This window comes from Fibrobacter sp. UWB16 (assembly GCF_900215325.1).
Classification (GTDB): Bacteria; Fibrobacterota; Fibrobacteria; order Fibrobacterales; family Fibrobacteraceae; genus Fibrobacter.
Genome location: NZ_OCMS01000001.1, coordinates 173,015 through 1,095,760 on the forward strand (window position 1 = coordinate 173,015; position 922,746 = coordinate 1,095,760).

Sequence of the window (922,746 nt, forward strand, 5' to 3'; positions counted from 1 at the left end):
CGTATTTTTTGGAAAGTGATTTTCCCAGAAATCGTACCAGCCGCATTGACGGGATTCGGGCTTGCGTTCGGGCGTTGCCTCGGTGAATATGGCAGCGTCGTTTTCATCGCAGGCAACAAGCCATTCGAAACAGAAATTGCACCGCTAATTATCATGTCAGAACTGCAGGAATACGATTACGCGAGTGCGACGACAATTGCGCTTGTCATGCTCGTAGCCTCGTTTGTAACGCTTTTCCTAGTGAACTTAATACAAACAAGAAATACCAAAATTCTGAAAGGAGGCGCTTAATGTACAAAGTAACGACTTCTTCAAAGATTGTCAAATGGTCCTTGATTGGCATAAGCATCGCCTTTGTGGTGCTCATGCTTTTACTCCCCTTGATTACAGTTATCGCCGAAGCATTCAAGCAAGGATTTGACATTTATGCAAAGGCTGTTAGCGACAACTACACCACCAAAGCCATTTGGCTCACCCTCGAAGCGACTTTACTTGCGGTCATCATCAACACCGTTTTCGGCTTGAGCGCAGCATGGTCACTCACCAAGTTCCATTTCAAAGGCAAAAAAATCCTTACGACATTGATAGACTTGCCGGTAACGGTTTCACCGATTATCGCAGGCCTTATCTTCTTGCTCACGTTCGGACGCCAAAGCCCCATTTACCCGCTATTGCAAAGTTGGGACATCAAGATAGTCTTTGCCGTACCTGGCATTGTTCTTGCAACGATTTTCGTCACATTTCCATTCATTTCGCGTGAATTGATTCCCGTTCTGGAAGCTCGCGGAAACGACGAAGAAGAGGCAGCAGCACTGATGGGCGCTAAAGGCTGGACCATTTTCCGTAAGATTACATTTCCGCACATCAAGTGGGCATTTCTGTACGGCGTGGTGCTCTGCGCCGCCCGTGCCATGGGTGAATTCGGCGCTGTCTCGGTCATCTCCGGGCATTTGCGCGGAAAGACAAATACGCTTCCCTTGCATGTAGAAATTCTCTTCAACGAATTCCAGTATGTGCCCGCCTTTGCAGTTTCATCAATCCTTGTGATGCTAGCCATCGCCATTTTGATTGCACGAAGCGCGATTGAATACAGAGGTCGAAAGAAAATATAAAAGGAGATTGTATGTACGTAGAATTAAAAAACATCAACAAACACTTTGGCAATTTCAAGGCATCAGACAACGTTTCTTTCGGCATCGAAAAAGGCAAACTCATCGGCCTCCTGGGTCCGAGCGGTTCCGGAAAGACGACCATACTCCGCATGATCGCAGGACTTGAAAATCCCGATAGCGGCGAAATCATCATCGACGGGAAAGTCATCAACAACGTCCCAGCAAGCAAGCGCGGCATCGGCTTTGTATTCCAAAGTTATGCGCTATTCCGCTACATGACCGTTTTCGAAAACATTGCATTTGGCCTTCGCGTGCTCAAGAAATCCGAAAACGAAATCAAGGAACGCGTCGCCGAACTGGTAAAGCTCATCGGCCTTGAAGGTCTCGAAAATCGCTACCCGAGCCAACTTTCGGGCGGCCAGCGCCAACGTGTCGCATTTGCACGCGCACTCGCGCCAAATCCACAGTTACTTTTGCTCGACGAGCCATTCGCCGCCATTGACGCGAAAGTCCGCCAAGAACTGCGCCACTGGCTCAAGGAGATGATTGCAAAGCTCGGTGTCACAAGTATTTTCGTGACTCACGACCAGGACGAAGCCATCGAAGTCGCCGACGAAATCATCATCACAAACAAAGGACGCATCGATCAAATTGGCAAGCCACTAGAAGTTTACAGCAAGCCCAAAACCGCTTTTGTAGCCTCGTTCTTTGGACAACCAAGCATTTTTAAAGATTACAACAAGTTCCACAGCTTTGACACAATCCCGAATGTAGACCAAGCGATAGTCCGCCCTGAATTTGTCAAGGTCACCAAGAAAAACGAAGTTCAAAAATTCAAGAATTCTGCCGAAGAAGGTGTCGTGACTGACGTCGCATTCCGCGGGAGTGGCATCGAAATCACAGTACTCGTCAACGGAGAAACTCTTACCGCGCGCCGCTCTTTCGACGAGCCTAGTATTTCCGTTGGCGAAAAAGTCGATGTATTCATTTACCGTCTCTTTGTGACCGTAGGCAACTACGCGTTCTTACTCGAAAACAAATCTATTCGCGAACCAATCGTCGTCATTTAGCAATCCAAAACAACCAAAAACACAAGACGCTCCGATTTTTTTCGGAGCGTTTTCTGTCATTTTTAATCATACTTTTTTCTGCTTTTTTTAAAATTCCCTTGATTATGTAGAAAAAAGAAATATCTTTTGGCATCAGGAATATCAGCTATGAAGAATTTTTTGGTGTCAACAAAAGACAGAATTGTAAAAAAATTACAAAGTTTCTCGTTCAGAACAGGTATAATCGTTTTACTGCTCTGCATTCCCTTTTACATATTGTCATTTGCGCAAATGACACTCCCCATTTCAGCAGAAGCCAAGGGCGTGTTATGGGTTGTACTTTTTGGACTTGCCAAGACTTTTCAGTACAGCGGGCTTTCCATTTTGGGCGTTGAAGGCGTAAAAAGGCTCAAGAATTTTTTCAAGAAAAAGTCCGCCGCCTAAATCACGGCGTAAAAATCACGGCCTGAAAGTCTTCAGCGCAGCAATCGTGCGGGAGATGAGGTCATTTAATTCCCAGCCAAGGATATTTGCGCCGCGTTCAATGACTTCGCGAGAGCAGCCTGCCGCAAATTTCGGGGACTTGTACTTTTTCAAGACGGATTTCAGTTCCAAATCCTGCACGCTTTTGGACGGGCGCATCAAAACGACCGCACCAATCAAGCCCGTGAGTTCGTCAACGGCATAAAGCACTTTTTCCATTTCATGTTCTGGCTTGACATCAACTGTTATACTCCAGCCGTGGCTCGTCGTCGCATGAATCAGCTCTTCGGAGAGACCCGCCTCTTGCATCAATTCACGTTCCTTGATGCAATGCTGTTCCGGCCACAATTCAAAATCAAGGTCGTGCAAGAGACCGACAATTCCCCAGAATTCTTCGTCTTCGCCGTAACCTAGTTCACGAGCAAAGTAACGCATCGTATTTTCTACGATTTCGCCATGTTCAAGGTGGAACGGATCCTTATTGTATTTCTTAAGGAGTTCAAGCGCTCCTTCGCGTGTAATATTTGCTGATAATGCCATGGCTCGAAATATAAGAATTTTATGGGGATGATTGACAGCATTCGTCCACGGATTTTTGCGCGTCATAATGCAAAATGCAGCGAGTTATAAGTTTTTCTAATTGCTGACAATTGCTTATTTCGATAGACGAGAGATAACTGGATTCCTCACTACGTTCGGAATGACGCGCAAGGTTAGACAGCACGAACGCTTGCGTTCGTATTGGATAACCGCAGCAGTCATGCCCCGCAGGGGAATGACGTAGGAGCCGAGTGATGCAGAAACATGCTTGCATGTTTCTATATCCGAGGCGAACAAGTCAAGCCCCGCTAGGGGACTGACGTAGAAGACGATTTTCGTCATCCTGAACAACGTGAAGGATCCAGTAAAATCCAGCATTAAACAATACTAATAAATTAATCTTATAACCTACAATATTTATTTAGTATTGGACAAGGTAATAGTTGCGTTCTATATTTTGGCGCGAAAGAGGAGTTTTTAATATGACAAAGAATACATCAAAAAAGAAAATTGAATCTGCAAAGAATACCGCTAACGTTACTGATCCGAGCAAATGGAATTTTGCAACAAAGTGTTTACAGGCAGGATGGAAGCCCAAGATTGGCGAACCACGCGTACTCCCGATTTTCCAGTCCACGACTTACAAGTACGAAGACGTCGATGAAGTGGAACGCCTCTTTGCACTCAAGCAATCAGGCAACAAATACACCCGCACAGGGAACCCGACCGTAGCGGCATTTGAAAGCAAGATTACGGAACTCGAAGGCGGCGTGGGTGCAGTTGCAACCGCATCGGGGCAAGCCGCAGTCCTCCTTGCGATTTCGAACCTCGTGAAAGCAGGCGACCACATTGTTGCAAGCAAAACCATTTACGGCGGCAGCTACACATTGCTCAGCGTAAGGCTTTCCAAGCTCGGCATTGAAACGACGTTCATCGACCCGGAAGATTCCATCGCAGAACTCCGCAAAGCATTCCGCCCCAACACCAAGCTCATTTTCGGCGAAACGATTGGCAATCCCGCCTTGGGCATTTTAGATTTTGAAAAGTTTTCCAAGCTCGCCAAGGAATTTGACGTTCCCTTCCTCGTAGATAACACGCTCGCAACGCCATTTCTCGTGAAGCCTTTAAAACTCGGCGCAAACGTTGTCATTCATTCGGCCACAAAGTACATCGATGGTCACGCCGTTGCGCTCGGCGGTGTCGTCATTGATGGTGGCAATTACAACTGGGAAAACGGTAAGTTCCCAGACCTCGTGGAACCGGATGCGCAATACGCAAACACCTCCTATACTCAAAAATTTGGACGTGCCGCATTTATCGCAAAGGCTCGTGCTCAATTCTTGCGCGATTATGGCGCCGCATTAAGCCCGTTCAATGCATTCCTTTTGAATTTGGGCCTTGAAACGCTCCATTTGCGAATGCCGCAACACAGCAACAACGCACTCGCATTGGCTGAATTTTTGTCCAAGCATCCCGCCGTGAATTGGGTCAGCTATCCGGGACTCAAATCTAGCCCATATTTCAAGCGCATCCGCAAATACTTTGATTATCGAGGCGGCAGCGGCGTACTCACATTCGGCCTCAAGGGTGGCAGAGCAGCCATCCGCTCGTTTGTCAAAGCTTTGAAAGTCGCCGCCCTCGTCGTTCACGTTGGCGACGCCCGCACAAGCGTTTTGCACCCGGCAACAAGCACACATTCGCAGCTTTCGCCGAAGGACAGACTCGCCGCAGGCATCCCCGAAGATATGATTCGCGTATCCGTTGGCATAGAAGACCCGCGCGACATCATCGCTGACTTTGAACAAGCTATTGCAGCAAGCACCAAAGGCGGTAAGTAATGAGTATCGTTGTAGATGTCAATAAATACCTTGCATTAAATGGTGCGACAAAGCGCATCAAAGATTACCTCTCTATTGAAGTTGCCGATCACGCCTACCTGCCGAAAACTGAAGACATTAAAAGCGACTGGGTCGCCTACATTGCAGCCCCCGCATTCAAGCTGATTCGCGAAAAATTGGGTCACGACATTGATTCATTCGTTTCCATCGGCACAGGTTCCGGCATAGACGTGTTGACCGGCATTGAGCTTTTGGGAGCAAAGCGCGTAGGCTTCACGGATTTGCAAAGAAGCGTTGTCGCCGCCGCGGCACAGAACGTTAGGAACAATTTAAAAAGCAACGACATTGAATTTGAATTTGGCGATGGCGATCTTTTGCAACCGCTCCAAAACGGCAAGCGAAATTACGACGTGATTTACGAGAACCTCCCCAACGTGCCGCTAGCAAGCAACACAAAGATTGAAGACAAGCGCAATAGCGGCCATTATCTGGAAAAACGCGAAGAGGCTATTCCCGAATTTGTGCATGAGCAAATGCTTGACTTGCATTACTTGGCGCTCAAGCAAGCACGCGATTATTTGGCACAAAACGGAGCCGTCTATTCAACGCTTGGTGGGCGCGTTCCGCTCAGCGCATTCATCAAGCTCGGAGAATTGGCTGGACTCCATTCCGAGATTTTTACGTATTCCTGGAAAGTCCAAGCCGAGCCGGAAGATGTGATTTCGGGATACGCCGCACAAGAAAAAGCTGGCCTCGGCCCGTTCAGATTCTACCGCGCTGAAGACTTGCAAAAAGCATTTGCAAACGTTTCCGTCAAAGATTCAGGCAGTCGCGCTTTTGAAATTGAAAAAACTCTCGATTCCGTAAAGCTTACCGCAACCGCCGCATACGAAGCATTCAAAAAAGGCGAAGTCATCGGCCATACCGTCGCCGTGTTAAAATCTAGCGTGGAATAGGGATGCTATGAAAAATGTTATTCAAAATTTAATTGAAGAATCCCAAAAGTTTCTTTTCAAGAGAGCCAAAATCGACGATAAAATCGGGCTTGAAGCCGCCAATTTTGCAGTCCGAGACATTCCAAAGCCAATTGGAAAATTTGAAAAAAGCGACTCGCCGCTAATCCGCTACATTGGAGAAGCTATCAAGCACGGGAACCCTGAAACTGCAGATTTGCTAAAAGCTTTGGAGCCCGCCCTCCCCTATTTGCCGTGGAAATACAATTACGAGCCGCGCCCCGACATGCCTGATTTAGCCGATCAAATGGGATGGGGAGAAATTCTCGGCCCAGAAGCGCCCTATCACGACGAGCATTTCTGTTTCGGCTTTACGCTCCTCGGCAAAAACACTTTTTACCCCTCCCACTTGCACCCCGCCACAGAACTGTACGTCATTTTGTCCGGACACGCCATATGGACACTAGACGGAATCTCAAAAGTACGCGGTCCTGGAGAGTTTGTACTGCACCCATCCAACCACATACACTCCATGCAAACCGAACACGAACCCATGCTCGCACTCTACACGTGGAGCGGTAAAGACGTCAAAACGCTTTCAAAATATGTGTAAAAAAATTACACTTTTTCTTAGCACTAGATATCAAAATTTTCAATAACACTTTTGATAATTTCTTTTTGTACATTGCTTTACGAGATGGAGAATAAGTCAAACCCATAACAAAAAGGATACAACATGTACTCTACTCACTATATGGATCTGCTGATGCAGAATTCTCCCTGGAACCTGATTCTCTTCATGGCAATCCCCGTCATTCTCGCAGAGACCATCGCCATCACGGAATTGTTCCTGCTCAAATCGCCAAATGCGCACCCGACACTCTCCAAAGTGAATCGCACCGCGGGGATTCTTGCGGGGGTCGCATTCTTTGGAATCATAATCTATTTCATTCCAAACGTCATTATACCGCTCGCATCTGCTGGTGAATTCAGAACATGGATTGACGTCGTAGCCATATTCTCTTACATCCTTGCGGGCATTCCGATGATATTGCTTGCACTTTTGAACTTGAAACTTTTATTCCGCAAAGTTGTTGAGCAGAAAAGAACGACATACGCTATTCTTCTACTCGCCGCATTTCTCGTGCTTTCTCACATTGCCATGATCTTCGGGATGGTTGACCCGGGAATTGCAGGCTACAAGCCCAAGGCGAAGGCAGTTTCCGAGGTTCAACCCCCTGCACACCACATGGATTCAATGCACGAAGGTCACCACCATCACCATTGAGCATTCAATTTCTTGAATAACGTCCCTACAAGCCATAGCTTTTTTGTATTAGCCAAGCATTAACTTGGCTTTTATATTTGTCACCAAAATTCAACAAGCTCAATGACGGTAGTTTAGGAATGACAATTACAGATTATTTGACAAAAGACTGGGACGAAAGCAAAACCCTTACTCGCGAAGAATGTTTGCAAATTTTAAATTTTCCAGACAACCAGCTAGATTTGTTAATCGAAGCCGCATTCAAGTTGCGCACTAAATACAAAGGCAACCGTGTCAACATTCAGCTTTTGACGAATGTCCGTAGCGGCAACTGCACTCAAAATTGCGCCTATTGCGCCCAATCTCGCGATTCCCAAGCGCCCATTGAAAAATACAAAAGCGTTTCGGACGACAAGCTGTACGGCGATAATAATCTTGTTGATGAATTTCACCTGTCTCGGCATTGCATCGGGCTTTCGGGCATGGGTTTCACAGACAAAGAAATTGAAGAACTCGCCGAACGCATTGCGCACATGAAGAAATCGGGCACGCACATTTGCTGTTCCATCGGATTCTTGACAGAACATCAAGCCCGCATTTTAAAGGCGGCAGGCCTTGATCGTATCAACCACAACTTGAATACGAGCCGCCGTTTTTACCCCGAGATTTGCAGCACCCACACATACGAGCGACGCATCCAAAACATTCGCATGTTGCAGAACATCGGCTTTGAAATTTGCTGTGGCGGCATCATCGGCATGGGAGAAACCAAAGAAGACGTGGTCGATATGCTTTTTGACTTGGTCGCCATCAATCCAGAATCCGTCCCCATAAACTTTTTGTTGCCGGTCAAAGGCACACGCCTCGCCAACCTCGACATTTCCGGGCTCACATTCGAATACGGCTTCAAAATCCTTTGCCTAACCCGTCTATTGCTCCCGAAATCGGACATCCGCTGCGCCGCCGGTCGCGAAGTCTATTTCAAAGGACACGAAAAGGAACTCTTCAAAGTCGCCGATTCCATTTTCGCTTCGGGTTACCTCACCGAAGGCGGTCAAAGCTTGGAAGCCACATTCCGCCAAATCGAAAACGCAGGCTTCACATGGGCTGTAGAAAGCAAAGACGAATAATCATCGAACAGGTCGCTTAGTGTCATTAGAAGTTGCACTTTCTTTTTTACTATACGCATTCGTCTCGGGAATTACCCCGGGACCCGCGAACCTCTGTTCTCTCTCGGTAGCGATGGGGAGCGGGAAAAGCGCCGCCATAAAGCAATGGTACGGACTTTTCACCGGATACACAATCGTCTCGCTAGTATCTGTTTTTATAGTTTATTTTATCAGTAGTGCATTTGAAAATTTCATCCGGGTATTTGCTTTCGTCGGAGCAATTTACATTGCATATTTGGCAATCAGCCTTTTAATTCAAGCGTTCAAGCCACTCGAAGAAATCCGCAACAGCCGCACAACCGGTAGTTTCCGCACAGGTCTTTTCGTGCAACTCACAAACGTTAAAATCATGGTGTTCTGCCTCACGGCAATCACAACCTACATTCTCCCCTACCACCAAGATTTTCCGCACCTGCTGCTGTTCGGCATACTATTGCCGTTTACAGGCCCCATCTGCAATTTGGCGTGGCTTTTCGCAGGCGTTTTACTGCAAGGGCTTTTCAAAAAGCACCACAGAATATTCTATACACTTATGGGACTCTCGCTACTGTATTGCGCCATTGGGATTGTGAAATAGTAGTCTGATATAGCATTTTCTTTTTGAAGTAACAAATTATTGGGAATAAAATATTACTATCATTCTCAATAAGAAGGAATTTCACTATGAATCTGCATTTTTTCAAGACAGTTTTTGCGGTGGCGCTGGTGGCGGGCGCGGGTTGTTTTTTCGGTTGCTCTTCGGAAAAGGCTCCCGAGGTTGAGAACAACACGCTTGTCAACGTGTCTTACGACCCGACTCGTGAATTCTATTCCAATTACAATCATATTTTTATGAAGCATTGGAAAGAGGCGACCGGCAAGGATGTGAAAATTACGCAGTTTCATGGCGGTTCGGGCAAGCAGGCGCTTGAGGTGGTGAACGGGCTTGAAGCGGATGTGGTCACGCTCGCGCTGGAATACGACGTGAACATCGTCCGTGACGCAGGGCTTATTGAAAACGGCTGGGTCAAGGAATTTCCGCACAACAGCGCTCCTTACACTTCGACGATTGTGTTTCTCGTGCGCAAGGGGAATCCCAAGAAAATCAAGGACTGGAACGATCTCGTCAAGGACGGCATCGGCATCATCACGCCAGATCCCAAAACTTCGGGCGGTGCGCGCTGGAATTATCTCGCGGCCTGGGCTTATGCAGAAAAGCAGTTCAACGGCGACGAAGCGCAAATCAAGGGATTCATGAAGAAGCTATACCAGAATGTTCTTGACCTCGCTTCGGGGGCGCGCGGTTCTACAAATACGTTCATTGAAGAGCGCAAGGGCGATGTGCTGCTTTCTTGGGAAAACGAGGCATTCCTTTCGCTCAAGGACTACCCCAAGGATTACGAAATCGTGATGCCGAGTGTGAGCATTTTGGCAGAGCCTTCTGTCGCGATTGTAGATAAGATTGTAGACAAACGCAACACGCGCAAACTTGCGACGGAATACCTAAATTATCTATACTCTGACGAAGCGCAGCATGTTGCGGCAAAGCATCATTACCGTCCGACAAACAAGGCGATTCTTGACGAGTACAAAGAATTCGATCAGAATGTCAATCTGATTACGATTGAGCATTTTGGCGGTTGGGAAAATGCACAGAAGACGCACTTTTCCGAGTATGGGATTTTCGACCAGATTTACGAGAAAAATTAAGCATTTCAAAGCGCAAATAAAGTAACAAAATCCTAGTTATAGAAGCACCTCGTTCAATAACTGAACGAGGCTTTTTTATAACAGCAAAACGCCCCTTTCCTATAGAAAATACCTATTAAAAGCCATATAAAATTAGTATTGGACAATTGCACATTTGCGTTCTATATTTACCCACAAAATTTATAGGATTATGTACGGAGAATGTTGAATGGATTTTAATACGACTTTATTGCATCATAATTTTGAAAGTGAACGAAGTACCGGCTCTACGCTTACCCCTATTTATCAAGTCAGTGCATTTTCGCAAGAATCCGCAGAGAAACTCGAAGCTGTTTTTAACAATAGGGCTCCGGGTTTTGCATATACGCGCATTGGAAACCCCACGACAGATTCTTTCGAAAGGCGCATTGCATCTCTTGAAAAGGGCATTGGCGCCATAGCCTGCTCGTCGGGCATGGCTGCCGTGACGATGTCGCTCTTGAACATTTTGCAGTCCGGCGACGAAGTTATTGCAAGTACAGCGCTGTTTGGCGGCACGATCGACTTGTTCCACGATTTGGAAGCATTCGGCATTAAAACCCGTTACGTCACAGAAGTTACCGCTGAGAGCGTTCGTTCGCAACTGAGCGATAAGACCAAGGCAGTTTTTACAGAACTTATCGGCAACCCGAAACTCAATGTCGTTGATATTCAAAGCGTTGCAGATGTCGCACACGAAGCAGGCGTCCCGCTGATTGTCGACAGCACGACGGCAACTCCTTACCTTGTCCATCCTTTTGACTTTGGCGCAGATATCGTTGTCCACTCCTCTTCCAAGTACATCAACGGAAACGGCAGTGCCATCAGCGGCATCATCGTCGATAGCGGAAAATTCAAGTGGGATTACACCAAATACAAGGGCTTGGAAGAATACAAGCGCTTTAGCAAGTTCGCTTATCTCGCAAAGCTCCGCAACGGCGTCTGGCGCAATATTGGTTGTTGTCTCGCCCCCGCTACCGCATTCCTGAACTCGCTCGGGCTTGAAACTCTCGGACTCCGCATGGAACGCCTTTGCGATAACGCCTTGCAACTCGCTGAATTTTTGCAGGGTTTCGAAGGCATCAAGGTCAACTACCCCGCATTGAAGGGCAATCCCTATTACGATCTCGTTCAAAAGCAGTTTAACGGCAAGGGCGGCGCCATCATCTCGATTGACGCAGGCTCCAAGGAAAAGGCTTTCAAGCTCATCAACAACTTGAAATACGCTACAATAGCCACGAACATTGGCGACTTGCGCACACTCGTCATCCACCCGGATAGCACGATTTTCACGCACAGTACCAAACTGCAAAAAGAAAACGCAGGCGTGTTCGAAGGCTCGATCCGCATCAGCGTAGGCATTGAAGATATTGCCGACCTCAAGGAAGATTTCGAACAAGCTATAAAGCAGATTTCGTAGAAGGACAGCCCCAAAAGGTGTCATTCTGAGCGAAGCGCAGCGTAGTCGAAGAATCCGCGAGTAACCTATAAAAAATTTCAATAACTCAGCATAAAAATTAAGTATTGGACAAGTTAAAAAACGCGTTCTATATTTAGCATCAAAATTAAAGTACGGAGATAAAAAATGTCAGAAGAAATTAAAGTAGACGATACCGTCGACGTCACCGACGTCAAATGCCCCACTACATTTGTCAAGGCTAAAGTCGCTATCGAAGAACTTGACGAAGGTCAGATTCTCGCAATCCGTCTGAACGACGGCGAACCGGTGCAAAATGTGCCGCGTAGCCTCAAGGAAGAAGGTCACGAAATCCTCAAGCTCAACGACAATCAGGACGGAACCTTTACGCTCTTTGTGAAAAAAGTCGGGGATTAGCCCCAAAAGGCGATCCCGGAATAAATCCGGGATGACAGCGAAAACAATTTAAACAAAAAAGGAATTTCAAACATGTTTATTACTGTTGCAGGAAACAAGAAAGAATTTAATGACGGCCTCACCGTTGCTCAACTCATTGAACAAGAAAAGGTCGAAACGCCGCAGTACGTGACCGTTTCCCTGAACGATGAATTTGTTGAAAACAACAATTTCGCAACCACCGCTCTCAAAGACGGCGACAACGTCGAATTCCTCTACTTCATGGGAGGTGGTCAGTAATGGCTTTTACTAACGAACAACTCGAACGCTATTCCCGCCACATCATCCTCAAGGAAGTGGGTGCAAAGGGCCAGAAGAAGCTTTTGAACGCCAAGGTGCTCGTCATTGGCGCAGGTGGCCTCGGTGCTCCTGTCGCTATGTACCTCGCCGCTGCTGGCGTTGGCACCATCGGCATTGCCGATGCAGACGTCGTTGACCTTTCCAATTTGCAGCGCCAGATTATCCACGCCACAAAGGATGTGGGCAAGCCCAAGGTGCAGTCCGCCAAGGAAACGATGGAAGCGATGAATCCGGATGTCAAGGTGATTACGTACCACACGTTCGTCACTAGCGACAACATCATGGACCTCATCAAGGATTACGATTTTATCATTGATGGAACCGACAACTTCCCGGCAAAGTTCCTCATCAACGACGCTTGCGTCATGGCCAAGAAGCCGTTCTCTCACGCGGGCATTATCCGCTTCCAGGGGCAGCTCATGACGTACGTTCCGGGTCAAGGTCCGTGCTACCGCTGCGTCTTCAAGGAACCCCCTCCGAAAGATGCCGTGCCGACTTGCAAGCAGGCAGGCGTGATCGGCGCTATGGGCGGTGTTATCGGTAGTTTGCAGGCGATGGAAGCCGTCAAGTACATTCTCGGTGTTGGCAATTTGCTCACGGGCTACTTGCTCACCTACAATGCGCTCACGATGGAATTCCGCAAGATCAAGCTCCCGACAAACACGAAGGATTGCGCAGTCTGCGGTGACCACCCGACGATTGACCATCTGATCGACTACGAACAAGCCGTCTGTGAGATGAAGCACTAAGCGAGTCGGAAGTAGGAAGTTGACAGTAGGAAGTGCCATGCCCGATTTAATCGGGCATCACCCTTTCAACACAAGAAGGAGATTCCCGGTCGGAGCCGGGAATGACAAACAAGGCGAATGTTGCGACAAAACGCTTGAGTTTTGGCATAGCTGAGCCGCAAAATCAAGCCACGAAGTGGAATGACAAGCAACAAAAAAAGGAATTTCAATGATTACAATTTCAAAAGATGATTATCAAAAAATCCTGGAGCATGCCCAGAAGAACCTCCCCGAAGAGGCTTGCGGGCTGATTGCCGGGAAAATTGAGGGGAACGACAAGCATATTGAAAAGGTTTACCTGCTCACGAATATTGACCATTCCAATGAGCACTTTTCGCTTGACCCTAAGGAACACTTAGCCGCCATCAAGGATATGCGCCAAAACGGCCTATCCCCGCTTGGTAACTGGCATTCCCACCCCGAGTCCCCGTCGCGCCCGTCGCAAGAAGACAAGCGCCTCGCTTTCGACAGCAAGGCTAGCTACTTGATTCTTTCGCTGATGGATCGTGAAAATCCGGTGCTCAATTCGTTCCATATCGAAGGCGACAATGCCACGAACGAAGGCTTGGTGATCGGGTAAAGGTCTCCGTACAAACGGCGCCCCTGGGATCCTTCTGAAATTCCGATTCCGGGGGCGCTTTTTTATAGGGGAAATTTTAATGATGGCCAAATATAGTAAAAACATTTATGAACAAATGGTTTTAGCAGCCAAAAAAGCATATCCGAACGAATGCTGTGGTATTTTGGTGGGTAAAAAGTCCGAACAGAGCGAAATCGAAGTGACCGAAATTCGCGAAGCCGAGAACCAGTTTCAAGGGCAAAAAGCAGTCCACTTCAAAATAGACCCGCTATACCTTTACCACTTGGAACAAGAACTTGAAACGCGCGGTCTTGAAATTGTCGGCATTTACCATTCACACCCCGACTGCCCCGCCATTCTCTCCAAAGAAGACGAAAAATACATGGTCCCCGGCCTCGAATACGTCATCATGTCCGTACAAAACGGCGAAGTCGTGGATGTGAAAAGCTACAAGAAGGCGATGCCGCCACTCAATAGCAATAACTAATGAATATTGACCAATGACTAATAACCATAAACTATTGACCACAGACCAACAGCTATCTGTTATAGAAAAAATCAATAAGTCCGCATAAAAATTAAGTATTGGACAAACGCGTTTTTACGTTCTATATTTCAGCACGAAAAAATCCTACAACTATTGTGGGAAAATTTGTACGGAACAACCACTTTTTAATGTACGGAGAAAAAAGTGAGAATTTATATATCAGCAACCCTTAGGAATTTCTTCGGGAAAAACGCGCAAGTCAGCGTCCCCGAAAACACGGTTAGAAAGGCTCTCGCCAATTTAATAAGTACTTATCCAGAAGGAGAAAAAGTCCTTTTTGATGAAAACAACAAGCTCAGAAGTTTCATCAAGATCTACCTCAACGGCAAGAATTTGAACGTCGATACACTCTGGGACGCCACACTTGAAGACGATTCCGAAATTTTGCTTTTGCCCGCCATCGCAGGCGGCGCACCGATTGAAGAATCGCAAAGCAAACACGTCGAAAGCTTGATTTCTGACGAAAGACGCAAGGAAGTCGCTTTTGACGATAGCGAAATTGAACGCTTCGGCAAGCACCTGATGCTCAAAGACATCGGCGTCAAGGGCCAAAAGCGCATCAAGGCCGCAAAAGTCGTCGTCATTGGCGTTGGCGCACTCGGCTCTCCGGTGATCCAGTATCTCGCCGCCGCAGGCGTTGGCACCATCAAGGCCATCGACTTCGACGAAGTCTCGCTCGAAAACTTGCAAAGCCAGGTATTGCACGGCACACGCGACGTCAAGCGTCCGAAGGTCGCCTCTGCAAAGGACAAAGTCAAAAACATCAACAAGAATATCGTCTTTGAAGCCGTCAAGGAACAGCTCGACGCATCGAACATCGAAGCCGAAATTGAAGGCTACGATCTCGTTATTGACTGCACGGACAACTACAAGACTCGCTACCTGATCAACGACGCTTGCGCTCTGCACGGCATTCCGCTTGTGTTCGGCGCGATTTACCAGTTCGAAGGCCAAGTCGGCATTTTCAACTTGGATGGCGGTCCATGCTTGCGTTGCCAATACCCATCCCCTCCGCCAGCAGGGCTCATCCCCTCCTGCGCAGAAGGCGGCGCCATCAGCCCGCTCCCGGGAATCATCGGCAGCATCCAGGCAAACGAAGCGCTCAAGCTCATCTTGGGAATCGGAGAACACCTGAACGGCAAAATTCTCCACGTGGATAGTTTGTACTTATCTTCGAGAATTTTCAAGGTCGAACACGATTGCCATTGCCCGATTTGCGGTAACAATCCGACAATCACAAACGTCGAAGATATCGACTACGAAGACCTTTGCGGATTGAAGACCACAAACGAAACGCCTGTGGAGGGATTCACGCCCGAAGAACTCGCCAAGCGCATCGACAACGGCGACGACATCACAATTGTTGACGTCCGCGAGCCGCACGAACGCGCGATTTTGCGATTCCCGAACGCCATCGTGATTCCTATCGGACAGCTCGTTCGCAGACAAAAGGAACTCGATCCAAATAAGGATACGATTTTCATTTGTAAACAAGGCAAGCGTAGCGAACTTGCCATCAACACCTTGCGCGAAGCGGGTTACACCGGTCCTTTGTACAACCTAAAAGGCGGTATCGACGCAATGAAGGACATCATGTTCTCGCACGAAGGCGCTTGGTTATAACGTAGGGCATTGAATAGGGAAAAGCTATGTCAAAAAAATTTTTCGACAAGGGCAGATTCTCGTAACAACAAAATAAGCTTATTATTTTCTAACATTCACATCTAAATACTAGGAAAATAGTTTTAAACACAACTAACAATAAGAGGTAAACCATTATGGCAAATGAAGCAGAAAAGAACACGGGCATTAATGCCCTCGGCGCCAAGGCCGCTTACAACCTGGCGAACGTCACCAAGACCAAGCCGCAATTTGGCGCGCTCACGCCCAAGTGGCTCACCAAGTTCCTTGAATTCAAGGGTCTCGAAACCGGTCTTTTCCGCGTGAACAAGGTCGTCGAAGGCCAGACACCGCTCGACGTTCTTTGCAGCGCTACCAAGAAGTCTGACATTATCCCGGAAGGCTACGTCGAATACGAAACCGAACCGCGCGAATACAAGCTCAACTCCATCTCCACGATCATCAACGTCAACACCGCTATCGAAGACGTTTACAGCTCCCCGTATGATCAGGTTCAGGAACAGCTCGGTCTCGCTATCGAATCTCTCCGCGAACGTCAGGAAAGCCAGCTCATCAACAACGATGACTACGGTCTCTTGAAAAACATCGCTGACTCTCAACGCATCCAGCCGCTCCGTGCCGACGGCCGCCCGACTCCGGACGATCTCGACGAACTCATCTCCAAGGTTTGGAAGGAACCGTCCTTCTTCCTCGCCCACCCGCGTGCTATTGCCGCATTCGCCCGTGAATGCACCCGCCGTGGCGTGCCGCCTGTCGTTGTAGACCTCGCCGGTAGCAGATTCCTCACCTGGCGCGGCATTCCTCTCGTTCCGACCGACAAGCTCCTTGTCGATGGCGTGAAGAACCCGAAGTCTCAGGGTGGCAAGACCAACATTCTCCTCGTCCGTACTGGCGAAGCCAAGCGCGGCGTTATCGGTCTCTTCCAGGCCGGTCTCAAGAACGAACACTCCCGTGGCCTCTCTGTGCGTTTCCGCGGTATCGACAACAAGGGCGTTGCATCTTACCTCTTGTCTCTGTACTGCTCTGCCGCAATTCTCGCAGACGACGCTATCGCCGTGTTAGAAGATGTCGAGGTTGGCGAATACTATGACTACGAATAATCCAGAAACCAGATCGCTGGAAGAACTCGCTGGAGTTCCCAATGCGGCTGAACTGGAGCAATTGGCAAATGCGTATTTTCCGGATTTGACGGATAGCGCATATGCAGCAACCCCCGCCGCTCCCGAAGCGCAGAATGCATCTGCCGCTCAGGGCGTCAGTGCAGCTCAGGGTGCCGCAGCCATCAGCCAGACTCCAGCCTTCGACTGGGAACACCCCTTTGCGACCTATGGCGACCAGCCGACATCCTCGGCTCCGTTTGCCTATGGCGGAAGTTCTACAGACACCTGGCTCAACACGGTCGAAGCCCCTGCGGTTCCCGAATCGCAGTTTGCATCGCAGCTGAGCGATATTCCGACAGCCCCCGCACCGGCTCAGGGTTACTCCCCGAAGGTCGTGTCCAAGACGCAGGCTGCCCAGAACGCGCGCCCAATCGACGCTCCGACGTCCCTCGGTGGCGATTCCGTGAAGACGAGTTCTGCAAACAGCGGCGCAAATTCTCGCAACGATTCCATCCGCATCGGTTCCAAGACGCTTGCCCAGATCCGTTCTGACTTCCCGATTCTTTCGAAGCAGATCAACGGCCATCCGCTCGTTTGGCTCGATAACGGTGCAACGACGCAGCGCCCGCAGGTCGTCATTGACCGCCTCAAGTACTACTACGAAAACGAAAACTCCAACGTGCACCGTGGCGCTCACACGCTCGCGGCTGCATCGACAGACGCCTACGAAAATGCACGCAACATTGTTCGTGACTTTATCGGAGCTCCGTCTTCTCAGGAAGTTGTTTTCGTACGCGGTACAACAGAAGCCATTAACTTGGTTGCAAATGCCTACGTGAAGCCGACGCTCCAGCCGGGTGACGAAATCATCGTCTCCATCTTGGAACATCACGCCAACATCGTTCCTTGGCAGCTCATTGCCGAAGAAACAGGTGCGATTATCAAGGTGATTCCGTGCGATTCTACCGGTCAGCTCAAGCTCCACGATTACGAAGCTTTGTTCACGAAGCGTACCAAGTTCGTTTCCGTGACGCATGTTTCAAACGTGCTCGGCACTGTGACCCCGATTGAAGAACTCATTGCCATTGCTCATAGACACGGCGTGAGAATCCTCATTGACGGTGCCCAGTCCATCGCTCACATCCCGGTGAATGTTGCAGCCCTCGACGCAGACTTCTTCGTGTTCTCTGGACACAAGGTGTTCGCTCCGACCGGCATCGGCGTTGTCTATGGCAAGAAGGAATTGCTCGAAGCGGCCCGCCCGTACCATGGCGGCGGCAACATGATTGCGGACGTAACGTTTGAACGCACAATTTACAACGGAATTCCGAACAAGTTCGAAGCTGGTACCGGAAGCATCGCCGACGCTGTTGGCCTCGGTGCAGCCCTCCAGTACCTCTCCGAAATCGGGATGCCCTGCGTATTCCGCTGGGAACATGAACTGTTGCAGTACGGCCTCAAGGAATTGAAGACTGTCAAGGGTCTCCACCTTGTGGGAACCGCACTCAACAAGGCTTCTGCGCTTGCCTTCAAGCTCGACGGTTATTCCGACGAAGAAGTGGGCAAGAGACTCGACGCATACGGCGTTGCCGTGCGCACCGGGCATCACTGCGCTCAGCCGGTTCTCCGCCATTTCGGCTACGAAAGTACCGTGCGACCCACTCTCGCATTGTACAACTCACCGGATGACATCGACGCCCTCGTAAGAGCGTTGAAGACATTCGCGTAGATTAGACAAAGACGGCCCTTCGGCAGGCTCAGGGACCTAAACAAGTTCACTGAGCTTGTCGAAGTGAACGCCGTAATACTCTTTCAACAAATTTGACTTATGCACGAATTAATCCAAGAATCTGAAGTTGAAAAAGCCGTACAAATTATTTTCGACGATTACAATCGCGGCAAGCATATCGACAATATCGATATTTACAATCGACCCGACCAGGCCGAGATCCAGACGATTTTGCAAAATCTGATTCGAGTCGTTTATCCCGGACACTTCAGAGATCGTTCGCATAAGATTTACAACCCTAAAAATAGCTTTGCAGTTCTTATCGAAGATACGTTCTACCACCTCCACAAACAGGTGGCAATTGCGCTAGATTACTGCAAATTGCGCGGTTCCATGACCTCGGACGAGCGCAAAATTGAAAGCTATAGAATTTGTAAGGAATTCTTCGCCAAGATTCCGCAAATTCGCGAATTCTTGGAAACCGATTTACACGCCGCTTTTGACGGCGACCCTGCTGCCGGTTGCCTTGACGAGATTATCCTCGCCTACCCCGGTCTCATGGCGACAACCATTTACCGCATCGCCCACGAACTTTATCTTTTACACGTTCCGGTTCTCCCGCGACTCATGACCGAATATGCCCATTCCAAAACGGGCATCGACATCCATCCGGGTGCAACAATCGGCAAATACTTCTTTATTGATCACGGCACAGGCATTGTGATTGGCGAAACCGCAGTCATCGGCAAGAACGTCAAAATTTACCAAGGCGTCACACTTGGCGCACTTTCTACTCGCGGCGGACAAAAGCTCTCCGGCAAAAAGCGTCACCCCACCATTCAAGACAACGTCACTATTTACGCGGGAGCATCCATTCTCGGCGGAGATACCATTGTTGGCGAAAACGCAATTATCGGCGGCAACGCCTTCATCACGCGATCCATCGAGGCCAACACTCGTGTCAGCCTCAAGAATCTTGAAATGGATTACGTTTCAACCACCAATAGCAAGCACAAGACAGAAGAGCTCCAGCAAAGCGACGAGTGGTACTATATTATTTAGTAGGAAGTGGTTAGTAAACAGTGGTTAGTAGGAAGTAAAAAGGACAAAACCCGCACTCGGACGAGCACGGGTTTTCAATTTATTTTAAGATAAGATTATCGAACAGTTATGCGTCGCGTTTCATGACCGACTCGCAAGAGGTACATGCCCGCACGAGGAACGGTTATCGAGCTTTCGCTCCCCAAGGACTGAACTTTTGTAATCAGCCTGCCCTGGGCATCCAGGAGATACGCAGCCTGCGTAGCACCTTGTACGGTAAGAACTCGACCGTTGACAGAAACATTGAAATGCGGAGCAACCGTAGCGACATTCAACGAAGTCGTGCCCTGCTCCGAGCTAGAGCTTGATTCGACTTTACTAGAGCTAGACTCTGCAACCTCTCCATTTGCACCAATAACCGTAATAGTTCCGTTCTTAGTTGCATTTGTCGTAGCCCCAGTTGTTGTCACGGTAAAGTTGTACGCTCCCACTTCAGCATTTTGAGCGACCGTACCTGAGATGTAGAAATCACTACCCTTCATTGTTCCCACAATACCTTCGGGGAGTCCCGTAACAGTCGCACCCGTGGCGCCAGCGACAGTAAAGTAAAATTCTTCGATAGATTCACCTTGCTTGACTTGTTGCTTGGCGCTACCCGAGCCGTGCTTAGTAAGTGTCGCCATTCCAGAAACAACCTCCCCCTGCGAGGAACTAGATACAGCCTGCGAGGAGCTGGACTGTGCGACACTGCTACTGGATTTCGCAACACTTGAACTAGACACAGCCACGCTGGAACTAGACTGTACTTCGCTCGAAGAAGATGCGGGCGTCACCGTTTGAGATTTTCCCGGATCAGGGAGCGTCGCTCCTGCGTACAACTTAATGGAATCGCGCAAAGCGTAAGCTTTTGCCTGTGTACTCACATCGGTCAGGCTCATGGAATAGCTCGGCTTGAACGCCGTACCCGTACCGTCCTGCTTCTTCTTCACGTTCTCTTCGTAATTTTCAATCATTTGCGCCGCCGTAATGGCTCCATCGCTCGTGTACAAGTCAAGCGCCTTCTGCACGCCAATGAACACGTTCCTTTCGATGCGGATGTCCGCCTCGATAGCGGCTCGCACGCAATAGCTCGCATTCTTGCTATCGAAGAGGTTGTTCGCCACATGTACCTTGCCAAAACGCACACGCGGCATGCGTTCGACCACGCCGTCAGCCCACCACGTATGGTGAATCGTCACATTCAGGTGTCCGCGGTCGCTCGTCTTTGTCTTGCTGTTACCAATCAGGTTGCTGAACTGATGACCACTCGATGCCGAAGTGTAGCTGAACTTGGTCCACGAAATCGTCACAAAGTCCGAGGCGTTGGTAATATCCAAGTTGCCGTCGTGACCGTCGTAGACATCCACGTGGTCAATCCACACATTCTTCGATTCGTGATTCACCTGGAGGCAATCTTCGTCATCGTCATCGTGTGCGCCCACACCCTTGAATTTCAGGTTGCGGATGATGACGTTCTTCGAGCCGCTCAGCTTCATGGCACTGCCCGAAGTAGGCTGCGCGATAATGGCGCCCTGGTAACCGTAAATCGTCACGTTGCTACCGACTTCCACCGGACCCATGTACGTACCCGGCTTCACGTAGATAATCTTGTTGCCCGCCTTGGCGTAGCTCTTGAGGTCGTTCACGTTGTCGACCGTGACCTCGGAGTAGCCCTTGCCGCCCGTAGTGCCGCCATTCTGCGTGGCAAAACCCGCCATCGGAAAATCCGGCGAAGTCACCGCAAACGCAGGAATCGCAGCCGTTGTCACAGCCATAGCCGCAAATGTAGCTACAGCACCAATCGATTTAGAGAACAAATAATTCATAAAACATCCCTTTTTTCTTTAAATTTAAGCCGCCGAACCAGAAAACGCATCAAAAAAGAGCCCCACACAACTCAAAGTGTCCTCTATAGACAACTCCGTTTTAACCGAAAAATCAATTACGATCACCCAGCAGGAAAGGCTTGCCCCCTAAGGAGCAAGCCTTTAGTGTTTAGGAGGAAATTCAAGGGAAAGGCTATTTTTCGTAGTAGGTCATGCCATTCGGGAGGGTAACTTCGGTCATGCCGCTCACATCTACCTGGGACACAGAGCTGACTTCGCCACCATAAATAATCATGCTACCAGAAGAGCTAGGCTTGAAAGCGGCTTTGCTAGAACCATACGCCGTACCAGCCGTGTAGCTTGTAGCAGTGCAATAAGGATACTCTTCGGTTTGGCTTCCGAAACCAAGCAACACACCACCATTGATGCTAAATCCATTGTCCGTATCAATAAGCCCACCAGCCGTATTCGTGGAGCAAGAGCCTGAGCCACCCCTGTTTCCGCCCTGATTTCCCGGAGCAAACATTGCGCTAGACCTTCCGCTAGAACCGATTTCAAGGAGCAAAACGCCTCCGCTCATTGTTGCCGTTCCATTGGCATCAAGCACATCAATATCGTTACCCGCCGCATAGAGGTAATGGTAACCGCCACTGATAATGATATAACCCTTGGAGCCGCTCATCATGCCAGTCGGGCCGCCGCGGCCACCCCACTGAGAACCACTCGTTGAGTTGGCATCAGCCGAGCCTCCCGCCGCATTCCAAGCATCATCGCTTGCAACCGTCGCCGTCTTTCCGCCTTCTGCCCTGATGTAGAACGCTTCAATACCTTCGACAGCCTTGGTGATGTTGATGGATCCGTCAGAAATGCGCAATGTTGAATCGGCATGGATGCCGTCATCGCCCGCAGAAATCGTCGTGCGTCCACCGTTAAAATAAATGTTCATGTTGGAATGGAGCCCATCATCGCCAGCATTGATGTTAAACTCACCGCCAGTGATGACCACAATTCCCTTTTCTTCCGTGACTACACCTTCGTCGTCGCCCTCGTCGCTCTTGATTCCGTCGCCATTTGTTGCCGTCAGTTCAAAATAACCGCCCTCAATATTTACAGAGCCCTTGCCCTTGATGGCGTGATTTTTGGCTTTGACTGTAATTTCGGGCAAATCACGAATGCGCAAATCGTTGCTGCAATGAATTCCGTTGTTGTAGTTTCCGGTTACGGTTAACGCGCCGCTACCCTTGATTGTCAAGTCATCCTTGGCATAGATAGTCGCATTTGTCGTGTCGCTGGAACCGTTAGACTTTGTATAAGATTTCGTGCGGGTAGAAGCATCTTCAAGAGTATTCTTTGTCCCATCCACCAACAATAAAAATACCTTGTTCGCATTTTGAACATAAATTGGAGCGTCAGAGGCGCTTGCAAGTTGCAAACCATTCAAGTACAGATAAACATTGTCTGTACTCCCAGCGTTAACGATTATTTGGTTGTCGTTCGAACTGCCGGTAAGCTGGTAATTTCCTTGGCAGCTGATGGTAATGGTCTTTTCATTTTGAGCAATGCAACCATTGTCATTCGAGACCGAAACGGATGCGTTGGTAAAAGTAATAACCGGATCACCAGAAATTTCGGAAACCATTACAGGATCCGAAGCCACTTGTTCAATAACGACTTCTTCGGTCGTAGAGCTTTGACTAGCCGAAGATGATTCCGGATTAGAGACCACCGTAGTTTCACCGGCAGAATCTGATTCAGCAGCATTCGGGGCAACAATACCCGTAGAATCTACGCTACTATCACCACAGGCGCAAAGCGTTAGAGCTGCGCACCAAACGATGTTTGATAATTTCAATGTTTTCATATATCACCCCATTTTTTCTATAAAAGTAGCTCCGGCACAATCGTAAAAAAAGTGATACAAACATATTTTTGAAATACGCACATTTTTCTTTTGGGACGAAAAGTTCCATACGGAACAAAACACCCCAACAACAATTACTCCAACTAAGACCAACTTTCTTTTGAACATGCCTTAAATTTTTCTACAATTGGCGTAGAGGAATTATGAGCGAAGATATTTTGCAAAAAATCGTGCGGATGCGCCGCGAAGACATCGATAGACTTGGGCTGAATTTCAACATTGATATTCCCGAGGCGCGTCGCGTTGGTCATACTGAATTTTTGGGTAATGCAGGAGCCATCCTTGAGGTCAAGAGGGCTTCGCCATCCAAGGGAGACATCGCACCGGACTTGAATCCAGTGGAACTTGCCACGACTTACGCCGAAGCACACGCTCAAGCGGTCTCCGTGCTGACCGAAATGAACTTTTTCAAGGGCTCGCTCCGTGACTTGATTGCCGTAGCGGACTTGATGGAACGCCGCCGTCAGCAGGGCTTGCACACTTGCGCTGTTCTCCGCAAAGATTTCCTTTTATTCGAAGACGAAATTGACATCGCTTACCGCTGTGGCGCCGATGCCGTATTACTCATCGCCCGCATCCTCGACGACGAACAGCTCGTTAAGATGGCACAGCGCGCGCAGAAGTTCGGCATTCAGGCATTCGTTGAAGTTCGCGAAGCTGACGATTTCCGCAAGCTTGCCGTTGTGACAGCCGCTCTCGGAGATGCAGCCGCCAAGACGATCGTCGCAGGCGTCAATTCCCGCGACCTCGCCACATTCCACACAGACCCGCTGATTCCCGCAAGCGTCCGCAGCAAACTCCCCGCCAAAGCCGTTTTTGAATCGGGCATTCTGAGCGCCGCCGATGCGACATACGCCCGCAATCTCGGATTCACAGGGATTCTCGTCGGCGAAGCCGTCGCCAAGAATCCGCCGCTCGCCAAAGACGTGGTCAGCGCATTCGAAAGCGGATGCGAAAACGCCCGCGGACAGTTCTGGAAGAAATTCGCCGAACGCAAATTTGCCAATAACGAGACTCGCGCCGCCTCATCACAAGATGCGCGCCCACAAGATGCGCGCCGCCCGCTCGTGAAAATCTGCGGCATCACCCGCGAAGAAGACGGTCTCCTCGCCGCCGAACTCGGCGCCGACATGCTCGGTTTCGTGTTCAGCACCACCAAGAGACTCACCACCGAAGAATTCGTGCGAAACTTCGCCGCAAAAATCAGCATGTGTCATCCTGAGCCCTTCGACAAGCTCAGGGACCTAAATAAGGTTGGTGAGCCTGTCGAACCACTACTCGTTGGCGTGATAACCGACCCGAATTCCGTCGAAGGCAAAACCGCCATCAAGCTCGCCCAAGAAGGCGTGCTCGATGCCGTACAATTCCACGGCGTTGATCCGCACAATTCCGACGCACTCGCGGAATCTTGCAGCGCAGCCCTCCCCTACTACTGCGCAGCCCGCGTAGGCGCCCCCGAAGATTTCGATTACGTCGCAAGTCTCCGCAAGAACGGCGAGCCCCGCATTTTGCTGGACGCCAAGGTCGAAGGCATCCCCGGCGGCTCCGGCAAGACCATCCCCGAATCGCTCCTCCGTGAAAAAGCAAACGGAGCCCCGCTCTGGCTCGCCGGCGGCATCAATCCTGAAAATGTCGCCACCCTCTGCGAAAAGTTCCACCCCGAACTCATCGACGTATCTAGCGGCATCGAAGACGCCCCCGGCATCAAGAATCACGACAAGATGAAAGCGCTGTTTGCGGAATTCGCCGCAAAATAACTTTCAAGAAATCGCAATTACAAGTAAAGCCTATCCTACAGGATAGGCTTTTTACTTGTTTCTATTTCTATTTCAAAATCTTTCATCCATGAATTTGACATAGTTCTAGGACTAAAATGAGCCTACCTGGAATTATTCGAAAGGCCTAAAGAGGCTCGGATTTTAGCCATTGAAGCCCCCTTCTTTTGCATTCGTTCAACAAGGTTTAATGCCTTTTCAACAGCTTTATCCTCGATTTGCTTGACGAAATCAGGGTTATCCTCTACAAATGCCAACTGTTGTGCATATCTGTCCCATTTCAAGTGCATAATATACCTGTACCTTTTGAGTTCTTTTTTATTAAATCTAGCTAGTTCGGCAAACGGAAGCAAGCCCTCGAACTTTTCCGTTTTCAGAGCAGGAGGAAGCTCCTTCAAGCGGTCCAAATAGCGAAAAATGAACAGCCACTTGGCGACCTCCGAATCACTTTTGCGAATCATCCTCGTAACCTTCGGAAGCTCGATAATCGTGAAATTGGCACTGTCAATTAGCCGTTCGGCGGTTACATAATCGAGAATTCCGGCACGGTGAAGTGGCCGATTATCATCGAACACCCGAAATCGGGCAAAAGAAATCACATAGACAGGCTTGACATCGTAATCCCAATCGGGACCGGGTTCACCCTGTTGCACAATCATCTGACTTGAATAAAACACCAAACGCTTCAAAAAATTCGTTTCCCGCTGAATCTGCACCTCTATTTCAATAAGATTATCCCGCTCATCGCGACAATGCAAATCAAGGATTGAAGATTTGGAAACCTTGCTACCAGAATCATTGAGTTCCGGCTGGAGCGACGCCACATCCATGATTTTTTGCGGGATCTGCCCTTCGAGCATATCATTCAGCAAGTTCAGCAAATTGCGTTTTCCGCGATGCGTATCCGGAGAAAACGTTTTCTTAAAAGTCTTGTCGTACAAGAGACTTGCGTAAGGTCCAAATTCACCTTCCTTGACAAAATACCGCGAGAGGTCGCATTCTTCGGCATTATACGGGGCTACATTTTCATGAAGTTTATTCAACTTCGGAGAATCAGCAATCCAAACTAGCGGTTTATCTCCATGGTAAAAACGCCCGAGTCCAAGCTTTTCAAGAATCGGGTCTGCACATTTTTTATTTTGAACGTCCATTTGATCCCCTATTTACGTGTTGGAGCAATTTGCACACGCCCCTATCTTATTAACACGCGTTTTTCAAAAAATCATCCACCATTTTTTTCGTAAAATTTTTCATGCACAAGATAGGCATTTTCTATACCCGCCCATTTTCTTATTAAATTTTTACAAAAAAGTTATCGTAACCTATTGACAATCAACGACTTACATTATATATTGATATACGTAAAGGTGAAATCGGTAATCCACTCAGACCGCTTGCGGGAGGGGTTCCCGTAAAACGGAACGGATTCACTGGTTTCATCAAGTGTTTGATAAAATGGCTTCCGGAATGTGCCGGAAGCCTATTTTTTGCATCTTCATTTTGCAGCGCCTCTGCAACCGCAAAAAAAAATAAAAATTTACAAAATCCCGCAAAAAGCGAAAAAAGCTATTTTCTGCGGCATGAACAAACAAACTCTTTTCAACAACATCATATCCATCTGTCTCTCGGGCGCTCTTTTCTGCGCTTGCGGCGACAGCACTTCTTCCGACTCAAACAACGAAGGAGAAGAATTCAAAAACACCGTCAACGCCTTGGACTGGGGTTCCGACACCACATTCGTCATCGGGCACAAGACTCCTGATGTCGATGCCGTCACTTCGGCTATGAGTTACGCTGCACTCATGCGAGCTTTGGGGCACAACACCGTCGCCAAAATCGTAAGTCCAATCAATCGCGAAACGGCTTACATCGCCGAGAAATTCGGATTCAAAATTCCTGAACAGATGTCGTCTGTAAAAGCCGGTACGCGTCTCATCCTCACCGACCACGCCGAATCCGCGCAGTCCGTCGAAGGAGTCAAAGAGGCTAAGATTCTCCAGATTATCGACCACCACATTCCTGGCGACCTTGACGAAAAAGTCACCTCCGACACTTACGTGAACCGTCAAATTATCGGTTCCGCCTGCACCATCATTTGGGATCTCTACAAAAAGGCCGACGTCAAAATCGATAACGACATGGCCAAGATTCTTTTGGCGGGCATCCTTTCTGACACGCGCAACTTGACCAAAGTCGCATCCTCGGCTTTAGATTCGTCTGCATGGAAAAGCCTCATCGAACAGCTCAAGCTTTCCCCCGATAGCGTCGCCAAGCTCTCCCGCGAAATGGACGATGCGTCGCACGATTACTACGGCATGACGGACAAAGAAATTTTCCTCTCCGACTACAAGGATTACGAAATTGAAGGCGTCAAAATTGGAATCGCAAGCAACGACTGGTATGTCGATTCGACCAAGAAGGATTTCTTTAAACGTCTCGCCGCCGTGATGCCCGAAATTGCCAAAGAAAAGAAGCGCGACATTCTCTTTGCCAAGGTTGACGGACACGACCCGAATCCGGATTCGGAGACCGCGGCCGAAACACCGTTCATCGAATCGGGCTCCTACACCATCATCTACGCTACAGGCGATTACGAAGCCACCGCTAAAAAAATCGCCGAAAGTGCATTCGGAGAACTTTTCAGCGAAGGCGTTTACTTCTCCGCCGAAAAAATCAGCCGCAAGTCGCTGATGGTCCCAAAAATCACGGAATACCTCGAAGGCAAGGAAAAATAAAACCACCCCTTGCCTCAAAAATTCAACACTATAGCATAAGGGCTTCCGGGATTTGCCGGAAGCCTAATTTTTTACCGTTTGTATTTCAATTATCTGATAATAGGCTTTTCCCATTTAAACACTGGATAACCATCATTAATGTCGTCATCATCGGCAACATAAATATTGTCAAAAGCAAGGCCATTCATGGTACTAATAAATTCATCACTTTGCATAAAATATTGTTCTTTTTCCAAAGCTCCATTAGCAATCAGCTTACGGTCGTCTTGGATTAGATAAAATGAATTCACAGAAGTATTATACGTATTGGAATTCGTAGTATTCGAAATTCCTGCAGCCCGTTGGTTATTCGGAGCGATCAGGAAACCCACATTATAACAAACCTTAATTGTTGAAGCCGAGTTATTGTTAAAGCCTGCGATTCCAGCTGTGCGATTAGATTGAGTTACAATCATTCCAGAATTATAGGCGTAATACAACCATCCATAGTTTTTGTAACCAACAATACCACCAGCAAAATCAGAGCCTTTGACATAAGACTTTCGATTGAATACCTGTTGAATCTCAGCATAGTTCATTCGGCCAACAATACCGCCAACATATTTGTCTCCAACAATGTAGGAATTTTCAATGCCAAGGAACATTACATGTCCACTATCGCTTTTAGTCGTAGCGCCAAGAGTTCCAATAAAACCAGCTCGTTCATAAGCAGGCTTATTTACATAAATGCCAGAAACAATATAACCATTTCCGTCAAAAGTTCCTTTATACATAATTTTATCCGTTCCGCCACCAATCGGCGTCCATTCATTCAAAGAACTTTGAGGCAAAATCAAATTTCCTTTTTCATCCACCATATTATCAGGGTTAAGGCGGATATGCTGCATCAACTTGGCATTAAGTCTTTCTTCGCCCTTATTCGTCACCTGGTCAGCAAAATACGCCAATTCCTCAGCGGTATAGATAAGCATGAATGACTTTCCATCAATAAATTCTGTTGATGGCTTAGTCATCTTGCCTGTCCAAACATCAGAAACATTTGTATAAGCTTTAGTGCTGCTTGACGATTTTACCGAACTACTCGATAATTTTGCAGAACTACTGGATTTTGCCATACTGCTGGACGATTTCACGCTGCTTGAGCTTTTTGCTTTTTTCTCTGGAGCCCAGGTATATTTACCATCAACATAAGAACATGTGTAATAGTCCACTTCTTCAGAAACAAAAATACGCTCGCTAATGTTTGAATTTTTACAAGCTCCAAGTTCAAACATTGATTCAACGCTCGTTCTTTTTTCGCTAGAACTACTTTTAATTTTGCTGGAGCTACTTTCCTTTCCGCTCACCTGCGGAGCAAGCGGCGAAGCGCTGTCATCACCACACGCAGAAAGAAGGGACATTCCTACGAGGGCAAATACGCCAACAAGGCTAGTCCATTTAACTTGTTTACTTTTCATTTTTTCTCCATTGGTAAAAAATCCAACAATGGAGCCCACCTCATCCCGTAAAAACGTTTTCGATCCGCACAAAAAAAGCGTGGAATCGTCCGCGCCATCGTAGTTGAGGTAACGACCAAGTAAACCTTAAGCAAAATAAACGCAAACGACCCACACCATAGGGTGTGAGTGTCTGCCCTTTTTCTCTTGCTTAGAAAGTTTTGGTCGTTTTTCAACTACAAGAATAAGAGCGAACTCTAAATTATGTCAATGTAAATATAAGTAAATAGTGAAATTTTCCAAAGCCCCTTTTTTATATCGAGAAAAAATCGAAAAAATTTTTCCATTCCCTTGCCAAATTAAATTTCCATTCCTACATTTATAGTATGAAGATGAACGCAGTAATCCGTTTCAACCGTTGGTGGTGGGGCTCTACGAAATAGAGTCCGGTTTGCTGATTTCATCAAGTGTTTGTAAAAGGCTTTCGGGACTCTCCGGAAGCCGATTTTTTTTGGTTTCTGGACTCGCAGCGCCTCAGCAGGCATAGAGACTTTAACCCTTAACTAGATCCTTCGACTTCGGGCTCCGCCCATCGCTCAGGATGACAGAACAACAATGACCTCAACAACTTCTAACAACGGTTTCTTTGACAAGTTCGGCGGCAAGTACGTTGCCGAAATCATCCGCCGCCCGCTCGACGACCTCGAAGCGGCATTCAACAAGTACATCCACGATCCGGAATTTCTCGAAGAACTCCGCATCATCCAGCGTGACTACATCGGTCGTGAAACGCCGCTGTACTTCGCTCCGACCGCAACGGAACTGTTGGGCGGCGCTCAGATTTACATCAAGCTGGAAGGCCTCGCCAACACAGGCGCCCACAAAATCAACAACGCCATCGGTCAGTGCTTGCTCGCTAAGAAGATGGGCAAAACCCGCATCATCGCCGAAACAGGCGCCGGTCAGCACGGGCTCGCCACTGCCGCCGCTTGCGCAAAGCTCGGCCTCGAATGCGTCGTGTACATGGGCGAAGTCGACGTCCGCCGTCAGCAGCCGAACGTGGCCACCATGGAAATGTACGGTGCAAAGGTTGTGCCGGTCACGAGCGGTAGCCGCACGCTCAAGGATGCCGTGAACGAGGCGATGCGCGACTGGGCCACGAATTTCAAGAACACTCATTACGTGCTTGGTTCCGCTCTCGGCCCAGCCCCGTTCCCGGATATCGTTCGCACGTTCCAGTCGATTATCGGTGAAGAAGTCAAGCGCCAGGCCGCAGAACGCAACATCGACATTGCCGCGGTTGTCGCCTGCGTGGGTGGCGGTAGCAACTCCATTGGCGTGTTCACGCCGTTCATCAACGACGCAAACGTGCGTTTGATTGGTGCAGAAGCCGGTGGCATAGGCCCGAACGTTGGCGAAAACGCAGCCCGCATGACGGGTAACGCAAGCCGCGAAGGCATCGTGCAGGGTTACAAGAGCCGCTTCCTCATTGACGAAGACGGTCAATCCATGCCGACGCGCTCCATTTCGGCAGGTCTCGACTATATGGGCATTGGCCCGCAGCTCGCCGCTCTCGGTGAATCTGGCCGCGTGGAATTCACGGCAATTCTCGACAAGGAAGCTCTCGAAGCGGTGAAGTTCTTTGCCCGTAACGAAGGCATTCTCTTTGCGCTTGAAAGTGCGCACGCCGGTGCCGCCGCTATGAAGATTGCGAAGGAACTCCCGAAAGACAAGGCTCTCGTCATCAATATGAGTGGCCGCGGTGACAAGGACATCTTTATCACAAGCCCGGTGTTCCGCCCCGAAAAGTGGAAGGTATTCCTAAAGGCAGAACTCAAGCGCCTCGACAATAACGAAGACATCCACGACGCGGAAATAATGAACAAATAAAAGGAGATGCCCGTCTTCGCGGGCATGACAAAACGGGATTATAACTATGAACTTAATGTCTCATCTCATTGCCGGGTTTCCGGACGCAGAAACTTCTATCGCCATCGCCGATGCCCTTGTGAAGGGTGGCGCCAACATCCTTGAAATTCAGCTTGCCTTCAGCGACCCGAGCGCCGACGGTCCAGCCATCCAGACAGCCTCCACCATCGCTCTTGAAAAAGGCTATTCCACTAAGCAGGGCCTCGCCATCGTGAAGCAGATTCACGAACGCCACCCCGAGACGCCGATTTACATCATGACTTACGGCTCGCTCGCCTTTACTCCGGGCGTCGAAAACTTTGTCAAGATGTGCAAGAACGCAGGTGTTTCTGCTTGCATCATTCCGGACCTTCCGTTTGACCATGACGAAGGCCTCACCGAAGCTTGCAAGAAGCACGGTCTCGAAAACATCCCGGTCGCCGCTCCGAGCATGACCAAGGAACGTCTCGAAACGATGGCTTCCGCGGGCTTCAAGTACATCTACGCCGCACTCCGCGCAGGTACTACCGGAAGCGAAACGACGATTGACCAAGCAACGCTTGACTTTATCGACACGGTCGGTAAGCACGGCGCGAAGGTTCTCGGCGGTTTCGGTATCCGCAATGGCGAACAGTCCAAGGTGCTTTCGAAGCATGTGTACGCCGTAGTCGCGGGTTCCGTATTCGTGAACATTGTGCTCGCAAACGCAGACACCGCCGAAGGCCGCGCAAAAGCCATCGATGAAATCGAAGCAAAAGCCAAGGAAATCGCCGGGAAGTAAAGCCCGGATTTAATACGAGAAAGGCGACCCCGGAATTAATCCGGGGTGACAACGCAAAAAGAGGTCGGACAATCCGGCCTCTTTTGCATAATTCATTTTTATAGCAACCATTTTAAAAACTTATTCATAATCATTACATTTCTTGTTCGCATATTACATTTGCTAGCCCGCCTTTACAACTTTCGAGAAATTGCGTAGAAGTCGCGTTAACATATCCCCAAATACGCTTAAATTTTCCCTTTTCCCTGTTTTTAAAATTTCTATCTTTTCGCTCGAAAAATTCATGAGGTAACTATGCTTTTTAATTTCGACATGATCCAGGCCACATACGCTCGCATTCCTGCACGCGTCGCTGTTGCCCGCAAGCAGCTTGGCCGCCCGCTCACTCTCGCCGAGAAGATTCTCTACAGCCACCTGATCGATGGCGCAGAAAACAGAACCTACAAGCGCGGCGCTGATTTTGCCGAATTCCACCCGGACCGCGTTGCCATGCAAGACGCAACCGCCCAGATGGCCCTCCTCCAGTTCACGACTGCAGGCAAGTCCCGCGTGGCTGTGCCGAGTTCCGTGCACTGCGACCACTTGATTATCGCTCGCGAAGGTGTCGAAAAGGACCTCCCCCGCGCCAAGGAAGAAAGCAAGGAAGTGTACGACTTCTTGCAGTCCGTCTCTGCCAAGTACGGCATTGACTGCTGGCTCCCGGGTGCAGGCATCATCCACCAGGTGGTGCTTGAAAACTATGCCTTCCCGGGCGGAATGATGATTGGTACCGACTCCCACACCGTGAACGCTGGCGGTCTCGGCATGCTCGCGATTGGCGTGGGCGGTGCAGACGCTGTTGACGCTATGGTCGGTCTCCCGTGGGAACTCAAGTACCCGAAGATGATCGGCGTGAAGCTCACCGGCAAGCTCCAGGGCTTTGCTACCGCCAAGGACATCATCCTCAAGCTCGCTGGCATCCTCACCGTGAAGGGTGGCACCAACGCCATTATCGAATACTTCGGCGAAGGCGCACGCAGCCTCTCCGCTACCGGCAAGGCAACAATTGCCAACATGGGTGCCGAAGTGGGCGCTACCTGCTCCACCTTCAGCTACGACGATTCCATGAGCCGTTACCTCCGCGCAACAGGCCGTGCCGACGTCGCTGACGCCGCCGACAAGATTGCCGCTGACCTCAAGGCCGACCCGGAAGTCGAAGCAGAACCGGAAAAGTACTTCGACCGCGTTGTGGAAATCGACCTCAACACGCTCATCCCGCATTACAACGGCCCGTTCAGCCCGGACCGCGCATTCGCCGTGACCGACATGGCAGAATCCCTCAAGGCCACCGAAACGAAGCCGGAATCTACGCCGGTCGTGAGCGCCGCCCTCATCGGTTCTTGCACGAACTCCAGCTACGAAGACCTCTACATGGCCGCTAACATGATCAAGCAGGCTCTCGCGAAGGGTCTCACCCCGAAGTGCCCGCTTCTCATCAACCCGGGTTCCGAACAAGTTCGCTACACCGCCGAACGCGATGGTCTCATCGACTTGTTCAAGCAGTTCGGTGCAACAATCATGACAAACGCTTGCGGTCCTTGCATTGGCCGCTGGGACCGTGCAGGTGCTGACAAGAAAGAACTCAACACGATTGTCCACAGCTTTAACCGCAACTTCGCAAAGCGCGCTGACGGCAACCCGAACACGCACGCCTTCGTTGCCTCCCCGCTCATGGCCGTGATCGCCGCCCTCTCTGGCGACATCCGCTTCAACCCGATGACCGACACCCTCGTGAATAACGAAGGCAAGGCTGTGAAGCTCGATCCGCCGGAACAGTGCGAACTCCCGCCGAAGGGCTTCGACGTGAAGGACGCTGGCTACCAGGCTCCGGCAGCTGACGGTTCCAACATCACAGTTTCCATCAACCCGACCAGCAAGCGCCTCCAGGCTCTCGCCCCGTTCGGCGCTTGGGACGGCAAGGACATCGCAGGCGCCCCGATCCTCATCAAGGCCAAGGGCAAGTGCACCACCGACCACATTTCTATGGCTGGTCCGTGGCTCAACTACCGCGGTCACCTCGAAAACATTTCGAACAACATGCTCATCGGCGCTGTAAATGCCTTCAACGGCGAAACCAACAAGGTTCTCAGCAACGACGGCAGCTACAAGGAAGTTCCGGAACTCGCCAAGCAGTACAAGGCAGCTGGTGTCGGCTCCATCGTGATCGGTGACGAAAACTACGGTGAAGGCTCCAGCCGCGAACATGCCGCCATGGAACCGCGCTTCCTCGGCGTGAAGGCCGTGATCGTGAAGAGCTTCGCCCGCATTCACGAAACGAACCTCAAGAAGCAGGGCATGCTCGCCCTCACCTTCAAGAACGCAGCCGACTACGACAAGATCCAGGAACAGGACGTGTTCGACATCGTTGGCCTCACCAAGTTCGCTCCGGGTTCCGAGTTCACGCTCGTCGCCCACCACAAGGATGGCTCGGTCGATAACATCGCCCTCAGCCACACCTACAACGAACAGCAGTGGGCATGGTTCAAGGCAGGCTCCGCCCTCAACCTCATCCGCGCGAACAACAAGTAAGCGCTTATCGCCTTTAACGCAAAACGCAGACTCCCCGGAGCCTGCGTTTTTTTATCCCCCCACACGTAACATTTTTCAAAGTTGCCATTTTTCGAGGAATAACTAAATTTAGTACGATATTCACTGAGTTTCGGCTCAAATTTTAGGAAAAGAACATGGCAAATAATCGTGAAAACTGGGGTTCCAAACTCGGGGTCATCCTCGCAGTTGCAGGTTCCGCAGTCGGTCTTGGCAATTTTCTTCGATTCCCTGTGCAGGCGGCTACCAATGGCGGCGGCGCATTCATCATCCCCTACCTCATTGCGTTTGTGTTCCTTGGGATTCCGCTCGCCTGGATTGAATGGACACTCGGCCGTTACGCAGGCTACCACAATTACGGCACCTCCCCAAGTACCTACCACGTGATTTTCCAAAAGAAAAAGAAGTGGGCAAAGTACCTGGGTTCGCTCGGACTCCTCCCGCCGATTTTCATCATTTTCTACTACGGATTTATCCAGTCCTGGATTTTGGCATTCGCATTCTACTCTGCAACAGGCACGTTGATGGACGTTGTCGCGCAGGGTCCGGAAAAAATGACGGAATTCTTCGGCAATTACATTATGCTCAAGACTTGCGTCGGAGGCATCCCGGTCGCCATCATCTTCTTCCTCATTACATTTATCGCGAACATGGTTGTGCTTTCGTTCGGTGTGCGCAAGGGCATTGAACGCGCCAACAAAATTTGCATGCCGATCCTCTTGATTTTGGGCCTTGTGCTTGTGGTCCGCGTGCTCACGCTCCCGGGCATCGGCAAGGGACTTGCCTTCATGTGGAACCCGGATTTCTCAGAACTCGCAAGCCCGAAGGTCTGGATGGCGGCAGCAGGCCAGGTGTTCTTCACGATGAGCCTCGGTATGGCCATCATTTTCTGCTACGCAAGCTACCTCAAGCCAAAGGAAGACCTCGTGCTTTCTTCGCTCACGGCAAGCGCAACGAACGGCTTCGCCGAAGTGATTATTGGTGGTACGGTCGTGATCCCGATGGCAGTGCTCATCGCAGGTGCAAACATCGAAGAATGCGCGAAGCTCGGCACGTTCGGTCTTGGATTCCAGACGATGCCTTACGTTTTCGGAACGCTCCCGTTCGGTGGCGTGCTTCAGACTGTTTGGTTCACGATGCTCTTCTTTGCAGGCATCACAAGCGCCATTTCCATCATCCAGCCGCTCATCAGCTTCTGCGAAGACGACCTCAAGTTTACGCGTAAAAAGTCCGTCACGACGGTCAGCACGATTACCTTTATCGGTAGCCTCACCGCTATTTTCGGCCTCGCCGCAGGCACCGTCGATGAACTCGACTTCTGGGGCGGTACGTACCTTATCGTGTTTGTGGGCATGATCCAGGCGGTTCTCTTTAGCCTCGTGCTCGGACGCCGCAACGCCAAGAAAGCCCAGGAAAATGGCGACCTCCCAGCCGAAGTCGTTGTGGAACCGGGCGAAAATGAAGCTTTTGCCACCATGAACGATGGCTCGCTTCTCAAGCTCCCGCGTTTCCTCCGCCCGATTATCCTTTACGTCTGCCCGATTTACCTGATAGTGCTTTTGGTTTCGTTCACACTCACGGACGGTCTCCCGTTCATCACGCTTAGCAACGTAGACCCGAACGCAACGGTCACATTCCTCGGACACACGTTCCCGCAAATCGGATTCACGTGGGCATTCCGCGGATTCTTGCTCGTGCTTTTCTTGCTTTTGAACCTTGCCATAGCCTATGCCTGGCGCAAAGGAGGCCCCGCAGAAAAGGGCCGCAGCAAGAGTATCAAGAAGATGGAAATCGGTAACTCTGACGAAAACATGGAGGGCTAAAAAATGGACGCTGAATTCACTACAGGCGGACTCGTTTTCATGATTTGCGCTTGGGGCGCCATCATCGGGCTCTGCGCTTTCTGCTTCTACAAAGTGTTTAAGAAGTAAAACTTTACTGGATTGGGCTGAAGCCCCAACTCTTTGGCTCGGTTATAAAAATGAGTAAACTCATTTTTGCAACGCTCGCCTTCTGAGTTGTCTTCGGCTCTGTCATGCCCGCCACCGCGCGGGCATCTCTTTTTTATACCCCCACTAATCATTACTATATTTACCCCAACTTTATAATAACTTTTTATACTAAACAACCTATATGAAACGTACTACTTGCCCTGGCGAAGTTCCCTATTACATAGCTGTATTTTTAACATCTTTTATGCAACTGGGTTTATTCATCCATTTCCAAAGATGGATAACCTTCAACTCCGAAGGCGCTAGGTTTTTCTGGCTGAGCCTACTACTCCAGTTCGCCATGTTCTCGCCGAGCATCATCATGATGCATGTGGCAAGTTACTTCGCCGGCCGTTTTCCCAAGAGCAAGGTCATGGGTTGGACCTCCATCGGCATGGCTATCTCCGTTTTGCTCATCGCATTCTTCTTTGGCGATAGACTCGACTTTGGCGCGTTTGCATTCCTGTTCCTGTACGGCATTTTCCTCTCGATTTTCAATCCGGCCAAAATCGGCCTCATGAAAGAAATCACCGACGGGAACGACCTCGTGAAAATCAACGCCAAGCACTTGATTTTCATGGCGCTCGGCATCACGATTATATCCTTCCTCACATTTGACTACAGCCCGAACGACAGCTCAACCATTAGCTACTCGCTCCTCCCGTTCATCCTCTCGGCTGTTGGACTTTTCGCTGCGATTTCGTCGTTCTGCATCCGCGTATGCAAGCCGAACAAGTTCGTGAAGCTTCGCTCCCCCATGCGTAATTTCTCTTCGACCTGGTCGAACCCGATGCTCAAGCTCTCGATGCTCGGTATTGCCGCTTTCTGGAGCGTGACGCAGTTCCTCATCATGATTTCGCAGAACATGACGGGCACGCAAAGCACGACACTTTTCCAGTGGACGTTCATCTTCACCGGAATCGGCTACATCATTGGTGCCATCAGTGCCGCAAAGTCTTCCAAGAACTTCGTAGAAACAGGCCTTATCCCGCTTGCCGCCATTGCCTCTTCTATCACGATGATTGTTACGCCGTTCATCAATAACCAGTACGTCCTTGCGTTCCTCTACGCATTCATCGCCTTCTGGGCAGGCTCCGCATTCGTTGTCCTCCGCACGGTCATCCAGAACGTCACGCGCCCTGACACCTCGGGCCGCATCCACGCCGTCTCGTTCATGATCCAGATGAGCTTCCTGTTCATCTTGCTCGGCTTCCAAGTCATCCTCTTCCTCATGACCGAACTCAGCCTCCACAAGCAGATGTTCTTCCTCGCCGTAATCCTAGCCCTCACGTTCGTGTTCACGCTCAAGCGCACCCCGATGACGCTCCTCCGCGCAGGGCTCCGCTTTGCATTCTCATACGTGTTCCGCTATAAGGTCAAGGTCCACGGCATCCAGAACATGCCCGAATCCGGCCCGCTCCTTTTGGTGGGTCCGCACTTTAGCTTCATCGACTGGGCCGTGCTCCAGATGGCATCTCCGCGCACGCTCCTCATCGCAAGCAACAGGAACACGTTTGCAGATTGGTACTTGCGCTGGTTCTCTCACGGCAAGTCGGTCATCAACATCAACCGCCGCGACCCCAGCGAAGCCATGGAAAAAATCCACGAAGCGCTATTGAAGGGCGAAGCGGTGGTCATCTTCCCCGAAGGCGAAGTTTCCAAGACGCCATTTGTTTCCAAGTTCTCGCTCGACTACAGCAAGGCAATTGAAGGCACTAACGCTCAGCTCGTCCCGTTCTACATACAAGGTCTCTGGGGCAGCCGCTACAGCCACGCCTCCGAATGCGTGAACCGTCCGCAGTATTTCAACCGCGTCATCAGCGTAGGCTTTGGCAAGGCCATGCCCGCCACCACGCCCGAAAACGTCATCCGCAAGGATCTGCAAAACTTGGGCACGGATATTTGGAACATGGCTATGGACCATTCCGCAAGTATCATTCCGCTCTGGTACCGTGCAATGCGCAAGCGCCGTTCCCGCCCGATTTTGATTGATCCCGCCGGCCGCCACGTGAACGGCTACGAGATGATTCGCCTCTGCCACTACTTCGGCAAAAAAATCAAGTCGCTCACCAAGAATGACCAGAATGTAGGCTTCATGCTCCCCACAAGCCGCGACGCAGCCCTCGGCATTATGTCCATCCTCGGTTGCGGAAAGACGACGGTCAACTTGAACTACACCTCGCCCGTCGACACGCTTATCGGCTGCATTGACAAGGCTGAACTTTCGACAATTGTCACGTCCCGAGCCTTCTTTGACAAGCTCTGCGGCAAGAACGCCGACTTCAAGCAGCTTGCCGAAAAATGCCAGATGTTCTACATCGACGAAGAAGAACAGAAAATCAGCACATTCTGCCGTCTGCTCGAATCGTTCATCGTCTTAACGTTCCCCAAGAAACTTTTGAGAGATTTCTGGTTCACCACGTCTAAGTTAACCGATGATGCCGTTATCTTGTTCAGTTCCGGTTCTGAAGGTACGCCGAAGGGTGTAGAACTCACGCACAAGAACGTGATTTCCAACGCCCAGCAAGGAGACCACGTCATCAGGCTTTGCCGCACCGACGTGATGACATCGCTCCTCCCGCTGTTCCATTCGTTTGGCTTTACGATGACATTCATGATGCCGCTTTTGGACGGTGTGCCGATGGTGCTCTGCCCCGACCCGACCGACATCAAGACTCTTGCCCGCGTATGCGCCGAATACAAGGCAACCATCCTCATGGGCACCCCGACGTTCCTCCGCGCCATCGCCATCAACCGCTGGGTACACCCTATGTGCCTCGACTCTTTGCGCTACGTGATTGCCGGTGCCGAAAAGCTCCGCCCCGAAATGCGCGAAACGTTCAAGCTCAAGTTCGGCAAGGACATTTACGAAGGTTACGGTTGCACGGAACTCACGCCGCTTGCCACGCTCAACGCCCCGAACGTTTTGCTGGACGACTTCTTGACGATGGAAAAGTGCTGCGACCACACGAGCATCGGCATGGTCGTCCCGGGTTCAACAGGCGCCATTATTAACCCCGAGACAAACGAATTCTTGGCTCCAGGTGAAGAAGGCATGCTCGTCATCACAGGCCCGCAAGTCATGAAGGGTTACCTCCGCGATGAAGCTAAAACTGATGCCGTCATTTTTGAAGTCGATGGGCGTCGCTGGTACAAGACCGGAGACAAGTGTACCATCACCGAAGACGGCTTCGTCAAGATTCTCGGCCGCTACAGCCGCTTTGCAAAGCTCGGCGGCGAAATGATTTCGCTTACCGCTGTGGAACTCCGCATTGCAGAAACGGGCATCATGGGCGAACATGAATTCGCCATTACCGCAGTTCCGGATTCAGTCAAGGGCGAACGCATCGTGCTCCTCGTCAAGGGCGACGCAACGCTTGACACCGAAGAAATCTCGAGAAGCCTCCGCAAGTCGGGCATTCCGCCACTCATGCAGCCGGGTTCCGTGTTCTGCGTTGAAGCCATCCCGAAGCTCGGCAGTGGCAAGTGGGACTTCAACGGAATGAAGAAGCTCGCCACGGAATTAGTCGAAAAGAAGTAATCGCGACCGCCGCGCCGCAGTAGGCAAATCTTAAATGTCATCCTGAGGACCAAAGGGACGAAGGATCCAGTTACAATTCGAGATGCCTGCTGCGCATCTGTGTCATGCCCCGCACCGACGGGGCATCACCTTTTTTATAAGCACCACCAATAGCCTTAGAATATATCCGCACGCAAAAACGTGCGGGCATTTTAAATTGCGGGCCATAAACGCCCCAAATGCATCTCAATTATTGTATATTAAAGGCGCAAAAACAAGGAGATTACATGAGTCAAATTGTCTCTAAATTCCAAGAATTGGGGCTGACGCTCCCCGCCTGCCCCGCACCGGTTGCCGCTTATGTTCCGGCAACGCGCTTTGGCGATACGATTATTGTTTCTGGGCAGTTGCCGTCTGTGAAGGGAGACTTTTCCGCCTTTACCGGTATTGTTCCGAACCAGATTTCTGTGGAAAAAGCTAAGGAAGCGGCACAGATTTGCTTCTTGAACAACATTGCCGCAGCCCTCACGCAGTTGAAAGCCGGCGAAACACTCCGCCTCGTTCAGATCCAGGGTTTTGTGCAGTCCGCAAACGATTTTCACGACCAGCCGATTGTGCTGAATGGCGCTAGCGAACTTGCCGTACAGATTCTCGGAGAAAATGGAAAGCATGCACGTACGGCTGTTGGCGTTTCGACGCTCCCGAAGAACGTCGCCGTCGAAATCAGTTGCACGTTCCAGGCAATCGCAGAGTAAAGTATCTGTAATTAGAACTGTGTATGGTGATGCCGTCCCCATTCGCGGATCATGACTACTAAGCAGCAAAGCTGCAAGTAGTCAAAGAGAACGGAGTCCGGCATGACATCACAACACAAGTGAGCGGATCCACTCGCGCATGTGGAATACGGAATAGCCCGAAGTCAAAGACTTCTGGGCTATTTTTGCACCCCATTCCGTCGCCATTTTCTTGGGATCCAGCGGAAACCCGACGCGGCCCAAATCCAGACGGTCCGCATCAAAGCAAGTGTCAATCGTAATAATTCCCGTACGCGGCTGAATCGTGTGGAGGCGGCACGCATCATAGAGCCAGCCAAAGCGCTCATCGTCCAGCTCAAAGCGCTTTTCTTCACGACAGCGCTGTGCAAATTCTGCGCCACGAGCGCCATGTTCTCGGTCGTAAGCATCATCCAAACGCTGCGAATCATGGAAAATCGCAAACAAGCGCACCACATCAATGTCGGCGCCAGTCTTTTTCGCCAGGAGGAGACCATTGTACTCCACCTGATGCCAATGCTCAATGCCATGAACCTCGGACTCGTAGAGCCGATTCTCAAAAGCAAAGTTCATTAAAGCCGCGAAATCGATCATATTTTAGTTGTTAGTTCTTAGTCATTAGTCAGTAGTTTTATTATTGCAGTTTCACCGCATTTATCTAAAGACCATTGACTATTGACTAATTGCTATTTTCCGTAATTTTCCTTCAGGTCCATGAGGCGCTGCAGCGCCTGCATCGGAGTCATTTCTTCGGGCTTGAGCCTGCGAATTTCATCCTTGAGCAAAAGCGTGTTTTCGTCTGGCGGTGCAAACAAGTCCATCTGCGGCTGCGCCTTGATTTTCTTGTTTTGCGCCTCGTCACTCGGGTCAATCTTCTGCTTTTCCAAACGGAGCAAAATCTTGCGAGCTCGGCGCACCACGTTAGGTGGGAGCCCCGCCATCTCGGCCACGTGAATACCATAGCTCGAATCGCAAGCGCCTTCGAGAATCTTATGCAAGAACGTGAGCTTGTCGCCCTTTTCCTGCACGGCGACCTGGAAATTGCCAGCGTGTTCCAGCGATTCCACAAGCCCCGTCAATTCGTGATAGTGCGTTGCAAACAGCGTAAGCGCCATACGAGCGGGTTCGCTGTGGAGCGTTTCGACAATCGCCCACGCAATCGAAAGGCCGTCAAACGTACTCGTACCGCGACCAATTTCATCGAGCAGCACAAGGCTATGCGGAGTCGCATTGCGCAAGATGTTCGCCGTTTCGATCATCTCGACCATGAACGTACTGAGGCCACGGCTCAAGCGGTCGCTAGCGCCCACACGTGTAAAGATGCGGTCCACTACGCCAATGCGAGCACTTTCAGCCGGTACAAAGCAACCAATCTGCGCCATGAGCACAATAAGCCCCGTCTGGCGCAAGTACGTCGATTTACCGGCCATGTTCGGGCCAGTAATGAGCATCAGTCGCGTTCCGTCCGGCGAGAGCGTCACATCGTTCGGGACAAAGTTCAAATCGGGGTTCACCGCAACAATCACCGGATGGAAACCGCCGCGAATTTCAATACCCGTTCCTTCAAAAACTTCCGGGCAAACGTAATTGTACTTGCGGGCCGCGCGGGCAAAGCTGTACAAGCTATCGACTCGAGCAATTGCATCGGCAATGCCCTGGAGCTCGGCGCGCCAGCTGTTCACGCGTTCGCGAAGTTCGCAGAAAATCTTGTATTCCAACGCATGGATGTTGACTTCGGCATTGCTGATGACGGATTCGCATTCCTTCATCTCAGGCGTGATATAGCGTTCGCCGTTCACCGTTGTCTGCTTGCGGATATACTCGTCCGGAATCGGCTGCGTGGCCTTTGCCATCTGCGCCTTCGTGATTTCGATGTAATAACCGAACACGCGGTTGTAACCGACTTTCAATGACGGGATTCCGAGGCGTTCGCGTTCGCGACCTTCCAACGAAGCAATCCATTCGCGGCGTTCCTTGATGTCCTCGTTCATTGCATCAAGTTCTGCACTTGCCCCCGGGCGGATCATTCCGCCTTCGCGCACGGTCATCGGCAAGTCATCATTGAAGTACTTGAGCAAGTCTTCGCCACGGCCCTTTGCTGCATTCAACGTTTCGCGTAGACCTTCAAAAAGCGGCGCATGCAAGCCTTCCAAAACGTCAGCGACCTTTGATGCCTGCGAAAGAGAACGTCCCATTCCCGCGAGGTCACGCGCATTTGCACGACCGCTACCGACGCGGCCCATCAAGCGTTCCATATCGAGAATCGACGTGAGCGATTCCTTGAGTTCGTCAAGCGCCACAGGATTCTGGACAAGTTCGCCCACCGCTTCTTCGCGTTCGCGGATGCGGTCCACAGCAATCAACGGATGGCTCACCCAATCCTTGAGCGTACGCCCCCCCATTGCCGTCACCGTAAAATCGAGCACCGAGCAAAGCGTGCTGGAATAATCGTCAGCATTCAACGGACGCACGAGTTCCAAATTGCGGAGCGTGCTCGGGTCGAGCGTCATGTAATCGTCCAGATTCAAAATCTCGAGCGTCGTAAAGTGCGACAGTTCGGACTTTTTCTGGTTGATCAAATACTGGAGCAAAGCGCCCGTCACGGACGTTTCAAAAACACGACCATCCAAGCCAAGGCCATCAAGCGCTTCAACCTTGAAGTGCGTAAACAGCACATCCTTTGCCTGGTCTTCTGCAAACAAAATAGCAGGGAGTTCAGTGACCAAGACGTTTTCCGCCTTGATCAAGTCCATAATCGCCGCTGGGATCGTCGTCCCTTCGGGAATCACAATTTCCTTGGGCATACGGCGGCTGAATTCGCATTCAAAAGCCTGCACACTGCTACGGCACGTCGCCAAATAACCCGTCGTCACATCGGCAATCGCAAACGCGGCCACATCCCCGTTTCCGCCCTTGCCATCATCGCTTGTCGCAGGCACATAAGCGCAAAGGTAGTTTGCCTCTTTTGCGTTGAGGTTTTCTTCGTTCATCGCCGTGCCGGCGCTGATGATTTCAACAATGTCGCGCTTGACAATACCCTTCGCGAGTTTCGGGTCTTCGACCTGTTCGCAAATGGCGATGCGGTAGCCGGCGGCCACCATCTTGGGCACGTAGCGTTCGGCAGCGTGGTGCGGGAATCCGCACAAAGGCGTTGCACCGGAGGCGCCGTTATTGCGGCTCGTGAGCGTTAAACCTAAAATTTTCGAGGCGATTACAGCGTCATCTTCAAAAAGTTCAAAGAAGTCGCCCATGCGGAAAAACAAAATGCAGCCAGGATTTTCTTTCTTGATTTCGTAATATTGCTGCATCAACGGAGTAACGGCCATTAAGCATCTCCCATAGACAATTCAATCTGGTCAGTCGATTCTTCGAGCGGAGTCGGTTCTTCCGGAGCGTTATCAGGCTTAGAGTACTGCGGCACCAGAGCGCCCGCTTCCAAAAGTTCACTGAATTCGCGCAAACGCGGCAAGTCTTCAGGAATGCGATTGATACCAAAGTATTTCAAAAATTCCTGCGTAGTCACGTAAGTATAAGGGTTACCAACCGTTTCAGCGCGAGCGCCCAAAGTAATAAAGCCTTTGTCAAGCAAGTTACGGATCGGACCATCCGCAGACGAAACGCCACGAACCTGTTCAATCGCAGCCTTCGTAATCGGCTGCTGGTAAGCAATCACGGCAAGCGTTTCAAGAGCAGCCTGGCTGAGCCTGCGGGCATTTGCTTCCGGGAAGAGTTTGCGCACCCACGGATAATACTTTGCACGTGTTCTAAAGCGGTAACCGCCCGCCTGTTCCACAATTTCAAACGGAGACTGAATTTTGTTCAAAGAATCGTTCGCGGTAATGAGCGCATCCGCTACAGAACGAGCATCCAAAAAATCGCCGAGAATTTCGCGAAGCTTCTTGAGCGTCACGACATCCGGAGACGCAAAGACGAGCGCCTGTATAATGCGAGCCAGGTCTTCCCTACTTTCAACTTTCGGGAGTTCCGCCGATTCTTCGGCCAGTTCTTCGACATTCTGATCTTCAGCCATACGTTTGATCCTTTTGTCTAAAGCGGTCTAAAGTCACCTAGTTAGAATACAACCAAGTCGTTCTTGTGGATAAGTTCATCAGGAACATTCTTGCCAAGGACTTCGTGCACCTGGGCAGTTTTTTTGCGGAGCACAAGCTTGAGCGTTTCGCTATCGAAACCAGCAACACCGCGAGCCACAGGATTCTTCTTTTCATCCTGGACTTCAATCAAGTCGCCCTTGTCAAAATGCTTCTGTACCGCAATCACGCCCACCGGCAACAAGCTCGAATGATTTTCACGCAAAGCCTTCACGCCGCCTTCATCGACAATCACGCTTCCACGCGGCGTCGTAATGAAGCTCAGCCAACGCTGACGGCTATTGAGCTTTTTCTTGGAACCTGCGAACAATGTACCTGTTGCATTTTCAAAGAACACCTGATGCGGGAGTACCTTCATACCGCTAGCGAGGAATGCATTCGCGCCACTCTTCGTCACATTGCGAATGGCTTCGAGCTTGCTCCTCATGCCGCCGGTACTGACGGCGGACCCGGCCTCGCCAGGCTTTCCGGCCAATGCCAAAATCGCAGGCGTGATTTCAGGAACAAAGTTCAACAAGCGAGCGTTCGGATTCTTCTTCGGATTGTCATCGAACAAGCCGTCTTCATCCGTAAAGATGAGGAGCAAGTCTGCATCAAGGAAGAGCGCCACATCGCTCGAGAGCTTGTCGTTATCGCCCACCTTGATTTCGGCGACAGCCAAGGAGTCGTTCTCGTTAATGATCGGAACAATCTTACGGGCAAGCATTGCCTTGATGGTGTTCTGCAAATTCTTGTAACGCGCACGATCACGGAAGTCTTCTGCAGACAAGAGAATCTGGCCAACGGAAAGTTGCACCCAGCGGAACATTTCGCGATAAGCGTACATGAGGTCAATCTGACCCACGGCAGCACAAGCCTGCTTTTCGGCAAGCACGGTCGGCTTTTGAGCGTAACCCAATTCAGCCATGCCAGTACCCACAGCGCCACTCGTGACAATGACGACTTCCTTGCCCGCATCCATCAAGCGTGCCACGGAATCAGCGAGCTTCTGGATGTAACGCGTACGAACGCCACCACGCTCGGAATCCACGAGAATGCGAGAACCAATCTTCACCACCACGCGGCGAGCTTCATCTAAAATGTTCTTTCTTAATTCACTCATTTTTCAGTCGTTAGTTATTAGTCAATAGTTTACTTGCACACCACCAGGCGAATCGCATCGAGGCGGAGTTGCGGGTTAGCCACAATTTTCTTGCGTTCCTGTACATTCTTGCGGAGCTGCTTCAAAGCTTCGCTCGTACCCGCCTTGCCACGCATCGAGAGCAAATGATTCATGCGCTGGTATTCCTGTTCCGAACGAGCTTCCACGGCATTTGCCGCTTCTTCTGCATACTTCTTAGCCTGTTCAGAAACAATCAAGCGAGCCTTTGCCAAGCCATCCTTAGCAAAGTAACGGAGCGTCATATCGACAGCCGCATTTCCCTGCGGAACACCAACATCCTTGAGCGCCGCATTCGAAAGCGCATCGAAATGTCCGGACATGTTTTCGCCCTTCGCATTCACGAGCACCTTGAAATACTTCGGCCCTGCGATATCGGCACAGCCCCATTCTTCGGACACCGGGAGTTCCACAGCAAAGTTGTACTGCATCATGAGCCCGCGCAAACCGGAGTTCGGCCAAATGGCGCAAGAAACCGTTCCGCGCCCCATACCCGTTTCGTAATCGAACACGCCTTGAGCCAGCGGATGGTCCAAGCTGATAAATTCAATATCGTCGTGCGTCATCGCAACATCGCGATCAAACGTGACCGTCATGCAAGTGCCACCGCTCACGCGACCGTCGCCGTCACCTTCTCCACTACCTTCGCCACACAAATCCGTTTGGCTATTCACGCGTCCACCGCCACCAGCAGTAGCCGCAGCCATTGCCAAATCAGGCATGCCCGGCACAGAGCCCGCTTCAACTTGCGGTCCCATCGTGATAAGGAAGCAATCCTGCACAGAGCTCTTTTCAACATCGAGTCCGCGATTCATCAAAGAATCAAACACGAGATTCTTGAGTTCCGGTTCGGCATCAAGTTCACGAATTTCGTCTGTGATTTCCTTAGCCTTTTCTGGATTGCGGGAGTTGAATTCGAGCAAGCGGTCACGGCCGTTTTCAATATGCTTACGCATCTGTTCGCAATCTTTCTTGACCTGCGGGATGACGTTCTTCACAAAATTTTCAAGGCTAGCGCGCGGCGTTGCCAAAGCTTCAATCAGCGATTCCGTGTACTTGAGGAAGAGTTCACCACCGCTCATGAGCGGAGCGCCAAACGAATTCAAGCCTTCGTTGTACCAGCGGAACATCACTTCCTGACCCGAGCCCTTCACGTACGGCACGTGGATGATGATGTCCTTGTCCTGACCAATGCGGTCCAAGCGGCCAATACGCTGTTCCACGAGAGCGGCATCAAGCGGCAAGTCAAACAGCACCAAGTGATGCGAGAACTGGAAGTTACGGCCTTCAGAACCAATTTCAGAAGCGATGAGCAAGTTAGCGCCATCAGGCTTGCTGAAGTTTGCCGCAGCCTTGTCACGAGCCATGATGCTCATGTCTTCGTGGAACATCACAAACGCACCTTCACCCAAGAATTCGAGGAGCAAAGTTTCAAGCGCCTGCACGACCTGGATCGATTCGCAAATCAGCAAAACCTTTTCGTTCTTGTATTCCTTGAGGAACCCCTTGAGCCACACAAAACGTTCATCCATCGCCCATGCGTCGGAGAACCTCGTGCAGAGGAGGCCATTTTCTTGAATGTCGGTCGATGCTTCCAAGTCGCGATCGGCAGCAACGTCCACCATTTCACGGTAAGCCGGATTCGGTTCAAGCGGGATTTCATCGAGCACACGCTTCGGGAATCCGCCCACGCCCTTACGCGTATTGCGGAACACCACAGAACCCGTACCCATGCCATCGACAATGCGGCGCATCCATTCGCCTGCAGTCATGGACTTTGAATTTTCCTGTTCCAGCCAAGGACGGATCTGCGAGTTCTTCGGGACGCATTCGTACAAGTCGTCCCAGCTCATGTGGTGGTTCGGGTCGGTCGGGAGCTTATTTAAATCTCGCACAAGCTTGAGGTAAGTTTCCTGATCCTTGATAAAATCGTTGTAATCGGCAAAGCGCACCGGGTCCAGCATCTTGAGGCGGTTGAACTGCGATTCCGGATGAAGCTGCAAGGGCGTACCGGTCAAAAGCAACACGCCCTTAGAGCGACCAATCACCCTATTTGCGAGCATGTACTCGTGGCTCGTAAAACCATCCTCGCACACCAGATGGTGGGCTTCATCGATGATGGTCATATCCCAGTTCGTCTTCAAAAGGTCTTCGATCAATGCAGGCTGTGCCATCAAAAAGTCGATGGACACAATGATGTCGTTACTCTGCATGAACGGATTGGGCTTCGTTTCATCTTTCGCGACACCCACAAACAAACCACGGATGTAGCCTTCGTCCACCAGCGTAAAGAGTTGGTTGAAACGGCGCTTCATTTCAATCATCCACTGGTGCTTCAGCGTTTCCGGAACAATCACGAGCGTACGCTGGATGCGGCCTCTCGACTTGAGAGCATGCCAAATCATGCCCGCTTCAATCGTCTTACCCAAGCCCACTTCGTCCGAAAGCATAAGCCTCGGGAGCGTAGAGCTAGAGCATGCGCGGTAGCAAAGGTAATACTGGTGCGGGATCATGTTCACACGCGGGCCAATCATGCCGCGAACCGGCGAAGACGTCCACTTGTAATACATTTCCATCGCATCTTCATGACGCAAAAAATCACGCGACGAGCAAACTTCGTCATCGGCCAAGGCCTTAAACAGCACAGCCGGTCGAGCGGTCGAAATCTTCGAGCTCAGCTCGGATTCCTTCATCTCTTTGCCATTACGCCCGACATAAACCATGATACCCGCATCTTCGCGAACGGAGTCCACCACGAAGGAGACACCCTTTTCACTCTTGACGGTTTCACCTACTTGCAAAACAAAACGTTCAATCGGAGCTTCATCGGTCCTGTAAATACGAGCTTGACCGATAGACGGGAACAAAATTTTAACAGTACGGCCCTGAACTTCAGATACAATACCAAGCCCCAGGGTAGGTTCGGCTTGGCTCACGTAGCGCTGACCAATTTTAAACATCATCATAACCTGTAAATTTAGGATTTTTTCGAAAATTCGGCTTGCGAACTTTTTACTAAATTATTCCACAACATGAAATGGTTTTATATCGACACATCAATCACCGACGGGGATAGGCGTCAAGGTCCTTATTCTATCGATGAAATTAGAGATTTTGTCAACGAAGGCAAGATAAAAGACGAAACTTTAGTCTGGCACACCGGCGAAGCTAATTGGAAAGCATGGAAGGATTTTCCCGAAGCAAGCGAACCCCCAGAGCCAACCGAAGAAGAACTCCTCAAGCAGACGATTGAAACGCTTCTCCAGAGCAAACTAAACCGCAAACGCTACGCAGGATTTTTTGTACGCGCTAACGCCTTTATTATAGACAACTTAATTCTTTCTGTTGTCGGTGCGTTGTTCCTTTACGTCATGAGTTTGGCAGGAATGCTGGACCTGAACGCCGTTTCCGAAATCGTAAACCAGTACATCGACAACCCCGCCTCCACGGAACTCGTTTCCAAGGCGCTCGAACTCCCCGGAATGTCCACGTTCTTTACGATTTGGAGCGTTGTACAGGCAATTTACTTTATCGTTTTCCATGCGGTTTGGGGCGCCACGCCAGGCAAAAAGCTTTTGCGCATTCATGTTGAAATGGCAAATGGCGAAAAGCTCTCGTGGGCATTCTCGATTTTCCGCTTTGTGGCAAGCATCGTCACGCAAGCGACACTCATTTTTTATGGTCTGGGTTACCTGATTGTCCTTATCGATCCGCAAAAGAGAGCGCTACACGACTTTATCGCACAGACTCGTGTCGTTCATAATGCCATCGAACAAAAAGAAAATAAAGAGGTTTAATTTATATGGATCAGTTTATCGTTCCGCAAGTTAAAGCACCGGTCAATGGTGAAGTTGAAATTTCTGGTGCCAAAAACGCCGTGCTTGCCGTCATGGCAGCAGCACTCCTCGCCGATGGCGTTTCTGAAATCACAAACGTTCCGCACTTGAAAGACATGAAGACCATGTCCGATGTGCTCCGCGTGATCGGTTGCCACATCAACGGTGGAAGCCACGTTCTGAGAATCGACACCCGCGGTGTAGACCATCTCGAAGCACCGTACGAACTCGTGAAGACCATGCGCGCAAGCTTCTACGTGCTCGGCCCTCTCGTCGCCAGATTCGGTCGCTGCCGCGTCTCGCTCCCCGGCGGATGCGCCTGGGGCCCGCGCCCCGTGGATCTTCACCTCAAAGGTCTCGAAGCACTCGGTGCAAAGATTACCGTCACTCACGGTTACGTCGAAGCCACATGCGAAGGCCGCCTCCCCGGCGGTAACTTCAACTTCCCGATTTCTAGCGTCGGCGCAACAGTCAACGTCTTGATGGCAGCAACACTTGCGAAGGGCGTAAGCGTCTTGCAGAATGCCGCCCTCGAACCAGAAATTGATAACCTCATCGACTTCCTCACGAGCATGGGCGCAAAGATTCAGGGCCGCGGCACGCGCACCCTCACCGTCCAAGGTGTTGAATCGCTCCGCCCGGGTACAGGCGTCACCATCCCGGACCGCATTGAAGCAGGCACATTCCTCTGCGCCGCCGCCATCACGCGCGGCCGCGTCAAGGTCACGCGCATCATCCCGGAACACATCGCCTCTACGCTCGACGCCTTCCGCGAAATCGGCTGCAAGGTGAACGTCGGTGCCGACTGGGCCGAAGTCGATGCCCGCCAGCAGGAACTCAAGCCGATGAGCCTCGTCACGCTCCCATTCCCGGGATTCCCGACCGATATGCAGGCACCGTTCATGGCAACGCTCCTCTCCATTCCAGGGAACAGCCTCGTGCAAGACACGGTTTACAACGACCGCTTTAAGCATGTCGCAGAGCTCGAACGTTTGGGAGCCTCCATCCAGCTGAACGGCAACACGGCTACCATCAAGGGAGGCCTCCCGCTTGAAGGTGCTGACATCATGGGTTCTGACCTCCGCGCCAGTGCAGCTCTCGTTCTCGCAGGGCTCATCGCCGAAGGTGAAACAACCATCAGCCGCATTTACCACCTCGACCGCGGTTACGAAGATTTCGAAGCTAAGATGGCTAAGATCGGTGCAACAGTCAAGCGTTTCAACCCGGACGCCCGCGACGATTAAAAAATTGCGTCATCCCAAACGCACAAAAGCCGGCTTCCAGCCGGCTTTTTTTAACGTCACCCTGAAGACATTTTCCTCAGCGTCATCCTGAGGCGAAGCCGAAGGGTCCAGTCATATCTCGTCAATGCAAAATAAGACTTGACTGGGTCCTTCGGGGCATAGCCCCTCAGAACGACGAGATGTTTTTATCGCATCTGCTCTCTACAAATCTCCGTTGCCGAGCGCCCGTCCGGAGACCTAAAGTCGAGCATTTCCTGCAATGAAATTGCCGCCTGCTCCAGTTCCGGAGTCGAAGCACACGTATTGTTCGAAAGAATCATCTGCAAATACTGCTTTTTACGGTCCAGATTGCATTCATTGCCGTAAATTGAAGCAAGCTTATACATGCCCGCGCAAGCCTTCATCCCATTCGGATTGGAATCTACGAGATTCGTGAGGAGCGTCTTCGCTTTAGCCGCCTGATTCGCTTCAATCAAGCAAAGAGACATCCAGTAGAGAGCCCCTTCTGCCATTTCGCCCTTTTTCACAAGTTCATAGACCTGCTTAAAGCCGTTGTACGCAAGCTTGTATTCGCCACGGTGATAATCCGAATGAGCGGCATTGAACATCGTTTCCGCTTCAATCATCTTTTCGGCATTGGCGTCCGGTTCCATCACAGCGCTAGCCACGCCATTGTTCACCACGACCTTCTTTGCCAAAATCTTGTCAGACTTGCCGAGGAGCAAATCCAAGCGGTAAATGATTTCTTCCTGACGCGTATCGCGGCGGACCGTTTCTTCGCTCATGCGATTCGAAAGCACCGTCACTTCGGCCTGCAAGCGCTTTTGCGCCACCGCAGAAGCCTCAAGCTGCGCCTTCACGCTATCGAGTTCTGCACGGAGTGATGCATTTTCAGCAGAAAGAGCCTTGTACGACGAATCATTTTTGGCAATGACATCATCACCGACCGCCCGCATTTCTTTTGTACGCAACATCGTAATGCTACTGCATCCCGAAAGCACAAAAGATGCCAAAACAACACCGAGAGATAAAGACTTCAAATTCACGATAAAGTTCTCCCCAAACTACTGATCAATAGACACACGGAAATGCGCTCTGCGGTTCTTGGAATACGCCGTCTCGTCAGTTCCCTGCACCTTCGGGCGTTCCTTGCCATAGCTCACTGAAACGAGCCTGTTCGCATCCACGCCGTATGCAATCAAGAACTCACGCACCACGGTCGATCGGCGAGCGCCCAAAGAAATGTTGTAGTCTTCAGTGCCGCGAGCATCCGTATGGCCTTCGACCGTCACGATAAAGCGATTTTCGTTGACCAAAATTTCAGCCACTTGCGCGAGCAAGCGCTTTGCATTTTCCGTCAATTCGGAGCGGTCATAGTCAAAGTAAACATCTTCGAGCATGATGCGGTTGATCAATTCTTCCAAGCGTGCACGTTCTGCTTCAAGGCGTTCCGCTTCCAAGCGTGCCAAAGAATCCGCGCTCAGCGTATCTGCCACAAGCGCATCAAGGTTCAACGTCGAATCCGCAGGAGCTTCCGGCGCCGTTTGCGGTTGCGGATCCGTTTCTGGCTTTTCCTTGCTGCAGCCCCAAGCAAAGAGTGCAACAGCCGTACCCATCAAAGCGAGTTTAATTACCTTACCCATAATTCACTCCTCTATTTAAATTTCTTATCGTCAAAGAACCAGGACCAAGTCGGCGATGTATTTTCAACACCATTCGTAATACGAGTCACGCCACTTCCGTCTTTACGCATAATATAAATTTGATAATTGCCACCGCGGTCACTTGCAAATGCAATCAACTTGCCATCGGGCGACCAAGTCGGGTGTTCGTTATTCCCTGCGTTCGAGGTCAGCTGGATAATATCCGTACCATCAAGAGCGCAAGTATAAATGTTCATCTTGCCATCATCCATCGACGTGTAGACAATGCGATCCCCATCCGGAGACCAGCTTGCGCGTTCATTGTAATGCCCCATGTACGTAATGCGGCGCACATCCGTGCCATCCTTCCCTACCGCGTACACCTGCGGAGAGCCGCCACGGTCACTCGTAAAGAGCACTTCGCTTGCAAACGGGCTCCAAGAAGGGCTCACCTGATTCGATTTCAAGTGCAAGAACTTCTGCGCAGAACCCGTCTTCATGTCGCCGCGATAAAGTTCCGTCTTAGCACCTTCCGTCACGGAGAAAAGGAGTTCACCCGTTTTCGGATTCACAGCCGGGCTAAACGTCTGCTTGAACTGCGTAAAAAGTGGGGTTTCCTTGCCGCCAAACGTGATGGCGTAAAGGTTCGGGCGTTGCTTGCGGAAGTTCACATACACAAGGCCCTTGTTGCCTTTCTGCCAAACCGGCATCATGTTGATTGAAGAGTCACGCGTAATCTGGCGACGAGAGAAACCATCGTAATCCGAAATCACGACCTGCTTCATGCCATCGATTTTCGAGACGTAAGCAAGCTTCGTCGAAGCAACCCCGCGTTCCCCGAACAAGCGATAAACAACCTTGTCAAAGAACGAATGCACCGCCTGACGCACGTCGAAAGGCTTCACGGTATAGCTTTCGCCAAGCAACACATCCTTCGTCTCGGACGCATACAGATAGCAATCGAGCTTGATTTTTCCATTCGGGAGCTTGGTTGCAATGCCGGTCACGTACTGGCGAGCGCGTTTCTTGCTAAAAAGCACCAAGTCAAACTTGTCCGAGCTCACGGCTTCAAAACGCCCCGTGAGGTTTGCATCACGCGTCAAAATCAAATGCGGAGCTTCGTTTGCCCACTTGATGTTTCCATTCTCTTCAAAAGGCACAACGCCAATCGGCATCGTCTGGAATACCGAAATACCCACATCTACAGCAATCGTATCAATCGCCGCAAACGCAGGCACCGCAAGCGCCATCGCCACAAACACAAAAAGCAATTTTATTTTATTCATAGTTATTTTCTAGTTCGGCGTAAAGTTAAACTGCAACACAAGACTTGAACCCTTGTACGTCGGCGGGAGTTCCGGCAACTTCGAAATTTTCACCGCACGCATCGACAAGTGGTCCCACGCACTGTTCGACGAAGACCGTTTGAGGAACACGCTAGTAATCGCACCCGAGCGTTCCACCGAGAACTGCACCGTCGTCTTTGCATCACGATCAATCGTCAGTCCGTTCGGCGGGTTGAAATTGCTCATGATTTTTGCCTTTGCGCGTTCCAGGAACACCTGCATCAGCGGGTCCATATCAATCGGATTGACCGCCTTGAGGCTCGGCAATTCAAACGACTTTTGCAAGTTCAAATCATCAATATCAAAGTCGTCATCATCCTTCGGCTTTTTCGCAGGCTTCTTTTCGACGTTCTTCTTTTCTACCGTTTTCTTCGCGACCTTTTCGACCGGTTTTTCAACAGGCTTCTCGACCGGCTTCGGCTTTTCGACCTTTTCTTCCGGCTTCTTTTCTTCGGACTTGGGTTCCGGCACAGGCACAGGTTCCGGCGTATCGGGCTTAACTTCGGGAGCAGGCTCTTCGGGAACTTGCGGAGCTTCCGGCTCAAGCGTTTTTACAGGAGTCGGCTCTGGAGCGGGTTCCGGTTCAGGGGCTGTTTCTGGCACCGGTTCGGGCGGTTGCGGAGGCGGCGGTTCCACCTTCGGCGCTTGCTGCGGTTCTGGTTCCGGCTTCGGGGCGTGTGCCACCGGCTGCTTTACCGGTTCATCGACTTGCACCATCTCGAACACGGGAATTTCTTCGGCAGGCTTGCTCAAATCAATATTGTGCAAACCAATCAAAGTCCCGACAACCGCCAAATGAAACACGACAGCACACACGATGATCTTGAGCAAAGATCCATCGTTTTCCGTCTCGAAATATTGGATATGGTCCCTATTTCTTTTCATTTACCAGTTCGTCTTTTGGGGTCATTGTCAAGAAACCGAGCTTCGTTACACCGAGCTTTTGCACCTGCGTCACCACCTTCATCACAAAGCCGTAACTTACAGCTTCGTCCGAATTGATGACCACAGCCATTTCGCCATTCCACAGCGACTTGAAAATGCTCTCGAAACTTTCCATATCCACCTGCATATCGGCGATGAAAATTTCGAGGTTCTTGGTGATGGAAACTTTCAATAGTTTCTGCTGTTCCATCGTCGGAGCCTTGACCTGCGGGAGATTGACCTTCACGCCCTGGCTCATCAACGGTGCACACAAAATAAACACAATCAAGATTGCGAACACGATGTCAATCATGTTCGTGAGGTTAAGTTCCTGCTTTAAGTCCTTACGGCGGCTGCGTTTCACGCTTCCTCCTCGGCAACTCCTTCAACAGCGAGCATGTCCCCTCTCTTGAACAAACTCAATACTTGCGATCCAAAGTTGTAATAAGAAGTTTCGTTACTTCCATTTTTAGAGGTAAAGTAATTGTACCCGGCAGAGGCAGGGATAGCCACAACAAGGCCAGCCACCGTGGTGATAAGCGCCATAGCGATACCCGGAGCGACAACAGTCAAATCCGCAGAACCATGATGACCAATCTGGAAGAACGCAATCATGATGCCCCAAACCGTACCGAGCAAGCCAAAGAACGGAGCCAAGTTAGAGCTCGTGGCAAGGAAAGTCAAATAGCGGTCCTCACCCATGCGGATTCCTTCAATCGAACGCTGGATAGCATCTTCGAGTAAGGAGGAACGATGCTGAATAGATTCGTAAGTTACTTTACCCTTGAACTTGGATACTTCGTTCAAGACCTCGACGCTCAACAGGCGGAGTGCGCTATCGCTAGAGACGGTACAAAGTTTTTGGAGTTCAGAGAAATGCTTGAGCTTGCAGAAATCCTTAAAGAACTTGGCATTGGCACGCAAATTCGATTTATGCTTAAAGAACTTCACGATGATGATGCCCCAGGAACCCAGCGACATAAAAGCGAGAATCCCGAGAATAATCATGGTTACAATATCGGACTGCGTGATCATCTGCAGTATAGGTACAGTATTGTTCAAGACAACCTCCAAAAAAATTTTACAAAAATATACGTACTATATTATAATACAAAAAAACATAACCCAAAGTAAACAGAAAACGTTTAACAACACTTTTTTTGACAAATGCTGCAAAACTACTTCTTTGCATGATATTTTTTGTATATTAAAAGCACAAAACAATGTAATGGATTTTTAATTCCAAGGAGAAAACAATGAAAAAACTCATCGCATGTTTCGCTCTTGCAGCACTTTTCGCTGGCTGCTCAAGCAACCCGCCGCAGACCCCGCAAGAAAAGCAAGCTAGCCTCCTCATCGAAATGCAGATGCAGAAGAAGAGCTACCTCAAGCAGCACATTCCGGCTGGCATCGGCATCGGCGAATCCGCAGATGAACAGATTGCTTACGAAAAGGCCGACCAGAACGCTCGCGTAGACCTCGCCAAGTCTATCGATGCTCAAACCAAGGCTCTTGTCAAGAACTTCAAGGAAGATGTGAGCGACGAAATTGCCGAACACTTCCAGAGCACGTCCAAGACCTCTGTGAACCAGCGCCTCAATGGTGCAACGCTCAACGACGTCAAGGTTGAAACCACAGCCGATGGCAAGTTCAAGGTTTACGGCGTGATGACGCTCGACTCTGACCTCGTCTCCGAATACATCAAGATGCTCGAACAGCAAGAAAAGAAGGAAGAAGCTGAAAAGATTCGCGCCGCTGCTGAAAAGGCTTACGCCGAACTTGATGAAATGGAATAATCTTCCATCTTAAATTTCAAGCAAAAAGACATTGGCTAAGCCAATGTTTTTTTTTCAAGACTTCACTGGATTCCTCGCTACGCTCGGAATGACGATGCTCCGTCATCCTGAGGGGCTTCGCCCCGAAGGATCCAGTCAAATTTTATTTAGCGGTGTTCGTTCGTCGTGGGCTCCATGCCTCGGAAGAACGCGAGCCCATCAAAAACATCCTTAAGCGCCTGCACAGTCGCCCCAATCATATAAAGACTACCTGTAATGAGCACCGGCGAACCGTCCGTGACGCTCGCACAAACTTCATTGAGATACTCAAGGGAAAACTCGCCCGCACTCGCGACATGCAGTCCAAGCTTTTCAAGCTCGCCCTGCAAATCAATGAGTTCGCGGAATCGCGGATACGGCGTACGCGTGATATGCCAAGCGCTCACGTGCGGCGCCATGAGCTTGAGCATCTCGCCCACATCCTTGTCGCGGAGCGCTCCAAACACGCAATGGAACTTCTGATTCGGGTAATACTTATCAAGCGTCTCGACCAGACGGCGGACTGCATGGGAATTGTGCGCACCATCTAGAATAAACTTTGTCACGCCGTTTGCATCGATAAGCTTTTGCATACGGCCCGCCCAGGAGCGCGTCGCAAGAGTCTTAAGTGCAAGCGCATCATCGTACACACTCGGATTTGTCATTCCCGCGAAAGCGGGAATCTCCTTATCACTGTTCGATATACGTTGTAAAAATAATTCCGCAGCCTTAAGCGAAAGGCTTGCGTTTTCAATGTAATGTTGTCCTAAATTCGGGAGTTCAATATCGTTACGGATTTCGGGAACAACGCACAAGCATCCGTGCGAAGCCGCAAAAATTTTGGCTTCAGCAATCAAAGCATCATTCAAGCCACCCAAGACAAAAGTCTTGCTATGACCATTCGAAAGAATACTTTGTGCGGAACCCGCCACACCCATTTTTTCCTTGAGGATTGCAGATTCCGTGCTACCGAGAACTTCCGTGTGCTCCAGCCCGATGCTCGTAAGCACAATCAATTCGCCATCGGCAACGGCAGTGCTGTCCAAGCGACCGCCCATGCCCGCTTCCAAGACCGCAACATCGATGTTCTGTTCTGCGTAATAGAGGAATGCGACAATCGTCAGCACTTCAAAAAACGTCGGTTCCACTTGCGTTTCTTCGGCAGCGGCCTTGACCTGCATAATCAAACGGTCAAGAGATTCATCGTCAATCGGCAAATCGTTCACACGGATGCGTTCACGCATGCTCACCAAGTGCGGGCTCGTATAAAGCCCCGTCTTGAGGCCGTGCGCCTGCAAAACACCCGACAAGTAATAGCTCGTCGAGCCCTTGCCGTTCGTGCCAACAACATGAATCGTCTTAAACTTTTTTTGAGGATTTCCGAGAGCTTCGCAAAGTTTACGGGTAGAAGCAAGACCCGGCATCATCCCGAATATGAGGCGGGAATTCAAATATTCCAATCCGTTCTGAATCATGATCTATAATATAGAAAAGACGAGAGTTTAGTGGTTGGTGGTTAGTGGTTGGTGGTTAGGAACAGTGAGCTACGAGCAACGAGCGATGAGACTTGAGTGATGTAGACTCTGTCACTCTGGAGGCTTGTAAAGCCGATAGAGTCCATAAACGCAGTGGATCCTATCGCGTCGGCTACGCCTGGCTCCAGGATGACAATTTACTATCCCCTGATACCAGTAACCTGCTCCCTGACACCTACATAATTGATTACATTTTACGTGCTTTAATTTTAAATCAAGGGTTAATTATATGAAAGTTTCAGCAAGCGCTGTCGCTTTGATTCTTTGCGTTTTCGCAACTTTTTCGTTTGCGAAAGTCGATCCCGAGGCATCACCTCGTCACTACAACTACCGCGATGCAGGCAAGCAGATGAGGCGCATCTACTACGGCGAACTTCAGGAAACCATCTACTGCGGTTGCCGCTATCTCGACAAAAAACACGTGGACTTTAGCACCTGCAACTACAAGCCGCGTGAAAACCCCAACCGCAAAAGCCTTGATCGCACCAAGCGCATCGAGTGGGAACACATCGTGACCGCCCACAACATGGGGCAACACCTCCCCTGCTGGCGTGACGGCGGCCGCAAGAACTGCAGCGCAAACGACACCACATTCAAGATCATGGAAGGCGACCTCCACAACCTCTACCCCGCCATTGGCGAAGTGAACGGAGACCGCAGCAACTTCATGTTCAGCCAGTGGACGAACAACCCGGTCCCCATGTACGGCGAGTGCGAAACTATCGTCGATTTCAAGGACAAGAAGGTCCAACCCCGCAAAGAAGTCCGAGGCTTAATCGCCCGCGTGCATTTCTACATGGAAAAGACCTACAACATCAACCTCTCCAAGCAAGACCGCAAACTTTTCGAAGCCTGGGACAAAATGTACCCCGTCACCGAGCGCGAATGCGAGCGCGACCGCCGCATTTTCAAGGTCCAGGGTGACCACAACCCCTTCGTCTTCGAGAAATGCCTAGATTCTGTTGACAAGTAGTGAACATTTGACTAAATTTGAAGTCCAAATCTCGCATGTCGTGCCAAGCTCTGCCAACTTGCGAGCGTAACCAAAGAGCTTCCTCAAAGAGGTAAATATGTCCTCCTTCCGCGGACCTAAAGGTAAAGTAGCACGCTCTCTCGGCGTTGCCGTTTCTCAGAAGACTCAAAAGGCTCTCGACCGCCGCAACTTCGCACCTGGCCAGCATGGTCAGACCCGCAAGAAGTCTGCTTCCGTTTACAAGCAGCAGTTGGTCGAAAAGCAGCGTCTTCGTTTCACCTACAACATTTCCGAAGCTCAGCTTGCCAAGGCATACAAGGAAGCTAACCGTCGTGAAGGTTCTGCAGGTGATAACCTGATGATCTTGCTCGAAACTCGTCTTGACGCAGTTGTCTACCGCATGGGTTTTGCCCGTACGATCTTCGCTGCTCGTCAGTACGTTGCACACGGTCACTTCACTGTGAACGGTGTTCGTAGCTTCTCTCCGAGCCGCCTCATCAAGGCTGGCGACGTGATCGCTGTTCGTGAACAGTCCAAGGAACACGTGCAGATCAAGGAAGCAATCGCTTCTGCAGCTGCCGCTCCGGAATACTTGTCTGTCGATCTCGGCAAGATGCAGGGTACTCTCGTGAAGCTTCCGCTCCGCGACCAGATCCCGGTCAAGCTCGAAGAACAGCTCGTCGTGGAATACTACTCCAGGTAGTAAGCCGCTTAGAGCCAACAAGACTCAAGCTTTTAAAGACGCTCGCAGAAATGCGGGCGTTTTTTTATTTTATTATAAAAGCAAGTTTTTCTTCGTAAGACAAATCATTTATAGACTTGCCAACTTTTTGGGCATATGCGACAAGCGCACGATGATCATACCTACAAGATGGAGCATCTTTATAAGGATTCGGGAAACCCAAATATTCGCTTTGAATATCCGCTAAATTCATGGTCTTTTTTTCAATTCCACTCATAAGTGTAATTCTCCAAAAGCTTTTGGGCAGCACTAGGTTCTATCAAAAAATGATACGGATGAAGAATACCAACGAAAGAACATCCGAGAAACTCAATATAGTGATTCAAAAGCTCCCTATTAAGAGCAAAACCGTAAACAAATCCATCAAAGCCACATTTAAAAGACATATCTACAGCAATAGCAAAAAGATGACCTCCGACACCACTATACTTTTTCTTTCCAAATAAATATATGTTATTTCTAGGCGCCGTACAAGCCCAATGCAAATACACGGCTCGAATATCAGAATCCTTTTTTAGCGCAATAAGTCCCTGTACTTCATTATTTCTCTTTAAAGCAAGAGCAAACACATCAACATTTAAAGGGACTTTAACCCAATCAATTCCCCAACCATTGGACGAATTATATTTTCTAAGAACAGAACGACTTTCTATTTTAAAAACGAAAGTTTCTTCAATTGATCCGGTTTCCAAATCCTTGAGGCAAGGAACCATTTCATCTAGCCATATATCAACGCAGCCATTTAATACATCATTCATTTTTTTCTCCTTCCCCGTCTACACGCTTGAAAAAACGGGATTAATCATTTTTTATGAATATAGAATTGTAAAATGTCAAATCATGACATTTTCAATTTTATTCAAATTTTGTTTTCGCAAATGCCACAATTTTCCAAGCCGTCCAAGAAACACTCGCAACACTTTTAAATTATTTCATCTACAAAACAGGACGGGAGCCCAATACATTTCTATTTTAGATGCCATGAGAAACATTTTTGAAGAAATTGGTAAGACTCCCGCCGAAATCGAGGCAAAACTCAACAAGGCTTTCACGCAACTGTTCGAAGGCGACCGCGAAAACGAACGCATTTGCTTTGACAAAGGCAATGACATGGCGTACATCGTGGATATCGGCCACAACGACATCCGCTCCGAAGGCATGAGCTACGGCATGACGGTTGCCGCACTCCTCGGCAAGCAGGACCTTTTCGACAAGCTCTGGAAATTCGCCAAGACGCACATGAAAAACACCGAAGGCGACCTCGCCGGTTATTACTCCTGGCAAGTCTCGACCGCTGACTTTTCGATGATGGACCCAGGTGCCGCTCCGGATGGCGAAGAATACTTTGCCGCAGCGCTCTTATACGCCGCCAAGATTTTCAAAAACGAACAATACAAGCGCGACGCCGTCGAGCTCATCAACGACATGGCACACAAGCCGCAAGCTGGCGATGTGTACACGATGATGGACGTGAACGCAGGACTCGTGCGATTTTCACCCATGAAAGGGAACGATTACACCGACCCGAGCTACAACACGGTCGCCTTCTACAGAATGTACGGCGAAGCCAGCGGCGATGCAATTTGGAACAAGATTGCAGACAACAGCGTTGCTTACTTGAAAAAGGCTTGCCACCCGGTCACGGGACTTGCCGCCGACTACAGTGAATTTGACGGAACACCGAAGAAAACGCCTTGGCACCCGGAAAGCGATTGCTTCTGCGGAGACGCTTGGCGAGTCGTGTGGAACATCGGTCTTGACGCTGCGAAATTGCAAGACAAGGGCGAACGTACCGACGTGAGCGAATGGGAAGTTTCCGCAGTCCGCAAAATTCTCGGTTACCTCCACGGGCGTCGCCCGTATCTCGCCGACATGCGTGTCGACGGGAGCGCGTTCCCGCGCGAGGCAAGGCCTGCTACGGGCGGCCTGATTGCCATGAACGCAGCATCGACAGTTGCACTCCCCGCAGGCGATCCGCTTATCAAGCCGTTCGCCGAAGACCTCTGGAATATGGAAATCCCGACCGGACTCTGGCGCTACTACGACGGACTCCTGTATATGCTCGGGCTCCTCGCCTGCTCTGGCAAGTTTAACGCTTGATTCTTATTGCATTACGTCATCCTGACACCGAAGGTGGAAGACAACCTCGAAAGGCGAGTGTTGCAGCCATGCTTGCATGGATATAACCGAGCCGAAGAGGTTGGGGCTTGCCCCATCCAGTAAAGTCTTGTATTGCGTAACGAGACTTTACTGGACCCTTCGCTACGCTCAGGGTGACGAAGAAGCATTCGTTCGGAATGACGGTGATTCTGTAAAAACTAGTGTTTCTCGACAACTCTTCCTAGCGGCGTCTGCATTTGACGCCGCTGTTCTGCATATATGGTCGGCGCGACAATGTGGTAAATTGCCTCTTTCACCATTGTCCCGACATTGAATGCAAACGAATCAAACACGTAGCGGTAACTTTCAATCGTATCGTCAAAGCCCACCACATACGGCGCCGGCAACTTTTTCGCCTTGAAGTAATCAATCAACGAAGCCGCCACCCAGTCATTTGAACACACAAATTTATTCAAAGTCGCATTCTTCAAAAGCGATTCCAAAATGTTGTCCAAAAGCACCTGGCGCTCAACGCCATCGTGTGCAGCCGCATCCGCCAAGTCAAACGGAGACGCATAGCGTTCATCGACAAGTGGAATCACATCCGTCCCCGCATCCAGCAAGCCTTGTAAGCGAGCCTTCGACCAAAAACTAGCATGGTACGGCGAGAGGTAATGAACAGGTCCCATATCCTTGCTCTTGAGGTAACGCCCGACAATCACGCCCGCTTCCTTGCCAAAAGCCACGTTGTAGAAAGCCCACTTCTTTTTATTGCGGGCAATCACCGGAATCACATCCGGAGCGTATTCCCACCAGACCGAAATCGGATTCTTGAACGATGCAAAATGTGCGAACAACTTCGCCGCATCATCCACCAGCCACGTCGAGAGGAAAACGCCCAAGCAGTGAGTATCATTTTTTACAACAAACGTTTCGCCCGACGACAAATAGAACAGGTTCGAAGCTTCGTGATACCCGATAAACTTCACCGCAATTTTCTGTTCTGCGGCAATCTGCGCAAACGTACGGAACACATCGGATTCGCGTTCGGACTCAATTTTCAAGCGGCCGAATTCATCCGAACGATGCACAAACAAAATGTAATTCGACTTTTCGACAGGGCGCTCTTCGCTAAAGAAAAAGCGGTGCCCCACATGGCGCAAAATCCCTTGCGCACACTTTTGCATCAAAAACTTTTTGACAATGTAAAGCGAAACATTGTAACGGTTCGAGAGTTCCTTGCACGAAGGGAGTTCATCAAAGGCATTCAGATACCCGCTGTCCAAATCGTTCTGGAACTGACGCTCGACCACTGAATACACACTCTCTTCGGCTTTCACCTCGAACGACGGAGCCGTGCCCCAAAAACAGCCCTTGCCATGAACGAGCTGCACAAGCTTTTCTTGAGCCAAAATCTTGTAAGCGCGATGAACCGTATTGACAGAAAGGCCAAGACGCTCCGCCATTTTGCGCACAGAGGGCATCTTTTCGCCATCGCGAAAACCGGCATCGGCAATCGAATTTTTTACATCTTCAATAAGCAACTTTAAATCCTCTTCATTTCACAAGATAACAAAATATTCCATCATGAAAATTTCTAAATTTGTCGCCATGAGAATTGGTTTAGTATTTATGCTTTTGGCAGCCTGCATCGCCGCAGCCGCCCCCTCCAAAAAAGCCTCCGCGAAAAAGTTCAAGGACCCGCGCGACGGCCACACCTACAAGATTGTGAAAATAGGCAACCACAACTGGCTCGCCGAAAACCTCACCTACAAGACGACCAAGGGTAGCTACTGCTACAACGATGACAAGGAAAACTGCCACAAGTACGGTCGCCTCTACACGTGGAAAGCTGCCATGAAGGCATGCCCCACCGGCTGGAAACTCCCCGACCGCAAAGACTGGAATTTCTTGAGCAAGTACCTCGGCGCAAGCAAGAAGAACGGCTTTAGAGTCAAGCAGGCAGGCCAGAGAATCTGCTTCGGCAACAACGAAATGTGGAGCCCGTACTGCGAAGAAACCAAAGCATCATTCAACGCGTCTGGCAAAAGCGACACACACTTCGCCTACGAAGACATGGACAAGTCCGCATTTTTCTGGACAGCCACCGAAGAAACGACCTACATTGCGAACTTCGTGACCATCGGCGGTTACAACGAACGTTATGCGGAACGAGCCATCGAAGAGAACAACGCCTTCTCCGTCAGGTGCATCCAGAAGTAACAAGTTTATATAAAATATTAATTATAAAGCAGACAAATTTATTTGTCTGCTTTTTTATCGTTTCAGAATGCGCCTAATAAATTTCTTTATAAGTAAAAAATTCAACAGAATCATTTCACGAACAACTTATCGATTCGTTTCAGACGCTTTTTTACAACACCTTTTTTATCTTCATCAAGAACTTAAAGAGTAGCAAACTGCCTCTTGTACTCATCCACATAATACACCGCCTTTAATTTTTTTGAATTACAAATGTAGATACTAAAATTGACGGCATTGCAACCCATAGGTTGCAAAATTACGTAAAATAAAGCTTACAAGAATATCGAGATAAAGAATTAGCGTTTCAGTCAGTGTACCCTGCCAAAGATACATCTTTGATGAAATCTTTGTCAAGTAGTCTCTTTAGTTTCTCAGCAGGAATTTCCTTTTCTTCCAAAACAGCTCGGAAAATTCGAAGCATCTCAGCCCGGTTTGTTTTTTCGCGCTTTTCAGGCTCCGTCCAGTTGTAAGCTTCCCCATATTAGTAAATGACTTATAGTTCGTCAAAACGAACTATACATTATTGGAACCATTAAGCTAAAACTAAATCTTTTTCCTTACGGTTGATTGATATATTGTCAAGAACGATTTTTGGTTCATCTGCCGGATGAATCTTTTCCAATTTTGCAGAAGAACTTTCTATAAGCATCGATGCTAAATTCAGCATATTATGCGCAGCCTCAGTTTCGAAACTCGCAATTCCTTCTAAAATGCAATCATCGTCAACAGCATATTTTTGAAGTTCTTTTACCAAGTTGACAAGTTGACTATATGTTCCTTTTATTTTTTGAGCGATATTTTGAGGTTTAGAAATTGTAATTGTAGTCTCGTAACCTAGAGTTGCGAGATAAGAACACATATCGTCAACTTTTATCTGATCGTTGCTAGCGCTTTCAAGTTTAGAAATGAACGATTGCGATGTATTCATTTTTTTTGCCATTTCAGACTGCGATAAATCAGCCTTGGCTCGTAAAATGGTCAGATTTTGGCTTATACTATGATTTTTTATATGCTCGGTCGTTTCTTTTGCGATCTTTTTTTCAACCCCCATTTCATTCATTAAATCGGATATGGTTGTAAGATTTTTTTCCATGTTGATCTCCTGAGATTGGGTTGAATAAGTAAACTAAAGAGTTTGAATGAATTGATGTCCTGTTTTGATATCGCTTTGCTGCGATTGTTTGTCCCCAATCGACGTTATGAAAATAACATGATTAAGTACATTGGGATAGATATACAAGCGGAGCTGAAAACCACCTTTGGGTGGTCTTTGGTCTATTGCAAGCAATCCATTTTTCTCGTTATGCACAAAAGGAAGCACTCTTTTCGCCTGTTCTAAAGAGACACCTTCATCTAGAGTCTTTTTATAGGTGTCTAGATTTTTCAATGTGTTTTCAAACTCATGCGGGTATTTTCTACTAATACGATCCGCTGTGGATTTTGAAAAGCATGGGGCGAAACAGTATTCCCAAACATGTTCTGCTCGCAGCATAAAGATTCCTCTTAATTCATTTTCCCTCTTGTATTTTATTCCGTTTTGGAATAAAAAATACAAAAATTAAAAATAAAAGCCAATATAAAATTCCAAAACAGAATATTTTTTATATAAAAAACGCAACATTAAGTTTTCTTATTTTTTTACAACACCTTTTTTATCTTCATAAAGAACTTAAAAAGTAGCAAACTGCCTCTTGTACTCATCCACATAATACACCGCCTTTATTTTTTGAATTACAAAGGTAGATACTAAAATCGAGGACATTGCAACCCATAGGTTGCAAAATTTCGTAAAATAAGATTTATAATTCTTGCAACTTTGATTGAGACGTTTTCTTCAATGTCTGACAATATTTCAAATCGTCTTCAACAATTGCAAAAGTTCTTTTTGCGTCGATTTTGTCTTCCTTGTTCCAAACTCGACAAAATTGTTCTGCGTACAATAAAAATCTAGAAGTTTTTTCTTGTTTTCACACTCCAGAACGCAAAGAACTCCACCCACGCCATGCTGGAGGTGTAAAATTTGCTCCATGGCCAAGAACAACAAATCGTTTCCTGTAATTGAGTCGTTAAGCCCTTGCTGAAAATTTTTTCCAAGCTGGGCTATAAGGTACGCAGGAATATTATACTCACCATCGTCCAAAGAGCTTATTCTTGAAAGTTTCCGTTGAACAGTCCGTGACACATTCTGAGCCTTTACGGAAATAGTCTTTATTGCCAATGAGAAATATCCCAAAAACGCACCATTCTTTTGCGAAAAGACCAGATAGCTCACAGCCTGATGCTTTTTAGCGAATTCGACTGCCGATTTTTTCAAAAAGCCCTCAACATCCTTATTCAAAGGACACTCGTAGAGGGTACAGAGATCCGACAAGAGCTCTTCTATTGGAGCCCCGCAGAGATACTCCATGATATTTACAACAAAATAGGATTTAGAAGCCATGTTTCTTTCTAAGGAGAGTAAGTTTTTTCAAACTGTAAACTCCGCTTAGAACATCAGCCTTAACACGACTGACAGAAACAGGGGCCTTCAAAGAGCGATCCACAGCCTTAACGAAGGACTCCAATTGTTTGGTCCCAACCACGTTAAAGTTCTTTTTTATGCTCGATGTAGCCATGATTTACCTTCTAGCGAAATATACATTAATCAAAACAACAATACAAGCCCGCCAAAAATAGCTATGATGAAATCCTAGCCTTTTCGAGCTTTTGAATTACAAATGTAGATACTAAAATCAACGACCTTGCAACCCTTCGATTGCAAGGTTTGTAAAATAAAATTCAAAAAAAAGAAATGTCCCGCTTCCACGGGACATCCTTGCATTTACGCTTTTCAAAAACGATTCTACCCCTTCCTCCACACCATCTTGTTGACGATGCCGGTGTAGCTCTGGATAATCTTCACGACCTTGGTCGAGACGTTTTCTTCGATGTAGTCGGGCACGGGGATGACGTAGTCGCCGTTGGTGTTCATCGTGACGGCTGTGTCGACGGCCTGCAAGAGGGACTTTTCGTCGATGCCAGCGATGAAGAAGCAGGCCTTGTCAAGCGCTTCGGGGCGTTCTGTGCTGGTGCGGATGCAGATTGCCGGGAACGGGTGGCCGACGCTTGTGAAGAAGGAGCTTTCTTCGGGGAGCGTGCCGCTGTCGCTCACGACGGCGAATGCGTTCATCTGCAAGCAGTTGTAATCGTGGAATCCGAGCGGTTCGTGCTGAATCACGCGCTTATCGAGCTTGAAGCCCGAGGCGGCGAGGCGGTTACGGCTGCGCGGGTGGCAGCTGTTTGTGTCACGAGATCCACCCATACCACCAGTAATCAATTTTTTACCCTAAGCAAAGGTTATTAAACACAAATTTTATTCCTAAAAGACTCAAAGAATCCAAAGACTTTCTTGAATTTTTCGTCTGATTTCAATTTTTCAATAATGGTTGACATATCGGAATCAGTTTCTTCTCCAGGAAGTTCCATACATTTTTGAAAAAAAGCAATAACAAAATCGCTAGATGTAATAGTTTCCTTTGCAAGAGTTCCATTTTCAATTGACTCGTACTTCCGCTTGCACTCTTGCAAAAAGAAATTCTTCACAGGTTCAATCTTTTCATTGAAAATCGAATGTGGAGCGCCAACAGACAGCGTATAAAGATTAGGCCCATTTTTTGAAGAAGTATCCGTCATCAGCAATTCTTCATCAGCATCTTCATCCAAGTTAGGCAAAGGAACTGCAACACAATCATTCTCCCATTCCCAATCCTGTTCCAAGTTGAAAAATAGCCTAATCATTTCCAGAATTTCCGCACAAGCCAGTTCATAAGGATATTTCTCTTTTGAAGAACCTAAAGTTTGAATATGATAATTACGGAAAAGATTCAAAATCATCTTCTTTTCGCGTATGGTATAATTAGAATTGTTTAGAACAGCTCCAAGAAAAAGGCTGAAAAAATCATCGTCCATACGGTTGTAGAAATACTTACCGAAATCTTTCCAGCAGAGCTTTATCAATTCTCGCGAATCACCGACTGGAATCCTGTAGAAATCGGTAAAAAACCTTTGAAGGTATGATTTAGCAAATGTTTCGTCTTCTTCGTCATCCCTTGCATAGAGTCCATTTATGTTAGCTTTCAATTCCCTATCGTTTATAGCAACAACCTGAATTAAAGGAGTTTCATTGCATATATGATGAAGCCGATTCAAGACCTTGAGAGAATAATCAGGCAAACACCGATCCAATTCATCCACGACAAACAGAATCTTTTTACCTTCGTAAGCCATATAACCACAGAGCAAATTATTTATCGTCTCAATTATATCAGAAATCGATGCCAAGGATTTCCATGGCTTTAATTCAACAGCTTTCTTTTGTTTCACTTTATCCTTAATCAAAGCGAAAATATTTCCAATATTCACTATATCAGCCACAGCAAAATGTTGAGTTACACACTGAGACAATTGAACGATAAATTGCTTCATCAAGGCATAGTAGTGGTCTTGTTGTTTATCGGGATTTTGAGACTCAATTGTATTTAACTGTCCAACAATAACAGATAAAATTCCCACAAGGGGTTCTTCATAATAGTCGTTTTTCCAGCAATCGTAATGGAATATGATGCACTTGCTTGAAAATTTCTTTTCAATTTCGTTCAGAATAAAAGTCTTACCCACACCCCACATACCCATGACAGCCAACGACATAGGCTCTTTCGAATAAAGCCGATGACTTATCATCTCTGAAATGTCACCAATCATCTTGCTTCGATCAAGAATATCTGGATCTTGGGCATTTTTTCGTTTGCCTTCTATGAATTCGGCAATCATTTGATCAAATTCATCCATTAGTCAGCTCCCGATTGATTAACAACATTGTTAGAATATATATCATTTACTGAACTTAAGAAGACACAACAAGCCACATCTGTCGCCCCAAACAGTATTATCTTCTTGCCAAAGACGGAGATTTACAGCGAATATGATGCGGGCGTATTCGCAACAATCAGTCTTGCGTTCAGGGAACTGATTTTTTTCATGCCCTTTTGAATCAACGGCGATGATGCAGGAAAATGATTTTTGCCAACAACAAACGCCAGCTTCCGTTGAGAACACTCAGGATTCAATTTTGGATTTTTGAGAGACGCTTCCAGTTGTTCTATGGCATGTTCAATATCGCCACCTTTCAATTCAACAAAGCAAAACAAGGGGGCTGATTTTTCAACCAACAACTTGTCACACCGGGCAGAACGAGTATTTGAAAGAATCACGCCCCCATCGACATCAACCTTCAAACAAGACTTTTTTGACTTATTGACAAATGTAATCTTGCTTTTCTGTTCTTCAAACTTGATATTAGAATCCTTGGTTGAGCACCAAGATCCAGAAGGCAAAGAATTAGCCCATACATTCAAAGATTCATTCGCTTTATTCATACTTCAAGCAATTGGCTAAATTCGTTAGAAATATCTACAGAAACAGAATCCAAGAACGACTGCGCAATCAAGCGATTTTCACGATCGAGCAAACTTTTGACACGACCATTACTCACTCCGTAAACACGAACATCTTCGAAGTTTATAAAGTCGCTTTGGCCAACAATCTTTTCCACCTTTCGCCTAGCAGAATCATCCTTTACAGCAGAATCGCGCGCTTGAATCAGGTTATTTAAAGCCGAAAGTATATACGGGCTATGCGTACTAACAAACAAAGTATTGCACAAGTTGCCATTCAACTTGCGAGCGAACCATTTCACAAGCCCATACTGCGCCATAGGGAACAGATTTTGTTCCGGTTCTTCAAGGAAAACCTTTACACCGCAATTTTTTAGATAGTTATCGGCAATCCCCATTTTCTTCAACTTTAAGTCTTGCTCAATGAGATCCTTAAGCATCAGGTCTGTTTGCATCTTTCTGAGGCTCGCTGGCTCGGACTTAAGCGAAATATCGAACAGGTACGACAAAAGGGCATACTGCGGAATCAAGGACTGCAAGCCACTTGATGCGTTCGAAAATTTCAGCTGTTTACCATTCATGGAAACATGGTCCGACTTGTCCGCATCGTTATAGAAATACGAAACACCCATGTCCAAAATATCCAACTTGTGGTTACGGTCAAAATTTTTGCGGGCGACATCCCATTCTGCCATGTAATTGCGGATATTATTAAACTTATCGAAGTTTACATCGAGCCAATTCGGGATTGACGCGACAATATTCCTCTCAGCCGGAATATAGGTATTTTTTGTACGCTTAAAACTCCAACGCTTATTGGTCCATTCAAAATGAATACCAATAAGTAGTTTTTTGTCAAACTTGATCTCAATCTGTAAAGTATCCGACTTATAATAAATCTCGGCACCTGGCAGAGCATAGTCGTCAAGCTTGTGGAATGTAATTAATTGATCTCTGACCACATCAGGATTCATCCAATCGCCAGGAACCTGCGTCAACTGGATTTTCTTTTCAACCCAATTGCAGAAACTGGCAATTTTGAGGATAGTGCTCTTACCCGAACTCTGAGGACCAATAAGGACATTGACCCTTTTGAAATCCAAAGAGGCCGACTTGATTGGTCCAAAATTCTTTATTGTAAGCTTTTGCATGGTTGAATCCTGATGTTACCCAATAAAAAATAATAAATCATTTTGACACAAAGTGTCAAAATACGATTTTTCATACATATTAGCGATATTCCAGCCATCATATTGAACTATAAAGAATTTCTTTATAGTTGCCACACTTGTATAGGATTCTTTACCAACAATAGCTCCGTACGGAGTGGTTGTTTCCATTTTGGAAACAACCACTTTTTCATCAAGCCTGATTTTTGTCAGGCTTTTCTTTTATCCCCCTCTATACACAAAAAGATTGTCCCGCTTCCGCAGGACATTTTCATATCATTTTTCGCTTTTCAAAAACGATTCTAGAACTTCCTCCACACCATCTTGTTGACGATGCCGGTGTAGCTCTGGATGATCTTTACGACCTTCGTGGAGACGTTTTCTTCGATGTAGTCGGGCACGGGGATGCCGTAGTCGCCGTTGGTGTTCATCGTGACTGCGGTGTCAACAGCCTGCAAGAGGGACTTTTCGTCGATGCCGGCGATGAAGAAGCAGGCCTTGTCAAGTGCTTCGGGGCGTTCCGTGCTGGTGCGGATGCAGATTGCCGGGAACGGGTGGCCGACGCTTGTGAAGAAGGAGCTTTCTTCGGGGAGCGTGCCGCTGTCGCTTACGACGGCGAAGGCGTTCATCTGCAAGCAGTTGTAGTCGTGGAATCCGAGCGGTTCGTGCTGAATCACGCGCTTGTCGAGCTTGAAACCCGAGGCGGCAAGGCGGTTACGGCTGCGCGGGTGGCAACTGTACAGAATCGGCATGTCGTACTTTTCGGCCATTTTATTGATGGCGGTAAAGAGGCTCGTGAAGTTTTTCTCGGTGTCGATGTTCTCTTCGCGGTGGGCGCTGAGCAGAATGTACTTGCCCTTTTCGAGACCGAGGCGGGCGTGGATGTCGCTCGCTTCGATTTGTGCGAGGTTCTTGTGCAGAACTTCGGCCATGGGGCTACCAGTCACGTACGTGCGTTCCTTGGGCAAGCCGCAGTCAGCGAGGTAGCGGCGAGCGTGTTCGGAATAGGCCATGTTCACGTCGCTAATGATGTCCACGATGCGGCGGTTGGTCTCTTCGGGCAGGCATTCATCCTTGCAGCGGTTGCCCGCCTCCATGTGGAAAATCGGGATGTGCAAGCGCTTTGCGGCGATGGCCGAAAGGCAGCTGTTGGTGTCGCCGAGAATCAGCAATGCGTCCGGTTTGCAAGCGACCATAAGCTTGTAGCTGCAATTGATGATGTTACCCACGGTTGCTCCGAGGTCGTCACCGACGGCATCCATGTAAACTTCGGGATCCTTGAGGCTCAAGTCCTTGAAGAACACGCCGTTCAGGTTGTAATCGTAGTTTTGGCCGGTATGCGCGAGAACGCAATCAAAGTACTTGCGGCACTTGTCGATGACAGCCGCGAGGCGGATGATTTCGGGGCGCGGAAGTATTCGGGCGTTTCCCTGCTGCGCAGGGGCGGACTTTCGCGGCACGAAACCGTGGCGTAACCCCACAGTTTCCCCGCCTAGAGGGCCAAGCGCTTGATACGAGCGGCCCTCCCGGCCCTACGGGCTTCAATCCCTAACGCAAAATACAAGAAAAATCAATTTTCACAATGCTTATATTCATTTTTACGCAACTTTGCAACCAACCATTTCTTGTTAAAAAATTCATTTATCGTTGGTGAAGACAATGGTGCGCAAGAATTTTCTAATGTAAAACACAACTTCAAACCATCCGAGTCCATTTTCAAAGAGAAATCATTCTCACTAAAGTTCTTATATTGTTTTTCAGTACATTCTATTATGCGTTCTGACAATTTCCTTATTTCAAAATGAATCTTGTCCCTCAAGATTATAGAACGAATAGGTTTACCACCCGCAACGAAATTTCCTCCCAAAGCCAAAACCTTACCATTATGCGAATAGCAAACATTCAATCCTTGTTTGCGGAATTGAAGAATTTCTTCTTTTGACCAATCCTTATCGGGAGCAAAGTTCTTTAAATCATCAATCAAATTAGGCCAAGAATCACAAATGATCCCATACAATTCAGAATCAGCATAATCAGGACTTCCAAGAGGAGGATGTTTTTTCACATCCAAAAAACAAACAAAATCGTCACCAACAATAGCGAATAAAACATAATCTGATCTTTTTGAATAATCTGAATCCACAGAAACTTCTTCATTTAGATGAAAATGATGTATTTCCCAATCCGTCCACAACAAATCCGCCCTTTTATCCAACATAGCATTTTTCAACGATTTCGATAAGAACGGATTAACATCACACCCATATTTAAATTTATCAGCCAAACGATTGATACTAAGCCAATAATTTTTAGGCGCACGATTCCAAAAACCTTTACTATAATGAACCACACGCTCTTTAGGCTCAATTAAATGTATCGCAAATAAAAGCCAACACAGAATAGAGTCTTTTCGACTTGATAATTTTTTACACCCAAAGCAAGCCATATACGCCCTCGCAATTTCTTGGAAATCGTTAGTCAACTTTTCAATTATTTTCTGTAACTCAGGCATATTAAAAAACTACAAATATTGATTCCTAGTTTTATCCAATTCCTTCATTAGATGTAAATAAGGCTTAAAGAAAATATCTTCATTTAAACCTTTGAATGATGGAGGATTTTTCATTTTAAAAATCATTCTTACCATATTGTGGTGTACCGTAGACTTGCATATTCGCTCCGCTGCATCCATCAATTCTGGAGTAATATAAGGAGAATAATACTTTAGCAATTTATCAATATTAAGCTCAATATTGCCTACACATTCCGTCAACCACTCTCTAATGGTATAACAAGCCTCTTGATCAACATACCCTAAATTCAATCTAGATGGATTTATTAATTGGATGCGATCATCAACACGCATCGAATGTAAAATACTCATACAACATTCACTTGTCAATTTTTTTTCATCAAAGTCAATAACATACAGTTTACCAAGCCGTACAAAAACGTCATTCATCCACGAAACTATATCCTGTATTCTAGCACAAATGCACTGATTTATCCTCGCAATAGACTTTCTACGAGGAAGATACACTTGTGTAACATAAAATATAAAACTAACAACGAAACCAATCGACAATTGAAAAAGGACTTGAAACCATTCGTCAGCATGAGGAAACCATTCCACCACATTTTTCGTTTGAATATACAGTCCAATAACAATAATCGCAAGTAAGAAGCTCACGAAAATAATGGTATTACCTTTAATAAAACTGATCATATTAAACCTCAAACATTTCCAATTTTGGCGTATTGTCCAACCTATACTTCTCACTATAGCAAAATGTCTGCATTAAAAGTCATTTCTAACGTTCTATAACGTTTGAAATTCTGAAGAATGATTTTACGAATATACATATTAGCCTCATTTACAATTCAAATTAAGCAGGAGCAATTATGTCTAACGTTCTTCTAAAAGCTTTTACAAATCTAATATCATCTTCTGGAGGCGTCTTTCCGTTTGCAGGCTCAAGTTTATCATCCTTGCTTAAATAAAACCAAAGAACTTCTGCTTTGGGATTATCCATATCAAATACATATTTTTTTTCTTCTATTTTTTCCAATTTCATATCTTCAAGGATATCAGGAACATGAAGTCCCATTTTCGGAAACAATTTATCTTCATTCTCCACACAAATACGATATCCTGTTTTAAAAGTTTCAAAAATGTCTTTTTCAAAAGAATCAGAATTATTCACAAGCTGCGCTTTGCATTTTATTTTTAAAGAACACATTCCTATATCGCACACTTTATAGCTAGGATATCCAATTGCATATTGATTCCGTTCGTACTCCATCTTTATTTCCGGCAAAGAAGACATCGTAATTGCACGGCAAAAACAGTCCAGCAGCTCTACACACAAGACTGTCAAACTCGGCTTAATTCGGTCAATTCCGTCGGCAGCCCCGATTTCAAGGGTAATTTGATGAGCAACATTAGTAAACGCAACCAATTGCTCACGGATTCGAATAGAAACTTCACCAAAAGCCATTTCAAACAGATCATGCAATAATCGCATTTGAGATTCATTCAGTACTTCAAAATACTTTTCTAGGCCATTCAAAATGGGCAATGCAGTTTGGCTCGATTTCCCTGGCGGGACAGGAATAATCATCTGGATAAATTTTTGCAGATAGTAATTGCCAAAAGAAAACGAGCCCTTTTTATCAAAGTAGTTCTTCGACGAATATGTGTCCGGCCCCGATGTAACAATTGCGTTGGAAGTCATATACCCTCGCCCGTACATTTTCGAAATGCCATCACAAAGTTCTTCCCGGTTTATTGCTGCAATTTGAATAAATTGGAACAAATCGTTCTCAGTATCGTAGCAAATATGGTGCAAGCGTTCAAGGACCTTTATAGCATATTCAGGAATGCACCTATCTAATTCATCAACAACAAGGACAACTCCCCTGAATTCCAATTTGATTTCCAGCAACAACTGGTAAATAATCTCTATGGATTTTTTCAACAACTGATTAGAATCAAAATCCTTAGTCAGCAATTCAGCTTTGTCTTTAGATAAAGTTTCTCCCACATCCTTTTTGAGCTGTTCAAGATCAACTCCTATTTCTTTAAAGTCTACGCCAAGTTTATTCTTGGCAATCATGAACGAAATAGACTTGAAAAAGCCTAGAGCGATTTCAAGAGTTTTCTTCTTTTTACCATCCTGAATAGCTTCAGACGATTGCAAGCCATTTAGCGCATCAACTAAAACAGAAAGAATAGCCTCCAAAGGTTCTTCGTAGTAATCATTCTGCCAACAATTGTAATGAACTACAAAATACCCACGGCCTTTCAATCTTTCTTCTAGCATCTTTATGATGAACGACTTGCCACAACCCCATTTGCCATCAATAGCCAAGGAGCAACCAGCCAACTGATTGACCTTGTTAGAGACAATCATTTCAAGCATATCTACAAATTGTGTTCTTCCTAGTAAATCAACCTGAGCCATTTAGCTAAACCTATTCAACTCGCCTTCTATTGTCAAGTTTGCGCATCCAATTCAAATCAATACAGTGAACATTTGCACCATTGCACAAAATTACACTTACTCAATTTAATCAAATCAAGTAATAAAGTCAATACTTATTTCAGAAATAACTTCAAACGTTTTATAGCGAAAGCAAATTAATGCTGTTGTGTTACAAAATTTTTTTTCTGAATCCAGTCTAACTCATTCCATATAGCCATACATATTCCCTCTCCAAAACTTTACAAATTGCTTACATTTTATTACATTTGTGAAGAAAGTACGTTAGGGATGTGCTCCGAATAAGAAGGAATGAAAATGAAGATTATTCTGCCGGTTGCAGGCAAGGGCGAACGCATGCGCCCATACACCAACAATCTGCCTAAGTGTCTCCTGCCCGTTGGCGGTAGGACAATCATAGACTGGATTGTCGCAGATACGCTCCCACTCAAGGCTACGGAAAGCATCTTCATTACCGGCTACAAGGCCGAAGCTATCGACGATTATCTCAAAGGCAAACCTGAATGGGGCCGTACACGCACCGTTCTCCAAAACGACCCGCAAGGACTCGGCCATGCCATAAGCCTAGCCCTCCCCTATGTCGAAGACGACGAGCCGATTCTTATAATCCTCGGCGACACACTATTCAAAGCCGACATCCAAGCCCTTGCCAACGCCACAGAGAACATCCTTTACACCTACAAGGTCAAGGACCCACGCCGTTTCGGGGTCGCGGTAACCGACAACGATGGCCGTATCGAACGCCTCGTAGAAAAGCCGCAGAAGTTCGTGAGTGACGAAGCCCTTGTCGGCATCTACTACATCAAGGACGTCAAGGAGCTCAAGAAATCGCTCCAATACCTGATGGACAACGGCATCCGCACCCGCGGAGAATTCCAGCTGACCGACGCACTCCAGATGATGATAGAACAAAGTTGCAAGTTCAGCACGGCCCCCGTACAAGAATGGCTCGACTGCGGGCTCCCTGAAACACTTATTCAAACGAACACCTGGCTTTTGCAGAACCGCGTGAAACAAAGCCCGCACAACAACCAAAACGTAACAATCATACAGCCCTGCTTCATCGGCGACAACGTCATCATCGAGAACAGCACCATAGGCCCGAATGTGACCATAGGCAACAACTGCACTATCATGGACGCCACCTTGAAAGACTGCATCATGTGGGACAACGAGAGCATTACCTCTTCGCATGTCGAAAGGCAAATCATCGCGAACTGCTAAAAGCCAATCAGTTTTATATCAATTCTGCATTCAATTTATATACAAAGAAAGGTCCCTTTTTCGAGGGACCTTTCTGTTTTAAAACCAGCATCTCAGCTCTACCCTTTTCTCCACACCATCTTGTCGACGATGCCGGTGTAGCTCTGGATGATCTTCACGACCTTCGTGCTGACGTTTTCCGGACTCGTGGCTTAAAGTACGCCGGAATAATCACTCTAGCGCCCGAAGCCAGCAAGGAAATGGCGGGCGAAATAGCCGCGAAATTCCATGTCAGCATCACTCGGGCGTGCAAACTGATGGGAATCCACAAGTCGTATTTCTATTACGAATGGGTCAAGGACGACTCTGAAGTCGAGGCTGCCATCAGGCAGAAGGCGGAGGTGTCAGCAACCCATTATGGGGAAGCTTACACAGAAAGCTTTGATCCTAAAGTCTTTTTCAAATCAAATAAATAATTTATTTAACAAACCAGATTTTTCAATGCTAAGGTTAGATGGTTGCACCTTAGCGCAACTACCTATTCTTTTTACAAAATCATCTCCCCATCGCCTTCTTTAGAAAATTTATTCCCTTCTGCCCAAGCATATTCTTCGCAAGGTTCTTTACCTCATTTTTCATGACCATCTTGGAATCAACCATATAATTCATCACTGTTTCCAAAGCATCACTTTCATCTTGCGTGTCAGTGAATGCCTCCAGAATCATCGGCTTATCCGTAATCTCTGGCGTCAAAAAGCGATCAACAACTTTTAAGAATTCTTCTTTATTTGACGCTGACAAATACTCGTATCCAAGATCAGTAGCATAATGTTTTAACAAATCAAAAGATTTGTTTCCGAAGTGTCCTGCGGCTGCCATATACGGGTCGGCTTCTTCACCAAAAATATAGCAAGGATGGTCATAATTACGGAATTCAGTACCGCGACCATTATTAACAACCATCAAACGGACATTCTTACCGATATGCCTATTTGCGGCAACATTCATATCATAGAAGAAAGCCAACTCCCCAAAAACACCAACAAACAATTTGTTGGGATTGGCAAGCGACGCTCCCATCATCGAAGAAACGCCTCCATCAATACCAAAACCGCCCACATTGCATTTTGAATAGATTCCTTCGGGCAACGGGAAAAAATTCCATGAACGCAGACTATTAAAAATGCCCATGTGCAATTCGCAGCCTATAGGCAATTTGGGAGCCATCTGTTTTGCCATCCAAATGTTTCCAAATGGAATTTCGGGCATTTGATCAAGAATCTTTTGATACTCTTCTTGACACGCTTTCAAGTAACGCGTTTCAGAAGCTTCGTCTTTGCTATAATATTCAAAGAACTCTTTTTCAGACATTTGGAATACATTTGTCAATTTTCCAAATGTATCACGAAGTGCGCCATCTTCACTTACACGCCATACGGATTTTGTAGGGTTAATTCTATAACAACCGCTTACTTCACCAATATGGATAAGCAAATCAACATTGGCTAAAGGTGACCGATAATTCTTTTGGCAGCATACCAAAGGAAAATTGACTTCATACTTTCCGCGATATCCGCTAGTATGGTCGGTAAACACAACTGCGTCATGAGTTGCGCAGAACTTATCTATAGCAGCATTCTCTTCTGCCGTGAAATTATGATGAGAACCAACAAAAATAGCAATCCGTTCAAATCCAGAAATTTCAGGCAGCACATCTTTCTTCGTGAACCGTCTAATAACCCTTACCGGCGGCAATTCCTTTACAGAAAAATCTGGGTTATACGCTGTAAACAAGTTTATATGTGCAGGACCACCACCATTTTGCTTCAACGCCAATATGGCTTTACTCGCTTCAACAACACAGAACTTTTCATCGGTCGAGTCCTTGACCAAAGGCACCGTTACACTATCCATAGCAATGTCATTAGGAATTTGCCTACGATCAATCTGCTGATCAATTAAGTGACCTATCGCCTGTGTTCCACGATGAGATGTTATCGCCAAAACAGGCAATTTTCTGTAATAAGCCTCTGTCAATCCGGACATGTAGTTTCTTGATGCAGTCGCGCCGGTGCAACTAATTACAACGGGTTCTCTACTTTCTTCAGCCATTCCACACGCCAAATAAGCAGCCGATCGTTCATCTACCGACGAATATATTTCAAAAAAAGGGTCATTCTGGATACTCCCAACAAATGTCATATTTGTTGTTCCCGGAGAAGCAATCACCTTGCGGATACCATGAGCCTTAAGCAAGGAAATTACAATCTGAACATTTCTTTCAACGGTATAATACTTCTGTTCCATAAGACCTCTTTATTTCCAGCGTGCATTAACAGTTTTTGCATTATTGCAAGTTATAATTTGTCCTGAGACACACCCTGCAGCATCAGAAAGCAAAAAACAAGCCGTTTCAGCGACTTCCTCAGGAAGATAAACCCGTTCTATAGAACTTCCTGGCTCGTATAAGTTGCCATCGGCCTTAAATCCAGTCATATCCGAAGTGGTCACACCAGGGGCAACAGCATTCACCCGAATTCCGTCCTTAGAAAAAAGATAAGCAAGACCTTGAACCATACTATTTACAGCGGCCTTTGTAAATCCATATGGTCTAAAATCCATTGTGTCGCCAGTTTCAGACGATGTAAAAAGAACGGTTCCTGTTCGTTGTTCTTTTTTTAGAATTTCAACGAATTTTTGAGTCAGAAAAAAGCCACCCTTTAAATTTGTATTGACTTGCTTATCAAATGTTTCTGAAGTTACATCAAAAAAAGTGCTTTCGTGTAACGATATCCCCGCATTGTTTACGATACAATTTACACCACCAAGCATTTGATTTGCTTGATTCATAAAAAACTCAAACGTATTTGGATTAGAAACATCAAGGGGTAAATATTGGCAGCCGATTTCATCCGCTGATTTTTTTAAGGTATCTTCGTTGCGGCCAGCTATCAAAACAGAAGCCCCTTCCGCAACAAACTTTTTTGCCATAGCAAACCCAAGACCTCTGCCACCACCTGTAACGATGATTTTCTTTCCTATTAAGCGATTATTTGGCGATAAATAGGAAATGGAGGCTGTAAAATTCTTTTCAGGTACACCTCTAACAATCCAACGAATTCCACGCAGAATATATTGTTTCAACGACATTTTACACGCCTATTTTTTTCAAGATTTTTCTAATCAACCCTTTTACATGTGATGGAATTAATCTCACATGAGCTTCTATCAAAGATGGCATCCTAATTCCATGAAGTTTCGCAAAATCATAATTATCCCTGTTATAAATAGATTTATTTCTGTTCGCACTTAAAAAACATTTATACCAATATGCCTTTTTCTTATACAACTCAATGTCGAAAACTTTTCGAAATAGCTCTAATTTTCCCAAAGATTCCAAAGCAACAAGTGTGCGCAAACATTTTCCACAAACACCACAATTTTTTGCAGTTTCTTGATTATTCCAGTGGTCAACACAAACATTTAAGAAATCCCTTACAGGTGGATAGTCCGCAATTAATTCTGTTTTTTCTGTTCTTGTGTACTGAGCGCCATCTGTGATTATATCTAGAGACTCTGTGCTCAACATTGGATTCATAAAAGTTTCTGTTATTCCTGAAAGACTAGAAACATATGGATTAAATGCATTGTACATTATCTCTTTATATGAATAATCGCTAGATAAATAATATTTGCTTATTTTTCTTTGAAAAACCAATATAGCAGAGGCTCGACAAAATAGACCTGCATCGTATTCCCAATAGTCCAAATAAAAGTCAAACAGATTCGAGTCAAGCGGTATATAAGGTAGTCCAACTTGCTTTGGGAAATCCTTCAAAAGGTTATAACGCTCAATATATTTTTTTCTTGCCTTTTCACCGCCACCACCATGGCTACCAACGTTAAAGAAAAACAATGCCGAAATCTTAAAATCAGGATTTTTCTCTTTTACAAAATGATCTACAAATGTAGTGAACGAATCTACTCCTGCAGAAAAACCTGTCCCCACACCATCTTCTACTTTTTGGGGAGAGCCAAATCCATTTGCCGTTACAGATACATAATGCATTTTTTGGCGATATGATTTTACAACATTTTGTATGTAATATGTAACATTGAAGAAAAGACGAGGAGACACATTTCCGTCTATTTCAACAGGCTCATTATAATACATTGCAGGATATATTGCAGCCACAAGGAACGCATCATATACATCGTCCGTCAAGAACGATTCAAATTCCTGTGGTACAGAAAACCACAACTTATTTTTTTGAGTATATTCCGCTTTTACATCTACGGTTAAATATGCAAAGCCATCTTTATATTCTTTTTGAATATTTGAAATTCTCATATACTACACCTTTTTCAATTTCTTTTTAACTAACGAAATACAAAACACTCGTTCATTTTTATTTAGGCCAATAAAATAAGACAGAAGCAAAACTAACAGCACTTGGCACAATGTTTCAATTGTGAACACCATAAAAGACGTGATTGGAATCCAAAGCAGATGACTTGTAAAATAAGAAATCACCACTATTAACGAACAGGGAATATAAATTTGTCCTATAATTTTAAAGAAAGATTTCGGAAACACTCGTTGAACAAAAATGATTCTAATAGCAGCAATGCACAACTGCAATATAACCCCTATTAAAAAGGCAATTTTAGGTTCGCAACCATTGCAACACGCAATGTATGCAAAAGGGATGTTTAAAAGACCTACAACACCTATAAGGAATTGATACAAAGCAATTTTGCCAGTTGCTTGATTGACTACTGCAAATGGTAACGAAGATGTCTCAACAAGATTTTCAATCAGCAATAACTGACATATAACAACAGCGTATTGCGGAACATCTACAAGCCATAAATCCAAAAGATAATCCAAACTAAAGCAAGCCGGTAATGTGATTACATACATTAAAAAGAAATTTATTTTTGCGGTTTTAAACACTAAATCAAGAGTCCTGTCATAATCTTTTGCAGCATAAGACTTTATAATTTGAGGCTTTGTTGCCATACTGAAATTTTGAGAAAAGCTAGCGCTGATACTTCTTATTTGTGTTCCTATCTGTTGAGCCGCATTAACAATAGGTCCAAAGAATGTATTTAGCATAATAGATAGCCCTTGATTTTTCATCATCCAAGCAAAGCTTCCAAAACAATTCCATCCATTAAACGACAAAAGTTCCTTTATTAAATCTTTTCTCCATAAAAAAGACGACCTGCATTCATCATATTTTTTGAATGTATACATTTGATAAAATAGCATCATCCCTAGATTGATTAACATATACAAAAATCCGTATGTAATCAGTTTGTCAGCTGGAGAAATGTACAACAAAAAAACAATGAGTAATTTTAGGACAACTTCAATAATTCCAACTTGTGCAAAAACTTTCATATTTTCATGAGCTATAACAGAAGCCATATATGGAGCCGTCATTAAGCTCGCACAAGAACCCAAAATTGCCATTTGAAATATACATTGCGCAGCAAACATTCTATCAGGGGGAATAACCAGTTTGTTGTTCAACAACCAAAGACCGACAATTTCTTGTAAGACAAAAATTATCAATGTGAAAATCACATAAATAGAAAATGTTCCCTTAAACGAATCACTTAACTTATCTTTTTCTCCAGAACCAATATAGAATGAAAAAAAACGTTGCGAACCGCTCGCCAATGAGCCGGAAAGAAACGCAAACATGGATACTGTACCTGCAACTACATTATTTACACCATAGTCTACAATTCCTAAAATGCTTAATGTAATACGCACCGTCAACAAACCAACCGCCATAATAATTATTTGGCGGCAATACAAAAATAGAGCATTTTTTGTTATTTGCGATGCGGATGTCTTATATTCTGGCATAATTTATTTTTCCAAAGCGGATTTAAGCCAGTTCAACGAAAATTCACGCATTTCGTCTAGCTTGCCGGACTCGTATAATTTGAGCAGCGAATCAAATCGTGCGGAACCACGGTCCTTATTATATATGCACTTGAATTCTTTCCCAAAGATTATCGAGAAAACCGTTCCATGGAAGGAATCCGTGACTACATAAGATGCGTCACGGAACATGGCTAACCATTCGGGAACAGTCAGAGTCGATTTTGAATCTGCATGGAATTTTTTTACAACCAATCCGCGTGAAGCAGCCTCTTTTTCATAAGTTGCCGAAATCTCTTTATTTTCATCCAGCACATAAACCGCAAGATATTTATCGGCGCAAACAGGAATCTCTTCGCAAATCGGTAGATAATCGTCTTTCGATAGCAACAGTGTCGGGTCTAAAACCCATGCTGCATCCACGCCAAGTTTTTCTTTGCACAACATCACGCCAGATTCTTCGCGAACACTGATTGCATGAAATTTTTTAGCGAGACCTGCACAAATTTTGGTTTGTCTAGGTGTATATTCCCATTCATCAACCCCAAACGATGCCGCATAAGCGATGCGCTTAATTGACTTTTTTTCAGCAAACTTGAGAAACATGTCTTCAATTCGATAATTATACTTTGGACGCCAAACTTGGTCACTTCCAACAATAATTGCATAGGATTCATCCAACATACTTTCGTTGTACTTGAAGCATTTTGCTGTCAACTTTAGCCATTTGCAAGCAAAATCATTTGCCCAACAAGAACGAAAACCTTTACATGAAAATCTAAGAAATTTCCGACGTTTACTAGGAATAAATAGCAAAAATAAGGATTTCAGGCTATATTTAAAAAAAGAGAAAAAAGAAATGCGAGGCACCATAAGAAAATCAATCGTTTGACAAGTATATCCATTTTTTTTTATAAAATTATGCAACGCAAAATTCTGAAGCAAACCACCATAATTACTCTGTAATGGGAGTGTAACAATCACCACTTTTTTCATTTTACTGATTCCACATAGTTGTTATACACACCTTCGCTTTAAATAGTCTTCTGGCAAAAGGCAAAGAAAAGAACAAAGCAATAGTGATAAAAAATTCCCAATGACCCAAAGTATGCAAATTGAAATTGAATAATTTATTCACTTCAGGGTAAAGGCCCTTAAAATCACTATCGGTAAATTCGCAAATTAAAAAAGCGGTCCATTTGGAACTCTTTTTTAATTCAGCAACTCCATTTTCGACAAAAGGATCTTTTTTTTGTTCAAGCCAAGAGATAATGTTTTTTAAAGAATTTAATCTCTTCATAGAATGCTGTTGAATTAAACTATTGTGATTTACATTTTGATAATAATGATAAAAAGCTTTTGGTAAATAGGAAATTTTTACAGGTTTTTCAGCTAATTTTAAATTGACAAAAAGGTCTTCGCAATAATTCATATTCAAATCGAATTTTATACCATATTTTCGAAAGCATTCTGTGCGAACTAATTTATTCCAACAGGCCCCATGCAACTTTTCATTTACTAAATCATAAAAATAGGCATCATGATTTAATTTTGTTGGTTCTTGCTTGTAATATTTTCGCTGTTTCCCACTTTCTAAATAGTAGTCACAAATCACAACATCAGCATCATCAATCAAAGCTTTTTTCAAAAGTTCTTCAAGCATCGTTGAATCAACCCAGTCGTCAGGATCAACGTGAATAAAGAAATCACCCTTGGCATTATCAAATCCAACTTGTCTTGCTGTTGCTACGCCACCATTTCCTTTATGGATTGTTTTAAAACGACAATCATGTGCGGCATATTCATCACAAATAGCTCCAGACTGATCAAAAGAGCCATCATCGACCAAAAGAACTTCAAAATTTTTTAAAGTCTGTCGCTGTAAGCAATCTAAGCAACGCCGAATGAAATTTTCAGCTTGATACACAGCGACAATGACACTTATGTTAGGATGATTCATCATTAAACAAAAAAATAACAATATGGATTTAAAAATTCACTTTTGTTTGGTTCCAAATTTTCTTCTAACAAAATCCGCAAAGTTTCCGCCAAAATTTCGATATAGGAACTGATAAATTTTTCCTCGGAGTCTATTCTTTTTATTACACCAACTACCTGAATAGTGATGTATTGAAACTGTTTTGTCCGTTATATGTATTTTTCCTGTAGATAGATCCATTGGCTGAAAATATTCTTTTGGATAAATGTACACCCCTTCTATAAATTGTACTTCATCAATATTCTTCAAACCATGTTTTTGCAATAATTCAGTCGTATATTCAACTACAGTTTTAAGTTTTGCAGTATCCGTAGCGTTTATAAAGTGCAGAGTCTTATATAAATCTAAGATTTCTCGATATAAGCCCAGCCCTGGAGCAACTCCTAAGCCCAGCCCAGGATTAACTCCCCCATTAGCCTCGTTTACGGCACAACTATTTTGACAGCCCATAAAAGCTCCTTTTGAAACAATAGATTCTATAGGCTTGACTAATTCCACATCTGTATCAAAATAGAGACCGCCTTGTTCATATAAAATTTTGAACCTTACATAATCACTAACAAAAGCCCATTTTTTTTCATTATATGCTTCTATAGCATATTTACAATCAGAAAAATCAACATTAGATTCATTCCACTGTTTAATTTCATAATCTGGACAATATTTTTTCCAACTTTCGATACATTTTAAAGCTTCTTTAGGCAGAGGCTTTCCGCCAAACCAACAGTAATGAATAATTTTAGGAATCATTTAGATGTACCTTTTGTATTCAGATATTTCTTTTTCTGCAATTTTATTCCAAGTAAATTCTTCTGAAATCAATCGCATTGCAGCAGAAGACATTTCTTTTAATTGATCTTCAGAATCTACATTTATTGCAAATTTGATTGCCTCGGCAACTTTTTGAGGATTTGTTTCAACGCCCCAACCAGCTTTATATTTGTTAATAAAATCTACGGTATTGGTTCCTTCTGTTACTATACAAGGTAATCCTAAAGACAAGGCTTCGAGGATTCCTAATGGTAAACCTTCAAATCGTGAAGTTTGAATAAAAAAATCACTATTTAATAAAGCTTCTATTTTTTTTTCTCCATATATTGCATCATGTACAGTTACTAGTTGACTAATATTCCTTTTGAAAATCATATCCCTTATCTCTTTTTGAGCATCTTCTCCATTATGAAGAGACTGTTTTTGTTTTGGCCCATATATGTTCAATATAAAATGATGTTCCTTTAAATATTTTTTTTCTAACTCAATAGCATCTAGTAAAATATCAATTCCTTTATGAAAAACATCTAAACGACCTACATAAATAAATTTTTTTTCACTTTTTTCTCCAAATTTTTTTTTTGTTAATGAGGGAATTGCAACTCCATTTCCACAGACAAAACCTTTGTTCGAATAAATAGAGGTTTCTTTTTCTTTATCTGTTAGAAACTGTATTGCGGAAGCCCCCTTTAAAAAAGAAGAAAAAAAGATTCTAATTGCAAAAAACTTTTTAATTCGCTTTTGAGCTAGAGAAACTTTTGTTAATGAGCAATGGGGGATAACAACATATGGAATATTTATTTTTTTTAAGAATCGACTTATTTTTACATAAGATAAGAAATATACCCCATGAAATAAAACAATATCAGGATTAAATTTACCAGAATACAAATCTTCGATATGCAATTGTTTAACATCGCAATCTATTTTTTTAGAATGTAAATTTAAAACAGCAACATCACAAGTTGTTTTTTGCGCCATCACATGTTGGGGTACAACTATATTGATTCCACTAAAAGGATTTCCGTTAATGCTGCAGATATGAAGAATTTTCATTATATTTGCATTCCTTTATTTCTAAGTATAGTACACCTTAAAAACTATTAGTCTTTTGTGGAATATGTTTTTTTGTACAAATAAAACATATTCCTTCGACAAGAGTAAAATAAGCTAAAGTAAAAAAAAGCTAGCATCCAAAATTCAGGTCTCTTCCATAAAATAGATGAAAATAAAAGTCGTCCTATGGAAATGGAAAAAAAGATGGCAAGAATATTTTTTTCTTCATTTGCATCATTTTTAAAAAAATAAATGAGAATGCTAAATAAGAATATAATTAGTACTAAGAACGCAAAAAAACCTAAATCTTGAAAAACTTGCAAAAAAATATTATGAACATACGCCCCATCACCTAGCAAATCAATCCCTCGTCCAAAAAGAAAATTTTCCTTGATACAATCAATAGATCTCATGTAAACATCATCTCGTCCTGATGAAGCTTCTGCAAACCCCTGTGCTATTTGCAATCGTATTTTGTCAATTGCATAAGCTCGACCGCCGAATATATTAATAATTTTTTGAAACCATGTTAAAATATTCAAAATATTGCTATAAATGAGAAAAAATAATCCAACGCTTATTATGTTGAAAAAAATAAATTTTCGATGTATAATAAATCTATCAATTGCAAAGAGTAAAACAAATGAAACCAAAGCTCCTCTAGCTCCGTAAATGATCATTTCAATTAAAGATATTGCAAACAATATGTAACTTAAAAAAATCCATTTTTTTTTCAGGATTGTTTTTTTATAACTAGAAATGATCTCATAAAGAAAAACCACAGAAACTAGCATCCCGTAGCCAAAACGCATGTAGTTTGTACCTCCGAAAAAGGGGGTCCAGCAAATGACAAAAAAATTAATAATTGCTAAAACAAACCCAAACCTAAGGAATTCAAAAAAATCGAAATTAAATAAAAAAATAAAAAAAATTGGGAGAAAATAAAAATAGAAAGGCAATATAGAAAAGGGGTCAGTACCATTTATAATAGAATTAACAAAAGTAGCAAAAAAAATAAACATAAGCAAAAAAATAGAATTATTGTTAATTATAGATTTTATATTCCTGTACAATGAATAAGACACTAAAATTATACTGGAAATTCCAGAAACTATTGTTGGATTGACAAAAATCATCACAGGAATAGTCAAAGAATATTGAAAAAGAAAAAGTGCAATAATTCTCCCGTTTGTTTTTATTGCTTCGTCAACAAATATATTCTTATCGCTATTCAAATAAAAAAACATAAACATCACCCCCAAAAAAGGTATTTTGTTTTCATCTTGTGCTTTCGGCCTTTTCCCAAACAGGTTTTGATTTACCTGTAATAATGTTTATTACACCTTTCCATTGCGCCATAACAGTCATGCAATAATAAAACACAGTCCTAGTCAATCTATTGCCAGACTTTGTTACCCATCCTATTAAAGCAATCAAATAAAATAGTATCTGCAATCCTAATAAAACTAGCCAAGGAATCCCACCCCAAATCGCTAATGGAATGTTAATCGCAAGAACCAAGAGATGCATCAACCAAAGAAGATATCGGCAGGTTCTATGTCCAAAATAAAAGTATGTAAACCAATGGTAAGAAAATACATTAAACACACGCATTTTGGGGCATATGCCCGTAAGAATGTCTCGGTTCATACGGACTTTTCTCTTAAACTCATCCTCATTTACCTCACCTGCTTTTTCATAGGCGATTGCATTAGGATTGTATAGAGATTTCTTCTTTTCCAGAGCAAAAATAAAAGGAAAACTAGAGTCATGACACTCTATCGGAGAGACTTTTACATAATACTCGTTCCTTACGGCATATATAGCGCCATTTCCCGCAGTAATTGTCTGTAATTTGCTCTCTATATTTCGACACATCAAATCAAGTTTCCAGTAAAAACCTTCGGAATTTGCGGTATCACTCCCCTCGGTGTTCATATACCGAAGTTGGCCAGAAACATATGCAATGGATGAATCCGTAAAGTAAGAAACCAGTTCTTTGACCGCACAGGATTCAAATATCGCATTTGCATCAGTCATCACAAGGATTTCTGTATTACATAATTCTTGCGCTTCATTCTGAGCATTCGTTTTCCCATAATGATTTACCGTCTTATGAATACGAATCTTGCGTTCTGGATGCTTGGCAATGAAAGACTCGACAATATCATTGGTCTTATCGGTCGAAAAATCAGAAGCAACCAAAAACTCTATTTTTTCTTGCGGATAATCAACCTCAAGAAGGTTTTGAAGTTTTTGTTCTATAACTTTTTCCTCATTATGAGCCACAACCATAACGGTCACAGTTGGTTCATATGCGCAATCTTTCTTAGTTTCTCTTTTAAATATTTTATTTAATATTACTAACGATATCGGATAACCGACCATAGCCCAAAATATGACGAACAACGCAATCAACCACATAATGGTTAATGCCAACATAAGGGGGACTTGTTGTAATAAAGAATCAAATTTCATTTTGTGATCTTTTATCTCTTTATTGCAATTTCGTTGTACTTCATCATATAGACACCGTCTTCGTAGTTGCCTATATTCTCTTTATTCTCAATACCCTTGAGGTTGTTTTCAATCAGAGCCATATGATTACATCCACACTCAAATGCATGGGGATAGCCGCCACCAAAACGGGGGTTTACCTCAGAGATGTAGTATTTACCATCAATATCGAAAATGTCAATGTCAATTTGACCTGTGAAGCCGCTTTCTTCCGCAAATTTTTTTACCAAGGCGAATAATTCGGGATCTTTAAAAGAGACTGCCTTGTCTGTTTCTCCGGCGCGCATCACAATCTTTTTCTTTGTGAAAATCGATACAACTTTCTTGCTGATCATGTCAATGTACACATCTGCGCCAATTTCCTGACCATGCAAAAATTCCTGAATCATCATTCCTTCGGAATGAGTGCATAGCAAATCAACTGTTTCCTTATCGCACGCTTTAGAAATCGCTATACTTGCACTTCCGCAGGCGGGTTTTACGAAAACCGGATACTTAATTTCGCCCTTTGTCAAGTCAGCATAAAAAGCTTCACGATCCATATAGGATTTTGCGCAGTTATAGCCATGTTCCTTCAACCAATTATACATCTTGAATTTATCAAGGCTACGTTCGCAGAGTTCAAAATTAGAACCAATGATTTTAACTCCGGCATCGTCAAAAAGCTTATGATTTTTAGCAAGAAGGTTTAATTCAGGGTCAATCAGAGAAAGAACGCCCTCAATCTTTTCCTTCTTACAAATATCAAGAATAACATCAAGATATCCGTCAGCTGTAATGCGAGGAACAATATAATACTTATCAGCCTCATAAAGTGCAGGTGCAATTTCACTGCAATCGGTAGCGACAATCTTGCCATCCTTAAAGGTTTTCTTGAAATACTGGATAACCTTATTGCGGGTGCCAGCAGAAAGAATTAACATATTCATTATTTTTCGTCTCCAATGGTACGGCTTTTATATTCGATATCGGTCCATTTATCACGAACTTTTGAAATTTTGGGGCCGTCTTTTACATAAACGGAAGGGAACCATTTTATAAAAAGAGGAGAAAGACACATTGTATAGGCGCCGACTTTGTGGTAAATAATCTGATCATTAGGGAGAAGCTCTTGCTCATTCTTCACCTCAAACATACGATCATGTTCCATGCAAGTAAAGCCACAAATAATCTGTCGATTAAGTTCAGTTCTTTTTTCATTCCCATTGCGAACAATGTCTTTGAAGTATGAACTCTTGGTCATCAAGGGATCTATTTGCGTGCGGCTTCCATCGGTCACAACAAACATGTTTCTGATCGTTTTTTTTACATCCTTGACAGTTGTATAGTAATCAACGGCAGCTCCGATCAGAGCCATTCCTGGTTCAACAACCAAAACAGTTTTCTTTGGATTGAAGTTGCGCCTTAATATTGCAGAAACCGTGCTGAAATATTCTATGAACTGAGGCTTTGATGCTAAACCACCAAAAAAACCTCCGCCAATATCCACATAATCCAAATTCAATTCGTATTTATCGGTAATTTCAACAGCTGCATCCGCAATGGCTTTATAAATGTCGGGTAACCGAGTCTTGGAACTTTTGTGGAGATGCAATCCCGAGATTTTGATGCCTTTAGCCTGGATTTTGTCAATAGCACGTTTCAGTTCACCATTTTCGTAGCAAAAACCAAAACGTTCACCATCTTCGCCACATTGAGTTTGCCCCGGGCACTTGGATTCTAAATCAAAGTTGACACGAATTCCTACCGAATAACGACCTTTTTCCAATTCGTCAAGCCAATCAATTTCGTATTCAGAATCAATGTTTACAATGGAGTTGTTTTTAACAGCTTCAATAAAAGTTTCTTTTGACTTTGCTATACCGTTGTAAATGATTTTATTGGCCCCAATTGACTTAGCCAAATTATATTCATCATCAGAAACAACCTCTGCGTAACAACCATTTTTTTTGAAATAGTTGATTACCCAAGGAAATGCATTCGTTTTGTAGGAATAGCCGATGATGTAGTTTCCCCAAGACGATTGAAGCGCATTTTTCAGCTTCAGCAATTCGTCATCGAGAAAATCTTTGTTGATCAAGAAATAGGGCGTTTGCAAACAATTCATTTACTCGTCCCCCCACCTCTAACAACATCAAGATATTCTTCATCAGCAGACTCCGAATTCGGAGCAACATCTTCACGACAAAGAGCCTTTTTGATTGTTTTTAGAATGATTTTTAAATCACCCAAAAAAGAGATATTGTTGACATATTGAACATCTAAAGCAAATCTTTGGTCCCATTTAACAAAGTTTCTTCCGTTAATCTGCGCAAGTCCACTGAGTCCGGGACGCACATCATGGCGATGTTTTTCGGTTTCTGTGTAATACGGCAAATACTGAACTAACAGGGGTCTCGGCCCTATTACAGCCATATCACCTTTGAGGATGTTGAACAGTTCCGGTAATTCGTCGAGGCTGGTGCTGCGGAGGAACTTTCCGTAGGCGGTCAATCGCTTGTCATCCGGGAGCAAGTTGCCGTTGGCATCCTTCTCGTTCGTCATTGTGCGGAACTTGATGAGCTTGAAGATTTTCTCGTTAAGGCCCGGGCGCGGTTGCGTAAAGAACGGGTTACCCTTCATCTTGATTGCGCCGAGGACTGTAAGCACAGCGAGAACCGGACTCAGGCAGAGAATGGCTGCCAAAGCACAGAAAAAGTCGAGTGGGCGTTTGAAGAAACGAGCGTACATTACTCGAAGCATTCCTTGATGGTCTGGATGATGGCATCCTGCTGTTCGGGGGTCATCTTGTTGTCGCTCGGGAGGCAGAGTCCGCGGGCAAAGATATCGGCACCCACGTCGCGGGTTTCGCCTGCGATGTAGGCGTTCGTGCGGGCGCGTCCGTTTCCGTTAGCGGTGACAAAGGCGTGGCTCATGTACATGGGCTGCATGTGCATCGGTTTCCAGATGGGTCGGCCTTCGGCGTTCATGGCGGCGATGCGCTCGAGAATTTCCGTCGGGCAGCTTTTGCCTTTTTCATGAATGTACAAAGCTTCGGTTTCGCCGCGGACCTGCTTGCACATGGCACACTTGTCGATGATCAGGCAGCTGAGCCAAAAGTTCGGTTCGCTGTTCTCGGCATCGTAGGGGTTCATCTGCACCGGGAGTCCCTTCAGGCCTTCCTTGTAACGCATATAGATGGCCTTTTTCTGCGCGATGTGCTCTTCGAGGTAGGGCATCTGGCCGCGTACCACACCAGCGATGACGTTGCTCATGCGGTAGTTGTAGCCGATTTCCTCGTGCTGGTACCACGGGGCGGCCTCGCGGCTCTGGGTGCTCCACTTGCGTACCTTCTCGGCGTCGTCCTTGCTGTCGGTAAGGAACATGCCGCCGCTGGAGCCGGTGATAATCTTGTTTCCGTTGAAGCTGATGGCGCTGTAGTCGCCAAAGTTGCCTGTCTGCTTGCCCTTGTAGCTTGCGCCAAAGCTTTCGGCGGCGTCTTCGATGAGGAGGGCATTGTGCTTTTGGCAGATGGTGCGGATTTCGTCAACGCGGGCCGGGGTTCCGTAGAGGTGCACGAGTACCACCAGGCGCACATCCGGGTAAATTTCGAAAGCCTTTTCGAGGGCGACCGGGTCCATGTTCCAGGTCTTGTATTCGGTGTCGATGAACACGGCCTCGCCGTTCTCGTAAGCGATGGGGTTCACGGTAGCGTCAAACGTCATGTCGCTGCAGAACACCTTGTGGTTTTGGAGCGCCCCGGTGCCGGCCTTGGGCATGCCGTAGAGCGCTTCGCCAGCGAGCTTTGTGCAGAGGTGGAGTGCGGCCGTGCCTGCGGAGAGCGCAACGGCGTACTTGCAGCCGACCTTCTCGGCGGCGAGCCTTTCGACCTCGTTGATGTTCGCGCCAACGGTGCTCATCCAGTTGGTTTCGTAAGCCTCGGTGACGTACTTGATTTCGTCGCCGTGCATCGTTGGGCTAGAGAGCCAGACCTTCTTCTCGAAACGCGTCATGGATTACCGCAACCTCGGGGTTACTCCGGCCATCGTTTGCACATAGCGACCACCGCTATCCCTTGTCCGGCCGGACGTGGAACTAATTGTAGCAAATATAAGTAATATTATTGTAATTTTGTAGGGATTCTGCACATTTAATGACAGAATACTTACTTTTTTGAGTTGAGGGCCTTGACGACAAGCTGTTGGGAAGGCTTTTGCGGAACAAAATCAACAATTTTCGCTATTTTTGCTGAATACAATCCTCATTTTTATCAAAAACTGCGGATTCCAGACCGCGTTTTTAAGCAAAACAACATGCGAAAATTTTCGATGCGAAAAATTTCGCATAATAATTTTTCTCCCTGTTAGCCGATTTCGCCGACATAATGCCAATGCAAAACACCCGAATCCAGAGGATCCGGGCACATAGGGCTTTGGAGAAATTCTTTTGCTATTTCAGGGCAAGCATTTTCGCAATCACACTGTCCGGCACGTTCTGCGAACGCAGAAAATCAGCTCTCTTGGAATCACGGGCCGCATTGTCCGCATCATTTTTTTTGCGTTCACTTTCTTTACCTTTTGCTTGGCCCTTAAGGAAGGCTTCGGCTTCAAGTGCCTCGTATTCATGATGGTCAAACATGCTAGCCTCCAATGCTTTCAAAAGTTCTGGTTTCATGCGGCTTACGCGCAAACGTTCACGAGCATTCACAAAAATCGGGTCTTCCGTCTCGGGAACCTGAAGCGGCCCTCGCGAGATAAGCCGGAGCCAGAAATCCTCGCGAGTTTTCACGCCCTTACGCAACCGCAAAAAGTTGGGCAAGTCTACTACAATATACCTATTTTTCCGCGAAATGGGGTGTGCGTTCCCCGACTTGACTTCATATTCACTGTAAGTGGACCAAACATCCTTATAGATATCCTTCGATCTGAGGACCGAATCATTGCAGAGCCAAATAGACACCGTTTCCGGAAGCTCATAATAGCGATACTTGCGATCCTCTTCTGATAGGCCCTGGAAGTATGGCGAACGATTAAATTCATACTTACCGCGCAGCGTAAGGTACGAATTATAGAGTTGCATGCGGTCAAAAAAGAACGAGTGGACCTTGTTTTGCATTTCAATGTTAAGATATCGGTTGTCCTTAGTTCGCACCCATACATCGAGACGCGCAGGGTCGTTTTCCGGCATGAAGATGTCAATAGGCTTCTCAAATTCGTATTCTAGGTCAACAATCCCGTGGTCGGGATCCAGCTGAAGCAAGCTATTAAGAACGTCGCGAATGGTATCTTTGTCGTCCATCAAAATGCGGAAAATCGCCGCATATTTGGGCAGCAAGAATTCTTCGCCCTGTTCATTCCTGACAATGTACTTTTTTGTCGATTGGTTGGCGTTGTTATACATGAGTTTTCCTTTTTTAAGATATTGCACCCTTCCCTATTAGTTAACACGCTTTTTTCAGCCAATTCAACCTCTGCTTTTTGTAAAATCACTGTAAAAATCAATTTTTAAAAAAGCGCTTTAGTAAAGTTTCATTTTTAAACACTCGAGTTTCATTTCAATACACAACACCCCCAAATCATCCCAAATTCCCGTTTTTGCGCGAGGAATCCGGTTTTGGCACGGAAATTGCTTTAAAAGGGTCGAACAAGAAAATGGTCCAATTTGGAACAGCTCGAATGTTCGTGGACCAACCAATTTAACAAGGGCGTTGCCCAAAAGAGGATAAGTAAAATGATTAAGCCTTTAGCAGATCGAATCGTTGTCAAGCCGGCCGAAGCCGAACAGAAGACCTCCTCCGGTCTTTTCATTCCGGATAATGCAAAAGAAAAGCCGATGCAGGGCAAGGTCGTGGCCGTAGGTCCGGGTCGCAAGAACGATAAGGGCGAAGTCGTCGCTATGGAAGTCAAGGTTGGCGACGTGGTGCTCTACGGCAAGTACAGCGGTACCGAAGTCACCGTCGACGGCGAAAACTACCTCATCGTCAAGGAATCCGACGTTATCGCAACGCTCTAATACAAAAAGAATTTTAAAAAGGAAATACAAAAATGGCAAAGCAATTGAAGTTTGATGTAGCAGCTCGCGAATCCCTCATGAAGGGCGTTGACAAGCTCGCCAATGCAGTTAAGGTTACTCTCGGTCCTAAGGGCCGTAATGTGATGATCGCACGTTCCTTCGGTGCTCCGAACGTCACTAAGGACGGCGTTTCTGTCGCTAAGGAAGTCGAACTCGAAGACGCATACGAAAATCTCGGCGCTCAGATGGCCAAGGAAGTCGCCAACAAGACTTCTGACGCTGCTGGTGACGGCACCACGACTGCAACCGTTCTCGCTCAGGCAATCACTCGCGAAGGCCTCAAGAACGTCGCTGCTGGTGCAAACCCGATGGACATCAAGCGCGGTATGGACGCTGCTGTCGAAGCTGTGATCAAGGAAGTCGGCAAGATGGCCGTGAAGATCAACGGCAAGGAACACATCGCCCAGGTCGCAACGATTTCTGCCAACAACGACCCGGAAATTGGCGAACTCCTCGCCAACGCTATGGAAAAGGTCGGCAACGATGGCGTCATCACCATCGAAGAATCCAAGACTGCTGAAACTGTCCTCGACGTTGTCGAAGGTATGCAGTTCGACCGTGGCTACCTCTCTCCGTACTTCGTCACGAACACGGACAGCATGGAAGTCGCTCTCGAAAATCCGTACATTCTCTTGTACGACAAGAAGATTTCTACCATGAAGGATTTGCTCCCGATGCTCGAACACGTTGCAAAGCAGGGCAAGTCTCTCCTCATCATCGCCGAAGACGTCGATGGCGAAGCTCTCGCAACGCTCGTTGTGAACAAGATGCGCGGCACATTGAAGGTTGCTGCCGTTAAGGCTCCGGGCTTTGGCGACCGTCGTAAGGCCATGCTCGAAGATATCGCAATCCTCACTGGCGGTATGCTCGTCTCCGAAGACACGGGTGCTAAGCTCGAAGATGCTCCGGTTACCGTTCTCGGTAAGGCAAAGTCCATCACCATCACGAAGGACAACACCACGATCGTCGAAGGTGCTGGCGACGCCGCTTCTATCAAGGGCCGTATCGCTCAGATCAAGAAGCAGATCGAAGCTACCACGAGCGACTATGACCGTGAAAAGCTCCAGGAACGCTTGGCAAAGCTCGCCGGTGGCGTTGCTGTGATCAAGGTCGGTGCTGCTACCGAAGTTGAAATGAAGGAAAAGAAGGACCGCGTCGACGACGCTATGCACGCAACTCGTGCCGCTGTCGAAGAAGGTATCGTTCCGGGTGGTGGCGTTGCTCTCATCCGCGCAGAAAAGGCTATCGACGCTCTCCAGTTCGACAATGCCGACCAAAAGACTGGTGCTGCCATCATCCGCCGCGCTATCGAAGAACCGCTCCGCCAGATTGTCCAGAACGCTGGCCTCGAAGGTTCTGTGGTTGTGAACAAGGTCAAGGAAGGCAAGGACGGCTTTGGCTACAACGCTAAGACCGACACTTACGAAGACCTCATCAAGGCTGGTGTCATTGACCCGGCTAAGGTGACCCGCACGGCTCTCAAGAACGCCTCCTCCATCGCTTCGATGATTCTCACGACTGACTGCGTGATCACCGAAAAGAAGGAACCGAAGGCTCCGGCAGCTCCGGCTATGGATCCGTCCATGGGCATGGGTGGCATGATGTAATCAACCGCCAAGTGCGCAAATGTCTAATGACAAATGTGCGCGATCTAGGCCGCTAGAATTTCATATTCTAACTCCACTAAAAATCCCGACTCTCACGAGCTCGGGATTTTTTTTGATTCACCGTCATTCTGAGCGCAGCATTCTCGTCATCTTGAGGAACGTAGTGACGAAAGATCCAGTAAAGTCTTGATATCGCATTACAAGAATTCACTGGATACCTCACGTTGTTCGGAATGACGCAAAAAAAACATTTTTCATCGCCTTGAATTTGTGTATTTTCAGGATAAAAGGAGCGATTATGAAACTGAAATACTTTATACCTATTTTTGCGCTAGCCACTGCCACCGCGGCAAACGCGCTCCCGTTCAAGATAGCCCCGTACGGCGAATTCGGGTGGCTTTGGGCTGATGGCGATGGAATCTCAGATTCGCAGATTGGCTTTGAGGATTCCGACATTGGACTTAGAGGGCAACTAGGCGCCATCATCAGAAAAACGGTTGTAGCGGATTTATTTGTGCAGACGGGAATTGTTGCTGGAGGTGCTTTTGCGCAATACAAAAACAAGCCCTTAGTCGACAATCATTATTATTTAAAACGTGGACACTTCGGCATTCCTTTAAGCGTCGGCTACACATTCATCGATAAAATTAATGTTCAGGCCGGAACGCAATTTAACATGGAACACAGCGACACCCATTATGTGAATCATGAGTATCACGCTTATCATGCTGAGTTCGACTTTACCGCCGGTGCATCGTACAATATAACCGAGAACAATGAACTCGGAATAAAACTCACCATCCGCGAGAACGAAACTGCCCTCGGCGTAAGCTACAACTACTGGATTTTCTAATCCAAGCTGTCACCCCTCCCTACGTCATCCAGAAGCCCCCTTCAAACGTCATCCTGAGGAACGCAGTGACGAAGGATCCAGTTACTGTACTCATCAAGACGTCATCTTGAGGAACGTAGTGACGAAAGATCCAGTTACTGTACTCATCAAGACGTCATCTTGAGGAACGTAGTGACGAAAGATCCAGTTACTGTACTCATCAAGAATTGACTGGATTCCTCTGGGCTTCGCCCATCGGAATGACGATGCTTACTCGCGTCACCCTGAGCGCGATGCATCCCCGTCACCCTGAGCGTAGCGAAGGGTCCAGTCATTTCTCGTTTTCGCAATACAAGACTTAACTGGGTCCTTCACTTTGTTCAGGACGACGATGCAAAAAAGGAGCCGCGCAGGCTCCTTTAAATTTCATCTAATAACCAAAGACTAACGACCAACAGCCAATCGCTAGAACATCTTTCTCGTGTTGCGCTTGGGTGGCGGAGCAGCGTCCTTGCCCTTCCCTTTCTTCTTGGGCTGCGGGGCTTCGTAGCGGTTGTTCTCGACAACACCCTTGTTACTGAACAACGTAGCGTTATCCGCAGACTTTGTCTGCGACGAGAAATGGTTGCCGTCGCAACGTTCCGTCGGGCCGTAGCCCGCCGTGTAGAGGCAGTAAGTCTTTTCAGAGCAGAACTCACCAGCGATAAGGCCCGTGTGGTTGCAGATGCCACGGCTAATCACGCCAGGCGGAACCGGGAACGGGAGCTTCGGCAAATCCTTGTGCAACTTGGCCATCGTCGCCATCCAAATCGGGAGAGCGTCTTCGGTACCCGTATGACCGGCACCCATAGTCCCCGGCGTATCAGAACCGACCCACACGCCCATCGTATACTGCTTCGTGAAGCCGATGTACCACGTATCCGTGTAATCGTTCGTCGTACCCGTCTTACCGCCACTCGGGTGGCGGAAACCAGAAGCCCACACACGGCCGGCCGTACCGCGAACGTTCACGTCCTTGAGCATATCGACCATCAAGTAAGCCGATGCCGGGCGCAAGACCTCGTGTTCGACCTTGGAATTCTTCTCCACCACTTCACCATTGCGGTCCACGATAGATTCAATCATGTACGGCTCGATGCGGTTACCGCCGTTCGGGAACACCGTGTAAGCAGACGTCATTTCCATAAGCGTTGCACCCACGGAACCGAGAGCCAAGCTCGGAACCGCCTGCAACGGAGCGCGCTTGATGCCGAACTTGCGAGCGTAGTTCACCACGTTGCTGAGACCGTATTTCATACCGGTCAAAATAGCAGGAAGGTTCTTGGACTTGTACAGAGCGCGACGGAGCGTCATCATGCCTTCGAAGTCATGTTCGAAGTTACCCGGGCGCCAAACCTTGTTCGGGTTCTTGTCATCCGGATCCGGAATCGTCACCGGCTGGTCATTCACAGAGTCGCAGGGGCTAGCGCCGTTGTCCATTGCGGTCGAATAGACGATCGGCTTGAACGAAGAACCCGGCTGGCGCAAAGACTGCACGGCACGGTTCCACTTGGACTTGTTGAAGTCGCTACCGCCCACCATGGCGCGGATTGCACCAGTCTCATTCTCAATAATAATTGCGGCTACTTCTGCATGATGATAACGGATACTGTCCGGGAAACGGGCATACTGGCCACGCTTGTTGCGGACCGTATCAGCGGCAAGGTAATCCTTTTTGAAGAGCGTGTAGACGCTGTCGAAATGCGCGACAACGCTATCTTCGGGCATGTCGTACTTCTTGGTAAGCTGGAGCCTGCGGGTAGCGCGGTACTTGATGCGGCGACGGACGCGCTCGACCTGGGCATAGGCGACACTATCAAGGAAGGCCTGGATTTCCGGATCAATCGTACTATAGACGGACACGCCATCGGCATAGAGCGAATTTTCACCGTACTTCTTTTCCATGTACTTGCGTATTTCTTCGAAGAAATAAAGGCCCGTTCCGGTCACATCTTCTTTCTTGGCGAGCACAATCGGCTCTTCAATATACTTGCGGTATTCCTCGTTCGTGATATAGCCGGCATCGCGCATAGCATAGAGCACGGTGTTACGACGGCGCTTGGAAGCCTTCGGATGACGGTCAGGGCGGTACGTTTCGGGGCGCTGCAACATGCCTGCGAGCACAGCGTATTCCGGGATAGAAAGGCTATCGAGCGGCTTGCCGAAGTAGTACTTGCCTGCCGCCTGGAAACCGTAGTTACCGCCAGCGAGGTAAACTTCGTTCATGTAGAATTCGAGAATTTCTTCCTTCGTGTAGGTCTGTTCGATGCGGATAGCCGTCATCATTTCCTTGATCTTACGGGAAAGCGAGCGTTCCGGCGTGAGGAAGAGGAGCTTGGTGAGCTGCTGCGTCAAGGTCGATGCACCGCGGAGCTTGTTGCCCGAGACGGCACTTTCGATAAGCGCAGACGGAATCGCCCAAACGTTCATGCCCCAGTGCTTGTAGAACGCACGGTCTTCGGTCGCCATCACGGCATGGATCGCATTCAATGGAATCGAGTCGATGGACGTCCATTCGCGGCGTTCCACGAAGTATTCATGCGCAATTTGGCCATCCTTGTCGTAAATGTTCGTCACGAGTCGCGGATTAATCTGCTCGAGCTGCGTAAGCGACGGCAGTTCCGGCGAATAATGAATGTAGACGGCCAGCGCAGCGATAAACGCCACGAAAATCGGGCACATGAAAATAAAGAACCAGCGGAAAATCTTGTTGGCAAAGGCAATCTTCACCACGCTCCAAATTTTCAGCCAAACGAGGGAACCATACTTGACGATGGCCGCGCCTAAAATCTTCATGAATGATTTGAACTTATCCATTTTAAGTCACACTAAAAAAGTTTGGGGACAAAAATAGCTAAATGGTAAAAGTTGTTCAAACCAGAGCGAAGGAAATTAGGGGAAAATGAGGCCGGAAATGCGAAAAATGCAGCTGGGAATGCGCCGGGAAGTGATTAAAAATGCTGAAAATGCGATTGAAAATGCGCCCGGAACCGCGCAAGAGTCGCAAAAAGCGTACAAAAAGCTTATTTCGCAAAAATTTTCACTTTTTTCGCCCTTTACCCTTGACATAATTCTCGATTATTCTATATTTGGACCCGTCAACGAGAGAAGACAACAAAAACAAAACGCGGATGTAGCCCAACTGGATAGAGCGTTTGGCTACGAACCAAAAGGCTCCAGGTTCGAGTCCTGGCACCCGCAGAAGAGAAGACCAACCGAAAGGCTGGTCTTCTTTTTTTTCATCTTCGTCGTCCTGAAGCCAGTAGGGCTGAAGGACCCAAGTCACATTCTGCGTCTCCGTCATTCTGAACATTCCGCGTTCTCGTCACCCTGAGCGCAGCGAAGGGTCCAGTTATTTCTCGTTTCGCAATACAAGACTTCACTGGTTGTTTCGAGGCTATGCCTCTCAACATGACGCTAAACGCTTCGGCGTCAGAATGACAGCCAAAACATTCCGCGCTCTCGTCACCCTGAGCGCAGCGAAGGGTCCAGTTATATCTCGTATCACAACACAAGACTTTACTGGATGTTTCGAGGCTATGCCTCTCAACATGACGCTAAACGCTTCAGCGTCAGAATGACAGCCAAAACATTTCGCACTCTCGTCATTCTATTACCGCTTCTCCGTCATTTCGAACGAAGTGAGAAATCCAGTTATTTCTCGTTTCGCAATACAAGACTTTACTGGATGTTTCGAGGCTACGCCTCTCAACATGACGCTAAACGCTTCGGCGTCAGAATGACGCAACGGGCACAACCCTCTGAATGACGCCATAAAAAAGAGCCCTCTTGCCTCCCCTACTTGCTTTTGTGTATTTTCCTCCTTATGGAACAAAAAAGCTACACATACATTCTCTTCAGCGAAAGAAACGGCACCTTGTACGTAGGCGTAACGAATAATATTATTAGACGAGTTACAGAACACAAAGAAAAGCAAATCCCAGGATTTACCCAGCAATACGGAGTAGACAAACTAGGATACTTCGAAGAATACAACGATATACGTTTAGCAATCCAACGCGAAAAAGAACTAAAAGGATGGAACCGAAAAAAGAAAATTGCGCTAATAGAATCTATAAATCCACACTGGAACGATCTTTTCTACGAATTGCAGTAATCTAGCTTCTTCGTTATGCATCTCCATCATTCTAAGGAACGAAGTGACGAAGGACCCAGTTATATCTTGCATCGCATTCTCGTCATTCTGAGCGTAGCAAAGAATCCAGTCATTTCTTGCATCGCATTCTCGTCATTCTGAGCGTAGCGAAGAATCCAGTCATTTCTTGTATCACAACACAAAACTTTACTGGATGTTTCGAGGCTACGCCTCTCAACATGACGCTAAACGCTTCGGCGTCAGAATGACAGCCAAAACATTCCGCGCTCTCGTCACCCTGAGCGCAGCGAAGGATCCAGTCATTTCTCGTTTCGCAATACAAGACTTTACTGGATGTTTCGAGGCTACGCCTCTCAACATGACGCTAAACGCTTCAGCGTCAGAATGACGCAACGGGCACAGCCCTCTGAATGACGCCATAAAAAAGAGCCCTCTTGCCTCCCCTACTTGCTTTTGTGTATTTTCCTCCTTATGGAACAAAAAAGCTACACATACATTCTCTTCAGCGAAAGAAACGGCACCTTGTACGTAGGCGTAACGAATAATATTATTAGACGAGTTACAGAACACAAAGAAAAGCAAATCCCAGGATTTACCCAGCAATACGGAGTAGACAAACTAGGATACTTCGAAGAATACAACGATATACGTTTAGCAATCCAACGCGAAAAAGAACTAAAAGGATGGAACCGAAAAAAGAAAATTGCGCTAATAGAATCTATAAATCCACACTGGAACGACCTTTTCTACGAATTGCAGTAATCTAGCTTCTTCGTTATGCATCTCCATCATTCTAAGGAACGAAGTGACGAAGGACCCAGTTATATCTTGCATCGCATTCTCGTCATTCTGAGCGTAGCGAAGAATCCAGTTATTTCTTACATTGCATTCTCGTCATTCTATTACCGATTCTCCGTCATTTCGAACGAAGTGAGAAATCCAGTTATTTCTCGTTTCGCAATACAAGACTTTACTGGATGTTTCGAGGCTATGCCTCTCAACATGACGCTAAACGCTTCGGCGTCAGAATGACGGCCAAAACATTCCGCACTCTCGTCATTCTATTACCGCTTCTCCGTCATTTCGAACGAAGTGAGAAATCCAGTTATTTCTCGTTTCACAACACAAGACTTCACTGGATGTTTCGAGGCTACGCCTCTCAACATGACGCTAAACGCTTCGGCGTCAGAATGACAGCCAAAACATTCCGCGCTCTCGTCATTCTATTACCGCTTCTCCGTCATTTCAAACGAAGTGAGAAATCCAGTTATTTCTCGTATCACACACTCGTCACCCTGAGCGCAGCGAAGAATCCAGTTATTTCTCGTATCACAACACAAGACTTTACTGGATGTTTCGAGGCTACGCCTCTCAACATGACGCTAAACGCTTCGGCGTCAGAATGACGCAGCACAAGACTTTACTGGATCCTTCGGGCTTTCAGCCCTCAGGATGACGCAATAGAAAACGTTACAAGCTTTTGGGGTGGAAGCTTTTGCGGTGGGCTGGTGTGAAGCCTTGGCGGCGGATGGCGTCGAGATGAGCCTTGGTGCCGTAACCGGCGTGTTTGTCGAAGCCGTAACCCGGATAAAGTTCTTCTAATTTATCCATATAGCGGTCACGGAATACTTTCGCGAGAATCGAGGCTGCCGAGATGCTTGCGATGCGGCCATCGCCTTTGACGATGGGCATCTGGATGTCTTGCGGCATCTTATCGATTTTGAGATTGCCATCGACAGCAATGAGGATTTTAGGGAAACCGTTACTGGATCCTTCATTTCGCTGCGCTTCATTCAGGATGACATTTGCGGCATCTTTCAAAGAGCCTTTGACTTCGATGGGGATTTCGGGGGCAGTTTCGTTCAAGCCCGGGAACCCAAGCGCTTGCAAGGCACGGCGCATCGCCAAGAAGTCCGCTTCAAGAATGTTGATCTCGTCAATTTCTTCGACGCTAGCACTTGCAATCGCATAGCATGCACAGGCGTCCTTAACCGCATCAAACATCGCTTCGCGCTTTGGGCGAGAAAGCTTTTTGGAATCGTTCAGCGTCAAGAGTGCATCGGGCGACTTGAGCACCGCAGCACAAGCCACAACAGGACCCGCGAGCGGTCCACGCCCAACTTCGTCAATGCCCACGACAATTGCGGAATTTTCCGCAGCGTTTCCAGAAAGCGCACCATTCGCACCCGCAGAAAACAAGTCCAAGTCACCGCCAAACGCGAGAGGATTAGCCGCGAACTTGCGCAGCGCCACCTCCCCTTCTACCGGGGATTCAATGTTTTCAAGGAATGCGGGCAGTTTGAATTTCATAAGCCAAAAATTAGATAATGTAGGAGCAACACAAAACGCTTCATCGTCATTTTCTGCGATTAGCATTCGTCATTCTGAACATCTCGCACTCGTCACCCTGAGCATAGCGAAGGGTCCAGTTACATTCCGCTTCTCCGTCATTTCGAACGAAGTGAGAAATCCAGTCATTTCTCGTTTCGCAATACAAGACTTCACTGGATGTTTCGAGGCTTAGCCTCTCAACATGACGCGGTTCAAGAAGCTCTCAGGATGACATTAACGCAAACCCAGCGACTTGGCGTAGTCGCGAATAGTCTTCCAGTACAAAGCGTGTTCTTGCACGAGGACGCGGGCGGCAAGCGTATCGGCTGTATCGTCCGGCATCACAGGAACCTTGGTCTGCGCCAAGATGCGACCGCGGTCAATTTCTTCACTGACGAGATGCACCGTCGGGCCCGATTCCGTTTCGTGCGCGGCAAGCACAGCCTCATGAACGTGATGTCCAAAGAAACCTTTACCGCCAAACTTCGGCAAAAGCGACGGATGAATGTTCAAAATGCGATCCGGCATACGCTTGAGCATGCAAAGCGGGAGCGCCTTCATGTAGCCCGCCAAAATCAAAAGGTCTACATTGTACTTGTCGAGAACTTCAAGCATAGCCGCTTCGAACGCCGCCTGATCCGGATGAGTCTTACCCGAAATGTGATGCACCGGGATTCCGAATTCTTCGGCATGATGCACAGCACCACAACCCGCGTTGTTCGTAATCAAAAACTTGCACTGGGCTTCGAGGTCACCCTCGCCAATGTGATCAATAATCGCTTTGAAGTTGCTTCCACCGCCGGAAGCCATGACGCCAATTTTAAACATGGGCCAAATATAACTATTTGTGGTCAATTCCGGGCGGGGTGCGGAGATAATAGATGACGCACGGGACCGTTATGCAGACAACCCAGACTAAAAAATTGACGTAGACAAACCACGATTCAAAAGTCACGTGGGCTGGGATAACGTAAGCTTTCAACAGGGAAAACACGACGATGAGGAAAACGCCGGGAAGCATATGTGCAATCAACTTAGTCATATCCTAAAAATAATTCAAATCAAAAACATTTCATGTAAAAAGAGTGAAAATTCTACGTCGTCCTGAGGAACAACGTGACGAAGGACCCAGTTATTTCTTGTTTCACACTCGTCATTCCGAACGAAGTGAGGAATCCAGTTATTTCTCGTTTCTCAATACAAGACTTTACTAGATGGGGCAAGCCCCAACCTCTTCGGCTCGGTTATATCCATGCAAGCATGGCTGCAACACTCGCCTTTCGAGGTTGTCTTCCGCCTTCGGCGTCAGGATGACGCACTCGTCTTTCGTCTAATTACTATCTTTCCTCCCGTATAAACCTTTAAATATCGGATCTCATTATGAGCATTAAAGATTATCTCGCCGGTGCAAAACAAGCCGGAACCGTTCAAAAATTGATGACCCCGGGCCTCGCAGTGGAATTTATCCAGCCCTGGTACACTCCGCTTTCTACCACGCCTTCGACGACAGGTATTGCAGTGGGTGGTATTGGTTCTACGTTTACCGCAACGCCTGCAGGCACGACTCCCGTGATGAACGTGATGCCGGGTGTTCAGGTTCGCACCGAAAAGCCGTCTGACCTCCGCTTCAACAACTTCTTCTTCAAGGAAGCTGTGCTCAGCGCAAAGGCCGCGCTCGTGATTGGCAACTTCGCCGCATTCGGCATTTACAACAACAACTTCCCGCTCCTCGACGAGAGCGGCGCACGCGTTTTCAGCGACGCCGACATGAAGGACCAGAAGAAGGCCGAAGCCAAGCTCAACAAGGTTCTCGCCGACAAGACTTTCTTCGAAACGAACAAGGCCGCTTTTGAACGCTGGCACATCCAGTTCAGCGACCGCACCCAGGCTTTGATCGCAGCAGGCAAGGACACCGCCGCCATCAACCGCGCCGTACTCATCGACTTCTTCGACGGCATGGTTGGCGAAAAGGCAGCCCGCGAAGGCGCTCTCACCGCCGCTTGGACAAACGACAGCGAATTCCTCGGCCAGCCGGGCTATGACGCAGCAAAGATGAAGTACACCGCCCTCTATCCGGTTAGCGAAACTGTTTATGAAGGCAAGGGTGTCGCCATCACCAAGACGCAGTCTAGCTATGTGACTCCGGGCGACGAACGCCTCTCCAGCCTCCCGGTGAACGCTACCGTCTTTACGCTCGAAAACAACACCAAGGAAACCCGCGAAGTGACGATTGTCCAGATTCAGGACAGCATCACGGGCTACATGGCCAAGAAGGATCGCCAGGGCGTTCAGGACTCTAGCTTTGTTCTCGTTCCGGCAGCACGTTTCCCGAAGGGTGTACAGTTCGACAAGGAACTCGAAGATGGCCGCTCTGTTCGCGGTATCGAATTTTATAACGAAAAGGCTCTCGCCGAAAGCGACTTCAACGGTTGCATGGGCGTGAGCGTGGCTTGGAACAAGAAGGACAACCTCAATGTTTCCGTGAAGCCGATGTTCTATCAGGATGACGCCAAGTCCGTCTTGAAGGCAGCACTCCAGAGCGGTCGCGTTGCAAACTCCTGGGTCAAGAACGTCTACAGCGGTCGTGAAACGATTGCCGGCGCCATCGCCGTTACCGCAGTCCTCAAGCCGAAGCAGAAGGTCAGTTTCCAGTTCAACATGGTGCTCGACTTCCCGGAAATCAAGCTGAACAAGCTCACTTCCGCCAAGAAGTACACCGCATTCTACCCGGAAGCATACGGCCGCGTAGTCGCCCTCCTTACGGAAGCTCTCGCTGCCGACAAGACTTTCGATGATCGCCTCAAGGCATTTGAAAACCTTGTTCCGAAGAAGCCGGTTGCAAAGCTCTACAAGACTGCCGCCAAGCAGGCTGAATTCAAGAGCCTCGCCATCAACACGCTCAGCTTCCTCGCCGAAGCCACCGTGTGGGACAAGGAAGACCGCTTCCTCGTTCGTGAATGCGCCGACTATCCGTTCTTCAACTCTCTCGACGTTTACTTCTACGGCAGCTTTAGCTTGCTCGCCCTCATGCCGCGCCTCGATGGCGTTGTGATGAAGCTCTTTGGCGATGCCATCCTCGCCGTGAACGAAAACCGTCGTCGCCACCACGAATTTGTGAACCTCCCCTACGCCGACCTCCCGGACCCGAAGCTCGAAGGCCCGCGCGCTGTCCGTGGCGCTGTGATTCACGACCTCGGTAGCCCCTTCGACGCCGAACCGGATGCCTACGACTGGCACAACGTGAAGGAATGGAAGGACCTCGCTCCGAAATACGTGCTCATGGTCTACCGTCACTACCACAAGACGAAAGACATGCAGAGCCTCGCAGATTGCAAGGAAGCAGTTTACGCCGCAATGGAATACCTCGAAAAGATGGTGAACCCGGGCGAAAACTTCCCGCTCACGCACGGTACGGACGATACGTTCGACAACCTCTGCAGCTACGGCATCTCCGTTTACTGCGGTTCCCTCTGGATTGCAGGCCTCCGCGCTGCCGCTAAGATTGCAGAACTCCTCGGCGATAACGATCAGGCCGCCAAGTGGAACGCCAAGTCCGAAGCCGCCAACAAGGAATTCACGGAATCTCTCTGGGACGAAAACGAAGGCTACTTCCGCTTCTTCGTGACCCCGATGGAAATGAAGGACTTGAACGTCGAAAAGTACGCTGAACTCCGCGAAGCCGTGAAGGTCTCCCTGGAACTCCCGGAAGATCCGAACGCTGGCGTCAAGGCTATTAACGAATGGCTCTGCGCAGGCGAAATCCCGGACGGCGAAGACCTCTCCAAGAACGAACTCCGCGGCCTCAAGAAGGCTTGGATTACGGCTCAGTGCAAGGAAGCCTTCACCAAGAGCTGGGAAGCAAAGATTGCCAACGACTGCGACGATGTGTTCGCCGATACGATGCTTGCCGATACCTACCTCCGCTTGCTCGACCTCGAACCGATCACCGACAGCGCCAAGGCCAAGTCTAACTTGCTCAGAATTTTCAATACGAACTATAAGGCCAACAGCCCGCTCATCGGTGCCGCAAACCTTGTCCGTAAGGATGGTTCTCCGCTGGATGAATTCAACTTCCAGGCTCACGACGTTTGGATTGGCATCCAGTACAGCATCATGACCGCCATGATGTTCCACGGTTTGGAAAAGGAAGCCTCCGTGCTCGCCGATTCCATGATCGGAAACCTCTATGACGAAGCTCGCGTTCCGTTCGCTGCACCGGAAGGATTCAACGGTTCTTGCCGTCTCCACCCGGAAGCACTCGTTGCAAAGTTCGGCCTCAGCGCAACTGCCGCCGACAAGATGCACAAGGAACTCTTGAAGAAGGGCGCTCTCCTCGCCGACTCCCGCATCAGCCCGAAGCTCCCGCGCAATCTCGCTGCCTTCACAAAATCATTCGGCGCCATTGCCAAGAGCAACAAGGTCGATGTGAACGAACTCTTCACGCTCCTCCACAGCACGGCACTCAAGTACACCGCTGGTAAGTACTTCCGTCCGGGCATGGTATTCGCTCTCTTGTACAAGTAAACTCAAGTTGTCATTCCCGCCACCGAGCGGGAATCGCCCTTAACAATCAAGAAAAGCGTTCCGGATTGGAACGCTTTTTTCGCATTTAGATATCCATTTTGCTCCTAAAGATTTATTTTTTACCTCGAAGGAGAACGAAATGACTCATAAGAAAACGATTCATAGAAGTCTTATTCTTGGTAGCGCCGTCTTTATTGCATTCATGTGCTTTTTGCTTTCGATCCAGGCCTACCTCACCTACTCTCAGTCGCTTTACAAACGTTACGATGACAAGCTCAGCAACATCCTGAACTACGCCACCAACCGCATAGACCTCGACGACCTTTACCAAAACACCATCACCGGCCAAAAGACCGAAAAATACAACGATGTGCAACAGCTGCTCAACGGCATGGTCGACGACTTCGAACTGTTCTACCTCTACTCCCTTTTCGTGCGTAACGATTCCATGTACAATATCTGCTCGGCCACAAGCAAGGCTGAACGTGAACGTGGCGAAGAAGACATGAAGTTACTGGAACCAACTGACGCGTATGAACTTTCTGAAATTCGAAAATTCGCCAAGGCCATGACGAAGGATGAAATTTCATACTTCGAAGAAGATTCCGAATGGGGCCCCGCCTACACCGCCTGTAAACCATACGTCAATTCGTTAGGTGTGCATTTTGGCGTCATCTGCGCGGACGTTTCCATCGCCGAACTCCACAAGACAGTCAACAGCTACGTTGTCTATAACGTTGTACTCTCACTCGGTTTAGGCTTGCTATTCGCGCTGATTTTGATTATCTGGTTGCGTCGCAACGTGACCGGGCCAATTCTTGAACTCGAAAAGAGCGCCCGTCATTTTGCCGAGAAGAGCCGCGGCAAAAAGTCACCCGACGAGCTTATCTTCGATGCACCGGACATCCACACCGACAACGAAGTCGAATCGCTTTCGAACGCCATTTCACAGATGTCGCAGGACATGCGCACTTACGTACAAGGTCTTTTAGAAGGCGAAGAACAGGCGCGTTCCGCCCAGGAACAAGCCGAAGACATGACGCAGCTTGCCTTCAAGGACTCGTTAACCCACGTCAACAGCAAGGTCGCCTACGACAAGATGAAGGATACTTTGCAGGAACAAATCGAAAAGGGCAGCACAACATTTGGCTTTGTCATGATAGACCTCAACGACCTCAAGGACGTCAATGACCACTATGGCCACGACTGCGGAGACAAATACATTTTAGGCTGTTGCCATATATTCTGCAACATTTATAAGCAATCCCCCATTTACAGAGTCGGTGGCGACGAATTTGTCGTCTTGTTGCAAAACAGCGATTACAAGAACAAGGACAAGTTAATTAAAGTTATCGAATCGGAATTTAAAAAGACTCGAAACAACAAGTCACGCAAGCCTTGGGAACGCTATTCTGTCGCTTATGGCATGGCAGAATACAAGCCCGGCGATACCGTCGACAATGTATTCAAGCGCGCTGACGAAAGCATGTACCACAAGAAAATGGAAATCAAGAATTCTCCAAAAGCTTAAAAGCATGAAAGCCTCCCCGAAGGGAGGCTTTTTAGCACTGCTATCTTTGTTTAAAGATGCAATTCAACCTTTTTATGCGCATTCGGGTCGTTCTTGGCAACCGCGTACAACAACGCTGCCATATAGATAATCATGCAAATGATACTATGGACGACCTCATCACCATTCAACCCCATAAAACGATCCGAAGCCGCGACAGTGCTCAAAGAAAATATGCTATACAAATACACGAGCACCCTAGACGTCACACGAACAATAGCCTTTTTCGTCTTTGTTTTATAAAGCAATCCAATCAGGACAATCAAGAGAAAGGACACAAAAAGCGTATACGCATACAAAATCAAAATCCGCAAGAAATCCATTTTCACCTCTTTTGGATTCAATATAAAAAAGAATCAGTCCTAATATCACTTTTTTTCTTATTTCTAGCCACTCGGAACTAGCTACAAACAGCTACTTTTTCTACATTTGCTTGCACTATGAGCTTAAAATTTGATACTCCCATTACCGAAGTTCCGCTGTTCCACCAGGGTAAAGTACGTGACATGTACGACCTCGGCGACAGCTTCCTGATGGTCGCTAGCGACCGTCTTTCCGCTTTTGACGTGGTGCTCCCCACCCCGATTCCTGGTAAGGGCAAAATCCTCAACCAGCTTTCGCTGTTCTGGTTCCAGCACCTCGGCATGAAGAACCACCTCATCACCGCCGACGTGAACGAATACCCGGCCGTGCTCAAGAAGCACGCCGACTACCTCCGCGGCCGTTCCATGATCGTGAAGAAGGCTCACCGCCACTCCGTCGAATGCATCGTGCGCGGTTACATCGTCGGTTCTGGCTGGAAGGACTACCAGAAGACCGGTAAGATCTGCGGCCATGTTCTCCCGGAAGGCCTGCAGCTCTGCCAGAAGCTGGAAAAACCGCTCTACACGCCGAGCACCAAGCCGGACGTAGGCCACGACGAAAACATCAGCTTCGAACAGACTTTCGATATCGTAGGCGAAAAGGTTGCAACGACTCTCCGTGACATGTCCCTCGACATCTACACGAAGGCCCGCGACTACGCCGCAAGCAAGGGCATCATCCTTGCCGACACCAAGTTCGAATTCGGTGAAATCGACGGCGAAACCATCCTCATCGACGAAGTTCTCACTCCGGACTCCAGCCGCTACTGGCCCGCAGACAAGTACCAGGTAGGCAAGAACCAGGAAAGTTTCGACAAGCAGTACGTTCGCGACTGGCTCGAAACACTCGACTGGGGCAAGACCTACCCGGGTCCGGAAATTCCGGCAGACGTCGTGAAGAACACGCTCGCCAAGTACGAAGAAATCTTCGTGCGCCTCACCGGCAAGCAGCCGGAACTGTAAGAGACCGCTCGGCTCTATCGCATAAGCAAGAATGTGATTTCGCCTCGCTCTCGCAACCACTCCTCGTTAATACGAGGAGTTTGTTGCTCACGGAGACCGCTCGACTCTATCGCATAAACAAGAATGTGATAATAAAAACGCGCAGACCTTCGGGCCTGCGTTTTTCTTTTTGCGTCATGTTGAGCGACAAAGTCGCGAAACATCCAGTAAAGTCTTGTATAACGTCATTCTGAACGGCGAAGCCGTGAAGAATCCAGTAAAGTCTTGTATTGCGAAACGAGAAATGACTGGATTCCTCACTTCGTTCGGAATGACGAAGCGAGTAGATTGCTCAGGGTGACGAGAGTGCGGAATGTTCGGAATGACGAAGATGCAACAATTACTCCAAATAGTATTCCCGGAGTGCGTCAATGGTAGCGGAAGGCACATGCATCCGCTGCGTGATAAAATTCAATAGCGATCCGTATTCCGCATTGATGCGCTTGAGCGGAATTTCAAGATACTCGCGCTTGACACTCACCAAGAAATGCAGAATGTCGAGTTGCTCTTCCGTCATTCCCGATTCACGACCTTTGGCAGTCATTGCTTCAAGCGGCTTGCGGTACGAGTTTTCGGATTCCGCGTAATCGTCTAGAATAGCGTTATCGTCGGCACCGAGAGCGGCGAGCATCAACGCCGAGCAAAAGCCACAGCGGTCCTTGCCCGAAGTACAGTGCCACAAAACAGGCGACCCCTTTTGCGCACGAATCGTTTCAAAAACTTTCGCATACTGCGAGCTAGCATAATCGCTATCGACAAAATAATTATAGAGTTTATCCTTTAACGTATTTGCAATCGGATGGCGCGCAATGCCAAAAAGGAATTCCATAAAGTCCACGCCCGTCGCAGGCACCACCTGGTCCTTGTTGAAAGCATCGCCATGCATGGAATCATCCAAAACAGGAATCAAAGCGGAATCCATTCCATCAAGGAGCTTGTCCGGCTTTTGCATGTATTCAAAGTCAGAGCGCAAATCAATCACCAGATGAACGCCAAAATCATCACGCAGGCGGTGCAAATCATGGTCCGAGGCCTTGGACAAGTTGCTACTGCGAAAGAGCAAATTGTGCTTGACACGAGAACCACCCGCCGGAATTCCGCCGAGCTGTCGCGCATTATCAATCGATTCAAACTTTAAAACATTAGCCATAAGCTCCCCTTTTATTGACTTTGTCATGCCTGCGAAAGCGGGCATCTCCCATTCTTTTTGAAAAGGAGATTCCCGATTATCCCCGTCAAGCGAGGACAGGCATCGGGAATGACAAATCCTTCCTACTTTCTACGGTCTACCGTCTACTGAATTCACTTCTTCACGATTCTCAGAACGCCCTGCTTGTTGTACTCAGGGGCATCTTTGGAGAAGAGCGTCTTCGTTTCTTGACGGAGCACGTATTTTTCGCCCTCGCCCCAGTCAATGATGCTTCCAGACTTTGCCGGGATGCCATCGCCAAACAAGCTATCAGCAGCCATCAAGAGAGCTTCTTCCGGGTCTTCAATCGTATTCGAGATGCACAAGTCTGGCAACGTAAACACAGCCAAGCCAAGCGTGTAAAGCGAATCGCCAGAATCGAGAATGTTGATCCACGGATCCATCGGATAATCGCAATCGCCAAACTGTTCTTCAAAAGCCTTCGCGGTCCATGCCGTGCCAGACTGCTGCATATAAACGCCCGCGGCCTTCGCGTTGATAACCTTCAAAATGGCGGAGTTCACCATTTCAACATCGTCCATCGTCTTTACGTTCCCGAGCAAGAACAAGAGCGACTTGTGATCAACAATAGCCTTCTCTTCGTCTTCCGTCAAATCATTGCGTTCCTTGAAAATTTCCAAGAGGTCGGCAGATGCGCCCTGGCGAACCACATTGAACTGCACGCTGCAACCAGGAATCATCAACGTCTTGGTATCCGCATTCACCTGAACCGTTTCGGTAATGGCAAACGGTTCATCAACAGCAACGGGAATCGGGAAAGCTAAAACGAACTGGTTCATATCGACCTCTCTTTAAATTTTCGAACAACATCTTCAACCGCATCGTGAAGCAAATTTTGCTTTGCGACTTTCGGCATTTTCACGGACTTTTCGAAAGCGCTTGTAAGCGTTTCGGCAGAAAGTTCATCTGCCGGAATTTCAACGGCATAGCCCGCCTTCGACAAATCATGAGCGAGGACAATCTGCTCAAATTGTCCTGGCGTCGGTACAAAGATACATTTTGCGCCAAGTTCCGCCATGTCCATCACGGTGCTATAACCACCTCGGCTCACCACAAAATCGGCACGTTTCACGGCTTCGGCGAAATCGTTCGTTGCCAAGTGCGTGTGGAACTCGATATTCCCTTCGGTCCACGTTTTTTGCTCCACCGAAGGCTTCCCGAGAATCATCATGTGCTGACCAGGAATCTGTTGCAACGCTTCGCGCAGTTGCTGCTCGAATTGCGTACGCGCAGGTTCTACACCCGACACCACTGCCACGACCTTGTAGGCCGCGCGCAATCCAAGAGCACGCATTCCAAAAATTTGCTTTCCAGAAGCACGCTCTTCTGAAGCTGCGTTCCATTCCACGTTCGCCGAGTGCGCCATAAACTCCGACACACTCATCAAGTCCACGTCACGCTCCAGATCGACCGGCGCCGGCACATTTCCAAGCGCACTCCCAAGCGCATTCCCAGCATTCTCGCCTGCATCCCAGTCCGAGAATCTCGAAAGCGTCCCAACGTAACGCATCGGCTTATCGCCCGGAGTGGCCCCCGAATGCGAAAGAGAACCCGCATAGCCCGGATAAATTTCCAAATCCGGCACCCAGACTTCATCGAACTTGCGCATGATGTTCGCATGCCACATCACACCAATACGTTCAAACGCCGCAAACGCCCGCGGGAACGCAATCCTGCGCTGGTGCGTCATGTAAATACTATAAGCCCTCTTGGAATAGAACGCAAAACGATTGTCCGAGAACAACACATCATAGCCATGACGGTCGACCATCTCTTCGGCAAAGTGGTGTTCGTAACGCATCACGGCATTCAAGTGCACACTGTTTTTGAGCAGCCAAAGCGCCATATTGTAGCCGTGCTTCGGGTAGACAATGTTGTAGCTCGGAGCCAAGCGTTGGCGCAAATCCGGGAAAACTTCACGGAAAAAGTTTGCGTTCGCCTTGACTACAGCAAGTTCCACCTCGGCGCCCGCCCGCAAGAATTCGCGGACAACAGGCACGCAACGAGTTGCATGCCCAAGTCCCCAATCCAGCGGAGCTACAAGGACTTTCACTTTTCAGCCTCAAGCCAGGCATGAGCCCAGTCGCCGTGGTCGCAGTCCTTATCCTTGCCCATCAGTACACGCAAATTAATCGACTTTGCGCCCTTGACGTCGAGTTTCAAGCGTTCCTTATCGGTCGTATAAAGCTTCTTGGAATGGTAAATTTCACGTCCATCCGCTTCAACCACAAAGAAGGCGCCATCACCGCAAGCACTTTCATCGTCAAGGCCGATAACCACATTCAGCCAGTCGTAATTACGAGAAAGCGGGAATTCAATAGCCGAATTGGCGTGGCTACCAATACCGTAGCGGAACGGTTCACCATCGATTGTGAGCTTATGATGTTCAACCGTCGTGTTCATCTGCGGTTCGCCCCATTCCTGGAAGAACTTGCCCATCTTCATTTTGGACAAAAGCGCCACATTCTCGCCATCGACAAAGAAGTCGCGATACGTCACAAGCGTATCTCCGTCCGGCATCGAGCAGCTCAGTACAACGCGGTTCATGCCGGCGCGAATCTTCGAAGAATCCAAGACCAGCGTATCCGCTTTGTTCGACACGAGCATTTCGCCCTGATCCTTGTCATTCAACTTGTAGTCGCAAGCAATCGATTCCGGGAACAGCTTGTTCGCCACAATCATGCCGTTCGATTCTTCGGTCACCATGAAGTTCTGTGCGTAATGCGACACGCCCTTCTTCGAAATAATCTTGTAAATAGCAAGACCATAGCCGAACAAGCGAGCTTCCATCAGCACACGTTCATTTTTGTAATTGCTGAGAATATCGTCAATCTGATCCGTCGTCTTGAACCCGACCACGCGGCTATTGCGGTTCACCGAGCCATAGCCATCCTGACCACGCACGAGATAAATATTGCCGCCAGACTTCTGCAACCATTCAGCAAATGTTTCGGTACTCCAGTTCTTGAAAGTGTTTTCGCTAAACGAGGTATGTCCCGAAGCAAGCATCTGCCAAGGTCTTGCGTAAATGAACACAGAATTTTTCGGATACTTTGCAAGCTCCGTATTCAAGAAGTCTTCTTCGGTGAGGAGCTTGTTCTTGTAATAAAGCATGTTCGCCTTGTAGCTCGGGGCATGGTAAACCATCAACCCGACAGACAAGAGGCAAGCCACACCGGCCACAATTTTTGCAGCCGCATCACTTTTCATCTTCGTCGTAAACACGAGCGCATCATAAAGGCCAAGCGCCATCAAAAGCGCAAATAGCGGGAGCGCCACAAGCACATAACGCTGGTTGATGTCAATCGTAAACGTACCGGACACGTTCAAAAGAATCACGAAAATCTGCATGCAGAACGTGATGCCCAGAATGAACCCGCGCACGTAACGACGAGAATAAATCATTCGGAACAAAAGCCAAGCCGTCGCCAAAAGCAAAATCACGGTAAATGTCGTGTAGAACGGATTTTCCATGATACCGCCAAACGCAGCATCCGGCTTGAGGTTCATCATCACTTCGATATTCGTCTTGAGATTGAACCACAAGTTTTCAAACGAGTGCGCCGCATGCGTACCGCCCTGGAAATCGTAACCGCGATACGCAGCCATCGTGTTGATCGAAGGCCAGCTCACCGCAATGACAGCCGCAACAAACGCCGGCAAGCGATAGGACTTTTCAAGGAAATAGCGGTAATAGTAAAGTGCAAACGGGATAAACGCAAAAACGGTTTCCTGACGAGTCTGTGCAAAGAATCCAAGCAACGGAACCGTCAAAAGGAAATGCTTCCACGTGACCTTGTTCGTCGGCACAAACGCATACCATGCCATGAGTACCGCAAGCAAAAGGATGTAGAGGACTTCGGTCGATGCCGAGCGCGACTGCAACAGGTAAATCGGCATGCCACCCAAGAACGCCGTCGCCGCAAGCGCAAGCTTATCGCTCTTGAACCACTTGCTAAGCGCAAGGAAGAACGCAATCAAGCTCAAGATGTAGAACGGATAGTTCACCATCAGCGCCGAATCGCGATTCGGTTCCATGAAGTTAAATACAAGCGAATAGACAAATCCAAGAGCCTTGCCCTTGAAGTTGTTCACTTCGGTCTTGCAATCGAGAACGCCATCCGTCCAGACGCCTTCGTTACAGACACCGCCTGTATGCTGGAAATACATCTGGAGGCCCATCGATTCCCAGCTCGTCTCGTCACTCAAAACACGGTGCGAATTGCCGATGTTCCCGAAAATGAATACCGAGAACACGATGAGCAAAAGCGCAAGCCCGCAAAAGCTCTTGCCGCTCGGCAAGTAGCCGCGAATATGTTTTGCAACAAACGGAGCATTGACAACAATACCCGCCACAAGTAGCAGGAACGTTACAAGAATCGAGTAATAACCCCACTCGATATCCCAACGGCGTGCATAGGCCACGGATAAGTTGTTAAAGACGAGGAAGGCAGATACGAGCACGGTTGCCGTAACCACCAACATGATATTCTGAGGTTTATCCCAATGAAGGGAATTCTTCCATTCCATAAAGGACTGATACAAAGACTTAGGCTTTACACCGTCCCTTCCTAACGTTTCTTTTTTCATAGTGCCCTAAATATAACTTTTATACGCAAAATACGAACGCGGCAGGGCGAATTTTCGACCAAAACACCTTATAGCAAGCCTATATGCAACAGATGCAACAAAAAGTATTCGGCACACGAGTTTTATCGCCGTTTTGGAGCATTTTGAGACTTATTTTGTATATATTTATAGGAGTGTGAGCCCTTAGAGGGCATGAGGAGTTAAAAATGTTTTACAAACACTGGAAAAAGATTTCACTTGCAATCACCGGATTTTTCTGGGCCAGTTGCGACACGAGTTCCACCACGGTGGAACCGCCCCTTTACGGCGCCCCTCCACAATATTCCAGCAGTTCAGAAATACAAAACTCAAGCTCCAGCAGCGAAGATAAAATATCAAGCAGTTCCGAACCATTGCCTATGCCCGCCTACGGCGTGCCACAAATGGATTGCGAAGTCACCTCTGAAAACGATTCTACGGTCACTTGCGAAAACGGATACACCTGCACTGAAAAACAAACCATCGTCAAAGATCCCTATTACGATGGCGGTTGCGTTACCGACACTATACACGGCGAACTTACACAGGTTTGTCTCGATTACGGCATTCCGTATTACCCCGCAAAATTTTACGAATGCAACGACGGAATCGTCTACGACGATAGCAGCTTCAGAAAAATCTACAAGAAAATCAATGACGGCCTAGATTCGGAATCGCAAGGAAACTAAAAATGTTCTACAAGCACTGGAAAAAAATTTTTCTCGCCATCGCAGCATTTTTCTGGAATGGCTGCAGTGACAACGCTGCTTCAAGCGAAGTAAAAGCAACCTGCACCTTTTCAGGTGGAGCCTGTCCAGAATATGGAATTGATTTTTACGTTTGCGAGAACCCAGAAGATTACCAATCTCATGACTCGACCAAGTGTACCTTTTACAGGCGCGACCCGTGTACCTATTATTACAATTGCGATGATGGCGTATCTTGCTACAAGGACGAAGGCCAAACCGACGTGACTTGCTATGACAAACAAGAGCACGAAACGACATACACCGAAGATGATTTTAAAGAAAAATACAATGTAAAGGAACCAGAATGAACATTCGCAAGCATTGGAAAAATCTTTTACTCACGACTACCGCCTTCTTTTGGGCGGGGTGTAACGGCGACAGCGTCACGGAATCAGGTTGCCCATGCGACAACGATTCGGGCATCGAATCCAGCTCCAGCAGCAACGACGAGAGCTCTAGTTCTAACGCGCCAAGCTCCAGCAGCGCCGTCGAATCTAGTTCTAGCCTCGGCGAATCCAGTTCCAGCGAAACAGTCGCATCTTCAAGTTCAGAATCGTCTAGTTCAAGCGAAAGCGTTTCGTCAAGCTCCAGCGCAGGCGAAGTAACTTGCACGCCCGGAGATTCGCTCATAACGTATTACCAGCCCTCCTTTTCCGCCGACATCGCCAAGATGAATGCAGAAGAAAAGGCAAAACGTGCAGGCGTCAGCATAATCGACAGCATCCAAAATACATTGCAAACAGTCCCGCAGTGCCTTGCCAAATTGCGCCAGGAACTCGACAGGTTTGTTGCTCTATACGGCGCTCCGGTCAGGCTCCACACAGACGAAGTTTGCAGCGACGGCACGACCCGCCCCACTCAGGAATACCTCGATTACCTGAAAATGAAAGAGGAATGGGAAAGGAACAAGCCCGCGCTAGACGAGGAATGCCAAAAGATTTACGAAGACAAGTTGAAGAAAATCGAGCAGACCGTCAAAGAATGCCTTGCAACATCAAACCCAAACACGGATCTGACGGTTTGCGATTTTGACGCCATGTGCCCCGAATACGGTGTAGATTCAAAATGCACTTACAAATACACCTGCAATGACGGAGTTACTTGCCGCAGAACCGAAGGCGACACCAATATGGATTGCACCAACAAGCAAGGCGAAAAAACAACCTACACCAAAAAAGATTTCGACAAGAAATATTATACCAAAGAAAATTATTAGGATTTATGCAACTTTCGCTTAAAAAGAAACTCGCTCTTGAAGCTTATCGTCTTTACCGCCACAACGAAATCAAGGCGCACCCGCTCACGTACTTTTTCTGGGAATGCACGCTCCGCTGCAACTTGCACTGTTTGCACTGCGGTAGCGACTGCGTCAAAGACGCCATCCCCGACATGCCCCGCGAAGACTTTATGGCCGTGCTCGACAAGCTCGCCCCGCACATCGACCCGAAGCACTTTATCGTGGTGATTACCGGCGGCGAACCACTCATGCGCCCGGACCTCGAAGAATGCGGCCAAGAAATCAAAAAACGCGGCTACCCCTGGGGCATGGTCACGAACGGTCTTGCAATGACTCCCGAGCGCTACACGCGCCTTTTGAACGCGGGGCTGCGTTCGCTCACGATCAGCCTCGATGGTCTCGAAGCAAGCCACAACCATTTCCGCGGCGACCCGCATAGCTTTGAACGCGCCCTCCGCGCCATCGACATGGCTGCCCACACGCAAGGACTCACTTTCGACGTGATGACCTGCGTGAACCGCGAAAACCTCAAGGAACTCCCGAAGATTCTCGACCTGCTTTTGAAAATCGGCGTAAAGCGCTGGCGCATTGCGACCGTATTCCCGAAAGGCCGCGCCAAGGACAATCCGCTGTTCCAGCTCACGAACCAGGAATTCCGCCAAGTGTTCGACTTCATCCGCGAAGTAAAATCGATGAACGTGATCAACGTGAATTACGGCTGCGAAGGATTCCTCGGCAGCTACGAGAAAGACGCACGCAACTACCCGTTCTTCTGCCGCGCCGGCGTAAACGTCTCTTCCGTGCTTTGCGACGGAAGCATCTCGGCTTGCCCGAGCTTGCGCGGCGACTACATCCAAGGAAACATCTACAAGGACGACATTTGGGACGTGTGGCAGAACCGCTACCAGGTGATGCGCGACCGCAACTGGGCCAAAATTGGCGACTGCAAGACCTGCAAGTACTGGCGCTACTGCGAAGGCTCCAGCCTGCACCTCCGCGACGAGAAAACTAAGGAATTAGCCTACTGCCATGTGCAGCGATTAGAGGCTGCTGGGGCATAACCACTTCTCGTCATCCTGAACGGCTCCGCTTCTCGTCATCCTGAACGGCGTAAGCCGTGAAGGATCCAGTGAAATCTTGCATCCAGCCCCCATCCAGTTAAGTTTTGATAAAACGAAAAGCCGGCTTCGCCGGCTTTTCGTTAATTACTTTTGATCGATTTCCGATTTAATCGCCCCAATGTCAGCTTCAGAAAGTTCTGTATATTCAATAATTTTACCAATAGGTTCGTTTTTCAACAGCATTTTCGTTGCCATCTCGCGCGCCTTTTTATCGGCACCCAAATTAACTCCTTTCATCTTAATCCAGGCGAGATAATCCTGTTCTTCTTCCGTCAAAACCATACTCTTTACCTGTTCTCTTAAAAGCGCTTCCGAAGCATTGTCAACCAAGATTCGATGAATTGCCTTCGCAATAGTCTCATCGCCAAAATCCGGGAGTGATAGGGCGCTACCTGCGTGTTTCAGCAAAAATAGCCAGCGATCCTCATCGGTCTCAACTTGCTCCTCAGACCTGTCAAACCTAGTCAAGTCATATATAATATACTTAACCTTATCGGAAATCGTCAAGCCCTTATCGTTGCGAATGGCCCAAGTGCCGCGATAGTCATCCTGCTGTTGGATGGCAAAATCGCAAATCCAGATGGCAAAAGTCGGTGGGATTTCATAGCGACGAGATTCACGCTCTGCACGTTCCGCATCGGAGAGATTAGTAGACTGTCCCGCAAAAGTTTCTTGGTCCAATTCGTACTTGCTTTGGAGCAAAAACGCACTATGTTGAAGCAATACCCGCTCTACAAAATGAAGAGGCTTAGCCTTTTGCATCTCCACATTGATGCAAAACCCGTTCGCGGTTTTCGCACGAATATCCAGTCTGAACGTTTTGACCTGCGGAAAGATAATGTTGATTTCAGTATTTTTGACCGTGACAGACTTGATTTTGTTATCGCCCCCCAAGTGGAATACCCCGTTCAAAAAGCTGACGAGAGCCTGTTCGTCGCTCAAGAACGCCTTGAAAGCGGCATCGTAAAGCGGGTCAAGGTATTTTTGTTTCTTAATTTCCTCAAGTTTTTGCCGTTCGCAAAACTCGCGAGTATCCCCTAAAAATGTTTCATTTTTGATAGTTTCATTAGCCATTTGCATGTCCTTATAATGGTAAGGAACATCCCCTACCCATTATATTAACACGCATTTTTCGCGATTTCGGCCCACATTTTTATTGTAAAATTTTTATGATTTGCAAAAAAAACGCCCGGTTCCAAGAACCGAGCGTCTTTTAATTTCAAACGTATTCCGAATTACTTGGCTTCGAAGTAATAAGTCTGGAGAGTCTTTCCGTCCTGGGAAAGCTGAATAATCTGCTTGCCCTTCGGGAGGTTGCCAGAGATCTTGAAGAGGTTTTCAGCAACGTATTCGACCTTGAGATCGGTTGCCTTGTCCTTGACCGGGAACACGCCCTTCGTTTCGCCTGCGCCAAAGCCCTTGCAGTCCTTGTGAGAAGCGATCGGAGCGACAACTGCCGGATAGGTCTTAGCCGTGATTGCGGTAGACACGGAAGAAGAGTTGTGGTAGAACACTTCAAGCTTGCCATCGACAACACGCGGATCCGGGAGGTTCGTCACAGCAGCTGCGACCTGAGCGACCGGAGCGGCCTTCTTAGCCTTCTTGCCCTTCTTGCCTTTCTTCTTGACACCAATCTTTTCAGCAAGGCTTGCTTTTGCATCACCAGCCTGCTGCTGCGGCATGGTCAAACGGTAACCAGCGATAGATTCATCGCAGTTCGTGGAGTAGACCACCCACTTGTTATCGATCTTGAGCGGGCCTTCCGGAGTACCCTGGTACAGACCCGGATCAACCTGGGCGCTGTAAATGTAAAGAATGAGAGAAGCGTTCGGATTCTGTTCCGTCGTTTCAATCTTCATACGGGTCTTCACATACTTGGAACGACCAGCATAAACTCTATAAGCGCCAACCGGAACCTTGACGAACTTGAACTTGCCCTTGCGGAGTTCCTGGTTGAATTCGTACTTCTTGGAAAGAGTGGTGTAAATCGTGGAGTCCATACCGACAGTCGGCATTTCCAACGGCTTGTTGGTGAAAGCATCACGGACTTCACCTTCGATGGTACCAGTCTTACCGTTATCGCAAGCCGTCATAGCAAGAGCGATGATGGCAGCGGCACAAATGCTAAGTTTTTTCATTTTGCGTCCTCAGGGTTAAATAAGAGAAAAGCCTCCCTAGTTAGGGAGGCCCCAAAATTTAAGAAGATTAAGCTTCTTCTTCAGCCTTGACCGGAGCAGCCTTGCGAGTCTTACGCTTTGCAGAGGTGATGTTAGCACCGCCGCCATAGCGCTTGTTGAAGCTGTCGATACGGCCAGCCGTATCCACGCGATGCTGCTTGCCCGTCCAGAACGGATGGGTATCAGCAGTGATTTCCAAGGAAATCACGTTATATTCAACACCATCGATAGTCTTCTTTTCGGCGGAAGACTTCGTGGAGCGGGTGATGTATTCTTTACCCGTATTCGCATCGACGAACACGACCGGTTGATAATTAGGGTGGATACCTTCTTTCATTATAAAACTTCCTGTGAAGTAATTGTTGAGAGCCAAAATTTAGTTGTTTTTTAGGATTTTGGCAAGTTGCAACCTCATTTTTAGTATTTTTTATAGCATGAAATCTTTATTGTTGCTCATTCCATTACTTTTAATTGCTTGCGAAAACGACCACCCGACCATAAAAATCGTCGAGGTGAACAAGCGCATGGTGCTCGAAGAATGGCCCGACAGCAACTACATCGCCTCGCTGGACTCCATTTTGAAGCTCGAACCGGTCAAAAAAGGCAAAGACACCGCCGACGTGAGCCTCAAGATGAACGCCTTCAAGGCGCCGACATTCAAGCTCCCGCCGTCAGTCACCGGAAAGAGCACGAGCCGCAAATCCGGGCTCAGCAAGCCGCCCAAACAGGTCAAGCAAACCGCCGAAGCTTCCAAACCGAGCAACAACGCCGAAAATTTCGTTGCCAAGTTCTCGAACGCGCTCTCCGCCTTGCAGTCCGACCCCTCGAACAAGAGCCTTTACAAGGTCGTTTCCGCTAACGACGGCGAAGACCTGTTCAAGCTCCTCCGCAGAACGTATGGTGCAGGCACGCAAAACCTTCCCCGCTTCTACGTGCTCTCGGCACTCCAGTCCGTGAACCCGGGCGTCATGCTCGAGCACCTCAACGCCGGCGACAAAGTCCGCGTCCCGAGACTCTAGAAAAGCGTCTTCACGCCAAAGCCGAGGACGCCGTCTAGGTAATCGCACATATTGGATGCAATTATTATTGCTGTTAGTGAGATGTTCTATAAAAATGAACCGAATGATTAACAGAGTGAGAACAAAGCGTCGGCCAAGGATGGGGAGGGTGCAGGGAGGGGCCCGTGCGGCCTTCGCAACTCCGAGCTGGGGCCCCGCCCGCATGACGTACTTTTTTTGCTTTTTTCAAAAGTTTTTTCTAAAACAGCGTCTTCACGCCAAAGCCAAGCACACCGTCTAGGTAATCGCACCCATTGCGGAGCGCATAGTAAATGCTAAAGCTCCAGGCCTTGCGGTACTGCGTAAACCCGATGCCATAATCGTGCTCGCGCGCCCACCCGTGGAACGGTTTCATCCGCCTATAGATCCCCGGCTGGTAGAAAAGCTCAATCGACAAATCGTAGCCATCTTGCCATAAAAAAGCCGCCTGCGAAAATCCGTATGCGCGCGTCCGCATAAAGCCATACATCATCCCCTTGAACGAATTGATGCCGCCCAAGCTAAACAAGTCCTCGCGTGCAAACGAGCCCCCCGACGGGAGCAACGCACCGGCCGCCGCCGAATAACGCACAATAAAGTTCTTCCACAAAGGCACGTAATACACAAGCGATGATTGCAAACGCAAATAGCTATCAAGCGAATCCGGGCGGTCCATCATCCACGCCAGAGACAAATCAAACGACGTTCCGCTCCGAGGCAAAACGCTCCGGTCAAACGACACGTACGAAAGTTCAAACGTCGAACTTTTCTCGTCATTGCCAATGCCCACGAATACCGCCACATCAAAGTTAAAGCCCACATTTCGCGACACGCCAAGTTCCAAACGCGAATCGCGTGACAGCGAATCATCTTCAAAGAACCCGCGCACAAGCACATCCCAGGCCGTCCCAAAGATAAAGCGTTCGCGATACGAGCCTTCTAGCCGTCTAGAATCGCTCTGCGAATAGCCCTCCATCTGCAAATCGCGCCCCGTCCCCAAGATGTTGAACAATTCGAGATTGATCTTACCTTCCCAGACATTCTCATCGCTCGAATACGTGAGGAATCCTTCGGCTGCAGAAATCGGAGCCGCCCGCATGGAATACGCCGGAATAATGCGGTTGCGCACAGGATCGCGGAACAAGCGCACATCGGCAGTCTTTTCGTAATAGCCCAAACGCGAAAGCTTGCGCTCCGAGCGCTCCAAGTCCGAAAGCGAAACTTTTTCGCCAATTTCAAGCCCAGTCAATTGAGCAAAGACTTCAGCATCAGTCGCTCCCGAATCAAGGTTTTCCGAACTAGCCCACACCCACGCGCTGCCACGTACAAACTCGCAACGCATGACGCCAGCACTGTCCACTGCGACATCCAATTTAGCACCAACAAACCCACGGTCCTCATAATAGCGCAACAGTTTCTGCTTTGCCGCACGCCAGGAACCACAAGGTGCCCCGACAACATCATTCATCGAAAGCTCTTCAAACTCGCTATGCTCCCCCACCCATTCCACGCGTTCAATACGGCACTCGGACGCATGGCACAAAACTGCGCCCAACAAGAGCACCGTCACAACGTACAAAATATTTCGCCACCACAACTTCATACTAGAAATACGCCTTCGCCTCGGTGGCCAGTTTTTGGAACACATTTTCTTCAGCATCGCCAAAGCGCAAGACATAGCGGAGCGAAAGCGACAAGAAGTTATTCACCTCTACCGAAGCCATCGCCTCAAGTCGGTACGTAATACCATCACCAAAACCAGACATCATCTGATACGGAATCACACCATCATGCGTATCCATCTGGATTGACGCAAATGACACATGAGCATCGACAACGCCCTCTTTTTCAAAACCGACACGCAGTTCCTCTTCCCAAAGATGCGCCCCGAAATGTTCTTCCATATCGTCTTCGCCCGAACCTTCCCTGTAGCGCACACGAGGCATCAAGCTAAAGCCCGCCGGAAACTTCCAAGTGTAGCGTCCCGTGATTTCCCAAATGTTCCAGTCTAGTTTTTGCAAGGCACTCAAATGAACTTTTTCAAAAGTATTATCGACTCCTACATAGTGATTATCGTTTATATTAAATCCGGCAGACAACTTATGATCAAACATATCCTGAAAATACCCGATTGAAGACATCTTCTTTTCGAAACTTGCACTCGGGTTATACGATGCCGAAATTCCTGACGGATGCTCCCAGGCAAGGCTTGCATCCCACGAAACAGTTCCCGCCGTCACGCGACGCAAGGCCGCCGGATAAACCGGAGGGAAATAAATCTTTTTACCCGTTGTATCTTCGGCTTCGGAGTGATACGATGCACTCAAAGTGATATCGCGCAACAGCCCTTGCGAAATTCCAAGCGAAACTCCCGGGTTCCATTCCAAAGAGGCTTCAAACGTCGCATTTGACGAAAGTACGGCACCCACGGAATCGTTACGGCCCATGCCTTCATAGACAAAGTCACCGTTATCGACGCCTTCGATAAAAGAGCCCGTAAGGCTATCGTAACGCACATCGCCCGTGCCCTTTGCGACCGCCTTGTAAATGGCCGTGTAAGTCTGCTCCGAAGTCATACCGAAACGGTACGCGACAGAGCCTTGCACGCCCATATCGTCACCACCAAAGTTCGTCGTCAAGTCGCCCACCCAAGAATCCGAGGCGCCCAGAGAATCCGTCACAGCATGCGAATACTGCAACAAGTGCGAAAGGTTAAACTTCCGGAAGTTCGCCTCAGCCGACTGCGTCCATGTCACGAGATTCACGGAATCGCGCCAGTCCTCATCGCGGGAATATTCCGCATGCCCGTCCGCACGGCCCGAGATATCGTGTTTGCGCACGGTGAGCGTTCCAACAGCCTCCTTCACATTCCACAAGTCATCATTCAATGTAGCACCAACAGCAGTCTTTGCATAACCGCGTTCCGTCTTACAGCCAAGCGAATCGCGCACAGAATAGCGCACATCGCCACTGCCAAACGGCCTAAAGAATCCGCGCAAAAATTCCGAAGAGAATGTGCCCTGATAACGTTTCCGGTCCACTTCCTGTGTACTTGAAACATAGGCTGCCGTAAATTCACTTGTTGCGTCCAAACCGCGATGCACAAGCATAAACTCCGAACGCGAAGAATTCCAGCGTTCATCATCGCCACGGCGGTATCCCCACTTGGCCGTTCCAAACCAATCCTTGCCCAAGCGTATCCGGAGCGCAAGTTCGTCATAGCGCAAGTCGCCCTTCAAAAGCGCACTGTCCAAGTCCCATTCATTGCGGAGCGCATACGAATTCCAATCACGTTCACTCCCGCTAAATTCAGAAATGGCAAAGCCTTCCTGAACGTAATTTCCATGGACCGAGAGCGACACCGGGAACGCATTCATGTTCTGCGTCGAGTCTGTAGTCACAAGCCATCTGAACGCACGCCCACTCGGGCCACCGACGTGTTTTGAAACTGTATTCGAATCCATGCGATTGAGCCCGAGTTCGACATCGGCGTAAAACCGATGTTCCGCCTGTAGGCGGAGGCGTGCTCCCAAGCGTTCCGACATTTTCGGGCGGTGCAAATCCTGGTCCAAAGAATCTTTCAATTCTCCGCCCCAGTCGTTTTTCAAGCGTTCGTAATCGGCGCTATCGAGCGTGCTTTTTCGCATGCGGTCCACATCATTTTCCAAATGGAATCCCGACACATCAAAAAACACATTTTCAAACCGCAAACTTCCTCGGGCCGCATACATCGTATAAATATCGTTATCCAAGTACGCATCGTATTCCACACGGACATCATCATCCGAGCCCGGAATAATCCCGTTCTTAAAATCTAAAAGGCCACCCGCATAATTCACTTCGTAATCGCGGTTTCGCACAAGCTCTACACCATTCAACCAGACTCTTTCGGAATTCGGCACTACCGAAATGAAACCGCCCGATTCATCGAGATGATAACCTTCGCGCTGCCCCTGCACACCGCTGAACGAGCGCGAATAACGCGTCACCTCGTCCGTGCCCCACGCGCCACTCACCTCGGAGCCATGATAGCGAAGCGTCGCCATTGCACCAAGCGTCGAACGGCTAAACGACGTAAGTCCCATCGAATTGTCCGTCCACGTCAAATCGCCCAAATGCAACATCGCATACGGAGATTCCACCCGAAAATAAATCTGGTCCACTTCCTGGAGCGTTGCAGTCGTCTGGTCCCCAGCCTTGCGGTCCACATCCGACAAAAGAGCATCAATATAAACGCTATCCGTGAGGCGCCCCTGAATCGAGAGTCGCAATTCCTGATCGACCTGCGTTCCACCATCACCCACAGTCACCTGCATCGTCTTGTAACCGTGCGTCTCGATTTCTGCACGCGATGAATCTTCGGCCTCCGGCGCATTCATAGTCGCAACAGGACTCGTCGCATCCGGCGCATTTTCTAAAGCATTTCTTTCAAGAATTGAAGGATCCCAGACCGGGAGCGAATCCACATCCAACGCAAAGGCTAAGCTGGCAAACAGCAGGCCCAGACAAGGAATAGACCGCATACAAAATTACCGGGAAGGGGTCACCACGCGGAACTGCCTGCTCGCAAGCAACTTACGGCCTGCCACCAAATCGACACTCCATTCGCCAAGTTCGACCAAGTCCGAAGCAAGCATCGAGCTGCAAACGTCCCCCGTAAGGTTGCAGGATTCTACAAAGATTGTATCAATACCCAAGAACCAGATGTGGAACAGGGTATCTTCCTGATAACGTGCAGAATTTGTAATAGACGAAAAAACGTAAAGTCTCGTATTCTCTTCGAACACGCTATCGGCGCCAAACGGCTCCCCATTCACAATATGGCGGCAAACGACACTATTCGCAGGCGAAAGCTCAATATCGGAATTGTCGGTAAAACTAACTTCGTCATCGATAAAGAACATGACAAAGCGGTGGACAAAGAAACCAAGAAAAACGACTATCGCCAAGACAGTCGTCTTACGCAAGTTTCGCAGTGGCGGAAACCGACCTGCCACAAGCACCTCCTAACGAACAAGACTGCTCGTATTCTGCGTAAACGCAGGAACGGCGTCCTCCAGCTTTTCGACCAGCAAGCGGTTAAAGTCTTCAATACGGTTCGGGAGTCTTCCTCCGTTAAAGACCTGCACAAGCAAAAGCGACTGGTCCACTGGAGAAATATAAACGGAACGGTTCTCGCCCGTAAACGATACGGACTGGAACTTTTCGCCGCCAAGCATCACCCCAATCTGACGGGAAGAGTCAAACGCGGCGATACTCAAAACCGCAAGGGGCGTTGCATCAAGGTCAGATCCAAGGGAACCGACTTCGGCAATGATGTTTCCATCACGATGGCAAAGAACAACATATTCGCACTTGACACTGGCCTGGTAGGCCATCATCAAGCGACGCACTTTGTTAGCATCATCAGAATAAATTGTATAATCGCTCATATTACACCACAGATTTTAGATTTACTTGTCTTTCGGTTTGTACGGACGTAAAACAATTTCATCATCATCCGTCTGTGCAGGTTTATCGACCGACCTGCCAAACGTGGGCATTCTAGGTACGGCGGTCGACACGCGCGGACGTGCGAACGGCGAAGACATGGCCCCCTTCTGGAACAAGCCAGAACCGGCACCGCCGGAGTTCGCCATGTTTGCCTGCGGCTTGGCGGCAAACGACGGCATACGGAACGGGGACGTCGGCTGCTGCGGGGCAGCAGATGCGGCCTGCGGTTTAGCATCCGCATTCTCGGCCGGAGCATCACTTGCAGGGGCTGCGGCACCGGCATTCACGGCGGCTTTGCGCAAGAATCCCTGCTTCACATTAAACTTTTCGATGACTAACATGGCAATCGTCTTGAGCGTCGTCACGACACCCTTGCCATTATGGGCTGTCGCCGGGAAGAACTGGAGCTTCTTTTCTGGATTGAGCATTTCGTTCATTTCATCCAGTGTAAAGACGTTCTCCATATCGCGCTTGTTGTACTGCAACACGAACGGAATGTCGTCCAAGTTCATGCCGTAGTCCTGCAAGTTCTGACGCAGGTTCTGGAGACTTTCCAAGTTTTCGGCCTGACGGGAACGCTGGGAGTCTGCTACAAAGACAATCCCATCGACACCGCGAAGAACAAGCTTACGGGTGCTGTTGTAATAAACCTGACCAGGAACAGTATAAAGCTGGAAACGGGTCTTAAAACCCTTAATGTCACCCAAATTCAAAGGCAAAAAGTCAAAGAACAAGGTTCGATCACCTTCTGTTGCGAGCGAAACCATGTCCGTGCGCTTGTCTTGAGGCATTTTCTGATGGATAACCTGCAAATTCGTGGTTTTACCACTTAAACCAGGACCATAGTAAACGACCTTACAACTAATTTCTCTTGTAGCAAAATTAATAGACGACATTATAATTCCTTGAAACCCAATACTTAATCTAGTAAAAAAGAATCGTAACAAAAAAAATATTTTCTTTTTTTGGCTTTTTTTAACCAAAATCACAATTTTTCGTCTAATCGAGAGTATTCTATATCACTTTTTTTTTCGCAATTCAATCTAAAAAAGCTGTATATGACAAAACAACCCGATACACCATTGGCATATCGGTTCATTTTGCTTAAAACCTTGTAAAAGACTTTAATTAAGCGAGGCCGTTGATGACCTTAGCAACCTTGGCCTTGTAGTTGGCAGCACGGTTGGCGCAGAAACCAGCGCGGTGAGAAACGGCAGCCTTGTCGAGCATGCTGAAGAGCTTCGGCATTTCTTCGAGGGCAGCGGCTTTCGTAGCAGCAGTGCGGATAACCTTGAGGCTAGCACGGATAGCGCTACGGGTGGAACGGTTCATTGCGTTGGCCTTTTCGGCCTGGAGCAAACGCTTTTTGCAAGACTTGTGTTGAGGCACCTTAAAATCTCCGGGTGAAAACCTACTTAAAAAATGTTAGCACAAAGATAGTAAAAGTTTAAAAGTTGTCAAGGGGCGGGAAAATGCTAAATTGCACACCATGATTCCGTTTATCAATGTACGTGCACAGCGCGAAGCCTATTTATCCGAATTTAAGCAAGCCGAACAGGATGTCCTCGACAGCGGTTGCTTTATCGGAGGACCAGTCGTACAAGCGCTGGAATCTGAACTTGCGGAATTCACAGGCGCAAAGCACGCCATCACCTGCGGTAGCGGAACGGACGCATTAACAATCGCCCTCCTCGCCCTAGGGCTTCAACCGGAAGACGAAGTCATCGTTCCAGACTTTACCTTTATCGCCCCCGCCGAATGCGTGATGCGCCTCGGAGGCATCCCGAAATTTGCAGATATCGACCCGGAAACGCTCCAAGTCAGCGCCGAAAGTATCGCAAAGCTCATTACGCCAAAGACCAAGGGCATTATCGCGGTAAACCTCTTTGGCCAGTGCGCCCCGTATGCAGAAATCCAGGAATGCGCCCGCGCAAACAGCCTTTGGCTGATCGAAGACTCGGCACAGGCGTTCGGGGCCACGCAAAACGGAGTCCCAGCCTGCACGTTCGGGGACATTTCCATCACAAGCTTTTACCCGGCCAAGCCACTCGGCTGTTACGGGGACGGCGGAGCGCTCTTCACCGCAAACGATGAACTTGCACAAAAAATCCGCCTCATCGCAAACCACGGCAGCCAACAGCGATACATTCACGAAATCTGCGGCATGAACAGCAGACTAGATGCCCTCCAGGCAGCAGTCCTTCGTGTGAAGCTCCGTCATTTCAAGGACGAGCTCAAGAAACGCAGCGAGAATGCCCGCAAGTACAGCGAGTTTTTCAACGCAGTTCCGGGAATCGCGCCGCAAGAAATCGCAAACGGCAACATGAGCACGTATGCGCAATACACTGTATTAGCGGAAGACCGCAAATCCTTTATCGAAAAACTAGACGCCGCGGAAATTCCGTACTGCATCCACTACCCGCAGCCGCTGCACACGCAGCCATGCTTCAAAGGCCTCAGTGCATCACGAGATTGCGCCAGCAACGCCATGGAAGCCTGCCAAAAAGTCGTCAGCCTCCCCATGTGCGCGTTTACAGATGTCGAAGAAATTATTGCGAGACTCCGCAAAACGACAATCTAACGTCAGTCGCGTTTCAAGACTTTACTGGATGCTTCGCCGTTCCGGCTCAGCATGACAACATTAAACCCGGCTCAGCATGACGAAAACCAACGACCATTGACTAACGACTACAACACAAATTTCTCAATAACTTCAGTAATTCCGGAGTGGTTGTTGTCGTGCTCGGTCACGTAATTGGCGACAGCCTTTGCCGCCGGTGACGCATTCGCCATAGCCACCCCGACACCAGCCGCTTCGATCATCGGGCAATCGTTTTCTTCATCGCCCACGGCAATCGTATTTTCAATCGGCTCGTGATAGAAGTCTGCCATGTAGCGCACAGCAGCGCCTTTGTTCGAAAGCATGTGCGAGAACTCAAGCATTTCAGGTTTGCTGAACACGTCGAACAGCTTGCCCGCTGTAACCGTCCGCATCTCGGTGCGGAAATCCACGAGACTCGAATGTTCAAACGGCGTAATCACGTTTACCTTGATCGGCGGCTTGACTACCACATTGATGGGGCCATCATTGCCATTACCCCCACCATAATAATTGCGGATATCATCTACAACAACATAATCCATTTTCATCAAGCGGCAATACGTTTTGAGCTGTTCCGTCTCGTATTCCGAGACCACCAAATCGCCCGCATAAGTGTGTGCGTGCATTCCGCGTTTGTGGGCTTCGTCCATGACGAACTTCACCTGATCCACAGCGATGCGGCGTGTCAAAATCGGCTGTTCGGTTCCGCAGTCATAGATGAGCCCGCCATTAAAGCTGACCAGAAAATATCCCGGCTTCAAGAAGCCGTACTTTTCGGCAATGTGCTTTACGCTTGTGAGCGGGCGCCCCGTCGTCATCACGAACTTGTGTCCAGCCCCGATCATCGCCTGGATTGAAGCCATGTCTGCCTGGCTAATATTCTTCTCGTCGTCGAGGAGCGTGCCGTCTAAATCAGTAAATAAAAGTTTCATCACGGCAAATATAGAAAGTCCGTCTAGCCAATCCAAAATATTTATTTACATTTTTCAAAAAAGAAGGAAAGCCTTATGCAAATCGATGATTTACTGAAAGAAGCAAAAAGTGTTGCCATTTTTGGGCACGTACGCCCTGACGGAGACTGCGTGGGCTCTACACTTGGTCTTTACAACTACATCTGCGACAACTACCCGACTACGAAAGTCCGCATTTTCTTGGAACGCTTCCCGGAAAACTACAAGATTCTCTCCAATTCCAACGAAATTAACGAATTTTACAGCGATGAGTTTGGCTCGTTCGATTTGGCATTCCTTTTGGATTCATCCACATTCGACCGAATCGGCGCAAACGGCGAAAGCTGCCTCAAAGCAGCTAAAAAGACTTGCAACATCGACCACCACGTCAGCAATCCGCAGAATCTCTGCGACGTCAATTACGTGGATGCAAAGGCAAGTTCCGCATGCGAAGTCCTCTACTTTTTACTCGACCCGAGCAAAGTCAGCAAGGCAACCGCAGAATGTTTGTACCTCGGCATCGTGCATGACACAGGAGCCTTCAAGTTCAGCAGCACAGGCCACAAGACGATGACGGTCATTGGCGACTTGCTTGAAAAAGGCATCGACTTCACGCGCATCATCAACGAGACGTACTACACGAGAACGTATACCCAGACACTCGTAACAGGCTATGTGATGATGAGCAGCAAACTCGCCCTCGACGGAAAAGTCGTCTACAGCTACATCACGCCCGAAGACATGGACCGCTATTCAGTGACTCCGGTTGAACTCAGCAGTGTCATCGACACCTTGCGCGAAGTCACCGGCACTGAAGTCGCCATATTTCTCTATCCAGTCAACGGCGAATACAAGATCAGCCTGCGCAGCAATTACGTTGTCGATGTCAACAAAGTTGCAGGAGCATTTGGCGGAGGCGGTCACGTCCGTGCTGCTGGCGCAAGCTCCAAGGACTCTCCCGAAGAAACGATTGCAAAGCTATTGAAAGTCATCCAAGAACAGCTTTAAAAAGGGACGCGCGATAAAACGCGCGTTTTTTATACCATAAACAAGGCAACAGCCAAGAAAACGAACACCGCACCGCTGAACCAGTTCAGATTGCGGTTCGCCTTCGGCGATGTCAAAAGGAACTTCTTCACTGTTCCTGCTAAAAGCGCAATGCTCCCAAATACAATCATCGTTGCCAAGATAAATTCACCGCCGAAAATGGCCATCTGCAAGCTCGGGTGGATTGGACGGTCCAAGCGCACCGCCGGCGGAATCAGCGAAAGCACAAAAAGAATCACCTTCGGGTTCGTGAGATTCATGATAATGCCACGCATGTAAAGGCTACGCGCACTTGTCATTCCCAGCCCCGACCGGGAATCTCCATCCATCTTAACAACGCCGGCTTTCACCCCGAAACTCTTGTACGCGAGATGGAGCAGATATGCCGCGCCAAGGCACTGGATGACGAAAAACGCCGTCGGGCTAGCCGCAATCAACGCCGAAACGCCCGCCACAAGCAGGCAAGTATGTATGGCAATTCCTGTGCAAAGCCCAAGAATAATGCAAAAACCAAGACGCGCCCCGTAGGTAGCGCTCTGGGCAAGCACAAAAAGGTTATCTGGTCCAGGAGCAATCCCAATGACAAGCGCAGCGATAAAAAATTCAAGCATTACAGTTTACTCAAGAAAGCGTCCACGTCGAGGTCTGCAAGGTCTTTTTGCAATGCGTCAAGTTCATCATCCGTAATTGAAGTGTGATTTTGCTCACGTTCGTCGGCACGTGCATTCGAGACATCGACAAGCTTTTTGAGTGCATTGGCCACCTCGCCAACCGTGCCATCCTGGCGCATCACGACGTTCAAAACCTTCGAAAGTTTTTCACGCAATTTCGAGAACTCTTCGCGGTCTAACTCAGATACTTCCCCATGATAGCACATCAAGGGGGTCTGGCATCTAGCACACGGAAACACCATCATATTCGAGAAGTCTCCGTCTATTTGGACCTTAAATTTTGTTCCGCAATGCGGGCATTCGATATCCATTTCACTCATATTCTAAAATCTAGAATTTTTTACAATTCCTAGCCAACATAACTACAATATTTTATCTTTACGGAGTCCATCTCGTTTTGTGAACCCGTTATTTTTATCTCATATTTCCTAACCACTGTTTACTAACCACTAATCACTAGTCAAACATGCTTTGCCACTGGCTATATCAAACAACAAACATTGACCTTTTTGACGGTCGTCTGTTCCGTGCGGGTGTTGCCGCCATGCTTTCCATCATCCTGGTGCTCTTCTTCATGCCGAAGTACATACGCTTCTTGCAGAGATTGGACGCCACGAGCGATTTCGACAAGGACGGAAAGACAAAATCTCCTCCGATTATGGGTGGCCTCCTCCTCGTGATTGTCGTTGAAATTGTTTCACTGCTCGTTTGCCAGATGAACGGCTACACCATCTCGACTCTCGTGATTTTGGCACTGTTCAGCGCCGTGGGCGCCACCGACGATATGGCCAAGGTCCGCGCCAAGCGCCTCGTGAACCAAGGCAAGCTCAAAGCCGCCGAATACATGGACAAGGCGGACGGCATTTCCAGCTCTCTTAGACTTTTCCTCTACTTCTTGTTTAGCTTTGTCGTCGCCGTTTTCTGCTACAAGTTTATCCCCGAACTCAAGGGCGATTTGACCATTCCGTTCTGCCCGATTGACGTATTCCAGATTCATCTTCCCAACTGGATTTTCGTTGCCTTCATGACGTTTGTCATCGCCGCATCCGCTAACGGTACAAACTTCACGGACGGTCTCGACAGCCTCGTTTCTGTACCAATCCTCACCAGCATGGTGTTCGTTGGACTCGTCGCTTACGTGAGTGGCAACTTCATCTTTAGCCAGTACTTGAGCGTGCCGTACCTCCCCGGCTGCGACGAACTCTTCCCGCTCGCCACCGCCATCGCAGGCGCACTGCTCGCATACCTGTGGTTCAATAGCCCTCCGGCTGAAATCTACATGGGTGACGCAGGTTCCGTCGGCTTCGGCGCAGCCATCGGCATCATGTTCATCTTGGTGCAGGCAGGACTCTTCCTCCCCATCGTATGCATCATCATCATCGCCGAAGCTTGCTCTGTTTTGATGCAAATTACATGGTTCAAGATTACCAAGAGAACGACCGGCACCGGCAAGCGCATTTTCCTTTGCGCCCCGCTCCACCACCACTACCAAAAGAAGTGGGACGGACGCTTCCCGAGCAAGCCGCTCATGAACTCCAAGATTGTGTGGCGCATGCACCTCGTGAGCATCTTCGCCCTCATCTTTAGCATGGTCGTGTTCTTCGGTATTAGATAGTATGCGGCTTCGCCGCAGTTACTAGTTATCAGTTAATAGTTACTAGGAAAGCCCCAACCGCAAATACAGAACTTGTCATGCCCGCCGGAGCCTGTGCTGAGCGCAGTCGAAGTAAGCGGGCATCTCCTTTTTATTATATTACATCGCATGAATATTATCGAAACTTTGAACGCAGCAGGTCAGCAAGAACTGGCCCAACATTTGGAATCCTTGACGGGTGATGCCCACGCAAATTTGGAACGCGATATTTTGAGCCAGGACTGGCAAGAACTCAAGGCTTTGCATGCCGAAAAATCCGCCGCCAGCTTGAGCGACAACGTTTCTGCCGACCTCACTCCGATGCCGTGGAAACTTGCAACAGACGATCTCCGTTACGACTTCTGGAAAGAAACAGGTGAAATTCTCCTCGGTCAAGGCAAAGTTGCCGCATTCCTCGTAGCAGGCGGTCAAGGTTCTCGTCTCGGTTTCGATGGTCCGAAGGGCATGTTCGATATCGGTCTCCCAAGCCACAAAAGTTTGTTCCAGTTGCAGGCCGAACGTTTGCGCAATTTGGGCGCCCGCGTGGGTCACGCCATCCCGTGGTGCATCATGACAAGCCCCCTGAACCACGAAGCGACGGTCAACTTTTTCAACGAAAACAATTTCTTTGGATTAAACCGCGAAGATATCCGATTCTTCCAGCAGGGAACGATTTGCGCCCTCACCGCAGACGGCAAGGCTGTCCGCGATGGCGAAGACCATTTGGCGCTTGTGCCCGATGGAAACGGCGGTTGCTTCCGCGCCCTCGCCCAGAGCGGAACGCTCGCTTGGCTTGTGGAACGCGGCGTGCAATACGTGTTCCTCTACAGCGTCGATAACGCCCTCTGCCGCATTTGCGACCCGGCATTCATTGGCGCCCTCGCCGAAAAAGGCACGATTCTCAGCGCATCGAAGGTCGTCCACAAGGCTGGTCCGAACGAAAAAGTCGGCATTTTCGCCTTCCAGAACAAGAAGCCAGGCGTTGTCGAATACAGCGACCTTCCGGAAAACTTCCGCGACATGACGAATGCAGATGGCAGCCTCACGTTCGATGGCGGCAACATCGCGATTCACTTGTTTAAAATCAGCGGACTTCGCAAGTTGCAGACAAGCAAACTTCCGTGGCATACCGCCCGCAAAACCGTTTGCGGCATCGAAAAGTGCTTCAAGTTTGAACAGTTCCTCTTTGACGCATTCCCGCAGCTCGGTTCCATGCTCCCGTTCGGCGTCGTGCGCGAAGAAGAATTCAGCCCGGTCAAGAACGCCGAAGGCAACGATTCTCCGAAGACGGCTCGCATCATGATTGGCAAGCTTCACCGCGAATGGCTCCGCAAGGCGCACGTCAAAATTGATGAGAAGAAGTTATACGAAATTTCGCCGACGATTAGCTACGCTGGCGAAGGCCTCAAGCAGAGCATCTTCGACCGCGAACTCGGAAGAAACATCCTGGAATTTGAAGAGGATTAACCAGGCGTCAGCCTGTCATTCCCGCGAAAGCGGGAATCTCCATTTCAGCAAAAGGAGATGCCCGACTAAATCGGGCATGACATTGTGAGAAAAACTTTATATAGAATTTTTCTACATACCTTATTATGTTTGCCGAACATATTCTATTCGGCATTTTTTGCAGTCGTTTTCCCGATTTACAAGGTTTTGCACAAGAAGCGCGCCTACGGGCGCGTTGAAAAGCACTTGGCAGCCGCAAAGGAATACGTTATACGGAAAAGCGACGATACAAACAAAATGCCGCGCAATATGAAAAGTCCGAACCCAGATGCGCTTGCAACAATAAATGCGCGCGACACATTCAAAGGCATTTTCTGGAATGCGCTTGAATCCTACCGCGGACTCGCACATATCAAAAGCGTTGAAAAGCGAATCGTGTACGAAAACGAACACATCATCCAGGGCGCCATCGCTGAATGTGCTAAACAAAACGCCCCCATCGCTGGCATCAGCATACACCAGGGTGCATTCGAACTTTTGCACCGCGCTCTTTGCCGCTACAGCGAACACGTACACCTCATTACAGATTCCGTCGGCGACATCGCATTCCGCGAAGTCCTCAAAGACCTCCGCAGCGACCCGCACCTGACCGAATATCATCCCGACGAAACAGGTTGCCTTATCCGCGAACTATTCCGCACTAAAGGCATTTTAGCGATGGTCATCGACCAAGGCAAGCATACCAAAGGGAACACAGTCTCGCTATTCGGTCGCCCCAGCACACTCTACTTGCGCCTCCCGCAAAAAATAAACGAGATGGGAGCAGGAATCGTCACATTCCGCACGTGGAGCGAAAAGAAGCGCATCGTCATCCGCTTCGAAAAATATTACCCGCCAAAGTACGACGTAACACACAAGCCACCGCACATCAACCAGAACACCATAAGCGCCCCAACATGCGGAACGCACGCAGGCTCAAGCGACGAACGCGCAAACGCAACAATCGACAACAGCCCGCTCGTCACGGGAATCGCGCGCGAAGTCGAAACGTGGATTGCCGAGCACCCCGAACAGTGGAGCTGGAATTACCACGGGAACTTCATTGCAACACTCTAAAAACAATGCCAAACGCAATGTCACCCCGATCTGTCATCCCGGACTCCGTTCCGGGATCGCCTTACACAGTTTGCATGAAGCTTTTTTTATATTTAGCGTCAAAAAGAGATTTACAATGCCTTTAAATGCCGAAGAAGAATTTCAGTTAGAGTGGATCAAGAACCACCAAATGGAAGACAAGGACGAACTTGCCGAAATCCAGGCCGAGGCTGAAGCCGAAGCAAGACCGCAACGCGCCACACGCGGCAAGAAAATGCGCCGCAATCCCGCCGCCTGGGAAATGCCGAACCCCGAAGATGAAATAGACCTTCACGGCCTTACCTCCGAAGAAGCAGCCGAAGCCGTTGAGCGTCGCATTGACGACCTTCTCATCGCAGGTCTCAGCGTTTTACGCGTGATTCACGGCGGAGGCAACCCGGAATACGGCAACGTCAAGCGCATCATCGACCGCAAAGTCCGTTCCGAATGGAAAAATCGAGTCGTTTTCTACAAGGTTGAACCCGACAACGCCGGTTCCAGCATCATGAAAATCGGCAAGCCGCGCCCGCAAGTTGCAAAAAAGAAGAAATAATGAAAAAAATTTCACTTTTTTTGCCCTTACCCCTTTAAAAGTCAATCGAAATTAACTATAATTGTGCGCGTCAACGACGAAGCGTCAAGACAAAAACAAAACGGAATATAGCTCAGCCTGGTAGAGCGCTTGCTTCGGGAGCAAGAGGTCGTGAGTTCGAATCTCGCTATTCCGATAAAAAGAGAACCACCCACAAGGGTGGTTTTCTTTTTATATCTGAAATTCTGCGAGATAAAGAACTCACGAAGTGAGTTCGACTAAATCGCCCCGAGAGCGAAGCGAACAATGGGCAATTTAGAGATTACGCCGCAAGGCGTAACCCGAAGGGTAAAATCCGAAACGCAGGTGAGGATTTTATCTTATCTCGCACCTACTGATTATAGCAAGACTGTTTCAACATCTCGCTATTCCGATCTCTCGCCTACCCACCGTCTTTCCGGATTCGGGCAATGGTCCTCATGACCGTCTGGCCAAACCCAAACTTCATCTGCAAAAGGACATGATTCGCACTTACCGCCAACAGCGCACTGGTCAGCACAATTCTTAAAAAACAAACTTCCTTCATGCTTCACATTCGAAGCAGAAAACTCTCCCGACCGGAACTCATTGCGCAAAGACTCTAGCAGCGCATCATCTAGCGCATACATTTCACGGAGCTCTTGCGAAGCGACGCTCAACAGCACCACTTTATTCCACTTAATCCTATCAATTCCAATCGCAGAAGCCCACGACACCAACTCCGGCACATCCTGCAAATTTTTCTTGTGCAGTGTCACTTGCAGCGAGACCGTCGCGACTCTCGATTTTGCAATTCCCGCGCATTTCGCGTTCACAGTCCTCGCGCAATCAACTTTCGTGCAACAAGCATCAACATCCGCGCAGTCAGCATCAGCATTCTCACGCAGTCTATCGCGCACCCGAACTAACTTTTCAACGTTCGCTTTCCAGCCATCAAACTGTTCCGATGCCAAATAGCTTACTTTGATATCGCGGCACGAAAGCAACAGAAGTTCCATCGCCGCATCACTTCCCCACTTTCCTGGGAATGTTCCGTTCGTTGTCAAATTCAACGGAAGCCCCATCGCACGACAAAGCTTCAGCAGTTCATCAAAATGAGAATAAAGTAGAGGTTCACCCATCGTCGAAGGGATTACTTCTCGTAACAAGCGTTTGCCCGAAGCATCCCGCTCCGCAGCATACTTTTCGATCGCCGCCCGTGCAACTTCGAAAGGCATTTCGCCCATGCCAAACGCGCGGCGCTCCTTATTACAATAAAAAAAGCGTTCCCTACCATTATCCGGCGGGCAATCCCCGTTACCATTCTCAGCACTCCGCGCATTACAATTATGCAAAGCCCGCTGGTTCAAAAAACACAGCGGACAACGCAAATTGCAGACGTCAGGATTTGTGAGAAGCGTAATGCGACGCATTTTCAGCGCGCCTTACTCCCTATGTTCTCTCAGGTACTTAATTGCAGCGAGACCCGCAATAGCGCCTTCGCCAACGGCAACAGCCACCTGGAGCGTACCACCCGTGCAGTCGCCTGCAGCAAAGAGTCCTGGAACAGTAGTCTGGAAATCCTTATCGAGCACAAGCTTTCCAGCATCGAACGCAGCGCCAGCTTTCAAAGCCAAATCCGTTGCATTCGCACTACCCATAGCCACAAACAAGCCGTCAAAATTGGCTTCAAGGCCATCGTCAAACTTCACGCCTTCAAATTGCCCAGCGCCCTTGAGCCCCGTAATCTTGCGGGTTTCAATCTTCACGCTTTCAGGGAATTTCGCTGTGAGCTCAGCACCGTTCGTCAAGAGCGTCACGCTGTTGACTACAGACAAAAGTTCAGTCGCTTCGTGCAACGCATACTCGCCCGAACCAAGCACTGCCACATCCTTTTTACGATAAAAGAAAGCATCGCAAACAGCGCAATAGCTCACGCCGTGGCCCTCCATCTCGGCCATTCCTGGGAGCGGAGTCTTTTTGCGGGCAGAGCCTGTTGCCATCACGCAAACCTTTCCGCGATACGTACCATTCAAGCCCGTCGCGACAAACCCAAAACCGTCAAACATGAGGTCCGTTACCTCATCATCCACGATTTGCGCACCAAGAGCAAGCGCCTGTTTCTTACCGACTTCGGCAAGTTCAGCTCCCGTGAGTGGTTTTTCAAGACCAAAATAATTTTCAATTTTGTGAGCCTTTGCAAGCGCGCCTACATCCTTACCCACAAGCTGAACCTCAAGTCCAGCACGAAGACCATAAAGGGCAGCCGAGACACCGGCCGGTCCATGCCCCAAAATCAATATATCAGCCATAATAACCTCAACATTAATATACGATTTTATTTATTTTAAAACACGTAATAATTAATGATTTTGGATACCAGGACGATGTTGCAACGCTACCCGACGCGAGATTTATTTGTTGAAGCTGGATATGGTCCCAATTTTGCGGACCAGCTTATTCAGAATGCCTATAGCAAACTTTTTGAGGGCGATCCGATCGACGAGCGCATCTATTTTGAAGCGTCCGACGATATGGCATACATCATCGACATTGGGCACGACGACATCCGTTCTGAAGGCATGAGCTATGGCATGTTCATTGCCGCGCTGACCGACCACGAAGTCACGTTCGACAAGCTCTGGAACTTTTCCAAGCGCTTTGTCCGCAACAACGATGGTCCGCACAAAGGGTATTTTTCATGGCAAGTCAACACGACCGACTTTTCCATGATGGACCCAGGCGCAGCTCCTGATAGCGAAGAATACTTTGCAGCAGCCCTCCTTATCGCTGCAAAGAGATTCAACCGCGAAGACCTCCTCAACGATGCCAAAGAGCTCATCCATGATATTAAGTACAAACCGCAGAACGAACTTGTAGGCCCGATTATCGATCCGGAACGCAAGCTCATCAAGTTCTCCCCCGTTCTCGGCAACGACTTTACCGACCCGAGCTACCACACGATGGCGTTCTACCGCATGTTCGCCGAAGCTACGAACGACGAATCCTGGCTTGAAGTCGCACAGGCAAGCATTGAATTTTTGCAGAAGGCGGCACACCCGGTCACCGGTCTTTGCGCTGACTATGCCGAATACGACGGCACTCCAAAGGCCATGCCCTGGTTCCCCGAAAGCAACAACTTTAGCGGAGACGCATGGCGCGTTGCGCTCAACTTGAGCCTCGACTATGCCATCTTCCACGGACACGAAAGCGAAAAAGAAATTTGCGAACGCATCTTGCACTTTTTCCAGAACTGCACGCCGTACCTTTCTGACTACTCCGTCGACGGAGGTCCGTACCCGCACCAAGGCAGAAACGCGACGCCGGGGCTTATCGCCATGAATGCCGCCGCAACGCAAGTACTCCCGTTCGATGACCCACGCATTACGCCGTTTGTCAGACGTCTTGCAGCGCTCTCCGTGCCCTATCGTTTTTGGCGTTACTATGACGGGATGTTGTACTTAATCGGATTACTCGCCACCGCGGGAAAAATCACACTCTAAGGAGGATCGTATGAAACTACCTGCCATCTTATTCATTGCGGCAAGCTCCATTGCTTTTACCGCCTGCGACGATGTTCGTGTTGAAAAATACCCGAACGGAAACGTCCGCTTCGAAGCCACCTATGTCAACGACAAGAAGGAAGGCATCGAAAAGGAATACTACGATGACGGTACGCTCAAGCGAGAATCCAATTACGTGAATGACCGCCGCGAAGGTGTGACCAAGGAATACTACAAGGACGGCACGCTCCAGACGGAACTCCCGTACGTGAACGGCTACGTCGAAGGAACGGTTATCCGTTACCACAAGAACGGCAAGGTTGCAACAAAGGCAGAATACAAGCAAAATAAGCAAGTTGCGTTCGGCGAAACATATAACGAAGACGGAAGCCCTGCTACAAGCGGAAGCTACAAGGATCCGCGTGACGGCATCTCCTATGAATGGATTGTCATTGGCGACCAGCTCTGGACTGCAGAAAACATGAACTTCGCCACCGCCTCCGGTGCAATTTGTTCACAATGTAACCACTGGGGACGTCTCTACGATTTCCAAAACGCACAAAAGGCTTGCCTCGAAGGATTCCATATGCCGAGCAAGGCCGAATGGCAAAAGCTCTTGAAAGTGGCCGGTAAAAAGCCGGGTGTCGCGCTCAAGGCAGGCTACGGTTGGGATCCGATCAAGCCGGAATCTCCGATTTTCGGAAACGGCAAGGACGAACTCGGATTCGGCGCAAAGGCAGGCGGCGCACACTTCGCCAAGAGCGATGTCGCTATAAAGGACCGCAAGTTTGACGAAGCGGGTAAAAAGGCATACTTCTGGACAAGCGAAGGCGATGTTCTCGTGTTCTTCCACGATAAGGATATCGCCAAGTTTGAAAAGTTCAATCCCGAATTCGGCGCAAGCCTCCGCTGCTTGAAAGACTAAAGAGCATTTTTCGCGATTTTATGCTACTAAAATCAATTTTTAGGCTTTTTTGTAGCATATTTTTTACTTTATCTACAATCGTTTCGTGTAAGAGTCTCTTTTTTGTGCTACAAAATTAGCATTTTAACGGTTTTAGTAGCACGAAAAGAACAGACAAACTCATATTTTAAGCCATTTTTGTTTAATTTATCCAAAATTCATGCTACTAAATTGAGATTTTTCAACATTTAGTAGCATATTTTTGATTTTTGGGTTTTATCAATTTGAAAAAAAACTAAAGCGTCGCATGCGCAGCAATCGTATAAATCGCAGTCACGTCCTTTGCCTTGAGCGGCACGAATCCCCAGCCGTCGCCCGGGTTCAGTTTTTCGACAAGCGTCGGGATATCTTCTTCCTTCGCGCCGAGCTCCGCAAAGTTAATCGGCATGCCGATGGAATGCAAGAATCGACGGAACGATTTGATGCCTTCGAGGGCGGTCGCTTTCGGGTTTTCAAAATTCATCTGGCAGCCAAATACACGTGTTGCCATCTGTGCAAAACGCATCACGTTATGGTCAACCACGTATTCCATCCACGCCGGCATAATAACTGCTAGCCCCGCGCCATGGGCGCAGTCATAAAGTCCCGAAAGTTCATGTTCAATCGCGTGACTGTTCCAGTCCTGACTGCGCCCACAGCCCACAAGGCCATTGTGGGCTACCGTACCCGCCCACATAATGTTCGCACGAGCCTCGTAATTGGCGGGTTCGGCCATGGCGCGCGGGCCTTCCTTAAGCATCGTGATGAGCAGCGCTTCGCAAAGGCGGTCCGTCGTCTCGACCTCGAGCGTATTCGTGAAGTATCGTTCAAACACATGAGCCATGATGTCGGTGATGCCGCAAGCCGTCTGATAAGCAGGCAACGTGCAGAGCAAAGCCGGATTCTGCACCGCAAACCTCGGACGAATCACATCAGCACCGATATCGCGCTTGAGCATTCCCTCTTCCTTTGTCACAACAGAATCGCCGCTGCCTTCGGAACCGGCGGCAGCAATCGTCTGCACCACGCCAATCGGGAGTGCCTTCGTGACCGGCAACTTTTTCGCATAAAAGTCCCAGAAATCGCCATCGTAAAGAGCTCCTACGGCAATGCCCTTCGAGCTATCAATGACGGAGCCACCGCCCACAGCAAGGATGAAATCAACATCGTTTGCACGCACCATTTCGATGCCCTTGTAAATCAAGGTATCACGCGGATTCGGCTTCACGCCACCGAGTTCCACAAATGAAACGCCCGCAGCGTTAAGCGATGCCTTCACGCGGTCAATCAAGCCGGAGCGCACCGCAGAGCCCCCACCGTAATGAATCAGCACCTTCGTGCCGCCATACTTTTTGACGAGTTCACCGCATTCGTTTTCGCGGTCCTTACCAAATACAAATTCTGTGGGGCTGTAGAAATTAAAGTTATCCATATTCCATCCTTATATTTTCCAACTAAAATACAAGAAAATCCCACCCAGCGGCAGGATTTTACCAAATTTTCTGTTCTCTAGAGGAAACATCTACTAAAATTTAAGCGAAACGCCTACGTGCGGAACAATCTGAAACCCAGAAAAGACATGATTGAGTTTATAATCAATTGTTTCAAAATTATCGTTGCGATAATTAAATTCTTTCGTTCTATTTCCAAAACCGAACAAATTCACAGTCACATCTACACCCGCATTAATTCCAAACCGTTCCGTAATTCGATACCCCAAAACAATATCGGCACCACCAACAAAATTAAACAGCAGCGTTGAATATTCGTCGGTGATATCCTCCATCTGATAAGTTTTCCCCAAGTATTTCATGTCACCACCCAAAATAGCATGTACCGCTAATATGAAATCATTTACAAACGGAGCATAGCCCAATCCAACTTTTGCATTCAAATCAAAACGAGAATCAATCTGATTCATATGGTCATACGGATCAAAATAAGAATATTTTTTGGATTCATTCACAGGGAAATTAATAAAACCAATTCCTGCTCCGACCTCAAAAGACAAACCATTTTGATAAACCAAATCACGAGTCCACTTCAATTGAAGTCCCATGATCATATCCATTTTTAAATCACGATCACGAGTAAAACTGCCATCATCGTATTCTAAATTGCTATACTGGGTCCACGTTCCGCCCCAATCCATCGGAAGCGCAATACTAAATGTATGGAAAACAATACGCTCCTTCTGTTTTTCATCACTTTGTGCAAAAGACATTAATGCCAAGAACATCACGACAACAAGCACATTTTTCATCAAATTGGACATTCCATTCTCCATCAAAAATTTATACGAAAAGATAGATAAAATATAACCAAAAACATCTTTGGATTCTTTGAAATCAAAAAATTCTCTGAATGACGAAAAAAAACTTCCCGAAGCATACCCGAGAAGTTTTAAAAAAGGAGATTCCCGATCAAGTCGGGAATGACAACTCTATAATTCCATTCTGCATTTTAGCATTGGGAAAAGGAGGGTCGTACCGTGAGCACAAAACGCCTCGTATTAACGAGGCGTGTGTGCGAGATAATCGGCTTCTTAAAGTTCTTATTAACTCTAGCCGATTAGGTCGTATATTCTGCGTTGATCTTCACGTAGCCATAGCTCAAGTCGCAAGTGAATGCGCTTGCAGAAGCCTGACCAATGTTCAACACGAGCGTTACTTTGTATTCACGCTGACGAACCACGGCATGCAGTGCAGCCGTCTGCTTTTCATCCAGCTGTACCGGACGGCCACCTTCGAGAACCTTGACTTCACCAAAGTAGAGGTCCGTGTGTTCGGCAACCATGTTGCAGCCGCTAGAACCAGCACTGCTAAGGATACGACCCCAGTTCGGGTCTTCACCGAACATGGCGCACTTGGCGAGGTTCGACGTACCGATGAAGCGAGCCATGCGGAGAGCTTCTTCGTGGCTTTCAGCCTTTTCAATGCGGAGTTCGATGAGCTTCGTTGCACCTTCACCGTCGCGGACAATGTCCTTGGCGAGGCTCTGCATCACGAGCGTCAAAGCTGCGCGGAATTCGCCCTGTTCGCTGAGGGAGAGGTCTTCGTACTTGATGCCGCTCATGCCGTTAGCGAGCATGATGCAAGTGTCGTTCGTGCTGGTGTCACCATCAACCGTAATTGCGTTGAAGGAGTCTGCGATGTTGGCACGGAATTCAGCAAAGAAGTCAATCGGCAAAGCAAGGTCTGTCGTGATGAACGCAAGCATCGTAGCCATGTTCGGGTGGATCATGCCAGAACCCTTGCAGGCGCCACCGATAGTCACCACACCCTTTTCGGTCTTGATTTCCACAGCGTGGCTCTTGAGAGCAAGGTCCGTCGTGAGGATAGCGCGGCCGAATTCTTCGGAAGCATCTTCATGGAGCTTTTCCACGAGCTTCGGGATACCGGCTTCGATCTTGTCCATCGGCATCAAGTGGCCAATCACGCCCGTGCTGCAAACAAGCACGCTCTTCGGCGTGAGCTTCAAGGCTTCTTCCGTGAGGACAGCCATGCGTTCAGCATCGGCATAACCCTTTTCGCCCGTGCAAGCGTTAGCGTTACCACTGTTCACGATCACAGCAGATGCAAAGTGGGCATGTTCCAAAGCGGCCTTGTCATAAAGGACCGGAGCGGCCTTCACCTTATTGGTGGTAAAAACGGCGAAGCAGCGGGCTGCCTTTTCGCTCTTGAGAAGAGCCATATCGGCATTGCCGCTGGCCTTGATTCCGGCGCAAATTCCAGATGCGGTAAAGCCCTTGGGGGAGCAAACGCCGCCTTTTTCCAACACAGTGTACATAGTATCTCCTAAAAAGAAGCTTTCTTTGCGATTCTGGGCTCGCAAAGCCCGTTAAAATTTTTACCTTATGGAGCATGGAAAAGATCATGTTTACACAAGAGGCTTACGACAAGCTCGTTAAGGACCTTGAAAATTTAAAAAATGTTGAACGTCCCCGCGTACTTCAAGAATTAGTTGATGCCCGTGCACAAGGCGATTTGAGCGAAAACGCTGAATACCATGCTGCCAAGGAGCGCCTTGCCTCTATTGACAACATCGAAATGCCGAAGCTCCAGGACCAACTCGCCCGCGCCCAGGTGATAGCATTTGATGCGAACTCCGATACCATCAAGTTCGGCGCCACCATCACGGCCAAGAACCTGAAGACCAAGCGCGAAATCGTGTACCAGCTCGTCTCTCCCGAAGAAGCAGACGCCCTCAACGGCAAGATCAGCTTCAAGAGCCCGATTGGTGCCGCCCTCATGGGCAAGAAGCGCGGCGATACGGTCGAAGTCGTAACGCCCAAGGGCAAGAACCAGTTCGAAATCATCGATTTCAAGTAATCCATGTTCGTAACGCTCATCGGCAAAGACCAGTTCAGCAAGGACAAGCGGATTGAAAAATTCCTGTCCGAGACTCTTGGCGACCGGATTTCAGATCCGATGGCCAAGCAGGTGCTGTACGCCACCGATACAAACATCGCCTCCATCTCCGATGTCATCATCGAAGCGTGCGATTCCGTGTCGATGTTCTCGCCTGAACAGGTCATCGTCGTACGCAAGGCCGAAGCCCTCAAGACCGACGACATGAAGGCTCTTGCCAAGTGGCTCCCCCACGCAGCAAGCGGCAAGTTGCTCTTCGATTTTGAAACACTTCTCGCCTCCAGCGAGCTCTACAAGGCTCTCGCAAAGGTAGGCAAGGTCGAAAAGTTCGACGTTCCGAAGCAATACGAAATGGCCGACTGGATTTCAGCCGTTGTCCCGACGCACTTTAACAAGGCGATTGAGCCTGCAGCATCGCAGTACCTCGCCGAAGCGCTCGGCAACGATACCAAGCTCGTGAGCGAAGAAGTCGAGAAAATTATCCTCTACGCTCCGGACTGCAAAAAGATTACGCTCGACCTCGTGAAAACGATGGTCGTCTCCCAGCGCGATATCCCGACCTATGAGATTGAAGGATTCTTCGGCATGCAGAATGCCAAGGCTTACGTCCAAAAGTTAAACGAGCTCTTGAACAGCGGCGTCGACGCCATCCGCATTTCGAACACGCTGTACAACTACGCACTCTCGCTTTTGAACTACGGCTCGCTTACTGCAAAAGGCGTCTCGCCCGAAGAAGCCGCTAAAAAGATCGGCAAGAACTACTACATGTTCGTGAAAAAAGGCCAAGCCGCCGAATGCTGCCGCCGTTGGCGTAAGCCACTCCTCGTGCGCGTATTGCGCCGCCTCGCCGACCTCAATTACGAAATCAAGAGTGGCAAGTGCCCGACCCGCATGAGCCAGGAACTCGCCCTCGCCGCACTCGTCGTGCGGTAAGCTCGCTCGCCAAATTTTACTTCACATTCACTTGCTTGACGTCACTGCCGACACGCACAATGTATGCCCCGGCACGATTCATCGTCATATTAAAGTTGGCATCATCAACAACACCGGACTTGATGACAAGCCCCTGCATGTCGAATACAGCGTAGACACTCCCCTTGCGAGCATTCATCACCTGGATATCGCGGCCAACCATAGCCACACTGAACTGCGGCCGAGCGCCCTTCAATGCAATCGACGCCTTGCCATTCGAAGAACTTGATTTAGACTTTTTACTAGAAGAACTCGATTTTACAGAACTAGAGCTCGACTTTGCCTTGCCAGAACTTGAACTTTCAACATTTTTACTTGAACTCGAAGCGTTCTCCTTCACAGAACTGGAGCTTGAATTTGCCTTACTGCTTGAGCTAGACTTGGCATTACTTGAGCTCGAAGAACTCAAATTCTTCAATTCAAAGCTATAGAGAATTTCCCCTTTAAGCTTGCTGTCACCAGCAAAATAAGCCGGATTACCATTAACCGTAAGAAGCTCATCATTAATCTTACGAGGATTAGCAATTTTCCAAATATTCACCAGACTATCATCAGCACAGTCCCCTTCAATAGAGGCTTCAATATCGAAATACATTAAGTAATTACCTTCTTTCAAGGTATCTTTAACAAGCTTGCTATCTAATTCAATTTTTTTATAAAAAGGGAAGAAGCACTCATTCGGGCCTCCTATTTTAACATCCTTTATAGCCCCATCCAGCTCCAAGCCTTTAATTGTATAAGCAAATTCAGGATCCGCAGTAGCAGCATACACAGCTTCTACAGTTGTATTTTCTGTAAGATTATCCAAGTTTCTACTCCAGCCAACAAACTCCAAGCCCGCATGAGTAGGCGGTTTCGGAGCAGTCACTGGTTTACCCACCACAGCTTCAACTTCATCAATGACGGATTTATTAACGAAATCAACAAACGTAATTACCATCATCGGAATTTCTTCGTAGACAGCATTTACCTTAAATCTAGGCTTATCGATATAGGTAAATTTCTTGTCCCATCCCTTGAATTCATACCCTTCACGAACAGGATCTTTCGGAGCAGTCGCCGATTGACCATAACCGACACGCTCCGTTTTCAATACAGCTCCATCATAATCAAGGAAGTCGACTCGGTACCAACGATAAGGGAATGATACGCCATTTTTATAGTAGGTGATTTTCCAATTTAATTTCTTGACATCCAAATCATTTACAAGAACAACTGGCGTCTCGTTTTTTACATATAGGAATTTCCAAATATTGACTAAGCTGTCATTTTTGCACGCCTCTTTATCATCAATATCAATTGCAATGCTTAAATCATACAACCAGGCATCAGAATCACCTTCTTCATATTCATACTCATTATATTTGTCAAACTTTTGGTTAGAGACCACAAAACATTCATTAGGGGTTTCAATATTCACATCGGAAGCTTTCACAGCAGTCTTGAAATCCTTTACCGTAAAACTATATACCGGTTTGTCTGCGGCCTCAAAAATTGCATTCACAATCGTATTCGCCCCATATTTAATATCGTTAAGATCCTTATCCCAGCCCTTAAACACAAGACCTTTATGAGCAGGATCTTCCGGAGCCACAAAAGTTTCTCCTTCATAATACTTTTCAGAAGAGCCTAAATCGCTACCATCGTAATCAAAATAGAAGTATTTATACCATCGACGTTCCTCATAATCGGCCACAATGGTAATAGCGGCATTAATGGCGGAATAGTCCTGTTTCCATCCAGTAAACTTGAATTGTCTAGGCACAGGGAAATCTTCTGGTGGCGTTGCAGACAAGCCCTCCAATACCTTTTCTTTCTTCAAAGTCACCCATTTTTCTTCTAAAGAAAGTCCTGTAAACTCAATCTTATATCGCGTTACTGTGATTCCTATTTTTCCATTTACATTTCGTATGTAATATTCACCTACACCGTCAAAAACAACTTTTATTTTATTAACGTCTTTTACTTCATTCCAGATTTTAACCAAATTATTATCGGCACAGCCCTGCTGCGTATTATCAACTGAAACATATGTCTCAAACAAGTCGGCAGCACCATTAGGAATAAGTTCTTGCTTGGTTATAACGAAACACTTATTCGGAGTTTTAAATTCAATATCATCTATAGTTTCTGCAGTAGCAAAACCTTTCAAAGAGAAATTAAAGGTATCATCAGCAGCCCAAGACATAGCGCCGGCGCAAAGCAACAACACAAAAATACGGCTCATAGCTTTATTCATTTTTGCTCCATTTGGATGGTCATAATAACGTTTAAAAGTTTACATTTTTATCACACAAATATAACAAAAATACACCAAGCATCAAAGATGATATAAAAAAGCCCTGGGTAAAACCCAGGGTTTTCGCGTTTATAAAACAAAGGCCGGACAACAGTCCGGCAAATGTTAATTACTGATTCCAGTCGTCGTGAGAGTTTTCAGGAACAGGAGCATCTGGAGTTTCACCCGTCACTACCGGAGATGTCATAATCTTGTCATCGACCGGCTTTAGTTCCGGAGCGGCAACACTGGAAGTTTCTTCGGACTTTTCAGAGATATCGACATTGCCGATGTAGTTGCGGATAATGCGCGGCGTCACAAAGATCACGAGGTCCTTCTTCGTGATGGACTTGCGGCTATACTTGAAAAGGTTGCCCAAGAGCGGAATATCCTTGAGGAACGGGATACCGCTTTCGCTTTCGGTGTTTTCGTTACGGGTAAGGCCACCGATCACAACCGTTTCACCGTCAGCCACAACCACCTTGGTCTTTGCTTCCTGGGTCGAAATCACGACTTCGCCCTTTTCGTCATAGCCATAGGAGTTGTTTTCCGGATGGAGGTCGAGCAAGATGCGGTTGTCGCCAGAAACATGCGGCGTCACCGTGAGCTTGATACCCGTTTCCACCATCTTGGTCGAAGATTCACCGCTATCGTCAATCACGCGGATGGAAACCTTGTCACCCATGAACACCTGAGCTTCGGTGTTGTCGAGCGTAGAAACCTGCGGGCTGGCGAGCACTTCCGTAGAAGCATCACCCATCAAGTTCGAAATGGCGATCTGGAGATTGTTGTCGAGGAGGCTTGCCGTAATGGCGGTATTTGCCTTACCCACAGCCGGAGAAGTTCCGTTCGGGAAGGACTTGATAGCACCACTGATTCGGCTGGAGTTGGCAGCACCGGCAGTTCCAAGAGCGGCTGTACCAGGAGTAAGCGTAGTGGTTCCCACAGCTGCAGTCCAATCCACACCAAGTTCACGGGCAAGTTCACTGTTCACGACAACAAGCTTAGCCGTAATCATGATCTGGAGCGTTTCAACGTCAAGTTCGACAAGAGCATTGCCCATCTGTTCGATCTTACTTTCGGTATCGTAAACAATGATGGAGTTCGTACGTTCCACAACAGAAATCTTGCCGCGGTTCGACTTCATGCTTTCAAGCACCTTGACAAGTTCATCAGCCTTGGCGTGGTGCACCTGGAAGTTCTTACGGACAAGAGGCGCATTCTGTTCGGCCTGATTTTCTTCGTCGGCAAGCTTTTTCTGCTTTGCCTGATAAGTGCTCAAGCGCTGGATGGAAATGTACTTGTCCTGAATCACCCACGTGAGGTCATTCATATTACAAATAATGTCCAAGGTTTCCTGCCAGGTCTTCTTGGTCACGCGCAAGCTTATTTTGCCCTTGACATCCGGGGCAATCAAGATGTCCACGCCAGCAATCACCGACACAGAGCGGAAAATGGCTTCGTAGTCCATATTGACGAAGTTAAAGTCATATAGCTTCTTATTCGGGGCTACAGAGCCTTCGGCAGGAGCAGCCCACGCGGTCGCAAAGCTTGCCACCATGATAAGAATCGTCAGAATTTTAGTCAGCTTTTTCACTTTTGACCCCCAAATTTATCGGGAAGACCCATAGAGTAGCGACGGCTCACCCCGAATTCCTGAATCAAGAAGAGCACATCAGTTTGTGTAATTTTAAGAACTTTTCCATTCATGATCTTATCGCCTTCTTTAATCGTATAAGACACGCTCGGATTCTTGGATTCGACGAGGATAGCCACCGGCTCCTCGGCTTCCCAAATAATACCCACCAATTCAACCTGGTCGATATTGATACCTTCTTCGACCAAGCCCTTGATTTCAACAAACGGGTCACGACGACCAAACGAACTGTAAGTCACGCGGTCTTCATAAAGTTCATCAAGGGCGCTTCCACCAGGCTTCATCCCCTGCGTGAGCATTTCACCGCGTTCCTGGTCCACCTTCTTGAGGCGTTCCATCTGCACAGCAGAAAGTTCATCGGTAAAGCTTACCGCACGGCGATTCACATAACCAATCTTGTTGCCCACCTGCACCTTGCGATAAAGGCCATTCAAGTCCATGTTCACTACGCGGTCACCAAAGACTACACGCTGCAAGACCTGAGCCTTTTCACTGGGAGAAGCATACAGTTCAGTTTCATCGGCAACGACAATCAATTCACGCACAACAGGACGCAAGTGGAATGTCTGCGAACTAGCCACAACCTTCTTGCTTTCCTTTTCGTAGGTTTTCACGAAGTCCGAGAACTCGGGAGCGGCATCCGGAGACTTCATCCAGTCTCGCACATAAATACCATTCGGACGAGCACTCCAGAAAATAAAGCCATCGCGACGGATTGCGTTTTCAGCCGTCTGCAAAATCAAGGCGCCTTCCTGCACCAAGATAACTGGGCGAGCTCCCGGAGAAAGCTGGATGTTGAGACCATGAGCATCCCAGAACACAGACTTCACAAGGGAACCTGCACTCACCTTGAATACCGGGGACTTTTCAGGGCCCTTCATCGCAACCGTAATCAAAAGAGAGGGGTTCGGGTTCGAGACATCGCTAATGCTCAAGCGCGTATTTGCAACCAGTCGGAACTGCTCCATGCCAGAACCGATAAGCACGGTCATTTCCTTCAAGCCAGGAAGCAATGCAGAAGCATTTGCTTCTGGTGCGACAACCGACGCCATCTGGGCGGCAGCCTTTTCAGCAGCCTTTCTCTCCTGCATAGCCTTCTTTTCGGCGGCTTTGCGTTCTGCAGCGAGGCGCTTTTCTTCTTCCTGAGCTGCCTTGCGGTCCAACAAAGCTTGCTTTTCGGCAGCCTTGCGTTCTGCGGCAAGGCGCTTTTCTTCTTCGCGGGCCGCCTTTTCTGCAGCCTTCTTATTAGCAGCAAAAAGCTTAGAGAGAGTCCAGGAATTGCCCTTCTTGCCAGCAAACTTCAAAAGGAAGCGAGACTTGTCGAGGGCAATCGCATTTTTATCCGAATTGATCGATGCACCCACCGGCATGCGGATCATCAAGAAATTCATGCCGCGATACAGCTCCTTGGTAACGCTCATGGAGCGCACGTACGGAGAAGCGCCATCGATGTCATAATTGCCAAGACCAAGAGCAAAGTCGGATTCCGAAAAACCGACGAGCAACGTCTTGGAGGCGTTATCGTATTTTTGGAAGAATGTCGGCAAATTCTTGTCAGAAGCAAACTGGAATTCCATCTGGCAATTCTTTGCGCAATTAAAACGGACATCCTTAATCAGCGCCGCCTGCAAAGCAACGGCACTAGACAACAGCATAAGAAGGAACTTGCATTTCATTATTTGCCAACCTTCTTGGATGTATAAGTGGTCAAGTTGAAATTCACCGACATGGTAATCGGAGTCCAACCGTGAGTTTCAGCTTTCTGCACTTCGGCAGCGATGCCGGAATAGCGGGAAAGTTTCAAGTTCGTAATAGCCGTCGGGTAATTGAAGTTTGCAATTTCAGCAAACAGGTAACCGAGCATGTGATAACCGGAATTGACCGCAATGGAATAACGGTTTTCAATGTAGTGTTCCCTTTCAGAACGGCCTTCCGGATTGAACTTCTGGATTTGCACGCCGGAACTGCGGAGCACTGAATAGAGGTCCTGCAAGCGCAGCGGCACCTTTTCTTCTTCCGGGAACATTTCCTTCAGCTTCTGGAAATCCTTTTCGGCCTGCACCAGTTGCATTTCAAGTTCTGCCACGCGATGCTTCTTGGAATTAATCTTGTCCAATTCCTTCTGTGCAGAGATTCTCTGGCTTTCCAAACTTTCGTATTCAACCTGGAATGGATCCCACACATACGTGTAAACAGAATACAAGGCCAAACAGATAATAACAATCGTTACTATGCAGTATATGTTCTTCTTGTCTTTAAAGTCAATATTAAGGTTGCCCATATCACCCCTCCTCTCCAAGGTCTTTCTTGAGTTCGACCTTGAGTGTAAAGCTATAGGCTTCATCGCCATCAACCTTTGTCGTGGAGATAGAGACGAGCGAAACTTTCTGTACGCTGACCTGCTTTTCGAGCTTCACCATGTACTCAGCCACTTCGGAGAAGTCAAACGTCGTCCCCTTCATTTCGAGGTTGAATTCACTCACCTGCGAAACGCTCAGGAGCCACATATTCGGAGGCAAGACCGAGGAAATGTTTTCGAACAACACCACCCAGCGCTTTTTGCTAATCTGGATAGACTTGAGCGCATTGATCTTGGTATTGATAATGGACTGGTTCTTTTCAAGTTCGCTAATTTTCTTGAGCAACGGACGTTCACGTTCCACAGCGGCACGCACAGACTGAAGTTCGGCTTCCTTGCTAGAAAGCTCCTGCAGCGTGTATGCATAAGTGAACAAAGCCACAAAAATTGCAAGAATGAAAAAGACTGTAGGCCACACCACACGGCGGTCCGTAAGCCAAGTCAAGTCCTTTTGCTGCTTGCGATGTTCGCCAGGCAAAAGGTTGATCGTAATTGCAAGCGCCTTGTTAGCGCCTTTATTCTTCTTCGTAGCCATTAGAACTTCCTCATTGCAAGTCCCAAAGCCGGGGCGTAAATGTTAGACAAGGCAACAGACATGCCCTCCTTGTCGACCACGCTGGAATCGCATTCCACAGAGCGGAAGGGGTTCACGGTAGCCGTTTCTATTCCGGTCTTTTCGGCAATATATTCCAAAAGCCCCGGAACAGAAGCTCCACCGCCACCGATCAGGATTCTTTCGAGCGGACGGGAATCTTCCGCAGAAGAATGATAGCGGATACCAAAGGTTATCTGGGACATGAGTTCTTCGAAAGCGACCTTCATGGCGTCTTCGAGAACAGAAATAGCAACGCCTTCAACAACCTTCAGGTCGTTCTTTTCGAACATTTCATGACATTTTTCGGCAGAAATATCAAGGCTAGAAGAAAGCTTGTTGATAATAACGTTTAGCGAACCGCCATTCATGGATCGCACAGAGTGGAAGGCGCCATCCTGGATAAAACCGACGCTCATCTTGTTATCACCGATATTAAAGATGGCGGTCGTCTTCTTGCGTTCCTCTTCGGACGCCGTCATCACAAAGGAATTCAACAGACCAAAAATATCGACATCCAGCGCCGACAGTCTAATGCCCTTGCGCGTAAAGAACTGAGCCCAGGAATCAAGCATCGAGCTCTTGGCAGCGACCACGTTGACCTTGACCTCATCGCCTTCGCGAGACACAACCTCGTAGTCCAGAACGTTGTCCTGGTCATCGAACGGCGGACGGGACTGAGCAGTCTGAACAATAATGGCGGCTTCATTTCCGTTTTTCGGGACCTTGATCGAGAGGCGGTCCACGAGCACACCACCTTCACCGGCACCGCAGTTCACCGAGGCAACCACATCCACATTCTCATCAATCGGGTGGCGAAGCAGCAACTTGGAGAATGCCTCGCCCAACTTGTCGAAGCCATCCTTCTCTTTCTTCGCCCCTTTTTCTGCAGTCAAATCTTCGGAATCACGTCTCTGGATAAGACCATTGATGATGGAGCCCGCAGGTACGGGTTCCAAATCCACTTCGCGCACAATTCTTTTACCGTTAGCATCATGATAGACCTTAACGTACTTGATGCTGTAGTGGCCAACATCTATGCCAACAGTTTCGCGCTCTCCACGAATTCTAGCAATCAATCCTAAAGCCAAAATAAACTCCGATAGGAAACAATACTATGTAAATTTTACTTTCATAAACAGCGAATGTCAAGCGAAAAATCAACTCTAAATCACATAAATCTAAGTTGTTACGCGATTTACGCCATTTGACTCCGTTTTTTTCGGGTTCGCCTTACGGGTTGCCTCAAAAATGTACTGAAGAACACGCTCCTGAGTCCAGGCATACGAGCCCGTAAATACGGCAGCGATGGAATTGTACAAGGGGAAATTGGGGTTTCGGTGCCCCAGGTTGTTCAAAACCTTGACATCCACATTCTGTACGCCAAACGTCGGAAGTTCAAAAGAAATGGAGAACTGCTGGTCCGGTTTCACGTCTTCGGTAAGGCCAAGCAGAATACCACCAGCAGACAAGTCATAAAGCATGCCCGAGTGAACCTCGCCGTTCGGGAATGTCGCCGTCACCGGGAAATCAACAACTTGACGAACCCACTTACGCAGCTGTTCCTTATCGAGTTTATCACTGTGGGTAAAGACAACTTTGTCTGGAGTTGCAGCAAAAACAGACATCCGTATTGAATATACGGCGTCATTCATACGGGTCCAGCGGATGAGCGCATGAGAGCCTTGCAGCGCCTTGGCATTAACGGCAGAACCGTCAATCTTTACGCTCCAAACCTTTTCGGTACGTTCGAATATCGAAGCACGCTTAAACGACTGACCATTCTCGAATTCCAAGTCTACCTTATCCCCAATATTGAACTGCCTAGTCGAGCAGACCATGGACAAGGGATTCGAACCTGTAAAGTCCATCTTGCGCCGGAGGCCGGCAATCGCTTCAAGCGTCTCATCGCGGACAGAGAATACATTACGGATGCGATAAAATTCCGATACGGCAGCTTCAAAGAGTCCAGAAGAATTGAGCACGGCGTCCTTGTTTTCGAACTTGGACGAACGAACCAGCTTTTCTAGAGTACGCACTTCCTTGGGCGTAAACTCAAACGCCTTGATCTTCTCGTCGAACGCTTCTGTACCAAACATCACTTCATTTTCGCGACGGTTGTACATCAGCTGCATTTCAATCAGCACAAGCGCTACAAACGGAAGAACCGGAAGTATGTATTTCTGGAAAAAATCCCAAACTTCTTGAAGCTCGCTAGGCATCAGACCTCACTACAGCTCAGTCCATACACCATTGATATAGCTTGCGAGGATGGACGACGGGAGTTCCTTACCTGTAAGCGGAGAATTGCAGACGTGGCCTGCAAAGTCGCTTTCGAGAACCTTGTGCGTCTTTTCCGGAGCAAGCACCACCACGCTTTCGCCGGCGGATTCGGCACCAGCCAAACGAGCAGGAGCAGTCGAAAGGAGTTCGATAGCACGAACTTCGCCGACACTTGCCACAAGTTTGTTCCAAATAGCAGGGAGTGCGACTTCCAAGGAAAGAGCACCCGGCACGGAATCTTCGAAATTCACAACCGTATCCTGGCGGAGCACCGGCGTGTGGTTCACGCTGATGGCATTGACGGTTCCATCGACAACACCCTGCCACAAGGCTTCGCGGTCTGCAGCCGAGCGGATCGGCGGGAGGATATGGTATGCGGAGTCGAGCGTTTCGAGGCAGGAATCATCCAGGAGCAAGTGGTACAAGTTCACATCGCAAGTGACATCGATACCGTTCTTGCGGGCGTTACGGACAAGTTCAAGAGTTTCACCGCAGGTGACTTGTTTGAAGTGTACCGGCACTTGGAGGAATCGAGCCGTTTCGAGAACCGTGTAAGCAGCAATCGTTTCGGCAATGCGCGGAATGCCCTTCATGCCGAGCATGTCGGAATAGGCGCCTTCATGCACACAACCGCTGTGGCGGAGCGTCTTGTCCATCGGCTGGAAGAAGAAGCGCTTGCCCGTCATCTTGCCATATTCCATAGCGAGGCGGAGGAAGCGGGAGTGCGGAATCACGCCATTACCGTCGCCAAAACCAGCGACACCTGCTTCGGCAAGCTCGACCATTTCGGCCAAGCTATCCGTGCCAAAGCCCTTGCTGTAAGCACCGAGGAACTTGATATCGAAAGCATCTTCGCCGCGTTCTTCGGACTTGAATCGGTTCACCATTGCAGTGAACTTGTCGGCATCGTCAATCGGGTTTGCAGCACTTTCGTAAAGGCCACCGTAAAAACCGCCCTTGCGCATGGCATCAAAGCCATCGGCAAACGTATAGACGTCATCGCGGAGCGGTTCCATAAAGTCAAGGCCAAGGCCAAAGAGGGCCGGCATCACAAGCGCACCGTTGCAGTCAAATTCAACCGTTTCGGACGTTTCGCAAGCGTTCAGGCGAACTTCGCTCTGAAGTTCAAAAGACTTGCCGTTCCAGAACTTTGCATTTTTCAGAACGACATTCACAAGACGACCCTTACAAGGTTTACGCATTTTCATTGTTGCGACCTCCAGCCAAAAGGAAGAGAACGGCCATACGGACGGCGACACCGTTGGTCACCTGATCAAGAATTACAGAATGTTCGCCATCGGCGATATCGGAATCGAGTTCCACGCCGCGGTTGATTGGACCCGGGTGCATGATGATGACCTTGTCCTTAGCGCATTCGAGGAGTTCTTCCGTGATGCCGAACGTATTGCGGTATTCACGCATGCTCGGGAGGAGTGCGTCATCCATGCGTTCTTTTTGCAAGCGGAGAGCGATGATGGCGTCGGCATTGGCAACAGCCTTCTTCACGTCCGGTTCCCACGTCACATGGTTCATGAGGTCTGTATTGCGCGGCACAAGCGTCGAAGGTCCGCAGAGCGTCACGTGAGCGCCCATCGTGGACATGCCCCAGAGGTTACTGCGGGCGACACGGCTGTGGCGGATATCGCCAATGATCGTCACGTTCTTGCCTTCGAGCGTTCCAAGCTTTTCTTCGATCGTCAGCATGTCGAGGAGAGCCTGCGTCGGGTGTTCATGGGCACCGTCGCCAGCGTTCACGATAATGGCATTGCTGTTGTCCGCAAGGAACTTCGGCACGCCCGTTCCCTTGTGACGGACGACCACGATGTCAATCTTCATGGCTTCGATGTTGCGGAGCGTATCGACGAGCGTTTCGCCCTTCTTGACGCTGGAATTCGAGCTTGCAAAGTTCACCGTATCGGCGGAGAGGCGCTTTTCGGCAAGTTCAAAGCTGGTGCGCGTACGGGTGCTGTTCTCGAAGAACAAGTTCACGACCGTCATGCCCCGGAGGCTCGGCACCTTCTTGACCGGGCGTTCGAGAATTTCGCGGAACTGTTTTGCATGGTCCAGAATCAGACGGATATCATGCTTGGACACTCCACGAAGTCCAAACAGGTGTTTAATTTCCAAAGCGCTCACTTTACGCCTCCACTTCTACGAGATAAACGGAATTTTCTTTATCAATAGGTTCAATCGCCACGCGGACTTCCTGATTCCTAGCGGTTTCGACCGTAAGCCCCACACAATCCGGAGCGATCGGAAGTTCACGATGTCCGCGGTCCACGAGCACGCAAAGGCGGATTGCAGCAGGACGGCCAAGGTCCAAGATGGAACGCATGGCAGCCAAGGCCGAACGGCCCGTGTAAAGCACGTCATCTACAAGGATGACCGTCTTGCCTTCTACCGAGGCCGGCATTTCGGTAAAGCGCATTTCTGTCGCCACCTTCTTGCGGTAGTGGAAGTCGTCACGGTAGTACGTGGCATCGAGGCTACCCATTTCAATGGGCTTGCCAAATTTCTGAGAAAGACGCTCGGTGAGCTTTTTTGCCAGCGGAATACCGCGGCTAGCCATGCCGAGCACAATCATGTTGTCAGCGGACGGATGCATCTTCGCAATCTTCGCCGCCATCTCGTCTAGCGCAAATTCCATCGTCTGCGCTGTAAGAAGCTCGCTTACTTTTTTGCAGTTATCGTTCATAAAACAGTCTTAGTTATTAATCGTTAGTCTTCAGTCTATTAATTTCCTGACCATATTTTTAGGTGAATGTAGTTTTTTTAGGGGCTATTTGCCTCTGCGAGTTGTAAAACACCCCCTTAATTTTATATATATAGGCAAAAAAACACTAGTTACAGGAGCCCCAAATGGCATTTAATCAGTTAGACAAACCGCAGGCAGGCGAAACCATCGCCATCATGAAAACCAACCATGGCACCATGAAACTCCGCCTTTTCGAAGAAATCGTCGGCGAATGTGCAACAAACTTCATTGAACTTGCAAAACAGGGCAAGTACGACGGCGCTCCGTTCCACCGCATCATCAAGGACTTCATGATCCAGGGTGGCGACTTCACCCGTAGAAACGGCACCGGTGGCCACGCCGCCAAGGGTCCAGGCTCTACCATCGGCGACAAGTACGACAGCCGTCTCACCCACGTCCGCGGCGCTCTCAGCTGGGCAAAGACCTCCATGCCGCACTCTATCGGCAGCCAGTTCTTCATCGTTCACGGCAACAACGTCCACTTCCTCGACCACGAACAGTGCGGTCCGGGCCCGGCTGACGGTTACTCCGTATTCGGCCAGCTCTACGAAGGCTTCGATGTGCTCGACAAGATCGCCGGTGTCGATACCGACCGTATGGACCGCCCGTACGACGACGTAATCATCGAATCCGTCACAATCGAAAAGGCTTAATAGACAAAAAGCCGGTCTTTACGCGATGTCATCCCCGCCTCCGAGCGGGGATCTCTTTTTTTTAAAACAATTTTGAAAAAAAATTTCAGTTTTTTCAAAATGCACCCTTGACACGCACAACAACTCATTCTATATTTGTGCGCGTCCTCGGGGTTATAGCTCAGTTGGTAGAGCGCCTGCATGGCATGCAGGAGGTCAGGAGTTCGACTCTCCTTAGCTCCACTAAAAAGACTCGCTAAAAAGCGGGTCTTTTTGTTTTTACCCTGTCATTATAAAATAATATTTTTGTATTTTATTCAACACTATGGTCAGGCTTACAAAAATTTCGTCACTCTTACTCTCCGCCGGGTGTGCTTTTAGCTTTGCCGGCACAGGTTCAAACACCGTCTGCGACGCATCCAAGATGGACGCATTCGCCTATGAGGACTGCATTGCAGTTCAAAGAGGAGCAAAGCTTGACAACACGGATTTTTCAGAAAAAGCCGCCCCACCACCGGAACTGATTTCCGAATCGTACGTAGAACCTTTTTCGTACGATCCTTTCAAACGCGATGCTTATTTGACATCCTCGTTTGGTGAAAATCGCGGCACGCGTTACCATGCCGGCATCGACTACTCCACGCAAATGGAAGAAGGCTGGCCCATCTACGCTCCAGAAAATGGTTATGTCAGAGAAATCAAGACTTCGCCATTCGGTTATGGTAAAGTCATGTTCTTCGAAGGCGAAAGCGGCAAGACCTGGGTATTCGCCCACCAAAGCAGCTTCACGCCTGCCATAGAAGACCAGATCAAGCAAAAGCAGTACGCCACCAAGAGTAACGACATTTCCATCAAGCCGAACACCAGATTTCGCAAAGGCGACACACTCACATTCGCGGGAAGTACCGGCATCGGGAATCCCCATTTGCATCTTGAAGTCCGCCTGAACAAAGACGACATCACTTCGCCATGTCAGCTCGGCGTCAAATGCCTCGACACCATCGCACCGCAAATTTTCGGAGTTGCCGTATGGCAAGGCAATGAACTAGCCCTCACTACAGACAACTCACTCCGTAACGGCTGCGTTGAAACGCCCGTCAAAAACGAGTTTAACTTGTCCATGGCCATCAAGATTGCCGACTATAGCCGTGAGCCCAAGGAAAACCCAATGGCCATCCGCCGTTTGGAAATGTGGCGCTACGACGAAAAAATTTACAGCAAAGTTATGGATACCCTCAGCTATAAAAAGATGATCGATATCCGCAACGAGCTCCTTTGGGCCGAAGAAGCCGACACTGCAGGCGACTGGCATTACATTAACGCAAAGCTTGGTCCCATCTCCACATACAGGCTCGAAATCGAAGACTTTAGCGGACACATCATCAAGCGCGAATTCAACTTCCATCAGTCCTGCAAGGATAACGGGAAAATCATCCTCACGCAATACCAGAACACTCCGCTATACACTTTCTTGAGCAAGAGCATGCTTGACATTTATCGTTGCGAATCTGGATACAAATTCACAGCCCTGAATAAAGATGAGCAAGTGATCAACAACGACCTCTGCAAAATATTTGACCACAACAAGCCGCTCCCGATTGGAAAAATCGTCGAGACGTTCCCCGAAACAAGATTCATCCGATATAGCGCAGATGCCGCCGCCACAGGTACCGGACGCAGCTTAAATGAACTTATTTCAATTTACCCCTATGGCAAATACAAAACCAGCATCAACTGGTATACTAAAGTAGGCAACGTTAAAATTTCACAGAAAATTTCGGGTATTCCGGTTGTCGGCGACACATCACAACGAGTCCTCGCCGTTACGCGCAACCAGACCGACAGCATTGATTTTTACGAATTCCATCCGAAGGGATTGCAATTCTATGGCAAGTGGAACGTTTGTATTGAAAACGAAGACAATCCAGCACCGCTCTACTGGCTTGGCGAAACGACTCGCCGTTGGTTCTACTTCGAAAAGCAGACCGGAGGTAAGAACCGTTGCGCTACGACAAACGAACTTAGAGATCTCGCTAACATTTCGGATGAAGACGGTATTTCACTCGGATTCCCCTATTGGGCAGAAACTCTCGTCGGAGGCATGTACCAATCCGCTCTTAAGATTCCGCTTTATTCTAAATACGCCGGAATTCCAGACGGAAACGCCATCAACGTCAAGTACAAGAACAAGTGGATTGCCGCCGAATACGATTCTGAACCAAGAGAGATCATCATCCTTGGCGATGCACTCCCCGATGCAGGCGAAACAATTACGCTTGAAATCACGGACGATTCCAAGCGCAAAATCAAAAAAGAGATTGCCGTTCCGGGATTTTAAAGATCGCGATAAAGCGTGAGGCGGCGCTTGCAGCCGAGCGCAAGACGGATGAGGTCACGAATTTTGTCGTTCAGGCGCGGGAAATCCACCGGATGGACGGCAATACGCGGTACGCCGAACGGGATTTTCAAAATGCCTTCGGCATAGACAAACGCAGCCTTTTCCGTTGACTTCGGGATGCCTGCAAAGCTCGCCACTGGCGATGCATAGCGGACACCTTCGGCAGTCGTAAGCGAAAAACGGTCTTCGTACAACATTTTTTCTGCACGGACTTGACCCGGCAAGAATTTGTTACTAAACCACGTTGGCGGAACAAACGCAATTGGCGCATCCGCATTTCCGTTTTCATCTGCGAATAGTTTTTTCCAAGAATCTAGAGCCGCTTGCAAAAGGCGGCTCGATTCGTACTCGGAAAGCCCAGCGAATTCAGCCTCGCCACCCGTGAGGTTCATGCCCACAAGCCCCGCATAGCTGCGGCCCTGGCTGAATTCTGCCTTGTGCTTAAAGCCATGCTGTGCAAGTTCAAAACCTTCGGACTTAAGCTTCACGAGAGCCACGCGGAAATTTTCAACAGCTTCGTCCGTAGCGTTTTCCGTATCTGGAATCACGAGTAAGCTAAAAGGGCCTCCAACCAATTCCTTGAGTTTTTCAAGAATCGGGGTCACTTTCTGGTAGTTCCAGACGCTAAAATCATGAAAACAAAGGAGAAAACGCTTGCACATGGTTGTGAAGATAGTAATAGTTCAGCCAACTAATTTACTACATTTACCTTACTATGTTCGAATCTATCATTCTCGGCCTTTTGCAGGGCCTCGCCGAATTCCTCCCCATCTCCAGCTCTGGCCATTTAGTGCTCGGGCACGAACTTTTAGGCATGAACGAAGCAGGCATGTTCTTCGATATCATGCTCCACGCAGGCACGCTGCTTTCGATCTTCGTGGTGTTCCACAAGAAGATTACGGACATCATCGTCGGTTGCCTCCGCCGTGACCGCGACCAGCTCCGCGAAGCAGGCTATATCATTCTCGCGAGCATCCCGACAGCCATGATCGGCCTCGGTTTCAAGGACGCACTCGAAAGCCTGTTTGAAAACCCGCGCGCAGTCTGCGTTGCAGAACTTTTCACCGGTCTTTTGCTTTTCACATCGCAGTGGGGCCCGACCGGCGCCAAGCACCCGAATAACGAAGGCGTCAGGATGAACTGGTGGCGCGCACTCGTGACCGGCACCGTACAGGGCATCGCCTGCATCCCGGGCATCAGCCGTAGCGGTTCGACCATCAGCGCCATGATGTTCATGGGCGTGAACCGCAAGTACGCCGGCGAATTCAGTTTCCTCATGAGCATTCCGGCCGTTGGCGGCGCAGCCCTCCTCGATTGCATCAAGTGGATTAAGTGCCAGAGCATGACTCCCGAAAAAATGATTCTCGATCCAGAAAAGGCATTGAAATGCGTTGATGCCGGCGGATTCACCCCGGAACTTTTGGTCGGCATGATTGTCGCATTTGTCTTTGGAATCATAGCCCTCAAGTGGCTCATGAACTTTGTCCAAAAGGGCAAGTTCCAGCACTTCGCCTGGTACGTCTGGGCGGTCGGCATTCTCGGATTGATTTTGCTGTAATAGACTTTATATGCAAAGCGCCCGTTCACAGGATTGTGAGCGGGCGTTTTTGTTTTAGAAAAAATTTGGTATTCAAAAGAAACTTGTTAAGCAAGACTCTTTATTTGCCATTTCTAGGATGAATGTCTTCTTTACGAACTTTGAAGAGCTCCGCAGCTTTTTCAGGAGTCAGAATACCGGAATCGACCATAAGTTGAGCATCTTCACGACCTCGATCATCTTTCCCTTGCAGGTAAGCCCCTTGTTTCTCGTAAAGTAAATTCGTCATTCCGTCAACCTCATTCAAAAGAGTTTCATCTGTGTACCCAGTCAAAGATACATCTTTGACAAAATCCTTGTCAAGAAGTCTAGTCAGTTTTTCTGCAGGAATCTCCTTTTCTTCGAGAACAGCTCGGAAAATTCGAAGCATTTCCGCCCTATTTGTTGTTTCCCGCTGTTCGGGCTCCGTTCGATCATCAATTGCAAAAAATTTTTCCACTTCCACGAAATAAACATCCAATTTTTCATAAAAGAAATGGCGATTTCGTGCGAGTTGGGAATGGTGCAGGTAAGTATTTCTCTCCAATGGGAACTGGTTTTCGGTCAAAATCGAAAGCACGTAGATGTGCGGCAAGTTATAATCTTGCGATTTTTTGACGGTTCTCGAAATCACACGTGACGTGTAGTAGATAAGCCTATCGACAAAAAGGGTGTTGAAATTCTGCTGAACTTCAATAAGAACTGGATTGCCCGCTTCTGTAGTTCCGTATATGTCGAAAATCGCAGTCTTGTCATTAAGAACTCCGGGATTCTCGGGAACTCCAAAGGTAAAAGATTTAATGGCATTTTCTCCGTTCAAATCCAGCATGGCGTTCAGAAATTTTACCGTGCGCTCGGGCTTTACTTCGTTTGCCATGAGCATCTTAAAAATGCCATCGCTGAAAGGATAAACGTTCATGTAGTTTTTTCGATATTCCGCCAAATGTTCAGGATGTTCGTGAAGATCCTTGACCATGGCGAAAAATTCATCTCGTGTCATAATAATACCTCCATTAAGTTTGGAGGTTCTAATCTACAACGGAAAATTTTTCAAAAGTGAAACTTTGAAAATTTTGCAATCGGTTGTTTGCGAAATCGTTTATTTTGTCAACTATTGGATTACACGAGCTCACGGAACCTGTAAAAATAGGTATATTCAAAAGCAGGTTTTATAGGTGCTCTTTTTGAGAGATGTTAAAGCAATAAATCCATTTTACTAAAGGAATTTTGTGAGTTTTTTGATATTGACTGTTCTTATTGGAACTCTATTCTTGTTGAATGTTCCGTTAAATTTTATAGAAAAAAGTTTCTTTATAGGGATATATTTACTGTCTTTAGCTATGGAAATTGGGTCGATAATTATCGAGATAAAGAATCCTAGCAAAGAAGAACTCAAAAAAAATCTTTTTATACTTCTTTGGAATAAGATAAAAACTAAAAAACGAAAATAAATCTACGAGAAAAAAAAAGAAAAAAGTCTTATAGGGACTCTTTTTTGAGCTAGGTTAAAACTTAAGATTCAAAGAAACCAAGTACACAAAAAAAGCCTAATATAACGCCCAAAGCAACAAATACAACATACGCATAATAAGTTGCTGGGTCATTTTCTTTTGTTACATACGATCCACACATTCCTGCTCTTTTTGTTTTTATTATTTCAACTAAGCACCAAATCATGATTATAAGACCTAAATATTTCAATTATCATCCTCCATCGTCGCTATACTAAAAGACGTTCCTAGATTAAACTCTAATAAAATAGAAAAATGAATTTTGATTACACATCAAAAAAAAAGTTAGATTTCTAATCATGGAAAACACATCGTTTTTTTGACGTCATTAGTTCAATCCTAGTTCTCATCTGTTTCGTACGCTTGATGGTGGTAAATCACCATCTGCGTCGCGAGAATAGAGAACTCTGGGACCGTCTACCTAGGAGTCCCGAAAAGTCTGCGGACGATTTCTGGAAGCGATACCGAGATACATCTCCCAAATCGTAACCAACATTTTAGCCTTATCAGGCTTTTTTTTTGGCAATAGCAATTTAAACAGGTGCGCGGGAAAGCCGGGCGTTGCGGGTCGGCGTCTGAGACCCGCAGTAGGGGTAGCGTATGCCGCTGGCGGCAGAAGCGAGGGGGATTCCTCCCCCTCATTATCCTATTTATAGTCACATTTACAATAACCATAAAACAAGGCGATGCCGGAACGGTGTCCGGCATGACATAGTCGCATACCCGTTCATTCGTCTCTAGTCGCTCGTCTCAATTGGCACGGTTCTTGCATATACTAGCGCGGAAACAAAACAAAACCGCCCTTTAGTTTCAATTTGAAACGGCAAAATTGCGGGATTGCTTAAAAATTTAACAGGAGATTAAAATGGCAACAGAAAAGATGGAGTTCCAGACCGAAGTTCGCGACATGCTGAACTTGATGATCAATTCTCTTTACAGCAACAAGGAAATTTTCCTGCGCGAGCTTGTTTCTAACGCAGCGGATGCTCTCGACAAGCGTCGTTTCCTCTCGCTCTCGAACTCCAGCCTCCTCCCGGTGGGCACGCAGTTGCGCATCGATATTTCGGTGAACAAGGAAGGCAAGCGCCTCGTTGTCGAAGACAACGGTATCGGCATGAACAAGGAAGACTTGATCAACTGCTTGGGCACCATCGCCCGTAGCGGCACCAAGAACTTCATCAAGAACCTCAAGGATGGCGACAAAGGCAGTGTCGATTTGATTGGCCAGTTCGGTGTGGGTTTCTACTCCGTGTTCATGGTCGCAAAGAAGGTCGAAGTTTTGACGCTCAAGGCTGGCGAGACGCAGGGTTACCTGTGGGCTTCCGAAGGCACGGGCGATTTCGAAATTTCTGAAGCACCGCTCGACAAGGTGGGCACCAAGATTACGCTTTACCTCAAGGACGACGAAGACGCCGAAGATTTCGCGAGCGAATGGAAGATCAAGGACATCGTCCAGAAGTATAGCGGCTTTGTGAGCTACGGCATTTACTTCCACCCGGAAGCAACGAAAAACGACAAGGGCGAACTTGAAGAAAAGCCCGAAGAACGTTTGAACGACAAGACCGCTTTGTGGCGCCAGAGCGAAAAGGAAGTCACCGAAGAACAGTACAAGGACTTCTACAACGTCATCAGCCACGAAGCTGACGAACCGGCTGCCTGGAGTCACAGCCACGCTGAAGGTTCACAGGAATTCTGGAGCCTCGTGTACATTCCGTCGAAGGCTCCGTTCAACATTTGGCACAACGACGCATTGCACGGCCTCAAGCTCTACGTGAAGAAAGTCTTTATTATGGACGACTGCAAGGACTTGCTGCCGCCTTGGCTCCGCTTTGTGCGCGGTGTGGTCGATAGCGAAGACTTGCCGCTGAACGTGTCCCGTGAAATCTTGCAGAACAACAAGATTATCACCAACATCCGTAAGCATGTCATCAAGAAGGTGCTCGACGCCTTGCAGAACATGGCCGACAAGGATGCCGCGAAGTACAACGCCTGGTGGCGCGAACTCGGTATGGTCCTTAAGGAAGGCTTCTACATGAACTGGGAACATCTTGACGAACTCAAGAAGTTGCTCCGTTTCGAAAGCACCAAGACGGAAGGTGATGCTCTCGTGGGCCTCGACGAATACGTGAAGCGCATGCCGGAAGGCCAGAAGGAAATCTACTACCTCATTGGCGACAAGAATGCCGTGAAGAGCAACCCGATGCTCGAAGCCTTCAAGGCCAAGGGCTACGAAGTCTTGCTCATGAGCGACGGCATAGATGAATTCATGATGTCTAGCCTCCAGGAATTCGGCGACAAGAAGTTCCACGACATCGCCCGCGGCGACGTGGATTTCGAAAAGACCGAAGACGAAAAGAAGGCTGAAGAAGCTAACAAGGGTATCTTCAAGGGCCTCTGCGAAAACCTGCAGAAGCTCCTCGACGAAGACATCAAGGAAGTCCGTGTGTCAAGCCGCCTGAAGGATAGCCCCTGCTGCCTTGTGACCAGCGAAGACGCCATGAGCGCCCAGATGGAACGCATGATGAAGGCGATGGGCCAGAAGAACTTGCCGAAGAGCAAGCGCATCTTGGAAATCAACCCGACGCACCCGATTTGCGAAATGCTCAAGAAGAAGGCTGAAGCGGGTGATGATTTGGGCGATTGGCCGAAGGCCCTCTACGGCCAGGCTCTGCTTGCCGAAGGTTCTCCGCTGCCGAACCCGGCTGAATACGTGTCCGCGATTACAAAGTTACTGACTGCATCTGTCAAGTAATTACGCGCTATGCACCATCAAGAAGACCGCGATTAATCGCGGCCTTTTTTGCTTTTCTGCGACACTCGATTTGCTAGTCTTTGCACTACTTCGTAGTGCAAATCGCTTCGCCTCGGTCATGGGAAAGCAAGCTTTCCCGCGACACTCGGCTTGCTAATTTTTGACGCAGCGGACTGGAAATGCATTGTCCTTACCCGTGTTGCCCACAAATGAATCATCGTTTAAGCTTGTCAAAGACACATTGCACGCGACGACTCTTCTGCAAGTCTCATCGCACCACTCATCGCTTTCAGCCTCTGTAGACGTCCACAAAACCCCGAGATAGCCAATCTCGCTGTAAATGGGATATATTCCATTGATAAACCTGTATCCAGCAGGCGACGCCGAAAAGGAATAATCATCCGTACCGTTACCGCCTTCAGACCAACCAGAAGTTGATTTGAGTTTTTCACCTGCAGTCTCGGAGCCGCCAATTGCGGCAAACAAAGTATCATATTCAGCCTTCGTAGGCAAATGCCAGCCACTGGGACACGCCCCCTGCACTGGATAGGTGGGTGTACACGTTTTTTGATAACCGCAGCCTTTGCCGTTTTCACTCCATACGCCAGCACTGTCCATTGCTGCGGCCCAAGTGTAAAGGCGACCGTACTTGGAGCAGTACTTAGCGGAGTCATTGAAGCAATAGGAACTATCCGTCTCAAAATTAAGATTCTCAGCCATCCAAATCTGCGAACCTATCTTCACGGTTTTATAAGTTTGTTTATCACGGGAGTCCGTTAGCGAGCCATATTCGCATTCATCTTTAGTTTTTGTTTTGCAGGCTTTTGCCTCGGGCACTATAATAACCGGGGGTTCTATAATTTTAGGTTCGACATCCATCACGCAACGAACAGAATAGCCGTCGTCTTTGTTTCCAGAGCGGATATCCGCACCATCATACACACTCTGAAAATACACGCATCCACTACTGTTTTCATATTCATTAGAACTCCAAAAGAGCGCTTGATACCCCTCCTCGTAATAATCGTCTTGGTAGACCCAGTCCCTGAAACCTGCAGGAAGCACGGAAAAACCGAAAGCATCCGTTGCCTCGCCACTGGAGATCCAGTCACTCGTCTTGAGTGTTATGCCAGCGACTTTTTCGCCCCCCACTGAGTCAATCAAGGTTTTCCATTCCGCTGTGGAAGGCAGATGCCATCCCTTGGGACAAGCGTCCGCAGCTGCATCCCATACATATAAGCGCCCAAACTTATCGCAATTATCTTTTGAATTATTGTAACAATAGCAATAATCGTTTTTGTATTTTGCCTCTCTTCTGTAATTCAGATTCTGGGCCATCCACCACTGGTCACCGATTTTCACAGTCTTGTAAGTTTGTCCGTCGCGGTCATCCACCAGCTCGCCATACTCGCAATTATCTTCGGTTGAAGTTTTGCAGCCTTTTGGCACAGCCACAGAGCTTCCCGATTTCGCAGATGAAGAGGACTTCGCAGATGAAGAAGACTTTGCACTAGACGAAGACTTTGCCTTGCTACTGCTAGACTTTTCATTAGACGAAGTTCTGGAATCCAAAACGCAGCGGACGGACAATGCATTATCCATCGGCTCGCCCCCAATATCAGCCGATGCGTAACGATTATCCAAAGACATGCTGATCGCGTGATCAACCAGAATCCTATTGCCATCAAGCCTAGTCGATGATTCAATATCTTCCGTAGAACTCCAGAAATACGCCGCAGTCTTGTCACCAATAAAATCGTACGATTTAACATTCTGAGAGACATAACCACTAAAATCATATTCCATTCTGTAGCCTCCAGGGAGGGCAGAAAAACCATACTCATCCGTTCCGACCGTTTCTTTTTTCTCAAATTTCCAGCCGTCAACAGACTTGAGCTTTATCCCCGCATTATCGCTACCGCCGACTGTTTGGATCAAGGTTTCAAATTCGTCCTTAGAGGGCAAGTGCCAACCGCCAGGGCAAGCCTCCGTTGCAGCTTCCCACTTGTAAAGACGACCGTACTTATTGCATAAGCCAGAGTTACTATTTTGCATGTATGAAGGATCTTCACCATAGCAATAGCTAAAGCACGAATTATAATTCAAGTTTTCCGCCATCCAGACCTGATCGCCGATTTTCACGGTTTTGTAGGTCTTGTTGTCGCGAGGGTCCTTCATGGTATTATTCTTCTCGTCGTATATGGCCTTGGAGCCACTCGCACTTGATGACGATTTCGCGGACGAAGAAGACTTTGCAGAACTAGACGAAACTTTTTTGCTTGACGAGGAGTTCGCCTTGCTACTGCTCGATTTTTTGACGGCACTGCTGGACACCGGTTCTTCTGAATCAGCATTGCTGCCAGAATCACCACCGCAGGCGGTAAAGACAGACATAGCCGTCACAAGCAAGAACGGCAAAAACCTAGCAAACATTTTCATAAACATCTCCTCCCCATACATTTGAGGTAAATATAAGTAATTTGAGGATTTAAAAAGGCGATCCCGTCCCCATTCGCGGATCATGACCACATAAATGCTAGTTGCATTCAAGGCGAGTGTCGCGACAGGCTGCTTGCAGACTGTCATAATTGAGCCGAAGATGCTGACGCAAAGCGTCAAAGCATAAGTGGTCAAAGAGAATAAATCCGGGGTGACAAAGCAAGAAAATCTCATTCCACAATTTTTTCAAGCAGAGAAATAGCCTTTTTCATCTGTTTTTCGGGAACGGAGGAATAGTTGATGACAAATTCATGTTGCGAAGGTGTTGCCATCGTGTAATAATCCGAAAGTGCCCCGATGCGTACGCCTTTTTCGAGAGCCCGATTGCAAAATTCTTCATCGGAAAGCGTAGTTTTCACTTTTAGAATAAAGTGCAAACCTGCATCTTGTTCAGCGATTTCAACGCGGTCATGAAGCGGGCTGCGACGGATGATATCAAGCAGAGTATCGCGACGGTGGCGGTAAAAATTGCGCATTCGGTTGATGTGCTTTTCGTAATGTCCGCCACTGATGAACGTTGCAAGCACATACTGCACGAGATTTGAAATCGTGCAAGTGTAAAACGAGAACTCTTCGCAGAACTTTTTCGCAAGCGGTTTCGGAAGAATCATATAACCCACACGCACTGTAGAGGCAAGCGTTTTAGAAAATGAATTTATATAAATCGTCTTGTCTTGCACGTCAATGTTCTGCAACGCAGGTATCGGGCGGCCCACCATGCGAAATTCGCTATCGTATTCATCTTCGACAATGTAGCGGTTGCTAGATTTTGCAGCCCAGCTTAAAAGTTCATAGCGACGGCTCACAGGCATCACCTTCCCTGTCGGGAAGTGGTGCGATGGCGAAAGATGGACTACGTCCGTGCAAGTTTCTTCAAGCTGGTCTATGCGAACGCCATGCTCATCAAGCGGGATAAAATTGCAAACAACATTTAGCTTTTGGTAAATTTTAGAAATTTTACTGTAGCCGGGATCTTCTACGCCGTACTTTTTATCAAAGCCCAATAGTTGCACAAGCCAAGTGTAAAGGCAATCTGTTCCAGCACCGACGACAATCTGCTCCGGATCCACGCGCATCCCGCGGAACTCCAAGAGCATCTTGGCGATCGCTTTTCGGAGAGCAAGGACTCCTGAATTTGGCGAACGAGTCAGCAGTTCATTTTGCTGTTCGCAGAGGACTTTTCGCGTAATCTTCGCCCACGTCGAGAACGGGAACGTCGAAGCATCTACTTGATTATTGACGAAATCGGCAATGTAATGTAGAGCCTTAGGCGTTTCAACGCGTTGCGACTCACGGGATTGCTTGGTCGGAACAGGCTTGGGAAGAATCTGCGGATTTTTGGATTGAATCACCGCAACGAAAAAGCCCTTACGCGGAAGAGAGTAAATGAAGCCCTCCGCTAAAAGCTGCTCGTACGCATTTTCCACCGTCACGACGCTCACGCCCAACACATTGGCAAACGGACGCTTCGACGGAAGCTTCGCATCCGCCTCCAGACGGCCCGACAGAATATCGTCCTTTATGGAGCGATAAAGGAAATGGTAAAGAGTGTCATCACCCGCTTTTGAAATATCGTATGAGAGCATTAGGGAAATCCTTTTAATCTAACGAGAAAGGCGATGCCCGAATAAATCGGGCATGACATCATTATTATAACGAGCGAGGACCGTTTCGAGTGTTTTTACAATGCGAAGTTCTTGCATTATCAAACTTTCCTTTTGAAAAAACTGACCACAAACTGACATTAAACTGAACCTATTAAAATAATAGAAATTTGAATATTTGATAATATCAATAAAAAGCGTAAATTATGCCTCGAAAACAAGAAAAAAACAGCACTAGAGTCATTAACGCAGCCCTTCGGCAAGCTCAGGGATCTTTTAAGGTTGGTGAGCCTGTCGAACCACGCTCAGGATGACACTCAAAACAAGGAGAACCCAATGTCTACAGAAAATCGCTACGAACTCAACAAGAATCTCGCCCAAATGCTTAAAGGTGGAGTCATCATGGATGTGACCACCCCGGAACAGGCAAAAATTGCAGAAGCCGCCGGTGCAGCCGCCGTCATGGCACTCGAGCGCATCCCTGCCGACATCCGCGCCGCAGGCGGAGTCTCGCGCATGAGCGACCCCAAGATGATCAAGGGCATCCAAGACGCCGTTTCCATCCCCGTGATGGCCAAGTGCCGCATCGGTCACTTTGTCGAAGCGCAACTTTTGGAAGCCATCGAAATTGACTATATCGACGAAAGCGAAGTGCTCTCCCCCGCTGACGATATATTCCATATCAATAAGCACGAATTCAAAGTGCCGTTCGTCTGCGGAGCCCGTGACCTTGGCGAAGCACTCCGTCGCATTGAAGAAGGCGCTTCCATGATCCGCACCAAAGGCGAACCGGGAACAGGCGACATCGTGCAAGCCGTCCGCCACATCCGCCTGATGAACCAGGAAATCGCACGCATCTCGTCCATGCGCGAAGACGAACTTTTCAACCGAGCCAAGGAATTGCAAGTTTCGTACGAACTCGTGAAATATGTTCATGACCACAAGCGCCTCCCCGTCGTGAACTTCGCTGCAGGTGGCGTTGCCACGCCCGCCGATGCAGCCCTCATGATGCAGCTCGGTGCCGAAGGCGTGTTCGTCGGATCAGGTATTTTCAAGTCCGGCAATCCGGCCAAGCGTGCCGCCGCGATCGTGCAAGCCGTCACAAACTACAAGGACGCCAAACTCATTGCCAAGCTCTCCGAAGATTTAGGCGAAGCGATGGTCGGCATCAACGAAAACGAAATTGCACTTTTAATGGCTGAACGAGGAAAGTAAATGAGCGAAAACAAAACAAACAACCACATCAAAATCGGCGTACTCGCCGTACAAGGTGCATTTGCTGAGCACCGCCAGATCCTTGAGAAGCTCGGCGTTGAAACGTTTGAAATCCGCCAGTTGCGAGACCTCGAACAAGATTTCGATGGGCTCATTTTACCCGGCGGCGAAAGCACCGTGCAAGGAAAACTCTTGCAGGAACTCGGACTTTTTGAACCTTTACGCGAACGCATTGAAAGCGGACTCCCTACTTTGGGAACTTGCGCAGGATTGATTCTACTTGCCGAGAAATTGAGCAATGACGGTCACACGTATTTTGCAACAACGCCCGTCACCGTAGAACGCAACGCCTACGGCCGACAGCTCGGAAGCTTCTACACCGAAGAAAATTTCGAGGGTATTGGAAAAATTCCGATGACATTCATCCGTGCGCCACTCATACAGCGCGCAAGCCAGGATGTGCAAATTCTCGCGACCGTTCAAAATCAAATTGTCGCTGTGCGATACAAGAATCAACTCGCTATTTCGTTCCACCCAGAACTCAATAGCAATTTACGAGTGCATCAATATTTCGTGGAGGAAATTGTGAAAGCGAATCGAATGCAAGCAAAGAAAGCTGCTTAATGGAGATTCCGGCTCAAGGCCGGAATGACAATGCAATAATTAGTGCGTAACGAGTGCGATTATCGCCGTTATAAGACCGCCAACGGCAACACCCGCCAGCACAATAAAAGCCACCATCATCCACTTGACATACTTCGCCAGACGAACAACCATGGAATTCTGATCTTTGGCAAATTGCTGATAAGCATTGAGAGCGGCCATCACCGTAAAGCCAACATCATCAAGCCAGCCAAACAGCGGAATCGTATCGGGAACAGCATCAATCGGAGACAAATCGTAAACCACCGCAAGCATAGCAATAATTACAGAAAGCGCTTTCCAGACAACAGGAGCGCTATTCTGTTCATCCCCCTTTTTCACACTACGCCTATCACGATGCATATCGTTCATATCGTGAACTTCAACATCATCGTAAACTTTACCATTAGCCATTCAAACCCATCCTTCTAATCAAATTACTTTTTAAATATACAAACAAAAAGAAAAAGACTACCGATTTCTCGATAATCTTTAGTAAAGTTTTTGCTTTGCGAAACAAAGAACGTTTGATAATCAAGCAAGACAAGGCGCGAGTCCCCCGTAGCGTACTAAAACGTACGTGAGGGGGCGAGCAACGCAGTATTGCGCCGATTAGCGGACGTTCTTTACCCGTGGTAGAGTTTGCTCGTCTGATAATTCGGTTCAGACGTGAGGTTCACACCGAGGCGGCGGAACACACCAACGTCAACCTGCGAAAGAATCACGCTGGAGTGGACTTCGCAATGGCGGAGTTCCGGAAGTTTTTCGAGCGCAATCTTTGCATTGTAATCCGTCAGAGCGCAAACGGAGAGAGCCACGAGGACTTCGTCCATGTGCAAGCGCGGATTCTTGTGACCAAGCTGCATCGTCTTGAGGTTCTGAATCGGTTCAATCACCATCGGAGAAAGCAAGCGGACTTCGTCCGGGATGCCAGCCAAGTGCTTGAGAGAATCGAGCAACATAGCAGAAGATGCACCGAGAAGCGAAGAAGTCTTGCCCGTAATAATCGTACCGTCGTTCAGTTCAATAGCGACTGCCGGACCGTTCGTTTCTTCAGCCTTTGCCACAGCGGCGACAGCAACCTTGCGGTCCTTAGCGCTGATGTGAGCCTGTTCCATCACAAGTTCAAGCTTGTATACCTGATCCTTTTCGGCATTGCCCTTGCGGACCTGGCAAAGCGTATTGTAATAACGGCGGATGATTTCAGCATTAGCGGCTTCGCAAACAGCGGCATCATCAACGATGCAGTTGCCAGCCATGTTCACGCCCATGTCCGTCGGGCTCTTGTACGGAGATTCACCGAGGATGCGCGTAAAGAGAGCGTTCAACACCGGGAAAATTTCGACGTCGCGGTTGTAGTTAATCGTCGTCTTGCCGTAAGCTTCCAAATGGAACGGGTCAATCATGTTCACGTCGTTCAAGTCGGCCGTTGCAGCTTCGTATGCAAGGTTGACCGGGTGCTTGAGCGGGATGTTCCAAATCGGGAACGTTTCAAACTTGGCATAGCCAGCCTTGACACCGCGCTTGTTTTCATGATAAATTTGCGAGAGGCAGACAGCCATCTTTCCACTACCCGGACCCGGAGCGGTTACCACCACGAGTTCGCGAGAAGTTTCAACAAATTCATTCTTGCCATAACCATCATCGCTCACCACGAGCGGGATGTTGCTCGGATAACCGGCAATCGGATAATGGCGATAGACCTTGAGTCCGAGACCTTCGAGCTTTTTCTGGTAAGCGACAGCACTCGGCTGTTCTTGCCAGCGGGTCAGCACCACACTGCTCACGTAAAGGCCATAACCGCGGAAAGCGTCAATCAGGCGAAGGACGTCCTGATCGTAGGTAATGCCCAAGTCGCCGCGAACTTTGTTCTTTTCGATGTCGCCAGCATTGATGGCGATGATGACTTCGGCCTTATCCTTGAGCTTTTCAAGCATGCGGATTTTGGAGTCAGGAGCAAAGCCCGGCAAAACGCGACTTGCATGATGGTCATCAAAAAGTTTTCCACCAAATTCAAGATAAAGTTTTCCACCAAATTTAGAGATACGTTCTTGAATTTTTTCAGATTGAGTTTTTAGATAAGCATCGTTATCAAAACCAACTTTAAACATATATCACTACCATTTTTAGGGTTTTCACAATTATAAAAAAATGTAAACCACTATCTCAAGTCCAAAAAACTATTTTTTTGCCATATTTCTAAATTTGTGGCATACATGTTTACATATCGCTACAGAGAACTCGCTGTCGCCCTTGAAAAAAAAGGCGAAGTCCGTCTTGCGCTCGCCAAGACGCTCCGAGTGAATCCCGAAGAAATCTTCAATCTCGAAGTCGAACGCTTTTCGCTGGACTCCAGACGCAAAGGCGACTTGCACTGGTCCTATAATGTCGTTTTCGACCTGAAGCGCAAAGTCCGTGCGACGGGGAACAACGCCCGCGGGCTCATCGAATCCAAGCGCGAGATTCGCAGCCTCGATGCAGAACCGTTAAAAGACACTGTAGCGATGGCAAGCCACGTGGACGTGATTGGAGCAGGGCCTAGCGGTCTTTGGGCTGCGCTACATCTTTTGCGCAAAGGGTTCTCTGTCGACATCTACGAACAAGGTAAGCAAGTTGAAGAACGTTTTCGCGACATCCGCAAATTCTTTGTAGACCGCAAGTTCAACGCCTACAGTAACGTGCTATTTGGCGAAGGTGGAGCTGGTGCATTCAGCGATGGCAAGCTCAACACCCGCAGTCGCAACCTGTTCAGCGAAACCGTACTCAAGGACATGGTAGACTTTGGCGTTGACGAAAGCGTCGTCACATTTGCAAAGCCGCACATTGGTACAGACAAACTTGTACTCATGTTGCGTCAAGTCCGCGCCGAGATTGTCCGCCTCGGCGGGCATATCCATTTCAACACGAGCCTTGAAGATATTGAAATCAAGGATGGGCGAATTTGCGCAATCAAGCTAAGGGAGATTCCCGCATGCGCGGGAATGACAAGTGCGGGCGCAGGGATCGCGGAATCGCATTGGCAGCCGTGCGAAGCGCTGGTCCTTGCAGTCGGGCATTCCGCACGTAGCGTTTACGAGATGCTCCACGCTCGCGGCGTGACTCTCGAAAGCAAGGCGTTCGCCATGGGCGTCCGCGTTGAACACCCGCAGTCGCTCATCAACATGCGACAGCTCGGGCTGAACGTCGATACAAGACTCACCGGAGCCGCCGAATATTTCCTCGCCACGCCGACAATCAACAAGACTTCAAGCGCCTACAGCTTTTGCATGTGCCCCGGCGGAGTCCTTGTGCCATGTGCCTCAGAACCGGGAACGCTTGCGACAAATGGCATGAGCTATAGCCGACGCAACGGTGCATTCGCTAACGGGGCCATCGCCGTCCCAATTACTGCAGGCGCCGAAGGCTTTGACATTCCTTCAAGCGGTTCGCTTTTTGGCGGTCTCGACTTGCAACGAAAAATCGAAACAGACGCCTACAACGTCGGCGGAAAAGTTTACGCCGCTCCCGCGCAAACGATCAAGAACTTCCTCGCCCACCGCGAAGACAAAACGCTCCCCAAAACCACCTACCCTTGCGGACTCGTGCCAAGCAATCTGTGGGATTGGATGGACAAGACGATTTGTCAAAGTCTCGCCGAAGGCTTCCAAAATTTTGACCGCAAAATTCCGGGATTCATCAACGAAGGCCTGATTGTCGCCCCCGAAACGCGCACCAGTTCGCCGCTCCGCATCACGCGCAACAACGAAACACTCGAAAGCGTAAACACCCAAGGGCTCTTCGTCCTCGGCGAAGGAGCTGGCTACGCAGGCGGAATCGTCACCAGTGCCGCAGACGGCGTACGACTTGCACACTACGCCAAAAAATGCAAGTAAACCATTAACTAGTAACTAAAAATGATTACACGTACTATCGATCGCAATTTTGCAAACATGCGCCTTGACCGTTTCCTCCGCAAGGCATTCCCCGAAGAATCGCTCTCGGTGTTCTTCGCAGTCATCCGCAAAAAGAAAGTCCGTGTAAACGGCGTTGTCGGCAAGGCAAACCAGATGCTCGTCGAAGGCGACGTGGTCAACATTTACGAGAACTTCAAATCCGTAAGCGAATCAGACGAGAGACGAGAGACGAAAGACGAGAGGAATATAAATGGGGAAAGCCTTCCCCTCGCTTCCGCCGCCGAAGCGGCTCCCGCTACCCCTTCGAGCGGGGCCACCCCGCAACGCCCCGATGCAAAAAGTGCAACAGGTTTCGCCAAGAACAAGTCCACTTGGGGCCGCCACCTCACAGGTGCCGAAAAGCAGGCGCACTGGGGAGCTCACGAGCTCGACCTCGTCGTACAAACCGAAGATTACGTGATTGTGAACAAGCCCTCGGGACTCGCAAGCCAGCCGGGCAGCGGCACGCGCCCAGGCGAAAGCCTCGTGGAATACCTCTGGGAATGGGGACGTAACGAAGGTCTCGATTTCAAGCCGACCATCGCCCACCGCCTCGACCAAGAAACTTCCGGCCTCATCATTGCAGCTCTCCACGGCGACACGCTCCGCGACTTCACCCGCATGATTCGTGAACATGTCGTAGACAAGTTCTACTTTGCGCTCGTCAAAGGCAATCTCAAGAAAGACCGCGGCACCATCAGCGAATCGCTCCTGCGCACAGACAGCGCCAAGGGCAGCAAGATGCTCGTCGGCCAAGATGACGAAAACGCACAGAAAGCCATCACGCATTACCGCGTCAAGCAGCATTACGAAGGCTACGATCTTGTGAAAATCAAGCTCGAAACAGGCCGCATGCACCAGATTCGCGCCCACTTCGCAAGCATCGGGCATCCGCTTCTCGGCGATACGCGTTACGGCGACTTCGCGCTCAATCGCGAAGTCAAAAAGCTGTTCGGTCTGAACCGCTTATTCTTGCACAGCTGCCGCCTGGAATTCGATTGGCAAGGAGAACACAAAGTTTTCGATTGCCCACTCCCCAAGGAACTCCGCGATGTCATCAAGCAGCTCAAGCCGATGCGTTACGAGCGTCCTGAAAACAACTTCCAAAGAAGCAGACGATAAAAGAGCTAAGCACGCACTAGCGGGAAATCGAACTGAATCGAGCGCGGGGTCGCAAACTTGTCAAAAGTAATTTCGTAGCAGAAGTTCTTTTTATCGACACCGCTGACGGTCCCGATTCCAAAAATCTTGTGCACGACACGATCGCCTACCGCAAATTCTGCCGTAGGCGCTTTCTTTACCGCGCCAAGACTCTCGTCTTCATCAAAATCGTTCATCAAGTCGCGATTGCGGTCCGCTTCTGCAATAAAATCTCGTGCCGCCAAAAGCAAATCGTCCGAGAATCCACGCGCCACATCAAGCTCGCCCATGTCCATCTCGAGCAAGAATCTCGACGGATAGCGTGACCCGCTCTCGCCCGCCACGCCATCCTCGGCGTCGCTCAGGCAAAGTACGTTTTCGGCACGCGTGAAAGCCACATACGCAAGCCTGCGTTCTTCTTCGAGCTGAATCTTGTTCTGCACGCGCTTCACCGGGAAAAAGCCCTCGTTCAAGCCGCACACAAAAACATACGGGAATTCTAGGCCCTTCGCATTGTGAATCGTCATGAGCTGCACGCGGTCCTTTTCCTGCACATCTTCATCGGCATTCGTGAACAGCACGATGTTTTGCAAATACTCATCCAGCGAAGCATCTTCTTCGTAGTAATTCTCGAATTCAAGAATCCCCTGTTTGAGTTCTGCGAGATTGTCCAAGCGGTCTTCATCGCCATCCAGACGAAGCATTTCCTCGTACTTCGTCTCGCGAAGCATCTTCGAAAGCAATTCCGAAACGCGCATATCCTTATAACGCGAGCGATACTTTTCAATCAGCTTCACGTATTCAACGACATTGCTTCTCGACAAGAATTCCTTGCAGTCAAAATCGATTTTCCGATGGTCATTGCCAACCGACGAAAGTTCCGCCTGCGTCGTGACATCAGGCGCCACATCGTTCAAGCGCCCCGCCTCGTACACAATTTCAAGCAACGCCTCGTAAAGTCCGACCTTGCGCGTATCCGCAAACGCCTGCAAAATTGCCATTTTCTTCGGCCCGAACTGGCGCTTGGGCGTATTCACCGTCCGGATAAACGACAAGTCATCGGCATACACAAGCATTCGCAAATAGCAAATGATATCCTTGATTTCCTTGCGCTGATAAAAGCCTACACCGCTATAAACCTTATAAGGGATAGACTCCGACATCAGAGCCTCTTCGACAGAGCGCGACTGCGAATGCATACGGTACAAAACCGCAATATCCTTGTAATGCACACCACCCGCGCCATTTTTCACAGAATTCTGTACCGCATTCTGGATGCGCTCCACAATCCATTTTGCTTCTTCGCGCGTGTTCTTCGCATGGTAAAAAACAGGAGTCTTGCCGCCTGCACGGACCGGCCTCAAGACCTTCTCGATTCGGTACTTGTTGTTCTTGATGACCGCGTCCGGCACCTTCAAAATGCTCGGCGTCGAGCGGTAATTGTTCTGCAACAGAATCGTCTTTGTGCCTTTATGGAACTGGTCAAATTCCAAAATGCGATTGATATCGGCACCGCGCCAGCCATAAATCGTCTGGTCCGGGTCGCCCACCACAAACAGGTTCTTGTGGTAACTCGAAAGCAAATCCGCCAAACGATACTGTTGACCGTCAATGTCCTGGTACTCGTCGACCATCACGTACATCATGCGCTTGCGCCACTTGTCGAGCTTTTCCGGAAAATTCTCCAAAATATATAGCGTCACCAGAATCAAATCGTCAAAATCGAGCGCGTAATTTTTCTTTTGCTCGTACAGATAGCGGTAATAAACCGCCATCCACTTGTCCGGAGCCTCGTCCGCAAGCTCCACCAGATGCTCGCATTTCTCGTTTTCAACCGCCGGCGCATTCCCGGCAGCCGATACATTCTCCTCATCCGCCAAGTGTTCCGCAAACAGCGACACATACCCGATATCATTCGCCTTGCGGCCACCCACAAAATCAAGGACACTGCTGATTTTCAAGTCCTTGAGCGAGAGCCCCAAATCCGCATACGCCTTGCGCAAAAGCGACTTTTGGTCGTCCTCGTCCAAAATCATAAATTCCTTCGGGTAATTCAGAACATGGATTTCTTCGCGCAAGAACTGCACGCAAAAGCCGTGGAACGTCGAAATGTAGCCGCTGTCGTTGCCGCCCAGAATCGAGCGGATGCGCTTTTTCATTTCGGCAGCAGCCTTGTTCGTGAACGTCACGCAGAGAATGTTCGCAGGCGAAATGCCCATCTCCTTCACGAGATACAGATAGCGGTGCGTGAGCGTCCGGGTCTTGCCAGACCCAGCACCCGCCACCACGCGCACATAGCCCTCGGTCGTCTCGACCGCCTCAAGCTGTTCCTTGTCCAGGCGGGAACGCTCCCATTCGAGGGAGTTTTCAACATTTTCGCTTTTCGGGCTTTTTTCCATATGCGAACCGCCTTGTAGTGAACATCTGTTTTACTGCACAAAAAGTAATCTATTTACAGAAATCCGTCAAGTTTTATGCGTTTTTTACCCCACCGTTCTACATTGGAATATTACTATAAACTTTTCTTAAGTTTTTCGTAAGTAATGAGGTATATTTAGAAACGGAGCAATGATAAAACCACAATTTTAGCCAAGGAGGCAAATATGTTTACGAAGCTCTCCAAAACTGTGGCTATTTCTGTTATTATGTATTGCGCATCGTTGTTTGCGCAAACTCCCCAAGTTACCGAAAGATCGGCAATCCCCCCAAAAGGGGATTCTACAATAACAACAACACAAGAAGTTGCGACACCAGCACCTAGCCAAAAATTACGCAACCTCAAAACGATTCATAGCTATAATTTTAATCTTCCCATCGAATCCGAAACCTGGGAAGTCCGATCCGACAAACATGAATGGAATACCCTTGGATTCCAGCTCAGTTGGACTCGCTACAAGACCGAAGAAAGTGGATATTCCACATTATTTGGCTTAGGAGCAAGCTATTTTACCGGTGACCTAAAAGACGACTTTTTCGACGATAAAATCGAATTCAAAGGTTTTGATCTCAACGCGAAATTAGGGTTGGGCTTTGCCCCGGTTTCAAACGATCTAATCGTTGCCTTCCATTTCATTTGCGGCGTCGATGTAAAATTTGCTAACGGTAAAGCCTATATAGAGGATGAAACATTTATGCCAGCCGCCATATATGTTGATGCAACCATTGGCGGAGACTTCATTATCGGCTATCAGGTTCTAGGATCCATGGGTATTCTCGCTGGAATTGATATAACAACCAACGCCTTCGGAATCGGTGGCTACTCCAGAGACCACGACAAAGCTTCCAAGGTGACACAGTTGGATTACGTATTCTCTGGAATCAATTTCACGCCTCATTTGGGAATTTATTTCGGTTTCTAATTCATTCTATTCTTTCCTCAACAAACCCTCCTTACCCCTGCACCCTAAAAGTGCAGGGGTTTTTGCGATATACAATTTCATTCACAATTGAAAAGTGTATATTATAACAGACAAATGTCTTAAAATAGGCAAATGAAGAGGAAAAATGATTATTGTAAACACAGACTACATCAGTGGCAAAGAAATCGAAACGATCCAGCTTGTCAAAGGGAGTATCGTTTTTTCGAAGAACGTTGTCCGTGATATCTTTGCCGGGCTCAAGACTATTATCGGTGGCGAAATCGGTGGCTACAGCGAAATGATGAACGAAGCACGCCAAAAGGCAACTGAGCGCATGATCAGCGAAGCCACCATGATTGGAGCAGACGCCATCGTGAATGTTCGCTATTCCACAAGCGCCTTAATGGCTAATGCCGCAGAAATTATCGCCTACGGCACAGCAGTCCGCTTCAAGAAATAGGCGCTACAAATAGCGCTGGCATAAAAGGACGGCAAGCGCAGTCGCAAAAGCCATATAGGTAAACACAAAAGCCACCGCCTTTTTACGACTGCCTTCCAAACGAATCTCTGGCAAAGTGCTCACAAAGCATATTTGCCACAAATCAAACAAAATCCAAGCAAGGTTTACAGCCGCAAGGCTTAAACTGACATGATGAGGAGCAATAACGGCAACAAGGGTTAAATAAATTTTGATGCTTCCCGAAACACTGTTCGAAAGCAAAAAATTATGCGCCCCAATAAAGCCACCCAAGCAGGCAGCCACAGCCATGCGGGTTCGATTTCGGGGTTTTAATTCTCTAAAATCCATTTTATCTCCCATATACACACTCAAAGCCAAAGGTAAAAACTTTCTCTACATTCAAAAAACTTTTTAGTTCTTACATTTTAAACACGGTGACCTAAATCACAAATCTTTCTATTTTTTAAATATGTCTAATTCATTACTTTTTGGAAAATTCGCAGCAGTTCTCCCCGCAGGCGGCCTCGGCAAGCGCATGGGCGGGGCAATTCCCAAGCAATTGATGCAACTTGGCGGAAAACCGGTTTACCAATACAGCCTCGAAACCTTCCTCAATATGGAAGAAATCGCTGAAGTTGTGATTGCCGTCCCAGCCGATTGGAAAGACTACTTTGAAAAAGATATTTTTAGCCGTTTGAGTCCCGCATTTGGAACCGGATACGGGAATAATTTAAACAAACTAAGAATTGTCGTTGGCGGGAAAGAACGCTGGCAGTCCGTGCAAAACGGAGTGAACGCGCTCACTAGCGGCGCTGAATACGTGCTCGTCCACGATGTAGCACGCCCGTTCATTAGCGAAAAGATTATCCGCGATGTCTGCGAAACGCTCGTCAATCAAGGAAGTTGCCTCGTTGCCAAGCCCGCAATCGACACCATCAAGATTGCAAGCAATGGTCGTGTCGAAAGCACCATTGACCGCAACAAAGTTTGGCTTGCACAGACACCGCAAGCAGCCCGCATCGATTTGCTCAAGAGCCTCTACGCCCGCATCGAAAAGGAACCGCTGAACTTCACGCCAACCGATGAAGCAAGCATCCTCGAATTCTTTGGCGAGTCCGTCTATATCGTGAAAGGCGAATCCGCAAACGACAAGCTCACGACGCCCGAAGATTTCGAATTTTTCGCAAGCCGGGCCAACCAGTTTTAACAGCAACAAAGCCTTACGAGGAGTAAATGAAATACCTGAAGCTACTTGGAATTCTAAGCGCATGCGTTCTCATGACATCTTGCGCCCAGTCCCTTTCTGTTTCTAAGAAAGAAACATTCGAACAGAAATCCGGTATTATCGGAGTTTTCCGCCAGCCAGTCGGATTCTGCAGTGGCGGATACCAACAGCAAATCAAGCTCGGTGGAGAAAGAGTCATCGTCAAACCCACATGGACTAGCGAACAGGACAACCTCTTTTCGGCCTACATTGAACCTGGAAAAGCAGATTTAGAGTATTACAGATTTTCTTGCGGACTCACGGAAACTACGCTCACCCTAAAAGAAAAACACGGGGTCGTTGTCCCTCAAAAAGGCTTCTGCAAAATCGCCATTTCATTCCTGAAAAACGACGAACTATTCTCGAAAAACGAAGTCCTATTGTTCAATCACTTCAAGAAAGAAGAAGTTGCAGCTTCCTTTGAAGATATTCCCTACTGCGAAACATATTAATCCAAGTTTCATTTTTTCTATATTTACCGCCGAAAATTTAAGCAGGCACGAAATTCGCACACCCCCGCGACACCAGCCGCAAGGACAAAAACTGCAAGTTTCGAGCCACAAAGGGTAATAAAATGAAAGTTTCTTTGAATTGGCTTAGACGTCACGTTGACCTTCCGGAATCTGCGGAAGATGTCGCAAAGGCGCTCACCTCCATCGGTCTCGAAGTTGAAGGCATGGAAGAACCGGGCAAGGTCTATGACAAGTTGCTCGTTGCAAAGGTTCTCACTTGCGATCCGCACCCGGATAGCGATCACTTGCACATCACTACCGTGAACGACGGCACGAACACCATCCAGGTTGTTTGCGGAGCCCCGAACGTCGCTGCAGGCCAGACGGTTGTGCTCGCCCCGATTGGCGCAGAACTCCCGCTCCCTGACGGCACCAAGCTCAAGATGAAGAAATCCAAGATTCGCGGTGTCGAAAGCTTCGGCATGATCTGCGCCGAAGACGAAATCGGCCTTTCTGACGACCACGGTGGAATCATGGTTCTCGACGATTCCATCCCGGCAGGTACGCCGTTCGTAAGCCTCGGCATGTACGACGTCTGCTTCGAACTGAACGTTACACCGAACCGCCCGGACGCTCTTAGCCACCGCGGTGTTGCACGCGAACTCGCCGCCAAGTTTAACCGCCCGCTCAAGCCGCTCGCCTACAACTTCAAGGAAGATTCCGAAGACGCAAGCGCCGCCATCAGCCTCGAAGTCGTTCCGGGCTGCGGTTGCTCCCGCTACGTGGGCCGCGTCATCAAGGACGTAAAGGTTGAAAAGTCTCCGGCATGGCTTGCCAAGCTCTTGCACGCTGTCGGCATGAATAGCATCAACAACGTCGTTGACATCACGAACTTCATCTTGATGGACGTCGGTCAGCCGCTCCACAGCTTTGATATGGACCAGCTCCACGGCAACAAGATCAAGGTCCGCCGCGCCGTCAAGGGCGAAACGATTGAAACGATCGACCACACCGAACATGAACTCGTCGAAAACGACCTCGTGATTTGCGACGGTGACCGTCCGGCTTGCGTCGCCGGCGTGATGGGCGGTGTCGAATCCGAAATCGTCGATGCCACGAAGAACGTGTTCCTCGAAAGCGCCTGGTTCAACCCGACCGTTATCCGCAAGCAGGCCAAGCGCCTCTGCATTTCTACAGACTCCAGCTACCGTTTCGAACGTGAAATCGACTTTGCTACGCAGGACGAATACAGCAAGTACGCTTGCGCCATGATTCAGGAAGTCGCTGGTGGCCGCATCCTCAAGGGTTCCGTCGAATACACTGGCGAAGACCACAAGAAAGAAAATAACGTTGTCACGCTCCGCATTGCCCGCGCCGAAAAAGTCATCGGCATGAAACTCGAAGCTGCCCAGGTCGAAAAGTACCTCACGGGTATCGCTCTCGAAGTCGTGAAGAAGGACGCCGAATCCATCACGTTCAAGATTCCGAGTTTCCGCCCGGACCTCGAACGCGAAGTCGACCTCATCGAAGAAATTGCACGCCTCATCGGCTTTGACAACATTCCATACAGCTTGCCGAAGTTCACGATGCAGCCGAACGAACTCCCGCCGATTGAAGTCTTGAACCGCAAGATCCGCAAGACACTTTCTGCCATGGGCCTCCACGAATGCTTGAGCCTCCGCTTCACGAGCAAGGCCCGCACCGAAGCCCTCTTTGGCCCAGAAAGTGACGACCGTCGCAGCAAGCCGGCTCTCCTCTTGAACCCGCTTTCCGAAGAACTCGGTGCTGTGCCGACGAGCCTCCTCCCGAATCTTCTCAAGGCTGTTGCCGAAAACGAAAAGAACCGTCCGGGTTCTGTTCGTCTGTTCGAAGTGGCAAAGGGACAGTTCAAGCGCGCTCGCAAGGACGAACGCGATCCGGGCTTTGACGAATCCAACCTCGTCGCCCTCACCATCGCCGGTAACTTTGATACCGATCCGCTCAACGACAAGCCGAAGCAGATTGACTTTGCCGCCTTCAAGGGCTTTGTCCAGAGCTTCTTCAAGCGTCTCGGCCTCGTCGTGGAATTCCGCGCCGCCGCAAAGCCAGAACTCTTCCTCCACCCGGGCAAGCAGGCCGAAATTGTCTGCAACGGCACGGTTCTTGGAACGATGGGCGAACTCCACCCGAACTGCCTCAAGGCCAACGAAATCAGCTACGAGACTTACGTGATGGAAGCCGACATGGACAAGATGGAACACGAAAGCCACAAGAAGATTGTGTTCCAGCCGTTCAGCCGCCAGGTGCCTTCGACCCGCGACATCTCTATTGAAGTTGCAAAGTCGATGACTCACGAAGACGTGCTCGCCCGCATCAAGGCTCTCAACCCGAAGAACCTCGCGAAGATTACTCTCAAGAGCATCTACGAAGGTGAAAAGATTGAAGCCGGCAAGAAGAACATGGTCTATAGCCTCACCTATCAGGCCATGGACCGTACGCTCACGGACGACGAAGTCAACAAGGCTCACAACAAGCTCCGCGACAAGCTCGTCGCAAACGGCGACATCGTACTCCGCTAGTAGCGATTGCACCGCAAAGCAATCATCCTCGAACGATTGCTTTGCGTCATCCTGAACAAAGAGGTTTGGGCTTGCCCCATACAGTAATTTCTCGTAATTACACAAAAAAACGCTCCCATCGGGAGCGTTTTTCATTTTCGTAATTACAATAACTACTCTGCAAGCGGAGTGTTATTCAAGACAATGCGAACCGCTTTTTCCATGATGGTTTCCCAGTCGCTCAACGACACGACAAACGAATAGCCGGAGTTAGCCTCATAATCGCCATAGCCAACTCTTTTGCCACTCTTCACATCATAATAAGCATATATGCCCTTTGCCGTAAAGTAGTTTTGCGGGCAAGAATAAGTCGTCATTCCATTAGAGCATGTCGACATTTTCGTAGTTCTGCCAATCCAAATATCATCCAGCACAAGATAGATATCCGCAGAATTACTCATTTCTGTCACACTCGGGACTTTAATATTCTCGTTATTTAGAGGAGCCGGATTAATTCTGATATTATCGCTAGAAATTTTCTGTACCGAATAGCGAACACCAGAAGTCTGTTCTCCCAAATTATTTTCTAATTCAGTTTTGTACCATTCAGAGAACTTATTGTAATAATCCGGCAGGTCATCCTGCAAATCATCAAGATTGGCGATAATCGGTTCCGTGAACACAACCTTGACCTTAGTCGGTTTGCTAGTCTAGGAATCATCAATCACAGCTCGCGGAGCTGCGCACCCAACCAAAAAAGCGCAAGCAATCGCCATAGCTAGAACAAGCTTTAATTTTCTCATACAAACTCCTTTTTGTAAATTATTGAGAAATTATTTAAGATTTTTAGAATCTAGTAAAATAATATAAGCTTATCCTAACCCAGTGGTTCGGTAGACTAACTTTAACTAGCCCAGCCCCAGCTGTTCGCGTACATTCTTAATAAATTCATATTCTTCGGGCGATATATTAGTCCTGTTGTAGTCTTCGTGCGAAGCATTCGCAATACGGACCATGCAGTTTATCACGAGAACCTTCGAATCACGGGACTGCGACTGGAGCGCCTTGACACAAGCTTTGGTACGGTCGCTAGCCGATTTGAAGCCAGCATAGAGGCTATTGAATTCGTCCCAACTGGCGTTCGGAGTCACTTCGTCATGAATCTTGTCGAGTTCAGCACTTTCCGCTTCCGTAGCCGAAGTCGCACCCGGCAAAAGCAGTTCATTCTCGTGGTTATGCGAAAGGCAGGCCGTCTGCCAGCACAAAATCAAAAGCGCCATATCAAAATTCATAAGTACCTCTATTTGACTAATTACATTTATAAAGATACGAAAAATCTTAACCACGAATCACCAACCACGAACCACTTTACTATACTTTAGTCATGGCATACATCGCAATGGCGCGTAAGTGGCGCCCGCAATCATTCAGCGATATGGTCGGTCAGGAACATATCGCAAAGACTCTCGAGAACGCCATTCAGGGCGGTCGTCTCCATCATGCATTCCTTTTTACCGGCACCCGTGGTGTGGGCAAGACTACTAGCGCCCGCATCCTCGCCCGCACGCTCAACTGCAAGGGCAATGACCCGCTGCACCCGTGTGGGCAGTGCGACAGCTGCAAGGATATCGCCGGCGGAAACCCGATGGACGTCTATGAAATAGATGCGGCCTCTAACACCAGCGTCGACAACATCCGCGATGTGATTGAACGTGTGCAGTACCCGCCCGTCATCGGCAAGTACAAGATCTTCATCATCGACGAAGTCCACATGCTCTCGACAGGCGCCTTCAACGCTCTTCTCAAGACGCTCGAAGAACCGCCGTCCCACGTGATTTTCATTTTTGCAACGACCGAAGTCAACAAAGTCCCGCAGACGATTTTGAGCCGCGTGCAACGTTTTGACTTCAAGCGCCTGACCGTAGACCAGATCCGCAGCCGCCTCCGCTACATTTGCGAACAGGAAGGCATCAAGGCCACCGATGAAGCCCTCGACATCTTTGCCGAAAAGGCCGACGGTTCCATGCGTGACGGTCTCACCTACTTTGACCAGGCATACGCCTTTACCGGGAACGAGATGACAGCGGAATCCGTCCGCTCCGTCCTCGGCATCCCACCTGTAGAACTTTTCTTCTCGCTCATCCAGTCCATCGAAAACCACGACATCAAGGGTTGCTTCCGCATGGTGGATGACGCTGTGAAAATCGGTATCGAGTTCATCCCGCTGCTCGATGGCTTTGGCAAGTTCCTCCGCAATTTGCTCTACGCCCGCCTCGACGCATTCACGCCGGACGCACTCAACATCACCGAAGAGCTTTACACCAAGTACAAGAGCTGCGCACAAAGTCTTACGAACGGAGATATTCTCCGCATCAGCAAGATGCTTATCGACTTGCAAGGTACGCTCCGCTACAGCACGAACCCGCGCCTCCTCGTCGAGACGACGTTTGCCCGAATGGCTTGGCTCGACCGACTGGTCGATTTGCGAAAAGCTCTTGCAGCGATTAACGATCCTAAAAGCGCCGAAAACGACGCGGTAAAAAAAAAAGTAACTGAAGTCAGCGCCATGATAGACGCCCAGGAAGAAGTCCAGGCGTCTTATGATGACCCATTTGCAGGCTACGATCAAGGTGGCGTGCAGGCATTTTCACGTTACGAAATTGCCGCCGCATGGCCTTCCATCCTCTCCAACATCGCTAACGACGGCGACTACGTATTCTCCGCCGCCATTGCTGGCACCACGCTTGAAACCGGCGACCCCGAACAGAATCCGTTCCCGATTGCGCTTACCTACGCGGGCACGACCGAGAATGCCGAAAACTGGGGCTACCGCCAAATGACGGAGCATCCCGAATACGTCGAACGCGTGACTCGCATTTTGGAAGACCGCCTGCAGACAAAAATTGCGCTTTCCATCCGCACCCGCGCCTTCACCGAATCGGAACTTGCCGAACAGCGCGCCGCCAAGATGAGCCCATACGAGCTCGACCTGGAAAAGGAACCGGGACTTTCAAAGCTCCAGCAGATGTTTGCAACGGAACTCGTCTTCACCAAGAAACTCAAGAAAGCAGCCATCGTTTCACAATGTGACGAAGAAGATTGCGACGCATAGATTATCATGGACCCTATCGGTCGCAAGCTCCCTCCAGGGTGACAATTAAAACGTCATCCTGGAACGAAACGTAGTGTAGTGATAGGATCCAACCAAATAAAAATTCTATAATTACAAATGAAAAACAGTCATCCTGACACGTAAGTGGAAGGATCCAGTTACATTTAACAAGATATAACTGGATTGGGCTATAGCCCGAACATGACGAGATGCAGGATCATAAACTAAACATTTAATACACTCAAAAAGCGAGGATATATTCATGGACATGAGCAAGATGCTTAAGGACCTTCAGAAAATGCAGAGCAAGATGCTTAAGGCACAAAACGACCTCAAGGCACAGAGCTTTGATGCCGAAGCCGGCGGCGGAATGGTGAAGGTCGCCATGAACGGAAAGGGCGTACTCACGATGGTGAAGATCAATCCGGATGCAGTTGACAAGGACGATGTCGAAGCTCTCGAAGACCTCATCATGGCAGCCGTGAACTCAGCCGTCAAGAAGAAAGACGACGCCCAGCAGGCAAGCATTTCGGACATCACTGGCGGCATGAAAATCCCCGGTTTGATGTAATTTTCGCCAAATTTCGCAAAAATTCGCAAATTCGGATGCACTTCATCCCCAATATTTGCGCTTCATCAAAAACAGAAAAAAGCACCCTTATGAAAAGGGTGCTTTTTTTTTACATTTGGCTAGCTTAATATATTAGGAGAACGAATGTCAAGGAAATTTTTAGTCCTTTCTGCCCTTGCTTTAGGGCTGATTGTACCAGCCTCGGCAAAAACCTACACCCGAGATGAAGCGGTCCAGACCGCCATTGAGAACTCTCCGGATGTCAAAACCGCTGAAGAAGACCTCATTAAGGCTTCTTCTCAAGTTGATGCAGGCTATGGTAACGCATACCCCTCTATTGACCTTAGTGCCAATGTCACCCGTATTTTTGGACTGGACGACGTCAAAAAAACATCCGCAATTACGGACGCTGCCAAAAATATGGCAAACAGCGTGGACGACGACGGACACCCCAAAGCAAACGCTTTTGACCAAAACGTGATTGGCCCAGCTTTGGACGGAATGACTTATGGAATGAAGTCCCAAGCCTACCGCTGGCAGTCCAGTGTTGGCCTCACATTGACCCAAGTCCTCTATGCCGCAGGCAAGGTCGGTACCGCAATCGATATCGCCAAAGCCTACAAGCATATGGAAGAAGTCAATCTCGAAGACAAGAAGTCTAGTATACGCTACGACGTTGATAGCCTTTTCAACAATTTGATCCTCCTGGATTCGAGTATTGCAATCACTGAAGAAGGCATCAAGCAGACCGAAGAAAATCTGAATATCGCCACGCAGAAATTCCAAAGCGGATCTGGTAAAGAAATCGATGTGATTCGCGCCCAGCTTGACTTGGAAACCCAGCGTTCCGATCTCGAAAAGACAAAGAAATTGCGTATCCTCGCCAAGAACGCTCTTCTCAACAAGATGGGACTGGATTGGGATTCCGAAGTACAGTTCGTCGGTGAACTTCGCATGCCCGAAGCCAACCTCCCTTACCCGGATACAGCTATGGCAAACGTGAAAAAGCGCCGTAGGGAATTGGCAAAGCTCGAAGCCACTGAAAAAATGAGAGAAAAAAATATCGAAATCGAAGAAGCCGGTTACAAACCGACAATCGCCTTGCTCGGTGGCCTCAAATACGCAAACAACCAAAACAAGATTACCGAATGGGATGCCCCGAAGTGGGACAAACTCAACAAGTACGTTTCTTTAAATTTGTCGATGAATCTTTTCAACGGCATGCAGACCAAGGAAGCTGTAGTTCAAGCAAAATCAGAACTTCGCAGCACACAACTCATGAAAGAAACTGCAGAACGCGGATTCCGCCTGCAAATAGAGGCGTGCGTCAACAACTTGGAAGACGCGCATAATCAAATCGAAATTTCAAAACGTCAGGTAGACTTGGCAAATCGCGGATACGAAATCTCCGAAGCGGCCTACCAAATCGGTGCGGAAACGCAAATCAACCTTCTCGACGTAAGCCAAAAGCTTCGCTTGGCCAAGCTTGGCTACATGAAGGCTGTTCTTGACTGGAACAATGCATACAACGCATTGCTCAAGGCCACTGGTGAATACTAAGATTTAAGAGGAAGACAATCATGAAGACCATTACAAAATCAATCATTACTATTTCTGCCCTGTCGCTCCTCCTCGCTGGATGCGGCGACGCCAAGAAAGACGCCAAGTCCGAGAAAAAAGTTTCGACCATCGAAGAAATCCAAAAGGTCAATGGCAAGCCAGCCCGCGTCGTGAAGGCTGCCACCGTAAAACTCACCGACGTCCGTTCTTTCAGCGGCACCATCGAAGGTAGCCAGCAGACGACAGCAACCGCCAAGCTCGGTGACCCGATTGCCAAGGTCAATGTCCGCGTCGGTTCCAAGGTCAGAAAAGATCAGGTCCTTGCTGAATTCGTCTTTACGGGCGACAACACCGCTTACCAACAGGCTCAAGCAAACATTGCCATGCAAGAAAAGAGCCTCAACCGCTTGAAAGAAGTTCAGGCCAAAGGTGGTGTTTCTCTGCAGGATGTAGAACAGCTCGAAACCCAGATTAACGTAGCCAAGATGCAGATGGAAACCGCACGCCGTGCAACGCTCGTGCTAGCTCCGTCCTCCGGCACCATTACCGAAGTCAAGTTCAAGGTCGGTGAAGTTCCGGGTGTCGGTGGTGCCATGTTCACCATCGCAAACCTCGACAAGGTTATCCTCAAGCTCAACGTCACAAGTTCCGAAATCGGCTTCTTCAAGAAGGGCGCCAAGGCAACAATCGAACTCAACGGAGAAAAGCTTCAGGGCGAAGTAAGCCTCATTCCGCTCGCCGCAAACCCGATAACCCGCTTCTTCCCGGTTGAAGTCACATTCAAGAACAAGGGTCAAAAGCTCCTCCCGGGCATGTACCTCACCACAAAGATTGACGCCCGTGAAGTTACAGGCGTTTCAGTCCCTGTCGAAGCCATTGTCTATAGCAATGGCGTGAACTCGGTCTGGACAGTCGATAGCGAAGGCAAGGCCAAGCGCAAGATTGTGCAACTCGGTGTGCAGACCAAGACCGACATCCAAATCAAGGATGGCCTTAGCGAAGGCGATGTCGTGATGGTCGAAGGCCAAAACCGCATGAACGACGGCGACAAGGTGCTGATTGTCGAATAATCGACACTGGAGAATAGCCAATGATTAAAGCCAGTATTTACAAACCAATCACCATGCTCATGGTCATCTTGACCGTGGTGGTGTTCGGTCTTTATACCTATTCCATGATGGTGGTGGACTTGATGCCGAAATTCGAAGTCCCCGTGGTTACGGCCACCATCATTTACAAGGGCGCAAACCCTGAAGAAATCGAAACCACAATTATCAAGCCGATTGAAGAACAAGTGGAACTCGTGGACGGTATCGACTACGTGCAGTCCATCTGCTTGGAAAACTACGGCATTATCGTCGCCATGTTCAACATGGGCGTGAACGTGGACGTCGCCGCAAATGACGTGCGTTCCAAGGTGGACCTCGCCTCTGCGGACTTTCCGGATGCAGTTCAGGCGCCGATTATTTCGAAGGTCGATATTAACGGTGCTGCCATCATGGCAATCTCGTTCACCGGTCCTCTAAACTCTACAGAACTCCGCCAGAAAGTCGAAGACGAAATCGAACCGCTCTTCACTTCTGTTTCCGGTGTTGCTAGCGTTGATATTTTCGGTGGTACAACCCGCCAGATCGCCATCGAAGTCGACAAGGAAAAAATGATGGACCGCGGTGTCGATATCGGCACCATGATGGGCCTTTACGGCATGTCCAACGTTAACCTCCCGATTGGTGAAGTTATCGGCAAGCACAAGAATACGTCTGTGCGTACCGCAGGTAAGTTCAAGAACCTCGATGAAATGCGCAACATGGAAATTCCGACGGAAAAGGGAGTCGTCAAGCTCTCTGAAATTGCCGTCGTGAAAGATACCATCGAAACAATTACATCGACTTCCCGCTTTAACGGCATCAACTCTGTCGCACTGGATATCAAGAAGCGTTCCGACGCAAACGTCGTAGATGTTTCCAGAGGCGTGCTCAAGCGTTTGGAAGAAGTCAACAAGACTCTCCCGGAAGGCTTCAAGCTCACGCTCATTTACGACAAGTCCGAAGCTGTGAACGAATCTATCGATAACGTTATCCAGAACATCATTATCGCTATTGCGCTTACCGCAGGCCTCTTGCTCCTGTTCCTCGGCAAATTCTCGACGATGATTATCGCAGCTCTCACGATGCCGATTTCCGTGATTGGCGCATTCACGCTCATGTACTTTGCAGGCTTTGGCATCAACATGATGTCCCTCATGGCTCTTTCAAGTTCCGTGGGTCTGTTGGTGACGAACTCCATCGTCGTGCTTGAAAATATCAACAACAAGTTGAATCAAGGCCTTGATCCGAAGGAAGCCGCCTACAAGGGCACTTCTGAAATCATGATTGCCATCATGGCATCGACGCTCACCAACGTCTGCGTGTTCGTGCCTATCGCATTCATGAAGTCCATCGTCGGTATCTTCTTTAGAACATTCGGTATGACCATGGTGTTTGCAACGTTTGTGTCGCTCCTCGTGACATTCACGCTGACACCGCTTATGGCCGCTTACTTGTTCAAGGGTAAAAAGAAAGACGAAAATGGAAACATCATCGAAGAAAAGCCGGGCTTTATCGGAAGCCTGCTGGGACTTTTCCCCAAGGCTTTGAACGGTGTTCGCTTTGTCTACTTGAAGATGCTTGGATTCTGCCTTTCTGTTCCGGGCGTGATTGTCCAGGTTCTCGCTCTTGGCGCAGCCATCTTCCTTGTGGCAGGCCTCGCCAAGAACAACTTAACTGTTGAACTTACCCCGAGACAGGACCAGGGCATGATGAGCATCAAGCTCGAAATGCCTGTGGGTACAAACATCGAGACGACCGATAGCGTGGCTCGTATTATTGAATCCCGCGTCAAGGATATTCCTGAAATTGTTCACTACAGTATGAACGTGGGTGGTTCCAACGGCTTTACGACCGTAAACCAGGCCACCATGCGTGTTAGACTCTTGAAGGACTGGGAAAAGAAGAACAATCCCAACTGGAAGGGCAGACATCGCAGTACGGACGAAATCGTCGACTCCATCCGTCCGTACCTCGCCAACATTCCAGACGCCTACATTTCCGTGAAGTCCACCTCCGCCTCTGAAATGCAGAACAACTCCAGCGGCGACGTGGTGCTCGAAGTGAGCGGTCTCCATGCAGACTCCGTCATCAAGGCATCACAAATCGTCCTTGACCGCGTGCAGCAAAAGATTGACGGCATCGTGGATATCAAGACGAGCTATGAAGCCGGTAAGCCTGAAATCCGCTTGATCCCGAACCGCGCCGCCATGGCCGACTATGGCGTAACGCTTGAAACAGTCGCAAACTACAACTACATTGCAGTGAACGGTTTCGAAGCAGGCCAGTACACCGAAGACGGTGAAGAATACGACGTTTACGTACGCTTGATGGAAAAGGATAGGCAGAGCCATGCCGACATCGAAGACCTGCCTGTCAAGACACCGAAGGGCTACGTAAGTGCTAGCGAACTCTTCCACATCGAAGATGGTGCTGGTCCGACACGTATTGACCGTAAGCGCAAGATGAGACGTGTAGACGTTTCGATGAACTTGCTCCCTGGTCACACGACCGGTGAAATCATGGGCAAACTCACGGAACTTACAAACAGCATGAAGGACGAACTCCCAGAAGGTATCTCGTTCAGCTTCGGTGGTAACGCCGACATGCAGAACGACATGCAGAAGGAATTCATGACGGCAATCGTGATGGCAATCCTCCTCACCTACATTTTGCTCATCGCACTCCTCGAAAGCTTTGCCCAGCCGTTCATTATCATGACGACCATCCCGATGGGTGCTATCGGTGTGCTCCTCGCCCTTATCTTTACCGGCAAGGCGCTCTCCATGATCGCCCTCATGGCTATCGTTATGTTGATTGGTGTGGTGGTGAACAACGCAATTCTTTTGCTCGACGAAGCAAACCGCCTGTTGCGTAGTGGAAGCATGGGCCGCCGCTCGGCAGTGCTTACAGCCGCGAAAGCCAAATTCCAGCCGATTATGCTTGCAACGCTTGCCTCCGTGATTGCCCAGCTCCCGCTCGCATTCGCTCTCGGTGGTAACGTCGCCGCCATGACGCAGCCGATGGGTATTGCCTCTGTGGGTGGCTTGATTGTGTCCGCAGTGCTTACCATGTTCCTTGTGCCGACATTCTTCTGGCTCCCGAACGCCCTCTTTAGCAAGGCCAAGAAAGGCGCCAACAAAGTCAAGGCAAAGTTCAGCAAGGCATAATTAAGTTTCATTAGACAACTCCGCAAAGTCCCCTCTCCGGGGGACTTTTTTTATGCAGTGTCATCCTGAACAAAGCCCGTAAGGGCGACGTGAAGGATCCAGTTAAGCTTTGATTTTTCACAACAAGAAATTACTGGATCCTTCCACCTTCGGTGTCAGGATGACGTCTCGCCGTTTTGGTCAGGATGACTTTACGGCACTTTGCAAACGGTTGGTTGCAAAATTTGCATGAAGGTGATTTTTCAAGAATTTTGTTTGTATTTTACGGGGATGAATACAAAAAACTTGTCCAAAAAATGGTGTCAGAAAAACGGGATTGCAGTTGTTGAAAGCACCGGGGAATGCGCCGCGCTCCTGAAAGTTGCCGTACCGAACGCAAACGATGAATTCCTTCTCGAAAAGATCCGATTTGTCACACAACAACGCATTACCCCAAAGCAGCACTCCCCTGCCGAAATCAGGCTCATGCACAACCACGCCGATTCTATCGATGACGAGGATTTGCTCCAGCACCTCAACCATCTCGAGATTTCACGAAATTCTTCGTGGGAATCGGAACCGATTATAAATCTCGTTGATAGCATTATTGTCAAGGCACTCCAGAAAAAAGCGACCGACATTCACCTCGAACCGTTGGCAGATTCACTACGTGTAAGATTTCGCATTGACGGGCTTTTAACGGAATACAGAACATTCCCGCAATGGCTTGCCGAGCCTATATTGATTCGTCTCAAGGTCATGGCGAATGTCGATATCACGGAGCGCCGCTTGCCACATGACGGGAGTTTCGCCTTTGAAGATTTTCATGAGAAGGTAAACGTTCGCTTAAGTACCATTCCCGTAAACAACGGCGAGAAATGCGTACTGCGATTGCTCCCCGCCAACGATTCCGCACAAACGCTCGACAGCCTTGATTTTAGCGAAACAACGCTCCAAGCGATTCGGAAAATTTTCAACGCCCCGCAAGGGCTATTCCTCGTTACAGGGCCCACAGGGAGCGGCAAGACGACTACGCTTTACGCTGGCCTCCGAGAAATCATCCAGCGAAAAATCAACGTCACGACAATTGAGGACCCCATAGAATACGAACTCCGCGGAGCAAATCAGGTTCCCGTCAACGAAAAATGCGGATTCACGTTCGCCGTTGCATTGCGTTCTATTTTGCGCCAGGATCCAGACGTGATTCTCGTCGGAGAAATCCGCGATGCAGAGACTGCACAAATAGCATTACAAGCCGCACAGACAGGGCATCTCGTGTTGAGCACGTTGCACACAAACAGTGCAAAAGCAGCGGCAGCGAGACTTCTTGATTTAGGCGTTCCAAAAGGTATCTTGGATGAAGCTTTGCTTGGCGTTTTTGCCCAACGCCTCGTAAGGAAGCTTGACAAAACAACTTCTCATGAGTCCTCACCGCATTACAAAGGCAGAACCGTTGTCTGTGAATTGCTATTGCCTAACAACACCTACGCCGACTCCACCATGCAAGAAAACGCAAGAAAGCTCGTAGAATCCGGCATCACCACCGAAGAAGAAATTGAGAGAGTGCTAGGATCATAATAATTCTTATTCAGCAAATCAAAAAGCATTGAATCCGTTTAAAGCGAGAACAAATGATAAAATAAAAAGTCTGTCATCGTCGAGAGAATAAAGCGTCGGCCAAGGATGGGGAGGGTGCAGGGAGGGGCCCGTGCAGCCTTCGCAACTCCGAGCTGGGGCCCCGCCCGCAAGAAGTACATTTTACATTAAAATAAAAACAGAAGAAGTGAACTATTTCTTAGTTCACTTCTTCCCGCCGAACCAATCGTTGATGTCTTCGCCTTCTTTCATCGACAATTTGCCAAATTGATCTACGCCATCACCAAGCACAACCGTGCGGATATTCGCATTCGCAAAAACCGTCTGCAAATACTCCGTACCGCTGCGCCCCGCCTCGTCCTTGTCCAAACAAAGCACGACGCTTTTGTTCTTGAACAGCGGGAGCCATTCTGTCTTAAAAGAACGCACGCCCGGAATTCCAATCGCATCAATGCGTTGCCCCAAAAACGTAAGCGTATCGACGACGCCTTCGCAAAGGTAAACCCAGCCCGGCCTTTCATCAAGCGCGGAAACATTGTACGGGAACGGAACCGTCCCGCGCAAGTTCAGCTCCTTCGGCACAACCGTGCTATCAATCGCGCGCGCCTGGAAATAAAACGAACGGCGTTTGGTATCGAGATACGGGAAAAATAGCGGATGCTTGTAATACCTCAAGTTTCCTTTTTCACTGAAAAGCCCCACGTACTTGAGAACTTCCAAATCGTAAGTTTCCTTGAGCTTATTGTTGAGCGCGCCATAATCCGTAATCGTGCGCAAAAGCATCTTGTCCCAAATCGGCTTGTAAATGCGGCGACGTGCAAGGTATGCAGCCGCAGGCGTCTTATCGACAGGGCTCAACATTTTCAAGAACGAGAGGATAATCTTCTTGCGTTCATCATCGCTTACAAGCTCTTTTGCAGGCTCGGGAGAGCGATATTCAAGAGCGGCATCACGGACTGCCGTTTTCGCAACAAGCGCTGCACTTTGTTCAGGCGACACATTCGAAGCTGGAGTTCGATTCGGCATCACCGTTGCAGAAGCAGGATTCGTCATTGATACGCGATTTTGCACCTGAGGCTTCGCCCCATGCAACAGGAATCCATACGTTTCCTTGAGCCAGTTCAGAGCTTCTAGGAATGAACAATTCTTGACAAACTGCACAAGCGAAATCACATCACCACGAACGTCATCGCAGACCCAGCAACGGAATGTTCCGCGTTCTTCGGAAAACGATACGGACGGAGTTCTATCGCCATGCGCATGGCGTGTCGGGAAAAAGCAACGACAACGGCCACGCACCACCGGGAGACCTAAATCCATAGCCACCGTCGTAATCGAGAGTGCAGCCTTAAATTGTTTGAGTTCCTCTTCTGTCATTGCACCAAGAATATATATATTTTCGTCATGATTATTCAAGAAAATATACCGATGAGCGAGCACACGTCCTTTAAAGTTGGCGGTCCCGCACGATATTTCGTCAAAGCAGAATCCGTAAGCGATATCAAAGAAGCAATCGCATTTGCAAACGAGCAAGCGCTCCCGAACTACATTCTCGGCAAAGGCACGAACTTGCTCGTCTCTGATAGCGGATACAACGGCGTCATTATTCAGCTCGGTAAATTTTTCTCGGAAATCACAGATCTTGGCAACAGCAAGATTTGCGCTAAAGGCGCCACGCCGCTTGCCCGCCTCGCCCGCTACACAATTAACGAAGGACTCGCAGGCATCCACAAGCTCGCCGGCATTCCCGGGAGCCTCGGCGGTGCGATTTACATGAACGCAGGCGCTTACGGTCAAGATGTTTCGCAGACTTGCGTTGAAGTCGAAAGCATCGATGCCGCAGGCAATATGCACACGCGAGCCGCAGCAGATTGCAAATTCGGTTACCGCCATAGCGTATTTCAAAAGCTTGCAAAATGCGAGCCCAAGGTCCCTGAGCCTGCCGAAGGGGGGCAAAGCAATTTTCTTTCAGAAACAATTCTTTCTGCCACATTCCAGCTTACGCCCGCAACAGAACTTGGCAAGACAGCCAAAGATCTAGAAAGCGAAATGCAAGAATGCATGACAAAGCGTCGCAATTCGCAACCGCTTTCCATGCCCAATGCGGGTAGCACCTTCAAGCGTCTAGATGCAGGCGCCGCCGAAACGCCAACACAAATCGCACCAGGTTATTACATCGAACAGGCGGGTTTAAAAGGCTACCGCATAGGCGGCGCCGAAGTGAGCCGTGTGCACGCGAACTTTATCGTCAACGCAGGCAACGCCACCGCAGCAGACATCAAAACACTCAGCGAATACGTTCAAAAAGTCGTCGCCGAAAAGTTTGGCATTCAGCTTCACAGAGAAGTGATTCTGCTCGGAGAATTCTAAAAAGACAGTCTACTTTGACAGCGGATCGTACTTGTTCAAGATTTTAACGATGAGCCAATAGACAAGTCCACCGATCATACCGCCGAGTGCATCAGCAATCAAGTCGAAACCGCTACAGTCACGGCCTTCCACAAAGCTCTGGTGGTATTCGTCCGTACAGCCGTAAGCAAGCGCAATAGCCATCACGATTAGCACCTTGAGCCACGGTTTCAAAGACCACTGGCCACGTGCCCACCACATGCAAAAACATCCCGCCAAAGTGGCGTATTCGCACGTATGCGCAAGTTTATCCCATACATGCGGGAAGTCTTCGAGTTCATAGGATGTCATCGAAGAAATCTTGAAAATGATAGCCATGCAGAGGATGGCAGGGACTTTTCTAAAAAACGGATACTTGTCAAAGAGCGATTCAAACATGCGCCCAAATTTAGCTTTTGTAAAAGCTATTCGTTCTTGAGCAGGCGCTTGGAGACAACATTTTTGTATTCTTCTTCTGCCGTCATGTCGTTGATTCGGTTACTCTTCTTGCCATCTTCATAATTTTCGAAGAAGCAATACGTCTCATAGACTTTTCTTGCCTTGATCTTTTTGCCGTTTACAAATGTGGCGACAATTTCAAAATGGGCTATTCGATTCTGCTTGAGGCGAATCGGCAATTTAAATGAATTTGTCATCAATTCATCGTCTGCAAAAGTCTTTACCACAACACCCTTGCGTTTCACGATAATCTTCTTGATCTGACTCAAGTCCGAGCCCATCAGTCCAGCCACACTAAAACGGAGCGTCGCCGGGATATCACGCTCTTCGGGCAATACGTGAATGCGTTCACGACCAGAACCTTCTATGACAATCGAAGGCTTGAGTTTTTTTGGCTGGACCGTATCCTTAGCAGCCGTAGACTTGCGTTCATTAGCCTTCGTCAAGACTTCCGCCATCTTCGCCGAAACAAAGTTCGTATGCCAGGTATGGCAAATGTATTCCACTTCACCATTGCTGCAATTCACAACAAAATGCTTCGGACCAAACGCTGTAGAATCCGCCCATTCAAACGTACGCTTGTAAAGCCCGCTTTCAGGAATCGTATCGACAATTCCGAGCACAGAAACTAAGCTTCCCGGGATAAACAACGCTTCAAGCGTTACACTCGGCTTGCCAATGTATTCATTCAAGACCTTCGGCTTAAACTCAATCTGCGAGCTCTTTATGAATGCTTCCGATTTTTTCTTGTAGGCTTCATCAAATTCCAGCAACATAGGTTCGAGCTTGTCGAGATTCAACCTTGCAGCGCGCACACCAAGTTCAGTAGCGGCACCAGTCGCAATAGAATCAAGAGCACGAGCTAAAATAAGCGTACCCGAACTTGCAAGCGATAAAATCTTTACGCCATTCGTATTGGCAATCAAAGTCTGTCCGCTCTTGACCGACTGCGCTGTACCGGTTTTCACGGTCACGTCAAGACGACCTTCCTTAAGCGACGAGATTTCCAACCCATCGACATTTTCAATAAAGCCAGCCGTTCCACGAACTACAGACGAAACATTTTCTGTACGAATTTCAAACTCGTCCTTGACCGCCTGTTTCTGCACATCAAACAACAACTTTCCATGGCTGAGCGCAACGGTCATTCTTGCTTTCAGTTCATCCGCTTTAGTGACTTCAATAGCCATCTCAGACCGGCCATCGGTCTTGAGCGCAGAACCGTCATCAACAGAAATAACAACCGAAGAACCCGCCTCAGTCACAATCGATGATTTTTCATGAACGGATAAGCCGACTTTCAATGACTTGGCATGGCTATCAGCAGTCTTCACATGGGCATCGCCCACAACGCTCTGGACAACGCCATTAAACAAAGGCTTTTCGGGAACCGCATTTAACGATTCTTTTTTGGAGGATTCAGAATCGCCACAGGCAGAAAAAGATACAGCAAAAACGAGGGCCAAGCCCAAAAGTCCAACCCTAAAAATCTTTGCTTGATTCTTTCCTACCATGTTTTTTAATCTAGTAATTAAAATTTCAAAAAAGAAATTTACAATCACTTTTCCCCCTCGATTAAAAACAATAATTTGCGCTCCGTCACACGTTTTATGAACCACACAAATGCGTGACAAAATAAATATAACTAAAAATTCTAAATTTTTACCCATGAAAGCAATTACATTGAAAGCCGGGCGCGATAAATCCGCCCTCCGTTACCACCCGTGGATTTTTAGCGGCGCCATTGATGAAGTTGTTGGCGACCCCGCGCTTGGTGACGTTGTCGAAGTTTATAGCTACCACAGCGATTTTCTGGGCCTTGCAGCCTACTCCCCGAAATCCCAGATCCGAGGCCGTTTCTGGACATTCGGGACCGAAGGAAAGAACGTCAAGATTGACCGCGAATTCTTTAGCGACATTTTGGACCGCGCCATCGCCTCCCGCAAGAGCCGTGGGTTCGACATCCATGACAAGGAATGTGCATTCCGCCTTGTGAACGCTGAAAATGACGGCATTCCAGGTTGCATCATCGACAAGTATGCCGACATCTACTCCGTCGAAATCCTTGCTGCAGGCGCCGAAGTCAATCGCCAGATCATTTACGAATTGCTTGCCGAAAAGACGGGTTGCCGTGGCATTTATGAACGCTGCGATTCCGAAGTCCGCAAAAAGGAAGGACTCCCCCTCCGCACGGGCGTTGTATTTGGCGAAGTTCCAGACGAACCGGTCATCATCAACGAAAATGGAATTCTATTCCCGATTGACGTAAAGAACGGACACAAGACCGGCTACTACCTCGACCAGCGCGATGCCAGACGCCGTGTAGGCGAACTCGCTCGTGGCAAGAAGATGCTCAACTGCTTCTGCTACACCGGCGGCTTTGGTCTGTACGCCCTCCGTGGCGGTTGCGAAAAGGTTTATCAGGTCGACGTTTCCAAGGACGCGCTCAAGCTCGCCAAGGAAGGCATCATGCGCAACAAATTAAGCACGGCACATGCAACACACGTCGAAGCAGACGTGTTCCAGTACTTGCGCAAGTGCCGTGACAAGGCCGAAACGTTCGACTTCATCGTGCTTGACCCGCCAAAGTTCGTCGAAAGCAAGGACAACTTGCAGAAAGGCGCCCGCGGTTACAAGGATATTAATTTGCTTGCAATGAAGTTGCTTGCCGAAGGCGGCATGCTTGCCACATTCAGCTGTTCCGGCCTTATGGAAATGGACTTGTTCCAGAAGATTATCGCCGACGCCGCAGCCGATGCCCACCGTCGCGTGCAGATTATCGAACGTTTTGGACAGCCAGCCGACCATCCCGTGAACACAGCCTTCCCCGAAGGACAATACCTCAAGGGACTCCTGGTGCAGGTTGTTTAACACCTTTTATAAAAGCACAAGATGGAGAAGCCCGTTCAAAGACGGGCATGACAGCATCAAAAGCTTCCAAAAAACTTACTACACAGGTGACAAAGCCTGTGTAGTTTTTTTATAATTTTAGGAGAAGATAAAAAGGTATATGTGGACGGTTTTATAGAGGTCAAAAATGTATTTAGTCACTTACGACATCGGCAACTCCTTTATAAAAGCAACACTTACAAAAATCGCAAATTCGATTGAATTCGTGGGAGCGACTGTTGTCAGTACGCATAGTACCTCGACTTTAGGCGGCAAAGGGGTGGAACAGAGCACCGAACAATGGTGGGATTCCATCTGCCGTAGCACAAAAGACCTCCTCAAAAATTACGGTATTACTAGCGACCAGATCAAGGGTATCAGTTTCTGTTCCCAAATGAACGCAACCATACTCGTTGATGATGACGGCAATGCGGTCCGCCCACCCATGACGTTCCTGGACAGACGTGCCGACAAAGAATTCAAGGGCTACTTCAACCACGGTCTCAAGATTCACGGTCTAAACATCTGGAAACTCATCAAGGCGATGCATCATACAAGCATGGTCCCCGTTGGAGCTTACAGCCCGATTTGGAAATACAAGTGGGTACAAAACAACGAGCCCGAAAATTTTGCAAAAGTCGACAAGTTCCTAGATGTTGGCGATTATCTTTTGTACAAAGCCACAGGACGATTCGTCCGCACAGAAGACTCCGCATTCTGCACGGCACTCAACGATTGCCGCAAAGGCCATTCCGGCTGGAGCCACACCATGGCTAAAGCGTACGGCATCAACGAAAAGCACTTGCCAGAGATTGTGCAAAGCACAGACATTGTCGGCCGTATTACAGCCACTGCCGCCGAACAGATGGGCTTGGAAAAGGGCACACCAGTCATCGCTGGAGGCGGAGATATCGCCATGGTCGCAATCGGTTGTGGCAACACCCAAAACAATCTTACCAGCATTTACTGCGGAACTTCAGGATCCGTCTGCACCGTTGTCGATCACATTATCCAGTTTGCAGATATCATGATGATTGCCGTCAAGGGGCCGAATCCCAAGCAAAAATACCTGTACGGAGAACTTGAAACCGCAGGCAAGTGCTTTGCCTGGGCTCGCGAGCTCATCGGCAAGCTGGACAATTCGCAGTACAGCTACGAAGAATGCGCATCACTTATTTCAAAATCAAAGCCAGGTTCCCGTGGACTCCTGTTCACGCCATTCATGAACGGCTGCAAGACGCCTTTTGAAGACGGCGAAATCCGCAGTTCGCTTTCGGGTATTGAACTGGATACAACCCGTGGAGACTTGCTCCGCGCCGTTATCGAAGGTATCTGCTTCCACTTCCGCTGGCTCTTGGAATGCCAGGCCAAGAAATGCAAGATATCAGACACCATCCGCTTTGCAGGCGGTCTTGCTAGAATCAACATCATGAACCAGATTCTCGCCGACGTGACCGGGCATACGATTGAAACGGTAAAGCATCCGCAATATGTGGGCGCACTAGGTGCCGCTGCCGTTGCTGCAATCGGACTTGGGCAGATGCATTTCGAAGACATCCATAGCTATATCGAAATCACGAATACATACACGCCCAATCCCGAGAATCACGAGATTTACAACAAAATCTACAAGAAATTCTTGGATAAAGTCAAGAGCGATCGAAAGCTCGTGAAAGGGTAATTTTTCTTAAAAATTTTTCAAAAAAGGCGATGGCCTCCCTTCGACAAGCTCAGGGACCTGAGCGGGCATGACATCTTAGAAACAATGAAGCCGGGACAAGCCCGGCATAACATTGTTCAAAATCTTTCAGTTGCAACTAAAAACTATAGACCATTGACTAATGGCCAATTAGCGTTTGTTACGCGGAAGTTCGCTCGCGTGCTTTTCAAGCCACACTGCATCTTCGAGAGCGCGTTCAGCTTCGGTTGCCCAGTCAGAATCCGGGAATTCACGAACAACATCACGGTAGCGCGTTACAGCACTGTGGAAGTCGCGCATTTCGCGGTAGATGTTGCCCATCTGGAGCATCGCAAAGTAGCGTTCGTCCGGCGTGATTTCATTTTCGAGCAAAGCCTTGTACATCTGGAGAGCGGCTTCGTGATAGCCGTCCGCATAGAGCGCATTGGCGTTGGCAATGGAATTCGAAGCCGTCGGAGCAACGTCTTCCCTCTGCGGAGCGACATCAGCAGACTTCGACTTGTCGTTCCCGCTCTTCTTGGCATCCTTCAAAGCCTTGGCTTCGGCTTCTTGCATAGCCTTTTCTTCGGCAGCGGCACTGGCGACAGCGTTGATTTCGGCCAAACGGTCTTCAGCAGCCTTGCGGAACTTGGCATCCGGAGCAGCCTTCTTCAAGTATGCCGAGAGATACTTCTTTTCTTGTTCGGTACGCTTGCTCTTCTGGTTGATCTTTGCCAGATAGTAATTTGCGTCGTTACCGCGTTCCTTGTACGAAAGCCCCTTCTTCAAATTGAACTCGGCCTTGTCGTATTCTCCCATCTCATAACGGGTTAAGCCCGCATAGAAGTACGCACCGGCATCGCCAGGCTTCTTCGAAAGAACAACTCTCCAAAGCGGAGCAGCTTCAGCATAGCGGCCTTCGGCAAGCAAAGCCTTGCCCTTTTCAAACGGATCTTCGGAAGCGGCAGCCGTTGCAGGCGCCGGTTGTGCAGCCTTCGGCGTTTCGACCTTTGCAGGGGCAGCGGTCTTTGCCGGCTCAGCCTTTGCAGCAGGAGATGTTTGTGCGGGCTGTGCAGTCTTTGCAGGTTCAGCCTTTGCCGTTTCGGTCTTTGCAGCAGCCTTGCCACCCTTCATCTTAGCGCGTTCAGCATCGGCCTTAGCCTGCTGGCCCATAGCTTCGTAAGCCTTGGCAGCGCCTTCGTACGCTTCCGTCAAACTCGGATCATAACCATAAGCGAGGCGGAAGTTTGCCACAGCCCCCTTATAGTCCTTCATCTTCATGCGAACCTTGCCTGCCGCCATATAAGCTTCAGTATTCTTCTTATTTTCAGCCAACATGGCTCGGTATTCCCCAAGAGCCTTATCATACTGACCCTTGGCCTCAAAACGGGCACCCTGTTCAATACGGGGGTCCACAGCCCAAACTTGAGACATTCCAACCATCAATGCAAGCGCAATAAAAGACAATTTCTTGTTCATGGTAAAAAATTTAGTAAAAACCATTGACTTTATGACACAGATTGGCGATATTACTAGCAGAGACGCGGATAATTTTGATTACCCGCAAAGGAGAAAAAATGAAAATTACAGAAGCTGTCGATAAATATAAAGCTGACGAACAGGAGCTCATCATCGAAGCTTATGAACGCGAAGGGGGCGACACCGAAGATGTGGATCTCATCCTCCTGGACCGCATTTGCGCCCGACTTGGGCTAGGCCTCGACAACGAAGACATCGACAATGACGATATCGCCGAAGAAGTCAACTTTGACGAATACGGGAGCCATTTCGGAGACGTGTCCGAAAGCGAGGACGAACTGTAAAAACAAGCAGTGACATTTAATGACACAATCTTTATCTATTTTATAAACAGTTAAAGATAAACATTAAAGGTCACACATGTTCAACATTCATTATCCATTTAGCCCGAGTAAAATTTTTCTTCTTTCTCTGACGGTAATCGTCTTCGGGCTTTTCGTTTACCTCTCGGGGAGTTTTGTCTCTGCGACAGTATTTTCCGTACTGTACGCCTTTTTTGCAATAGCCGATTAATAAAATTTAACTGGATCCTTCACGGCTTTCGCCGTTCAGGATGACGAGTTGCAACGATTGCTCAGGATGACGTTTTGCAAGGACCGTTCAGGATGATATCTAAACATCAATCTGCGACACAGCGAACGTACAGGCCCTTGTAAACACTGGCGTCTGTGCGTTCTATATCCTTGTCGGCGCGATTGAATTCCCATGAGCGGGCGGTATTAGGCTGGACAGAAGACTTGGACCAATAATGCCCAGAATTAAAGCCATCGCAGAAGTTGTCCCAATCCTGGCAACCGCCCTGACCTAAATTGTCCCAATCCAGCGTGGCGCGGTCTTTCTGGAAATCACGCCATTCGCCGTCATCTGGCAAGTGCCAACCTGGAGGACATGCTTTAGTTGCATCATCATAGGTGTAATAGCGTCCAAATTTTTCGCAGTAGGATTTATCATCTACATAGCACTGTTTCTCGGACGTCACGCTGAATGCGAGATTTTTCATCATCCAAATTTTACCGCCACGGACGCCGACCTTGTACTTTTTATTATCGCGTTTATCCGTAAAAATCATATCCTTCGGGGAGATATTTTTTTCGGCAAACTGGTCACGAGCAAAAACGCAACGGATCTGGATGGCATCAGCTTCTTCAATATCCACATACTTTGTGGTTCCATGCTTGGTTTCAAACCTTATCGCGTGATTGGCCGGGCCACGGACAGCAAAATAGGCATAACCTTTTCTTGCATTCACCACTTCGTCAAATTCAAACTTGTAAAAACCAAGCGACGAATGTCCCACAAAATCATTCATGTTCTGGATTTTATCTGGGCCTGAGAATTTTTCTTCAATCAGTTCGTCCCAATCCGTTTCATCCGGGAGCTGCGTTCCCTCTGGGCATGAGGCTTTCCAGCTATCGCTACGATAAAAAGGAATTCCATTTTCGTCAGTAAAGTATGAGGTCTTGCTGTACTTGAGACTTTGTTTGAACCAGTTTAACGATCCCGACGGAATTCCACGATAAACGCGTCCATCTCTATAATCCTTAAACTCTGCTGCGTAATTATGGGTGACCACAGACACGGTCAAAATCGCTACGGCGCACAACGAACGCCACACCTCATCCAACATCAATAACCTCACAAATAATAGACTTACGAAGTAAGCCTACACAATATATATACGCTTTTTCGGAAAAAATGCTATAAAAAATTGTCAAAAGTAAAAAATTGCGCCAATATTGCCCGGAATTGCCCAAAAAGAAATATTCTTTTTACAAATTTCATGCAATTTAAGCACTCCAAAGCTTACGCCTGTTCCCACAAGCGCCCCAACTACTACATCAGTAGGATAATGTTTGCCAGCGACAACGCGCAAGACCCCGACAGCCCCGGCAAGCGTCAACGATGACGCCCATACGAGACTTTTGTACTTGGAGTTCGGATAAATTTCAGAGAACCACTCCCCTGTAAACACGGCTACCGTAAACGCAGCCGAGGCATGTCCCGAATAAAACGAACCATAAGCCTCGCCTCGCGCGGACTCCGCCTTTTTGCGACCTTCGCCCCGTTCCGCATAAATGTAAGGGCGCGGCCACAACTGCGTTGAACGCACCAGCTGGTTCAAGGCGTTCTGCAAGGCAAACGCTTCCACAAACATGAGCGAAAAGGCACCAAAGTCATGACCATCGGCATCGCCCTTGTACCAGGAGTACCCCGCCAACGCCAATGGAGCGACAGCCAAAGCCCCCGAATAATGGCTCACAGTCGTTGCCCATCCGCTGTAAAGCCCCGCAAACGGGCGGTCCCACGGTAACAGTTCTGATTTCGGCTTCAAGTCGCTCGATGAAATTTTCGACATCCCGTAGTACTGATAAACTCCAAGAACCGATGTCAAGACAATCCCTAGCGAAAGCGGGACATCCAAGCGGACTGAGACCTCGTAATGGCGAGGAACTTCCGCGCCGGGCATGTTCCGGGAAGCATCGGGCGCACCCAAGGCAAGCGTTGCCGAACACAACACCGCAAAAAGCACCCGAAATAAGCTTTTAAATCGCCCAGAAAACATCAAAAGTCCATCTAAAAATTTATATTCACAAACACAAACATACAAAAGTATTGGCGGAACACGTGACAAATTCGAATTTAAACCAGAACCGAGAACCAATCATCCCGAACATGGAACTTTTTGGAGCCATTTCCGACGAAATGCGCCTCAAGATACTGCTCCTACTGGACCAGTCCGAATTTACAGTCAACGAAATCAAGGACATTCTGGATATCCACCAGAGTAACGCAAGCCGCCACTTGGCAAAGCTTTCGCAATGCGGGCTCGTGAAAGACCGACGCGATGGAATCAAGGCCTATTACCGTCTGAGCGAAGAACTTTACATGAGCAGCCGTCTGTTGCAGATTATCCGCGAAGCCTACGATGAACTGCAGGACAAGGACATTCTCAAGTGCCGCGCCGCACAAGCGCTCGAAGAACGCACCGACAAGACCAAGGGACAAATCCATAAGCTCGACCAGGCCGGCGGAAGCCTCAAGGCACAAATCAGCCTGTTCAGCAAGCTCATGGTGCCGTTCGAAAACGCCGTGGACATTGGGTGCGGCGAAGGCGGCGACCTCTCGCTCATGCTCGCAAGCCGTTGCAAAAACGTGACCGCACTCGACTACGATCCAAAAATCATTAGCGGTTTCCAGCAGATTTTGCGCCAGAAAGGCATCGAAAACGTGACGCCGAAAGTCGCCGACATGACCCAGACGGGCCTTCCCTCTAACTACGCAGACCTCGTCTTGATGAGCCAAGTACTCCACCATGCAACAGACCCGCGCCTCGCCCTCAAGGAAGCAACCCGCATCTTGAAACCGGGTGGAATGCTTGCGCTTTTGGACCTCGCCCAGCACAAGGAAGAATCGTTCCGCACGACCCACGGCCACATTTGGCTTGGTTTTGAACGCAGCCAGCTCGAATTCTTTGTGAAGGAGCTCAACTGCAAGGTCGTCGAAAGCGAAATCATCCCAAGTGAAAACGAGGTCGATAAAAAGCTCCCCGTCATTTGCATGATTATCACGAAAGAGTAAAAATTCGCTTGACCATTTTGCGAAAATCAAATATCTTTACTAAAAAAGTCAAGGAGAAACCTTATGGGAAAACTGATTAAGTACGTCGTCATCGCAGCTGTGTGCATCATTTCTGCATTCGGCATCTACAGCCTCGTCAAGACGGCCAAGACCGACGAAAACACGCTCGAATAACATTCTTTCGAAAACTTATTCAAAGGCGAACAATTTAACAAACCGTAGCGGGCTTCCTCTGCGGTATTTTTATATTTCCAACTATGAATTTCCTCGACAAGAAACCAGCATTCTTTGTGGCCATGGCCGCAATTTTCTTTGCGATTTTGCTGTTCGTTTTCCGCGATTTCGCATTCGATTCCAGTCAACTCATGCTCAACAGCGACCAGCTGAACAGCATAGGCAACCGCATTTTGCGTACATTCGACGTCATCCTCACGGAATGGGACGATAGCCGCCTCGGCGGTGTCCCGACGATTGACGCACTATTCGGCGACGCCTACCACCCGCTCGTGTGGACGCAGTTCCTGATGGACCCGGCACGCGCCGTCGGGTTCAAGTTCATCCTCACGGTCTGGGTCGCATTCATGAGCGCCATGCTCCTCGCCTGGAACCTGACCAAGAACAAGTGGTGGGGAACGCTCCTCGGGTTCCTCTACGCATTTTCGCCGGAATACTTCACCTACATCTACGGAGGCCACGACGGCAAGATGATGGTTTTTGCCATTGCCCCGTTGGCACTCCTTGCCATCCGTAAGATTGTCCGTGACGGAAGCCTCCCCTATCTTTTTGTGTTTGCGCTAAGCGTCACGTGGATGATTCTCGGAAGCCACCTGCAGCTCACGTACCTCTTCTTGTGGGGAGCAGGCCTTTACACGCTATACGAAGCAGCCTTCCACTGCAACACGCTTGCCGTACGCGGTAAACGCATCGGGCTTGCAGCAGCAGCGCTTGCCTTTGGACTTGCACTCAGCAGTTTCCAGATTGTACCGCCTTACATTTACACGACAACGCAATCCGTCCGCGGTGAAGGCGAACACACCAATTACGGTCACGCCGTGAGCTGGTCCTTCCACCAGGAAGAAATGGCTCAAATGCTCATTCCGGGATTTATCGGTGTCGATGTCTATGAACAAGATGAAAAGTCCAACTCGTTCAAGGGCAGTTCCTTTGTCGATGTGACGATGGACGAATACCGCAAGATGGCCGAAGCCGGTAGCCAGGGTAGCCCGTTCTACTGGGGACACAACAGCTTCAAGCTCGACCACAACAACGCAGGCGCACTCCTCACGTTCCTCGGCTTCCTCTGCCTGTTCCTCCCGGGTAAGCGCCGCTGGGCAAGTTTCTGGGGACTCGGAGCCGTTGTCGCTTTGAGCTATGGCATGGGCGACCATTCTCCGCTCTTCAAGCTCTGGTACAATATTCTGCCGGGCGTCAAGAACTTCCGCGCTCCGGGCATGGCCCTTTTCTGGCTCCCGCTTTTGCTCGTGATGATGGCAGGCCCCGTACTTCGCACAGTTAGCGATCCGAACGAAAATACGACCAAGAACCGTCGCGCTCTCTTGCATGGAACCGCGATGTTCGTCATCCTACTTTTGCTCGTCGTGATTGCACGCTTCAACTGGACACTCTTTATCAGCCCGTTCGGACTTGTCGTTTGCCTTGCTTACGCAATTGCATGCCTTGGCGTGATGAGCCTCGATGATCAAGGCAAGGCGATTAACGTCCAAAACTTTGTCGATGCATTCAAGTCTAAGCTTCCGGGAACCTCTAGAGGCGTACAGGCCGCAGTTGTTATCGGATTTGCAATTATCGGTACATTCCTCATGAGCGGTCAAAAGCTCTTGAACGACCCCGTTACGGCCCCGTACTTCAAGCCGCTGAACGAAGTCGTGATGAACATGACCGCCTCTAAGATTATCCCGAGCTTCATCTTGATTCTCGTTGTGATTGGCGTGAGCATTGCCGTGTTCAAGTGGAAAGGGAGCACGCCAGCCAAGGTCGGCATTCTCGCAGCAGTTGCCGGCATTGAACTCATGACCATCAATGGAGCGTTTATCCAGAACGTGGCCGCTAACGAATACTTGCAGCCGAAAAACGGCATTGTAGCAGCCCTCAAGGCTCCTTACAAAGCAGATCCGATCAACCAGCCGCGTGTACTTTCGCTCTCCCGCAGTAAGGCTCTCAGCGGAAACATCTTCCCGCAATACCACATGCGCAATGCGGATGGTTTCCATGACAACGAACTTGCCAGCTACCGCGAATTCCGTGGCGGCCAGGGCAACGCCAACTATCTGATTAACGTCAACGATCCGACAGCACCGCACCCGTTCCTCGACTTGATGAACATCAACGCCATCATCTTCGATACGCAGCGCGGCACCTCCTACTTGCCAATCACGACTGCCATGGGCGAAGCCTACATCTACGGCGAATCGACCACGATGGAAGATTCCAAGGCCATTGACGCGCTTAAGAACGGATTTGCCTACCGCGAAAAGGTCATCCTCTCCGAAGAACCGCAAAACAAAGGTGAAGGAGGCATCGCACAGGGCAAGGCAAAGCTTATCGCAAGCCCGAAGATGGACACGCAAGTGTTCCAGGTCGAAAGCGACCGCGCAGGCTTCATGGTTGTCGCAGGCAACTACCACCCCTACTGGAAAGCAACCGTCAACGGCAAGGAAGCCAAGGTTTACAAGGCATTCGGCGACCTCCGCGCTGTTGAAATTCCGAAAGGCAAATCCGAAGTCCGCATGGAATACCGCAGTAAGCCATTCCATGCATGCCTCAAAGTTAGCTTGTTTGCAGCAATCTTGCTCATCGCTCTCGGAGCGTTCGTCTTCGTGAAAAGCAAGAAAACGAAGAACGCATAATACGTGAAACGCTCGACGCATCTATAATACGGGATGCGCATTCCACAAACGAAATGCGCGCAGTCCTACAACGGGATGCGCTAATTTCAATACAAGACGCTCGCCCAACGCGAGCGTTTTTTCGTACACAAAAAAATCCCGCCAGGGGTTACCTGACGAGATTTTAAAACGTTCAAAGCTATGAACTGCGGTATCTACTTCCCCGCTAAGTATAAGCGAGTGAGACAAGGCGTGGATGCGCGTAGCGTACTAAGGTACGTGAGCGCAGCCACAACGCAGTATCGCGAAGCTTAGACGACGCGGGTCATGCCGCTCATGCGTTCGCGGAGCCAAGCACCGACTTCTTCCACCGGATGCTGACGGATGTTCTTGTTCACCTTGATGAGTTCTTCGTTGTCGACAGCGTTGGTATTGCCTTCGTTGAAGATATCGCCAATGTCGCCCTTCTTGACTTCGTTCTTCATGAAGTCTGCGAGGAGAGGAACGCACTTGTTAGCAAACAGGTAGCAGCCGTATTCTGCAGTATCGCTGATGACGCGGTTCATTTCGAACAGCTTCTTACGAGCGATGAGGTTTGCAATGAGCGGAGTTTCGTGGAGGGATTCGTAGTAAGCGCTCATCGGCTTGATGCCCACAGAGCACATGGTTTCGAATGCGAGTTCCACACCGGCCTTGATCATAGCGGTCATGAGAACGCCACGGTCAAAGTATTCCTGTTCGGTGATCTGCTTGTCAGTTGCGGCAACCTTTTCGAATTCGAGTTCGCCAGTTTCGCCACGCCACTTGAGGAGGTCCTTGTCGCCAGCTTCCCAGTCGACCATCATCGTGCTGGAGAACTTGCCAGAGATGATGTTGTCCTGATGTTCCTGGTAGAGCGGCTTCATGATCTTCTTCATCTTTTCAGCAAGTTCCGTTGCGCGGATCTTAGCCGGGTTGGAGAGACGGTCCATCATGTTCGTGATGCCACCATGCTTGAGAGCTTCGGAAATCGTTTCCCAGCCGTACTGGAGGAGCTTCACAGCGTAAGCCTTGTCGATACCGAATTCCTTCACCATCTTGTCGTAGCAAAGGATCGTACCGGTCTGGAGCATACCGCAAAGGATGGTCTGTTCGCCCATGAGGTCAGACTTCACTTCGGCGACGAAAGAGCTTTCGAGAACGCCCGGACGGTCAGCGTGGAGACCAGCGGCGTAAGCCTTGGCATAGTCCCAGCCCTTGCCTTCAGGGTCGTTTTCCGGGTGGACAGCGATAAGGCACGGCATGCCGAAACCACGGAGGTATTCAGAACGAACTTCGGAACCCGGTCCCTTCGGAGCGACCATGATCACAGTGATGTCCTTGCGGATTTCCTGGCCTTCTTCGACGATGTTGAAGCCATGGCTGTAAGAGAGAGCTGCGCCCTTCTTCATGAGCTTCATGATAGCCGGGATCACGTTGTGGTGCTGCTTATCCGGTGTGAGGTTGCAAACGAGGTCTGCATCCGGAATCATTTCTTCATAAGTACCGACCTTGAAGCCGTTTTCAGTAGCGTTCTTCCAGGACTGGCGCTTCTGTTCGATGGCTTCCTTGCGGAGCGTGTAGGAAACATCCAAACCGCTATCGCGAAGGTCGAGACCCTGATGGAGACCCTGAGCACCGCAACCGACGAACACAATCTTCTTTCCCTTGAGGGCTTCAACACCACGGCTGAATTCAGAATGTTCCATGAAACGGCAGTGGCCAATTTCTTCGAGTTGGCGACGCATAGGGATTGAGTTGAAATAATTCATTTTTTTGAACCTCTGTTAAATAAAATGTTCCGCGGTAGAATATAGTAAATTCGGAATAAGGATTTCAGAAATAGGAAATAGAATCCAGAAAAAGAGCTTTTTCGACACAGAATTCATCCAATTACTTTGTTACAACTGTCGTCAGTACATTCTCTCCGCAAAAAAAATAGCCCCGTCGCTTGGACGAGGCTAAAAGGAGATCCCCGATCAAGTCGGGGATGACATGTTTAAGATTACCGTGAGCAACAAACGCCCGGTATTAACCGAGCGTGGTTGCGAGAGCGAGGCGAAGACGGAGTCCCCGCCTTGCATAAGAGCCGAGCGGTCTTATTTAGCGCGTTCAAGGTAAGAACCGTCGCGGGTATCCACGCGGATCTTGGTGTTGTTTTCGATGAAGAGCGGAATCATCACCTTAGCGCCAGTTTCGAGAGTAGCTTCACGCATCACGTTACCGCTGGTGTTGCCCTGAACTGCCGGAGGAGCGTCAACGATCATCAAGTCAACGAAGGTCGGCGGGATAACTTCGATCGGAAGTGTAGCCATCGTCTTCGGGTCCTTCCACCAAGTGACTTCGACAGTAGCGCCATCGAGGAGCCAAACTTCGCAGCCATTGAGAGCTTCCTTGGAGATTTCTTCAGTTTCCTGAGTTTCGCTGTTGAGGAAGTACCAAGTAGAACCGTCGTTGTAGAGGTAGGTCATTTCGGTGTAGGTCACATCAGCTTCTTCCACCGTATCACCGCTCTTCCAGGTGCGTTCGAGAGTACGGCCAGTCACCAAGTTCTTGATACGAACGCGGTTAAAAGCCTGACCCTTACCCGGCTTCACAAACTGGTTTTCGATGATTTCATACGGCTGACCATCAACCATGATTTTCAATTTTTTACGGAATTCGTTGGTGCTTACAGTACCCATATTATCCTCTTTTGGTTTTTGATTCTAAATTTAGCAATATAATGGACAATTCTGTTAAAACATTCACGCATATTTCTGAATTTTTAGACTATTTGGGCAATGATTTTACCGGTTTGACAAGCGAAATGCGCGCAAACCTCGACCAAGAGCCCACATTCGCATTCAACTGTTCCAAGCACTACGCCGACCTCATCAAGAATTCGGCCGAGCCCGTCAAACTGCTACGCGAGGTTCTACCGAGCAAGGACGAGCTCAAGGAAGCCCCCGGCTTTGTCGATGACCCCGTCGGGGACCTCCCCGCCGGCAAGTCCGAATGCATCTTGCAAAAGTACGAGAACCGCGCCCTCATCGTTTCGACTTCTGCCTGCGGTGTGCGCTGCAGGTTCTGCTTCAGACGCAACTACCCCTTCCAGGACACACAGAATATCGCGAGTGAAGTTTCGAACTGGCTGGATGTCCATACGAGCATTTGGGAAGTGATACTCTCGGGTGGAGACCCGCTCACGCTTGGCCCGGGACCGTTCCGCGACCTCGTGGAAGCAATCGCATTCCACCCGTCTGTGACGACGCTCCGCATCCACACGCGACTCCCGATCATGCGACCGGACCTCGTGATGCAGCATTTTGAACTTTTGCGAGAACTCCCCGCACGTTTCAACTGCGTGCTCGTGGTACACGTGAACCACCCTGATGAACTCGACGAAGAATCAGCCGCCGTTTTCGCACAACTTAAATTCAGCGGTTGGACACTCTTGAACCAAAGCGTTCTTTTGAAAGGCGTGAACGATGACGCCGAAACACTTGAACGCTTGAGCCGCAGGCTGTTCGAGCAAGGTGTACTCCCCTACTACCTGCACCAACTCGACCACGCGAAAGGCGTTGCCCATTTTGAAGTCAGCGACGAACGCGCCCGAGAACTCATCGCACAAATCCGCACCAAGCTCCCCGGCTATCAAGTGCCCAAGCTCGTGCGAGAAATCGCCGGAGAAAAGAGCAAAACGCCGGTGTAGATGCAGGAAAAAAGCGCCTAGCGTTTAGCAAAAATCCTCCGCAACAAAGCGAAGGATTTTGTTTTTAACAAGCCAGCACAGATTCGATGAATTTAATTTTTATCGTTTTTTTCGTTATTTATCATAACGATTAAGATATTTTCTTGTAAAAGCAAGCAAAAAAGCACCTCCAGATAAGACACCGAATATACCTTCTAGACATGCAAATAAGCGAGCCCAACCTACAGGGGTTATATCGCCGTAACCAACAGTAGTTATAGTAATCACTGAAAAATATAACGATTTTAAGAAATTATTTCCCACACAAATCGCTTTGCCACATTCATCAAAAAAATCCAACAAAGAAACATCCATTGTACCCAAATACAACAGTTCCAAAATTTTCTTTTTCGCACAAATCACATTTTCACAATCATCAACGCACAAATCGCCAAAAGGATTTTCTAGTCCAAAGCAATAAATTAACGCAAACCCCAATATAACAAACAAAAGCATGGAAAAAATAACCCGAGGTCTAATCATTCCTCCACATAATATGTAACATACTTTATGTAATCCAGACAAACCTTGCTTATTCTTATAATAAATCAAATCCGCATAATGATCTACGGTAACACATAATTTGTTTTTTTCAAAAAAATCAAAAACATTATCAACTTTTTCTTTTTTTTCACCAACTTCACCTTTAGGGTAATCTTTTAAATCAATCTTGCTAAATGGAATTTTCGAAAGAGATATGGGAAAATTTTTCCATTCACCCACCCATTTCCCAGAAAGCGAATTTTTCACTTCAAATTTAGTACAAAACTTAGACTCCAATATCACTTCGGATGAACCCATCAAAAATGAACGGATACAGCAACACATCAGATTACCCAAAGTTACATTAGCAGCTTCACTCGATAAAGTTCCCATAGAAACACAGTTTCCAAACACATGATATTTTCCAAAACGCAAAACAATTGAATCAATCATCGTTTCTTCAATAGACAAAAGACACAAATCAGCCCAAACATCCAACGCTCCAAAAACAAAGCAATTTTGAATTACTATTTCTTTTGCATCATAGAATTGAAGATTCCCTATAATTACACAATTTTGTAATACAATTTTCTTTTTGACACGAAAACTAGGCAAAGTTTTTTCTCGAACTATAGCATTAGCCAACACAACACCTTCACTTGAGCTTTTCTTAATGTTATATAAATCAAGAAAAGTCATTAACTTAAATTGACTATCTTCAGCTTTTTTATCAACAATATCATTAAAAATTTTCAAGCATTGCTTTCTAGTGTATTTTTTATATTTGTCTATTAAATTTTCCATTATTAATCCTTTATTTCACCGTGAAAAATTTAGAACAAAATTCTATTAGTAACTAATACATTTTTATTACTTTGCTAATTTTTTCGACGTAAGTCCCCAAAATTAAAGTTTAATTTTCGTAGGGATTCACAAAGCGAAGGATTTTATTTTTAACAAGCCAGCACAGATTCGATGAATTTGCGCTCTAGGAATTCGTCGAAATCTGTTGGACGCATAACACGCAGGTTATCGCCTTTGCTATAAACCAAGCAATTTCCTTCAAGCCCGCCATACCAATTCATGCCCTTGAAAACAAGAGTCATCCGGTCATCAAAAGCATAATCTATGGCGTCATATTCAGAGTCCAGTGCAGTTTCTACACCGTTCAGGTATGGATGGAAAAGCGCGGCGTTGTACTTGGGCTTGAATTTTTCGACAAACACGCTTTCGGCAGCCATCGAGAGCAATTCGATAGACGGCAACCGTTTGCCAGCCAACGGCGCTTGGAATTCATTTATCGAAACCGCATTACCGATCAAAAGACTATTATCCCGTTCTTCGACATCAAAGAACAAGAGCACAACGTCGTCGCGAATATCCTCGCAATCCTCAATTTCAGATTCAAGAAGTTCAAGGAATGTTTCGTGATGACGATGATGCTTCACGGCGCTTTCGTCCACCACAATTCCAATGTACATCGGTTCATAATTCCAAAGGAAACATTTGGTTTTATCCAAGTTTGGAATTCGAAGCAACCTATTAGAATATAAGTACAAGAGTTTCTCGGGCGTAAGCCAAGCAACAAAAGAGTCATCGTCCAGACACTTTTTCAGTTCCTTGTCGGTCGCCTTTTCATAGAACGCCGTATCAATCTCATAGAATTTTATTCCGTGAGTTTTTGCGACAACTTCATCTTTGGCGAGAATGTGCGGCTTTTCTGCACCAACATCAACAACAAGAGTTTTCTTTTCACTCGGCTTAAACAGCGGTTCAGTTGCAGGGATAGAAACACTTACTCGACCACATTCGCTCACGAGGTCAAGATCAACTTTATGGCCCGAAAATTTCACATTACAAAAATCAATGCGAAGCTTTTTTGCCACCATATAGACGCGAGCTTTTCCAAGCGATTTACGATAATCGACATCATTCTTAGCCCACGCAATATCGTGGAAAGCTAACGGGCAACACGCCAACTTCAATGTCGTAGAAATCACCTTCATCTCATCCTCGCTAAATCACCCAAACCAAGGCAAAACATAAAACTTTTAACACAAAATTTCGAGAAAAGAGCCGTAAATAATTGCTTTTAATTTCTTACGATATTGCCGAATTTTACAGGAAATGGCGAAACCGAAGTTCCGCCATGTAAAGGTTTACAAGATGTGGAAAAGGAATATTTTACCAATTAGAGACAACCTCACCATGTTCATCTTTGGCAACGCCACACAATATGAGAATAACTTCAATAAAAATCCATATAGCTAAAGGAATGTACAAAAGAAAACCTATTCCTAATGTCAGGATTCCTACAATTGGGATAACTACCTGAGCAGCAACTTGAGCCACCCCCCTTTCTGTATGACCTAAATAAAAATTATGAACGCCCAAATAGCCAAAAAATATAGCAAACAAGAATGCTACAGCCCGGCTTTTCGGAGAGACATGTTCAATATCCATGAAATTATTTTCACTAGGGAAATACGATTTCGAAGATGATTCTGAATCAGGTGTGTTACCAGCAAAAGTAAACAACAATTTAATACCACAACCCCTACAATACTTTCCTTCATCAGGATTCCAACATCCACATTTAGGACAATACATCAAACAGCTCCTTTTTCAACTAATCTTTTTTTCTAAAAAACCGAGTCCTGTTCATCTTCAATCTTATTCGCATTTTCAAAATAATAATAGAGAATCAACCATGGATCCTCTTGAGCTTCATCAGCTCTACACTCAAGTGTAATCAACGCAACATTCTCTTTTATTGAATCACTTGGTTTCCAAATAGCTCCTAAAGTTCTCGCCCCATTTTTTAAGGTATAAAGCCAATAATTTTCTTCTATAAAAGCAGATTGAGGATCAACCTCATCTCGAACTAAGGGAACTCCATACTTTTTTGAGATTCTGTCTTTAACTTCATTAAACAAGCTACGTAACTCCACTCCATACCTGTTCGTTTTAACACCAGATGAAATAGCCCTTATTTCATATAATCCTTTCAGTCCATCAACAAGAACCACATAAAGTTCAAACCTTGGATGTACCTTCTTAGGTTTTATTAAATATTGGTCATTCTTTATATGTACCGGTTTCTCGACACATTCTTTTTCAATTTCCTTCAGTGACATTCCCATTTTCAAACCAAATGGAGATGCCCAAGCAATGAGCGGAAGTAAAACAAAAATTAGAAGAACTATTTTTTTCATATCAATTACCAATAATTAAATATAACTTTTTAAGCCATAGATATATAAACGTTGTATAAAAGGAGATGCCCGCTTTCGCGGGCATGACAAGTTCGGCGATTCTCGCGCTTCTCGATCGCGACACGTCTCGTTTCACGCAAGAACAATTACTGGATCCTTCGCCTAGTAGGCTCAGGAAGACGAGATTACCTTACAGCACGCCTTTGCTGCTGGGGACGCCCTTCACGTTGCGGGAGGGTGCGACAGCCATGGCGACGGCGCGGGCGAAAGCCTTGAAGATGGATTCTAGGCAGTGATGGTTGTCATTGCCGTAGAAGAGTTCCACGTGCAAGTTCATGCGTGCGTTTTCGCAGAGGCTCTTGAAGAAGTGTTCGAACATGCTAGCTTCGATTCCGCCTGCGGTTGCAGCAGGGAGCTTCACATTCCAGACAAAGCCGATGCGATTGCTAAAGTCGATGCACACGCGGCTCAAGGCTTCGTCCATCGGGACAAAGTAAAAGCCATAACGTTCGATGCCCTTCTTGTCGCCGAGGCATTCAACGAGAGCCTGGCCAAGCACGATGGCGATGTCTTCCATGCTATGGTGCATATCGACTTCGGTATCGCCCTTGCAGGTCAAATCGAGATGGAATCCGCCATGCACTTGGAACAAATTCAGCATGTGATCCAAGAAGCCCGAGCCCGAGCTAATCTGACCTCTGGAGCAATCGTCCAGATTCAAGAAAAGTTGAATGTCGGTTTCACTCGTCTTACGAGAAATCTTAGAAGAACGCATCTTAGCACCTCTTATTTAAGGACACGACCGTCATAAACGCTAAAGCGAGCCACGCGGCCAAACTTCGGCACAGGCACCGGAGTTTCCACGCCGTTCAAGTACATCTTGCCAATGGCACGCGGTTCACCAATCACAATGTAGAGCGTACCGCTTGCGGTATAGACAAGCTTGTTGTCAACCGTTGCGATGTTCGCTTCTTTCACAAAATCATCATCGTCTTCATCACGCTTGATGCCGACCCAAGAACGCATTTCGCCAGAACCAACGAGTTCAATGCGAGTGCGGCCGTTATCCGAAACCGGGCCCGTCACCGTCGTATCTTTCTTGGAGGTCGATGAGATAAAGATCGTTGCAGATGCCGGGAGGTTTTCGGCCTTTTTCACAGCCTTGTCGACTTCGGCCTGAGTCACCTTTTCGTTCTTGACGGAATCAACAGGAACTGCTTCAGCTCCTTCAGGCATATCCTGATTGACTTCTGCGGATTCTTCAGCAGCAACCGCCGCAGGAGGATTGGCGCTAGCGTCAGAAGCAGCCTTTTCACGGTTCACAAAATGGAGTCCGACAATGAGAAGAGCCAAAATAACCACGATAGCTATAGGCACGGCCTTGCTGCGCGGCTTCTTTTCGTCTTCAGTCATCGGAGCGATATTCTTGATGGGTTCAGCTTCACGGATTTCGTAGCTAGAGCCCACTTCTTCGGTGTACATTTTAAGGACGGCCTTTGCATCCAAGCCGAGCTTCGAACTCACAGAATTCAAATAGCTACGGACATAAGCTTCTACCGGCAAAGACTTCCAATCGCTCGATTCAATAAAATGGAGCATCTTTACCGAGATTTTCGTGCGCTCGGAAAGATCATCAATAGTAAGTCCTTGAGATTCACGAACGCGGGCCAAAAAGTCACCAAGGCGTTCGTTTGGATTTTTCTCTTCCAACTGAATCATTTGCTATACCCTAACTTGTAAACCATCCAACATTTCCAATGTACGTGCAACTGGCAACCCAACCACGTTGTAGTAGCAACCATTGATAGACTTGATCAAGCGCGCGCCATTCGTCTGAATGCCGTAGGCGCCAGCCTTATCCATCGGGTCCTTAGAATTTACATAATCTTTGAGTTCTTGTAAGGTGCAGTTTCTAAAAAACACCTCTGTTTTCTCCTCAGACGCGCTGAGGATTTCTCCGTTACGGGCAATCGCAACTCCGGTGATGACAAAATGGCTACGATTGTTTAGTTTGCTTAACATTTCAAGTGCGTTTGCTTCGGATTTGGGCTTGCCCAGCGGAACGTTATCCAAAAACACGAGCGTATCAAAGCCGAGCACGTAAGCATCGCGTTCCTGACGAGAAACGGACAGCGCCTTGATGCAGGCGTTTTCACGCGGAAAATCAAGCGGGTTTGTGCTTGTGGGCTTTTCATCTTCGCCCGAGACAACAACACGGAACTTTACACCCAACTGTTTTAAAATTTCGGAACGGCGCGGAGAACCGCTAGCCAGAACAATTTCAGATTCAATCATAATATCTTTTTAGTTACCAGTTAACTCTTTCGTCTCTCGTCTACAGGCTCGAAGAGGCGTTCTCTCATCTAACTTATTCATAGCTCTTTGTATCGGTGCTGCCGGCGTTAAGCTTGATATCCGGCAAGTCGCGCACGTAAATCGAGAAGCTCCAGCCTGCAGCAGGGCCTGTCGGCGTCCATGTAAAATCGAGTTGCCAGCAATGCAACACACGCTTGAACGTGAATTCATGAGAGACAAACTTACCTTCGTTATAATCGTAACGGGTGCTATAAGAGACATCCCAGTTGACGGTCGGCTGGAACGTCGCCGAGATTCCCGTCGAATGCGAGATGTTGTCCTTAAACAAATTCTTAGCCACGCGGGTACTGCTGAACGAATAGCGATAATCCAAGCTCAAAGACCACTTGAGCATTTCATACTTTTCAAGCTGCGAAGGAAGGCCTCCATTAAACGTACCGCTCCAATGGAAATTCTTCGAAAGCTCATAGCCCCAGTATGTAAGTTCCGGAAACCTTACCTTGTTCGGATTCGTGTCATACTTATGGTAGAAACTATGACGCGTATTGATCGTAAACATGTAATCCGGCAAAATCTGGAAACCGAACGAAGATGATATATCCGAGAAATTCAGCGAGTCCGCCGCAAAGTTGTACGAAAAACTATGCCTTGTCGTCAGCAAGCGACGCGTGCCATACTGGTCTTCGACCGCTTTTGCCTTTTTCGTAGAATCGCCTGTCGTATCCACATGGCCTACCACCTTGAGGTACTTGATATCAAAGTCGTTGCTCAGGCTAAAGCCAATCGTCTGTTGCTTTTCTTGATACGGATACTGACCCAAATACGGGTGCGGAGCAAACTTCTTGACCGTATCAATTTCAGGAGCGTACGTGTAAGAAATACTCGGTGAAAGCACATGACGGACACCGGTAAAGCGACCGATTTCAGGAACCCAGATACCATAAAGTTTCGTATCGGCGGTCAAGCTGTAATTGTGGTTGTATGCAACATTACCGAACGTACCTTCATCCGGATTGAAACTCATATAACGTTTTCTCTTGTACAGAGAATCGTTCGGATTACGCCAAGATGTGCCCGTCCAATAGCCCGTAAACGAAGCACGAGGCGTAATGTTGATGACGTCAAAAAGGCGCCCAGAGTAATCCAAAGTGTACGTACCCGTATAGCCCAGGTAATGCGCGGTCGTATCCTTGTTCTGCGTCGTATCACGTTCACGGTGCGACTTGTAGTTGAAACGGTTCGTAAAGCTATAGTTGAACTTTTCAAGGAACGACTGGAATGAGCCGTCTTCGGCCGCAATCTCATCTTCGTCCAGTTCAAAGTTGAAAAGGTTGCCGCTCATGCGGTACTGGATATCAGGCAAATCCCTTTCGAGCATGCCCGTCGTGAGGTTATGGTTCTGCGAAATCTTAACCGTCAAGCTCTTATTGTTACCGAATTTACCAGAGTACGCCAACGAAGCATTCGCCTGCTGGTTCAAGATTGTGCTTGCCTCTAGCGAGTTGTTCTTACGAACGCCCCGATCACTCACAAAAGAGCCCTGGCCACTCAATGTATGCTTGGCATCGGGAGTCAAGTTCTGGTTATGCGAGAACTCGATATCATAGCCACTACGTCCAAAGTCAAATTCTTCGAGGTAACTCGTGTACTTGAGGCGGCCATCCAACAGATAGCGTTTTTTATAGCGGATTTCGCCCGAGAGCGTAGAACGTTCGAACCTAGCCTCGTCACCTTCAATAATGTCTGCGGCAAGAGTTGCATCCCAGTAATCATTTGCGGCATAATAGAAACCGATATTACGCAAGTAGTAACCTTGTTTCTGGTCACCACCGAACTTGGGAGTCAAAAGCCCCGACTTGCGTCCGCTCTTGAGAGGCGCCACAATCATCGGCAGAACCGCCACCGGCACATCGGCAATGTTCAAGACCACAGGCCTTGCCGTAATCGTTTCCTTGGGCTTCACCACCATGCGGCGGCCATAGAAGTAAAAGTGCTGGTGCGTCGTATCGTTACACGTACTGAAGTCACCGCGAGCAATCTGGATTCGCGTATCCGGCAAACGTCGGACTTCCATACCATTCAGTTGCTGGTTATCCTGGAACGTCGTCGCGAAATAGACCTCGCCTATTTTTGATTTGAGATTGTACTTGAGCCTCATCCCCGAAAGCGACGGGTTCTTGGCTTCACGGAGAATTGGATTGCCAGAAGCCGCAAGGATCTGATTTTTCTGGTCCATCCAAATTGTGTCAGATTCGAGCGTTGCCGTACGGTACTTGAGCTGCGCCGACTTGTTCAAGTTGAACGTCGAAGTTTCTACATCATACACAAGATCGACGGCGTGATATTCAATCGTATCTACACCAGTCGTATCGTTCATCCAATCGACCTCAGTCGTATCTTCTACAGGCTGTTCGCGCTTTTCAAGTTCAAAGCGAGTCATCTCCTCGCCATAAGAGCAAGGAGCGAAGACCGCAGCGATTACAATTGCGAAAACGGCCCACAGAAAACAATGGGTTTTGGATAAAATCACGGTGCAACAAGATAGAAAAAAAAGAACGCTCCGTGAAAGAAGCGTTCTTCAAGCTTACAAAAATCTACCCAGCAAGCTAGGCAATTGCGCATGGCGCAAGTTACTTCAGCACAGCGTTTGCACCGCTTACGCTACCATTGTGATCAATGGAAATAACATAGCGGCCATTCGGAACCTGAGAGCCGTCCCAGTTGAGCGAATTCACGCCAGCGACAGCATTATCAAGGCTGAGCTTTGTCACCAGTTCGCCATCGGCATTCAAGATCGTTACAGTGGCGCGACCCGGAGACTTGAGCGTAAATGCAATAGCCTTGCGGTTGAAGAGACGGAGGCTTGCATCACCCGTATGAACCGGAGTAGCCTTGGAAAACTTCGGAGCAGACTTTGCCTTTTCCACATAAATTCCGTTGACATCAGCAGAAGCAACAGAAACATCGTTCTTGATGAGGTTACCGCGGCTAAGCACAGCAACGAGCTGCTTGTCATTTTCAGTAGCGCTTGCAAACGTTTCGAGTTCCTGAACGTTCACGCGGTCCTTGTCGCCATACCAGCTCTTGACAGCCTTGTTGTCCAAGTCCTTCACCGTTATCTGAGCGCGACGAATCACGGTAGAATAGGTTTCGCCATTGCTCGTATAGGTGATTTCGAGCGGCTTATTGACCTGACCGCGAAGCTTAGACTTTGAAAATTCAATATCCTGTCCCTTGAGGCTTACACCATCAACAGACGTGATGACATCGCCAGCACGGAGATTGGTTTCTGCAGCCGGAGTTCCCGGAATGACTTCTGCCACATGGACACCTTCGCGCACTTGATAAATCGTAATGCCGACGCCACCAAAGGATTCGTCAGCCATAAGCGGAGCCGTCATCATAGCGGCAATCAAAGAAGCCTTAACGAAAGAATTCATAAAAATCTCCTTAATTTTTACTTTCTTAATATAATATAAATTACCGCCTTTTCAAAGAAAAGCCCCTAAAAATTGCGTCTAAACGGGCTGTAAAAAGGCAATGCCGGCTCTAAGGCCGGCATATCATTTCAACAAATATTGCAAAAACCCGATTATTCGGTCATTTCGCGGGATTCTTCGTAAGACGGGCGGTCGTCTTCGTAATCCTTGAGGCTCTTGTCGCCCGGCACAACGATAAGGCCAAGCGTTACCGGTTCACCCTTCAAATTGATGTAAGCTTCGAGATAAAGCGTGGTCGAGAGGCGGATCAGGCGCAAATCCATCATAGTTCCACCCTTGTGGATGCTCATCGGATTGCGGTTGAAGAAGAGGAACTTCTTGTTGATGTATTCAAAGCGGTCTTTTTCATAGTTGATGGACCATTCCGTATCGCCGTCGTTTTCCTGGCGGTAAGTGCAGCGGTCATTGTCGATATCGCATTCAAAGCTCGCGCTTTCCTGATAGCGCTTGTTCCATTCGCGGCTAAAGGCGCAAGACTGCACGCGGGAACCACCATTGCGCTGTTTGTTCAGCTGGTCATTGATGACCACGTAGTCCATCTTCATGTTCTTGACTTGATTGTAGACATTCATGAGGATGATGTAAGCTTCAATATCCTTCGGGCACTTGCCGGTGAGATTCACATCTTCGTGCGCCTTGAGGAGCGTCTGCTGCAGGTCAATATCGATAGCATCCGGAATTTCGCTCTTCTTGATTTTTTCAAGCGTTTCCTTGGGCGGCACATGGATAATCTTGTCACCCTTCTTGATGGCGTAACCGAGCTGGTCGCGCACATAGTCCAAGCACTGCTGCACGTGAATATGGACCGTATTGGAACCTGCAGAAACGAAGTCCGCACCGATGCGCACGTTCCATTCGTCAGCAGTATTCCTAGCATTCTTTTCGAGTTCGCAGAACGGTTCTTCGCGAGTACCATCCACAAAAATCATGTTGACATGGAGTTTCGTCACAAGAGATTCTTCTTTCTTGATGGCACTACCCATGCTCCAGAAATTCGGATTCAGGCGAAGCACTTCGGCAAAAGCCTTGTCGCCATCAAAAGCCGGCAACAAAGAATCGTTACGGGCATTTTTCTCCTGCATCAGTTCAGAATAAGACGTTTTGACGTCCATGTTGTTAAATGCATTTCGGGCAACCGCAGAAAAAGCCGACGTCGCCAAGAACGAACATGCCAAAACTACAGAAACGCGCAACATTGAAAACATTTTCCCTCTCCTATTTTTTCACAATCTTTTTAACGGCAAAGTTGAGCAAGTACAAGATGACGCCGCCTGCGATAATCGTAGGGCCGACGACAAAATTCAACTGGCAAGCGACTAAAAGTCCAAGCACCACAAGCACTAGCGAAACAAAAACCGAAATGACCATCATCTGGAGCAAATTCTTGGCATAGCACTCCGCAATGTAAGCGGGAATCGTGAGGAGCGCAATCACGAGAATCATGCCCACCGCCTGCACGGCAATCACGACCGTGAGCGCAATCAGCGCAATCAAAAGCATGTAGTAGTTCAGCACGGGTATGCCACGGACACGTGCAAATTCCGGATCGTACGAAATCGAAAGGAAATTGCGGAAACAAACCGAAACAGCAACCAAGATGAACACAAGCAAGCCGCCCATCCACCAAAGAAGTTCCGTCGGCACAGTCAAAAGGCTACCAAACAAGAAACTCATCATCTCGCCACTGTAACCGGGCGTCAAATCGGTCAAAATCACGCCAAGCGCCATGCCTGCCGCCCAAATAATCCCGATGAACGTATCAGCATGCTTGCGGTCACGCCACGTGAGCGCACCCATAAGCATCGCACAGGCAAGAGCAAAACCAAGCGAGCCAAGCATCGGCGAAAAGCCGATAAAGCAAGCCAGCCCGACCCCACCAAACGAGGCATGCGCCACGCCACCCGAAAGAGCCGTCAAGCGGTTCACCACGACGTACGTTCCCATAACGCCACAGGCAATGGCCACAAGCACCGCTGCGATGAGGGCGTTCTGCAAAAAATCCATGGAAAGTAAATCGAGCATGTTTTTAGCTTTTGGTTATCAGTGGTTAAGAACGAGTTTTTCTCTTAAATTTAGTAAATGCGGGATATGAAAATCCACCCAACTTGGCGCTTGGATGTTCGGATTCACGAGAACCGTCGTCCAGCCGCGTTCATGAGCGGGTTCCAAATTGCGGAGCGAATCTTCGAGCAGCACGATTTGCGACTTGTCGGGCGATTCCTGAGCCAGGACACCTCGCGCCACAAGCCATTTTTCAATTTTGTCGTACGCGCTCACGTGAGGCTTGCCTTCCCAATCCATGAGTTTGAGGTCAAAAACATCCTCAATTGCAGAATCGAGCTGCATGTGCGCCATGCCCGCGCGGCTCCAGTCCCCTCGCCCATTCGTAAACACAAAGCGATGCCCCACAAGCGACTTCAAGAGTTCAAGCTTTTCAGGCGCCACCTTCGGGTAAATCAGGTATTCGGGTTCATGGATAAAGTCAAAAAAGTCATCGGGATGCGTGCCGTTCATCGCCATGAGTCCCGAAAGCGTCGTCCCAAAGCGATGCAGATAATCCTTGCGGATTTCTGTGGCGCTTTCAAACGTCCCGCCCACGGTCTTTTGGACAAACTCAGCAATGCGATGGTCGAGCGAATTTAAGACAAAGCGTTCCTCTTCGCCGTAAAGCGTCAAGTCGTAATCGAACAGCCAAATTTTCGAAGCATCGTTCTTGATGCCGATATCTAGCGCACTCACGGAGCAAGACCTCTTAGTAGCCCATCGCAAGCCCGCCAATTTGACGAGCAAGGTAAGTGGCGTAATTGTCCGTCATGCCGCTCACAAAGTCGAGTACCTGATGGTACGCTTCGGCGGTCGTCACACTTTGACCAATCTTGGCCTGCCCAATCAAGCGGACAATGCGGTTTGCACGGTACGAATTGCGGTCGTTTTGGCGGTAATCGTAAACGCCATTGATAAACGCATCGAGCACAGTGCTGAGCGTCGTATAGCTACCGACTTCAAGCTCCGTCTTACGGCGGTCCGGATAAATGCGTTCCACACCCAAGCGCTTTGCAATGCGAATGCCTTCCATCGTATCGGAACGGGAAAGATCAATCAAGTGCTTGTCGAGCGAACCTTCCATGATGCGGTCGTAATGCTTCACAAAGAGCACGGCCACATCATCAATCAAGTTCTGGATAGCTCGCCCGCGAATGCTGCTAAGGAAGTCTCTGAAGTTCTGACCATTTTCTTCGAACTCGCGGTCGATATCGACTTCCGGACCGCACAAGAAACTGAACATGTTGCGCACATCGCCAAACGTCAAAATGCCTAGTTCAATCGCATCTTCAACGTCGAGGATGGAATAGCAAATATCGTCAGCCGCTTCCATCAAGTACACGAGCGGATGGCGAGCCCAAACGCCATTTTCAATTTCCGGGATTCCAAGAATTTCAGCCGTTTCGCGGTAGAGTTCCGCTTCGGTGCGGAATAAGCTTGTCGGGCAACCGTAATACGCAAGTCGCGGGTACTTGATCATCGAACCGATTGTCGCATACGTGAGTCGCATGCCGCCATCGAGGAAGTGGTATTCGAGCTTGCTCAAAATGCGGTGGCCTTGAGCATTACCATCAAAGTTTTCGAAGTCCGCAATTTCCTTGTCGTTAAGTTCAGACATCGGTGCGGAATGGCGATTCTTGCGGAACCATTCGCGGATAGCCGCTTCGCCCGCATGGCCAAATGGCGGGTTTCCAATATCGTGAGCGAGGCATGCCGACTGCACAATCGTACCGAACTGGTATTCGTTCACGTACTTCGGCAAATGCTTTTTAATCAGGTGATACACCGTAATCGCGAGGCTACGACCCACACTCGAAACTTCGAGGCTGTGCGTGAGGCGGCTGTGAACATGGTCATTCACCGAAAACGGGTGAACTTGAGTCTTGCGGCCTAAGCGACGAAAAGCGGTAGAAAAAACGATGCGGTCGTAATCGCGATGGAAGTCAGAACGGTTCGGGTCCGGATCGGCCGGGTGACCGTAACGCGTTGCAGAAAGAAGCGTATCCCATTGTAGCATACTACAAATATAGATTTTAGACGAGAGACGAAAGACGAGAGAGTGTACGAAAACAGGTTACTATAATGCTGTTCCAGCTTCGACCGAGACGAACTTTCGGTTATCGAGTTTCTGTTCACCCTCAAAACGGTAAGCAACAAGGCGCCCGTCACCGCGGTAGCCTGCAACGCTGTAATCCAGACAGCAAACGTTATCACGAATAAGTTCAGGCATCCCCGTCAACCAATAATGTCCAAAGAAAACAGGGCGTTCATTTTCGCCATAAAAATCGCGAGTCTGGATTTCAAGCGGAACTTCGAGCGGAGGCAATTCGACTCCCGGCTGGAAACTGAGTTCCTGCAAATTTTTGTTCTTCGGGCAAATCCACCAGCGAATACGAGTGCGCTTGCGAAGTACGCCTTCGGCATCGCGGAACATCACGCCCTCCGGCAAATCCAATTCCGGGCCCTTCAAGAACAAACTTATCGGCCAGTACAGCGAATCATCGTATTCATCATCCTTGTCATTCGCACGAGCAATCAACTCATCGAAATTGCCATCCATAAAAGAATGGATGTTTTCGGCTTTAAGCAACTCGGCGCATTTCAAGTCAAAGCAGGCGTGCTGCGCACGGAACAAATCCGTTTCCAAGTAAAACGGGAGCGTCTTGAGGAAATCCAGCATTTCCTGAAATTCCGCCTTGCGCCCGCGATAGCTCTCGACCGTCTTCACGTGAATCGCTACTTTGTTAAAAGTATGCTCACGCAAATAACCGCCGTGAATCGCTTTTAAAGGTCGCCCACCGGCTCCATTCTCGTGCCAAAAGCTAAGCGCATTGAACTCGTGATTGCCCATCAGCGCCACAGCAGAACCTGCATCGCGCATGGCGCGCACGAGATTCACCGTCTCGCGCACTTGACTCCCGCGGTCAATGTAATCGCCTAAAAATACAACCGTACGTTCATCGCCCGGATAGCGGAAAGCTCCGCCGCGTTCTTCGTAGCCTAGCTTTTTAAGGAGCACCACGAGTTCATCGTAGTGCCCATGAATATCGCCAATGAAGTCGATAGAAGCGTTCATTAAACCGCAATCGGAGCCTTGATAGTCGGCCACGGATCGTAATTTACAAGTTCAAAATCTTCGAACTTGAAATCGAACAAGTCCTTGACATCAGGATTCATCTTCATCGTTGGGAGCGCACGCGGCGTACGCGAGAGCTGTTCACGAGCCTGGTCAAAGTGGTTGCTGTACAAATGCAAGTCGCCAAAAGTATGGACAAACTCGCCCGCTTCGTAACCGCAGACCTGAGCAAGCATCATCGTCAAGAGCGAATAAGACGCAATGTTAAACGGCACGCCAAGGAACATGTCGGCACTGCGCTGATAGAGCTGGCAGCTAAGCTTGCGCTTGCCACTAGCGCCTACACCGCCCACATAAAACTGGAAAAGGCAATGGCACGGCGGCAAAGCCATCTTGTCAACTTCGGCGACGTTCCAGGCGCAAACCAAGTGACGGCGGGAATCCGGATTGTTCTTGAGGCTATTGATCAAGTTCGCAATCTGGTCGATATGTCCACCATCAGGTGTCGGCCAGGAGCGCCACTGGTGACCGTAAACCGGACCCAAGTCGCCATTTTCATCGGCCCATTCGTCCCAAATCGTAACCTTGTTATCGTGCAAGTACTTGATATTCGTATCGCCCTTCAAGAACCACAGCAGTTCGTGAATGATACTGCGCAAGTGGAGTTTCTTGGTCGTAAGGCACGGAAAGCCCTTGGAAAGGTCAAAGCGAGTCTGGCGGCCAAACACAGAGCGAGTGCCGGTGCCAGTGCGGTCGGAACGGTCTACACCATTATCGATTATATCTTTAAGAAGATCTAAGTATTGCTGCATATTGTAATTATATAAAAATTGACTGGATTCTTCGGACTTCGTCCTCAGAATGACGTCATTACGTTTTCTCAAACCGAAGCAACTTCGTCCTCAGAATGACGTCATTACGTTTTCTCAAGCCGAAGCAACTTCGTCCTCAGAATGACGTCATTACGTTTTCTCAAACCGAAGCGACTTCGTCGTTTCCGAACACGTCCACGCGTTTGTACTGCTTAGCGACCTTACCTTCCACTTCAGCAGCGGTTTGCAACAAAAGTTTGTTCAAAGCCTGCAAAATCAAGTCTTGCGTGTGCTTGGGCACGGGTTTCTTGCCGAGGCGCGCCTTCTGCACCATCTTGTGGTTCAAGTTCACGGGGAGCATTTCAACGAGATCGTGATTGCTAAAGTTGTTGGCTGTTAAAATTTCATCAAGTTTTGTCATATACGATAATTTAGCAATTAATAAAGGCGATCCCGGCATGCTTCGACTTTGCTCAGCACAGGCTCCGGCCGGGATGACAAAATGGCAACGTAGTTGCGATTATAAGAAAAGCCCCGGGCTTATGCCCGGGGCTTTGGTTGAGACTCTAAAAGTTATTAGTCACCAACGTAGTTGCTTTCGCACTTCATACCGTCATTTTCCGGTGTGACGAAGTGCATTTCAATACGACGGTTCATTTCGCGACCATCTGCCGTAGAGTTGTCGTCAACCGGGCAGGTAGAGCCGAGACCAATAGCCTTGATGCGGTTCTTAGCAACGCCGAACTTCGTGAGCTGCTTCATAACGGCCTTAGCGCGGCGGTCAGAGAGCTTGAGGTTCTTCTTAGCCTTACCGCGGTTGTCGGTATGACCCTGGATCACAATCTTGAGGTCCTTATAGGCTTCGTCTTCCTTGAGCTTCTGAGCGATACCCTTAAGGATTCTCTTAGCGTTAGCGTTGACGGTAGCAGAACCGCTCTTGAAGGAGATACCTTCGAGCTTTTCTACCTTCTTCTTCGGGCAGCCGAAGCCATCGTCGCCAGCTTCATTCGGGCAGCGATCCATACCAGCGCAGACACCTTCGAAGAGGTTGAACATATTTCTTTCGGTGACCCAAGCATCGCAGACGCCATCCTTGTCAAGGTCCGGATCCGGGAGCGGGCAACCATCGTTAGCGGCAACACCGTGTTCGAGCGGGCACTTGTCGAGACCCTTACAGGTCTTGGAGATGAACCATTCCTTAGCAACAGATTCGTCTTCAGCAGCCTTTTCGAAGTAGTAGCCGAGCTTCTTCTGAACAACCCATTCGTCGCAGATACCGTCGCCGTCGCTGTCCGGATCATCCCACGGGCAGCCCTTATTGCCGGCAGCACCAGCTTCACCCGGACACATGTCGTAGCCCTTGCAGACGCCGGCATACTGGTCAAGCTTGTTCTTGTCGGTGACCCACGGAGAGCAGAGACCGTCGCCATCCGGATCCGGATTGTCTTCCGGGCAACCGTTGTTGACGAGCGTACCAGCTTCAGCCGGGCACTGGTCGATGCCTTCACAAATTTCCTTGAACTGGTCAAGCTGACCCTTCTGGCTTACCCAAGAATCGCAGACGCCGTCCTTATCCGGGTCCGGGTCATCCGTCGGGCAACCATTGGTGCTATTACCCTTTTCGTTCGGGCACTGGTCGATACCTTCGCAAACATTGCGGAATTCGTCAAGCATACCCTTTTCAGAAACCCAAGCGTCGCAGACACCGTCTTCGTCGCTATCCGGGTTACCCATCGGGCAGCCAGAGTTCAAACGATGACCATAGTCATCCGGGCAACGGTCATCACCGTCAGCCACACCGTCACCATCGCGGTCCTGCGGCATGAGGAAGCCAGACCAAGTAAGACCACCGAACAAAGCAACAGACGGGTTCACGCGAGTCTTCGTAGCCGTCGTGAACTGGATCGAACCATCATCAGCTTCTTTTTCAAGAACGTTAACATAGTTGATGTAGTTGTCGTTACCCATGTAGAAAGAAGCACCGATCTGGAGATCGAGGCCCACCGGAAGGTGGAACACTGCAGCACCAGTAATCTGCTTCATGTCGAGCTTCTGCTTGCCCGATTCGTCCTGGTATTTGAGATAGTTCCAGACAAAGTCATCAGTCTGAAGATCCATGTAGAATTCACCGAAGAACGAGAGGAAGTCAAGAACGTAGAATTCAAGAGCAGCGCTCACGAACGGGAAGGACAAGAATGCCTTGTCCATGGACATGCGGTAACCACCGTTCACGTGAACGAGGAGAGGCATGACATCAACCTTGGAAAGGTCGAACGTCAAAGCGCCACCAACAGTCATAACAGACTTTTCGGAACCGAACGGGAAGGCATAGCCCAAGTCCTTCATAATGAATTCCGGTTCACGAATCCAGACACCCTGCTTGGTGTTCTTGGCGGTGTGGAAAGAATATCTAAAGAATGCGGCGAAGTCGATAGGAACGTCTGCCGGAATCGGAGCACGAGCCTTAATGCTAGCCGTCAAGTTACCAATGTAACCTGTATTTGCACCATAGAGGTCTGCGCCATCGCATGGCGTACCTTGAGCCGTTTCCAAAGCATGGGTATCGGGGTTTTCACGGCAAGTGGTCTTACCCTTGAACCTGTCATAGTAGACCGGCATGGTCACACCGATATCAAAGTAGTCCAAAAGACCGATAGCAAGACCAACGTAAGCGCTGACACCGAGGTAATCAGCAACTTCAGCCTGCTGGCGGGTGAAGCTGTTGTTCATGGCGTAAGGCTGTGTAGCATCGCCAGTCTTGAACATATCGTTACCGAATGCAAAATCACCCAAAGCTGTAAACACAAGCTTGGAATGACCAAGAGACTGAGCAGACTGTGTCTTATTGACACCAGCAAAGCCAGTCTTGTTTATCGTATTGGCATGACCAGCAAAGGCGGTTGATGCCGCCAAAGCTAGGGCCAATCCCATTGCTACTCGTTTCATAGAGTCTCCTTGTTTTGACCAACCCTTGAGTAGAGTTGTACTTATAGTAATGTTTATGTGAAATATAACTCTTTAAAAAAAAGTCCGCACTTTTTGACGTTAGTTTTGATTGATAAATAATACATACTTTTTATTATTTCCGCTTTTATTTATTTTTATTTACAAAACATTCACTTATAAAACGCACTTTCGAAGATTTCCGGATAAATTCGGCACAAACTTGTAAACCCTGATTTACCAATGATAATATGGTCCAAAACTGGTATTTGCAAAATTTTACCTGAAGCGCATAAAATTCGCGTTATAGACATGTCTTCTGGACTCGGTTCCAGCGATCCAGAGGGGTGATTGTGGACAAAAATCACAGAAACAGCGCGATCTTCGATGGCCAAAGCAAAAGCTTCGCGCGGGTGAACAGGTGTTTGATTGACAAGCCCCGTCGTCAATTCATGGACGCGAATGATGTAATTTGCAGAATTCAGCGAAATGACAACCAGATGTTCCTGCGATTCGTATTTCATATACGCCACGCGAGAAAGCACATCTTCGGGGACAGAAACAGGTATCGCCTTGTCGCTTAAAATAAAGCGTCCCGAGAGCTCCAAACAAGCTAAAATCTGTGCGGCTTTGACTTTTCCAAGTCCACGAATGCTCTTAAGACGAGCAAGCGACGGAACTGACGTTTCCAGCGCCAAAAACTCCGAAAGTCGCCTAGAAAGCTCAAAAACACTGCACTCGTGGCTACCGCTCCCCAAAATAATCGCAAGCAACTCTTCGTTACTCAAGGCACTGACACCTGAGCACTCCAGTTTTTCCCGTGGCATCATGTTAAATTCAGGCTTCGGAAAAACAGCAACAGGGTTATGGTTCATATAGTATCTCCTTAAGATAGGTTTCTACTATATAAACACGCTTTTTTTAGAATTTCGACTACTTTTTTTTTGAAAAAAAATTGGCGGGGATTAACCCGCCATCTAAACATTAGAAGAAAACGTTGAGGACTAGCTGAATAGCGAACAAACTTGATTCGTTTTCGACAACCCTTGCTATGCGCAATTTTTTATCTTCAAAGGCGTAGATTTCCTTGTCATTTTCTTCAATTCCCCTAAGGTCCCAAATAAAGCGGAGACCAAGATCACATTGCAAGCCGCTGGCAAGGAATGTTGTACCAAGGCCGGCAACAATGGACGGGATAAACGTCTTGACTTTCCATTCATCTTCGGCATCACGCTTAACGGTTTTAATTTCACCGTCTTTATAGTCGTAGTACTGAAAAGGAGTGCCATCCTCGTCCGTATATTCGTATTCATGGCTCGTATCCAAATTGAGATTAAGACGGACACCGCCTTCGACATACACATACGGAACTTGCAAGCGCAACATAAGCGGAATATTGAGGCTGTAGAGCGTTTTGGCGTCATTTACCTTGTATTCATGCCAATATTCGTCGTAGCCGTCAGCGCCCTTAATTTCTTCGGAAAGGTAGGTCATTCCAAAGTTCAATTCAGGAACAAACGAAAGAATCGGATTCAATGGGAACTTGACGATCAAACCGATATCGCCAGAAACACCGAGCCATTCATTTTCGCCATACTGTCTGACGAAATCCTTATCGGTCGGATAATTGGCCAAAGAGGCAAAACCAATGCCAAGGTGGAGACCAAAACGCGTACGCTGGTTATCATTTTTTTTAGAGCCCTTACTTGGGCTACCATAAGACGAAGAGCGGGCCTCTTCGAAGCTCTTGTATTCAGGTTCGTTCGACGGGAGCTTATTGCCGTAACCGTCATCGACGGTTCCTTCGGACCTTGCTGCCGGGATATCGTTACCATAGCCATCGTCTTCGGCAAAAGCGTTTGCGCTAAGGCACATCATAGCGATAGCGGATGCAATAAAGAGCTTTTTCATTTAATCTCCTTCAAATAACACAAATGTTATTTAAAAATTCAAAATTTGTTAGATGAAGGATAAAATACAAAAATAGTAGACAACATTTCTAGAACTTTTTACAAAAAAATACCAAAAATGTTTTAAAAATCTACAACACGCCGAAATTTGGGAATAAACGGCAAATTTGGATGTATTATGTTCTTGAAAATCTTTCGAGGAACGAACTCAAGCGCTTGTTCTGAGACTGGTTGAACACAAAGTCCGGTGTTCCCTGTTCCACGACTACGCCCTGGTCCATGAACATGACCTTGTTCGCCACATCACGAGCAAACGCCATTTCATGCGTCACGATGACCATCGTCATGCGGTCTTCAGCAAGCTTCTTGATAATCTTGAGGACTTCGCCCGTGAGTTCCGGGTCCAATGCGCTCGTAGGCTCATCAAAGAAGAGAATCCTTGGCTTTAATGCAAGCGCACGCGCAATGGACACACGCTGTTGCTGGCCGCCCGAGAGTTCGCACGGGTAAGATTTTTCCTTACCTTCGAGGCCCATCTGTTTGAGCAAGAATCGAGCCAGCGCACGAGCATCTTCACGGGAATCGCCGAGCACGCGGATAGGCGCAAGCGTCAAGTTCTGGAGTACGGTCAAGTGCGGGAACAAGTTAAAGTTCTGGAACACAAGCCCTGTAGAAAGGCGAATGTCGCGGAGCGTCTTTGCGGGAGCGTACTTGATTTTACCACCAATGCAAGAACCGGGAACAACCATGTCCTTGCCATCGACACGCACCTCGCCCGCCTCGAACGTTTCAAGTTGCGTGAGGCAACGGAGGAGTGTGCTCTTGCCGGAACCAGAAGGCCCGATAATCGAAAGCACCTCGCCCGCATTGAGGTCAAACGAGATGTCCTTGAGCACATGCAAGTCGCCAAAGGACTTCTTCAAATGTTTGACTTCGAGAATCGGAGAAGAATCTAGAGGTGCGTCATTGATAATAACAGACTGAACTTGAGAATCCATGACACGCCTCACTTGTAATAGTTCAACTTACGTTCAACGTAAGCGAACAACACACTCAAAAGAAGATTTGCAATGTAGTAGAATACGCCCGCTACAAACAACGGATAAATGCTCGCGTAAGCGGCCTGCTGTTTTTTGGCGAGTGCGAAAAGTTCCGTCACGGCAATCACCTGTGCCAAGGAAGTATCCTTCACAAGCGTGATGACTTCGTTTGCACTTGCAGGCACAACGCGCTTGACCACCTGCGGGAGAATAATGCGATAAAAAGTCTGACCGCGCGTAAGACCGAGCATTGCGGCTGCCTCGTACTGGCCCTTCGGAATGGACTGGATGCCACCACGGAAGATTTCGGCAAAGTAAGCGGCATAGTTTATCGAGAACGCAACAATTACCGCCGGGAAACGGTCAAACGAGAACTCCACTCCCGTGTATTCGCTCAAGTAGTACGAGCCAAAGTAGATCGCTACAATCTGGAGAAGTAGCGGAGTGCCACGCATCACCGAGATGTAGAACGATACCGGGTAACGCACAATGCGGTAGCGGCTCATCTTGAGAACCGCCACAAGCAAGCCAAGCGGAATCGAGAACAACAGCGTGAGCGCAAAAATTGCAAGCGTTGTGCAGAAACCGCCCCAGAGAATCGGGAGTAAGGAATTCAAATCAGACATGAGATTGCGCGCCGACCGTTACTTGCCGAACCACTTGGAGGAGATCGCGGCGAACTTGCCGTCAGCCTTCATCGCAGCAAGGACGTTGTTCACGGAGTCGCGGAGAGCCTGGTCCTTTTTGCGGAAGCCCACAGCGTAGACTTCGTCGGAGAGGCCTTCTTCCAAGACGATGTACGGCTTGGCGTTCGTGACAATCCAGTACTTGGCAACGATTTCATCGAGGAACACGGCATCGACACCACCCTTGTCCAAATCCATGAGCGCCGTCTGGTTGTCGTCAAACGGGACAATTTCCTTGGCAGCCTTGCCCGCTTCGGAGGCATCCAAAAGCTTTTGGGCGGTAGAACCGTTCTGCACGGCAATCTTCTTGCCGGCGAGGGCAGCGAGATTTGCAAGAGCCTTATCCTTCACCGTGAAAATCATGCGGTTCTTGAGATACGGGTCGCTCAGGTTCATTGCCTTTGCGCGGGCGCTGTCCACGCTCATGCCGTTCCAGATGCAGTCAATCTTGCCAGTGTTCAGTTCCTGTTCCTTGGCGTCCCAGGAAATTGGCTGCGTCTTGAGCTTCACGCCCAGGCGAGCACAAACTTCGGTAGCGAGGTCAATATCAAAACCCACGATGTTGTTGTCCTTGTCGCGGAAGCCCATCGGCGGGAAAGAATCGTCGAGACCGAGCACGAACACGCCTGCGGCCTTGACCTTGTTGAAGGATTCATCAGCCTGAGTCTTGGATTCTGCCTTCTGGTCGTTACAGGCAGAAAGAACAGCGGCACAGGCAACAGCCGCAAGCATCGCAAAAATCTTTTTCATCTTAGATTCCTTTTTTAATTTCTGAAGGAAATATAGGAAAGAGAGTGGTTATAGGGCGCCGCTAGTGTGACCGAGCTACAACTTCTTTTGGGGATTTTCCGAAAAATTGACCTTTTCCCGAGAATTTTGGACAATTGCGAGTTTTTCAATACTTTTCCCCTCGCTATTTTTTACATTAATACTATGAACAAGTTCTTATCATCAATTGTACTTTTAGCAGCAACGGCTTCATTTTCGTTTGACGACTGGTTTGGGTATGAAATCGTCCCATACGTCTATACCAATCTTGATGGAGGTACAGAAACCGCTGGTTACTGGCTATTTTCCGACGATCATCAGCAAAACGGCTTATCAAGGACCCTATTGCCAACCGAGCTCGGCACTGAATACTGGGATTTTGCGATTGAACCCCTTCTTGAATTTTGCAATGGTGTTTGCGGCACAGCCGTACTTGATCAGGGAACTTCTACAGCAGCCCCATTCATATCAGCATATATCAATGTCGCAGGAGAAACCTCTAAAACAGATGACACCCCAATCGCCGCAGACGCCTCTGACTGGGGAGGCATCTGCATTATATACAAATCCGAAGTTGCACCGATTCTTGAACTTGGCCTCAGCCAAAATGTTGAAGCAACCCTAAGCAATGCCATTCCTGCAAAAATTCTAGATGAAGCCCCAAATGTGGCAAAAACGCAATGCATTCCGTGGTCTGAATTCGAACAACCCTCCTGGTACACAGGCGAAGTAAAAATTAATGGAGAACAAGCGGCAAAGCAACTTGTTTACATCAATTTCAAAATCCAGGCAGATCCCGGCCGCTACCGTTTTAACCTCTGTGCCATAGGACCTTATAAACACGCTTCTGTATTCAACCAAGACATCGATAATTATTGTCAATTGCCAAATGACACCAGTGCAACAGCAGCAATTTATAAGCCCAAACAGACGCTACACATCGGCACATTCTCTCGCCTCAAGTTCCACTTCATCAAAGATCGCAACAGTTTATTGGTAAAAAGTCCAATAGCATCTGAACTTAAGGTTCTCATTTCCGATGTTCGCGGAATACTCAAAGGAATATATGAAGGAGACGCCGCAACCAATCATTACATTCCGCTTGATAATTTGAATCGGGGCGTCTATATATTGAATGTTGTTTCCGGCAATAATACGCAAAAATACAAGATTCAAATAAGATAATTTATAATTGCAATCATACAAAAAGGGCCGCATCGCTGCGGTCCTTTTTTGATGTTTTGCCCGAAAGATTTGGACGAAAAAGTATTTTATGCATTAGAACAAGCCTACTTCCTGCAAAAATCGGGAAAACGTCATTATACGACAGCCTTCAATTTCACCTATATCAAGTAAATCATCGTCGCCCGAAACTAAATAAATAGCCTTAGACTTGATAGCAAGCTCTAACAAATAATCATCTTTAGGATCGCGACATCTTTGAGGAATATCATCTAAATCGAAATTCAAAGTATGCAAAACAAGCCAATTATCCAATGCTTTAACAGCATCCTCCGAAAAATACTTTCGAAATTTTGGACGTAATGCAACATTATGAATTTCGTCTCTCATTATTTGCGTCGATACAAAATCATATTCAATATTTCTGAACAATTCAAGCAAAGCCCCTAATCGGCGACCAATAAGGAAACTTATCCATAAATTAGTATCAACGACAATTCTTTGTGGTTTCTTACTTTTTTGCAAGGCGCGCCTCGTACATTTCCTGACGAACAGATTCACATTCCTCGCGAATTTCATCATCAGTCAAATCACAAGGCGCAACTAAATCACTCAAGCGACCAAAGCTTTCAGCACGGTCTGCAAGAGTTAAATCACGACATAGTTGAGCACGCTCTGCATCAGATAGCTGCAAAGCCAACGACATTATCTGGCTATACGTAAACTTCTTTGTTGCGGGAGTAGACATAAATGCCCTCATACAGCAAAATCTCCTTGTAATATAAATTTTTTCCATTCTTTATGCAAATCCCCATAGGATTACACAATTACGTACGCAAAATTCATGCCATATGAAAAATTACCGTTTTTATGCGAAAAACGGCATTTCGACATCTTCGAAAAAGTGATTAATCGATTAAATCAGCGATTAATCACATTACATACAAAAAGGGCCGCATCGCTGCGGTCCTTTTTGCGTTTAGGGCGATGCCCGCTCGGAGGCGGGCATGACAATACCGAAAACTAGTCTTTGCCGTACACCTTTTCGGCGTAGGTCACGGTGGCGCCGAGGTATTCGCGGTTCATCTTGGCGATGTAATCGACGGTGATACCCTTCGGGCAGGCAGCCTGGCATTCGTAAAGGTTCGTGCAGTTGCCGAAGCCTTCCTTGTCCATCTGAGCGACCATGGCGAGCACGCGCTTCTTTGCTTCGACCTTGCCCTGCGGCAAGAAGCTGAGGTGAGAAACCTTGGCAGATACGAACAACATTGCGGAAGCGTTCTTACAGGCGGCCACGCAGGCACCGCAACCGATACAGGCGGCAGCGTCAAAGGCGCGGTCGGCATCAGCCTTGGGTACCGGAATCGTAGAAGCTTCAGGAGCGGCACCGGTGTTGACGGAAACAAAGCCGCCAGCCTGGATGATGCGGTCGAATGCGGTACGGTCAACAGCGCAGTCACGGATAACCGGGAATGCGGCGGCGCGCCACGGTTCGATCACGATGGTGTCGCCATCCTTGAACTTACGCATGTGAAGCTGGCAGGTAGTCGTTGCATGGTCAGGACCGTGCGGCATACCGTTGATGACGAGAGAGCACATACCACAGATACCTTCGCGGCAGTCGTGGTCGAAAGCGAAGCCTTCCTTGCCCTGCTTCATCTGTTCTTCGTTCACAATGTCGAGCATTTCCAAGAAGGACATGTCCGGAGAAACATCGTTGATCTTGACAGTTTCGAACTGTCCCTTGGTCTTGGCATCCTTCTGACGCCAAATCTTCAAAGTCAAATTCAGTCCGCTCATTATTTGTAGCTCCTAGTAGCAAGGTGGACGTTATCAAAGGTAAGAGGTTCCTTGGAGAGTTCCGGTGCGATACCGTCGCCCTTGTATTCCCAAGCACCGACGTAGCAGAAGTTTTCGTCATCGCGCTTTGCTTCGCCTTCCGGAGTCTGGCTTTCTTCACGGAAGTGGCCACCGCAAGATTCTTTACGATGGAGAGCGTCGAGAGTGAGGACTTCGGCGAATTCGAGGAAGTCAGCAACGCGGCCAGCACGTTCGAGGTTCTGGTTGAAGGAACCTTCGGAGCCGAGCACGTTGACGTTTTCCCAGAATTCCTGACGGAGTGCCGGAATCTTTTCGAGAGCCGTCTTGAGGCCGGCTTCGTTACGAGCCATGCCAACGTATTCCCACATGATGTTACCGAGTTCACGATGGATATCGTTAACAGTGCGGTGACCCTTGATGGAGAGGAGCTTGTGGATGCGTTCTTCGGTCTGCTTCTTGCAGTCAGTGAAAGCAGGATCAGATTCGGAAACCTTTTCGAGCTTGGTACCTGCGAAGTAACCACCGATGGTGAACGGAATCACGAAGTAACCGTCGGAGAGGCCCTGCATAAGAGCAGAAGCACCGAGGCGGTTTGCACCGTGGTCGGAGAAGTTTGCTTCACCGAGAACGAAGCAGCCCGGGATGGTGGACATCAAATCATAGTCAACCCAGAGGCCACCCATGGTGTAGTGGATAGCCGGGAAGATGCGCATCGGGACCTTGTACGGGTCTTCGTCTGTGATCTTTTCGTACATCTGGAAGAGGTTGCCGTACTTGGCAGAGACGCCTGCAACGCCCATACGCTGGATAGCGTCGGCGAAGTCGAGGTACACAGCCTGCTTGGTGTTACCCACGCCGAGACCTGCATCGCAGACCTGCTTGGCGTTACGGGAAGCCACGTCACGCGGAACGAGGTTACCGAAGCTCGGGTACTTTTCTTCGAGGTAGTAGTAACGATCTTCTTCCGGGATCTGGTCCGGAGAACGGGTGTCGCCAGCCTTGCGCGGAACCCAAATACGACCGTCGTTACGGAGGGATTCACTCATCAAGGTGAGCTTGGACTGAAGGTCGCCATGGCGCGGAATGCAGGTCGGGTGGATCTGCGTGTAGCAGGGGTTAGCGAACAAAGCGCCGCGCTTGTAAGCACGGAATGCAGCCGTGACGTTGGAGCCCTGAGCGTTCGTGGAGAGGTAGTAGACGTTACCATAACCACCAGTGCAAAGGCAGACTGCGTCTGCAACGTGGCTTTCGAGTTCGCCAGTGATGAGGTTACGGACGATGATACCGCGTGCCTTGCCGTCAATCACGACGAGGTCCATCATTTCGCGACGCGGGAACATCTTGACCTTACCGGCAGCAACCTGGCGCATGAGAGCCTGGTAAGCACCGAGCAAGAGCTGCTGACCCGTCTGGCCACGAGCATAGAACGTACGGGAAACCTGCGTACCACCGAAAGAGCGGTTGTCCAAAAGGCCACCGTATTCACGACCGAACGGAACGCCCTGAGCGACGCACTGGTCGATGATCAAGTTGGAGTTTTCTGCCAAGCGGTGAACGTTGGCTTCGCGAGCGCGGAAGTCACCACCCTTAACAGTATCGTAGAACAAACGATAAACGGAGTCGCCATCGTTTTTGTAGTTCTTAGCAGCGTTGATACCGCCCTGTGCAGCAATGGAGTGGGCACGGCGCGGGCTATCCTGGATGCAGAAAGACTTTACGTTGTAACCAAGTTCACCGAGGGAAGCGGCTGCAGATGCACCTGCAAGGCCAGTACCCACGACGATCACTGTGAACTTACGCTTGTTGGCCGGGTTCACGAGCTTGAGTTCGAACTTGTGCTTGGTCCACTTTTCTTCGATGGAACCACCGGGGATTTTAGAATCAAGAATCATTAGTGGGCTCCTTACTTTTCAATATTGAAAGAAACTTGTACTTCGCCAACAGACGGAATGACGAAAACAGCCTTGTTGGCATTTGCCTTCTGCTGTTCGTACTGCTGCTGGAGGCTACGGGACTTTTCGATAAGAGCCTGGGTTTCAGGCTGGTTAGCGAGGTAGTAAGAGGCAACAGCGGTGATGCCGAAGCCAAGAGCTACGACGACGCTATAAACGATACCGGCGATATCGATAATCGGAGTCCACTTCTGGTGAGCGATACCCATCGTCTGGAATGCAGAGGAGATGGCGTGGAAGAGGTGCATACCGATCACGAACATGCTAACAACATAGAATGCAGCCCAGCCCGGATTTGCAAACATCTGGATCGTGGTGAGCCACATGTCGCGGATGATTTCGCCCTTGTCGTTCATGTAGAGGTAGTGTTCACCGAACTTGAGCATCATGAGGTGCTGGATGAGGAAGCCGAGAATGAAGAGACCAGACCAGATCATGGTGAAAGTTGCGAAAGTCTTCTTGCCCTTGCGTGCATTGACTTCGTATTCAATTCCGCCACGAGCCTTCTTGTTTTCAATCTTCAGCTTGATAGCAAGGAAGATGTGAATGGCAAAGGCAGCCACGAGTACCAGTTCGACGAGGTAAATCATCTTCACCGGGAAGTGGAGCGGGTTGAATCCGGTCAGGAATTCGGTATAAGCGTTGTAGGACGCCTGTGCCGCAGCCTGGTCGAAGTTCAAGAGCTGGAAGTTACCACACATGTGGCCAAAGATGAACAGAGCCAGGAAGGCGCCAGTGCATCCCATGATCTGCTTCTTACCAATGGACGAGGTAAGATACTTGATGATCCATTGCATTTGAGTCTACTCCTTAGAAGGATGGTTTTATTGTTAAAAATTAGAGGACGCAGCAGGCCTTGAGAGAAGGCATTTCGTAAGCGTAGCGTTCTTCCTTCTTGAACCAGAAGTCGAGTTCGCGTTCTGCAGAAGCCGGACTATCGGAGCTGTGAACGACGTTTTCGGTCATGGAAGGAGCAAAATCGTAGCGGAGGGTACCCGGTTCCGCCTTGGCAGGATTGGTAGCACCGTTAATGGCGCGGACCTTTGCAATTGCGTTTTCGCCACCGAGAGCAAGCATCACGGACGGACCCTTGGTCATGTAGGCTTCGAGTTCCGGGAAGAACGGCTTTTCGACGTGTTCAGCGTAAAAACCGCGTGCATCTTCGGAGGTCATCTGGTGCATCTTGACGGCGCAGACAGAGAGACCGGCACTGATGTAGCGATCGATAATACGACCAACCAAGCCAGACTTGACTGCGTTCGGCTTGATCATTGCAAATGTCATTTCCATAGTAGTACCTTTTAGTTAAAGATGTGAGAAATATAGATTTTTTACTCTTCTGCTTCGATTTTTTTCATCAAATCATCGGCGAGTTTGCCGTTGCTCTTGATGTTCTGGACAAGCCAATCGACAGATTCGTTGAGTTCGCTCTTCGGATAGCGCTTCTTGAATTCTTCAAAGACCTGGAGAGCTTCATCATCCTTGTGCAGGTTTTCGTTCAGGATGAAGCCGCGGCTGAACATGGCCTTTTCGGCATCCGGGGAATCCGGCCACGTGCGGTAGAAAGCCCTGTATTCGCGCTGGGCCTTGTCGAATTCTTCCTTGTCGCTATAGACATGGGCAAGTTCGAACGTAGCCTTCTTTGCCACAGAGTCAATTTCCACATAGCGTTCACGGATGCCGTTCCATGCAAGGTAAGCCTTTTCAACGCTCTTAGCCTGCGTGTAAAGGGAATCAGCAGCTCTCATGGCAAGTTCTGGAGAAGATTCCTGTGGCAAAAGCGTAATGTTGTCTGCAAAGAGATCGACCTTAGCCGTACCCCAAGAAGAAACGACTTCCTTATCCCAACGGCCAGAACGGAATACCAGATAAGCAGATTCGAAGACACGCTTCTTAGCCTGTTCATAAGTTTCCGGCAAGAAATCGTCTTCGGCGTAGTAGTACGTTCTCTTCATGAGGTTTTCCGGAATGACAAACCAGTCGCTCAGCTCCGGACGGGATTCTTCGTACTCCATGTTCGGGTGTGCCGGATTGCCCATACGCGCATAAAGAGCCTTGAGGGAATCTTCAGGAACGGCAATATTAGTAAGCACTTTTTTCCTATAAAGGCTGATAACGTAATCGACATCGCTCTGACGGCGCAAAGCCCTGTACTCCCATGAGCGGTCCAGTCCAACTTCACGAGCTTCCGAGGCAAAAGCAAGCTGAAGCGCAAGAGCCTTCACAATCTGGTCATGGGCTCTACGAGAACGGAGCATCGACGGATTATCTTCATATGTTGCAAGGACATCCTTTTCGCGGATTGCAGGTTCGCCATTCTTTGTGACGAGGACATAGGACGAATCCAATTCGTAGTTTGCGGTCGTTGCAAGTTCATGTTCGATGGCTCTACGAACTCGATCAAGCGGTTTGGGTTCCATAGGAACAGCCGAAACGCGATAGAAAACATGGAAACGATTTGTCGATTCCGAACGGATAATCGAGGATACAGAGCCATCCGTCAAGCTATCGAGTTCAAAGAACATTCTCTGAACAAAGCCGATTCCATACGGAAGTGCATGGCCGTAAGCAACCTTGCCGACAAAGCCCTTTGCCTTCTTTGTTTCCTTGTTTTCACTGTATTTGGATGCAATTTTCATGAACTTCTTGAGGTCCACTTTTTTGCCATTAAAGCGTTTGGCCAAAGCGGCAGAGTCCGAAGATTCCACATGGTACACAACATAGGAATACGGAGTCATGTACAAATCCTTATGCTTTGCATAATAGTTTTCCACCGTCGGCATTTCGATAGCGACTTCCTGGATATTGTACTTTTTCATGAGAGCCGGACCCATTTCGCGCACAATCCGTTGGCGATAGTCCGAGACGAAACGTTCCTTGATTTCATCTGTAATCTTGACTTCACTCGAAGAATCGGCCAAGTTTCTATGCTGATAGGCATAAGCCTTCAAGGAGTCCATGTTCGATTCAATGTACTTTGCATCAGCGATTTTATCACGAAGATTCATGTAGGAAAGAGAATCCGGGAATTGGTCACGATGCTTGTCGTAGAAGAAAGCGAGTTCGTCGTCGCTATACATCAAGCGATCCATCGCATAGAGGCGCTGGTATATAAAAGTGAGCAGGTAGTTTTCCATAGCAGCACTATGGGCAGCAAGCTGATCCTTGAACTCAGGATTCTTCTGAAGAGCAACTGTATAGAGGGCCTTGCGGCTGAAAAGGGAACCCGAAGCCTTTCTCATTGCTTCGGTATTGGGAACGATGTTCCCCACACGCATCATAAAGGCGTAGTCTTCCTTGAAAATAGGTTCACCATTCACCCTGGCTACGAGAGTATCCTTGTCTCCGATGGAATTGCACCCTGTAAAAAAGAGGGTACAGAAAGAAAAAAACGCAAGCAAAGCCTTTTTCATATAGTCCTCATGAATATGTGTGCGTGAATATAACAAATTTTTTTGATGAAAGACGACAAATGCGTAAGGCGAGAGACTAAAGACGAGAGACAACAAACCCATAACTAACAGCCAGTAACAAGTTACTTTATCCCAAATAAACAATAATTTACATATCCATATTGCATATACTTTCATGCCATAAGTTCCACATAAGCAACCATTTATCAAAAGAGAACATTATCTATATTAGGGGCACTTGAAGAGTATTCTATCAATATTCGCTGTAAAAGCCGTTGTTATAACGACTGTCGTGGGCGCCGTCGCACTAGGCGTCTGGTATGTTCATTTTGCCATAGAAGAGCTTCTTTCAACTCCGCACACGTTTGGCAATGTCACAATCACGCCTTACGGCCATAGCCAAAACAACCTCTTGGACCATTTTTACGATTCCATCAAGGTCGAACAAGGGCAATCCACATACATGATTCGTGGTCCGCATCTTGATGTGACGATACTCGGAGAAAACAGGGGGATTGTCCTCGACGTAGGCGAGGTCTCTGCAAACTTCGTTCCGGACACAACAACCAAGTCTTCGGGCAAGGACACCACAAAAGCGCTAGAAGCCATCGAATTTCCCGATAAGATCAGAGTGCCGTTCCCTGTAAAGTTCACGCTGAAAAAACTGGACTTCACCATGGGCGACATGGGCTGGCAAGCACAGAACATCCTCCTAAAAAACAACAGCCAAAAGAATATCACGTTCGCCGCCGATAGCATCAAGGGCAGTTTCGTCAAGGAACCCACGTCCTTGCAACTCGATGTAGACTTCTCAGAGAAAAACCTCGTCGTCAACGGCGCCATCAAGACCAAAAACGACAATATTGCACTGAACGCCTCAGCCCCCAAAAACGACCTCACCCAGCTAAAAGCCTCGACAAACGTCAGCGTCAAAGATCCTCTCAGCTGGGTCCCCATGAAGCTTTCGAAATCCATTCCGGGAATCAGCAACCTGAACCTGAACGGCAGCGTTTCGACATCGCTCACCAAAAAGACGCTCCAGTACAATTTCACCCTTAAAACGCACATCGGAGAAGTTTGGCCATTCCTGCCTCTCGACGCAACGATCAAGGTCAACGGCTCTCCGAAGCAGACGAACATCGAGTCCGTGTTCCGCAACAACGAGGGCGGCCACATCAACCTCGACGGTGTTATCAACGACAAGCTGGACTTCGACTTCTCTGGTGAAATTGCCTACATGAGTGCCATGTATGGCCCGCAGATGATGCCCATGGACATGGACATCCAGTCGATTACCAAAACCGGGGATGTCATCGACGCCTCCATCGAAACCCGCGAAGGTTCCGTCATCAAGGCACACGTTAAAACCGAGGACAGCCTTAAAGTATTCTTCGCCGCAAATCTCTCGGCCATGGAACCTTGGGCTCTGGACTGGGTCAAGGGGAACGTCGAAATCGGAAAGAACCCCAAAATCATCGGCTCGTTCCAGAACAACAAGTTGCGCGCCTACGTAAAAATCGATTCCATCATCAACGCGTATCATTTCAAGGCAGACTCGCTCCGTTTGCAGCTAGTGCTTGACCTTGGCCGAGGATTCATCGATTTCCCAAAAATCACGCTTTTCACCCCCAACGAGGAATTTGCAATTACGGGTGATGTCGACTATCACGAACCGACTCTCCACACCTCCTGGAAGCTGAAGCAAAAGAATGGCGGTTCTGCCGAAACGGTTGTTCACGTTGGCGACTCGCTCCTCGTCTGGGCTCAAGCAGACCACGCCGAAATTTCCACGATCCCGTTCTCGGACATCGAGATCAACGACAAGCTCAAGGGAACCGTTACAGGCACAATCGATTACAATCTTGATTCTCGAGTTGGCTCCGCGGAGCTTGACATCGACGGTAATGTGGAGCCGTTCATTCTCCACGGGCACACCAAGATCAGAGAGGCTGGCGACACCGTATTTATCGATACGGCAGTCTTTATGCACAACAGCAACAAGGTCGCCATGGAAGCAACGTTCGTATTGCCGAACGATTCGAATCCAGACTTCAAGCCCACAGCCATGCTCCCCATCCAGGTTCTGCATTCCTGGGCATCGGCACAAGACTTCAACTTGCCGATTCTTTTGGAACCGCTTGGCGACACAACGCTTGCCTCGGGTAGCTTCAACGGTGAAATTTCTTTCGACGAAGAATCTGGCTTGCTCGGAAATATCGAATTCAAAGACCTGAGCTTTACAAATATTCCGCCAGAGCTCTTAAACCTCAAGCTATTGAATGTTTCAGCTAAGAAGAACAAAATTGAACTGCTCACCAACTTCGATATTTTGAACGGTGTCTGGACAGGCAACACCAACATTGTCGTAGATGATATTTTCGAAGACAACAGGAAAGTTGAGCTCACCTATATAAGCCCGAACAGCGGCTTCATCCAAGGCCACGGTACAATCAACAACGACCTCGACTTCCTGGGATCGATCGAACTTGGTGGAACCTGGCTTATCCCGGAAACGCGCGCCGAAATCGACAAGACCGACATGAGAATCGACGTCCAGGCGAAACTCCGCGAAGGATTGGCAGGAATTTCAGCAAAGCTGTGGTCCGATTCCACCATCGTCCGCTATGGAACACTCCCCATGGACTTCCCGCTCCGCGTGCGCGGCGACCTCAAAGACGGCTTGCTTGCCATCAACGAGATTTCGACGCAGAACGATCGTGGAGACCTGATTCTCGCCGCATTGCTTTACGACGTGAAGACGATGAGGCTTGAAGCTCTCGACATCAGCACCGACAGCTACACTCTTGAAACGGACAACCACACCGTCACTGTCAAAAACGTCACAAGCCACTTGGAAGATTCCGAAGACCAGATGTCTCTCGTTGCAAACATTCCTTTGGTCCAGTACAAATTTAACGATGAAACGTTCGGTACCGCAAATCTTAGAGGAAAGAGCGACATCACGCTCAATATTCCGCATACGCAGGACAGACAGATTAAGAACAAGAGCGTCAACGGCAACTTCATTATAGATAAGTTGGTCTATAGAAAGGATCTGGACATTGAAATCACTCCAAGTTCCCTCGACAAGCTGCTATCGCTCTTTAACAATGCCATTGCAAACCTCCGCAACAAAGAAAAGACCGAAGCGAAGATTTCTGTATCAAGCCCGATTGACTTGACGTTCCACATCAGCGATTCCCAAAGCGACTCCGTCGAAATCATCACGCCTTTTGCCTCATTCCCGCTCACGCTCGACATCTGGGTGCTCGGCACAACGACAAGACCCATCTTGCGCGGCGACGTGACCAACGCAGACAACGGATTCATCGGCGTCAAAGACATTTACGAATTCGAACTCAGCAGCTTCAACATTTCTTGGAACGACGTACCTTGGCAGCAAGGCATTATCGATGTTTCAAGTACGCAGGAACTCCCCTACTGTACAGAACAAGAGGACAAGGACAAAGAGACCTGCCCGATCAACTTTGATATTCAGGGAACCATTACAAACCCGCAACCGATGCCGAGTTCCAACTGCGGAACAGAATCAACCGCAGCTGATACGTATCGCAACATATTCCTTGGATGTATCGCTACAGAGGATGGCGTTTCTGCCGACTGGAACAAGCTCGCCGGCAAGGCCATCGGTAAAGTTATTTCTTCTACCGCAAACAAGACATTGGGCGGCGACTACATTGGCGATATCGACATGAAGGTGATGTTGTTCGACAACTCCGGTAACGACAAGGACTCTTCGTACGTCAAGGTTCCGATTTCCCTGGATCGCTGGGTCAAGAACTTGAGCTTGATTTTCGGTTACACACAAGACCAGAGTATCGACCCGGTTTACGAACAGGCATTGCAATTTGGCGCGACTTACACGCTCCCAGTATTCCAAGACAAAGAATACTCGCACAAGAACCACTTCTCGCCAACGTTATCATTGAACGGACTTCTGATTTCAAAGCAATACACTTCTAACTCGGGTACAGAAACGAACAACGAAAGCCGTGTCGAAAAAAACATCGGTATCAACTACACCTACAAGTTCTGGAACCCCTGTATCTTAGGTATCGGTCACTGCGAAACGGTCCGCCCGCCAAGAGCGATGCGCCAACCGAACGATCCGTCAATCGTCGACTCCACGACTTTTAATAAGTTTGGTCAAAAAAATTCTAGCGATACAACGTCCACGGAGAAAGCAAAATGATTTTATTGATTTGTGCATTATTGTTTTTTTCGTCGATTGCATTTGCGGATAACGATGATAAGAGTCCATGGTCCGTTTCCATCGAAGGCAACAAGATTTTCTCGAAGTTCCAACTAAACGAGCAGCTCGACATTCCCGATGAATTCGGGCAACTCGATACCATCAAGCAAGACTTCTTGATGCGTCTTTCTTCGGAAAACATCAAGGCTCTTTACTTTTCCCGCGGGTATTTCAGTCTCGACTTAAAATTGGAAATCCATCGTGAACCGCTTTCGAACGGGAACATTCAGCGCAACTATGCCATTAGTGTAAGCGAAGGTGATTGCTATAGATTCAACGACGCCAAAATCATTTCGGCTGGCGACGAGCCCATCCCTATAAATTTGGCATCGCTAAAGATTACAAAGCACAGGTATTACAAACAGGAAGATATTTCTGAAGACTTGCAAGAAATCCAGAAGGCCTACCGCAAACAAGGCAACTTGCACGTTTACATTTCTTCCGAAGAACATGTCGATACAACAGCAAAACAAATTAACGTCATCATCAATGTGAACCCAGGTCCCAAAGTCTTGATGGGTAACATCATCACAACGACCCAGCGCGTCATCAACAAGAACGAAAGAAAGCAAACTCCCGAGCAAGGGCTTACAGATACATCGTGGCTTTCTTCACTTTGGCGAATTCCTAAAAACGAAATCATTGACGGTAACCAGTATTTCAACTTCAAGAGCAAGCTCTATTCTACGCAATTGTTTACGCAGGTCAAGTTGAACGATTCACTTCGTGAAGACGGACTTTCGGACGTTCATCTCGATGTGATTGAACGCGTGCCTGGCGAAGCTCGTTACGGATTTTTCTTCGAAGAAATCTACGGATTTGGCGCTATGGCCTACGCCGATCACAAGAACTTCTTTGGAAAGTTCAACGAATTTTCGACAAGCGTCCAGATTGCACAGCATAAGCAAGAAATCACGCTCGGGTACGCGAACCCGCTTTTGTTCGGAACGGCGTTCACGTTCATTCCGACCGCTATCCGTTTTGTAGACCGTCTCTCATTTAACCACGAAAAAATCAACCCGCCTGCTTACCCGGACAGTGTCGAAGAGCGTTACGAAATCATCAACCGCGGCGACTTGACTTTCGGTATCACGAATAACATCCGATTCCGTGGTACTATAGATACGCGATACGTGAACAAAAATGAAGATAAACTTTTCAAGCTCAAAGGCGAAATCGGCTTGACGTTCGACTACACCAACGATTACTTCAACCCGACAAAAGGTATTCGCGTTTTCCCGACAGCGGGCCTTGGCACAAACTTTAGCGGAAAGAAAGACTACGAAGACGGACACATCTACACTTATGGTGAAGCAACGGTCAACCTGTACATGCCACTTTTCTGGACGCTATACGGGGCATTAAGCGGAAGCATCGGCAGATTTTTCAACACAGCTATCGAAGATGACGCCCGCGTATTTTACCAAGGTGGTTCCCGTTCTGTACGCGGCTACCGTTTCCGCAGCATTTACGCCAGTTACACTTCAGAATCGACAACCGAAGTCACCACGAAGAAAAAAGACGGAACGAAAGAAACTAAAGAAGTCACTCAAGAAATCATCAATACGGCACTCACGCCAATGTATTATCGCATAAACGAGGAATTGCGTTGGACATTGCCATGGAAATCTTTGAGAGCTTGGCAGATTGTTCAATTTTTCGATTGGGCAAAAGTTGTCGATTCGAAGGATGACACCTATAAAGACGCTCAGGAAGGAAGCCTTGGTCTTGGCATCCGTTACCATTGGCAATTCCTCACGTTCCGTCTGGACTACGCCATTCTTACTGGGCTTACAAGCCTGGATGAAAGCAAGAGGAACTCCACCAAATTTAAATGGGGACGTTTCGCCTTCGACTTATCGCAGGCATTCTAAAGTGGCAGCGCAGCAGCTGGTAGAAGACCGCCAATTAGGAATTTACTGAATAATTGAACGATAAAGCTTTGAAAGGCTTGTGTGTTCAAGATTTACGTCGGCGGAGATTCCGGCGGCGGCAAGAGCAGCGCGGATTTGTTCTAGAGTCGTGCCAGCTGCATTTATCTTAAACGAAGTGGTATCGGCTCCGACATCGGCAACTCGCCCACTTTTCAAGACGCGACCGCCGTCGATAATAGCGTAATCCGTTGCCCACAGGTCCATTTCAGCAAGCACATGAGAACAGACGATAGCCGTTCCGTTTTCTTCTTTGCGCCATTCGTCGAGCAGTTGCCAGACCGTATCTCTTGAAATCGGGTCGAGATTTGCAACAGGCTCGTCGAGAATCAAAAGCTTTGGGCTATGCAAAAGCGCACGGACAATCTGTACCTTTTGGCGGTTCCCAAGCGAGAGCGTTTCCAAGCGCTTATCGAGAGGCGGCAATTTCAGACGTTCAGCAAAAGACTTGCAACGCTCCAGCATGGCTCCATCTTCGCGCCAATCCTCTGCGCCAAAGCCATAAAAGCCTGTAAAATACTGGAGGTATTCCTTGATGGAAAGTTTCGGATAAACGCCCGGATTTTCGAGAAGCACACCGTACTTTTCGGCATTCAGAAATCCCGCAAAATTGCGCAAGGACTCGTCAATTTTAACAGAGCCTTTAAAAGCACCCAAGCGCCCGCAAAGCAAGCGCAACAAAGTAGTCTTGCCGGCACCATTCGGACCAATCAGCGCAAAGAAGCTCCCTTGCGGGATATTGAGAGAAATATTAGACAGAGCATCTGCCGTGGATTTCGGATAACGGAATGTTACCGAATCAAGTTCAATCACGCGCAAAATTCCTTGACAGCAGGAGTCGGATTCTTGATAAGCTTGAGGGCATCCTTAGAAGCCTTGACCGCTTCCATCTGCACCTTTTCGCTAGCACGCTGCAAGTACTGGATGCAACGCCAGTCCGTGCGGACAGCGGCGAGCTGCACCGGTTCAGTACGGCGGCGGATGCTCACGTATTCAAACGCATGGTAGTCCTGCTTGACCGCAGCCACAACGACAGCCGCCGTCGGGACTTCGATTTCCTGGATGTACTTCCAGTCGCGTTCCACAGCAGCGACGAGCACTTTTTCGCCAGCATTGTGTACAAATTTCAAAGCGTCCGCACTCTGACGAACGGCCTCGGCCCAAAGTTCATCGGAAGCGCCATCGATCTTACGGACGATGCGCCAGTCCTGCGACACAGCAACCTTGAGAAGAGCGGGATTCGTGATAAACTTGAGCAAGTTCGGTTCAGCCTTGAATGCGGCAAGGAACTTAGCCTCGTCCATGGCATTCAGCGCCTGCTTCAAAGCTTCGCACGGACCGCACTTCACGTAAAGAATGGCCTGCTCATTTTTTTCAAATGCAGCCTTTTGCACTGTTTCAGTCGGGTTCTGGATGAGACTGATGGCATACCAGTTCAGCTTAATCGCTTCAAGCTGTTGTTCTTCTGTGGGGTTTTCAATATTCTTGATTTCGGTCCAGGACTGCATAAAACCTCGTGTTTATAATACAAAGATAGTTTTTAGACTAGAGACTAGAGACGAGAGACGAGAGATTTGTAATAAAAAAGCCCACAAGCGAGTGTCGCAGCGGCAAACTTGTTTGCCGATATGACCGAGCGTAGCAGCGGACGCCATAGGCGTCAAAAGCCCTCGGGAGCGAGAGCTATTTATCAATGGTTATTAGTTATTAGTTATTGGTTATTAGTTAATAGTCTTTGGCTATTGCAAACGAACTTTCACGACATGCGAGCCTTGACCCGCTTCGCCATAACGCATGATGTAAGCGCCTTTTCGGAGTCCAGTCTTCACGAGATTCCAGGCTTCGCTTACGGAACCCGCCATCACATTCGCGGACTTAATCAGTTGACCGTTCAAATCGAACACCAGGCAACGCACCATCGCTACGCCATGTTCAAACGCAATTTTCTGCACAATCGCATTTGTTGCCGAAGAGTTGGACTGCGCGAGAGCTGACGAGCTAGAAACCGCCGGATTCGCAGAACTTGAGGGCTGCGGAACGGAACTTGAAGATTGCGCCGATTCATCCACAAACTTGATCCAGTCGACATTTATATAGTTTGTATTGATTGTAAGGCGGAGCGTTTGCTTGCCCGCAGCAAGCTCCAACTCACCCGCTTCGACTTCGGAATACGTGACCCAATCGCCTTTAGACGGAATTTCCGCTTCAATATTTTTATCGCCTACAGAAACAGTCACGGAAGACGCTGTAGAATTGCCAGTGGCGCCATTAATGACTACTTTGTACTTACCCGCCTTTTTCACATCGAGCGTATATTCGAAATAATCGTCAGCACTCGTGTAGCCAAGCGCATAACCAGAGCCACCCTTGACAATGCCAGCATCATCGCTACGATAGCCAGTTTCATCGCTCTTGCCATCAGCATCACTGTAAGCGTAAGTATCATAATTTTCGGCTTCAAGAGTTCCCGGAATTTCAATTGCGCCCTTGAACGGTTTGACTTCAATCGGTTCGCCCGAAACTTCAAGTTCAAGCGCCATGAATTCAATCGTGTAAGTACCATCGGAATTCGGCTTGACCTCTTTGCCCTTTTGGCTTACAGTCTTGCCCTGTGCTCCCTGAATCTTTACGCGAAGCGGCACGCTCTTTGGCATATGCGCATGCGGAGATGTCCACTTGACAGTAAACCCGCTTGCGGTGTTCGTTGCGGCCGCCTTGTCAATGGTGAAGTGAGCACGCAAATACGCCCCCACCGTCGAGAAGCTCGCCACCCACAACTTCTTGCTGACCGCGTACTCAATAAGCGTCTTGATGTCGGCGGCAGAAATCACGTCCCAGTCAGCACCTACGCCATGGTTCAGTTGCACGTGCCACTTGCTCTGGCTTGCCGCCTGGTCCGCACTGCTCTTGAATGCCGACACCGTACTTCCATTCTGTTGCCAATAGTGGGAATCAATCTGCATCCAGTCCGGTTCGTTATCCCAGCCCGTAAGGCCAGAACCGCCGCACCCGCGGCTAATGAAATGTTCCTTGTTAATCGCATTCTTGACTGTCTGATTCTGCGCGCAATACGGAGTCGCCAAAGATGTCGCTTCCAAGCCCATACCACGCAGTTTCGAGGCCGCGCCACTAATTTCCGAATTCAAGTCGGCGTTCTGCGTCAAGTTCTTATGAGTCGCCGTATGGTTCCCAATCTCATGCCCCTTCTTTGCATAATTCAAATGAGGTTGCGTATTGCTACCAAAGCCCATCGTGTTGGTACAAACAAAGAACGTCACCGTCACATCCGGCATATTGTCCAGGAAGGTCAGGTTGTTCGTCTGCGAGTGCAGACCGTCATCGAATGTGAAAGACGCCGCCCCCGGGCGCCCATTCCAGGGAACGGTGGTAATTGGGCCCGCAAAAGCCGAAACAGCGGCCAAAGAAAGCGCAGCAAAGGATAATTTTAAACATTCCATACATATCTCCCATACATTTTTCTATGCATGAAAATACCCTCTTTTAAGGTAAAGAGAACAAACTACGTTACAAAAAACATTGACAAAATGCTAAAAGCACCCTGAATTGCAAAACGCAGGCTCTTTCGAGTCTGCGCATTTGGAGTCTGTGGGTGTTGTATATGCTTCAATTTCAAAGACTATTTTTATGAGACAACGCGCCACCTTTACGGCGTACGCCCATCAATTTATCCCGAACCTGGTGTATATTTTTTTTCCCGTTCACGATAACCTTGATTTCAAGGCGTTCGATATAAACTCCGGTGCCCACTAAACGGCCATTATTAGAGCGCATATTCCAAGCTAGGAAAATTCTTCCCTTGGTTTTTAAGCAACCTTCTTCTCCATATAAATCACGATCCGAACATTTAATTGAACTGGAATAATCTCCAACAAATTCTCCCAAGTGACTGAAATACCGCGTATGGTAATAAAGTTCAACATCATCACCCGAAATTACAGTTTTTTCGCCACTGCGATATTCACCGATATTGAATTCATTTACATCGCCATTTTTTATGGCATCAATCAGTTCTTGGCTTACACCGGCTTGCAAAAGTTCTCTATCCATTTTTCCTTGTCGAATTGCATCGAACAAGTCTGCCTGCGTTACAGATAAAATTTCATCTATCGCAATGGTGGTATCGCGGCTCGCATCAACATTCGCTTCGACCATCGTCGCGATAAGCGCCTGGTCTTCCGGTCGAACTATTAATTTATAATTACCCTCGTTTATAGCTCCGTCTAAAATCCCGTTGACCGTTTCTTCGCTAAACCCGTAAGACGTATCCACAACTACGGTACGGATGTCGTTAAAAAGTTGCACAAGAGCTTCTTCTTCGCTGATGCTTGTAACGGTGGTGTCGTAGTGGACCGTATTATCAATTCGAGATTCAATAAACGCATCAAGATGATTCACTGCAGTCTGAGTCTGTTCAATCATAATTTTCGAGACATCGAAATCGACAAGACTTCCCTGAACGCCAAGAGAATCCCCTATTTCCTGAGCATTCTGCGCTGTGTTAGGAATAAGCAGAGCCTGTGTAACGGAATCCTTCTTGATGATATCATAAGGATCTTCGCCAATCAGTACCACATTGGGACTTTCAAGAGAAAGTTCCTGATCCCCGGCTATGACAACCCAAGGGTTCTCTTTATGGGCCTTATTTTGTGCAAGGTCTGTAACAATTCCATCAACGGTAAAACGAACGCGATCACCACTAGTCGGGAGCACCGCATCTTTTGCAGTCGCCCCGTAAATGAGCAACATGGTTTTATCAGCCCCTCCTTGCAGCATCGGATTTTCAGGAGTACGATTTTCTCCTGAACGTACACAGAGGAAATCGAACATTTGTACAAAATTCTTTTTGGATTCATCGGACACGGTTTCGCTGAAAGTAAGCAAGAGCATTACATTTCCACTATTATTTTTTGATTTTACAGCCGTAAGAATAACAGGCCCGACCCCATCAGCAATGGGTTCATTTTCCATATAGAAGCGACCAGTCTTTCCTTTGTCTTCATAGGTAAACCAATTGTTTAAACTTCCGACATAAACGTCCGAGGTGCCCCCTGTAAAAACCTTGCTTCCAAAGCCGCACACATCCCCAGAGCAATTTTGCGGAGTCAAGTTTTCAGCCGTAATTACAATATCATTTTCATTGACAATCGTAAACTTGGAGGTCGTATTAAACGATTCCCCAAAAGTAAACTGGATAGAATCGAGTTTGCTCTTTTGCTTGAGAGATTTATCAAAATGCACATACAAACTATCAGCACGACCATCACCGTTTCGGTCAATCGCAATGGCATTTGACACGCGGGGAACCGGCGGAGCCGCAAACACAAGGTCCGTCCACACGGACACACCTGCAGCAGCACCCTTCGCCGTAAGCGTCACGCCCGACACAGGCGCATTAGCACGGACAAAGAATGTTGCTTTTCCATTTGCATCCAAATTCACAGCATTGATTTTATTTCCGTCCACAGTATCCAAAACATCAATATTCACATCGGAGAATGATAGATTTATCTTTCGATTGTAATTGTTGACCTTCGCCCATTCTTCAAAGAAGGCAATATTCACTTGATAGGTCGCATACGCCCATTCGCCAATTTGCGCCGTATCGCCAGAAACATTTTTCCCGAGAATAGTCCAATCCGTCTTCATAAAAGCAACGCTTGGCACCGCATAAGAGGGAACCGTAATTTCAACTTTAGTCTTTTGGCTGGGATCTGCCTTCAACGTAATTTCCAAGAAGTAATGACCAGGAGCAAGGGCAACATTCGACACAATCGCCGCCGAGTCAATGTAGAATGTCGAATCGCTTGTAATTACGATGCCTTCGTAATGCGTTCCGACATCAAGAATTTCAGGTTCTGCAAGATTTCCGCCGGTGAGCGTAAACGTAGAGACGCCTCCAATCGTATCCAGTTCCGTTGAATTTGCATCGTAATTGCAAGACAGCTTATTTTTCTTATTGATTTGCCAAATTTCAAAACGCTTTCCTTCATCGCGATTATCAGACGTCAAGAAAATCGACGCATCCACATGCAAGTCAATGGAGGTGCGCATGCGGAAATTCGAGGAACCCGTATGGCGTTCAACGTAAAAGATGTGGAAATCATAAGTCTTTCCAGGAACAAGCTTGTTCCCAGTATTTTGACCAATCGTATCGAGATCCACGGCACCCGCCACTTGGGCGTGCTGGCCACCGATATCTACAGCCAATCGATTATCAATAAACACCCAAACGTCATCGTCTCCATAAAAATCAAAATACTGCCCTGGAACATATTCAAAGGTCGCCTGAATTTTTGCAGTATAGCCAAAATTATGCTTGCCGATTTTTGTTCCCTTAAGTTGGTCAAAATAAGGATTCGGAACGGTCTTTGCATCATCGAGATATTCAAAATCATCCAGTAGGAACATGCCATCTGAATTCTTTTCGTTGCCTTCCGATATGCGGTCTTTCGACACTTCTGCAAGCCAAAATCCATCATCGTCCAAAGAAACATAAAGGTCGCGGCAAGTCATATTGGTGTACTCGTTACCCGCAGTATCCATGCCGATAACCTGTGGCAAGAACCAGCTATCCAAATGATCCGTAATCTTGCAGTTTTCCGGGAACGGATTTGCACGAACAGGAACGCCGTTTGGACCGAGATTGTATTCGACCATGCCCGTCACAGCCTTCGATTTGCCAGAGCATCCACCCGACCCAAAATCAGCGCTCACACCGTTTGCCGGGTCGCCATTTTTACCGCTACCGTCTCCATCGCCCTTAGTTCCATGAAGCCAGTCGTAAACAGTCACAGGAATTTTCTTTAGCGGGCAATCGCCAAGAACGCCAGGATATTTCGAAAATAGCGCGGGCACATCCGTCTTGTAGCCTTGAACCCAAATCGTATCCGAAAGGGCCGCCACAGAATCAAGCGCAATTCCAGTCGCCATAGTCGGTTCCGTCGAGACCAAGCCTTCGGCGCCGACATAATTAAATCCGACGGTCTGTTTAAAGTAAACCTTGAAATCGCTTTCAGGGGCATCTACCGTAGCCTTGAACCACCCGCAGTAATTTTCAAGCGAAGTCATGGTGGCTACAGAATCGCCGCCCATATAAAGGACAGCATTCGTATTCGACCACGGAGTAAAGAAAGCAATTGTTTTTTGTTGGCCGCTTGCAAAAGCAGCCGTAATGCCTAGAAACAGCCCTAACACATATTTTTTCAACATCCCGACACCTTTTTTGGAGATAAATCTAAAACGGGAAGCGTACAAAATCACACAAAAAAAGGGCGAGCTTTGCAAAGTGTCCTCTACAGACAACACTTGTTTGGATTCTATCGCCACTGCGTGGCTCCAGAATGACAACAGCAGTGTCCTGCAGCAATTCCTAACCACTGTCTACTTGTACATTCACTTCGTTCAAGTACCAATAGTGTGCAAGGTTATGACGCAACTGAATACTTGTATTCAGATATGGCATAACCGCAGCCACGAACGCCAACGGCGTTAAATGCTGGTCTCGGTCATGTCCAAACAAGTTTGGCCGCGCCCGGATGACCATTCCAAGGAACCGTCATGATTGGGCCAGCGAACACATATGTCTTTACACTAGACAAATCATTGACAAAATGAGAGTTTAGTCTTTAATGCAACGGACAGAAATGGCAAAATCCTTTTCGTACCCCAACTTTGCATTGATACCTTCGTAACTTTGCAGCCCTACATAATAAGCTTTATACCAATCTCGTTCTGTAGAACACCAATAATACGTTTCGGATTTTTCACCATAGTAATCACCAAGAAAGTCCCTAAAACCCGCAGGTAGTGCCGAAAAACCGAATACATCCGTACCATTTCCGTTGCTACGATTCCAATCAGATGTAGACTTGAGTTTTGTTCCTATTGAATCTGCCATAGCAAACAGCGTATTCCACTCCTTAGCATCGGGAATATGCCATCCGTTAAAGCAAATTCCTCGCACTGGATATGTCAGTGAGCATTTCTTGCTAAAACCGCAGTTCTTGCCATTTTCACTGAATACGCCAACACTATCCATTGCAGCCGGCCAAGTATAAAGTCTTCCGTATTTAGAGCAATTATTCTCATTATCGTTATAGCAAAAACTATCTACCGTTTTGTAGTTGAGGTTTTCCACCATCCAAACCTGATTACCAATTTTCACCGTTTTGTACGTTTGCCCATCACGCAAATCTTTGACCGTATTCGATAAAGAATCAAAAACACAACCATCGTCAACCTTTTTAGCGGAAACACTAGACAAAGCTTTTACTGAACTGCTTGATTTTGCAGAGCTACTACTAGACTTTTCCTGTTTTGCAAAAGAAGACGAAAGAGAAGCGCTAGTTTCCTCATCCAAGTCCACGGACGAGGTGTTTTCACTGCATGCGGCAAAGAAAAACAACGTGAATGACAAAACAAGAGGATAAGCAAGCATTGCAACGGACCTATTTTTTTTGTCCGCAATATACAAAACAAGCTATTAAAAAAACACAATAGCCTGCCAGTGAGTGTCGCAGCAGCAAACTTGTTTGCCGATATGACCGAACGCAGTAGCGGACGCCGTAGGCGTCAAAAAAAGCCCTCGGTTTTAACCGAGGGCAGAATTCACTGGATCCTTCGACTCCGCCTTACGGCTTCGCTCAGGATGACGTAATGCGCAGAGCGTTCACCCCGCTACATTTTACTCCGTGAGCAACAAACGCCTCGTATTGCGATTTCATCGCATAAACCGGCGCCTCAACAATAGAAACAAGCAAGCTTGTTTCTGCTGTATTCGGCTTGGATTTATTTAACGAGGCGTGTTGGCGACCTTTGGCCACTTAGTGCTTTAGCACTTATGTGGACATGGCCACCTTTAGGTGGTAGCGAGGCGAAGACGGAGTCCCCGCCTTGCATAAGAGCCGAGCAGTCTTATTTGTAAAGCGGGTGCTTCTTGCAGAGAGCGACGATGTCTTCGCGAATCTTGGCGAGAGCGGCTTCGTCGTCCTTAGCCTGGATTGCACGGTCGATAATGCGAGCCACTTCGCGGGTGTCTTCTTCGTCGAAGCCACGGGTCGTGATAGCAGCAGTACCGAGACGAACACCGGACGGGTCCATCGGCTTGCGCGGATCGAACGGAATCGTGGAACGGCTGCAGGAGATGCCGACCTTTTCCATGGCAACTTCAGCTTCCTTACCGGAAACGCCCTTAGAAGTCATATCGACAACGATGAGGTGGTTGTCGGTGCCATCGCTGATGACCTTGTAACCGAGCTTCTGCATTTCGGCGCACATAGCCTGAGCGTTCTTGATGACGTTCTTCGCGTAGGTCTGGAATTCCGGCTGCAGAGCTTCGAGGAATGCAACGGCCTTACCGGCGTTGATGTGGTCATGCGGACCACCCTGCATGCCCGGGAACACGCCCTTGTCGATTTCCTTGGCCAAAGAAACTTCCTTGAGTTCGCCCTTCACCATCTTCTGGATCGTGCGGTCCTTGCACATGATGATAGCGGAACGCGGGCCACGGAGAGTCTTGTGAGTCGTGGTGGTCACGATGTCGAAGTACGGCACCGGAGATTCGATTGCCTTACCGGCGATGAGGCCAGCAATGTGAGAAATGTCAGCCATCGTGAGAGCGCCAACTTCGTCTGCGATTTCCTTGAAGCGCTTCCAGTCGAGGTTACGGCTGTAAGCAGAGAAACCAGCGAGGATCATCTTCGGCTTTTCGCGGAGAGCAATTTCGCGGACCTTGTCCATGTCGATGCGACCAGTTTCCTTATCGACTTCGTACTGCACGAAGTTGTAGAGCATACCGGAGAAGTTCACCGGATGACCGTGAGAAAGGTGTCCACCGTGGTCGAGTTTGAGGCCGAGGACCTTGTCGCCCGGTTTGAGGACGGCGAAGTACACGGCAGCGTTGGCCGGAGAACCGGACAGCGGCTGGATGTTCACGTGGTCACAACCAAAGAGCTTCTTGCAACGGTCGATGGCCAGAGCTTCCATCTTGTCGATCACTTCGTTACCACCATAGTAGCGCTTGCCAACGTAGCCTTCGCTGTACTTGTTGGTCAGCACGGAACCCATAGCTTCCATGACTGCCTTGGAGGTGTAGTTTTCAGAAGCGATGAGCTCGATGCCATATTCCTGGCGTTCGGCTTCTTCCTGAATGATGTTGTAGATTTCCGGATCGGTCTGTTGCAGTGTAGATTTAAGCATTATAGCTCCTTTAAAGTTCGCGTCCAAAATATAGCTTTTTTAGACGAGAGACGAGGGACGAGAGACGAGAGATTTTTCTTAAAACTAGCGCAAAGTGCAGTCTTTTTATGGAAGGGGGATGTATCCCCCTGGTTCGCACGTTGTTACTCACCACCCCCTCTACGGGCTTAGAGCCTGCCCCGGACTTGTTCCGGGGCCAGCCCGTAACGCCCGGCTTAGCAAGATTCTACCGGGGACCGGATTCATTCCTGACACGGACGGCAAGTTCAACGCCAGATTTTTCAACACGTGCCTGGTAATCGGGTTTTAGAACGCTTTTCTCTTGCGGACTGTTTTCCCCATCCCGGCCATACCAGTTATCCACCACGTAGGCAAAGCCTCTTGTTGATTCATCCGGCGAGCCATCTTCGTTTTTCAGGCGATAGTCCCGAACAGGCACATTGTTATTGTAAACATTACCTTCAATGTAACAAGACGCCGAATCCGAGCATTCCATTCCAGCATCCCCCACATCGTAGATGAAATTGTTATAGGCATGAATTTTACCATGACGAGCAAGCACACCGCGAAGTTCCAAATTTGAGAAATAATTGTGGTGCAAAGTCAATGTCTGCGCAGAATCGATGAAAATGTCCGGTTCAAGCCCAAATAAAATGCCGGACTGTGCATTTTCAAAACGGTTCCACGAGAGCGTGACCGCATTCGAGCCTCGCTTGACATCAACCAAGATTAGCGGATACTCTTCAAACGTGCAATGGTCCACCCAGACATGGTGCGTGCGGTTGTGGATCGAGAGCGCACGGCGGCTCGTCGTATCCCGTGCCGTAATTGCCGGTGCGGTAAAGGTCAAATTCTCGAAAATGAGATTTGAGGATTCCTGAGTCAAAATTCCCATACCGGTAATGCGAATATCGCGCCCACGACCATCCACAGTTTTATCAGACTTTATGCGCAATGGCGAACGCAAATTGTACGTTCCATCTTTTTCAAAGAGAATCCAGACTGGATTATCCTTCTCAGCGCATTCACGGAAAGAGCCCTGGGACAAGGCGACCTTAGTTCCGTAATTTCCCAACGAATCCACCTTTGAAGAGTCGACAACATCAATTAAATCTTCAGTTGTCGTGACAATGCAAACTTCGCCTTCCACTTTCTCAATTTTCCCCGTGCTATCGGTTTTTCCAGTAGCACCAAGCGTTCGAACTGCATAGCCTTGAATTTGTTTGAGCAAGGCTTCATGAGCACTCCAGTCGCTCTCGGGATATTCTGTTGCTGTTGCGATTTCAGGCTTTACGACCTTGATGTCCGAAGCCACATCGGAGCCGTCAACAAACAAAGTATCCCCTGCATTGGATTGGACCGTCGTCGAATGGACTTCCTCCGGGTCGCCAATTTGCACATCGAAACTCCCCTGCGGAAGCGAGTCAATTACAAAATGCCCTGTACTATCAGGAACAACGTAACGGTCAAGACCCGCCACGCGGACAACAGGCGATTCACCAAGGACTACATAGCCTTCAATAGACGTTAGTTCGCCCAACTTGATGGTATCAACCTTGGAATCGGCCTTGGCATCAAGCGCTATAGAATGCACAGCACCCGTGGCTTCCGTTTCGCTCACATTGCGAGCTTCAATGGTATAGCGACCATTGCGGACTTCGAATGAAACGTGCCCATCCTCATTGGTTTCATTCCAAGCTTCTTCCGCAGGGCCGCTAGAAAGGTAATTGTCCGGCAAAATACGAACACGCGCTGTAGATGCAGGCGTTCCATCAGCCATTTGAACATACAAAGCAATAGTTGATTCGGCTTCGGTGCCACCAGCAACGTTTCTTTCGGTGCACGCCGTCAAAGCCAACGCAAAAACTCCAAGCCAAGCAAGCAAGCGCATTTGAGCAACCGTCATCCTACTAGTTTTCATGATTGCCCCCTTGAACTTCGGCAGGTTCGCGAGATTCATCCGCAATTTCACGAGAAGCATTCTGTATTTCGGCACCGCGAATGCGGCGTTTGCGCCCACGCCTCTGCGGTGGCGGATACGGGTCCGAAAGCGGGAAAAGTTGCATGCCGAGCTGGAAAACGCGATTCGGCTTTTGACACGCACCTACTTTAGCAAGCACTTCGCGACGGAACCTGCGCACCATTTCGACAAGCTCTTTATAAGTCGTTTCGTCACAACCAAATGCGAGCGTCGAAAGATTGCGCTCACTACGATCAAAACGGTCCATCGCCGTCTGCGCCACGTCCAGATTCTGTTGGATGTAAGCGTTCACCGCCGTATTGTACGATTCAAAGCCACTCGAAACAAGACCTTGCGTTTGTTCATAAAATCCTGTTTGCTCGTTTTTCTTGATCATCGACAAGCGTTCCAAAAGCGCAATCGAAGACTTTACCTGGCTTGCAGAAATCGGCGGGCGCACCATAAGGCCCAAGGCGGCATCGTCACCCACATACGGGTAAAAAGTCACAAGTTCACGAACGACAGCATGGTACCAATGGTCAAAATATTCAAACTGGTCCTTCGCCAAGTTTTCCACCTTGCATTCCTTGGATGCGACAAGCTTTTCCAGGAATTGACGGCTTTCGGTATGCGTTTTAGCCTGGTTAAAAGCAACCATGTTTGCAAAGTACGCTTTTTCGCGTTCGTCACTGCAAAAGATAGACGCAAAAACTTCGACAATGCGGTCGGTCAGGTTTCGCTTGCCCTGCAAGATCTTATTGAACATCGATGAATCGAAGCCCGCTTTTTCGGCAATAAAACGATGGCTAAAACGCCAATCACTTGCATGGCGCTCTTCGTAGGCGTCTTTCAAAAAATCGCGGTAATTCAGATATTCAAAAATATTGATCATTAGGCTATAAACTATGAGGTCGGGGCTTCGCCCCTTTGAGGTCTGAACTTGTGATTGTCATGCCCGTCCCGGAACTCGTCCGGGATGACAGACGGACATCTCCTTTTATCAGAAAGAGTTACTAATAGTAATATACATTATTGTCCACAGTTTTGCAAATTTTATGTCCACATTATGTTATAAAAAAAATGTGTTATTTTTTTGAAAAATCTAAAAAAGTTCATTTTTTACGTGAAAAATATCGAATTATCAGATTTTCTCACGTAAAAATTCAGACAAACTTATTAAAAATTCAGCAAAAAGTATCTTTTGCCACCTTTTAGACAGTGTTTTAAGCTTTAAAAGCTCAAAATTTTTCATTTTAAAGCAAAAATCCGCATTCAAGCGGATTTTAACTACATACAACATCAAAATTTTACGTGAATATCAAGCTTATTTTGAAGATATTCACGTAATATCCAACTAAAAATGGAATTTTCGTTTTTAATAGCGGAAGTAGTTGCCTTTGGGGAGGTTTCGCAAATCCGACTGATTGCGAACATTTTGCACTTTTTGGCCAAGCGCATTGACCGTAAAGCCTTTTGTACGCGGTTGCGCAGCAAGCTTTTTGCCAACAAGCGCTGTAGTCTGCTTATTCTTCTCGCGAACAGCCTTGCAACCGGTACGATAAACATCCTTCATATCAAACGCAATCATGTCGATATTCGGGCCGCCATCTGCCGTCGCCGACTGTAAAATCACTTTGAAGTCCAAGGCATCCACCCAGACGTTGTCGATATAGACCGTATCCCACTTGTCCCAGCTTCCGGTGGACTTGAATGTCACATCGTAGGTGCCATTATCTACCGTAACCTTCATATCGCGATTAGCGCTTCCCGAAAACGAATAGCGGATCATCACACGTGCCTTTTCTGCAGACTGGTCCGAAGTCACCATGTACGTGGCCTTGCTGTAGGCAGAATTATCAAGATTGAAGAAACCGCCGCCAGTATAGCCTTCATGATTCTTTTCAGTCCAGCCATCTCCAAATTCAGGTTCCGCCATGTCAATCACTGACGGCCAAGCGTCCGTACCAGCCTTGAGCGAGCACAGAGCTTCGTCAAGTTCCTTGACTTCCACTTCACCGCTTGAACTGCTAGAACCGCCACCAGGACCTTCTTCGTAAGAATCTTCCGAAGCATGAGAAATCGGCGTGCAAGCGGCACCGCCCTTGAACATCGCCGTGTATGTGATGTCACGGGCCTTCGTCTTGAAGCCATAATAAATCATGTTCTTCGAAACTTCGTTGCAGTCATCATCGACCCACTTTTCAAACGTCTGGCCGTTTGGCGTCACGCGGAGCGTCATCGGGGAACCCGCCGGGAAATACTGCGTCTGCGTAATGAGGCCGTTGTAATTCGAGAGGTTCGTCTTGACCTTGATGGTATAACGCTTCTTAATTGCAGACACAAGCGTCGTAAGCGCAGCCTTTGCATCGGCAGAGAGGTTCGTGTTGGACTTGAGATTATCTGCAAGCTCTTCGCAAATCATCTGGGCGTGGCCCATCGAGCCCATTTCCTGGAAGTGCGTCGTACCATCGTTCACTCCATCAGGGAAATTCGGGTATTCACCCTTTTCCAGCTTTTTGTAGAGATAGCGGGTCACATAATCGCCCATACCTTTGTACGTATTGTTATACGTGTTGTACGACTTCATGTTCAAATCGACAAACGGAATCTTGTTGTTCTTGGCAACCGTCTGCATCATGCCGCGGGCATCGTAGTTGTTAGAGCCCGTCGAGAACACGTTGCGGCTACCGTTCAAGTTCATCGGAGAGACGAGGACGACATTGGCGCCCTTGCCCTTGCCAGCATCGACATACTGTTGGATGAATCCAGAGAACTTCGACGGCTCCACATAACGCGCGGCCTTTGAATAGTCGCGGTCATTATGGCCAAATTGCACAAAGAGGTAGTCGCCCTTTTGGAGCTTTCCCTTGACCTCGTCCAAGCGGCCTTCTTCGATAAACGTTCTAGAGCTACGGCCACCGATTGCATAGTTAAGGACTTTCACACGGGAGGCGTCAAAGAAATGCCCAAGCACCTGGCCCCAGCCCGTTTGCGGATAGACGTTATCCTTATACGTCTGCACGGTCGAATCGCCCACCACGTAAATCGAAAAACTGGTGGAATCGCTTACAGCGACACCTGTGAAAACAGCGGCAGCAAAAAAGAATTTTATAAACTTATTCATAGTAATTCCTTTATTGTCATGCCCGTCCCGGAACAAGTCCGGGATGACAGTCGAGCATCTCCATCTTGTATTTTGAAAGGTGATCCCCGCCTACGCGGGGATGACAAAAAACACTACCTTACCTTTGCCCAAGTCGCAACAAGCTTTTCACGACCCTGGCGAACGACAACGCGGTAAACTCCGTTTGTACGCACGAGAGAAAACATATCCACCTCGCCCGCCAAAACAGCCTTACGCACGACAAGACTTCCGCTCATATCGAACACGCTTATGTCAGCACGTTCCGGAAGCAAAAGCTTATCGCCAAGGAGCTTTGCTCTAGCCGCCATCTTGATACCTTGCAGCGATGTCGTAATTGAATCCTTAGCATCCTTGCAATCCACACCAACACGGCAGACACCATCTAGGTTAAAGCCAAACGCATCAAGGTTCGGAGCACCATCAGAAGTCACCGACATAAACTTGAGTTCGGCTTCGCCCTGCGGCGCATCCATCACAACGTAAGCGGTATCCCACTTGTCCCAGCCACCTGTCGGAGGGGCGCTCAAATAGTAGTCGTGGTCAAGGTAGGCATTGAACATACGGTCTGTAGAACCGCCATTGGCGTAACGCACAGCAAGCGTCACGTAGCCTGCACCGGGGAACTTCACCTTGTAACTTGCAAACGACACGTTCGTGTTATCCAAGTTGAAATAGCCATCGCCAATATAGCCAGTCCATTCCGTTTGGGTCCAGCCAATTCCTGCAGTATCCGGCTTACTTGCGTCAAAGAATTTCTTGATATCCTTATCCACCTTGGTTTCTGTTTCTTCACTGCCATCAATCGGCGTGAACGGTTCAAACGTCACATCGTCAAGGCTCTTCGGAGTCGTTGTCGGGAATGCGGTCAAAGCCTTGCCATCGCCCGTGTACTTCTGAGCGGTACCGCCTTCATACACTGCAGTGAACTGAGTCGATGCAGAACCCATGACAAACGTGTGGATGTACGGAGACTTTACATTGGAGCGGCTCGGGGCGCCGACCTTGTTGCCGTTACCATCATACCAGCCCAAGAACTTTTTGCCGGACTTCGGAATTGTCTTGAGCATAACCGTCATGCCCTTCGGGTAGTAAGCGCTAAGAGAAGTCGCTTCGGCAGCGCCTTCCGGGCTCACCTTGACATCTACCTGGTACATAGGCGCCATGTAATCGCCAAGTTTTTTCACAATCGGATCCTTGTGGGCGCGCATCTGTTCTGTAATGATACGTCCAAAGGCATTCGCACCGTTCATCTGTAAATGCACCTGGTCCGTCTGGTCACTGCCCAAGTTGCTATATTCAGATTTTGTAGCATAGTTGAAGATAAACTGAGCCGAATAACGTTCGCCCACAGAAATCATGTAGTTCGCGACCATTTCGCTCATATCGATAAACGGAACGTTCAATTCCGTTGCAAGGCTCTGGTTAAGAGCCGGGTAGCCACGATAGCTGTTATGGATCTGCGTTGGAGAATCATAGTACAAGCGACGAATCGGGCTCATGATAATCGGATAAGCGCCTTTCGCCCTGACATCGCTCACAAGCTTTTTCATGTTGGAGGCAAAGAAGTCTTCCGTGCTGTAGTTCACATCGTTAATACCGAACTGGACAACGACATAGTCGCCAGCCTGCAACTTGTCCGCAATGCAACCACCATTGGAGCAGCCCTTCTTAAAGAACATGTCGTAATAGCCGACCGCGGTGTTACCCTTTTTGTCCTTACCGCCGCCACCAAGCGACATGCCGCCCTGTCCACGGTTCACCACTGCCGCCTTGTTTACATCGAACCAGTAATGAAAATCCTGGCCCTGGCCCTGTTTGGGATAATAACCATCAGCCCAGTCCTGCATGGTGGAATCGCCAAGCATATAAATTGTAACCTTAGCCATTGCAAGTGGAGCCGCAATCATCGAAGTCGCAACAACGCCCTGCCAAAACTTAGAAAACATACCCATCTGAAAACCTCTTAAAAAATCCCAAAAGCTTCCGAGAGCAACTCCCGGAAGCACACAAGTTATTTTGCGGCCTTACGCAAGCTCTTCGAAATCACGCGACCGTTCAATTTCACAACCATCATGTAAGCACCACGCGGGAGCATTTCGCGGTCAAACATCACCTTAGACGTTCCGGCAGTCACATTGCGGGAGATTCCGCCAACGAGCTTACCTGTCACATCAAAGGCATAGATTTCAGCAAGGCCAGCCTCGCGAGTCTTGAGGATACCCGTCACCGGATTATACACATTCGGCATAAACGTCTGAGAAGCCGCAATCGTCGTTTTCTGCGTACCATCATAAAGTTCCACGTCATCAATACCGAACGTAAACAAGTCGATATTTGGGCCACCATCACTTGTCATCGAAGAGAGCTTAAGCGTATTCACACCTGCCTTCAGCGTCACATCAATATTCGCTTCTTTATACGTCGTCCAGCCTGTAGCCGGGAAACTTACAGTTCCCACGGACTTACCGTTCATAGTGAGGGCCATGTTACGGCCGCTCGTTCCGCCATTTGCAAAGCGGATCGTAAGCGTTGTCTTGGCTTCTTTCTGCGAGAAGATTTCCCAGATGGCATAGCTAGCAAGCGTATTTTCGAAGTTGTAATAGCCATTTTTGAGGTAACCTTCGTTATCCTTTTCGGTCCAGCCAGCACCTTCCTTCGGCTTCGAGGCATCCAAGATGGACTCGCCATCGTTCACGACAGGAGTCGTATCAACCGGGACTTCAACACTTTCGCCAACGACATAAATATCCGGCTGCTTGAGAGACTTGACCATGTCCGGCATGTAGTAGCCCACATGCGGCGGCTGGTTGTAGGCCGTATTTTCGGAGGCAACCGCAGTACGGTACGTGGCGTCGTGCATCAAGGTATAGACGCGATGCGGGCTTGTAACCGGAGTGGCAATGATATAAATCGTCGTCGGATCCTTTTCAGAGCGCACAACGAGTTCTTCACGCCAGTCACCAAACAAGTCTGCAATAAGGCTCGGAGTATTCTTGGTGCCATTGCAACCCGTTACACCAAGCGCGGCCGGACCGTCAAAATAAGTTTCGGACTTCTTGTCGATGGAGTTAAACTTTGTTACAAAAGCACCGTCCAAAAGCTCATCGTATTCATCACCGTCAAAATAAATACGGAAATTCTGAGACACTGCAGGCGTTCCAATGAGCTTACCCTTAGCGGTTTTCATTCCACCACCCTTGCTAGACCACATCTCGTAACCGCGATGGGTAGAATCTACGTCAGCAGCCATGCCGCGTCCGTTATCTACGCCAGGGTTCGGCTGAGCCGTTCCCCAGATAATCGTACCATCATGGGCACGTAATTCATCAGTGTACTTAGCATCCTTATGTTCGTGTACGTCCCAGGATTCAAGCCCCGGATGGTCCGGATCCAAATCACCGATATGGTGAGCGTCGCCATGGCCAAGACCAGTGCGGTAGCGCAAAGTACCATCATGGTTCAAGGCTGCAGCACCGAAGAATACCTCATCATAGCCGTCGCCATCAAGGTCAGCCGCCTGAAGACTGTGGTTTCCTTCGCCATAGAGACCCTTGCCCGGGTCTTCAGACTTGTGGTACCAGCGTTGCTTCAATGTTTTGCCATCAAAATCATACGCAACCACATAAGCAGACGTGTAATAACCACGTGCAAAAATTGCACTCGGATGGACGCCATCCAAGTAGCCTGTCGCAGCCAGGTAGCGTTCGCAACGGTTACCGTAGTTGTCGCCCCAGTAGCCCTTGCCATCCTTGCCCTTCACATGCTGGTTGATGTCTCGACTAGGCACAAAATCAATCGTCGAAACCGCAGCGCCATCAGCACCGCGGAAAACGGTCAAGTATTCCGGTCCCTTGAGCACAAGGCCGTTGCCGTCACGGTAATCCTTGGACTTGTCGCCAATCGCCTTGCCTGTTCCGTCGATTGTACCGTCGGCGGTCTTCACAATCATTTCCGCCTTGCCGTCGCCATCGTAGTCAAAGACCTGGAACTGCGTATAATGAGCACCCGCACGGATGTTCTTGCCAAGGTCAATGCGCCACAGGCGCTTGCCGTCGAGCTTGTAGGCATCGATAAACACCGTACCCGTATAACCCGTTTGCGAGTTATCGTGTGCGTTAGACGGATCCCACTTCAAAATCAATTCGTATTCGCCGTCGCCATCGAGGTCGGCAGTACTCATATCGTTCGGAACGTAAGTGCACTTTTCACCGTTCGGCATCGTCTGAGCAGCAGGAACTTCAAGTTTAATCGTCTTGTAGGGGAAGGAATTTCCGCTGTTCGAGACCGTCTTATCCAAAACGAGAGACAGACCAATCTGGGACTGTTCTTTACCATCGACAACGGCAGCCACCGTGTACTTGGAGGTCGTTGCGCCCGCAGCATCAAGGTAGCTCGTGCCGGCAGACTTACCAACCGAGGCAATCTTCTTTCCATCACGATAGAGGACAAATTCCGTCGCCGGGTCGTCGGTGCCCAACAAGCGCCAACTGACAAGCATTCCCTTGCCCACGTTTGACGCGACAAGGCCGCGCGTCAAGTTTTCCATCTGACGCGGCGCAGCAAAAGATGGAACAGCAAGCCCTGCAGCAAGCGCAGAACTTACAAGAATAGACTTGAAATTACGATTGGATCCCATAACAACGCTCCTAACGGTGTAAAACCAAACTCTTGTTTCTTTCAAATATAATCTCTTTTCAATAAAAAGTCCACATTTTTTATTATACTTTTAACTTTCAAACGATAATTTGCTAGAAAAAGTCCACAAAAGGAATTTATTATTTGTCTACATTAGTAAACCTGTTTTTAGGAAATTTCGACCACAAAAAGTTCAGTTTTCGTAAAAAAACGAAACGAAACGCGCCAAAAGTTCTCGTAAGTCGTTCCTTTAACTATATTTAACACGAGTATGCCGCATTGGTGGAAAAATTTTTCGTGGGAATGGCTGTTCGATCATATCGCAGCCCGTTCTCCGACATTTGTAAAAATCATGGTTGTCACCGGAAAGTCATTCCTGTACTATCACGGAATGACCCGTGCCGCATCTTTGACCTACACGACGCTCGTGGCAGTCGTTCCACTCCTCATCATGCTCACCTCCATCACTCTCGCTGTCGGGTTCGGTAACTTCATTTCGGACTACCTCCCCATCGTGATTGACATGCTCAATCTGGACTGGCCGACCGAGCAAATCATGGACATCGTCGAAAATGCCGAGCACATTCCCATCAAAAAACTCGGATTTATCGGTGCAGGCGGTCTTTTTGTCACATTTATCCTCGCGTTCGGAAGCCTCGAAACGAACTTCAACGTTGTCTGGGAAAACAAGACTTCCAGAACTTTGATTCGCCAGATTAAGATTTACACGCCGTTCCTCCTCATTGGGGCTGCCGTGGTCGGCATGTTCGCAGGATTCGTGAACCATGTGCAGAACGTGCTCAAAGTCATCATTGTTGACGGATTCCACTTTTCGCCAGAAGTCATCAAGGCGCTCATCACCGTATTCTGGTACTCGGCATTCCACATCGCGGCTCTCCTCGTGATTTTCATTATGCTTTATGCGCTCCCGGCGCGCCCGGCAGGCCACAAGCCCTACACCCGCCGTAAGCTGTTCTTGGCGTCGATGCTCTCGACTTTGCTTTCTTGGCTTGCCATCAACATCTACGTGAAGATTCTGATGCTCATCCAAACGGCAATGGTCACGCGCATGTCCATTTTCTACGGATCACTCGCTTTTATTCCACTATTCCTCTTCTTGCTCTTTGGCGTCTGGTCCATCATTTTGTGCGGCAACAGTCTCGTGTGGACAATCTGCCACTGGCCAGCAGTCAGCGCAAAGAACTGGAGATGGGAAGGAAACACGGACGGACTATGAAAACAAAACTTTTGACATCTCTCCTCATGGCGCTCTCGCTCGCCGTAAGTTCCCACGCAGAACTCCAGGGTTCCCAAGATTACGAACCGGGTAAATTGGATACATCGGGATGGAGCGCTCTTTTGGGCGTTAGCGGCGGCAACTCGTTGATTGCCCGCGATGGCACAATTTTCATGACTCTCCGCATCGGCCTCGTGCTGAATCCCTACATTAGCCTGGGTGCATACAGTTCATCGATCCTTAGCGACGTGCAAAACCCAAAGGTTCACCATTCTCAGATGATCGACTACCATGCATTCGGTGCATTTGTCGAACCGGTCGTTTTCCGCGATGGTTTCTTTTCGATTTCGCTTCCCATGAGCATTGGCGGTGGTGAAGTCGATTTTATGGACAAGGGTGATGAAGACGGATTCAAGGCCGAAGACGCATTCTTTGTTGCTGACTTCGCCGCTCAATTCAACTTCCGCGTCACGAAACTTCTCGAAGTTTCCATTGGCGGTGGCTACAGGCTGTTCGCCGGCATCGAAGAAAACAACCTCCAGAACAAGGATTTCCGCACTCCGTTTGGAGAACTGAGATTCACGTTTAAGGAATTTTAGTTCATCATCCCGAACACTAGCTCGTCATCCCGAGCAGCGCGAGGGAACCAGTAAAGATTCTAATGAAAAATGGCCCGGCAGAAGTGAACTGCGCGGGCTTTTTCAATCCTTTACGCAACGAACTGAATAGCCATTGCTTCTAGAGCTATAATCTACAATTGCACCATCATAATGATAACCTATGCCGATGTCGTACACATCGTATTCATGTGAATATTCAAACTCTGTAGAACTCCAGAATTCCAAAAATTCACCTACATGTTCAAAAGTTCCATTGTTTTTTCTGTAACCTGCCGGCAATGCCGAGAAACCGAAATCATCCGAGCCGTTACCACTCGTACCATCATTTCTATTTTTCCACCCACTCGTCGATTTAAGCGCTTTTGCCGCTATTTTTTTACCACCAACAGCAGTAAACAATGTTTCAAATTCTTCCAGCGTCGGCAGATGCCAACCTGAAGGGCAAGCAACCGTAGCTGCATCCCATTTATAATAACGACCGTACCTCACACAGCCATCATCACCACAGAAACTACTTTCCATTTCGTAGTTAAGGTTTTGAGCCATCCACGTCTGGGCGCCGATGGACACAGTCTTGTACGTTTGACCATCGCGGGAGTCTATTATGGAATCCACGACTACTGTAGAAGGATCAACTATCAGGGACACACTAGAAGAACTTGAACGTGCTGACGACGAAGCTACACTGGATGAGCTACGCTTGTCTGAAGACGACGAAACAACACTAGACGAGCTACGATTAGTAGAAGATGAGGATTGCTCGTTTTTTTTACTCGACGATGACGTTTTTTTGCCAGAACTCGATTTTGCAAAACTGCTGCTTGACGATTTTTTTGTTTTTGCCGAAGACGAAGATTGAACAACGCTAGAGGAAGACTCGTCCGAAGGCTCAGTAATTGAGCCGCTATCATCATCGCAAGCGAGAAGGAAAATCATCATGAAAATCAATATACGAAGAGCGAATTTATTCATAATACGAAATATAGTAATCGGAACCGCGACTATGTCGCGTTATGCAATGAGTTTTTTACAGAAAAATCCTTACATTTTCAGTGCAAGCCACTTTTTATAAAATTATCTTTTAATCGATGCTTGATTACATTTCGATTCGCGGTTGCAGACTCCATAATTTAAAAAATGTCAACGCCCAGTTTCCGCTGGGGAAAATTACGGTTGTGTGCGGACCTTCGGGTTGCGGAAAATCGACACTCGTGATGGACACGCTCCATGGCGAAAGCAAGCGGCGTTACCTTGAGACGCTCTCGCCTTTTGCTGCGGATTTACTCGGAGGCAAGCGAAGCATTCCGCTCGACAGTGCCGAAGGACTTCCGGCGAGTTTAGCGATTGCCGCCACGCGTGGAGAAGCGCCCGCGAAAGCATCTGCGCTTTCGATTGCCGAATGTGACAATGCACTGCGAACATTATTCGCTGCGTTTGCAAAGCCCGCCTGCCCCATTTGCGGAGCCCCGATGGTGAGCCAGAGCCGCGAAGAGATCATCCGCGAAATTGCGGGAATGCCAATAGGGACAAAACTACAGTTTTTGGCGAAAATCGAGTTAAATGGAAGTCGCACGACGCTCGACAAGCTATCGGCGGTGTTTTTGGCACAAGGTTTTACGCGAGCGTTGGCCGATGGCACGATGTATTCGCTTGCTGACCTGCTGCCCGGCGAAAAAGTCTTGACACCCAAGGAATTTTTCATCATCGTTGATAGAATCATCGTTCGTGAAAATACACGTACGCGAATCGCAGAAGCCGTTGACGGAACGCTAAAGCTCACGCACTCTGCAATTACGCTTGACATTGCTGGCGAACGCAAGTTCTATAGTACAAAGCCGTGCTGCCCGAATGCAAACGACAAACAGCACCAAACAAGCGACATACGAGAAGCTATTGCGAGCCTAGATGCGCGTGCTTTCTCGCCATACAGCCGCACCAGTGTCTGCGAATATTGCGACGGCACTGGACTTTTGGAAGTCCCGGAAAACGACGAGGACGAAAACGCAGAATGCCCGCACTGTCACGGGCTCCGCCTCAAGAAAACATACTTGAACGCGACTGTAGACGATGTCAGTTACAAGCAAATTCTCACGACGGAATTTGCAGATTTACCAGAACTTCTGCACAAAATTTTCGATAACAAAATCGGGCAAAATTTAAAAGCGACATTCAATTCGCTCCTCGACCGTATTGAAGCCATCAACGATTTGGGCATTGGCTACCTCACGCCAGGACGCGCGGGACAAACGCTTTCGGGCGGCGAATTGCAAAGACTCAAGCTCGCAAGCCTTAGCACCGGACATTTGAATGGTCTTTTGATAGCGCTTGACGAACCCGCCAGCGGTCTCCATGCTAGCGATGTCACGGCTCTTTGGAAAGTTCTCGAAAAAATCCGCAAGCGCGGCAACACGCTCGTACTCATTGAGCACAATCCGCAAATTATCAGGCGAGCCGACTACATTATCGAAATGGGGCCGGGCGCAGGTGAAAAGGGCGGCGAGATTTTGTTCCAAGGCTCTCGCGACGAAGTGCTGAACAATCCGGGATCGCCCACAGGAAAGTGGATTCGTGAATTAGGTGTAAAAGGAGATTCCCGCTCGGCGGCAATCCAAAACACCAAAGAAAGCACAGCGATTCTCGTTGAAAACTTCGCGAAGTTTGACATGGCGCCAGTCAACGCAGCCTTCCCCATCAATAAATTCAGCGTGATTACCGGCCAAAGCGGCAGCGGAAAATCGACACTCCTTTTTGAAAACATCGCCAAACGCGCCAAAGCCGAAGAATTCAAGAGCCTCGGCATCGACGCTCTTTCGATTCTCACAACCGGAGATTTTCACGGAAGCAAACGCAGCACCGTCTTGAGCGCCATCGGCCTCACCACACTATTACGCGACTTGTTCGCCAAGCTCCCCGAAAGCAAAGTACGTGGCTACACCGCCTCCAAATTCAGCATGCACGCCCCCGGCGGTCGCTGCGAAAATTGCAAAGGCGAAGGAGTCATCTACGATCCGCTCGGCTACGAAGAATCCGAATGCCCCGTTTGCCTCGGCAAGCGCTTTCGCGATGAAGTCTTGGAAATCCGATTCAAGTCGCTTTCCATAGCTGACATCTTGGACATGGAAATCGGCAGCGCATACAAGCTCTTCACGAACATGAAGCCGTTCGCTGAAAAACTGAAACCGCTTGTAGACACAGGCCTTGACTACTTGAAACTCGGTCAAACGACAGCACACCTCTCCGGTGGCGAACGCGCTCGACTCCGCCTTTCCATTACACTCGCGCGAGCCAAAGCGCCGAACACGCTATTTCTCTTTGACGAACCCGCCCGCGGTCTCCATCAAAAGGATATTCAGCAATTGCTCGACCTCATTCACGGACTTTGCAATGCCGGCCACACCGTCATTGCTATTGAACATGCACAAGACTTCGTCGACGCCGCGGATTATGTGGTGGAACTGAAGCGGAAATAAAAATATCTTTCTGTAATTCAAAAATTATATTTTAGATGTACCGCACGGGACGTTGCAAGGAGGATTTATGAACATTCGCAAATACTGGAAAAGGATTTTGTTTTCGGCCACAGCTCTATTTTGGGCTAGTTGCGGCGGAGACAGCGAAAATTTTTCATCCGTTCCATACAGCAATGAAAGTGAAACGTATTCAAGCAGTTCTACCGACATTCCATTGAGTAGTTCTGAAACAGTTTCAAGTAGTTCTACAGAAGTTTTTTCAAGCAGTTCAATTGAAATCATTCCAAGCAGTTCCAGCGTCGAAAAATTAGGCCCATATAAACTAGCAAGAGACACTTCAATCACGTGTAAATTAGAAAAATCATACTCCGGTTTTTGCGTTGGAGACATGAATGGGCATCATAAAATATATCAATTAATAAATAGTCTTGAACAAAATGACTCCCGTTCATTAGAAGAACTTAACGAAATCGAAAAGGAACTTGAGAAAATCGGCAGCAATCTCCTTATCGAAACACATTGCGTCAGTTACGAACATATAGATTTATTCAAATGTTCCAACGACAGTGCTTATGAAAAAAAATACTTCGACCCAGGGAAAAAAGATTATTACGTAATAGACAGCCTTCTCTATTCTTTCGAAGAATACAAGACTAAGTTTTCTTCTCCAGCACCATCCCCACTTTGTCAAAAAACAGATTTTGTATACGGAACAGATCCTGATGTTTTCGATGATACACAAGCATACATTGACAGCGTAAAAAAAGAAAAATTACTCTCTAGTGATGAACAAGCATGTATCAACACCGCGCAAGAGCATAACAGCGCCTTTATAGGAATTCTAGCAAAGACGCAAATATGCGATGGAATTTCTACGATAAACCCATACTATCAAGCGTTCATCCAAAATTCAATTGACGAATGTTTAAAAAAGGAGTAGCACGTGAAAAAGTTTGCACTCTCGATTTTACTTTACGCAGCATTTTGCTCAGCATGGGCCGCTCCGCTGTTTATCGGTTATTACCCCGATTGGGGCAAATGGCACAAGCCCGCCTACACTGTAGATAAAGTTCCGTACAACAAATTAACACACGTGCTGTGGAGTTTCATCACGCCAAACACGGATGGTTCATTGCGCGGAGATGCTGCAGAAGACCCAAGCGCACTCGACGAAATGGTAACGCTCGCCCATGCAGCCGGTACAAAAGTCATCGTCTCGCTCGGCGGTGGCGGACAAAGCGACAACTTCGTGCCCGTTGCATCAAACGATGCGCTCCGTCAAAAATTCGTCGCAAACCTCGTCAAATACGTCGCTGACCACAATCTCGACGGGCTTGATATGGACTGGGAATGGGAATACAATCCCGTCCCCGAGGCAGACACTATCGCCTACAGCAAATTGCTCACAGAACTACGCGAAGCCCTCCCCAAAGACAAAAGCCTTTCGGCAGCGCTCCCCTGCTCGCCCTATTACGGAAAATGGTTCACAGCCGAAGTTCTCGTGAAAAACTTGGACTGGTTCGGCTTTATGACTTACGATATTACCGGCGACTGGGATGACAAAGCCATGTTCGATTCGCCGCTATACCCACACGATGGATACACCACATGGTCGTGGGAAGAAACACGCGACTATTGGAAAAAGCGCGGCGTCCCGACAGAAAAAATGGTCTTTGGAATTCCGTCATTCGGCTTTGAATTTCAAGGAGCAACAGGACCGGGCACAGACTTTACCAAAGGAACCGCCAAGCAAATCGCATACAAAGATATCGTCACAAACACCGACTGGAAATACTTCTATGACAGCGTCGCTGTAGAGCCCTACGGCGTATCTTCAACCGGATACGTGACCTTCGAAGACCCGCATTCTTCCGCCGTCAAATCGCGATGGGTCAAGGAGAATGGTTACGCAGGCATCATGGTCTGGGAAGTTTCGCACGACTACATCGAAGGCGTCGGAAATCCGATTCTCGATAGCATCGCTGTCATACTGCGCGAAGAAACGACGGGAATCCGTGACATTCACAAGAAGCGTGCGACGAGCTCTCGGCTAGACGCCTCGAAAAAAACGAATGCGCAAACAAAGCGCGTAGATGCCCTCGGAAAAAGCGTACAAAACAAAGGCCACGAAAGTCGCCTAAAGAACAAGTTTATTTTTAGAGTGGAACCGTAAATATACCTTTCCCCTTGCCAAACATCTCTTACTTTAGTATAATTTGATAACGGTTATCAAATTTCGAGATAAGCATGGGCATTATTAAATACAAAACCAAACAGCAGGAACTGCTCCTATCTTGCTTCAAAGCGATGCAGGGCCGCCATTTCACAGCAGAAGACGTGGCGGCTTATTTCCAGAAGCAGAACATTTCTATCGGCATTGCAACTATCTATCGCCAGATTGAAAAGTTTGTGGCGATGGGCGTTGTTCAAAAGTATTTCCTTGGCGAACAGAACGCCGCCTGCTTCCAATACATGGGCGAAGAATGCCACAAAGAAGTTTCGCATTTTCACCTGAAGTGCGAAAAATGCGGCACGCTCATCCATCTCGAATGTCACGATCTTGAACAGCTGAGTTCGCACCTGATGGCAGAACATGGTTTTGCACTTGATCCATTCCGCACTGTTTTTTACGGACTTTGTGAGAACTGCCGCCTAGCGAGCTAACAACTTAATTACATATTTTTTTTACAAAGGATTCTTATGAAAAAGAATAAGAAACCGGTGGTACTCATCACCGGGTATTTGGGGTCGGGTAAAACCACGCTTTTGAACAATCTTCTCAAGCAAGAAAAGAGAAAAGTCGCCCTAATCGTAAACGATATGGGTAGCATCAACGTCGATGCTGAGATTTTGAAAAAGAACGGTTCGAACGTCACCGAATGCCCGATGTTCGAATTGCAAAACGGATGCATCTGCTGCACCTTGCGCGATGAATTCATCCAGCAGATTGAAAAAATTTCCAACCTCGATTCCATTGAAGTCGTATTTGTCGAAGCCTCCGGCATCAGCGATCCGGGTGCGGTGAGCGCAAGTTTCCTTGCTTACGAAGAAGACAACCCGAATACGAATGTTTACTTGACATCCATCGTCACAGTGGTCGATGGCGATAGAATTTACCGCGAATTCCTTAGCGAATTAAAGCAGAAAAGAGAAGAAAGAGATTCGCTCGCCGAAAAGTACGACTTGAGCGATGAAGAAATTTCCACACTGATTGTAGATCAGATCGAATTCTGCAATTTCATCATTTTGAACAAGTGCGACCTACTCAGCGCAGACCAGCTCAAGGAAGTGGAATCCGTTGTTCGCGATTTCCAGCCGCGAGCCCCGATTATCCATTCCGTCAACGGCGATATCGACATCGAAAAAATCATGACGACAAAGCCGTTCAACTATGATCAAATTGATTCCTCTTCGGCCATCCAGAAGGCTACCGCAACATTAACCCAGCCAGGTCGCAAGAACAATGGTTGCGTTGACGAATACGGAATCACATCGTTCGTTTTCGAAGCTAGACGCCCGTTCAACAGAACCCGCTTTATGGAATTTGTCAACAACAGATACCCGTCACAGCTCATCCGTTCCAAGGGCTACATCTGGTTTTCAGACGCCAGCAAGGACGTGCAGCTTTTCGAACAGGCAGGTCGTAATTCCTCGATTTTGCCCGTTTCGTACTGGATTGATGCTCTGCGCGAAGACGTAAAGCAATCGTACATTGACGAAAATCCTGAAATAAAAGAAAACTGGGACACTCAATTTGGCGACCGCGAAAACCAGGTTGTGTTCATCGGCAAAGGCTACAACAAGGACGACATCATTGTCGAGCTTGAAAAATGTCTTGACGAAAGAGCGTTTGCATAACCGCAAAAAAAACGAGCTGAAATAGCATAGGGACCGCAAGGTCCCTTTTACGTTTTTAGAAAAACTCTTCAAAAGCCTTAGCGTTTGCGTAAAGGTCGTTGCCACGCCAGTCAAAAAGTCCCGAGCCCCACGCACCGCCGATTGTCGGTTCCCAGAAGAACGAGCCGATCCAGCGGTTCATTTCGCGGACGGATTCACGAGTCTTTTGGCGGGATTTGTCGAAATTGTAGTGGTTATCGGAATCACCACCATTGTATTACGCAACGATAAATTCCAATTTTGAATACTTTGTCGTAATCGTATTGAACAAATTTTTCCACTTATCGGGTGTGCCGTCGCCGTATGCCGTGTAAGCGGAGAAGCCCATCACGTCAGCAGGGATTTTATAGTCATCAAAGATGACGCCCATCCACCACTTTACGGTTTCTTCTTTGCGGATGCTTTCGATGTGGAGCACCGTTTTCGTTGTCGGCGAAACATCCTTGACCGCCTTGATGCCCGCATTGAAATACTTGGCGGCATTTGCCTTGCCCGCCGATGTTCCCATATCGCCATTGACAGAAGTCGCAGCCTTATCGACACCATTTCCCCAACAGTCTGTTTTGCTGTTTGGCTTGTGGATCAAGATGCCTGGAGTCGTTTCATTGCCAACTTGCACCATGTCTGGCGTTGCACCAGCATTCTTAAGTGCAATCATCAAATCCTTGGTGTATGCGTACACGGAATCCGCCATCGCATTGGCATTATTCACGTTACGCCAGCGTTCGGGGATAATCTGCTTGCCAGGATCCGCCCAGACATCGCTGTAATGGATATCAACGAGAAGCCCCATGCCCGCCGCTTTGACTTTCTTGGCAAAAGCAACAACGTGGTCTTTGTCTCCATACGCTTCGGAATCATGACCGCAACCGCTCGCCGCATAGCCGTACTTTGCCTTGGGCGAAACAAACGTGCGCAAGCGAATGGAGTTAAATCCGTGATTTTCCAGGATTGTGAAGATGTCGCTTTCTTTGCCATCGACATCGTAGAACTTCGTATTATTTCGTTCGTATTCCTGGACTTCGGAAATATCGGCGCCATTGTAGAAATCAATTTTTATAGGTTGTGCAGAAGATGAATTGGGCGCTTGCGATGACGAGGATTCTATTGCAGAGGAGGGTTGCGACGCATTAGAAGACGACGAGGATTCTGTCACCGATGACTGAGCTTCGGACGAGGAGGAACTCTGCAACGTTTCAGACGACGTCGGTTCTACCGCAGACGATGTCGCCACGGCTGAAGACGATTCCGTCCCTGCCGACAAAGAAGTTTCCGAGGACGAGGGGCCACCCACATCTTGACTAGAGGACGATAAATTTTCAACAGACGACGAGGATTCTTGAGCCGAGGATTCCGGTACGCTAGAAGATGATTCCGGATCAAGTCCGGAATGACATGACGAAGATTCTTGCACAGACGAAGAACTCAAAGCATAAACAGGCGACGAAGCCGTATCGTCACCACAAGATTGCATTAGCAAAGCAACAGAAGCGCAAGACACGCACGCCGCAAGATTTTTCAAAAACTTCATACCAACCCAATCCTATTAAAGGAGATTTCCGCTCAGAGGCGGGAATGACATACATAAAAATACATCTTAATCGCTAATCCTCAAAATTTTAAATTGTAAAATTCCCGCATAAAAATTAAATTTCTAGCATGTTCAACGCGGATTTACTCACTTCGGCTAAAGTTCAGGATTTCATCAAGCTTGCAACCAAGAAAAAATTGGATGCATTGCAAGTTTCGACGCAGCTAGCCAAGGAATTCAGCAACGAAGAACGAGCCGTCATTATGGACTATATGGCTCTCGTGCCAAAATTTCGCGAAAAATTCGGAATCGAGAGTACCGCGTTCCTCCTTTGCGACAAACTAGCGCTGGAACAGAGCACAGCGCAAGATATCGGACGCTGGAAAGCTACGCTTTGGGAATGCGCTCGCCAAACGAACAAGAACAGTAGTGAAGGCACCCCCGTCGTACACGACCTTTGCTGCGGCATGGGCGGCGATTCCTTCTACCTGCCCAAGGACTTTTTGACCATCGGCGTGGACCTCGACGAAAACCGACTTGCAATGTTCCGCTACAACAGCAGCGTAATGCGAGGTGTCTCGCAAGAATCTAGCGACGCGCACACCATCCTCGCCGATGTCCGCGAAGTCACCAAAGAAAACGATTCCAAGAATGCGACGCTCGCCCGCCCCAAAGCCGACTATTTCACGATTGACCCTGCCCGCCGCGCGATTGAAGGCGAGAACCAGCGTGACCTGCGCAACCTCACGCCCACATTCGAAGAAGTCATCGAAATTTCGAAGCACTACAAAGGCGGCATGGCAAAAATTCCGCCCGGATACCCCATTTGCGAAATCCCGCAAGGCACAGAAATCCTGTACATCGGTTCTCGCACGGACTGCCGAGAATGTTTGGTACTGTTCGGCGAGCTCGCCAAGAATCCCGACCATGTCCGCGCCGTGATGGTCGACAAAACAGGGAACGAAATTGCCAACTGGACATTCGCCCGCGACGAAAAACGCGAAGCCCGCAACGAGAACGAGCAATCGCAATACGATCACAATTACGAACTCGAAGGGCGCGACCGCGTTTACCGCACATCGAGCAGCGAATCCGACTTGCCTCTTGGCGGAATTTCAAAGTTCATCGCGGAACCCGCACCAGTATTGCTCCGCAGCCACCTCTTTGGAGTGGTCGCCCTCGCGCACGACGAAACCACGCATCTGATTTCGCCGGGCATAGCTTACGTAACCAGCGAAAAACCACTCCCCTCGCCCGCCTTCGCCAACTACGAGATTTTGGAATCGTCCGAGATTTCGACAGGCGCCGTCCGCGCGATGCTCAAATCGCACGACATTGGAAAACTCACGCTCAAGTTGCGAGGCGTCAAAGTCGACCCCGATCAAGAAATCAAACGCCTCAAGCCCAAAGGCAAAAACAGCGCAACGTTATTCTACACACGTCTCGACGGCGAGAAAATCGCGATACTCGCGAATCCTGTAAAGGAGATGCCCGCCTCCGCGGGCATGACAAGCGGCGGAGCCGTTCCTAAAACCTATAACCAAACACCTACAACCTAACCATGTCCGTAAAACTTGAACAATCTTGGCTAAAACTGCTCGCCGACCAGTTCGAACAGCCGTATTTTAAGCAAATCAAGGCAAAACTTTTGCAGGAACACGCGGAACATCACGTGGTGTATCCCCCCGGACCGCAGATTTTTGCGGCCCTAGACTATTGCCCCGTCGATAAAGTCAAGGCCGTCATCATCGGACAAGACCCGTACCACAATCCAGGTCAGGCTCACGGGCTTTGCTTCTCGGTGCCGTTTGGAATCGAGCCGCCGCCATCCCTCGTGAACATTTTCCAGGAACTCCACGATGACCTCGGCATCACACCGCCACCACACGGGAACTTGGAAGGCTGGGCTCACCAGGGAATTTTGCTTTTAAACGCATCGCTCACGGTGCGCGCCCACATGGCGGCAAGCCACGCAGGCATTGGCTGGCAGCAGTTCACGGACACGATTATCCAGCGTCTTTCGCAAGTCCGCGAAAACCTCGTCTTTTTGCTCTGGGGTAGTTTCGCCATCAAAAAGCAAGTGCTCATCGCGCCCAATCGCGGTCACCTGATTCTCACCGCGCCGCACCCGAGCCCGCTTTCGGCATACCGCGGATTCTTCGGTTGCAAGCACTTCAGCAAAGCAAACGCTTACCTTGTCAGCAAAGGACTTGAACCCATCGACTGGAGCATTAAATAGACGAGAGAACGCCGCAAGCGGCTACAGACGAGAGAATTTAGTAGGAGAATCATATGGCAAAGAACTGCAATGAAGAAAAGCACAACGAAGAAAACCGCAATAAAGTCATCGTCAAGACTAGCGTTGTCGGGATTGTCACGAACGTCATTCTCGCGAGTGTCAAGGCGGTTATCGGCCTTATGGCGAACTCCATCGCTGTCGTTCTCGACGCCGTAAACAACCTCTCGGACGCGCTCTCGTCCATCATCACGATTGTCGGCAACAAACTCTCGCGAAAATTGCCCAACGAAAAGCACCCGCTCGGTTACGGCCGCATTGAATACCTGACCGCCATGGTCATCGCCTCCATCGTGATTTACGCGGGCATCACCTCTTGTGTGGAATCCATCAAAAAAATCATCCACCCCGAAGAAGCCGATTACTCCACCATTTCACTAGTCATCATCGCCATCGCCGTAGTCGTGAAAGTCGTCCTCGGGCGTTACGTGAAATCGCAAGGCGAACGCGTGGATTCCGGTTCGCTCATCGCCTCCGGCTCCGATGCACTCTTTGACGCCATCCTCTCCCTTTCCGTTCTCGCCTCGGCACTCATCTTCATTTTCACGGGTCTCTCGCTCGAAGCCTACGTTGGCGTCCTCATTTCCATATTCATTATCAAAGCCGGCTTTGAAATGTTGAAGGACACCGTGAGCGACTTGCTCGGCAAGCAAAACGACAGCGAACTCACCAAGCAAATCAAAAGCCTCATCCGCAGCGAAGAAGGCATCCACGGCGCATACGACCTCGTCATCAACGATTACGGTCCCGAAAAGAAACTCGCCTCCGTGCACGTAGAACTCCCCGACACAATGACTGTTGCCGACCTGGATTCCCTCACGCGCAAGCTCGAAAAGAAGGTCTATCGCGAAACAGGAGTCATCCTCACCGCTATCGGCGTTTACTCTTACAATACCCAAAACGACGAATCCGCCAAAATCCGCGACACGATTTTAGACAAAGTCAAGTCACACGATTGGGCGCTCCAGATGCACGGTTTTTATGTAGATATCGAAGCCAAGGAAATGCGCTTTGACGTGGTCATCAAATTCGGCGTGAACGCCCAGGAAGCCCTCGATACAATCAAGAGCGAAGCAGCTGAGCTTTACCCCGACTTCACGATACAGGTTTCACCCGATATCGATTTGGGATAATATTCAAGTTTTACTGGATCCTTCACCCATAAAGGGTTCAGGAAGACATTGCAAATTGTTATATTTGCGGCATGACTCACAAGAACTCATTGGCACGTGTCGTCCTCTTTATTTTTGTCGGCCTCATTTTAGGCGGCATCATGAGCGAAGCTCTCGGAGCTTTGTTTGGCGAACTCGGAGTCCTCTTGAACGCCGGTGGATACGATAACAGCGTTCACCACATTTTTACTGCGGCTGCCGATTACAGTATCGGTTTTTCTGGCGATACCCCGCAGCCCGTCGTCATTGATTTGTACCTCGTCAAATTTGCGCTTGGTTTTGGCTTCAAGGTGAATGCCCTAAGTGCAGTTGGCATGGGTTTAGCTCTTTACATCATGAAATGGTCCGGAGAAAGATAATGCAGACTATTCAGGAACTTCAGGCTCAACTGGCTAACGGCAGCACCACTGCCGAAAAGCTCGCTCAGGCTTCCCTCGAAAAAATTGAATCTACAAAGAATTTGAACGCCTATATTTCGGTGCTGAACGACCGCGCTCTCGAACGCGCTAAGGAAAGCGACAAGCGCCGCGCCGAAGGCAAATCTCTGGGCGCCCTCGATGGCATCCCGGTCGCCGTGAAGGACAACATGTGCTTGACCGGCACCCGCACCACGGCCGCCTCCAAGATTCTCGATAACTTTGTTGCCCCCTACACTGCAACAGCACTTGAAAAACTCGAAGCCGCAGGCGCCATCATCGTCGGCAAGACGAACATGGACGAATTTGCCATGGGTTCCAGCAACGAAACCTCTTACTACGGCCCAGTCAAGAATCCGCTCGACGAATCCCGCGTTCCGGGTGGTTCCTCGGGTGGTTCCGCAGTCGCCGTCGCCTCTGGCACGGTTCCTTGCGCTCTCGGTTCCGACACGGGTGGATCTATCCGCCAGCCGGCAGCCTGCACGGGCGTTGTCGGTTTGAAGCCGACCTACGGCCGCGTTTCCCGTTACGGCCTCCTCGCCTACGCAAGCTCTCTTGACCAGATTGGTCCGTTCGGTGCAACCGTCCGCGACTGCGCAACGCTCCTCGGTGCGATTTGCGGTATCGACCCGCACGACAACACCACGAGCACACGCCCGACCGAAGACTTTACTGCAAAGCTCGGCACTGGCGTTAAGGGCAAGGTCATCGGCGTTCCGAAGGAATACTTTGGCGAAGGCCTCGATGCAGAATGCAAGGCCGCCATCGAAAACATGCTTAAGAAGATGGAAGCCGAAGGCGCCACGATCAAGGAAGTGAGCCTCCCGCACATCAGCTACGCAGTGTCCAGCTACTACATCATTGCAACGGCAGAAGCTAGTTCCAACCTCAGCCGCTACGACGGCGTGCGTTACGGCTACCGCAGTCCCGAAGCTCGTAAGCTTTTCGACCTTTACGCCAAGTCCCGCAGCGAAGGTTTCGGCAAGGAAGTGCAGCGCCGCATCCTCCTCGGAAGCTACGTTCTCTCCGCCGGTTTCTATGACGCTTACTACGTGCAGGCCCAGAAGGTTCGCCGCCTCATTACGGACGACTTCACCGAAGCATTCAAGACTTGCGACGTGATTGCAAGCCCGACGATGCCGGGTCTCCCGCTCAAGTGCGGCATGAACGAATCCGATCCGATGGCCGTTTACCTCTCCGACATCTACACCGTTAGCTTGAACCTCGCCGGTCTCCCGGGCGTGAGCGTTCCGTGCGGTATGGCAGGCGGACTCCCGGTTGGCCTCCAGTGGATTGGCAAGCCGTTCCAGGAAGCAGACTTGCTCGCAGTCGCCGAAGCAACCGAGCGTTTGAACAAGTAAAATATCGCGGTTTCCAAAAGCCGCGATACTCGCAAAAAACGACGCCCTTCAAGGCGCCGTTTTTGTTTTTTGAGCAATTTTTAAAATTGAGCGTTTCTAATCCCAGACACTCTTCTTCGGAGCCTCTTTACGAGGCGTTGTAGCCCTTTTCTCTTTCCAATTAGCGTCGGCACGTACAGAGCAATAAGCACAATCAAGAACAGGCGTATCCTCGAACAATTTCTTAACGGCAATTTCCATAAGGTTTTCCCAGTTGGATCTTGAAACACCAAAAGCATACTGTTCAACAGCCCCCAAGGAGCCATAGCCTAAACGCTCATGAGTTTTGCCATCATAAAAACCATAGTTACCCAACATCGTCAAGACGCCTTCGTGCAGTAAAAGTCCAAGCAAGCCCAATCCCCCACCTGTAAGCACAGAATTGATTTGAATGGAATCGACAAACAAATAGACATCAGCATCTGGCAAAGCTAATCGCTCATCATCAATAGCAAAAACATCCCTATCGTTTATCATCACTCCGGATTCACCCATATAAAAATTATTTGCACCCGAAATGCCCAACGGATAGGCAACAACAGAAACATGCATCCGAGAATGATCATTAAAATCTTCGGCCTTAGCCTCAATGTTTCTCTTTAATTCTGCAGACATCCACACCGGAAAAGAATTAACATACTCCGGCAAGTCATCTTCAATATCGTCTGTATTAGCAACAACCGGATTTGTAAAAATCACAGCTATTGTCGCAGGGCGCCAATTCCAATTTTCAGAAATAACAACCCTCGGACTACACCCAGTCAAAAGCAACAGTACCAAAACCACAAAAATAAGTTTTGTTCGATTCATACCAACTCCTTTTTAAAACAAATTCCCAAACGAATTAATTTCGTTTGGGTGTTATATTTATAACAAATATACAAAAACTTATTTCTTCCGATGTTCGTACAGATAAAGATTCGCCTCCGGCACCGCCAAATCAGAACCTTTTAAAATCCATTCGTCATCGGTACCGCTACGATAAGTAACAACTACACTGTAACTTTTTTCTGATTGCAGAACTTCCTTCGGAACAGTCCAGAAGTTTTCCGTCCCGACGACAAATTCAAGCGGATAAGTCTTGTCGCCATCGACCTCGTTGAACACGATTTTGCGGACAGCATCTTTCGGGTTACGGACCTGTATAATGCTCCAAAATTCGCTCGCTCCTTCCTTGACCCAAATGGATGTGGAATCGCCCCACACACCCTCGACACCTTCGCAGCTCACGAATTCCCATTCACCGTAATAGCGGCCGACCTGGATTCCCATGATGTCGCTAGCGGGCGCACCGCCCAAATCCACACCGCAGTTTGCATCCGGGCAACGGTCCGTAATGCGCACAGTCACCTCTTTCCAGCCATCCGGCGTCTTCGCCTTCACGTGAACGCAGCCGCCACATGCCATGCCACCATCCCACGGGCCCTTATCATCCCCAGGAGAAACATTCACGTGGATGGCCGCATAATACTGGATATTCGTCTGTCCATAATTGCAGGCGCCGCCAAGGCTCGTTTCTTTCGCAGTGATGCTCCCGTAAGTTGTCACAGAGCCCTTACCGCCGTTTTCCACAAGCGTCGGGTCTGCCGCAGTAAAGCTATCACAGTTCGTGCAAACACCGCTATCCGACGAACCGGCAGGTTTCTCGGAAGAACTTGAGGACGCGCGATTGCTCGAAGACTCAGCGACCTTCTCAGAAGAAGAAGATTCCGCGAGCGTTCCCGAGCTCGAACTTTCAACTTTTTTCGCAGACGAGGAATCCGCGAACTTCACTGACGAAGAACTCACGGACTTCTCCGAACTGGAACTTGCGAGTTTTTCAGAAGACGAAAACACTTGCGAAGAAGATGTATCCTCGCCCACAGCCGCAGGCGAACTGTCAGAATCACCGCACGCCACAAGCGCAAACGGCACCGCAAGCAAACCTGCGAGCAATGAAGCCATAACAGCAACCGAAGTAAAACGATCATTCAACTTCATAACACTAATATATATCAAAAAAACGCAGCCTGGCGAAGCTGCGATCCTTATTTAAAACTGCGCAATTGGAGTTTTCTCGATCATGTGTAAAATCAATTCTCGTAAAACATTTACCCAGTCATGCTCGATTACCCGTTCCTTGGAACATTGATCTTCATCCAAGCGTCCAAAATCCATTCGTTTTCCAGCCTTTGCATCATAAAAAGCGTATGAAGCCGAAATCTTGACGCAGTTGTTTGTTCGATACCCCATAACCGGGATTGGAAAAGCAGGCGTGCTTAACCCCGAATTATAAAGATTCAAGTTCTGGTAAGACTTCATTTCGATACTGTCTAGCACAAAATAAACTTCGGCACCGTCAGACATCGAAACCGGCTTTGGCACACGAAGACTATCGCCATCCAAGACCTCTACAGAATACGTGACTCTGTCTTTCGAGATACCATCCAGTTTATAATGAACATTCGAGTTAAACTTAAGCGTATTGTCCACATTGCTCGAGAACCACTCCTTCATTTTTTCCATATTTTCAGACATCATGAGCGTGTCTCTCGAATCCACAGTTTTTTCGGAAAATGTTGACATTTCAGAAGCATCATTCACACTTGTATAAAACCACGGGAAAACGGTCCATTCCTTAGAGTCTTCAGAATCTTTTTCTTTGTTCAAAACTACAGGTTCCGTAAACAAAACGTTCATACTAGCCGGTTTTTGTGTCCAGGACGCATCCTTGTGTTGTTTTGTCCCTGAACAGCCCAAAATTGCAGTTGCAAGAACCATAGGAATCATCAACTTCACTAATCTCATTTTCAACTCCTTCTAAAATTTGTTCGAAAAAAAATATAACAAAAATCCGGCACGCTTTTTGCGCACCGGTTTTTCACCAAAGTAACTTCAGCGAGTTCAGGATGACACTCTAGCAAGCCAATCAAGCACAACGTGCAATGACAAACTAGAATAGATGGCGGATCAAGTCCGCCATGACGACATCACGACGTTAAAATTAGTCGCCCGTTCTGTAGTTCGGAGCTTCCTTCGTGATGGTCACATCGTGCGGATGAGATTCACGGAGGCCTGCGCCCGTAATACGGACAAACGTTGCCTTCTTGTAGAGTTCTTCAAGGTTTGCAGCACCGGCATAACCCATAGCAGAGTGGATACCGCCAATGAGCTGGTAAACGGTGTCGCGGAGCGGTCCCTTGTACGGAACACGGCCTTCGATGCCTTCCGGAACAAACTTGCGCGGTTCCTGAACGCCACCCTGGAAGTAACGGTCAGCAGAGCCAGCCTTCATGGCGCCGAGAGAGCCCATGCCGCGGTAGCTCTTGTAGCTACGGCCATCAGCGAGGATGACTTCGCCCGGAGCTTCTTCGGTACCGGCAAAGAGAGAGCCCACCATCACAGCGTGACCGCCAGCAGCCAAAGCCTTGACGATATCGCCAGAGAACTTGAGGCCACCGTCAGCGATAATCTTCACGCCGACCTTGCGAGCCATCTTGCCGCATTCCACGACAGCGGAGAACTGCGGGTAACCGACACCAGCAATGATACGGGTCGTGCAGATGGAACCCGGACCGATACCCACCTTGACGATGTTGGCACCGCACTTGGCGAGTTCTTCGACAGCTTCCGGCGTGCAAACGTTACCGGCGCAAATCGTGAGCTTCGGATATTTCTTGCGAACGGTCTTCACCATGTTGCGCACACCGATGTGGTGGCCGTGAGCCGTATCGATAATCAACAGGTCAACGCCTGCGTCCACGAGGGCAGCAACGCGTTCAAGAGTATTTGCAGAAGTGCTGACAGCAGCACCGACGAGCAACTGACCATTCTTGTCAAGGCTTGCGTTCGGGTTGTTTTCGCGCTTCAAGATGTCCGTCATCGTGATGAGGCCCTTCAAAGCACCAGAAGCGTCCACGAGCGGGAGCTTTTCAATGCGCTTTTCGGCGAGGATTTCCTTCGCCTTGGCGAGGCTCACCTTCGGGCTTGCCGTCACAGGATCCTTGGTCATGACCGTGCTGATTTTCACGTTCATGTCGCTAACGGTGCGGAGGTCGCGGCTCGTGAGCATACCGACGAGCTTACCCTTGGAGAGAATCGGGAAACCGCTCACCTTGTTGCGAGCACGCTGTTCAAAAGCAGCAGACACCGGTTCATCGGCATCAAGCGTCACCGGATTGGTCACAATACCGGACTGCCAGCGCTTGACCTTGCGAACTTCTTCGGCCTGGTCTTCAATGGACATATTCTTGTGGATAATGCCGAGGCCACCCTGCAAAGCAAGGGAAATAGCCAACGGAGCCGTCGTAACGGTATCCATTGCAGCACTGATGATAGGAATGTTCAGCTTGATATTCGGGGCGAGCTGGGTGCTCACATCCGTCTGAGCCGGAAGAACAGAAGATTCAGCGGGAACGAGTAAGACGTCATCAAACGTCAAAGCTTCTGGCAAAAGTTTCATAAAGTACCTCTTTTGCGCATAGAATATAGTAATTTTCGGTTTTAAATCCTAGTTCTTTTGCGCTAGAAATATGTAAAAAAGAGCGTTTTGGCGATGAGCGGTAAATTACGAGCGATGAATTAGCGCTCGACAGCAATCGTCTTGGCAAAGGCCCCACGCTTGACCAGATAAACGGACGAGCGGGCGAACTTGCTTTCTACAGCCTGCTTAAGCGACACACCATTCTTCAGCTCAACCCTGCCGAGGAAATTCCCCTGCATATCGAACACTTGATAAATCCCAGCCTTGTCAAAGCGCTGTACCGTAAACGGAATCGCATCGGTCCCCGAACTCGAAGAACCGCCAACACTGCTCGAAGATTCTGCGAGCACATCCGATGACGAACTCGGCACAGTTTCAGAGGAACTCGACGCCACAGAACTTGAACTTAAAGCAACAGAACTGGACGACGGAACTTCTTCACCTTTGACGTAAACCTTTATGTGCGGGAAATCAGCCGTACCGGAAACGCCGTTTCCCATGCTTCCGGCTTCGCCAAGGACCTTGGCTTCGTAGAGTTTTCCCATCTCCATGCCCAGCTTTTCCCACTGTCTCATGTGAGCGCTAATATTGATGATACCGCAATCACGGGCATTTTCACGAATGCTGAAATACTGCAAAAAAGTCGTATTGCCTTTGGTCTTGATGGCGGGGCCCGTATGTTCTCCCCAATAAACGGAGTATTTGGCACCATCGATTGTGTAATCGCCCATCTTATGGCTAGCGACCCAATCACCAGGCCTCCACCCTGTCAGCCAGTTATCGACAACATAATATTCAACCAGCTTACTCGGGGATTTCGAAACTTCTTCCATCCAACCGTAGACACCGACATAGGAGTAATCGGCACCATTGATATTCTGTTTCACGAGCTTGAATTCCGCAAGCATATCGCCGCCAAGTTCGTTATACTTCTTGTCGCTATCGAACGAAAGCCCCGCACGGCAAAGGTAGTCTCCAGCATTCTGGAAAGAACATGCCATGGATCCATCTTCATAAATTGTAAGCGAACCTGAAGTAGCCCTGTCGTACCAAAGCTCGTAACCGACACCGTTGTACGAGCTCACTTCGTTCCCGTTCACTTTTTTGCTTGCACCAGTATGTTTGGCCGAGCTGCAGAAATCCTGCGCAAAAGCAGCCACCGAAAGTCCCATACCGAAAGCGATAATGACCATTTTATTCATTATGCGTTTCTCCACCAAAAGTTTAATTTCAATATAATAACTTTTAGGGTTCTTTCACGCAGCGGACACTGTTCTTGCGGCTTTTAAGTTCACTACGTGAACCCAATGAAAAATACTGTGCTTGCAGATAGTCCATTGGAGAATATTCAGCCACAAACGCAATGGCAAACAAATCGTCTTCCGTAGATTCACTGGATGTCCACCACATTTTAAAGGAATGCGCCCCATCAATGAGATGCATTTGATGCCCGTCCGTTGATGGGATCCTCCAACCGCCCAATTTTTTCTGCAAATTATTCCATTCATCCACAGTCGGGAGCCTCCACCCCTCAGGGCACTGTGCCTCCGCCCATGTAAACGTGGTATCGCCCAAATCGTCAATCATCCAATAAAGGCCGGCCGCCTTGCTATAGGCATAGCGTTTGCCATCACGTTCATCCTCAAGCGTATCGGTAAACACCTCCCACTTATTCGACATGCAGACATAACCATATTTATCCGTATCTTCAAGCGAGCCTTCATTTTCATTTGTACACAAACCAACTTGTTTTTCGACATCCAAAGCATAACGCCACGAACCTAAATCGCAAACAATCAAAGAAGACTCTACACTTCCCGGCGTTATAAAATAATCCGCGCTATCGCATTTGATTCCATAAGAATTAGCTTCCAAACTATTCGCAACACGCCAATAGTACTCTGAATTGGTCACCGTACCCACCAAGAAATCCTGCGCACACGTATAATATTCGTCATAACGCGTTTTTCCAACAGTCCCTAGATGTTCCTTATCGCACTTTTCAAGACCAAACTCACTACGCCAAAAATTTTCAACAACCTCTTCAAATTCGGGAATCATACCATGGTACGCAACCGAGCTCATGTCAAAACTGGTGCCATAAATACTTTTCCAACGATTGAAACTAGAGCGGAAGCGATTCAAATCTGGTGATAAATAAATATCTCCCGAAATTCTAACAACCCCACTATTAAATGCCGTTTGGGCCATTTTATAGATTATGGTATCATTAACAATTTTACCATCCTTAGCAAAAAAATCTGAAAAAGCATATATTGTCGCTTTATATATATTAAAAATGACGGTCAACCCCATCAAAGCTTGGTCACCCAAACTATCTCCAAAAAGGCTCCAGTCTTCGGCAAAGTAAGCATCGTTGCTTTTTTTCATCGTAATATGGAAGATTTCAAAGAGTTCTTTTTCGGCTTGCTTTTTAGCCTCTGCAAACGAAAGTTTATCATCACGAACAAGTTTTCGGACGCGATCAAATTCCAAATGAGTCAACAGATTTATGTTTACCGAATCACGAGAATCCAAATCAGTAATAGCATATAAAGTATATTCTTTTTCTTCCGGCATACTGTTATAGTAGCTCAGAACATCCCCCGTTACCGAAATCTGAACATACCTAGACTTTAGCGAATCAACCTCAACAGAATAGCGACTAAATCCGCCATCCACTATTCCTGTAAAAGTTTCCCCAATCGGTTCCAAAGTAGATTCATCCAATGCCGTCAACTGAACAACGGAACCATCGACAAAAGGCGTTCTTTGAGCAAAACCATGAATTGTCCGAACAGCAGTCTTTTGGCTACTACTCGATGCGTCAAGAGAAAATTCACCAGGTTCTGCACTGCTCGACAAGCTGCTAGAACTGATTTCGTTTTGAGCATCCGGACCAATGGCATTACCATTATTATCGCCAGCACAAGCTGTCAACAAAACAGCCACCAGAAACAACGCGCCCAAATAGCAGTAAGCCTCATCCTTGCAACAAAACAATTTCATACTCTTTGTCCCCTTAACATTTGTCTTAAATATACAATTTAAGGGATAAAAAAGAACCTCGACAAGTTCATCACCAGTCGAGGTCATAATATTTTTGTTGCATCCGTTGCATATAACGGCTTTACTTTCCGTTATAGCGCTCCATGCACTTTTCAATACCGAGTTTAAAATAGCATTCTACGAGTGCGGGGACTTTTGCAATCGCTTCATCGAATTTCGGGCGGTCTTCGGGCGAGAACTTCGCCAAGACCCAGTTGCTGAGGTCAAATTTCGGAGGGCATTTGCCTACGCCAAAACGGATGCGCGGGAACTTGTCGCCCACATGTTCAATGATATTGCGGAGCCCGTTCTGACCGCCGTGGCTGCCGTCCTTGCGGCAACGGATACGGCCTACATCCAAATTAATATCATCGCTAAAAACGAGCAAATGATCAACCTTGACCTTGTACCACGTCATAAGCGCCTGAACCGCTTCGCCGGAGAGGTTCATGTAAGTCTGCGGCTTCACGAGGAGGCATTCCTCTCCTGCAATGTTCACCTTCATGGTGAGCGCCTTGTGTTCCGATTTCCAGTCCTTGCTCGGGTCAGCGAGCTTTTCAACTGCCATAAAACCGGCATTGTGGTGCGTGTTCGAATACTGCGTTCCAGGATTTCCAAGACCGACGATTAAATACATAATAAAACCTTAAAAAATATCGTTACTTTTCCGCATCGAGTTCGCTATACGCTTTCGCAGCGTTCGCACGGACTTCATCAGCATTGCTATCCTGTTGTTTGACAGGTTCAGAACTAGCACACCCAAGAAGGGCGATAAAAGAAAGGCAAGATAAAAGCTTGAGTAATTTCATAACTTAAAATATAGATTTTTCAACGAAAAAAGACCCGCCCCAATCGGAGCAGGTCTCTTAAAGCCTTTCAGCTTGTTGCCAGAATTAGTTGGCAGCCGGAGCAGCAGCGGCAGCGGCGTCAGCAGCCGGAGCAGCAGCAGCATCCTTCTTCTTGGACTTAGAAGAAATCGTGAAGATAACGGTGCGCGGGCCAGAAGCGAGCGTAACGTTTTCCGGGAGCTTGAAATCCTTAGCGTAGAAGGTCACGTTCGTTTCGAAGTTGGAGATGTCCAATTCGAGAACAGACGGGATGCTTGCCGGCTTAGCAGCGAGCATGAGATAACGAGCTTCCTGAGAGAAGAGACCGCCCTGAGTCTTCACGCCAACCGGGAGACCGGAAAGCTTGACCGGGATGCGAACCTTAACGAATTCGTCATCAGCGATCTTGATGAAGTCAACGTGCGTGATCTTCTGGGTGAGAGCGTCCTTCTGGACACTGTAGACGAGAGCCGGATTGCCAGCCTTGCCATCGATTTCGAGGTCAAGAAGCGTGTAACGCTTGCCCGGAGCAAGAACCTTGCGCAAGTCGATTTCGCTGACGCTGATGTTCTTAGCTTCGATACCCTTACCATAATAGACGGCCGGAATCTGACCAGCCTTACGCAAACGGGCGTTGTCGCGGTTTGCACCTAGCACTCTCGAGGCAGCTTTGAGCGTTGTGAGTTCCATTGTGTTATCTCCATTAGATAAAAAAATTCATTGGGGTAGCAGGATTCGAACCTACGAATAACGGAATCAAAATCCGTTGTCTTACCACTTGACGATACCCCAATGGTGCGACAAAGATAGTAAAAAAGTCCCTTTTGTCAAAGACAAACGTGCAAAAAAAGAGCTGAAAAAAGTCATTTTTCGCACATTTTGACAAAAAAGCGGCACTACCTATGCCAGAATTTGGTGACGGTCTGGTAGCGGGAAATCGGCTTTAGAACGGCGGCAGCCTTTTCTGCGAGTTCCTTGGTCTTGAAAATCCCGAAAACGGAAGCGCCCGAACCAGACATCAAGGCGACATCGGCCCCAAGTTCAATGAATTTCTGCTTCATCTCGGCGACAAGCGGGTGCGTCGGGAAAACCGAGATTTCAAATGCGTTGAAATAGGAATCCGGATTCAGGAACTGCGGAATTGCAGACTGCACGCTTTGGGATTGCGCGGCTTTGAACTGCGCGGCATCTTGAGCATTCCAAGCAGCCTTGTACTGTTCCCAGCGGTCCGGGCCAGACTTCGGGACTCCGGCATAGGCATCCTTCGTCGGAACAGAATCGAGCGGAGTCGCAATGAGGAGCGCAGCCCCTTCCGGGAGGTCCAGCGGTTCCACAAACGTCAAACGCTCGCCGATACCTTCGGCAAAAGCGGTCCCGCCACGAACGAGGAACGGCACATCGGCGCCAAGACGAGCACCAATGGATTCCAAAGTTTCAAACGAGAGGTTCAAGTTCCACAAGTTGTTGAGCAAGCGGAGCGTTGCCGCAGCATCTGCACTGCCACCGCCAAGGCCAGCTCCAAGCGGCATGACCTTCGTAAGATGGATGTCGGCACCAAGGTTGCACTTTGCAAATTCCTTGAGCGCTTTGGCTGCCTTGAACACAAGGTCCAATTCCAGCGGGTAATTCTGCGGTTCGTTATACGTCAGGTGGATTTCGCCATCTTCGCGAAGTGTCGCTTCGACCGTATCACCAGCGTCGACGGTTTGGAAAACAGTTCCCAAATCGTGGTAACCGTCTTCGCGCTTGCGGATAACATCTAAAAACAAATTGATTTTTGCAGGAGCGTATTCTTTCATAGTCAATAGTCGTTAGTCAGTAATCTTTTCCAATTTTTACCCGAATCTCCCGGAGCGTTCGAGTTGCATGAGTTCATCCATTCCAATGAGCATGGCTCGCGGTTTCGAATTGCCCTTGCTCGGGCCACACACACCAAGGCCATAAAGCTGATCTACAATCTTCCCGGCTCGGCTGTAACCCACGCTAAAGTGGCGTTGCACAGCCGAAGTCGAAAGGCCGTTCACGCTAATCGCCCATTGCGCGACTTCGAACAGGAGCTTATCGAGCTTTTCGTTCTTCATCGAACCGCCGCCTTCTTCATCGCCCTCTTCGCCGCCCGAAACATCGAACGATTCCACTTGCGGGTAGAATACGTTCTGGTCAGAGCAGGCGTCGGCCAAGCGTTCGGCTTCTTCATCGCTCAAGAATGCTCCATGAACACGCACCGGATCAGGATCGTTCACAGCCTTGTAAAGCATGTCGCCTCGACCGAGAAGCTTTTCTGCACCGGCATGGTCCATCACCGTGCGGGCGTCAATCTGCGATGCCACCTTGAAGCTGATTCGTGTCGGCAAGTTCGCCTTGATGATACCCGTAATGACCTTCACGGACGGGCGCTGCGTAGCAAGCACCAAGTGGATACCCACGGCACGAGCCTTAGCCGCCAAGCGAGCCACAGACTTTTCAATTTCCTTGCCGGCGACCATCATGAGGTCCGCCATTTCGTCGATAATCACGACGATAAACGCCATGCGGTGGCCGCGATCTTCTTCAGGAACTTCATCCGGCAATTCGCCAGCTTCGAACTTTGCATTGAAACCGCCAATGTTACGCACCTTTGCTGATGCCAAGACTTCCGTACGGCGGTCCATCTCGTAGCAGAGCCACTGAAGCGCCTGGATAGCAATTTCGGGCTTCGTGATGACAGGAGCCAAGAGGTGTGGGATGTTTTCGTACATCTTGAGTTCCACGGCCTTCGGGTCCACAAGAATCATGCGGAGTTCATCCGGAGTCTTGCTAAAGAGCATCGACGCCATGAGCGCGTTAATGCAAACAGACTTACCGGAACCCGTCTGACCTGCAATCAGCAAGTGCGGTGCCTTTGCCAAGTCCATCGTGAACGCTTCACCCGTGATGTCCTTGCCAAGCGCCACGAGAATCTTGTCATGCGCGGGCTTGAACTTTTCGCTCATGAACACATCGCGGCAGAACACGGTCTGGAACTTGCGATTCGGGATTTCCACACCGACAGCCGCCTTGCCAGGAATCGGAGCCAAGATGCGAATGGACGAGACCTTGAGCGGGAGCGCCAAGTCTTCTTGCAATGCCGAGAAGCGGCTCACCTTCACGCCCGGGCCCGGTTCCACTTCAAAACGGGTAATCATCGGGCCCGTTTCGCAACCGATTACGCGGCCCTTCACCTTGAAGTTTTCAAGCTTTTCTTCGAGCATTTTGCCGATGGCATTCAACTCTTCTTCGGTGTAATCCGCCGTCTGCACTTCGTGCGTGTCGAGAATCTTCGAAATTTCAGGAATCTTGTATTCGTCGTAAGAGGCTGTAGGTGCGGGCGGAATTTGTGCAGACTGGACAGCCTTCGCTGCTGGGCGCGCACTTTCACCAGCATTTGCGCGACCTTCACCACCGCGAGAACGTCCAGCAAACTCACCTTCACCAAATGTCGGATCTTCGCTCACTTCATCAGCCGTCACGACCACCGGAGCGTACGTTTCATCATCATCGACCGCAGGGCTTCCCGGGAAGTCCTCTACGTAGGCGCCATCGCCGCCCAAAAGCTCTTCAGCATGGATAGCGGCACGCGTTGCCACAGAATCCGAAAGCGTTGCATCTCGGACAATCGTATTGGCACTTGTCGAAGAATTCGCATCACCACCCGCAGGTTTTGCGACCTTCGGAGAAGCCACCTTCGGAGTTGTTACGGTCATCGGCTTTGTCTGCTTCGGCGGGACATTTCCACCAGCATTCCCAACAGCCGCATCCACAGTTTCAGAGCCCGCCGTACGGCGCACATCGCCCTTCACCTGCATACGGCCCTTATGGCCCTTTTCCCAGTCAATCAAATCGCGAGCACGGCGGAGTGCGCCAATGCGTTCCTTGATTTCCAGAATCTGGAGTGCATTCATGTGGCGTTCATTCAAACGCAATTCTTCTTCCAGGCGACGGATTTCAGGATCTTCATAGACTCCATCTTCGTCAGCACCGCCCAAAGTCGCACCCGCAGGCACATTCCCGGCATTCCCAAGCGGCGCATCCTGCAAATTGCCCGGTTGCGCATTCCCCGCCGCATTTTCAGGTAAAGCATTCCCAGCATACTGAGGCAACCCAAACGATTCCCCCACCTGCGTCTGCATTTCCGAACGATTGATATCCAAATCGTCCGTCAGCCAATTATGGCGGCCATTAAAAGGTTCCACCTTCCCGCGCCTGCGCATCTTCACGGAATCCGGGACAAAAATCATCGTCTCGTCTTCCATCACCACGCCACGGCGTAATTGCTTTTTCTCAGAGCGTTCGTCGCGGATATTCGGCACATATTCCGTCTTCGGCTCAACATCCTCTTTATGGCGGCGTCCAAATAGCCCCGTCAAATAACGCATCGTCTGCGCCACAAACTTAAAGTGCCTCGGACGAACCCCAAACGAAAGTACCAAAATCAAAGCCAAAGTGGTCAACAGTATAATCAGCGGAGCCACATACGAAACGCGCCCAAACACGGGAATCGCCAAGTTCTGCAAAAAGAACTCGCCCAACACGCCACCGCTCATCGAAAGCGCATCATTCGAGACGCTTTTATCGCCAAAATTTTTAAGCGACATCAAAAATGACACGTTCACCACAAGCAAGCTTGCACCAACCGCAAAGCGCAACAACTTTGCACGCAGCGAAGCAATCGCGATAAAAAGCCCCCAAAGGACAAGCGCTGCCGTAAACACGACAACCGCCACACGCCCAAAAAGGAACGTCATAAAGCTCGGGAACATCACGCCAAAGTAATTTCCCAGCCAGTTTTCGTGCTCGCCCACAATCGAAATCGTGATACAACCCAGCAAAAGGATGACACCAGCGAGCAACACCAGGTACCCCACCATCATCGTTACAAAATAAGAATCCGGCTCCTGTGCACCCGTTTTCGGTTCTACTTTAGTCTTCTTCGGTTTCTTTACAGTTTTTTTCTTCTGAACAGCCAAAAAATACGCTCCTCTAATTGCGGTAATAAATATAGTCTAATAACGATCCTAACTTTGATACAAAAAATGACACTATTTGCTCAATTATTATTTTTTCATCGTCATGGCACAGAAAAATTCAAAAAATCAGAGAAAACTTTTTTTTGGGGTTGCTTTTTCGGCAATCGCCGTATTGCTCATCCTAATCTTTGGCAATTCCAAGAAAAACTATATCGCAGAATCGGCTGAAAACATTTTTTACGACCAGTTCTTTAAATTGAATACGGAAGTCCTTGATTCCACCGGAATCAAAGACGGCATTGTCCTAGAAAGCAAGCCTTACAATGACCCCAATATCATCATTGCAGATATCGATGAGAAATCGCTGCTAAAACTAGGGCACTACTACAACTGGGATAGATCCATCCACGCCAAAGTCATCGAAAACCTGGGTGAAGGCGGTGCAGCAGCAATCGCATTCGATATTCTGTTCAAGGACGCCGACTTCGGAAAGAGAAAAGGAGCTCAATGCCAAGAAATCCTTACCCAACTTGACCCCGATACAAGCCATGCCCATTACTTCTCGCAAATCAGTTCTTTCTACAACTACGACTCCATGCTGGTCGAATCCACTCGCAATTCTGGCATCTGCATTATCAGCTTCTTGATGAACGACGCCTCCCATTACAAGAACAAAAGCAACTGGGAACCGCTCAGCACCTGGGAACGCGCCAAGGAGGTAGGTTTTTCCTCGACACTGCAGTTAAACCAGGTGAATAAGCCGCAAGACATCGAAGCCCGAGAGATTCTCGATAACGTATTCCCGGAACTAGCAAACGCAGGCTCACGTCTAGGAGCCGTCAATGCATACCCCGACAACGACGGTACAATCCGCCGTATCAGAATGTTGTACAAATTCCCATATGTCGATGAGGACAAGCTTGCCCCGCAGCGTATTTACTCGGCACTCTCCTTAATGACCATTTCGCACCTTTTCCACAAGGACCCCAAAGATATCACCGTCAAAATGGGCGAATATATCGACATTGGCAAGCCCTTTGGCATCTACCGTGACTCCAGCGGCGAATACAACACCACGTATCCGAACTTCACCTACCCCATGTTCACATCGCTCCGCGACAAGATGAAAAGCATCAAGGAAAGCGGTGTTAAAAAAGCAAATCTTGTCGAAACTTCATTCAAGGTAACAGCAAAAAGAAACAACGATGGGCAATTAACTTTTGACATTTTTGTAGACGAAGAACAGCAACTAAACGCAATGCTTTCCAACATTCTAAGAAAGCTTCCCCAAGACATCTTCGGCAAAATAAAAGAAGGTCAAACCATAGAACTCGATAGCGGCTTTACAATAGCCAAAAGCGAAGATGACGAAGGCGTTTACGTCATCACAAGTGACGATGATGAAGAAATCAGCATCACGCCAAGCGTCCTCAATACAATACACTTCTTTGAAAAGAGCTACCGCGATATCAAGATTGGGGAACACAAGCACCTGTCCCGCAACATGGACATCAGCTACAACAAGGCCAAAGATGAATGGTCTGCCTCCATCAGCTTTTTCACAAACAGGATTTTAAAAGAAATTCTCAAAGCAGACGAAAAACAGATTAGCGCATTAAAGCCCGGCGAAGAAATGCGATTCGGGCCGCACAAAAGAATTCCTATTGACACACTCGGGCAATTCCTCATCAAGTACAAGGGACGCTTCAACCATGTCGCTCCCGAGACAAGGACTTTCAAGCACGTATCTTACTACGATATTTTCAGAGACACAACAAATCTTGACCAGTACGCCGGAAAGACGATTATTCTCGGGTCTTCCGTTTCTGCACTTTTCGATATCGTCAACGGTCCGCACGAAGAAAACATCCCAGCCATTCTCGTCCATGCCAACATCATCAAGAACATCCTCGAAGATGATTACCTGACGGTATTAAAAGAACGTTATCAGCGCTATATTGTAATTATTTTGGCGTTGATTTGCACATTCATAGGGCTTTACTTCAGAAGTTTCGTATCGCTACTTTTAATGATCGGCATAGCGGTTCTCTACACGTTGCTCGCTTACATCTGTTTCAAGCACAACATCTATATCGGCGTTTCCAAGCAGCTTCTGGCCATCATTATCTCAAATACATTTGCAATGGTCGTGCAAGCCTATTTCGAAAACAAAGAAAAGAAGTTCATCGAAAGTTCGTTCAAGCAATACATCTCGCCAGAAATGATTGACGAATTAGTAGCCAGCGGTCAAACGCCCCAGCTCGGCGGTGAAGAATCTAAAATTACAGCCTACTTCACCGACATTCAAGGGTTCTCGACGTTCTCTGAAAAAATCGGAAGTGCAAATAAGCTCGTTGAACTTTTGAACGACTACTTAACCGCCATGACAGACGTCTTGATTGTAAAGAACAAAGGAACTCTTGACAAGTACGAAGGCGACGCCATCATCGCATTCTTTGGCGCCCCGGTGAAATACGATGACCACGCCAGAAGAGGCTGCAACACGGCTTTAGACATGCAAAGCGAGCTTTTAAGGCTCCGCAAAAAATGGGTAGGCGAAGGTCAAAAATGGCCAGAAGTCGTCCACAACATGCATATGCGAATAGGCATCAACACCGGCAATATCGTGACCGGAAACATGGGTTCCACCATGCGCAAGAACTACACCATGATGGGCGATGAAGTGAACCTTGCCGCACGCCTTGAAAGCGCCGCCAAACAGTATGGCGCCTACATTCATGTTTGCAAGAACACCATTGACCAGCTTGTCGAACAGAAAATCGATAGCCTGTACATCTATCGTTCACTCGACATCATCCGCGTCGTGGGTAAAGATGAACCTGTCGAGACGTTTGAACTACTCGCCTACGCCAACGATCAAAAAGCTGATTCACTCCACAAGCTTTGTGAACTCTGGGCACAAGCTCGCAGCGCTTACCTAAACATGCAATGGAACAAGGCCATCGAGCTATTCACAAAGTGCCTAGAATTCGAGCCGCACTTGCCTGAACGCGATCCGGGCAGCAAGACTTGCCCAAGCCAGGTCTACATCAAGCGTTGCCTAGCCTATAAACAAAATCCGCCTGCAAGCGCAGGCGAAAAATGGGACGGAATCTTTACCGCTACTGAGAAATAGCGGCTTCGCCGCAGTTACTAGTTAATAGTTATTAGTTACTAGAGATTGCAATATAAACATTTCTAGTAACTAGTAACTCGGAACTTGAAACTACGCGCATCAGCGCGCTTAATTCAATTCCATGTTGTCGATGAGGCGAGTCTTTCCGAAGAAGGCGGCGGCAAGAATCACGGCCTTGTCTTCGGCGGCAAGGGCTCCATTGCACTTCTGCAAGTTTTTCTGGTTTGCCACTTCCACATACTGCACAACGCCACGAGCAGCAACGATGGACTTCACGACGATATCGCGAATCTTCGAGACGCTGCGTTCGCCCGCTTCGTAAGCAGCCTTTGCAGCCTTGAGTCCGCTGTAAATGCCGAGAGCCTGTTCGCGTTCTTCCTGAGTCAAGTATTCGTTACGGCTAGAGCGAGCAAGGCCACTTTCTTCACGCACAATCTTCACGCGGTGAATCTTGATGTTGAAGTTCAAGTCCTTCACCATTCTTTCGATCAGGAACACCTGCTGGTAATCCTTCTCGCCAAAGTAAGCGTCGTTTGCGCCAGAAATGAGGAACAGCTTGGAAACGACTGTCAAAACGCCACGGAAGTGTCCCGGGCGATAAGCGCCGCAGTACATGCCTTCGAGAGCTTCATCACGGACAAGCGTCATCGGATCGCCATCGGGGTACATTTCAGCAACGGACGGAGCAAAAACGTAATCGGCACCGATAGATTCAGCAAGCTTTGCATCGGCTTCCAAGCGCTTCGGATACTTGTCCAGGTCCTCGTTCTTGCCAAACTGGATGGGGTTCAAGAACACACTTACAACAGTCACATCGCACTCGCTCACGGATGCCTTGATAAGAGCGCCATGACCTTCATGGAGAGCACCCATCGTTGGAACGAGACCGATTCTTTTCCCTTCTTTCGCAAGAGGAGCAAGCGTTTGACGTAGGGAATCGATAGACTTAATTATCTGCATGATTAGTTACCTTCTGGAACAAAATAAGTCGTTTGACTTGGGCAGGACGCAATGGCGTTCAGCACAATTTGCAAATGGCTTTCGTTATGGACAAAATCGATATTATCCGTATTGATGATAAGCACAGGAGCGTCGGTGTAATGCCAAAAATGATGGTCATAACGGTCCTGCAAGTCGCTCAGGTAGTTACCGTCAATGGTCTTTTCCATCGCACGACCACGACCCCTGATGCGCTTTAAAAGAGTCGAGACGCTTGCCTGCAAATAGACAACGTAATCCGGCTTGCGGATATCGTGGTTCAAGGCGTTCGACACCTGGTCATACATCGTCATTTCATTTTCAGTGAGGTTCTGCGAGGCAAAGATGCGGTCTTTGTCAAACGTGTAGTCGCTCACCAGCAAATCATGGAACAAGTCGCTCTGCAAGGCAGAATTCTGGAGTTGCTTAAAGCGGTCGAGCAAAAAGAAGAGCTGCGTCTGGAAAGCGTACGCCGAACGGTTCTCATAGAACTTCGGCAAGAACGGATTTTCAGCAAAGTTTTCTTCAATGAACATGGCGTTCCAGCGTTCACAAATGGCACGGGCAAGCGAGGTCTTACCAACGCCAATTACGCCTTCAATCGCCATAAAATGAATGTTCTTATCCAGAAGCATCAGGGTTCCTCCCCTTCAATAACGCGGAACGGAATCTTTTCTTCTTTTTCAAGCAATTCCACAAGCAAGTCCTTGACGGTCTTGTTCGTCTTCGGATCTACCCAGTCCGGTGCAATATCGCTTAGCGGCACAAGCACAAACTGGCGGTTATAGATTTGAGGATGCGGAATTGTCGGACGACCTTCACAAACTTCACGACCAAAGAACAGCAAATCCAGGTCCACTTCCCTAGAATTCCAATGTCCGCGGTCCTTGCGTCCAAGAATAAGCTCGGATCCTTTTAAGTAATAGAGTAACTTTACCGGGTCGCCATCATACCAGAAGCTCACGATCTGATTAAAATATGGTCCCTGGCCAGCCGGTCCAACAGGTGGTGTTTCATAAATAGGGCTTTCAACCCAGCCCCCTGCGCTTATACGGCGAAGCATGTCCCTCCCAGCTTTCAAGTGAGCCGAGCGGTCAGGAAGATTACTTCCGAGTGCGATATATACTCTGTTTAAGGAATCCACGCCCCAAATATAATAAATTTAGCCATTGTCATCCTGACGCTGAAAGCGGAAGGATCCAGTCAAATTTGGGAACATCAAAACAGGGAACTCCTAATATTTTTCATAAAAAAAAATTTTTTTATGACATTTCACAAAATTTAATGTATCTTTTAACCCGTTCCGCTATTTCGGGACGTAATATTAATCATCAATAAAATTTATGGGGCAACAAGCCCTTATTATCGTTTCAATTATATAGTCTATTTCATTTTTTGAAATATGTAATTATAGGACGCAATCGTGCCCAGAACACCTAAGAATCAGAATTCAGAACAAAATACTCAAGCTCCTTCTTTGACGGATCTCGTTTATCCAGAAAGCACAGGCATTCCTGTTCCAGAATATTTAGGAACCCCCGACAAATTGCCGGATAATGCCGAGGACGCACCGCAGCCCAAACGTCGTGGCAGAAAGCCAAATCCAAAGACAAAGGCTCGCAAAGAACCCGAATTCGAACAGAACGTTCAAGCCGATGCCGAACCAGAATTTCAAGAAAAAAGACAGCCGGTCGATGGTATTGCCGCTGCCGAAAAGCGCCTCGCCGAACAGTACGGTGTAGCAAACATTGATGCCATTGCAGAACCGATTTACACGGGCGAACAAAACTACAAGCCAGCCGAATCTACCGAAGAAAGCGCATTCACAGGTGAAAGCAACGGTGAAATTGTAATTCCGCAAAACACTGATGCAGCCCAAGCTCCATCAGAAAATCAAGGTGAAGTTTCTGCCGATCCGAATGCAGACCCAAACGCACAACAGCAAGGTGAAGCCCAGGCTCAAAACGGCGAAGGTCAGGACGACCGCCGCTTCAACAACCAGAACGGCAAATTCAACAAGTTCAATAAGAACAACAAGTTCAACAAGAACAATCGCAATAACCGCAATTTCCAGCAAGAAGAATTTGTCGATGACTCTGCTACGCTCCCAGCACCGGGTTCCGAAGCCATATTAAAGGCCAAGGAAAACTGGCTCAAGTTCCGCAAACTCTCCATGAGCGAACTCCAGGAACTCGCCGTGCAAAAGGAAGTGGACTTCCGCAGAATGCGCAAACAGTCCCTCAACTACATTTTGCAGAGCCTCGAAAACGAAGGCAATATCATTTATACGGAAGGCGTCCTCGAAGTCACACCGCAAGGTCACGGGTTCCTCCGCATGCCGGATCAGAACTACCAGACCAGCGCCGATGACGTTTACGTAAGCCAGAACCTTATCCGTAAATTCAACCTCAAGATTGGCGATACGATTGAAGGTCTTGTGCGCACGCCTCGCGAACAAGATAAGTACTTCTCCATGCGCCGCATCGACCGCGTGAACTTTGAAGAACCAGACAAGATGCGCCGCCGTGTGGCATTCGAATATTTAACGCCGATCCACCCGGAAGAAAAGATCCACCTCGAATGGAATGAAACGGAATACAGCACCCGTATCATGGACTTGTTCTCCCCGATCGGTAAGGGTCAGCGCAGTATCATCCTCGCACCTCCGCGTACCGGTAAGACCGTTCTCTTGCAGAACGTGACCCGCGCTATTGCGAAGAACCATCCTGAAATCATCCTCATCACGCTCCTCATCGACGAACGTCCGGAAGAAGTCACCGAAATGCGAGACATCATCACGGACATCAAGGAAAAGGCTGCTGAAAAGGGAATCGATATCAAGGCTGAAGTTGTCGCATCGACGTTCGATGAACCGCCTGAACACCACACCCGCGTCGCCAACATGGTTTTGGAAAAGGCAAAGCGCCTCGTCGAGAGCCAGAAGGACGTCGTGATTTTGCTCGACTCCATCACGCGTTTCGCTCGTGCAAACAACGTTGTGATTCCGCACTCCGGCAAGATTTTGTCTGGTGGTGTGGACGCTAACGCCATGCAGTTCCCGAAGAAATTCTTCGGTGCAGCCCGTAAGATTCAGGACAAGATTCGCACGGTCAAGAACGAAGACGGCACAATTAGCGAAGAAGTCCAGAAGAACGGCTCCCTCACCATCATCGGCACGGCATTGATTGAAACCGGCAGCCGCATGGACGAAGTGATCTTCGAAGAATTCAAGGGAACCGGTAACATGGAACTCGTGCTTGACCGCCGCATCGCTGAAAAGCGCATCTGGCCAGCCATTGACGTGTTCAAGTCCGGCACCCGCAAAGAAGAACGCTTGCTTACGCTCCTCGAACAGAATGCCGCCTGGAACTTCAGACGCGGTAGCCAGAACGAGACGGAAACAGGCATCATGGAGAACCTGCTCAAGCTCATGAGCAAGCTCAAGACAAACGCAGAACTCCTCGCCGTTCTCTCCAAACCAAAAGTCTAATACAATTTAGACGAAATCCCCGTCAAGCGCAATGTCACCCCGGCCACCGTGCCGGGGTCGTCTTTTTATAAAGAGTCCTTTTTATCCCCTGTCATGCCGGACTTTGTTCCGGCATCACCATTTGACGAACGAAAATATTTTTACGTTTACCATCGTAACGTCATTGCGAGTTGCAAAGCAACGAAGCAATCCATAAAGTTTTAAAAAGGACACAAAAAATGAACACAACGATTTTCTTTGCCGGTACTGGTAACATGGGCGGAGCCATCCTCCGCGGTCTTTTGAACGCAGGCACAGACGCCAAGAACATTTTCTTCTTTGACCCAAGCGACAAGGCTGCCGAAGCCGTGAGCGCCCTCGGTTGCGTCCGCGTCAAAAGCTTTGCCGAAGGCATCGAAAAGGCTAACGTCACATTCCTCTGCGTCAAGCCGCAGATTTTCAAGCTCGTTGCCGCCGAATGGAAGGCAGCCGCATCCGCTCTCAAGAGCGAAAAGACGTTCATCAGCATCATGGCCGGTGTCGCCCGCAAGAGCCTCATCGAAGTGCTCGGTGAAAAGAACCAGGTGCTCCGCGTGATGCCGAACTTGCCGCTCACTGTTGGCAAGGGCTCCGTTGGCCTTGCCACCGACGGCGTCTCCGACGAAACGCTCAAGCTCGCCGAAGAAATCTTTGGCAACATCGGCGTGACCTGCCGCGTTGCAGAATCCCTCATCGACGCCGTGACCGGACTTTCCGGCAGCGCTCCGGCATACGTCTTTGAATTCATCGAAGGTCTTACCCGCGGCGGCGTAAAGGCTGGTCTTACCCGCGATGTCGCTTTGAAGCTCGCTCTCGGCACCATCGAAGGCAGCGTCGAACTCGTCAAGCAGTCCGGCAAGAGCCCTAGCGACCTCTGCGCTATGGTTTGCTCTCCGGCAGGTACAACCATCGCTGGCATCGACGCCCTCGAAGAAGGCGCATTCCGCAGCACGCTAATCAAGGCTGTTGTCGCCGGCACGAACCGCAGCAAGGAACTGGGCAAGTAAAGCGTGCGCCCGTCCATCGACTTTTTCACAAAAGAAACTTCGACGTCCTCGTTCATCTTGGACGTCCTTTCTTCTGTGGATAACACCGTCGATGTTCACACACCCATAAGCGACGAGGCTCCAGAAATCGCAGAGGCTCTGCGCACTCCGCTCGCCGCAATTGTCATTTGGGACCTCGATTCCTTCACTGCAAAAAATGCAGAACTGCTTGCAAGCCTTCGCGACTTTAGCCCGGATTCCATGATTCTCGCCTATGCGGAATCTCCCGAAAGCTATACCGAAGTTTCAAGCAAGCTCTACGACACGATTCTCTCTGTTGAGGCACTTCGCCTCCACTTGATGAGCAAGATTGCGAGGCTCAAGGAAATCTACAATGCGAAGCGCATTTTCCGCGAAAGAATGTCGCACCTCGTCGGCAAAAGCGATGCCATGCAGCGCCTCCGCAAAAACGTGGAACGCGCCATTTTGCACACAGGCCCCGTCCTTATTCAAGGCGAATCGGGCGTTGGCAAGGACCTAGTCGCACGAGCTATCGCTTGCGTTTACGACAAATTCGTCACCGTCAACTGCAGTGCCATTCCGGAATCACTTTTCGAAAGTGAACTTTTTGGCCACACGCGCGGAGCATTCACAGGCGCCCAAAACGAACGCATCGGTCTTTTCGAAGACGCCAACGGCGGAGCCATCTTCCTAGACGAAATCGGCGACATGCCGCTCCACGCTCAAGTCAAGCTTTTGCGCGTCATCCAGAATCACGAAATCCGCCCCATCGGCGCAAACAAGACGCGACATATAGACGTGCGCATTATCGCCGCCACCAACCGCGACCTCCGCGAAGAAATCCGCGAAAAACGCTTCCGCGAAGACCTTTACTACCGCCTGAACGTAATTCCGATGCAACTTTCGCCGCTCCGCGACCGCAAAGAAGACATCGAAGACCTGGCGAATTACTTTATCCGTCAGTACTCACCTGCCGGCGAGCCTTACACGCTCTCGCCCGAAGCTTTGCAAAAGCTCCAGGACCACAACTGGCCTGGCAACATTCGCGAACTCGAAAACGTCATCCAGCGCGCCCTCTGCTTTACAGATCCGGGCATTTTACGCGCTGAAGACTTGCAAATTGACGAAAGTTCCGACAACGATTCAGCAAGTCTCACTAGCGTCGACCGCGCCGCGATAAAAGCTTTCACAGCAAGCAATTACGAAGAATTCCGCGACTTGCAGCTCGACGAAGAACGAGAATTTTTGAAATCGACCATTCGCAATTGCGATGGTTCCGTAAGCCTTGCCGCCGAACGGCTCCGCATGAACCGCACGGCCCTTTACAACCGACTCACACGACTCGGCTTAAGTGTTAAAAACGTTCAATCTTAAAACCGCGCTTGCGAAGCGCATCGATCACGTTGTCTTTTTCAAGCGCCAAGTGCGCTACACCGACCACGACAAAAACGTTTCTATCTTCGCGCAAGAAGGTCGCAATAGATTCAGCCATTTTAGCATTGCGATTCACATAAACACGTTGTTCGTAACCTTCCTTAAATTTCTGATCGCTAGACAAAGAATCTTCGCTTTCGTCTTCTTCGTCATCTTTATCCAGCAAGCTACGCAATAAATCTTCATCACCCGTTTTCCAGGCGTGAATCAAGTTTTTCACAAGCGTTTCAAGCTCCGCAATTTCACGCAAAGTCGTCTTTAAGTAATACACACCCGCTGAATCAGATTCCGTCGTATCTGCAAGCGCGCCAATCTGTTCTTCAGCAGTCTCCAAGCCAACAATCGCCTTGCCATCTGACGCCGCTCTATCCAAAAGCACATAGTCAATCCCATATTCAGGATTCAATCCAGCCTGTTCAAATGCATACGCACTCAGCGTTGTCGCTACAAGCCAGGGGCGCATTTTTTCAAATACCACCATAGGAATATCCCAGGCCGCACAAAGGCTATCTAAAGACTTCCACATTTCTGGCGGCAATATATCACGGAGCAACCTATCTTCAAGCATTCCCTGCGAAACCGATTCCTTGCCAATCTCCTTCACGACTTCTTCATCGTTCATGTTGAGTTCGACGGCAAGCTCGTCCGAACGTGCAAACGCAGTATCAATCACAGGAGCAAGCGGGTACAAGGTCGAATCCGCCAAATGGATACTCCCCAGCACCCACACCGAAGAATTCTCATCAGACACTTTCCAAAAGAAATGTTTCTGTTCCGAAGAACTCGCCACACTCCGGTTACCCGCACACGCTGACAAGCAAAGCGCAACACAAAACACACCAATAGCGTAAAATAAAATCAAAGAGCGTCGCATATTTCCGTCCAGTCTAAAAGTCCATTTTTACGAGCATCCGCTGCCGAAGCCACCTTTACCGTTCCGCCATTTACGACCATAATCTTATCGCAATAGCGTTCCGCGTATTCCACGGAATGCGTCGAAACAACAATGCCCATTTGGCGTTCCACGGCAATTTTTTTGAGCAAGCGGAATAGCGCATGGCTACGCGGGATATCCAAGAAAGCATTCGGTTCATCGAGCAACAAGATTTTCACCTGCTGCGCCACGGCCTCCGCCAAGAACACACGGCTGCGCTCGCCATCGCTCAATTCGGCAATCGGGCGATTTGCAAAATTTGCCACATCCAAAAGCGCCATCGAATTTTCGACAATACGATTATCTTCTTCTGTGCGGCTGTCAAAAATTCCAGAATACGGCGAGCGGCCCAAGCGCACAAATTCGCTCACGCTCATGCGAGGCGGCACTGCACTCGACATTCGAACAAGCGAGATTTCCTGAGCGCGTTCACGAGGCGCCCATTCCGTAAGAGATTTCCCTTCAAGCGAAACCTCGCCCGCCACCGGCGCAAGCAACCCAGCAAACGTTTTTAACAGCGAGCTTTTACCGCAACCATTCTCGCCCATCAAAGCTACAACATTTCCCGAAGCAAGCGAAAAATCAAACGGGAATTTCATAGACGGGAGCGCTTTACCATAGCCCACCAGCAAATTTTTGCACTCCAGCAACGCAGTCTGCAAATTTTCTTCACTCATATCCACCCCCTAAAAACGCGCACCGGAACCGCGCACAAGCACCCACATAATCACAGGAACGCCCACCAGCGAAAGCACAGCATTGAGCGGCACCGAAGCCGGGAAAAGACCTCCCAAAAGAGCAAGCACCACACCGCACAACGCCGCCCCGGGCAAAAGCACGCGATGGTTCGTCGTCTTGAAAAGCAGATAAGCTAAATGCGGCACAGCAATCCCGATGAACGCCACCGGCCCGCAAAACGCCGTCGTCGCTCCCGCCAAAAGGCTCGCCCCGAGCAACACGCAAATCTTGGAACGCTTCACGTTGAGCCCAAGCCCGTGTGCAAAATCATCACCCAAAAGCGCCGCATTCAAGTACCGCAGCGAAACGCCAATCATCACCAAACCCACAAGTACAGCGGCCACAAAAATCCAGACATCACCGAGCGTCACGCGCCCAAAGCTACCCATGCCCCACGCCACATAAACGCGCAACGATTCCGAAGAGTTCCCTGCAATCAAGACGCTCACAATCGAATCGATAAAGTAGCCCGTCAAAAGTCCAACAATCAAAAGCACGCCCGTCTGCGCAAAACGCGTCGCAGCAAACATCACGACAAGCGTCACAAGCAAAGCCCCAAGCGCCGCCGAGCCCAGCACGCCCACACTTCCAAAGCCAATCCCCGCCAAAAGCGCAAGCGCCACACCAAGACTCGCGCCACTGCTAATGCCAAGCACAAACGGTCCCGCAAGCGGATTCCGAAACACAGTCTGCAGCGACAAGCCCGACACCGCAAGCGATGCCCCCGCCAAAATCGCCGCAATCATTCGCGGGATTCTCAAGTTCCACAAGATGTTCGACGAAACATCCGCACCCGGGCTAAACAGCGCCTGCACCACATCCGCAAACGGAATATTCACCGCGCCAAAGCAAAGTGTGGCGACGCATAACAACGCAATCAAAATCACCAACGCTATAAAACCAATCAACAACCGCCGCAAAACAAGCCTCCAATTATTCAAACACAACCTTAGAAAATTTCAACAAATTTATAAAAAGCTCCGATTCAATACATCTGAATAATACAAAAAAGCATTTGAGCGACAAGACAATAATTTCTATCTTTCTTGCCATGCTCGACTATTCACAAGTTCCAAGTCCTTGTTTCGTACTTGACGAAACTCGTCTCCGCCGTAATATGGAAATCCTCGACGATATCCAGAAAAAGACCGGCGTCAAAATCATCTGCGCACTCAAGGGTTACAGCTTTTGGCGTTCGTTCCCGCTCATCGGCGAATACCTCGCCGGCGCCACCGCCTCTAGCCTCAATGAAGCCCGCCTCGCCCGCGAAGAGATGAACAAGGAAGTCCACGTCTTCGCTCCCGTCTACGAAGACGACGAAATCGACGCCATCCTCGAAGCAGCGGACCACATCACGTTCAACAGCTTTTCGCAGTGGCAGCGTTACAAGGACAAGACGCTTGCCCACGGCGTCAGTGCCGGCATCCGCGTGAACCCGGAATTTTCGACAGTCGAAACCGACATTTACAACCCTTGCGGTAAATTCTCCCGCCTCGGCGTGACCGAAAAGGAATTCAAGCCCGAACTCCTCGACGGTATTGACGGGCTCCACTTCCATGCACTTTGCGAACAAGATGCCGACGCTCTCGAAGGCGTTCTCGCCGCATTCGAGCGTCACTTCGGCAAGTACCTCCCGCAAATGAAGTGGGTGAACTTCGGCGGTGGCCACCACATCACACGCAAGGACTACCACCGCGACGAACTCGTGCGCATCCTCAAGGATTTCTCCGCACGCTACCCGCACTTGCAGGTCATCATGGAACCGGGCGAAGCCATCGGCTGGCAGACCGGTGAACTCGTCACAAGCGTTGGCGACATCGTCCACAACGAAATGGACATCGCAATACTCAACGTTTCCATCAGCGCCCACATGCCGGACTGTCTCGAAATGCCTTACCGTCCAAGCGTCATCGGCGCCGCATTCCCGGGCGAAAAGGCACACACCTACAAGCTCACGGGCAATTCCTGCCTCGCCGGCGACCAGCTCGGCGACTTCTCATTCGACGAACCGCTCAAGGTCGGCGACCGCATCATCTTCGAAGACATGATCCACTACACGATGGTCAAGACCACGTTCTTCAACGGAGTGCGTCACCCGAGCATCGGCAAGTTCGACGAAAACGGCAAGTTCCACCTGCTGCACAAATTCACGTACGAGCAGTTTAAGGAGAAGCTGTAAGCGGTTTCGCGGCAGTTACTATTATGCTATTCCATTCTGAACAAGACACATACAACTGGGCGCTTGGATTTGCGAAGGAACTCAAGGTCGGCGACAAAGTCGCCCTCTATGGGAACCTCGGCGCAGGCAAGACCGTCATTAGCCGCGGCATCTGCAAAGGGCTCGGCTTCGAAGGCACAGTCTGTTCTCCGACATACACCATCCTCCACGAATACCCGAACAACCCGCCCATTTTCCACTTCGACCTGTACCGTCTCGAAGGCGGCGCCGATCTTTACGAAGTTGGCATGGATCCGGACTATCTCGAAAGCGGCATCAGCCTCATCGAATGGCCCGAGCGATTAGAAGAAAACGACGCAGGCATCACCCACGTCGTTAAAATCCAAATCGTATCCGAGACCGAACGCGAAATTTCTGTTGAGAAAATCGCGAAGTAATACCTTTTTTCGTAGAAATTGTCATTCCCGATTTAATCGGGAATCTCCATCTCGCTCATAAAAAGGCGATGCCGGAACAAGTCCGGCATGACATCGCGACATTGTCACCCCGGTCTCTGTGCCGGGGTCAACTTTTTTAGACTTTCTTGCGCTTACCCTTGCGAGCAAGTTTCTTGTTCGCTTTTTCAATAGAATCGGCAACAGCCTTTGCGCGGAGTTCAGCAGCAACCTGAGCCAAGGAATCCGCAATTGCCTTTTCTCTAGCAATCGAATCAGCGCGAGCAGCGGCTGCAGCAACACTAGCCTTGACAGCTTCGTTTTCGGCAATGTTGTTCCAATCCTTGCGGTCACCCTGATTCAAAAGCATCGGGCCCTTGTATTCCTTCACAATGTTGTATGCAGCAACGGTATCGCGAGCAGCCATGGCGCCCATGGCGTCGGCATACAAGTCCTTCTGCTGGTTGCGCAAGTCTTCGATAGCACCCAAGCGGTTCTGGCGGAGGATTTCCATGGAATCGCTCACAAAGCCCAAGTCCCACGTTTCATTATAGCAGGCTTCGGCATCCACGTACTTTGTAGCATCCGTTTCAGCGGCAACGTACAAAGCATCGCACTTGGCAAAAGAATCAGCGCTCTTTTGCTTGGCGTACTGGTAATAGTAATAACCACCTACGATTAAACCGATAAGAACCAGCAAGAACACACCGTCCTGCCAGCCCATAATCGGCGCCTGCGGAAGCTTCGGTCTACCATTGATTGTTTCACCGGCTTCCAGTTTTTCTTCAGCCTCGTCAAACGGGCTTTTTCCATTCAAGAAACTAAACATAGAGTCGTCCTATTTTTTTGAAATTGCGTCAAAGACGCGTGCATATAAATAAATCTGTTTCAAAAGGCTTGCAAAACCGTTCGAGCGCGTCGGCGAAAGCCCGACATTAAGTCCAATCTGCTGGAAAAACGTCGGATCCACCGAAAGGATATCGGCAGGAGCCATGTCGTTGAATATCTGTAAGGCAAGCGCACCGAGGCCGCGGCTAATCAGCGGATTCGTCGTACCGCCTTCCACATCCATCTCAAAATGGATTTTTGCGCCATCAAACTTCGGCACAAGATACATAGTCGAGGCGCAGCCCTGAATAATGAACTTTTCCGCCTTGAGGGATGCATCCATTCCCTTGTGCTCACGAGCCAAATCCAAGAGGAATTTCCACTTGTCATCCGGATCTGTGAACGAAGCAAATTTTGCTCTAATCTTTTCTTGACGATCAACAATACTTTCTGACATAATCATACTAATGCAAAAAAGAACGCATTTTCCAAATTACCGACGGGCAAGACCAAAGCACCGCAAAGAAAATTCTAAGCAGAGTCTGCTTCTCGCGCGGGAGCTTCGAGAGGCGCTTGGCGGCCTTGTCAAACTGTTCGTCCTTGATTTTTGCAAGCCCAGGCTTTGCCCTTGCAATCTGCAAATGGGACTTTCCAAGCTTAGCCATCCAACGCTCAAGGACCGATGCTTCGATACGGGCACGAGAGTTTTCATCCGTCGCATTCAGCCATTCATGAACCGATTCTGCAACGATTTTTCCGCTCAGCAAAGCCTCGACAATCCCCGAACGGCTCAACGGATTCACGCAACTTGCAGCATCACCTGCCTTAAAGAGGCCACACTTGGCAAGCGGCTTATTAGACTGCCCACAGGCAATCATGCCACCGTAAATCGCCTTTATCTTTGCATTCGGGTAATGAGTCGCAATAAAGTGCTTGAGCTTTTCACGCAAAGGCATATTCGGCTTTGCATCCTTCGAAAGCACAAAACCGACATTCACTTCCTTGCCATCACGCGGGAAAATCCAACCGTAACCGCCCTCAAATTCGCTTCCATAAAGCAAATCGATATGGTCACGTTCATGTTCAATGCCTTCGGCCACAGCAAAAATGCCCGGTTCCAAATCAGTATCGCCCGATTCAATCCCTTCAAGGCACGGAATGCCACGCGTCAGGCGGCAGCCGGGGCCACTGGCATCAACAAAAGCATCCGCCAACAGCGAGTACTTCTCTTCACCCACCTGAACATTCAAATTCCAGCCATTTTCGACCTTTTCAATGCTTTTCACAAGCGCATCAAAACGGCATTCCACGCCCGCCTCGACACAAGCATCGGCAATCGCATGGTGGAACTTCGAACGGTCGAGCAAACGGCCGCAGTCCTTGCTGTAAAATTCAGCTTTATAGCCCTTGGGCGACGTAAAATAGATGCCAGAAAGGCTCCCACGCACCCAGGATTCATCAATAGGCCACAAATCGTTCAAACGATGGGTCGATACCGCTTCTGCACAAAAAATGGGCTCTTTCCAGGGTTCCTTTTTGTCCAAAAGCAGGATTTGTCCTGTACCGCCCGTCAATTTTCCAAGCTGGTAAGCGGCCATAAGACCGGCCGGACCTGCCCCGCAGATCACCACTTTGTAAGAATTTGAACGAAAACAAGTCATTTCAACGTAAAATTAGTATTTATTTGGTCACTTTTTATTTTTAGTTGTTAGTTTTGCAAATTTTTTAGTTATTTTAGGGCTATCCGTTATTTGATTTACTTTTTCATAAAGGGAATTTGACTATGAATATGAAGAACGTCTATAAATTTGGTCTCTGCCTCCTTGGTGCACTCGCGCTCAACGTGTCTGCACAGGATTTCAGAGGTAAAGACCTGAACACCTCCTTCCGTGACAAGCGTATCGACAACTACCAGTTCCAGAAGGCAAGGGCCATCAAGGGCGTTACGGACTTCCAGCGCTCTGCCGGTGAATCTCCGAACTTCGAAGAAGCAAACCTTCCCGAAGTCTCTTTCCGCAATGCTGTGATTAGCGGCGCCAACTTCGAAAAGGCAAACCTCAAGGGCGCAACGATTAGCGGTGCAGACATCCGTTCTGCAAACTTCGAAGGCGCAAACCTCGAAGGCGCAAACCTCTATCGTGCAACGCTTCTCGATAGCAAATTCCCGAAGGCCAACCTCAAGAACGCCCGTCTCGACGCAATGAAGGTCTCTGACGAATGCGACTTCAGCAAGGCAGACCTCACTCAGGCTTCCGTGATGGACATGGACCTTACCCGTGCTGACTTCAGCAAGGCAAACCTCACCAACACGAACTTCTCCCGTTCCTTGATGGCTAACAGCGACCTCCGCAAGACCACCATGGAAAAGACGGATTTCACGGCTTGCAACCTCATCGCTGCAAACTTCTCCAGCGTGAAGCTCAACAACGTGAACTTTGCCAAGGCAGGTCTTTCCCAGGCTGACTTCGACGGTGCAGTTTTCAACAACGTGAACCTCCAGGAAGCAGACCTTTCCTTGACCACCTTCAATGACGTGGACCTTTCCAGAACACAGCTCCAGAAGGCCAAGTTCGCTCAGTCCAAGGTCAAGAACATGAAGTTCAACAACCAGGACTTGAACGGTGTCATTTTCGACAAGGGCGACGTTTCCAAGAGCTCCTTCGACAAGACCAAACTCAACAAGGCTTCTTTCTTTGACGCCAACGTCAGCAAGAACGTGTTCAACTACGCCGAACTCATGAAGGCTGTTTTCGACGGTGCCTACGTATTCAAGGACATCTTCGATAACGCCGACCTCACCAAGGCAAACTTTGCAAACTCCACCATCGAACGCTCTGCATTCAACAATTCTCAGCTTTCCGGTGCAAACTTCTCTGGTGCTAAGCTCATCAAGGTCACCTTCACCAACGCAAAGATGGAAGGTGTCAAGATTGACGCAGACACCAAGATGGAAGACGTGGACTTCTCCGGTGCAGACCTTACCGGCGCAAAGATTGAAAAGTTCACTGCCAAGCGCGTGACCTACAACGAAAGAACCAAGTTCCCCAACGGTTTCGACCCGCGCGCATTCGGTTTCACCAGACCGGGCGAAAAGCGCAAGTAAGCCTATCTGAATAACGGAAATGAGGGACGCTCCATTGGAGCGTCCCTTTTCTTTTGCAGCACCAAAGGGGCCTTACTTCTTGTCCATAAGCCAGCTTATCGCTTCAGACAGAGAATGCACACGTACGACCTTCATCCGCCCGACATTCTCCGAAAGCTTGCAACTCGCCGGCACAACAGCCTCCGTCATCCCTAGGCGGCTTGCTTCCTTGAGCCTCTGGTCTAAAAGACTTACGCCACGCACCTCGCCCGACAGTCCAAGCTCCCCAATCGCAATCGTCTGTCGCGAAAGCGGGATTCCCAAGTGATTGCTTGCCACAGCAAGCGCCAAAGCCAAGTCCGACGACGCATCATTCACCTTCATGCCACCGGCAATGCTTGCAAACACGTCCGAGGCTCCAATCGTTATACCACCGAACTTTTCCAAAAGCGCAAGGATGATCGTAAGGCGCTTCGGGTCAATCCCTGCCGCCACACGCTGCGGCACCGCAAAATTCGTCTGGTTCACCAAAGCCTGCGTTTCGAACAGGAGCGCCCGCGAGCCCTCCATCGTACAGCAGACGGCACTCCCCGGTGTCGGCGGAACACCCTCCTGCAAAAAGACCTTGCTCGGGTTCAGCACCGGATTCAATCCATGGCTCGTCATTTCAAAAACGCCAATTTCATCGGTCGCCCCAAAGCGGTTCTTGATAGTGCGCAAGAGCCTGTACTGGTGATTCCGGTCGCCTTCAAAGTAAACGACTGTATCCACCATGTGTTCCAAAATTCTAGGTCCGGCAATCTGCCCATCCTTCGTCACGTGCCCGATCAGAATTGTAATGCAGCCGGAGTTTTTGGCAAAGACCATCAAGTCCAGTGTGCATTCACGCAACTGCGTCGCGCAGCCGGGAGTCCCAGCAAGTTCACTCTTGTAAACCGTCTGGATAGAGTCAATCACAAGGACCTGAGGTTTGACCTCTTTAGCCTGCTCCAAAATCTTTTCGAGATTCGTCTCGCAAAGGAGCATCATGTCACTCCCCGAAACGTTCAACCGTTCACTGCGGAGCTTCACCTGACAGGCGCTCTCTTCGCCACTCACGTATAAAGCCTTTACACCCGCAGCATTCATCGTCGCAAGCGTCGTGAGCACAAGCGTCGATTTGCCAATCCCCGGATCGCCACCAATAAGCACCAAGCTTCCCGGAGCAAAGCCGCCTCCGAGCACACGGTCAAATTCTGAATTTGCAGTACTCAAGCGCCGAGTATCTTCTGTCGCGACATCCTTGAGCAACACCACCTTATGGACAGGCCCGCCAAGACCACGCCCTGTACGCCCAGCCCCCTCAGCAATCCGTTCAACAACATGTTCCTTAAGCGAGCTCCACGCCCCACAAAACGGGCACTTGCCAGCCCACTTGGGAGTTGTATTGCCACATTCCGTACAGAGATACTCAATTTCTTTCTTAGACTTATTTAGTGCCACCATGTGCACTAATATAATAAAAGTAGAATGTCAAAAGGTGACAATATACGGAAAATTTCCCACCCATAGGACGGGAAATTGACTTTTTGCATGGAGGAAAAGCTTTATATCAATTCATTTTTGGCATGCGTAACATCCGAAACGGTAATGATGTACTTGTCAGAACCATTATACAGCGGTTTTGCGCGAACGAACTTCACATGTCCATCTTCAAGCGTCAGAGTTCTGCCATAAGTTTCACCAGAAGCACTATTTCGATTAGCCCGTTCCATAAACGCTTCCACAGAGCAAACAGGCATCTGGAACAACTTACAGAGATTCTCTATCGAATCCGATATAGACCTTTGGACATACATAGGCTTACCTTCAAGGCAAGATAGACTCAATAGTCTATTAGTATTGCCATCGAGATAAATGATTTGGTCATACAGATTCAAAACGACAGCATCCGTCAATTCCTTGTAGGCTTCGACATCCGTATCGTTTTCATTCTGGAGTTTCAAAATCACGTCACCCGTATCCGGGTCTGCCATCATGTCAAAAGTCGATTTGATGGAGAACCATCCATTCTTCAAATTATAATTCAAATTCAGCGAAGGAACGGCCCGCTTATTTGCATAAGCAAGAATCAATTTTTCACGAGTGTAGTTTGACGTTTTCTGGACATTTACACTATCCTTTGACATCAGACTCGACAGGTAGTTGTAATGAGCATCGTAAGTGTACTTGCCATTCATTTCTTCAGGAATGTAGCTAATGCCTTCCATTCTGATAACCGGAGAATTTTTCGTAAGGTTCCAGAACAAGTATCCCTTATAACCCGGTTCGTACGACTTGGTATGAGTAGCCTCGCCCGACGCCATAAATATCTTGAACGCATTCTTGCGACCAAAGTAATTTTTCAAAGCCATATCGTCTTCAGAGACAAACACCGACAAAATGCGTCCATACGGGGTATCCCTAAAATAACGACCCACATGGTAAATACGTTTGACAAATCCCTTCTTGGTCCTGACTCTGTATGTCGTTTGTGAAGGCAGAGCACCCCTACTCCGGAACAGAGTTTCAAGAGTTTCATCAACGGCAGCATAATCTTCTGGAAGAACAGCCCCCTCAAACTTATTACCCGCCAAGCTGCGGAAATCGTCAACGTTATCGCAATCGAAGATTTCTAGCGCACGGCCATTCACATACAGGATATCCCCACTGACAGCTTCCAAAAGGATAACTCCACCCGGGACGTATTCCATATAGTTCAGCGCAAGCTGGTGGAGCAGTTCCGTATTCTTGATGGCATCGTCAATTTTCGACTTGACCTGATCCTTATTCTTAATCGGCGTAAGGATTGACTGATAAGCCCCCAAGCGGACACTTTCCTTTGCCAATTCTTCGTTATCGGTCATCACGATAAACGGCATCTGGAATTCATGCTTGTCGCCATGGAATTTCTGAATAATCTTGAAGCCATCGATTTTCGGAAGAGCGGCATCCACCAGCGCTAACGAAATACGGTTACCATACTCCAGCAAGAAATTGAGCACCTGTTCGCCATCTTCGGCAATCAGCAAGTTGTAATTCGATCTCAAGACACTTTCAAGGAAAGCGCGGTTCTGCGGATTCGTATCGGCAAGCAAGATTGTCTTTGCATCTGTCGGGAGCGACGTAATCTTACTACTCGGTGAAGAGATATCAAAGGCGCTCACATGCGTATTGCGCAGAGACATGTCATAAATGTGGTTACCTTCAATATCGGCAATCAGGTATCCACTCAAGAAGACATACGAACCACGAGCGGCATACGTTATTTCACGCGGACCCGTATAAGCCGCCTTTTCAGCTTCGTGCAGCGTATAGTACGCCGGATCCTCGAGATCATTGATGGCCTTTTCAACATCTTCAATATGGGCAAAGCCAAGGCTCGATATCTGCTCTTCGAGCTGCTTGTTCACAAACAAGAACTTAAACAAGCCATCCTTATAAGAGAGAATTCCCTTAGGAGAATCCACAAGGTAGTCTAAGCTTCCCAATTTGGAATAAACCACACGTGCATTATGGTCTTCGACAGCCATACCAATGGATTCCATGTGTTTCATGGTATCCTTTAACGGCTGAGGTTTTCCGTAATAGTACCCCTGGACCTTTTCGCAACCGATGCCCTTCAAGAAATCCATCTGTTCCTTGGTCTCGACACCTTCGGCAAGAGTCTTTAGCCCAAGATTTTTCGCCATGCGAACCGTGGAACTGATAATCGTGCGAGAGGCATCGTTAAAGTTCGAAAGGAACGCCATGTCGATTTTTAGCTCATCGAACTTGTAATCCTTAAGCGTATTGAGCGAAGAGTATCCACTGCCAAAGTCGTCCATCCAGACTTCGTAACCGACCAAACGGAATCTCTGGATTTCGCTTTGGACATAGGAATCCGAAGCCATGATGCTTTCTGTAATTTCGACTCGGATGTATTCTCGGTCAATGCTGTATTTTTTAAGAGCTCGTTCCACGACATCAAAGATATCGCAGCCGATAAAGTCCAGACGCGAAAGGTTAAAGGACACAGGGACAATCGGTTTGCCAGCATCCAGTTCCGCTCGCATTTCCTTACAGACAATGTTAATGACGTGGCTATCAAGCTTATGGATCTGGCGAGATTCTTCGAGAGCGCCAATAAAGACCGCCGGATTCAAGAAACCATATTGCGGGTCCACCCAACGGGCCAGCGCTTCCATACCGCAGAAAGTTTCCGTAATCGTACGGACCACCGGCTGGTAGTAAACCTTGATGTAACCATTATTTATAGCCTCGTCAATGTGGTTTACCACGTAATTCTGCAGCACAAGCGTCTTGCGCAAATCTTCATCGTAATAGCGGAAAAAGTTATCACTAGACTGTTTCTGAACCTTGCATGCAATCTTAGCCTTTTCGCAGGCATCGACCATCGTTTCAAAATCATCAATCTTACAGACCCCGATGTTCACATCCATCGAAATCTTGGAAACGACACTCTTGACATATTTGCGGATTTCACAAAGTTTTTTCTCGATGTTTTTCATGTCAGCAACGACCGTAAAATGGTCATTGGCTAAACGACAAATCAAGTTATTCGGGAATACTTTCTTTAGCGCCGCTGCAAAATTGAGCAAAAACTCATTGCCCTTATCATAGCCATTGGCGTTATTGTAGAGTTTCATCCCGACAATGTCAAAGAATACGACAGAAGGAGTTCCTCCGGCAATCCGGATATCGGTCACATAGCTTTCGCCACGCATGCGGCAATATTCCATATTCGGAAGTCCCGTCAACGTATCAAAATAACGGTCCGTTCTTTCACTTATCCTATGGAAAATCGCATCCTTACCATGCCACTTGATCAGGGAAGCCTTTAAAATCAAATCTCCGCCCGTACGGGAATTCGGAACAAGGACTTCACCTTTTTCAAGGACCTCGTCAAGAGTAATGAGCTGGACTTCATTAGGGTCAAAGAAATATTCTTCAAATGTAATGCCGGAATCAAAAGCTTTTACAGGCGTCCAGACCTTATCTACAGACGCACTGAGCATGTAGATTTCGTGAGTCTTGGCATCGACAATGACAAAAGGCTCTACGCTGTCATTGTTCAAAAACTCAATCAAGCTGTTATCAAATTCATTACGGAAATCCTTGCACGTATCAAAAGCAGAGGTCACATCGTCGTAAACAACAATTGCACATTCAGAGCCATCATCCAAAATACGATGGTAACCTTGGGCATGCAATGTACGGTATTCGTCCTTGCCATACAGTTTTTGGCGGTAAACAACCTCGTAGTGCCCATTCTTGTTTTTTGCAAATTCTTTAGCCTTAGTCGCTACAAAAACAATGTCTTCACGATGGACATCTCTGTACATGTCCGTATCGAGGAACTTCAACAAATCTTCGCGAGTACAACCAGGGGTCTGCCAACGAACAAGTCCATCAGAAACAAGAATAGTCTGAATATGACCATCTACAAATCGGTAGACAGCAAGCGGAACTTCGGAATGCTCCAATTCATTCCGAATCCCCTCAGGAATCTTTTTTTCACCAGCATCAGACATAACCACACGCCTCCGCAGCGAAGGATTTACATCCCATAACAGTCCAAAACCACTCCCCTCCCTATGTCCCTCTAAAGGTTAAAAATAACCTTTATTTATTAAAATAGCATAAATTTTTGAAATTCGCAAGTTTTGTGAAGTATTTTCGTATTAAAATTAAAATATTAGTGTGACTGGCGACACACATTAAAAAGGCCGAAATTTCACAAAAAAGCAAAAATCCCGCAAGGACTGCGGGATTAAAAATTCGCCTGTTGGGCTAAATTTGCAATTAAGCAAAAACTTTACGACCGTTTTCAACAGCATCCACAATGCTCATGCCCACATAATCCTGGGCACTGAACCAGCGGCCACTCTTCTTGTCATCGAGGAGCACGCTTACAAGGGCACCCGGAACAACGCTTTCAGGAGCATTTGGGGCATTCGGACCACCGAGATCCGTGCGAAGCCACCCCGGATCCATGACGTTCATCATCACGTCAGTGCCATTGAGCTTGCAGGCGAAATCCTTCACGAACTTCGTGAGGGCTGCCTTAGCGCAGGCGTAAGCGGCAAGTTCAGGTTCATTGGCGATACCGCTCGTAGTGAGCTGCATGCGACCAAAACCGCGCTTAATCATGCCCGGCAAAAAGTGGTAGGCAATCTTCATCGGTGCAAAGAAGTTTACCGCCATCGCCTGACGAAAATCATCCATCGTGTTCGTTGTGTAATCGGCGAAATAGTGGCTCATAAGGCCTGCATTGTTGAACACGAGGTCCACCTGCACGCCAAAAGAATCGATTTCGGCAAGGGCAGCGTCAATTTCATCTTCGTTTTCGAGATTGCAGCCCACAGCCTTCACCTGCACGCCATACGGAGCAAGTTCGGCGAAAACCTTTTCGGCATGGCTTTTGTCGCGGCCCTGCAAAATGAGATTTGCACCGAGTTTAGCCATTTCGATAGCGATGAGGCGGCCGACACCACGGCACCCGCCCGTTACCAAGCACCATTTTCCTTTTACATCAATCATTCCGTATCCCTTTGCGCAAAGCGCGGTAAATTTTGCCCTACGAAAAATAATCAATCTTTTTCAAAACAGGCGCCAAGGCACTAGACGATTCTGTATACAAATGTAACGACTTATTACCCACCCCTTTAAAACACACCAATTTAATTTTAAACAACAAAAATTTTGAGCCAACAAATTAACCGACATTTTATGTCATAATTAATCAACAAAATCAAAAGATATCAAAGTTTTACGTCATTTTGCAAACTAAAGGATGCACGAACGTTTCCGCTAATTTCATAAAATTAGGCTACATGTATTACGAGACCATTCTACTCCATGAAGCCATAAGGCTACTTCTGATTTCGATTCGGCAACAAAGGCACCACACCCAACAGTCGCTATCGATCGAATCTGGGATATCCAGGCAATTCATATCACAAATGGAATGCGGCAAGAAGCAGCCCTCTATCGATACGCTTTTTCAACTTTCGTCAGCCCTAAAAACAAATATTTGTACACTCATGGCTGAACTCGATAACATTTATCAGCACCTTTTTTGGCAAAAACACCCAAAACTGATCGACAGTGCCACACCACCGCTAATACAAAACGCAGCCGAAAGCGAAGACCCCTGTTTGGAATACATACAGCGAGCAGGTGGATTACACAAGCCCTAGCCCTTAACAAGAATCTTAAAATTTTCTATCTTTTAGGGCTATGGAATGGCAGCGCAATATAAAAACTTTGACAACCGACGAGCTCAAAGCTTGGCTTCGGGACGTTGACGAAAAGCCCTACCGCGCCGACCAGATTCAAAAATGGCTATTCTGCCAGCAGGTGCGTTCTTACGACGAGATGGTGAACATCTCCCCTGCCCTCCGCGAAAAAATGGCAGAACAGTTCACGCTTTGCGGCCTCAAGGAAGACCAGCGTTCTGTTTCTGTCGATGGGACGGTAAAGTGGCTTTTCCAGACCGAAGACGGTCACCATATTGAAACCGTGATGATCCCGGCAAACGGTCGCTATTCCGTTTGCGTCTCGACCCAGGTCGGCTGCGCCATGAACTGCGCTTTCTGCCGCACCGCAAAAATGGGCTTCACGCGTAACCTCGAAGCAGGCGAAATTCTCGAAGAAATCATCAACGTCAACTGGTACTTGAAGGACAACGGCTTCATGAACGAAGAAGGCGGAGTCGCCCAGGTGACGAACATTATCTTCATGGGCATGGGCGAACCGCTCAACAACCTCGAGAACGTCCACCGCGTCTGCTGCACGCTACACAACCAGAAACTTTTCAACATGGGCGCAAAGCGCATGACCGTGAGCACTTCGGGAGTCGTCCCGAAGATCAAGGAACTCGTGGACCGCAACACGCCCTGCTGCCTCGCCGTGAGCCTCAACAGCACGAACAACGAATACCGTTCGTCCGTGATGCCGGTGAACAAGACTTGGCCTATCGAAAAACTTTTGGAAGCGGTTGACGAATACATCCGCCGCACCGATAACTATGTGACGTTCGAGTTCGTGCTCATCCAGAACATCACCTGCACGCCCAAGGCCGCAAAAGAGCTCATCCGCATCTGCGCCCCGCGCCGCGTGAAGGTGAACGCCATCGTGCTTAACGACGGCGACGACCCGACGCTCCACGCCCCCACCCCCGAAGAGGTGGAAGATTTCCTCGCCGCCGTGCGAGCTGCTGAAATTCAAATAACGATCCGCAATCCACGCGGTAGGGACATCCTTGCTGCGTGTGGACAATTAGCGTACAAAAAGGAAGGTAAAGAATGTTAACGCAAAACCTCCCGGAATTCTGGGACAATCTCTATGCCGAAGGCAAGGACTACTGGAATTTCAAGAAGGCGACTCCGGCCCTGCTTGAGTTTTTCAAGCACCCCTCCTGCCCCGCAACCGGCTCTGTGCTGATTCCAGGCGCCGGGTTCGGCTATGATGCCGAGGCATGGGCTTTGCGTGGACACGAAGTTTTGGCAGTCGACTTTGCTCCGACCGCCGTTGATGAACTGGACCACTTGAGCCGCAAGCACAAGAACTTGCGCTCCCTCGACCTCGACTTGTTCACCCTTTCTCCGAAGGATGCCAAGCGCGGTGGCCAGCAGTTCGATATCATTTATGACTACGGCACGTTCTCGGCAATCCATCCGGGCCGCCGCGACGAATTCTTCGAAGTCTGCTACAAGATGATGAAGGACGACGGCGTGTTCATCTGCCTCATGTACCCGCTCATGAACGGCAAGACCATGCAGGGCCCTCCGCACTGCATGAGCGAAGGCGAACTCATGGCTCGTCTGGACGGCGTGTTCGACATTGTTGAACGCATTAAGCCCACGAACAGCATTCCGGGCCGCGAAGGCAAGGAAGAATTCTGGCTCTTGAAGAAGTGCCTGTAATGCCTTTGGTCATTGGTCATTGGTCATTGGTCAATGGTCATTAGTCATTAGAATTTGAGTTCGTTGCAACTTTAGCTGTCATGCCCGCCTCCGAGCGGGCATCTCTTTTTTCTAGACTTTGCACTTGTAAAAAAAGCGCGATAGACTCCACAGGCGCACCATTTTTTTGTATTTTTAGCCCAGTTTTTTATAAGGATTTTACTATGGCTAACGATTTATGCCCGTGCGGTTCTGGCAAGGCCTACTGCGACTGCTGCGAACCGATTATTAAGAAGACCACTCTCGCCCCGTCCCCGGAAGCCCTTATGCGCTCCCGCTACACCGCTTATGCCAAGCACGAAATTGCATGGCTCAAGGACTCCCTCGAAGCCACTCAGCGTGACGACTTTGACGAACCGAGCGTAGAAGCCTGGAGCCGTCAGTCCGAATGGCTCGGCATCGAAATCAAGCAGACCAAGACCGAAGAAGAAAAGAACATCGGCTGGGTCGAATTCGTCGCTCGCTTCAAGCAGGGCAACATCACCCGCAACCACCACGAACTTGGTGAATTCCACAAGGTGGGCGGTGCCTGGTACTTCTATGACGGTCGTGCCGTGAAGCAGGAAACTGTCCGCCACGAAGGTCCGGTTGTCGGCCGTAACGACCCGTGCCCGTGCGGTTCTGGCAAGAAATACAAGAAGTGCTGCGGCGCGAATAAGTAGGAAGTTAAGAGTTCTGAGTTACTAGTTACTAGAATTTCATAACAAGAATTTCTAGTAGCTGTAATCTATAAACTAATAACTTAATAATCCTAGTAACTATCAACTATTAACTAGTAACTAAATCAAATGTTCAAGATATTCGTAGATGGCGAAGCAGGGACCACTGGCCTGCAAATTTTCGAGAGACTTGCCAAACGTAACGACCTGGAAATTCTCAAGATCAATCCAGAACTCCGCAAGGACGTGAACGAACGCCAGAAGATGATCAATGAATCTGACGTGACGTTCCTTTGCCTCCCGGACGCAGCGTCCATGGAAAGCGCCGCCCTCTGCACGAATCCGAACACGCGCATCATCGACGCCTCCACGGCTCATCGCGTGAACCCGGCTTGGACATACGGTATGCCGGAACTTTCGGCCGAACAACGCGAAGCGATTTCCAAGAGCAAGCGCATTGCAAACCCCGGTTGCCACGCCTCGGGATTTATCCTCGGCGTCCATCCGCTCGTTGCATCGGGAATCCTCCCGAAGAGCGCTAACCTCGCCGCTTACAGCATCACCGGTTACTCCGGCGGCGGCAAGAAGCTCATCGCCGAATACGAAGCCGAAGAGGCCCTCAGCCACAAGGCTGGTGAATCGAAGGCTATCATGGCTCCCGCCCCGTACGCGCTTGCGCTCGCCCACAAGCACCTCCCCGAAATGAAGAAGTACTGCGGACTCGAAAACGTCCCGTTCTTCAACCCGGTGCTTGGCCCCTACTACAAGGGTATGGCCGTGACGGTCGCCATCTTCCCGAACATGCTTTCGAAGAAGGTCGGTCCGCAGGACTTGACCGAAATCCTCGCCAAGCATTACGAAGGATCGAAGTTCGTGAAGGTCCTACCGTACGAAGCCGCTCCGGTGCTCTTCAACGGCCGCTTGGACCCGACGGTCTGCAACGACACGAACAACGCCCGCATCCAGGTTTTCGGCAACGAAAACATCATGCAGGTCACGACGATCATCGACAACCTCGGCAAGGGTGCTAGCGGCGCCGCTATTCAGAACATGAATATCGCGCTCGGCCTCGACGAAACGATCGGATTAGTTTAATCCACGAACCGTCATCCTGAGCAACGCGATATATGAAACTTGGCAACTTGTTGCCTTAGTTGAATTAGGTTCGTAGGAGCAGGATCCAGTCAAATTTCAGAAAACGCCAAAGCTCCGTGAGTTTTGGCGTTTTTGTTTTTGGAGGTGAAATTTGTACTCTATGAATTTCATCAAAAATTTCTAAATTTGGGCTATGTTCTTAGACGAAAAAAATATTGAAGTTCGCTCCGGCAGAGGCGGTGACGGCATCTGCAGTTTCCATCGTGAAAAGTTTGTACCCCTCGGCGGTCCCGATGGCGGTGATGGCGGTCGTGGCGGTCACGTGATTTTGCAGGTGAACGAGCAGTACACCACGCTCCTCGACATGGGCAACACGCACATTTACAAGGCAAAGAGCGGTCAGCCCGGTGGCGCCAAGCGCTGCTCCGGTGCATCTGCCGAAGATTTGATCATTAGCGTTCCGCGCGGCACAATCGTCAAGGACGAACAGGGCCATATCCTCACGGACTTGACTGAACCGGGCCAGAAGTGGATTGCGGCTCGCGGCGGCAAGGGCGGCATGGGCAACCAGCATTTCGCAACCCCGAAGGTGCAGGCACCGCGCAAGTGCACTCCAGGTGAAAAGGGCGAAGTCCGCCAGCTGTTCCTCGAACTCAAGCTCATGGCAGACGTGGGTCTCGTGGGTTTCCCGAACGCAGGCAAGTCTAGCCTCGTGAACAAGATTTCTAGCGGACGTCCGAAGGTTGGTGACTATCCGTTTACGACTCTTGAACCGGTGCTCGGCATCGTCCAGGTGAACGGTCACAGCTTTGTGGTTGCCGATATTCCGGGTCTCTTGGAAGGCGCAAGCGAAGGCAAGGGCCTTGGCCACCAGTTCCTCAAGCACATTGAACGTACGCACACGTTGCTCTTTGTGATTGACGGTTTTGCCGAAAACGCCTACGAGCAGTTCAAGGTTCTCAAAGAAGAGCTCAAGGCATTCCACCCGAAGCTTGCCGAAAAGAACTTTGTCGTAGCGCTTAACAAGAGCGACCTCGGCATCGAAAACGCCATCAAGGAATTCAAGAAGCACCGCCAGAAAGTGGTCATCACATCGGCAGTCACTGGCGAAGGTTGCGCTGAATTGCAGCAGGCTTTGGACGCTGCAGTGCCCCATATGCACAAAAAAAGCATCGGTTGGAGCAAAAAAGCGTAACGGTTGCTTAAAATTATTGTAAATTCTTTAATATGAAGGCGGCTCAGTCCAACATAACTAAGAAGGAAATCGTTGATGAAATCGCTTCCCAGACTGGATTTACGCAAGTAAAAACCAAAGTCATCGTGGAAGAACTCATCGACGCTATTTCCAATTGCGTTATCGAGGGCAACAATATCGAGTTGCGTGGATTCGGTCGCTTCAAGAATAAACAGCGCAAGGAACGCCGCACCCGGAACCCCAAGACTGGCGAACTCGTGAACATCCCCGCCAAGGTGCGTCCGGTGTTTGAGCCCAGCAAGGACTTGATCGAAAAAATCAACAACGTTCCTTTCGACTTAGAAGAGGCTTTTGTCCCAAAAGATGATCAAGAAAGAATCTAGTACGCCCGTTATCCAGAACCGCAAGGCGAACCATCTTTATTTTGTAGATGAAACTTTTGAAGTGGGAATCATGCTTATCGGTTCGGAAGTCAAGTCTATCCGTAACGGCAAGTGCACTTTGGGCGAAGCGTGGATTGATATCGACGAAAACAAGGATGAACTCTGGCTCGTCGGTGCGCATATCGACGAATACCTTTTCGCCAACCGTTTCAACCATTTCCCTGCACGCAGAAGAAAGCTCCTCGCCCACACGCACGAAATCCAGAAGATGCGCAAGGCGAAGGAATTGAAGGGTTGCACGATCATCCCGCTGAAAATGTACTTTAAGAACCGTATTGCAAAACTCGAAGTAGGAATATGCCGAGGCAAGGATCAACACGACAAGCGACAGGACATTCTAGTCCGCGATGCCAAGATGGAAATGGCTCGCGCCGCCAAGGCTCATCGCTAATTTTAGCTTTACTGCTAGTCGCATGTAGCCTAACCCTCGCTGCTACGGCAAGGGTCGATGTGGAGTCTGTCGCCCGCGAAATCAAGGGTTCGTTCCACTGGTATCCGGTACAAAAAACATTCTCGATTGTTTCAGCAAAGGACACACTCAAGTTCGCCGTCGGCATTCCGTACATGACGCGCAACGGTCGCACGGTCGATTTGTCGGCAGCACCGGAACTCAACAACGGGCACCTGTGGATTGCAGAAAACGACGCCAAGAAGATTTCCAGTAAGGTTGCGGCAGTCCCAGTAACAAAGACCGAAACGGCACAAACAAAATCAAACGGAACAGCGCAGGCCAAAGCAACTAGCACAGCGCCTGTGAAGCCAGCCGAACAGAAACCTGCACAGCCGGTTGTCGTAAAGCCAAAGGCTCCGAAGCAAGAAATCGCAGGCACGCGCGAAGTCCGCACCATCGTGATTGACCCCGGACACGGAGGCAAGGACCCCGGCGCTTCGGGCAAGAAGTCCCAAGAAAAAGATATCGTTCTCGCCGTCGCAAAGCTCTTGCGCAAGAACCTCGCGGACGAAGGCTTCAACGTGAAGCTCACCCGCAGCAAGGACGTTTTCATTGAACTGCGCCAACGCGCAAACTTGGCAAACCAGTGGGATGGCGACCTCTTCATCAGCCTGCACTGCAACGCCATTGACGCAAGTGAAGAACGCAAGAAGATTATCCAGGGTTACCAGTTCTACGTGCTGCGCGCCCCGGAAAGCGAAGAAGACAAAGCGATTGCCCGTCGTGAAAACGCGGTCGCTACGCTCTATGGCGAAAAGAACGCCAAGGACGAACTTTCACCGCTGGAATGGTTCAAGCTCGAAGCTCGCCTCGAACAGTACAAACAAACTAGCTACCTCTTCACGGAGAAATTGCTAGACAGTTTTGATGGCGGAAAAATCAAGAAGATGAACACTGGCGTCGGCGGTGCGGGATTCATGGTTCTCGTAGGCGCGATGATGCCGGCCGTGCTCATTGAACTTGGCTTTATCAGCAACGAAGAAGACGAAGCCTACATGATGACCAAGACTGGCCAGCAGGACCTCGCCGACCGCATTGCACAAGCCGTTAGCAAGTACAAGGACGCCGTCCACACCTACCGCGAAACGCTGGGAAGAAATTAGACGAAAAAAGGAATCCGCAAGATTTGACTGGATTCCTCGTTACACTCGGAATGACGAGATGTTTGCGGAATGACGTGAAGCTTTCGAAATGACGAAAGGCTTTCGACAAATAAACTACTCCGCAGCCTTTGATTTTTTCTCAATAATTTCAAGGCATTCCGCGAGAATCGCATCATACATGTCCTGATAACGTTTTGTAATTTCAGGCGTTCCGTCTGCGCAAGCCTTCGTCTTTGCAATAAAACCGTTGAACCAATGTTTCGTGTAATCCTTTAAATGGTAAACTTCAGCCTCATTATCGGCAGAAAAATAAGGTTCATAAAGACCCTTTAATGTTTTGTTTTCATGATCCAAAAGACCATTTAAATATTTTTGTTCCGATTCAGGTCTGGCAACATCTTCCATAAGCCTTCCAGAAACAACCTCATACAATTTTTTCTGCACATCGGCCAAAATATCCGGGAACAAAGCAAACCCATCTTGTTTGCAGGACTTGACCCAATCTTCAGGGTAAATTCCATGGGCTATGTCATATTCTTCATCGCTCGTATAGAAAAGATTCCCTTCGATTTTGTACCCATTCCTATAAGTACGTGTATCAGAACACACAATCATCGGAGCGTCATAATACGAAGTGGGATAACAACCAGGGCTGACGATACCATAAACTGGCGCCATTTCTTGAATAGATCCGCACGACTGAAGTTTATCTTCCCATTCCGTCAAAATTTTTTGAGACAGCGATGTATCTTTCCCTAAATACTTCTTATAATCATCGCAAGTAGGACGATGCGTAGTTTCAGGGCAATTGCTTCGTTTATACGACCCTTCTACACAAGTCACGGAGGTGTCACGTGCCATGACATACTTCACAGGTTCCGAAGAACTTGAAGATTCCGTCACGTCAGCACTTGAAGAGCTTTCTACGCTCGAAGAGCTCATCGCAGCATCAGACGAACTAGTCGCGCCAACATCAGAAGAACTCGTATTTTCTTCTGTCACGGAACTTGAAGATTCTTCAGGTAAAGCGGTTTCACTACTAGAACTATCCCCGAATGCATCCGCGGACGAATCCGGATTTGTAGATTGCACTACGGCAAATTGAGGATTCGAATCACTGCCACAGCTTGCCCAAAAAAGCGATGCGACAGTCAAACAGCTCAGGCGCCAAAACTTGCGAATATTCATAAAATTTCTCCTTTTACTCTCTAATATATAATTTATCATAAAAAGTGTTTTCAAAAAACATTCTGCTCAAATAAAAACGTTGACATTCCGTCAATAAACACAACAAATACGAGCATCATTGCATACAAAAAAAAACTGTCACTTTCGCAACAGTTCTCTCCAAAATTGACTGGATCCTTCGCCTTCGCTCAGGATGACGTAAGGCTACTTACGGATTTGCACGGAATGCTTGTTTACGGCTGGGCGACCAAGCAAGTCAAAGTATTGGTACTTTTTGATGTTCGCCACCGGTCTGATTCTTCGGATTCCAGTCGTTGATTCTTGAGGATACAGCGGGATAAAAAACAGATCCGTCAAACTATACTGAGAATCCGTAGTAAGATGAATCGTATCCCCCTTGGCCTCATAAGTAATCTTCATATAATATTCATCACCAGGGTTGCCTTTGTAACAGACATTAGGATTGTTAGCCTCCATGACAATACTACGTTTTTCTCCATATTCGTACACATAAAGAGAATCTTCTGTAATATTAACATATCCATCAAGTTTTTCTTCTCCTTCCGAATCATAGCGAAGAAACGAGTAAGGATGCATATCATCAACAACCTTCATATACTTGACGATTCCGTAAAGCTCGCCATCATTCTTTATCGTAACCGTGATTAAGCCATTCAGGGTATCCGCTTCTTGAGTAAAATGGAATACAGTTTTAACAGTGTCCTTCGAATCTGCCATAAAGAGGCTATCTGGAAGAGTGTTTCCTGGTGTATAATAATACTTCTTGAACCATGGTTCCGATTCCATACCCTCTGCAGGAACCTTGTAAAGGCTGTCAAGAACATAGTCTCCCGGGACATGATAATCTATCGGCTCGGTTTTGAAATAAGCCTCCAGGCAATTCATAGCGCTAGCGTAAATGGAAAGGACGGCAAGAGAAAAGAGAATTTTTTTGATCATGGTTAATTTTATCGTTAAAATGTTAAATAAAATATAATTATTTTCTTACAAATAAAAAGAGAACCGTTGCATAAGCAACAGTTCTCTTTTTGAAATGGAGATTCCCGCTCGGTGGCGGGAATGACAAATCCTTACGACGCTACTGACGCTTACTCTGCGTCCATGTCAGCTTCGTCGATTTCGGCGTTGTGGTAGACTTCCTGAACGTCGTCGTGGTCTTCGAACTTGTCGATGAGCTTGAGGAGCTTGACAGCGTCGTCGTGACCGAGCTTGACCGGGTCATTCGGGACGTAGCTGAGTTCTGCACTCATCATTTCGATACCAGCATTTTCGAGAGCCTTGGAAACAGCGTCGAAAGCTTCCGGAGAAGTGGAGATTTCATGAACGCCATCTTCGGTGCTCATGTCTTCTGCGCCAGCTTCGAGAACGAGGTCCATGATCTGGTCTTCCGGATACTTTTCAGCATCGACGACAATCACGCCCTTGTAGGTGAAAGCCCAAGAAACGGAACCGGATTCACCCATGGAACCGTTGTTCTTGTTGAAGATGTTACGGATTTCAGCAACCGTACGGACCTTGTTGTCGGTCATGCACTGCACCATGATAGCAATGCCTGCCGGGCCGCGTCCTTCGTACAGCGGTTCCGTCATTTCGGTACCGGAGTTAGCACCCGTACCCTTGGCAATAGCACTTTCGATGTTCTTGGTCGGCAAGCTCTGGCTCTTGGACTTGAGGATTGCAGCACGGAGACGCGGGTTTGCATCAGGGTTGCCGCCGCCGAGCTTAGCAGCGATGGAGATTTCCTTAATCAACTTGTTCCAAGCCTTAGCACGAGCGACGTCGGTTTTGGCTTTCTTGCGTTTGGTGGTGGCCCATTTAGAATGACCGGACATAGATTACCTCTATTTGTTAGTTTAAAAATTTAATGTAACTGCGCCCAAAGACGCCTATTTTCCATTCATCTTGCAGCGGCGTTTCTGCTTGGCTGTGAGCTTACGGCCAGAGCAATCAAGGTCACTGTTCTTTTTAGATTTGAACTTTGCCTTTTCTGCTTTTTCAGCCTTTTCACGAGCCCTGCGGTCTGCCTCTTCCTGAGCCTTGCGCTCAGCTTCGAGAGCCTTAGCCGCTTGGCGCTTCTGCTGCATATCGATAAGCTTTGTCTTATCTATAGGAACAGCGGACGCCTTAGTAATTTCTCGTTCGTACTTACCGCTCCAGATTTTACCGAGAAGCGAGCCAGACTGGAGAGCATCATCCAAAATGCTCTGTGCCCAACTGTCGTTTGCAGGTGGCAAAAGCTTGAACGACAAGTTACGAATTCTAGTCGGTTCTTCGTCGTAATAAAGCATCATGTCGAAGAAGCCCACGTTGTATTCTTCGCCATCAGAACCGGCAGCAATCTTGTCCGGAATGTAAGCAAGCACAGCGTAAAGCGCTCTATCGAAAAGAGCTGTAATCAAGACGTCGGAATCTCCACCGGGTGCCTGAACTTCACCTTCCGCAAGGAAAGACCACGGAGCCACATCGACTCGGAGTCTGAACTTGTGGAATCCCTTCTCAGCTTTTTTGAGCTTGATCAGGGCACCGGCAAAAGCCTGGAATTCCGGCTTAATGGAGCCTTCCTGCGCGAACACCATGGCACACGCAAGGAAGATGACCGTTAAAAGCTTTTTCATTTCCCTAATCCAATTTGTTTAATTTGTCCTTAATTCTTGAAGAACAAAGCCTTGGCAGCTTCGAACATCGGATCCTTTTCATCCGGGTTACGGCATTCCGTATAAATACGGACCTTCGGTTCCGTACCGGACGGACGCACGAGCATCCAGGAATCGTCGTCGAAGATAACCTTCACGCCATCGAGCGTGAGGAGCTGCTTCACGGTCTTTTCGTTGTTGCCAACCATGACCTTTGCACCCGGCTTAGCGATATCGGCGATAGCGTTGACCTTAGCCTTGAGCGGTTCGCCAACGAGGGACTTGTCGACTTCGAAACCAGAACGGGTCGGATAGAAGCGGCCGTATTCTTCGTACAAAGCGTCGAGGTATTCGCCGAGGTTCTTGCCAGTCGTAGCAAGAATTTCGAGAGCGATGAGGAGGCCGAACTGGGCGTCCTTTTCGAGCGTGTTGTTGAGGCCGGAGATACCATCAGATTCTTCGAATGCAACGAGAGCCTTCTGCTTGGCATTGCGAGAGAGCCACGGGCGGAAGTTCTTGAAGCCCACCGGTGTTTCCATGACAGGAACGCCGAGCTTTTCAGCAATGATGTTCACAAAGTTGGAAGTTGCAACGGACTTAGCCACGCAGCCCTGTTCCTTGCGCCAGGTTGCCATGTAGTGGAATGCGATTGCACCGAACTGGTTCATGTCGATTTCGCGAGTGCCGTCGTAGAAACGGATACGGTCGCCATCCGGGTCAAATATTGCACCGAGACGGAACCAGGACTTGCTTTCGTCGAGGACCTTGCGAACCTTTTCGAGGTTCTTGCTGGACGGTTCCGGAGCGATACCGCCGAACAAAGAATCGTCTTCGTTGCGGAGCGTGATGAGGCATTCCGGATTGTCGAGGAGAGCAGCCGGACGGCGGCGGGTAGAACCGTGAACGTGGTCGCACACGAGCGTGAGGCGGCCCTTCTTGATGAATTCCTTGATGCGGTCGAACTTGATCGTGCCCTGCTTGACGAGGAATTCCTTGTAAATCTTGAGGGAGTCGATAATTTCCCAGTCAACCTTGGAGACCGGTTCGAACTTCCAGGTAGCCATCATTTCGTTAGAAAGCTTGGTGATGACGTTCGTGATTTCCGGACCTGCAGGACCGCCGTCTGCCGGGTTGAACTTGATGCCGTTGTAGTGGCTCGGGTTGTGGCTCGGAGTCATGTTGATGGAGCAAGCAGCGCCGAGCATTTCGATGGCAGCGGAGAATTCCGGAGTCGGCATTTCGCCACCGTAGTAAACCTTCACGCCAGCCTTTGCAAACTGGTCTGCGACAGCTTCGCAGAATTCGTGACCAAGCAAGCGGTTGTCATGGCCAACGACCACGCCACGCTTCTGGAGTTCAGCAAAATCCTTGACACCCAGAGCAGCGAAGAGTTCCGGAGTTGCTTCCTTGTACAAACGCACAATAGCAGCACCGACAACCTGCAAGTTGCGGAGCGTGAATTCAGAACCGATTTCACCGCGCCAGCCGGAGGTACCAAAGCTGACCTTAGCCGGTTCCTGGGAGGTCAATGCGACCTGCTTCACGGTTTCAACCAGGTTCATATCGGTAGCCGGGTTGAATTCGGGGGACTGAATCTTTTTCCAAATCTGGGTAATGTTTTCCATAGCGGTTCCTTTGTAGTTTTAACGCGCAAAATTTAGAAAAACTAAAGCAGGAAGGAGGAAAAAGACAGCCGGAAGAAGCGCAAAATTAAGGGGTTACAAATCTTGTAAAAAAGACTCACTTTTATGTGAGCCTTGGCTAAATTCATTTTTATTTCTGTTCAAGGGTCGCCTTGATTTGAAGAATTTCTGATTCAAGAAGCCCCGTAAACTCGACGATTTCAGCTAAGGGCTTGTTTTTCAACAACATCCTCGTTGCCATCTCACGAGCCTTGTCTTGCGCACCCTCATACCTGAGGACAGCCTCATCATAATCTTTCATCCATGAATTTGACATAGTTCTAGGACTAAAATTACTCATTTTCACTTCGTTTTGCAACACCTTGAACATCGGGTCATTCTCATACCTGCTGAAATCGGCTTCGCGATTCAATGCATCAATCGCACGGAGCCACAGCGCGATGCGACAGTTGTCACTAGCGAACTTACCCGCCTGTCTCAAAAACTTGTCCACTTCAACGAGTGTGACCGTCTGACGATCAAAATAAACCATTTGCTCCTGGTTGCGCCACTGAACCGTATGACGATAATTCGGGGAATCCTTGAAAGTATCGAAAAACTGGAAACTAATCACATGCAAGTTTTCTAGTTGCGGAACAGCCCCTTTCGGCACCATGTTGTTCGTAAGGCGGGCTACGCAGAAAACCAGACGATCGCTGTACAAAGATTTGTGATTTTCATGCTGAATTTCAATCGAAATGCGGTCGCGCGGTATTTCACCACCACGTTCATTCGTCAGCAACAAATCAGGTTCAATGCTCCGACGCCCTAGTTCGCCCGGAACATAGGGATTCACGAGTTTCGGATTTTCAATACGATCCGAACCAACAAGGTTCAGCGCCGCATTAATCAAGTCCGTTGTCAGCGCGAGATTTTTCTCGCTCGCCAGGATTTTCTTGATGCAACCATCGTTAAAAAAGTAGACATTCCGTTTCTCATACTGCTTAACATAGGCATCAGCATCTCCACCCTTTTCCTGAACATTTTTGAGTCCTTTAAGAAAAAGCGCAAATTCATCTCTTGTCATTTTAAATCCTCATATAACGGCAAGGAAACATTCCCCACCTATTACATTAACACGCGTTTTTCAAGAAATTATTCCAATTTTTTTTTGATTTTTGCGTAAAATGATTTAAACACAGAAAAAAGGCGGTCTTCGCCAAATGATTTTAAACAAATTCTCAGCATCAAGCCGGGGCGTTACGGGGCCGGCGTATGAGGCCCCGTTCGAGGGGGTAGCGGAAGACCCGAGGGGCTAAAGCGAGGGGGATCCCTCCCCCACCAACCTTAACTAGATTGCCGCGTCGCAACGCTCCTCGCAATGACATTTTTTCAAGCTACAGCTCTTGATTTACAAGCCTTTAATTTCGCCATATTTTTCACTCGTCTTTCGTCTCTAGTCTCTCGTCTATACTATATTTAGGCTACTATGCAAATTACAAACGCTTCTCAACTTACTGGTGTTTTCCCCGCGTTGTTCACCCCGCTCAAGAACGACGATCCTAAGAACCTTCGCAACTCCATCGACTACAAGAAGATGGGGCAGATGATTGACGATGTTATTGCAGCTGGTGCTAGTGGTGTGCTCCCCGCCGTGACGACGGGCCAGAGTGCAACGGTCTCTCCGCAGCAGCACTTGGATATCATTAAGTTCACGCTCGACTACGTTGACGGTCGCGTTCCTGTGATTGCAGGCGCAGGCTCCAACTGCACGCGCGAATCTATCGAGATGATCGAAAACGTTTTGAAGATTGCTCCGGTGGCAGTCCTCTGCGTGACAGGCTACTACAACAATCCGCCGCAGGAAGGCCTCCTCAAGCACTACCAGACGCTCAGCAGCGAAACGGGTGCCAAGATTGTTATTTACAACGTTCCGGGCCGTACGTCTAGCTACGTCCATCCGGACACCTTGATCGCTCTTGCCGAAGACAAGAACATCATCGGTCTCAAGCAGGCGGTTGAATTCGGTTTTGGCGAAAAGTTCCACGAAGACACGATGCGAGTCATCAAGGAAACGAAGGGCAAGGACTTCGCTGTGATGAGCGGTGAAGACGGTCTCTTCGCAGACCTCCTTGAAATGGGTGGTACCGGTATCGTGAGCGCAACGGGCAACATCCCGGAAGCTTGCAAGACTTTCGTTGATTTGTACAAGGCATTCCAGGCTGGCGACAAGGACAAGGCTCACAACTTGCAGAAGGCTGCACGCGACTACATCGACGCCACGTTCTGCCGCAAGAACCCGATTCCTCTCGGAACGCTCTTCAACAGCCCGTTGTTCCAGCCGCTCGTAAGCGTGAAGGACACGGCTAACGGTGCTGACGCTGTTGCCCGCATCATGAAGCTCATCGACGAGAAGGCAACCAGCTTGAAGAAGTATCACGCCTAATAGGCAGTAGGAAGACTTTTTAACAGGAGAATCACAATGGCTAAGAATGAAAAATCCGTTACCGACTTGGTCTGCGAACACATCAAGAAGCAGAAGCTTCTTCCGATCCCGGTGCAGACTCTGAACGAAGAAGCCGAAGCTACTCGCTACTTCGGCGGCGACCTCAAGGAATTCTTGGCAGCAGCCAAGACTCTCGGCGCAAAGGGAATCTTCGTCGAAACACTTTATCTGGAAGACGACGAATTCTACTACGACAGCGGCATCGATGACGAAGAATATCTCGCCATGAACGGCGCTGACGGTAGCTGCACTTGCGGCTGCGGTGAAAACTGCGACTGCAAGAAGGGCGACAAGAAGAAGTCCAAAAAGGCTGACGACGACAAGGTCGACGGCGTGTTCCTTGAACCGGAAGACCTCGACGGTCTTGACCTCTCCCTCCTCCGTCCGGAAATTGCAAAGTTCCTCGACCGCGTTGGCGAATGCTGCGGCGTGCGCTTGACGGTTCCGGGTGTGGACCACCTCGAAGTCGAAATCTTCGCTGACTGGTACGACGAATTCGCAGAACTCGTGGACGAAGCTTCTGAAATCATCGAAGAAGATCCGAACGGCGCTCTCGAACAGGTCGAAGCCATGTTCAAGGAAGCAGAAAAGGCTGCTAAGGAAGAAGACAAGAGCGTGAAGAAGATTTCGGCACATCCCCCGAAAAAATCTAAGAAGTAATCTTCGACTTTAGACAAAGTATTGACGCGAGTTCCGTTTTGGGACTCGCGTTTTTTTTGTGCGTGAGACGCGCGGCATCCCCCCAAAAAAATCTCGCGGCATTTCCGAGGCGCGCTCTCAAGCATCACGCGGAATTGCACAACATGCAAAAACGCTCCCCGACGGGGAGCGTTTTTACAGTCTTTAGGAGGAGAGACTTATTACTTCACGGCGACGCGCTGCATAAAGTTGCCCTGCTTCACCATGTAGATGCCAGCATTCTTGAAGTTAGCCTTGAGCACTTCGTTCACGGTAGCGCCAGCATCGACCTTCACAGTACCGAGGAAACGGCCCTGCATGTCGAACACCTGGAAGTTGCCGCTCTTGAGTTCCATCTTCGGTGCAGCAATGAGACCAATCGTTTGGCTGCTAGAAGATTCAACCTTTGCTTCAGAAGAGCTAGACACAGGTTCATCCTTTGCCACGTAGACCTTTGCATGCGGGAAGTCTGCCGTACCAGAAACGCCACCGCCATTGCTGCCCGCTTCGCCGAGCACCTTGGCTTCGTAAAGCTTACCCATCGTCATGCCAAGTTCTTCCCACTTTTTCATGTGAGCGGAAATGTTGATGACGCCACAATCACGAGCTTGCTTACGGACGCTGAAATACTGGTAGAATTCGACGTTGCCACTAGACTTGATTGCAGGACCTGTACGAGTGTTGCGATAGACATCGTATTCGGCACCGTCAATCGTGAATGTACCATACTTCTTGTTGCCAACCCAGTCACCCGGGCGGTACTGGCTCAACCAGTTATCGACCACATAGTATTCCACCAACTTGCTCTGTGTTCCCGGCACGCCTTCCATCCAGCCATAGACTCCCACATAGGAGTAGTCAGCGCCATTAACATTCTGCTTCACGAGCTTGTATTCAGCAAGCATATCGCCATCAAGTTCCTTGTAGGTCTTGTCGCTATTGAAGGACAGGCCCGAACGGCAGAGATAGTCACCAGCGTTCTGGAAAGAGCAAGACATAGAGCCATCGGAATAGAACGTTGCCGAACCGGACGTTGCACGGTCATACCAAAGTTCATAACCAATTCCGTTGATGGAGCCCACCTTGTTGCCGTTTTCGGTCTTCTTATCGCCAGTGTGCTGAGCATCCTTGCAGAATTCAGTGCTGACAACAGGACCAACGCCACTACCCTTCGAAGAGCTGGACTTTGGCGTTACTGTAGAAGAGCTGGACTTCACAGAAGAGGAAGAAGCCGGATCAGAGCCGTTTTTCACATAGACCTTGGCATGCGGGAAATCCATACGACCATTGCGGACTTCACCATTGACGTTACCCGCTTCACCGAGCACCTTGGCTTCGTAGAGCTTACCCATGGTCATGCCCATCTTTTCCCACTGTCTCATGTGTTCGGAAATGTTGATGGTACCGCAATCGCGAGGCGAGGTACGCACGCTGAAATACTGATAGAACGTAACGTTGCCCGAGGATTTAATTGCAGGACCGGTACGAGTGTTGCGATAAACTGTATAGGTACCACCATCAACCGTAATGGTTCCCTTTCGTTCATTACCAATCCAGCTACCAGGCATATCATTGGCAAGAGTGTTATCAATCACATAGTATTCAACCAACTGGCTAGGCGTTCCAGAAACGCCTTCCATCCAGCCGTAAACGCCAATGTAAGAGTACCCAACGTTCTGGGCCGGGCTCTTCACAAGCTTGAACTCGGCAATCATGTCGCCGCCAAGTTCCTTATAGGTTTTGTTACTGCCAAGGGAAAGACCAGCACGGCAGAGATAGTCCTTAGCGCCCGTGATGCTGCAATCCATGGAACCGTCGCTATAGAACGTAGCGCTACCGCCATGACCATTTTCGTCCCAAAGTTCATAACCGATATCACCGATTTTACCGACTTGGTTCGAAGAAATTTTCACGGATTGACCGGAATGCGACGAGTTGCTGCAGAAATCCTGAGCAAAAGCAGTCGTCGCCATTCCCAAAGCCATTGCGAAAACAACGCTAGACTTGGTCACACTAAATGTTTTCATATGATACTCCTCACATTTTAGTTATGCTGAACATAATATATGAGTGACAGATGAAAAAAGACCGACATTAAACAAATGTTTGTTGTTGAAAAAAACAACGACAATAAGTTTACATTTGACGACCGCTCGGCTCTTTTGAAATACAAGACTCCGTACTCGCCTCGCTCTCGCCTTCACGACCCGTCAACACGGGTCGCTTCGGGCTCACGGATACGACCGCTCGGCTCTCCTGAAATGCAAGACTCCGTACTCGCCTCGCTCTCGCAACCACTCCAGTTCAAAAGAACTGGGGCTTTGTTGCTCACGGCACGACCGCTCGGCATAAAAAAAGCCTCTTTCCGGGATTTCCAGAAAGAGGCTTTTAATTTTATCTGGGAACTATCGTTCCACTGTTACAAGGTTCACGATTATTCTTCGGTTTCCGTCGGGCCGATTTCCTGCTTTTCAGCATCGTCCTTGACAACGGAATCGTCATCGACTTCAACGCCCTTGACCTTGTCGAAAGTTTCCTTGGCATCGGCGCTATCTTGTTCGATATCTTCGACGCTCGGGAGTGCAGTTGCATCCTTCACGACGTCGCCATCGCGCAGCGTGATTGCCTTGACGCCCTGGGCATTGCGGCCCGTGAGGCGGATATCGGCAGCCTTGATGCGGATGACCTGACCATCCTTACTCGTGATGATCAAATCGTAGTCGTCGGCAACGCTTTCCACGAACACGGCGGCACCAATCTTGTCTGTAACGTTCAAGTTGCGGACACCCTTGCTACCACGGCGGGTCACGCGGTAAGAGCCCGGTTCAGAACGTTTGCCATAACCCTTTTCGGTGATGGTCAAAATCTTGTTGCCAGCCTTGAGCCACAAGAGCGAAATGACTTCGTCGCCTTCGGCAAGCGTAATGCCCTTCACACCATGAGTGCCACGGCCCATAGCACGGAAGCAGCTAATCGGGAACGTGACCGCCTGACCGTTCTTGGTCGCAATCATCAAGAGGTCCTTCGGAATCGGACGGTTCGCAAAGTCTTCGGCATCGCCAGATTCGGATTCTTCGGCAACAGCGGCTTCGGCAGCCTGAGCTTCTGCGGCGTTTTCAACGGTTTCTGCAGAATCGTCATCAGAGGCATTCTTGCTGGCTTCGTATTCTTCGGCAGACATGCCCACGAGCTGGACCTTCACAAGTTCATCGTCTTCATCGAGGCTAATGGCATTGACGCCAGCCTTGCGCGGACGGCTAAAGAGCGTGAGGTCCATCTTGTTGATGATACCCTTCTTGGTTGCAAACACGAGGCAGAAGTATCCACCGAACTTGCGCACCGGCACAATCGCCTGCACCTTTTCGCCTTCCGTGAGAGCAACAAAGTTCACAATCGGGCGGCCCTTACCATTGCGGGCGCCTTCCGGCAAGCGGTAAACCTTCGTCCAGTAGACACGGCCCTTGTTCGTAAACACGAGCAAGTAGCTGTGCGTGCTAGCCGTGAAGATCTGTTCCACGTTGTCTTCGTCCTTGAGGCCTGCACCGATGATGCCTTTACCACCGCGGTTCTGGGCCTTGAACGTGTCAATCGGGAGGCGACGGATGTAGCCTTCCTTGCTGAGCGTGATAACCTGTTCTTCTTCGGCAATGAGGTCTTCGTCATCGCTATCGTCAATAGCTTCGCCAATCGTCGTGCGGCGTTCATCACCATACTTGTCAACGACTGCATCGAGCTTCTGGAGCATGATGGCAATGCGGCGTTCGCGCTTTTCCAAGATGTCCTTCAAGTCAGCAACAGTTGCAATGAGTTCGTTGTATTCGGCTTCCAACTTTTCGATATTCAAGCCGACCAACTGAGCAAGGCGCATGTCAACGATGGCCTGAGACTGGATTTCATCGAGCGAGAAGCGGTCCTGCAAGCTCTGCTTTGCAATTTCGGTCGTCTTGCTCTGGCGAATAATCTTCACCACTTCGTCGATGTTCTGCGTTGCAATACGCAAACCTTCAATGATGTGGAGGCGAGCTGCAGCCTTCTTCAAATCGAACTGCGTTGCACGCGTAATCACATCGAGGCGGTGGTCAATGTAGACCTGCAAAAGATCCTTGAGCGTAAGGAGCTTCGGGAGGTTATTGACGAGTGCCAAATTGTAAATGCTAAACGTTGTCTGGAGCTGCGTGTACTTGAACAAGTTATTCAAGACAACTTCACCAACTGCATCACGGCGGAGTTCAATCACAATGCGGATGTCGCGGCTCGATTCATCGCGGATGTCCGTAATGCCATCGATGCGCTTGTCGCGGACGAGGTCTGCAATCTTCTTGCAGAGTTCAGCCTTGTTCACCATGTACGGGATTTCGGTGACGATGATGCGCGGCTTGCCCTTTGCATCCGTTTCAATTTCGGTACGGGCGCGCACACGCACACGGCCATGACCCGTGAGGTAAGCTTCGCGAATGCCAGAACGGCCACAGGCAATAGCACCTGTCGGAAAGTCCGGGCCCTTCACGTATTCCATCAATTCTTCACCGGTGATGTCCGGATTCTCCGCCATAGCGTGGATTGCAGCACCGACTTCGCGCAAGTTGTGCGGAGCCATGTTCGTTGCCATACCCACAGCAATACCCGACGTTCCGTTCACAATCATGTTCGGGAGCGCAGACGGGAGCACCAGCGGTTCTTCGAGAGATTCATCGTAGTTCGGACCCATGTCGACAGTTTCTTTTTCAAGATCTTCGAGCATGAGGGCACCGAGGTTATTCATCTTCGCTTCGGTGTAACGCATGGCAGCCGGGCTGTCACCGTCGATAGAACCGAAGTTACCCTGACCAAACACCAGCGGATAACGCAGCGAGAAGTCCTGCGCCATTCGGGCAAGAGTTTCATAAACAGCAGAGTCACCATGCGGGTGGTACTTACCGATAACATCACCCACGATACGGGCGGACTTGACCGTTCCCTTGTTCGGAACCACGCCCAGCTTGTGCATACTGTACATCACGCGGCGGTGCACGGGCTTAAAGCCATCGCGCGCATCCGGCAATGCACGAGCGACAATAACGCTCATCGAGTAGCGAAGATAGCAGTCCTGCATGTCTTGTTCGACAAGACTCTTGAACTGCGATCCAGGTACCATTTCTTCTGACATTAGTTAACCTCAAATTAGTGGGAAGAAAAATCATCACTTCCCAGCATTTCACTTATCACATCTAAACTTTTTTCATCGGTCTGGTCTATGCGGTGCGGTGTGATTGTCGCATAGCCCTTATCTAGCAAGTTGTCGTCCGAACCCTCAGGAGCCTTCGACCACAGCTTTTCGCCATCCAAAAACCACAAGCCATCCTTGTGATCATAGTGATCGGTAAACATTCCACGGTCCATCGTACAGGCCTTAAATCCAAGGAATTCATCGTCCTTGACTTTCGGGAAATTCACATTCCAGAACACGCCCTTGGAAATTTTCTTGAACAGGTTCTCAGAAACAATCTTGCGTGCAAAATCAATCGCCACCTGCAACAGGTTGCCTTTCAATCCACGGAGTGAAAGCGCCACCGCAGGCACCCCCCAAAGGGCCGCTTCGCGAGCACCGGCAACCGTCCCCGAATATAGCGACGACACACCGGAATTTTCGCCCACATTGACTCCCGAAAAACATACATCAAAGCCTTCGGGAACAATCGAGTTATCATCAAGGCCGTAATTGGCAAAATGCCCCACGGCAAACTTCACACAGTCTGCCGGAGTACCCGAAACCGAGTAAACCTCGTACGGCAACTTCGCCTTCCCCGGAACAGCTTCGACATGCTGAATGCGCAACCCGCGACGAATCGTAAAGGCGTGACCGACACCACTCTGTTCGTCTTCAGGCGCAAAAACATAGACATCGGAAACCTCACTCAAAGCAAGAGCGAGAGCATGCAGATTGACACTACCAACGCCATCGTCGTTAGTGATCAATACCCTAGTTTTCCGTAATTGTTCCATTTATATGCAATTTAGAAAAAAGGGGGATAAAATTGTTTTAAAAACCTTAAAAACACACGTAAAAAAGCCATTTTTTAGCCGTTTAAAGGGTAATTTTCTATCATTGAAAACATGTACACAGAACCTAAATTTTTAGCCATGAAAGAGCCCTCAAAATTCAAGAGGCTAGCTGAACTTTTACGAGTGATCATCCTGCAATTAGGCGACGACGTTCCCCGCGCCCGCAGAGAATTCGAAACCTACACAGAATGGCTCCACCTGCCCGAATCCGAGAGATTGACAGGCAAAAACCAGGCGCAAATGATTGACTTGTACAAGACGTTCCGCACGCGCGCAGGACTTGGCTTTGAACGTGACGTGTACCTAGAACAGGAGCCGGGCGACCGAGAAGTCGCAAACGAAAAGCCCATCCAATTCGCCGTGCTCGTGCATAATTTGCGCAGCGCATTCAACGTGGGTTCCATCATCCGCAGCACCGATTGTTTTGGGCTCGAAGGAGTGCATCTCAGCGGCTACAGCTGTAACCCCGACCACGTGACCGTCAAAAGCGCTGCACGTGGTTGCCAGGAATGGATTCCCATCAAGCGTTGGGACAGCCCCTTCGACTGCATTAAATATCACAAAGAAAACGGTTACGAAATCATCGCCCTTGAAACCGGCGAAGACATCCCGAGTATAAACAACGTAAAATGGCCCGAGAAAGGCCTCATCGTTCTCGGCAACGAAGAACTCGGCATCGCCCCGGAAATCATGGCCGAAGCGACCATGAAAGTGACCATTCCGATGGCAGGCCGCAAGGCAAGCATGAATGTCGCAGGCGCATTCGCCATCATGGCATTCTGCCTCCGCAGTAACGCAAAGTAACGCCTCGCGCATTTTCAACGTTTTTTCAACGCATTTGCAAAACCGCGCACAAAGCAAAAGCCGCAGGCATCAAGCCGCGGCATTTTTTTATCATGCCCGTCCCGGAACACGTCCGGGATGACAGTCGAGAAATTTTCTCTCTTACTACTTCTGCGGAGCAAGCGCCTTCACGGCGTCGGTCAAGCGGTCAATAGCCTTGATGAGTTCATCCATCTTGGCATCGCTTACGCCACCGGCAATGGCAGCAGCAGTCGCATTTGCGGCCGTTTCAACAGCCTTAGCCGTTGCAGCCGGAGCAGCGCTCACCGGAACTTTGCCAAACCAGATATCCGGCCAGCGGTCGTTGCCACTATTGTACGTGATACGCGTTGCAGTTTCAACCGGTTCGCCAATCTTCCAAATATAGAGTTCGTAGTCGAACAAGTCGTGGTCGTGTCCCTTGTCCGTTGCACCCCACACTAGCCACTTGCCATCCGGCGAGAGGCGCGGGAAATATTCATGACTGCGACGCCCCGGAAGGTCCATCAGCTTCACGTTCTTCGGGATGCCAAAGAAGCCGACCTTTTCGACCTGCTTGCCGTCCTTAGCCGTGAACCACAAAATTTCACTCGGAGCAGCCGTACCACCATTACCCGTAGGGTTCACGCGGTAAAGCTTGGATCCATCGAAATTCCAGTCAATCTGGCAACCGTCGCCGGACTTGGTCCAAGCGTTCTTCGCCAAGTCCCACACGCCCGTTTCGCGCATCGAACCGCGGAGCGTAATCGCAAGATGCTTGCCATCCGGACTCATGTTCGGTTCCTGCAAAATCACGCCCGCCTTCTTGAAGACCTTTTCGCCATCAAGCACAAGCGTTTCCTTTTTACTCGCGAGGTCCATCGTAAAGACCTTGCCGGCACGGCTAAACACAATGGACTTGCCATCCGGACGCCAGGTGCCCCAAGTTGCATTTTCGACAATCTTCGTTTCGTTCGTACCGTCAATGCCGACAGTCCACAAATCCCACTTTTCCGGGTAGTTCGCATCATTTTCAGGAACCCAGCCGGCCTTACTACGGTTAAAAAGCACCTTCGAGCCATCCGGAGCGACACGCGGGAACCAGTCCACATTATTGCTCTTGGTAAGTGCACGGGGGTTCGTTCCGTCAGCATTCATAATCCAAATATCGTGGAGAGAATTTGCACGGCTCGTAGACCAGACAATAGCACCCTCGAGTTTACCCTTCAGGGCATCGAGAGCCTTCTGTTCTTCAGGAGTCGGATCCACAGAAGCACCCATCGGAGCACCCTGTGCAGCAAAAGCAGATGCGGCCAAAAAGCCAATCGCAGAAATCAACGCAAACTTTTTCATAATCATACATAAAAAGATAGCAACACAAAAAAAATTGTGGGACAAGCACAATTTCAAAGGATATTCTTTTCGCCCACATTCAAAGTAAGTTTTTTGTAAGAATCAAGGCGCTTAGGGGGAACGCATAGAGAACATTTAATAATATTAAAAGCTTTTTCTGCAACCGCTCAAAGAAATGTCAATATAGATTTACAATTCGAGGAAAGATTATGAAGTTACAAATTTTTAGATGCTTACTGTTTGCAGGCATTCTTGCGACTGCGTGGAACTGCTCCGAAAGCGCAGCAACTCAGGACACTGCATCAAAGAAATCCACTTCGAATCTACAAATTCCGCAGAACATCGTCGTGAGCGAACCTAGCTATTTTTACCAGCTCGGATCCAATTATTACATCATCGCCTCGACAACAATGACCGTAAGTGACGGTTCCGGAAAAGTCATCGGCACATTCAACACATCCACAGGCGCCATCATGTCGCTTTCTGGGGATATCATTGCCATCAATTTGGATTTGAGCAAAATGCCAGTCGTAGCCCCGACTGCCCCCACAAAGACATTGATTGCCGTTGACTTAGACTCCTAGCAATTTTTATATTGCAGGCCATGAGTGACGCTCTCGAAAAACGCATCAAGAAACACATCATCGGTAAACCGCACCGCTTTTTAGCCGTTTCTCCGCTTGGCTTTGAACAAACACTTTCGAGAGAACTTGATTGCATTCTTGGCGATAACGCAACAGAACAGCCGCACTCCACTGGGGACGGCAAAGTCGAATTTACCACAAAACTCACTGAAGCGTGGAAAGTTGTCGCCGTAAGCCGCATCGCAAACCGCGTGCTCATGGAAGTCGCCAGTTTCAGAGCCGAAAACTTCCGCGAACTCGAAAAGAAAGCAAGCGAAATCCCGTGGGAACTTTATTTAGACCGTAACGTCATCCTGAGCAAAGCGAAGGATCCAGTAAAATCAGGTAACGCATTAAACATCCACGTTACTTGCAAGCATTCCCGCCTGTACCACAGCGACGCCATCGCCGAACGTTTGTATAAAATAATAGAAGAAGGGGTAAGTGTCCCCCTCGCTCCTGCCGACACGGCATCCGCTACCCCCTCTGCGGGGACACCCCGCAACGCCCCGTCGCAAAACGAGAATCGCAGCATTCAACAAAATCTCTACGTCAACTTCCTAGACGACCGCTGCACCATCTGGCTAGACCTCGCCGGCGAAGAGCTCTACAAGCGCGGCTTTGAGCGATTCGTGAACGACGCTCCGCTCAAAGAAACCATCGCATCCGCGATGATTTTCGAAGCAATAGAGATCCTTCGACTTCGCGCTTCGCGCTCCGCTCAGGATGACACAAGCCATCCGCGAAGCATCACCCTTATCGACCTCATGTCAGGCAGTGGCACGTTCAGCCTCGAAGCCGCTTGCATTACAAATAAAATCATTCCCGGCACTTGTCGCGATTTTGCACTTAAACACCAGCCCGCTTTCAAGGAAGCCACGTGGAATTTTATTACGCGAAGCGCCTCCCAAAGCGACGCAAAAAGCAACACATCTACGTTCGTCACCCTGAACGAAGTGAAGGGCCCAGTAAAGCCTCGTAATGCGACAAAGCATCCCATCATCGCGAAAATCATCACGAGCGACATTTCCGAACGCGCGGTAAGCATCATCAAGCACAACATCGAATGTAGCCCGCTCGCACAAATCGCGCCAAACAAAACCACGCCCACAATTTCTCCGCAACTCCGCGACTTTTTCAGCTATACCGCCAAAGAAATTGCAGACGCCTGCGGCGACACCTCGCCCATTCTCGTGCTGAACCCGCCCTACGGCAAGCGCCTCGATTTTGACGCCCCCAAACTTTACACGCAAATAGGCAAAAAGCTAACAGAACTTGCTCGCAACCTGCACCATTTCGGCAAATCGCTCACAGTCGCCATCCTCGCCCCAAAAGACGACACCCGCGATGGCACCAAGTACACCTGCACCGCAAACCTTTTGCGCGAATGCCCCGCCCTTTCGAAAGAGCTTACCCCAACCGCCAAAGTCATCCAAACAAGCCACGGCGGCTTTAGCCTCAACGCCTTCTTTGCTACAATCTAGGCGCCTCGCCATTTTCATCACAAGAATTAATTTTCTAACTTATAACCGAAATTTAAGGTGGCATATATAATGCCACTAGAATTATTAAAGACAAAAAAGGATCATTATGCCGAAACTTCGTTCGCTCAAGACTATGGAAGGCCGTGAAATGGCCGGTGCACGTGCCCTTTGGCACGCAACAGGAACCAAGGTAGAAGACTTTGGTAAGCCCGTCATTTGCGTGGTGAACAGCTACACCCAGTTTGTACCGGGTCATGTCCACCTCAAGGATGTCGGCCAGGTTGTCGCACGCGCGATCGAAGCTGCCGGCGGTGTCGCCAAGGAAATGAACACCATCGCCGTGGACGACGGTATCGCCATGGGCCACGACGGCATGCTCTACAGCTTGCCCTCCCGCGACCTCATTGCAGACGCTACCGAATACATGGCTAACGCCCACCGCGCAGACGCCCTCGTTTGCATTTCTAACTGCGACAAGGTGACTCCGGGTATGCTCATGGCTGCAATGCGCCTCAACATTCCGGCAATCTTCGTTTCCGGTGGTCCAATGGAAGCTGGTCACGTCACGACGAAGGACGGCAAGGACCGCGCTCTCGACTTGATCGACGCCATGATCGATTCTGCAGACAACACCATCAGCGATGAAGAAGTTGCCGACATCGAAGCCAACGCTTGCCCGACTTGCGGTTCCTGCTCCGGCATGTTCACCGCAAACTCCATGAACTCCCTTACCGAAGCCCTCGGCCTTAGCCTCCCGGGCAACGGCACCATCGTTGCAACGCACGCCGAACGCAAGAAGCTCTTCGAAGCCGCCGGTAAGCGCATCGTGGAACTCTGCCACCAGTATTACGATTTGAACGACGAAAGCATCCTCCCGCGCAGCATCGCCACGAAGGACGCCTTCGAAAACGCCATGCGCCTCGATATCGCCATGGGTGGTTCTTCTAACACCGTTCTCCACTTGCTCGCCGTCGCTCAGGAAGCTGGCGTGGACTTCACCATGAAGGACATCGACCGTCTCTCCCGCAACACGCCGTGCATCTGCAAGGTCGCTCCGACCGTCCACAACATCCACGTCGAAAACGTGAACCGTGCAGGCGGCATCATGGGCATCATCGGTGAACTCGACCGCATGGGCCTCATCCACAAGAGCGCAAAGACCGTTCACGCCGCTACGATGGGCGACGCTCTCGAAGCAAACGACCTCAAGCGTAATCCGACTGCCGAAGCCAAGCAGCGCTATCTCGCAGGTCCGGGCCGCAAGTACAACATCGAAGCCTTCTCTCAGAACTTCATGTACCCGGATCACGACCTCGACCGCGCAAACGGCGCTATCCGCGATGGCGAACACGCTTACACCAAGGACGGCGGCCTCGCTGTTCTTTACGGTAACCTCGCTATCGACGGCTGCATCGTGAAGACCGCAGGCGTTGACGAATCCATCTGGAAGTTCACTGGCCCGGCAATCGTGTTCGAAAGCCAGGAAGAAGCTGTGAACGGCATTCTCGGCAACAAGGTGAAGGCAGGCGACGTCGTCGTCATCCGTTACGAAGGCCCGAAGGGTGGTCCTGGCATGCAGGAAATGCTCTACCCGACCTCTTACCTCAAGAGCCGTCACCTCGGCAAGTCTTGCGCCCTCCTCACCGACGGTCGCTTCTCCGGTGGTACAAGCGGTCTCTCCATTGGCCACGCCTCTCCGGAAGCAGCCAACAAGGGTAACATCGGCCTCGTGCACACGGGTGACGTCATCGAAATCGATATCCCGAACCGCACCATCAACGTGGAACTCACCGACGAAGAACTCGCCGCACGCCGTCAGGAAATGGAATCCCGTGGCGCCAAGGCATGGAAGCCGGAAAACCGCGACCGCGTCGTGTCCAAGGCACTCCAGGCATACGCTGCTATGGCCTCCTCTGCAGACAAGGGTGCCGTGCGCGACCTGTCTCTGATTGGCATTAAGTAAGCCATGCGTTAATGTTCATTCTGTGAGCTAGAGTCGCCGATATTAATCGGCGATGGAAGCGAGAGGCGGCGAGGTATCGCAATGTATATTGCAGTCGAGCCGCCGGTCGTCACAGGAAGCCGGAAAATCGCGACCGTGTTGTTTCCAAGGCTCTGCAGGCATACGCAGCAATGGCCTCCAGCGCAGACAAGGGTGCCGTGCGCGACCTGTCTCTGATTGGCATTAAGTAAGCCATGCGTTAATGTTCTTTCAGTGAGCTGGAGTCGCCGATATTAATCGGCGATGGAAGCGAGAGGCGGCGAGGTATCGCAATGTATATTGCAGTCGAGCCGCCGGTCGTCACAGGAAGCCGGAAAACCGCGACCGCGTTGTGTCCAAGGCTCTCCAGGCATACGCTGCTATGGCATCAAGTGCAGATAAAGGTGCTGTCAGAGACCTGTCTCTGATTGGCATTAAGTAAGCCATGCGTTAATGTTCATTCTGTGAGCTGGAGTCGCCGATATTAATCGGCGATGGAAGCGAGAGATTCGCGCACTCATCAATCTTTGAAATTCCCGCCCCGAGAAAACGAGGCGGGAATTTTTGTGTGAGGTGTTATGTGTGAATTCTTACGACAATGGAGTTTTCAAAGAAACTCGGGTCCGCACCCAAGCGCCACAACTTAGAGCCATACGCAAACAAACTCGGGCGCGCTTTGCGCAAAATTGCAGCTCCCGTTGCCCGCAAATATCCGGCCTTGCTTTTGGATTGCATTCCCTTGAGTTTTGCGCCTAAATCATCAATGCTTACGCTAATAGCATTGTGATCGTGCGGGTTGTACGGTTCAGCCTGCACCTTGGTCGAGAGCGCTTCAAAAAACTCCTGACTTTTGGTGCCAACAGCAACATCATCAAAGATGCGAAACGCTGTCGCCGTCTTTACAACCGATTCGAACTTTTCAATTCCCGCAATCCAGGGATGGTTCGCGGCCCCCACAAGCCCAATCGTAAAATCAAACGATTCTGCTTCACGGAAATAGCGGATGAACATTTCTTCCGGAGATTCCTTTTCGGGATTCGGCTTGAGAACATCTTTTGCAGCTTCTAAGAGAATCGCAGAAACATCCGTTTCTCCAGTTGCAATCGGAGCATTCGCCTTGTAAACTTGTTCAAACCCACTGTCGCCTCGGAAACCGCCATAGACATACGCAAACAGAGCCTCAGCTGCCACAGGCTTTATCAGGTGCAACACAAGCGGCAAGAAATTCGCAAACACGGTCGCACGGCGGCGCAAAAGTTCCGCGACCAGCAAGCCATCACGTTCATCGACGGCAAGCAACAACGCCCCCACATGCAGCAAGAACGAATACTGCCCGACATCCAAATTTTTAACATCGCAGGGCAAATAGACATTGATTGTCGCTTGCAAAACCTTCGGCAAGAACTTGTACCAAGAAGGCGTGAAATAAGCACTCCCGTCAACGCACTGCATCTGCGAAAGTTCCTCATCATTTGCTGATGCGCCATCAACAAAATCAAGAATTCCGGTCGAGCTTCGCGAGAACCCGTAAACCGTTATGTCCCGGGACGTTTCAATCTTCACGTAAAACATTTCGTTTGCCATTGCAGGTCTCCTTTCTGAAGGTTACAATGTAAACTTAGATTTTAACAGTGTCATATAATGACATTTTATAATTTTGCAAAAAAAATTTCCACTGGTTAACAGAACAAATCCATATTTCTTCGAATAGTCAACAATTTATCTTACCATATTTTTTCATTATCGCTTTTTATATATTTTTGACATTATTTGAACAGAATTACACTCATTTTCAATGAACATCTACTACCACCTCCCCGGCCTATTTGAATTTTATGACTTGTACAAGGCGTTTCTGCCGCTGTTCCGCGAGCACCGGGAATATTTTTACGACTGGTGCGAAATCGGATCCATTTACGGAGCGCCGAGCGACTGCATTTGGGGCGGAGGTCGCGTAGGCTTTGGGGATGCAGAGCCGCGGAAAGTCGCGGAGCTTATGCGCGAATACGGGATTTCGGCAAGGCTCACTTTCAGCAATTCATTGATTCGCGAAGAACACCTCGCCGACACTCGATGCAATAAGTTGTGCAAATTATTTGAAAGCAACGGTGCTAGCGAGATGCGCGCGGTTCAAAACGGCATCATCGTCCATTCCGATTTGTTGCTGAATTACATCAAATCAAAATATCCCAGCTTTTATTTCGTTTCCTCAACCACAAAAGTTATCACAAATTTCGAGCAATTCAAAGCGGAACTGGACCGCGAAGAATTCCGCTATGTCGTTCCCGATTTCAGGCTCAACAAGCAATTCGACAAACTGAATACGCTCACAAACGAGCAAAAGCAAAAGGTCGAATTTCTTTGCAATGAATGTTGTTGGTTCGGTTGCTACGACCGCAAAAAATGCTACGAGAATGTGAGCCAGAAAAGCCTCGGCGAAAGCAGCGAAGACCACATCTGCGTCTCGCCCACAGCCCAAAGAGGCTACCGCTTTTCCGATGCGATGAAAAATCCCGGTTTCATCGGAATCGAGGACATTCAAAACATCTACGCCCCTGCGGGATTTTGCCACTTTAAAATCGAAGGTCGCAGCCTCGGCAGCGCCCTCATTCTGGAATTTTTGCTTTACTACATGACCAAGCCCGAGCATCAGCTTAAAGTCCGCGAAGAAATTTACCTGGACAGCACGCTAGATTTGTTTTAAACAGACAACTAATGTAATGGAATTAATATATGGAACCGACAGACGCATTATTCATGACTATTGTAAAAATTGTACTGATTACCATTTTTGCAATAATTCCTTTACTATTAGGCATTTTCGCCAACATTTCGACCAAGCATCCCAGGGCAATGTTCATTGCAGGGAAAACCATATCAATTCTACTCACAATTTTCACTGTCATCTCACTTTCGATATCCGTAATATACGCAATCAACGAGCAGGATTCTACACAGCGACCCTATATTTTTGCATGGTGTATTTGCTGGCTACTCATAGCTATTTTTCCTTTATCAACATTTGACCTCACCACAAGCCAAAAAACAAAAAAGCAAAAGACCTGTTATCTCACCATTTCATTTATTACGTTTTTCCTAATTCTGTCAGGATCTGAATTTCTATACAATCGAGCGTTTGGATACGTTTTTCAAACGGAACGGTTTGAACTATCCATAAACGATTTTTACTCGAACCATCCTGAAGCCGATAAAAATAGCGACATCAATATATTCGCATCTATACAAAACGGAGAAGATGAGTTCACAGCGAATATATCCGTATATAAAGATTCTATAACTCTAAAAGCAACAGAACTCAGTTATATAAGCAGTGAAATTATAAGCAGCGAAAAATCGCAAAAAGATTCTTGTTATCGCAACGACTTGCCGCGTGACTTAGTTCAAGACATTATTGAAGAAATCACCTATTATCAACCGGAAATTGAATACACCTGGGTAGGAGACCTATGTTTCCATCCATTCGCATTTGTTGAACTTGCCAATAACAAAAACGCAACAACGATAATATTGAAACTTCCAGACATTGATGAATATCATCCCAACGCCCAGCGTTTAGCAAAAAAATTCGCGAGTCTTGTAAATGATTCTAAAATTGACCCTACAAAAGGTTGCTCCAATTAATTTCAAACATCAAAAAAAATGAAGAAAACTTTAATGACCATCCTGATTATCATCGGCGCCATCATTTTGCTATTGGCGATTTGGTTCAACATTCCCTATTCGCCCGTCAAGACGCAGTTTCGCAATGATGTAGAAGCGATGTTGAAAAGTTCCGCAGCAATCTCCGGAACGCTAGATTCCGCAAGTATCGCAAGCCTCCCACCCCTCATTCAAAAATATCTAGAAACGTGCGGCTACATCGGTAGCGAAAGACGCACGCACTTGACCATGGAATACAAAGATGTCGATTTCGGCATGGGCGTAAACAAGCCGCGAATCAAAATCGACTACACGCATGTTGACTTCGCCGATTCTCCGAACAGGCTCGCATTTATCGACAGCAAAATGTTCGGCATTCCATTCCAAGGCTACGATTATTACATGAACGGCAAAGGCGGCATGAAGGGCGTCCTTGCGAAGCTCGTTACGCTATTCGACCAGACCGGCCCCGCAATGGACAAGGCCTGCCTCATCACCTATCTCGCCGAAGCATTCTTTTTGCCAGAAGCACTCCTGAAAGATTTCATCACATTCAAGCAAATTGACGAGCACACCGTTGAAGCTACGATTACAAACAAAGGCGTAACAGCTACCGGTATTTTCCACTTCAATGACGCTTACGAAATGACCTCGTTTACAACAAATGACCGCGGTCAAATTTCACCCGACGGAACCATCGAATATACCCCGTGGGAAGCGCAATGCGAAAACTACAAAACCTATTCCGATGGCATCAAACGCCCCACCGTTTTCCGCGCCGTATGGAAAAATAAAGACAGCGACTTTGTCTATTTCGATGGAGAGATTAGCAAAGTGAATGGAGCAGAGGTAAAGTAGAAACTCGGCAGAACCGGGCAAAAAAACGCCTTACAATAAAAACCACCCAATACTTTGTTATATTAACAGCATCTGTAGACAACAGAGCAAAAGGTACTTTATGAGCGAAGAAAACAATACTTCCGGTTGCAATGCTGAAGACGTTAAAGCCATCACGAAGAGATGCGCAGAATCCTGGATGAAACGAATCCGAAATTTTGCAGGTTTCTTAGGGATGATTCTCCCGTGGATTGCTCTTGTCGGTGCCGCTATCGTAGCCAAAGCACAGCCCGCCAAAATCCCCAATGATTTTTGGGCAACGCTCTCCATCTCGGCCACATACTACTTGACACCTGCACTAGCCGGCATTTTAACGACGGCAGCAGTCGTTTTGATTTGCTACAAAGGCTACGACTGGCGCGATGAACTTGTTGCAACCGTCTCAGGCATATTCGGCTTGATGATTGTCATTTTTCCTTGCGATTGCTCCGTTGCGGATAGCAAGATTGTTGGATTTTTCCAGTTGCCTATAGCCGTTTCTAACGTCATCCACTTAACATCGGCTGTCATATTCTTTATACTTTTGGCCATCAACAGCCTATTCCTTTTCACACTTGGCGAAAGCGATACCAAGCAAAAAAGAATCCGCAACATCATTTACAAAGTCTGCGGCATTGGCATGTTCTGCACGTTGTTCCTGCTAGTTTTGCCATTTGAATTTCCAGCAAAGATTTTCGTCGTCGAAGCGATTGCGCTCACGTTCTTCGGCGTAAGCTGGCTCGTGAAAGGTCAAATTTTCGGTCTGTTCAAAGACAAATAAGAGCTAGAACGCAAAAGCCAAAGCTGCTCCGCCCTGAGGGGTCGGAGCAATTTTTATTTGCAGGCTAGTATCGTAACCAATACTCTTGTTATAAATTTCAACAGCCGAAGTTGTATAGCTTCCAGAAATTCCACCAAGTACGATTGCGACAAGAGCAACAACCCCACCACCAATCGTAAGCGGTTTTCCCATACTTTCATCAGCAATCCAAGAAGAAATTCCCCAACCTAAAGCAGCGCCACCAACAACAGAAAGAATCAAGGCTTTCGAATAAAGACTCTTCCCCGCTCGCAATTCCGCTGCAGCATCAGGATTTGTACATACAATCCATTCCAATTCGCTTTCACTCAATTGTCGGCTCCCAGCATACCAATGGCCTGATTCCCTTTCAATTTTTACTTTCGCGGGTACAGAGTATATGGGTTCTTCTACAGTACGGACTGGTTCTTCCTTTACAACAGGCGTAGAACTTTTAGACGGGTACTGTTCCCAGACACTTTGAGCAAAAGACATGTTGGTAAGCACAAGCAATACAGTAAAAAGAAACAATCGCATAATTTATTCCAATTCTACTTTAATTTCTACGCCTGCAACCCATGCCTTAGGCGCATTCAAAATCGGAGCAAGCACCTTGCGCACAGCCGCAAGGTTTTGCGTTTTAATGTAGAGTTTTACCCAGAATACATTTTGCACTTTCGGCACAAACGCATCGACAGGTCCAAGCACTGTCATCGAAGATTCCTTGCGCAAAATACCTTCAAGGCGGTTCACCGTGTCGCGAAGCAAATTTTCATCACGCGAGCCACAACTGATTTCAACGAGTTTGCAGAACGGCGGATAAAAAGCCATTTGGCGGTTCGAAGATTCCGTCTCGGCAAAGCCATCAAAATCATGGCGAATGGCATACTGCATCACAGGCTCTGTCGGATTGAGCGTCTGGATAAACACGCGGCCACCGCCACCTGCACGCCCCGCACGTCCCGCCGTCTGGCTCAACAGCTGATACAAGCGTTCCGTTGAACGGAAATCAGGAATACCTAGACCCGAATCAGCACCGACAATTCCCACAAGCTTCACGCCAGGGAAATCGTGACCTTTCGCGACCATCTGCGTTCCAAGCAAAATATTGTATTCCCGATTCCTGAACGATGTCAAGATTTTTTCGACAGCGCCCACGTTCTGCGTTGTATCGCGATCCATGCGGATTACTTTCGCATCGGCCACCCATTCGTGAATTTCTTCTTCGAGCTTTTCAATCGCGCCTCCGACAAATTCATACGTTTCAGCACCGCATGTCGGGCACGGCGTATCGACCGGATAAAGCGCAGCACAGTAATGGCACATCAGCGCATTGTACTGTTTATGATAAACTAGCGGAATATGACAATGCTTGCAGTAAAGCGTTTCACCACATTTAGTACAAACTCTAATCTTAGAGTAACCGCGACGATTCATGAGGATAATCGCTTGGTCACCACCTGCAATGCAATCTGAAAGCGCTTCGCGCAATGCAGGAGACATGAGCACGCCTTTTTGCTGGCGCACCTTGCCCATATCAATCACTTTCACTTCAGGGAGTGGAGCCGCAGTCGCTCGATTTTTGAGCGTCAACAGTTTGAGGTTCCCCGCCTTTGCATTGCGGAATGTTTCAAGGCAAGGCGTTGCAGAGCCAAGCACTACAAGTGCTCCGTACTTTTGCGCCAAGTGGAAAGCCAAGTCACGCGTATGGTAACGCGGAGCCGGATCCTGTTGTTTAAACGAAGAATCATGCTCTTCGTCCAAAATAACAACATCAAAATCAAACGGCGAAAGAATGGCGCTGCGCGTCCCAAGCACCACTTTTGCAGAGCCATCTAGCACAGCCAAATAACCCGCACGTTTTTGCGGAGCCGAGAGCGCCGAATGCAATACAACAACAGGCACCTTCAAATAATCTTCAAAACGCGATGCCGTCTGCGGAGTAAGCCCAATTTCTGGCACGAGAATGAGTACACGCTTATTGCGCTTAAGCGCTTCGCGCACCAATTCCTGATAAACTCTCGTTTTGCCACTGCCGGTCACACCATGCAGGAGCGTTCCACGAAAACCATTCTTATCCAAATCTTCAACAAGACTGGCAAGTGCAGTCTCTTGTTCGCCTGTCAAGGGGGGCAGGTCCGAACAAACCTCCATTTCGGGTCCATTTGATAGAGCCTCGCCCCGAGGTTCAGATTTTTCGGCCAGCAAGGCATCGAGAAACTTGTCAAAATCAGCAGGCCAAAAGACATTCAGAGTGCGCATGGGCGAACTTATATAATACTTAGACACCCACTCCAGCGATTCCATATAACGTTCAGAAAACACATACCCCGACTCATGCGGACACGCATACCGGACATCGAACGACGGTTTATCGCTATGGACACGGCTCACCAAGGCAAGCGTAGGCTTACGGCGGGCAAGCTGCACCCAAACGACACTCCCCCGCTGAATATCCGCTCCTTCCGGCACCCCGTAAGTAAAAACCGATGGGGACAATGGGATGTAAACCTCGCAAAAACGCGACAGAAGCGCCGAATTACAGCGTTCCTTGACCATCTCCGGAGCAGACGTTTTGGGAATTCTTTTTGCCACGCGGCAAAGATAGTATTGTTACAAGCTTAAATGGGCATAAATTCGCACTGTTTTTCCTGACTATAATATTTTTTTAGTTAGATTATGCTATACGGAGCTGAGGAAGCCCCGCCTACCTATTGGAGATATTATGAGCATTTTTGACGCATTTAAACCGAAATGGCAAAATTCCAACCCCGCAAAGCGCATTGAAGCAATTGCAGACTTGGATGAACTCACTAGTCAAGATATTGTCGAACGAGTGGCCCTTTCTGATGATAATGTCGAAGTGCGAATGGCTGCAGTTAAGAAACTTGCAATTATTAAGACACTTCAGGATATTTCGACAAAAGACAGCGATGCCGGCGTACGCCGTTTGGCAGAATCGAGAGCTTTCGAAGAAATCGTCAAAAAGCTGAAAAACTTTAATGAATCCGCTCTGAATAGCGAAGTCCTCGGTTACATTGATGCCATCAAGGACACGCGCTATACTGAAGATGTCCTCAAGGCAACAGACAACGTAAATTTGAAGAGAGAACTTGTCAAGCAGTGCAGCAAGCAGTCCTTGCTCGCCCAGATCGCTACCCGCGATTCTAGCGAAGAAATCGCACTGCAAGCCGCAGACCGTGTAACGTCTGAATCATTGCAGGCAGACCTCATCAAGAGCTCCAAGCACACCTCCGTCCGTAAGAAGATTTCGGACAAAGTTCGTGCAAAGAAGGAAGCCGAAGACAACGGCAGAAAGGCAGCCGAACTCTTGCAGAGCAAGCGCGAAGCCCTCATCAAGCAGGCTCATTTCCTCGCCGCCCAAAAGGACGCTTTTGCCACCAAGCCACAGTTTGACGACCTGATGAACGAAGCAAATGCTCTCGGCATGGGCGAATCTGCAGCAACGCTCAATGAAATTTACGAAAGCTTCAACAAGTTCTACGACGAAGCAAACGCCGCAAAGAAGGCTGCAGAAAATGCCGAAGCTGAAAAGCAGGCAAAGATTGCACGCCTCACGGAATCGCTCACGGAACTCGAAGGAATGCTCGAAGCAGGTACAACCGAAGAAAACGCTGACCGCGTGAATACAATCATCCAGGAATGGAACGAAGGCAAGTCCGTCATGGATGCAGCCTTGATCAAGCGCTTCAACAACGCCTACTTCAAGTCTCAAGAAGCAAAGAAGATTGAAATTCCGACCGCAGAATCCGAAAACGCAAGCGAAGAAGAAATAGCCATCCGCAAGAGCCTTCTCGAACGTCTCCAGGCACTTTCTGAAACGGAAATCGATGAAAACACGGGCAAGCACTTGCATGCCATCGTTCGCGAATGGGAAAAGCTCGCCCTCCTCGAAGGCGACGATCCGATTCTCCAGGCATACAATGCTCTCCGCACCAAGCTGAGCGAACTCATCAGCGCATTCAACGAAAAGACCCAGAAGGTCATCGAAGAAAATTCCAAGAAGCTCCGCGGCCTCATCGAACGCATCCAAAACATCGATGAAAACCAGGAATTCCGCGAAATCCACAAGATTCTCCGCGACACTTATCAGGAATGGAAGGAAATCGTTGGCGAACAGAAGTTCAAGTACCACGATCTCTGGCAGGAATACAAGATTGCCACCTCCCGTTTCCAGGAAATGCAGCAGTGGGAAAACTGGCACAACGAAAAGGACCGTGACACCATCATCGAAGAAATGGACGCGCTCTCCAAGGAAACTCCGAGCCAGGCTGTGCTTGCCAAGTTCCGCGAACTCTGCGGCAAATGGCGTGAAATCGGCCCGATTTCTGCAGCCAAGTTCCAAGACTACCGCGACCGCTTCCAGGCTCTCGTAGACAAGGTCAAGGAAAACTGCGCACCGTTCATCGAAGAACAGAACGCCGAACGCCAAAAGAACCTCGTCGACAAGGAAGCCCTCTGCCAGAAGGTCGAAGACCTCGTTGCTAACGCTGAAATTTTCTGGAAGGACAAGTTCAAGGCCGTGCAGGAAATCCAGGAAAACTGGAAGAACATAGGCATGGTCCCGAAGGAAGCTTTTGCAGCCCTCAACAAGCGTTTCAAGGATGCCGTAAACGCCTTCTATGCCCAGCACAAAGAAAATGTGAAGCGCGAAGATGACAGCCGCGAAGCCAACTACGAAAAGAAGGTCGCTCTCTGCATGGAAGCCGAAGCCATCAAGGATTCGACAGACTGGAACGCCACCTCCACCAAGCTCAAGCAGTTGCAGGACGCATGGAAGGCAACAGGCCCAGTGCCGAAGAGCAAGTCCGACGAAATTTGGACACGCTTCCGCACCGCTTGCGATTCCTTCTTTGAAAAGAAGCGCAGCCACTTTGAAGAAATGGACGCCGCCAAGCAGAAGAACCTCGAACAGAAGCAGGCCCTCTGCGAAAAGCTCGAAGCTTTCGACATCGCCAACATCACTCCGGAAGTCATCGAAGCTTACAAGGCCATCGATGCTGAATGGAAGACGATTGGCATGGTCCCGAAGGACGCTGTAGAATCCATCAACGAACGCTTCAACGCAATCGTCAATAAGATTGTCGCCAAGATGGCAGAATCTGACCCGGAACTCCAGGCCAAGATTGCAGACATCAAGAAGAAAAAGCAGGAAATGATCGAAAAGGTCCGCCAGTTTGCCGAAAGCGCAGGCTCCAACCAGCTCGCTGATGCCGTTCGCGACATCCAGAAGGAATGGGTCACGCTCGGTTCTTGCGGTAACGACGACGATGAACTCCGCAAGGCATTCCGCGATGTCTGCGATGACTTCTTCACCCGCCGCCGCGACCAGCTCGACATTCAGGAACAGGCTCGCCAGAACAACCTCCAGAAGAAGATTCTCCTCTGCGAACAGGCCGAAGACTTGCTCACCGACTTGAACGATCAGACGGTCGTTGCCTCGATGAACAAGGTCAAGCATTTCCGCCGCTTGTGGAAGGAAGTCGGTGCCGTTCCTCGTGAACACTCCGAAAAGATCTGGAAGCGCTTCAATTCTGCTTGCGACCAGGTGTTCGCCTTCGGCCGCAAGGACGAAAAGAAGGAAGAAGCTCCGGCAGCAACAACCGAAGCTTAAGCGATCAGAGAAGGTCTCCACGACCTTGCCAAGTTCACTTACAAGACCTTGTCATGCCCGCCTCCGAGCGGGCATATCCTTTTTATACGCTAGAGAATGGAGATTCCCTCCCCATACGCGGATCATGACTACTAAGCAGCATAGCTGCAAGTAGTCAAAGAGGTCAAGCCGGGAATGACAAATAGACTAAATCCTTCTGCATTTTCTATTTTTTATTTCATGAAATTCCCGCCATGGACAAGTGTAAGCGAAGCAGCCCGCCTCCTCAAGGAAGGCGAAGTCGTCGCCATCCCGACAGAAACGGTTTACGGGCTCGCCGGTAACGCTTTCGAGCCCAAAGCTCTCGCCAAGATTTTCGCAGCCAAAGAACGCCCAACGTTCGACCCGCTGATTGTCCATATCGCAGACATTGCACAGCTCACCGACATCGCTAAGGACATCCCTGATAGCGCCTACAAGCTCGCTGAAGCCTATTGGCCGGGCCCGATGACCATCATCCTCCCCAAGAAGGATTGCATCCCCGATCTTTGCACAAGCGCCCTCCCTTCCGTGGCCGTGCGCTTCCCGAGCCATCCGATTGCGCAGGCAATCATCAAGGAATCAGGGCTCCCGCTTGCCGCCCCGAGCGCAAATCTCTTTAAGCACGTGAGCCCCACGACCGCTGAACACGTTGCCGCCCAGCTCGCCGATCGCATCGCAGGCATTGTCGATGGCGGCCCCTGCTCCGTTGGCGTCGAAAGTTCGATTATTTCCCTTGTTGGCGAACCGACCGTCATGCGCCCTGGCGCCATCACACTCGAGATGTTCAAAGCCATCCTCGGTGAAGTAAAAATCAAGGAATCTACATCCAAGCCGGGCCAGCCGATGCTCGCTCCTGGCCAATGCGATACACATTACCGCCCGCAAGTCCCGCTTTACTACGGCGAAGTTCCGGCCGGCTACACGCTCCCGGAGCATACCGTACGCATTGCGTTTGGCACACAAGCAGGCCCCATCCCCGCTACGGTAAACTTGTCTGCTACAGGCGACATGGTCGAAGCAACCTCCAAGCTTTACGCCTTCATGCACGACCTTGACAAGCCCGAATACGACTTGATTCTCGTGGACACCATCCCGAACACGGGCGTTGGCATGGCACTCAACGACCGCCTGAAACGCGCAAGTATCAAGTCATTACCGTAAATACGAGATTATAGTTACTAGTTAGTAGTCATTGGTCATTAGAAAATCTTGACATAAAATTTTCTAGAAACTCGTAACTTAGAGCACTTAACTTACATCGGGAACAGCGGATAGTGTTCCTTGGTATAGGCGCGCGTAAACGCATTGAAGTGCCACCATTCGCTAGGGAGCATTACCCACCCCGCACGCTTCATAATATTGCGGAGCAAGTTGCGGTTATCGATTTGCTGTTGCGTGAGGCGCCCGGACTTTAAAGCATCAGCCTCGCCCACTACACCCGCACAACGTTCAAACGAATCAAAGTTGGCTCCCATATCAAGCAAATTGCCAGTGCTATCGGCAATTCCCAAATCAAGCGCAAGCCCGTAATTGTGGAGCCCGCCCGTCTTGCCCGACGAAACGAAATGGCTGTAAGGCGTTCCCGCCACAGATTGTTTCAGAACCGATTGCGCATACATCGGGCGAGCCGCATCAAAAATCACAAGTGAATATCCCGGCAGCTCTTTGGCAAGAAGCGAAAGCGCTCGTTTCAGCTTTGGCAAGCCGTCCTTATGGATAAATGCACGCTGGATACCGCAATACATGTCGTGACCGGTCACGTTGTTAAACGTAGCATAGCGCAAATCCATGCGCAGCCCGCGCATATACGTAATTTCGACCAAATTAGAATCGTGGCTTGCGTAATCCACCCATTGCTTTGCCGAAGAGCAATAACGCAAAGGTTTCGCGGGCTTCGGCGGCACAAACAAGCTATCCGTTACATGCGCAAACGAGGAAACCGCGAAAAACGCAATTGCTAAAACAATAGATTGCTTCCGTCTACTCATTAAATTCCAAGCTGCACTTCTACGCCAAACTGAACATAGAGCCCCATGCCCTTAGCAATAAACGGGACCAGGTTGTATCCATTGCCAGTTTTGTCGTCCTTGTCTTGAGCCACCCAAGAACGTTCACGGTCATTTTCAGCACCAAGGAACTTAAGGGCATCAACATCGAGCTTTGCAAAAATGTTATCCACTTCAAGATAGAATCTTGCATGCCTAAAGAAGAACTTAGACTTCGTCAAATCCAAATTCACACGCACATCGGTTCTGTACATATCCGTGAACTTATGATAATCTCTTAATTCACGGGTACCGCCCTTGCCACTTGCAGCAGGCTTAATAGCGTAATAATAAAGCGGTCTATGCCATGCAGCATGGTGCGTCAAGATAACAGATACGATGGAGTCCTTACGCGGATAATACCTAAAGTGCGAAACGACATCCAAACGAGAGTTCGCTTCCCACGGCAATGACTTTCCGCCATCCAATTCATATTCGCCATACACAGAGCTTGCATTCATCGCCATCGAGAAGTGATGAGAAGTTTTCCATTCGAGCGAGCCCGAAGCACCTGTAACCCAAGCGTTATTCACCGGAGTCACATCCTGGTAATTTGCAAAAGCCTTTGGCAACGGGAGCAGCGGATCAAAGTAGAAACGTCCAAAGCCCGATACTTGAGCCACCAAGTACTTGGAGCGATAGCCCAAGCCCAACTTCAGTGACGTTCCAGATTCCAGACGGCCTGTCAAATCACCATCATCAAAATAGTGTTTCCAGTCTGCACGGTAGGCGGCATTACCAAAAAGTCTCCAGTATGCCGAATCCGTCTTAGACAAATTGCGTTCCATATCAAAAGAAGCCGTCGGCAAAGCCTTATGGTCAGCAGCGTCAGCCACAGCACCCACAGAAAGCATGTGCTCCGAATAATTATTCTTCCAATCGAGCGTTACAGCACCCGACAGAACACCCGTCTGATAATCAGAGGATTCTTCGCCACCAGGAATCGGAAAACTGCGTTCGACCATGTGATGTTCATAAAGAACGGCTCCACGCAAATCAGCCCCAAAAATATCCGCATTAAAATTCCGATCAGCGCCGGCACTAAGCGTCGTATGGGTCTGGCTATAGCCGTCAATGAAAGTTTTCGCCGAAGCATCGGAGAAATTACCCGAACGGAATCCCGTCGTATCGCGAATCGTATCGCTCAGGCTTTCGCGGACAAGCCCTGCATGGAAACTCGTTCCGAACTTCGAAGCATATTCCGCACCGACAACCAAATAGCTTTGGCTACCTTCAATAATATCAATTGAATTGACCGCACCATAAGTGGACGATGTATCCTGGCTCACCTTGTATTCATCAGAGCTATACAACGTGCGCAACGCCCATGACGCATTACCAAGCGAATCAGAACCGTTCAACTGAGCGTAAACATCAAATGCAGTCAAGTCAAACGGATCCGAAGACTGCACCTTGGCGTCGGAATTTTTATCGTCGCGTTTGCGGAACTCCGTATAAAACTTTTCACCTAGATTTTTAAGCATGTCGTCGTCAAGGAAACGGAATGCAAAACGGAAGCTATCCCAAATGAAGAACGGCGCATCAAGGACGACTTCTCTGAGCGTTGTACCGGCAGAACCTTTCAAGCCCCACTCGCCACTCGTCTGTTCCGGAATGTACTGGATTGAAGTCGCAAGTCCCTGCCCAAGAGGTCCTTGTCCATAATGATCGTGAATTTCAATGCCACTCAACGTATGCGGATTCACAACGGACAAGTTACCAGGGAACCCAACATCCAAATGGCGCATGTTCGGAATACGGAGACGTCCCAAATGATAAGCGACATCGCTTGCACGGGAACCGTCGTAATAGAGAGCACTGCTAAAATCCTTTTGACCAGAAACACCAGGCATCTGGCTCAAGTGTTCTGTCAAGTCAAAGCGCATACCAGCCGCATCTTCCAGTTTTTCAAGCTGAACCGTACGTTCCACTTCCCACTTGACCGGTTCGCCATCTCCGATAATCGTGCTTGCCCCGAGATTCGTGACATTCGTGCTGAGCGTAATGACCATGTCCAACAGGTCGGCAAAGTCCTGCAGTTCAACAAAGACGCTATCGTAGCCCTCTTTCTTGAATACGAGCGAGGCATTCTTGGAATCCACGGTCAGCTCAAAACGGCCACGGGAATCAGTCTCACCGATGCGCTTGCCGGACTGATAGGTAATAGCCACATCCTTGACTGGCAAATCAGATTCTGCTTCAAGGACGACACCGATAACCGTTGTAGGCGAAGCCGCAAAGACCCCAACCACAATAAACAGGACAAAATTGAAAAATAAGCGGAAATTCATACTTCCAAAATAGATATTTTATGCAAGAAAAATTCAAGCAAGCCACCAACATCTTATATTATACGCATGCTTAAAGTTTATTTAGTCCAGTTCGATAGCGCCAAGGGCCACAAATCCGAGAATCTCGACCGTGCAAAGAAGATTATTCTCGAGGCAAAGCCCATAGCGGGGAGCCTAGTACTCCTCCCCGAAATGTTCGCCACAGGGTATGTCCCTACCGATCTGGGCGATGCAGCCGAAGACTTCAGCACGAATGTCTCCGGTGAAACCGCACGCACGCTCTCCGAGATTGCAAACGAAACGAACTGCACCATCATGGGCGCAGGCATCACCCGCGCAAACCACGGCTTTTACAACCACGTAAGCATCTACAAGCCCAACGAAGCCCAGGAATTCTGCGGATACAACAAAATGAACTTGTTCTTCCCCGAGAAGGAAAGCTTTAAAGCGGGCGAAAATATTAATTTATTTAAGTTTGACAACTGGTCCATAGCTTCGTTTATCTGCTACGACTTGCGGTTCCCCGAAATATTCCGCGAAGCGACCAAAAAAGGCGCAAATTTCATCACGATCCAGGCAGCGTGGCCCGCCAAAAGACGAGCCCACTGGGAGACGCTCCTCAGAGCACGCGCTATCGAAAATCAAGTCTACATCGCCGCAGTAAACGCCGTCAGTGAAAGCCCTGACCAAAAGCTCCCGCTTGCAGGTACATCCCTCATCATCTCGCCAAATGGTGACATTCTCGCTGAGGCCTCGCACCAAAACGAGGAGGTCATTTCGGCCGAACTGGACCTCCAAGCTGAACGCGATTATCGCAAATCCTTCCCCGTTCTCGAAGGCGTAGTCCCACCGGAATTTTTATAAGACCGAACAAAAAACATGGCCAAGCGACAAGATTCAAGTGAACTGAATCACACAAAAAAGGCCGTGATTAAAGTTTCCTTGGACAATCAGTCAATTCTAATTCATTGACTATCAATGTGTTACAGAGCACAAATTTTATATATTTGCCGAAAAAAATTTTCTTTCCAGTATTGACAATTTTACCACAGAAAGATTATTTTTATATTACGTCTTTTAAGAAAAGAGGCTTAATATGGCAACAACAAGTAAAATTGACGAAGCAAAAGAGCTCATCAAAGCAGGGCTCAAACGCGAGCTGATTCTAAAAATCACATCGATTTCGGAACACGAGTACAGCCTCCTCCAGCGTGAACTCCTCGCTACGGCATAGGCTTGCAGCTCATCCTGAACATTCCCGCACAAAAAGCAACCGACGGAGCTTCTCGCAAGGCCGCCGTTATCGCTTGTTATAAAGACGGGAGTCTCCTGCTCGATGCAAGGGACAACCTTAAGCCCGCAAGATTTACCATGCACCCGTCCGACAATTTTCCATGGACGGAATTCATCGAAAAACTGCTTGCTGCATGGCAGCTCTGCGATTACAGCGATGTTCCAGAAGCGTTCAAGCCCATCAAGCAGATTCCTGCCTTCGTAATCGAAGGTCTACCGCGCGAACCCGTGCCACAGCAACTCAAGGTACTAGCCTCGTTACGCTCACAAGGCTATTTCGCAACGCTTCAGAATCCAGGGAAATAATTTAGGGCAAATAAAAAAGAAAGTGCCCTCTCCTAATCCGTATCGACCAAACATCGACCATAATCGAAGACACTTTCTTTGTTTTTCCAAGGAGAATCCACCCTTCCATCTCCTACGTTTTATATTATACATTATTTTGGTCAAATAGATTATTATTAAAAAAATATTTTCTAATCAAAAATTATATATTCAAAAAAAAACGTGTAGGGAGATTCCCGCCTTAGCGGGAATGACAAGTTTATATTATGAACCTTATCAAGTATTTTAGCAAGCAACGTTGGTTCATGGGCAAAAACAGAACCATCTTACGCGCAGACACGCTCGACTCCACAGAAGCCGGCAACACGCGCATCAGGCTTATCAAGGTTTCGTTCGACGACGGCGAAAGCGACATTTATACGGTCATCGATGACGAAAATGCAGTTGGTAAAATTCTCGAAGACGCATTCCTCGATGGCTCTCAGCAGTCTGTTTTCGCAGGCGACTCCGGATTTTTCTCGTTTAGAATTACATCGCCATTTTCGAGAGCAGCCCTCACGAGCATCAAGCCCGTTTCAAAGGAACAGAGCAATTCCGCATTTTGCGCACCCGGCAAATTTTTCTTCAAGCTATACCGCAGGCTAGAACCGGGTTTACACCCCGAAGCCGAAATCCTTGAAGCAATGAACAAGGCCGACAGCAGCCGCGTCCCAAGGCTTTACGCCGTCTGCAATTATAAGGCCAAAGGCGGTGAAGTTTACACGTGGGGAATCCTCGAAGAACATTTCCCGAACGCACTTGACGCCTGGAGCGAATTCTGCAACAACATGGATAGCACAGACGCCTTCCAGCTCGGGATGTCCACCGCGCAGATGCACGAAAGCCTCAAGCGTTTAAGCGGGCCCAAGTACAGCGGCATCGAGCCGCCATTCGACCGATTGCAACAGTTGCTCCAAAACTCCACGGATACCGAGTACGCTCCGAAATTGCGCGAAAAGCTCCCGGAACTGCGCATCCGCTATAGCGACTTGCTCCGCGAAACATTCAGCGACAAGACCATCAAAAAACAGCGCATCCATGGGGATTACCATCTCGGGCAAGTGCTGATTACGCAAAGTGCAAATGGCACCAAGCATTTCGAGATTATTGACTTTGAAGGGGAACCCACGCGCAGCCTCGACTACAGACGCACTATCCGCTCCCCCGCTGTCGATATCGCCGGGATGTTGCGCAGCTTTGCCTATGCAGGCGCCGTCGCGAAGACCGATCCGACCGAAGCGCAAAAAGCTTTTGTCACAGGGTATTCCAAGGTCTCCGGGATTTCCACCGAAGAAATCGAAAAGGAATCCAAGCCCTACATTCTCGCAAAAGCCATCTACGAAGCATGCTACGAGCTAGAATTCCGCCCCGACTGGTTCTGGATTCCCGCCAAAGCATTGCTTGAATTGTAAGATTCAATAAAATATTCACTTTTTTCGCACATTAGAACATTTTTTTGTGTCTATGCGAGATATTCTCGCAATTAACAAAAAAAATAAATCGTCGTGAGAATAAAGCGTCGGCCAAGGATGGGGTGGGTGCAGGGAGGGGCCCGTGCGGCCTTCGCAACTCCGAGCTGGGGCCCCGCCCGCATAATTTTCAATTTGATTCAAAATCAATTCTAAGGCGGAGCCTCCAATTTTTTTATATTTGGCGTCATCATGACACCAGAAGAAATGGAACAGTTACTCCGCAAGGACGCAGCAGAGCTCGTCAAAACCGAGCCGTTTTCGAAGTTGATGCTCGAAGAGCAAATCCTTAACCGCAAGAATTTTGCGGATATGCTTGGAGTAACCCTCGCCTGTCAACTCGCCGGCGAAGTCATTGATCGCGCTGAACTCGAGAAGATGTTCCGAGTCATGTACGAAAAGTATCCCCAATTGCTTGTTTGCGCGACAAAGGACTTGCACGCAACAGTCCTCCGCGACCCCGCTTGCACGGGCCCTCTCGAACCGCTACTGTTCTTCAAGGGTTTCCAAGGACTGCAAGCCTACCGCGTAGCCCACGTTCTTTATGAAGAAGGCCGACACTTCCCCGCCAAGATGCTCCAGAGCATCATCAGCCGCAAGTTCGGCATGGACATCCATCCGGCTGCAAAGATTGGTCACGGACTTTTGGTGGACCACGCCACAAATATCGTCATCGGCGAAACCGCAACCGTCGGAAACAACGTGAGCTTTTTGCATGGCGTGACCTTGGGTGGTACCGGTAACGAAATCGGCGACCGTCACCCGAAAATCGGAAACGGCGTGATGCTCGGTGCCCACGCCCAGTTGCTCGGAAATATCCACATTGGCGATGGTGCAAAGATTGGCGCAGGCGCCGTGGTGCTTTGCGATGTTCCTGCTCACACAACTTATGCTGGCGTCCCGGCCGTTCAGGTGGGTCACCCGCACGACGACATGCCGAGCTTCAACATGCAGCAAGACTTTACGCGCGACAAAAACTAAACGGAAGAACGTTCAAGGCGAGAATCGCACAAATGCACTCGTCATCCTGAACGAAAGTGAAGGATCCAGTGAAACTTGAAGGAGCGCGAAATGAACAAGGCTGCAAAAATCAAATTCATTGGCGATAAGCTGGACGAGCTGTACCCGAATCCGCCCATTCCGCTAGACTTTACAAGCCCATTCACGCTCCTCGTGGCAGTCGTTTTAAGCGCCCAGTGCACAGACATCCGCGTGAATCAGGTGACCGCGGTTCTCTTTAAAAAAGCAGACACACCAGTCAAAATGATTAAGCTCGGCGTAGACCGCATTGCCGAAATCATCAAACCTTGCGGTTTCTTTAACACCAAAAGCGTGAACATATTCAAGCTCTCGCAAGCGCTCGTCGAAAAGTTCAAGGGCGAAGTCCCGCACACGTTCGAGGAACTTGAAAGCCTCCCTGGAGTCGGACATAAGACGGCAAGCGTCATCATGAGCCACATCTTTAAACTCCCTGCATTCCCGGTCGATACGCACATTCATCGCCTCGCCGAACGTTGGGGATTAAGCGACGGCTCAAGTGTCGAAAAGACCGAAGAAGATTTAAAAAAAGCTTTTCCCAAGGAAGAATGGGAAAAGCGTCATTTGCAAATCATTTATTTTGGGCGCAACTACTGCAAAGCGCGCGGGCACAAAGACGAAGAATGCCCGATATGCTCCGTAGTCCATAAGCGCGGTTAAACCACGCTACACGCCTTCGACAAGCTTGTCGAAAACCTGTCCACGAACCTTGTAGTTCTTGAACAGTCCAAAGCTTGCACATGCGGGACTCATAATGACCGTTCCGCCTTCACCAATATTCAAGCTATCAGCAAAAGCTTCTTCAAGCGTTGGGAAAATGGCAGTTTTGATTCCCGCTTCATCCACGCCAGCCTTTTTCAAATCAGCAAGCATGCGCTCGGCGGTCGCGCCGATGAGCGCTACACGCTTCAAGTTCGGGCGCTGCTTCACGAGAATTTCTGAAAGTTCCGTAAAGTCGGCGTTCTTTTCCGAACCGCCAAGAATCAAAGCAAACGGGCGCTTCATGCTGCCGGTTGCCGCAATCGTTGCATCCGGGCGGGTTGCATAACTGTCGTTATAGAATTCAATGCCGCGTTTTTCGCCCTTGAATTCCATACGGAACGGGAGCGTCTCATAGCTCTTGAGCGCTTCGAACGCATCGGCGACTTTCACGCCCAAAGCCTTGCAAGCGAGCGTTGCCGCAGCCATGTTTTCGAGCTGGTAAATGCCACGGACCTTGCAATCCGAGAGATAAAGCTTTTCGCCATCAATCGCAAGAGTCGCACCGTCAATCACGGCATCACCATCGCCGTTGCTTGCACCATCAGCAAGGCTTACAGCATACTTAGTCTTTGCCGGGCTTTCCGATGCAATTTTTGCAGTCGGTTCGGCATCTTTCAAATAAACGCACGTACCTTCGCGCTTTTGCCAACGCACAAGGTTTGCCTTGGCATCGCGATATTCTTCAACGCTCTTGTGCCAGTCCAAATGTTCTGTCGAAACGCGCAAAACAACGCCTACATCCGGAGACACAGACAAAGTCATAAGCTGGAAGCTTGAAAGTTCCAAGATGCTGATACGGTCCGGAGTCTCGTCTTCGAGCAAGTCCAATGCCGGCACGCCAAAGTTTCCACCAATTTCGTTTTTGCGGCCGGTCTTCGTCAGAATGTGCGAAATCATGCTTACGGTAGAACCCTTGCCGAGTGTACCTGTGACGCCCACAGTCGCTTTCGATTGAGTTTGTTCCAAAAAGAGCTGAATCTGGCTCGTCATGAGACCGCCGTTCATCTGGAACTTGAAAAGCTCCGGACTCATTGGATAAACGCCAGCCGAACGTATGACCGTCACGCAATCCTTGAGTCCGTCCAAATAGTTCTCGCCGCTGCTCACCTTGACGTTCACGCCTGCAGGCACATCCGGGAGAGTCACCGGATTCTTGTCCATCACGACAATATCCTTGACACCTTCGCGGAAAAGGTAACGCAACGAGCTCTGGCCTTCAACGCCAAAGCCCAAAATTCCAACCGGAGAAACAAGAGTGTTCTGCATAAAAATCCTTGATGTAATTCCAATTAAAATTTAGCAACCCTGATAAAAAAAGAAACCCACCCTTGCGTTACACAAGGGCGGACTTCTGAATGAGGTTTGACCGACTTGAAATCAAGTCAATCTAAACTTTTACTTGGCCTTCTTCTTGCCTTTCTTTGCTTTCGGAGCTTCTGCCGGAGCAGCAGCTTCAGGAGCCGGAGCGGCTTCAGCCTTCACTTCAGCAGCAGGTGCGGCCGGAGCTTCTGCCTTGACTTCTGCGGCAGGTGCAGCCGGAGCAACTTCAGCCGGAGCATTGAAAGTAGCCGGGAGAGCCGGAACTTCCGGAACAGCCTGTTCGGCAGCGCTTTCACGAGTAGCCTTCTGCATAGCAGATTCTTCAACAGTCTGATCCTGCTTAGCCGTGATGAGGCCAAGAGCGAAAACCACGATGAAGAAAATCACAGCAACGACACGGGTCAACTTCTGGATGAAGGTCGCTGCGCCGGCGGTAGAAAATGCAGATTGCGAAGTCATGCCACCGAGACCTGCCAGACCGCCCATCTTGTCGTTCTGAACGAGGACGAGGAGAGCAAGGAAAAAGCAGAGAAACACGTGGAGGACGATCAATACCCAAAAGAGAGTTGTCATTTGTGACGTTCCTTTCGTTAAAAGTTACTTGGCTTCAGCGGCGTCGATGATTTCCTTGAAGGTGTTAGCCTTGAGGCCTGCACCACCAATGAGACCGCCGTCGATATCCTTCTGAGCGAGGAGGCCAGCAGCGTTTGCACCCTTCATGGAGCCACCGTACTGGATGCGCATGCCTTCTGCAACAGCTTCGCCGTAGATTTCCTTAACAACGGAGCGGACATAAGCCTGAGTTTCTTCAGCCTGTTCGTCGGTAGCGGTAACGCCAGTACCGATTGCCCAAACCGGTTCGTATGCGAGAACGCACTTTGCTGCGTCTTCAGCAGAAACGTCCTTGAAAGCGCCCTTGACCTGGAGGCCGAGAACTTCCTTGAGGATGCCGCCGTTGCGCTGGTCGAGAGTTTCACCGATGCAGATGATCGGCTTGAGGCCAGCTTCGAGAGTCTTCTTGACCTTGAGGTTCACGGTTTCTTCCGTTTCGTGGAAGTACTGACGCTGTTCAGAGTGACCGATGATCACGTATTCAGCACCGATTTCCTTGACCATGTCAATGGAAACCTTACCCGTGTATGCGCCCTGGTCCTTCCAGTGGATGTCCTGGATAGCGAGCTTCACGTTCGTGCCCTTAATAACGTCTGCAACCTTAGCAGCAGCGAGGTAAGTCGGAGCAATAACGACTTCGGTCTTCTTCACGTCCTTGACGGCTTCCACGATATCCTTAGCGAGCTGAACGGATTCGCTAACGGTCTTGTTCATCTTCCAGTTACCAGCAATGATATACTGACGCATAATTAACTCCTTGAGAGGTTTAAAATTTAACGCGCGTAAATGTAGAAAATCCTCTTACTGCTGTCACCCCGGACTGTGTTCCGGAGCCACCTTTTTTATAAAAAAAGCCCCTCGGCGGTTAAACCAAGGGGAGCAGTTGTTTATAAGCAATGATTAGTGATCGTACGTGCTAGAGCGTGCAGAGCTCGGAGCCGGAGATCCACCATAGCGGTCGCCTTCGATCTTGTCGAGGACCTTTTCGCCTTCGTATCCCTTCAAACGAGCCTGTTCCGGGTACTTCCAGAACAAACGAGTGATGAGCTTGCCTTCGCGAGTGAAGTATTCCCAGACCATGCCGTCAGCGGTTTCGTGATCGGGAGGTCCCCACAGGAGGTTCACCATGTCGGTCGTCATGCCTTCTTCGATGTAACCCTGCTTGAAGGTGTTCTGCAAGTGCTTGTCGATGCCCATGCTTTCCTTGGAAATGAAGTACTCGCGTTCGTATTCGTTCTGGCCGACGCCGCGTTCAATCAGCACGGGCGACGAATACTTGCTATTCGTACATCCAAAGAGCATGAGTGCACCAAAGGAAAGTGCGCACAGATGGGAAAATTTCATTGGATCTCCTTGTATTTGATGACCACAAAATAAGAATTTATTGCGCAAGTAGCTAAATAATTTTTAGATTTTACACTGAAATGAATAAGATTAACGCTTTGTTTAAAATTATTTTACTTAATGTGGCGATTTGGGGTTCCCTTTGCTTTGCTGCTGTGGGTGTAGACCAGTCTAGCTTGGTCGGCCTGCGTTACGGACCGAACTTGTCTTGGGGTGGAATGGTGAATTCCCCGATTGTCTGGGGGCAGTGGGTACCGCAGGCCAACGTAGGCATGCGATATACTTGGCTTGAACCTTTATCCCCGCTGAATTACGGGAGTCCTCTTGGTTTCGCCTCGGCATACCTCAAGATGGACGCCTCCATTGAAGTCTCTCCGTTTTACGGAGGATTCCGCGCTGGGCTTGGGCTCAGACCGTTCAAAGTGAATCCGCAAATCGAATTTGGCTTTGTCTATGAAAGCTACTTCTACTTCAAGTCAAACTTGGAAATGGTCAACGCCGATGTCAAAGGCAAAGGGCATATTGCCGAAACCTGGAATTCAGACTACATCTTAGACCATGTCGGAAACTCAAATTCCGATTTTGACTACGCCCAGCTATTCGACATGAGTATCGACTTTAGCTACACCCTGCCACACGGTGGCGTTATCGGTCTTGGAGCCCATTACGTGCTAACTGATATCAGCACGGATTTCGAAGGCAAAAGCTACGATTATAAGCGCAATATCCCGGTATTCAGCCGCGACTACATCGTAGAACTCCAAAGCTTTGGACGTTTCCCTGTATCAAATTTTTGGGCAATCCTTTACGAAGGCATGTACCTTAAAACAGGGCTCTTACGCAGTGGTGGCAGTGTCAAAAAGGAATCGTTAAGCTATCGAATGGTCCTTCTCGGAACTCATTTTTCTTGGCAAGACGGACTTCGCAACTTCATCGTCAAGGCCGGCATGTGGCGGCGCGACAAGAGCCGTTTCTACAATGGTTCATTCGCCCAGCAGTTGCTGGTTCAACTTGAGTATAAGGGGTACTTTTCGTTCCCCTTCCACAGCAATTTTTCCAAATAACTTAGGAACCGGCAAAAGGATTTTCGGCTGAACCGGCTTTTGTTGCGGTTCGATTTCAAGAGAATGCATCGGATAAGCCGATTTGATCCAAAGGCTCCCGCTGTAATCTTCGCTAGAAACGCTAGCCAAGGTCGGGAGCAATTCATTGGCATAGGATTTCCAATTCGCAATCGAGAAATAGCGCGGTTTCTTAGCCCCACGCATCACAACTTTTTCGGGCTTTTCGAGAGAATCGACAACGACACTCCACCACATATTCGAAGCTGCCGTCGCAAGAACATTAACATTCGGTTCCATCGTCGTAGAATCAGGACACTTGAAGTAGCCGTTCGCCAGAAGTTCAAGATCGTCTAGCTTTAGTGGCGTTTTTCCAATGTTGTCCTTCAGATGATGAAGGCCAAGTTGCCTTTTGACCTTACCGCCTTCAAATTCCATATAGCGATACCGGCCAGCGGTAATGAAACTAAACGACGGACTATCGTTCAAATTAACAAAGAATGTATCAAGATCGTCGGTATGATGCCTCCATTCAATGGAGACCCTCGTTTTATTTTTCTCTTCGTTAACAAACTTTCCTTCGACATTGATAATCATCGAAGAATTTGTCAAGAGTCGAGGACATACCTTTTGCACGCTGCTTTTTGCCATTAGAGCCGAAGCCAAAATACAGACAGCAACAACTGTTAATTTTACGTCTTGAATCATATATTTTGAATATAGATAAATTTTTATACAAAAGAAAACCCCAGCCCCTCCCAATGGCTAAAGGAAAGGCCGAGGTTTATGTTTTTTCAGGAAGAAAAATCGTTACTAAGCGTCTTCTTGAATGCTTGCTTCATCACCGTCTTCACCAAGATCGACGGCATCGTTTTCACCGAGCTTGAAGAGCTCCACATCCTTCATGCTTTCACGAATTTTCTGTTCAATTTCGTTGCAGAGGTCCGTATTGTCCTTCAAGAAAAGGCGAGTATTTTCACGGCCCTGACCGATGCGTTCGTTGTTGTAGCTGAACCAAGAACCGCTCTTCTGAATGATGTCCAGTTCGCAGGCAAGGTCGAGAATGGAGGCTTCACGAGAAATACCCACACCGTAAAGAATGTCGAATTCGCACTGAGTAAACGGAGCAGCGACCTTGTTCTTCACGATCTTCACGCGAGTACGGTTACCGATAACTTCTTCACCGTTCTTGATAGCGGCGATACGGCGGATGTCAATACGCTGGGTCGCATAGAACTTCAAGGCATTACCGCCGGTGGTCGTTTCCGGGTTGCCAAACATCACGCCAATCTTCATACGGAGCTGGTTGATGAACAACATGCAGGTGTTCGACTTGGAGAGAATGCCGGTAAGCTTGCGGAGAGCCTGGGACATGAGTCGAGCCTGAAGACCCACGTGGTTATCCCCCATTTCACCGTTGATTTCGGCCTGCGGCACAAGGGCTGCCACCGAGTCCACAACAATGATGTCGATAGCGCCAGAACGTACGAGCGTTTCGGCAATGTCGAGAGCCTGCTCGCCGGTATCCGGCTGGGACACGAGGAGCGATTCGATATCGACACCGAGCTTACGAGCATAAACCGCATCAAAAGCGTGTTCTGCGTCGATGAAGGCTGCAACGCCGCCAAGCTTCTGAGCTTCTGCAATAGCATGCAGAGCAAGCGTTGTCTTACCGGAAGATTCCGGTCCATAAATTTCAATGATACGTCCGCGAGGGAAACCGCCTACGCCAAGTGCCATGTCGAGCTGAATGCAACCCGTCGGAATGACCGGGATATCTTCGACCGGCTGTTGACCGAGGGCCATGATGGAACCTTTACCGTAATTCTTTTCGATCTGGGCGATAGCCGCCTCGACTGCTTTTGCTTTTTCGCTGGAAAGGTTGCTAGTAGGGGTTGTAGTTTTCTTAGCCATATAGGACTCCGTTTTTTATCTTTTTTTGTTAATATACTAATTAGTGAACTTTTGTGCAAGTGCTTTTTTGGCTATTCAGCAAAAAAAGAAGCCTGCCCATAATCTTATACACGCTTTTTTTACGGATTTGTTCACGGTTTCCTGCAAAAATTTCGCAAAAGGCTTCATTTTGCAAACTACTGGCGACACACATCCATACCGTTCCGACAGGTTTTCCCGGTTCTGCACCAGTAGGCCCTGCAATTCCCGACGTAGCAACCGCCCATTCGCAATTGAATTTTTGGCGGGCACCTTCTGCCATGGCTTTTACGGTCTGTTCGCTAACAGCGCCGTATTTTTCAAGAATTTCCTCGTCAACGCCCAGCAAGTCATGTTTGACTTCGTTCTGGTAGGCGACAATTCCACCCTTCAAAATCGCAGAAGAACCAGCTTCGTTGACGATGCTCGATGCGATAAGCCCGCCCGTGCAGGATTCCGCCGTCGCCATCATCTCACCGCGCTTGATTAGCTCTTCCTTGATTTTCATGGCAAGTTCGTGAATTTCGTGTTCGATATTGATTATTTCGTTCATCATTACGCCTATAAGTTAAAAACATTAAATGTCAAAAACAGACATTTTCTTAAAAACTGGAAATTTTTCTTTTTTTTTCGCGAAAAAATTAAATAAATTCCACCCATTGCAACTTCACCTTCCAGTACCACATCCAAATTCTTTTTCTATATTCGCCGCAAATGACTCTAAAATCCACCATAACGGCAATTTTGGTGATATGCGCGTCCCTTTTTGCAGAGACGGCCACTCCAGTTGCAGTCCCGGACTCGGCAAAGGGGAACACCGCGGTATCCGCCGGTGCCAATAGCAGCGCACCCGAAACAGATGCCGAAGACGATTCCGACGACGATGACGTTTCGGAAGCACCTTCCGATGTGGATTTTGAAATGTCCTCCACTCCGCTTTTAAAGGGCAAGACCGGGATCCCCGCAATCGACACGCTCCCTGTAAACGAATGGGACATTCCGACAAAACGCAATTCGCTCAAATACGCCATGTTGTTCAGCCTTTTACCGGGTGGCGGCCAGTATTATACAGAACACTATGTCCGTGGCGGATTTTTAACAGGCATTGAAGGCTTGCTTATTTACGATGTATTCTTCAACAGATCGTACCAGCGAGAGAGACTTTTGGATCGCGCCCGTCCCTTCCAGGATTCTGTGCTCTACTTTACAACAAAGGTCCTAGAAGCCCGTCGAAACAACGCACCGCTTGATAGCATCACCGAATACCAAAGCAAGCGACAAGAATTTCTGGAACGCGTAAGAGCCCAGAGCGACAAAAAAATGGAACAGGAAGACGTCCGCAAAGCTGAAGTCGCATGGCTTATCGGTGTACATCTCTATGGAATGTTCGACACCTTCGGCATTTGGTACAACAACAACCACCGAAGCACAGAATATCGGGATATGAAAACAGCCGTTCTTTGGGCTTTACTACCTGGAGGCGGACAAATTTTCAACCGTGATTTCGGCAAGGCAGGCTTAGTTTATATGGGCATACTTGGTGCAGCGGCCAGCGTTTCCACATCACAGAACACGATCAACTATTACCTTGATCGTAAGCACCTGGTCGAAAAAGAAAATCCGAAATCAGAAGAATACGACCGCATAGTCGAACGCGTGACTTACTACAGAAAGAACCGCAATACCTACATTTGGGGCGGAGTCTTGATTTACCTGTACGCTATAGCCGATGCCGCCGTAGACGCGCTTTTAAGCGATTTCGACAGTCCTATGCACATGGCCCTAGTCCCCAATTTTAACGGTGGCGCTCAAGCCGTATTTTCACTTGATTTCTAACACAATCGCCAAGTATTCAATCCTAGAATTCTTGTTTAATCGTCCAGTTTTTTTTGTAGATTAAAAAAGAGTCCCTTAAAAGAAGGAGGAAATATGAAGCGTTTATTGTTACTTATCGCGATGACGCTTGCGCTTCCGCTAATGGCAAATGCCCAGACCCGTTACACGCCGGCAGAACTGGACACCCTAGTCTCAACCATCGCCCTTTACCCAGACCCCTTGCTCGTTCATGTTCTGAACGCCACAACGCATGGGGACGATCTTCCGAGTGCATACGCATTCGCCAAGGCACACCGCAACCAGAAAGGCGATGACTTAGCCAAATCGATCGAAAAAGCAGAACTCGATTACGACGAATCCGTGATAGCGCTGATTCCATTCCCCGACGTACTCTACAAGCTTGCAAAATACGCCACATGGGCACACCAGCTAGGCGAAGCCATCGACATGCAGAAAGCCGATGTCATGGACGCCGTACAGAGAATGCGCAAGGTCGCCCACCAAAACGGCTACTTGCAAAGCGATGACAAAATCGAAATTAAAGTTGATGACAACATAACAATCCAGCCAATACAAGAAGAATACGTATACGTCCCTGAATACGATCCTCGTGTAATTTATTACGTTGTTTCAGATAACAATGTTCGCATCCGTTATATAAATGGGACATGGACCGGGGCAGGTCTTGTCTATTGGGGATGGGACCCATTTGTCTATGATTGGGTTCACCGTAGGCCGCACTACCGCCATCCACATCGTTACGCACCGCCACCTCCGCGTCACCATCCAAAACGTACGCATTATATACGTTACAAAAACACGCCTCCCCCTCCACCACCTCGTTCTAATACAACGTGGGATCGCCGGCCGCCAGCCCCTCAACCGCAATCCAACAATTTGAGAAAACCAGCGCCGCCACCGCCGCAGCAGCCAAATTACAAGCGCCCAGCTCCGCCACCGCCACCCCAATATTCTGACGATGAGGACAAAAAAACACATAGGGCTGAACGTCACCATAATTCACACAATGCACCTCCTCCGCCATCTCGTCGAAGAAGGTAAAAGATATTTTCAAAAAAAATCACAAACACCCCTTTACAAGAATAAACATTTAAACTAAATTTGTGCCGTTCCGCTAAGGACCACGCGGTCGTGGTGGAATTGGTAGACACGCTAGCTTGAGGTGCTAGTGGGAGCAATCTCATGACAGTTCAAGTCTGTCCGACCGCAGAAAAAGACTCGATGAAAATCGAGTCTTTTTTATTTCTCGCATGGAATCGAGCATAAAATCCACTCTATAAAAAAGGAACCCCGATAATTTCCCGAGGTTCCTTGGTATGATTTACGAAATGCCGATTACTTAACGACAACAAAACCCTTCTCGAAAGCGCCTTCGCCTAAGCGAATTCTATTTTCGCCTTTAGACAAACGCACCGTCTTTGAAGTAAGAACCTTGCCAAGCGCGTCAGTCACGACAAACTTGCGCACGCAATTCCGATCGGAGACCACCGTGAAATTGCCGAAACCTTCATCCCGGATGACGAATCCACGGGAGAAATTAGCCCTGCGAGCAGGAATCAAGCCCGAAGGCGTTTCACTATAAGGCAAGAGTTCCAGCTTGGTCACCGCCCCATCTTTATTGGCAAGGCCGGAATTAAAGGAATAAAGGGTATCCGCAGTACCGTCTGCCTTGTTGAACGCAATATAGTCTATGGCGACAGAGCCCTTGAAATACTGCAGGTAAGACTGAATACCAATGAAGACAATCTTCTTGGGATTGTAACTGATAAGCGCCGTTGCCGAATCCGCGATGTTTTGGGATAGCGGAACTTTATATTCATGCCATTTGCCCCAAACTGGGTCCTTGCCCCCCAGGATAGAGAATTCTCGCCACTGCCATTCCGCCTTTTCATCGGAGGACATCGTAACGACATTGAATCCGGTGTAGCCGTACTTGCCATCGCTAGACGTTGTCCCCGAAATGTTCGCCTTAATGGAAATGGATGTGTATGGAGTAATATCGGACTTGACGACATCAAAACTGATTTGTCCGTACGTAGAAGAGTCCCCCTTGGCAGCCTCGGTCGCAAAGTAGTCGTAAGTAGCCACAAGCATTTTATTGGTCTCGGCGCCCTTGGTTAGCTCCGGAAGGCCATAAGCGGTGCGAATGGCGTTCATCACTGGGTAATCAAAGACCGTATAGTCCGCCGTAGAAATCGTCGTCATGGTACCCGGTCCCGTTCCACCGGTTTCCCAGGTGATGGGAATCATTCCGCGATCTTTGGCGGCCTTCGCTACATATCCGTAGAACTGGGCGCGCCCCTTGATGTGCAGTTCCAAATCGGCCCCGGAGAGAATATTAGAACGGCTCATCGCCCCAAATTCACCGATAACCACAGGGATACCCTTGGAGGTGAACTTTTCCTTCATCTTGTCGAAGTTTTCATCTACGAATTCCTTGCCGCACCACGTAGCATTGCGTTCCGGATCTGTCGTGGAAAGGTAGTCACCCCAATAGTAGCTCGCCTTGCCCCAATCAGCATCCCCATCCATCAAAGTAAAAGTGTAAGGATAGAAATGGACTTCAGCCATCAAGCGGTCCGAAATTTTATCGGTCGGCATCACCATCTTGCTGTACGCGAGATCAAAGGATGTACTCGCCGCCTGGATAATCAAGGAACGACTAGCGTTGTTTCCGCCCGTCTCGCGAACGGCATCCACAAATGTCTGATGGTAAAGAAGAAGAGTCTGATGGGCTTCGTCGCCCGCCTGATCGTTTACGTCAGGTTCGTTCGCGCTTGCAAAAAGGAGATGCTCGTCGTATTCCTTAAAGGCTGTCGCGATTTGCGTCCAAAAGGCTTTCTGACGGGCGTTCACGCGATCCTTGGTGGCGGCATCCACTTTATCGATATGCTTTTCGAGCCAGCCAAAATCCCAGTGAATATTGATGATGGTATAGAGTCCAGCATTGACGCAAAGATCCACAACCGTTTTCACGGAATCCATCCAACTTTGGTGAATAACGTTGTTCACAGTGTCGGCATGGGCATACCAAGAAACTGGAATGCGGACTGTGGAATAGCCAGCATTTTTGATGGCCGTGATAAATTCCTTGTTCGGGTACTTGCCACCCCACGCTTCAGGACCGGCCGATGTGATAACACCTGTATCCGTGTTGCCGGAGATGGCCTCCATGGTGTTTCCGATATTGATGCCAAAGCCCATTTTGGCGGCAAGGTCCTTGGCGGTGGGAAGTTCCGCAAAAGCGGATACGCCTAGAAAAAAAAGGGGAAGAAGAAAACTTCTTATATTCATCCGATACTCCATTTTGATACAATCAATACGCTTATTCACGTATATCGAAAACAAATATACTTTTTTTGAAAAATTTTAGCTATAATTATTTAATTTACCATATTGACAATTTATCCATCAAGATTTAAGACACTTTTAATTTTTGTCAAAGACAGGGCAAGACGAAAATAAAAGACCGAGGTGACACCCTCGGAAAAAAAATTCAATTATTTTTGAATTTGAGTTTCCAAAATCAAAAAATTATACTATCTTTGTGTTCGTTCCGCTAAGGACCACGCGGTCGTGGTGGAATTGGTAGACACGCTAGCTTGAGGTGCTAGTGGGAGCAATCTCATGACAGTTCAAGTCTGTCCGACCGCAGAAAAAGACTCGATGAAAATCGAGTCTTTTTTATTTGCTGTGGCTCCCTTCCACACTACCCCATAAAATTCTACATTTGCAATCATGAACCGTTTTGAACTGAAAAAGACGTCGAAGAAATCCAAGGCCCGTCTGGGAGTTTTGCATACCGACCACGGCGACATCCAAACGCCGATTTTTATGCCGGTGGGCACCGAAGCGACGGTAAAGGCTGTAACGCCCGCACAACTCAAAGAAGACATCAAGGCACAGATTATCCTCGCCAACACGTACCACCTGTACTTGCGCCCCACAACTCCGAAGATTGCGGCCGCGGGCGGCATCCATAAGTTCATGAGCTGGAACGGCCCGGTGCTCACGGACAGCGGTGGATTCCAGGTGTGGAGTTTGAAGGAACTTCGCAAAATCAAGCCCGAAGGCGTTGAATTCAGAAGCATTCTGGACGGTTCCAAGCACTTTTTTAGCCCGGCAAGCGTGATGAACGCCCAGCGCGAAATCGGCGCGGACATCATTATGGCGCTCGACGAATGCACGCCGTACCCGAGCACGGTCAAGGAAGCGGAGCACAGCTTAAACTACACGCTCCGCTGGACCGCCGAAGCGATGGAATGGCTCAAGGAACATCCGCCTATTCACGGCTACGATCAGCAGTTCTTTGGCATTATCCAGGGCGGAATGCACACGCATTTGCGCAAGCAGGCCATTGAACGCATCGCAGAACTCGGCCCCGATGGCTACGCCATGGGCGGACTTTCGGTCGGTGAACCGACCGAAACGATGTACGAAATCGCCGACTTCTGCACGGACTACCTGCCGACAGACCACCCGCGCTATGTGATGGGCGTCGGAACGCCGTGGAATCTGCTGGAATTGATCGGTCGCGGTGTCGACATGTTCGACTGCGTGATGCCCACGCGTAACGCCCGTAACGGCATGCTCTTTACAAGCGAAGGCGTGCTCCGCTACAAGGCTGCCCGCCACGCCGAAGAATACGACAAGCCGGTCGACCCGAATTGCGACTGTTACTGCTGCCGCAACTTTAGCCGAGCCTACTTGCGCCACCTGCACCACGCCGGCGAATCTCTCGGCTACACGCTCGCCAGCATTCACAATCTGCACTTCTACCTGCACCTCATGCAAGAGGCAAAGGACCACCTCGCCGACGATACATTCGAGGAATGGGCAAAAGCGAAGTGCGAAGTTCTTCAGAGAAACCTTGAATAAAAGGTGTTAAAAAGGCGACCCCGGAATAAATCCGGGGTGACAGCCTGTGCCCTTCCGCCTTCGGCGTCAGGATGACGAAACAAAAAAACGCCCCGGACTAAATGTCCGGGGCGTTTTTGATGGTTACTTAAGCGCTCCGCGAGGGAGCGCGTCAGTCTTTACTTGATGGAGATACGAGCAGTCTTTGCTGCACCGTTCATCATCACACGCACAACGTAGTTGCCGTTAGCAACGTTCTTGAGAGAGAACTGGTTTGCACCGGCAGAAACGCTAGCAATGCGGCTTTCAACAACGTGACCCATCATGTCGAATACCTGGATACGTGCTGTACCGGCCTTTGCGAAGTTCACATTGAGCATGTCACCCTTGAAGCCAACCTTGATGCCGCTAGCTACGCGAGCGACAGTCTTGATGCCGACCTTCGGATTTTCGACGCACTTGAGATCATCAACATAGAGGTAGTTGATCGTCGGCTGGTAAACAATGCCCTTGTAGCCAACCACTTCCCAGGCCATCTTCTTGATAGCAGCCCAGTTAAGGTCCTTCGGGTCATTGGTCCAGTTCGGCTGAGCAATGTCATCGAGACTGATGACCATGGTCTTCCAAACCTGGGAATCATCCAACACATATTCGTGGTAAGCATAGTCCGTCACAGAGCCATCCTGAACCTTGAAGGTATGAGCGGAGCCCTTGTAACGGTAGCTGATAGCACCGCACTTGCTCAAGTCAATACCCTTGGAGGTATCGGCATTCGTATTGAGGCCGAGTGCCACAAACGGAGCTTCGGTATAGGTTCCCTGATCCCAATTGACATCCTTCAAGCCAACAAAGCCCTTCGTGCCATTCGTCGGATCTTCAGTACCCGGGAAGGCAACCACATAGCCACCAAGCTTCTGGTCATAGACGTTAGAAATAGTGGACTTTCCACCCGGTTCCTTATCCGTGTAAGCATACCAGGTACCCTTTGTCTTGAGAACTTCATCAAGATCTTCAACGTCGTCGATATCGACAACAGTCTTGTAGGTAACCGTAGCAGAAGAACCCGGAACGATTGCACTAGAAGAAGAGACTGCCTTTGCGCTGCTAGAAGAACCAGCAACAACAGAAGAAGAGCTCTGACCCACTGCAGCACTAGAAGAGGACTTCGGAGTTTCGCTAGCACCACCGCTAACAGCAGTGAAGGAAAGACCGTCGCACTTCACGTCATCCACATAGAGGTACGGATACTTGGGCTGGTTCATATCGTCCGGAACCTTTTCGAGGCCCTTGATTTCCCAAGAAAGACGAGTTGCGTTTTCCATCTTGATCGGCTTAGAGCGAGAATCATCACCCCAAGTTTCCTGCTTCAACATGTCCGTCGTAATTTCGACTTCCTTCCAACCTTCAGAAGCGTCCTTGTTCACGCGATGATAGTTGTAGTCAGTAACGTCGGTCGTTTCGATAGCGAAGTTGTGGCTTGCACCCTTGTACTTGTACTTGATGGTCTTGCACTTGGAGAAGTCTGCATAAGCCTTCGGAGAATCCTTAGCCGGTTCCTTCAAAAGCGTGAGGAACATCTTGATGTACGGACCGTAAGTAAGGGAACCCTTACCGATCTTAACATCCTTAAGGGCAGCTACATACTTAGACGTATTCTTGGTGTCGCCGCTAACCGGGTAGACAACCTTATAGGTCGTGTTGCCAAAGTCATCTTCGATCTTTTCGTTAGAAATAGAGCTTGCGCCACCATTTTCCTGGTCTTCAACAGCAGCCCATGCACCACCGAGGTAACCGTAACGGTCGCCATCTTCCATGTCATCGAGAATGGAAGTAGAAGCGCCATTGGCAACGCCAGCAGAGAAGCCACTTTCTTCAGAAGCAGAACCATTCTGGAGGCCGCAATCCTTATAAGTTGCACCACCGAGCTTGCCCTTCACATACTTACCAGAGTTGGTGTAAGTGAAACCGTTTTCGAACACGGCGTTAGCAAATGCAGCAGAAGTTTCGTTCATGGCAGATGCGTTCCAGTTCGTCCAGGACACGCCCTTCTGAGCCATCCATTCTACCCACTGGTTACTGGAGCCTTCATCCGGCTGGCCATCACCGTTAGCATTGACGGTACCCCATTCGGTAGCGAACACGGGAACGCCCTTGCCCATTGCAGATTCGGCAGCCTTGTTATAGCCGCCATCGCCCATTCTGTGCGTTGCTGCGTAGAAGTGGAGCGTGCAACCATAGTTCTTGTCGTTGATACCTGCGTTAGCGCAGTTATCCGGCTGGCTAGACCATCCCGGGCTACCCACGAGGATGAGGTTATCAGAATACTTACGAATTACCGGAATAACCTGATCGGCATGCTGCTTCACGGCTTCCATGCTTCCGGTCGGTTCGTTCCAAATTTCGAAAATCACGTTGTTATACTGGCCATATTCCTGAGCTGCGTATTCAAAGAACTTGACAGCGTCAGACGTAAAACCGTCAGAGCTTTCGATGTGCCAGTCGATAATCACGTAAATGTCTTTGTCAATAGCTGCATTCACCACAGACTTGAGCAAAGCCTTCTGGAAGCCTTCGCCACCCGTCGTGTAAGAACGGCCCGAGCTGTTGAACTTTTCGTCAGCGGCACCGAGAGCAAAACGCACAACTTCGATACCCATGTCGTCAACCAAGCGGTTGATGCCCTTTTCAGAGTAGAAGTCGGTAGAATAGGTGTTGCCCGAGCTCCAGAAGAGGCTCATACCCTTGACCTGAACAGCCTTTTGAGAGTATTCCGGGCAAGAACCAGAAAGCTTGCCACCATTAGCCTTAAGTTCACCGTACGTGCTTACGGGGCCAACACGGCTAGCACTAACTGCCATAGCAGACGTTACGGCAGCGCACATCAGAAATGCGAAGACTTTTTTCATAAACATCCTTTTGGGTTCACCCAATCTCCGCAATCACAAATCCCAAGCGAAAGATATATAATATGGGGTTACTATAGTTGTAATTAATTTGGAAACATTCGAAAACGATCAAAAAACGGCATTTTGATTAAAAATGTTTACCAAAATGGAAGATGCCCGCACAGAGGCGGGCATGACAGGCCGGGGAGACCGTGTAAAACTTAGTTTTTCACGAATTTCATTGTCCGCAAGCCAAGAGGTGTCCTGAAGCGTACAATGTAGACGCCTGCACGGAGCGAGCTCATGTCAACAACTCGGGCGTCGCCTACACTCTTGAGGCCTGCAATTTGGACTCTGCGGCCATCGATACCGACAACATCCAGACGAGTAACGTCGGAAGTTCCAATGACAAGGCTTGCAGATCGAGCGTCATAGAATACTTCGCGAGACACCGTAGGCATCACATTTGCGAGACCGATAGTCCCTTCCGAAGAGCTCGAGGATTCAACCTTTTCGCTGCTAGAACTGTCACTGGATTCTTCGCTCGATGAGCTCAGAATGACGTTGGAAGAAGAAGAGCTCTGGTTGACACTGGAAGAAGAAGAGCTCTGGGCGATACTGGAAGAGGATGAGCTCTGGGCGATACTGCTAGAGGATGGATATTCCATCACTTCGCCGTTACTTCCCTTATAAGCCATAAGAGCGTCTTTGAGTTTCTGGTTCACATCAGAAGAAGCGTCATCGACAGAATTGTCAAAGGTCCACTTGAAATCGCCACCCTGCAAACGGCCTGCATAGGCAAGCACATTAGCCACAGCCTGTTCCGGAGAATCGGCCGTGTAGCTGTACATGATAGACTTGTCCGTATCAAAATTATTATAGGTATTTTCGCCCGAATAGGACTTTACGCTAGATGGCACCTGATCATTGCGCGAGGTCACCACGTAGGCATCGAAATCGACCTTAGAATCAATATCGCCAATTGCAGTTTCTTTACCCTTCAAAATGTATTTGCTTGCTCCATACGGAATGAACGTATAAGAGCCTTCCATGTGGTTGTTGTAAGCCTTGATTGTACCGCCCGCTTCCTTGCTGAACGTACCGTTGTTCGTCGGATCGCGCTTAGTGCCGCTCGCATAGACGTCGGTACCCTGCAACGAGGTCATCATCGGATATTTGCAATTGCGGAAATAGTTTGCTTCCATGAACACGGAAGAGCCCAGCGTAGAGCCTGCGCCGTACTTGGCATTGCCATCGTAATAGTTGTTGTATACGTGGGCGCTGTAGTAACGCACACGCGGATGACGGCTATCGGAATGATCGTACCAGTTATGGTGATACGTGATGTAATAGCCCCCATCGGCACCTTCCTTAAGGCCGAGCAAATTTGACTTGCCATTATCCCAGAAATGGTTGTAGCTAAAAGTCACATAAGTCGATAGCTTGCAATCCAAGGCGCCATCGCCCTTGACCTGGTCCTTGTCGCTACCCGCATGGCCGTAGAAAAAGTCATTGTTGTGGACCCAGATATACTGGTTATCCTGCTGGAGCGTGATGTTGTCGCCTTCGTCGGAATCAACATTCATGATGCCGATGTTTCGGATTTCCAAATTCTGGGTTCCTTTGACGCGGAAACCCCAGCCATTTGCAGTCGCATCATTACCGATGCCTTCAACAGTCATCGAAAGGCCCTCTTTTTTGCCCATATCGATGGTGATGTCGCCCTTGTCGGTCACTTCGGGGTCCGTCACATTTCCCAGGAGACGAATCACCAGCGGGCGCTTATCATAGCCCTTCTTGAACGAAGTTAAGATATTTTGGAGGCCCACACTTTCCGTAACGGCGCCCTTGTTGCTCGTGACGACATCCAGCTTGACCGTGTTCTTTGTCGATTCCGAGACGTAAAGAACAACCGCGCCATCCTTGAGCGTACCATCAGTCTTGTAGGCGCCCGGAACATGTCCGTTGCTAAACGCAAAACCGGCTCGGTCATGCGCTTTGACCGTCAAAGACTTGGATGTCGTCGATGCAGTTTCCTTGCCGCCTTTTACAGATGCGACCTTAAGCGTGTAGTTACCCGCCTTGAGGCCAACCACATCGACACGGTACTTGGAACCGTATTTGCGGATGAGCGGAGCATCCACCTTGACGTCACTAGCACCAGCGCCCGAATAATAGACGTTGTAGCTATCGGAACCATCAGATGCCCATTCGGCATAGGCCGATTCTAAAGCACCAGAGGCTGTCTGAAGAGAAACTTGTGCGTTGGCCATAACAAAAAGGCCTGCACACGCAAAAACAGAAACGACGTGTTTCATAAAACATCCCACCACAAAAACGGGCTAAAATTAGCCCCACACCAGTAACTAATATACAGTGATTGTCAATTTTTCGCAACATATTTTTTCATTGCACTGAAAAAATTACATAAAAGGCGCTTTTTGACGTATTTTCCAAAGGTGAATTTTATTTTGCGTGAAAAATTTCGATAAAATTTTATATTGTGGACGCTAGAGTGTGGATGGGAAACCTTAGAGGATGACAATGTTGAAAAAGACTTTTTTGGCAAGCCTTGCCATTTGCGGATTTGCATTCACCAATAGCTTCGCCGCTTTAAGCACAGACGATTTTATCGAAGCGGCTTGGATGACCACACGATTCTTTGGCGCCCAGCGTTCTGGCCAGGGCCCGAACTGGATCTTGGACGGCACGAATAATCCGACCAGCTTTACAAAGGATAGCTACAACGGCAAAGACGTGAGCGGTGGTTGGTTCGACTGCGGCGACCACGTGATGTACGGTCAGTCTCAGGGCTACGCCTCTTACGTTTTGGCTCTTGCATATGCCGAATTCACAAAGGGTTTTTACGACCTCTACACCGGGGATTATACCGACTACAAGGCAAGCAAGGATTACTCCCGCAAGGGCGGCAAGCCAAACGACGTGCGCGACCTCCTCGAAGAACTCCGCTACGAAGCCGATTTCTGGGTCAAAGCCGCCATTGACGAAAACAACTTCGTGACCGTGAAGGGCAACGGCAACCAGGACCACATGAAGTGGGTTACAGCTGGAGCCATGAGCAAGCTCGGCACAGGTGACGGTGGCGAACCGCGCTCCATTACAGGTAATGCAAACGACGCTTACACTCCGGGTATGGCCGCAGCAATGCTTGCTGTGATGGCCCGCGTCGAACCAGACGAAAGCGCTCGCGAAAAATACCTGAAGGCAGCTAAGACCGCGTTCGCCTACGCTAAAAAGCACAAGGGAGTCACACACTCTGAAGGTTTCTACGACAGTGGTTGGTGGGGAGGCGTTTGGCAAGATGGTCCGTTCCTCGCCGCAACGGAACTCTACCGCACGACTAAGGACGAATCCTACAAGAGCGACGCTAAAAAATATTACGACGACATTGACTTTGACAAAAACAGCTATTCTCGCTTTAGCTATTCTGATGCAAGTCCGCTCTCAAACATCATGGGTGAATACGTTTTCAATTTCCATCCGCAGGGCGACTTTTCTGGGTCTGTAGGCTACCTCGACAGAATGTACATGGATCAGGCCGACAAAAACGGAATTTACAACAAGGAAACATCATCCAAGGAACATTTCCATGTCCGTACTCCGTCGGGCGGCGCATTCCTTTACGCTCTTTATGCAAAATATTTCAAGGACAATTCATACGATGAAGCCATCGAAAAGAATATCGCATTCCTTCTCGGTGACAACAGCTACAAGAAGTCTTACGTGGTAGGCTTTGACCGCAATGGAGCAAAAGCTCCGACAAGACCGCACCATCGTGGTTACTACGGCAACGAAGACGCAGGTCGTGACGTCAACGGAGCAGGCAATCCTCCTGAAAAGAACAAGCTTCTGGGTGGCATGATTGCAGGCGACTTTAACAACAGCAACCACAACGGCTCAACCGCCGACTGGCAAGTGAACGAAGTGTGCGTTGACATGAACGCTCCGCTCGTTGGCGCTCTCGGCTACATCTTAAGCAAGAAGGCTCCAGTCGAATCCGTCGGAAGCGACGTTGAATCTGAAGAAGACAAGAAGAAGAGAGAAGAGGAAGAAGAAAAGAAGCGCAAGGAAGAAGAAGAGAAAAAGAAACAAGAAGGCATCATTGCTGGACGCGTTTTGAATACAAACACCTTCAGCATCGTCCAAGGCTCCTCTTCGATCACAGTTAATAGTGCAAATTCCGCTCCGTTCAAGGTTCAGGTATTCGGCCTCAACGGCAAACTTGAACAGGAATTCACAAGCAAGGGTGCAAGCCTGAATGTAAGCCTCAAGAATAAGGGCATGCAGATTATCAAGGTTAGCTCCAAGAGCGCCACCAAGACATTCAAGGTGAATAATTACTAGTAGAAAATGTCATTGCGAGAGTGCGCGGCACTCGAAACAATTTGATCGAATTTAGAAGCCCGTGCAGATGCGCGGGCTTTTACTTTATAATGCGTTCAATCGCTTCTTTGAAAATCGCGGGGTCTTGCAACAAGCTCATGACCACCCAGCCGTCTTCGTCAAAATCAAAGAAGAAGCCCGGCTGCACAAGCACATGCTTTTCGCGAAGCAAGCGAAGCGTGAGTTCTTCATCGTCTTCACCAAGACGCACAACGGCGTACCAGCCGCCGAGAACTTCGGGGCAATACTTGGACGGGAACGCTTCGCGAAGCGTCTGCCAATTCTGTTGCAAGCGGTCAAGAACTTTAGATTCGTAAGCTTCGGAATGTTTGAGCAGGGATGCGCCGAGAGCCTGCGCAGGTGCCGAGACGCTCAAGTATGCGTCTTCAACGAATTCAAGAGCCGCGCGAATTTCTTCGAAATTTTCGCGCGGAGCGTAGAACGCCATCCAGCCGAGCTTTAGCTGCGGCGAACCCACAGCTTTGCTGAGACCATTCAACCAGAAAATCGGGCACTTCGGACCGTCTTCGGGAAGGTTGATGAAGTCTCCCCCACCCGCGTCCCAGAGATCCTGCTCCTTCGAACCTAACTCAACTAAGTCAACAAGTTGACTAGTTTCGTATATCGACTCCACTTCGTTTCGCTCAGGATGACAAGGCGCGAAAACATATTGCCAAGTGCGCGAGACTTTATCCGTGAATGCGTAATCGCCAAAGACTTCATCGACGACAAGAATCATGTTGTTCTCTTCGCAGAAGCGAACTGCCTCGTTCCATTCTTCACGCGAGACACAATGACCCGTCGGGTTATGCGGCGAGACGAGCAACAAGATTTTCGCATGTTCCGGCGCGGCAAGCAAGCTGTCGGAATCCAGGACAAAGCGGAACGCGTTCACTTCGGCTGGCGCAGAGCGCCGCTCTGTGACCTTTTTAAGGTCGGTGAGCTTGTCGAACCGCTCACGTTTCAACTTCAAAAAGTACGGAGCGCATTCCAAATGTTCGAGCTGCGCAAGTGTATCGAGCAAAGGGTAGCCCGGCATCGGCGTTAAAATCACATCGCCCGGATCGCAGAAGGTCTTGAACAAAACGGAATAAGCTTCACTCGTGCTTGCGGTAAGGATTATCTGTCCTGCCGTAAAATTACCACCGCGTTCACGGTAATACTCCACCACCGCCTCGCGAGCTGATTTCCAACCCGAAGCATCGGGATTCCAATTGCCAAAAGCTTTACGACCTTCATCGACCGCATCATCCAAATCCACCGGCAAGCCAGCCTTCACAGGCGAGCTCACCGTCATGTCGATAAACGGAAGCGAGTTTGCTTCGGCGCACTCTGCAAGAACATCGGCCTTGGCGCGTTCCAGTTCAGCAAAGAACGGCGACGGAGAAAGATCTTTAGGAAGTCGAGATGAAAGCATGGTGAACGGCTAGTGGTTAGGAGTGAGGCTATTGGAGTTAGTAGAAATTTAGAAACAAAATCGATTCACCATGTAGTGTACAAGCACTAGTCCTTTATGCAACGGACTGAGAACGCTTCGTTGTCATCCCACCAATATGAAGTTACGAAAAAAGTATCATACGACATATCAATCGCGATGCGCAGCCCTTCGCTATGATCGTCGCGACACCAGAAATAGGTTTCACGGCCCGCATTCTTAAATCCTGGACCCGACATACGATAGCCCGCAGGCAATGCCGTAAAACAGGTCGCATTGGTCGAAGCCGGCAAATAGACATCTCCGTGAAAAGGCTTGGTATAAGGTTCCCAGCCTTCGGTGGCCTTTAACGCAAATGGAGCCATGTAGTAAGACCAATCTTCGCTTTTTTCGTTTATCCTTTCGGACAAGGGCCTCATGAGAATGGCAAATTCTTCCCTGGTAGGCAGATGGTATCCAGCAGGGCACGCTTCGTCAGCAGTATAGTAGGTATAGAGCCGTCCGTATTTTTCACAGCTATCCAAACTGTTCATGTAACAGAAACTGGAATCCATCTCATAGTTCAGATTTTCAGCCATCCATACCTGGTCACCGATTTTTATTGTCTTGTAGGTCTGTCCGTCACGCTCGTCAAGCAAAGTTCCAAATTCGCATTCGGTCGGATTCTGTGACAACACCGTCCGGGAGTTCGACGAAACTTTCGAGCTGCTACTGGATTTCGCGAAAGAACTGCTGCTAAATTTCACAATAGAACTGCTGCCAGTCACTTCAACGGGTTCGCTTAGTCCCTGTTCTATGCCAGCAGATGTCTCGCTGTCACCGCAAGCGCCGAAGAAGAACGTCAAAAAAAGGAAAGCAAACGAAATATGCTTATGCATAAGATCCACCTTCTCAATGAGCTTAACGAAGTTATTTTTTGCGTTTTTTGATAAAGTTTGCAAGCCCGACGGCAATCAAGATTCCCGCCGGGAGTACAACGGCAATTGTCAAGAGAATAAGTTTTTGAGCATCGCTCAAGCCTTTGAGCGATTGCTTGAAATTTTTCAGCTTGGCGAGCAACCCGGGCTTTTTTCCTCCCGAAGTGGAGCCGTCGGCTTCTTCGCCCAAATCCTCGGAACCAGCGAAAGATTTGAATCCGGGAATCAGAGCGAACAACTTTGACGCCGAATCCTTGACGGGTCCGACAAAACGGCTGACATAGGAGCGCACCTTGCCGTAAACTTTTTTGAAAGGGCGTTTCAGTTGTTCTAACATATTTTCTCCTTTATTCCCTCAACAAGAAGGCGATGGCGGATCAAGTCCGCCATGACATTTCAATTGCGCGTAACGTTATGCTTTCTTGTAAATCAGGTTCACACCGCCGAAGAGAGCGCGCATGTTTGCCTTGAGCGTATCGCTCGAGACACCGCGACCTTCAACTTCTTCGCCGTTAGCCTTCAAGACAATGCGGCTTAAGCCACGACCAGCCCACAACTTGTCCTTTTCAGGAACGACGAGCTGGCGGTACTTCACAAGCTCGACCGGCATGCCGATTTCACGCATGAGCATGAGGGCTGCTTCGATCGGACCTTCTGCCGTCACGGACTTCACAAGCGCTTCGCCATCCTTCTTGAAGTGGAAAATGAAGCGGTTTTCGTCCGGGATAACTTCGATGTTGTTGAACACCAGGCGACCGTTCACGTTGACGAACTGTTCGCGGAACACGTCGAGCACGCGTTCGGCACTGAGTTCGCCTTCGGCTTCGCTCAAGCGCTTCAGCACCGGCTGCAACTTGGAAGCTTCCTGCAAGGTCATCTTGTAGCCGAACTTCGTGATGATTTCGTACACGGCGGTGCGACCGCTCTGGCTCGTGAAGCTGAGCGTATCGTTCTGGTTACGGCCAATGATCGAGTAATCAATCGGACGATAAGCGCCCTTCTTCATGTCCTTTGTCTTGGAGGCACCATCCTGATGAATGCCGCTGCGGTGCACGATGGCTTCGGTTCCGATCAACGGAGCGCGGATGTATATAGGCACGCCGCTCCAGTGGCTCACGAGAATTGCAGTTTCGTAAATGCGTTCGAGGTGGAGTCCCGTATTGACGCCGGAGTTATGCAGACCAATCGCGACTTCATAGAAGTTCGTATTGCCGCAACGTTCGCCGAGACCGTTCAAAGCGACTTCGAGCTGAGTTGCACCAACGAAGAAGCTTTCGACGGTTGCTGCAGTCGCCATGCCGAGGTCGTTATGGCAGTGGACAGAAATCGTGATATTCTTGGGCAGAGCTTCATAGACCTGCTTGACCTGATCCACATAGAGCTTCGGGCGATAGCGTTCCACCGTGTTCGGCAAGTTGATCGTCGTAGCACCCGCTTCGACAACAGCCTTCAGAACATCAATCACAAAATCCATGTTTTCGAGGCAGTCGCCAAAATGTTCAGCGCTAAATTCCACATCACCCTTGTCGCCGACGAGCGACTTTGCAAACTTCACGCACTTCACAGCCTTTTCCTTGACCTGTTCAGGCGTCATGTGCAGCACGTTTTCCATGGACAAGGGGCTTGTGGCAAGGAACGTATGGATGCGCGGATGCGGAGCGTACTGGACAGCTTCCCAGCAGCGCTGGATATCGCTTTCGATGCAGCGAGCGAGGCCAGAAACCACGACGTTCTTTGCAGTTTCGTCGCCTTCTGCCGCCATCTGCGCGGTGAGCTTTGCAAGTTCCATGACCGACTCAAAATCCATTTCGCTAGACGCAGGGAAACCGACTTCGGCACCTTGCACACCGAGCTTCAAGAGCAACAGATAAACATCTTTTTTCTGGGCATTGTTCCAGGGCTTCGGAAGAGCCTGGTTACCATCACGCAGTGTTACGTCATAGAAGAATGGTTTTCTCGTTTCAGTCATTTTTATCTCCTTGCCGGCTTCAAGACCGCAAAGTTCCTTTAATTTTTCAATCCAAAAATAGAATTTCGCCATAAAAAAGAACCCGCTTCGTTCTCGAAGCGGGCGCTTTTAGGTTGAAATTCGTTTGAAAATCTTTGAAAAATCCCTAAAACCTCGCTTCGGTAGCGATGCTAAGTAGAAGTAGAAGGTTCAAAGTTTTTCTCATGTGCATGAATATACAAAGATTCGAGGGGAATGGCAAGGGGGGAGCAAGCCCAATTGTTGGTCATTTCACACAAAATAATGTATATTGAAAAAGTCGATTTTTACAGAAGAGTTTTTCAAGCGTAAATAAAATGATGTTGCGTACTAGTTTCGTCAAAGCGTCCGCTATCGGACTTGCCGTAGCCAGCACATCCTTGTTTGCAAAGGCCATCGACACGCCGAATCAGTATCAGCAGGATGAGTGGTCTCCCGAATATGGTAGTAGCACCTGGATGTACGAGAACTCGGCAGGATTATTTGAAACGGGTCCGCTCGACGACTACCGCGCCGCTAAGCGTCTTTACTTGAACCGTCAGTTTTTGGACGCTGCATACGCCTTCGGTGAAATCCAGACCAAGTACCCGACATTCCGCCTTGTCGATCAGGCTGCTTTCTACGAGGCAAAATCTTTCGAAAAACTCCGTATGCACAAGGCTGCTAGGGTAATTTACCGAGATGCCATCAAGCGCTATCCGCAAAGTGACCAACTTGCCAAGTATCACTTCCAGTTGATGAACATCGACTATAAGGAAGGAAAATATACAGAAGCAATGAATAAGTACCAGTACATTGCTCAGAAGTTCGGCAAAAGCGATGCGAAGGCTGACGCCGACTACGTTGCCGGCCAGATTAAGCTCGAACAGGGTCTCTATCAGGAATCCATTGACCTGCACGCTTCCATCCTTCCGGGTAATGCGAACTACCTCTACGCCCGCTATACCATGGGTATCGCTTACAGCCGTCTCTACAAATTCGACGAAGCCGAAAACTGCTTCCGCGCTATTACGGAACAGCCGGTTTCCAACAAGTCCGAACGTGACATACAGAATGCGGCTAAGGTGAAGCTCGGTCACATTTTCTCCTCTGCTGAAAAGCCGGATCTCGCAGCTGCCGCTCAGATGTACGGTCTGGTTCAAAAGGAATCTCCGGTGTTTGACGAAGCTATGCTTGGTATTGCATGGGCATTTCTTAAGGTTTACAAGATAGATGAAGCAATCAAATATGCCAAGTGGATTATCAACAACCTTCCGGAATCCTTCATCGTGTCCGAAGCTTACCTCATAATCGGTTACTGTTACTTCATGAAGAAAGATTACAAGAACGCTTTCGACGCCTTGATTCAGACTGAAAAGCTCACGGAACAGCCGTTTGTGTCCGTAGCTTCTCGTGATAGCGCACGTCTGGCTTATGATGCAATGCAGAGCCAGCTCGACTCCGTCCAAGTTTTTGCCTTAGATCTTGCAAACCAGTTACCGACGCCGCGTGTGGAAAACAAGCGTAAAGCATTTCGCTCGACTTTCGACAAGGTTTACAAGGTTATTGAAGATTACGCAACGTTTATGCAGAGGGTAATCGAGAGTGATCGCTTTGAATCTAACCGCAAGCGTATTTTGGATGATGCAGGCTTTACATTGAGTCCTCCTCGAGTACATCCTGGGCCTTATCGACCTTATGATAATCCGCCCCTCGAAGATTTAAGCGATTTAGAATAAAGCGGAAAGAAAGCCAAAAAGAAAACCCGACTTAGTCGGGCTAGATTTTTCACTTAATAAGAAAAGCAATCACCGATTTCTTGGTAAGATTTCCTTTTTAGGAACCTTGAAAAGTTCAGCCGCTTTCTCTGGGGTCAATATTCCGGCATCGACCATTAACTGAGCATCTTCTTTATGGGCATCGTCATGTCCTTGAGCATAGGCCCCTTGTCTCTCGTAAAGCAAGTCTGTCATACCGTCAACCTCGTTCAAAAGAATTTCGTCGGTGTACCCTGTCAAAGATACATCTTTGATGAAATCCTTGTCAAGTAGGCTTTTTAACGCTCATCATAAAAGTTCAACCATCTGCAAAAAACGAAATATACCCCAAAGTAACAGTTCTGTCAAGTTCAATCATTGTGATATTACGTAAAACCAACCCAGATTTTGTATATTCTATCTGTTATATGCAAATAACTAAGATAAAAGTATCACAAGCGGTTCAGTTTTTTAAAAAGAATGATTTGTGGGCGAAAATCGCCTTTACCATAATCTTTCTTTCGTATTTGTCTTTGTGTCACTCCTGTTTTAATCCAATTGAGGGTGGGACTTTTCCCATATATGAGAATAACTATCCTGGAGATGTTTATGGCTTTCGAGTGAAAAATAAAGGAGCCAAGCAATGCGAATTGAATGGCAAAAGGATTTTCCTAGAACGGGAGAATCAAAACGAATCATTTTGGTACGATTTCTTTGTTGATTCTAGGGCCTATTATGTTTGGCATCTCCTGTATCAGGACGATGATGGTGCAAGAAAAAATATTTTGACTTACAGGTTTGCGCCACATGGAGGTATTGGGGCTGTTGTTCAGGGGACGGGAATCGGAATTGATGAACGAAAGGATTCTATCGTAATTATTTATGATGCAGAGCCATTGGATGGCTTTACAATAGAGCCTAGTCCGTTCAGTGATAAAATTGTACTTCAGAAAGCCGTTCCTGGCAAGAGCGTTATTTCATATCATTGCGCTATGGAGTGGTTCAATTGATCAAGAAACTAATAGATAAACTCTTTACCTTGACTGCTTTTATTTCTGCAGTGTGCTTGGCAGTTCATTATACGCCGGCAGCCTTGATAAAAGGAACCTATAGCTTTTGGTCGGATTACATTGTACTGTTACTATTCCCTTTAGTAATGCTTGTTTCGGCTATTTTGCTGTTACTTGATTTGTTTTCGTTGAAAATAGAGGTTGTCCAAAGAAAGGTATGGATGTTTTTTGCAGCAATCGGAGTTGTTCCAATTCTGCCTATAGCCTCGTTTGGGTTAATCTTGTTCGTATTTGATATCATCTACTATATAAAACATTTTTTCGAATTTTTAGTCGGTTTGTTTTAGCGGGTATATTAAAAAAGATTGATAGTCCACAAGTAGACTAAAATCCCTTAAAAACTGAAAAATTTTATATCTTTTCGGCAATTATGATTTTACTCGTCGCCGAAAAACCTTCTGTCGCCAATCAACATTACAAGCCGATGCTGGAGCGTATTGAGGGTGAAAAGTTTACGCAAGGCGACGGGTGTCTAATCGGCAAGAACCATTGCATCACGTGGTGCGTTGGTCACTTGATTACGCTTGCTCCGCTGGACGCCTACCCCGGATTTGAGGGCGGTTGGCGACTTTCGAATTTGCCGCTTTTGCCCGAAAAATTCAAGTTGATGGAAATCGAGAGCACGCGAAAGCAGCTCGCGGTGGTGCGCGACATGATGTCGAAGGCGGACGTGCTTGTGAACGGCGCAGACGCGGGCCGTGAAGGTAATTTGATTTTCGACCTGATTCTCGACTACACGCCGGACTTCCGCAAAAAGCAGATCAAGCGTTTGTGGGTGAACAGCTATGTGGCGAAAGATTTGGACAAGGCTTGGAAGAATCTGGAAGACGCGACCGAGCGTTTGAACTTGAGCTATGCGGCAAGGCTCCGCCAGCGTGCCGACTGGATGGTCGGGCTGAATGCGACGCGAGCTTACACGCTTACCGCCGGGCGCGGAAAGATGATTTCGGTGGGGCGCGTGCAAACGCCGACGCTGAATCTGGTCGTGGAACGCGATGCAATTGTCGAGCAATTCAAGGAACTGTTTTATTACAGCGTTGTGGGAACGTGGAAAGGGTTCCAAGCGCAATTATTAGACGAAAGACGAGAGACGAAAGACGAAAGGGGACAACGTCATCCTGAACAACGTGAAGGATCCAGTGACAGTCAAGGAGATTCCCGGTCGGAGCCGGGAATGACAAGTGAGGCAGAAACAGCCGCGGAAGCGAAGGTCGCGGCGGACAAACAAAGCAATTTAAAAGTTGCGATTTTCGAGAAAGAAGAGCCGGCGCAAGCTGTTATAGACAAATGTTCGCCGCCGGAAGAAGCGACAATTGCAAAGATTGACATCCAGCAAAAAAAGCAGTTCCCACAAAAACCGTTCGACTTGACGGAGCTGCAAAAAGAGGGCAACAAGCGTTTTAAATACAGCGCCCAGCAAGTTCTCGACTGCGCCCAAAACTTGTACGAAAAGAAGTTGCTCACCTACCCACGTACGGACTCGCAATACCTGCCGGATACGATGCAGCAAGAAGCATACGCGCTTGCACAAAGACTTGCCACAGCGCAAGAAAAATCCGTCATGCGCGATGGCAATGAAAACTTTGTCTTCATCAACTCTAGCAAAGTCACAGACCACTTTGCCATTATCCCCACGGGAGAAGAACCACAAAATCTCCCAGAGATGGAAGAGAACATCTACAAGCTTGCCAAGGAACGCTTTGTGCAAGCATGGCTCAAGCCGTATGTCTGGAGCGAAATGGAAGTTCTGCTAGAGGCAGGCAACGAAAATGGAGATTCCCGCTCAGAGGCGGGAATGACAGCTGAGGCGAGAGTCGCGCCAGAACTGTTCCGCCTAAAGCTCAAGCGGAATGAGGATTTGGGATTCCGGGCGCTCGCCAAGGAAGAAAAGAAGAAACCGTCGAAAAAGAAAAAAGGCGATGCCGGAACAGAGTCCGGCATGACAAGTGATGCGAAGGGTGCAGATGCCGAAGGCAAAGGCGATGGCGATGATATCACGAATATCGTCGAGACGTTCCCGGAATGGAATGTCGGCGACCACGCGCCTTTCGACAGCCTGGAACAGCAAAAGAAAAAGAAGAGCAAGCCCAAGTACTTCACCGAAGCGACGCTCCTTGCCGCGATGAAAACAGCAGGCAAGCAAATCGAAAATGAAGAACTTGCCGAAGCCATGAAAGAACGCGGTCTCGGAACTCCAGCCACGCAAGCAGGCATCATCGAGACGCTCAAAAAGCGCGGATTCATCGAAGCGCAAAAGAATTATCTTGTTAGCACCCAGCGCGGACGCGAAGTCATCGCGCTCATGGACGAAAAAGTCAAATCGCCCGAAATGACCGGCGAATGGGAATTCAAGCTTTCGCAAGTCGAGAAAGGCAAGCTCACGCCGATTGAATTCCGCGACGGCATCGTGAATTACGTCAAGGAACTCTTCGAACATCTGCGTCAAAAATACGGCAGCCAGTTCGAACGCGAAACTGTCACCGACGCGATTCCATGCCCGAAATGTTCTAGCCCGCTCGAAATTGCGCCGTGGGGCTACGTTTGCAAAAATGAGGAATGCGGCTTTAAGGCTGGCCACACCATTGCAGGCCGCACACTGAGCCACGCCGAAATGGCGACACTCCTGAAAACCGGCAAGTCCGATTTGCTCAGCGGTTTCAAGAGCAAAAAAGGAACGACATTCAGCGCCACGCTCACATTAGGCGATGACGGCAACATCGGCTTTGAATTTTCTGATGACGCTCGCGCCAAAACGCCAACCAATTATAAATGCCCCAAGTGCGGCAAGACGCTTTTGGATTCCGGCAACCGCCTCATCTGCGAAGGGAACGACGTCACCACTTCGAACAACGAAAATGGCGACCCCACACTCACACCGGACACAGCCCCGACTTGCGACTTCGTTTTCTACAAGACAATTGCCGGGCATGTCATGAGCGACACGGAAATTGCGGAACTTTTCAACAACGGCACGACAGAAATCATCAGCGGATTCTTGACCAAGAAAGGCACAACTTTCAACGCCAAAGTCGTCTGGGACAAGGATTTCAAGGCGACATTCGCCTTCGAGAACGACGGTCATTTCCACGGCACCGAAACCAAGTTCAACTGCCCGCTCTGCAAAAAGAAACTCGAAGAAAACAAGAACGCCATTTTCTGTCCGGCTTGCAACTTTACCTTGTTCAAATCTGTTGCTGGCAAAAAGCTCCGCGTTGCTGACATCAAGGCGCTCCTCACCGGCGGCAAGACAGAACTGTTGACCGGATTCAAAAGCAAGAAAGGGACGGAATTCGACGCTTATCTAAAGCTCGGTGAAGACGGCCGCACAAGCTTTGAATTCGTCCATAGAGACCTTCCCTGCCCTTGCTGCGGCGACCAACTGCGATTCCGTAGCGGCACGACCACGCAAACGCCAAACGGAGAAGTGCAAACGCTCGCGGCATACGTGTGCATGAACCCCGCCTGCAATTACGGGATTCCCAAAACATTCTTCAAGCGTGAATTTTCCGACGAAGAAGTCGAAACGCTCCTCAAGAACAAATCCACGCCTATCCTTGAACCATTCAAAAAGAACGATACGACATTCAGGGCTGCGCTAGAACTGCGCGAAGGCGGCAAGATAGCGTTTAATAAGTTGACTGTGGAAGTGATTTCTAAAAAGTAGGGAGATGCCCGATCGGAGTCGGGCATGACAAGAAAATCCCTATTTTACATCGATTCTGTGCACTTGGCGCCCCACCTGAACTAGATAACTGCCGGCAAGGCTCATTTCAAGTGCAACGTTTCCGGCATCATTTACCAATCCACTGGCAATTACTCGGCCCTGCATGTCGAACACACTTACCTTTGCCCCCACTTGGGCCCCATAGACTTGCAGCATACGACCCGCGGCTTTGACACCAAACGAAGGCATCTTGGGAATCGCGCGAAGCGATATCTTCGCATTCGACCAGATGGTACCATTATTTGTGTTTACGCAACTATTCACAAAATTTGGGAAGGAGCCGGCATCATCCGGATGCCAGAAAAATTCTTCCCATACGGATTGGCTGTAATAATCGTTGATAAACAGTCCCGAAATACTATGGTTGTTGGCATAGTAAACAGGAGTCGTTTCGCCTCTGCTCAGCACACCAATGGGCTGCCACAGTACAATTCCGTCCACCCAATTGCCGTTGGCATCTACAAGGGCTTCATTGACGACAATGTCGTTTTTCTGCCAGGCGCAGGGGTGGTTTTCCATGACCTTGATGCCATCGAGTTTGTCGCTCGTGTACAAAGCAAACCAGTACAATTCATTGCGATCTGAGATGATGTAGCAACCATTTTCGTTTGTGGCAGGTTTCTTAGGTTCGGGGTACCAATGTGCATAAAGGTCGAAATCGCGGCTGAAGTAGTCCGTTTGCGGGAAATCTTTTATTTCATTAGCATAGGTGAGTTTATCAAACCAGCCTACAAAAACAAAGCCTTCACGAGTTGGTTCTTTTAAGGTGACAGTGGTGTCGAAATTAAATGTCGCCGGATTTCCGGGATTGTTCACACCGCCGTTCAAGTGGTAGGTAATTTTATAGTTGTTCGTTATCCACTTTGCATATAATGTAATGTCGTCATGACGATCCTTAGTAAGTTCTTTCACAGGCGTTTTAAACGTAGAATCGGCGTACCAGCCGTCAAAAGTGTAGCCTACTTTTTCTAATCCCTTAAGCGTATAGGCGGCGGAATCCGAGGACCAGCGCGAAGGATTGGTTTCGGAATCTGTGCCGCCATAGGCAACATAGGTCACAAAATATTCGCTTTCCCACTTGGCGTAAAGAGTGTAGTATTTTTTTGTCCCGACCTTGATGGTATCGATTCTTTCTTTATAAAGGCTATCGGTAAACCACCCTTCAAAGGTGTCGCCTGCCTTTGTGGGGCTTGCCAAAATAATGGTGGTATCGCTTGTGTAGTACTTGGGATTTTGATCGCTGTTTTTGCCACCGTTCAGTTTATAGTCAAGATAATACTTCACTTTGGAAGTTAAAACCGGGTGCGAATTCGTGCCTATGTTTTGTTCCCATGCGGCACCATAGGAACCCTCCTGTAATTTGCCTAGAACGGTCCCGTCCTTGAATTCGTTCGCTGTCGCTTTTGATCCACCGTATTTGGCAGTCGCATCGCCGGCATAGTAGGCGTTCTTGATTTCAACATGGTGGCGGGAACTGTCGTAGAAACACCAATCAAGATCATGGTAGCCAAAAATGGCATCGCCAGAAACAGTTCCGACGTTGAAAGCGTTCTCGAGGATAAAATCCTGCGCTTCCCCGACAATACCTCCGGTTCCGGCCCAATCGTTAGAAGCTCCTGTAATGCGGCCAGCATTGTACGCATTGATAATTTTTGCCACGTTATTCGGGGCCATTGTTGGCCATTCGGACAATGCCGGTGCACGCTTTGTCAGAGCAGGCGGAGCACTAAGGCATGACCAGTCTTTGTGGCTTACGATTGTACCGACAATGCCTCCGGCGCTGCTACCGGAAACAACCGTTGCTTTGCTAAAAACATCGACCAAAAGTGCCGACTGGTCTATATGTGCGGCAATACCTCCCGCATAAGAACTTCCCTCAAAATAGGAATCTTTAATGCCCAAGTTCCTTACAACAGGGGGCTTGCCGGCTACTATATAGAGCTTAGAAAAAAAGCCTGCTTCTCCAGCTGTTTTGGAATAAAGTCCCGAAATGGTGTGACCGTTGCCCTCAAATATCCCGCCAAATTCAAATGGCTGCCAGAACATGATGTCTTTGCGGGTGGAGTCCGGATTCCCGTCCGCATCCAGCAGATTTTCATTGACCACGATATCATTCTGGAGTTCTATACAAGCAAAGGCGGAAAGATCGGGAACGGCATAAAGTTCCTCCTTGGTGGTGATCTGGTAACAGCTGTCATCATTTAACTGAGGCTTCTTGATTTCGGGAGCCCAAAGCGCAACCAACGTGTATTTGCTTCCACTGCAACGGGATATAGTTTTTTTAGGTGTGGAGTAAAAACCATAAGAAGATTCCTCAAACCACCCCAGAAACCGAGAACCTTCGCGAGTCGGCTCGAGGAGTGTAATCTTGCATGTGTCAGATATTACGGATGAGTAAAAGTCGCTACTCGTGTCCTTTACGACAACGTAGCTATCCGGGTTCGCAGGGTTGTTTACACCTCCGTTTAGGTGGTAAGTGATAGTCCGCGTGTCACCTACTGCAGCAAAGCAGTAGCTCCCCAAAGACAACAGCAATAATATTGAATACAAACACTTCATATCTTTAATATAATCATTAAAAAGTTTTATCGAGCACTAATAATGTACAAATTAAAGAGAACAATAGAATCACTGTACGCTCATTTCAAAACAAGCGGATGACGATTTTGTTGCATGCGTTGCATATAAGCCCCAAAAGCAACAAAGCTCACAAGCAAACAATCGTATGCATATTTATTTTTTCTTCAAAGCTTCAAACGTTTGAGGATAGAGAGCCTTGGCCTTTTCCCAAACAGCTCGGTGTATCGAATCGGTCAAATCACATCTCAAATAAAAATCATCATTTTCGACAACATTAAATAACATTTTCCCATAAATTGTCACAATACCTTTTTCAGTTTTCCAAGGAACGCAGTATTCAAAGCCACCTCTATCCTTAGATTCTTCAGAAATTAAAGGACGACTTTTATAATAAGAACTTGACAAAGATGACTCATAATTATAGTCCAAGCCGCGAAATACGCATTCACCCTCATCCAAAGCCAGCGAATAAAGGTGAGAACCTTTTTTTAGAGACAATTTAGACATAAAAGAATTTGCACTATTCATTATATTAACCGTTGCAGAATCACGTCCCTCTAAAGAAATTTCAACAAAAGTGATTCCCTTATCAGCCGGCCAATCAGACGAATCAGACCAATCAGCAGACCTAAAAAAAGAGCAACTCGTCAAAAGCAATACACAAACAGAACTAAGCAATTTTATCATTTTCATCAGCAATACCACTTTAGACAAAATATAAAATTTTCCATCAAAAAAGACTGATGTCGGGCATGACAAGAAAGGCGATCCCGGCACAAGGCCGGGGTGACAAAGGCAATAAGTTCTGTCACTGGATCCTTCACGCTTCGCGTTCAGGATGACGCGCAAGGATGGCGACCCCGGAACAAGTCCGGGGTGACAAGCACTCAAAAAACAAAGCACTGGATTCTTCGTGGCTATTCGCCACTCAGAATGACGTGCAAGGAAAACCTACCACATCTATAGGTTAAACCAGAATTGGGGACATTTCCTTTGGAATCGCTCCCACATTTTACTATCTTTGCACTCGTTTAAAGCGGGTTAAAGATGAGCGAAAATTACAAATATGGATTTGTCACTGATATTGAAAACGAAGCCTTCGAAAAAGGCCTTAACGAGGATATCATCCGCAGGGCGTCAGCGCTTCGCGGCGAACCACAGTTCATGCTCGATTTTCGCTTGAGAGCCTACGAAAAGCTCAAGACGATGGAACAGCCCAACTGGGGCGAGCTCCACTTCAATCCTGTCGATTTGCAGGACATCGTTTACTATTCCGCACCGAAAACCAAGAAGAGCCACGAAAAAATCGAAGATGTAGATCCGGAACTCTTGGCGACTTTTGAAAAGCTCGGCATCCCGCTCGACGAACAGAAGCGACTCGCGAACGTCGCCGTCGATGCCGTGTTCGATTCCGTCAGCATTTACACAAGCCACAAGAAGAAGCTCATGGAAATGGGCATCATCTTCTGCTCTATCAGCGACGCCATCAAGGAATACCCCGAACTTATCGAGGAATATCTCGGGAGCGTGGTCCCCGCTGGCGACAACTACTTTGCGGCCCTCAACAGTGCAGTCTTTGGCGACGGAAGCTTCGTCTATATTCCGCCTGGAGTCAAGTGCCCAATGGACCTTTCCACCTACTTCCGCATCAACAACAAGGAAGCAGGCCAGTTCGAACGCACATTGATCATCGCCGATGACGACGCGAGCGTGAGCTACCTCGAAGGCTGCACCGCGCCGGAATTTTCAAGCAAGCAGTTGCACAGCGCTATCGTGGAACTCGTGGCCAAGGAAAACGCAAGCATCAAGTATTCTACCGTGCAGAACTGGTACGCAGGCGACCGCGAAACGGGCGCAGGCGGCGTGTACAACTTCGTCACGAAGCGTGGCAAGTGCGCAGGCAAGAACAGCCGCATCAGCTGGACGCAGGTCGAAACGGGTTCCGCCATCACGTGGAAGTACCCGAGCTGCATCTTGCAGGGCGACAATTCCGTTGGCGAATTCTACAGCGTGGCCCTCACGAACGGCCACATGCAAGCAGACACCGGCACGAAGATGATCCACATCGGCAAAAATACCAAGAGCACGATCATTTCGAAGGGCATCAGCGCCGACTACTCCAGCAACGCCTACCGTGGCGAAGTGAGCATCCGCAAGTCCGCTACAGGCGCCCGCAACTACACCCAGTGCGATAGCATGCTCGTCGGCACCAAGAGCGCCGCCCACACGTTCCCCTACATCACCGTAGCAAACGCAAGCGCCCAGACCGAGCACGAAGCTACGACCAGCCGTATCAGCGAAGACCAGCTATTCTACTTCGAAAGCCGCGGCATCAAGCGCGAAGACGCTATACAAGCGATGGTGGGCGGATTCTGCAAGGACGTTTTCAAGGAACTCCCGGGCGAATTTGCCACCGAAGCACGCCAGCTCCTCACCCTCAAGCTCGAGCACAGCGTCGGTTAACACCCCAAATACACAACTGTGGACTTTTAATTCAAAAAGGAAAGGGCCGGAAATTTTAGTTTCCGACCCTTATTGGTGTATATGGAGTACTTTATATATAGCATTTTTTACAATATAATGTGTCACCTAAATTCAATTTTTAATAAAAAAATATTTTATCGTACAAACATTGTACTTATTGACTAACAACTTAAGAATGAATAAACAAATTATAAACCGTCTATAAAAAAATTCCCCTACAAAATTGCAGGGAAATCACAATTACATTTTGCTTAAAAAGCCTTTATTTATGGGAAATCATGAGCAAATCAGCCATGATACGTCCATAATACAAATAAGCTAGCGCGCAACGATTTGTTTTTGGATTTGTTCAGAAAGTTCAGCGCTGTTCATTTCAGCAATGCACTTTAGAGCAAATTCCTCAGCCGTACCCGGGCCACGGCTTGTAATGATATTACCGTCAACAACAACGCGATCTTCGGAAAATTCACGGCATACAAGATCCGTTTCGCATCCAGGGTAGCAAGTTGCCTTACGATCTACGAGGATTCTAGCCTTGCTGAGGACTGTCGGAGCAGCACAAATGGCAAGCACCCACTTATTGTCATCATTGAGGCTGCAAATAGTATTTTCAACCGCAGCGCTGGCCTTGAGATTCTGCACGCCAACACCGCCACCCGGCAAGAAAACAGCATCGAAATCGGTCGGTTCCAGTTTGCTCAACGCCACATCGGACTGAATTTTAAGCCCACGAAGGCCTTCAACTATGTCGGTTCCCGAAACAGAAGCTACCGTTACCTTGAATCCGGCACGGCGCCACAAATCTACAGGAACCACGAATTCAATTTCTTCAAATCCATCTGCCAACAGGACGAGAATTTGCATAATACCTCCATTTATGTACTTAGTTATTATAGCTTTTTTCAATCTATCTAGGGTCAATAAATCCACTAAATTCTATATTTGAGGCATGAATTTCAAAGATAGAATCATCCGCGCGACGGGCAAAAAAACGCCCTTCCGCCTTATCGTGGTCGATTTGACAGAGACCATGAACGAAATCGGCCGTCACCACAACGCCAAGGGTTTTGCCCTCAAGTTGCTTGCTGAAAACTCCATTGCAAGCATATTCCTTAGTGCAGGCCTCAAGTTCGCAGGAACAGTTTCTTACACCACTACATACGGTGGCGAGATCACGAAGATTCAAACAGACTCGACCCCGATGGGTCTTGTCCGCGCCATGATTCCGCAGGCAGAACTCCAGGCCATCGGAGCCAACGAACCGGCCCTCGTGCCGCAGCACGTCAGCGTCGTCAAGCTGAACGAACAGGGCAAGCGAGTCCACGAAAGCATTATCGAGGCTCCTTCCGTTTCAATGGGCCAAAACCTCGCCATGTACCTCCTGCAGTCCGAACAGATTCGTTCTGCCGTGGGTATCGAAGCCAGGTTCAATGCACAGGACCCGAGCGTTCTCGATTATGCCGCAGGCTTCTACATCGAAGCATTCCCTGACCTCGAGGACAAGGACATTAACCTGATCGAAGTCATCGTGCAAAATCTCCCGAAGTTCTGCGACATGTACAAAGCAGACAAGGGATTTGACCTTGACGAACTTTTGGACCAGCTCCGCGGCCCGTACGACATCGAAGTGGTGCGCGAAATCGACCCGAAGCCGTTCTGCCCGTGCAGCAAGGACCGCATGCTAGCTACACTTGCAACGCTCCCGCTCAAGGATTTGCAAGAACTCAGCAGCGAAAACAAGGACTTGAACGTTGTCTGCGACTTCTGCCGCACGAACTACACGATTACACCTGCCGACATGCAAGAAATTATAGACGAGAGAAATAAGAAAATATAGTGCTAGGTCAATAGTCATTAGTCAATGGTCTTTAGTTTTTTAAAGTTTGGTGCCGTAAGCACAATTATCTACTAACAACTAATGACTAATAGCTAAAGACCCTTAAGCCACAACCACCTAAAACCTACAACCTAACACCTAAAATCATGTTTACTAAGCAATGTGTTGTCACTCTTGACCTGGAAGGCGTTCTTGCACCAGAAATCTGGATTGCCGTCGCCGAAAAGACGGGCATCAAGGACCTCCGCCTCACCACTCGCGACATTCCCGACTACGATGTGCTCATGAAGGGCCGCATCAAGATTCTCGAACGCGAAAACATCAAGCTCTCTGACATCCAGAACGTTATTGCAAATCTCGGTCTCCTCGACGGCGCCCGCGACTTTATGGACACGCTCCGCGACGAAGCCCAGGTAATCATCCTCTCGGATACATTCCAGGAATTCGCCTACCCCATCATGAAGAATCTCGGATTCCCGACAATTTTCTGCCACAATCTCGTGGTCGAAAACGACATGATCAAGGGTTATCACTTGCGCATGAGCGACCAGAAGACGAAGGTCGTAAAGCACTTGCAGGAACTCAACTTCAAGGTGTTTGCCTCGGGCGATTCCTTCAACGACACGGGCATGCTCAAGCAGGCCGACAAGGGCTGTTTCTTCTGCGCTCCGGATTCCATCGTGGCACAGTTCCCGCAGCTCGAAGCCACAAAGACCTACGCAGAACTTTTGGACAAATTCCATAAGTTCCAGAATTCGCTGTAAAAAAAGCACAAAGTATACAAAAACCGTCGACACAATGTCGGCGGTTATTTTTTATAATCAGTCAATGGTCAATAGTCATTAGAAAAAACAACCAATAACTAATAACCAATGACTAACAACTAACGACTAATAACTACTTCAAGCTAGGCGTTTCCCAATCAATCCATTCAGACTTTTTGAAGTTGATGGTTTGAGTATTCTTGGAATAGTCAATCTTACCCGTCTTGGCATCCTTGCCGAGCAAGAACTTGTTCATAAAGTCCTTGACTTCGTCAAACTGCCCGTTCGGAAGCTGGCAGTGACCATGACCGCCTTCCTGGCTGTAGGTGTAATTTTCCGTTGCACCGAGAGCGTCATAAACTTCCTTAGAAGCTTGTCCGCAATAGTTCGACGGAACTTCGCCCAACCATTCCTGACCAGCATTGTCGAGAATGAGGAGCGCACGCGGAGCCACCATAGCCACCAACATGTGCTGGTCAAACGGGAGCGTATTTTCCTTGCCATCGTAATTCTTGAAACTAGAAATCATCCACTTGCCTTCGGTACCGGCACTGCTCAAGCCCTGAACGAACTGCTTACCCTTCTGCTTGTTCACCTGAGCGCCCACACGCCAAAGCGATGCGCCACCGGAACCGGATTCCTGCGGAATCGTGAGGGCAATACGTTCATCGAATGCACCAACAGCAAGCGTTCCCTTGCCCCAGCGAGAGCAACCCGTCATAGCGAGGTGCTTCACATCGATACCCGCTTCAGGAGTCTTTTCGAGAGCGTCGATAATGCGGCTTACGCCCCAAGCCCATGCAATGATGGTGCCCTGTCCCTGGTTATAAAGCTGGAAGAACATACCGCCACCGCTTTCTGGAGCGACGTCATCCGGGTTAAACGTAATCTGAGCGATGTCAAGACCGTTCGTTGCGTTGCCGAGGCTTCCGCAACCGCCCATCATGCCACCGCCAAAACCGATCATCGCAGGCTTCGGCTTGTCCTTGGTACCGGCGTTGCTGATTTTCACGGAGAACGAACCGGATTTGCCCTTGTCCGTGACCTTAATGGTGAGCTTTCCGCCAGAATACGAGCCTTCGACTTTTTCAGGATTGCGCGGCTTTGTACCGAACATGAGCTTTTCGTACATGGCGCCGATTTCTTCACGACGGCATTTCCAATCCGCCTTCGAAGAAATGCGCGTGCCATCGAGCTTTTTGAACGGATCCGGAAGTTTTGCGTTGTTCACGCTAGTCGGAATATCTCCAATTTGGCATTCACTGCGATGGTCTTCAACAAATTCATTTACCGGAGTCGGAGGCGTTGATTCGCTAGAGCTAGAGACTTCCGGCTTTGTTGCAGACGAACTAGAATGATGATGTCCACGGCTAGAACTAGAGACAGCATCGCTGCTACTTCCAGGCAAAGCATCGCTACTCGACGAAAGCTGAGGTCCAAGGACACTACTACTAGATGCACCGCTAGAAATAGCGACATCAGAACTACTCGTCGGAGATTGTGCATCTGCAGAAGAATCAGGTCCCTGACTGCCAGAACCGTCATCAGAACTTGATTCTACGCTATTTTCGGCGTACGAACTGGAGCTAGATTCTCCACCAGAAATAATTCCAGCGGATTGCCCGACCTGTTCCAAGCATTCTTTTGTTGTACATTGCGCAGCAGAAGTCATAGCTTCATCGCCGCACGCCCATAAGCCAAAGGCAGCAACTGCCACTGGCATTACTTTCATCCACTTATTCATTGTATACCAACCCCAACAACAGCCGTGAATTCGGCGGAATTGTTGTCCTTTAAATTAATCTATTCTAAAAATTTTGGGCGAGGTGTAATAACTTTTTTGTTGTAACAGTTACAACGCACTCATTCAGATGCATCTACCCGCAAACTGGAAATTTTCCATTTTTCCTTTTTTCTAGTCAAGTCGATGCTTTTTTCGTCTTATTTTTGGCATATTTTCGAAAAAAAGCCGCATAAGTATCAAATTATTAGATAAATTGAGAATGATGGATCAGGCTAAATTTACAACGAACCAAGAGCACATTGTAAGTGTGCTCCTTAAGAAGAATCCCAAACTTGACGAAGGGATTCTCAGAAAAGCTATAGCCTTTATTGCCGATGCCCACGATGGTCAATACCGCAAGAGCGGCATGCCCTACACAGAACACCCTTACGAAGTGGCCAAGATTCTTGCAGACCTCAAGCAAGACCAGGCAACGGTACTCGCAGGCTTATTGCACGACGTGGTGGAAGACACCCCGCATACCCTCAGTGAAATTTCTGAACTTTTTGGCGAAGACACGGCGTTCATGGTCGATGCGGTGACAAAGATTACCGCAGTCCAGGAAGCAAGCAAGACGGCGCAAAAGGCAAGTACCTACCGTAAGCTCATTACGGCCATGGCCAAAGACCCGCGCGTCATCATGATCAAAATCGCAGACCGCATCCACAACATGCGCACCATGCGATACATGAAGCCCGAAAAGCGTAAGATTATCGCCCAGGAAACTCTTGACATTTACGTACCGCTCACCCATAGATTCGGTCTATACAAGCTGAAAACCGAACTCGAAGACTTGAGCTTCAAGTACGTGAACCCGGATGAATACCAAAAGCTCGTCGACGCCCTTATCGAAAATAAGGAAAAGCGCGAAAACTACGTGCAATCCGTGATTGGTCCGCTTCAGATCAAGATGGCGCTCGAAGACTTCGACTGCACCATCCAGGGGCGCACCAAGAACATATACAGCATCTATAACAAGATGATTGCCCGCGGTTGCGGATTCGAAGACATCTTCGACATTTTCGCCATCCGCATTATCGTCGAAACGATTCCGGAATGCTACCTCGCTCTGGGTTACGTGCACAACCTCTGGACACCGCTTCAAAGCCGCTTCAAGGACTACATCGCCACCCCGAAGCCTAACCTTTACCAGAGTATCCATACAACCGTCATCGGTCCCGAAAACAAGATGGTCGAAGTCCAGATCCGCACAAAGGACATGGACTTAACCGCCGAAAAGGGATTTGCCGCCCACTGGGCCTACAAGATGGAAACGCAGCACGAAGGTGAAGAACTCGCCTGGCTCGACCACATGGTCAAGCTGCAATCCGAAATCTCGGACTCCAAGGAATACCTCGACTTCTTGAAGGTGGACTTGAAGCCCGAAGGCATGACGGTGTTCACCCCGAAAGGAGCATCCGTTGAACTCCCCGAAGGCGCCATCGTTTTGGACTTTGCATTCGCAGTACACACGGAGCTTGGCCTGCACTGCATCGGCGCACGCATTAACGACAAGGTCGTGAGCCTCGATGAACCTGTGCCGCACGGTGCCACAATTCAGATTTTAAAGAGCCCAAATCAGGAACCGAGCCCGGAATGGCTTGAAATGGTCAAGACCATCAAGGCAAAGCAGGAACTCCGCAAGTGGATGAAGACAAGCATCATCATCCAGTCCCGCAGCCTCGGTAAAGAAATCTGGACTCGCGAACTGCGCCTCCTGAAAATTGAAAAGGACAAACGCCCGAAGGAAGAGGACATCCTCAAGAACTTCGGCATGACAAGCCTCAACGAATTTTTTGAAAAGATCGGTCAGGGCGAACTGCCGCTCCAGGACATCCACCGTTTCTTGAACGGCGGAAACGACATATCCAAGGAAACCGCAGCCATCCGCTTCTACCCGAAATTCGGCAAGGACATGGACAACACGCTCACCGACGAAATGCCGTTGATGATTGGTCACGAAACCAGTCTCCTCATCCATTTCGCAAGCTGCTGCGGCCCTGTCCCGGGCGATAAGATTGTCGGCGTGATGCGCCCGCAAATCGGTATAGAAGTCCACAAGAGCGACTGCCCTTGTCTCAAGGACTTGCCGAACGACCAGCGCCTCCCCGTCGATTGGAGCGCCGATGTTTCGAAGCCATTTACAACGCACCTCACGATTGAAACAGACAACCGCAGAAACTTGCCTTTAAGCATCCTGATGGTTCTGAAAGACGAGAACTTGTCGTTGGATAGAATGAGTATCGCCAGTGCCCAGTACACGGGACGCATCCGTATGGAATTCAAGGCGTTCCGCAAGGACCAGGTCGATGCCATTGTGACCAAGATAAGGCAAGTCGAGGGCGTCAGAGGGGTTGAAAAAGCATGATAACATCCCTACACCATTGCGACTACACACAAAAAAACCGTGCGTTCAACTGCCGCATGAGGAACCGCTATTACGAAGAAGTGTATTACGCGTTCCGTGCGCTGTTCCCGAACGAAATCGCCGAAGCCAAGGAATCTACACCCGAAGAGAACAACGCCTGGTACCAGCATTTGAGCAAGGACATCAAGCGTTACGAACGTCTCTTGATGACATGCCTCGAATATGCGCAGGCAGCCATCTTTTACGGCAAGGCCGAAAATTCTTCGCTTTACTCCAAGGACAAGCGCTGGGGTATTTTGCAAGAAGAAATTTTCCTCGTGCACTTTTTGCAGGAACTGCTCTCGACGACGCGATACGTTATCGCAAGAATTGATACGGATAAAGTGTTGCAACAATGGAGTGGGGAAATGCAGGGCATGAAATCGAGTCCTGTCGTTTACGGCTTCGTGAGTGATATTCAAGGCAAATTGAATACCATGAACGCAGGCACCATTGATGAATTTAAGGACTTGCTGAAACACGTTCTGGACCGCTTCCAGATTGGCAATACGCTATTCGGAACCGTCCAGGACTTGCAGAATTTCTACTAATGACCATTGACTAAAAACTAACGACTATGTCTGAATACATCATACTTTCAATATTCCTTTTTCTGGGCGCGTTTATCGCGGCGGCGGCAACCGTCACAGGCCTATTGCTAGGCTACCGCACCAAGAATACAAAGAACAAGATGGCACCGTACGAATGCGGTATGGAAACCATCGGCAACGCAAGAATTCAGTTCAAGGTGGGCTACTACTTGTTCGCCTTGCTCTTCCTCGTGTTTGATATCGAAGCGCTGTTCCTCTTCCCCGTCATGATGAACTTCAAGGAAATCATGGCTGGCCACACGGCGCTCCCGCCATCAGTCGTCGTTATCGACCTTATCATCTTCATTGCGATTCTCGTTTCAGGTCTCGCCTATGCCTGGAAGAAAGGAATTCTCAAATGGGAATAATTAATTTAGCTCCGAAGATTCTTGACCCGATTCCCGGTGGAAAGTACGTTGTCAATGCAATCGACTACGTAGTCAACTGGGCTCGTGCTAATTCTATTTGGCCGCTTACATACGGTACAAGTTGCTGCGCTATCGAAATGATGTCGAGTTCCATGGCTCGCTACGATATCGCCCGTTTTGGCTCTGAAGTGTTCCGCTCGTCCCCGCGACAGGCGGACTTGTTTATTTTGGCAGGTACAATTACCCGCCGCATGGCACCCGCCATCCAGATGCTTTGGGAACAAATTCCCGGTCCGAAATACGTCATCGCCATGGGCGCCTGCACGATTAGCGGTGGCCCGTTCATCTACGACAACTATTCTGTTGTTCGTGGCGCACAGAACTTGATTCCGGTCGATGTGTTCGTTCCCGGCTGCCCGCCGCGCCCCGAAGCACTCTTCCACGGACTTTTGACGCTCCGCGAAAAGATTCTCAAGGAAACATGCCGCAACCCGTGGCACGAAGGCGAACCGAAGGACGTTTCGACGATGGACCGCTATCGCGAAGCCGCAAAGACTTGGGCCGCTCTCGAAGAAATGAAAGACGAGCAGATGGCCGAAGCCCGCGCGAAGTTCAAGGAAGAAAATCCGGACTACAAGAGTGCATTCAAGCCAATTCGCGTCAAGAAGCCGGATTTCCCGGAAGTGGAACGTGTGCCGTTCAAGCGCTTTGGCATGACGCAACTTGAACTTTTCACAAAGCTCCGCGCCAAGTTCCCGAACGTGACAGTGCATACACGTGGTGAAGACACTCCTGAAGATGTCGTCGCCAAGATGCCTGCGGACTGCCCGCTCGAAGTCATGCTCGAAAAGGAAGACTACCTGAACGTCGTTGAATTTGTCAAGAATGATCCTGAATTCAAGATGGATTACCTAATTGACGTGACCGCCATTGACTACGACGACCACTTCGACATGGTCACAATGCTCAGAAGCCTTGAAATCGGCCACAAGATTTTCCTTTGCGTGCAGCTCAAGAAAGACTTCTCGATTGACGAAGAAAAACGCCCAACATCGCTCCTCGCTAGCGTCCCAACAATCTCGCACCTCTACCCCGGTGCAGAAATCAAGGAACGCGAAGTTTACGACATGTTCGGCATCAAGTTTGAAAACCACCCCGACCTTCGCCGCATCTTCTTGGACAAGGACTTCGTGGGTTACCCGCTCCGTAAAGACTTTACTCACCCGGAAATGATTAGGAGGCCTATATGAGTCATCAGTTACCTCCGGGATTTCGCCTCGAACGCAAATCGAATACTGAAGAATTTTTTATCAACATGGGTCCGCAGCACCCGAGTACTCATGGTGCTTTGCGACTCACGCTCCGCATGGACGGTGAGACCATTGTAGAAGTTGTCCCGCACTTTGGCTATATCCACCGCGGTATGGAAAAGCAAGCGGAATCAATGAGCTACTTGCAGTACATCGCCATGTCGGACCGTCAGGACTATTTGACCGCCATCCAGAACAACTTGGGCGTCGTGATTGCTCTTGAAAAGGGCATGAACGTGGGCGTTCCGCTCCGTGGCGAATACATCCGCGTGATGCTCCAAGAACTTGGCCGCATTGCCTCGCACTTGGTGTTCTACGGTTGCTTTGGCGGTGACCTTGGCGGACAGACTTGCCTCTTGTTCGGTTTCAAGGAACGTGAAATGATTCACGACATCCTCGAAGAAGTCACAGGCTCCCGCCTTACGACGAACTTCTTTAGACCGGGCGGAAGCCGCTATGACGTGCCGGATACGTTTATCCCGCGCGTAAAAGCATTCCTCGACCACATGGAAGATACGATGAAGGACTACGAAAGATTCCTTTCGAAAAACATCATCGTGTTGGAACGCAGCATCGGCATTGGAGTTCTTTCCAAGGAAGATGCGATCGCTTACGGTTGCTCTGGCCCTGTGCTCCGCGCTAGCGGCGTGAACTTTGACGTGCGCCGTGCAAACCCGTATAGCATTTACGACCAGCTCGACTTTGACGTGCCCGTATTCCATAACGGCGACTGCTACGACCGCTACAAAATCCGCATTGCAGAAATTCATCAATCGCTCAAGATTCTGCGCCAGTGCGTCGAAAAGTTTCCGACCGAAGGTCCGTGGCGCAGCAAGGAAAAGCCAGTGCGACTCCCCGTGGGCCGCTACTACAGCGAAATTGAAACAGCCAAGGGTCTTTACGCCACATACGTTGTCGCCGCAACGACCGGCGAAAAGCCGTACCGCATCCACACACGCGGCCCAAGCTTCCCGCATATTGCAGCGATTAACAAGATGGCTCAAGGTCACAAGATTTCGGACCTCGTGACCATCATGGCAACGTTAGACCCCGTGATTCCGGAAATTGACAGGTAGTTTATGTTTGTACCTTCAGTAACACATCCTATTGGCGACTTTGTCCGTGAATGGGTTCCGCGCTTGGCAGAATATCTGCCCGCAAACATCCAGTCCGAAGACCTCAACAGCGTCGTCGCCTTCCTCATCAACGCTGTGATTTGCATTATCGCCGTCTGTGTGGTGAACATCGGCTCTGCCCCGATTCTCATTTACATGGAACGCAAGGTTTGCGCTCACGTGCAATGCCGTTTGGGACCGATGCGCCTTGGCTGGCACGGAACGCTCCAGACCATCGCGGACGTGATCAAAATGCTCTTCAAGGAAGTGTACGCTCCGAGTGGCGCTGACAAGCTCATGTTCTACTTGGCTCCGCTAATCGTCTTGATTGCACCGTTTATCGTCTGCGCCTTGATTCCGTTCGACAAGAACCTTGTCGTGGCCGACGTCTCGATGGGCATCCCGCTCATCATCGCGGTGAACGGCTTTGGCGTGCTCGGCATTTTGCTTGGCGGCTGGAGCAGTAACAACAAGTATTCCTTGCTCGGTGCGCTCCGCAGTGGCGCCCAGATGATCAGCTACGAAATCTCGTTTGCGATGATTCTCCTGTTCGTCGTCATGATTTCTGGTTCTACGAACCTCATGAGCATTACGATGGGCCAGGAAGGAACGATTTTTGACTGGTGGATTTTCAAGATTCCAGTCCTCGGTTTCATCGCTTTCATCTTGTTCTTTATTTCGAGCACCGCCGAAATGAACCGCGCTCCGTTCGACATTGCTGAAGCGGAACAGGAACTTACCGGTGGTTACCACACGGAATACAATGGCACCCCGTTTGCCATGTTCTACCTTGCCGAATACATCGCCCTCATCACGAACTCCGCCCTTGCAACCACATGCTTCCTCGGTGGATTCTTCCCGCCGTGCGTGGGCATTGACGCTATCGACAACGTTTTGAAGATGGTGCCTGGCGTCGTGTGGTTCTTCGCCAAGATTTACTTTATGGTCTGGTGCTACATGATGGTCCGCTGGACGTTTGTGCGCCCGCGTGTCGACCAGCTCATGGACTTTGAATGGAAATTCCTTTTGCCGGTAAACCTAGTGTTGCTCGTCGCTGGCGCAGCCTTTATCGCAATTGGTGGTTAGTTTATGCAAGAAAAAATTTCAACATTACAATATATCAAGCGCTACTTGAAGCGTTGCATTACGGGTCCGTGGAGCCTTATTTGCGGATTGTCCGTGACACTCAAGTATTTTTTCAATCCTAAGCGCATCGTTACGGAACAGTACCCCGAAAACAGGAAGACGCTCAAGATGCACGACCGTTACCGCGGCCGCCTCGAGATGATCGAAGATGCAGACGGCAACAACCACTGCACCGCTTGCGGCATGTGCGAACGCGCCTGCCCGAACGCATCCATCAACGTGCTTGCCACAAAGAACATTGCAGGCAAGAAGGTTCTCGGACGTTACGTGTACCACTTCGCCAGCTGCACCCAGTGCGGCCTCTGCGTAGAAGCCTGCCCGTTTGGAGCCATCCGCATGAGTCCCGCATTCGAGGTTGCGACAACTGACCCGAACGATCTTGAAATGATTTTAAATAAGAAGGAGGGACAAGGTTAATGTTCCCGGATTTGCCTTTATCATTCCCGATGGGTGGCATGGACATTGCGTTCTATGTCGTCGCATTCGTGATTTTAATGACGGCGGTTTGTTGCGTTGCCGTGAAAAACATCCTGCAAAGCGCCGTGTTCCTCATCTTTAGCTTTGTCACGACCGCCATTCTCTACATGCTCATGCACGCAGAATTCATTGCGCTTGCCCAGGTGATGGTTTACGTGGGCGGCGTCGTGATTTTCGTGGTGTTTACAATTCTTCTCACAAGCCATTTGGGAGAAGACGCTTTCACGACAAAGATTCCGCGAGTGTTTACCGCATTTGCGCTTTCCATCGCGTTTGTGTTCGTGATGGTCAAATGCGTGCTGCCGACTCCGGACTTGGCAAGCGGCATCGTAAACTCCCCCGCCGACTATTCTTCACTCCAGAACTTCGCCTTGCGCTTGCTCGGTAACGATCCAAACGGATTCATCATCCCGTTTGAAATCGTGAGCGTGCTCCTCTTGATGACGCTCATTTGCGCTATCACGGTCGCCCGCCGCACCAAGGAAGATGCCGAAGAGGAGGCTAGCAAATGAACCTTTTGAATTGCTTGATTCTCGCATTTTTGCTGTTCGGGATTGGCGTCTGGGGCCTGATGCGCCGCCGCCATCTCATCGGCATGCTCATTTCCATTGAGCTCATGCTGAATGCCGCAAACATCAACTTTATCAGTTTTGCCTACTTCACCGCACACGATGCGACCGCAGGCGCACTGTTCAGTATCTTTGTCATTGCCGTGACGGCTTGCGAAATGGCCATCGCCCTTGCGATTATCGTGACCATGTACCGCCGCCATAAGAGTCTTGACGTTGACCAGTTGAGGGACCTCCATGATTGATGATATCACTCTCGGCTATTTGATTCTATTGTTCCCGCTCATCACGTTCGTCGTGAACGGGCTTTTCCTCGGAAACAAGTGCGCGAAAGCAGCTGCGATTTTCGCAGTCGTCTGCAACGGCCTTGCCTTTGCCGCCGCAGGCACACTCGCATTCCACTACTTCAGCTCGGACTTTGCACCGCAAAAGGCAATTCTGTTCGACCATACGTTTATCCCGTTCATCGGGGACCTGGTCGCAAGAATCGGTATGCTCGTAGACCCGCTCTCCGTAATGATGCTCGTGGTTGTCACGTTCATCAGCTTCATGGTGAATATCTACAGCATCGGCTACATGCGCGAAGACCGCGCCGCCGGGCGTTTCTTTGCACTGCTCTCGTTGTTCAGCTTTAGCATGCTCGGACTCGTCATTGCGACAAACCTTTTCCAGATGTTCATCTTCTGGGAACTCGTCGGCGTTTCGAGTTACCTGCTCATCGGTTTCTGGTACCACAAGCCAAGTGCCGTAAGCGCCTCCAAGCAGGCGTTCATCCTCACCCGCTTTGCCGATAGCTTCTTCTTGCTCGGCATTGTGCTCGTGAGCTACGTCGTCGGCAGTTTCGACTTTTCGACGCTCAATTCGCTCAGCCTCATTGACTTCCAGAAGCAGTTCATCAACCTCGGCCTTGTGACAATCCCGAAATCCGAAGCACTCGTTCTCGGTTCCATATTGATTTTCACCGGTGGCTGGGGCAAGTCCGCCATGTTCCCGATGCATATTTGGCTCCCGAACGCCATGGAAGGTCCGACGCCCGTCAGCTCTATCATTCACAGTGCAACGATGGTCGTCGCAGGCGTTTACCTTGTCGCTCGACTCTTCCCGTTCTTTGCCATTTGCGATAACGCCCTCACGCTCATCATGTGGGTCGGCGCATTCACGATGGTATTCGCCGCCGTCATCGCCTGCACGCAAAAGGACATCAAGCGCATCCTCGCCTATTCCACGCTTTCGCAGCTCGGTTACATGATGTTTGCGCTTGGCGCTTGCAAGATTGGCCAGGTCATCGCCGTTACCGGTTGGACCGCTTCGACGTTCCACATCTTCACGCACGCCTTCTTCAAGTGCAGCTTGTTCCTCATCGCCGGTAGCTTAATCCATCAGGTCGGCACGAACGACCTCGATGCCATGGGCGGTCTCGGAAAGAAGATGAAGCTCACTTACGCTTGCACGCTTATTTCGATTCTCGCGATTTCGGGCATTCCGCCGTTCTCCGGATTCTTCTCCAAGGACGAAATCATTCTCGCCGCATTCCAGGGGCATCATTACGTCGTCTTTGGTCTTGCACTCCTCACGAGCGGTCTCACAACATTCTACATGTTCCGTCTGTTCTTCCTGGCGTTCCATGGCGCACCGCGTCACGAAGGCGTCAAGGCAGGCCATGTGCATGAAGATTTCGCGATGACACTCCCGATTGCCATCCTTGCGATTCCGGCACTTTTGAGCGGTATCCTCGGCAAGGGCATTTTTGAAAAGTTCTTTGTTCCGGGCCAGTTGAATGTTCCGCAGCTCGTCAAGCTCGAACATGCTGAATGGCTCCCGTTTGTCGCCGTCGGCATTGCCGTTATCGCTCTCGTGATTGCCTGGGTGCTTTACGCAAGCCCGTGGGCAAAAGTCCAGCGCGCACTCGATGAATCCAACCGCAGTGGCATCTACAAAGTCATTTACCACAAGTTCTATTTCGATGAAATGTACTACGCCGTCGTCCGCCAGTTTATCTTTGGCGGTATCGCCCGCGTTGCCCGCGCATTCAACGATTACGTGATTGAAGGACTCCTCGCCTTTACGGTCTGGTTTGTCCACAAGCTCGGTGACTTGGTCCGTTTTGCCCAGGCCGGCTACCTGCCGTTCTACTTGGGTACTTTGATTGTTGGCGTTCTCCTTTGGCGATTCTTCGGCCAGCTTCCCCTGTAAGGCGCACCCATGAATACAATACTTTTTAACTCCATTTGGGTCCTCCCCCTCTTAACGGTTCTCGCCTGCGTACTGATCCCTGCCACATACGAAAAGACGCTCCGAACCATCCACGTCACGTCAGCAACGATTGTCCTTGCAATTGTCTGCTACTTGACTTACGCCATCTACGCTCTCTCGGGAACTCCGACAGATCCGGCAGCTGCACCGCTTGCGCTCCGATTCTTCACGGACATCCCGTGGCTCTCGATGTTCAACGCCCACTACATTGTTGGCGCCGACGGTCTCAACATGCTATTGCTTGCACTCACGGCGTTTATCGTCTGGGCAGGCGTACTTGTAAGCCTCAAGATCAAAGGGAATCAGAAGATTTTCTTTGCGCTTATCCAGCTTTTGGCAACAAGCGTTTACGGCGTGTACATGAGCTTTGACTTGGTGCTCTTCTTCGTGTTCTACGAAATGGAAGCACTCTGCATGTACTTGATGATTGCCTGCTACGGCAGTGGCAAGCGCGACTACGGTGGTAAAAAGCTCACGTTGACGCTTGCGTTTGGCTCTTCGATGATTCTAGCAACGCTCTTCGGACTTTACTTCGAAAGTGGCGCCACAAGCTGGAACCTCATTGAAATTGCAAAGACGACGCTCCCGATGGATTTCCAGATGTGGGCATTCCCGCTCATGTTCATGGGATTCGCCGTTTCGAGTTCACTCTTCCCGTTCCACTTCTGGAGTCCGGACGGTCACTCCGCCGCACCGACTGCCGTTTCAATGCTCGCCGCCGGCGTGATGATGAAAATGGGTGCCTACGGATGCCTCCGCGTTGCGATGTTCCTCATGCCCGAAGCCGCCAAGATTTGGCTCCCGTACGTTGTAGCGCTCCTCATCTTTAACGTGGTTCTCGGCCCGTTTATTGCCATCCGCCACAAAGACCTCAAGTACATCACCGCTTACAGTTCCATCAGCCACTTGGGCCTCATCTTCCTCGGACTTGCAGCCCTCACGCCGATTGGACTTCGCGGCGCTAGCCTCCAGATGATTTCTCACGGTTTCTTGACTGGGCTTTTCTTCGCGACTATCGGCATGATTTACGAACGCACCCACACCCGCGACATCACGGAAATGGGCGGTATCATGCGCAAGATGCCGTTCCTCGGCGTTGGCTTTGTGCTTGCCGGTTTTGCAGGTCTTGGCCTCCCGGGCTTTAGCGGATTCATTGCCGAAAGCACCATCTTCATTGGCGCGTTCCAGCAAGATTCTACGCTCACTCGCATCGTGACGATTCTCGCGATTCTCTCCATCACGACGACCGCCGTCTACATTTTGCAAACCGCGAACCGCATGCTTCACGGCCCGCTCCCGCAGAAGTACGAAGACCTCACCGATGGATGCTTCCGCGAAAAGTTGGTCATTGTCGTTCTCGTTGCCTGCTTGTTGTTCATCGGTGTTTGCCCCGGCTGGATTTCGGAACTCTTAGACCAGAGCATTGCACCTATCTTTGAAAAGATTTCATCGGCAGGTTTATAGTAGGTTTAATTATGACAAATTTTGCAATTCCAAACTTCATTCTACCTGACGTTTTGCTGCTGATTTTCCCGTTCGTCGTGATTGGGATACGCCTTTTCGTGACTACACAATCCAAAGTCCCTTGGCGCATGGCAAACATCGGCTTTATCGCCATTTTCTTCTTGCTGAACTTCATCCCGCTCGCGAGCGGCAACGGAAGATTATTTATCTGTAACTGGAAGGTCGATGACTTTGGCGTGCTCATGCGCGAAGTGCTCATGGTGAGCGCATTGCTTGGCATGTGGCTTTCCAAGGATTACTTTGAACACGGCGCCGACAAGAAGCCGCCTATGCACCAGATTGCCGAATTCATCGGCGCCATTGCATTTGCGACATTCGGCGGATTCACGGTCGTGAGTGCTTGCGACTTGCTCACATTCTTCCTCGGCCTCGAAATCGCAACCATCCCGATGTACGCCCTTGCCGCTTGGAACAAGCGCGACCAATACGGCTCTGAAGCCGCTACCAAGTACATCTTGATGGGATCTGTCGCCACAGCATTTGAACTGTTTGGCTTCAGCTACCTCTATGGTTTCTCAGGGAGCCTCCACTTCAACGAGATCCAGGCCGCTGTCGCAAGCGGTTCTAGCCCGCTCCTCTGGATTGCCGTGCTGTTCCTCTTCTGCGGAATCGGATTCAAGCTCACGCTGTTCCCGTTCTACACCTGGGCTCCGGACGTTTACGAAGGCGCTCCGACGCCGGTAACCGCCGTGCTTTCCGTCACCTCGAAAGCAACCGCCATTGCGTTCCTCGTCGTGCTCGTCTATGGCCCGCTCTCCCCAATTCAAGACAAGATAGCACCGCTCATTGCGCTCCTCGCAGGCGTCACGCTCTTTGTCGGAAACCTCGGCGCACTCAAGCAAAGCCGCCTCCGCCGCTTCATGGCTTACAGCTCCATCGCTCAGGCAGGCTACATCATGATTGCCTTGCTTGGTCCTGCAACAACCGCAAAGACAGCAATCATCTATTACCTCTTTGTCTATGCCGTTTCAAACTACCTCGCATTCTTCGTGTTCGGCATCATTGGTCATCACCGAGAAGAAACATTCCAGTCGCTCCGCGGACTTTCAAAGCAAAACCCGAGCCTCGCCATCGCCCTTGCGATTTCGATGTTCAGCTTGGCCGGCATTCCGCCTCTCGCCGGTTTCTTTGGCAAGTTCCACCTGTTCTTCAGCGGAGCCTCGACAGGCCATTACGCACTCGTTGCATTCGCAGTCTTGAACAACGTCATTGCGCTCTTCTACTACTTGCAGCTCATCAAGGCCGCCTGGGTCGATGAACCTGACGGACATTTGAACCCTCTCCGCCTCACCAAGCGCCAGCGCGAAGTCATCATTTTGCTGAGCATCGCGGTAATCCTCCTCGGCTTTGTTCCTTTCCTGAGCAACAACATCTTTGCCGGGTTTATGAATTAAACAAGGGGAAACGCCTTGATTCTCCTAACGGAGAATGACATTACAATTTCGCCTCCGACTAAGTCGGAGGCGTTTTTTATTTTTAGTTTATTGTTACTAGAATTTTAGGCTTAGTCCTGCAAGCAACGTATAGAGTAGGCATAGTCCTTTTGGAAGTAGCCACCATTGTTCACGCTGTTGCTGCTGGATTTCATAGTCCTGGTGTAGCCGTAACTCCTATTTTCATCCCACTGTTTGGCACCCCAGAAGCCTGCGTGATTGCCATCAGTGGTGAAGGCAAAATTGACATACTTAAAGCCTGCAGGGAGCGCCGAGAAACCGTACGCATCCTCGTTCTCGATGCCATCAACCGCTTTCCAAAGAGTCTGGGCCTTGAGTTTCTGACCCGCCGTGGAAATCCCGCCCACAGCGTCGATCAGGGTATCCCATTCCACATCGCTCGGCACATGCCAGCCGTCCGGGCAAATGCCCTGAACGTAGCCCGTGCCAAGGTCGCAGTCATGATTGCTACCGCACTCGTTCTCAGGCTTGCCCATGGCAGTGGCCCAGGTGTACAAGCGACCGTAGGTGTCGCAGTCGCCTCCATCAAAATCACCACTTTTGCGATTGCCACCGCACCAGCTGTCTTCAATTTCATAGTTCAGGTTTTCAGCCATCCAGATCTGTTTGCCGATTTTCACCATCTTGTAGACTCGTTCCACAACATCGCCTCGCTTTGCGCAGAACTGCGTTTCAAGGTCATATTCACTTTCTCCACAAGTATATTTCTGTAATTCGTTTTCTACGCATTCAAACTTCATAGGGTTGTAATCCTTGCCGTCGCATAGGTCATACACAACCTTAGCATAACAGAACTGAGCATCCATGTCATAGAGACGATCTTCGCAATCTTCAGAATTGCATTCCGAAGGGCACGACTTCAGTCGTTTTCCGTCCTTACAGATGACTTCGCTCGGATTATAGGCCTTTCCGCCACACAGTTCAAGGACAGCAAAGACTCCTTCTTTTTCATTGAAATTGCAGAAGTGGGTTTCCGGATCAAAAGGTTCATTGTTGCATGTGCCCTTGTAGAACTTTTCAATCTGGACATTCTCACCCTTGCCGCACTCAAGCGTAACGACACCAGCCTTGTCGCCAACAACCCTGCAAGCATCGTCACTGGCATCTTTTCCATTTGAGCCGTCCTTGATGACGACCGGTTCGGATTTGCCACAGGTTATTTCAACGCCGCCTTCGACCGACTTGGTCGAGCAGCTTTCGCCCGCAGGGCCGGTAACGCTTTCGCCGTCTTTTCCATTCGTAATCGTAACGGTTTTATCACCGCAAGTCAAGTCGTAGCCGTTCTTTTGTTCATTGACTTTGATGGAGCAACTTGAACCCTGTGCGCCCGCCAGCGAAGCAAGCCACTCGGCTTCAGTTCCCTTGAAACCGTTTTCCTTTGCAATTTCGTAAGCAGACTTGCCGTTTGAGCCATTCGAGCCATTGGTTCCGTTTTTACCATCGGCTCCTTTAGCACCGTCCTTACCATTCAAGAGAGTCCCGACCTTTTTGCCACCGCATAGCACGTCATACCCGGAACCGTCTTTCAGCGCCTCTACAGTACAGGATGTTCCATCCTTACCGTCTTTGCCATCAGCACCATTTTTGCCATCCTTGCCATTGGCTCCATCCTTACCGTCAGAACCTTTGACTTCAGAGAGATTCACCTCTTTCCAGACGCTGTCGGCACAGAAGTAAATAGCATCGGAACTATCGACATAAACCATGCGGCCTTTGTTCTTGGAATTGCAATCGCCCAGGTCTTTAAACGATGCAACCGTATTTAAATCGGCATTTGTAAGTTGGTCAAGTTCTTCACCGCAAGCGGTCAAAAGAGCCGTTGCAGATAATGTACCTGCAAGCGAGATGAACAACTTTTTAGTTTTCGTATTCATAATATCATTCCTTTATGAGAGATTGCGGTAAAAACCTACGGTTCATCCTTCAAGCAGCGAACCGAAATAGCATAACTCTTGATCAATTCATCAAGTGAACCCTTGTCAGATCCAGAGAACAAACTGAAAAAGTGCACATAGCTGCCAAAACCGGACTCTAAAGTACTCCAAAAGTATGCGCCGTCATCTTCGTTTACATAACGCCCCAAGTCGGTTCTTGCGCCAGCAGGCAAAGCCGAGAACAAATAAGTCACCCCGCCTTCGCTTGACTTAAGATTCTTACAGACTTCGTTATCTTCCCTCCAATCTGTAAAAGTCGGATCCACGCTAGAAGCAAGAGTCTTAAACTCATCCGCATCCGGCAGATGCCAGCCATCGGGGCATGCACCCTGCACGTAGCCCGAACCCAAGTCGCAAGATTCATCACCGCCACACTCTTCTTCAGTCTTGCCCATAGCGGCAGCCCAAGTATACACGCGGCCGTACTTCGCGCAATCGCCATCTGTCGTTCCCGATCCGCCACCACACCAGCTATTTTCTGTTTCATAGTTCAGGTTCTCGGCCATCCAGGTCTGCTCGCCGATTTTCACAATATTGTAGGCACGTTCTTCCACGCCGCCTCTCGTTGCACAGAACTGCTTCTCTAGGTCTAATTTGCTTCCTCCGCAAACAATTTTTTCCAACTTGTTATTCTTGCACCTGTACATCGTGGGGTCGTAATCCTTGCCGTCGCACAGGTCATACAAATCAATACCATAGCAGAACTGGACATCTACATCATAACGGTGATAAGTGCATCCTTCAGAATTACATTCCAAATGGCACAACTTCTGCAGCTTACCTTCTTCACAGAGGTCATCGCCTGGAATATAGGTCCTTCCACCGCACAGTTCCACGACAGAAAAGGTTCGTTCTTCTTCATTGAAATAGCAGAAATGGGTTTCCGGATCAAAAGGCTCGTTGTTGCATGTGGCCTTGTAGAGTTTTTTAGTCCGAACGTCCTCGCCCTCGCGGCACTCAAACGTAACAACTCCACCCTTGTCGCTAACGATCTTGCAGCCATCATCACTTGCGTCTAATCCGTTCGTGCCATTCTGAATTACGACCGGTTCCGAATCGCCACAGGTAATTACAACGCTACCTTCAATAGATCTAGCCGAGCAACTTTCACCCGCAGGTCCGGTAACGCTTTTGCCGTCTTTTCCATTCGTAAGCGTAACGGTTTTATCACCGCAAACCAAATCAAAGCCATTCTTTTCTTCATTGGCTTTGACGGAACAACTTGAACCCTGCGCACCCGTCAGCGAAGCAAGCCAATCAGCTTCTGTACCCTTGAAGCCGTTTTCCTTGGCTATTTCGTATGCAGACTTGCCATTTGAGCCGTTAGTGCCATTCTTGCCGTCAGCACCTTTTGCGCCGTCCTTACCGTTCGTGATTGTTCCGACCTTTTTGCCAGCACATAGTACGTCATACCCAGAGCCGTCTTTCAGAGCCTCTACAATACAGGATGTTCCATTTGTCCCATCCTTGCCGTTAGTTCCATTCTTGCCGTCGGCGCCGTTTTTGCCATCCTTGCCGTCAACACCCTTGGCTTCCGAGAAATTCACCTCTTTCCAGACACTGTCGGCACAGAAGTAAATAGCATCGGAACTATCAACATAAACCATACGACCTTTGTTTTTAGAATTACAATTGCCCAGGTCCTTAAGCGATGCGACCGTATTTAAGTCGGAATTTGTAAGTTGAGCGAGTTCTTCGCCGCAAGAGGTCAAAAGAGCCGTTGCAGACAGCGCACCTGCAAGCGCGACCAGCATCTTTTGGGTTCTGGTTTTCATGTCATTGTTCCCTTTGGTTAAACTTGTAACAAAACCGCATAAAAATAAGTGTTTTGTAAGAATAAAAACATCACGGACAAAATATAGCTATACCAATGAAATTGTCAAGGATTTTGACAACAAATTGCCACAGTCGCAAGTGGCAGAATCAATGAAAAAAAACATCCGAGGTCTTTGATTGACCTCGGATTAGTTTTACTGTCATTGGCTTTTTTAATGCCTAGAGCATTAATTACTTTTGATCGATTTCCGCTTTAATCGCTAAGACATCAGCTTCAGAAAGCTTTGAAACGCGTACGACCTTTTCTACAGAATCACCTTCAATAAGCAAATCTTTTGCCACTTCGCGAGCCTTTTGATTACGGCCTCGATCAAGGGCGGCCTTGTTGATTGCATATTCATCCCATTTGGCTTTCTGCGCTTCATCAATCATTTTCTGTTCCTCTTTCGATAATTTAGCCAAATATGCACTTGAAAACAAGAGCTCAAATGCCGTATTGGCATACTGCTTGGGCATTTGCGTCATGTTTTTCATGTTCTTGAGCGCGTAAAGCCCCCTGTCTAGCGTTGTTTCAAGTTGGTCCAGAGGCTTGTTGAACTTCGGAAGTTCCACAAAAGCGAAAGAAAGGACATCGCTAACGCTAGCCCCATTGATTTCACGGATCTTGGCACGGCGGATATAGCGGTCATCGACAAATACATTGAATTCCATAAAAACTACTGTAACAACAGGTTTCAGCTCATAATTGTACTTTTGTCCACGTTCGCCCTGCGCAATGACAGTCTGCGATGCGTAATAAATCGCACGGTTGACAATGTTTTCTTGCATAAGGAGCTGCACTTCGATAATAAAGCGTCGCTGTGCCGAATCGATGCAGTACAAGTCAAAGACTGTTGTCCGGTTTTCATTTGACCCATTATTGAATTCCTTATCGCGGGACTGAACGTCCACAATCGGCGATGATATTTCTCCTTCAAGCACAGCATTCAAGAGCGCTATCAGACAAACCTTGTTCTTAGTGTCGGGATTGAAGGCTTTCTTGAATGTCCTGTCCGTAAGAAGGTCTGCAAAGACTCCCGCTCCCCTATATTCCTCATAAGTTCTTGCCTCGCTAATTGTTTTTCCCCAATGGGCTTCTGTAATGTTATTGTTGTTTTCCATAGATATCCATTATTAAATTCCGAAAATGTCGGCTCATAGACAGAAAATTGCTCCCCATCCATTATATTAACACGCATTTTTCGCGATTTTAGACCACAAATTTATTGTAAAATTGCGATTTATAAAAAAACACCCGAGGTCTTTGGTAGACTTCGGGTGAGTTTTTTAGTTTAATTGTGTTTATAACTATTCGTTCCAGATGTCGTTGGGCAACTTGCCGATATCGCGAAAGTCCAGCTTGCCACTTGTGGCAGAATTCATGCTCACGAGGCGTGCCAAAGGCTTGCCAGCGCGTTCAATGACGATTTCTTCGTCCTTGATGGCGACCTGGTTCAAGAGCGTCCCAAAATTCTGACGCATATCCATTGCAGAAACTACTTTCGACACGGCGAGTCCTTTTCCCTCTACGTCATCCTCCGCTAGGAGGATCCATAATTTTTCATACAGAATTTAATTATTATTATAATTAACGTCAAAATGTTTGAAAGGAGATGCCCGCCTTCGCGGGCATGACAATGCAAAAGGTGACCCCGTCCCGGAACAAGTCCGGGATGACAGTCCGGGGTGACATCAAAAAATGGATCAAGAAGTTCGCACATTTTCGGTCACGCAGTACATGCGTTCGCTCAAGAACACCGTAGAATCAACACCTGCGGTGTGGGTGCATGGGGTCATTTCGCAAATTGCGGAAAAGCCGTCGGGCGTTTACCTGAGCATTGCGGACTTTGCCGATGGCGACGTGAAGCCCAAGGCCACCCTCGCCCTTTACTGCTACACCGCCAAGTACGATGCGATTCTCGCCAAGATTTCAAGCCTTTCGCAACCGTTTACGCTAAAGCACGATTTGAAAGTCAATTTTCTCGTGCGCGCAGAACTGTACATCCCGTACGGAAAGTTGCAAGCGCAAATTCTGGACATCGATCCGGTTTACACGATTGGCGAACTTGCACTCACCAAAAGCGCCATTTTGAAGCGCCTTGCGATGGAAGGCCTGCTCGAAAAGAACAAGCAACTCGAACTTGCCGACGTTCCGCTCCGCGTGGGGCTTATCACCGGCGAAAATACGGCCGCGTACAAGGACTTCACCACGCGACTTGAAGCGTCTCCGTTCGCATTCGAAGTCACGACGGTCTATGCGCGGATGCAAGGGAACGAAACAGAAGGGAGCATCATCGCCGCACTGGAACAGCTCCAAAGCGACCCCAATTTAGACGTTGTCTGCATTGTGCGCGGTGGCGGTGCAAAAACTGATTTGAACTTCTTTGATAGCGAAGCGCTTTGCCGAGCGGTAGCAAACTACCCCACCCCCGTCTTTACGGGAATCGGTCACGAAATCGACCGCTGCCTTTTGGACGAAGTCGCTTACCTCTCGTGCATCACGCCCACGGACTGCGCGAAGCGTCTCGTGGAACGCGTCACGGATAGCTGGAACCGAATGACTGAAGCGATGGCAAGCATTGCCGATGGCGCACGCGATTTGCTCACCGAAAGCAACAAGCAACTCGGCACGATGGGGAACCAGCTCCAGCAAAAAGTTTTCGGGCTCATCCAAAACGAGAAATCGAAACATGTGCTCATCGCCGCCTCCATAAAAAAAGACACCGCATTTTATATAAAGTCTGAGCACGAGCGTTTAGACCGCAACCATGAAGGTTTAAAGCAAGGTTCCCGAAAAATTCTCGACCTCGCAAAATCGAAGTTCGAACTCGTCAACGAAAAAGTCAAAAATGCAGACCCGCAAACAACGCTTGCCAAGGGCTATTCGCTCACGCTAGACGAAAACGGAAAATTCATCCGCAAGGCAAGCCAGCTCAAGAGCGGCGACACCATCAAAACACGACTCGCCGACGGGGACGTCCTATCCGTGGTGCAATAACTAGATCCTTCGACTTCGTGCTGCGCACTCCGCTCAGGATGACAAGCTCCGCACAGCACCTAGCCAAACACCGGCAAGCTTTCGATTTTCTTGAAACGGTGCGTCACGGAGTCCAGCTCAAAATAGCGCACGCAATCGCCAAGCGCAAGCATCACGTAATTCGGTGTCAGCACTTGCAAATACTTGTTCAATTGCTGTTGCAACACTGGCCACGTGTATTCACCCGGAGCCTTGCACTCCACCAGGAGCCATGGCTTGTTCAGAGGCGCCCCCGCCCTAAAATTATGCACCAAGATATCCACGCGGTCCGACGTCTTTACATCAATCGACGAAAGCGGAAATTCCACCGCGATCAAGTGCTCCGGAACCTTTACTACATCGACCAAATAGCGCACCGTCGCCTGGCGAACATGTTCTTCGGGCGTTGCAGGGACATCCTTTTTGCGAATCGGGTCAAATAGCGTATCGTGGGTCATTGGCGTGAATATAAAAAAACGTGAGGAAAATCACCCCATTTCAAAGCGAAATTACAAAAAAAGTTAAACAAGTCAACCCAACTTGCGTGTTTCATATTATCTTTATAATGACTTTTTATTTACAAAAAGCCTACGAAGGAGCAAATATGGATTTACAGGAATATGTCAATCAGTTCGATTCGATGACCTGCATCATGTCCGTCGAAAAAAAGCCGAACGGCTACGGCAAGATGCGTATCGAAGTCGGGAACAAGGCATATATCGATTCCTTCGAAAAAAATAGTGGCAATCTTATCGACATGCCGTTTGGCAAAAGGTTTGTCCCAGGTCAGGAATACACTGCGTATATTCCCAAGGACCTGAACTTCGAACATTTTATCTATAGCAGCGCCGTCCTCAAAAAGCCGATGCACGCCTACATTCACCCAGAAAGGTTCGATGTTTGGTTCAATATCTTCAGCCTGCCCCTCGATTTTGAAGACCCGTTCAAGTGCTACTGCACCTACACGCAAGAACTGTCGACCGATATGAACACGGATTCCTTGCAAGGCCTTTCGGCAAAGACAACTGCCGATGTGCTCAAGACCTGCATCAAGCTCCGCAGCACCAAGAACTTCCTCAAGACCATGGACGAGGTGATGGCCGACATCCGTAACATCTGCAAGGCAAATTACTGCTGCATCATGTTGACGGACTTCAAGGCACGCAAATGCTCCTTGCTCAGCGAAAATTCCGCCCCCGAAATCGGCAGGCACACGCTTGCAGACTTTTTGAACGATGAATTTATCGACTACGCCAAGTCCTGGCTAGACATCATCAACGGGAGCACTTGCTTGCTCATCAAGAACGAACAAGACAAGGAAGATATCAAGGCCCGTCACCCGGCTTGGTATAAGTCCTTGCGGTCAGCAAACATTGAAAGGCTTGCGCTGTTCCCGCTCAAGTACAACGATGACATCATCGGATTCATCTGGGCAACCAACTTTGCTCTCGAAGAAACGGACCACATCAAGGAAACGCTCGAACTTTCGACGTACTTTATCGCATCGGAAATAGCCAACTACCAGCTGCTGCAAAAACTCGAAAAGCTGAGTTCTACGGACCTCTTGACCGAAGTCAAGAACCGCAACGCAATGAACAACCGCATTCTCAAGATATTATCCGGCCGCGAAAGAGTTCCAAACAGCTATGGGATTGTCTTTGCCGACTTGAACAACCTCAAATACGTCAACGACAGCGAAGGCCACGGTGCAGGCGACCAGTTGCTAAAAGACGGTGCAGAAATTCTCAAGTCGACTTTCGAAAATTCAGAGATTTACCGCGCCGGTGGCGACGAGTTCCTGATTATCGACATGGAGAACACCAAAGAAACTCTAAGCCACAAAGTTGAGACGCTCCGAAAGAAATCGGACGACCCGAACAAAATCAGTTTTGCCGTCGGATTCTATTACGAAGAAAATGGTGGCGACATCCGAAAAGCCATGCGCGAAGCCGACGCTAACATGTACAACGATAAAAAAGCTTTTTATGAAAGGCACCCTGAGTGCAGGAATCGTTAAATGATGGATTTGCAGAAATTTGTAGATAACTTCCACACGATGACAAGCATCTTGTCGGTCGAAAAACGCGATGATGACAGAATCGGCACCATCCGTATCGAGGCCGCAAATGACCTGTATATCCGCGCCATGGAAAATGTCGACAAAGATGGCAATGTCGTCTTTAAGGAAAAGTTTGTCCCCGGCAGTAGCTACGAACGCTACATGAAGAAGGAACTCAACTTCGAGAACTTCTGCTACGAATGTGCCATCAAAAAGAAACCTGTACACGCCTACATCCGCCCCGAGCGCTACACCTTCAGCATCAACCTGTACATGATGCCACTCGCTATTGACGACCCGAAAAAGGCGTATTGTAGCTACTCCCAGGAAATTACGTTCGAAGAAAATGTCGACGCGATGTCGAACATTTCGGCTAAGACTTCATCCAACGTATTGCGGACTTGTATCAAGTTGTGCAGTACTAAAAACTTGCAAAAGACCATGGACGAAGTCATCGAGGACATCCGCAAAATCTGTGATGCAAGCTATTGCTGCGTGATGCTGACGGACTTCAATGACAACACGTGGTCCGTATTTAGCGATGCCTTAAAGCCGGATTCCGAGATCCGTTCCATTCGTGAACTCAAATCCGAGAACTTTGTCGATTACGCAAGGTCCTGGATAAAGACACTGAACGGAAGCAATTGCCTGATGATCAAGAACAAGGACGACCTCGAAGTCATCCATCTGGAAAACCCGGCATGGTACAATTCGCTTGTAGCCGCTAACGTCCGTAGCCTTGTCCTCTTGCCACTCGAATACAACGGCCTTACTCTAGGCTTTTTCTGGGCCACGAATTTCGACACGTCGAACACGCTCTACATACGTGAAACACTTGAGCTTTCGGCATTCTTTGTCGCCTCGGAAATTGCGAACTACCAGCTTTTGAACCAGCTAGAACTACTCAGCAGCATGGACCTCTTGACGGGCGTCATGAACCGTAATTCCATGAACAATCGCGTGACGCAGTTTTTGAATGGCGAAGTGCAGTACAAGTCGCTCGGTATCATCTTTGCAGACTTGAACGGCCTCAAGCCAGTCAACGACAACAAAGGTCACGACGCTGGCGACAAGCTTTTAAAAGACGCCTCACAGCTTTTAAAATTCACGTTCGACGGTTGCGAATTCTACCGCGCAGGTGGCGACGAATTCTTGATTATCGCACTCGACAAGTCGAAAGAAGAGCTCGAAGCCAAAGTCAAAGCTCTCCGCGAAAAATCGATGATTCCGGGCAAGGTCAGTTTTGCCGTCGGATTCTACTACGATGCAAACGGTGGAGACATCCGCACAGCCATGCACGAAGCCGATGTCCGCATGTACGAAGACAAGAAGCGTTACTATGACCGGTTCCCCGCCAACAGAAAGCGCTTTTTATAAAGTCACAAAACGCTCTTGACATTTGCACTAGGCGGAACTATATTTTTGCACATGAATATCTTTGGACAGAACAACATCGCAATAGCAGATGCAAGATTTGCAGCTAACGCAGCAAAGGCAGCAAGCCCGGCAGCAGCCCGAGCTATTATGGGGCTGTCCAAAGAAACCAAAATCTGTAAAGCTTAACGCAAAAAACTCAGATTAAAAGTTTCAAGGGCAGCCCCGAAAAAGGCAGCCCTATTTTTTATATCCAAACTTTTATACCCAAAACTTTAACCATAAAACAAGGAATCGAAAGTTCTTACCGAATAATACACTGGATCCTTCGCCCTTTACAGGGCTCAGGATGACATTGGAATAAGATTCAAGGCTCTGGATGACGCAGGCATAACATTACAGAATGAATATTATTCTATAATTACGCAGTAAAATGTGAATTTTCGATACCGCTATAGGAGTCAAAAATGCGTAGAAGATTGTTGAGCGAAGGTGCTAAGGAACTTTCTTACGAAATCCGCGAGATCGTGAAGAAGGCGAACCAGCTCAAGGCACTCGGCTTGCCAATCCATTGGGAAAACATCGGCGACCCGATTGAAAAGAAATGCCAGGTTCCCGACTGGATCAAGGACATTGTTGTGGACCTCGTCCGCACAAACCGCAGCTACGGCTACTGCCCCTCCAAGGGCATGCTCGAGACCCGCGAATTCCTGGTGAAGGAGAACAACAAGCTCGGCGGTGCACAGATCAACGTCGATGACATCCTGTTCTTCAACGGCCTCGGTGACGCCATCGCCACCATCTATGGCCTGCTCTCGATGAACACCCGTATCATCGGACCGGCCCCGGCCTACTCTACGCATAGCTCTGCCGAAGCCGCCCATGCTCACACGGCACCGATTACCTACCGTCTGCAGCCGGAAAACCACTGGTACCCGGACCTCGAAGAACTCGAGAACAAGGTGAAGTACAACCCGAGCATCGCGGGCATCTTGATTTTGAACCCGGACAATCCGACCGGCATGGTCTACCCGCTCGAAATCCTCCAGAAGATTGTTGACATTGCCAAGCGCTACGGCCTCTTCATCATCTGCGACGAAATCTATAACAAGATTACGTACAATGGCGCCCATGCTTATGCGCTCGCTGAATACATCGGCGATGTCCCGGGCATTGCGCTCAAGGGCATTTCCAAGGAATACCCGTGGCCGGGTGCTCGTTGCGGCTGGGCAGAATACTACAACCGTGACAAGGACGAACAGTTCGACGCCTTCTGCCGCGCTATCGACAACGCCAAGATGGTCGAAGTTTGCTCCACGACGCTCCCGCAGATGACGATTCCGCGCGTTCTCGGCGACAAGCGTTTTATGGAACACCGCAAGGCCTTGAACGAAAAGATCGGCCGCAGGAGCGCCATCATCAACGAAATCCTCTCCGACATTCCGGAGCTGTATTTCAACCCGACTTACGGCGCATTCTACAACACCATCATCTTCCGCGAAGGGACTCTCAACAATCACCAGACACTGAAGATCGACAATCCGATTATCAAGAAGAAAGTCGAAGAATGGTGCAGCAAGACGACGAATCTCGACTATCGTTTCGTGTACTATCTCTTGGGCGCAAAGGGCATCTGCGTTGTGCCGAGTACAAGCTTCTGCACGGACCTCAAGGGCTTCCGCGTGACGCTCTTGGAAGAAGACGAAGACGAGCTCAGAAGCGTGTTCACCACGATTCACGACGCCATCATCGAATACCTGCATAGTTAGTTGTTGGTCATTAATTATTTATCGACCAATAGTTATAAGTTCAAAGATCCTGACACACAAAGTGCCAGGATTTTTATTTTGTATATTGTACCAAAACAAATAAAAGAAGGAATGTATGATAAAAAAATTAATCACCGGTTTTGCCTTATTGGCAACTTTGTCTCACGCATCATGGGACAACCTTCCCATCCAAGAAAAAGGATCTATCCAAGTTGCAGGTCAAATTAGCTACATGACCATGGATCCAATTTCAGGTCCGATGCTTGCTGTGGGCGCTCGTTTTTCACCGTTTAGCTGGCTTGAACTTTCTACAATTGTTCCTTTTGGATTCTTCAGCATCGACGGCACCCACAAGGGGATTGACGAGTCCAATCTGAGCGGTATCATGAACCCTCAATTCGGTTTGAAATTTCAGCTTTCAACGGGATTCAGCCTCTACGTAGACGGTTACCTGCCAAGCAGTAACGATATGGGACAAGATAATTTCGCTGTTGATTTTGGTCTGCAGCACTCAAACATTTTCACAAGCGTTATATGGGCCAAGTACATTGGCTATATGCTGGGCGACGCCTGGAATAATCAATACCTCCACTTTGGTACGGAAGTCGACGTCTTGTTCAGCAACTTTACTATTTATGCAGCCCTCAACATCATCAAGGGCGAAGAAGCCAGCGTCAGTAACTGTTACGGCGGCACCTGTTCCTCTGACGACGTAGGCGGAAACAACGGTGTTATCTTTGATATAGGTGCAAAGTTCAAGCTTTCTGATAATGTGACTCTGGATGCATCCGTAGAGATTACTGGAGGCGACCGTTACAATATTGAAGGTATCGATGAACCGACCATATTCAACGTCACTGTTTTCTATAACTTCTAATTAGATTTTTTCTCTAAAAAAAAGAACTCCCGGCACATCAGTGTCGGGAGCTCTTTTTTAAGTACAAGTCTTAGATTACATGAACCAGAAGGTCACACCGAGATGGAAACGCATGTTCTTGAAGCCGAAACTTGTAGAAGAGTCTTCATCTTCTTCATCTTCTTCGTCTTCTTCATCGAAGCCATAGTAGCTAGAACCATAGCTGGAGGCGTTGCTAGCAAAGTTTACAGCAGAAGAACCGACCTTATCCATGTCAATCATATTCGTCAAGCCAAATACAGCACGGAAATTGATATCAATCTTATCCGTAATAGAATAGCCAAGACCCGCAATAAGACCAAAGTCCACAGTGCTCTTCATATCACCATCGATATCTTCAGTATCTTCCATACCAAGCGATTCGACTTCTCTCGTTGCGCTAGCACTTACGTTAATACCCAAATAAGCACCGGCATCAATAAAGAAATTCGGGACCGGATTAATACGGGCTACCACAGGAATATCGATGTACAGGAAAGAGAACGTAACTTTCATGCTATAAAACATATCCATCACCTTTTCTGCTTGAGCTCTATTAATTCCACTATATCCACTAAATTGGCTATAAAATTCAATTTGGCTATATAAATCATCTTCATCCATAAACGCACCAAACGTTTTCTTCATCATTTCGCCATAATCCCAAGAAATTCGGCGATAATCAATACCAAGACCAGCCACAACAGAGAACATCGGGTTCACAACATACTTAGCTTCAGCACCGACATTAAAACCAGCGCCCCAGCCAATTTCGAGCAAGTCGGTATTGTCGCCCCAAGCTGTACCAAAACTACCGGCAGCATGAGCACCAAACTTAAAGTTATTCTGTGCAAATACAGCACTCGTCACAACAAGAGCTGCCAAAATGAGCTTTTTAAGCATATATTTTCTCCTTTCTAGAGTTTAAAAACTTACCGTCAATGTAGTTTAAAAAGCGTTTAAAAACAAGTTATTTTTTTCATATGTTAGAATTTTTTTGTTGTAAAGGACCAAAACGTTATAGCAATTCTTATAGACAAAAACTTACAACCAAATTTTTCGTCTTGCGTCCAAAAAAAGAATCCCGCTCTTTTGTGCGGGATTCTCGAGAAACAAACTAGATGTCTTCCGATTTCTTGATGGGGATTGGGAGGAACGGCGGTTCCAGTTCCAAGCAAATCGGGCAATGGTCCGAACCTTTGACATCGCTCAAAATTTCGGAGCTCACCACATTAGGCATGAGCGCTGCATCGACAAAGCCGTAATCCAAACGCCAACCGACATTGCGTTCACGGGCGCCAAAGCGATTTGACCACCAGGAATAGGCATCGCGGGTATCCGGATGCAACGTGCGGAATGTATCGACAAAGCCGTTTTCGACGTACTTGTCCATCCAGGCGCGTTCAATCGGCAAGAAACCGCTCACGTTCTCGTTTTCCTTCGGACGTGCAATATCGATTTCCTTGTGGCAGGTATTGTAATCCCCTACGGTCACCACATGCTTGCCATCGGCCAACCATTGTTTACAGTTTTCAAGGAATGCGTCATAAAAGCGGAGCTTGTAATCCAGGCGATCGTCCCCTTGGCCACCATTCGGGAAGTAAATGCAATTAAGCACCCAATCCGGGAACACCAGCTGGAGCACACGGCCTTCAACATCGAATTCCTCGATATCAAAGCCGTAGTTGACCGCATCCGGTTCAATCTTTGAATACACGGCCACACCACTGTAACCCTTCTTGCGCTTGCAAGCGTTCCAGTAGGTATAATAGCCTTCACGGCTTGCAACTTCAGCGACCTGGCTTTTTTCAGCGCGGACTTCCTGAAGGCAAAGCACATCGGGATCGGTCGCAGTGAACCAATCTTCAAAGCCTTTTTTCAGTACGGAACGAATACCGTTGACGTTCCAGCTGTAGATCTTCATTTTGACCCCAATCTCAATTTTCACGCCAAAGATAGAATATTTTTTCAAACTCCAAAGGGTAGAAAGCTATCATCCCCTCCATAAAGTTAATAAAACTTTACAATTTTGTCTTTATGAGCAAAAAACTACATCGATTTCGTTCATTTTCAAAAAAATTTACGCAATATTGTTTAATAATCTTATATTTGATAGCATGAAGAATAAATTTTTGTTGTCCTCTTGCCTCCTTGCCGTTTCATTCCTGATTGGTTGCGCAGGTTCCTCTGCCCAGAACGGCGAAGAACTCGAAGTTCCGACCGACCTTCCGCCAATTTGCCGCGATATCGACTTTGTCGCGAACCCTGACATGCGCGAAGTCTGCGGAGTCCGCAAGGCAAGCCGTCACAACATCGCTTATAAGAACATTCCTCAACAACGCTACTTGATCAAGCCGTCCGAGACGTCCATCGTCAAGACAAACGACAAGCTCGAGCTCCGCTTCCAGAACTCCCTGCCGATCACGCTTGACGGTCCGATTACTGAGGAACTCGTCTTTAACCAGGAAAAGCGCCTCGAACGTATCAAGAACACTTACGATTATTTTGAAATCACGAATCCTGGTACCGAACGCCTCCGCATTTTCAAGATGGGCATCCCGACCGACCGCGGAAACAAGTACAACTTCTGCTTCCGCATCCCAGAAAGAAAGGGTAACGACAGGACTCGCAGCAGGGCCATGGGCGTAAACATCGAAACCATGTCGTGCACGGAATTCGACAGAATCATTTCGAACCGATAAGAACAAGTTTTTAGCAGCTCTCAAAGAGCTGCTTTTTTTATGATGGAGATTCCCGCTCCATGGCGGGAATGACAGAAAAGTGTCATTTTTTCGATTCTCTTTTTTGCTAAATTATCGGGCGGTAAAAAAGTGAACGAAAACAAGTACATACACAACGCTCTGCGGCAGATTCATGTGGATACGCCCTGTTCTCCCATTTCCGGATTCTCGATTTCCGGACTTGCAACATACATCCAAATTCCAGAGCTCGATTTTTGCATTGACATGGGCGAATGCCCGCTCTCGGCTATTCCCCTGAACCACGTGTTCCTGACGCACGCCCACGGCGACCATGCCCGTTGCCTGATGCGTCACCACAGTTTGCGCAAGATGATGGGCGTGGAACGCGACAGCGTTTATTACATGCCTGAATGCGTGAGCGAAAACGCAAAGGCTTGGATCAAGGCAGAAGCTTTATTCGAAGGTGTTGGCGAAGCGAAATTCCGCTACCCGGAAATTGAACCGGTTGTCGCAGGCGAATTGCAATTTTTGAGATACCGCAAGGACCTCGCGCTCGAAGCGTTCGAAGTCAAGCACTCCATCCCGGCAATGGGCGGCACGCTCTACTTTTACAAGAAGAAACTCAAGGACGAATTCCTCGGAAAGACTCCGACCGAAATTATTGAACTCCGCAAGAACGGGGTCGAAATCACGCGTGAAGTTTACGAGCCGCTCGTAAGCTTTATGGGCGATTGCCTTGGCGAAAGCCTGCTCGACAACAGTCGCGTTTTCCAGTCGAAGGTGCTGATTACAGAATGCACGTTCCTCGACGATGGCGAAGAAGCGATGAGCAAAAAGAAGGGCCACAGCCACTTGAAAGACATCGTGCATGCGCTCAACGAACTTGACGACGAAATCAAGTGCGAAAAAATCATATTGAGTCATTTCTCGATGAAGTATTCAGAAAGGCACATCCGCGAGATGCTTGACAAGGCCATCCCGGAGAAGTTTAAGGAGAGGATTGTAGCGTTTATTTAGACGAGAGAACGGCGCAAGCGCCTACAGACGACAAATGCATAAGGCGAGAGTCGCAGACATGCTTGAATGGATATGACCGAGCCTAGCATTTGGGACATAAGCGAAGCGAATGTACAAAGACAAGAGTGAGCGAAATGCGCAGACAGCGTCATCCTGAGGACCGCAGGGACGAAGGATCCAGTAAAGTTTAATAGGAAACAAACAACATGGCAGAAGAAATCAACAACGAAATTTTAGAAGAAGAAAAGGCTCCGAAGGAAGTCGTGATTCCGGAGTTTTACCGCGACTTGAGTCAGGACCCGCAAATGAAGGCGCTGTGGCATTATGTGTTCCGCACAAATGGCGACCGCAAGCCCATCAAGACTCCGGACGGAAAGCCGCACAAGCTCGACTTCACCTGGAAGGACATGTTCCCGAACGAAAACGGACACATCGAAGTCGAAATCGGAAGTGGCAAGGGCAACTTCATGACGGACTATGCCGAGAAGCATCCGGACTACTTTATCATGGGTAGCGAATGGGACTTCACGTGGGCAGCATTTGCACACGAACGCATGGAAAAGCGCGGTATCGTTGCACAGGGCAATGCCGCCATGTTGCGCGGTGACGTTTTCTACTTCTTGCGCGACGCCGTAAAGGATAACACCGTGGATGCATTCCACATGTACTTCCCGGACCCGTGGCCAAAGGAACGCCACCACAAGAACCGCTTGCTCCGCCCCGACTTTCTCGATGAAGTCGCACGTTGCTTAAAGCCGGGCAAGCGCATTTTCTACTGGGGTACTGACCACAAGGAATACAACGAAATCGCTCTTGAAACATTCGATGCCTATCCGACTTGCAAGGTGCTTGTCCGCAATACGGCAGAACCCACCGAAGGCATCACGACCGGTTTCGAACGCAAGTACAAGAAAGAAGGCAGACCTATTTACAGAAGTATTATTGAGTTTGAGAAGTAGGTATTAGGATTTCAGGTAGCTCAAATTAATCATGTTAAAGCAACTCACAATAAACAGCTTTACACTCATTGCCGAAGCAAGCGTCCCGTTCCATGAAGGTTTTACCGCAATCACGGGTGAAACTGGCGCCGGCAAGTCCGTCTTGATGAAAGCGCTCCGCATGGTCTGCGGAGACAAGTCGCAAGCGTCGATGGTCCGCACAGGCGAAGAAAAGGCGGTCATCGAAGGGACATTCGACATTTCGAACGAACCCGAAGTCAAACAAATTCTTGCAAAGTTAGAACTCGATGACGACGATGAACTCATCATCCGCCGCGAGATTCTTGAAAACGGAAAGGGACGCGCCCGCGTGAACGGTTCTGTCGTCAGTCTCTCGGATTTGCAGGAGCTTGGAGAATCGCTTATCCAGATGCACGGGCAGAGCGAACAGCTGTTATTGCGCGATATTCGCACACATGCAAAGATGCTCGATGAATACGCGGGCAACAACGAATTGCTGATAAACTATTCAAAAAGCTACAACGCCTGGAACAACGTTCTCGCCGAAATTCAAAAGACTGAAGCGCACGCCAAAGATCTGGCGCAGCAAAAGGACTTTTTGAAATTCCAATACGATGAACTTTCCAAGGCGGCACTCCGCGATGGCGAAGAAGAAGAGCTTGAAGAAAAAGTCAACGTTGCAAGCAAGAGCGAAGCGGAACACAATCTGCTGAATGAAATTCAGGGATTGATCGGTTGCGACAACGGCATCTTGGAACAGGTCCAGAACCTTCAGTACAAGTTGCGCAGCCTTGCGCAAAAGATTCCGCATTACGAAGAAGACTTGAATGCCCTCGTCGAAGTCGCGGACCCGTTCGAAGGAATTTGCAAGGACCTGCAGAGGCTCCGCCCGTCAAAGTCCATGAGCCCCGTCGAAATCGACCGAGCCAATTCTCGAATTGCAACGATTCAAAAACTCAAGCGCAAGTACCGCACCGATGTCGCAGGGCTTATCGCGCTCACCGAACAACGTAAGCAGGAACTCGACAGTCTCGAGAATCTCGACGCCGACCTCGATGAGCTCAAACGCAAAGCAGAAGCACACAAAGCAGAGACCTACCGCTTGGCATCAAGTCTCACCGAGAAGCGTAAAGAAGCTGCCCAGCGCTTTGACTCGGCCGTGCAAGAAATCTTGCACAGCCTCGGCATGCCCAAAGCCAAATTCTTTACGAGCATCACGGAGCAGGACCCGACACCAAACGGCGCAGACCGCATCGAATTCTTGCTCGCCCCGAACCCGGGCGAAGGCGAAAAGTCGTTGCAAAAGGCAGTCTCCGGCGGTGAACTCAGCCGTGTGCTGCTAGCCATCAAGAGCGTCATGGCAGAACTCGACAAGGTCCCGCTCCTGATTTTCGACGAAGTGGATTCCGGAATTTCGGGCGAAACGGGCAATAGCATTGGCGAAGCACTGCGCAATTTGGGCAAGCACCACCAGGTGCTCACCATCACCCACTTGCATCAAGTCGCAAGCCGAGCCCAAAATCAGCTCGCCGTGAGCAAGAAAGAGATTGACGGAAGGACATTTACGTCCATTATTGACCTCGACAACAACGGACGTATCGAAGAAATTGCTAGAATGTTAGGTGGAACTTCGGAAACAGTCCGCACCCATGCAAAGCAACTGTTGGAGAATAATTTATGACAGAACCAGAAAATACATCTGATGTTCGTTTACGTTCACGCATTTGGAGTGTGTTACGAGCACTCATATTTATCTGCGTCATAATCTTCATCTGGAAAGACTGGACCACGATGGCATGTTCCTTTGTGGGTATCGCTCTTATCATGGGTTGGGTCAACTTGTTCCAGCTCAAGAGCCAGGAAATTGAAAAACCGTATTACAGACTTTGGCTTAATACCATTGACGGTTTTTTACAGTTCATCGTGATGACTAGTATTTTCGTCCGAGACCTGTTCCAAAACGAAAGTGCCGAAAAAATTCTAGGTGTCGGTTGCGCCGTTTTGCTGGGGCGATTAATCGCGCACACGCTATTCTCGCTCGGAGTTCTCCGCGAAGGCAAGCAACTCCCCCGCAAGCGCCGTTGGAGCAAGCTCGCCAATTTATCCATTACAATTACGATGGGCGTGTACTTGCTGAACTTGGAAAATTTCCAACAAATTATGATGGTGATTTCCATTTTGCTCATCGCCGCCTCCACAGCCGCTTACGCTTACTGGTACTACCGCGACCCAGCACACAGAAAACCGCTTTCGATTGCAAGCCAGCTCACCATGAGCCGCATTGTGCTCACGCCGTTTTTCCTCTGGGTATTTTTCTACGATAACGATCTGGACTACAGCAACAACAATATCGTTTTCAAAGTCTTGGCTCTCGTGATGGTGCTTGGCTTTATGCTCACCGACTTTTTGGATGGCAAGCTTGCCCGCGCGATGGGCGAAGTCAGCACACTCGGCAAGTACCTCGATCCGTTCAGCGACAAGATTTCGAACATGACGATTTTCATGTGCTTCATCGCCACAGGTTATGCGCCTGTGTGGATGGTCGCCCTGATTTACTTCCGCGAATCTAGCGTGGAGACTCTCAGAACTCTCGCCGCAAGCGAAGGCCTTGTAATGCCCGCACGCCGCAGTGGCAAATGGAAAACTGCATTGCAGGGGATTGGCATTGTAGCAATTCTCCTCGGAGCAATTGACCCCATCCGCGAATTGATTCCAGGATTCAACAACATTTGGCAGCAGTTCCCGATTGTGGTGATGGGCGTCATAACCGCCATTACAATCATCAGTGGAATTGATTATTTCTACGCCAGCAAGCACATTTTGAAAAAATTCGTATAGTTGATTTTTTCGTAAAAATCGCAGGAAAAAGCATAAAAAAAACTTATTCTGCGATTTACTCTGTCCCCTAGTCTTGCCAAACCCATTATAATTTTCTATATATGGGACAACCTCGACGCGGGGTGGAGCAGTTGGTAGCTCGTCGGGCTCATAACCCGAAGGTCGCAGCGTTCAAGTCCTGCCCCCGCTACTAAAAAGACTTAGATTAAATCTAAGTCTTTTTTTATATTTGTAGCATGTCTCGCATTTCAGAACAAGAAGCTCTCGATTTATTTTTGAACGCACCGCTCAATGAACTTTGCGCACGCGCCAATGCTGAAAAAGAAACGCGCCACGGCAAGTCCGTTTACTGGGTGAACAACCGCCAAATCAACTACACGAACGTGTGCGTGCTGCACTGCAAATTCTGCGCATTCAGCCGCATCAAGAAAGATAGTCCGACCGCTTACGACTGGAATTACGAAACCATCCGCGACAAGGCCGCCGAAGCCATTAGCAAAGGCGCCCGCGAATTGCACATTGTTGGCGGGCTCCATCCCGACCATCCGTTCGATTACTATATCGAGATGTTGCGCAAGCTCCGCAAGGAATTTCCGTCTGCAAACTTGAAAGCTTTTACCGCCGTTGAAATTTGCCACTTCGCCAAGATTTCTGGCCAGACACCCGAACAGATTATGGCAACGCTCAAGGACGCAGGCCTTGACGCCCTCCCGGGCGGCGGCGCCGAAATTTTAGTACAAAGTGTACGCGACAAGATTTGCCCGGGCAAGGAAACAGGCGAAGAATGGCTCGATGTCCATCGCGCTGCGCACAAGCTCGGCATTCCGACGAATGCGACCATGCTCTTCGGCCATATCGAAAAGATTGAAGACCGCATCGCGCACATGAAGATGCTCCGCGACTTGCAAGACGAGGCTCCGGGATTTTTCGCATTCATCCCGCTCGTGTACCATCCGGAACACAATGCGCTCCACCAGATTGTTCCGAACATCACAAGCGAAGAAGACATATTGCGCACGGTCGCCGTTTCTCGTTTGTTCTTGGACAACTTTCCGCACATCAAGGCCTACTGGATCCAGATGGGCATCGAGACTGCCATGAAGGCACTCCACGCCGGCGCATCGGATTTGGACGGTACGATTATCGAAGAGAAAATTACGCATGCCGCAGGCGCCACGGTTCCCGTGGGCATGAGCCCGGAACGCATGCATGACCTCATCAAAAAAGAAGGCCTCGTTCCGGTGGAACGAGACGCTTTGTACGAAAAATTCTCGTAATTCAAGACTTAACTGGATCCTTCGGGCATTCGCCCTCAGGATGACGAAGTAGCAATGGCGGCGCACCTACGCAATCACGCCGATTTCCTTGAGGTAGCGGCCGAGAGCATCCTGCCATGTGGGGAGTGGCTTGAAACCAGCTTCCACGAGTTTGCTCTTGTCCAAGCGGCTATTGAACGGACGTGCGGCCTTCGAGAGTCCGTATTCCGCCGTCGTCACCGGCAACACCTTAGTCGGGAGCCCAGCCTGCTTGTAGATTTCCTTGGTGAATTCATACCAGCTGATGAATCCGCCTTCGTTCGTGGCGTGATAGTAGCCGTACTTGTCCGTTTCAATCATATCGACGAGGAGGCGGCTCAAGTCGAGCGTGTAAGTCGGTGTACCGATTTGGTCGTAAACAACGCGGACGGTGTCGTGAGTCTCGCCCACCTTGAGCATCGTCTTGATGAAGTTCTTGCCATTGAGGCCGAATACCCAGGCGATACGCACAATGAAATACTTTTCAAGCGTTCCGCTCACGGCAAGTTCGCCCTTGAGCTTGGATTCGCCATAGACGTTGAGCGGTTCGTAATCCTTGCAGTCCGGTTTCCACGGAGAAGTGCCGCGACCATTAAACACGTAGTCCGTGCTGATGTAGACCATCTTTGCATCAATTTCTTTCGCAACGCGGGCGATGTTTTCCGTGCCTTCGGCGTTAATTGCAAAGACCTTCGCCTTCTTGTCATCGTCTTCGGCAAGGTCCACTGCCGTCCAGGCAGCGCAATGCACAATCACATCCGGTTTCACGCTCTTGATCGTTTCTGCAACCGCAGCAGCATTCGTAATATCCATCGGAACATAAGGCATCGTGGTCACAGCGCTTCCATCGGCCACACCGGAATATGTAGGAGCGATATCGCTACCGACACCTTCGTAGCCACGCTTTGCAAGTTCGTTCATCACATCGTGACCCAGCTGGCCACCGACACCAGTTACCAAAACTTTCATAATAAAACCTCTGCAAGTGAATATAGCAATTAGCCACTATTTTCTATCTTTGGGCTCGATGTTTGAAGCGTTAAATTTTCATTTTTCGGCATACGACTGGCTGCTCGTTTTCATGGTCACCGCCCTCGGCACCTTGAGCGCCTACCTGAAGGACCCGCAACTCAAAGCGGTCACAGCGACGATCCCTATTCCCTGCGGTTTTGCCTACATCGCCGTCGGTCTCCCGATGGGCACCGAAAATGCTGTTTCGGGTTTCATGTGCATGTTATACGTACACATCGTTCGCATTCTCCATTACAAAGTAAAAGTTCCTATTGTACCGTCGATTATCGCAGGCCTAGCCTTCTTTGTCGCGCTCGGAACATTTTTGCACGCGCGCATCCCGGAAGGCGAAGCATACTTTATCGGCGCTTGCGTTTTCGACTTTGTTATCGGTGTAATTTTCTTCCAGAAGCAAAAGTACAAAGCCGGCGTGCGCTACAAGACCCCTCTCCCGGTTTACATCAAGGCGCCCGCCATCGCAGGTGTCGTTTCCGGACTCATGTTTATCAAGCGCCTGATGGGCGGTTTTTGTACCAGCTTCCCGATGATGAATTCCATCGTAAGCTACGAGAGCCGCTATTCGCTCGGCGACCAATGCAGACAGCTTCCGCTATTCCTCATTGCAGGGCCGTTCATGTTCATCACCATGCGCTATGTGGAAATCGGTTTCGGGCTCAACCACTGGATTGTGCTCCTCATCGGTTACATCGTTTTTGCACTGATTTACTGGCCGCTCAACAAAGAACTCAAGCGCCGCAACGAAATCAACTACAATTCCGACAAGCCAGCCGAAGCTAAAGCGTAAAAAGCGCATAATTCACGGGTTTTGGAAAAATTTACTTGAAGAAACCCCTCAACATAAATAGATTTAGAGGGATAAAAACAAGGAATTTCACGCAATGCATAAAATTTCTCGCATTTCTTTAGCTTTTACCGGCGCAATTCTTTCTGCCTCGCTCTTGGCAGCCTGCGGCGACGACAGCTCGCCCACCTCATTTGACAACCAGAGCAACGTGGCATCGAGTTCTTCAAACGCGCTGACAGCGCAAAATTCAAGTTCTTCCACGACTTTGCTTCCGGCAAGTTCCGCAGATATCGCAAGCTCTGCTGACGCCGCAAGCTCCAGTTCCGCAATCGTTCAAAATGGAGAGTCCAGCTCTTCTGCAGAAATTCCGCCGTCACAGTCCAGCTCCTCGGCAGAAGCAACACCGCTCGATCCGGGCTGCGTCGAAACACCAGTCGCCACAATTGCCCTTGACACCAACGGACTTGCTGACATCGCCGACGTATTCAAGAGCGTCCGCTGCAACGAAAAGGCAGTGTTCATCATCCGCCACGGAGAACGCGTAGACGGTCAAACCGGTCAAGAAGTCCCTCTCACCTATTATGAAGGTGAACCAGACTCCATCGGCGGAGAGCCCACAGACGGAGTCCGTCAAGCCCTCGCAGTCGGCAAAAAACTCATCAGCGCAGAAGAATTCGTATTTTCACACACCAACTTCGTTCGCACAGAACAGACATGCCAAAACATAGCCCTCGGCCGTGGACAAGCGACATTCCCGCACGACACAACCAGTCTGTATTCCATCAACTGGTTCAAGAAGGATAGCGAACGCTACAAGTTCTACGATGATTCTACAACGAATGTCCGTCTCGTCATTGCAGGCTGGGCATTCGACAACCTCTATGCCGACGCATTCTACGATCTCAAGGAAAAATCCGAAGAAATCGTGAAAAAAGACATCGCCCCGGGCTACGCCTCCATGAACAAGTACCGCGTCATCTGCACTCATGATGACTTTATACTCCCGTTCAGCGTATACGTTTCTAACGGAGCCGTAAACTACAAATACCACGTCACAAGCCACTGGCCGTACTTCCTCACCGGTGTCGCTGTCATTATCGACAACAAGGACCAGATCAGATACGTGCCATTCAGAGGACTTGGCGTCGGCGTGGAATAACAACCATCCGGCTATTTTATAGCTAAAAACGGCTTTTTAGCAAGAATCCCCGAAAATCGACTGATTTCGGGGATTTTTTTGTATTCGAAGCACAATTCTCTGCACGCTCCAAATGTTCTCAAAAAATTTCTCAAATTAAGGTTTATATAATAACCACTTTTTCAAATATTTATATATATTAACTGATAGTTGTAAGGGTTTTATGTTCTCAAATTTCCAACGGAGACGATATGTTTGGTAAAATTTCATTGATCGGCATCGCCACTTTGGCAGCTCTCGCCACGACCGCTAACGCCGAAAAGTACGAATGGGGCAACGTCCGCTTTGATGGCGGCGGATTCGTTTCTGCCGTGATGTTCCACCCCAAGGCCGAGAATTTGCTTTACGCCCGCACTGACGTGGGCGGTATCTATCGCTTCGATTTTCAAAATAAGACTTGGATTCCGCTGATGGACTTCATCTCGGAAAACGACAAGGGCCTTTACGGTACCGAAGCCTTTGCTCTCGACCCCAACGATCCCAAGCGCATTTACGTGCTCGCAGGTACCGGCTATTTCAGCAAGGGCCGCACGGCCGTGCTCCGCAGTGAAGACTTCGGCGCCACCTGGGACACTAGCTATGTGGAAATGCTCGCCCACGGTAACGGCATGGGCCGCCAGACCGGCGAAAAGCTCGCCGTGGACCCCAACAAGGGAAACATCATCTTCTGCGGTAGCCGCACCAAGGGACTTTACAAGAGTACCGACTACGGCAAGACCTGGACAAGCGCCTACAAGGTCGCACTTTCTACCGCCACAGAATCCAGCCTGAACGGCGTGAACGGCATCAGCTTTGTGATGTTCGACGAATCGCAGGGCAAGAACGCCGACGGTTCCACCAAGACCATCTACATCGGCATTTCCGAAACCAAAGACAACTTGCAGGTCAGCCACGACGGCGGCGCTACCTGGGAAGCCATCAAGGGCGTTCCCACTGGACTCATGCCCCACCGTGCAAAGATTGTCGACGGAGACATGTACGTAACATTTGCTGACGGCCCCGGTCCGTATAACATCGCAAGTGGTGGTTTTTACAAGTACAATATCGCTGGAGGCACGTGGACCGACCTCACCCCGAGCGATTCCGTGGAACACGAAGGCAGCACCACCAAGAGCTACGAAAAGGACAAGAGCTCTTACGGCGGCGTCGCCATTGACCCCAAGGACAAGAACCATATCGTGATTTCGACGCTGGGCAAGTACACCGGCCGCCACGTGACCAAAGACGAAAAGGAAAACTACGGCGACCGCATCTATGCCACCACAGACGGCGGCAAGACTTGGAATCACGGCCAGCACTACAACGACATTCCGAACATCGACGCCAACGGCACCGACTGGATTCCGGGTAACGCCATCCACTGGGCGGGTTCCCTCGAAATCAACCCGTTCAACAACAAGCAGGCCTGGGTCACTAGCGGTAACGGCATCTTCATGACCGAAGACGTCTCCGCAAAGGTTCCCCTTTGGAAGTTTATGTCCAAGGGTATCGAAGAAACGGTTCCGCTCGACATCGTGAGCATTCCGGGTGGCCCGCTCGTCACGGCCATTGGCGACTACGACGGCGCCGTTTATACAGACATCAAGCAGAGCGCACAGCGCCACAAGCCAACCATCGGCACCACCGAAAGCATGGGTTACGCCCCGCTCACCGGAAGCTTGGTGCGCACAGGCGTGATTACCGTTTACGGCAAGTACGATTCTCAGAATTTCAACGTGATGTACCGCAGCGATGACATGGGCAAGACATGGGACAGCGTAAAGACCACACTCAAGGGCCCGAAGGGCTTGGTGGTACTTTCTGCTGACGGCAAAATCATGTTGCACCGTCCAGACCAGGGCGCCACCGTTTACCGATCCGACGACAATGGCGCCTCTTGGACCGCTGTTGAAACGGGCACGCAGACAAACTATTCCCGCATTGTCGCAGACCCGGTGGACCCCAAAACGTTCTACGTCATGGGCGGCATGGGATCGCTTTACAGATCTACTGACGGCGGCAAGACTTTTGCAGAAGCTGAAGCCCGTTTGCAGAACGAACAGGCTGGCGAATACTACAACGGTGGCGGCCTCATCCGCACCGTTCCTAAGAGAGAAGGACATCTTTGGGTACCGATGGACCAAGCTCAAGTCTGGCAGCCCAAGGGATTCACCGAATACGGACTTGCCTACACAGAAGACGGTGGCAAAAGCTGGAACCGCTGTGAAGGAGCTTCTACCGCAATCGCCGTGGGCATCGGCAAGGCCAAAGAAGGCAGCGACTACGAAACCATCTTCATCTGGGGCGCGGCAAAGTCCGGCGATCCAATTGGCATCTACCGCAGTACAGACAAATGCAAGACCTTTGAACGCGTGAACGACGACTTGCACCAGTTCGGCGGTCCGGGTAACGGAAACTTCGTGCAGGGCGACATGAACACCTTCGGTGTCGTTTACATGAGCACCGTGGGCCGTGGCACCATCGTGGGCGCTCCGGAAGGCACAAAGTTTGTTGACGTCATCATCCCAGGCAATCCGGGAACAACCATCAACACCATTTCGATGCATCCGGGCAAGGTTTCGCTCATTCAGCAGAACAGGACTTTGCAAGTGAACGTCCCGAGCGAAGGCAAACTTGAAGTCATCGCTATGAACGGCAAGACACTCCTCTCTGTGGATGTGAACGGCAACAGAAGCGTTAGCCTCAAGAAGATTCCGAACGGCAAGTACATCGCAAAGGTTGTCGGTGCCAACGGCAAATTGCTCTTGAAAAAGGCTATTGCGATCAAGTAAGTTTCAATAATCATCAATCCCACACTTAAAAAGGCTAGAGTGCAAAGCGAATGCTTTTAAACTCTGGCCTTTCTTTTTTGCTATGTTGTTAGGCGATGCAAGAACTGACGTTTAAAATTATTGCGCGAATCAAGAGCGACTTTCGAGAAAAGTTTGGAATCCCGCGGCAAAGCGGGCTGGTACAGAACTTGCGTTCGACGATACGCTTTGAGCCAGAATTCCGCAATGCCGATGCGCTCCGCGGTCTCGAAGGCTTTAGCCATTTGTGGATCATGTGGATTTTTTCGGAGAACATCCGCAGTACATGGAGCCCGACTGTGCGACCGCCAAGACTCGGCGGGAACAAGCGTCTCGGCGTTTTCGCCACACGTTCAAGCTTCCGCCCAAATCCAGTGGCACTTTCTTGCGTGAAGATTGAAAGCATCAACCTCGACGGTCCTGAAGGCCCGGAAATTGTCGTAAGCGGCGCAGACCTCATGGACGGCACCCCGATTGTCGACATCAAGCCGTACCTCCCCTACACGGACGCACACCCCGAAGCGATTGGCGGTTTTGCAGATGCCGTGAAGCAGAACAAAGTTCACGTCAAGAATCCCGAAGCGCTCGCAAAGCTAAGCGAAGAAAAGCGCACCGCGCTTATTGAAGTTCTAGAACAGGACCCGCGCCCCGCTTACCAGAACGATCCCGAGCGCGTTTACGGATTCCCATTTGCTGAATACGAAGTCAAGTTCAAAGTCATCGGCAACGAGCTGGAAATTGTGAGTATCAAATAAGAATATTTCCGCAATATTTCGTTCTCAAAAGGATTTTTTCCCAAAAATATGCTACTAAAACACGAAATTCAGCGATTTAGTAGCACTATTTTCAACGTTATATGTAATTAAAAGGGCATAAACAAACCTGTTCATGCTACTAATATTTCTTTTTTTGATATTCAGCAGCATATTCAAATCAAATTTCAGCTATTACACTCGAATTTTCAATTACTTTGTATCAAAATCATGATACTAAAATCAAGTTTTCAATGATTTAGTAGCACATTTTAACACATTTCGCTCTTTTTTCCACAAAAAAAACACAAAAAAAGAGCCCCGTGAAAATCACGGAGCCCTTAGCATTGAGGAGAACTTATTATTGTAAATTCACGCGCTGCACAATGAGTGATGATTCCGTCATGACGCTCATCATATAAACACCTGCAGGGACCTTTCTCTTAGAAATCAAAATGTTATTCGAACCCGGGCCTAACAAACGGCCCACATTAGCCACTTCCGCACCCAGCACAGAATAAAGGCGGATATTCACAAGGCCTGAATGAGCCAACGACACCGGCACCTGTAAAAAGTCCCCTTCAAAATGGACCTTGCCAACACGCACCGCGTAGGTCGCATTCGGGATGACAATTCCGCCCAACGTCGAACTCGAAGAAACATCAACGCTCGATGAGCTTACCTTTTCTGACGAGCTCGATTCTACAGACGAACTGGATGGCGTTTCGCTACTGCTCGATTCGGCGACAGGCTTGATCTTATTGCCAAGAACTTCAATCATCTTTTCGGCATAGCGCTTGCCAAAGTCACGGTATTCCTGCGATGTAAAATGCACATTCTGCCCATCGCCAAGCGCCTGGTTAAAGCCTTCAGATGAAATCACATAAAAGTTTTTTGACTGTTGCGGGAGTTTAGCGATATTGTTGTTCGCGCCCTTGCTAGAGCCGCTACGCAACACTTCGCCCGCAAGGAACGGCACATCATTGCCAAGACCCAAATCCTTAATAATGTTATCGTAAACCTTTTTGACTTTAGAGGGCCACTGGCCATCGCCAGCATCCGTTTCGCCCTGATGGAAGATGATACCCTTGATAACGCCATCTTCTTGAGCTTTTTTAGCCATCTCAATCAAGCGTTCATAAGGCTTGCCGCCATAGGCTTCGACCCTCTGCTTAAACCAGCCGGCCTGCTGATTCATATAGCTCTGGCTAATCGGAGAATCAAATAACTGGATACTACAACCGGCCACGGCCACATCTACGATACCGACCCGAATCTGGGAGTCCGTTTTTTCAACCATCGTGCGGCCAAAATAGTCTGCCGGTCCAAGTTTACTGCTGCAACTCGCCAGCGGCGGAACGGCATCGGACCATTTGCCCAATTTTTTGCCGCAGTTAGTCTCGTTCGTGGTCCAAAGCACCTGGAAACGTTTATCGACCGTTTTATCCTGGCTTTCGATATTGGCCTGGCCTTCCATATTGGACTGGCCAAACGCAAGATAAATGTGGAAATTGGGGTCTGGAGCAGCATTTGCCGAAACAGCAAGGCCCAAACCGAAAAACAAGCTCACGAAACGCGAGACTTTCATCGAACACTCCTTGAGGCGCCAAAACGCCTCCCAACAACTATCCCTAATATATTTTCAATTCACAATCGAATGTTAAATCTTTGGAAAATCGCGTTGTAGGGTTCTGCAACATCATTATTTTTATTTATATTCCAACCATAAAACGAGGACTTCTATGACCATCAAAATCTTGGCATCCCTTGCTATCGCAGCATCGATTTTCACCGCCTGTAGCGAATCAACGACTACCCCGCCCACCAAAGCTGAACAATGCGCCGCCGGCCTCTCCAAAGACTGCCTCATGGGCACCTGGAGCATCAACGGCCCGTCAAGTGAAGATCCTACTGTTCCCGGATCCATCATCATCGACCCGAGCCACAATTTGAGCGCAGCCCCGGCAACCGTCAAATTCTACATTGACGACAAGAAGGTCAACCGCTTCGAATACACGCTTTCTACCGCCACCAAGGCAACTTGCGACTTGGGCAAAACGTACGGCACTTGGGAAATTCTTGGAACATCGTTGCACCTTACAGCAACGACAAACACCATATGCATGCCAAAGCCTGATGACGAAGCCATCATTGCACCTGTGATCAAGGCAGAAGCAGGCGTTGTCACAATGACGTTCGGCCAGCTCTTCTTTATGAAGCCGGAATACGGCAATAGCGCCTCTACAACGGAATTGATTGGCAAGAGCGAAGTTTATACATTCGTGAAATAGCTTTTACGCCAGCGGTTGTTTTCGTATTCACGTAACAGCCCTAGAGCAAAAGAAATCTCTTTTTCATAGCGCGAGTCCTTGGGGCTCGCCTTTTTTGTGGCCAGCGCATTCGCATGCATGGCATTCAAGGCTTGTTCAATCCGTTTGGCAAAAACAGAAACCGTCTCGCCGGGAGCTCGATTAAAGCCAACGCGGGCAAGGCGTTTTTCGGCATCCGCAAGGAGCGCAATCCATTGGGCCGCATTTTTAGAGATAGCCTGCTGTTTGCGCTGTCGCCGAGAACTGCGGAACTTGAAAAGCACAAAAACAAGGAGCAAGGCCACGAGGGCAATATAAAGCACGGGGCTTGAAATGAAGCGTTCCGAAGCAACTTGCCAACTATCGACAATACGACGCCATTCACCGTCCTTGAGCAAATGCATCACATAAGAGAAACGACCTTTCAGGCCTTCGAATTTTGTTGAAAGCCAAGATGGTTCCGCAAAAACCATTTCGCTGACAGGCGGAGTCGGGTCAAAAATGTACCACTGATGGTCTATGTAGACTTCAACCCAGGCATGGCTATGACGGCGGCGGAAAGTCGCATACGGACGCCCAGGAACACGTTCGGGGCGAGCAAAGCCCGTCACGTATCGCGCAGGAATTCCCTGATGACGCAAGAGGAGTGTCGCAAGCGTTGCGTAGTACTCGCAAAAGCCTTCCTTGGTTTTCCAGAAAAGAGCAATGGGGTCCACTTTTGAATTTGCACGATGACCAGGAACGATGTACGAGTACTTAAAATTACGAATAAAATAAGATTCTATTGTTTTTAAAGTTTGGACCGGATGCGCGGGCGAGAGTGACATCGCTGCGGCGATTGTATCTAGGAGAGCTTTTTCTCTATTCGGGATTTGCAAGAAATCGGAAAGGTTATCCGACGCCACCGATGGTGCTGCCGACGAGTCCACAGATAAATGCGTCGAAGAATCCGTGGGTAAATGCGCCGCCATCGCAGAATCAGGCACGTAATAATACCAATCACTACGCGTACCGTTTGCATCTGCAAAAACATTCGTTGAATAGTAATTCAAAGAGTCTGCATTTTTGCTCGCCACGCCCACAACATTCGCAGGTGCAAACATAAAGCCAAAATTGTTGAGAGTCGCTTGCACCCAAACAGCTTTGACATTTGGCGCGGCCGCAGCAGAATCTTCGGATTCAAAGACGGCGTAATCCACACGATAACGCGCCGGATAAAGTTTCTTTTCGGCCGTCGCTGGGAGCTTCCAAATGCCCGCCACATATTTTTCGTAGGCGGCAGCACGCAGGTACGTGGGAGCAAGAGTATCCCAAACGCGAAGGACAATTTCGCTATTGTACTTGGAATTGTAATTACTGGAGAAGGAACCCAATGCAGCCACGGGATCGAAACCCATCACGCGATTCTTGACGTAATATTCTTCGGCCCAGCGGCCACTGTAATAACGATTGCTCTTCCAATATTTAAAACCGAGATACGACGAGCCGCACAGACTCGCATAAAGTAAAACGAAAAGCAGCCGCTTGTAAAGAGCAACGTGCGGACGGCCAAACGCATATACCGCAAGCAATAGCGCCACAACGGCACTGATGACGCTTGCGCGAGGCGCTTGGAATAGCCCCATGAAAAGTGCGGCAACGCCATTGAACACAACAAAGACTTCGTAACCGCCATTCCCGAGACTCCGCTTTTGGAGCCACGCCAAGTAAAGCAAATACCATGCCGGGATAAAGACCAAGTACGGCGAGACGCCCATTTCAACGCTCGGCGTGAGCACCCACCACAACGCGCATGGGACAATCGCACCGTATGCGAAAATTTTTCTGTAACGCGGGATTTTTCTTTGGCCCATCGCGGACTTTGAAAGCAAATATTGTTTGACGTGAATAGCGATAAACAAGGCTGCAAAAACAAAGCCAAGAATTTCAAGTCCACATGAAACGCCCAAATTGATGGAAACGATGCAAAAGAAAATCGTCTTGCTAATTTCACGGAAGTTCATCATAGACTCATCTCCGCATCGCGAGAATTTCCAAGTGGACGCTCGGAAATCGTTCGTTCACGATGCAAACGTTCGTTAAAAACGCGTTCGAGATGCGCCGCGTTCACAGCCAAAACATCGTCAGAAATTGCGGTCTTCGACTCATTTGTCAACTTGGAATGCGCATCCAAAATCACTTGCTTATGCACAAGCGGATCTTCAGTCGCGAAAAGCCCCATGCGGAGCACAGGGCCAAGCGGGCGTGCCGCCGGCGACCAAAGCTTCTGCGCACCTGTCGCACTTCGAGAATTTACAGTATTTCGAGATGCACGCGGACCTTTCGAAGTGCGCGTTTCCAGCCAAGACGCAGCCGGGATTCGTGCAAGCGCTTCCAAGAAGCTCACCCCGCCATCGCCCTGCACAAGCGCAATCTCGTCATCGCCAATGAAGAATCGCCCAAGCGCCTTACGCTCCAAAAGCCACAAGCCTACGCCAGCCGCCAAGCGAATCAGCATTTCAACAACCGATTTTTCACGCAAACTACGGGCAGTCACATCCAGCACGAGAATCGCACCAGCACCGCGTTCCGTTTCAAATTCCTTCGTGAAAGGCTTGCCGTAACGTGCAAAAGCCTTATGATGCAAATCGCGTAAGGAATCGCCCTCGCGGTATTCTCGCACGCCCACAAAATCCATCCCGCGCGTAAGACTCGGCATCAATAGCGGTGCAAAAACAACACCGCTCGCGCCCGATGTCAAAAACGGGAAAGCCCCCACGCGCAACGGGCGCGGGAACACGAGCAATTCTGCTTTCCCGACATTTGCCGCATAACGCAAAGCGCCATTGATTTCCGGGATAATCACCGCCACTTTCGAGATTTCAAATGCGCCACGTTTTTTCGTCTGAATTTTGCAAGTGAGTTTCGCCGTCTCGCCCGCAACAATCGCCACAAGTGCGGACTCTTCGCACTTGAGCGATGGATCCATGCGGAAACATCCAAGCGACACCGCATTCAGCTTGTCTTCGGCAGTAACGTGCAAATCAACAGCCGATGTTTCGCCCTCGTAAACATTCCGAACAGAAATGTCGCCCGCCTTGAACTTGCTCTTGCGTGCGGTCATGAAGAAGCATGGTACAAGCGCCAAAAAATACATGAAATCCAAGCCGCAAAACACCCACGCCGCCCAGAATCCAGGCACTGCTCCCGCAAACATCGAGAATAGCATTAGCGCTGCCGCCGCATGCCCCACCTGCGTAAAGCCTTCTTGCCAAATGTAGTACAAACGCATCAAGAGTCCCTTGCGCTTGGGACTTCTGGGAATGGCGTTTATAAAGAAATGGAAGAGAGACATATTTTCAAGACTTCACTGGATCCTTCACTTCGTTCAGGATGACTTGTTCGTTCACTCAGGATGACTAGAGCATTCACTCAGGATGACAAGTGCATTCACTCAGGATGACAAGTGCATTCACTCAAGATGATGGCGCTCATTATTTAGGCACTCGCACTTGCTTCAAGATTCCTTCGAGAATTTGTCTAGAGGCGCCGGGCGTATTCGAATCTTTTGCGAACACGCGATGTTCCATCACCGGGAAGAACACATGCTGAATGTCATCGGGATTCACGAAATCGCGACCCGCCACATACGCGCACGCTTGCGCCATCTTGATGAGGTTGATTCCCGCACGCGGACTTGCCGCCAAACGCACCGCCGGATTCACACGCGTCGCCTGCACCAGCGAAACCACGTACGTTTCAAGCGATTCATCAATGTGAATCTTGCGGACATCGTTGCGCACGGCAATAATTTCATCGGGAGTCATCACAGCCTTGAGCGTGTCAAGCGGTCGCCCATCGCGATGCGCACGCAAAATGCCAAGTTCCGTTTCCGCAGTCGGATACCCGAGCGAAAGGCGCACCAAGAATCTGTCCATTTGCGCTTCGGGCAGCGGGAACACACCATGGAATTCCACAGGGTTTTCGGTCGCAAGCACCATGAAGAGTTTCGGGAGCGCATGGCGCTCGCCTTCTAGCGAAACCTGGCGTTCTTCCATCGCTTCCAAAAGCGCACTCTGCGTTCGCGGAGATGCACGGTTGATTTCATCCGCCAACAGCACCTGCGTAAAGACAGGCCCCCTGCGAATTTCAAACTCACCTGTATTTGCCTTGAACACAGCACCGCCCGTCACATCGGCGGGGAGCAAGTCCGGCGTAAACTGGATACGCGCAAAATCCGCACCAATTGCAGCGGCAAGCGCCTTGGCAATCGTCGTCTTGCCCGTTCCCGGCACATCCTCGATAAGCACATGGCCATCGGCAAGGAGCGCCATCACCAAAAGTTCTACCGCCTCGGATTTTCCGAGCAGCACCCCATTTAAAGCATGAATTAAATCTTTAACCATGCTTATAATATATGTTTTTTAGTTGATAAAACTCAATCCATCAATTCTTTACGCAACGAATAGACATGAAACTCGATTTTTCATGAGCTTCAATCTTGAAAGAGGTCGATGCATGGTGTAATGTATACACTGTAAAGGTGGTTGCCGAGTTTTCCGTAGACGAAACCATCGAAAGCGTTGCTGAGTAGCCACTAAACAAAGAACCATTTGCCACACCAGAGAAACCCGTGGTATTCGTTGGATATGAATCACCGGCAGGTATATCCCATAAGCCATTAACCGATTCAAGTGATGGAGAAACGCCCGTCTTGATGTTGTTAACCGTATTTTGGGCCGCCACATAATCTATAAGCGTTTCGAATTCAGACTTTTGCGGGATGTGATAACCATCAGGACATAATCCCTGTGCAGGATGATACAAGTACTTATCCGAGCCATCTGATTCTGTTGCTCGACTAGAATTGTACATATCATCCAAATTCAGTGCTGCAGCCCATGTATACAAGCGCCCAAAGCGACGGCAATACTCATCCCCATTGCCTTGAACAGAATTATTTCGGCAATAGCTTGTTACTCCACCATCAGCGTACGACAAATTTTGTGCCATCCACGTCTGGGTACCAATCTTTACCGTCCTGTAAACCTTATTATCGCGTTTATCTACAAGAATACCATACTTTCCATCTTTCAGCATTTCCTGATTCAAGAATTCCGTAGTTACAGTATCGTACTCAGGAACAAAAACAACTGTCGTCGTATCATACACTCGTACCGTATCGTAATGGTCCACGACAAGCGTATCGAACGAGTAAACGGTATCGATAGAATAGATGGAGTCCTTCGAAACTAGTGTATCTTTCACGACCAAGGTATCAAAAGAAAATACAGTGTCTTTGGAGAACAGCGTATCTTTTGTAAACAACGTATCCTTTACAACCAACGTATCATACGAAAACACAGTATCTTTGGAGATGAGTGTATCTTTATTGAACAACGTATCCTTAACAACTAAAGTATCGTACGAAAATACGGTGTCTTTGGATTGAACCGTATTCTTCACAATCACGGTATCTCTAACAACAACCGTGTCTTTAATCGGCTGGTAATCGGGACTCAAATCTACAGGAATCCACTTTCCCTTCGAACAGGTATAAAAGGATGAAGAATCCAAAAGGAATACAATCCATTTTTCATTTTTTATAGTACATGGTTCCAATTCATTTACAGCCTCAATTCCAGAATACGAAACATTCGTAATCACTGAACTTTCATCGCTGCAAGCTGTAAGCCAAGCCATACAGAGAGAAAAGTACACTAGAGCTCGAGAAAAGAATTGGCCTTTCATTCTTCATTCCTTTTTTACTGTATTTCTATAAAAAAGATGAAAAATAAAAAAAATTTTTTCTGCTATTTCCACATTCTTCGCCACACTTGGCGCAAAACACGCATGCCGTACGTAACCACATTGAGGTTCGATTTTTCTCCAGCGTAACGTGTCGGGATTGGGAGTTCCGCAATCGCAAAACGGCAAGCATCCGCAATAGAAATGAGTTCCAAATCGATATCAAACGATGCACTTAAGCGATTCAAATCGACCGTTTTCAGGAACCACGATGAATAGACGATAAAGCCGCTATGACGGTCCGTAAGTTTTACGCGGAATGATAAATTTTCAAGCGCCGTCAAGAACGCGCCACCAATGCGTTTGTACAAAGGCATGCCACCGCGTTTGGCATCCCCCGCTACCGCATGGCGCGACCCCTGCAACAAATCGAGATTGCAGTTTTCCATTTCTGCAAAGAACTCACCCAGTTTTTCTGCAGGGTACTGGCCGTCTCCGTGCAAGCAAGCGACAAACGCCGCCCCCGAAGCCAAGCCTTCTGCAAGTCCTTTTTTGACTACGGCACCATAGCCGCTATTTTGTTCAAACTTAAAATACTCAAAATGGGATTTGAGATTGCGCGCATTTTCTGATTGACTCGCATTTTCCGCGCCACTCGACATAAAGCGTTCGAAGGCCTCCGCCGTCCCATCACGCGAGCCATCATCAATCACGAGCACATGCGCACGCGCCAAAACAGACGCATCAATTTTAGAGAGGACTTCGACGAGCGTACGCTCAACGTTGTACGCAGGGACAAAGACAAAATAATCTATCGCAGAACAAGACATAACTGGATCCTTCGCGCAGCTCAGGATGGCGTAGAATCAGTATCAGGATGACTTGTATCGCTATAATGTCCGACAAACCACGTTAACGATTCGCGAAGCACCACATCAATTGGAGTCTTGGCCTTAAAGCCAAGCAAGCGTTCTGCCTTTTCTACAGACGGCAAACGGCGCATGGAATCTTCGTAACCTTCGCCGTAATATTCCACGCCAGATACAATCTCGGGTTCTGGAATGGTTTCAATGTTCACGCCCTTGATTTCTGCAAAGATATTGCGCATTTTACAGGCAAGTTCAGCAATCGTAAGCTCGTTATCCGGATTCCCGATATTAAACGCCTGCGACAAAGGCGATTTTTCTGCATCATTTTCAGTTACACTCGAAGCCATTCCAACAGCACTCGCCGAAAGTCCCGCTTCAAACAGCGCGAACATAAAATCGACCGCATCAAACACACTCGTGAAACTGCGCTTGGCAACACCGCCATTCACAAGTTTCAAAGGCTCGCCGCGTACAAGCGCCGACGAGAAATTTGCAAGCACACGCGGAATGCCCGAGCCATCGACGCCCGGCATAAAGTCCATGTAAGGCCCGACAAAGTTGAACGGACGAACCGCAGTCCACTTCAAATTTTTAAGGCCAGCAATATAGCGTTCCGTCAAGAGTTTTGCGGTTGCATAGCTCCAGCGGCTCGCCGTCACCGGTCCAAATGTCAGCTCGGATTCATCTTCGACGAGCAAGCCAGAATCGGCCGACGTGCGCCCATAAATCTCGGACGTCGAAAAATGAATCAGCCAGGAGCCCGATTTTGCACAAGCATCAGCCAATGCAGCCGGATGGTCGTAATTGCTGCGAATCACCTCCGGAGCTTCTGCCATATAGCGGCTCGGAGTGCAAATTGCTGCAAGGTTTACGACAATCGGATATTTTGCAATTCGTTCAACGACACTTTTATCAGCCAAGTCTGCCACCATAAACTCGCAACGTTCATCGTTTAGTCTATGCTGGATCCTGTAAAAGTCCAAATCAACGCCAAAAACGCGCCACTTCGTGCGCGTCAAAATGGCGTCGAGAAGGTGACAACCAATAAAACCACCGCAACCAACAATGGCTACGGTGATACATTGATCATTGAACTTTAGGTTCATTACTTCTTGACCGTGAACTCAGCGGAGTTCGCGCCCTTATTCGTATTATAGTAAGGAACGACGCGGATAATACCTGTCGTGGTTTCCGTCACCTTTTTAGCATCAAGGACAACTTCGACTTCATAGCAGGTCTTGCCATCGCCCTTGCCTGCGAAACCAACAGAACCGCGGGTCAAATCCTTACCTGCATCATCCTTGTCGGTTTTGAACTTGATCATATAGCCAGAGTCATCAACAGTAGAACCGTAAATAACGGTAATCTTCTGGCCAATCTTGAAAGTTTCACCTTTGGTCGGATAAACCACCTTGACGCCGTCACTTACCGTGCAATCGAACTTGTCAGATGCGTTAGACGAAGAATCATCGTCATCACCGCAAGCAAGGAACGCAAGGGAGCTAGCCAAGAGCAAAGCATGAGAAAACTTCATAAAAAACCTCTATAGATGTTTCGTTTAATTGTTTACAATATACAAATTTGACGGGATTACAAGAAAGATGATTTCCTTATTTCATGGATTGAATCAAGGAATCCAATTTTCGAGTCAGTTTTTGGCCACCGACATAACTCAAATGGTCATAATCATAAGCCATTTCATCACTATAGTCGTGATCACCCATCTTGTTTTCATCCAAAAACACAAAATTCGAATACTTTTCATCCCACTTGTGCAAGACCCCAATCAAGGAATCGGCGGTGCTACGGCGCATTCCGTGACGCCCATAAGAACCAGTCGTCTTGTAATAAGGAGATTGCGGGAATACAACGCCAATGAGAACAACATCTTTTTCCTTGGCAGCAGCAATCAACTTTTTAAGGCGTTCCATGTCCTTTGCATAAGCGCGGCTATCGCTCCACGTAGAATCATCGACAATCGGGTTTTCGTTAAAGCCGCCTACCGTCCAGCCTTGTGATTCCAGCCAAATCCATCCATGATTTCCATTCATGAATTCTCTCAAGAAATCGATACCGTTTGCATAAGCCGCATTCAGTTCCTTATACTGTGACGGGACGCCATCTTTCCAATAAGAGTGGCTCTTATCGTATTCAAAGCCAAGATTGCCAGCAGCATTCTTATTGAAATTTTCACCTTCCTTTTTAGACCACAAATCAAAATCAAGACTGACAATAAGGTATTTCAACTTTTTGCTGTGCGGCAAGACGTAATTTTCAGCGAGAGTGCCAATAACATCCATGTCGTTTGGAATAGTCGCCATATTGAACGCATAGCCAGACTCCATCTCTTGAGCCACAAACCCAGAACTTACACGAGATGAGCCAAGAGCAATAATGTCGGCTGTATCAGATACCGTCCAAAAAGCGTTCATCTTGAACGTAATAAGAGGAGCATCTTGTCCAACGTAGTACATACCGGCGCTATCCAAATCCAGTTCATCATAATGGGCCTCATCCATCGGGTTCACCCATAAACTCGGATGCCACAGTTCATCGCCCTTGACAAGTTCCAAGATATCAGAAGTTTCAAGATTGACAAGAACAATTTTGGCATGAGCACCATTTGCATTAACAAAAGTTACAATAGCGTAGTCTTTCAAGCCGCTCACCCATTCAGTATGATCAAAAGTAAATCCCTTGGGCGTAGTCAAAGACTTGATCAACTTGCCGTTTTTATCTGCTATGAAGAGGCGTTCATGCACGCTATAGCTTTCGCCCACAAATTTCGCACCAGTTTCTGAACCAAAGTCCAGGAACAATGTACGGCGGGAATCGTCCTTAGCCAAGGACACATTGCAAGCCTGTTCACCGTTATACCAGACCGTGTCACGAGCAGAACCTTTTGACGAAGCTATTCGAGCGCGTAAAAGCTTGGAGCCAGTAACCGCCAACGAACCATCGCTGCTGACGCCACCATGATAAGCACCATCAAACAACTTTTCCGGTTTCCCGAACTTTCCACCAGCAAACGAGACCTGCCAAGTCGAGTTTTTCTTGAACGTTGCGTCAACGCTGTTATCGCCAGCGTCGCTCACAAATACAATGACCGTATCGCCATCGGGCAAAACACGCCAGCGAGGGATTGCCGCATTTTCGAAATCAAGCTTTTTAAGTCCTGTTCCAGCATCTGCCAAATCACGCACATAGACGGTCGACTTTTCAGAAGAGCCTTCAAATTGCGTACAGAAAGCAACACGCTTGCCATCTGGAGAAATTTCTGGATGATAAACTTCCATCGTATCCTTGATTTCAACGACATTGGAATAGCCATTTGAATAATCGATAAACACAAGGTTTCCAGAAACATCATTGCGGAAAGCGAGCTTAACTTTATATGTTCCCACCTGGGACCGCACTGTACCAAAATTGGCAACAGCCGTCACAAGCCCAGCCTGATTATCACCATTATCAGCAGCCCAGGAAGCATTAGGGATTGCACCATAAGCAAGACGGAAACCCACATATTCCGCACGAGTTCCAGAAGTGACCGCATAAACATCCCCGCGACTGAAGAGGTTTATCGCACCGGCAGCATCGTGATAGCTACCCCCTTTAACAACACGCTGACCAACGGAACGCCCTTCCAAAGCACCGACATAGTTCAGATAAGTTGTATCGTGGAAATACCCCATCCAGTCATTTACAAATTCCAAGGCATTGCCCATGATGTCGCAAAGTTCATTTTTTTCAGTCACCTTTGCGCAAACCGGGTGCAGTTCAAAACCTGAATTATCGGAAGTCCAGCTATTCTTCTTTTTTCCAAACTTATTTGCCGCATAGACCCATTCGGCTTCGGTCGGCAAGCGGAAAGCTTCTTTATCGGGATCAAACTCAAGGCTTTCCAAACTGGTGCAATGTTTCTCGCTATCGAAGGAACTCTTGCTGTAAGTGTAAGCGGTATCCTTGCCGGCGGCCTTGCTTTTGGCATTAGCGAAGAGAACCGCATCGTAATAAGAAACGTCCGTTGCAGGCAAACTATCGTTTTTGCATTTCAGGACAAAGCCTGTTTCTGCGCGCATAAGGCTATCGAACTCGCCACAAGTCACTTCGTTTTTGCCCATGTAGAAATCGTAATCGAATTTGACCTTCATCTGCGGACGTTCAGTCGCTTTCGCATTTTCGTTGTCCGTGCCAAGCGTAACTTTGGCGTTAGATGCAGAAATAGGCAACATTCCTTCTAGAAAAGCCGGCAAATCATCATGATTGTCTGTAGAAGAGCTATTCGAGCCCGATTCCGAGCAAGCAAGGAAGAAAAGACAGGAGAGTCCAAGAATATAGAAACGCATAGTATAAATATACAAACTTATACTAAACCAGATGTAATTATAAATTGGCTATTATTTGCCCATTTGTATAGTTTACATATGTTTATTTAATTTTTACAATTCATCAAATTCAAAACACCCTTTACCAGGAACTTTTTATGGGAAAAGTATTACTGTCACTCGCATTAGCCGCCGCTTTTGCCATTCCGTCATTTGCACAGGACATCGTCATCTTAAAAAACGGAACTAGCATCGACGCGAAAGTCCTTGAAGTCGACGACAACTCCATCCGCTATAAGAAATTCGACAATCCCGAAGGCCCAACTTACACAGCAAAAAAAGATAACATCAGCGAGATTCGCTACAAGAATGGAACCAAAGAAACCTTTAACAACGCGCAAAAAAGGCTTTCCCCTGATAAAGATCCCAATTCCATCTGGTGGACTAAGGCCAGAGAAACAAAACTCGGCTTCTGGATGGATCCGCTAGGTTGTGCCCAATGGGGCCCGATGGTCGGTATGTCAATCCGCATGGGAACAAATTTCGATGTCAAAGCTTACGTGAGATATTATAACGGAGAATTTCCTCTTAATGATGAAACATTCGACGATTACGAGTATGAGTATTATGATGGATATTCTCATTATGAAAGAGGCTATTTCGACCAAGGCTTTGGCATTGGTTTAGAATTCAGCAAACTATTCGCCACAATCCACGGAAACTGGCATACTGGTTTTCTGTTTGAAATAGCAACAATAAAATTCAATGATTCTTTTGGTTTTGAATACAGAGACCGCTATGCGAAAAGCAACGATTCCTACATGGACCGCGATTATTATACCACCTATGGTGACGCAATACTCGACTTACCAATCACCCAATACATATTCGCTCTAACTGGCGGTTACACATTACGCTTCAACAACAGATTCTTCATAGACTTTTCTCTCCAATCAGGGATCCTTCTTCAAATCTTAGAGGACACGAAACCCTATTTTTATGGTGACGCCAGTCTAAAACTTGGAATTGAATTTTAATTATGGAATTCCCGCGAAAGCGGGATTTTTTTGCTCTATAAAAAGGAGATGCCCTGTCGGAGCAGGGCATGACAAAAAAAGCCGGGACGACAATGCAAAACGAGATGGAGATGCCCGATTAAATCGGGCATGACAACAGGGCGCTCTTAATCTTTCAGCAGTTCCGGGTGTTTTTCGGAGATGCGGCGGGCAAGGTACACAAACGGAGTGTCCATAAGAGTCGTGATGACAAAGATGCCGTAGCCAAACACGAGAATTTCGCCAATGGTATTCCACGGGAAAACGCCAGCGAACGCAAGCAAGTTGAACACAACGACGTTTATCAGCTGGCTTACAAGAGTCGACCCATTATTGCGGACCCACAAGTAGCCCTTCTTATCCTTAAACTTTTTCTCGGTCCATTTCCACCAGGCGTGATACGCCCAGACGTCGAACATTTCGCATATGGCGTAGGCAAACAAGCTCGCGAGCATCACACGAGGTGTATTCGAGAACACCGTACGGATCGGTTCAGCCATGGTGTCGCCCTCGGCGGGGATGTACAGAAACCAGCTTTGCGAAATGAGAATAAACGTCACATTCGCGAGAATGCCGATTTTCACGCAGCGGCTAGCCTCTTTTTTGCCAAAGATTTCGCTCATCATGTCCGTTGCGAGGAAGGAGGATGCGAAAATGACATTGCCGAGCGTCGTGTCGAGCCCAAAGGCGTGCACGAGAATCAAAACTTCGATATTTGCAGCAATTGTCGCAATGACGGTCCAGGCGAAAATGCCCTGCTTACCGAAAAAGCGGAAAAAGGCAACCAAGCCTCCAAAGAACGCAAAAATGGAGGCAATCATAAGGAGTTCGTTTTGCACGATTACTTCCTCCTGTCTATCGCAGCAAAGAGGCGTGTCTTGGCGATAGCTTCAAATTCGGTACCCGGCTTGCCGTAGTTTGCAAACGGATAAAGAGAAATGCCACCGCGCGGCATAAAGATGCCTTCGACTTCGATGTACTTCGGGTCGAGCAATTTCACCAAGTCCTTCATGATGATGTTCACGCAGTCTTCGTGGAAATCCCCGTGATTGCGGAACGAGAACATGTAAAGCTTGAGCGACTTGGATTCCACCAAATACTGGTCCGGAATGTAGTTGATCTTGATTTCGGCAAAGTCCGGCTGACCAGTTTTCGGGCAAAGGCTCGTGAATTCCGGGCAGTTGAACGTGACCATGTAGTCGTTACCCGGATGCTTGTTCGGGAACTTTTCGAGCACTTCGGGGCTGTAAGTGGTCTTGTACTGGGTCTTGTTGTTGCCCAAGAGCGTAACACCTTCGAGTTCAGCTTCTGAACGCATAAAGTCTCCTAGTTTTGTTTTAAGTCAGGATGGGTTTCGAACTGACCATTTTAGGTACAAATATAGATGTTTTGTCAATGAAATAGTTTTCTAAAATGGATACATTCCTACGTTTTCGAGGTAGTTTTATTATTACATGCTGTAGCCATCAAATTTCAGGGGTCGCAATGAGTATAAAATCAACGGTATTTAAGGCACTCGCTTTTACATTCGCCGCATCAACATTTTCTTTTGCGGCATTGGCCAACAGCGCGTCCAAGTTCCTCGGCAACATTCCCGTTTTTGGAGAAATTCCCGAAGACTTTGGCTCCTACTGGAACCAGATTACTGCCGAGAACGGGTGCGTTTGGGGCTATGTCGAAAAAACACGTGGTGAATACGATTGGACCGGTTGCGACCTCGCCTATAATTGGGCAAAAAAGAATCATGCGCATTTTACGTTTCACACCCTGTTGTGGGGTTCGCAAAACCCGCAGTGGTTAAGGGAACTCGATGTTGACGAAACTAAAAAAGCTTGGACAGATTGGATCGACGCTGTTAAGGAACGTTACCTCGATCTCGAAATGATTGAAGTGGTCAACGAAGCCGTCAAAAGCGGCAACAACTATCATTCCAGTTTTTCCAGCAACAAACTGATTGAGGCGCTTGGCGGCGATAGCGGCAACTACGAATTTGTAGTGACCGCTTTCAAGATGGCACGAGAACGATGGCCAGAAGCCATCCTGATTTATAACGATTACAATACCATCCAATGGCAAAAAGTAGAGGGTATCGACCTTCTCAAGAAAATAAAGGCCCAGGGGGCGCCAGTTGACGCTTACGGAATGCAGTTCCACGAGACAACCGCACAAGGGACAGGCAATTATTGCCTAAATACATCCTTACTTAAACGCTCCCTTTACGAAGCACACGAACAGACAGGACTCCCCATATATATTACTCAATACGATGTCGGTTCCATAGACGATGAATTTCAAAAAAAATGCTACCAAGAACATCTCCCAATCCTAATGGAAACGGATTATGTTGCAGGCATAACGCTTTGGGGATACATTTATGGCAAAACTTGGCTTTCTTGTAACGGTTTGGAACAAGGTTGTTCCGGCCTTATCAAAGACGGCATCGAACGCCCGGCATTGACCTGGCTCAAGGAATATTTCAAAAATCCGAACGCCCGTTACGGCCGTGGCCTTGCCGATGGAGCGACCAAGTTCTTCGGGAACATGATTGCCGACAAGCAAGAAATCCCCGAGGATTTTCAAACCTACTGGAACCAGGTTTCGCCCGAAAACGCATGCACTTGGACCGTTATTGAAAAAGTGCGTGGCGAGTACGATTGGTCAGGCTGCGACCGTATCTACTATTGGGCGCAAAAAAACAATGTAAAGTTCAATTTCCGTAGCTTGCTTTGGGGAACCCATACCCCCAGCTGGCTCAACAACCTTGATATAGACGAAACCAAGAAAGCCGTTGAAAACTGGTTCGACAAAGCTGCCATGCGTTACCCCGCACCTTACATGATCGAGGTGGTAAACGGAGGTTCCCGCGACAGCTATGGTCATTATCATTCTGGATTCGGGAGCGGCAATAAAATCATCGAAGCTCTCGGTGGCGACAATGATGACTACAAATTCATAGCCACGGCGTTCAAGATGGCCCGCAAACGCTGGCCTTACGCCACCTTGATTTACAATGACGTGAACGCAAACGTATGGCAAAATAATTTGGGAGCCGAAGTTATCCAAAAAATCAAGGCGCAACACGCCCCCGTTGATGCTTACGGATTGACGGCTTACAACCAAACATTTCAAGGAACAGGCAATCAATCGTGCATGACAGCCGCTAAAATCAAGAAAGGGATTGAGGAAATTTACGAACAAACGAAGCTACCTTTGTTTATTTCGGAATACAGTGTCAATACAGGCAACGACAGCCTGAAAAAAGCGTGCTATTCCGAACAAATTCCAGTTTTCATGGAATCAGAATACATCGCCGGCGTGACGATTGGAGGCTACATTTACGAAATTGGAGGATGGGACGAATCCGCAAACCCTGGCCTTATCAAGGATGGCAAGGACCTTCCGGCAATGACTTGGCTCAAGGATTACTTCAAGGAACATTTTTACGATGCCAAGAACATGTGGTACTCTAGAAGCATTCCTATAAATCCGCTGGATTCTCTAGATTCAATTGCTTTGGAAAATCCGATTGCCATTCATAGCAAGATTCGCTTAGAGCAGAACACGCTCCAGAATTACGACGTATTCGACGTGCAAGGAGTCCGCTTGGGCAAGCTCTCAGCCTACGACTTTAGTGACGCTGCAAAGTCGCTTCGCACATCAAGTGCCGCGAAATCGTCCGGAATCTACTTCTTACGCAACCGCAGTACAGGAAAAATGCAGAGTGTTGGGGTCGTGAAGTAAGTGGCGTTGGGCATTTCTGCCCAGTTCTATTTTTTGTAAAGGTCGGAATGCGTTCCGGTATCTACCAACTCTAAAATCAGGATGTTTTCCTCGATTTTGTAGATAAGCAACCAGTCTGGCTCTATATACAATTCCCTATGTCCAGCCCAATTCCCGATAAGGGGATGGTCTTTATAAGCATCCGCAAGAGAATCGCCTTTAGCGAGTTTTTCAACAACATCCTTTAATTTTTGAGAGTCTTTCCCGCGTTTCGCCATTCGCTTGGCAGCCTTTTTAAATCGATTGGTAGCCCGAACAATGTACTTATACGAATTATTCATATACCCAACTCGTCCCATAGCTCCTGCGGTGTTGCATACGTTTTAGCGTTAGGATCGTGTGCGAGTTCTTCGCCTTCCTTTATAGCTTCGAGGAGTTCTTTGGACGGAGGTCTTGTAACAGCAAAAGGCAAGCCGTGGTGCAAAATCGCCTGCTTCAGAAAAACCGTAAACGCCTGGGAAAGAGTCAGTCCCAAGTCGTTGAAGAGTTCTGTTGCCTGAGCCTTAAGCTCTTTGTCAATTCGAATATTTGTTACCACGGTGCTCATACTCCTAAATATACCACAAAAAGTTGCGTTTGTAAAGCGGTTGTGGTATTTACGTTGCAAAACCATCGATTTAGTCATATTTTCCACAATTCAACGATTTTTCAAAAATAACACAGGAATGGGCTCTAGCGTGCAGTCGATTGATTGCAAAATTTCGATTCGTCACTTTTGGGTAGCTATTAAAATTTTACACTTCAAAATTGGCCCAAACGCATTAAAAAAGCGTGTATATATAACGGTAGGGAGTGTTTCTCTATCGCTATACGGGGGCGTTCCCGATTTATGGTCAAAGCTCTAAACCGTATTGACAAAGTCAATACAATAGAGTATATTATGTATGAACATAAAAATAAGCGAACATGCAGCTAAAAAGATGGCGGAACGGAATATTCCCGAGGATGTCGTCCGAAGAGCTTTCGATGCCGAGGACTGGGAATCTTACGACGTATCCGAAGTTGACGAAACCGCCATAATAGTGACAAAGACAATCAACGAGAAAAAATGGCGTTTCGTTTTTAACTGGGAAACGGAAACACTTATCACCTGCTACCCGAGGAGGTAACCAATGTACAAAGGACTTACCGAAAAAGAAATTAAAATCGCCAAGCACTACGAGAATATGACGGAAGCAGAAGCTGATGCCGAACATGAATGGGCGAAGACTAATGGTCTATCTTTTTCCGGCCCGGGAGCGTTGTCCAAGGTCATAGCGGCAGCAAAGACCCGATCCGAGAACAAAGCCCGTATGGTGTCTATCCGCATGGACTGCGAGGACATCGAGGGCATCAAGGCCAAGGCTGCACGGATGGGGGTAAACTACCAGACGCTCATCAAAACGTTGGTCCACCGATACCTTAACGGCACTGTGACATTCTCTGAACTGTTTTAACGTCCGATGAATTCAGCCCGCCTTATGGCGGGCTTTGTTTTTCAACTGATTATAATGATAAAACAGGAAAGAGCCGTAGCGTGCAATCGGTTGGTTGCAAAATTTTACAATAAAAAGTTTTTAAATGATGTAAACCTTATGAGATTTATAAAGTTATTCCCAAAATCCTTTTAATCACCTCACTAATCGCATCTCACTCATTTGCGATTTCTCTTAACACACCATTAATTCAAACAAATGTATTCAGGGAATCCATGGAAACAAATGTTGATACTTCTAAACCAGCACCAGACAAAGCCTGGAAAGCACTTGTAGGACCTATATCTTCCGTTATGGTACTTGGTGGAATTATGGCCTTACCTATAAACATAGCTCGTTATGCAGACAATGGAGAAGAAGGTCCTAAAAATAAAGAAAAAGAAGGAATTGTCATAAGTTCCGTAATGCTAGCTCTAGGAATCACCAGTCTTGTTTTTGCAATAACATTCTAGAAGCATTTGCGTTAGGGATGGATCCGGGGAACGCCCTATTTTTGCCCTAATGAGCACTACAAAATTTTCTGACAGGAAATTTTTACTACATTTCGAGCCATGAATCAAGAAACACCCGATACTACTCTAGGTTTATCTAACGTCAATCACCTAGAACGACTTTATGACGGCTGGTTCCTCGATTACGCCAGCTATGTGATTTTGGACCGTGCGGTCCCGTACTTTGAAGATGGCCTGAAGCCTGTTCAGCGCCGTATTTTGCATTCCATGTTCGAAAACCACGACGGACGCTACCAGAAGGTGGCTACGATCGTCGGTCGAACGATGGCCTACCACCCGCATGGTGACGCCTCCATTGGCGATGCACTTGTGGGCCTCGGCCAGAAGAATTTGCTTATCGACACCCAGGGTAACTGGGGCAACCCCTACACGGGCGACCGCGCTGCTGCTCCCCGTTATATCGAAGGCCGCCTCACGCCGTTCGCGGTCGATGTCGTGTTCAACCCCGAAACGACGGAATGGATCCCGAGTTACGATGGCCGTAGCGAAGAACCGGTCACGCTCCCGGTCAAGTTCCCGCTGCTTTTGGCTCAGGGCGTCGACGGTATCGCCGTCGGTCTTTCGACTTCCATCCTCCCCCACAACTTCCGCGAGCTCTGCGAGGCTAGCATCGCCTGTTTGCGCGGCAAGAAATTTACGCTTTACCCGGACTTTTTCACGGGCGGCATTATCGACGTGTCGGACTACAACGACGGTCAACGCGGGGGCAAGGTCAAGGTCCGCGCGAAGATTGAAAAGGTCGATAACAAGACGCTCGCCATCCGCGAAATCCCGTACGGCACCACGACCGTGAGCTTGATTGAAAGCATTGTCAAGGCAAACGACAAGGGCAAAATCAAAATCAAGCACGTGGACGACAACACGAGCCAGGGCGTCGAAATTCTCGTGCACTTGCAGCCGGGGACGGACCCGCAGGTGGCCATCGATGCTCTCTACGCCTTTACGGACTGCGAAAAGTCGCTCTCTCCTTGCACGTGCGTCATTATCGACAAGCACCCGAAATTTGTCGGTGTTTCTGACATTTTGAAGCTCAACACGGAACACACCGTGAAGCTTTTGGAATGGGAACTCGCCAACGAGCTCAAGCACCTCGAAGACAAGTGGCACATGACCACGCTCGAAAAAATCTTTATCGAGAAGGAAGTCTACGAGGTCATCAAGAAAGCTAAGGACCGTGAACAAATTATCCGTCTCGTTCGCGAAGGCCTCACGCCGTACCTCAAGCGTCTGCACCGCCAGACCGTTACGGACGAAGAAATCGGCAAGCTCATTGAAATTCCGATCCGCCGCATAAGCCATTACGACCGCGAAAAGGCCGACCAGCTTTTGCAGGAACTCGAAGAAAACATTGCAAAGTGCAAGTACAACCAAGAACACATTATCGATTACGCCGTAAACCACTTCAAGAACATCTTGAAGAAGTACGGCGAAGGCAAGGAACGCCGCACGCAGATTGCCGAATTCGGTAAGGTGAACGCCGTACACGTGGCTCTTGCAAACCAGAAGCTTTATGTGAACCGCAAGGAAGGCTTCGTGGGCACTGGCATGAAGAAGGAAGAATACCTCTTCGACGTGTCGGAATACGATGACTTGATCGTGTTCAAGGCCGACGGTAGCTTCAAGGTCGTGAAGGTCAGCGACAAGGACTTTGTCGGTAAGGACATCATTCTCGTTGAAAAGTTCAACAAGGACGACGAACGCCATATCTATAACGTCATCCACCAGGATGGCAAGGACGGCTACGCTTACATCAAGCGCTTCAACGTCGGCGGCGTGACTCGCGACAAGGATTACTACATGGGCAAGAACAAGCCCGGTAGCAAGATTCTTTACATGTCGAGCAACATGAACGGCGAAGCCGAAGTGGTCGAAGTCATCTTGAAGCCGCGTCCGCGCATCAAGCTGAACTTTGAAGTGGACTTCAGCGAAGTCGAAGTCAAGGGCCGTGGTGCCATTGGCAATATCGTTTCGAAATACCCGGTCAAGACGGTCAAGAGACTCCGCAAGGGCGTTTCGACGCTTGGCGCAAGAGTGCTTTACTTCGACGCTCCGAGCGGTATCGTCTCGACGCAGAAGAAGGGCGATTGCCTCGGTGAATTTGGCGAAAACGACAAGTTGCTCATCATCAAGCAAGATGGTAGCGCTCGCGTCCACACCATGGCAGACCCGATTCTCGTCGGTTCGAACATCAAGTATCTGCACAAGTACGACCCCGCACAGGTCTTTACGGTGCTCTACTTCGAAGGCTCGAATTTCAACTACATGGTCAAGCGCTTCAACCTTGAAGGCTGCCCCATGACAACGGAATTCAGCATTGTTTCCGACCACAAGGACACGAAGTTCATCGAGCTATTTGCTACAGACGACGCTCGTGAACTGATGGAATACCAGGTGGGTCGCGAAGTGCAAAAAGAAGAACTCGACTTGACGGAAGTAGCAGAAGTCAAGGGCTACAAGGCTCTCGGCAGCAAGTTCACCGCCAAGAAAATCAAGCGCGTGAGCCGCATTTCGCCGGCGGACCCGTTTAGCGACGGCAGCGGTGAAAGTGAAGGTTCTAGCGAAGATCCGAGCTTGTTCTAAGAAAGAAAGCTCCGCTTTGATGTCATGCCCGCCGGAGCCTGTGCTGAGCGCAGTCGAAGTAAGCGGGCATCTCCTTTTTTAGGACGAGAAGGAGATTCCCTCCCCATACGCGGATCATGACTACTAAGCAGCATAGCTGCAAGTAGTCAAAGAGATTAAATCGGGAATGACAATTCGAGGGGGCTCGCAATGACGAGTTTAATGAATTATGCACCGCGGAAGCGGGGCATTTCTTATCCAAGACGAGAATGGTGATCCCGTCCCGGAACAAGTCCGGGATGACAGGCCGGGGTGACAACGCAATAAAAGAATGTGTTTATGATGTCATGCCGCACTTGTTGCGGCATCGCCTTTTTTAATCGACGTTTTAAAGAATATCTCTGTTAAGCAATTCGCCGTGACTGAGTTCAAGGCGGCGGAACGGGCTGTTCAAATAAAAGTCCGGGTTATGCGTTGCCATCAAGATGGTCGTACCGCGGGCATTGATTTCCTTGAAAATGCAGAAGACTTCTTCAGCGTTTTTCGGGTCCAAGTTACCGGTCGGTTCGTCCGCCAAAAGCAAGTACGGGTTATGCACCATCGCACGGGCAATCGCCACACGCTGCTGTTCACCGCCCGAGAGCGTGTAAGGCATCGCAAAGCGCTTTTGGCTAATGCCCACGAGCGCAAGCGCGTCAAAGACAGCCGCATTAATCTTGTTGCTCGGAGTCCCCACAATGCGGAGCGCAAGCGCCACATTCTCGAAAACATTGCGGTCCGGCAAAAGTTTAAAGTCCTGGAAAATTATCCCCATCTTGCGGCGGAGCGCCTGGATTCGATCGTCCGGAGTGTTCTTGCTATCGTACAAGACGTTGTCCGAGAATTTGACCATCACCTGGCCGCCGCGTTCTTCGTCCGGACGCTCATCCATGTAGATGAGTTTCAGCACCGTCGACTTTCCGGCGCCAGAATGCCCCGTCAAGAAAACAAACTCGCCCTTATTGATGCGGAAGGTGACGTTGTTCAACGCCTTCCAGTTGGCTTCGTAAGATTTCGTGACGTGGGTAAAATGGATCATATTATTCCGTCATTCTGATTTCGACGAGAACTTCCTTGCGCCACTTCTGGATGAGCTTCTGGAGCTTTTCATTTTCCAAGTGAGTGGCAGCCATCATTTCAATTTTGCCGTAATCCTCTTCGAGCGTGAGTTCGCGCACCTGGCGAGAATCATCGAGACGGAACAAGTGGTAAGCGCCATCAATAATGACCGGTTCAGAAATTTCACCGACGTTCAAGTTCGCCACCGGATCCACATAAGCGGGTTCCATTTCGTTACGCTGGAACCAGCCAAGCAAACCGCCCTGGAAGTTGCTGGACTTGTCTTCACTGTACTTCTTTGCAGCCTTGGCAAATTCATCCTTCGTCTTAATATTCTTGCGGAGGGAATCAGCGAGAGCCACCACAGCAGCAGAATCCTTTGCGGTCGGAATCGTGCGCAAGAGAATTTGTGCAGAGCGAACGCCATCTTCCTTACGGCCAAGCACGCGGGCAATGTGCCAGCCCAAGTCTGTCTGGACCGGAGTCGATGCGTAATGACCGTTCTTCAAATTTTCAATTGCTTTTTCAAAAGCCGGATCCAGCAAGCCACGCTTAAAGTAGCCGAGATCGCCACCCTTTGCAGCAGAGCTGTCCTGCGAATGGCGCTGAGCCAAAAGTTCAAATTTGATACCGAGGTTGAGGCTATCAATCAAAGATTCAGCAACATGCTTCACAGAATCCACAATCATGGAATCGGGCTTGACCGGAATCTGGATATGGCTAAGCAAAACGCAGTTGAACTGGCGCGGGAGAGAATCCTTGTAATCCTTGTAGAACAAGTCCACTTCTTTCTTTGTCGGGTGGATCGAGCCCACGTGGAGCTGACGCACACGGGAAATTTCCATGTGGCTACGGATTTGCTTACCGAGCTGTTCACGGTACTGGATCATCGAGAGACCGAGCTGAGCACGGATTGCCTTTTCGAGCGTTGCCATGTCAATCTTCTGACTTGCAGCAATCGACTGGAGGTGAGAGGTCACACGCTGATCTACTTCGGATTCCGTAATCACAATCGAATCGCGGTCAATGCGGCTGAGCAAAACCTTTTCTTCAATCATGCGGTCCAGCACAGCGTCTTTTTGCTGCTGTTCCGTCATATTAGCCGCTTCGGGCGTTTCCTGGAACCTGTAAAGGTTGTTCATGAACTCCGAGCGCATAATCGGCTTGCCATCGACAACAGCCGCAATGCCTTCCATCAACACAGGTTCGGCGAAACAGGCTGTACACAGGGCAAATACTAAAGAGGCAATTCGATTATTAATCATTATTTTTCCTTTTCACTAAGAACGTTCATCTTCGTAATTATAGGGATTCCGGTTTTCCATTCATCCTTGAGTCGCTTCACAACCGTATTCTGGTGTTCCACCCAGGCATGCATAGAAACATCGTCAATCACTTCGTCAAGCGGACGCGCATCAGCAGAATCAAGCTTACTTGTCACGACAGCAATCTTTGCAGCGCCATCGCAAACCTTCATCGGGGTAATACGGCCGACAACTGCACGGCGAATCGACGGAATCATGCACGGATCCGGAGTTTCATCGACACCATCAAATTCCCTCATGCGCTTCACCAAACGATGGTTAGGCGGGATGGATTCGAACTTGGTGTTCTTGAATTCCTTGTAATAAATAACAGCGGACTTCCAGTCGGCAAAGGACATAATCGCCCCCGATACCGTTGTCTTTCCGTTCAAGTAAAGATCCTGATTCTTGTGGTAGAAGTCAATTTTTTCGACATCGCTCACAATCATCGTATCGAGGTAAGACTGCATGAAATAATCGGCGACAATCTTGCGCTTCGTGCGTTCAATCATGCGGATAAGCGCAGAATCTTTCAGCGCACCGGCCTTCACAGCCTGCTGATACACAAGTTCTTCATCAATCCAGCGTTGCAAAAAGAGGATGCGTTCACGATCGCCCCAGGAATCCCAATCAGGAGCGTACGTGTAAACCTCTGATTGGTGCAACTTGGAATCGCCCACGGTGACAATCACCGGGTCTTTCGTTTTACAAGCTGCAAGCATTACCAAACTGAATGCAAGCAATATACGGATAACGGATTTCATTGCGACAAATTTAGAAAATTCAGGGCCGCGAGAGTAATTAAAGTCTCCCAAAACGACCTTTCAACCTTGCTAAAGCGTCTTCTTCCACGATATCTTCGGCGTCACCCCCCTTGCGCTTGTACTTGAGGATTTCAAAATCTTCAAGCATTGCCTTCGCCTGCAAGTAAAGTTCGGCAAATTCCGGGTCATCCGTTGGCGTGCGGTCGATTTTTCCGAGAAGTTCACGGGCATTTTTCAGTTCGTGGTCCTTGAGGTAACGCGCCTTGAGGTACGGGCGGAAATACTCGCGGAGGGTACTGGCAGAAAGTTCCGTGTTTTCACGGGATGAGGTTTCACGAGAAGCGGATTCACGAGATGCGCCAAACGGGAGTTCTATGTTGAAAACTTCAGTAAGAACACACAGACGTTCAAATAAAGTAAGTTCTTTTTGGTACGCCGTATGGATCGCAATTATGGTTTTATTTTTTACGGTTGACTTACCGCACCCATTGCGCATTTCCACGCTGAAATCTTTAAGCAAATTCCAGTTCTTTACAAAAGCTTCGGCACTGATAAGGCCCGATTCGTATGTAGCGCGCACGAGCGAGAGACGGATTTCTTCATCTTCGCTGCGGGTATTGGCAGCAAGGCTCTTGAAGTCGCGAATCTTTTTGCCACGCGAGAATTCAAGCCCCGTAAAGCGTACACAGCGAGTCGCATCAAGGTTATCAGCAGCAAGCGATTTTGCGACCCAAATCTTGAGAGCCGTTTCAAAGTTATCCGCAAAGACACCGCCCATTTCAAGCAAGTTCAAGCGGTCGGCAATGAGCTGTTTTTTCTCTTCGGAGAGTGAAGTCTTTTGCGATGCGGGATACACCGCAGTCTCGGGATGCGCTGCGGATTCAAGATGCAGTGCTTTTTCGAGATGCGCGCCTTCCACACGCTTGCGGAAAGCTTGCCAAAAACGGGATTCATCCGACACCATCAACGCCGATTGCCCAAGACGCCAGCCAAAGCGCATCCCTTCAAGCGGAAAGTCAATGCCAAACGTCACCAACGCCGGGCGCACCGCAAGGAACATGCGGTAAGAGCCCCATTCTGGAGAAATTTCGAGTTTATAAGGTTCCGGGAAGCCCGGCTTCGAGACGACCAAATGCAGACGCAAATGGTTTTCTTTGTCAGGGTTCACCGTCGGAACGTCAATACTAGCGCCGTTTGCACCCGAGCGGATTTCCTTTGTATTCGAAAGCACTTCGTAAAGAAGCAGAAGCGGAGCCTTATGCGGGAAGTTTTCCAGCGCCGCATAGAACTCGTCATCGATTGCAGTACGCTTGGCTTCGAGCGATTTCTTAACGCTCTTCGGCATTTCGCGAATCACAGATTCAATCATCCATTCGCGCCACTGCTGGATGCTCATGGCAAACTTCGCCGGCGAAATTTCCGTCAAAAGGTCGTATGGCAAATTGAGCGTAATGCCATCGCAATCGCGAGTGGCGTCAAAGACCATTTCACCTGTGACAACGCGCTCGCCAATGCGGAAATGCTCGATGGAACCGCCTAAAGTTGGAGCTGGAGCCGCATCCTTAGACTTGACTGGATTCTTCACCCTTTCAGGGTTCAGAATGACATCGCCAGCATTCGTCATCCTGAGCGCAGCGAAGGATCCAGTGCGGAACCCGTCAGCATCACTTGTCCAGGTTGTTCCACTCGTGCCGCCATCCAACTGATCCAGCCAATACTTTTCATCGAATTTCAAGAACTGGTCGGTGTGCTCGCGGATGTAATCTTTAAGCGTCTTGATAGAATTGACTTTACCCGCAATTCGCGTGTAGTATTCCACAAGTGCATCTTCGCTCGGAGCAAGCCCGAACTGTCGTTTGCGCGCTTCGAGAGCATGCAGATTTTCAACGACACGGTCGTTGTGCTGCATGAAATCGAAAGGCCTTGCCACCTCGCCCATCACTACCGCTTCGCGCCAGAAAATCTGGGCGCAGTCTTCGGGATTCACGCGAGCGTAATCCACACGATGGCCACGGCTAATCACAAGCCCTCTAAAGCTCACTTCTTCGACCGCTTCTACAAAGCCGCGTTCCTTGTTCCACGTCGGTTCAAACCAACGACGCGTGCAGAACGGTTCTGCCACTTGCAAAATCCATTCCGGCTTGATTTCGGCAGCTTTCGTGAGGAACGTGCGACTCGTTTCGCGCACTTCGGCACTGAAAAGCCATTCCACGCTCTTGGCGTACAAATCGCTACCCGGGAACACATGCGTTTCGCGACCGCTCACCAAGCGGTAGCAGCCGTTTTCAATATCACGGTGCGCAATTCCGCCCAAGAATCCAGAAAGGAGCGCAATGTGCAAATTGTCGCGATGGAACGAATCGAACGGACAAACTTTATTTTCAAACTTCACTTCGAGAATGCGGCTGAACTGTTCGTACAAATCCACCCATTCACGCAAGCGCAAAAAATGCAAACTGTTTTTATCACAGAACTTGCGGAGTTTGTTCCAAGTTTTGCCGTCCCAGTCCGTGCAGAAAGCATTCCACATCGAAACGTAAACGAGGAAATCGCTCTTATGACCGCAGAATTTGCGATGCAGCTGACGGATGCGGGTGCGTTCAGGTTCGTCATTCGGCACCACACGCGGATCCTGGATGCTAAGAGCCGAGCACACGATAAGTGCAGGCTGCAAAACGCCCAAATCGCGAGCTCGCAAAAGCACCGCCGAAAGCGACACGTCCATCGGGAGGCGCGTCATATCGCGGCCAAGCTTGGTCACATGACCGCTAGAATTGTCAGCCGTGAGTGCGCCAAGTTCAAACAACGTCTTGTAAGCGCCACGGAATGCCGAATGCGGAGGCGACTGCAAGAACGGAAAGTTTTCGAGCTCCAGCCCGAGACTGCGCAACTGCAAAACGACATTTGCCAAATTGCTACGGCGAATTTCAGGCTCCGTGAATTCATCGCGCTTTTCAAAATTCTCGGGAGAGTAAAGGCGAATGCACACGCCGGGCTTCACGCGCCCCGCGCGTCCAGTGCGCTGCCGCGCGCTGGCCTTCGAAATTTCTTCGACGGGAAGCCCTTGGATTCTCGCCTGCGCATTGTAGCGCGAGATTCGAGCCATACCCGTATCGACAACGTAAGCAATTCCCGGAATCGTAAGCGATGTTTCAGCAATGTTCGTCGCCAAGACCACTCGCGTCTTGCCCGTGTGCTTGAAAATGCGGCGTTGCTCGTCAGGGCTCATACGCCCGTAAAGCGGGAGCACATCAAAAGATGCGGCATCTAGTTCGTGCGCAAGTTCGCCCGCCAAATCCTGAATGTCGCGTTCCGTCGGCAAAAAGCAAAGCAAGTGGTCGCGATGGCGCGTTTCCAAATCGAGAATCGCATCACGAGCTTCTTCAATCAACCCCGAATCGCCCTTGCCACTGATATCGCGGAGATCCTTCGACTCATTTCCCTTCGACAAGCTCAGGGAACTGAAGGTCGGTGAGCCTGCCGAACCGCCGAAATAATACTCCACATCAACAGGGTACGTGCGGCCTTCAGCCTCCATCACGCAGCTGTTGTCATAAAATTCTTCAAAAAGTTTTGCGTCAAGCGTTGCCGATGCAACAATCAACTTGAAGTCCGGACGACGAGAAAGTACCGTCTTGAAAATGCCAAGCAAGATATCGATGTTCAACGAGCGTTCGTGCGCTTCGTCAATCATGATAGCATTATACTGCCGGAACAAGCGGTCCTTGCGGAACTCCTGCAACAAGATACCGTCCGTCATCACCTTGATGGGGGCTTCATTTGTACCTTGTTCCCAGAAACGAATTTTCGTCGAGACAAGTTCTTCGTCCTTGAGTTCTTCGCGCAAGCGGTCCGCAATGGAAATCGCCGCCAAACGCCGAGGTTCCGTCACACCGATTTTGAACTTGACTGGATCCTTCGACTTCGAACTACACCCAACAAACCACTCTAGCAAAAACTTCGGTAATTGCGTGGATTTGCCGGAACCGGTATCAGCCTTGACGATGATAACTTGATGTTTTTCTAAAAGCTCAAAAAACTCCTCCCGATGTTCAACAACGGGAAGCTCCGGGTACTCAATTTTCAAGTCGGTTAATTGCATTACGAGATAACAATTACTCTTTAATATGCCCGCACTTATCGCAGGTGAGTTTATAGCTGTTATCGGGGTCTACGACCATCACGCCGTCACATTCCGGCACTTCGCACGGGAGTTCGCCCGGCATCACTTCTCTGTAAGTCTTTTTTTCTTCCATAATGCACTGAATATAGAAATTCAAGGCCCTGCTTGCCCACGACAATATTTATTTTTCGGATATGGAAAACGCAAAGACAGTCAAGCAATCTCAAGTCGAAACCCGCGACATCGTTCACCCTTCCGACGTCAACGCCTACAATTTTGTATTCGGCGGACACCTGACATCGCTCCTCGACAAGGCAGCCTGCATTGCCGCCTGCACCCATTCCAGACGCAAAGTCACAACGGTCTCGATCGACAACGTGCGCTTTTTCAAACCCGCGACCGTCGGAACCATTCTCACCATCAAGGCCTCCGTAAACCGCGCCTTCAACACCTCCATGGAAATCGGAGTGAAGGTCTTGGGAATCGACCCGCAAGTATCCTGGCAGCCCGAAGTCATCTGCCACGCTTATATGACATTTGTCGCGATTGATGATAACGGAAGACCGACCCCGATTCCTTCCGTCATCCCCGAAACAGAGGACGAAATCCGCCGCTACGAAGAAGCCGGCATCCGCCGCGATGCTAAGAAAAAACTTTTGGCAGCTCTAGAAAACAAATAAATTCGCTCTCATCCCGGAACAAGTCCGGGATGACAAAAGAATTTTATTCTCTCGTCTAAAAAACACTGGATACACTTGAAAACATTTTCATCAAAAAGGCCCTTTGACGGGGCCTTTGTTGTTTCTAGATTTTTACACATGAAACAGATCGACGTCAAAGACCGTTCGCTCATCAGCCTTTCGTGGCCGCTAATCCTCACGTTTGCCGTGAGCATGATCCAGCCCATGATGGACAGCTGGTTTTTGTCGCGCACTTCCGAAACCGCAGCCGCGGGCGTTGGCGCCATGCTCCCGATTCTTGGGGCTCTTTTCACGGCCCTCCACGCCTTCTCGCAATCCGGCGCCAGCATCGTTTCGCAGTACATTGGCGCTAAGCAGAACAGCCACGCAAGCAGCACACAGACGATGGTCCTCTTCGGGAGCATCCTTCTCGGCATCGCGCTCACACTCATCATTTATCCGCTTTCCGGGAACATTCCGCAATGGATGGGACTCACCGAAGAACCAGCTGTATTCGCCACGCAATTTTTAAGCGTTGTTTCGTTTGGGTTCGCCTTCCGCGCTCTGCAAACCATTTTGACCGCCCTCATCGCGACACACGGCCTTACCATTTGGAACTTTGTCGGAAACACACTCACAATTGCCACAAACGCGGCCTTGAATGTCGTGTTCCTCGAAGGACTTTTTGGACTCCCGAAAATGGGCGTTCACGGAGTCGCCCTCGCGACCGCACTTTCCTGGCTCATTTCTTCGGGAATCCTGTGGCTTGTGCTCAAGTTCAAAGTTCACCACCACAGCAAAATTCGCGACTGGAAACGTACACGCGTTCTTTTGCCCGACTGGATCCGCATCGGACTCCCCGCCGCCGCAGAACCCATCAGTTTCCAGCTTTTTCAGGTGTTCATCACCGCGATGGTCGTCTATATCGGCACAACCGCAATGACCGCCCGCGTGTTCGCAGGGAACTTTGCCGCGCTTTCCGTCATTCTCGGAGTCGGCCTCGGCAGCGGAAACCAGATTCTCGTAGCACACCTCGTTGGCGCACATGACTACGTAAAAGCAAACCGCCGCGTGCACCAAACTCTCGCCGTGGGCATCACCAGCGGATTCTTGCTATCCGTCGCAGTTGCGCTCCTCGGCGAACACCTGCTCAGGCTCTACACCGACAACCCCGAAGTCCTCCGCCTCGGCAAAATCTGCCTCTGGTGCGACGTCGCCGTGCAACCCTTCAAAGCCGTGAACTTCATTGTCACCACATCGCTCCGTGCCGCAGGTGATTCCAAATTCCCGGCGCTCGTGGGTAGCGGCATGATGTGGACGCTAGGCCTTGCAACATCGCTTATCCTTGCATTTGTCGTTGGGCTTGGGCTCCCCGGCCTTTGGCTTGGCATGGCTGCCGACGAATTCTACCGCTCGTTCGCTAACATTTGGCGCTGGAAGAGCGGCCGCTGGAAAAGCAAAGCGGTGGTTTAGTAAGCAAAACGTCCGGCATGAAAGCCGGACTATTTAACTAATGAACTTTGTCAATTTACGATTGGCCGAGAGAAGCCTTGATGGCGAGAACATCAGCTTCAGAAAGCTCAGTAAAATCGATAATTTTATCAATAGGTTCATTTTTCAACAGCATTTTTTCTGCAATTTTGTGCGCTTTTAGAATGCCTCCCTGACGCAAGCCGCTATCAACAGCCGCTTTATGAATTGCGTATTCATCCCACTTGGCTTTCTGTGCTTCGTCAATCATCTTCTGTTCCTCTTTCGATAATTTAGCCAATTTTGCCGTCGAAAACAAGAGTTCGAACACCGTGTTCACATACTGCTTAGGCATCTGCGTCATGTTTTTCATGTTCTTGAGAGCGTAAAGTCCCTTGTCAAGCGTCGTTTCTAGTTCGTCCAGAGGCTTGTTGAACTTAGGAAGTTCTACAAACGCAAAATTGAGAGCATCGCTGATGCAAGATCCATTGATTTCGCGAAGCTTTGCCCGACGGATGTAGCGGTCATCGGCAAACACGTTAAATTCCATGAACACAACAGTAACGACAGGGTTCAATTCGTAATTGTACTTTTTGCCACGTTGCCCCTGAGCAATGATTGTCTGCGAGGCGTAATAAATCGAGCGATTGACTATGTTTTCCTGAAAAAGAATCTGAACCTCGATGATGAACCTACGCTGTGCCGAATCGATGCAATGCAAGTCGAAAACGGAAGTCCGATTTTCGTTCGAACCGTCACTGTATTCCTTGTTTCGGGACTGCACATCAACAATCGGAGATGCTATTTCGCCTTCAAGTACGGCGTTCAAAAGCGCAATCAGGCAAACCTTATTTTGCGAATCGGGATTGAAAGCCTTCTTGAAAGTTCTGTCGAGAAGAAGATCAGCGAAGACGCCAGCCCCTTTGAATTCTTCGAAAGTCTTAGCTTCGCCAATCATTTCACCATGGTTATTTTTTATTTCGACCACAATATTATTTTCCATATTTTTCCAGTGTTAAAACACCCGATAATGTCGGGTTCATAGACAGAAAACCGCTCTCCGTCCATTACATTAACACGCTTTTTTGGAACATTTATTTCACTATTTTTTGAATTAAAATGAAATTTTACAATTGACTATACTATATGCAAAAAGTCCGGCATAAAGCCGGACGACTTTCTATTGACTAGCGAGTAATAACAGATATCAGTCCTTGAGACAACGAACTGAGTGCCCTCCGTTCTTACGGCAGCCGTCCAGGCGCGCTTTGTCGTCGTGGTAGCTCAAGCTCATGTAGTACGCATCGTAGCCGTAACCATTGCCCTCCGTAGAACTCCAAAAATACGCGAAGTAGCCCTCGAATTCGCCATACCCATAGCAGTTCCTGCGGCCAGCAGGGAGTGCAGAGAACCCGAAGGGATCCTTGCCGTTACCAATTTTATACCAATTAAACCAACCGGATGTGGACTTAAGCATTGTACCGGCAACCGATGAGTCGCCAACTATAGCAAATAGTGTATTCCAGTCGTCATTGCTTGGCAGATGCCAACCATTGGGACATACGCCCTGAATATTTCCTGACGGCAGAGAGCATGTATAGCCATAGCCACATTCGCTTTCCGACTTACCTACCGCAGCGGCCCACCTGTAAAGCCGACCATACTTTTCACAATACTTGACAGAATCGTTGTAGCAAAAACTAGAGTCCGTTTCATAGTTGAGATTCTCAGCCATCCATACTTGGTCACCAATTCTCACGGTCTTGTATGTCTGACCGTCGCGGGTATCGGTGAGAGTCCCTTCGACAGGACTAGAGACAATTGAAGAACTACTAAGTTTCTTTTTACTGGATGACGATTTCGACTGGTTATAGGATTCAAACCAATGATCGCCATCACATTCGTAATTTTTGAGTTTGTCCTTCACATAAACAACAGCACCGCTTACGGAATCATCGCACTTGTATTCTTCAAGTTCATCCATATCGGCAACTTCATCAGGCAATTCATTGGGAGAAGATCCTTTATCGTCACCACAAGCGACGATGATTACAGCAAGTGACATCAAAAAAAATAATTTTCTCATTCCTACTCCTTTTGTGTAGATAAAATAGAAAATTATGTTGAATAAATTTTTGCAATAGAGAAAAACTATAGAAAGAAACACGAAATAGGAGATTCCCGCTCAGAGGCGGGAATGACATTGCAAAGACAAGATGTCACTGGATCCTTCACAATTGCTCAGGATGACGCGTTCGTGTCAGGATAACGCTCTAATTAGAGATTGCTTCGTTGTTTCACGCCTCGCAATGACGACTCTCTCGTCTTTCGTCTTTCGTCTCTCGTCTAATCCATCCCCCAAAAATTTCTACATTTGGCGCATGCCGTTCTACTCCGACGAAATCATCCAAGAACTCAAAAACCAGGCGGATATCGCGCTGGTCATTCAGCAGTTCTTGCCGCTCAAAAAAAGCGGGGTCAACAAATACGTCGGCGTGTGCCCTTTCCACGATGACCACTCCCCATCCATGTCGGTAAATTCCACGCTGGGCATTTACAAGTGCTTTGCATGCGGTGCGGGTGGAGATGTTTTCAAATTCATCCAGGAACACGAAAAATTGGACTTCAAGGGCGCTGTAGAATGGGTCGCCAACTTTGTAGGTTTTGCACTTCCGAACCTCGGCAACAACGTCAATACCGAAGTGCTCGAAGAACGCACGATGGTCCGCAAGTTGAACGAGCTTGCCTGCGAATGGTTCGAGCAACAGCTCACGTTAAGCCCCAAAGCGTTGGAGTATTTGAACAAGCGTCATGTCTCGCCTGAGACTCGCAAGCAATTCCACATCGGCTACGCCCCGACAGGGCGAGAAGGCTTAATCGGCTACGCCGCCCGCAACGGTTTTTCGCCTCGCGACTGCGTCAAGGCAGGACTTGCCGTCGAAAAAGAAAACGGCGGTATCGCAGACAAGTTCCGCGATCGCTTGATGATTGCCATCCAGAACCTCTCGGGTGTCGTTGTCGCATTTGGCGGTCGAGACTTGAGCGACCCCGCATCGCACAACGGAATAAAGCTTGCCAAGTACATGAACAGCCCGGAAACGGCGCTTTACAGCAAGCGCGATATTCTATTCGGTTTAAACCACAGCCGAAACGCCATCATGAAGGAGAATGCGGTCATTATCGTCGAAGGATATTTTGACCTCATCAGCCTTTACCAAAGCGGAGTGCAGAACGTCGTAGCCGCATCGGGTACGGCACTCACCGAGAATCACGCCAGCATTCTCGCCCGCTACGCAAAGACCGCTTATCTTGTATTTGACGGGGATGCCGCCGGGCAAAATGCTACGCGCCGCAGTCTCGAAATTGTGCTCCCCAAGGGCCTTTCGCCAAAAGTCTTTGCGCTTTCGCGACCAGACGGCACCAAGATCGACCCGGACAACTTCGTGAACGAACAAGGCCCGGACGCTTTCAGAAGAGCGCTCCGCACTGCCGAAGACTGGCTCAGCTATCTCGGGCGCACCATGCCGAACAACAGCCCCGAAGATCGAGCCGCGTTCATCACGCAAGCAAAGACGCTTATCAAGAGCATCGAGAATCCGGAACTGCGCAATCAATATTTGAAGCTCGTTTCCGAGCGTTACAGCACCACGCGTTCGCTCGCAGGCATCAAGGTCGCACACCCGAAACGCGAAAAAACGCAGGCAACAGCCGAACAACCCGCAGCACCGCAAGTAAGCGTTCCGTGGGAACTGCTCTCGCCGATTGAAGTGCGTTTTGCGAATTTGTTATTCCGCAATCCCACGCTTCTCGACCGCGCCGCAGAATATTTCGACATGGACTTTGCCGCCAGCGGAATCCAAATTTTTGATTCTCCGCTCATCGATGAATTTATCCAGTCCATTCTCGCGCAGTACGCTGAAACGGGCGCGTTCTCGCCAAGAGTCTTGTACGAATCGCTTTCGCCGCAGTTGCAGCTTTTCTTGGAGCAACTCCCCGACGAGACATGGAAAACGCCGAACGAGATTTTGGAATTTTACGACACGCTTGCCGTGCTCACACTCAATCTGTGCGACCGCTACAAAAAGCTCATTCCGCTTGATTCCGAAGCAGGCATGCGTCTCCGTATGCAGTTAAACAAGTTCACGCAGGGCATCCAGACGATTTCCAAGAAGCGCAAGATTTCGGCCATTACGCCGGACGTTTTCGCCGAGCAGATTATCCAGAGCAAAGCACCGCTCATCGAGCTTTATACATCAATTAACGAACTTGCGATGAACGGAGGGAACGCCGCGCAGTTCAACAATGCGCAGTTCTCGCCGCAGGCTTCCGCGCAATCCCCGGCACAACCAAGTTCGCCGCAGTTTAACAACGCACAGCCGGCGCAGTTCGCACAACCCGAAATGCCACCCGAGATGGAAGCACCGCCTCCATTCGATAATGGCGAACAATTTGCATCAAGCGAACCACCCGAAGAAGCTCCTTACGATCCGAACGAAGAACCTTACGTTCCCGATGACGAGCCCTACGTTCCCGACGATGACTTTGGAGCCATGGACGATTTCGGCTAGGCCCACAAGATTTTAAAATTAAAGAGGAAATATGTTATCCATCAAGAACCTTAAAGCAAGTATCGAAGACGGCACCCAAATCCTGAAAGGGATCAATCTCGAGGTCAAGCCGGGAGAAGTCCACGCCATCATGGGCCCGAATGGCTCCGGCAAAAGCACGCTCTCCAAAGTGATTGCAGGTCACCCCGCTTACCATGTCGATGGCGGTTCCGTAGAACTGGACGGCAAGAACTTGCTCGAAATGGAAATCAACGAACGCGCCAATTCCGGCCTCTTTATCAGCACGCAGTACCCGACCGAAATTCCGGGCGTGAACAACGTGGAATTCTTGAAGATGGCGCTCAACAGCAAGCGCGCCTTCCTCGGCCAGCCCGAAATGAGCGACGAAGACTTCAAAAAGCTCTGCGAAGAAAAGATGAACTTGCTCGAAATGGACGAACGTTATCGTGAACGCGGCGTGAACGACGGCATGAGCGGTGGCGAAAAGAAGCGTAACGAAATCCTCCAGATGGCAATTCTCGATCCGAAGGTAAGCTTCCTCGACGAAACGGACTCCGGTCTCGACATTGACGCCCTCCGCATCGTGGCAAACGGCATCAACCACATTATGTCGCCCGAAAAGGCCGTGATTCTCGTGACGCATTACCAGCGCTTGCTGGACTACATCAAGCCCACTTACGTTCACGTGCTCCGTCACGGCAAAATCATCTTGAGCGGAGGCCCGGAACTCGCCCTCAAGCTCGAAGATCAAGGCTACGACTGGATCGAAGAAGCCAAGTAACCGCGAGGACGCATAATGAACGCTGAATTTATACAGAACTTGCCCACCGCGGAACAGGCGATAGCACGCCTCCGCGAACTCGGCATGCCCAAGCGCAATAACGAACTTTGGTCGTTCTTCCCGGTTGCCAAAATTCCGACTCCGGAATTCATGGGCACGAATTTTGCGGCAGCCCCAATGACTTCCCCGGCAGCAACCCCGGCCAACCAAGAAACCGACTTTGCGGCCCTTCTCCCGATTGCAAACAACGCCCGCCCCATGGTTCGCGAAATCGTGAACGGCGCCGCCGAAATGGCCATGCTCAAGTGCAACAACGACTTCGGGCATACCGTCCTCGACATCGGCAAAGGCGCCAAAGTGAGCCTCGAAATTCTCGACAACAAGGTCGCTCACGATATCGCTGCAGAACGCTTTGACATCAACGTTGGCGAAAATGCAGACGTCGAAATCTTCTTTGCAAATCCGGCTTGCGATTTGCCGCTCCGCTTTAGGCACTTCAACATCAACCAGGCCGCAGGCGCCAACGTCCGCTTTTCGAGCATCTGCAAGGATACAGCGATTGGCCGCGTGAGCGTCGAATGCCACCTCAAAGGTGAAGGCGCCAACTTCGATTACCGCAGCCTCCACGTTCTCGATGGCGAAGCCTCGCAGCACAGCCGCCTCACGATTTACCACGAAGCCCCGCGCACCACAAGCACACAGCTTGCCCGCAACTTGCTTTCTGGTTCTGCACGCGTGAGCTACGACGGAAGCGTCATCGTCGGTTACGACTGCACAGGCGTCAACTCGAGCCAGCTCGTGAATACAATCCTCTTGAGCGAAGATGCTAGCGTCTCCGTGAAGCCCGTCCTCAAGATTTATCACGATGACGTGGAATGCACGCACGGCAACACCGTCGGCGAACTGGATGCAGAACAGATGTTCTACCTCGTGAGCCGCGGCATCCCGAAAAAGGCAGCCCAGGAAATGCTCATGCGTTCGTTCGCGCAAGAGACTTTCCTACCGCTCCCCGACAGCCCCGCGAAAAAGCGACTGATGAGCAGTCTTTAGACGAGAGGGAGATTCCCGCTCCCCGGAACAAGTCTGGGGCAAGCTCAAGCGGGAATGACAAAGGAGCCGAACGATGCAGAAACATGCTTGCATGTTTCTATATCCGAGGCGAACAAGTCAGGCCACGAAGTGGAATGACAAAACGATAAAAAAGGCGGCTTCGGTCGCCTTCTTTTGTATAGACTTTTCCAGCCAAAGAAATATAAAATTTCATGACGAAAATATTACAAGCTAACAAAAATAATTTATATTTACACGCAAATTTAAAATAGGAGTACACATGCACGCTTTTAAAATCGGTACAGTTCTTACCATTTTTTTAAGCTTTAGCCTTACATCTTGCTGGCTTACCAAAGGCAGTTCTAGTTCTGGCAAATGCAATTTTACAGAATCAGACAATGAATGGGTTTATCACACATCTAGTCATTACGACGACGGTTCCTACGAAGCCGATGTCAAAGTCACGGTAACGGATACTGGAGCCGTAGAACATTACATTTCGATAAAACGTGGCATGTCAGCTTATACAGGGTGCGATGGCATCATGCTAAATGTGATGGGTACTGAAGAAAATCCCAGAACTACAACTAACGATAAGTTCACAAGCACATCTTACTGCAAAAATAGTGAATACCATGCAGTATCTGATTATTACTACAGTTTCAAAGCCGAAGATAGCAAATACAAATCTCGCAAGCAATTGTTCGATAGCCACAAGGAATCTTGCAAAAACGCCGGTAGATCTCACAGTCTTTTTTAGTAGCATTCGCAAGCAAATTTCGTTATAACAAAAAATCCGCCGGACGTATCCGACGGATTTTTCCATTGCTGTGAGAACTCTCATTACCTTTCATTCCCGAAAGCGGCTTCAGCCGCGAATGAACTCAACAGCAATGGACCACACACCCCAAACATCCCAAACACCCTAATTTTTCCCTTCTTCCTTTTGTACCAGTGGGCTACCACCGGCACATTTATAAATGTATACGAGAAATCAAGGGCGCGCTAAAAATATTTTCAAAAGCAACATCCAAACAAGAAAGTTCCAAGTCGGAATATTTCTCAAGGGGGGCGCGGTGGCGGATACAAAAAAAATCCCGCGAAAAGCGGGAAATTTAAAGGTTTTACATGATGTTCACAAGGAACAATAGAGCGGAGCCGCTAAAGGCAACCACAAAATTTACGACGAATTCCTCAAAAGCAGTCCGCTTCGGGTCTTCATCAGTGTATTGATTTTCTTCCCAGTATCCCATTCTCATCTCGTAAACCGTAGGATTCTCCTACGAAGCTTAATTTAACTTTTTTTTTCAAAAATCAAAAGACTTTTTTAAAAAATTATTTACGATATTTCAGAAAATTTGAGCAAAGTCACCTAAAAAATCCGTACAAAGTTTACGCATTTCGTACGGAATTACTACTTACGTTCTTCAATCTTCTTGATGGGTTCGTCCATCATGCGTTCGGCAATGACTTCCGGAGTTTCTTCAGCCACAGCGGCGTTCGATTCTTCCGGCATCCACGGCTTGTCGAGGCTCTTTTCCCAAGACACGGTCGGAGCCTTCTGTTCTTCCTGGGAGGCATCCACAATCGGGAGGCCAAGGAGTTCACGGGCGCGGTTGAGGGCAGCATCAATGTTACCGAGAGCGTTTTCTTCGCCAAGCTGGGCAAGCACACCGGCACGGGTCAAAGCCACCACCGGCTGGGCATGCACACCACTCAAGAGGAGCTGCGTACCTTCGCTCTTGCAACGCTTGAGCAAGTCTTCAATCATGTTGATACCGGCAGCGTCAATGCTAGAGACGCTACGCATGCGCAAAATCAAAATCTTCGGCTTTTCGGAGATGCGATTCATCGTTTCCTTGAACTTGTCCACCGCACCAAAGAAGAGGGAACCGGCAAGTTCGTACACAAGCACACCCTTCGGTACCTGGCGGCCGAGAGTATTGCGGGCAGCTTCGTCATCGTCATCCTTCAAGGCAGAAGAAACAGCTTCGACTTCGGCCACATCGCTCATGCGCTTGATGAAAAGCACTGCAGCAAGGAGCACGCCCACTTCGATAGCGACCGTAAGGTCGATAATCACCGTGAGGAAGAAGGCGACAAGCATCACCGTCACGTCGCTCTTCGGAGCCTTGAACATCTTGATTACGCTGCGATAACCGCACATATTGAAAGCAACCTGGAAAAGCACTGCAGCAAGGGCTGCCATCGGGATCATTTCGGCATACTTGCCAAGCACGAGCATGATGAGCAAGAGAACGACTGCGTGGACTAGGCCAGAAATCGGGCTCACGGCACCGTTACGAATATTCGTCGCCGTACGGGCAATAGCACCCGTTGCCGGGATACCGCCAAAAATCGGACTCAAGATGTTAGCGACACCCTGACCGAAAAGTTCCGTGTTGGAGCGGTGCTTGGTACTCGTCATACCGTCAGCCACCACTGCAGAAAGGAGCGATTCAATAGCGCCGAGCATAGCAATCGTAAGTGCCGGCTGGAACACCTTTTGCATCATTTCGAGGCTGATATTCGGGAGGTGCGGCACCGGGAATCCGCTCGGAATGTGGTTCTTCATGCCAATCGTCACCACGCCGTGACCGTTCACCGGATCATCCCAGCCGAGGACCTTTACCATCACCGTCGCCACAATAATCGCAATGAGGGAGCCGGGAACCTTCGTGGTAATCTTCGGCCACAAGATGCAGACCGCGAGAGCGACAACGCCCACAATCACGGAATAGACGTTCATGGAACCGAAAGAAGAAACGTAAAGCTTGATTTTGCCCACGGCGTCAGCCGGGTCAGCGCCAGCAAAAGTAAGGCCGAAGAAGTTCGGCACCTGGCCAAGCGCAATAATAATAGCGATACCCGCCGTAAATCCGACCGTCACCGGATACGGGATGAACTTGATAATCGCACCGAACTTTGCAAGACCGAAAATGACGAGGAAGATACCGGCCAAAAGTGTCGCCGAGGCAAGGCCATCGTAACCATACTGGCTTACAATGCCGTAGACAATCACGATGAATGCGCCCGTGGGGCCGCCAATCTGGAAGCGGGAACCGCCCAACAGCGAGATGATGAAGCCCGCGATAATGGCGGTGTAAAGGCCCTGTTCCGGACCCACGCCAGAAGCGATAGCAAACGCAATCGCCAAGGGGAGAGCCAAAATGCCGACAATCAAGCCCGACATCAAGTCGCTAGTGAAATCCTTGCGAGTGTAGCCGCGCTTGATGCTACGAACGATTTCCGGGGTGATTGTCGAAACGACGCCTGTCAAATACTGCTTGACGGATTCCTTGGCGTGAATATCAGACATTGAAGGTCTCCATATTAAATTCGAGACCCAAATTTAGGAATTTACCCCAATTTCGTTAAGGGGGGTAAGATTTTTTTATAAAATATATTTTACAGCAATCCCTTCTTTGCAGAGCGCATCAGGTTCTTGACTTGCTTTTTGTCCATCGCAGGCACGTTTGCGTCCTCGAAGCGCTTGGAGCGCGGGGCACAATCTTCGCAGAGGTGCTTCACCACCGTCCCAAAACTTGCGGCGCCGTCGGACATGGACATTTCACGGGTGCGGTAAGAGCGCAGCAAGGCTTCCTTGTGGCACTTGTCGCAGATGCCCATCTTGGGGGCGGCAGGTTCGCGGGGAGAATTGCGCTTCAGCTTGTCCTTTTCGGAATCAATGGAGAACGCACGGCTCATGGCCGCATTTTTACTAGCAAAACGATTGTCAAAAAGACCCATAATTACATCTCCTTTAAATCTTCTACAAGTTTATCCTGCAAATATAGCGCTAAAAGCATGCAGCAAAGCGACGTGGCAGAGCCGTCTTCCATAAAGAGGGAGCGCCCGAATTTGCCACGTTCCATCTGTTTTTCCTTGAACGTCTCTGCAAATTCAGCAAAATCGAGGAGTGTTACGCGCGGGGCGTTCGCCACACAGACTTCGCGAATCATAGTATTTAAATATTCCACCTCGCTTACCGCAATCGGGAACATTTCCGGGGGAATCGTGAGCAAAAAAAGTCGCGACTGCGTCTTGTTCACGAGTTCGTTCACGAGCGTTTCGTAAAGCGAGGCTATTGAGGCGCCATCGGTACCACCGTGGTTCAGTTCACGCAGCCCAAGCCCCATGATAATGCGGCCGGCATTTTTGCCAATGACATCGGAAGAAAGACGCGCTTTGATTTGCGATAACGAGACCACAACAGGTACATTTACGGAAAACTGTATAGGTCGGCTAGGTTCCCGGCACAGCACGGCTTCCACAAAACGGTTCGCCGCTTCGCCCTTTGGCCCAAATAATTCATCGCCTATAACTAATACTCTGTTTTCCACATAAACAATCTATACTTTAGAATCCGATTTGACCACCGAGATTTCCCAATAATTGCCTTTTTTTTCGCGTGAAAGCACTTTATGGCCGTCAGCAATGAGCGATCCGGGCACATTTTCGATCGGGGAACCTTCATCGAGCCAGATTTTGAGCGTTCGACCCGCCGGATAACCGGACATGACGATTCGCGAACGAACAGAATTGAGGGGGCATTTTACGCCACGGAGGTCCAAAAGGGAGGGAATTTCGCCCTGGAGGGCGGCTGGTAATGGCAAAACTTTCACTTTTTCACAGAAATCGGCAATTTCGTCGGTGTATTTTTCGGGATTTTCAGCCCATTCCCCCACCGGAAACTCCGAAAGTCCGCAACATACTATTTTAGATAGAGCTTCTTCGGGGGTCAAAAGCGCAGAAGTTCCACGGCGGATCCATTCCACACATGCATACATTAATAATTTACGTAAAGATTCTGTAAAACCTGCGGTTTCGCGGTTCGCTTCAATCCAGCGAGCGATTGGAGATGTTAAATTTTTCTTGCGTTCATCTGCCATTTTTTGCATATTTCGCCATTGTAAAAAAGTCTAATCATACCTATGTAAAAATACACATTCCAAAGCAAAAAATGGGCCAAAATTCCTGAAAAATGTAGCAAAGGTCACATTGCGTTTCTATATTTGGCCCCAAGCATTCAATAAATGCAAAGGTTACAGTAGAATGAGTACTATACTACTATACGCAATGTTCGTCGTCTACGTTATCGCAGGCGTGGGATTGGTGATTTACGGGTTCAGTTGCTACTATAGCATCTACCTGTTCCTCAAGAACAGCCGCAAGACGCGACTTTCAGACCGCAAAGCGATCTTGAAGTACTACCGCGAACATTCGCTCGCAGACCTCCCGCAGGTCACGACCCAGCTCCCGGTTTTTAACGAAGCCAACTGCGTTGAACGTCTCCTCGAAGCCGTCTGCGCCATCGACTACCCCAAGGACAAGCACGAAATCCAGGTCTTGGACGACTCCACGGACGAGTGCTACGAAGTCACCAAGAAGAAAGTTGCTGAACTCGCCGCCCGCGGTTATGACATCAAGCTCATCCACCGCACGAACCGCAAGGACTTCAAGGCTGGCGCTCTCAAGGAAGGCATGGCTGTTGCAAAGGGTGAATTCCTCGCCATCTTCGATGCCGACTTCGTTCCTGAAAAAGACTTCCTCCTGAAGACCGTTCCGTACTTGGTCATGGATCCGCAGGTCGGCCTTGTCCAAGGTCGCTGGGGTCACTTGAACCGCACCGAATCCGGTCTTACGCTCGCCCAGTCTATCGGTATCGACGGCCACTTCGTGGTGGAACAGTCCGCACGTAGCTGGGGCAAGCTCTTTATGAACTTCAACGGTACCGCAGGCGTATGGCGCAAGGACGCTATTTACGGTGGTGGCGGCTGGGAAGGCGATACGCTGACCGAAGACATGGACCTTTCTTACCGTTCCCAGCTTGCTGGTTGGAAGATGAAGTTTGTGTTCGACGTGATTGTTCCGGCTGAACTCCCGAACGACATCAACGCTTTCAAGGCTCAGCAGTTCCGTTGGGCAAAGGGTTCCATCCAGACCGCTATCAAGATTTTGCCGAAGGTTTTGCGCTCCAAGGTTCCGCTCCGCGTGAAGATTGGCGCCATCCTCCACACGACGCACTACTCGATCCACCCCTGCATGTTGTTCACCGCACTCTGCGCTTGGCCGTTGCTCGCGTTCTTTGAACCGGTCGGGCACCTCCCCACTTGGGCATACACGGTTGGTTTCGCATTCATCTTCCTCGCCGCAATCGCTCCTTCTGTTCTTTACTTTGTCGCCCAGCGTTGCTCCGGCTACACCGGTTGGAAAATCCGCTTGCTCTCGCTCCCCATCTTGATGGCCCTCGGCGTTGGCATCGCAGTCAGCAACTCCCGCGCAGTGTTCGCCGCAGTTCTCGGTACAAAGGGCAGCTTCGTCCGTACCCCGAAGAGCGGTGGTGCAAAGAAGAAGGCCAAGAGCCATTATGCACAAAAGTTCCCGTGGATGGCACTTATCGAACTCCTCGTCGGCGTCTACTGCATTTTCGGTTTGCTCGAATACATCAACGCCAGCAAGTACATCATCGGACCGTTCCTTGCCCTTTATGCAATCGGCTTCCTCTCTGTGAGTGTGCTTAGCTTTATGCATTACATCAGCAACATCTTCGAAGTTCGCAAAGCCATCAAGTGCTCCGAATGCGTCGAAGAACAGGCTACAAACTAAGTTATAGCTCAGCAAGATGCGGCGAGATTCGCCAAACGCAATTCAAGAAGCTCCGCAAGCGCGGGGCTTTTTTTGTTGCTCGAGAATGCTGCGGGAGCAAGACAAGAGTCGCGCCATTCACAGTCATGCCGAGTTCGAAGAACGAGGCATCCAGTTATTTCTAGTAGCGCAATCGGATGAATTCGCGGAAAGTCGGAAATTCGCGAGATTCGCCCGAGGTAGTGTCGCAAGTCGGGAGGCCACGCACAAAGCGGGTGCGGCAACGGAGTTCTTTGACTTTTTCCGAGACGAACTGTTCGTAATGGAGGCTTGTTTCGAGAACGCCGTGATGGAACATCGAATAGACGTTCAATGAGACGGTTGTAAGGATCGCGGCAACCGTTATGGCGATAAGCATTTCCAAGAGAGTAAAGCCGTGACGAGAAGTTTTAGGCTCAGCTAGATTCATTTGCAAATAAGAATGCCTCCGAACCTCATCGACAACGCACCAAGCGTCTGAGAGAATAATGTTCACTCGCAACAACAGCCCACGCCAAATGCGGATTACCAGGAACACGAGTGAGGCGAATCGAGACTGACGACGAATCTGGAGAACGCTCGCCAGTCAGAGAGTCCGCACAATTCGGGCGACTCACAATCAACGATTCCATTGAAGATAGCACATCATAGAACTCATCCAAGCGCATCCGCTCGTCAGCCACTTCGCGATTGAAAAAGTTCCAACCGTCAAGGAGCGCCGTTGTTCCAACGAGAAAAATTGCGAGCGCCACACAAACCTCGGGCAACGTAAATCCAAGTCTAGAGTTTGCAGCAAGAGCAACACAAGATACCCTAGATACTTCACTTCGTTCAGTATGACGAGAGTGTATCACAAGCGCCTCCGGTAAAACACAACATTGCGAGTGTCCATACAAAATGGCAAAAGCACCTGAGTTGAATCGAGAAGTTTTGCCGAAGAATCTCGCTCAACAATTCCAGACGGCGCAATCGCCAAGCCTTCAAACACAGACTTTTCAAGGAGCGACAAGCGGTTCTCGCGATAGCCTACCGCAAGTGCCACGCTCGGAAATTTCATTTGTGCACGGTCAGAAATTTCAATATTCTGTTTCGAGAGGAGCGAACCCGCAAGCGAAACATTTCCCGAGACAGTCACGCTAGCAAGCCCAAAGATTTCAGCAAAGTCAGCGGCTACATTTCCTTGAACGCTCACAGAACCGGTTGCATAAATTCGAAGTGTATCAAAGTGGACGTTACCGCGAATCTTGACATCGCCCTCGACATTTGCCATAAAAGAACGAATTGACTTGCGCGAACTTTGCGAATTTTCAAAAGCACGGGATTCACCAAGGTCTAACGTCAAATCGCCAGCGCTCACATTTATCGTCATCGTACGTTCTGCAGATAGCCCATCCGAAGAATCCAGCTTAAAAAAGCGACGATTCCCCGACAAGTTTTTCAAGCCATCCGAATGCAAAATGCGTTCATGCAAATTCTGCTCCAGCACCACGGCGCAACGCGCCCATTCCGAAGTCGAGAATCGCCCGTATTCACTCCCCAGCATGAACTGGAATTTATCAAGAACACTCCATTCGGTCCATGGCCCAAGAATCCGAGATCCGACAATCGGAAGCTCCGCAAAATAGCCGTCAGGAAAGCCATTCAGTTTCGCGAGCACCGCAGATTCTGCAAGGTACATTTCTTGAGTTTCTTTTGCAACAAGCGATACATTTCGGCGAAGCGCCCCCGGCATGCGGAGCATTGATGTCACGAGAATCGAAAGCACAAGCAGCAGTCCCAACACAAGCGGAAGAACGTTACCGCATTTTGAGCGCATAACGAACCTCCTTACGACCACAACGCATCACAACATCGTTCATTCCAATTTGCTTCACGCGGTATCGAGAAAGCGAATCACCGACTGAGAGCGTTTTCGTTTCACCTGCGGATGTTTTCACAAGCGCCACTCGCCCGCCCACAATTCCAAGCAAACTGAATTCCGACGAATCACAGGTTCCTCGTGAAGCTCGCCAACTTCTAGATGCGACACCGTCCACAAAACCCGCACATCCGAGAGTCCATTTTGCAGGGAGCAAATCGCGATGCCCTTCCGCCCACGCAAGCATTTCCAAATCGCGTGCGGCAGGCTGACTTAATTCTACAGGCGCAGCATCAATAAACAAATTGAACTTTTCATCGTCAAAAAATTTTGCATATAACAAATTCAAAGAACCGCCATACATTGCCAAAACACACGCACAAAAAGCAAACAATGCCACAGCGCCCATCGTCCAGCGCCTACGTTCACAAGGTTTCATTGAATCACACGCGTCTAAATCCTTGCCACACCAAAACGGATCGCGTGCAGCCACTTGAAAGAGATCTTTCACATGCAGCGATTCCTCGACAGTCCCAACTTTCTCACAGCAAACAACAAACTCCCCCACGTCATTCATTTTCGCAAACAGTTCATCGGCTTTCAAGAATTCCTTAAAGCGCGCTACACGTTCCCGACAAGCGTCATCAAACGTTTCTCCGTAGCCGTATTCTTCTGACCAATGACATAAACGACCTTCCATAAAAACGAGGATGTACACGCAATGTTCGCAAAGCGCGACAAACAACAAATTTCCATTATCCGCAACCTCCGCACATTCGCAGCCACACTCCGCGCACGCTTCATCATACTTCAAGCAATTCTCACCATCCCATTCGCCTCGCAATATTTTGTCAGCAATTGCATACAACGCAATTTGTTTTGGCAAGCAACAGTCAAACGTTTTTCGGTAATTTTCCAAAGGTTCATCCGCTACCGCCACGAGATAGCGATGCTTGCGTCCATCCGACGCATTGAACGAAACTAGCGGCCAAAAGAAAACCGCGCACTCGCCATCTGCAAAACCGGCATTAAATACATCTCTAAAATCTTCGTCAAATCGCTTGCGCAATTCCGTTTCCGTGAGAGTCCCGTCAAAAGACGTCGTTACCTCCCACGTCATCATCCGCGCTGTAACAGGCGAGATTCGCTTTTTCCAATACAAAAATTTACCCTCCATTTTTTTATTTCGTTTACTAGACTTCACTGGATGGGGCTAAAGCCCCAACTCTTTGGCTCGGTTATAAAAATGAGTAAACTCATTTTTGCAACACTCGCCTTCTGAGTTGTCTTCCCCTTTCAGGGTCAGGATGACGAAGAAAAAAAACATTTATCGTTTAACTTCAACTGTTGGCGTAATGAAAATCGCGAGTTCACTTTCGTCCTCTTCTTCGGAGGTGTAACTGAATAACCGCCCAAGAATCGGAATACTCCCCAAGAACGGCACCGCCTGCCGCACCTCCGTCTTGTTCTTGCGAATAAGCCCACCCAAGCACAAAGTTTCGCCATCACGCAACACCACAGTTGTCTTCATGTTCCGAGAACTGATGTCTCGCGGCCCATCGCCAGTGCTCCTGCCCGCCGTCTTGATTTCTGGAGACACAGACAACGTTATCAAACCGTCTTGCGTCATCGTTGGAGTGAGTTCCAATGAAATACCATCGTTAAACGAGCGGTAATCCGTAATCGGGTACCCATCCGCAGAAACTTGACTGACAAGATAATAGACCGTATTCGTCACGTTGAGTTCCGACTTATTGCCGTTCAGCGTTGTCACGCGTGGGCGCGCAAGAACCTTCGCCTCATTGTTCTCTTCCATCGACGAAAGCTCCAGCTCAAAGCGATCCGGCAAGATTCCAATTTTTCCGAACGCCCCCGATTTGGAAATATCCTTGCCCAAGAAATCAAAGAATCCGCGCGCCTGAATATCGCGCTCTCCCACATTTCGCGTTGCCCCACTCCGCACACCAATCGCAAAACCACGTCCCTTGCGAAACTCCACAATCACACACGCAAGCGTCACCTGCATTTGGGGCACATCGACCATTTTCAAGAGCTCCGCAGCACGCGCAATCGCTCGCGGCGAACCTCCAAGCACCAGTGAATTCTGCTCGCGATATTCCGAAACATTCAGTTCCGATCCTTTCATAAACTTCGAAAGCTGCGCCATAGCCTTCTCAGGCGACACATGCTTTAGCGGGAATACCTGTACATCGGCAAGCGCTTTCGCCCCTTCTTCCGAGACCCAAAGCGACGACGAATCTAGCCGAAACGTGAACGCACTTCCGCGAAAAAGTGACGCTAAAAGTTCCGGCAACGAAACATCCTTGAACGACATCTGCACTATTTCATTCAAATCGCCATAAACCGCCAAATTGAGCCCCGCTTCTTCAGCAATTGCCTTAAGCACCGATTTGAGCGAAGCCGACTGCAAATCCACCGAATAAAGGTCTCCCGCACGTTCCACAGAAACTTCCGCGCCATCCGGCGAACCGTTCAGAGCTTTCCCGCCGTCCCCCGCTTTTGCACGAGAAACCCGCAAACACCCGCGCTTCCCGCGTACCTTAAACCCGTTAGATTCCATCAGCACGCGAAACGCCATTTCCGGAACCATTCCCCTCAGATTTCCACTCACCACACCATCCACGTCGTAATCCGCAAGCACATTCACGCCCGTGTTCAGCCCAAATTCCTTCACAAACTCGCGCACGTTCATGTTTTGGACATCAACGACTACGCCTGAATCCGTGAGTGCAATCGAACCATTTTGCACGCGCGAACGCCGAATATGGTACACACGCCCCTCCAGCACCACATCTAGCCCATGCGCCGCGCAAAGCGAAGTCAGCCCCTCGAAAAGACTCACCCCCTCCAAGTGAAACGTCACGCGCACATCGCCAACATCATCCGTCAAAATCGACGTTCCATACGCAAGCGAAAGCGTCCGCGCCACCTCCGAGAGCGCGACATCCGCAAAATCAAGCATAACCGCCCCCGGCGAAGTCCGAACAGACTTCGGCTTTTCAACCGAACGCGCTCCCGCCACCGACGAAGACAACAACAATGTCAAAAGGGAAATTCCCAAGATCCTTAGAAGCACACGATTCTCCTAAAATGCGCATGCCCGCTTTTTCAATGCGAACGCTCTTTGGCGCTACAATTGCGGCCCCTGCCCGGGATAATATTAAGGATCTAAGAAATGATATAATAAGTTGCGGAGTCAATGTACAAAATTGCGAACGCAAAAGCAAGGCGGAGGCCTTTAGTCATTGGTCATTAGTTATTGATTTATAATCTAAGAACCATTGACCAAAAACCAACAACCAAATAAATTTTCGGAACTTTTATCCCCACTGAGGCGAATTACCTCGTTTTTTCATGGGTTTTAAGACCAGCAAAAAGGACTTTTCGAACAAAAACATCGAAATTTACGCAATTTCGCCACATTTCCAAAATTGGCACGGTTCTTGCTAAATACAGGGTGGAAACAAAAAATCCACCCACAATCATAGGAAAAATCATGAAAACAAAATTCATTGCAATCCTCACAATCTCTACGCTTGCCTTTTTTGCCAATGCATCTGCCAAGAGCGATGCCTCTGACATGAAGAGCGTCAAGGCCGAAATTACCGCTGAAATTTCAGCAGAAGTCCAATCCGAAGTTGTCGACAAGGCAGACTTCAAGAAGATGCGCGAAGAAAGCAAGGAAGCTCGCAAGGGTCTCCTCGACAAGATCAAGCTCGAAAAGGACGAAGCTAAGGTAGAAGCTCCGAAGCCGCCGAAGCCGGAAATCGAACCGCCGACCCCGAAGACGGAAGAAGAACTCCAGGCCGAACGCGAAGCTCACAAGGCTGAACTCGAAGCCAAGAAGGCCGAACGTGAAGCTAAGAAGGCTGAAGAAGAAGCAAAGCGTGCTGAACGTGAAGAAGCTTTGAAAGCTGAACGCGAAGCAAAGAAGGCCGAAATGGAAGCAAAGCGCGCCGAAGAAGAAGCTAAGCGTGCTGAACGCGAAGAAGCCCGCAAGGCCGAACGCGAAGCCAAGAAGGCCGAAATGGAAGCAAAGCGTGCTGAACTCGAAGCACAGCGCGCAGAACGCGAAGAAGCTTTGAAGGCTGAACGCGAAGCTCGCAAGGCTGAAATGGAAGCAAAGCGTGCTGAACTTGAAGCACAGCGCGCAGAACGCGAAGAAGCTTTGAAGGCCGAACGCGAAGCTAAGAAGGCCGAAATGGAAGCCAAGCGTGCTGAACTCGAAGCTCAGCGTGCAGAACGCGAAGAAGCTTTGAAGGCTGAACGTGAAGCTCGCAAGGCTGAAATGGAAGCTAAAAAGGCTGAACGCGAAGCACAGAAAGCAGAACGCGAAGCTTTGAAGGCTGAAAAAGAAACTGTAAAAGAAGAAAAGACCGTAGCACAGGTTGAATAAGGACTTTCCTCCTAAAAATCTGGGCGACGGGAGCATCCGTCGCCCTCTTTTTTCCGAGTCTTTTCAAGGTTAACGCTATGAAAAACGCAAACAAACTTATTGCACTTTTGACCAGCTCGGTATTCGTGGCGGTTCCGTTTGCTCAACCGGAATCCGATATCGCGACGCCTGCAGAAAGGTCAGAAATTTCGCAAGACGTTCCTGACCTTGGACAGAAACAGAAAGAGGACTGGCAGCGCTTACGTGAAGAACGCAAGCAAGCACGGCAACAAATTCTCTCGGACATCAAGGCAAATGCCCATGCCGAAATCAAGGATATCCAGCAAGACATCAACTTGCAAAAAATGAGCAACAACGCGCTAAACGAAAACAAGAATATCGCGAAAGAAAATATTATCAACAAAGAAAAAGGGCAAATCGAAAAGAATCGCGACGAATGGGAAAAACAGCACCCAGAAAACCCGCCGTTCGATGTTCCACGTCCAAACGAACACGTCCCTTTCCCTAAAGGTCCTAAATTTTAAGACCAAAGATTTGAATTTTACCAACCCACACAAAAGCGACGCCGAATGGCGTCGCTTTTTTTTGATCAATTTTTAGCTTATCACCACGGTGCCGGAGCGTAGATGAATTGACCGGCGCTGCAAAAGAACACGCAGCCATCGATATCGCTAGCCTCGCCTTCGTTTTCGCAAGCGGTTCCGATTACAGGGCTTGCCTGGCAACGCAGAGACGGGCGGTCGCAATCGACTTCTTCACCGCATTCGTAATACCTGAAGCGTTCCACCCACTTGTTATTGACGCAGATGTAGTTTTCGATTCTGAAACTATTATTGGATTCCACGATGCGGAGGTCTCTGCTAGATTCGGAGCCATCGCAAGGTTCGCTCAGCCACTTGTCATTGCAGTATCTATCGATGCCATACTTGTTGCAAAGTTCGTATTCGCTATAGCCGCATTCTGGAGCAAGGGCATTACAGACCGGAATTGCGCATCCATCTCCAATTCCGTTTTCGCAATCCTTGACATTCAAAGTCCAGAATCCACGATCACACATAAATTCATTTCCTGTCTCGCAATCAATTGCGATTTCGCCTTGGTTTCCACCACAAGAACGGCAGCCTTGCACAGTTTCATCGCACTTGATATCAGAGATGTGTAGGCAGGTTTCGTCACCCATGCCGAACTTTTTCCATTTGCCTTTCTCGCACTTGTAATGACCATTAATGGCACCTATGTTAAAGCATGCTTCGCAGTATTCAAGTTCACCTTGGGCGCAACGTTTGTTATCGGCATTTCCATTCACTTGCCAAATTTCTCCGTCGCAATAATACTTCACAGATGTTTCGCAATCGGCAATTTCGCGGATGCCCTTCGGTTGGCAAAGAGTATATCCACAGCCACCCATTCCCGGCTTGCATTCACTTGGCTTGATATTCAGGCAAGCAACCGGCTTCCAATAATTGTCTTTACATTCATAATTCGCTTCCGTCTCGCAGTCAACAGCAGTAAGGCCGTTTTGACCTACGCAGTTTCCCTGCTCCGTCATGCCATCGTAATCCGAAATATGCTTGCAGGTTCTGAAAGACGATTCCGTGCAACAAATAGGTTCATAAGTTTCAACGCCATTACAGCTCGTGGTCCATCGACCATTCGGACACATTTCTGCAGGAGTTTTCCATTCACCGTCTTCACAATAAAGACTTTCGCCAGTAATGCAATCATTGCTTTTTCGTTCCATGTTCAATTCACACGGATGGCAAACGCACTTTTCCCCAGGAGGGCATGGTTCACATACGACATCGCTCACATGCTTGCATGTTTCAAAAACGCTCGAACTCGACACGCGCACAGAAGATGAACTAGCAACAACAGAACTGGAACTCATCGACTTATCAGAAGAAGAGCTACTTGTGCAATAGTTGGTCACCCCAAATTCACAAAGTTGTTCGACGGTGTAACCACACTCAGGGAGCAATGCGGCACACTGCGAGCTGAGCGGGATATCGGATGAAGAACTTACAACAAGCTCAGAACTAGAGGATTGCGGGCCAGATTGTTCAACAGACGAGGACTTTCCGTCGCCTCCTCCGTTATAATCAGGGCCGCTTAAAGCATCGTTATCGCAGGCAACGACCGCAAAAGAGGTAGCCGCCATAACGGCAAGGCTCATCGCCTTGACATAATGATTCTTTTTCATGATGTTTTCTCCTTAATTTATAAGTTCTTTTTTGATGGCGCAGGCGATCTTTCGCTCACCCATTCATTACCCACCTTAAGAATCGGGCAATTATCAGACAAATCCATATCAATCTTTACATGTTCCGTTTCGGCATGGCTATTGAGTTTTCCACAGTAGTAGAACAGGAACCTAGACACTTCGCTTGAAGACATCGCCTTGCAATCGCCTGCAGGAACATCAAGCACCTTGATGACATTCTCGGTAATTTCAGCAACGATATAGGCTGCAGTCAATCCATCGCTATACACATTGAACGTATAAAGTCCACAATTTTCGTCCAAAGTTTCATTCTTTATCGCACTGATGATTTGAGGATACATCGCAAATGCCATCGGGAAGTATTCTTGCAACGCATCGACATTCTGCTTTACAATTTTGTGCGGCCAAGGAGAATCAAATTCGGGCGTCATCGGCGGATTCGGTTCTTGTGAATGAGCATCATTGTTTTGACCAATTGATGTCGACATAACACCACTGTCAAAAGAGACCGACTTGAGATTGAGCAAATCCAAGTAATAGTCTAGCGTATTCGGCTTTGCTGATCCTTCAACAGGTCTTTCGGAACTACTAGAACCATCTTCTATTTTACCTGGATTCACAGAACTGCTAGAATTATTATTCACATCAACACCAGTAGAAGAACTTGTGGCTCCAGGAGGCGTACTATTCGAGGACTCCATATAAGAGCTGCTGGATACAGCCTTCGAACTGCTAGACGATTTTGCAGTAGAACTCGACGATTTTACAGAACTACTAGATTTTTCGGAGCTACTCGAAACTGCACGCGAGCTGCTAGATTTTTCGACATCCTTAGATTCATTGGAAGAACTAGACAATTCCTCTTCAGAGCTAGAGGAATCCTCATAAGCCATTTCGTTCGTCTCTTCGGACGTACCTGCAATTTTATCCGAAGAACACCCCGCAAAGAAGCTCAGCGAAAAGATTACCGTGAGCGTTATAAGTTCATACAAACTACACTTCTTCATTTTCGTTCTCCTTCACGTTTTTCGTCAGGGGGAATAATTGCAAATTCAAACGATAAACTTGTTCAATATTCTTTTCTTCAGCAGCGATGGCAATAATCTGGCGACGGCATTCATTCAGCACACATTCGATTTTGTGGAACGACTCGCGCGAAAGCCCCATGGTCACTCCACTAAAATTACGAATTTCCTTGGGGAGTTCAAGCGCCGAAGTCGCAAGCCTGGACATTTGGCGATGCATATTTCTCATGGCAAGCCGCGTTGCATCCGTTGTGCCCTTGATCGAAGTTTCGGACTGGACAAAATTTTCATCTTCTTTTTTCAGAAGTCCCGATTTCGTGAGAAAATCGAGAGAATCGCGAACCTCCGCAGCAGAAATTTGCGGATAGCACATCTTAGCCATTTCGCCCGGAGTGGCGCCCGGCATAATCGGGGCAAGTTCCCTGACAACCGAGTTGTGCCAAGTATCGTAGTACTTGAAGAACTCGCCTTCAATCGTACGGACTTTGTACGTCTTTGCGATGGAAAGCATTTCTTCGTAGGCGGCTTTTTTACTTTCTTCCGTTTCGGCTTGGCCGAACTTGACCATCGCCCTGAAATAATCCATCTCGAAACCGGCAAGTCCCATGGCGGCACCCGTGCGTTCTACACCGATACGGCTCAACTTGCTTTTACCATCGCAAACGACCTTCATGTACGAGGGAGAACTGAATCCTGCGTTCTTGGAGAATTCTCTCCAAGAGAACGCGGAACAGCGCTTGCGTTCCTCGTAGTAATCACGCATGAACATGCGGAAATCGGTATATTCGATGATCGGTTTCATATTAAAAAATATAAAACCGTATTTTTCAAAAATCAAGTCTTTCTATGCTACAAAATTAAAGATTTTTGCAAAATTTAAGCATTTTTCTAAAATCCTCTCACAAAAATTTTGCATATACTACATCATGTAGCATATAGAGAATCTATTATAGCAACACTTATTCATCCGTCATTCCCCTAACGGGGCTTGACTGCTGCGGTTATCCAATACGAACGCAAGCGTTCGTGCAGTCTAACCTTGCACGTCTTTCCGAACGAAGTGAGGAATCCAGTTAAGTTTATTTATGCTTTACAAGACTTTACTGGATTGACGGCTACGCCGTCCGAGGCTTTGGCTCAAAAATAAGCCTGCAAGCAGTCTTGCTTTGTTCGCCTCGCACTCGTTTCTTCGGGGTAACCCCCTCAGGATGACAGCGCTGAAGATAACAGGCGTCAGGATGACGTAAAAAAGCATGACAATGGAAAAAGCTTATTCTAGCGCTTGGCGGGCGGCTTCTTTGGCATGGATGATGGTCGTGTCGTACACGGGGAGCACGCTATCCTCTGCGGAGATGAGCATGCCGATTTCCGTGCAACCAAGAACCACGCATTCAGCACCACGTTCTTTCAAGCTCTCAATGATGCGCTGGTATTCTGCACGCGATGCATCAAGAACCTTGCCCAAGCAAAGTTCATTGAAAATCACGTTGTTCACAATTTCAATGTCCGGAGCTTCCGGCACAATCACTTCGAGGCCAGCGCTCTTAAGGCGGTCCTTGATAAAGTCCTGTGTCATCGTGAATTTGGTGCCGAGCAACGCGACTTTCGTAAAGCCATCGCGAATAACGCTTGTTGCAGCCGCATCGGCAATGTGCAGAATCGGGATATGAATTTCACGTTCGATTTGCGGGACCAGCTTGTGCATCGTATTCGTAGCAATCACGATAAAGTCAGCACCAGCACTTTCGAGACGCTTTGCAGCATCCGCGAGAATCGCCGCATTGCCATCCCAATCGCCAATGGACATATTCGCCTCGAGTTCTGCAAAATCGACACTGTACATCAAAATTTTTGCACTGTGGAAACCGCCCAACGCGCTGACAACTTCTTTATTCAAAACTTCATAGTACGTGATTGTACTTTCCCAGCTCATGCCGCCAATCAAACCAATCGTCTTCATAAATTTCTCCGTTAACATTCATTAAAGGCTAATATTCATTAGCCAAACACAACGCCGTAAATAATAGGCGTCAGGATGACATTTTACGGAAGGGTAACAACTTCGCGGTCCAAGGACTTAAATACGTCTTTGGACGAAATCACTTTGCCCATGGCTACATCACGGCCATTTTGGGCTAGCAACTTGATGATTTTTAAACGTTCACGCGCAACCTGAATTGCGTCCATAAAAAATCTCCTTCTATCAAAGCTCCCAACAGCCAATTAAAAAATAAAATAAATTAACAAAAACGTCAAACATATTTATGTATATTACGTAATAATAAAGGGGGAAAAATGAATCATTCAAATAACGCATCTGCAATTTTTCCAATAACATTATTTATCATTGCAGCGTTTTTCACAGGTTGCGACGAAGATAGTGTCAGTGCACCAGCGCCAGAACCTGCCCCCGCTGTTTCATATACATCATCCTCCGTATCATATACCAACTTATCGTCATCCGAGACCTCATCTTCCAACATTTCTTCATCTGAAGTCGCGATATCAGGCTTTTCATCTTCGAGCGTTATAGAGCAAAAAACCTCATCAAGCACTCCTGCATCAAATACTTCATCATCGAGCGATGCGTTGAAAAAAGATTCATCCTCCAGCAAGCAAACCCCCGAAACAAAAGTATCGAGCAGTTCTACAGCACCAAGTTCAGCAAGAACAAACTGCATTACCTACACGAATTCCTTTGATCCAGACAGTTACAACGAGGACCCCGAATGCGTCATCAGGCAGCTAACAGCTGGCGTCGTTGAAAATCTTGTAAAGCAAGGCATGGATTCCACCAGCGCGTTCAATACGGCAAAGCTAAAACTTTATTCCATATTCTCCCTAGACACACTGCTACAGCACCAGTCTTTACATTCCACATCTATCGGCTATACATTTTCACATTTAATCCCTCCCGACAACGATTCTTCAAAGACGAGAAGCGATTTCATCGAGAAATTTACGAAAGGCGAGACCTTTGACGAGACATTTATATGTTCCGTCTATGAAAATTTTTCTATCGAGAAATTCTTAAGCTCAATCACCCCGACATCAACCTGGGGAGATTACGGAAGATACAGCACCAATTACGCCGTTCAAGAACCGCAATACATTTTAAGAAACTTGTGGAGACATTGCGGACAGCTCCCCTATTGCGACTCCTCCCATTACGAACTTTTCAAAACGTACCGTTGCAGTTCGGACAAGGTCAATTGCAAAGACAACGGCAAGGATTTCGTCTGCGCCTACAACAGTTGGAGAACACCAAACGCAAAGGAATACGAAACACACGACAAGGAATGCACAACAAACAACACGCGCTTCCCGAGCGATTCGTTCCCAAGCGAGTTCTACATTTGCTACGAAGGGCGGTGGTACCTTTCTAGAGACAATCTCGTCGATAGCCTGCCTCAGGAATACTTTTTCAACGAGAACATCAAATACGATACATTGACCGATCCGAGAGACGGCAAGAAATACAGAACCGTCGTTTTCGAGAACCAAGTCTGGATGGCAGAAAACATCAACTACTACAGCGAAAGCGACTCCCTCATCAAGAATTTCAGCAAATGCGCACAAAAAATCGGTTGCAGATACGGGCGCTTCTACAATGCCGACGCCGCCACCCACGCATGCCCCGAAGGCTGGCACCTGCCAAAAGAAGCGGACGTTTCCAGCTGGGATGAAATGCCCTACGACGAAGCGACCGTTTTCTTGCCAAAACTATTTTCACGCCTGACTGGCGAACGCGGCGCGAAAAATGAATCCGGACTTTCCCTTTTATCCATCAATGCTGTCGATCCGTATGGTTGGGATTATATCGGCGTGACATACGGATACTTTTGGGTAGACTCAAGGAAAGAATTCTACATCGCCACAACGCATGCCAACTTCAGCAATGTTGACCCGCGCGAAAAAGGGCAGTTCGTGCCCGTCCGGTGTATAAAGGATTAGGATAAGGACTTGAATTTAGGAATAAGAAAATCGGCTTTTTATCGCCGATTTTCTTTTGTGTAGTCGCAATGAGATAAACCTCTTAGTCTTCCACTTTATTCGAGACTTTCTTGAATATGAGCCGGTGGGTAACAGTCATATAGCTGGCGTCCGTCACCGTCTCCATCGTCATCGTAATTCCATCCGTCGCTACTTGCGCCGTATATTTATTTCCAGAAGCATCGGAGTAGGTGAACGTACCATTCTTGCTGTTATAGGAATAGCTAAACGAATCGGTCGAGCCATTACGTGCTATATAGTCTATAGAGCCATCGGAATAGACGTTCATTGACTGGCCAACGCAATAGTCATCTTCAACCTCGCTGTCCACACATTCCTCGGAAGATCCACCCCAAATTTCAGTGCACATTTTCTTGTTCGTAATCTTGTGGATGTAAAGTTCCGTCGTAACAGTCCACTTTCCACGGACATCATTTGGGAATTTACCACCCTTCGCCACGGAAGAAGAAGACTTCACTACAGCCTTACTCGAAGAGCTCCTGCCGTATTTTTTCGAAGAGGAACTTTTCACCTGGCTTTCACGAATTTCCTTTTCATTCAATTTTCCTTCTAGTTTGATATCTTTACCAGGCTTGGCATCTACCGACTGAGTGAATTTTTTCCCGCTTTCATCAACAAAGGAAACAACATGTTCACCACCTTCTTTAAGCACAATCTCGTGATCGCCTTTATCATTGACACCCAAGGCTATAGTCACCTTGCCGGTCTCATTTGAAATAGCAACAGTCATTTTACCATCTTTAAGAGCCGTTTCACCTTTATCTGTAAAGGTCACTGTCGAAGATGCGGCATCAGTCAAAGAACTATTATCATCTAAGATTTTTTTGGTCAAGTTGGAAATAGCTTCCACATCTTCACCCAACATTTCAGAAGCCTTTTTCACATCGTCATAATCTTCGATAAAGACATCTAGGACCTTATCCTTTAATTCGTCCGCAGACATATCCTTACCCTGAGTAATGATAGTATTGATTTTTTCCGCAGTCTCTATTTTACCCATGGCATCCGTAACGGCGTCAGGCAAAGCGGTCTTTAGGATTTCCACTTCAAAGGCCGCGGCCTTTTCTGACAATTCCACTCCAGTTTTTGCCACCGTCTTATTGATAAATTCCGCTTCTTCAGCAAAGGAGCTTTCTGTATTATAGTACATTCTGTTGTATATCTGGAGCGAGGCGTCATCGTAATCCCCGTTATTAAATTTTTTCCACCAGCTCAGATAATCCGTTTCCCCTCTCTTTTGATTAGCATCAAGGCCATCGAAAAGAATTTTCAGTTGATTTTTATCCTTCAGTTCGCCAGCAACCGCCATGGCCTTTTCGCGGGTCGCCTTGCCACACCCTCTTAGGGAACGGAAGAAATCCCTCATGGCGTAGAAAAGGCCCACTTTCTGGAGGGCAGCCGGAGTTTCGCTCATAAAAGCCTGCTTACTGTCTATACGCGACAAGGCAGACTCGTATTCATCAGCCTTTTCACTCATTTTGGTCAACACACCAAAAAACTCCCCAGCTTCGCTACTATCCACATTATCGGTGAACAGTCCCTTGCTAGAAGCCATGAAGGCTATGGGAGCAACCTTGATGTATTCGGTGTAGTAGGCGAATTCGGCCAGGTTTCCCAGATCGCTTTGGATGTCCTTCGTTTCGAGGTAGCCGACCAGAGAATCCCCACCATTTCCAGAAACACCACCACCGCCGCCGCCACAGGCGTTGAGGGTAGCAATGAAGGCAGCCATAGCTGCAGAGAAAAATATGTTTTTAGTAATATTCATATAAGCAATATATCATAATTTTCAAAAAAAGTTTACAATAATTCATTTTTTTCGCATTTGCTCCGTTTGGAGACTATTTTCACACGTTTTTTCTTAGTTTACATCATTTTATTTTGCCCTTATGAGCACTATTCAAAATTTTTATATATTTGTTACGGTTTATTGAAACGAAAGCCAGGGAGCCTCAAAACATAGAGACGACCTAATAAAAGAGATTGATTAATGGCAGCTACGAAATATACAGAAGACAGCATCAAATCCCTAGAGTGGCATGAACACATCCGTCTGCGCCCCGGTATGTACATCGGTAAACTAGGCGACGGACAGAGCCCGGACGACGGCATTTACGTGCTCGTCAAGGAAATTATCGACAACTCCATCGACGAATTCGTGATGGGTGCGGGCAAGAAGATTGAAATCAATATTGACGACCATGCAGCCCGTGTGCGCGACTACGGGCGCGGCATTCCTCTCGGCAAGGTCATCGACTGCGTATCGAAGATCAACACGGGTGGTAAGTACGATTCCGAAGCGTTCCAGAAATCCGTCGGCTTGAACGGCGTGGGTACAAAGGCTGTAAACGCTCTTTCTACCAAATTCATTGTCAAAAGCTACCGCGATGGCCGCATGAAGCAGGCCGAATTCTGCCGCGGCGTGCTAGTGCAGGACTATAAGGAATGCGCTACAACCGAAAAGAACGGTACCGAAATTTACTTTGAACCGGATGCCGACATTTTCAAGAACTACCGCTTCCTCCCGGCCTACATGGAAGAGAAGGTCTGGAACTACGCTTACCTGAACAACGGCCTCCAGCTCGTGATGAACGACAAGGTCTACACGAGCCCGAACGGCCTTTTGGACCTTTTGAACAAGCACGTGGACGATTCCATCCGCTACCCGGTGATCCACTTCAAGGGCAAGGATATCGAATGCGCCTTCACGCACGGGAACCAGTACGGCGAACATTACTACAGCTTTGTGAACGGTCAGCACACCACGCAGGGCGGTACGCACCAGCAGGCATTCCGCGAAGGTCTTGTCAAAGGCGCCCGCGACCATTTCAAGAAGGACTTGGACCCGCAAGACGTGCGCAACTGCGTCATTGGCGCAATTTCCGTGCGCATCCAGGAACCGGTTTTCGAATCCCAGACCAAGACAAAGCTCGGCTCGACGACGGTCGCTCCGGGTGGCGCCCAGCTGCGCTCCTGGGTTGTGGATTACGTGGCCAGCGAATTCGACAACTTTTTGCACAAGAATCCCGAAACCGAAAAGGCGCTCCTCAACCGCATCACGCAGAACGAACGTGAACGCAAGGAAATCGCAGGCATCAAGAAGCTTGCAAACGAACGCGCCAAGAAGGCGAACTTACACAACCGCAAGCTGCGCGACTGCAAGATCCACCTCACCGACGTGAAGAACGCGCTCAACCGCGAATCGATGATTTTCATTACAGAAGGTGACTCCGCATCCGGCTCTATCACCAAGGCTCGTAACGTGCAGACGCAGGCTGTGTTTAGCCTCCGCGGTAAGCCGCTCAACAGCTTTGGCATGACGAAGAAGGTCGTGTACGAGAACGAAGAATTCAACTTGTTGCAGCACGCGCTCGATATCGAAAACGGTCTCGAGAACTTGCGTTACGACAAAGTGATTATCGCGACCGATGCTGATGTGGACGGTATGCACATTCGCCTTTTGCTCATGACGTTCTTCTTGCAGTTCTTCCCGGAACTTGTGGAACAGAAGCACTTGTACATCTTGCAGACGCCGCTTTTCCGCGTGCGCAACAAGCAGGTGACCAAGTACTGCTACGACGAAGCAGAACGCGACAAGGCCGCCAAAGAAATCGGCAAGACAGGTCTCGAGATTACACGATTCAAAGGTCTTGGCGAAATCAGCCCGGAAGAATTCGGACAGTTCATCAACGAAGACATGCGCCTTGAAACGGTGAGCATTCCGCCCGACGCTTCGCTTGGCAAGATGCTGGAATACTATATGGGCAATAACACGCCAATGCGCCAGGAACACATCGTGCTGAACCTAAGAGCAGAAGCAGTGGAAGAACTGTAAGCGGCATCACTGCGGCCAACCGCAGTCAACGTCATTCTGAGCCTGATAAGGGCGATATAGAATTGTTAGCAACTTGTTGCTTTACAATTCTTAGGTTCGTAGGAGCAGAATCCAGTCAAATTTTATACTGAATAGGCAAGAAATAACTGGATCCTTCGGCTTCGCCTCAGGATGACGAGACGCAGGTCAAAATGACTAGAAACGAAAAAATCCCGCTTGAAGCGGGATTTTTTGCATTGTCATTGTCGCGGGAATCGCGAGACTTACACCTTATGGAGTGTCTGCGTTTTGGGGCCTTTCACGCCGGCAGGGAGGATCATCATGACCTTTTCCATGCGGGTGCCGTCCATGCGCAGAACGCGGAACGTGTAACCCTGAATCTTGACTTCGGCGCCTGGCGACGGGATGATACCAAGCGTTGCCTGAATCAAACCAGAGAGCGTTTCCACATGGGAATTCTCAGGCGGCTTGAGTTCCACATCGAGTTCGTATTCCAAATCCGAGAGCGTCATCAGCGGGTCGAGAATGTAGCGTCCGTCCTTCAACTTCTGCACGTCCTCATCTTCGTCCATGTCGTCTTCGTCGCGGATTTCACCAACGATTTCTTCGAGAATATCTTCGAGCGTCACAAGGCCAGCCGTGCCGCCGTATTCGTCCACGACAATCGCGAGCTGGTTACCCGTCTTGCGGAGTTCCGTCAAAAGATCATCAATCTTCTTGTGGTACGGCACGTAGACCGGCGGCATCACGAGCTTCATCAAGTCAAACGGTTCGTCACGATGTTCCGTGTACCATTCCAAGAAGTCGCGGTTCGAAAGGATACCGACAATGTTGTCGACCGTTTCCTTGTACACCGGCAATCGAGAATGGCGTTCGTTGTTCAAGACCTTCACCAAGTCCTCAAGCGACGTGTCCACATCGATGGCGCACATGTCCACACGTGGCGTCATGATTTCGCGCACCGGCGTTTCCACGAAGTCGAAGATATTGAGAATCATCTGGCGTTCTTCTTTTTCGAGGCCCTCGCCTTCAGAGAGCGAAGAATCCGAAAGGTCCGCCTGCACAGCGTCACGGCGTTCTTCGGGCAAGAAGCTGAGCTTAGCGTCGTAACCCAAGGCGTTCAGCAACTTGAGGTAAATGGTATGGCAAACGCGTCCCACCGGCACGAACGGCATGCGGATAAGCCTGTACAGCGGCACAAGCACCACAGACAAAGTATCCGGCTTCAAGTTGCCAATCAGGTTCGGGCAGAAGATGGTCACTATATAAATCACGGCACAGGCGCAAAGCATGTACGCCATGATCCCGAGCAGCCAGAAGTCGTGCGTCCACTGCCACGGAGCATTCGAGAACAGATAAAATCCGAACACGCCAATGCCCACGTCCGAAAAGATTCGGCCGATGGAGACGGTTTCGTTGTAGCCTCGGTTTTCGACAATCTTTGCAATCTTCGCTTCGCGGTCCGTGCGGTCGTGGTCTTCTCGCTTGGCATAGATGGCGGCAAAGACTGCCTTGATTAAAGTAAACGATGCCGAAACTAAAAGAAAGAAAACGAGAAGAACAATCGCAATGGTGTTCGTATCACCCATTTTCCATGCTCTCCTTGTCCTTGTACGGATCCAGTCCCAAGAACTCGCATTCGCGGGCGCGCATCACCTTGCGGTCGGCAGCCTTGATATGGTCGTACCCCGACAGGTGGAGTAGTCCGTGAACAATCACACGCTTCATCTCGGCAAAAAAGCTATTGCCGTACTGCGGGGCCTGGCGCTTGACCTGGTCCCTGGCGATGTAGATTTCGCCGAGCATCTCTTCTTCGCCCGGGATTTCTTCGTGCCATTCGAACGAAAGCACGTCCGTCACCTTGTCGAGCCCGCGGTAGTTCTTGTTCATCTCGCGAACGAACTCGTCGGTGCAGAGCACGATGTTGACGTTGTTCTCCGTGCCTTCTTCGGCAAGGAGCTTGCGGGCCATAGCTTCGAACTTATCCTTCCACGGGAAGGACTCGATATTCCCCTCGCACAGGAAATCGATAGTGTAGTCTTTCTTTTTACTAGCAGGGTCTGGCATTAAATGTTATACCACTTTTTTAAGACGTTGATAATGGCTTCGGCTTGCGCCTTGCCTGTAATCTTGAACTTGCCTTGGGGCTTGAAAGTGCCTTGCATCTTGCGGTAACGGCGCAGAGAGACCTTCGGTTCGCTGAACTCGCCCGTTTTCGGGTCACGGTCCTGGTAGAAGAACATCACGGTCGGCCAGGCGCCCTTCGAAAGGACTTCCTTGCTCAATTCCTTGATGACGACTTCGCCGGTTTCTTCGTCAGTGTATTCGACGGTCAAATCTTCGACTTCTGCACTCATTTTTACCTCCAATGAAACACAAGTACGATACAATTATAACATTATTATGGAGAGTGTGGGTGCACCACATCGTGGTGATGATGCTCGCAGCAGCCACCATGGGTATGGTCATGGCTCCCGAGAACGCGATGCGGCACTCCGTGGGCAATCAAATCGACTTCACAACCGTAAGTGCTATGGAGCATTTCTTCGGTCAGGTTCGCCCCTTCGTGGTAATGCACAGAATGGTTCACGCAAACGACGCTTTTCACCTTGTGCGAAAGAGCCATCAGGTCGTGCGTCACGATCACAATCGTCATCGTTTCGCTAAATTCTGCAAGCATGCTATAAAGCGCCTCAATCCCCGCGACGTCAATGTTATTGGACGGTTCATCCAAAAAGAGAATCTTCGGATTGCAGACAAGAGAACGGGCAATCAGCACGCGTTGGCGTTCACCGCCACTCAGTTCACCCAGACGACGGTCCAAAAAGGTGCCAATATGCACGCGTTCAAGCGCCGCCTTCACTTCATCCGACTTGGGAGAAAGCCCCGCCTTGCCTGTGGCAACGCACTCGCCCACCGTAATCGGGAAATCGATATTCTTGTTCGTGTTCTGCGGCACATAGCCAATAGCCACTTTCTTTGTCGGAACCTTTTCACCAAAAACGCGCACTGTTCCAGACGTAGGCTTCAAGAGCCCGACCATCAGTCTCATCAGTGTAGACTTGCCACCGCCATTCGGCCCGATAATAGCAACAAAGTCATTTTCGTCAATGGACAAGTTCACGTCCGTAAGCACGGGCGACTTACCATAGCCAAACGAAAGATTTTTGATGTCAATGGCAGACATTACTTTTCACCAGCTGCTTTAAGAGCATCGACAAACGTCTGTATATTAGCGAGGAAATCAGCCGCAAGCGGGTCTGTTTCGACCACAACGGCACCAAGTTCCTTTGCAATCGTTTCTGCAGCGCGCTTGCTAAACTGGGGCTGCACAAAAACAGTCTTTACATCGTTCTTGCGACCAACCTGAATAAGCTTAGCCAAGTCCTTCGGCTTTGGCTCCTTGCCATTCACCTCAATCGAATACTGCGTAAGATTATAATCGTTTGCCAGATACCCATACGACGGGTGGAACACAATAAACGAGCGACGGTTCAAGGGCAGGCCCACAACGGCCCCCACAATCTTACGATCCGCCCTGCGCAAAATTTCCTGCGTACTCATAAATCGATTCGTATAGTACGCGATATGATCCGGATCCAGAGCCTTAAAGGATTCGTAGATATTCAAGGCCAAAAGTTGCAAACGCATCGGAGAAGTCCAAATATGCGGATCAAGTTCATTTTCATCATCATGATGGTGGTGATGATCATCATCATGCTCCGCCTTCATCCATTTAATATTTCTGGAAATATCAATAACCTTGACATTCTTGTTCGCACCCAAGAAGCGAGGCAACCAGGCCTTGTCCAAGCCAGAGCCATCCGTAAAGTAAGCCTCAGCCAACGAAAAAGCCTTGATCACGGCAGGCTTCGGTTCGTAATTGTGCGGGTCTGCCCCCGGCGGCAAAAGCGTCACCACGTTCACGCGGGCACCGCCAAGCATCTTTAACAGAGTCGCATAAGGCTGCAAAGAAACTGCAACTGTAATTTCTTTTTCGCTGGCAAACAGAACCGCAGCCGGGAGAACAACAAGCAGCAGCAAAAGACGTGCTATACGACGCATTATTTTTTTCCTTCTAAAAAGGCGTTGAAATCAATTTCACTAACATTATTGACAATAAATTCGGGCTTCACGTCGAGAAGCTCGACATCCGCCATTTTCGATTCGCCGCACAAGGGCAGCACAAATCGACAGCCGGAACGTTTTGCAAGTTCAAAGTCCGTATAAAGTCGGTCACCCACAAACAAGATTTCTTCGGGGCGGTAAAGTTTCAAAAGTCCCGAAAGCATTGCCGGATTCGGCTTGCCAAAGCTCATCTCGGGTTCGACGCCGTAAGCCGTCTTGAGGAGAGCCATGAAGCTACCGATATCGGGCACCGGGCCGCGTTCGTCGGGGCAGACAAAATCCGTATGCGTGACCCAGAACGGGATACCGCGCTGCACGCGGAAAGAGAGCTCGCAAAGTTCACGGTAGTCAAAGCTATTGTGGTAAGCAACAAGTACGAGTTCGGTTTCTTCGACCGAAGGGCGCAAATTGAGACTCGGATCCTGTGCTGCAAACCATTCGTACACTTCCGGGTTTGCAAAGAAAAAGACGTTCTTGATCTTGCGTTCGTGAATCGCATCGAGCGAGAGGTACAGCGCCGAGATGATAGAATCATCAGCCAGCGGAAGCCCCATGACCTTGAGGCGGTTTTCGTAAAAGACCGGAGACTTGCTCGTGTTGTTGCTCAAGTAATAGACCGGCACGCGCTTAGAGACGCGATTGACCGTTTCGACCGCACCAGGGTATGGGCGGCCACTCAAATAGAGAGTTCCGTCTAAATCGAAGACAACAGCTTTTACTTTTTTCACGGGATGTAATATAGAAATTTTCTATTTTAGCGTACATGAAAACTCCCGACAGTCGTTTCTATTGCCCGCTCATTAGCGTTGGCACCATTATCTTGGATGAAAATGAAAGCAGCCATGCCGTACGCGTTTGCCGTGCAGCAAATGGCGATACGCTACAGCTCTGCGACGGCCTCGGGCATTATGCCGATGCAACAATCACCAAGGCCGATTCCAAAGCCTGCGAAGTCCGCGTAGATACAGTCGAAGACGCCCCGTTCAAGCGTCCGCGCCTAAATCTTGGCATCTCCTGCCTCAAGGATGACGCCCTCGAAGAGGTCGTTTTCCATGCGGCACAGACCGAAACGGACAGCATCATCTTTTTGCGTACGGACTACTCGCAAGAGCCCAAGAACTCCGACCTGAAAAAGACAGTTCGACGCGCTGAGCTCAAATCGCTCGTGAGCCTCAAGCAATCCAAGAAGCCCTGGATGACGCGCATCGAAGGGCCGATTGAATTCGACAAGTGGCTCAAGGATTATCAGGGAGACTTGATTCTCTGCGATATCGATGGAGAACGCAAGTTGGATTTGAGTGAAGGTTCCGCAGATGGAACGCCCGCCAAGCCGATTACTTTACTTGTAGGCCCGGAAGGTGGATTTTCGCCACGAGAGGTCGAAGCAATAAAGACCTTCCAGAACGGGAAGGTCTACTTGCTGAACTTGGGCAATACACGCTTGCGAGCACGCACTGCCGCGGTTATTGCATTAGGAAAAGTGTTATAATGGATCGCCACGGGGCTTCGCCCCTCGCGATGACGTATTAGCGAAAGAAACTACAGAGTCACCTTCACTTTTTCGCGCATAGCCATGACGGTTGCCTTGGCTTCTTCAACGGTGTCGCGACGAGCAAGGAGAACGCCCATACGGCGGTGGCCCTTGAGTTCCGGCTTTCCGAACAAGCGAAGGCCCGTATCCGGTTCTGCAAGAACTTCTTCGAGGCCGCTGAACTTCACGTGGTCAGAATTGCCATCGACGACGATTGCCTTTGATGCGCTCGGGCCGTGGAAAGCGATGTTCGGGATCGGGAGACCGAGAATAGCGCGTGCGTGCAAAGCAAATTCGGAGAGGTCCTGAGAAATGAGCGTCACCATGCCCGTATCGTGCGGACGCGGAGAGACTTCGCTGAACAAGACCTCGTCCTTGCAAACAAAAAGTTCCACACCAAAGATGCCGCGACCGCCAAGAGCGTCCGTGACTTTCTTTGCAATCACCTTTGCCTGTTCCAAGAGTTCCGGCTTCATCGGCTGCGGCTGCCAAGATTCCTGATAGTCACCGCCCACTTGATGGTGACCAATCGGTTCCAAGAAGCTGGTGCCGCCCACATGGCGCACCGTAAGCAAAGTAATTTCGTAATCGAACGGCACAAAGCCTTCAACAATCACGCGGCTGGCAGCACCAGTGCGACCACCCGTCTGGGAAATGTTCCAGGAATTTTCAATGTCGGCTTCGGTCTTGATGACGCTCTGACCGTGACCGGAAGAACTCATCACCGGCTTCACCACGCACGGGATGCCGATTTCCTTGACCGCAGCCTTGAAATCTTCGTAGTTATCCGCAAAGCGGTACGGGCTCGTCTTGAGTCCGAGCTCTTCGGCAGCCAGGCGGCGGATACCTTCGCGGTTCATCGTGAGCTTCGTGGCCTTGGCGGTCGGGATGACGTTGTAGCCTTCCTTTTCAAGTTCCACGAGAGTGTCCGTTGCAATCGCTTCGACTTCCGGCACGATGTAGTCCGGCTTTTCTTTTTCAATGACAGCACGGAGTTCCTTACCATCGAGCATGTTAATCACGTAGCTACGATGAGCCACCTGCATGCCCGGAGCGTTGGCGTAACGATCCACAGCAATCACTTCGACGCCAAGACGCATCATTTCGATGATGACTTCCTTGCCCAATTCACCAGAACCGCAAAAAAGAACCTTTGTTGCGGTAGAACTAAGAGGTGTACCGATTTCTGCCATAAAAACTCCTTGTTGTGACTACAAATATAAAATTATTAGGCTTCCATTAACGGAGATGCCCTCCCGGAACCCCGGAACTTGTCCGGGGCAAGCTCAGTCCGGGATGACAAGTGGCGGGCATGACAATGAAATTTCGCAGTTAATTACTTTCGGCGTTTTTTATGCAACGGACTGAAAACTGAGAATTCGGAGAAAAATCCTCTATCGAAGCTTCGTTGACATTATTTTGGTGAGTTGTTTGATTTATTAAATGCACGCACATTCCAGAATTACGAGAACTCCAAAAATACGCATCCGTTCCTAAACCACCTTCATGGTACACACCTTCAATAAAAGCTCTCGCTCCCCCAGGAAGCGCCGTAAAGCCATACAAATCAGAACCTTCCCCTATATTCCATATCTTTGAAGACTTGAGAACTTCACCAGCATTATTTTTTGCGTCTGGATTTTGATCTAATTCATTAACAGCGTAAATAAGTCCATCCCAATCCGCTAAGCTAGGCAAACGCCAACCATTAGGGCAAGCATTTTTAGCGGCCGCCAATGAATAGAGTCTCCCATATATTTCACAATTCGATTCTTTATTTTCATAGCAACGACTATTTTCTGTTTCATAATTCAAGTTTTCGGCCATCCATGTTTCGGAATAATCTTTACTCTTAACTTCAATTGTCGTGTACTTGTAAATTTGATAAGTTTTTTCTTCAGTGTCTTTATTTTCAAATTCGGCACAGAACAAATGATCCGCATCCTCTGCTTTGTATTTTTCATCACCGCATTTTTCATAAACCACAACTTTTTTGCCATTTTCGCAAGTCTCTAATTCCACATCATATTCTTCCCCATTACACAGAGGATACGTTTTATTGTTAAAACAGAATTTTGCATGTACGTTATATAATTCGTCACCACAAGATTTCAAAACTTTTACAGGTTCGCCATTAACGCATTCATACGTCGCTGGGTCATATTTTTTGCCATTGCAAAGTGGATACGCTTCCCCCTCTGCCGTGCAGAAACTTTTTTCAGGGTCATAAGGCTTTGTTCCGCATATGGCCTTGTAAAGCTTTGTCGTTGTCGCATCTTTGCCTTCGCCGCACTGGATTTGAACAACACCATCCATGTCGCTCACGATCTTGCAGCTGGCGCCGTCACTACCATTTGTGCCGTTAGTGCCGTTCGTACCGTCTGTGCCTTTTGTACCAGGAGCACCCGGTTTACCATCAACGCCATTGTGAATCGTTACGGATGTTTTACCGCAGGTCACAACAGCATCATCGCTATCTTCGGCTTTAGCAACAGAACAAGAAGTTCCATCCTTACCATTAGAACCATCTTTACCGTCAGCACCATCAGCACCGTTCTTCACACTTCCAATAGACTTGCCATCACAAACAACATCAAATCCTGTACCATCCTTAAAAGCAGTCATGGTGCAAGACTTTCCGTCGGTACCGTCTTTACCATCAGCGCCATCTTTTCCGTTCTTGCCATTTGTACCATTTTTACCATTGGAGCCATCAGTGCCAGTAACAGCAGTCCATCCATCGTCTGTGCAAGCATAGACCTTCACAGAGTCAGACACATAGACAAACTTACCTATAGCAGACTTATCACATTTGCCCAAATCTTTAAACGCCTTAACGGTGTCAGCGCCGCCATATTCAGAGATATTGGTCACTTCATCACCGCACGCCATCAAAAGCAATGCCGTTCCAAAAAACGGAATAAGACAATTTTTCATTTATTTTCTCCTAAAAATATTTAAAATTTCATATCAACAGGATTGAAGTTAAACTTCACGCCCGAACGTATCCAAGCATCCGAGCCATCTTCTTTTTTGTCATGCGAGAGATTGCGATAGACGCGGAAGCCCCCGCCAAAGTAAAATCTGAACCAATCTTGCACTTTCCTTTCGTACAAAGCATCTACGACAAACTGTTTTTCCACAACACCAGAAAGAGCATCTTCAGATTTCAAAGCAACATCATAGTCCGTATAAAGTTCCTTATCGCCCTGACGAAGCCATGCAAGCGTAAGCGTTGCCGAATGAACGCCACCGTTCCAATTCATGTCAAACCAGAGATCCAGAGCATCGCCACCCCTGCGGTATCCAATAGGGTAATCGACAAAGTAGGCATCGGCATAATCGCGGTCGCCCTGTTCGCGATAATTGCTGCGGTAATTACGGCGACCCGTGTATTTTAACAGCGGGAGTCTACTATTGTTTGATGCCGGGTCCGTTTTCACGACATCCAAACGCCAAGAGAATTTGCCGTAGTTGCGAGTTTCAAGTTCATGATAGTAGCCGACCATGTAATTGATAATGGAGCGGTTCGTCCCCATCTTTTTATCTTCGCCGACAGGGCTTGCAATATCTTCCATATTAATTTGGCTGTAGAACTTGGCACCATTGGAAGTCTTGTAACCAAATTCAACAGAAGTCGCCGCCGAAGTGTATCCCGTTGCATAATTATCATGCCAGTACATGAATGGATTGAAAGAGCGGAATTCCAAAGACTTGCCGCCAATCACACTTTGTTCGACCAAATAAATCCAGAACTTTTTCGTCTCGACACCAAACCTGTGGAACACCATATTTTTCACGTTCTCGGTATAAGTGCGATTGCGCTGGTTGCTCACTTGGCGCTCCGTACACTTTTGAGCGTACGCTTCGCTATCCTTACTTTCCGGGCACCCCGTCTCGTGATTCATCACATCGCCAAATAGCCAAGCATTCAACGAGCTCAACATAAAATCGTAACGGAAAATGCCGATACTCAAATTCCAGTGGATTCCATCGTGATAAGGCAATCCACCAAGGAAAATATCGTTCTTGGAAACCTTCAAGTCTTCGGGATTAAAACGGCCAAACTGCACAAAGCCAATAGGATTATACCACTTGGCATAAGCATTTATCGGCACATTGATATCAAGCTCGCTAGGCTTGTAAGTAAAGTTCGTCTTCAGTTCGCTATTGTACCAAGCTTCCAGATCCTTGCGAAGCGGAGCCTCCAGCAAAAAATGGAAGTCCTTGTATCCAGCACGGAAACTGAGAGTAAAGAAAGGATTGATGCGTTCCTCGTAATTGCGAGCCGTTTCAAGAGGAATGCGGAGTCCGCGCCAATTTTTCCCATAATATTCGGCAGTATCCACAGCAAAAACGGGATCCGTCGGGCCACCATTAAAGCCAAAATTGAAATCGGTCCCGATTTGAAAATAGCCAACCTTTTTCGCAGGCTTTTCCGAAACGTTTTCAGCCGAGGCAAACGCCACCACTGCCATCAAACAAACAAACAATAAAGTACGAGATAACATAACATAAATGTATTAAAAAGTCTTTTAAACATGGAGATGCCCGCTCAAGGCGGGCATGACAAATCAGGCATGAAGCGGAGCGGACACACCGTGAGCCATAAGCGGCACGGCGTAAGCGTGCCGTGTTGGCGAGAGCGGAGCGCCGACGGAGCTTTTCTATTAAATCAAAGCGAAGCGGGTACTCTGTGAGCCGGAGGTGACTCGTATTGACGAGTCATCGAAGGCGAGAGCTAGGCGAAGAAGGAACTTGTCCTTTGCACAAGAGCCGAACGGTGCGCATTAGTGAGCCACAAGTGCCTCGTATCAACGAGGCATGGTGGCGAGAGCGAGACGACGATGGATGTTCCATATTACACAAGAGTCGAGCGGACATCAGAAGGACCACCCAGGCAGGGAGACCCGGGTGATCCCTTGTGTTGTGGTGGGTGCGCACTCACGCACCCGTGTGTGTGTGTTCTTTCTCGAGGGCGTGTTCGAAAACCTCGAACATACCTGGTCGAATTTCGTTATTGCAATGTAGGGCTAATCGTTATTCACGATTAGAACAAGTCATTCATACGCATGAAGGCCGGCAAGTCATAATCGACATTGCTTTCCTTGAGTGCGTCTTCAGAACCCTTCTGGTTACGCATGAAAGCCGGAGTGCCATAGTCCACAGCGCTGACCTGTTCGGTCTGAGCCGGGCGGGATTCCTGCTTGATGGTATTTGCGTAGTTGCCGTTAGAAAGCGGATCTGCATCGGCAGCACCCGGCATTTCTTCGGTTTCACGAGCAGTCTTAACAGCAGCAACAGCCTCTTCAGCATAGCCAGCCTTAGCGTCAAAGCTCGGAGAAGCGAAAGAAGAAGCCGGAGCAAACATAGCGGCAGCGGTATTCACCGGGGCAGCCTGGCGAGCGGTTGCGCTTGCGTAAGTGCTCTGCGGAGCCGTGTAAGACGGAGTTGCCGGAGCCGTAGCCGGGACAACGCGCTGCGTGACAGCCGGAGTTGCAACCGTCGGAGCGGCGCTCATAGAAGCGGTCGGCATGGCGGCAGTGTTACGGCCAGCAAGGGCAAGGAAGTTCGTGGTCGGACGCGGAGTAGCAGCCTGCACCGGAGCAGCAGAGGCCTGATACTGAGCCTGAGCCGGATTCATCTGATAAGCAGCGGTACCGATACCAGCATAGTTCACTGCAGCAGCATTGTTCGTGCCACCGCAACCCGTTGCAATGATGGTGATGCAAACCTTGTCGCCAAGTTCCGGAAGAGTGATATCACCGACGATGATGTTCGGGTTGCCTTCTTCGCCCACAGCGTCGTAAATGTGTTCCATAGCTTCGTTGTGTTCGAGCAAAGAGTAATTTTCGCCATGAGAAACGTTGATGAGCACGCCAGAAGCACCCTGGATGTCGATATCTTCGAGAAGCGGAGAAGAGAGAGCTGCATCGGCAGCGGCAACACCGCGGCCTTCGCCTTCTGCAGTACCCGTACCCATAAGAGCAGAACCACCCTTGAGCATAACCTTGCGGATATCAGCAAAGTCAACGTGTACGAGACCATGACGGAACATGATGCTGCAGATGCTCTGCACTGCATTACCGAGGATTTCGTCAGCCATCTTGAAGGCTTCATCGACAGTTGCGTTCTTGTTCGTATTCTGGATGAGGTTCAAGAGCTTCTTGTTTTCGATAACGATGATCGTATCAGCGGCTTCGCGGAGAGCGCGAACACCATTCTGAGCCAAGGAATTACGGACGTTACCTTCAAAGCGGAACGGCTTTGTGACAACGGCAACCGTAAGGATTCCGAGTTCACGTGCAACAGTAGCAACGATCGGAGCAGCACCCGTACCGGTACCACCGCCCATACCAGCGGTAACGAACACGAGGTCCGCACCCATCATAGCCTTCTTCAAGTCATCGATATTTTCTTCGACAGCCTTACGACCCATTTCCGGATCCATGCCAGCGCCGAGATTTCTCGTGCTCTTTTCACCGATAAGAATCTTGTGATCGGCAAGGCTCTGGTCAAGTGCCATAGCATCAGTATTGATGGCGTAGTATTCTACACCTTCAATATTCATCTGCTTCATGCGGTTCACAGTGTTACCGCCAGCACCGCCGACGCCAAACACCTTGACCTTAGCGTTTCTGGAAGGGGTGTCATCACCCGTGATACGAGACATTGCCTCGAAGTTGATGTTTTCAAAGTCACTCATAGTTTATCTCCCTGATTTGAGTGGTTTAACGATTAAAAGTAAGTTCTAAAGATGTCGCGAATGCGCTGCATACCCTTCTTGACGGTAACGAGCAATTGGGTATCTGTGTCACGCTGTTTTCTTTCGCGATGTTTCTTGTTCGCGTAGTACAAGAGGCCAATGCCCGTTGCATAAGACGGATTCTGGAAAGCTTCCTGGATGCCACTCATGCCCCTCGGCTTGCCGATATGGACAGGCTTCTTGAATACTTTAGCTGCAATTTCTTCAATGCCGGCAAGATTGCAGCAGCCACCCGTAAGAACGATACCGCCATCAATGACCGTATCAAGGTGGTGCTTTTCCAAATCCTTTGCCAAGAGCTTGAAGATTTCCGCAACACGAGCTGTAATAATCTGCGCTAAAAGCTTACGAGAACAAAGAACTTCTCCGCGGTCTCCCACACCAGGGACCGGGAAGGTTTCATCTTCAATCAAATTGTTGAGCGAGCAGGTGCCATACTTTTTCTTGAGTTCTTCGGCCTTCGTGAGAGAGACCGGAACCTTGAGGCACTTGCTAATGTCACTAGTAATAATATTGCCTGCAATGTCGAGCGAAGCCGTGTAACGTACGGAATCCTTGACAAAAACGGCCACGTCAGCAGAACCGGCGCCAATATCGATCAGAGCCACACCGAGTTCGCGTTCGTCTTCGGACAAGACGGCAGAGGCGGCGGCAAGCGGTTCAAGCACAAAGCCTGCCACATTGAGGCCTGCGCGGTTCACACATTTTGCGATATCCTGGAGAGCGTTCGGGCGTGAGGTAACCACCTGAACTTCAACTCCCAAGCGACGGCCAGAATAGCCTTTCGGATTGCGGATGCCCGTTCTATCGTCCAGCGTATATTCACCCGGGAAAATATGGATAATTTCGCCAGCCTTATCCGGAAGCGTGCTTGCCAGTCTCTGGACGTTGATAATATCTTCATCACGGACTTCGTTTGTCGGGAGCGATACAAGTCCCTTATAGCTGTAAGACGACACATGCTTACCCGCAATGCCTACGTAGACATCGCGCACATCGACACCTGCCGACGATTCCAGCATATGGACGGCCTTCTGCAACGTTTCCACGACGGAATCGTATTCATCGGAAGATTCCAACGGGAAATCGCCACATTCCACAACTCGGACAGATTCGCCTTCCGAGATGCCGACGAATAAATTCACTTTCGAAGCGCCAATATCAAGCCCGAAAATGTAGTCTTCTTTCTTGACCGATTGCTTATTGTCATCCATTGGTACACCTCTTATCAATGTTTTTTATATACGCAAATCCATGAAATCTCATATCTACCTCGCTAGCGCAAAGAAGATCTTTTCTAAAGCCCTTTCCGATAGCATCGTACAAAGTAAACAATTCCTTATTCCAGTTCGATTCCGGAAACATCACGCGGAATCCGGCATCCTTGAAAAAAACTTCAAACCCAGAATCTTCTTCGGACCAGCCCACTTGCGATACGCGATCGTAAAGCGGCTTATCTTCCTTACGCATGGCGAACAAGAACTGGGCCACCTGTTTCACCTTCCCTACGGATTCATTTTCAAGAATCGGCAGGTGCAAAGCAGTCATCATCGACATCGGGAGCGAAAGGCCTCTTTCGGAATAAACCGTACCCTTGCCATTTTCAAGAACAGACAAGATAGGCGATGCTTCCTGAAGCTTGATGTAAAGCGACGAAGGGAACTTACTTTCGACTTCTGCAGAATGGATGAGCGGGATCTGCAAGAGAGACTTCTTGACAGAGTCTGCATCCAGTTCCGACATGAGCATTCCAGTTTCCACCTGAGCGCCCTGCACCACGTCTTCCCACGAAAGCATGCGATTGCCTTCGATTTCGATGTACTGCAGATGCCTGAGTTCAAGCGGGTTGATCTGGTGTAGATAGAAACGACTCTGCCACAGTGCGACGGTAGCCAAGACAAGGAGCAAAGTCAAAACCCAGCCCTTGCGCTTGAACCAACGGACAGCGTTAGCAATGCGCATCCGTCTCATACGGGCACGCTTACGCTTGCGCTTGCGTTCGTTGTATCCGATCCGTCGACCGAACATGTTCGTATCATCTAAAGTCAAACGCTCTTCTCCAAAATCGTCTGGCCAAGTTTCCAAATGTTACCGGCACCCATCAGAACAATCACATCGTTCGGCTTAAGCAAATCCTTGCAGACCGGGATCAGGTTGTTCACATCACCGATAAAGCGGGCATCGCGGTGACCACGGTCAGCAGCGCTGTTCGCTACCATTGCACCGGTCACGCCTTCAATCGGCTTTTCGCGGGACGGATAGATATCGGTCACCAAAAGCACATCGCAGTTCGAGAATGCGCTACCAAAAGCTTCGTGCTGATCGCGGGTACGCGTAAACAAGTGCGGCTGGAAAGCGACAATGATGCGCTTGTCCGGGAATGCTTCGCGGAAACCGAGCAAAGTTGCAGTGGCTTCAGTCGGGTGGTGAGCATAGTCATCAAAGACCATGACTCCGTTCTTTTCGCCGATGAATTCAAAGCGGCGCTTCACACCTTCGAATGCAGCCACGGCCTTGCGGGCAACTTCAATCGAAATGCCTTCTTCGACAGCAAGAGCAACAGCAGCCGTTGCGTTCAAAACGTTGTGGCGGCCCGGAATCTGGAGTTTGAACTCACCGAGGCTTTGGCCATCGTTGAGGATTTCAAACTGCGGATAGCCCTTCACGAACTTGAGATTTTCAATGCGATACTTTGCCTGGCGAGTAAAGCCGTACGTAATCACCGGCTTCTTGAGGTGCGACAAAATCTGCTGCACGTTCGGATCGTCGAGGCATACAATCACCTGACCGTAGAACGGAATCTTGTTTGCAAACTGAGTGAACGCATCCTTGATGGCATCGATGTTCTCGTATGTATCGAGATGGTCGGCATCGATGTTCGTGATGATTGCCGAAGACGGCATCATCGAAAGGAAGCTGCGGTCAAATTCGTCACTTTCGGCAATGAGGTAGTCGCCGTGGCCAACCTTAGCGCCACTGCACTTGCCCTTCACAATGCCGCCCACGATAATCGTCGGGTCAAGGCCAGCTTCTTCCCAGATGGCGCCAACGATAGACGTCGTCGTGGTCTTGCCATGCGTACCGGCAATAGAGAGCGTGTACTTGAGGCGCATCAGTTCACCGAGCATTTCGGCGCGGCGAATCACCGGGATACGGCGGTTGCGAGCTTCGACAAGTTCCGGATTGTCAAATGGAATGGCAGAGGAATAAACGACCAAGTCCGCATCTACGACATTTTTTGCTTCGTGCTTCGGGTCAATGCGAATGCCAAGGCCTTTCAAGTAATCAATGACAGCACCTTCGCCCATATCGGAACCCGTCACCACAAAGCCGTTTTCATGGAGCACTTCGGCAATACCGGACATACCGGCGCCACCGATGCCCACAAAATGAAGGCGACGAACACGTTTACAATCATTAATCTGCATTACGTTCTCTCCATATCCAGGATAATTTTTGCAATCTGGTCAGCGGCATCGGGCATGCCAAGCGATTTAGCGGCTTCGCCCATCTTCTCCAGGCGTTCAGAATCGTACAGGAGAGCTTCCACCTTGTTCCAAAGATCATTCGGTTCATCATCAAGTTCCACAAGAGCAGCGCCAGCCTTTTCGACCACACGTGCATTGTGTTCCTGATGGTTTGCAGTCGCATGTGGGTACGGGAGCAAAATAGACGGCTTGCCAAAAGCAAGGATTTCTGCAAGTCCCGATGCACCAGCGCGGCTGATAATCAAATCGGCATGCTTCATGTAAGCATAGATGTTGTCCAAGAATCCACGGACAGCGACGTTCGGCAAAATGCCAAGGCGTTCGTTAATGCTATCGACATTTTTGGCGCCCACCTGCCAAACCACGCTAATATCTTCGTGGGCAGCAATGCGGCCAATGCTTTCTTCAATCTTGTTGTTGATGCCAGCAGCGCCCTGCGAACCACCAACGATAAACACAGCCTTGCGGCCTTCGCGGAATTCCACCGGACGGGCCAAGGAATCAGCAGAAGGCAAATCACGAATCGGGTTGCCAAGAATGCGGGTCTTTTCAATCGGGAAACCCTTCATGGCCTCTTCGGAAGTCACAAAGACAGTCTTTGCATAACGGGCACCAACCTTATTTGCGATACCGGCAACAGCATTCTGTTCCTGCAAATAAACCGGAATACCCATGGAACCTGCAGCAAGCACGATCGGGAGCGAAACATAGCCACCCGTTGCAATCACCACATCCGGATTCACTTTTTTAACAACACTCTTAGCGCGAATCAAGGACTTCGTCAAGTTGAACGGCAAAGCCAAATTCTTGAGGAACGGTCCACGGTGCAGCGGAACCGCAGAAATATATTCGTACGGCCAGTTCTTTGCCACAAGGCGTTCTTCCATAGAATCCTTACGGCCCGCAAAAGTAATCTGAGTGACACCCATCTTCTTCAAACTCTCGGCAATAGCCACTGCCGGGAAAATGTGGCCACCCGTGCCACCGCAAACAAAGAGGAACTTTTTCATATAGAACTCCTTCTTGTCCTAAAATTCATAAACCGACTTGTGTCAAACGAAAGCGTGCTGCTCATATAGGGTTCGCGAATGCTCTTACCGCTTGTCGAGCGGGAAATATTCAACAAAATCCCAATAAATGCAGCCGAGAACATCAGGTTCGTTCCGCCAAAGCTAAGGAACGGAAGCGGCTGACCCGTCGTCGGAATAAGACCAACACACACGCAAACGTGAATGACAAAATTCAAGAAAAGCGAAGTCGTAAGAGCCACAGCCATGTACCTGCCAAAGCGAGTCGTCGAAGACCTTGCAATGTTGTAGCCCTGCGAGAAAAGGATTGCAAAAGCGAGCAACACGGCAAATGTACCGACAAAGCCAAATTCCTCGCCAATCACAGAATAAACCACATCCTTATGGGCTTCGGGCAAGTATCCGAGTTTCTGTTCGCCCATGCCGATACCCGTTCCAAAGAACCCGCCATTGCCAAGCGCTTCAAGAGCGTGGCGTCCCTGCCACTGAGAAGCCGTCATCGTACCGTCTGCAGAGAAGTGCGCCAAAATACGGCTACGGGAATGCGGCTTCAAGAGAAGCGCAATAAGACCCAGCGGCATACTCACGAGAACACTCAAACCGACATACTTGTAGTTTGCACCAGCAATCATGAGCATCACGAGCAAAAGCACGCAGAACATGATGAGCATCGAGAAGTTCGGCTGGCAAACAAGCAAGATAGCAGAAATTGCCAAAGGAACCGCCGGCTGGACAATCGTGCACTTGATAGACTTGATTTCGTCACCCGCGTTCGAAAGCTTCGAGCAGACCCAAGTGATAAAGCCAAACTTCATAATTTCAGAAGGCTGAATACCCCAGATCCAGCGAGAAGCACCCTTCACCTCGCCACCCGAAACGATAGCGGCCAAAGTGAGAATGGCGCCAAAGCCAAAGATAACGCGGGCAAGCACCTTCCAAAGCGCATAGTCAATCTTGTAGAACACGCCAAGAATCACAACCGCCCCCAAGACCTTAAAGAGATGGGCCTTGAGGTAGTATTCTGCGGGCAAGTTACGAGAAGATGCCACCGGTGCCGAGGCAGAATAGATAACAGCGATGCCAAAGCACATTAATATTAATGTGACAATCAGCAAAAGCTTGTTCATTCCTATGGCTTGAGAGTTGGACATCTTAACTTGTAAAACCTTACCTTAAAATCTGATTACCGGTACCATGCTGAGGAGTGCATCGACCACCTGTTCCATGTGCATTCCGCGGCTGCCCTTCACCAAGACCACGTCACCTTCGGCAACCGTTTGACTCAAGTGATTCACAGCTTCATCGACGGAATCAAAATGGAACACATTCTTCATGCCGCGAGACTTAGCGCCTTCCACGTACTTCTTAGCTTCCTTACCGACAGCAAGGAGCAAATCAAAATTCATTTCGGGCACCATAGCGCCAATCTGCTTGTGCAAATTGCCACTTTCCTTGCCAAGTTCAAGCATGTCGCCAAGCACAGCAATACGTAAGCCTGCAACTTTCATGTTGCCAAGCGTCTGGAGCGCCATCTTCGTCGAAGACGGGTTGGCGTTGTAGCAGTCCGAAATCACCTTGAAGCCGTTGGCAACCTTAATTTCCATGCGCATGCTCGTGGAGGTAAAACCAGCCAAAGCCTTTGCAATGTCACCCTTCGGGATGCGGAGAGCTTCGCCCACGGCAATAGCGGCGAGAGCGTCATAAAGGTTATGGTCACCCGGAACGTTCAACACAAAGTGCGTACGGCCGATGTAGAAATCAGCGCAGAGGTTTTCGGTCCACTTGAGCTTTTCGGGCTTCACGACACCACGGCGCACACCGAACGTCACGACCTTGTAATTCTTGGTCGCCTTCACCTTGCAGAGGCGTTCGTCATCGGCATTCACAATCAATGTGCCACCTTTCTTGAGGCCTGCTACAATGTTGATCTTTTCATTGAACACGCCGTCCAAATCGCCAAGGCGTTCGAGGTGGCTTGCGCCAATGTTCGTAATCACGGCAATATCCGGTTCCGTAGCCAAGGAAAGCGGGCGGATTTCGTCCGGACCACTCGTACCCATTTCGACAACGGCAGCTTCGTGGCTATGCTTCAACTGGAACAGTGTCATCGGGACACCGATATGGTTGTTGAAGTTACCCTTTGTTGCATGGGTATTGAACTTCATCGAAAGCACAGCCTTCGTCATTTCCTTTGTAGTGGTCTTGCCATTACTACCTGTAATAGCGACCTTCTTCAACTTGAAAAGTCTTTGATAGCCCTTGGCCAGTTTCAAGAGAGCCTTCGTCGTATCTTCGACCGGAGCGTACATCTTGAAATTCGGATCGATAGCAGTTTGGTTAACAACGCTCATCAGAGCTCCATCCTTTTCCATTTGAGATACAAACTGGTGGGCGTCAAAGCGAGCACCCTTAATCGGCCAAAAGACAACGCCCTTGGCACTTTCACGAGAATCCATGCAGAGATTCACCTTGCGTTTCAAGGTGCGAGCAGGGACACCGACCGCTTCGGTTTCCAGAATCTTGAGCATTTCTGCAATAGTCAAATCAAGCTTCAGCATCAGTCATCGCCTTCACCGCGATTTCGCGATCGTCAAAATGATGTTTGGTCTTACCAATGATTTGGTAATCTTCGTGGCCCTTGCCCGCAATCACAAGCCAGTCGCCGCTCTTGAGTTCTGCACAAGCGCGAATAATGGCTTCTTCGCGGTTTTCGACCACTTCAAACTTGTCCGTCGTCATGCCGGCGCGAACGTCAGCGATGATGTCTGCAGGCTTTTCGGTACGCGGATTGTCCGACGTAAGCCAAGCCTTGTCCGCAATGCGTTCGGCAATGCCACCCATGATCGGGCGCTTCGTCTTGTCACGGTCACCACCGCAGCCAAACACGGTCGAAAGCTTGCCGCGGCAGAGGCTACGAGCCACATTCAGCACGCGTTCAAGAGCATCCGGCGTGTGGGCGTAGTCCACAATCACATGCTTGCCGTCCTTGCTCCAGACTTTTTCAAAGCGACCCGGAACGCGTACGGTCGCAATAGCCTTGCGCATGGCATTTTCAGGCACGCAGAGAGCGTGGGCCCATGCAAGCACCAGTAGCAAGTTGTCCACGTTAAAGTCGCCACAGAGCGGAGTTTCAAACTTTTCCGTTGCAATCATCGGGAGCGAAAATTCGAGACCGTCTTCGGTGCTCTTGATTTCGCCAAACGGCTTCACGTCAGCCTTTGCCTTGCCAAGTCTCGAAACAGCCACCTTGCGGCAATCGAGAGCGTTAAAGAGCTTTTCGCCGTGAGCATCGTCGATGTTGATGACAGCCACGCCATTATCTGCAAGGTACTTCGTAAAGAGCAATTTCTTGGCCTCGAAGTAGGCATCCATCGTCTTGTGGTAATCGAGATGGTCCTGCGTCAAGTTGCTGAAAAGTCCACTTCTGAACTTGATGCCAGCCACACGGCCCTGATGGAGCGAATGAGAAGAAGCTTCCATCACGAGGTCCGTGCAACCCGCTTCAACAGCGCGAGATGCAAATTCATAAAGGTCCAAAAGACCCGGAGTCGTAAGCGATGCCGGCACGGACTTGTCGCCAATCTTATTCTTGATGGTACCAAGCAAAGCCGTCTTGCGGCCTTCCGCTTCGAGCATGGCGTTCATGAGGAACGCACTCGTCGTCTTGCCGTTCGTGCCTGTAATGGCATGGCAAGTGAGTTTGCTGAACGGATCCTTGTAGAAAATTTTTGCCGCTTCGAGACGGGCAGCCTTCACATCGGGCACCTGGATCCACTTGGACGTCAGTCCTTCGGGAGCCATAGTCTCACCGACAACAGCAACGGCACCAGCCGCGATAGCGCTACGGGCAAAGGCTTCATAGCCTTCCGCCGGAATGGAGAAGAACAAATTCCCCGGTTTCACACGGCGGGAATCATCACAAAGCCCCGTCACGGACAACTTTTCCATAAGTCCTTCCGAAATCATCAGCTTTTCTCCTTTAAGGTCAGCTTGCAAATCATGCCCCTCTGCAAGGCTTCTTCGGCCTTGGGTTCCTGGGCTACAACGCGTCCCTTTCCTGTATATTCAACATTCATGCGGATGTTCCCCATCACTTCGAGAGCATCCTTTAACGAAAGTCCCTGCAAGTTCGGCATTTTGCTAGCCACAGCATCGCCGAGCAAAAGCGTCTTGCCATTCACAAGGCCTGCATCCACACGTTCCGAAATCACGCGGAGCCCCTTGCCTTCAAAGTGAACCACGCAGCTGTGCTTTCTTGCATAATCTTTAACGGCAGAAACCATCATTCCGCCAAAATCCTTGTCGCACGGAGAACCGAGCTTTACCTGCTTCAAGTTATGGGCAAGCGGCGAGAGCGCCGGATGGTAATAAATCCCTTCCATGATGCGGCGGAAAATCGGGCCAGCCGTAAGACCACCGACGTGCTTACCCTGCGGGTCATCCACAAGTACGAGGCACACATAGCGCGTATCTTCGGACGGAGCAAGCCCAATAAACGAAGCCACCTGGGAATTACGGTCATAAGAACGGGTCAAGTGATTGTACTTTTCAGCCGTACCCGTCTTGCCACCAAACAAGACATCGGGCAACTTCTGCGATGCAACACGCTTTGCCGTACCGCTATTCACCACGCGGTTAAGCATCTTGCGGATTGTTGCAGCAGTCTTTTCAGAAACAACTCTGCGGAGTTCCACCGGCTTGTTCTTTTCAACGACATCGCCATTGGAATTGCGCCATTCCTTCACAATCTGCGGACGCATAAGCTTACCACCATTAGCAATAGCAGCATAAGCCATGACCATCTGGATCGGAGTCACAGAAACGGCGTGGCCAAAGCCCATCGTCTTTAACGTTCTATCATCACGAGTGAGTTCCGTCGGCGTCAAGAGTCTTCCGCTTTCTTCACCTTCGTAGTTGTCAAACGCTCTCGTACCAATGCCAAAGGCGCGTGCCATCTTGAATAGGCGATCAGCACCCACTTCAGAGGCAATCTTTGCAAAGACGATGTTCGAAGACTGCACCATCGCTTCGCTCATGTCCATATCGCCATACACGTGGGTATCGCAAATTTTTTCGGACCTCGGATTCCATCTCCAGCAACGGCCTTCGTTTACAAAAATCTTGTTCGGGCTGACGGCGTTATTTTCAAGAGCCGCAGCAGCCGTAATGACCTTGAACGTAGAACCCGGTTCGTACGACATCGAAATAATTTCGTTCTTCGACATGCGACCGACACCCTGATTCTTGGAATTCGGGTCAAAAGTCGGGTAGCTAGCCATCGCAAGGATTTCACCCGTGTACGGGTCCACGACAACAGCACTTGCGCTCGTCGCCATAAATTCAGCAACGCCATCCTTCAAAGCCTTTTCGACAATTTCTTGCATGTTGCGGTCAATCGTCAGCACAAGATTCAAGCCAGACTTCGCTTCGACCACATTTTTCGAACGGTAATAGACTTCACGGCGATGAACATCCTGGACACTCACGCGAATGCCTTCGTCACCGCGGAGGCTATCGTCGAAAATCTTTTCCATGCCCATGCTGCCCGAACCATTATAGCCCACCTTGCCTACAATCTGAGAGGCCAAGGAGCCCTGCAAGAAGAGACGGCTATAACCCAGGTTATCACTCGTATCGCGCATGCTTTCTGCAAATACGACACCATTGCGGTCCATGATCGTCCCGCGTTCGGCATACAAGTTCTTCGTATGCGTCACCATCGACTTCGTATTGACCTGATAAACACTACGGTTCAAAACCTGGATGTCAAAAGTCTGCCAAACGAGCACACCAATCGTGCAAAGGACAAGGCTCTTCAAAATAAACAGAGGATCTGCGCCGTACTTATTCATGCGACTCCCCCGTTATCATGATTTTTACCGGAACGCCATTCAATCCAAGGCCAGAACGTTCCGCGAACTTTGCAAGATGGTTCATAGACGTAAGCTTGTTGATTTCGTAATCCCTCAAAAGGATTTCACGATTGAGCAAGTTCGCCTTTTCCCTTAATCCATAGAAAGTGCCGTAAAGACGGTTGATGCGGTTCTGCATATATACAGGAACCATGCACACCATCGAACCAACAAGCACAAGGAGAAGCACAACACCCATCACGCCATGCTTCCCGGATTTTACGGATTCATTCTGCACGTTATCAGTCATACTCTTTCATACACCCTGAGTTTTGCAGAACGAGCCCGGCTGTTCCTGTTGATTTCGTCAGCCGAGGGCAAGATCGGCTTGCGGTTCACTTTTTTCAAACGCTGGTGGTTACCACCGCACATGCACACCGGCAAGTTTTCCGGGCAAATGCATGCCTTTTCAAATTCTGCTGCCGTTTCCTTAACACAGCGGTCTTCCACAGAATGGTAGCTCATCACGACCAAACGTCCGCCCACCTTGAGGCAATCGACTGCTGCGCGGAGGCTATCTTCAATCTGCTTGAGTTCGCCATTCACTTCCATGCGGATAGCCTGGAACACACGAGCCAAAAGGCTATTGGCGTCACGGCGCTTGTCCGGGAACACGGCTTCGACAACGGCCTTGATATCGCTCGGGAGCACATCGCGGCCCTGAGTGGCAATTTCTCCCACTTTTTCCTTGATGCGGGTGGCGAGTTTGAACGCACGATCCATATCGGCATTCTTGCGGAGCGCAGCGGCGAAATCATCTTCGCTCACCGTGCGGAGCCATTCCTGAGCAGAAACATTTTCGCGACGGTCCATACGCAAATCGAGCGGATTGTCGCCAACAAACGTGAAACCACGGCTAGAGTCATCCACCTGATGGCTGCTGATGCCGAGATCGTAAAGGATACCGTCAATAGTATTCGGTTCAATTTCGTTTCCGAGTTCAGCAAACGGAACCGGATGGACAATAAACTTGGGGAGAACGCCTGCAAGGCGCTTCGTTGCAAACTGAACGGCTTCGTCATCACGGTCAAACGCATGGAGCGTTCCCGCTTCGTTCAGCTTTTGAGCAATAGCATAAGAATGGCCGCCACCGCCAAGGGTGCAGTCCACATACACTCCGTCAGCCTTAATATTCAGACCTTCAAGGCATTCTTGGAGCATTACCGGATCGTGATAGAATTCTCTCCCTTGAACTCCAGCGACCGCGGCTTCGGAAATTTCATTTACATGTACTGACTTGCGGAGATCGTTATCTGCCATTATCCCCCTCCGTCAAGCCTTCACCATAGAACGCGGCATCGAAAGCGTCGATAGCTTCATTTGTCTGTAAGCCATACTTTTCGTTGTAACGTTCAGGATTCCATAATTCGAGAGTTTTACCGCTGGCCTGGACGTAAAGAACTTCGTCTTTAAGACCGGCATACTCCAGCAATATTTTGGGGAGTAAAATGCGATTCTGGCCATCCATCTCCACGACTGTGGGGCAGAGGCCTCTCCGAACTAAATCGGCTTGACGGCGGTCGGACCGGCTGTCCAAGTCCGCCATGAATTTCTCAAACTCGGGTAGGACGAACAACCGGAGGGTGCGGTCCGGGCCACGGGTGACCACGAACTCATTCCCTTCGGACGCCGAAAGCTGACGACGGAATTCCCTAGGGAAGGAGGTCCTTCCCTTTCCATCGATCGCCGTTTGGGCTTGTCCTATGAAAGAAGTGAAATTCATATTTGACACATTTTACCACAACACTTATCACACACCACAAATATACCCACTTTCTACCACTATGGCAACAGAAAACCGGGGTCGAGCTTAAAAAAAGCATACTTTTACCGTTTGTTAAAGAAATTTTTACACAAAAATCCAGTTTCAGACGCCATCGAGAGTAATATTTACGTAAGATTTTCGTTATAAAACATTTTCGTCACCCTGAGGAGCATAGCGACGGTCAGGTTTATCAAAAGCACCTTCGTCACCCTGAGGAGCGTAGCGACGAAGGGTCCAGTCAAGTCTCGTTAAAGTAACTGGATCCTGCTCCTTCGAACCTAATTCAACTAAGGGGCTAAAGTCCCAAGTTTCATATATCCGCTTACAGCGTCAGGATGACGAAATGAAAAACATCAAAACGACGGAAAGCATTCTATCTTTACCACATGCTTCTTCGAGTTCCTGATTTTTACGATTCGTTCCATTGCATCGCCGACAAATGCACCGATACCTGCTGTGTCGGCTGGGAAATCGACATCGACGAAACTAGCGCCAAGCGCTACAAAACCGTCCAGGGAGAATTCGGCGAAAAGCTCCGCCAAAACATCGAAGACGATCATTTCAAATTGCTCCCCGGCGACCGCTGCCCATTCTTACGGCAAGACGGGCTCTGCGACATGATTTGCAACCTCGGCGAAGAGAGCCTTTGCGACATCTGTCGTGAACACCCGAGATTCGTCGAAGTCTACGGCGACATCATGGAAAAAGGAATCGGGCTCTGCTGCGAAGAAGGCGTACGCCTCCTGCTTGAGAGCAAAGGTACAGCCACCTCGCCCATCGCATTTATCGAGCGAGAAATCGACGACGCCCCCGATGAAATCCCCGACGACGCACTCGAAGCCCGCGATGTCATTTTCGAAGAACGTAATCATTTGTTCAAAATTCTAGCAGACCACAGCAAACCGCTGAACGTCCGACTCATCGAGTTATTGGATTACACCATCGAGACAAGTGGTTTAGAACTGTCCGAACCCGGCGATTCCGAAGTTCGCACAAACTATAAAATTTCGAACAACATCCACCACTCGTGGATCGACGTCCTTGGCAAAGGCGAAAGCTACGGCCCCGCCTGGGATTCGGCGTACAAGAAGATCAAAGAAATCGGCTGGTCAGCACCAGCAAATTCAGAAGTCGCTCCAAATTCGGGCAGCTCAATCTTCACAGACAGCGACGGTGAAAAAATCATCGCCTACCTGCTATTCCGCTACTACGAAAAAAGCTTATTCGACGGCAACAGCCTCACCAAAGTGGAGTTTGCCATTTATTTCTGGATCATGTTGCAAAAATTCGGAAAAATCCTCGCTGGCAATTCGGCCCCGCAAACCGCCCCAATTGATGCCATCAAGTTGCTCAGCAAGCAAACCGAATATTCCGAAGAAATCATGGAGATTTTAGAGCAAGAATTCATGGAAAATCCAGCGTTTTTGCCCGCCATTTTCAAAAGAATTCTAGCGGAATAACGCCGTCGAGCGAGAATCGCTAATTTTTACATTATTTTTGCCTTTTTTTGACGAAAATCACAATTCATCCCCTTATTTTTTGGTATTTTACAACTGTTTAAAATAGAATCCCTGGGATCAACCAAAAATCTTTAGGAGTATGAGCATGTTTAGACGAATTCTCAGTTTGATTGTACTTGCAGCAGCAATGGGTTTTGCACAGTTTGCACCTGAACCACAGGTTGCCGACATCAAGTTAATGATGGATCCCAAGACTGAACAACCCATGAAAATGGACTTTTCAACGCACCTTTCGGGCATCAGCGATCCGGGCATTTTGTTCGCGCATTTCAGCAACCGACCGCTGCTCATCTATTATTTCAGCCCCAAGTGCCCGCACTGCCAAAAGCACTTCCCCGAGATCCAGAACCTCATCAAGGAATATGAATCCAAGGGACTCACAGGCATTGCCATCGGCTTGAACGGCGGCATCAAGAAGAACGACATCCGTCTGTTCATCGACCAGTACCACGCTGTTATTCCGGTATTCCAGGACACGGATAGTAAGTTTGGGCCGGCTTATGGCACGGGTTACATCCCGGTGGTCTACCTCGTGCAGAAGGACGGCACGTTCTACCGCTACGAAACACTCAACGAAGCGAACATGAACCATTTGCGCGCTACGCTGAACAAGATTTTGAAGAAGTAATAAAAACGGCCGTCGAACCTGGCGCCCCTGGGCGCCAGACGGTATGAAAAAAGCCCCACAAGGGGGCTTTTTTCATACCGTCGGCGGGAGTCGAACCCACGACCCGTTGCTTAGAAGGCAACTGCTCTATCCAACTGAGCTACGACGGCGTTTGTGAGCACACAATATAGTAAATAATTTGATTTTTCGTCAATTCTCGCACAGTCCGTCCCACAATCTCTCTAAAAAATTACGTAATCCCCATTGCCATTATCGGGAATTTTATCTACATTTATGCATGAATTTAAATATTTGCATAAATCAAAAGCGCGATATACAATCGCACGGAGATACAATGAAGATTATCGACATCCTGAAGCAAGACAAGATGAGCCTCTCCTTCGAGGTGTTCCCGCCTAAAAAAGAAACGAGTTTTGAAAACGTTAAAGCAGCTACCGAAGCAATTGCAAAGCTTAACCCCGCATTTATGAGCGTCACATACGGCGCAGGCGGCGGCGTGAGCCAGTACACGCTCGAAATTGCGAAGAATCTCAAGTACAATTTCAACATTCCGATGCTCGCCCACCTCACCTGCATTTCGAGCACCAAGGAAACCATCCACCAGCGCATCGAAGACATGAAGGCCGCCGGCATCAAGAACGTGATGGCCCTCCGTGGCGACCTCACGCCGGAACTCATTGCAAATGGCCGTGGCGACTGCGACTACCACCACGCCGTCGAGCTTATCCGCGAACTCAAAGCCGCTGATGCCGATTTTTGCATTGGCGCCGCCTGCTACCCGGAAAAACACCCGGAAAGTCCAAACCAAGCCGAAGATATCAAGCACCTCAAGGAAAAGGTCGATGCAGGCGCCGACTTCCTCACGACGCAGATGGTCTTCGACAACAACCTTTTCTTCAGCTTCCTTTACAAGCTCCGCGATGCAGGCGTGAACTGCCCGGTGCTCCCCGGCATTATGCCCATCACGAACGCAAACCAGGTCGAACGCGCCATTAAGCTTTCGGGTTCGTTCATGCCGCAGCGTTTCAAGTCGCTCGTGGACAAGTTCGGTAGCGATCCGGAAGCCATGAAGCAGGCTGGCATCATCTACGCCACCGACCAGATCATCGACCTCTACGCGAACGGCATCACGAACGTCCACGTTTATTCCATGAACAAGCCGGACGTCGCCGAAGGTATCCTCAAGAACGTCTCTGCCATCCTCGGCAAGAACTTTGCAGGGTAATTAACGCGTCGTCATTATGACGCCATTCTCAACGGCGTCATGTTGAGAGGCAAAGCCTCGAAACATCCAGTAATTTCTCGCATAACAAGATTTAACTGGATTCTTCGTCCTCACGGACTCAGAATGACGAGATGCAAAAAGACTCAGATTGACATCAAAAAAAGACCTGACGATAAGCCAGGTCTTTTGAATTTCTAATAGGGAGATGCCCGCTCGGTGGCGGGCATGACAATCACCCTACGGAGCCGGAGCAGGCGCACTTGCCTTTGCCGGAGCAGTCTCGACCGGTTTCGGCGTTTCAACCGGCTTCGGCGTTTCAGCAGGCTTTGCAGCGGCAGCAGCTTCCGACTTCATTTCGACAACAGCCTTTTCAGCTCTGTCGCGCATGTTCTTCAAGCGCTTCAGGCCAGCCTTAGAAGCAGACCTCACCTTCTTTTCGGCATTGGCCTTGAGCTTCACCTTCACTTCGGGCTTTACGTTCGGCTTCACATCTGCTTTTGCCGGAGGCACCAAGGTGCTATCCTTCAAAAGCGAATCAGACGGAGCGGCAGCAGTGCTATCGCCTTCGGTGTAGTAACCGAACGGGATGAGTTCCACGCGGCGGTTCTTCGCACGGCCAGCATCCGTTACGTTATCAGCAACAGGCACGCGAGTACCGAAGCCAATAGCGCGGAGGCGTTCCGCAGGGATTCCCTTAGACTCGAAGTAATCCGTCACGGAGTGGGCACGGTCTTCAGAAAGCTTCTGGTTGTAGTCTTCGGTACCCACGATATCCGTATGGCCCTGGACTTCAAGCTTCACTTCCGGAATCTTTTCCAAAAGCGCGATGATGTCATCCAAAGTCGGGTAACTGGACTTGAGGAGCTTTGCCGAGTCGAATTCGAACTGGATGCCCTTCTTGAGGTAGTCCAGGTCTTCCTTGCGGCGCAGCGGGCAGCCACGCTTGTTCACCTGAATTCCCGGGAGCGTATTCGGGCACTTGTCCTTGTAATCGGGCACGCCATCCTTATCGGTATCGAGCGGGCAGCCGTCAGCATCCACGGCGACACCTTCCGGCGTATCCGGGCACTTGTCCGGCCCATCAAAGACTCCGTCCTTGTCGCTGTCGAGCGGGCAACCAACAGAATCAACCTTGACACCCTTCGGCGTATTCGGGCACTGGTCCTTGTAATCCAACACGCCGTCTTCGTCCGTATCAAACGGGCAACCGACGCTATCCACAGGCACACCCTTCGGAGTATCCGGGCACATATCCTTGTAGTCATAGACGCCATCTTCGTCCGTATCGAACGGGCAACCGACAGAATCCACGGCGACACCCTTCGGCGTATCTGGGCACTTGTCGAGACCGTCAAAGACCTTGTCTTCGTCAGTATCGATGCCGCAGCCGTCTTCGTCCACGACTATCGGCGGGAACGTTTCCGGGCACTTGTCCTTGCGGTTCTTTACGCCATCGTTATCGTCGTCGCCGTCAAAGCCAAACGTCCACGTGAGCTTTGCGATACCGGCAATAAGCGGCTGAGCCACATAGCAGTAGCTTGCGCGGTAGCCATTTTCGCCCTTGTACTTGATCTGGAAATCCTTGCAGTTGTCCATGGCGTCTTTGCGATCATAGCCATCCACGAGGTTTCCGATACCGATATCGATACCCGCAGCAAAGTCAATGTTGAAGAACGGAATCTTCACATTGATACCCGGCGTGAGTACCATCGGGTCGGTAATCGGGCTGAACGGATACGCATCGTTACCGAAGCGCATTTCGCCACTGAATTCGAGGAACGGCTGGAAATAATCGTTCACGAGCCAGTTCACGCCAGTGCTATACACGAGCGTATTCGAAGCATCGCCAAAACCGAGCATCAGGCCAAGAGAAGAATTCCAAGTAAGAGGAACTCCCTTCTTGGAGTAATCGACAGAGACAACCCCCGTAAGGCCGAGCATCACGCTGTTTGCCGTGTAGGCATACGTCGGGCCACCTTCGTTATCGAGGAACCAGGCGTGACGCGGGCGGATACCCACGCCCCTCCAGCCAGTCGGGACCGTCAAATCCACAACGGCGGCAGTTGTCATGTAATCCGGGCCAAACAAATGCGGCGTGCGGTACTTGGCGTAAAACTGCAAGTCGCCGAGGCCTCCCTTGCCCATGTGAGCGCGAATCGCTTCGCCAGAGTAATCCTTTGCGTGGTCGTAGTAAATCGGGAGGCTCACGCCGATATCCAAGTCATCACGGAGGCCAAACGCAAAGTTGAAGTTACCGGCCAAAGCGCCGTCAATGCGGCCCTTTTCCATACGGGCATCCCACACATCGAGTTCCTGGGTACGACCATGTTGGTCCGTAAACAAGGCGCCACGGGTGTAGCCCCAGTTATCGGTCGCAATTGTACCGCCCGTCCCTAAACGGAAGTGGAAAAATCCAAGCGTATTCGCATCTTGCTGGTGGAGGCCGGTTTTACCCCCCAGGAGGCCGGTCTGTGCAAAGACCGCCGCCTGCGCAAGTGCAAGTATAAGGGTAAGTTTTTTCATATTCTAGTACAATTTCTATCAGCTGTTCGGGCACCACCCAGCCCATTTACTTAAACCTTCGCAATAAATGTAAACTGCAAAATTAAATATGCAGGTCTTATTATGTTCCGGATTAAACGCATCGCAATATTCTTCCACAGTTTCTGCTTTCTTATAAACTTGATTTGTCTTTACGTAGTATTCCGTTTGTTCGTAATACCTAAGAGTAGACTCAGTTATATTTTCACCTACATGATTGACAAATTCACAGGCGGAACCTGTAGAATGGTCTTCGCAATATTCTGCCACAGATTGCCACATGCTCTCCAATTTGACGAAAGACTCGGTACCGACATGGCAGATTTTCTTGTCGGTTTCCGTTTGACATTCAATATATTCACCACAGTGAGACATACTAGAAGAACTACGCGGATTGTTATGATACCCACCATATATCAAATTTTCACCATGAGTTTCGCAGTACTCATCAGAAGTAATCCACTGATACATGGATGATTCATCCTTGTACGCACAGACATAGGTTACGCTTTCTTTGGTAACAGTTGCACCTTCTTTATCTCTGTTGCAAATCTGGTCGAGAGCAATGTCTGTGGAGGCGTCAACCCACTTACCATTGCCATTTTCGACTTCTTTAGCTATAGAGCACTTGAAACTGTGGCTTTCACCATCCTTGAGGGTTTCGCTCTTAATGTCTGCAATGTTTTTAGTATCACCTCTATCGGTATCGCAATTATCAAACTTGGCGTTAAGGGACTCGTTAAGGTACTCATTTTCACCAATTTCTTTCCAATCTGTGGAGGAAGAACTTTCGGGGATTCCTTCTACGTCACCATTACTAAGACATTCATAGTATGCGTTACCGACTATAGCGACATCTTTTATTCGATTTCTCGTGCAAATTCCAAGCGTAGCGTCTTCATCCAAAACACTTGCTTTAACCCAAGAGTATCCGCTGGAAACTCCAGAAATGTAGTTACACTTGTATTTTTTCCCTTCGTAAACAGCTACTTTGGTTTGATTTTTCATCTTATCTTCATCGCACTCGCCATAATCCTCAAAGGTAGGTTCGTGCCAATCATCTCTCTTGGCACTAGCGACAAACGTCTTCGGATTTTCGCCATTCTTTAACGTTACGTTGACTTCAAAGGCGATGCCGTCGGCGTAGCCACTAGCACGCTTGTAATCGCCATAGTTGCAAAGGACATTAATCCATTTCTGTTTTTCGACTTCTGGCATATTCGAGGCAATTGCACCCTGCACGACTTCTACAGAAACAGAATCACAGTACCAACTGTTACAAGTGTAAATTACATTATCCTTATAACCATTCAAGAACAAGAAAACGCTGTTTCTTGTGCTTTCGTTGATAAAATTACCGTAATACACCCATTCCTTGGCCCCGCTAGCAGTATTGTTTCTCGCATAGGTAGAACCGTGGTAGCTACACTTTTCGTTGAAGGTCGATTCGCCGAGGTCTTCGTCTTCAAGCTTCTGCACTGTAGCCTTGACGCGGTCACCCACGCAATATTCATCAGCAGTCGTTTCACGCCATTCATGGGTATGGTTACCGTTGTTGTCTAAATCCTCTACTGTTTCACAAACATATTCATAACCGGATTCAGTAACCACTTTTTCATTGACATAGCCATAATGGCAAGCTTTATCTAAATACGAGTCAAGCCAATCAGTAGCGATCCATTCGTATTTTTCCTGTTTATCAAGGTAATCGCATTTGTACCAAGCGGAACCATTTTCATCCTTGACGACTCCCTTTCCCATCACGGTTTTTGTGCATATTCCATATTTCTCATCATGATAATCTTTCTGTCTCCATTTGGAGCCATCGCATACAAAGGTTGTTTTGCTCGTTGCCGTGGCAAGTTCCGCATTCTTGGTGTCGAACAGCTTTTCTTTGCCTTCGTTTACTGTAGCGCTGCATTCACCGAGGTAAAGCTTAGAAGACGGATCATTTGCAAGTTCTTCTGGAGTCTTGCCACTTGCAGCGCTAGAAGAGGACGCAACAGAGCTCGAAGAGTTCGGAATACCAGGCACAAGAGCATCGCAAGTAGAAGAAGCTGATAGATCACATTCGCACTCATACTCTTGAATTTCCCCGTCAAAGAACGCCGATCCCTTATCTCCTTTATTACGGCCCAAGCATACATTTTCAGTATCTTGCCAGTAGCATTTTCCATTGTCGCATACACAAACGGCATTGTCATCAAGACCTTCAAAGCTATAGAAGAAGGTCGAATTAACTGCGTCAGCATCGCAAACTTGTTCCACCGTTGCAACACCTACAGCCCAAAGTGTTACAGGATACCAAACTTGTTCGTTTTCGATATATTCAAAGTAACGGAAATATCCCCCTTCGACATCAGACTTATACACCTTGCTGCTATAGCCAGACGGATCATTGAAAACCTTTGCGTCTTCGACTTTAAGCTTATAGGCTTCCACAAATCCATTCTGCAAAATCTTGTAATAGACGGCATCCGTACCACTCCAGACATTCGTTTCAGCAGTATAGTCGCCATGCTGCATTTGGTTCCACTTGAAGAAGTTCGCGTCGATAAGCAAAGCGAGGTAATCAACAAAGAACATGCTGTGTTCCTTGCCTGCGTAGGTCGTATTGACGGCGGTGTTAAAGTTGCCGTTTTCGGCAAAGACATTGCGGAAAGCGTTATAGACCGAGTTAAAACCCGGAGTCTTGTCCTTTTGGTCAATGAGGGCCATTACCCACACGATGCTGTTGAAGTTTTCGGCCAGGCCAATCTGATCGGGGGCATAATGTTCGAAAGACGGATATTCTTCGCCGTTTTCCAAATAAAGGGCGTGGGCAAGGTCCTTGTTTGCCTGCACGTTTGCAGTTGCAAAATCAGTTTCGCCTTCGCCAGCGGTTATCAACTTCTTTACGCGGGCGGCCTTGTAGTCGGTCAAGAAGTCGATGACAACCGTATCGGACGCATCGGACAAGTCTGCATAGGCGTTGTAAATGACATCCGTTGCGTTCGAGCCAAATCCGCCAAAGGCGCCGAAAGCGTTGTTACTCAAGTTCAGCTTGACACGGAGCTTCACAACCGGGGTCGTAAGGTTCGTGATGTCGAGATCCCCTTCAAGGCGTGCAACCTTGTATTCCACCGCCTTTTCGTTAGTTTCTTCGATTGTCACAAAGGATTTATTGGCAGAGGCGAACAAGTCCTGCATAAACACCTTGCCGCTCGGGGCGAACTTTTCGTCAAGATCCGTCACGGTAAGCTCTGCATTATCGCCACCCTTGAGGTTCTTCCAGATTTCTTCATAGATGTCGTCAGTTTTTGTTTCCTTGTTGGCCTGCACCGGGAAACGCACGACAACATGCTTCTTGTACACCTTGGCGAGATTCTCGTTCACGGGCGTGAACGGGATTTCCATCTTGGTTTCGGCTTCGCCGCAACGGATTGTCACGGTGATAATAGCCTTTTCGTTGTCACGAACCGTATCGACGATGGCGCAAGACTTGTCTTCTAGTTCTGCATTCCAGCTGCTGTAGGCGTCGTTGAACTTGCTGTCGATATCTTCGCCGAACTTGTCCGTTGCAGAGCTCAAGTTCTTGAGGGCGTCATCGACGTCCTTCTGGCTCTTGGCAGAAGCACTGCTCAAATTCTTGAGAGCTTCGTCAATTTCGCTCTGGCTCTTGGCAGAGGCGCTGCTCAAGGCATCCTTGATAGCCTTGTTGATTGCAGCAGAATCGACACTTGCGCCATTTTGACCGTCAGAGCCGTTAGACCCGTTTGTACCATTGGAACCATTCTTGCCGTCTTTACCGTCAGTACCATTGGTACCATTTTTACCGTCAGAACCGTCCTTACCATCTTTACCGTTTTTCACAACGCCAATCGTATCGCCATCGCAAATAATCGCAAATCCGGACTTGTCCTTGAGTTCCTTGGATTCGCATCGATACTGGACTGCTTCGTGATCGCTCATGGCAACCCATTCGCCATCAGAGCACACGTACATCGTAGCCTTGGACTTCACAAAGGCCATGGAGCCTTCGGTCGAATCGCTACAGTCTTTTGCATCGAGAGAGTTAACCGTAGAAAATTGAGAAGCTTCCTCAGAAACGAGGACATCATCGCCGCAACCAGCGAAATAAAGAGACATTGCAGAAATTGCAAAGCCTAACTTAATATATTTGTTATTCATTTTCGTTCCCATTTTTTTACAATTGTAAAATCGTGGCGGAATTTAGTTTTTTTTGCAAAAAAGTAAAGACTAAATGCATAGCCCATTTGGGTTACGCCAACGCAAAAAAAGGATTTTTTTACATCAAATTACGACTTTTTGACCTATATAAAATTTTTATCACTTTTCCTATTTCTTAATAAGACAAAAAGACCTAGCGAATTTGCTAGGTCTTTTTACATTCATCGAGAAGGGTGCGCTTCTATTGCGCGGGCGCTTCGGCGGGCTTTTCAGCCTTCGGAGAGGCGAGCTTCTTTACAGCGTTCTTCACCTTTTCGGCAACCGGAGCAGCTTTAGCCTTTACTTCGGCGTCCAGCTCTTCAACAGCCTTGGCTGCCTTCGCCTCGATATCCTTTTTCTTTTTAGAAGCAGCCTTCGAGGTCGTAGACTTCACCTTCTTCTGCACATCGCCCTTCTGCTTGCCCTTTACTTCGGGCTTAGCTTCCGGTGCGACCTTCGGCTTCGGCGGAGCAAGGGTGCTATCCTGCAAGAGCGAGTCAGACGGAGCAGCTACAGTCCCATCACCTTCGGTGTAGTAGCCGAACGGGATGAGTTCCACACGGCGGTTTTTCGCACGGCCAGCATCCGTTACGTTATCAGCAAGCGGCATACGAGTACCGAAGCCAATAGCGCGGAGGCGTTCCGCAGGGATTCCCTTAGACTCGAAGTAGTCCGTCACGGAGTGTGCGCGGTCTTCAGAAAGCTTCTGGTTGTAGTCTTCGGTACCCACGATATCCGTATGGCCCTGGACTTCAAGCTTCACCTCCGGAATCTTCACAAGGAGCGCAATGATGTCGTCCAAAGTCGGGTAACTGGATTGCAAGAGCTTTGCAGAACCGAATTCGAACTGGATGCCCTTCTTGAGGTAATCCAAGTCTTCCTTGCGGCGCAGCGGGCAGCCACGCTTGTTCACCTTGATCCCCGGGAGCGTATTCGGGCACTGATCCAAGTAATCCGGCACGCCGTCCTTGTCGGTATCGAGCGGGCAACCGTCTGCATCCACGGCGACACCTTCCGGCGTATCCGGGCACTTGTCGAAGCCGTCAAACACACCGTCCTTGTCACTGTCGAGCGGGCAACCCACGCTATCCACAACGGCACCCTTCGGCGTATTCGGGCACTGGTCCTTGTAATCCAAGACACCGTCTTCGTCCGTATCAAACGGGCAACCGACAGAGTCGACAGGCACGCCCTTCGGCGTATCCGGGCACATATCCTTGTAGTCATAGACGCCATCTTCGTCCGTATCGAACGGGCAACCGACGCTATCCACAGGCACACCCTTCGGCGTATCCGGGCACTTGTCGAGACCGTCAAAGACCTTGTCTTCGTCAGTATCGATGCCGCAGCCGTATTCGTCCACGACGATCGGCGGGAACGTATCCGGACACTTGTCCTTGCGGTTCTTTACACCGTCGTTGTCGTCGTCACCGTCAAAGCCAAACGTCCAGGTCAGCTTTGCAATACCGGCAATAAGCGGCTGGGACACATAGCAATACTTGGCACGGTAACCAGTCTCGCCCTTGTACTTGATCTGGAAATCCTTGCAGTTGTCCATGGCATCATTCTTGTCGTAGCCATCGACAAGGTTTCCGATACCGATATCGAGACCTGCAGCAAAGTCAATGTCGAAGAACGGAATCTTCACATTGATACCCGGCGTGAGTACCATCGGGTCGGTAATCGGGCTGAACGGATACGCATCGTTGCCAAAGCGCATTTCGCCACTGAATTCAAGGAACGGCTGGATGTAATCATTCACGAGCCAGTTCACTCCCGTGCTATACACAAGCGTGTTCGAGGCATCGCCAAAGCCGAGCATAAGGCCAAGAGAAGAATTCCAGACAAGCGGAACACCCTTCTTGGTGTAATCGACAGAGACGATTCCCGTAAGGCCGAGCATCACGCTGTTTGCCGTGTAGGCGTACGTCGGGCCACCTTCGTTATCGAGGAACCAGGCGTGACGCGGACGCATACCCACGCCCCTCCAACCAGTCGGGATCGTGAGATCGACAACGGCTGCAGTCGTCATGTAGTCCGGGCCGAACAAGTGCGGTGTACGATACTTGCCATAGAACTGCAAGTCGCCGAGACCACCCTCGCCCATATGGGCACGGATTGCTTCGCCAGAGTAATCCTTTGCGTGGTCGTAGTAAATCGGGAGGCTCACGCCGATGTCCAAGTCATCGCGGAGCCCAAAGGCAAAGTTGAAGTTGCCGGTAAGGGCACCATCAATACGGCCCTTTTCCATTCGGGCATCCCACACGTCGAGCTGCTGGACACGGCCCTTGCGGTCTGTGAACTGGGCGCCACGAGTATAGCCCCAGTTGTCGGTCGCAATCGTACCGCCCGTCCCCACGCGGAAATGGAAAAAGCCAAGCGTATTTGCATCTTGCTGGTGAAGGCCTGTTTTACCCCCCAGGAGGCCGGTCTGTGCAAAGACCGCCGCCTGCGCAAGTGCAAGTATAAGGGTAAGTTTTTTCATACTGCTAGATTATCTCTGCGATTAGACTCCACTACTCCAACGCCATCCTTCAGGAGACAAGCCACACTGCCCAACCAACGATTCTTCACTGGGATCAACACTTTCAGGCCATGTTAAACCAGACGGAACAAAGCATGTATAATCAAACACAAGCATTTCCCATTGTTGACAGCCGGCATCATCCTCTGCACATTCATTAGGATGTTCTACAGCAGCAATTGCTTCGTAGCTACATTCAGCCCAGCCTTTTTCTTTTTTCATCATCAGATTGCAGTATTCTTCCGCAGTAGTTATCTTTTTCCACTCGCCTTCTGTAGCAGTACCTTCATAACGATAATATTCCTTCATGTACTTACAAATATCAGTCTTTTCGAAGGCCGCGTTACATGCTTCTTGTTCGTCAGCCGCTTCAGCAACATTGCCTTTCTCATTGCAAATAAAGTCATGAACCAAAGAATTATCCGTGTACTTATACTGGTCTTCGCTGTAATCATTGTAGTATCCAAATTGGTACGATGCGAGATCACCAATAAAGTGCGGTTCTTCAGCGCAGTCAACATTAAAGAAAGATTCAGCAGTTACTGTTTCAACTTCTCCAGAAGTAGAACGTTTAATATAGGTTTTACCACTTCCTTCAATACCTTCAGGAATATTATCACATATAGTGCAAACTTCTTCGCCAGCTAGGCATTCTTCATCATGGCCTGCAAGAAGTTTACGATTTTCAGCGCACCATGCTTCCCTAGTAGCTTCGACAAGGTCATGAGCACCAAGATTATCCGGAATAGGAGTATACTTGCAAAGGTAAACCTTGCTATTCGGGCCATTAAACAAAGTAACTGTTTCAGCATCGGCAATGTTCTTAGTACAGGGTTTGTCCACCGCAGTTTCTGTAGCGGTACCCTTACGCCAATCACATTCTAATTTATCACCATTCTGATTACAGTCGCATGCATACTTTTGACCACCGACAGTAACCCAGTTTGCTTCGGCATTTTTCATCACGCTCTCACTGCACTCGCCATACAAGTCAGAAGGTCCAACTTCGTGCCAGTCTTTTCTATTGGCAGAAGCGACATACTTCGTCTTGCTAGCAGCATTACCCAGTTCAACTTCATATGCAATTCCTGCCACATAGCCGCTAGCAGCCTTCTTGTATTCAGCCTTGTTGCAGAAGATGCTCAAGCTGTCCGTCGAAGTGAAAGAATTTTTTCCTTTTTCATCACGGAATTGATCAACGAATTTCGTAATAGCATTATCATCAGAAAGTTCCGAGCATTCGCCATCGATGCACTTATAGATAGCATTTTCCTTGTAACCGTTCATGAATACGTACACGGAATCTCTAATACCCAATTTGTTAACAAGAGTTTCATAACCAACAGGAATGTCGATGATACGAGCTCCGTTGATGGCGCGAGGAACGAATCTTCTACCGGCTCTGCGAATGTAGCCCGTAGCATCGGCCCATTCGCTACCAGCTTCTTCACTATTCCTGACATAAAGTACATCTTCAAATTCGCATTTTTGGTCGTATTTCAAGCCCAAAGCAGCGAGATCTTCATCTGCAACTTTCTGTTCGGTAGCCTTAACATTGTCACCGACGCAATAAAGGTCCACCGGGCTTGCCTTGACCCACTTTGCGCCATTGCATATATAATCGCCATAACCAGTCGTGGTAGAGCGTTCAGCATCCTTTTCGTCAAAGGACTTCACTACATCCTTGTTGGCTGCAGTACACTTGCCGAGCGGGCCTTCGCCTTCAGCCGGGTTCAAAATTTCGTCAATAGTCTTGCCGTTCGGAACAACATCTTCAAGAGAAGGGCTAGAAGGATCATAACTTACAATGTTGCAAGTACCAGACTGACCGTCCGTCAAATTGCCATCGCTATCATAGCATTCCTTCTTACACACGTAAGCGCTTAAATCAGGATCCGTACCGAAATAAGCGAAACCCTCATAACCCTCATCGCGTCCCTGGCAAGGATCCACCATTCCATAGCGGCACTCACCCCTTTCGCACTGGCACAGCATGCTGAAATCAGCTTTATCAACCGTGAATACAGCACGTATTCCTGCATTTGCAGCAGTTGCATCGCACTTTCCAGTTTCAGCAAAAGCAATTTGGTCAAGATTATTTGCCGGATACCAAATCCTATCGCGGCGATAGTATTCGAAATAACGGAAATGGCCACCTTCGACTTCGGACTTCTGTATCTTGGAGTCCTTATCAAATTCAACAGCCTTAGTCGTATCAAGCTTGTAGGCGCTAACAAAGCCATCCTGAAGGATCTTGTAATAGATTTCATCATGACCGCGATAATCATCCGTTTCGCATTCGCCATTATAAAGCATCATCGGTCTCACATTGCCATCTGCATCCAATGCGCAATTCCACTTGAAGAAGTTTGCATTGATGAGCAAAGCAAGGTAATCCACAAAGAACATGCTCTGCTTTTTGCCAGCGTAAGTCGTTTCGATAGCTTGGTTAAAGTCACCATTTTCGGCAAAGACCTTGCGGTATTCATTGTAAATCTTATTGAAGTCCGGGACCTTGTTTCCCTGATCGATAAGAGCCATCACCCAGACAACGCCATTGAAGTATTCGGTAAGGCCAATACCATCGCCGCTACCCGGCAGGTAGTGTTCAAAGGCAGCAAGCGTTGACGGATCCTTAACCAAGGAGAGAGCCTTAGCAAGTTCTATATTAGCCTGAGCGCCGGCCTTAGCAAATGTTTCATCGCCCTTCTGGACCAGTTTTTTCACACGTTCGGCCTTGTAGTCCGTAAGGAAGTCGATTACGACCGTTTCGGATTCATCGGAAAGGTCCGTGAAGGCATTGTAGATTACCTCTGTCGAAGAGGAACCATTGCCGCCAAACGTAAACCCACCATTAGCATTCGTCATGTTCATCTTGATGCGGAGCTGAGCAAGCGGATTGCTCAAGTTCGTCACTTCAATATCGCCTTCAAGACGTGCAACCTTGTATTCCACTTTTTTCTTGTTCGTCTCTTCGACCGTCACAAACGCACCGCTCTTGGTAGCATCTGCAAACAGGTCCGTCACGAACATCTTGCCGGTCGCATTGAGCTTTTCGTCAAGATCCACCACGGTAAGTTCGGTGTGGTTACCGCCCTTGATGTTCTTCCAGATTTCTTCGTACACATCTTCGGAACTCGTCGTCTTTTCGGCATACACCGGGAAACGCACGACGATGTGCTTCTTATAGACTTTTTTAAGGTTTTCGTCATCGAGATTGGCGACGAATTTCTTTTCGACTTCACCGCACTTCACCGAGATCGTGACGGTCTTGCCGTCTTTGCTATACTCCGGTTCGGCGTTGAGCTTACAGGACTTGTCGTATTCTTCGGCGAGGCTGCTCAACTTCTTATCGAGTTCGTCGTTATCCTGTTCGCTCTTGGCAGAGGCACTGCTCAGCTTATCGTCGACTTCCTTACCCAATTCCTCGGAAGCATCCTTCAAGCCATCCTTGATAGCCTTTTCGACAGCTTTCATGTCGGCATTATCGCCATTTTCACCATTCTTGCCATTCTCGCCGGGATCTCCCTGTTTGCCCTTGGCGCCTTTTTCACCATTATAGACAGTGCCGATCGTATCACCATCGCAAATGATTTTAACGCCGGACTTTTCACCTTCGGTAAAAGACTTGGTTTCGCAACGGTATTCGATAGCGTCCTGGTCATTCAAAGCAATCCATTCGCCATCGGTACAGACGTACATCGTGGATTCATCTTTCACAAAGGCCATCGAGCCTTCAGTCTTATCATTACAATCTTTAGGATTGATTGATTTAACAGTCGTGAAAGACTGCGCGACTTCCTCAGACACGAGAACGTCGTCACCGCAACCGGCAAAAATCATTGTCATCGCAGAAGCTGCAACGGCAAGTTTCAGGGTATTTTTTTTCATTTTTTTCCTTCAATAAAAAAAGGCGTGCTTCCGTTCAACAGTTTCCTGTGATCGACCGCACACCCGCTTGTTACAAAATTCTGTCAAAATATAGTTTTTATAAGTTAATTTGTAAAGTTTATCACATTTTTTAATTATTTAAAGCTTACAATGTAAATTTTCAGTTACAAAACAACATAAAGTGGGGTTATCCCGCTTTTTCTCTCGAATTGTCGAAAAAACAGGCACATTTTTATCCAAGCTTTATGTATATTCATGGCATGGGCATCGTCGATGCTCGAAGTTTTTAAAAAAAGGTTAATAATGCTTTCTTATCAAGACGCCTACAAAATTGCAGAATCCGTACACAAAGGCCAGCAAGACAAGGCCGGTGGCCCATACATCGATTTCCTCCAGAACGTCGCCGATTATCTCAAGAACAAAGGCGAATCCGAAGATGTCCAGGTTCTCGCCATTTTGCAGGATTCCATTACATCCGCCACTAAAAAGACTCCGGACGACATGATCCAGATGGGTGTTCCTGCCGATATGGTCGACCTCATCCAGAAGATGACCTACCACAAGAACCAGGCATGGATCGACGAATATAGCTGCCACCTCATGGAAAAGGGTGTGCCGGCCGAAGACGCCACCTACGACGCCCGTGAAAAGGACTTTGTACGCTTTGTCGAAACACTCAAGGACAATCCGACTGCAGCAAAGGCAAAGAGCGCTATCTTGAACGTGCTCATGGACGATAAGTACATCCACCGCCAGGAACGCCGCGAACTCAAGACGAAGTTCCGTCTCAAGAAGTACAAGGCCGCAATTCAGGCACTTGGAGTTTAATTCAAAATTAGGAAGAACCCGCCATTTACGGCGGGTTTCTCGTTTTTTGGAGCAATATATTCTATTGCCACTCCACCGCCTATTTACTAATTTTACACCGTATTTTTTTAGCCCCTAAAAAGGGCACAACCCCTAAAAAGGAACACAACAATGGCAAATAAAGTCTATAACTTTAGCGCAGGACCGTCGGTCTTGCCGGAACAGGCACTCAAGGAAGCATCTGCTGCATGCATCGACTTCGAAAACAGCGGCATCAGTATCCTCTCCATGAGTCACCGTTCAAAGCCGATTGAAAACATGTTCGCCCAGACGGAACAGTACCTCCGTGAATTGATGGGCATCCCGGAAGATTACGACATCGTGTTCCTCGGTGGTGGTTGCTCACTTTTGTTCTGCATGCTCCCGATGAACTTCTTGGACCAGAACGCTACGGCCGACTACGCTTTGACCGGCGTTTGGGCAAACAAGGCTTACAAGGAAGCTAAGCAGTTCGGTAACGCTCTCGCCGCTTGCGACACCAAGTCTGAAACTTACAGCCGCATCGACAAGAACTTGAAGCTCAGCGACAACGCTAGCTACCTCCACGTGACCGCCAACAACACAATCTACGGTACGGAATGGCACAACTTCCCGAAGCCGAAGTCCGGCTTCCTCATGGCTGACGTGAGCTCCGACTTCCTCGCCCGTAAGATCAACGTGTCTGACTTCGGTGTCGTCTATGGCGGCGCTCAGAAGAACATCAGCTGCGCTGGCGTGACTGTCACGATCATCAAGAAGGGCCTTCTCGGCAAGGTGAACCGCACCATCCCGACGATGCTCAACTTCCAGACCCACATCGACGCTGCCAACATGTTCAACACTCCTCCGGTATTCGCCGTGTACGTGATGAACCGCACCCTCAAGTGGCTCAAGGATTTCGGTGGCGTGGACGCTATCGAAAAGGTGAACCGCTCCAAGGCCGCTCTCCTCTACAGCGCACTCGACAACTCCAAGGTGTTCGTCGGTACGGCTGCTAAGGAAGATCGTTCTATCATGAACGTTCCGTTCGTGTTCAACAAGGACGTCGTTGCAGCAGACAAGGCCGATGACCTCGCCAAGGAATTCCTCGAATTCGCAAAGGCTCGCGGTCTGCAGCAGCTCAAGGGTCACCGTTCTGTCGGCGGCTTCCGCGCTTCTATCTACAACGCCATGCCGGTCGAAGGCGTGCAGGCTCTCGTTGACTGCCTCGGCGACTTCGAAAAGAAAGTTCTCGGCTAAAACGTGTCATCCTGAGCAGAGCAACGCAAGTTGCGAAGTCGAAGGACCTAACGCATTTGAGAAAGCCTCGGTCATAGACCGGGGCTTTTTCGTTTACCTCATTTAATGGAGATGCCCTCCCCATACGCGGATCATGACTACTAAGCAGCATAGCTGCAAGTAGTCAAAGACATCAAGTGGGGCATAACAAAAAAAAAACAAAGGCGGGCATGACAGAGCGTGCCGGCAGAAGGCCCGGGCGCATAAACGAAGAACCTCCTCATGGAGCATGAGGAGGTCCTATTTTTTGTGTTAGGAGTACGCCATTACGGCGCCTTGGAGGAGGATTTCGTGGCACGTATGTCCCCGTGCCGGGTATTTTGCAAGGCCCCAACAACCAAACACGGCCTTGCAAAACTCGCGAGATAAGTTTAGAACCTTCTTTTTGTTCTCAAAATTACTAACCCATATTCACCCAAAGGCTTTCACTTTCTCGTTTTTACATGAATAAAGATACTCTATTAAACAGCGAATGTCAATAGAAAAACGCATTTTTAAATATTATTTTGCAAATACACCACCTAAACACACTCCCAAAATGTTCTCAAAAATCTAACAAAGTTCTTAAAAAGGTTAAAACAGAGAAAAAGACCAATAAATACACGTTTTAAACCAAAAATACAAGACGGAGATTCCCGGTCAAGCCGGGAATGACACGCAAGGCGAGTGCAGCAAGAATGAGTATACTCATTCTTATTGCCGAGCCGAGCGATGCAGAAAAAACAGGCGCAAAAAAAATGTCCGCACAAAGGCGGACACAACAAACTCAGGAGAGCTCAATGACAACAGCTTAATTGTCAGCGGGCTTCTTTGCAAATTTATTTGTAATATCGGGAACGATATCCATAATTTTCGAAACGAGGGAGCTATCCTTGGTAATCGGCATGACGCGCACGTCATCGCCCTTGATAACAAGGAACGCCACCGGATCGACCGAAGCACCACCGCCAGACGCAGACGTATCGCCCTTGCCCTGATGGCCGCCAAAGCCAAAGCCTACGGAAACGCGACTCACAGGCACCACAGTCGTATCACCGGCCTGAATCGGTTCACCAATGACAGTTTCCGCCTTCGTGATGAAGCGGAGTTTTTCTAAAAGAGTTTCTGCAAGTTTTTCAATAGCCATATTCTGAATATAGTAATTAGTATCGCGCGCTGTAGACGCGATCGCTCGCGGTAAAGAATTTACGCTCCAAATCGGACCAGTCAAGATAGCCCCAAGCCGCCACGACACGTCCACCGGGGAGTCTCGTCGCCATGCCGTTCACCCCCTCTCCTGCGGTAAAATAAAGCGTCGAGGTTTCGCGGTAAATGCCTTTGGGGTGTACAATATTCAACTGACGGCCCCAGGCGATAAAATCGTTTTCTTCAACCTGGTCCCAACTGCGAGCGACATTCCACTGCAAGTCGGAGTCGCGATAGCTTTGGGCAAGCACCGGGAAATAAGCCTTAACGCCAATAAAATACTTTGTCAGGATCGATGTGTGCCCCAGTTCACGATGTTCAAACGGGAGACTCAGGAATTCCTGCGGGAAACCGCCATGACGGGCATTCGGAAACTGACGGACGTAGTTTTCAAGATCGCTGCGTTCATAACGGCGGAAGCTATCGTGCTTGAAGATGAAGATTCGCGCCGCAGATCGAATACTCTGTTCCAAGAACGAGCCACGCAAGATCGGGACAATTCCCTGAAAACGCCCACTGTTCATGTAATAATCAAGCGCATAGACGTCGCTCTTGAATTCCAGAATCGTCACATCAAGCGTATCACCCGTCATCCCCATCGGATAACGCAAATCGACGCGCTTCACAAGAGCTTTAATATCATCGTTCGGATGTTCATCGATACGGATATCATCCATCGGCCACCTGTCGTTGTAGCACAGCTCCGTATAATCAACAGATTCCTCTTCTTTCGGTTCGCAAGCACACAAAACAAACGTGGCCGCACAAGCACAAGCGCAAACAAACTTAGGCAACACCGAAAGGAAACGATTCATACTCATAAAATTTAGCATACATCAATCACGTTTGCGGACTTCGGCATAATTACAATACTCATAAAGCGGGCACTTGGAACAATGCGACGTGAGCTCGCGGCAAATGAAGCATTCGCTACCGTTCTCCAAAAAGAACTGGAGGGAATGCGCTGCAAAATACGGATTCTCCGGAGCAAGCGCCACAAAATACTCATTCGCAAGTTTTTGTTTTTGTGAAGGTTCAAGTTCCGCAAAGCTAGATTCCTTCGCGGGGCCGAGCATCGCGAGGAAACGGCGAGCGCCCATCGTAAGCGGGAGCGGCGGCATTCTAGAACTGTCACGACACGCAAGGCCAAGGCCAAGCGGTTGCGGGGCAAGCAAGCGGTAAATTGCGGCACAAGCTTTGGGGCGCGGATTCGAACGGCCCATAAAATAGATTTCGCCCAAGTCCCGCCACATCTCTTCGGGAGTCCGTTCTCGCATCCAAGCGACCAAATCCGGGTGATGGCGCACAAAAAGCCCAACACTCCAGAAAATTCCGGAGACATGTTCAAAGACAGTCCAGTTGCGGCTATTGAACGTCTGTTCCACGACCTCTTCAATTTCACCGCCCTTCGGCACGGGGAGCGACCAAAGCTTATCGCCCGGGAAACGCTCGTGCAACTTCACGAGGAGGCGCAAGATATCGGGGTAAGAACGATCCTGGAATAAGACCGAACCAAGCAATGTCCACGCAATTTGTTCATTTGCCGTGGGCATTTTTTGAGCAACATAAACTACGGGGTCAGCGCACTTGAAAAGGAGCGCTACAAAGGCTTTCGAAGCCTTGAATAGCGCTGGTTCATCGTGAATAAAACGCTTTACCGAGACCAACTAGAGAGCCTCGCCCACCCTCACCGCCTGTCCAAGACGGGACTTGAACAAGTCCGGATGGCGTTCGCGAATTTTCTTGTCGACCACGAGAATCACGGTGCTGCCCATTTCAAAGCGGCCAAGTTCATCGCCACGGTCAAAAGAGAACTGCTGATTCGGAATCCAGTCCAAGCGCTTTTTGTCGCGCGGGAGCTTGCCTGCGTTCGTCAAGATGGAATCGTTATACACGACGCCAATGCGGCCAACGTTTGTCGCACCGACCTTGACCACGAGCACTTCGGAACCATCCGCCAAGCGGAGTTCACTCGTCAAGCGTTCATTGATGCTGAAAAGACCTTCAACACGTTCGACACTGCCTGCGTTGACCGGCCAAAGCGTCCCCGGGCAATAGCTCGAAAGCACGAGGTCGCCCTTGACGGGGCTGTGGATGCGGTGGTAGTTGAACGGAGCCAAGTAAATCGTAGCAAAGGCGCCGCCCTTGAAACGTTCTGCAAGTTCTTCGCTACGCAAAAGGCTCTTGAGCGTGTAAGTCTTGCCCTTCGCCTGGATCAAGTTCTGGTCATCGCCATCGAACGTTCCCGTCTGCGAAAGCACACCATCGACCGGGCTCACGATTTCGGCACCGTCGGCAACCGGGCGCATACCCGGCTTGAGCTTGCGGATAAAAAGTTCACCGATGTTCTTGTAATGGCTGAGCGGGTATTCCGATTCAGACATGTCGAGCTTGTAATAGCTAGCAAAGGCGTTGCGAGCGATTTTGCTCAGGAACGGGATGCGTAAACGCGTAAAGGCACCGAAAATGCGGCTTGCGGCATTCTTCGGCAAAAGCTTCATAAAAACGTAGAAAGGAGTGTTCATAACTTAAAAAGTAGTAATTAGTCTTTAGTCAATGGTCTGTAGTTATTTATAATCGCGCCGAAGGCGCCAAAAATTAATCTAATAACTAATGACTAAGAACTAGTAACTAAATTAGTGGTTTTCGAAATGCGCGACGTCAGTGTTGAGCAGTTTCCAGAGTCTAGAGGCAAACGGCGTCGTCCATTCCTTTTCGGGCGCCACGCGAGTTGTCGTTGCAGCGGTGAATTTGGAGTAAGTGAGGGCGACAAGTTCACCGTAGCGGGCATCCCACATGCTCCACACGATTTGCCATGTGAATCCGCCTTTCTTGCCTAAATCCGGATCCATTTCCACATTCAGCACAAGCGGAATCGTCAAGTAGCGCAGTTCATAACGGCTAGCAATGCCATTCAGCAATTCTTTAAGTTTAAACGGCAACTGGCGTGCAATCGTCTGTTCCACGCCATCGCGCTCTTCCCACGGAGTCACATCATCCAGACGCTTGCCTTCCACGAATTTTTCAGCTAGAATCTTTGCAGACAACGAATCGACGTAAGCGGAATCTGCATCCGGCACGCGCATGCCGACAATCATCAAGTCTCGCTGCATTTTCGGGAACGCTTTGGCAAACAAGGAATCTTCGACACGTGCAAGGTCAAAGTCGAGAGCGTCAGCACTAAAGCTGTGGCACATTTTGCAATCTTCGGGACGGGTAGCCGTCACCTTAAGCGCAGGGAATACACCCACAACCGCATTGGAATCGATACGACTAAACGCGACCTGGTTCCATTCGCGGTAGAATTTTTCGTCCGTGATTTTCAGCACGATATCGCCTTGCGTGCCACATTCCGTGCACGGAGCATCGGCCATGTCGCCGCCTTCGGGAGCGCTATCGCGCGACCCCGCACAAGCGATGAAAAGCGTTGAGGCGAACAAGAACATAAATTGACAAAACTTCATAATAAACTCCAAATATTCCACGTATAATCTTCTACTTGTCATGCCTGCCTCCGAGCAGGCATCACCCTTTCAGTTTTACAAGAAGGAGATGGGGCTATAGCCCACTCCAATCGGCTCAGCTATGAAAATGCAAGCATTTTCGCAGCATTCGCCTTTAAGGAGATTCCCGGTTAAACCGGGAATGACAAAAGCAATAAGACTCGTGCTATTCAAGCATTATAGTAAATGGGCCGTCGTTGACGAGGCTCACTTGCATATCGGCACCGAATTTTCCGGTTTCGACAACGGCAACTTCTTTTTTGCACTGTTCAATAATATACTCGTAAAGTTCATTAGCGAGCGTCGGGTTGCCAGCACCATTGAATGTCGGGCGATTGCCCTTATTGCAGTTGGCATACAACGTAAATTGGGAAACAAGCAAAAGTGAACCGCCGACATCCTTGATGGAGAGGTTCGTCTTTCCGTTTTCGTCAGCAAAAATGCGGAGCGCAAGCATTTTCTTGATGAAGCGGTCAGCGATTTCGCGGGTATCGCCCTCGCCTACGCCAATCAACACAAGGAATCCCTTGTTATCAATTTTACCGACGGTTTGACCTTCAATATCAACTTGAGCCTTAGTGACTCGCTGTATTAAAAATTTCATTTTTAATTACTCTAAAATTAATTGTTTTTGAAACGCAAAAGTACGTCATGCGGGCGGGGCCCCAGCTCGGAGTTGACGCCTACGGCGTCAGCGGCTTCACTCGGTTATGCCGGTCTGCAAGCAGCCCGTCGCAACACTCGTTTTGCACGCTACTGCGAAGAAAACATCTCCTGAATAGTTGCAGGGTCATTCGTGATGGTTAACGCAAGACGCAAGAGGACGGCGGCTTTGGCGGGGGGCAAATCATAAGCGGCAATCGTTCCTGGCACAAGAAGCTGTTCCGGGACAATGCGACCGCGATTGATTCGCGTGGAAATCACGACGGGAATTTTATTTTTAGAAATAACATCAGCAATTGCATCCGCCCATGCGCGAGAAAATTCTCCGGCGCCAGCGCCTGCAATAACAAGCCCTGCCGAGCGTTCTGCCGCAAAACGCACCAGTTCTGCATCAGCATCTGCGTTAAAGTAAAGAACGGAGACGCGCGGGAGGGAATGCAAGGAGGAAACGTCAAATGCAGAACAAGATGGCGACCCCGGAATAAATCCGGGGTGACATGACGCGGGAATTTCAGCAAATGCATCCAAATCGTTCGCATGAATCTTTTGCACCGAGCGGGCGTTCATCAATTTGCCTGCAAAGGCGACATATACCACACTGGATCCCGTCGCGTAGCTCCAGGATGACGTAACATTCTTCGCATTTACGAGAGGGTGATCCCGTCCCGGAACGAGTCCGGGATGACATGGAGTCCGGGATGACATTTCAGGCGGGCATGACAATGCTGAATTCGGCGATTCTTGCGCACTACGTCCACACAAGTCCACAGCACTTTTCACAGCGAAAAACAAGTTTGCGGGGCCGTCTGGTTCCGCTGCTGTTGCGGGCCGCATCGAGCCTGTCATAATCACGGGCTTCGCGACATTCCCGGCGGCACTTGGAGCAGAACCATCCAGCGTCAAATTCAAGAAGAAAGCGGTTTCTTCCATCGTATCGGTCCCGTGCATGATCACGATGCCGTCAACATCTTCGCGCTGCAAGAGTTCCTGAATCCGCTTCGCCAAAGCAATCCAAATTTCAGAAGTAACATCGTCCGAATTGATATTGCAAAACTGCTCGACGCAGATATTTGCCACATTCTTCAATTCCGGAATCGCATCAATCAGCGTTTGCGCCTTAATTGAGCCTGACTTGTACCCTATATCCTTACCTTGCTCGCCCGCGCCTGCAATTGTACCGCCCGTCGCGAGAATCACAATATTTTTCATTTTACAGACTCCAACAAATCCTGAGCGGTTGTTTCATAATGTTTTTTCAAGGAGCCATCCATTCCAAGCTCACGAAGATCCTGCAAGCACTTGGCAAACTTGCGGAAGGCATGCGGACCACCGCCATCACGCCACAAAAGTTCTTCGACCATCCGTCTCGAGAACCAGTAAAGCATTTTCACCGTTGCCGAATCCTTCTCTTTCACAAAAGGTTTTCTCAACGATTCAACGCTCGGGTAAGCCCCCAATGGGCGCTCTTCATTGTTATGCGAGCCATCAATCACCTGCGCAATTCCCTCGTTCATCCAGCAGGGCACATTCGCATGCGTCATCGCACGAACAAACGAATGCGTCAGTTCATGAAATAGCACCGGGCGGTAAACTTCGCGATACGCCATCATGTTCACAGGCACACGCAACTTGCCGTCAAACACAGCCGCTACCCAGTCCGGACGCGGTCCCGTTCCCTGATACTCCTTATCCTCATACAGTACAAGGCTCATCTTGTTTTCGGGCAAATAGTCGAACAAATTACTAATCGAATCGTAAGCCACTTCCAAAACGGCAAGCGCTTCCATCACGTCCTTTTTCGAAGGGCCGCCGTCAAATTCCAGGCGGAAATGCATGGACTTTTCAACGCCGAGATTTTTTAATTCCTGTTCCAAAGCATTTGACTTTTTAACAAGGTAATCTAAATCCTGATGTTTGAAACTCAACGTTTCAATGTAATTGATGCACTCTTTATAACGTTCCTGTTCAAAGAGAATGCCAGCCATGTGCATCTGCAAATTCGTATCGTTCGGTTCTGACTTTAAAAGTTCCCGGACATTTTTCTCGGCGCACTTCCAGTCACCAATACGGAGACACTCGTTCGTTTCATGAATCATGTCTTCATATCGAAAGCGTTCTTCGACTTTTCTTTCGTAAAACTGGTACCCCACGAACATAAAAACATAAATCAGCAAAAGGCAAACAACACGCCCGATCCAATTCTTTTTTTTTCTTTTCACAATACAAATTCCATTAAATAAGTCCTCTATAATTCTAGTAATTATACACTCAGAGAGATCCCCTATTAAGTCGGGAACGACATAAAAGGCTTTAAACGGCCAAACACCTACTTACGAATTACTCACTATTCACGCTCCAACAATTTTTAAAGTATATTTAGTATAGGTTTGGTTATGGCAGAAATCTTTGATTACGATGACTACCGGGATATGATCAAGGATTATTACTTGGAGCATAAGAAACACAACTCCTTGTATTCCTTCAGTACACTCGGCAAAACGCTTGGCTTGGATTCAAGTCATGCGTATTATATAGTTCAGAAAAAGCGCAATCTCCCCGTTCATGCAGTCCCCGCCGCAAAAAAGATGCTCGGACTGGACGGTCGTGGAGCCGCATACTTCGACTTGTTGATAGTCGCATCACGCACGAAGTCCGAAAAGACAAAAGCTGAAATTTTGCAAAAGGCATTCCAGCTGCGCGACGTGAAGCGCCACTTGCTCAAGGACAACGAGCTCAAGTATCTCAGCGCTTGGTGGACTATCGTCGTAAGAGCGCTTATCGAAGTGAAACACGGCAACGTGGATATCCCGGAAATCGCAAGTAGCGTGATTCCGCCCATCACCGAAGAGCAAGCGCAAGAAAGCATTGAGATTTTGAAGTCGCTCGGCTTTATCCAGCCGATCAACAATAACAGCAAAGTCCGCCTCGCCGACCCGCACATCACGGTCCAAGGCGCCGAGAAGGCCGAAGCCATCCGCAGTTTCCATTCGAAGGTCATGCAGTTTGGCATCCGCTCGCTCAATGAAATTCCGCCTGAAAACCGCGACATTTCGACCATCACCATGGCGGTTGATTCCAAGGGCTTCGAAGACCTCAAGAAGATGCTCAAGGAATTCCGCAAAGAAATTCAGATCCGTGTCGATAAGTGCATCGTCCCCGATCGCGTCATGCAGTTGAACCTCGCTCTATTCCCCGTCGCACTCAATAAAAAGAAGGAAAAATAAAATGAAAAATTTTAACAAGCTTCTTTATTTAGTTCCCTTTGGACTCCTCGCTGCTTGCGGTACAAACAGCGACACCGCAGGGAATACGACGGAAATCGAAAACGCCATCGCTATTCGAGTCTTTGACGACGGAACACCGGCTGCCAAAGTGCGCTACCAGGTGCTCCCCTCTTGGTATGTCGCCGACACCGCCGAAACGGGTGCAGTAAAATACACCTACGAAGGCGAAACCGATATAAACGGTTGGGTGCATATCGAAGGTCATCAGAACGGTTCTTACACCATCAACTTTACTAAGGGCGATTCTTCCATCGTCTTGCAGTACACGCTCAACAACCTGAACCACGAATACACGCTCGACAGCGCATCGCTCGAAGCTGTAGGCACGGTCAAGGGTCTCGTCGATTTGCCGGACTCAGCCAATTACGCCTGGGTTGCCGTTCAGGGCGTGAGCACGATTGTCAAGACCGACACGCTTGGACAGTTCGTCATCCAGAAGGCTCCGTGCGGTAACCTTACCGTGAGCGCCTGGGATTCCGAAGACCTCGAAGCCATCGGCCAGACCTCGGCAAGCGTCATCTCGAACGACACGACGGATCTCGGCCTCATCGAGAACCCGAACAAGGTTGTCCCGGAGAACGCCATCCGCTTTATGCCCTCTGACTTGATTTCGGACTGGATGCGCCCGCTCAGCTTCCCGACCGTGCTTGTACTGCGCCTGACCGAAGAAAACTTTGACTTTTCAAAGGCAGAGAAGGACGGAAGTGACATTCGCCTCTACGACGGAAGCAACAACCTCATTCCGTTTGAAATTGACGGCTGGGATACGACCATCAATAGCGCTACGCTCAACATCCGCGTCGAAAGCGCCGCCGATACAGTCAGGCCGTGGATGCTCATGTGGGGCGACAAGAAGGCCAAGAAGATTGAAGATGTCAAAGTTTGGGAAGGTCTCAGCGATTCGCTTATCAGCGCTCTCAACAGCGTCGAGGTTTTGAATTTCGAAGCAGGCACCGACTTAAACGCACTGCCCGCGCCACTTAACTACAACTGGTACGTACAACCGCACGATAGTGCAACGGTCAAGAACAACCTTGACCAGAAGCCGACCAACGGCATCGAAAAGGCTGACAGCACCATCTTCGGCAAGAACATGCTGCATGTGCAGTACCAGGCGAACAAGCTCGGACGCTACGTTGTCATCGGGACGCGCATAGCCGCGCACCAGCACGACTTGAGCAGACTCGACTCCGTGGAAGTTTGGCTCAAGGGCAGCGGGGATTTCGAAGTATTCCTCGAGACGATTGTAGAATCCGATACAAACTACAAGACCTCGTATAAAGGAAGTGTCAACGAAGAATGGACTCGTGTCGCCATCAAGCCATCCGATTTCACAAATCCGGACAAAAAAAGCTACCACGGTTGGGACGTGACACGCAACAAGATTACGCGCTTTACCATCTTTGTGTACAACGGCACGGATATCTGGATTGATAACGTCAGAATGTACGGGATCAATTTAGACGACTTGCTGTAATAGAAAATGCTAGCCTCAAAGGCTAGCATAAAATTCTATAAAAAAAGGCCGTTTGGGATTGAAAACTCTGTTCGGTCAAGGTCACTACGTTTTGTATCATGAAGAATAGTGATCCGAGTCTCCATCCGATACAGAAGCACCAATTCTCCAACACTAATTGATGCCTTTGAATCCAATCCCAAATCGGCAGTTTTAGGATACCCGTAAATTATCTTTATTTAAGGCCTTTATCTCAAAAGGCCTTTTTTCATCCGTTGACAAAATGTCAAATAATTGGCAATAGCGCCCGTATGGGCGAATCAGATAATAAACATTTACATTAAAAACGGGTATGTTTTACCCGGTAAATGTATATCCCAGCCAAGACCATGATGGTAACAATCCAGCTCACTGGGTAAACCACCATCAGCGAGGTAAAGTTCTGGTACATCGGGAATACAAAAATCACCCAGAGGATTCGGATACCGCAAACACCTACCACACAAGTGAGCGCCGGAGCCAAAGATTGCCCCATGCCACGCAACGCGCCAGAGAACACATCCAAGAAGACATTGATGAACAGCACGCCGACTACGACATTCATGCGGATAGAACCAGTCGCGATAATTTCGGGATCAGACGTAAACACAGAAAGCAATTGATTGGCAAAGAGACAGCAGAGCAGGCTCAACGCAAACGTCGAAGTTGTCGCAAGCAAAATGGTCCAACGGACCGCACTACGGCAACGCGCTATGTTTTTCGCACCGTAGTTCTGCCCCACGAACGTCACGCATGCATGCGAGAAGGAATTGAGCCAGTAATAAACAATGAACTCATAATTGAGTGCAGCCGCAGAAGCCGCAACGGTCGCAGAACCGAGACTGTTAATGGCCGACTGGAGGCACACATTGCTAAACGAGAACACAACGCCCTGAAGCCCCGCCGGGAGCCCCACGCGCATGATGCGCCCGAGAAATACAGGCGTGATTCTCAACTTCCAGAATTCAAGTTTGAACGGTCCGACCTCGTGGAGCATAAAGTAGAACAAAGTACCGGCACTCAACGCATTTGCAATTACAGTTGCAATAGCGACACCCGTCACACCCCAGCCAAGGCCCGCAACAAAAAGAACATTCAAGGCAACATTTATAGCACCCGTCGCAAGGAGCACATAAAGCGGGCGTTTTGTATCGCCTTTACCGCGTAAAATCGCCGCTACAAAATTGTACAGCATGACAAACGGAATCCCCGCAAAATAAACCTGGAGATAGCGCACCGCCATGTCCAAGATATCCTCAGGTGTTGAAATCGCCGAAAGGATTTGCCTTGCAAAAAAGACACCGATAAACGAAAGCAGAATTCCGCTAAAGAACGAGACCATCACCGACGTATGGACACTGCGAGTAACAGCACGGTAACTTTGGGCGCCGATGGAATTGGCGACGACAACATTTGCGCCGACAGAGATGCCAACGAACAAGTTTATCAGCAAATTAATCACGAACGTATTTGCACCGACAGCCGCCAGAGCCTTATCACCCGCAAACTGTCCGACCACGGCAATGTCGGCCGCATTGAACAGCTGTTGCAAAATGCTTGTCGCCGCAAGCGGAACGGCAAACTTCAGAATCTTACGACCGAGAGGCCCGTTCAACATATCCATATTCGTCTTTAACGCATCCGTTGCCATACAGCACCTTAAAACCGCGGCAAATTTAGATTTTTACGTTTAAGCTTAAAGGGCAATTTTCTACCTTTACATCGCAAAAACAGGTGACTAGAATCGCTATAGGATAAAGCGATTACAAGCGCCACAAATCGGAGATTATCATGGGTTTTAAATGCGGCATCGTAGGCCTCCCGAACGTAGGCAAGAGCACAATCTTCAACGCAATCACTAACGCAGGCGCAGAATCCGCCAACTATCCGTTCTGCACCATCGACCCGAACGTCGGCATGGTCAGCGTCCCGGATGCCCGCCTCGATGAACTTGTGAAGGTCTACAACCCGAAATCCATCGTCCCGGCCGTTACAGAATTCGTGGACATTGCAGGTCTTGTAAAAGGCGCTTCCAAGGGCGAAGGTCTCGGCAACCAGTTCCTCACCCACATCCGCGAATGCGAAGCCATCATGGAAGTGGTGCGCTGCTTTGACGACGAAAACATCATCCACGTGAACGGTTCTGTGGACCCGATCCGCGACGTCGAAGTGATTGAAACGGAACTCATCCTCAAGGACTTGGACACTGTCGAAAAGCGCCTCGCTACCGAAGCTAAGAGCGCACGTACCGGCAACGCCGAAGCCAAGGCTCGCCTCGCCGCTTGCGAACTTTTGAAGACGACGATGGAAGAAGGCCGCGCCGCCCGCACTGTGATGCACGACAGTGAAGAAATGGAAGGCATCGTCAAGGACCTCGGCCTCCTTACCGCAAAGCCGCTCTTCTACTGCGCAAACGTCAAGGAAGACGACATCCTCACCGGTAACGCTTATGTGGACCAGCTCAAGGAATACGCCTCCAAGCACGGCCACGACGTGATTGTCATCAGCGGTAAGATCGAAGAAGAACTTTCCGCCATGGAACCGGCTGACAAGATCGAATTCCTCAAGGAACTCGGCATGAAGGAATCCGGACTCGATTCCGTTGTCCGCAAGGGTTACGAAATCCTCGGTCTCCGCACGTTCTTCACCGCAGGCGAAAAGGAATGCCGCGCCTGGACGTTCCACGCAGGTTTCAAGGCACCGCAGTGCGCAGGCGTCATCCACACGGACTTCGAACGTGGCTTTATCCGCGCTGAAACTTTGAGCTACGCCGACTTCCTCAAGCACGGCAGCTGGAACGCCGCCAAGGAAGCAGGTCTTGTGCGTACGGAAGGCAAGGAATACCTCGTACAGGATGGCGACATCATGTACTTCCTGTTCAACGTGTAAAACAGCATTGTCATCCTGAGCGGAGAGGCGAAGCCTCGTAGTCGAAGGATCCAGTCAAGTCTAGCGTATGTAAGAGAAAAGGTCGCGAACACTCGCGACCTTCTTTTTTAAATTTCACTACGTTTCACTCAGGATGACGCTTTAGCTTTCTTCCGTTCGCGGCGGGCAATCACCATCGGCCGCACAAGCGTTGCGATGTTCATCGCCGTTCCAATTAAAATCAGGAAGCTTGCACAGTAAAGCCCAACGCCACCTTCAACTTTCAGTAGCGGGATTCCAAGAGTTCCACCGATTTGCGAAAGCTTCATCAACAGCGACCACAACGAGACCATGGACAACAGCCCCATCACCGTTGATGCAAGCGGAACAATCCAAGCAAACACAGCGGCCAAAACGACAGCAGCAATGATGCCGTACAAATGATGAACAGGTTCCATCTTTGGGAAGTTCGGCATTTGCGTCTTGAAGTGGTCCAAGACTTTCGGGTTTTCCTTGACCATGCGATTCATCTGTTTCAGCGCAGAAGACTCAATGGCATCATCCAAGTTAACACCCGATGCAATCTGATATAACGTCATCTGGGCAATCGGCTTGCTATCGTCTTTCGCCGAGCACGAGACATTAGCCAAAGGCATTAGCAATGCAAGCAAAACCAGCAAATACGGCAATGCCGTCAGTTTCTTGAAAAGATTCTTTTCCTTATCGGATTTACTACTCATTATTTATTATCCTGAATAATTCTATCAAGAGGGAACACGCAACGGAAACCAATTCCGTCAGACCAGTAACGCGGATCTTCATCATCGCGATACGTCATGTTCAGCTTCTTTACCTTATCCTTCCAGGAACCGCCCTTCAGCACTTTACTTGTGCCCCAGAAAGATCCCGTCGGGTTAGAGCTTTCGATTGTAAACGTAATGGCAAAGTAATTGTCGCGAGTCCATTCGGCAACATTACCCGACATGTCGTAAAGGCCCCATGCATTTGGCGATTTAGTTGCCACTTCATGCGGACCATAGGCGGCGTCCTTCTTACCCGTCTTCAGCGAGTTCTCTGCAAAGACGGCATACTTGCCAACACTCATCACATCGTCCGATGTCCAAAGAACACCTTCGTTGCTCCCTGCGCGGCCGGCAAATTCCCACTGGGCTTCGGTCGGCAGATCACCACCAAGAACCTTGCAAGCATACTGAGCATGTTCCCAAGTGATATTGTGAACCGGTTTTTTCGGGTTCTTAAATACGGACCTATCCTCATGGCGTTTTGCAGAATCCAGAAGTCCCATAATCTTATGGTAAAATTCCTGAGTCACTTCAGTCGTCTGGATGGCATACGGCGACATGGAAACAACCTTGCCGCGATAACGGAACGTTCCAGAATCAATGATAGCGACAGTCCCGCGGGTAGCATGTTCAATAATTTTGGCGCCAGCCACCGTCTTAGCAGGTTCCACAGAAGAAGAACTTGCAATAACAGAAGAAGAGGATGATGCAGGAACTCGATTCCTAAGCCACTCCACAACTTCCGGTTCGATGGCAATGTGCCTTGGCAAAGTAAATTCGCCCTTTCCGAAATAGAGCTTTTCGCCCATACGGAAGCCAAGCTTGTCATAGCGATAATGATAACGCCCAACAAGGGATCCTTCCTTAAAGACCCACACAGGCTTATCGTTCACAAGGAAAAGTGTCGTCACCAAAGAGGAATCCCCCTCAGCCATCTTTTTCACAAGTGTATCCATAGAGACACTATCAACAACGCCCTTCCAAGACACTTCAATTCGCTGATGATCCGTACCAAAACGGATGTTCAAGGAATCAACCTTGCTCGAATCGGAAGCTTTCATAATCTTTTCAATTGCAACAGGGCGCACATTAACCTGAGCTGGCAACGACTGCAAGCTATCGAGTTTTGCGTGGAATGCCTTATACATCTCGCTAATGGCACCAAGCTTTTTGTTGCGCCACAACGTCTGGGCTTCTTTGCGCTTGAGGTTGTAGTGAGAAACGTAGCCACGATAGTCCTTATCCGTTTCGGCAAGTCCAAGAGAATCCGCAGGTTTGATTGCCGGATAGAAATTCGAGAATTCCGTCGTATCCACACGGTTCACATTCTTATCGACATCTGCAGAGAATGCATCATAAAGGGATTCAGTTTCTTCGAGCGTCTTAAGAGCCAGCACTTGTTCAAGCGTGACAGACTGTTTTGCCGGAGTCGAAACTTTCGAATCAGAAGAGGCGGCGCTAGAAACCGGAACGGCACTTGAGCTAGAAACGCCAGCATCGAAATCAGGGATAACGACTCCCGAGCTAGAGCTAGAGCCCGCAATAGCGACGGCCGAAGCGGCATCACTTGAACTTGAGCTTGAGGCAACTGCAACCGGAGCGGCTTCGCTAGAACTTGAGCTAGCGACAACAGCAATCGGAGCCGCTTCACTTGAGCTAGATGCAGCCACAACGGAATCCGGATTTGGGAAGTTCACATTGAAAACGAGCACATCACCCGGCTTGAGCACTCCAGCATCCACATAAGGCAGCTTGTCCGGAGCACTAAACGAGAATACATAAACGCCGTTATTTACTGGGTAAAGAGCCCTAGTCCCCGGCTTAATCGTCGAATTCAGCGACACAATTTCAAGGTTCTTTTCGTCCGACTGGATTTGTACCAAGCCCGGATGATTGCTTTCCTTCAAAAATTGCCACTTGCCATTCTTCATGAACAGGAGCTTTGCAACACGGGGAGAATAAACGTATTCGGCATCAAAATAGATGTCGGCTTCGTCCTGGAAGGCCTTGTACTGACGAGAGGCGTACAGACGCATTCCAAGCACTTCGCGAGCACCTAAGTGATTGTCCTTAAGGCTAAAGGCATGGAGCTTTTTATATTCTTCCGGCTTGGCTTCGCCCGAGAACCACAAATATTCCTTCGCCGATTTTTTGTGGCGGAGATAGAGGCGGTTGGGCTGCAACGGGAAAACAGGTTCCTGCGAAATCGCAACAGAGCTATCGAGTACGATAGCAAAATTTACCGCATGCTCCAAAACATTGCCGACTTTAAAATTATCCGGATTCAATTTAAAGTTGCGGTCTTCGTCGGCCATGGAAAGTGCCGGAACAAGCAACAAAAGCGGAAGCAGTCGGGAAAATGTCATAAGCTCTCCTGTCTTTAAAGAACCTTCTTTTCTAGAAAAATAATTTCTTCCATGAAAAGTAGTTCTATTATTTTGACGAATTTGCCCCCATTTCGAGCAAATAACCGCCATTTGCACCGCCCACAGGACCCAATTCCACCTTCCAGTCGGCCAATCGGATAATATCGGGATGGTGTTCGATGACAATGACCGTATCGCCACGTGCCGAAAGCCTGCGCAAGAGGTTCCAAAGGATCTGGATATCCTTGAGGTGAAGGCCCGTAGTCGGTTCGTCGAGCAGGTAAACCATTTCCGTTGCCGGGCGGCGGCAAAGTTCCGCAGCAAGCTTTAAGCGCTGGGATTCACCGCCCGAAAGTGTCGTCACAGGTTGACCGAGTTTCACATACGGGAGGCCCACATCACGGAGGCATTCAAGCTTCGGCAAAATTTTCGGTTGGTCCTTGAAAAACTCGCAAGCTTCGACAATGCGCATGTCGAGCACGTCAGCAATATTCTTGCCCTTGAACGTGACCGTGAGCGTTTCCTGATTGTAACGCTTGCCACCGCAGACTTCGCAAGTTTCCCAAATATCCGAAAGGAAGTGCATCTCGACAGCGACGGCGCCACGGCCTTCGCAAGCGGGGCAACGGCCTCGCGCAAGGTTATAGCTAAAGCGACCGTAATCGAAGCCCTTCATCTTGGACTGTTCGAGTTTGGCAAACAGCTTGCGGATATCATCAAAGACGCCTGTAAAGCTCGCCGGCGTACTGCGTGGCGTTCCCGAAATCGGGCTCTGGTCCACCAACAAGACTTCGCCGCTCTGCTTTTTGCGGCCACGGGCCTGGAACTGCTTTTTGAGCGCCGGGAAAATCTCATCGACAACGAGAGAACTCTTGCCCGATCCCGAAACGCCACAGACAACGCTGACCGCCTTTTTCGGGAATTTCACAGACAAGTTCTTCAAGTTATTTGCCTTGAGGTTCTTGAATTCGTAAAACTCCGTATCGTCCGTGATGCGTACCGGTTCCAGCTGGTTTGCCACCGGAGTGGAATACGTGAGGAACTTGACCGTTTCGCTACGCGGGAACTGTTGCAACGCATACGGTTTTGCAAGTTCTGCCGGGCTTCCTTCGGCAACGACTTCGCCACCAAAGTCGCCCGCCCCCGGACCCATATCGATAATGTGGTCTGCGGCCTGCATCATCTTGATGTCATGTTCCACGACCACAAGCGTATTGCCAAGGTCACGCAAACGGTAAAGCGTATCCAAAAGTTTTGCAGTATCACTTTCGTGAAGGCCGACGGTCGGTTCATCAAGCACGTACAAGACGCCTTCGAGACCGCTACCAATCTGACTTGCCAAGCGGATGCGCTGGGATTCACCGCCCGAGAGCGTATCGCCCGCACGGTCAAGGCCAATGTAGCCAAGTCCCACACTAATCAAGAAGTCCAAGCGGCCAATGATTTCACGGAGGAGCGGCGCGGCAATTATCGTCTTGCTTTGGATGGATGCAGAAGTTGCATTTTCTTCGTTTGCGAAATCGACTTTCGCAAACCAGTCGCGGGCTTCGGCAATGCTCATGTGATGCACATCCATGATGTTCTTGCCCAAGATGCGCACCGCAAGATATTCAGGCTTCAAGCGTTCGCCATGGCAATCGGGGCATTCTTCGCCATCCTTGAAGTGTCCAAGGCCAAGGCATGTTTCGCAGGCGCCCCAATGCGTATTGAAACTGAAATGTTTCGGGTTGAGCGCCGAATCCATGTACCAGCCACATTCCGGGCAACCCGGCTTTTCACTAGCAGAAAGGCGTTCTTCGCCATCGCAATCCACGTAAAGGATTCCGTTACCATCGCGGTAGCCGCGTTCAAACGCTTCGACGAGACGAGCACGATTTTCTTCCTTGACGACCACGGAATCGACCACGGCAAGCAATTTCTTTTCGCGTGTCGGAACTTTGGGCAGCGGGAGTTCTACGAGCTTTTTGCCGAGATATGCCTTGCGGTAACCCTTTTCCGTGAGAATCTTGGAGAGCTTAATTTCGTCCTTGATTTCGAACGGAGCAAGAACCGTCACCATCTTGTTGAGGTCACGGTCAAATGCAAATTGCATCAAGTCGCCCGTTGCATATGAGCTGATGGGCTTCCCGCAATGGAGGCAGTGGGCAGTTCCCACGCGGGCCCACAAAATGCGGAAGTAGTCGTAAATTTCAGTAAGTGTTGCCACCGTACTGCGAGGGCTCTTGCTTGCGCTCTTTTGGTCAATTGCAATCGCAGGCGCCAAGCCCGAAATAGAATCAATGCTACCGCGATCGGGGCGACCCAAGAAGCGGCGAGCATACGTGCTGAGCGTTTCGACAAAGCGGCGCTGGCCTTCGCTAAAGAGCGTATGGAATGCAAGACTCGACTTGCCCGAGCCCGAAACACCCGTAATCACGGTGAGCTTGTGGCGCGGAATCGTCACATCGATGTTCTTGAGGTTGTGCTTGCGAGCACCGTGAACTTCGATATCGAGCGAATAATCTTCGCCCTTTTCATCCGTACGTTCAAAATGCTTGTTTTCGCCATGCTTTTTCGCCAAGACCGGAGCCAAGTAACGCCCCGTCTCCGACTTTTTGCACTTGGCAATTTGTTCGGGAGTTCCCGTCGCAATAATGCGGCCGCCGTTCACGCCCGCATCCGGGCCAAGGTCAATAATCCAGTCCGCACACTTGATTACGTCGAGGTTGTGTTCAATCACCACGACGCTGTTGCCGAGACTACGCAAGCGGTTCAAACATTCGAGCAATCGGCGGATATCTTCAAAGTGCAAACCGGTTGTCGGTTCATCAAGCAAGTAAAGCGTCTTACCCGTCCCCGGGCGACGCAATTCCGATGCAATCTTCACGCGCTGCGCTTCGCCACCGCTCAAAGTCGTCGAAGGCTGACCGAGCGTCAAATAGCCAAGGCCCACTTCGCAAAGGAGTTTGAGCGGTTCTGCAATTTTCGGAATGTCCTTGAAAAATTCAGCGGCTTCGGCAATGCTCATGTCAAGAACTTCAGAAATGTTCTTGCCCTTGAAATAAACTTCTCTAGTCGCTTCGTTAAAGCGCTTGCCGTCGCACACATCGCAAGTGACTTGCACGCTCGGCAAAATATGCATGTCGATGACCTTCACGCCCGCGCCTTCGCAAGCATCGCAACGGCCCCCCTTCACGTTAAAGCTAAAGCGGCTCTTCGTGTACCCGCGCACCTTGCTTTCTTCCATACCGGCAAACAAGTCGCGGATATCGTCCCAAATTTTCGTATAAGTTGCAGGGTTGCTGCGCGGGGTGCGTCCAATCGGCGTTTGGTCAATTTCAATGACCTTGTCGATGTTTTCAAGACCTTCCAAATGGTCGAACTTTCCGACCGGTTCTTCGGAATTGTAGAACACGCGAGCGAGTTCACGGCGCAAAATTTGGTTCACAAGCGTACTCTTGCCCGAGCCAGAAACGCCCGTGACCACGGTAAACGCGCCACCCAGCGGGATTTCCACGTCGATGTTCTTGAGGTTATTTTCGCAGGCGCCGCATATTTTGAGTTTCGGCGTCTTTGCATCAATCTTCAAGCGCTGCGCTGGAATTTCAATTGCCTTGCGACCGCTCAAGTACGCCCCCGTGAGCGAAGACTTGTTCTTTTCCAGCTCTTCGACCGTGCCAGCCGCCAAAATGCGACCGCCCTCGACACCCGCGCCAGGGCCCACGTCAATCACGCAGTCTGCATGACGCATCGTATCCTCATCGTGTTCCACGATGAGAAGGCTGTTGCCTTGGGCTCGCAAGCGCTCGAGCATCTCGAGCAACTTATCGTTGTCGCGTGGGTGCAGCCCAATACTCGGTTCATCAAGCACATAAAGCACGCCCTGGAGCCCCGCCCCCACGGCACTTGCGAGCCTGATACGCTGCGCCTCACCGCCCGAAAGCGTCGAAGCCTTGCGGCTAATGTCCAAATAGCCAAGGCCCACCGCCTTCAAGAATCCAAGGCGCCCGCGAATTTCCTTCAGCACTTCGCGACCGATGCGCTGTTCCTTGGGGCTCAACTTGAGCTTGTCAAAAAACTCGACGGACTTTTCGACGGACCATTCCGTCATCTCGCAAATGTTATGACCGTGGAAATCGACGGCCGCCGCAATGCGGTTGATTCGCGTTCCGTGACATTCCGGACAAACACCAATCTGCATGTACTTTCGGAAGTGATAAATATGCCACATGTCCCAAAGTTCCTGCATAATCGTCACCACGCCGCGTTCGCTCCCGCTTGGAGTCCCATACAGCACGGCGTCCTGTTGCGCCTTCTTGAGCTTGTTCCACGGCGTATCGAGCGAAAAGTGCATTTCGTTTGCAATCGTGCGCAAATTGCGCCAGCCAAAATCGCTAAAGATGATGCAGCCGTCATCCTTCTTTTGCGGGGCAAGGCAGCCCTCTTTCAGTGACAAATTCGGATTTGGCACAATCAAGTTAACGTCAAATTCACAACTTTCGCCAAGACCCTTGCAGGCGGGGCATTGACCCTTCGGGTCATTAAAGCTAAAGAATCGCGGTTCAAGTTCCGGGATAGAAATTCCGCACTTTGGGCAAGCAAGCTGCGTACCCTGCAAGCGGTATTCTTCCTTCGCAGCACCATCCGAGTCCACCTCCGAAGCAGTCAACAAGAACGACACGAGCTTTCCGTCTGTGAGCTTGAGCGCACCTTCAATCGCCTCGCGCAGGCGGCTCATGTTCTTACGTTCCAGCGTCAAGCGGTCAATCACCACTTCAATCGTGTGCTTCTCGTAACGCACCAACAGCGGCACGTCTTCGAGTCTGTAAATCGTTCCGTCCACACGCACGCGGACAAATCCATTTTCCTTGAGCTCCGCGAGTTCCTTGCGGTATTCGCCCTTGCGCTCCTGCACAATCGGCGCCATCACCAAAATCTTTTTGTTCTCGTCGCTAGCGTACAAATTATCGACAACCTGATCCACCGACTGCGCCTGAATTACCTTGCCGCACTTGGGGCAATGCGGAACGCCGAGGCGAGCAAACATCAAGCGGTAATGGTCCAAAATCTCGACCACCGTACCCACCGTGCTGCGAGGGTTACGGTTCACCGTTTTCTGGTCTATCGAAATCGTCGGAGAAATCCCGCGAACGCTTTCCACATCCGGATGCTTCATGCGCCCAATAAACTGGCGTGCGTACGCCGAAAGCGACTCCACAAAGCGACGCTGCCCTTCCTGGAACACCGTATCAAACGCCAAACTCGACTTGCCCGAGCCCGAAACGCCAGTCACCACGACAATCGAGTCGCGGGGAATCGTCAAATCGACATGGCGGAGGTTGTGTTCATGAGCATCGCGGATTTCAATAGATTTCGTCATGACCGCAAATATAGGAAAAGACCGCCAAATTGTCTAAAAAATAGTGAACATTTGGATAGAAAACATTCCCATTTTAAAAAGAAATTTCACTTTTTTTTGCAAAAAGGACTTGACTGAATCAAAACAAGTTTTTAAATATGGTTCACCGATTGAGAAATCAATCGAACCACTTGGGGTGGTAGCTCAATTTTGGTTAGAGCACCGGCCTGTCACGCCGGAGGTTGCGAGTTCAAGCCTCGTCTATCCCGCGATAAAGCACTTCTCTCTGAGAAGTGCTTTTCTTTTTTTCGCGTTTTTGCCGTTTTCGCCCACCTAAAGCCATCTTAAATCATAGTCGCAATTGGAAGATGGCATTTCAACTCCTTCCACAAAAAATGTTTATATTAAAAATCAAGAAGGAGTTTTTTATGAAGAACATTCATAAATACATACTTATCGTTTTAATCTGCGGGCTTATTTTCTTTATTCTCGGCTACCCCTGTCGAGAACTTTTCAAGATTTCCGACACGACCGAAGTCCGCATTGTGGCGGCCCTCCCCCTACTTTTCGGCATTTCCTTTGGATTTGCAGGCGTCCTCGGCTGTGCCATCGCGAACCTCGTTGCAGATATCATGTCGGGTTATGACGCGATTATTTTCATTCCAGGATTTTTCGTCCAGATTATTTACGGTTACGTGCCCGCAGTTATTTGGAACAAGCTCCGCAAAAACGACAAGAACAAGTTCAAGCTCGACAAGATTTACAAGAACGTGCAGTACATGCTCATCGTCATCCTAGATTCGCTTGCGGCAGCGTTCATGGTCGTAAGCGTCATCAAACTAAAATTTGACGAACACTATTTTTCGATGCTCTCGGCAAACATTTTCTTCAATCAATTTATCACGATGGTGATTATAGGGTTTCCGTATCTAATCTGCGCCTCGCTCATTTGCCAGCGAAAAATGCGCAAAAAGCAAAAAAAATCCACAAAGTTCATCTTTTCTTTTTCGCTCAACGAAAAATTCATTTTGTTTTTCCTCGCCACAAGCATCATCATTTCAGTAGCATTTGGAATTACAAGCTACCCAAGCATTGCGCTTAAATACGGCGAGAACAATCTTTACCTCTGGAATTACGTTTACTTTTACATCGGCACATTGCTGAACATCGGTATCTGGGTTTCACTCGGGTTCCTCTACTACATGGAACGCACCGTCACAAAGCCCATCGAAAGCATGAGTGAAATCGCAAAGACTTTTGGGCAGAACAAGGATATTTACGAAAGAATCCACAATACGCTGCAAAAATGCCAAAAATACGTCTACTTTACCTCCGAAGTCGGCAAGCTCGCCCGCTCGTACCAGGAAATGGCAACGGAACTGGACGATTACGTGAAGCACTTGACCGAAGCAACAGCCAAGCAACAGAAAGTCCATACGGAGCTTTCCATTGCAACGACAATCCAGCGCGCATCGCTATCAAAACCCGTTAATGTTGAAGGTTTTGACAATTACGCCATGATGCGCCCCGCGCTTGAAGTCGGCGGAGACTTTTACGATAACCTCATGATTGACGACGACCATTTGGCACTCGTGATTGCAGACGTCTCGGGCAAGGGCGTCCCTGCAGCACTCTTTATGATGGTTTCCAAGATCGTGTTGAGGCACAACTTGCAACACGGCCTCTCGCCAGCCGAAGCGTTAAGCCGCGCAAACGATGAACTCGCCGAGCACAACGTTCACGACATGTTCGTCACATGCCTTTGCGGTGTGTTGAATATCAAGACCGGCCACCTAGTCTACGCCAACGCCGGCCACGAAAAGCCGTTCATTAAGCATGCTAACGGGGATTTCGAAGTCGCCACCCTCAAAAGCGGTTTTGTCCTCGCCGGCATGGAAGGCTACAAGTACCAGGAATTCGAAGTACAGCTTCAGCCAGGCGATACGATTTTCACCTACACCGATGGAGTTCCCGAAGCAACAAACGAAAAGGACGAAGAATTCGGCATGGAACGTTTGCAAAAAGTCCTGAACGAATCCAAGGACGATTCTATCCGCCTCCTGTGCCGTAAAGTCCGCATGGCGGTCAAGGAATTTAGCGGGAACGCCCCGCAATTCGACGACATCACGATGCTTGCGTTCAAGATGAAGTAAAAGGATAAGTTTTAGGCCCTCTTGACAGGCTAACATCTATTAGCTATTTTAGCTAACAGATATTAGCCGCTGTAAAATATCGCAAAAGTCGCGAACTCCAAAAACAAGAGGTGCCATGTCCACTAAAGAAAAAATTCTCGAAACCGCCCTAACGCTATTTGCTCAAAACGGATACGATGGCACGAGCGTGGAGCAAATCGCCCAGGATGTCGGCATCAAGGCGCCGTCGCTTTACAAGCATTTCAAGGGCAAAGAAGACATTCTGAATTCGCTAATCGACATCGCCGAAGCGCGTTACGAAGAATCGTTCGGCTCCGCGAAAAAAGTCGGCACAATCCCCGAAAACATCGACGGATTCATCCACGAAATGATGAAAAGAATCCGCTTTACAATGAGCGACCCGATTATCAAGAAGATGCGCATTTTCTTGGTGCAGGAACAGTTCCGCAGCGAGCGCCTTGCCGAAATCACGACAAGGCATCAGGTGGACGGGCTTCTGCAAATGTACAAGAAGATTCTCGAAACTCTGATGGATGCAGGCGTGATTGTGAAGAATGACCCGGAAATGCTTGCGACAGAGATTACTGCGCCCGTCGCACTCTGGATTTCTAAAGTCGATCGCCAGCCGAAATGCGAAAAAGAAGCGCTCAAATTCATCGAGAAGCACTTACAACATTTTTTCAAGACATACGCAAATGGAAACCGATAGATTTTTACTGCGCCCGTGGCGCGAATGTGATGCCGAAGCTTTGTTCAAATATGCAAGTGACCCAGATGTCGGACCGCGCGCCGGTTGGGAACCGCACAAGAGCGTAGAAGAAAGCTTGCAAATCATCCGCACAATTTTTGGCGGTGACCACATGTGGGCCATTGAGCTGAAAGAGACAGGAGAACCCATCGGTTGCATCGGCTACCTGCTCAAAGGCGAAAGCAACATCGACATTGGCGAAAACGAAGCTGAAGCCGGTTATTGGATTGCAAAGCCTTACTGGAACAAAGGTATTTGTACAGAAGCTTTAAAACTGATGATAAACTATTGCTTCAACGAAAAACACATTGATGTTCTCTGGAGCGACTTTTTCATCGACAACCCCGCCTCTGGACGCGTGATGGAAAAATGCGGGTTCCGCGAAACTGGCGAAATGCGCTACTGCGAAAATCTTTATGGCGGCAGCAAGCGCCCCGTGAAAGTGATGAAACTCTGTCGAAACGGATAAAGTCATCGGCGAACATATTTAAAGGTAAAAAATGGCAAAAGAAATCAATCCGAAAAGCTCAACGAGAGCAAAAGCGTTTGAGTTTTGGATGCAAGCTCCGAATCCGATGGTGACATTTTTCAAAACGCTGAACGTCACAAGACTCGTGAAGGTGAGCAAAAAGCGCGGTTTGAAATTCAATATGCTTATGGATTACTGCATCGGCAAGGCAGCGGCAAGCATTAAGGAGTTCTACATGCTCCCGGTAAACGGCAAGCTTATGCAATACGATTCGATTGCGGTGAATACAATCGTGAAGAACGACGAAGGCGAAGTCAACTCTTGCGACATTCCGTTTTCCGAAGACTTGGCGACATTCAACCGCGACTACCTCAAGTACACAAAAATCGTTGCGGAAAGTTGCCAGGATTGGGACTTGTCCGAGAACAGCATGGTCATTGGCACTTCGGCTATTATCGATACAGAAATCGACGGAGCAGTCGGCATGAATTCCGGCATTTTCAACAACCCCTTTATGATTTGGGGACGTTACAGGAAACGTCTTTTCCGCTATGAATTGCCGGTTTCGTTCCAGTTCCACCACACGCAAATGGACGGGGCTCACGCCGGGAAATTCCTCGCGAATTTGCAAAACGCCATTGATGAACTACGATAAAATTTAGTGACACTTTTAAAGACCTTAGGTGTTACAGATAAAAAGGAGATTCTTGCAGCTGCGAGAATGACAATAAAAATGACTTTAGTTTTGAACACATTGGAATCGGGCGATTGCTCGGAACAGATTAAAGCACTTTTTGCGGGCAAGAAAGAAGAAATAGAAATCATCAACACCGCAGATTTGAAAATTATGCATTGCATGGGCTGCAACAACTGCTGGCTGAAAACTCCGGGTGTTTGTGCCATCAAGGACGACTACGAAATCATTCTCAAAAAACTTGTCAATGCCGAGAACTTCTGGGTTGTGGCAGACACGAAATTTGGCTTTATCGACTACCGTGGCAAGCGAGTCTTGGACCGAGTCGTCCCGATGCTAAATATGTACATCGAATTCCGCGACGGATGGGAACGCCACCAGTTGCGATATCACCCGCTGAATTTCGGTTTCATTTACAAGGGCAACGGCAACCGAGAACTGCTCGAAGAGTGGTGCATGAGAGTCGCCAGAAATATGGCAGGGCATTCGCTCGGGGTAATTAGTTTAGACCAGAATGAGAAGGAAATGCCGCCCGAGACCGCCGCGACTCCGATCGAAAACGTCGCTTTGGAAACCGCCGCGACTCCCGAACACATCATTATCATCAACGGAAGCCCGCGCGTCAAAAAGAACAGCAACACGAATAAGATTATCCAAGCTTTTGCCGAAGGACTCGCAAAAGCGGGAATCACGCACAAGCTTTATTCACTCTCGAACCATGCCGAATGGGACGAAGCCCGCGAAGCGTTCATGACGAACGACAACATCATCATTGCTGTGCCACTCTTTGTAGAATGTCTGCCGAGTTTGTCGCTTGAATTCTTAAGTACACTCCCCACGGAACGCAAGCAACCAGCAAAACTCTCGTTCATTCTCCACGGCGGTTTTGACGAAGGACATCAGCTGCGCTTGGGCGAAAAGTTTTTGCAGTCGCTCCCAGCGCAACTCGGCTGCACATGCGGCGGCGTACTCGTGAAAGGCGGCAGCTTCTTGCTCCGCAACCGCGAAAACAGCTACATCAAAAAGATGACCGACAAAATGCTCGCCTCTTACACAGCCATGGGACGCTCATTTGCCCGCAACGGAAGCTTCTCAAGTTCAGAAGCAAAGAAATTTACAGGCTTCGAAAAAAATCCAAAAATAGGAATCCTGCTCTTCAACCTCATTTTCAAGCGCATCGTCAAAAAGAATTTTGAGCGAATGGCACAGGAATGGGGCTGCACGGAACAGCTAGACCGCAAGCCATATTAAAACAATGAAAAGAACTAAAGAGCTTTCAGAAATGGACGGCAGAAGCACGAAAGGAATATGGAGATCGATACTAACAAATTCTGAAAAAAAAGAGCGAATAGGACTTGACGAGAATTACTAAATAGTATACATTTGTACACGTGTTGTAAGAAGGAAATTTCATGCCTTTTGACTTTAAAAAAGAATATAAAGAATTTTACATGCCGAAAGGCAAACCCGAAATCGTCACTGTTCCGAAGATAAACTACATCGCGGTGCGGGGCAAGGGCAACCCGAATGAAGAAGAGGGCGAATACAAAAAATCCATCGAACTTCTGTACGGCATAGCCTACACCATCAAGATGAGCAAGAAAGGCGACCATAAAATTGAAGGTTACTTTGATTACGTGGTTCCGCCGCTTGAAGGATTCTGGTGGCAAGAAAATGTTGACGGAATCGATTACAGCCACAAGGAAAACTTCCAGTGGATTTCCGTCATTAGACTCCCTGACTTCGTCACCAAAGCCGATTTCGAATGGGCAACTGAAGAAGCGACCCGCAAAAAGAAAATGGACTTTTCGAAAGTGGAATTTTTAACACTTGAAGAAGGGCTTTGCGTGCAATGCATGCATTCCGGCTCATATGACGATGAACCCGCAACTGTTGCCGCAATGGATAAGTTTATTGCCGACAATGGCTACGAAAACGACATCTCGGACACAAGGCGCCACCACGAGATTTACCTTTCTGACGCACGCAAAGTCGCCCCAGAAAAGTTAAAGACAGTCATCCGCCACCCAATTAAAAAGATCTAATACAAATTCGATATCCGTCCAACGGGCATAACAATCTAAAAGGAGAAATCATGGAATTAAAATTTTGTCAGAGCTGCGGAATGCCGCTCACACCAGAAATCCTCGGCACAAACGCCGACGGCAGCAAGAACGATGAATACTGCATTTACTGCTACAAAGATGGAGCGTTCACCGGCGACTTCAACATGGAACAGATGGTAGAATTCTGCTCGCAGTTCGTCGATGAATTCAACAAGAACACCGGCAAGAGCCTCTCCCGCGAAGAATATAAGGCGGAGCTTCGCAAGTATTTCCCGACACTCAAGCGCTGGCGCCTCCCGGCAGATCAACTGCCGCATGCCACATCGCCCATGAAGCAGAAGTTCATTGAAGAAGTCAACGCGCTCGGTATCAAGGATATGCCGACCATCGACAATCTCTTAGTTCTGCAGGGCTCGTTCATCAATCAGGAATACAAGATCAACGGCAATAGCGTCAAGCTTTTAGACGACAACGCAAGCTACTGGGGCAACCAGGTCGAAAAGCAAAACGCCGAAGGCCGTTGCTACGGAATCGCTTGCGACGAACATTACATTCTCGTGAGCGAATACGGCAAGAACGGAGCCGATGCCGAAATCGTCGTATTCAAGAAGAGGTAAAGGCCATCCACCTCCAGTAGAAGTCCGCCCATCCTAGCCCATTCACTTGCCAAATAGTCTTACTTTAGCTATATTCAGCCCACCATCCAATTATGGGGATATAGCTCAGTTGGTAGAGCGACAGGTTCGCAATCTGTAGGTCATGGGTTCGACTCCCACTATCTCCACGTAAAAGAGGCAAGCTTTCGCTTGCCTCTTTTTTTTAACTCCATATTACCAAATTCAATGAACGGCAAAGCCGCCTAAATATCCCATTTTACACCAAGCTTAAGCTGCGTGAGCACAGTGCTTTCGCGGTACAATCCCTTGTAGAAATTGGGCAAATCCATGTGTTTGTAGTTGCGTTCGAGCCCTAAATAAAAAGTCATCATCTTGTATTTCCACGAAGCTGAGCCGCCCCAAGTGCCATTGAACTTCTTGATTTTTTTGAAATCCTCGTCCGGTCCGCCAACAGCGAATCCATAGAACAAATTCATTTTCGCTTCAACGGAAAAGCGGTTCTTAAACTTATACGAAATTCTAGAACGGAAAACCGGACCAAACCAATTGCCCATCGTCTGGCGGTAGACAATACTTTCTACAGAAGGTTCCGCAGGAGAATTCGCCTCATACATTTCATATTCATCATCGGTCATTTCGGCGCTATGGTCACTCAAATACCGCCAGTATTCATTATAAGCACTAACAGATTGTTTGTAGGTCGCATAAGATTTCATAAACGATTTGTAGTCAAAAGCGGAATCCGCTTCAAATTTTGCCCCGACATAAACCGTTCCATTCAAACCTTCCGAAACAGTCCTGTGCCACGACGCATAAGCTGCAAGAGACATCGGACCTGACGTTTGGTAATATGCCCAAGCCACCGCACCGACACGTTGCTTTTCAAAGCGGAACAAATCCTTTTCGAACCAGAGGTAAAAATCCGAAGAAAGTTCCTTGCCCTCGATATTGAAATCGTAACCCGCATCCAGGAGCATCCCATGCCCCATCAGCGTGTATTCCAAACCAAGTACAAGGTTCCAGTCGTTCGTATCAAGAACCGACATTTCATCGTTATTCAAGAAATAATCGCCCTGCACCGAAGCGGCAAACGTATGCGACCAGGTCGCCGTTGTATAATCAAAGTACGGGTTCACATTCAAGAAGAGGTCACCGCCTTTTTCAGCTTCCTCCAAACCCGTTTCCTTGTAGTGCATGCCGTAAAGACCAAGCTCGCCAGCCAAATGGAATTCCCACGGACTTGCCTCACTTGCAGCACTAGAATTTTCGCTATCCGCTAAGCCAAGTGCCGATTTGTAATCGCGAATAATTCCCTGAATTTCATCCGTGTACTCGCCTGGCAACGCAACCGCCTCTTCAAAAGCCTTGAGAGCCGATGTAATATCGCCAGCCTCCTCAAGCTTCATCGCTCGGTAATACGCTTCCTCCTGCGTCTCAGCATAGAGCGCAGTTGCAAGCACAAACATTATCAAACCAAACCAACGGATCATCTACTTTTTCGGGAAAGGTCCCTTCTCCCATTCATGCGGGTTCTGCTTTTCCCAGGGATTTCGTTCAATCGGACGAGGACCGAACGGGCGCATCGGTTCCATGCGACCTGGGCCAAACGGATTCATACCACCCTGCGGTCCCTTATGCTGTTCCTTTTCGTCCAATTTCTTTTCGCGGACAAGCTCGTCCTTGGGCTTTACGACATCCTTTTCTTGTTGCTTTTCGGCAACAGGCGGTATTCCTACAACCGCAGGCTTTGCAACAGCTTCGCGCAGTTCCTTCTTTTCTGCAGCCGAATTATTCCTCAAGTCCTTGAGAATCTGCTCGCGGGCAAAGCGGCGTTCTTCACGCATTTTCTGCCAGTCCATATTTTCCTTTTCAGACATTTTCGGAGCTTTATCCAAAGTTTCACGAGCCTCGACTGGCGTCGGGACGCTTGCTTCCGGGCGAGAATCAATTTCGCCTGCCATGGCCGTTGCCGCCATCACAGCGGATGCCATTACAATCTTCTTCATGGTGAGTCTCCTTAAATTGAGCTTCAGCATTTTACAAATCATCCCTATACCTTAAAGTCTTCTTTTTTCAAGCCCAGGCGTTCCATGATTTCACGGAGCACCTTGCGGTCAATACCAAGAATCGTAGAAGCGAGCGTGAGGTTTGCATTCGTGTCCTTGAGTGCGCGAGAGATGACTTCGCGTTCGACCGCTTCGCGGGCTTCCTTGAGCGTGCGCGGCGATTCCTTCGCCTGCCCCTGCATGTCATCAAGTCCTAAATCTTTAGGCTGGATTACGCCATGCACGGCCTGCACCAAACCTTTCTGCACGCGGTTTTCGAGTTCTCGCACATTGCCCGGCCAGTGGTAACCGAGCAGCGCCTTTTCGGCGTTACGGCTGAGGTGGAATTTTCCACGGCCATATTCTGCACCATAGCGCTGGATAAAATTCTCCGCCAAGAGCACCACGTCCTGACCGCGATCGCGCAGTGGCGGGAGTTCAAGAGGCAACACCTGAATGCGGAAATACAAGTCTTCGCGGAAACGCTTTTCGCGTACAGCCTCTTCCAAGTCCACATGAGTTGCACTAATCACGCGCACGTTCACAGGAATTTCACGGTTGTCGCCCACACGCGTGATGTGCTTTTCTTGCAACACGCGCAAAAGCTTCACCTGCATGTTGAGCGGGAGCTCGCCGATTTCATCGAGGAAAATCGTACCGCCATCGGCTTCTTCAAAAAAGCCCTTCTTGTTTTCAATCGCACCCGTGAACGAACCCTTGGCATGCCCGAACATGAGCGATTCCATCAAGTGTTCCGGAATAGCGCCGCAGTTCACCGCAATGAACGGCTTTTCGGCACGCGGGCTATGCTTGTGGATGTAACGCGCCATCACTTCCTTGCCTGTACCCGTCTCGCCACGGATAATCACCGGGAGCGGGAGCGGAGAAAGCTTGTCGGCCATCGCAATCACATCGACCATCGCCTTCGAAGAATAGACAATCCCATCCTTGCGGACAACATTCTTAAGCGTATCGAGCGATTCCTTGTCGCGCAAACGGTCGTAAGCGGCAAACGCAAACTTTTCACAGACCGCCACAAACGAATCGAACAGCGCGCTGTCTTCTTCCGTGAACGGTTCCTTGCGGGCGGCACGCTGCAAATAGAGATAACCAGCCTCGGATTCCGGCGTTCTAAATGGCGACACCATAATGCTCGTGAGCTGGTTTTGCACAATCGACTTGGACAAATCCGCCGACTCGTCATCGAGCTGGTTCCAAACCACAGCACGCTTTTCGTTTTTCGCAAGTCGAACCGCCGAAATCGAAATCGAGACCTTTTCCGGATTCGAGAAATGGAGCGGTTCTTCGCCACCAATATCCAACACAGCGGCATCGGCATGCAAAACGCCTTTAGCCACTTCGAGAATTTTCGGGAAAAGAGCCTCCGGCTGTTCCTCATCTAAAAGAGTCTTGACCACATCAAGCATCTTTTCTGTAGCGAGCATGGATTCCGATTTCATAACAAAGCCCTTTTGCGGTTTTGCTGCTATTCGGCTGAGGGCACCGGGAGCTCCATGAGCAAGCTATCCACCTTCAAATTCGGGGCTTTCTCGCTTTCTACAGACGGCTCAATGTTCCTCGACCGCTTTAACAGCCGGTCCCCTGTCGCATCGATACCGAAACTCATTGTTCCACTCGTAAGCAACAGCACTATCAAGAGTAATATAAGTCCCGAAACGCCCAAAACAGTCCATTTTAGCCAATTATTTTTCTTACAGATGACAAACGGAAGGCCCTTTTCGAGGGTCTCTGGAACTTTTCGCCCCACATTCAGGTTGCATTCCGAGACTTTTAGGGTTTGGATATATTGGGTAACGCAACCCGCGAGCGCAATTTCCCCATGCGACACTTTATCAAGTGCAATTTCCAAGATTTCATCAAGCTCGTCAAAGTCTTCGACGCGGTCCGAGATGTCCGCACAGAGAAGCCCTGACCAAAGCGGCTCCAGCGCCGAAAGCTGTTGCGCACCTTCGGGCGAATCAAAGGCGCCCGTCGCATAAAGCTTTTCCAAGATATTCAAATCCTGCACATTCGCCATCTGCTCGGCAAACTGCTCATAGCCATCAGCAGTAATCAGGTCCTCGCCCGCAATCCAGCGGTATAGCAAAAGCCCAAGGCTGAACAAGTCGCTCTTTTCATCGGCAGGCTTGCCCTGAAAGCGCTCCGGAGCCGCATAAGCAAGCGCACCCGGCCCTACAATGCCGCAATCAATCAACACAGTGTGCAGTCCCAAATCTGTGTTTCCGTGACCCTCGCCACCCACTGCAAAGATCACGTTAGCAGGGCTCAAGTCGCCATGCGACACGCCCTGTTTGTGCAACGCCGCAAGCGTCCGCGCCACTTGCCTCAGCGCCACAAGCGCCACCGGCACCATCATCCGTCCAAGCGTTTCCGAAGATTCGCCATCTATATAATCATAAATCAGGTAGGGAGTTCCATCACGATTACCCCATTCTTCAATGCGGTAGAGCCCCGGCTCACGCACCTTGCAGGCACGTTCCACAACGCTTTCGTCAAACGAGAATCCGTCATTATACCACTTGAGCACATACGGAGCGCCGCCCACGTTCAACAGGTAAATCGAGGCTTCGCCACCACGATGCAGCAAGGCGGCTCCCTTCACGGAGTCCAGTAACGATGTTCCAGATTTTTTCATGGCACGCCCGCTCACAGTTTACCTGAATAAACCATCGCCTTGAGCGAGTCTTCGGCTATGCGCGTCCACTTGGCAAGTACCGCATCTTGAGGCAATGCCTCATGCCCCATCGACCAGATATCCCATGCGGATTCGTAGTCATGAGCGTTCCAGTAGAGGTTTCCGAGGTTCACATACGCCGATGCAAATTTCGGTTCCTTCGTCACGATGTACGCATAAATTTTCTTGGCACCATCGGTATCGCCATGCCCAGCCATGATTAGAGCCTTCAGATTATAGCTAAAGTAATTTTCCGGATCCAGCTGAATAGACTGGTCCAAAAGCGCCATCACCTTCGCCTGGGCATTCTCGGCAAGCATCGCGCGGGCAAGGTAAAATAGCGCTGTCGAATACATAGGCTTCGACTTTTCGCTCAAATCCACCACAGACAAAATTTTGAATTCGCGAACAGTGCGTTCCCAGAGCGCAAGCGTACTTTCTTTTAGGCGTTCCTTGTCTTCGGCAACGGCATAGTAGGCAATAGCAAGGCCATAGCGAGCATCGCGATTTGCAGGTTCAGCATCAAGTACTTTCGAGAAGTTCGCTACAGCACGGTCGTAATCGCCAATGCGGAGAGCTTCGTCACCACGTTTCAGGTCATTCCCGTTGCAAGCACAAAGAACCGCCGCAACAAAAATTGCGAACAAGGCTCCAATAGCGCTACACAAACGATTATGGACAACCCGACATTGCATGCTAGAAGTATATATAAAATTTTAGTTATTAGTTACTAGTTATTAGTGAGTAGCATTGTTTATTTGTCAGCAGCTTACCGTTGACTATTGACCTATGACCTTTGACTAATGACCAAACAAAAAACGCCCTCCGGGATTTCCAGAGAGCGTCCAAAGACTAGATCGATAAATTGATTACTTTTCGATTTCGTACTGAGCAACGAGGTTGCCTTCAGCATCGAGAGCACGGACGACGTTTTCATCGCGCTGGAGAGTGAGATTCGTGGTTTCACCCTTGGATGTCGTGTACTGCACAGAGAGGGAGCCGTCTTCGTTCTTCACAGCGGCAACGGAGTTACCCTGTTCGTCCTTCTGGTAGTAGGAGTCGTCTGCAGCAAGCGGATTGGAACCGGTCCAGAATTCAACCGTGTTGAGGACGAGGAAGTCCACAAGACCGATACTGACTTCATAAACCGGAACAACCCAGAGCAAGAAGTGGACGCAGGAATTGAGCCACTTGTTACCCAAAGTGCCGTTCCAGCGAAGAAGCTTCTTGGTAAGGCCATAGCTACCATGGCAGCCAGAAAGGACGAGAATACCTGCGCAAAGAAGGGCGAGGATTGCTTTTTTCATGTTTACAAACTCCTTATATTTAAGTGTTTTTGTTTTTGCCAAAAATATAAGAAAGAACCATAATATTTGCTAGAGGAACGTATCATTGTGTATCATAAATTTACAATGCGCCATTTAACCCCGTGAGGAGAGTCACATGCGGTTCAAGAGTCCGGAACCGCTTCAGGTCGCGAACTTTAACCCACCGGAAATCATCGTACCCGTATATATGGACAAAATCTTTATAAAGCTCCACCCCGTAGGCCAACATGCGGCCACCCTCGCCCAAAGTAAAATCAACAGCCCCAAGAGGGGTTAAAGTCTTTGGAACAACCGTCAAACGTTCAAAAAACACCCTTTCCAGAGCATTTTCAGCGGGTTCATCATCCTCCAGCGTCTCCGTCGGCAGTTCCCACCGTCCCGGGAACGGCACACTTGATGATCGACGACACATTAAAACCCGCCCTTTACGCCGTACAATCCCACAAACAGCCAGCATTTAGCCCCCTCCTGCGATATCAATCACAACTTTTCTCTTGATTTTCTTTTATTTTTTTAATAAATCTACAAATATCATACATACTTGATACATTTTGAAGTTTTGGAATAAGGAGGTGTACCATGAATGCGATATCTAAAGTGACCAGCATTATTACAGCTATTGCAGTTTCATCCATTTTTGCAGCAAAGGCACCCGTCGCAAAGCCCGCCGTCAAACAACAAGAAGCACTGACCGTCTGGATCATGCCAAACGGCGCATCGCCTCAAGAAAAGCTCGAACAGAGGCTCAACCTTTTCACCAAGAAAACAGGCATCAAGACCAGAGTCGCCGTCTTGGACTGGGGTGAAGCCTGGAACCGCATCACGACGGCACTTGCCACCGGCGTTGACGCTCCGGACGTATTGCAGCTCGGCACCACTTGGATCCCATACTTTGCTTCCCGTGGTGAAATCAAGGCTTTGAACGAATGGCTTCCGCAAATTGACTCCTCCCGATTTGTCCCTGTCAGCTGGAACACGACCCGTATCGATTCCGACACAACCATTTATTCCGTGCCGTGGTTTATTGATATCCGCCCGATTCTCGCCAACAAGCGTGTTCTCAAAAAACACAATATCCAACCTGAAGACGTCGCAACATTTGAAGGTTTCGTCAAAGCAGTCCGCAAGGTCAACAACGCCCACGAAGTACTCGATGACGGCACCAAGGTCCGCGCATTTGCATTCCCGGGAAAGAACGACTGGAATATCCCGCACAACTTCGCCCCGTGGATCTGGAGCAATGGCGGCAATTTCATCGAAAAAGACGCTAATGGCAAATGGAAAGCGAGTATCCTCACCCCAAAGACCATTTACGGTATCGCAAAGTACTTGAGCTTTGTGCTTGATACGCTTGTAAGTACAGATGCTTTGCAGATGAATACGGCCCAGATTGTGCAACACTTTAATGCAGGTGAACTAGCCTTTATCGTGAACACATCCGAAGTCATCATGCAGACACGTTTCGATGGTGCGAAGGGAGGCCTCATCAATACAAAGATTGGCAAGGACGGCGTGACGGCACTCCCCATCCCGACAGGCACGGAAGGTTCTGTCAGCTTTATCGGCGGAAGTAACCTCGCCATCCCGACAGGCAACAAAAAGCAAGAATCTTTGGATCTTTTACTTTATCTCACCAACGATGAAAACTTGGATGCATATACAAAGCAAATAGGCATGCTCCCCGCATCGAAGAAGGTTCTTGCCAACTGGTCCAAGGACGACGACTACAAGACGCTTGTTCCTATGCTCGGCACAGGGCGTGCCTACACAGCCATTCCAGAATGGGGCGATATTGAACAGATTCTCGGATCCATGTTCAGTGCCATTTGGGACCATCTCGAAATCCCGGCGCTTTACTCCGAAGAAAAGATTTATGAAATCCTCACGACCTACTCCAAGGAAATCAATAAGCGCCTGAACCACTCCAATTCTGGTGACCTCACATTCGCAGAATTCCGCGAAACCTGGCATAAGGCATTGGGCATCAAGGACGGTGGTCCGAACAGACATATCACTGAACAACCGAAACCGACCGAAGAAATCGACACTGGTTTCAGCCGCACCCCGTGGATTTTTGCCATCGCCGTGCTCCTCGGGTTCGTTTTTGCGTTCACTCGCAGAAAGAAACGCTAACCAATTATCAATCCGTTAGTTATATTTCTAATAAAAGTCCGTCATGAGTTTAAAAATTTCTAGCATCACGAATAGCATCATCATCAAGAGCTTGTTGCTCTTGATTGTTTCGATGCTTGTCATTGTGATGATAGGAACCTACGTCTTTACCCAAAAACAGATGAAGACGACACTCAAGCTGAGTTACGATACCAACGAAACCCAGCTACAGCAGCTCGCTAACACCGCCAACAATGAAATGGAGCAATTCGCCAGTCGCCTCTCGCTTTTGGCGAAGACTTCCGAAATCCAAAGCATGGATAAGCTCACGGCGGCAGGATACCTCAAAAGCTTCAACATATCGTCGCTATTCATTTCGGGCGAATCCATATCGCTCTTTGACAGAAAGTACAACCTCATTTGCAACAACTCTATGTTGGGGTCAACAAAGATAACCTACCCCATCGAATTCAATAGGATTTCGCCGCACAGACCGACAATTTCCCCATGGTACCGCGACACAGACGGAACCCCCAAGCGAGCCTTTGGCGTTGTCGTTTCGGACCGAGCTATGGGCGATGGTCGACTCGTTTCGAATTTTTCGATTCGCCGTCTCTGGAAGTACTTCTCAGAATACAAAGTAGGGCAGAACGGCATCCTCATTGCCTGCAATGGTCAAGGCGAAATCCTTTACCACCCGGATATGAGAACGTGGCTTGACGGAGTCCACAAGATTTCTGAACTCGGCCTTGGCGACATGAACATCAAGCAGGACGAAGACAGCACCATCAAATTTTTGACGCTTGACAACGGAAAGTCCTACCTCATCAACAGGACTTTCAACCCGACTTACGACCTTGGTCTTATCGCCTTACAGCCAAAGACAGAAATTGATGCAATGGTTTCGTCGGTTCACCATGTCAGCCAAATCATTTTGTTCAGTTCGATTATCGCCATCTTGCTCGTGTCTCTTTGGCAGATTCTGATTGTCTGTAGACCGCTCAACAACTTGATTGACCACATTTCCCAGATTACCGAAGGGAACCTCAACATTGGTGAATTCAAGGCCAAAAGCAGCCAGGATGAAATCGGAAGACTTGCACAGGTCTTCAACCAAATGCATTCGACGATCAAGCGACAGATTCAAGAGCTGAACGCGCACAGGGAATTGCTCGAAAAAGAAGTCAAAGAACGCACCTACGAGCTCGAACAAGCTAACAAGAAGCTGGATTTGATTTCGAGAACGGATGAACTGACGCAGTTGCCGAACCGCCGCGATATGCACAGGACGATTGAAAAGGAAGTCGACCGTGCAAACCGCTTCAGAAAGTCATTCAGCATCATCTTTATCGACATCGACCATTTCAAGGATGTGAACGATACATACGGACACGCCGCAGGCGATGCCGTGCTCAAGTCCGTTGCTAGCACCATCCGCAGTCTGTTGCGCAAGTACGATGTGCTCGCCCGCTATGGCGGCGAAGAATTCTTGACGCTTTTGCCAGAAACAGAATTAAAAGATGCTGCACACGTCGCTGAACGTTTCCGCAAGCAGATCGAAAACCAGACGATTTTCTTTGGCGGCCAGGAAATCAAGGTCACCATTACGCTTGGCGTAGCCCAGTTCGATAGCAGCCAGGGCGCAGAAAAGTGCATCCAGCTTGCCGACAAGGCTCTTTACGAAGGCAAGGAACACGGCAGAAACAAGGTCATCCTTTGGACAGACGACAAGCCCGTGGAAAACGCGCAAACGTAACACTTCCGCAAAATTTCTATTTTTGCGTTTATGAACATCGACTTCAACCGTAGACTATCCATAGCTCCGATGCTTGACTGCACGGACCGCCACGAACGTTATTTTTTGCGTTTGCTCTCTAAGCATATTTTGCTGTACAGCGAGATGGTCGTATCTACGGGGCTTCTGCATTGCGAGAACAAGGACTTGTTCCTCGGGCACGAACCGTTCGAGCACCCGGCTGTGCTACAGCTCGGCGGCAGCAATCCAGCAGATCTTGCCGCCGCATCGAAACTTGTGGAAGCTGCAGGCTTTAGCGAAGTCAACTTGAATTGCGGTTGCCCATCGGACCGTGTGCAGAACGGAAACTTCGGCGCATGCCTCATGAAAGAGAAGAACGTCGTTGCCGATTGCTTCAAGGCGATGCAGGACGCTGTTTCGATTCCAGTTTCGATCAAGTGCCGCATTGGCGTCGATGACCTGGACAGCTGGGAATTTTTCACAGACTTTATCCAGACCGTGCGTGATGCAGGCTGCAAAATTTTCATCGTACATGCGCGCAAAGCTTGGCTCAAGGGACTCTCGCCTAAGGAGAACCGCGAAGTGCCGCCGCTCCATTACGAGTTCGTCCACCGCCTCAAGGCGGAAATGCCGGAGCTGAACTTGAGCATCAACGGTGGCATCAAGACGCTCGAACAGATTGAAGAACAGCTGAAAGATTTGGACGGCGTGATGGTCGGTCGCGAAGCATACGAGAATCCGTGGTTTTTGCACGATGCCGATGCAAGAATTTTCGGGGATGTCCGCCCTGAAAGCAACGATCCGGCAGAAATCATCGCCGGGAATGCACGCCCCGCCACGCGAAAAGCGCTCCTCGAAGCCTACCTCCCCTACGTCGAGAAGCAGACTGCCGAAGGTTGCCCCGCGACGATTCTCGTGAAGCACCTCTACGGTCTTTTTGCAGGACTCCCGGGCGCCCGCAAATTCCGCGCCACGCTCAGCAACGAGAGCCCCCGCGCCCACCTTTACGGAGGCGCCGCCGCCCTCATCCGAAAAGCAATGGAACTCGTTTCAGAAGAGTCGTAATAATTACCGTTATTACCGCTAATAGCGAGACTATCAACTAATTTTAGTCTTATAAAAAACGTTGAGAGAATAAAGCGTCGGCCAAGGATGGGGAGGGTGCAGGGAGGGGCCCGTGCGGCCTTCGCAACTCCGAGCTGGGGCCCCGCCCGCATGACGTACATTATTACATTTTCAATGCTTTTTAAAGCCTTAAGTTTAGTGTTAAAACTTAAGACTCACCCCTTGACAAGCGGATAAAATTTTTCTCTATTTGGTGGCGTATTTTTAAGTTTAACCTTTAACGGAGATACAACATGCCTTGCGGAAAGAAAAGAAAGCGCAGGAAGATTGCGACTCACAAGCGTAAGAAGCGCCGTCGTCGTGACCGTCACAAAAAGAAACTTCGCTAATATCCGTTAGCATTTTCTTGTGATTTCCTGTAAAAGACGGAGTGTAAAAGCTCCGTTTTTTCGTTTTTCATTTAGAAAAGTGACCAATTTTAGCGACAAAAAGACATCTGTTGATTCACAAATCAAACGATAAATAGGGATACCCCCAAAGGAAACCAAATGATAGATCGCAACAAACACTTCCTCCGCCTCATGGACTGGAGTGAAGAAAAAGTTCTCGAAACCATCGAGATTGCCTCGCGTCTCAAGGCTGAAGTTCACGCTGGTAAGGTCTCTGACCGACTCCACGGCCAGAACATCGCCATGTTCTTCGAAAAACCGTCGCTGCGAACTATTACGACTTTCCAGGTGGGCATGAACCAGCTCGGCGGCCACGCCGTGCTCCTCTCCCCAGATTCTATCGGTCTTGGCAAGCGCGAAAGCGTCAAGGATGTCGCCCGCTGCCTCAGCCGCTGGGTGAACGCCATCGTGGTCCGTTGCTTCAAGCAGCAGCTCGTCGAAGAACTCGCTGAATACGGTTCCATCCCGGTTGTGAACGCATTGACTGACGATTACCATCCGTGCCAAGCTATCGCATTTGCGCAGATGATCAAGGAAAATCTCGGCGGATTCAAGAACGGCAACAAGCCGAAAACGGTCGCTTTCATCGGTGACGGCAACAACGTTGCGAACTCCTTCCTCGCCCTTTGCTCTAAAGTCGGTATGAACTTCACGCTCGCCTGCCCGAAGGGCTTTGAACAGCCCGCCAAGGTTGTCGAAGAAGCGGAGGCCGGCTTGAAGAAGCACGGTTGCCAGTATCGCGTATTCCACGATCCGAAGGAAGCCGTCAAGGACGCCGACATTCTCTATAGCGACGTTTGGGTTTCTATGGGTCAGGAAGGCGAAAAGGCAACCAAGCAAAGCCACTTCTTGCCGTTCCAGATCAACGACGAACTCTTGAAGCTCGCTCCTTCTCATTGCAAGGTCAGCCACTGCTTGCCGGCTCACCGCGGCGAAGAAATCACAGACTCTGTGATGGACAATCTCGACGTGAACATGAGCTTCGAAGAAGCAGAAAATCGCCTGCACGCTCACAAGGCTGTGCTCTGGCAGGTGATGACGCCGTTCAACAAGTAAGCGTCAAGTCTTGATGAAATTCGCCCGGCATCACCGCCGGGCTTTTCATTTATGCGCAAAAAAATTTCAATTAATTCTAATACGTTCCCGTTTCGACAACTTTGTTACAGAACGATTCAAATTGCGGAGTTAACTCTTCAAGAGGATTTACAGAAGATTTTTTAGTTTCAACAGTCACTATATGGCGGTCTTTACAAGTCGTCTGACGCGTTTCACCATTGGTAGAATATTCTATCGAATTAACCTTGGCTTGATCACAAAAATCCTGCACATCACTTTTCGAAACATTCTGCGCAAAAGTGACTTCAGAAGTCGTCGTAAAAACGCCGTCTTTGTACTGCGCATCATACACGAGATTCATTGAATCCGGAACCGAAATTTCCATTTTCAAAGCCGTTTCAGTTGAACGCAACGTGCAATTCGCCCGGTCCGGCGTTGCGTCAGAATTTGCAAATTTACCATTAAATTTTTCGCATTCACTCTTTGCGTTTTGTTCAAGGAATTCAATCGAGACCGAAGGAACTGTTTCCTTAATCGTCATTGTACGTTCATCACACGTCACCGTCGCATTTCTATGTTCGGCCGCTGCAGTTTCCTTATTCTCTTCACACACGGATTGAATGTAGGCCGAAGAAACCGTATCCACATAGGTGCTATAATATTCTATTTCTTGCACGGCGCCCTTGATTGTGACAGTCACTTTCGTTGTCACGCCAACTTGCTTGAGAACACTGACAATGGAAGTATCAGAAAGAACATCATACGTACACGCCACATTATTACCCGTCGAGTTTTTCGTGCTATCTTTTTTGTCGTTAGCGTTATTTTTCAACGAATCTGGATCAGATTGATTTGATTTAGGCTGATTTTCAAGCACTGGCGATGTCGTATTTTCAGAGCCGCACCCCCAAAACATAAGTGCAGTCACAGTCGACAATAGAAGAACTTTTTTGAGCATACCGCCCCCTTTTTTGTTTATAAAACAATAACGAAAATATAACATATCTTTTTCTATATTTGCCTAAAATTTGAAATGAGGAGACATCAAATGTCCTTTGTTCAAGACCTTAAAGAAAAAGTTTTAGGTGGTTACGAAATTACTCGCGAGGACGCCATCAAGCTTTTAAGCGAAGACCTCGACGAACTCACGAAAGCCGCTGACGAAATCCGCGAAAAATTCCACGGCGACGACTTTGATTTTTGTTCCATCGTGAACGCCCGCAGCGGCCGCTGCTCTGAAAACTGCAAGTACTGCGCCCAGAGCAGCTACTACCACACCGGCGCTCCTGAATACAAGTTGCTCAGTGCCGATGAGATTGTCGCCGACGCCAAGAAGAAAGAAGCGGCAGGTATCCCGCGTTACTCCATCGTGACTTCGGGCCGTACGCTTTCGAACCGCGACGTGGAACAGATTAGCGAAGCGCTCCGTCGCCTGAAAAAAGAGACGAAGCTTTCGATTTGCCTTTCGGCAGGCCTCTTGAACAGGGATCAGTTCGACAAGCTCAAGGAAGCAGGCCTCACCCGCTTCCACAACAACCTGGAAACATACCGCCGTCACTTCGCGGACGTTTGCACGACGCACACTTACGACGATAAGATTGGCGCACTCCAGAACGCTCTTGCGGCTGGCCTCGAAATTTGCAGTGGCGGCATCATGGGCCTTGGCGAAACGATGGAAGACCGCATCGACATGTGCCTGGATTTGCGCAAGCTCGGCGTGAAGTCCACTCCGGTGAACGTGCTGAACGCGATTCCTGGAACGCCGTACGAAAAACTCCCAAAGCTCACGAACGACGAATTCTGCCGCATCGTGGCGATTTACCGATTCATCAACCCGAAGGCGTTCATCCGTCTTGCGGGCGGTCGCGGCGTTCTCGGCGACGACGGCAAGCGCGCATTCAAGAGTGGCGCAAATGCTGCCATCACGGACGACATGCTCACCACCGCCGGCGTAAACAGCTGCAAGGACTTCGAGCTTGTGAAAGGCCTCGGATTCAAGCCACACGGATTTATTGAGTAAGCTCACAGGAAATTTTTCTTGAGAGCCGTAATTATTTAAATTTAATTTGATGGCTTTCAAAAGTCGTATTTTTACGGGAATTCTAGTTGTATGCAGTTTGGTGTTACTCGCCAACTGCGCTTTTCCCGTACGCCCCGGATACGACAGAAAGAGCGGTACCTACAAGCGATACAGAGTGGCCACCACGACTCCAGAACCCGTCGACACCACCGCAGTAGACGCGCAAGAAGAACTGGTTATTGAGGAAAAACTCGCCGTTGAGAAAAAGCCTGACACAACGGTCGTTCAGATAGACTCCATCGCAAAAGTAGACACGACGAAAAAGGATTCTGTCAAAAAAGAGCCTGCAAAAAAAGTCGAAATCGCATCCAAAACGGTGGCTGACACCACAAAAAAACAAACCTCCGCAAAAACTGAAGCCGCTTCAAAAACCAAGAAACAGGCAAAGCCTGCATCAAAGCCCACGAACCTTGAAAAGTATGCCAAGGAATGGCTTGGCGCGAAGTACGTTTACGGCGCCGCTAGCAAAAAGAAGACGGACTGTTCCGGCTACGTGATGCAAGTCTACAAGGGCTTTTATAACATTGCACTAGACCATAACGCACAACGTATTTACGACGATGGGCGCGGCTATTCCATCAGGCGTACAAAGTTGCAAGAAGGTGATCTCGTGTTTTTCGGGAACTTCTGGAAAATCAGCCACGTCGGCATTTACTTAAAGGGAAACCGTTTCATTCACGCCAGTACGAGTAAGGGCGTGGTGATTACCTCCATGGACGATAACTATTGGTCGTCAAAATACAAAGGCGCAAGACGATTTAAGTAATTACTATCTTTTTTCCTATGAAAAAGATAGCATTCCAGGGCCGTCGCGGGGCCTATAGCGAAAGTGCCGCCTACCACCTGTTCGGAAACGATATCGAAGTCGTGCCGATGGACACGTTCGAACAAATTTTCCAGGGCATTGAAACAGGTGTCGTTGACGGAGGCGCCATCCCTATAGAGAACTCGACAGCGGGTTCCATTTACGACAACTACGACTTGCTTTACAAGTGGCGCCATCCAATTGTCGCCGAAGTCAAGTTGCAGATTGAACATACGCTCTGCGCATTGCCGGGCACAAAGCTCGAAGACCTTACCGAAGTCCTGAGCCACCCGCAGGGACTCGCCCAGTGCAGCCGCTTTTTCGGACAGCACCCGAACATCAAGAGCACCGCTTTTTACGATACCGCAGGCAGCGCTGAAGAAATCGCGAAGCGCGGCGACAAGCACATCGGTGCAATTGCAAGCGCATACGCAGCCAAGTTCTACGGTCTTGACATTTTAAAGCAAGGGCTCGAAAATTTGCCGGGCGTAAACTTCACGCGCTTTTACGCGATTCAGAAAACCGCAATTGAATTGCCGGACTTCAAGGCTAACGAAACAGGCAAGCCGCCTATCAAGACGACGCTCCTTTTGATGTTGAGCGATTCTAGCAAGTCTGGCGCTTTGTACGAAGCGCTCGGTTGCTTTGCCAAGCGCAAGCTGAACCTCACACGCATCGAGAGCCGTCCGCATCCGGACCGCCCGTGGGAATACATTTTCCACCTTTCATTCGAAGGCAATCCGAAGGACCCGAACGTCGTTGAAGCGCTCAAGGAATTGCAGCAGTACACCGACTTCATTTATCGACTCGGAAGCTTCCGCGAAGGAACAACGGAGAAACTGAGCTATTAAGCACAATTGTCACCCCGGCCGCTGTGCCGGGGTCACCACATGCGAAAAACGTGATTACAAAAATTAATTGATCCTATCGCCTTCGGCTCCAGGATGACAAGATCAGAATGATGAGGCCGGGGAGACAACGCAAGGAGATTATATGGCATACGAACGTACTGATAGAAAACCTGAAGAATTTCGCAACCTCAAGATGACCACGGGCTTTATCTCTAGCGCCGATGGTTCCGTTCTCATTGAAATGGGACGCACACGCGTCATCTGCAACGCAACGCTCCTCCCGAAAGTTCCGGACTGGCTTGCCGGTCGCGGCACAGGCTGGATCACGGCTGAATACAGCCTGCTCCCGCAAAGCACGGGCAAGCGCGTGGAACGCGAGCGCAAAGGCGCGAGCGGCCGCACGCAGGAAATCCAGCGCTTGGTGGGCCGTTCGCTGCGCGGCGCAGCCGATCTCGCCGCACTCGGCGAGAACGCCATCGTCGTGGACTGCGATGTGATTGAAGCTGATGGCGGCACGCGAACAGCCAGCATTATCGGTGGCTTTGTCGCACTCGCCATTGCCGTCAAAAAAATCAAGGAACGCCTCGGCATCACGCAACAAATCTTGAAGCATGGCATTACAGCAATCTCTGTGGGCGTCGTGAGCGGCAAGCCGCTTTGTGACCTCTGCTATGTCGAAGATTCTGCCGCCGACGTCGATATGAACGTCGTGATGCAAGACGCAAAGAATTTCATCGAAGTGCAGGGTACGGGCGAACACGCCAGCTTTGACCGCGCCATGCTCAATACTCTCCTCGACCTCGGCGAGAACGCCTGCAAGGAAATTTACAAGAAGCAGATGGAACTCATCGGCGGCGAACTGCCGTAGTTATCGACAAGACTTAACTGGATGGGGCTACGCCCCAACTCTTGGGCTCGGTTATGACCATGCAAGCATGGTCGCAACACTCGCCTTCTGAGTTGTTTTCGCTTCGCTCAAGATGACGAAGAAGGGATTCCGCCCCGTCCCCATTCGCGGATCATGACCACATAAGAGCTGAAGCTCTAAGTGGTCAAAGAGAACAAGTCCGGGGTGACAAAAAGGCGATCCCGGCACAAGGCCGGGATGACAAATGAGGAAGACAAGTCCGGGGTGACAAAGTAAGACAAATGTCCAGTGAACACCCGCCGCGATTGCGACGGGCTTCATATTATTTGATAACTAGGCCCTTTTTCCCAGAGACGAACGGGTCTTCGTCCGTCGAACAAAAATTCGTTTTTTCGGAATACTTGCCAAGCCCTCTTATATTAATTCGGCTCTTAGCATTCGCTTCACCTTGGACCGCAAAGAGAATCGAAGCCACAAGATCTGGAGCGCCATTCTTGCCTTCTACAGACTCAAATCGATTCCATTTCACGCATTGCGTTTTTACTTCAACTGACTTTGGCAACGTAACCTTCGAAAGTTGAGAAATAGAAGCGTAATTTCCATCCTCAATGTCGCTTACCACAACATCCAAATCAGATTCCGAGGCGTATGTTACGCATAAGCCTCCCCAACTTGAGATATTAGCCTTAGCCGCTGGTGAATTACCATCAAGAGGTTCTACAACGCCCGCGACATGGAAGCCAACGCCCAAATAACCATCTTTTGCAAATTCAAGTTCGCCACAAACGCCTTTGCAATAACCAAAAATATCTTCTTCTAGTGTATACTCGTGTCCAAGAGGCCCTGGCCAATTAACTGAACCCACACCGTCCATATCATTACCAAAGCTGAACCAATACCCCGAAGTTTCAGTACCATTGTCAGCACCTGTAATTACACGTGCATCCCAGCTAGCATCACTGCCATCCCACATTTCGCTAACACTTTTCGGATCAGCACAATCCCCGCTAACGCTACTCGAAGACAACACCAGTGACGAAACGGACGAGGAGCTAGGATTCGAGTTCACCAATCCAACATTGCAAGCACCACTAGCAACATACTTGCCAACAGAAGCGATAGTGAAATGGCCAGACATGGATTCGCCGCTATTCTTACCAAACTTTATATTCTTGATTTTTTTCGCGGCTTCGGCAGCAGGCATTGGATTTTCGCCTTCACCGTCCTTATCAAAATCTGCCCAGGTAAAGCATTTTTCTACAAGCTTTTCAGATTTTACTAATTCGGCAATTACGTCAGTATCCGTACCTACGCCCAATCTCACATACAAATTTAAATCCGACGAATAGGTAACGCAAATTCCGCCCCAGTCACTGATATCGGCAGACAACGGATGTGCAACATCCACGGTAGGATCTTCAAAACCGGCAACATTAAACGCGACTCCGACAACAGCTTCAGGAGCATTACCTTTATCCCAATACATCTTCCCGCAAATGCTGCCGCACTCATCTACGAGATGTTGCATGCAATCCGTACCATCATTAAGGCACTCGGCATCCCATTCTACGTGAGACATACCGCCATCATCGTTATCGCTATAAGAATACCAATAACCAGCACCATGCTTATCATCGGGATCAAATCCCGTTTTCACGATATATTCACCTTTTTTAGCATTCCATAGGCAAGCCGTCGAGTCAACAAGAACTCCTACGCTACTTGAGGAAACTGTAGGCGCAATTTGGCTACTTGATGATACCAAAATTTCTTGGCTACTGCTCACTGCTTTTTCGCCAGCGTCGCTACTACTCACGCCAGCAACAGACGAACTGCTTTCACCAATAACAGACGAACAGCTTTCGCCATATACAGGCGAAGCCGTAAACGAATCCGAAGAAGTATCATCGGAGCAGGCGACAATGCCTAACAACAAGGTCGGGATTATCCCCCAAAGAATTCTCCTGAACATACAACACTCCCTTATATTTTATTATAAACTATAATATATATTATTTATTTAAAAAAGGTGATTCCGGCTCGGAGGCCGGAATGACAGATTACCCCGGAATAAGTTGGGCATGACAAAAAGGCCGGAATGACAGATTAAAAAGGGGATTCCCGAATCACTATTTAAAGAACAGCTGGTTCTTGGCATTTTAAATAGGATGTGCCATCCAGTTCTTGATACGGGGCAATTCCCAAAATATTGAACGAACTGCCGGCATTATTCTTGGCATAATCATAGAACAAAATCGACGATATCTTGGAAGGATCGATAGGCACCCTTGTTTCGCTGTCAACAAATTCATTCCAGGATTTACATTCAATTTTGGCATAACCATCCGTCTGTGGCAACGTCACGCCCGGCAATTTAGATACGTTTGCAAAATCATTTTGTTCAGCATCATTTATTGCAATATGTAAATCATTCTCTGAAGCATAAACAATGCACATGCCTCCCCAATATTTGAGATCTTTCGCCTGCAACTTGCCATTTTCATCTTTATCAGCAATGTTAAATCCGAAGCCAGCATTTCCTGCACCTTTATGCGTTACACAAAGTCCCTGACAGCGGTTTAGAACAGGTTGCAACGAATCCTGACCTAACTCGCTATTCACTTGTACAGGATAAGTCTCATTGACTTCATCGTTATCCTTGAATGCATACCAATGGCCACCATCACTTGTCACCGTCGAATACCCCGTTTTCACACTCAAATAACCATCCGGACCATACCAGACTGGACTAAGATTTTTGAAAGAGCACTCATCCTTATACACCTTGCTACTGCTAGAACTGCGCGGGGTTCGGCTCGAAGAACTTATCGGCGTGTAAGAGGTTTTGGGGATGGAGCAAGCCCCATTAGCAGAATATTTTCCAATACCCGCTATATTAAACTGGTTCCTATCGCCGTTTTCATAGCTCTTTACAACAAACAGCACCGTACTCACTGCCGTTCCCAGATTCGGGACACTCGGTTGAAAATCATCCCAGGCAACACACTTTTCGATAAGCCCTCCCGATGCAGGGAGAGAGGCTTTCGGAGAATTTTCGTACGGGACATCTTTTACAACAACATTTAAGTAAGCATCCTTTTCGGAATAGTAAGTGATGCAAATACCACCCCAATCCTTGATATCGGCAAATTTAGCTTCTCCATAGCAAGTATTACCTTCACAAGAAGTCAATGTATCTTCAGCAATATTGAAGGCTACAGCAGATGCGGCATAATCCGCTTTTTCCAAAGTAAACTCCATCGTTCCACAAAAGCCTTTACATTCAACGATAATCGGCTCATACATATAGGGTTCATACTCCATTTCCCTATACGCAGGGAATTCTATTCTTGTATACGCCCCCTCGGGAGAAACATCGAAATCATACAACATTCCAGCGTATTCATCTAAATCATTATAGCCCGTATTTACAATGCCAGACCTATTCAAGCCCTTCCACAGGCAAGTCAAGGAATCGTCGTTTGTAGTAACCAGGCCTAAATCCGGTTCATTCGTACCGTCATCGCGATTCCACTGCGGAAGATTTTCATCGTAAGTACTGATACCAAAGATATTGAATTCTCCCGAGCCATCGGAATTACTCATAAATACAAAGTTGATTGCCTTGACTTCTTTAGCAGCCTCTTCGCCTGAATAGATCTTGCTCAATTTTGCCTTATTGTATTCCGCCCAGCTAGACACCTTAAAGTCGCTCCATTTGGCACAACGCGTAATGGCTTCATCAGAACCAAGCATATTCATAAGCGTTGGAGTATTCGTTAAAGTTTTCGGAAGCGTAATGCCCGGATAAGCTATACCCGGATACACATAATCAATCGTATCTAAACCACCAACATTCACATTGAGATAGACACTCACCGGGTATTCAGAGGCATACGTCACACAGATACCGCCCCACGCAGAGATATCCACCGTCGAATTTTCTTCGGCAAGCGTAAAACCAAGAGCCACCCAAGGCTTTGATCCCAAGCTTTGTAACTCAGCGCTTCCGCATACGCCTTCACAATAGTCAATAACAGGATCAAAAACATCTTCAGAATAATCATTGCCCATCGGGACTGGCCAAGTTATACGAGAATAATCATCGCTAAAGCTGAACCAATATCCCGTATTTTCATTACCGGTATTGATTTTGTAGTCCGTTTTGCCATTCCACACGTCAAACTTAGGAACAGCCACTACACTGCTAGAGGACTGGACTGCAGAAGAACTTTCGACAGCAGAGGAGCCTCCCACAACAGACGAACTGCTTTCAACAGCAGAAGAACCGTTCACGACAGACGAACTGCTTTCACCATGAGCAATCGGATTACCATCTTCCGTGACACCCGCCGTATTATCGTCCGAGCACGCCACAAAGCCGAACGCAAACGCACATGCAGAAACGCATGCCGATATGTTAAGAAAATTCTTAAGCATGATTTTTTCCCTCCTCCCACGTCAGCGGGAACAACTGTAAATTCAATCTGTAGACACGACCGACGCCACGGCCCTTCAACGCAATTTGAGCGATGCGCTTGCGGCAAGCATCAATTTCTTGCACAATTTGCTCGTAATCTTCGTCCGAAATTCCCATGGTAAGCCCAGAATAATTGCGTTCCGTCGATGAAAATTTTTCTAGCGCTTCATCTGCAAAATGGATCATCTCATGATGCAAAGAACGCATCGCCACCGACATAATTTCAGGAGACCCCGTCAGATGCCTATCGACCTGTTCGTAGGCATCGCCATTTTTCTTTAGGAGTCCCGCATCTACCATAAAATCGAGCGACTCGCGGACCTGCCCAGCAGAGGCTTCCAAACAACAACGCCTTGCAATTTCACCCGGAGTCGCCCCTGGCATCACCGGCGCAAGCTCCCTTACCACCGGATGGATCCAAGTTTCAAAATACCTGTAAGCATCGCCATCGACAACCTTCACGGCATTGTCTTTTGCTATCTTCAGCATGGACTCAAAAATGGCCTTGCGTTCATCATCCGTTTTGGCATGGCAGCATTCTACCATGAGCTTAAAATAGTCCAGCTCATAACCTACCAAACGCATTGCGGCACCGACCTTTTCGGCCCCAACAGACGAAAGGCGCGTTTTCTTTTCACAAACAAGTTTCAAGTACGTCGGCGATGTAAATCCTGCAGAACGGGCAAATTCACGCCACGAAAACGATGATACACGTTTCCGCTCATCGTAATAGTCCTGCATGTAGCAGCGATAATCCTGATACTCCGTAATCGGCTTCATAATAACAAATATACACTATCCTTTTCAAAAAGTCAATATTTCATGATACTATTTATCTAAATTTTATCAATTTAAAGCATTTTTATAAAAAATTCTAAAAATACATTTTATATTCATGATACGGAAGCGTAAAAAAGTGACCCACTCGGACGAGCGGGCTCAAGAAAAATCAATTCCAGGCGATAATTAGAATGAAGACAATTTCGAGGTGTTTACGGTACAGGAGCCATCAACCAAGTATTTGCCAACAGCGATAATATTGATTTTTATCTGGTTGTACAAATTCTCGTCCGAGCTCACTTCGAACTTGACGTCTGTGGCGTTCTTTTCCAATCCAGAATCAGAGAAGTCGTTCCAAGTAAAGCATTTTTCAGTAGGAACCGTAGCAGCCTCCAAAACATTTTCAGCTTCGAGAGAATCTGCCGCCAGTACGATGCGCATATTCCTTTCGGCCATGTAGTACACGCAAAGACCACCCCAGTCGCTAATATCTGCAGTAACCAAGGTCGTATCGCCGACATCATCCTTAACGGTCATTTTGAAGCCAATGCCTGCATATGCACGTGTAGAGTTGCCCTTATCCAAAGTGACGCTTGCCGAAAGTCCGCCTTCAAACAAATCTTTATCCGTCAACCATTCGATAACGTTTTTGTAACTCGGAGCCTCTGCAGACCAGTACAACAACGAGTTACCGTTCTCTCCACGGTCATTATAGGAATACCACAATCCGCCTTTTATTCCCGACGTATCTTCCCAGGCAAAATTGCTCGGCACGCTGGAGGTTCCATTCCAAAGGCATGCTTCATCCTTCGCAGGTTCAACAGCTTCAACAGAATCCAGATTGGCAACGCCGTGCTTATAAGAGCTCACGCCTTTAATATTGAAATAGCCCTTTTGTTTAGCTTCACCAACAAACTTAAAAATAATCGACTTTGCATTTTTCGACGCTTCAATACCTGTGTTAGAATCAGAGAACGTCCGCTTGAAATCGGCCCACTTAGCACAGCGAGCAGCCACGGCTCCCTTTTCCGTCTTGTCAAAATTGACTGAAGGCATTTCGTTCGAGGATCCAGCTGATTCCTTATAGCCAATCACACCTTCCATCGAGAGTTCCGATTCGTAAGAAACGCAAATGCCGTCCCATTTTGAAATATCGACGGTCGTATCCTTTTCGGTCAGGGCAATGCCCACGCCCGCACTCGGGACCGCTTCATCACCAAGTTCCACGGTACCGCAAAGGCCGCCACAATGAGAGACCAGAGATTCAATGTTGTCCGAAGTAAGGCTATCGCCCTCAATAGTCGGGAACTTGATCAACGACGTGCTCTCTTCATCTTCGTCGTTCACACTGAACCAATAACCGGAATTACCGTTAATATTGACACGGGCCATGCCGCTTTCGCCATTCCACAGGTCATAGGCCACAGAATTGCCCTCTTCTGTAATTCCCGTAAAATTTGAATCCTTGGAGCATGCGACTGCACCAATCAGAACGGCAAATATAGATAAGTTAAGAATTCTACCGAGCATCGGACTTATCCTCTTTCCATGTCAACGGAAACAACTGTAAATTCAACCTATAAACTCTTTCTGTACCACGACTATTCAAAGCAATTTGTGCCACTTTCTTTCGGCAAACATCAAGTTCCTGCAAAATCTTCTTATAGTCTTCGGCAGAAATCCCCATGGTAAGCCCAGTAAAGTTTCTTTCCGAGGGCGCAAATCGATTGATGGATTCTTCTGCAAAATGGGCCATTTCGCGATGCATATAGCGCAAAGCAAGCGACACCGCCGATGACTGGCCTTTTAGATGCTTGTCCGCCTGTTCATAGGTATCGCCGTTCTTTTTCAACAGCCCCACTCGCACCATAAAATCGAGCGAATCGCGAACTTCACCGGCAGAAACGCCTTCGCAGCAGCGCCTTGCGATATCACCCGGAGTAGCCCCCGGCATTACCGGAGCAAGCTCTCTAACAACGGGGTGTACCCAAGACTGAAAATATTTAAACGCATCGCCATCGATAATTTTGACCTTGTTGTTTGCGGCCAATTCCAGCATAGCTTCATAAGCGATTTTGCGTTCCTGGTCATTTTTGGAATGGCAATACGTCACCATCGACTTGAAGTACTCAAGTTCAAACCCGGCCAGTTCCATTGCATTGCCGACCTTTTCGGCCCCTTGAGGCGAAAGGCGGGTCTTGCCTTCACACACTAATTTTAAGTAAGTTGGGGACGTAAAGCCCGAAGCACGAGCAAATTCACGCCACGAAAACGACGAGAGTCTCTTCTTCTCGTTGTAGTAATCCTGCATATAAATGCGGTAGTCTTCATATTCCGTGACGGACTTCATAATCAAAAATATACATTATTTCATCATTCCAAGCAACATTTCATGATACTAGCTTTTGTTTTTCGAACAAAATTAAGTAATTTTTAGCAAATTTTTACAAAAACCAAATCCTATGATACTAAAGTAAATAAACACAAAAAAGCGGGCATAAAGCCCGCACCTTCATAGCCTATTTTCTAAAGCCTACTAAATATTCCAGTCGCAGAAGTTCTTGAGCATGGCGAGGCCAACTTCGCCACTTTTCTCCTGATGGAACTGGCTTGCAATTAAGTTATCCTTGCCCAAAAGCCCTGTAAAGGTCTGCGAACCATAAGTCGTTTCGGCAAAGGAATATTCCGCCGGGACCTGCGGGTAGTAGGAATGCACGTAGTAAAAATCGCAACCGCTGCGAATGCCCTTCATGATCGGGTGTTCGCGCGTGAAGTTCACCTGATTCCAGCCCATGTGCGGGATCTTGAGGCCAGGTTCATCCTTAAAGCGCACCGCGCGGCCAGGAATGAGTCCAAGCGTCTTGACGCCACCGTCTTCTTCGCTTTCTTCAAGAATGATCTGGCAGCCGATGCAAATGCCAAGCACTGGGTTACCTGCTTTTACAACAGTCTTGATGGCTTCGCCGATTCCTGTTTTAGTCAAAGTTTCCATGGCCGAAGCAGCAGCGCCCACGCCCGGGAAAATCAAGCGCGTAGCTTTTGCAATTTCATCGGGATCACGACTCACCTTGGCGTCTGCACCAATGAACTTAAGCGCATTCATCACCGATGTCAAGTTGCCAGCATTGTAATCCACAACAGTAATAGCCATAAAAACCTCATTAACTTTTACACGTACAAAGATAGAAAAAAGAACCGCCGAAGCGGTTCCCTTAAATAGTTTGATTTGATTCTAGATTAGAACCAGCGCCAGGTCACACCGACGAGAATCACGTTCTTGTGCTGAGAATCCTTGTCCAGGTCCTTATCGTAAGCGATGTCATAGCTGACCTGGAATTCAAGTAGCGGAGAAAGCGTAATTGCAAGGAGGTTTTCCCACCTGCCGTCGATTTCATCAACACCCTTGAAGTTCACAAATGCCCACAGACGGCTCTTGAACGTCACGAGATCAGAGAATGCATACTTGTATTCCGTGATGCTTTCGAGACCCGGTTCATCCTTGAACTTTTCAATCTTCTTCGTATCGGGATCGTCTGCAAAGGCATAGTCCGTCGAAATGGTCATGCGGTTTGCAAAAGCAAGGCGCGTAGAGAAGTTTTCGGTCGGGAAAAAGCCGACACCAGCCATCTGCGTGACATAACCCGGAGCCATAAAGTGAGAAACGGTCGTTCTGATTTCGTCGCCGTTTTCATCTTCGCTATAAGCGTAACCCCTAATAAACTGAGATTCAAAGCGGGCGCCAAGGTACGGCTTAATCTTTTCAGAGGCGTTAAAGTCGGCCATGGTTTCGTAGAAGATCTTGTCAGCAGACTTGCGCTTGCCGAGACCATCCGTCCAAGTGTAACCAAGGGCGAGGTTCAGCTTGTTGCGCCAGTCAACGACTTCCCAGTGATTCTTAAGGTCGGCATCATAGCTGAAAAGCCATGTGTAAGAAGATGTACCGTCTTCGAACTTCCAGTTGTTAAACTGCATGCGAGTGAACTTAACGGCAGCGACCACGTCGGCAGTCATATTTTCAGGGAGATAGCCTTCAAACATGCCCCCCTCAGCGAATGCCGTCGATGCAGAAATGAGAGCTGCACAACCGAGTGCGAATAATGATTTTTTCATATTCCTTCCTTGTTTATGGTCCTTCTTTCCCATAGACCTTTTTGTTTGACTTAAAGATAACATTTTTTTAAGAGAAAAACAGATTCAATGCATTTTTCGATTACTATTATTACAAACATGTTACTCAAGCGCCTAGTCATAGTTTTATTCCTGATTTTTTGCACCGAAAACGTTCTCGCAAAGGACGTTTCCAAGAAATCGCCATGGACTTTTGAAGCCGGCATTTCAGCTGGGCGCCCCACCCCGATTATGGTCAATGCGGGGGTCGGCTACAATAACATCTTTTTCAGGGCCATGGGCGGCGGAATGTACTTCGGCACCGATGATTTCTGGGTCGGATACCGCGGCGGATTCGCCTGGGAATTTTTCCGTGAATTACCGTTTACGCTAGACCTCGGCATTGGGGGCGGATACGCTTTTGCAAAGGCTCCCAACGGATACCTCAAGGCTTTAAACAAGGCCAACGACGAGAGGATGGTCCGTTCGTACAACTACAAGGAATCACTTGATATTTCTGTCGAAGTGCGTGCAAGCATCTACGGGGCGTTTACGCAAATTGGGATTCCTGTCCATTACTTTATGAAACATGACGAACCGACGGTGCTCTGGCAAGTCGGGTATGCGTACAAGTTCTAAATAAAAAATCCCGGCTCGGATGAGTCGGAATTTTTGAATGCTTTGAGAAGCGCTATTCAAGAGTGCGCCCGAAGGGCGCGACTTTTAAATTACTTCTTGAGGCTCGGAACGCCACCGAAGTCGACGTTCGTCTTCTTGCCGAGCAAGAGAGCGCGAGTCTTGAGCGGGAGGCCGTAGCAGCGGATGAAGCCAGTAGCGTCCTTCTGGTCGTACATGTCAACGTCCGTGAAGCCACCGAGGCCCATGTCGTACAAGCTGTACGGGCTCTTGATGCCGGCCGGGATGATGTTGCCCTTGTAAAGCTTGAGGGTAACGTCACCAGTCACAACCTTGTTCACTTCATTGAAGAAGGCGTCCATAGCCTGGCGGAGCGGAGTGAACCACTGGCCATTGTAGACAAGGTTTGCGTATGTCATAGACATCTTCTGGGCTTCGAACAAAGTTTCCTTGTCGAGCACGAGCTGCTGCAAGCATTCGTGAGCCTTGTAAAGGAGCGTGCCACCCGGAGTTTCATAAACACCGCGGCTCTTGAGGCCGACGAGGCGGTTTTCAACGATGTCCAAAAGACCGCAAGCGTTCTTGCCACCGATTTCGTTCAAGAATTCGAGAAGTTCAACAGCGCCCATCTTCTTGCCGTTGATAGCAACCGGATTGCCCTTTTCGAAGGAGATCGTCACGTGATCAGCCTTGTTCGGAGCCTTTTCATACGTGTTGGTGTGCTTGAGGAATTCGTACTTGTGTTCCTGTTCCGGGAATTCCAAGACGCCACCTTCGTGAGAAAGGTGCCAGAGGTTGCCGTCTTCGGAGTAGATCTTCTTCTTGCTGATGCCGTTGAGCGGAATCTTGTGTGCAGCGGCGTAGTCGATAGCGTCTTCGCGGCTGTGGAATGTCCAACGCGGGTCCTTCCACGGAGCGATGACTTCGAGCTTCGGGTTCAAGGCAGCGTAGGTGAGTTCGAAACGGACCTGGTCGTTACCCTTACCGGTAGCACCGTGAGCAACAGCGTAAGCGCCTTCCTTTTCGGCGATCTTGACCTGGTACTTAGCGATGAGCGGACGAGCAAAGGACGTACCGAGGAGGTAAGTGCCTTCGTACTTTGCACCGGCGCGAACGGTCGGCCAAACGTATTCTTCAAGGAATTCCTTCTTGAGGTCGAGAACGTAGCACTTGGAAGCACCGGTCTTGAGAGCCTTTTCTTCGAGAGCCTTTGCGTTCGGGAAGTCATTCTGGCCGAGGTCGGCTGCGAATGCAATCACTTCGACGTCGTAGGTTTCCTTGAGCCAAGGAATGATGATGGAGGTGTCAAGTCCACCGCTGTAAGCGAGGACGACTTTCTTCTTGGATTCTGTTTTAGCCATTTTGAATGTCCTTATGGAAAATTTTAGACGTTGTAAATATAGAATAGACACGAGACGAGAGAACAGAGGGACGAAAAATTTTTATTAAAAAAAGCATCCCTATTTTACTTACAACAACAGCAGCTTTCCCAAAGCATTGAGCTCTATTTTTCTATTTTCAAAAACATGAAACTTTCGGACAGAGCGCTCGGTTACATTTCTTTCATTGTATTTGCCTGCATTTTCGGCGGTATCTCATTTGGCATGTGGGCTGCCCACCAGAACGTGCGCCAAACGGCGATTGTCGATTTTAATGAACTCGGTTCTTTGCAACCCGAAGACCCCGTAGTGTTACGCGGCTACCGCGTCGGCACCATCGGAAGCGTCACCTGGCTCAAGGATCGTTCCCGAGTCGTCATCCACTTTACCGAACCGATCAAGATCCGCGAAGGGACGCAATTCAACAACGTGAACTATGCGCTCATGGGGCAACGCCGTCTCGAAATCATTCCGTCAAAGACAGGCGAACTCATGCCGGAAAACCACGTGTTCCAAGGACATTTTGAACCGGGCATTGCAGAAACGCTGCGCCTCATCGAGAACGTAAACGAGCAACTTGAAGCCGTGCAAAAGACAATTCTATTGCTCGCCCAGGGAGATTCCTCACACAAGTCCGCTCCGGAAATCTACGAAGAAGCCATGCATTCCATCGAGGACATTTTCGCCCACACCGAAAAGACGGTCGGAACGCTCGGTCCCAAGATGAACAAGCTCTTCAAGCAAATGAATTCTTCGAGCAAGGCGCTGACCAAGACGGCCCTCCAGGCAGATACCGCCATCAAGACCGCCACGGCGACTGTGAACGAAAAGCTCTCGCTTGTAGACTCCGTTGTCATCTCGCTGACACAAAACGCAAAGAAGACAAACGACGTCATCACAAGCATTGAAAAAGGAATTGATTCCGAAACGCTTTTGCAGTCCAAGGAACTCATCGAGAATATCAACAACATCATAGACGGACTCAACAAAGCCGTCGCTGCAATTGATACAAAGAATCTTGGGTTCAAGGATAAAGACGGCAAGCCGATCAAGCTGATTACATGGAAAAACATGAACATCATCGGCGACAACGCTCGCGATAAGGCGCGCAAGCGAATGGAAGAAGCCAAAGCTCAGCAAGAACAAAACAAAGCGGGCAAGTAAATGGATTTATCGAACCTGCCCGGACTTGGCCCCAAGAGGCTCGAAAAACTGAACAAGTCCGGATTAAGCACCATTGCCGATCTTTTATACAACATTCCGCGTACCTATCTTGACCAGACAAAGGTTACAAAGATTGCGGACTTGCACGATGGCGAACGCGCTGTCGTGATTGGGATTATCACGCGCGCAGGGATTGTCAAAGGACGCATGTCGCGCTTTATGGCAGTCCTCACCGATGGCACCGCCGAGATTTCGCTTTTATTTTTCCGAGGCACGCGATTCATTGCAAACCGTGTAAAACCAGGGACGCGTTGGCTTGTTTCGGGGACAGTCGGTTCGTACCGCGGGCTGCAACTGGTGCATCCGGATATGCAGCCGTTCGACGAAGGCGAAGCATTTAACGGACAAATCCTCCCCGTCTACCCGATAAGCGAAATATGCCGCGAAGCCAAGATGGAACAGCGGTTCTTCCGCAATTTGTACAAAACGATTTTCAACTTTCCGGGACTCACACTCCCGAACGCTTGTCCGCGCGAGCTCACGGACTATTTGCATTTTGCCCCCGTGATGGACAATCTCCGTGCGCTCCACATGCCCAAAGACTTTGATTCCATTTACAAGGCGAAGCGCGAGCTCAAGATTTTGGAACTTTTGCCGTTTTGCCTGCGCATGGTGAAGCGCCGCGAAAATCAAAAGATTCGCGGACATGAACGCCAGATTGATTTGGGGAACGTGATGGCCGCGAAAGCGCGCCTCCCGTTCCAACTGACCACAGGTCAGGACGCGGCGCTGAATACAATCATTGACGGTCTCAATGGCAAAAAGCAGTTCCACGCACTGTTGCAAGGCGACGTGGGCTGCGGAAAGACCGTCGTCGCCATGCTCGCCATTATGGCCGTCTGTGGAGCAGGCGAACAGTGCGCGTTGATGGTCCCGACTGACATTCTCGCACGCCAGCATTTCAAATCGCTCAAGCCGTTCTTTGATGCGGCTGGCATCCGCGTGCATTTGCTTGTCGGGGCAACTCCCGCCGCCGAAAAGAAAGTGATTCTCGGTGAACTCCAGATGGGGCTTTGCAACGTTGTCATTGGAACGCACGCGCTCTTTAGCAAGGACGTTTTCTTTGCAAAGCTTGGGCTCGTGATTATCGATGAACAGCACCGTTTCGGCGTGAGCCAGCGCGAAGCGCTGCTCGCCAAAGGCGACTACCCCGACATGCTCGTCATGAGCGCCACGCCGATTCCGCGAAGCCTCGCAATGACGCTATATGGCGATTTGAAAGTCATCAGCATCAAGGAAAAGCCGGCAGGCCGTAAGCCCATCAAGACTCGTCTCGTGAATGCAGCAAAGCGCGAATCGATGAAGCAGTTTATTTGCAAGGAAGCCGCCGGCGGAAATCTATGCTACTGGATTGCAAGCCGAGTGAACGCCGACGCTTCGGCTAGCTCAGCGACCTTATCGTCAGCAGATTCAGCAGCAAGCGATTCAAGCGCCCGCAGTGTCGATGACATCGTGAACGAAATGCGAGCCTTTATCGCCGCCTTCGGCCACACCGATGAGAACATCGCCAAGCTCAAAGTCGCAGGCGTCCACGGTCAAATGGACGATACGCAGAGAGACGAAATCATCAAGCAGTTTGCCGCAGGCGAAATCCAGATTCTCGTAGCCACAACCGTTATCGAAGTCGGCGTGAACGTCCCCGCCGCAAATCTCATGGTCATCGACCAGCCAGACCGATTTGGTCTGGCGCAGCTTCACCAGCTGCGCGGCCGCGTAGGCCGCGGCAATCAAGAAGCCTGGTGCTTCTTGATGACGCCCGAAGGCGAAGCCGCCGAAACAAGCATGGAACGCCTCTCGCAATTCGCCGCCACCGAAGACGGCTTTGAAATCGCAGAGCTAGACTTGAAAACACGCGGCGCCGGAAACCTCGAAGGAAACGAACAAAGCGGCGCCTGGGTATTCCGCTGGTTCGACTGGATTCACGACCAGGAGCTCATTTCGCAAACGCTCGAACGTGCGGAGCACATATTAAAAGACGGTTCCGCATTCAACGAAACCGCCAAAGAAAAAATCCAGACCTGGTACAACGAGAAGCCCTCGGCAAACGAGGACGGCGTCCATTAAAAATTAGAGCAAGCGCGTCATCGTGCCCAAGACAAGGGCTATCAAGACCACGTTCAAGAAGAACATGGCTCGGCGCACAATCAAAAAGAAAATAGACTGCCAATGGAAAATGTGGTCGGTCGGATTGATGAGTTCCTTCGCCGCCAAAAACACATTGATACCGCCCGTCATCACAAGCATCAAGGCTCCCGGGAAATAGCCTTCGCTCCACACGAGAACGGTAAGCCATGCACCCGCAATCATGGCGATAATGCCGATGATAATTTCGACACGCATAAAAATGCGCTTGACTTCACGGGCTTTTTTTCGACGATTCTCGCGAGCAGTCTCGTCTTGTTGTTTTTCTTCGTCCATCGCCATGTTCAACAACCTTTAGAAAGTTCATCTACAAAATTACAATGTATACGATGTCGTCACAGAGTAATGCGCATCGCCCTTGCGTTTACCATTCAGCGGGAAGCTCACATCAATCTTGTTGATCAAGCGACTAATAGACTTTGTCTGTGCCAAACGGATTCCAAAGCCAGCCACATAAATCAAATCCTTGCGATTGATATCCATCACGCGTGCCGCCGTTTCGCCAACGCTTCCAAAAGCAACAATGACAGGAGCAAGTGTCAAAATTTCAAAATCCGGGAACCAGCGCTGTTCCAAATTTCCGTAAACGCGAGCTTGTCCAGAATAGTACCCCGTCGGGAACCCGACAAAGCCATCAGAGCCACCTAAGGTCAACTGGTAGCCGAGCTTGGCATCATCATACATATCCAGCTGGCCCGACAAAGCCGTCGAGAATCGAGTACTCGGATGGAAAATATATTCACCATTCACACGGCCATAAAAGTCATGGCGCTTGCCATGATCCAAATAAAACTTCATATAGGACTTAAGCGTCAAATGATGATTATCACGACCAAGATAAAGGTCCGTCCAAAAATCTAAACGGATATCATTATTATCGGAACCAAGTTGTTCGTAATTTTTTGAAATTTGAGCCTTTACAGAAAAGCCTTTATCTACATCTTCAGTCCATCTCACGTTGTGGAAATTCTTGAGCTTTTCATAACGCAAATTAGAGTACATGACATAAAAGCCAAGGCGCGAATCCTTGCGCTCCGGCACCCAGTCTTCTGCCGTGACCGCAGAATCAATGGCGTAGGCCTTCTCACCATCGGCAAACTGATAACGCCATACACGGCCTTCATCAGCAGTTTCACGCAAGTAATCATACGTTGCACCCAAGTAAAGCTTACGTTGCGTCCCGCCAAAAGAACGGCTCAAGCGAAAGCTCAATGAATCAGTAATGAAATCTTCAAGTTGAATCAACTTAACAGACTTTTTCCCATTGAACTGCTGCAACGAATCCAGACTCTTTTTCGGTTTGACTTCAACCGCGCCATGCGGTAAATCGCCATTTCCATAAATGTACGCGATTCGTTTGTTTTTCAAGCCTTCAAGTGTGTACGCCCATTGGTTCACGCTACGGCTGAGGAACGGCACATACATTTTCCAGCTTGCAAGGTATCCATCCGTGTTGTAGCTATACAAGAAATCCAAGTGGTTGTAGCGGAAAAGGAAATGCGGGTCGCCATATTCCACCTGCAACATGTTGCGGAACTCGTCATGGCCATAGTAAAATCCGAGCTTTTGCCCAAGCCCAAGGAAATTGCTTTCCTGAACGCCGAGTCCCCAGACCAAGTTGTCATAAGACCATTCGCTTCCCGAAAAGCCAAACGTCACAGGAATGGTAAGCGTCCAGTTATCGCTCGTCTGGACCGTAACGATATTCTTGCCGTCCTCCCCCGTTGCAGAAATATTTGCATCCGAAAGGAATTTCTGGTCACGCAAAAAACGTTCCGATTCAAGGAGCAAGTTCAAGTTGACCAAGTCCCCTTTATCAAAGAGCAAAAGTTTTCGAACCGTGGCTTCGCGAGTTTCAATATGAACCCAGTTCAAAATGTCATACGCCCACCGGTCGTACTTCGTATGCGCTTTGGAATCGTCAAAGGCATCGCCAATTTTATAGCGAATTTCATCGACACGAAAAACGGCACTAGAATCAACCGCATCGGCAAAGGATGCAGCGATAAAACTCAACAAACAAAATATCAATTTTTTCACGGGAAGAATATACAATTTTAGACGCTAGATGGGAGACGAGAGACGAGAGATTTCGCCGAATTCTATACTTGCACTTTCCCGTTGCTTTTTCTACATTTCACAACGAGTGGCGGATGGCCGCCGGCTGCGAGCAATCAAGGCTGGAGGAAAGTCCGGGCACCGCAGGGCAAGATGCTGGATAACGTCCAGGCGCGGTAACGCGACAGAAAGTGCAGCAGAGAATAGACCGCCCGCAGCAATGCGAGTAAGGGTGAAACGGCGAGGTAAGAGCTCACCGCACGACTGGTGACAGGAGTGGCATGGTAAACCTCATCCGGTGCAAGACCAAGCAGGATTCCGTTCGAAAGGACCTGGTGCGGCCCGTGCCAGCTGGATATCCGGGTAGGTCGCTTGAGGCGGTCGGTAACGATTCGTCCAGAGAGATGGTCATCGCTTCGCAAGAAGTACAGAACCCGGCTTATAACTACTCGACTTTGAAGGCTTCCGTGACAAACGGAAGCCTTCTCCTTATAAATTATCTCGAAGTCCTTCTTTTGATGACTTCATCATAATCTCCATCTTTCCATTTTCGTTTGTAATCCTCGCAGTCCTCTTCGTATTCTACAATTGCCGAATTAAGCGATCCCAAACTCATGTTTTGGAAACTAATAACAAAGTAGGAAACTCCGTTTTTGCAATAGGTTTCTGTATAATTTCTCTTATGAGAACTTTCTTTTATTCCATCTTCGAATTCCAAGCACATGGCCGCCTTTTCATGAGGCGTTATATAAAAATGGGAATCTTCATAGTACTGCGTTCCGGTACCGTTTTCGTCAAACGTAAACTTTTCCACATGTCCCTTGTATTTCGGAATATTCACCTTAATCTGTTTCCAATACGAACCATCTTCATTTGTACCATCCGTAACGACACAATAGAAACCTTCATCCCCATTCGGCGGGAAACTTCCCTTTACTTCGCTCGTTGAATTTGAGCCAGAACCATTACTGTCACCGCTCGATGCGGAATCATCGCAAGCGGTAAATGCAAACATTGTAAGTATTCCAAGTGCAAGCAAACGCTTTTTCATTTTTTCTCCTTTCTTATAATTCTCTTACACATTTACAAATTTTTCTCAAATTCAGCCAACAATTTTCGGCCTTCGTCCCACGCGCCGAGATTAGAAAGCGCGTTAATGTGACCGCAGCATCCTACGTCAAAAAGCTTCGAGCCCCAGGACTTCGCAAATAAATTTGCGCGTTCAAAAGTCACATATTCATCGTTTCGGCTTGCCACAACGCATGTTGGAACCGGTAATTTTTGCAATGGCATCGGAGCAAAGTCATCCACAATGTCAATTGCGTCAATATCGGCAGGAGCCACAAGGAAAGCGCCCTTTACATGCGCAGGCAACCTTCCCTCTGCAACGTTTTTCAACAAGCAAAATACAGTCGTCGCAACACCAAGGCTATGCGCAACAAGAATCGTATCGGACTTGAGGGAGGCTACCGTCTTGTCGAGAGCATCGACCCATTCCGCCTTGGTAGGATGTTCCCAATTGCGTTGCTGAACGCGAGTTGCATTAGGGAGGCTATGCTCCCAATAAGTCTGCCAATGTTCAGGACCAGAATTGCTATAACCAGGGACAATTAAATAATGCATCAGAACATCCTTGAAGACTACAAACTAACAAATTTCTTCATACCCGCAAAAGTGACCGTCAAGCTTACGAGAACCGACACGACTAACGTCACCAGAGGCACAAACAAATTACTCAAAAAAACTTCGTGGCCAAGCTGTACAAGCAACAGAAGCGGGATAATGAAAAAGAGTGTCATGTGGGTCGCTGCACGGACAGTCTTTACACGAAGCGACACCATCAACGAAAACGCAGTCGTCAACAACACCGCCGAAAGCGCCCCAAGCATCGAGGCCACCGCCGCCGTCACCGTAATTTCGGAATGCGAGAACCAGTAGCCCAGTTGAGCCAAAAGCGCAAACACTAACGGGAATGGGAGAATTGCAAACAACTTGCCCCAAAAGAGTTTCGCAGGCGCAATCGGAGAAAGCTGCAAAAGTTCCAGCGAATTGCGTTCGCGCTCGCCTGCAAAACTGTCGCCCGCTAAAGGAGCGCCCATCGGAGCCATCAGGCAACCGAGCAAAAGCATCATGTAGCTTCCCATGCCCTGCATAATCTCGCCACCGTAACGCGACACGGCAATCGCCTGACTCGCCGCGAGAATCACCGGCGGGATGATGAACGGAATCCAAAAACGCGGATCCCTAAAGATCAAACGAAGTTCGTGTCTAAAAACGTGGAGCATATATCTAACCTAGAACTTAGAAAAAAGAGCGACAGCAAGGGCGATTTAAAAGCACGCGAAGTACGATTTTGGCCATTTTATGCTACTAATTTTGAATTTCTGCCGTTTTTGTAGCATAAAGTTTCTTTTGTCTGCAAATATTTTCGAATAAAAAGCGTTTTCTCATGCTACTAAATTTGCATTTTGACGAGTTTAGTAGCACAAGCCCAACAAGCAAATACGAAATCGGTCCGAATTTCGTTTAATTTATCTAGACTTTTTGATACTAAATCGAGATTTTTTCACTTTTAGTAGCATATTTTTGCATTTCGTCAGCAATTTCCATGTCAAATCGATTGAGACACCTCAAAAAATGTATATTACACAAAGTAAAAAAATCATTCTTTACGAGAAGAGAGAAACACATGCATTTACGCCATCTTTTTTTCATCACCAGTACCTTTTTATTTTTCGCCTGTGGAGAGAGCGAAACACCGACTAATGCAGAAAAGAAAAACGCAGAAGTTGCAGGAACATGCACCGACCCATCCATAAATATTACGATCGACGATGTTCAAAGCACCATGACAGCGCACCTATTGAACACGCGAAATGAATGCTCCGTCGATGGAGATGTTTTCACATTCACTGGTGAAAAAAGGGAACGCGACCTAGTTTTCGATTACCAGTTCGTCGGAGACACCTTGATTCTCGCAGCACGTGGCGAAGGCTATCAAGAAATCGTACTGGTCGGTGGCAAGAACGGAAACCTTTCAGCTCGATGGAAAGTTCTCCCAGGATACAGGTTTATCAATGGATCCATAGTCAAAGAAGAAGTAAGCTCAGACACACCCAATGACTATTATGACATTTCCGAAAGTTGCCTATTTATTAAAGACAACAGCCTTAGCAATTGGGATTATACGGAATCAAGACTGACCGCCTGGATTTACGACAATCTTTTCTCGCGCTACAAGTTCATTCATTCAAGCAATGCCTATGGTGACGAGCTGTTTACACGCGGAGGCGACCTAGTCGCTTCTGTCAAGGAAGAGTACGGGATAACAGTTCTTGAAAAAACACGTACGTCAGAAACAATCACGGCTTTCGGCCAAACAGTTTCAATCCGTTATGATAACATTCAAAGCGATACCCGATACTACATTTTCAGATCTTACGACGCCACAGTAGAAGCAAACGGCAATTCCTGCAATTACACTTATTTGTACATGAGTGAAGTACCAGAAGAAGCATGCAAGGCTGAATACAAAGATTACATCGAAGTTAAAGACAACAAAGCCGTAAGAGTCAATAGAGACAATACGGAATCATTCGCCCAATGCCTTCTCGGTCTGCTCGAGTAAAGCAAACATGAGCGATAATTTGAAAAACAAACTCTCCGTGTGGGCGGTTTATAGTGCCGGCGGGCTTATATTTGGGGCTTTTCTAGCTCCTCTTTTCGGCTTTAAAAAAGCGCTCTACATATTCCTTGCATATTCGCTTTTTTCTGCAATAAGTATTTTCGTTTTTGGGAAATTTCCCGGACGAAGGAACATATTCAAGAAAACCGATAATATGTACATCGACGATTATTTTTCAGAAGAAGACAACCACGGCAACGAAACCGACAAATTCGACGAAATTATGGGCTTAAGGGAAAGAAAAAAATCCTTTGACGAACTCATCGCCGAAAGGAAGAAAATAAACGAACCCAACGAGAACAAAAAAGTATAGATTGTAAAGATGAACGATCCATCAGGAGTGTCAAATGCGTTGGAACAAGCACTTATTTTCTAAAAAATACGCCTCCCTAATGGCAAGCGCCCTCTTGGCGTTTTTCACAGCTTGCAGCAACGCAGTCAATTCGGACGAAGGCGAAGAATCGTCGTCTTCGATTTGCAAGGATTGCACAGATAAAAAATCTTCATCTAGTAGCAAAAAAACGTCGTCCTCCAGCAAAAAGAAATCCGCGTCTTCCTCTTCCAAAAAGGATTCGTCATCATCCAAAACTTCATCGAGTTCTTCGGAAAAATCCAGTTCGAGCCGTATGGGACTGCCACCTTGCAGAACCGCCGACGGTTCGAAAGATGATTGCGAATATGGAGAGTTTACCGACGTGCGTGACGGTCAAGTATACAAGACCGTGAAAATCGGTTCCCAGACCTGGATGGCAGAAAACTTGAGGTACAATACGGGAGCCGACTGCGCTATATTCGATGATTACAAATGCTGCAATGAAAAAGGACTTGAATATTGTAAGGAAAAATTCTATTCGAGCATAGCAGCTAGCACAGCTTGCCCACCCGGTTGGCATTTGCCGTCTCAAGCCGAATTCGACACCCTGATCAATGCCGTCGGAGGCCCGTCAGAAGCGGCAAATTCCCTTAAGTCAACATCAGGTTGGTTTCCTGAGTGGAACGGATTAAAGTGGAACGGTTCGGACGGCTATGGTTTTAACGCAGAACCTGTTGGCGTAGATGAACTTTGTGAAGGGGATTGTACAACAGTGGATTTCGGTCCCGGTACAGAAACATGTTTCATGAATACATCGGGATGCCTAAAGCTAAACAACTCAAACAATGAGATACGCAATGGATCTTCTATCTGGGGTGGTTCAGTCCGTTGCCTTTTGGGCGATACAGGCCCGTTCTTTTCGCGTATTCCTCCATGCCGGACAGACAGTAGCGACAATTGCGAATATGGAACGCTTACGGATACTCGCGACAACCAAACATACAAGACTGTGAAAATTGGCGAACAAATCTGGATGGCACAAAACCTCAACTATGAAACTGACAGCAGTTTCTGCAACAGCAACAAGGAGAGCAACTGTACAAAGTTTGGAAGGCTCTACCTATGGAATGAAGCCGTCGAAAAGGACATCTGCCCCGAAGGCTGGCATGTACCTTCAAGCGAAGAATTCAGAACCCTTACTTCTGCAGTCGGAGGGGAAAATCTAGCCGGTTTATATCTCAAGGCCACAACAGATTGGGACTCTTATGTTTTGAACGAAGGCATTGGCAAAGATTCCTATGGTTTTGCGGCGCTCCCGGCAGGCAGCAAGCACAATAGATTCTTCTCCCCGGGGAAAGAGTACGCCTATTTCTGGAGTTCTTCGAAAAGCGATTACAAAACCAAAAAAGACACAACCGCGTACGCATATGCATTAAACATGGACTACCAAACAGATGCTGCGGAACTTACCTCTTCTCGCATAGATTATGCAAATTCGGTTCGTTGCCTTAAAGATTAAATGATTTTACGGGACTCTTTCGAGTCCCGTTTTTTTAAAGGAGATGCCCGTTCGGAGACGGGCATGACATAACCAATTACTGTCTCGTAAGAGTCTTGTACTTGATGGGCTTCGGATTGTCGGCATCTTCGCCAAGGCGCTTGCGACGATCAGCTTCGTATTCGCTCCAGTTGCCTTCGAACCACACGACCTTCGAATCACCTTCGTAAGCGAGGATGTGCGTTGCAATACGGTCAAGGAACCAGCGGTCATGCGAGATGATCACGGCGCAGCCAGCGAACTTGAGGATAGCCTGTTCCAAAGCCTGCAATGTTTCGATATCCAAGTCGTTCGTCGGTTCGTCAAGGAACAAGAGGTTGCCCGGCTTCTGCAAGTTCTTTGCCATAAGCACACGGTTGCGTTCACCACCAGAGAGCTGCGAGAGCTTCTTCTGCTGGGCAGCACCCGTGAAGTTGAAGAGACCGCAGTAAGCACGGCCATTCATCTTGCGGTCGCCCACCAAGATTTCGTCATTGCCACCCGTGATGGATTCCCAAACCGTCTTGGAATCGTCCAAGCTTTCGCGGCCCTGTTCCATACTGATGATTTCGACAGTTTCGCCAATCTTGAGCGTACCGCCATCCGGCTTTTCCTGGCCCATAATCATCTTGAACAAAGTCGTTTTACCAGCACCGTTCGGACCGATAATGCCCACGATACCCGAGCGCGGCAAGCTGAAGTTCAAATCGTCGAACAGCACCTTTTCGCCAAAGGCCTTCTGCAAATGTTCCGCCTGAATGACGACATCGCCCAAGCGCTTGCCATTTGCAATGTGGATCTGAGCCACCTTGATCTGTTCCTTGGAATCTTCCGCCAAGAGTTCTTCGTAAGCCTTGAGACGAGCCTTGCTCTTTGCCTGGCGAGCCTTCGGACTCTGCTTGACCCATTCCTGTTCACGAGCGAGACGCTTTTGACGGTCAGATTCGCCCTTTTCTTCGTTCTTCATGCGTTCAAGTTTCTGGTCAAGCCACTGGGCGTAATTGCCTTCCCAAGGAATGCCGCGACCGCGGTCAATTTCCAAAATCCAGTTCGTTACGTTGTCAAGGAAGTAACGGTCATGCGTCACGAGAATCACAGAGCCCTTGTATTCACGGAGGTGGCGTTCGAGCCATGCAACCGTTTCGGCATCCAAGTGGTTCGTCGGTTCGTCCAAGAGCAACAAATCCGGTTCTTCGAGGAGCAAGCGGCAAAGAGCCACGCGGCGCTTTTCACCACCGGAGAGGTTCGTCACCGGCCAATCGCCCGGCGGGCAACGGAGAGCGTCCATTGCAATTTCAATGTTGCGGTCGAGGCTCCACAAGTCCTGAGCGTCGATGATATCTTGAAGCTTTGCCTGTTCGTCGAGGAGCTTGTTCATCTCGTCGTCTTCCATCGGTTCAGCAAACTTCATGGAAATTTCGTTGAAGCGGTCGAGCACGGCTTGCTTTTTGGCCACCGCCTGCATCACGTTTTCCTTGACGGTCAAGTTCGGGTCAAGCTGCGGTTCCTGCGGCAAGTAGCCTGCGGTGCGGCCCGGTTCAATCCAAGCTTCGCCCTGGAATTCCTTGTCAATACCCGCCATGATGCGGAGGAGCGTAGACTTACCGGCACCGTTCTGGCCGATAATACCAATCTTTGCGCCATAGTAGAAGCTCAAAGAAATATCCTTCAGCACCTCTTTGTTAGGCGGATAGGACTTGGTCATTTTGTACATGTAGAAAACGAATTTTTCTGCTTTGTTTTGTTCGGCCATATTTTACTCTCTTCGCTTCAAGAATGCGCGGACCTTCGGTCCATTGAGGTATGAGGTTAAAAGTTTTTCTCAGGACGAAGTCATCCTGAACGAATGTGAAGGATCCAGTTATTTTTTCCTTATTTTCGTTGCGTTCAATATAGAAATATTTTTAGGCACGATTTGCAAGGTATTCCTTGATTTTCCCCTTGACAAAAGCCAAGTCCGGATTCGTGAGAATCGGAATCAGCGTATTGATTTCTTCGACAGGCTTATTCCACCATTTCCACTCGAGCATCAGCGCCGTCAATTCCTCGTCGAAACGATTGCGTATAAACTGCGCCGGATTCCCCACCACAATCGTGTAAGGTTCCACATCGCTCCCAACAACCGCATTTGCGCCGATAATCGCCCCATCGCCAATATGCACACCCGGCAAAATCACAGCGTTCTGCCCAATCCACACATCGTTTCCAATCACCGTATCGCCCTTGAGCGGCAAATTTTCTTTGGCAGGAGGCGCCATATTCCACCCCTGCAATGTGTAGAACGGGAACGTCGAAACCGCATTCATCTGATGGTTCGCCCCATTCATCACGAACTCCACCCCTGAGGCAATCTGGCAGAACTTTCCGATAATCAACTTATCGTCATTCCACGGATACAGATGCGTCACGTGGCTCTCGAAATCGCTATCGGCAATGTAAGTGAAATCACCCACGACAATCTGCGGATTTTTGAGCGTCGGCTTCACGTAAATTTCCTTGTCGTAGCCCGCAATCGGGTGGACCGTCATCGGATCAGGGAGTATGTTTGACATAGGGACCTCTATTAACAAATATAAGCAAAAATTTAAAACTGATTTTGAGGATCAAGAAACTACCCAATCCTACCCAATCCTACCCAATATAGCGAAAAAGAGCTTTTGATTCTCCATGACCTCAAAAACAAAAGAATCTGCAACATATTGCAGATTTTCATTGACAAATCATATCAGGTCATACATTTTAATATAAAAACCGCAATATTTTGCAGGTTTCAGCGTATTTCGTATTGATTTAATGGTTGATATTGAAAAGAAACTGAAGCTATAGAAGATTTTTTGCATTTTGAAATTTTATGACATCAACATGATGTATATTTGGGAAAAATACACGAAAAACTGATTTTTATACAGGCGCCCGATGAGTGAAACTATTTTAAAACCAGAAATTATTTCAGTCAAGCAATTACTAGCCATTCCAAATTTGCGAATTCCTGAATACCAGCGTCCGTACAAATGGACGGAAAAAAATGTCAATCAACTTATTGACGACATTCGCGACAACCTTGACAAATCAGCCTACCGCATCGGAACACTCGTCATCCACAATAACAAGGAAGAAGGAAAACTTGATATTGTCGATGGGCAGCAACGAACAATAACATTATTTCTTCTTGCTATTAAAATTCTTCCTCTTATCGAAGAAAATAACGACCTACAAAGACACGTTTTCTTACGAGGCGATTCCATCAATAGTTTCAAGCCTCAATCAACACTCAAGTTTTCCAACGTTATTACCAAGCAAAATGTCCAGAAGAATTTCAAGGCTATGGAACGTAGAAAATCTGATTTAGAAAAAGCAGATTTCTTAAAATTCTTCTTTAATCAATGCCAATTCGTGAAAATTGTAATTGACGACGTTTCAGAAGCATTCCAGTTTTTCGATTCTCAAAACGCTCGCGGCAAGGACTTGGAACCGCACGATTTGTTGAAAGCGTATCACCTTCGTGAAATGAACAATTCCTCTACAGAGCAAGAACGTCTAAACGCGGTAAAGAAATGGGAAAATATGGAGCCCAACGAGTTGTCCAGTTTATTCTCACAATACCTTTATCGCATCAAAAACTGGGGTCGCGATCTATCGGCGCGGTACTTTACGAAAGACGATGTAGACACATTCAAAGGTATCAGCCCAAATCTTGAAGAAGACTTCCCATACACAAAACTTTATCGTATCGCCCATTATTACGTTGACGAATTCAATTCATCTTGCCATTCCAAAATTTTGCATGAATCATTCGATTTTCCATTTCAGATTGATCAGGTAATCATCAATGGGAAACGCTTCTTCGAATATGTATCCCATTACGCCCAAATGCGTGAAGAAATAGAAAGCAACAGATCACATGAAATTCTAGACATTATACATAATTATGATGGATATAACAGGACTGGAGACCGTTATGTACGCAATCTATTCTATTGCGCCCTAATTGACTATATCGATAAATTCGGTCAAAAAAACATCGATCGCATTGTAGAGAAGCTGTTTATTTGGGCTTATACACTACGATTAAAGTTGCATAGTGTCGACATTGAATCAATGGACAACTACGCATTAAATTTGGGACATTCACAGATTGCGATGTTTAAAATAATCCGAGACGCAAATAAGCCACAGGATATTTTAAATGTAGAATTGGGCACTCTTTCTGATACCAAAGCAACCAAAGAAGAAAAAATTATTGCGAAATTTAAAACATTAGGTTATTATAATGGCTAACAATCTCACACCATTGTCAATCAAGACCCTTTTTGAAGAAGAAAAAATCCGTTACGAGATTCCAATTTATCAACGAGACTATGCTTGGACAGAGCCTCAAATCCGTCAGCTAATTTTAGACATTGCGGACTATGCAAAAGATAAAAGTAATTGCAATTATTACATCGGAACACTAATTGTCTACGAACGTAAGGACGATTACGAAACCATTTATGAAACAATAGACGGCCAGCAAAGACTAACCACATTAAGCATCATTCTAAATCTCTTATACAATAAAAATAAAGAATTAGATTGGTTCCATAATGAATTAGGTTGGTTCCGCGGGAATATATTGTCTTTTGCAAGTCGCCCAAGATCCACAGAATCGCTAAAGCTTCTTTCTAATTTGGATAAGCAATCATACGATAACCCAAACATGAACATCATACAAGGTTATCGTGATGCAGAAAAAGCCTTATCGCAAATTCTAAAAGAAAAGAATCTTGAAGAAAAGAACTTTGTTAAATACTTAGCAAATCAAGTCTACATTTTACGAGTTCCAGTTCCACGCGATACTGACTTGAACCATTATTTTGAGATCATGAACAGCCGTGGAGAACAGCTTGAAAAGCACGAAGTTCTTAAGGCTCAATGTTTAAAATGCCTCGATGTGAAAGACCGTGTGGCCTTCAATAAAATTTGGGAAGCAGCGGCCAATATGGAACGCTATATTCAATATGGGTTTTCTAAAAACGAGCGCAACGCTATTTTCGGAGGCAATGAAAAAGACGGAAACCTATGGGATGTTCTAGACAACAACCCTGAGCATGTTTACGAGAATCTTCACAACTCAAATGAAGAAAGTGAAAGCGAAGAAAGTCTCGAAGCCATCGCAAAAAATGACGCCAATATCAGCGTAAAAGAAGAAGATAACGAAGATACAAACGTCCGTTTTAACACCGTTATCAATTTCTCAAATTTTCTACTTCATGTTTTACGCATTCAAACAAAAACAGACATTCCTCTAGACGACAAGCGTTTGCTCGATTTGTTCAAGCCTTACGTAAAATCAGACAACCCTGAGGCGAATCGACAGTTTGTCAAAGAGTTCGGCTACAATCTTCTAAAAATGAAATACCTATATGACAAATACATTATCAAACGTGAATTTGTCGGTGGAAGCGATCGATGGAGTTTAAAGCGCGTTCGCATTTACGAAGGTAAAAAGCGTTCTTATTCATATGTCGGAACATTTAGCGATACATCAAATCCTGATATTGAAAGCGAAGAAAATCGCGAAATCATAATGTTGCTTTCGATGTTCCACGTATCAACGCCAACGCTTGTGTATAAGCACTGGCTAAACGGCGCTTTAAAATGGTGTTTTGAGCAGTCTGAACCGATTACAGCAAAAGCCTACAAAGAATATTTGGAAAAGATGGCAGAAGCGTTCTTACGAGATCGTTTCCTGTCCAAATCACCACTGGATTACTTTGAAATTATTTATAAAAATTCCTGTAATGTTCAAAACATTGACAATAATCAATTAAACACAGACGCATTAAACGCAGGAACAGCCGTAGAAAACTTCATTTTCAACTATCTGGATTATTTGCTTTGGCAAAATTTCAGGACGACAAAATCTGCATTTGATGTTATCGGTGACAATGAAAAATTAAGAAATGATTCAAGAATAGCCTCATTTGAATTCACATTCAGAAGTTCTGTGGAACATTATTATCCGCAAAATCCTATTGAAGGCCCTGATTATAAAATCAGTAAAGAGAATCTTGATTGCTTTGGCAACCTTTGCCTAATCAGCAACTCAAAGAATTCTCGATTGAGCAATTATATGCCACTCGCCAAAAAAGAACATTATGAGCAAAGTGAAAATCTTGACAGCATCAAGCAAAGAATCATGATGGCTTATACCGAATGGGACGAAGGCAAACAGTTAATGGACAAGAATGGAGTAAATGAAATTCAGGACCATTATGAAAAAATGGTAAAAGTATTACGTGTAGATAACAATTCCTAGACCCATTTCAAAATAATGCCCACCGCTCACGAAATTCTAAAATTTGTTTTTGGCTACGATGCATTCCGCCCCATGCAAGAGGAAATCATCGAGCATGTCGTATCGCGTAAAGATGCGCTTGTGCTGATGCCGACTGGCGGCGGAAAGTCCATTTGCTACCAAATTCCAGCCTTGATGTTCAAGGGCATCACGGTCGTTATTTCACCGTTGATTTCACTGATGAAAGACCAGGTGGACGCGCTGAATGCAAATGGCATTGGTGCAGATGCACTGAACAGCAACAACGAAGAAGGCGAAAATGCGGCCATCCGTCAGCGTTGCAAAGCAGGGCAAACCAAGATTCTCTACATTTCGCCGGAGCGTTTGCAGCGGGAAATTCCGTGGTTGCAAAATCACTTGAACGTTTCGCTATTTGCTATTGACGAGGCGCACTGCATTTCGCAATGGGGGCACGATTTTCGTCCAGAATACACGCAGCTCGGCGGACTGCACCAAGCGTTCCCAAGCGCAACAATCATGGCGCTGACAGCTACGGCAGATAAACTCACAAAAGAAGATATTGTCCGGCAGCTGAACCTGCGCGACTTTAGACTTTTCGTGAGTTCGTTCGACCGTCCGAATTTAAGTCTCGATGTGCGGCGCGGTTATTCCGCTTCCGAAAAGCTGAAAGCCATTTTGTCCATCATTTCAAAGCACAAGCACGAATCGGGAATCATCTATTGCCTTTCGCGCAAGAGCACCGAAAAAGTCGCCGAAGAACTCATCAACACAGGCGTTTACGCAAAGGCATACCATGCGGGGCTAACCGCCGAAGAACGCAACAATGTGCAAGAGGATTTCATCAACGACAATATCGATGTCGTGTGTGCGACAATCGCATTCGGCATGGGCATCGACAAGAGCAATGTCCGTTATGTCATCCATTACAATCTCCCCAAGAGCATCGAGAGCTTTTATCAAGAAATCGGGCGCGCGGGCCGCGACGGCCTCCCCTCCGAAACCGTGCTGTTCTACAACTTCCAGGACATCATCACGCTCCGCAAATTTGTAAACGAGAGCGGCCAGCGAGACATCAACTCCGAGAAGCTCGACCGCATGCAGGAATACGCCGAATCACAAGTTTGCCGTCGTCGCATTTTGCTCAACTACTTCGGCGAAAACAACAATAGCAACTGCGGGAATTGCGACATCTGCAAGCACCCGCCACAGCGTTTCAACGGCACGATTCTCGTGCAAAAGGCGCTCTCGGCCATAAAACGTACTGGCGAGCATATCGGCTTTTCAATGACCGCCGACATTCTCAAGGGAACGCTCAGCGACGAGATCGTCCAAAAGGGTTACGACAAGCTCAAGACTTTCGGTGTCGGTAGCAAAACAACGCTCAAGCATTGGCACGATTACATGCTGCAGATGTTGCAACTCGGTTACATCGAAATTGCCTACAACGAGAACAACCACCTTAAAATCACCGAGAGCGGTAACGAAGTCCTCTTCGGGAAGAAAACGGCAGAACTTGCCATCGCCGCAAAAGCAGAAGCAAAGGAAAACGCAAAACCGGGAAGCGGTCACGGCGCATTTTCGCGTACTTCTGCCGGCAGTACACGCACAACCTACGCGCACTATTCAGACTCCGACGAAGACAATTCCCTATTCGAAGCTCTGCGAAAAGTCCGCAGGCAAATCGCCGAAGAGAACAACTGGCCCGCCTACGTCGTACTTTCTGACCGTACGCTAAAAGACCTCGCCTACAAGGCGCCTATTTCCATAAACGAGCTGCAAGATGTATTCGGCTTTGGCGAAATGAAAATCCGGAAATTCGGGCAGCAATTCGTAGACGCCATCTGCGATTACATGAGGCAATAAAAAATCCCGCAGCACACGCCGCGAGATTTTTCACAAGGAGGTGCCCGCTCAGCGGCGGGCATGACAAATTGTTATTATCTATTATTCAAATAGTTCAGCACCTTGTTCGTAAGGTCGTTTTCCTTTTTCCAGAAGAGCACGGCGCCGGTGGCACGGTCAATGACCATGTCATAACCTTCCTGCAACGCAATTTCGTTTACCGCCTTGCGAATGAGCTGGATAATCGGAGCACTCACCTTTTCGTTTTCGGTGATGAGTTCCCCGTTACGGCCATAGACGCGGTCAATGAACGACTTGAGTTCCGTATCCTTCTTGTTGTATTCGGCTTCAAGTTCGCGCTTCTTTTCGTCAGAGAGCATCAGGACCTGCTTATCAAGCTTTTCCTTAATGGCAGCAAGTTCCTTCTGCAAGAGGTTCGCCTGCTGTTCCCACTTAGCCACTTGACGGTCATATTCTTCCTGAGCCTTCTTGGTGCCCTTGAATCCGTCAAAGATAATCTTTGAATCCACATGGGCAATGCGAAGACCGTCTTCAGCAAAGCTCACGCATGCAAAGACAACCGAAAGTAAAACTATCAACTTGCGAATCATAGAGCTCCTCCAACCAGGTTAGAAAGCCTGGCCAATGACAAAGTTGAATTCCATATCGCCGACCTTAGAGTACTTCGTACCATTGTAGGCTTCACCCGGGTCAAGCGGCCAAGCAAAGTCGAAGCCGATAATGCCAAGCATCGGGACTACGACGCGGAAACCAAATCCGATATCCTTCTTGAGTGTCGTCGGATCCCATTCACTGAGCGGGTTCTTCTTAGGCTTGTCGATTCGGTTATTCGTATCGATACGTTCGCCAAACACGTTACCGGCATCAAAGAAGAACGGCAAGAGGTAGAACGTCTGCGGTACAAGTCCCAACTGGAGTTCTGCACCAATGTACTGGTAGCTGCGGCCAAGGCGGCTGTTACCAATAGAGCCAGAACCATAACCACGGAGCATGCCGTCGTAGCCAAGCACACCACCCATCCTATACAGAGTGCGGTGCTGCAACTTGTCGCCAAAGATTACGCCGTATTCGTTTGTAAGGGCAATCGAGAGACGGTCGCGGAAGAGCGGGAACCACCACTTGATGGAGAGGTCCGCCTTCACAAATTCGAAGTCACTACCAAAGGCGGCGTTTGCCCACTGCACGTCGAGCACGTAGCGGGAACCGTCGGTCGGGAACTGCGGCAAGTTCTTGTCGTCACGCTGGATGCGGAAGTTGAACGCCGATTCAATACCCGTGTAGACCACATAGCTGTTCGCGATGTTCGGGCCCTGGTCGTTCATGAGCCAGCTATAACCGATCTGACCATAGAAGTAGTCATCCGGCCACTTGAGGCGCTTACCGGCAAAAATGCTTCCACCGTAACGCGTGATATCCGGGTCACCGTAATCTTCCATGTTCCACCAAGAGTAGCTGAGGCTTGCGCCAAGCGTAATCGGCTTGTCGAGGAACCACGGTTCCGTAAAGCTAATCGTTGCGCTCTTCTTGTCGGCACCGTATTCGAGGTTCAAGGCTGCCTGCTGGCCATCGCCCATACAGCAGTTCGGGATGGAGATGCTAGCCGTACCGACAAAGCCATCGCTTTCGCTATAAGAAACGCCCAAACTGAACTGACCCGTACCGGCCTGCTTTTCTTGCACGGCAAAGTCGAGGTCCACTTCCTGTTCGCCCACGACCTTGATATCGGGCACGACCATGTCGAAGTAGTTGAGCTGCATAATGTCACGGAAGCTACGTTCCAAAGCGGACTGGCGGTACGTATCGCCCGGATACAGGCGAACTTCACGACGGATCACCTTTTCGTTCGTCTTGGTGTTGCCACGCACATGGACCTTGTGGATCTGGGCAGGCAAGCCTTCGTTCATCTTGTAAGTGAGGTTCACGACAGAATCGTTTTCGAAGGTGCGCTCTTCGTCGAACTGAGCAAAGAGGTAACCGTCTTCACGGTAAGAATCGAGCAAAGCCTTACGGGATGCTTCGTAGACATATTGGTCAAACACGGCGCCGCTATCGAGACGGAACACATAACCCAGCATGGCGTCGCTCTGGACTTCGTTACCCGTAAAGTGGAGTCCACCCATGTAGTAACGGCGACCTTCGGTCACGTCGATATGGACAATAATATCGCTAGAAGTCTTGATGTTATCGTACTTGTAAAGAGCCGGAACCAAGTCTTCAATCATGTAGCGCACGAGGAGCTTGCTTTCATAAGCGGAGCGCTTCTTGATCTTGAGGAGGGAATCAATCTTCGGATTATTCCACTTGCGGTCAGCCACCAAGCCAAGCCATTCATTTCGGGCGGTTTCGTAGCGGATAATGTCGTTCAGGAATTTCCATGCGCTTTCTTCGTCCTTGACTTGCGGCAGGCGTCTTGTAAGCGGGTTCTTATCCCCGGCCTTGCGCATGTTCCTATAATAGTGAGTCACTTCCATTGTCGGCTTACCCGCCATCTTGTAGAGCGGGTTAGATGTATCGGCAATGGCGTCGTTCAGCTGAGTGTAAAGCGGAGCCAGGCGTTCTCCAACCGGCACCATGCGTCCAAGATAGAACAGGCAGCTGGAATCCGGAAGGTATTCGGCATGGTAGTCGTTCAGTTCTGCATCCAGGTAACCGAAATGGCGGAAGACGTTCAGCACGGTATCGCGGTCGGCTTCAAAGACATTTTCCTTGAATTCACCACCACCCCACCACTGGTTTTCTTTCGAAAGCATGTGGTCCGTGATTTCTTCGACCGGCACATGGTCATTGCCTTTCACATCGAAACCGCGGATACGGACCTTGGAACCTTCACGGATTACAAAGGTCACCTTGTTCTGGTATTCGTCCACCGATTCTTCGCGTATTCCAATTTCAGCAAGCAAGAAGCCTTCGGAACGATAATGGTCAAGCATGGCCTGGCGCGTGCGTTCCAATTGAGCCTTGCTATAGACCTGACCAGAAATCATGTGAATTTTCAAACGGAGGTCATCTTCAGATACTTCGTCACAGCCGTCCAAAATAGCGGTATCAAGAGCCGGGAGTTCCTTCACTTTGAACACCAGGTCTACATAAGAACCTTCATCATCAGTGTAATCCACCCAGGCGGTCACATCGTCAAACAGGCCCGAAGCATAAAGCGAGCTCACGGAATTCTGGACTTTTTCAGAAAGCGACGTCGGAGAATAGCTCTGACCGGTACGGATGCCGATACGTCCGAGGACCGAACGTTCATCCATATGATGGGTACCTTCGACACGAATCTTGTTGATCTTATTCTCAACCATATACTTGTCGGAAATCTGCGACATGTCCAACAGCTGGGCATTCGACATACCGACCAAAGCAAGAACAAATAAAAGCGAACGAGAACGCAGAATAGACCTACCTATAAAAGCAGTTTATTTAAATTTTCTGCCCAAAAATACAAAAATTACATTCCCCCGCCCACACGAGTTTTTTAAAAAAGCCCAATCCGCCGATGAATAAACAGTAATAAAGGAATAAGGGTTATATCGTCCCGTTTTTTACACTTTTTGAAAGCGTTACGCTATGCGCAAAGGGGACCCATATATATGGATAAAGGCAAGCCGAGCATTTTCGCAAAGAAAAAGAAACGCTCCTAAATTAAACGCAACGCAAGCGCATTATATATATTTAAGGCGAAAAATTTTAACCTAACCCTCTAATGAAGGATACTATGCGATCTACAGCCTGGAACGACGAAGAAAACAAAGTCCTGCCCGAAATGGCGCTTGACTTTATGCCCGAAGAAAAATTGCGCGAATTGCAGTTGCAGCGTTTGCGTGCAACTGTGAAGCTCGCCTACGAGAAGGTCCCGCTGTTCCACGACCGCATGGTCGAAAAGGGCGTTACGCCCGATGACATCAAGACTTTGAAGGACATCGTAAAGATTCCGTTCTCCATGAAGAAGGACTTGCGCGACACTTATCCGTACGGTCTCTTTGCCGTCGACATGAGCGAAGTCGTGCGCCTGCATGCAAGCTCCGGCACTACCGGTAAACCGATCGTTGTCGGTTACACCAAGGAAGACATGGAAGTCTGGGCACAGGTCGTCAAGCGCGGCCTCCTCGCCTGCGGTTTCCGCAGCACGGACATTGTGCAGAACTTCTACGGCTACGGCCTCTTTACGGGCGGTCTCGGCATTCACGGCGGTTTCGAAGCCCTCGGCGCCACAGTCGTGCCGATTAGCGGAGGCAATACCGAACGCCAGGTGATGCTCATGAAGGACTTCGGCGTGACCGCAGTCGGAGGCACCCCGAGCTACTTTGTCCGCATTATCGACGTTGCTGAAAAGATGGGCGTCGACATTTCCAAGTTGAACGTGAAGCGCGGCATCTTCGGTGCAGAACCGTGGAGCGATGGCATGCGCGACTACATCGAAGAAAAGACGGGCATCAAGGCTTACGATATTTACGGACTTTCTGAAATTGTCGGCCCGGGCGTGGGTTGCGAATGCGAATGCCGCGACGGCATCCACATTTTCGAAGACCACTTCTACCCTGAAATCGTGGACCCGGAAACGCTTGAACCGCTTCCGGACGGCGAGGAAGGCGAACTCGTCATCAGCACGCTCAGCAAGCGCGCTATGCCGATCCTCCGCTACCGCACCCGCGACATCACCGCTATTGAAAAGACCAAGTGCGCATGCGGCCGTACCATCCGCCGTATCCGCCGCATTGGCCGCCGCAGCGACGACATGATTATCATGCGTGGCGTGAACGTGTTCCCGAGCCAGATCGAAACAGCTCTCCTCCGCGCAGAAAAGGCTTTGCCGCATTACCAGATTGTGCTCGACACCAAGAACAACATGGATACGCTCGAAGTCAAGGTCGAAGTTTCTCGCGACATGGTGAGCGACTCCATGAGCGATATGGAACAGCTCTCCAAGAAGTTCAAGCACTCCATCGAACAGATTCTTGGCATCTCCGTGATTGTCACGCTCTGCGAACCGGATTCTCTGCCGCGTAGCGAAGGCAAGGCCAAGCGCGTCATCGACAACAGAAAGAAGATTTAAGAAGGAGAAAAAAAATGAAAATTCCACAGGTTTCAGTTTTCGTGTCGAACCGCCCGGGTCGTCTCCAGGCTGTTTGCCGCTCGCTCGCTGATGCAGGCATCAACCTTCTCTCGCTCACGCTCGCCGATTCCGGCGAATTCGGCCTTATCCGCCTGATTGTGAACGATTCTGAAAAGGCTGTCAATGTTCTTGCCAAGGCTGGCCTCAGCGCAACCGTTACCGACGTTGTCGCATGCCCTGTTGCAGACAAGGTTGGCGGTCTTGCAGACCTTCTCGACGTTCTCGGCGACTTGCAGATTGACTACATGTACGCCTACCCGTCCGAATGCTCGACGGCAACGAACGTCATGATTCTTCGCTTTAGCGATACCGAAAAGGCGCTCAAGGTCTTGGAAGAAAAGAACTTCAAGACTCTCAGCACCACAGAAATGCTGGGCTAAAATTGCGAGTTGCGCAGTCTGTGCAAGTTAAACGCGCAGACGAGATGCGCGAATGCGCGGACTAAACTACGCACGCTATTGCAAACAAAAACAGCTAAACGGTTTCCCGTTTAGCTGTTTTATTATGGATTTCAAGTAAGTGAAACTTGACTTTCGAGAGCCCGCAGGCTACCTGAACACGGCGGTAACAGACGTGACTTCACCCGGGTTCACCTTGCGGGTCATATCCGTGACGCCATCGCTCCAGCCCGTGAACGTGCTGCCAGAATTTGCCTGAGCCGTAAGCGTGACCGGCACATCCCTGTAGAGCGAGACAGTCATCGAAGACTTATCCAGAGCAAGGCCATCCACGAGAATCGTGCCAGAACCCTGCGCCGTAAACGTCATTTCAACCGGAGAAGAAAGCGTAAAGTACGATTCCATCTGTTCACGAACTTTCGCCTGACGCGTCTGGGCAAAGCTCTTTATCGTTTCCAAAGCTTTGCTCATGCTAGATGCATTATAGCCCCAGAATTCCTGATCGCGCGCCACTTCAGGTTCCACCTGCGACTGCAAATCGTTGATACGCTTGAGGAGCCTATCCGCCGAGAAGTTCATCGAAAGGAGCACGCTAAAGCGGTTGATAAACGCATTCTTGAAGCCCTCGTTACTGAGCAAGCGAATCATAAGAATCGTGTGCGGAGAAATAGAGCCGTTCGTCACCTGCTGCTGGCCACCGCCCATGCCACCCATGCCGAAGCCCATTCCCATACCCATGCCACTTGTGCCGCTAGCATTCGTCACATAGCTGAACACGTTTCCGGTCTGGGTATTGTAAGACACGCCGAAGCCAAAGTCCGTATCGTACATGAACCATTTCCACTTCGTCTTCTGACTTGCGACACGCCACTTCTTCATATTGTTGTGCGGCCAGTCGCTATTGTTCAAGAACATTTCAGCCTGCATGTAATTCATGTAGTTGTCGACATCAACCTGGTCTGCAATCTTCTTGTAGTTTGCATCCGATTTCAAATCGTTGTTCTGCAGCCAATCCAACATAGATTTGTAATCCGCAGAAGAACCGACACTCGCTTCATCTGTACCGCTAGATGTTGTTGCAAGAAGGTCAATATCGTTCGGGTCATAGCCGTACTTGGTTTCGTAATAGTATTCGTTGTTGCGTTCACGCAAGTCATGGATACCGTAATACTTGCCATTGTAATACACGATAACATAACGGCCACGCTGGTAATCAACGCCCAAACCTTCTGTCATCGAAGTGCCCACACGGTCGCGCACGTAATCGTCGCCGGAATTGTTACCAAAGTTTCTGAGCGAGAAAGCCTTAAACTTCTTGAGTTCCGGATAATCCGGGAACAGCGTGTATTTCAGGCGCTTTTCGCCATACTCTTCGCGCAGCGTCACCGCAAAGGACTTCTTTTCTTTTGCACGGCTGTACTGGCCAGAAATCTTGTAGTCGCCCATCACGCCAAAAGCCGGAGCCTGCGGCTTGCCAGGTTCAAACATTTCCACATAAACCGGGAGTTCTCGGTTGCTCCAGAAGTTTGCGCCCTTCTTCGGGTCCATCATCGAAGCATTATTGCCCGTCATGTAAAGGCCGGAATCGGGGCTGAACATCGAAAGCAGATCGGTCGTCACAAAGAGCGCGGCAAGCGTGGGTTGCTTTTCGAAAACGTAAGTACGAATAATTTCTTCACTCGGATAAGAGCCACCGACATACGCACGGCAACGCAAAACCGTCGTAGCGCTAATCGTCACCGTAGTCTGCACCACCGGAGAGTTTGAAGTCGGTTCGGCGCCGCCCTGTTCGCAACGAGTGCCCGCCGGGAATGTCGCCGTCACCGCAGACGTGTAGAAACCAGAAGGCGGAATGTTCACTTCGGCAACTTGAACTTGTTCTGCAAAGACCTCGCCCGCCGTATTGCCATAAGGCGACGGAGTCGCAAAGCCCCACTTGCCCGCGCCATCACGAGACCATGAAGCGGTCGTCGGAACGGCACCAAAACGCACAGAATCCAGCAAAGCGCCTTCGGCATTTACAAAGTACAAAGCACCGCCATCCTTGTCCACCTTGAACGAAGCGTGCGGTTCATGGCCGCGATTGCGAGCAATGTACGACGTAATCTGAATGGTCGTCGATTCACTTCCCTGAGTTTCAGTTGCAAAAGTTGTTGCCGTTACATTGTTGCGCTTGAGGTCCTTCGCATTATCATCTAAGCGGACATAGAACACCGATGACAAATCACCCGTACCGCGGAGATTCTTGCCGCTCCAACTGCTGAGCGAATCGCCTTCCTTAAAGTTCACACGGATTTTGTGATTTTTGGTGATAAAGCCACGGACAACAAGCTGGTTGACCTTGCTAAGGCTAGACGCATTATTGGTCTTGACAACCACGCGAGAGTAATCCCCACCCTGGGCAACCTTCATCACAGACCCAATCTGGACAGAGCCATTTTCGCTAAAGCAGAGCGAAGACTTGCCTTGCAAATTTTCGACGTTGTTGCCAGAAGAAGCAGCACCGGTATTGCCACCCATACCGCCCATGCCGCCACCCATGTTGCCGCCCCAGCCGCCGCCACCCCAGTTGCCCATTCCGCCACCGAAATCGCCAAAGTTGAAGCCGCCCATGCCACCCGATGCAGATTCAGAACTGCAATCCGAGCTCATCATATTAAGCGAATCAGAAGGCAAGACATAGTCAGGATAATTCTTGCCCGAAAGGAAAACGATCATGAAACTTTTGGCAGGAACAGTCGCATTGCCAAAGACCCAACGACGCGGATTAGACAAATCATCCGTAAGCGAATAGCCCTTCAAACTCATCGGAGCATCGGACGAGTTGTAAAATTCAACCCATCCCGGATCGTTGCCGTCATTGTCCTTGAGATTTGCATTTGTCGGAGAAACTTCCGAGAAGAACACCGGGCTATTCCCTTCGAAATGCGGAATAACAGTAGCGGCGCTCGAAGCCGGAGGAACCTGAGCACTAGAAGTGGGAACTAATGCCGAAGAAGATGACTGAACTACAGGAGACGACGTTCCCGGAACACCCGCGGAGGAGCTACCCGGAATGCCAGCTGAAGAAAGTCCCGGAGCAAAAGACGAACTGGACCAACCGCCCAATTGACCGTCATTGGAATCGGAGCTAATTTCACCAATTCCCGGAGCCGCCATGCCGAAATCCGAAGAATTCGAATCACCGCATGCGGATAAAACCAAACCAAAACTAATCCCAAATAACGCTACACCAGAAAAGATTTTTTTCATGTCTGATCCCTTAGAATTGAGCGATACATTTTGAGCGCCACACCAATCCAATCCTTGAGTTAAGTATATATTTAGCCGCGTTGCAAAAGCCTCTTTTTTTAACTTCACGTTGTAAAAGGATTGAGCATTTGACAACACGCAAAAAAGCGGAACAAGGCGTTCCGTTTTACTATTTTTGTCGTGAAAAAATTTTAACAAAAGCAGGATTTTACATGAATTTCAGCGACTTCAGCAAGGCGAGCCAGCAGTTCAATCAGTTCAGCCCCGAGATGAAAGAACAGATGATGAAGATGGCAAAAGCCCGCGTAAAGGAAAAATTACTCAAGTGGTTTGCAACACCGACATTTGTGCTGCTCGGAATTGTTCTCGGTGCAGTCATCGGTGCGCTCACCGCATGCTTCGGCGACATCAGCGACAGACTTTCTGCCATCCGCGATGCAAACCCATTGTACTTTATCCCCGCCCTCGCCATCGGCGGTGCCGCTATCGTATTCGCTTATAAGAAATGGGGACGCTGGACAGAACGCGGCATGGACCAGGTCTTCGCCGTAGGACTCAACAAGGAATCTGACTTTCCACTCGTCTCTATCCCGATGGCCGCTGTGAGCACTTGGCTGACGCAACTCTTCGGCGGAAGCGCAGGTCGTGAAGGCGCCGCTATGCAAATCGGTTCCGCACTTTCGTACAACATAAGCAAGAAGTTGCCGTTTGAAAATGCTGCACACGTTATGCTCGTGACCGGGCTTGCCGCAGGCTTCGCTGGAATCTTCCAGGCCCCGATGGCAGCTACCGCATTTGCTTTGGAAGTTCTGCTCGTTGGCCACTTGGAACTTGGAGCATTGCTCCCCGCCGCTGCTGCCGCATTCACCGCCTGCAAAGTTTCGAGCATGCTTGGATTCCACAAGTTCAGCGTAGATTTGAACAGCGTTCTCGACGCAAGTGGATTTTCGGCAAGTATTTTCACGAACGAAGGCGCACTCGACGGCAAGTTCCTCGTGAAGCTTGCGCTGATGGGCGTACTCTTCGGAATTGTCGGTGGCGGGTTTGCAAAGCTCCTCGGACTCTCACAGAACTTTTTTGCTAAGAAGTTCCCGAACAACATCAAGCGAATCGCCATTATGGGCGTTGGAATAAGCGCTTTGCTGTTCGTGTTTTTCCAAGGACGCTACGCCGGACTTGGAACAAACTTGTTGGATTTGAGTTTTGGGATTAATGCCGCCGGAACCGCCGACTTGATTGGGAACGTCGCCGGGTACGACTGGATTCTGAAATTCGCTCTCACAATTCTTACACTCTCCGCCGGATTTATCGGCGGTGTCGTCACCCCGCTTTTCGCCATCGGTGCTACGTTTGGCGTATTCGTTGCGGGAATGTTCGGAATGCCGCTCCCGCTCGCCGCAGCGCTCGGTTTCGCCGCCGTGTTCGCAAGTGCAAGCAACACGCTCTGGGCACCGATCCTCATCGCCGGCGAAATCTTCGGATTCAATTGCCTTCCCGCATTCTTCATCGTCTGCACAGTCGCCTACATTTGCAACGGCGGACAATCGATTTACAAACAAAAGAAGATTAGGATAAAGATTTAATAAAGACTAATGCTAAAGTGCCCCGCCATTGAGCGGGGCATTTTTGAATTCGATTTCAGCACGAAGTTCCATGACAAACTGGACAAGTTCTTCTTCGTTGATTCCTATTACTATTTCCCTAAGACTAGTCTCTGTTGTATATCCCTTGTTGTGGGTATAATCAGTTAAGCCTCAAAAAAATCACACCGCCGTAAACGGCAACGATTCAGTGACACTATTTTAAAATTACTAGAATCGTACCACATCAATACATACTCCGTATAGGTATGATTTATCACACTTTTTTGCAGTCAGCTCAAGCTTTTTGCTAAAAAAAATCTGTCATTTTCTTTCACTTTTTCCTATATTTTTTGTAGATTACCAAGAGACAAAATACAATAGAGGTCTTATGAACGAAACAATCAAATCCTTACTTTCACGTAGAAGCATCCGCAAATTCAAATCTGACGCCGTGAGCAAGGAGCTCATCGCACAAGTCGCCGAAGCGGGTATCTACGCCGCAAGCGGCATGGGCAAGCAGGCCGCTACCGTGGTCGCCATCACGAACAAAGGACTACGCGACCGCATCTCCGAAATGAACCGCAAGATTGGCGGTTGGGACGAGGGTTTCGACCCGTTCTACGGAGCTCCTGTAATTCTTCTCGTCCTTGCGAAAAAGGAAATTCCGACCTACCTGTACGATGGTTCGCTCGCCATGGGGAATCTCATGAACGCCGCTTACAGCCTCGGTCTCGGCAGCATCTGGATTCACCGCGCCAAGGAAGAAGTCGAAAGCGACGAGGGCAAGGAAATTCTCAAGTCACTGGGCCTGAACGCTGACGAATGGGTTGGTATCGCTCACTGCGCTTTGGGTTATGCCGACTGCGAACAGCCCGCAGCACACCCCCGCAAGGAAGGCCGCATCGTCTGGGCGGAATAATTATCTGGCGGAGTAATTCAAGCAAATTAACTTTTAGAGCTGTTGCATTTTTGCAGCAGCTTTTTTAGCCCAGGCGTTGCGGGCCGGCGAATGAGGGCCCACTCGAAGGGGTAGCGAGCAACGCAGTGCGAGCGAGGGGAAGGCTTTCCCCTCCTACCCTATTTTCCAAGACTTCACTGGATCCTTCGTTTCACTCAGGATGACGCTTTTTTCTCTCGTCTCTCTCGTCTCTCGTCTTTAGTCTCTCGTCTATTTTACTAAATTTGGCGCATTATGGAAATGGAAACTCGTTATAATCCGAAAATTGTAGAAGACCGTTGGCACGACCAATGGAACAAGAATAATGATTTTGCCCCGAGCGGAAAGGGCGAACCGTTCTCCGTCGTCATTCCGCCTCCGAACGTTACGGGTGCTCTGCACCTCGGCCACGCTCTGAACGACACGTTGCAGGACATTCTCGTCCGCTATCGCCGTAAGACTGGTCGCGACACGCTCTGGATTCCGGGCACGGACCACGCCGGCATTGCCACGCAGGCTGTCGTCGAAAAGAGACTTTTCCAGGACGAACACAAGACACGCCACGACATTGGCCGCGACGCCCTCGTGGAACGCATTTGGAAGTGGAAGGACGAATACGAAGCCCGCATCACGAAGCAGCTCAAGAGCCTCGGCGTCAGCTGCGACTGGAGCCGTCAGCGATTCACGCTCGACCCGGTTTGCGCAAAGGCCGTGCGCCACGCATTCTTCAACCTTTTCAAGAAGGGTCTTATCTACCGCGGCAAGCGTCTCGTGAACTGGGACACCAAGCTCCAGACGGCTGTGGCAGACGATGAAATTTATTACGAAACTGTGAAGGGTCACTTCTGGACGTTCAAGTATCCTCTCGCCGACGGTTCGGGATTCATCCCGGTTTCGACGACTCGTCCGGAAACGATCATGGGCGATACGGCTCTCGCTGTGCACCCGAACGACGAACGCTACAAGCAGTTCATCGGCAAGATGCTCAAGGTTCCGTTCGTGAACCGCGAAATTCCGGTGATTGCAGATGCCATCCTCGTCGATATGGAATTCGGTACGGGTTCCGTGAAGGTGACTCCGGCTCATGACCCGAACGACTACGCTACGGGCCTCCGCCACAAGCTCCCGATGATCAACATCATGAACGACGACGGCAGCCTCAACGAGAACGCCGGTCCGTTCCAGGGCATGAAGGGTCAGGCCGCACGCGACGCTGTGGTGAAGGGTCTCGAAGATCTCGGCCTCCTCATCAAGGTCGAAGACCACGAAATGCAGGTGGGCCATTCCGACCGCAGCAAGACTGTAATTGAACCGTACTTGAGCGACCAGTGGTTCGTGAAGATGGACGTCCTCGCCGACAACGCTATGAAGGCTGTCACGAGCGGCGAAATCAAGATCATTCCGGAACGCTATGCAAACAAGTACCTCGACTGGCTCAAGGAAAAGCGCGACTGGTGCATCAGCCGTCAGCTCTGGTGGGGCCACCGCATTCCTATTTGGCACGCCGACGAAACGACGACCGAAGAGGACTTGAACAAGGCATTCGCAGGCCGTAACGACATTTACTATTACAAGGCACAGAACGGCATCTGGCTCATCTGCTCCGAAGAAGAAAACTTGAAGGAAGATGCAGTTGCCGGTCACAAGATTGTGCAGGAAGAAGACGTGCTCGACACGTGGTTCTCCAGTGGTCTCTGGCCGCACTCCACGATGGGCTGGCCGGAACAGACGGACACGCTCAAGAAGTACTACCCGACTTCCGTGCTTGTGACGAGCCGCGACATCATTACGCTCTGGGTCGCCCGCATGGTGCTCTTCAGCCAGGAAAACATGGGCACGGTTCCGTTCCACACGGTGTACATCCACCCGAAGATTTTGGACGGCAATGGCATGACCATGAGCAAGTCCAAGGGCAATGGCGTGGACCCGATGGATATCGAAAAGAAGTACGGCACGGACGCACTCCGCTTCGTGATGGCAAGCCTCTGCACCGACAACCAGGACGTTCGTCTCCCGGTGAAGAAGGAAAAGCAGGAAGATGGTTCTGTCATCAACACGAGCGAAAAGTTCGAAATTGGTCGTAATTTCTCGAACAAGCTCTGGAACGCTTGCCGCTTCTTGTTCCCGCACTTGGAACAGGCTGGCGCACTTTCCAAGGACATGCTCCCGATGGATTCTTCGATCTTCGCACTCGAAGACCGCTGGATTCTCTCTCGCTTGAATTCCACCATCCAGGACGCAACGAAGATGCTCGAAGAGTTCCACTTTGCTGAACTCGCCGGCTTCCTCTACCGCTTTGTCTGGGACGATGTCTGCTCCAGCTACTTGGAAATCAAGAAGGCCGTGATCAACAGCGAAACGCTCACCGCCGAAAAGAAGAACGCTATGGCCATTCTCAGCCATGTGCTCCGCGGCGTGATTGACCTGTTGCATCCGGTGATGCCGTTCATCACGGAAGAACTGAACGCAACGCTCTTCCCGGGTTCTGAACGCGTGATCAACAGTGCATGGCCGAAGGCCGACGCAAGCCTCATCGACGCCAAGATCGAAGCCGCTTTCAACCAGGCATTCGCTGTCGTGGAAAGCGTGCGTGGCGTGCGCGGTCGCTACAACGTAAGCCCGGCTACCAAGCTCAAGGCTGTCGTGAGCGTCGATACCGCCGAAACCGAAGCAAGCGTGAAGGACTGCCAGGCCATCATCACCGAACTCGGTGGACTTGAATCGTTCTCTGTAGCCGTGAAGGCCGCAAAGCCGAAATTCAGCGCAAGCTCCGTGGTGCCGGGTGGCGAACTCTACATCCCGCTCGAAGGTATCCTTGACCCGGCTGCAGAAATCGCACGCCTCGAAAAGGAAATCGAAAAGGCAAAGGCATTCGCCGCCAGCATCGAACGCAAGTTGTCGAATGAAAAGTTCGTCAATGGAGCTCCGGAAGCTGTCGTGAACGCCGAACGCACCAAGCTCGCAACGCAGATGGATATCATCGCGAAGAGCACGAAGGCGCTCGAAGAACTCCGCTAATAGCGGGCTCGCGAATCGTCATTCCCGCCAGAGCCTGTGCTGAGCGCAGTCGAAGTAAGCGGGAATCTCCTTTTAAACTTTCAAGGCAGGCATTCCACACGGAATGCCTGCTTTTTTGCATTTTACGGCGCCCATCTCTGTAAAGTAATAATTTACAATCCACTTTTTTGATATTTCAACGCGTATTGTAAACAGCGATTTTGTTGTATCATCCAGCATAAAACCCCATACAAAACAAGCAACTTATCCGTATCATATACAAAATTTATATGTATTATACAAGAATACAAAAATCATATAAATTACTTTACACAAAATTCAGCTAAAAATAAGTTCATCTTTTTCATTTTAATTTATTTATGTTTACAAAGTCTAACAGAATAAAAACAGGAGGAAATTCTGATGAATAAGACAAAGAAAAAAAATATCTCTAAAAAAGCCATATTTGCAGCAACTGCGGCATCTATGCTTTTCACCGGATGCGGCTGTCTCGACGATGTTTTAAATCCGCACGATCCAGCAGATGACCATCCGATACAAGCAAGCTCATCTAGCAATCACGTACCATCATCTTCTTCATTTGCAGGCCCACACGATTTATTTGAAACTTGGTACGGTTACAATGGCGAGCCGCAAATTCAAACCGGATTCGGCAACTTTACAGAAACAAACGGCTATTGGTACCCTAGAGACGACCACGACGAAGGCGGACGCTCCGAAATCATTTGGCCTGTTCCTATGGGCAACGAATACAGCGATGTAGCGATGGACCCGATTATCGAGTACTGTGGTGGCCTTTGCGGTGCATACTCACTCAAAAAGGGCACCTTGACATACAACCCGTTTGTTGGAGTCGGTTTTAACTTGGTCGGAGAACGAAGCGACAGTGACCTAACCCCAGAAGCGGCAGATGCAACCAGTATGGGCGGCGTCTGCGTCACGTACGCATCTGAAATGGCATTATCACTCGAAATGGGACTCACCGAAGCTGCAGAAGCGGAAATCGGTTACGCTGTTCCGTACGTGAATCTCCCCAAGAGCCCGTATGGCACAACAAAATACATCTCCTGGTCTGAATTCAAGCAGCCATCCTGGTACAAGGGTTTCATCAAGATGTCTGGCGATAAAGCAGCCCAGCAGCTTGTATCTCTCAATTTCAAGTTCCAAGGTGCAAATGGGACTCTCGGCAGATTTAACATCACTGCAGTAGGCCCTTACGATGGTTGCCAAGCCTCTCAGCTCCCAGTCTATTTGCCTGAAATGGGAAACCCGAATCCAGTGGACACGATTATTCCCATCGATCCGCCCACATTGACTTCAAATAATTTTGAGACGTGGTTTGGATACACTGGTGAAGCACAAATTAACACCGGTTATGATAACGGAACAGAAACTTCCGGCTACTGGTTTAGCTACAGCGATGACGCAGACGGTGGAGCATCAACAATTAGATGGCCTGTTACCCCAGGCAACGACTACAGCCCCGACGCCATGGACCCGATTATAGCCGAATGCAACGGTCTGTGCGGAACAGCTATTTTGGATGCCGGATCTTTAACCTACCATCCGTTCGTAGGAGTCGGTTTCGCCCTTGCCGGTGAAACAATTGACGGAGGCGAGCTCGAAACTGTCAATGCAAGCGGCATGGGCGGCGTATGCATCACGTACACTTCTGAAGTAGCCCCGTCTCTTGAAATGAGCCTTGGCGAAAAAAATGACGTTGACATCGGCTTCGCTTACCCAGCAGCTATGCTTCCGAAAAGCTCTGCAGGCACAACGAAGTTCATTCCATGGTCCAGCTTCAAGCAGCCCTCCTGGTATAAAGGTGACGTAAAATTCACCGGTGAACAGGCAGCAAAGACGCTTGCAGCACTGAAATTCAAAATGCAAGCTCATCCGGGCTCATACAGATTCAACATCCAGGCAATCGGCCCGTATGACGGCACTTGCAGTGGCGCACCCTCAGTCACCATCAACAAGAAACGTCACTAAAAAGTCCCATAGACATCTCCTGATATAAAAAATCCGGCCTCGCATGAGGTCGGATTTTTCAATTTCTAGCGTCATTCTGAAAGGCGAAGCCTTGAAGAATCCAGTTAAGTTCTGATGTAATAATGTCACTGGATGGGGCTATAGTCCCAACTCTTTGGCTCGGTTATAAAAATGAGCAAGCTCATTTTTGCAACACTCGCCTTCTGAGTTGTCTTCCGCCTTCGGCGTCAGGATGACGAGAATGACACTACTTATCTTCTTCCTTTTCCTTATCGTGGCAATGGCACGGGCAATGATAGCAGTCACCCGTTTCGGCGTAGTCCTTGCCAGTCCAGCAGTAAGTGCAAAGGTCTTCTTCCGGGAGGCCGATAGCCTGGATCAAGTCGTCAATGCGCTGGAACGCAAGCGACGTGAGGTTCAGCTTTTTGCGGATGTATTCGACCATGTCCTTGTACGGCTGGCCATTCGGATCGGTGTACTTGTCCAAATCAGCATTTTCGCCTTCCTGGTCGCGAATGTAACGGCGCGTGATGAGGTCGTATTCATTCTTGGAGCGAGAGAAGTTGATGAACTTGCACGGATAAACGAGCGGCGGGCAAGCGATACGCATGTGCGTTTCCTTGCAACCCATCGAATAAAGTTTCTGGGCTTGCTTACCGAGCTGCGTTCCGCGAACGATAGAGTCATCGCAGAAAACGAGGCGACGGTCCTTGATGAGCCCCGGAATCGGGATGAGCTTCATCGAGGCGACATGTTCGCGCTGGCGCTGGTCCTGCGGCATAAAGGAACGAGCCCAAGTCGGCGTGTACTTCACGAACGGACGGGCAAACTTGATGCCAGCTTCGTGAGCATAGCCCAAGGCGTGAGACGTACCGGAGTCCGGAATACCGCAAGCGGCATCGGCTTCGGTCGGGGTGCGCTTCGCAAGAGCGGAACCGCAACGGTAACGGGTCATTTCCACGTTACGTCCTTCGTAACTCGATGCCGGGTAACCGTAATACACCCAAAGGAACGAACAAATTGCCATCTTCTTGCGCGGCGGAACGAGCACCGTTTCGCCATCCGGCGTGAGCTCGACCACTTCACCCGGACCAAGATCACGGACGTATTCGTAACCGAGGTTCGGAAGAGCGCAGCTTTCTTGCAAGGCGATCATGGCGCCATCCTTCTTACCGAGGATTACAGCCGTACGGCCCCACTTGTCACGGCACGCATAAAAACGCCCCGCGCTATCCATAATCAGCACGGAGCAACTTCCCTTCACCTTGTCCTGAACATACTTGAGACCGTCAATAATTGAATCCTGCGTAGCGATAAGCGCTGAAACAACTTCGGTCGGACCGACCATGCCACTCGTTGTCGAGAACTGGAGCTGCATGCAGTTGTTGCGGAAAAGTTCGTTCTTAATATCTTCAATGTTCGTGATGAGACCGACAGTCACAATTGCGAACGTTCCCAGCTTGGAGGTCATGACGAGCGGCTGCGGGTCCGTGTCAGAGATGACGCCTAAGCCAACCTTGCCGGAAAAATGTGTTAAATCGTGTTCAAACTTACTGCGGAACGGAGTGTTCTGGATGTTGTGAATCGAGCGATGGAAAACGCCATCCGATTTCAAAACAGCCATACCGCCGCGGTGAGTACCAAGGTGAGAATGGTAGTCGGTTCCGTAAAAGAGATCGCAAACGCAATCTTCTTTGGAAATAACACCACAAAAGCCGCCCATATAAGACTCCTGGATAGAAAAGGATTTTCCACGCACAAAAATAGAAATCTTGAGCCATCTGCAAAGACTAAACCTGAAAAATTTTTATTTCAACCGCCGGGCAGCCCCCGCAAATAGCCATATTTTTTGCTTACGCCCCAAATTGGAGTAATGCCCTATTTTGATTTGGGACCTTTTGAGTATATATTGGTATAAAAGCATACATTTTCAGAAGGGGAAGCATATGGAAATTAAAGCCGTACGCATGTTTGACCATGGTTTCATGAACCAAGCGTTTGCCTTTAGCGGTGAAGAAGGCAAGGACAAATTCGATGAGCAGATTATCTACCGCAGTAGTCTGCAAAACTTTCTCATCGACACCGGGAGCGAAATCATCCTCGTCGATACGGGATTCGTCAACGACTTTGCATCACCCGAAAAGAAACTTGGCGCGCCGCTTTATATGGGCGAAAAGCTAAAGGACTACACCCAAGCTTTTGCGGAACTCGGTTACAAGCCCGAGCAGGTCACGAAAATTCTCATCACGCACAAGCATCCGGACCATTCCGCAGCCATCCAGTATTTCCCGAATGCAAAGGTTTTTGTCTCGCCCGAAGATGCCGACGCCATGAAGCTTGACGCCCCTAACATTGTGCGCTGCACCTACAAGGACGGACCTTACCACAACTTCCCGAAATGCGAAAAAATCGCCGACGGAATTTACTTTATCGAAGCTAAGGGCCACACCAAAGGAAACAGCATCGTCATTGCCGAAAGCGAAGGACTTTTCTACCTAATGCATGGCGACGTAACCTACTGCGATGCGGCCCTCAAAGCAAACAAGTTAAGCATCGTCTTTGAAGACATAGCCACCGCCCGCGAAACGCTCGACCGTGTCCGCAAATTTATCGCCAACAACCCAACCGTTTACCTCTCGACGCATTGCCCCGAAGGCTACGAAAATCTCGAGATGAAGCGCGTGATGAAACTATAGAAAGTTCCGCAGTCTCGCCTGCAACAAAGCGCGTCAAGACAGATTGTCATGCCCGCCACTCTACACTTGTCATCCCGGCCACTTTACACTTGTCATGCCCGCCACCGAGCGGGCATCTCCTTTTTTACAAATCCCCTGATTTCGGGCCGTATTCGATTGTACCGTCGTGATGGATGATGATATAATCATAGAAATGTGTCGAATCCGGCATATAACGTGGTATAATTTCAGCTTGTCGTTTGTAGCCTCTAAAATAGGGTCTATCATCTTCGATATTAAGCAAATTATCGCCATCAGCCACCCAAGCCGTAGTCACTAGAACATCACCGCTATCGCTTAATGCAAATTCATAATAAAGATCTCCATATTGCAGCGATCCAACATATTCTCCCCTCATTCCCACATCTTTCCAAGCAGAGTCTCTTGGAACATGATAGAATAGACCCAATGAATCTCGATAAGTCAAAGTCACCTCTGTGTAATTCATCAGAGAATTTTTATAACGCAACCATTTTTCAAACGACGGATTTTTACGAACGGCAATCAAAGTTTTCAAAAAAAGCTTGACTGATTCAATCGGATCTTCATAGAAATTTTCATACTTGATGAGCCGCAAAACAAGTTCATTAAAAGGCGTTTCCCCTTTCAGCGTTACATAAACAGAATATTCAACATCATCTACAGAATGAGTTCGACCGGCTACAGCTTTGATATCAAAGAAGTCCTCAAAGCGTTTAAATTTTGAGTCTTCACGGAATGTTTTTAAAATTTTTTCACTTCCTTTATCGTCTAGCTCTTGACGAAGGCTATCTAGAACCTTGTAATAAGCGCTAAAGGGAGAAGTTGTTTCTTTGTAAATCTCAGGATTTTTTTCATACCGTTCTTCTACATAAGAATGGGGAATCGTACAAAATTTTAAATTACCCCGTTTATTTAGTTTATACAGACCATCCTTGGAAAGACGAACCTTGGGCAACGATAGAGTTCGTCCATTTTTGACTACAAATTCATAAAAGCTTTTTTCACATTCAAAACCTATAGTATCACTGACAAAATCAGCAAGCAACGGTTCACTCTTCTGTTTTTTAAAAGTTCGTTTTTCAGCTGACGTATTCAGAACAATTTCTTGCGGAGGAATATTCACAGAAACAATTCTAGGGTCCAATTCTTTTCCATTGAAAAATTTATCAGGAAGAGCTATTGAACGTGAATACGATTTTATTTGTACACTATCCAAGTAAAGCAAAGAATCATGAAGACTCCAATATGCCGAATAGCCACCACCTTCTTCAGGATTGAAATACGTATATATCGGAGCAGAATTCCAATCCCGAATCGATGGCCTAAATGGCCACGTTGAATAATGCTTGGCTATATATTCATTTAGCGGATGAGTTAAAATACGGCATTGTTCGCCATTGATATAGAAATGATCCGTGCCACCCTCGATACAAGTACGATCAGGAAGTTTGATAATGATTGCACAAGCGGCACACGCAAACGCAACTACCAAAAAACAAATTCTCTTTATCATGAGGATAAATTACAAAAATGCTTATGCAAGACGTATGGATTCCATCGCCCAACTCGGTGATTCGGCCCTTCGGCAGGCTCAGGGACCTTGACAAGGTTGGTGAGTTTGTCGAACTACACCAACCTTAATCCGGGATGACAAGCGTAAGGGTTTACGCCCCATTAATCATTCACCAAGGACAAACGAAACTGCTTTTTCGAGGTCCTCTTGCTGGCGTTTATGCACTTCAGCATAACGTTTCAAAGCACGAGAAGCGTACATCGCATAAATGTTCGAATCAAGCAATTGAATCATGCGGTTCTTGATTTCACTCACGGAATAAGGGTCAAAATAAAGTGCAGCATTTTCGCAGACTTCGGGCACAGACGTCGTACCGCTTGCAGCCACAGGCACGCCATAACGCATCGACTGCACCGGCGGGTAGCCAAAGCCTTCGTTCAAGCTCGGGAAAATAAACGCATACGCGTTCTTGTGCAAGAATTCGAGTTCCTTAGATTCCACGTAACCGAGAAACACAAACGCATCCTTGTTGCGGATATGCTTGCGGTAAACTTTCACGTTCGTTGCCCCCGTAATCACGAGTTTCATGTCAAACAAGTGATTCGTCGAACGCATCATCGTCACGAGTTCATCGAACGCCTTGACCGCACGCAAATTGTTCTTTTCCCAGCGGGCACCGCTCGTGAGCAAGAAATACTTCTTCGTTTTCACGCCCGGCGGCAAGAATCCTTCCGGTTCGTAATCCAGCATCGGGCTATAGAAAACCGGGATTTCCTTGTCCAAAAGCTCCGGGAAGAAGGACTTGATAGAAGCACGGCTATGTTCGCTTACAGTAATGCATTCGGCACGGCCGTCGGCAATGCGGACCGCCAAATCGCGGTACTTGGGCGCATAGAAATACTTTTTCCAACAGTCGCGGTAACGCACAAGCGCTTCGAGCTTTTGAGCAAGCTTTTTCGCAAAGCCAACGCCTTGCCAGCTGTACTGCATTTCAAGAGCGCGCACGCCATGCCACGTGAACACAAAACGCTTCACCTGAATTTGCCATTTGCCTTCGAGCGAATAAAGCGGCGTGTAGAACGCATCAATCGCATTTTCGTCGATAATCTGCTGCGGCATCTTTTCGGCAATGTCAAAGAGCGGAATGCTGCACTTTTCGCATGCTTCGAGAATATCCGGCGACAAGTATTTGCGGCTATCGTAAACGCAACTGAACTTTGCGCCACGCTTCACAAGCGCCCAGAAAATCACTTCGCCATAGCTGCCGCCACCATGAAACTTTGCACTGTGAATCGGCTGCACAGCCACGAGATTAAAAAGCAAATTCATAAAACGCCCCCTAGAAAAGCTTGCCCAGGATTTCCAAAGGCTTCACGAGGAACGGCATTTTCTTATACAGCCAGGCAAGCGATTTTGCAAACGCGTAAGAGCGGATGATGTAAGCACCCGCAGCACCCACCTTGTTCGTCTGGTACATGAATTCATCCTTCGCATGCGCAATCACATCATCGTAATACTCGTTGATGTGAATGGACTTGTCCGCATTCACCGTCACGGGGAGGTTCTTCAAGTTCGTATAAAAGTCCTTGCGCAAAATCTTCGGCAAAAAGATGTTCATCGATTCCGGCACCTTGCGGCCTCGCGTATCGATAATGCGCGAGCCAAAGAAGTGCAACACTTTCGCCGTCGGCAAGAATCGGTTGCCATAAGCAAGCTGGCAGTTCCAGCCGCCATCCATCTTTTTCGTGATATAACCGAACTTGTAATTGGTTTCAGCAAGGCTTGCCATATCGTACGGGAAGTTCTTGGAAACGCAGTAAAGCCAAAGTTCGTGCCAAGTCTTGAAGAACTCGCGGGCTTCAGGCGTATCGGCGGCAAACATCACGCCCCCGTTAAAAATTTCGTCGTTCAGAATCGGCGAAAAGCCCATCATCTTTGCGTTGTTCAAAATTTTCTTGCGGTTGATAGCCTTCGAAAGATTCGTATGGAAATCGAGCACGGCATAAATGCCACCGCGCCATTCGTCAGGAATCGTCAAATCATCAACAATCGCGATGTCCGAATCCATGTACAAGAAATCGCCATCGACCACGTTGCGCATCACCGTCTTGAGGTAACGAGAACGAAGCATCGGCGTGAACTTTTCATCAAGCGTGAGTACCTTGAGTTCATCGACAGCGTCCTTCAAGACCGCACGCGATCCCGTCAAAGTTTCAGCAGTTTTATCATCCGTCAAAAGCGTCACGAACGCATTCGGATTATGGACACGCAACGAAGCAATTGCCACGAGCGTCTGCTCGCAGAAAAAGTCCTTCGGGGAACTTGTCAACACAAAAAGATATTTGGTCATAGGTAAAATATACCAAAAAATAGCTATATTACCGGATAAATAACCCAAAATACGTTTTCATCATGCGCAAAAAGCACCATTTCTTTCTATTCCACGCCATCATAGTTCTACTATTTTCTGGAATAGTTCTTTTCCTTTGTGCCAAGTACTTTATCAATCAGTCCATCTACCTGCTTGTCGGTTTACTTGTCGCGCTGTTCCTCCTTGGTGCTTTGAGGTCTCTCCCTGTCGCTGCAGCATCTAAAAGCGATCGAAAATTCGGTTCTCTTCTTGCAGGCACATCACTCTATTTCATCGGCCTTGCCATTCTATTCCTCAAAAGATTTTCCCTGGAGCGTTTCCCCATTGATGATCCTGAAATGGTTATTGCAGGCCTCACGAATATCAACGGAGCCATCGACAGAGGTATCTATTACGACATTTTTGCAGCCCTCGCCTATGCACTCGGGCTAACACTAGTATTTTTCTTTCTTGTTCTCCTGTATCAAAAAAAGACAAAACACTTTTACGTTGTCTCTAGACTTCCGTTCAGGGTTCATTCCAACCGCTTTTTCCTCGTTTTCGGATTGATAATCCTCATCAGTTCGCTTTCTGATACATACCACGACCTTCACATTTACGACTACAGCAAGGCCATCAAAAAGCTTTACGCCGATCCTATCGATTCTGAATTTTACCGTACCGAATACATTGCACCCGACACAAGCAAAATTGTATTTCCGGAGAAAAAGCGGAATTTAGTCATCATCTTACTTGAATCCATGGAAAGCTCTTTTGCCGACAAAGAAAAAGGCGGACTTTTCGACAACAACCTGATCCCCAACCTGACCCGACTTGGTGAAGAGAACATCAACTTTTCGAACACAGACAAGTTGGGCGGAGGATTAGACCTTTCGGGTACTAGCTGGACCATCGCCGCGATGACGGCTAAGTTTGCCGGTTTACCATTCAACTTGATTGGCGACGAAAACCATTCCCGCCGCACCACATTCTTGCCGAAAGCAGTCACATTGACCGACATCCTTGCAGCAAACGGATACAAGCAACTTTACGTTTTTGGTAGCGATAAAAAATTTGCCGGTCGCGACTTGCTCCTCGAAACGCACGGGAATGTAGAGATCCATGATATTGCATGGTACAAGCAAAACAACTATATTCCAGAAGATTACTTCAAGTTCTGGGGCTTAGAAGACCTTGAGCTCTACCGCCTTGCCAAGATGGAACTTGACAGTTTGGGCAAAGGTTCCCAGCCGTTCATGTTCGGCATGCTGACCATCGACACGCACATGCCAACCGGGCTTCAATACGACAACTGCGGAAAGCCGGACCAATATCCGATGAAGCAATCCATCAACTGCGCCGACATCCTTTTGATGGACTTTATCGACTGGATGAAACAGCAACCTTGGTTCGAAGAAACGACAGTAGCAATCATGGGCGACCACCTCTTTATGGCAACCGAAAAGACAAACTTTTTCGGCAGCAACGAATACCTCGCCCTCAAAGAAAAAAAGACCGACCTCACCAACATTTCCGGGAATCCGCGCCGTTGGCTTGATGTCTTTATAAACGCAAAGCCGGTCAACAACGATTATTCGAACCGAATCAAGAACAGGGCTTTTTCGTCCATGGACATGTTCCCGACAATTCTTGCATCCATCGGCTGCACCATCAAAGATGACCGCCTTGGCTTCGGAACAAACCTTTTCAGTCAGGAAAAAACACTCTGCGAACGCTTTCCAGAAGAATTTATCAATACAAAACTGATGGAACGCACCAAACAATATGTAGATTTAGAAAGATAGGAGACATTGGCTTAAAACAGATTTCCTTTTTATGAAAAAGACAAAAGTACTTCATTACATCGACAGTCTTGATCCGGGCGGAGCAGAAACAATCGTCATGAACTACGCCCTCTTGATTGACAGGCAACAAATCGACATGACGATTGTCTGCCACGATCGAAAAGGAACTCCGTACGAAGCCATACTCTCTTCTGCAGGTGTTCGCGTCATTTACATGAGCGATTACCTGCACCTAAAAAAACTCTGCAAGCATTACATTGTCCGCCGGTATTTCCATAAGAGCGGTTTAGACAAGTACATTCTCCGTCACATATTCCACAAAGAAAAGCCAGATATCATCCACACGCACTTGCGCTGCAACGAGATTATCAAATTTGCAGTGGACGGGACAGACTGCAAAATACTGCACACCGTACATTCGCAGCCATCGGCCTATTGGAACAACAAGACCGCAATCGCGCAAAACGATTTTAAGGCCTGCACATACTTGGTCGAAAAAAAGCATATGCAATTAATCGCCTTGCACGACGGGATGCGTCAAGAACTGAACGAGCTATTCCACGTCAACGACACGCTCGTTTTCAACAATGGCGTTAATTTCGACAAGTTCAAAATTAGCGAAACCAAGGAAAGCATCCGCGACAGTCTCGGTATTCCAAATTCAAAATTCGTTGTCGGGCATGTCGGGCGTTTTGTCCCCGTCAAGAACCACGACCTGATTATCGAAAGTTTCAAGAAGTTAAGCGAGCTCAGAGACAACGCGCACTTGCTCCTAGTCGGACAAGGGCCGCTTCGCCCCGCCATCGAAAAGAAAATCGAAGAATACGGTCTTAAGGAAAACGTCACCATTCTCGATCCGCGAAACGACATTCCGAGAATTTTAAAAGCGATGGACGTGTTCTTGCTCCCCTCCCTGTGGGAAGGCCTTGGCATCGTCCTCGTAGAATCCCAAACCATGGGCATTTACTCCATTGCCTCAAACAATGTCCCTGCAGATACCGTATTCTCGAATCTCGTTTTGCGAATGCCTCCCGACGCAGATGCAGCTGCATGGGCAAAAGCCATTCATTCCGCACCGCAATTGACGCCCGAGTATCACGGCATCGAGAACTGGAACATGAAGAAAATCGTTAAGGATCTTGAAGCGCTGTACCAAAATTCGGCTCTCGAAAGGATTGCAAAATGAACTTGAACAAAGCCTTTATCATCACGATCGATACCGAAGCGGACAACCAGTGGGATTACGACGCCCCGATCAAAACGGAGAACATCAAGTTTCTCCCCCGCTTTCAAGAGCTCAGCGAAAAATACGGATTTAAGCCTGTTTGGCTCACCAACTACGAGATGGCCGAAGATCCGCATTTTGTAGAATACATGCGCGAAAAGCAAGACAAGGGACTTTGCGAAATCGGGATGCATCTGCACGCCTGGAACACGCCCCCTGAAAGCCCACTCAACCGCAGCGTGCGCGAACGCGATTACCTCATTGAATACCCGGTCGATGTCATGGAGAAAAAAATTGCCACCATGACCGAAACTCTCGAAAAGAATTTCGGACGCGCACCAGTATCGCACCGCAGTGGACGCTGGACGACGAACGAGGACTACTTTAGGCTTTTGCACAAATTCGGCTACAAAGTCGACTGTTCCGTCACGCCGCACATTGACTGGTCGCACAAACCAGGATCAACCGGCAAAATGGGGAACGACTATTCCCAATGCCCCCAAAAGCCCTATTACATTTTCGAGGACATCCTAGAAGTTCCCATGACCATCCGTCCGATGAGGACTTTCACTTGCGAACCCTCATTTGCAAAGCCTTCTGTCGGTCGCGAAATCAAGAAATTCTTCTTGGGACGCAAGCAGTGGCTGCGCCCAGACTGCCATTTACAAAAGAAGCCTCTGTTCAAGCTTATCGACAGGGTTTCGCACGAAAATCAGTACCTGATGTTCATGCTGCACTCATCGGAAATGATGCCCGGCGGAAGCCCAAGCTTCAAGGACGAAGCGTCCATCGAAAAGCTCTACGAAGTCATCGAAGCCGTTTTTGCACGCGCCCATTCACTCGGATACACCGGGACAACGCTCCGAGAATTCGCCGAGGCCTACTCGAAGTAGGCTCACTACTTCGACTTTTTGCCGTACTTCTGTCCGGCGAGGCCCTGCTTCCAGAACGTGAGAAGAATAAGCCCTGCAATAATGACAGCGGCAATAATCTTTGTCACCATAGGCGGATCATAGACAAAATTCAAGATGTAATCGCAAGTAATTAGCGATACAATCCAGATGCCCTGAATCCACAAATCCTTTCGATACGGCCAATAGCCCATCTTTTTCAAGTAAAGGTTCATCCAGATGCACTGCATAATCTGGTATGCCACCGTAGAGATTGCAGCACCGGCAATTCCAAAAATCGGGATGCAGATTCTGTTCAGCAAGAGCGACAACGCCAAAGAAACAATATTCATCATCAGCATGAACTTGCTTTTCCCAAGTCCATTGATAACAGAACCGGACAAGCCCCAGAAACCATCGAGCAAGTTACCGATAATGAGGATGCCAAGAACCGCCGCCGGATTTTCCTTAGACACAAACGATTTGCCAGCAATCATCATCGTCTGCTCCGGGAACAGCACTATAAAAAATCCAATGCCAAGCTGGATCAACGTCGTCATCGAAACGCAATACGAAAATACCGGCTTCAAGTCCGTATCGAGCCTGTCGGTAGACATCCCTGCAACCACGGGCTGCAAAATCGGTCCATAGCTCTGACGGATTGTCTTTAGTCCATTCGAAATCGTCACCATCACCGCATAGACGCCAGCCGCTTCAGGGCCAATCAGCGCAAGAACCATCCACAAGTCCACGCGAATCAAGAACGCCGCCACCACTTCAGAAAATCCGAGCGGCAAGGAGAAATTCAAAAGTTCCGCAGGAATTTTTTTGCGAATAAACCACTGGATTGTCGGGAACTGCTTATTCATGAGAACCAGATAGGTCGACATGCCAAGCATATTCGAGATAAAGAAGCCAATCGGGAGCGCATACTTGTCTGTAACGCCCGTGTAATGCAAAAGCAAGGCAATCACCGGAGCAAGCGCCGTAATAGCAAAGTCATTGATAAAAATCTTGTACTGCGGATGGCGATTCCCTTCAGATGCCCCTGCAAAAAGGGAAATCATGGTGTAAGGAATGATGGACATCGCAAAAAGCGAAATCTCAAGCGACGAAAGCATCGCAAGCCCAGACGAAACCCGCTGCAAGTTGAAAAACGACCCGATCCAGATAACAAGCGAAAAGCCAAGAGCAATCGAAACGGTCACCCACAGAGATTCGGCAATTCCTTCGTAAGGCGCACGGTTGTGAACTTTATTTTGCGGCAGATGGCGATGCAAGCCCTTGTCAAGTCCAAGAACAGCAATGCGGCAAAGCGTCAAAATAAACAACTGGGTCGAAACATAAATACCGAAAATTTCCTTGCCAAATACGCGCGCCACCACAATCGTAAGCACCGGCCCCACCACTTTGAGGCAAGTTCCAATAAGGTTAAACGCCGTACTTTTCAGCAAAAACTTCTGGTCATTCTGAATAGAATCCATCGATAAACCACTCTAGAAGATATGAACCAATTTAAGCAACTTGCAAATCAACGGGAATTGCCTATAGATGAAAAACAGCGGGAATCGGATTTCCGGATTCAGCACCGATGGCGCCCCAAAGAAAGCCGTCTTTGCATTGTAGATAATCTGCAACGATTCTTCAGAAACCTTCTGTTCCGCCTTGATTTTTTCGAAGAAGTCCTTTTTCATAAGCGGGTGTGGTTCCTTTTTGCCGTCAATACCCGAACCAAAGAAATGGATGATCTTTGCATTACAGAGCATCGGGTAAATAATCTTGACGCGATATAGATGGTTGTAAGCCTCGCGCACCTGGCAGTTCCATTCACCAGGGAGTTCCTTCATCGGGAATCCAAGCAGACGGTTCGTCTCGTTAAACGAAATCTGGTCGGTAAAAATGCCCTTGGTGTTGCAATACTGGTAAAGTTCATGCCACTTGTCAAAGAACCTCTTGGCATTATCGTTATCGCGGGCAAAAATAATCCCGCCGTTAAAGAACAGGTCGCCCAAGTTGAGCGTAAAGCCAAGAATATTTTTATTCTTGTTGTTTTTCTTGTGCTTGACGTGGTACTTGTCGTTTTCACGGGCATGCAAGTCGGCAATAGCTCCGACATCGCAATTATCATCGACCTTCAAATCAAGCTTATCGGCAATAGCCGTATCGCCGTCAATATAAAGGAAATCCCCTTCAAGCAGGTTGCGCATGTTCGTCTTGAGAAGCCTCGAACGCGCAAGTCCCGAAATTTTATCGTCAAAGGAGACAACTTTATATTCGTTGACCAGGGTCTTGATTTCGGCCCTAAAGCCCATCAAATTAGCATCAGTCTTATCATCGACAAGGAGTGTTACGAACGCATCAGGATTGTAATGGCGAAGCGACAAGATAGAGACAAGCGTTTGTTCATAATAGATATCACTCTCTTTGCTCACCAGAATATACAGGAACTTCACCATAGAACACTCCTTCACATATCAAAAAATCAACTGAAATTTAGAAATTTGCACCCAATTTTGATTTCTTTTTTCTAAATTATCGGACATATGGTTCAATTCAGTCAAACTTCTTGGCAATACGGCACACTTTCGGAGACGCTCGATATCTTGCGCTATGCGCCGATGTCTCTCCCCATCGGAACGAACGCCGTACTTTACTACACATTGCCCAAGACTATTGAATCTGGCGAGTTTATCCGCTACACCATTATGGCGGGTTTCAGAAAATTAAGTTGGACTGGCATCATTGGAGCGGTCACGCCGGGCAAGACGAGCAACGTTGTTGAAATCGCCGTGCGCCTTGGCGAAGGTCCTTTCCGTGGCTTTACGGCAACACACACGTTTGATTCCGTTAAAGGCATGACGACCTGCTTTGATAACCTCACCTTCCAGGGATGCAAGGATTTTGCAGAAGACACATTCGCAATTGTCATGAACAGCGCTAGCTTGGTTTACGCCATGAAGGCTAGAGAAATGGCTCGCGAACAAATCGCTATTGTAGAAGCAAAGAAGAAGACGCAGGCTTTCGAAGCGTTGGATCAGTCCGCAACCGCCGGATAACATCATGTACAAGTCCCTCGAACAGGCCCTGCTGGATTTGGAAAAAGCGGGAATGCTCAAACGTATTCACGCCGAAGTCGATCCGCATTTAGAAATGGCCGAAATCGCGAGGGAAAATTTTAGGCAGGGTGGCCCAGCGCTCCTTTTTGAACATGTCAAGGGGAGCAAGTTCCGCGCCGCCTGTAACATTTTCGGAAGCGACGAAAGATTCAATTTTCTGTTCCGTGAAGGCTTTGAGCAGACAAAAACAGCTGTAAACTTCAAGGCAAATCCGGTCGAATTTTTCAAGCATGCCACGCCTGCGAAACTGCTGCGCGCCATGCGCGCCGGGATAAGCTCCCTGCCCAAACGCTCCGGTAGCATCAAGGACTTCGAAGAATGCAGCCTCAGCGACTTGCCTCAGCTGGTCAGCTGGCCGCTAGACGGCGGAGCGTTCATCACGCTCCCGCAAGTCGCCACACGCCCGAGTGAAAATACAAGCATCATGCAGACGAACGTAGGCATGTACCGCATCCAGATTTCGGGAAATGAATACATTCCGAACGAAGAATGCGGATTGCATTACCAGATCAAGCGAGACATCGCAAGGCACCACCAAAAAGCTCTCGAAGAAGGTCGCCCGCTCAAGGTGAGCATTTTCATTGGCGGGCCTCCATCGCACACATTTGCCGCCGTGATGCCCATGCCCGAGAACCTCTCGGAACTCTTGTTCGCAGGCATGCTCGGCAACCATCGTTTCCGTTACTTTGAACATGACGGTTACCTTGTCTCTAGCGATGCCGACTTTTGTATTTTAGGAGAACTCGAACCCGGTTTAAAGCCCGAAGGCCCATTTGGGGACCACATCGGTTATTATTCCGGCAAACACGATTTTCCTTGTATGAGAGTCCAAAAAGTGCTTTGCAAAAAGAATGCGATTTTCCCGTTCACGGTCGTCGGCCGCCCGCCCCAAGAAGATACGCTTTTTGGCAAGTTCATTCACGAAATCACAAAGCCGATGGTCCCCGCTTCGCTCCCGGGCGTTTACGGGATTCACGCGGTCGATGATGCTGGCGTACACCCGCTTTGCCTAGCGCTCGGATCAGAAGCGTTCCGGCCGTACGCGAGCATCGAAGAACGCGAGCCGATGGAACTTTTAAAGACGGCAAATGCGCTGCTCGGATTCAACCAGGCAAGTTTAACAAAGTATTTGCTCATTGCAGCAAAAGAAGACGCCGCGGGCATTTCTACTGACGCGAACGCCATCGCAAATGAAACAGCCGCAGGCCTCGATGTAAACAACGTTCCCGCGTTCTTCGGACACGTTCTCGAACGTGTCCATTTCGACCGCGATTTGCATTTCCAGACCGCGACGACCATCGACACGCTCGACTACACCGGCACAAGCCTCAACCACGGTTCCAAAGTCGTGATTGCCGCTGCCGGCACAAAGATTCGCGAACTCCGCAACGATCCGAATGATTTAAAAGCGCTTGCACTCCCGCATGGATTCAAGAACGCAACCATCGTGATGCCCGGCGTGCTCATGATCGAAGGCCCGGCGCATCTCGAGAACGGCAACGAAACATTCCGCGAGTTCAAAGAAGCCCTCGCCCACTGGGAATTCCGCGAAAACTACCCCTGGATTTCCATCATCGACGAAGGCGCCCGAAATGCCGGCAACGGCGCAAACGCAAACAACATCTTGAGCGATTTCCTCTGGCTCACGTTTACGCGTTCTGACCCCGCCCAAGATATTTACGGTCTCGATGAAGTTGTCGAGAACAAGCACTGGAAATGCAAGGCGCCCTTGCTTATCGATGCACGCGTCAAGCCGCAGCATCAAAAGCCGCTGACGATTCCAACCGAGATTACCGAAAAGGCAAAAAGAATTCTCAAAGACGCAGGAGTTTTATAAAATGCGCCTCTTGACTTTTGTTATCATCGCTTCAATTTGTTTTGCGCACGCCTACAATGGCACATGCGGGACATGGAACATCCTTAAGAACCGCACCAAGCACAAACAAAAGGTTTATTCCCTGTCGAACTACAACAGTGAAAGATGCAGCTACGAGCAATACTACGACTCGGTCTATACCATCAAAACACCTCATATTCAAGTATTCTACGTGTTGTCTGGTCCTCATACAACAACTAAAGCTTTTGCCGAAACTACAGCCGAAAGCATGGAAGCCGCATGGGAATTTTATGTAGGCAAGCTACAAATGCGCGCCCCCAAAGGACCAAGCACAACGCACCATTTTCAACAAGAAGTTAAAGACGGTCTATACCCCATTGAAATCATTGATATCGAACAAGTTCGAGATCCCTATGGCGAGTATTCGTGTGCATCTTGCTATGGTTTAACCATTCAACAAGAAGAGAATACAGCAACTCAAATTTTCATGGAAAATGACTTCTATTACGGATCGTCACATGGAACCAATAGTGAAAAAATAATTGCCGACGGCGACACTTGCTACTACGCCAAAAGCACCATTCCTCTCCTTAACAAAACCCATAACTACTCCTATACCGATGAATGGGCTAAAGGAATCCGTCTAACATCATTCCATGAATTCTATCACGCCGTACAGTTACAATACCTCAATACAGTTTCTTCAAATAACATATTCTGGTTCGAAGCATCCGCTACAGGCTACGAAGAAGTAACCAATCCAGAAGTTGACGATTATTTCTCATACCTGCCATCATTCTTCAACGACATGGGCGTTCCCCTGTCCCAGATAAACCAAATCAACAATCACAAGATATATGGCGTTTCTACATTTTTCCTTTATCTTTACAACAAAGTTTCTAAGAATATCGACAAGTCCATTTGGGAAAATTTCTCCAGAAATCCAGACAAGCCTTTTGAAACACAACTAGAATCTTCACTGCAAAAAATCAAGTTAAATGCAGACAGCATATTCCACGATTATTCTGTTGATCTTTCTTTTTCTGGAGAACGCAGCCAGTTTATCCCCAAAAAAGACTGGATAACAAGCGATCAAGAGCTTTGGCCCAGTGCAAACGTACTTAGCGAAGATTCCATCACGCCAGAAATTGAAAGCCTTGCATTTAAATTTTACCGTTCACCCAACAATTACACAGAGCCCAACTTTACAGATTATCTCGGCAAAGCATCCATTATCTCATTTAGCAAAGGCGAAGCGACCGTTCACACCATTAAAAGCACCAAGTCACTCGACAGCCTTGTTTCAATCTTGTCGACAAGCGATTCTACGATTTGGGTTTTCAGCCGTTTCGGTGTTTCCGAAAACATTCCCATTACAAGCAAAGACGCATCGCCACACGCATTCCCTGTTCCGTGGAAACAAGGGCCACTCTGTTTTGCACCCCTCCCTCGTGACAAGAAGTTCTTTGAAATACGCAATAGACGTGGTGATTTAATCACTCAACAAAAATACGACGGAACATCATTCTGCATGCAAGAAGACCAAGTCAAATCGATGATGGCTCCGGGTATTTACCGCTTCCGCGTTGGGAATAAAGGCAAAACCACCAGCTTTATGGTGATTTACTAGTAGGAAGTAGACAGTAGACGGTAGGAAGGAGGAAGAAGTCATCCTCAGCCAGTCATCCTGAGGAGCAAAGCGACGAAGGACCCAGTTATTTCTTGTTTTTAAGCAAACGTTAGAATTATTATAGGCATTCACCTATGAACGGGAACAAGTTATTCTTTTGTTCTAGCTTTTTGAGCAATTTCGTGTCGGGATTAGCCTTCACCGCTTCTTTATAAAGCGCACAGACATTTTCATAATGTCCGTTCAAACGGGCGCGAGCATAATCTGCAGCCGAATTGTTATGAATCATGAACGCCCAGTCCGAAGCCTGGAACAGCACGAGTTCGCGCGCCATCTGTGCCAAGAAGCGCTTCGCCATCGCAGCCTTTGAACCGCGCGCATTCCCAACAGCACTTCCTGAAGCCTTCCCTGCAACTTTAGAAATGCGCAACTTCAAATCGTCCATCATCTTACGCATTCTAAAGAACATCGGGTACAGGAAAGCGACTTCATCGTTCATCCAGACTTCACCAAAGCCGCCCTCGCCCCAAGATGAGAAAATCGGTTTGTGAACGTCTTTATCCGCAGGCTCGCGAATCGAATCTTCAAGAGAAGCCATTTCGACCACGTTCGAGCTTGCCGCGCGTTCAAACATTTTCTCGATGAACAGCGGACCTTCGAACCACCAATGTCCAAAAAGTTCGGCATCGTACGGGCAAAGAATCGAGACCTTATTGCCATCCATGTTCGGAAGCAAGCTCGACACAGTCGCTTCGCGATTGGCGACAAAAAGTCGCGCGTGGTCTTCAACAAGACGTAGCGCATTCCACGGGCGATAAATCTTCTTGTCTTCGCTTCCCGTGATGCGGTAATACTTGAGGCCCGTTTCGATATGTGCGCCCGCCGCCAAGAAGTAATCGCCTAGATACTCGCTCTCGCGTTCGTGAGCAATGTCCTTAAAGAACTCACGATATTCCGGATGCCCCGGGTAACCCGTTTTGCGGCTCCAGACTTCCATGGAACTGCTCTGTTCACGGCCCATGCAATAAAGCCCAGCCGGAGTCTTGACCGGCGAGAACACGCCATACTTTGGCGCAGGCTTTGCCAAGAGCACGCCATGCGTTTCCAGGAAGAAATACTTGAATCCATATTCTGCAAGAATCGCATCCAAGCCTTCAAAATAGCCACATTCCGGAAGCCACAATCCACGAGGCTTTTTGCCAAAAGCATCTTCGAAAGCGCGGACTGTAATCTTCAGCTGCAAGCGGATCGCTTCGACATCGTTCTGGTACGCAGGCAAAAACGGGTGCGTCCCCACGCACGTGAGCAAGTTGATTTTTCCAATCTGCTCCAAGCGCTTTAACGCAGGTACAATTTCACAACCGCAATCGCGCTCCCAGGTATTGATGAGCGCAAGCTGCCTGCGGTAATAAAAATCCACCACTTCCATAAGCTCGGAATTGCCCTGGAAACGGACTTTTTCGCGTTCAATCAGTTCAAGCTGTTTGTGCAAATGCGCCGAAAAACGGGTAAGCAAAAGCTTATCCGTTAGCATCGCTAAAAGCGCCGAAGAAACGCTAAAATTGAGAGTGCCTGGCACACCCTTTTCTTCCAGACGGTTGAGCATCTGGATGATGGGCAAATACGTCTCCGCCATAGCCTCAAAAAACCAGTTCTCTTCCAAGAACCGGTCAAAAGAGGGTTCACGCACAAAAGGCAAATGTGCGTGAAGCAAAAGATGTACACGACCAGGCTTCGCCATTATTCCGTGCGCTTCACCACGATCGGGACGATTGTCGTCGGGAAATCGCCATCCTTATCGGTCGCAAAGACAGGGATAATCTTCGTCACGTCCGGGAGGTCTTCTTCAAAGCTGAAGGTGCCATCCGGGTTGAGCGGGAACGGTTCGCCACGCACCTGCAAGTGCGCATCCGGACGCGTGCCACCGTAGACGATCAAGCGGGTCTTCACCCACAAGAAGAAGTCCTTGCCGTAGTTCACGGAATCCTTCGGGAGTTCAAGCTTGTTGCTCTTGAGAGCGGCACTAGAAAGTGCGCCAGAGAACATGGAGCCCGAAGAGCTCGAAAGCGATTCAAGCCAGTTCTTTGCAGACATCGAAGAAAGTCCCGAGCTGCCAAAGCCACCGAGAGTTGCCCCGCCGAGGGAAGCGCGGACAAATACGTTGTCCGTATTCACTTCGGAACCTTCGAGCGTGAACGTCTGCATCGGACCAGCTTCGACGAGCGGTTCAAACTTGCCAGCGGCAACAACGCCAAGAGCAGCAGCGCAGTTCTGCGTTGCCTTGTTTTCCACGTACCAGCTACGGGCGTCTGCCGGAACTTCGATATCGTGGAACTTGAGCTTCTTGTTGCGCTTCACGGTCAAGTCGTTCGAGATGTCGAACAGGCGGAGCACGAGCTTGCCCTTGCCCTTCTTGGCGGCCTTGATGCGTTCTTCAGAAACTTCCCAGAAGGCTTGCATCCAGTTCGGATCCTTTTGCATGAGCACGAGGTATTCGGCATCAAAGGATTGCGACAGAGCTTCCGGAGCAGCAGATTTTGCAACCTTAGCCTTCGGAGTTTCTACAACTTCAACTTCGACCTTCTTGGCCTTCGTTGCAGCCTTCACGACCTTCTTAGCAGCGGCAACAGACATTTCCGTCTTCGCAGAAACCTTAGCGGTCTTTGTTGCAGTCTTTGCAGCCGGTTTTTCGGCCTTTTCAGCCTTAGCCTTCACAGTCTTCTTTGCCGGAGCAGCCTTAGCAGCAACCTTTTCAATCGTTGCGCTAGGCTTCTTGGCGACAACCTTCTTTTCGGCAGGAGCTTTCTTTGTAGCTGCCTGCGTCTTTTCTGCTGTAGCCTTCTTGGCTACAGTCTTCTTTTCAGAAACTTTTGTCGAAGCCGTCTTCTTAGCGGCGGTCTTCTTTACTTTCTCTTCATTCTTCTTAGTAGCCATTTCGATCTCCTTCTGTTGAATCTTATTGACCACGGGTTTTACCCCAACTTCCGACACCGAGCAAACCGAGACGTATACCAATATAGGATTCACTCCAGTTGCGGTCATCGTCCGTCAGGCGAACGCCCCCCTGAATGGCCAAATCCAGCATAGTTCCCTTTCTACCAAGCGGGAAACCAGCACCGATGGATCCACCAATTTCAGAAACATCTTGAACATACCAGTTCTTGAACCAAGCACCGGCTCTATAAGTAATGCGTTTCCAGTACGAATCATAGAAAATATCACTACCATCGCGCTGGTAACCGACAGAAATATTAAAATCGTTCTGCGTCTTGGTCACCTTGGACAAATCCCAGCTACCTGCTGCATTTTCGATGTCCTTATCCCAGGCTCGCCATGCAATATCGGCCATCACATTGTGGCGCTTGTTAAAGCGGTAATTGACACCCGTTGCAAGCATTGCAGGCACCTTGATTTCGCGAGTGTGCTTAGTCGGAGCAAGCGTGTCCAGTTCGCTAAACTGCGTATTGTACACAAGCTCATTCGACAGCGTATAGGGAGTCGTAAACGAGAAGAAATACGAAGCCATACGACCGCGGTATTGAGCCGCAATAGAATAATATGCCGGGTGGTTCTTGATTTCCCAGTCGCCCTTCACATAATCCGAAACATCAGAGCTCGTTGTAGCCCAGGAGTCTTCCGAACTAATAGCGCTGTTATCCGGACCAAGCGTAAGGTTACGAGTAAAGCTGCCCATTACAAAATGAGCAGAGGCGCCCAAAGAAATCGCACGGAAGAACGGAAGCCTAATCGCATAAGTCGGCACCAGTTCGTAGATACTGCTCTGGTACTCAATTTCAGCCTTCACCTGTTCTTCTTCGTTTTCGACGTCTTCACGCATCGTTGCAGAATAATGCTGCCACAGAGAAACACCGAACGTTCCAAAGTCACCCATCGGGAATGACAAATTCATCGAAGGAATCGAAACGTTGGTCTTTGTGAAATGCGAATTAGAGCGATCTGCAGTAGAAATATCAAGCAAGAAGTTGATATTCAAAGAGACCTTCGTATCAAAAGCCTGACGAGCCGGATTCACCAAAGAAATACCTTCGGCATCGCCCGTCTTTGCATTACCCGCAAAACCGCGACCAGCCATGGCAGCAGAACCGCCAGCAATCTGTTCCTGGCCCAAAGCTTCAAGACCGATCATCGATGCAAAGGAAAAACTCGAAGCACAAAGCAAAGCACTAATTAACTTTTTCATTATTCCTCCCCACGCTTGGAAGCAAGCCACAACTTAAGCGTAGCAGGCTTATCCTTGATAGAGGTAAAATCATAACGAGCATAGTCAAAATACGGGAACGTCACGTAAATAGACCCGCCTTTAGAAATCTTGACCGTTTCGCCATTAGAAAGTTTAAGCGTATCGCCATCGGTGCTGGATCGATCATAAAAAAGCGTATCCTTATCCAGCAAGATCGAATGATCAAGGCGCATCATCATTTTAAACGTACGACCGTCATGAGCGCGATTCAAGAAATCGCGCATGCCGCTTGTCACCTGCAACGAGATGGAGTCACGACCATCAAACACCGTGTTCGGGTGGCCACTTTTTGCAATGCGATCTTTATCCAACTTGTAGCTTTCTACACGACGGACAGAGACATCGGCGCTATCCTCAAACGAAGCCGAAGCCACAATAATCGGATAGTTCAATTCCTGAGAGCCCTTAGAATCATCCTTGTAGAACGTCACCTGAGCCATGATTACCGCCTGGCGGACATCTTCATCGCTGTAGGGGAATTCATCGCCATAAAATTCAGACAAGGCCTTCATGATAGGCTTAGACGGGAACTCCACGACTAGAGAATCGTAGATGCCGCTATGCAGAATAAGGCAGTCCGAGCAATCTTCGCGGTTCGAGGAAATTGAGGACGCGTGAACCGACTTATACTCTACGTAATCCCCATTTTCGTTATTAAGTTCCATACGGAAACGCGGATAGACCAAATCGTTTCCCGGACCGTAGAATCGGTAGATGTGTTCTGCATTCGGAGCAGAAAGGCGCAACTGCAAACGACGGTTGCCAGAATTCTTGCGGAGATCTTCCACAAGAGCCTTCGGCATTTCAATCTTCAGAATGGAGTCCACCAGAACAGTCTGCGTCTTCCCTTTTACGACCGTATCCTTCTTGCCGATGGAAACAGAATATGTCGTTTCGGCCGACTTCTGCGGGCGCCAGGTTTCAAGATCATGGAACCAGGCAGAATCCGTAATCGAAGTGATTTTATTGAGATTGCTGGAACTGAGCTTTTCAGAAATTATCCAGCTTACATCAAACTTCACATCTTCTTCAATCGGTAAAATGTCAGACGGCAGGTAGTCCGACATATAGTACGAATCCACAAGCTGGAGCTTCAAATAGGACTTCGGCAACTTTGCAGAACTCAATCTGGCCAAGAATACGCTATCCAGCCCAAAATCCAAAACGACATCGTGCGACAAGCCTGAAGTTGCCCCAAGAATACCACGAGACCGGGCGTTCTTCGGAAGAGTGTCCATAAAAACATCGGCCGAAATAGGGTTCAAGTCATTGATTGATACCGTCTGAACCTTATAACTGCCGGGCATTCCCTGGTCAGAAAGCCAGCTAGACAGGCCATCGTCATCCGTATCAAACAGGCACGACGACAGAAAAAGCGCCAAAAACGGCAACAGAATAAATTTTTTCTTGTTCACTCAGGACTCCGAGTTTTTTTACTTGTAACAAAATCGCCCATAATATAGCAAATTAGATGGTGGCGGATGTAGAAAGCAACCAGACGTAGGCTGAGCTTAGCGATGTCATTCTGAACGGCGACTGAGCTTAGCACCGTCATTCTGAACGGCGACTGAGCTTAGTACCGTCATTCTGAACAGCGACTGAGCTTAGCACCGTCATTCTGAACGGCGTTAGCCGTGAAGAATCTAGTTAAGTCTTGATGCAACGAGTCACTAAATTTTAAATTGCTATATTTGCCTCGTAAAATTCAAGAGGAAATTATGTCTCAGTTTAACGCTCATTTTAGAAACATCAACGGCGACGATACCTACCCGCTGACCGACGTCATTTACCGCAGCAAGGTGGACGGTAGCCTGCTCGAAGTCGAACACGACCGCGCAGCACTCGCCAGCCGCAGCCCGGAAGAATGGAAGAAGCTCTTTGCCGAACGCCGCATGAGCTTTAAGCCCGAAGACATGAGCGGTATCTGGAGCAAGCGCGAAATGGTGCTCCCGGATATTCCGGTCGAAGACATCGTCACCATGCGCGAAGGCTGGAGCCCGCTCTTTGACGCAGCCCCGCTCGCCAAGGAACTCGGCATCGGAAGCCTCAAGGTGAAGCTCTGCGGCAACTCCCACACGGGTTCTTTCAAGGACCTCGGCATGACGGTTCTCGTGAGCCAGGTGAATCACATCATCAAGAAGGGCATCCACCCGATTGACGCCGTCGCTTGCGCTTCTACCGGAGATACCTCTGCAGCCCTCAGCGCTTACTGCGCCAAGGCAGGCATTCCCTCCATCGTGTTCCTCCCGGCCGGCAAGACCAGCACTGCACAGCTCATCCAGCCAATCTCTAACGGCAGCATCGTGCTCGCTCTCGACACCGACTTTGACGGTTGCATGAAGATCGTTCAGGAAGTCACGAAGGACAACCGCATTTACCTCGCCAACTCCATGAACAGCCTCCGCGTCGAAGGCCAGAAGACAATTTCTCCGGAAATCTGCCAGGAACTCGGCTGGACGGTGCCTGACACCGTGATTATCCCGGGCGGCAACCTCGGTAACGTGAGCGCTCTCGCCAAGGGCTTCGAAGACTGCAAGGCTATGGGCCTCATCGACCGCATCCCGCGCATCATCGTCGCTCAGGCCGAAAACGCCAATCCGTTCTACCAGGCATACGAACGTGGCTTCGACAAGCTCGTTCCGGTTCAGGCCAAGAAGACTCTCGCATCTGCCATCCAGATCGGCAACCCGGTTAGCTATCCGAAGGCCGTTCGCGCTATCCAGAAGACCAACGGCATGGTTGTAAGTGTCTCTGAAGAAGAACTCGCCAACGCAGCCCACCGCGGCGACCGCATCGGTCTCTACTGCTGCCCGCACACGGGTGTCGCTCTCGGCGCTCTCGAAAAGCTCGTCGCCGCAGGCAAGATTGCAAAGGACGAAAACGTCGTCGTCATCAGCACGGCTCACGGCCTCAAGTTCACGGAATTCAAGGTCGGCTATCACGAACAGAAGCTCGAAAACATCGCAAGCAAGTACGCAAACCCGGTGTTCAAGGCCCCTGCCGAAATCGGTGCCGTCATGGACATCCTCACGAAGGAAATGGCTGCAAGACGCCGCTAATGTGCAAACATTAGCCAATGGCCTTAAGCCGTTGCTAATACAAATCTGCAAAGATTCAAAAAGACGATGTATTTACATCGTCTTTTTTATTTCATAAAATTCACAACAGCTTTAATCCATAAATAGCGAGAAAGATATCAAACCAATAATTTAAAGGTCTTACGTTGTGAGAATAGAGCGTCGGCCACAACCTTAAAAGGCGAGTGCCGCGACCATACTTGTATGGTCATGGCTGAGCCGTAAGGTTGGCGCTTGCGCCAGGATGAAAGTGCATAAAAAAAAGAGAAAGGGCTCTAAAAGAGCCCTTTCCTAAGAAGGAGAAAATATTGAGCGGTTTCCAGAACCTTGAACCTATCAGGAGGGGAGCAATGATAAAGTCGTTTCAGGATTTACCTTTCCAACCATTCTCAACACTCTAAATATACCAAATTGATAAGGGTCCGATTCTTCCGTTTTTCTTATTTCTTCACTTAATAAAATTTACCGTTCTTACCTTTTACTACCAATCATAAATTTCGCTTTACAATCACCTGCAAAACGGCAAGAACAAAGTAATTTTACTCTTCCCTGAAGATGATTTTGCACTTCGGAACAAAGCGGAAACCACCACGGCGGTGACGTTCGATTTCGAAGTACTTCTTCACACCTTCACTCGGATGTTCCGGATCGTCAGAGCCATTGATATGGGCAATGACGCGGTTCAACCTGCTCTCGAAGTTCGGGCGAAGCGGGTCCATGCAAATAGCCGGATCGCGCTTGAATTCGCGGTTCTCGTATTCTTCACGGCCGGTCACAGTGTATTCGCGGAGCAAGTTGCGGAGGATTCGAGCCGGAACGTTACGCATGAGGTGTTTGCTGTTCACGGAGATCGAGTCATCGCTCTTGTAGTACACGATCGTGACAGAATCGTTCATGGCATCGAGGAGCTGTTCGTGAGCCTTCTGGATCGGAGCCCAAGCTTCGAATTCCTGCTTCACGACAGAGCTCATGAGCTTGAGGAACGGTTCGGAAGCGTTCACGTTAGCCTTGAAATTAAACTCGAGAATGTAAGCCGGAGCACCGTAGTAGCAATCCTTTTCGATGAGGAGCGCGCCGGTCTTCGGGTCGCGGATGTTGGTCAGAGAACGGACGCAGCCAATGCTCTTTTCGACATCGTTCTTCCATTCGAGGTTGTGTTCCTTGATGCAGTCTTCAAACGTGGCATGACGGCCAACGAGTTCACCCTTGATATAGATGCCGCCGTCTTCCTTCATTTCGGCAGGGACTCTATTTTCAAGAGCTTCAATAAACGAGGTCTGCGTGGCGAGGTAGCTAATGTGTTCGTATGCAGGCGTGTTCAAGAGAAGCGGTCCGATGTTGATCATGCTACGGATCCAGCGCATCGGGTTCGCGGCGAGCACCCCCGGAGTCTCGAACTGGAACGTGAAGTCCACCCTGCGGTTGCCATCAATAACGTCGTTACGGAGGATGCTTGCCTTCGTAAGGAACGGGTAACGTTTCGGAATGATTTCCAAGCAGAGTTCGCGAGCATCTTCAGCAGAGTAGAACGAAGAGACGAACGGCAAGTAGGAGCGGAGAACGCTACGAGCAGGAACTGCTTCAAAAGCAGCGCAACGCTTCACGATGCGTTCGATGAATTCATCAGGATTTTCACCGCGTTCGTACAACCACGCGACGATGTTGTCCATTATGAAACGGTAAGCGCTTTCATCTACGTATGAATCTTCGAAGTACAAATCATTTAGGAGTTTCACGTTGAATCGCGAATCTCGTTTGACCAAGGTCAAAATGTCCTTGACCGGGTAAGACATCAGTAATTCAATGTGTGCTAGCTGAAGGAATAGATTTGAAACCATTTCACTCACCTCACTTGTTCATAAAAATTCATTAGCTATATTTATAATATAGCAATCAAATATTAAAAAGTATATACAAAGAGCTACATATAAAAGCGAAAATGGCTGAAATTCACCTTTTATCCGATGAAATCATCAATAAAATTGCTGCTGGCGAGGTCATTGAGCGCCCTGCATCGGCTGTCAAGGAACTTATAGAGAACGCAATCGACGCCGGAGCAACCCGAATTCAAGTCCAGATTGAACAAGGTGGAAAGAAAAAAATCCAAGTCACAGACAACGGTAAGGGCATGGGAGCCGCCGATTTGGATCTATGCTACCTCCGTCATACTACATCCAAACTAACAAAAGCAGACGACTTATTCCACCTCCATACAAATGGTTTCCGCGGTGAAGCAGTCGCCTCCATCGCAGCCGTTTCGAAGCTGACCATCACTAGCGCCACGCAAGAAGGCGAAAGCGGTCGCATCGTTGTGAAGGGTGGCGAAGTTATCGAAAAAGAAGATATCCAGGCAAGCCGTGGCACCACATTCCTCGTCGAAGACCTGTTCTACAACACGCCCGTGCGCCGCACGTTCCTCGGCAGTGAAACGTCCGAGTGCTCCCGCATTTTAGACATCGTATTAAAGACCGCCATTTCGCACCCGGAAATCCGTTTTGACTATAAAGTTGGCGATAGGACGGTCTTCACTGGCGTTCCCGGAGAACTCCGCAGCCGCATCGCCGAAGCCATCGGCTCCAAGGTCGCCAAGGGGCTGCTCCCCGTTGATTACACCGAAGCAGGCGTCCATGTGACAGGCTATATCTCGCCCACGACCGAAACGAACGGCAAACGCAACCACCAGTTCCTTTTCATGAGGAACCGTCCCATCGAAAACAAGATGGTGAGCAAGGCCGTTTCGCAAGCATACGAGCCGTATGGAGCGCAGTGCAAGCCCGTAACGGTACTGTTCTTGGACATGCCGGACATGGAATTCGACATCAACGTGCACCCGGCCAAGCGTGAAGTCCGTTTCGCGAACGGGAACTTGGTGTTCCTTGTCGTCACGCACGCCATCCGCGATACGTTTACTAAGGATTTGGAAGCGCACTCCCCCATCATCGACTTGAGCGATGAATTTATGGGAAGCCCGGCACCTGCAGCAGCTCCGGCCGTAAAGTCCGAGATGCCGGGAACTTTCGAGATGCCGGCACAGCCGCAAAACGACTTGCCATGGGAAAATCCGTTCCAGCAGGCAAAGCCATACGCGGCGCAAACCCAGCAGCCAAGTTTTGCAAGCAAGCCATTCGCTCAACCGGCAAAACCGGCAACAGCGCTTTCGGACAAAAAGTCTAAATACGACGTAAGCGACGATGTTCAGGATCTCTTTTCGCTCCCTGAATACGGCAAGATTATTTCGTTGGAACCCGACCACAGTAAGCCTGCTCCGCCTCCCGAGACGCCGTGGGCGCCGCCCTCGTTCTTCCAGATTGCAAACACGTATATCGCCGGCGAAGATTCCAATGGTCTATTGATTATCGACCAGCACGCTGCCCACACGCGAGTGCTCTTTGAACAGGCCATGGAATCGCTCCAGAACAACATCATGCAAGATAGCCAGGAACTCCTGTTCCCGGAACTCATCGACCTTTCCAAGCAAGAGAAAGAAATATTCCGAAACGTCGATGAGCAATTGCGCAAGCTCGGATTCTTTGTCGAGCCGTTTGGCGGGGATACCTACCAGATCCGCTCGATTCCAAGCGCACTCCCGCTTTCGCGTGCCGCCAAAGCGGTTCACGACTTCTTGAACGATGTCGACGAAAACGACACCAAGAATGACATGGTCAAGTTCCAGGAAGCGATTGCGAAATCCTGGGCAAAGACAAATGCTTACCAGGCAGGCGACAAGCTCAAGCCCGAAGAAATCACGGCACTCGTCGGCCAGTTGATGATTACGCAGGATCCGCTCAAGTCCCCGTTCGGGAGCCCGACGCTCATGCGCTTAACGCTTGAGGAACTGAGCAAGAAATTCAGACACTAGTTCGCTAGAAGTCTTACCGACATCCAGAGCCTTGCGGAGACGCAAGGCTATTTCGTCTGCAGATCCAATATCTTGCTGGAAAAGTGCATCGACAATAGCATCGGCCATGCGGTCGTTCAGCTTATGGCGAATGATAAATTCCGGAGTCACGCCGCAGCCAAAAATCGCATTCGGAAGCGACAGAAATTCGGACTTGACCATCAACTTGCCCATTGCATACGTGAGGAAATCCGGCATCGTACAAGCCGCAAACGGAATCCCGACACAGGCCATTTCAAGCGTACTCGTTCCAAACGACGTGAGCGCAGCCGAATATGCCGAATAGAAATTCAAGCGTTCGCTAATAACCTTTGGCGCGACAACAACCTTCAGCCAGCTCGGCAAATGCCCATCATAAAGCTTTTCGAGCGCGACCAAAAGAGGCACTTCCAAATGTTCACGCGAAGCAACGACAATCACATCCGGGAGCGGTCCCGAATTGCGTTCTGCCCACGTGTTGCGATACCTTTCGGCGACCTTTACAAAAGACGGCAAATTGCGTAAGGCGCTATCACGGCGGCTTCCCGGCAAAAGCAACATATCAGACCGCGGTTCAACCTGGTCATAAACCCAGCCTGCAATCGGATGCTTGATACGAACCGTTTCGACCCCCATCTGCTGGTAGGCCTTCGCTTCGATATCAAAGAACACCGCCAAACGGATATTGTTAGCTTGCTTAAAGAGGCTTGCCCGCTTGGATTTCCACGCCCAGACCTGCGGAGGCGCCACATAAAGCATGGGCTTGCCCCACTTTTTCGCAAGGCGTGCAAGCTTCATATTAAACCCAGGATAGTCAATTGCCACAATGCCAAGGCATTTCCTAGATTCTGCGGCATCGCTCAAGACTTCAAAAACGTTCTTTAACGAGAAATACTTCGGCACCACATCGCCCACACCCGAAACCGGGAGTTCGTTGTAGTCCCACAAGGGCTGGAGCCCTTTCTCCTGCATCAACGGACCGCCAAGGCCAATAACCTTAAAGCCCTGCTGCACGGCAGTCGATACCATCTCGGCGCCAATCATGTCGCCGGAATCCTCTCCTGCACAGAAGAGGATATAAGGAGAATTTTCTTCGTTAACGTTTTGCACGATTCGATACCCAAACCTTCAGAGCGCCTAAATCTGTTTTAAGCCACTGCAACAATTCCTGAGTATATACAACTTTATATTTTTTTAGAACAACGACATGTTCAAATCCGGAATCTGCCTCCAAATGGAACACCATTTGGCACCCATGGCAATATTCATCGGCCAAATTGGCCTTCATTTCGACTTCAAGCTTGTCCAAGAACTCGTCTGTAAGCATGCCAACGGTGAAATTCGCATGAATGTAATCCACCATATCGCAACGCACGCGGTCGAGCTGAATCACTTCTTCGACAATAATCTGGTAGCCATCGCGGTCGCGCTGCTGTTCCAAGACGCCCTTCACAAGCACGCGGTCATCAACAGAAACCGTATCGCGCAAACGTTCCCAGACATCCTTCTTGAAGAACATTTCGATTTCACCCTGGAAATCCTGAATAGCGCCAGAGCCAATCGTATCGCCACGCTTTGTTTCGATAGAGCGCATGCGGATAACGACGCCGCCCACAACGACCGTATCGCCCACATAGCGGGTGATTTCGTCTTCCGAGAGCGAGCAGCTCGTAAAGCCCTGTAATTCCGGGCGGAATTCATCAAGCGGATGCCCAGAGAGGAACAAGCCAAGCACGCTGCGTTCCTTGTTGAGCATTTCCATCGCCGTCCATTCTTCAGCTTCTTCCAAGACTTCAGCAGTGTTCGGCATGGCAGCAGGGCCACCCAAGTCAAACAGCGAAACCTGGCCCTTGGCCTTGTCTTCCTGGCTGCGCATAGCAACTTCCAAAGCGCGGTCCACGGTAGCCACCTGCACGGCACGACTACCCGGTAAATCGTCCAAGGCGCCCGCCATAATCAAGCATTCCAAGACCTTCTTATTGAGCGGCGGGCGTTTTTCAGGCTGGGCCGCCTGGTATTCCGTCACGCGCTTGCAGAAGTCAAAGATGTCCTTGTAGATGCCGCGACGTTCGCGTTCCGCGACCACGTCTTCGACAACAGCAATACCCACGTTGCGGATACCCGCTAGACCGTAAAGAATCTGGCCCTTCGTGTTCGCCGAGAACACTCCCAAAGACGTGTTGATGTTCGGCGACAAGACCGGGATTCCAAGGCGTTTGCATTCCAAAATGATGGTCACCGTATCTTCGGTCTTACCCATCTTGGAAGTCATGGAAGCCGCCATGTATTCCGGGCCGTAATGCGTCTTGAGGTACGCCGTCTGGTAAGCCACGTAAGCATAAGCAGCAGCATGGCTCTTGTTAAATGCGTATCCGCAGAACGGAAGCACGGCGTCCCAGACCTTCTGGATCATGGCCTTGTCGTAACCCTTATCCAAGCACTTCTGGAAGAATTCCGGTTCGAGCTTCGCCATCTTTTCCGGCATCTTCTTAGCCATGATACGGCGGATGTTGTCAGCGCCACCCAGCGAGTAGCCACCCAGAATCTGGGCGAGCTTCATCACCTGTTCCTGATACACGATAACGCCGTACGTTTCGCCAAGCACCTGTTCCAAGTCCGGATGGTAACAGTCAATCTCTTCCTTGCCGTTCTTACGGGCAATGAAGTGCGGAATCTGGTCAATCGGCCCCGGTCGGTACAGGGCGTTCATAGCGATAAGGTCAAAGATTCGGGTCGGCTTCAGTTCGCGCAGGTACTTCTGCATACCCGGAGATTCAAACTGGAACACCGTCGTCGTAAGGCCCTTGCCCAAAAGTTCGAACGTCGCCTTGTCATCAATCGGAATCTTGTTCATCACAAGCTTGATGTTGCGGTTCTGTTCGACCATCTTCACCGTATCCTGAATGATGGACAAGTTGATAAGCCCAAGGAAGTCCATCTTCAAAAGTCCGATGTCTTCGGCGTAGTGCTTATCGTACATCACCACCGGCGTATCTTCCGGAGCGGCTCGGTACAGAGGAGCAAGGTTGTAAATCGGAGTCGGCGTAATCACCACGCCGCAAGCATGCACGCCCGTCTGGCGCGGCAAATCTTCAAGTCGCTTCGCGACATCCCAAAGGTTCTGGTAGCTCGCGCGGCTGCCAATCATCGCCTGCAACGGTTCCGGGCTGTAACCATCTTCGAGGTTGTTACCCTTCTTGTCCTTACCCGTCCAGGCCTGCTTTAGGCTAAAGTTCAACGTACGCTGCGGGAAGAGTTTAGTAATGGACTTCGCTTCGGCAGGCGGAATTCCGAGCACGCGCGCGACGTCCGTAATCACCGCCTTCGACTTGAGCATACCGTAGGTAATAATCTGGCCCACGCACTCCTTGCCGTATTTGTCCGTCACGTACTGGATCACGCGGCCGCGGTCACGGTCAGCAAAGTCCGTATCGATATCCGGCATGGACACACGTTCCGGGTTCAGGAATCGTTCAAAAAGGAGGTCGAACGTCAAGGGGTCAATGTCGGTAATACCGATGATGTAAGTGACCAGGGAACCAGCAGCAGATCCACGCCCCGGGCCCACGGGAATGCCATGTTCACGAGACCAGTTAATGAAGTCCCACACAATGAGCAAGTAGCCTGCGACGTTCATGTTGCGGATACAGTTAAGCTCCTTGTACATGCGCTTGCCCACGTTCGTCTCGTGAGCCGGGAACTTAAAATCTTCGTCAGGGAATCGCCACTTTAAGCGTTCATTGCAAAGATGCGTGATGTAGATATCGGCATCGCCCCCCGGTTTGCACCAACGGTGGATGTTCTTTTCCCACGCCTTGTTGTCGTCTGCATCAAAGAATTCCGGCTGCGAGAGGCGGTCGATTTCAGCATTGTCCGCATCGGTCAACGCATCTTCGGCAATGCCTTTTTCGGCACAGTAATTTGCCTTGACCTTCTTTTTGCGGTCCTTGATAACGCCCTTGAGTTCACGTTCACGGACGACCGGATATTCCGCATCGTATTCCGCCTTCATGATGGCCTTGATGTTCTGGTATTCCTCAGAAGCGAGGAATTCATCAGGAATCTTGAATCGCGGCCAGAACTCATCACCGATACCGGTTTTCACGGTAAAGTTACAGCGCTCGGCAATTTTGACCGTATTCTCGATAGCGCCCGGGATATGCCCAAACAGCTCCACCATTTCCTTTTCGGTACGGAAATAGAACTTTTCCGTCGGGAAGCGCTTGTCTTCAAAACCGTTCAGCGTGACCTTGAGCGAGATGCAGCGCAGAATCTTGTGCGATGTAGCGTCTTCGGGCTTGATGTAATGAACATCGCCCACAGCAACGACTTCACGACCGTACTTTTTCGCAAGCTCCACGTTGAATTCGTTCACGTGCTTTTGCTGCGGAATCCCGTTATCGCAAACCGAGATGTACAGGTGGTCGTGGTCAAAAATCTCGTTCAGGCGGTCCATGTACTCGAGCGCAAGAGAATCCCTGCCCGAAGCCACATTCTGGCCGTAACGGCTAAAATAATCGCCAGCAATGGCGATAATGCCTTCCTTAAATTCGTTAATCGTCTCGAGCGGCACGGACGGAATTTCTGCCCAGCGCTCCCCGTCTTCGTAGCGGTAACTCACAATGCGGAGCAGATTGTAATAGCCCTTTTCGTTCTCGACGAGGAGCGTCAATCGTTCAAATGTAGTCGGATCTTTCTGGCTAGCACTCGGTGTGTCCACGTAAATGTGGCAGCCATAAACCGTCTTGACTGGCGGGAGCCCCTGCTCCTTGCGCTTTTTGTTCAGTTCCTTGCCACGCGTCTGGATTTCAAGAATACCAAACATGGCACCATGGTCCGTCAAAGCAACAGCAGGTGCGTTTTCTGCTGCGGCAGCCGCCAAAATATCATCAAGTCGGGCCGAAGCCTGCAAAATCGAAAATTCGGAATGAGTCTGTAAATGAACGAACGCCATGACTGCAAATATACTTATTCGTCAAAATAAAAAACGCAACGAAATTATTAATTCCGTTGCGTCTATCTCCTTCTGTTTTTAAAAGCGAACTTTTAAATCTTATTTCTCCGCATCAGCCGATTCCTGATCAACACCGTAACGCAACACAGAAGAGATTCTGAGCTGGTCAAAAGCTCCATCAGTCGTCATGCTCTTTCTCTGACCGGCACCTTCCATGCAGCAGCTGGACTTGTAACCAACCACCACGAGATTTTCGTCTACAATCGGACGAGTGGACGGTACATAGCCTGCGGAGTGCTTCACGCTTGCGACCTTTTCGCCATTCAGCCAAAGGCTTATATAGCCATCCCCCCACTGACCGGCAATCAAGTTCCAATCGTTCTTGAGCGTTACAGCAGCCTTGACAAAATGATGTACATCCGGAAGATTCTTCTGGAAAATAAGCTCGCCATCCTTCACAAAGAAATGGAGTCTGGAACCATCATTGCCAAGAAGCGTACGGGGCGTTTCCATGTCGAAATTCTCACCCGGACGGAACCAGAATTCAGCCGTACCTACCGGAATTTTTGTAGAGAGTTCAATTTCAGTCTTGATGTCTTCGCCATCCGTCAAGGAAATAGCCTTGCCGCAGACGCCATCAACCAAAGTGCCTTCTTTGTATTCCGATTCGAATTCATCAAAGTAAAGGGTCTTGTCGTCCTTGACAAGTGCATTTTCAGAGCACTTGCGATTCAAATCCTGAGCAACCGTATCTATAATCACAATTGTATCAACTGGAACAATGGTAGTATCTACAGGTGCAATTGTATCAACCGGAACAATGGTAGTATCTACAGGTGCAATTGTATCAACCGGAACAATGGTAGTATCTACAGGTGCAATTGTATCAACCGGAACAATGGTAGTATCTACAGGTGCAATTGTATCAACCGGAACAATGGTAGTATCTACAGGTGCAATTGTATCAACCGGAACAATGGTAGTATCTACAGGTGCAATTGTGTCAACCGGAACAATGGTATCAACCGGAACATCCTCGCCCAGGATTCTACCCACGCGGATATAGTCGATGGCACCCAAGAAGTACCTACTATGGTAGCTCTGTTCCACAGCATCGTAACCAATGCCCCACGGGTAAAGCAAGCCATCATAATTTCCGGCAATTTCCTTTTCCAACTTGAGAGTATCGTTCAAGAAGAGGGCTACAGACTTAGAAGTGCATTCCACTCGGATATTGAGCCACTGATTGGCTTTGATACCACCAACACTCACTTCCTGCCAATCAGCGTTCCGATTCACTTTTAACCAGTCAGCATCGCGAACAAAGAACTTCAGGCTTCCGTTTTCAATGCGGAGAATCCAGCCATCAGGACCATGTCCTGGAGGTTCAGTTACAATGATATTTCTATATCCAGAAACAGATTCCGGGTAAACACGAGCTTCGACTACAAAATCGCCAAGCTTAATATCCTTGCCTTCAGCAAGCGTAAGTCCGGACTTTCCGTTGAAATAGGCTAAACCCGAATCCGAGGAAACGCTACCTTCATCGACAATGGCATGATAGCCGTTCCCAGAAAAGTCCTGACCAACATTCTTCGGATTGTTAAATTCATAATCAACAATCCACTTCGTGTTAGGGACAAAGGGCTCGATTTCAGGAACCGTATCGGCAGCCAAAGAATCCTGCTTCACCTCAGCGGTATCGCTAATCTGGTAACGCGGAATATTAGAAATCTTCACCTGGTCATAAGAACCGGAAGTCATCAAAGATTCATACTGTCCTGGGCCTTCCATGCAGCAGCTGGACTTGTAACCGATTACAACCAGGTTTTCGAACGGAACACCACGCAAAGCAGGCACATACCCCTTATCGTGCTTGATCTTTGCAACCAATTTACCATTCAACCAAAGGCTCATGTAACCATCGCCCCACTGGCCTGCAATCAGGTTCCAGTCATCGCGCTTAAGTTGAGCCTCGCCATAAGCATAGAAGTGCTGGTCATGATGGTTTTTCTGGAAATAAAGGTTTCCATCCTTGTAGAAGAAATGGATTCTAGCGCCATCGTTACCAAGAAGCGTTCTCGCATTCTTGTCAAAGAAGTCCTCATTCGGACGGAACCAGAATTCGACCGTTCCAACACTCAAAGAATCAATCAAATTCACGCCGAGCGGAGCTACCTGACCAGCTTTCAGCTTGAGAGCTTTACCGCAAACACCTTCGACTTGTTCCCCCTCGTCAAAAAGTGATTCCAGTTCATCAAGGTAACGTGTGTTTTCATCCATTTTAAGAGCGGGAGCATCGCAACGAACACTAGAGCGTGAAGAAACACCAATAGTCGGGACTCCCCCCTCCTTTGAAAGGGAATCGAAGTAAGTTGCGATGCTACCAGTTGCATTAATTCGAGCCCAAATCTGCTTGCTATCATTTTTCAAATAGGTTCCATCAGACTCAACAGAAAGAGGTTCTGACGTATTCGATTCAGAACAGCCAGCAATCAAGGCACCCATGGCTACCAGGGAACCAGAAATCCATTTGACCATTTTGTTACTCATGATAACTCCTGCAAAAAAGAACAAGAATGTTTACATAAATGAAGATATCAAATAATTCATTTGTTGGCATTTTTTTCATACACGAAAGTTTGTATATTTTCGTTTACAAAAGCCTTTTTGATACATTATGATACAATATCCCAATTGATGATACATACGTGATACGATTGCCCTGCAAAAACATTCGTTTTGCCCCCATTGAATACCGTGTAATTTTTTTATTCTTTATCTACAAATGGAACTGATACACCTCATCTACGACCATCCACAGAATCCCTGGTTAGGCGGCGGCGCGGCACTAAGAGCGAAAGCCGTTTATTCTTTTTTCGCTAAAAAAGGGGACTCGATTCACTATGTGTCGGGAGGATTCCCCAACTGTAACCAAAACAGTGGAGAGGACCAGATCCAATACCATTACACATCCTGTAGCAAACGTTATCTGTTCAGCAGACTTTTGTTTTCACTCAAAGCAGGCTTTATCGTCCGCAAGCTTAAGAAAACAAACAAGATTGATTTGCTCGTCGAAGACATATCCATCTTCAATATCATCTTTCCGAGGTTGTTCTGGAAAGGCCCAATGGTATCGCTAGTGCATAATTACCTAGGCCGTCAAAGCTTCAAGAAATTGGGAATTTTTGGAATTATCCCCTTCTTGATGGAACGTCACTACCTCAAGCACCGAAAGAACTTCATCGTCGTGAGCGAAGCGCTAAAAAAGCACATTCTGGAGCTGAACCCGACCGCAAACGTCACCGTCATCTACAACGGCATCGATGAATCCGTCTTTTCTTACGAAACACAGCCTAAAGCCGAAAAAATCGGGTTCATCGGAAGAATCGAAATCAACCAAAAAGGACTTGATACACTGGTTCAGGCGCTTTCGATTCTCAAAAGCGAAAATTTCCCATTCAAGGCGCTATTAATCGGTGGCGGGAAGGACGAACAAACTCTCAATAAGTTGATTGCAAAGCTCGAACTTGAAGATTCTATCGAAATCACGGGAAGGCTCGACGAAAAACGATTTGCGCGACTCAGCGAATGCCGCATTGTCTGTATGCCAAGCCGCTTCGAAGGCTGGGGTATCACCGCTATCGAGGCTGCCGCCGAGGGCATCCCCGTGATAGCATCCGACATTGAAGGCCTAAGAGAAGCGGTCCAAGACAACGAAACAGGCGTTTTAATCGAAAGCAACCCGCAAAATCTCGCAAACGCCATCAAAGACCTGCTGAGTAACCCCGACAGGATTCAGGCGCTATCGCAAAATGCCAAGAAACACGCCTCCAAATTCCATTGGGAATCGATAGCGAACGAACAACGTGCCATTTACGAGAGCCTCATTTAACGAAACCGAAGATATCATGAACAAGTCGCCCTCAAAACTTTCTCGTTACCTCTGGAACCTCCTAAAGGTTTCTGTCAGCTGTGGCGGTCTTACCTATATCTTCATGAACATTCCGTTCCACGAAGTGAGTCAACACTGGACGCACGAAGCTTTGCCGTGGATACTCGTCACTCTCGTGACCACATTTTTGAGCATGTGCATCCAGGCAAACCGCTGGCGCGGACTCCTGCTCGACGAAGGGAAAAAAATCAAGTTTCGCTCGTTCTACGCCTACATCGCACTCGGCTATTTCTTCAACAACCTGCTCCCGGGCGGATTCGGCGGCGATGCAGTCAAGACGGTCGCCTTCGGCAAGCGATTCGGAAACATGGCAAACTCGGTTGCAGCCATCGTCATTTCACGACTGATGGGACTTTTGGCGATGTTTCTCTGCTTCTTTGTCGCCCTCCCGTTCGTGGCCTCCCGCTATGAGATTCCGCTCATATACACAGGCGCCGTCTGTCTATTTGCGCTTGCCTCCATCGTTATAATCGTCGGTGGACTTTTCCTCGACAAGATCAAGTTACCACAAGGAATTGCACAGCGATACCCCTTCCTTGAAAAGCTACAGAACGCCTTCAGCATTTACCGTTCCCACAAAAAAGCCTTTATGCTTTCCATTGTCGATTCCATTTGGCTGCAGGTCCTATCCATCATCATGCATTTTGCATTCTTGAAGGCGGTCGGGATCGATATCGGCCTGGATGTCGTAACCGTATTTACGACCATCACCGTCACCATCACCATGCTCCCCATTTCCATCAACGGAATCGGCGTACGCGAAGGCGTGAACGTCAGCCTCTTTACCGGGCTCCTCGGAATTCCTGCAGATACGGTTCTGGCGGCATCTATTTTGGGTTACATTCCGCTGCTGTTCCAGGTCACGCAAGGGGCGGTCGTGCTCCTCGCTAGAAAGAAATAAAAAAGCCCCGCCGAGGCGGGGACCTTTAGACTTCGCTTTCGAAGAATTATTCTTCAGCGAGAGCTTCCTTGTATTCATCGACGGTAGCGATATACTCGTCAATCATATCCTGCTTGGAATCCAGGTGAGCGAGAATCTTTTCGAGGTGTTCCTTGGAGAACACGGTCTTGAGCTGGCGGGATGCATGGCCCTTGTAGCCCCATTCCTTGAGGATTTCATCGGTCACAACGAAAGAATCGTCGAGAGAGACAAAACGCATCGGACCGTAGACTGCCCAGTTGTGTTCCATCTGCATGCATTCCGGTTCTTCCATTTCCGGGTTTGCCATGTAGCGCTGCACGTGACGGGTGCGCACGTCCTTAATCTTGTCGATACGCATATAACCCATGATGAGGTACTTGTTGCGCATTTCAGAATCGCTCAAGCCTTCGTAGCGGGTGCCAAACAAAATGTAACGGCTCTTGCTCTTCACAATCGTGTTGATTGCCTTCACATTGTAGCAGCTCATCAGACCATAGGTGCTGGTTTCATAGTTCGGTTCATAAAGAAAACCCTTTTCATTTTCATTCAGCTGGTCGCGGACAGGCATTTCGGACTGATGGCTAGTTTCGACATAAAGCAGGCTACCTGCCATGTTGCCACGGTAGTCTTGCCAACCTTCGAGATTGATCTGTGTTTTAGGCATTTTATAAATCCACTCAAATAGTTTAAAGTTCGAAAATTAAAACGAATACAAGCGGACCGAGTACGGTTCGTCAGTAACAATTATCAAAATACAATTTACTTATTAAAAAGTCAACGACTCCGCCGAAATATTCTCCATTCCAAAGCGAAAAGCGCCTTTTTTGAAGAATTCTGCGGTATCGGTCGTCAAATAATGCACAGAGCCACCCTTCGAAAGCCGATTTTCCATGTCCACATGGCGCCTGAGGTAGTCCAAAGTCTTGTCAGCGACGATATCGCCCTGGACCACCAAGCGGACATGCGGTGGAAGTGCGGCCCGAATTTCAGATTCGAGGAGCGGGTAATGCGTGCATGCCAGTAAAACTGTATCGATTTCAGGGTCAGCCGCAAGCAGCTGGTCCACGTCCTTTTTCACGAAGAATCGGGCGCCCTCGGTTCCGCGTTCGCCGTATTCCACAAGCGGCACCCACATCGGGCAGGCGTGCTGAGTCACCTTCAAGTTCGGGAAAAAGTGGCTGATTTCAAGAACGTAGCTGTTCGAAGAGACCGTCCCTGCGGTAGCAAAAATGCCAATATGCCCCGTCTTCGAGAAGTTACCGATCTCTTCGGCGGTCGGGCGGACAATGCCCAAAACGCGACGGTCCGGGAATTCGACCGGGAGCACCTGCTGCTGGATGCTGCGGAGCGCCTTTGCCGATGCCGTGTTGCACGCGAGAATCACCAGCGGACATCCGCGGTGGAAAAGTTCGCGCACGGACTGGAGCGTATAGCGGTAAATCGTCTCGAAACTGCGGGAGCCATACGGCGCACGGGCATTATCCCCCAGATACAGGTAATCGTACTGCGGGAGCGTGTGGCGGAGCTTCTGCAAGATCGTGAGCCCGCCAAAACCAGAATCAAAGACGCCGATCATAAGCTTCTTCCATCTTGCTGCGGACATACGGGAGCAGTTCATGGCGCGGGTCCATATCATCGCCGCCGTGAGTCTTCTTGAATTCGACCGTATCTATCGGTTCGAGAATCTTGATATTGACTGGGTGGTACTTGGAATCCTTGCGGTGTTCCCAAAGCAGATCAGAACCTCTTGTGACCATCGGCAATATAATAGCGTTCGCCTCGACGGCAAGTCTAAAGCAACCGCTCTTAAAAGCGACCATGCCATCGCGCTTGCTGCGGGTGCCTTCCGGGAAAACGAAGAGTCTCGGCATTTTGCCCGTCTGGAGCGCCTTCTGGATAATCGCGGCGCCACCGCCCTTTTCACGGTCGATAAAGACACAACCGAGCTTATGCATCCAGAAGTTCAGAATCGGGATGCGCTGCAACTGCGTCTTGGCGATAAAGCCAACAGTACGCTGCAAAGCGAGGAACGCAAGCGGGATATCCAAGTACGAACGATGGTTACCCATCACGAACACCGGGCGCGTCCAGTCCACTTTCGCAAGTTGCGCCTGGTCTTCAATCGTCAAATCCACGCGCAAGACCTTCATGCAGAAGCGGGAAAATACCTGCACCTTTTCTTCAAGCCATGGATCTAGGTCTTTACGACGGAAAATGTACATGAATGCAATCTTGAAAATATATTCGAGCATAAACGCAAAAATTCTTGCCGCTCCAAATATTCTAAATAACATCACTGGCATATTACACTCTGTTTTTGAATTTTCCCTGGGCAAAAAACGAGACCGCTTGAGTTTCGTCAGGCGCCCTTTCCAATATCTACGTTTGCAATATAGCAAAACCAAAAAAGATTCAGCCCGTGTGACCCCGACGTAAAACAATCGACGTTCCTCATCGAGCTGTTTTTGGCGCTGTTTACGTGAGCCCAAGCACGAACCCGGCGTAAGCCCCTCGGACATCCCCGCATAATAGACCACCGCATACTGAAGCCCCTTGGACGCATGGACCGTCTCGACATGGATTCCGTCTTCAAGGACTTCGCCCTCCCTCTCACCCGCCTCCGATACGACCATTCCCGCAATCGGGAGATGCGCATCGCGAAGCGCTTCTTCGTAGTATAGGCGTTGCCTATTATAGCGCACGAGGATTGCAAAGTTTTTCCATTGGAGGTCATAGCTTTCTCGGAGCAACTTGATACTCGTGATAATTTTCTGCATTTCCTCGACGGGGTCTTCGCTCACCCAGATTTCGGGTTCACGGTTTTCCTTGAAAATCGGCGAGCCGCCCGAGCCATTCATGTTGCCAGCCCGCAAGACCTTCCGCAAGTGGATAGGCTTATTTTCAAAAATCCTATTCGAAAAATGTAAAATGTTCGCGACTGAGCGATAATTCCATTCCAAGCGGATAAGCGAGCTCTCCTTGAAGTCGTCGCGGAAACGGTTGATATTCCCGATATCGGCCCCACGGAATCCGTAAATAGCTTGGTCATCATCGCCCACAACAAAGAGTGACTTGCGCTCACCCAGCAGCGCTTTGACAAGCCGATACTGCGATGGGTTGATATCCTGATATTCATCGACAAGTATTTCGGTCCATTGATTTTGGAAATAGGCACGCGCCGACTCGTGATTTTCGAGCAAGTTTATCGCCTGATAGATAAGGTCTTCAAAAACGACTTGACCCGATTCCAAGATGCGATTACGCAATGGTTCAAGTTTTTTGAGGAGCTTCGCGGGATGCGCATCCGAGAACAGCTCTTCGCGCGAAAAGCGGAATTTTCGACCGCCGACTTTCGCGAGTTCCTGCATAAAAGTCTTGTCCGCCGATTCCGTTGGGACCGGCATTTTCTTGAAACCGACAAGCTCGTACGCAGGGCAAGACGCCGCAGGAACTTTCGACTTGAGGATAAACAGTGCGAGCGAGTGGAACGTGCAGAGCCGCACCCCCGCATTCGGGAAGAGTTTTTGCACACGTTCCCGCATTTCAGCAGCCGCCTTCGCCGTGAACGTGAGCGCCAAGATTTTCTCCGGCTCAACACCCGACATAATCCGGTACTGGATTCGCTTGGTCAAGACCGAAGTCTTTCCCGAACCTGCCCCAGCTAAGATTAAAAGTTGTCCATTCTTTTCATGATCATGCAGCACTGCCGCACGTTGGTCGGAGTTCAGTCCGACCAAAAGACTTTCTACATCCATAATAATACATACTGAAATTTGTCATGCCCGTAAAAGCGCATTGTCATGCCCGGCACCGACCGGGCATCTCCTTTCAGTGTTGGCACTCCTTTTAGTGCCTATTCATATAGCAAACGATATAGAAAACGGATATAGCAAACTATTGAGCGTTCTTTGCGGGTTCTGCCGGTACAGGCTTCTGCCCCACCAAAAAGGCGACCGCACCAAACAAGCTCAAAATCAAACTTACAAAATAAGCGAGCAACTGAATCACAACCGATTCAAGTCCAGGCACGCCTGCACGCGCAAAAAGCGACTGTGCCAAAAATTCACGTGGACCAAAACCGCCAATCGAAATCGGGAGCGCACTCACAATGGCGACTAGCGGAATGTAATAGAAGTACCACGACATCGATAGGTTCACACCCACTGCAATGCCACAGAAAAAATGCACAAAGATGCGGAGCGACTGAGTGACCATCGAAAGGCAAATGATGTTGATCCAGAGTTTCTTGGAGCGGAATTTTTGGAAACGGTCAAACATGCGGAGGAGTCGCGTTTCAAATTTCTCGGGCAATACCTTCCCCGCCATGCGGCAAAAGAAGCGGCCAATGCGACGGCTCAAAAGCCCTGCAAACATCACACAGAAGCCGAGGAAAATCCAGACGGACGGCCACATGAACGCACGCTGTTCTGGATCGTGAATAAAGAACAAGGCGCCCACGCCAAGAGCAAACAATGTGATAAAGAAAAGTCCAAACAAGCGGTCAAACACCGTCGCCGTAAAGCCCGCGCCAACCGTATCTTGTCCGCCCTGCATGCGGATATCGTAAACCTTCTTGACGTCACCGCCGACGTTACCCGGCATGAAGTTGTTGAAGAACAGTCCCACGTGATAAAGTTTGAGGAGCCTACCGTACTTGAGGCGAACGCCCTGCTTTTCGAGCAAGAGCTTCCACTGGAGGCAAGCGGTAAAGTTCGAAACCGCGAGACAAAGGAGTGCAAGCACAAGCGGGAAAACGCTGTTTTTCTTGAACAAGTTATAGAGGTCGCCAACATCCCATTCCGGGTCGCTCACAATGTTACGATAGACAAAGTAAGCGGGAACGAGCGTCACCACCAGCTTTAAGCAAAAAACAATGACCGACTTGAGCTTCGGATTCAACTTCATTTTCGTACGCTCCTTTCGATCGTACGTTCCAACAGTTCCAACGTTTCGCGAGCAGAATTTTCCCAGCTGAACGTAAGCGCATAACGTTTTGCATTCTGACCAAGAGCCGCGCGCAATCCTGCATCGCCATAAATTTTTTCCATTGCCAATGCACACGCGGCCGCATCTCCCGACGGGAACAAAATCCCCGTCTCGCCGTCACGGACGCTATCGCAGAGTCCCGGCACATCCGACGCAATCGTCGTCTTGCAGAGCTGCGCCGCTTCCATCACCGTGAGGCCCCAGCCTTCCTTGTAGCTCGTCTGCAACAACGCAAGCGAAGACGAAAGCAGTTCGTACTTGCGAGCGGCAGGCACAAAACCCGTCAGTTCCACCTTGCCATCTAGGCCATGCGATTTAATCCAGGCCGGAAGCTTTTTCAAAAGCGGACCACCGCCCACAATTTTCAACTGGACTTCGGGATGCGACTTCGAAAAAATTTCAAACGCCTCAAGCGCCGTCCAAATTCCCTTGTAACGATGCACACGCGAAAGCCAGATGAAATACGGAGCCCGCGCGTTTTTCAACGCATTGTCCTGCATCGGCACATTTTCGTTTGATTCGCAAGAACCGCCACGGAACTGCGCGGCAACCGGAGGCATTTCCGACCCGTTATAAATCACGGAAATTCGGCTTTCGTCCACGCCAATTTCGGCAAGTTCTTTCTTGGTACTCGGACTCACCACTACAAAATTCTGCGTGCGGTAAAAGAACGGAATAATCCGCTCAAAGAACCAGACCATAAACGCAATCGGGAAAATCGCTTCAGCAAAAATCGACTTCCGCCACAAGTGATGCATCTGCACCAGGAGCGGCTTGCGGACGAACCAGTGGGCAAAGACCGGTAACTTGTTCAAATCTTCAACAACAACGTCAAAGTTGAATTCGCGGTCAAGCTTTTTCAGATTCAGCGCCACCGTGAGCTGGAACATCAAATCGCCACCCTTGCGGATGACCTGAATTCCATCGACAACTTCGCGTTCTTTGGCTCCCGGAAATGTCGTCGTAAACAGGACCACCGTGTGGCCCATTTCTACAATCTTTCCGAAAATGCGATGCAAATGCTTTTCGGCGCCGCCGGCAGCCGGATGCATGCGATCCCGGTAATTTACGACGAGGATTTTCAAGCAATCACCTAAGGCTTACGACCGATCACGCCGATGCAGAGCTGCGTGTAGTGCATCACCGGCACGGACTGGAGGCTATCCAAAATCTTGTCCTTAATCTTCTGGTAAGCAGTTCCATCGAGCGGATACTTCGGGAGTTCAATACCGAACTTAAAGCAGAGTTCACGCAGAATGCGGTAGTAAAGATTCGGGCGCATCCAGTCGCCATAAGCATAAACACATTCAAAACCAGCGTCACGCATAAGCGTCTTGAGCTGACCCATCGTGAACTGCTTTTCCCAACCGGCAAACCACTTGTCGAGCGCAATCAAGATATGCTTGATAATCGTATACGGGTGGACAGTCTGCGGCACATCGCAAAGGCAGCAACCGCCACGCTTGACGATGCGGAAGTTCTCTTGCAAGAGCGGGAGCGAATCCTTGAAATGTTCGGCCAAGCCCTGATGGAACACCAAGTCAAAAGTGTTGTCCGGGAACGGGGACTTGAAAGCATCGCCACGAACCAAGTGCAAATTCTTGAGACCTTCACTCTCGCGGAGCGAATTGACAATTTTCAAGCTATTGTCGGCAAAATCGAGCACATAGACATCGGCACCCAAACGAGCGAGTTCGGCACTATCGCGGCCGGTACCTGCACCGACCTCAAGCACCTTCAGGCCCTCGAGCTTAAAATTCTTCTTAATAGCTTCTATAATAGACGGCGAAGACGGATAGACCTTGTCCATGTCGTTCTTGCGCTGCCAAAAACGGTTCCATACGGATTGATCGGGCTCTTTAATAGACATAACGGGGATAATATATGAAAATTTGATTGTAGAGTTATTAGTTACTAGTTACTAGTTACTAGAAAACCACTCGTCATCCTCGAAGCGAAGCGTAGGGGATCCAGTAAAGTTTCAGATATGAGATATGCGGAAAGCGTATTCCAAAATGAAACATTGGGCTTTACATTTTTTATTCGGATAGAGCCAATCACCGCGCCCAACTTGTCACGTTTTGAAAAATTTGTTATATTTTTACGACAATTTTACAAAATCACGACAGAAATATCGGCCTTTCGGAGCCACGAAAACCGCGAAACCGACATTTAATGGACTTTTTGTAAAAAATTTGGAAAATTTTACACAATTGGCACGCAACTTGCTTTAAAAAAGCGATATTATAGGAGCAAGGTTTTTAAAATGCATATTGATTCTACCGATACTACTCTCAAAAGATACCTAGAAGATATTCGTCGCACTGCACCTCTCTCCCGCGAAGAAGAACAGATTCTATTCCAGAAAGCTAAAGAAGGCGACAAAATCGCCCGTAAAAAGCTGATTTCCGCAAACATGCGCTTTGTTTTGAAGGTCGCCATTCAGTACCGTGGCTGCCCGATTCCGCTTCCGGACTTGGTCAGTGAAGGCGCAATGGGCCTCGTACGCGCTATTGAATCGTTCGAACATACCCGTGGTCTTAAATTCATCAGTTACGGCGTTTGGTGGATCAAGGCATACATTACTCGCGCTATTAACGAACAGGGCAACCTCATCCGCTTGCCGGCAAACCAGCACCTCCGCGTGCGTAAGGCTTTGCACGAACAATCCCGCGGTAAGGAAATCAACGAAGAAATCCGTGAATTGATTCAGATCGGTCAGCGCGGCGTTTCGTTCGACAGCCCGCTCAAGGCAGACTCCAAGGCTACTTACGCCGAAGTTCTCCCGGACAGTGGCGCATCGAACCCGGAAGCCGATTCCGAAATCCAGAGCGTCGAAGCTTTGGCCCGCGACCTCATGGAACAGCTCCCGGAACGTGAAGCCCGAGTCATCACCGGCATTTTCGGCATCAACCAGGAAGCACCGCAGACTCTCCGCGAAGTGGGCGAATCCATGAACATCTCCCACGAACGTGTGCGTCAGTTGCGCGACCAGGCTCTCCGCCGCATCCGCAAGTACAACAGTAAGGACTTCTTGCAAGAAAAGAAGGACGCATTCTTGGCCGCTATCAACAAGTAGTTAAAAGCCAAAATTAAACTTGTCATGCCCCGCTCCGACGGGGCATCTCCTTTTTATGGGGAAAACGCTATCGGCAGGCGTTCAGCACATCAGTCACAACGCTGTCCATGAAAATCCAGCCACGGCCGACAAGTTTTAAGATTCCGCCATCGAGCGTTGCGAAACCTTTCTTGACCCATTGTTCATAGCCTTCCGGCGAAACAGAAATTCCGTCAGCAGCAAGCGCATTCAGGTCGAGACCAGAGCGTTGGCGCAGTGAGAGCCATACGCGCTCCGTCAGGATGTCATCTTTATCAAGATCGTCGTAAGTCAGCGATGCATCAGGGCAACCCGCATTCACGTAATCGCGCCATCGCGGATACATTTCCGGAGCGCAGAAACGGCGACCGCCAAAATAGCTATGCGCTCCCGGCCCAAAGCCAATGTACTCACCGCGATTCCAGTAGTTCATGTTATGCAAGCTTTCGTCGCCAGGCTTTGCAAAATTCGAGACCTCATAACGCGCGAAGCCCTTTTTCTCAAGAATTTCGACGCTCCCGAGATACATCGGCTCGTACAAACTCTCGTCAATTTTTTCTTCGCCACGAGACACGCGACCGCCCAAAAGCGTCCTCTCGCCCACATTCAATCCATAAAAGCTCAAGTGCCCAAGCGGAAAATCCGACAAGCAGTCCACATCACTTAAGAAAGAATCGACCGATTGCCCCGGCAAATCAAACATCAGATCTGCCGAGACTTTCGCCTGCGGAAGCGAAGTTAACAAACGCAAAGCTTCAAAGCCGCGTTCTACCGTGTGCCTGCGGCCAATGCGGTCCAAGAGCGTTTGCGAAAACGTTTGAAGTCCAAGGCTAAAGCGGCGCACGCCGCACGAGAGCGCCGTTTGCACAGATTCTTCGGTACACGATTCCGGGTTGAATTCCATCGAAACTTCGTCAAGCGCATCTACGCGAACGCCACACGACGCAAGCACCGCAAAAATCCGTTCCAGGCATGCGCTTGGCAAAATCGAAGGCGTCCCGCCACCGAGATAAAGCGTTCGCGCTTGCGAAAGAACGTTTTGGGATGATGCCGAATGCGATACAGGATGCGCCGCCGTAAAAGCACGGATTTCACGCTCCAACAAGCCTGCATATTCCTCGAAAAGCCGAGCATTCGCAGGCATCACGCGGAAGTCGCAATAATCGCAAATTTTTGCGCAAAACGGAACGTGAATATAAATACCGAACATAAAACTACGATAAACGAACTTTTACCGCAAAAATATAACTTTTTTCACCTTATCCCCTTTACAATTGGAACTTTTATTTCTATAATTGGGTCACCTCGCGGGAATAGCTCAGTTGGTAGAGCACGACCTTGCCAAGGTCGGGGTCGAGGGTCCGAGTCCCTTTTCCCGCTCTAAAAAAAAAGAGCCTAGCGTCAAGCTAGGCTCTTTTGTTTTATACACAGAATTAGACGAGAACCAGAGAAGAGGGCGCGACCAAATTCTTTCGTGGCTCTCAAAAAAATTTCACTTTTTTCGGGCCGCACCCCTTTATAACTACAAATTTTATTTCTATATATGGGTCACCCTCGCGGGAATAGCTCAGTTGGTAGAGCACGACCTTGCCAAGGTCGGGGTCGAGGGTCCGAGTCCCTTTTCCCGCTCTAAAAAAAAGAAAAACCACCTACAAAGGTGGTTTTCTTTTTTTATATCGTAATTTGGACGAGGACCCGAGAAGAGGGGCCGACTAAACAACGAGATGCACGAAGTGCGTACGAGTTGTTTAGGAATTATCGCGTAGCGATAAGCCCGTAAGGGTGAGGAGTCAGCCCGTGCCTTAGCACGGGTGACTGACGACGAATCATTCCCTTTCCCGCTCTACAAAAAAAAATCACTTTTTTCAGCCATCACCCCTTTATAACTACAAATTTTATTTCTATATATGGGCTACCCTCGCGGGAATAGCTCAGTTGGTAGAGCACGACCTTGCCAAGGTCGGGGTCGAGGGTCCGAGTCCCTTTTCCCGCTCTAAAGAAAAACCACCTGCAAAGGTGGTTTTCTTTTTTATCGTAATTTGGACGAGGACCCGTTCCCGTCTAAGTAAAAAAAGACGCTGTTAAGCGTCTTTTTTGTTATCAGGAGCCAGGCGTTACGGGCTGGTCACCCCCATCCAATTACAGTTTCATATCGCTCAAGCGAGTGCTTTGTACTTTCGCTACGCTCAAGTACCAAATGCTAGGCTCGGAAATGTCAATGCAAGCATTGACGCTTCGCTCGCCTGACGCATTTGTCAACTTATAGTTTAATGTCAGAAAGTCTCGTGCTTTCCACGCGGTCAAATTCCAGCTGGATTTCGGCAGAGGGTTCCTTGGTCAAAAGGCTCACGACGACGATCGTCACGAAGGAGAGGATAAAGCCCGGCACGAGTTCGTAAATCTGGAAGATTTCAGCAGAGAAGCCGGAGAGGTAGAACTTCCAGATAAACGTCGTAAGGCCACCCACGAGCATACCCGCAACAGCAGCCGGGAGCGTCGTGCGCTTCCAGAAGAGGGCGAGCAACATAATCGGGCCAAACGTTGCACCGAAACCGCCCCAGGCAAAGCTCACGAGGCTCATCACCACGTCAAGGAAGCTTTTGCCATGCTTCACGCCATCGGCACTCGGAGCGCCCTGCATAGCGACAATCACGGCAATAAGCGTAATCACCACGACCACGCCACGGCTAACCCACATCACTTCCTTGTTGCTTGCGTTCTTGCGGAACAGGTGCTTGTAAAGGTCGTTACTGAAAGCGGAAGCAGAAACCAGAAGCTGGGAGTCAGCAGTACTCATGATAGCAGCGAGAATGGCAGCCATGAGGATAGCGGCAATCGCCGGATGGCAAAGTGCCTGGCAGAGAATCATGAAAATGCGTTCCGGGTCATCAACGGTGATGCCATGAGCCGTCACGTAATAGCGACCGAGGAGAGCAATCATCACGACAGCGGCAAGGCAGATAATCACCCAAGTCATAGCGATACGGCGAGAATCCTTGATTTCTTCGGCGTTCTTGATGGACATGAAGCGCACGAGGATGTGCGGCATGCCAAAGTAGCCAAGGCCCCAAGAGAGGCTAGAAATCAGCGCGATAAGGCCAATGGACTTGCCCGTCGTAGCGTTCGTGAAAAGGCTCATCAAGTACGGGTTCTGAGCGTTCACAGCATCCATCGTCGAGGCAAAGCCGCCAGAGCCGCTCATGATCATCAGAGGAATCACGAGGACGGCAATCAGCATCATAGAAGCCTGGATAAAGTCAGTCCAGCACACGGCAAAAAAGCCGCCCATGAACGTGTAGCTCACCACCACGATGGCACCGAGAATGAGACCCGTGGTGTAATCCATACCAAAGATGGTGCTGAAGAGTTTTGCGCTAGCGACAAAGCCCGAGACCGTATAGAAAAGGAAGAAGGCCAAAATGAAAATCGAGGCGATGACGCGGATGATGCCCTTGTTATCGCGGAAACGGTTCGAGAAAAAGTCCGGGAGAGTAATCGAGTCGCCGCAGAAATGGCTGTACTTGCGGAGCCTGCGACCGACGATTTTCCAGTTGAAGTACGTACCGACCACAAGGCCGATACCGATCCAAGCTTCGGAAAAACCGCTCACGAACACGGCGCCCGGAAGGCCCATCAGCATCCAGCCGCTCATGTCGGACGCCTGGGCGGACATGGCGACCACCCACTTGTTCATGCCGCGGTTACCGAGGTAATAGGCGTTCAGGCTGTTCGCCTTGCGAGAGAAATACGCTCCGATGCCAAGCATCATCAGCAAATAAAGGATAAAGACGACAATCGTCATAAGACCTCCGTTAGAGTTTTTATAAAAATTAAAAATATTCTTCTATAAAAAGGGGATGCCCGCTCGGAGGCGGGCATGACAGCATTACAATTCGCGAAGTTGACGGTTATAGATAATGCGCTTGCCTTTTACACCATCGGCTGCGCAAACGTGGTCCACGGGAGGCTTGAGCATGTTCGCCACGAGATGCGCGGCAACCGTCTCTGCAGGCACCGGACGGAAATGCGCCGGCACCCATTCCGGGTGCGCCCCGAAAAGCTTTTGCATCAGCTCTTCGCCAAAGCGCTTGTCCTTATGTTTGCCAAGAAGCAGTGACGGACGCACGAGCGTCAGGCTATCGAAGCCCATCATCGTAAGGCCTTCTTCAAGTTGCCCCTTCAGGCGGTTATAGAAGAACGGCGAATTCGAATTTGCCCCCATGGCACTCACGCACAGGAAATGCTTGACACCCTGACGCTTTGCCAAAGCTGCAAGCGTGAGCGGCAAACGCAAATCGACCTTTTCTTGAGCGGGTTTACTCCCCGCCTGTTTGAGCGTCGTCCCCAGGCAGCAAATCACGGCGTCGCAACCAGCAAAGTTCTTGCAAACGCTAGACGCCCATTGCTCTTCGGGCCGAGCACTCAAAAGAGCATCAAAATCCACCGCCTCAAAATTAAACTTCGATATGCCATTAAAAATGCCCAGCGCATTCAAGTCTGGGACCGAACGCACCGGGCAAAAAACAGATTCCACGTCATCTAAACGGGAAAGCAACTGAGCGACGCTCTTCCCGATAAGTCCTGTGGAGCCAAGAAGAGCGACTTTCATTAGACACCTTCGTCGACTTCGTCTCTCGGGCGCATCCAGCCCACTTCATCACCACGAACCGGAAGAGCCATCACAGCACCCGCTTCATCAACAATCACTGCGATGCCCGAAATGTAGTTGACCCAATGGTTCGTTTCTTCGTAAATTCTCAAATCAACGGTTCTTTTTGACACCAAAATAATAAGCGGAGCCACCAACATGTCATGGCTTACAAGAACGCTCACGCGCTTCCAAGAAGGCATATTGGCAACGATAACTTCGTTGATGAACTGATTTCCGCGCTGGAAGAAGTCATGGAAATACGTCGGAAGAATGACATTGAGATTGGCAACCGTCGGGAACGGTTCACCATAAGCATACATGGCGATATATCTCGGATTGCCGCCCTTCTTGGCAACAAGAGCATCCAAAGTATCTGAGGGGACCGTCAAGAAATAACTACCGTTGATGCCTTCGTCCCAAGTGACAACATCAACTTCACCTTCACCACGGCCGATTGCAACGTTCGTGCAAGTTTCACGAGTACGCACAAAGTCCGTAGATGCATAATAGAACGGTTCATCGCCCGCAAGCTTTGTTCCGAGAGTCTGCGCCATTTGAATACCAATCGGAGTCAACGGGGAATTCTTGCCCGTATTCGTCTTGGAGCGCTTGGAATGGCGAAGCACAAACGCAATCTTACTGGTCTTGGGCACAGCCTTATAGACATCGCCAGCATCGTAGAAACCATCGGCATCCGGAACAAGTCCAAGAGCAGCCGGATTCGTTTCAAAAGTATAGAATTCCGTGCCAGGCGGAATTTCACCAGCGCTCGACGTCGGAGTAGGTGTTACCGCAGACGAACTCGACACACCCGGATTCACGAGAACCGAGGAACTGGAAACGCTCGGATCAATCAAAAGAGAAGAACTAGAAACCGGGGAAACAACGCTAGAAGAAGACTGATTTACAGGCAGCGAAGCATCGCTCGAAGAAGATACATAGCTCTGACCTGGCGTAGCAGAAACCGGATCAGACGAATCATCGCCACAACCGACAAAAACACAAAGCCCAGCCAAAAGGGCACCCACAAAATACTTGGCGGAAAGTCTTTTCATATTCCAAAATTCCTCATATACTAACATTGAAATTTAGATTTTTCACAAAAATTTCCTCGTAAAAAATTCCTAAACACGGCAAAACTATGTATATTTAGGGCATCACTTTTATCAGAGGCTGGATGTTATCTAGTAAATATTGGTTCATTGTTTAGCGCCTTGGAAGACGAATGTTTTCTAGGCGGTCTTCCAAGGTGATTGTGCCGATTCACACAAAAATTTTGGAGATAAACAATGAAAAAATACAATATCCGCACGGAACAACCGCGCGACTTTAAAATCGTCGAAAATCTCACCCGAGAAGCATTCTGGAACGTTTACCGTCCCGGCTGCGTGGAGCATTTTGTCCTCCACCATTACAGGAACGACCCAAGCTTTATCCCGGAACTCTCGCTCGTCATGGAAGTTGACGGACAAATTATCGGACACGTAATGTATGCGTGGTCGAAAATCGACGCCGACGACGGACGCAAAATCCGCATGATGACCTTCGGGCCCATCAGCATCCATCCGAACTACAAGCGACAGGGATACGGCAAGGCGCTCCTCGACTATTCCATGGAACTCGCCCGCCAAATGGGCGCAGGTTGCCTGCTCATCGTCGGAAACATCGGATTCTACGGCAAGAGCGGATTTGTCCCCGCTTACGTCAAGGGCATCCGCTACGCCGACGACCCGAACAGCGACGCACCGTACTTTTTGTGCAAGGAACTCGACGAGGGGTTCTTGGACGGAGTGACAGGCTCGTACAAAGACCCCGAAGGCTACTTCGTGACCGAGCGAATGCCCGAAGAATTCGAGAAGTACGAGGCTAGCTTTCCACCTAAGGAAAAGCTAGTACTCCCCGGACAATTGTAATCAAACGCTTTTCCCGCAATAACGAGATGCGCGACGACGAGATGTGCGACAACACAATTGGAATGCGTCGCGATGTTCCCGGGAATGCACGGAAAATAGCAACGGCAGCTCGCAAGAGGCGGGCTGCCTTTTTTTTCACAAACATCATTTACATATCCTGAAAAGGCTTACAACTGTGGTTTACAGAATTAACGTATTGCAAATCTCGTAAAAATTTCTAAACTTTTCCTTGGATTGAATAAACAATACCAGGCAGGTTAGATTTATGGCTAAAACTACCAAGAATGCAAGTGACATTACCGTGCTCGGTACCGATGCGGAAGCTTTCCGCAAGGCATTTACCGACCACATCCACCACACGCTCGCCCGCAGCAAATACACGGTGACGGACCACGAAAAGTTCCTCGCTGTGGCTTACGCCGTGCGTGACCGTCTTGTTGACCGTTGGATCAAGACGCAGAACACCTATTACGAAAAAGACGTCAAGCGCGTCTATTACCTCTCTCTCGAATTTTTGATTGGCCGTACGCTCGGCAACTCCGTGTTGAACCTCGACGTCGAAAGCGCCGTCACAGAAGCTCTTGACGAAATCGGCATGACGCTCGAAGAACTCCGCGAACAGGAAGTGGACGCTGGGCTTGGCAACGGCGGTCTTGGCCGCTTGGCAGCTTGCTTCCTCGACTCCATGGCTACGCTCGAGCTCCCGGCAACCGGTATGGGCATCCGTTACGAATACGGTATGTTCAGCCAGAAGATTGTGAATGGCGAACAGGAAGAACAGCCGGATAACTGGCTGCGCCTCCCGAACCCGTGGGAAATCGCACGCCCGGCTAACGCCATCAAGGTGCCGTTCTACGGCTACGTGGTAAGCTGGATGGACGAAAACGGTCGCCTCCGCAACCGCTGGGAAACGAAGGACTACGTGATGGCCCTCCCGTACGATACGCCGATCCCGGGTTACAAGAACAACACGGTGAACAACCTCCGCCTCTGGAGCGCCAAGTCCGCTGACGACTTCGGTCTTAGCTACTTCAACAACGGTGACTACATCGCCGCTGTGCAGGACATGGAACTTTCCGAAACGATTTCCAAGGTCTTGTACCCGAACGACGCTTCCATGAACGGTAAGGAACTTCGCCTCAAGCAGCAGTACTTCCTCTGCTCTGCTTCTTTGCAGGATATCATCAAGCGCTTCAAGAAGCTCCACAACAACGATTGGAAGCTCTTCCCGGAAAAGGTCGCCATCCAGTTGAACGATACGCACCCGGCAATCTCTATCGCCGAAATGATGCGCATCCTCCTCGACATCGAAAACCTCGAATGGGACGAAGCTTGGGACATCGTGACACACACGTTCGCTTATACGAACCACACGCTCATGCCGGAAGCTCTTGAAAAGTGGCCGGTCAGCTTGTTCGAAAAGCTCTTGCCGCGTCACCTCCAGATCATTTACGAAATCAACGCTCGCTTCCTCCGCATGGTTTCCATGAAGTGGCCTGGCGACAATGCTCGTCTCGCCCGCATGAGCCTTATCGAAGAAGGCGGCTGCAAGATGGTCCGCATGGCATACCTCTCCATCGTGGGTTCATTTGCTGTGAACGGCGTGGCAGCTCTCCACTCCGACCTTTTGAAGACGACGCTCTTCAAGGACTTCTACGAACTGTGGCCTGAAAAGTTCAACAACAAGACGAACGGCGTGACGCCGCGTCGCTGGGTCCGCAAGGCTAACCCGGCTATGTCCGAACTCATCACTTCTAAGATTGGTGAATCCTGGGTCAAGGATTTGGACGATTTGAAGAAGCTCGAAAAGTTCGCCAAGGACGCCGATTTCCAGAAGAAATTCATGGAAGTCAAGAAGCAGAACAAGGAACGCCTTGCCAAGTACCTCAAGGCAACGCAGAATGTCGATGTCGACACGAACACGTTCTTCGACGTGCAGGTCAAGCGTATTCACGAATACAAGCGCCAGCTCTTGAACATCCTCCATGCCATCCACCTTTACATCCAGGTGAAGGACGGCAAGGAAATCATGCCGCGCACCATCATGATCGGTGGTAAGTCCGCTCCGGGTTACTGGATGGCTAAGCAGATTATCCGTCTTGCTAACGCTGTGGCTTCTATTATCGACGCTGATCCGGATTGCAAGGGCAAGCTCAAGATGGTGTTCCTCGAGAACTACCGCGTGTCCTTCGCAGAAAAGATCATTCCGGCTGCAGACCTTTCCGAACAGATTTCTACCGCCGGTACCGAAGCTTCGGGTACGGGTAACATGAAGTTTGCTTTGAACGGCGCACTCACGATTGGTACGCTCGACGGCGCTAACGTGGAAATGAAGGAAGAAGTCGGTGACGACAACATCTTCATCTTCGGTCTCACCGTTGAAGAAGTGACGGACCTCCTCGCTAAGGGTTACCGTCCGCGCGACTTCTACGAAAAGGATGATGATCTCCGCCGCGTGATTGACCTCATCGCTTCTGGCTTCTTCAGCCCGGATCATCCGGAAACCTTCAAGCACATTGCAGAAAAGCTCTTGTCGCATGACCCGTACATGCTCTGCGCAGACTTCCGCAGCTATGTGGATATGCAGAAGAAGGTTGCCGATGCTTACCAAGACAAGAAGCACTGGGCAGAAATGGCAATCCTCAACGTCGCTCGCATGGGCAAGTTCAGCTCTGACCGTACCATCAAGCAGTACGCTGAAGAAATCTGGAACGCCAAGCCGTGCAGCATTACGCTGTAAGCTTAGACGAAAGTAGACGCAGGTTAAAACGTTATTACAGAAGAGTTCGCGATGAAAGTCGCGGACTTTTTTCATTCTAAAAATAACTGGATCCTGCTCCTTCGAACCTAATTCAACTAAAGCAACAAGTTGCCAAGTTTCATATATCACGTTCGTTCAGGATGACGCTGTAGCCATCGTCGAGGATGACGCTGTAGAAATTGTCGCGAGCTTGACGGCGTTCGCGGCGCTTTGCGCGGCTCGCCTACCCCATTCAGAACAGGCGCCCACCATCAGCTTCAAAAAGAATTTGTGTTCATTCTCAAGCGAATCCGAAATATGGATAACCTCGCCATTTTCGTCATGCGGTGCAAGGCTCACCGAGTAATCGCAAGCCGGGCCACCATCGCCCCCGAACTCCACAGAAATTGTCCGCACATCGATATCGCTATTGCGGTCTACAATAAAGTCGAGTTCAGCCCCAGCATGAGCGCCTTTTACAATGCTTATTTGCATTTGCGCACGGTCTTCATTTTTTGAAATCGTGAACTTTTCCACTTTCAAATCTTCATAGCGGAACATCGAAAGGCAAAGGCTCAAGTCATGCACCAGCAAATCGAGCGCCACGTTCACATCGCGGCAACGCGCAGAATACTTGTGTTCGCGACGGAATTCCAAACGGAACGACGAACCCGCGGCTCCGATTTCATTCATAAAATGTTTGCGGAAATTCAAGAACACCGAATTAAAACATTCCGACTGAGCCACAAATAAAATCACATTATTGCGGATAGCCAAATCCACCAATTCTTGCGCTTGCGCACCAAGCGTTGCAAGCGGTTTTTCTACAAATACAGAGATTCCGCGTTTCAAACAAAGCTTTGCATACTCGTAATGCGTTGTTGCCGGAGATGCAATCACGGCAAAATCAACCTTATCTTTAGAAACAAATTCATCGACGAGCGAAGCGCGCACATTCCCTGCGCTATCTAAATCTTCTAAATCAAAAATTTTTAAAAACTGTACGTCGGAATACTCAAAAAACTTGCGATGGCGTTCGCCCATAGTGCCATTGCCAAACAGCACAGCCTTGTAATCTCTTCTCATGGAATTTCTACTCTTTCGGTTCAGAGTACTTTGTACTCTTTTCCATGTACATTCGCTTATCCGCAATTTCCATAGCCTGCATAAAGTTGAGCGATGGCGACGGAATTTCGCAAGAACCCAAAGAAACGCAAATCGGCTTGCCCTTCAAAAGCAACGCACGTGAAACTTCATTCATGTTATCGATATATTTTTTGCATTCATCTTGCGTCGTATTCGGGAGCACAAGGAAGAACTCGTCACCACCCACGCGAAACATCATTGCTTTTTCCGGGAGCACCACGCGGAACAGCGATGCCGTCAGGCGAATCAGTTCATCACCGATGGCATGTCCGTAGGTATCGTTCGTTTTCTTTAAACCGTCGCAGTCCGCAGAAATCACGCACATTGGGCACATCTCTGGCTTTACAGGACTCGAAACCCACTCTTCGAAATAATTACGGTTGTACAAGCCCGTGAGCATGTCGGTGTGGGCATACTTTTCGAGTTTCTTTTCGAGCAAGACTTTTTCGGTCACGTTGTTGATAAGACCGACAATACCAATAATATTGCCATCGTCATCGCGAACCGGATTCTTGATGAGTTCCAAAAATTCAGTCACGCCATCCTGATTGATTTCAATGACGTACTGCGTTCCCTTGCCTGTACGGAGAATTTCGCGATCCTGTTCCATCGCGAGTTTTGCATTTTCCTTATCCTTGCGGATATCCAGGTCGGTCTTGCCGGCAATATCCCACGAAGGATCCTCGGCACCTTGAAGGTGGCGCCAGTAATGCGTCGAAAAAACGTAGCGGCATTCGGTGTCCTTGAAGAAAATATTCGATGGAATCTCTTTCAAGATTTTCTTGAACAAGTCATAGTCAATCTTCATTACGTCCATAGAAAACTCCTTCTCCACCAAAACACCATACAACTACACTTTTTTAATTTAGCTTTCACTTACAACTATTGCAACCGGTACCCTCAAAGATTTATATTTGAAATTGGAATATTCAAGGGGTTTAAACCCGCTTTTGAGGAATTTATGGACATCAAAAAGACTAATGCCGCCCGCATTTTGGACAGGCAGAAGATTCAATACGAACTAATCCCATACAAGGTTGACGAAAACGACCTTGGCGCACAGCACGTGGCCGACAGCCTGGGCGAAGATATCAACCAGGTTTTCAAGACAATTCTCGTGCATGGCGATAAGATTGGTTACCTTATTTGCGTTGTTCCGGGCAATCTCGAAGTGGACTTGAAGGGCGCCGCCAAAGTAAGCGGCAACAAGAAAATCGACACCGTCCCGCTCAAGGATTTGACTCCGCTGACGGGTTACATTCGTGGCGGTTGCAGCCCACTCGGACTCAAAAAGAACTACCCCATTTTCATTCACGAAACAGCGATGCAGTTCCCGTACATTTACGTGAGCGCAGGCGAACGTGGTTTGCAGTTGAAAGTGGCGCCGGCGGACTTGGTTAAGGCTACGCGAGCAACGGTTGGCGTGATTGCACGTGTCCACCCGGAAGATCCGGACGCAAAGTAAAAAAGTAAGGGGTTGGTTTTATGGGATATAAGTTTGTTGCAATGGGATGTGCCGCCTTAATCGCTTGTTTAGCAGCATGTTCCGATGATGCGTCACCATCGGCATATGTCATTCCCGCCTCGAGCGGGAATCTCCTTTCGAGCTCTAGCGAAATCGCGATTGAAAGTTCCGCGGAGTCCTCCTCATCCGTCATTCTGAGTGGCGATAGCCGCGATGATTCGGCAGGCTCATCAACCAAATCCAGTGACTCTAGGAATTCCTCAAGCAGCGCGGCAGGTCAATCTTCGAGCAGTTCCGAAACGGTTTCCTCAAGCAGCTCGGAAACAACTTCTTCAAGCAACGCCGAACCCGTAGCACAATACCTCTGGAACGATGAATTCGACGGTGAATCCATCGACTTAAACAAATGGACATTCGACATTGGCACAGGCGCAAGCGGCTGGGGCAATAACGAATGGGAATACTACACAGACCGCAAGGAAAACGCCTATATCAAGGACGGCGTCTTGCACATCCGCGCCCAGAAAGAAGACTACGAAGGTCAAAAGTACACCTCCGCCCGCATGCTCACCAAAGGCAAATTTTCGTTCAAGTACGGCACCGTAGAAGCGCGCATCGCACTACCGACCGGCAAGGGAATCTGGCCTGCATTCTGGATGCTCGGAGAGAATTTCGACACTGTCGGATGGCCCGCCTGCGGCGAAATTGACATTATCGAAGCGGTCAATACAGAAAACAAAATCTACGGAACAAACCACTGGGCAAACGGCGCCGAATACGCGACCTATGGCAACAACACCGGCAATTACCGCAACCAGAAATTCGACCTCGACATCACGCAGTTTCACACGTACAAATTCACGTGGGACGAGAAATACATCCGCATGTTCGTCGATGACTTCATGTACCACGAAATTCTAATTGAAGGCAACGAAGGCGATACCGAGGAATTCCATAAGCCGTTCTTCTTCTTGCTGAACGTCGCTGTGGCAGGCAACTGGCCCGGCTTTGAAGTAGACGATTCGCAATTCCCGAACGAAATGCTCGTCGATTACATTAGAGTTATCAAGTAAACTGCACTTGCTTTATTTCGGACGGTGCAATAAAGCCATCGTTCTTGATGCAATAAGCATAGCGGTAGCCATCGTGCAAGTCGATTTCCCGGAATGAATATTCTAGGCGCTTGCCATCGTGAAACAGCGTCACATTTTCGAGTTCGTCCATATGTAGCGCAAACATATCCGGCATAAGCGACAAGCCTCGACCCGTTACTTTCATATAACATTCCTTGAGCGTCCACAGTCTGTAAAACGCCTCGGACTGCGCTTCAAGAGTTTCGAAATGCTTGATCCACGCGGATTCTTCGGGCTTGAAAAAACGCTCGGCGAGCTTGCCACGGTCGCCCTTGATGATTTCCACATCGCAGCCAACCTCGAATGGCGAAATCACGCACATCACGCGTTCGCCCGAATGCGACAAGTTAAAATGCACTTCCGGGAAATCCACCAAATATGGCTTGCCATTTTCGCCATACGCAATATGATTATCCGCGCCTTCAAACCCCGCATCGCGACATGCCCGCTTAAGCAAAAGGCCAACGCCAAGCGATTGCATTTTGCCCTTAGGGAACTTAAACGACATTGCCTTTTTTTGACGATATTCGGGAACTTGCCCCAAAAAACGCTCAAAAACAGGCGTTTCTTTCAACGCAGAAATATCGGCAATATATACTCGGGTCGTCACAATCACAAAAAAAATATAAAAATCTGACTTTCTACCATTTATTTATATAGTTTAAAAAAAGCACTATTAAGCAAGGAGAAAATACTATGGCAAAATACAAATGCGAAGCTTGCGGCTACATTTACGACCCTGCAGTCGGCGACCCGGATAGCGGTATCGCCCCCGGCACAGCATTCGAAGACATCCCCGATGATTGGACCTGCCCCATTTGCGGTGTCGGCAAGGACATGTTTACAAAAGTCGAATAATTTTTTTGCCGGGGATCTAAATCACCCGGCTTTTTTGTAAATAACCATATAATCCAATCACATCATCCTTGTTCGGCTTTGACAATTTTATAATTGTAACTTATTTTAGCTGTTGAACTAGGATTCAAATTTTATGAGATGGATTTTTCAGGCATTTTGCGCAAGCATTTTTTTATGTTGTTCCGATAGCGGCACATCATCACCATCCGTGCCACATTCTTTTATTCAAGAAGACGCTAAACACGTCGGCATGATGCTTGTAAATTCAAAAGACTCCTCGGTAAAACTGAGTTCGAAACTCACTGTTGAATTCACATATAATTTTTCAATAGACAAGCACGAAGTGACTCGCGAGGAATACGCCAAATACATTAAGACGGCGCACTTCGATTACCCTCCATTCCCTGTATCGGACATTACCTTTTTTGACGCAATCCTTTTCGCTAACGAAAAAAGTAAAAGCGAAAATTTAGACACAGCCTACAGCTATATCAGCGCTTCGTTTGATTCTGATGGACATTGCACAGGCATGGTCGGTTACGAATTCCATGCCGACCGAGACGCCTACAGACTCCCAACAGAAGCCGAATGGACTTTAGTCGCTTCGCACAGTTGGAATCCATCGAACGCCTGGACTGCCGAAAACTCCAATTACACGCTCCAATTGCCATGTACCGCAGACACGCTCAATGGATTCTGCGACTTTACCGGCAACGCCATGGAATGGGTCAACGACTGGATGGGGGACCTCCGCGATACAACTGTTACAAATTATGCAGGAGCATCAGATGGCGGAAACATTGGCGAACGCATCATCAAAGGCGGTTGCTACCGCAACGAAGCCTCCAGAATTACGCTAGATACCCGCAGCGATGTCTACACAGTCACATCCTCAACAAAAGCCTTCTACATCGGTTTTAGACTTGCTTTTGGAAAAATTCCAAACGCCGTCTGGATGAGCAAAAAAGGGAACGTGACCTCAAGCCCCATTAACGTTCTGTCCACATCGGCACAACTAAAGTCACTTACAAATACGCACCTGAACAAACTCGTATTCCGCAATGACGAGACCAGCAACATCGCCATCGTCAATTTTTCAAGCAGCAAAGCAAACGTCAGGGAAATCGAGGATTCCGTCGACGCCTACCACCCCACGCTTTCACCAGACGGGAAATACGTTGCATTTTCAACAAAGTACGAAGGTATCTCCGGAGAATCGGAGCTTTTTGTCCGACGCGTTGACTCTTTAGAAGCAGATAAAATAAAACTAGAAGTCCAAAGTGCGGCAATCCCGCGATGGAGAGTTACCAACGCCGATACTGAAATCGTCTACATCACAACTGCCGAAAACAATTCCGACCAGGCCATATGGGAAAAAAAATCCACATGGAGTGTCCCCTTTGCTAACGGGAAATTCGGAACACCCAAGAAACTTTACGATGGTTCGTTTAACGGAGGCGTAAGCACAGACGGCAAGTTCGCCGTATCAGGAGCTAGTCTCCTTCGTACAAACGTCAACGGCAAAAACAGTATCTGGTACAATAATGAACAAGCCTGCAACGTTTCGCTTTCTGACTTGACTAAACAGACGCTATTCCTAGATTTTGCTGGAAATACCGGAAAAAATTTCGCCGGCCACCAATACACCACGCACGAGCAACTGTTAATTGCCGACAGCACAGGCGAACTCATCAAGATGATCCCTGCGCCCAAGGGATACACATTCGACCACACGGAATGGGTACACAACAGCGGAAACCTCGCCGTAGCTACACTGACAAGCATTGACGGTACACATCCGAAAATCGTTTTAGTCAACACAAACGATTCCTCCATCACGGAAATTGCAAGCGGAGCCGAATTATGGCATCCGGATTTATGGACCGGCGTTCTTCAAAATTTCGAAACCGCGCTAGACGTCGACAGTGCAGGCATGTATGAACTCGATTCTCCTTTTACAGGTGACATGAGCCCCATGAACACACGTTACGATTTGGAGATGCTCTACAAATACCGCGATTCCATCAACGTTCTGGTTTCGGGTTCTTCAAGACCCTGGGCAGGCATAGACCCACTTGTTTTAAACAAAAATCCAGACATTTTCTCAATCAACGCCGCAAACCCGGCTGTAGACTTATCGGTTGCCAAGCGAATTCTGTTCCATTACGGATTCAATTTTTTGCCCAAACTGAAAGTAGTCACTGTATCGCTAGATTTAGACATTCTATTCCAACGTCATTACGAGCTACCTTCTTTTTGGGACGTCATTTATTTAAAATCGCCCGGATTCATTTACGACGAAGCTCATGAGTTCTGGCCCAACGGATACCCACAAGGATTATACGAACTCACACGTGATTCATACGGCTCCGACGAACAAAGCCGAAGCAACGAACAAGATAGACTCGGTCATAAATTCACACCAGATGACGGATGGCAAGGCAACCCCATTTACGTCGATTCCACATACATGGATGCCGAAGTTCCTAATCCCGAGAATATGCTGATTGCAGAAATCGAAGATTTCATCAAGGAAGCCGAAAGCAAAAATCTCTACCTCATCGGTATAATTTTCCCGCAATCGCCCGATTATAAAGAAACTGGATCTTTCGGGCGCTATGGATTACGCCGCTCCGTTGCCGAAAAAATGATTGCAATGCTAAAAGGATACGAAGAAAAATATCCACATTTCATTTTGATGGACGAAAACCAAATGGGCATGCATGATTACGGTGACGAAATGGCATTCAACTGCGATCACCTTTCGTACAAAGGTGCAGAAAAACTGACAAAGCGTCTCGATTCACTGATCCAGACATTAAACATCGAATGGAATAAATAAATGCTATCGGCGACTACGGCGGTCATGCCCCGTAGCCTCGTAATAAGCACGCTTGTCTTCGTACATGAGCTTATCAATTTTTTTCAAAATTACATCAACGCTGTTCTTATCCAAGTCAAAAACGCCAACACCAATCGATGCGGACAGTTTATATTTCTTTTTGTGGTTTTTGTTGAAATCTTCAAGATTTTTCTTGATAAGATTCTTATAGGACTCAGCCTTTTTTTCATTGTCATTATCAAGAACAATCACAAATTCGTCACCCGCATAACGGACTACCGTTCCATCGGGCCCTACCGACATCTGCAAAACATTCGATAACGAGACCAGCGCATCATCGCCCTGCGAATGGCCGAAAGTATCATTGATGCTCTTGAAATCATTCATGTCGAGCATCATCATCGCAATCTTTCTTTTGCGTTTCAGTTCTCCAGAAATTTTATCCAAGTAATAACGGTTGTAGAGGCCGGTTAATTTATCAATGAATATATTTTCGTTCTGGAGAGAAAGCATCAAACTCGTGTAACCGACGGCGATACCCACCCAAATCGTAGAAATTCCATAATAAAAAATCTGCAGGCAAACGCAAATAAATATTGGAGTCACAAACTGCAAAACCGGGAAAAACTTGACGCCACCGCTCCTGTAACGGCTAATCAAATAAATGACAACGCCATCCGCCATCAAGATGACCTCGAGCAGGTTCTTGACCATGAACAGCGGGCCGCGAGTATAGACATTCCGTTCGTTGATATCAAAAATAATCGGATTAAAGAAATTCACGACCATCAGGACCGTAATGACGCTGCAAACAATCAACATAAAATTACGCTGGAATTTGGACACGACGCCATTGAGGTGCAAAGAAATCAGCATCACCCAAAGTGGGCCAATCGCCATGTTGGACAAGAACAGGATATTGTTCGAGACATAAGCCAATACTTTCACGAAACGGCCTGTATGACCATCAATGGAAAAAGTTATCGCATCGGCAATGCAGGCGACAATCACAAGAATGATGATGCCAAGCAAAACTTTGTCTTCGCCATTCTTTTTTTGCAACTTCCAAGCACCGCTGAAAATTGCACCGAGAATCAAAAAGATCCCCAGCATATCAGCGACATAAACTTCACGCAAATAGACTTCTTGCATAAGCAACCTCTAGAGGGTTATGTAAGAAATTTATAATATTTTTCTAAAAAGTACAAAAACGCAGGCTCGGAATGTACGAGTCTGCGTTTTTTCAAATGCGTCATTCCGGGCTTGACCCGGAATCGCTCAAGTCGCGAAATTAGCGGACGACTTTTCTGTCTTCAGCAGTCATGTCGATGAATGCCTTGACACTCATCTGGCCCTTGTCGCCGTCCTTACGCTTACGGACAGAAACAAGACCTTCTGCTGCTTCCTTTTCGCCTACAATGAGGAGATACGGAACCTTCTGGAGTTCGCACTGGCGGATCTTGTAACCCAACTTTTCGTTGGATTCGTCGATTTCAGTACGCACGCCGGCAGCCACGAGTTCATCCTGCACCTTCTTGGCGTAGTCCACGAACTTTTCAGAAATCGGGAGCACGCGAGCCTGCACCGGAGCAAGCCACAGCGGGAAGTCGCCCATGAATTCTTCGATAAGAATGCCGAGGAAGCGTTCGATGGAACCGACAGCAGCACGGTGCAACATCACCGGAATGTGCTTCTGGTTGTCCTTGCCGACATATTCAGCACCAAGGCGCTGCGGCAAGTTGAAGTCCACCTGGATGGTACCGCACTGCCAATCACGTCCGAGGGAGTCCTTCAGCGTGAATTCGAGCTTCGGGCCGTAGAAGGCACCTTCGCCCGGGTTCAGCACGTAGTCAAGACCAGCGAGCTTCGTAGCTTCGGCGAGAGCGGCTTCAGCCTTGTCCCAGATTTCGTCAGAACCCACACGCTTTGCCGGGCGGGTAGAGAACTTCACCTTCACATCGTCAAATCCGAAGTCGTGGTAGATTTCCTTGACCAAGTGGCAGAAGTCAGCCACTTCGCTTGCAATCTGGTCTTCGGTGCAGAAGATATGAGCATCGTCCTGCACAAAGCCACGCACGCGCATAAGGCCGTGCATCGTACCGGCAGGTTCGTAACGATGGCACTTACCGAATTCGGCAAGGCGCATCGGGAGGTCACGCCAGCTACGGAGCTGAGAATTGAAAATCAAAATGTGGCACGGGCAGTTCATCGGCTTCACAGCCATTTCGACATCGCCAGCCATCGTCTTGAACATGTTTTCATTGTACTTGTCAGCGTGGCCGGACTTGATCCACAAAGTCTTGTTCACGATTTCCGGAGTGATCACTTCGAGGTAGCCGCGATGGTCGATCTTGCCACGGATGTAATCCTTGAGGGCGTTCACCATCTTGGTGCCCTTCGGGTGCCAGAACACCATGCCAGGAGAATGGTCTTCGATGTGGTAAAGGTCCATTTCCTTGCCGATCTTGCGGTGGTCGCGCTTGGCGGCTTCTTCGAGCAACTTCACGTAAGTTTCGAGACCTTCCTTGTCAGCAAAGCAGGTACCGTAAACACGAGTGAGCTGGTCGCTCTTCTGGTCGCCGTGCCAGTAAGCACCGGAAATCGAAAGCACCTTGAAAGCCTTAAGCTTGCCCGTAGAAGGCACGTGAGGACCGGCACAGAGGTCTTCCCAGTTCTTGCCCGGTTCGCCCGTTACATAAAAACTCAACTTGCCATCCGAACCTTCGCGAGCGAGAGCACGTTCAGCGTTATCGTGCTTGTACTTGTCGCCTTCCGTGCGAGCGAGGCCTTCTTCGGCGCTAACTTCGCAACGAGTGAACGGACGGTCTTCCTTGATGATTTCCTTCATCCGCTTTTCAATCTTCGGGAAGTCTTCTTCCTTGAGCGGAGTCGGTGTCATCAAATCGTAGTAGAAACCCTTGTCGATTGCCGGACCGTAAGCGAGCTTTGTGCCCGGGAACAAGTCGCAGATGGCTTCGGCGAGCACGTGGCTGCAGCTGTGACGGAGGAGCATCAATGCATCCGGATCGTCGTTGCTCGGGGTGATGATGCGGATGGAACCGCTTTCGGTGAGCGGACGGGTAAGGTCCAAAACCTTTTCGCCGAGTTTAACGCCAAGAGCCTTGCGTGCGAGGCCTTCAGAAATGCTCTTTGCAATTTCGAGGCCGGTGGTGCCCGATGCTACGGAACGTACGGAGCCATCGGGGAAGGTAAGTTCGATTTGAGACATAAATAATCCTTTTTGTGGGCGGTTCTCGCCCGGTTCCCCAGAAATACGACATCTGGCGGTGCGGGCTAAGATAGAAAAAGACTATAAGTGTGGCTAGTGGTGGTGGTTTGTGATTAGGGAATGTAATCGGAAATTGACCCGAAAAACGTCATTGCGAGGAAAAAAATGACGAAGCAATCCATACAAAAAGGGAGGGGAAAGCCTTCCCCTCGCTCGCACTACGTTGCTCGCTACCCTTTCTAGCGGGGACACCCCGCAACGCCCGATTAAATCGCATAAATATCAATTTTCAATCAACTCAAAGGCAATGTCATTCATTCAGATTATATGATTGTCTAATTAAACTCACCACATATTCAATATCGGCGTCCGAATTTAGAGCGATTTCATAATCGCCATTTCCCCAATGTCCAATGTCAGCAACATTCCTAGCAATTTTTTTGCTGTCTTCTAATTTCCCTTTTTTCACATTCAACCAAATTTTTATTTGATTTTTTTGAATGTTTATGTCGCAAAAATTAGTTTTTCTGATAAATGCTATATAGAACTTTGTAGCTTTGATTGAAATGTCATCTCCAATATTTAAAATCATACGCTTAACTTTGTCGTATAGCTCCTGCATTTCCAAAGAACCGGCCTCTTTTCGATTGCTTTCTGTGTAAATTTTTATTTCTTTGTTAACAGCTTTAACTTTTTCATTTGTTTTTGAAATAGTCGTTATTGACTCTGAAGACTGTTTAGCAAGTATTTGCATGAATGTAATCGTATTATTGGCGTATTTCTTTATTTCATACAACTCTATTGGAAGATCATTAAAACCAATAGCTTCTCGCTGATAAGAGGTAAAAGATGGTGCTACGAAAATAACCTTAGATTGAGACCAATCAACATCGTTTCTCTTTAAATTTTCACCAGTAGTTTCATTGTACTCTAATATAAGGTCAGATTTGTGGTTTAACATAACGGAAAGATACGCGTAACCCTGATCTATTACGCTAAAATTTTTATCGCGCTTGTATTCAACAATTACGAAGGACTGGTTGTTTTTGTCAAAACCTAGAGAATCAAATCTGAACTTTTCAATAGAAAATTCCGTTTTGATGAATTTACAACCTAATAATTCCTCCATGTTTTTTTCGCATAATGATTGAATGTCTTTTTCTAATCTAAAAGAGGATTCTTTGATACGCTTTAAGTTATTATTTTCAAGATGAAATAACGGCATACAGTACTCCTACAGTTTGCATAAATATACTTCTTTTTTTATAGTCTAGCGAATGCAATATGCATAAATACCATTTTTTGACTCAATGTTTTATTATTTCGAATCAAAAGATGAATAAACGAATATATTAAAGGAAATGAGCTTTTATCTCCTTGACGCTGACAACCTATTTGTGTATATTGTAGCCGATATTCGATAATCCTCGTGACAGTCGACATAGACCTTCGGGTCCGTACGTGCATTCGCGGCGGGGCCCATCAACCTTCTTGATGGTTCTGTTGGATAGCTGGTAGGAACACGACCTACTCGAGTTCACTCGAAAGAGTGGCAAGTAACGCCGGGGAAAGCCCCCGCCAACAGGATTGCAAGATTATCCCATTCCGCGCAAGACGTGGAAAATCTCAATACATAACAAATAAGCAAGGGCATGTTGTGCGCTGTTTTTTAGCATAATCGCAACGGCCTGTCAAAATGTCGCCCAATGGCGACGTTCAACTAAAATTTATAAGGAATAATTATGTTCGATGAAATTTTTGGAAAATTCAACGGAGGCCCGAATCGCAGTGCTAACAACGCCATCGGGGATTTTGCCAAGGTGCTAGAAGACAAAGATGCCGAAATCAAGCGGCTTAAGGAACTGATTCTGCGTTGCCCTAAATGCGGTGCGAAACTGCGTTACCCGAGAGGATAAAAGGGGCCGATATGGATGAAAAAGAATTGAGAAAAATCATTCGTCAGGGAGAAAGCTTGACGGTCGAATTCAAGAGGGCAAAGACTGCATTGCCCGACAATCTTTTTGAATCTGTTGCGGCATTCTTAAACCGCAATGGGGGGCATATTGTCCTTGGTGTTACAGACGACAAAAAAATTGAGGGCGTTGCCCCCAATTGCGTCGAAAAACTTTGCAAGCAAATAGCGAATTTAAGCAACAATCCTGAAAAATTGGATCCTCAGAACTTGATAGACCCGCAAGTTGTTGATTACAAAGACAAAAAATTGATCTACTTCTTTGTTCCCGCCAGTTCGCAGGTCCACAAGACCGGCAAGAAGGTTTTTGACCGTAGCGTCGATGGCGATTTTGTGGTAAAGACGCAGAGCGCAATTAGTGCAATGTATTTGCGCAAAAGCAACAGCTATACGGAAAATACCGTTTATCCGGGGCTTCGCGAAATTGATATTAAACGCGGAATGCTTAAGAAGGCCAAGGATTTGATTCGTTCCATCAGGTCCAATCACCCGTGGCTCAAGTTGAACAAGGAAGATTTTTTCAAAGCGGCTGGTTTGATTCGCTATGATTCTACCATTGGAAAGTCGGGTTATACACTTGCTGCACTTATGCTGTTCGGCACGGACGAAGCGATTTCGAGTTATTTGCCATATTATAAAATTGAAGCAATAGTCCGCAAACAAGACCTGATGCGTTACGATGATCGCTTGACTGTTACATGCAACTTGATTGATGGTTACGAATTATTGAACGGGTTTATCGAAAAGCATCTCCCAGACAAATTCTATTTGGATGGGAAAACAAGACTCTCTTTGCGTGACAAGATTTTTAGAGAAGTGATTGCGAATATGCTGATTCATCGTGAATACATGAATCCGATTCCAACAACGCTCGTTATTTATAAAGATAAGCTTGTGACGAATAACGCGAATAAGCCCTTTGCGTACGAGAAAATAGCATCTCAACTTTGTTCTTATCCTAAGAATCCGCATATTGCCACAATGTTTGCACAGATGGGGTTTGCGGAATACCTTGGTACGGGTATCCGTAAAATTAGTGACTTGTGCGAAATTTATTCTGGGTTAAAACCCAAATTTGTGGATAATGATATTTTTATAGCGGAGATTCCGTTGACAGATCATGTGCCAGAAAAGAGCAATATTGGCGGATTAAATGGCGGATTAAATGGCGGATTAAATGGCGGATTAAAAATTGAACTAAATGAAACACAGCAGAAAGTGTTCCTGGAAATCACAAAAAGACCTGGAGTTATGATAAAAGAACTTTCCGGCAGACTACAAATACCTATTGACACACTTGATAAGGTTGTTTCGTCTTTGCGTAAAAAAGAACTTATTGAACGTCGTGGTTCTAAAAAGACTGGCGGCTATTGGGTAAAAAAGGAACCTACGTCCACAAACTGGTAATAAACATCGGACTTGCTATTTCGTTCCGAAAATGCGGTCGCCGGCATCACCGAGGCCGGGGCAAATGTAGGCAACCTCGTTCAGGCAGCGGTCCAGATGCCCGACATAAATCTGGACATCGGGGTGTGCGTCGTGCAGTTTTTTCAAGCCTTCGGGAGCGGCGATGATGCACATGAACTTAATCTTCTTGCCACCGTGTTTCTTTATCATGCTGATGGCATCGGCGGCAGACCCGCCAGTCGCAAGCATGGGGTCCACGACTACGATTTGCCGCTCGTCAATCGGGTCTGGGAGCTTGCAGTAGTATTCCACCGGTTCGTGCGTGCTTTCATCCCGGTAAAGTCCGATGTGGCCCACTTTTGCTGAAGGGACCAGCGCCTGCATACCGGAGACCATGCCGAGCCCCGCGCGTAGAATCGGAATCAGGGCGAGCTTTCGCCCGGCAAGCACCGGCGTAGTGCATTTTTCAATGGGGGTCTCGATTTCCTTGTCTTTAAGCGGGAGGTCCGCCAGGGCCTCGAACCCTTCGAGCATCGCGATTTCTTCGACAAGACGGCGAAATTCGTTAGTGCCCGTTTCCTTGTCGCGCAGGTGCGAAATTTTGTGTTGTATAAGCGGGTGCTTGAAAATGGTCACGTTTTCCATGTTTTCAAATTCGTTCATGGGAACCTATCCTTTCTTGCTTAGCATTGCATCTACAATAATACCTAAAATAAGGGCGACGGCAATATTCGTCAGTGTTACCGCTCCCACAGAAATAGTAATCCCGCCTATGCCGGTGATAAAAATTTAGCCGTTTAGAACTGTTCACGCTATGTGAAAAAAACTGCTTTTCATAATATACCAATTTGCTGATATAATATATTATTAATAATAATCAAGATAGCATGGGGTGTGAATATGAAAAAGAAAATCCTTCTTGCGGCAACGCTTGTAACCGTTTCGTCCATGTTAATGTCCTGCGGTGACGATGATTCCGTCAGCAAGGATTTTGACGAAGACGACCCCATTCTGGATATCCCCGGAGATTCTCTCGGTCAGGAAAACCCCAAGGATTCCCTCGATCCAGTTCTGCCCAAGGACACGGTTGACTCGGTTCTGCCCAAGGATACCGTCAATTCCGTCCAGCCAAAGGATTCCCTTTCTCAGGAATTGCCTAAGGATTCTCTCGGCAATGACGAAATAAAGGATGAGGTTGCTGTCGCCAAATTCGATATTGCCCTGTCTATCGAGGATATCATTGTAGATTGGTACGGCGGCGGTGGCGAAAAGGACCCCGACAACAATAGTTTTACCTATAAGCAGTATGCCAACAACTACTGGGACATACACGACCTGAATACGGATGTCTATACTAAGGTGGAGATAAACTTTGCCAAGGCTGTCGCATACGATAACATTGATGTGATTGCGACTTATAGCGACGAGGCCAAGACTACGGAAAGAATTCCTAGTGGCGCAACAAGCCTTGTTCTGTCCTTTGAACCGGGCAAGACGCTTGTCAGTTTGGCTCTTGCCGTAAGCCCAGACACTCCAAGTGATGCCGCAACGATCAGTTTCGGTAAAATCATTATCCGGGCAAAGGATTCCGATGGCACGGTAGGCAAGATGCCTGTAAAGTCCCCAAAATTAGGCTTGGACAATGCCAATCCTATATTGGATTTCCAGTATTGTGCGGACCCGACGGCCATTGAGTACAAGGGGCGTCTCTATGTCTATGGCACCAACGACCATCAGCAGTACGAAGAAGGTGTCAGCAATACTTACGAGAAAATCAAGACGCTGGTAATGATGTCCACTGACGATATGGTCAACTGGACTTATCACGGACTGATTCCTGTCGGTGAAGTGGCTCCGTGGATTATGGCTTCGTGGGCACCCAGCATCATTAGCAAGGAGCAGGCCGATGGCAGCACGCTTTTCTCCCTCTATTTCTCCAATAGCGGCTTTGGCACCGGCGTTATCCAGGCGAAGTCTCCGGTGGGTCCGTGGACATCTCCTTTGAGCAAGAGCCTTATCGATGGCGACAATCCTGTTGTAAAAGGCAGCGGCTCCATATTTGATCCGGGTGCCGTAATTGACGACAACGGCGATGGCTGGATTTCGTTCGGTAATGGGCAGGGCTGGATTGCCAAGCTCAATCCGGACTTGCATTCCCTTGACGGGGATCCGGTGAAACTTCCGTCCCCGTTCCACTTTGAGGCAAATGAACTCAATTATATCAACGGCAAGTACGTATATACTTTCAACAACGACTGGAACGACCATACTCCTTGGGAATGGGGTGGTGAGGCTCCGACGGCCTGCAGCATGAACTACTTCACCAGTACCGAGCCCCTGAATCCTGATTCCTGGACCTACGGCGGGAACTACTTCAAGAACATGGGTGAGAATGGCATGACCTACGGCAACAATCACACTCATCTCCATAAGTATCAGGACAAGTGGTACATATTCTATCAGGCAGCTATTCTAGAGGCTTCCATAGGTACCCACGGCGGTTTCCGCAGCATTCTGGTTGACGAAATTGAAGTGGACGAAGCAAATGTCGTTATCAAGGAAGCGAAACCGACCTACAAGGGTGTAAAGGCCATCAAGAATCTTGACCCCTATTCCGTGCAGCAGGCATCTACGGCTGCCGCAACCCTGGGCATTCGCTACGTGCCAACGGAGGAACCCGGCCACATGGTGGCTTCCGTCGGTACTCCCAGCAAGGATGGCCCGGCACCTACAGAAGGCGTCATCGAAGTTCGCAATGTGAATTTCAGCAGCGCAAAAACGCTGAAGGCCCTGGTGAAAGGCAAGGGCTCGGTAACGCTCCGTCTTGACAAGCGAGATGGCGCGAACGTAGCCTCAATCAACAGCGCTGGCAGTGACTGGCAGGAACAGGAAGCGAAGTGCGGCAACATCTCAAGCGGCGTCCACACGGTCTATCTGATTATAAAGGGTGATGTGCTGTTCGATACCTGGCAGTTTGCGAATTAGTCCGCTGATAGCCCTGGGCTATTATATAACTATATTTCTTGCATGACCATTTACAACATTGGCAATCGGGTCGTCAACAATTATCTTTTTGCAATTGATGAAGGGTACATTCTCATTGACACGGGATACGAGAACGGTTTTGCGCGTTTTCAAAGAAACCTCAAAAAGCTCAATATACAGCCAAGCGGATATAATATCCATCATGTTCATACGCCTTGGGGTCTTTCACAAAGCCAAGCGCGGTAAGTTCTTTTGCAACCGCATAGAACGGCAAAAGCAAAATAAATAGACAAGCAAAAACAAAATATTTCATACAATTTAACACTTTATATTACTCTCTTTTGACTGTCGTTGTAACTTTCAGCGTATCGGCTTTGCTGTACGGAGTCTTGTATATTAATTTCCAAGTGAAAGAGCTATCCCTCAAAGACAATACGTCCATCGCATAAAAATGAGATTCTGGAAGTGCAGGCAAATTTGTGTATTTAGGATTCCCACAATAAGTTGGATAATTGTCGCAATAACACGTATAGTGCGGAAACGAATGCATCTCAGGACAAGAAATAGAAACAGAATGTATTGTCGGCGCCGTTTTGAGATTCGAGCTTAAAGAATCTTTGCGTTCATTTTTTTCTTTTGACTTTGCAGATTTTTTGGAGTCTTTTTTCTTTCCTGTTTCATAGAAAGTCACGCCACTAGGCAAATCAATGGCAGTCAACTCATACGAAGACGAAAACCTTTTTGAATGAGAACAAGGGAAAGTTTTCTTTACTGAAGCAAATTGTTTTTTAAAATAAGCGGTGTCAAACGTTGCATATACAGGACGAGGGATATAACTCGTTTTCTTAAACAGACCAAAATTTAAATTTATATAGGCCGTATCTTGATACGTATTTGTGTCCGGTTTATATTTCCGCGAAAGTGGATAACCTTTAAATGTATCATCGGGACACAGTTCTGCATGGCACTGAAATTCATCCCCTTTTATCTCGCAGTTAGAAGCCCGCCATACAGAAATTTCGCCTTTGTGATCTTTAATGCGATAATACACCAAGGCATTTTCAGGAATACGATTGTTATAGTACAGAAAGAAAAGTGTTCCTGCAACCAGAACAAGCAAAATAGGTAACACAATTTTCAAAACAAACTTGAACTTCATATCGCACAACATACAAAAGTCAAACAGTACGCGCAAGAGACTTCGCAAATTCGTTCACAGTTTTACCTCTTTTACCGTACTTGTTTTTCTCAAATTTTAATTGTATATTACGTTTAGCACTAGAAAGGGTGATGTTATTAGATCGCAGTTCGCGCAAGCGGGGCGGTCTTTATTTTTTAAGGGAGCAAAAATATGAACAGAATCAAACTTATCGGAATCAACACAGAGGGGGCCATGCGATTGTGGTTTGGGCCAGAAACGAAAATCGGTGTTTTCGCGTCGAGAGATTTTGACGCAGATGATTATCGACTGGAGCAATGGGCCGCAGAAGCAGGGGGGTTCCACCAGTGCCTTGTGGGCACGTTCCATTCGGATGCGGAACGTCGGATTTTAGACATTGCGCTTGCGAACGGTGCGTTTGCGGTCTGGATTCGCGGGTGCAGCCTCCCCCGCATTTATCGTGGCGCCGTGGAAAAAGCGATGGAAAACGACCATTTGCTTACGCTTTCGTGCTTCCACAGAAAGCACCACACAGAAGCGACTGCGCGTTATTGCGTGCAATTGGTGTCCACGTGCACGAAAAAGCACACGTTCTTTATGAACGAAAACGATTCGCTGCTAGAGCCGGTTTATCGCAAAGTGGCTTGGCATCGCAACACGCAGCTTTTTTACGGACGCGATTAGTGCGCATTTCATTACTGTAATAAACGTTCACGCGTTTTCTAAAAATATATCTTTAAAATATGATTACACTTCTCCAAAAATCTGTTTTCGCTCTTGCCATTTGCGGAGCAACTCTTTGCAGTTTTGCGGCAGACGCAAAACCATACGTCAAGGCAGACGCGCTTCCGAACGCGCTCAACTTCTACCCTGCGCCGCCGGAAACAACGTCCGTCCAGTTCATGTACGACATCTCGCAATACATGTGGGGCAAAGCGATGCGAGCGGATTCCGCACGTGCAGCCCTGGCCGTGGCGCAGGCGGTAGAAACGATCGAGGACATGGCCAAGATGTTCAGCGAACCTTTTGGCATGGAAATTTCGGCAAAGAAGACGCCCGCCATCATGAACATGCTCGAACGCGGAATCCGGACGCTTAAGCAGGTGGGGAGCCTGCCCAAGAGGCATTACATGAGGCGCCGCCCCTATGACCGCTTCAACGAATCGACTCTTGTCCCTGCCGAAGAAGAGCGGCTGAGAACGAATGGCTCCTACCCGTCGGGACATACCGTTCGCGCCAGGTCAATGGCATTGCTCTTGGTCGAGGTGAACCCGGCTGCGCAAGACGCATTGTTGAAGTACGCCTATGAATGGGGGCAAAGTCGCGTGATTGCAGGGTTCCATTGGCAAAGCGATGTTGATGCCTCCAAAGTTCTTGTTTCAGGAGCGTTTGCAAGTTTGCACAATGACGAGACTTTCCTTGCCGACATGAAAAAGGCACGAGCCGAATTCAAGAAGTTATCTGCAAAGAAGAAATAACTTATTTATCCCAGCGGCGGTAAACATTCGCCAAAATCGCACCGGAAATGTTATGCCATACGGAGAATATGGCGCCGGGGACGGTTGCCATGGCAAGGCCCGAGAACGCAGTCGCCGCAAGGCTTGTTGCAAGCCCAGAATTCTGCATGCCGATTTCAATGGAGAGCGCTTTTGTCTTGGGCGTAGAGAACTTGAGCATTTTGCCGAGACCAAAGCCACAGCCGTAACCGAGCAAGTTGTGAAGAATCACCACGGCAAACACGATAGCGCCCGTAGAGAGAATCTTCGCTGCATTGTGCGAAACGACAGCCGCGACAATCATCGCAATAGCAATCACAGAAACAAGCGGCAAAACTTTAATCGCCCGCGCTGTCCATTTGCCAAAGAACTTGTTGATAACAAATCCTAACGCAATCGGCACAAGCACCACCTTCACGATGGAGAGGAACATCGCCATCACATCGACATTGACCGTCGTTCGAAGCAGCAAGTACGTAATCGCCGGAGTCAGCACAGGCGCAAGAAGCGTATTCACGCTCGTCATGCCGACAGAAAGCGCGACATCACCCTTCGAGAGGTAAGTGATGACGTTACTCGCAGTGCCACCTGGGCAAGTGCCCACGAGAACCACGCCCGCCATTAAAGCAGCATCGAGTCCAAACGCTTTCGAAAGCAAAAAAGCAAGTGTAGGCATCACCACAAACTGCGATGTGCAACCGAGGATGATTTCTTTCGGTCGCATGAACACCAGCGCAAAATCACTCAACTTGAGCGTAAGCCCCATGCCAAACATCACGACCATCAAAAGGTAATTCACCCACGAAAGTTGGATCCAAAGAGTCGTGCTTGGGGCAAATAAAGAGAGTGCCGCAACTGCAAGCACCACCACCGCCATCCACTTGCCAATAAATTCACTGATTTTTTCAAAAATTCGCATTGTAAAACACCTTGTCAAAGCAAAAGTCCGGCCATCCAAGAACTCCAATGAATATAGAATATTTACAGTTTTCACTGGAAAAATTGATATCGCTATTTTAAAAAATCAAGTATATTAATAATGTGAACAGCGTACTTCAATTATTGTCAAAACACAGAAGTGCCATAATGGGCTTTGCCATATTATGGATTATGCTGTTTCATTTGCGAGTCCCTACAGATATAGACTTCATAGATTTCTTCAGGTCCGTCGGTTATGGCGGCGTAGACATTTTCTTATTCTTGTCCGGTTTCGGTCTTTACTATTCCCTATCCAGAAAAAATTTTGATTTAAAGAAATATTATAAGAGCCGTTTTTTCCGCATCCTTCCTGAATTTTGGGTTGTGATAGGCTTTGCCTTTTTGGCGCAAATGGATTTTAGCACTAGGGCTTTTTACCAATTGATATGCAAGGCAACGACACTGGGCTATTGGATCGGATACCGTGACGAGTCGTGGTTTATTTCTTGCATTGTATTTTTATACGCAATATTCCCCGTTTACTTTAAGCTATTCAAAAAATACGGATATAAAGCATCCTTCTATTTTATCGGAGCAGGATTTTCTTTAATGTTAATCTACGCATTAACTTGTATTCTTTGTTACAACAACAAGAATTACGGGGGATTCATCATATTGACTTACGCAAGGCTCCCGATATTTTTCATAGGCGCAATTTTTGGGCATTGGGCAAAAGACGGATGTAATATTAGGCTTACTAAAAAACTAAAAACAATTGGATTGACAGCCGCGTTTATCGCCACCATTATTTTATTTATATTCCAGACCTATTTTTTCTACGCCTTGCAAACTTGTTCCCTAGCGTACCTTCCCTACATTATCATAACTCCCGTTTTGTGCTTACTTCTTGCAAAATTTTTTGACAAATACAAAACCATTGATAAGATTTTTACCATTTTCGGGCTAATGTCATTAGAATTGTATTTGTGTCACATATTTATATACAAATTATTCTTTGATTTTATAGACTTTTTGGATAAAGATTCTTCGAACATTTTGACCATGCTAATTTCATTTTTTGCGGCATACCTCTTGTACATCGTCAATAAAAAAGTCCTGTCAAGAAGAACAAACATTAGAATCAGGCCTTAACGCCATTCGAGGTTATGCAAAGTCCATGTTGTAAAAATCGTTTTATTACATTTTGATTATGAAATTGACAAAACATCTTTTTTACACAGCCGCAATTTCCGTTTTTGCTACAGCCTGCACAACGTCTGCACCAGAAGACAACTGCAAAGAAGTATCTTACGACAATATACAGTGTTATAAATATTCACACGATGAATGCGGAAATATTATTTGTGCACCAGATGCGTTTAACCAAGAGGACTATTTTACCTCTATCCTCGATGCCGTCCAAGAATCCGGAAAATACACTACACGCGATTCTGTGGCTGCATACTTGTGCAAGTTCGACAAATTACCAGGCAACTATGTAAGCAAGGACGAAGGTCAAAAACTTTACGAATCGAAAACAGGCAAGACTTTCGAGAAGTGGAATTTTAACCCGTGGACAACGATCGGCGTGATGATCGGCGGCGATAAATTCAGCAATTACGCTTCAAACGCTAGCAATTATCATGCAACTTTGCCAGAAGGCTCATACCATGAAGCCGATGTCGACTACTCGGCTAAAAATCGCGGTACAAAGCGCCTCGTCTATCAAAGCGATTGCGTCATTTACTACACCGCAGATCATTACGAATCTTTCGACAAGCTAGAAATCAAGTAAATTTTCACAACAAACCCTACCCCATTTTTGAGGAGGATAAATGAAATTCAAACAACTTTTGTGCAGCACAGCTTTTGCAATTTCTGCGACATCTGCGCTTGCCGCACAGAACATCATCGAGATTGACGATGCGCATCCGGGCGTTGTCATCAACAAGCAAAACATGATGGGCGCCGATCTCGCCATCTGGAATCCGCCCACGCGTTATTACGACATGACGCCCGCCCTCGTCGATGGCGGCTACACGATATTCCGCTTCCCAAACGGAAGTTTGAGCAATGACTACCACTGGAACGGCGCAGGCAAATACGACAGCACTGGACTCTGGACACCAAGCGAAGAAAGCTGGGCTCCGGGATTCCTCGGCGAAACAATTTACCGCGGCACGACAAAAGACAACTACGGTTTCATCCGTCGCAGCCACCTTGCCGATGGCGACAAGAGCACTATGTGGTGGGGCGAAATTCTCGATCCAAAAGACCCGCCTTGGATCGTCATTGAATTCCCTGAAAAGAAAGACCTCGATTCCATCGTCGTCGAATGGGGCAATCTCCGCCCGAAGTCTTTTGAACTTTCATATTGGACGGACGAATACGCCGAATACCCGGGCGTTCACCAGAATCTCGAAAATAAGTTAAAGAGATGGGGTACCGTCAAGGTCACTAGCGGCGAAACAAAGTACAAGTTCGCCACAACGCGCGCTCGCTATGTAGCGCTCCGCTTCAAGACGACCGACTTGCCGTCTAAAGGCGTGCAAATTCGAGAAATGAAGCTCTATAGCGGTTCTGACGATTTGCTCGCCGGGAACGATTACAAGTTCTTCGCAATGTCCACGCGCAACGGCGACAAGCCGCGCACCGACTGGACCAACATCAAATGGCATTTCGAAGAATTCATGACCTACATCAACAAGCTCCCAAAACTTGTCAATGGTCAAAAAGCTCAAGCCGTCATTTGCGTCAACGCAGGCACTGGAACCTCTAAGGAAGCAGCCGCTTGGGTGCGCTACGCCAACAAAGTCAAAAAGTACAACATCAAGCAATGGCAAATCGGCAACGAACTTGATGGAGAATGGGAAGAGTCCGGTCCACTTTCGGCAAGGCAATATGCCGCACGCTTTATCGAATACGCCCGCGCCATGAAAGCTGTTGACCCGAGCATCATCTTGCATGGTCCGCTTCTCAGCACGCACAAGATGCAGCAGAAAGGCGCAGGCCTCATGGATGGCAAATACTGGATGGCAGAATTTTTGCGCATCGTCGGCGAAGCCGAAAAGGCCGATGGCAAACGCTATCTCGATGTCGTTGACTTGCACACTTATCCGTACTGGGCTCCGAACAACTTGAATGCTGCAGACATGCTCAAGGCAAGCCTCGATGTCGCACACAACGCCGACACGCTCAACGCCTGGATGAACAAGTATCTCGAAGGCAAGCGTCGCGTATTCCTCTCGGAATTCAGCACGTCCGTGCAAGGCTCACAAATCTGGATGGACTCCCCGCAAGCCGCTGGCATGGCAAACATTTTTGCACAGTACGCCGTCCGCTTTGGCGACCGTTTCCAAGCGCTCCCGTGGGATGCATTCGGCAACGTGTTTGAAGGCCCGGACCACACGTGGGGAACTATCAGCATGACAGCACTCGTCAAGGAAGGTTCATGGAACCGCTGGGCAAGCCTTGAACCCACCGCCGAATATTACGGTGTCTACATGACGTTCAAACGATTCCTCGAAAGCGGTTACGCCGTCGTTCCCGTCAAGAGCACTACAGAATCAGTCGTGCCTTACGCCATTTGCAAAGGCAACAGTTGCAACGTGCTTCTCGTGAACCTCACCGACACTAAGCAAATTGTGCAGGTTGACCGCAAGAGCGAAAAGAAAAAACCGAGCAACGCACGCGTAGAAGTTGACGTGTTTGGCGCAGAACAATTCAAGTGGATTGGCGACCAACGCGACGCTTACCCGTACCCGAAAATGGGTCCGAGCGGCCGCCGCATCGAAGGCAAGAACCGCGATATCGAAGTTCCGCCGTTTGGAACTGTCGTTGTCCGCATGAACCCGGCTCAGCAAAACAGCGCACCCGAAGTTCTCGCCGCTGCGCTTGAAAAGAAAGTCCTTGTCGTAGGCGATACGCTTGACCTCTTTGTAACCGCCGTGCAAGAAGGTGGTGAGCTCGCCGGTGCAGAAGTTCAAATCAAGAAATGGGACAAGAACGGCCCGCTCACAGTTCGTGCAACTCCCGATGACGGCAAATGGAATTCTTCCATCGAAAGTTTCCACTTGCAAATTCCGCTCACAGAAAAAGTCTCGATTGGCAATAAGGAAATCAAAGTCACCATCACTGGCAAGAACAAAAAGCAGACTTCGTTCAACATTCCGTTCCGCGTCCGTGGCGCTTACCGCACCACAAGCGTGATGCAGAACTTCGACAACGGTTTAGACAACGTATCGTGGTTCCCGGTCGTGAATGGCGACAACGCCACCTCGATGGATGCCAAGGTCTTTAACGGTAACCCGCCTCTCGGCGGCTACATCCGCCACGACTTCATTGTCGAACAACCGCCTAATCTCGGTTGGCCGAACTACTCCGGAGCCTACTACAACGTGCCGGAAGAAATCAAGAATTCCGTCGGTATCGTTTTCGATTACGCCACATCGCACAACAATCCGCAGGGCTACATCGAACTGCAAATCATGTCGAGTCAGGTCGAAGACTACGACGAATTCATGGTCCGTCTCAAAAACACGCGAGGCAACTGGGTTCGCGACACGCTCATCTGGGAAAACATGAAGCAGGAAGGTTGGGGCAAGACGATTCCGCAGCTCGACCCGACCAAGATCAAGAACTTCGCATTCCGCGCCCGCTATAGCGGCAAGGGATTCATCAACCTCGACAACATCTACTTGCTCGGGGAAAACGGCAAGGAAGTCCCGATGCCAAGAGGCCTGCGCAGACTCCGATAGCATCAGCGATTCGAGACACGTATGGTGATGCCGGCACAAAGACCGGCATGACATGAAAAAAACGCCGTCCTTGCGATAAGCAGGGGCGGCGATTTTCATAATAGAAGTAAAAGCTTACGCGAGTTCGTTCACGTGCTGAAGCACGAGCTTTTGAGCAGCACCATTGTACAAGACAGCATCATAGTTTTCGCCATTCTTGCCCACGCGCGATTCCGTCACAATGCCGTTTTGAGCGCCCGTTTCCGTCGGTTCAAAGAAAATCTTGCCTAGAGCAGTTTTCTTTTCTTCAAGCATGTTCTGAGCAACAAACCAGTCGCGAATGGCCTTGAAATAAATCTTTTCAACATTCGAATCCTGCGGGAGCAAGTCGTTCAAACGTCTTGCAATTTCGCTGACCGGCACCGGAGATTCATCTGTCGGATAATTCTTGAGCTGTTCTTCGGTCACATGGAATTTTTCCTTACCACTGCGGCCAGTCTCGCCCAATTCTGCACGCGATTTGCGCCTTGCCAAGCGTTCATTCGCCTGAGCAACGCATTTATCAATATTATCCAAAATAAACTTCTGAGCATCGGCATTGCATTTCGTGTAAACCGAATGGTGTCCACGAATATCAGCTTCAACCTTTGCAAAACCAAGTTCTTCACCACGCGGAGTCGGCAAATTCAGGTCCTTGCCCTTATCGCCCTCTTCCTTCAAAAGAACGCCTTCTCTCGAAAGCACTTCAGCCACGTCTGCGTACACAAGCGGCATCATTCCACTTTCATGCGGGATCAAGAAATTCAAGCGGCGTACAACACCCGATACAGAAACCGGTTCAACAGAAATTTCGAACTTGGACAACATTTCGGGAGTAAAGACAAGTTCTTGCGTTGCCACTTCACGGACTGGGCGCGGCTTTACAGCCTTTTGCGGTTTCGGAGCCACCACCTTTTCGCGACGTTCCATCACCGGCATAACCTTTTGCTTTAAATAATCAGCCACATAAGCAAGGCATTTGCTAATACGTTCCTGCTTACACACATCACCTTCCGGAAGAGTTTCCTCAGTCAAAGGATTCACCCCACAAGAAAGCTTTCGCAAATACATTTCAGCACGTTCAAGAATCTTTATTTCTGCTGGCATTTTTAACAATCCCTTTTTAATCTTTTTCAGGCTAGAACAATATAACATCTTTTATAAACAAAAAAGCCAGTGCAGCTCTTAACCGCACCAGCTTTACGCCTATACACCAAATTTTACTTAAAGATTAGCCGTAAACGAAGCCTAGTACAATAGCAATCAGTGAAAAAATCACAACTTGCCTTAAAACAACGATGTCTTCTTTCTGCATAGCTACCTCTCTGTTTTTCTTGCCTTAAATTAGATTTTTAGCTCGAAAATCGTACAGATGTAAGAAAAACATCATTTTTACAAAAATAATCCGTGATAAACATCATACACCATATTGTCAATTCGTCAATAAAACTTCAAAAAAAACGATCCTAGCTCTTTGTAAAAAATCTATTTCATAGTAGAGGCGGTTATGTTAAATATTGACGAAATTGGCGATTACAGAGATCTACTGAAAAATTTCTTCGTGCAGAAGAAATTGGAATTTCCGCTATTTTCCTATAAGATGATGGGACAAAAACTTGGACTCGAAACGAGCCAGGTTTTCCGTGTATTGAATAAGGAATCCCACCTCCCCGCGCAGAGTATCCCGCTCTCCAAAAAATTGCTCGGGCTCAAAGGCCGCGATGGAGAACTTTTTGAGATTTTGGTAGCGGCATCGCGCACAAAATCCAAAGCAAAAAAAGATAAGCTTTACAAGATGGCACTCGCATTGCAAGACGTGAGCCTCCGCAAACTGAATTCCAACGAAATTTTATTCCTCAGCCGCTGGTGGATACCCGTAGTCCGTTCGATTATCGAAATCAATGGCGGCAAGGCCGATGTCCACACCTTGGTTAAGCAGATTACGCCAGCCGTTTCCGAGGACCAGGTGAAAGAAGCCATTCGAGTCTTGAAAGAGCTCAAGATGATTACGCCGCTCGCCTCCGAACGTTACGCCGTTTCGACCGTCAATTTTACATCGGCAGGGGCAACCAAAGTTACCGCCATTCGCAGTTACCAGAATCAACTGCTTACGCTTGCGCAAAACGCGCTCGTCAACATTCCGCCAAGCGAGCGCAACATTTCATCTATTCTCGCTTGCGTTGATGACGAATGTCTTGAAGATCTCGTCGAGATGACTTGCGAATTTCGCAGACAAGTTCAAAAACGCGTTGCCGAAGTTGCAGAGCCAAAGAAGGTCATGCAGTTCATCTTCTCGCTGTACCCGGTTGCCGATATTTCGGACAAAGAAACAACAAAAGAAAAAGCGAGGATAGCATGAAAAGATTATTAGCATCTCTATCCTGTGTATTACTATTCGCCTGCTCCTCAGATAAGAATCTCGCAGGCGCTAGCACCGTTGAAACCGAAAACGCTTGCATCATCAACGTTGTAAACATCAATTCTAAACCGGCTGCCAACGTTGTCGCAAGAATCCGTCCGCTTTGGTACGTGGAAGGAGTTTCATCGAATTCCGCCGTCACGCAAAATAATATACAAGACGCAACATTAGAAGTCGCTGCAGATTCGCTCGGCAACATCGTCATGGATTCCATCAACTTTGATAAAGGCTACATCGAAATCATTGATGGCAATTCCGGCGTTTTCCAAGCTATTGCCTCTAGCGACTTAAAGAAGAATAAATTAACAACCATGCAAATGGAAGAACTCGGCTCCGTCACCGGCAAGGCTGCACTCCCCGAAGGAACCGACTACGCCTGGGTCCAGATTTACGGCACCGATAAAATCGTAAAGACCAACAAAGACGGCGAATTCACACTCGATTCACTTCCGCCCGCAAGCTACCAGATTCGTGCCATATTGCCCGATGAACAAGCGACAATTGGCGAAGCCTCCATTACAATTTCTGCTGGCGAAAAGAGCGATATCCAAGCGCTAGCAAAACCGACTCTCGAAAACGAACAATTAGAGCAATGGGCACATGTTCGCACCATTCCGCTTGATTCTACAATCTCGGATTGGATGAAACCCATCGCAGAAACTACCGTTGTCTTTGTGCGATTAAACGAAACGAACTTCGACTTTAGCGAAGCCATGGACAACGGAAACGACATCCGATTCACCGACCAAAGCGGGAACCGTCTCGCATTCAAGCGAGCTTTCTGGAACAGCACCACTCCAGACACTCCGCAGTCCGCAGAATTCCAAATCCGCATCGACGGCTCATCAAGCGTTGAAAACCTCGAAATGTACTGGGGCAAGACCGCAGCACTCGACGCAAGCGCAAGCAATGATATCTGGGCAAGCCTCCCCGACTCGCTCGTAAAAGCCATCCATTCCATCACGCTGATTGACTTCGAAAATCAAAAACTCGAATCCGCATTTGACTACGGCGACGGTCCGCGCGAATGGTACTTCCATCCACAAGACACAAACGTCACGACAACGCCCTCAAGCGAAAACATTCAGGACGCCTTTGAATCCAGCAAGGAACGTGGCGGCTACGTATTCCATTGGAAGAGCACTAGCAAAACAAGAGGCAAGTGGTCGATGATCGGCTCACGCGTAAGCCGCGTCCCGTCTAGCCTAGAAGGCATCGATTCCATCGCATTCTACGCCAAAGGCAAGGGCGAGCTCGGTTTTGCGGTAGAAGTTCTCAACGAGCCGACCGGAAAAACAAAGTATGTGGACTATCTCGATTCCACCTGGAAACGCTTCTGCTTTACACCAAGCGATTTTGTCGAAGGCGATGGCGAGTTCGGGAATATGGGATGGGATTTCGTCAAGCCGCGCGTCACGACTTTCACCATTTGGATTGTAGACGAAAGCGAAATGTGGATTGACGACGTTATTTTATACGGAGTAAACCGCGATAATTTTAATTAGCTATTAGTCATCAGTCATTAGTTAATAGTTATTGATTGAATCTAACGACTATTGACTATTGACTATTGACTAAGTATCAGATATCTTTCCCGCTTTTGGCGAGGAACGCAAGCAGCACAAAGCATCCCGCAACCACCCCAATCAACGGGAGGTCCGAAAGTTCGCGCAATACCATGCGCAAAAGGCGCACCATCTGCGAACTTGCAAACGCATACCCCACGCTGCACAGCACCACGAACAGTGCAAAGCGCCCAATGAACGGGATGCTTTTCGTGATGCGCTTGAAATAGTTATTGATGCAGGCGCCATAGAGCATCAAAAGCGTTGCAATCAGCCCGACCGAAATTGAATTCAAGTGAGCCCTTAAAAAGTTCGCGAACTGGTGAATATAAGGTTGCATAATTCCAATAAATTAGTGTAAGTCTCTTAGCAGTTCATCAAGCTGCTGTTCCACGTGCAATTTATCGCCATCGTTCATAACCGTGCGAATCCGCTTGCCCGGAAAAAGTTCCAGAGCACAGGCGCCACGCTGATTTTCAATACGGCGTTTAGCATCGCTTTCACTGAGTCCGCGATGTACCAAGCGTTCCAGGCGAGCACTTTCAGGCGCATCGACAATCCAGATTTCGTCAAGCATTTTTACAAGCTCGGGCGCACGCGAGAAAAGCGCAGCCTCCACGAATCGGCACTTGTCCGCGACACTCGTCAACTGCGAGGCACTTTCACTAGAAGAGTCAGCGGCCTCCCCTGAAAAAAATTCCGCCACGGCACGGTTTAAGTACGGGTAAACAATCTGCTCCAACTTCACGCGAGCATTAGCATCCGCAAAAACGCGGTCTGCAATCAGCGCGCTATTCACGCCCGTCGGCGTCAAGCATTCTTCGCCAAAGTACGCCACCATTTCAGCGCGCAGCCCCGCCGAATCGCGGTAAAGTTCATGCACTTTGCAATCGGCATCAAGCACCTGGAAATTACGCGCACGCAGCAAGGCCCCGACAAAGGACTTGCCCGCACCTATCGAACCCGTAATTCCAATCTTCAGCATAACGCCACTACTCCGCGACCATTAAAAATCAACGTCCGAGCGAAATCAAGCACAAGCCAATGACCACGCCCAACATTGCAAAAAACTTCGTCTTACTCTTGCGTTCCTTGAATATAAGAATTCCCGCCAAGAAGCTGATGAACACACTCGAACGACGCAGCACCGTAATGATCGAAATCAACGCATCCGAATCGCTCACCGCCAAAAAATAGCAACGGTCTGCAATAATCAACAGCGCCGCCACCGCCAAGAACGACCAACGGAACTGAAACGGAGTCGTCTTTTTACGCGTCGGGTACCACGTGAACAAAGTCGTCAAAAACTGCACCACGCACATGTAAATGCTGAACCAGACCTGCACTGTCAACGGTTCAAAATTCATGCGCTGCAAAATCAGCTTATCGTAAATGCCGCTGCAAGCCGCCAAAATCGTTCCGAGGAGCATCGCCACGACCCAGCCGTTGCTAAAGAAATGCCCCATTTCCTTGCGACCCGCAAGCGAGAGTCCGATGTACGAACAAACGCAAACCGCAATGCCGATCCACTGCATCACCTGCGGACGCTCGCCGAGGAATCCGACTGCGATCATGATTGTAAACAAAGGCGCAAGCGCACGAATCGTCGTCGAAATGCTGAGCGGCATGTGCGCAATCGCGCTGTACGTGAAAAGCCAGCTCCCGCCGACAATCACCGATTTGACCATCAAAAACAGGTGGTCATGCAAAGTCAGCGGCTCGCAATGCCCGGTCAAAAGCACCGGCAACATCAAAAGCGCATAAAAAACGCTGCAGAGCAAAAGTACCGGACGGACAGCGTTATCCTGAACCGATTTTTTCTTAGCCAAGTCGTAAAAGCCAAGAAAAACTGCCGAAGCAAAAGCCAATATTAACCATGACATAACGCGCCAAATTTAAAAAATACCGCCCAATCTTTAAAGACTTTGCTATTATTTAATAAGAAACCAATCATAAAGGGGACTCAAAAATGAGCATTAAAAATAAAGCAGCTTCACTCATTGAAGAATTCAAGGCATTTGCCTTCAAGGGTAACATCGTCGACATGGCCATCGGTATCATCATCGGTGCCGCCTTCGGTAAAATCGTTAACTCCTTCGTGAACGACATCGTGATGCCGCTCGTCACCGCCATAATCACCAAGTGCGGTGGCCAAGAAGCAGGTGAAGGCCTCAAGACTCTCGCATACAAGACCGCTGAAGGCGTGACCATTCCGTACGGCAACTTCGTTGGCGAAATCCTGAACTTCCTCATCGTCGCATTCGCCGTGTTCCTCATGATGAAGAAATTCCTCGGTTTCATGCAGAACATGCGCAAGAAGAAAGAAGCTGAAGCAGCCGCAGCTCCGGCAGCACCTCCGGCACCGAGCGCCGAAGAAAAGCTCCTCACCGAAATTCGCGACTTGCTCAAGAACAAGTAATATAGAGGGGGAAGCCTCCCCCTGATTGCAGCCTCGGCTGAATCCGAGTCTTCCATCACCCTCTCTAGCGGGGGCAACTGCGTAAGGCGAACAAAACAGGGCTGCTTGCAGACCTACTTTTGAGCCTAGCAGTTGGGACTTTGTTCCCACCCCGCAACGCCCCGATGCAAAAAACGCGCAAACCCTTGCGCGTTTTTTTGTATTGTCATGCCCGCCTCCGAGCGGGCATCACCTTCTTGAAAGGAGATTCCCGCTTTCGCGGGAATGACATAAAGATTTAAATTTTCAACTCAAACATTGCATCTGCTTTAAACGGCAGATCTTCCGCCTGCGGCGTAGCAATTACAACCTGGCATTCCTTTTCGCGAATGAGCGAAGCGACTGCATCACGGCGGTTCACATCGAGTTCGGCAAAAATATCGTCCAAAAGCAAAATCGGCTTTGTCAAGTAACGCGACGCCACATCGACTGCTGCAAAACGCATCGCAACCGCCGCCGAACGGCATTGCCCCTGCGACCCGACAGAACGCATCTCGTAACCAGACGCACACAGAGCCAAGTCGTCACGGTGCGGCCCCGCCATTGTCATTCCCTGCAAGCGTTCCACAAATTCCAAATCCGCGAGCTTTCGCGCAAACGCATTCCGCAGCATTTCCTCGCTTACCGCATCCGAGCCATCCGCCGCGTTCCCGGCGACATTCCCGGAACCGTCCGCAGAACATTCCGCGCACTCCCTGCGAGCAATTTCAACAACACCTTCAGCAGCACCCGTCGCGCCCGATGGAATTTCATCCATCATCTCATCCGACAGCGGGTCCGCCGCATCTAGCGCATCAAGCGACTTCAGAATCGAGCTCTTGTAAGCGCAAGTGATTTCATCCACCCCGCCCGAAAGCTTGCGATAGTACCGCGTAATAATTTCCGAGACTTCTTTCGAGAGCGCAATTCGCGCCGCCCAAAGTTTGGCACCAAGATCTATCAGCTGTTGCGTTAGCACACGGAATAAGTCTTCGCCACCGACCGCAGAGCCCTTCTGCTTAAATTCCTTAAGCCACTTGTTACGCTGTTGCAGCACGCGCTTGTAATTGCGCAACACCAAAGAATTTGCAGAAGAACGGAAACAGAGAATTTCATCGAGCCAATGCCTGCGCACATCCGGTCCACCTCGCAAAAGCTCAATATCCGAAGGCTGCATAATCACCGCCGGGCACGTCCCGAAAAACGCAGTCGGAGACTTAAGCGATTCACCGTTTTCACGAACCTCGCTCCCGCGAGAAAACACGCGAAGCGCTCGCTTCCGCTCGCGCCCCTCATCTTCAAATTCACCGCGCAGAATCAGTTCGTTCTGCTTCCATGTAATCAGTTCACGCAAGTCACGCGACCGAAACGAGAATCCCTGCGCAAGCAAATAAATCGACTCCAAAATCGTCGTCTTGCCGCAGCCATTCGGTCCGCAAATCACATTGATGTGAGCATCGAAGTTGCAGTCCATCGATTCTAGACTGCGTACCTTCGAAATGAACACTTTAGAGATCAAGGAATGTATCCCCGCAAGCCAAGCGTAAACGGAGTCCAGATGCCAGCACGAGATTCATAAAGGAACGCATAGTTCACTTCAATCGGGAACCTCTTACGCCCAATGCGAATATCAAACTTGTAACCCGCACCAAACATCCAATCCAAATCGTCCATACCAATGCGAAGCGTACCATTCGGGATGATTTCGCAATCAAAGCCCACGCGGCCAGTCCAAACATGGAGCTGCGGGTCAAAAGCCAAGAGCGTATCAGCCACCTGATAGTCAATCGCTTCCATCCAGGCGCCCACATTCTTTCCTAGCAACTTTGTACGGTAGCCAATCCCAATCTGCAACACCTTCGGGCGAACGCCTTCGGTCGATGCAAGCGAATTATCCTTGCTCGGATTCTTCGTCCACTTTGCAGACAAGTTTTCGCTAAAGCTTAAATTGCGGATAATGACAGAAGACGACCACTTTTCATTCCACTGGCGAAACCAGCTCAAGTTGATCGTCACCGGGCTGCGGAAAGAATCTTCCATTTCAATTCCATCGAAATACTGCGCCACATCCAAATTATCATAGCTCATCGAAAGCGAAAGCCCGAATGCATCCTGACGAGTCGCACGGAACGCAAAGCCAAGATAGAACATCGAGAAAAACGGAGACGCAGAACCCAGCGTCTTATCGTCATCGTCAATCACCTTGAAATCCGTATCACCGCGATAGAGCATGGCAAAGCCAACACCCATGCGCTTCCCGACCTTGCCTTCAACACCCACGGCACCACCAATACGGTCCAAGTCGCGTTTTTCAAAGTTCACCGTATAGCCAATATTTTCACGGAAACCAAGCAATGCCGGGTTCCAGTAAGCACCAGGCATAGAAGCCGTATCGGCCGAGCCCGTATTACCGCGTCCAAGTTCACGGACGCCGGCCCCCATACGTTCCACAAAGCCGTCAAAGCCACCAAGTTCGGATTTTTTCGTAAAGCCGATAGCCATAGCAGAGGAGGCAAAAGCACCAACCGCCAAGGCGGCAACAACAAGATTCTTAAACTTAATCATCTGAAGTTACCTCCGAGCGTCATAGTCTTGCCCCAGCCAATGTGACCGTGATTATCCTTTACCCTGATATAGTAGACACCCATCGTGCAATCCTTGCCGTGGTCATCTCGACCATCCCAAAAATCTTCTTTCGGATTCGTGCTACGCAAAGCATCCGCATTGCGCACTGCATTTTTCACAATCGTTCGGACCTTGCGCATGTCGTAACTGAAAACTTCAATCGTGATTTTAGATTCACGACCAACCTTGTACGAAACAAGCGCTTCGTCGCCTGGCGTAATCACGGAAGGCACCATGCGAATGGAACCCAAGTTGTTATCAAGCTTTGCGCGGTTCAAAATCACATTCCACGTAGCGCCCGAGTCTGCCGAAACAGAAATTCCATTTCCATAAGTCGCAATGGCAAGCCCCATCCGCTTTTTCGAAAGAGGGAACGCACACATAGACTTGATAACGAACCTACGGTCTGTCGCACCAGTTTCATAGCCATACAGCCACTGGTTCTTTCCGTCATCATCTTGTTCCCAGGCCTTAACACCAAGAGAATCAAGCTTAAGATAGCCACTAGCCGAGCCACCCGCCGTACGGACAAGGACAAACGCCTTATTCCCGATAAAAGCGACATCGCCCACCGTGTAATCGGCTTCATCATAAATGTCCTTTTTCAGGACCTTGCCAGCCGTATCCAAGAAATCCACCTTGACAAAGTCTTTGGACTTTTCGCCATAGATGCGCCAAAGCCCGCCTACGACATTCTTTTTATCCTTATAGTTCGTCTCGGCAATAATCTGAAGCGGATTTCCGCCCATCCAAAGCCCAGTCACACGGGAATCCTTGAGATTTTTCGAAACATTCTTGAGACCGCTCGAAGACTTGACCCAAATTCCCTGAGCCGTTGCAAGCCAAAGATCGCCTGTTTCAGGGTGCAAGCGCACATCATAAACATCCAGGTACTTTGTCGAATCCAGAACGGTACTACCTTTGAGCTGTTCGAGCTCTTCTTTTTCTACATTCAAGACAAACGTCGTATCTTTCGAGCCCTTATTGCTCGAAACGTCATGGACCATCAAGCCCAAAGCACCGCGGGCAAGCCACAAGCGTTTTCCCGTTGAATCGTAAGCAAATCCGCTCACCGTATATTTCATCGGGTCCTTAAAATCTTCGACATTCGAAGGAACTTCAATGGCATATTCATTAATCGTCTTCGGATCAAGAATCGAGAAAAATCCAGCCGGCTGCAAGTAACGGTCATCGTCGTCCATTGCAAACATCGGAAGCACAAGGCCAAGTTTAGAACCCGTATAAACAGCGGGGATGCGCCTGCGTTCTGCAAATTCGTCACTGTCGAACAGGAACCCATTATGCACCGCCGTCAACGTATCCGAAACAGCTTCCTTTTCCGTAGATTCGAGCGACACGGAGCCCTTGTCAGGCACATTGAACGTCAACAACGTAACGCCGCTGTAGCTACCATTTCGGGAAAAAGCCCACAACGAGCCTTCGGCACCAGCAGGAGCAACCGCAAACACATTGTTACTGAACAATGTTTCGGCGGCAATGGCATTACCGCACAAAGCACCCCCGACAAGGAGGCCAGCAACGATACTCTTTATATTGCCAAACTTCACAAGCTACCTCATATCGATTTCATCAACACCTGCGACAGGCTTGTACTTGAAATCGTCGTTAGAAATTTTCTTGATGACCTTGATATCCAAAATTCCGTACCATGTACTGTTCCCCGCCGGATCTTCCGTAAAAAGCCGTACCGGAGAATAGTCCTTCTTGGAAAGCCAGACTTCCATCTTGGTAAACTGTCCCGCATATTTCGCCGGATCAAGTTTCAGCACCCAGAGTTCTTGCCCTGCAAATTTTGCCTCGCCCATCGAAAGCGCCTTGCAGTTCAGGTACTTGAACAAAAGTTCTGAAGGATGGAGCGCACTCGACAAGTCTTCCACAGCCTTGATGAGGACCTGTTTCTGTTCCACATTCCACTGCCAAAGGCTCTCGCCATCGCTATAGAACTTTATGCCCAATAGGTCCAGCTTGAACTTATCCCCTTCGGCCACAACGAGACTTCCCGATTGCGTATTGATATCCGGAGAATCAGCCTGATAAACCTGAGCCCTAAAATTAAGGCTCCATGCCTTGCCCGACTTAAACCAGGATTTGGACTTGTCCAAGACCTGCTCTGCAGTCAACGCGAAAACACCTTGCACCAAGGCAAGCAACAAAAAAACAAGATAACGGGAGGAGAATTTCATATTCACCTTTATTAAAGACTCCTTCAAATTTACAAAACTGAATCTTTCTGGACTTTGCATATTCGTATATTTTGGGGTATATGGAACAAAACATTGGTTTCACAGCCAAGATATTTCTATCTTTTGCACGTAAAAATCAATAAATCTTTTTTGGAAGGATTGTATGCGTAAACTCATTTTGCCGATTGCCCTCGCCGCTACCGGTTTTGCCGCGGCCGCCGATGTCGAAATTCACGGAAATGTCGATTTCGACTTCGCTAGTTATTTCGACAGGGATTTTGACCCCACCAACGCCGCAAACCAGGACATCGACTTGTCCGTCAAGGCTAATCTCGACGAAAACGTTTCCGTGACCGTATTCACGAACACCAAGAGCAATATTACGAACTCCGACCAGGCCGCAGAAATCCGCCATGGCCTCGCCCGTTCGACCGCCATCAATAGCGACGCAGACCGCTACACCGCATTCAACTTTGACGGCGTAGAACTCCGCTGGACTCCGTTCCAGGACGTAAGCTTCATCTTCGGTGACTTGACTTACAACGCAGGTACTTTCAATTACTACTTCTGGCGTGATGCAGGCCGCTACGCCGTGATTTCCCGTGACCAGAGCATTCGCGGTTTCGGTGTCGAAGTTGGCAACAACAAGTTCGGCGACGGCAAGTTCTACATTGGCGCCACGGACGACAGCAAGAGCGCAGTTGCCGTGTTCGGCAGCTACGGCCTTAAGCTTTTGAATCGCCCGGACGAACACTTGACCATCACCCCGAGCGTAGACTGGGTATTCGGTTCCGAAGTCGGTCGTGGTTACACCTATTTCTTCGGCACAGAACTTGACTACTCCAAGAGCCTCGAAGTCCTCAACTACAGCATCTATGCCGTCTACGGCCTCCACCCGTACAAGGGCAATGCCGTTCACTCCTTCCTCCTCGAACCGAGCTTGAACTACGGCATTTTCAACTTGGGACTTAACTACTTCTACGCAATCACTAACAAGGATTACGAAGCCGCCCCGCAGATGTTCACCGAAGACCAAATGCTCTTCGCCATCGAACCGAGCTTCAACATCACAAAGAAGTTCACTCTCGGCTTGAGCTTCGAATACCACGATCCGGATTCCGAAATCAAGAAAGACGAATTCAAGTTCCTCGGCATGAACTTCTACGTCTACCCGACACTCAACACGAATGTGGTCTTCTGGTTCGGCTACAACTTCAGCAAGGACAAGAACCCGGTCGTCGGCAAATCCAAGTTCGCCCTCGGCATGAGTGCCCACGCAGACTTCTAACATTTGTCATGCCCGTCTCCGAGCGGGCATCGCCCTCTTGAAAACGTTTTAGCTCCCCGGTAAACGCCGGGGATTTTTTTGTATGGCGAGACTTTACTGGACCTTTCGCCCCTAACGGGTCTCAAGGTGACGGAGGCAGCGCAAACAATCTTACCGCACGCACAAAAAAAGACCCGCCGCGCATCCGCGGCGAGCCTTAAACAGTCTTTAAATTCCGTTACGAATTAGTGACCGAGGTACTTACGACCAATGCCGTACTGGTCCTTGTATTCGATGTAGTCCGGAACAAAGCCCTTCGGGTAAGAGAAGCTAACATTCACAGAGCACTGGAATTCGTTCATCAACTTGCCCTTGCCCTTGAACTTTTTCTGCTTCTTTTCAATCTTTTCGTCACCCTTCTTGCCTACGAGAACTTCGGCTTCGCACCAGCCCGTGTTGCCCTTGGCGTAGACTTCCTTGCCATCGGTAGAAACGAGCTTGATCTGGGACGGGTCGAGTTCAGTGTTGTTACCCGTAGAAGCCCAGAACTGGAGTTCGCAGGAGAAGCCATTCTTGGACTGCTTCATAGTCGGGAGAGCCATCACGTAACCCCACTTGTCCACGCGCTGCTTGCCGCTCAAGTCCGGAACGTTTTCGCCGAAGATGAGGAAGTAACCGCGAGTGACCTTGCGGCTCTTGTTCAAAGCATTCTGGATTTCCTGGTTCGTCGGAGCCATTTCAGCCATGCGGAGGAGCAAGTATTCCTTCACGACCGGATCGTCTTCGCTCAAAGCTTCCTGCAAGTTGCGAGAGACATAGAGTTTTTCAGTTTCTTCACGGATGCTCTTGATGGCAGATTCTGCAATGTGGCGGGTCTTAGCGACGGATTCAGCAGAGTCGATCTTTGCAAAAGCATTGATGATCGTTGCGTAGTCAACGCCTTCCTGAGCAGCTTGGCGCTTACCGATATCGCCGAGCGTCTTGACGTATTCTTCAACAGTAGCGTCTTCCTTGACCTTACCGATGTTGGATGCAGCCTTTTCAAAGTAGTTGCTGATGAGATCGCTGCTCAAGTCCTTCTTGGATTCCATATCACCGGCACGCACGAGAGCGAGGGTGAAGTTGTCAAAGAATTCATCGGACATCTTGCCCTTCTTCTTTGCCTCAAGATAAGAGTTGATAGCATTGCGGAAACGGCCTTCCTTAAGGTGTTCGTCGCCGCGCTTTTCGTTAGTACCCTTACAGCCAGTCATCGTCAAGGCGACGGCAGTAGCCAAAGCAGCAATGAAAATCTTCTTCATTTTGTATCCTTCAGATGAAGTTTTGGTAAAAAAAATTGAAAAGGACTCTTTATCAGGTTAAAAAATAAAATTCACCCTTTCAGTTGAAATTTAAATAAATAAATTTATACATACCTATTTTTATAGGTAAATTTTTATTTGGAGTGTATAAAAAAACAATGAATATACTCGTCGTAACTCCAGAAGCGGGGAACTGGAAGGTACCGAGCCCCCTCGCGACCGCAGTAAACTGCATGACACAGGCATTTGCCAATGCCGGGTCCCAGGTTATTACCTGTTCGCCGTTCTACAAAGACCATATTGTAGATTCCGACAAGTATCATTGCGTTTTCAAGGGCGTCGAAGCGCTACAGGACAAGCCGTTTGAGGTCTGGCGTTCTGACGACGACCCACTCCACACTTATATATACAACGAGGAATATTTCGGCAGGCCCTATGTTTACGGGCCTCCGCACTCGCTCCCCTATAGCGACAACCACCTGAGATTTGCCATGTTCGCATCAGCCGTGCTCACATACTGCAGCCAGAGCGACTTCAAGTTCCAGGCAATTCTCGGGCACGAATGGGGTGGCGCACTCGTCGGCGCACTCTGCCACACCGTTTACCAAGAAGCGTTCCACAACATCCCGTTTTTCTTCAACGTCCATAACATCACTTACGACTTCCACGTGCAGCCGAGCGAAATCGAAAAGATCGGCCTCCCGCGCAAGGACTTCAACATGGACGGTTACGAATTCTGGGGCAAGGTCAGCCTCCTCAAGGCGGGCATCCTGTATGCCAACAAGGTCCTCTTCCCGTCTTCGGGCTATCGTGACGCCATGCTCAACACGAACCTCCCCGGCGGCCTCAGCGGATTTTTGAACCGCAACAGCGAAAAGCTCCTCGGCATCCAGTTCGGCGTGAACTACAAGTTCTGGGACTTCAACGACAAAGCAAAGCGCCCCATCAAGGAAGCGAAGCGTATCGCCAAGGCGAGCCTCGGCCGCCAGTTCGGCATGGATCTCACAAACAAGCTGATTATTTACAGCCACATGGACATGGATTCGGGCAACGCCTCCGAAACGCTTGCAACAATCCTTTCGGATATCGCAAAGGAAAACGCCCTCATCATCGTGGGCATCCCGCCGGAACACCCCGAGTGGAACTACTACCAGGAAGTTTCTCACCAGTACGGCAACTTCATCCGCATCCTCCAGTTCGATTCCGAAGAAGCGAACAACAGAGAAAAGTTGCGCGACACGCTCGCCGCTTCTGACATTTTGTTTGCAGCCAACCTGCAAGAGCCGTCCGCCTCGATTATCCTCAAGGCCATGGCCGCAGGCACCCTCCCACTTACCGGCCGTAACGTGGGCATTGCAAGCATGCTCACCGACTACACCCTCGAGACCGCAGGCGAAGCAAACGCCTTCCTCGTCGATGATGCGAACGCCCCACACCAGATGTTGCGCCGCATCAAGGATGCGATCAATGTGTACAACACGGAAGTCGCCGATTGGGACAAATGCGTTGTAAACGCCTATAGCGGATTCCACTACGAGTGGGCAAAGACAATTTCAAAATATTTACTAATTTTGGGTGAACTGGGGCTTTAGCTCAATCGGTTAGAGCCGCGGACTCATAACCCGTTGGTTCCCGGTTCAAGTCCGGGAGGCCCCACGAAAAGCATTACCTAACAAGGTAGTGCTTTTTTTTCTTTTCCAATCCTTTTCATCGGTAAATAACTTATTTTTAAATTAAATAAAACATCGATATGTGGAGCAATATGGAGAAACAAGGTTTTTCCCTTATTGAATTAATGGTGGCAGTCGTCATCTCGGGCATCCTTGCTGCGGTTGCCGTTCCTAAGCTGTTCGGCTTTATTGACAAATCCAAAGCTTCCGAAATTAGCGTTGCCGCAGGAACCTACATGAAATTGCAAGAAACATACGCATTCGAACATGGAAAAGGCGGCAGCTGGCACGACATCGGATACAGGTCCCCCGCAGGCAACAGCCTCGGAATCGCAAGCTCCGCAAACTTCACCTACGACGCCACGGAACACTATTACAACTGGGTCACCGAATCTACCGTCAACCTAAACAATTGTCCCAAAGGCAGCAAATGGTTTCTCAATTACTCCCTTAGCGAAGGGGCTCACAACATCAAGTTTTGGACCTCCAGCGATAACGTTATCGGTTGCATAGACGAATTGACACCAAGCTTCAAACGACTGAGCAACACGACAACCCCAATTACAACGCCCACAAAGTCCGGCGGCAAAGAATAAAAATTGTGTCCAGACGTACACAGTAAAAAGCGGGCTCGTGTTTTCACGCCCGCTTTTTTGAATGTAGATTTATCTTGTAAAAGGTAAATTATGAATTTTTCAAAAATCGGCATTTTTGCATTTGCGACAATCGCAGCCATCACCACTGCACAGGCAGGAATCAGCGGCGTCATCGTTGATGAATCCGGCACTTCCGTCCACAACGCTGCAGTCACCGTCAGGACACTCCCGAAGCTCATCGCCAACGCGCGAACACTCTCAAACGACAAAGGCGCATTCAGCTTGGGTAATGCCAAGAAAGGTCAAAGCATCGTCGTACGCAAAGCGGGATTTTTACCCGAAACACTCAGAGTCGTTCCCGGCAAAAACAATTACAGCAGCATCACGCTAAAGCGCGACCCGATTGAAACTCGCATCGACAGCATCATGGCAAAGATGACTCTCGACGACATGATAGCCCAAATGACGCAAGCCAAAGCTCCGGCCATAAAATGCGGCAACAGCATCTGCGGATCCGCACTCGAAGGCGGCGGTGCATACACGGCAGACTTTTACGCAAACGCCTGGAAACAGAAAATCCCGGTCACCTACGGCAAGGACAACGTCCACGGCGTCGCCGACGTGAATAACGCAACAATCTTCCCGCATAACATCGGGCTCGGCGCCACGCGAGATTCCGCACTCGTTCGTAAAATCGGACAGGCCGTCGCCGAAGAAATGTGGGCAGCACACATCGACTTGAACTTCGCCCCCGCCATCACTGTTCCGCAAGATGAACGCTGGGGCCGCGTGTACGAAGGCTTTGGCGAAACAACGGAACTCGCTGTTGACCTCGGAGCCGCATTTGTACGCGGTCAGCAAGGCGACAACAATGACGCCGAATGGCGCATCATCACCACGCTCAAGCACTTCATTGGCGACGGCGCTACCGACAACGGTTACGACCGCGGGAACGCCACCATGACAGACAAAGTTCTCCGCCAAAAGTATTTGCCGCCTTACGAAGCAGGCATTGAACAAGGCGCACTCAGCGTCATGGCAAGTTTCAACCAAGTAAACGGCATCCACCAGCACGTAGACTCCGCAAAAATCACAGGCATCCTCAAGACAGAACTTGCTTTTGACGGTTACGTCATCGCCGACTGGGAAGGCATCGAAAGTTCGACAACGCCGGGCGCCGCAGGCGACTACTCGCCCGGACTCGTCACCGGAATTTCTTCGAAGGACGCCATCAAGAACGCCATCAACGCAGGCCTCGACATGGCAATGGTTCCGCAATCCGCCGAAAGCTTTGTCAAGAGCATGAAGGAGCTCGTTGCATCAGGTGCGATTAGCGAAGAACGCGTCAAGGATGCTTGCCGCAGAATCTTGCGCGCCAAGATTCGCGCGGGCAGGATTGACAATCCAAGCGGCCCTGCCGCTTACGTTGGCGTCACAAAGAACATCGGCAGCGCAGAGCACCGCCAACTCGCCCGCGAAGCTGTGCAAAAGAGCCTCGTCATTTTGAAAAACAAGAAAGTACTCCCGCTCAAGACTACAGACAAGATTTTCGTCACCGGAACCCACGCCAACAACACCGGCTTACAATGCGGCGCATGGACACAAGGTTGGCAAGGCACCATGGAAAACGTCCCCGGCGCAACATCTATCCAGGCAGGCTTTGACGAAGTTGCAAATGGCGCACGCGTTGCCACCACCGAAGAAGCAAAGACAATCGTCTATGTAATCGGCGAAGTTCCGTATGCCGAATGGTTCGGCGACTACCGCGGCGATGACTTCAACAACAAAATCATCACCAAGAAAGCCAGAACCGATATGTCGTTCAATAGCACCGACAGTGACATCGCACAAATTAAAGAATGGCAAAAAGCAGGCCACAAAGTCGCCGTCGTACTCATCACCGGCCGCCCACTCCCCATCACCTCGCTCATCAACGCCGCCGACGCATTCGTCGTCGCATGGCTCCCCGGAAGCGAAGGTGCTGGCGTTGCGGATGTACTCTTTGGCAAAGTCAAGCCCACGGGCAAACTCCCGCACACTTGGCCCAAAGACGCCAAGCAAATCCCGATCAACGTTGGCGATGGGAAAAAGGGACTCTACCCGTACGGATTCGGGTTGACTTACTAAGCGTCAAAACCCGCCTCCAGCATGCACTTCTGCGCAAAGCAGTTGGCTTCGTCCTCTTTTTCGGGATAGTTGTGCGTGATTTCGATGTTCTGCAAGCAGATTCCCTTCTTGCCATGATAAAGCACATGCGCAAGCTCATGAAAGAATGTGAACCACATCGTTTCACGCTTTTTAAAGCGGTCATGCAACTGGATTAGCGGAACATCCTTGTACCAGCGATACATGCCGTGAATCGGCGAGCTCTTGAAATTCTGTACAAAAAGCACGCGAATACCTATTTTGCGGCATAACTCTTGCAAGCCAGTCATGCAGTCGTCAACCACTTCCGCCTCAGGCGTCCAGTAGGTGATACGCTTTTCGCGCTTCGGCAACTTCTTGTTTGCAGCCGCAAACGCAATAATTTCAGGAAGCGCCGCCTTAAGCTTTTTACGAACCGCAGGCTGCCCCAGCTTTTCCATCGGATCCTGATCCGACAGAATCTCGCCACGGCGAATCCACGCCGAAGTCACATACGGATCCTTGACCTCCGCAAGCGAAATACGGAACGCCACCTTCAGTTGCGCCTTTTTGTAATAACCATCCCATGCCTGCGGAGATGCCACCGCAAAGAACTTCAACAGAGGCATCAAAGATTTGCTTTCATCCTTTTTTTGTCGAACCCATTCGCGGACATCAAGTTCCACGGGGAAAGACTTTTTCCAAAGGGACTGATCCATAAGCGAAGCCTTAATTTTCTCACGCGACAAAAATTCGTCGTAAGCCATCTGACTACGCAGCCAAAACCCAGCAGGTATTTCCGTAACCATTTCAAGAGAAATGGCCGATTCGGGCGTGATTCGGCAATTTCCCTGCAAAATGTCATTCACCGCCTTGGGCGTGTAGCCCATGCGTGCAGCCAAATCATTGGCATCAAGGCCCATTTCTTCAATTTTTTCAGCAAGATGCCGCCCAGGCGGCGTCACTACAGCTAATTCATCACATCTATAAACCCGCATTTAATCCTCATAATTTTAATACACCTATAATATAATTCAAAATTTTAATATAAGCAAGTGGTGTAGTATTTTCATCAGAGCACCAACAAAAGTCCGCCCCCTTGACAGCGAAATCGCGAGGAGTATAAATTTAGGGGCACCTATTTTTTGAAATAGTTAAAGGAGTAACAACGGAAGGATTTATGAAATTTCAAATATTTATTTCAAGCGTACAAAGGGAATTTGCCGAAGAACGCAAACAGCTATTCTCATACTTAACGAACGACCCAATTTTGTCGTTATTTTTCAAGCCATTCATCTTTGAAAATCATCCAGCAAGCAACAGCAAAACCCATGACATTTATCTTAAAGAAGTCGAGAAAAGCGATATATATCTAGGACTTTTGGGTAACGAATATGGCACGGCATCGAAAAACAGCATATCCCCCACAGAACAGGAATACAATCTTGCAAATAAGCTACATAAAACATGCCTTATATTCATCAAAAAAGACAATTCACAAAGACACCCCAAAGAGATAAAATTCATTCAAAAAGTTGAAAAGAACAACGTGAGGCGATCATTTACCGACTATGATGAATTGAAAAATGCTGTATATAAAGCCCTTGTTCTTTACATGGAAGAGAAAGAACTCATTCGAACAGGTCCTTTTGATCAAGCCAAAAATAACGAGGCTACCATAGACGATATTGACGAAGAGAAAGTTCGAAATTTCATCCAGCTTTCAAAACAAAGACGTAATTTTAAACTAAGTTCCGACACCCCCGTTGAGAACTTCTTACGACATTTAGATATGATTGATGAAAAAGGCAAATTAGCCAACGCATCCATTCTCCTTTTCGGCAAAAAGCCTCAAAAATTCTTTATCACCTCAGAAGTAAAATGCGCCCAATTTTATGGGAACAAAGTTGAAAAACCAATTCCCTCATTACAAATCTACAAAGGCGATGTTTTTCAACTGATTGACCAAGCAACGAGTTTCGTACTGAGCCGCGTTGACAATTGGATAGGAACAAGAGCACAAGGCCTAACCGCAGCAGTCCCCACACATCCAGAACTTCCTATGGAGGCCGTAAAAGAAGCCATGCAACGTTGTGGATACATAGAAAAGACGGGAACCGGGACAGGAGACATTGTAAAGCAATGCCTACAATACGGTTTAAAAAAGCCTCTATTCCAAGATGACGACGACTTTAAGACCATCATCTGGAGAAAAGAGACACAAGAAATTTCCAGAAACGAATCCGAAAACTCACCAAAGGTTACAGAAAAGGTTACAGAAAAGGTTACAGAAAACCAAAGAAAAATTTTATTGATAATTAAGCAAGATCCGTCAGTGTCTCAAGACGAAATTGCAGCTATCGTAGGAATCAGCCGCATTCATGTAAATAAGAATATGAAAAAAATGGAACAAAAAGGAATCATTAAACGTGTAGGCCCCGACAAAGGCGGCCATTGGGAGGTAAAATGAGCACTACACTCCCAAAGAAATTATATATTACGCTTTGTAAAGAATTAGGGATGTGTAGAGCAATGAAAATTCCTTTTAACCAGCCTCCCTTCGTGGGGCCTGAAATTGATTATGTACGGAAGGCCGTTGAAAGCGGCCGAATCTGCGGCGATGGGCAATTCAACCAGAAATGCCACGCCTGGCTGGAACAAAAAACGGGCGTAGCCCGCGCATTGCTCACCACAAGTTGCACCCACGCTCTTGAGATGTCCGCACTTTTGTGCAACATCCAGCCCGGCGATGAAGTCATCATGCCATCGTTCACGTTCGTTTCGACCGCCGATGCTTTTGCCATGCGCGGTGCAAAATGCGTGTTTGTGGACATCCACCCCGACACCATGAACATTGACGAAAAGCTGATTGAAGAAGCCATCACAGAAAAGACTCGCGCCATCGTCCCAGTGCATTATGCAGGCGTCGGCTGCGAAATGGATACAATCAACGCCATCGCTAAAAAGCACAATTTATTCGTCATCGAAGATGCAGCGCAAGGCATGATGGCCACCTACAAAGGTCGTTCGCTTGGGGCGCTCGGAGATTTCGGTTGCTATAGTTTTCACGAGACAAAGAACTACAGCATGGGCGAAGGCGGAGCCATTCTCATCACCGACAAAAAGTATTCCGACCACGCCGAAATCATCCGCGAAAAAGGCACAAACCGCGTGCAATTCCACCGCGGTGAAGTCGATAAGTACACATGGGTTGAACTCGGCTCGAGCTACTTGCCGAGCGAACTCAACGCAGCTTACCTCTACGCCGAACTCGAAAACGCTCAAAAAATTTTCGACAATCGCATGGCAAGCTGGAAGGCCTACCGAGAACGTTTACAACCTCTCGCCGATGCAGGCGATTTGCAGCTCCCGTACATTCCGGCAGAATGTTGCCACAACGCTCACATGTTCTACCTGAAGGTCGCCGATTTAAAAACGCGCACAGCCCTCATTGCGCATCTCGTCAAAAATGGAATTCTCGCAGTATTCCACTACGTGCCGCTCCACAACGCCCCCGCCGGTAAACGTTTCGGACGTTTCAATGGCGAAGACCGTTACACCACCCACGAAAGCGACCGTCTGTTACGACTCCCCATGTTCTACGGATTAAAGCCAGACGATCAGGAATTCGTGTGTGATAAAGTAAAGGAATTTTTCGGGAAGTAAAAAGAAATGGAGCAAAGCAATCCACAAAAGAAGCTCTTGTTATTAGGCGGCAGCCATGCTGAAATTCCGCTCATTCAAGCGGCACATGAACTCGGCTGGTACGTGATTACTACGGGTAACAATCGCGATGGGCTCGGACACCCTTACGCCGACAAGACCGTTTTTGCAGACTTCAGCGACAAAAACGCTATGTTAGAACTAGCCAGCAATGAAGGCGTGCAAGCCGTTTGTTCCGGATGCAACGATTTCGCTTTGCTTTCAACAGTGTACGTTTGCGAAAAAATGGGATTGCCAGGGCATGATTCCTATGCGACAAGCCTTGAGCTACATCATAAGGACAAATATCGCGCACTTGCGACAAGACTAGGAATACCGACACCGCAGGCAATTACAATTAAAGTCGCCGAGAAGTGCTCTTCCGAGATGCGCGAAGATTTTGACGAGGCAATTGCACAGCTCACCTTTCCCATCATCGTCAAACCCGTTGATTTGACCGGTGGCAAAGGCATCCACCGTGCCGCCAACATCGAAGAAGCTCGCGCGGCCTACAAAGATGCCTGCAGCTGCACTCGGCAAGACCACATTGTAGTCGAAGAATTCGTACAAGGCACAAACCACGGATTCTCCGCCATGCTCGTGAAAGGCAAAGTCGCATTTGCATTTTCCGACAACGAACAGTATCACCTCAACAAGTACATGGTCTCGGGAGCAAACTCGCCAAGCACCACAAGTGCTGCGGGCCTCGCCAAGCTCCGTGACTACAGCGAACGCATCGCCCGCGAATTACACCTCGTCGATGGCATTTTGCATATCCAATACATCGAGCGTGCTGACGGCACGCCAGTCATCATTGAGATATGTCGCCGACCGCCAGGAGATCTGTACATCAAATTCGTCAAATACGCCACCGGAATCGACTACCCAAAATTCATTGTGATGGCAGAAACTGGAATGGATATTTCGGGCATCGCCGATGTTCCCACGCAAGGATCCTGGCTCAGGCATTGCATTATGGCGGACCGTGAAGGAATAGTCCGCGACGTCACCTTTGCTCCAGAAATTCAAAAGAATATCGTCGAAAAATTTCTGTGGTACAAGCCGGGCGAATCTATTTCAGACAAGCTCTTATACAAAGCAGGCATCGTATTTTTCAAGTTCGACACCCTCGCCGAAATGCAAGACAAAACAGCAAGAATGACGGAACTTGCCAAAATCATAGTAGAATAAAGGAGATTCCGGGTCAAGCCCGGAATGACAACTAAAAACGCCATGGCGGACCAGATCCGCCATCTAATCGAAAAGAAATATCCTATATTCAAAAACGATGAAAAAAGAACCTTACCAAATTGCGTTTATCGGAGGCGGAATCAATTCAGCCATCGGCGAAGTCCACAAGGCGGCAAGCCAGATGGACGGCCATTTTGAACTCGTGGCCGGCGCATTCAGCACGCACGAAGAAACAAACCGCGAAACTGCCCACACCTGGGGTGTTTCCGAAGAACGCACGTACGCGAAATATCAAGATTTATTGCAAGCCGAAAAAGGCAAACTCGATGCAGTCGTAGTACTCGCACCGACAGACTACCACAAAGACATCGTCATCGACGCGCTCAAAGCAGGTTACCCCGTCATTTGTGAAAAGTCGCTCGCCACAAGCGTTGCCGAAGGCGAAGCCATTGCAAAAGTTGTTGCCGAAACAAAAGGATTTTTCTGCACCACGTACAACTACACCGGATACCCGATGATTCGCGAACTCAAGCAGTTCATCGCCGATGGTAAGCTCGGAAAAATTCAGCAAGTGCAAGTTGAAATGCCGCAAGAAGGCTTTATGCGCCTAGGCGCAAACAACGAACCGCCCAAGCCGCAAAGTTGGCGACTCAAGGACACCGTGATTCCGAAGATTTCACTCGACCTCGGCAGCCACCTGCACAACATGATTTACTTTTTGACAGGCGAACGCCCCGAACACATCGTCGCCGACCAGACAACCTTCGGACTCTTCCCGCAAATCGTTGATAACGTGGGCGCACTCGTGCAATACACGAACAACGTTCGCGCACAAATCTGGTTCAGCAAGACTGCACTCGGCAACCGCAATGGGCTGCGCATCCGCGTTTACGGCAGCGAAGGCAGCGCCGAATGGTTCCAGCTAGAACCCGAAACGCTCAAGACGTGCGACCTGCGCGGCAACGTTAGCCTCCGCGACCGCACCGGCGACGTCAAAATTGCCAACCAGCAGCGTTACAATCGCTTCAAAGCAGGCCACCCCGCCGGATTCATCGAAGCTTTCGCGAACTACTATAAAGACATCGCCGATTGCCTCAACCAGTATTTTGCCACCGGCAGCTTCAAAAGCCAGTACGTATGCGGCATCCGCACATCGCTCGAAGGCCTCGCCATGATGCAAGCCGCCGCCAAGTCCGCCCAAAGCAACAAGTGGGAATCCGTTCAGCAAAGGTTCTAGATGAAACTCTCTTTTGTAATTCCCTGTTACCGTAGCGAAAACACAATCTCGGCAGTCGTCCAAGAAATCCGCGAAACAATCGCCACACGCCCAAGCACCGAATACGAAATCGTACTCGTCAACGATTGCAGCCCCGACAACGTATGGCAAGTCATCAAGAAGCTTGCCGCCGAAGACACGCATATCAAGGGAATCTGCCTCGCCAAAAATTTCGGTCAGCACAGCGCGCTCATGGCTGGTTACGGACAAGCTACTGGCGATTACATCATCAGCCTCGATGACGACGGACAAACGCCCGCCAGCGAAAGCTTCAAGCTCGTCGACAAAATCGAAGAAGGTTATGATGTTGTTTACGGCTATTACAGGCACTCCGCGCAGCACCTGTTCCGCCGCTTTGGTAGCTGGGTCAACAAGAAAATGGCAGAAGCCATCATCGGCCAACCCAAGACGCTCCACACCACGAGTTTCTTTATCATGCGCAAATTCATCGCCGATGAAATCGTGCGCTATCCCCACCCCTTCGCCTACATCAGTGGCCTCGTTTTCCGCGCCACCAAGAGCCTCGGCAACGTAGAAGTCGAACACCGCCACCGCATAGAAGGCGAATCCGGCTACACCCTCACAGGCCTCATTCGACTCTGGATTAACGGCTTTACCGCATTCTCCGTGAAGCCCCTCCGCGCCGCCACCTTCATCGGCATCCTCTGCGCCCTCGTAGGCTTCGGGGCCGGCCTCTTTGTCATTTACAAAAAACTCATGTTCCCCGAAGTCCCCGTTGGCTACACCAGCATGCTCGCCACCATACTCTTTACCGGCGGCATGATCATGCTTTTGCTCGGGCTCATCGGCGAATACATCGGCCGCATCTACATCAGCATCAACCAGTCACCGCAATACGTTGTGCGCGAACAGACGTTTTAGATAGTTCCTGACGGTATAGTTCCTCTATAAATGCGGGGCCATCCCACCAAAGCTTGCTACTTTCATTATAGAGCATTTGTCCCGTATGCGAGCGTAAAAAGCGAGGCAAAACATCGGATGCATCACAACCATCCTCTTTTGCTATGCTTTCAACAACCATCGTAGTAAGCAAGTCAATGGCTGCATTAATGCGATCAGTCATTACATCCATACACGTTCACTCCCCATAAACGACAGTTGGTTCAATGCGGCATTAGACTTGAAGCAATACTGATTCTTTAATCGCTCTGGAAGTAACAACCGAATGCAAATATCATCTGCAGAGGCAGAGCCAATCTCGCCAAACGCATTCGCCATATAAGTCACAATCGTACTATTGGTTGCATCATTTGCAATTTTGCCCCCAATAACATCATATTTAGAGCAATCTCCCAGCACATCAGCGAAAACGTTTTTCTTTCGATGAGCAACTACACAATGAAGCCAAGATGAATCAGCAGTCTCATAGATTTTGATATTGAGATAGCCATCCTCTTTATACCGGAACGCCGAGACCACGCCATATTTTTGACTTGCAACAAGACTATTTTCTATAGCTTTCTGCGTAGAAATTTTAGCAAAGGATTCGGCCTGTTTCTTGTCAGTTGTCAGGTAAAAGCCTTGACCAAAATCCTTATAACGAGCGCACTTCTGTAAATCAGGAGTTTGTACTTCGCAAAAGCTACCATGGTAAAGGATGTCTCCATCTTTCAATAAATCAACCACAGGTAGCCCCCTTCGCGTCAAGATACTGCTTTACATCGTCAAGTACAGCTAAATCACCCTCTACATGGAACAAATCCCACATCTTCGCGATATAATGATACACCCCCTTTTCTTCAAAAAGGGTTGCAACCTGCGGAAGCGACATTTTCCACCTTTCCGCCGCAAGACGCGTAAGCCTAGTCTGCATATAGATGATTTGCGATTTTTCGTCCATCGTTAATAAAATATATAAAAACAAATTTAAAGCGTTTTTTTACACTACCTCGCAGAAAGAACATAGCCATTGCTACCAGCATTAAAATCAGGATAAGAAAGACATTGTCAATACCCACAACAAAAACTAGTATAAAGCCCCAAATTAGGCATCAATCCCCATATAAATTCGCCATCATAGGACTTTTAATCTATATTATTGAAATAGATCTCTATGTCAAACAAAGAAGCATTACATCAACTCTACACACAATGTCAAAAAATCAATTTTGACGAATCCTTTGACATTATCTCATCGGCAAAAGACCCAGAAGAAGCTGATTTTTTTCGTTTGGTAACAGATTTCATCCTGAAGCAAAAGCAGAAAAAAGTTATCAAAGAGAACCTGTTCTAGATGAAAAGCAACAGCAGCATGACCATATTGAAATAAAAAACGACAACAAACAGGTTCACATATATAATGGCAACATTTTCACAACTTCCACTCAACATGATAGCCGCAGTTGCAGCATTTGTAGTGGGATTTTTTATTAATTTTTTCTTAACGCCATACATAGTCAAATCATTAGGAACCGAAGCATATGGTTTTATAGGCCTGACAACAAATATCATCAGCTATACAGGACTGATTTCAATAGCCTTAAATTCCATGGCCGGACGATTTATCACTATTGAATATTGTAAAAACAAGATAGACTCTGCCAACAAATACTACACATCCGTTTTCTTTTCCAATATCATCCTTAGCTTAATCATTGCATTACTTTCTTTGTTTTTCATCATATGGATGGAATCTATCGTCAGCATTCCTCAGACTCTTATTTTTGAAGTCAAAATGCTATTTGCATTATTAGCATTAAACAACATTTTCAACCTAATATCAAACACGTGGGGAGTCTCTCTCTTTGTAAAAAACAGACTAGATTTAGGAAACATTCGAAACATCCTAGGAACTGTGATAAACGCATCAACCATAGTATTGTGCTTCTCTTTTTTTAATATCCATCTTTGGTATATCGGCCTTGCCGGATTTCTTCTCGCAGCATACACTGCCATCACGAATTTTCGATTCGCTGCAAGCCTTACACCAGACCTACATATAAAAAAAAGTTATTTCGATTTTGGGAAAATAAAGGAACTTCTAAAATCAGGTGTTTGGAATCTAATTGCGAAGTTGGGCGACATTCTTGGGCAGGGTTTAGATCTTCTAATTGCAAATTTATTTATTGGCACCATTGAAATGGGAATGTTCGCAATAACTAAAAATATTCCTTTTTTGATACTCGGTCTTTTCCAAACCATATCCGGAGTTTTCGCCCCAGTTTTCACAAAATTATACGCCCAAAACAAAAAAGACAATCTTCTAAAAGAGATCCATAAATCTATTCGTTTCTTATCTTTTTTTGCAGTAGTACCCTTAGTATTTCTCTACATCTATGGAGATTGTTTCTTTAAACTTTGGCTACCGACAGAAGATTCATCTAAACTAATACGATTAACTATTTTGGGGACATTCGCCCTGCCATACACCTTACCCTTAGAATCCCTTTGGAACATTTTTACAGTAACAAATAAAATCAAAGTTCCAACAATTTTCACAGTCGCAAACAATCTTCTTGTTTTTGCAATTGTAATGGTATCCATGTGTTTTTTTGAATCACCAGAAAAAAGACTTTTCATTCTTGCTGGTACTCGTTCTATTTGCGGAATTATTCGAGGTTTCCTCTTCTTACCGATATATGGAGCTCAGTGCTTGGAAATATCCAAAAAATCTTTCTTTAAGGACATTTTCAAATCTCTTTTCTGTCTAGCACTTTGTCTTTTGGCAGGCTACGGAATTCGTCACATAGTAGTTCCAAATTCATGGATTGAACTATTCATCGCAACAACAGCCATCTGCATACCATGTTTCATTTTCAGTTTTATTATAATTTTAACTAAAGAAGACAGACAACTTATTTTAAAGAAATTCTTCAACTAATGTATGATAAGGATTGAAAACGAAATAGATTGCTGTGGATGTTCGGCATGCGAACAAGCATGTCCTGTTCACGCAATAAAAATGCATAGGGACAAACTTGGATTTGATTATCCTGTTGTTAACGAAAAAGCATGCATAAATTGCAAAGCATGTGATAAAGTGTGTCCTATAAAAAACGAGTCTGAAGAACGTATCCCCAAACACGTTTATGCCGTAAAAAGCAAAAATAAAGAAGAACGAATAGCTAGTTCCTCAGGCGGAGTATTCTCTATTCTCGCCAAAGACACATTGGCTAAAGGAGGAACTGTTTATGGAGCTGCGTTTGATAACAATTGGAAAGTACATCACATTCGTGTAGAATCTGAAACTGAACTATACCTTTTACGAGGTTCAAAATACGTTCAAAGCACAATGGGAACAACATTCAAACAAGTTCAAAAAGATTTACAAGATAAAATTCCTGTATTATTTTCAGGAACACCTTGTCAAATCGCAGGATTATTGAGATTTCTAAATAAGAAATATTCAAACTTAACCACCGTTGATGTTGCCTGCCACGGTGTACCAAATCCAAGAATTTGGGAAGACTATTTAAAAAACATTTCATCGAAAGGAAAAATTGAAAACATAATTTTCAAAGATAAGTCTACTGGATGGAAATGGGATTCATATAGTTTTAGCATAACGCTTTCTGGCAAAAAAATCATTGAAAATGCATGGCAACAACCATATATGCAATTGTTTTTACATGATTTTGTATTACGCCCGTCATGCCATTTTTGTCATTTTAGAAATGGGAAGAGCGGCTCGGACATGACGATAGCGGACTATTGGGGAATAGAACGAAATTATCCTGATTATTTTGACGATATTGGAGTAAGCGCATTAATATCATGGAGCTCACCTTTACATAATTGTATCAAGTCTCACGCTAATTATATAGAAACAAATTTTGACGATTTTTGTTACGGAAACATAGCTCTAAAAAAGAGCCCCCCCCAGAATTTTCATTCAAAAGTATTCTATTTCATGTATGATAGATTTCATTTCCCATTAAAGTTGAGTTTAAATACGGGTCTAGCAATAAAGTATTCGTACATATTTTTTCAAAAATTTTATTTTTTCTCATTATTTATCATAAAGAAAATTTTATTCATCCGCAAATGGCAAAAATAGGAATTATAACATTCAATTCGACAATCGACAACTATGGTCAAATACTCCAATATTTGGCAACTCAGGAATATTTAAAAAGTTTAGGTCATGTTCCAATCCTTGTCGAGCCCAACGGATGGAAAAGAACATTCCCCCGTCTTATCAAGTGGTCTATACAAATCACATATGGTTATCTTAAAAACGTCGCTTCACGATTAACGCCTCACAAAAAAAATTCAATTATTGAAAAAGAACTTGAAAAAGAAAACACATTCAAAGAATGGGCATTAACTACAGCAAATCAAGAAAAAACTCATCCCAGACACTTTAACTCTTTCAGAAAAAAGTATTTTTCATGTCAAACTGGGACTTTTGACGAAATACTTTCAAGTGGATACGATTCGTTCTGTGTAGGCAGCGATCAAACATGGTCTGCGGCAGGATGGTATTGGATGCTCGGCTGGGTGCAAAAAAAAATAAGGCGTTTTTCGATAGCGCCTAGCGTTGGGCACAGAAAATACACAAAAAAAGAACTAAAAAGTTTTACCCCCTATTTAAAAAAATTCGATTTCATCACCGTTCGCGAAAACAACGGCATTGAGCTTTGCAAACAATGCGGACGAAACGATGCTGTTAAAATTTTGGACCCCGTTTTTTTACTAGAAACTGGAGAATACAACAAGTTTGCAACAAAAGTTCCCCTTAATAAGCCATATGTATTAATCTATATGCTTGGCGGAGAAATTGCGTTGCCTATATTCAAAATCATTGAATTTTGTAACAGACATGGATTAGAAGTTAAGTATGTAGAAAGTCAAGGTAGAAATGAAAATATTCCAAACAAAATCTATGCAACTGTAGAAGAATGGCTCGGTCTGATAAGTAATGCAAAATATGTAATCACAAATTCATTCCACGGGACTGCATTTTCAATAATTTATCATAAGCCATTCCTTGTTTTTCCTCTTATAAATCTAATGAGCGATATGAATGAAAGAATATACGATTTAACAAAACAAATGGAGTTGGAAACAAGAATCTACAAGGATAATCTTGACATACTGTTATGCGATATAAATTGGGATATTGCAGACCTAAAAATCAAAGAAAATAAAAAATGGCTAAAAAATAAAATTTAAACGTAATTTAGTGTCGGAAATAATCATGATTCCTAAAACAATTCATTACTGTTGGTTCGGACGAAAGCCCCTCCCCGATTTAGCTTTAAAATGCATTGCTTCCTGGAAAAAATTTCTTCCAGACTATGAAATAAAAGAATGGACCGAAGACAATTTTAACGTCAACGAAATTCCCTATACAACTCAAGCGTACCAACAAAAAAAATATGCATTTGTAAGCGATTACGCCAGATTCAAAATAATGTATGAACATGGAGGCATATATTTTGACACAGATGTGGAAGTTATAAAACCTTTAGACGATATCATTGATAAAGGGTCTTTTTGGGGATTAGAAGAAGATTGCCTTACTGGAAAATTTGCATGCGCTCCGGGGCTTGGATTTTCTTGTAATCCCGGGCTTGGAATATGTAAAGACATGATAGAGTTATATAAATCATTAAATTTTTTACTTCCCAATGGAAAACTCAACTTAAACACCGTAGTTCAATACTTGTCAGAATTACTTATAAAAAAAGGAGTAAAGCCTCAATCAGGAATAATCCAATTTGATGAAATTAACATTTACCCAATGGAGTATTTTTGCCCTATAAGTTACGTAACTGGCGAAAAAAAATTTACCCCAAATACTAGAACAATCCATCATTTTGCAGCTTCCTGGGTAAATCCATACGACAATCTCCCGCTATATGCGAAAATTTGGAAATTTCTCCACTTACCTAACACAGATATTCGAAAAAAATTTTTCCAATCAAGCAAAAAAAATAAAGCATGATTCATCCTCTAGTTTCCATAATCGTCCCCATCTACAAGGTTGAGCCGTATTTGCGGCGATGCTTAGATAGCATTGTCAACCAGACCTACGCGAATCTTGAAATCATCTTGGTAGATGATGGTTCCCCCGATGGATGTCCACAGATTTGTGATGAATATGCAGCAAAGGACAAACGCATTGTAGTCATTCACAAACAAAACGGCGGGTTATCAGATGCTCGAAATGTTGGATTAGATATATGCAAAGGAGAATTTATTTCGTTTGTTGACAGCGATGACTGGGTGGATGAAAAATATATTGAAGAGTTATTTAAAATTACAATAAAAGAAAATACTGACATTGCTATTGCAGAAAATATCCGAACTACGCAAAACACACCAAAACAAGACTCTAAAAGCGTTATAAAAACATATTCAAACAAAGAAGCGATTTTTCACTTATTCAGCCAGAATCACCTTGCATTTATAGTTTCATGGGGGAAAATATACAAACAAAATCTTTTTTCTACACTTCGTTTTCCTATTGGGAAATTTCATGAAGACGAATTCACGACTTATCTCCTATTTAATAAATCAAAAAAAATATCATACACTTCCAAAATTCTCTATTTCTATTTTCAACGCACCGACAGCATCATGGGAAATCAACACCCACATGATTTGTTAGAAGCAGAAGAAAAACAATTTGATTTTATATTAAAAAATAACATGATTGATTTACTATCCACCCAAGCCAAACTTATTTGTTGGCAAATTTTATACATTAATAGTATTTCATCAAATGAAAATCTTAAAATAAAACTATATTACTACGAGAAATATCTAAAAAAACAAAGCAATCCCTTTATCCACTATTTTCTACTTAAAATTTTTTGCAAGCACCCCTATTTATATACAATCCTTCGAAAAATTTCACCATTCCATATCAGAAAATGAATCCCCTAGTATCTTTAATCGTCCCCATTTATAATGCGGATAAATATTTAACCCGCTGTTTAAATTCTATTGTAAACCAAACGTATACTAATCTGGAAATCATTCTCATTAATGATGGCTCAACCGATACAAGCCTGAATATCTGCAATAAATACGCCCAAAAAGACTCCAGAATTGTACTTATCAACAAGACAAACGAGGGCGCTTCTGTAGCTAGAAATATAGGCATTCAGATGTCCTGTGGAGAGTACATTGCATTTTTGGATGCAGACGATTGGATAGCCTCCAATTACATTGAGCAACTAATGATACCATTTGAATACGAAGACATTGATATATCCATATGCAATTACCAAATATGCAACGATTACATTTTAACACCACCCGAATTGAATCACAATTTTTCATACAGAAACGCAAAAGATTATTTGCTTGAAAATCAAAAAAAAGGAAATTTCACAATAATCGTTCCTTGGGGTAAGATATTCAAGAAAAAAATTATATTTGGTATATTCTTCCCTGAAAGGCTCCATTTTGAAGATGAAGCTACTGTATATAAGTATTTTTACGCGTCCAATCAAATTGCAGAATGCAATTATAAAGCGTATTTTTACTTTCAGTCAAAAAATGGATTAACAAAATCTGTATACCCCCAACACCCTGAAGATGCTATCAAAGTATTCGAATCACAATATGAATTTTTTAAAGAAAAAAAAGATACAGCATTTTTTCAACAAACCTTAGCAACATTATTATGGAAATGTTTAACTTTATACATCTTGAAGAAAGACAAAAGAAATTTTGCAAAGAATAAAATAACCCAATATTTAAAAGATTTCCAGGATTTCAATGTCAATTACGAACATTCACATTCTTTAAGTTTTTTTTGTCATTTCCCCTTTATTTATCTTTTATATAAAAAAATATTTTAGAGTTTTTTATGCCGTTTGTCACCATCTTCACACCCACCTATAACCGTAGACAATTGATAGAAAGGCTCTATCAATCACTTTTGTCACAAACTGCAAAAAACTTTGAGTGGATAGTAGTTGATGATGGTAGTACAGACGACACGGAAAAATATTTTTCTGAAATACTTTCCAAATCACAGCTATTCCCAATTCGCTATATAAAACAAACCAACGGCGGTAAACATAGAGCAATAAACCGCGGAGTCCAATTAGCAAATGGAGAATTATTTTTTACTGTAGATTCAGACGATTATTTAACAAAAGATGCTGTAGAAAAAGTAACCAAATGGACCAATACCTTAGACAATTCGCACAAATGGGCAGGCGTAGCAGGACTTCGAGGAAACAAAGAACTCAACGTTATTGGAGAAAGGAACAATTCAAGCCTTTACATAGACGCAAAAAATACAGAACGAAGGCAGAATAATCTTCAAGGCGATAAACCCGAAATCTATTTTACTGAAATTCTAAAAAAATTTCCATTTCCCGAAATTCCTGGAGAAAATTTCATTTCCGAAGAAATTGTATCAAATAAACTCGCAAGAAATGGTTATTACATGCGATGGTTCAACGAAATTATATATATTGGGGACTATTTAGAAAACGGACTAACATACAACAACAACAAGCATACACAAAATCCACAAGGATGCCTATTATGGGCAAAAGGACAAATTTTATCATTTCCAAGAGACTGGAGAAAACGTTTTTTAGCAATCGGAATATATCATGGTGCTGTAAGAAAAAGACAAAACATATTCAAAACCGCATCTGATTTGAATATAAGCTCTTTAACAGTTATATTAGCTTACACGATAATAATGCTCTACAAGCCCTTATATGATTTTTCAACTAAATTAGCTCATAAAACCAAATAATAGCCTTTTAATAAATCCCTTATGAATCTTTTAATTGACATGTCCTGCATAAATGCGAAGAATGTTCACGCAAGCATTCCTACATACATAACCAAGTTGGTTGACTCCTTTTACTCTAACGGGATTTCCAATATAACATTGCTAGCAGACATAAGCCAATTTAAGTCATATTCCCAAAGGTATCCAAACTACAAGATATACACAATCAAGCGAAATTATCTTCTTTACAGGATTCCAATAATCAGCGACTTATATGCTCGCTATACATACAAAAAAGCACTCTCAAAAATAAACTGCGACACAGTCCTTATCGCAAGCGATCAAGATCGCGGAACAATAGCTGAAATCACTCAAAAAAAAATCATCGTTATTCATGATTTAAAAGGGATAAAAACAAATTCCAGAATAATAAATTTAAAAAATCTTGCCTTTTACAAAAAACTTATAAATCAAGCATCTACAGTAGTAGCCATTTCTGGGTGTACAAAAAAAGACATTATTCAATATTTGTCTATTTCCGAAAACAAGATCCATATCATTCCCAATAGTGTATCACTGTCAAAAAGCAGCACTCAAATAGAAGGTATCCCCAACAAATACATTCTATATGTAAACACACTTCAGCCGCATAAGAATGTTCAAACACTTATAGCAGCATACAATGAATGTAAGTTTAAAAACGATTATAAATTAGTCATCGTTGGTAAAGAAACCACTTTTTGGGATAATCAGGTCAAATCGCTAATTAAGCAAAATAAACTAGAGCAAAACATAATCCATCTAAAAGATCTCTCTAATGAAGAACTCCACTATGTTTATGAAAACGCCTCTCTATTCATCACCACATCACTACATGAAGGCTTTGGCTACACCCCCATAGAAGCTGCAATATGCGGAGTCCCTGTAATCAGTTCAACTAGCGAAGCTCTAAAAGAGTCAACACAAGGATTACTAAATTATTACAAACCAGCAAATGATTATATTTCATTATCAAAAAAAATAGATGAAATTATCAGCACGCCTCCATCCAAAGCCTCACTAAAGGCAATTGCAGAAAAATTAAAAAAAGATTATTCTCCAGAGACCCAATTAAACAGATTTATTTATATAACAAATTCATTAAATCAAGGATAAAAATGTTTTCCAACATTCGAAACAATCTTAAAAAAAACAAGTTTTGCATCAAACTTTACTCTATTTTGCAATGGCATGAAAGAATATACGCATTAAAACGATTTCTATACATGGATAGAGAAATGGAAAAGAATGATTTCGTTTTGACCATGAAAAATGGGATAAAATTTTACATTCCATATTACAAAACGGATCTTATTCAAAAAGAAATTGCCAACACAAAAAATTTTTATGAAGTAGAAATACTAAACACAATCTTCAAACAATCCAGATTTTACACGCCCCAAAAAGGAATTTTTCTTGACATTGGTTCAAATATAGGAAATCACACTTTATATTGTTTTTCAAAGGACCTTATACAAAGCGCATACTGTTTTGAGCCCGTACAAGACACTTTTCAAATATTACAGAAAAATATTTCGATAAACAATCTTCAAAATAAAGTGAAATTATTTAATGTTGGCGTAGGAGAAACACGAGGAACGGCACAAATAAAAAGCTACAACATAAACAACACGGGTTCGTCACAACTAAAGATCTCAAGCGAAGGCAATATTCCAATAATTTCCATCGACGATTTAAAATTTGAGCAAGATATTTCTTTTGTAAAAATTGATGTTGAAGGATTCGAACTCAATGTTATAAAAGGAATGCTCAACACAATTAAAACGCACAAGCCCACTATATTCATAGAAATTAGGAATCCGTTTTTCAATGAAATCAACAAATACTTGAAAGATTTTGGATACAACCACCAAAGAATAGATAACGAAACCGATAATGATATAAGCAATTATTTATTTTTTTACAACGGGTAATATTCAAAAATGATTCCCAAAGTCATACATTACTGTTGGTTCGGTCATAACAAGTTGCCGCCTCTTGCAAAGAAATGCATTGCTTCATGGCGTAAATTTCTACCCGATTATGAGATAAAGGAATGGAACGAAGACAACTTTGATGTCAACAACATTCTCTATACAAAACAAGCCTACAAGCATAAGAAATACGCATTCGTCAGTGACTATGCACGATTCAAAATTCTTTATGAATACGGCGGAATTTATTTTGACACAGACGTTGAGGTCATCAAATCTCTAGATGATATTCTCGCAAAAGGATCATTTTTCGGTCTCGAAAACGAAAGCCATTTCGCTTGTAATCCCGGCCTTGGATTTGCCTGCAAACCAAAATTTCATTTATTAAAAGAAATGCTAGACTTATACGCCAACATACAGTTCGAGACTACATCTGGCACACTCAACAAAAAAACGATTGTCAAGTACTTTTCTGAAATGTTGAGTTCAAAAGGGCTACAAGCATCACCCGGCATTATTAATTTCGAAGGAGCAAACTTTTATCCGGCCGAATATTTCTGTCCCAAGCCTTCAGAATTTGGGAAAATCCAAATTACAGAAAATACACGCACAATTCACCATTACGCAGCATCATGGATTGGCCCTAAACAACAGTTTGCAAATTTTATGATTCGAATTTTTGGAAAAAAGCTGATAATGAAATTATACAACCTGATAAAGTGATTCCAACATTCCGTAGCATTTCCAAATATCAAACCGTTCGCTTTTTATCTGCGGATTCCTGCGGTCAACAGCCAAGTTCAGCGAGCTTAACATTTCACACCAAGGCTTTGCATTTTCAATTGGCAATTGGAATACACAGTCCGTTATAGCAGTTTCCTTTGGCACAGCAGAACTCACTATACATGGCAATCCAGTATATTGAGCCTCTATCAGCGTCATCGGGAAAGCTTCACGCGTTGAAGGCAACAAAAGGACATCCATTGCACTATAGAATCCAACGACATCTTTTTGCAATCCAGCAAAAATGACTCTACCTTCAATACCTTTTTGTTTTACTTGGTTCTGAATTTCAGTTTGCAGAGGCCCATTCCCTACCAGTAGCAATTTGCAATTACTATGGTTCTGCGAATATTCTGAAAACAATTCAACAATGAATTTGTGATTTTTTTCAGGGAAAAATCGCCCAACGTGTCCGATTACAAAATCATCATCGGTAATTCCATATTTCACACGGATTTCTCGCCGTACGGATTCGCAAAATTTAAACCGTTCCGGATCAATGGCATTGGGCAATATCGTCACCTTGCCAGTTTTTACCGTATTTGCACCCCAACCATTAATGGCGGCAGCTTCACCACAAGCAAGCCAGTGAGTGGCGAAAAGTTTGCAAGGGATTCGCATTACGGAGCATAATGTCGTTTTTATGGAATAGGCGATTCCGCCCCGGAACAAGTCCGGGGTGACATTACAGCCAGAACGAGAAGGTTGCGAAACAGTATAAGCCTGGTGGTGATGAGCAATTCGTTTCTTGACACCGGCAAGCATCGCCAAGAAGCACACATAGCTGTTCATAAACCAATCCAAGTGGCTATGGACCACATCGTAATTACCATTACGAAAGATCCTAAACATCGTCCATAAATGTTTCAACGGATGATGCACCTTGTCTGGAATCTGGATACAATTGATTCCAGCTTCGCGGAACCGTTCCAAAATTTGCGGATTCGGCTCGTACTGATATAGCAAATCAAAATGAATGTCGTGCATACGCGAACAGTAGTTCAAAACGACTTGTTCCGAACCACCACCAACAATTCCATGCAACACCTGACAAACGCGAATCATATCAAAAAAATATATATTTTTCACATGCCTTTTAAACGCGCACTCACATTCTCTTTAGTTATTAATCTTTTCTTTTTAGCTTTATGCCTGATTTTCGGCGACCTTAAGTTTGGCGCCGTCGATGACTACTTTATGGCAGCGCGTCTCACAGGCGCACTCGGCACAGATTATAATCCGCATTTGATTTTCGTCAACGCCATTTATGGCTACGCACTATCGCCATTATACCACCTATTCCCTAAAATCGGATGGTATTATATTGGCGAAATGTTCTCGGTTTTTCTCTCGTTCACAGTTATTGGATACGTATTGTTACAGCGATGCGGAGAACGTTGGGGAGCAATTCTAGCGGCTCTATTTACGGCCCTTTTCGCAAGCGACTTTTATTTAGTGGTTCAATTTACGCAATGTGCATCTATTTTGAGTGCCGCAGGAATGTTGCTGTTTGCATACGGAGTGGTAAAACAATCAAACACAGATTGCCACACCACCGTTTCAGCGAGACTCAACGACCTTGGAGCTCGCAATGGCTTTATGGATTCCGTTGCTTCGCTCCAGAATGACATTCAAAAAGCAATTCCATTTATATTAGGAGTCCTCCTCATGCTGTGGGGTTCTGTGATGCGGTGGCAAGCGTTCCTCATGGGCATGCCGTTCTTTTGTCTTGGGCTACTATTTATTTTGCGTGAGTGTTGGAAAGCCAAATGGCATGTGATTGCAGGCCTAGCAATTCTTTTTGCGGCAGCATTCGCAATGCACAATTTCGATCAAAATATATACAAGACTCCCGAATACGAAGCATTCAATAAATTTCAAGGGCCTCGCGTGGCTTTAGGCGACAACAGCAATTACAATCAGAACGCAGTATTAGAAGATATCGAAGAACTAGGATTATCCAGCAAAGATTACCTCATGCTCACAGAATGGGTTCACTATGACACCGAAGTTTTCTCTGTTGACAGTCTCAAACGATACACCGATGTCATTCCCCCTTATCGCGATACAAATCCACTAGAATTCATCCCTCGCCAATTATTTTCGGCCCTCAGCAACGCACTCCACTCTCCACTTTTTTGGACGTGGTTTATCATGTGCTTGTTGATTTATATAACGAATCGAAAAAAATCCATTTACGCATGGGCATCCCTTTTTATCATCTTGGCACTGATGGCTCAACTGCTTGCTATGGGACGGCTAGTCTATCGCGTCGAAAGCGGATTTTGGCTTTATGCAGCAGTCCTCGCCATTCCGTTATTCAATAAAATCACGCTAGCAATTCCACGAAAGCTTGTTTACACCATACTAGGCGTAATCGCCACTGCAAATACAATTTCATACGCAAATTCAGGGAACTTAGTTCGCAACCCCGTCAATGGAGAAAAGAGAACAATTGCAGTTGAAGACTCCACTGATTACACACAAGTTTTCAATTACATCGACAGCCAACCCGACAAAATGTTTTTGCTCAGTATGAACGCATTCATGCGATTCAGCCACCACCGCAATCCGCCTTACTTGGCAACGCCAATCGGTTCATTCAGACGCACAGTTTCATTCGGCTATTGGACACCCTACTTACCCGAAGTTACCACAGCACTAGCAGACTTTGGCATAAGCAATCCCATCAAGGACGTTGTCAAAAACAACGTAATTGTCTTAAACAAGCCCGGATTAACCGATTTTTTAGAACGCCACTATTACAACAAAGTTGTCCTAGACACACTTGCCAAATTTGGGGACATGACATTCTATAAATACCGTTTAACACAAAGTGCAGACACTCTTTCAAAGGAGGCTGAATAATGCAACGTCTCCTATACCCCCTCATAGCAAGTGCTCTCATCACCATCGTATCTTTTTTACTGACATTCGAGAAAGGGCAGAACATTGTCCGCGGCCTATTCGGCTATGAGTTCTTTGCATTGTTGCTGTTCATTGTTTTTATCAAAGAAAAACTTTTAAGGACAATACCGAGTAGCAGACTCTTTTCACCGCGAGGTTTCCTAAAAAGCCCAAAACAAATCCCGGCACGTTTTATAACATATTCAGGACTCCTAATATTACTCATTGCAGCACTTTTCACCATCGCTTGGACAGATTTGCAAAACCAACTCGCCTTTAAAAACTGGAAGACAAGCTGGTATGGAATATTACCATTCGCCACATGCAGCCTCGCAATCGCCATGGTTTGGAAAATCAAATCATTCCAATTCAACACCATAAGCTTTATTTTATTCGTTACGCTATTCGTTCACCTAGCTGCACTCAATTACTATCCTGCCCAGCCACTCGTCCAATTCCCGACAATCGACTACTTAGAACGCACCGCACCCAAGCCCGTTCAGCGAACTAATATTTCCGATGAATTCAAAGAAGAATGGGCAGTCACAGATTCCGTTTCCATCACAAAAAATTACGTTGACACGACACGCAACAATGTCATCATACTTGTAGAAAGCTGGGGCATTCCTCTTGATATAAAGCGATTCGAAAAACAATTAAAAACATTCAACGCCCCAATATTCGTTGGCATTCACAATCGCATGTATAGCCGCACCCGCACAGCAGAACGAGAAGACCTAATACAAACTTTCACACGCGACTCCACAGGCCATCGAGATACCACCTTTTTACCCCAAACATTCGCAAACATCGGCTACAAAACAACATTCCTATTTGGCGGAGACAGCATGGAACAATGGCGGCACAAATACATCGCAAACATAGGATTTAATGATTCGTTTTATGGCAAAAAATCAAAAAGCGATCTCATTTTAAACGACGCTCAAATGATTGCCAAAATAGACAACATCCTCGCCGACACTACTCAAAAACACTTTATAGCTTGGACAACCCACGATACAAAATTTCCATTACCCGGATTTTCTGATATTTACAATAACAACGCCGAAGCTATAGATTCCGCCTACACAGAACGACTTATCAAGACACTCTCGCAAATCGCCGTTTTGGCACAAAAACACCCCGAAACAAGATTCATTGTTCAAGGCGACCACAACCCCATCCTCTCCCCTATCAAGTTCCAAGAACGCTTCTACAAGCGGTGGGTTCCGTTCGTGATATTGAACTAATTACTCACTCAAAAATGACCGCAACCTACGTGAAGTTGCAGGATGCACATGCATCTGAAACCGGTGCTATTGGTACATGGCAGATGATTGGTTATATTGCTCCGGGTTCCAAGCAAGGTGGTAGCTCCGAAAGTTACTCTACTTCAGTCTTTGATTATACCAATGCGTTCACAGGTACTGGAACTTCTGGAACAACAATGGTTGGTTCAATGGCTGCCAATCAGGAAGGTTGGAGAGCTACTGCTAAGACCGCTTTGAACGATTGCACGATTCAGAGTTACTGGAAAATTGTAATGAATCAGGCTGGTAACGGTGCTTCGGTTAGCTACACTGCATCCATCACGGATAACGGCAACAGCACTAGCAATGCAAATTGCAAGACTTTGACTGCTAATTTCGAAAATATCGGTCACGACTAATCGTCTGACTGAACGAAAACTTCAAAAGTCCTCCCATTCGGGAGGGCTTTTGTTATATCATAATTGATGTTGGGTTTGTCGTAATTATAGGCTATTTTGATAAGGTGAAAACAGAAATTCTCGTTTGAAAAATTAAGCTGTATTGACTTCTTTTCCGAAAGATTCTATATCTCATATATGGATGTACAAAATTTAACCTACACTCTTATAAATAAGGATGTTCCTCTTTGCGACTTTATCATCGAAGGTGAAGGTGAACTTGAATTTTGCAAAATCGTAAAAACGAATGCACCTTTACCGTTCTGATGTGATCCGCTTTCTACATGGGTTGCAAACAGAAGTGCTGCCAAACATCGTAGCCACGTGAATAAAATACTGGAATTATGCGGTGGAAAAACAAAGAGCGGTTTTATTGCTTTAACGCATTGTCTCTCCTTGACCGACACACTTTGGGTAAAAAGCGAACGGGAAAATATTTCTTGGAAAGATGTCAATCTGTACGAAAATCACTTTGATGAGGATATTTCTAAATTTGTAATTTATGGGCATGATGTAGTTAAATTTCAAAAATCAACGAAATACCCCGAACTCACGACTGACGGTGCTTACGACAAATGCTGGTTGAATGAGAAAGATGGGATCCATCTTATAAAAACGGGTAGCTCTGGAGCAAGAAATGCAGGACTTGAGCCCTATGGCGACGTCCTTGCAAGCCAGGTCTTTGAAAAAATCTGCTGTTCTGTAAAATATGACCTGAGAAAATACGATGGTCGAGTTGTATCGGATTGTAAAATCTTTACGAGTCAGGAATTTGGTTATCGACCGATAGCACTGTTTTACAAAGTGCGGTTGACGCTTCCGAAGTTACTTGAAATTTACCGCGAATTCAATTGCGAAGACGAATTCCGTCGCATGGTAGTGGCTGACTGCATAACGCTGAATTCCGACCGTCATTTTGGAAATTTCGGCTTTTTGGTCAACAACGAGACTTTTGAACGCACCGAGCTGAATCCGTGCTTTGATTTCAACATGGCTTTTGTCCCTCTCGCCGAAGACGGCTTTGATTTCGGCGTAAGAGGCGACGGATCAATGCCAGACTTTGACGAATACTTGTCGAAGCGAAGCCCTGTAATTGGCTGCGATTACGTTGCCCCGGCTCGTGCAATACTCACGCCTGAAATCAAAAAATGCGTCGAAGAAATCCGCGAAACTCCGCTATCAGTGCCATGTGACGACAAATTCACTGAAAAACGCCTTTCGCAAAAGAACATGATAAAGAACGTCCAATGCGAACGAATTCTCGGCTTTGATTCAAAGTGGGAATTTTAGAATTCTCATCACTTAGTTCCATTTTCAAACAACTGCAAATTCAAGCCTAGCATTTTCAACACTTGAAGCGTTTTACCCAAGTGTATGGACTCTTTTCCGTTCTCAAGTTCAGAAAGAAAACGGATGCCAACCCCGCAAAATGCGGCACATTCAGCCTGAGTAAAACCCAGACTTTTCCGGCGTGCCCTAATCTGCGATGAAATATCTTTGAGCGATTGGATTTCCATGCTCTAAATATAATATTCCCGAACGGGAAAATCAACGTCTCGATTGTCGATAAAAATCAAAATATTCCCGAACGGGAAGATTAAATTTCCGTCTGTACTATTTTCCCATTCTTTAATTCAGAATCAAGCAAATCGTAATTGTAGGCTGAACTTTCCGTGCAAAGTCCTGTTGTCGGATTTTGTAACAGCTCAAAAGTTTTTGAATTATAGATGAGACTTAACGCCGCCTGCAGTGAAAGATTGCGTTCTTCCATCAGCCATTTAGCCATATCGCTGACTATGCCTTCAACGAGAAATTCCTGTTTTAAAGTCATACACTAGGTCTCTTTTGCAAAAAGGATATCGCCTTCGGTGTCCTAAAAGCGTATTGGTTGTTCAGTCTACGAGATTTTAAACCATTCACCAATTCGTCTATTGAAATCACATTAATCGCAAATGTTCTGAATAGTGTAGCGATATCATCATTTGCCACAGGACCAATAATTAAATCAAACTCTTCTGCGGGATGCTTTTGATTACGACTTCTATTCGCCATCACAAATTCAGCCCATTCCCGATCTGGTTGTCCGAAATTTTTAATTTTTAAGGAAGATAAATCGGAATCGTCAAACTCGAAGGCGTTTACTACAGGCTTACCCCCAAATCTATCGGCAACTTTTTGCGACATTTCACGAGCTTGCACTAATATTGTTGTTAGATAAAAAGACTGTCCAAAATCTTTAAACGGCTTACACATGGCTAAGTCGATTTTTTCAATATCGCAATTGGAACCATGGTACAAAATCATTGAATCTGCCCTCCGTTTTTTTGACAGATTGCAGTCAAATCTTCAATGGTATCGTCAAAAGAAAGCAAATGTTCAGCTCCATAGTGAGCTTCTAAGAAATCCATTCCTTTAAAAAGGTGCAGATAATTAAAAGCTTGCTTTACCGAAAGCGCTTTTGCTTTCGCAAATTCACTAATTGCAGCGACAGTCCATGTTATTTGCTTATCCATATAGAGAAATATACAAAAAAGACATCCCTAGTCAAAATTATAAGCATTTCGATTTACAATCTAACTCTACATTTACACTTTATATGCTCCTATATTCCAACCACCAATCTGGGTTGTTGTCAGAGATGTATGCTTTGTGCAATTTTACGTGAATGTAACGAAATCACGTTTTTTAGTTATCGGCTTAGTTGCTTAAAATTGGGTGTTAAAGGTTCTGCATTTGGTGGCATTGTCGCTGTATAGCGGATTATACCTGAATTATCCGTGCCAACAGCGATTGTCCAAGAAGAACCGGCGGCAACATCATTCAATGCAGTCAAACTTGAGGCAATCCACCCCACAGTTGCAGTTCCTGAATTTCCTCTAAAGGTCACTGAAGCCCCCCCACCTTTCAAAGTTCCTCCGCCATAGCAAAAGTTTGTGCTTTTGGTAGAATCTGTAGCAACGATAGAGCCTGGTCCTATATACCCAATAATCGTCCATGATCCAAGTTGATGAGTCTCACCTATATAAGAGTCTTGCAATTTTTCGTAAGTTCTTGCAGCTGGTCCAATTTCAGCAGCTTTGGATTTTGCAATCATACCAAACATCTTGGGAACTGCTACAGCAGAAAGGATGCCCATGATGACGATCACAGTCAGCAATTCAATAAGAGTAAACCCTTGCCTTTTCATAAGCTCCCCAATGGTAAAATTGAAAATTTTTTCAGTTTCTAAAGATAAACATTTGAAGAAAAAAAACAATGCATAAAAAATTTACTTAGAGAAAATAAGATTAAAACAGAAGCTACTTCACAGAGCTGAAAAAAATCCTTCCCCTTGGGAAGGATTCATTATTTTCAGCAAATCTGTTTAAAAACTACTTGCCGATGTTTTCGAAGTTTGCCGTCAAAGAAGCACAACCGGTTCCGGTCGGATTTTTAGCAACGTACTTAACCATCGAGCCACTTGCAGAGGCATCGCCCTTTGCCAATTTGACAGTCCATTCGCTTTTCACAGCACAATCATTGAGTGCAGTTAATGCTTCAGCAGCCCAACCGGCTTCACCAACCTCCGTAGTACTCAACTCACCAACCATCGTTGTGTGTTTGGTATTATCTTTTGGTGCGAATTGGTCACTATACTGAAAAACCGTTGTCTTAGAAGACTTTCCGTCAGAAGCCTTTGTACCCGGAGCGATATAGCCGATTTCCGACCATGCACCAGCGGCACCAGTTTCAGCTGCATAAGCATCCTGCAACTTCACGTAGGTTCCAGCTGCCGGACCGACTTCAGAGGCCTTGGACTTTGCAATCATACCGAAGAGTTTCGGAACTGCGACGGCGGCGAGGATGCCCATGATAACAATCACGACCATCAATTCAATAAGGGTAAAACCTTGCTTCTTCATAGTGTGTTCTCCTTGTTTTTGTGACACATTCTTGTTTTGAGCGTTATTGCTCGTTTACATTCAGTAATATATCCACTTTTTTTCCGAAAAGCAATACTTTTGTCAAACTTTTGTCACGTTTTTGTCATGACTCAGTATATTCCAACTTAAAAGTGCCGTTTTTCGCAAAATTTCGCAAATATTAACCAAACTTTCCGATGAACTATATATAGATAATTTTTTACGAAAAAGGGATTTTCATCTGTTTTTTATATTCCAATTTGGAATATATTATTCGGAGGTGTGATGACCATCACATCGTTTTGCAGTCCATTCATTTACGAATATTTACATTCAAGAGCTTTTTCATGCAAAACAGGAAGTCCACTTCCATTTTAGCACAGATATACATATAAAAAAGGCCTCCCGAAGGAGGCTTTTCTAGAATTAACTGGATCCTTCGCTGCGCTCAGGATGACGTAATAAACAGTGTCAGAACGACGATATAACGCATGACGTAATAGGCGGCGTCAGAACGACGTGAAAGCGATTACTTCATCACAGAATTTGCGACGACGACGCGGTTGCCACCGGCCTGCATAGCCATCTGGAGGGAGGCTTCTGCGGTGTAGATGAGCGAGCCTGCATCGTTTGCGTGGGTCGGCATCACGGCAACGCCCATGCTGAGCGTGGTCGCGAGGATTCCTTCACCGTAGGCAATCTGGAGCTGCGAGATTTCATTGCGAATACGTTCGGCACGGTTCCTGGTAATCTGGAGGTCGGCACCCGGCATAATCACGCAGAACACGTCGTCGGAGTAGCGGCACGGGATGTCTTCGCCACGGATGTAGCTCGGCAAGCGCTGTCCAAGTTCCCAGAAGAGCTGTTCCACAGCGTGGCGACCTTGAGCGTTCTGCACGGCAGGGATTGCATCGGGGTAAAGCATCACAATGCCAATGGGCGACTTGTGGCGCACAGCAGCAGTGATTTCGCGGCTGAGCGATTCTTCCATATAACGTTTGTTAAAAAGACCGGTCAGCACGTCGCGGATGCTGTGCTGTTCAAAGCGCATGCTGAGGTCCTGGTTCGCCACGTAAAGTCCAAACGCGGCAGCGACAATACTCACCTTAGCCTGCCAGTATTCCTTGGTTTCGGTTTCCGGAAGCTTATCGACCTGGAGTGTCAGAATGCCGAAGTGTTCTTCAAGGCCTTCGATCGGGGCGCAAATGGCGATGCCCTTCGGGCGGTGGTGCAAGTGCGTACAACCGCTAGAGACTTCAGGCGAGCTATAGTCGGTCACAACGATGTCGCCGGTATTGAAGCTTGCGCATTCGGCTGGGAGCACGGTTTCGTCACTGATGACGTTCGGACCAAAGCGGAAAATCTGAGAGAGTTCAGTCTGCACGCCGCCGTACATATAAAGCACGCCAGAAGCTTCGGGGAAGAGTTCCGGCAAAAGCTTTTGCATGGCGTCGATGACTTCGGTAAACGGACGGTTGCGGAGAATCCCCACCTTAAAGCCGTTCCAGGCTTCGAGCGGGAACCCGACCTTGAGGGCGGCGGCATCGAGCTTCTTGATGGAAGCAGGCACGGGTTGCTGTTTGAGGGCTTCGGCGGCGGGGATAGCACCCGGCGGAAGCGGGTTCTTCTTTTCTTCTTGGAGGCGGACCGACACGAACTGCGTGTCCTTGGGCTGCGGCTTGTTCAGCACCTCGTTAAAATCGTTTTCGATGGCTTCAATCTGCCTGCTGCAGACGGTATAAAAAACGAAGCCGAGTACTGCGCCCCAAGCTCCGACAAATATGAACTTCGCCCCGATGGACATGGTTTCTTCGGGGACGACATATGCAGCAATGACGCCCATCAAAAAGGCGACCAACCAAAAGATATATTTAACGATATTCATACCATAAATAATATTAAAATATTACAGGGCAGGCAACAAGATTATCTATTTTTGGGGGTATGACAATCCTTGAGAAAATCGCTCTTGCACTCCCTGCAGTTGAATCCCCCGCCCGTTACATGGGTGGCGAAGCAAATAGCGTCATCAAAGACCATAGCAAAATGCTGGCGCGCATGGCGTTTGTGTTCCCGGACACTTACGAAATCGGCATGAGCAACAACGGGCTCAGAATTTTGTACCATGTGCTGAACCGCGAACCGAATTTGCTTTGCGAAGTGGCTTTTGCGCCGTGGGACGACATGGCCGCCGAGATGAAGAAGTACGATATTCCGCTTTATACGCACGCAAGCTATACGGCGGTCAAGGATTACGAAGTCGTGGGGCTTACGCTCCAGACCGAGCTCAACTTTACAAACGTGCCGTACGTGCTTGAACTTGCAGGGATTCCAGCATGGCAAAAGGACCGCGCCGAGAGCGACCCGATTGTCGTTTCGGGCGGCCCCTCGATGGGGAACCCCGAACCGGTCGCAGACTTCTTTGACGCGTTCATGATCGGCGATGGCGAAAAGCTGATTGTCAAATTTGTGCGTTGCGTTGGCGAAGGACGCAAGGCGGGCCTCAAGCGCGCCCAGATTTTGGAAAATTTGTCTAAAATCGATGGCGTTTACGTACCGAGCTTGACGAATGTCGTCAAGAACGAATACGGCGTTATTGTCCCGGCAGAACCCGCAAAGGGCTCTTACGAAAAAACGAACGGTGTACGTCGCCAGTTCATCCCGGTTTTGGATCCGAAAGACTACCCCATCAAGAACTTGATTGCAAACATGCAGCTTGTTCACAACCGTTTTAGCGTGGAAGTAATGCGTGGTTGCGCGCAGGGTTGCCGTTTCTGCCAAGCGGGCATTTGGTACAGGCCGTGCCGCGAGCTCAATCCGGACGATGTTCTGGACATTGCAAAGGCAGGCATTCAGGCGACTGGCGAACGCGAACTCGGTCTTTTGTCACTTTCGACCGCTGACTACAAGCCGGTCGAAGCGCTCACAGATTCCATCATTGACGACCCGTTTTATGACAACGTAGACGTAAGCCTTCCGAGTATCCGCGTCAACAGTTTTGGACAAAGTCTCGCCGAAAAGGTAGCCGCGCTCAAGGGCGGTCGTAGCGCCACGTTCGCACCAGAAACAGGTTCCGAACGCATCCGCAAGATGATCAACAAGACCATCAGCGACCAAGACATGTACGACGCTGCCGAACACGCTTTCTCTAGCGGGTTCAACAAGATTAAGCTTTACACGATGATTGGTTTCCCGACCGAGAACCTGGATGACATGCAGGCGTTCTGCGAACTCATCTTCAATCTCGTGAAAATCGGACGCAAGTATAACCGCGGCATTCAAATTGCAGTGAGCATTGGCATTCTCATCCCGAAGTCGTTTACGGGCCTGCAATGGGCTCCGTTTATGGACAAAGAAACAGCACTCGGGCACATCCGCTATGTGCGCGAAAAGTTCTTCAAGCACCCGAACGTGAAAATCAACTGGGCGGCCTGGGAAACAAGTTTCTTGGAAGCAGTCTACAGCCGTGGCGACCGCAGTCTCGGTCCTGTCATTTACGCCGCCTACAAGAAGGGCATCATCTTTGAAAGCGACAGCTATCGTTTTGACTTTAACAAGTGGCTCGAAGTCTGGCAAGAATGCGGCTATGACACAAGCTGGGTCTACCGCGAACGCGATAAGGACGAAGTCTTCCCGTGGGACTTTATTCACGCAGGTACGACAAAGCAATACTTGCGCCGCGAATGGGAAAAGGCTTTCGATCCAAATTCCGCACCCGTGCCAAACTGCAAATGGGGCGACTGCCAAGCATGCGGCATTCCGGGATTCGGCAAAGAAATAGTCCTCGCCGACGACCCTGTGCGCCACAAGGCGCCGAGCCGTACCCCTGAAGAAATCAAGAAGCTCGTGGCAGAACGCCGTCCGAGCCAGAAGGTGAGCTACAGCTACAAGATTACATTCAAGAAGTCCGGCATCAGCCGATTCCTGCCGCACCACAACATGCTCAGTTTCTTTGAACGCACGTTCATTTGCGCAGGCATCCCGATCAAGTTCAGCGAGGGATTCAGCCCGAAGCCCCGCATTGTGAACATGGGCGCGCTCCCGCTCGGACTTGAGACTTACTGCGAAGTCATTAGCGTTGATTTACTGCAAAAGCTTGACCTCTCCGCCGAAGGTAAGCCAGCAATCATCGAAAAGCTCAGCGCTCCGTTCCCGCGCGGCATGGAAATCGTGGATATCGAGCCTTTGAAGGAAAAGCTCTCGAAGCATTTCCCGAAGGCGATGGTCTACCGCCACACGCCCGAAAGCATCCCCACCGACCTTATGCAAAAGTTCGAACAAAAGCAATTGCCTATTGTCACGAACCACCGCGGTCAGCAGATGGACTTGAACGAGCAGATTTTAGGGATTGATATTCAGAACGGCACAATGGTCGTGCGCGTCAAGTGTAACAACCAGGGGACAACCCCTAGTCCGTTTGTCATTTTTGCAGGGCTGCTTGGCATTGAGATTGACCCGGCCAAGCTCGATGAAGTCTCCCGCCGCTTCCTCGTCGCGAAGATTGCCATTGAATGGTAACCAACACCCCCGTAGATGTCATCCTGACGCCAAAGGCGGAAGGATCCAGTGAAATCCTGTATTGCAAAACAAGACTTTACTGGATCCTTCGCTACGCTCAGGATGACGAGCGATTAAGCAAGGTCAATTTAGCAGGCATGACAAGTTCTATTCAGCCGGGAGAATAATCTCGATGTGACTGGTGCTGACGTTAAGGAAGTGCGTACGGAACAAGTCCTTTTCATTCCTGTCGCAAACGCGCACCTGCGTCACCGCAATAAAGTCCTTGTTTTCACGGATATAGTCCGTGAGGCGTTCGTCACGCAACGTGTCGATTTCGCCCGTAATGACAAAATTATCTGTCCACATTTTTACTAGCATACCACTAATATATAAATGTTAGTCCAAGTAAGAAGATAAAAACCTTATTTTTTCGCCCCTAAAGCCATTTTATCGTATATTATTCAATAAGATACAACAATGTCATGCCCGATTTATTCGGGCATCTCCCTTTTAAAAGAAAATAGGAGATTCCCGCTTTCGCGGGAATGACAAGAATGAATCAATTTAAACTTAATTAAGAGGTTCGCATTATGGCACCGAAAAAAGTACGCACGATTCCAGGGCAGATGGCATACAACAACGCCGAATTCATGGAAAGCGATGCCGCACGCCCCATTCGATTCCTTTCTGAATTTTTCCAGCCTGCACAAGTTTTTGCACAAGAAGACATCAAGAATTCTATCGTGTTCTTTGGTTCGGCACGCACACTTCCGCCCGACGAAATCAAAAAACGCCGCAAGGGTTGCAAGAACAAAGTCGAACTTGCAAAGCTCGACAGGCTCTCCAAGGTCGCCGATTCTTACAATGCCGCTCGTGAACTCGCTGCCAAGCTCGGCAAGTGGATTAACAAGCGCCACCACGGCTACGCCATCATGACGGGCGGTGGTCCGGGCATTATGGAAGCCGGCAACCGAGGTGCATCTGACGTGGGTACGCCTTCTGTCGGTTTGAACATCAAGTTGCCTTTCGAACAACATTGCAATCCGTACATCGATGACGAACTGAACTTGCAGTTCCGTTATTTCTTTGTTCGTAAATACTGGTTCTTGCGCATGGCTCGTGCGCTCGTGATTTTCCCAGGCGGATTCGGCACGCTCGACGAAGCCTTCGAAATGCTCACGCTTATCCAGACCGATAAGTATGCGCAGCAGATGCCGGTCGTGATTTTCGATTCGAACTTCTGGAAGAAGGCTCTAAACTGGGAATTCTTCGCCGAAACGGGCATGATCAATCCGGAAGACCTCAAGCTCTTCAAGTTCTGCGACACGGTCGACGAGGCTTACGACTTCATCACCTCTAGGCTCGAAGAACAGAGCGAAGAAAAGATCACGTTCGCGCGCTCCCACGCCGAAGACGAAGAAAAGAAGAAGTAACAAAGTCATGCCCGCCGGAGCCTGTGCTGAGCGCAGTCGAAGTAAGCGGGCATCTTTTTTGTCGCCCCTGTCACCCCGGCCTCCGTGCCGGGGTCACCTTTTTTGCTAATTTTTTTTCATGTTCTGGAACAATTTGGCAGAAACGATGGACAGGGTCTCGCGCAATTTGGCGCTCCGACCGAACTACACCATGGAAGAATACCAGCGGTGGTTCGACCACAACCCTGACTTTAAGCACAACGGCAATGCAGAACGCATCGAGCTTATCGAGCCGCTTTCGCTCGTAGGCACAAACCAACTTTACCGCGCCAAGCTCTGGATGCAGCACCCGCGCGATGAAAAGCGCTACGACGAAAAAGAAATCGTCGTGAAAATCTGCAAGTACTGGGCTCCCCCAGGCAAGAACCGCCTGCACCGTTTGAACATGCTTCTAAGCGCGTTCCAAGACGAAATCCGCATCAACAACCTCGTCCGCGCCACAAACATCGAAGGCGTGGTGCAGACTTTTGGCGGAGGTATTGCGGGTCGCCACCCCTACCTCAAGCTAGAGTTTATCAAGGGTTGCTCGCTTGATAGAGTCATCAAGCCAAAGCTCACTGACGAAGAACTTTTGCAGCGCGTGGCTCAAATCGCCTACCTTGCAAACACCATCAGCCAGCTCCATTACTACCAAATTGTGCATAAGGACATCAAGCCCAAGAACTTGCTCCTGTGCCAGAATCCGGCGCACAAGAACAACCATAAAATACTGATTTGCGACTTTGGCTACGCACAGGCCAAGATGCGCGAATCCGTTACCGAAGGCGGCGGAGTCTTTTCACCTAGTTACAGCGCCCCCGAACTAGCCCAGTCCAGCGAAAACATTACATCCGCGGTAGACTACTTTAGTTTCGGCGCCGTGATGCACGAATACCTTACCGGCGTAAAGCTCTACCCCAAGGCGAAGGAAATCTACACCGAAGAAGGCCGCCTGATTACCAAGCGCTACATGGAATACATCGAGAACGGCCGCGAAAACGTGTTTAACGATGAACGTTTCCCGGAAATTCACGATTGGATCGATGCACTGACTACGTTTGACGCCAACGAACGCATGAAAAAGAGCCCGAACCTGTTCGCCCTCGCCCACAAGCTCCGCGAAGAGGTAAATGCCCAGGGATTCCGGGATGTAAACACCGATTTTCTGTGGAACCAGCTGAACGAATACGGAAAGCGCTCTTTTTAGTTATATTCATTGGTATGAAGAAAATATTGAGCATCCTCCTAAAACCGTTCCGGTTTTTCAAATTCCATCATTACGTGACGCTTTTAGCGATCGCAGCACTCGGGGTATTCAACGTCCAGACCAGCTTTGACCCCATCATCCAAAAATTCCGCCAGGAAAAGGAAATCCACCAGTCCTTCGGCAAGTGGTGGGACGAAGAACGCGCCCAGGAATTCAGAAACGTGGGACTCACGCCAAACGACACCATAAAGGCGCAAGAATTCGAGCTCTACAAGGAACGTTACCAAGTCGAGCACCCAACGCCAATCATCGAAGACCGCATCGAGGAAATGAAGGGAGAATTCCTCGATTGGTGGGAAAATCAGGGCGGCAAGGAACAGTACGCCAAGGAGCATGGCAACTACCCGACCGACAAGCAATATGAGGCGGAACTCAAAAAATGGATTTACAATTATACGGACAAATTCATCCGTTACCGTTGGGCATACCAGCCTAGCCGAGGCAATACCGAAAGTTGGCTCACTTGTAGCTTGCTGTTCCCGAGCGCATGGTCCTTTATTTTCTTCGTCGTATTTTTCATGTTCGCGCTGATGCAGCTTGAGAAGCGTTGGCACGCGTTCTTTGTTTACGTTTACGCGGTAGTAATCGCAATTATTAGCGGTTTCTTTGTCGATTTACTCGTAGACACATCGTTCTTTGGGCAGTTCGCCTCGCAGCGTTACATGGGCGTAAGCCTGATGGTCTGTTTCTTGCTTGGAGCAAACGTTTTCGACAAGGAGAAAGACGCCATTCCGTCTTACGTGAGCAAGATATCGCAATTGGCTCTTTTCGGGAGCATGGCGATTGACTGGTTCCTGAATCCTGGAATATTCAATGCGGTCGCTGTGGAATCGCCGTTCTTCTTTGCTTTAGGCGGGCTTGCAGGGTACTTCATGCCTCATCGCGCAGAAGGAAACACCAAACAAGTTGTTACCGAGCAAAGGCCCGAAGAAACGGAATCACCTAGCGAACGCACCCGCAATATGATTAACAAGGGTCTTGAAGCAGCAAACAATGGTGAAAACGAGAATGCGGCTCGTCTATTGCAATACGGGTTGACAGCGCTGTTGCAAGAAGAACCGGTCAAGTTCCTGGAAGTCAAGGATGCCGTGAATCGAATTGCAGCCTGCTATGCAGAAATTCCGAGCACGCAATGGCTCGAATGGGGCGCTATCGCCAAGCAGAAGAAAATCCCGGAGGCCGCCATTACTCTGTTCGAGAAGGGAATTGCAAAAGAAACAGACGCAAAACTTTTGCGACGTGCGCACTTTGACATTGGCGAGCTCCGCATTCAGACAAAGTCCGATGTGAACGCCGCCATGGAGCATTTGACCAAGGTCATCAAGGAAAACGACAGCGACACGCTCGCCGAGCAGTCCAAGAAGCTTATGGAAACCGGCAAAGACATCCTAGTGCAGATGGCCTACGCCGCTCCCAAACAGTTTAAAGTTTCAAATTAAAAACTAAAGGCGATGCCGGAACGGAGTCCGGCATGACAACAAAGCCCCGGGATAAATCCGGGGCTTCGTCATTCTGAGCGTAGCGAAGAATCCAGTTACATTATCAGTTGCTTCACCAAGAATTAACTGGATCCTTCGTCCTTACGGACTCAGGATGACGTCAAAGCATTCTTACTTTACAACAAACTTCTTGGCGGAAAAGCCTTGAATTTGCACGAGGTAAAGTCCGGTTTTGAGTGTGCTGACGTTGAGCGATTCATTCATGCTCTGAGCGGTCTTTTGCATTTGTACATTGCCTTGCACATCAAGAATCTTGATGGACTTGCCCACGACAGAACGCGGCAAACGGAGCGAAAGCGTGTTGTCTACGAGCGACATGCCGAACTTCGCTGCAACCACAGACTTCGAAAGTCCAACAGAGAACTTCACAGGCTTAGTCAATTCATCATAGCGTTCCACAAGCGCCATCAAGTACCATGTGCTATGCGGAAGCCACTGTTCATCCCAGCGCCACACCTGCCAAGATTCCTTCAAGGAATCAAAGCCCACTGCAGCAACACCATCATCCGTCCAAGCAATGCCTGAACCATCCTGATTCTTGCCGGTAATGCCGTTTGCAATACCGCCTTCAAGCGTTGCATCATATTCAGACTGACCATCGTACTTTTTCGGGTTCTTCGTTCCCTTGCCATACATCATGCAAGTCGCATACGGGTTCTTGCCCAAAATCCAGTCGAGCTGATCCGTAGCATATTTTTGCACATCACTCGTGGTAACATTCCTATATTCGCCGTCAATAATGCGTTTTGCGTACATTATCGCCGCAGAAAGACTTGCAAGGCGAGCATCTTCACCCTGCCACCAATAATTACTTTCGTTATCGTGCGGGATAAAGAATCCATCCTTTATTTTGTCCTGAGTCTTGTAAGTCTGGCGGGCATAACCAAACGGGTTATCAACCTTATTCGTAATTTTAACAAGCCAGTCAAAATGAGACTTAATGGCATTACGAACATTAACGATAGATTCGTTCACGCAACCACCACCAATCATAGTAACGCAAGCCCAATAAGGGAATGGCTGACCATGAACTTCTATGCCGGCATCTTCGTCAATAGCGCCAACAACCTCACTATAACGAGCAAGGGCAACCAACGGAAGCCCCGCATCGCTTGCATGCCAGAACGGACGAGTCTTTGCATCATCGCTCCAGAAATAGCCATCTTCACTTACACGAGAAGATAAATGCTCGGCACGGTCATAAGCATCTTCCAGATACTCCTGTTTTTTTGTAGCGGCATAAAGTTCCGTCGCCGCCAAGAGCGCCGTATAATCGTCGATAATGTTTTCCTTGCCATCATCGCAGTAAGCACAAGACTTGCCTATTCCCTGTTTTTCGGACAAATGCTTATAAGCTTTTTCAGCCGCAGCCAAATACTGTTCACTCGTAAAATCACCCTTCAGCTGAAGCCTTGCTGCGCTTGCAAGACCGGCTATTGCCATGCCACCGCCTTCGCGGAACGCCGTCTGGTAATCAGTACTCTTGATGCCATCGGAACCGGAGAACGCACAAATTTCGCGTTTGCCCATAAGCGAGCCCCAGTTGTCGAACACGGTCATATAGAAAAAGCCCTGTTCGTCAAGCATGCGCACCAAAAAGTCCGCACCGTAAGCGGCTTCATCAGCCGTTTTCGCCTTGGTCGAAGTCGATGCAAGCAACGCCGGAATGCGTTCCGAAGCAAAAGCAAGCGACCAGACCGTCAAAGGAATCTGCTGCGGGTTCAAGTAGTTCGCGTAAGAAAGGTGGCTCAAGTATTTGCTGACATCGCCGCTGGCATCGTACCAACCGCCATGCACATCGAGCTTTTTATCAGACTTGTACACCGGCATCTGCTTATCCCAGCCTTCAACAGTAGGGTCATCTGCACGATCATCATAGAAGTAATTGAGCACTGACGCAAGCGTATTTGCAGCCAAAGCGTTTTCGCCCACCGTAAATTCGCCCGATTTCTGCGGTTGACCATTTTCAGAAACCTGAAGCGTGTACTTACCTGCCGTAAGGCCCGTCAAATCAGCAACATAAAACTTGCCATTGTTGAGCCAGTTGTCCGGATTCGTACCCGCCGAAAGCTTACCTGTCTTGACCGCAGTCTCGCCTGACATCACACTAAATTCGGCACCATCCGAAAGATTATCGCTCTTGACGATCACGGAAATCGGCTGACCGACATCATAACCGACCTGGTTGTAGAAAAACTTGGTTTCAGCAGAAGCAACACCCGCGCTCAAAAGAACCGCGGCAGACAAAATCGGGGAAAGCTCATATATATGCATGCGCTAAATATAGATTCACGACGATTTTTCGAAAAGTAAAATAATCCTCATACGAAAAGGAGATCATTGCCGCGTCGTTCTGAGGACCGAAGGGACGAAGAACCTAGTTAAGTTTTCGCATTTATTTAACGCATATCCAGCGTAGAAAACAAAATTAACCATTTACAGTTCATTCGAGGAACCGTTCAGAGCGACTAAAAACCGCAATTTATTCGGCATGTTTTATAGCAACAGCATCAGGATAAGGATGTTTTTCAAAACCATTGTAGCCTTAAATTACAAGTCCAAAGCTCATTTGATCAAAATTTAACGCAAATTTTACGTTAATTATTAAATATTTTTCATTTCATTCAAAATTTTTATTGACCATTCAAAATTCAAAACCTATGTTTGCGATGTAAATGAAAAACGACTGGATTCTTCGCGATTCCATCGCTCAGAATGACGTCACAAACAACTTTAAACCAATAACCTGAGACACAAACATGTACTACGAAACAATTAAAGTTCTCGACTGCACCATCCGCGATGGCGGTCTCGTCAACAAGCACGATTTTTCTCTTGAATTCGTGCGTAGATTGTACACCCTTCTCACAGCAGCCGGCGTAGACTACATGGAAATGGGTTACAAGAACTCCCCGGAACTCTTCGACCCGAAGGAATACGGCCCGTGGAAGTTCTGCGATGACGATTTGCTCTGGAAGGTCAAGGACGGCATCGATTCCAAGATGAAGATGGCCGTGATGGCTGACGTGGGCCGCGTCAACATGGATGCCGTGAAGCCCGCTTCCGAAAGCCCGTACCAGATGTTCCGCGTGGCAAGCTACGTCAAGAACATCGACAAGGGTATCAGCATGGTAAACGCCTTCCACGACATGGGCTACGAAACGACGCTCAACATCATGGCTGTGAGCCGCGACCGCGGTCCGGAACTTGACGAAGCCCTCCACCAGGTCAACGAAGAATGCAAGGCCGACGTGCTTTACCTCGTCGACAGCTTCGGCGCCTTCTACCAGGAAGACATCGACAAGGAACTCGCCCGCTACAAAGGCATCGTGAAAAACAAGAAGTTCGGTTTCCACGGTCACAACAACCAGCAGCTCGCTTTCTCCAACACGATCCAGGCCATCATCAACCACGTCGACTACCTCGATGGCTCCGTGTCCGGCATGGGCCGCGGCGCAGGCAACTGCACCACTGAACTCCTCCTCGGCTTCCTCAAGAATCCGAAGTACGACCTCCGCCCGGTTCTCGACGCCATCCAGGAACTCTTCTTGCCGTTGCAGAGCAAGTACGAATGGGGTTACATCATCCCGCAGATGATCACGGGTATGCTCAACCGCCATCCGCAAGACGCTATTGCCGTCCGCAAGACCGAAGAAAAGGACATGTACCGTAAGTTCTACGAACACATGATCAACGACTAAAGTAAAATACATTGGCGACCCCGGAGTCCGGGGTGACACGAGTAAGAAATCCCGTTCAAACGAACGGGATTTTTTTATTCATCCACCATGATACACCAATAATACGTCAAAATTTCCTACAACATAAGAAAAAGAAAGAAAATCATTACGCTCATTTCATTCGAAAAACTTTATTATGTATTTTTTATTTAACTTCTACCAAAGGAGGAGAACTCAAATGAAACTCTTTAAGATTCTAGCAGCAACTGCTATTACTTTTGGCGCATCCAGCGTTTGGGCAGACTTGATTCGCGAAGATAGCACAGCATGCTCGCCGACCATACACCTAAAGGTCCCTGCAACCTGGATAAACGCATTCATCAGTTTAGGTGATACGGCTATCGCATTCCCTAAAGCAGATGCTAACGGATGGTCCACGATTTCACTTGCAGACAAAAGCATCACAAAAAACGCCACCAAGTTTTTCATCAACAATAACAGTGGCAGAAGTTGCTATAAGCACGCTTGCATATCCCCCGAAGGCATCTACAAATCTACGATTTACGAGTATTTCACTTGCTCCACCTTCAAAGAAGACAACGCCGAAGTCTGGATCCAGGAGCATCCCGATCCGAGCAAAAAGAATCAAATCTACATGACGTACAAAGAACCGGTCATCCACGACTTTTACGTCTTTGTTCCGAACAACCAATCCTGGCTTATCGGAAACCCCATTATCGAAGAAAACGGCAAGCCTCACGAAATGTACCCAGATCCATCTTACCTTGGATGGTACATCAGACGCTACATTGACGAAGAAATTCCAAGCAGCGTTCTCATCTACCACGAAGGTGACGAGGATAAGAAAGAAGCTATCGGCATGAAGGGCGATGGGGAAACAAAAGCAACTCCGATTCCTTTAGTTGATTTTTTTGAACTATTTTCAAGCGAACCCGATTACAGCAATGCTCTGTATTTTGTCGCAGACAAGGAAGAAGCGTCAAAACTTCCGGCTGGCAACGATGGATGGTATATAAAGCATCCGACTTCAGAAGGGTCTAACATGCGCGAGTTAATCGCTACGATTTACGATTCCGATGCGTCATTGCACGGAGCATTTTCGTGCGCACCGGGGTGGACCATGGAAAGAGAAAGGTCCGGCAAATCCAACTACAACGCCTGCTATTATCCGACCGCAAAATATTCAACGACATCAGTTGCAGACACCGTAGTTCCATGCATCGGCGTAACCACCGGCATGGTCGAATCATCGCTTGATGCCAAAACCAAAAAGTTGAAGTTGACCGCCAAAGGCCAAAAATGCTTCGGAGACCAAGCAGACGAAGCCTTCGCCGCACTCTTCACTGCTACTCCAGGCATAAATGAAAGCTACTATTTTGCCATTCCATTCTATAAGAACTACTACGGCAAGCTAGAATTCGACTCAGACTATCAACAAAGTAAAGGAGCCAAAGTCCCTGGCGGTTTCTATCCCGCTGAAGTTCCGCCAGATGATGACATGATGTTGTCCGAACGCTTGCCAGCCGCCGAGAGCAAGCGCAGAGCCGAAGGTCCCGTATTCTACTGTTCTGACCCCTCAAAAAATTCAAAAACACCCGATGGTCTACGCACAATTGACGCTACACAAAAAGTTCCAGCATACAAACTTATTTGCAATGGTCCCGGTTGGGACAAAGGCATTGATTGCGAAGGCATTTACATAAAAGGCGGGGAATTTGGCATGGGCAATTCACTGACTCCTTTGGGCACGGAAATCTCCGAAAAAATTGGAGTTTCCTGGATTGAAGATGGTTGGGGATGGTCCTGCGCCTATGACGCACCGATTGATTGGTTGCATTACAAAGATGGTACAGAAACTCCTGTATTACCGCAAGATCAATATGGTACTCCTCGCTGGATGTCTATAGAGCTACACAATGATTCTGCCGAGAGTGCAATCTTAACTACTGCTGGGCGCAACCATCACTTCTGCCTTGAATCGCACGCCACATTCAAATACAGAAAAGGGTTGAACTTTAGCATTGTCGGAAATGACGACATCTGGGTTTACATCAACAACAAATTAGCGGTCGATGTCGGCGGCGTCCATATTTCGGCCCCCGGCTATGTCGATGTAGACAAGTTCTTGCCAAGTGCAAAATTGGGCGATGTTTACGACATCGACATTTACTACTGCAACCGTCGCAATCCGACAAGCACATTGCAAATCGCGACAAACATGATTTTGGAACAATCCATAATCAGTCCTGATCCATACGCTATTGCAAGTCGCAGAACAAGCTCTGATTTCAGCCAATTCCGCGTTGCTAAAACAGGAACGCTTGAAATTGCAATCATCACAAGCAAGCAAAATGCGACCAGGCAATATGCGCTCATAGACATGAAAGGTCAGGTACTTTCAACAGGTTCGTTGAACAGCATCGAGACTCGCGTGAAAGTTCCAACATCAGGAACATATATCGTCAAGGTCGGGCATAATTACAAGAAAGTCAATGTGAGATAAAAAAAAGTCTGATTAGACCTTCATAACAAAAAGATCCCGCTCATTAGAGCGGGACCTTTTTGTTACAGTCCATCAATTTCCAAAAGCGCGGCCATGTCGTTCGAATTGATTTCGAAATCAAGCTTGGCGTTCTGCCGGATGCGTTCTTCGTGCACGGATTTTGGGATTGGCAAAAGCCCAAGTTGCAACACAAACCGGCTTGCAAGTTGCGGCACCGACACATGGTACCTCTCCGCCATGGCACAGACTTCAGGCACTTTCAAAAGGCGCCCCGTCGCATTGGGCGAATACGCTTCCACCAAAATTCCGACCTGTTCGCAGAAGTCAATGAGTTCCGTCGGCACATGTCCAATGTGAACGCGAACCTGATTCACCGCCGGCACCACACGTGCACCCGCCAGCAAATTGTTCAGGTCGTCGATATCAAAGTTCGAGACACCAATCGCACGAATTTTACCAGCCTCGTAAGCTTCTTCGAGAGCCTTCCAGACATCTACGTTTTCACGGTAATAATAGTTCCCGCCAGGAACGCCCATTTCGGCCCACGGACGGGGGGCATGTATTAGCATCATGTCAATATGATACGCATCCAAGCGGTCCATCGATTCTTGAATACAGCGCACCGTGTCGGCGTAATTCTTGACTTCGGCAGGGATTTTCGTGGTGATAAAGATGCTTTCGCGGTGGATTCCGGTCGATTTTAACGCCGCCTTAAGCCCCGCACCCACGCCCGCCTCGTTTTCGTAGGCGATTGCGGTATCGATATGGCGATAGCCCGCATCAATAGCTGTCGCAACAGCAGTTGCCGCCACATCATTTGGGGTTTGCCATGTTCCCAAAGCAATTTTCGGGATTCGCTGCCCGTTATTCAGCTTGTAAAATTCGTCGAGTACCATAATCAAACCTCGCTACTTGCACCAAATTAATATAAATAGAAACACGATTCCAGCGAGGCAGAATCGCCAAAGTCCTAATACCACATTGGAATATTTACTGGTGTGAAAAGGGATATGGGCTTACGCCCAAAGCCTTTTTAATTTAAAATGAGCTTCATGCGGGCGGGGCCCCATACTTAATCCCATCCTGGCGCAAGCGCCAACCTTACGGCTCAGCAATGGGGCTGCAAGCAGCCCCGCTGCGTTCGCCTTTTAAGGTTGTGGCCGACGCTTTATTCTCTCGACGAACATTTATACATTCATTTAAAAACAATACGACGCAATAACCATAGTTACTTGAAATGTTTACGTAGAAACTTCTAGTAACTACCAACTATTAACTAGTAACTGTGCCGAAGGCACTAAATAACTATTTCTCTATAGTCTTGATTTCGCCCTGAGCGGCGCGATTGGCGTTGTAGGGGTCTATGTGCACAAGCGCATCGACGACGTTTTCGTTCGAATCGATGAGCAGCTGTTCGACCTCTTCGGCAACATCATGAGCATCTTTCAGCGTCATCTGGTCATCGACCACGATATGCACGTCCACATGCAGGTCACTCCCGACGTAGCGGGAACGGAGCCCATGCAAACTGATGACCTTCGGGTGCGAAAGCGCCACGCTTCGAAGCTTGCCCAGGACATCGGGGTTTGCGCCACGGTCTACAAGCTGCCGAAGCCCCGGAGCCGCAATTTCAATCGCTGAATGAATCACGAAAAACGCAACGACAAGCGCACCGACAGAATCCGCAAACCAAAGCTGCGGGAGCAAAATGGCAAAAACGACTGCTACGAGCACAGGAATCGAGCTAAAAGAGTCGCTACGGTGGTGCCAAGCATTTGCCTCAAGCACCTGGCTGCGGATTTTTCGCCCGGCATTTCGCGTATAGCGGAAGAGAATTTCTTTTACGACAATGGAAGCAAAAGCCATCACCGCAACGGACGTTTCCGGGTGCGATGCCTCACCCGCCAACAGCGCAAGGACGGCCTTATATCCAATGCCAATACCCACGGCAGCAACGGCAAGGCCAATGCCAATCGTAATAAGCGTTTCAAATCGCCTATGCCCGTAAGGGTGCTCGGCATCCGGTGGCGAGTTCCAAAAGTGACTGCCAACAATCACGGCGACATCGGTCACAAAATCAGATGCACTATGGATAGCATCTGCAACGAGCGCCTGGGAGTTCCCCACCACACCCACAACAAACTTGGCAACAGAGAGCGCGGCGTTCCAGCCAAGCCCCACCCAAGTCACTTTGCGGACTTCTGCACTATCGTCTTTTTTGCGTACGCGAGTCATGACCTTTAAGCTAGAAAATTTGCAACCTTACGTGCTCCCAAATCATCAAAATTGCTGTAATAAAAAATCAATGTTACTATTTTTCTAATGCTTATGAAAAAACTCTTGAAAATCATCATCGTTATCGCCGTTTTGGCAGGGGTCGCCCTCGGCGTCAAGTCATTCTTCTTTAACGGAGATGCCACAAGCCAGGCTGGCGCCCTCATCAGCACCAAGGTGGTGACAGACACCATCAAGACAACAATCTCGGCAACGGGTTCGTTAGAGCCGGTAGACCAGGTGGAAGTCGGTACGCAGGTTTCTGGCGATATCGCCAAGATTAACGTTGATTTCAATTCCAAGGTCAAGAAAGGCCAAGTCATTGCCGAACTTGACAAATCCAAGTTGCAGTCGACTTTAAAGCAGACGACAATCTCTTACAAGAGCGCCGAAAACGACTTGAATTACAAACAAAGCACATACGACCGCATCAAGAAGCTCGCCGAAAGCAAGAGCGCAAGTGCGGTCGAACTGGAACAGGCTGAGTACAACCTAAACGCAGCAAAGCTCGCCGTGGAACAGCGCAAGAACGAAGTCGCCCAGGCAAAACTGAATTTGAGCTACGCCACCATCAAGAGCCCGATTGACGGCGTTGTGCTGAAACGAGCGGTGGATGTCGGCCAAACCGTTGCCGCCTCCATGAGCACGCCGACATTGTTCGTCATCGCAAAGGATTTGAGCCAGATGAAAGTCATGGCCGCCGTAGACGAAGCTGACATTGGTCAAGTGAAGCAAGGCCAGCGAGTCACGTTCACGGTCGATGCCTTCCAGAACGAAACGTTTAACGGAACCGTGCAAGAAGTTCGACTGAACCCGACGACCACGAGCAACGTGGTAACTTATACCGTCGTGATTACCGCAGAGAATCCGGAACAGAAGCTCTTGCCGGGCATGACCGCCACCTGCACCATTGTCACGCAAGAAATTACGGACGCCATTACGATTCCGGTCAAGGCGCTCAAGTTTACACCTGCAGCAGGAACCCCGATGATGGATCCGAAAGATATGCCACGTCCGGAACGTCCGAAGACTGCCGAAGCTGGCGACAACTTCCCGCCCCCGCCTCCTGGCATGGGACCGGGTGGTGCTCCAAGCACAGGCGCCAAGAAAAAGCACAAGAAGCCAAAACTTGAAGGCGACCACGTGTGGATCAGCATTAATGGCAAAGCCGCTCCGCGTCGCGTAAAGATTGGTCTTAGCGATGGCGTGAACGTCCAGATTCTCAAGGGACTGAGCGTCGGAGATTCCGTGGTCACAAGTCAAGAAACGGTTTCGGCAAAGGGTTCAAGCGAACCAAACGCCAAAAGCCCCTTCATGCCGCAGAGACCCGGGAAAAAGAAAAAATAATTAGCAAGACGTCATTCTTCGTCCGTTAGGACGAAGAATCCAGTTATTTCTAGCGAATAATTTTACTGGATCCTTCACGCTTCGCGTTCAGGATGACGTGCTAATACTCATTACTCTAGAACGTACTTTAAATAAGCGTCCAAAAGCGTTGAGCCCCAGAGATAAATAATCGGGGCAGCAATGGCGAGGAACGGTCCGAAAGGAATTTGCCCGGCTTCCTCGCTATTCTTATTTTGGGCCGCTTTTTTCGCAGCAAGCATCCCGTACGGGACCATCACCACAATGCCAAGCAGAGCAGCCACTAAAAGCGTTTCCACAGCGCCCGTCACGCCCATAAGCGCACCATAGCCAGCCAACAGCTTGACATCACCAAAACCCATTGCATCTTTCTTGAGCACTTTTGTTGCAATCCAGCCGAGCAGATAAAGCCCGCCGCCAGCAACAACAGCCCCAATCAAGCTCTGGAGAGGCGTTATGCCACCCGGCACGAGCGAAATCAATAAACCAGCGACAATCCCGCCGACCGAGATAGAATCGGGAATCAGCTTGTACTTGCAGTCAACAGCACAAACGGGGTAAGCACCAAGCAAAAGCCAGAACAACGCCGCGGCATCGGCCCAAACCTCAGGCGACAAGACCGGTCGAGAAAAATCCGTCCCAAAGCCTGCCGCCGCATAAAGCGCAAGCGCCCCGAGCAAGCCGCAAAGGCCTTCGCCAATCGGGTAAATGATGCTAATCGGCTGTTTGCAGCAAGCGCTTTTGCCACGTAGCCAGAGCCAGCCCACAATCGGCAAATTGTAGCGGATCGGGATCCTCTTTTTGCAAAGCGGGCAGTGCGAAGGCGGGTTGATCAGGGAAATTCCGCGCGGCATACGGTAAACAATGACGTTATAGAAGCTCCCGACGCAGGCGCCAAGGCCAAAAAACACAATTAACCAGTACCAAAGTGGAATTTCTTGCATAAAATCCTCGTCTTTTTCGGAATATAATTATAATTTAGTTAAACATTTATCTAATACTTGGAGACCCCATAATGAATATTGAAATTGCTGCTATCTGTGATGCCGCCACTGCTAACGATGCCGGTGGCCGTTTGAACATCCTTGGAGCATTTGACCGAATTTTCGCTAAGTTCCCGCTTGTGATTCCGCAGTGTTCTGCCGCATTCCGCCTGCGCTACCAGCGTTCCGAAGCAGGCACACACCAGCTGAGCCTCTCGATTGAAGACGTTGTTGGACATGCCATTGTTCCGCCGATGCAGTCCGAAATCGACCTTATGCCGGTCGTCCAGGGTTTTGACACCGCAGCCGTGAACATGGTCCTGAACATGCAGCGTTTGCAGTTCAAGCGTCCGGACAAGTACATTGTGCGACTCGTCGTCGATAACGAAGAACTTGCAGCACTCCCGCTGTACATTCTCGAAGACCCGCGCCTCGCCCAGCAGAACCAGCAACCGCCTCAAGCTGACGAAAACAGCGTTGACGGTCGAGCATAAGACTAGACAAGAAACTAGAGAACGCCGGGTATCTAAGCCCGGCGTTTTTTCTATTTTAAAACTTAACTGGATTCCCATTATTCATCTTAACAAAATGCTCTCGAGTTCTTTTAAATTTTTCGTTCCGTTCATCGTTGCAAGCCTCACGGCCTGTAGTGGCATCAACGACAGCTGGGAAGTCAAAGGTGGCGGATTTATCAAGTACAGCATCAATGACAGTACCGAAATAAATCAGGAACTCGAAAGGAACGATGTCGAGATTCCGTTTATACGCAACCAGCACCATTATCTGCTCATAACGATTCCCGCAAAGCGAAGTTCTCGTCACGACCAGCTGAGCATTATGATAAACGACCCCAGACTTGGCAAAAACAGCGTAATACCGGGCTACACCTGGATTCAAGTCAACGGTTCGCCCAAAGCATATATCAAGGGCGATAGCAATTACGTGAATATCGACCAAAAAGATAACGCAAAGTGGACAGCGACCATAAACCTGCATTTCGAGGATTGCAGAAACGACAAATGCAACGACAGCCTCCCTCCAATCCTGTTCAAAGGCCGTATGCATTACTGGATTGCCGAAGAAGACCAATAACAGGCAAACTTCTTTAAATTTTTTTTGAATTTTATCGCCCACCACCCTTGACAAGCGCTCAATCTTTTTCTAATATTGGGCTACCTTAATGGTCGATTAGCTCAGTTGGTTAGAGCGCTACCTTGACATGGTAGAGGTCACAGATTCGAGTTCTGTATCGACCACTGAAAAAGCCTCGCAGAAATGCGGGGCTCTTTTTTTTTGTTTTCGCCACCTCGCCCCTCGCAAAGGCGAAAAAAAGCGCGAGGGCAAGACGCGCAGGCGATAAAAAAAGCGCGATTTCTAAAAACAAAAAGGCTCGGGGGTTACCCGAGCGATTTTCGTTAATGGCCCCCCGGCAGTCTCAGCGACCTGGAAGCCGGGGTGACATTTTCAATTACTTAGCAGCAGCGGAATCCGTGACCACGACCTTAGCAGCAGAGTCAGCCGGAATGGCGACGGCAGCGCTATCAGCAGCCGGTTCAGCGATTGTTTCAGCCGGAGCAGCAACTTCGGCAGGCTTTGCATAAACAGGTGCGGCAGGTGCCGGAGCGGCGGCAGCAGCCGGAGCAGCGGCAGCTTCAGCCGGATCTTCGAAGAAGTTGACCTTGGAAAGGCCGAACATCATGATCCAGGAGAGCACGAGACCGCCGATACCCATCACGATACCCGTGATAGCCATGCCACGCGTATCCGTGTATCCCGTAGCGTGAGCAAGTGCGTTAGGCGGCGTAGAAATCGGGAGGCACATACCAAGGGAGCTTGCGAATGCGACAGCGACCATCAAGGAGGTCACGCCACCGAGCGGAGCGAGGTTTTCCTTGCAGCTCACAGCCACGACGATGAAGATCGGGACAAGCAAGCTAGCAGTGGAGGTGTGGCTCATGAAGTTTGCCATGAAGAGGCAGATGAAGCCGCAACCGACCATGAGAACGACCGGAGACCAGGTGTTGAACGGAATAGCGTTGATGAGGTCCTTTGCAAGACCCGTCTGCTGCAAACCGAGACCAAGAGCAAAACCACCAGCCACGAGCCAGAGAACGTCCCAGCTCATTTCGTTGAGGTCCTTCTTATTAATCACGCCCGTCAAAGCAAACACAGCCATCGGGATCATAGCAATCACGTTGTCGTTGAGGCCATGGACATTCTTACCGGTCACCCACAAAAGTACGCAAACAGCGAAGGTGATGTAAACGATGATAGCGCGCGGACTCTTGTCAAAACCTTCAGCACCTTCGATATCGAGGTTCATTTCCTTCATCTTGATCGGATAGAGCTTGAGAAGCAAGAACCAAGCAAGAATCATCATAACAATCACATACGGAACACCGAATTCCATCCACTGGCCAAACGAGATGTTGAAGCCGCTGGACTGGAGAGCGCCAAGAGCGATGGCGTTAGGAGGCGTACCGATCGGAGTACCCATACCACCGATGTTAGCACCGAGCGGGATGGCAAGGGCAAAAGCAGCTTTACCGCGGTCGTTGGCATCAAAGAGCTTGAGCACCGGGCCGAGGATAGCGAGCATCATAGCAGCAGTAGCGGTGTTGCTCATGAACATGGAGAACACAGCGGTAATAATCATGAGGCCAAGGAGCACCCACTTCGGATCCTTACCAAACGGCTTGAGGAGCACGCGGGCAAGGTTCTTGTCCATGTTGTACTTGCAAGCGGCAGAGGCAAGGAAGAAGCCACCCAAGAAGAGCATGATGATCGGGTTGGCAAACGTTGCCATGATGTCCTTGAACTTGAGCGGTTCAACACCTTCCACGCGGAACGGGATAAGAGCCGAGTTCGAAAGCGTGAGAATCATCAACACGATGACGAACATGGAGGTGGACCAGATTGGGAACGGTTGAAGGATCCAGAAAAGGGCAGCCATCACAAAGATTGCGATGACGCGAATTTCGAGAGTGTTCAACGCGTGGTCACCAACGAAGCCGAGGGCTTCGTACGGGACGAAGAGGGCAGCGATGGCGAGCACCGATGCAATGATTAGTTTGATGAGTTTAGCTTTTGTCATAACGAGCGCAAATTTAGTAATTAAACTTGCGCTCGGCTAGACTGATTTATCGAACCATAACGCGGGTGACGGCACTAAGGCTTCCGACCTTGACCTTCACGAAGTAGACACCCTGCTTGGGCTTTTTCATGGAGATGGCGTTCGAGCCTTCGCGGGCAATTGCCCTATCCGTTGCAACGATTCGACCATCGATTCCCACAACGGAGACCTTCACATTCGCACCAGCGAGCTTGGAGGCGGCATCGAAACCGACATTCAGCACGTTAGACATCTGACCGACGTGCAATCCCTTGAGGAGATTCTTCGCCACGTTAGCAGCTACTGCACTCTTGGTCACTCGAACAGAGACATTCTTAGCCTTAGAAGCAAGCTTGACGTCCACCGGGCTGTCCTTCACGACTTCGACCGTTTCGTTATCGACCGTCGCATACACGCGCAAGCCCTTCGCCCAAACGCTTTCGAGACCTTCAAAGTTCAAATGGCCATCACGAGTGCTCGTTGCGCTCACTTCGAGATCCCATTCGAGGTCGTCGGCATTCTGCTTCACGCTCTTGGCAAGTCGCTTTTTGCCATCGACAATGGAGAGGTTTACGCGGTCGCCCATACCGGCAGGCGGTTCACCCAGAGACGAAGCAGCCTTCCCTGCAGCAAGTTCATTCCAGGAATCGCGCTTGCCATTATTATCAGAAAGGACGACGCGGAGATTCCAGTTTTCAGAATCGGCGCTCTTGCTCAAAGCCTTCTTTTCTTCTTCAAGAACAATTGCGGCCTTCAACGGAATGCGATACGTCATAGGCTTTTCGGTATGAACCCAGATAGCCTCATATGGTCCAAGGACATCAGGTTCCTCATAATCGCTGGATTCAGCATTCCACTGGCAGAACCGAAGTTTCTTTTCTTTCGGGAGCTTCACATACCAGCCATACGGATTAGCCACGAGGTTCCAGCCAGAATACTTATTTTCAAGTTTCCAGACGATAGCATCGTTCGTATCTGGAGTCTGCAAGCTCATCACCAGCGGCTCGTTATCAACGGAGCCGTACCAGTAACCGCGAGTAGAATCGAACTTATCCTTCACACTGAACTTGCGGTATTGCCAGAAATCGCCAACCGGGTTCGATTCATCCCACCAATAAACAGAAGTGGTTGCAACCGAATTATCCCCATCACGATGGCGGGCAAAAAGCTTTTCCACCTGATTCACGCAATCATCGCCATCATTTTGGCAAAGGGCATACAGCGAAAGCGTCTGCCAAGCGTGCGGAATATAAGTCTTTTCTTTTTCCGTGACGAACTTTTTATCATAGCTGACAGAATCAACGCCATCCGTAAGCGTGAAGGTTACTGTATATTCACCTACTGGCGACGGATCAAGGCGCCAAGTGCCGTTCTTGACATTTTCAACGGATTTTCCATTAACAACGGTATCGAGGTACACGCCAGTTTCAGAGACAACCTGAATATGGTAATCCACCTTTTCAAATTTGCCAGCGGTTGTTGCATCAACCAAAGTCATGCGAAGCGCATTGCCATCCTGTTTCGCAGTCGGTTCTGCAATTTCATAGATATAGTTACTAGAGCTAGAGCGACTACCCTTGCTTGAACTCGATTTTACACTAGAACTGCTGCTAGATTTTATCGTTTCACTTGAAGAAGATGATGACTTCCCGTTTATGGATGACGAAGAGTAATCGTTCCTAGATGACGAAGAAGATGCGATATCCGAAGAAGAGGATGAACCGTATTCTGACGACGAGGAGTTTGCAATACTGCTTGAAGAACCCTCGTTACTAGAACTCGAGGTTCCATTATTTGCACTGGAACTAGACGAACTATTCCCATTGCCTGCACTTGAAGAGCTCGAAGAATTGCCAACACTGCTGCTCGATTCGCCTCCGTTCCAAGATGACGAGGAGGATTCACCCCAAGACGACGAAGAAGTCACATTCGAAGAAGAGGATGAACCGTATTCAGACGAGGAGGAATTTTCGAAACTGCTAGAAGATTCTTCGTTGCTGGAACTGGAAACACCATTGTTCGCAGAACTCGAAGAGCTAGAAGTATTTCCGGAGCTTGAACTGGAATTGCCCACATCCCCAGGATCAACCAGGGTCGGAAAATCGTTTTTATACACCCAGACCTGGTCTCCAGTATCCGTCCACGCACTGTTCAAGAAATCTGCAAAACTTTGAGATTGCATGTAATTCATAGTAACAATGCCATTCTTAACGGACCCATTTGCTCCACTTTGCAAATCTTCTTCAAAGCCATCGCGAACATTGTTCTTAGCAACAAACTTATTGAAACCTTTTTCATTAAAATACTTAATATCTCTAAATGTACCATAATCATCGAAATAACCGATTGCACCAATAGTATCGGCTCCATAATGATAGTTCGATATCATTATCGGCTCATTACCCAGTCCGTTACCATACATATAGCCAAAAAGATAGCCTGCATGTCCCTTTTCACCATTAAACTTATCAGCAATCGTCCCGATATGATAGTTATTTTTCACAATCATTTCTGCTGGAGCACGAACGTTCGCTTCGCCAACGAGTCCACCGACATAGAAATCTTTTTGCGGGGGCGTCGACACGGCATAAGTTCCCGTAAACGAACCGCGAACAGAGCTACGACTAATTAATTCTGGTGTACGGCATATTCCACAAAGTCCACCAATCGATGAAGACGTATTTTCAGAGGCAACATTTTCCCCTTTATACGATACAACCGATCCACCCAAAAAATCTACATGGACATTCTCAAAATCAATTTTGGGTTCCCCAGATAAAATCAGAGGATATTCGCCTACAATGCCACCTGCACGAGCCGTAATACCGTCATCTTCGATATAAATAGAGCTTTTATAAGATAAGCCGGACAATCGAACTTTATTGATTGTATTACGGTTGAACTTGCTCACGGCGCCAAAAACGCCACCCACAATCACAGAATCAGCATCCGTCAAACCTGACGCCCTTTTGGCGATGTAGTTAATCGTAACTTCCGAACTATCCCCTGCAGTGCTGTTTTCTTCAAGAGAAACAATTGCATTTCCGACAAGGCCGCCAATCACAGCTGACGCGCGTGCTTTCGGTTTTGTATCCTCTTCAGAAGAGCCTCCCTGCAGCACAATTTTTCCATGCGCTTTAGATGCAGTAAGCGTCAAGAACAAGTCATCTCGATTTCCTGAATTATTCACATTTTCACAAGCGGCAAACCCAGCAATACCACCCATATAATATTGGAAGGCGCCATTTTCAGACAAAGATTCTATGATATTTAAATTTTTTACTTCTGTTTCTGTAATTTTCAAGATACCGCCATTACAAATATTTGCATTTCCGATAACACCTCCGAAATACATCGGCTTTGCAACTGTAGCATCATCAACTAGCGCCATGCTTTGTGCTATATTCAGCCCAGTCACTGCAATTTTGTCCACCTCGAGGCCATAAACCTTCGACGCGTATATTTCATACCTCTTGGTAGCACCAAACACACCGCCCATAGCGACACCGCCAGAAACAACAAGCTTATTTTCACTAGAGGCTTCGTGGATTTTGATATTTTTGATTTCTGAATTTTTAGGATTCGTACCACTGAAAGTTTGTTTCGTGGGTGCGTAAACATAGAGACCGACGAGTCCGCCCAAAGAAGACTGATTTACAGCCGCCTTATTTTCCACTTGAACTGCAATGCCGACATTCTCGATATCCACAAAGAAAGCAGCACCAGCAAGACCGCCCAAAAGCACTTTGTAGGGACTAAATACAGAAAAATTCACCCCCGATACCGTAACCGAGCTTCCGATATAGCCAGTTTCAATTTGACGTTCATTCGAAATCTGGATAAACGAATCGTCAATAGTCGAAACACCGGAAACAGTCGAATTTTCAATATACCCCGCCAAACCACCGGCTAGAGGAGCTTGAATAACAATATTCTTTAATTGAATATTGTACACTTCACTTTTAGAAATCTGATAAGCAAGAGCACCTACCGCATGGTAATCGCCTGCATCCGTTGATGCAGGATTTCCATTCGCATATTTATCAGAAACAATAAAATGAACATTGGAAATCTTTAAGTTTTTTACGATTTTTCCAGATATATCCCCAAATAAACCAACACCTGCAGGCGACTGACTAGAAGCCTTTCTCATGGTCCCTTTGTCAACACGACAAAGGTTCGAAATCGTTTTGTTTTTTCCATCAAAAGTAAGGCCAGAGAAGGGCAAAAAAGCATGATTTTCCGAACATTTTCCATCCACACCAAGAGTCTGGCCAAAGTCAATATCCGTAAGAAGATAAAGATCTGTAGCTTGGTATTGGGAGGCATTCGCCGATGCTGCCACCCATTTCCCGTTAATCACATTATAAAACGCTCCGCGAACAGGGAGCGCCGCTTTTATTTCTTCGGATTTGACACAAGTACCGTAATTAGTAGAATTTCCGGTTTTACAATTTTGATTGTATTGACCTAGATAAAGGGCATTATCCTTATAGTAAAGGTTCAGATATTTTTTTGCAGGACCAGCCGGCTGAGCCCAAACGGCCATCGGGATGGTCAAACCTAAACCAAGCAGTAGACGAGTTAAATAATTCATTCAAGCCCTCTAATTTTTGCAAGTTACACAACCCGTTTGAATGGAGATTCCCGCTCGGAGGCGGGAACGACAGATTGTAACGAGCCTCTTTACTTGTAAAAATAATTTTTAAGACAGCTTTGGCAACCGTCAAAGTAAGTAAAAAGCATCAATTGTGACAGTCAACACGGAGATGAAGATTTACTTACAAATATTTAATTGCATCAAAGCTTTGGGTTTGCTAAATTGAGGGCATCCATTTATGGTGTTTCATAGGAGCAACAATGTTTAAAAAAATCATTCTCTTGGCAGCTGTAATTGCCACATACAGTTTTGCAACATGGGATTATTTCGGTCTGCTACAAAACAGTCAGGGTTCTTTTAAGGCTGGTCTTTACTACGACACAGATGATGACTGGTCCCAAATGGGCCTCAGAGTCGCCGCCCGTATGAACGTGACCCCGCAATTTGAACTTTCTTTACAGGGTTTTGGCTACCAGTTCTGGGGTGAAACCGACTGTGACGCCTGCGCAGAAGGCGGTAGCGGTCTCAAGGATTTGGCAATCGGCGCACGTTTCGCCTTGGACCCGGAACTTTACCTTTTCCTCGACTTTAACCTCCCCATCGGCAAGGACAAGGCAAAAGGATATGGAACGACAGCTCCGAGCAACCACGAAATGTATATCTACGCTGGTGCTCAGCATCATAAGGACATCAGTTCCATCAAGGGTGCTGCATACGGTACAGAAGCAGGCTTGTTCTGGGGTTTTGAACACCACGACAGAGAAAGAGGTCTCGAACTCCGTCTTGGCGGTGAATTCGACTATACCCTCCCCTCCGCACCTGTAACGCTTTTGGTCGGCGGTCAGTTCTGGCTGCGCCTCTTCAAGTCTGAATACTACAATGGCAACAAGGATGTGGACCTGCACGATGACTGGTCTAACCAGTTCAAGTTCTGGTTGGGTGTAAGCTTGGCTGCAACCGACGACATTTCCATCAATGGACAGATTATCGCCCGTAGCCAGGATTTGAAAAAGAAGGCTAAGGATAACGGCGTTCAAATTGGTATGGAAGGCGATGCCCTCGGTTTCGTAGTCGACGTCGAATTCAAGTTCTAAATAAATTGGTTTAATATACTTTAAAACCAGCCGAAATTTCGGCTGGTTTATTTTTTTTTACAGGAATTGTTCTTTTTACATAGTTTTTATCTATATTTAAAAGAAATCACTTTCATATGGAGATTACTATGTTAAAAAAAATCATCATGGGAGCAGCTCTCCTCGCATCCACCAGCTTTGCAACTTACAGCACATTCCCGGTTCCGGCCGCTCAAAGTGGTGAAGCACGACTCAATGCAGACTTTTCTATGCAGGACAAGTGGAAGGGACTTGACCTCGCCGTTAAAGGCCGCTTCGTTCCTGTCCAGAATTTGGAACTTTTCCTGAACCTTCCATTTGCTGTAGTTACCCGTTGGGATGGCAATGATGTAGACCAAGAACGTATGAAGAACATGACGTTCGGTGCCCGTTACCAAATCATTCCGAACGTAGCCGGCTTCCTTGATGTAACATTCCCGACTGGCAAAAAAGCTTATGACGATGACGGCTTGACCTTCTACTTCGGTGGCCAGTACTCACAGGACTTCGGTGCAGTCGGTCTCGGAACAGAATTAGGTCTTGCCATCACAACAGAAGGCGACGACAAGGTTAAGCCGCCAATGGAATTGAGTCTCAATGCAGAATTGGATCCGAACGTATCCCCGGTTATTTCGCCCTACTTTGGTGCAACCCTTAAGGTTTTGTTGAACGACCCGAAGCTTGACGGACACAAGGCTGGCGACACGAGCGGCGATATCGGCGTGTTCCCGTACTTGGGCGCCACATTCAAAATCAATGAAATGCTTTCCTTTGACGCCAACGCAACATTTGGTCTCGGCAAGGATTATCTGAGATACACTTGCGGCGGCAACGACAAGGTGTCCATCACTCTGGAAGCAGGCATCATCGCTAAATTCTAATCAAAGATTCTTTATCCATCTATGAAAAGTCCCGGCAATGGCCGGGACTTTTGCGTTTTGGAAAATGTTTCGCGCAATTACAAGAATTGACTGGGTCCTTCGGGCTTTGCCCTCAGGACGACAAATTGCAGTTGTTCAGGACGACGCTGGAGGAACTGCGCGCGAAGCGCACTCTTTCGTCTCTCGTCTGCAGGGCTCTGCCCGTTCTTTCGTCTATCTTATATCGAACGGCGGAATCGGGAGCGATTCGCCGGATTTCATCGCCTTGTCGAGAGCGGCGGACTTGACCGGATCGACCCACCAGTAAACGGGGATTGCATCTTCGCGGTTGAACTGGTCAAGAATCTTTTCGGGCGTGCCGTAACGGTTCCAGTAGAGGATGCGGTGGTGGTCGCATTGCCACATGAGCACGTACGGGACGATTTCGGCAAGGCGGTTATCAAGCGCCTTCAAGATTTCATTGCGCTTCGCGAGGTCAAATTCAGTCTTCTGCAAGTTGATGAGGCTATCAACAACAGGGTCTTGAACACCAGCGAGGTTGTTCGTGCCTTTCTGCATGGCAGTCGTAGAAATCCAGCTTGCTTCCGGGTCGCGGAGGCGGCCAGCCCCCCAGTTCACCCAGTAAAGGTCAAAGTCCGCATCGTCCAAACGCTTGCGGAGCGTGCTCTGGCTCATCTGTTCGATGGTCGCCACCACGCCCACCTTCTTCAAGTCTTCCTGGAAAAGCGTCAGATGGCGCAAATCTTCCTGGCTCGTGATAAAGTTGATGGCAAACGGCTTGCCGTCCTTTTCAAGAACGCCTTCGCCATTCACCTTGTAGCCCGCTTCGGCAAAGAGCGCACGGGCCTTTTCGGGATTGTAGCTGTAAACAGGCGCCGTCGGGTTCTGGTTATTCGCCCAAAGGTCCGGATAATAGCTGTTCAAGAGGAAGTACTGGCCGTACATGTACTTTTCATTCATCGCTTCACGGTTCAAGAGGTACGAAAGTGCGCGACGGACGCGGACATCCTGGAACTGCGGCTTGCGGAGGTTGATGGCCATGCCCTGGAAGCCAATCGGTTCCTTGTTGTAGATGCGCTGTTTGACAGCCCAGCCTTTTTTCACGGCATCAAAATCGGTCTGCTTCATCCAGATGCTGCTCGTGTAAATGGCGTAAGCGTTAAAATCCTGCTTTTTGAACGCTTCGAGCGCCTTTGTCTGGTCGTTCATGAAGCGGTAACGGATTTTCTGGAAGTTGTACTTGCCATGATTCCAGTTCTTCTTGAAGCCCCACCAGTCGCTGCGGCGCTGGAGTTCGACAAAGCGGTCTTCGCGGAACGTCTTGATAATGTACGGACCAGAGACGACCGGAAATTCGTAACGAATCTTGTTGAAGTCCTTACCACCCCACACGTGCTTCGGGAATGCAAGCATGCCAGCCGCTTCCCAGAAGTTGCCCCAGTGCGATTCCTTCGCGGTCATGCGAACCGTCAAGCTATCGACAACTTCCGGGCGTTCAAAGCGGCTGAGGCCCACCTTGAAAATCGGCGTGAGGTTCTTTTCGTCCATGATGACGTCGTAGTAGAACTGAACATCTTCAGCGGTGATGGACTTGCCATCGCTCCACTTCGCGCGCGGGTCCACATGGAACGTGAACGTTCTGCCGTCTTCGGAGACTTCCCACTTGTCAGCGAGAATACCGACTTCGCGGTCTTCGGTGGTATGCAGGCTCACGAGCGGTTCGAACATCATGTTCATGAGCTCAGCAGAGAAGCTATTGTAGTCTTCCCACATGTTGAAAGACTTCGGCATGGCGGAGCCCCAAAGCGTGATAGAACCGCAAGCGCGGGCTTCCTTGGAGGCAATCGGGTCGAACTCGCCTGTTGCCGTAGAATCGAGCGGGAGAATCGGGCAATCGGCTTCGGAAACGGCGGTGCCTTTTTTCGAAGATTGGCCGGATTTGGAATCGCCGGATTCATTGCAGGCGGCAAGAGCAAAAGCGAGAGCGGCCGCCATCGGGACGGCAAGTAAAGAGCGGAGGGAGAAAGTTTTCATGAGAGACAAGATAATAAAAAGGCGACCCCGGCACGGTGGCCGGGGTGACAGCGCAGGCTCTACATACGAGCCACTTCCTACAGTCTACTTCCTACCGTCTACTAAAATTACGGCAATCCGATATGGTGCGCGGGTTGTTTGACTTTGGGTGCGGCGGCTTTTTTAGCATCGGCTTCGGCAGCTTCAGCCTTGAGCGTTTCAAGCGACAGGCGGGAGGCTTCCTGTTCCGCCTTCTTCTTGTTCGGGCCTTGACCGCGGGCATACGCTTTGCCGTTCACGACCACTTCGACAGTAAACACCTTCTGGTGTTCCGGACCTTCTTCACCGACAATCACGTACTCCGGAGAGCAGCGCAATTTGCCCTGGCAAAATTCCAGAAGTTCGCTTTTGTAGTTCACAAAGTCGGTTGCACTGATGATTTCTTGCACGCGTGGGAAATGGAACTTATTCAAAATGGCACGGACTTCTTCGAGACCGCCATCGAGATAGACGGCGCCAAGCACAGCTTCATAGGCATCAGCGAGAATGCTTTCCTTGCCGCGACCGCCCATCTTGGCTTCGGACTTTCCGATTTTCACATATTCGCTCAAGTCCCATTCCTTGGACGACTGAGCGCAGGCGTGTCCCGAGACAATCGCGCTCTTGCGCTTGGAGAGTTCGCCCTCCGGATCGCTCGGATAAGTCCTGTACAAAAATTCCGTCGTAAGCATGTTGAGGACGGAATCGCCGAGGAACTCCAGGCGCTCGTTGTTGCTTGCGTACGGGACATCTTTCCCGACGAGGAACGAGCGGTGGACGAGTGCATGAGCCAGCAGTTCTGGATCGCGGAATCTGTACCCAAGCTTAGCCTCAAGCCCGTCACCGGACTTCTGGCGAAACCAGAGTTTAAGAATCTTGTGGAGCAAGTTTTGTTCTTCCAACAGAATCTCCTTATGAGTTTTAGACTGATGTACAATTTACATATTTGTCATGCCCGTCATAGAACGGGCACCTCCCTTTCATAAACGAGAAGGCGATGCCGTCCCCATTCGCGGATCATGACCACATAAGAACTAGTTGCATTCAAGGCGAGTGTCGCGACAGGCTGCTTGCAGACTGTCATGATTGAGCCGAAGATGCTGACGCAAAGCGTCAAAGTTCTAAGTGGTCAAAGAGAACGGAGTCCGGCATGACAAAGTATGTTCAAGAAATAATAGATCCTTCGCTTCGCTCAGGATGACGGTAAAAAAAGAATCCCCGGCGGAACCGGGGACCCAAAGCTCTTTCTTTGCCCAACGGATGCGGGCTAAAGTAAAACTAGATTACTTCTTGTGTGCTTCGAGGAAAGCAACAACGTCAGAAACCTTCTGGAACTTTTCAGCGTCAGAATCGAGGATTTCGACATCGAATTCGTCTTCGAGGGCCATAACGAGTTCAACACGGTCCAAGGAGTCTGCACCGAGGTCATTACCGAATTCAGATTCGGGCTTGACATCTTCAGCCTTGACTTCCAACTTAGCAACGATCACGTCCGTGACCTTCTTGAAAATTTCTTCGTTCATTTTTTTCTCCATGGGAAAAAGTTTTGTCCAAATTTAATAAAATGTTGTTAAGCGTTCAAGCCCCCATCGACACCAATTACCTGTCCGGTAATGTATTTGGCATCGTCGGAGGCCAAAAATGCGACTGCCTTGGCGACATCTTCCGGCTGACCGAGGCGGCCAAGCGGAATCTGAGCGGCATATTTTGCACGAGTTTCTTCACTCATGGCGGCGGTCATGTCCGTATCGATGAATCCTGGAGCGACAGCGTTCACGGTGATGCCGCGAGAGCCGAATTCCATGGAGTTGGACTTGGTCATGCCGATCACACCAGCCTTAGCAGCAGCGTAGTTGGCCTGGCCAGCCTGAGTTCTGATACCGTTCAAGCTTGCAATGTTCACGATGCTGCCTTTGCGGGCGCCCATCATCGTCCTGAGGACGGCTCTGGTGCAGAGGAACGTCGAGCGGAGGTCCGTTGCGATAACGTTATCGAAATCTTCGTCCTTCATGCGAAGTACGAGGCCGTCACGGGTGATGCCAGCGTTGTTCACGAGGCAGTCCACGCCACCCAGTGCGTCGATAGCTTGTTTGAAAGCGTCCTTCACGGATTCGGAGTTGCTCACGTCGCATGCGAACGTGAACGTCTTGACACCGAATTCCTTGGCGATAGCTTCTGCCTGTTCCGGACAGCCACCACGGGAAATAAGAACAACGTCAGAGCCGCGAGCAGCGAGTTCTCTTGCAATGGCAAGACCGATACCACGAGATGCGCCAGTCACAATAGACTTCGTAGGCATTATAAATTGACCTCCTGTATGACATTAAGTGTCATGGATGAATACAAATGATTTAAGCTTAGAATAGCCGTCACACCACCGGTGCCAGACGGTTCGTCCAAAGCATATTTATTTGTTATTTAAGATAATAAATGAGACGAGAGACGAGAGACGAGAGACGAAAGAATGTAGGCAGTAAACAGTAGACAGTGGTTAGTGGTTAGAGCATTCAATTTTCAAGAAACTATTCTTTTTTCTAAAATTTGTACGAGACTTCTTGAGGTTACTGATTTTGTTTTATTTGAGACAATTGCTACTAATCATTTTCCTTTTACTAGGGAATACCTTCGCTGCAAATTTTGATGAACGTAAAATTGACCTACTTACAGATTCAACAACAATATATGAAAGACTGATTGCTGAAGAAAAAAACGAAATATCTCCAGTGGGAGGAAGCCTAGCACTAGGTTTTGGAGGCGGATTGACCTTTATAGGAGGTATAGCTTTCTATAATGCAATAACTTTTAAGAGCAACGAAGGATTTAACGGAGCCGCAATCATCGCTCCTTTAGCAGTCATTGGTATTCCATTGATGATTTACGGTATTTACGATATCTTTGCATCAAAAGCACACACTCGCAAACTAGAACAACTAGAACAACAATACGATCGCTATAAAAAGCGAAAGCAAACCGCACAAATTTTCATAGCTCCATTAATAGGAGTTCTCTACCCACAAGCGGGTATCGGAATGCACGTAAGTTTTTAAGCACCCTAAATCCCCCATACCTTTACTGGATCCTTCACTACGTTCAGGATGACAGTGCTAAATCTCTACTCTCTCGTCTGTAGGACCGCAGGTCCGTTCTTTCGTCTAAAAAGAAACGGACCTAGCGTTCACTAGATCCGTCTAATTGCAACTAAAGTCTTAATGCAGACAAAAGCTATGCTTTAGGAGCTTCCTCGGACTTGATTGCAGCGAGGCGAGCGTTGACCTTATTGGCAACGTCGGCTTCGGCATACTTGGCAGCCACTTCAACAGCCTTTTCGATAGCGAGAGCGTCGGAACGACCGTGAGCGATGATGCCAATACCATTGAGGCCAAGCAACAAGGCGCCACCCGTAGCGCGATAGTCCCACATTTCGGCAAAGCGCTTGCCAGCCGGAGTGTCGATTGTGCCGAACATTTCCTGGTGCATTTCGAAGAAGCCTTCCAGGAGCTTGAGCACAACGTTACCCGTATAGCCAGAAGTCGCAACAACGTCGGCCTTACCTGCGATGAGGTCGCGGCCTTCGATGTTACCCATAAAGTTAACCGGGGCGGACTTGAGGAGCTGGTATGTTTCCTGGAGAACCGCCGGGCCCTTGTGTTCTTCTTCGCCCATGTTCAAGAGGCCAACCTTCGGATTTTCGATTCCGAGGTAAGCTTCGGCGAATGCAGAACCTGCAATGGCAAAGTCAACGAGAGTGGAAGCACGTTCATCAACGTTTGCACCGCCATCGACCAACACAATGCGGCGATCCTTTGTCGGAAGTGCAACCCCGATAGGCGGACGGGAGAACTCGTCGCAAGTCTTACCGAGGATCATGAGGCAGCTAGCCATCATAGCGCCAGAGTTACCGGCACTGACAGAAGCGTCCACAAGACCTTTCTTCTGCAAGGCAACGCAAGTCACCAAGCCAGAATGTTGCTTCTTCTTGACCACCATGACAGGATGTTCATCCATAGCCACAGGATCCGGAGCATCAACTACGGAAATCTGATTGCCGGTGTAACCAAGCTTCTCGAGAGAAGCCTTGACCTCGGCCTCCGGTCCGCAGAGAACCACATGAATATTGGGGTTTTTCTTGACTGCGCTAACGGCGCCTTCAATGCAAACACTCGGGGCGTAATCGCCACCCATGGCATCCAGTGCAACTTTGATCACGGATTCCTCCTAGATTAAGCTTCGGCACCCTTCATGTCAACAACTTCCACACCGTTGTAGAAGCCGCAAACCGGGCACACGCGATGCGGACGCTTCACGGAACCGCAATGATCGCAGGTAGCCATAGCCGGCACTTCCATCTTCCAGTGGGTGCGGCGCTTGTCACGACGAGCGGTCGAAGTTTTTCTCTTAGGTACTGCCATTTTTAACTCCTGTTTTCCATTTTGCTCTTAAGAGCTTTGAGTTTTTCCCAGCGTGGGTCGAGCGGCTTTTCAGCATCGGCTCCATCGCCAGCTTGATTGTTTGTTACAAAGATAAAATCTTCGTCAGGATTTTTCACGGGCGCAATGGGTTCCTGTAGGGTCACCAGCTGTCGGACGCACTCGGAAACATCTACGAAGTCCTGTGTCTGCGGAATCGTGTAGGCGAAAACATCATCGTCGTCGTCATGAAGTTCCTGTGCAGCGCATGCTCCGCGTTCCACCTCGACAACAATCTCGGTTTCGAACGGACGGTCAAAAAGATCCAGGCTGCGGACACAAGTGAGTGTTTGCACTCCAGAGATAGTACCGGTCACAAGGCACTTGCCGTTGCCTTCGGGGCTAACCAGCACCTCGGCTACCAGATCGCCCTTGAGGTGCAGTTCGTCGAAGATTTCAGGAGCGTCGGCATGGGACCAGACCACTCGTTGGTCTTCGGAATCAGTAAGTTTTTGTGCGATATTTATTCTCAAAGTGGCACAAATGTAGTAAAATGGGAAAAAGGGGTCAAGTTATTTCGGAATTAGGAGCCGGAATTAAGAGCCGGTTCACTATTCCACGATGGATGATGGCAAAACCTGATTCTTCGGGCGAAAGGAAATTAAAGATATATATTGACAGAAACTAGCAGTGGGAGCAAACGCAGATTTTCTGCAGGGGTATATGGATGTGGTATCAAGGTTTTCTGAAAAAAGCCCTTTTTTCGGCTCTTTTATCGTTCGCAGTCGGCGCTGTGTACGCCGCAAACGGCAGTTCTTCTATATATAAAGATAGAAGCTCGACAAGTTTCACCAAAACCAGCAAAAAGGTCGTTAGATTCCTGACGCCCTGGACAAACACATCCGCCATTCTTTACGTCAATGGCGATTCGGCAGCCGTAATGCACAAGATTGACAATTACTGCGGCTGGTTCGAAGCCAAAGCGGACTATTCCAACAGCGGATTGTCCGTATCGTTCAAGCAAACCATCGGCAACAAGTATTACGGCGCAGAAGGCGTCGTCAACAGCAAAGTCGATATCGGAAGCGAAATTTCGCTCGACAGCGTCGCCGCCCTCGCCGACACCATCTGGGTCCGCAGCTATCAATGGGACGCACCACAGCTCTTTACGCAATACCCCGGCGTTCTTGGCGATTGCCCCACCAAAAAGCTGCCCGTCATGATGTTTGACTGGTACGACGGCAGCTATAAGAATGTAGCCAAATACCACCCCGAAACGCGAAGTGCAGCACTTGGCGGCACAACTGTCCGCGGCGGAACCGGAATCAGCTCCGATTTCGGCGGCGACAACGTTCACTTATGCTGGCCTACCGTACCCGCCGCAGGGCAAAAAGGCGAAGAGTACGAAGGTTTTGACTACAGAACAGAATACGCCCCGAGTATCGGAAAGTCGATTCAGGGCATGGTGGAAAGCACCTTGGGCCCCAACGGAGTCCCCGTTCGCAACGAATCCTTCGATTGGGCAGGAAGCTGCCGCAATGCGGAATATTTAAACCATTGGTTTATCCCCGAAACGCTGGTGGTGAAAAACGGAATATCCTATACCAACGCAGCATGCAGGGATTTGACTCTTATTTTGGACGACGATGGCATTTGGCGAGGCCAGATGGACATGCAGGCCGATAGCTCGACTGGCGAAAAACTGGGCGGAATGTTCTTGTTAGACGACTTCCAATATCTGGACAGCGCAAAGACTATCCCCAACCCGCATTACGATTCAATCCCCAACAATGACGCTGGCGACGGAACATACCATAACTACGGTATATCCATGAAGGTCCAGGCAAAATTTGAATATGTAAGGGGCCAGTATTTTGAATTCTTGGGTGACGACGATGTTTGGGTATTCATCAACAATAAATTAGTGGTTGATATTGGCGGTGTACATGACCGTCGAAACGGTGCCGTAGACTTGGATACCTTAGGGCTTGTTGAAGGCAAAGAATATACATTCCATATTTTCTATACCGAACGCTACAAGTACCAAGGCAACTTCAAAATGCGCACTTCGATGGACTTGAAGACCGAAGCAAGCTTGATCTTGGTTTCGGATATTCGAGATAACATCAAGAATTACGACATTTGGCAAGCGAACAAGAAGGAAGCCCTTTCTTGCGATTTCTCGGCGAACGCGCTGATGGACACCACCGGCGGACATTCGACATATAAACTCTCTGGAGGCTCCCTTGCGGAACCTGAAAATCTCAATATTGGCGTTTGGTACGAAGGCATCAACATTACAAGCGATACGACATTCTCTATCGATTCTGCCGCCATCGCCGAACATTACGCTTTGAGCCCCGGACACTACTTTATCGAAATCACGCTCAAGTCCGACCCCTCGCAGACGCAGAAGGTAGAATTCGTCGTTCCGCCCTATTCCATTCCGAGCATCGCATTTGCCGATTCCAGCTGGAAGATTCTCGGCAACGAAGTTTCGGGCGACACATTGCAAATTGGCAAGTTGGCCTACGAAATATACCCGGTGCATATTTCGTTCCTTGAAGAATGGGCTCAAGTCAACAATTACAACAAGAAAGTCAACTTGACCGTTTCGGATACATTGATTGACATTCTCGATGCAAGCGGCAGCAAGATTTCTACCGTCTCGCTCGATTCCGATGGACACGCCACTTTCTACCTACGCGCCAATGGCGAAGTTTCTAACGCCACGCTCACCGCACAAGGCGCTGCGGCAACTGCATCTCATTGGGTCAATCTCAAATTCGAATTACCTCCGATTCCGCAAGTCGTTGCAGCCAAGATTTTCGACAGAAACGGCGATGGACGAGGCGATAGTCTGCATGTAAAATTCGACAGAGTCGTCGGCGCTGGCAGCACCCTTGACTCCTTGCAATTCAAGTTCGGTGAGAACTTCCCCGTATATGGCGCAAGCCGTATCGTCGTCAACGGCGACGAAGTCATTGTGACGTCCAATGCGAATTGCGCACCGGAAACCGCTTGTGGCTTTGGCAGCAAGCAGTTTACAGGCGGTGAATCCGAAATCTATACAGGTTCCATGACAACATGGTTCACCTATGTCGACTCGGATCGCAAAAGCTACCATTTCCAGATTGCAAACACCCCCGTCGAAGACCACATCGGCCCCATCATTCTTGCTGCCGAAAGCCAGAAGAACAATAGCGGAGGACGCCTGTTAAGCCTCACGTTCAGTGAAGCAATTTCGGACAGCACAAGGGCTTATTATGCCAGCATGTTTGAATTCACATGCAACAGGAATGGTACAAGCACCACTCCGGATAGTCCGATTACGGCTCTTGGGCATGGCAGCACCATGACTCTTGTTTACGCCGCATCCATAAACGACGATGCCATCCCGACGAGCGGCGACCTCATCCGCTTTGCGCCAGAATGGAACCTGACATGTGCCCGCGACTTGTCCAATAACGCCCCGCATTTGAACAACCCCTGGGTTTTCATCACGGGTGAGCAGAGCCTTTCTGTCGAAAGCCCCAACTTGGTGACGATTTCTGCCGAGAACCCCATTATTGCAAATACAAAGACGACCCAGCCAATTTTAATTACGGACAATTCTTTAACGGCTCAACAAATCGGCGATTCGCTTGGCGTACAGGGTAACTTGATTGATTTCGACATCTATAAAGTCATTCAGGAAGAAACCCAAAAGGAAATTTCTGCATTGGACGCCTACTTCGACAAGCTCATTGTCGAAGCCGAAGACGATACGGTCTACAGTACTTCTACAATAAGCGAAGCTGAGGCTTTAAAGCAGCTCTTTGACGACATCGCAAGCGGTATCGTTACAGAATCCTACGGCATTAGCGCAACCGTCATCGAAGCGGTCCAAACAGGAGCGCTGACTTCCGAGAATTACAAGAGCAGCAGCCTCTTGACCGCGCTTGACATTGCCGCCATCGACAACTTGAAGCAGAAAAACATTGACGAAAGCCGTCAAACGAACATGACGATTATCCCTGCTTCGAATGTTACGACGAGCGACATATTCGCCGCAATCATTAGCGGAGCCATCTCGGAAAGCGATCTTTTGAGCGCCGGTATCAGCAAGGATGTCATCAGTGCCATCAAGGACGGAACGATTACGGCCGACAACATCTCTAGCTACAGAACGGCAGAACAAACGCTGATGAGCGCAGACCAGGTCACCCTTGCGTACACGACAAGATATTACAGCCATCTTGGACATTACATTGACAAGTCCTCTGGCACAATATCTTGCAGCACAGCTGAGGTCTACGGTGAAGGTGGCTGCGCCGCCAACAAGGGAAGGCTATTCCTCGCTTGGAACATGCGCAGTAAAAGCGGTAGGCTTGTCGGAACGGGCGTCTATATCGCAAGGCTCCACATCAAGCTCTATGTTGCCGGTCAAAAGAAAATGGACATGACGATGGACAAGTCCTGGGGCGTACGCCGATAAACACTTGAAGTTTTCGCCCCGGTGTCCACAGACAACGCTTTATTTTAACCAATCTTGCTTTTTCCAAAATAGAATGTAATTTAAACACATCGAGGCCTCTGCAGGGGCCTCGAAAAGGTTGTTTATGGGATATTTTTGGAATTTTAGGCGAAATTTCGCGGTTTCGGCGCTCTGTTTATCGTTTTGGTGTATAGAAGCTAGCGCCGAGCCGCTCGCGTTTCCTGAAGCGCTGGGATTTGGCGCAAACGTTACGGGTGGCCGCGCGGGTACCGTTTACCACGTAACAAACTTGAACGATGACGGCGCAGGCTCATTCCGCGATGCAGTCAGTCAAGGGAACCGCATTGTCGTTTTTGACGTTGGCGGCATCATCAATATCAAAACTGCCGTTTCGATCAAGTCGAACATCACTATTGCCGGGCAGACAGCCCCAGGCGAAGGTATCGCCATTCACGGCGGAAAACTTTCGACAGGCAAGCAGAGCAATATCATCATCCGTTACTTGCGCATCCGTCCGGGCGAAAATACGGCGAGCACCAAAGACGACGCGCTCAACCTCTACGATGCCAAAAACGTCATTGTGGACCATTGCTCGGTAGAACTTGCTCCGTGGAATAACTTCGGAGGCTCTTCGGACAACGCAGATTACCGTGTCACTGGCATCACTGTGCAGAATTCGCTCATTGCAAACCCGATTGGCCAGCAGTTCGGCGCCCACATCGAATCCATTGACGGTACTTGGGCGTGGTACTACAACGCCTTCGTGAATACGCACAACAGAAACCCGCTCGACAAGATTAACGACATTTTCGTCAACAACATCCTTTACAACTTCGAAGCGGGCTACACGACACACACTAGTGCAAAATTCAAGCACGACATCGTGAACAACTACTTTGTCTATGGTCCAGAAGGCAAAAACGAGTGGTTTCAGGTCGATAAAAACCAGAGCATTTACGCAAACGGAAACCTAATCGACAAGAACCGCGACGGAGTGCTCAATGGCGGGCCAACAAGCATTTATTACTACCAGGGACCTGGCGAAGAACTGAAAAATCCGTGGAACGAGCTCACGACAAAAGGACCGATGCTGAGTGCGGCAAGCGCCTGGCGCTACGTGACCTCGCAAAGTGGCGTCCTCCCCTACGACGACATTGATTCGCTTATCTGGCACCAGGTCGGCACGCTCGGCAAGGAAGGCGCGCTCGTAAAATCCGTAGGCGCTATGGGCCTCAAAACAAACAACGGCTGGGGTGAAGTCATCGCCGAGAAAGCAGCCACAGATAGCGACAAAGACGGCATGCCGGACTACTTCGAAGAAGCAATGGGCTATGACACCGCAAAAGACGACGCCATGACCAAGGAAGACGACGGCTATGTGCGCATTGAAAAGTACATCAACTGGCTCGGCGCGATGCACGCACAAATGGCTGGCAACGGGACGCTCGATTTTGACTTGCGCACAATCACGCGTGGGTTCCAGGAAGTAAAGCCGTCTTACACCGTATCGGCTGCAGAAAACGGCTCGGTTGAATTACAGAAAGACGGCTATACCGCCCGATTCACTCCTGACAAAGATTTCAAGGGACTCGCCTCGTTCAAGTACACGGTCAAAGGGAACGACAACACCGAATACACGGGCCGCGTAGAAATACTCGTCGAAAAGTCCGCAAACGCAAGCGAGCCGCCGGAACAGCCGCGAGACTCCAGCGAAACTGCGCGAGACTCTAGCAAAACGGCGCAAGAATCCACAACGGCAATTCGAGATGTTTTCCGAGATGCGCGCACAATCCGCAACGCGCCTCAAACGCACAAAAATTCGTTCCACGATCTGAAAGGCCGCCGATTCGAAAAGCAAATTCCGTACAGGGTAATGTTTTAATTCTAATCATTCTCATCGAACCCAAAATCAAAGCACCTCGGGAAATACCGGGGTGCTTTTTATTGACAAAGTCAATTCTAAGCACTGCGCCTCGGTCATGGGCAAGCAAGCTTGCCCGCGACTCTCGGCTTGGGTGCGTTTTCGATGAAGTTAATTCTAAGCTCAGCGCCTTAGCATGTTAACATGCGCAAGCGAAATTGACACTTTGCGCACACTTTAAGGCTTCAGCCGCTCATACATGGCATTGATCCATTCAGGGCTACGGGCGATTGATTCAACGCGAACTTCGTCAATCACACCATTCCAAGTTTCAGTCCCAATTTCGTCGCCACCAATGCGGAAGGGGACGTTACGATTCAGCTCGTTCGGCACAAATTCCCCTGCAAATTCAGCTCCATCGGAACCTGCGATCGCTACCGCTTTACCGTTCACATACATGCTCACCATGTGATTCTTGGAAACGAGCACAAGGAAAGCCCACTCCCCAACAGGCACGGATGTTGAATCCCCGAAATACACTGCCCCAGGGTAGTCCGGCATACCCTTCATTACGGCAAACGTTCCGCTATTCACCTCATAATGCCACTGGAATCGCGATGTAGAATCACTCCAATAAGCTCGCTGGCAAAACAACACCTGGTGTTCGCCGTTGGGGCCATTCCACTTGGTCCAAAGCGAAAGTGTAAAGTCGCCGCCCGTTGGATTAAGCGTATCCAAGTCGATAAATTGTCCCGGTTCCAAAAGCACCGCCTTGCCGTTCACACCATCTACATAGTTTACGTTTTCCGCAACAGAAGAATCATGGTTGAGCACATTGATATCGCGGTTCATGCCGAGATAAACTTCAATTTCCGGGTCGCCATACCCATTCGGGAGATTTTCTGGATAATCATACGGAAGGTAATAATGGAAACCATAGTATTCCGCAATAACAGGCATATCGTTGCTCGTAAGCCATTCCCCATTGACCGAAAGTTCAGGCAACTTAAGCGAATCCTTCGATTCCAGCGCCGTGAATTCGAGCTGCGCAATTGCCGAATCATTCTGCATGTACACAAGGTCCATTCTATAGCCCGCCGGAATGGAATCGAACGCAAATGAGCCATCTTCACTGATAGGAGAACGCAAATGAGTTCCCTGAATGCGCATATAACCAGAAGTCGCCCCGGCAATTTTTCCACTTACAGTCTTATGCGGACCAATACAAATCGTATCCAACCTTACGTCAGAGAGTCCATCGCCACGCAAACCGGACAGCCCTTTGGATTCCGCATAGAAACGCGGAGAACCTTTCGCCGAGATCCTTGGAATCGGACCTAGCTTAAAGAACCCTGTAGAATCAGCGACCGTTTCAAGCGAATCCACAATTTCTTTCGAATTATCCAAGTAGGCAACGACACGCGCAGCAGGAACAGCACGCCCCTGCAAGTCCTGCACTACACCGGAATACCTCAGCGTATCAGACAAATCCGCAATTGAATTTCCGATATCGGTCACTCCACCGGCCACATCATCGCTATCCGAGCAAGCCAGGAACGACAACGAAAACGCAAGCGACATCACGCACGCAACGCAATTACGCGATAACTTTAGATAAACTTGTCTATTTTTCATTTTCCGCCTCCTTCCCTATTTTCTTGCTCATCGGGAACGCCACAAACATCATTTCGTAAACGCGTTCCACTTCCGAATCATTTGCCGCACGGGCAATAATTTTCTTGCGGGCTTCTTCCAGCACCTCTACCGCATAATTGTAGGATTTTTCACTCATCGCAAGAGTCGTGAACGCAGCAAAGCGCTCATCTTTGGGCATGGATTCCACAGCCCCCATCGCATGCTGCATATACTCATGACGGATTCGCCGCAGCGCCATTGGCGGGATTTCCGAAGCATCAAGCATTTGCGATGTTTCAACATAGCGTTCACCCTCTTTTTTCAAGAGTCCCCATTCCAGCAGCTTTTTCACCGCATCGCGAGCCTCATCCGTCGTTATCTGCGGCACAACAGAACGCGCAAGCACACGGAAGTCACCTTCCCAATCCGATGACACCGCCAACTCGCGCACAATCGGGTAATACCACTTTTCAAAGTATCCCTGTTCACGAGTCGTGACATGTGTAAATTCTATCTGCTTGCGAATTTGGACAATCTGGTTCCAAGCATTTTCGCGCTCATCAACTTGTTGAGCCTGGTTGTACTGCACCAGCGCTTCGAAATACGTCCTTTGCAACGGTTCAAATTCCATCGCCTTTGAAATTTTCTCGATGGATTTCGGAGTCAAATTGAAACGGCCACGGATAACATTCAGACAATAAGAAGAGCTACTGAATCCCGCTTTTGCCGCAAAAAATCGATGCGAAAACACCGACCGCATTTTCTTCTGTTCCTCAAAATAGTCTTGCAGGAACTTGCGGAAGTCGTCATAGTCAAACAAGTGTTCAAGCGCAATGCACATGGTTTTAAACTATAATATTTTTACACAAAAATCAATAAAATACACAAAATTACAATCAAATCAATATATTTCATTAATTATTCTTACACATTTACACATTTCTAACACAGAAAATCATTCCATTTTTCTTAAAAATTTGCATTAGGACGCACCAAAAATTATTTCTCTGAATAGCATAAAAATGGAGTGTGTTATGCAAAAAAGTTGTTTGGGATGGATTCCGGGCGCCGTTTTGTCGGCTGCCCTAGGTGTTCACACATACGCGGCGTCGGGTGATGCTTACACATGGCCCGGCTATCGCAGCGACCTGGATTACGATACGAAATCGAATCTGGGCGATATCCAACCGCCGACCAAGTTCAACAACAATTGTTCGGGCGTTACCGGAAAGAAGGCCGGTAAGTGGTGGGCGTTTTACTGGGGCAAGGATCGCGACAGCCGCATTACCGATGTGACGATTGATTCGATTCTTAAGAAGTACGATACCGATTTTGAGTATTTGTACAATGAGATGGGATGGGCGCCGGATGCCCAGGCGCAAGAAGGCCAGTACAGCGCCATTTATTACTACGGTTCGGGGACATGTGCCGGTGGCGCAAAGACGGATACTACGGGCGGTTGGCAGACATGGGTAGCAGGCTACACGGCCGTGGCCGCTTCGTTTTATCCGCTGTACAGTTTTAATACGAGTTGCCCTTACCGTGATCGCGTGGCGCAGATGGATGCGATGATTCATGAGGGAATTCACTCGATGACGAATGGTTACCCAGGCGCAAAGGATGCGCACTGGTTCCAAGAAGCGGGCAACACCTGGATTCAGCAGGATATGTTCAGCCACCGCGACGGTGTTTACAGCGGTATGGGATTCTTGAACGCGGCGACGGTCATTGCGCCGTTTATGCCAATTGAAACTTATTCGGGCTGGCTCATTGACGGTACTTTCGGTGGCCCTGGCGGCGGTGCCGATGGCGGTGGCGTGACCGGCAAGAATCAGCGTTACCTGCTGGGGGGCTCGCAGTACAGCAACATCTTCCCGACATTTATCGGCACATGGATTGGAACGGGTGCGGTTCGCTGGATTTACGGAAACGCTTACGGCAAGACCAAATACCTGCTTGAAACTTACGGCCTCGACAAGGGTCTTGGCGATGCGGGCGTGCGCAGGCTCATTACCGAATTCCGCGCAAGGCTTGCAATGCTCGACATGAAAAAATGGTCCGGCGAAATCAAGAATTTGCTGAACCAGCATTTTGGAAGCGACACCTACTGGGAACAGGACATGTGGGACAATAACAGGAAAAGCTACACCTGGACCATGACGCCCTACCAGACGGTGACGGAAAGCAACGGCTACCTTGTTCCGAATCAGGAAACGACTCCGGGATGGTCGGGCTCGAATGTGGTGCCGCTGAAGGTGCAAAGCGGCGCTAAAGAAGTGACGGTGAGTTTCTACCCGAACGGCGCAAATTCCAATAACAAGAACATGAATTTCTTGCTGTGCTACCGCGCGACCGACGGTACACCTGTGTACAGCGAACCCATTACAGGCGAAGGTTCCGCGACGCTTCGCCTGGACAAGACGCCTTCTTCGACGAACGGCACGCCGATGGTTTTCGCGGTCATCGTGAATACCGATTACCAGTACACCGGCAATACGGGAATTCGCAAGTTGCATTACGATTATAAGTTGAAACTGGAAACGGGCGTCAGCGGCGCTGGTGCTGCAAACGTCAAGTATTACAATGACTTCAAGCTAGATTACGCATGGCCTGAAATCGGAGACGCACCGACAAGTTCGAGCAGTTCCGTATCGCCGAAATCTTCGAGCAGCAGCGAGATGCCCGCGAGCTCCAGCAGTTCTGCAAAAATCGTCACGGACGGTGCCACGACATATTCTATCTCAGTGACGCTTCCGATTGACGACAACTACGCCACCATTTCTGCAAAATTTGATATCAGCGAGGTTGCGAAGAAACTCGGACTCACCACAGCAACGCTCACGCAGGCACAATTCTTCGCACTAGAAAGCGACGGTAATATCGTGACCAACAGTACCGCTACCGCTCCGGGTCATTGGTTTGGTAAAGACAGCAAGGTGGTGGAATGGGGCGAGTCCGCCTACATATTCAGCGAAACAGATTTATCAAGCGGTACACTCGCAATAGGCCACTACCCCAACCGAGTCAGCAATGGTGACAAATTTAACTTTACGCAGGGACTCACTTACAATGGAAAAACGGTCCTTTTCAAAGTCATGGTCAGCATTACCAACGGGTTAGGCAGTGACGAAAGCGGAAAGACCACAGCTCTGATGTACGGACTTGATAAAGTTTCGACACACATGAACCTCGCCCTCCGTAATGGAAATCTCGAAATCCGTTACACGCTCCCTCAGCGCGACAATGTGAAGATAAGCCTATTCAACGGATTCGGAGCATTGCTCGCACAAGAAATCACGGGAATGCAAAACGCAGGCTTGCACAAGCGTTCGCTCAACATGAGCCAAATACCGCGCGGCACCTACATCGTAAAAATCACAACGGGCAGTTACCGCGAAGCAAGACCGATTAACATCACAAGATAAACGAGCAAAAAGCACAGCACCTCGGCGAAAGTCGAGGTGCTTTTTATTGACGAAGTCAATTCTAAACACTGCGCCTCGGTCAGTTGTCCGCAGACAACGAGAAATCGAGCTCATTAGGCACACCACCAATATCCAGGTTTATATTAATCTTGCCGGATTATTGTTGTTTGGTTTTTCGGCTAATAAAAGGGATAGGATATGAACAAAATTTGGTGTTTGGGATTGTCCCTAGCGCTTGGGCTAGGGAGTGCGCAGGCTGCGCGACAGATGGAATGGCTGAATCGCGGCTTGGTCGCTGTCAAGACGACTAACGGAGTTTTCCTCAGTTGGCGAGTTCTCGGAACAGACGGCAATACGACCGGTTTTAACCTGTACCGCGATGGCGAGAAAATCGCTAGTTTTACGGGTTCACAGGCAAGCAACTACACAGATACAAAAGGAACAGCATCGAGCAAATACTCAGTGAAGGCTGTTGTCGGCGGCAAGGAAATGGCGGCGGATGCAGCAGTTTCTGTTTGGAGTAATCAATATCTGACCGTAAATCTTGACCGTCCGAATGGTGGGAGCGATTACACCTACAGCCCGAACGATATCGCGGTAGGCGATGTAGACGGCGATGGAGAATTTGAGCTGATTCTCAAGTGGGATCCGAGCAATTCTAAAGACAATTCGCAGAAGGGCAAAACCGGCAACGTCATCATCGATTGCTACAAAATGAATGGCAAAAAGTTGTGGCGCGTTGACCTCGGCGTAAATATTCGCGCAGGGGCGCATTACACGCAGATGCTCGTGGGCGACTATGATGGCGACGGCAAGGCAGAATTTGCCGTAAAAACAGCGCCCGGAACAAAGGACGGTAGCGGCAATTACTTGTCACTCGGTTCTGCAAAAGGCGCAGACCACAGCAAGGATTACAGGAATTCAAACGGCTACATTCTTTCAGGTCCCGAATGGCTCACGATTTTTAACGGCGAAACCGGCAAGGAAATGGCGACGGTTGATTACAATCCAGGTCGTGGCACCGTCAAGAGCTGGGGCGATAGCTACGGCAACCGCGTTGACAGATTCCTCGCGACAAACGCCTACCTTGATGGTAAAAAGCCGAGTATGGTATTTCAGCGCGGTTACTACACCCGAATGGCAATTACCGCCTACGATTGGGACGGCAAAACGCTTTCACAGCGCTGGTATTACAACGCGGCAACGAGCGGACAGGAATGTTACGGGCAAGGCAATCACAACATTTCCGCAGGCGACGTGGATGGCGACGGTTTCGATGAAATCATTGAAGGTAGCAGCGCCATTGACCACAACGGGAAATTCATGTACCGCACAGGCAAGGGTCACGGCGATGCCATGCACTTGAGCGATCTCGACCCCGATAATCCCGGTCTTGAAGTTTGGCAAGTTCACGAAGAAAAGCCCTACGGCTACGATTTGCACGATGCCCGCACCGGCAAGTTGCTTTTTAGCGAAACGAGCTCCGGGGACAACGGGCGCGGCGTCGCAGGTGACGTAGATTCACTAAACCGCGGACACGAACTTTGGTCTGCCGCAAACTGGAACACCTATACCGTAAAAGGAAAAATTTGGAAAGCAGACAAGCGCCCCGCTTATAACTTCCGTATTTATTGGGATGGCGACTTGCTTGATGAACTGTTGGACAATACGACCATCAGCAAGTGGGACCATGCCAAGCAACAGAGCAATACGCTTTTTCAGATGCAGGGCAACAGCTGCAACACCACCAAGGCAACGCCGAACTTTAGCGGTGATATTTTAGGCGACTGGCGCGAAGAAGTCATTTTGCATGATGGAGCTTCCAAGCTCTACATCTACACGACCACCATTCCGACGGAACACCGTATGTACACGCTTGCGCATGACCCGATTTACCGTCTCGGCATGAGCTGGCAAAACACGGCCTACAACCAGCCTCCACATTTGGGATTCTGGCTGTACGGTAACAAGGACAAGTTCCCGACGCCTGACATTACGCTCGTCGGCGATCATACACCGAAACCCGCCGCGATTATCAAGCAGGGCGCAGGTTCCAGCAGCCAAGCCATTGCGCTCGGTGATTCGATTGTCCCGTTCACTTTTGCAATCCAGAATGCCGATGGTGCAACAGTCAAAAACCTCCCTGCAGGCGTAACAGCCAAATGGAACGCACAGACAAATTCTCTATACTTCAGCGGAACTCCGACCGTCAGCGGAGAGTTCACCTACACGATCACCACAAAGGGAGGCAACGCGGAATACGGCGAAGCAACCCGCAGCGGGAAATTTACAATTACCGACACAAATGCCCCTATTATTCCTGCGGATAGTACAAATGGCATAGCGGATTCCACGACAACATCGCTAAAGTCCCATGTGCAAAGAATGCTGATGAATGGTTCCGGGCGAATTTATGATTTGCGAGGTCGTCTCGTGAAACAACGTAAACATAGAGGTGTTTACTTGACGCGATAAAAGGAGTTTATTATGGGATGTTTTGGACTAAAAATGTTGACTAGCGCGCTCGCCGTTTGGCTCGCAGGGGCATCGCATGCCTTCGCGGGTTCGCCAATCGTCAAAGTTGATTTTGACATGAGCGGCCGCAATTCGAGCGAGGTGACAGAGCCGAATTACATTCCTTGGGTGGTTTCGGGCGTCACATCTAAAGACACGACTCTTTCAGGCGTGAAAGTAAATGTCTCGGGTAGCGGTAACCTCAGGGCAAATTGGTACAAGGCCGGGGTACAGTCACCTTCCTATGCAAAACTAGTGTGCGATGGTGTGATGGTCGAAGGCGGCGGAAACATTACTCTCACGTTCTCAAATCTTGCAGCAGGGACGCACAGCCTCCTTTTGTACCTGAACAACGTCGATGGCGTTGTGGCAAGCAACAGCATTGATGTCTACGTGAACAATTCAAAGCAAGCCTCGGTCAAACCAACAAATCGCGCACTTTCGACAGGCGAGGCGGCGATTGCCTACGTGACTTTTAATGTGGGCGGGACGAGCGCATCGACTGCCATAAAGCTAAACACAGGTACGATTACCCTAAACGGTTTTGAATTGAATGTGCCCAATGCGGCGGCGCAGGCAACCGGCCCTTCTCCGACGGATTTGGATTACCACGCACCGCACGAAAACGGAGCCTTGACACTTTCATGGACGGCGGCGAAATCCGCAAAAAAACATCAGGTTTATTTTGGTACGGATTCTGCAACGGTTTTAAAGGCGACAGCCTCGACAGCCGACGTTTACAAAGGCGAGCAGACGGCCGCGACATACAAAGTTTCGGACACAAATCCATTGCAGACCTACTACTGGCGCGTAGATGAGGTCGATGCGAACGGAACGGTTACAGCAGGAAATATCTGGTCATTCAAACCAGGGCGTTTAGCGTTTGAAGGAGCCGAGGGCTATGGTCGTAACGCGGTCGGTGGCCGTGGCGGAAAAGTCGTGTACGTAACAAATCTGAACGACGATGGAGCCGGCAGTTTGCGAGAGGCATGTACGGCAGACATCGGTCCACGAACCATCATGTTCAAAGTCGCAGGCGTAATACAACTCAAAAGTCGTTTGGTCTGCAATCAGGATTACGTGACGATTGCGGGGCAGACGTCTCCCGGCAAGGGTATTACCATCAAGAGCGCCCCCATCGGCTTTACGGGCAAGGATATGGTTATCCGCTTTATGCGCGTGCGCTTAGGTTACGGCACAACTTACGATGGCATGGGCCTTACAGGTGGCGACCACAGCATTCTTGATCACGCAAGTATCAGCTGGACAATTGACGAAGCTTTTTCTAGTCGCGGCGGCAAAAACCTGACGCTACAGCGCACTTTGATTTCGGAAGCCTTGGATGTTGCTGACCACCAAAATTATGCAGCAGGAACAGGGCATGGATACGCAGCAACAATCGGCGGCGACATCGGGAGTTTCCACCACAACTTGCTGGCGCACAACGCAGGGCGCAATTGGAGTCTTGGCGGCGGACTAGACGGTAACGGCTATTATGCAGGTCGCTTGGACATTTTCAACAACGTGGTCTATAACTGGAAAAGCCGCGTGACCGATGGCGGAGCGCACGAAGTGAACTTTGTCGGAAACTACTACAAGGAAGGCGCAGGCACAACTCTTCACGGCTATACGTTGCGCGCCCAATTTGAAGGAACTGGCAAAGGTTCGCAAGCTTACTATTACCACAACAACATTTTGCAAGCCGCAAACGGTTCATTCACTTGCAATGGGAACAACGACAACTGCGGACGCGAATACACACTGAGCGGCGGGCAAGTTCTCGATTGGGAACCATGGAATAGCAAACCTTTCTTTGATTCTTACGCCACAGTGCAGAGCGCATCGGCAGCATACAAGGACGTGCTGAGCGATGTAGGCCAAACCATGCCTATTCTCGATAATCATGACCAACGCATGATTCGGGAAACCAAAAACGGAACTTACAGCGTCGTGGGTTCTGTCGGCAAAACCAAAGGAATTCCCGACCGCGAAACGGACGCCGTTGACACAGCGAATATCAAGGGCTGGGAACCGTATCCGAGCACAAGCTGGGCAAACGATTACGACTCCGATCTCGATGGTCTTCCGGACTGGTGGGAAAATATGTACGGTTACAATCCGAAATCCAAGAGCGGTGACTTTAGCGAATCTAACAAAGACCGATTGGGTGACGGTTGGACAGAACTGGAACGCTACCTGGAATGGATGGCTCGCGCGCACTACACCTTCGCGAAAGGTGAAACCCAAGTCATTGACCTTGCTCAATTTACCAAGGGCTACGACAACGGCTCCTATACCGTGAACGCCCCGACAGGCGTAACCGCAACCGTGAGCGGATCCAAGATGACTGTAAAACTTGCCGATAACTTCGGCGGCGTGGGCTACATCAAATTTACGCTCAAGGACAATGCAGGCGACACCTTTAGCCGCAACATCGGCGTGACGCAACAGCTCGCAATATCAACTATTGTTGCAGGAGACTCCACAGAAGTCGGTGATTCAACAACTACCGCAATTATGAATCGACAAGCGGCAAACCGCAATGATTTACGTCTGTTCCCTCGCAAGCAAGGTTTCCACGACTTGAAAGGCCGCCGCTTCGAAAAGCAAATTCCATACAGAGTAATGTTTTAAATATTCTCATCAACCTAACCAAAACACCTCGGCGAACGCCGAGGTGTTTCGTTGTAGGATTTGATAGAGAGAAAAATTATTTTCCGCCGACAGGGAACAGCGCAAATTGCAACTGAAAAACTTTATCTGAATTCTTATCTTCTTCGGCGATGAGCGCAATTTCCTTGCGGAAGGCGTTGATGCGCTCCACGATGCGTTCGTAACCTTCCTGGCTAATGCCTAGCGTAAGCCCAGAAACATGACGCGAGCCCGGCGGGTCGCGATCAATAGAATCCGCAGCAAGCTTTAGACAATGCTGGTGGAAACCGCGCAGCGCAAGTTTTGACGTGCGGTCCCCCGTGCTAATCGCGCTCTCGGTGAGCACGTATTTGCCGTCATCCCCTTTCTTGATAAGTTCACAGTCTTCGAGCAACTTGACCGATTTTTTTGCCTCGTCCGCCGTCACATGCGGGTGGACCATTTTCGCAAGCGCTTCATAATCGCCGTCAAAACCGAACATGCCGATAAGACTGCGAATAATCAGGTGCCGCCAATGCGAATACACCATGTACTGCGCATGCCCGAGAATATGCTGTTTCTCGGAAAAGCGCACCACCTTGAGCGCCGCCTGCATTTCTTCAAACGCAGCATTGCGCTCCTCCATCGTATCCGCCTGATTGAACTTCACAAGCCCAATAAAAAACTCGGTCTCGTGCTTACCCAAGCGAAGTCCAGAAGCCACTTTCGGGATGCTCGCGCTCGAAAGATTCTTGTCACCGTTCATCACGCGACTGATGAAATCTTTGGCCTTGAACCCGATTTTATCCGAGAAAACGCGGAGCGAAAAGGCAGGGTTCGCCTCCTTCTTTGCGCTATAATAATCCTTCAAAAAATCCCGGTAGTCCAGGTATTCGAAGATTTTTTTCCCTAGTTTCTTTTCGCCCATGCCATAAATGTAAGAAAATTATGTTTTGCGGAGTATAAAAAAGCGACTTTAGCGTTGTCCAGAAACAACGAGAAATTTGGCTTAACGAGAAAAGCGCTTTGAAGTGCGCGCCGCAAGATTTAGATTATGGGTATGGGGGAATAATCCCCCTAATTGCAGCCCGCTTCGCGGTCTTCCATTACCCCCAATGCGGGCTTCAAACGCCAGCCCGCAACGCCTGGCTTAATTGCTATAAAGGGATGGAACAAGCCAAAAGTTGGGTAATCGCAAAAAAAGTGAGGAACAATGGGTATGAAAGGTTTTGGTCACATCGCTCTTGCAAGCGTTGTCTCAATTTTCGGAATTTCCGCAGTACACGCGGCAGATGCGGCTGCAAAAATTCAAACCTCTGAAGTCGTTACGCTCCCGTCCGATGCCGCTTACGGCGGTGGCGATAAAATCGGTTCACAGCTGATAGCAGCCACTTACAATGCAGGGAATGGTCCTGGCATTTGGATTGTCGCCGATGGCGGCTACAGGCTTTACCACAACGGTTCACTCCTCGCCGAAGATAACCAGGCAGGCCGAGTGCGCTTTATCCCGATGACATTCCTGCCCGGCGAAAACGCCATTTCTGTCGTGAGCGCGAACGGCAAAGGCGCCCCGGGCGTTCTCGTGCAAATCGACGACCTCGACAAATCTTACTATTCCGGCAGTGGCTGGAAGTCAAAGCCCGTTGTCAGCAACAACTCCTGGAAAAACAAGGGCCGCGACCTTTCGCAATGGGGAGGCGCCACAACGCTTTCTTACGCAAACAACAAGCTCCCGAGTGGCGGTGCGCTCGAAAATTTCGCCACAAAAACACAAGCGAAATGGATTTGGACAAGCGATGAATCCGACCCAACAGCAGTGCTCCTTTTCACGTTCAATGTGAAGGCCGAAGGCTTCGGTGTCACCACAACGGGTGGCGACGCAGGCAAAGTCGTCATTGCAAGCGATTCCGCAAGCATTCGCAAGCACTTGCAGAGTAACGACGCCGTTACAATCCTCGTGCCCGAAGGCACTTACGACTTTAGACAGTTCCGCAACGCCGTCACCGAAGCCAAAAGCAAAGGCCGCACCTGGTGCAAGACCACCTGCACTGAGAAAAACCGCGTCACCGGCAAGACTAACACGTTCTACCGCATCACTTTCAAGGCGAACAGCTGCAGCGACCTCACCGAAGCCGGCGTGCAGATTGTGCAAGAAAGCGAAAATCTGCAGGCGTGGAGCAACTGGATTACCACCAAGCCGAACAAGAGTCTCGTGGGCATGGGCCGTGGCGCAAATCTCCGCGGAGCATCCATCGCCGTGCGCAGTAACGAAGGTTCTGGGAACCACATCTACCGCAACCTCGCGATTTACGATGTGAACCCGCACTTGATCGAAGGCGGCGACGGCCTTGAAACCGTAGGCACCGCCAGCAAGCACGTAGACAAATTCTGGGCCGACCATATCAGCTACAAATGGATTTCCGATGGCATGGATATGGAATTTGTTGACAACGCCACCATCAGTTATCTCGATTTTGACGGAGCCAACGAATACAACTGCTGGGGTACCGACCCTTACATGGCTCTCGTTGAAGACGCCCATTTAACTTACGCCAACAACTACTGGCACAACACTTACGGTCGCGTCCCGAAAGTCACCGGTGAAAACAACGGCTCGCAAGTTCATTTGTACAACCAGTACGTCGATTACAACCGCTTCTTTATCGCAGGCGCAAACGGTCACAGCGCAAACGCCAAGGCTTACGTGCGCTACGAAAACAGCTACATCAGCGATGGTCAAGGCTACCTCGCCGAATGGGGCGATAACGGCTACGTTTACTTTAGCGGAGTTACGTTCGGGAACGGCACTAAGCAACAGCACCGCTACAACGGCACCGTGAAAAGCGGAGTCCCACAAGCCGAAACATTCAACCCGAGCTACAGTTTTGAAAAGCGCAATGTTGCAGACCTCCCGAAAGAAATTCCGAACCTCTCGGGCGTGGGCGGACGCTACGGCAAAATGCCCGAATACAACCAGGGCTTCGGTCAAAGCAACAAGGCTGCAAGCGTAACGCTCACCGCACCTGCCGCTGGCGCAAAAATCACTGCAAGCGCAGACGTGACCTTAAAAGCCGACGCCAAGGACAACGACGGCTCCGTGAAAAGCGTTGCATTCTACGTCGGCAACACGCTCGTCGGAACCGCCACCGCAGCGCCTTACCAGGTAAACGCGAGCGGTTTCGAGCCGGGCACACATTCCGCAGTCGCCGTCGTGACGGACAATTCTGGACTCACATGGATGTCTGAATACGTAACGTTCACCGTCGAAGGTGCGGCAGAATCTAGTTCCAGTGCGACTCCCGCAAGCAGCTCAGCGGTCGCGGAATCTAGCTCTAGCGAAGTTTCTTCATCGAGCGTCGCGGAATCTAGCTCCAGTGCGACTCCCGCAAGCAGCTCCAGCGAAGGGACCATCGGCATCGCCTCCCCCATGCAGCGCGCGACCGAAGCCGAAGCAGGCTTCTACCGCATCTTTGACATTCAAGGACGCCCGCTGTACTCCGGCAACAGCAAGCCCGCCAGGATGCCCGCTGCGCACGTCATCGTGATTGAATACTCCAAAACAGGCAAAACATTACGTCACTATATCCAATAACGATTACTATAGCGATTAATAGCCCACCCGCTTTTAGCAAATCTTATATATATTGGTATCAATGAAGTTCTGCAAAAACATATTGGCTGTTTCAATTGCGTCCGCCGCAATTTTTGGAGGTTGCTCCTCCGACAGCCATATTGCAGGCAACAGCGCCGAGACGGGTTCTCCTGAACTCGCCGGCATTTTCCTTTTGGATAACGGCAAGCCCGCCGCATTTGCGCGCGTGCATTGCGTCCCTAGCGACTTTGACGCGGCCTCAGGCGAGCTCCCCGCCGCCTACACCACGGAAACAGATTCCACAGGCTACTACAGCCTCGATTCCATTCCTGCAGGCACTTACGCCGTCGAAACTTTCCATGAAGAATCCGGCAAGCGGTTCCTCGAACAAAACGTAAGCATCACCGAAGACGATTCCATCGCCGTTAGCGACACACTCCGCGCACCAGGCTCTGTCGAAATCGCGTTCAACAGCCTCATTGAAGACGGCACGTCCGCCGTGGTCACAATCCCAGGAACGACCATTTTACGCAAAGTGACAGTCCTCGGGCAAAAAGCCATTATCGACAGCTTACCCACCGACACGCTCGGTCTCAGAATTTATATAGAAAACGACACGTTGGATTACGGGGATGTCTACGTCAAATCAGATACGACCGTCCAGACGCTCGTCAACTATCCCCACATCGAATACACGTTCGTCGCCCCGCTTGCACTCCCCGAAGGCGAAGACACGCTCTCGTCTTTTGTGAGCGACATTCCGCTTGCGCTCCGCCTGACCGCAGAAAACAGCGACATCGATACACTCGCTCGCTTGCAAGGCCGCTGGGAAGTTGTACGCATTTCAAAAGATGGCAAGCGCAGCAAAAAGCTCCCGATTGTGAATTCAGCCTTTGACGAAAAAGAAGCTATTTTCTGGGTAAGCGTGGATTCTCTAAACGTCTCCGACTCACTCGAACTTTCATTCAACAACGCGCTTGAATCAGGTTACGCTCACGACGTATTCCCGACTAACCGCAGCTATTCTCTCGTGTACCATTTCGATAGCGGAACCGACATCAAGGACGATGCCGAAAAGGGCTATTTCGACGGATCGCTAACCGCCACAGAAACGGGAACCGAAACGGTGGCAAATCTCAACGCAGACGGCGTTCTCGGCACATCCATCGCGCTAGACGCGACAACATCAATCACCGCGACAAACTCCGCCAAGATAGACTCATCTCGCAAGGTTAATTTGTCCTTTGACGGCAAGCAATTCTGTTTCTCGCTGTGGGTTAACCTCGAATCGCTAAAGCAACAGACCATCTTTGAAAAAGCAAACGAATATGCGCTCCGCTACGAGCCAGACCAGGGCTTTGTCGTAGAATTCTACCACGTTGCCACCAAAAAAACAGGCGACGAAAACTCCACGGACACCACAAGTTACAAACAAACGTGGACATCCGGTACAAAAGGAATTGAAGCAGGCAAATGGATATTCATTGCATTCAGCAAGCATTCCATACCACAAACAAGTTACTTTATCAACGGCGTTAAAATCGAAGCCGAAGAAACCCGCAGCGATTGGGATGGCAACCGCGAGCTCACAGACTTTAAAATCGGTGGATTCACCGGGAAAATAGACGAGCTCATGCTCGGTAGCGCATTCCGCGACGATTCCTGGACTCGCCTCACCTACCTCAATCAAAAGCCCGAAGATTCCTGGCCAAAACTTTCCGCAAAAAAGTAAGCTAGCATTTCACCGCACTTAGCGGATTCATTTTTTTGAGCAAAGACCTCTTGCCAATCGACTTTTGCAAGTTTATATTTCAAATGCTCAAATGAGCAAAGAAAATCAAAATTTTTCGCAGTTTCACGCTTGTCTGCGAAAAGGAGTCAAAATGCCGGAATTATGCCGTTTTTTAGGTATCATCATACAAATGTACTTCAACGACCACATGCCTCCGCACTTCCATGCAATATACAACGACTTGGAAGGAATCTTCGAATTATCTACATTTCAAATGCTAGAAGGCAATCTTCCAGCAAGGGTCAAAGGTCTCGTTATTGAGTGGGCGACACTCCATAAGCAGGAATTGATTGACAACTGGAATTCGTTAACAAAAACGGGGATGTATAAAAAAATAGCTCCGTTGGTTTAAACAATGCTGCATGTGATAGACGCAAAATATATTGACAATTACAAGATATCCGTCACATTCAATGACGGATATCATTTTGTTGCAGATTTTGAGAAAGTCATCAAATCAGACCATCGAGCAATAGTGAAGCAACTCGCAGACCTAAACGTGTTCAAGGATTTCTGCTTGCAAGCCCACACAATTACGTGGTCAAATGGTGTAGATTTTGCGCCAGAGTTTATCAAGAGCTTGCACTAGTCACTGCCCACGTGTTCAGCACTTAGTTACTTACTATTATATTATATACGCAAAAATGCCCCGCGATTTTGAGGGAGCGTTTTAAACTTTCAAAAAAACCTTATTACATTTTGCCGAAGAACAATGTTCCTTACGGTTTTGACATACGTAGCCATCGGGCTTTTGGCAATACTCGCCATCTTCTATCTCGGGTTAGAAGTGCGGTTCTACCGTGCGCTCGGGCGAGTGCGCGAAGGCTTTGCCGATCCGGAACCGCTCCCGAAGGTAAGCATCCTGATTGCAGCGCGTAACGAATCCGAAGGCATCCGCGAAACGCTCGATTCCGTCCTCTCGCAAGATTACGAGGGCGAATGGGAGGTCTGGGTAGCCGATGACCGCTCCACGGACGACACCCCGAAGATTCTCGCGGAATACGAAGCAAAGTTTGAACGCCTCCATGTGCTCACGATTGATTCCATCCCCGAAGGCGTGAGCCCTAAAAAGCAGGCTCTTTCGAAGCTCATTGACGCCTGCAACGGTGAAATTCTCTGCCTCACAGACGCCGACTGCATCGTACAGCCGTCCTGGATCAAGTTCCTCGTCAAGGAATTTGAACCGGGGATTGAACTTGTCGCCGGGCATTCGTACATCCCAACAGACAAGAGTTCGCCGTTCATCATCTGCATGCAGGCGGTTGAAACGCTGATTTACCGCATCGCAGGCACAGCAGGCCTCGCCATGCACCTCCCGCTCACAAGCACTGGCAACAACCTCGCCTACCGCAAGAGCTTCTTCCAGAGCGTGAATGGCTTTACAGGCGTCATCAAGATCCAGAGCGGAGACGATGACCTCCTGATGCAAAAACTGGCAGCCGACCGTCCATGGGCCATGCGCTACTGCATCACGCCCGCCACGTTCGTCACCACAAACGGCAAGGAAACACTCAAGGCCCTCTGGGAACAGCGCAAGCGCTGGGCATCAAAGACCATCTACTACACTCCCAAAATCGTCTTTGTGCTCTCGATGGTATTCCTGTTTCTCACCATGCTCTGCATCACCGCAGCATTCTCGATTTTCAGTTTCAAAATTTTCGTCGCCACATTGATAGCGTTCTTGTGCAAGAGCGTTGGCGACATGGTTCTCATTATTCGCGGGCTCAAAATATTCAAGCAGGAACACCTCCTCAAGTGGTGCATCCCGGTTGAGTTCATCCACGCCCCCTTTACCGTACTGGCCGTACTGTTCGGACTGTTCGGACGTTTTAAGTGGAAATAAAAATGGCAACGACTAAAACAACAACTAAGGCGACAACTAAAACCACTACAAAGAAGACCGCCACCAAAACGGCAAAAGCGGCCGTCGAAGGTAAGACGCTCATCATCGCGGAAAAACCCAGCGTGGCAGCCGACCTCGTCAAAGTGCTCGGTGCAAAGTCCTTCAAGAAAGAAACCGCCTATTACGAAAGCGACACGACCATCGTAAGCCATGCGATCGGTCACCTTGTTGGTATCGCCGACCCGAAGGATATTGACGAACGCTACAAGGCATGGGACATGAAGACGCTCCCCATGCTCCCCGAAAAGTTCCCGCTCGTCGCCCTCCCGACCACTAGAGCCCATCTCTCCGCCCTCGGCAAGCTCATCAAGCGCAAGGACGTGACGACGATTATAAACGCATGCGATGCGGGCCGCGAAGGTGAACTGATTTTCTATTACATCGTGGACTACATCCTCAAGGGGAACTTCAAGGGCAAGACGTTCAAGAGACTTTGGATGCAGAGCATGACGCCTGCCGCCATCAAGGACGCCTTTGAACACCTCCGCACCGAAGAAGACATGGTGAACTTGAGGAACGCCGCCCTCTGCCGCAGCGAAGCCGACTGGCTCGTAGGCATGAACGGCAGCCGTGGCCTCACCGCCTACAACAGCTCTATGGGCGGCTTCCAGATTACGCCGTGCGGACGCGTGCAGACCCCAACGCTTGCCATCATCGTGAAGCGCGAAGAAGAACGCAACCGCTTTGTTCCGCAAAAGTTCTGGACCATTGAAGCCTCGTTCGATAACTCCGGCGCCGGTTACCAAGGCAAGTGGTTCACCGTCGATAAAGAAAATAACAAGGACCGCGTCAAACAGATTTTTGACGAAGCTCGCGCTCAGGAAATTCTCGCCAAATGCAAGGGCAAAACAGGCTCCATCGAAGAGACCACCGCCCCGAGCCTGCAGAAGTGCGGCCAGCTCTATGACCTTACCACGCTCCAGCGCGAAGCGAACAACCGCTTTGGATTCAGCGCCAAGACAACGCTTTCCATTGCGCAATCGCTTTACGAACATTACAAAGCAACCACGTACCCGCGTACCGACAGCCGCTGCCTGCCCGAAGACTACGTGGCTCCGGTGAAGGCAACCCTCGGAAAAATCGAAGGTCCGCTCGCCAAGTTCGCTCAAGAAGCTTTGGACAAGAACTACGTGAAGCGTACGCCGAAGGTCTTTGACAACTCGAAGATTTCGGACCACTTCGCCATCATCCCGACAGGCGTCGTGCCGAAGGGACTCTCCGAAGCCGAAGAAAAAATCTACACGATGATTTGCCAGCGCTTTATCGCGGTGTTCTTCCCGCCAGCGCAGTACTTGAACACGACCCGCATCACGACCGTCGAAAACGAGACCTTCATCACCGAAGGCAAGATTCTCGTGGACCCGGGCTTCAAGGCTATTTACGGCAAGGAATCCGACGAAGAATCGAACATTCCGAAGCTGAACGGCAACACCGCCAAGACGCTCGAAATTGACGCTAAAGAAGACTTTACCAAGCCGCCTGCACACTACACCGAAAGCACGCTTTTGTCGATGATGGAAAGTGCAGGTAAACTTGTGGAAGACGACGAACTGCGTGACGCCATGAAGGAACGCGGTCTCGGAACGCCAGCCACACGCGCCGCCATCATTGAAAAGCTCGTGAGCGACAAGTACGTTGTCCGCGATGGCAAGGAAATGATCCCGACCGCAAAGGCTTTCGACCTCATCAGAGTTCTCTCCGCCATGAACTGCGAAGCCCTTACCAGCCCGGAACTCACCGGCGAATGGGAATACAAGATGGACCTCATCTCGAAAGGCAAGGAATCTCGCGAAACGTTCATGAACGGCATCGTTGAAATGACAAAGACGATGGTGAAAAACATCAAGGGATTCAAGGAAGAAAGCACGACCGACGAAGCAAGCTTCAGCCCCGTGAACGGCAAGAAGGTTTTCGAAACGGTCAGCCGCTATACCACCGAAGATGGCATCGTCATCCGCAAGATTATTGGTGGCAAGCACCTCACCGAAAGCGAAATCGTAGAGCTCTTGACCAAGCGCAAGATTGGACCGCTCACAGGTTTCCGCAGCAAGAAGGGCGCTGAATTCTCGGCCGTTCTCATCATTAACGACGAGAACAAGGTTGAATTTGTCTTTGACGAAAAGCCCGAAGAAATCGAACTCGGTGAAGTTATCGGCAAGTCTCCGGTAGACGGCTCCGACGTTTACGAAACGCTCACAGGCTACGTCTCCGAAAGCTACGTGAAAAAAGAACCGAGTGGCATTACGCTCCCGAAGATTCTTTTGGGCAAGGAACTCCCGCTCGACGACATCAAGAAACTGCTCGCCGGCGAAAAGACTTCGCTCATCAAGGGTTTCCGCAGCAATAAGACACGCCGCCTGTTCGATGCGTACCTCACGCTTGTGAAAGGCAAGCTCAAGTTCGAATTCCCACCGCGTGAATTCAAGCCCCGCCGATTCGGTGTAAAGAAGAAAAGTGAAGAGTAATACTCCAAGAACGTCATTCTGAGTCCACAAGGACGAAGAATCCAGTTAAACTTCACTGGATCCTTCCACTTTCAGTGTCAGGATGACAAATGAATTTCTGTGTCAAGAAGACACAATGAATATTAATACATGACCTTTAGACTTTTACTTACACTTGTTCTTTTCGCGACTTGTTCTGCGCTTGCTTCGGGAAACATTCCTAAAGCTAAAGCGCCGTTGGCCATCGAAGATAGCATCATCATGCCCGCAACAAGCGCTTCTGCAAAGAACACAGCCCCTGTTGCACAGAACGAAACGCTATTGTACGCTAGTTCATCGTCCGAAGAGACCATGTGCGTGATAGAATCCTCGTCAAGCGTACAGCAGATGACGCCCGCCGTGAGCAGTTCGTCCGCGACTCTCGCGACATCAAGCTCTTCCGCGACCTCTAGTTCCGCGACTCTCGCAAAAGACTCAACGAATCTCACAACCTCCAGCTCGTCCACAACAGTACAGTCTTCGTCGAGCGTTGCTAAGTCCGGCAAAAATCCGTACAACTTGCCCGATGAACTCATGCCGTTGTGGAATTCCATGTCCATGCGCCAAAAAGCAGGCCAAATGATCATGGTGTTCCTCACCTCTCCGCAATTCATAATCGAGAACGAACTCGGCGGCGTGCTCATCACAGGCAAGCACCTCCGCAGTTTCGACAATTACAAAGAACGAATGGACGAAATCGACAGGAACTTGAAGATTCCTCTTTTCACGGCACTCGACCAAGAAGGCGGCCTCGTTAACCGTTTAGTATCGTATTCAAAGCAATGGGAAGGCCTCCCGAGCGCCCGCGAAATGCGCCGTATGGACACCACGCAAATTTACACACTCACGAAGAAAATCGGGCGTACACTCAAAGACATCAAAATCAATATGAATCTGGCCCCGGTTCTGGACCCGTCCAAAGACCACCGCGGCACAAATTCGTTCATGGAAGAAAGCCGCCGCTCCTGGGGTAACGACACCACGAACGCATACAAAGTCAGAGCATTCGTCAACGGCATGCGCGACAACGGCGTCATCTGCGTTTCAAAGCACTTCCCCGGTTATGATTCCTGGACCAACAGCGACTTGCAAATCGCCATCAGCGCCTCGCCCAAAGAAAGAATCAACCAGAACGCGAGCTTTTTCAGGACTCTCTCCAAAGACATCCCCGTCACAATGATGTCGAGCGTCCACTTTTTGCGCATTTCCAGCCGCCCCGCCGTCTTTGACGCCAACATAGTCAAAATGGCACGCCGTGGATTCCCGGACATGGTCGTGCTTACCGATGACCTCTGGGGCACCTCGCTTCGCGCCTGGGCAAGCGGCAAAACGCAAATTCCTCCTCGCAAAAACTATCCGGAAAAAGATTTCAAGCGCCTCATCACTGCCATCATCGACGCAGGCAATGACATTCTCATGATTTCTTACACGTCCAAAGCCAAGGACATGCTCGACATCATGATGGAACTTTCCGATAAAAGTTCAAAATACAAGCGACGGATTGAAGAATCCGCCGCCCGCATCCTGAAGCTCAAATATAAAGCTGGAATATTAAAGCTTTAATTAGCGCATGTGCCATAGACTCCGACTTTTTCGATATCAAATCGAATTGCCACATCATAATCAGAATTTTGAGTGAAAACAACTTGAATTGCATGCATATGAGCCACAGCATCAGCTATGGTATACGCTTCATTTGCATAGTATTCATTAGTCGTAAAATCAGTCCAAGCCACATTCAAGACCCTTAATTCGCCTTTGTTGCCTGTAATTAAATTTTCGTCAACTTCATATCCAAATTTTGCATTGTAATTACGAGAAGACACATAATTATCAGCAACTTCCAATCGTACTTGCATTGATTGAAGTGCATTAAGATAATCTACAGAGCTTCCTGAATATACAGCTTTATATCTTATACAAACCCCTAGCACAGAAGAAAAATTGTATCCTTCCAAACTATCTGGTCCAAGAAAGTATTGGAGAAGCAAAGCGTTCCAAGAGCCATCTGTAGCCGTCAAATATACCTTGCCACAAACGCCGCCATTACAGCGAACCAAAACTTGCTGGTCAACAGGCTTACCATCGCCGGGAGTATACTCATCAACAATCGCAGCCTGATCAGGATTCGGTCCCCATTTTACATCAGCATTTTCATTTCCAGCATCTATAAAGTAGTACCATAATCCATTAAGGTCAGCACTACTCGTTGATACCGCAGAACTACTGCTTTCATTAAGAATCATGCCACTACTTACTGTCGGTGCAGAAGGCTTGGCATCCGAACTATCATCTCCACAAGCCACGAAAGCCATTGTAGAGAAAGACACCGCAGCAATCGCTGCCATTTTTAACAGTTTCTTATTCATAAGCTCCCCGCTTGTTGAGTTGTTAGTTTGTTAATCTTCACAAGTGCCGTAGGCACCGATTTTTTCAATATCAAATTTTATTTCACCGGCATCGTCCCACAGTGAGAAATAAAATCTTATCGTATACAAATGTTGTACAGTTTCATTAATTGTTTTCCATTCGTTTCTAGGAACCCAATTGACACGAGAAAAATCAGACCAGCGGATATTTATGACATCCCCATCTCCAAATGTTTCTGGCAACATATAAGAAAGCGATTCAAATTCTTCACCCGCTTCCATAGAAAGCAAAGCAAGTCTCATGTCCGGCTTATCCGCTTTATACTTTAAACATAAACCAAGCCAAGAGGAAACATCCGAGCCATTATTTTCATCTGGAGTTACATTAAAGCCCATCCAGAAGTTTTCTGTCTTTTCGCCGTCTACATTTTCATCATAATTATCAGGCTCAGGCTGAACAACCTTAACCGATATGATATTATGCCCCTCATGGACAAGCTCTTGATCGTCATTTACTTCAAAATACATATCTGCAAAATACTTACCCTGTTCAGGATCTTCTTCAATTACCTCATCATAATTAGGCCCCCAATAGGCCTCGGTTACACCCGATTTTCCCATATACCACCAGCCACCATTCCAGTCAACATTTTCACCCACAAGTTCACAATCCGCAAAATTATCAGGATCAGTTATACCACTGGAGAGGACGCGATGATTGGGGCTACAAAATCCATCCGCACTATTCTTTCCATAGTACCAGGCATCGAAACCAACACCGCGGACCTTCTCTACATCCTTGCCATTCTTGATGATGCCAACGCTCTCACCACCACACATCAGTTCAAAACCAGAACCATCTTCGAGAGCAGAAGCCGTACAGCTAGAACCATTCCTGCCTTTAACACCATTGGTCCCATTTTTGATTATACCGACAACATTTCCACCACAAGAAAGTTCAAAGCCAGATTCATCAGCAAGCGCCGTAGCATTACAACTGGAGCCTTCTTCACCTTTTTTACCATTTTCACCATTCTTTATGGTACCAACCACCTTGCCACCACAAGTCAGTTCAAAACCGGAGTTATCGGCCAGAGGCTCCGCACTGCAACTTGTGCCGTTTTTTCCATTGGAGCCATTCTTAACCATTCCGACAACTTCACCACCACAGATTAATTCATAACCAGATTTATCATCAAGAGCCTTAGCACTACAGCTTGTGCCATTCTCGCCATTTGTTCCATTAATACCATTGGCTCCATTCGAACCATTCTTGATAACGCCAACAACTTCGCCATCACAAGAGAGTTCAAAGCCCGATTTGTCCGTCAAGGCCTTTGCCGTGCAGCTTGAGCCATTGACACCATTGACGCCGTTTGTTCCATTTTTACCATTAGTTCCATTGGTGCCATTCTTTATGGTGCCGACCACCTTGCCACCACAAGTCAATTCATAACCGGAGTCATCGTCCAAAGCTTTAGCACTGCAACTAGTGCCATTCTCTCCATTTTTGCCAGCAACGCCTTGTTCTCCTGCAGGTCCCTGAGGGCCTTCAGAATCTTCACCGCATGCGTTAAACGCAAGCATGGACACGAACGAAAACGCAGCAACCGCTGCATATTTTTTAAGCTTGATAGACATAAGCTCCTCTCCTGTTGTCTTTTTTAAAGTAAACAAAAAAAACAAAATCGTATCAATTTATTTCAAAGCATGACCAAAAACATGTTGATAAAGAGTTGGTAAACTATAGTTGTCACACTTTTTTGCGCGATTTACGCAATTTTGTCAAGCCCTACTTACTAAACGCCTGTTTCTTGGCAACGGAGATATTCACGACGTTTTTCATCACGCCAGCCTCGCCGACCTTCTCCAAAGCCGATTTCAAAATGGCGGCCGCAGCAAGCGTATCGTCCAAGGCACGGTGATGGTTAAAGTCTGGAAGCCCCAGCGATTCCGTGAGTTTGTGCAAACTGTAACTCGGCTGCCCCGGGAACACACGCCGCGAAAGCTTTACCGTACAAAGTCTCGCTGGGTTGAACTTAATACAGCAGCGCTTCAGTTCCGCAGTCATGTACTTGCAGTCGAACTGGACGTTGTGTGCTACAAAAATGCGGTCTTGCAAAAGTGCTGCCACATGTTCTGCAATCGCTCCAAATTGCGGTTGTCCACTCACCATCTCGTCGGTGATGCCCGTCAGTTCGCGGACAAACGGCGTAATCGGCGTTCCTGGATCTACAAGCGCGTGGTACGTTTCAACAATTTCGGAACCGTCCATCAGGGCGATTCCGATTTCCATTATACGATTATCTTCACCATGTCCGCCGGTCGTTTCGAGATCGACTACCGCAAATTTTAGCAATGCAAATTACCTAACGGGGATATCGATATCGAGCGTCTCCATCCCGTCTCGAGCCTGCACACGCGCAAGCATCACATTGGACTTCGGGTGCCCGTAAACAGGGACGACGAGCAGGTTAGAAACGCCTCTCTGTTCACTCGGAACCGCATCGGTATCGTAAGCTGTTTTCGTAAATATAGGTTTCTTGCTGCCATCGTACAACGAGTACGTCAACTTGCGGGGCATTCCCTTCTTGATTTGCGACGTTTTCACCTGGAAATAGATGTAACCGCCCTTCGGAACGGCTCTCAGGCTGTCACGAATTTCTTCTTCAGTCGCATAGGCGGCTTCCATAGCAAGGCGAACATTATTGCGCACGCGGTCCGGAGATTCGTATTCCACCATCACATTGAACTTCGCATCTTCGGGAATAGCGCTCTGGCGCACATCGCGAATATTGCTGTTGTTCTGATGATACTCCCATCGACCATTGTCATGTAATATTACCGTTGCGCCGTTCGAAGCCGTAGCGACAACATCGTTAGCGAAAGCATTTGCTGCAAACGCAAAGAACAGAGCCACACAGGCTCTAGAAAGACTCATTCCACCCATAAATACTCCAGTTTGACATCCCATCGTTTATTAATATATCATAAGAAATGGCGTTTTGACGCAAAAAACAAAATAAATATGTTTTTTCATAGAATTTGTGTGACTTTAGTAACATTTTTACAACTTATATTTGCTCCGTAACTACATTTGCACCATGTCTGGAAAAATTCGATTCGCACCGAGCCCCACGGGTTACCTTCACGAAGGCCACTTGCTTTCGGCTCTTTATGTGTGGGCGGCTGCCAAAAAATGGGATTTAAAAATCCATCTGAGAATCGAAGACCATGACCAGAGTCGCGCGCGCCCCGCTTACATCGCAGGCATCCGAGAAGATTTGGAGTGGCTTGGATTCAAGTACGATTCCGAGAGCATACAAAGTGCCCGCGGACCTATCTACGAAGCCGCCCTCCAAAAACTTGTCGACAAGTCGCTCGTTTATCCGTGCTATTGCAGCCGCAAGCAACTCCTCGCCGAAAATCCGCAAAGCGAAACCGGTGAAATCATTTATCAGGGAAAATGCAAACATCTCGTCATCCTGAGCGAAGCAATTCGTCATCCTGAACGAAGTGAAGGATCCAGTGAAGTTTTGAGTAGCAACTCAGCGCCGCATAACCTTCGTTTTATCGTCCCCAATAAAGTTATCGACTGGCACGACCTGCGCCTCGGGGACTTTCACGAGAACCCAAAACTCCAGTGTGGCGACTTCCCGATCCGCGACCGCGACAACCAATGGACCTACCAGTTTGCCGTTTGTGTCGACGACATCGACGAGCAAATCACACATATCGTCCGCGGAGAAGATATCCGCAACTCCACAGCCCGCCAAATAGCGCTCATGGAAGCACTTGGCCGCAAAGAACGCGCTGTCTACCTGCACCACCCGCTCATCGTGGACGACAACAACAAGAAGCTTTCCAAACGCGAGCTCGCCCATAGCCTGCGCCAAGACAAAGAAGCCGGCATCACCCCCGAGATGCTCTTCGGACGAGTCTGCCACAAGGCGCATCTGACAGAATCGGACTCCCCGATTACCCTCATTGACGCTATATCCATAATTATGGATCAAATTCCAACCTAGATAGGTTAAAAAAAATTTATATTCGAGACATGGCATCAACGTCAGTGTCCGCAACCATTGAAAAAATCCGCGAAGAGGCAGCAGTCTTTGAAAGCAAAGACCGCTTGCTCAATTTTTCTCAAAAGAACAAGTTCCAGTCTCCACTGCTTTTAGGCAACGGCGACCAATTTTTTGAAGCATGGCAAAAAGAGCCCACGCCGCGCGCACTTGCCGAGTTTTTCCCCGTATCCTCAAAATACGATGAAGAAAAGCAAGCAGCCGATCTTCAAAAATTCTGCAATATTTTAAAGACAAAAGTCGAGGACTTTTGCAATCAGGATTTATACATGGCAACGGGATTCATCAAATGGGGCGAAAAGTCCCTTGCCCCGGCCATCCTCATCCCGCTGACCTACGATGCCGAAAACGACACCGTCGCTATTTCCACACGTGCCCCTGTCGAAAACATTGCGCTTCCGATGCTTGATAAAAACATCAAGTTTCCAAAGGCTTTAGACTTTATCAAGAATGGCACTTTTGGAATTCAGAAATTTTTCGATACGCTCGAAAAAAGAATTGAGCCCAAAACAGATTGGAAGTTTACACGTAACGGCTATTGCATCACGTTCTACAGCACAAACAAGCTCCTCCTCAAAAAGAAGCTCACAAACGAATGCTGGGCAACAGCCAAAGCAGCAAACAACGAATTTTTCATAGCAACGATTGGTAATGACGGATTTTTGCCAAAGCCATCGCTTTTTGAAGAAATCCCCTACGACCACGTTTATAACCCTGCCGATCACTTTTTCCCCTACACAACCGATTCGCAGACGAACAAGGCTGTCATTGACGCTCTAGACGGAGATAGCGCCTACGCTATTCAAACGCTCCCAGGAAGCGAAAAATCTAAAGTCGCTGTCAACATCGTCGCAGACCTTATCCAACAAAAGAAAAAAGTCTGTGTAGTATGCCGCAGGGCCATCACCAAGTTCAACTTTGAAAACGCCTGGAACCCGCCGTTCCGTTCGTTCCAAGGTCCTGACCGCGATACGCTCAAGACATCGCTCAGCGACACCCGAGCAAAACTCGTCTCGTATTACGATGCCGTCAATTTCCCGCTCAAGCCCAGTGGAGTGACGCTCACCGAGCTGCTTGATGAAATTGCAAAATTAAAATCGGTCAAGACAAAGTTTGCAAGCGATCTTTTCAAGAACATCGAAGATGTGCGCTATAAAAAGTTCAAGTCCATGCAAACGAGCTTGGAACAAATAGAGCAACTATTCTTCAACGAAAACGGAATCGAAATTTATAACGCCTTCCAGGGAATCACGCTACCAGCTGTATCGCAAGATCGCAAGACCCAAATTGGCGAAGACCTGGAACAAGCTAAAGCATTAGTCGAAACCATCAAGCCGTTTGTCGAATGCATGAACAAATCCAAGCTTTACCTCGATGGGATTAAGCTTTCGGATGTTTTTGCACTCGCAAGTGTCTTCAAGAAAAACTTCGACAACGAGATGCCCGGTTTTGAAGACTGGGACCTGCATTCAAACGGTTGGATAGCCTATCAAGATGACCTGAACGATTTACCGAACGCAGGAGCTCGCTGGTCAAGCTACCGTCGCAAAGGTTCCGACATTTTCACGGACGAAGCCATCGATGCCAACGTCCTTGCTGCTCGTAAAGAATTTGAAGAAAGCTTGAGTTCTGCACTCAAGGCACTCTCGGATCATTACCGTAGGCCAAAGCGCATTTTGCTCAGTGTTTTCAAAGACCCTAAGAACATCACCTCCGATGACATGCTTATCGAGCAAATCGACAAGCTTATCGAAATGCAGGAATACAGGCGCAAGTACAAAGACTCCTCTGTACTTGCCGCTCGTTTGTTCGGTAGAGACTGGAAATACGAAAAAACTGACTGGAAGGACTTGGCCGATAAAATCCGCCATTACTACGTCTTCCGAGCACGCATCAAGAATAGCGACCAGCACGACTACCTGCTTCAGCTTCTCGCCAAGTGGCACCTGTTCAGGCAGCACTTTGAAAAGCTGGACCGCATCTTGGTCAGCGCCGAAGAATTGCAGAAGAAGCTCCAAAGCATAAGCAAATCGTTCAACTTGAGCACATCCATGGAAACGCAAAACGTGGATTCATGGCTCGAAAAGATTGAACGCTGGTCCGTATTGTGGAATGCACAGGACATTTACTTGCAGCTCCGCGAGCACATGGAAAACATCAGCGATTCGCCATGCGAAAACCTGGCCCAGTTCGTAAGCGATACCAAGAATGCGAACAAGGATATTCCCATGGCATTTGCCCGCGCCTGGACCAACAGCCAAATGCAGGCCGCAACCGCCAAATGCCCTGAACTTTTCAGCCCGTCATCGAAGAATCGAAAGCAACAGGGCAAGTTATTCCGAACGCAGCTAGATCAGTTCTGCAACGCAAATTTCCGTGCCGCGCACGAATGCATCAAGGATTCGCCAGCACAGCTCCAGATCGTTACGTTATCGCAAACATACGACTGTGATTTCGAGTCGTTTGACGCAACGCTATTTTTGGATGCCGATTGCATGACAATTGCCGAAGCCATGCCAGGGATTTTAAAGACAAAGAAAGCTATTCTCTTTGGAAACCCATGCGCCCCGGCACTCGAAATGCTACCGACAGACGCATGCAACATGGATATTTCGTCGCAGTCCATTTTCTTCAAGGACAATGTACTTTCGGCTGCGCTCCGCAAGGGAATCCCGACTCGTGTGATTGGCTACACAGCGCAATACGCAGATCCGTCGTTATTCAGTTTTGCCAACAGCAAAATCTACAATAACGAAATGGCCCAGTTCCCGAATTCGACATTATCCACAAGCAAAATGCAGACGATTAAAACCGTCCGCGACAAAGTCTTGTCCATTGCAGAAAAAGCGGTTCAGCACGCGACAAAGAACCCAAGCCAGACTCTTGGAATTGTAGCATCGACCCAAAATCTTTGCAGTGAAATCGAAAACGCCATTCAGGCGCTTTTGCAAAAGAATCCTAGCCTGGTTCCGTTCTTTACGCAAGGGAACCTTTCAAATAAATTCTACATCAAGACCATTGAACGCGCTGTAGATCTTTACCGCGATGTCATCTTTGTCTGCGCCGATATCGACTGCATTTCAAGTGTTGCCAGCACCCGCAAGCTTTCAATTTGCACAACGCTTGCCAAACAAAGCCTTACGCTTTTCATCTCGGACGATGATGCGGACAAGCTTGCAACTGTGAAGCCCAATCTTTTCCAGGAATGGGTCAGTTCTCTAAAGAGCTCGAAATGTGCAACCGCGAACAACGACGCACCCGAATCCATTCTTGACACACAAATTAAGGAACTGTTTGTAAAGCAAAGCATTCCTTTCAAGGACTGCATTTCGACAGGCAACATTCCGGTAGGTCCAGTCGTCATTGACGCAAACAACTCAAAGCGTTTCCTCGCCGTTATCGAAAGCGACTGCAGCAGAGCCCCTTACAAGGAATCCATCGAAGATCGCGAATACACACGCCCCAATGCACTCTCAAGATTCGGATGGAAGGTCCTTAACATGTGGCTCCCGCTTTGGAATATTTCGAATGCCGACGAAAAGGAAAACCTCATCGCCACAATTGCGATCGAACAAAGCGTCGCACCGCCACCGCAAGAAGACATTCCTCTCGATGATGCTGAAACAGGCATTTCTGTGAAAATCGAACCGTACTGCGTAAAGCACCCCGCCATTGCAGGGACGGAGAATCAATCCATCTCCGAGCTTCCAAAAGAGGCTCTCATCGAGCAGCTGAAGTTCTACATCGACAGCGAATCGCCCATCCACGGCGAGGTCTTATTGCAAAGGATGCTGGAACTGCACCACGTCGAACGCACAAGCGCAAAGATCAGCGCCGCATTGAACGAAGCCATCAAGCAAGCACTGCACCAGAAGCTGTTCGTCAAAACGGGGCCGTTCTTCTATTCTCTCACAAACAAGAACGTCGTGCTGCGCGACCGCTCCAAGAGGCCTGACAGCGAACGCAAGATATCATACATATCGCCCGAAGAACGCGCCCTCCTCAAGCTCGATGACCACAGCATCAAGCAGATGCTCGGCGTGCTGTAAGCGTTAGTATAAAAAGTCATTCTGAGCGACAGCCAAGGAGCGAAGAATCCAGTAAAGTCTTGGTCTAAAAACGAAGCAAGAGCAGGCTATTGCCTGCTCTTTGTGCGTTAAACGCGTTGAATCGCTTTATCGAATCTTGACGACAAAGGCGTTGATGTTATAAGCGGAGAGTTCGCGAGCCTTATCCTCGGCGACCTTGCGCTTTGTCCATCCACCACCGCGAAGCTTGTAGAACGGCGTATCGAAGACAACCTGGATGGTATAACCTGTACTTGCAGAGAGCTGAGCCTTACGACGCTGAGCGGCGTCAAAGTCACCCACGGCTTCGAACTGGAGCATGTAGAATCCATCGGACTTATCGTTCTTGCCCGTGACCTTAGCAGGGACGGCAGAATTACTCGTCGTATCGCGAAGCGAAGCACTGAGCGTCGGCTTGTATTCGTTACCGCGGAAAAGAGAATCCATATCAGTTGGCGATCCGGCCCAAGCCAAAGCGCATAAAGAAGCTGCAATTAAAAACTTTCGCATGTGTTGAAATATAGAAATTGATAAAAAAAAAGTGTATGGAGATTCCCGCTCGGAGGCGGGAATGACATGCAAGGCGAGTGCAGCAAGAATGAGTATACTCATTCTTATTGCCGAGCCGCAGCTGTCATGCCACGAAGTGGAATGACAAAGGAGCCGAGTGATGCAGAAACATGCTTGCATGTTTCTATATCCGAGGCGAACAAGTCAGACCCCTTTAGGGGAATGACATGCAAGGGTATCAAGCGAGAGGTCTCTTGTGATTTCGCATTTGATACCCGCAGCAGTCAGACCTCGAAGAGGAATGACTGTATCGTAGCGGGAATGAAGAAAGCTTGGGTGACAGAGTAAAAAAAGCCTCCCCGAAGGGAGGCTTTCTGAAATTCTAATAAGTGAGTTTTAAGTCACCGATTACTTTTTTCTCTTGGAGCGGACACCCCACATTTCAGACTTTTCGTGCTTGTACTTCTTATCGACGTTACCAAGCTTAACGAATGTCTTGATCTTGGAGATGAATGCGCCAGTACCCACAAAGCGAGACTTTGCATTCTTGTTGTTCCAAACAACGAAGAAGCTTCTACGGACGTCAACGCAGTTCTTACCTTCGAAGTAGTATCTGCCGTGTTCGACCTTGTTCTTTTCGTCATCGCAGTAGATGCGCTTGTGTTCGCTCAAGACATGAGCACCCAAGTTCGAATAAATGTGAAGATCGTAATCGAGGTACGTATCTTCCTTCTTGACCTTAGCGTACTTATCCTTAGAGAGTAATGAGCCCATATCGCTCATGATGAACCAGCCGTTCGGAGCAAAGCCATACTTAGCCATAGCCGGGTCGACAGAGCTCTTAGCAATCATAGCTTCCATGAACTGACCTTCATCCTTGTTTGCATCAAACGGGATGACTTCGGTCGGCGGGAGCGCAGCGGCTTCAGCCATAGTCAGCGGGACGAAACCGATACCATCTTTACGAATTCTCTTGACATAGGAATCCACGTCACCCGTAACCTTGACCCACGGAGACGGCAGACGAACTGTTGCATCGTAAGCCGGAGCGGTATTCCAGCCAACGGTAGCGTCATCAGCAGACCAAGCGTTACGGAGAGAATCAGCAATCTTATAATCGGACTGGTCTTCCATAAAGCCAATGCCATCAAGGCCTCTGAAGTGGACATAGTCATTAGCCTGTGGGAAGGTCGTAGACTTGCTGAAGAGCAATGTAAACGTTTCATCAATTTTGTCTGCAAGCGTAATGTTCGGTGCAAGCGGAATGAAGTCTACATACTGGGAGTTCTTACCATTGTTGATGTAGTAAGAGAACACATTGTTACCCTCGAGAGAGCCCTGAGCGGTCTTCTGGACCTTTTCAGAGAACTTGAGCTTCAACTGAGCCAAATCACCGGCAGTACCGTCAGCAATCATTTCAGCGGAGAGGATGATCGGAGCAATACGGTCATAAATGATGCCTTCATAGTTGGCAGTCACAGGATCCGTTGCGCAAGTCTTACCGTCGTCGTTAAACTTCGGACAGTAGGTAGCCCAGGACTTGACCGTACCCGTACCAGTCGTCTTCACATTCTTAGAAAGCGTGATATGTTCGCCTTTTTCATCAACGCGGCTAAGAGCAATTCTATTCAAGCAGACATCTTCATCAAGACCGAATGCTGCACCGCAAGAAACACCTCTTGCAATATCAGTTTCATCAAAGACTACAGAATCCTTCTTATCGTCGCTCCAATAGACGACAATCTTATTCGGGAGAGAGTCCCTGTTGAACTGACGATGGTAGTAAACAACGAGGGAGTCGCCCTTACCATCAAGATACTTCCCAGTCTTTGACAAGAGAGTGTCCGGCATATTCAATTCAACCTGAGACGGAACACCGTACACGTCAAAGATATCAGCAAACTGCGGAGTCGGAACCGGCGGTTCCTGGAACTGCATGTTCGTGTAAGAAGCAGACATCAACTTTGTGCTCGGGCCAAGAATCGTAAACGTTGCAGTACCATTACCAGCGTCATCTCTTAAGTAGACCACAGAAGAACGGATGGTAAATGTAGCACGGCCATTCACGACTTCGGCAGCAGAAATGAGATCGACACCGGTAGAAGACAAGGAAGCACTTCTGAGCAACGAGAAGTTACAATCCGTGCAAATTGTCGTGTCCGGGTTGAGAGCGACAACGTAGAAGTTGTAAGACTGACCCTTCATACGAATGTAGCTATCAGCATCCTTCGTGATGACCTTGAATGTAGAGTCAGAATCCACAAACTTGAGCGTCGGCACAAAGAAGTCGACATTTGCAGTACGAGTAGTACCAGAAACACTGATGCTAACAGTTTCGACAGCAGACTTCATTTCATCGAACGGAATCGTCACGTAAATCGTATCGACACCGCCATCGCCAATCTTGCGGTTGTCCGTGGGCTTAAACGGAGAGAGAACGCCATTCTTCAATTCATAGAAGAGGGCCTTATCATTGGTTACGGTCAGCGTGTAAGGAGAACCCTTAGCAGAAGAAAGTTCGAGATTCTTGTCGCAAGCGCCTTCACCAGTGCAAGGATCGCTGATAGCGGCGATGTAAAGCGGAACCATCTGGTTGAGAGCGATAGAACCATCGTCAGCCGGATTGGAAGCCATAGCGCGGCCCTTGAAATCAAAGCCCGGAATATGGTTATCATTGTCATCCACGAATTCTGCACTGCGATCAGCAATACCAATAGAACCCGAAATCTTAACTTCGATAGCTCTGGTCTGGTTGCCGATATGGATCAAAAGATAGAACTGACCGCCCTTGGCAAAGTAGTTCTTCAAGATATCCTTGTTGATAATCGGTTCACCCGGCTTAGAGACATCGATACCACCACCATACTGCTTGGGAGAAGTCTTAAAGTCTTCGGCAGAGACAACCACATCAGCGGGATTAGCACCAGTCTTATCCTTCGTGAATTCGTAGGTAATCGGCTGCTTAATGTTGGAACCGCAAGTAGAGTCTGCAACAGAGGCGCTCAAAGCAGCAGCGCAAGAACCGTCACCAGATTCGGTATAGCAGATGAGGTAATGGTTGTTACCATTTTCAAAGTAGTCAGCCTTATCCTGGTTTGCAAGCGGGTCGATACCGTTCTTCTGTTCGATGAACATGTTCGTCTTGATATGGACGTTACTCATCGTCGTACGACGGTCGCAGAAGAAGATGTCAATCGGATAAGTATCGCCAACCTTAGCATCCGGCATGAACTTGTCCAAGTCTACGAAGCCCGGAGCAGCCAAGTGCGTACCACCGAGGTCCACAGCCAACTTGTTATTGATAAATACCCAAATATCGTCGTCACCACGGAAGCTGAACTTCAAGTTCTTCTTGAAGCGGAACGTAGCGTGAGATTCGAAGCAGAAATGCTGGTTACGACCGGCCTTGGTGAAGCCTTTACCGTCATCACCATTACCGCCTTCCGTAGAAGTCCAACGATGCTTACCCGAATTCTGTCCCTGAGCATTCGGTTTTGCAATGTTTTCTGTACCTTCATCATATAAAGCAGGCCAAGTATCCGGAATAGCACCAGCCATCCATTCGCAGGACCAGCCCCAGCCATCGCCACCCCAGGTGACGTTCTTGCCATAGGACTTCTTGAATGCAGCCTGAATTCTTTCACCATCTTCGGTCGGAGTGCCATCCTTACTGAATTCAGAACCAGCAGAGAAGAGGCCTTCGCAGTCAATGCCGCCTTCCCAGCCGCCACCATTACAGATAAGGTCGCTCAGAGGAACACCTTGTTCTTCATGAAGGGTACGGAGGCCCATCGGAGTCTGAGAAGTCTTATTGTTCGGATCATCCGGGCAGAAGAATGTCGGGCCTTCAGCCTTGCGCTTCGTTTCGGCAGCAGCCAAACGAGGAGAAATCATCATCGTTGCATCCGGTTCTTGTTCAGCCGGATAGAAACCGCCAGTAACCGGAGCACCGGGGCTCTTGTAATTGTCAGATTCGAATTCAAACTTGCCATCTTTAGCCTGGCTAAAGGCCATATTGAAGCAGTACTGTTCGTTCACACCTTCGGTGTAGTTAAACATAGCCTTGAAAGCGGCTTCGGCCTGAGCACCGAAGCACTGCTTACCCTTTGCGGTAAGGACCATGTACTTTTTCTTAGTCGTCGGGTCAGTGGCGAGAGTGCTTTCGACCATGCCCTTAGTCACGCCAACGCACGGAACAACAGCTTCACCCGTGGAATTGACCGGGAACTTTGCTGTATTGTAGTAGCAAGCATTGTACTTGACCTTCTCAGTACCATCAATAGCCTGAGACCAGTTCGGAGCGCAAGTAAATGCACCATGCAAAGAAGCGTCAGTATCATAAATAATAGCAGCCAAATCGTAACCGCAAGTACCTTGTGCGGCCGGGCGCGTTGTAGACCAACCCGGATTGGACTTGTTGGCAAGCTTTTTAGCTTCTTCTTCGTCAGCAACAAAGTAGACAGCGCCCTGGAAGTCCTCAGGCGGAACGAAAGCTTCCATAAAGTCATACAAAGGAATCGGCGTTGCAGTCGGGTTTTCTTCCCAAGCACCATTCTGACCTATAGCATCTGCTCTATCTTCATCGTCATCGCGATGAATGAGGACGCTCTTCGGAATGTCTTCATCGATATAGCGTCTGTAATACCATCCGCAGTTATCGGCATCGTTGTACATCTTTGTGTCAACAGCCTTGCCGTCGGCAGCCACTTCATAGAGCATCGGTTCTGCGCTCTTCCATGTCGTATTGTTCGGCAAGAAGACGTAGAAATCTCTAATGACCGGCATAGAGTTTTTCGTATAAATAGCCCCTTCTTTCTTCACGTCCGGATGGGCCATAATCCAGAAATCCATGCCATCGTCTTTACCAATAGAGCTGCAGGTAAAGCCTACGCTATTGGCATCGCCATTCAGGCCAGTGATAATGCCCGATGTCGTCACGCATCTGCTGTTATTGCAAGCACTGTTGTTGACGTCGTTGATGAAGAACGTAGCACCGTCATTCGTCTTTGTGGCGCCAAGGTCAATCATAGACCAGCCATCAGCATCAGCCTTAGGGAATGCTACACCCTGACCGCCAATCATCAAATATGCGGTAGTCCAACCATCAGGAAGTTGGAAGTGAATCTTGGGTGAACAAACGTCATTGCCCATCTGTGATTTTTTCAAGTCTGCCCATGCTCCTGACACTCCAACGAGAAGCAGACTCATCATCAATGCAAAACTTTGCAAAGCGTTATAACGTATTTTCATATTTTTCATCCATTTGGGTTTTTAATCCAATGAGGCATAGCAAAAAGACTGGCCTTCTTGATAAGCCACACAGACACGAAATCTACTTTTTTAATTGAAAAAAGGAAATTTTTTCTTTTAAAGATATGTGAAAAAAAATTTATATAGGCGAACGCTATAAAATATCAACACGTTTTCAACACTAAAATCACGTTTTAAAATTTGCTTTACAATAAGTAAAATTTCACTTACAAAATAGTGCGTATCATAATTGTATTATAACGCTTTGGTCCATTAAGACTTCCTATATTTGGGTCGGGATTTACAAGGGATTTTATGGAAATTTTAAAACCGATGACCGTTCATCCGCACTTGATCGTGCTGTACCCTCAAAGCGAGTTCGCAGAGCTTCCGCTCGAATTAGGGACCGTGGTGCTCGGTCGTGGACAAGACGCCGACATCCGTTTCGAAGACGAGCTAGTGAGCCGCAGGCATTGCGCGCTCACGTTTGATGGCCAGAGCGTGACGGTCGAAGACCTCGGTAGCACGAACGGAACGTTCGTCGACGGCAACTACATTCACAAGCAGATTCTCGATTCGGACAACAGGCTCCAGATTGGCAAGATGGTATTGAAGATTGCCTACAAGGATCCGAACGAGGAGGCTTTTAGCCGTGAGCTGTACGAAGCGGCGACAATGGACGAACTGACGGGAGTCCTGAACCGGCAGGCTTTTTTGGACCGTTCGGCAGGCGAACTTGTCAGCGCCCGCCGCGGGGGCTCATTTATCCATGTGGCGATGATCCGCGTGGACAACTTTAAGCACTTGACGGATTCTTGTGGTGAAATGTGCGGAGACCTGATTTTGAAGGAAGTCGTACGTTTGCTGAACGACGAGAAGCGCGATTCGGACTTGCTCGCACGCTACGAGGGCGAAAAGTTCCTGCTCCTCATGAACGGGATTTCGCCAGAAGACGCAACAAAGCGCGCCGAAAAGTTGCGTCTGGTGATTGAACGCCACATATTCTCGTGGATGGATTCGAGAATCCCAGTAACGATTTCCATTGGGCTTGTATCGCGCCAAGGCGCCGAAGTTTCGCAGATGAACGAGCTCATCGCCGAAAGCGATGGATTGCTCAACACTGCGCCCTAGATGCGCGGGATGTTTTTGAGTTCAGCGCGGAGCATGATTATGGCGATAACGGCCGTCACAAAGTCTGCAATGGGCTGTGCCATGAACACTCCACGAAGTCCGAAGAAACGCGGCATAATAAACAGGAACGGAATCAGCAAAATGAGCTGACGGCAAGCGTTCAGGAACATCGAACGCCAGGCTTTGCCCGTTCCCTGGAAAAAGTTACCCGACACCATACCTAGCGGTACAAACGGCATCATGCAAATGAAGGTGCGGAGAGCTTTGCACGTGAGCTGTTGCATATTCTGGTCGTTCGGGACAAACGGCTTCACAAAGGCAAGCGTATTCGTCATCACGAGTAGCCATGCAACCACGATGAACGCAATTGCATAAAGCATGGTGAACTTGACAGTATCGCGCACACGGTTGTTGTACTTGGCACCGTAATTGTACCCGATAATCGGTTGAGAGCCCGTCACAAAGCCCATAAGTGGCAAAACAATCATGGAGACGACACTCATCAAGATTCCGAATGCGGCAATTGCCTGGTCGCCACCCGTCATACCGTTCACGATCGGCAAGTCACGAGTACCATACGATGTGAGGCTGCGGGCCAAAATGGCGTTCACAAGGCTGTTGCTAATCTGCATAATGCTCGGCGGAAGGCCAAGAATGAAGATTTTGCGCACGTACGGGAGGCGGAGCTTCATGTAACGGCGGTTGACCTTGATAGGCGTCGTCTTTTTCACGAAGAACTGCATCACGGCAAGGCCGCCGATGAACTGGCTCAAGACGGTCGCCCAGGCAGCGCCCTCGATACCCCAGTTGAACTTCATGATGAAAAGCCAGTCTAGAATCACGTTACTGCCGGCGCCAATCATCACGCGGGTCATGGCCGTTTTCGGGTGGCCCATGCTGCGGATAAAGTGGTTCATGCCGGGGACAATCGTCTGGAAAATCGCACCGCACAAGATGATGCGCATGTAACTCGAGGCCACAGGCAAAAGCTGGTCGCTAGCGCCAAAGAGCTTGAGGAGCGGCTCCATGAAAATCTGGCCAAGCGTAAAGGAGCTCACCGCCATAATGATGAGCAATACAAAGGAGTTGTTGAGGATAATGGCTGCCTGCTGGTACTTGCGTTCGCCGAGACGGATGGCAAAAAGCGTGTTGCCACCCACGCCAACCATCATGGACATCGCCATAATGAAAAGGGCTATCGGGAAGCAGATAGTGATGCCGCCGATGCCAAGGCTACCGACGCCCTGGCCTACGAAATAGCGGTCCACAATGTTGTAGAGCGCTTCGACGAGCATACTGATGATAGCCGGGACCGAAAACTGCAAGACAATCTTCGGGATGCTAGCCGTCCCCATCGCGTTAAGTTTTTTATTGTTTATTACATCTTCCATAAACACACCCGTGAGGCCCGCAAGACGCAAATGGTTGGACTAGATGCGCGGAGCCGCTCAAAATAACCGCAAAATGCGGAAAACTTCGTAAAAGCCTCAATTTTCGGGCGCAAAGATAGAAAATTTGGGGGCAAATGCCAAGTTTATTTATTAGTGCTTTTTCTCAAGAATCTGGAGCGCCTGCTCGATGATGGAAGGCGAAAGCTTGAAGATATCGCTGAGGGTCTGCACGCGATCGGCGGGCTCAATTTTCGTCATTTTCGAGCCTGTGCTGCTGCGAACGACGAGGTTTCCCTTCTGGTAGTAATACTGGATGCCTTTTTCGCGGTCAAGGCGGTTCAAGACCGGGTAGGTCATCATTTCGCGGTAGAAACTCTCGTTCCAGTGGTGTTTGAATTCTTCGACAGAGACGCCTTCGACGGGGTACTCGAAGCGGAGCTTCATTGGCGCGCCTGCGCCACCTGTCCAGAGTTCCATCGATTCGAGCGTCGGGCGCACGAGACGCACGCAGTTCGGGGAAAGCGGGAAAAACGCTTCGCCGGAGCCAAACGGCTGCGGGAGCGGCATCTGGAGCGGGTCGAAAATCAAGTAACCCGGGTCAAGAAGGTAGGAATTAGACGAGAGACTAGAGACGAGATACGAGAGGTCGTCGGGGTCCGGCAAGATAAGCGCGCAGTGGATGTTGCGCTCTTTGCGTTTGTGGCCCATCACAAGACGCGGCTTGAAACCCATATCCGTGAGCGTCTGGTACAGGTGCCACGTCATACTGAAGCAGGTGCCGCCGCCCATCCAGGAGTCGATATCGTTCTGATCGCTATCGTCAAGCTTGCGGGCGCCGGTGGCGCTCCCCGTCTGTTCCAGACGGATGATTTTCGTCAAATTCTCGTAGGTGATGTTCGAAATCTGGTTGCAGAGATCGACGACCTTTTTCATATTCTCGGGGGTCATCGAGATTCCTTCAAATGTACTGTGTAAGGCGCCCCCGTCCCCATACGCGGATCATGACCACATAAGAACTAAAGTTCTAAGTGGTCAAAGAGCACAAAGGCCGGGGTGACAGAATTAATCTATTTCAGCGGGGATGCCACCAAGCATGCTGCAAATTTCAGGGCCAATGACGCCATTTTGGATAGCGATGGTGAGCAAGCGCTGTTCAATTTCTTGCGGCGGGAAATGGAGACCATCTTCGAGAGTCGCGGCTTCTTGAACCAAGCGTTCGGCAAGGGCGGCATGGAGCGCAAGCGATGTTTCAATGTACTTCAAGTGCGTCGGTTCTTCGAGGATGAAATTCAACGATCCCTTGCCATTGAGCACCTTTTCGGCAGGAATGGCCTCGCCGTATTCATCTTCGACACCCATATTGGCAAGTTTCGCCTGGGTCGAGAGAAGTGCTTCCGTCAATTCCGGGGCCGCAAGAGCGTTTTTGACTCCCGTCGCCGTCACAACAAAATCGGAATTTTCAATCAAAGAGGCGACAGTTGCATAATCATGGCAGTCCACGACAGCCACGTCATTTTGCTCAAGGACGGCAGAAAAATCGCCTGCGGGCATTGTTTCAGGAGCCGCGGAATGTTCAGCATTTTCGGAATTCGCTGTTTGAGACTGCCCGCGCTTCAAATCCGTCACAACGGTCACATTGCAACCTCGGCGCACACCCTGGAGCGCAATTCCCGAACCAACTTTGCCACTACCAAAAACCAAGAACTTCTTGCCTTCGAAATCGCCACCAAAGCCTAACTTTTCGAGAGCACGGAAATAGCCATCGCCCGTGCCCAAGGAAGTCTCGATGCGCTTGACGATACCACTATCGGCAACGTAAACCGGTTTTTCGGCATTTTTATAATAGTGTACACCCGAACGCGTGAGTTCCACAAAGCCAATTTTCGGGTGGAGCACCGCAAAAGGTCCCGCACAGTCGAGTACCAAGTCTACAAACTCGCCGTGGGATTCAGCTTCGAGCATTTCGGCAGGCGTTACAACGGGCACGCCCCATTCCCTCATAAAGTCCACGACATCGGGGTCGTTAAATTCCGAAAAACCAACGAGAAGGTCGGCACCGCCCGCCACGAGAGCCCGGTATTCGGTCATGGTGTTGCGGTAAATCGGGGTTGCCACCAGCACGCGGAGGCCATCGAACGGACGGGTATGTGTCCATTCGCTTTCAAGCGCCGCAAGTGCGGGGTATTCGTTTTTTTCGTAAACTTCGTCCAGAACGGAGGAGAGAATAGATTGCAGGTTCATAGAGGGAAATATAGAATTTACCCCTCCCCTGTTGCATTACTATACAACAAAAAGAAATTTAACGTGGGACGGTTCTTTATATATGGGGGTAAATTATTTTCGCATAATACTATTAACAAGGTGTGGATAATGAACTACAAAAAAATTTCTATTGCCTCTGTCGCAGTTGGGATGTTCGCAGCGGGCGCAGCTTTCGCTCAGAATGCAGAAATTGCAACCTGGTCGGGCTTCCGCAAGGGGGCCGCCTCCTTTACATTTGACGACGGCGCACCGAGCCACGTGACCGATGCAGGTCCGACGTTCAAGAAATATGGCTACAAGGCCACCTTCAACCTCGTTGTAAACTGGAACCCCAACTGGAGCGGATTCCAGGGTTTGGCCGACGAAGGTCACGAAATCGCAAGCCACAGCAATAGCCACGGCAATAACATGAGTGGCGAAGAAGCTTCTTCGAAAAAGAGCATCGAAAACCATATCACGCAGAAATACGGCATCATCACGGTCGCCTACCCGAACTGCAACGTACCCAACGAAAGCGCCGTCAAGCAGAACTACATTGTGGGCCGTATCTGCAACGGCAGCTGGAAGGGCATGAATGATGAAATGGGCAAGGACGGTCCATCCAACTGGGCTCAGGTCCCCGCCACCATGACTGGTGCCGAAGGCCAGATCAAGAGCACGAACGACTTTACCGGCAGAATGCAGAAAGTTATCCAGAGCAATGGCTGGGCAGCATTCCTCACTCACGGTTTCCAGGGCAAGAACAACGGCAACGCCAACTACTCCCCGACCGACCTCAACGCTATCGATGGAGCCCTCAAGTGGGCAAAGGAGAACGATAAGGACATTTGGGTTGCCCCAATGGGCCATGTCGCTATGTACCTTAAGGAACGCAATGCCTCCAAGATTGAATCGAAGGATGGCGGTGCAGCAAACACCATGTCGTTCGAACTCAAGCACAATATTGCCGACAACATTTCCAAGTATGACTACCCGCTTTCCATCAAGGTGAAGACAGACTGGACCAAGGTAGAAGTTACTCAGGGCGAAGCAAAGCTTGAATCCAAAGTAGATGGCGGTTACGTTTACTTTGACGCAGTCCCGAACGCAGGCACAATTATCGTGAAGAACGCAAACGCTGCTGCTCCGGAATCTTCCAGCAGTTCTGAGCCGCCGGCAAGTTCTAGCTCCAGCGAAGTCGCCTCTTCTAGCTCGAACGGCACAATCGCTCTCCCGATGCAATCACTTGACGGTCGCCACCTCGCCGCCTACGTGGACGCAAGTGGCTACATCACGGTTCAGAACGCCCAGGGCTTGAACATCACCGTGTTCAACAGCCTCGGTAACGTTGTCCGTACCACCAAGGGTATCGGCATGTTGCAGAAAGTCTATACCGGTGCCAAGGGCATGTATGTCGTAAAAATCGGCAACAGAGCTTGGACAATGAACATCAAGTAGTTCAAAAAAGTTTGTGGTTTAGGGAACGCCCGCTCCAATCGGAGCGGGCTTCTACGTTTTCAAGGAATTCTTAGAGGATTTCCTCTTCGGTTTTACAATGATCAATAAGCTTTGAAACCCATTTTTTCCAATATGGATCATAATAGACATCCGTTTTCGCAAAAACTTTGCAAACAGCATTTGCTCTAAAAGTTCCATCATCAAGATCAACCCTCCCTACTGCAGATTCTGAATAAGAGCCGTTTTCGATAATACAATCCGCCTTAAATTCCATCTCATCGTCAAAATCGTAAGTGTACAAGGACTTGTAAAAGACGACTCCATCCGCAGTAGCAACCGCACCAAGCTTATACAATTCGGGTTGTTTTTTTTCAAGTTCAAACTTCAAACTACATCTAAATTCTTTTAAAGAAGCATAACTTATCATTTCCACAGGCAAATGCACAACACCAGATTCTTCCTTCATCGAGACAAAAGAAAAATAGTACAGCGGATCAAGATCAGGATTATCAGCCGGACTCGGTTCGCAAGACATACAAGAATCAACAAAACCATTTTCCAAAAACGACTGAACCAATCTATTATAGGATTCTTGAGTATCAACAGAATCAATAAATTTCTGACTGCCTACGCCTCCCATAGCATACGCTTTACCAGATTGAGTTTTATAAATATCAACCATCATTTCTGGAGCTGTATTTTCCAGATCGGAACAAGCACAGAATATCGCCATGACACTCAATGTTACAATCGAAAGAAAAATGTTTTTTGAAAGATTCATAGAAGTTTGTATTCAAATGATAGCCCACTACGATAGAAGTGGGCTTCTTGTTCGGTTGATAGGGTAAATGAATAGCTCCCGCTCATTCGAGTGGGAGTTTTTTTCTTTATATAAAAATTTTAAAATAACTGAATAAAATCATAGATGCTTTGATTTGATACGCAACGTTCAATTATATACGTAGCATACTTTTTCCAATAAGGATCTGTGTAAGTTTCAATGCCGTCCTTCAATTCAGCATTCGTGGCCCAACATGTCATTCGGAAGCCATCGTTCTGAACAAGTTCACCGTTTTCGAGAGTACAATCCTTTTTGAATTCCTCTCTAACAGTAGAATCAGTCGATTCCAAATATTTTATAACGGTAAGGGCTTTACGCATTGGATGATCTTTTTCCCTAAAGTAAACTTCATAACGAGACGAAAAACCCAAATAATGACTGTTATCATAATAGGTTTTGCGATAATCTTCGAAACTCATTTGCACGGAGTTTCCACCAACATACGTAATTCCACAGCTAACATCTTTTCCAAGTCCAACAGCAGACTTATAGCTATCTCTAAACGAAATATCTCCATGAATCAAACCATCCTCATCCTTCATTGCCACGTAGGTTGTATGATTCTTTTCGAAATCACCAGGATCATCGGGATATATAGTTGCAAAATGCACGGTAGGATCATTGGGATTTACATCTACAAGACGTACGGTAGGATCGATATTAAGGATTGATTGAACAGCCCTATCAAAGGATTCATGTGCAGTAACAGAATCTGTTTGATAACCGGTTTCTCCTGCTACATGACTATAAGTCACCGCAGTTCCTCTACTAACACCTACAAGAGCTACTATTGCACTTTCTTCTTTTAGGTACGGAATTCCTTTTAGAGAATTTGATGACCCCGGCTTTGTCCCCTGAGCCATCGTGTTCGTTTGTTCATCAGCCCCCACCACCTTATTATCGGAACAAGCGGTAAAGGCGCCCATCACGCTCATGGCTGCGAGCGAAAGCGGAATGATTTTTTTGATATTCATGGTTTCCTCCTTATACTTTTTCCGACAGCGGGAAAAGCTGTAAATTTAAACGATAAACTTGGTTGATTTTTTTGGATTCGCCAGCAATGGCAATAACTTGTTTGCGGAAACGGTCCACCTCTTCGGAGAGGCGTATTACCGTAGCTTCGTCCACGCCTATCGTCACACCCGAGATGTTACGTTCACCCGGAGCGATTTTTTCGATAGCTTCGCGGGCAAGATCAATCATTTGACCATTCATGGAGCGGAGAGCAAGCGTTAGAGATTCTCCAGAACCCGTAATAACTTTATCCGTTTGTTCATAAACGTTTTCACCAAGCGCCTTGAGCAAATCGAGTTTCACCAAAAGCTTTAGCGAATCGCGGACTTGCTGCGCCGTAAACGTATGCTTGATTTTTTTGACAATTTCACCTGGAAGCGCGCCAGGCATCAACGGCGCAAGTTCACGAACAACAGAATTCACCGCCGATTCATAATAATCAAATGCATCCGCATTCAACACTCGAGCATGCTGTTCACTTGCAAGCCCCTTCATCTTGAGGAATGCCTCTTTTTTCTTGTCATCGTCTTTGGCATTCGTAAATTCAACCATGAGCTTGAAATACTCGCATTCAAATTCATTCAGCCCCATCGCAGCAGCCACAAGCGGGACGCCCACGCGGCTCAGCGAGCTCTTGCCATCGCATACAAGTTTCAAGTACGATGGCGACGAGAACCCGGCGATCTTGGAAAATTCGCGCCACGAAAACGCAGAACTTCTTTTTCGCCAGTCGAAATAATCAAGCATGTACTTTCGGTAATCTTGATATTCGGTTATCGGTTTCATGTTTTAACCTCCTTACAAACTCAAATATACGTCATTTGTATACACCTCGCAATAGGCAAGATGATACAAAATTCTTGATTTTTTGCAGAAATACGCAAATTTTATAAATTTCGAAAATTTTTAAAATTTAATGAATCAGTAGTAGATGTAGATGAATCAGAGACGAAAAGGAGATTCCCCATCAAGTGGGGAATGACAAAGCCGGGGTTCGCTCAAGATGACGATGCATAACGAGAGGGTGGTGCCCGCTTACTTCGACTGCGCTCAGCACAGGCTCCAGCGGGCATGATATTGTATTTTCTAAATTTGAGGTATGAAACCATGGAAATTGTTGGATTCTGAATTTTTGGTGGATGCGCCGTGGTTGAAGGTCGCAAAGGAAACGTGCGAACTGCCAAACGGCAAGGTCATCGATGATTTTTATACGTTATGGCAACCCGACTGGGTTTTGATTCTTGCACGCACAAAGGAAGGCAAGTGGGTCATGACGGAACAGTACCGCCACGGGACGGGAAAGATTGCGCTTGAGTTCCCGGCAGGGATTATAAACAAAGGCGAAACGCCGGAAGAAGCGGCAATCCGCGAATTACAGGAAGAATGCGGTTATCGCCTCGAAGAAGGGAGATGCCCGCTCAGTGGCGGGCATGACAAATCAAACGGAGACTTTACTGGATCCTTCGCTTCGCTAAGGATGACGAATAGCGCTGTAACATACATCGGGTCGTTCCCGGTGAATCCGGATAGGCATCGCGGAAAATTCCATGTTGTGTTCATCGACGGTGTGGAACGCTTGGGCAAAACGAGCTTTGACGATACGGAAGACATCGAGACGTTCCTGTACACGGACGAAGAATTTCAGGCAAAAGTTGCCGACGGTACATTCAATCACCCGCTTCAAATCGCAGGCTATTTCAAGTGGAAATTATCGCAATCCGCCTCCCGATCTTAATTCTCGGGCTGAACGGCGTTCCAGGCTTTGCGCTTTTTAGGCATTTCAATAAACTGTACGGCAGCGTGACCGTTCGCGAGAACGTGCCGGGCGTTATTGGCATCCGGCCGATTAAACACCCTTGCGTTTTTGGCGAAAATGTCTTCGGCGTAGATGCCGAAGAGACCGAACGCTTGGGCGAGCTTTTCGAGAAATTCCGTTTTGGCACAGTCATTGACGCAAGCGGAAACTGTGCACTCAAGGCCTGCGAATGCGACCCCGCGCGCAGCCGACTTTTGAATTACAGTCAGGGCGTTGATGCCGCCACATTCGCCGCACGCTACAACGCAACGCTCATCCGCATTTCAGCCGACATGGTCTTTAGCGGAGACGAGAAGACAAAGCCAAACCGCCCTTACGTCGAAACCGACCCGAAAGACCCCATCCACAATTACGGCAAGCACCAGGCCGAAGCCGAAGATGCAATTACCGCCATCAAGCCTGACGTCGTGATTTTACGCGTGCCGCTTCCGATGGACTACGCACCTGGCGGATGCGCCGGCGCCATTGACTGGATCACGTACCGGTTCCGCCCCGGCCGCCCAGCGACCTTGTTCACCGACGAATACCGCAATCCGCTTTCGGGTCCGGACCTTTGCCGCACCGTACAATACATCCTGGAACATAAATTTCCCGCAGGCATTTACAACTGCGGCGGTCCACGTCGCGTTTCACTCTACAATGTCGGACAAATCGTGAACGCCGTTGGCGGCTACCCTGCCGAACTCCTCCACGGAGTGCCGCGAATTGAAGGCGGTCCGATGCCTCCACGCGTGGGAGATATCAGCATCAATTCAGAAAAGCTCTACAAATTGCTGCCGCCAGGATTCATTAAGCCTTGGCCCGCTTTCGACTGGCTCGTGCCCGACAGCTTCGACTGGCACAAAACTTTTGGACGCAATATTAAAGACAAACGTAAAATGGGCAGCGACGAAGCAATCACCAACTTACTTGTCAACGGAGTAAATACGTTTTTTATCCGCGAGTTAGGCGGAACAAGAGCGTAAACGATTTGCGGCCGCCACCATCGCTACCATAGTAATCATCTTCAAATCCGATAACACTCGTAAATGCGAGCGCAACGCCAATCGACCAGGTTTCACTCACCCACCAATCCTTACCCACTTCATAGCGCAAGAAGTAGCTTTCCGTCACCACATCATCGAAGTTGTCTTCTACACGGACACCTAAAATATCAAGCCCGCCGGAGAACCCAAAATAAAGTCCCCTCAACTGCGAAGACGGATTGCGGAACGGATAAACAGAGAAACCGACACCAAACCAGCCATAAGCAGCAACCGCATCGAATTCACGCTTATAATAAGATTCGCTATTTTCCGACAGGAAAATCAAATGGCCATTTTCATCGGCGATATAACGTTGTTCAATATTATTTTCTTCGCGTATCGCAGAACCCCTGTAAAGGCCACCCATAAACGTAAAATACAAGGAGACTACATTTCCAATTGCACCGCCAAATCTAAAATCTAGCGAAGGAAATTCGAAGCCACTAAAATTCCAATGTTTTTTCGGGCCCCAATATCTAACACTTTTTACAACATATCTACCCAAAGTTTTATCCCAATCGCCTTTTTCATCACGATGAGAAATATACTCGTCTTTGGACAAACTCATATAGGATAAACCAAGGCCTACACTGAAAAAACTGCCGCGATGTTCACAGGGAACCGCAGGCTTATTCTCTTCTGGGATTTGAGCCCAAGCTACCGACGCAGCCATTAACGCAACGATCAATACTTTAAATATCTTCATTGTCAATTAACCACGCGTCATACGGAACGAAAGCGACAGAACATTATCGGACCTATGGGATTTGACGGTTTCCCAAACCAAGCTGCTATGAGCAAAGCCTATTCCAAAGCCAATCGCATAGTGGTCATTAATCCACCATTCCTTGCCCGTTTCCAATTCAAAACCAAATCCGCCATTTCCGGTAGCACTATCATGACCACCATTTATCACAGCCACAAACAAGGTGTATCCCAACGAGCCACCAACAAAGAATCCATTCATTGGCGAATTCTTGTCGCGAATCGGATAGAAGGTTGCACCAAAGCCAAAATACGTTCTAAAGTTGTATGCATCGTTAGAAGTCGGAATATCTACATTTTCTATTTCAGGAACATTGATACATCCAACTTCCGTGCAGCATTCATGATATTTCTCATTGAAATAATCTACCGTTCCCATAAAGAATCCGACATTAAAAACAGTATGGAAAGCTACCAAATCAGCAATGGCGACACCGAACTTAAATTCACCGAGAGCAAAAGAACCGCCGCTAAACTCATAATATTCAACATCATGGCGTTGACGATCATTGTATTTATCTGTATCGTCAAGGCTGTTGTAGAACCAGTTATAGGCCGTACCAAAGGAGGTGCTATTGTAGAATCCACGATGTTCACGCGGGGCATATTTGCCGATTGTAGGGACAGACTGGGCGCAAGCAAATGTTGCAATGCACAAAGTAAATATCGCAATAAGTTTATTCTTCATATTTCTGACAAGAAACGTTTAATTTGAGCAAAATATAACAAATTCAATTAGACAAGAATCTATTAAAAGATCTTGAGAAAGTCTCGGTGAAGTTGTTTATCACCGTACTTGTCTTCGGCACCGGGGGTTAAATCGGCCTCGGAATAGCCACTCGAAATACGCAAAAGCAAGACTTTGCGATTCGCATCATCATAGCGAAAGTGAATGCGGAACGTTCGATAAGCGAGCACGCCCGTTTTGGAATTTTCATCGACTGTCAAGCGACGGCGTGAACTGTCAAAAACATCTTTCGAAAAATTTCCACGAGAAAGTTGCACATGAGCAAAGCTTTCCAAATCAAAAGCGCTACGTTCTGCAATCCAGCGATTTTGTTTGGCAAACTCGGTAGACATTTCGACCGTCCACAGCTCCCCCACTTGCTCTTCGACCCAGCCCGCTTTAGCATCCGGAAACGCATCCGCCATCGGGATGTACGGCTTGATGTCAAGCACGGGCGTTCCGTTCAGCAAGTCCGCCTCATCGACATAAAGCGTCAGCCCTTCGACTTTCAGGAGTCGCACGCAACTAAGACCAATCGGATTTGGGCGATATGGACTGCGGCTAGCAAAAGTGCCTACGCGATCTTTGCCCTTGGGCGGTACAGGAGGGCGCGTTGTCGGACGCCAACCTTCATTTTCATGGAACTGGAAAATCACCCAGATGCGTTCAAAGCCATCCAAATCACGGAGGGCTGTTTCGAAATTCATCCCCGGCTTCAGCACAATGCGGCCAGGATGCCCAGCAAAAAGGCGCCCCTGTCGGGGTGCATCGTACTTGTAAACGGCATTACCGTAAAATGTACCTATCGGACAAATCTGCACAGCAGAAATATAGATAATAGAGGGAGTCGCCAAGATGTAGGGGATCAAACGCCTTTACGTCAATCGCTGTAATAACCGCGAAGATCGTAAACCAAGTTGACCGAAACTCGGCCAGAATTCGAAAAAGACTTTCCCAAGGTCCAATCGTAGCGCAACATCAACGAAAGCCAATGAGACTTGGAACTAGACGCTAAAAGGTTATACCCGATATCGCCACCCAAGAACCAACCTTTATACGATCTATCATATGCGCCGCCCCAAACGATATCGACAAAGAGCCCCTTACGCTGCGAAAACCTGTGAACGGATTCAAGCGCCCATCTAGATTGCGTTTGGCCCATGGTGCCCGCATAATCCAGTTCCCAAAGCCAAGAGTGATGATCCGAAAAGCCCCACACAAAAGCGAAACGCATATTCGGATACCATTTACCATAAAGATCCTTGCCACCAGCCGCAACCTCCAATCCAACATAATCAGAAAGATAGCACAACAGATCGGCAGCAATCCCCGCAAAGACGCCACCGGCAGTACTCGCAGATTCTGTAGCTCGACACTGAGCCTCATGGGTATTGGAGTAATCCACCACTTCGGTATTGGGGCTATCGGGCTCCACATCCTGATTCATGACCAAACACGTCAACGAATAAACAACGGATTGCAGATTTTCGTCTTGCGAGAACTTTTTATGAACGCCCTTGACGACTTTGGAACCGTGCAAGCGCACCATCCCCGCCCAATAATAATCTTTCAATTTTATCAGGAATAGCTGAACATTGACCTTGTTGCTGTTTTCGGAAAGCTTATACCCAAGCACCCCAAGAGCCGATTCCGCCCTTTGAGTTGCAAGATTCGCCTTACGATCTTCAACATTTACAAATACGGGATCCATAAAATATACTTCGTCCGGTTTTTCGCCTTTGTAAATCTTTGACGCCTTTCCAAAAGACATCTTCAGCATGGTTTCCACGGCGTTGTCAACGTCATCCACTTCCGCGACCACAGAAGAATCCGTTTCGATTTGACCATCTGCCAAGAACTTTTTCATCTGTATATGATGCATCACTGGATTAGACGACGAAAAAGAAACACCTATTTTTTCAACATTAGGGCTAGGAACATATCCCAATTCCGCCAAATAGACCGTCGCCATAGCCTTCAGCTTTTTCGCCGAAAGGTCTCGTGGGCCACGGCTATCGCCTTCAATGACCTGCACTTCAACCGCTCCCGCAAATGCAGCAAGGAACACCAACAAAGAAAAAATACGAGAAAACAAGGACATTGGATTAAAATACTAAATATCAATTGCTAATTCGCACAAAATATAGATAAAAGAGATGAGTGGTAAATTAGGATAGATGATGTACAAAAAAGGACTGCAGAGATGCAGTCCTTTGAATGTTTTGATACGTTTTTAAAGGCGACCCCGGCACAGGCCCGGGGTAACACTTTAGGCGTTAAACTTCCTCGATAGAGGCGTGATATTCCTGAAGAGATTTAACCGCGCCGTGGCCATTCCTTGCGGCGGCGATGCCCTTGACGGTGTTGTAGGCACCGGCGAGCGTCGTGATGTACGGGACCTTGTACTTGATGGCTGCCTTGCGGATAGCGCTTTCGTCCTTGATGGCGTCGCGCTTTGCCCATGGCGTGTTGATGATGAGGTTCACCTGCTTGTTCAGGATGATATCGAGAACGTTCGGGCGGCCTTCAGCAATCTTGTTCACCACTTCGCACTTGACACCGGCGGCTTCATAGAACTTGGCGGTGCCTTCGGTAGCGTAGATCTTGAAGCCGAGTTTCTGGAATTCCTTGCCGATTTCGATGGCCTGTTCAGACAAGTTAACCTTGTCGGAGAGGCTAATCAGCACGGCACCTTCGTTCGGGAGGAAGGAACCTGCGGCTTCCTGGCTCTTGTAGTAGGCCAGAGCGTAGTCGTCGGAGAGGCCGAGGACTTCGCCGGTGGAGCGCATTTCGGGGCCGAGAACCGGGTCCACCTTCGGGAACTTGTCGAACGGGAACACAGCTTCCTTGGCACCGTGGTGGTTGAACTTCTTGTCCTTGAGCTTCAAGTCTTCGAGCTTGGCACCGAGCATCAGGCGGGTAGCGAGGCGAGCCATCTGGGTGTTGCAAACCTTGGAGACCAGAGGTACCGTGCGGGATGCGCGCGGGTTTGCTTCGAGCACGAACACCTTGCCGTCTTCGATAGCGTACTGCATGTTCATGAGGCCGCAAACGTGGAGGGCTTCGGCAATCTTGCGGGTATAATCCTTGATGGTTGCCAAGTTTTCCTTCGTGATGGTCACCGGCGGGATAATGCAAGCGGAGTCACCGGAGTGGACACCGGCAAGTTCGACGTGTTCCATCACGGACGGGATGTAAACATGTTCGCCGTCAGAGAGGGCGTCGGCTTCACATTCGAGAGCATTGTGAAGGAAGCGGTCGATGAGGAGCGGACGATCCGGGGTCACACCAACAGCCTTGGCAACGTATTCGCGGAGCATGTTTTCGTCGTAGATGACTTCCATGCCGCGGCCGCCAAGCACGAAGCTCGGGCGGATCATCACCGGGTAGCCGCCAATCTGCTTGACGCAAGCGAGGGCTTCGTCGATGTTCGTGGCCATGCCGCTTTCCGGCATCGGGATGCCGAGCTGGTCCATCATCTTGCGGAACAGGTCGCGGTCTTCGGCGATGTCGATGGAGTCGATGCTCGTACCGAGAATCTTGACGCCTTCGTCGGAGAGGGCGCGGGCGATGTTCAACGGGGTCTGGCCACCGAACTGCACGATCACGCCAGCCGGCTTTTCCTTGTGGTAAATCTGGAGCACGTCTTCGAGGCTGACCGGTTCAAAGTACAGCTTGTCGCTGGTATCGTAGTCGGTAGAAACCGTTTCCGGGTTGCAGTTCACCATGATGGTTTCGTAACCCATTTCGCGGAGGGCCATGGCAGCATGGCAGCAGCAGTAGTCGAATTCGATACCCTGGCCGATTCTGTTCGGGCCACCGCCCAAAATCATGATCTTCTTCGGGTTGGTGGAAGCGGTAGATTCGTCCTTGCAGTTGTAGGTGCTGTAGTAGTAGTACTGGTTCTTCACGCCGCTCACCGGCACTGCGCACCAGCCTTCGACCACGCCGAGTTCGGTACGCTTCTTGCGCACGTCCTTCTCGCGGATGCCGAGAATCTTCGCGATGTACTTGTCGCTGAAGCCGTCCTTCTTGGCCTTGATGAGGAGTTCGTCAGAAGGCAGGCGGCCCGGAGTCTTGAGCATTTCTTCTTCGAGTTCCACGAGTTCGCGCATCTGCTGCACGAAGTAGGCCTTCTCGTAGGTGGCGGCGAAGATTTCTTCGTCGGTAGCGCCCTTGCGGATGGCTTCGTACATCTGGAAGTGGCGTTCGGAGCTCGGGGTTTTGAGCATTTCCAGGAGCTCTTCCTTGCTCTTCTTGTTGAAGTCCTTCGCAAAGCCGAGGCCGGAACGACCGTTTTCGAGGCCGCGGATAGCCTTCTGAAGGGTTTCCTTGTAGGTCTTGCCGATAGCCATGACTTCGCCCACGGCCTTCATCTGGGTGCCGAGGCAGTCATCGACGCCACGGAACTTTTCGAATGCCCAGCGAGCGAACTTGAGCACCACGTAGTCACCGCTCGGGGTGTACTTTTCGAGGCTTCCGTCGCGCCAGTACGGAATCTGGTCGAGGGTGAGGCCTGCAGCGAGCTTTGCAGAAATGAGGGCGATCGGGAAGCCGGTAGCCTTGGAAGCGAGAGCGGAGGAACGAGAGGTACGCGGGTTGATTTCGATAATCACCACGCGGCCGGTCTTCGGATCGTGAGCGAACTGCACGTTGGTACCGCCAATCACGCCGATGGATTCCACAATCTTGAAGGCCTTTTCCTTCAGTTCTTCTTCGAGCTTCTTGTCGATGGTGAGGAACGGGGCTGCGCAGAAGGAGTCGCCGGTATGCACGCCCACCGGGTCAATGTTTTCGATGAAGCAGATGGCGATCATCTGGTTCTTGGAATCGCGCACGACTTCGACTTCGAGTTCTTCCCAACCGAGGATGGATTCTTCGATGAGGCACTGGTGCGTCATGGAGAGTTCAAGACCGTTAGAGCAAATGGTGCGGAGTTCTTCCACGTTGTAGCAGAAACCGCCGCCTGCACCGCCCATGGTGTATGCCGGACGGACCACCACCGGGTAGCCGATTTCGGACACAATCTTTTCGGCTTCTTCCACAGAGTGGCAAATGCCGGAGCGCGGGGTGTCGATGCCGAGCTTCTGCATGGTTTCCTTGAAGATTTCACGGTCTTCGCCGCGTTCGATAGCGTCGAGGTTCACACCGATGACCTTCACGCCGTACTTGTCCAGCACGCCAGCCTTGCTCAAAGCAGAGGCGAGGTTCAGGCCGGTCTGACCGCCCAAGTTCGGGAGGAGTGCCTGCGGGCGTTCCTTTTCGATAATCTGGGTGAGGCGGGCGACGTTCAGCGGTTCGATGTAGGTGGCATCGGCCATGACCGGGTCAGTCATGATGGTAGCCGGGTTAGAGTTCACGAGCACAATCTTGTAACCCTGTTCGCGCAGGGCCTTGCAAGCCTGGGTGCCGGAATAGTCGAATTCGCAAGCCTGACCGATCACGATCGGGCCAGAACCGATGATAAGGACTTTGTCGATGCCTTCAATCTTCATTTTGTTTATCTCCGTTGACTAATTATTTATTAAAAAACAAAAAAGCTGAACCAAAAGGCTCAGCATCTTTAAAATCAAAAATGGAAATAGAAAAACCAGCGAACGGCGCAACATCGTGCATGTCACAGGTGTACATTACATTTTTTGTAATCACGTTCATCACTTTCCTATTTCGCAAAGACTTAAACTTGTGCAAATATAGAATAAGCGATAGTTCTTTTCAATATCGGGTTACAAAAAACGACTATTTTATAAGTTTTCATCCACAGAATCATCAAGATCATCCGGCTGCGGATTGTCCTGACAAATCGGAAGGCTCGGATCATCCAAGCATTCGTCCGGAGTATCCGTACCAGAATTAGAAGAACATGCCATAAGGCAAAAAGCCGCAGTGGCGAAAATCGAAGCGAGAATTTTGCGTCCCATATAAAACCTCTAAGTTGTTATCCGTCAATATAATAAACTCATCGCAAAAAATTTCTATCAAAATAAAAAGGGCCGCCCTAAAGCGACCCAACCTTTGCAAAAAGCAAATCTAGCTCAGAAATTACTTCTTAGCCGGCTTGTTCTTAGCAGCGGTTTCCTTGAGAGCTGCACCAGCCTTGAAGCCGACAGTCTTGGAAGCCTTGATCTTGATGGTAGCACCAGTCTGCGGGTTGCGGCCAGTACGTGCAGCGCGGGACTTCACAGTGAAAGTACCGAAACCGATGAGCTGAACGTTGCCGTCCTTCTTGATGCCAGCAGCAATGCCGTCGAGAACTGCGTCGATTGCGCGAGCAGCAGCAGCCTTGGATTCAATGCCAGCTTCCTTGTTAGCGAGCACGGCTTCAATGAGATCTTGTTTGTTCATTTTATAACTCCTTGAGTCAGATTTGTGAATTGTTTGGTAATATTATACTTTTTTTTTCTTAGATAAGATGGTTTTTTATTGAAAAAAGTTTTTAAAACCGCATAAAATCAAGCCTTAGGAGCCAGTCTGCCCGCATCTTCTACGTACTGGTCGGCTCTAGTCCTTAATTTCTCTACATAGACAAGGCAAATACACGTGAAGGGAATCGCCACCAAAAGTCCCAAAAAGCCAAGCAACTTGCCCCAAATCGAGAGAGATAAAAGGATCCCCACCGGCGGCAAATTCATGGACTTACCCACAATGTGCGGCACCAAAAAGAAGTCCTGAATAATCTGCACAACAAGATAAATCGTAAGGATAATCAGAGCCACTTCCCAGAACGGCATGCCCTTGTCCAGAGCGTAAACCACCGCCAGTAGTAAGGCGAGCGGAATGGTCGTGAGTTGCATATAAGGGATCATGTTCAACGCCCCGGAGAAAAGTCCAAACGCCATGCCCATCGGGAGTCCCATCACGCTAAAACCAATTGCATACAAAACGCCAACCGTAAAGGCAACCATCGATTGTGCGCGGAAGTACGTACCCATGAACTGGTCTGTCGAGCTTGCAAACTCACCCGCTTCACGACGATAGCGACGCGGAATCAAGCGGCGAATGCCTTTTCTGATTTTATGCATATCGAGCATAATGAAGACAAGGTACATGAACACGACCGCTGCACTGGAAATACCCATAACAATCGTCGATGTCTTCGAAAGAATGTCCCAGGCGCCCGGAAGAATGCGGTCAGAGACCGTCTGCACCACGCTCCACACATCAAGCGATTCCATAGCCTCGGCAATGCTATTCCAAGAAATCATCGTCTTCACGGAGGCCCACGTATCTGCAGGCAAGAACGTCATAATTCGATCACTCCAGGTGGAGTCCGTAAAGATTCGAGAAATAAGCGTCCCTAAGTATTGAACTTCATGCACGACTTTTGGAATAAAGAAATACATACAACCGCCAATAATAATTGCGGCTCCCAAAAGAACAAGTACAACAGCAATAACACGATAACGGAATTTTATTTGCAATCTACAGACAAGCGGGTCCATGATGTAGGCAATCAAGAACGCCGCAAAAAACGGGAACAAGACTCCGCTCAAGTAATTCAGTACAACAAGAGAAACCGCTACTGCAACAGCAATCAGCACATAGCGCATTACCCTATCAAGCGTCCAATTTCTTTGCATTTTCCCTCCTGCATAGTTTCGCAGAACATACTAAAAATAGCACAAGTCCAAGCAAAATGGCACCGAGTACGATATACATCGTTTTCTTTTGGCCTTCATTTGCACCCCAGAGTCGCACATAGCGGATTTCCATTTCATCCGGAATGCCACGAAGCGTCGAAGCGCCACTTACAATTTCAAAGAAGGCGGCACGGTTCAAGTACGTTTTGCCATCATCTTCTTCAAGTCCCTGCTGCGAGAGCCACCATTCCGGAACTCGAAATTCACTGAGCGAAATTTTACTCACCGCAAAGCGTTCTTTTGAGCCACCCATCAGCAAGTAGGGCGCCGACGGGATTTCCTTTTCCAGAACGCGAAGGTTCGCATAATCTCCATTCCGCGTATAGACCGGGTCATCCGTCAAAATGCGGAGTTTCATGGAATTCATGCGTTTCGAAGCAACATGCACTTCCATGGAATCGAACTTCGTCAGGTCAAAAACTCCGGCAGGCCGTTTGTCCACAGACTTCAAGTTAAAGCCAACGCCCGCATACGTAAACGCCTTGCCCGAATGGATGACCACAGAAGAGGTCAAGAGCGTATCCGTCAATTGGACTTCGCTTGTCGAAAATCCTCCAACAACGCTATCGTTCAACGGTAAAACTTCAAACGTCCGCTCAGGGAAAAGCTCCACCGCCACTCCCCCACAGCGTGAATAGAAAAAGCCCCAAGCAATCAGCAGGACTAGGAAAAACGAGATTCCAATCCACCTACTTTTTTTCATCGTACTCCTTCACAGGGTGGCTACGCCCAATCGCCACGATCATAAGCCCAAGAATCATGAACAAGAAGATTCCGTAAGCCGTATTGCTTATACCGCTTGCAAAAATTTCTCGGACATTCACGACAAAATTCTTTCCACGAGGCTGTTTCCACCCTGCTGAAATTTCCACACGCGCAACGCTTTCGTGATGCAAGCGGTTCTTCGAGCGCTTGACACCAAGATCGTCATACCAAAAGTCCGGGATGTAGAAATGTTCAAACGGAATAGCAATCTTGTTGCGTCCGGTCTTCACAGGGACTTCTTTCAGCAACATCTTGAACGTATTCGACTTTTGCATGTCCGTCACATCCGGGTCATACGTCCAGACTTTCACAAGGATTTCATCTGTCCCGGCGATATCAAGGTCCATATAAAGCGTATCGACATTCTTCCAGTTGTGGAATTTCTTTTCGCCTGCCGGATCAAAGTCAAATACAAGTCCACACCAGGCCGATTTCTTTTCGTTCAAGCCTAACGCGCACTGGAACGAGACTAGCGAATCCGAAGATTTAAACTGGACCGCAGACGTTCCCCCGGCTGCATTGTCGTCAAATGCAGATACTTTTGCACCATCCCCTAGTGGAAACACCGTTTCAGCAAATCGCTCTTTCGGAAGCATTACATAGATGGCAACAACAATAATCGCAATGATTGCTAAAATCGTATATGATTTTTTCATTTACTCAAAAAATTTCCTTAAAGTTCTATTGTACTGAATGTAATCTAGCGGATCTTCTTCCACAGGCTTTTCACCAAAGACCTTGTTCACAAGCGAATCAATCCAATGGATAAAGAAGAAGTGGTGCTTGCCTTCTTTTGCCTGCGGAGCCGCCTTGATGTCCAAAGACCACTGCAAAAGCTGTTTCACCGTCGAAGGCGGCATATGGAACGTTTCGCAGCAAGTCGTCACGTAGCCATCGAAACCGTAATGCGGGAGCTTGCCTTTCACAAGCGGCTGACCGTGATCGATGCACACCGGATTTTCGCAGGGAGGGTCCTGCACGTTTTTCTTGTTCAAGTCATTGAGCCACAATTCGCGCGTTTTGTCCGAGAGTCCGCCGTAAAAGGCAAACGTCTGGTTGCACGGGAAATAAATGGAATAACACTTCGGGCAAATCCTCAGATCAAGATTGACAATTCTGAGGGACTCGACTTCTGAACCGCAAAAAGAACATTTACACATACTTTGAATATAGTTAATTCTATATTTAACCGCATGGCTAAAGTAGTTCAAATTACAGCAGAAAATTTTGAAGAAGAGGTCATCAAGGCCTCTGAAACGCGCGCTGTCGCGATTCTTTTCTCTTCCGCAGAATATCCGGATTGCGCTCCGTACTCCCAGTTGGCAGGCCAGCTTTCCACAAGCATGGACTTTACGCTTGGCGTCGTAAGCTGCGATGACCGCGAAAACATGCGCCTTATCCAGATGTTCCGCGTGCAGTCCGTCCCCGAGATTCACGTGGTCGACAAAGGCCAGATTGCTGATGTCATCCAGGGAGTGCTCCCCGAAGCCGACCTCAAGAAGCGTCTCGAAAAGTTCTACGTTTCCGAAGAAGCCCGTTTCCAGACAGCACTCGAAGACGCCATTGCGCAAAAGAACTTCGACCAAGCGCTCCCGATGCTTGACGAAGCTCTCGCCAAGAACCCAAACGACAAGAAGCTCCAGCTCCTGTGGGCAAAAGCAAGCCTTGGTCTCGGCGATACCGCAAAGGCAAAAGACATTCTCTCCAAGTTTGTCGAAAGCGACGACCAGTACCGCGAAGCCAAATCGCTCTTGGAACTTCTCGACTTCCACGCCGAAGTTGCCAAGAAGGATGTCCAAGGTAAAGAAGCTATCGTCTATCACGAAGCTTGCAAGCTCGCCTGCGCCGAAGATTTCGAAAGCGCTCTCCAGGCATTCCTGAACCTGTACGTAGAAGCTCCGGAATGGAACGATGGTGCCGCCAAGAAGGCGATGCTCACGCTCTTCGGCGTTCTCGGCCCCAAACACGAGCTCACTTGGAAGTACCGCGCAAAGCTCAACACGATGATGTTCATTTAACAGGCAACCACAAGGAAAGCTCCCGTCCCAATGACTTTACTTCTCGCCATCATGTTCATCGTATTCGTCGTGGGCGCGCTCATTCACGGGTATTTTTCCTTTGCCAACGTTGAATACAGCTTTCGCGAGCATCCTGTGCAATTCGTTGTCGTCCTCCTAATCATGCTCGGGGCGGCAATACTTTGCACGTACCTGTTTCTCAAAGAAATCGGTGTTTTGAAATAGCAAAAAACGCAGCTCGAAAAGCTGCGTTTTTTAATTACTTTGTCAAGCCCTTTGCGGGCTTTTCTTTTTTTAAGCTTTTATTACTTGCACTTGGAATTAGCAAGGTTCAGCAAGTTCTTATAAGCGGCCATGCACCTTCTGTGATCTTTGGTGCCTTCAACATAAGAATAGCATTCGCCAAGCTTGTTATTAGCCATATCGCGTTCCTTGCACTTTTTCGGAGCGGCTTCGGCAGCCGGCTGAGCCTTCTGCTGTTGCGGCTGGGCAGCCTTGATCGGAGCATCATAAGAGTACACGAACACTTCAATACGGTTGTTCTTCATGCGGTTATCCGGAGTCGTATTCGGAACGAGCGGTTCATCGCCACCCTTGCCCGTCGCAATGATGTCCTGACCCGAGAGGCCTGCCATCAGCAAGTAGCTTTTCACTTCTTCGGCGCGCTTCAGAGCAAGTACACGGCTTCTTTCCGGACGGTCAAGGTTATCCGTATGAGAGACAATTTCAATCGTCTTGCCGTTATAGTTTCTCAAGTGGCTAGCAAGTCTGTTCAAGCCGTCAGAAGATTCGCGCGTAAACTTGGACTGTCCCACACCGAACGTCACACCCTGCAAAATGAACTTTTCGAGGATGGTCTTGTTCGCCTCATTTTTAACGTTATTCGCCGGAGCAGCAGGAGCCAGAGAAGTCTTCACAGCCGGTTTTGCAGAAGACGGAGCGTTCTTCACACAACGGAGCTTATTCGTATAAGCGTCACCATGCTTGAAATACGGAGAAGCCTTTTCACGAATGGCATTGTACTTCCAGTCCACATAGGTCATTTCGTTACCGTTGCTGGAGGCCGTCCAGTAGCCACGCTTGAAGTCAAAATTCAAGCTGCACGGATTTTCCTTCACATCGCGATTGGTTCTTGCACGCTTGTCGTTTGCACGCAAGTCAAAATCAGAAGCCTTCGAGAAAAGCTGTTCGTATTCAGCCTGTTCAGGGACATGCCAGCCACTCGGGCAAGCACGACCAAGGCTTCTGGCTTCCATTTCGTCCAAGCGATCGAGAATCAAGTCTTCAGCCATCCACACCTGGTCGCCAATCTTGAGCGTCCTATAAGTCTTTCCGGTCTTGTCCATCACGCCGCCTAAACGGTCCTTGCATGCAGCTTCCCAATTCTGGATGCAACGCACAGAATAGCCATTCGCCTTACGGCCCTGGAACGCAAACGTTTCGAGATTCTGTCCTCTGAAGCTCATGGCATCAGCGCGGTCACCGCCCTTTTCATCGCCAAGCCAGAAGAATGCACGGTTGCCAAGGTCGATATAGCGTTCGCCATCGACATAGTAACCGCCGTCAACTACTCTAAAGCCGTTCAGATTAAAGTCCTGGTAGTTGAGATCATCGCCCATCGGCAAGCTCCATCCATCCGGGCAAGCCTTCTTTGCTGCGTTCCACGTATAAAGTCTACCGTAGTTTTCGCAATTTTGGGTACTGTTGTCGTAGCAGTAGCTTTCCGGCAAGCGGAACTTCAAGTTTTCGGCCATCCAGACGCGGCCACCAATCTTTACTGTAGAATAGCGTTCGCCATCGCGGTTGTCGATCAAGAGGTTCTTCGACTCATCGTATGTCGAAGTATTCTGGTACTTGTTCGAAGCATACTGGTTCTGCTGAACCGGCTGAGTAGGACGCAAACCCTGCAGGGCACGTTCTTCTTCAGAAATGCTGCAGTCATATTCCTGCGGAAGCTTGCCGAAATAATAGTTGTACTTATCCGGCGTAATCCAGATTTCGCTACTACCAACAGACGAACGCATAAAAGAACGCGGATAATTGACGCATCTGTAGAGCACATTGGCGCAACGATCGTCCTTCTTTTCCGTTCTATACGTGTCCTCCATATCCGGACAGCGCCAGTAGCAGGAATTACCGAACATATCGTCAAAGCTACAGGTAATCACGGTTCTGTCGCCAGACGGAGCGGCAAACGCCGAACCGGCAGCAAGAAAAGTGGTAGCTACAGCTAGAGCGTACTTTTTATTCATAAAGACTCCGTATTCCAACACAATTGATGTGTAATATTTGATTAGGACAAAAATACATTTTTCACAATACGTATTTTTTGATGATCCAATGAATTAAAGAGTTTCAACAGCACTCAAAAAAGAAAACTTTTGTTTACATCCAAATTCCTATCTTCAGGCTCCAAGTTCTAATTTTTGAGCTCTAAATCATCCCACATTTTCCCTCGTCACTCGACTCTAGTCTCTCGTCTTTTCTATCTTTGACCCCGTATTTTATTGTACAGTAAAACAAGGGACTAAATCCCACAGGAAAACATTATGAAAAAGATTCTGTTCCAAGACACCTCGTTCCGTGATGGCTTCCAGTCCATCTTCGGCGCTCGCGTGTTCATGAAGGACTTCATGCCTGCCGTTGAAGCAGCCGTGAAGGCTGGCATCACCCACTTCGAAGCAGGTGGTGGCGCCCGTTTCCAGGCTCTCTATCAGAACTGCGGTGAAGACGCATTCGACATGATGGACGAATTCCGTCGCGTTGTCGGTCCGAAGATCCGCCTCCAGACTCTCGCTCGTGGTATCAACGTGGTTGCTCTCGCTCCGCAGCCGCGCGATATGATCAAGCTCCATGCCGACATGTTCAAGAAGCACGGCATGACCCGTATTCGTAACTTCGACGCTCTCAACGACGTCAACAACCTCATTTACTCCGGTAAGTGCATCACGGACGCAGGACTTGAACACGAAGTCGTCGTCACCATGATGGAACTTCCTCCGGGATGCGACCTCAACGCCGCTCACAACCCGGAATTCTACGAACGCATCCTCCGCAACATCTTGGACGCCGGTGTTCCGTTCGCTTCCGTCTGCTTCAAGGACGCTTCCGGTACGACGAACCCGACCAAGGTCTACGAAACGTTCAAGCGCGCTCGTAAGCTCCTCGGCGATAAGGTCGAACTCCGCATCCACAGCCATGACACTTGCGGTACTGGTGTGGCTCAGTACAAGGCTGCTATCGAAGGTGGCGCTGATGGCGTCGACCTCGGCCGCAAGCCGCTTTCTGGCGGTACGGCTCAGCCGGACCTCTTCTCCATGTTCCACGCCCTCAAGGGTACAGAATACAAGCTCGCCCTCGGTGAAGACAGCATCGTCGACGATCACATTCCGGAACTCATGGAAGCAAACAACGTCGCTGTTGAATGCCTCAAGGACTACAACTTCCCGCCTGAAGCACGTCAGATTACGACCGACGTTATCTTCAGCCCGATGCCGGGTGGCGCTCTCACGGCTAACACGCTCATGATGCGCGAAACCAAGACCTTCCACCTCTTCCCGAAGGTTATCGAAAACATGAGTGAATGCGTACGCCGCGGTGGCTTCGCTTCCTCTGTGACGCCGGTTTCTCAGTTCTACTTCCAGCAGGCTTACATGAACACCTTGAACCAGGCTGCCGGTCGCGGTACGTGGTTCAAGATGACCGAAGGCTACGGCAAGATGCTCCTCGGTTACCAGGGTAAGACTCCGTGCGAACCGGATCCGGAACTCGTGAAGATCGCAGCCGACCAGTTCAACATGAAGCCGTTCAAGGAAGCCTATCCGGGCGTCCAGTGCGCAGAAGAAATTCTTCCGCCGGGCATTCCGGCTGCAAAGAAGCTCCTCGAAGAAAATGGTCTCCCGGTCAACGACGAAACCATCTTCATCACGGGCTGCCTCCAGACGAAGGCTGGCAACAAGGGTATCGAATTCCTCAAGGGCAACCGCCACATTGGCGTGCCGAAGAAGGATCCGAACGCAGCACCTGCTGTCGACACCAAGAACATGAAGGCCGGTGCAGCAAGCACCTACCGTATCGCCCTCGGCAACCAGAGCTGGGACGTTCAGGTTCAGACCCTCAGCAAGTAAGAGTTTTCGCGAAGTTCTCTGGGCTTCGTTCAAGACTTTACAAAAAAGACTTCGAGCATCCGCTCGAAGCCTTTTTTATATTCCCCAAAACGCAGAAAGGACCTCAAGAAAATTCTTGTGGTCCTTATTTTCAAAGGAAATGAAGGAAATATATGAACAGAGAAATATTCAGAACAAACTAGACCAACATTTCACTCAGCGAGCATACGCTAAAAGCTAAACGTCTTGCCGACATTCACACCATAGCCAACTTTTTCTACAGCAAAGATACCGCCATGGAATCCAGACGGATGGAAGTAATTCAGCATGAAGCCGATATTCATCGTCTTGAGCCACATGAAGTCCGCATCCAGAGCAATCACGCCATACTGTCCGAGCCTTGCGCCAACGCGAGCTGCAGAATAAAGCTTTACGCCATATCCTTCATCGTCATTTTCGGCAAGAATCTTCCCAAGATCGTCACGAACGTCATCGAAATCGCCACCACCTTCAAACAGCTGAATACCGGCGCCAAGTCCCAAAATCATAGGGCCAACGTCAAAGTCAGCACCGATGGCGATACGTTCCTGCAAGCTCCAAAACGAATACTTTTTCTTCCCTTCCGAAGACGCAAGCCAAGCCATATAGCCATCATTGCACTTGCTCGCTTCCGAGCAATCGAACGAAGCCTTACCGCCCTTGCCTCCAAAAGCCGCTTCTACGTACAACGGAGACGCAGCTCCAAGAGGTCTATAATTCAAGGCCGCCGTTCCGCCAGCAGAAAAGCCATCCTTGACGTTAAGCCCCGTCATCTTCGCACCTCCATAAGCATCAACAGACAACGCCATCGAAGACGAATTTCCATTAACAGCGACACGAGGCTGATGAGCCACAATCATCTGAGACGACCCCATCGAACTCAAATGCGGATTCAAGCAACCGCACAACGACAAAGCTGCCACAGACAGCATACAAAAAAGTATTGATTTTTTCATTTTGTTCTCCAACTTATTTGTTTTATGCAAACAATATATCTTATTTCGTTTAGCATAACAAGCCACGCTAATTCAGCATTATCGATTTAATAACACAACGTTCGTTCACCTCCACTGACTGCAGATTCAAGCGGTGAGCGGATTTGGAGCTTTTCGGAGTGACATCCGTATCGATAATTTCATCCAACGGTAAAATTTTTCGAACAAATCCATTTTGCAAACTACCGTTATCAAGGTTTGATTTCAAAAGTTTTTTTGAGTCAAAATAAACGAGTGTTCGCTGGCAAGTTCCAGGCCAATAATCAACGACAAGATTGTCATAATCATCCATAGAAACCATCTTGCCCAATTCAATATAAACGCCATGGCGTGCCCGATTATACCTAATCTCAAGTCCTGAACCAAGTTCATCGGCATAAAGACCGACATGGACATCCGAATCCCAAGGGAAATACTCATACGAGTTCGGCAAAATTGTCGCCGAAGCTATTTTCGGCGGAACCTGAGTTTCACCACGGGTATTCAATACCATATGCGGGTTTGCGACAGTCACATTCCCTCCATCCGAATTCAGTACAAGACGGAACCAGCGCATTCCATTAAGCGCCCCATCATTTGCAGGCATCTGCCAGCGGAGCGTATGGGACATTCCATCAACAGGGACAGAGACCTCGTTAAGTTGCAAAAAGCCGGAACAGTTTTTCAATCGGCAGACAAGCAACTCAGCCTTCATCCAGTTTCCCTTCGGATTTTCTACCTTGACGTCCACTTCAAAAGATGTATTCGGCAAGATATTTCCACCATGGTCCCATAACGCCACCTTTTTCCAGCCCGCCGGAGCCTTAAATTTTACAACAGGATTCTTTTCCGTCGCAGCAGCGTCATAATCATAACGAGCATAGGCAAAAGGTATTTCCTGAACAGCGCCAGCATTAAGAATCATATCCGGCATTTTTGTCCAATCCATGCAACTCGTATTCGGAGAGAAATAGCCGACCAGTTTTGGATTCCTATACCGTCCAAGATCATAATCATAATCATACTTCGCCACTTCGCACAAAATACGCCACATATCGACCTGCATTCCATTCAATACAGCCGCATTCAAAGCGCCATTTTCAAAAGGCATCTCAATATGGCGCCCACTAATCGCTTCTGCAAAACGCGGATGCGTCGGATCAACGGCAAATATCGCATTCGCCGTACTCCTTTCTCCTGGATTTTCAAACGGGAATCCCTGATGAGATTGTGTAAAGCCGCAGTCCGAAAGCATCGCCAGTTCACCATTGCATTTCATGTCCATGGCGCTCACCGTCGGAATAAAAGTACTTCTATCCTGTTTCAACTCATCTTCTTCCCAAGAAGCATCCAAATCAATGTCAAAGAAAAGGGCATGAGCCTTCATATTTTCGGGCATGGCATCCAAAAATCCATTTCGAAGCGAGTTGTAGATAGTCGCAGCAAACGGATACGTCGAGCCCTGAATAAAGTCATACGTTGAAGAGCCCTTGCGTTCCCTATATTGGGCATTTCCCGTCTTTTCCTTTAAACGGTTATAACTGATTTCTCCATCTTTATCAGAATACGACAATCGACTGACCACAGATCCCAACGTAAACGGCCCTTTCTTTACAGAACGCTGTAATCGGTAATATTCATTCTTATGAGCAGGGCTTTCCCCTTTCAGTTGCCCCTGTGCAATAAGAACCGCCGGGAATCCCTTATATTCCGCAGCTTTGCGATAATCTTCGAAGAGAAACCTTCCTTCCGTTCCTAAATGAGATTCACAGACCACCCCAAAACATGTATTCTCATAGAATAAAAGGTCTCGTGCTCCTTTCGACATCAACACATCCTTAAACATTTCCGCCGCAGAAGATCCGCCAACCTGCCCCCAAAAAGCAACCGTACTAAGAAGCCCAAGAGGCATCACAGCACCTTGATGAGGCGAATCCAGCGACGAGAACAAGCGAATTGGCGCATCCGTTTTTTGTCGGTGCGTATCGTACAAATAAGCACCATACCTTCCAATAACACCGCCTTGACTAATCCCCATAATGACAAAGCCATCGTCCTTGGCACCTGGGAACGGGAAATGCAGATTGTTATTCAAAAAAGAAAGCAAACGTCTCAAGGTCTCGGAATTATCCTGAAGCGATGTTCGAACCGTTTCCATAAACTGCACAAGGACAGGAGTATAACCAAGACTCTTGAGAATCTGAGGCAATCCAACCTGTTGCAAATCATTTTGCAAATCCGTCAACGTTCTTTTTTCAACAGGGTCAAGATTAATGCCGTCAATAATCAAGAACGGACGTTCCAGATAAATCCCGGACGGCGATGTTCCATCTTCAGGAGCATCCATAAAACGAACGCCCACCACGAACTTGCCATCACCACAAGGATTCCCAACAGCATCTACACCTGACTTGGCCAAAAGCAAAGTGCTTAGACAAAAGCGGTCCTCAGAATCCACATAAAAAGGGTAATCCTTAATCGCAGCAAAACAATGAGTCGATAAAAAGACTATAAGAGTAAAATACAAACAACGAATCATTATTTCACCTCCACAAACAGATTCTGTTCAACAACCTTTTCGCCATTTTTAAGCTTGACAACAATTTTCTGTATACCAGAGGACGGAAACTCAAGTTCGAGCCGCCCCTTTAGCGGAAGAGCCTTACACGTTCCAGAAACGCAAACCGAGACCGAAGGCAATTCCCTTAGCTTTGTCACAATAAAATAGGGGTCAAGCAAAAGACTTATTTTAGAACATCGCACATACGACGTCGGAAGCCCCGCCATGAGCAAATGTGCATTTACATTCTGATTCATGGAGCATACAGAATCTGCACATGCACTATAGACATAATCCAAATCAGCAACAAGCAATGGAATAACCGTATAGTCCGATTTTGCGGCAACCGCTTCGGCCTCAAAATAAAGTTGCTTCGGATTCGCCACCGCATTTTCACGCAGACGATTGCGCACAACAGAATACAAGTTATCGTACCATACCATTCTTGAATTTCTAGGAGTCATCTCCGTCGCACGAACATTGTTCATGATTTTCATGTGCTCGAATTCACTCACGAGAAAATCAGCATTCGTTGTAGCAATGAAATTATTTCTCTCTTGAGGCGTGTATGCGGCGCTAAATTCAGACTCTACCGCAGGCAACAATCGCGCATCGCGATGTTCCGACCACGATTCCACATTGGTAAATTCATATTCCCAAGAGACCGCATCCGCAACAGTTCCCGTTGGCAAAGAACCACCAGCAGCACCACTTTTTACGCAACTGAATTCAACATCATCGATAAAAAGCGTCGTATATTGATATTGCGGAACATGGAACAGCCCCACGCCCACATTAGCAACATCAAAAGCCCCTGTTACACCAAGGCTTGCAAGCGGAATTTCAAGCGAATGCGTTTTATCAGCCGTAAGCGTTGCATAATAAACGCCACTTTCCGATGAAGCGCTCTTCAGCCATACACCCAGTTTTGCATTTTGCGTTGCACGCACCTTCAAACGAAGGACTCCTCCATCCACATGCAACGGAAGCGATGGAAACGAAAGCAATCCTTTCCAGTCCCCTTGCACATTCTTAATGCCCGACAACCGGATATACGGAGCAATCATTCCATCAAGGTTTCCCCAGTTCGCCTTCCATTCCGGCGGCTCCGGGAAACTTCTCCCCGCTTCAACCATTTGACCATTGTCGCTACCGTCAGTATACAGTGCGACGCCCTTACATTCCGAAGCAAAGCCTTTGAAAGCCAACAAGGCTCCCGCTAAGGCTATGCCCTTAAACATCCTATACGTCATAGGATTTCCCTTTATATTTTTTTGATGATTCGGCCAACTCAGCCGTGATTATATAGAGAACGATATATGAAAGAATGTAAGTAACTATATAAGAAATCGCCTTAGGATAACCCAAGGCGATGAATAAACTACAATAATTTTTTAATTGTGTAAAGGGGTTAATAAAAAATTTTGTGATTTTTATTTTTTCAAATGAATAATCAAGTCACTAATATAAACATCATCGACAATATTCACAGAATACTCATAAGCTCCCATATAAATTAAATCTAGACGCTTTTCAAAAGTAGAAAGCCCTAGCCCACTTCCCTTGCGGCTCGACTTTCTCGGGAAATTGGAATTTTCAGAATGGAAGTGGAGTTCATCGCCAGCCTGCGTAATGGTGATATGCGCAAAGCTCTTGCCATTTGGATTCACACAATGCTTCATCGCATTTTCCATCAAAGGCATCATCAGCAACGGCTCTATCATCATGTTCGGATTATCAAGTTTTACATCAAAGACAAAATCAAAACTTTCATCGAGACGGAGTTTTTCCAAGTCCGCATACTTTTGCAAAATTTCCACATCTTCTTGCAATGGGATATACTTGTCCTTGACCTGGTAAAGCATCATTCTCAAAAGTTGCGAAAGTTTGTTCATCGAACTTTCAGCCCGCTTCGGATCAATCTGGATTAAAGCAGAAATGTTATTCAAAGTATTAAAGAGAAAATGCGGACTCAGCTGGTTTTTCAAAAAATCTAGCTCGTACTGCAATTCCGAGCGTTTCTGTTCGCGCAAAATAAACGCACGCACAATCTGTCGGAACATCACGTGGTACAGCACGCAAAGAATGCAAACAAACACAACAAGGATAGTAAACGATATAACGGGCCAAACGCCAAAGTGTCCTTTAACAAACGAGAAACAATAGGAACTAAAGAAGTCACCAACCCCTTCGTTCGGAGAACGTTCCATCACAAAGAACGCCACTTCTCTAAAGAACAACGTTGCCACCACTAAAACGGAATTACAGACAAAATACGTCGCATAGCGTTTTTTAAACACAAGCTGCGGCACCAAAAACTTTTGGTTCAAGATAAAAACGAAAACCGTACTCAGCATGGGCAAATAAAAGCCCACAAGCCCTTTAATGTTCACACTCATATTCAGCGCATTTGTCGGGTCCAGAATAAGCACCAACGGGAACAAAAGCATGAACAGCCAAACTAAAAATGCAGGCAAAAAGAGCGGAATAGGGAACTGAACCAAGTCGCGTTCGTCTTTCAAGAGCTCACGAAGCCTGTTTTCATTGCGTTCAAAGCCGATTTCTTGCAAAACGGCGAATTTGTTACGAGTTCTTTGGAAAAGACCTTCACACTTTTCAGTGTTATTTGTAGAAACTTTGTCATTCATACTAAAAAATTTAGTCATTTGACCACTATCTTGGCCCGTCATGACAATTTCGTGACAAAAATCACGAACTTTTTTAACAAAAACTCAATTTAACTTTTGCACGCACCATTCTAAGTAATGACACAAGGAATTCAATCTGGAGGTAAATTTGATAATGTAAAAATGAGGAGGTCACCATGAAAACCCTTAACAATCGAGATCAGAAAGACATCTACATGCAATACCTGAACGACATTTCTCGTTACCCGTTGCTCACAAGAGAACAGGAAACGGTATTGCTCCAGAAATCCGCCGAAGGCAACAAGGCAGCCTTGGACATGCTGGTCAACTCCAATCTTCGCTTTGTCGTGAACATCGCTAACCTCTACAAAGGTCGCGGTCTCGACATCATGGAACTGATTAACGAAGGGAACATGGGACTCATTGAAGCGGCTCGCCGTTTTGACCGCTCCCTCAAAATCAAGTTTATCAGCTACGCCGTGTGGTGGATTCGTCAGAACATCACCCGCGCTCTCTCCGAAAAAGGCCGCATGATCCGCATTAGCGCCGAAAAGGAACTGATGCTTCGCCGTTTCAACCGTCACGCAAAGGACGTTCAGCAGGTCATTGGCGGAACTTACACCGTCAACGCCCAGTCGCTCGAAGGCCTTTCCAAGTACAAGGCTAACGACATCGAAAAGATTTTGATGATGGGCAACACCACTTCTTCACTCGACGCCCCTGTCAACGAAGATGGCGATGCAACACTTGGCGATACCATTTCCGATTCTCAGAGCCGTACCGATGAACTCGCCGATAGCAACAACCGCACCGAAGTTTTCGACAAGGTCATGGACAAGAACCTCTCCAGTCAGGAAAAAGAAATCATTAAGCTCTATTACGGTTTCAAGATGGATTCCGACCTGAACTTGAAAGAAATCGCTCCGATGGTGGGTCTTTCCAAGGAACGCGTGCGCCAGCTCAAGGAAAACGCCTTGAACAAGCTCCGCGAAGCCAACGTCGAACGCCTCCTTTGCGAAGCTGCATAACACGAATTTTTGCTCCCAACAAGTTTCATACTCTCTCCTTTCGTAAAAAAACCGGCTATTCATAGCCGGTTTTTCCGTATATAGTGGTGTTTTTTTATAGGAAATTGTATCTTTATCGCATGATGTTTAAATCTTTTTGTTTCCGCTCTGTATTTATGGCTACGCTGTCCGCGCTTTGCTTCGCGAACGCTGCAACCGAGAAGAAAACTCCTCCTGGAGATTTTTACGATGAAGTTTCGCGTTTGAACAAGGTTCTTTCCGAAGTCAACCGCAAATACGTTGAAAACGTCAACCCGACGGAACTTACGGACGCCGCCATCAATGGCATCAGAAACATTTTGGATCCGCACACAACGGTTTTCGCGCCCAAGGATTACGAAAGCCTCCGCGTTTCGATGGAAGGTAAGTTCGGTGGCGTCGGTATCACGATCAGCCTCCGCGACAACATCCTCACGGTTATTTCGCCGCTTTCCGGCACTCCGGCATTCAAGCTCGGCATCCGCGCTGGGGACCGCATCCGCAAAATCGATGGCAAAGAAACAAAGGGCATGTCGCTTGATGACGCCGTCAACAAGCTCCGTGGTAAAATTGGCACCGATGTGACGGTCGCCATTGAACGAGAAGGTGTTCCCGATCTCATGGACTACACCATCACCAGAGCAGAAATCATCGTCCACGCTGTTCCGTATTACGGCATGGTCACTCCAGACATCGGCTACATCAAGCTCGCTACCTTTAGCGACAAGACTACAAGCGATGTCGAAAACGCCCTCCGCAGCCTCCAGAAGCAGGGCATGAAGAAGCTCATCCTCGACATGCGCTACAATCCGGGTGGACTTCTGAACCAAGCTATCGAAATCAGTGAACTTTTCCTCAAGCCGGGTAACGTCATCGTGAGCACCCGTGGCCGCACCCAAAAGACCGAAAGTGCCGCCCGCAGGACTCCGCTCGTGAAGCCGGAAGTTCCGATGGTCGTCCTCGTGAACCAAGGTTCCGCCAGTGCCGCTGAAATTGTCTCTGGCGCACTGCAAGACTGGGACCGTGCCTTGATCGTCGGTAAGACCTCGTTCGGTAAGGGTTCCGTGCAAACGATTTTCCCGCTGGACAATGCTGGCAACGCACTCAAGCTCACAACAGCTTTCTACTACCTCCCCTTCGGTCGTTGCATCAACAAGCCTGAAAACGGCATCAAGGGCCTCACCCTGCAAGACGAAGAATACGAAGATGAAGAAAAAGACGCCGCCAAGACTGATTCCGTGAAGGCCGACACTGCCAAGCGCGACACGTTCTACACGAACAACGGCCGTATGATGTTCGGTGGTGGTGGCATTAAGCCGGACGTCGATGTGGAACTCGATCCGATGCCGTGGGTTGTCCAAGTCCAGGAACGCATGGCCATGTACTTCAAGTTCGCCGTCAAGATTCGTCCGAGTCTCGAAAAGGCTCAAGTCAAGGTGAACTCCGAATGGGCCGTGCCTGATTCTCTCTTCACGCAGTTTAAGGCATTCTGCAAGAAAGACACGAACTTCATGAAGGTCAAGAGCAACGCTCTCGTCGGCGTGGACCAGCTTGAAAAGAGCATCATCCGTGAACAGAACTACATGGGTGACAGCGCCAAGACCATCTCTGATTCTACGCTCGTGAAGCGCATCAGCGAAATGCGCAAGGCTCTTGAAGATAACCGCGATGCCCAGTTCGAAGCCAACAAGGACTACATCAAGGACGGAATCAAGCGCGAACTTCTCACGGCATTTGTGAACGACTCCGTCAGCACGGCCTTCTCGCTCAAGCGCGACAAGCAGCTGAACGAAGCCATCAAGTACCTGAGTGACACGCAGCTTTACAAGAAAGCCATCAGCGCTCCGCCGAAACAGAAGAAGAACGCTGCAAAGCCTAAGAAGTAACGGTTCAATTTGATTTCTTTAATGAACAAAATGGCCGAAGGCCTCGGACGAGCCGTAAGACGCTTCCTGAACAAGGTGGTGGGTTACGTGCTGTTCATCTGGGAACTGTTCAAGAACATTCCCGGAGCCTTCACCAATTTGCACACGACTGTAGAACAGATGCACCATGTGGGCATCACGAGTATCCCCGTGGTGTTCGCCGCCTCGCTTGCAACAGGCGCCATTATGTCTTGGCAGCTTGCCTACCAGTTTGGCGACATGATCCCCATGATGTTTGTGGGCATGGCCGTCGGCAAGTCCGTGATGGTGGAACTCTGCCCAATTCTTACGGCGATGGTGCTTGCAGGGCGTATCGGCGCTTCGATGTGTTCCGAACTAGGAACCATGGCGGTTACAGAACAGCTTGATGCATACAAAGTATTAGGGCTCAATCCTTACAAATATTTGCTTGCGCCAAGACTGATTGCAACCGTCATCATGCTTCCGGTGCTCACTATTTTGAGCATTTTCATCGGCATTGTCGGCGGTTACGAAGTCGCCCACCTTTACAAAGAAGTTTCGTGGTCCGTGTTCTTTTACGGAGTGCGCATGTTCTACCAGAACTGGGACTTGGTCGTGGGCCTTATCAAAGCAACACTTTACGGATTCTTCATTTCTAGTTACGCTTGCTTCTTCGGATTTTTCACCCATAGCGGTGCAGAAGGCGTTGGCAAGAGCACCAAGGCAACCGTGGTTGCCGGCATGACAAGCATCCTTATTGGCGGGTTCACCCTCTCCAAATTGCTGCTTGTTTAACGCGATAAATTTGTACAAATGTTCGAAACAAAACGCACGAGCAACAAGAGCTATACGGGGAACAAAGTTCAGGACATTCAGGTCCTTTTAGAGCGCGTTCTCCAGAAGAATCATATCACCGAAGATATGAACTTTAAGACCATCTCGGAGCGGTTTTCAGAGGTGGTTGGCCCCCTCTTGGTAGACCATGTAAAGCCTGAGAAAATCGACAAAAATATATTGGTGCTTAAGGTCGCCAATTCGGCGTTAAAGTTCGAAATGAACCTCCAAAAAAAAGCTATTATTGGTAAGTGTAATGCCCTCTTAGGGAAGCCTTTTATTCAAGGAATACGATTCGTCTAAGAGGGGTTTAATAGAGGAATTATGGCAGAAGAAACAGAAGAAGTAAAGAAGGCGGAAGCAGATTATAGCGGTTCAAGCATTACCGTTCTCGAAGGTCTAGAAGCAGTTCGTGTCCGCCCTGCAATGTACATTGGTTCCACCGATATTCGCGGGCTTCACCACCTCGTTTGGGAAGTGGTCGATAACTCCGTGGACGAAGCTTTGGCTGGCTTCTGCAACCATATCGAAATTTCGATTTTGCCGGGTAACGGCATCCGCGTCACCGACAACGGCCGTGGCATTCCGACCGACATCCACCCCAAGGAAAAGGTTGGCACCATCCAAGTCGTGATGACCAAGCTCCACGCCGGTGGTAAGTTCAACAACAGCTCTTATAAAGTTTCCGCCGGTTTGCATGGCGTGGGCGTGAGCTGCGTAAACGCACTTTCTAACAAGCTTATCGTGACCGTGCGCCGCAATGGCCGCGTTGTCCGTCAGGAATTTGCACGCGGTATTCCTTGCGGTCCGCAGGTCGACATCGGAGAATCCGACGGAACGACCGGTACGTCTGTTGAATTCTATCCGGACGATACAATTTTCTCCGAAACCGTTTACGTGTACGACACGCTCGCCACGCGTTTCCGCGAGCTCGCATTCCTCATGAGCGGTCTTCGCTTGACGCTTACCGACGAACGCGATCCGGAACACAAGCAGACCGATACGTTCTGCTTCCCCGGTGGTGTTTCTGAATTTGTGCGCTACGTTGATGAACACCGCACTCCGCTTTTTGCAGAACCGATCCACTTGGTTCTCCCCGACGGACAATATCCGCTCGAAGTCGCCATGTGGTACAACGACGGTTATCAGGAAAACTTCTTCAGCTTCGTCAACAACGTAAATACTTACGATGGCGGTACGCATGTAACGGGTTTCAAGACAGCCCTCACCCGCGTTATCAGCAAGTTTGCACAAGACATGCCGAAGGGCAAGAAAGAAGCGCAGATTACCTCGGACGATATTCGCGAAGGTCTTACTGCCGTTATCGCTATCAAGGTGTCGCAGCCGCAGTTCGAAGGCCAGACCAAGCGCAAGCTCGGCAACTCCGAAATCGCTGGTTACGTGGCATCCGCATTCGGCGCCAAGCTCGAAGAATACTTCCAGGAAAATCCAGCTGCCGTCAAGATTATCTTGGATAAAGTTTATAACGCCGCTGTGGCTCGTGAAGCAGCCCACCGCGCACGTACACTCGCCCGCCGCAAGAACGTTCTTGAAAGTGGCGGCCTTCCGGGCAAACTCGCCGACTGTTCCAGCCGCGACCCGAAGGAATGCGAAATGTTCATCGTGGAAGGTGACTCTGCAGGTGGTTCTGCAAAGATGGGCCGTAGCCGTGAATTCCAGGCCATCCTCCCGATCCGCGGTAAGATATTGAACGTCGAAAAGGCAAGCCTCCATCGCGTGCTCGACACCGAAGAAATCCAGAACCTGGTGAACGCTATCGGTACTGGCATCGGCACGGAATTCAAGATTGAAAAGCTCCGCTACGACAAAATCATCATCATGACCGATGCTGATGTGGACGGCTCTCACATCCAGACGCTTCTCCTCACGTTCTTCTTCCGCTACATGCGTCCGTTGATAGATGCAGGACATATCTTCCTCGCTATGCCTCCTCTGTACAAACTCAAAATTGGGCAGAAGGAACGCTACTTGTTCGACGAAAACGAAAAAGACAAGGTCATGGCCGAAATCGAAGACAAGAAGAATGTCGCGATTACCCGATTCAAAGGTTTGGGCGAAATGTCGCCGGAACAGCTGAACGACACGACCATGAACCCGAAGACACGATTCCTCAAGCAGTGCCATGTGGAAGACAGCGTCCTTGCCGACCAGATTTTCAGCATGCTCATGGGCGAAGACGTGGAACCGCGCCGCAAGTTCATCGAAACGAACGCATATAAAGTCTTGAACGATTTGGATATTTAAATGAGTCCGACGAAAGCCGACTTCAAAGCCGTTTTATCACAGGCTCGCGACTTGGTCAAGTTAGAGCTGGACCAGACAGAACAAGTCATTATGCAGGTGGCAAAGAACGCCCCTGCAGGGATTAGTGACCGCCTTGTAACGCTCTTTAGCCGCAAAGGCAAGCGCATCCGTTCGACGCTCCTTTGCCTGCTCGCAAATTGCGGTGCTCAGAAACCGAACATAGACCGTGTAGCACACGCCTGCGCAGCCGTAGAACTTTTGCACCTCGCAAGCCTCGTGCACGATGACATCATCGATGGCACAGACGTCCGCCGCGGGCAAAAGACAGCCCATCGCGAATGGGGTACGCAAGTGGCCGTGTTGATTGGCGACTATGTGCTTTCGCAGTCCATGCGCTGCGTCATTGACGAAGAAGCGCGCAACATTCCAGTTATCATCTCCGATGCAGCCGACAAGCTCATCATCGGTGAAATCATGGAACTCGACCATTGCGGCGACATGGGACTTTCTCGCAAAGCTTACAACGAAATCATCGATGGAAAGACCGCAGCGCTCATTGACGCTGCAGCGCGCATTGGTGGCATTTTGGCAGGTTTCGATCAGCCGATGGTTGATGAATGCGCCAAGATGGGAACGCACTTTGGCATCGCCTTCCAGATTATCGATGACCTGCTGGACTATGGCTATGGTTCCGTGAACATGGACAAGGCGAAATTCACAGACCTCTCGAACGGACTTATCACGCTGCCACTCCTTTATTACTTCGAGGACTGCACCGTAGAAGAACGCCGTGAAATGGAAAGCTTTATCGCAAAGGCTTCTGCAGAAGGCATTCCCGAAAAGATTCAGGACCGTCTGTTTGCAAAGAAGAGCTTTGCGAAGGCAAAAGCCGAAGCCCAGGAACACTTGGAACAAGCGCTCGCCATTGCCGACAAGTTCCCGAAAAGCAACTTCACCGAAGAAATTACCGCCATGTTCGCCAGCATGTCGGAACGCGGGAACTAAGGCGGCTACGAAACAATACAAAGTAGACTAAAGCCACTTTTACAACGCTTTCTAAAAAAGACAACGTACCAAACGTTGTCTTTTATATTATTTTCTTTACAAGTGTTATGGGGCACAAGAAGGAGATTTTATGAAAAACAAGCTTTGGGGGCTTGCCATTTTGCCGTTATACTCGGCGTTTTTCTTTGTAGGCTGTGCACAAAATAATCCAACCATATCTATAAACCCGACCTGGACTGAAAAACCAACAAAAATTACCGTTGTCTTTACAGAACCTTTTGTGGATAATGTTGACGACCTCGAAGACGATCTAGAAGAATACACCGAAAAATTTACCGACTGGTACAAGGCTGAACTTAAGAAAAACTACGACAGCCTTGTCCATAAATCCATTGATGTGGATTTCAGGCAAGTCAATATTGCAGGCATGAGCATTGAGCACGATTCTGTAGGAACAAAAGAATTCAACATTCCAAAGCCTTCAACGATCAATATGAATGAAGGCTACTACATCGCTATTTCAAATGCGGGCTTCAGCCGCAAAGAAGAAACATACGCCTACCAGGCTTATAGCAATTCAAATTATTTATTCGGTAGCGCACTTGATTCTAGCTACGTAAAAAATTCAGGGAACGTCATTACAGACAGGGGACTTTGGTTCTTCGCCGATTACGCCATCTACAACCAGTCCGGCGAACGAGTCGCCTTTGGGCACGAAGCTTTCCACAACAAGTTCCCATACGCCATGCACCGTAAGCATTGGGAAAAATGCGTCGCGGAATTTGTGAAAAAGAGTCTCGAAGAGACCCCAATTCTGAATTAAGCCATCAAAAAACGCGGCCATAACGGTCGCGTTTTCAATTCAAATGCCGAAATCCAGTTTACTTTTTGCGCATCCAGACAGCCAAGAAGACAAACACGGAGAGGAAGCAGATGGCGATAATAATCCAGAACGCCACCGGAGAGCCGACGGTCGCATCGCCGTTCATACCAAACGGGAGCTTCACGTTCATGCCGAACAAGCTAGCGAAGAACGTCGGGAGCGAAATAGAAATCGTCACGATAGTGAGGTTCTTCATCAACTGGTTCACGTTGTTGTTGATGACACTTGCGCGAGCATCCATCATGGATGTCAAAATGTTCGCGTAAATATTAGCCTGTTGCAAGCTCTGCCCGTTTTCAATCTGAATATCTTCCAAGAGTTCGCGTTCAGCCTCAGTCCAGTTGAGGCTACGACCAAGCTGCAACTTGCGCAATAGCGTATCGTTACTGTTCAAGGCGCTCACGTAGTAAATCAAGCCCTTGTTCAAGCTGAACATCGAGAGCAAATACTTGTTTTCCATCGACGTATTGAGACGGAGTTCCAAGTCGTCATTGATGCGGTTGATGATCTTCAAGTGTTCATTGAAGTGTGCAATCGCAAAGCTCAGCACGCGGAGCACAAACGTATTCAGACTGTCGATTTTCGAGAACTTGCGTTCATCCATCACCGGGATGTCGCTGTCCGTAAGGAGCAAGACCCAGTCCTTAAAAATGAAAATTCCAAAAGATTCCACGCGGAACTGGAAATTATCCTCGGCAGAGTAATTCTTGGGCTTCTTAAACACGATGGTCGTAAAATCATCGTCATATTCGATACGGGAAAGTTCGTCCGAGTCAAATGCGGAGGCAATCGTATGTTCCGTTATCTCATATTCCTTAACAAGGATGCTGCGCTGTTCCTGGCTTAAAGAACCCATCATAACGATGTCAGCAGCTTCTTCGTTCGGAGCTACTGAGAGACGACCGGATTCGATTTTGTAATACTTGAGCATACCGCCCCCTTTATCGAACATGGGCAATATAGAAAATTAGTCGAAAGTCGAAAGACCAAGGATGAAAAAATTCCATTAAAAACAGCAGATAATAGCAAGAAAAGCCCCGGCACTAAGCCGGGGCTCTCTAGTCTTAAATCTGTAGCCGCGTGGTTCGGCAGGCTCACCAACCTAAGCGGCGTACTCTCGTCTAATTACACACCCTTCTTGAACTTCTTGCTCCACCAGAGAACGATCGGAGAGCAGACGCACACAGAAGAGTAAGTACCGATGAGGATACCGAAGCACTGAACGAGACCGAAGTCGCGGATGGAAGAGCCACCCTTAACAGCGAGAACCACGCAAACGAAGAGCGTCGTGAGAGAGGTAATCACCGTACGGCTGAAGCACTGGTTCAAAGAGCTATTGATGGTCTGTTCGTACTTAGCAGAACCGAAGATAGCAGTATTTTCACGGATACGGTCGAAGTTCACGATGGTGTCGTTGACAGAGTAACCAATCATCGTGAGGAGCGAAGCGATCAAGGCGCCATCGAAAGAAAGGCTGAAGGCAGAGATGAAGCCGAGCGTAATGATGGTATCGTGAATAAGGCCAAGCACAGCAGCAACGCCGAAGCCAAGGCCGAGCTTACCGAATCGGAACCACACGTAGAGAGCGATACCGAGCCATGCGAGAATCACAGACAAAATAGCATTGAAGCGGAGTTCCTTACCGATGGTCGGACCGACAGCGTCCTTAGCCACAATTTCGCACTTCTGGTTAGCGGCTTCGAAAGCCTTAGCCATGGCGAGTTCGAAGCTTGTGTCATCGCCGCGAACGCTGATCTGGTAGGAGTTAGCAGACGTACCGCCGAGAGAGCGGACGCGAGCCCCCTGGATGCCAGCCTTGCTCAAAGCCTTGTTCAAGTCGGTTTCGTGCTTGGCGTCATCCTGATACTGAATCGTATAGACCTGACCACCCGTGAAGTCGATGCTGAAGTCAAAGCCCTTCACAGCAATGCAAGCGATACTTGCAATAAGGAGGATGATAGAGAGAGCCTTGAACTTGCCACGGTTCTTCATGATCTGAAGGTTAGCATTGTTCAAAGTCTTGAAGCCAGAACCGATAGAGAGCGTCGTTCTGTCGCGCTTAGCAAGTCTCCAGTCGAACACGGCGCGGGAAATCGTGATAGCGCAGAAGAGAGAAGTGAGGATACCGATCGTAAGAGTGAGACCGAAACCCTTGACAGAACCCGTACCAATCTTGTACAAAATAAGACCCGTCAAAACAGTCGTCAAGTTGGAGTCCAAGATGGCGCTGAATGCACGTTCATAACCCTTGGCGACAGCGGCGCGAGCAGTGAGGCCGTTCTTGAGTTCTTCACGGATACGTTCGAAAATAATCACGTTCGCGTCGAGAGACATACCGACGACGAGGATGAAACCAGCAATACCCGGGAGAGTAAGCGTGGCGTTAAACACGGACATCACAGCGGCAGTCACGAGAGCGTTGACCATCACGCCGATACTTGCGATGAAGCCACCGAGGCGGTAGTAAGCAACCATGAACACCAAGCAGAGCAAGAGGCCGATAGCACCGGAACCGAAGCCCTGGACAATGTTTTCTTCACCGAGAGTTGCACCGACGCTACGGCTTTCGATGATCTGCATCGGAGCCTTGAGTGCGCCAGCCTTGAGCACAACAGCGAGGCGGTTTGCTTCAGCCATGTCATCGAGACCTGTAATCTGAGCTTCGCCGTTCGGGATACGGTCACGGATGACCGGAGCGGAGATGACCTGGTTATCGAGAACGATAGCCATCTGCTTACCGACGTTAGCAGCCGTAACAGCAGAGAACTTCTTAGGACCGATGCCGCCGAACTTGAGGTTCACGGCAACTTCACCGGCGCTCATACCATCGCTGACGCGGTACGGACGAGCATCCGTGATATCGTCACCGCCCATTTCTGCACGGCGCTTGAGGAGGTAAAGACGCTTGGCCTTGATGTTAGCATCGCGGCGGAGCTTTTCGAGACCGCTACCGAAAGCGAAAGCGACATCGCGCGGGATGAGCTTCTGCACGCCTTCAGTGGCAAGGAGCTTCTTAACCTTTTCGACGCTTTCTTCAGCAATGAAACCGCCATTGCCGAAAGAGAGGAAGAAAGAGGAAAGGGACTGTCCGACCACGTCTGCCGGAGCGGCTTCTGCAGCAGCGGTGTCCTTCTTTTCTTCAGCCTTGGCAACGCCACCAGCGAGAAGTTCATCATCAGACAAGGTTTCCTTTTTCACGGAATCAGTCTTGACGGAGTCCGTCTTAGCGGAATCAGCAATGATGTCGGTCGTCTGGCGAGTGAGGTACTGGTCGATAAGGCCAACAACCTGCGTAAACTTTTCAGATTCTGCGAGGATCTTGAATTCGAGCTTAGCAGTAGAACCCACGAGAGCCTTAGCCGTAGAGTCATCCACACCAGCCAGTTCAACGACAATGCGGTCGTCGCCAGTCGGAGAAATCTGCGGTTCAGAAAGACCGTACTGGTCAACACGGTTACGAATAATTTCAAGAGACTGTGCCTGGATGTCCTTAATATCTTCGCCATCCTTGAGGCTAGACTTGTCGATCTGGAGAGTGATGCTCGTACCACCGGCAAGGTCCAAGCCGAAGTTGATAGACTTTGTGCCCAGCTTCGGATTTTCCTTGAGGAAGGTCTGCTTGGCTTCACCCTTCTTGGAGTGAACCTGAATAGAAGGCCATACAGTGTAGGCCGAAAGAATGATGACTGCGAGAATGATGAATTCTCGGAAGCCGAATTTATGTTTATTCATTTGTAATCCCTTAATAAGGCATTATACATACTAGTTGCGGGACAAAGATAGCAATTTAGTTATTAGTCGATAGTCATTAAATATTGAAAAAGGGGGATGAACACCCCCTAATTTCTGTTTAGCAAGCCCGTAACGCCCGGCTTATTTTATCTCAAATAATGAATCGGGCTTCGCCTCGGTAATCGCAAGCGTCAATTTCTTCTTGCCGAGGGTACGGACAATTTCCAAGCGCCCCGCGCTATAGGCAATTTCAAGCGAGCCATCACGCAGCACGCGTTCCTTATTACGGAGCGCAATCAAACCCTTTAAATAATCATAGACAGGCGCCTTCTGCATTTCCGCAAATTTATCCCACGGGAATGCCCGGCGATTGTCAGGATCCTTGCCCCCCAACATGCCGATTTCGTCGCCATAATATATACAGGGAGCGCCCGGCAAAAAGAACAACAGCGTAAGCGCAAGCTTCACGCGCTGCAAATTTGAGCACGGAAGTGACGCAAGCCGAATCGTATCATGGCTCCCAAGCAAGTTCATCGGCACGCCGAAACGCCCTTCCGGAAACGCATCTTGCAAGCGCTTTGCGAATTCTGCAAGTGCAATCGACTTTTCATCAAAGAGGTACGCAAGCACCGCCTTGCGCAAGGGGTAATTCATCACGCCGTCAAACTGGTCGCCCTGCAACCAGCGCGAAGGCTCGTCCCAGATTTCACCGACAATATACGCTTCCGGGTTAATCGCCTTGATACGGCGGCGGAATTCCTGCCAGAAGCTATCATCGTCAATCTCGTTCGGAACGTCGAGACGCCAGCCGTCAATGCCGCGCTTCATCCAATATTCGCCCACCGAGAAAAGGTAATCGCGAACATCGGGATTGTCGGTATTGAACTTCGGGAGCGCAGGGTAACCCCACCAGCAATCGTAATTGGGCTTGCCCGAATACGCGTGGAGCGGCCAGCCATGCACATGGAACCAGTCTACATACGGGGAATTCTTGCCGAGTTCCATCAAGCTGTTGAACTGGAAAAATCCGCGTGAGCAATGGTTAAACACGCCGTCCAAAATCACGCGAAGCCCAAGCTCGTGCGCCTTTTTGACAAGCTTGTCAAAATCCTTGAGAGTCCCCAAGACCGGGTCAATTTCAAAATAGTCAACCGTATGGTAACGGTGATTCGAATTGCTCTTGAAAATCGGGCAAAGATAAACAGCATTCACGCCGAGCGACGCAATGTATTCAAGCTTTTCGCAAATGCCCGCAAGGTTTCCGCCAAACATGTTTTCACGGGTTGGGAGCGTATCCCAATCCACAAACTTCCCGACCGCCTTGTACTTTGCACTACGGCAAAAGCGGTCCGGAAAAATTTGATAGAAAACGGCGTCCTTGACCCAGGCGGGAGCGCTAAATCTTCCAGAGGGCACGGGACTTACGTTCTTCGACAAGTTTGTTAATCTCCGAAATCAAGCCCGCATTGGCAAGCAAGTCCTCGACACTGCACGGTGTGCGATAAGTCCAGTTCTTGCCACCAACCGTTCCCGGAATGTTGACGCGTTCTTCCTTCGGGTCGCAATCAGAAAGCGATGCCGAAAGCGCAAAGTAGTCCTGGATTGGCGGGATGCAGAACAAACTATTTGCAGTAAACACATGCGACAAGATGTCGTGCACCACCGGCGGCGTAAGCTTTTCAGGGGCAACGCCCGGCAAGCCTGCATGAGACCAGTAGAAGCCCTTGTCAAAATCAGGTTCTTCCCAGAGACCGCGCAAGGTCGAAGTGTCGTGGCAGCTCGTTGTGCAAACGGAGAGACGCGGGTATTCGTCCATGCTGTAGTACGGAGAATACGGAACATTCCAGTTGCGGGCCCAGCGTTCAATACGCAGCGACATGATGTCGAGTTTCTTGAGCACGGTCGGCACGCACGGCGGCACAGCGCCAAGGTCTTCGGCACAAACGAGCATATCCGTTTCGTTGGCGAGTACAGACAAAAGCTTCATGGCATTCTGTTCCCAGAGTGCATTCTGAGCCTGTTCGTTCTGACCAATCAAATCGTGAAGCTTATCTTGTTCGTTCTGCGGGAGCGTAAAGAGCACCGGCTGGTTGTACCAGTACCAGTACGGGTAGAACGTATTTTCGTCACCCGTCGGGATAAACACGCGGTTCCAATAGACGCGGAGCAAGGAATCCTTGACTTCTTGCGGTTCGTCCAGCGAAAGAATTGCGCGTTCCGACAAGTATTCCGGCTTAATGACAAAGCGGTCGAACTTTCCCGGCAAATTTTCAAAATACAGAGAGATAAGCCTGTCCGTTTCCTTGCCGAGGAATTCGCGCAACTGGTCCACAGAGAAATTCGGACGACGCAAATATTCAAGCGTTTCGCGGTAGAATCCAGCATTGCGGAGCACATCCCAAGTGAGCGGGATGGACGGTTGGAAACGGCCCAAGATACCCGTCGATTCAGATTCAGGAATTGCCCAAATGCGGAAGAATCCGAGCACGTGGTCAATGCGGTAGGCGTGATAGAACTTGCTAGCCTGAGCCAAACGGCGGCGCCACCAGCCAAAGTCATCGGCTTCGAGAACGTCCCAGCGGTAAGTCGGGAAGCCCCAGTTCTGGCCACCGTAGCTGAACATGTCAGGAGGTGCACCCGCGCGGTCGGCAAGCGAAAAATACTTGCGGTCAAACCACACGTCGGCACTGTCTTCGTTGATGAGGATAGGCACGTCGCCCTTCAAGCGGAGCCCGAGCTTAGAAACTTCGTTCACGGCGGCGGTAAACTGGCCTTCAGCAGTGTACTGCATCCAAGCCTGGAACAGCACGTCCCTGTAGTTCTTCATCCAAAGCTTGTCGACATCGGCAGCGGAGGGGTTCTGGAACTTTTTCCAGTCTTTCCAGCTAGCTTCGTTGTTCTGCGCCTTGAGCGTACAGTAGACGCAATAGGACTTGACCCATGAATTCTTATCGATCCAAGCAAGGAGCTTCTTCGAAGCTTTCAGGACATCGTACTGATTATCAAAAATCTTGCGGAGGATGGCACGCTTCCATGTGGTAATGCGGTAGTAGTCCACACGTTCAATTTCAGCGAACTGTTCACGCGCCTTTTCGATTTCATGTTCGAGGACGGTAGCGCCTTCGACGGACTGCACGTTGATGAACACCGGGTTCAAGGCAAATGCGCTGCGGGCACTGTAAGGACTCGGCTCGGAGCCGGTATCGTTTACAGGCAAAAGCTGAATGATATTGAATCCGCAGAACTTGGCCCACTGGGCGAACGGAATCAAGTCCAGGAATTCGCCAATGCCAATGCTGTGCTTGCTGTGAAGACTGAAAAGGGGAACGGCTACGCCGGTTTGAAAGGAAGTTAAATCACCATATCGCATGCTTCAAATATAACTCTAATTTTGTAAAAGAATCTTTTAAATTGCTAGCAAATAAAAAAAGGCTCGGAAACCCGAGACCAATTCTTATTCTTAATCGTTCTTTATAGAATTAGGCACGCTTAGCGTACTTCTTAAAGCTCTTGATCAAGAGGGCGGCGAGAATGCAGTACATTGTTTTTGACTCCTTGTTTTGACGGCGCCAATATTAACAAAGTTTTACTAACACGTCAAGGTAATTTAGTATATATTTCGGCAACTTTTTTGGACATTTCGTCCATACCAAAATGTCGCCCCGCTCTTGTCACCCCGGCTGGAGCCTGCCCCGGACTGGTTCCGGGGTGCCGGGGTCGCCATACACATCTTCATAAAAAAGCAAAGCCACGGAAATTCCGTGGCGTCGCGTTCGTTAGTTGGAGAGAGAAAAATCTTTTTTCGATTAAGCGCGCTTAGCGTATTTCTTAAAGCTCTTAATCAAGAGGGCGGCGAGAATGCAGTACATTGTTTTTGACTCCTTGTTTTTGACGGCGCCAATGATAACAATTTTTTACTAACGTTTCAAGGGGGAAAAATATAAATTTGGGCAAATTTTTTGAAACGTGCATTTTGCAAATGTAAAAGCATGCGGGCGGGGCCCCAGCTCGGAGTTGCGAAGGCCGCACGGGCCCCTCCCTGCACCCTCCCCATCCTTGGCCGACGCTTTATTCTCTCGACGTTTTTCAACTTTTTTCATTTTAAAACAATATCTCGCAAATTCCATAAAAAGACTTATAGAACACAATTCTTGCAATTGTTCTATATATATTGCAATCTCCGGGGTGGAAATTTGGTAAATTATGGGCTATGAAACGATTTTTGCTTTTATGTCTCGGTTTAACAGCATTTGTAAACGCAAAGCCATCTCTTCAAGTCGATAGCGACCGCATCGAAGCGGGTCAGACATTCAATTTGCAGTTCATCGTTCCAACTCAGGAACTGCCGCAGAACAGAGGCGCGCTCCGCCTCGAAACACGCAACAACTTTAAGCTCCTCGGGCTCGACAGTGCCGATCAGGTAATGCGCCCGGACATGGACGATATTTTCAACTCGTTTTTCGGCGGTGGTGGAAGAGCCTACAAGGCTCGCGTCTATTCTTTCAAGATTAAAGCCCCGAAAAAGACGGGTACACAAGACCTCGGAACGCTTACCTGGATGATTAACGGTGAAGCCAACACCATCAGCAGCAAAATTCCGGTCAGCGTGCAGCGTTCCTACAACGATGACGCACTCGCCGTAAGCCTTACCCCGAGCAAAAAGTCCATTTACGAAGGCGAACAGTTCAGCGTCACCCTCAGCCTCCACACTTTTGAGCATTTCCAGGGCGGCCTCCAGGCCACCGACATGAGCACCGGCAATGATTTCATCGTCCACCGCAACGACCTCTCGAATCTGGATTTCAAGCCAGTCGAAGGCGCCCGTCGCGAAATGAAGGCATCCGCCAAATACGCATGGCTCAGCCCGACCAAGAGCGGTACGCTCCAAATTCCGTCCTTCAAGTTCAAGTACACCAAGCTCGGTGAACCCAAAGTTGTCGAAGAAAAGAAGCAAATGGGCGGCATGTCGTTCTCTAGCAGAAGCGTTAAACAGGAATCCATCGAAACGGAAACCTCCACCGCCCCGCTTTCCATCACCGTACTCCCGCTCCCGACCGAAGGCAAGCCCGCCGATTTCTCGGGAATGGTCGGTAACTACAGCTTTAGCGCCAACTTCGACCGCACAAACCTCAAGGTCGGCGAAGCATTGACACTCGCCATCAGCATCAAGGGCGACGGCACCCCGGGTACCATCACGGACCCGAAACTCCCCGACTTTAGCGAATTCCGCTCTGTTCCGCCCGAAAACAGCATCAACAAGAAGGTCAAGGGCAACAAGGTCATCACCTCGAAGGATATCAAAGTTTTCCTCTACCCGAAGAAAAAGGGAACTTTCGAAATCCCCGCCATTACATATTCCTGGTTCAACCCAGCTAAAAAGAAATATGAAACCACTTCGGCAGGCCCGTGGACTATCGAAGTTGAAAAGAGCGATGCCCCCGCAGAACCTATTTATCAAGCTCCGGTTTCCGCAGGCACTGGCACCTCGGCTCCTGTCGTTCAAAAGCAAGAAATTGAATTCCTAGGCAGCGACATCCGCTTTATCCACCCGATTACGGACAAGTCCGAATCTAGCGCCCCGCACAGGAGCGTGCTCTTCTGGATTCTGTTTGCAGCAGCGATTCCGTTCTACCTGATTGTGAACTTCGCCATCACACGCAAGCGTAAGCGCAACAGCAACACAGCTCTCGTCCGCAAGGGCAAGGCCAACAAGCTGCTCAAGGAAAAGTTCGCGAACGCCCGCACAGCCCTCAAGAACGGCGACGGCAAGGCTTTCTTCGCCGCACTTGAAAACGGCCTCATCGATTACCTCAGCAATTTGACGAACGTCGAGTTCAAGGGCATGACCCGCCCGCAAATGAAGCAGGAACTTTCAAAGCGTGGCGTCAAGGAAGAAACGATTGAAGCCATCAACAGTTGGCTTGAAAAATGCTCGTTTGTGCGTTTTGCTCCGGTCACAGCATCGACCGAAGAACAGTCCCAAATGCTCGCAGATGTCGAAAAGCTCTGCGAAAGCCTCGAAAAACTCAAGTAGCGTCGGTAAAAACATGAAGAACTTTAAGCAGATTATTTTGACGATCGCCGCAGCGCTCCTCCTCTCCTCCGCAGCAAGCGCTGCCGACAAATGCAACGGCCTCGAAGCCGGCACCAAGGCATATAACGAAAACGATTTTGAACGCGCAATTGACGAATGGCGCACATGCGTTGACGAAGGCATCGTCAATGCAGACCTCTATTACAATCTGGGTAACGCCTACTACCGCAGCGGGAAACTCGGCTTCGCCATTTTCTACTACAAATCGGCATTGCGTTTGCACCCAAGCGATGACGATATCCAGCACAACCTAAATTTCGCCCAGACCAAGACCCGCGACAAGGAAGGTGACGAAGAAGAGAACCCGATTCTCGAAGGACTCATGGATTTGCACCACGCGCTTTCGCTCAAAAGCCAGATGAACATTTCGCTCGTACTCTTCTGGGCAATTGCACTCGTGATTCTCGCCCGCCGTTTCGTGAACAGCAGCCGCGGCAAGAACATCTGCACAGGCGTCGTATTCGGTATGAGTGTTATTCTCTGCACGATTGGCGCAAGCGCTCTCTACAAAATGTACACGCTCGAAACAGACATCACAGGCGTCGTAACAGCCTCAAGCGCCGACGTGACGAGCGCCCCGAGCGACAAGTCGCAAACGCTCAACACACTCAGCGAAGGTACGAGCTTTGAAGTCATCGGCGAGCAAGGCAACTTTGCAGAAATCCGCCTCGGCGAAAAGATCCGCGGATTCGTCAAACTCAGCGAAGTCGGGATTGTGAAGTAATGCGGCTCAGCCGCAGTAGGCAGAACTTAGATTACAGCAAAGAATCGCTATACCATTCTCCAAAGTTTTTCACAGACGGAGTGTGACGGCCATTATCTTCACATTTCCATATTTCACTTTGAATAACTTCGCGCGTAATAGGAATATCTTCCTTTTGAACAAAGCCCTCTAAATCAGCAACCAAATACATAACCTGAGGTCCCCATGTTTCAAGAATACAATTTCCACCGGGGTGCACTACATTAATATAAATTTCATCAGCAGCAAATTTGCTTAATACCGCAAATGTTGGATTTTCGCCCATTTCCACAATAACAGCGTAGAATTTCATGTTTCCCATTTCTGACGCAAACTTTTTACTTAACAAAGGCGCAGTCTTGGGGAAACATTCCGCAATATTCTCTTCGGAAATAGATTTCAATGGAACTAGCAGTTCGTATTCGCCAACATAAGAAAACATGCTTTCTTCACATTTACTAGAAAAACCATACGCATTTATCGCTAACACATGGCTATCAAAACTTACGGAACTTTCGCCAGGCGCGGCAAACTGAGATATGTATTTTGAAAATGTAGGTTGATCCGTTTCCACAGATGAAGAACTTGCATTCTCCGATGAAGACGATGCAGCATCAACAGACGAAGAAGAGACTTCATCAGATGACGAACTAACGGGAATATCGGTTTCAGAATAAGGGACGTCAGATGAAGAACTCATCAGCGAACTAGAAGAAACGTTTGTGGGAGCCGGAGCAAAATTTACGCTAGAATCTCCGTCATCGGAGCATGCGCAAAACATCAATGAAGTAATCAAAGAGACTATAGATAATCTTTTCATAAACACATTTCTCTCTCCAGAAAATGTTTATAACCTTTTATAAATATAAATAAACAAGCTTTGAAGTCATCGGCGAACAAGGTAACTTTGCCGAAATCCGCCTCGGCGAAAAGATCCGCGGATTCGTCAAACTCAGCGAAGTCGGGATTGTGAAGTAATTAAAGATTTCAATTACACAATCTGGCCGCCGCCGAGGACCATGTCACCATCGTAAAAGACGGCACATTGGCCTGGAGTCACAGCAAAGAGCGGTTCGTCAAAGACGGCGACCGCCTTGTTCGTATCGACGACGGTAACTTCGCAGCCAACCGCCCGCTGGCGGTAACGCACCATGCCTTCGGCGCGGAACGTCGTCCCGATCTCCCGCGCACCGCCGTGCCATTCACAGTTCATCAAGTCAACACGGTCAAAGCAGACCGACGACTTGTCGCCCGTCACCAGAATATCGCCCGTTTCGGGGTCCACATGCTTCACGAACGCAGGCACGCCAATCGCCACGCCCAGGCCTTTGCGCTGACCGACCGTGTACTTATGGAACCCTTCGTGCGTATTCCACACTTTGCCCTTCTCATCCACGAAGCGGCCCGGGCGCGTCATCTCGCCAAAGCGGTCCTTCAAAAATTCAGTATACTGCGAACCGTAAATATCAAAGCAAATGTCCTGGCTATCGCCCGTCTTGGCGTTCACAAAGCCGTTCTGTTCGGCGATTTCGCGGACTTCGCTTTTCACGTACGTTCCAAGCGGCGTAAGCACATGATTGCGACGTTCATCGGGAACCCAAAACAAAAAGTAGCTCTGGTCCTTGCCCGGATCGCGACCACGCAAAAGCCTGCGCACGCCATTCACTTCTTCGATACGCACGTAATGCCCTGTCGCCAAGAATTCGGCGCCGAGCGATTTCGCGTAATCCATCATCCAGCCGAACTTGATAAAGCGATTGCAATAGCAGCAAGGATTCGGCGTACGCGCATGCGAAAAGTCCGCATGGCAGCGTTTCAAGACTTCACCGGTAAATGCGTCAGAGCAGTTTGCCACATGATGCTCGATGCCAAGCTTTTCAGCAATCATCTTCGCACGTACTACACTCGGGTCGTTTTCGGCATCGAAGGCGCCATCGACATCTGGCAAAACGCGGAGCGTCACGCCCACGACTTCGTAACCCTGCTGTTGCAAAAGAAGAGCGGCAACGGACGAATCCACGCCACCGCTCATGCCAACTGCGACTCTGGTTTTAGACATAGCGCATCCTAATCAAAACGCAACATCAACGCGAGTTCGAACTGGAGAATCTGGCGAATGTGAGCCGTCTCGTCATCCAGCTTTTCGTGAATCTGTCTGTATTCAATATAAGAACTCAGCGAAGCCATCTTGTTGAACTGGTACGATGCACTCGGACGGATAAACCATTCATGCGTTCTCGACGGAACCGTGCGTTCGGTCAACTTCAGCTTCGGCTTGTAAATGGTTCTCTCATCTTCAGGAATTCCTGAATCATAAGACCACTGCTTGAATATGCCATCCGTACCGGACTCCGCATTTCTCATATCGTAGCCATCTTCGTGTTCATATTCCTTGCGGATCGTCTTCTTGAAATCGTAACCGGCAGTAAGCTTCAAGTCAATATCGTTCTTGAGCTTAAAGAACCACTTCCAAAGCTGGAATCCCTTATCGAGCTTAAGCGGATAAGAAATCGAGAAATCATCGCCAATGTTAATTCCAAAGTCATTGTAGAGCGCAATCGGAATCCACGGAGTCTCCAGGAAGTAACGCATCGTATCCACGCAATTTATATCCGTAGACTTGGGCCAGCATGGGCTAGAAACGACTTCTTCCTTCGGGCGGCGATCAGTCGATTCAATCTTCATGCGAACGCTGTTTTCAATGCGCAAATTATTCTGCGTCAGGAACGTCACACGAATAAGCGGGTTGAAGTTCCAGACATAAGCCCACGAATCTTCAGCACTCTGGAACGGGCGTTTCACCACCGTACGAGAATAATCGAAGCGGCTGCTCAAGCTTACACTGCGGAAATTATTCAGCAACGAAATCTTCTGGGAAATGTTCGGAATAGCAATTCCAATGCCAAATCTCGGAAGCAACGTTGTCGTATCAATGTACAGCGGGTATTCACGAGACTGCGAGAATTCTTCCTTCCACTGGAAATCCGTCGTTACAGAGATATCCCAAATCGGCAAGGTGAATCCCGTCGAGATTTGCAACGAACGAGATACGGAATTGCGGAAACTTCCCTGGTAAACTAGCGTATCCACATGCTTATTACGGTACTGAGCAAAGCCCGTAAAGTCATCGCGGTCCGTAAGGCCCATGTTGCCGGTCATAATGTTCCAGAGGCCACGGCTACGATAGCCGTTTCCAAGGCCCAAACCATAGAGATAGTACTGGAACGGAGTCACGCCCTGTTCTTCGTACAACTGAGCAAGCGTAAAGTTTTCACCAATGGTGTTTGTACTTGCATTCCAGTTAAACTTGATTTCGCGCCACTTGAGCTTGTCAAAGAATCCGGCAACGGCATTGCTCTTGCCAAACAAGTTCGCAAGTTCGATAATCTTAAGCGTGGGTGTAAACTCAAATCGGTTCGTCTGCGAGATTGTCCAATAGTTCTTTTCATAGCTATTTGGATCATCGAAACTGAAATCATCCGGGATTGTCTTCTGCTGGTTGAAATCAGACGAGAACTGCATATTGAACGGGATAAACGGAATCAGCTTGGGGTTAAAGTTAATCCTGAACTGCTGATTTCTAGAACGTTCATTGCGGAGAATACCGTAGGCACGGCCATATTCACGATGTCCAACGCTATCGACTTTGTAGAACGAAGTCGTATCGTAGCGGATTTCATAAGTATCCGCATTCTGCATATCGATCGGAAGAGCCTCGCCCTTGGCGTTTGTCTTTGCAATCGTATCTACAGGAATAATGACAAGACTATCGCGAGAGATGTAGACCTTTCTGTCGGAATGATCGTGGTCAAAGATATAGCCGCTAGCAAACAGGCCACCTTCGTCGAACGAGAAGAAGTTTTCCTTCACGAACGCTTCACGGTCGCCACCGCCAAACATGTCACGCCTAATATTGATGGAATAGCTCGTCGAAAGGAAGGAGAGGATATTCCAGCGCATATTCAACTTATGGTTGAGTTCAGCGGTATAGGTCACCACCTTGTCAATTTGCGGTTCCACAAAGTCCGGATCACGGGTCTGGTTCACATAGCGTACATAGTTGAAGTCGAACAACGTCAAGTCAAACGTCTGCGGCCACGGTTCAAATTCCGTCTTGGAAAGGTCCTTGAGCCATGAGTACTTTTCAAGGCTTTCGAACGGCTTGAACTTGAACATGCTAAACGTACCCAGCTTATATTCAAGCACCGTGCGGTAAGAATAAGTGGAGTCGGCAGAAGTTGTGGCACGCCCTTCAGACTGGTGGTAAGAGTAACTGAACGCCGGACGTTCCAAGAATGTCTGCGACAGGAATTCGCCAAGCTTGGATTCGCTAGCCTTGTAATCCTTATGGAAACTGACACTAAAATTCAAGTCCTGTTCATAGGATTCATAGCCCTTAGATTCAGCATTATCCCTCAAGCGGTTTTCTTCGTCATCCGATTCCACGGCAAGTTCACCTTGGAACATATCACCCGTCAAATCGACAAAGCTGCTCTTCTTAAGAATCATGTCATCCGTCGGCTTCATGTACGGACGCTTCGTAGAGCTATGATACCCAAACGACATCGGGATGTGGAATCCAAGCGAATCATCCAGGAACTTGTTGAGAGCAATCGTAATGTCTGCCGAGACATCCAGCTGCGAAGCTGCCGTTGCAAGATCAGGCTTCGGAGAACGTCCAGAATTGGAAAGCGTTGCGAAGTCACCGTCCTGATAGCGGACAGCGCCCGAAAGCGAAATGAAATCGGCGAAATTCACCTGGCCGTTCACACGAGCGGCATAGCCCCATTCCGTATCCATTTCGGAAAGACGCAAGTCATTGATCCAGAATTCACCTTCAAGGTCCTTAGCAGAAGCCGAGGAATCCGCAATAATGACAAATCGAATCCAGTCGACCTTTGTGATGGACGGGTTACCAACCAAGCGAAGGCGTTCTTCTCTCTTGCCCTTGAGGTTTTTCACCACAGGTTCAAGATACGGCGGATGACGGCCACGCTTGAGATCCGAGAAGTCCACGAGGTCCATCGCGAAAGCGTTATCGATCCAGTTCTGTTCATGGCAATCCTGCACTCGGTCTGGAGAACAAGAAGACATATCCAGATTCACCGGACGGAAGCTCCATTCATAATAATCCGTAGAACCGTCCATGGAGCCTTCACCAAACTGCAAGGCAAAACGCACCGGAACAGATTCGGCTTCCGTCTTATAATGGATTTCCATCTTCAAGGACTTATACGTCGAGAAATTCTTCGTATCCGTTTCGAACAGTCGCGTCACACCCACTTCCTGGCCAGGGCTCATATTGTGGTAATTCAATACGAGAGCCGTTTCCTTGAGCGGGGCATTGGAATCTGCATCGCGTTCCGTCACCGTATTCGGAGATTTGTAATACGTCTTTGCATTTTCACGGTTGTTGATGGTCGAGACCTTGAGATAAGTCGTATCGCGAACCGATTCAGAAATATGATTTTCGGCACCGTTCACTTCGACAATCTGAGAATTCTCATTTGTAGACGTGCGATAGAAATCGGCAACCGTATTTTCTTCCCAAGCATTGCCCATAACGCCAAGGCTAACCACTTGCACCTTCGCTTCGGCCACACCCGGATTTAGCTTACCCAACCACATACGGGTAAACTGGGATTCGGCAAGGATTTCCTTATAGCTGCTTCCAGTCGGAGAAACAATCGTATCGTACTGGTTCAAAGGAATGGTCCACTTGCGCCAACCGTTCTTCAATCTTTCGATATAGGGAGAGTTCGTATCGGTGAGGTCAATACGGTAACGGACAAATCGAATATCCCTATCCAGAGAACCGTTCCTGTTAATATCTTCGGTATCGTAAGCACGTTCACCTAAGTTGCCTTCGGTTCCGTTAATGCTCTTGGGAGGATCACTTTCATCATCTAGATCCTTGAAGTCATCACCAGCAATATCGCGGACAGACGGATCGACTGTTCCATTGCCACGTTTCACGAGCGTCGAATCGCAACCGGCCACGCGGCAGTCCCACACGACTCTGCTTTCATCAGTACTAGTTTCACCATCAAGACCACGGTCATGCTGAGCCGTCGTCATACCAAGCTGGTTTTCACCATTGTACAGACCGTTAGGAGCATAACCGTTAACCGAAATATCTTCGCTGATAAGACCCAAGTCAATGAATATAGAACCAGAATTACCGCGAGCGACAATTTCAAGATTTTTCAATTCGCTCATGTCGTGATAATAAGAGCTGTTCGCACGCATGATACCGCCCCAGGAATTGCCCATGAGGTTATCATTCGGACGCAAAGTCATCTTGAGCACGGTTAGATGCTGGTTGTCGACATCGGAATTGCCAACGTTGTCGTAAATGTACTTGTAGAGTTCAGTGTTGTTGCTGTGCCAGATAAATTCGCCCTGATGCTTATAGTTCTGGTCTTCGATATAGGTTTCCAGATGCAGGGAATCGCCACCAGGAGGAGACGCCTGATACCAGGAAAGCCTAGACAACGGATACACAAGCCCCGTCGAAGTCGATTCGAAGTCTTCAACAAGTGCCGTCTGGTTCTGGCTCGTATTCGCATTATGGCGGCTAGCGGCAAATTCCGCTTCGACACGCCAATTCGAAGGTACGGTCGTATTGATGCCCGGGATTGCATTCACCAAATCCGTAAGGGCCTGCACAGAATCCTGCAAGCGAACGTTAAAGCCCCAAAGGAAGCTGGAATAAGGTTCATTGCCAAGCGTCGGGACTTCGGCAGTCGTACTCTGGCTCTTGTAGAGAGCGGTAATGCCAAACACAGAACCGGCACCAAAACCGTACAAATCAAGCGGCAGTTCAGCGCGAGCGCCCAAGAGCAATTTGTTGTCAATTTCAAATAAAGGTTCGCATTCGAACTTAACCTTGATTTCCTTGTTCGGGTCA

General features: G+C 48.6%; 746 protein-coding genes, 15 tRNA genes, 1 other RNA gene and 3 pseudogenes (2 of these 765 only partly in view). 345 read left to right on the forward strand and 420 right to left on the reverse strand.

What is annotated here, in order from left to right; all coding sequences use genetic code 11:
• The 4 genes from cysT to CRN95_RS15120 form a co-directional block, all read left to right on the forward strand.
• Positions 1–291 carry the 3' end of a sulfate ABC transporter permease subunit CysT gene (gene cysT, locus CRN95_RS00715; RefSeq protein ID WP_088629534.1) on the forward strand. It extends 543 nt beyond the left edge of the window, so 291 of the gene's 834 nt are visible here — the last part of the coding sequence; the start codon falls outside the window, past its left edge; its stop codon occupies positions 289–291.
• Positions 291–1,112: a sulfate ABC transporter permease subunit CysW gene (gene cysW, locus CRN95_RS00720; protein ID WP_088629533.1), complete on the forward strand. Its 822-nt coding sequence runs from the start codon at positions 291–293 to the stop codon at positions 1,110–1,112. The genes cysT and cysW overlap by 1 nt, the downstream gene beginning before the upstream one ends.
• Before the next feature lie 11 nt (positions 1,113–1,123).
• Positions 1,124–2,182, forward strand: a complete 1,059-nt coding sequence (locus tag CRN95_RS00725) for an ABC transporter ATP-binding protein (protein ID WP_012819996.1) — start codon at positions 1,124–1,126, stop codon at positions 2,180–2,182.
• Positions 2,183–2,329: 147 nt separating this feature from the next.
• A complete protein-coding gene (locus CRN95_RS15120) occupies positions 2,330–2,605 on the forward strand; it encodes a hypothetical protein (protein WP_012819997.1) in 276 nt (91 codons plus the stop codon).
• Positions 2,606–2,620: 15 nt separating this feature from the next.
• Here CRN95_RS15120 and CRN95_RS00735 read toward each other — a convergent pair whose 3' ends face one another.
• Positions 2,621–3,184, reverse strand: coding sequence for a hydrolase (locus CRN95_RS00735; protein ID WP_012819998.1), 564 nt, complete (start codon positions 3,182–3,184; stop codon positions 2,621–2,623).
• A gap of 482 nt (positions 3,185–3,666) precedes the next feature.
• Between CRN95_RS00735 and CRN95_RS00740 the strand changes: the two genes are divergently transcribed.
• From CRN95_RS00740 to epsC, 17 genes are all read left to right on the forward strand, one after another.
• Entirely contained in the window at positions 3,667–5,022 is a 1,356-nt protein-coding gene (locus CRN95_RS00740; RefSeq protein ID WP_097019805.1) for an O-acetylhomoserine aminocarboxypropyltransferase/cysteine synthase family protein, read from the forward strand.
• Positions 5,022–5,978 carry a 50S ribosomal protein L11 methyltransferase gene (locus tag CRN95_RS00745; RefSeq protein ID WP_097019806.1) on the forward strand — a complete coding sequence of 319 codons (957 nt, stop codon included), beginning with the start codon at positions 5,022–5,024 and terminating at the stop codon, positions 5,976–5,978. The genes CRN95_RS00740 and CRN95_RS00745 overlap by 1 nt, the downstream gene beginning before the upstream one ends.
• Before the next feature lie 7 nt (positions 5,979–5,985).
• Positions 5,986–6,588, forward strand: a complete 603-nt coding sequence (locus CRN95_RS00750; RefSeq protein WP_097019807.1) for a dimethylsulfonioproprionate lyase family protein — start codon at positions 5,986–5,988, stop codon at positions 6,586–6,588.
• Positions 6,589–6,711: 123 nt separating this feature from the next.
• A complete protein-coding gene (locus CRN95_RS00755) occupies positions 6,712–7,263 on the forward strand; it encodes a DUF6803 family protein (RefSeq protein ID WP_097019808.1) in 552 nt (183 codons plus the stop codon).
• Positions 7,264–7,382: 119 nt separating this feature from the next.
• Entirely contained in the window at positions 7,383–8,372 is a 990-nt protein-coding gene (gene bioB, locus CRN95_RS00760) for a biotin synthase BioB (protein WP_097019809.1), read from the forward strand.
• A gap of 19 nt (positions 8,373–8,391) precedes the next feature.
• Complete coding sequence (locus CRN95_RS00765; protein WP_097019810.1) at positions 8,392–8,988, forward strand: LysE family translocator; 597 nt, start codon at positions 8,392–8,394, stop codon at positions 8,986–8,988.
• Positions 8,989–9,074: 86 nt separating this feature from the next.
• Positions 9,075–10,100 (forward strand): sulfate ABC transporter substrate-binding protein, encoded by a 1,026-nt coding sequence (locus tag CRN95_RS00770; protein WP_097019811.1) that lies wholly within the window; start codon positions 9,075–9,077, stop codon positions 10,098–10,100.
• Between the two features lie 208 nt (positions 10,101–10,308).
• A complete protein-coding gene (locus tag CRN95_RS00775; RefSeq protein WP_012820006.1) occupies positions 10,309–11,538 on the forward strand; it encodes an O-acetylhomoserine aminocarboxypropyltransferase/cysteine synthase family protein in 1,230 nt (409 codons plus the stop codon).
• A gap of 165 nt (positions 11,539–11,703) precedes the next feature.
• Positions 11,704–11,952, forward strand: a complete 249-nt coding sequence (locus tag CRN95_RS00780) for a sulfurtransferase TusA family protein (protein WP_012820007.1) — start codon at positions 11,704–11,706, stop codon at positions 11,950–11,952.
• Between the two features lie 72 nt (positions 11,953–12,024).
• Positions 12,025–12,231 carry a sulfur carrier protein ThiS gene (gene thiS / locus CRN95_RS00785; RefSeq protein ID WP_097019812.1) on the forward strand — a complete coding sequence of 69 codons (207 nt, stop codon included), beginning with the start codon at positions 12,025–12,027 and terminating at the stop codon, positions 12,229–12,231.
• A complete protein-coding gene (locus CRN95_RS00790; protein WP_097019813.1) occupies positions 12,231–13,040 on the forward strand; it encodes a molybdopterin-synthase adenylyltransferase MoeB in 810 nt (269 codons plus the stop codon). The genes thiS and CRN95_RS00790 overlap by 1 nt, the downstream gene beginning before the upstream one ends.
• A 208-nt stretch (positions 13,041–13,248) precedes the next feature.
• Entirely contained in the window at positions 13,249–13,659 is a 411-nt protein-coding gene (locus tag CRN95_RS00795; RefSeq protein ID WP_012820010.1) for a M67 family metallopeptidase, read from the forward strand.
• Between the two features lie 82 nt (positions 13,660–13,741).
• Positions 13,742–14,146, forward strand: coding sequence for a Mov34/MPN/PAD-1 family protein (locus tag CRN95_RS00800; protein WP_255405730.1), 405 nt, complete (start codon positions 13,742–13,744; stop codon positions 14,144–14,146).
• 204 nt (positions 14,147–14,350) lie between these two features.
• Positions 14,351–15,829: a thiazole biosynthesis adenylyltransferase ThiF gene (gene thiF / locus CRN95_RS00805; RefSeq protein ID WP_097019814.1), complete on the forward strand. Its 1,479-nt coding sequence runs from the start codon at positions 14,351–14,353 to the stop codon at positions 15,827–15,829.
• Between the two features lie 155 nt (positions 15,830–15,984).
• Positions 15,985–16,947 (forward strand): family 2A encapsulin nanocompartment shell protein, encoded by a 963-nt coding sequence (locus CRN95_RS00810; protein ID WP_012820015.1) that lies wholly within the window; start codon positions 15,985–15,987, stop codon positions 16,945–16,947.
• Entirely contained in the window at positions 16,934–18,676 is a 1,743-nt protein-coding gene (locus CRN95_RS00815; RefSeq protein WP_097019815.1) for a cysteine desulfurase, read from the forward strand. The genes CRN95_RS00810 and CRN95_RS00815 overlap by 14 nt, the downstream gene beginning before the upstream one ends.
• 99 nt (positions 18,677–18,775) lie before the next feature.
• Positions 18,776–19,738, forward strand: coding sequence for a serine O-acetyltransferase EpsC (gene epsC / locus CRN95_RS00820; RefSeq protein WP_097019816.1), 963 nt, complete (start codon positions 18,776–18,778; stop codon positions 19,736–19,738).
• Positions 19,739–19,833: 95 nt separating this feature from the next.
• On the opposite strand, the gene CRN95_RS00825 is transcribed toward epsC, so the two are convergent.
• Positions 19,834–21,582, reverse strand: coding sequence for a polysaccharide lyase family 1 protein (locus CRN95_RS00825; RefSeq protein WP_097019817.1), 1,749 nt, complete (start codon positions 21,580–21,582; stop codon positions 19,834–19,836).
• Between the two features lie 193 nt (positions 21,583–21,775).
• The gene (locus tag CRN95_RS00830; RefSeq protein WP_097019818.1) at positions 21,776–23,443 is read right to left on the reverse strand and encodes a carbohydrate-binding domain-containing protein; all 1,668 of its coding nucleotides are present in this window, start codon (positions 23,441–23,443) and stop codon (positions 21,776–21,778) included.
• A 203-nt stretch (positions 23,444–23,646) separates the two neighbouring features.
• Here CRN95_RS00830 and CRN95_RS00835 point away from each other — a divergent pair, with 203 nt between their 5' ends.
• Positions 23,647–25,260, forward strand: a complete 1,614-nt coding sequence (locus tag CRN95_RS00835; RefSeq protein ID WP_097019819.1) for a bifunctional indole-3-glycerol phosphate synthase/phosphoribosylanthranilate isomerase — start codon at positions 23,647–23,649, stop codon at positions 25,258–25,260.
• Between the two features lie 122 nt (positions 25,261–25,382).
• Here CRN95_RS00835 and CRN95_RS00840 read toward each other — a convergent pair whose 3' ends face one another.
• Positions 25,383–26,429 (reverse strand): Rpn family recombination-promoting nuclease/putative transposase, encoded by a 1,047-nt coding sequence (locus tag CRN95_RS00840; protein ID WP_097019820.1) that lies wholly within the window; start codon positions 26,427–26,429, stop codon positions 25,383–25,385.
• 429 nt (positions 26,430–26,858) lie between these two features.
• On the opposite strand from CRN95_RS00840, the gene CRN95_RS00845 reads away from it, so the two are divergent.
• Positions 26,859–28,013: a DHH family phosphoesterase gene (locus CRN95_RS00845; RefSeq protein ID WP_235002799.1), complete on the forward strand. Its 1,155-nt coding sequence runs from the start codon at positions 26,859–26,861 to the stop codon at positions 28,011–28,013.
• Positions 28,014–28,102: 89 nt separating this feature from the next.
• On the opposite strand, the gene CRN95_RS14960 is transcribed toward CRN95_RS00845, so the two are convergent.
• Positions 28,103–29,470 (reverse strand): hypothetical protein, encoded by a 1,368-nt coding sequence (locus tag CRN95_RS14960; RefSeq protein ID WP_235002800.1) that lies wholly within the window; start codon positions 29,468–29,470, stop codon positions 28,103–28,105.
• Between the two features lie 594 nt (positions 29,471–30,064).
• On the opposite strand from CRN95_RS14960, the gene trpB reads away from it, so the two are divergent.
• The 6 genes from trpB to CRN95_RS00880 all read left to right on the forward strand — a co-directional run bounded on the left by trpB (position 30,065) and on the right by CRN95_RS00880 (position 40,990).
• On the forward strand, positions 30,065–31,339 hold the full coding sequence (gene trpB / locus CRN95_RS00855) for a tryptophan synthase subunit beta (RefSeq protein ID WP_097019821.1): 1,275 nt from the start codon (positions 30,065–30,067) through the stop codon (positions 31,337–31,339).
• A 46-nt stretch (positions 31,340–31,385) separates the two neighbouring features.
• The gene (gene trpA / locus CRN95_RS00860) at positions 31,386–32,138 is read left to right on the forward strand and encodes a tryptophan synthase subunit alpha (protein WP_088629514.1); all 753 of its coding nucleotides are present in this window, start codon (positions 31,386–31,388) and stop codon (positions 32,136–32,138) included.
• Between the two features lie 294 nt (positions 32,139–32,432).
• Positions 32,433–34,706, forward strand: coding sequence for an aconitate hydratase (locus tag CRN95_RS00865; protein WP_097019822.1), 2,274 nt, complete (start codon positions 32,433–32,435; stop codon positions 34,704–34,706).
• A 155-nt stretch (positions 34,707–34,861) separates the two neighbouring features.
• Positions 34,862–36,547, forward strand: a complete 1,686-nt coding sequence (locus CRN95_RS00870) for a sodium-dependent transporter (protein ID WP_097019823.1) — start codon at positions 34,862–34,864, stop codon at positions 36,545–36,547.
• A gap of 373 nt (positions 36,548–36,920) precedes the next feature.
• Positions 36,921–40,256, forward strand: a complete 3,336-nt coding sequence (locus CRN95_RS00875; RefSeq protein WP_235002801.1) for an MFS transporter — start codon at positions 36,921–36,923, stop codon at positions 40,254–40,256.
• Positions 40,257–40,522: 266 nt separating this feature from the next.
• Positions 40,523–40,990, forward strand: coding sequence for a RidA family protein (locus CRN95_RS00880; RefSeq protein WP_072828233.1), 468 nt, complete (start codon positions 40,523–40,525; stop codon positions 40,988–40,990).
• Between the two features lie 108 nt (positions 40,991–41,098).
• Here CRN95_RS00880 and CRN95_RS00885 read toward each other — a convergent pair whose 3' ends face one another.
• The 5 genes from CRN95_RS00885 to rapA form a co-directional block, all read right to left on the reverse strand.
• Positions 41,099–41,581, reverse strand: a complete 483-nt coding sequence (locus CRN95_RS00885; RefSeq protein ID WP_235002802.1) for a hypothetical protein — start codon at positions 41,579–41,581, stop codon at positions 41,099–41,101.
• Between the two features lie 113 nt (positions 41,582–41,694).
• A complete protein-coding gene (mutS, locus tag CRN95_RS00890; RefSeq protein ID WP_097019826.1) occupies positions 41,695–44,334 on the reverse strand; it encodes a DNA mismatch repair protein MutS in 2,640 nt (879 codons plus the stop codon).
• Entirely contained in the window at positions 44,334–45,038 is a 705-nt protein-coding gene (gene scpB / locus CRN95_RS00895) for an SMC-Scp complex subunit ScpB (RefSeq protein ID WP_012820032.1), read from the reverse strand. The genes mutS and scpB overlap by 1 nt, the downstream gene beginning before the upstream one ends.
• 41 nt (positions 45,039–45,079) lie before the next feature.
• Positions 45,080–46,219, reverse strand: coding sequence for a glutamate 5-kinase (gene proB / locus CRN95_RS00900; RefSeq protein ID WP_097019827.1), 1,140 nt, complete (start codon positions 46,217–46,219; stop codon positions 45,080–45,082).
• A 29-nt stretch (positions 46,220–46,248) separates the two neighbouring features.
• Positions 46,249–49,242: an RNA polymerase-associated protein RapA gene (rapA, locus tag CRN95_RS00905; protein ID WP_097019828.1), complete on the reverse strand. Its 2,994-nt coding sequence runs from the start codon at positions 49,240–49,242 to the stop codon at positions 46,249–46,251.
• 66 nt (positions 49,243–49,308) lie between these two features.
• Here rapA and CRN95_RS00910 point away from each other — a divergent pair, with 66 nt between their 5' ends.
• Both CRN95_RS00910 and murA read left to right on the forward strand, forming a co-directional pair.
• Positions 49,309–50,073, forward strand: a complete 765-nt coding sequence (locus CRN95_RS00910) for an RDD family protein (protein ID WP_097019829.1) — start codon at positions 49,309–49,311, stop codon at positions 50,071–50,073.
• Positions 50,074–50,078: 5 nt separating this feature from the next.
• Entirely contained in the window at positions 50,079–51,356 is a 1,278-nt protein-coding gene (gene murA / locus CRN95_RS00915) for a UDP-N-acetylglucosamine 1-carboxyvinyltransferase (RefSeq protein ID WP_097019830.1), read from the forward strand.
• Between the two features lie 185 nt (positions 51,357–51,541).
• Here murA and CRN95_RS00920 read toward each other — a convergent pair whose 3' ends face one another.
• The 6 genes from CRN95_RS00920 to CRN95_RS00945 are packed head-to-tail and all read right to left on the reverse strand — an operon-like array spanning position 51,542 to position 56,331.
• Positions 51,542–52,402 (reverse strand): tol-pal system YbgF family protein, encoded by an 861-nt coding sequence (locus tag CRN95_RS00920; RefSeq protein ID WP_097019831.1) that lies wholly within the window; start codon positions 52,400–52,402, stop codon positions 51,542–51,544.
• 18 nt (positions 52,403–52,420) lie between these two features.
• The gene (locus tag CRN95_RS00925; RefSeq protein ID WP_097019832.1) at positions 52,421–52,999 is read right to left on the reverse strand and encodes an OmpA family protein; all 579 of its coding nucleotides are present in this window, start codon (positions 52,997–52,999) and stop codon (positions 52,421–52,423) included.
• A gap of 11 nt (positions 53,000–53,010) precedes the next feature.
• Entirely contained in the window at positions 53,011–54,285 is a 1,275-nt protein-coding gene (locus tag CRN95_RS00930; RefSeq protein WP_097019833.1) for a PD40 domain-containing protein, read from the reverse strand.
• Between the two features lie 9 nt (positions 54,286–54,294).
• Positions 54,295–55,230: an energy transducer TonB gene (locus tag CRN95_RS00935; protein WP_088629502.1), complete on the reverse strand. Its 936-nt coding sequence runs from the start codon at positions 55,228–55,230 to the stop codon at positions 54,295–54,297.
• Positions 55,217–55,633 (reverse strand): biopolymer transporter ExbD, encoded by a 417-nt coding sequence (locus CRN95_RS00940; RefSeq protein WP_072828243.1) that lies wholly within the window; start codon positions 55,631–55,633, stop codon positions 55,217–55,219. The genes CRN95_RS00935 and CRN95_RS00940 overlap by 14 nt, the downstream gene beginning before the upstream one ends.
• Positions 55,630–56,331, reverse strand: a complete 702-nt coding sequence (locus tag CRN95_RS00945; RefSeq protein ID WP_141099831.1) for a MotA/TolQ/ExbB proton channel family protein — start codon at positions 56,329–56,331, stop codon at positions 55,630–55,632. Before CRN95_RS00945 ends, CRN95_RS00940 begins: the two co-directional genes overlap by 4 nt.
• A gap of 194 nt (positions 56,332–56,525) precedes the next feature.
• On the opposite strand from CRN95_RS00945, the gene CRN95_RS00950 reads away from it, so the two are divergent.
• Positions 56,526–57,065: an LPP20 family lipoprotein gene (locus tag CRN95_RS00950; protein ID WP_088629500.1), complete on the forward strand. Its 540-nt coding sequence runs from the start codon at positions 56,526–56,528 to the stop codon at positions 57,063–57,065.
• Between the two features lie 146 nt (positions 57,066–57,211).
• On the opposite strand, the gene CRN95_RS00955 is transcribed toward CRN95_RS00950, so the two are convergent.
• Positions 57,212–58,558 (reverse strand): folylpolyglutamate synthase/dihydrofolate synthase family protein, encoded by a 1,347-nt coding sequence (locus CRN95_RS00955; protein WP_097019834.1) that lies wholly within the window; start codon positions 58,556–58,558, stop codon positions 57,212–57,214.
• A 289-nt stretch (positions 58,559–58,847) separates the two neighbouring features.
• On the opposite strand from CRN95_RS00955, the gene CRN95_RS00960 reads away from it, so the two are divergent.
• Entirely contained in the window at positions 58,848–59,591 is a 744-nt protein-coding gene (locus tag CRN95_RS00960; RefSeq protein ID WP_097019835.1) for an endonuclease, read from the forward strand.
• A 97-nt stretch (positions 59,592–59,688) separates the two neighbouring features.
• The gene (gene rpsD / locus CRN95_RS00965) at positions 59,689–60,294 is read left to right on the forward strand and encodes a 30S ribosomal protein S4 (RefSeq protein WP_012820048.1); all 606 of its coding nucleotides are present in this window, start codon (positions 59,689–59,691) and stop codon (positions 60,292–60,294) included.
• 64 nt (positions 60,295–60,358) lie between these two features.
• On the opposite strand, the gene CRN95_RS00970 is transcribed toward rpsD, so the two are convergent.
• Entirely contained in the window at positions 60,359–60,550 is a 192-nt protein-coding gene (locus CRN95_RS00970) for a hypothetical protein (RefSeq protein WP_085490149.1), read from the reverse strand.
• Positions 60,537–61,091, reverse strand: coding sequence for a hypothetical protein (locus tag CRN95_RS00975; RefSeq protein ID WP_088629497.1), 555 nt, complete (start codon positions 61,089–61,091; stop codon positions 60,537–60,539). The genes CRN95_RS00970 and CRN95_RS00975 overlap by 14 nt, the downstream gene beginning before the upstream one ends.
• A 223-nt stretch (positions 61,092–61,314) precedes the next feature.
• Between CRN95_RS00975 and CRN95_RS00980 the strand changes: the two genes are divergently transcribed.
• Complete coding sequence (locus CRN95_RS00980; protein WP_097019836.1) at positions 61,315–62,433, forward strand: glycosyl hydrolase family 8; 1,119 nt, start codon at positions 61,315–61,317, stop codon at positions 62,431–62,433.
• A gap of 218 nt (positions 62,434–62,651) precedes the next feature.
• On the opposite strand, the gene CRN95_RS00985 is transcribed toward CRN95_RS00980, so the two are convergent.
• Positions 62,652–63,977 carry a GntR family transcriptional regulator gene (locus CRN95_RS00985; RefSeq protein ID WP_097019837.1) on the reverse strand — a complete coding sequence of 442 codons (1,326 nt, stop codon included), beginning with the start codon at positions 63,975–63,977 and terminating at the stop codon, positions 62,652–62,654.
• Between the two features lie 67 nt (positions 63,978–64,044).
• Here CRN95_RS00985 and CRN95_RS00990 point away from each other — a divergent pair, with 67 nt between their 5' ends.
• Positions 64,045–64,656 carry an FISUMP domain-containing protein gene (locus tag CRN95_RS00990; RefSeq protein WP_159462250.1) on the forward strand — a complete coding sequence of 204 codons (612 nt, stop codon included), beginning with the start codon at positions 64,045–64,047 and terminating at the stop codon, positions 64,654–64,656.
• Between the two features lie 574 nt (positions 64,657–65,230).
• Here the strand turns inward: CRN95_RS00990 and CRN95_RS00995 are convergent.
• The 11 genes and pseudogenes from CRN95_RS00995 to CRN95_RS01050 all read right to left on the reverse strand — a co-directional run bounded on the left by CRN95_RS00995 (position 65,231) and on the right by CRN95_RS01050 (position 76,263).
• Positions 65,231–65,791 (reverse strand): XRE family transcriptional regulator, encoded by a 561-nt coding sequence (locus CRN95_RS00995; RefSeq protein ID WP_097019838.1) that lies wholly within the window; start codon positions 65,789–65,791, stop codon positions 65,231–65,233.
• 33 nt (positions 65,792–65,824) lie between these two features.
• The gene (locus CRN95_RS01000) at positions 65,825–66,190 is read right to left on the reverse strand and encodes a hypothetical protein (RefSeq protein WP_145993948.1); all 366 of its coding nucleotides are present in this window, start codon (positions 66,188–66,190) and stop codon (positions 65,825–65,827) included.
• A 360-nt stretch (positions 66,191–66,550) separates the two neighbouring features.
• Complete coding sequence (locus CRN95_RS01005; protein ID WP_097019840.1) at positions 66,551–67,138, reverse strand: GNAT family acetyltransferase; 588 nt, start codon at positions 67,136–67,138, stop codon at positions 66,551–66,553.
• Between the two features lie 402 nt (positions 67,139–67,540).
• Positions 67,541–67,975, reverse strand: a pseudogene (locus tag CRN95_RS01015) (UDP-N-acetylglucosamine 2-epimerase); the annotation flags it as partial.
• Between the two features lie 62 nt (positions 67,976–68,037).
• Positions 68,038–69,525, reverse strand: coding sequence for a P-loop NTPase fold protein (locus CRN95_RS01020; RefSeq protein WP_097019842.1), 1,488 nt, complete (start codon positions 69,523–69,525; stop codon positions 68,038–68,040).
• A gap of 122 nt (positions 69,526–69,647) precedes the next feature.
• Positions 69,648–70,112 carry a hypothetical protein gene (locus CRN95_RS01025; RefSeq protein WP_097019843.1) on the reverse strand — a complete coding sequence of 155 codons (465 nt, stop codon included), beginning with the start codon at positions 70,110–70,112 and terminating at the stop codon, positions 69,648–69,650.
• On the reverse strand, positions 70,109–71,281 hold the full coding sequence (locus CRN95_RS01030) for an AAA family ATPase (RefSeq protein ID WP_097019844.1): 1,173 nt from the start codon (positions 71,279–71,281) through the stop codon (positions 70,109–70,111). Before CRN95_RS01030 ends, CRN95_RS01025 begins: the two co-directional genes overlap by 4 nt.
• Before the next feature lie 320 nt (positions 71,282–71,601).
• Entirely contained in the window at positions 71,602–72,759 is a 1,158-nt protein-coding gene (locus CRN95_RS01035; protein WP_097019845.1) for a UDP-N-acetyl glucosamine 2-epimerase, read from the reverse strand.
• Between the two features lie 110 nt (positions 72,760–72,869).
• Positions 72,870–73,811: a hypothetical protein gene (locus CRN95_RS01040; protein WP_097019846.1), complete on the reverse strand. Its 942-nt coding sequence runs from the start codon at positions 73,809–73,811 to the stop codon at positions 72,870–72,872.
• A gap of 9 nt (positions 73,812–73,820) precedes the next feature.
• The gene (locus CRN95_RS01045) at positions 73,821–74,525 is read right to left on the reverse strand and encodes a hypothetical protein (protein ID WP_097019847.1); all 705 of its coding nucleotides are present in this window, start codon (positions 74,523–74,525) and stop codon (positions 73,821–73,823) included.
• 160 nt (positions 74,526–74,685) lie between these two features.
• Positions 74,686–76,263 (reverse strand): P-loop NTPase fold protein, encoded by a 1,578-nt coding sequence (locus tag CRN95_RS01050; RefSeq protein ID WP_097019848.1) that lies wholly within the window; start codon positions 76,261–76,263, stop codon positions 74,686–74,688.
• A gap of 336 nt (positions 76,264–76,599) precedes the next feature.
• Here CRN95_RS01050 and CRN95_RS01055 point away from each other — a divergent pair, with 336 nt between their 5' ends.
• Positions 76,600–77,526: a sugar phosphate nucleotidyltransferase gene (locus CRN95_RS01055; protein ID WP_097019849.1), complete on the forward strand. Its 927-nt coding sequence runs from the start codon at positions 76,600–76,602 to the stop codon at positions 77,524–77,526.
• Entirely contained in the window at positions 77,466–77,981 is a 516-nt protein-coding gene (locus CRN95_RS14600; RefSeq protein ID WP_145993949.1) for a hypothetical protein, read from the forward strand. The genes CRN95_RS01055 and CRN95_RS14600 overlap by 61 nt, the downstream gene beginning before the upstream one ends.
• A gap of 79 nt (positions 77,982–78,060) precedes the next feature.
• On the opposite strand, the gene CRN95_RS01065 is transcribed toward CRN95_RS14600, so the two are convergent.
• From CRN95_RS01065 to CRN95_RS01135, 15 genes are all read right to left on the reverse strand, one after another.
• Complete coding sequence (locus tag CRN95_RS01065) at positions 78,061–79,812, reverse strand: thiamine pyrophosphate-binding protein (RefSeq protein ID WP_097019851.1); 1,752 nt, start codon at positions 79,810–79,812, stop codon at positions 78,061–78,063.
• Between the two features lie 9 nt (positions 79,813–79,821).
• The gene (locus tag CRN95_RS01070; RefSeq protein ID WP_097019852.1) at positions 79,822–80,655 is read right to left on the reverse strand and encodes an SDR family NAD(P)-dependent oxidoreductase; all 834 of its coding nucleotides are present in this window, start codon (positions 80,653–80,655) and stop codon (positions 79,822–79,824) included.
• Between the two features lies 1 nt (position 80,656).
• Entirely contained in the window at positions 80,657–81,856 is a 1,200-nt protein-coding gene (locus CRN95_RS01075) for a hypothetical protein (RefSeq protein ID WP_097019853.1), read from the reverse strand.
• Between the two features lie 3 nt (positions 81,857–81,859).
• Entirely contained in the window at positions 81,860–83,386 is a 1,527-nt protein-coding gene (locus CRN95_RS01080; RefSeq protein WP_097019854.1) for a lipopolysaccharide biosynthesis protein, read from the reverse strand.
• 3 nt (positions 83,387–83,389) lie between these two features.
• On the reverse strand, positions 83,390–84,400 hold the full coding sequence (locus tag CRN95_RS01085) for a polysaccharide pyruvyl transferase family protein (RefSeq protein ID WP_097019855.1): 1,011 nt from the start codon (positions 84,398–84,400) through the stop codon (positions 83,390–83,392).
• A 1-nt stretch (position 84,401) separates the two neighbouring features.
• On the reverse strand, positions 84,402–85,367 hold the full coding sequence (locus tag CRN95_RS01090; protein WP_145993950.1) for a glycosyltransferase: 966 nt from the start codon (positions 85,365–85,367) through the stop codon (positions 84,402–84,404).
• 33 nt (positions 85,368–85,400) lie between these two features.
• Positions 85,401–86,153, reverse strand: a complete 753-nt coding sequence (locus CRN95_RS01095; protein WP_097019857.1) for a glycosyltransferase family 32 protein — start codon at positions 86,151–86,153, stop codon at positions 85,401–85,403.
• Positions 86,154–87,230 (reverse strand): glycosyltransferase, encoded by a 1,077-nt coding sequence (locus tag CRN95_RS01100; RefSeq protein ID WP_097019858.1) that lies wholly within the window; start codon positions 87,228–87,230, stop codon positions 86,154–86,156.
• A gap of 47 nt (positions 87,231–87,277) precedes the next feature.
• Complete coding sequence (locus tag CRN95_RS01105; protein ID WP_097019859.1) at positions 87,278–88,477, reverse strand: O-antigen ligase; 1,200 nt, start codon at positions 88,475–88,477, stop codon at positions 87,278–87,280.
• A 31-nt stretch (positions 88,478–88,508) separates the two neighbouring features.
• On the reverse strand, positions 88,509–89,708 hold the full coding sequence (locus CRN95_RS01110) for a glycosyltransferase (RefSeq protein ID WP_200816170.1): 1,200 nt from the start codon (positions 89,706–89,708) through the stop codon (positions 88,509–88,511).
• An 11-nt stretch (positions 89,709–89,719) separates the two neighbouring features.
• Entirely contained in the window at positions 89,720–90,676 is a 957-nt protein-coding gene (locus CRN95_RS01115) for an ATP-grasp domain-containing protein (protein WP_097019860.1), read from the reverse strand.
• Positions 90,676–91,854 carry a pyridoxal-dependent decarboxylase gene (locus CRN95_RS01120; RefSeq protein ID WP_097019861.1) on the reverse strand — a complete coding sequence of 393 codons (1,179 nt, stop codon included), beginning with the start codon at positions 91,852–91,854 and terminating at the stop codon, positions 90,676–90,678. The genes CRN95_RS01115 and CRN95_RS01120 overlap by 1 nt, the downstream gene beginning before the upstream one ends.
• Positions 91,851–92,477: a sugar transferase gene (locus CRN95_RS01125; RefSeq protein ID WP_097019862.1), complete on the reverse strand. Its 627-nt coding sequence runs from the start codon at positions 92,475–92,477 to the stop codon at positions 91,851–91,853. Before CRN95_RS01125 ends, CRN95_RS01120 begins: the two co-directional genes overlap by 4 nt.
• Positions 92,477–93,739, reverse strand: coding sequence for a DegT/DnrJ/EryC1/StrS aminotransferase family protein (locus tag CRN95_RS01130; RefSeq protein ID WP_097019863.1), 1,263 nt, complete (start codon positions 93,737–93,739; stop codon positions 92,477–92,479). The genes CRN95_RS01125 and CRN95_RS01130 overlap by 1 nt, the downstream gene beginning before the upstream one ends.
• A gap of 436 nt (positions 93,740–94,175) precedes the next feature.
• A complete protein-coding gene (locus CRN95_RS01135; RefSeq protein WP_200816171.1) occupies positions 94,176–95,126 on the reverse strand; it encodes a PD-(D/E)XK nuclease family transposase in 951 nt (316 codons plus the stop codon).
• A gap of 330 nt (positions 95,127–95,456) precedes the next feature.
• Between CRN95_RS01135 and groES the strand changes: the two genes are divergently transcribed.
• The 3 genes from groES (at position 95,457) to CRN95_RS01150 (ending at position 98,258) form a co-directional block, all read left to right on the forward strand.
• Positions 95,457–95,738, forward strand: a complete 282-nt coding sequence (gene groES, locus CRN95_RS01140) for a co-chaperone GroES (protein WP_088627732.1) — start codon at positions 95,457–95,459, stop codon at positions 95,736–95,738.
• 32 nt (positions 95,739–95,770) lie between these two features.
• The gene (groL, locus tag CRN95_RS01145) at positions 95,771–97,405 is read left to right on the forward strand and encodes a chaperonin GroEL (protein ID WP_012819906.1); all 1,635 of its coding nucleotides are present in this window, start codon (positions 95,771–95,773) and stop codon (positions 97,403–97,405) included.
• A gap of 298 nt (positions 97,406–97,703) precedes the next feature.
• A complete protein-coding gene (locus CRN95_RS01150) occupies positions 97,704–98,258 on the forward strand; it encodes a hypothetical protein (RefSeq protein WP_097019864.1) in 555 nt (184 codons plus the stop codon).
• A 444-nt stretch (positions 98,259–98,702) separates the two neighbouring features.
• Here CRN95_RS01150 and CRN95_RS01155 read toward each other — a convergent pair whose 3' ends face one another.
• Complete coding sequence (locus CRN95_RS01155) at positions 98,703–101,093, reverse strand: penicillin-binding protein 1A (protein WP_097019865.1); 2,391 nt, start codon at positions 101,091–101,093, stop codon at positions 98,703–98,705.
• 310 nt (positions 101,094–101,403) lie between these two features.
• On the opposite strand from CRN95_RS01155, the gene CRN95_RS01160 reads away from it, so the two are divergent.
• The 4 genes from CRN95_RS01160 to CRN95_RS14605 all read left to right on the forward strand — a co-directional run bounded on the left by CRN95_RS01160 (position 101,404) and on the right by CRN95_RS14605 (position 103,425).
• Positions 101,404–101,477: transfer RNA gene (locus tag CRN95_RS01160), tRNA-Arg, on the forward strand.
• A gap of 625 nt (positions 101,478–102,102) precedes the next feature.
• Positions 102,103–102,393 (forward strand): GIY-YIG nuclease family protein, encoded by a 291-nt coding sequence (locus CRN95_RS01165; protein ID WP_088629751.1) that lies wholly within the window; start codon positions 102,103–102,105, stop codon positions 102,391–102,393.
• 471 nt (positions 102,394–102,864) lie between these two features.
• The gene (locus tag CRN95_RS01170) at positions 102,865–103,155 is read left to right on the forward strand and encodes a GIY-YIG nuclease family protein (RefSeq protein WP_088629751.1); all 291 of its coding nucleotides are present in this window, start codon (positions 102,865–102,867) and stop codon (positions 103,153–103,155) included.
• A gap of 15 nt (positions 103,156–103,170) precedes the next feature.
• Positions 103,171–103,425: a hypothetical protein gene (locus tag CRN95_RS14605; protein ID WP_145993951.1), complete on the forward strand. Its 255-nt coding sequence runs from the start codon at positions 103,171–103,173 to the stop codon at positions 103,423–103,425.
• Between the two features lie 438 nt (positions 103,426–103,863).
• Here the strand turns inward: CRN95_RS14605 and CRN95_RS01175 are convergent, their stop codons facing one another.
• The 3 genes from CRN95_RS01175 to CRN95_RS01185 form a co-directional block, all read right to left on the reverse strand.
• The gene (locus CRN95_RS01175) at positions 103,864–104,703 is read right to left on the reverse strand and encodes a ribonuclease HII (protein WP_097020276.1); all 840 of its coding nucleotides are present in this window, start codon (positions 104,701–104,703) and stop codon (positions 103,864–103,866) included.
• A 255-nt stretch (positions 104,704–104,958) separates the two neighbouring features.
• Positions 104,959–105,552 carry a phosphoribosylglycinamide formyltransferase gene (gene purN, locus CRN95_RS01180; RefSeq protein ID WP_097019866.1) on the reverse strand — a complete coding sequence of 198 codons (594 nt, stop codon included), beginning with the start codon at positions 105,550–105,552 and terminating at the stop codon, positions 104,959–104,961.
• A 13-nt stretch (positions 105,553–105,565) separates the two neighbouring features.
• Positions 105,566–105,766, reverse strand: coding sequence for a hypothetical protein (locus CRN95_RS01185; RefSeq protein WP_014547299.1), 201 nt, complete (start codon positions 105,764–105,766; stop codon positions 105,566–105,568).
• Positions 105,767–106,104: 338 nt separating this feature from the next.
• Here CRN95_RS01185 and CRN95_RS01190 point away from each other — a divergent pair, with 338 nt between their 5' ends.
• Together CRN95_RS01190 and CRN95_RS01195 are read left to right on the forward strand one after the other, a co-directional pair.
• Positions 106,105–109,248, forward strand: coding sequence for a GH116 family glycosyl hydrolase (locus CRN95_RS01190; protein WP_097019867.1), 3,144 nt, complete (start codon positions 106,105–106,107; stop codon positions 109,246–109,248).
• Between the two features lie 139 nt (positions 109,249–109,387).
• Positions 109,388–110,779: a GGDEF domain-containing protein gene (locus CRN95_RS01195; protein WP_097019868.1), complete on the forward strand. Its 1,392-nt coding sequence runs from the start codon at positions 109,388–109,390 to the stop codon at positions 110,777–110,779.
• 50 nt (positions 110,780–110,829) lie between these two features.
• Here the strand turns inward: CRN95_RS01195 and CRN95_RS01200 are convergent, their stop codons facing one another.
• Positions 110,830–111,141, reverse strand: coding sequence for a hypothetical protein (locus CRN95_RS01200; protein ID WP_097019869.1), 312 nt, complete (start codon positions 111,139–111,141; stop codon positions 110,830–110,832).
• Positions 111,142–111,258: 117 nt separating this feature from the next.
• Here CRN95_RS01200 and CRN95_RS01205 point away from each other — a divergent pair, with 117 nt between their 5' ends.
• A complete protein-coding gene (locus CRN95_RS01205) occupies positions 111,259–112,143 on the forward strand; it encodes a phosphoribosylaminoimidazolesuccinocarboxamide synthase (RefSeq protein WP_072828256.1) in 885 nt (294 codons plus the stop codon).
• Between the two features lie 379 nt (positions 112,144–112,522).
• Here CRN95_RS01205 and CRN95_RS01210 read toward each other — a convergent pair whose 3' ends face one another.
• The 4 genes from CRN95_RS01210 to CRN95_RS01225 all read right to left on the reverse strand — a co-directional run bounded on the left by CRN95_RS01210 (position 112,523) and on the right by CRN95_RS01225 (position 117,982).
• Positions 112,523–113,332 carry a tyrosine-protein phosphatase gene (locus CRN95_RS01210; RefSeq protein WP_097019870.1) on the reverse strand — a complete coding sequence of 270 codons (810 nt, stop codon included), beginning with the start codon at positions 113,330–113,332 and terminating at the stop codon, positions 112,523–112,525.
• 152 nt (positions 113,333–113,484) lie between these two features.
• Positions 113,485–114,171, reverse strand: a complete 687-nt coding sequence (locus CRN95_RS01215; RefSeq protein WP_097019871.1) for a hypothetical protein — start codon at positions 114,169–114,171, stop codon at positions 113,485–113,487.
• The gene (locus CRN95_RS01220) at positions 114,168–115,445 is read right to left on the reverse strand and encodes a glycosyltransferase (protein ID WP_097019872.1); all 1,278 of its coding nucleotides are present in this window, start codon (positions 115,443–115,445) and stop codon (positions 114,168–114,170) included. The genes CRN95_RS01215 and CRN95_RS01220 overlap by 4 nt, the downstream gene beginning before the upstream one ends.
• The gene (locus tag CRN95_RS01225; RefSeq protein WP_097019873.1) at positions 115,442–117,982 is read right to left on the reverse strand and encodes an NPCBM/NEW2 domain-containing protein; all 2,541 of its coding nucleotides are present in this window, start codon (positions 117,980–117,982) and stop codon (positions 115,442–115,444) included. The genes CRN95_RS01220 and CRN95_RS01225 overlap by 4 nt, the downstream gene beginning before the upstream one ends.
• A gap of 206 nt (positions 117,983–118,188) precedes the next feature.
• On the opposite strand from CRN95_RS01225, the gene CRN95_RS01230 reads away from it, so the two are divergent.
• The 4 genes from CRN95_RS01230 to CRN95_RS01245 are packed head-to-tail and all read left to right on the forward strand — an operon-like array spanning position 118,189 to position 121,047.
• The gene (locus CRN95_RS01230; RefSeq protein WP_235002803.1) at positions 118,189–118,689 is read left to right on the forward strand and encodes a hypothetical protein; all 501 of its coding nucleotides are present in this window, start codon (positions 118,189–118,191) and stop codon (positions 118,687–118,689) included.
• A gap of 2 nt (positions 118,690–118,691) precedes the next feature.
• Positions 118,692–119,057 (forward strand): hypothetical protein, encoded by a 366-nt coding sequence (locus tag CRN95_RS01235; RefSeq protein ID WP_097019874.1) that lies wholly within the window; start codon positions 118,692–118,694, stop codon positions 119,055–119,057.
• Entirely contained in the window at positions 119,054–119,965 is a 912-nt protein-coding gene (locus CRN95_RS01240) for a hypothetical protein (RefSeq protein ID WP_097019875.1), read from the forward strand. The genes CRN95_RS01235 and CRN95_RS01240 overlap by 4 nt, the downstream gene beginning before the upstream one ends.
• 5 nt (positions 119,966–119,970) lie before the next feature.
• Positions 119,971–121,047 (forward strand): TIGR04133 family radical SAM/SPASM protein, encoded by a 1,077-nt coding sequence (locus CRN95_RS01245; RefSeq protein ID WP_097019876.1) that lies wholly within the window; start codon positions 119,971–119,973, stop codon positions 121,045–121,047.
• 144 nt (positions 121,048–121,191) lie between these two features.
• On the opposite strand, the gene CRN95_RS01250 is transcribed toward CRN95_RS01245, so the two are convergent.
• The 3 genes from CRN95_RS01250 to CRN95_RS01260 all read right to left on the reverse strand — a co-directional run bounded on the left by CRN95_RS01250 (position 121,192) and on the right by CRN95_RS01260 (position 123,621).
• The gene (locus tag CRN95_RS01250) at positions 121,192–122,181 is read right to left on the reverse strand and encodes a PD-(D/E)XK nuclease family transposase (RefSeq protein WP_097020277.1); all 990 of its coding nucleotides are present in this window, start codon (positions 122,179–122,181) and stop codon (positions 121,192–121,194) included.
• Between the two features lie 161 nt (positions 122,182–122,342).
• Positions 122,343–123,245: a hypothetical protein gene (locus CRN95_RS01255; RefSeq protein ID WP_088630213.1), complete on the reverse strand. Its 903-nt coding sequence runs from the start codon at positions 123,243–123,245 to the stop codon at positions 122,343–122,345.
• A 67-nt stretch (positions 123,246–123,312) separates the two neighbouring features.
• Entirely contained in the window at positions 123,313–123,621 is a 309-nt protein-coding gene (locus tag CRN95_RS01260) for a type B 50S ribosomal protein L31 (RefSeq protein ID WP_012820063.1), read from the reverse strand.
• A 97-nt stretch (positions 123,622–123,718) separates the two neighbouring features.
• Between CRN95_RS01260 and CRN95_RS01265 the strand changes: the two genes are divergently transcribed.
• On the forward strand, positions 123,719–124,303 hold the full coding sequence (locus CRN95_RS01265; protein WP_097019877.1) for a hypothetical protein: 585 nt from the start codon (positions 123,719–123,721) through the stop codon (positions 124,301–124,303).
• Positions 124,304–124,541: 238 nt separating this feature from the next.
• Here the strand turns inward: CRN95_RS01265 and CRN95_RS01270 are convergent, their stop codons facing one another.
• The 6 genes and pseudogenes from CRN95_RS01270 to rpsT all read right to left on the reverse strand — a co-directional run bounded on the left by CRN95_RS01270 (position 124,542) and on the right by rpsT (position 131,203).
• A complete protein-coding gene (locus CRN95_RS01270) occupies positions 124,542–125,924 on the reverse strand; it encodes a BamA/TamA family outer membrane protein (RefSeq protein WP_097019878.1) in 1,383 nt (460 codons plus the stop codon).
• 1 nt (position 125,925) lies between these two features.
• Positions 125,926–128,844 (reverse strand): hypothetical protein, encoded by a 2,919-nt coding sequence (locus tag CRN95_RS01275; protein ID WP_097019879.1) that lies wholly within the window; start codon positions 128,842–128,844, stop codon positions 125,926–125,928.
• A gap of 6 nt (positions 128,845–128,850) precedes the next feature.
• Positions 128,851–129,318, reverse strand: coding sequence for a hypothetical protein (locus CRN95_RS01280; protein ID WP_088630217.1), 468 nt, complete (start codon positions 129,316–129,318; stop codon positions 128,851–128,853).
• A 9-nt stretch (positions 129,319–129,327) separates the two neighbouring features.
• Positions 129,328–129,753 (reverse strand): roadblock/LC7 domain-containing protein, encoded by a 426-nt coding sequence (locus CRN95_RS01285; protein ID WP_088630218.1) that lies wholly within the window; start codon positions 129,751–129,753, stop codon positions 129,328–129,330.
• A gap of 384 nt (positions 129,754–130,137) precedes the next feature.
• A pseudogene (locus tag CRN95_RS15125) lies at positions 130,138–130,710 on the reverse strand (ATP/GTP-binding protein); the annotation flags it as partial.
• 232 nt (positions 130,711–130,942) lie between these two features.
• Positions 130,943–131,203, reverse strand: coding sequence for a 30S ribosomal protein S20 (gene rpsT, locus CRN95_RS01295; protein WP_012820070.1), 261 nt, complete (start codon positions 131,201–131,203; stop codon positions 130,943–130,945).
• Between the two features lie 100 nt (positions 131,204–131,303).
• Here rpsT and CRN95_RS01300 point away from each other — a divergent pair, with 100 nt between their 5' ends.
• Positions 131,304–132,395, forward strand: coding sequence for a DegT/DnrJ/EryC1/StrS aminotransferase family protein (locus CRN95_RS01300; protein WP_097019881.1), 1,092 nt, complete (start codon positions 131,304–131,306; stop codon positions 132,393–132,395).
• Positions 132,396–132,502: 107 nt separating this feature from the next.
• Here the strand turns inward: CRN95_RS01300 and CRN95_RS01305 are convergent, their stop codons facing one another.
• Positions 132,503–133,348: a Cof-type HAD-IIB family hydrolase gene (locus CRN95_RS01305; protein WP_097019882.1), complete on the reverse strand. Its 846-nt coding sequence runs from the start codon at positions 133,346–133,348 to the stop codon at positions 132,503–132,505.
• 75 nt (positions 133,349–133,423) lie between these two features.
• On the opposite strand from CRN95_RS01305, the gene CRN95_RS01310 reads away from it, so the two are divergent.
• Positions 133,424–134,374 carry a bifunctional oligoribonuclease/PAP phosphatase NrnA gene (locus tag CRN95_RS01310; protein ID WP_097019883.1) on the forward strand — a complete coding sequence of 317 codons (951 nt, stop codon included), beginning with the start codon at positions 133,424–133,426 and terminating at the stop codon, positions 134,372–134,374.
• A 29-nt stretch (positions 134,375–134,403) separates the two neighbouring features.
• Here the strand turns inward: CRN95_RS01310 and CRN95_RS01315 are convergent, their stop codons facing one another.
• Positions 134,404–135,024 (reverse strand): LysE family translocator, encoded by a 621-nt coding sequence (locus CRN95_RS01315; protein WP_097019884.1) that lies wholly within the window; start codon positions 135,022–135,024, stop codon positions 134,404–134,406.
• A complete protein-coding gene (locus CRN95_RS01320; protein WP_097019885.1) occupies positions 135,024–135,404 on the reverse strand; it encodes a hypothetical protein in 381 nt (126 codons plus the stop codon). Before CRN95_RS01320 ends, CRN95_RS01315 begins: the two co-directional genes overlap by 1 nt.
• A 146-nt stretch (positions 135,405–135,550) precedes the next feature.
• Here CRN95_RS01320 and mraY point away from each other — a divergent pair, with 146 nt between their 5' ends.
• The 5 genes from mraY (at position 135,551) to CRN95_RS01345 (ending at position 140,025) form a co-directional block, all read left to right on the forward strand.
• Positions 135,551–136,699, forward strand: coding sequence for a phospho-N-acetylmuramoyl-pentapeptide-transferase (gene mraY / locus CRN95_RS01325; RefSeq protein WP_012820076.1), 1,149 nt, complete (start codon positions 135,551–135,553; stop codon positions 136,697–136,699).
• 147 nt (positions 136,700–136,846) lie between these two features.
• A complete protein-coding gene (locus tag CRN95_RS01330) occupies positions 136,847–138,184 on the forward strand; it encodes a UTP--glucose-1-phosphate uridylyltransferase (protein WP_097019886.1) in 1,338 nt (445 codons plus the stop codon).
• Positions 138,185–138,313: 129 nt separating this feature from the next.
• Complete coding sequence (locus tag CRN95_RS01335) at positions 138,314–139,279, forward strand: lauroyl acyltransferase (protein WP_235002804.1); 966 nt, start codon at positions 138,314–138,316, stop codon at positions 139,277–139,279.
• A gap of 115 nt (positions 139,280–139,394) precedes the next feature.
• The gene (locus CRN95_RS01340; protein ID WP_088659807.1) at positions 139,395–139,850 is read left to right on the forward strand and encodes a Smr/MutS family protein; all 456 of its coding nucleotides are present in this window, start codon (positions 139,395–139,397) and stop codon (positions 139,848–139,850) included.
• A gap of 101 nt (positions 139,851–139,951) precedes the next feature.
• Positions 139,952–140,025, forward strand: a tRNA-Pro gene (locus tag CRN95_RS01345).
• A gap of 229 nt (positions 140,026–140,254) precedes the next feature.
• Here the strand turns inward: CRN95_RS01345 and CRN95_RS01350 are convergent.
• Positions 140,255–141,094, reverse strand: a complete 840-nt coding sequence (locus CRN95_RS01350; RefSeq protein WP_097019888.1) for a hypothetical protein — start codon at positions 141,092–141,094, stop codon at positions 140,255–140,257.
• Between the two features lie 198 nt (positions 141,095–141,292).
• Entirely contained in the window at positions 141,293–142,159 is an 867-nt protein-coding gene (locus tag CRN95_RS01355; RefSeq protein WP_097019889.1) for an NAD(P)/FAD-dependent oxidoreductase, read from the reverse strand.
• 60 nt (positions 142,160–142,219) lie between these two features.
• Here CRN95_RS01355 and CRN95_RS01360 point away from each other — a divergent pair, with 60 nt between their 5' ends.
• Entirely contained in the window at positions 142,220–143,350 is a 1,131-nt protein-coding gene (locus tag CRN95_RS01360; RefSeq protein WP_235002805.1) for a glycosyl hydrolase family 8, read from the forward strand.
• A 10-nt stretch (positions 143,351–143,360) separates the two neighbouring features.
• Positions 143,361–144,275 (forward strand): FISUMP domain-containing protein, encoded by a 915-nt coding sequence (locus CRN95_RS01365; protein ID WP_097019890.1) that lies wholly within the window; start codon positions 143,361–143,363, stop codon positions 144,273–144,275.
• Between the two features lie 274 nt (positions 144,276–144,549).
• Here CRN95_RS01365 and CRN95_RS01370 read toward each other — a convergent pair whose 3' ends face one another.
• The 3 genes from CRN95_RS01370 to argJ form a co-directional block, all read right to left on the reverse strand.
• The gene (locus tag CRN95_RS01370; protein ID WP_097019891.1) at positions 144,550–145,725 is read right to left on the reverse strand and encodes an iron-containing alcohol dehydrogenase; all 1,176 of its coding nucleotides are present in this window, start codon (positions 145,723–145,725) and stop codon (positions 144,550–144,552) included.
• 93 nt (positions 145,726–145,818) lie between these two features.
• On the reverse strand, positions 145,819–146,568 hold the full coding sequence (locus tag CRN95_RS01375; RefSeq protein ID WP_097019892.1) for a hypothetical protein: 750 nt from the start codon (positions 146,566–146,568) through the stop codon (positions 145,819–145,821).
• A 296-nt stretch (positions 146,569–146,864) separates the two neighbouring features.
• The gene (argJ, locus tag CRN95_RS01380; protein ID WP_012820087.1) at positions 146,865–148,082 is read right to left on the reverse strand and encodes a bifunctional glutamate N-acetyltransferase/amino-acid acetyltransferase ArgJ; all 1,218 of its coding nucleotides are present in this window, start codon (positions 148,080–148,082) and stop codon (positions 146,865–146,867) included.
• Positions 148,083–148,156: 74 nt separating this feature from the next.
• Here argJ and greA point away from each other — a divergent pair, with 74 nt between their 5' ends.
• A complete protein-coding gene (greA, locus tag CRN95_RS01385) occupies positions 148,157–148,624 on the forward strand; it encodes a transcription elongation factor GreA (RefSeq protein WP_014545276.1) in 468 nt (155 codons plus the stop codon).
• Between the two features lie 3 nt (positions 148,625–148,627).
• Positions 148,628–149,596, forward strand: coding sequence for a DNA polymerase III subunit delta (gene holA / locus CRN95_RS01390; protein WP_088630233.1), 969 nt, complete (start codon positions 148,628–148,630; stop codon positions 149,594–149,596).
• A gap of 16 nt (positions 149,597–149,612) precedes the next feature.
• Here holA and CRN95_RS01395 read toward each other — a convergent pair whose 3' ends face one another.
• The 10 genes from CRN95_RS01395 to pyrR form a co-directional block, all read right to left on the reverse strand.
• Positions 149,613–151,874: an InlB B-repeat-containing protein gene (locus CRN95_RS01395; RefSeq protein WP_097019893.1), complete on the reverse strand. Its 2,262-nt coding sequence runs from the start codon at positions 151,872–151,874 to the stop codon at positions 149,613–149,615.
• Between the two features lie 169 nt (positions 151,875–152,043).
• Positions 152,044–153,510, reverse strand: coding sequence for a type IV pilus secretin PilQ (gene pilQ, locus CRN95_RS01400; protein ID WP_088630234.1), 1,467 nt, complete (start codon positions 153,508–153,510; stop codon positions 152,044–152,046).
• The gene (locus CRN95_RS01405) at positions 153,507–155,246 is read right to left on the reverse strand and encodes a hypothetical protein (RefSeq protein ID WP_088630235.1); all 1,740 of its coding nucleotides are present in this window, start codon (positions 155,244–155,246) and stop codon (positions 153,507–153,509) included. Before CRN95_RS01405 ends, pilQ begins: the two co-directional genes overlap by 4 nt.
• Positions 155,246–155,851, reverse strand: a complete 606-nt coding sequence (locus CRN95_RS01410) for a type 4a pilus biogenesis protein PilO (protein WP_088630236.1) — start codon at positions 155,849–155,851, stop codon at positions 155,246–155,248. Before CRN95_RS01410 ends, CRN95_RS01405 begins: the two co-directional genes overlap by 1 nt.
• A gap of 1 nt (position 155,852) precedes the next feature.
• Complete coding sequence (locus CRN95_RS01415; protein ID WP_088630237.1) at positions 155,853–156,464, reverse strand: PilN domain-containing protein; 612 nt, start codon at positions 156,462–156,464, stop codon at positions 155,853–155,855.
• On the reverse strand, positions 156,464–157,612 hold the full coding sequence (gene pilM / locus CRN95_RS01420) for a pilus assembly protein PilM (protein ID WP_097019894.1): 1,149 nt from the start codon (positions 157,610–157,612) through the stop codon (positions 156,464–156,466). Before pilM ends, CRN95_RS01415 begins: the two co-directional genes overlap by 1 nt.
• 90 nt (positions 157,613–157,702) lie before the next feature.
• On the reverse strand, positions 157,703–158,743 hold the full coding sequence (locus CRN95_RS01425; protein ID WP_097019895.1) for a PilZ domain-containing protein: 1,041 nt from the start codon (positions 158,741–158,743) through the stop codon (positions 157,703–157,705).
• A 9-nt stretch (positions 158,744–158,752) separates the two neighbouring features.
• Positions 158,753–160,006 carry a dihydroorotase gene (locus CRN95_RS01430; protein WP_235002806.1) on the reverse strand — a complete coding sequence of 418 codons (1,254 nt, stop codon included), beginning with the start codon at positions 160,004–160,006 and terminating at the stop codon, positions 158,753–158,755.
• Entirely contained in the window at positions 159,999–160,940 is a 942-nt protein-coding gene (locus CRN95_RS01435) for an aspartate carbamoyltransferase catalytic subunit (protein ID WP_012820097.1), read from the reverse strand. The genes CRN95_RS01430 and CRN95_RS01435 overlap by 8 nt, the downstream gene beginning before the upstream one ends.
• Before the next feature lies 1 nt (position 160,941).
• A complete protein-coding gene (gene pyrR, locus CRN95_RS01440) occupies positions 160,942–161,499 on the reverse strand; it encodes a bifunctional pyr operon transcriptional regulator/uracil phosphoribosyltransferase PyrR (RefSeq protein WP_073424570.1) in 558 nt (185 codons plus the stop codon).
• 164 nt (positions 161,500–161,663) lie between these two features.
• Here pyrR and CRN95_RS01445 point away from each other — a divergent pair, with 164 nt between their 5' ends.
• The 3 genes from CRN95_RS01445 to CRN95_RS01460 all read left to right on the forward strand — a co-directional run bounded on the left by CRN95_RS01445 (position 161,664) and on the right by CRN95_RS01460 (position 164,529).
• On the forward strand, positions 161,664–162,212 hold the full coding sequence (locus tag CRN95_RS01445) for a peptidylprolyl isomerase (protein ID WP_097019897.1): 549 nt from the start codon (positions 161,664–161,666) through the stop codon (positions 162,210–162,212).
• 149 nt (positions 162,213–162,361) lie between these two features.
• Positions 162,362–162,434 (forward strand) — tRNA-Ala (locus CRN95_RS01455).
• 82 nt (positions 162,435–162,516) lie between these two features.
• A complete protein-coding gene (locus tag CRN95_RS01460) occupies positions 162,517–164,529 on the forward strand; it encodes a M23 family metallopeptidase (RefSeq protein ID WP_097019899.1) in 2,013 nt (670 codons plus the stop codon).
• Here CRN95_RS01460 and CRN95_RS01465 read toward each other — a convergent pair.
• Positions 164,526–165,251 (reverse strand): polysaccharide deacetylase family protein, encoded by a 726-nt coding sequence (locus CRN95_RS01465; protein WP_097019900.1) that lies wholly within the window; start codon positions 165,249–165,251, stop codon positions 164,526–164,528. The two genes, CRN95_RS01460 and CRN95_RS01465, sit on opposite strands and share 4 nt — an antisense overlap.
• 53 nt (positions 165,252–165,304) lie before the next feature.
• Between CRN95_RS01465 and CRN95_RS01470 the strand changes: the two genes are divergently transcribed.
• Positions 165,305–166,147, forward strand: coding sequence for an undecaprenyl-diphosphate phosphatase (locus CRN95_RS01470; RefSeq protein WP_097019901.1), 843 nt, complete (start codon positions 165,305–165,307; stop codon positions 166,145–166,147).
• A 100-nt stretch (positions 166,148–166,247) separates the two neighbouring features.
• On the opposite strand, the gene CRN95_RS01475 is transcribed toward CRN95_RS01470, so the two are convergent.
• Together CRN95_RS01475 and CRN95_RS14725 are read right to left on the reverse strand one after the other, a co-directional pair.
• Positions 166,248–167,165, reverse strand: a complete 918-nt coding sequence (locus CRN95_RS01475; protein WP_097019902.1) for a PD-(D/E)XK nuclease family transposase — start codon at positions 167,163–167,165, stop codon at positions 166,248–166,250.
• Positions 167,166–167,677: 512 nt separating this feature from the next.
• Positions 167,678–167,842 carry a hypothetical protein gene (locus CRN95_RS14725; protein WP_159462251.1) on the reverse strand — a complete coding sequence of 55 codons (165 nt, stop codon included), beginning with the start codon at positions 167,840–167,842 and terminating at the stop codon, positions 167,678–167,680.
• A 699-nt stretch (positions 167,843–168,541) separates the two neighbouring features.
• Between CRN95_RS14725 and htpG the strand changes: the two genes are divergently transcribed.
• A complete protein-coding gene (htpG, locus tag CRN95_RS01485; RefSeq protein WP_097019904.1) occupies positions 168,542–170,428 on the forward strand; it encodes a molecular chaperone HtpG in 1,887 nt (628 codons plus the stop codon).
• Between the two features lie 153 nt (positions 170,429–170,581).
• Here the strand turns inward: htpG and CRN95_RS01490 are convergent, their stop codons facing one another.
• Entirely contained in the window at positions 170,582–172,867 is a 2,286-nt protein-coding gene (locus CRN95_RS01490; protein WP_097020278.1) for a fibrobacter succinogenes major paralogous domain-containing protein, read from the reverse strand.
• A gap of 230 nt (positions 172,868–173,097) precedes the next feature.
• Positions 173,098–174,513 carry a PLP-dependent aminotransferase family protein gene (locus CRN95_RS01495; protein ID WP_097019905.1) on the reverse strand — a complete coding sequence of 472 codons (1,416 nt, stop codon included), beginning with the start codon at positions 174,511–174,513 and terminating at the stop codon, positions 173,098–173,100.
• Between the two features lie 354 nt (positions 174,514–174,867).
• On the opposite strand from CRN95_RS01495, the gene pdxS reads away from it, so the two are divergent.
• Together pdxS and pdxT are read left to right on the forward strand one after the other, a co-directional pair.
• Positions 174,868–175,746 carry a pyridoxal 5'-phosphate synthase lyase subunit PdxS gene (gene pdxS / locus CRN95_RS01500; RefSeq protein WP_097019906.1) on the forward strand — a complete coding sequence of 293 codons (879 nt, stop codon included), beginning with the start codon at positions 174,868–174,870 and terminating at the stop codon, positions 175,744–175,746.
• A 27-nt stretch (positions 175,747–175,773) separates the two neighbouring features.
• On the forward strand, positions 175,774–176,370 hold the full coding sequence (gene pdxT / locus CRN95_RS01505; protein WP_369832963.1) for a pyridoxal 5'-phosphate synthase glutaminase subunit PdxT: 597 nt from the start codon (positions 175,774–175,776) through the stop codon (positions 176,368–176,370).
• Between the two features lie 39 nt (positions 176,371–176,409).
• Here the strand turns inward: pdxT and CRN95_RS01510 are convergent, their stop codons facing one another.
• Both CRN95_RS01510 and CRN95_RS01515 read right to left on the reverse strand, forming a co-directional pair.
• Positions 176,410–176,802 (reverse strand): YkvA family protein, encoded by a 393-nt coding sequence (locus CRN95_RS01510; protein WP_097019908.1) that lies wholly within the window; start codon positions 176,800–176,802, stop codon positions 176,410–176,412.
• Positions 176,803–177,014: 212 nt separating this feature from the next.
• Positions 177,015–178,499 carry a DUF1846 domain-containing protein gene (locus tag CRN95_RS01515; RefSeq protein WP_073424584.1) on the reverse strand — a complete coding sequence of 495 codons (1,485 nt, stop codon included), beginning with the start codon at positions 178,497–178,499 and terminating at the stop codon, positions 177,015–177,017.
• A gap of 105 nt (positions 178,500–178,604) precedes the next feature.
• Here CRN95_RS01515 and CRN95_RS01520 point away from each other — a divergent pair, with 105 nt between their 5' ends.
• Both CRN95_RS01520 and CRN95_RS01525 read left to right on the forward strand, forming a co-directional pair.
• A complete protein-coding gene (locus CRN95_RS01520) occupies positions 178,605–180,260 on the forward strand; it encodes an NAD(P)/FAD-dependent oxidoreductase (protein ID WP_088659781.1) in 1,656 nt (551 codons plus the stop codon).
• Positions 180,261–180,281: 21 nt separating this feature from the next.
• Positions 180,282–181,442 carry an RluA family pseudouridine synthase gene (locus CRN95_RS01525; protein ID WP_097019909.1) on the forward strand — a complete coding sequence of 387 codons (1,161 nt, stop codon included), beginning with the start codon at positions 180,282–180,284 and terminating at the stop codon, positions 181,440–181,442.
• A gap of 5 nt (positions 181,443–181,447) precedes the next feature.
• Here CRN95_RS01525 and CRN95_RS01530 read toward each other — a convergent pair whose 3' ends face one another.
• Positions 181,448–183,859, reverse strand: coding sequence for an ATP-dependent helicase (locus CRN95_RS01530; protein ID WP_097019910.1), 2,412 nt, complete (start codon positions 183,857–183,859; stop codon positions 181,448–181,450).
• 204 nt (positions 183,860–184,063) lie between these two features.
• Between CRN95_RS01530 and CRN95_RS01535 the strand changes: the two genes are divergently transcribed.
• Positions 184,064–184,819, forward strand: coding sequence for a hypothetical protein (locus CRN95_RS01535; RefSeq protein ID WP_097019911.1), 756 nt, complete (start codon positions 184,064–184,066; stop codon positions 184,817–184,819).
• A gap of 145 nt (positions 184,820–184,964) precedes the next feature.
• Positions 184,965–185,279: a YbjQ family protein gene (locus CRN95_RS01540; RefSeq protein ID WP_088630258.1), complete on the forward strand. Its 315-nt coding sequence runs from the start codon at positions 184,965–184,967 to the stop codon at positions 185,277–185,279.
• Between the two features lie 3 nt (positions 185,280–185,282).
• Here the strand turns inward: CRN95_RS01540 and CRN95_RS01545 are convergent, their stop codons facing one another.
• Positions 185,283–185,627 (reverse strand): hypothetical protein, encoded by a 345-nt coding sequence (locus tag CRN95_RS01545; RefSeq protein ID WP_088630259.1) that lies wholly within the window; start codon positions 185,625–185,627, stop codon positions 185,283–185,285.
• Positions 185,628–185,748: 121 nt separating this feature from the next.
• On the opposite strand from CRN95_RS01545, the gene ispD reads away from it, so the two are divergent.
• The 3 genes from ispD to pheT all read left to right on the forward strand — a co-directional run bounded on the left by ispD (position 185,749) and on the right by pheT (position 189,553).
• Complete coding sequence (gene ispD, locus CRN95_RS01550) at positions 185,749–186,486, forward strand: 2-C-methyl-D-erythritol 4-phosphate cytidylyltransferase (RefSeq protein ID WP_097019912.1); 738 nt, start codon at positions 185,749–185,751, stop codon at positions 186,484–186,486.
• 26 nt (positions 186,487–186,512) lie between these two features.
• Positions 186,513–186,995 carry a hypothetical protein gene (locus tag CRN95_RS01555; RefSeq protein WP_097019913.1) on the forward strand — a complete coding sequence of 161 codons (483 nt, stop codon included), beginning with the start codon at positions 186,513–186,515 and terminating at the stop codon, positions 186,993–186,995.
• Positions 186,996–187,117: 122 nt separating this feature from the next.
• Complete coding sequence (gene pheT / locus CRN95_RS01560; protein ID WP_097019914.1) at positions 187,118–189,553, forward strand: phenylalanine--tRNA ligase subunit beta; 2,436 nt, start codon at positions 187,118–187,120, stop codon at positions 189,551–189,553.
• Positions 189,554–189,705: 152 nt separating this feature from the next.
• Here the strand turns inward: pheT and CRN95_RS01565 are convergent, their stop codons facing one another.
• A complete protein-coding gene (locus tag CRN95_RS01565; RefSeq protein WP_235002807.1) occupies positions 189,706–190,215 on the reverse strand; it encodes a hypothetical protein in 510 nt (169 codons plus the stop codon).
• 225 nt (positions 190,216–190,440) lie between these two features.
• Positions 190,441–190,824, reverse strand: a complete 384-nt coding sequence (locus CRN95_RS01570; RefSeq protein ID WP_097019915.1) for a hypothetical protein — start codon at positions 190,822–190,824, stop codon at positions 190,441–190,443.
• Positions 190,825–190,916: 92 nt separating this feature from the next.
• On the opposite strand from CRN95_RS01570, the gene dnaX reads away from it, so the two are divergent.
• The 6 genes from dnaX to CRN95_RS01600 all read left to right on the forward strand — a co-directional run bounded on the left by dnaX (position 190,917) and on the right by CRN95_RS01600 (position 200,587).
• A complete protein-coding gene (dnaX, locus tag CRN95_RS01575) occupies positions 190,917–192,644 on the forward strand; it encodes a DNA polymerase III subunit gamma/tau (protein WP_097019916.1) in 1,728 nt (575 codons plus the stop codon).
• A gap of 268 nt (positions 192,645–192,912) precedes the next feature.
• Positions 192,913–193,215, forward strand: a complete 303-nt coding sequence (locus CRN95_RS01580) for a YbaB/EbfC family nucleoid-associated protein (RefSeq protein ID WP_198953213.1) — start codon at positions 192,913–192,915, stop codon at positions 193,213–193,215.
• A gap of 144 nt (positions 193,216–193,359) precedes the next feature.
• The gene (locus CRN95_RS01585; RefSeq protein WP_097019917.1) at positions 193,360–194,775 is read left to right on the forward strand and encodes a TolC family protein; all 1,416 of its coding nucleotides are present in this window, start codon (positions 193,360–193,362) and stop codon (positions 194,773–194,775) included.
• Positions 194,776–194,795: 20 nt separating this feature from the next.
• Entirely contained in the window at positions 194,796–195,845 is a 1,050-nt protein-coding gene (locus CRN95_RS01590; RefSeq protein WP_097019918.1) for an efflux RND transporter periplasmic adaptor subunit, read from the forward strand.
• 20 nt (positions 195,846–195,865) lie between these two features.
• A complete protein-coding gene (locus CRN95_RS01595) occupies positions 195,866–199,030 on the forward strand; it encodes an efflux RND transporter permease subunit (RefSeq protein ID WP_097019919.1) in 3,165 nt (1,054 codons plus the stop codon).
• 270 nt (positions 199,031–199,300) lie between these two features.
• On the forward strand, positions 199,301–200,587 hold the full coding sequence (locus CRN95_RS01600) for a GspE/PulE family protein (RefSeq protein WP_097020280.1): 1,287 nt from the start codon (positions 199,301–199,303) through the stop codon (positions 200,585–200,587).
• 222 nt (positions 200,588–200,809) lie between these two features.
• Here CRN95_RS01600 and CRN95_RS01605 read toward each other — a convergent pair whose 3' ends face one another.
• Positions 200,810–201,982 carry a CHC2 zinc finger domain-containing protein gene (locus CRN95_RS01605; protein WP_097019920.1) on the reverse strand — a complete coding sequence of 391 codons (1,173 nt, stop codon included), beginning with the start codon at positions 201,980–201,982 and terminating at the stop codon, positions 200,810–200,812.
• A gap of 27 nt (positions 201,983–202,009) precedes the next feature.
• Here CRN95_RS01605 and murB point away from each other — a divergent pair, with 27 nt between their 5' ends.
• Positions 202,010–202,975, forward strand: coding sequence for a UDP-N-acetylmuramate dehydrogenase (murB, locus tag CRN95_RS01610; protein WP_097019921.1), 966 nt, complete (start codon positions 202,010–202,012; stop codon positions 202,973–202,975).
• Positions 202,976–202,984: 9 nt separating this feature from the next.
• Here murB and CRN95_RS01615 read toward each other — a convergent pair whose 3' ends face one another.
• Together CRN95_RS01615 and CRN95_RS01620 are read right to left on the reverse strand one after the other, a co-directional pair.
• A complete protein-coding gene (locus CRN95_RS01615) occupies positions 202,985–203,392 on the reverse strand; it encodes a VanZ family protein (protein WP_088630271.1) in 408 nt (135 codons plus the stop codon).
• 26 nt (positions 203,393–203,418) lie between these two features.
• Positions 203,419–204,966, reverse strand: a complete 1,548-nt coding sequence (locus tag CRN95_RS01620; RefSeq protein ID WP_235002808.1) for a FecR domain-containing protein — start codon at positions 204,964–204,966, stop codon at positions 203,419–203,421.
• Between the two features lie 154 nt (positions 204,967–205,120).
• Here CRN95_RS01620 and CRN95_RS01625 point away from each other — a divergent pair, with 154 nt between their 5' ends.
• Entirely contained in the window at positions 205,121–206,323 is a 1,203-nt protein-coding gene (locus tag CRN95_RS01625) for a class I SAM-dependent rRNA methyltransferase (RefSeq protein WP_073424599.1), read from the forward strand.
• 166 nt (positions 206,324–206,489) lie between these two features.
• Positions 206,490–208,022: an FGGY-family carbohydrate kinase gene (locus tag CRN95_RS01630; RefSeq protein WP_097019923.1), complete on the forward strand. Its 1,533-nt coding sequence runs from the start codon at positions 206,490–206,492 to the stop codon at positions 208,020–208,022.
• Between the two features lie 168 nt (positions 208,023–208,190).
• On the opposite strand, the gene CRN95_RS01635 is transcribed toward CRN95_RS01630, so the two are convergent.
• Positions 208,191–209,498 (reverse strand): tetratricopeptide repeat protein, encoded by a 1,308-nt coding sequence (locus CRN95_RS01635; RefSeq protein WP_235002809.1) that lies wholly within the window; start codon positions 209,496–209,498, stop codon positions 208,191–208,193.
• 98 nt (positions 209,499–209,596) lie between these two features.
• Between CRN95_RS01635 and CRN95_RS01640 the strand changes: the two genes are divergently transcribed.
• Positions 209,597–209,842, forward strand: a complete 246-nt coding sequence (locus CRN95_RS01640; protein WP_088630276.1) for a hypothetical protein — start codon at positions 209,597–209,599, stop codon at positions 209,840–209,842.
• 335 nt (positions 209,843–210,177) lie between these two features.
• Here the strand turns inward: CRN95_RS01640 and CRN95_RS01645 are convergent, their stop codons facing one another.
• Both CRN95_RS01645 and CRN95_RS01650 read right to left on the reverse strand, forming a co-directional pair.
• On the reverse strand, positions 210,178–211,185 hold the full coding sequence (locus tag CRN95_RS01645; RefSeq protein WP_088630277.1) for an FISUMP domain-containing protein: 1,008 nt from the start codon (positions 211,183–211,185) through the stop codon (positions 210,178–210,180).
• 84 nt (positions 211,186–211,269) lie between these two features.
• A complete protein-coding gene (locus CRN95_RS01650) occupies positions 211,270–212,088 on the reverse strand; it encodes a phosphatase PAP2 family protein (protein WP_159462252.1) in 819 nt (272 codons plus the stop codon).
• A 95-nt stretch (positions 212,089–212,183) separates the two neighbouring features.
• Between CRN95_RS01650 and CRN95_RS01655 the strand changes: the two genes are divergently transcribed.
• Together CRN95_RS01655 and CRN95_RS01660 are read left to right on the forward strand one after the other, a co-directional pair.
• Entirely contained in the window at positions 212,184–213,137 is a 954-nt protein-coding gene (locus tag CRN95_RS01655; protein WP_235002810.1) for a metalloregulator ArsR/SmtB family transcription factor, read from the forward strand.
• A gap of 257 nt (positions 213,138–213,394) precedes the next feature.
• Positions 213,395–216,004, forward strand: coding sequence for a hypothetical protein (locus tag CRN95_RS01660; RefSeq protein WP_097019925.1), 2,610 nt, complete (start codon positions 213,395–213,397; stop codon positions 216,002–216,004).
• Between the two features lie 290 nt (positions 216,005–216,294).
• Here the strand turns inward: CRN95_RS01660 and ilvC are convergent, their stop codons facing one another.
• Both ilvC and efp read right to left on the reverse strand, forming a co-directional pair.
• Positions 216,295–217,773, reverse strand: a complete 1,479-nt coding sequence (ilvC, locus tag CRN95_RS01665; protein WP_088630280.1) for a ketol-acid reductoisomerase — start codon at positions 217,771–217,773, stop codon at positions 216,295–216,297.
• A gap of 327 nt (positions 217,774–218,100) precedes the next feature.
• Positions 218,101–218,685, reverse strand: a complete 585-nt coding sequence (efp, locus tag CRN95_RS01670; protein ID WP_072827029.1) for an elongation factor P — start codon at positions 218,683–218,685, stop codon at positions 218,101–218,103.
• Between the two features lie 41 nt (positions 218,686–218,726).
• Between efp and CRN95_RS01675 the strand changes: the two genes are divergently transcribed.
• Positions 218,727–219,695 carry a KamA family radical SAM protein gene (locus tag CRN95_RS01675; protein ID WP_097019926.1) on the forward strand — a complete coding sequence of 323 codons (969 nt, stop codon included), beginning with the start codon at positions 218,727–218,729 and terminating at the stop codon, positions 219,693–219,695.
• Positions 219,696–219,809: 114 nt separating this feature from the next.
• Here CRN95_RS01675 and CRN95_RS14885 read toward each other — a convergent pair whose 3' ends face one another.
• From CRN95_RS14885 to CRN95_RS01785, 22 genes are all read right to left on the reverse strand, one after another.
• A complete protein-coding gene (locus CRN95_RS14885) occupies positions 219,810–221,021 on the reverse strand; it encodes a potassium channel family protein (protein ID WP_200816172.1) in 1,212 nt (403 codons plus the stop codon).
• A 149-nt stretch (positions 221,022–221,170) separates the two neighbouring features.
• Positions 221,171–222,223 (reverse strand): hypothetical protein, encoded by a 1,053-nt coding sequence (locus tag CRN95_RS01685; protein ID WP_097019927.1) that lies wholly within the window; start codon positions 222,221–222,223, stop codon positions 221,171–221,173.
• Between the two features lie 178 nt (positions 222,224–222,401).
• Positions 222,402–222,827, reverse strand: a complete 426-nt coding sequence (locus CRN95_RS01690) for a TM2 domain-containing protein (protein ID WP_200816173.1) — start codon at positions 222,825–222,827, stop codon at positions 222,402–222,404.
• Between the two features lie 32 nt (positions 222,828–222,859).
• A complete protein-coding gene (locus tag CRN95_RS01695) occupies positions 222,860–223,444 on the reverse strand; it encodes a hypothetical protein (protein ID WP_145993952.1) in 585 nt (194 codons plus the stop codon).
• 178 nt (positions 223,445–223,622) lie between these two features.
• A complete protein-coding gene (gene hisB, locus CRN95_RS01700) occupies positions 223,623–224,207 on the reverse strand; it encodes an imidazoleglycerol-phosphate dehydratase HisB (RefSeq protein WP_073422978.1) in 585 nt (194 codons plus the stop codon).
• Positions 224,208–224,218: 11 nt separating this feature from the next.
• The gene (locus CRN95_RS01705) at positions 224,219–225,151 is read right to left on the reverse strand and encodes a helix-turn-helix transcriptional regulator (RefSeq protein ID WP_097019929.1); all 933 of its coding nucleotides are present in this window, start codon (positions 225,149–225,151) and stop codon (positions 224,219–224,221) included.
• Positions 225,152–225,154: 3 nt separating this feature from the next.
• Positions 225,155–225,727, reverse strand: coding sequence for a nucleoside triphosphate pyrophosphatase (locus CRN95_RS01710; RefSeq protein WP_235002811.1), 573 nt, complete (start codon positions 225,725–225,727; stop codon positions 225,155–225,157).
• A gap of 73 nt (positions 225,728–225,800) precedes the next feature.
• Positions 225,801–228,188 carry a putative LPS assembly protein LptD gene (locus CRN95_RS01715; RefSeq protein ID WP_097019930.1) on the reverse strand — a complete coding sequence of 796 codons (2,388 nt, stop codon included), beginning with the start codon at positions 228,186–228,188 and terminating at the stop codon, positions 225,801–225,803.
• 190 nt (positions 228,189–228,378) lie between these two features.
• Positions 228,379–229,188 (reverse strand): PDZ domain-containing protein, encoded by an 810-nt coding sequence (locus CRN95_RS01720; protein WP_097019931.1) that lies wholly within the window; start codon positions 229,186–229,188, stop codon positions 228,379–228,381.
• Between the two features lie 152 nt (positions 229,189–229,340).
• Positions 229,341–230,453: a hypothetical protein gene (locus tag CRN95_RS01725; protein WP_097019932.1), complete on the reverse strand. Its 1,113-nt coding sequence runs from the start codon at positions 230,451–230,453 to the stop codon at positions 229,341–229,343.
• A 10-nt stretch (positions 230,454–230,463) separates the two neighbouring features.
• Positions 230,464–231,270, reverse strand: a complete 807-nt coding sequence (locus tag CRN95_RS01730; RefSeq protein ID WP_097019933.1) for a metal ABC transporter permease — start codon at positions 231,268–231,270, stop codon at positions 230,464–230,466.
• 18 nt (positions 231,271–231,288) lie between these two features.
• The gene (locus CRN95_RS01735; protein WP_235002812.1) at positions 231,289–232,017 is read right to left on the reverse strand and encodes a pyrimidine 5'-nucleotidase; all 729 of its coding nucleotides are present in this window, start codon (positions 232,015–232,017) and stop codon (positions 231,289–231,291) included.
• Positions 232,001–233,308 carry a deoxyguanosinetriphosphate triphosphohydrolase gene (locus CRN95_RS01740; RefSeq protein WP_097019935.1) on the reverse strand — a complete coding sequence of 436 codons (1,308 nt, stop codon included), beginning with the start codon at positions 233,306–233,308 and terminating at the stop codon, positions 232,001–232,003. Before CRN95_RS01740 ends, CRN95_RS01735 begins: the two co-directional genes overlap by 17 nt.
• Positions 233,309–233,368: 60 nt before the next feature.
• Complete coding sequence (locus CRN95_RS01745) at positions 233,369–234,367, reverse strand: metallophosphoesterase (RefSeq protein WP_097019936.1); 999 nt, start codon at positions 234,365–234,367, stop codon at positions 233,369–233,371.
• Complete coding sequence (locus tag CRN95_RS01750; protein WP_072827012.1) at positions 234,367–235,179, reverse strand: thymidylate synthase; 813 nt, start codon at positions 235,177–235,179, stop codon at positions 234,367–234,369. Before CRN95_RS01750 ends, CRN95_RS01745 begins: the two co-directional genes overlap by 1 nt.
• A gap of 160 nt (positions 235,180–235,339) precedes the next feature.
• The gene (locus CRN95_RS01755; protein ID WP_235002813.1) at positions 235,340–235,600 is read right to left on the reverse strand and encodes a hypothetical protein; all 261 of its coding nucleotides are present in this window, start codon (positions 235,598–235,600) and stop codon (positions 235,340–235,342) included.
• Between the two features lie 155 nt (positions 235,601–235,755).
• Complete coding sequence (locus tag CRN95_RS01760) at positions 235,756–238,125, reverse strand: OmpA family protein (protein ID WP_097019938.1); 2,370 nt, start codon at positions 238,123–238,125, stop codon at positions 235,756–235,758.
• Positions 238,126–238,295: 170 nt separating this feature from the next.
• Positions 238,296–238,997, reverse strand: coding sequence for a DNA repair protein RadC (gene radC / locus CRN95_RS01765; protein WP_088630296.1), 702 nt, complete (start codon positions 238,995–238,997; stop codon positions 238,296–238,298).
• Between the two features lie 109 nt (positions 238,998–239,106).
• The gene (locus CRN95_RS01770; protein ID WP_097019939.1) at positions 239,107–240,033 is read right to left on the reverse strand and encodes a porin family protein; all 927 of its coding nucleotides are present in this window, start codon (positions 240,031–240,033) and stop codon (positions 239,107–239,109) included.
• 175 nt (positions 240,034–240,208) lie between these two features.
• On the reverse strand, positions 240,209–241,030 hold the full coding sequence (locus tag CRN95_RS01775) for an amino acid ABC transporter ATP-binding protein (protein WP_097019940.1): 822 nt from the start codon (positions 241,028–241,030) through the stop codon (positions 240,209–240,211).
• 8 nt (positions 241,031–241,038) lie between these two features.
• Positions 241,039–241,698: an amino acid ABC transporter permease gene (locus tag CRN95_RS01780; protein WP_014547112.1), complete on the reverse strand. Its 660-nt coding sequence runs from the start codon at positions 241,696–241,698 to the stop codon at positions 241,039–241,041.
• An 18-nt stretch (positions 241,699–241,716) separates the two neighbouring features.
• Positions 241,717–242,508, reverse strand: coding sequence for an amino acid ABC transporter substrate-binding protein (locus CRN95_RS01785; protein ID WP_097019941.1), 792 nt, complete (start codon positions 242,506–242,508; stop codon positions 241,717–241,719).
• Positions 242,509–242,691: 183 nt separating this feature from the next.
• Between CRN95_RS01785 and CRN95_RS01790 the strand changes: the two genes are divergently transcribed.
• Positions 242,692–243,711 carry a T9SS type A sorting domain-containing protein gene (locus CRN95_RS01790; RefSeq protein ID WP_145993953.1) on the forward strand — a complete coding sequence of 340 codons (1,020 nt, stop codon included), beginning with the start codon at positions 242,692–242,694 and terminating at the stop codon, positions 243,709–243,711.
• 93 nt (positions 243,712–243,804) lie between these two features.
• On the opposite strand, the gene CRN95_RS01795 is transcribed toward CRN95_RS01790, so the two are convergent.
• The 7 genes from CRN95_RS01795 to CRN95_RS01820 all read right to left on the reverse strand — a co-directional run bounded on the left by CRN95_RS01795 (position 243,805) and on the right by CRN95_RS01820 (position 250,894).
• Entirely contained in the window at positions 243,805–244,233 is a 429-nt protein-coding gene (locus tag CRN95_RS01795) for a putative toxin-antitoxin system toxin component, PIN family (protein WP_159462253.1), read from the reverse strand.
• Positions 244,220–244,456 carry a hypothetical protein gene (locus CRN95_RS14730; RefSeq protein ID WP_159462254.1) on the reverse strand — a complete coding sequence of 79 codons (237 nt, stop codon included), beginning with the start codon at positions 244,454–244,456 and terminating at the stop codon, positions 244,220–244,222. The genes CRN95_RS01795 and CRN95_RS14730 overlap by 14 nt, the downstream gene beginning before the upstream one ends.
• A gap of 275 nt (positions 244,457–244,731) precedes the next feature.
• Positions 244,732–245,508, reverse strand: coding sequence for a succinate dehydrogenase/fumarate reductase iron-sulfur subunit (locus CRN95_RS01800; RefSeq protein ID WP_014547104.1), 777 nt, complete (start codon positions 245,506–245,508; stop codon positions 244,732–244,734).
• On the reverse strand, positions 245,508–247,421 hold the full coding sequence (locus CRN95_RS01805; protein ID WP_097019944.1) for a fumarate reductase/succinate dehydrogenase flavoprotein subunit: 1,914 nt from the start codon (positions 247,419–247,421) through the stop codon (positions 245,508–245,510). The genes CRN95_RS01800 and CRN95_RS01805 overlap by 1 nt, the downstream gene beginning before the upstream one ends.
• Positions 247,422–247,432: 11 nt before the next feature.
• Positions 247,433–248,278 carry a succinate dehydrogenase cytochrome b subunit gene (locus tag CRN95_RS01810; protein WP_088630302.1) on the reverse strand — a complete coding sequence of 282 codons (846 nt, stop codon included), beginning with the start codon at positions 248,276–248,278 and terminating at the stop codon, positions 247,433–247,435.
• Positions 248,279–248,318: 40 nt separating this feature from the next.
• Positions 248,319–248,771, reverse strand: a complete 453-nt coding sequence (ndk, locus tag CRN95_RS01815) for a nucleoside-diphosphate kinase (RefSeq protein WP_014547101.1) — start codon at positions 248,769–248,771, stop codon at positions 248,319–248,321.
• Positions 248,772–248,812: 41 nt separating this feature from the next.
• On the reverse strand, positions 248,813–250,894 hold the full coding sequence (locus tag CRN95_RS01820) for a peptidyl-prolyl cis-trans isomerase (RefSeq protein WP_097019945.1): 2,082 nt from the start codon (positions 250,892–250,894) through the stop codon (positions 248,813–248,815).
• A 238-nt stretch (positions 250,895–251,132) separates the two neighbouring features.
• On the opposite strand from CRN95_RS01820, the gene CRN95_RS01825 reads away from it, so the two are divergent.
• Together CRN95_RS01825 and CRN95_RS01830 are read left to right on the forward strand one after the other, a co-directional pair.
• A complete protein-coding gene (locus CRN95_RS01825) occupies positions 251,133–255,107 on the forward strand; it encodes a hypothetical protein (RefSeq protein WP_097019946.1) in 3,975 nt (1,324 codons plus the stop codon).
• On the forward strand, positions 255,104–257,041 hold the full coding sequence (locus CRN95_RS01830; RefSeq protein ID WP_097019947.1) for a BamA/TamA family outer membrane protein: 1,938 nt from the start codon (positions 255,104–255,106) through the stop codon (positions 257,039–257,041). The genes CRN95_RS01825 and CRN95_RS01830 overlap by 4 nt, the downstream gene beginning before the upstream one ends.
• 42 nt (positions 257,042–257,083) lie before the next feature.
• Here the strand turns inward: CRN95_RS01830 and CRN95_RS01835 are convergent, their stop codons facing one another.
• The 11 genes from CRN95_RS01835 to CRN95_RS01885 all read right to left on the reverse strand — a co-directional run bounded on the left by CRN95_RS01835 (position 257,084) and on the right by CRN95_RS01885 (position 277,057).
• A complete protein-coding gene (locus tag CRN95_RS01835; RefSeq protein WP_097019948.1) occupies positions 257,084–257,911 on the reverse strand; it encodes an ABC transporter ATP-binding protein in 828 nt (275 codons plus the stop codon).
• Positions 257,908–258,606, reverse strand: coding sequence for a hypothetical protein (locus CRN95_RS01840; protein ID WP_073423030.1), 699 nt, complete (start codon positions 258,604–258,606; stop codon positions 257,908–257,910). The genes CRN95_RS01835 and CRN95_RS01840 overlap by 4 nt, the downstream gene beginning before the upstream one ends.
• Before the next feature lie 231 nt (positions 258,607–258,837).
• Positions 258,838–260,556 carry a carbohydrate-binding protein gene (locus CRN95_RS01845; protein WP_097019949.1) on the reverse strand — a complete coding sequence of 573 codons (1,719 nt, stop codon included), beginning with the start codon at positions 260,554–260,556 and terminating at the stop codon, positions 258,838–258,840.
• Between the two features lie 172 nt (positions 260,557–260,728).
• Positions 260,729–264,328 carry a fibro-slime domain-containing protein gene (locus tag CRN95_RS01850; protein ID WP_097019950.1) on the reverse strand — a complete coding sequence of 1,200 codons (3,600 nt, stop codon included), beginning with the start codon at positions 264,326–264,328 and terminating at the stop codon, positions 260,729–260,731.
• Positions 264,329–264,737: 409 nt separating this feature from the next.
• Positions 264,738–265,556: a fibrobacter succinogenes major paralogous domain-containing protein gene (locus CRN95_RS01855; RefSeq protein ID WP_097019951.1), complete on the reverse strand. Its 819-nt coding sequence runs from the start codon at positions 265,554–265,556 to the stop codon at positions 264,738–264,740.
• A gap of 476 nt (positions 265,557–266,032) precedes the next feature.
• Entirely contained in the window at positions 266,033–267,316 is a 1,284-nt protein-coding gene (glyA, locus tag CRN95_RS01860) for a serine hydroxymethyltransferase (RefSeq protein ID WP_097019952.1), read from the reverse strand.
• A gap of 226 nt (positions 267,317–267,542) precedes the next feature.
• Complete coding sequence (locus tag CRN95_RS01865) at positions 267,543–269,237, reverse strand: polysaccharide lyase family 1 protein (RefSeq protein WP_159462255.1); 1,695 nt, start codon at positions 269,235–269,237, stop codon at positions 267,543–267,545.
• Entirely contained in the window at positions 269,227–270,168 is a 942-nt protein-coding gene (locus tag CRN95_RS01870) for a TIGR02147 family protein (protein WP_097019954.1), read from the reverse strand. The genes CRN95_RS01865 and CRN95_RS01870 overlap by 11 nt, the downstream gene beginning before the upstream one ends.
• A 483-nt stretch (positions 270,169–270,651) precedes the next feature.
• Positions 270,652–272,400, reverse strand: coding sequence for a GDSL-type esterase/lipase family protein (locus tag CRN95_RS01875; protein ID WP_097019955.1), 1,749 nt, complete (start codon positions 272,398–272,400; stop codon positions 270,652–270,654).
• A 113-nt stretch (positions 272,401–272,513) separates the two neighbouring features.
• Positions 272,514–274,367, reverse strand: a complete 1,854-nt coding sequence (locus tag CRN95_RS01880) for a GDSL-type esterase/lipase family protein (RefSeq protein ID WP_235002814.1) — start codon at positions 274,365–274,367, stop codon at positions 272,514–272,516.
• Between the two features lie 65 nt (positions 274,368–274,432).
• Positions 274,433–277,057, reverse strand: a complete 2,625-nt coding sequence (locus CRN95_RS01885; RefSeq protein WP_097019957.1) for a carbohydrate-binding protein — start codon at positions 277,055–277,057, stop codon at positions 274,433–274,435.
• 270 nt (positions 277,058–277,327) lie between these two features.
• On the opposite strand from CRN95_RS01885, the gene CRN95_RS01890 reads away from it, so the two are divergent.
• Together CRN95_RS01890 and CRN95_RS01895 are read left to right on the forward strand one after the other, a co-directional pair.
• The gene (locus tag CRN95_RS01890; RefSeq protein WP_014547088.1) at positions 277,328–278,293 is read left to right on the forward strand and encodes a YihY/virulence factor BrkB family protein; all 966 of its coding nucleotides are present in this window, start codon (positions 277,328–277,330) and stop codon (positions 278,291–278,293) included.
• Positions 278,290–278,892, forward strand: a complete 603-nt coding sequence (locus CRN95_RS01895) for a hypothetical protein (RefSeq protein WP_097019958.1) — start codon at positions 278,290–278,292, stop codon at positions 278,890–278,892. Before CRN95_RS01890 ends, CRN95_RS01895 begins: the two co-directional genes overlap by 4 nt.
• Positions 278,893–278,994: 102 nt before the next feature.
• On the opposite strand, the gene CRN95_RS01900 is transcribed toward CRN95_RS01895, so the two are convergent.
• On the reverse strand, positions 278,995–279,852 hold the full coding sequence (locus CRN95_RS01900; protein WP_235002815.1) for a fibrobacter succinogenes major paralogous domain-containing protein: 858 nt from the start codon (positions 279,850–279,852) through the stop codon (positions 278,995–278,997).
• Between the two features lie 149 nt (positions 279,853–280,001).
• On the opposite strand from CRN95_RS01900, the gene CRN95_RS01905 reads away from it, so the two are divergent.
• The 5 genes from CRN95_RS01905 (at position 280,002) to CRN95_RS01930 (ending at position 286,241) form a co-directional block, all read left to right on the forward strand.
• The gene (locus tag CRN95_RS01905; protein ID WP_097019959.1) at positions 280,002–282,383 is read left to right on the forward strand and encodes an ATP-binding cassette domain-containing protein; all 2,382 of its coding nucleotides are present in this window, start codon (positions 280,002–280,004) and stop codon (positions 282,381–282,383) included.
• A 67-nt stretch (positions 282,384–282,450) separates the two neighbouring features.
• Positions 282,451–283,323 (forward strand): hypothetical protein, encoded by an 873-nt coding sequence (locus CRN95_RS14610; RefSeq protein WP_141099852.1) that lies wholly within the window; start codon positions 282,451–282,453, stop codon positions 283,321–283,323.
• 3 nt (positions 283,324–283,326) lie between these two features.
• Positions 283,327–284,556: a glycoside hydrolase family 18 protein gene (locus CRN95_RS01920; protein WP_235002816.1), complete on the forward strand. Its 1,230-nt coding sequence runs from the start codon at positions 283,327–283,329 to the stop codon at positions 284,554–284,556.
• A 74-nt stretch (positions 284,557–284,630) separates the two neighbouring features.
• Positions 284,631–285,047 carry a Fur family transcriptional regulator gene (locus CRN95_RS01925; RefSeq protein ID WP_073423067.1) on the forward strand — a complete coding sequence of 139 codons (417 nt, stop codon included), beginning with the start codon at positions 284,631–284,633 and terminating at the stop codon, positions 285,045–285,047.
• Positions 285,048–285,083: 36 nt separating this feature from the next.
• Positions 285,084–286,241 carry a GTP-binding protein gene (locus tag CRN95_RS01930; RefSeq protein WP_088630319.1) on the forward strand — a complete coding sequence of 386 codons (1,158 nt, stop codon included), beginning with the start codon at positions 285,084–285,086 and terminating at the stop codon, positions 286,239–286,241.
• A 55-nt stretch (positions 286,242–286,296) separates the two neighbouring features.
• Here CRN95_RS01930 and CRN95_RS15050 read toward each other — a convergent pair whose 3' ends face one another.
• Complete coding sequence (locus CRN95_RS15050) at positions 286,297–286,422, reverse strand: hypothetical protein (protein WP_255405556.1); 126 nt, start codon at positions 286,420–286,422, stop codon at positions 286,297–286,299.
• Between the two features lie 75 nt (positions 286,423–286,497).
• Entirely contained in the window at positions 286,498–287,811 is a 1,314-nt protein-coding gene (locus CRN95_RS01935) for a glycosyl hydrolase 53 family protein (RefSeq protein ID WP_235002817.1), read from the reverse strand.
• A gap of 128 nt (positions 287,812–287,939) precedes the next feature.
• Between CRN95_RS01935 and CRN95_RS01940 the strand changes: the two genes are divergently transcribed.
• The 5 genes from CRN95_RS01940 (at position 287,940) to gatA (ending at position 293,056) form a co-directional block, all read left to right on the forward strand.
• Complete coding sequence (locus CRN95_RS01940) at positions 287,940–289,370, forward strand: class I SAM-dependent methyltransferase (protein ID WP_235002818.1); 1,431 nt, start codon at positions 287,940–287,942, stop codon at positions 289,368–289,370.
• 2 nt (positions 289,371–289,372) lie between these two features.
• Entirely contained in the window at positions 289,373–290,050 is a 678-nt protein-coding gene (gene ung, locus CRN95_RS01945; RefSeq protein ID WP_088630321.1) for a uracil-DNA glycosylase, read from the forward strand.
• A 53-nt stretch (positions 290,051–290,103) separates the two neighbouring features.
• Positions 290,104–291,240 carry a cation diffusion facilitator family transporter gene (locus CRN95_RS01950; protein ID WP_097019961.1) on the forward strand — a complete coding sequence of 379 codons (1,137 nt, stop codon included), beginning with the start codon at positions 290,104–290,106 and terminating at the stop codon, positions 291,238–291,240.
• 71 nt (positions 291,241–291,311) lie between these two features.
• Positions 291,312–291,638, forward strand: coding sequence for a DUF4321 domain-containing protein (locus tag CRN95_RS01955; RefSeq protein ID WP_073423078.1), 327 nt, complete (start codon positions 291,312–291,314; stop codon positions 291,636–291,638).
• Positions 291,638–293,056 carry an Asp-tRNA(Asn)/Glu-tRNA(Gln) amidotransferase subunit GatA gene (gene gatA, locus CRN95_RS01960; RefSeq protein ID WP_073423080.1) on the forward strand — a complete coding sequence of 473 codons (1,419 nt, stop codon included), beginning with the start codon at positions 291,638–291,640 and terminating at the stop codon, positions 293,054–293,056. Before CRN95_RS01955 ends, gatA begins: the two co-directional genes overlap by 1 nt.
• A 96-nt stretch (positions 293,057–293,152) precedes the next feature.
• Here gatA and CRN95_RS01965 read toward each other — a convergent pair whose 3' ends face one another.
• The 12 genes from CRN95_RS01965 to CRN95_RS02015 form a co-directional block, all read right to left on the reverse strand.
• Entirely contained in the window at positions 293,153–293,905 is a 753-nt protein-coding gene (locus CRN95_RS01965; RefSeq protein WP_088630324.1) for a hypothetical protein, read from the reverse strand.
• A 78-nt stretch (positions 293,906–293,983) separates the two neighbouring features.
• Positions 293,984–295,075 carry an expansin-like protein gene (locus tag CRN95_RS01970; RefSeq protein WP_097019962.1) on the reverse strand — a complete coding sequence of 364 codons (1,092 nt, stop codon included), beginning with the start codon at positions 295,073–295,075 and terminating at the stop codon, positions 293,984–293,986.
• Positions 295,076–295,126: 51 nt separating this feature from the next.
• Positions 295,127–295,882 carry a hypothetical protein gene (locus CRN95_RS01975; RefSeq protein ID WP_088630326.1) on the reverse strand — a complete coding sequence of 252 codons (756 nt, stop codon included), beginning with the start codon at positions 295,880–295,882 and terminating at the stop codon, positions 295,127–295,129.
• A gap of 196 nt (positions 295,883–296,078) precedes the next feature.
• Positions 296,079–297,536 carry an IMP dehydrogenase gene (gene guaB, locus CRN95_RS01980; RefSeq protein ID WP_073423085.1) on the reverse strand — a complete coding sequence of 486 codons (1,458 nt, stop codon included), beginning with the start codon at positions 297,534–297,536 and terminating at the stop codon, positions 296,079–296,081.
• Positions 297,537–297,655: 119 nt separating this feature from the next.
• Entirely contained in the window at positions 297,656–298,759 is a 1,104-nt protein-coding gene (locus tag CRN95_RS01985) for a glycoside hydrolase family 11 protein (protein WP_235002819.1), read from the reverse strand.
• A 43-nt stretch (positions 298,760–298,802) separates the two neighbouring features.
• Positions 298,803–300,566: a hypothetical protein gene (locus CRN95_RS01990; protein ID WP_097019964.1), complete on the reverse strand. Its 1,764-nt coding sequence runs from the start codon at positions 300,564–300,566 to the stop codon at positions 298,803–298,805.
• A 121-nt stretch (positions 300,567–300,687) separates the two neighbouring features.
• Positions 300,688–301,242 (reverse strand): aminoacyl-tRNA hydrolase, encoded by a 555-nt coding sequence (pth, locus tag CRN95_RS01995; RefSeq protein ID WP_015732305.1) that lies wholly within the window; start codon positions 301,240–301,242, stop codon positions 300,688–300,690.
• Positions 301,243–301,264: 22 nt separating this feature from the next.
• A complete protein-coding gene (locus CRN95_RS14735) occupies positions 301,265–301,414 on the reverse strand; it encodes a hypothetical protein (RefSeq protein ID WP_159462256.1) in 150 nt (49 codons plus the stop codon).
• 84 nt (positions 301,415–301,498) lie between these two features.
• The gene (locus tag CRN95_RS02000) at positions 301,499–302,122 is read right to left on the reverse strand and encodes a 50S ribosomal protein L25 (RefSeq protein ID WP_014547056.1); all 624 of its coding nucleotides are present in this window, start codon (positions 302,120–302,122) and stop codon (positions 301,499–301,501) included.
• A gap of 30 nt (positions 302,123–302,152) precedes the next feature.
• Positions 302,153–302,224 (reverse strand) — tRNA-Gln (locus CRN95_RS02005).
• Between the two features lie 104 nt (positions 302,225–302,328).
• Positions 302,329–303,231 (reverse strand): 4-(cytidine 5'-diphospho)-2-C-methyl-D-erythritol kinase, encoded by a 903-nt coding sequence (gene ispE, locus CRN95_RS02010; protein WP_097019965.1) that lies wholly within the window; start codon positions 303,229–303,231, stop codon positions 302,329–302,331.
• Positions 303,232–303,267: 36 nt separating this feature from the next.
• Positions 303,268–306,417, reverse strand: coding sequence for a DNA translocase FtsK (locus CRN95_RS02015; RefSeq protein ID WP_097019966.1), 3,150 nt, complete (start codon positions 306,415–306,417; stop codon positions 303,268–303,270).
• A 103-nt stretch (positions 306,418–306,520) separates the two neighbouring features.
• Between CRN95_RS02015 and CRN95_RS02020 the strand changes: the two genes are divergently transcribed.
• Complete coding sequence (locus tag CRN95_RS02020) at positions 306,521–309,553, forward strand: CHASE2 domain-containing protein (protein WP_097020284.1); 3,033 nt, start codon at positions 306,521–306,523, stop codon at positions 309,551–309,553.
• A 108-nt stretch (positions 309,554–309,661) separates the two neighbouring features.
• On the opposite strand, the gene panC is transcribed toward CRN95_RS02020, so the two are convergent.
• Genes panC through folK form a run of 3 tightly spaced genes read right to left on the reverse strand, consistent with a single transcriptional unit; the run spans position 309,662 to position 311,675 of the window.
• A complete protein-coding gene (panC, locus tag CRN95_RS02025) occupies positions 309,662–310,513 on the reverse strand; it encodes a pantoate--beta-alanine ligase (protein WP_088630331.1) in 852 nt (283 codons plus the stop codon).
• A gap of 2 nt (positions 310,514–310,515) precedes the next feature.
• Positions 310,516–311,166: a deoxynucleoside kinase gene (locus tag CRN95_RS02030; RefSeq protein WP_088630332.1), complete on the reverse strand. Its 651-nt coding sequence runs from the start codon at positions 311,164–311,166 to the stop codon at positions 310,516–310,518.
• A complete protein-coding gene (gene folK, locus CRN95_RS02035; RefSeq protein ID WP_088630333.1) occupies positions 311,166–311,675 on the reverse strand; it encodes a 2-amino-4-hydroxy-6-hydroxymethyldihydropteridine diphosphokinase in 510 nt (169 codons plus the stop codon). The genes CRN95_RS02030 and folK overlap by 1 nt, the downstream gene beginning before the upstream one ends.
• Positions 311,676–311,954: 279 nt before the next feature.
• On the opposite strand from folK, the gene rho reads away from it, so the two are divergent.
• The 3 genes from rho (at position 311,955) to CRN95_RS02050 (ending at position 316,420) form a co-directional block, all read left to right on the forward strand.
• Positions 311,955–314,021, forward strand: a complete 2,067-nt coding sequence (gene rho / locus CRN95_RS02040) for a transcription termination factor Rho (RefSeq protein ID WP_369597609.1) — start codon at positions 311,955–311,957, stop codon at positions 314,019–314,021.
• Positions 314,022–314,239: 218 nt separating this feature from the next.
• Positions 314,240–315,046 carry a pyrroline-5-carboxylate reductase gene (gene proC, locus CRN95_RS02045; protein WP_088630334.1) on the forward strand — a complete coding sequence of 269 codons (807 nt, stop codon included), beginning with the start codon at positions 314,240–314,242 and terminating at the stop codon, positions 315,044–315,046.
• 3 nt (positions 315,047–315,049) lie between these two features.
• Positions 315,050–316,420: a sigma-54-dependent Fis family transcriptional regulator gene (locus CRN95_RS02050; protein WP_088630335.1), complete on the forward strand. Its 1,371-nt coding sequence runs from the start codon at positions 315,050–315,052 to the stop codon at positions 316,418–316,420.
• Here CRN95_RS02050 and CRN95_RS02055 read toward each other — a convergent pair.
• The 3 genes from CRN95_RS02055 to CRN95_RS02065 form a co-directional block, all read right to left on the reverse strand.
• Positions 316,401–317,231, reverse strand: a complete 831-nt coding sequence (locus tag CRN95_RS02055) for a TraB/GumN family protein (RefSeq protein ID WP_159462257.1) — start codon at positions 317,229–317,231, stop codon at positions 316,401–316,403. The genes CRN95_RS02050 and CRN95_RS02055 overlap by 20 nt on opposite strands.
• Before the next feature lie 107 nt (positions 317,232–317,338).
• On the reverse strand, positions 317,339–318,091 hold the full coding sequence (locus CRN95_RS02060) for an ABC transporter ATP-binding protein (protein ID WP_088630337.1): 753 nt from the start codon (positions 318,089–318,091) through the stop codon (positions 317,339–317,341).
• A 9-nt stretch (positions 318,092–318,100) separates the two neighbouring features.
• Complete coding sequence (locus tag CRN95_RS02065) at positions 318,101–319,072, reverse strand: iron ABC transporter permease (RefSeq protein WP_097019967.1); 972 nt, start codon at positions 319,070–319,072, stop codon at positions 318,101–318,103.
• A gap of 131 nt (positions 319,073–319,203) precedes the next feature.
• On the opposite strand from CRN95_RS02065, the gene nspC reads away from it, so the two are divergent.
• On the forward strand, positions 319,204–320,331 hold the full coding sequence (gene nspC, locus CRN95_RS02070; RefSeq protein WP_097020285.1) for a carboxynorspermidine decarboxylase: 1,128 nt from the start codon (positions 319,204–319,206) through the stop codon (positions 320,329–320,331).
• 23 nt (positions 320,332–320,354) lie between these two features.
• Positions 320,355–320,768, forward strand: a complete 414-nt coding sequence (tsaE, locus tag CRN95_RS02075) for a tRNA (adenosine(37)-N6)-threonylcarbamoyltransferase complex ATPase subunit type 1 TsaE (RefSeq protein WP_097019968.1) — start codon at positions 320,355–320,357, stop codon at positions 320,766–320,768.
• A gap of 136 nt (positions 320,769–320,904) precedes the next feature.
• Here tsaE and CRN95_RS02080 read toward each other — a convergent pair whose 3' ends face one another.
• Genes CRN95_RS02080 through CRN95_RS02090 form a run of 3 tightly spaced genes read right to left on the reverse strand, consistent with a single transcriptional unit; the run spans position 320,905 to position 323,254 of the window.
• Complete coding sequence (locus CRN95_RS02080; protein ID WP_097019969.1) at positions 320,905–321,594, reverse strand: hypothetical protein; 690 nt, start codon at positions 321,592–321,594, stop codon at positions 320,905–320,907.
• A 9-nt stretch (positions 321,595–321,603) separates the two neighbouring features.
• Positions 321,604–322,056 carry a SufE family protein gene (locus tag CRN95_RS02085; RefSeq protein WP_235002820.1) on the reverse strand — a complete coding sequence of 151 codons (453 nt, stop codon included), beginning with the start codon at positions 322,054–322,056 and terminating at the stop codon, positions 321,604–321,606.
• A 1-nt stretch (position 322,057) separates the two neighbouring features.
• Positions 322,058–323,254 (reverse strand): NAD(P)/FAD-dependent oxidoreductase, encoded by a 1,197-nt coding sequence (locus tag CRN95_RS02090; RefSeq protein WP_097019970.1) that lies wholly within the window; start codon positions 323,252–323,254, stop codon positions 322,058–322,060.
• Positions 323,255–323,376: 122 nt separating this feature from the next.
• On the opposite strand from CRN95_RS02090, the gene CRN95_RS02095 reads away from it, so the two are divergent.
• Positions 323,377–324,696: a pentapeptide repeat-containing protein gene (locus CRN95_RS02095; protein ID WP_088630342.1), complete on the forward strand. Its 1,320-nt coding sequence runs from the start codon at positions 323,377–323,379 to the stop codon at positions 324,694–324,696.
• 72 nt (positions 324,697–324,768) lie between these two features.
• Here the strand turns inward: CRN95_RS02095 and radA are convergent, their stop codons facing one another.
• From radA to CRN95_RS02110, 3 genes are all read right to left on the reverse strand, one after another.
• Positions 324,769–326,160, reverse strand: a complete 1,392-nt coding sequence (gene radA / locus CRN95_RS02100; protein ID WP_097019971.1) for a DNA repair protein RadA — start codon at positions 326,158–326,160, stop codon at positions 324,769–324,771.
• Between the two features lie 101 nt (positions 326,161–326,261).
• Positions 326,262–330,227 (reverse strand): EAL domain-containing protein, encoded by a 3,966-nt coding sequence (locus tag CRN95_RS02105; RefSeq protein WP_097019972.1) that lies wholly within the window; start codon positions 330,225–330,227, stop codon positions 326,262–326,264.
• 271 nt (positions 330,228–330,498) lie between these two features.
• Positions 330,499–331,236 (reverse strand): SDR family oxidoreductase, encoded by a 738-nt coding sequence (locus tag CRN95_RS02110; protein WP_088630345.1) that lies wholly within the window; start codon positions 331,234–331,236, stop codon positions 330,499–330,501.
• 293 nt (positions 331,237–331,529) lie between these two features.
• On the opposite strand from CRN95_RS02110, the pseudogene CRN95_RS14965 reads away from it, so the two are divergent.
• The 10 genes and pseudogenes from CRN95_RS14965 to CRN95_RS02155 form a co-directional block, all read left to right on the forward strand.
• Positions 331,530–331,718: pseudogene (locus CRN95_RS14965) on the forward strand (helix-turn-helix domain-containing protein); the annotation flags it as partial.
• A 21-nt stretch (positions 331,719–331,739) separates the two neighbouring features.
• Positions 331,740–331,895 carry a hypothetical protein gene (locus tag CRN95_RS14970; protein WP_235002889.1) on the forward strand — a complete coding sequence of 52 codons (156 nt, stop codon included), beginning with the start codon at positions 331,740–331,742 and terminating at the stop codon, positions 331,893–331,895.
• A 40-nt stretch (positions 331,896–331,935) separates the two neighbouring features.
• Complete coding sequence (rlmN, locus tag CRN95_RS02120) at positions 331,936–333,009, forward strand: 23S rRNA (adenine(2503)-C(2))-methyltransferase RlmN (RefSeq protein WP_088630347.1); 1,074 nt, start codon at positions 331,936–331,938, stop codon at positions 333,007–333,009.
• Positions 333,003–333,623 carry a methyltransferase gene (locus tag CRN95_RS02125; RefSeq protein WP_088630348.1) on the forward strand — a complete coding sequence of 207 codons (621 nt, stop codon included), beginning with the start codon at positions 333,003–333,005 and terminating at the stop codon, positions 333,621–333,623. Before rlmN ends, CRN95_RS02125 begins: the two co-directional genes overlap by 7 nt.
• A gap of 203 nt (positions 333,624–333,826) precedes the next feature.
• On the forward strand, positions 333,827–334,324 hold the full coding sequence (locus tag CRN95_RS02130) for a YchJ family protein (protein WP_088630349.1): 498 nt from the start codon (positions 333,827–333,829) through the stop codon (positions 334,322–334,324).
• A 126-nt stretch (positions 334,325–334,450) separates the two neighbouring features.
• A complete protein-coding gene (gene argC / locus CRN95_RS02135; RefSeq protein ID WP_088630350.1) occupies positions 334,451–335,416 on the forward strand; it encodes an N-acetyl-gamma-glutamyl-phosphate reductase in 966 nt (321 codons plus the stop codon).
• A 193-nt stretch (positions 335,417–335,609) separates the two neighbouring features.
• Positions 335,610–336,611: a GTPase ObgE gene (gene obgE / locus CRN95_RS02140; RefSeq protein ID WP_012820189.1), complete on the forward strand. Its 1,002-nt coding sequence runs from the start codon at positions 335,610–335,612 to the stop codon at positions 336,609–336,611.
• A 32-nt stretch (positions 336,612–336,643) separates the two neighbouring features.
• On the forward strand, positions 336,644–336,994 hold the full coding sequence (locus CRN95_RS02145; RefSeq protein ID WP_088630351.1) for an HU family DNA-binding protein: 351 nt from the start codon (positions 336,644–336,646) through the stop codon (positions 336,992–336,994).
• Positions 336,975–337,445, forward strand: coding sequence for an SsrA-binding protein SmpB (smpB, locus tag CRN95_RS02150; RefSeq protein WP_012820191.1), 471 nt, complete (start codon positions 336,975–336,977; stop codon positions 337,443–337,445). The genes CRN95_RS02145 and smpB overlap by 20 nt, the downstream gene beginning before the upstream one ends.
• A 59-nt stretch (positions 337,446–337,504) precedes the next feature.
• The gene (locus tag CRN95_RS02155) at positions 337,505–338,608 is read left to right on the forward strand and encodes an N-acetylmuramoyl-L-alanine amidase (RefSeq protein ID WP_088630352.1); all 1,104 of its coding nucleotides are present in this window, start codon (positions 337,505–337,507) and stop codon (positions 338,606–338,608) included.
• Between the two features lie 114 nt (positions 338,609–338,722).
• Here CRN95_RS02155 and CRN95_RS02160 read toward each other — a convergent pair whose 3' ends face one another.
• The 6 genes from CRN95_RS02160 to CRN95_RS02185 form a co-directional block, all read right to left on the reverse strand.
• The gene (locus CRN95_RS02160) at positions 338,723–339,796 is read right to left on the reverse strand and encodes a hypothetical protein (protein ID WP_088630353.1); all 1,074 of its coding nucleotides are present in this window, start codon (positions 339,794–339,796) and stop codon (positions 338,723–338,725) included.
• 204 nt (positions 339,797–340,000) lie between these two features.
• Positions 340,001–340,756: a hypothetical protein gene (locus CRN95_RS02165; RefSeq protein ID WP_088630354.1), complete on the reverse strand. Its 756-nt coding sequence runs from the start codon at positions 340,754–340,756 to the stop codon at positions 340,001–340,003.
• Positions 340,757–340,905: 149 nt separating this feature from the next.
• On the reverse strand, positions 340,906–341,649 hold the full coding sequence (locus CRN95_RS02170; RefSeq protein WP_073424666.1) for a YebC/PmpR family DNA-binding transcriptional regulator: 744 nt from the start codon (positions 341,647–341,649) through the stop codon (positions 340,906–340,908).
• A gap of 54 nt (positions 341,650–341,703) precedes the next feature.
• A complete protein-coding gene (locus CRN95_RS02175) occupies positions 341,704–342,432 on the reverse strand; it encodes a hypothetical protein (RefSeq protein ID WP_088630355.1) in 729 nt (242 codons plus the stop codon).
• A gap of 29 nt (positions 342,433–342,461) precedes the next feature.
• Complete coding sequence (locus CRN95_RS02180; protein WP_088630356.1) at positions 342,462–344,075, reverse strand: phosphomannomutase; 1,614 nt, start codon at positions 344,073–344,075, stop codon at positions 342,462–342,464.
• 148 nt (positions 344,076–344,223) lie between these two features.
• On the reverse strand, positions 344,224–345,159 hold the full coding sequence (locus tag CRN95_RS02185; protein ID WP_088630357.1) for a PD-(D/E)XK nuclease family transposase: 936 nt from the start codon (positions 345,157–345,159) through the stop codon (positions 344,224–344,226).
• Between the two features lie 402 nt (positions 345,160–345,561).
• Between CRN95_RS02185 and dapA the strand changes: the two genes are divergently transcribed.
• On the forward strand, positions 345,562–346,518 hold the full coding sequence (gene dapA / locus CRN95_RS02190; RefSeq protein WP_074208782.1) for a 4-hydroxy-tetrahydrodipicolinate synthase: 957 nt from the start codon (positions 345,562–345,564) through the stop codon (positions 346,516–346,518).
• Positions 346,519–346,554: 36 nt separating this feature from the next.
• Entirely contained in the window at positions 346,555–347,238 is a 684-nt protein-coding gene (locus CRN95_RS02195; RefSeq protein WP_097019973.1) for a hypothetical protein, read from the forward strand.
• A gap of 200 nt (positions 347,239–347,438) precedes the next feature.
• Here the strand turns inward: CRN95_RS02195 and CRN95_RS02200 are convergent, their stop codons facing one another.
• From CRN95_RS02200 to surE, 3 genes are all read right to left on the reverse strand, one after another.
• Complete coding sequence (locus tag CRN95_RS02200; RefSeq protein WP_097019974.1) at positions 347,439–349,283, reverse strand: glycoside hydrolase family 11 protein; 1,845 nt, start codon at positions 349,281–349,283, stop codon at positions 347,439–347,441.
• Between the two features lie 407 nt (positions 349,284–349,690).
• Positions 349,691–352,402 (reverse strand): DNA gyrase subunit A, encoded by a 2,712-nt coding sequence (gyrA, locus tag CRN95_RS02205; protein ID WP_097019975.1) that lies wholly within the window; start codon positions 352,400–352,402, stop codon positions 349,691–349,693.
• 14 nt (positions 352,403–352,416) lie between these two features.
• Positions 352,417–353,238, reverse strand: coding sequence for a 5'/3'-nucleotidase SurE (surE, locus tag CRN95_RS02210; RefSeq protein WP_097019976.1), 822 nt, complete (start codon positions 353,236–353,238; stop codon positions 352,417–352,419).
• Between the two features lie 138 nt (positions 353,239–353,376).
• Here surE and CRN95_RS02215 point away from each other — a divergent pair, with 138 nt between their 5' ends.
• Positions 353,377–354,102, forward strand: a complete 726-nt coding sequence (locus CRN95_RS02215; protein WP_235002821.1) for a TrmH family RNA methyltransferase — start codon at positions 353,377–353,379, stop codon at positions 354,100–354,102.
• A 144-nt stretch (positions 354,103–354,246) separates the two neighbouring features.
• On the opposite strand, the gene CRN95_RS02220 is transcribed toward CRN95_RS02215, so the two are convergent.
• Entirely contained in the window at positions 354,247–355,458 is a 1,212-nt protein-coding gene (locus tag CRN95_RS02220; RefSeq protein WP_097020286.1) for a PD40 domain-containing protein, read from the reverse strand.
• Between the two features lie 203 nt (positions 355,459–355,661).
• On the opposite strand from CRN95_RS02220, the gene CRN95_RS02225 reads away from it, so the two are divergent.
• The 3 genes from CRN95_RS02225 (at position 355,662) to ilvD (ending at position 359,522) form a co-directional block, all read left to right on the forward strand.
• Positions 355,662–356,036, forward strand: a complete 375-nt coding sequence (locus CRN95_RS02225; RefSeq protein ID WP_088631454.1) for a hypothetical protein — start codon at positions 355,662–355,664, stop codon at positions 356,034–356,036.
• Between the two features lie 20 nt (positions 356,037–356,056).
• Complete coding sequence (locus tag CRN95_RS02230; RefSeq protein WP_097019978.1) at positions 356,057–357,559, forward strand: class I SAM-dependent RNA methyltransferase; 1,503 nt, start codon at positions 356,057–356,059, stop codon at positions 357,557–357,559.
• Positions 357,560–357,665: 106 nt separating this feature from the next.
• On the forward strand, positions 357,666–359,522 hold the full coding sequence (gene ilvD, locus CRN95_RS02235; protein WP_097019979.1) for a dihydroxy-acid dehydratase: 1,857 nt from the start codon (positions 357,666–357,668) through the stop codon (positions 359,520–359,522).
• Positions 359,523–360,116: 594 nt separating this feature from the next.
• Here the strand turns inward: ilvD and CRN95_RS02240 are convergent.
• A complete protein-coding gene (locus CRN95_RS02240) occupies positions 360,117–361,124 on the reverse strand; it encodes a hypothetical protein (protein ID WP_097019980.1) in 1,008 nt (335 codons plus the stop codon).
• Between the two features lie 211 nt (positions 361,125–361,335).
• Here CRN95_RS02240 and CRN95_RS02245 point away from each other — a divergent pair, with 211 nt between their 5' ends.
• The 4 genes from CRN95_RS02245 to CRN95_RS02260 all read left to right on the forward strand — a co-directional run bounded on the left by CRN95_RS02245 (position 361,336) and on the right by CRN95_RS02260 (position 364,857).
• Positions 361,336–362,244, forward strand: a complete 909-nt coding sequence (locus tag CRN95_RS02245; protein WP_097019981.1) for a hypothetical protein — start codon at positions 361,336–361,338, stop codon at positions 362,242–362,244.
• Positions 362,245–362,273: 29 nt separating this feature from the next.
• Complete coding sequence (locus CRN95_RS02250; RefSeq protein WP_097019982.1) at positions 362,274–363,182, forward strand: hypothetical protein; 909 nt, start codon at positions 362,274–362,276, stop codon at positions 363,180–363,182.
• 18 nt (positions 363,183–363,200) lie between these two features.
• Positions 363,201–364,058 (forward strand): DUF6544 family protein, encoded by an 858-nt coding sequence (locus tag CRN95_RS02255; RefSeq protein WP_235002822.1) that lies wholly within the window; start codon positions 363,201–363,203, stop codon positions 364,056–364,058.
• 100 nt (positions 364,059–364,158) lie between these two features.
• On the forward strand, positions 364,159–364,857 hold the full coding sequence (locus CRN95_RS02260; RefSeq protein WP_097019984.1) for a hypothetical protein: 699 nt from the start codon (positions 364,159–364,161) through the stop codon (positions 364,855–364,857).
• A gap of 3 nt (positions 364,858–364,860) precedes the next feature.
• Here the strand turns inward: CRN95_RS02260 and CRN95_RS02265 are convergent, their stop codons facing one another.
• Both CRN95_RS02265 and priA read right to left on the reverse strand, forming a co-directional pair.
• Complete coding sequence (locus CRN95_RS02265; protein ID WP_097019985.1) at positions 364,861–365,412, reverse strand: hypothetical protein; 552 nt, start codon at positions 365,410–365,412, stop codon at positions 364,861–364,863.
• A 3-nt stretch (positions 365,413–365,415) separates the two neighbouring features.
• Positions 365,416–367,470 (reverse strand): primosomal protein N', encoded by a 2,055-nt coding sequence (priA, locus tag CRN95_RS02270; protein WP_235002823.1) that lies wholly within the window; start codon positions 367,468–367,470, stop codon positions 365,416–365,418.
• A gap of 130 nt (positions 367,471–367,600) precedes the next feature.
• On the opposite strand from priA, the gene CRN95_RS02275 reads away from it, so the two are divergent.
• Both CRN95_RS02275 and CRN95_RS02280 read left to right on the forward strand, forming a co-directional pair.
• On the forward strand, positions 367,601–370,510 hold the full coding sequence (locus tag CRN95_RS02275) for a DUF349 domain-containing protein (RefSeq protein WP_097019987.1): 2,910 nt from the start codon (positions 367,601–367,603) through the stop codon (positions 370,508–370,510).
• Positions 370,511–370,729: 219 nt separating this feature from the next.
• A complete protein-coding gene (locus CRN95_RS02280; RefSeq protein ID WP_235002824.1) occupies positions 370,730–371,692 on the forward strand; it encodes an L-threonylcarbamoyladenylate synthase in 963 nt (320 codons plus the stop codon).
• Between the two features lie 92 nt (positions 371,693–371,784).
• Here CRN95_RS02280 and CRN95_RS02285 read toward each other — a convergent pair whose 3' ends face one another.
• Both CRN95_RS02285 and CRN95_RS02290 read right to left on the reverse strand, forming a co-directional pair.
• Complete coding sequence (locus CRN95_RS02285; protein ID WP_235002825.1) at positions 371,785–372,519, reverse strand: M15 family metallopeptidase; 735 nt, start codon at positions 372,517–372,519, stop codon at positions 371,785–371,787.
• The gene (locus CRN95_RS02290; protein ID WP_097019988.1) at positions 372,519–374,867 is read right to left on the reverse strand and encodes a hypothetical protein; all 2,349 of its coding nucleotides are present in this window, start codon (positions 374,865–374,867) and stop codon (positions 372,519–372,521) included. Before CRN95_RS02290 ends, CRN95_RS02285 begins: the two co-directional genes overlap by 1 nt.
• A gap of 66 nt (positions 374,868–374,933) precedes the next feature.
• Here CRN95_RS02290 and CRN95_RS02295 point away from each other — a divergent pair, with 66 nt between their 5' ends.
• The 6 genes from CRN95_RS02295 to nth all read left to right on the forward strand — a co-directional run bounded on the left by CRN95_RS02295 (position 374,934) and on the right by nth (position 379,651).
• Complete coding sequence (locus CRN95_RS02295; RefSeq protein WP_097019989.1) at positions 374,934–375,731, forward strand: nitrilase-related carbon-nitrogen hydrolase; 798 nt, start codon at positions 374,934–374,936, stop codon at positions 375,729–375,731.
• A gap of 232 nt (positions 375,732–375,963) precedes the next feature.
• Positions 375,964–376,101 carry a hypothetical protein gene (locus CRN95_RS14890; RefSeq protein WP_173462673.1) on the forward strand — a complete coding sequence of 46 codons (138 nt, stop codon included), beginning with the start codon at positions 375,964–375,966 and terminating at the stop codon, positions 376,099–376,101.
• A gap of 2 nt (positions 376,102–376,103) precedes the next feature.
• Positions 376,104–376,466, forward strand: a complete 363-nt coding sequence (locus CRN95_RS02300; protein WP_088631441.1) for a hypothetical protein — start codon at positions 376,104–376,106, stop codon at positions 376,464–376,466.
• A gap of 245 nt (positions 376,467–376,711) precedes the next feature.
• The gene (locus CRN95_RS02305) at positions 376,712–377,896 is read left to right on the forward strand and encodes a phosphotransferase (RefSeq protein WP_097019990.1); all 1,185 of its coding nucleotides are present in this window, start codon (positions 376,712–376,714) and stop codon (positions 377,894–377,896) included.
• Between the two features lie 249 nt (positions 377,897–378,145).
• Positions 378,146–378,934, forward strand: a complete 789-nt coding sequence (cysE, locus tag CRN95_RS02310) for a serine O-acetyltransferase (protein ID WP_097019991.1) — start codon at positions 378,146–378,148, stop codon at positions 378,932–378,934.
• 90 nt (positions 378,935–379,024) lie between these two features.
• Complete coding sequence (nth, locus tag CRN95_RS02315; protein WP_097019992.1) at positions 379,025–379,651, forward strand: endonuclease III; 627 nt, start codon at positions 379,025–379,027, stop codon at positions 379,649–379,651.
• 6 nt (positions 379,652–379,657) lie between these two features.
• On the opposite strand, the gene murD is transcribed toward nth, so the two are convergent.
• The 4 genes from murD to CRN95_RS02335 form a co-directional block, all read right to left on the reverse strand.
• Positions 379,658–381,019 carry a UDP-N-acetylmuramoyl-L-alanine--D-glutamate ligase gene (gene murD / locus CRN95_RS02320; RefSeq protein ID WP_088631437.1) on the reverse strand — a complete coding sequence of 454 codons (1,362 nt, stop codon included), beginning with the start codon at positions 381,017–381,019 and terminating at the stop codon, positions 379,658–379,660.
• Between the two features lie 129 nt (positions 381,020–381,148).
• Entirely contained in the window at positions 381,149–381,646 is a 498-nt protein-coding gene (gene secG, locus CRN95_RS02325) for a preprotein translocase subunit SecG (RefSeq protein ID WP_088631436.1), read from the reverse strand.
• Positions 381,647–381,670: 24 nt separating this feature from the next.
• Positions 381,671–382,432: a triose-phosphate isomerase gene (gene tpiA / locus CRN95_RS02330; protein WP_088631435.1), complete on the reverse strand. Its 762-nt coding sequence runs from the start codon at positions 382,430–382,432 to the stop codon at positions 381,671–381,673.
• Positions 382,433–382,585: 153 nt separating this feature from the next.
• The gene (locus tag CRN95_RS02335; protein WP_088631434.1) at positions 382,586–383,029 is read right to left on the reverse strand and encodes a hypothetical protein; all 444 of its coding nucleotides are present in this window, start codon (positions 383,027–383,029) and stop codon (positions 382,586–382,588) included.
• 80 nt (positions 383,030–383,109) lie between these two features.
• Between CRN95_RS02335 and CRN95_RS02340 the strand changes: the two genes are divergently transcribed.
• Positions 383,110–384,093: a hypothetical protein gene (locus tag CRN95_RS02340; protein WP_088631433.1), complete on the forward strand. Its 984-nt coding sequence runs from the start codon at positions 383,110–383,112 to the stop codon at positions 384,091–384,093.
• On the opposite strand, the gene CRN95_RS14615 is transcribed toward CRN95_RS02340, so the two are convergent.
• From CRN95_RS14615 to CRN95_RS02355, 3 genes are all read right to left on the reverse strand, one after another.
• Entirely contained in the window at positions 384,013–384,741 is a 729-nt protein-coding gene (locus CRN95_RS14615) for a hypothetical protein (RefSeq protein ID WP_088631432.1), read from the reverse strand. The genes CRN95_RS02340 and CRN95_RS14615 overlap by 81 nt on opposite strands.
• Before the next feature lie 162 nt (positions 384,742–384,903).
• A complete protein-coding gene (gene recA / locus CRN95_RS02350) occupies positions 384,904–386,004 on the reverse strand; it encodes a recombinase RecA (RefSeq protein WP_088631431.1) in 1,101 nt (366 codons plus the stop codon).
• Between the two features lie 40 nt (positions 386,005–386,044).
• Positions 386,045–386,578, reverse strand: a complete 534-nt coding sequence (locus CRN95_RS02355) for a CinA family protein (RefSeq protein WP_088631430.1) — start codon at positions 386,576–386,578, stop codon at positions 386,045–386,047.
• 158 nt (positions 386,579–386,736) lie between these two features.
• Here CRN95_RS02355 and CRN95_RS02360 point away from each other — a divergent pair, with 158 nt between their 5' ends.
• From CRN95_RS02360 to CRN95_RS02370, 3 genes are all read left to right on the forward strand, one after another.
• Positions 386,737–387,858, forward strand: coding sequence for a DUF5683 domain-containing protein (locus tag CRN95_RS02360; RefSeq protein ID WP_145993954.1), 1,122 nt, complete (start codon positions 386,737–386,739; stop codon positions 387,856–387,858).
• A 93-nt stretch (positions 387,859–387,951) separates the two neighbouring features.
• On the forward strand, positions 387,952–388,920 hold the full coding sequence (locus CRN95_RS02365) for a DUF3300 domain-containing protein (RefSeq protein ID WP_097019995.1): 969 nt from the start codon (positions 387,952–387,954) through the stop codon (positions 388,918–388,920).
• 84 nt (positions 388,921–389,004) lie between these two features.
• Positions 389,005–389,088 (forward strand) — tRNA-Leu (locus tag CRN95_RS02370).
• Between the two features lie 126 nt (positions 389,089–389,214).
• Here the strand turns inward: CRN95_RS02370 and CRN95_RS02375 are convergent.
• A complete protein-coding gene (locus CRN95_RS02375) occupies positions 389,215–391,173 on the reverse strand; it encodes a glycoside hydrolase family 5 protein (RefSeq protein WP_159462258.1) in 1,959 nt (652 codons plus the stop codon).
• A 276-nt stretch (positions 391,174–391,449) separates the two neighbouring features.
• On the opposite strand from CRN95_RS02375, the gene CRN95_RS02380 reads away from it, so the two are divergent.
• Together CRN95_RS02380 and tgt are read left to right on the forward strand one after the other, a co-directional pair.
• Positions 391,450–391,533: transfer RNA gene (locus CRN95_RS02380), tRNA-Leu, on the forward strand.
• An 84-nt stretch (positions 391,534–391,617) separates the two neighbouring features.
• Positions 391,618–392,757 carry a tRNA guanosine(34) transglycosylase Tgt gene (tgt, locus tag CRN95_RS02385; RefSeq protein ID WP_014546993.1) on the forward strand — a complete coding sequence of 380 codons (1,140 nt, stop codon included), beginning with the start codon at positions 391,618–391,620 and terminating at the stop codon, positions 392,755–392,757.
• 158 nt (positions 392,758–392,915) lie between these two features.
• Here tgt and CRN95_RS02390 read toward each other — a convergent pair whose 3' ends face one another.
• Complete coding sequence (locus CRN95_RS02390) at positions 392,916–395,642, reverse strand: cellulase family glycosylhydrolase (protein WP_235002826.1); 2,727 nt, start codon at positions 395,640–395,642, stop codon at positions 392,916–392,918.
• A 200-nt stretch (positions 395,643–395,842) separates the two neighbouring features.
• Positions 395,843–397,939, reverse strand: coding sequence for a pectate lyase (locus CRN95_RS02395; RefSeq protein ID WP_097019998.1), 2,097 nt, complete (start codon positions 397,937–397,939; stop codon positions 395,843–395,845).
• A 226-nt stretch (positions 397,940–398,165) separates the two neighbouring features.
• Between CRN95_RS02395 and CRN95_RS02400 the strand changes: the two genes are divergently transcribed.
• Entirely contained in the window at positions 398,166–399,986 is a 1,821-nt protein-coding gene (locus CRN95_RS02400) for a glycoside hydrolase family 9 protein (RefSeq protein WP_159462259.1), read from the forward strand.
• Between the two features lie 79 nt (positions 399,987–400,065).
• Here CRN95_RS02400 and CRN95_RS02405 read toward each other — a convergent pair whose 3' ends face one another.
• The 4 genes from CRN95_RS02405 to leuA2 all read right to left on the reverse strand — a co-directional run bounded on the left by CRN95_RS02405 (position 400,066) and on the right by leuA2 (position 404,346).
• Positions 400,066–401,442, reverse strand: coding sequence for a pyridoxal phosphate-dependent aminotransferase (locus CRN95_RS02405; protein WP_097020000.1), 1,377 nt, complete (start codon positions 401,440–401,442; stop codon positions 400,066–400,068).
• A gap of 86 nt (positions 401,443–401,528) precedes the next feature.
• Entirely contained in the window at positions 401,529–402,338 is an 810-nt protein-coding gene (locus tag CRN95_RS02410; protein ID WP_097020001.1) for a fibrobacter succinogenes major paralogous domain-containing protein, read from the reverse strand.
• Positions 402,339–402,369: 31 nt separating this feature from the next.
• The gene (locus CRN95_RS02415) at positions 402,370–402,714 is read right to left on the reverse strand and encodes a hypothetical protein (RefSeq protein ID WP_097020002.1); all 345 of its coding nucleotides are present in this window, start codon (positions 402,712–402,714) and stop codon (positions 402,370–402,372) included.
• Between the two features lie 75 nt (positions 402,715–402,789).
• A complete protein-coding gene (gene leuA2, locus CRN95_RS02420; RefSeq protein WP_097020287.1) occupies positions 402,790–404,346 on the reverse strand; it encodes a 2-isopropylmalate synthase LeuA2 in 1,557 nt (518 codons plus the stop codon).
• Between the two features lie 335 nt (positions 404,347–404,681).
• Between leuA2 and CRN95_RS02425 the strand changes: the two genes are divergently transcribed.
• Positions 404,682–406,082 carry a tetratricopeptide repeat protein gene (locus tag CRN95_RS02425; RefSeq protein WP_097020003.1) on the forward strand — a complete coding sequence of 467 codons (1,401 nt, stop codon included), beginning with the start codon at positions 404,682–404,684 and terminating at the stop codon, positions 406,080–406,082.
• Between the two features lie 69 nt (positions 406,083–406,151).
• Here CRN95_RS02425 and CRN95_RS02430 read toward each other — a convergent pair whose 3' ends face one another.
• Positions 406,152–406,316, reverse strand: a complete 165-nt coding sequence (locus CRN95_RS02430) for a hypothetical protein (protein WP_235002827.1) — start codon at positions 406,314–406,316, stop codon at positions 406,152–406,154.
• 212 nt (positions 406,317–406,528) lie between these two features.
• Between CRN95_RS02430 and CRN95_RS02435 the strand changes: the two genes are divergently transcribed.
• The 3 genes from CRN95_RS02435 (at position 406,529) to CRN95_RS02445 (ending at position 410,834) form a co-directional block, all read left to right on the forward strand.
• The gene (locus CRN95_RS02435) at positions 406,529–407,110 is read left to right on the forward strand and encodes a hypothetical protein (RefSeq protein ID WP_097020005.1); all 582 of its coding nucleotides are present in this window, start codon (positions 406,529–406,531) and stop codon (positions 407,108–407,110) included.
• On the forward strand, positions 407,107–407,457 hold the full coding sequence (locus CRN95_RS02440; protein ID WP_097020006.1) for a hypothetical protein: 351 nt from the start codon (positions 407,107–407,109) through the stop codon (positions 407,455–407,457). The genes CRN95_RS02435 and CRN95_RS02440 overlap by 4 nt, the downstream gene beginning before the upstream one ends.
• Positions 407,458–407,540: 83 nt before the next feature.
• Positions 407,541–410,834 carry a type IA DNA topoisomerase gene (locus CRN95_RS02445; RefSeq protein ID WP_097020007.1) on the forward strand — a complete coding sequence of 1,098 codons (3,294 nt, stop codon included), beginning with the start codon at positions 407,541–407,543 and terminating at the stop codon, positions 410,832–410,834.
• 39 nt (positions 410,835–410,873) lie between these two features.
• On the opposite strand, the gene CRN95_RS02450 is transcribed toward CRN95_RS02445, so the two are convergent.
• Together CRN95_RS02450 and CRN95_RS02455 are read right to left on the reverse strand one after the other, a co-directional pair.
• Positions 410,874–413,453 (reverse strand): InlB B-repeat-containing protein, encoded by a 2,580-nt coding sequence (locus CRN95_RS02450; protein WP_088629971.1) that lies wholly within the window; start codon positions 413,451–413,453, stop codon positions 410,874–410,876.
• A 174-nt stretch (positions 413,454–413,627) separates the two neighbouring features.
• Positions 413,628–414,179, reverse strand: coding sequence for a hypothetical protein (locus CRN95_RS02455; protein ID WP_235002888.1), 552 nt, complete (start codon positions 414,177–414,179; stop codon positions 413,628–413,630).
• Between the two features lie 342 nt (positions 414,180–414,521).
• Between CRN95_RS02455 and sufB the strand changes: the two genes are divergently transcribed.
• A complete protein-coding gene (gene sufB / locus CRN95_RS02460) occupies positions 414,522–415,937 on the forward strand; it encodes a Fe-S cluster assembly protein SufB (RefSeq protein WP_088629969.1) in 1,416 nt (471 codons plus the stop codon).
• 339 nt (positions 415,938–416,276) lie between these two features.
• Here the strand turns inward: sufB and CRN95_RS02465 are convergent, their stop codons facing one another.
• Positions 416,277–416,822, reverse strand: a complete 546-nt coding sequence (locus tag CRN95_RS02465) for a DJ-1 family glyoxalase III (protein ID WP_088629968.1) — start codon at positions 416,820–416,822, stop codon at positions 416,277–416,279.
• Between the two features lie 85 nt (positions 416,823–416,907).
• On the opposite strand from CRN95_RS02465, the gene CRN95_RS02470 reads away from it, so the two are divergent.
• The gene (locus tag CRN95_RS02470; RefSeq protein ID WP_088629967.1) at positions 416,908–417,795 is read left to right on the forward strand and encodes an Hsp33 family molecular chaperone HslO; all 888 of its coding nucleotides are present in this window, start codon (positions 416,908–416,910) and stop codon (positions 417,793–417,795) included.
• 146 nt (positions 417,796–417,941) lie between these two features.
• Positions 417,942–418,559 carry a bifunctional phosphoserine phosphatase/homoserine phosphotransferase ThrH gene (thrH, locus tag CRN95_RS02475; RefSeq protein WP_097020008.1) on the forward strand — a complete coding sequence of 206 codons (618 nt, stop codon included), beginning with the start codon at positions 417,942–417,944 and terminating at the stop codon, positions 418,557–418,559.
• Between the two features lie 133 nt (positions 418,560–418,692).
• Here thrH and CRN95_RS02480 read toward each other — a convergent pair whose 3' ends face one another.
• A complete protein-coding gene (locus CRN95_RS02480; protein ID WP_235002828.1) occupies positions 418,693–420,282 on the reverse strand; it encodes a hypothetical protein in 1,590 nt (529 codons plus the stop codon).
• A gap of 328 nt (positions 420,283–420,610) precedes the next feature.
• Between CRN95_RS02480 and CRN95_RS02485 the strand changes: the two genes are divergently transcribed.
• The 12 genes from CRN95_RS02485 to CRN95_RS02540 are packed head-to-tail and all read left to right on the forward strand — an operon-like array spanning position 420,611 to position 433,495.
• On the forward strand, positions 420,611–422,710 hold the full coding sequence (locus CRN95_RS02485) for a bifunctional (p)ppGpp synthetase/guanosine-3',5'-bis(diphosphate) 3'-pyrophosphohydrolase (RefSeq protein ID WP_235002829.1): 2,100 nt from the start codon (positions 420,611–420,613) through the stop codon (positions 422,708–422,710).
• Complete coding sequence (locus tag CRN95_RS02490; protein WP_088629963.1) at positions 422,707–423,300, forward strand: hypothetical protein; 594 nt, start codon at positions 422,707–422,709, stop codon at positions 423,298–423,300. Before CRN95_RS02485 ends, CRN95_RS02490 begins: the two co-directional genes overlap by 4 nt.
• A 26-nt stretch (positions 423,301–423,326) precedes the next feature.
• On the forward strand, positions 423,327–423,707 hold the full coding sequence (locus CRN95_RS02495; RefSeq protein ID WP_014546976.1) for an NADH-quinone oxidoreductase subunit A: 381 nt from the start codon (positions 423,327–423,329) through the stop codon (positions 423,705–423,707).
• Positions 423,698–424,957 carry an NADH-quinone oxidoreductase subunit NuoB gene (gene nuoB, locus CRN95_RS02500; protein ID WP_097020010.1) on the forward strand — a complete coding sequence of 420 codons (1,260 nt, stop codon included), beginning with the start codon at positions 423,698–423,700 and terminating at the stop codon, positions 424,955–424,957. The genes CRN95_RS02495 and nuoB overlap by 10 nt, the downstream gene beginning before the upstream one ends.
• Entirely contained in the window at positions 424,954–426,093 is a 1,140-nt protein-coding gene (locus tag CRN95_RS02505) for an NADH-quinone oxidoreductase subunit D (RefSeq protein ID WP_097020011.1), read from the forward strand. The genes nuoB and CRN95_RS02505 overlap by 4 nt, the downstream gene beginning before the upstream one ends.
• Positions 426,094–426,096: 3 nt before the next feature.
• Positions 426,097–427,218, forward strand: a complete 1,122-nt coding sequence (locus CRN95_RS02510; RefSeq protein ID WP_097020012.1) for a complex I subunit 1 family protein — start codon at positions 426,097–426,099, stop codon at positions 427,216–427,218.
• A gap of 3 nt (positions 427,219–427,221) precedes the next feature.
• The gene (locus CRN95_RS02515) at positions 427,222–427,695 is read left to right on the forward strand and encodes an NADH-quinone oxidoreductase subunit I (protein ID WP_014546973.1); all 474 of its coding nucleotides are present in this window, start codon (positions 427,222–427,224) and stop codon (positions 427,693–427,695) included.
• Positions 427,695–428,267: an NADH-quinone oxidoreductase subunit J gene (locus CRN95_RS02520; protein WP_085492267.1), complete on the forward strand. Its 573-nt coding sequence runs from the start codon at positions 427,695–427,697 to the stop codon at positions 428,265–428,267. The genes CRN95_RS02515 and CRN95_RS02520 overlap by 1 nt, the downstream gene beginning before the upstream one ends.
• Positions 428,264–428,569, forward strand: coding sequence for an NADH-quinone oxidoreductase subunit NuoK (gene nuoK, locus CRN95_RS02525; protein WP_014546971.1), 306 nt, complete (start codon positions 428,264–428,266; stop codon positions 428,567–428,569). Before CRN95_RS02520 ends, nuoK begins: the two co-directional genes overlap by 4 nt.
• A complete protein-coding gene (gene nuoL, locus CRN95_RS02530) occupies positions 428,562–430,517 on the forward strand; it encodes an NADH-quinone oxidoreductase subunit L (protein ID WP_097020013.1) in 1,956 nt (651 codons plus the stop codon). The genes nuoK and nuoL overlap by 8 nt, the downstream gene beginning before the upstream one ends.
• 9 nt (positions 430,518–430,526) lie before the next feature.
• Positions 430,527–432,041, forward strand: coding sequence for a NuoM family protein (locus CRN95_RS02535; protein ID WP_097020014.1), 1,515 nt, complete (start codon positions 430,527–430,529; stop codon positions 432,039–432,041).
• 11 nt (positions 432,042–432,052) lie between these two features.
• Positions 432,053–433,495 (forward strand): NADH-quinone oxidoreductase subunit N, encoded by a 1,443-nt coding sequence (locus CRN95_RS02540; protein WP_097020015.1) that lies wholly within the window; start codon positions 432,053–432,055, stop codon positions 433,493–433,495.
• A gap of 110 nt (positions 433,496–433,605) precedes the next feature.
• Here the strand turns inward: CRN95_RS02540 and CRN95_RS02545 are convergent, their stop codons facing one another.
• From CRN95_RS02545 to CRN95_RS02560, 4 genes are all read right to left on the reverse strand, one after another.
• Positions 433,606–435,429, reverse strand: coding sequence for a fibrobacter succinogenes major paralogous domain-containing protein (locus CRN95_RS02545; RefSeq protein WP_097020016.1), 1,824 nt, complete (start codon positions 435,427–435,429; stop codon positions 433,606–433,608).
• A 35-nt stretch (positions 435,430–435,464) separates the two neighbouring features.
• Positions 435,465–437,264, reverse strand: a complete 1,800-nt coding sequence (locus CRN95_RS02550; RefSeq protein WP_088629955.1) for an FISUMP domain-containing protein — start codon at positions 437,262–437,264, stop codon at positions 435,465–435,467.
• Positions 437,265–437,496: 232 nt separating this feature from the next.
• Entirely contained in the window at positions 437,497–438,426 is a 930-nt protein-coding gene (locus CRN95_RS02555; protein ID WP_088629954.1) for an Rpn family recombination-promoting nuclease/putative transposase, read from the reverse strand.
• 186 nt (positions 438,427–438,612) lie between these two features.
• Positions 438,613–438,813 carry a type II toxin-antitoxin system Phd/YefM family antitoxin gene (locus CRN95_RS02560; RefSeq protein ID WP_233138364.1) on the reverse strand — a complete coding sequence of 67 codons (201 nt, stop codon included), beginning with the start codon at positions 438,811–438,813 and terminating at the stop codon, positions 438,613–438,615.
• Positions 438,814–439,003: 190 nt separating this feature from the next.
• Between CRN95_RS02560 and xseA the strand changes: the two genes are divergently transcribed.
• Complete coding sequence (xseA, locus tag CRN95_RS02565; RefSeq protein ID WP_088629952.1) at positions 439,004–440,302, forward strand: exodeoxyribonuclease VII large subunit; 1,299 nt, start codon at positions 439,004–439,006, stop codon at positions 440,300–440,302.
• A gap of 59 nt (positions 440,303–440,361) precedes the next feature.
• Here the strand turns inward: xseA and CRN95_RS02570 are convergent, their stop codons facing one another.
• Positions 440,362–440,778, reverse strand: coding sequence for a type I restriction enzyme HsdR N-terminal domain-containing protein (locus tag CRN95_RS02570; protein WP_088629951.1), 417 nt, complete (start codon positions 440,776–440,778; stop codon positions 440,362–440,364).
• A gap of 146 nt (positions 440,779–440,924) precedes the next feature.
• Here CRN95_RS02570 and CRN95_RS02575 point away from each other — a divergent pair, with 146 nt between their 5' ends.
• From CRN95_RS02575 to CRN95_RS02590, 5 genes are all read left to right on the forward strand, one after another.
• Positions 440,925–442,337, forward strand: a complete 1,413-nt coding sequence (locus tag CRN95_RS02575) for a GGDEF domain-containing protein (protein ID WP_088629950.1) — start codon at positions 440,925–440,927, stop codon at positions 442,335–442,337.
• The gene (locus CRN95_RS02580) at positions 442,338–443,756 is read left to right on the forward strand and encodes a sensor domain-containing diguanylate cyclase (RefSeq protein WP_088629949.1); all 1,419 of its coding nucleotides are present in this window, start codon (positions 442,338–442,340) and stop codon (positions 443,754–443,756) included.
• 51 nt (positions 443,757–443,807) lie between these two features.
• Entirely contained in the window at positions 443,808–443,942 is a 135-nt protein-coding gene (locus CRN95_RS15055) for a hypothetical protein (protein WP_255405586.1), read from the forward strand.
• 278 nt (positions 443,943–444,220) lie between these two features.
• Entirely contained in the window at positions 444,221–445,522 is a 1,302-nt protein-coding gene (locus tag CRN95_RS02585) for a pyridoxal phosphate-dependent aminotransferase (RefSeq protein WP_088629948.1), read from the forward strand.
• Between the two features lie 238 nt (positions 445,523–445,760).
• Positions 445,761–446,399 carry a hypothetical protein gene (locus CRN95_RS02590; RefSeq protein WP_141099840.1) on the forward strand — a complete coding sequence of 213 codons (639 nt, stop codon included), beginning with the start codon at positions 445,761–445,763 and terminating at the stop codon, positions 446,397–446,399.
• 75 nt (positions 446,400–446,474) lie between these two features.
• Here the strand turns inward: CRN95_RS02590 and CRN95_RS02595 are convergent, their stop codons facing one another.
• Together CRN95_RS02595 and CRN95_RS02600 are read right to left on the reverse strand one after the other, a co-directional pair.
• Positions 446,475–447,320, reverse strand: coding sequence for a porin family protein (locus CRN95_RS02595; protein ID WP_088629946.1), 846 nt, complete (start codon positions 447,318–447,320; stop codon positions 446,475–446,477).
• Positions 447,321–447,534: 214 nt separating this feature from the next.
• Complete coding sequence (locus CRN95_RS02600; RefSeq protein ID WP_088629996.1) at positions 447,535–448,341, reverse strand: exodeoxyribonuclease III; 807 nt, start codon at positions 448,339–448,341, stop codon at positions 447,535–447,537.
• A 193-nt stretch (positions 448,342–448,534) separates the two neighbouring features.
• Between CRN95_RS02600 and CRN95_RS02605 the strand changes: the two genes are divergently transcribed.
• The 7 genes from CRN95_RS02605 (at position 448,535) to mqnE (ending at position 455,210) form a co-directional block, all read left to right on the forward strand.
• Entirely contained in the window at positions 448,535–449,119 is a 585-nt protein-coding gene (locus tag CRN95_RS02605) for a hypothetical protein (RefSeq protein WP_235002830.1), read from the forward strand.
• Between the two features lie 129 nt (positions 449,120–449,248).
• The gene (locus tag CRN95_RS02610) at positions 449,249–450,136 is read left to right on the forward strand and encodes an MBL fold metallo-hydrolase (protein WP_097020017.1); all 888 of its coding nucleotides are present in this window, start codon (positions 449,249–449,251) and stop codon (positions 450,134–450,136) included.
• Positions 450,137–450,342: 206 nt separating this feature from the next.
• Positions 450,343–451,095: a tRNA (guanosine(46)-N(7))-methyltransferase TrmB gene (locus CRN95_RS02615; protein ID WP_088629943.1), complete on the forward strand. Its 753-nt coding sequence runs from the start codon at positions 450,343–450,345 to the stop codon at positions 451,093–451,095.
• A gap of 31 nt (positions 451,096–451,126) precedes the next feature.
• Positions 451,127–452,776, forward strand: coding sequence for a DNA repair protein RecN (recN, locus tag CRN95_RS02620; protein WP_097020018.1), 1,650 nt, complete (start codon positions 451,127–451,129; stop codon positions 452,774–452,776).
• The gene (gene pgsA / locus CRN95_RS02625) at positions 452,773–453,933 is read left to right on the forward strand and encodes a CDP-diacylglycerol--glycerol-3-phosphate 3-phosphatidyltransferase (RefSeq protein WP_088629941.1); all 1,161 of its coding nucleotides are present in this window, start codon (positions 452,773–452,775) and stop codon (positions 453,931–453,933) included. The genes recN and pgsA overlap by 4 nt, the downstream gene beginning before the upstream one ends.
• Positions 453,934–454,049: 116 nt before the next feature.
• A tRNA-Met gene (locus CRN95_RS02630) sits at positions 454,050–454,123 on the forward strand.
• Between the two features lie 46 nt (positions 454,124–454,169).
• Positions 454,170–455,210 carry an aminofutalosine synthase MqnE gene (mqnE, locus tag CRN95_RS02635; RefSeq protein WP_097020019.1) on the forward strand — a complete coding sequence of 347 codons (1,041 nt, stop codon included), beginning with the start codon at positions 454,170–454,172 and terminating at the stop codon, positions 455,208–455,210.
• A 66-nt stretch (positions 455,211–455,276) separates the two neighbouring features.
• Here mqnE and rfbD read toward each other — a convergent pair whose 3' ends face one another.
• A complete protein-coding gene (rfbD, locus tag CRN95_RS02640) occupies positions 455,277–456,197 on the reverse strand; it encodes a dTDP-4-dehydrorhamnose reductase (RefSeq protein WP_097020020.1) in 921 nt (306 codons plus the stop codon).
• Between the two features lie 58 nt (positions 456,198–456,255).
• Between rfbD and CRN95_RS02645 the strand changes: the two genes are divergently transcribed.
• The 4 genes from CRN95_RS02645 to tsaA (CRN95_RS02660) all read left to right on the forward strand — a co-directional run bounded on the left by CRN95_RS02645 (position 456,256) and on the right by tsaA (CRN95_RS02660) (position 461,786).
• Positions 456,256–457,044 (forward strand): hypothetical protein, encoded by a 789-nt coding sequence (locus tag CRN95_RS02645; RefSeq protein ID WP_088629938.1) that lies wholly within the window; start codon positions 456,256–456,258, stop codon positions 457,042–457,044.
• Between the two features lie 94 nt (positions 457,045–457,138).
• Positions 457,139–458,203 (forward strand): histidine phosphatase family protein, encoded by a 1,065-nt coding sequence (locus tag CRN95_RS02650; RefSeq protein WP_097020021.1) that lies wholly within the window; start codon positions 457,139–457,141, stop codon positions 458,201–458,203.
• Positions 458,204–458,433: 230 nt separating this feature from the next.
• Positions 458,434–461,013, forward strand: a complete 2,580-nt coding sequence (locus tag CRN95_RS02655; RefSeq protein ID WP_097020022.1) for a 1,4-beta-glucanase — start codon at positions 458,434–458,436, stop codon at positions 461,011–461,013.
• Between the two features lie 95 nt (positions 461,014–461,108).
• Positions 461,109–461,786, forward strand: a complete 678-nt coding sequence (gene tsaA, locus CRN95_RS02660; RefSeq protein WP_097020023.1) for a tRNA (N6-threonylcarbamoyladenosine(37)-N6)-methyltransferase TrmO — start codon at positions 461,109–461,111, stop codon at positions 461,784–461,786.
• Positions 461,787–462,144: 358 nt separating this feature from the next.
• On the opposite strand, the gene CRN95_RS02665 is transcribed toward tsaA (CRN95_RS02660), so the two are convergent.
• Complete coding sequence (locus tag CRN95_RS02665) at positions 462,145–463,371, reverse strand: sialate O-acetylesterase (RefSeq protein WP_097020024.1); 1,227 nt, start codon at positions 463,369–463,371, stop codon at positions 462,145–462,147.
• A 154-nt stretch (positions 463,372–463,525) separates the two neighbouring features.
• On the opposite strand from CRN95_RS02665, the gene CRN95_RS02670 reads away from it, so the two are divergent.
• On the forward strand, positions 463,526–464,074 hold the full coding sequence (locus CRN95_RS02670; protein ID WP_088629933.1) for a hypothetical protein: 549 nt from the start codon (positions 463,526–463,528) through the stop codon (positions 464,072–464,074).
• On the opposite strand, the gene CRN95_RS02675 is transcribed toward CRN95_RS02670, so the two are convergent.
• The 8 genes from CRN95_RS02675 to CRN95_RS02710 all read right to left on the reverse strand — a co-directional run bounded on the left by CRN95_RS02675 (position 464,056) and on the right by CRN95_RS02710 (position 475,034).
• Entirely contained in the window at positions 464,056–466,098 is a 2,043-nt protein-coding gene (locus CRN95_RS02675) for a transglutaminase family protein (RefSeq protein WP_097020025.1), read from the reverse strand. The genes CRN95_RS02670 and CRN95_RS02675 overlap by 19 nt on opposite strands.
• A complete protein-coding gene (locus CRN95_RS02680) occupies positions 466,095–467,426 on the reverse strand; it encodes a DUF58 domain-containing protein (protein ID WP_088629931.1) in 1,332 nt (443 codons plus the stop codon). The genes CRN95_RS02675 and CRN95_RS02680 overlap by 4 nt, the downstream gene beginning before the upstream one ends.
• 139 nt (positions 467,427–467,565) lie before the next feature.
• Positions 467,566–468,477, reverse strand: a complete 912-nt coding sequence (locus CRN95_RS02685; RefSeq protein WP_088629930.1) for a MoxR family ATPase — start codon at positions 468,475–468,477, stop codon at positions 467,566–467,568.
• Between the two features lie 40 nt (positions 468,478–468,517).
• Entirely contained in the window at positions 468,518–469,774 is a 1,257-nt protein-coding gene (locus tag CRN95_RS02690) for an FISUMP domain-containing protein (protein ID WP_159462260.1), read from the reverse strand.
• A gap of 110 nt (positions 469,775–469,884) precedes the next feature.
• Positions 469,885–470,649, reverse strand: coding sequence for a glycosyltransferase family 2 protein (locus CRN95_RS02695; RefSeq protein ID WP_088629928.1), 765 nt, complete (start codon positions 470,647–470,649; stop codon positions 469,885–469,887).
• A 20-nt stretch (positions 470,650–470,669) separates the two neighbouring features.
• Positions 470,670–471,794 carry an NAD-dependent epimerase/dehydratase family protein gene (locus CRN95_RS02700; RefSeq protein WP_088629927.1) on the reverse strand — a complete coding sequence of 375 codons (1,125 nt, stop codon included), beginning with the start codon at positions 471,792–471,794 and terminating at the stop codon, positions 470,670–470,672.
• On the reverse strand, positions 471,794–472,222 hold the full coding sequence (locus CRN95_RS02705; RefSeq protein ID WP_088629926.1) for a hypothetical protein: 429 nt from the start codon (positions 472,220–472,222) through the stop codon (positions 471,794–471,796). The genes CRN95_RS02700 and CRN95_RS02705 overlap by 1 nt, the downstream gene beginning before the upstream one ends.
• A 76-nt stretch (positions 472,223–472,298) precedes the next feature.
• Positions 472,299–475,034 (reverse strand): TIGR02171 family protein, encoded by a 2,736-nt coding sequence (locus CRN95_RS02710; protein WP_088629995.1) that lies wholly within the window; start codon positions 475,032–475,034, stop codon positions 472,299–472,301.
• A 137-nt stretch (positions 475,035–475,171) separates the two neighbouring features.
• Here CRN95_RS02710 and CRN95_RS02715 point away from each other — a divergent pair, with 137 nt between their 5' ends.
• Positions 475,172–476,050 carry a hypothetical protein gene (locus CRN95_RS02715; protein ID WP_088629925.1) on the forward strand — a complete coding sequence of 293 codons (879 nt, stop codon included), beginning with the start codon at positions 475,172–475,174 and terminating at the stop codon, positions 476,048–476,050.
• Between the two features lie 146 nt (positions 476,051–476,196).
• On the opposite strand, the gene CRN95_RS02720 is transcribed toward CRN95_RS02715, so the two are convergent.
• Positions 476,197–476,907 (reverse strand): queuosine precursor transporter, encoded by a 711-nt coding sequence (locus CRN95_RS02720; protein WP_176421760.1) that lies wholly within the window; start codon positions 476,905–476,907, stop codon positions 476,197–476,199.
• A 2-nt stretch (positions 476,908–476,909) separates the two neighbouring features.
• Complete coding sequence (gene queF, locus CRN95_RS02725) at positions 476,910–477,386, reverse strand: preQ(1) synthase (RefSeq protein ID WP_072827383.1); 477 nt, start codon at positions 477,384–477,386, stop codon at positions 476,910–476,912.
• A 167-nt stretch (positions 477,387–477,553) separates the two neighbouring features.
• On the opposite strand from queF, the gene CRN95_RS02730 reads away from it, so the two are divergent.
• A complete protein-coding gene (locus CRN95_RS02730) occupies positions 477,554–479,809 on the forward strand; it encodes an endo-1,4-beta-xylanase (protein WP_097020027.1) in 2,256 nt (751 codons plus the stop codon).
• A 26-nt stretch (positions 479,810–479,835) separates the two neighbouring features.
• Here CRN95_RS02730 and CRN95_RS02735 read toward each other — a convergent pair whose 3' ends face one another.
• Both CRN95_RS02735 and CRN95_RS02740 read right to left on the reverse strand, forming a co-directional pair.
• Positions 479,836–480,129, reverse strand: a complete 294-nt coding sequence (locus CRN95_RS02735; RefSeq protein ID WP_088629923.1) for a type II toxin-antitoxin system YafQ family toxin — start codon at positions 480,127–480,129, stop codon at positions 479,836–479,838.
• Positions 480,126–480,395 carry a type II toxin-antitoxin system RelB/DinJ family antitoxin gene (locus CRN95_RS02740; protein WP_088629922.1) on the reverse strand — a complete coding sequence of 90 codons (270 nt, stop codon included), beginning with the start codon at positions 480,393–480,395 and terminating at the stop codon, positions 480,126–480,128. The genes CRN95_RS02735 and CRN95_RS02740 overlap by 4 nt, the downstream gene beginning before the upstream one ends.
• A gap of 337 nt (positions 480,396–480,732) precedes the next feature.
• Between CRN95_RS02740 and CRN95_RS02745 the strand changes: the two genes are divergently transcribed.
• The 4 genes from CRN95_RS02745 to CRN95_RS02760 all read left to right on the forward strand — a co-directional run bounded on the left by CRN95_RS02745 (position 480,733) and on the right by CRN95_RS02760 (position 484,415).
• A complete protein-coding gene (locus CRN95_RS02745) occupies positions 480,733–480,957 on the forward strand; it encodes a DUF4258 domain-containing protein (protein WP_097020028.1) in 225 nt (74 codons plus the stop codon).
• Between the two features lie 3 nt (positions 480,958–480,960).
• The gene (locus CRN95_RS02750; RefSeq protein ID WP_088629920.1) at positions 480,961–481,284 is read left to right on the forward strand and encodes a hypothetical protein; all 324 of its coding nucleotides are present in this window, start codon (positions 480,961–480,963) and stop codon (positions 481,282–481,284) included.
• A 254-nt stretch (positions 481,285–481,538) separates the two neighbouring features.
• Positions 481,539–481,775, forward strand: a complete 237-nt coding sequence (locus CRN95_RS02755) for a hypothetical protein (RefSeq protein WP_088629919.1) — start codon at positions 481,539–481,541, stop codon at positions 481,773–481,775.
• Between the two features lie 99 nt (positions 481,776–481,874).
• A complete protein-coding gene (locus CRN95_RS02760) occupies positions 481,875–484,415 on the forward strand; it encodes a DNA gyrase/topoisomerase IV subunit A (protein ID WP_088629918.1) in 2,541 nt (846 codons plus the stop codon).
• A 367-nt stretch (positions 484,416–484,782) separates the two neighbouring features.
• Here the strand turns inward: CRN95_RS02760 and ftsE are convergent, their stop codons facing one another.
• From ftsE to CRN95_RS14740, 5 genes are read right to left on the reverse strand one after another with little or no spacing between them, the layout of a single operon-like run.
• A complete protein-coding gene (gene ftsE / locus CRN95_RS02765; RefSeq protein ID WP_085491894.1) occupies positions 484,783–485,472 on the reverse strand; it encodes a cell division ATP-binding protein FtsE in 690 nt (229 codons plus the stop codon).
• A 1-nt stretch (position 485,473) separates the two neighbouring features.
• On the reverse strand, positions 485,474–486,757 hold the full coding sequence (locus tag CRN95_RS02770; protein WP_088629917.1) for a peptidylprolyl isomerase: 1,284 nt from the start codon (positions 486,755–486,757) through the stop codon (positions 485,474–485,476).
• Positions 486,757–487,560, reverse strand: a complete 804-nt coding sequence (locus CRN95_RS02775; protein ID WP_235002831.1) for a hypothetical protein — start codon at positions 487,558–487,560, stop codon at positions 486,757–486,759. Before CRN95_RS02775 ends, CRN95_RS02770 begins: the two co-directional genes overlap by 1 nt.
• A gap of 37 nt (positions 487,561–487,597) precedes the next feature.
• Positions 487,598–491,662, reverse strand: a complete 4,065-nt coding sequence (hrpA, locus tag CRN95_RS02780; protein WP_088629915.1) for an ATP-dependent RNA helicase HrpA — start codon at positions 491,660–491,662, stop codon at positions 487,598–487,600.
• A 13-nt stretch (positions 491,663–491,675) separates the two neighbouring features.
• Complete coding sequence (locus CRN95_RS14740; RefSeq protein WP_012820363.1) at positions 491,676–491,816, reverse strand: hypothetical protein; 141 nt, start codon at positions 491,814–491,816, stop codon at positions 491,676–491,678.
• Positions 491,817–491,877: 61 nt separating this feature from the next.
• Here CRN95_RS14740 and CRN95_RS02785 point away from each other — a divergent pair, with 61 nt between their 5' ends.
• Positions 491,878–492,363 (forward strand): acyl-CoA thioesterase, encoded by a 486-nt coding sequence (locus tag CRN95_RS02785; RefSeq protein WP_088629914.1) that lies wholly within the window; start codon positions 491,878–491,880, stop codon positions 492,361–492,363.
• A 138-nt stretch (positions 492,364–492,501) separates the two neighbouring features.
• On the forward strand, positions 492,502–493,836 hold the full coding sequence (locus CRN95_RS02790; RefSeq protein WP_097020029.1) for an MATE family efflux transporter: 1,335 nt from the start codon (positions 492,502–492,504) through the stop codon (positions 493,834–493,836).
• A gap of 55 nt (positions 493,837–493,891) precedes the next feature.
• Here the strand turns inward: CRN95_RS02790 and CRN95_RS02795 are convergent, their stop codons facing one another.
• On the reverse strand, positions 493,892–494,836 hold the full coding sequence (locus CRN95_RS02795) for an Rpn family recombination-promoting nuclease/putative transposase (protein ID WP_088629912.1): 945 nt from the start codon (positions 494,834–494,836) through the stop codon (positions 493,892–493,894).
• A 204-nt stretch (positions 494,837–495,040) separates the two neighbouring features.
• A complete protein-coding gene (locus tag CRN95_RS02800) occupies positions 495,041–495,919 on the reverse strand; it encodes a fibrobacter succinogenes major paralogous domain-containing protein (RefSeq protein ID WP_088629911.1) in 879 nt (292 codons plus the stop codon).
• A 295-nt stretch (positions 495,920–496,214) separates the two neighbouring features.
• On the opposite strand from CRN95_RS02800, the gene dnaG reads away from it, so the two are divergent.
• The 4 genes from dnaG (at position 496,215) to CRN95_RS02820 (ending at position 500,992) form a co-directional block, all read left to right on the forward strand.
• Positions 496,215–498,401, forward strand: a complete 2,187-nt coding sequence (dnaG, locus tag CRN95_RS02805) for a DNA primase (RefSeq protein ID WP_097020030.1) — start codon at positions 496,215–496,217, stop codon at positions 498,399–498,401.
• A 31-nt stretch (positions 498,402–498,432) separates the two neighbouring features.
• Entirely contained in the window at positions 498,433–499,182 is a 750-nt protein-coding gene (sufC, locus tag CRN95_RS02810; RefSeq protein WP_072826759.1) for a Fe-S cluster assembly ATPase SufC, read from the forward strand.
• 15 nt (positions 499,183–499,197) lie between these two features.
• Positions 499,198–500,232: a SufD family Fe-S cluster assembly protein gene (locus CRN95_RS02815; protein WP_097020031.1), complete on the forward strand. Its 1,035-nt coding sequence runs from the start codon at positions 499,198–499,200 to the stop codon at positions 500,230–500,232.
• A gap of 280 nt (positions 500,233–500,512) precedes the next feature.
• Positions 500,513–500,992, forward strand: coding sequence for a hypothetical protein (locus tag CRN95_RS02820; protein WP_097020032.1), 480 nt, complete (start codon positions 500,513–500,515; stop codon positions 500,990–500,992).
• Positions 500,993–501,356: 364 nt separating this feature from the next.
• On the opposite strand, the gene CRN95_RS15060 is transcribed toward CRN95_RS02820, so the two are convergent.
• From CRN95_RS15060 to CRN95_RS02840, 5 genes are all read right to left on the reverse strand, one after another.
• Complete coding sequence (locus tag CRN95_RS15060) at positions 501,357–501,485, reverse strand: hypothetical protein (RefSeq protein ID WP_012820371.1); 129 nt, start codon at positions 501,483–501,485, stop codon at positions 501,357–501,359.
• 161 nt (positions 501,486–501,646) lie between these two features.
• Entirely contained in the window at positions 501,647–503,551 is a 1,905-nt protein-coding gene (locus CRN95_RS02825) for a SulP family inorganic anion transporter (protein ID WP_088660462.1), read from the reverse strand.
• Between the two features lie 89 nt (positions 503,552–503,640).
• Positions 503,641–503,982, reverse strand: a complete 342-nt coding sequence (locus CRN95_RS02830; RefSeq protein ID WP_097020033.1) for a hypothetical protein — start codon at positions 503,980–503,982, stop codon at positions 503,641–503,643.
• 2 nt (positions 503,983–503,984) lie between these two features.
• Positions 503,985–504,575 carry a hypothetical protein gene (locus tag CRN95_RS02835; protein ID WP_097020034.1) on the reverse strand — a complete coding sequence of 197 codons (591 nt, stop codon included), beginning with the start codon at positions 504,573–504,575 and terminating at the stop codon, positions 503,985–503,987.
• Between the two features lie 9 nt (positions 504,576–504,584).
• Entirely contained in the window at positions 504,585–505,124 is a 540-nt protein-coding gene (locus CRN95_RS02840; protein WP_235002832.1) for a sulfurtransferase TusA family protein, read from the reverse strand.
• Between the two features lie 187 nt (positions 505,125–505,311).
• On the opposite strand from CRN95_RS02840, the gene CRN95_RS02845 reads away from it, so the two are divergent.
• The gene (locus tag CRN95_RS02845; protein WP_235002833.1) at positions 505,312–506,841 is read left to right on the forward strand and encodes a glycosyltransferase; all 1,530 of its coding nucleotides are present in this window, start codon (positions 505,312–505,314) and stop codon (positions 506,839–506,841) included.
• Positions 506,842–507,001: 160 nt separating this feature from the next.
• Here the strand turns inward: CRN95_RS02845 and CRN95_RS02850 are convergent, their stop codons facing one another.
• The 5 genes from CRN95_RS02850 to CRN95_RS02870 form a co-directional block, all read right to left on the reverse strand.
• Entirely contained in the window at positions 507,002–507,289 is a 288-nt protein-coding gene (locus tag CRN95_RS02850; protein WP_097020036.1) for a prepilin-type N-terminal cleavage/methylation domain-containing protein, read from the reverse strand.
• Between the two features lie 25 nt (positions 507,290–507,314).
• Positions 507,315–507,713 (reverse strand): prepilin-type N-terminal cleavage/methylation domain-containing protein, encoded by a 399-nt coding sequence (locus CRN95_RS02855; protein WP_159462261.1) that lies wholly within the window; start codon positions 507,711–507,713, stop codon positions 507,315–507,317.
• Complete coding sequence (locus CRN95_RS02860) at positions 507,710–508,675, reverse strand: hypothetical protein (RefSeq protein WP_097020038.1); 966 nt, start codon at positions 508,673–508,675, stop codon at positions 507,710–507,712. Before CRN95_RS02860 ends, CRN95_RS02855 begins: the two co-directional genes overlap by 4 nt.
• Complete coding sequence (locus CRN95_RS02865; protein WP_235002834.1) at positions 508,656–509,879, reverse strand: hypothetical protein; 1,224 nt, start codon at positions 509,877–509,879, stop codon at positions 508,656–508,658. Before CRN95_RS02865 ends, CRN95_RS02860 begins: the two co-directional genes overlap by 20 nt.
• A 165-nt stretch (positions 509,880–510,044) precedes the next feature.
• The gene (locus CRN95_RS02870; RefSeq protein ID WP_235002835.1) at positions 510,045–511,700 is read right to left on the reverse strand and encodes a type II secretion system protein GspD; all 1,656 of its coding nucleotides are present in this window, start codon (positions 511,698–511,700) and stop codon (positions 510,045–510,047) included.
• A 534-nt stretch (positions 511,701–512,234) separates the two neighbouring features.
• Between CRN95_RS02870 and CRN95_RS02875 the strand changes: the two genes are divergently transcribed.
• Complete coding sequence (locus CRN95_RS02875; RefSeq protein ID WP_088629900.1) at positions 512,235–513,134, forward strand: hypothetical protein; 900 nt, start codon at positions 512,235–512,237, stop codon at positions 513,132–513,134.
• 77 nt (positions 513,135–513,211) lie between these two features.
• Entirely contained in the window at positions 513,212–513,658 is a 447-nt protein-coding gene (locus tag CRN95_RS02880; RefSeq protein WP_097020040.1) for a hypothetical protein, read from the forward strand.
• Positions 513,659–513,738: 80 nt separating this feature from the next.
• On the opposite strand, the gene CRN95_RS02885 is transcribed toward CRN95_RS02880, so the two are convergent.
• The 6 genes from CRN95_RS02885 to CRN95_RS14745 form a co-directional block, all read right to left on the reverse strand.
• Positions 513,739–515,334 carry a hypothetical protein gene (locus tag CRN95_RS02885; RefSeq protein WP_235002836.1) on the reverse strand — a complete coding sequence of 532 codons (1,596 nt, stop codon included), beginning with the start codon at positions 515,332–515,334 and terminating at the stop codon, positions 513,739–513,741.
• A 17-nt stretch (positions 515,335–515,351) separates the two neighbouring features.
• Positions 515,352–516,362 carry a hypothetical protein gene (locus CRN95_RS02890; RefSeq protein ID WP_097020041.1) on the reverse strand — a complete coding sequence of 337 codons (1,011 nt, stop codon included), beginning with the start codon at positions 516,360–516,362 and terminating at the stop codon, positions 515,352–515,354.
• Positions 516,349–517,182 (reverse strand): TIGR02147 family protein, encoded by an 834-nt coding sequence (locus CRN95_RS02895; protein WP_097020042.1) that lies wholly within the window; start codon positions 517,180–517,182, stop codon positions 516,349–516,351. The genes CRN95_RS02890 and CRN95_RS02895 overlap by 14 nt, the downstream gene beginning before the upstream one ends.
• 468 nt (positions 517,183–517,650) lie before the next feature.
• On the reverse strand, positions 517,651–518,340 hold the full coding sequence (locus CRN95_RS02900) for an aspartate/glutamate racemase family protein (protein ID WP_097020043.1): 690 nt from the start codon (positions 518,338–518,340) through the stop codon (positions 517,651–517,653).
• Between the two features lie 83 nt (positions 518,341–518,423).
• Positions 518,424–518,567, reverse strand: a complete 144-nt coding sequence (locus tag CRN95_RS14895; RefSeq protein WP_173463087.1) for a hypothetical protein — start codon at positions 518,565–518,567, stop codon at positions 518,424–518,426.
• A 113-nt stretch (positions 518,568–518,680) separates the two neighbouring features.
• Positions 518,681–519,061, reverse strand: a complete 381-nt coding sequence (locus CRN95_RS14745) for a hypothetical protein (protein WP_159462262.1) — start codon at positions 519,059–519,061, stop codon at positions 518,681–518,683.
• Positions 519,062–519,164: 103 nt separating this feature from the next.
• Here CRN95_RS14745 and CRN95_RS02905 point away from each other — a divergent pair, with 103 nt between their 5' ends.
• Positions 519,165–520,334: an FISUMP domain-containing protein gene (locus tag CRN95_RS02905; RefSeq protein ID WP_159462263.1), complete on the forward strand. Its 1,170-nt coding sequence runs from the start codon at positions 519,165–519,167 to the stop codon at positions 520,332–520,334.
• A gap of 82 nt (positions 520,335–520,416) precedes the next feature.
• Here CRN95_RS02905 and CRN95_RS02910 read toward each other — a convergent pair whose 3' ends face one another.
• Positions 520,417–522,162: a hypothetical protein gene (locus CRN95_RS02910; protein WP_097020045.1), complete on the reverse strand. Its 1,746-nt coding sequence runs from the start codon at positions 522,160–522,162 to the stop codon at positions 520,417–520,419.
• A 222-nt stretch (positions 522,163–522,384) separates the two neighbouring features.
• Between CRN95_RS02910 and CRN95_RS02915 the strand changes: the two genes are divergently transcribed.
• Complete coding sequence (locus tag CRN95_RS02915; protein ID WP_097020046.1) at positions 522,385–524,229, forward strand: DNA topoisomerase IV subunit B; 1,845 nt, start codon at positions 522,385–522,387, stop codon at positions 524,227–524,229.
• 263 nt (positions 524,230–524,492) lie between these two features.
• On the opposite strand, the gene CRN95_RS02920 is transcribed toward CRN95_RS02915, so the two are convergent.
• Genes CRN95_RS02920 through CRN95_RS02945 form a run of 6 tightly spaced genes read right to left on the reverse strand, consistent with a single transcriptional unit; the run spans position 524,493 to position 529,085 of the window.
• A complete protein-coding gene (locus CRN95_RS02920; RefSeq protein WP_097020047.1) occupies positions 524,493–525,818 on the reverse strand; it encodes a hemolysin family protein in 1,326 nt (441 codons plus the stop codon).
• Positions 525,811–526,296, reverse strand: a complete 486-nt coding sequence (ybeY, locus tag CRN95_RS02925) for an rRNA maturation RNase YbeY (protein ID WP_012820391.1) — start codon at positions 526,294–526,296, stop codon at positions 525,811–525,813. The genes CRN95_RS02920 and ybeY overlap by 8 nt, the downstream gene beginning before the upstream one ends.
• Entirely contained in the window at positions 526,296–526,586 is a 291-nt protein-coding gene (locus CRN95_RS02930) for a hypothetical protein (protein WP_012820392.1), read from the reverse strand. The genes ybeY and CRN95_RS02930 overlap by 1 nt, the downstream gene beginning before the upstream one ends.
• A 44-nt stretch (positions 526,587–526,630) precedes the next feature.
• Positions 526,631–527,416, reverse strand: coding sequence for a metal ABC transporter ATP-binding protein (locus CRN95_RS02935; protein WP_097020048.1), 786 nt, complete (start codon positions 527,414–527,416; stop codon positions 526,631–526,633).
• Positions 527,416–528,294, reverse strand: coding sequence for a metal ABC transporter solute-binding protein, Zn/Mn family (locus tag CRN95_RS02940; RefSeq protein WP_097020049.1), 879 nt, complete (start codon positions 528,292–528,294; stop codon positions 527,416–527,418). Before CRN95_RS02940 ends, CRN95_RS02935 begins: the two co-directional genes overlap by 1 nt.
• On the reverse strand, positions 528,294–529,085 hold the full coding sequence (locus tag CRN95_RS02945; protein ID WP_097020050.1) for an HAD-IIA family hydrolase: 792 nt from the start codon (positions 529,083–529,085) through the stop codon (positions 528,294–528,296). The genes CRN95_RS02940 and CRN95_RS02945 overlap by 1 nt, the downstream gene beginning before the upstream one ends.
• A gap of 35 nt (positions 529,086–529,120) precedes the next feature.
• Here CRN95_RS02945 and CRN95_RS02950 point away from each other — a divergent pair, with 35 nt between their 5' ends.
• Positions 529,121–529,846 (forward strand): 16S rRNA (uracil(1498)-N(3))-methyltransferase, encoded by a 726-nt coding sequence (locus tag CRN95_RS02950; protein WP_097020051.1) that lies wholly within the window; start codon positions 529,121–529,123, stop codon positions 529,844–529,846.
• 50 nt (positions 529,847–529,896) lie between these two features.
• Here CRN95_RS02950 and purT read toward each other — a convergent pair whose 3' ends face one another.
• From purT to CRN95_RS03025, 15 genes are all read right to left on the reverse strand, one after another.
• Positions 529,897–531,081, reverse strand: coding sequence for a formate-dependent phosphoribosylglycinamide formyltransferase (gene purT / locus CRN95_RS02955; RefSeq protein WP_088629888.1), 1,185 nt, complete (start codon positions 531,079–531,081; stop codon positions 529,897–529,899).
• 139 nt (positions 531,082–531,220) lie between these two features.
• A complete protein-coding gene (locus CRN95_RS02960; protein ID WP_097020052.1) occupies positions 531,221–532,825 on the reverse strand; it encodes an FISUMP domain-containing protein in 1,605 nt (534 codons plus the stop codon).
• A 20-nt stretch (positions 532,826–532,845) separates the two neighbouring features.
• Positions 532,846–534,399, reverse strand: a complete 1,554-nt coding sequence (locus tag CRN95_RS02965; protein WP_235002837.1) for a hypothetical protein — start codon at positions 534,397–534,399, stop codon at positions 532,846–532,848.
• Positions 534,400–534,938: 539 nt separating this feature from the next.
• A complete protein-coding gene (gene ftsZ / locus CRN95_RS02970) occupies positions 534,939–536,594 on the reverse strand; it encodes a cell division protein FtsZ (RefSeq protein ID WP_088629886.1) in 1,656 nt (551 codons plus the stop codon).
• Positions 536,595–536,626: 32 nt separating this feature from the next.
• Positions 536,627–537,868, reverse strand: a complete 1,242-nt coding sequence (gene ftsA / locus CRN95_RS02975) for a cell division protein FtsA (RefSeq protein WP_088629885.1) — start codon at positions 537,866–537,868, stop codon at positions 536,627–536,629.
• Positions 537,861–538,682 (reverse strand): cell division protein FtsQ/DivIB, encoded by an 822-nt coding sequence (locus CRN95_RS02980; RefSeq protein ID WP_088629990.1) that lies wholly within the window; start codon positions 538,680–538,682, stop codon positions 537,861–537,863. The genes ftsA and CRN95_RS02980 overlap by 8 nt, the downstream gene beginning before the upstream one ends.
• Positions 538,683–538,699: 17 nt before the next feature.
• Positions 538,700–540,082, reverse strand: a complete 1,383-nt coding sequence (gene murC, locus CRN95_RS02985; RefSeq protein ID WP_088629884.1) for a UDP-N-acetylmuramate--L-alanine ligase — start codon at positions 540,080–540,082, stop codon at positions 538,700–538,702.
• Positions 540,082–541,152, reverse strand: coding sequence for an undecaprenyldiphospho-muramoylpentapeptide beta-N-acetylglucosaminyltransferase (murG, locus tag CRN95_RS02990; RefSeq protein WP_088629883.1), 1,071 nt, complete (start codon positions 541,150–541,152; stop codon positions 540,082–540,084). The genes murC and murG overlap by 1 nt, the downstream gene beginning before the upstream one ends.
• Positions 541,149–542,321 (reverse strand): putative peptidoglycan glycosyltransferase FtsW, encoded by a 1,173-nt coding sequence (locus CRN95_RS02995; protein WP_097020053.1) that lies wholly within the window; start codon positions 542,319–542,321, stop codon positions 541,149–541,151. The genes murG and CRN95_RS02995 overlap by 4 nt, the downstream gene beginning before the upstream one ends.
• Before the next feature lie 21 nt (positions 542,322–542,342).
• Positions 542,343–543,728 carry a UDP-N-acetylmuramoyl-tripeptide--D-alanyl-D-alanine ligase gene (gene murF, locus CRN95_RS03000; protein WP_097020054.1) on the reverse strand — a complete coding sequence of 462 codons (1,386 nt, stop codon included), beginning with the start codon at positions 543,726–543,728 and terminating at the stop codon, positions 542,343–542,345.
• The gene (locus CRN95_RS03005; protein WP_235002838.1) at positions 543,715–545,118 is read right to left on the reverse strand and encodes a UDP-N-acetylmuramoyl-L-alanyl-D-glutamate--2,6-diaminopimelate ligase; all 1,404 of its coding nucleotides are present in this window, start codon (positions 545,116–545,118) and stop codon (positions 543,715–543,717) included. The genes murF and CRN95_RS03005 overlap by 14 nt, the downstream gene beginning before the upstream one ends.
• Before the next feature lie 17 nt (positions 545,119–545,135).
• Entirely contained in the window at positions 545,136–547,022 is a 1,887-nt protein-coding gene (locus tag CRN95_RS03010) for a penicillin-binding protein (RefSeq protein ID WP_097020056.1), read from the reverse strand.
• Entirely contained in the window at positions 547,015–547,332 is a 318-nt protein-coding gene (locus CRN95_RS03015; protein WP_088629878.1) for a hypothetical protein, read from the reverse strand. The genes CRN95_RS03010 and CRN95_RS03015 overlap by 8 nt, the downstream gene beginning before the upstream one ends.
• On the reverse strand, positions 547,329–548,342 hold the full coding sequence (gene rsmH / locus CRN95_RS03020; RefSeq protein WP_097020057.1) for a 16S rRNA (cytosine(1402)-N(4))-methyltransferase RsmH: 1,014 nt from the start codon (positions 548,340–548,342) through the stop codon (positions 547,329–547,331). The genes CRN95_RS03015 and rsmH overlap by 4 nt, the downstream gene beginning before the upstream one ends.
• Positions 548,332–548,805 (reverse strand): division/cell wall cluster transcriptional repressor MraZ, encoded by a 474-nt coding sequence (locus CRN95_RS03025; protein ID WP_088629876.1) that lies wholly within the window; start codon positions 548,803–548,805, stop codon positions 548,332–548,334. Before CRN95_RS03025 ends, rsmH begins: the two co-directional genes overlap by 11 nt.
• A gap of 428 nt (positions 548,806–549,233) precedes the next feature.
• On the opposite strand from CRN95_RS03025, the gene fliB reads away from it, so the two are divergent.
• Positions 549,234–550,307, forward strand: a complete 1,074-nt coding sequence (gene fliB / locus CRN95_RS03030; RefSeq protein ID WP_088629875.1) for a flagellin lysine-N-methylase — start codon at positions 549,234–549,236, stop codon at positions 550,305–550,307.
• 145 nt (positions 550,308–550,452) lie between these two features.
• Positions 550,453–550,995, forward strand: a complete 543-nt coding sequence (locus CRN95_RS03035; protein ID WP_088629874.1) for a TlpA disulfide reductase family protein — start codon at positions 550,453–550,455, stop codon at positions 550,993–550,995.
• A gap of 75 nt (positions 550,996–551,070) precedes the next feature.
• On the opposite strand, the gene CRN95_RS03040 is transcribed toward CRN95_RS03035, so the two are convergent.
• Positions 551,071–551,144, reverse strand: a tRNA-Arg gene (locus CRN95_RS03040).
• Positions 551,145–551,329: 185 nt separating this feature from the next.
• On the opposite strand from CRN95_RS03040, the gene metF reads away from it, so the two are divergent.
• The gene (metF, locus tag CRN95_RS03045) at positions 551,330–552,220 is read left to right on the forward strand and encodes a methylenetetrahydrofolate reductase [NAD(P)H] (RefSeq protein WP_088629873.1); all 891 of its coding nucleotides are present in this window, start codon (positions 551,330–551,332) and stop codon (positions 552,218–552,220) included.
• 237 nt (positions 552,221–552,457) lie between these two features.
• On the opposite strand, the gene CRN95_RS03050 is transcribed toward metF, so the two are convergent.
• The 4 genes from CRN95_RS03050 to CRN95_RS03070 all read right to left on the reverse strand — a co-directional run bounded on the left by CRN95_RS03050 (position 552,458) and on the right by CRN95_RS03070 (position 565,385).
• Positions 552,458–554,743: an OmpA family protein gene (locus CRN95_RS03050; RefSeq protein WP_097020058.1), complete on the reverse strand. Its 2,286-nt coding sequence runs from the start codon at positions 554,741–554,743 to the stop codon at positions 552,458–552,460.
• Positions 554,744–554,761: 18 nt separating this feature from the next.
• A complete protein-coding gene (locus tag CRN95_RS03060; protein ID WP_235002839.1) occupies positions 554,762–558,931 on the reverse strand; it encodes a hypothetical protein in 4,170 nt (1,389 codons plus the stop codon).
• A 241-nt stretch (positions 558,932–559,172) separates the two neighbouring features.
• On the reverse strand, positions 559,173–561,455 hold the full coding sequence (locus tag CRN95_RS03065; protein ID WP_097020060.1) for an OmpA family protein: 2,283 nt from the start codon (positions 561,453–561,455) through the stop codon (positions 559,173–559,175).
• 21 nt (positions 561,456–561,476) lie between these two features.
• On the reverse strand, positions 561,477–565,385 hold the full coding sequence (locus CRN95_RS03070; RefSeq protein WP_097020061.1) for a hypothetical protein: 3,909 nt from the start codon (positions 565,383–565,385) through the stop codon (positions 561,477–561,479).
• 303 nt (positions 565,386–565,688) lie between these two features.
• Here CRN95_RS03070 and CRN95_RS03075 point away from each other — a divergent pair, with 303 nt between their 5' ends.
• Together CRN95_RS03075 and serC are read left to right on the forward strand one after the other, a co-directional pair.
• On the forward strand, positions 565,689–566,213 hold the full coding sequence (locus tag CRN95_RS03075; RefSeq protein ID WP_235002840.1) for a hypothetical protein: 525 nt from the start codon (positions 565,689–565,691) through the stop codon (positions 566,211–566,213).
• A 150-nt stretch (positions 566,214–566,363) separates the two neighbouring features.
• On the forward strand, positions 566,364–567,470 hold the full coding sequence (serC, locus tag CRN95_RS03080; RefSeq protein WP_073425102.1) for a 3-phosphoserine/phosphohydroxythreonine transaminase: 1,107 nt from the start codon (positions 566,364–566,366) through the stop codon (positions 567,468–567,470).
• 829 nt (positions 567,471–568,299) lie between these two features.
• Here serC and CRN95_RS03085 read toward each other — a convergent pair.
• The 8 genes from CRN95_RS03085 to CRN95_RS03125 form a co-directional block, all read right to left on the reverse strand.
• A complete protein-coding gene (locus CRN95_RS03085; protein WP_088629867.1) occupies positions 568,300–568,635 on the reverse strand; it encodes a GerW family sporulation protein in 336 nt (111 codons plus the stop codon).
• 16 nt (positions 568,636–568,651) lie between these two features.
• The gene (locus CRN95_RS03090; protein ID WP_235002841.1) at positions 568,652–569,509 is read right to left on the reverse strand and encodes a hypothetical protein; all 858 of its coding nucleotides are present in this window, start codon (positions 569,507–569,509) and stop codon (positions 568,652–568,654) included.
• Between the two features lie 21 nt (positions 569,510–569,530).
• Positions 569,531–570,361, reverse strand: coding sequence for a hypothetical protein (locus tag CRN95_RS03095; RefSeq protein ID WP_097020063.1), 831 nt, complete (start codon positions 570,359–570,361; stop codon positions 569,531–569,533).
• On the reverse strand, positions 570,362–571,219 hold the full coding sequence (gene asd / locus CRN95_RS03100; protein ID WP_097020064.1) for an archaetidylserine decarboxylase: 858 nt from the start codon (positions 571,217–571,219) through the stop codon (positions 570,362–570,364).
• A 111-nt stretch (positions 571,220–571,330) separates the two neighbouring features.
• Positions 571,331–572,158: a hypothetical protein gene (locus CRN95_RS03105; protein ID WP_097020065.1), complete on the reverse strand. Its 828-nt coding sequence runs from the start codon at positions 572,156–572,158 to the stop codon at positions 571,331–571,333.
• 205 nt (positions 572,159–572,363) lie between these two features.
• Positions 572,364–572,801: a D-aminoacyl-tRNA deacylase gene (gene dtd, locus CRN95_RS03110; RefSeq protein ID WP_073425108.1), complete on the reverse strand. Its 438-nt coding sequence runs from the start codon at positions 572,799–572,801 to the stop codon at positions 572,364–572,366.
• Between the two features lie 149 nt (positions 572,802–572,950).
• Positions 572,951–574,069: an asparaginase gene (locus CRN95_RS03115; RefSeq protein WP_235002842.1), complete on the reverse strand. Its 1,119-nt coding sequence runs from the start codon at positions 574,067–574,069 to the stop codon at positions 572,951–572,953.
• On the reverse strand, positions 574,066–575,079 hold the full coding sequence (locus CRN95_RS03125) for a hypothetical protein (protein ID WP_097020066.1): 1,014 nt from the start codon (positions 575,077–575,079) through the stop codon (positions 574,066–574,068). Before CRN95_RS03125 ends, CRN95_RS03115 begins: the two co-directional genes overlap by 4 nt.
• A gap of 174 nt (positions 575,080–575,253) precedes the next feature.
• Between CRN95_RS03125 and CRN95_RS03130 the strand changes: the two genes are divergently transcribed.
• Complete coding sequence (locus CRN95_RS03130; RefSeq protein ID WP_015731755.1) at positions 575,254–576,084, forward strand: DUF4423 domain-containing protein; 831 nt, start codon at positions 575,254–575,256, stop codon at positions 576,082–576,084.
• Between the two features lies 1 nt (position 576,085).
• Positions 576,086–577,621, forward strand: coding sequence for a hypothetical protein (locus tag CRN95_RS03135; RefSeq protein ID WP_097020067.1), 1,536 nt, complete (start codon positions 576,086–576,088; stop codon positions 577,619–577,621).
• 319 nt (positions 577,622–577,940) lie between these two features.
• On the opposite strand, the gene CRN95_RS03140 is transcribed toward CRN95_RS03135, so the two are convergent.
• Positions 577,941–579,257 (reverse strand): MATE family efflux transporter, encoded by a 1,317-nt coding sequence (locus tag CRN95_RS03140; RefSeq protein ID WP_235002843.1) that lies wholly within the window; start codon positions 579,255–579,257, stop codon positions 577,941–577,943.
• Positions 579,258–579,430: 173 nt separating this feature from the next.
• On the opposite strand from CRN95_RS03140, the gene ychF reads away from it, so the two are divergent.
• Complete coding sequence (gene ychF / locus CRN95_RS03145; RefSeq protein ID WP_014545371.1) at positions 579,431–580,528, forward strand: redox-regulated ATPase YchF; 1,098 nt, start codon at positions 579,431–579,433, stop codon at positions 580,526–580,528.
• A gap of 128 nt (positions 580,529–580,656) precedes the next feature.
• On the opposite strand, the gene CRN95_RS03150 is transcribed toward ychF, so the two are convergent.
• The 3 genes from CRN95_RS03150 to uvrA form a co-directional block, all read right to left on the reverse strand.
• Complete coding sequence (locus tag CRN95_RS03150; protein WP_088629857.1) at positions 580,657–581,247, reverse strand: hypothetical protein; 591 nt, start codon at positions 581,245–581,247, stop codon at positions 580,657–580,659.
• Entirely contained in the window at positions 581,247–583,676 is a 2,430-nt protein-coding gene (locus tag CRN95_RS03155) for an SUMF1/EgtB/PvdO family nonheme iron enzyme (protein ID WP_097020069.1), read from the reverse strand. The genes CRN95_RS03150 and CRN95_RS03155 overlap by 1 nt, the downstream gene beginning before the upstream one ends.
• Positions 583,677–583,743: 67 nt before the next feature.
• On the reverse strand, positions 583,744–589,035 hold the full coding sequence (uvrA, locus tag CRN95_RS03160; RefSeq protein ID WP_097020070.1) for an excinuclease ABC subunit UvrA: 5,292 nt from the start codon (positions 589,033–589,035) through the stop codon (positions 583,744–583,746).
• Positions 589,036–589,207: 172 nt separating this feature from the next.
• Between uvrA and CRN95_RS03165 the strand changes: the two genes are divergently transcribed.
• The 9 genes from CRN95_RS03165 to CRN95_RS03205 all read left to right on the forward strand — a co-directional run bounded on the left by CRN95_RS03165 (position 589,208) and on the right by CRN95_RS03205 (position 595,928).
• Positions 589,208–589,283 (forward strand) — tRNA-Asp (locus CRN95_RS03165).
• Between the two features lie 159 nt (positions 589,284–589,442).
• Positions 589,443–591,167 carry a SpoIIE family protein phosphatase gene (locus tag CRN95_RS03170; protein ID WP_097020071.1) on the forward strand — a complete coding sequence of 575 codons (1,725 nt, stop codon included), beginning with the start codon at positions 589,443–589,445 and terminating at the stop codon, positions 591,165–591,167.
• 115 nt (positions 591,168–591,282) lie between these two features.
• Positions 591,283–591,876: a TetR/AcrR family transcriptional regulator gene (locus CRN95_RS03175; RefSeq protein WP_097020072.1), complete on the forward strand. Its 594-nt coding sequence runs from the start codon at positions 591,283–591,285 to the stop codon at positions 591,874–591,876.
• Positions 591,863–592,384 carry a GNAT family N-acetyltransferase gene (locus CRN95_RS03180; RefSeq protein ID WP_097020073.1) on the forward strand — a complete coding sequence of 174 codons (522 nt, stop codon included), beginning with the start codon at positions 591,863–591,865 and terminating at the stop codon, positions 592,382–592,384. Before CRN95_RS03175 ends, CRN95_RS03180 begins: the two co-directional genes overlap by 14 nt.
• Positions 592,385–592,415: 31 nt before the next feature.
• The gene (locus CRN95_RS03185; protein WP_097020074.1) at positions 592,416–593,039 is read left to right on the forward strand and encodes a CatA-like O-acetyltransferase, family 2; all 624 of its coding nucleotides are present in this window, start codon (positions 592,416–592,418) and stop codon (positions 593,037–593,039) included.
• Positions 593,040–593,117: 78 nt separating this feature from the next.
• The gene (locus tag CRN95_RS03190; protein WP_235002844.1) at positions 593,118–594,329 is read left to right on the forward strand and encodes a hypothetical protein; all 1,212 of its coding nucleotides are present in this window, start codon (positions 593,118–593,120) and stop codon (positions 594,327–594,329) included.
• Positions 594,330–594,490: 161 nt separating this feature from the next.
• A complete protein-coding gene (locus CRN95_RS03195) occupies positions 594,491–595,123 on the forward strand; it encodes a GyrI-like domain-containing protein (protein WP_097020076.1) in 633 nt (210 codons plus the stop codon).
• 50 nt (positions 595,124–595,173) lie between these two features.
• Positions 595,174–595,761, forward strand: coding sequence for a zinc ribbon domain-containing protein (locus CRN95_RS03200; protein ID WP_097020077.1), 588 nt, complete (start codon positions 595,174–595,176; stop codon positions 595,759–595,761).
• Positions 595,762–595,855: 94 nt separating this feature from the next.
• Positions 595,856–595,928, forward strand: a tRNA-Ala gene (locus tag CRN95_RS03205).
• 75 nt (positions 595,929–596,003) lie between these two features.
• Here CRN95_RS03205 and CRN95_RS03210 read toward each other — a convergent pair.
• The 7 genes from CRN95_RS03210 to CRN95_RS03240 form a co-directional block, all read right to left on the reverse strand.
• Complete coding sequence (locus CRN95_RS03210) at positions 596,004–597,251, reverse strand: hypothetical protein (protein WP_097020078.1); 1,248 nt, start codon at positions 597,249–597,251, stop codon at positions 596,004–596,006.
• Positions 597,252–597,767 carry a hypothetical protein gene (locus CRN95_RS03215; RefSeq protein WP_235002846.1) on the reverse strand — a complete coding sequence of 172 codons (516 nt, stop codon included), beginning with the start codon at positions 597,765–597,767 and terminating at the stop codon, positions 597,252–597,254.
• A gap of 44 nt (positions 597,768–597,811) precedes the next feature.
• Positions 597,812–599,266: a sigma-54-dependent Fis family transcriptional regulator gene (locus CRN95_RS03220; RefSeq protein WP_097020080.1), complete on the reverse strand. Its 1,455-nt coding sequence runs from the start codon at positions 599,264–599,266 to the stop codon at positions 597,812–597,814.
• 26 nt (positions 599,267–599,292) lie between these two features.
• Positions 599,293–600,462 (reverse strand): protein kinase, encoded by a 1,170-nt coding sequence (locus tag CRN95_RS03225; RefSeq protein ID WP_097020290.1) that lies wholly within the window; start codon positions 600,460–600,462, stop codon positions 599,293–599,295.
• 11 nt (positions 600,463–600,473) lie between these two features.
• On the reverse strand, positions 600,474–601,148 hold the full coding sequence (locus tag CRN95_RS03230) for a lipopolysaccharide assembly protein LapB (RefSeq protein ID WP_235002847.1): 675 nt from the start codon (positions 601,146–601,148) through the stop codon (positions 600,474–600,476).
• A 222-nt stretch (positions 601,149–601,370) separates the two neighbouring features.
• The gene (locus tag CRN95_RS03235; protein ID WP_088629843.1) at positions 601,371–601,808 is read right to left on the reverse strand and encodes a DUF3332 family protein; all 438 of its coding nucleotides are present in this window, start codon (positions 601,806–601,808) and stop codon (positions 601,371–601,373) included.
• 100 nt (positions 601,809–601,908) lie between these two features.
• Positions 601,909–602,286: an NUDIX domain-containing protein gene (locus CRN95_RS03240; protein ID WP_097020082.1), complete on the reverse strand. Its 378-nt coding sequence runs from the start codon at positions 602,284–602,286 to the stop codon at positions 601,909–601,911.
• Positions 602,287–602,408: 122 nt separating this feature from the next.
• Between CRN95_RS03240 and CRN95_RS03245 the strand changes: the two genes are divergently transcribed.
• The 4 genes from CRN95_RS03245 (at position 602,409) to argF (ending at position 608,267) form a co-directional block, all read left to right on the forward strand.
• Entirely contained in the window at positions 602,409–603,962 is a 1,554-nt protein-coding gene (locus CRN95_RS03245) for a sugar ABC transporter substrate-binding protein (RefSeq protein ID WP_088629841.1), read from the forward strand.
• A 43-nt stretch (positions 603,963–604,005) separates the two neighbouring features.
• On the forward strand, positions 604,006–605,697 hold the full coding sequence (locus CRN95_RS03250) for a sensor domain-containing diguanylate cyclase (protein ID WP_088629840.1): 1,692 nt from the start codon (positions 604,006–604,008) through the stop codon (positions 605,695–605,697).
• 30 nt (positions 605,698–605,727) lie between these two features.
• Positions 605,728–606,762 carry a tRNA dihydrouridine(20/20a) synthase DusA gene (gene dusA / locus CRN95_RS03255; RefSeq protein WP_097020083.1) on the forward strand — a complete coding sequence of 345 codons (1,035 nt, stop codon included), beginning with the start codon at positions 605,728–605,730 and terminating at the stop codon, positions 606,760–606,762.
• Positions 606,763–607,310: 548 nt separating this feature from the next.
• Positions 607,311–608,267: an ornithine carbamoyltransferase gene (argF, locus tag CRN95_RS03260; protein ID WP_088629838.1), complete on the forward strand. Its 957-nt coding sequence runs from the start codon at positions 607,311–607,313 to the stop codon at positions 608,265–608,267.
• A gap of 76 nt (positions 608,268–608,343) precedes the next feature.
• Here argF and CRN95_RS03265 read toward each other — a convergent pair whose 3' ends face one another.
• Positions 608,344–609,225 (reverse strand): hypothetical protein, encoded by an 882-nt coding sequence (locus CRN95_RS03265; protein ID WP_097020084.1) that lies wholly within the window; start codon positions 609,223–609,225, stop codon positions 608,344–608,346.
• Positions 609,226–609,315: 90 nt separating this feature from the next.
• On the opposite strand from CRN95_RS03265, the gene bioB (CRN95_RS03270) reads away from it, so the two are divergent.
• The 4 genes from bioB (CRN95_RS03270) to rph all read left to right on the forward strand — a co-directional run bounded on the left by bioB (CRN95_RS03270) (position 609,316) and on the right by rph (position 612,871).
• Positions 609,316–610,287, forward strand: coding sequence for a biotin synthase BioB (gene bioB / locus CRN95_RS03270; protein WP_097020085.1), 972 nt, complete (start codon positions 609,316–609,318; stop codon positions 610,285–610,287).
• 49 nt (positions 610,288–610,336) lie between these two features.
• Positions 610,337–611,113 (forward strand): C40 family peptidase, encoded by a 777-nt coding sequence (locus CRN95_RS03275; protein WP_097020086.1) that lies wholly within the window; start codon positions 610,337–610,339, stop codon positions 611,111–611,113.
• Positions 611,114–611,130: 17 nt separating this feature from the next.
• Positions 611,131–612,003: a prephenate dehydratase gene (locus CRN95_RS03280; protein ID WP_073425143.1), complete on the forward strand. Its 873-nt coding sequence runs from the start codon at positions 611,131–611,133 to the stop codon at positions 612,001–612,003.
• Between the two features lie 142 nt (positions 612,004–612,145).
• Positions 612,146–612,871: a ribonuclease PH gene (gene rph / locus CRN95_RS03285; protein ID WP_085491969.1), complete on the forward strand. Its 726-nt coding sequence runs from the start codon at positions 612,146–612,148 to the stop codon at positions 612,869–612,871.
• A gap of 322 nt (positions 612,872–613,193) precedes the next feature.
• Here the strand turns inward: rph and CRN95_RS03295 are convergent, their stop codons facing one another.
• From CRN95_RS03295 to CRN95_RS03325, 7 genes are all read right to left on the reverse strand, one after another.
• On the reverse strand, positions 613,194–614,843 hold the full coding sequence (locus CRN95_RS03295) for a hypothetical protein (protein ID WP_097020088.1): 1,650 nt from the start codon (positions 614,841–614,843) through the stop codon (positions 613,194–613,196).
• A 161-nt stretch (positions 614,844–615,004) separates the two neighbouring features.
• Entirely contained in the window at positions 615,005–617,311 is a 2,307-nt protein-coding gene (locus tag CRN95_RS03300; protein ID WP_097020089.1) for a hypothetical protein, read from the reverse strand.
• Positions 617,304–618,131, reverse strand: coding sequence for a TIGR02147 family protein (locus tag CRN95_RS03305; protein WP_097020090.1), 828 nt, complete (start codon positions 618,129–618,131; stop codon positions 617,304–617,306). The genes CRN95_RS03300 and CRN95_RS03305 overlap by 8 nt, the downstream gene beginning before the upstream one ends.
• Positions 618,132–618,317: 186 nt before the next feature.
• Positions 618,318–619,661: a hypothetical protein gene (locus tag CRN95_RS03310; RefSeq protein ID WP_097020091.1), complete on the reverse strand. Its 1,344-nt coding sequence runs from the start codon at positions 619,659–619,661 to the stop codon at positions 618,318–618,320.
• Positions 619,651–620,481, reverse strand: coding sequence for a TIGR02147 family protein (locus tag CRN95_RS03315; RefSeq protein ID WP_088629828.1), 831 nt, complete (start codon positions 620,479–620,481; stop codon positions 619,651–619,653). The genes CRN95_RS03310 and CRN95_RS03315 overlap by 11 nt, the downstream gene beginning before the upstream one ends.
• A 186-nt stretch (positions 620,482–620,667) precedes the next feature.
• Positions 620,668–621,282, reverse strand: coding sequence for an imidazole glycerol phosphate synthase subunit HisH (hisH, locus tag CRN95_RS03320; protein WP_097020092.1), 615 nt, complete (start codon positions 621,280–621,282; stop codon positions 620,668–620,670).
• 86 nt (positions 621,283–621,368) lie between these two features.
• On the reverse strand, positions 621,369–622,241 hold the full coding sequence (locus CRN95_RS03325; protein ID WP_235002848.1) for a DUF3078 domain-containing protein: 873 nt from the start codon (positions 622,239–622,241) through the stop codon (positions 621,369–621,371).
• Positions 622,242–622,358: 117 nt separating this feature from the next.
• Between CRN95_RS03325 and CRN95_RS03330 the strand changes: the two genes are divergently transcribed.
• On the forward strand, positions 622,359–622,877 hold the full coding sequence (locus CRN95_RS03330) for a hypothetical protein (protein ID WP_097020291.1): 519 nt from the start codon (positions 622,359–622,361) through the stop codon (positions 622,875–622,877).
• 89 nt (positions 622,878–622,966) lie between these two features.
• On the opposite strand, the gene CRN95_RS03335 is transcribed toward CRN95_RS03330, so the two are convergent.
• Positions 622,967–624,235, reverse strand: a complete 1,269-nt coding sequence (locus CRN95_RS03335; RefSeq protein WP_072827569.1) for an argininosuccinate synthase — start codon at positions 624,233–624,235, stop codon at positions 622,967–622,969.
• A gap of 165 nt (positions 624,236–624,400) precedes the next feature.
• On the opposite strand from CRN95_RS03335, the gene CRN95_RS03340 reads away from it, so the two are divergent.
• Together CRN95_RS03340 and CRN95_RS03345 are read left to right on the forward strand one after the other, a co-directional pair.
• On the forward strand, positions 624,401–625,417 hold the full coding sequence (locus tag CRN95_RS03340; RefSeq protein ID WP_097020093.1) for an MlaD family protein: 1,017 nt from the start codon (positions 624,401–624,403) through the stop codon (positions 625,415–625,417).
• The gene (locus tag CRN95_RS03345) at positions 625,418–627,541 is read left to right on the forward strand and encodes an ATP-dependent DNA helicase RecG (RefSeq protein WP_097020094.1); all 2,124 of its coding nucleotides are present in this window, start codon (positions 625,418–625,420) and stop codon (positions 627,539–627,541) included.
• A gap of 3 nt (positions 627,542–627,544) precedes the next feature.
• Here the strand turns inward: CRN95_RS03345 and CRN95_RS03350 are convergent, their stop codons facing one another.
• Positions 627,545–627,895 carry a hypothetical protein gene (locus CRN95_RS03350; protein WP_235002849.1) on the reverse strand — a complete coding sequence of 117 codons (351 nt, stop codon included), beginning with the start codon at positions 627,893–627,895 and terminating at the stop codon, positions 627,545–627,547.
• Between the two features lie 39 nt (positions 627,896–627,934).
• The gene (locus CRN95_RS03355; RefSeq protein WP_235002850.1) at positions 627,935–629,635 is read right to left on the reverse strand and encodes a hypothetical protein; all 1,701 of its coding nucleotides are present in this window, start codon (positions 629,633–629,635) and stop codon (positions 627,935–627,937) included.
• Positions 629,636–629,762: 127 nt separating this feature from the next.
• Between CRN95_RS03355 and rnpB the strand changes: the two genes are divergently transcribed.
• Positions 629,763–630,133: RNase P RNA component class A (gene rnpB, locus CRN95_RS03360), an RNA gene on the forward strand.
• Between the two features lie 40 nt (positions 630,134–630,173).
• On the opposite strand, the gene CRN95_RS03365 is transcribed toward rnpB, so the two are convergent.
• The 3 genes from CRN95_RS03365 to CRN95_RS03375 are packed head-to-tail and all read right to left on the reverse strand — an operon-like array spanning position 630,174 to position 631,962.
• A complete protein-coding gene (locus CRN95_RS03365) occupies positions 630,174–630,728 on the reverse strand; it encodes a hypothetical protein (protein ID WP_097020097.1) in 555 nt (184 codons plus the stop codon).
• A 32-nt stretch (positions 630,729–630,760) separates the two neighbouring features.
• Entirely contained in the window at positions 630,761–631,300 is a 540-nt protein-coding gene (locus CRN95_RS03370; RefSeq protein ID WP_097020098.1) for an alpha/beta hydrolase, read from the reverse strand.
• A gap of 17 nt (positions 631,301–631,317) precedes the next feature.
• Complete coding sequence (locus CRN95_RS03375) at positions 631,318–631,962, reverse strand: ABC transporter permease (protein ID WP_097020099.1); 645 nt, start codon at positions 631,960–631,962, stop codon at positions 631,318–631,320.
• A gap of 404 nt (positions 631,963–632,366) precedes the next feature.
• Here CRN95_RS03375 and CRN95_RS03380 point away from each other — a divergent pair, with 404 nt between their 5' ends.
• The 3 genes from CRN95_RS03380 to CRN95_RS03390 are packed head-to-tail and all read left to right on the forward strand — an operon-like array spanning position 632,367 to position 635,194.
• Positions 632,367–633,305, forward strand: a complete 939-nt coding sequence (locus CRN95_RS03380) for a hypothetical protein (RefSeq protein WP_097020100.1) — start codon at positions 632,367–632,369, stop codon at positions 633,303–633,305.
• Between the two features lie 7 nt (positions 633,306–633,312).
• Entirely contained in the window at positions 633,313–633,675 is a 363-nt protein-coding gene (locus CRN95_RS03385; RefSeq protein WP_097020101.1) for a hypothetical protein, read from the forward strand.
• Positions 633,676–633,709: 34 nt separating this feature from the next.
• Positions 633,710–635,194 (forward strand): FISUMP domain-containing protein, encoded by a 1,485-nt coding sequence (locus CRN95_RS03390; RefSeq protein WP_097020102.1) that lies wholly within the window; start codon positions 633,710–633,712, stop codon positions 635,192–635,194.
• Between the two features lie 76 nt (positions 635,195–635,270).
• Here the strand turns inward: CRN95_RS03390 and ettA are convergent, their stop codons facing one another.
• Together ettA and CRN95_RS03400 are read right to left on the reverse strand one after the other, a co-directional pair.
• Positions 635,271–636,965: an energy-dependent translational throttle protein EttA gene (gene ettA / locus CRN95_RS03395; protein ID WP_072827579.1), complete on the reverse strand. Its 1,695-nt coding sequence runs from the start codon at positions 636,963–636,965 to the stop codon at positions 635,271–635,273.
• A gap of 151 nt (positions 636,966–637,116) precedes the next feature.
• Entirely contained in the window at positions 637,117–637,764 is a 648-nt protein-coding gene (locus tag CRN95_RS03400) for a CatB-related O-acetyltransferase (RefSeq protein ID WP_097020103.1), read from the reverse strand.
• Positions 637,765–638,128: 364 nt separating this feature from the next.
• Between CRN95_RS03400 and CRN95_RS03405 the strand changes: the two genes are divergently transcribed.
• Genes CRN95_RS03405 through recQ form a run of 3 tightly spaced genes read left to right on the forward strand, consistent with a single transcriptional unit; the run spans position 638,129 to position 643,373 of the window.
• Positions 638,129–639,490, forward strand: a complete 1,362-nt coding sequence (locus CRN95_RS03405) for a DUF262 domain-containing protein (protein WP_088629816.1) — start codon at positions 638,129–638,131, stop codon at positions 639,488–639,490.
• A complete protein-coding gene (locus CRN95_RS03410; protein WP_097020104.1) occupies positions 639,483–641,510 on the forward strand; it encodes a DUF262 domain-containing protein in 2,028 nt (675 codons plus the stop codon). The genes CRN95_RS03405 and CRN95_RS03410 overlap by 8 nt, the downstream gene beginning before the upstream one ends.
• Before the next feature lie 15 nt (positions 641,511–641,525).
• On the forward strand, positions 641,526–643,373 hold the full coding sequence (gene recQ / locus CRN95_RS03415; RefSeq protein WP_097020105.1) for a DNA helicase RecQ: 1,848 nt from the start codon (positions 641,526–641,528) through the stop codon (positions 643,371–643,373).
• A gap of 74 nt (positions 643,374–643,447) precedes the next feature.
• On the opposite strand, the gene CRN95_RS03420 is transcribed toward recQ, so the two are convergent.
• Both CRN95_RS03420 and CRN95_RS03425 read right to left on the reverse strand, forming a co-directional pair.
• Positions 643,448–643,963 carry an OmpH family outer membrane protein gene (locus CRN95_RS03420; RefSeq protein WP_097020106.1) on the reverse strand — a complete coding sequence of 172 codons (516 nt, stop codon included), beginning with the start codon at positions 643,961–643,963 and terminating at the stop codon, positions 643,448–643,450.
• Positions 643,964–643,981: 18 nt separating this feature from the next.
• Positions 643,982–646,723, reverse strand: coding sequence for an outer membrane protein assembly factor (locus CRN95_RS03425; RefSeq protein ID WP_088629812.1), 2,742 nt, complete (start codon positions 646,721–646,723; stop codon positions 643,982–643,984).
• A gap of 365 nt (positions 646,724–647,088) precedes the next feature.
• On the opposite strand from CRN95_RS03425, the gene CRN95_RS03430 reads away from it, so the two are divergent.
• Together CRN95_RS03430 and CRN95_RS03435 are read left to right on the forward strand one after the other, a co-directional pair.
• Positions 647,089–648,426, forward strand: a complete 1,338-nt coding sequence (locus CRN95_RS03430; protein ID WP_097020292.1) for a phenylacetate--CoA ligase family protein — start codon at positions 647,089–647,091, stop codon at positions 648,424–648,426.
• 14 nt (positions 648,427–648,440) lie between these two features.
• Positions 648,441–648,866, forward strand: coding sequence for an ACT domain-containing protein (locus CRN95_RS03435; protein WP_015732209.1), 426 nt, complete (start codon positions 648,441–648,443; stop codon positions 648,864–648,866).
• Between the two features lie 168 nt (positions 648,867–649,034).
• Here the strand turns inward: CRN95_RS03435 and CRN95_RS03440 are convergent, their stop codons facing one another.
• Positions 649,035–652,136 carry a CotH kinase family protein gene (locus CRN95_RS03440; protein ID WP_235002851.1) on the reverse strand — a complete coding sequence of 1,034 codons (3,102 nt, stop codon included), beginning with the start codon at positions 652,134–652,136 and terminating at the stop codon, positions 649,035–649,037.
• A gap of 212 nt (positions 652,137–652,348) precedes the next feature.
• Between CRN95_RS03440 and CRN95_RS03445 the strand changes: the two genes are divergently transcribed.
• From CRN95_RS03445 to CRN95_RS03460, 4 genes are all read left to right on the forward strand, one after another.
• Positions 652,349–653,719, forward strand: a complete 1,371-nt coding sequence (locus CRN95_RS03445; protein ID WP_200816175.1) for a chloride channel protein — start codon at positions 652,349–652,351, stop codon at positions 653,717–653,719.
• A 388-nt stretch (positions 653,720–654,107) separates the two neighbouring features.
• On the forward strand, positions 654,108–654,638 hold the full coding sequence (locus CRN95_RS03450) for a nitroreductase (RefSeq protein ID WP_073425172.1): 531 nt from the start codon (positions 654,108–654,110) through the stop codon (positions 654,636–654,638).
• Between the two features lie 273 nt (positions 654,639–654,911).
• Complete coding sequence (locus CRN95_RS03455; protein WP_097020107.1) at positions 654,912–657,674, forward strand: valine--tRNA ligase; 2,763 nt, start codon at positions 654,912–654,914, stop codon at positions 657,672–657,674.
• Between the two features lie 402 nt (positions 657,675–658,076).
• The gene (locus CRN95_RS03460; RefSeq protein ID WP_097020108.1) at positions 658,077–659,666 is read left to right on the forward strand and encodes a hypothetical protein; all 1,590 of its coding nucleotides are present in this window, start codon (positions 658,077–658,079) and stop codon (positions 659,664–659,666) included.
• 247 nt (positions 659,667–659,913) lie between these two features.
• Here the strand turns inward: CRN95_RS03460 and CRN95_RS03465 are convergent, their stop codons facing one another.
• Positions 659,914–661,389, reverse strand: a complete 1,476-nt coding sequence (locus CRN95_RS03465; RefSeq protein ID WP_088629797.1) for an amidophosphoribosyltransferase — start codon at positions 661,387–661,389, stop codon at positions 659,914–659,916.
• 223 nt (positions 661,390–661,612) lie between these two features.
• Here CRN95_RS03465 and CRN95_RS03470 point away from each other — a divergent pair, with 223 nt between their 5' ends.
• Complete coding sequence (locus tag CRN95_RS03470; protein ID WP_097020109.1) at positions 661,613–662,362, forward strand: MBL fold metallo-hydrolase; 750 nt, start codon at positions 661,613–661,615, stop codon at positions 662,360–662,362.
• Between the two features lie 124 nt (positions 662,363–662,486).
• On the opposite strand, the gene CRN95_RS03475 is transcribed toward CRN95_RS03470, so the two are convergent.
• The 3 genes from CRN95_RS03475 to CRN95_RS03485 all read right to left on the reverse strand — a co-directional run bounded on the left by CRN95_RS03475 (position 662,487) and on the right by CRN95_RS03485 (position 666,246).
• The gene (locus CRN95_RS03475) at positions 662,487–663,896 is read right to left on the reverse strand and encodes a hypothetical protein (RefSeq protein WP_145993955.1); all 1,410 of its coding nucleotides are present in this window, start codon (positions 663,894–663,896) and stop codon (positions 662,487–662,489) included.
• A 165-nt stretch (positions 663,897–664,061) separates the two neighbouring features.
• Positions 664,062–665,225, reverse strand: coding sequence for a glycosyltransferase (locus tag CRN95_RS03480; RefSeq protein WP_097020111.1), 1,164 nt, complete (start codon positions 665,223–665,225; stop codon positions 664,062–664,064).
• 10 nt (positions 665,226–665,235) lie between these two features.
• Positions 665,236–666,246 (reverse strand): hypothetical protein, encoded by a 1,011-nt coding sequence (locus CRN95_RS03485; protein WP_088629792.1) that lies wholly within the window; start codon positions 666,244–666,246, stop codon positions 665,236–665,238.
• Between the two features lie 62 nt (positions 666,247–666,308).
• Here CRN95_RS03485 and CRN95_RS03490 point away from each other — a divergent pair, with 62 nt between their 5' ends.
• From CRN95_RS03490 to CRN95_RS03500, 3 genes are read left to right on the forward strand one after another with little or no spacing between them, the layout of a single operon-like run.
• A complete protein-coding gene (locus CRN95_RS03490) occupies positions 666,309–668,051 on the forward strand; it encodes a sulfatase-like hydrolase/transferase (protein ID WP_097020112.1) in 1,743 nt (580 codons plus the stop codon).
• Between the two features lie 31 nt (positions 668,052–668,082).
• Complete coding sequence (locus CRN95_RS03495) at positions 668,083–669,237, forward strand: glycosyltransferase (RefSeq protein WP_097020113.1); 1,155 nt, start codon at positions 668,083–668,085, stop codon at positions 669,235–669,237.
• The gene (locus tag CRN95_RS03500; RefSeq protein WP_088629789.1) at positions 669,234–670,169 is read left to right on the forward strand and encodes a deacetylase; all 936 of its coding nucleotides are present in this window, start codon (positions 669,234–669,236) and stop codon (positions 670,167–670,169) included. The genes CRN95_RS03495 and CRN95_RS03500 overlap by 4 nt, the downstream gene beginning before the upstream one ends.
• A gap of 5 nt (positions 670,170–670,174) precedes the next feature.
• Here the strand turns inward: CRN95_RS03500 and CRN95_RS03505 are convergent, their stop codons facing one another.
• Both CRN95_RS03505 and CRN95_RS03510 read right to left on the reverse strand, forming a co-directional pair.
• Positions 670,175–671,650, reverse strand: a complete 1,476-nt coding sequence (locus tag CRN95_RS03505) for a polysaccharide biosynthesis C-terminal domain-containing protein (RefSeq protein WP_088629788.1) — start codon at positions 671,648–671,650, stop codon at positions 670,175–670,177.
• Between the two features lie 12 nt (positions 671,651–671,662).
• Positions 671,663–672,622, reverse strand: coding sequence for a hypothetical protein (locus tag CRN95_RS03510; protein WP_088629787.1), 960 nt, complete (start codon positions 672,620–672,622; stop codon positions 671,663–671,665).
• Positions 672,623–672,709: 87 nt separating this feature from the next.
• Between CRN95_RS03510 and CRN95_RS03515 the strand changes: the two genes are divergently transcribed.
• Genes CRN95_RS03515 through CRN95_RS03525 form a run of 3 tightly spaced genes read left to right on the forward strand, consistent with a single transcriptional unit; the run spans position 672,710 to position 676,749 of the window.
• The gene (locus CRN95_RS03515) at positions 672,710–673,222 is read left to right on the forward strand and encodes a hypothetical protein (protein WP_041260035.1); all 513 of its coding nucleotides are present in this window, start codon (positions 672,710–672,712) and stop codon (positions 673,220–673,222) included.
• A gap of 4 nt (positions 673,223–673,226) precedes the next feature.
• Positions 673,227–675,119 carry a UbiD family decarboxylase gene (locus CRN95_RS03520; RefSeq protein WP_097020114.1) on the forward strand — a complete coding sequence of 631 codons (1,893 nt, stop codon included), beginning with the start codon at positions 673,227–673,229 and terminating at the stop codon, positions 675,117–675,119.
• A gap of 1 nt (position 675,120) precedes the next feature.
• Complete coding sequence (locus CRN95_RS03525; protein WP_097020115.1) at positions 675,121–676,749, forward strand: hypothetical protein; 1,629 nt, start codon at positions 675,121–675,123, stop codon at positions 676,747–676,749.
• A gap of 118 nt (positions 676,750–676,867) precedes the next feature.
• On the opposite strand, the gene CRN95_RS03530 is transcribed toward CRN95_RS03525, so the two are convergent.
• Genes CRN95_RS03530 through CRN95_RS03545 form a run of 4 tightly spaced genes read right to left on the reverse strand, consistent with a single transcriptional unit; the run spans position 676,868 to position 682,425 of the window.
• The gene (locus tag CRN95_RS03530; RefSeq protein WP_097020116.1) at positions 676,868–678,490 is read right to left on the reverse strand and encodes a glycoside hydrolase family 57 protein; all 1,623 of its coding nucleotides are present in this window, start codon (positions 678,488–678,490) and stop codon (positions 676,868–676,870) included.
• Positions 678,490–679,683: a DUF4912 domain-containing protein gene (locus CRN95_RS03535; protein ID WP_097020295.1), complete on the reverse strand. Its 1,194-nt coding sequence runs from the start codon at positions 679,681–679,683 to the stop codon at positions 678,490–678,492. Before CRN95_RS03535 ends, CRN95_RS03530 begins: the two co-directional genes overlap by 1 nt.
• 22 nt (positions 679,684–679,705) lie before the next feature.
• Positions 679,706–680,950: a hypothetical protein gene (locus CRN95_RS03540; protein ID WP_097020117.1), complete on the reverse strand. Its 1,245-nt coding sequence runs from the start codon at positions 680,948–680,950 to the stop codon at positions 679,706–679,708.
• Positions 680,950–682,425: a hypothetical protein gene (locus tag CRN95_RS03545; protein ID WP_097020118.1), complete on the reverse strand. Its 1,476-nt coding sequence runs from the start codon at positions 682,423–682,425 to the stop codon at positions 680,950–680,952. Before CRN95_RS03545 ends, CRN95_RS03540 begins: the two co-directional genes overlap by 1 nt.
• A gap of 303 nt (positions 682,426–682,728) precedes the next feature.
• Here CRN95_RS03545 and thrC point away from each other — a divergent pair, with 303 nt between their 5' ends.
• The gene (gene thrC / locus CRN95_RS03550; protein WP_073423410.1) at positions 682,729–684,069 is read left to right on the forward strand and encodes a threonine synthase; all 1,341 of its coding nucleotides are present in this window, start codon (positions 682,729–682,731) and stop codon (positions 684,067–684,069) included.
• Positions 684,070–684,626: 557 nt separating this feature from the next.
• Here the strand turns inward: thrC and CRN95_RS03555 are convergent.
• Complete coding sequence (locus CRN95_RS03555) at positions 684,627–685,925, reverse strand: hypothetical protein (RefSeq protein ID WP_088629780.1); 1,299 nt, start codon at positions 685,923–685,925, stop codon at positions 684,627–684,629.
• 101 nt (positions 685,926–686,026) lie between these two features.
• Here CRN95_RS03555 and mutL point away from each other — a divergent pair, with 101 nt between their 5' ends.
• On the forward strand, positions 686,027–687,946 hold the full coding sequence (mutL, locus tag CRN95_RS03560) for a DNA mismatch repair endonuclease MutL (RefSeq protein WP_097020119.1): 1,920 nt from the start codon (positions 686,027–686,029) through the stop codon (positions 687,944–687,946).
• Here the strand turns inward: mutL and CRN95_RS03565 are convergent.
• The 3 genes from CRN95_RS03565 to CRN95_RS03575 form a co-directional block, all read right to left on the reverse strand.
• Complete coding sequence (locus CRN95_RS03565) at positions 687,908–689,074, reverse strand: lipid-A-disaccharide synthase (RefSeq protein ID WP_088629778.1); 1,167 nt, start codon at positions 689,072–689,074, stop codon at positions 687,908–687,910. The two genes, mutL and CRN95_RS03565, sit on opposite strands and share 39 nt — an antisense overlap.
• Positions 689,061–692,918, reverse strand: a complete 3,858-nt coding sequence (locus tag CRN95_RS03570) for a DNA polymerase III subunit alpha (protein ID WP_088629777.1) — start codon at positions 692,916–692,918, stop codon at positions 689,061–689,063. The genes CRN95_RS03565 and CRN95_RS03570 overlap by 14 nt, the downstream gene beginning before the upstream one ends.
• Before the next feature lie 99 nt (positions 692,919–693,017).
• The gene (locus CRN95_RS03575; RefSeq protein ID WP_097020120.1) at positions 693,018–695,471 is read right to left on the reverse strand and encodes a LamG-like jellyroll fold domain-containing protein; all 2,454 of its coding nucleotides are present in this window, start codon (positions 695,469–695,471) and stop codon (positions 693,018–693,020) included.
• Between the two features lie 235 nt (positions 695,472–695,706).
• Here CRN95_RS03575 and CRN95_RS03580 point away from each other — a divergent pair, with 235 nt between their 5' ends.
• Both CRN95_RS03580 and CRN95_RS03585 read left to right on the forward strand, forming a co-directional pair.
• Complete coding sequence (locus CRN95_RS03580; RefSeq protein WP_088629775.1) at positions 695,707–696,813, forward strand: glycosyltransferase family 4 protein; 1,107 nt, start codon at positions 695,707–695,709, stop codon at positions 696,811–696,813.
• Between the two features lie 16 nt (positions 696,814–696,829).
• Positions 696,830–697,774 (forward strand): lysylphosphatidylglycerol synthase transmembrane domain-containing protein, encoded by a 945-nt coding sequence (locus CRN95_RS03585; protein WP_088629774.1) that lies wholly within the window; start codon positions 696,830–696,832, stop codon positions 697,772–697,774.
• Between the two features lie 46 nt (positions 697,775–697,820).
• On the opposite strand, the gene CRN95_RS03590 is transcribed toward CRN95_RS03585, so the two are convergent.
• From CRN95_RS03590 to CRN95_RS03615, 6 genes are all read right to left on the reverse strand, one after another.
• On the reverse strand, positions 697,821–698,459 hold the full coding sequence (locus tag CRN95_RS03590) for a hypothetical protein (RefSeq protein WP_073423419.1): 639 nt from the start codon (positions 698,457–698,459) through the stop codon (positions 697,821–697,823).
• Positions 698,460–698,561: 102 nt separating this feature from the next.
• Positions 698,562–699,371, reverse strand: a complete 810-nt coding sequence (gene murI / locus CRN95_RS03595) for a glutamate racemase (protein ID WP_088629773.1) — start codon at positions 699,369–699,371, stop codon at positions 698,562–698,564.
• A complete protein-coding gene (locus CRN95_RS03600) occupies positions 699,355–701,550 on the reverse strand; it encodes a UvrD-helicase domain-containing protein (protein ID WP_088629772.1) in 2,196 nt (731 codons plus the stop codon). Before CRN95_RS03600 ends, murI begins: the two co-directional genes overlap by 17 nt.
• Before the next feature lie 139 nt (positions 701,551–701,689).
• Entirely contained in the window at positions 701,690–702,700 is a 1,011-nt protein-coding gene (locus tag CRN95_RS03605; protein ID WP_088629771.1) for a lysylphosphatidylglycerol synthase transmembrane domain-containing protein, read from the reverse strand.
• The gene (locus tag CRN95_RS03610) at positions 702,697–703,833 is read right to left on the reverse strand and encodes a glycosyltransferase family 4 protein (RefSeq protein ID WP_235002853.1); all 1,137 of its coding nucleotides are present in this window, start codon (positions 703,831–703,833) and stop codon (positions 702,697–702,699) included. The genes CRN95_RS03605 and CRN95_RS03610 overlap by 4 nt, the downstream gene beginning before the upstream one ends.
• A 41-nt stretch (positions 703,834–703,874) precedes the next feature.
• Complete coding sequence (locus CRN95_RS03615) at positions 703,875–704,651, reverse strand: class I SAM-dependent methyltransferase (protein WP_088629769.1); 777 nt, start codon at positions 704,649–704,651, stop codon at positions 703,875–703,877.
• A gap of 396 nt (positions 704,652–705,047) precedes the next feature.
• Here CRN95_RS03615 and CRN95_RS03620 point away from each other — a divergent pair, with 396 nt between their 5' ends.
• Positions 705,048–705,860: an RNA polymerase sigma factor RpoD/SigA gene (locus CRN95_RS03620; protein WP_014545470.1), complete on the forward strand. Its 813-nt coding sequence runs from the start codon at positions 705,048–705,050 to the stop codon at positions 705,858–705,860.
• A 67-nt stretch (positions 705,861–705,927) separates the two neighbouring features.
• On the opposite strand, the gene CRN95_RS03625 is transcribed toward CRN95_RS03620, so the two are convergent.
• On the reverse strand, positions 705,928–707,088 hold the full coding sequence (locus CRN95_RS03625) for a coproporphyrinogen-III oxidase family protein (protein WP_088629768.1): 1,161 nt from the start codon (positions 707,086–707,088) through the stop codon (positions 705,928–705,930).
• Between the two features lie 97 nt (positions 707,089–707,185).
• Between CRN95_RS03625 and CRN95_RS03630 the strand changes: the two genes are divergently transcribed.
• The 3 genes from CRN95_RS03630 to CRN95_RS03640 all read left to right on the forward strand — a co-directional run bounded on the left by CRN95_RS03630 (position 707,186) and on the right by CRN95_RS03640 (position 707,871).
• Positions 707,186–707,258 (forward strand) — tRNA-Gly (locus CRN95_RS03630).
• 176 nt (positions 707,259–707,434) lie between these two features.
• A tRNA-Gly gene (locus CRN95_RS03635) sits at positions 707,435–707,507 on the forward strand.
• A 291-nt stretch (positions 707,508–707,798) separates the two neighbouring features.
• A tRNA-Gly gene (locus CRN95_RS03640) sits at positions 707,799–707,871 on the forward strand.
• A gap of 267 nt (positions 707,872–708,138) precedes the next feature.
• Here the strand turns inward: CRN95_RS03640 and putP are convergent.
• The 3 genes from putP to CRN95_RS03655 form a co-directional block, all read right to left on the reverse strand.
• Positions 708,139–709,680: a sodium/proline symporter PutP gene (gene putP, locus CRN95_RS03645; RefSeq protein WP_097020121.1), complete on the reverse strand. Its 1,542-nt coding sequence runs from the start codon at positions 709,678–709,680 to the stop codon at positions 708,139–708,141.
• Between the two features lie 84 nt (positions 709,681–709,764).
• The gene (locus CRN95_RS03650; RefSeq protein WP_088630654.1) at positions 709,765–710,487 is read right to left on the reverse strand and encodes an NAD(P)H-binding protein; all 723 of its coding nucleotides are present in this window, start codon (positions 710,485–710,487) and stop codon (positions 709,765–709,767) included.
• The gene (locus CRN95_RS03655) at positions 710,487–711,584 is read right to left on the reverse strand and encodes a histidine phosphatase family protein (RefSeq protein ID WP_088630653.1); all 1,098 of its coding nucleotides are present in this window, start codon (positions 711,582–711,584) and stop codon (positions 710,487–710,489) included. Before CRN95_RS03655 ends, CRN95_RS03650 begins: the two co-directional genes overlap by 1 nt.
• A 234-nt stretch (positions 711,585–711,818) precedes the next feature.
• On the opposite strand from CRN95_RS03655, the gene CRN95_RS03660 reads away from it, so the two are divergent.
• Together CRN95_RS03660 and CRN95_RS03665 are read left to right on the forward strand one after the other, a co-directional pair.
• Positions 711,819–712,442: a GNAT family N-acetyltransferase gene (locus CRN95_RS03660; protein ID WP_097020122.1), complete on the forward strand. Its 624-nt coding sequence runs from the start codon at positions 711,819–711,821 to the stop codon at positions 712,440–712,442.
• Positions 712,443–712,707: 265 nt separating this feature from the next.
• Complete coding sequence (locus tag CRN95_RS03665; RefSeq protein WP_097020123.1) at positions 712,708–715,182, forward strand: glycogen/starch/alpha-glucan phosphorylase; 2,475 nt, start codon at positions 712,708–712,710, stop codon at positions 715,180–715,182.
• Between the two features lie 156 nt (positions 715,183–715,338).
• On the opposite strand, the gene CRN95_RS03670 is transcribed toward CRN95_RS03665, so the two are convergent.
• Positions 715,339–716,268: a Gfo/Idh/MocA family protein gene (locus CRN95_RS03670; RefSeq protein ID WP_097020124.1), complete on the reverse strand. Its 930-nt coding sequence runs from the start codon at positions 716,266–716,268 to the stop codon at positions 715,339–715,341.
• 7 nt (positions 716,269–716,275) lie between these two features.
• Positions 716,276–717,145, reverse strand: coding sequence for a sensor domain-containing diguanylate cyclase (locus tag CRN95_RS03675; RefSeq protein WP_088630649.1), 870 nt, complete (start codon positions 717,143–717,145; stop codon positions 716,276–716,278).
• 144 nt (positions 717,146–717,289) lie between these two features.
• On the opposite strand from CRN95_RS03675, the gene ybaK reads away from it, so the two are divergent.
• Together ybaK and CRN95_RS03685 are read left to right on the forward strand one after the other, a co-directional pair.
• Positions 717,290–717,793, forward strand: coding sequence for a Cys-tRNA(Pro) deacylase (ybaK, locus tag CRN95_RS03680; RefSeq protein WP_014546744.1), 504 nt, complete (start codon positions 717,290–717,292; stop codon positions 717,791–717,793).
• A 20-nt stretch (positions 717,794–717,813) separates the two neighbouring features.
• The gene (locus tag CRN95_RS03685; RefSeq protein WP_088630648.1) at positions 717,814–718,866 is read left to right on the forward strand and encodes a glycoside hydrolase family 16 protein; all 1,053 of its coding nucleotides are present in this window, start codon (positions 717,814–717,816) and stop codon (positions 718,864–718,866) included.
• Here CRN95_RS03685 and CRN95_RS03690 read toward each other — a convergent pair.
• Positions 718,859–719,542, reverse strand: coding sequence for a 4'-phosphopantetheinyl transferase superfamily protein (locus CRN95_RS03690; protein ID WP_235002854.1), 684 nt, complete (start codon positions 719,540–719,542; stop codon positions 718,859–718,861). The genes CRN95_RS03685 and CRN95_RS03690 overlap by 8 nt on opposite strands.
• An 80-nt stretch (positions 719,543–719,622) precedes the next feature.
• Between CRN95_RS03690 and rd the strand changes: the two genes are divergently transcribed.
• Together rd and CRN95_RS03700 are read left to right on the forward strand one after the other, a co-directional pair.
• Positions 719,623–719,784: a rubredoxin gene (gene rd, locus CRN95_RS03695; RefSeq protein ID WP_088630647.1), complete on the forward strand. Its 162-nt coding sequence runs from the start codon at positions 719,623–719,625 to the stop codon at positions 719,782–719,784.
• 133 nt (positions 719,785–719,917) lie between these two features.
• Positions 719,918–722,626: a TIGR02171 family protein gene (locus CRN95_RS03700; protein ID WP_088630646.1), complete on the forward strand. Its 2,709-nt coding sequence runs from the start codon at positions 719,918–719,920 to the stop codon at positions 722,624–722,626.
• 3 nt (positions 722,627–722,629) lie between these two features.
• Here the strand turns inward: CRN95_RS03700 and CRN95_RS03705 are convergent, their stop codons facing one another.
• From CRN95_RS03705 to CRN95_RS03715, 3 genes are all read right to left on the reverse strand, one after another.
• The gene (locus CRN95_RS03705) at positions 722,630–723,778 is read right to left on the reverse strand and encodes a GGDEF domain-containing protein (protein WP_088630645.1); all 1,149 of its coding nucleotides are present in this window, start codon (positions 723,776–723,778) and stop codon (positions 722,630–722,632) included.
• Between the two features lie 139 nt (positions 723,779–723,917).
• Positions 723,918–725,855 (reverse strand): threonine--tRNA ligase, encoded by a 1,938-nt coding sequence (thrS, locus tag CRN95_RS03710; protein ID WP_088630644.1) that lies wholly within the window; start codon positions 725,853–725,855, stop codon positions 723,918–723,920.
• Positions 725,856–726,165: 310 nt separating this feature from the next.
• On the reverse strand, positions 726,166–727,080 hold the full coding sequence (locus CRN95_RS03715; RefSeq protein WP_088630643.1) for a DUF5655 domain-containing protein: 915 nt from the start codon (positions 727,078–727,080) through the stop codon (positions 726,166–726,168).
• Positions 727,081–727,597: 517 nt separating this feature from the next.
• Between CRN95_RS03715 and CRN95_RS14750 the strand changes: the two genes are divergently transcribed.
• Both CRN95_RS14750 and CRN95_RS03720 read left to right on the forward strand, forming a co-directional pair.
• The gene (locus CRN95_RS14750) at positions 727,598–727,771 is read left to right on the forward strand and encodes a hypothetical protein (protein WP_159462264.1); all 174 of its coding nucleotides are present in this window, start codon (positions 727,598–727,600) and stop codon (positions 727,769–727,771) included.
• 11 nt (positions 727,772–727,782) lie between these two features.
• Positions 727,783–729,234 (forward strand): RNA-binding domain-containing protein, encoded by a 1,452-nt coding sequence (locus tag CRN95_RS03720; RefSeq protein ID WP_159462265.1) that lies wholly within the window; start codon positions 727,783–727,785, stop codon positions 729,232–729,234.
• Between the two features lie 15 nt (positions 729,235–729,249).
• Here CRN95_RS03720 and upp read toward each other — a convergent pair whose 3' ends face one another.
• Positions 729,250–729,879, reverse strand: a complete 630-nt coding sequence (upp, locus tag CRN95_RS03725; RefSeq protein WP_088630658.1) for a uracil phosphoribosyltransferase — start codon at positions 729,877–729,879, stop codon at positions 729,250–729,252.
• A gap of 255 nt (positions 729,880–730,134) precedes the next feature.
• Between upp and CRN95_RS03730 the strand changes: the two genes are divergently transcribed.
• Entirely contained in the window at positions 730,135–732,219 is a 2,085-nt protein-coding gene (locus CRN95_RS03730; RefSeq protein WP_088630641.1) for a glycoside hydrolase family 43 protein, read from the forward strand.
• Between the two features lie 169 nt (positions 732,220–732,388).
• Here CRN95_RS03730 and CRN95_RS14975 read toward each other — a convergent pair whose 3' ends face one another.
• Together CRN95_RS14975 and CRN95_RS03735 are read right to left on the reverse strand one after the other, a co-directional pair.
• Positions 732,389–732,532 carry a hypothetical protein gene (locus CRN95_RS14975; protein WP_235002855.1) on the reverse strand — a complete coding sequence of 48 codons (144 nt, stop codon included), beginning with the start codon at positions 732,530–732,532 and terminating at the stop codon, positions 732,389–732,391.
• Positions 732,533–732,550: 18 nt separating this feature from the next.
• Positions 732,551–733,378, reverse strand: coding sequence for a hypothetical protein (locus CRN95_RS03735; RefSeq protein WP_235002856.1), 828 nt, complete (start codon positions 733,376–733,378; stop codon positions 732,551–732,553).
• Between the two features lie 192 nt (positions 733,379–733,570).
• Between CRN95_RS03735 and CRN95_RS03740 the strand changes: the two genes are divergently transcribed.
• The gene (locus tag CRN95_RS03740) at positions 733,571–734,062 is read left to right on the forward strand and encodes a hypothetical protein (protein WP_088630639.1); all 492 of its coding nucleotides are present in this window, start codon (positions 733,571–733,573) and stop codon (positions 734,060–734,062) included.
• Positions 734,063–734,121: 59 nt separating this feature from the next.
• A complete protein-coding gene (locus tag CRN95_RS03745) occupies positions 734,122–734,856 on the forward strand; it encodes a phosphatase PAP2 family protein (RefSeq protein ID WP_097020125.1) in 735 nt (244 codons plus the stop codon).
• 1 nt (position 734,857) lies between these two features.
• Here CRN95_RS03745 and CRN95_RS03750 read toward each other — a convergent pair whose 3' ends face one another.
• Positions 734,858–735,793 (reverse strand): bile acid:sodium symporter family protein, encoded by a 936-nt coding sequence (locus tag CRN95_RS03750; protein WP_088630638.1) that lies wholly within the window; start codon positions 735,791–735,793, stop codon positions 734,858–734,860.
• A gap of 122 nt (positions 735,794–735,915) precedes the next feature.
• Here CRN95_RS03750 and CRN95_RS03755 point away from each other — a divergent pair, with 122 nt between their 5' ends.
• The 3 genes from CRN95_RS03755 to CRN95_RS03765 are packed head-to-tail and all read left to right on the forward strand — an operon-like array spanning position 735,916 to position 740,549.
• A complete protein-coding gene (locus tag CRN95_RS03755; protein ID WP_235002857.1) occupies positions 735,916–736,944 on the forward strand; it encodes an acyltransferase in 1,029 nt (342 codons plus the stop codon).
• Positions 736,945–737,002: 58 nt separating this feature from the next.
• Complete coding sequence (locus CRN95_RS03760; protein WP_088630636.1) at positions 737,003–737,587, forward strand: ribonuclease domain-containing protein; 585 nt, start codon at positions 737,003–737,005, stop codon at positions 737,585–737,587.
• Positions 737,588–737,627: 40 nt separating this feature from the next.
• A complete protein-coding gene (locus CRN95_RS03765; RefSeq protein WP_097020126.1) occupies positions 737,628–740,549 on the forward strand; it encodes a glycoside hydrolase family 44 protein in 2,922 nt (973 codons plus the stop codon).
• A 114-nt stretch (positions 740,550–740,663) separates the two neighbouring features.
• On the opposite strand, the gene CRN95_RS03770 is transcribed toward CRN95_RS03765, so the two are convergent.
• On the reverse strand, positions 740,664–741,674 hold the full coding sequence (locus CRN95_RS03770) for a hypothetical protein (protein WP_235002858.1): 1,011 nt from the start codon (positions 741,672–741,674) through the stop codon (positions 740,664–740,666).
• Between the two features lie 400 nt (positions 741,675–742,074).
• Here CRN95_RS03770 and CRN95_RS03775 point away from each other — a divergent pair, with 400 nt between their 5' ends.
• On the forward strand, positions 742,075–742,926 hold the full coding sequence (locus tag CRN95_RS03775; protein WP_088630633.1) for a DUF4423 domain-containing protein: 852 nt from the start codon (positions 742,075–742,077) through the stop codon (positions 742,924–742,926).
• Entirely contained in the window at positions 742,923–744,491 is a 1,569-nt protein-coding gene (locus CRN95_RS03780) for a carboxypeptidase-like regulatory domain-containing protein (protein ID WP_088630632.1), read from the forward strand. The genes CRN95_RS03775 and CRN95_RS03780 overlap by 4 nt, the downstream gene beginning before the upstream one ends.
• 76 nt (positions 744,492–744,567) lie before the next feature.
• Here the strand turns inward: CRN95_RS03780 and CRN95_RS03785 are convergent, their stop codons facing one another.
• The 3 genes from CRN95_RS03785 to CRN95_RS03795 are packed head-to-tail and all read right to left on the reverse strand — an operon-like array spanning position 744,568 to position 746,434.
• On the reverse strand, positions 744,568–744,891 hold the full coding sequence (locus tag CRN95_RS03785; RefSeq protein WP_088640469.1) for a DUF3392 family protein: 324 nt from the start codon (positions 744,889–744,891) through the stop codon (positions 744,568–744,570).
• Positions 744,892–744,903: 12 nt separating this feature from the next.
• Positions 744,904–745,536: a dephospho-CoA kinase gene (gene coaE, locus CRN95_RS03790; protein WP_088630631.1), complete on the reverse strand. Its 633-nt coding sequence runs from the start codon at positions 745,534–745,536 to the stop codon at positions 744,904–744,906.
• A 28-nt stretch (positions 745,537–745,564) separates the two neighbouring features.
• Positions 745,565–746,434, reverse strand: coding sequence for a DMT family transporter (locus CRN95_RS03795; protein WP_088630630.1), 870 nt, complete (start codon positions 746,432–746,434; stop codon positions 745,565–745,567).
• A gap of 86 nt (positions 746,435–746,520) precedes the next feature.
• Here CRN95_RS03795 and mscL point away from each other — a divergent pair, with 86 nt between their 5' ends.
• Positions 746,521–746,970, forward strand: coding sequence for a large-conductance mechanosensitive channel protein MscL (gene mscL / locus CRN95_RS03800; protein WP_097020127.1), 450 nt, complete (start codon positions 746,521–746,523; stop codon positions 746,968–746,970).
• A gap of 277 nt (positions 746,971–747,247) precedes the next feature.
• Here the strand turns inward: mscL and CRN95_RS03805 are convergent, their stop codons facing one another.
• Genes CRN95_RS03805 through CRN95_RS03820 form a run of 4 tightly spaced genes read right to left on the reverse strand, consistent with a single transcriptional unit; the run spans position 747,248 to position 751,817 of the window.
• Positions 747,248–748,495: a DNA replication/repair protein RecF gene (locus tag CRN95_RS03805; RefSeq protein ID WP_235002859.1), complete on the reverse strand. Its 1,248-nt coding sequence runs from the start codon at positions 748,493–748,495 to the stop codon at positions 747,248–747,250.
• Positions 748,496–748,503: 8 nt separating this feature from the next.
• The gene (locus CRN95_RS03810) at positions 748,504–749,553 is read right to left on the reverse strand and encodes a hypothetical protein (RefSeq protein WP_088630627.1); all 1,050 of its coding nucleotides are present in this window, start codon (positions 749,551–749,553) and stop codon (positions 748,504–748,506) included.
• On the reverse strand, positions 749,550–751,181 hold the full coding sequence (locus CRN95_RS03815; RefSeq protein ID WP_088630626.1) for a hypothetical protein: 1,632 nt from the start codon (positions 751,179–751,181) through the stop codon (positions 749,550–749,552). Before CRN95_RS03815 ends, CRN95_RS03810 begins: the two co-directional genes overlap by 4 nt.
• A gap of 3 nt (positions 751,182–751,184) precedes the next feature.
• Positions 751,185–751,817: an outer membrane lipoprotein carrier protein LolA gene (locus CRN95_RS03820; RefSeq protein ID WP_088630625.1), complete on the reverse strand. Its 633-nt coding sequence runs from the start codon at positions 751,815–751,817 to the stop codon at positions 751,185–751,187.
• 163 nt (positions 751,818–751,980) lie between these two features.
• On the opposite strand from CRN95_RS03820, the gene CRN95_RS03825 reads away from it, so the two are divergent.
• Positions 751,981–753,105, forward strand: a complete 1,125-nt coding sequence (locus tag CRN95_RS03825; protein ID WP_088630624.1) for a hypothetical protein — start codon at positions 751,981–751,983, stop codon at positions 753,103–753,105.
• A gap of 224 nt (positions 753,106–753,329) precedes the next feature.
• On the opposite strand, the gene CRN95_RS03830 is transcribed toward CRN95_RS03825, so the two are convergent.
• A complete protein-coding gene (locus tag CRN95_RS03830; protein ID WP_088630623.1) occupies positions 753,330–754,385 on the reverse strand; it encodes a hypothetical protein in 1,056 nt (351 codons plus the stop codon).
• Between the two features lie 158 nt (positions 754,386–754,543).
• On the opposite strand from CRN95_RS03830, the gene CRN95_RS03835 reads away from it, so the two are divergent.
• The 4 genes from CRN95_RS03835 (at position 754,544) to CRN95_RS03850 (ending at position 758,778) form a co-directional block, all read left to right on the forward strand.
• The gene (locus CRN95_RS03835) at positions 754,544–755,977 is read left to right on the forward strand and encodes a glycogen synthase (RefSeq protein WP_097020128.1); all 1,434 of its coding nucleotides are present in this window, start codon (positions 754,544–754,546) and stop codon (positions 755,975–755,977) included.
• A tRNA-Ile gene (locus CRN95_RS03840) sits at positions 755,968–756,041 on the forward strand. The genes CRN95_RS03835 and CRN95_RS03840 overlap by 10 nt, the downstream gene beginning before the upstream one ends.
• 106 nt (positions 756,042–756,147) lie before the next feature.
• Positions 756,148–756,651, forward strand: a complete 504-nt coding sequence (locus tag CRN95_RS03845; protein WP_097020129.1) for a type IV pilin protein — start codon at positions 756,148–756,150, stop codon at positions 756,649–756,651.
• A gap of 90 nt (positions 756,652–756,741) precedes the next feature.
• The gene (locus CRN95_RS03850) at positions 756,742–758,778 is read left to right on the forward strand and encodes a glycoside hydrolase family 3 N-terminal domain-containing protein (protein WP_097020130.1); all 2,037 of its coding nucleotides are present in this window, start codon (positions 756,742–756,744) and stop codon (positions 758,776–758,778) included.
• On the opposite strand, the gene CRN95_RS03855 is transcribed toward CRN95_RS03850, so the two are convergent.
• A complete protein-coding gene (locus CRN95_RS03855; RefSeq protein ID WP_097020131.1) occupies positions 758,775–759,773 on the reverse strand; it encodes a HigA family addiction module antitoxin in 999 nt (332 codons plus the stop codon). The genes CRN95_RS03850 and CRN95_RS03855 overlap by 4 nt on opposite strands.
• 182 nt (positions 759,774–759,955) lie before the next feature.
• On the opposite strand from CRN95_RS03855, the gene CRN95_RS03860 reads away from it, so the two are divergent.
• From CRN95_RS03860 to CRN95_RS03880, 5 genes are all read left to right on the forward strand, one after another.
• The gene (locus CRN95_RS03860; RefSeq protein WP_088630618.1) at positions 759,956–761,245 is read left to right on the forward strand and encodes a DUF4062 domain-containing protein; all 1,290 of its coding nucleotides are present in this window, start codon (positions 759,956–759,958) and stop codon (positions 761,243–761,245) included.
• A 50-nt stretch (positions 761,246–761,295) separates the two neighbouring features.
• On the forward strand, positions 761,296–762,441 hold the full coding sequence (gene rffA / locus CRN95_RS03865) for a dTDP-4-amino-4,6-dideoxygalactose transaminase (protein ID WP_097020132.1): 1,146 nt from the start codon (positions 761,296–761,298) through the stop codon (positions 762,439–762,441).
• A 6-nt stretch (positions 762,442–762,447) separates the two neighbouring features.
• Positions 762,448–763,668, forward strand: a complete 1,221-nt coding sequence (locus CRN95_RS03870) for an acetyl-CoA carboxylase biotin carboxylase subunit family protein (RefSeq protein ID WP_088630616.1) — start codon at positions 762,448–762,450, stop codon at positions 763,666–763,668.
• A 97-nt stretch (positions 763,669–763,765) separates the two neighbouring features.
• Positions 763,766–764,905: a Gfo/Idh/MocA family protein gene (locus CRN95_RS03875; RefSeq protein WP_088630615.1), complete on the forward strand. Its 1,140-nt coding sequence runs from the start codon at positions 763,766–763,768 to the stop codon at positions 764,903–764,905.
• The gene (locus CRN95_RS03880) at positions 764,906–765,826 is read left to right on the forward strand and encodes a glycosyltransferase family 2 protein (RefSeq protein ID WP_088630614.1); all 921 of its coding nucleotides are present in this window, start codon (positions 764,906–764,908) and stop codon (positions 765,824–765,826) included.
• On the opposite strand, the gene CRN95_RS03885 is transcribed toward CRN95_RS03880, so the two are convergent.
• The 3 genes from CRN95_RS03885 to CRN95_RS03895 are packed head-to-tail and all read right to left on the reverse strand — an operon-like array spanning position 765,783 to position 766,805.
• Entirely contained in the window at positions 765,783–766,037 is a 255-nt protein-coding gene (locus CRN95_RS03885) for a hypothetical protein (protein ID WP_088630613.1), read from the reverse strand. The two genes, CRN95_RS03880 and CRN95_RS03885, sit on opposite strands and share 44 nt — an antisense overlap.
• On the reverse strand, positions 766,028–766,591 hold the full coding sequence (locus tag CRN95_RS03890; RefSeq protein ID WP_088630612.1) for a DUF3990 domain-containing protein: 564 nt from the start codon (positions 766,589–766,591) through the stop codon (positions 766,028–766,030). Before CRN95_RS03890 ends, CRN95_RS03885 begins: the two co-directional genes overlap by 10 nt.
• On the reverse strand, positions 766,584–766,805 hold the full coding sequence (locus CRN95_RS03895; RefSeq protein ID WP_085491469.1) for a DUF3791 domain-containing protein: 222 nt from the start codon (positions 766,803–766,805) through the stop codon (positions 766,584–766,586). The genes CRN95_RS03890 and CRN95_RS03895 overlap by 8 nt, the downstream gene beginning before the upstream one ends.
• Positions 766,806–767,018: 213 nt before the next feature.
• Between CRN95_RS03895 and CRN95_RS03900 the strand changes: the two genes are divergently transcribed.
• The 11 genes from CRN95_RS03900 (at position 767,019) to CRN95_RS03950 (ending at position 777,313) form a co-directional block, all read left to right on the forward strand.
• Positions 767,019–767,198 carry a hypothetical protein gene (locus CRN95_RS03900; protein WP_088630611.1) on the forward strand — a complete coding sequence of 60 codons (180 nt, stop codon included), beginning with the start codon at positions 767,019–767,021 and terminating at the stop codon, positions 767,196–767,198.
• Positions 767,199–767,294: 96 nt separating this feature from the next.
• Positions 767,295–768,785: a lipopolysaccharide biosynthesis protein gene (locus CRN95_RS03905; RefSeq protein ID WP_159462266.1), complete on the forward strand. Its 1,491-nt coding sequence runs from the start codon at positions 767,295–767,297 to the stop codon at positions 768,783–768,785.
• 3 nt (positions 768,786–768,788) lie between these two features.
• Positions 768,789–769,961 (forward strand): Coenzyme F420 hydrogenase/dehydrogenase, beta subunit C-terminal domain, encoded by a 1,173-nt coding sequence (locus CRN95_RS03910; protein ID WP_088630609.1) that lies wholly within the window; start codon positions 768,789–768,791, stop codon positions 769,959–769,961.
• A complete protein-coding gene (locus CRN95_RS03915) occupies positions 769,949–771,079 on the forward strand; it encodes a polysaccharide pyruvyl transferase family protein (RefSeq protein ID WP_088630608.1) in 1,131 nt (376 codons plus the stop codon). The genes CRN95_RS03910 and CRN95_RS03915 overlap by 13 nt, the downstream gene beginning before the upstream one ends.
• A 25-nt stretch (positions 771,080–771,104) precedes the next feature.
• Positions 771,105–771,854: a glycosyltransferase family 32 protein gene (locus tag CRN95_RS03920; RefSeq protein WP_088630607.1), complete on the forward strand. Its 750-nt coding sequence runs from the start codon at positions 771,105–771,107 to the stop codon at positions 771,852–771,854.
• A complete protein-coding gene (locus CRN95_RS03925; RefSeq protein ID WP_097020133.1) occupies positions 771,851–772,789 on the forward strand; it encodes a glycosyltransferase family 2 protein in 939 nt (312 codons plus the stop codon). The genes CRN95_RS03920 and CRN95_RS03925 overlap by 4 nt, the downstream gene beginning before the upstream one ends.
• The gene (locus tag CRN95_RS03930) at positions 772,786–773,721 is read left to right on the forward strand and encodes a glycosyltransferase family 2 protein (protein WP_088630605.1); all 936 of its coding nucleotides are present in this window, start codon (positions 772,786–772,788) and stop codon (positions 773,719–773,721) included. Before CRN95_RS03925 ends, CRN95_RS03930 begins: the two co-directional genes overlap by 4 nt.
• Positions 773,722–773,729: 8 nt before the next feature.
• A complete protein-coding gene (locus CRN95_RS03935; RefSeq protein WP_088630604.1) occupies positions 773,730–774,638 on the forward strand; it encodes a glycosyltransferase family 2 protein in 909 nt (302 codons plus the stop codon).
• Positions 774,639–774,659: 21 nt separating this feature from the next.
• Positions 774,660–775,772, forward strand: coding sequence for a glycosyltransferase family 1 protein (locus CRN95_RS03940; protein ID WP_088630603.1), 1,113 nt, complete (start codon positions 774,660–774,662; stop codon positions 775,770–775,772).
• 110 nt (positions 775,773–775,882) lie between these two features.
• Positions 775,883–776,590 (forward strand): FkbM family methyltransferase, encoded by a 708-nt coding sequence (locus CRN95_RS03945; protein WP_159462267.1) that lies wholly within the window; start codon positions 775,883–775,885, stop codon positions 776,588–776,590.
• 9 nt (positions 776,591–776,599) lie between these two features.
• Positions 776,600–777,313 carry a glycosyltransferase family 32 protein gene (locus tag CRN95_RS03950; protein WP_088630601.1) on the forward strand — a complete coding sequence of 238 codons (714 nt, stop codon included), beginning with the start codon at positions 776,600–776,602 and terminating at the stop codon, positions 777,311–777,313.
• Here CRN95_RS03950 and CRN95_RS03955 read toward each other — a convergent pair.
• Entirely contained in the window at positions 777,293–778,438 is a 1,146-nt protein-coding gene (locus CRN95_RS03955) for a glycosyltransferase (protein ID WP_088630600.1), read from the reverse strand. The two genes, CRN95_RS03950 and CRN95_RS03955, sit on opposite strands and share 21 nt — an antisense overlap.
• Positions 778,439–778,462: 24 nt before the next feature.
• Here CRN95_RS03955 and CRN95_RS03960 point away from each other — a divergent pair, with 24 nt between their 5' ends.
• The 4 genes from CRN95_RS03960 (at position 778,463) to CRN95_RS03975 (ending at position 783,278) form a co-directional block, all read left to right on the forward strand.
• On the forward strand, positions 778,463–780,241 hold the full coding sequence (locus CRN95_RS03960) for a hypothetical protein (protein ID WP_097020135.1): 1,779 nt from the start codon (positions 778,463–778,465) through the stop codon (positions 780,239–780,241).
• Positions 780,241–781,530, forward strand: a complete 1,290-nt coding sequence (locus CRN95_RS03965) for a hypothetical protein (protein ID WP_088630598.1) — start codon at positions 780,241–780,243, stop codon at positions 781,528–781,530. The genes CRN95_RS03960 and CRN95_RS03965 overlap by 1 nt, the downstream gene beginning before the upstream one ends.
• Before the next feature lie 14 nt (positions 781,531–781,544).
• The gene (locus CRN95_RS03970; RefSeq protein WP_097020136.1) at positions 781,545–781,949 is read left to right on the forward strand and encodes a hypothetical protein; all 405 of its coding nucleotides are present in this window, start codon (positions 781,545–781,547) and stop codon (positions 781,947–781,949) included.
• A gap of 363 nt (positions 781,950–782,312) precedes the next feature.
• Positions 782,313–783,278 (forward strand): hypothetical protein, encoded by a 966-nt coding sequence (locus CRN95_RS03975; protein WP_145993956.1) that lies wholly within the window; start codon positions 782,313–782,315, stop codon positions 783,276–783,278.
• A gap of 8 nt (positions 783,279–783,286) precedes the next feature.
• On the opposite strand, the gene CRN95_RS03980 is transcribed toward CRN95_RS03975, so the two are convergent.
• The 7 genes from CRN95_RS03980 to CRN95_RS04010 all read right to left on the reverse strand — a co-directional run bounded on the left by CRN95_RS03980 (position 783,287) and on the right by CRN95_RS04010 (position 787,775).
• The gene (locus tag CRN95_RS03980; protein ID WP_088630592.1) at positions 783,287–783,505 is read right to left on the reverse strand and encodes a helix-turn-helix transcriptional regulator; all 219 of its coding nucleotides are present in this window, start codon (positions 783,503–783,505) and stop codon (positions 783,287–783,289) included.
• 80 nt (positions 783,506–783,585) lie between these two features.
• On the reverse strand, positions 783,586–783,819 hold the full coding sequence (locus CRN95_RS03985; protein ID WP_088630593.1) for a hypothetical protein: 234 nt from the start codon (positions 783,817–783,819) through the stop codon (positions 783,586–783,588).
• Positions 783,816–784,292, reverse strand: a complete 477-nt coding sequence (locus CRN95_RS03990) for a DUF3990 domain-containing protein (RefSeq protein WP_088630594.1) — start codon at positions 784,290–784,292, stop codon at positions 783,816–783,818. Before CRN95_RS03990 ends, CRN95_RS03985 begins: the two co-directional genes overlap by 4 nt.
• Entirely contained in the window at positions 784,289–784,501 is a 213-nt protein-coding gene (locus CRN95_RS03995) for a DUF3791 domain-containing protein (RefSeq protein ID WP_088630595.1), read from the reverse strand. The genes CRN95_RS03990 and CRN95_RS03995 overlap by 4 nt, the downstream gene beginning before the upstream one ends.
• Positions 784,502–784,677: 176 nt before the next feature.
• On the reverse strand, positions 784,678–785,244 hold the full coding sequence (locus CRN95_RS04000; RefSeq protein WP_200816176.1) for a type II secretion system protein: 567 nt from the start codon (positions 785,242–785,244) through the stop codon (positions 784,678–784,680).
• A gap of 115 nt (positions 785,245–785,359) precedes the next feature.
• On the reverse strand, positions 785,360–785,890 hold the full coding sequence (locus tag CRN95_RS15105) for a prepilin-type N-terminal cleavage/methylation domain-containing protein (RefSeq protein ID WP_097020137.1): 531 nt from the start codon (positions 785,888–785,890) through the stop codon (positions 785,360–785,362).
• A 529-nt stretch (positions 785,891–786,419) separates the two neighbouring features.
• The gene (locus tag CRN95_RS04010; protein ID WP_088630589.1) at positions 786,420–787,775 is read right to left on the reverse strand and encodes a GGDEF domain-containing protein; all 1,356 of its coding nucleotides are present in this window, start codon (positions 787,773–787,775) and stop codon (positions 786,420–786,422) included.
• 59 nt (positions 787,776–787,834) lie between these two features.
• Between CRN95_RS04010 and CRN95_RS04015 the strand changes: the two genes are divergently transcribed.
• The gene (locus CRN95_RS04015) at positions 787,835–790,408 is read left to right on the forward strand and encodes a TIGR03960 family B12-binding radical SAM protein (RefSeq protein WP_097020138.1); all 2,574 of its coding nucleotides are present in this window, start codon (positions 787,835–787,837) and stop codon (positions 790,406–790,408) included.
• Positions 790,402–790,575 (forward strand): hypothetical protein, encoded by a 174-nt coding sequence (locus CRN95_RS14755; RefSeq protein ID WP_159462268.1) that lies wholly within the window; start codon positions 790,402–790,404, stop codon positions 790,573–790,575. The genes CRN95_RS04015 and CRN95_RS14755 overlap by 7 nt, the downstream gene beginning before the upstream one ends.
• Here CRN95_RS14755 and CRN95_RS04020 read toward each other — a convergent pair.
• Positions 790,556–790,768, reverse strand: coding sequence for a hypothetical protein (locus CRN95_RS04020; protein ID WP_015732184.1), 213 nt, complete (start codon positions 790,766–790,768; stop codon positions 790,556–790,558). The genes CRN95_RS14755 and CRN95_RS04020 overlap by 20 nt on opposite strands.
• A 212-nt stretch (positions 790,769–790,980) precedes the next feature.
• On the opposite strand from CRN95_RS04020, the gene CRN95_RS04025 reads away from it, so the two are divergent.
• From CRN95_RS04025 to CRN95_RS04035, 3 genes are all read left to right on the forward strand, one after another.
• Positions 790,981–791,823, forward strand: coding sequence for a TIGR00730 family Rossman fold protein (locus CRN95_RS04025; RefSeq protein ID WP_097020139.1), 843 nt, complete (start codon positions 790,981–790,983; stop codon positions 791,821–791,823).
• A gap of 118 nt (positions 791,824–791,941) precedes the next feature.
• The gene (locus tag CRN95_RS04030; RefSeq protein ID WP_097020140.1) at positions 791,942–793,048 is read left to right on the forward strand and encodes a protein kinase; all 1,107 of its coding nucleotides are present in this window, start codon (positions 791,942–791,944) and stop codon (positions 793,046–793,048) included.
• Between the two features lie 14 nt (positions 793,049–793,062).
• Positions 793,063–794,547, forward strand: a complete 1,485-nt coding sequence (locus tag CRN95_RS04035; protein WP_097020141.1) for a hypothetical protein — start codon at positions 793,063–793,065, stop codon at positions 794,545–794,547.
• A 171-nt stretch (positions 794,548–794,718) separates the two neighbouring features.
• On the opposite strand, the gene CRN95_RS04040 is transcribed toward CRN95_RS04035, so the two are convergent.
• Positions 794,719–796,881 (reverse strand): glycoside hydrolase family 9 protein, encoded by a 2,163-nt coding sequence (locus tag CRN95_RS04040; protein ID WP_097020142.1) that lies wholly within the window; start codon positions 796,879–796,881, stop codon positions 794,719–794,721.
• 485 nt (positions 796,882–797,366) lie between these two features.
• Between CRN95_RS04040 and CRN95_RS04045 the strand changes: the two genes are divergently transcribed.
• Positions 797,367–798,308: an aldolase catalytic domain-containing protein gene (locus tag CRN95_RS04045; protein WP_014546686.1), complete on the forward strand. Its 942-nt coding sequence runs from the start codon at positions 797,367–797,369 to the stop codon at positions 798,306–798,308.
• 217 nt (positions 798,309–798,525) lie between these two features.
• Positions 798,526–800,811 (forward strand): fibro-slime domain-containing protein, encoded by a 2,286-nt coding sequence (locus CRN95_RS04050; RefSeq protein ID WP_235002861.1) that lies wholly within the window; start codon positions 798,526–798,528, stop codon positions 800,809–800,811.
• 62 nt (positions 800,812–800,873) lie between these two features.
• Here the strand turns inward: CRN95_RS04050 and CRN95_RS04055 are convergent, their stop codons facing one another.
• Entirely contained in the window at positions 800,874–801,707 is an 834-nt protein-coding gene (locus CRN95_RS04055) for an aldo/keto reductase (RefSeq protein ID WP_088630582.1), read from the reverse strand.
• A gap of 409 nt (positions 801,708–802,116) precedes the next feature.
• Positions 802,117–803,046 carry a cation diffusion facilitator family transporter gene (locus CRN95_RS04060; RefSeq protein ID WP_088630581.1) on the reverse strand — a complete coding sequence of 310 codons (930 nt, stop codon included), beginning with the start codon at positions 803,044–803,046 and terminating at the stop codon, positions 802,117–802,119.
• A gap of 93 nt (positions 803,047–803,139) precedes the next feature.
• Between CRN95_RS04060 and CRN95_RS04065 the strand changes: the two genes are divergently transcribed.
• Positions 803,140–804,432 carry an efflux RND transporter periplasmic adaptor subunit gene (locus CRN95_RS04065; RefSeq protein WP_235002862.1) on the forward strand — a complete coding sequence of 431 codons (1,293 nt, stop codon included), beginning with the start codon at positions 803,140–803,142 and terminating at the stop codon, positions 804,430–804,432.
• 110 nt (positions 804,433–804,542) lie between these two features.
• Here the strand turns inward: CRN95_RS04065 and CRN95_RS04070 are convergent, their stop codons facing one another.
• The gene (locus CRN95_RS04070) at positions 804,543–805,394 is read right to left on the reverse strand and encodes an A24 family peptidase (RefSeq protein ID WP_097020144.1); all 852 of its coding nucleotides are present in this window, start codon (positions 805,392–805,394) and stop codon (positions 804,543–804,545) included.
• A 71-nt stretch (positions 805,395–805,465) separates the two neighbouring features.
• On the opposite strand from CRN95_RS04070, the gene CRN95_RS04075 reads away from it, so the two are divergent.
• From CRN95_RS04075 to CRN95_RS04085, 3 genes are all read left to right on the forward strand, one after another.
• Positions 805,466–805,927 carry a hypothetical protein gene (locus CRN95_RS04075; RefSeq protein WP_088630578.1) on the forward strand — a complete coding sequence of 154 codons (462 nt, stop codon included), beginning with the start codon at positions 805,466–805,468 and terminating at the stop codon, positions 805,925–805,927.
• Between the two features lie 94 nt (positions 805,928–806,021).
• Entirely contained in the window at positions 806,022–806,525 is a 504-nt protein-coding gene (locus CRN95_RS04080; protein ID WP_088630577.1) for a hypothetical protein, read from the forward strand.
• A 90-nt stretch (positions 806,526–806,615) separates the two neighbouring features.
• A tRNA-Val gene (locus CRN95_RS04085) sits at positions 806,616–806,689 on the forward strand.
• Positions 806,690–806,901: 212 nt separating this feature from the next.
• Here the strand turns inward: CRN95_RS04085 and CRN95_RS04090 are convergent.
• Positions 806,902–808,527, reverse strand: coding sequence for a DASS family sodium-coupled anion symporter (locus CRN95_RS04090; protein WP_097020145.1), 1,626 nt, complete (start codon positions 808,525–808,527; stop codon positions 806,902–806,904).
• 46 nt (positions 808,528–808,573) lie between these two features.
• Complete coding sequence (locus tag CRN95_RS04095; RefSeq protein WP_097020146.1) at positions 808,574–813,142, reverse strand: T9SS type A sorting domain-containing protein; 4,569 nt, start codon at positions 813,140–813,142, stop codon at positions 808,574–808,576.
• 263 nt (positions 813,143–813,405) lie between these two features.
• Here CRN95_RS04095 and CRN95_RS04100 point away from each other — a divergent pair, with 263 nt between their 5' ends.
• Both CRN95_RS04100 and CRN95_RS04105 read left to right on the forward strand, forming a co-directional pair.
• Positions 813,406–814,239, forward strand: coding sequence for a hypothetical protein (locus CRN95_RS04100; RefSeq protein ID WP_088630574.1), 834 nt, complete (start codon positions 813,406–813,408; stop codon positions 814,237–814,239).
• Positions 814,240–814,367: 128 nt separating this feature from the next.
• On the forward strand, positions 814,368–815,138 hold the full coding sequence (locus CRN95_RS04105) for a transporter (RefSeq protein WP_088630573.1): 771 nt from the start codon (positions 814,368–814,370) through the stop codon (positions 815,136–815,138).
• A 213-nt stretch (positions 815,139–815,351) separates the two neighbouring features.
• On the opposite strand, the gene CRN95_RS04110 is transcribed toward CRN95_RS04105, so the two are convergent.
• From CRN95_RS04110 to fabG, 5 genes are all read right to left on the reverse strand, one after another.
• Positions 815,352–817,172: an extracellular solute-binding protein gene (locus tag CRN95_RS04110; RefSeq protein WP_088630572.1), complete on the reverse strand. Its 1,821-nt coding sequence runs from the start codon at positions 817,170–817,172 to the stop codon at positions 815,352–815,354.
• Positions 817,173–817,279: 107 nt separating this feature from the next.
• Entirely contained in the window at positions 817,280–818,092 is an 813-nt protein-coding gene (gene rnc, locus CRN95_RS04115) for a ribonuclease III (RefSeq protein WP_088630571.1), read from the reverse strand.
• Between the two features lie 56 nt (positions 818,093–818,148).
• Positions 818,149–818,274 (reverse strand): hypothetical protein, encoded by a 126-nt coding sequence (locus CRN95_RS15065; protein ID WP_255405651.1) that lies wholly within the window; start codon positions 818,272–818,274, stop codon positions 818,149–818,151.
• Between the two features lie 199 nt (positions 818,275–818,473).
• Positions 818,474–818,713 carry an acyl carrier protein gene (gene acpP / locus CRN95_RS04120; protein ID WP_014546672.1) on the reverse strand — a complete coding sequence of 80 codons (240 nt, stop codon included), beginning with the start codon at positions 818,711–818,713 and terminating at the stop codon, positions 818,474–818,476.
• A 47-nt stretch (positions 818,714–818,760) separates the two neighbouring features.
• Positions 818,761–819,489 (reverse strand): 3-oxoacyl-[acyl-carrier-protein] reductase, encoded by a 729-nt coding sequence (gene fabG / locus CRN95_RS04125; protein ID WP_085491094.1) that lies wholly within the window; start codon positions 819,487–819,489, stop codon positions 818,761–818,763.
• Between the two features lie 280 nt (positions 819,490–819,769).
• On the opposite strand from fabG, the gene CRN95_RS04130 reads away from it, so the two are divergent.
• Complete coding sequence (locus tag CRN95_RS04130) at positions 819,770–820,237, forward strand: hypothetical protein (RefSeq protein WP_145993957.1); 468 nt, start codon at positions 819,770–819,772, stop codon at positions 820,235–820,237.
• A gap of 175 nt (positions 820,238–820,412) precedes the next feature.
• On the opposite strand, the gene plsX is transcribed toward CRN95_RS04130, so the two are convergent.
• Genes plsX through CRN95_RS04145 form a run of 3 tightly spaced genes read right to left on the reverse strand, consistent with a single transcriptional unit; the run spans position 820,413 to position 822,129 of the window.
• Positions 820,413–821,396: a phosphate acyltransferase PlsX gene (gene plsX / locus CRN95_RS04135; protein WP_088630568.1), complete on the reverse strand. Its 984-nt coding sequence runs from the start codon at positions 821,394–821,396 to the stop codon at positions 820,413–820,415.
• A 14-nt stretch (positions 821,397–821,410) separates the two neighbouring features.
• Entirely contained in the window at positions 821,411–821,599 is a 189-nt protein-coding gene (gene rpmF / locus CRN95_RS04140; protein WP_014546669.1) for a 50S ribosomal protein L32, read from the reverse strand.
• A gap of 2 nt (positions 821,600–821,601) precedes the next feature.
• Entirely contained in the window at positions 821,602–822,129 is a 528-nt protein-coding gene (locus CRN95_RS04145) for a DUF177 domain-containing protein (RefSeq protein WP_014546668.1), read from the reverse strand.
• A 194-nt stretch (positions 822,130–822,323) separates the two neighbouring features.
• Here CRN95_RS04145 and CRN95_RS04150 point away from each other — a divergent pair, with 194 nt between their 5' ends.
• A complete protein-coding gene (locus tag CRN95_RS04150) occupies positions 822,324–826,073 on the forward strand; it encodes a fibro-slime domain-containing protein (protein WP_097020147.1) in 3,750 nt (1,249 codons plus the stop codon).
• A gap of 124 nt (positions 826,074–826,197) precedes the next feature.
• Positions 826,198–827,955 (forward strand): Ig-like domain-containing protein, encoded by a 1,758-nt coding sequence (locus CRN95_RS04155; RefSeq protein WP_097020148.1) that lies wholly within the window; start codon positions 826,198–826,200, stop codon positions 827,953–827,955.
• A 216-nt stretch (positions 827,956–828,171) separates the two neighbouring features.
• On the opposite strand, the gene CRN95_RS04160 is transcribed toward CRN95_RS04155, so the two are convergent.
• Together CRN95_RS04160 and CRN95_RS04165 are read right to left on the reverse strand one after the other, a co-directional pair.
• The gene (locus CRN95_RS04160) at positions 828,172–829,569 is read right to left on the reverse strand and encodes a LamG-like jellyroll fold domain-containing protein (protein WP_097020149.1); all 1,398 of its coding nucleotides are present in this window, start codon (positions 829,567–829,569) and stop codon (positions 828,172–828,174) included.
• The gene (locus tag CRN95_RS04165) at positions 829,559–830,410 is read right to left on the reverse strand and encodes a TIGR02147 family protein (protein ID WP_097020150.1); all 852 of its coding nucleotides are present in this window, start codon (positions 830,408–830,410) and stop codon (positions 829,559–829,561) included. The genes CRN95_RS04160 and CRN95_RS04165 overlap by 11 nt, the downstream gene beginning before the upstream one ends.
• A 193-nt stretch (positions 830,411–830,603) precedes the next feature.
• Here CRN95_RS04165 and CRN95_RS04170 point away from each other — a divergent pair, with 193 nt between their 5' ends.
• From CRN95_RS04170 to CRN95_RS04180, 3 genes are all read left to right on the forward strand, one after another.
• Positions 830,604–832,994, forward strand: a complete 2,391-nt coding sequence (locus CRN95_RS04170) for a DUF4859 domain-containing protein (protein WP_097020151.1) — start codon at positions 830,604–830,606, stop codon at positions 832,992–832,994.
• A 198-nt stretch (positions 832,995–833,192) separates the two neighbouring features.
• A complete protein-coding gene (locus tag CRN95_RS04175; RefSeq protein WP_097020152.1) occupies positions 833,193–835,469 on the forward strand; it encodes a rhamnogalacturonan lyase in 2,277 nt (758 codons plus the stop codon).
• A gap of 12 nt (positions 835,470–835,481) precedes the next feature.
• On the forward strand, positions 835,482–838,142 hold the full coding sequence (locus CRN95_RS04180; RefSeq protein WP_235002863.1) for a hypothetical protein: 2,661 nt from the start codon (positions 835,482–835,484) through the stop codon (positions 838,140–838,142).
• A gap of 76 nt (positions 838,143–838,218) precedes the next feature.
• On the opposite strand, the gene CRN95_RS04185 is transcribed toward CRN95_RS04180, so the two are convergent.
• Positions 838,219–839,067 carry a TIGR02147 family protein gene (locus tag CRN95_RS04185; RefSeq protein WP_097020154.1) on the reverse strand — a complete coding sequence of 283 codons (849 nt, stop codon included), beginning with the start codon at positions 839,065–839,067 and terminating at the stop codon, positions 838,219–838,221.
• 291 nt (positions 839,068–839,358) lie between these two features.
• Here CRN95_RS04185 and CRN95_RS04190 point away from each other — a divergent pair, with 291 nt between their 5' ends.
• From CRN95_RS04190 to CRN95_RS04215, 6 genes are all read left to right on the forward strand, one after another.
• Positions 839,359–841,731, forward strand: coding sequence for an Ig-like domain-containing protein (locus tag CRN95_RS04190; RefSeq protein ID WP_235002864.1), 2,373 nt, complete (start codon positions 839,359–839,361; stop codon positions 841,729–841,731).
• 61 nt (positions 841,732–841,792) lie between these two features.
• A complete protein-coding gene (locus CRN95_RS04195; RefSeq protein ID WP_097020156.1) occupies positions 841,793–843,463 on the forward strand; it encodes a LamG-like jellyroll fold domain-containing protein in 1,671 nt (556 codons plus the stop codon).
• Between the two features lie 91 nt (positions 843,464–843,554).
• Positions 843,555–843,875: a DUF4160 domain-containing protein gene (locus CRN95_RS04200; RefSeq protein WP_200816177.1), complete on the forward strand. Its 321-nt coding sequence runs from the start codon at positions 843,555–843,557 to the stop codon at positions 843,873–843,875.
• A 3-nt stretch (positions 843,876–843,878) separates the two neighbouring features.
• On the forward strand, positions 843,879–844,112 hold the full coding sequence (locus CRN95_RS04205) for a DUF2442 domain-containing protein (RefSeq protein WP_014546645.1): 234 nt from the start codon (positions 843,879–843,881) through the stop codon (positions 844,110–844,112).
• A gap of 123 nt (positions 844,113–844,235) precedes the next feature.
• Positions 844,236–845,366 carry a glycosyltransferase gene (locus tag CRN95_RS04210; protein WP_097020157.1) on the forward strand — a complete coding sequence of 377 codons (1,131 nt, stop codon included), beginning with the start codon at positions 844,236–844,238 and terminating at the stop codon, positions 845,364–845,366.
• A 2-nt stretch (positions 845,367–845,368) separates the two neighbouring features.
• Positions 845,369–847,891 (forward strand): DNA topoisomerase III, encoded by a 2,523-nt coding sequence (locus tag CRN95_RS04215; RefSeq protein ID WP_097020158.1) that lies wholly within the window; start codon positions 845,369–845,371, stop codon positions 847,889–847,891.
• 122 nt (positions 847,892–848,013) lie between these two features.
• Here the strand turns inward: CRN95_RS04215 and CRN95_RS14760 are convergent, their stop codons facing one another.
• Positions 848,014–848,496 (reverse strand): hypothetical protein, encoded by a 483-nt coding sequence (locus tag CRN95_RS14760; RefSeq protein WP_159462269.1) that lies wholly within the window; start codon positions 848,494–848,496, stop codon positions 848,014–848,016.
• On the opposite strand from CRN95_RS14760, the gene CRN95_RS04220 reads away from it, so the two are divergent.
• Entirely contained in the window at positions 848,489–849,472 is a 984-nt protein-coding gene (locus CRN95_RS04220) for a glycoside hydrolase family 3 N-terminal domain-containing protein (RefSeq protein WP_159462270.1), read from the forward strand. The genes CRN95_RS14760 and CRN95_RS04220 overlap by 8 nt on opposite strands.
• Here CRN95_RS04220 and CRN95_RS04225 read toward each other — a convergent pair.
• From CRN95_RS04225 to CRN95_RS04240, 4 genes are all read right to left on the reverse strand, one after another.
• On the reverse strand, positions 849,469–850,278 hold the full coding sequence (locus CRN95_RS04225) for a hypothetical protein (RefSeq protein ID WP_097020160.1): 810 nt from the start codon (positions 850,276–850,278) through the stop codon (positions 849,469–849,471). The genes CRN95_RS04220 and CRN95_RS04225 overlap by 4 nt on opposite strands.
• A gap of 30 nt (positions 850,279–850,308) precedes the next feature.
• Positions 850,309–851,919 carry a hypothetical protein gene (locus tag CRN95_RS04230; RefSeq protein ID WP_097020161.1) on the reverse strand — a complete coding sequence of 537 codons (1,611 nt, stop codon included), beginning with the start codon at positions 851,917–851,919 and terminating at the stop codon, positions 850,309–850,311.
• A gap of 151 nt (positions 851,920–852,070) precedes the next feature.
• Positions 852,071–852,637 carry a PolC-type DNA polymerase III gene (locus CRN95_RS04235; RefSeq protein ID WP_088630553.1) on the reverse strand — a complete coding sequence of 189 codons (567 nt, stop codon included), beginning with the start codon at positions 852,635–852,637 and terminating at the stop codon, positions 852,071–852,073.
• A 6-nt stretch (positions 852,638–852,643) separates the two neighbouring features.
• A complete protein-coding gene (locus CRN95_RS04240; RefSeq protein ID WP_088630552.1) occupies positions 852,644–853,228 on the reverse strand; it encodes a hypothetical protein in 585 nt (194 codons plus the stop codon).
• Between the two features lie 154 nt (positions 853,229–853,382).
• Between CRN95_RS04240 and CRN95_RS04245 the strand changes: the two genes are divergently transcribed.
• On the forward strand, positions 853,383–854,306 hold the full coding sequence (locus CRN95_RS04245; RefSeq protein ID WP_088630657.1) for a glutamate--tRNA ligase family protein: 924 nt from the start codon (positions 853,383–853,385) through the stop codon (positions 854,304–854,306).
• A gap of 29 nt (positions 854,307–854,335) precedes the next feature.
• Positions 854,336–858,412 carry a hypothetical protein gene (locus CRN95_RS04250; protein WP_097020162.1) on the forward strand — a complete coding sequence of 1,359 codons (4,077 nt, stop codon included), beginning with the start codon at positions 854,336–854,338 and terminating at the stop codon, positions 858,410–858,412.
• Between the two features lie 126 nt (positions 858,413–858,538).
• On the opposite strand, the gene CRN95_RS04255 is transcribed toward CRN95_RS04250, so the two are convergent.
• Together CRN95_RS04255 and CRN95_RS04265 are read right to left on the reverse strand one after the other, a co-directional pair.
• Complete coding sequence (locus tag CRN95_RS04255; protein ID WP_088630550.1) at positions 858,539–858,940, reverse strand: SPOR domain-containing protein; 402 nt, start codon at positions 858,938–858,940, stop codon at positions 858,539–858,541.
• 408 nt (positions 858,941–859,348) lie between these two features.
• A complete protein-coding gene (locus CRN95_RS04265; protein ID WP_159462271.1) occupies positions 859,349–864,190 on the reverse strand; it encodes a fibro-slime domain-containing protein in 4,842 nt (1,613 codons plus the stop codon).
• Positions 864,191–864,505: 315 nt separating this feature from the next.
• On the opposite strand from CRN95_RS04265, the gene CRN95_RS04270 reads away from it, so the two are divergent.
• Positions 864,506–865,321 carry a GGDEF domain-containing protein gene (locus tag CRN95_RS04270; RefSeq protein WP_235002866.1) on the forward strand — a complete coding sequence of 272 codons (816 nt, stop codon included), beginning with the start codon at positions 864,506–864,508 and terminating at the stop codon, positions 865,319–865,321.
• Here the strand turns inward: CRN95_RS04270 and CRN95_RS04275 are convergent.
• The 3 genes from CRN95_RS04275 to CRN95_RS04285 form a co-directional block, all read right to left on the reverse strand.
• Complete coding sequence (locus tag CRN95_RS04275; protein WP_097020166.1) at positions 865,318–866,712, reverse strand: MATE family efflux transporter; 1,395 nt, start codon at positions 866,710–866,712, stop codon at positions 865,318–865,320. The two genes, CRN95_RS04270 and CRN95_RS04275, sit on opposite strands and share 4 nt — an antisense overlap.
• Positions 866,713–866,862: 150 nt before the next feature.
• Positions 866,863–867,660, reverse strand: a complete 798-nt coding sequence (locus CRN95_RS04280) for a hypothetical protein (protein ID WP_097020167.1) — start codon at positions 867,658–867,660, stop codon at positions 866,863–866,865.
• Positions 867,661–867,774: 114 nt separating this feature from the next.
• On the reverse strand, positions 867,775–868,953 hold the full coding sequence (locus CRN95_RS04285; RefSeq protein ID WP_097020168.1) for an NAD(P)-dependent oxidoreductase: 1,179 nt from the start codon (positions 868,951–868,953) through the stop codon (positions 867,775–867,777).
• Positions 868,954–869,082: 129 nt separating this feature from the next.
• Here CRN95_RS04285 and CRN95_RS04290 point away from each other — a divergent pair, with 129 nt between their 5' ends.
• Positions 869,083–870,411, forward strand: a complete 1,329-nt coding sequence (locus tag CRN95_RS04290) for a polysaccharide deacetylase family protein (RefSeq protein WP_097020169.1) — start codon at positions 869,083–869,085, stop codon at positions 870,409–870,411.
• 70 nt (positions 870,412–870,481) lie between these two features.
• On the opposite strand, the gene CRN95_RS04295 is transcribed toward CRN95_RS04290, so the two are convergent.
• The 3 genes from CRN95_RS04295 to CRN95_RS04305 form a co-directional block, all read right to left on the reverse strand.
• On the reverse strand, positions 870,482–871,192 hold the full coding sequence (locus CRN95_RS04295) for a hypothetical protein (RefSeq protein ID WP_097020170.1): 711 nt from the start codon (positions 871,190–871,192) through the stop codon (positions 870,482–870,484).
• A gap of 119 nt (positions 871,193–871,311) precedes the next feature.
• Positions 871,312–872,226 (reverse strand): hypothetical protein, encoded by a 915-nt coding sequence (locus CRN95_RS04300; protein WP_097020171.1) that lies wholly within the window; start codon positions 872,224–872,226, stop codon positions 871,312–871,314.
• A 10-nt stretch (positions 872,227–872,236) separates the two neighbouring features.
• Positions 872,237–873,052, reverse strand: a complete 816-nt coding sequence (locus CRN95_RS04305) for a TIGR02147 family protein (RefSeq protein WP_088630538.1) — start codon at positions 873,050–873,052, stop codon at positions 872,237–872,239.
• A gap of 313 nt (positions 873,053–873,365) precedes the next feature.
• Here CRN95_RS04305 and CRN95_RS04310 point away from each other — a divergent pair, with 313 nt between their 5' ends.
• Both CRN95_RS04310 and CRN95_RS04315 read left to right on the forward strand, forming a co-directional pair.
• The gene (locus CRN95_RS04310) at positions 873,366–874,001 is read left to right on the forward strand and encodes an NUDIX hydrolase (protein ID WP_097020172.1); all 636 of its coding nucleotides are present in this window, start codon (positions 873,366–873,368) and stop codon (positions 873,999–874,001) included.
• A complete protein-coding gene (locus tag CRN95_RS04315; RefSeq protein WP_097020173.1) occupies positions 873,968–875,047 on the forward strand; it encodes a sugar nucleotide-binding protein in 1,080 nt (359 codons plus the stop codon). Before CRN95_RS04310 ends, CRN95_RS04315 begins: the two co-directional genes overlap by 34 nt.
• Here CRN95_RS04315 and CRN95_RS14985 read toward each other — a convergent pair.
• The 11 genes from CRN95_RS14985 to CRN95_RS04365 form a co-directional block, all read right to left on the reverse strand.
• Positions 875,016–875,474, reverse strand: a complete 459-nt coding sequence (locus tag CRN95_RS14985) for a hypothetical protein (protein WP_235002867.1) — start codon at positions 875,472–875,474, stop codon at positions 875,016–875,018. The genes CRN95_RS04315 and CRN95_RS14985 overlap by 32 nt on opposite strands.
• Positions 875,475–875,819: 345 nt before the next feature.
• A complete protein-coding gene (locus tag CRN95_RS04325) occupies positions 875,820–876,560 on the reverse strand; it encodes a hypothetical protein (RefSeq protein WP_097020174.1) in 741 nt (246 codons plus the stop codon).
• 62 nt (positions 876,561–876,622) lie between these two features.
• The gene (gene tsaA, locus CRN95_RS04330) at positions 876,623–877,420 is read right to left on the reverse strand and encodes a tRNA (N6-threonylcarbamoyladenosine(37)-N6)-methyltransferase TrmO (RefSeq protein WP_235002868.1); all 798 of its coding nucleotides are present in this window, start codon (positions 877,418–877,420) and stop codon (positions 876,623–876,625) included.
• Between the two features lie 59 nt (positions 877,421–877,479).
• Positions 877,480–878,700 (reverse strand): hypothetical protein, encoded by a 1,221-nt coding sequence (locus CRN95_RS04335; protein ID WP_097020175.1) that lies wholly within the window; start codon positions 878,698–878,700, stop codon positions 877,480–877,482.
• A gap of 175 nt (positions 878,701–878,875) precedes the next feature.
• Entirely contained in the window at positions 878,876–882,094 is a 3,219-nt protein-coding gene (gene carB, locus CRN95_RS04340; RefSeq protein ID WP_097020176.1) for a carbamoyl-phosphate synthase large subunit, read from the reverse strand.
• 249 nt (positions 882,095–882,343) lie between these two features.
• Positions 882,344–882,520, reverse strand: coding sequence for a hypothetical protein (locus CRN95_RS14765; RefSeq protein ID WP_159462272.1), 177 nt, complete (start codon positions 882,518–882,520; stop codon positions 882,344–882,346).
• Positions 882,521–882,641: 121 nt separating this feature from the next.
• The gene (locus CRN95_RS04345) at positions 882,642–882,944 is read right to left on the reverse strand and encodes an HU family DNA-binding protein (protein ID WP_014545592.1); all 303 of its coding nucleotides are present in this window, start codon (positions 882,942–882,944) and stop codon (positions 882,642–882,644) included.
• A 107-nt stretch (positions 882,945–883,051) separates the two neighbouring features.
• Positions 883,052–884,179: an AI-2E family transporter gene (locus tag CRN95_RS04350; protein ID WP_088630531.1), complete on the reverse strand. Its 1,128-nt coding sequence runs from the start codon at positions 884,177–884,179 to the stop codon at positions 883,052–883,054.
• A complete protein-coding gene (locus CRN95_RS04355) occupies positions 884,157–884,942 on the reverse strand; it encodes a hypothetical protein (protein WP_097020177.1) in 786 nt (261 codons plus the stop codon). Before CRN95_RS04355 ends, CRN95_RS04350 begins: the two co-directional genes overlap by 23 nt.
• Entirely contained in the window at positions 884,929–885,660 is a 732-nt protein-coding gene (locus CRN95_RS04360; protein WP_097020178.1) for a CIA30 family protein, read from the reverse strand. The genes CRN95_RS04355 and CRN95_RS04360 overlap by 14 nt, the downstream gene beginning before the upstream one ends.
• Positions 885,661–886,164, reverse strand: coding sequence for a hypothetical protein (locus tag CRN95_RS04365; RefSeq protein WP_088630528.1), 504 nt, complete (start codon positions 886,162–886,164; stop codon positions 885,661–885,663).
• Between the two features lie 33 nt (positions 886,165–886,197).
• Between CRN95_RS04365 and CRN95_RS04370 the strand changes: the two genes are divergently transcribed.
• Together CRN95_RS04370 and CRN95_RS04375 are read left to right on the forward strand one after the other, a co-directional pair.
• A complete protein-coding gene (locus tag CRN95_RS04370; protein WP_088630527.1) occupies positions 886,198–887,022 on the forward strand; it encodes a tetratricopeptide repeat protein in 825 nt (274 codons plus the stop codon).
• Positions 887,023–887,052: 30 nt separating this feature from the next.
• Complete coding sequence (locus CRN95_RS04375) at positions 887,053–887,247, forward strand: hypothetical protein (protein WP_088630526.1); 195 nt, start codon at positions 887,053–887,055, stop codon at positions 887,245–887,247.
• 80 nt (positions 887,248–887,327) lie between these two features.
• Here CRN95_RS04375 and CRN95_RS04380 read toward each other — a convergent pair whose 3' ends face one another.
• A complete protein-coding gene (locus CRN95_RS04380; protein WP_097020179.1) occupies positions 887,328–889,274 on the reverse strand; it encodes an FISUMP domain-containing protein in 1,947 nt (648 codons plus the stop codon).
• Positions 889,275–889,571: 297 nt separating this feature from the next.
• Here CRN95_RS04380 and CRN95_RS04385 point away from each other — a divergent pair, with 297 nt between their 5' ends.
• On the forward strand, positions 889,572–891,149 hold the full coding sequence (locus tag CRN95_RS04385; RefSeq protein ID WP_088630524.1) for a biotin attachment protein: 1,578 nt from the start codon (positions 889,572–889,574) through the stop codon (positions 891,147–891,149).
• Positions 891,150–891,358: 209 nt separating this feature from the next.
• Here CRN95_RS04385 and CRN95_RS04390 read toward each other — a convergent pair whose 3' ends face one another.
• From CRN95_RS04390 to CRN95_RS04405, 4 genes are all read right to left on the reverse strand, one after another.
• Positions 891,359–892,099 (reverse strand): hypothetical protein, encoded by a 741-nt coding sequence (locus CRN95_RS04390; RefSeq protein WP_235002869.1) that lies wholly within the window; start codon positions 892,097–892,099, stop codon positions 891,359–891,361.
• Positions 892,100–892,190: 91 nt separating this feature from the next.
• A complete protein-coding gene (locus CRN95_RS04395; RefSeq protein WP_097020181.1) occupies positions 892,191–894,680 on the reverse strand; it encodes a hypothetical protein in 2,490 nt (829 codons plus the stop codon).
• A complete protein-coding gene (locus CRN95_RS04400; protein WP_145993958.1) occupies positions 894,680–895,954 on the reverse strand; it encodes a hypothetical protein in 1,275 nt (424 codons plus the stop codon). Before CRN95_RS04400 ends, CRN95_RS04395 begins: the two co-directional genes overlap by 1 nt.
• Positions 895,955–896,134: 180 nt before the next feature.
• Complete coding sequence (locus CRN95_RS04405) at positions 896,135–897,349, reverse strand: sensor histidine kinase (RefSeq protein ID WP_235002870.1); 1,215 nt, start codon at positions 897,347–897,349, stop codon at positions 896,135–896,137.
• Between the two features lie 176 nt (positions 897,350–897,525).
• Between CRN95_RS04405 and CRN95_RS04410 the strand changes: the two genes are divergently transcribed.
• The 7 genes from CRN95_RS04410 to CRN95_RS04440 all read left to right on the forward strand — a co-directional run bounded on the left by CRN95_RS04410 (position 897,526) and on the right by CRN95_RS04440 (position 905,208).
• On the forward strand, positions 897,526–898,377 hold the full coding sequence (locus tag CRN95_RS04410) for an RNA polymerase sigma factor RpoD/SigA (protein WP_088630519.1): 852 nt from the start codon (positions 897,526–897,528) through the stop codon (positions 898,375–898,377).
• A gap of 119 nt (positions 898,378–898,496) precedes the next feature.
• Positions 898,497–900,281, forward strand: a complete 1,785-nt coding sequence (locus tag CRN95_RS04415) for a S41 family peptidase (RefSeq protein WP_097020184.1) — start codon at positions 898,497–898,499, stop codon at positions 900,279–900,281.
• A gap of 21 nt (positions 900,282–900,302) precedes the next feature.
• Entirely contained in the window at positions 900,303–901,076 is a 774-nt protein-coding gene (locus tag CRN95_RS04420) for an ABC transporter permease (RefSeq protein ID WP_235002871.1), read from the forward strand.
• Positions 901,077–901,094: 18 nt separating this feature from the next.
• On the forward strand, positions 901,095–901,418 hold the full coding sequence (locus CRN95_RS04425; protein ID WP_088630517.1) for a DUF721 domain-containing protein: 324 nt from the start codon (positions 901,095–901,097) through the stop codon (positions 901,416–901,418).
• A 21-nt stretch (positions 901,419–901,439) separates the two neighbouring features.
• Positions 901,440–903,380, forward strand: coding sequence for a DNA topoisomerase (ATP-hydrolyzing) subunit B (gene gyrB, locus CRN95_RS04430; protein WP_073423581.1), 1,941 nt, complete (start codon positions 901,440–901,442; stop codon positions 903,378–903,380).
• The gene (locus tag CRN95_RS04435) at positions 903,381–904,385 is read left to right on the forward strand and encodes a polyprenyl synthetase family protein (RefSeq protein ID WP_097020185.1); all 1,005 of its coding nucleotides are present in this window, start codon (positions 903,381–903,383) and stop codon (positions 904,383–904,385) included.
• Positions 904,386–904,515: 130 nt separating this feature from the next.
• Complete coding sequence (locus CRN95_RS04440) at positions 904,516–905,208, forward strand: hypothetical protein (RefSeq protein WP_097020186.1); 693 nt, start codon at positions 904,516–904,518, stop codon at positions 905,206–905,208.
• A gap of 58 nt (positions 905,209–905,266) precedes the next feature.
• Here CRN95_RS04440 and CRN95_RS04445 read toward each other — a convergent pair whose 3' ends face one another.
• The 4 genes from CRN95_RS04445 to CRN95_RS04460 all read right to left on the reverse strand — a co-directional run bounded on the left by CRN95_RS04445 (position 905,267) and on the right by CRN95_RS04460 (position 912,370).
• On the reverse strand, positions 905,267–906,199 hold the full coding sequence (locus tag CRN95_RS04445; protein WP_014545607.1) for a magnesium transporter CorA family protein: 933 nt from the start codon (positions 906,197–906,199) through the stop codon (positions 905,267–905,269).
• A 194-nt stretch (positions 906,200–906,393) separates the two neighbouring features.
• Positions 906,394–909,000: a protein translocase subunit SecD gene (secD, locus tag CRN95_RS04450; protein WP_088630513.1), complete on the reverse strand. Its 2,607-nt coding sequence runs from the start codon at positions 908,998–909,000 to the stop codon at positions 906,394–906,396.
• A 141-nt stretch (positions 909,001–909,141) separates the two neighbouring features.
• Positions 909,142–910,416 (reverse strand): glycoside hydrolase family 13 protein, encoded by a 1,275-nt coding sequence (locus CRN95_RS04455; RefSeq protein WP_097020187.1) that lies wholly within the window; start codon positions 910,414–910,416, stop codon positions 909,142–909,144.
• Positions 910,397–912,370, reverse strand: coding sequence for a 4-alpha-glucanotransferase (locus tag CRN95_RS04460; protein ID WP_097020188.1), 1,974 nt, complete (start codon positions 912,368–912,370; stop codon positions 910,397–910,399). The genes CRN95_RS04455 and CRN95_RS04460 overlap by 20 nt, the downstream gene beginning before the upstream one ends.
• Positions 912,371–913,210: 840 nt before the next feature.
• On the opposite strand from CRN95_RS04460, the gene CRN95_RS04465 reads away from it, so the two are divergent.
• Both CRN95_RS04465 and CRN95_RS04470 read left to right on the forward strand, forming a co-directional pair.
• The gene (locus tag CRN95_RS04465; protein WP_235002872.1) at positions 913,211–915,034 is read left to right on the forward strand and encodes a BatD family protein; all 1,824 of its coding nucleotides are present in this window, start codon (positions 913,211–913,213) and stop codon (positions 915,032–915,034) included.
• Between the two features lie 13 nt (positions 915,035–915,047).
• Positions 915,048–915,818: a tetratricopeptide repeat protein gene (locus tag CRN95_RS04470; protein WP_097020190.1), complete on the forward strand. Its 771-nt coding sequence runs from the start codon at positions 915,048–915,050 to the stop codon at positions 915,816–915,818.
• A gap of 31 nt (positions 915,819–915,849) precedes the next feature.
• Here the strand turns inward: CRN95_RS04470 and CRN95_RS04475 are convergent, their stop codons facing one another.
• From CRN95_RS04475 to sprA, 3 genes are all read right to left on the reverse strand, one after another.
• Entirely contained in the window at positions 915,850–916,536 is a 687-nt protein-coding gene (locus CRN95_RS04475; RefSeq protein ID WP_235002873.1) for a hypothetical protein, read from the reverse strand.
• 291 nt (positions 916,537–916,827) lie between these two features.
• Positions 916,828–917,895, reverse strand: a complete 1,068-nt coding sequence (gene mnmA / locus CRN95_RS04480; protein WP_088631099.1) for a tRNA 2-thiouridine(34) synthase MnmA — start codon at positions 917,893–917,895, stop codon at positions 916,828–916,830.
• Between the two features lie 8 nt (positions 917,896–917,903).
• Positions 917,904–922,746 carry the 3' portion of a cell surface protein SprA gene (sprA, locus tag CRN95_RS04485; RefSeq protein WP_097020299.1) on the reverse strand. 2,363 nt of this gene lie beyond the right edge of the window, so only the last 4,843 of its 7,206 coding nucleotides appear in the window; its start codon lies beyond the right edge, outside the window; the stop codon is at positions 917,904–917,906.

Coding starts and splice junctions, on each gene's coding strand:
- cysW (WP_088629533.1), top strand. CDS start 291: ATGTACAAAGTAACGACTTCTTCAAAGATTGTCAAATGGTCCTTGATT.
- CRN95_RS00725 (WP_012819996.1), top strand. CDS start 1,124: ATGTACGTAGAATTAAAAAACATCAACAAACACTTTGGCAATTTCAAG.
- CRN95_RS15120 (WP_012819997.1), top strand. CDS start 2,330: ATGAAGAATTTTTTGGTGTCAACAAAAGACAGAATTGTAAAAAAATTA.
- CRN95_RS00735 (WP_012819998.1), bottom strand. CDS start 3,184: ATGGCATTATCAGCAAATATTACACGCGAAGGAGCGCTTGAACTCCTT.
- CRN95_RS00740 (WP_097019805.1), top strand. CDS start 3,667: ATGACAAAGAATACATCAAAAAAGAAAATTGAATCTGCAAAGAATACC.
- CRN95_RS00745 (WP_097019806.1), top strand. CDS start 5,022: ATGAGTATCGTTGTAGATGTCAATAAATACCTTGCATTAAATGGTGCG.
- CRN95_RS00750 (WP_097019807.1), top strand. CDS start 5,986: ATGAAAAATGTTATTCAAAATTTAATTGAAGAATCCCAAAAGTTTCTT.
- CRN95_RS00755 (WP_097019808.1), top strand. CDS start 6,712: ATGTACTCTACTCACTATATGGATCTGCTGATGCAGAATTCTCCCTGG.
- bioB (WP_097019809.1), top strand. CDS start 7,383: ATGACAATTACAGATTATTTGACAAAAGACTGGGACGAAAGCAAAACC.
- CRN95_RS00770 (WP_097019811.1), top strand. CDS start 9,075: ATGAATCTGCATTTTTTCAAGACAGTTTTTGCGGTGGCGCTGGTGGCG.
- CRN95_RS00775 (WP_012820006.1), top strand. CDS start 10,309: ATGGATTTTAATACGACTTTATTGCATCATAATTTTGAAAGTGAACGA.
- CRN95_RS00780 (WP_012820007.1), top strand. CDS start 11,704: ATGTCAGAAGAAATTAAAGTAGACGATACCGTCGACGTCACCGACGTC.
- thiS (WP_097019812.1), top strand. CDS start 12,025: ATGTTTATTACTGTTGCAGGAAACAAGAAAGAATTTAATGACGGCCTC.
- CRN95_RS00790 (WP_097019813.1), top strand. CDS start 12,231: ATGGCTTTTACTAACGAACAACTCGAACGCTATTCCCGCCACATCATC.
- CRN95_RS00795 (WP_012820010.1), top strand. CDS start 13,249: ATGATTACAATTTCAAAAGATGATTATCAAAAAATCCTGGAGCATGCC.
- CRN95_RS00800 (WP_255405730.1), top strand. CDS start 13,742: ATGGCCAAATATAGTAAAAACATTTATGAACAAATGGTTTTAGCAGCC.
- CRN95_RS00810 (WP_012820015.1), top strand. CDS start 15,985: ATGGCAAATGAAGCAGAAAAGAACACGGGCATTAATGCCCTCGGCGCC.
- CRN95_RS00815 (WP_097019815.1), top strand. CDS start 16,934: ATGACTACGAATAATCCAGAAACCAGATCGCTGGAAGAACTCGCTGGA.
- epsC (WP_097019816.1), top strand. CDS start 18,776: ATGCACGAATTAATCCAAGAATCTGAAGTTGAAAAAGCCGTACAAATT.
- CRN95_RS00825 (WP_097019817.1), bottom strand. CDS start 21,582: ATGAATTATTTGTTCTCTAAATCGATTGGTGCTGTAGCTACATTTGCG.
- CRN95_RS00830 (WP_097019818.1), bottom strand. CDS start 23,443: ATGAAAACATTGAAATTATCAAACATCGTTTGGTGCGCAGCTCTAACG.
- CRN95_RS00835 (WP_097019819.1), top strand. CDS start 23,647: ATGAGCGAAGATATTTTGCAAAAAATCGTGCGGATGCGCCGCGAAGAC.
- CRN95_RS00840 (WP_097019820.1), bottom strand. CDS start 26,429: ATGGACGTTCAAAATAAAAAATGTGCAGACCCGATTCTTGAAAAGCTT.
- CRN95_RS00845 (WP_235002799.1), top strand. CDS start 26,859: ATGAACAAACAAACTCTTTTCAACAACATCATATCCATCTGTCTCTCG.
- CRN95_RS14960 (WP_235002800.1), bottom strand. CDS start 29,470: ATGAAAAGTAAACAAGTTAAATGGACTAGCCTTGTTGGCGTATTTGCC.
- trpB (WP_097019821.1), top strand. CDS start 30,065: ATGACCTCAACAACTTCTAACAACGGTTTCTTTGACAAGTTCGGCGGC.
- trpA (WP_088629514.1), top strand. CDS start 31,386: ATGAACTTAATGTCTCATCTCATTGCCGGGTTTCCGGACGCAGAAACT.
- CRN95_RS00865 (WP_097019822.1), top strand. CDS start 32,433: ATGCTTTTTAATTTCGACATGATCCAGGCCACATACGCTCGCATTCCT.
- CRN95_RS00870 (WP_097019823.1), top strand. CDS start 34,862: ATGGCAAATAATCGTGAAAACTGGGGTTCCAAACTCGGGGTCATCCTC.
- CRN95_RS00875 (WP_235002801.1), top strand. CDS start 36,921: ATGCAACTGGGTTTATTCATCCATTTCCAAAGATGGATAACCTTCAAC.
- CRN95_RS00880 (WP_072828233.1), top strand. CDS start 40,523: ATGAGTCAAATTGTCTCTAAATTCCAAGAATTGGGGCTGACGCTCCCC.
- CRN95_RS00885 (WP_235002802.1), bottom strand. CDS start 41,581: ATGAACTTTGCTTTTGAGAATCGGCTCTACGAGTCCGAGGTTCATGGC.
- mutS (WP_097019826.1), bottom strand. CDS start 44,334: ATGGCCGTTACTCCGTTGATGCAGCAATATTACGAAATCAAGAAAGAA.
- scpB (WP_012820032.1), bottom strand. CDS start 45,038: ATGGCTGAAGATCAGAATGTCGAAGAACTGGCCGAAGAATCGGCGGAA.
- proB (WP_097019827.1), bottom strand. CDS start 46,219: ATGAGTGAATTAAGAAAGAACATTTTAGATGAAGCTCGCCGCGTGGTG.
- rapA (WP_097019828.1), bottom strand. CDS start 49,242: ATGATGATGTTTAAAATTGGTCAGCGCTACGTGAGCCAAGCCGAACCT.
- CRN95_RS00910 (WP_097019829.1), top strand. CDS start 49,309: ATGAAATGGTTTTATATCGACACATCAATCACCGACGGGGATAGGCGT.
- murA (WP_097019830.1), top strand. CDS start 50,079: ATGGATCAGTTTATCGTTCCGCAAGTTAAAGCACCGGTCAATGGTGAA.
- CRN95_RS00925 (WP_097019832.1), bottom strand. CDS start 52,999: ATGGGTAAGGTAATTAAACTCGCTTTGATGGGTACGGCTGTTGCACTC.
- CRN95_RS00930 (WP_097019833.1), bottom strand. CDS start 54,285: ATGAATAAAATAAAATTGCTTTTTGTGTTTGTGGCGATGGCGCTTGCG.
- CRN95_RS00935 (WP_088629502.1), bottom strand. CDS start 55,230: ATGAAAAGAAATAGGGACCATATCCAATATTTCGAGACGGAAAACGAT.
- CRN95_RS00950 (WP_088629500.1), top strand. CDS start 56,526: ATGAAAAAACTCATCGCATGTTTCGCTCTTGCAGCACTTTTCGCTGGC.
- CRN95_RS00955 (WP_097019834.1), bottom strand. CDS start 58,558: ATGATTCAGAACGGATTGGAATATTTGAATTCCCGCCTCATATTCGGG.
- CRN95_RS00960 (WP_097019835.1), top strand. CDS start 58,848: ATGAAAGTTTCAGCAAGCGCTGTCGCTTTGATTCTTTGCGTTTTCGCA.
- rpsD (WP_012820048.1), top strand. CDS start 59,689: ATGTCCTCCTTCCGCGGACCTAAAGGTAAAGTAGCACGCTCTCTCGGC.
- CRN95_RS00970 (WP_085490149.1), bottom strand. CDS start 60,550: ATGAGTGGAATTGAAAAAAAGACCATGAATTTAGCGGATATTCAAAGC.
- CRN95_RS00975 (WP_088629497.1), bottom strand. CDS start 61,091: ATGAATGATGTATTAAATGGCTGCGTTGATATATGGCTAGATGAAATG.
- CRN95_RS00980 (WP_097019836.1), top strand. CDS start 61,315: ATGAGAAACATTTTTGAAGAAATTGGTAAGACTCCCGCCGAAATCGAG.
- CRN95_RS00990 (WP_159462250.1), top strand. CDS start 64,045: ATGAGAATTGGTTTAGTATTTATGCTTTTGGCAGCCTGCATCGCCGCA.
- CRN95_RS00995 (WP_097019838.1), bottom strand. CDS start 65,791: ATGGAAAAAAATCTTACAACCATATCCGATTTAATGAATGAAATGGGG.
- CRN95_RS01000 (WP_145993948.1), bottom strand. CDS start 66,190: ATGCTGCGAGCAGAACATGTTTGGGAATACTGTTTCGCCCCATGCTTT.
- CRN95_RS01005 (WP_097019840.1), bottom strand. CDS start 67,138: ATGGCTTCTAAATCCTATTTTGTTGTAAATATCATGGAGTATCTCTGC.
- CRN95_RS01020 (WP_097019842.1), bottom strand. CDS start 69,525: ATGGATGAATTTGATCAAATGATTGCCGAATTCATAGAAGGCAAACGA.
- CRN95_RS01025 (WP_097019843.1), bottom strand. CDS start 70,112: ATGAATAAAGCGAATGAATCTTTGAATGTATGGGCTAATTCTTTGCCT.
- CRN95_RS01030 (WP_097019844.1), bottom strand. CDS start 71,281: ATGCAAAAGCTTACAATAAAGAATTTTGGACCAATCAAGTCGGCCTCT.
- CRN95_RS01040 (WP_097019846.1), bottom strand. CDS start 73,811: ATGCCTGAGTTACAGAAAATAATTGAAAAGTTGACTAACGATTTCCAA.
- CRN95_RS01045 (WP_097019847.1), bottom strand. CDS start 74,525: ATGATCAGTTTTATTAAAGGTAATACCATTATTTTCGTGAGCTTCTTA.
- CRN95_RS01050 (WP_097019848.1), bottom strand. CDS start 76,263: ATGGCTCAGGTTGATTTACTAGGAAGAACACAATTTGTAGATATGCTT.
- CRN95_RS01055 (WP_097019849.1), top strand. CDS start 76,600: ATGAAGATTATTCTGCCGGTTGCAGGCAAGGGCGAACGCATGCGCCCA.
- CRN95_RS01065 (WP_097019851.1), bottom strand. CDS start 79,812: ATGGAACAGAAGTATTATACCGTTGAAAGAAATGTTCAGATTGTAATT.
- CRN95_RS01070 (WP_097019852.1), bottom strand. CDS start 80,655: ATGTCGTTGAAACAATATATTCTGCGTGGAATTCGTTGGATTGTTAGA.
- CRN95_RS01075 (WP_097019853.1), bottom strand. CDS start 81,856: ATGAGAATTTCAAATATTCAAAAAGAATATAAAGATGGCTTTGCATAT.
- CRN95_RS01080 (WP_097019854.1), bottom strand. CDS start 83,386: ATGCCAGAATATAAGACATCCGCATCGCAAATAACAAAAAATGCTCTA.
- CRN95_RS01085 (WP_097019855.1), bottom strand. CDS start 84,400: ATGAAAAAAGTGGTGATTGTTACACTCCCATTACAGAGTAATTATGGT.
- CRN95_RS01090 (WP_145993950.1), bottom strand. CDS start 85,367: ATGATGAATCATCCTAACATAAGTGTCATTGTCGCTGTGTATCAAGCT.
- CRN95_RS01095 (WP_097019857.1), bottom strand. CDS start 86,153: ATGATTCCTAAAATTATTCATTACTGTTGGTTTGGCGGAAAGCCTCTG.
- CRN95_RS01100 (WP_097019858.1), bottom strand. CDS start 87,230: ATGAAAATTCTTCATATCTGCAGCATTAACGGAAATCCTTTTAGTGGA.
- CRN95_RS01105 (WP_097019859.1), bottom strand. CDS start 88,477: ATGTTTTTTTATTTGAATAGCGATAAGAATATATTTGTTGACGAAGCA.
- CRN95_RS01110 (WP_200816170.1), bottom strand. CDS start 89,708: ATGAAATTTGATTCTTTATTACAACAAGTCCCCCTTATGTTGGCATTA.
- CRN95_RS01115 (WP_097019860.1), bottom strand. CDS start 90,676: ATGAATATGTTAATTCTTTCTGCTGGCACCCGCAATAAGGTTATCCAG.
- CRN95_RS01120 (WP_097019861.1), bottom strand. CDS start 91,854: ATGAATTGTTTGCAAACGCCCTATTTCTTGATCAACAAAGATTTTCTC.
- CRN95_RS01125 (WP_097019862.1), bottom strand. CDS start 92,477: ATGTACGCTCGTTTCTTCAAACGCCCACTCGACTTTTTCTGTGCTTTG.
- CRN95_RS01130 (WP_097019863.1), bottom strand. CDS start 93,739: ATGACGCGTTTCGAGAAGAAGGTCTGGCTCTCTAGCCCAACGATGCAC.
- CRN95_RS01135 (WP_200816171.1), bottom strand. CDS start 95,126: ATGTATAACAACGCCAACCAATCGACAAAAAAGTACATTGTCAGGAAT.
- groES (WP_088627732.1), top strand. CDS start 95,457: ATGATTAAGCCTTTAGCAGATCGAATCGTTGTCAAGCCGGCCGAAGCC.
- groL (WP_012819906.1), top strand. CDS start 95,771: ATGGCAAAGCAATTGAAGTTTGATGTAGCAGCTCGCGAATCCCTCATG.
- CRN95_RS01150 (WP_097019864.1), top strand. CDS start 97,704: ATGAAACTGAAATACTTTATACCTATTTTTGCGCTAGCCACTGCCACC.
- CRN95_RS01155 (WP_097019865.1), bottom strand. CDS start 101,093: ATGGATAAGTTCAAATCATTCATGAAGATTTTAGGCGCGGCCATCGTC.
- CRN95_RS01165 (WP_088629751.1), top strand. CDS start 102,103: ATGGAACAAAAAAGCTACACATACATTCTCTTCAGCGAAAGAAACGGC.
- CRN95_RS01170 (WP_088629751.1), top strand. CDS start 102,865: ATGGAACAAAAAAGCTACACATACATTCTCTTCAGCGAAAGAAACGGC.
- CRN95_RS14605 (WP_145993951.1), top strand. CDS start 103,171: ATGCATCTCCATCATTCTAAGGAACGAAGTGACGAAGGACCCAGTTAT.
- CRN95_RS01175 (WP_097020276.1), bottom strand. CDS start 104,703: ATGAAATTCAAACTGCCCGCATTCCTTGAAAACATTGAATCCCCGGTA.
- purN (WP_097019866.1), bottom strand. CDS start 105,552: ATGTTTAAAATTGGCGTCATGGCTTCCGGCGGTGGAAGCAACTTCAAA.
- CRN95_RS01185 (WP_014547299.1), bottom strand. CDS start 105,766: ATGACTAAGTTGATTGCACATATGCTTCCCGGCGTTTTCCTCATCGTC.
- CRN95_RS01190 (WP_097019867.1), top strand. CDS start 106,105: ATGAGCATTAAAGATTATCTCGCCGGTGCAAAACAAGCCGGAACCGTT.
- CRN95_RS01195 (WP_097019868.1), top strand. CDS start 109,388: ATGACTCATAAGAAAACGATTCATAGAAGTCTTATTCTTGGTAGCGCC.
- CRN95_RS01200 (WP_097019869.1), bottom strand. CDS start 111,141: ATGGATTTCTTGCGGATTTTGATTTTGTATGCGTATACGCTTTTTGTG.
- CRN95_RS01205 (WP_072828256.1), top strand. CDS start 111,259: ATGAGCTTAAAATTTGATACTCCCATTACCGAAGTTCCGCTGTTCCAC.
- CRN95_RS01210 (WP_097019870.1), bottom strand. CDS start 113,332: ATGGCTAATGTTTTAAAGTTTGAATCGATTGATAATGCGCGACAGCTC.
- CRN95_RS01215 (WP_097019871.1), bottom strand. CDS start 114,171: ATGAACCAGTTCGTTTTAGCTTTCCCGATTCCCGTTGCTGTTGATGAA.
- CRN95_RS01225 (WP_097019873.1), bottom strand. CDS start 117,982: ATGAAAAAAGAAACGTTAGGAAGGGACGGTGTAAAGCCTAAGTCTTTG.
- CRN95_RS01230 (WP_235002803.1), top strand. CDS start 118,189: ATGTTTTACAAACACTGGAAAAAGATTTCACTTGCAATCACCGGATTT.
- CRN95_RS01235 (WP_097019874.1), top strand. CDS start 118,692: ATGTTCTACAAGCACTGGAAAAAAATTTTTCTCGCCATCGCAGCATTT.
- CRN95_RS01240 (WP_097019875.1), top strand. CDS start 119,054: ATGAACATTCGCAAGCATTGGAAAAATCTTTTACTCACGACTACCGCC.
- CRN95_RS01245 (WP_097019876.1), top strand. CDS start 119,971: ATGCAACTTTCGCTTAAAAAGAAACTCGCTCTTGAAGCTTATCGTCTT.
- CRN95_RS01250 (WP_097020277.1), bottom strand. CDS start 122,181: ATGGCTAATGAAACTATCAAAAATGAAACATTTTTAGGGGATACTCGC.
- CRN95_RS01255 (WP_088630213.1), bottom strand. CDS start 123,245: ATGAAAAAACTTAGCATTTGTGCCGCTGCCATCATCGCTCTTGCTATG.
- CRN95_RS01260 (WP_012820063.1), bottom strand. CDS start 123,621: ATGAAAGAAGGTATCCACCCTAATTATCAACCGGTCGTGTTCGTCGAT.
- CRN95_RS01265 (WP_097019877.1), top strand. CDS start 123,719: ATGAAATCTTTATTGTTGCTCATTCCATTACTTTTAATTGCTTGCGAA.
- CRN95_RS01270 (WP_097019878.1), bottom strand. CDS start 125,924: ATGAAGTTGTGGTGGCGAAATATTTTGTACGTTGTGACGGTGCTCTTG.
- CRN95_RS01275 (WP_097019879.1), bottom strand. CDS start 128,844: ATGCGGTCTATTCCTTGTCTGGGCCTGCTGTTTGCCAGCTTAGCCTTT.
- CRN95_RS01285 (WP_088630218.1), bottom strand. CDS start 129,753: ATGAGCGATTATACAATTTATTCTGATGATGCTAACAAAGTGCGTCGC.
- CRN95_RS01300 (WP_097019881.1), top strand. CDS start 131,304: ATGATTCCGTTTATCAATGTACGTGCACAGCGCGAAGCCTATTTATCC.
- CRN95_RS01305 (WP_097019882.1), bottom strand. CDS start 133,348: ATGAAACTTTTATTTACTGATTTAGACGGCACGCTCCTCGACGACGAG.
- CRN95_RS01310 (WP_097019883.1), top strand. CDS start 133,424: ATGCAAATCGATGATTTACTGAAAGAAGCAAAAAGTGTTGCCATTTTT.
- CRN95_RS01315 (WP_097019884.1), bottom strand. CDS start 135,024: ATGCTTGAATTTTTTATCGCTGCGCTTGTCATTGGGATTGCTCCTGGA.
- CRN95_RS01320 (WP_097019885.1), bottom strand. CDS start 135,404: ATGAGTGAAATGGATATCGAATGCCCGCATTGCGGAACAAAATTTAAG.
- mraY (WP_012820076.1), top strand. CDS start 135,551: ATGCTTTGCCACTGGCTATATCAAACAACAAACATTGACCTTTTTGAC.
- CRN95_RS01330 (WP_097019886.1), top strand. CDS start 136,847: ATGAATATTATCGAAACTTTGAACGCAGCAGGTCAGCAAGAACTGGCC.
- CRN95_RS01340 (WP_088659807.1), top strand. CDS start 139,395: ATGCCTTTAAATGCCGAAGAAGAATTTCAGTTAGAGTGGATCAAGAAC.
- CRN95_RS01350 (WP_097019888.1), bottom strand. CDS start 141,094: ATGGGCGAAATGCCTTTCGAAGTTGCACGGGCGGCGATCGAAAAGTAT.
- CRN95_RS01355 (WP_097019889.1), bottom strand. CDS start 142,159: ATGGCTGATATATTGATTTTGGGGCATGGACCGGCCGGTGTCTCGGCT.
- CRN95_RS01365 (WP_097019890.1), top strand. CDS start 143,361: ATGAAACTACCTGCCATCTTATTCATTGCGGCAAGCTCCATTGCTTTT.
- CRN95_RS01370 (WP_097019891.1), bottom strand. CDS start 145,725: ATGGATAACTTTAATTTCTACAGCCCCACAGAATTTGTATTTGGTAAG.
- CRN95_RS01375 (WP_097019892.1), bottom strand. CDS start 146,568: ATGTCCAATTTGATGAAAAATGTGCTTGTTGTCGTGATGTTCTTGGCA.
- argJ (WP_012820087.1), bottom strand. CDS start 148,082: ATGTACACTGTGTTGGAAAAAGGCGGCGTTTGCTCCCCCAAGGGCTTT.
- greA (WP_014545276.1), top strand. CDS start 148,157: ATGGAAAAGATCATGTTTACACAAGAGGCTTACGACAAGCTCGTTAAG.
- holA (WP_088630233.1), top strand. CDS start 148,628: ATGTTCGTAACGCTCATCGGCAAAGACCAGTTCAGCAAGGACAAGCGG.
- CRN95_RS01395 (WP_097019893.1), bottom strand. CDS start 151,874: ATGAATAAAGCTATGAGCCGTATTTTTGTGTTGTTGCTTTGCGCCGGC.
- CRN95_RS01405 (WP_088630235.1), bottom strand. CDS start 155,246: ATGAAATGCAAGTTCCTTCTTATGCTGTTGTCTAGTGCCGTTGCTTTG.
- CRN95_RS01410 (WP_088630236.1), bottom strand. CDS start 155,851: ATGGGCAACCTTAATATTGACTTTAAAGACAAGAAGAACATATACTGC.
- CRN95_RS01415 (WP_088630237.1), bottom strand. CDS start 156,464: ATGGCTACGAAGAAGAATAAAGGCGCTAACAAGGCGCTTGCAATTACG.
- CRN95_RS01425 (WP_097019895.1), bottom strand. CDS start 158,743: ATGCCTAGCGAGCTTCAAGAAGTTTGGGATTTTTTCCAGAAATACATA.
- CRN95_RS01430 (WP_235002806.1), bottom strand. CDS start 160,006: ATGCGTAAACCTTGTAAGGGTCGTCTTGTGAATGTCGTTCTGAAAAAT.
- pyrR (WP_073424570.1), bottom strand. CDS start 161,499: ATGAACGATAACTGCAAAAAAGTAAGCGAGCTTCTTACAGCGCAGACG.
- CRN95_RS01445 (WP_097019897.1), top strand. CDS start 161,664: ATGGCATTTAATCAGTTAGACAAACCGCAGGCAGGCGAAACCATCGCC.
- CRN95_RS01460 (WP_097019899.1), top strand. CDS start 162,517: ATGGTCAGGCTTACAAAAATTTCGTCACTCTTACTCTCCGCCGGGTGT.
- CRN95_RS01465 (WP_097019900.1), bottom strand. CDS start 165,251: ATGTGCAAGCGTTTTCTCCTTTGTTTTCATGATTTTAGCGTCTGGAAC.
- CRN95_RS01470 (WP_097019901.1), top strand. CDS start 165,305: ATGTTCGAATCTATCATTCTCGGCCTTTTGCAGGGCCTCGCCGAATTC.
- CRN95_RS01475 (WP_097019902.1), bottom strand. CDS start 167,165: ATGACACGAGATGAATTTTTCGCCATGGTCAAGGATCTTCACGAACAT.
- CRN95_RS14725 (WP_159462251.1), bottom strand. CDS start 167,842: ATGATTTGGTGCTTAGTTGAAATAATAAAAACAAAAAGAGCAGGAATG.
- htpG (WP_097019904.1), top strand. CDS start 168,542: ATGGCAACAGAAAAGATGGAGTTCCAGACCGAAGTTCGCGACATGCTG.
- CRN95_RS01490 (WP_097020278.1), bottom strand. CDS start 172,867: ATGAAAATGTTTGCTAGGTTTTTGCCGTTCTTGCTTGTGACGGCTATG.
- CRN95_RS01495 (WP_097019905.1), bottom strand. CDS start 174,513: ATGCTCTCATACGATATTTCAAAAGCGGGTGATGACACTCTTTACCAT.
- pdxS (WP_097019906.1), top strand. CDS start 174,868: ATGTCTACAGAAAATCGCTACGAACTCAACAAGAATCTCGCCCAAATG.
- CRN95_RS01510 (WP_097019908.1), bottom strand. CDS start 176,802: ATGGCTAATGGTAAAGTTTACGATGATGTTGAAGTTCACGATATGAAC.
- CRN95_RS01515 (WP_073424584.1), bottom strand. CDS start 178,499: ATGTTTAAAGTTGGTTTTGATAACGATGCTTATCTAAAAACTCAATCT.
- CRN95_RS01520 (WP_088659781.1), top strand. CDS start 178,605: ATGTTTACATATCGCTACAGAGAACTCGCTGTCGCCCTTGAAAAAAAA.
- CRN95_RS01525 (WP_097019909.1), top strand. CDS start 180,282: ATGATTACACGTACTATCGATCGCAATTTTGCAAACATGCGCCTTGAC.
- CRN95_RS01530 (WP_097019910.1), bottom strand. CDS start 183,859: ATGGAAAAAAGCCCGAAAAGCGAAAATGTTGAAAACTCCCTCGAATGG.
- CRN95_RS01535 (WP_097019911.1), top strand. CDS start 184,064: ATGTTTACGAAGCTCTCCAAAACTGTGGCTATTTCTGTTATTATGTAT.
- CRN95_RS01540 (WP_088630258.1), top strand. CDS start 184,965: ATGATTATTGTAAACACAGACTACATCAGTGGCAAAGAAATCGAAACG.
- CRN95_RS01545 (WP_088630259.1), bottom strand. CDS start 185,627: ATGGATTTTAGAGAATTAAAACCCCGAAATCGAACCCGCATGGCTGTG.
- ispD (WP_097019912.1), top strand. CDS start 185,749: ATGTCTAATTCATTACTTTTTGGAAAATTCGCAGCAGTTCTCCCCGCA.
- CRN95_RS01555 (WP_097019913.1), top strand. CDS start 186,513: ATGAAATACCTGAAGCTACTTGGAATTCTAAGCGCATGCGTTCTCATG.
- pheT (WP_097019914.1), top strand. CDS start 187,118: ATGAAAGTTTCTTTGAATTGGCTTAGACGTCACGTTGACCTTCCGGAA.
- CRN95_RS01570 (WP_097019915.1), bottom strand. CDS start 190,824: ATGAATTTTGATATGGCGCTTTTGATTTTGTGCTGGCAGACGGCCTGC.
- dnaX (WP_097019916.1), top strand. CDS start 190,917: ATGGCATACATCGCAATGGCGCGTAAGTGGCGCCCGCAATCATTCAGC.
- CRN95_RS01580 (WP_198953213.1), top strand. CDS start 192,913: ATGAGCAAGATGCTTAAGGACCTTCAGAAAATGCAGAGCAAGATGCTT.
- CRN95_RS01585 (WP_097019917.1), top strand. CDS start 193,360: ATGTCAAGGAAATTTTTAGTCCTTTCTGCCCTTGCTTTAGGGCTGATT.
- CRN95_RS01590 (WP_097019918.1), top strand. CDS start 194,796: ATGAAGACCATTACAAAATCAATCATTACTATTTCTGCCCTGTCGCTC.
- CRN95_RS01595 (WP_097019919.1), top strand. CDS start 195,866: ATGATTAAAGCCAGTATTTACAAACCAATCACCATGCTCATGGTCATC.
- CRN95_RS01600 (WP_097020280.1), top strand. CDS start 199,301: ATGAATACAAAAAACTTGTCCAAAAAATGGTGTCAGAAAAACGGGATT.
- CRN95_RS01605 (WP_097019920.1), bottom strand. CDS start 201,982: ATGACAGAAGAGGAACTCAAACAATTTAAGGCTGCACTCTCGATTACG.
- murB (WP_097019921.1), top strand. CDS start 202,010: ATGATTATTCAAGAAAATATACCGATGAGCGAGCACACGTCCTTTAAA.
- CRN95_RS01615 (WP_088630271.1), bottom strand. CDS start 203,392: ATGTTTGAATCGCTCTTTGACAAGTATCCGTTTTTTAGAAAAGTCCCT.
- CRN95_RS01620 (WP_235002808.1), bottom strand. CDS start 204,966: ATGGTAGGAAAGAATCAAGCAAAGATTTTTAGGGTTGGACTTTTGGGC.
- CRN95_RS01625 (WP_073424599.1), top strand. CDS start 205,121: ATGAAAGCAATTACATTGAAAGCCGGGCGCGATAAATCCGCCCTCCGT.
- CRN95_RS01630 (WP_097019923.1), top strand. CDS start 206,490: ATGTATTTAGTCACTTACGACATCGGCAACTCCTTTATAAAAGCAACA.
- CRN95_RS01635 (WP_235002809.1), bottom strand. CDS start 209,498: ATGAACAAGAAATTGTCTTTTATTGCGCTTGCATTGATGGTTGGAATG.
- CRN95_RS01640 (WP_088630276.1), top strand. CDS start 209,597: ATGAAAATTACAGAAGCTGTCGATAAATATAAAGCTGACGAACAGGAG.
- CRN95_RS01645 (WP_088630277.1), bottom strand. CDS start 211,185: ATGTTGGATGAGGTGTGGCGTTCGTTGTGCGCCGTAGCGATTTTGACC.
- CRN95_RS01660 (WP_097019925.1), top strand. CDS start 213,395: ATGAATTTCCTCGACAAGAAACCAGCATTCTTTGTGGCCATGGCCGCA.
- ilvC (WP_088630280.1), bottom strand. CDS start 217,773: ATGAATTATTTCAACTCAATCCCTATGCGTCGCCAACTCGAAGAAATT.
- efp (WP_072827029.1), bottom strand. CDS start 218,685: ATGGGTACTGTAAGCACCAACGAATTCCGTAAAAAATTGAAAATCATG.
- CRN95_RS01675 (WP_097019926.1), top strand. CDS start 218,727: ATGGACAATTCTGTTAAAACATTCACGCATATTTCTGAATTTTTAGAC.
- CRN95_RS14885 (WP_200816172.1), bottom strand. CDS start 221,021: ATGGAAAATTTAATAGACAAATATAAAAAATACACTAGAAAGCAATGC.
- CRN95_RS01685 (WP_097019927.1), bottom strand. CDS start 222,223: ATGAAGGTGATTTCTACGACATTGAAGTTGGCGTGTTGCCCGTTAGCT.
- CRN95_RS01690 (WP_200816173.1), bottom strand. CDS start 222,827: ATGTATTGTCCTAAATGTGGATGTTGGAATCCTGATGAAGGAAAGTAT.
- hisB (WP_073422978.1), bottom strand. CDS start 224,207: ATGCGTTCTTCTAAGATTTCTCGTAAGACGAGTGAAACCGACATTCAA.
- CRN95_RS01705 (WP_097019929.1), bottom strand. CDS start 225,151: ATGATTCAGTTGGAAGAGAAAAATCCAAACGAACGCCTTGGTGACTTT.
- CRN95_RS01710 (WP_235002811.1), bottom strand. CDS start 225,727: ATGATTGAATCTGAAATTGTTCTGGCTAGCGGTTCTCCGCGCCGTTCC.
- CRN95_RS01715 (WP_097019930.1), bottom strand. CDS start 228,188: ATGACTCGCTTTGAACTTGAAAAGCGCGAACAGCCTGTAGAAGATACG.
- CRN95_RS01720 (WP_097019931.1), bottom strand. CDS start 229,188: ATGAATTCTTTCGTTAAGGCTTCTTTGATTGCCGCTATGATGACGGCT.
- CRN95_RS01725 (WP_097019932.1), bottom strand. CDS start 230,453: ATGTTTTCAATGTTGCGCGTTTCTGTAGTTTTGGCATGTTCGTTCTTG.
- CRN95_RS01730 (WP_097019933.1), bottom strand. CDS start 231,270: ATGCTCGATTTACTTTCCATGGATTTTTTGCAGAACGCCCTCATCGCA.
- CRN95_RS01740 (WP_097019935.1), bottom strand. CDS start 233,308: ATGCTACAATGGGATACGCTTCTTTCTGCAACGCGTTACGGTCACCCG.
- CRN95_RS01745 (WP_097019936.1), bottom strand. CDS start 234,367: ATGAACGCTTCTATCGACTTCATTGGCGATATTCATGGGCACTACGAT.
- CRN95_RS01750 (WP_072827012.1), bottom strand. CDS start 235,179: ATGCAGCAATACTTAGATCTTCTTAAAGATATAATCGATAATGGTGTA.
- CRN95_RS01755 (WP_235002813.1), bottom strand. CDS start 235,600: ATGACAAAACTTGATGAAATTTTAACAGCCAACAACTTTAGCAATCAC.
- CRN95_RS01760 (WP_097019938.1), bottom strand. CDS start 238,125: ATGAAACGAGTAGCAATGGGATTGGCCCTAGCTTTGGCGGCATCAACC.
- radC (WP_088630296.1), bottom strand. CDS start 238,997: ATGAACCATAACCCTGTTGCTGTTTTTCCGAAGCCTGAATTTAACATG.
- CRN95_RS01770 (WP_097019939.1), bottom strand. CDS start 240,033: ATGAAAAAGCTCTTTATTGCATCCGCTATCGCTATGATGTGCCTTAGC.
- CRN95_RS01775 (WP_097019940.1), bottom strand. CDS start 241,030: ATGGATTCTCAAGTTCAGTCTGTTATTATCAATGACGCACCTCTAGAT.
- CRN95_RS01780 (WP_014547112.1), bottom strand. CDS start 241,698: ATGTCTGATTTGAATTCCTTACTCCCGATTCTCTGGGGCGGTTTCTGC.
- CRN95_RS01785 (WP_097019941.1), bottom strand. CDS start 242,508: ATGAAAAAGATTTTTGCGATGCTTGCGGCTGTTGCCTGTGCCGCTGTT.
- CRN95_RS01790 (WP_145993953.1), top strand. CDS start 242,692: ATGAACAAGTTCTTATCATCAATTGTACTTTTAGCAGCAACGGCTTCA.
- CRN95_RS14730 (WP_159462254.1), bottom strand. CDS start 244,456: ATGTCTACTCCCGCAACAAAGAAGTTTACGTATAGCCAGATAATGTCG.
- CRN95_RS01800 (WP_014547104.1), bottom strand. CDS start 245,508: ATGAGCGGACTGAATTTGACTTTGAAGATTTGGCGTCAGAAGGATGCC.
- CRN95_RS01805 (WP_097019944.1), bottom strand. CDS start 247,421: ATGATTCTTGATTCTAAAATCCCCGGTGGTTCCATCGAAGAAAAGTGG.
- CRN95_RS01810 (WP_088630302.1), bottom strand. CDS start 248,278: ATGCAATGGATCATCAAGTATCTTACCTCGTCCATTGGTAAGAAGCAG.
- ndk (WP_014547101.1), bottom strand. CDS start 248,771: ATGGAAATGACATTTGCAATGATCAAGCCGAACGCAGTCAAGTCTGGC.
- CRN95_RS01820 (WP_097019945.1), bottom strand. CDS start 250,894: ATGAAAAAGGCTTTGCTTGCGTTTTTTTCTTTCTGTACCCTCTTTTTT.
- CRN95_RS01830 (WP_097019947.1), top strand. CDS start 255,104: ATGATTTTATTGATTTGTGCATTATTGTTTTTTTCGTCGATTGCATTT.
- CRN95_RS01840 (WP_073423030.1), bottom strand. CDS start 258,606: ATGCAGTCCTGGACCGAAATCAAGAATATTGAAAACCCCACAGAAGAA.
- CRN95_RS01845 (WP_097019949.1), bottom strand. CDS start 260,556: ATGGAATGTTTAAAATTATCCTTTGCTGCGCTTTCTTTGGCCGCTGTT.
- CRN95_RS01850 (WP_097019950.1), bottom strand. CDS start 264,328: ATGTTGAAAAAATATGTGTTAGGGCTGTTTCTAGGCATTACGGCTGCT.
- CRN95_RS01855 (WP_097019951.1), bottom strand. CDS start 265,556: ATGCTTGCTTATCCTCTTGTTTTGTCATTCACGTTGTTTTTCTTTGCC.
- glyA (WP_097019952.1), bottom strand. CDS start 267,316: ATGCTTAAATCTACACTGCAACAGACCGATCCGGAAATCTACAACATC.
- CRN95_RS01865 (WP_159462255.1), bottom strand. CDS start 269,237: ATGAAAACTAGTAGGATGACGGTTGCTCAAATGCGCTTGCTTGCTTGG.
- CRN95_RS01870 (WP_097019954.1), bottom strand. CDS start 270,168: ATGATCAATATTTTTGAATATCTGAATTACCGCGATTTTTTGAAAGAC.
- CRN95_RS01875 (WP_097019955.1), bottom strand. CDS start 272,400: ATGAATAAGTTTATAAAATTCTTTTTTGCTGCCGCTGTTTTCACAGGT.
- CRN95_RS01880 (WP_235002814.1), bottom strand. CDS start 274,367: ATGTTTTCTAAGTTTTGGCAGGGCGTTGTTGCGACTTCGATGATTGCG.
- CRN95_RS01885 (WP_097019957.1), bottom strand. CDS start 277,057: ATGGGATCCAATCGTAATTTCAAGTCTATTCTTGTAAGTTCTGCGCTT.
- CRN95_RS01890 (WP_014547088.1), top strand. CDS start 277,328: ATGCCGCATTGGTGGAAAAATTTTTCGTGGGAATGGCTGTTCGATCAT.
- CRN95_RS01895 (WP_097019958.1), top strand. CDS start 278,290: ATGAAAACAAAACTTTTGACATCTCTCCTCATGGCGCTCTCGCTCGCC.
- CRN95_RS01900 (WP_235002815.1), bottom strand. CDS start 279,852: ATGATGATTTTCCTTCTCGCTTGCGATGATGATAGCGGCTCAATTACT.
- CRN95_RS01905 (WP_097019959.1), top strand. CDS start 280,002: ATGCTTGATTACATTTCGATTCGCGGTTGCAGACTCCATAATTTAAAA.
- CRN95_RS14610 (WP_141099852.1), top strand. CDS start 282,451: ATGAACATTCGCAAATACTGGAAAAGGATTTTGTTTTCGGCCACAGCT.
- CRN95_RS01925 (WP_073423067.1), top strand. CDS start 284,631: ATGGGCATTATTAAATACAAAACCAAACAGCAGGAACTGCTCCTATCT.
- CRN95_RS01930 (WP_088630319.1), top strand. CDS start 285,084: ATGAAAAAGAATAAGAAACCGGTGGTACTCATCACCGGGTATTTGGGG.
- CRN95_RS15050 (WP_255405556.1), bottom strand. CDS start 286,422: ATGAACCGCTGGATCGGCTCGTTCTTCTGGGAACCGACAATCGGCGGT.
- CRN95_RS01935 (WP_235002817.1), bottom strand. CDS start 287,811: ATGAAGTTTTTGAAAAATCTTGCGGCGTGCGTGTCTTGCGCTTCTGTT.
- CRN95_RS01940 (WP_235002818.1), top strand. CDS start 287,940: ATGTTCAACGCGGATTTACTCACTTCGGCTAAAGTTCAGGATTTCATC.
- ung (WP_088630321.1), top strand. CDS start 289,373: ATGTCCGTAAAACTTGAACAATCTTGGCTAAAACTGCTCGCCGACCAG.
- CRN95_RS01950 (WP_097019961.1), top strand. CDS start 290,104: ATGGCAAAGAACTGCAATGAAGAAAAGCACAACGAAGAAAACCGCAAT.
- CRN95_RS01955 (WP_073423078.1), top strand. CDS start 291,312: ATGACTCACAAGAACTCATTGGCACGTGTCGTCCTCTTTATTTTTGTC.
- gatA (WP_073423080.1), top strand. CDS start 291,638: ATGCAGACTATTCAGGAACTTCAGGCTCAACTGGCTAACGGCAGCACC.
- CRN95_RS01965 (WP_088630324.1), bottom strand. CDS start 293,905: ATGAATCGAACAAAACTTATTTTTGTGGTTTTGGTACTGTTGCTTTTG.
- CRN95_RS01970 (WP_097019962.1), bottom strand. CDS start 295,075: ATGAAGTTGAATGATCGTTTTACTTCGGTTGCTGTTATGGCTTCATTG.
- CRN95_RS01975 (WP_088630326.1), bottom strand. CDS start 295,882: ATGAGATTAGTGAAGTTGATGATTCCTATGGTTCTTGCAACTGCAATT.
- guaB (WP_073423085.1), bottom strand. CDS start 297,536: ATGAAACTTTTGCCAGAAGCTTTGACGTTTGATGACGTCTTACTCGTT.
- CRN95_RS01985 (WP_235002819.1), bottom strand. CDS start 298,759: ATGAATAAAATGGTCATTATCGCTTTCGGTATGGGACTTTCGGTGGCT.
- CRN95_RS01990 (WP_097019964.1), bottom strand. CDS start 300,566: ATGAAATTGTTTTGTTGCAAGGATGAGGCTTACTGCTATTTGGGCGCG.
- pth (WP_015732305.1), bottom strand. CDS start 301,242: ATGTATTTAATCGTCGGTCTTGGAAATCCTGGAACGCAGTATTCGAAC.
- CRN95_RS14735 (WP_159462256.1), bottom strand. CDS start 301,414: ATGAAATTACTCAAGCTTTTATCTTGCCTTTCTTTTATCGCCCTTCTT.
- CRN95_RS02000 (WP_014547056.1), bottom strand. CDS start 302,122: ATGGAACTCACAACGCTCAAAGCTGCCTCGAGAGTGCTAGGTGCAAAC.
- ispE (WP_097019965.1), bottom strand. CDS start 303,231: ATGAAAGAATACGCTCCTGCAAAAATCAATTTGTTTTTAGATGTTATC.
- CRN95_RS02020 (WP_097020284.1), top strand. CDS start 306,521: ATGGCACAGAAAAATTCAAAAAATCAGAGAAAACTTTTTTTTGGGGTT.
- panC (WP_088630331.1), bottom strand. CDS start 310,513: ATGCAGATAATTAAGTCTATCGATTCCCTACGTCAAACGCTTGCTCCT.
- CRN95_RS02030 (WP_088630332.1), bottom strand. CDS start 311,166: ATGCTTCTGGATAAGAACATTCATTTTATGGCGATTGAAGGCGTAATT.
- proC (WP_088630334.1), top strand. CDS start 314,240: ATGAACACAACGATTTTCTTTGCCGGTACTGGTAACATGGGCGGAGCC.
- CRN95_RS02060 (WP_088630337.1), bottom strand. CDS start 318,091: ATGAGTGAAGAAAATTTGCAGACTGCGTTGCTGGAGTGCAAAAATTTG.
- nspC (WP_097020285.1), top strand. CDS start 319,204: ATGCTCGACTATTCACAAGTTCCAAGTCCTTGTTTCGTACTTGACGAA.
- tsaE (WP_097019968.1), top strand. CDS start 320,355: ATGCTATTCCATTCTGAACAAGACACATACAACTGGGCGCTTGGATTT.
- CRN95_RS02080 (WP_097019969.1), bottom strand. CDS start 321,594: ATGTTTAGTTTCTTGAATGGAAAAAGCCCGTTTGACGAGGCTGAAGAA.
- CRN95_RS02085 (WP_235002820.1), bottom strand. CDS start 322,056: ATGATTATGTCAGAAAGTATTGTTGATCGTCAAGAAAAGATTAGAGCA.
- CRN95_RS02090 (WP_097019970.1), bottom strand. CDS start 323,254: ATGACTTGTTTTCGTTCAAATTCTTACAAAGTGGTGATCTGCGGGGCA.
- CRN95_RS02095 (WP_088630342.1), top strand. CDS start 323,377: ATGAATATGAAGAACGTCTATAAATTTGGTCTCTGCCTCCTTGGTGCA.
- radA (WP_097019971.1), bottom strand. CDS start 326,160: ATGGTGGCACTAAATAAGTCTAAGAAAGAAATTGAGTATCTCTGTACG.
- CRN95_RS02105 (WP_097019972.1), bottom strand. CDS start 330,227: ATGTCTGATGCTGGTGAAAAAAAGATTCCTGAGGGGATTCGGAATGAA.
- CRN95_RS02110 (WP_088630345.1), bottom strand. CDS start 331,236: ATGATTGATGTAAAAGGAAAATGGTGCTTGGTAACGGGCGGGTGCCGT.
- CRN95_RS14970 (WP_235002889.1), top strand. CDS start 331,740: ATGGCTGAACTCGATAACATTTATCAGCACCTTTTTTGGCAAAAACAC.
- rlmN (WP_088630347.1), top strand. CDS start 331,936: ATGGAATGGCAGCGCAATATAAAAACTTTGACAACCGACGAGCTCAAA.
- CRN95_RS02125 (WP_088630348.1), top strand. CDS start 333,003: ATGTTAACGCAAAACCTCCCGGAATTCTGGGACAATCTCTATGCCGAA.
- CRN95_RS02130 (WP_088630349.1), top strand. CDS start 333,827: ATGGCTAACGATTTATGCCCGTGCGGTTCTGGCAAGGCCTACTGCGAC.
- argC (WP_088630350.1), top strand. CDS start 334,451: ATGTTCAAGATATTCGTAGATGGCGAAGCAGGGACCACTGGCCTGCAA.
- obgE (WP_012820189.1), top strand. CDS start 335,610: ATGTTCTTAGACGAAAAAAATATTGAAGTTCGCTCCGGCAGAGGCGGT.
- CRN95_RS02145 (WP_088630351.1), top strand. CDS start 336,644: ATGAAGGCGGCTCAGTCCAACATAACTAAGAAGGAAATCGTTGATGAA.
- smpB (WP_012820191.1), top strand. CDS start 336,975: ATGATCAAGAAAGAATCTAGTACGCCCGTTATCCAGAACCGCAAGGCG.
- CRN95_RS02160 (WP_088630353.1), bottom strand. CDS start 339,796: ATGAATATTCGCAAGTTTTGGCGCCTGAGCTGTTTGACTGTCGCATCG.
- CRN95_RS02165 (WP_088630354.1), bottom strand. CDS start 340,756: ATGATCAAAAAAATTCTCTTTTCTCTTGCCGTCCTTTCCATTTACGCT.
- CRN95_RS02170 (WP_073424666.1), bottom strand. CDS start 341,649: ATGTCCGGTCATTCTAAATGGGCCACCACCAAACGCAAGAAAGCCAAA.
- CRN95_RS02175 (WP_088630355.1), bottom strand. CDS start 342,432: ATGAAAAAGCTTTTAACGGTCATCTTCCTTGCGTGTGCCATGGTGTTC.
- CRN95_RS02180 (WP_088630356.1), bottom strand. CDS start 344,075: ATGGAAAACATTACCCAGATTTGGAAAAAGATTCAGTCCCCCGAATTC.
- CRN95_RS02185 (WP_088630357.1), bottom strand. CDS start 345,159: ATGACAAGAGATGAATTTGCGCTTTTTCTTAAAGGACTCAAAAATGTT.
- dapA (WP_074208782.1), top strand. CDS start 345,562: ATGCAAATTACAAACGCTTCTCAACTTACTGGTGTTTTCCCCGCGTTG.
- CRN95_RS02195 (WP_097019973.1), top strand. CDS start 346,555: ATGGCTAAGAATGAAAAATCCGTTACCGACTTGGTCTGCGAACACATC.
- CRN95_RS02200 (WP_097019974.1), bottom strand. CDS start 349,283: ATGAAAACATTTAGTGTGACCAAGTCTAGCGTTGTTTTCGCAATGGCT.
- gyrA (WP_097019975.1), bottom strand. CDS start 352,402: ATGTCAGAAGAAATGGTACCTGGATCGCAGTTCAAGAGTCTTGTCGAA.
- surE (WP_097019976.1), bottom strand. CDS start 353,238: ATGGAACAATTACGGAAAACTAGGGTATTGATCACTAACGACGATGGC.
- CRN95_RS02215 (WP_235002821.1), top strand. CDS start 353,377: ATGAAAGAGCCCTCAAAATTCAAGAGGCTAGCTGAACTTTTACGAGTG.
- CRN95_RS02220 (WP_097020286.1), bottom strand. CDS start 355,458: ATGATTATGAAAAAGTTTGCGTTGATTTCTGCGATTGGCTTTTTGGCC.
- CRN95_RS02225 (WP_088631454.1), top strand. CDS start 355,662: ATGAAGTTACAAATTTTTAGATGCTTACTGTTTGCAGGCATTCTTGCG.
- CRN95_RS02230 (WP_097019978.1), top strand. CDS start 356,057: ATGAGTGACGCTCTCGAAAAACGCATCAAGAAACACATCATCGGTAAA.
- ilvD (WP_097019979.1), top strand. CDS start 357,666: ATGCCGAAACTTCGTTCGCTCAAGACTATGGAAGGCCGTGAAATGGCC.
- CRN95_RS02240 (WP_097019980.1), bottom strand. CDS start 361,124: ATGGCAAACGAAATGTTTTACGTGAAGATTGAAACGTCCCGGGACATA.
- CRN95_RS02245 (WP_097019981.1), top strand. CDS start 361,336: ATGAACATCTACTACCACCTCCCCGGCCTATTTGAATTTTATGACTTG.
- CRN95_RS02250 (WP_097019982.1), top strand. CDS start 362,274: ATGGAACCGACAGACGCATTATTCATGACTATTGTAAAAATTGTACTG.
- CRN95_RS02255 (WP_235002822.1), top strand. CDS start 363,201: ATGAAGAAAACTTTAATGACCATCCTGATTATCATCGGCGCCATCATT.
- CRN95_RS02260 (WP_097019984.1), top strand. CDS start 364,159: ATGAGCGAAGAAAACAATACTTCCGGTTGCAATGCTGAAGACGTTAAA.
- CRN95_RS02265 (WP_097019985.1), bottom strand. CDS start 365,412: ATGCGATTGTTTCTTTTTACTGTATTGCTTGTGCTTACCAACATGTCT.
- CRN95_RS02275 (WP_097019987.1), top strand. CDS start 367,601: ATGAGCATTTTTGACGCATTTAAACCGAAATGGCAAAATTCCAACCCC.
- CRN95_RS02280 (WP_235002824.1), top strand. CDS start 370,730: ATGAAATTCCCGCCATGGACAAGTGTAAGCGAAGCAGCCCGCCTCCTC.
- CRN95_RS02285 (WP_235002825.1), bottom strand. CDS start 372,519: ATGAGTAGACGGAAGCAATCTATTGTTTTAGCAATTGCGTTTTTCGCG.
- CRN95_RS02290 (WP_097019988.1), bottom strand. CDS start 374,867: ATGAATTTCCGCTTATTTTTCAATTTTGTCCTGTTTATTGTGGTTGGG.
- CRN95_RS02295 (WP_097019989.1), top strand. CDS start 374,934: ATGCTTAAAGTTTATTTAGTCCAGTTCGATAGCGCCAAGGGCCACAAA.
- CRN95_RS14890 (WP_173462673.1), top strand. CDS start 375,964: ATGGCAACAACAAGTAAAATTGACGAAGCAAAAGAGCTCATCAAAGCA.
- CRN95_RS02305 (WP_097019990.1), top strand. CDS start 376,712: ATGAACCTTATCAAGTATTTTAGCAAGCAACGTTGGTTCATGGGCAAA.
- cysE (WP_097019991.1), top strand. CDS start 378,146: ATGACACCAGAAGAAATGGAACAGTTACTCCGCAAGGACGCAGCAGAG.
- nth (WP_097019992.1), top strand. CDS start 379,025: ATGAACAAGGCTGCAAAAATCAAATTCATTGGCGATAAGCTGGACGAG.
- murD (WP_088631437.1), bottom strand. CDS start 381,019: ATGCAGAACACTCTTGTTTCTCCGGTTGGAATTTTGGGCTTTGGCGTT.
- secG (WP_088631436.1), bottom strand. CDS start 381,646: ATGACAACTCTCTTTTGGGTATTGATCGTCCTCCACGTGTTTCTCTGC.
- tpiA (WP_088631435.1), bottom strand. CDS start 382,432: ATGCGTCAGTATATCATTGCTGGTAACTGGAAGATGAACAAGACCGTT.
- CRN95_RS02335 (WP_088631434.1), bottom strand. CDS start 383,029: ATGAAATTTTCCCATCTGTGCGCACTTTCCTTTGGTGCACTCATGCTC.
- CRN95_RS02340 (WP_088631433.1), top strand. CDS start 383,110: ATGAATAAGATTAACGCTTTGTTTAAAATTATTTTACTTAATGTGGCG.
- CRN95_RS14615 (WP_088631432.1), bottom strand. CDS start 384,741: ATGGCAAAAAGCAGCGTGCAAAAGGTATGTCCTCGACTCTTGACAAAT.
- recA (WP_088631431.1), bottom strand. CDS start 386,004: ATGGCTAAGAAAACTACAACCCCTACTAGCAACCTTTCCAGCGAAAAA.
- CRN95_RS02355 (WP_088631430.1), bottom strand. CDS start 386,578: ATGATGAACGAAATAATCAATATCGAACACGAAATTCACGAACTTGCC.
- CRN95_RS02360 (WP_145993954.1), top strand. CDS start 386,737: ATGACTCTAAAATCCACCATAACGGCAATTTTGGTGATATGCGCGTCC.
- CRN95_RS02365 (WP_097019995.1), top strand. CDS start 387,952: ATGAAGCGTTTATTGTTACTTATCGCGATGACGCTTGCGCTTCCGCTA.
- CRN95_RS02375 (WP_159462258.1), bottom strand. CDS start 391,173: ATGAATATAAGAAGTTTTCTTCTTCCCCTTTTTTTTCTAGGCGTATCC.
- tgt (WP_014546993.1), top strand. CDS start 391,618: ATGAACCGTTTTGAACTGAAAAAGACGTCGAAGAAATCCAAGGCCCGT.
- CRN95_RS02390 (WP_235002826.1), bottom strand. CDS start 395,642: ATGAAAAAAGTCTTCGCATTTCTGATGTGCGCTGCCGTAACGTCTGCT.
- CRN95_RS02395 (WP_097019998.1), bottom strand. CDS start 397,939: ATGAAACACGTCGTTTCTGTTTTTGCGTGTGCAGGCCTTTTTGTTATG.
- CRN95_RS02400 (WP_159462259.1), top strand. CDS start 398,166: ATGTTGAAAAAGACTTTTTTGGCAAGCCTTGCCATTTGCGGATTTGCA.
- CRN95_RS02405 (WP_097020000.1), bottom strand. CDS start 401,442: ATGCTTTCATCTCGACTTCCTAAAGATCTTTCTCCGTCGCCGTTCTTT.
- CRN95_RS02410 (WP_097020001.1), bottom strand. CDS start 402,338: ATGCATAAGCATATTTCGTTTGCTTTCCTTTTTTTGACGTTCTTCTTC.
- CRN95_RS02415 (WP_097020002.1), bottom strand. CDS start 402,714: ATGTTAGAACAACTGAAACGCCCTTTCAAAAAAGTTTACGGCAAGGTG.
- leuA2 (WP_097020287.1), bottom strand. CDS start 404,346: ATGACTGAAACGAGAAAACCATTCTTCTATGACGTAACACTGCGTGAT.
- CRN95_RS02425 (WP_097020003.1), top strand. CDS start 404,682: ATGATGTTGCGTACTAGTTTCGTCAAAGCGTCCGCTATCGGACTTGCC.
- CRN95_RS02430 (WP_235002827.1), bottom strand. CDS start 406,316: ATGACAGACTTGCTTTACGAGAGACAAGGGGCCTATGCTCAAGGACAT.
- CRN95_RS02435 (WP_097020005.1), top strand. CDS start 406,529: ATGCAAATAACTAAGATAAAAGTATCACAAGCGGTTCAGTTTTTTAAA.
- CRN95_RS02445 (WP_097020007.1), top strand. CDS start 407,541: ATGATTTTACTCGTCGCCGAAAAACCTTCTGTCGCCAATCAACATTAC.
- CRN95_RS02450 (WP_088629971.1), bottom strand. CDS start 413,453: ATGAAGTGTTTGTATTCAATATTATTGCTGTTGTCTTTGGGGAGCTAC.
- sufB (WP_088629969.1), top strand. CDS start 414,522: ATGAGCGAAAATTACAAATATGGATTTGTCACTGATATTGAAAACGAA.
- CRN95_RS02465 (WP_088629968.1), bottom strand. CDS start 416,822: ATGCAAATTCTCGTCCTGTTGGCAGATGGATTTGAAGAAATTGAATTC.
- CRN95_RS02470 (WP_088629967.1), top strand. CDS start 416,908: ATGAATTTCAAAGATAGAATCATCCGCGCGACGGGCAAAAAAACGCCC.
- thrH (WP_097020008.1), top strand. CDS start 417,942: ATGTTTACTAAGCAATGTGTTGTCACTCTTGACCTGGAAGGCGTTCTT.
- CRN95_RS02480 (WP_235002828.1), bottom strand. CDS start 420,282: ATGCCAGTGGCAGTTGCTGCCTTTGGCTTATGGGCGTGCGGCGATGAA.
- CRN95_RS02490 (WP_088629963.1), top strand. CDS start 422,707: ATGATAACATCCCTACACCATTGCGACTACACACAAAAAAACCGTGCG.
- CRN95_RS02495 (WP_014546976.1), top strand. CDS start 423,327: ATGTCTGAATACATCATACTTTCAATATTCCTTTTTCTGGGCGCGTTT.
- nuoB (WP_097020010.1), top strand. CDS start 423,698: ATGGGAATAATTAATTTAGCTCCGAAGATTCTTGACCCGATTCCCGGT.
- CRN95_RS02505 (WP_097020011.1), top strand. CDS start 424,954: ATGAGTCATCAGTTACCTCCGGGATTTCGCCTCGAACGCAAATCGAAT.
- CRN95_RS02510 (WP_097020012.1), top strand. CDS start 426,097: ATGTTTGTACCTTCAGTAACACATCCTATTGGCGACTTTGTCCGTGAA.
- CRN95_RS02515 (WP_014546973.1), top strand. CDS start 427,222: ATGCAAGAAAAAATTTCAACATTACAATATATCAAGCGCTACTTGAAG.
- CRN95_RS02520 (WP_085492267.1), top strand. CDS start 427,695: ATGTTCCCGGATTTGCCTTTATCATTCCCGATGGGTGGCATGGACATT.
- nuoK (WP_014546971.1), top strand. CDS start 428,264: ATGAACCTTTTGAATTGCTTGATTCTCGCATTTTTGCTGTTCGGGATT.
- nuoL (WP_097020013.1), top strand. CDS start 428,562: ATGATTGATGATATCACTCTCGGCTATTTGATTCTATTGTTCCCGCTC.
- CRN95_RS02535 (WP_097020014.1), top strand. CDS start 430,527: ATGAATACAATACTTTTTAACTCCATTTGGGTCCTCCCCCTCTTAACG.
- CRN95_RS02540 (WP_097020015.1), top strand. CDS start 432,053: ATGACAAATTTTGCAATTCCAAACTTCATTCTACCTGACGTTTTGCTG.
- CRN95_RS02545 (WP_097020016.1), bottom strand. CDS start 435,429: ATGAATACGAAAACTAAAAAGTTGTTCATCTCGCTTGCAGGTACATTA.
- CRN95_RS02550 (WP_088629955.1), bottom strand. CDS start 437,264: ATGAAAACCAGAACCCAAAAGATGCTGGTCGCGCTTGCAGGTGCGCTG.
- CRN95_RS02555 (WP_088629954.1), bottom strand. CDS start 438,426: ATGGAAAACAACAATAACATTACAGAAGCCCATTGGGGAAAAACAATT.
- xseA (WP_088629952.1), top strand. CDS start 439,004: ATGGATCAAGAAGTTCGCACATTTTCGGTCACGCAGTACATGCGTTCG.
- CRN95_RS02570 (WP_088629951.1), bottom strand. CDS start 440,778: ATGACCCACGATACGCTATTTGACCCGATTCGCAAAAAGGATGTCCCT.
- CRN95_RS02575 (WP_088629950.1), top strand. CDS start 440,925: ATGGATTTACAGGAATATGTCAATCAGTTCGATTCGATGACCTGCATC.
- CRN95_RS02580 (WP_088629949.1), top strand. CDS start 442,338: ATGATGGATTTGCAGAAATTTGTAGATAACTTCCACACGATGACAAGC.
- CRN95_RS15055 (WP_255405586.1), top strand. CDS start 443,808: ATGAATATCTTTGGACAGAACAACATCGCAATAGCAGATGCAAGATTT.
- CRN95_RS02585 (WP_088629948.1), top strand. CDS start 444,221: ATGCGTAGAAGATTGTTGAGCGAAGGTGCTAAGGAACTTTCTTACGAA.
- CRN95_RS02590 (WP_141099840.1), top strand. CDS start 445,761: ATGGATCCAATTTCAGGTCCGATGCTTGCTGTGGGCGCTCGTTTTTCA.
- CRN95_RS02595 (WP_088629946.1), bottom strand. CDS start 447,320: ATGCTTAAAAAGCTCATTTTGGCAGCTCTTGTTGTGACGAGTGCTGTA.
- CRN95_RS02600 (WP_088629996.1), bottom strand. CDS start 448,341: ATGAAGATCTACAGCTGGAACGTCAACGGTATTCGTTCCGTACTGAAA.
- CRN95_RS02605 (WP_235002830.1), top strand. CDS start 448,535: ATGAAGAATAAATTTTTGTTGTCCTCTTGCCTCCTTGCCGTTTCATTC.
- CRN95_RS02615 (WP_088629943.1), top strand. CDS start 450,343: ATGGCAGAAGAAATCAACAACGAAATTTTAGAAGAAGAAAAGGCTCCG.
- recN (WP_097020018.1), top strand. CDS start 451,127: ATGTTAAAGCAACTCACAATAAACAGCTTTACACTCATTGCCGAAGCA.
- pgsA (WP_088629941.1), top strand. CDS start 452,773: ATGACAGAACCAGAAAATACATCTGATGTTCGTTTACGTTCACGCATT.
- mqnE (WP_097020019.1), top strand. CDS start 454,170: ATGTCTCGCATTTCAGAACAAGAAGCTCTCGATTTATTTTTGAACGCA.
- rfbD (WP_097020020.1), bottom strand. CDS start 456,197: ATGAAAGTTTTGGTAACTGGTGTCGGTGGCCAGCTGGGTCACGATGTG.
- CRN95_RS02645 (WP_088629938.1), top strand. CDS start 456,256: ATGTTTGAAGCGTTAAATTTTCATTTTTCGGCATACGACTGGCTGCTC.
- CRN95_RS02650 (WP_097020021.1), top strand. CDS start 457,139: ATGCATAAAATTTCTCGCATTTCTTTAGCTTTTACCGGCGCAATTCTT.
- CRN95_RS02655 (WP_097020022.1), top strand. CDS start 458,434: ATGTTTGGTAAAATTTCATTGATCGGCATCGCCACTTTGGCAGCTCTC.
- tsaA (WP_097020023.1), top strand. CDS start 461,109: ATGCAAGAACTGACGTTTAAAATTATTGCGCGAATCAAGAGCGACTTT.
- CRN95_RS02665 (WP_097020024.1), bottom strand. CDS start 463,371: ATGAAAGTCTCGCGTTTCGTGAGCTTGTTTTTCGGTTTGGGCCTTGCT.
- CRN95_RS02670 (WP_088629933.1), top strand. CDS start 463,526: ATGACCATCAAAATCTTGGCATCCCTTGCTATCGCAGCATCGATTTTC.
- CRN95_RS02675 (WP_097020025.1), bottom strand. CDS start 466,098: ATGATGAACTTCCGTGAAATTAGCAAGACGATTTTCTTTTGCATCGTT.
- CRN95_RS02680 (WP_088629931.1), bottom strand. CDS start 467,426: ATGTCTCTCTTCCATTTCTTTATAAACGCCATTCCCAGAAGTCCCAAG.
- CRN95_RS02685 (WP_088629930.1), bottom strand. CDS start 468,477: ATGGTTAAAGATTTAATTCATGCTTTAAATGGGGTGCTGCTCGGAAAA.
- CRN95_RS02690 (WP_159462260.1), bottom strand. CDS start 469,774: ATGGCTTGGCTTACAGCTTGCAGCGATGAAAGTTCAGTGATTACGAAT.
- CRN95_RS02695 (WP_088629928.1), bottom strand. CDS start 470,649: ATGTCTTGTTCTGCGATAGATTATTTTGTCTTTGTCCCTGCGTACAAC.
- CRN95_RS02700 (WP_088629927.1), bottom strand. CDS start 471,794: ATGAACCTAAAGTTCAATGATCAATGTATCACCGTAGCCATTGTTGGT.
- CRN95_RS02705 (WP_088629926.1), bottom strand. CDS start 472,222: ATGAAGTTTTCTCATGCTTTGCTCTTGGCTAGCTCCCTTGCGTTCCTT.
- CRN95_RS02710 (WP_088629995.1), bottom strand. CDS start 475,034: ATGCGTTTCTATATTCTTGGACTCTCCTGTCTTTTCTTCCTTGCTTGC.
- CRN95_RS02715 (WP_088629925.1), top strand. CDS start 475,172: ATGGGAAAAGTATTACTGTCACTCGCATTAGCCGCCGCTTTTGCCATT.
- queF (WP_072827383.1), bottom strand. CDS start 477,386: ATGCGTTCAGAAGCTGAACTCGAAGGTGTTACGCTCTTGGGCAACAAC.
- CRN95_RS02730 (WP_097020027.1), top strand. CDS start 477,554: ATGAGTATAAAATCAACGGTATTTAAGGCACTCGCTTTTACATTCGCC.
- CRN95_RS02735 (WP_088629923.1), bottom strand. CDS start 480,129: ATGAATAATTCGTATAAGTACATTGTTCGGGCTACCAATCGATTTAAA.
- CRN95_RS02740 (WP_088629922.1), bottom strand. CDS start 480,395: ATGAGCACCGTGGTAACAAATATTCGAATTGACAAAGAGCTTAAGGCT.
- CRN95_RS02745 (WP_097020028.1), top strand. CDS start 480,733: ATGAACATAAAAATAAGCGAACATGCAGCTAAAAAGATGGCGGAACGG.
- CRN95_RS02750 (WP_088629920.1), top strand. CDS start 480,961: ATGTACAAAGGACTTACCGAAAAAGAAATTAAAATCGCCAAGCACTAC.
- CRN95_RS02755 (WP_088629919.1), top strand. CDS start 481,539: ATGGAAACAAATGTTGATACTTCTAAACCAGCACCAGACAAAGCCTGG.
- CRN95_RS02760 (WP_088629918.1), top strand. CDS start 481,875: ATGAATCAAGAAACACCCGATACTACTCTAGGTTTATCTAACGTCAAT.
- ftsE (WP_085491894.1), bottom strand. CDS start 485,472: ATGATCCATTTTACCCACGTCACGAAATCTTACGAAGCCAACTGGAAG.
- CRN95_RS02770 (WP_088629917.1), bottom strand. CDS start 486,757: ATGATTAATAATCGAATTGCCTCTTTAGTATTTGCCCTGTGTACAGCC.
- CRN95_RS02775 (WP_235002831.1), bottom strand. CDS start 487,560: ATGAAATCCGTTATCCGTATATTGCTTGCATTCAGTTTGGTAATGCTT.
- hrpA (WP_088629915.1), bottom strand. CDS start 491,662: ATGCAATTAACCGACTTGAAAATTGAGTACCCGGAGCTTCCCGTTGTT.
- CRN95_RS14740 (WP_012820363.1), bottom strand. CDS start 491,816: ATGGAAGAAAAAAAGACTTACAGAGAAGTGATGCCGGGCGAACTCCCG.
- CRN95_RS02785 (WP_088629914.1), top strand. CDS start 491,878: ATGGAAAACGCAAAGACAGTCAAGCAATCTCAAGTCGAAACCCGCGAC.
- CRN95_RS02790 (WP_097020029.1), top strand. CDS start 492,502: ATGAAACAGATCGACGTCAAAGACCGTTCGCTCATCAGCCTTTCGTGG.
- CRN95_RS02795 (WP_088629912.1), bottom strand. CDS start 494,836: ATGGAAAATAATATTGTGGTCGAAATAAAAAATAACCATGGTGAAATG.
- CRN95_RS02800 (WP_088629911.1), bottom strand. CDS start 495,919: ATGAGAAAATTATTTTTTTTGATGTCACTTGCTGTAATCATCGTCGCT.
- dnaG (WP_097020030.1), top strand. CDS start 496,215: ATGCCGTTCTACTCCGACGAAATCATCCAAGAACTCAAAAACCAGGCG.
- sufC (WP_072826759.1), top strand. CDS start 498,433: ATGTTATCCATCAAGAACCTTAAAGCAAGTATCGAAGACGGCACCCAA.
- CRN95_RS02815 (WP_097020031.1), top strand. CDS start 499,198: ATGAACGCTGAATTTATACAGAACTTGCCCACCGCGGAACAGGCGATA.
- CRN95_RS02820 (WP_097020032.1), top strand. CDS start 500,513: ATGCACGCTTTTAAAATCGGTACAGTTCTTACCATTTTTTTAAGCTTT.
- CRN95_RS15060 (WP_012820371.1), bottom strand. CDS start 501,485: ATGGGATACTGGGAAGAAAATCAATACACTGATGAAGACCCGAAGCGG.
- CRN95_RS02825 (WP_088660462.1), bottom strand. CDS start 503,551: ATGTCTGATATTCACGCCAAGGAATCCGTCAAGCAGTATTTGACAGGC.
- CRN95_RS02830 (WP_097020033.1), bottom strand. CDS start 503,982: ATGGGTCTTTTTGACAATCGTTTTGCTAGTAAAAATGCGGCCATGAGC.
- CRN95_RS02840 (WP_235002832.1), bottom strand. CDS start 505,124: ATGGCAGATGAACGCAAGAAAAATTTAACATCTCCAATCGCTCGCTGG.
- CRN95_RS02845 (WP_235002833.1), top strand. CDS start 505,312: ATGTTCGTCGTCTACGTTATCGCAGGCGTGGGATTGGTGATTTACGGG.
- CRN95_RS02850 (WP_097020036.1), bottom strand. CDS start 507,289: ATGAATCTAGCTGAGCCTAAAACTTCTCGTCACGGCTTTACTCTCTTG.
- CRN95_RS02860 (WP_097020038.1), bottom strand. CDS start 508,675: ATGCGCTCAAAATGCGGTAACGTTCTTCCGCTTGTGTTGGGACTGCTG.
- CRN95_RS02870 (WP_235002835.1), bottom strand. CDS start 511,700: ATGCTTGATTTTGCGGATGTCGCGCTCTCGGAGGTGGCGCGGACGCTT.
- CRN95_RS02875 (WP_088629900.1), top strand. CDS start 512,235: ATGAAAACAAAATTCATTGCAATCCTCACAATCTCTACGCTTGCCTTT.
- CRN95_RS02880 (WP_097020040.1), top strand. CDS start 513,212: ATGAAAAACGCAAACAAACTTATTGCACTTTTGACCAGCTCGGTATTC.
- CRN95_RS02885 (WP_235002836.1), bottom strand. CDS start 515,334: ATGAAAAAGAATCATTATGTCAAGGCGATGAGCCTTGCCGTTATGGCG.
- CRN95_RS02890 (WP_097020041.1), bottom strand. CDS start 516,362: ATGAAGAAGTGTAGTTTGTATGAACTTATAACGCTCACGGTAATCTTT.
- CRN95_RS02895 (WP_097020042.1), bottom strand. CDS start 517,182: ATGAAACCGATCATCGAATATACCGATTTCCGCATGTTCATGCGTGAT.
- CRN95_RS02900 (WP_097020043.1), bottom strand. CDS start 518,340: ATGAAGACGATTGGTTTGATTGGCGGCATGAGCTGGGAAAGTACAATC.
- CRN95_RS14895 (WP_173463087.1), bottom strand. CDS start 518,567: ATGGACGCAATTCAGGTTGCGCGTGAACGTTTAAAAATCATCAAGTTG.
- CRN95_RS14745 (WP_159462262.1), bottom strand. CDS start 519,061: ATGCAGTTTGTTCTTGCTGAACTTGGTGCTGTAGAACTGCTCGATACT.
- CRN95_RS02905 (WP_159462263.1), top strand. CDS start 519,165: ATGGATTCCACCAGCGCGTTCAATACGGCAAAGCTAAAACTTTATTCC.
- CRN95_RS02910 (WP_097020045.1), bottom strand. CDS start 522,162: ATGAATATTACTAAAAACATATTTTTCTCTGCAGCTATGGCTGCCTTC.
- CRN95_RS02915 (WP_097020046.1), top strand. CDS start 522,385: ATGGCAGCTACGAAATATACAGAAGACAGCATCAAATCCCTAGAGTGG.
- CRN95_RS02920 (WP_097020047.1), bottom strand. CDS start 525,818: ATGGGTGATACGAACACCATTGCGATTGTTCTTCTCGTTTTCTTTCTT.
- ybeY (WP_012820391.1), bottom strand. CDS start 526,296: ATGCCAGACCCTGCTAGTAAAAAGAAAGACTACACTATCGATTTCCTG.
- CRN95_RS02930 (WP_012820392.1), bottom strand. CDS start 526,586: ATGAGTGCAGAAGTCGAAGATTTGACCGTCGAATACACTGACGAAGAA.
- CRN95_RS02935 (WP_097020048.1), bottom strand. CDS start 527,416: ATGTCTGCCATTGACATCAAAAATCTTTCGTTTGGCTATGGTAAGTCG.
- CRN95_RS02940 (WP_097020049.1), bottom strand. CDS start 528,294: ATGCGTCGTATAGCACGTCTTTTGCTGCTGCTTGTTGTTCTCCCGGCT.
- CRN95_RS02950 (WP_097020051.1), top strand. CDS start 529,121: ATGAAAACTCCCGACAGTCGTTTCTATTGCCCGCTCATTAGCGTTGGC.
- purT (WP_088629888.1), bottom strand. CDS start 531,081: ATGGCAGAAATCGGTACACCTCTTAGTTCTACCGCAACAAAGGTTCTT.
- CRN95_RS02960 (WP_097020052.1), bottom strand. CDS start 532,825: ATGAAAAATTGTCTTATTCCGTTTTTTGGAACGGCATTGCTTTTGATG.
- CRN95_RS02965 (WP_235002837.1), bottom strand. CDS start 534,399: ATGTTATCTCGTACTTTATTGTTTGTTTGTTTGATGGCAGTGGTGGCG.
- ftsZ (WP_088629886.1), bottom strand. CDS start 536,594: ATGAGTGACTTTGAAAACATCAACTTCGAGGCAATGTCTCGTATCACG.
- ftsA (WP_088629885.1), bottom strand. CDS start 537,868: ATGGATGACAATAAGCAATCGGTCAAGAAAGAAGACTACATTTTCGGG.
- CRN95_RS02980 (WP_088629990.1), bottom strand. CDS start 538,682: ATGTTCGGTCGACGGATCGGATACAACGAACGCAAGCGCAAGCGTAAG.
- murC (WP_088629884.1), bottom strand. CDS start 540,082: ATGCAGATTAATGATTGTAAACGTGTTCGTCGCCTTCATTTTGTGGGC.
- murG (WP_088629883.1), bottom strand. CDS start 541,152: ATGAAAAAGTTCCTCTTTGTTTGCGGTGGCACGGGTGGCCACATTTTC.
- CRN95_RS02995 (WP_097020053.1), bottom strand. CDS start 542,321: ATGTCCAACTCTCAAGCCATAGGAATGAACAAGCTTTTGCTGATTGTC.
- murF (WP_097020054.1), bottom strand. CDS start 543,728: ATGCTGAAGCTTGATTTGACTATTGCAGAAATGCTCAAGATTCTGGAA.
- CRN95_RS03005 (WP_235002838.1), bottom strand. CDS start 545,118: ATGGAAAAGTTGTCCGTGACGGGGCTTTGTGATGATTCCCGCCGTGTG.
- CRN95_RS03010 (WP_097020056.1), bottom strand. CDS start 547,022: ATGAATAAGTACGGCGCAGATCCTCTGTTTATTTTGAAGAGCCTTGTC.
- CRN95_RS03015 (WP_088629878.1), bottom strand. CDS start 547,332: ATGACTGATAACGTGCAGAATGAATCCGTAAAATCCGGGAAGCATGGC.
- rsmH (WP_097020057.1), bottom strand. CDS start 548,342: ATGGCAGATAACGATCTCCGCAAGTCAGTACATGTAAATGAAATTTCC.
- CRN95_RS03025 (WP_088629876.1), bottom strand. CDS start 548,805: ATGAATTTCACTTCTTTCATAGGACAAGCCCAAACGGCGATCGATGGA.
- fliB (WP_088629875.1), top strand. CDS start 549,234: ATGCTTCTTCGAGTTCCTGATTTTTACGATTCGTTCCATTGCATCGCC.
- CRN95_RS03035 (WP_088629874.1), top strand. CDS start 550,453: ATGTTTAGACGAATTCTCAGTTTGATTGTACTTGCAGCAGCAATGGGT.
- metF (WP_088629873.1), top strand. CDS start 551,330: ATGAAGATTATCGACATCCTGAAGCAAGACAAGATGAGCCTCTCCTTC.
- CRN95_RS03050 (WP_097020058.1), bottom strand. CDS start 554,743: ATGAAAAAACTTACCCTTATACTTGCACTTGCGCAGGCGGCGGTCTTT.
- CRN95_RS03060 (WP_235002839.1), bottom strand. CDS start 558,931: ATGAATAACAAATATATTAAGTTAGGCTTTGCAATTTCTGCAATGTCT.
- CRN95_RS03065 (WP_097020060.1), bottom strand. CDS start 561,455: ATGAAAAAACTTACCCTTATACTTGCACTTGCGCAGGCGGCGGTCTTT.
- CRN95_RS03070 (WP_097020061.1), bottom strand. CDS start 565,385: ATGAAAAAAAATACCCTGAAACTTGCCGTTGCAGCTTCTGCGATGACA.
- CRN95_RS03075 (WP_235002840.1), top strand. CDS start 565,689: ATGCTTTCTTATCAAGACGCCTACAAAATTGCAGAATCCGTACACAAA.
- serC (WP_073425102.1), top strand. CDS start 566,364: ATGGCAAATAAAGTCTATAACTTTAGCGCAGGACCGTCGGTCTTGCCG.
- CRN95_RS03085 (WP_088629867.1), bottom strand. CDS start 568,635: ATGGCTATTGAAAAACTTGCAGAAACTCTTTTAGAAAAACTCCGCTTC.
- CRN95_RS03090 (WP_235002841.1), bottom strand. CDS start 569,509: ATGAATCGTTTCCTTTCGGTGTTGCCTAAGTTTGTTTGCGCTTGTGCT.
- asd (WP_097020064.1), bottom strand. CDS start 571,219: ATGAACACTCCTTTCTACGTTTTTATGAAGCTTTTGCCGAAGAATGCC.
- CRN95_RS03105 (WP_097020065.1), bottom strand. CDS start 572,158: ATGAAGTTTTGTCAATTTATGTTCTTGTTCGCCTCAACGCTTTTCATC.
- dtd (WP_073425108.1), bottom strand. CDS start 572,801: ATGAAATTTTTAATACAGCGAGTCACTAAGGCTCAAGTTGATATTGAA.
- CRN95_RS03115 (WP_235002842.1), bottom strand. CDS start 574,069: ATGAAAAATATTGTGATTCTCGCGACGGGCGGTACAATTGCAGGCGCG.
- CRN95_RS03130 (WP_015731755.1), top strand. CDS start 575,254: ATGGCAGAAATCTTTGATTACGATGACTACCGGGATATGATCAAGGAT.
- CRN95_RS03135 (WP_097020067.1), top strand. CDS start 576,086: ATGAAAAATTTTAACAAGCTTCTTTATTTAGTTCCCTTTGGACTCCTC.
- CRN95_RS03140 (WP_235002843.1), bottom strand. CDS start 579,257: ATGTTGAACGGGCCTCTCGGTCGTAAGATTCTGAAGTTTGCCGTTCCG.
- ychF (WP_014545371.1), top strand. CDS start 579,431: ATGGGTTTTAAATGCGGCATCGTAGGCCTCCCGAACGTAGGCAAGAGC.
- CRN95_RS03150 (WP_088629857.1), bottom strand. CDS start 581,247: ATGAGTAGTAAATCCGATAAGGAAAAGAATCTTTTCAAGAAACTGACG.
- CRN95_RS03155 (WP_097020069.1), bottom strand. CDS start 583,676: ATGACATTTTCCCGACTGCTTCCGCTTTTGTTGCTTGTTCCGGCACTT.
- uvrA (WP_097020070.1), bottom strand. CDS start 589,035: ATGACGAAATCTATTGAAATCCGCGATGCTCATGAACACAACCTCCGC.
- CRN95_RS03170 (WP_097020071.1), top strand. CDS start 589,443: ATGAAGAACATTCATAAATACATACTTATCGTTTTAATCTGCGGGCTT.
- CRN95_RS03175 (WP_097020072.1), top strand. CDS start 591,283: ATGTCCACTAAAGAAAAAATTCTCGAAACCGCCCTAACGCTATTTGCT.
- CRN95_RS03180 (WP_097020073.1), top strand. CDS start 591,863: ATGGAAACCGATAGATTTTTACTGCGCCCGTGGCGCGAATGTGATGCC.
- CRN95_RS03185 (WP_097020074.1), top strand. CDS start 592,416: ATGGCAAAAGAAATCAATCCGAAAAGCTCAACGAGAGCAAAAGCGTTT.
- CRN95_RS03190 (WP_235002844.1), top strand. CDS start 593,118: ATGACTTTAGTTTTGAACACATTGGAATCGGGCGATTGCTCGGAACAG.
- CRN95_RS03195 (WP_097020076.1), top strand. CDS start 594,491: ATGCCTTTTGACTTTAAAAAAGAATATAAAGAATTTTACATGCCGAAA.
- CRN95_RS03200 (WP_097020077.1), top strand. CDS start 595,174: ATGGAATTAAAATTTTGTCAGAGCTGCGGAATGCCGCTCACACCAGAA.
- CRN95_RS03210 (WP_097020078.1), bottom strand. CDS start 597,251: ATGATCCGTTGGTTTGGTTTGATAATGTTTGTGCTTGCAACTGCGCTC.
- CRN95_RS03215 (WP_235002846.1), bottom strand. CDS start 597,767: ATGAAGAAGATTGTAATGGCATCCGCTGTGATGGCGGCAACGGCCATG.
- CRN95_RS03220 (WP_097020080.1), bottom strand. CDS start 599,266: ATGAAATCGGAATCCATGCTCGCTACAGAAAAGATGCTTGATGTGGTC.
- CRN95_RS03225 (WP_097020290.1), bottom strand. CDS start 600,462: ATGAAAAAATCTGGAACATCGTTACTGGACTCCGTGAAGGGAGCCGCC.
- CRN95_RS03235 (WP_088629843.1), bottom strand. CDS start 601,808: ATGAAAAAAGCAATCCTCGCCCTTCTTTGCGCAGGTATTCTCGTCCTT.
- CRN95_RS03240 (WP_097020082.1), bottom strand. CDS start 602,286: ATGCTGGCTGTTTGTGGGATTGTACGGCGTAAAGGGCGGGTTTTAATG.
- CRN95_RS03245 (WP_088629841.1), top strand. CDS start 602,409: ATGAATGCGATATCTAAAGTGACCAGCATTATTACAGCTATTGCAGTT.
- CRN95_RS03250 (WP_088629840.1), top strand. CDS start 604,006: ATGAGTTTAAAAATTTCTAGCATCACGAATAGCATCATCATCAAGAGC.
- dusA (WP_097020083.1), top strand. CDS start 605,728: ATGAACATCGACTTCAACCGTAGACTATCCATAGCTCCGATGCTTGAC.
- argF (WP_088629838.1), top strand. CDS start 607,311: ATGATAGATCGCAACAAACACTTCCTCCGCCTCATGGACTGGAGTGAA.
- CRN95_RS03265 (WP_097020084.1), bottom strand. CDS start 609,225: ATGCTCAAAAAAGTTCTTCTATTGTCGACTGTGACTGCACTTATGTTT.
- bioB (WP_097020085.1), top strand. CDS start 609,316: ATGTCCTTTGTTCAAGACCTTAAAGAAAAAGTTTTAGGTGGTTACGAA.
- CRN95_RS03275 (WP_097020086.1), top strand. CDS start 610,337: ATGGCTTTCAAAAGTCGTATTTTTACGGGAATTCTAGTTGTATGCAGT.
- CRN95_RS03280 (WP_073425143.1), top strand. CDS start 611,131: ATGAAAAAGATAGCATTCCAGGGCCGTCGCGGGGCCTATAGCGAAAGT.
- rph (WP_085491969.1), top strand. CDS start 612,146: ATGGCATACGAACGTACTGATAGAAAACCTGAAGAATTTCGCAACCTC.
- CRN95_RS03295 (WP_097020088.1), bottom strand. CDS start 614,843: ATGTTCAGGAGAATTCTTTGGGGGATAATCCCGACCTTGTTGTTAGGC.
- CRN95_RS03300 (WP_097020089.1), bottom strand. CDS start 617,311: ATGCTTAAGAATTTTCTTAACATATCGGCATGCGTTTCTGCATGTGCG.
- CRN95_RS03305 (WP_097020090.1), bottom strand. CDS start 618,131: ATGAAGCCGATTACGGAGTATCAGGATTATCGCTGCTACATGCAGGAC.
- CRN95_RS03310 (WP_097020091.1), bottom strand. CDS start 619,661: ATGCTCGGTAGAATTCTTAACTTATCTATATTTGCCGTTCTGATTGGT.
- CRN95_RS03315 (WP_088629828.1), bottom strand. CDS start 620,481: ATGAAGTCCGTCACGGAATATGAAGACTACCGCATTTATATGCAGGAT.
- hisH (WP_097020092.1), bottom strand. CDS start 621,282: ATGGCTATTACTGTTGTGGATTACAATGCTGGCAACTTGACATCGGTG.
- CRN95_RS03325 (WP_235002848.1), bottom strand. CDS start 622,241: ATGAAAAAATCATTATTCGCACTCGGTTGTGCAGCTCTCATTTCTGCA.
- CRN95_RS03330 (WP_097020291.1), top strand. CDS start 622,359: ATGTTACTCAAGCGCCTAGTCATAGTTTTATTCCTGATTTTTTGCACC.
- CRN95_RS03335 (WP_072827569.1), bottom strand. CDS start 624,235: ATGGCTAAAACAGAATCCAAGAAGAAAGTCGTCCTCGCTTACAGCGGT.
- CRN95_RS03340 (WP_097020093.1), top strand. CDS start 624,401: ATGAAACTTTCGGACAGAGCGCTCGGTTACATTTCTTTCATTGTATTT.
- CRN95_RS03345 (WP_097020094.1), top strand. CDS start 625,418: ATGGATTTATCGAACCTGCCCGGACTTGGCCCCAAGAGGCTCGAAAAA.
- CRN95_RS03350 (WP_235002849.1), bottom strand. CDS start 627,895: ATGGACGAAGAAAAACAACAAGACGAGACTGCTCGCGAGAATCGTCGA.
- CRN95_RS03365 (WP_097020097.1), bottom strand. CDS start 630,728: ATGAAAAAGCGTTTGCTTGCACTTGGAATACTTACAATGTTTGCATTT.
- CRN95_RS03370 (WP_097020098.1), bottom strand. CDS start 631,300: ATGCATTATTTAATTGTCCCTGGTTATAGCAATTCTGGTCCTGAACAT.
- CRN95_RS03375 (WP_097020099.1), bottom strand. CDS start 631,962: ATGCTCCACGTTTTTAGACACGAACTTCGTTTGATCTTTAGGGATCCG.
- CRN95_RS03380 (WP_097020100.1), top strand. CDS start 632,367: ATGCATTTACGCCATCTTTTTTTCATCACCAGTACCTTTTTATTTTTC.
- CRN95_RS03385 (WP_097020101.1), top strand. CDS start 633,313: ATGAGCGATAATTTGAAAAACAAACTCTCCGTGTGGGCGGTTTATAGT.
- CRN95_RS03390 (WP_097020102.1), top strand. CDS start 633,710: ATGCGTTGGAACAAGCACTTATTTTCTAAAAAATACGCCTCCCTAATG.
- ettA (WP_072827579.1), bottom strand. CDS start 636,965: ATGGCCGAACAAAACAAAGCAGAAAAATTCGTTTTCTACATGTACAAA.
- CRN95_RS03400 (WP_097020103.1), bottom strand. CDS start 637,764: ATGTCAAACATACTCCCTGATCCGATGACGGTCCACCCGATTGCGGGC.
- CRN95_RS03405 (WP_088629816.1), top strand. CDS start 638,129: ATGAGTGAAACTATTTTAAAACCAGAAATTATTTCAGTCAAGCAATTA.
- CRN95_RS03410 (WP_097020104.1), top strand. CDS start 639,483: ATGGCTAACAATCTCACACCATTGTCAATCAAGACCCTTTTTGAAGAA.
- recQ (WP_097020105.1), top strand. CDS start 641,526: ATGCCCACCGCTCACGAAATTCTAAAATTTGTTTTTGGCTACGATGCA.
- CRN95_RS03420 (WP_097020106.1), bottom strand. CDS start 643,963: ATGATTCGCAAGTTGATAGTTTTACTTTCGGTTGTCTTTGCATGCGTG.
- CRN95_RS03425 (WP_088629812.1), bottom strand. CDS start 646,723: ATGTCGAATGCCCAGCTGTTGGACATGTCGCAGATTTCCGACAAGTAT.
- CRN95_RS03430 (WP_097020292.1), top strand. CDS start 647,089: ATGCGATCTACAGCCTGGAACGACGAAGAAAACAAAGTCCTGCCCGAA.
- CRN95_RS03435 (WP_015732209.1), top strand. CDS start 648,441: ATGAAAATTCCACAGGTTTCAGTTTTCGTGTCGAACCGCCCGGGTCGT.
- CRN95_RS03440 (WP_235002851.1), bottom strand. CDS start 652,136: ATGAAAAAAATCTTTTCTGGTGTAGCGTTATTTGGGATTAGTTTTGGT.
- CRN95_RS03445 (WP_200816175.1), top strand. CDS start 652,349: ATGAATTTCAGCGACTTCAGCAAGGCGAGCCAGCAGTTCAATCAGTTC.
- CRN95_RS03450 (WP_073425172.1), top strand. CDS start 654,108: ATGAACGAAACAATCAAATCCTTACTTTCACGTAGAAGCATCCGCAAA.
- CRN95_RS03455 (WP_097020107.1), top strand. CDS start 654,912: ATGGAAATGGAAACTCGTTATAATCCGAAAATTGTAGAAGACCGTTGG.
- CRN95_RS03460 (WP_097020108.1), top strand. CDS start 658,077: ATGAATAAGACAAAGAAAAAAAATATCTCTAAAAAAGCCATATTTGCA.
- CRN95_RS03465 (WP_088629797.1), bottom strand. CDS start 661,389: ATGGGCGGCTTTTGTGGTGTTATTTCCAAAGAAGATTGCGTTTGCGAT.
- CRN95_RS03470 (WP_097020109.1), top strand. CDS start 661,613: ATGGAAATTAAAGCCGTACGCATGTTTGACCATGGTTTCATGAACCAA.
- CRN95_RS03475 (WP_145993955.1), bottom strand. CDS start 663,896: ATGATAAAGAGAATTTGTTTTTTGGTAGTTGCGTTTGCGTGTGCCGCT.
- CRN95_RS03480 (WP_097020111.1), bottom strand. CDS start 665,225: ATGAATTTGCTTTTTAATCTCGTGGCTGTGCAGCCGATTCACAGTGCA.
- CRN95_RS03485 (WP_088629792.1), bottom strand. CDS start 666,246: ATGACCAAATATCTTTTTGTGTTGACAAGTTCCCCGAAGGACTTTTTC.
- CRN95_RS03490 (WP_097020112.1), top strand. CDS start 666,309: ATGCGCAAAAAGCACCATTTCTTTCTATTCCACGCCATCATAGTTCTA.
- CRN95_RS03495 (WP_097020113.1), top strand. CDS start 668,083: ATGAAAAAGACAAAAGTACTTCATTACATCGACAGTCTTGATCCGGGC.
- CRN95_RS03500 (WP_088629789.1), top strand. CDS start 669,234: ATGAACTTGAACAAAGCCTTTATCATCACGATCGATACCGAAGCGGAC.
- CRN95_RS03505 (WP_088629788.1), bottom strand. CDS start 671,650: ATGGATTCTATTCAGAATGACCAGAAGTTTTTGCTGAAAAGTACGGCG.
- CRN95_RS03510 (WP_088629787.1), bottom strand. CDS start 672,622: ATGGTGAAGTTCCTGTATATTCTGGTGAGCAAAGAGAGTGATATCTAT.
- CRN95_RS03515 (WP_041260035.1), top strand. CDS start 672,710: ATGGTTCAATTCAGTCAAACTTCTTGGCAATACGGCACACTTTCGGAG.
- CRN95_RS03520 (WP_097020114.1), top strand. CDS start 673,227: ATGTACAAGTCCCTCGAACAGGCCCTGCTGGATTTGGAAAAAGCGGGA.
- CRN95_RS03525 (WP_097020115.1), top strand. CDS start 675,121: ATGCGCCTCTTGACTTTTGTTATCATCGCTTCAATTTGTTTTGCGCAC.
- CRN95_RS03530 (WP_097020116.1), bottom strand. CDS start 678,490: ATGGCGAAGCCTGGTCGTGTACATCTTTTGCTTCACGCACATTTGCCT.
- CRN95_RS03535 (WP_097020295.1), bottom strand. CDS start 679,683: ATGGCTACTAAGAAGAATGAAGAGAAAGTAAAGAAGACCGCCGCTAAG.
- CRN95_RS03540 (WP_097020117.1), bottom strand. CDS start 680,950: ATGAAAAAGTTAATTAGTGCTTTGCTTTGTGCTTCGAGTTTTTCCTTT.
- thrC (WP_073423410.1), top strand. CDS start 682,729: ATGTCTCAGTTTAACGCTCATTTTAGAAACATCAACGGCGACGATACC.
- CRN95_RS03555 (WP_088629780.1), bottom strand. CDS start 685,925: ATGGTTTCAAATCTATTCCTTCAGCTAGCACACATTGAATTACTGATG.
- mutL (WP_097020119.1), top strand. CDS start 686,027: ATGGCTGAAATTCACCTTTTATCCGATGAAATCATCAATAAAATTGCT.
- CRN95_RS03570 (WP_088629777.1), bottom strand. CDS start 692,918: ATGGCGTTCGTTCATTTACAGACTCATTCCGAATTTTCGATTTTGCAG.
- CRN95_RS03575 (WP_097020120.1), bottom strand. CDS start 695,471: ATGAGTAACAAAATGGTCAAATGGATTTCTGGTTCCCTGGTAGCCATG.
- CRN95_RS03580 (WP_088629775.1), top strand. CDS start 695,707: ATGGAACTGATACACCTCATCTACGACCATCCACAGAATCCCTGGTTA.
- CRN95_RS03585 (WP_088629774.1), top strand. CDS start 696,830: ATGAACAAGTCGCCCTCAAAACTTTCTCGTTACCTCTGGAACCTCCTA.
- CRN95_RS03590 (WP_073423419.1), bottom strand. CDS start 698,459: ATGCCTAAAACACAGATCAATCTCGAAGGTTGGCAAGACTACCGTGGC.
- murI (WP_088629773.1), bottom strand. CDS start 699,371: ATGATCGGCGTCTTTGATTCTGGTTTTGGCGGGCTCACGATCTTGCAG.
- CRN95_RS03600 (WP_088629772.1), bottom strand. CDS start 701,550: ATGGATGTAGAAAGTCTTTTGGTCGGACTGAACTCCGACCAACGTGCG.
- CRN95_RS03605 (WP_088629771.1), bottom strand. CDS start 702,700: ATGAAGTTGAATCCGAAGCTCAAGTCGGTCATTGTTTTTTGCTTAAAG.
- CRN95_RS03610 (WP_235002853.1), bottom strand. CDS start 703,833: ATGCATCCGGCTGCCGGCGGCGCCGAAAAGCATTTGCATCGCATTTTC.
- CRN95_RS03615 (WP_088629769.1), bottom strand. CDS start 704,651: ATGTCTATTAAAGAGCCCGATCAATCCGTATGGAACCGTTTTTGGCAG.
- CRN95_RS03620 (WP_014545470.1), top strand. CDS start 705,048: ATGCATATTGATTCTACCGATACTACTCTCAAAAGATACCTAGAAGAT.
- CRN95_RS03625 (WP_088629768.1), bottom strand. CDS start 707,088: ATGTTCGGTATTTATATTCACGTTCCGTTTTGCGCAAAAATTTGCGAT.
- putP (WP_097020121.1), bottom strand. CDS start 709,680: ATGACGATTGTCGTCTTTATCCTTTATTTGCTGATGATGCTTGGCATC.
- CRN95_RS03650 (WP_088630654.1), bottom strand. CDS start 710,487: ATGAAAGTCGCTCTTCTTGGCTCCACAGGACTTATCGGGAAGAGCGTC.
- CRN95_RS03655 (WP_088630653.1), bottom strand. CDS start 711,584: ATGAAAAGACTTTCCGCCAAGTATTTTGTGGGTGCCCTTTTGGCTGGG.
- CRN95_RS03660 (WP_097020122.1), top strand. CDS start 711,819: ATGAAAAAATACAATATCCGCACGGAACAACCGCGCGACTTTAAAATC.
- CRN95_RS03665 (WP_097020123.1), top strand. CDS start 712,708: ATGGCTAAAACTACCAAGAATGCAAGTGACATTACCGTGCTCGGTACC.
- CRN95_RS03670 (WP_097020124.1), bottom strand. CDS start 716,268: ATGAGAAGAGATTACAAGGCTGTGCTGTTTGGCAATGGCACTATGGGC.
- CRN95_RS03675 (WP_088630649.1), bottom strand. CDS start 717,145: ATGGACGTAATGAAGATTGACTATGACTTGTTCAAGAAAATCTTGAAA.
- ybaK (WP_014546744.1), top strand. CDS start 717,290: ATGGACATCAAAAAGACTAATGCCGCCCGCATTTTGGACAGGCAGAAG.
- CRN95_RS03685 (WP_088630648.1), top strand. CDS start 717,814: ATGGGATATAAGTTTGTTGCAATGGGATGTGCCGCCTTAATCGCTTGT.
- rd (WP_088630647.1), top strand. CDS start 719,623: ATGGCAAAATACAAATGCGAAGCTTGCGGCTACATTTACGACCCTGCA.
- CRN95_RS03700 (WP_088630646.1), top strand. CDS start 719,918: ATGAGATGGATTTTTCAGGCATTTTGCGCAAGCATTTTTTTATGTTGT.
- CRN95_RS03705 (WP_088630645.1), bottom strand. CDS start 723,778: ATGCAAGAAGTCTATTTGCGTGAAGTTTATGTCGCTGATATGCTGGGG.
- thrS (WP_088630644.1), bottom strand. CDS start 725,855: ATGTCTCAAATCGAACTTACCTTCCCCGATGGCTCCGTACGTTCCGTA.
- CRN95_RS03715 (WP_088630643.1), bottom strand. CDS start 727,080: ATGCCGTTATTTCATCTTGAAAATAATAACTTAAAGCGTATCAAAGAA.
- CRN95_RS14750 (WP_159462264.1), top strand. CDS start 727,598: ATGTTCGATGAAATTTTTGGAAAATTCAACGGAGGCCCGAATCGCAGT.
- CRN95_RS03720 (WP_159462265.1), top strand. CDS start 727,783: ATGGATGAAAAAGAATTGAGAAAAATCATTCGTCAGGGAGAAAGCTTG.
- upp (WP_088630658.1), bottom strand. CDS start 729,879: ATGGAAAACGTGACCATTTTCAAGCACCCGCTTATACAACACAAAATT.
- CRN95_RS03730 (WP_088630641.1), top strand. CDS start 730,135: ATGAAAAAGAAAATCCTTCTTGCGGCAACGCTTGTAACCGTTTCGTCC.
- CRN95_RS14975 (WP_235002855.1), bottom strand. CDS start 732,532: ATGAAATATTTTGTTTTTGCTTGTCTATTTATTTTGCTTTTGCCGTTC.
- CRN95_RS03735 (WP_235002856.1), bottom strand. CDS start 733,378: ATGAAGTTCAAGTTTGTTTTGAAAATTGTGTTACCTATTTTGCTTGTT.
- CRN95_RS03740 (WP_088630639.1), top strand. CDS start 733,571: ATGAACAGAATCAAACTTATCGGAATCAACACAGAGGGGGCCATGCGA.
- CRN95_RS03745 (WP_097020125.1), top strand. CDS start 734,122: ATGATTACACTTCTCCAAAAATCTGTTTTCGCTCTTGCCATTTGCGGA.
- CRN95_RS03750 (WP_088630638.1), bottom strand. CDS start 735,793: ATGCGAATTTTTGAAAAAATCAGTGAATTTATTGGCAAGTGGATGGCG.
- CRN95_RS03760 (WP_088630636.1), top strand. CDS start 737,003: ATGAAATTGACAAAACATCTTTTTTACACAGCCGCAATTTCCGTTTTT.
- CRN95_RS03765 (WP_097020126.1), top strand. CDS start 737,628: ATGAAATTCAAACAACTTTTGTGCAGCACAGCTTTTGCAATTTCTGCG.
- CRN95_RS03770 (WP_235002858.1), bottom strand. CDS start 741,674: ATGCCAGCAGAAATAAAGATTCTTGAACGTGCTGAAATGTATTTGCGA.
- CRN95_RS03775 (WP_088630633.1), top strand. CDS start 742,075: ATGTTAAATATTGACGAAATTGGCGATTACAGAGATCTACTGAAAAAT.
- CRN95_RS03780 (WP_088630632.1), top strand. CDS start 742,923: ATGAAAAGATTATTAGCATCTCTATCCTGTGTATTACTATTCGCCTGC.
- CRN95_RS03785 (WP_088640469.1), bottom strand. CDS start 744,891: ATGCAACCTTATATTCACCAGTTCGCGAACTTTTTAAGGGCTCACTTG.
- coaE (WP_088630631.1), bottom strand. CDS start 745,536: ATGCTGAAGATTGGAATTACGGGTTCGATAGGTGCGGGCAAGTCCTTT.
- CRN95_RS03795 (WP_088630630.1), bottom strand. CDS start 746,434: ATGTCATGGTTAATATTGGCTTTTGCTTCGGCAGTTTTTCTTGGCTTT.
- mscL (WP_097020127.1), top strand. CDS start 746,521: ATGAGCATTAAAAATAAAGCAGCTTCACTCATTGAAGAATTCAAGGCA.
- CRN95_RS03810 (WP_088630627.1), bottom strand. CDS start 749,553: ATGATTAAGTTTAAGAATCTTGTTGTTGCCGCCTTGGCGGTTGGTGCT.
- CRN95_RS03820 (WP_088630625.1), bottom strand. CDS start 751,817: ATGAAATTCTCCTCCCGTTATCTTGTTTTTTTGTTGCTTGCCTTGGTG.
- CRN95_RS03825 (WP_088630624.1), top strand. CDS start 751,981: ATGCGTAAACTCATTTTGCCGATTGCCCTCGCCGCTACCGGTTTTGCC.
- CRN95_RS03830 (WP_088630623.1), bottom strand. CDS start 754,385: ATGAAGAAGATTTTCATTGCTGCTTTGGCTACTGCCGTCGCCTTGACG.
- CRN95_RS03835 (WP_097020128.1), top strand. CDS start 754,544: ATGAATATACTCGTCGTAACTCCAGAAGCGGGGAACTGGAAGGTACCG.
- CRN95_RS03845 (WP_097020129.1), top strand. CDS start 756,148: ATGGAGAAACAAGGTTTTTCCCTTATTGAATTAATGGTGGCAGTCGTC.
- CRN95_RS03850 (WP_097020130.1), top strand. CDS start 756,742: ATGAATTTTTCAAAAATCGGCATTTTTGCATTTGCGACAATCGCAGCC.
- CRN95_RS03855 (WP_097020131.1), bottom strand. CDS start 759,773: ATGCGGGTTTATAGATGTGATGAATTAGCTGTAGTGACGCCGCCTGGG.
- CRN95_RS03860 (WP_088630618.1), top strand. CDS start 759,956: ATGAAATTTCAAATATTTATTTCAAGCGTACAAAGGGAATTTGCCGAA.
- rffA (WP_097020132.1), top strand. CDS start 761,296: ATGTGTAGAGCAATGAAAATTCCTTTTAACCAGCCTCCCTTCGTGGGG.
- CRN95_RS03870 (WP_088630616.1), top strand. CDS start 762,448: ATGGAGCAAAGCAATCCACAAAAGAAGCTCTTGTTATTAGGCGGCAGC.
- CRN95_RS03875 (WP_088630615.1), top strand. CDS start 763,766: ATGAAAAAAGAACCTTACCAAATTGCGTTTATCGGAGGCGGAATCAAT.
- CRN95_RS03880 (WP_088630614.1), top strand. CDS start 764,906: ATGAAACTCTCTTTTGTAATTCCCTGTTACCGTAGCGAAAACACAATC.
- CRN95_RS03885 (WP_088630613.1), bottom strand. CDS start 766,037: ATGGATGTAATGACTGATCGCATTAATGCAGCCATTGACTTGCTTACT.
- CRN95_RS03895 (WP_085491469.1), bottom strand. CDS start 766,805: ATGGACGAAAAATCGCAAATCATCTATATGCAGACTAGGCTTACGCGT.
- CRN95_RS03900 (WP_088630611.1), top strand. CDS start 767,019: ATGTCAAACAAAGAAGCATTACATCAACTCTACACACAATGTCAAAAA.
- CRN95_RS03905 (WP_159462266.1), top strand. CDS start 767,295: ATGATAGCCGCAGTTGCAGCATTTGTAGTGGGATTTTTTATTAATTTT.
- CRN95_RS03910 (WP_088630609.1), top strand. CDS start 768,789: ATGATAAGGATTGAAAACGAAATAGATTGCTGTGGATGTTCGGCATGC.
- CRN95_RS03915 (WP_088630608.1), top strand. CDS start 769,949: ATGGCAAAAATAGGAATTATAACATTCAATTCGACAATCGACAACTAT.
- CRN95_RS03920 (WP_088630607.1), top strand. CDS start 771,105: ATGATTCCTAAAACAATTCATTACTGTTGGTTCGGACGAAAGCCCCTC.
- CRN95_RS03925 (WP_097020133.1), top strand. CDS start 771,851: ATGATTCATCCTCTAGTTTCCATAATCGTCCCCATCTACAAGGTTGAG.
- CRN95_RS03930 (WP_088630605.1), top strand. CDS start 772,786: ATGAATCCCCTAGTATCTTTAATCGTCCCCATTTATAATGCGGATAAA.
- CRN95_RS03935 (WP_088630604.1), top strand. CDS start 773,730: ATGCCGTTTGTCACCATCTTCACACCCACCTATAACCGTAGACAATTG.
- CRN95_RS03940 (WP_088630603.1), top strand. CDS start 774,660: ATGAATCTTTTAATTGACATGTCCTGCATAAATGCGAAGAATGTTCAC.
- CRN95_RS03945 (WP_159462267.1), top strand. CDS start 775,883: ATGGATAGAGAAATGGAAAAGAATGATTTCGTTTTGACCATGAAAAAT.
- CRN95_RS03950 (WP_088630601.1), top strand. CDS start 776,600: ATGATTCCCAAAGTCATACATTACTGTTGGTTCGGTCATAACAAGTTG.
- CRN95_RS03955 (WP_088630600.1), bottom strand. CDS start 778,438: ATGATTCGCGTTTGTCAGGTGTTGCATGGAATTGTTGGTGGTGGTTCG.
- CRN95_RS03960 (WP_097020135.1), top strand. CDS start 778,463: ATGCCTTTTAAACGCGCACTCACATTCTCTTTAGTTATTAATCTTTTC.
- CRN95_RS03965 (WP_088630598.1), top strand. CDS start 780,241: ATGCAACGTCTCCTATACCCCCTCATAGCAAGTGCTCTCATCACCATC.
- CRN95_RS03970 (WP_097020136.1), top strand. CDS start 781,545: ATGACCGCAACCTACGTGAAGTTGCAGGATGCACATGCATCTGAAACC.
- CRN95_RS03980 (WP_088630592.1), bottom strand. CDS start 783,505: ATGGAAATCCAATCGCTCAAAGATATTTCATCGCAGATTAGGGCACGC.
- CRN95_RS03985 (WP_088630593.1), bottom strand. CDS start 783,819: ATGACTTTAAAACAGGAATTTCTCGTTGAAGGCATAGTCAGCGATATG.
- CRN95_RS03990 (WP_088630594.1), bottom strand. CDS start 784,292: ATGATTTTGTACCATGGTTCCAATTGCGATATTGAAAAAATCGACTTA.
- CRN95_RS03995 (WP_088630595.1), bottom strand. CDS start 784,501: ATGGATAAGCAAATAACATGGACTGTCGCTGCAATTAGTGAATTTGCG.
- CRN95_RS15105 (WP_097020137.1), bottom strand. CDS start 785,890: ATGAAGAAGCAAGGTTTTACCCTTATTGAATTGATGGTCGTGATTGTT.
- CRN95_RS04010 (WP_088630589.1), bottom strand. CDS start 787,775: ATGAATATCGTTAAATATATCTTTTGGTTGGTCGCCTTTTTGATGGGC.
- CRN95_RS04015 (WP_097020138.1), top strand. CDS start 787,835: ATGACAATCCTTGAGAAAATCGCTCTTGCACTCCCTGCAGTTGAATCC.
- CRN95_RS14755 (WP_159462268.1), top strand. CDS start 790,402: ATGGTAACCAACACCCCCGTAGATGTCATCCTGACGCCAAAGGCGGAA.
- CRN95_RS04020 (WP_015732184.1), bottom strand. CDS start 790,768: ATGCTAGTAAAAATGTGGACAGATAATTTTGTCATTACGGGCGAAATC.
- CRN95_RS04025 (WP_097020139.1), top strand. CDS start 790,981: ATGGCACCGAAAAAAGTACGCACGATTCCAGGGCAGATGGCATACAAC.
- CRN95_RS04030 (WP_097020140.1), top strand. CDS start 791,942: ATGTTCTGGAACAATTTGGCAGAAACGATGGACAGGGTCTCGCGCAAT.
- CRN95_RS04035 (WP_097020141.1), top strand. CDS start 793,063: ATGAAGAAAATATTGAGCATCCTCCTAAAACCGTTCCGGTTTTTCAAA.
- CRN95_RS04040 (WP_097020142.1), bottom strand. CDS start 796,881: ATGCATATATATGAGCTTTCCCCGATTTTGTCTGCCGCGGTTCTTTTG.
- CRN95_RS04045 (WP_014546686.1), top strand. CDS start 797,367: ATGTACTACGAAACAATTAAAGTTCTCGACTGCACCATCCGCGATGGC.
- CRN95_RS04050 (WP_235002861.1), top strand. CDS start 798,526: ATGAAACTCTTTAAGATTCTAGCAGCAACTGCTATTACTTTTGGCGCA.
- CRN95_RS04055 (WP_088630582.1), bottom strand. CDS start 801,707: ATGGTACTCGACGAATTTTACAAGCTGAATAACGGGCAGCGAATCCCG.
- CRN95_RS04060 (WP_088630581.1), bottom strand. CDS start 803,046: ATGACTCGCGTACGCAAAAAAGACGATAGTGCAGAAGTCCGCAAAGTG.
- CRN95_RS04065 (WP_235002862.1), top strand. CDS start 803,140: ATGAAAAAACTCTTGAAAATCATCATCGTTATCGCCGTTTTGGCAGGG.
- CRN95_RS04070 (WP_097020144.1), bottom strand. CDS start 805,394: ATGCAAGAAATTCCACTTTGGTACTGGTTAATTGTGTTTTTTGGCCTT.
- CRN95_RS04075 (WP_088630578.1), top strand. CDS start 805,466: ATGAATATTGAAATTGCTGCTATCTGTGATGCCGCCACTGCTAACGAT.
- CRN95_RS04080 (WP_088630577.1), top strand. CDS start 806,022: ATGCTCTCGAGTTCTTTTAAATTTTTCGTTCCGTTCATCGTTGCAAGC.
- CRN95_RS04090 (WP_097020145.1), bottom strand. CDS start 808,527: ATGACAAAAGCTAAACTCATCAAACTAATCATTGCATCGGTGCTCGCC.
- CRN95_RS04095 (WP_097020146.1), bottom strand. CDS start 813,142: ATGAATTATTTAACTCGTCTACTGCTTGGTTTAGGTTTGACCATCCCG.
- CRN95_RS04100 (WP_088630574.1), top strand. CDS start 813,406: ATGTTTAAAAAAATCATTCTCTTGGCAGCTGTAATTGCCACATACAGT.
- CRN95_RS04105 (WP_088630573.1), top strand. CDS start 814,368: ATGTTAAAAAAAATCATCATGGGAGCAGCTCTCCTCGCATCCACCAGC.
- CRN95_RS04110 (WP_088630572.1), bottom strand. CDS start 817,172: ATGAAAACTTTCTCCCTCCGCTCTTTACTTGCCGTCCCGATGGCGGCC.
- CRN95_RS15065 (WP_255405651.1), bottom strand. CDS start 818,274: ATGACAGTCTGCAAGCAGCCTGTCGCGACACTCGCCTTGAATGCAACT.
- acpP (WP_014546672.1), bottom strand. CDS start 818,713: ATGAACGAAGAAATTTTCAAGAAGGTCACGGACGTGATCGTTGCTAAG.
- fabG (WP_085491094.1), bottom strand. CDS start 819,489: ATGCCTACGAAGTCTATTGTGACTGGCGCATCTCGTGGTATCGGTCTT.
- rpmF (WP_014546669.1), bottom strand. CDS start 821,599: ATGGCAGTACCTAAGAGAAAAACTTCGACCGCTCGTCGTGACAAGCGC.
- CRN95_RS04150 (WP_097020147.1), top strand. CDS start 822,324: ATGTGGTATCAAGGTTTTCTGAAAAAAGCCCTTTTTTCGGCTCTTTTA.
- CRN95_RS04155 (WP_097020148.1), top strand. CDS start 826,198: ATGGGATATTTTTGGAATTTTAGGCGAAATTTCGCGGTTTCGGCGCTC.
- CRN95_RS04160 (WP_097020149.1), bottom strand. CDS start 829,569: ATGAAAAATAGACAAGTTTATCTAAAGTTATCGCGTAATTGCGTTGCG.
- CRN95_RS04165 (WP_097020150.1), bottom strand. CDS start 830,410: ATGTGCATTGCGCTTGAACACTTGTTTGACTATGACGACTTCCGCAAG.
- CRN95_RS04170 (WP_097020151.1), top strand. CDS start 830,604: ATGCAAAAAAGTTGTTTGGGATGGATTCCGGGCGCCGTTTTGTCGGCT.
- CRN95_RS04175 (WP_097020152.1), top strand. CDS start 833,193: ATGAACAAAATTTGGTGTTTGGGATTGTCCCTAGCGCTTGGGCTAGGG.
- CRN95_RS04180 (WP_235002863.1), top strand. CDS start 835,482: ATGGGATGTTTTGGACTAAAAATGTTGACTAGCGCGCTCGCCGTTTGG.
- CRN95_RS04185 (WP_097020154.1), bottom strand. CDS start 839,067: ATGGGCGAAAAGAAACTAGGGAAAAAAATCTTCGAATACCTGGACTAC.
- CRN95_RS04190 (WP_235002864.1), top strand. CDS start 839,359: ATGAAAGGTTTTGGTCACATCGCTCTTGCAAGCGTTGTCTCAATTTTC.
- CRN95_RS04195 (WP_097020156.1), top strand. CDS start 841,793: ATGAAGTTCTGCAAAAACATATTGGCTGTTTCAATTGCGTCCGCCGCA.
- CRN95_RS04200 (WP_200816177.1), top strand. CDS start 843,555: ATGAGCAAAGAAAATCAAAATTTTTCGCAGTTTCACGCTTGTCTGCGA.
- CRN95_RS04205 (WP_014546645.1), top strand. CDS start 843,879: ATGCTGCATGTGATAGACGCAAAATATATTGACAATTACAAGATATCC.
- CRN95_RS04210 (WP_097020157.1), top strand. CDS start 844,236: ATGTTCCTTACGGTTTTGACATACGTAGCCATCGGGCTTTTGGCAATA.
- CRN95_RS04215 (WP_097020158.1), top strand. CDS start 845,369: ATGGCAACGACTAAAACAACAACTAAGGCGACAACTAAAACCACTACA.
- CRN95_RS04220 (WP_159462270.1), top strand. CDS start 848,489: ATGATCATGGTGTTCCTCACCTCTCCGCAATTCATAATCGAGAACGAA.
- CRN95_RS14760 (WP_159462269.1), bottom strand. CDS start 848,496: ATGATCATTTGGCCTGCTTTTTGGCGCATGGACATGGAATTCCACAAC.
- CRN95_RS04225 (WP_097020160.1), bottom strand. CDS start 850,278: ATGAATAAGAAACTGTTAAAAATGGCAGCGATTGCTGCGGTGTCTTTC.
- CRN95_RS04230 (WP_097020161.1), bottom strand. CDS start 851,919: ATGTCTATCAAGCTTAAAAAATATGCAGCGGTTGCTGCGTTTTCGTTC.
- CRN95_RS04240 (WP_088630552.1), bottom strand. CDS start 853,228: ATGGGTGGAATGAGTCTTTCTAGAGCCTGTGTGGCTCTGTTCTTTGCG.
- CRN95_RS04245 (WP_088630657.1), top strand. CDS start 853,383: ATGTCTGGAAAAATTCGATTCGCACCGAGCCCCACGGGTTACCTTCAC.
- CRN95_RS04250 (WP_097020162.1), top strand. CDS start 854,336: ATGGCATCAACGTCAGTGTCCGCAACCATTGAAAAAATCCGCGAAGAG.
- CRN95_RS04255 (WP_088630550.1), bottom strand. CDS start 858,940: ATGCGAAAGTTTTTAATTGCAGCTTCTTTATGCGCTTTGGCTTGGGCC.
- CRN95_RS04265 (WP_159462271.1), bottom strand. CDS start 864,190: ATGAAAATACGTTATAACGCTTTGCAAAGTTTTGCATTGATGATGAGT.
- CRN95_RS04270 (WP_235002866.1), top strand. CDS start 864,506: ATGGAAATTTTAAAACCGATGACCGTTCATCCGCACTTGATCGTGCTG.
- CRN95_RS04275 (WP_097020166.1), bottom strand. CDS start 866,712: ATGGAAGATGTAATAAACAATAAAAAACTTAACGCGATGGGGACGGCT.
- CRN95_RS04280 (WP_097020167.1), bottom strand. CDS start 867,660: ATGACCCCCGAGAATATGAAAAAGGTCGTCGATCTCTGCAACCAGATT.
- CRN95_RS04285 (WP_097020168.1), bottom strand. CDS start 868,953: ATGAACCTGCAATCTATTCTCTCCTCCGTTCTGGACGAAGTTTACGAA.
- CRN95_RS04290 (WP_097020169.1), top strand. CDS start 869,083: ATGAACTACAAAAAAATTTCTATTGCCTCTGTCGCAGTTGGGATGTTC.
- CRN95_RS04295 (WP_097020170.1), bottom strand. CDS start 871,192: ATGAATCTTTCAAAAAACATTTTTCTTTCGATTGTAACATTGAGTGTC.
- CRN95_RS04300 (WP_097020171.1), bottom strand. CDS start 872,226: ATGAATATCAAAAAAATCATTCCGCTTTCGCTCGCAGCCATGAGCGTG.
- CRN95_RS04305 (WP_088630538.1), bottom strand. CDS start 873,052: ATGAAACCGATAACCGAATATCAAGATTACCGAAAGTACATGCTTGAT.
- CRN95_RS04310 (WP_097020172.1), top strand. CDS start 873,366: ATGAAACCATGGAAATTGTTGGATTCTGAATTTTTGGTGGATGCGCCG.
- CRN95_RS14985 (WP_235002867.1), bottom strand. CDS start 875,474: ATGGGTGGCCTTTACAGGGGTTCTGCGATACGCGAAGAAAATAATATT.
- CRN95_RS04325 (WP_097020174.1), bottom strand. CDS start 876,560: ATGAAGAATAAACTTATTGCGATATTTACTTTGTGCATTGCAACATTT.
- CRN95_RS04335 (WP_097020175.1), bottom strand. CDS start 878,700: ATGTCCTTGTTTTCTCGTATTTTTTCTTTGTTGGTGTTCCTTGCTGCA.
- carB (WP_097020176.1), bottom strand. CDS start 882,094: ATGAAGATTGAAGGCATCGACAAAGTCCTTATCATCGGTTCTGGCCCG.
- CRN95_RS14765 (WP_159462272.1), bottom strand. CDS start 882,520: ATGGGACGCAAAATTCTCGCTTCGATTTTCGCCACTGCGGCTTTTTGC.
- CRN95_RS04345 (WP_014545592.1), bottom strand. CDS start 882,944: ATGAACAAACAAGATCTCATTGAAGCCGTGCTCGCTAACAAGGAAGCT.
- CRN95_RS04350 (WP_088630531.1), bottom strand. CDS start 884,179: ATGCAAAGAAATTGGACGCTTGATAGGGTAATGCGCTATGTGCTGATT.
- CRN95_RS04355 (WP_097020177.1), bottom strand. CDS start 884,942: ATGAAAAAAAGTAGGTGGATTGGAATCTCGTTTTTCCTAGTCCTGCTG.
- CRN95_RS04360 (WP_097020178.1), bottom strand. CDS start 885,660: ATGAAAAAATCATATACGATTTTAGCAATCATTGCGATTATTGTTGTT.
- CRN95_RS04365 (WP_088630528.1), bottom strand. CDS start 886,164: ATGTGTAAATGTTCTTTTTGCGGTTCAGAAGTCGAGTCCCTCAGAATT.
- CRN95_RS04370 (WP_088630527.1), top strand. CDS start 886,198: ATGGCTAAAGTAGTTCAAATTACAGCAGAAAATTTTGAAGAAGAGGTC.
- CRN95_RS04375 (WP_088630526.1), top strand. CDS start 887,053: ATGACTTTACTTCTCGCCATCATGTTCATCGTATTCGTCGTGGGCGCG.
- CRN95_RS04380 (WP_097020179.1), bottom strand. CDS start 889,274: ATGAATAAAAAGTACGCTCTAGCTGTAGCTACCACTTTTCTTGCTGCC.
- CRN95_RS04385 (WP_088630524.1), top strand. CDS start 889,572: ATGAAAAAGATTCTGTTCCAAGACACCTCGTTCCGTGATGGCTTCCAG.
- CRN95_RS04390 (WP_235002869.1), bottom strand. CDS start 892,099: ATGCTGTCTGTGGCAGCTTTGTCGTTGTGCGGTTGCTTGAATCCGCAT.
- CRN95_RS04395 (WP_097020181.1), bottom strand. CDS start 894,680: ATGATTCGTTGTTTGTATTTTACTCTTATAGTCTTTTTATCGACTCAT.
- CRN95_RS04400 (WP_145993958.1), bottom strand. CDS start 895,954: ATGACGTATAGGATGTTTAAGGGCATAGCCTTAGCGGGAGCCTTGTTG.
- CRN95_RS04405 (WP_235002870.1), bottom strand. CDS start 897,349: ATGAATGACAAAGTTTCTACAAATAACACTGAAAAGTGTGAAGGTCTT.
- CRN95_RS04410 (WP_088630519.1), top strand. CDS start 897,526: ATGAAAACCCTTAACAATCGAGATCAGAAAGACATCTACATGCAATAC.
- CRN95_RS04415 (WP_097020184.1), top strand. CDS start 898,497: ATGATGTTTAAATCTTTTTGTTTCCGCTCTGTATTTATGGCTACGCTG.
- CRN95_RS04420 (WP_235002871.1), top strand. CDS start 900,303: ATGAACAAAATGGCCGAAGGCCTCGGACGAGCCGTAAGACGCTTCCTG.
- CRN95_RS04425 (WP_088630517.1), top strand. CDS start 901,095: ATGTTCGAAACAAAACGCACGAGCAACAAGAGCTATACGGGGAACAAA.
- gyrB (WP_073423581.1), top strand. CDS start 901,440: ATGGCAGAAGAAACAGAAGAAGTAAAGAAGGCGGAAGCAGATTATAGC.
- CRN95_RS04435 (WP_097020185.1), top strand. CDS start 903,381: ATGAGTCCGACGAAAGCCGACTTCAAAGCCGTTTTATCACAGGCTCGC.
- CRN95_RS04440 (WP_097020186.1), top strand. CDS start 904,516: ATGAAAAACAAGCTTTGGGGGCTTGCCATTTTGCCGTTATACTCGGCG.
- CRN95_RS04445 (WP_014545607.1), bottom strand. CDS start 906,199: ATGCTCAAGTATTACAAAATCGAATCCGGTCGTCTCTCAGTAGCTCCG.
- secD (WP_088630513.1), bottom strand. CDS start 909,000: ATGAATAAACATAAATTCGGCTTCCGAGAATTCATCATTCTCGCAGTC.
- CRN95_RS04460 (WP_097020188.1), bottom strand. CDS start 912,370: ATGCGATATGGTGATTTAACTTCCTTTCAAACCGGCGTAGCCGTTCCC.
- CRN95_RS04465 (WP_235002872.1), top strand. CDS start 913,211: ATGAAACGATTTTTGCTTTTATGTCTCGGTTTAACAGCATTTGTAAAC.
- CRN95_RS04470 (WP_097020190.1), top strand. CDS start 915,048: ATGAAGAACTTTAAGCAGATTATTTTGACGATCGCCGCAGCGCTCCTC.
- CRN95_RS04475 (WP_235002873.1), bottom strand. CDS start 916,536: ATGAGTTCTTCATCTGACGTCCCTTATTCTGAAACCGATATTCCCGTT.
- mnmA (WP_088631099.1), bottom strand. CDS start 917,895: ATGTCTAAAACCAGAGTCGCAGTTGGCATGAGCGGTGGCGTGGATTCG.